Annotated in this window: 920 protein-coding genes, 17 tRNA genes, 3 other RNA genes, 3 pseudogenes and 2 riboswitches (2 of these 945 running past the window's edge); of the genes and pseudogenes, 488 read left to right on the forward strand and 455 right to left on the reverse strand. The window is 65.0% G+C overall.

Translation table 11 applies throughout. The features are described from left to right. Positions 1-325, forward strand: the final stretch of a protein-coding gene (locus NUW51_RS01755; RefSeq protein WP_265562183.1) for a chemotaxis protein CheB. The gene continues 638 nt to the left of window position 1, outside the view; the window shows 325 of its 963 coding nt (coding positions 639-963); its start codon lies off the left edge, out of view; its stop codon occupies positions 323-325. Positions 326-327: 2 nt separating this feature from the next. On the opposite strand, the gene NUW51_RS01760 is transcribed toward NUW51_RS01755, so the two are convergent. Together NUW51_RS01760 and NUW51_RS01765 are read right to left on the reverse strand one after the other, a co-directional pair. After that, a complete protein-coding gene (locus tag NUW51_RS01760) occupies positions 328-900 on the reverse strand; it encodes a DUF421 domain-containing protein (RefSeq protein ID WP_265562185.1) in 573 nt (190 codons plus the stop codon). Between the two features lie 37 nt (positions 901-937). Continuing rightward, entirely contained in the window at positions 938-1087 is a 150-nt protein-coding gene (locus NUW51_RS01765) for a hypothetical protein (protein ID WP_265562188.1), read from the reverse strand. 267 nt (positions 1088-1354) lie between these two features. On the opposite strand from NUW51_RS01765, the gene NUW51_RS01770 reads away from it, so the two are divergent. From NUW51_RS01770 to NUW51_RS01780, 3 genes are read left to right on the forward strand one after another with little or no spacing between them, the layout of a single operon-like run. Continuing rightward, complete coding sequence (locus tag NUW51_RS01770) at positions 1355-2095, forward strand: N-formylglutamate amidohydrolase (RefSeq protein ID WP_265562190.1); 741 nt, start codon at positions 1355-1357, stop codon at positions 2093-2095. Continuing rightward, positions 2095-3282: a tyrosine/phenylalanine carboxypeptidase domain-containing protein gene (locus NUW51_RS01775; RefSeq protein ID WP_265562192.1), complete on the forward strand. Its 1188-nt coding sequence runs from the start codon at positions 2095-2097 to the stop codon at positions 3280-3282. Before NUW51_RS01770 ends, NUW51_RS01775 begins: the two co-directional genes overlap by 1 nt. Then, positions 3279-4319, forward strand: a complete 1041-nt coding sequence (locus tag NUW51_RS01780; RefSeq protein WP_265562194.1) for an ATP-grasp domain-containing protein — start codon at positions 3279-3281, stop codon at positions 4317-4319. Before NUW51_RS01775 ends, NUW51_RS01780 begins: the two co-directional genes overlap by 4 nt. Positions 4320-4908: 589 nt before the next feature. On the opposite strand, the gene NUW51_RS01785 is transcribed toward NUW51_RS01780, so the two are convergent. After that, entirely contained in the window at positions 4909-7308 is a 2400-nt protein-coding gene (locus NUW51_RS01785) for an autotransporter outer membrane beta-barrel domain-containing protein (RefSeq protein ID WP_265562195.1), read from the reverse strand. On the opposite strand from NUW51_RS01785, the pseudogene NUW51_RS12855 reads away from it, so the two are divergent. Then, a pseudogene (locus NUW51_RS12855) lies at positions 7253-7567 on the forward strand (hypothetical protein); the annotation flags it as partial. The gene NUW51_RS01785 and the pseudogene NUW51_RS12855 overlap by 56 nt on opposite strands. A 121-nt stretch (positions 7568-7688) precedes the next feature. Beyond that, complete coding sequence (locus NUW51_RS01790; RefSeq protein WP_265562197.1) at positions 7689-8396, forward strand: YadA-like family protein; 708 nt, start codon at positions 7689-7691, stop codon at positions 8394-8396. A gap of 97 nt (positions 8397-8493) precedes the next feature. On the opposite strand, the gene NUW51_RS01795 is transcribed toward NUW51_RS01790, so the two are convergent. The 5 genes from NUW51_RS01795 to NUW51_RS01810 form a co-directional block, all read right to left on the reverse strand. Next, the gene (locus tag NUW51_RS01795) at positions 8494-9147 is read right to left on the reverse strand and encodes a S41 family peptidase (protein ID WP_265562199.1); all 654 of its coding nucleotides are present in this window, start codon (positions 9145-9147) and stop codon (positions 8494-8496) included. A 114-nt stretch (positions 9148-9261) separates the two neighbouring features. Beyond that, entirely contained in the window at positions 9262-9363 is a 102-nt protein-coding gene (locus tag NUW51_RS12860; protein WP_407696307.1) for a hypothetical protein, read from the reverse strand. A 36-nt stretch (positions 9364-9399) separates the two neighbouring features. After that, on the reverse strand, positions 9400-9744 hold the full coding sequence (locus tag NUW51_RS01800) for a hypothetical protein (protein ID WP_265562201.1): 345 nt from the start codon (positions 9742-9744) through the stop codon (positions 9400-9402). Between the two features lie 8 nt (positions 9745-9752). Continuing rightward, positions 9753-10883 (reverse strand): S41 family peptidase, encoded by a 1131-nt coding sequence (locus NUW51_RS01805; RefSeq protein WP_265562203.1) that lies wholly within the window; start codon positions 10881-10883, stop codon positions 9753-9755. A 47-nt stretch (positions 10884-10930) separates the two neighbouring features. Next, complete coding sequence (locus NUW51_RS01810; RefSeq protein ID WP_265562205.1) at positions 10931-11425, reverse strand: winged helix-turn-helix transcriptional regulator; 495 nt, start codon at positions 11423-11425, stop codon at positions 10931-10933. Positions 11426-11642: 217 nt separating this feature from the next. Here NUW51_RS01810 and NUW51_RS01815 point away from each other — a divergent pair, with 217 nt between their 5' ends. From NUW51_RS01815 to NUW51_RS01830, 4 genes are read left to right on the forward strand one after another with little or no spacing between them, the layout of a single operon-like run. Continuing rightward, the gene (locus NUW51_RS01815) at positions 11643-13121 is read left to right on the forward strand and encodes a TolC family protein (RefSeq protein WP_265587904.1); all 1479 of its coding nucleotides are present in this window, start codon (positions 11643-11645) and stop codon (positions 13119-13121) included. Then, positions 13118-14131 carry an HlyD family secretion protein gene (locus NUW51_RS01820; protein ID WP_265562207.1) on the forward strand — a complete coding sequence of 338 codons (1014 nt, stop codon included), beginning with the start codon at positions 13118-13120 and terminating at the stop codon, positions 14129-14131. Before NUW51_RS01815 ends, NUW51_RS01820 begins: the two co-directional genes overlap by 4 nt. Then, positions 14128-15231: an ABC transporter permease gene (locus tag NUW51_RS01825; RefSeq protein ID WP_265562208.1), complete on the forward strand. Its 1104-nt coding sequence runs from the start codon at positions 14128-14130 to the stop codon at positions 15229-15231. The genes NUW51_RS01820 and NUW51_RS01825 overlap by 4 nt, the downstream gene beginning before the upstream one ends. Further along, positions 15228-16328, forward strand: coding sequence for an ABC transporter permease (locus tag NUW51_RS01830; RefSeq protein ID WP_265562211.1), 1101 nt, complete (start codon positions 15228-15230; stop codon positions 16326-16328). Before NUW51_RS01825 ends, NUW51_RS01830 begins: the two co-directional genes overlap by 4 nt. Here NUW51_RS01830 and NUW51_RS01835 read toward each other — a convergent pair. The 14 genes from NUW51_RS01835 to acs form a co-directional block, all read right to left on the reverse strand. Then, positions 16318-16440: a DUF2474 domain-containing protein gene (locus NUW51_RS01835; RefSeq protein ID WP_265562213.1), complete on the reverse strand. Its 123-nt coding sequence runs from the start codon at positions 16438-16440 to the stop codon at positions 16318-16320. The genes NUW51_RS01830 and NUW51_RS01835 overlap by 11 nt on opposite strands. Next, positions 16440-17447: a cytochrome d ubiquinol oxidase subunit II gene (gene cydB / locus NUW51_RS01840; RefSeq protein WP_265562215.1), complete on the reverse strand. Its 1008-nt coding sequence runs from the start codon at positions 17445-17447 to the stop codon at positions 16440-16442. Before cydB ends, NUW51_RS01835 begins: the two co-directional genes overlap by 1 nt. Beyond that, complete coding sequence (locus NUW51_RS01845; RefSeq protein ID WP_265562217.1) at positions 17447-18907, reverse strand: cytochrome ubiquinol oxidase subunit I; 1461 nt, start codon at positions 18905-18907, stop codon at positions 17447-17449. The genes cydB and NUW51_RS01845 overlap by 1 nt, the downstream gene beginning before the upstream one ends. A gap of 31 nt (positions 18908-18938) precedes the next feature. Continuing rightward, a complete protein-coding gene (locus tag NUW51_RS01850; RefSeq protein WP_265562220.1) occupies positions 18939-19130 on the reverse strand; it encodes a hypothetical protein in 192 nt (63 codons plus the stop codon). 126 nt (positions 19131-19256) lie between these two features. Next, positions 19257-20435: an acyltransferase family protein gene (locus NUW51_RS01855; protein ID WP_265562222.1), complete on the reverse strand. Its 1179-nt coding sequence runs from the start codon at positions 20433-20435 to the stop codon at positions 19257-19259. Further along, a complete protein-coding gene (locus tag NUW51_RS01860; RefSeq protein WP_265562224.1) occupies positions 20432-21070 on the reverse strand; it encodes a hypothetical protein in 639 nt (212 codons plus the stop codon). The genes NUW51_RS01855 and NUW51_RS01860 overlap by 4 nt, the downstream gene beginning before the upstream one ends. 1 nt (position 21071) lies before the next feature. Next, complete coding sequence (locus NUW51_RS01865; protein WP_265562227.1) at positions 21072-21836, reverse strand: hypothetical protein; 765 nt, start codon at positions 21834-21836, stop codon at positions 21072-21074. Continuing rightward, a complete protein-coding gene (locus tag NUW51_RS01870) occupies positions 21823-23100 on the reverse strand; it encodes a glycosyltransferase (RefSeq protein WP_265562229.1) in 1278 nt (425 codons plus the stop codon). Before NUW51_RS01870 ends, NUW51_RS01865 begins: the two co-directional genes overlap by 14 nt. A gap of 25 nt (positions 23101-23125) precedes the next feature. Next, on the reverse strand, positions 23126-23977 hold the full coding sequence (locus NUW51_RS01875; protein WP_265562231.1) for a hypothetical protein: 852 nt from the start codon (positions 23975-23977) through the stop codon (positions 23126-23128). A 38-nt stretch (positions 23978-24015) separates the two neighbouring features. After that, a complete protein-coding gene (gene wecB, locus NUW51_RS01880) occupies positions 24016-25236 on the reverse strand; it encodes a non-hydrolyzing UDP-N-acetylglucosamine 2-epimerase (RefSeq protein WP_265562232.1) in 1221 nt (406 codons plus the stop codon). Positions 25237-25490: 254 nt separating this feature from the next. Further along, positions 25491-26900, reverse strand: coding sequence for a DUF4132 domain-containing protein (locus NUW51_RS01885; RefSeq protein WP_265562234.1), 1410 nt, complete (start codon positions 26898-26900; stop codon positions 25491-25493). Continuing rightward, positions 26887-28764, reverse strand: a complete 1878-nt coding sequence (locus NUW51_RS01890) for a hypothetical protein (protein ID WP_265562236.1) — start codon at positions 28762-28764, stop codon at positions 26887-26889. Before NUW51_RS01890 ends, NUW51_RS01885 begins: the two co-directional genes overlap by 14 nt. 5 nt (positions 28765-28769) lie before the next feature. After that, a complete protein-coding gene (locus NUW51_RS01895) occupies positions 28770-29123 on the reverse strand; it encodes a hypothetical protein (protein ID WP_265562239.1) in 354 nt (117 codons plus the stop codon). Between the two features lie 68 nt (positions 29124-29191). Then, positions 29192-31117 carry an acetate--CoA ligase gene (acs, locus tag NUW51_RS01900; RefSeq protein WP_407696349.1) on the reverse strand — a complete coding sequence of 642 codons (1926 nt, stop codon included), beginning with the start codon at positions 31115-31117 and terminating at the stop codon, positions 29192-29194. Between the two features lie 175 nt (positions 31118-31292). Here acs and NUW51_RS01905 point away from each other — a divergent pair, with 175 nt between their 5' ends. Genes NUW51_RS01905 through NUW51_RS01915 form a run of 3 tightly spaced genes read left to right on the forward strand, consistent with a single transcriptional unit; the run spans position 31293 to position 34272 of the window. Continuing rightward, the gene (locus NUW51_RS01905; RefSeq protein ID WP_265562243.1) at positions 31293-33302 is read left to right on the forward strand and encodes a toll/interleukin-1 receptor domain-containing protein; all 2010 of its coding nucleotides are present in this window, start codon (positions 31293-31295) and stop codon (positions 33300-33302) included. Positions 33303-33314: 12 nt separating this feature from the next. Beyond that, positions 33315-33785, forward strand: coding sequence for a hypothetical protein (locus NUW51_RS01910; RefSeq protein WP_265562245.1), 471 nt, complete (start codon positions 33315-33317; stop codon positions 33783-33785). A 43-nt stretch (positions 33786-33828) separates the two neighbouring features. After that, entirely contained in the window at positions 33829-34272 is a 444-nt protein-coding gene (locus NUW51_RS01915) for a potassium channel family protein (RefSeq protein ID WP_265562247.1), read from the forward strand. 1 nt (position 34273) lies between these two features. Here the strand turns inward: NUW51_RS01915 and NUW51_RS01920 are convergent, their stop codons facing one another. Together NUW51_RS01920 and NUW51_RS01925 are read right to left on the reverse strand one after the other, a co-directional pair. Beyond that, positions 34274-36085: a hypothetical protein gene (locus NUW51_RS01920; RefSeq protein WP_265562249.1), complete on the reverse strand. Its 1812-nt coding sequence runs from the start codon at positions 36083-36085 to the stop codon at positions 34274-34276. A gap of 63 nt (positions 36086-36148) precedes the next feature. Next, positions 36149-37150 (reverse strand): helix-turn-helix domain-containing protein, encoded by a 1002-nt coding sequence (locus NUW51_RS01925; RefSeq protein ID WP_265562251.1) that lies wholly within the window; start codon positions 37148-37150, stop codon positions 36149-36151. 67 nt (positions 37151-37217) lie between these two features. Here NUW51_RS01925 and NUW51_RS01930 point away from each other — a divergent pair, with 67 nt between their 5' ends. Genes NUW51_RS01930 through NUW51_RS01945 form a run of 4 tightly spaced genes read left to right on the forward strand, consistent with a single transcriptional unit; the run spans position 37218 to position 39527 of the window. Then, positions 37218-37631, forward strand: coding sequence for a rhodanese-like domain-containing protein (locus NUW51_RS01930; RefSeq protein ID WP_265562253.1), 414 nt, complete (start codon positions 37218-37220; stop codon positions 37629-37631). Further along, the gene (locus NUW51_RS01935; RefSeq protein ID WP_265562254.1) at positions 37628-38275 is read left to right on the forward strand and encodes a hypothetical protein; all 648 of its coding nucleotides are present in this window, start codon (positions 37628-37630) and stop codon (positions 38273-38275) included. Before NUW51_RS01930 ends, NUW51_RS01935 begins: the two co-directional genes overlap by 4 nt. Further along, entirely contained in the window at positions 38272-38724 is a 453-nt protein-coding gene (locus NUW51_RS01940) for a GNAT family N-acetyltransferase (protein ID WP_265562256.1), read from the forward strand. The genes NUW51_RS01935 and NUW51_RS01940 overlap by 4 nt, the downstream gene beginning before the upstream one ends. Positions 38725-38771: 47 nt before the next feature. Next, a complete protein-coding gene (locus NUW51_RS01945) occupies positions 38772-39527 on the forward strand; it encodes an SIMPL domain-containing protein (RefSeq protein ID WP_265562258.1) in 756 nt (251 codons plus the stop codon). 15 nt (positions 39528-39542) lie between these two features. On the opposite strand, the gene NUW51_RS01950 is transcribed toward NUW51_RS01945, so the two are convergent. Together NUW51_RS01950 and NUW51_RS01955 are read right to left on the reverse strand one after the other, a co-directional pair. Then, positions 39543-39830, reverse strand: a complete 288-nt coding sequence (locus NUW51_RS01950; protein WP_265562260.1) for a GNAT family N-acetyltransferase — start codon at positions 39828-39830, stop codon at positions 39543-39545. 36 nt (positions 39831-39866) lie between these two features. Continuing rightward, on the reverse strand, positions 39867-40553 hold the full coding sequence (locus tag NUW51_RS01955; protein WP_265562262.1) for a queuosine precursor transporter: 687 nt from the start codon (positions 40551-40553) through the stop codon (positions 39867-39869). Between the two features lie 142 nt (positions 40554-40695). Here NUW51_RS01955 and NUW51_RS01960 point away from each other — a divergent pair, with 142 nt between their 5' ends. The 8 genes from NUW51_RS01960 (at position 40696) to NUW51_RS01995 (ending at position 48880) form a co-directional block, all read left to right on the forward strand. Continuing rightward, the gene (locus NUW51_RS01960) at positions 40696-41688 is read left to right on the forward strand and encodes an adenosine kinase (RefSeq protein ID WP_265562264.1); all 993 of its coding nucleotides are present in this window, start codon (positions 40696-40698) and stop codon (positions 41686-41688) included. Beyond that, entirely contained in the window at positions 41685-42269 is a 585-nt protein-coding gene (locus tag NUW51_RS01965) for an LOG family protein (RefSeq protein WP_265562266.1), read from the forward strand. Before NUW51_RS01960 ends, NUW51_RS01965 begins: the two co-directional genes overlap by 4 nt. Before the next feature lie 28 nt (positions 42270-42297). Beyond that, positions 42298-43593 (forward strand): NupC/NupG family nucleoside CNT transporter, encoded by a 1296-nt coding sequence (locus NUW51_RS01970; protein WP_265562270.1) that lies wholly within the window; start codon positions 42298-42300, stop codon positions 43591-43593. A gap of 46 nt (positions 43594-43639) precedes the next feature. Further along, a complete protein-coding gene (locus NUW51_RS01975) occupies positions 43640-44581 on the forward strand; it encodes an isopenicillin N synthase family dioxygenase (protein WP_265562272.1) in 942 nt (313 codons plus the stop codon). Next, complete coding sequence (locus tag NUW51_RS01980; protein ID WP_265562274.1) at positions 44578-44907, forward strand: alkylphosphonate utilization protein; 330 nt, start codon at positions 44578-44580, stop codon at positions 44905-44907. The genes NUW51_RS01975 and NUW51_RS01980 overlap by 4 nt, the downstream gene beginning before the upstream one ends. Positions 44908-44965: 58 nt before the next feature. Next, the gene (locus NUW51_RS01985; RefSeq protein WP_265562276.1) at positions 44966-45781 is read left to right on the forward strand and encodes an alpha/beta hydrolase; all 816 of its coding nucleotides are present in this window, start codon (positions 44966-44968) and stop codon (positions 45779-45781) included. After that, entirely contained in the window at positions 45778-46563 is a 786-nt protein-coding gene (locus tag NUW51_RS01990) for an acyl-CoA thioesterase (RefSeq protein WP_265562277.1), read from the forward strand. Before NUW51_RS01985 ends, NUW51_RS01990 begins: the two co-directional genes overlap by 4 nt. 115 nt (positions 46564-46678) lie before the next feature. Continuing rightward, complete coding sequence (locus NUW51_RS01995) at positions 46679-48880, forward strand: S41 family peptidase (protein WP_265562280.1); 2202 nt, start codon at positions 46679-46681, stop codon at positions 48878-48880. Here the strand turns inward: NUW51_RS01995 and NUW51_RS02000 are convergent. The 3 genes from NUW51_RS02000 to NUW51_RS02010 all read right to left on the reverse strand — a co-directional run bounded on the left by NUW51_RS02000 (position 48877) and on the right by NUW51_RS02010 (position 51469). Then, positions 48877-49659 carry an SDR family NAD(P)-dependent oxidoreductase gene (locus NUW51_RS02000; RefSeq protein WP_265562282.1) on the reverse strand — a complete coding sequence of 261 codons (783 nt, stop codon included), beginning with the start codon at positions 49657-49659 and terminating at the stop codon, positions 48877-48879. The two genes, NUW51_RS01995 and NUW51_RS02000, sit on opposite strands and share 4 nt — an antisense overlap. A 17-nt stretch (positions 49660-49676) precedes the next feature. Beyond that, complete coding sequence (locus NUW51_RS02005) at positions 49677-50843, reverse strand: GGDEF domain-containing protein (RefSeq protein WP_265562284.1); 1167 nt, start codon at positions 50841-50843, stop codon at positions 49677-49679. A 182-nt stretch (positions 50844-51025) separates the two neighbouring features. Then, complete coding sequence (locus NUW51_RS02010; protein WP_265562286.1) at positions 51026-51469, reverse strand: cytidine deaminase; 444 nt, start codon at positions 51467-51469, stop codon at positions 51026-51028. A gap of 50 nt (positions 51470-51519) precedes the next feature. On the opposite strand from NUW51_RS02010, the gene NUW51_RS02015 reads away from it, so the two are divergent. Continuing rightward, positions 51520-53250, forward strand: a complete 1731-nt coding sequence (locus NUW51_RS02015) for a bifunctional metallophosphatase/5'-nucleotidase (RefSeq protein ID WP_265562287.1) — start codon at positions 51520-51522, stop codon at positions 53248-53250. A gap of 43 nt (positions 53251-53293) precedes the next feature. Beyond that, positions 53294-53752 (forward strand): hypothetical protein, encoded by a 459-nt coding sequence (locus NUW51_RS02020; protein WP_265562288.1) that lies wholly within the window; start codon positions 53294-53296, stop codon positions 53750-53752. 6 nt (positions 53753-53758) lie between these two features. Here NUW51_RS02020 and NUW51_RS02025 read toward each other — a convergent pair whose 3' ends face one another. Further along, entirely contained in the window at positions 53759-55210 is a 1452-nt protein-coding gene (locus NUW51_RS02025; RefSeq protein WP_265562289.1) for an AMP nucleosidase, read from the reverse strand. Positions 55211-55257: 47 nt separating this feature from the next. Between NUW51_RS02025 and NUW51_RS02030 the strand changes: the two genes are divergently transcribed. Further along, positions 55258-55533 (forward strand): DUF167 domain-containing protein, encoded by a 276-nt coding sequence (locus NUW51_RS02030; RefSeq protein WP_265562290.1) that lies wholly within the window; start codon positions 55258-55260, stop codon positions 55531-55533. Here the strand turns inward: NUW51_RS02030 and NUW51_RS02035 are convergent. From NUW51_RS02035 to NUW51_RS02055, 5 genes are all read right to left on the reverse strand, one after another. Next, positions 55530-56771, reverse strand: coding sequence for an amidohydrolase family protein (locus NUW51_RS02035; RefSeq protein ID WP_265562291.1), 1242 nt, complete (start codon positions 56769-56771; stop codon positions 55530-55532). The two genes, NUW51_RS02030 and NUW51_RS02035, sit on opposite strands and share 4 nt — an antisense overlap. Before the next feature lie 105 nt (positions 56772-56876). Beyond that, complete coding sequence (gene rpsI / locus NUW51_RS02040; protein WP_265562292.1) at positions 56877-57440, reverse strand: 30S ribosomal protein S9; 564 nt, start codon at positions 57438-57440, stop codon at positions 56877-56879. Next, on the reverse strand, positions 57440-57919 hold the full coding sequence (gene rplM / locus NUW51_RS02045) for a 50S ribosomal protein L13 (protein ID WP_265562293.1): 480 nt from the start codon (positions 57917-57919) through the stop codon (positions 57440-57442). Before rplM ends, rpsI begins: the two co-directional genes overlap by 1 nt. A gap of 146 nt (positions 57920-58065) precedes the next feature. After that, on the reverse strand, positions 58066-58404 hold the full coding sequence (gene cutA / locus NUW51_RS02050; protein WP_265562294.1) for a divalent-cation tolerance protein CutA: 339 nt from the start codon (positions 58402-58404) through the stop codon (positions 58066-58068). Next, positions 58401-59441: a COX15/CtaA family protein gene (locus NUW51_RS02055; protein WP_265587905.1), complete on the reverse strand. Its 1041-nt coding sequence runs from the start codon at positions 59439-59441 to the stop codon at positions 58401-58403. The genes cutA and NUW51_RS02055 overlap by 4 nt, the downstream gene beginning before the upstream one ends. A gap of 137 nt (positions 59442-59578) precedes the next feature. Between NUW51_RS02055 and NUW51_RS02060 the strand changes: the two genes are divergently transcribed. The 17 genes from NUW51_RS02060 (at position 59579) to NUW51_RS02140 (ending at position 72589) form a co-directional block, all read left to right on the forward strand. Beyond that, complete coding sequence (locus NUW51_RS02060; protein ID WP_265562295.1) at positions 59579-59947, forward strand: MerC domain-containing protein; 369 nt, start codon at positions 59579-59581, stop codon at positions 59945-59947. 44 nt (positions 59948-59991) lie between these two features. After that, entirely contained in the window at positions 59992-60462 is a 471-nt protein-coding gene (locus NUW51_RS02065; protein WP_265562296.1) for a Fur family transcriptional regulator, read from the forward strand. Positions 60463-60523: 61 nt separating this feature from the next. Beyond that, positions 60524-62446, forward strand: coding sequence for a 1-deoxy-D-xylulose-5-phosphate synthase (gene dxs, locus NUW51_RS02070; protein WP_265562297.1), 1923 nt, complete (start codon positions 60524-60526; stop codon positions 62444-62446). Positions 62447-62496: 50 nt separating this feature from the next. Next, complete coding sequence (locus NUW51_RS02075; RefSeq protein WP_265562298.1) at positions 62497-62826, forward strand: diacylglycerol kinase; 330 nt, start codon at positions 62497-62499, stop codon at positions 62824-62826. Then, a complete protein-coding gene (locus tag NUW51_RS02080; RefSeq protein WP_265562299.1) occupies positions 62819-63952 on the forward strand; it encodes an endonuclease/exonuclease/phosphatase family protein in 1134 nt (377 codons plus the stop codon). The genes NUW51_RS02075 and NUW51_RS02080 overlap by 8 nt, the downstream gene beginning before the upstream one ends. A gap of 70 nt (positions 63953-64022) precedes the next feature. Next, complete coding sequence (locus NUW51_RS02085; protein ID WP_265562300.1) at positions 64023-64622, forward strand: hypothetical protein; 600 nt, start codon at positions 64023-64025, stop codon at positions 64620-64622. Positions 64623-64646: 24 nt separating this feature from the next. Then, positions 64647-65390: a TlyA family RNA methyltransferase gene (locus NUW51_RS02090; protein WP_265562301.1), complete on the forward strand. Its 744-nt coding sequence runs from the start codon at positions 64647-64649 to the stop codon at positions 65388-65390. Next, entirely contained in the window at positions 65387-65734 is a 348-nt protein-coding gene (locus NUW51_RS02095; RefSeq protein WP_265562302.1) for a hypothetical protein, read from the forward strand. The genes NUW51_RS02090 and NUW51_RS02095 overlap by 4 nt, the downstream gene beginning before the upstream one ends. Beyond that, positions 65731-66237 carry a TspO/MBR family protein gene (locus NUW51_RS02100; RefSeq protein WP_265562303.1) on the forward strand — a complete coding sequence of 169 codons (507 nt, stop codon included), beginning with the start codon at positions 65731-65733 and terminating at the stop codon, positions 66235-66237. The genes NUW51_RS02095 and NUW51_RS02100 overlap by 4 nt, the downstream gene beginning before the upstream one ends. An 11-nt stretch (positions 66238-66248) precedes the next feature. Then, positions 66249-66530 (forward strand): accessory factor UbiK family protein, encoded by a 282-nt coding sequence (locus NUW51_RS02105; RefSeq protein ID WP_265562304.1) that lies wholly within the window; start codon positions 66249-66251, stop codon positions 66528-66530. Between the two features lie 2 nt (positions 66531-66532). Beyond that, positions 66533-67039 carry a type III secretion system chaperone family protein gene (locus NUW51_RS02110; RefSeq protein ID WP_265562305.1) on the forward strand — a complete coding sequence of 169 codons (507 nt, stop codon included), beginning with the start codon at positions 66533-66535 and terminating at the stop codon, positions 67037-67039. Then, a complete protein-coding gene (locus NUW51_RS02115; protein ID WP_265562306.1) occupies positions 67036-67851 on the forward strand; it encodes a pyrroline-5-carboxylate reductase family protein in 816 nt (271 codons plus the stop codon). Before NUW51_RS02110 ends, NUW51_RS02115 begins: the two co-directional genes overlap by 4 nt. 66 nt (positions 67852-67917) lie before the next feature. Next, the gene (locus tag NUW51_RS02120; protein WP_265562309.1) at positions 67918-68793 is read left to right on the forward strand and encodes a branched-chain amino acid aminotransferase; all 876 of its coding nucleotides are present in this window, start codon (positions 67918-67920) and stop codon (positions 68791-68793) included. A 137-nt stretch (positions 68794-68930) separates the two neighbouring features. Then, entirely contained in the window at positions 68931-71276 is a 2346-nt protein-coding gene (locus tag NUW51_RS02125) for a putative bifunctional diguanylate cyclase/phosphodiesterase (protein ID WP_265562312.1), read from the forward strand. 67 nt (positions 71277-71343) lie between these two features. After that, positions 71344-71418 (forward strand) — tRNA-Gln (locus NUW51_RS02130). 66 nt (positions 71419-71484) lie between these two features. Then, positions 71485-72384, forward strand: coding sequence for a citrulline utilization hydrolase CtlX (gene ctlX / locus NUW51_RS02135; RefSeq protein WP_265562313.1), 900 nt, complete (start codon positions 71485-71487; stop codon positions 72382-72384). A gap of 73 nt (positions 72385-72457) precedes the next feature. Further along, positions 72458-72589, forward strand: a complete 132-nt coding sequence (locus NUW51_RS02140) for a hypothetical protein (RefSeq protein ID WP_265562316.1) — start codon at positions 72458-72460, stop codon at positions 72587-72589. 171 nt (positions 72590-72760) lie between these two features. Here NUW51_RS02140 and NUW51_RS02145 read toward each other — a convergent pair whose 3' ends face one another. Next, positions 72761-73456 carry a response regulator transcription factor gene (locus tag NUW51_RS02145; RefSeq protein WP_265562318.1) on the reverse strand — a complete coding sequence of 232 codons (696 nt, stop codon included), beginning with the start codon at positions 73454-73456 and terminating at the stop codon, positions 72761-72763. Positions 73457-73575: 119 nt separating this feature from the next. Between NUW51_RS02145 and NUW51_RS02150 the strand changes: the two genes are divergently transcribed. Then, complete coding sequence (locus NUW51_RS02150; RefSeq protein ID WP_265562320.1) at positions 73576-74682, forward strand: CaiB/BaiF CoA transferase family protein; 1107 nt, start codon at positions 73576-73578, stop codon at positions 74680-74682. A gap of 12 nt (positions 74683-74694) precedes the next feature. Here NUW51_RS02150 and NUW51_RS02155 read toward each other — a convergent pair whose 3' ends face one another. Together NUW51_RS02155 and NUW51_RS02160 are read right to left on the reverse strand one after the other, a co-directional pair. Continuing rightward, on the reverse strand, positions 74695-75501 hold the full coding sequence (locus NUW51_RS02155; protein WP_265562322.1) for an EAL domain-containing protein: 807 nt from the start codon (positions 75499-75501) through the stop codon (positions 74695-74697). Next, a complete protein-coding gene (locus NUW51_RS02160) occupies positions 75498-75890 on the reverse strand; it encodes a response regulator (protein WP_265562325.1) in 393 nt (130 codons plus the stop codon). Before NUW51_RS02160 ends, NUW51_RS02155 begins: the two co-directional genes overlap by 4 nt. A 144-nt stretch (positions 75891-76034) precedes the next feature. Between NUW51_RS02160 and NUW51_RS02165 the strand changes: the two genes are divergently transcribed. Both NUW51_RS02165 and msrA (NUW51_RS02170) read left to right on the forward strand, forming a co-directional pair. Continuing rightward, positions 76035-76736 carry a PilZ domain-containing protein gene (locus NUW51_RS02165; RefSeq protein WP_265562327.1) on the forward strand — a complete coding sequence of 234 codons (702 nt, stop codon included), beginning with the start codon at positions 76035-76037 and terminating at the stop codon, positions 76734-76736. A gap of 72 nt (positions 76737-76808) precedes the next feature. Beyond that, complete coding sequence (msrA, locus tag NUW51_RS02170) at positions 76809-77354, forward strand: peptide-methionine (S)-S-oxide reductase MsrA (protein WP_265562329.1); 546 nt, start codon at positions 76809-76811, stop codon at positions 77352-77354. Between the two features lie 64 nt (positions 77355-77418). On the opposite strand, the gene NUW51_RS02175 is transcribed toward msrA (NUW51_RS02170), so the two are convergent. Beyond that, positions 77419-78345, reverse strand: coding sequence for an L-threonylcarbamoyladenylate synthase (locus tag NUW51_RS02175; RefSeq protein ID WP_265587906.1), 927 nt, complete (start codon positions 78343-78345; stop codon positions 77419-77421). Positions 78346-78389: 44 nt separating this feature from the next. Here NUW51_RS02175 and NUW51_RS02180 point away from each other — a divergent pair, with 44 nt between their 5' ends. Then, on the forward strand, positions 78390-80063 hold the full coding sequence (locus NUW51_RS02180) for an acyl-CoA dehydrogenase (protein WP_265562331.1): 1674 nt from the start codon (positions 78390-78392) through the stop codon (positions 80061-80063). 98 nt (positions 80064-80161) lie between these two features. On the opposite strand, the gene NUW51_RS02185 is transcribed toward NUW51_RS02180, so the two are convergent. Next, positions 80162-80512 (reverse strand): GntR family transcriptional regulator, encoded by a 351-nt coding sequence (locus NUW51_RS02185; RefSeq protein WP_265562333.1) that lies wholly within the window; start codon positions 80510-80512, stop codon positions 80162-80164. 56 nt (positions 80513-80568) lie between these two features. Further along, complete coding sequence (locus NUW51_RS02190) at positions 80569-81132, reverse strand: nitroreductase family protein (protein ID WP_407696350.1); 564 nt, start codon at positions 81130-81132, stop codon at positions 80569-80571. Positions 81133-81293: 161 nt separating this feature from the next. Here NUW51_RS02190 and NUW51_RS02195 point away from each other — a divergent pair, with 161 nt between their 5' ends. The 4 genes from NUW51_RS02195 to NUW51_RS02210 all read left to right on the forward strand — a co-directional run bounded on the left by NUW51_RS02195 (position 81294) and on the right by NUW51_RS02210 (position 86410). Beyond that, a complete protein-coding gene (locus tag NUW51_RS02195) occupies positions 81294-82919 on the forward strand; it encodes a peptide MFS transporter (RefSeq protein ID WP_265562335.1) in 1626 nt (541 codons plus the stop codon). A gap of 113 nt (positions 82920-83032) precedes the next feature. Then, positions 83033-84424 (forward strand): amidohydrolase, encoded by a 1392-nt coding sequence (locus NUW51_RS02200; RefSeq protein ID WP_265562337.1) that lies wholly within the window; start codon positions 83033-83035, stop codon positions 84422-84424. After that, positions 84421-85725: an amidohydrolase family protein gene (locus NUW51_RS02205; protein WP_265562339.1), complete on the forward strand. Its 1305-nt coding sequence runs from the start codon at positions 84421-84423 to the stop codon at positions 85723-85725. The genes NUW51_RS02200 and NUW51_RS02205 overlap by 4 nt, the downstream gene beginning before the upstream one ends. A 13-nt stretch (positions 85726-85738) precedes the next feature. Beyond that, positions 85739-86410 carry an NnrU family protein gene (locus NUW51_RS02210; RefSeq protein ID WP_265562340.1) on the forward strand — a complete coding sequence of 224 codons (672 nt, stop codon included), beginning with the start codon at positions 85739-85741 and terminating at the stop codon, positions 86408-86410. Here NUW51_RS02210 and NUW51_RS02215 read toward each other — a convergent pair. Then, a complete protein-coding gene (locus NUW51_RS02215) occupies positions 86352-87788 on the reverse strand; it encodes an alanine/glycine:cation symporter family protein (RefSeq protein WP_265562342.1) in 1437 nt (478 codons plus the stop codon). The two genes, NUW51_RS02210 and NUW51_RS02215, sit on opposite strands and share 59 nt — an antisense overlap. A gap of 123 nt (positions 87789-87911) precedes the next feature. On the opposite strand from NUW51_RS02215, the gene glmM reads away from it, so the two are divergent. The 6 genes from glmM (at position 87912) to folP (ending at position 93801) form a co-directional block, all read left to right on the forward strand. Then, positions 87912-89249 carry a phosphoglucosamine mutase gene (gene glmM / locus NUW51_RS02220; protein WP_265562344.1) on the forward strand — a complete coding sequence of 446 codons (1338 nt, stop codon included), beginning with the start codon at positions 87912-87914 and terminating at the stop codon, positions 89247-89249. Further along, positions 89246-90460, forward strand: coding sequence for a bifunctional hydroxymethylpyrimidine kinase/phosphomethylpyrimidine kinase (gene thiD, locus NUW51_RS02225; protein ID WP_265562346.1), 1215 nt, complete (start codon positions 89246-89248; stop codon positions 90458-90460). Before glmM ends, thiD begins: the two co-directional genes overlap by 4 nt. After that, the gene (locus tag NUW51_RS02230) at positions 90457-90777 is read left to right on the forward strand and encodes a hypothetical protein (RefSeq protein ID WP_265562348.1); all 321 of its coding nucleotides are present in this window, start codon (positions 90457-90459) and stop codon (positions 90775-90777) included. The genes thiD and NUW51_RS02230 overlap by 4 nt, the downstream gene beginning before the upstream one ends. A gap of 3 nt (positions 90778-90780) precedes the next feature. Then, positions 90781-91365 carry a ribonuclease HII gene (locus NUW51_RS02235; protein WP_265562349.1) on the forward strand — a complete coding sequence of 195 codons (585 nt, stop codon included), beginning with the start codon at positions 90781-90783 and terminating at the stop codon, positions 91363-91365. Positions 91366-91561: 196 nt separating this feature from the next. Next, a complete protein-coding gene (locus NUW51_RS02240) occupies positions 91562-92719 on the forward strand; it encodes a site-specific DNA-methyltransferase (RefSeq protein WP_322597072.1) in 1158 nt (385 codons plus the stop codon). Beyond that, on the forward strand, positions 92719-93801 hold the full coding sequence (gene folP, locus NUW51_RS02245; RefSeq protein WP_265562352.1) for a dihydropteroate synthase: 1083 nt from the start codon (positions 92719-92721) through the stop codon (positions 93799-93801). The genes NUW51_RS02240 and folP overlap by 1 nt, the downstream gene beginning before the upstream one ends. A 4-nt stretch (positions 93802-93805) precedes the next feature. Here the strand turns inward: folP and NUW51_RS02250 are convergent, their stop codons facing one another. The 3 genes from NUW51_RS02250 to NUW51_RS02260 all read right to left on the reverse strand — a co-directional run bounded on the left by NUW51_RS02250 (position 93806) and on the right by NUW51_RS02260 (position 97809). Continuing rightward, positions 93806-95596 (reverse strand): DUF885 domain-containing protein, encoded by a 1791-nt coding sequence (locus tag NUW51_RS02250; RefSeq protein ID WP_265562354.1) that lies wholly within the window; start codon positions 95594-95596, stop codon positions 93806-93808. Positions 95597-95657: 61 nt separating this feature from the next. Then, positions 95658-96353 (reverse strand): SDR family NAD(P)-dependent oxidoreductase, encoded by a 696-nt coding sequence (locus tag NUW51_RS02255; protein WP_265587909.1) that lies wholly within the window; start codon positions 96351-96353, stop codon positions 95658-95660. Positions 96354-96372: 19 nt separating this feature from the next. Continuing rightward, the gene (locus tag NUW51_RS02260; protein ID WP_265562356.1) at positions 96373-97809 is read right to left on the reverse strand and encodes a sigma-54-dependent transcriptional regulator; all 1437 of its coding nucleotides are present in this window, start codon (positions 97807-97809) and stop codon (positions 96373-96375) included. Between the two features lie 141 nt (positions 97810-97950). On the opposite strand from NUW51_RS02260, the gene NUW51_RS02265 reads away from it, so the two are divergent. Both NUW51_RS02265 and NUW51_RS02270 read left to right on the forward strand, forming a co-directional pair. Continuing rightward, positions 97951-98097 carry an aa3-type cytochrome c oxidase subunit IV gene (locus NUW51_RS02265; RefSeq protein ID WP_265562357.1) on the forward strand — a complete coding sequence of 49 codons (147 nt, stop codon included), beginning with the start codon at positions 97951-97953 and terminating at the stop codon, positions 98095-98097. Beyond that, positions 98097-99260: an NAD(P) transhydrogenase subunit alpha gene (locus NUW51_RS02270; RefSeq protein ID WP_265562358.1), complete on the forward strand. Its 1164-nt coding sequence runs from the start codon at positions 98097-98099 to the stop codon at positions 99258-99260. The genes NUW51_RS02265 and NUW51_RS02270 overlap by 1 nt, the downstream gene beginning before the upstream one ends. Before the next feature lie 526 nt (positions 99261-99786). On the opposite strand, the gene NUW51_RS02275 is transcribed toward NUW51_RS02270, so the two are convergent. Continuing rightward, positions 99787-102084, reverse strand: a complete 2298-nt coding sequence (locus NUW51_RS02275) for an EAL domain-containing protein (protein WP_265562360.1) — start codon at positions 102082-102084, stop codon at positions 99787-99789. 204 nt (positions 102085-102288) lie between these two features. Between NUW51_RS02275 and NUW51_RS02280 the strand changes: the two genes are divergently transcribed. From NUW51_RS02280 to NUW51_RS02295, 4 genes are all read left to right on the forward strand, one after another. Then, positions 102289-102573, forward strand: a complete 285-nt coding sequence (locus NUW51_RS02280; protein ID WP_265562362.1) for a proton-translocating transhydrogenase family protein — start codon at positions 102289-102291, stop codon at positions 102571-102573. Next, entirely contained in the window at positions 102573-104033 is a 1461-nt protein-coding gene (locus tag NUW51_RS02285; protein WP_265562364.1) for an NAD(P)(+) transhydrogenase (Re/Si-specific) subunit beta, read from the forward strand. The genes NUW51_RS02280 and NUW51_RS02285 overlap by 1 nt, the downstream gene beginning before the upstream one ends. 207 nt (positions 104034-104240) lie before the next feature. Next, positions 104241-104957: an aspartate/glutamate racemase family protein gene (locus NUW51_RS02290; protein ID WP_265562366.1), complete on the forward strand. Its 717-nt coding sequence runs from the start codon at positions 104241-104243 to the stop codon at positions 104955-104957. Between the two features lie 60 nt (positions 104958-105017). Further along, entirely contained in the window at positions 105018-105908 is an 891-nt protein-coding gene (locus NUW51_RS02295; protein ID WP_265562368.1) for a glycoside hydrolase family 16 protein, read from the forward strand. Here the strand turns inward: NUW51_RS02295 and NUW51_RS02300 are convergent. Next, positions 105890-106975, reverse strand: coding sequence for an acyltransferase family protein (locus NUW51_RS02300; protein ID WP_265562371.1), 1086 nt, complete (start codon positions 106973-106975; stop codon positions 105890-105892). The two genes, NUW51_RS02295 and NUW51_RS02300, sit on opposite strands and share 19 nt — an antisense overlap. A gap of 260 nt (positions 106976-107235) precedes the next feature. Here NUW51_RS02300 and uvrC point away from each other — a divergent pair, with 260 nt between their 5' ends. From uvrC to apaG, 3 genes are read left to right on the forward strand one after another with little or no spacing between them, the layout of a single operon-like run. After that, entirely contained in the window at positions 107236-109173 is a 1938-nt protein-coding gene (gene uvrC, locus NUW51_RS02305; RefSeq protein WP_265562373.1) for an excinuclease ABC subunit UvrC, read from the forward strand. Positions 109174-109182: 9 nt separating this feature from the next. Then, positions 109183-109920, forward strand: coding sequence for a DNA repair protein RecO (recO, locus tag NUW51_RS02310; RefSeq protein WP_265562375.1), 738 nt, complete (start codon positions 109183-109185; stop codon positions 109918-109920). Between the two features lie 9 nt (positions 109921-109929). After that, positions 109930-110349: a Co2+/Mg2+ efflux protein ApaG gene (gene apaG, locus NUW51_RS02315; RefSeq protein WP_265562377.1), complete on the forward strand. Its 420-nt coding sequence runs from the start codon at positions 109930-109932 to the stop codon at positions 110347-110349. Positions 110350-110355: 6 nt separating this feature from the next. Here apaG and NUW51_RS02320 read toward each other — a convergent pair whose 3' ends face one another. Further along, positions 110356-111660 (reverse strand): UDP-glucose dehydrogenase family protein, encoded by a 1305-nt coding sequence (locus tag NUW51_RS02320; protein ID WP_265562379.1) that lies wholly within the window; start codon positions 111658-111660, stop codon positions 110356-110358. 135 nt (positions 111661-111795) lie between these two features. Here NUW51_RS02320 and NUW51_RS02325 point away from each other — a divergent pair, with 135 nt between their 5' ends. Next, positions 111796-112530 carry a metallophosphoesterase family protein gene (locus NUW51_RS02325; protein WP_265562381.1) on the forward strand — a complete coding sequence of 245 codons (735 nt, stop codon included), beginning with the start codon at positions 111796-111798 and terminating at the stop codon, positions 112528-112530. Here the strand turns inward: NUW51_RS02325 and surE are convergent. After that, on the reverse strand, positions 112527-113291 hold the full coding sequence (surE, locus tag NUW51_RS02330; protein WP_265562383.1) for a 5'/3'-nucleotidase SurE: 765 nt from the start codon (positions 113289-113291) through the stop codon (positions 112527-112529). The genes NUW51_RS02325 and surE overlap by 4 nt on opposite strands. A 281-nt stretch (positions 113292-113572) precedes the next feature. Between surE and dksA the strand changes: the two genes are divergently transcribed. Further along, entirely contained in the window at positions 113573-114040 is a 468-nt protein-coding gene (gene dksA / locus NUW51_RS02335; RefSeq protein WP_407696311.1) for an RNA polymerase-binding protein DksA, read from the forward strand. A 78-nt stretch (positions 114041-114118) separates the two neighbouring features. Here the strand turns inward: dksA and NUW51_RS02340 are convergent, their stop codons facing one another. Next, the gene (locus NUW51_RS02340) at positions 114119-114274 is read right to left on the reverse strand and encodes a YdcH family protein (RefSeq protein WP_265562385.1); all 156 of its coding nucleotides are present in this window, start codon (positions 114272-114274) and stop codon (positions 114119-114121) included. A 164-nt stretch (positions 114275-114438) separates the two neighbouring features. On the opposite strand from NUW51_RS02340, the gene NUW51_RS02345 reads away from it, so the two are divergent. Both NUW51_RS02345 and NUW51_RS02350 read left to right on the forward strand, forming a co-directional pair. Then, a complete protein-coding gene (locus NUW51_RS02345; RefSeq protein ID WP_265562387.1) occupies positions 114439-114636 on the forward strand; it encodes a YdcH family protein in 198 nt (65 codons plus the stop codon). Between the two features lie 83 nt (positions 114637-114719). Beyond that, positions 114720-115223, forward strand: a complete 504-nt coding sequence (locus NUW51_RS02350; RefSeq protein ID WP_265562389.1) for a DUF1465 family protein — start codon at positions 114720-114722, stop codon at positions 115221-115223. 18 nt (positions 115224-115241) lie between these two features. Here the strand turns inward: NUW51_RS02350 and NUW51_RS02355 are convergent, their stop codons facing one another. Continuing rightward, positions 115242-116186 (reverse strand): NAD(P)H-dependent flavin oxidoreductase, encoded by a 945-nt coding sequence (locus NUW51_RS02355; protein WP_265562391.1) that lies wholly within the window; start codon positions 116184-116186, stop codon positions 115242-115244. Between the two features lie 9 nt (positions 116187-116195). After that, positions 116196-117191, reverse strand: coding sequence for an NAD-dependent epimerase/dehydratase family protein (locus NUW51_RS02360; RefSeq protein WP_265562392.1), 996 nt, complete (start codon positions 117189-117191; stop codon positions 116196-116198). Positions 117192-117281: 90 nt separating this feature from the next. On the opposite strand from NUW51_RS02360, the gene NUW51_RS02365 reads away from it, so the two are divergent. Continuing rightward, positions 117282-118298 carry a mechanosensitive ion channel family protein gene (locus NUW51_RS02365; RefSeq protein ID WP_265562395.1) on the forward strand — a complete coding sequence of 339 codons (1017 nt, stop codon included), beginning with the start codon at positions 117282-117284 and terminating at the stop codon, positions 118296-118298. 63 nt (positions 118299-118361) lie between these two features. On the opposite strand, the gene NUW51_RS02370 is transcribed toward NUW51_RS02365, so the two are convergent. From NUW51_RS02370 to NUW51_RS02385, 4 genes are all read right to left on the reverse strand, one after another. After that, entirely contained in the window at positions 118362-120737 is a 2376-nt protein-coding gene (locus NUW51_RS02370; protein ID WP_265562397.1) for a DUF305 domain-containing protein, read from the reverse strand. A gap of 119 nt (positions 120738-120856) precedes the next feature. After that, positions 120857-121885: an SDR family oxidoreductase gene (locus NUW51_RS02375; RefSeq protein ID WP_265562399.1), complete on the reverse strand. Its 1029-nt coding sequence runs from the start codon at positions 121883-121885 to the stop codon at positions 120857-120859. Continuing rightward, a complete protein-coding gene (locus tag NUW51_RS02380; RefSeq protein ID WP_265562401.1) occupies positions 121882-123081 on the reverse strand; it encodes a nucleotidyltransferase family protein in 1200 nt (399 codons plus the stop codon). The genes NUW51_RS02375 and NUW51_RS02380 overlap by 4 nt, the downstream gene beginning before the upstream one ends. Next, a complete protein-coding gene (locus NUW51_RS02385; protein ID WP_265562403.1) occupies positions 123078-123971 on the reverse strand; it encodes a CgeB family protein in 894 nt (297 codons plus the stop codon). The genes NUW51_RS02380 and NUW51_RS02385 overlap by 4 nt, the downstream gene beginning before the upstream one ends. A 185-nt stretch (positions 123972-124156) precedes the next feature. On the opposite strand from NUW51_RS02385, the gene NUW51_RS02390 reads away from it, so the two are divergent. Genes NUW51_RS02390 through NUW51_RS02425 form a run of 8 tightly spaced genes read left to right on the forward strand, consistent with a single transcriptional unit; the run spans position 124157 to position 132739 of the window. Further along, a complete protein-coding gene (locus tag NUW51_RS02390; RefSeq protein ID WP_265562405.1) occupies positions 124157-125407 on the forward strand; it encodes a lipopolysaccharide biosynthesis protein in 1251 nt (416 codons plus the stop codon). Beyond that, the gene (locus NUW51_RS02395; protein WP_265562407.1) at positions 125404-126858 is read left to right on the forward strand and encodes an O-antigen polymerase; all 1455 of its coding nucleotides are present in this window, start codon (positions 125404-125406) and stop codon (positions 126856-126858) included. The genes NUW51_RS02390 and NUW51_RS02395 overlap by 4 nt, the downstream gene beginning before the upstream one ends. After that, positions 126855-127964 carry a glycosyltransferase family 4 protein gene (locus NUW51_RS02400; RefSeq protein ID WP_265562409.1) on the forward strand — a complete coding sequence of 370 codons (1110 nt, stop codon included), beginning with the start codon at positions 126855-126857 and terminating at the stop codon, positions 127962-127964. The genes NUW51_RS02395 and NUW51_RS02400 overlap by 4 nt, the downstream gene beginning before the upstream one ends. Next, positions 127961-129157, forward strand: coding sequence for a glycosyltransferase (locus tag NUW51_RS02405; protein WP_265562411.1), 1197 nt, complete (start codon positions 127961-127963; stop codon positions 129155-129157). The genes NUW51_RS02400 and NUW51_RS02405 overlap by 4 nt, the downstream gene beginning before the upstream one ends. Continuing rightward, positions 129157-130308, forward strand: a complete 1152-nt coding sequence (locus tag NUW51_RS02410) for a glycosyltransferase family 4 protein (protein ID WP_265562413.1) — start codon at positions 129157-129159, stop codon at positions 130306-130308. The genes NUW51_RS02405 and NUW51_RS02410 overlap by 1 nt, the downstream gene beginning before the upstream one ends. Beyond that, positions 130305-130898 carry a sugar transferase gene (locus tag NUW51_RS02415; RefSeq protein WP_265562415.1) on the forward strand — a complete coding sequence of 198 codons (594 nt, stop codon included), beginning with the start codon at positions 130305-130307 and terminating at the stop codon, positions 130896-130898. The genes NUW51_RS02410 and NUW51_RS02415 overlap by 4 nt, the downstream gene beginning before the upstream one ends. Continuing rightward, on the forward strand, positions 130895-131536 hold the full coding sequence (locus NUW51_RS02420; protein ID WP_265562417.1) for an acetyltransferase: 642 nt from the start codon (positions 130895-130897) through the stop codon (positions 131534-131536). Before NUW51_RS02415 ends, NUW51_RS02420 begins: the two co-directional genes overlap by 4 nt. Further along, positions 131537-132739 carry a DegT/DnrJ/EryC1/StrS family aminotransferase gene (locus NUW51_RS02425; protein WP_265562419.1) on the forward strand — a complete coding sequence of 401 codons (1203 nt, stop codon included), beginning with the start codon at positions 131537-131539 and terminating at the stop codon, positions 132737-132739. A gap of 82 nt (positions 132740-132821) precedes the next feature. Here NUW51_RS02425 and NUW51_RS02430 read toward each other — a convergent pair whose 3' ends face one another. The 4 genes from NUW51_RS02430 to NUW51_RS02445 form a co-directional block, all read right to left on the reverse strand. Beyond that, positions 132822-134783, reverse strand: a complete 1962-nt coding sequence (locus tag NUW51_RS02430) for a polysaccharide biosynthesis protein (protein ID WP_265562421.1) — start codon at positions 134781-134783, stop codon at positions 132822-132824. Positions 134784-134788: 5 nt separating this feature from the next. Beyond that, a complete protein-coding gene (locus tag NUW51_RS02435; RefSeq protein WP_265562423.1) occupies positions 134789-136987 on the reverse strand; it encodes a GumC family protein in 2199 nt (732 codons plus the stop codon). A gap of 19 nt (positions 136988-137006) precedes the next feature. After that, positions 137007-137702 carry a polysaccharide biosynthesis/export family protein gene (locus NUW51_RS02440; RefSeq protein WP_265562425.1) on the reverse strand — a complete coding sequence of 232 codons (696 nt, stop codon included), beginning with the start codon at positions 137700-137702 and terminating at the stop codon, positions 137007-137009. Between the two features lie 101 nt (positions 137703-137803). After that, the gene (locus NUW51_RS02445; protein WP_265562427.1) at positions 137804-140227 is read right to left on the reverse strand and encodes an O-antigen ligase family protein; all 2424 of its coding nucleotides are present in this window, start codon (positions 140225-140227) and stop codon (positions 137804-137806) included. 431 nt (positions 140228-140658) lie between these two features. Here NUW51_RS02445 and NUW51_RS02450 point away from each other — a divergent pair, with 431 nt between their 5' ends. Then, on the forward strand, positions 140659-141291 hold the full coding sequence (locus NUW51_RS02450; protein WP_265562428.1) for a tyrosine-type recombinase/integrase: 633 nt from the start codon (positions 140659-140661) through the stop codon (positions 141289-141291). A 244-nt stretch (positions 141292-141535) separates the two neighbouring features. Here NUW51_RS02450 and NUW51_RS02455 read toward each other — a convergent pair whose 3' ends face one another. Continuing rightward, positions 141536-141787, reverse strand: coding sequence for a hypothetical protein (locus tag NUW51_RS02455; RefSeq protein ID WP_265562430.1), 252 nt, complete (start codon positions 141785-141787; stop codon positions 141536-141538). A gap of 389 nt (positions 141788-142176) precedes the next feature. Beyond that, complete coding sequence (locus tag NUW51_RS02460; protein ID WP_265562432.1) at positions 142177-142392, reverse strand: CsbD family protein; 216 nt, start codon at positions 142390-142392, stop codon at positions 142177-142179. A gap of 294 nt (positions 142393-142686) precedes the next feature. On the opposite strand from NUW51_RS02460, the gene NUW51_RS02465 reads away from it, so the two are divergent. From NUW51_RS02465 to NUW51_RS02480, 4 genes and pseudogenes are all read left to right on the forward strand, one after another. Further along, positions 142687-143556 (forward strand): SDR family oxidoreductase, encoded by an 870-nt coding sequence (locus tag NUW51_RS02465; protein ID WP_265562433.1) that lies wholly within the window; start codon positions 142687-142689, stop codon positions 143554-143556. A 34-nt stretch (positions 143557-143590) separates the two neighbouring features. Continuing rightward, positions 143591-143780, forward strand: a pseudogene (locus tag NUW51_RS02470) (DUF3008 family protein). Between the two features lie 720 nt (positions 143781-144500). Continuing rightward, positions 144501-145073: a DUF421 domain-containing protein gene (locus NUW51_RS02475; RefSeq protein ID WP_265562435.1), complete on the forward strand. Its 573-nt coding sequence runs from the start codon at positions 144501-144503 to the stop codon at positions 145071-145073. Between the two features lie 198 nt (positions 145074-145271). After that, a complete protein-coding gene (locus NUW51_RS02480) occupies positions 145272-145868 on the forward strand; it encodes a DUF805 domain-containing protein (protein WP_265562437.1) in 597 nt (198 codons plus the stop codon). Between the two features lie 633 nt (positions 145869-146501). Here NUW51_RS02480 and NUW51_RS02485 read toward each other — a convergent pair. Genes NUW51_RS02485 through NUW51_RS02505 form a run of 5 tightly spaced genes read right to left on the reverse strand, consistent with a single transcriptional unit; the run spans position 146502 to position 148880 of the window. After that, positions 146502-146975, reverse strand: coding sequence for a hypothetical protein (locus NUW51_RS02485; protein WP_265562438.1), 474 nt, complete (start codon positions 146973-146975; stop codon positions 146502-146504). Beyond that, entirely contained in the window at positions 146968-147468 is a 501-nt protein-coding gene (locus NUW51_RS02490) for a group III truncated hemoglobin (protein WP_265562440.1), read from the reverse strand. Before NUW51_RS02490 ends, NUW51_RS02485 begins: the two co-directional genes overlap by 8 nt. Then, positions 147465-147800, reverse strand: a complete 336-nt coding sequence (locus tag NUW51_RS02495) for a DUF1971 domain-containing protein (RefSeq protein ID WP_265562442.1) — start codon at positions 147798-147800, stop codon at positions 147465-147467. The genes NUW51_RS02490 and NUW51_RS02495 overlap by 4 nt, the downstream gene beginning before the upstream one ends. Position 147801: 1 nt before the next feature. Then, a complete protein-coding gene (locus NUW51_RS02500) occupies positions 147802-148161 on the reverse strand; it encodes a DNA-binding transcriptional response regulator (RefSeq protein WP_265562444.1) in 360 nt (119 codons plus the stop codon). Positions 148162-148190: 29 nt separating this feature from the next. Then, a complete protein-coding gene (locus NUW51_RS02505) occupies positions 148191-148880 on the reverse strand; it encodes an alternative oxidase (protein ID WP_265562446.1) in 690 nt (229 codons plus the stop codon). 126 nt (positions 148881-149006) lie between these two features. On the opposite strand from NUW51_RS02505, the gene NUW51_RS02510 reads away from it, so the two are divergent. Together NUW51_RS02510 and fixJ are read left to right on the forward strand one after the other, a co-directional pair. Continuing rightward, positions 149007-150509 (forward strand): two-component system sensor histidine kinase NtrB, encoded by a 1503-nt coding sequence (locus NUW51_RS02510; RefSeq protein ID WP_265562448.1) that lies wholly within the window; start codon positions 149007-149009, stop codon positions 150507-150509. Further along, positions 150499-151122, forward strand: coding sequence for a response regulator FixJ (gene fixJ, locus NUW51_RS02515; RefSeq protein ID WP_265562450.1), 624 nt, complete (start codon positions 150499-150501; stop codon positions 151120-151122). Before NUW51_RS02510 ends, fixJ begins: the two co-directional genes overlap by 11 nt. Before the next feature lie 126 nt (positions 151123-151248). Here fixJ and NUW51_RS02520 read toward each other — a convergent pair whose 3' ends face one another. Continuing rightward, positions 151249-151872: a cation diffusion facilitator family transporter gene (locus NUW51_RS02520; RefSeq protein ID WP_265562452.1), complete on the reverse strand. Its 624-nt coding sequence runs from the start codon at positions 151870-151872 to the stop codon at positions 151249-151251. Positions 151873-152145: 273 nt separating this feature from the next. Between NUW51_RS02520 and NUW51_RS02525 the strand changes: the two genes are divergently transcribed. Both NUW51_RS02525 and NUW51_RS02530 read left to right on the forward strand, forming a co-directional pair. Continuing rightward, positions 152146-152778 carry a tyrosine-type recombinase/integrase gene (locus NUW51_RS02525; RefSeq protein WP_265562454.1) on the forward strand — a complete coding sequence of 211 codons (633 nt, stop codon included), beginning with the start codon at positions 152146-152148 and terminating at the stop codon, positions 152776-152778. A gap of 1409 nt (positions 152779-154187) precedes the next feature. Continuing rightward, the gene (locus tag NUW51_RS02530) at positions 154188-154718 is read left to right on the forward strand and encodes a hypothetical protein (protein WP_265562455.1); all 531 of its coding nucleotides are present in this window, start codon (positions 154188-154190) and stop codon (positions 154716-154718) included. 75 nt (positions 154719-154793) lie between these two features. Here NUW51_RS02530 and NUW51_RS02535 read toward each other — a convergent pair whose 3' ends face one another. Further along, positions 154794-155249, reverse strand: a complete 456-nt coding sequence (locus tag NUW51_RS02535; protein WP_265562457.1) for a T6SS immunity protein Tdi1 domain-containing protein — start codon at positions 155247-155249, stop codon at positions 154794-154796. Between the two features lie 172 nt (positions 155250-155421). Further along, positions 155422-155889, reverse strand: a complete 468-nt coding sequence (locus tag NUW51_RS02540; protein WP_265562459.1) for an Hsp20 family protein — start codon at positions 155887-155889, stop codon at positions 155422-155424. A gap of 281 nt (positions 155890-156170) precedes the next feature. On the opposite strand from NUW51_RS02540, the gene NUW51_RS02545 reads away from it, so the two are divergent. Next, positions 156171-157058 (forward strand): alpha/beta hydrolase, encoded by an 888-nt coding sequence (locus NUW51_RS02545; protein WP_265562460.1) that lies wholly within the window; start codon positions 156171-156173, stop codon positions 157056-157058. 226 nt (positions 157059-157284) lie between these two features. Continuing rightward, positions 157285-158001, forward strand: coding sequence for an IS6 family transposase (locus tag NUW51_RS02550; RefSeq protein WP_265562462.1), 717 nt, complete (start codon positions 157285-157287; stop codon positions 157999-158001). Positions 158002-158080: 79 nt separating this feature from the next. Here the strand turns inward: NUW51_RS02550 and NUW51_RS02555 are convergent, their stop codons facing one another. Together NUW51_RS02555 and NUW51_RS02560 are read right to left on the reverse strand one after the other, a co-directional pair. After that, the gene (locus NUW51_RS02555; RefSeq protein WP_265562464.1) at positions 158081-158725 is read right to left on the reverse strand and encodes a response regulator; all 645 of its coding nucleotides are present in this window, start codon (positions 158723-158725) and stop codon (positions 158081-158083) included. Next, the gene (locus NUW51_RS02560; protein WP_265562465.1) at positions 158722-159984 is read right to left on the reverse strand and encodes a sensor histidine kinase; all 1263 of its coding nucleotides are present in this window, start codon (positions 159982-159984) and stop codon (positions 158722-158724) included. Before NUW51_RS02560 ends, NUW51_RS02555 begins: the two co-directional genes overlap by 4 nt. A gap of 28 nt (positions 159985-160012) precedes the next feature. On the opposite strand from NUW51_RS02560, the gene NUW51_RS02565 reads away from it, so the two are divergent. From NUW51_RS02565 to NUW51_RS02575, 3 genes are all read left to right on the forward strand, one after another. After that, complete coding sequence (locus NUW51_RS02565; protein ID WP_265562468.1) at positions 160013-161956, forward strand: TonB-dependent receptor domain-containing protein; 1944 nt, start codon at positions 160013-160015, stop codon at positions 161954-161956. A 209-nt stretch (positions 161957-162165) separates the two neighbouring features. Continuing rightward, positions 162166-163584, forward strand: coding sequence for a serine hydrolase domain-containing protein (locus NUW51_RS02570; protein ID WP_265562470.1), 1419 nt, complete (start codon positions 162166-162168; stop codon positions 163582-163584). Further along, positions 163581-165506 carry a serine hydrolase domain-containing protein gene (locus NUW51_RS02575; RefSeq protein ID WP_265562472.1) on the forward strand — a complete coding sequence of 642 codons (1926 nt, stop codon included), beginning with the start codon at positions 163581-163583 and terminating at the stop codon, positions 165504-165506. Before NUW51_RS02570 ends, NUW51_RS02575 begins: the two co-directional genes overlap by 4 nt. 30 nt (positions 165507-165536) lie before the next feature. Here NUW51_RS02575 and NUW51_RS02580 read toward each other — a convergent pair whose 3' ends face one another. The 3 genes from NUW51_RS02580 to NUW51_RS02590 form a co-directional block, all read right to left on the reverse strand. Beyond that, positions 165537-166895, reverse strand: a complete 1359-nt coding sequence (locus NUW51_RS02580) for a sensor histidine kinase (protein WP_265562474.1) — start codon at positions 166893-166895, stop codon at positions 165537-165539. Then, positions 166892-167578 carry a response regulator transcription factor gene (locus NUW51_RS02585; RefSeq protein WP_265562476.1) on the reverse strand — a complete coding sequence of 229 codons (687 nt, stop codon included), beginning with the start codon at positions 167576-167578 and terminating at the stop codon, positions 166892-166894. Before NUW51_RS02585 ends, NUW51_RS02580 begins: the two co-directional genes overlap by 4 nt. Positions 167579-168778: 1200 nt before the next feature. Continuing rightward, on the reverse strand, positions 168779-174907 hold the full coding sequence (locus tag NUW51_RS02590; RefSeq protein ID WP_265562478.1) for a DUF3320 domain-containing protein: 6129 nt from the start codon (positions 174905-174907) through the stop codon (positions 168779-168781). Positions 174908-175511: 604 nt separating this feature from the next. Here NUW51_RS02590 and NUW51_RS02595 point away from each other — a divergent pair. The 7 genes from NUW51_RS02595 to NUW51_RS02625 all read left to right on the forward strand — a co-directional run bounded on the left by NUW51_RS02595 (position 175512) and on the right by NUW51_RS02625 (position 182306). Continuing rightward, entirely contained in the window at positions 175512-176048 is a 537-nt protein-coding gene (locus NUW51_RS02595; RefSeq protein ID WP_265562480.1) for a hypothetical protein, read from the forward strand. A gap of 2 nt (positions 176049-176050) precedes the next feature. Then, positions 176051-176638, forward strand: coding sequence for a hypothetical protein (locus tag NUW51_RS02600; protein ID WP_265562482.1), 588 nt, complete (start codon positions 176051-176053; stop codon positions 176636-176638). 119 nt (positions 176639-176757) lie between these two features. Continuing rightward, positions 176758-178140 carry a hypothetical protein gene (locus NUW51_RS02605; protein WP_265562484.1) on the forward strand — a complete coding sequence of 461 codons (1383 nt, stop codon included), beginning with the start codon at positions 176758-176760 and terminating at the stop codon, positions 178138-178140. Positions 178141-178491: 351 nt separating this feature from the next. Further along, on the forward strand, positions 178492-180246 hold the full coding sequence (locus NUW51_RS02610) for a hypothetical protein (RefSeq protein WP_265562486.1): 1755 nt from the start codon (positions 178492-178494) through the stop codon (positions 180244-180246). A 67-nt stretch (positions 180247-180313) separates the two neighbouring features. Next, positions 180314-180709, forward strand: a complete 396-nt coding sequence (locus NUW51_RS02615) for a MerR family transcriptional regulator (protein WP_265562488.1) — start codon at positions 180314-180316, stop codon at positions 180707-180709. Next, entirely contained in the window at positions 180702-181952 is a 1251-nt protein-coding gene (locus NUW51_RS02620; RefSeq protein ID WP_265562490.1) for a tyrosine-type recombinase/integrase, read from the forward strand. The genes NUW51_RS02615 and NUW51_RS02620 overlap by 8 nt, the downstream gene beginning before the upstream one ends. Positions 181953-182030: 78 nt before the next feature. Further along, positions 182031-182306: a hypothetical protein gene (locus tag NUW51_RS02625; protein WP_265562492.1), complete on the forward strand. Its 276-nt coding sequence runs from the start codon at positions 182031-182033 to the stop codon at positions 182304-182306. Between the two features lie 456 nt (positions 182307-182762). On the opposite strand, the gene NUW51_RS02630 is transcribed toward NUW51_RS02625, so the two are convergent. Further along, the gene (locus tag NUW51_RS02630; RefSeq protein ID WP_265562494.1) at positions 182763-183110 is read right to left on the reverse strand and encodes a hypothetical protein; all 348 of its coding nucleotides are present in this window, start codon (positions 183108-183110) and stop codon (positions 182763-182765) included. Between the two features lie 77 nt (positions 183111-183187). Here NUW51_RS02630 and NUW51_RS02635 point away from each other — a divergent pair, with 77 nt between their 5' ends. Next, positions 183188-183571 (forward strand): thermonuclease family protein, encoded by a 384-nt coding sequence (locus tag NUW51_RS02635; RefSeq protein ID WP_265562495.1) that lies wholly within the window; start codon positions 183188-183190, stop codon positions 183569-183571. 15 nt (positions 183572-183586) lie between these two features. Beyond that, a complete protein-coding gene (locus tag NUW51_RS02640) occupies positions 183587-184168 on the forward strand; it encodes a hypothetical protein (protein WP_265562497.1) in 582 nt (193 codons plus the stop codon). 229 nt (positions 184169-184397) lie between these two features. On the opposite strand, the gene NUW51_RS02645 is transcribed toward NUW51_RS02640, so the two are convergent. The 6 genes from NUW51_RS02645 to NUW51_RS02670 all read right to left on the reverse strand — a co-directional run bounded on the left by NUW51_RS02645 (position 184398) and on the right by NUW51_RS02670 (position 190201). Continuing rightward, a tRNA-Lys gene (locus tag NUW51_RS02645) sits at positions 184398-184473 on the reverse strand. Positions 184474-184618: 145 nt separating this feature from the next. Beyond that, positions 184619-185746 (reverse strand): rod shape-determining protein RodA, encoded by a 1128-nt coding sequence (gene rodA / locus NUW51_RS02650; RefSeq protein ID WP_265562500.1) that lies wholly within the window; start codon positions 185744-185746, stop codon positions 184619-184621. After that, positions 185743-187677 (reverse strand): penicillin-binding protein 2, encoded by a 1935-nt coding sequence (mrdA, locus tag NUW51_RS02655; protein WP_265562502.1) that lies wholly within the window; start codon positions 187675-187677, stop codon positions 185743-185745. The genes rodA and mrdA overlap by 4 nt, the downstream gene beginning before the upstream one ends. 11 nt (positions 187678-187688) lie before the next feature. Then, on the reverse strand, positions 187689-188228 hold the full coding sequence (gene mreD, locus NUW51_RS02660; RefSeq protein WP_265562504.1) for a rod shape-determining protein MreD: 540 nt from the start codon (positions 188226-188228) through the stop codon (positions 187689-187691). After that, positions 188228-189139 carry a rod shape-determining protein MreC gene (gene mreC, locus NUW51_RS02665; RefSeq protein WP_265562506.1) on the reverse strand — a complete coding sequence of 304 codons (912 nt, stop codon included), beginning with the start codon at positions 189137-189139 and terminating at the stop codon, positions 188228-188230. Before mreC ends, mreD begins: the two co-directional genes overlap by 1 nt. 18 nt (positions 189140-189157) lie before the next feature. Then, positions 189158-190201 carry a rod shape-determining protein gene (locus NUW51_RS02670; RefSeq protein WP_265562508.1) on the reverse strand — a complete coding sequence of 348 codons (1044 nt, stop codon included), beginning with the start codon at positions 190199-190201 and terminating at the stop codon, positions 189158-189160. A gap of 153 nt (positions 190202-190354) precedes the next feature. Here NUW51_RS02670 and mutL point away from each other — a divergent pair, with 153 nt between their 5' ends. Next, positions 190355-192193, forward strand: a complete 1839-nt coding sequence (mutL, locus tag NUW51_RS02675; RefSeq protein ID WP_265562510.1) for a DNA mismatch repair endonuclease MutL — start codon at positions 190355-190357, stop codon at positions 192191-192193. Here mutL and NUW51_RS02680 read toward each other — a convergent pair. Beyond that, positions 192190-193428, reverse strand: a complete 1239-nt coding sequence (locus NUW51_RS02680; protein WP_265562512.1) for a serine hydrolase domain-containing protein — start codon at positions 193426-193428, stop codon at positions 192190-192192. The genes mutL and NUW51_RS02680 overlap by 4 nt on opposite strands. Before the next feature lie 212 nt (positions 193429-193640). Here NUW51_RS02680 and NUW51_RS02685 point away from each other — a divergent pair, with 212 nt between their 5' ends. Continuing rightward, positions 193641-194243, forward strand: coding sequence for an outer membrane protein (locus NUW51_RS02685; protein ID WP_265562514.1), 603 nt, complete (start codon positions 193641-193643; stop codon positions 194241-194243). Positions 194244-194351: 108 nt separating this feature from the next. Continuing rightward, on the forward strand, positions 194352-194552 hold the full coding sequence (locus NUW51_RS02690; protein ID WP_265562516.1) for a hypothetical protein: 201 nt from the start codon (positions 194352-194354) through the stop codon (positions 194550-194552). Here the strand turns inward: NUW51_RS02690 and ilvC are convergent. Together ilvC and miaA are read right to left on the reverse strand one after the other, a co-directional pair. Then, a complete protein-coding gene (gene ilvC / locus NUW51_RS02695; RefSeq protein ID WP_265562518.1) occupies positions 194501-195499 on the reverse strand; it encodes a ketol-acid reductoisomerase in 999 nt (332 codons plus the stop codon). The two genes, NUW51_RS02690 and ilvC, sit on opposite strands and share 52 nt — an antisense overlap. Positions 195500-195508: 9 nt before the next feature. Further along, positions 195509-196432, reverse strand: a complete 924-nt coding sequence (miaA, locus tag NUW51_RS02700) for a tRNA (adenosine(37)-N6)-dimethylallyltransferase MiaA (protein WP_265562520.1) — start codon at positions 196430-196432, stop codon at positions 195509-195511. On the opposite strand from miaA, the gene serB reads away from it, so the two are divergent. Next, a complete protein-coding gene (serB, locus tag NUW51_RS02705; RefSeq protein ID WP_265562522.1) occupies positions 196431-197264 on the forward strand; it encodes a phosphoserine phosphatase SerB in 834 nt (277 codons plus the stop codon). The genes miaA and serB overlap by 2 nt on opposite strands. Here the strand turns inward: serB and NUW51_RS02710 are convergent. Beyond that, positions 197261-198202 carry an SPOR domain-containing protein gene (locus NUW51_RS02710; protein WP_265562524.1) on the reverse strand — a complete coding sequence of 314 codons (942 nt, stop codon included), beginning with the start codon at positions 198200-198202 and terminating at the stop codon, positions 197261-197263. The genes serB and NUW51_RS02710 overlap by 4 nt on opposite strands. Positions 198203-198388: 186 nt before the next feature. On the opposite strand from NUW51_RS02710, the gene NUW51_RS02715 reads away from it, so the two are divergent. The 3 genes from NUW51_RS02715 to NUW51_RS02725 are packed head-to-tail and all read left to right on the forward strand — an operon-like array spanning position 198389 to position 201863. After that, positions 198389-199123, forward strand: coding sequence for a ParA family protein (locus NUW51_RS02715; RefSeq protein ID WP_265562526.1), 735 nt, complete (start codon positions 198389-198391; stop codon positions 199121-199123). 24 nt (positions 199124-199147) lie between these two features. Next, positions 199148-200398 (forward strand): hypothetical protein, encoded by a 1251-nt coding sequence (locus tag NUW51_RS02720; RefSeq protein ID WP_265587991.1) that lies wholly within the window; start codon positions 199148-199150, stop codon positions 200396-200398. Between the two features lie 28 nt (positions 200399-200426). Then, positions 200427-201863 (forward strand): SPOR domain-containing protein, encoded by a 1437-nt coding sequence (locus NUW51_RS02725; protein ID WP_265562528.1) that lies wholly within the window; start codon positions 200427-200429, stop codon positions 201861-201863. 76 nt (positions 201864-201939) lie between these two features. On the opposite strand, the gene NUW51_RS02730 is transcribed toward NUW51_RS02725, so the two are convergent. From NUW51_RS02730 to NUW51_RS02740, 3 genes are read right to left on the reverse strand one after another with little or no spacing between them, the layout of a single operon-like run. Beyond that, positions 201940-202845, reverse strand: a complete 906-nt coding sequence (locus NUW51_RS02730; RefSeq protein WP_265562530.1) for an aspartate carbamoyltransferase catalytic subunit — start codon at positions 202843-202845, stop codon at positions 201940-201942. 11 nt (positions 202846-202856) lie between these two features. Continuing rightward, positions 202857-203327 carry a Holliday junction resolvase RuvX gene (gene ruvX / locus NUW51_RS02735; protein WP_265562532.1) on the reverse strand — a complete coding sequence of 157 codons (471 nt, stop codon included), beginning with the start codon at positions 203325-203327 and terminating at the stop codon, positions 202857-202859. Further along, positions 203324-204526, reverse strand: coding sequence for a DUF3089 domain-containing protein (locus NUW51_RS02740; RefSeq protein WP_265562534.1), 1203 nt, complete (start codon positions 204524-204526; stop codon positions 203324-203326). The genes ruvX and NUW51_RS02740 overlap by 4 nt, the downstream gene beginning before the upstream one ends. Positions 204527-204624: 98 nt before the next feature. On the opposite strand from NUW51_RS02740, the gene NUW51_RS02745 reads away from it, so the two are divergent. The 6 genes from NUW51_RS02745 to NUW51_RS02770 are packed head-to-tail and all read left to right on the forward strand — an operon-like array spanning position 204625 to position 211751. After that, on the forward strand, positions 204625-206319 hold the full coding sequence (locus tag NUW51_RS02745; RefSeq protein WP_265562536.1) for a DUF4153 domain-containing protein: 1695 nt from the start codon (positions 204625-204627) through the stop codon (positions 206317-206319). Positions 206320-206356: 37 nt separating this feature from the next. Then, positions 206357-206644 carry an Asp-tRNA(Asn)/Glu-tRNA(Gln) amidotransferase subunit GatC gene (gene gatC, locus NUW51_RS02750; protein ID WP_265562538.1) on the forward strand — a complete coding sequence of 96 codons (288 nt, stop codon included), beginning with the start codon at positions 206357-206359 and terminating at the stop codon, positions 206642-206644. Beyond that, positions 206644-208122: an Asp-tRNA(Asn)/Glu-tRNA(Gln) amidotransferase subunit GatA gene (gatA, locus tag NUW51_RS02755; protein ID WP_265562540.1), complete on the forward strand. Its 1479-nt coding sequence runs from the start codon at positions 206644-206646 to the stop codon at positions 208120-208122. Before gatC ends, gatA begins: the two co-directional genes overlap by 1 nt. Further along, positions 208119-208613 carry a hypothetical protein gene (locus NUW51_RS02760; protein WP_265562542.1) on the forward strand — a complete coding sequence of 165 codons (495 nt, stop codon included), beginning with the start codon at positions 208119-208121 and terminating at the stop codon, positions 208611-208613. The genes gatA and NUW51_RS02760 overlap by 4 nt, the downstream gene beginning before the upstream one ends. Further along, positions 208610-210076: an Asp-tRNA(Asn)/Glu-tRNA(Gln) amidotransferase subunit GatB gene (gene gatB, locus NUW51_RS02765; protein ID WP_265562543.1), complete on the forward strand. Its 1467-nt coding sequence runs from the start codon at positions 208610-208612 to the stop codon at positions 210074-210076. The genes NUW51_RS02760 and gatB overlap by 4 nt, the downstream gene beginning before the upstream one ends. A 10-nt stretch (positions 210077-210086) precedes the next feature. Beyond that, entirely contained in the window at positions 210087-211751 is a 1665-nt protein-coding gene (locus NUW51_RS02770) for an alkaline phosphatase family protein (RefSeq protein ID WP_265562545.1), read from the forward strand. Positions 211752-211770: 19 nt separating this feature from the next. Here the strand turns inward: NUW51_RS02770 and NUW51_RS02775 are convergent, their stop codons facing one another. Then, the gene (locus NUW51_RS02775) at positions 211771-211914 is read right to left on the reverse strand and encodes a hypothetical protein (protein WP_265562547.1); all 144 of its coding nucleotides are present in this window, start codon (positions 211912-211914) and stop codon (positions 211771-211773) included. Between the two features lie 122 nt (positions 211915-212036). Between NUW51_RS02775 and NUW51_RS02780 the strand changes: the two genes are divergently transcribed. The 10 genes from NUW51_RS02780 to NUW51_RS02825 all read left to right on the forward strand — a co-directional run bounded on the left by NUW51_RS02780 (position 212037) and on the right by NUW51_RS02825 (position 221060). Then, positions 212037-212121 (forward strand) — tRNA-Leu (locus NUW51_RS02780). A gap of 62 nt (positions 212122-212183) precedes the next feature. After that, positions 212184-213761 carry a trigger factor gene (gene tig, locus NUW51_RS02785; protein WP_265562549.1) on the forward strand — a complete coding sequence of 526 codons (1578 nt, stop codon included), beginning with the start codon at positions 212184-212186 and terminating at the stop codon, positions 213759-213761. Positions 213762-213764: 3 nt separating this feature from the next. Beyond that, a complete protein-coding gene (locus NUW51_RS02790; RefSeq protein WP_265562551.1) occupies positions 213765-214736 on the forward strand; it encodes a glycosyltransferase in 972 nt (323 codons plus the stop codon). 53 nt (positions 214737-214789) lie between these two features. Next, entirely contained in the window at positions 214790-215449 is a 660-nt protein-coding gene (gene clpP, locus NUW51_RS02795) for an ATP-dependent Clp endopeptidase proteolytic subunit ClpP (protein WP_265562553.1), read from the forward strand. Between the two features lie 121 nt (positions 215450-215570). After that, positions 215571-215963: a J domain-containing protein gene (locus NUW51_RS02800; RefSeq protein WP_265562554.1), complete on the forward strand. Its 393-nt coding sequence runs from the start codon at positions 215571-215573 to the stop codon at positions 215961-215963. Positions 215964-216181: 218 nt separating this feature from the next. Continuing rightward, positions 216182-217468, forward strand: coding sequence for an ATP-dependent Clp protease ATP-binding subunit ClpX (clpX, locus tag NUW51_RS02805; protein WP_265562555.1), 1287 nt, complete (start codon positions 216182-216184; stop codon positions 217466-217468). A gap of 13 nt (positions 217469-217481) precedes the next feature. Continuing rightward, positions 217482-218024 carry a CPBP family intramembrane glutamic endopeptidase gene (locus NUW51_RS02810; protein ID WP_265562556.1) on the forward strand — a complete coding sequence of 181 codons (543 nt, stop codon included), beginning with the start codon at positions 217482-217484 and terminating at the stop codon, positions 218022-218024. A gap of 60 nt (positions 218025-218084) precedes the next feature. Further along, positions 218085-220487: an endopeptidase La gene (gene lon, locus NUW51_RS02815; RefSeq protein ID WP_265562557.1), complete on the forward strand. Its 2403-nt coding sequence runs from the start codon at positions 218085-218087 to the stop codon at positions 220485-220487. 148 nt (positions 220488-220635) lie between these two features. After that, complete coding sequence (locus NUW51_RS02820; protein ID WP_245109222.1) at positions 220636-220911, forward strand: HU family DNA-binding protein; 276 nt, start codon at positions 220636-220638, stop codon at positions 220909-220911. A 74-nt stretch (positions 220912-220985) separates the two neighbouring features. Next, positions 220986-221060, forward strand: a tRNA-Val gene (locus NUW51_RS02825). A gap of 211 nt (positions 221061-221271) precedes the next feature. On the opposite strand, the gene NUW51_RS02830 is transcribed toward NUW51_RS02825, so the two are convergent. Next, on the reverse strand, positions 221272-221973 hold the full coding sequence (locus tag NUW51_RS02830) for a Crp/Fnr family transcriptional regulator (RefSeq protein ID WP_265562558.1): 702 nt from the start codon (positions 221971-221973) through the stop codon (positions 221272-221274). 247 nt (positions 221974-222220) lie between these two features. Between NUW51_RS02830 and NUW51_RS02835 the strand changes: the two genes are divergently transcribed. The 9 genes from NUW51_RS02835 to NUW51_RS02875 all read left to right on the forward strand — a co-directional run bounded on the left by NUW51_RS02835 (position 222221) and on the right by NUW51_RS02875 (position 228214). Next, positions 222221-222297: transfer RNA gene (locus tag NUW51_RS02835), tRNA-His, on the forward strand. A gap of 38 nt (positions 222298-222335) precedes the next feature. Next, on the forward strand, positions 222336-223385 hold the full coding sequence (locus NUW51_RS02840; protein ID WP_265562559.1) for a Glu/Leu/Phe/Val family dehydrogenase: 1050 nt from the start codon (positions 222336-222338) through the stop codon (positions 223383-223385). 53 nt (positions 223386-223438) lie between these two features. Further along, complete coding sequence (gene ccmC / locus NUW51_RS02845; protein WP_265562561.1) at positions 223439-224170, forward strand: heme ABC transporter permease CcmC; 732 nt, start codon at positions 223439-223441, stop codon at positions 224168-224170. Next, on the forward strand, positions 224170-224298 hold the full coding sequence (gene ccmD, locus NUW51_RS02850) for a heme exporter protein CcmD (protein WP_265562563.1): 129 nt from the start codon (positions 224170-224172) through the stop codon (positions 224296-224298). Before ccmC ends, ccmD begins: the two co-directional genes overlap by 1 nt. Next, the gene (gene ccmE, locus NUW51_RS02855; RefSeq protein ID WP_265562565.1) at positions 224295-224750 is read left to right on the forward strand and encodes a cytochrome c maturation protein CcmE; all 456 of its coding nucleotides are present in this window, start codon (positions 224295-224297) and stop codon (positions 224748-224750) included. Before ccmD ends, ccmE begins: the two co-directional genes overlap by 4 nt. Then, complete coding sequence (locus NUW51_RS02860; RefSeq protein ID WP_265562567.1) at positions 224747-226684, forward strand: heme lyase CcmF/NrfE family subunit; 1938 nt, start codon at positions 224747-224749, stop codon at positions 226682-226684. The genes ccmE and NUW51_RS02860 overlap by 4 nt, the downstream gene beginning before the upstream one ends. Then, positions 226678-227199 (forward strand): redoxin family protein, encoded by a 522-nt coding sequence (locus NUW51_RS02865; RefSeq protein WP_265562569.1) that lies wholly within the window; start codon positions 226678-226680, stop codon positions 227197-227199. Before NUW51_RS02860 ends, NUW51_RS02865 begins: the two co-directional genes overlap by 7 nt. Continuing rightward, complete coding sequence (locus NUW51_RS02870; RefSeq protein ID WP_265562571.1) at positions 227196-227582, forward strand: cytochrome c-type biogenesis protein; 387 nt, start codon at positions 227196-227198, stop codon at positions 227580-227582. The genes NUW51_RS02865 and NUW51_RS02870 overlap by 4 nt, the downstream gene beginning before the upstream one ends. Next, positions 227579-228214, forward strand: coding sequence for a tetratricopeptide repeat protein (locus tag NUW51_RS02875; protein WP_265562573.1), 636 nt, complete (start codon positions 227579-227581; stop codon positions 228212-228214). The genes NUW51_RS02870 and NUW51_RS02875 overlap by 4 nt, the downstream gene beginning before the upstream one ends. Here the strand turns inward: NUW51_RS02875 and ald are convergent. Then, positions 228193-229302, reverse strand: a complete 1110-nt coding sequence (gene ald / locus NUW51_RS02880) for an alanine dehydrogenase (protein WP_265587910.1) — start codon at positions 229300-229302, stop codon at positions 228193-228195. The two genes, NUW51_RS02875 and ald, sit on opposite strands and share 22 nt — an antisense overlap. A gap of 125 nt (positions 229303-229427) precedes the next feature. Between ald and NUW51_RS02885 the strand changes: the two genes are divergently transcribed. From NUW51_RS02885 to NUW51_RS02895, 3 genes are read left to right on the forward strand one after another with little or no spacing between them, the layout of a single operon-like run. Next, the gene (locus tag NUW51_RS02885) at positions 229428-231341 is read left to right on the forward strand and encodes a potassium transporter Kup (RefSeq protein WP_265562575.1); all 1914 of its coding nucleotides are present in this window, start codon (positions 229428-229430) and stop codon (positions 231339-231341) included. A 32-nt stretch (positions 231342-231373) separates the two neighbouring features. After that, positions 231374-231940: a PRC-barrel domain-containing protein gene (locus NUW51_RS02890; protein ID WP_265562577.1), complete on the forward strand. Its 567-nt coding sequence runs from the start codon at positions 231374-231376 to the stop codon at positions 231938-231940. After that, a complete protein-coding gene (locus tag NUW51_RS02895) occupies positions 231937-232455 on the forward strand; it encodes a 2'-5' RNA ligase family protein (RefSeq protein ID WP_265562579.1) in 519 nt (172 codons plus the stop codon). Before NUW51_RS02890 ends, NUW51_RS02895 begins: the two co-directional genes overlap by 4 nt. On the opposite strand, the gene NUW51_RS02900 is transcribed toward NUW51_RS02895, so the two are convergent. Further along, positions 232452-232865 carry a DUF3775 domain-containing protein gene (locus NUW51_RS02900; RefSeq protein WP_265562581.1) on the reverse strand — a complete coding sequence of 138 codons (414 nt, stop codon included), beginning with the start codon at positions 232863-232865 and terminating at the stop codon, positions 232452-232454. The genes NUW51_RS02895 and NUW51_RS02900 overlap by 4 nt on opposite strands. A 137-nt stretch (positions 232866-233002) precedes the next feature. On the opposite strand from NUW51_RS02900, the gene NUW51_RS02905 reads away from it, so the two are divergent. Further along, positions 233003-233079 (forward strand) — tRNA-Met (locus NUW51_RS02905). Between the two features lie 60 nt (positions 233080-233139). Here NUW51_RS02905 and NUW51_RS02910 read toward each other — a convergent pair. Together NUW51_RS02910 and proB are read right to left on the reverse strand one after the other, a co-directional pair. After that, positions 233140-234717 carry a PQQ-dependent sugar dehydrogenase gene (locus NUW51_RS02910; protein WP_265562584.1) on the reverse strand — a complete coding sequence of 526 codons (1578 nt, stop codon included), beginning with the start codon at positions 234715-234717 and terminating at the stop codon, positions 233140-233142. A gap of 121 nt (positions 234718-234838) precedes the next feature. Further along, complete coding sequence (proB, locus tag NUW51_RS02915; protein ID WP_265562586.1) at positions 234839-235996, reverse strand: glutamate 5-kinase; 1158 nt, start codon at positions 235994-235996, stop codon at positions 234839-234841. Positions 235997-236280: 284 nt separating this feature from the next. On the opposite strand from proB, the gene NUW51_RS02920 reads away from it, so the two are divergent. Together NUW51_RS02920 and NUW51_RS02925 are read left to right on the forward strand one after the other, a co-directional pair. Beyond that, entirely contained in the window at positions 236281-237060 is a 780-nt protein-coding gene (locus NUW51_RS02920; protein WP_265562587.1) for a pyrroline-5-carboxylate reductase family protein, read from the forward strand. 56 nt (positions 237061-237116) lie between these two features. Further along, on the forward strand, positions 237117-238388 hold the full coding sequence (locus NUW51_RS02925) for a glutamate-5-semialdehyde dehydrogenase (protein WP_265562589.1): 1272 nt from the start codon (positions 237117-237119) through the stop codon (positions 238386-238388). A gap of 63 nt (positions 238389-238451) precedes the next feature. Here NUW51_RS02925 and NUW51_RS02930 read toward each other — a convergent pair whose 3' ends face one another. Further along, entirely contained in the window at positions 238452-239048 is a 597-nt protein-coding gene (locus NUW51_RS02930) for an SDR family oxidoreductase (protein WP_265562591.1), read from the reverse strand. Between the two features lie 176 nt (positions 239049-239224). Then, entirely contained in the window at positions 239225-239854 is a 630-nt protein-coding gene (locus tag NUW51_RS02935) for a GNAT family N-acetyltransferase (protein WP_265562593.1), read from the reverse strand. A gap of 371 nt (positions 239855-240225) precedes the next feature. Here NUW51_RS02935 and NUW51_RS02940 point away from each other — a divergent pair, with 371 nt between their 5' ends. Then, entirely contained in the window at positions 240226-241857 is a 1632-nt protein-coding gene (locus NUW51_RS02940; RefSeq protein ID WP_265562595.1) for a winged helix-turn-helix domain-containing protein, read from the forward strand. Here the strand turns inward: NUW51_RS02940 and NUW51_RS02945 are convergent. The 4 genes from NUW51_RS02945 to NUW51_RS02960 all read right to left on the reverse strand — a co-directional run bounded on the left by NUW51_RS02945 (position 241841) and on the right by NUW51_RS02960 (position 244383). After that, the gene (locus NUW51_RS02945) at positions 241841-242548 is read right to left on the reverse strand and encodes a TfuA domain-containing protein (protein ID WP_265562597.1); all 708 of its coding nucleotides are present in this window, start codon (positions 242546-242548) and stop codon (positions 241841-241843) included. The two genes, NUW51_RS02940 and NUW51_RS02945, sit on opposite strands and share 17 nt — an antisense overlap. Further along, entirely contained in the window at positions 242545-243729 is a 1185-nt protein-coding gene (locus NUW51_RS02950) for a YcaO-like family protein (RefSeq protein ID WP_265562598.1), read from the reverse strand. The genes NUW51_RS02945 and NUW51_RS02950 overlap by 4 nt, the downstream gene beginning before the upstream one ends. Next, a complete protein-coding gene (locus NUW51_RS02955; protein WP_265562599.1) occupies positions 243683-243934 on the reverse strand; it encodes a hypothetical protein in 252 nt (83 codons plus the stop codon). The genes NUW51_RS02950 and NUW51_RS02955 overlap by 47 nt, the downstream gene beginning before the upstream one ends. Before the next feature lie 83 nt (positions 243935-244017). Continuing rightward, entirely contained in the window at positions 244018-244383 is a 366-nt protein-coding gene (locus NUW51_RS02960; RefSeq protein ID WP_265562601.1) for a DUF1622 domain-containing protein, read from the reverse strand. Between the two features lie 118 nt (positions 244384-244501). Between NUW51_RS02960 and NUW51_RS02965 the strand changes: the two genes are divergently transcribed. The 7 genes from NUW51_RS02965 (at position 244502) to NUW51_RS02995 (ending at position 254390) form a co-directional block, all read left to right on the forward strand. After that, the gene (locus tag NUW51_RS02965) at positions 244502-246118 is read left to right on the forward strand and encodes a serine hydrolase domain-containing protein (RefSeq protein WP_265562603.1); all 1617 of its coding nucleotides are present in this window, start codon (positions 244502-244504) and stop codon (positions 246116-246118) included. 266 nt (positions 246119-246384) lie between these two features. Then, positions 246385-247701, forward strand: a complete 1317-nt coding sequence (proS, locus tag NUW51_RS02970; protein WP_265562604.1) for a proline--tRNA ligase — start codon at positions 246385-246387, stop codon at positions 247699-247701. After that, on the forward strand, positions 247698-248948 hold the full coding sequence (locus tag NUW51_RS02975) for a lipoprotein-releasing ABC transporter permease subunit (RefSeq protein ID WP_265562606.1): 1251 nt from the start codon (positions 247698-247700) through the stop codon (positions 248946-248948). The genes proS and NUW51_RS02975 overlap by 4 nt, the downstream gene beginning before the upstream one ends. Then, entirely contained in the window at positions 248941-249630 is a 690-nt protein-coding gene (locus NUW51_RS02980; RefSeq protein ID WP_265562607.1) for an ABC transporter ATP-binding protein, read from the forward strand. The genes NUW51_RS02975 and NUW51_RS02980 overlap by 8 nt, the downstream gene beginning before the upstream one ends. Before the next feature lie 16 nt (positions 249631-249646). Next, the gene (locus NUW51_RS02985; protein WP_265562609.1) at positions 249647-250165 is read left to right on the forward strand and encodes a hypothetical protein; all 519 of its coding nucleotides are present in this window, start codon (positions 249647-249649) and stop codon (positions 250163-250165) included. Between the two features lie 60 nt (positions 250166-250225). Then, a complete protein-coding gene (dnaE, locus tag NUW51_RS02990) occupies positions 250226-253693 on the forward strand; it encodes a DNA polymerase III subunit alpha (protein ID WP_265562611.1) in 3468 nt (1155 codons plus the stop codon). Then, the gene (locus NUW51_RS02995; protein ID WP_265562613.1) at positions 253671-254390 is read left to right on the forward strand and encodes a class I SAM-dependent methyltransferase; all 720 of its coding nucleotides are present in this window, start codon (positions 253671-253673) and stop codon (positions 254388-254390) included. The genes dnaE and NUW51_RS02995 overlap by 23 nt, the downstream gene beginning before the upstream one ends. Positions 254391-254608: 218 nt before the next feature. Here NUW51_RS02995 and mtgA read toward each other — a convergent pair. After that, positions 254609-255295, reverse strand: a pseudogene (gene mtgA / locus NUW51_RS03000) (monofunctional biosynthetic peptidoglycan transglycosylase); the annotation flags it as partial. Positions 255296-255450: 155 nt separating this feature from the next. Beyond that, positions 255451-256191, reverse strand: coding sequence for a hypothetical protein (locus NUW51_RS03005; RefSeq protein WP_265562615.1), 741 nt, complete (start codon positions 256189-256191; stop codon positions 255451-255453). Here NUW51_RS03005 and NUW51_RS03010 point away from each other — a divergent pair. Then, positions 256168-257172, forward strand: a complete 1005-nt coding sequence (locus tag NUW51_RS03010; protein WP_265562617.1) for a hypothetical protein — start codon at positions 256168-256170, stop codon at positions 257170-257172. The genes NUW51_RS03005 and NUW51_RS03010 overlap by 24 nt on opposite strands. Before the next feature lie 85 nt (positions 257173-257257). Beyond that, positions 257258-259912: an alanine--tRNA ligase gene (gene alaS, locus NUW51_RS03015; protein ID WP_265562619.1), complete on the forward strand. Its 2655-nt coding sequence runs from the start codon at positions 257258-257260 to the stop codon at positions 259910-259912. A 48-nt stretch (positions 259913-259960) separates the two neighbouring features. Here the strand turns inward: alaS and NUW51_RS03020 are convergent, their stop codons facing one another. From NUW51_RS03020 to NUW51_RS03035, 4 genes are all read right to left on the reverse strand, one after another. Further along, on the reverse strand, positions 259961-261709 hold the full coding sequence (locus NUW51_RS03020) for a cation:proton antiporter domain-containing protein (protein WP_265587911.1): 1749 nt from the start codon (positions 261707-261709) through the stop codon (positions 259961-259963). Between the two features lie 138 nt (positions 261710-261847). Then, positions 261848-262603 (reverse strand): hypothetical protein, encoded by a 756-nt coding sequence (locus tag NUW51_RS03025; protein ID WP_265562621.1) that lies wholly within the window; start codon positions 262601-262603, stop codon positions 261848-261850. Between the two features lie 171 nt (positions 262604-262774). Next, positions 262775-264385 carry a bifunctional GNAT family N-acetyltransferase/carbon-nitrogen hydrolase family protein gene (locus NUW51_RS03030; protein ID WP_265562623.1) on the reverse strand — a complete coding sequence of 537 codons (1611 nt, stop codon included), beginning with the start codon at positions 264383-264385 and terminating at the stop codon, positions 262775-262777. A 26-nt stretch (positions 264386-264411) separates the two neighbouring features. Beyond that, complete coding sequence (locus tag NUW51_RS03035) at positions 264412-265632, reverse strand: NADP-dependent isocitrate dehydrogenase (RefSeq protein WP_265562625.1); 1221 nt, start codon at positions 265630-265632, stop codon at positions 264412-264414. Between the two features lie 137 nt (positions 265633-265769). Here NUW51_RS03035 and NUW51_RS03040 point away from each other — a divergent pair, with 137 nt between their 5' ends. Both NUW51_RS03040 and NUW51_RS03045 read left to right on the forward strand, forming a co-directional pair. Then, positions 265770-266513: a phosphatidylserine decarboxylase gene (locus NUW51_RS03040; RefSeq protein WP_265562627.1), complete on the forward strand. Its 744-nt coding sequence runs from the start codon at positions 265770-265772 to the stop codon at positions 266511-266513. After that, the gene (locus tag NUW51_RS03045) at positions 266510-267328 is read left to right on the forward strand and encodes a CDP-alcohol phosphatidyltransferase family protein (RefSeq protein ID WP_265562628.1); all 819 of its coding nucleotides are present in this window, start codon (positions 266510-266512) and stop codon (positions 267326-267328) included. Before NUW51_RS03040 ends, NUW51_RS03045 begins: the two co-directional genes overlap by 4 nt. Here NUW51_RS03045 and NUW51_RS03050 read toward each other — a convergent pair. Continuing rightward, positions 267273-267476 carry a hypothetical protein gene (locus NUW51_RS03050; RefSeq protein WP_265562630.1) on the reverse strand — a complete coding sequence of 68 codons (204 nt, stop codon included), beginning with the start codon at positions 267474-267476 and terminating at the stop codon, positions 267273-267275. The genes NUW51_RS03045 and NUW51_RS03050 overlap by 56 nt on opposite strands. A gap of 246 nt (positions 267477-267722) precedes the next feature. Between NUW51_RS03050 and rpsB the strand changes: the two genes are divergently transcribed. The 11 genes from rpsB to fabZ all read left to right on the forward strand — a co-directional run bounded on the left by rpsB (position 267723) and on the right by fabZ (position 278394). Continuing rightward, entirely contained in the window at positions 267723-268475 is a 753-nt protein-coding gene (gene rpsB / locus NUW51_RS03055) for a 30S ribosomal protein S2 (RefSeq protein ID WP_265562632.1), read from the forward strand. Positions 268476-268589: 114 nt separating this feature from the next. Then, positions 268590-269510, forward strand: a complete 921-nt coding sequence (tsf, locus tag NUW51_RS03060) for a translation elongation factor Ts (RefSeq protein WP_265562634.1) — start codon at positions 268590-268592, stop codon at positions 269508-269510. A gap of 134 nt (positions 269511-269644) precedes the next feature. Then, entirely contained in the window at positions 269645-270367 is a 723-nt protein-coding gene (gene pyrH / locus NUW51_RS03065; RefSeq protein ID WP_265562635.1) for a UMP kinase, read from the forward strand. A 3-nt stretch (positions 270368-270370) separates the two neighbouring features. Continuing rightward, positions 270371-270928, forward strand: a complete 558-nt coding sequence (gene frr, locus NUW51_RS03070) for a ribosome recycling factor (RefSeq protein WP_265562637.1) — start codon at positions 270371-270373, stop codon at positions 270926-270928. Beyond that, positions 270925-271677, forward strand: a complete 753-nt coding sequence (gene uppS, locus NUW51_RS03075; RefSeq protein WP_265562639.1) for a polyprenyl diphosphate synthase — start codon at positions 270925-270927, stop codon at positions 271675-271677. The genes frr and uppS overlap by 4 nt, the downstream gene beginning before the upstream one ends. Then, complete coding sequence (locus tag NUW51_RS03080) at positions 271674-272306, forward strand: phosphatidate cytidylyltransferase (protein WP_265562641.1); 633 nt, start codon at positions 271674-271676, stop codon at positions 272304-272306. The genes uppS and NUW51_RS03080 overlap by 4 nt, the downstream gene beginning before the upstream one ends. Continuing rightward, a complete protein-coding gene (locus tag NUW51_RS03085; protein ID WP_265562643.1) occupies positions 272303-273460 on the forward strand; it encodes a 1-deoxy-D-xylulose-5-phosphate reductoisomerase in 1158 nt (385 codons plus the stop codon). Before NUW51_RS03080 ends, NUW51_RS03085 begins: the two co-directional genes overlap by 4 nt. A gap of 2 nt (positions 273461-273462) precedes the next feature. Next, positions 273463-274578 carry an RIP metalloprotease RseP gene (gene rseP, locus NUW51_RS03090; protein WP_322597074.1) on the forward strand — a complete coding sequence of 372 codons (1116 nt, stop codon included), beginning with the start codon at positions 273463-273465 and terminating at the stop codon, positions 274576-274578. 98 nt (positions 274579-274676) lie between these two features. After that, entirely contained in the window at positions 274677-277304 is a 2628-nt protein-coding gene (gene bamA / locus NUW51_RS03095) for an outer membrane protein assembly factor BamA (RefSeq protein ID WP_456115143.1), read from the forward strand. After that, positions 277304-277903 (forward strand): OmpH family outer membrane protein, encoded by a 600-nt coding sequence (locus NUW51_RS03100; protein WP_265562649.1) that lies wholly within the window; start codon positions 277304-277306, stop codon positions 277901-277903. Before bamA ends, NUW51_RS03100 begins: the two co-directional genes overlap by 1 nt. Positions 277904-277914: 11 nt before the next feature. Continuing rightward, entirely contained in the window at positions 277915-278394 is a 480-nt protein-coding gene (gene fabZ / locus NUW51_RS03105; RefSeq protein ID WP_265562651.1) for a 3-hydroxyacyl-ACP dehydratase FabZ, read from the forward strand. Positions 278395-278397: 3 nt separating this feature from the next. On the opposite strand, the gene NUW51_RS03110 is transcribed toward fabZ, so the two are convergent. The 4 genes from NUW51_RS03110 to NUW51_RS03125 are packed head-to-tail and all read right to left on the reverse strand — an operon-like array spanning position 278398 to position 282659. Then, a complete protein-coding gene (locus tag NUW51_RS03110) occupies positions 278398-279099 on the reverse strand; it encodes an ABC transporter ATP-binding protein (protein ID WP_265562653.1) in 702 nt (233 codons plus the stop codon). Next, positions 279096-280052 carry a FecCD family ABC transporter permease gene (locus tag NUW51_RS03115; RefSeq protein WP_265562655.1) on the reverse strand — a complete coding sequence of 319 codons (957 nt, stop codon included), beginning with the start codon at positions 280050-280052 and terminating at the stop codon, positions 279096-279098. The genes NUW51_RS03110 and NUW51_RS03115 overlap by 4 nt, the downstream gene beginning before the upstream one ends. Then, on the reverse strand, positions 280049-280798 hold the full coding sequence (locus tag NUW51_RS03120) for an ABC transporter substrate-binding protein (RefSeq protein ID WP_265562656.1): 750 nt from the start codon (positions 280796-280798) through the stop codon (positions 280049-280051). The genes NUW51_RS03115 and NUW51_RS03120 overlap by 4 nt, the downstream gene beginning before the upstream one ends. Next, entirely contained in the window at positions 280773-282659 is a 1887-nt protein-coding gene (locus NUW51_RS03125) for a TonB-dependent receptor plug domain-containing protein (RefSeq protein WP_265562658.1), read from the reverse strand. The genes NUW51_RS03120 and NUW51_RS03125 overlap by 26 nt, the downstream gene beginning before the upstream one ends. 113 nt (positions 282660-282772) lie before the next feature. Continuing rightward, positions 282773-282916: riboswitch (cobalamin riboswitch) on the reverse strand. A gap of 101 nt (positions 282917-283017) precedes the next feature. Here NUW51_RS03125 and rpmE point away from each other — a divergent pair. Continuing rightward, positions 283018-283248, forward strand: a complete 231-nt coding sequence (rpmE, locus tag NUW51_RS03130; protein ID WP_265562659.1) for a 50S ribosomal protein L31 — start codon at positions 283018-283020, stop codon at positions 283246-283248. Positions 283249-283260: 12 nt separating this feature from the next. Next, positions 283261-283821, forward strand: coding sequence for a GNAT family N-acetyltransferase (locus NUW51_RS03135; RefSeq protein ID WP_265562660.1), 561 nt, complete (start codon positions 283261-283263; stop codon positions 283819-283821). A 3-nt stretch (positions 283822-283824) separates the two neighbouring features. Here NUW51_RS03135 and NUW51_RS03140 read toward each other — a convergent pair whose 3' ends face one another. The 3 genes from NUW51_RS03140 to NUW51_RS03150 are packed head-to-tail and all read right to left on the reverse strand — an operon-like array spanning position 283825 to position 287582. Further along, on the reverse strand, positions 283825-285759 hold the full coding sequence (locus NUW51_RS03140) for a DUF2207 domain-containing protein (protein WP_265562662.1): 1935 nt from the start codon (positions 285757-285759) through the stop codon (positions 283825-283827). Between the two features lie 5 nt (positions 285760-285764). Further along, on the reverse strand, positions 285765-286325 hold the full coding sequence (locus NUW51_RS03145; protein WP_265562664.1) for a LemA family protein: 561 nt from the start codon (positions 286323-286325) through the stop codon (positions 285765-285767). Between the two features lie 54 nt (positions 286326-286379). Then, positions 286380-287582, reverse strand: a complete 1203-nt coding sequence (locus NUW51_RS03150; protein WP_265562667.1) for an acyl-CoA dehydrogenase — start codon at positions 287580-287582, stop codon at positions 286380-286382. A 134-nt stretch (positions 287583-287716) separates the two neighbouring features. On the opposite strand from NUW51_RS03150, the gene otsB reads away from it, so the two are divergent. From otsB to msrA (NUW51_RS03185), 7 genes are all read left to right on the forward strand, one after another. After that, positions 287717-288403, forward strand: coding sequence for a trehalose-phosphatase (otsB, locus tag NUW51_RS03155; RefSeq protein WP_265562670.1), 687 nt, complete (start codon positions 287717-287719; stop codon positions 288401-288403). Next, complete coding sequence (locus NUW51_RS03160) at positions 288400-290196, forward strand: glycoside hydrolase family 15 protein (RefSeq protein ID WP_265562671.1); 1797 nt, start codon at positions 288400-288402, stop codon at positions 290194-290196. The genes otsB and NUW51_RS03160 overlap by 4 nt, the downstream gene beginning before the upstream one ends. Beyond that, positions 290193-291572 (forward strand): alpha,alpha-trehalose-phosphate synthase (UDP-forming), encoded by a 1380-nt coding sequence (locus tag NUW51_RS03165; protein WP_265562673.1) that lies wholly within the window; start codon positions 290193-290195, stop codon positions 291570-291572. The genes NUW51_RS03160 and NUW51_RS03165 overlap by 4 nt, the downstream gene beginning before the upstream one ends. Before the next feature lie 3 nt (positions 291573-291575). Continuing rightward, positions 291576-293063: an FMN-binding glutamate synthase family protein gene (locus tag NUW51_RS03170; RefSeq protein WP_265562675.1), complete on the forward strand. Its 1488-nt coding sequence runs from the start codon at positions 291576-291578 to the stop codon at positions 293061-293063. Between the two features lie 68 nt (positions 293064-293131). Next, on the forward strand, positions 293132-293881 hold the full coding sequence (locus tag NUW51_RS03175) for a fatty acid desaturase (protein WP_265562677.1): 750 nt from the start codon (positions 293132-293134) through the stop codon (positions 293879-293881). Then, positions 293878-294420 (forward strand): sterol desaturase family protein, encoded by a 543-nt coding sequence (locus NUW51_RS03180; protein ID WP_265562679.1) that lies wholly within the window; start codon positions 293878-293880, stop codon positions 294418-294420. Before NUW51_RS03175 ends, NUW51_RS03180 begins: the two co-directional genes overlap by 4 nt. Then, positions 294417-295070: a peptide-methionine (S)-S-oxide reductase MsrA gene (gene msrA, locus NUW51_RS03185; RefSeq protein ID WP_265562682.1), complete on the forward strand. Its 654-nt coding sequence runs from the start codon at positions 294417-294419 to the stop codon at positions 295068-295070. Before NUW51_RS03180 ends, msrA (NUW51_RS03185) begins: the two co-directional genes overlap by 4 nt. Positions 295071-295076: 6 nt before the next feature. Here the strand turns inward: msrA (NUW51_RS03185) and NUW51_RS03190 are convergent. Continuing rightward, a tRNA-Ser gene (locus NUW51_RS03190) sits at positions 295077-295166 on the reverse strand. 132 nt (positions 295167-295298) lie between these two features. Between NUW51_RS03190 and NUW51_RS03195 the strand changes: the two genes are divergently transcribed. The 9 genes from NUW51_RS03195 (at position 295299) to mazG (ending at position 303801) form a co-directional block, all read left to right on the forward strand. Then, on the forward strand, positions 295299-296411 hold the full coding sequence (locus NUW51_RS03195) for a lytic murein transglycosylase (RefSeq protein WP_265562684.1): 1113 nt from the start codon (positions 295299-295301) through the stop codon (positions 296409-296411). 71 nt (positions 296412-296482) lie between these two features. After that, a complete protein-coding gene (locus NUW51_RS03200) occupies positions 296483-297640 on the forward strand; it encodes a D-alanyl-D-alanine carboxypeptidase family protein (RefSeq protein WP_265562686.1) in 1158 nt (385 codons plus the stop codon). A gap of 4 nt (positions 297641-297644) precedes the next feature. After that, positions 297645-298274, forward strand: coding sequence for a dTMP kinase (gene tmk / locus NUW51_RS03205; protein ID WP_265562687.1), 630 nt, complete (start codon positions 297645-297647; stop codon positions 298272-298274). After that, a complete protein-coding gene (locus NUW51_RS03210; protein ID WP_265562689.1) occupies positions 298271-299239 on the forward strand; it encodes a DNA polymerase III subunit delta' in 969 nt (322 codons plus the stop codon). Before tmk ends, NUW51_RS03210 begins: the two co-directional genes overlap by 4 nt. A gap of 9 nt (positions 299240-299248) precedes the next feature. Next, entirely contained in the window at positions 299249-300757 is a 1509-nt protein-coding gene (metG, locus tag NUW51_RS03215) for a methionine--tRNA ligase (protein ID WP_265562691.1), read from the forward strand. Beyond that, on the forward strand, positions 300754-301533 hold the full coding sequence (locus tag NUW51_RS03220) for a TatD family hydrolase (protein ID WP_265562694.1): 780 nt from the start codon (positions 300754-300756) through the stop codon (positions 301531-301533). The genes metG and NUW51_RS03220 overlap by 4 nt, the downstream gene beginning before the upstream one ends. Further along, positions 301530-302294: an MBL fold metallo-hydrolase gene (locus NUW51_RS03225; RefSeq protein WP_265562696.1), complete on the forward strand. Its 765-nt coding sequence runs from the start codon at positions 301530-301532 to the stop codon at positions 302292-302294. The genes NUW51_RS03220 and NUW51_RS03225 overlap by 4 nt, the downstream gene beginning before the upstream one ends. Beyond that, a complete protein-coding gene (locus NUW51_RS03230; protein WP_265562698.1) occupies positions 302291-302878 on the forward strand; it encodes a retropepsin-like aspartic protease family protein in 588 nt (195 codons plus the stop codon). Before NUW51_RS03225 ends, NUW51_RS03230 begins: the two co-directional genes overlap by 4 nt. A gap of 158 nt (positions 302879-303036) precedes the next feature. After that, positions 303037-303801, forward strand: a complete 765-nt coding sequence (gene mazG / locus NUW51_RS03235) for a nucleoside triphosphate pyrophosphohydrolase (RefSeq protein ID WP_265562700.1) — start codon at positions 303037-303039, stop codon at positions 303799-303801. Between the two features lie 12 nt (positions 303802-303813). Here mazG and hflX read toward each other — a convergent pair whose 3' ends face one another. From hflX to dusB, 5 genes are all read right to left on the reverse strand, one after another. Continuing rightward, the gene (gene hflX, locus NUW51_RS03240) at positions 303814-305103 is read right to left on the reverse strand and encodes a GTPase HflX (RefSeq protein ID WP_265562702.1); all 1290 of its coding nucleotides are present in this window, start codon (positions 305101-305103) and stop codon (positions 303814-303816) included. Beyond that, a complete protein-coding gene (hfq, locus tag NUW51_RS03245; protein ID WP_265562704.1) occupies positions 305100-305531 on the reverse strand; it encodes an RNA chaperone Hfq in 432 nt (143 codons plus the stop codon). The genes hflX and hfq overlap by 4 nt, the downstream gene beginning before the upstream one ends. Positions 305532-305535: 4 nt before the next feature. Then, entirely contained in the window at positions 305536-306915 is a 1380-nt protein-coding gene (gene ntrX, locus NUW51_RS03250; protein WP_265562706.1) for a nitrogen assimilation response regulator NtrX, read from the reverse strand. Then, positions 306915-309161: a sensor histidine kinase NtrY-like gene (locus NUW51_RS03255; RefSeq protein ID WP_407696313.1), complete on the reverse strand. Its 2247-nt coding sequence runs from the start codon at positions 309159-309161 to the stop codon at positions 306915-306917. Before NUW51_RS03255 ends, ntrX begins: the two co-directional genes overlap by 1 nt. A 66-nt stretch (positions 309162-309227) precedes the next feature. Beyond that, positions 309228-310232 (reverse strand): tRNA dihydrouridine synthase DusB, encoded by a 1005-nt coding sequence (dusB, locus tag NUW51_RS03260; RefSeq protein ID WP_265562710.1) that lies wholly within the window; start codon positions 310230-310232, stop codon positions 309228-309230. An 85-nt stretch (positions 310233-310317) separates the two neighbouring features. Here dusB and NUW51_RS03265 point away from each other — a divergent pair, with 85 nt between their 5' ends. Next, a complete protein-coding gene (locus tag NUW51_RS03265; RefSeq protein WP_265562712.1) occupies positions 310318-311475 on the forward strand; it encodes a bifunctional 2-C-methyl-D-erythritol 4-phosphate cytidylyltransferase/2-C-methyl-D-erythritol 2,4-cyclodiphosphate synthase in 1158 nt (385 codons plus the stop codon). After that, positions 311472-311963 carry a CinA family protein gene (locus tag NUW51_RS03270; RefSeq protein ID WP_265562714.1) on the forward strand — a complete coding sequence of 164 codons (492 nt, stop codon included), beginning with the start codon at positions 311472-311474 and terminating at the stop codon, positions 311961-311963. Before NUW51_RS03265 ends, NUW51_RS03270 begins: the two co-directional genes overlap by 4 nt. Here NUW51_RS03270 and NUW51_RS03275 read toward each other — a convergent pair. Beyond that, complete coding sequence (locus tag NUW51_RS03275) at positions 311924-312385, reverse strand: type II toxin-antitoxin system RatA family toxin (RefSeq protein WP_265562716.1); 462 nt, start codon at positions 312383-312385, stop codon at positions 311924-311926. The genes NUW51_RS03270 and NUW51_RS03275 overlap by 40 nt on opposite strands. Beyond that, a complete protein-coding gene (gene lipA / locus NUW51_RS03280) occupies positions 312385-313317 on the reverse strand; it encodes a lipoyl synthase (protein WP_265587913.1) in 933 nt (310 codons plus the stop codon). The genes NUW51_RS03275 and lipA overlap by 1 nt, the downstream gene beginning before the upstream one ends. Positions 313318-313393: 76 nt before the next feature. Here lipA and NUW51_RS03285 point away from each other — a divergent pair, with 76 nt between their 5' ends. The 3 genes from NUW51_RS03285 to NUW51_RS03295 are packed head-to-tail and all read left to right on the forward strand — an operon-like array spanning position 313394 to position 315266. Then, positions 313394-314338, forward strand: coding sequence for a sodium-dependent bicarbonate transport family permease (locus tag NUW51_RS03285; RefSeq protein WP_265562718.1), 945 nt, complete (start codon positions 313394-313396; stop codon positions 314336-314338). Further along, entirely contained in the window at positions 314338-314643 is a 306-nt protein-coding gene (locus NUW51_RS03290) for a P-II family nitrogen regulator (RefSeq protein ID WP_265562720.1), read from the forward strand. The genes NUW51_RS03285 and NUW51_RS03290 overlap by 1 nt, the downstream gene beginning before the upstream one ends. After that, positions 314643-315266: a carbonic anhydrase gene (locus tag NUW51_RS03295; RefSeq protein ID WP_265562722.1), complete on the forward strand. Its 624-nt coding sequence runs from the start codon at positions 314643-314645 to the stop codon at positions 315264-315266. Before NUW51_RS03290 ends, NUW51_RS03295 begins: the two co-directional genes overlap by 1 nt. Here the strand turns inward: NUW51_RS03295 and NUW51_RS03300 are convergent. After that, positions 315263-315607, reverse strand: a complete 345-nt coding sequence (locus NUW51_RS03300) for a YMGG-like glycine zipper-containing protein (RefSeq protein WP_265562724.1) — start codon at positions 315605-315607, stop codon at positions 315263-315265. The genes NUW51_RS03295 and NUW51_RS03300 overlap by 4 nt on opposite strands. A gap of 105 nt (positions 315608-315712) precedes the next feature. Between NUW51_RS03300 and NUW51_RS03305 the strand changes: the two genes are divergently transcribed. Genes NUW51_RS03305 through NUW51_RS03315 form a run of 3 tightly spaced genes read left to right on the forward strand, consistent with a single transcriptional unit; the run spans position 315713 to position 317304 of the window. Further along, the gene (locus NUW51_RS03305) at positions 315713-316444 is read left to right on the forward strand and encodes an NYN domain-containing protein (RefSeq protein ID WP_265562727.1); all 732 of its coding nucleotides are present in this window, start codon (positions 315713-315715) and stop codon (positions 316442-316444) included. Positions 316445-316504: 60 nt separating this feature from the next. Further along, positions 316505-317035: a pyridoxamine 5'-phosphate oxidase family protein gene (locus NUW51_RS03310; protein ID WP_265562729.1), complete on the forward strand. Its 531-nt coding sequence runs from the start codon at positions 316505-316507 to the stop codon at positions 317033-317035. Between the two features lie 11 nt (positions 317036-317046). After that, complete coding sequence (locus tag NUW51_RS03315; RefSeq protein WP_265562731.1) at positions 317047-317304, forward strand: hypothetical protein; 258 nt, start codon at positions 317047-317049, stop codon at positions 317302-317304. A gap of 69 nt (positions 317305-317373) precedes the next feature. Here the strand turns inward: NUW51_RS03315 and NUW51_RS03320 are convergent, their stop codons facing one another. After that, positions 317374-317679: a hypothetical protein gene (locus NUW51_RS03320; RefSeq protein ID WP_265562733.1), complete on the reverse strand. Its 306-nt coding sequence runs from the start codon at positions 317677-317679 to the stop codon at positions 317374-317376. Between the two features lie 82 nt (positions 317680-317761). Between NUW51_RS03320 and NUW51_RS03325 the strand changes: the two genes are divergently transcribed. The 5 genes from NUW51_RS03325 (at position 317762) to NUW51_RS03345 (ending at position 321022) form a co-directional block, all read left to right on the forward strand. After that, on the forward strand, positions 317762-318346 hold the full coding sequence (locus NUW51_RS03325; RefSeq protein ID WP_265562735.1) for a pyridoxamine 5'-phosphate oxidase family protein: 585 nt from the start codon (positions 317762-317764) through the stop codon (positions 318344-318346). A 159-nt stretch (positions 318347-318505) separates the two neighbouring features. Continuing rightward, the gene (locus tag NUW51_RS03330; RefSeq protein WP_265562737.1) at positions 318506-319123 is read left to right on the forward strand and encodes a hypothetical protein; all 618 of its coding nucleotides are present in this window, start codon (positions 318506-318508) and stop codon (positions 319121-319123) included. 116 nt (positions 319124-319239) lie between these two features. Beyond that, positions 319240-320004 carry a transporter family protein gene (locus NUW51_RS03335; protein ID WP_265562739.1) on the forward strand — a complete coding sequence of 255 codons (765 nt, stop codon included), beginning with the start codon at positions 319240-319242 and terminating at the stop codon, positions 320002-320004. A 58-nt stretch (positions 320005-320062) separates the two neighbouring features. Further along, positions 320063-320452, forward strand: a complete 390-nt coding sequence (locus NUW51_RS03340) for a hypothetical protein (protein WP_265562742.1) — start codon at positions 320063-320065, stop codon at positions 320450-320452. Between the two features lie 69 nt (positions 320453-320521). Then, entirely contained in the window at positions 320522-321022 is a 501-nt protein-coding gene (locus NUW51_RS03345) for a hypothetical protein (protein WP_265562745.1), read from the forward strand. 6 nt (positions 321023-321028) lie between these two features. Here NUW51_RS03345 and NUW51_RS03350 read toward each other — a convergent pair whose 3' ends face one another. Then, positions 321029-322414 carry a GGDEF domain-containing protein gene (locus tag NUW51_RS03350; RefSeq protein ID WP_265562747.1) on the reverse strand — a complete coding sequence of 462 codons (1386 nt, stop codon included), beginning with the start codon at positions 322412-322414 and terminating at the stop codon, positions 321029-321031. A 247-nt stretch (positions 322415-322661) separates the two neighbouring features. On the opposite strand from NUW51_RS03350, the gene NUW51_RS03355 reads away from it, so the two are divergent. Then, on the forward strand, positions 322662-323966 hold the full coding sequence (locus tag NUW51_RS03355) for a carboxylesterase family protein (protein ID WP_265562749.1): 1305 nt from the start codon (positions 322662-322664) through the stop codon (positions 323964-323966). A gap of 47 nt (positions 323967-324013) precedes the next feature. Here the strand turns inward: NUW51_RS03355 and ettA are convergent, their stop codons facing one another. The 4 genes from ettA to NUW51_RS03375 form a co-directional block, all read right to left on the reverse strand. Continuing rightward, a complete protein-coding gene (ettA, locus tag NUW51_RS03360) occupies positions 324014-325693 on the reverse strand; it encodes an energy-dependent translational throttle protein EttA (RefSeq protein WP_265562751.1) in 1680 nt (559 codons plus the stop codon). A gap of 169 nt (positions 325694-325862) precedes the next feature. Then, the gene (locus NUW51_RS03365) at positions 325863-327497 is read right to left on the reverse strand and encodes a long-chain fatty acid--CoA ligase (RefSeq protein ID WP_265562753.1); all 1635 of its coding nucleotides are present in this window, start codon (positions 327495-327497) and stop codon (positions 325863-325865) included. 67 nt (positions 327498-327564) lie between these two features. Then, positions 327565-327888, reverse strand: a complete 324-nt coding sequence (locus tag NUW51_RS03370; RefSeq protein ID WP_265587914.1) for a YbaB/EbfC family nucleoid-associated protein — start codon at positions 327886-327888, stop codon at positions 327565-327567. 8 nt (positions 327889-327896) lie between these two features. Continuing rightward, positions 327897-329663 (reverse strand): DNA polymerase III subunit gamma/tau, encoded by a 1767-nt coding sequence (locus NUW51_RS03375; RefSeq protein ID WP_407696351.1) that lies wholly within the window; start codon positions 329661-329663, stop codon positions 327897-327899. 161 nt (positions 329664-329824) lie between these two features. Here NUW51_RS03375 and NUW51_RS03380 point away from each other — a divergent pair, with 161 nt between their 5' ends. Then, positions 329825-331021, forward strand: coding sequence for a hypothetical protein (locus NUW51_RS03380; RefSeq protein ID WP_265562757.1), 1197 nt, complete (start codon positions 329825-329827; stop codon positions 331019-331021). A gap of 9 nt (positions 331022-331030) precedes the next feature. Here NUW51_RS03380 and ffs read toward each other — a convergent pair. The 5 genes from ffs to NUW51_RS03405 all read right to left on the reverse strand — a co-directional run bounded on the left by ffs (position 331031) and on the right by NUW51_RS03405 (position 334531). Next, positions 331031-331124: signal recognition particle sRNA small type (gene ffs / locus NUW51_RS03385), an RNA gene on the reverse strand. 38 nt (positions 331125-331162) lie between these two features. Beyond that, complete coding sequence (locus tag NUW51_RS03390; RefSeq protein WP_265562759.1) at positions 331163-332050, reverse strand: serine hydrolase; 888 nt, start codon at positions 332048-332050, stop codon at positions 331163-331165. Next, on the reverse strand, positions 332047-332376 hold the full coding sequence (locus NUW51_RS03395) for a 2Fe-2S iron-sulfur cluster-binding protein (protein ID WP_265562761.1): 330 nt from the start codon (positions 332374-332376) through the stop codon (positions 332047-332049). Before NUW51_RS03395 ends, NUW51_RS03390 begins: the two co-directional genes overlap by 4 nt. Next, positions 332373-333464, reverse strand: coding sequence for a cysteine desulfurase family protein (locus NUW51_RS03400; RefSeq protein ID WP_265562763.1), 1092 nt, complete (start codon positions 333462-333464; stop codon positions 332373-332375). Before NUW51_RS03400 ends, NUW51_RS03395 begins: the two co-directional genes overlap by 4 nt. Then, on the reverse strand, positions 333461-334531 hold the full coding sequence (locus tag NUW51_RS03405; RefSeq protein WP_265562764.1) for a cysteine desulfurase family protein: 1071 nt from the start codon (positions 334529-334531) through the stop codon (positions 333461-333463). Before NUW51_RS03405 ends, NUW51_RS03400 begins: the two co-directional genes overlap by 4 nt. A 121-nt stretch (positions 334532-334652) precedes the next feature. Here NUW51_RS03405 and NUW51_RS03410 point away from each other — a divergent pair, with 121 nt between their 5' ends. Further along, positions 334653-335309 carry an alpha/beta hydrolase gene (locus NUW51_RS03410; RefSeq protein WP_265562766.1) on the forward strand — a complete coding sequence of 219 codons (657 nt, stop codon included), beginning with the start codon at positions 334653-334655 and terminating at the stop codon, positions 335307-335309. A 30-nt stretch (positions 335310-335339) separates the two neighbouring features. Here NUW51_RS03410 and NUW51_RS03415 read toward each other — a convergent pair whose 3' ends face one another. Further along, positions 335340-335513 carry a hypothetical protein gene (locus NUW51_RS03415; protein ID WP_265562768.1) on the reverse strand — a complete coding sequence of 58 codons (174 nt, stop codon included), beginning with the start codon at positions 335511-335513 and terminating at the stop codon, positions 335340-335342. 53 nt (positions 335514-335566) lie between these two features. On the opposite strand from NUW51_RS03415, the gene NUW51_RS03420 reads away from it, so the two are divergent. Further along, entirely contained in the window at positions 335567-335821 is a 255-nt protein-coding gene (locus NUW51_RS03420; RefSeq protein WP_265562770.1) for a hypothetical protein, read from the forward strand. Here NUW51_RS03420 and NUW51_RS03425 read toward each other — a convergent pair. Further along, positions 335818-336756: a threonine ammonia-lyase gene (locus NUW51_RS03425; RefSeq protein ID WP_265562772.1), complete on the reverse strand. Its 939-nt coding sequence runs from the start codon at positions 336754-336756 to the stop codon at positions 335818-335820. The two genes, NUW51_RS03420 and NUW51_RS03425, sit on opposite strands and share 4 nt — an antisense overlap. Positions 336757-336946: 190 nt before the next feature. On the opposite strand from NUW51_RS03425, the gene NUW51_RS03430 reads away from it, so the two are divergent. The 3 genes from NUW51_RS03430 (at position 336947) to NUW51_RS03440 (ending at position 339748) form a co-directional block, all read left to right on the forward strand. Next, entirely contained in the window at positions 336947-338134 is a 1188-nt protein-coding gene (locus NUW51_RS03430; RefSeq protein ID WP_265562774.1) for a type III PLP-dependent enzyme, read from the forward strand. Positions 338135-338177: 43 nt separating this feature from the next. After that, positions 338178-339254, forward strand: coding sequence for a 1,9-bis(guanidino)-5-aza-nonane synthase (locus tag NUW51_RS03435; protein WP_265562776.1), 1077 nt, complete (start codon positions 338178-338180; stop codon positions 339252-339254). Between the two features lie 74 nt (positions 339255-339328). After that, a complete protein-coding gene (locus NUW51_RS03440; protein ID WP_265562777.1) occupies positions 339329-339748 on the forward strand; it encodes an MAPEG family protein in 420 nt (139 codons plus the stop codon). On the opposite strand, the gene NUW51_RS03445 is transcribed toward NUW51_RS03440, so the two are convergent. The 5 genes from NUW51_RS03445 to NUW51_RS03465 are packed head-to-tail and all read right to left on the reverse strand — an operon-like array spanning position 339745 to position 346415. Further along, positions 339745-340932 carry a class I SAM-dependent RNA methyltransferase gene (locus NUW51_RS03445; protein ID WP_265562779.1) on the reverse strand — a complete coding sequence of 396 codons (1188 nt, stop codon included), beginning with the start codon at positions 340930-340932 and terminating at the stop codon, positions 339745-339747. The genes NUW51_RS03440 and NUW51_RS03445 overlap by 4 nt on opposite strands. Beyond that, complete coding sequence (locus NUW51_RS03450) at positions 340929-342278, reverse strand: NAD(P)H-hydrate dehydratase (protein WP_265562781.1); 1350 nt, start codon at positions 342276-342278, stop codon at positions 340929-340931. Before NUW51_RS03450 ends, NUW51_RS03445 begins: the two co-directional genes overlap by 4 nt. 10 nt (positions 342279-342288) lie before the next feature. After that, positions 342289-343140 (reverse strand): 4-(cytidine 5'-diphospho)-2-C-methyl-D-erythritol kinase, encoded by an 852-nt coding sequence (locus tag NUW51_RS03455; protein ID WP_265562783.1) that lies wholly within the window; start codon positions 343138-343140, stop codon positions 342289-342291. Beyond that, positions 343109-344794, reverse strand: a complete 1686-nt coding sequence (locus NUW51_RS03460) for a tetratricopeptide repeat protein (RefSeq protein WP_265562784.1) — start codon at positions 344792-344794, stop codon at positions 343109-343111. The genes NUW51_RS03455 and NUW51_RS03460 overlap by 32 nt, the downstream gene beginning before the upstream one ends. Beyond that, positions 344763-346415, reverse strand: a complete 1653-nt coding sequence (locus NUW51_RS03465; RefSeq protein WP_265562786.1) for an electron transfer flavoprotein-ubiquinone oxidoreductase — start codon at positions 346413-346415, stop codon at positions 344763-344765. The genes NUW51_RS03460 and NUW51_RS03465 overlap by 32 nt, the downstream gene beginning before the upstream one ends. A gap of 95 nt (positions 346416-346510) precedes the next feature. Between NUW51_RS03465 and NUW51_RS03470 the strand changes: the two genes are divergently transcribed. From NUW51_RS03470 to NUW51_RS03495, 6 genes are all read left to right on the forward strand, one after another. Next, positions 346511-347236, forward strand: coding sequence for a uracil-DNA glycosylase family protein (locus NUW51_RS03470; protein WP_265562788.1), 726 nt, complete (start codon positions 346511-346513; stop codon positions 347234-347236). Then, positions 347233-348939 (forward strand): lytic transglycosylase domain-containing protein, encoded by a 1707-nt coding sequence (locus tag NUW51_RS03475; protein ID WP_265562790.1) that lies wholly within the window; start codon positions 347233-347235, stop codon positions 348937-348939. The genes NUW51_RS03470 and NUW51_RS03475 overlap by 4 nt, the downstream gene beginning before the upstream one ends. Before the next feature lie 41 nt (positions 348940-348980). Next, positions 348981-350051: a PA0069 family radical SAM protein gene (locus NUW51_RS03480; protein ID WP_265562792.1), complete on the forward strand. Its 1071-nt coding sequence runs from the start codon at positions 348981-348983 to the stop codon at positions 350049-350051. 42 nt (positions 350052-350093) lie between these two features. Then, on the forward strand, positions 350094-351524 hold the full coding sequence (locus NUW51_RS03485; protein WP_265562794.1) for a M28 family peptidase: 1431 nt from the start codon (positions 350094-350096) through the stop codon (positions 351522-351524). A 50-nt stretch (positions 351525-351574) separates the two neighbouring features. Next, complete coding sequence (locus NUW51_RS03490; RefSeq protein ID WP_265562796.1) at positions 351575-351841, forward strand: hypothetical protein; 267 nt, start codon at positions 351575-351577, stop codon at positions 351839-351841. Between the two features lie 45 nt (positions 351842-351886). Continuing rightward, positions 351887-351963: transfer RNA gene (locus tag NUW51_RS03495), tRNA-Pro, on the forward strand. A gap of 353 nt (positions 351964-352316) precedes the next feature. On the opposite strand, the gene NUW51_RS03500 is transcribed toward NUW51_RS03495, so the two are convergent. The 7 genes from NUW51_RS03500 to NUW51_RS03530 all read right to left on the reverse strand — a co-directional run bounded on the left by NUW51_RS03500 (position 352317) and on the right by NUW51_RS03530 (position 358829). Then, positions 352317-353114 carry a DUF3800 domain-containing protein gene (locus NUW51_RS03500; RefSeq protein WP_265562798.1) on the reverse strand — a complete coding sequence of 266 codons (798 nt, stop codon included), beginning with the start codon at positions 353112-353114 and terminating at the stop codon, positions 352317-352319. A gap of 274 nt (positions 353115-353388) precedes the next feature. Continuing rightward, positions 353389-353823: a hypothetical protein gene (locus tag NUW51_RS03505; protein ID WP_265562800.1), complete on the reverse strand. Its 435-nt coding sequence runs from the start codon at positions 353821-353823 to the stop codon at positions 353389-353391. Next, positions 353820-354047: a helix-turn-helix transcriptional regulator gene (locus NUW51_RS03510; protein WP_265562802.1), complete on the reverse strand. Its 228-nt coding sequence runs from the start codon at positions 354045-354047 to the stop codon at positions 353820-353822. The genes NUW51_RS03505 and NUW51_RS03510 overlap by 4 nt, the downstream gene beginning before the upstream one ends. Before the next feature lie 129 nt (positions 354048-354176). Then, positions 354177-355364 (reverse strand): tyrosine-type recombinase/integrase, encoded by a 1188-nt coding sequence (locus NUW51_RS03515; protein ID WP_265562804.1) that lies wholly within the window; start codon positions 355362-355364, stop codon positions 354177-354179. Between the two features lie 333 nt (positions 355365-355697). Further along, a tRNA-Ile gene (locus tag NUW51_RS03520) sits at positions 355698-355771 on the reverse strand. A gap of 55 nt (positions 355772-355826) precedes the next feature. Beyond that, entirely contained in the window at positions 355827-357419 is a 1593-nt protein-coding gene (locus NUW51_RS03525) for a histidine kinase dimerization/phospho-acceptor domain-containing protein (RefSeq protein WP_265562806.1), read from the reverse strand. 174 nt (positions 357420-357593) lie between these two features. Then, positions 357594-358829, reverse strand: coding sequence for a tetratricopeptide repeat protein (locus tag NUW51_RS03530; RefSeq protein WP_265562808.1), 1236 nt, complete (start codon positions 358827-358829; stop codon positions 357594-357596). A 170-nt stretch (positions 358830-358999) separates the two neighbouring features. On the opposite strand from NUW51_RS03530, the gene NUW51_RS03535 reads away from it, so the two are divergent. The 7 genes from NUW51_RS03535 (at position 359000) to trmFO (ending at position 366272) form a co-directional block, all read left to right on the forward strand. Next, a complete protein-coding gene (locus NUW51_RS03535; RefSeq protein ID WP_265562810.1) occupies positions 359000-359764 on the forward strand; it encodes a YaaA family protein in 765 nt (254 codons plus the stop codon). Positions 359765-359896: 132 nt separating this feature from the next. Beyond that, positions 359897-362683 carry a DNA gyrase subunit A gene (gyrA, locus tag NUW51_RS03540; RefSeq protein WP_265562812.1) on the forward strand — a complete coding sequence of 929 codons (2787 nt, stop codon included), beginning with the start codon at positions 359897-359899 and terminating at the stop codon, positions 362681-362683. Between the two features lie 58 nt (positions 362684-362741). Beyond that, the gene (locus tag NUW51_RS03545; RefSeq protein WP_265562814.1) at positions 362742-363215 is read left to right on the forward strand and encodes a host attachment family protein; all 474 of its coding nucleotides are present in this window, start codon (positions 362742-362744) and stop codon (positions 363213-363215) included. 191 nt (positions 363216-363406) lie between these two features. Beyond that, positions 363407-363949 (forward strand): GbsR/MarR family transcriptional regulator, encoded by a 543-nt coding sequence (locus NUW51_RS03550; RefSeq protein WP_265562818.1) that lies wholly within the window; start codon positions 363407-363409, stop codon positions 363947-363949. A 79-nt stretch (positions 363950-364028) separates the two neighbouring features. Continuing rightward, on the forward strand, positions 364029-364409 hold the full coding sequence (locus NUW51_RS03555) for a hypothetical protein (protein ID WP_265562820.1): 381 nt from the start codon (positions 364029-364031) through the stop codon (positions 364407-364409). 65 nt (positions 364410-364474) lie between these two features. Continuing rightward, on the forward strand, positions 364475-364897 hold the full coding sequence (locus NUW51_RS03560; protein WP_265562822.1) for a hypothetical protein: 423 nt from the start codon (positions 364475-364477) through the stop codon (positions 364895-364897). Between the two features lie 10 nt (positions 364898-364907). Then, positions 364908-366272, forward strand: a complete 1365-nt coding sequence (gene trmFO, locus NUW51_RS03565; protein ID WP_265562825.1) for a methylenetetrahydrofolate--tRNA-(uracil(54)-C(5))-methyltransferase (FADH(2)-oxidizing) TrmFO — start codon at positions 364908-364910, stop codon at positions 366270-366272. A gap of 5 nt (positions 366273-366277) precedes the next feature. Here trmFO and NUW51_RS03570 read toward each other — a convergent pair whose 3' ends face one another. The 6 genes from NUW51_RS03570 to eno all read right to left on the reverse strand — a co-directional run bounded on the left by NUW51_RS03570 (position 366278) and on the right by eno (position 371690). Beyond that, positions 366278-366736 carry a CREC-EF hand family protein gene (locus tag NUW51_RS03570; protein WP_265562827.1) on the reverse strand — a complete coding sequence of 153 codons (459 nt, stop codon included), beginning with the start codon at positions 366734-366736 and terminating at the stop codon, positions 366278-366280. 59 nt (positions 366737-366795) lie between these two features. Further along, positions 366796-367431 (reverse strand): squalene/phytoene synthase family protein, encoded by a 636-nt coding sequence (locus NUW51_RS03575; protein ID WP_265562829.1) that lies wholly within the window; start codon positions 367429-367431, stop codon positions 366796-366798. Between the two features lie 7 nt (positions 367432-367438). Then, complete coding sequence (locus NUW51_RS03580) at positions 367439-368830, reverse strand: pyruvate dehydrogenase complex E1 component subunit beta (protein ID WP_265562831.1); 1392 nt, start codon at positions 368828-368830, stop codon at positions 367439-367441. Continuing rightward, complete coding sequence (gene pdhA, locus NUW51_RS03585; protein ID WP_265562833.1) at positions 368830-369888, reverse strand: pyruvate dehydrogenase (acetyl-transferring) E1 component subunit alpha; 1059 nt, start codon at positions 369886-369888, stop codon at positions 368830-368832. The genes NUW51_RS03580 and pdhA overlap by 1 nt, the downstream gene beginning before the upstream one ends. A gap of 127 nt (positions 369889-370015) precedes the next feature. After that, positions 370016-370297: an FtsB family cell division protein gene (locus NUW51_RS03590; RefSeq protein WP_265562835.1), complete on the reverse strand. Its 282-nt coding sequence runs from the start codon at positions 370295-370297 to the stop codon at positions 370016-370018. Positions 370298-370403: 106 nt separating this feature from the next. After that, positions 370404-371690, reverse strand: a complete 1287-nt coding sequence (gene eno, locus NUW51_RS03595; RefSeq protein ID WP_265562837.1) for a phosphopyruvate hydratase — start codon at positions 371688-371690, stop codon at positions 370404-370406. Positions 371691-371851: 161 nt separating this feature from the next. On the opposite strand from eno, the gene NUW51_RS03600 reads away from it, so the two are divergent. The 5 genes from NUW51_RS03600 to NUW51_RS03620 are packed head-to-tail and all read left to right on the forward strand — an operon-like array spanning position 371852 to position 374098. Next, a complete protein-coding gene (locus NUW51_RS03600; RefSeq protein WP_265562839.1) occupies positions 371852-372421 on the forward strand; it encodes a hypothetical protein in 570 nt (189 codons plus the stop codon). 12 nt (positions 372422-372433) lie between these two features. Beyond that, complete coding sequence (locus NUW51_RS03605) at positions 372434-372784, forward strand: phage holin family protein (RefSeq protein ID WP_265562842.1); 351 nt, start codon at positions 372434-372436, stop codon at positions 372782-372784. Continuing rightward, positions 372781-373302 carry a hypothetical protein gene (locus tag NUW51_RS03610; RefSeq protein WP_265562844.1) on the forward strand — a complete coding sequence of 174 codons (522 nt, stop codon included), beginning with the start codon at positions 372781-372783 and terminating at the stop codon, positions 373300-373302. Before NUW51_RS03605 ends, NUW51_RS03610 begins: the two co-directional genes overlap by 4 nt. Further along, positions 373302-373811 carry a hypothetical protein gene (locus NUW51_RS03615; protein WP_265562847.1) on the forward strand — a complete coding sequence of 170 codons (510 nt, stop codon included), beginning with the start codon at positions 373302-373304 and terminating at the stop codon, positions 373809-373811. The genes NUW51_RS03610 and NUW51_RS03615 overlap by 1 nt, the downstream gene beginning before the upstream one ends. Positions 373812-373864: 53 nt before the next feature. Then, positions 373865-374098, forward strand: coding sequence for a DUF4170 domain-containing protein (locus tag NUW51_RS03620; RefSeq protein ID WP_265562849.1), 234 nt, complete (start codon positions 373865-373867; stop codon positions 374096-374098). A gap of 11 nt (positions 374099-374109) precedes the next feature. On the opposite strand, the gene NUW51_RS03625 is transcribed toward NUW51_RS03620, so the two are convergent. From NUW51_RS03625 to carA, 5 genes are all read right to left on the reverse strand, one after another. Next, entirely contained in the window at positions 374110-374946 is an 837-nt protein-coding gene (locus tag NUW51_RS03625; RefSeq protein ID WP_265562851.1) for an alpha/beta fold hydrolase, read from the reverse strand. A 9-nt stretch (positions 374947-374955) separates the two neighbouring features. Next, positions 374956-375600, reverse strand: coding sequence for a rhomboid family intramembrane serine protease (locus NUW51_RS03630; RefSeq protein WP_265562853.1), 645 nt, complete (start codon positions 375598-375600; stop codon positions 374956-374958). After that, complete coding sequence (gene greA / locus NUW51_RS03635; protein ID WP_265562855.1) at positions 375600-376076, reverse strand: transcription elongation factor GreA; 477 nt, start codon at positions 376074-376076, stop codon at positions 375600-375602. Before greA ends, NUW51_RS03630 begins: the two co-directional genes overlap by 1 nt. Before the next feature lie 75 nt (positions 376077-376151). Continuing rightward, entirely contained in the window at positions 376152-379505 is a 3354-nt protein-coding gene (gene carB, locus NUW51_RS03640; RefSeq protein ID WP_265562857.1) for a carbamoyl-phosphate synthase large subunit, read from the reverse strand. A 448-nt stretch (positions 379506-379953) separates the two neighbouring features. Then, on the reverse strand, positions 379954-381111 hold the full coding sequence (gene carA / locus NUW51_RS03645) for a glutamine-hydrolyzing carbamoyl-phosphate synthase small subunit (protein ID WP_265562859.1): 1158 nt from the start codon (positions 381109-381111) through the stop codon (positions 379954-379956). Between the two features lie 147 nt (positions 381112-381258). Between carA and NUW51_RS03650 the strand changes: the two genes are divergently transcribed. From NUW51_RS03650 to NUW51_RS03675, 6 genes are all read left to right on the forward strand, one after another. Continuing rightward, on the forward strand, positions 381259-381714 hold the full coding sequence (locus tag NUW51_RS03650) for a GatB/YqeY domain-containing protein (protein ID WP_265562861.1): 456 nt from the start codon (positions 381259-381261) through the stop codon (positions 381712-381714). 46 nt (positions 381715-381760) lie between these two features. Further along, positions 381761-383563, forward strand: coding sequence for a DNA primase (dnaG, locus tag NUW51_RS03655; RefSeq protein WP_265562863.1), 1803 nt, complete (start codon positions 381761-381763; stop codon positions 383561-383563). A gap of 279 nt (positions 383564-383842) precedes the next feature. Then, a complete protein-coding gene (gene rpoD, locus NUW51_RS03660; RefSeq protein ID WP_265562865.1) occupies positions 383843-385861 on the forward strand; it encodes an RNA polymerase sigma factor RpoD in 2019 nt (672 codons plus the stop codon). Positions 385862-386242: 381 nt separating this feature from the next. Continuing rightward, positions 386243-386536: a PspC domain-containing protein gene (locus NUW51_RS03665; protein WP_265562867.1), complete on the forward strand. Its 294-nt coding sequence runs from the start codon at positions 386243-386245 to the stop codon at positions 386534-386536. 248 nt (positions 386537-386784) lie between these two features. Further along, a complete protein-coding gene (locus NUW51_RS03670; protein WP_265562869.1) occupies positions 386785-387468 on the forward strand; it encodes a DUF6975 family protein in 684 nt (227 codons plus the stop codon). Positions 387469-387798: 330 nt separating this feature from the next. Further along, positions 387799-388644 carry an AAA family ATPase gene (locus NUW51_RS03675; protein ID WP_265562871.1) on the forward strand — a complete coding sequence of 282 codons (846 nt, stop codon included), beginning with the start codon at positions 387799-387801 and terminating at the stop codon, positions 388642-388644. Here the strand turns inward: NUW51_RS03675 and NUW51_RS03680 are convergent. Continuing rightward, positions 388641-388862 carry a helix-turn-helix domain-containing protein gene (locus tag NUW51_RS03680; RefSeq protein WP_265562873.1) on the reverse strand — a complete coding sequence of 74 codons (222 nt, stop codon included), beginning with the start codon at positions 388860-388862 and terminating at the stop codon, positions 388641-388643. The genes NUW51_RS03675 and NUW51_RS03680 overlap by 4 nt on opposite strands. Next, positions 388862-389287: a DUF2975 domain-containing protein gene (locus tag NUW51_RS03685; protein WP_265562875.1), complete on the reverse strand. Its 426-nt coding sequence runs from the start codon at positions 389285-389287 to the stop codon at positions 388862-388864. Before NUW51_RS03685 ends, NUW51_RS03680 begins: the two co-directional genes overlap by 1 nt. Positions 389288-389426: 139 nt before the next feature. Between NUW51_RS03685 and NUW51_RS03690 the strand changes: the two genes are divergently transcribed. Both NUW51_RS03690 and NUW51_RS03695 read left to right on the forward strand, forming a co-directional pair. Beyond that, the gene (locus NUW51_RS03690) at positions 389427-390311 is read left to right on the forward strand and encodes an ABC transporter ATP-binding protein (protein ID WP_265562878.1); all 885 of its coding nucleotides are present in this window, start codon (positions 389427-389429) and stop codon (positions 390309-390311) included. Further along, positions 390286-391041, forward strand: coding sequence for an ABC transporter permease (locus tag NUW51_RS03695; protein WP_265562880.1), 756 nt, complete (start codon positions 390286-390288; stop codon positions 391039-391041). Before NUW51_RS03690 ends, NUW51_RS03695 begins: the two co-directional genes overlap by 26 nt. 4 nt (positions 391042-391045) lie before the next feature. Here the strand turns inward: NUW51_RS03695 and NUW51_RS03700 are convergent, their stop codons facing one another. Next, on the reverse strand, positions 391046-392452 hold the full coding sequence (locus NUW51_RS03700) for a methyl-accepting chemotaxis protein (RefSeq protein WP_265562882.1): 1407 nt from the start codon (positions 392450-392452) through the stop codon (positions 391046-391048). 114 nt (positions 392453-392566) lie between these two features. On the opposite strand from NUW51_RS03700, the gene NUW51_RS03705 reads away from it, so the two are divergent. After that, positions 392567-393748, forward strand: a complete 1182-nt coding sequence (locus NUW51_RS03705; RefSeq protein ID WP_265562884.1) for a vWA domain-containing protein — start codon at positions 392567-392569, stop codon at positions 393746-393748. Between the two features lie 3 nt (positions 393749-393751). Here the strand turns inward: NUW51_RS03705 and NUW51_RS03710 are convergent, their stop codons facing one another. Together NUW51_RS03710 and NUW51_RS03715 are read right to left on the reverse strand one after the other, a co-directional pair. After that, complete coding sequence (locus NUW51_RS03710) at positions 393752-394957, reverse strand: exo-beta-N-acetylmuramidase NamZ family protein (RefSeq protein WP_265562886.1); 1206 nt, start codon at positions 394955-394957, stop codon at positions 393752-393754. Next, positions 394954-395466: a DOMON domain-containing protein gene (locus NUW51_RS03715; protein WP_265562888.1), complete on the reverse strand. Its 513-nt coding sequence runs from the start codon at positions 395464-395466 to the stop codon at positions 394954-394956. The genes NUW51_RS03710 and NUW51_RS03715 overlap by 4 nt, the downstream gene beginning before the upstream one ends. Before the next feature lie 73 nt (positions 395467-395539). Between NUW51_RS03715 and tyrS the strand changes: the two genes are divergently transcribed. Further along, positions 395540-396763: a tyrosine--tRNA ligase gene (gene tyrS, locus NUW51_RS03720; RefSeq protein ID WP_265587915.1), complete on the forward strand. Its 1224-nt coding sequence runs from the start codon at positions 395540-395542 to the stop codon at positions 396761-396763. Here tyrS and recG read toward each other — a convergent pair. After that, positions 396760-398802 carry an ATP-dependent DNA helicase RecG gene (recG, locus tag NUW51_RS03725; RefSeq protein WP_265562890.1) on the reverse strand — a complete coding sequence of 681 codons (2043 nt, stop codon included), beginning with the start codon at positions 398800-398802 and terminating at the stop codon, positions 396760-396762. The two genes, tyrS and recG, sit on opposite strands and share 4 nt — an antisense overlap. Further along, on the reverse strand, positions 398802-399677 hold the full coding sequence (locus NUW51_RS03730; RefSeq protein ID WP_265562892.1) for a LysR family transcriptional regulator: 876 nt from the start codon (positions 399675-399677) through the stop codon (positions 398802-398804). The genes recG and NUW51_RS03730 overlap by 1 nt, the downstream gene beginning before the upstream one ends. Positions 399678-399791: 114 nt before the next feature. Here NUW51_RS03730 and NUW51_RS03735 point away from each other — a divergent pair, with 114 nt between their 5' ends. The 3 genes from NUW51_RS03735 (at position 399792) to mfd (ending at position 404299) form a co-directional block, all read left to right on the forward strand. Further along, positions 399792-400400 (forward strand): hypothetical protein, encoded by a 609-nt coding sequence (locus tag NUW51_RS03735; protein ID WP_265562895.1) that lies wholly within the window; start codon positions 399792-399794, stop codon positions 400398-400400. A gap of 132 nt (positions 400401-400532) precedes the next feature. Next, positions 400533-400805, forward strand: coding sequence for an FAD assembly factor SdhE (locus NUW51_RS03740; RefSeq protein ID WP_265562897.1), 273 nt, complete (start codon positions 400533-400535; stop codon positions 400803-400805). Further along, positions 400802-404299, forward strand: a complete 3498-nt coding sequence (mfd, locus tag NUW51_RS03745) for a transcription-repair coupling factor (protein ID WP_265562899.1) — start codon at positions 400802-400804, stop codon at positions 404297-404299. The genes NUW51_RS03740 and mfd overlap by 4 nt, the downstream gene beginning before the upstream one ends. Here the strand turns inward: mfd and NUW51_RS03750 are convergent. Next, the gene (locus NUW51_RS03750) at positions 404296-405102 is read right to left on the reverse strand and encodes an EAL domain-containing protein (RefSeq protein WP_265562901.1); all 807 of its coding nucleotides are present in this window, start codon (positions 405100-405102) and stop codon (positions 404296-404298) included. The genes mfd and NUW51_RS03750 overlap by 4 nt on opposite strands. A 133-nt stretch (positions 405103-405235) precedes the next feature. Here NUW51_RS03750 and NUW51_RS03755 point away from each other — a divergent pair, with 133 nt between their 5' ends. Then, positions 405236-406042 carry an NAD kinase gene (locus NUW51_RS03755; protein ID WP_265562904.1) on the forward strand — a complete coding sequence of 269 codons (807 nt, stop codon included), beginning with the start codon at positions 405236-405238 and terminating at the stop codon, positions 406040-406042. 58 nt (positions 406043-406100) lie between these two features. Further along, positions 406101-406175: transfer RNA gene (locus NUW51_RS03760), tRNA-Asn, on the forward strand. Between the two features lie 58 nt (positions 406176-406233). Here NUW51_RS03760 and NUW51_RS03765 read toward each other — a convergent pair. The 5 genes from NUW51_RS03765 to addA form a co-directional block, all read right to left on the reverse strand. Next, entirely contained in the window at positions 406234-406770 is a 537-nt protein-coding gene (locus NUW51_RS03765; RefSeq protein ID WP_265562906.1) for a GNAT family N-acetyltransferase, read from the reverse strand. Between the two features lie 50 nt (positions 406771-406820). After that, complete coding sequence (gene putA, locus NUW51_RS03770; protein WP_265562909.1) at positions 406821-409964, reverse strand: bifunctional proline dehydrogenase/L-glutamate gamma-semialdehyde dehydrogenase PutA; 3144 nt, start codon at positions 409962-409964, stop codon at positions 406821-406823. 8 nt (positions 409965-409972) lie between these two features. Next, positions 409973-412729, reverse strand: a complete 2757-nt coding sequence (secA, locus tag NUW51_RS03775; protein ID WP_265562911.1) for a preprotein translocase subunit SecA — start codon at positions 412727-412729, stop codon at positions 409973-409975. 123 nt (positions 412730-412852) lie between these two features. Further along, positions 412853-413173 carry a thioredoxin TrxA gene (gene trxA / locus NUW51_RS03780; RefSeq protein WP_265562914.1) on the reverse strand — a complete coding sequence of 107 codons (321 nt, stop codon included), beginning with the start codon at positions 413171-413173 and terminating at the stop codon, positions 412853-412855. Positions 413174-413245: 72 nt separating this feature from the next. Then, positions 413246-416653: a double-strand break repair helicase AddA gene (gene addA, locus NUW51_RS03785; protein ID WP_265562916.1), complete on the reverse strand. Its 3408-nt coding sequence runs from the start codon at positions 416651-416653 to the stop codon at positions 413246-413248. A 59-nt stretch (positions 416654-416712) separates the two neighbouring features. Between addA and NUW51_RS03790 the strand changes: the two genes are divergently transcribed. Further along, on the forward strand, positions 416713-416889 hold the full coding sequence (locus NUW51_RS03790; RefSeq protein ID WP_265562918.1) for a hypothetical protein: 177 nt from the start codon (positions 416713-416715) through the stop codon (positions 416887-416889). A gap of 7 nt (positions 416890-416896) precedes the next feature. On the opposite strand, the gene addB is transcribed toward NUW51_RS03790, so the two are convergent. The 5 genes from addB to NUW51_RS03815 are packed head-to-tail and all read right to left on the reverse strand — an operon-like array spanning position 416897 to position 424319. Further along, on the reverse strand, positions 416897-419827 hold the full coding sequence (gene addB / locus NUW51_RS03795; RefSeq protein ID WP_265562920.1) for a double-strand break repair protein AddB: 2931 nt from the start codon (positions 419825-419827) through the stop codon (positions 416897-416899). Continuing rightward, positions 419820-420572 carry a nucleotidyltransferase family protein gene (locus NUW51_RS03800; protein ID WP_265562922.1) on the reverse strand — a complete coding sequence of 251 codons (753 nt, stop codon included), beginning with the start codon at positions 420570-420572 and terminating at the stop codon, positions 419820-419822. Before NUW51_RS03800 ends, addB begins: the two co-directional genes overlap by 8 nt. Further along, positions 420569-421561, reverse strand: coding sequence for an aminoglycoside phosphotransferase family protein (locus tag NUW51_RS03805; RefSeq protein ID WP_265587916.1), 993 nt, complete (start codon positions 421559-421561; stop codon positions 420569-420571). The genes NUW51_RS03800 and NUW51_RS03805 overlap by 4 nt, the downstream gene beginning before the upstream one ends. Beyond that, a complete protein-coding gene (tsaE, locus tag NUW51_RS03810; protein WP_265562926.1) occupies positions 421558-421989 on the reverse strand; it encodes a tRNA (adenosine(37)-N6)-threonylcarbamoyltransferase complex ATPase subunit type 1 TsaE in 432 nt (143 codons plus the stop codon). Before tsaE ends, NUW51_RS03805 begins: the two co-directional genes overlap by 4 nt. Beyond that, complete coding sequence (locus NUW51_RS03815; RefSeq protein ID WP_265562928.1) at positions 421986-424319, reverse strand: PAS-domain containing protein; 2334 nt, start codon at positions 424317-424319, stop codon at positions 421986-421988. Before NUW51_RS03815 ends, tsaE begins: the two co-directional genes overlap by 4 nt. Positions 424320-424774: 455 nt before the next feature. Between NUW51_RS03815 and NUW51_RS03820 the strand changes: the two genes are divergently transcribed. Both NUW51_RS03820 and NUW51_RS03825 read left to right on the forward strand, forming a co-directional pair. After that, the gene (locus NUW51_RS03820) at positions 424775-427948 is read left to right on the forward strand and encodes a TonB-dependent receptor domain-containing protein (RefSeq protein WP_265562930.1); all 3174 of its coding nucleotides are present in this window, start codon (positions 424775-424777) and stop codon (positions 427946-427948) included. A 71-nt stretch (positions 427949-428019) separates the two neighbouring features. Beyond that, the gene (locus tag NUW51_RS03825) at positions 428020-428964 is read left to right on the forward strand and encodes a 2OG-Fe(II) oxygenase (protein ID WP_265562931.1); all 945 of its coding nucleotides are present in this window, start codon (positions 428020-428022) and stop codon (positions 428962-428964) included. 42 nt (positions 428965-429006) lie between these two features. On the opposite strand, the gene ahcY is transcribed toward NUW51_RS03825, so the two are convergent. Together ahcY and NUW51_RS03835 are read right to left on the reverse strand one after the other, a co-directional pair. Then, positions 429007-430392 (reverse strand): adenosylhomocysteinase, encoded by a 1386-nt coding sequence (gene ahcY, locus NUW51_RS03830; protein WP_407696314.1) that lies wholly within the window; start codon positions 430390-430392, stop codon positions 429007-429009. Positions 430393-430482: 90 nt separating this feature from the next. Continuing rightward, a complete protein-coding gene (locus NUW51_RS03835; RefSeq protein ID WP_265587918.1) occupies positions 430483-431049 on the reverse strand; it encodes a YqgE/AlgH family protein in 567 nt (188 codons plus the stop codon). Positions 431050-431167: 118 nt separating this feature from the next. Between NUW51_RS03835 and NUW51_RS03840 the strand changes: the two genes are divergently transcribed. Both NUW51_RS03840 and NUW51_RS03845 read left to right on the forward strand, forming a co-directional pair. Beyond that, a complete protein-coding gene (locus NUW51_RS03840; RefSeq protein WP_265562933.1) occupies positions 431168-431647 on the forward strand; it encodes a peroxiredoxin in 480 nt (159 codons plus the stop codon). Positions 431648-431745: 98 nt separating this feature from the next. Beyond that, positions 431746-432099 carry a hypothetical protein gene (locus tag NUW51_RS03845; RefSeq protein ID WP_265562936.1) on the forward strand — a complete coding sequence of 118 codons (354 nt, stop codon included), beginning with the start codon at positions 431746-431748 and terminating at the stop codon, positions 432097-432099. 52 nt (positions 432100-432151) lie between these two features. Here the strand turns inward: NUW51_RS03845 and NUW51_RS03850 are convergent, their stop codons facing one another. Then, the gene (locus NUW51_RS03850; RefSeq protein WP_265562938.1) at positions 432152-433729 is read right to left on the reverse strand and encodes a tetratricopeptide repeat-containing sulfotransferase family protein; all 1578 of its coding nucleotides are present in this window, start codon (positions 433727-433729) and stop codon (positions 432152-432154) included. Between the two features lie 79 nt (positions 433730-433808). Here NUW51_RS03850 and NUW51_RS03855 point away from each other — a divergent pair, with 79 nt between their 5' ends. After that, on the forward strand, positions 433809-436235 hold the full coding sequence (locus NUW51_RS03855; RefSeq protein ID WP_265562940.1) for a TonB-dependent receptor: 2427 nt from the start codon (positions 433809-433811) through the stop codon (positions 436233-436235). Positions 436236-436315: 80 nt separating this feature from the next. Here the strand turns inward: NUW51_RS03855 and NUW51_RS03860 are convergent, their stop codons facing one another. From NUW51_RS03860 to NUW51_RS03945, 18 genes are all read right to left on the reverse strand, one after another. After that, positions 436316-438163 carry a M2 family metallopeptidase gene (locus NUW51_RS03860; protein WP_265587919.1) on the reverse strand — a complete coding sequence of 616 codons (1848 nt, stop codon included), beginning with the start codon at positions 438161-438163 and terminating at the stop codon, positions 436316-436318. 98 nt (positions 438164-438261) lie between these two features. Next, positions 438262-439023 carry an alpha/beta fold hydrolase gene (locus tag NUW51_RS03865; protein ID WP_265562942.1) on the reverse strand — a complete coding sequence of 254 codons (762 nt, stop codon included), beginning with the start codon at positions 439021-439023 and terminating at the stop codon, positions 438262-438264. Further along, entirely contained in the window at positions 439020-439343 is a 324-nt protein-coding gene (locus NUW51_RS03870; protein WP_265562944.1) for a hypothetical protein, read from the reverse strand. The genes NUW51_RS03865 and NUW51_RS03870 overlap by 4 nt, the downstream gene beginning before the upstream one ends. A gap of 5 nt (positions 439344-439348) precedes the next feature. Then, a complete protein-coding gene (locus NUW51_RS03875) occupies positions 439349-440374 on the reverse strand; it encodes an aspartate-semialdehyde dehydrogenase (protein WP_265562946.1) in 1026 nt (341 codons plus the stop codon). 58 nt (positions 440375-440432) lie between these two features. Then, positions 440433-441152 carry a polysaccharide deacetylase family protein gene (locus NUW51_RS03880; RefSeq protein ID WP_265562948.1) on the reverse strand — a complete coding sequence of 240 codons (720 nt, stop codon included), beginning with the start codon at positions 441150-441152 and terminating at the stop codon, positions 440433-440435. After that, positions 441139-443370, reverse strand: a complete 2232-nt coding sequence (locus NUW51_RS03885) for a S9 family peptidase (RefSeq protein ID WP_265587920.1) — start codon at positions 443368-443370, stop codon at positions 441139-441141. The genes NUW51_RS03880 and NUW51_RS03885 overlap by 14 nt, the downstream gene beginning before the upstream one ends. 85 nt (positions 443371-443455) lie before the next feature. Continuing rightward, complete coding sequence (gene rplS, locus NUW51_RS03890; protein ID WP_265562951.1) at positions 443456-443848, reverse strand: 50S ribosomal protein L19; 393 nt, start codon at positions 443846-443848, stop codon at positions 443456-443458. A gap of 10 nt (positions 443849-443858) precedes the next feature. Further along, complete coding sequence (trmD, locus tag NUW51_RS03895) at positions 443859-444581, reverse strand: tRNA (guanosine(37)-N1)-methyltransferase TrmD (protein WP_265562952.1); 723 nt, start codon at positions 444579-444581, stop codon at positions 443859-443861. Further along, positions 444578-444865: a hypothetical protein gene (locus tag NUW51_RS03900; protein WP_265562954.1), complete on the reverse strand. Its 288-nt coding sequence runs from the start codon at positions 444863-444865 to the stop codon at positions 444578-444580. Before NUW51_RS03900 ends, trmD begins: the two co-directional genes overlap by 4 nt. A gap of 55 nt (positions 444866-444920) precedes the next feature. Further along, complete coding sequence (locus NUW51_RS03905; RefSeq protein ID WP_265562956.1) at positions 444921-445265, reverse strand: DUF5818 domain-containing protein; 345 nt, start codon at positions 445263-445265, stop codon at positions 444921-444923. Positions 445266-445292: 27 nt separating this feature from the next. Beyond that, a complete protein-coding gene (locus tag NUW51_RS03910; RefSeq protein WP_265562958.1) occupies positions 445293-446102 on the reverse strand; it encodes a TIGR04222 domain-containing membrane protein in 810 nt (269 codons plus the stop codon). Further along, complete coding sequence (locus NUW51_RS03915) at positions 446102-446653, reverse strand: glycine-rich domain-containing protein (RefSeq protein ID WP_265562960.1); 552 nt, start codon at positions 446651-446653, stop codon at positions 446102-446104. Before NUW51_RS03915 ends, NUW51_RS03910 begins: the two co-directional genes overlap by 1 nt. Before the next feature lie 4 nt (positions 446654-446657). After that, the gene (locus NUW51_RS03920) at positions 446658-447035 is read right to left on the reverse strand and encodes a VOC family protein (RefSeq protein ID WP_265562963.1); all 378 of its coding nucleotides are present in this window, start codon (positions 447033-447035) and stop codon (positions 446658-446660) included. Further along, the gene (gene rimM / locus NUW51_RS03925) at positions 447035-447538 is read right to left on the reverse strand and encodes a ribosome maturation factor RimM (protein WP_265562965.1); all 504 of its coding nucleotides are present in this window, start codon (positions 447536-447538) and stop codon (positions 447035-447037) included. The genes NUW51_RS03920 and rimM overlap by 1 nt, the downstream gene beginning before the upstream one ends. Before the next feature lie 6 nt (positions 447539-447544). After that, the gene (gene rpsP / locus NUW51_RS03930) at positions 447545-447997 is read right to left on the reverse strand and encodes a 30S ribosomal protein S16 (RefSeq protein ID WP_265562966.1); all 453 of its coding nucleotides are present in this window, start codon (positions 447995-447997) and stop codon (positions 447545-447547) included. Between the two features lie 27 nt (positions 447998-448024). Further along, a complete protein-coding gene (ffh, locus tag NUW51_RS03935) occupies positions 448025-449485 on the reverse strand; it encodes a signal recognition particle protein (RefSeq protein WP_265562968.1) in 1461 nt (486 codons plus the stop codon). Between the two features lie 154 nt (positions 449486-449639). After that, positions 449640-450245, reverse strand: coding sequence for a DUF924 family protein (locus NUW51_RS03940; RefSeq protein ID WP_265562970.1), 606 nt, complete (start codon positions 450243-450245; stop codon positions 449640-449642). Between the two features lie 6 nt (positions 450246-450251). Beyond that, positions 450252-450815 carry a hypothetical protein gene (locus NUW51_RS03945; protein WP_265562972.1) on the reverse strand — a complete coding sequence of 188 codons (564 nt, stop codon included), beginning with the start codon at positions 450813-450815 and terminating at the stop codon, positions 450252-450254. Between the two features lie 64 nt (positions 450816-450879). On the opposite strand from NUW51_RS03945, the gene dapF reads away from it, so the two are divergent. The 6 genes from dapF to NUW51_RS03975 are packed head-to-tail and all read left to right on the forward strand — an operon-like array spanning position 450880 to position 456127. Beyond that, entirely contained in the window at positions 450880-451680 is an 801-nt protein-coding gene (gene dapF / locus NUW51_RS03950; RefSeq protein WP_265562975.1) for a diaminopimelate epimerase, read from the forward strand. Further along, positions 451677-452900 carry a tRNA (N(6)-L-threonylcarbamoyladenosine(37)-C(2))-methylthiotransferase MtaB gene (gene mtaB / locus NUW51_RS03955; RefSeq protein ID WP_265562977.1) on the forward strand — a complete coding sequence of 408 codons (1224 nt, stop codon included), beginning with the start codon at positions 451677-451679 and terminating at the stop codon, positions 452898-452900. Before dapF ends, mtaB begins: the two co-directional genes overlap by 4 nt. Next, positions 452897-453814 (forward strand): signal recognition particle-docking protein FtsY, encoded by a 918-nt coding sequence (gene ftsY / locus NUW51_RS03960; protein ID WP_265562979.1) that lies wholly within the window; start codon positions 452897-452899, stop codon positions 453812-453814. The genes mtaB and ftsY overlap by 4 nt, the downstream gene beginning before the upstream one ends. Further along, positions 453811-454443, forward strand: a complete 633-nt coding sequence (locus tag NUW51_RS03965) for an inner membrane-spanning protein YciB (RefSeq protein WP_265562981.1) — start codon at positions 453811-453813, stop codon at positions 454441-454443. The genes ftsY and NUW51_RS03965 overlap by 4 nt, the downstream gene beginning before the upstream one ends. Then, the gene (locus tag NUW51_RS03970; protein ID WP_265562983.1) at positions 454440-455369 is read left to right on the forward strand and encodes an ABC transporter ATP-binding protein; all 930 of its coding nucleotides are present in this window, start codon (positions 454440-454442) and stop codon (positions 455367-455369) included. The genes NUW51_RS03965 and NUW51_RS03970 overlap by 4 nt, the downstream gene beginning before the upstream one ends. Next, entirely contained in the window at positions 455366-456127 is a 762-nt protein-coding gene (locus NUW51_RS03975; RefSeq protein WP_265562985.1) for an ABC transporter permease, read from the forward strand. The genes NUW51_RS03970 and NUW51_RS03975 overlap by 4 nt, the downstream gene beginning before the upstream one ends. Before the next feature lie 60 nt (positions 456128-456187). Here the strand turns inward: NUW51_RS03975 and NUW51_RS03980 are convergent, their stop codons facing one another. The 3 genes from NUW51_RS03980 to pspF form a co-directional block, all read right to left on the reverse strand. Then, positions 456188-456811 (reverse strand): superoxide dismutase, encoded by a 624-nt coding sequence (locus NUW51_RS03980; protein ID WP_265562987.1) that lies wholly within the window; start codon positions 456809-456811, stop codon positions 456188-456190. A gap of 137 nt (positions 456812-456948) precedes the next feature. After that, complete coding sequence (locus tag NUW51_RS03985; protein WP_265562989.1) at positions 456949-457500, reverse strand: tetratricopeptide repeat protein; 552 nt, start codon at positions 457498-457500, stop codon at positions 456949-456951. Positions 457501-457585: 85 nt separating this feature from the next. Further along, positions 457586-458638: a phage shock protein operon transcriptional activator gene (gene pspF, locus NUW51_RS03990; protein WP_265562991.1), complete on the reverse strand. Its 1053-nt coding sequence runs from the start codon at positions 458636-458638 to the stop codon at positions 457586-457588. Positions 458639-458791: 153 nt separating this feature from the next. Between pspF and pspA the strand changes: the two genes are divergently transcribed. From pspA to NUW51_RS04035, 9 genes are read left to right on the forward strand one after another with little or no spacing between them, the layout of a single operon-like run. After that, positions 458792-459460 carry a phage shock protein PspA gene (pspA, locus tag NUW51_RS03995; protein WP_265562993.1) on the forward strand — a complete coding sequence of 223 codons (669 nt, stop codon included), beginning with the start codon at positions 458792-458794 and terminating at the stop codon, positions 459458-459460. 54 nt (positions 459461-459514) lie between these two features. After that, complete coding sequence (gene pspB / locus NUW51_RS04000; protein ID WP_265562995.1) at positions 459515-459841, forward strand: envelope stress response membrane protein PspB; 327 nt, start codon at positions 459515-459517, stop codon at positions 459839-459841. A 2-nt stretch (positions 459842-459843) separates the two neighbouring features. Continuing rightward, positions 459844-460230, forward strand: coding sequence for an envelope stress response membrane protein PspC (gene pspC / locus NUW51_RS04005; RefSeq protein WP_265562996.1), 387 nt, complete (start codon positions 459844-459846; stop codon positions 460228-460230). A gap of 11 nt (positions 460231-460241) precedes the next feature. Then, positions 460242-460538: a hypothetical protein gene (locus tag NUW51_RS04010; protein WP_265562998.1), complete on the forward strand. Its 297-nt coding sequence runs from the start codon at positions 460242-460244 to the stop codon at positions 460536-460538. After that, positions 460538-460849 carry a hypothetical protein gene (locus tag NUW51_RS04015; RefSeq protein WP_265563000.1) on the forward strand — a complete coding sequence of 104 codons (312 nt, stop codon included), beginning with the start codon at positions 460538-460540 and terminating at the stop codon, positions 460847-460849. The genes NUW51_RS04010 and NUW51_RS04015 overlap by 1 nt, the downstream gene beginning before the upstream one ends. Beyond that, positions 460846-461187: a hypothetical protein gene (locus NUW51_RS04020; RefSeq protein ID WP_265563002.1), complete on the forward strand. Its 342-nt coding sequence runs from the start codon at positions 460846-460848 to the stop codon at positions 461185-461187. The genes NUW51_RS04015 and NUW51_RS04020 overlap by 4 nt, the downstream gene beginning before the upstream one ends. Continuing rightward, positions 461187-461420 carry a hypothetical protein gene (locus NUW51_RS04025; RefSeq protein WP_265563004.1) on the forward strand — a complete coding sequence of 78 codons (234 nt, stop codon included), beginning with the start codon at positions 461187-461189 and terminating at the stop codon, positions 461418-461420. The genes NUW51_RS04020 and NUW51_RS04025 overlap by 1 nt, the downstream gene beginning before the upstream one ends. A 23-nt stretch (positions 461421-461443) precedes the next feature. After that, the gene (locus NUW51_RS04030; protein WP_265563006.1) at positions 461444-461857 is read left to right on the forward strand and encodes a SufE family protein; all 414 of its coding nucleotides are present in this window, start codon (positions 461444-461446) and stop codon (positions 461855-461857) included. Continuing rightward, the gene (locus NUW51_RS04035) at positions 461857-462321 is read left to right on the forward strand and encodes a PaaI family thioesterase (protein WP_265563007.1); all 465 of its coding nucleotides are present in this window, start codon (positions 461857-461859) and stop codon (positions 462319-462321) included. Before NUW51_RS04030 ends, NUW51_RS04035 begins: the two co-directional genes overlap by 1 nt. Before the next feature lie 18 nt (positions 462322-462339). Here the strand turns inward: NUW51_RS04035 and NUW51_RS04040 are convergent, their stop codons facing one another. From NUW51_RS04040 to NUW51_RS04080, 9 genes are all read right to left on the reverse strand, one after another. Continuing rightward, a complete protein-coding gene (locus NUW51_RS04040; RefSeq protein WP_265563009.1) occupies positions 462340-462876 on the reverse strand; it encodes a J domain-containing protein in 537 nt (178 codons plus the stop codon). A 64-nt stretch (positions 462877-462940) separates the two neighbouring features. After that, positions 462941-463311: RNase P RNA component class A (rnpB, locus tag NUW51_RS04045), an RNA gene on the reverse strand. A 135-nt stretch (positions 463312-463446) separates the two neighbouring features. Further along, positions 463447-464127, reverse strand: a complete 681-nt coding sequence (locus tag NUW51_RS04050; protein ID WP_265563011.1) for an N-acetylmuramoyl-L-alanine amidase — start codon at positions 464125-464127, stop codon at positions 463447-463449. 34 nt (positions 464128-464161) lie between these two features. Beyond that, positions 464162-465013 (reverse strand): CheR family methyltransferase, encoded by an 852-nt coding sequence (locus NUW51_RS04055; RefSeq protein WP_265563013.1) that lies wholly within the window; start codon positions 465011-465013, stop codon positions 464162-464164. After that, entirely contained in the window at positions 465013-466053 is a 1041-nt protein-coding gene (gene cheB, locus NUW51_RS04060; protein WP_265587921.1) for a chemotaxis-specific protein-glutamate methyltransferase CheB, read from the reverse strand. Before cheB ends, NUW51_RS04055 begins: the two co-directional genes overlap by 1 nt. Before the next feature lie 83 nt (positions 466054-466136). Next, complete coding sequence (locus NUW51_RS04065; protein ID WP_265563015.1) at positions 466137-466505, reverse strand: response regulator; 369 nt, start codon at positions 466503-466505, stop codon at positions 466137-466139. A 62-nt stretch (positions 466506-466567) separates the two neighbouring features. Then, a complete protein-coding gene (locus NUW51_RS04070) occupies positions 466568-467014 on the reverse strand; it encodes a chemotaxis protein CheW (protein ID WP_265563018.1) in 447 nt (148 codons plus the stop codon). 2 nt (positions 467015-467016) lie between these two features. Further along, on the reverse strand, positions 467017-469395 hold the full coding sequence (locus NUW51_RS04075; RefSeq protein ID WP_265563020.1) for a chemotaxis protein CheA: 2379 nt from the start codon (positions 469393-469395) through the stop codon (positions 467017-467019). Between the two features lie 111 nt (positions 469396-469506). After that, complete coding sequence (locus NUW51_RS04080; protein ID WP_265563022.1) at positions 469507-470139, reverse strand: histidine phosphotransferase family protein; 633 nt, start codon at positions 470137-470139, stop codon at positions 469507-469509. A gap of 99 nt (positions 470140-470238) precedes the next feature. Here NUW51_RS04080 and NUW51_RS04085 point away from each other — a divergent pair, with 99 nt between their 5' ends. After that, positions 470239-471171, forward strand: coding sequence for an RluA family pseudouridine synthase (locus NUW51_RS04085; RefSeq protein WP_265563024.1), 933 nt, complete (start codon positions 470239-470241; stop codon positions 471169-471171). Between the two features lie 87 nt (positions 471172-471258). Further along, on the forward strand, positions 471259-472173 hold the full coding sequence (gene rpoH / locus NUW51_RS04090; protein WP_265563026.1) for an RNA polymerase sigma factor RpoH: 915 nt from the start codon (positions 471259-471261) through the stop codon (positions 472171-472173). Between the two features lie 7 nt (positions 472174-472180). On the opposite strand, the gene NUW51_RS04095 is transcribed toward rpoH, so the two are convergent. The 3 genes from NUW51_RS04095 to NUW51_RS04105 are packed head-to-tail and all read right to left on the reverse strand — an operon-like array spanning position 472181 to position 474958. Then, positions 472181-472972: a TIGR01459 family HAD-type hydrolase gene (locus NUW51_RS04095; protein ID WP_265563028.1), complete on the reverse strand. Its 792-nt coding sequence runs from the start codon at positions 472970-472972 to the stop codon at positions 472181-472183. Next, positions 472969-474285, reverse strand: coding sequence for a dicarboxylate/amino acid:cation symporter (locus NUW51_RS04100; RefSeq protein WP_265563030.1), 1317 nt, complete (start codon positions 474283-474285; stop codon positions 472969-472971). The genes NUW51_RS04095 and NUW51_RS04100 overlap by 4 nt, the downstream gene beginning before the upstream one ends. A gap of 49 nt (positions 474286-474334) precedes the next feature. Next, positions 474335-474958, reverse strand: coding sequence for a glutathione S-transferase family protein (locus NUW51_RS04105; protein WP_265563032.1), 624 nt, complete (start codon positions 474956-474958; stop codon positions 474335-474337). 53 nt (positions 474959-475011) lie between these two features. Between NUW51_RS04105 and NUW51_RS04110 the strand changes: the two genes are divergently transcribed. Continuing rightward, positions 475012-476301, forward strand: coding sequence for a multidrug effflux MFS transporter (locus NUW51_RS04110; RefSeq protein WP_265563034.1), 1290 nt, complete (start codon positions 475012-475014; stop codon positions 476299-476301). A 258-nt stretch (positions 476302-476559) separates the two neighbouring features. Here NUW51_RS04110 and recA read toward each other — a convergent pair whose 3' ends face one another. From recA to dapA, 8 genes are all read right to left on the reverse strand, one after another. Next, positions 476560-477633: a recombinase RecA gene (gene recA, locus NUW51_RS04115; RefSeq protein ID WP_322597098.1), complete on the reverse strand. Its 1074-nt coding sequence runs from the start codon at positions 477631-477633 to the stop codon at positions 476560-476562. A gap of 101 nt (positions 477634-477734) precedes the next feature. Further along, on the reverse strand, positions 477735-478475 hold the full coding sequence (locus NUW51_RS04120) for an alpha/beta hydrolase (RefSeq protein WP_265563036.1): 741 nt from the start codon (positions 478473-478475) through the stop codon (positions 477735-477737). A gap of 67 nt (positions 478476-478542) precedes the next feature. Continuing rightward, positions 478543-478899: a response regulator gene (locus tag NUW51_RS04125; RefSeq protein ID WP_265563038.1), complete on the reverse strand. Its 357-nt coding sequence runs from the start codon at positions 478897-478899 to the stop codon at positions 478543-478545. A 47-nt stretch (positions 478900-478946) separates the two neighbouring features. Next, positions 478947-481337, reverse strand: coding sequence for a hybrid sensor histidine kinase/response regulator (locus tag NUW51_RS04130; protein WP_265563039.1), 2391 nt, complete (start codon positions 481335-481337; stop codon positions 478947-478949). Position 481338: 1 nt separating this feature from the next. After that, a complete protein-coding gene (locus NUW51_RS04135) occupies positions 481339-483411 on the reverse strand; it encodes a M13 family metallopeptidase (protein ID WP_265563040.1) in 2073 nt (690 codons plus the stop codon). Next, entirely contained in the window at positions 483411-483992 is a 582-nt protein-coding gene (locus NUW51_RS04140) for a DUF2062 domain-containing protein (RefSeq protein ID WP_265563042.1), read from the reverse strand. The genes NUW51_RS04135 and NUW51_RS04140 overlap by 1 nt, the downstream gene beginning before the upstream one ends. Then, positions 483985-484455 (reverse strand): SsrA-binding protein SmpB, encoded by a 471-nt coding sequence (gene smpB / locus NUW51_RS04145; RefSeq protein ID WP_265563044.1) that lies wholly within the window; start codon positions 484453-484455, stop codon positions 483985-483987. The genes NUW51_RS04140 and smpB overlap by 8 nt, the downstream gene beginning before the upstream one ends. Next, entirely contained in the window at positions 484452-485333 is an 882-nt protein-coding gene (dapA, locus tag NUW51_RS04150) for a 4-hydroxy-tetrahydrodipicolinate synthase (protein ID WP_265563046.1), read from the reverse strand. Before dapA ends, smpB begins: the two co-directional genes overlap by 4 nt. Positions 485334-485430: 97 nt before the next feature. On the opposite strand from dapA, the gene NUW51_RS04155 reads away from it, so the two are divergent. After that, complete coding sequence (locus tag NUW51_RS04155) at positions 485431-487413, forward strand: lytic transglycosylase domain-containing protein (protein ID WP_265563048.1); 1983 nt, start codon at positions 485431-485433, stop codon at positions 487411-487413. Continuing rightward, a complete protein-coding gene (gene greB, locus NUW51_RS04160; protein WP_265563050.1) occupies positions 487413-487910 on the forward strand; it encodes a transcription elongation factor GreB in 498 nt (165 codons plus the stop codon). Before NUW51_RS04155 ends, greB begins: the two co-directional genes overlap by 1 nt. On the opposite strand, the gene NUW51_RS04165 is transcribed toward greB, so the two are convergent. The 3 genes from NUW51_RS04165 to aspS form a co-directional block, all read right to left on the reverse strand. Further along, the gene (locus NUW51_RS04165) at positions 487895-488023 is read right to left on the reverse strand and encodes a DUF2256 domain-containing protein (protein WP_407696316.1); all 129 of its coding nucleotides are present in this window, start codon (positions 488021-488023) and stop codon (positions 487895-487897) included. The two genes, greB and NUW51_RS04165, sit on opposite strands and share 16 nt — an antisense overlap. A 26-nt stretch (positions 488024-488049) precedes the next feature. After that, complete coding sequence (locus NUW51_RS04170; RefSeq protein ID WP_265563052.1) at positions 488050-488790, reverse strand: polyphosphate kinase 2 family protein; 741 nt, start codon at positions 488788-488790, stop codon at positions 488050-488052. Positions 488791-488917: 127 nt separating this feature from the next. Continuing rightward, positions 488918-490738 (reverse strand): aspartate--tRNA ligase, encoded by a 1821-nt coding sequence (aspS, locus tag NUW51_RS04175; protein ID WP_265563054.1) that lies wholly within the window; start codon positions 490736-490738, stop codon positions 488918-488920. Positions 490739-490854: 116 nt separating this feature from the next. Here aspS and rnd point away from each other — a divergent pair, with 116 nt between their 5' ends. Together rnd and NUW51_RS04185 are read left to right on the forward strand one after the other, a co-directional pair. Continuing rightward, positions 490855-492021, forward strand: a complete 1167-nt coding sequence (rnd, locus tag NUW51_RS04180) for a ribonuclease D (protein ID WP_265563056.1) — start codon at positions 490855-490857, stop codon at positions 492019-492021. Positions 492022-492073: 52 nt separating this feature from the next. Then, positions 492074-492379 (forward strand): hypothetical protein, encoded by a 306-nt coding sequence (locus NUW51_RS04185; RefSeq protein ID WP_265563058.1) that lies wholly within the window; start codon positions 492074-492076, stop codon positions 492377-492379. A gap of 7 nt (positions 492380-492386) precedes the next feature. Here NUW51_RS04185 and NUW51_RS04190 read toward each other — a convergent pair whose 3' ends face one another. The 4 genes from NUW51_RS04190 to NUW51_RS04205 are packed head-to-tail and all read right to left on the reverse strand — an operon-like array spanning position 492387 to position 497882. Beyond that, positions 492387-493853, reverse strand: coding sequence for a Ppx/GppA phosphatase family protein (locus NUW51_RS04190; RefSeq protein WP_265563060.1), 1467 nt, complete (start codon positions 493851-493853; stop codon positions 492387-492389). Beyond that, positions 493850-496039, reverse strand: a complete 2190-nt coding sequence (locus tag NUW51_RS04195) for an RNA degradosome polyphosphate kinase (protein ID WP_407696318.1) — start codon at positions 496037-496039, stop codon at positions 493850-493852. The genes NUW51_RS04190 and NUW51_RS04195 overlap by 4 nt, the downstream gene beginning before the upstream one ends. Next, positions 496036-496647: an HdaA/DnaA family protein gene (locus NUW51_RS04200; RefSeq protein WP_265563062.1), complete on the reverse strand. Its 612-nt coding sequence runs from the start codon at positions 496645-496647 to the stop codon at positions 496036-496038. Before NUW51_RS04200 ends, NUW51_RS04195 begins: the two co-directional genes overlap by 4 nt. Then, on the reverse strand, positions 496644-497882 hold the full coding sequence (locus NUW51_RS04205) for a heavy-metal-associated domain-containing protein (RefSeq protein ID WP_265563064.1): 1239 nt from the start codon (positions 497880-497882) through the stop codon (positions 496644-496646). Before NUW51_RS04205 ends, NUW51_RS04200 begins: the two co-directional genes overlap by 4 nt. A 62-nt stretch (positions 497883-497944) precedes the next feature. Here NUW51_RS04205 and purM point away from each other — a divergent pair, with 62 nt between their 5' ends. Further along, positions 497945-499012 carry a phosphoribosylformylglycinamidine cyclo-ligase gene (gene purM, locus NUW51_RS04210; RefSeq protein ID WP_265563066.1) on the forward strand — a complete coding sequence of 356 codons (1068 nt, stop codon included), beginning with the start codon at positions 497945-497947 and terminating at the stop codon, positions 499010-499012. Beyond that, positions 499002-499565 (forward strand): phosphoribosylglycinamide formyltransferase, encoded by a 564-nt coding sequence (gene purN / locus NUW51_RS04215; RefSeq protein WP_265563068.1) that lies wholly within the window; start codon positions 499002-499004, stop codon positions 499563-499565. Before purM ends, purN begins: the two co-directional genes overlap by 11 nt. On the opposite strand, the gene NUW51_RS04220 is transcribed toward purN, so the two are convergent. Beyond that, positions 499562-500104, reverse strand: a complete 543-nt coding sequence (locus tag NUW51_RS04220) for an NADPH-dependent FMN reductase (RefSeq protein WP_265563070.1) — start codon at positions 500102-500104, stop codon at positions 499562-499564. The two genes, purN and NUW51_RS04220, sit on opposite strands and share 4 nt — an antisense overlap. Before the next feature lie 53 nt (positions 500105-500157). Then, the gene (locus NUW51_RS04225) at positions 500158-500544 is read right to left on the reverse strand and encodes a VOC family protein (protein ID WP_265563072.1); all 387 of its coding nucleotides are present in this window, start codon (positions 500542-500544) and stop codon (positions 500158-500160) included. Between the two features lie 113 nt (positions 500545-500657). Between NUW51_RS04225 and NUW51_RS04230 the strand changes: the two genes are divergently transcribed. Together NUW51_RS04230 and NUW51_RS04235 are read left to right on the forward strand one after the other, a co-directional pair. Beyond that, positions 500658-501041, forward strand: a complete 384-nt coding sequence (locus NUW51_RS04230) for a barstar family protein (RefSeq protein WP_265563074.1) — start codon at positions 500658-500660, stop codon at positions 501039-501041. Between the two features lie 171 nt (positions 501042-501212). Further along, positions 501213-501788, forward strand: a complete 576-nt coding sequence (locus tag NUW51_RS04235) for a hypothetical protein (RefSeq protein WP_265563076.1) — start codon at positions 501213-501215, stop codon at positions 501786-501788. A 102-nt stretch (positions 501789-501890) separates the two neighbouring features. Here the strand turns inward: NUW51_RS04235 and ndk are convergent, their stop codons facing one another. The 5 genes from ndk to NUW51_RS04260 all read right to left on the reverse strand — a co-directional run bounded on the left by ndk (position 501891) and on the right by NUW51_RS04260 (position 505286). Next, on the reverse strand, positions 501891-502313 hold the full coding sequence (ndk, locus tag NUW51_RS04240; protein ID WP_265563078.1) for a nucleoside-diphosphate kinase: 423 nt from the start codon (positions 502311-502313) through the stop codon (positions 501891-501893). A 94-nt stretch (positions 502314-502407) separates the two neighbouring features. Continuing rightward, positions 502408-502896 carry a hypothetical protein gene (locus NUW51_RS04245; protein WP_265563081.1) on the reverse strand — a complete coding sequence of 163 codons (489 nt, stop codon included), beginning with the start codon at positions 502894-502896 and terminating at the stop codon, positions 502408-502410. After that, positions 502896-503375: a hypothetical protein gene (locus NUW51_RS04250; protein WP_265563083.1), complete on the reverse strand. Its 480-nt coding sequence runs from the start codon at positions 503373-503375 to the stop codon at positions 502896-502898. Before NUW51_RS04250 ends, NUW51_RS04245 begins: the two co-directional genes overlap by 1 nt. 25 nt (positions 503376-503400) lie before the next feature. Further along, positions 503401-503940 carry a DNA polymerase III subunit chi gene (locus NUW51_RS04255; protein ID WP_265563086.1) on the reverse strand — a complete coding sequence of 180 codons (540 nt, stop codon included), beginning with the start codon at positions 503938-503940 and terminating at the stop codon, positions 503401-503403. Then, complete coding sequence (locus NUW51_RS04260; protein ID WP_265563088.1) at positions 503844-505286, reverse strand: leucyl aminopeptidase; 1443 nt, start codon at positions 505284-505286, stop codon at positions 503844-503846. Before NUW51_RS04260 ends, NUW51_RS04255 begins: the two co-directional genes overlap by 97 nt. A 128-nt stretch (positions 505287-505414) precedes the next feature. Between NUW51_RS04260 and NUW51_RS04265 the strand changes: the two genes are divergently transcribed. The 4 genes from NUW51_RS04265 (at position 505415) to rsmA (ending at position 510918) form a co-directional block, all read left to right on the forward strand. Next, on the forward strand, positions 505415-507664 hold the full coding sequence (locus NUW51_RS04265; protein WP_265563090.1) for an LPS-assembly protein LptD: 2250 nt from the start codon (positions 505415-505417) through the stop codon (positions 507662-507664). Between the two features lie 61 nt (positions 507665-507725). Continuing rightward, the gene (locus NUW51_RS04270; RefSeq protein WP_265563092.1) at positions 507726-509063 is read left to right on the forward strand and encodes a peptidylprolyl isomerase; all 1338 of its coding nucleotides are present in this window, start codon (positions 507726-507728) and stop codon (positions 509061-509063) included. Positions 509064-509074: 11 nt separating this feature from the next. After that, positions 509075-510103: a 4-hydroxythreonine-4-phosphate dehydrogenase PdxA gene (gene pdxA, locus NUW51_RS04275; protein WP_265563094.1), complete on the forward strand. Its 1029-nt coding sequence runs from the start codon at positions 509075-509077 to the stop codon at positions 510101-510103. Further along, positions 510100-510918, forward strand: a complete 819-nt coding sequence (rsmA, locus tag NUW51_RS04280) for a 16S rRNA (adenine(1518)-N(6)/adenine(1519)-N(6))-dimethyltransferase RsmA (RefSeq protein WP_265563095.1) — start codon at positions 510100-510102, stop codon at positions 510916-510918. The genes pdxA and rsmA overlap by 4 nt, the downstream gene beginning before the upstream one ends. Here rsmA and NUW51_RS04285 read toward each other — a convergent pair. Genes NUW51_RS04285 through NUW51_RS04300 form a run of 4 tightly spaced genes read right to left on the reverse strand, consistent with a single transcriptional unit; the run spans position 510915 to position 514905 of the window. Further along, positions 510915-511424 (reverse strand): hypothetical protein, encoded by a 510-nt coding sequence (locus NUW51_RS04285; RefSeq protein WP_265563098.1) that lies wholly within the window; start codon positions 511422-511424, stop codon positions 510915-510917. The genes rsmA and NUW51_RS04285 overlap by 4 nt on opposite strands. Before the next feature lie 29 nt (positions 511425-511453). Further along, on the reverse strand, positions 511454-512623 hold the full coding sequence (locus NUW51_RS04290; protein ID WP_265563100.1) for an RsmB/NOP family class I SAM-dependent RNA methyltransferase: 1170 nt from the start codon (positions 512621-512623) through the stop codon (positions 511454-511456). Positions 512624-512632: 9 nt separating this feature from the next. Then, on the reverse strand, positions 512633-514096 hold the full coding sequence (gene guaB / locus NUW51_RS04295; protein ID WP_265563101.1) for an IMP dehydrogenase: 1464 nt from the start codon (positions 514094-514096) through the stop codon (positions 512633-512635). Between the two features lie 17 nt (positions 514097-514113). Then, entirely contained in the window at positions 514114-514905 is a 792-nt protein-coding gene (locus NUW51_RS04300; RefSeq protein WP_265563102.1) for an HpcH/HpaI aldolase/citrate lyase family protein, read from the reverse strand. Positions 514906-515007: 102 nt separating this feature from the next. Between NUW51_RS04300 and NUW51_RS04305 the strand changes: the two genes are divergently transcribed. From NUW51_RS04305 to NUW51_RS04320, 4 genes are all read left to right on the forward strand, one after another. After that, the gene (locus NUW51_RS04305; protein ID WP_265563104.1) at positions 515008-515982 is read left to right on the forward strand and encodes an SPFH domain-containing protein; all 975 of its coding nucleotides are present in this window, start codon (positions 515008-515010) and stop codon (positions 515980-515982) included. Then, positions 515982-516443 carry an NfeD family protein gene (locus tag NUW51_RS04310; RefSeq protein WP_265563106.1) on the forward strand — a complete coding sequence of 154 codons (462 nt, stop codon included), beginning with the start codon at positions 515982-515984 and terminating at the stop codon, positions 516441-516443. The genes NUW51_RS04305 and NUW51_RS04310 overlap by 1 nt, the downstream gene beginning before the upstream one ends. A 16-nt stretch (positions 516444-516459) precedes the next feature. Next, positions 516460-518310: a DUF885 domain-containing protein gene (locus tag NUW51_RS04315; RefSeq protein ID WP_265563107.1), complete on the forward strand. Its 1851-nt coding sequence runs from the start codon at positions 516460-516462 to the stop codon at positions 518308-518310. Positions 518311-518448: 138 nt separating this feature from the next. Further along, positions 518449-519375, forward strand: coding sequence for a hypothetical protein (locus NUW51_RS04320; RefSeq protein WP_265563108.1), 927 nt, complete (start codon positions 518449-518451; stop codon positions 519373-519375). Positions 519376-519469: 94 nt separating this feature from the next. Here NUW51_RS04320 and NUW51_RS04325 read toward each other — a convergent pair whose 3' ends face one another. Beyond that, positions 519470-519910, reverse strand: a complete 441-nt coding sequence (locus NUW51_RS04325; RefSeq protein WP_265563109.1) for a pyridoxamine 5'-phosphate oxidase family protein — start codon at positions 519908-519910, stop codon at positions 519470-519472. Between the two features lie 238 nt (positions 519911-520148). Here NUW51_RS04325 and NUW51_RS04330 point away from each other — a divergent pair, with 238 nt between their 5' ends. From NUW51_RS04330 to NUW51_RS04340, 3 genes are all read left to right on the forward strand, one after another. After that, positions 520149-520589: an FKBP-type peptidyl-prolyl cis-trans isomerase gene (locus tag NUW51_RS04330; RefSeq protein WP_265563110.1), complete on the forward strand. Its 441-nt coding sequence runs from the start codon at positions 520149-520151 to the stop codon at positions 520587-520589. A gap of 126 nt (positions 520590-520715) precedes the next feature. Next, a complete protein-coding gene (locus NUW51_RS04335) occupies positions 520716-521924 on the forward strand; it encodes an alpha/beta hydrolase-fold protein (RefSeq protein WP_265563111.1) in 1209 nt (402 codons plus the stop codon). A 46-nt stretch (positions 521925-521970) separates the two neighbouring features. After that, the gene (locus NUW51_RS04340; RefSeq protein WP_265563112.1) at positions 521971-522195 is read left to right on the forward strand and encodes a hypothetical protein; all 225 of its coding nucleotides are present in this window, start codon (positions 521971-521973) and stop codon (positions 522193-522195) included. Positions 522196-522282: 87 nt separating this feature from the next. Here NUW51_RS04340 and NUW51_RS04345 read toward each other — a convergent pair whose 3' ends face one another. Then, entirely contained in the window at positions 522283-522489 is a 207-nt protein-coding gene (locus NUW51_RS04345; RefSeq protein ID WP_265563113.1) for a cold-shock protein, read from the reverse strand. 223 nt (positions 522490-522712) lie between these two features. Continuing rightward, on the reverse strand, positions 522713-524317 hold the full coding sequence (locus tag NUW51_RS04350; RefSeq protein WP_265563114.1) for a phosphoenolpyruvate carboxykinase: 1605 nt from the start codon (positions 524315-524317) through the stop codon (positions 522713-522715). A 161-nt stretch (positions 524318-524478) separates the two neighbouring features. Here NUW51_RS04350 and NUW51_RS04355 point away from each other — a divergent pair, with 161 nt between their 5' ends. The 9 genes from NUW51_RS04355 to NUW51_RS04395 are packed head-to-tail and all read left to right on the forward strand — an operon-like array spanning position 524479 to position 530958. After that, a complete protein-coding gene (locus NUW51_RS04355) occupies positions 524479-525201 on the forward strand; it encodes a response regulator transcription factor (protein ID WP_265563115.1) in 723 nt (240 codons plus the stop codon). Continuing rightward, on the forward strand, positions 525198-526775 hold the full coding sequence (locus NUW51_RS04360) for a sensor histidine kinase (RefSeq protein WP_265563116.1): 1578 nt from the start codon (positions 525198-525200) through the stop codon (positions 526773-526775). Before NUW51_RS04355 ends, NUW51_RS04360 begins: the two co-directional genes overlap by 4 nt. A gap of 10 nt (positions 526776-526785) precedes the next feature. Further along, positions 526786-527217, forward strand: a complete 432-nt coding sequence (locus NUW51_RS04365; RefSeq protein WP_265563117.1) for an HPr kinase/phosphorylase — start codon at positions 526786-526788, stop codon at positions 527215-527217. Then, complete coding sequence (gene rapZ / locus NUW51_RS04370) at positions 527214-528113, forward strand: RNase adapter RapZ (RefSeq protein WP_265563118.1); 900 nt, start codon at positions 527214-527216, stop codon at positions 528111-528113. The genes NUW51_RS04365 and rapZ overlap by 4 nt, the downstream gene beginning before the upstream one ends. A 9-nt stretch (positions 528114-528122) precedes the next feature. Then, complete coding sequence (locus NUW51_RS04375) at positions 528123-528533, forward strand: PTS sugar transporter subunit IIA (RefSeq protein ID WP_265563119.1); 411 nt, start codon at positions 528123-528125, stop codon at positions 528531-528533. A gap of 8 nt (positions 528534-528541) precedes the next feature. Next, positions 528542-528817, forward strand: a complete 276-nt coding sequence (locus NUW51_RS04380) for an HPr family phosphocarrier protein (protein WP_265563120.1) — start codon at positions 528542-528544, stop codon at positions 528815-528817. A 31-nt stretch (positions 528818-528848) separates the two neighbouring features. After that, a complete protein-coding gene (locus tag NUW51_RS04385; protein WP_265563121.1) occupies positions 528849-529652 on the forward strand; it encodes a TrmH family RNA methyltransferase in 804 nt (267 codons plus the stop codon). Positions 529653-529675: 23 nt separating this feature from the next. Then, positions 529676-530524 carry an META domain-containing protein gene (locus NUW51_RS04390; protein WP_265563122.1) on the forward strand — a complete coding sequence of 283 codons (849 nt, stop codon included), beginning with the start codon at positions 529676-529678 and terminating at the stop codon, positions 530522-530524. An 11-nt stretch (positions 530525-530535) separates the two neighbouring features. After that, on the forward strand, positions 530536-530958 hold the full coding sequence (locus NUW51_RS04395; RefSeq protein ID WP_265563123.1) for a hypothetical protein: 423 nt from the start codon (positions 530536-530538) through the stop codon (positions 530956-530958). 7 nt (positions 530959-530965) lie between these two features. On the opposite strand, the gene rmuC is transcribed toward NUW51_RS04395, so the two are convergent. Further along, positions 530966-532357 (reverse strand): DNA recombination protein RmuC, encoded by a 1392-nt coding sequence (rmuC, locus tag NUW51_RS04400; protein WP_265563124.1) that lies wholly within the window; start codon positions 532355-532357, stop codon positions 530966-530968. A 195-nt stretch (positions 532358-532552) separates the two neighbouring features. Here rmuC and NUW51_RS04405 point away from each other — a divergent pair, with 195 nt between their 5' ends. Further along, entirely contained in the window at positions 532553-532945 is a 393-nt protein-coding gene (locus NUW51_RS04405; protein WP_265563125.1) for a four-helix bundle copper-binding protein, read from the forward strand. A gap of 101 nt (positions 532946-533046) precedes the next feature. Here the strand turns inward: NUW51_RS04405 and def are convergent, their stop codons facing one another. Together def and recR are read right to left on the reverse strand one after the other, a co-directional pair. After that, positions 533047-533583 (reverse strand): peptide deformylase, encoded by a 537-nt coding sequence (def, locus tag NUW51_RS04410; RefSeq protein WP_265563126.1) that lies wholly within the window; start codon positions 533581-533583, stop codon positions 533047-533049. Between the two features lie 31 nt (positions 533584-533614). Beyond that, the gene (gene recR, locus NUW51_RS04415; RefSeq protein WP_265587925.1) at positions 533615-534211 is read right to left on the reverse strand and encodes a recombination mediator RecR; all 597 of its coding nucleotides are present in this window, start codon (positions 534209-534211) and stop codon (positions 533615-533617) included. Between the two features lie 49 nt (positions 534212-534260). On the opposite strand from recR, the gene fmt reads away from it, so the two are divergent. Further along, entirely contained in the window at positions 534261-535166 is a 906-nt protein-coding gene (fmt, locus tag NUW51_RS04420) for a methionyl-tRNA formyltransferase (RefSeq protein WP_265563127.1), read from the forward strand. Then, positions 535163-535909: a tRNA pseudouridine(38-40) synthase TruA gene (gene truA, locus NUW51_RS04425; protein ID WP_265563128.1), complete on the forward strand. Its 747-nt coding sequence runs from the start codon at positions 535163-535165 to the stop codon at positions 535907-535909. The genes fmt and truA overlap by 4 nt, the downstream gene beginning before the upstream one ends. Here the strand turns inward: truA and NUW51_RS04430 are convergent. Beyond that, positions 535894-537129, reverse strand: coding sequence for a pyridoxal-dependent decarboxylase, exosortase A system-associated (locus NUW51_RS04430; protein ID WP_265563129.1), 1236 nt, complete (start codon positions 537127-537129; stop codon positions 535894-535896). The two genes, truA and NUW51_RS04430, sit on opposite strands and share 16 nt — an antisense overlap. Next, a complete protein-coding gene (locus NUW51_RS04435; protein ID WP_265563130.1) occupies positions 537126-538586 on the reverse strand; it encodes an AMP-binding protein in 1461 nt (486 codons plus the stop codon). Before NUW51_RS04435 ends, NUW51_RS04430 begins: the two co-directional genes overlap by 4 nt. Before the next feature lie 61 nt (positions 538587-538647). On the opposite strand from NUW51_RS04435, the gene NUW51_RS04440 reads away from it, so the two are divergent. After that, complete coding sequence (locus NUW51_RS04440; RefSeq protein WP_265563131.1) at positions 538648-538944, forward strand: acyl carrier protein; 297 nt, start codon at positions 538648-538650, stop codon at positions 538942-538944. Here NUW51_RS04440 and NUW51_RS04445 read toward each other — a convergent pair. The 6 genes from NUW51_RS04445 to tpiA form a co-directional block, all read right to left on the reverse strand. Continuing rightward, the gene (locus tag NUW51_RS04445) at positions 538941-539921 is read right to left on the reverse strand and encodes a hypothetical protein (RefSeq protein ID WP_265563132.1); all 981 of its coding nucleotides are present in this window, start codon (positions 539919-539921) and stop codon (positions 538941-538943) included. The genes NUW51_RS04440 and NUW51_RS04445 overlap by 4 nt on opposite strands. A gap of 325 nt (positions 539922-540246) precedes the next feature. Next, complete coding sequence (trxB, locus tag NUW51_RS04450) at positions 540247-541215, reverse strand: thioredoxin-disulfide reductase (RefSeq protein ID WP_265563133.1); 969 nt, start codon at positions 541213-541215, stop codon at positions 540247-540249. Positions 541216-541251: 36 nt separating this feature from the next. Next, positions 541252-542886 (reverse strand): CTP synthase, encoded by a 1635-nt coding sequence (locus tag NUW51_RS04455; RefSeq protein WP_265563134.1) that lies wholly within the window; start codon positions 542884-542886, stop codon positions 541252-541254. Positions 542887-542992: 106 nt separating this feature from the next. Further along, the gene (gene secG, locus NUW51_RS04460) at positions 542993-543343 is read right to left on the reverse strand and encodes a preprotein translocase subunit SecG (RefSeq protein WP_265563135.1); all 351 of its coding nucleotides are present in this window, start codon (positions 543341-543343) and stop codon (positions 542993-542995) included. 208 nt (positions 543344-543551) lie between these two features. Next, on the reverse strand, positions 543552-544130 hold the full coding sequence (locus tag NUW51_RS04465; RefSeq protein ID WP_265563136.1) for a preprotein translocase subunit YajC: 579 nt from the start codon (positions 544128-544130) through the stop codon (positions 543552-543554). An 81-nt stretch (positions 544131-544211) separates the two neighbouring features. Next, complete coding sequence (gene tpiA, locus NUW51_RS04470) at positions 544212-544970, reverse strand: triose-phosphate isomerase (RefSeq protein ID WP_265563137.1); 759 nt, start codon at positions 544968-544970, stop codon at positions 544212-544214. Between the two features lie 173 nt (positions 544971-545143). Between tpiA and NUW51_RS04475 the strand changes: the two genes are divergently transcribed. The 4 genes from NUW51_RS04475 (at position 545144) to NUW51_RS04490 (ending at position 548865) form a co-directional block, all read left to right on the forward strand. Beyond that, positions 545144-547090, forward strand: a complete 1947-nt coding sequence (locus tag NUW51_RS04475) for a peptidylprolyl isomerase (RefSeq protein ID WP_265563138.1) — start codon at positions 545144-545146, stop codon at positions 547088-547090. After that, a complete protein-coding gene (locus NUW51_RS04480) occupies positions 547090-547674 on the forward strand; it encodes an anthranilate synthase component II (RefSeq protein WP_322597099.1) in 585 nt (194 codons plus the stop codon). The genes NUW51_RS04475 and NUW51_RS04480 overlap by 1 nt, the downstream gene beginning before the upstream one ends. Before the next feature lie 73 nt (positions 547675-547747). Further along, positions 547748-548422, forward strand: coding sequence for a transcriptional repressor LexA (gene lexA, locus NUW51_RS04485; protein ID WP_265587927.1), 675 nt, complete (start codon positions 547748-547750; stop codon positions 548420-548422). Between the two features lie 92 nt (positions 548423-548514). After that, on the forward strand, positions 548515-548865 hold the full coding sequence (locus NUW51_RS04490) for a VOC family protein (RefSeq protein WP_265563139.1): 351 nt from the start codon (positions 548515-548517) through the stop codon (positions 548863-548865). On the opposite strand, the gene NUW51_RS04495 is transcribed toward NUW51_RS04490, so the two are convergent. Continuing rightward, positions 548841-550952, reverse strand: coding sequence for a ComEC/Rec2 family competence protein (locus tag NUW51_RS04495; protein ID WP_265563140.1), 2112 nt, complete (start codon positions 550950-550952; stop codon positions 548841-548843). The two genes, NUW51_RS04490 and NUW51_RS04495, sit on opposite strands and share 25 nt — an antisense overlap. A 62-nt stretch (positions 550953-551014) precedes the next feature. Between NUW51_RS04495 and gltX the strand changes: the two genes are divergently transcribed. Continuing rightward, positions 551015-552433 carry a glutamate--tRNA ligase gene (gene gltX / locus NUW51_RS04500; protein WP_265563141.1) on the forward strand — a complete coding sequence of 473 codons (1419 nt, stop codon included), beginning with the start codon at positions 551015-551017 and terminating at the stop codon, positions 552431-552433. An 18-nt stretch (positions 552434-552451) separates the two neighbouring features. After that, positions 552452-553738 (forward strand): citrate synthase, encoded by a 1287-nt coding sequence (locus NUW51_RS04505; protein WP_265563142.1) that lies wholly within the window; start codon positions 552452-552454, stop codon positions 553736-553738. A 12-nt stretch (positions 553739-553750) separates the two neighbouring features. Here the strand turns inward: NUW51_RS04505 and NUW51_RS04510 are convergent, their stop codons facing one another. Together NUW51_RS04510 and NUW51_RS04515 are read right to left on the reverse strand one after the other, a co-directional pair. Next, positions 553751-555043 carry a sensor histidine kinase gene (locus NUW51_RS04510; RefSeq protein WP_265563143.1) on the reverse strand — a complete coding sequence of 431 codons (1293 nt, stop codon included), beginning with the start codon at positions 555041-555043 and terminating at the stop codon, positions 553751-553753. Positions 555044-555078: 35 nt separating this feature from the next. Continuing rightward, on the reverse strand, positions 555079-556248 hold the full coding sequence (locus NUW51_RS04515) for a hypothetical protein (protein ID WP_265563144.1): 1170 nt from the start codon (positions 556246-556248) through the stop codon (positions 555079-555081). Positions 556249-556368: 120 nt separating this feature from the next. Here NUW51_RS04515 and NUW51_RS04520 point away from each other — a divergent pair, with 120 nt between their 5' ends. Next, complete coding sequence (locus tag NUW51_RS04520; protein ID WP_265563145.1) at positions 556369-559287, forward strand: hypothetical protein; 2919 nt, start codon at positions 556369-556371, stop codon at positions 559285-559287. 31 nt (positions 559288-559318) lie between these two features. Here NUW51_RS04520 and NUW51_RS04525 read toward each other — a convergent pair whose 3' ends face one another. From NUW51_RS04525 to NUW51_RS04660, 28 genes are all read right to left on the reverse strand, one after another. Further along, on the reverse strand, positions 559319-559579 hold the full coding sequence (locus tag NUW51_RS04525) for a DUF1467 family protein (protein ID WP_265563146.1): 261 nt from the start codon (positions 559577-559579) through the stop codon (positions 559319-559321). Between the two features lie 4 nt (positions 559580-559583). Beyond that, positions 559584-561218, reverse strand: a complete 1635-nt coding sequence (locus tag NUW51_RS04530; protein ID WP_265563147.1) for a ribonuclease J — start codon at positions 561216-561218, stop codon at positions 559584-559586. Further along, positions 561215-561994 (reverse strand): type III pantothenate kinase, encoded by a 780-nt coding sequence (locus NUW51_RS04535; protein WP_265563148.1) that lies wholly within the window; start codon positions 561992-561994, stop codon positions 561215-561217. The genes NUW51_RS04530 and NUW51_RS04535 overlap by 4 nt, the downstream gene beginning before the upstream one ends. Continuing rightward, the gene (locus tag NUW51_RS04540) at positions 561994-562743 is read right to left on the reverse strand and encodes a biotin--[acetyl-CoA-carboxylase] ligase (protein WP_322597100.1); all 750 of its coding nucleotides are present in this window, start codon (positions 562741-562743) and stop codon (positions 561994-561996) included. The genes NUW51_RS04535 and NUW51_RS04540 overlap by 1 nt, the downstream gene beginning before the upstream one ends. After that, positions 562710-564155 carry an NADH-quinone oxidoreductase subunit NuoN gene (gene nuoN, locus NUW51_RS04545; protein ID WP_265563149.1) on the reverse strand — a complete coding sequence of 482 codons (1446 nt, stop codon included), beginning with the start codon at positions 564153-564155 and terminating at the stop codon, positions 562710-562712. Before nuoN ends, NUW51_RS04540 begins: the two co-directional genes overlap by 34 nt. Beyond that, the gene (locus NUW51_RS04550; RefSeq protein ID WP_265563150.1) at positions 564155-565708 is read right to left on the reverse strand and encodes an NADH-quinone oxidoreductase subunit M; all 1554 of its coding nucleotides are present in this window, start codon (positions 565706-565708) and stop codon (positions 564155-564157) included. The genes nuoN and NUW51_RS04550 overlap by 1 nt, the downstream gene beginning before the upstream one ends. Beyond that, positions 565708-567786: an NADH-quinone oxidoreductase subunit L gene (nuoL, locus tag NUW51_RS04555; RefSeq protein ID WP_265563151.1), complete on the reverse strand. Its 2079-nt coding sequence runs from the start codon at positions 567784-567786 to the stop codon at positions 565708-565710. The genes NUW51_RS04550 and nuoL overlap by 1 nt, the downstream gene beginning before the upstream one ends. Before the next feature lie 8 nt (positions 567787-567794). Further along, positions 567795-568100 (reverse strand): NADH-quinone oxidoreductase subunit NuoK, encoded by a 306-nt coding sequence (gene nuoK / locus NUW51_RS04560; RefSeq protein WP_265563153.1) that lies wholly within the window; start codon positions 568098-568100, stop codon positions 567795-567797. 130 nt (positions 568101-568230) lie between these two features. Beyond that, complete coding sequence (locus NUW51_RS04565; protein WP_265563155.1) at positions 568231-568836, reverse strand: NADH-quinone oxidoreductase subunit J; 606 nt, start codon at positions 568834-568836, stop codon at positions 568231-568233. A 21-nt stretch (positions 568837-568857) separates the two neighbouring features. Then, the gene (gene nuoI / locus NUW51_RS04570) at positions 568858-569340 is read right to left on the reverse strand and encodes an NADH-quinone oxidoreductase subunit NuoI (RefSeq protein WP_245109992.1); all 483 of its coding nucleotides are present in this window, start codon (positions 569338-569340) and stop codon (positions 568858-568860) included. Then, positions 569337-570392, reverse strand: coding sequence for an NADH-quinone oxidoreductase subunit NuoH (gene nuoH / locus NUW51_RS04575; protein WP_265563157.1), 1056 nt, complete (start codon positions 570390-570392; stop codon positions 569337-569339). The genes nuoI and nuoH overlap by 4 nt, the downstream gene beginning before the upstream one ends. Further along, on the reverse strand, positions 570389-572404 hold the full coding sequence (gene nuoG / locus NUW51_RS04580) for an NADH-quinone oxidoreductase subunit NuoG (protein ID WP_265563159.1): 2016 nt from the start codon (positions 572402-572404) through the stop codon (positions 570389-570391). The genes nuoH and nuoG overlap by 4 nt, the downstream gene beginning before the upstream one ends. Before the next feature lie 121 nt (positions 572405-572525). Then, a complete protein-coding gene (gene nuoF / locus NUW51_RS04585; RefSeq protein ID WP_265563161.1) occupies positions 572526-573830 on the reverse strand; it encodes an NADH-quinone oxidoreductase subunit NuoF in 1305 nt (434 codons plus the stop codon). Further along, positions 573830-573979 carry a hypothetical protein gene (locus tag NUW51_RS04590; protein ID WP_265563163.1) on the reverse strand — a complete coding sequence of 50 codons (150 nt, stop codon included), beginning with the start codon at positions 573977-573979 and terminating at the stop codon, positions 573830-573832. Before NUW51_RS04590 ends, nuoF begins: the two co-directional genes overlap by 1 nt. Continuing rightward, positions 573976-574122, reverse strand: coding sequence for a hypothetical protein (locus tag NUW51_RS04595; protein WP_265563165.1), 147 nt, complete (start codon positions 574120-574122; stop codon positions 573976-573978). The genes NUW51_RS04590 and NUW51_RS04595 overlap by 4 nt, the downstream gene beginning before the upstream one ends. Then, positions 574123-574788 (reverse strand): complex I 24 kDa subunit family protein, encoded by a 666-nt coding sequence (locus NUW51_RS04600; protein WP_265563167.1) that lies wholly within the window; start codon positions 574786-574788, stop codon positions 574123-574125. Next, positions 574788-575687: a hypothetical protein gene (locus tag NUW51_RS04605; RefSeq protein ID WP_265563169.1), complete on the reverse strand. Its 900-nt coding sequence runs from the start codon at positions 575685-575687 to the stop codon at positions 574788-574790. The genes NUW51_RS04600 and NUW51_RS04605 overlap by 1 nt, the downstream gene beginning before the upstream one ends. Continuing rightward, complete coding sequence (locus tag NUW51_RS04610) at positions 575687-576949, reverse strand: NADH-quinone oxidoreductase subunit D (RefSeq protein WP_265563171.1); 1263 nt, start codon at positions 576947-576949, stop codon at positions 575687-575689. The genes NUW51_RS04605 and NUW51_RS04610 overlap by 1 nt, the downstream gene beginning before the upstream one ends. Further along, positions 576949-577821, reverse strand: coding sequence for an NADH-quinone oxidoreductase subunit C (locus tag NUW51_RS04615; protein ID WP_265563173.1), 873 nt, complete (start codon positions 577819-577821; stop codon positions 576949-576951). Before NUW51_RS04615 ends, NUW51_RS04610 begins: the two co-directional genes overlap by 1 nt. Beyond that, positions 577818-578309: a NuoB/complex I 20 kDa subunit family protein gene (locus NUW51_RS04620; RefSeq protein WP_245113636.1), complete on the reverse strand. Its 492-nt coding sequence runs from the start codon at positions 578307-578309 to the stop codon at positions 577818-577820. The genes NUW51_RS04615 and NUW51_RS04620 overlap by 4 nt, the downstream gene beginning before the upstream one ends. A 68-nt stretch (positions 578310-578377) precedes the next feature. Further along, the gene (gene ndhC, locus NUW51_RS04625; RefSeq protein WP_265563175.1) at positions 578378-578755 is read right to left on the reverse strand and encodes an NADH-quinone oxidoreductase subunit A; all 378 of its coding nucleotides are present in this window, start codon (positions 578753-578755) and stop codon (positions 578378-578380) included. A 108-nt stretch (positions 578756-578863) separates the two neighbouring features. Next, a complete protein-coding gene (locus NUW51_RS04630) occupies positions 578864-579676 on the reverse strand; it encodes an inositol monophosphatase family protein (RefSeq protein ID WP_265563177.1) in 813 nt (270 codons plus the stop codon). Further along, positions 579676-580248 (reverse strand): DUF302 domain-containing protein, encoded by a 573-nt coding sequence (locus NUW51_RS04635; RefSeq protein WP_265563179.1) that lies wholly within the window; start codon positions 580246-580248, stop codon positions 579676-579678. Before NUW51_RS04635 ends, NUW51_RS04630 begins: the two co-directional genes overlap by 1 nt. Continuing rightward, a complete protein-coding gene (gene efp, locus NUW51_RS04640; RefSeq protein ID WP_265563181.1) occupies positions 580248-580811 on the reverse strand; it encodes an elongation factor P in 564 nt (187 codons plus the stop codon). Before efp ends, NUW51_RS04635 begins: the two co-directional genes overlap by 1 nt. A 140-nt stretch (positions 580812-580951) precedes the next feature. Next, positions 580952-581659 (reverse strand): M23 family metallopeptidase, encoded by a 708-nt coding sequence (locus NUW51_RS04645; RefSeq protein ID WP_265563183.1) that lies wholly within the window; start codon positions 581657-581659, stop codon positions 580952-580954. A gap of 1 nt (position 581660) precedes the next feature. Then, positions 581661-582839, reverse strand: a complete 1179-nt coding sequence (locus NUW51_RS04650) for a L,D-transpeptidase family protein (RefSeq protein WP_265563185.1) — start codon at positions 582837-582839, stop codon at positions 581661-581663. Between the two features lie 52 nt (positions 582840-582891). Then, complete coding sequence (thiE, locus tag NUW51_RS04655) at positions 582892-583554, reverse strand: thiamine phosphate synthase (RefSeq protein ID WP_265563187.1); 663 nt, start codon at positions 583552-583554, stop codon at positions 582892-582894. Positions 583555-583574: 20 nt separating this feature from the next. Beyond that, positions 583575-584471, reverse strand: a complete 897-nt coding sequence (locus tag NUW51_RS04660; protein WP_265563189.1) for a fructose bisphosphate aldolase — start codon at positions 584469-584471, stop codon at positions 583575-583577. 167 nt (positions 584472-584638) lie between these two features. On the opposite strand from NUW51_RS04660, the gene NUW51_RS04665 reads away from it, so the two are divergent. After that, positions 584639-585412, forward strand: a complete 774-nt coding sequence (locus NUW51_RS04665; RefSeq protein WP_265563191.1) for a flavodoxin family protein — start codon at positions 584639-584641, stop codon at positions 585410-585412. 45 nt (positions 585413-585457) lie between these two features. Further along, positions 585458-586192, forward strand: coding sequence for a phosphatase PAP2 family protein (locus NUW51_RS04670; RefSeq protein ID WP_265563193.1), 735 nt, complete (start codon positions 585458-585460; stop codon positions 586190-586192). 4 nt (positions 586193-586196) lie between these two features. Here the strand turns inward: NUW51_RS04670 and NUW51_RS04675 are convergent, their stop codons facing one another. The 4 genes from NUW51_RS04675 to tkt form a co-directional block, all read right to left on the reverse strand. Further along, a complete protein-coding gene (locus NUW51_RS04675; protein ID WP_265563195.1) occupies positions 586197-586625 on the reverse strand; it encodes a DUF4440 domain-containing protein in 429 nt (142 codons plus the stop codon). After that, entirely contained in the window at positions 586625-587827 is a 1203-nt protein-coding gene (locus NUW51_RS04680) for a phosphoglycerate kinase (protein ID WP_265563197.1), read from the reverse strand. Before NUW51_RS04680 ends, NUW51_RS04675 begins: the two co-directional genes overlap by 1 nt. A 107-nt stretch (positions 587828-587934) precedes the next feature. After that, complete coding sequence (gene gap, locus NUW51_RS04685; RefSeq protein ID WP_265563199.1) at positions 587935-588942, reverse strand: type I glyceraldehyde-3-phosphate dehydrogenase; 1008 nt, start codon at positions 588940-588942, stop codon at positions 587935-587937. Continuing rightward, complete coding sequence (tkt, locus tag NUW51_RS04690; RefSeq protein WP_265563201.1) at positions 588935-590911, reverse strand: transketolase; 1977 nt, start codon at positions 590909-590911, stop codon at positions 588935-588937. Before tkt ends, gap begins: the two co-directional genes overlap by 8 nt. 165 nt (positions 590912-591076) lie before the next feature. On the opposite strand from tkt, the gene NUW51_RS04695 reads away from it, so the two are divergent. From NUW51_RS04695 to NUW51_RS04710, 4 genes are all read left to right on the forward strand, one after another. Further along, positions 591077-591262: a hypothetical protein gene (locus NUW51_RS04695; RefSeq protein WP_265563203.1), complete on the forward strand. Its 186-nt coding sequence runs from the start codon at positions 591077-591079 to the stop codon at positions 591260-591262. Beyond that, the gene (locus NUW51_RS04700; RefSeq protein WP_265563205.1) at positions 591259-591564 is read left to right on the forward strand and encodes a cell division protein ZapA; all 306 of its coding nucleotides are present in this window, start codon (positions 591259-591261) and stop codon (positions 591562-591564) included. The genes NUW51_RS04695 and NUW51_RS04700 overlap by 4 nt, the downstream gene beginning before the upstream one ends. 155 nt (positions 591565-591719) lie before the next feature. After that, positions 591720-592322, forward strand: a complete 603-nt coding sequence (locus tag NUW51_RS04705) for a 5-formyltetrahydrofolate cyclo-ligase (protein WP_265563208.1) — start codon at positions 591720-591722, stop codon at positions 592320-592322. Continuing rightward, the gene (locus tag NUW51_RS04710) at positions 592312-592533 is read left to right on the forward strand and encodes a DUF2842 domain-containing protein (protein ID WP_265563210.1); all 222 of its coding nucleotides are present in this window, start codon (positions 592312-592314) and stop codon (positions 592531-592533) included. Before NUW51_RS04705 ends, NUW51_RS04710 begins: the two co-directional genes overlap by 11 nt. Positions 592534-592644: 111 nt before the next feature. Here NUW51_RS04710 and NUW51_RS04715 read toward each other — a convergent pair. The 4 genes from NUW51_RS04715 to NUW51_RS04730 form a co-directional block, all read right to left on the reverse strand. Next, positions 592645-592721: transfer RNA gene (locus tag NUW51_RS04715), tRNA-Asp, on the reverse strand. Between the two features lie 55 nt (positions 592722-592776). Then, positions 592777-593934, reverse strand: a complete 1158-nt coding sequence (locus NUW51_RS04720; RefSeq protein WP_265563212.1) for an AI-2E family transporter — start codon at positions 593932-593934, stop codon at positions 592777-592779. A 111-nt stretch (positions 593935-594045) separates the two neighbouring features. Next, positions 594046-594690: an outer membrane protein gene (locus tag NUW51_RS04725; protein WP_265563213.1), complete on the reverse strand. Its 645-nt coding sequence runs from the start codon at positions 594688-594690 to the stop codon at positions 594046-594048. Positions 594691-595053: 363 nt separating this feature from the next. Next, positions 595054-595138, reverse strand: a tRNA-Leu gene (locus NUW51_RS04730). A gap of 88 nt (positions 595139-595226) precedes the next feature. Here NUW51_RS04730 and NUW51_RS04735 point away from each other — a divergent pair. Further along, on the forward strand, positions 595227-595787 hold the full coding sequence (locus NUW51_RS04735) for a hypothetical protein (protein ID WP_265563215.1): 561 nt from the start codon (positions 595227-595229) through the stop codon (positions 595785-595787). Positions 595788-595796: 9 nt separating this feature from the next. Here NUW51_RS04735 and NUW51_RS04740 read toward each other — a convergent pair whose 3' ends face one another. Further along, positions 595797-597305, reverse strand: a complete 1509-nt coding sequence (locus tag NUW51_RS04740; protein WP_265563218.1) for a YifB family Mg chelatase-like AAA ATPase — start codon at positions 597303-597305, stop codon at positions 595797-595799. Positions 597306-597460: 155 nt separating this feature from the next. Between NUW51_RS04740 and NUW51_RS04745 the strand changes: the two genes are divergently transcribed. The 6 genes from NUW51_RS04745 to yihA all read left to right on the forward strand — a co-directional run bounded on the left by NUW51_RS04745 (position 597461) and on the right by yihA (position 601009). Further along, positions 597461-597796, forward strand: coding sequence for a hypothetical protein (locus tag NUW51_RS04745; protein WP_265563219.1), 336 nt, complete (start codon positions 597461-597463; stop codon positions 597794-597796). Positions 597797-597928: 132 nt separating this feature from the next. Beyond that, positions 597929-598063 carry a 50S ribosomal protein L34 gene (gene rpmH, locus NUW51_RS04750; RefSeq protein WP_244383234.1) on the forward strand — a complete coding sequence of 45 codons (135 nt, stop codon included), beginning with the start codon at positions 597929-597931 and terminating at the stop codon, positions 598061-598063. 8 nt (positions 598064-598071) lie between these two features. Continuing rightward, a complete protein-coding gene (gene rnpA / locus NUW51_RS04755) occupies positions 598072-598392 on the forward strand; it encodes a ribonuclease P protein component (protein ID WP_265587929.1) in 321 nt (106 codons plus the stop codon). Next, positions 598389-598601, forward strand: coding sequence for a membrane protein insertion efficiency factor YidD (gene yidD / locus NUW51_RS04760; protein ID WP_265563221.1), 213 nt, complete (start codon positions 598389-598391; stop codon positions 598599-598601). The genes rnpA and yidD overlap by 4 nt, the downstream gene beginning before the upstream one ends. A gap of 18 nt (positions 598602-598619) precedes the next feature. Further along, entirely contained in the window at positions 598620-600386 is a 1767-nt protein-coding gene (gene yidC, locus NUW51_RS04765; protein WP_265563223.1) for a membrane protein insertase YidC, read from the forward strand. Continuing rightward, a complete protein-coding gene (gene yihA / locus NUW51_RS04770) occupies positions 600383-601009 on the forward strand; it encodes a ribosome biogenesis GTP-binding protein YihA/YsxC (RefSeq protein WP_265563225.1) in 627 nt (208 codons plus the stop codon). Before yidC ends, yihA begins: the two co-directional genes overlap by 4 nt. A gap of 6 nt (positions 601010-601015) precedes the next feature. Here yihA and NUW51_RS04775 read toward each other — a convergent pair whose 3' ends face one another. Further along, positions 601016-602605, reverse strand: a complete 1590-nt coding sequence (locus NUW51_RS04775; RefSeq protein ID WP_265563227.1) for a glycosyltransferase family 39 protein — start codon at positions 602603-602605, stop codon at positions 601016-601018. 93 nt (positions 602606-602698) lie between these two features. On the opposite strand from NUW51_RS04775, the gene NUW51_RS04780 reads away from it, so the two are divergent. Further along, positions 602699-603358 carry a glutathione S-transferase family protein gene (locus tag NUW51_RS04780; RefSeq protein WP_265563229.1) on the forward strand — a complete coding sequence of 220 codons (660 nt, stop codon included), beginning with the start codon at positions 602699-602701 and terminating at the stop codon, positions 603356-603358. Then, entirely contained in the window at positions 603355-604482 is a 1128-nt protein-coding gene (gene dapE, locus NUW51_RS04785; protein WP_265563231.1) for a succinyl-diaminopimelate desuccinylase, read from the forward strand. The genes NUW51_RS04780 and dapE overlap by 4 nt, the downstream gene beginning before the upstream one ends. A 4-nt stretch (positions 604483-604486) precedes the next feature. On the opposite strand, the gene NUW51_RS04790 is transcribed toward dapE, so the two are convergent. The 4 genes from NUW51_RS04790 to NUW51_RS04805 form a co-directional block, all read right to left on the reverse strand. Then, a complete protein-coding gene (locus tag NUW51_RS04790) occupies positions 604487-606196 on the reverse strand; it encodes a putative bifunctional diguanylate cyclase/phosphodiesterase (RefSeq protein WP_265563233.1) in 1710 nt (569 codons plus the stop codon). 99 nt (positions 606197-606295) lie between these two features. Further along, complete coding sequence (locus NUW51_RS04795) at positions 606296-606883, reverse strand: Smr/MutS family protein (protein ID WP_322597076.1); 588 nt, start codon at positions 606881-606883, stop codon at positions 606296-606298. Continuing rightward, the gene (gene mltA, locus NUW51_RS04800) at positions 606864-608042 is read right to left on the reverse strand and encodes a murein transglycosylase A (RefSeq protein WP_265563237.1); all 1179 of its coding nucleotides are present in this window, start codon (positions 608040-608042) and stop codon (positions 606864-606866) included. Before mltA ends, NUW51_RS04795 begins: the two co-directional genes overlap by 20 nt. Continuing rightward, positions 608039-608689: a Tim44/TimA family putative adaptor protein gene (locus tag NUW51_RS04805; protein WP_265563239.1), complete on the reverse strand. Its 651-nt coding sequence runs from the start codon at positions 608687-608689 to the stop codon at positions 608039-608041. The genes mltA and NUW51_RS04805 overlap by 4 nt, the downstream gene beginning before the upstream one ends. 334 nt (positions 608690-609023) lie before the next feature. Between NUW51_RS04805 and secB the strand changes: the two genes are divergently transcribed. The 4 genes from secB to NUW51_RS04825 all read left to right on the forward strand — a co-directional run bounded on the left by secB (position 609024) and on the right by NUW51_RS04825 (position 612920). Further along, entirely contained in the window at positions 609024-609527 is a 504-nt protein-coding gene (gene secB / locus NUW51_RS04810; protein ID WP_265587930.1) for a protein-export chaperone SecB, read from the forward strand. An 18-nt stretch (positions 609528-609545) separates the two neighbouring features. Then, on the forward strand, positions 609546-611117 hold the full coding sequence (gene murJ / locus NUW51_RS04815) for a murein biosynthesis integral membrane protein MurJ (RefSeq protein WP_265563241.1): 1572 nt from the start codon (positions 609546-609548) through the stop codon (positions 611115-611117). Between the two features lie 2 nt (positions 611118-611119). Further along, positions 611120-612121: a tryptophan--tRNA ligase gene (gene trpS, locus NUW51_RS04820; RefSeq protein ID WP_265563242.1), complete on the forward strand. Its 1002-nt coding sequence runs from the start codon at positions 611120-611122 to the stop codon at positions 612119-612121. A 112-nt stretch (positions 612122-612233) separates the two neighbouring features. After that, positions 612234-612920, forward strand: a complete 687-nt coding sequence (locus NUW51_RS04825) for a DUF4136 domain-containing protein (protein ID WP_265563244.1) — start codon at positions 612234-612236, stop codon at positions 612918-612920. A gap of 88 nt (positions 612921-613008) precedes the next feature. Here the strand turns inward: NUW51_RS04825 and dnaA are convergent, their stop codons facing one another. The 3 genes from dnaA to mutM all read right to left on the reverse strand — a co-directional run bounded on the left by dnaA (position 613009) and on the right by mutM (position 616027). After that, positions 613009-614382 carry a chromosomal replication initiator protein DnaA gene (dnaA, locus tag NUW51_RS04830; RefSeq protein WP_265563247.1) on the reverse strand — a complete coding sequence of 458 codons (1374 nt, stop codon included), beginning with the start codon at positions 614380-614382 and terminating at the stop codon, positions 613009-613011. A 460-nt stretch (positions 614383-614842) separates the two neighbouring features. Then, positions 614843-615106 carry a 30S ribosomal protein S20 gene (gene rpsT, locus NUW51_RS04835; protein WP_265563249.1) on the reverse strand — a complete coding sequence of 88 codons (264 nt, stop codon included), beginning with the start codon at positions 615104-615106 and terminating at the stop codon, positions 614843-614845. 108 nt (positions 615107-615214) lie between these two features. Beyond that, on the reverse strand, positions 615215-616027 hold the full coding sequence (mutM, locus tag NUW51_RS04840; protein WP_265563251.1) for a bifunctional DNA-formamidopyrimidine glycosylase/DNA-(apurinic or apyrimidinic site) lyase: 813 nt from the start codon (positions 616025-616027) through the stop codon (positions 615215-615217). Between the two features lie 73 nt (positions 616028-616100). Between mutM and NUW51_RS04845 the strand changes: the two genes are divergently transcribed. The 7 genes from NUW51_RS04845 (at position 616101) to NUW51_RS04875 (ending at position 621841) form a co-directional block, all read left to right on the forward strand. Continuing rightward, positions 616101-616832 carry a class I SAM-dependent methyltransferase gene (locus NUW51_RS04845; protein ID WP_265563252.1) on the forward strand — a complete coding sequence of 244 codons (732 nt, stop codon included), beginning with the start codon at positions 616101-616103 and terminating at the stop codon, positions 616830-616832. Then, on the forward strand, positions 616832-618364 hold the full coding sequence (gene ubiB / locus NUW51_RS04850) for a 2-polyprenylphenol 6-hydroxylase (RefSeq protein ID WP_265563255.1): 1533 nt from the start codon (positions 616832-616834) through the stop codon (positions 618362-618364). Before NUW51_RS04845 ends, ubiB begins: the two co-directional genes overlap by 1 nt. Before the next feature lie 3 nt (positions 618365-618367). Then, a complete protein-coding gene (locus tag NUW51_RS04855; protein ID WP_265563257.1) occupies positions 618368-618850 on the forward strand; it encodes a hypothetical protein in 483 nt (160 codons plus the stop codon). Between the two features lie 3 nt (positions 618851-618853). Then, positions 618854-619279: a hypothetical protein gene (locus tag NUW51_RS04860; RefSeq protein WP_265563259.1), complete on the forward strand. Its 426-nt coding sequence runs from the start codon at positions 618854-618856 to the stop codon at positions 619277-619279. A 164-nt stretch (positions 619280-619443) separates the two neighbouring features. Further along, complete coding sequence (gene coaBC, locus NUW51_RS04865; protein WP_265563261.1) at positions 619444-620637, forward strand: bifunctional phosphopantothenoylcysteine decarboxylase/phosphopantothenate--cysteine ligase CoaBC; 1194 nt, start codon at positions 619444-619446, stop codon at positions 620635-620637. Next, complete coding sequence (dut, locus tag NUW51_RS04870) at positions 620634-621077, forward strand: dUTP diphosphatase (RefSeq protein ID WP_265563264.1); 444 nt, start codon at positions 620634-620636, stop codon at positions 621075-621077. The genes coaBC and dut overlap by 4 nt, the downstream gene beginning before the upstream one ends. Continuing rightward, positions 621074-621841: a HesA/MoeB/ThiF family protein gene (locus NUW51_RS04875; RefSeq protein WP_265563266.1), complete on the forward strand. Its 768-nt coding sequence runs from the start codon at positions 621074-621076 to the stop codon at positions 621839-621841. The genes dut and NUW51_RS04875 overlap by 4 nt, the downstream gene beginning before the upstream one ends. Positions 621842-621908: 67 nt before the next feature. Here NUW51_RS04875 and topA read toward each other — a convergent pair whose 3' ends face one another. The 3 genes from topA to plsY form a co-directional block, all read right to left on the reverse strand. Continuing rightward, a complete protein-coding gene (gene topA, locus NUW51_RS04880; RefSeq protein WP_265587931.1) occupies positions 621909-624431 on the reverse strand; it encodes a type I DNA topoisomerase in 2523 nt (840 codons plus the stop codon). 68 nt (positions 624432-624499) lie between these two features. Further along, positions 624500-625600 (reverse strand): DNA-processing protein DprA, encoded by a 1101-nt coding sequence (dprA, locus tag NUW51_RS04885; protein ID WP_265563268.1) that lies wholly within the window; start codon positions 625598-625600, stop codon positions 624500-624502. Continuing rightward, positions 625560-626192, reverse strand: coding sequence for a glycerol-3-phosphate 1-O-acyltransferase PlsY (plsY, locus tag NUW51_RS04890; RefSeq protein ID WP_265563270.1), 633 nt, complete (start codon positions 626190-626192; stop codon positions 625560-625562). The genes dprA and plsY overlap by 41 nt, the downstream gene beginning before the upstream one ends. A gap of 100 nt (positions 626193-626292) precedes the next feature. Here plsY and NUW51_RS04895 point away from each other — a divergent pair, with 100 nt between their 5' ends. From NUW51_RS04895 to NUW51_RS04910, 4 genes are read left to right on the forward strand one after another with little or no spacing between them, the layout of a single operon-like run. Continuing rightward, a complete protein-coding gene (locus tag NUW51_RS04895) occupies positions 626293-626940 on the forward strand; it encodes a LuxR C-terminal-related transcriptional regulator (RefSeq protein ID WP_265563272.1) in 648 nt (215 codons plus the stop codon). Between the two features lie 56 nt (positions 626941-626996). After that, complete coding sequence (gene murI / locus NUW51_RS04900) at positions 626997-627788, forward strand: glutamate racemase (RefSeq protein WP_265563274.1); 792 nt, start codon at positions 626997-626999, stop codon at positions 627786-627788. A gap of 48 nt (positions 627789-627836) precedes the next feature. Further along, entirely contained in the window at positions 627837-629051 is a 1215-nt protein-coding gene (gene hemA, locus NUW51_RS04905; protein ID WP_265563276.1) for a 5-aminolevulinate synthase, read from the forward strand. After that, positions 629048-629338, forward strand: a complete 291-nt coding sequence (locus NUW51_RS04910; protein WP_265563278.1) for a YdeI/OmpD-associated family protein — start codon at positions 629048-629050, stop codon at positions 629336-629338. The genes hemA and NUW51_RS04910 overlap by 4 nt, the downstream gene beginning before the upstream one ends. Position 629339: 1 nt before the next feature. Here the strand turns inward: NUW51_RS04910 and NUW51_RS04915 are convergent, their stop codons facing one another. After that, positions 629340-629945, reverse strand: coding sequence for a DUF1579 domain-containing protein (locus NUW51_RS04915; protein ID WP_265563280.1), 606 nt, complete (start codon positions 629943-629945; stop codon positions 629340-629342). A 40-nt stretch (positions 629946-629985) separates the two neighbouring features. Here NUW51_RS04915 and NUW51_RS04920 point away from each other — a divergent pair, with 40 nt between their 5' ends. Next, positions 629986-630774 carry a hypothetical protein gene (locus tag NUW51_RS04920; protein WP_265563282.1) on the forward strand — a complete coding sequence of 263 codons (789 nt, stop codon included), beginning with the start codon at positions 629986-629988 and terminating at the stop codon, positions 630772-630774. Here NUW51_RS04920 and NUW51_RS04925 read toward each other — a convergent pair. Beyond that, positions 630771-631220: a DUF3429 domain-containing protein gene (locus NUW51_RS04925; protein WP_265563283.1), complete on the reverse strand. Its 450-nt coding sequence runs from the start codon at positions 631218-631220 to the stop codon at positions 630771-630773. The genes NUW51_RS04920 and NUW51_RS04925 overlap by 4 nt on opposite strands. An 86-nt stretch (positions 631221-631306) precedes the next feature. Between NUW51_RS04925 and rpiB the strand changes: the two genes are divergently transcribed. From rpiB to NUW51_RS04960, 7 genes are all read left to right on the forward strand, one after another. Further along, positions 631307-631735, forward strand: coding sequence for a ribose 5-phosphate isomerase B (gene rpiB / locus NUW51_RS04930; RefSeq protein WP_265563285.1), 429 nt, complete (start codon positions 631307-631309; stop codon positions 631733-631735). Positions 631736-631748: 13 nt separating this feature from the next. Further along, the gene (gene glyA / locus NUW51_RS04935; RefSeq protein ID WP_265563288.1) at positions 631749-633050 is read left to right on the forward strand and encodes a serine hydroxymethyltransferase; all 1302 of its coding nucleotides are present in this window, start codon (positions 631749-631751) and stop codon (positions 633048-633050) included. Positions 633051-633054: 4 nt separating this feature from the next. Next, entirely contained in the window at positions 633055-633510 is a 456-nt protein-coding gene (nrdR, locus tag NUW51_RS04940; RefSeq protein WP_265563290.1) for a transcriptional regulator NrdR, read from the forward strand. Further along, the gene (locus NUW51_RS04945) at positions 633503-634243 is read left to right on the forward strand and encodes an RNA methyltransferase (protein WP_265563292.1); all 741 of its coding nucleotides are present in this window, start codon (positions 633503-633505) and stop codon (positions 634241-634243) included. The genes nrdR and NUW51_RS04945 overlap by 8 nt, the downstream gene beginning before the upstream one ends. Positions 634244-634300: 57 nt before the next feature. Beyond that, positions 634301-634615 (forward strand): hypothetical protein, encoded by a 315-nt coding sequence (locus NUW51_RS04950; RefSeq protein WP_265563294.1) that lies wholly within the window; start codon positions 634301-634303, stop codon positions 634613-634615. Between the two features lie 28 nt (positions 634616-634643). Continuing rightward, the gene (locus tag NUW51_RS04955; protein ID WP_265563296.1) at positions 634644-634913 is read left to right on the forward strand and encodes a hypothetical protein; all 270 of its coding nucleotides are present in this window, start codon (positions 634644-634646) and stop codon (positions 634911-634913) included. A 107-nt stretch (positions 634914-635020) separates the two neighbouring features. Continuing rightward, the gene (locus tag NUW51_RS04960) at positions 635021-635251 is read left to right on the forward strand and encodes a hypothetical protein (RefSeq protein WP_265563298.1); all 231 of its coding nucleotides are present in this window, start codon (positions 635021-635023) and stop codon (positions 635249-635251) included. Here NUW51_RS04960 and NUW51_RS04965 read toward each other — a convergent pair. Next, on the reverse strand, positions 635248-635562 hold the full coding sequence (locus NUW51_RS04965; protein ID WP_265563299.1) for a chorismate mutase: 315 nt from the start codon (positions 635560-635562) through the stop codon (positions 635248-635250). The genes NUW51_RS04960 and NUW51_RS04965 overlap by 4 nt on opposite strands. Positions 635563-635845: 283 nt before the next feature. Here NUW51_RS04965 and NUW51_RS04970 point away from each other — a divergent pair, with 283 nt between their 5' ends. Then, on the forward strand, positions 635846-636082 hold the full coding sequence (locus tag NUW51_RS04970; protein WP_265563301.1) for a hypothetical protein: 237 nt from the start codon (positions 635846-635848) through the stop codon (positions 636080-636082). 196 nt (positions 636083-636278) lie between these two features. Continuing rightward, positions 636279-636893 carry a 30S ribosomal protein S4 gene (gene rpsD / locus NUW51_RS04975; protein ID WP_265563303.1) on the forward strand — a complete coding sequence of 205 codons (615 nt, stop codon included), beginning with the start codon at positions 636279-636281 and terminating at the stop codon, positions 636891-636893. A gap of 118 nt (positions 636894-637011) precedes the next feature. On the opposite strand, the gene NUW51_RS04980 is transcribed toward rpsD, so the two are convergent. After that, complete coding sequence (locus NUW51_RS04980; RefSeq protein WP_265563305.1) at positions 637012-638952, reverse strand: alpha/beta hydrolase family protein; 1941 nt, start codon at positions 638950-638952, stop codon at positions 637012-637014. A gap of 202 nt (positions 638953-639154) precedes the next feature. On the opposite strand from NUW51_RS04980, the gene NUW51_RS04985 reads away from it, so the two are divergent. Together NUW51_RS04985 and aguB are read left to right on the forward strand one after the other, a co-directional pair. Then, entirely contained in the window at positions 639155-640150 is a 996-nt protein-coding gene (locus NUW51_RS04985) for an agmatine deiminase family protein (RefSeq protein ID WP_265563307.1), read from the forward strand. Continuing rightward, positions 640147-641001 carry an N-carbamoylputrescine amidase gene (gene aguB, locus NUW51_RS04990; RefSeq protein ID WP_265563308.1) on the forward strand — a complete coding sequence of 285 codons (855 nt, stop codon included), beginning with the start codon at positions 640147-640149 and terminating at the stop codon, positions 640999-641001. The genes NUW51_RS04985 and aguB overlap by 4 nt, the downstream gene beginning before the upstream one ends. A gap of 551 nt (positions 641002-641552) precedes the next feature. Here aguB and NUW51_RS12865 read toward each other — a convergent pair. After that, positions 641553-642722, reverse strand: a complete 1170-nt coding sequence (locus tag NUW51_RS12865) for a GNAT family N-acetyltransferase (protein WP_407696320.1) — start codon at positions 642720-642722, stop codon at positions 641553-641555. A 34-nt stretch (positions 642723-642756) separates the two neighbouring features. Between NUW51_RS12865 and folK the strand changes: the two genes are divergently transcribed. Beyond that, positions 642757-643242: a 2-amino-4-hydroxy-6-hydroxymethyldihydropteridine diphosphokinase gene (gene folK, locus NUW51_RS05005; RefSeq protein WP_265563310.1), complete on the forward strand. Its 486-nt coding sequence runs from the start codon at positions 642757-642759 to the stop codon at positions 643240-643242. 54 nt (positions 643243-643296) lie between these two features. Further along, positions 643297-643372 (forward strand) — tRNA-Lys (locus NUW51_RS05010). 22 nt (positions 643373-643394) lie between these two features. On the opposite strand, the gene NUW51_RS05015 is transcribed toward NUW51_RS05010, so the two are convergent. Continuing rightward, positions 643395-645026: a glycosyltransferase family 39 protein gene (locus tag NUW51_RS05015; RefSeq protein ID WP_265563312.1), complete on the reverse strand. Its 1632-nt coding sequence runs from the start codon at positions 645024-645026 to the stop codon at positions 643395-643397. 277 nt (positions 645027-645303) lie between these two features. On the opposite strand from NUW51_RS05015, the gene NUW51_RS05020 reads away from it, so the two are divergent. Beyond that, positions 645304-645951 carry a PilZ domain-containing protein gene (locus NUW51_RS05020; RefSeq protein WP_265563314.1) on the forward strand — a complete coding sequence of 216 codons (648 nt, stop codon included), beginning with the start codon at positions 645304-645306 and terminating at the stop codon, positions 645949-645951. A 52-nt stretch (positions 645952-646003) separates the two neighbouring features. On the opposite strand, the gene NUW51_RS05025 is transcribed toward NUW51_RS05020, so the two are convergent. The 8 genes from NUW51_RS05025 to NUW51_RS05060 all read right to left on the reverse strand — a co-directional run bounded on the left by NUW51_RS05025 (position 646004) and on the right by NUW51_RS05060 (position 653144). After that, entirely contained in the window at positions 646004-646414 is a 411-nt protein-coding gene (locus NUW51_RS05025; RefSeq protein ID WP_265563316.1) for a PilZ domain-containing protein, read from the reverse strand. 62 nt (positions 646415-646476) lie between these two features. Beyond that, entirely contained in the window at positions 646477-647121 is a 645-nt protein-coding gene (locus tag NUW51_RS05030) for a DUF938 domain-containing protein (protein ID WP_265563318.1), read from the reverse strand. Further along, a complete protein-coding gene (locus tag NUW51_RS05035) occupies positions 647118-647567 on the reverse strand; it encodes an ABA4-like family protein (protein WP_265563321.1) in 450 nt (149 codons plus the stop codon). The genes NUW51_RS05030 and NUW51_RS05035 overlap by 4 nt, the downstream gene beginning before the upstream one ends. Beyond that, positions 647567-649249, reverse strand: a complete 1683-nt coding sequence (gene gcvPB / locus NUW51_RS05040) for an aminomethyl-transferring glycine dehydrogenase subunit GcvPB (protein ID WP_265563322.1) — start codon at positions 649247-649249, stop codon at positions 647567-647569. Before gcvPB ends, NUW51_RS05035 begins: the two co-directional genes overlap by 1 nt. Continuing rightward, positions 649246-650613, reverse strand: coding sequence for an aminomethyl-transferring glycine dehydrogenase subunit GcvPA (gene gcvPA, locus NUW51_RS05045; RefSeq protein ID WP_265563324.1), 1368 nt, complete (start codon positions 650611-650613; stop codon positions 649246-649248). Before gcvPA ends, gcvPB begins: the two co-directional genes overlap by 4 nt. A 31-nt stretch (positions 650614-650644) precedes the next feature. Next, on the reverse strand, positions 650645-651016 hold the full coding sequence (gene gcvH / locus NUW51_RS05050) for a glycine cleavage system protein GcvH (protein WP_265563327.1): 372 nt from the start codon (positions 651014-651016) through the stop codon (positions 650645-650647). Then, positions 651016-652134, reverse strand: coding sequence for a glycine cleavage system aminomethyltransferase GcvT (gene gcvT, locus NUW51_RS05055; protein WP_265563330.1), 1119 nt, complete (start codon positions 652132-652134; stop codon positions 651016-651018). Before gcvT ends, gcvH begins: the two co-directional genes overlap by 1 nt. Positions 652135-652327: 193 nt before the next feature. Next, a riboswitch (glycine riboswitch) is annotated at positions 652328-652418 on the reverse strand. Between the two features lie 93 nt (positions 652419-652511). Next, on the reverse strand, positions 652512-653144 hold the full coding sequence (locus NUW51_RS05060) for a hypothetical protein (protein WP_265563332.1): 633 nt from the start codon (positions 653142-653144) through the stop codon (positions 652512-652514). An 86-nt stretch (positions 653145-653230) separates the two neighbouring features. Here NUW51_RS05060 and ispH point away from each other — a divergent pair, with 86 nt between their 5' ends. Further along, on the forward strand, positions 653231-654175 hold the full coding sequence (gene ispH / locus NUW51_RS05065) for a 4-hydroxy-3-methylbut-2-enyl diphosphate reductase (RefSeq protein ID WP_265563334.1): 945 nt from the start codon (positions 653231-653233) through the stop codon (positions 654173-654175). Between the two features lie 14 nt (positions 654176-654189). Beyond that, positions 654190-654624, forward strand: a complete 435-nt coding sequence (gene rnhA, locus NUW51_RS05070; protein WP_265563336.1) for a ribonuclease HI — start codon at positions 654190-654192, stop codon at positions 654622-654624. An 89-nt stretch (positions 654625-654713) separates the two neighbouring features. On the opposite strand, the gene NUW51_RS05075 is transcribed toward rnhA, so the two are convergent. Further along, positions 654714-655829: an NAD(P)/FAD-dependent oxidoreductase gene (locus tag NUW51_RS05075; RefSeq protein WP_265563338.1), complete on the reverse strand. Its 1116-nt coding sequence runs from the start codon at positions 655827-655829 to the stop codon at positions 654714-654716. Between the two features lie 48 nt (positions 655830-655877). On the opposite strand from NUW51_RS05075, the gene NUW51_RS05080 reads away from it, so the two are divergent. From NUW51_RS05080 to NUW51_RS05115, 8 genes are all read left to right on the forward strand, one after another. Continuing rightward, positions 655878-656354, forward strand: coding sequence for an A24 family peptidase (locus NUW51_RS05080; RefSeq protein WP_265563340.1), 477 nt, complete (start codon positions 655878-655880; stop codon positions 656352-656354). 44 nt (positions 656355-656398) lie between these two features. Next, the gene (cpaB, locus tag NUW51_RS05085; RefSeq protein ID WP_265563343.1) at positions 656399-657418 is read left to right on the forward strand and encodes a Flp pilus assembly protein CpaB; all 1020 of its coding nucleotides are present in this window, start codon (positions 656399-656401) and stop codon (positions 657416-657418) included. A 1-nt stretch (position 657419) separates the two neighbouring features. Then, on the forward strand, positions 657420-658844 hold the full coding sequence (locus tag NUW51_RS05090) for a type II and III secretion system protein family protein (RefSeq protein ID WP_265563345.1): 1425 nt from the start codon (positions 657420-657422) through the stop codon (positions 658842-658844). Between the two features lie 24 nt (positions 658845-658868). Continuing rightward, positions 658869-659507: a CpaD family pilus assembly protein gene (locus NUW51_RS05095; protein WP_265563347.1), complete on the forward strand. Its 639-nt coding sequence runs from the start codon at positions 658869-658871 to the stop codon at positions 659505-659507. Position 659508: 1 nt separating this feature from the next. Then, positions 659509-660777, forward strand: coding sequence for a pilus assembly protein CpaE (locus NUW51_RS05100; protein ID WP_265563349.1), 1269 nt, complete (start codon positions 659509-659511; stop codon positions 660775-660777). A gap of 78 nt (positions 660778-660855) precedes the next feature. Then, positions 660856-661827, forward strand: a complete 972-nt coding sequence (locus NUW51_RS05105; RefSeq protein WP_265563351.1) for a type II secretion system F family protein — start codon at positions 660856-660858, stop codon at positions 661825-661827. A 24-nt stretch (positions 661828-661851) separates the two neighbouring features. Then, complete coding sequence (locus NUW51_RS05110) at positions 661852-662841, forward strand: type II secretion system F family protein (RefSeq protein ID WP_265563352.1); 990 nt, start codon at positions 661852-661854, stop codon at positions 662839-662841. A 176-nt stretch (positions 662842-663017) separates the two neighbouring features. Continuing rightward, positions 663018-663323 (forward strand): hypothetical protein, encoded by a 306-nt coding sequence (locus NUW51_RS05115; protein WP_265563354.1) that lies wholly within the window; start codon positions 663018-663020, stop codon positions 663321-663323. 302 nt (positions 663324-663625) lie between these two features. Here the strand turns inward: NUW51_RS05115 and glyS are convergent, their stop codons facing one another. Continuing rightward, the gene (glyS, locus tag NUW51_RS05120) at positions 663626-665779 is read right to left on the reverse strand and encodes a glycine--tRNA ligase subunit beta (RefSeq protein ID WP_265563356.1); all 2154 of its coding nucleotides are present in this window, start codon (positions 665777-665779) and stop codon (positions 663626-663628) included. Next, complete coding sequence (locus NUW51_RS05125) at positions 665776-666639, reverse strand: glycine--tRNA ligase subunit alpha (protein WP_265563358.1); 864 nt, start codon at positions 666637-666639, stop codon at positions 665776-665778. Before NUW51_RS05125 ends, glyS begins: the two co-directional genes overlap by 4 nt. Before the next feature lie 157 nt (positions 666640-666796). Here NUW51_RS05125 and NUW51_RS05130 point away from each other — a divergent pair, with 157 nt between their 5' ends. The 12 genes from NUW51_RS05130 (at position 666797) to pth (ending at position 675997) form a co-directional block, all read left to right on the forward strand. Further along, the gene (locus NUW51_RS05130; RefSeq protein ID WP_265563360.1) at positions 666797-666940 is read left to right on the forward strand and encodes a hypothetical protein; all 144 of its coding nucleotides are present in this window, start codon (positions 666797-666799) and stop codon (positions 666938-666940) included. A gap of 229 nt (positions 666941-667169) precedes the next feature. Then, positions 667170-667562 (forward strand): hypothetical protein, encoded by a 393-nt coding sequence (locus NUW51_RS05135; protein ID WP_265563362.1) that lies wholly within the window; start codon positions 667170-667172, stop codon positions 667560-667562. After that, positions 667559-667753, forward strand: a complete 195-nt coding sequence (locus tag NUW51_RS05140) for a helix-turn-helix transcriptional regulator (protein WP_265563364.1) — start codon at positions 667559-667561, stop codon at positions 667751-667753. The genes NUW51_RS05135 and NUW51_RS05140 overlap by 4 nt, the downstream gene beginning before the upstream one ends. After that, positions 667740-668183, forward strand: coding sequence for a hypothetical protein (locus tag NUW51_RS05145; RefSeq protein ID WP_265563366.1), 444 nt, complete (start codon positions 667740-667742; stop codon positions 668181-668183). Before NUW51_RS05140 ends, NUW51_RS05145 begins: the two co-directional genes overlap by 14 nt. Positions 668184-668194: 11 nt before the next feature. Beyond that, a complete protein-coding gene (locus NUW51_RS05150) occupies positions 668195-668623 on the forward strand; it encodes a hypothetical protein (RefSeq protein WP_265563368.1) in 429 nt (142 codons plus the stop codon). A gap of 34 nt (positions 668624-668657) precedes the next feature. Then, positions 668658-669542, forward strand: a complete 885-nt coding sequence (locus NUW51_RS05155; protein WP_265563370.1) for a TraB/GumN family protein — start codon at positions 668658-668660, stop codon at positions 669540-669542. Positions 669543-669569: 27 nt separating this feature from the next. Next, a complete protein-coding gene (locus NUW51_RS05160; protein ID WP_265563372.1) occupies positions 669570-670466 on the forward strand; it encodes a TraB/GumN family protein in 897 nt (298 codons plus the stop codon). A gap of 86 nt (positions 670467-670552) precedes the next feature. Then, positions 670553-672412 (forward strand): S8 family serine peptidase, encoded by a 1860-nt coding sequence (locus NUW51_RS05165; protein WP_265563374.1) that lies wholly within the window; start codon positions 670553-670555, stop codon positions 672410-672412. A 127-nt stretch (positions 672413-672539) separates the two neighbouring features. Continuing rightward, a complete protein-coding gene (locus NUW51_RS05170; RefSeq protein ID WP_265563375.1) occupies positions 672540-673490 on the forward strand; it encodes a TraB/GumN family protein in 951 nt (316 codons plus the stop codon). Positions 673491-673513: 23 nt separating this feature from the next. Beyond that, complete coding sequence (locus NUW51_RS05175; protein WP_265563377.1) at positions 673514-674524, forward strand: TraB/GumN family protein; 1011 nt, start codon at positions 673514-673516, stop codon at positions 674522-674524. Between the two features lie 135 nt (positions 674525-674659). Then, complete coding sequence (locus NUW51_RS05180; RefSeq protein ID WP_265563379.1) at positions 674660-675343, forward strand: 50S ribosomal protein L25/general stress protein Ctc; 684 nt, start codon at positions 674660-674662, stop codon at positions 675341-675343. A gap of 84 nt (positions 675344-675427) precedes the next feature. Beyond that, a complete protein-coding gene (gene pth / locus NUW51_RS05185) occupies positions 675428-675997 on the forward strand; it encodes an aminoacyl-tRNA hydrolase (RefSeq protein ID WP_265563381.1) in 570 nt (189 codons plus the stop codon). Here the strand turns inward: pth and NUW51_RS05190 are convergent. After that, a complete protein-coding gene (locus NUW51_RS05190; RefSeq protein ID WP_265563383.1) occupies positions 675981-676745 on the reverse strand; it encodes a TIGR02466 family protein in 765 nt (254 codons plus the stop codon). The genes pth and NUW51_RS05190 overlap by 17 nt on opposite strands. An 82-nt stretch (positions 676746-676827) precedes the next feature. Between NUW51_RS05190 and NUW51_RS05195 the strand changes: the two genes are divergently transcribed. The 5 genes from NUW51_RS05195 to NUW51_RS05215 all read left to right on the forward strand — a co-directional run bounded on the left by NUW51_RS05195 (position 676828) and on the right by NUW51_RS05215 (position 680656). Then, complete coding sequence (locus NUW51_RS05195; RefSeq protein ID WP_265563386.1) at positions 676828-677412, forward strand: TIGR02466 family protein; 585 nt, start codon at positions 676828-676830, stop codon at positions 677410-677412. Beyond that, positions 677409-677912 carry a hypothetical protein gene (locus NUW51_RS05200; protein WP_265563388.1) on the forward strand — a complete coding sequence of 168 codons (504 nt, stop codon included), beginning with the start codon at positions 677409-677411 and terminating at the stop codon, positions 677910-677912. Before NUW51_RS05195 ends, NUW51_RS05200 begins: the two co-directional genes overlap by 4 nt. 100 nt (positions 677913-678012) lie before the next feature. Next, complete coding sequence (locus NUW51_RS05205; protein ID WP_265563390.1) at positions 678013-679041, forward strand: serine hydrolase domain-containing protein; 1029 nt, start codon at positions 678013-678015, stop codon at positions 679039-679041. A 62-nt stretch (positions 679042-679103) separates the two neighbouring features. Then, the gene (ychF, locus tag NUW51_RS05210) at positions 679104-680204 is read left to right on the forward strand and encodes a redox-regulated ATPase YchF (RefSeq protein WP_265563392.1); all 1101 of its coding nucleotides are present in this window, start codon (positions 679104-679106) and stop codon (positions 680202-680204) included. Beyond that, complete coding sequence (locus NUW51_RS05215; RefSeq protein ID WP_265563394.1) at positions 680204-680656, forward strand: MaoC family dehydratase; 453 nt, start codon at positions 680204-680206, stop codon at positions 680654-680656. Before ychF ends, NUW51_RS05215 begins: the two co-directional genes overlap by 1 nt. Positions 680657-680854: 198 nt before the next feature. Here NUW51_RS05215 and NUW51_RS05220 read toward each other — a convergent pair whose 3' ends face one another. The 3 genes from NUW51_RS05220 to petA are packed head-to-tail and all read right to left on the reverse strand — an operon-like array spanning position 680855 to position 683736. Then, a complete protein-coding gene (locus NUW51_RS05220; RefSeq protein ID WP_265563396.1) occupies positions 680855-681841 on the reverse strand; it encodes a cytochrome c1 in 987 nt (328 codons plus the stop codon). A gap of 21 nt (positions 681842-681862) precedes the next feature. Then, the gene (locus tag NUW51_RS05225; protein WP_265563398.1) at positions 681863-683149 is read right to left on the reverse strand and encodes a cytochrome b; all 1287 of its coding nucleotides are present in this window, start codon (positions 683147-683149) and stop codon (positions 681863-681865) included. Positions 683150-683160: 11 nt separating this feature from the next. Continuing rightward, positions 683161-683736 (reverse strand): ubiquinol-cytochrome c reductase iron-sulfur subunit, encoded by a 576-nt coding sequence (gene petA, locus NUW51_RS05230; RefSeq protein ID WP_265563400.1) that lies wholly within the window; start codon positions 683734-683736, stop codon positions 683161-683163. Positions 683737-683908: 172 nt separating this feature from the next. On the opposite strand from petA, the gene hemF reads away from it, so the two are divergent. Then, positions 683909-684766 carry an oxygen-dependent coproporphyrinogen oxidase gene (gene hemF / locus NUW51_RS05235; protein WP_265563402.1) on the forward strand — a complete coding sequence of 286 codons (858 nt, stop codon included), beginning with the start codon at positions 683909-683911 and terminating at the stop codon, positions 684764-684766. A gap of 4 nt (positions 684767-684770) precedes the next feature. On the opposite strand, the gene NUW51_RS05240 is transcribed toward hemF, so the two are convergent. Continuing rightward, positions 684771-685646, reverse strand: a complete 876-nt coding sequence (locus NUW51_RS05240) for a glycerophosphoryl diester phosphodiesterase membrane domain-containing protein (protein WP_265563404.1) — start codon at positions 685644-685646, stop codon at positions 684771-684773. Positions 685647-685736: 90 nt separating this feature from the next. On the opposite strand from NUW51_RS05240, the gene lipB reads away from it, so the two are divergent. Both lipB and NUW51_RS05250 read left to right on the forward strand, forming a co-directional pair. Further along, the gene (gene lipB, locus NUW51_RS05245; protein WP_265587933.1) at positions 685737-686399 is read left to right on the forward strand and encodes a lipoyl(octanoyl) transferase LipB; all 663 of its coding nucleotides are present in this window, start codon (positions 685737-685739) and stop codon (positions 686397-686399) included. Next, the gene (locus tag NUW51_RS05250) at positions 686396-686632 is read left to right on the forward strand and encodes a hypothetical protein (protein ID WP_265563406.1); all 237 of its coding nucleotides are present in this window, start codon (positions 686396-686398) and stop codon (positions 686630-686632) included. The genes lipB and NUW51_RS05250 overlap by 4 nt, the downstream gene beginning before the upstream one ends. Here NUW51_RS05250 and queE read toward each other — a convergent pair. From queE to NUW51_RS05285, 7 genes are all read right to left on the reverse strand, one after another. Next, a complete protein-coding gene (gene queE, locus NUW51_RS05255; protein WP_265563408.1) occupies positions 686629-687258 on the reverse strand; it encodes a 7-carboxy-7-deazaguanine synthase in 630 nt (209 codons plus the stop codon). The two genes, NUW51_RS05250 and queE, sit on opposite strands and share 4 nt — an antisense overlap. After that, entirely contained in the window at positions 687258-687947 is a 690-nt protein-coding gene (gene queC, locus NUW51_RS05260; RefSeq protein WP_265563410.1) for a 7-cyano-7-deazaguanine synthase QueC, read from the reverse strand. The genes queE and queC overlap by 1 nt, the downstream gene beginning before the upstream one ends. Positions 687948-688103: 156 nt before the next feature. Further along, positions 688104-688514, reverse strand: a complete 411-nt coding sequence (locus NUW51_RS05265) for a DUF3617 domain-containing protein (RefSeq protein WP_265563412.1) — start codon at positions 688512-688514, stop codon at positions 688104-688106. A gap of 34 nt (positions 688515-688548) precedes the next feature. Continuing rightward, positions 688549-689493, reverse strand: coding sequence for an Hsp33 family molecular chaperone HslO (hslO, locus tag NUW51_RS05270; RefSeq protein ID WP_265563414.1), 945 nt, complete (start codon positions 689491-689493; stop codon positions 688549-688551). Next, positions 689493-690683, reverse strand: a complete 1191-nt coding sequence (locus tag NUW51_RS05275) for an aspartate aminotransferase family protein (protein ID WP_265563416.1) — start codon at positions 690681-690683, stop codon at positions 689493-689495. Before NUW51_RS05275 ends, hslO begins: the two co-directional genes overlap by 1 nt. A 176-nt stretch (positions 690684-690859) precedes the next feature. Further along, positions 690860-691504 carry a hypothetical protein gene (locus NUW51_RS05280; protein WP_265563418.1) on the reverse strand — a complete coding sequence of 215 codons (645 nt, stop codon included), beginning with the start codon at positions 691502-691504 and terminating at the stop codon, positions 690860-690862. Between the two features lie 131 nt (positions 691505-691635). Next, on the reverse strand, positions 691636-692466 hold the full coding sequence (locus NUW51_RS05285; protein ID WP_265563420.1) for an ABC transporter permease: 831 nt from the start codon (positions 692464-692466) through the stop codon (positions 691636-691638). Positions 692467-692532: 66 nt separating this feature from the next. Here NUW51_RS05285 and NUW51_RS05290 point away from each other — a divergent pair, with 66 nt between their 5' ends. From NUW51_RS05290 to rimO, 11 genes are all read left to right on the forward strand, one after another. After that, the gene (locus NUW51_RS05290) at positions 692533-693267 is read left to right on the forward strand and encodes a GcrA family cell cycle regulator (protein ID WP_265587934.1); all 735 of its coding nucleotides are present in this window, start codon (positions 692533-692535) and stop codon (positions 693265-693267) included. A gap of 185 nt (positions 693268-693452) precedes the next feature. Continuing rightward, positions 693453-694823, forward strand: a complete 1371-nt coding sequence (locus NUW51_RS05295) for a serine hydrolase domain-containing protein (protein WP_265563422.1) — start codon at positions 693453-693455, stop codon at positions 694821-694823. 33 nt (positions 694824-694856) lie between these two features. After that, on the forward strand, positions 694857-696212 hold the full coding sequence (locus NUW51_RS05300; RefSeq protein WP_265563424.1) for an aminopeptidase P N-terminal domain-containing protein: 1356 nt from the start codon (positions 694857-694859) through the stop codon (positions 696210-696212). A gap of 13 nt (positions 696213-696225) precedes the next feature. Next, entirely contained in the window at positions 696226-697593 is a 1368-nt protein-coding gene (locus NUW51_RS05305; protein WP_265563426.1) for an amidohydrolase family protein, read from the forward strand. Between the two features lie 46 nt (positions 697594-697639). Beyond that, on the forward strand, positions 697640-698401 hold the full coding sequence (locus NUW51_RS05310; RefSeq protein WP_265563429.1) for a hypothetical protein: 762 nt from the start codon (positions 697640-697642) through the stop codon (positions 698399-698401). A 49-nt stretch (positions 698402-698450) separates the two neighbouring features. After that, positions 698451-700442, forward strand: a complete 1992-nt coding sequence (gene parE / locus NUW51_RS05315; protein WP_265563430.1) for a DNA topoisomerase IV subunit B — start codon at positions 698451-698453, stop codon at positions 700440-700442. 48 nt (positions 700443-700490) lie between these two features. Then, positions 700491-701645, forward strand: coding sequence for a hypothetical protein (locus NUW51_RS05320; protein ID WP_265563432.1), 1155 nt, complete (start codon positions 700491-700493; stop codon positions 701643-701645). An 18-nt stretch (positions 701646-701663) separates the two neighbouring features. After that, complete coding sequence (locus NUW51_RS05325; protein WP_265563434.1) at positions 701664-702800, forward strand: hypothetical protein; 1137 nt, start codon at positions 701664-701666, stop codon at positions 702798-702800. A gap of 69 nt (positions 702801-702869) precedes the next feature. After that, positions 702870-703937, forward strand: a complete 1068-nt coding sequence (locus NUW51_RS05330; protein WP_265563436.1) for a potassium channel family protein — start codon at positions 702870-702872, stop codon at positions 703935-703937. Between the two features lie 78 nt (positions 703938-704015). Beyond that, on the forward strand, positions 704016-705515 hold the full coding sequence (locus NUW51_RS05335; protein ID WP_265563439.1) for a DUF1963 domain-containing protein: 1500 nt from the start codon (positions 704016-704018) through the stop codon (positions 705513-705515). A gap of 53 nt (positions 705516-705568) precedes the next feature. Then, entirely contained in the window at positions 705569-706924 is a 1356-nt protein-coding gene (rimO, locus tag NUW51_RS05340; protein WP_265563441.1) for a 30S ribosomal protein S12 methylthiotransferase RimO, read from the forward strand. On the opposite strand, the gene NUW51_RS05345 is transcribed toward rimO, so the two are convergent. Continuing rightward, complete coding sequence (locus tag NUW51_RS05345) at positions 706921-708150, reverse strand: serine hydrolase domain-containing protein (protein ID WP_265563442.1); 1230 nt, start codon at positions 708148-708150, stop codon at positions 706921-706923. The two genes, rimO and NUW51_RS05345, sit on opposite strands and share 4 nt — an antisense overlap. 153 nt (positions 708151-708303) lie before the next feature. Here NUW51_RS05345 and NUW51_RS05350 point away from each other — a divergent pair, with 153 nt between their 5' ends. Further along, entirely contained in the window at positions 708304-709632 is a 1329-nt protein-coding gene (locus NUW51_RS05350) for a M24 family metallopeptidase (RefSeq protein WP_265563444.1), read from the forward strand. 70 nt (positions 709633-709702) lie between these two features. On the opposite strand, the gene NUW51_RS05355 is transcribed toward NUW51_RS05350, so the two are convergent. Beyond that, positions 709703-710569, reverse strand: a complete 867-nt coding sequence (locus NUW51_RS05355) for an OmpA family protein (protein WP_407696322.1) — start codon at positions 710567-710569, stop codon at positions 709703-709705. Between NUW51_RS05355 and NUW51_RS05360 the strand changes: the two genes are divergently transcribed. Then, positions 710559-710855, forward strand: a complete 297-nt coding sequence (locus tag NUW51_RS05360) for a hypothetical protein (RefSeq protein WP_265563447.1) — start codon at positions 710559-710561, stop codon at positions 710853-710855. The two genes, NUW51_RS05355 and NUW51_RS05360, sit on opposite strands and share 11 nt — an antisense overlap. A gap of 23 nt (positions 710856-710878) precedes the next feature. Here NUW51_RS05360 and NUW51_RS05365 read toward each other — a convergent pair whose 3' ends face one another. After that, positions 710879-711577 carry an SIMPL domain-containing protein gene (locus tag NUW51_RS05365; RefSeq protein ID WP_265563449.1) on the reverse strand — a complete coding sequence of 233 codons (699 nt, stop codon included), beginning with the start codon at positions 711575-711577 and terminating at the stop codon, positions 710879-710881. A gap of 107 nt (positions 711578-711684) precedes the next feature. On the opposite strand from NUW51_RS05365, the gene NUW51_RS05370 reads away from it, so the two are divergent. The 4 genes from NUW51_RS05370 (at position 711685) to NUW51_RS05385 (ending at position 714425) form a co-directional block, all read left to right on the forward strand. After that, on the forward strand, positions 711685-712215 hold the full coding sequence (locus NUW51_RS05370) for a hypothetical protein (RefSeq protein ID WP_265563452.1): 531 nt from the start codon (positions 711685-711687) through the stop codon (positions 712213-712215). Positions 712216-712222: 7 nt separating this feature from the next. Beyond that, positions 712223-713611 carry a leucyl aminopeptidase family protein gene (locus tag NUW51_RS05375; RefSeq protein WP_265563454.1) on the forward strand — a complete coding sequence of 463 codons (1389 nt, stop codon included), beginning with the start codon at positions 712223-712225 and terminating at the stop codon, positions 713609-713611. Between the two features lie 153 nt (positions 713612-713764). Then, complete coding sequence (locus NUW51_RS05380; protein WP_407696323.1) at positions 713765-714121, forward strand: MarR family transcriptional regulator; 357 nt, start codon at positions 713765-713767, stop codon at positions 714119-714121. Beyond that, a complete protein-coding gene (locus NUW51_RS05385) occupies positions 714060-714425 on the forward strand; it encodes an SH3 domain-containing protein (RefSeq protein WP_265563459.1) in 366 nt (121 codons plus the stop codon). Before NUW51_RS05380 ends, NUW51_RS05385 begins: the two co-directional genes overlap by 62 nt. Before the next feature lie 78 nt (positions 714426-714503). Here the strand turns inward: NUW51_RS05385 and mltG are convergent, their stop codons facing one another. The 3 genes from mltG to NUW51_RS05400 form a co-directional block, all read right to left on the reverse strand. Further along, positions 714504-715469: an endolytic transglycosylase MltG gene (mltG, locus tag NUW51_RS05390; protein ID WP_407696324.1), complete on the reverse strand. Its 966-nt coding sequence runs from the start codon at positions 715467-715469 to the stop codon at positions 714504-714506. 4 nt (positions 715470-715473) lie between these two features. Continuing rightward, complete coding sequence (gene fabF, locus NUW51_RS05395) at positions 715474-716739, reverse strand: beta-ketoacyl-ACP synthase II (RefSeq protein WP_265563461.1); 1266 nt, start codon at positions 716737-716739, stop codon at positions 715474-715476. A gap of 116 nt (positions 716740-716855) precedes the next feature. Beyond that, positions 716856-717092 (reverse strand): acyl carrier protein, encoded by a 237-nt coding sequence (locus tag NUW51_RS05400; protein WP_244382770.1) that lies wholly within the window; start codon positions 717090-717092, stop codon positions 716856-716858. Positions 717093-717193: 101 nt separating this feature from the next. Between NUW51_RS05400 and NUW51_RS05405 the strand changes: the two genes are divergently transcribed. From NUW51_RS05405 to NUW51_RS05420, 4 genes are read left to right on the forward strand one after another with little or no spacing between them, the layout of a single operon-like run. Next, complete coding sequence (locus NUW51_RS05405) at positions 717194-717955, forward strand: hypothetical protein (protein ID WP_265563463.1); 762 nt, start codon at positions 717194-717196, stop codon at positions 717953-717955. After that, on the forward strand, positions 717952-718788 hold the full coding sequence (locus NUW51_RS05410) for a hypothetical protein (protein ID WP_265563465.1): 837 nt from the start codon (positions 717952-717954) through the stop codon (positions 718786-718788). Before NUW51_RS05405 ends, NUW51_RS05410 begins: the two co-directional genes overlap by 4 nt. Beyond that, complete coding sequence (locus NUW51_RS05415; protein ID WP_265563467.1) at positions 718785-719384, forward strand: hypothetical protein; 600 nt, start codon at positions 718785-718787, stop codon at positions 719382-719384. Before NUW51_RS05410 ends, NUW51_RS05415 begins: the two co-directional genes overlap by 4 nt. Further along, positions 719381-719851, forward strand: coding sequence for a vgr related protein (locus NUW51_RS05420; protein ID WP_265563469.1), 471 nt, complete (start codon positions 719381-719383; stop codon positions 719849-719851). Before NUW51_RS05415 ends, NUW51_RS05420 begins: the two co-directional genes overlap by 4 nt. Here NUW51_RS05420 and NUW51_RS05425 read toward each other — a convergent pair. The 5 genes from NUW51_RS05425 to NUW51_RS05445 are packed head-to-tail and all read right to left on the reverse strand — an operon-like array spanning position 719810 to position 722867. Beyond that, on the reverse strand, positions 719810-720274 hold the full coding sequence (locus NUW51_RS05425; protein ID WP_265563471.1) for a hypothetical protein: 465 nt from the start codon (positions 720272-720274) through the stop codon (positions 719810-719812). The two genes, NUW51_RS05420 and NUW51_RS05425, sit on opposite strands and share 42 nt — an antisense overlap. Next, positions 720271-720798, reverse strand: coding sequence for a hypothetical protein (locus NUW51_RS05430; RefSeq protein WP_265563473.1), 528 nt, complete (start codon positions 720796-720798; stop codon positions 720271-720273). The genes NUW51_RS05425 and NUW51_RS05430 overlap by 4 nt, the downstream gene beginning before the upstream one ends. After that, entirely contained in the window at positions 720798-721337 is a 540-nt protein-coding gene (gene grpE, locus NUW51_RS05435; protein WP_265563475.1) for a nucleotide exchange factor GrpE, read from the reverse strand. Before grpE ends, NUW51_RS05430 begins: the two co-directional genes overlap by 1 nt. Continuing rightward, positions 721334-722365 carry a heat-inducible transcriptional repressor HrcA gene (hrcA, locus tag NUW51_RS05440; protein ID WP_265563477.1) on the reverse strand — a complete coding sequence of 344 codons (1032 nt, stop codon included), beginning with the start codon at positions 722363-722365 and terminating at the stop codon, positions 721334-721336. Before hrcA ends, grpE begins: the two co-directional genes overlap by 4 nt. A gap of 31 nt (positions 722366-722396) precedes the next feature. Beyond that, complete coding sequence (locus tag NUW51_RS05445) at positions 722397-722867, reverse strand: DUF6438 domain-containing protein (RefSeq protein WP_265563479.1); 471 nt, start codon at positions 722865-722867, stop codon at positions 722397-722399. A gap of 68 nt (positions 722868-722935) precedes the next feature. Between NUW51_RS05445 and rph the strand changes: the two genes are divergently transcribed. The 3 genes from rph to NUW51_RS05460 are packed head-to-tail and all read left to right on the forward strand — an operon-like array spanning position 722936 to position 724439. Next, the gene (gene rph / locus NUW51_RS05450) at positions 722936-723652 is read left to right on the forward strand and encodes a ribonuclease PH (protein WP_265563481.1); all 717 of its coding nucleotides are present in this window, start codon (positions 722936-722938) and stop codon (positions 723650-723652) included. Then, positions 723649-724263, forward strand: a complete 615-nt coding sequence (rdgB, locus tag NUW51_RS05455) for an RdgB/HAM1 family non-canonical purine NTP pyrophosphatase (RefSeq protein WP_265563483.1) — start codon at positions 723649-723651, stop codon at positions 724261-724263. The genes rph and rdgB overlap by 4 nt, the downstream gene beginning before the upstream one ends. Continuing rightward, a complete protein-coding gene (locus tag NUW51_RS05460; RefSeq protein ID WP_265563485.1) occupies positions 724260-724439 on the forward strand; it encodes a hypothetical protein in 180 nt (59 codons plus the stop codon). The genes rdgB and NUW51_RS05460 overlap by 4 nt, the downstream gene beginning before the upstream one ends. Positions 724440-724442: 3 nt before the next feature. On the opposite strand, the gene NUW51_RS05465 is transcribed toward NUW51_RS05460, so the two are convergent. Both NUW51_RS05465 and NUW51_RS05470 read right to left on the reverse strand, forming a co-directional pair. Then, positions 724443-724970, reverse strand: a complete 528-nt coding sequence (locus NUW51_RS05465; RefSeq protein ID WP_265563487.1) for a CAP domain-containing protein — start codon at positions 724968-724970, stop codon at positions 724443-724445. 141 nt (positions 724971-725111) lie between these two features. Continuing rightward, positions 725112-725702 (reverse strand): CAP domain-containing protein, encoded by a 591-nt coding sequence (locus NUW51_RS05470; RefSeq protein ID WP_265563489.1) that lies wholly within the window; start codon positions 725700-725702, stop codon positions 725112-725114. A gap of 34 nt (positions 725703-725736) precedes the next feature. On the opposite strand from NUW51_RS05470, the gene hemW reads away from it, so the two are divergent. Then, positions 725737-726864 (forward strand): radical SAM family heme chaperone HemW, encoded by a 1128-nt coding sequence (hemW, locus tag NUW51_RS05475; protein ID WP_265563491.1) that lies wholly within the window; start codon positions 725737-725739, stop codon positions 726862-726864. Here hemW and NUW51_RS05480 read toward each other — a convergent pair. Continuing rightward, complete coding sequence (locus NUW51_RS05480) at positions 726861-728030, reverse strand: penicillin-binding protein activator (protein WP_265563493.1); 1170 nt, start codon at positions 728028-728030, stop codon at positions 726861-726863. The genes hemW and NUW51_RS05480 overlap by 4 nt on opposite strands. Positions 728031-728035: 5 nt before the next feature. On the opposite strand from NUW51_RS05480, the gene rsmI reads away from it, so the two are divergent. Genes rsmI through NUW51_RS05500 form a run of 4 tightly spaced genes read left to right on the forward strand, consistent with a single transcriptional unit; the run spans position 728036 to position 730823 of the window. Then, positions 728036-728884 carry a 16S rRNA (cytidine(1402)-2'-O)-methyltransferase gene (gene rsmI, locus NUW51_RS05485; protein ID WP_265563495.1) on the forward strand — a complete coding sequence of 283 codons (849 nt, stop codon included), beginning with the start codon at positions 728036-728038 and terminating at the stop codon, positions 728882-728884. After that, entirely contained in the window at positions 728881-729240 is a 360-nt protein-coding gene (locus NUW51_RS05490; RefSeq protein WP_265587937.1) for a YraN family protein, read from the forward strand. The genes rsmI and NUW51_RS05490 overlap by 4 nt, the downstream gene beginning before the upstream one ends. Before the next feature lie 33 nt (positions 729241-729273). After that, complete coding sequence (gshB, locus tag NUW51_RS05495; protein WP_265563497.1) at positions 729274-730218, forward strand: glutathione synthase; 945 nt, start codon at positions 729274-729276, stop codon at positions 730216-730218. After that, a complete protein-coding gene (locus NUW51_RS05500) occupies positions 730215-730823 on the forward strand; it encodes a DedA family protein (RefSeq protein ID WP_265563499.1) in 609 nt (202 codons plus the stop codon). Before gshB ends, NUW51_RS05500 begins: the two co-directional genes overlap by 4 nt. Positions 730824-730835: 12 nt before the next feature. Here the strand turns inward: NUW51_RS05500 and NUW51_RS05505 are convergent, their stop codons facing one another. The 3 genes from NUW51_RS05505 to fsa all read right to left on the reverse strand — a co-directional run bounded on the left by NUW51_RS05505 (position 730836) and on the right by fsa (position 733027). Further along, positions 730836-731759, reverse strand: a complete 924-nt coding sequence (locus NUW51_RS05505; RefSeq protein WP_265563501.1) for a tyrosine recombinase XerC — start codon at positions 731757-731759, stop codon at positions 730836-730838. Then, positions 731744-732301, reverse strand: coding sequence for a DUF484 family protein (locus tag NUW51_RS05510; RefSeq protein ID WP_265563504.1), 558 nt, complete (start codon positions 732299-732301; stop codon positions 731744-731746). The genes NUW51_RS05505 and NUW51_RS05510 overlap by 16 nt, the downstream gene beginning before the upstream one ends. A gap of 72 nt (positions 732302-732373) precedes the next feature. Continuing rightward, complete coding sequence (gene fsa, locus NUW51_RS05515) at positions 732374-733027, reverse strand: fructose-6-phosphate aldolase (RefSeq protein WP_265563506.1); 654 nt, start codon at positions 733025-733027, stop codon at positions 732374-732376. An 89-nt stretch (positions 733028-733116) separates the two neighbouring features. Here fsa and NUW51_RS05520 point away from each other — a divergent pair, with 89 nt between their 5' ends. Then, positions 733117-733890: an enoyl-CoA hydratase-related protein gene (locus NUW51_RS05520; protein WP_265563508.1), complete on the forward strand. Its 774-nt coding sequence runs from the start codon at positions 733117-733119 to the stop codon at positions 733888-733890. A 3-nt stretch (positions 733891-733893) separates the two neighbouring features. Here NUW51_RS05520 and NUW51_RS05525 read toward each other — a convergent pair whose 3' ends face one another. Genes NUW51_RS05525 through NUW51_RS05535 form a run of 3 tightly spaced genes read right to left on the reverse strand, consistent with a single transcriptional unit; the run spans position 733894 to position 736174 of the window. After that, positions 733894-734292 carry a TadE/TadG family type IV pilus assembly protein gene (locus NUW51_RS05525; protein WP_265563512.1) on the reverse strand — a complete coding sequence of 133 codons (399 nt, stop codon included), beginning with the start codon at positions 734290-734292 and terminating at the stop codon, positions 733894-733896. Next, complete coding sequence (locus NUW51_RS05530; protein ID WP_265563514.1) at positions 734289-734810, reverse strand: TadE/TadG family type IV pilus assembly protein; 522 nt, start codon at positions 734808-734810, stop codon at positions 734289-734291. Before NUW51_RS05530 ends, NUW51_RS05525 begins: the two co-directional genes overlap by 4 nt. A gap of 8 nt (positions 734811-734818) precedes the next feature. Further along, entirely contained in the window at positions 734819-736174 is a 1356-nt protein-coding gene (locus NUW51_RS05535; protein ID WP_265563516.1) for a Tad domain-containing protein, read from the reverse strand. A gap of 243 nt (positions 736175-736417) precedes the next feature. On the opposite strand from NUW51_RS05535, the gene NUW51_RS05540 reads away from it, so the two are divergent. Continuing rightward, entirely contained in the window at positions 736418-737632 is a 1215-nt protein-coding gene (locus NUW51_RS05540; protein ID WP_265563518.1) for a toxic anion resistance protein, read from the forward strand. Positions 737633-737645: 13 nt separating this feature from the next. After that, positions 737646-738425, forward strand: a complete 780-nt coding sequence (locus NUW51_RS05545; RefSeq protein ID WP_265563519.1) for a hypothetical protein — start codon at positions 737646-737648, stop codon at positions 738423-738425. Positions 738426-738468: 43 nt separating this feature from the next. Here the strand turns inward: NUW51_RS05545 and NUW51_RS05550 are convergent, their stop codons facing one another. From NUW51_RS05550 to pgi, 4 genes are read right to left on the reverse strand one after another with little or no spacing between them, the layout of a single operon-like run. Then, positions 738469-739683, reverse strand: a complete 1215-nt coding sequence (locus NUW51_RS05550; protein WP_265563522.1) for a CaiB/BaiF CoA transferase family protein — start codon at positions 739681-739683, stop codon at positions 738469-738471. Beyond that, entirely contained in the window at positions 739680-741266 is a 1587-nt protein-coding gene (locus NUW51_RS05555) for a phytoene desaturase family protein (protein ID WP_265563524.1), read from the reverse strand. Before NUW51_RS05555 ends, NUW51_RS05550 begins: the two co-directional genes overlap by 4 nt. Further along, entirely contained in the window at positions 741266-742618 is a 1353-nt protein-coding gene (gene gorA, locus NUW51_RS05560; protein WP_265563526.1) for a glutathione-disulfide reductase, read from the reverse strand. The genes NUW51_RS05555 and gorA overlap by 1 nt, the downstream gene beginning before the upstream one ends. Next, positions 742615-744135 (reverse strand): glucose-6-phosphate isomerase, encoded by a 1521-nt coding sequence (pgi, locus tag NUW51_RS05565; RefSeq protein ID WP_265563529.1) that lies wholly within the window; start codon positions 744133-744135, stop codon positions 742615-742617. The genes gorA and pgi overlap by 4 nt, the downstream gene beginning before the upstream one ends. A gap of 80 nt (positions 744136-744215) precedes the next feature. Here pgi and lepB point away from each other — a divergent pair, with 80 nt between their 5' ends. The 4 genes from lepB to NUW51_RS05585 all read left to right on the forward strand — a co-directional run bounded on the left by lepB (position 744216) and on the right by NUW51_RS05585 (position 747023). Further along, a complete protein-coding gene (gene lepB / locus NUW51_RS05570) occupies positions 744216-745040 on the forward strand; it encodes a signal peptidase I (protein WP_265563531.1) in 825 nt (274 codons plus the stop codon). Continuing rightward, positions 745030-745725, forward strand: a complete 696-nt coding sequence (gene rnc, locus NUW51_RS05575; RefSeq protein WP_265563533.1) for a ribonuclease III — start codon at positions 745030-745032, stop codon at positions 745723-745725. Before lepB ends, rnc begins: the two co-directional genes overlap by 11 nt. Continuing rightward, the gene (gene era, locus NUW51_RS05580) at positions 745722-746612 is read left to right on the forward strand and encodes a GTPase Era (RefSeq protein ID WP_265563535.1); all 891 of its coding nucleotides are present in this window, start codon (positions 745722-745724) and stop codon (positions 746610-746612) included. The genes rnc and era overlap by 4 nt, the downstream gene beginning before the upstream one ends. A 174-nt stretch (positions 746613-746786) precedes the next feature. Next, entirely contained in the window at positions 746787-747023 is a 237-nt protein-coding gene (locus tag NUW51_RS05585) for a hypothetical protein (RefSeq protein ID WP_265563537.1), read from the forward strand. Here the strand turns inward: NUW51_RS05585 and NUW51_RS05590 are convergent. Together NUW51_RS05590 and NUW51_RS05595 are read right to left on the reverse strand one after the other, a co-directional pair. Continuing rightward, positions 747020-747718 carry an NAD-dependent deacylase gene (locus tag NUW51_RS05590; protein ID WP_265563539.1) on the reverse strand — a complete coding sequence of 233 codons (699 nt, stop codon included), beginning with the start codon at positions 747716-747718 and terminating at the stop codon, positions 747020-747022. The two genes, NUW51_RS05585 and NUW51_RS05590, sit on opposite strands and share 4 nt — an antisense overlap. Before the next feature lie 40 nt (positions 747719-747758). Next, positions 747759-748850 (reverse strand): serine hydrolase domain-containing protein, encoded by a 1092-nt coding sequence (locus NUW51_RS05595; protein WP_265563541.1) that lies wholly within the window; start codon positions 748848-748850, stop codon positions 747759-747761. A gap of 116 nt (positions 748851-748966) precedes the next feature. Between NUW51_RS05595 and NUW51_RS05600 the strand changes: the two genes are divergently transcribed. The 6 genes from NUW51_RS05600 to NUW51_RS05625 all read left to right on the forward strand — a co-directional run bounded on the left by NUW51_RS05600 (position 748967) and on the right by NUW51_RS05625 (position 752857). Next, positions 748967-749695 carry a winged helix-turn-helix domain-containing protein gene (locus NUW51_RS05600; RefSeq protein ID WP_265563543.1) on the forward strand — a complete coding sequence of 243 codons (729 nt, stop codon included), beginning with the start codon at positions 748967-748969 and terminating at the stop codon, positions 749693-749695. A 105-nt stretch (positions 749696-749800) separates the two neighbouring features. After that, positions 749801-750196, forward strand: coding sequence for an acyl-CoA thioesterase (locus tag NUW51_RS05605; protein WP_265563545.1), 396 nt, complete (start codon positions 749801-749803; stop codon positions 750194-750196). A 195-nt stretch (positions 750197-750391) separates the two neighbouring features. After that, on the forward strand, positions 750392-750829 hold the full coding sequence (locus NUW51_RS05610) for a hypothetical protein (protein ID WP_265563547.1): 438 nt from the start codon (positions 750392-750394) through the stop codon (positions 750827-750829). 65 nt (positions 750830-750894) lie between these two features. Then, a complete protein-coding gene (dapB, locus tag NUW51_RS05615; RefSeq protein WP_265563549.1) occupies positions 750895-751584 on the forward strand; it encodes a 4-hydroxy-tetrahydrodipicolinate reductase in 690 nt (229 codons plus the stop codon). Continuing rightward, positions 751581-752234: an endonuclease III gene (gene nth / locus NUW51_RS05620; protein ID WP_265563551.1), complete on the forward strand. Its 654-nt coding sequence runs from the start codon at positions 751581-751583 to the stop codon at positions 752232-752234. Before dapB ends, nth begins: the two co-directional genes overlap by 4 nt. A gap of 257 nt (positions 752235-752491) precedes the next feature. Beyond that, positions 752492-752857, forward strand: a complete 366-nt coding sequence (locus NUW51_RS05625) for a hypothetical protein (RefSeq protein WP_265563553.1) — start codon at positions 752492-752494, stop codon at positions 752855-752857. Between the two features lie 3 nt (positions 752858-752860). On the opposite strand, the gene alr is transcribed toward NUW51_RS05625, so the two are convergent. From alr to NUW51_RS05645, 4 genes are all read right to left on the reverse strand, one after another. Then, a complete protein-coding gene (gene alr, locus NUW51_RS05630; RefSeq protein WP_265563554.1) occupies positions 752861-753898 on the reverse strand; it encodes an alanine racemase in 1038 nt (345 codons plus the stop codon). Positions 753899-753909: 11 nt separating this feature from the next. Next, positions 753910-754293 carry a GFA family protein gene (locus NUW51_RS05635; RefSeq protein ID WP_265563556.1) on the reverse strand — a complete coding sequence of 128 codons (384 nt, stop codon included), beginning with the start codon at positions 754291-754293 and terminating at the stop codon, positions 753910-753912. Then, the gene (locus NUW51_RS05640) at positions 754290-755507 is read right to left on the reverse strand and encodes a bifunctional alpha/beta hydrolase/OsmC family protein (RefSeq protein ID WP_265563558.1); all 1218 of its coding nucleotides are present in this window, start codon (positions 755505-755507) and stop codon (positions 754290-754292) included. The genes NUW51_RS05635 and NUW51_RS05640 overlap by 4 nt, the downstream gene beginning before the upstream one ends. Before the next feature lie 82 nt (positions 755508-755589). After that, a complete protein-coding gene (locus tag NUW51_RS05645; RefSeq protein WP_265563561.1) occupies positions 755590-755877 on the reverse strand; it encodes a UrcA family protein in 288 nt (95 codons plus the stop codon). A gap of 132 nt (positions 755878-756009) precedes the next feature. Between NUW51_RS05645 and NUW51_RS05650 the strand changes: the two genes are divergently transcribed. Beyond that, complete coding sequence (locus NUW51_RS05650; RefSeq protein WP_265563562.1) at positions 756010-756906, forward strand: LysR family transcriptional regulator; 897 nt, start codon at positions 756010-756012, stop codon at positions 756904-756906. 4 nt (positions 756907-756910) lie between these two features. On the opposite strand, the gene glmS is transcribed toward NUW51_RS05650, so the two are convergent. From glmS to phaR, 4 genes are read right to left on the reverse strand one after another with little or no spacing between them, the layout of a single operon-like run. Next, positions 756911-758734, reverse strand: coding sequence for a glutamine--fructose-6-phosphate transaminase (isomerizing) (gene glmS / locus NUW51_RS05655; RefSeq protein WP_265563564.1), 1824 nt, complete (start codon positions 758732-758734; stop codon positions 756911-756913). After that, positions 758734-760137, reverse strand: coding sequence for a bifunctional UDP-N-acetylglucosamine diphosphorylase/glucosamine-1-phosphate N-acetyltransferase GlmU (gene glmU, locus NUW51_RS05660; protein WP_265563566.1), 1404 nt, complete (start codon positions 760135-760137; stop codon positions 758734-758736). Before glmU ends, glmS begins: the two co-directional genes overlap by 1 nt. A gap of 57 nt (positions 760138-760194) precedes the next feature. Continuing rightward, positions 760195-760725 (reverse strand): hypothetical protein, encoded by a 531-nt coding sequence (locus NUW51_RS05665; protein ID WP_265563568.1) that lies wholly within the window; start codon positions 760723-760725, stop codon positions 760195-760197. A 54-nt stretch (positions 760726-760779) separates the two neighbouring features. After that, on the reverse strand, positions 760780-761283 hold the full coding sequence (phaR, locus tag NUW51_RS05670) for a polyhydroxyalkanoate synthesis repressor PhaR (RefSeq protein ID WP_265563570.1): 504 nt from the start codon (positions 761281-761283) through the stop codon (positions 760780-760782). Between the two features lie 185 nt (positions 761284-761468). On the opposite strand from phaR, the gene NUW51_RS05675 reads away from it, so the two are divergent. From NUW51_RS05675 to NUW51_RS05710, 8 genes are all read left to right on the forward strand, one after another. Next, positions 761469-761807, forward strand: a complete 339-nt coding sequence (locus tag NUW51_RS05675; RefSeq protein ID WP_265563572.1) for a BufA1 family periplasmic bufferin-type metallophore — start codon at positions 761469-761471, stop codon at positions 761805-761807. A gap of 97 nt (positions 761808-761904) precedes the next feature. Further along, positions 761905-762765 carry an MNIO family bufferin maturase gene (gene bufB / locus NUW51_RS05680; RefSeq protein ID WP_265563575.1) on the forward strand — a complete coding sequence of 287 codons (861 nt, stop codon included), beginning with the start codon at positions 761905-761907 and terminating at the stop codon, positions 762763-762765. Further along, positions 762755-763441 carry an HvfC/BufC family peptide modification chaperone gene (locus NUW51_RS05685; protein ID WP_265563577.1) on the forward strand — a complete coding sequence of 229 codons (687 nt, stop codon included), beginning with the start codon at positions 762755-762757 and terminating at the stop codon, positions 763439-763441. Before bufB ends, NUW51_RS05685 begins: the two co-directional genes overlap by 11 nt. Further along, complete coding sequence (locus NUW51_RS05690; protein WP_265563579.1) at positions 763441-763884, forward strand: DoxX family protein; 444 nt, start codon at positions 763441-763443, stop codon at positions 763882-763884. Before NUW51_RS05685 ends, NUW51_RS05690 begins: the two co-directional genes overlap by 1 nt. Then, positions 763881-764414, forward strand: coding sequence for a sigma-70 family RNA polymerase sigma factor (locus NUW51_RS05695; protein ID WP_265563581.1), 534 nt, complete (start codon positions 763881-763883; stop codon positions 764412-764414). The genes NUW51_RS05690 and NUW51_RS05695 overlap by 4 nt, the downstream gene beginning before the upstream one ends. Next, a complete protein-coding gene (locus NUW51_RS05700; protein ID WP_265563583.1) occupies positions 764411-765040 on the forward strand; it encodes an NrsF family protein in 630 nt (209 codons plus the stop codon). Before NUW51_RS05695 ends, NUW51_RS05700 begins: the two co-directional genes overlap by 4 nt. An 88-nt stretch (positions 765041-765128) precedes the next feature. After that, a tRNA-Arg gene (locus NUW51_RS05705) sits at positions 765129-765205 on the forward strand. 440 nt (positions 765206-765645) lie between these two features. Further along, on the forward strand, positions 765646-768225 hold the full coding sequence (locus tag NUW51_RS05710; RefSeq protein ID WP_322597078.1) for a TonB-dependent receptor: 2580 nt from the start codon (positions 765646-765648) through the stop codon (positions 768223-768225). A gap of 243 nt (positions 768226-768468) precedes the next feature. On the opposite strand, the gene NUW51_RS05715 is transcribed toward NUW51_RS05710, so the two are convergent. From NUW51_RS05715 to paaA, 7 genes are all read right to left on the reverse strand, one after another. Further along, positions 768469-769671 carry a dihydrolipoamide acetyltransferase family protein gene (locus NUW51_RS05715; RefSeq protein ID WP_265563587.1) on the reverse strand — a complete coding sequence of 401 codons (1203 nt, stop codon included), beginning with the start codon at positions 769669-769671 and terminating at the stop codon, positions 768469-768471. A gap of 116 nt (positions 769672-769787) precedes the next feature. Beyond that, on the reverse strand, positions 769788-771833 hold the full coding sequence (locus NUW51_RS05720) for an alpha-ketoacid dehydrogenase subunit alpha/beta (RefSeq protein ID WP_265563589.1): 2046 nt from the start codon (positions 771831-771833) through the stop codon (positions 769788-769790). Continuing rightward, positions 771826-773004, reverse strand: a complete 1179-nt coding sequence (locus NUW51_RS05725; RefSeq protein WP_265563591.1) for an amino acid aminotransferase — start codon at positions 773002-773004, stop codon at positions 771826-771828. The genes NUW51_RS05720 and NUW51_RS05725 overlap by 8 nt, the downstream gene beginning before the upstream one ends. Before the next feature lie 41 nt (positions 773005-773045). Then, complete coding sequence (locus NUW51_RS05730) at positions 773046-774125, reverse strand: ferredoxin--NADP reductase (protein ID WP_265563594.1); 1080 nt, start codon at positions 774123-774125, stop codon at positions 773046-773048. Between the two features lie 4 nt (positions 774126-774129). After that, positions 774130-774981 (reverse strand): 1,2-phenylacetyl-CoA epoxidase subunit PaaC, encoded by an 852-nt coding sequence (gene paaC, locus NUW51_RS05735; RefSeq protein ID WP_265563596.1) that lies wholly within the window; start codon positions 774979-774981, stop codon positions 774130-774132. Then, complete coding sequence (paaB, locus tag NUW51_RS05740; protein ID WP_265563598.1) at positions 774981-775262, reverse strand: 1,2-phenylacetyl-CoA epoxidase subunit PaaB; 282 nt, start codon at positions 775260-775262, stop codon at positions 774981-774983. The genes paaC and paaB overlap by 1 nt, the downstream gene beginning before the upstream one ends. A gap of 102 nt (positions 775263-775364) precedes the next feature. Then, positions 775365-776357 carry a 1,2-phenylacetyl-CoA epoxidase subunit PaaA gene (gene paaA, locus NUW51_RS05745; protein ID WP_265563599.1) on the reverse strand — a complete coding sequence of 331 codons (993 nt, stop codon included), beginning with the start codon at positions 776355-776357 and terminating at the stop codon, positions 775365-775367. Between the two features lie 77 nt (positions 776358-776434). On the opposite strand from paaA, the gene NUW51_RS05750 reads away from it, so the two are divergent. The 5 genes from NUW51_RS05750 (at position 776435) to NUW51_RS05770 (ending at position 779887) form a co-directional block, all read left to right on the forward strand. Beyond that, the gene (locus NUW51_RS05750; RefSeq protein WP_265563601.1) at positions 776435-777568 is read left to right on the forward strand and encodes a hypothetical protein; all 1134 of its coding nucleotides are present in this window, start codon (positions 776435-776437) and stop codon (positions 777566-777568) included. Further along, the gene (locus NUW51_RS05755; RefSeq protein ID WP_265563603.1) at positions 777565-777774 is read left to right on the forward strand and encodes a hypothetical protein; all 210 of its coding nucleotides are present in this window, start codon (positions 777565-777567) and stop codon (positions 777772-777774) included. Before NUW51_RS05750 ends, NUW51_RS05755 begins: the two co-directional genes overlap by 4 nt. Next, positions 777771-778208, forward strand: a complete 438-nt coding sequence (locus NUW51_RS05760) for a hypothetical protein (protein ID WP_265563605.1) — start codon at positions 777771-777773, stop codon at positions 778206-778208. The genes NUW51_RS05755 and NUW51_RS05760 overlap by 4 nt, the downstream gene beginning before the upstream one ends. Before the next feature lie 47 nt (positions 778209-778255). Further along, entirely contained in the window at positions 778256-779035 is a 780-nt protein-coding gene (gene paaG, locus NUW51_RS05765; RefSeq protein ID WP_265563607.1) for a 2-(1,2-epoxy-1,2-dihydrophenyl)acetyl-CoA isomerase PaaG, read from the forward strand. Between the two features lie 204 nt (positions 779036-779239). Beyond that, positions 779240-779887, forward strand: coding sequence for a hypothetical protein (locus tag NUW51_RS05770; RefSeq protein WP_265563608.1), 648 nt, complete (start codon positions 779240-779242; stop codon positions 779885-779887). Positions 779888-780124: 237 nt separating this feature from the next. Here NUW51_RS05770 and NUW51_RS05775 read toward each other — a convergent pair whose 3' ends face one another. Beyond that, the gene (locus NUW51_RS05775; RefSeq protein WP_265563610.1) at positions 780125-780481 is read right to left on the reverse strand and encodes a hypothetical protein; all 357 of its coding nucleotides are present in this window, start codon (positions 780479-780481) and stop codon (positions 780125-780127) included. A gap of 167 nt (positions 780482-780648) precedes the next feature. On the opposite strand from NUW51_RS05775, the gene paaZ reads away from it, so the two are divergent. Then, positions 780649-782670 (forward strand): phenylacetic acid degradation bifunctional protein PaaZ, encoded by a 2022-nt coding sequence (gene paaZ / locus NUW51_RS05780; protein ID WP_265563612.1) that lies wholly within the window; start codon positions 780649-780651, stop codon positions 782668-782670. Between the two features lie 68 nt (positions 782671-782738). Then, the gene (locus NUW51_RS05785; protein WP_265563614.1) at positions 782739-783170 is read left to right on the forward strand and encodes a CBS domain-containing protein; all 432 of its coding nucleotides are present in this window, start codon (positions 782739-782741) and stop codon (positions 783168-783170) included. A gap of 303 nt (positions 783171-783473) precedes the next feature. Here the strand turns inward: NUW51_RS05785 and NUW51_RS05790 are convergent, their stop codons facing one another. From NUW51_RS05790 to NUW51_RS05810, 5 genes are read right to left on the reverse strand one after another with little or no spacing between them, the layout of a single operon-like run. Further along, the gene (locus tag NUW51_RS05790) at positions 783474-784022 is read right to left on the reverse strand and encodes a F0F1 ATP synthase subunit B family protein (protein WP_265563616.1); all 549 of its coding nucleotides are present in this window, start codon (positions 784020-784022) and stop codon (positions 783474-783476) included. Further along, on the reverse strand, positions 784015-784509 hold the full coding sequence (locus NUW51_RS05795; RefSeq protein ID WP_265563618.1) for a F0F1 ATP synthase subunit B family protein: 495 nt from the start codon (positions 784507-784509) through the stop codon (positions 784015-784017). Before NUW51_RS05795 ends, NUW51_RS05790 begins: the two co-directional genes overlap by 8 nt. A gap of 29 nt (positions 784510-784538) precedes the next feature. Beyond that, complete coding sequence (locus NUW51_RS05800; RefSeq protein WP_085217225.1) at positions 784539-784766, reverse strand: F0F1 ATP synthase subunit C; 228 nt, start codon at positions 784764-784766, stop codon at positions 784539-784541. Between the two features lie 31 nt (positions 784767-784797). Further along, the gene (locus NUW51_RS05805; RefSeq protein ID WP_265587938.1) at positions 784798-785553 is read right to left on the reverse strand and encodes a F0F1 ATP synthase subunit A; all 756 of its coding nucleotides are present in this window, start codon (positions 785551-785553) and stop codon (positions 784798-784800) included. A gap of 32 nt (positions 785554-785585) precedes the next feature. Further along, positions 785586-785924 carry an AtpZ/AtpI family protein gene (locus NUW51_RS05810; protein ID WP_265563620.1) on the reverse strand — a complete coding sequence of 113 codons (339 nt, stop codon included), beginning with the start codon at positions 785922-785924 and terminating at the stop codon, positions 785586-785588. Positions 785925-786116: 192 nt separating this feature from the next. Here NUW51_RS05810 and NUW51_RS05815 point away from each other — a divergent pair, with 192 nt between their 5' ends. The 5 genes from NUW51_RS05815 to NUW51_RS05835 all read left to right on the forward strand — a co-directional run bounded on the left by NUW51_RS05815 (position 786117) and on the right by NUW51_RS05835 (position 792209). After that, positions 786117-786911 carry a PdaC/SigV domain-containing protein gene (locus NUW51_RS05815; RefSeq protein ID WP_265563623.1) on the forward strand — a complete coding sequence of 265 codons (795 nt, stop codon included), beginning with the start codon at positions 786117-786119 and terminating at the stop codon, positions 786909-786911. 92 nt (positions 786912-787003) lie between these two features. Continuing rightward, entirely contained in the window at positions 787004-787690 is a 687-nt protein-coding gene (gene radC, locus NUW51_RS05820; RefSeq protein ID WP_265563625.1) for a RadC family protein, read from the forward strand. Positions 787691-787756: 66 nt separating this feature from the next. Then, positions 787757-789076, forward strand: a complete 1320-nt coding sequence (gene purB, locus NUW51_RS05825) for an adenylosuccinate lyase (protein WP_265563627.1) — start codon at positions 787757-787759, stop codon at positions 789074-789076. Continuing rightward, positions 789073-789609, forward strand: a complete 537-nt coding sequence (locus tag NUW51_RS05830) for a biliverdin-producing heme oxygenase (protein ID WP_265563629.1) — start codon at positions 789073-789075, stop codon at positions 789607-789609. Before purB ends, NUW51_RS05830 begins: the two co-directional genes overlap by 4 nt. Next, positions 789606-792209, forward strand: coding sequence for an HWE histidine kinase domain-containing protein (locus NUW51_RS05835; RefSeq protein WP_265563631.1), 2604 nt, complete (start codon positions 789606-789608; stop codon positions 792207-792209). The genes NUW51_RS05830 and NUW51_RS05835 overlap by 4 nt, the downstream gene beginning before the upstream one ends. Positions 792210-792221: 12 nt before the next feature. Here the strand turns inward: NUW51_RS05835 and NUW51_RS05840 are convergent, their stop codons facing one another. The 3 genes from NUW51_RS05840 to dnaK all read right to left on the reverse strand — a co-directional run bounded on the left by NUW51_RS05840 (position 792222) and on the right by dnaK (position 796338). Next, positions 792222-793124, reverse strand: a complete 903-nt coding sequence (locus tag NUW51_RS05840) for an MBL fold metallo-hydrolase (protein WP_265563632.1) — start codon at positions 793122-793124, stop codon at positions 792222-792224. 73 nt (positions 793125-793197) lie between these two features. Next, positions 793198-794334, reverse strand: coding sequence for a molecular chaperone DnaJ (dnaJ, locus tag NUW51_RS05845; protein WP_265563634.1), 1137 nt, complete (start codon positions 794332-794334; stop codon positions 793198-793200). A gap of 63 nt (positions 794335-794397) precedes the next feature. Further along, positions 794398-796338, reverse strand: coding sequence for a molecular chaperone DnaK (dnaK, locus tag NUW51_RS05850; protein WP_265563638.1), 1941 nt, complete (start codon positions 796336-796338; stop codon positions 794398-794400). On the opposite strand from dnaK, the gene NUW51_RS05855 reads away from it, so the two are divergent. Next, positions 796325-796879 carry a hypothetical protein gene (locus NUW51_RS05855; RefSeq protein WP_265563640.1) on the forward strand — a complete coding sequence of 185 codons (555 nt, stop codon included), beginning with the start codon at positions 796325-796327 and terminating at the stop codon, positions 796877-796879. The two genes, dnaK and NUW51_RS05855, sit on opposite strands and share 14 nt — an antisense overlap. A gap of 87 nt (positions 796880-796966) precedes the next feature. On the opposite strand, the gene fabG is transcribed toward NUW51_RS05855, so the two are convergent. Together fabG and fabD are read right to left on the reverse strand one after the other, a co-directional pair. Further along, positions 796967-797704 (reverse strand): 3-oxoacyl-[acyl-carrier-protein] reductase, encoded by a 738-nt coding sequence (gene fabG, locus NUW51_RS05860; protein ID WP_265563643.1) that lies wholly within the window; start codon positions 797702-797704, stop codon positions 796967-796969. Then, the gene (gene fabD, locus NUW51_RS05865) at positions 797704-798627 is read right to left on the reverse strand and encodes an ACP S-malonyltransferase (protein WP_265563645.1); all 924 of its coding nucleotides are present in this window, start codon (positions 798625-798627) and stop codon (positions 797704-797706) included. The genes fabG and fabD overlap by 1 nt, the downstream gene beginning before the upstream one ends. Positions 798628-798812: 185 nt before the next feature. Between fabD and NUW51_RS05870 the strand changes: the two genes are divergently transcribed. Beyond that, the gene (locus tag NUW51_RS05870) at positions 798813-799409 is read left to right on the forward strand and encodes an outer membrane beta-barrel protein (RefSeq protein WP_265563647.1); all 597 of its coding nucleotides are present in this window, start codon (positions 798813-798815) and stop codon (positions 799407-799409) included. An 89-nt stretch (positions 799410-799498) separates the two neighbouring features. Here the strand turns inward: NUW51_RS05870 and NUW51_RS05875 are convergent, their stop codons facing one another. Next, complete coding sequence (locus tag NUW51_RS05875; RefSeq protein WP_265563650.1) at positions 799499-800263, reverse strand: SDR family oxidoreductase; 765 nt, start codon at positions 800261-800263, stop codon at positions 799499-799501. Positions 800264-800509: 246 nt separating this feature from the next. Here NUW51_RS05875 and rpsF point away from each other — a divergent pair, with 246 nt between their 5' ends. The 4 genes from rpsF to NUW51_RS05895 all read left to right on the forward strand — a co-directional run bounded on the left by rpsF (position 800510) and on the right by NUW51_RS05895 (position 802095). Further along, positions 800510-800869 (forward strand): 30S ribosomal protein S6, encoded by a 360-nt coding sequence (rpsF, locus tag NUW51_RS05880; protein WP_265563653.1) that lies wholly within the window; start codon positions 800510-800512, stop codon positions 800867-800869. Then, positions 800869-801093 carry a 30S ribosomal protein S18 gene (gene rpsR, locus NUW51_RS05885; protein ID WP_265563654.1) on the forward strand — a complete coding sequence of 75 codons (225 nt, stop codon included), beginning with the start codon at positions 800869-800871 and terminating at the stop codon, positions 801091-801093. The genes rpsF and rpsR overlap by 1 nt, the downstream gene beginning before the upstream one ends. An 11-nt stretch (positions 801094-801104) precedes the next feature. Further along, positions 801105-801785 (forward strand): 50S ribosomal protein L9, encoded by a 681-nt coding sequence (rplI, locus tag NUW51_RS05890; RefSeq protein WP_265563656.1) that lies wholly within the window; start codon positions 801105-801107, stop codon positions 801783-801785. Between the two features lie 142 nt (positions 801786-801927). After that, positions 801928-802095, forward strand: a complete 168-nt coding sequence (locus NUW51_RS05895; RefSeq protein WP_265563658.1) for a hypothetical protein — start codon at positions 801928-801930, stop codon at positions 802093-802095. A gap of 91 nt (positions 802096-802186) precedes the next feature. Here NUW51_RS05895 and NUW51_RS05900 read toward each other — a convergent pair whose 3' ends face one another. From NUW51_RS05900 to NUW51_RS05920, 5 genes are all read right to left on the reverse strand, one after another. Then, positions 802187-802981 (reverse strand): AfsR/SARP family transcriptional regulator, encoded by a 795-nt coding sequence (locus tag NUW51_RS05900; RefSeq protein ID WP_265563661.1) that lies wholly within the window; start codon positions 802979-802981, stop codon positions 802187-802189. Positions 802982-803175: 194 nt separating this feature from the next. After that, complete coding sequence (locus NUW51_RS05905) at positions 803176-803526, reverse strand: UrcA family protein (protein ID WP_265563664.1); 351 nt, start codon at positions 803524-803526, stop codon at positions 803176-803178. Positions 803527-803566: 40 nt separating this feature from the next. Further along, on the reverse strand, positions 803567-803914 hold the full coding sequence (locus NUW51_RS05910; protein WP_265563667.1) for a UrcA family protein: 348 nt from the start codon (positions 803912-803914) through the stop codon (positions 803567-803569). 217 nt (positions 803915-804131) lie between these two features. Further along, the gene (locus NUW51_RS05915; protein ID WP_265563669.1) at positions 804132-804476 is read right to left on the reverse strand and encodes a UrcA family protein; all 345 of its coding nucleotides are present in this window, start codon (positions 804474-804476) and stop codon (positions 804132-804134) included. 169 nt (positions 804477-804645) lie between these two features. Further along, positions 804646-805212 (reverse strand): DUF6456 domain-containing protein, encoded by a 567-nt coding sequence (locus tag NUW51_RS05920; protein WP_265563671.1) that lies wholly within the window; start codon positions 805210-805212, stop codon positions 804646-804648. A gap of 106 nt (positions 805213-805318) precedes the next feature. On the opposite strand from NUW51_RS05920, the gene NUW51_RS05925 reads away from it, so the two are divergent. Beyond that, positions 805319-805894 (forward strand): helix-turn-helix domain-containing protein, encoded by a 576-nt coding sequence (locus NUW51_RS05925; RefSeq protein ID WP_265563673.1) that lies wholly within the window; start codon positions 805319-805321, stop codon positions 805892-805894. A gap of 18 nt (positions 805895-805912) precedes the next feature. Here NUW51_RS05925 and NUW51_RS05930 read toward each other — a convergent pair whose 3' ends face one another. The 6 genes from NUW51_RS05930 to NUW51_RS05955 form a co-directional block, all read right to left on the reverse strand. Then, positions 805913-806320 (reverse strand): DUF302 domain-containing protein, encoded by a 408-nt coding sequence (locus NUW51_RS05930; protein WP_265563675.1) that lies wholly within the window; start codon positions 806318-806320, stop codon positions 805913-805915. A gap of 1 nt (position 806321) precedes the next feature. Beyond that, a complete protein-coding gene (locus NUW51_RS05935; protein ID WP_265563676.1) occupies positions 806322-806846 on the reverse strand; it encodes a DUF421 domain-containing protein in 525 nt (174 codons plus the stop codon). Between the two features lie 42 nt (positions 806847-806888). Next, positions 806889-807311, reverse strand: coding sequence for a hypothetical protein (locus tag NUW51_RS05940; RefSeq protein ID WP_265563679.1), 423 nt, complete (start codon positions 807309-807311; stop codon positions 806889-806891). A gap of 85 nt (positions 807312-807396) precedes the next feature. Next, positions 807397-807472 (reverse strand) — tRNA-Val (locus NUW51_RS05945). Next, positions 807472-808032 (reverse strand): DUF2165 domain-containing protein, encoded by a 561-nt coding sequence (locus NUW51_RS05950; protein WP_265563680.1) that lies wholly within the window; start codon positions 808030-808032, stop codon positions 807472-807474. The genes NUW51_RS05945 and NUW51_RS05950 overlap by 1 nt, the downstream gene beginning before the upstream one ends. An 87-nt stretch (positions 808033-808119) precedes the next feature. Beyond that, on the reverse strand, positions 808120-809037 hold the full coding sequence (locus tag NUW51_RS05955) for a MarR family winged helix-turn-helix transcriptional regulator (RefSeq protein ID WP_265563683.1): 918 nt from the start codon (positions 809035-809037) through the stop codon (positions 808120-808122). A gap of 176 nt (positions 809038-809213) precedes the next feature. Here NUW51_RS05955 and NUW51_RS05960 point away from each other — a divergent pair, with 176 nt between their 5' ends. Beyond that, on the forward strand, positions 809214-809558 hold the full coding sequence (locus NUW51_RS05960) for a hypothetical protein (RefSeq protein ID WP_265563685.1): 345 nt from the start codon (positions 809214-809216) through the stop codon (positions 809556-809558). Positions 809559-809561: 3 nt separating this feature from the next. Here the strand turns inward: NUW51_RS05960 and cysQ are convergent, their stop codons facing one another. Genes cysQ through NUW51_RS05995 form a run of 7 tightly spaced genes read right to left on the reverse strand, consistent with a single transcriptional unit; the run spans position 809562 to position 816411 of the window. Then, positions 809562-810374, reverse strand: a complete 813-nt coding sequence (gene cysQ, locus NUW51_RS05965; protein WP_265563688.1) for a 3'(2'),5'-bisphosphate nucleotidase CysQ — start codon at positions 810372-810374, stop codon at positions 809562-809564. A 4-nt stretch (positions 810375-810378) separates the two neighbouring features. Then, complete coding sequence (locus tag NUW51_RS05970) at positions 810379-811158, reverse strand: SDR family oxidoreductase (RefSeq protein WP_265563690.1); 780 nt, start codon at positions 811156-811158, stop codon at positions 810379-810381. Continuing rightward, positions 811155-813038, reverse strand: a complete 1884-nt coding sequence (locus NUW51_RS05975) for an acetyl/propionyl/methylcrotonyl-CoA carboxylase subunit alpha (RefSeq protein WP_265563692.1) — start codon at positions 813036-813038, stop codon at positions 811155-811157. Before NUW51_RS05975 ends, NUW51_RS05970 begins: the two co-directional genes overlap by 4 nt. 45 nt (positions 813039-813083) lie before the next feature. Further along, on the reverse strand, positions 813084-813290 hold the full coding sequence (locus tag NUW51_RS05980; protein WP_265563695.1) for a hypothetical protein: 207 nt from the start codon (positions 813288-813290) through the stop codon (positions 813084-813086). Between the two features lie 46 nt (positions 813291-813336). After that, entirely contained in the window at positions 813337-814332 is a 996-nt protein-coding gene (gene bioB, locus NUW51_RS05985; protein WP_265563696.1) for a biotin synthase BioB, read from the reverse strand. A 7-nt stretch (positions 814333-814339) separates the two neighbouring features. Next, on the reverse strand, positions 814340-814804 hold the full coding sequence (locus tag NUW51_RS05990) for a Cif family virulence factor (protein WP_265563698.1): 465 nt from the start codon (positions 814802-814804) through the stop codon (positions 814340-814342). Between the two features lie 2 nt (positions 814805-814806). Further along, on the reverse strand, positions 814807-816411 hold the full coding sequence (locus NUW51_RS05995; protein ID WP_265563700.1) for a carboxyl transferase domain-containing protein: 1605 nt from the start codon (positions 816409-816411) through the stop codon (positions 814807-814809). 112 nt (positions 816412-816523) lie between these two features. Here NUW51_RS05995 and NUW51_RS06000 point away from each other — a divergent pair, with 112 nt between their 5' ends. Together NUW51_RS06000 and NUW51_RS06005 are read left to right on the forward strand one after the other, a co-directional pair. Then, positions 816524-817159 carry a DUF1326 domain-containing protein gene (locus NUW51_RS06000; RefSeq protein ID WP_265563702.1) on the forward strand — a complete coding sequence of 212 codons (636 nt, stop codon included), beginning with the start codon at positions 816524-816526 and terminating at the stop codon, positions 817157-817159. Further along, positions 817156-817929 (forward strand): DUF2182 domain-containing protein, encoded by a 774-nt coding sequence (locus NUW51_RS06005; RefSeq protein ID WP_265563704.1) that lies wholly within the window; start codon positions 817156-817158, stop codon positions 817927-817929. The genes NUW51_RS06000 and NUW51_RS06005 overlap by 4 nt, the downstream gene beginning before the upstream one ends. Here NUW51_RS06005 and NUW51_RS06010 read toward each other — a convergent pair. The 5 genes from NUW51_RS06010 to NUW51_RS06030 form a co-directional block, all read right to left on the reverse strand. Further along, complete coding sequence (locus tag NUW51_RS06010) at positions 817918-818781, reverse strand: c-type cytochrome (protein WP_265563706.1); 864 nt, start codon at positions 818779-818781, stop codon at positions 817918-817920. The genes NUW51_RS06005 and NUW51_RS06010 overlap by 12 nt on opposite strands. A gap of 8 nt (positions 818782-818789) precedes the next feature. Beyond that, positions 818790-819665: a c-type cytochrome gene (locus tag NUW51_RS06015; protein WP_265563708.1), complete on the reverse strand. Its 876-nt coding sequence runs from the start codon at positions 819663-819665 to the stop codon at positions 818790-818792. Positions 819666-819731: 66 nt separating this feature from the next. Beyond that, complete coding sequence (locus tag NUW51_RS06020; protein WP_265563710.1) at positions 819732-820550, reverse strand: cytochrome c; 819 nt, start codon at positions 820548-820550, stop codon at positions 819732-819734. A 76-nt stretch (positions 820551-820626) separates the two neighbouring features. Continuing rightward, positions 820627-821787 (reverse strand): isovaleryl-CoA dehydrogenase, encoded by a 1161-nt coding sequence (locus tag NUW51_RS06025; RefSeq protein ID WP_265563712.1) that lies wholly within the window; start codon positions 821785-821787, stop codon positions 820627-820629. Between the two features lie 61 nt (positions 821788-821848). After that, a complete protein-coding gene (locus tag NUW51_RS06030; protein WP_265563716.1) occupies positions 821849-822706 on the reverse strand; it encodes a pepsin/retropepsin-like aspartic protease family protein in 858 nt (285 codons plus the stop codon). 101 nt (positions 822707-822807) lie between these two features. Between NUW51_RS06030 and NUW51_RS06035 the strand changes: the two genes are divergently transcribed. After that, complete coding sequence (locus tag NUW51_RS06035) at positions 822808-823341, forward strand: PadR family transcriptional regulator (protein WP_265563718.1); 534 nt, start codon at positions 822808-822810, stop codon at positions 823339-823341. Here NUW51_RS06035 and NUW51_RS06040 read toward each other — a convergent pair. After that, positions 823338-823586: a hypothetical protein gene (locus NUW51_RS06040; RefSeq protein WP_265563720.1), complete on the reverse strand. Its 249-nt coding sequence runs from the start codon at positions 823584-823586 to the stop codon at positions 823338-823340. The two genes, NUW51_RS06035 and NUW51_RS06040, sit on opposite strands and share 4 nt — an antisense overlap. Positions 823587-823737: 151 nt before the next feature. Between NUW51_RS06040 and NUW51_RS06045 the strand changes: the two genes are divergently transcribed. After that, positions 823738-824916: a thiolase family protein gene (locus tag NUW51_RS06045; RefSeq protein ID WP_265563722.1), complete on the forward strand. Its 1179-nt coding sequence runs from the start codon at positions 823738-823740 to the stop codon at positions 824914-824916. Between the two features lie 80 nt (positions 824917-824996). Here NUW51_RS06045 and NUW51_RS06050 read toward each other — a convergent pair whose 3' ends face one another. Together NUW51_RS06050 and NUW51_RS06055 are read right to left on the reverse strand one after the other, a co-directional pair. Further along, positions 824997-825650, reverse strand: coding sequence for a hypothetical protein (locus NUW51_RS06050; protein WP_265563724.1), 654 nt, complete (start codon positions 825648-825650; stop codon positions 824997-824999). After that, the gene (locus NUW51_RS06055; RefSeq protein WP_265563727.1) at positions 825647-825853 is read right to left on the reverse strand and encodes a helix-turn-helix transcriptional regulator; all 207 of its coding nucleotides are present in this window, start codon (positions 825851-825853) and stop codon (positions 825647-825649) included. Before NUW51_RS06055 ends, NUW51_RS06050 begins: the two co-directional genes overlap by 4 nt. 69 nt (positions 825854-825922) lie before the next feature. Between NUW51_RS06055 and NUW51_RS06060 the strand changes: the two genes are divergently transcribed. The 4 genes from NUW51_RS06060 to NUW51_RS06075 all read left to right on the forward strand — a co-directional run bounded on the left by NUW51_RS06060 (position 825923) and on the right by NUW51_RS06075 (position 828248). Continuing rightward, positions 825923-826705 (forward strand): MauE/DoxX family redox-associated membrane protein, encoded by a 783-nt coding sequence (locus tag NUW51_RS06060; RefSeq protein WP_265563728.1) that lies wholly within the window; start codon positions 825923-825925, stop codon positions 826703-826705. A gap of 26 nt (positions 826706-826731) precedes the next feature. After that, entirely contained in the window at positions 826732-827112 is a 381-nt protein-coding gene (locus tag NUW51_RS06065) for a hypothetical protein (protein ID WP_265563730.1), read from the forward strand. Positions 827113-827174: 62 nt separating this feature from the next. Next, on the forward strand, positions 827175-827651 hold the full coding sequence (locus tag NUW51_RS06070) for a hypothetical protein (RefSeq protein WP_265563731.1): 477 nt from the start codon (positions 827175-827177) through the stop codon (positions 827649-827651). A gap of 165 nt (positions 827652-827816) precedes the next feature. After that, the gene (locus NUW51_RS06075) at positions 827817-828248 is read left to right on the forward strand and encodes a hypothetical protein (RefSeq protein WP_265563734.1); all 432 of its coding nucleotides are present in this window, start codon (positions 827817-827819) and stop codon (positions 828246-828248) included. Positions 828249-828311: 63 nt separating this feature from the next. Here NUW51_RS06075 and NUW51_RS06080 read toward each other — a convergent pair whose 3' ends face one another. The 4 genes from NUW51_RS06080 to NUW51_RS06095 all read right to left on the reverse strand — a co-directional run bounded on the left by NUW51_RS06080 (position 828312) and on the right by NUW51_RS06095 (position 832074). Further along, positions 828312-828797 carry an SH3 domain-containing protein gene (locus tag NUW51_RS06080; protein ID WP_265563735.1) on the reverse strand — a complete coding sequence of 162 codons (486 nt, stop codon included), beginning with the start codon at positions 828795-828797 and terminating at the stop codon, positions 828312-828314. Continuing rightward, positions 828797-830161 (reverse strand): NAD(P)H-dependent flavin oxidoreductase, encoded by a 1365-nt coding sequence (locus NUW51_RS06085; protein WP_265587939.1) that lies wholly within the window; start codon positions 830159-830161, stop codon positions 828797-828799. Before NUW51_RS06085 ends, NUW51_RS06080 begins: the two co-directional genes overlap by 1 nt. A gap of 142 nt (positions 830162-830303) precedes the next feature. After that, positions 830304-831158, reverse strand: coding sequence for a carboxylating nicotinate-nucleotide diphosphorylase (gene nadC / locus NUW51_RS06090; RefSeq protein ID WP_265563737.1), 855 nt, complete (start codon positions 831156-831158; stop codon positions 830304-830306). A gap of 31 nt (positions 831159-831189) precedes the next feature. Continuing rightward, positions 831190-832074, reverse strand: coding sequence for a metallophosphoesterase family protein (locus NUW51_RS06095; RefSeq protein WP_265563739.1), 885 nt, complete (start codon positions 832072-832074; stop codon positions 831190-831192). 49 nt (positions 832075-832123) lie between these two features. Here NUW51_RS06095 and NUW51_RS06100 point away from each other — a divergent pair, with 49 nt between their 5' ends. Beyond that, entirely contained in the window at positions 832124-833197 is a 1074-nt protein-coding gene (locus NUW51_RS06100) for a phosphotransferase family protein (RefSeq protein ID WP_265563741.1), read from the forward strand. Positions 833198-833301: 104 nt separating this feature from the next. Here NUW51_RS06100 and NUW51_RS06105 read toward each other — a convergent pair whose 3' ends face one another. The 5 genes from NUW51_RS06105 to NUW51_RS06125 form a co-directional block, all read right to left on the reverse strand. Further along, positions 833302-835476, reverse strand: coding sequence for a M3 family metallopeptidase (locus NUW51_RS06105; protein ID WP_265563744.1), 2175 nt, complete (start codon positions 835474-835476; stop codon positions 833302-833304). A gap of 109 nt (positions 835477-835585) precedes the next feature. Continuing rightward, positions 835586-836110: an NUDIX hydrolase gene (locus NUW51_RS06110; protein WP_265563746.1), complete on the reverse strand. Its 525-nt coding sequence runs from the start codon at positions 836108-836110 to the stop codon at positions 835586-835588. Beyond that, a complete protein-coding gene (locus NUW51_RS06115; protein ID WP_265563748.1) occupies positions 836107-836778 on the reverse strand; it encodes a TPM domain-containing protein in 672 nt (223 codons plus the stop codon). Before NUW51_RS06115 ends, NUW51_RS06110 begins: the two co-directional genes overlap by 4 nt. After that, positions 836778-837695, reverse strand: coding sequence for a TPM domain-containing protein (locus tag NUW51_RS06120; RefSeq protein ID WP_265563750.1), 918 nt, complete (start codon positions 837693-837695; stop codon positions 836778-836780). The genes NUW51_RS06115 and NUW51_RS06120 overlap by 1 nt, the downstream gene beginning before the upstream one ends. A 49-nt stretch (positions 837696-837744) precedes the next feature. Then, complete coding sequence (locus NUW51_RS06125; protein ID WP_265563751.1) at positions 837745-838338, reverse strand: LemA family protein; 594 nt, start codon at positions 838336-838338, stop codon at positions 837745-837747. A 117-nt stretch (positions 838339-838455) separates the two neighbouring features. Here NUW51_RS06125 and mscL point away from each other — a divergent pair, with 117 nt between their 5' ends. Further along, a complete protein-coding gene (gene mscL, locus NUW51_RS06130; RefSeq protein WP_265563754.1) occupies positions 838456-838893 on the forward strand; it encodes a large conductance mechanosensitive channel protein MscL in 438 nt (145 codons plus the stop codon). Here mscL and NUW51_RS06135 read toward each other — a convergent pair. The 3 genes from NUW51_RS06135 to ssrA form a co-directional block, all read right to left on the reverse strand. Then, positions 838890-840419, reverse strand: a complete 1530-nt coding sequence (locus NUW51_RS06135; RefSeq protein ID WP_265563756.1) for a ComEC/Rec2 family competence protein — start codon at positions 840417-840419, stop codon at positions 838890-838892. The two genes, mscL and NUW51_RS06135, sit on opposite strands and share 4 nt — an antisense overlap. A 183-nt stretch (positions 840420-840602) precedes the next feature. After that, positions 840603-842642 carry an amidohydrolase family protein gene (locus NUW51_RS06140; RefSeq protein WP_265563758.1) on the reverse strand — a complete coding sequence of 680 codons (2040 nt, stop codon included), beginning with the start codon at positions 842640-842642 and terminating at the stop codon, positions 840603-840605. A gap of 131 nt (positions 842643-842773) precedes the next feature. After that, positions 842774-843121, reverse strand: a transfer-messenger RNA (tmRNA) gene (ssrA, locus tag NUW51_RS06145). A gap of 143 nt (positions 843122-843264) precedes the next feature. Between ssrA and NUW51_RS06150 the strand changes: the two genes are divergently transcribed. From NUW51_RS06150 to NUW51_RS06170, 5 genes are all read left to right on the forward strand, one after another. Then, on the forward strand, positions 843265-843534 hold the full coding sequence (locus NUW51_RS06150; RefSeq protein WP_265563760.1) for a hypothetical protein: 270 nt from the start codon (positions 843265-843267) through the stop codon (positions 843532-843534). 250 nt (positions 843535-843784) lie between these two features. Continuing rightward, positions 843785-844036, forward strand: a complete 252-nt coding sequence (locus NUW51_RS06155) for a hypothetical protein (RefSeq protein WP_265563762.1) — start codon at positions 843785-843787, stop codon at positions 844034-844036. Between the two features lie 35 nt (positions 844037-844071). After that, a complete protein-coding gene (locus NUW51_RS06160; protein WP_265563764.1) occupies positions 844072-844338 on the forward strand; it encodes a hypothetical protein in 267 nt (88 codons plus the stop codon). Between the two features lie 109 nt (positions 844339-844447). Next, on the forward strand, positions 844448-845200 hold the full coding sequence (locus tag NUW51_RS06165; RefSeq protein ID WP_265563766.1) for an NUDIX hydrolase: 753 nt from the start codon (positions 844448-844450) through the stop codon (positions 845198-845200). Then, positions 845187-845915, forward strand: a complete 729-nt coding sequence (locus NUW51_RS06170; protein WP_265563769.1) for an extensin-like domain-containing protein — start codon at positions 845187-845189, stop codon at positions 845913-845915. Before NUW51_RS06165 ends, NUW51_RS06170 begins: the two co-directional genes overlap by 14 nt. A gap of 99 nt (positions 845916-846014) precedes the next feature. Here the strand turns inward: NUW51_RS06170 and NUW51_RS06175 are convergent, their stop codons facing one another. Both NUW51_RS06175 and NUW51_RS06180 read right to left on the reverse strand, forming a co-directional pair. Continuing rightward, the gene (locus tag NUW51_RS06175; protein ID WP_265563771.1) at positions 846015-846290 is read right to left on the reverse strand and encodes an SWIB/MDM2 domain-containing protein; all 276 of its coding nucleotides are present in this window, start codon (positions 846288-846290) and stop codon (positions 846015-846017) included. A gap of 86 nt (positions 846291-846376) precedes the next feature. Next, a complete protein-coding gene (locus tag NUW51_RS06180; protein ID WP_265563773.1) occupies positions 846377-847186 on the reverse strand; it encodes an LD-carboxypeptidase in 810 nt (269 codons plus the stop codon). Positions 847187-847232: 46 nt separating this feature from the next. Here NUW51_RS06180 and NUW51_RS06185 point away from each other — a divergent pair, with 46 nt between their 5' ends. Genes NUW51_RS06185 through NUW51_RS06195 form a run of 3 tightly spaced genes read left to right on the forward strand, consistent with a single transcriptional unit; the run spans position 847233 to position 849465 of the window. Next, entirely contained in the window at positions 847233-848621 is a 1389-nt protein-coding gene (locus NUW51_RS06185; protein WP_265563776.1) for a glutamate ligase domain-containing protein, read from the forward strand. After that, entirely contained in the window at positions 848621-848992 is a 372-nt protein-coding gene (locus NUW51_RS06190; protein ID WP_265563778.1) for a hypothetical protein, read from the forward strand. Before NUW51_RS06185 ends, NUW51_RS06190 begins: the two co-directional genes overlap by 1 nt. Continuing rightward, the gene (locus tag NUW51_RS06195) at positions 848989-849465 is read left to right on the forward strand and encodes a 5' nucleotidase, NT5C type (protein ID WP_265563780.1); all 477 of its coding nucleotides are present in this window, start codon (positions 848989-848991) and stop codon (positions 849463-849465) included. Before NUW51_RS06190 ends, NUW51_RS06195 begins: the two co-directional genes overlap by 4 nt. Here the strand turns inward: NUW51_RS06195 and NUW51_RS06200 are convergent. Next, complete coding sequence (locus tag NUW51_RS06200; RefSeq protein ID WP_265563782.1) at positions 849462-850013, reverse strand: hypothetical protein; 552 nt, start codon at positions 850011-850013, stop codon at positions 849462-849464. The two genes, NUW51_RS06195 and NUW51_RS06200, sit on opposite strands and share 4 nt — an antisense overlap. A gap of 237 nt (positions 850014-850250) precedes the next feature. Further along, entirely contained in the window at positions 850251-850439 is a 189-nt protein-coding gene (locus tag NUW51_RS06205; RefSeq protein ID WP_265563784.1) for a hypothetical protein, read from the reverse strand. A gap of 153 nt (positions 850440-850592) precedes the next feature. Between NUW51_RS06205 and NUW51_RS06210 the strand changes: the two genes are divergently transcribed. From NUW51_RS06210 to NUW51_RS06220, 3 genes are all read left to right on the forward strand, one after another. Then, positions 850593-851810: a histidine kinase gene (locus tag NUW51_RS06210; RefSeq protein WP_265563787.1), complete on the forward strand. Its 1218-nt coding sequence runs from the start codon at positions 850593-850595 to the stop codon at positions 851808-851810. Continuing rightward, positions 851807-852544, forward strand: coding sequence for a LytR/AlgR family response regulator transcription factor (locus NUW51_RS06215; protein WP_265563789.1), 738 nt, complete (start codon positions 851807-851809; stop codon positions 852542-852544). The genes NUW51_RS06210 and NUW51_RS06215 overlap by 4 nt, the downstream gene beginning before the upstream one ends. Before the next feature lie 154 nt (positions 852545-852698). Next, positions 852699-853172 (forward strand): hypothetical protein, encoded by a 474-nt coding sequence (locus NUW51_RS06220; protein ID WP_265563791.1) that lies wholly within the window; start codon positions 852699-852701, stop codon positions 853170-853172. A 27-nt stretch (positions 853173-853199) separates the two neighbouring features. Here the strand turns inward: NUW51_RS06220 and NUW51_RS06225 are convergent, their stop codons facing one another. Further along, positions 853200-854120: an energy transducer TonB gene (locus NUW51_RS06225; RefSeq protein ID WP_265587940.1), complete on the reverse strand. Its 921-nt coding sequence runs from the start codon at positions 854118-854120 to the stop codon at positions 853200-853202. Positions 854121-854334: 214 nt separating this feature from the next. On the opposite strand from NUW51_RS06225, the gene NUW51_RS06230 reads away from it, so the two are divergent. The 6 genes from NUW51_RS06230 (at position 854335) to NUW51_RS06255 (ending at position 861168) form a co-directional block, all read left to right on the forward strand. Further along, positions 854335-855186 carry an energy transducer TonB gene (locus tag NUW51_RS06230; RefSeq protein WP_265563793.1) on the forward strand — a complete coding sequence of 284 codons (852 nt, stop codon included), beginning with the start codon at positions 854335-854337 and terminating at the stop codon, positions 855184-855186. 1152 nt (positions 855187-856338) lie between these two features. Continuing rightward, positions 856339-858732: an ATP-dependent helicase gene (locus NUW51_RS06235; RefSeq protein WP_265563795.1), complete on the forward strand. Its 2394-nt coding sequence runs from the start codon at positions 856339-856341 to the stop codon at positions 858730-858732. Continuing rightward, positions 858732-859655 carry a DUF2726 domain-containing protein gene (locus NUW51_RS06240; protein WP_265563797.1) on the forward strand — a complete coding sequence of 308 codons (924 nt, stop codon included), beginning with the start codon at positions 858732-858734 and terminating at the stop codon, positions 859653-859655. The genes NUW51_RS06235 and NUW51_RS06240 overlap by 1 nt, the downstream gene beginning before the upstream one ends. A 39-nt stretch (positions 859656-859694) precedes the next feature. Further along, positions 859695-860366: a Shedu anti-phage system protein SduA domain-containing protein gene (locus tag NUW51_RS06245; protein ID WP_265563799.1), complete on the forward strand. Its 672-nt coding sequence runs from the start codon at positions 859695-859697 to the stop codon at positions 860364-860366. Continuing rightward, positions 860356-860859 (forward strand): DUF1697 domain-containing protein, encoded by a 504-nt coding sequence (locus tag NUW51_RS06250; RefSeq protein ID WP_265587941.1) that lies wholly within the window; start codon positions 860356-860358, stop codon positions 860857-860859. The genes NUW51_RS06245 and NUW51_RS06250 overlap by 11 nt, the downstream gene beginning before the upstream one ends. A gap of 132 nt (positions 860860-860991) precedes the next feature. Then, positions 860992-861168 (forward strand): hypothetical protein, encoded by a 177-nt coding sequence (locus tag NUW51_RS06255; protein WP_265563801.1) that lies wholly within the window; start codon positions 860992-860994, stop codon positions 861166-861168. On the opposite strand, the gene NUW51_RS06260 is transcribed toward NUW51_RS06255, so the two are convergent. Continuing rightward, on the reverse strand, positions 861165-861425 hold the full coding sequence (locus tag NUW51_RS06260) for a hypothetical protein (protein ID WP_265563802.1): 261 nt from the start codon (positions 861423-861425) through the stop codon (positions 861165-861167). The genes NUW51_RS06255 and NUW51_RS06260 overlap by 4 nt on opposite strands. Before the next feature lie 119 nt (positions 861426-861544). Beyond that, the gene (locus NUW51_RS06265; protein ID WP_265563805.1) at positions 861545-861751 is read right to left on the reverse strand and encodes a cold-shock protein; all 207 of its coding nucleotides are present in this window, start codon (positions 861749-861751) and stop codon (positions 861545-861547) included. Positions 861752-862209: 458 nt separating this feature from the next. Here NUW51_RS06265 and NUW51_RS06270 point away from each other — a divergent pair, with 458 nt between their 5' ends. Next, positions 862210-864438 carry a CHASE domain-containing protein gene (locus tag NUW51_RS06270; protein WP_265587942.1) on the forward strand — a complete coding sequence of 743 codons (2229 nt, stop codon included), beginning with the start codon at positions 862210-862212 and terminating at the stop codon, positions 864436-864438. Positions 864439-864453: 15 nt separating this feature from the next. On the opposite strand, the gene NUW51_RS06275 is transcribed toward NUW51_RS06270, so the two are convergent. The 4 genes from NUW51_RS06275 to NUW51_RS06290 form a co-directional block, all read right to left on the reverse strand. After that, positions 864454-864660, reverse strand: coding sequence for a hypothetical protein (locus tag NUW51_RS06275; protein WP_265563807.1), 207 nt, complete (start codon positions 864658-864660; stop codon positions 864454-864456). 98 nt (positions 864661-864758) lie between these two features. Continuing rightward, the gene (locus NUW51_RS06280) at positions 864759-865160 is read right to left on the reverse strand and encodes a hypothetical protein (RefSeq protein WP_265563809.1); all 402 of its coding nucleotides are present in this window, start codon (positions 865158-865160) and stop codon (positions 864759-864761) included. Positions 865161-865303: 143 nt separating this feature from the next. Next, the gene (locus NUW51_RS06285) at positions 865304-865534 is read right to left on the reverse strand and encodes a hypothetical protein (protein ID WP_265563812.1); all 231 of its coding nucleotides are present in this window, start codon (positions 865532-865534) and stop codon (positions 865304-865306) included. A gap of 292 nt (positions 865535-865826) precedes the next feature. Then, complete coding sequence (locus tag NUW51_RS06290) at positions 865827-867047, reverse strand: serine hydrolase domain-containing protein (protein ID WP_265563813.1); 1221 nt, start codon at positions 867045-867047, stop codon at positions 865827-865829. Positions 867048-867198: 151 nt separating this feature from the next. On the opposite strand from NUW51_RS06290, the gene NUW51_RS06295 reads away from it, so the two are divergent. The 4 genes from NUW51_RS06295 to NUW51_RS06310 all read left to right on the forward strand — a co-directional run bounded on the left by NUW51_RS06295 (position 867199) and on the right by NUW51_RS06310 (position 870455). Further along, on the forward strand, positions 867199-867522 hold the full coding sequence (locus tag NUW51_RS06295; protein WP_265563815.1) for a LapA family protein: 324 nt from the start codon (positions 867199-867201) through the stop codon (positions 867520-867522). Positions 867523-867537: 15 nt separating this feature from the next. Then, positions 867538-868215, forward strand: coding sequence for an orotidine-5'-phosphate decarboxylase (gene pyrF / locus NUW51_RS06300; RefSeq protein ID WP_265563817.1), 678 nt, complete (start codon positions 867538-867540; stop codon positions 868213-868215). A gap of 62 nt (positions 868216-868277) precedes the next feature. Next, positions 868278-869132 (forward strand): acetyl-CoA carboxylase, carboxyltransferase subunit beta, encoded by an 855-nt coding sequence (accD, locus tag NUW51_RS06305; RefSeq protein ID WP_265563819.1) that lies wholly within the window; start codon positions 868278-868280, stop codon positions 869130-869132. Continuing rightward, positions 869133-870455 carry a bifunctional folylpolyglutamate synthase/dihydrofolate synthase gene (locus tag NUW51_RS06310; RefSeq protein ID WP_265563821.1) on the forward strand — a complete coding sequence of 441 codons (1323 nt, stop codon included), beginning with the start codon at positions 869133-869135 and terminating at the stop codon, positions 870453-870455. On the opposite strand, the gene NUW51_RS06315 is transcribed toward NUW51_RS06310, so the two are convergent. Beyond that, positions 870452-872161: an AmpG family muropeptide MFS transporter gene (locus tag NUW51_RS06315; protein ID WP_265563823.1), complete on the reverse strand. Its 1710-nt coding sequence runs from the start codon at positions 872159-872161 to the stop codon at positions 870452-870454. The two genes, NUW51_RS06310 and NUW51_RS06315, sit on opposite strands and share 4 nt — an antisense overlap. A gap of 80 nt (positions 872162-872241) precedes the next feature. Here NUW51_RS06315 and NUW51_RS06320 point away from each other — a divergent pair, with 80 nt between their 5' ends. Then, the gene (locus NUW51_RS06320) at positions 872242-873432 is read left to right on the forward strand and encodes an aromatic ring-hydroxylating oxygenase subunit alpha (RefSeq protein WP_265563825.1); all 1191 of its coding nucleotides are present in this window, start codon (positions 872242-872244) and stop codon (positions 873430-873432) included. Here the strand turns inward: NUW51_RS06320 and NUW51_RS06325 are convergent. Beyond that, positions 873429-873878: a response regulator gene (locus NUW51_RS06325; protein WP_265563827.1), complete on the reverse strand. Its 450-nt coding sequence runs from the start codon at positions 873876-873878 to the stop codon at positions 873429-873431. The genes NUW51_RS06320 and NUW51_RS06325 overlap by 4 nt on opposite strands. Here NUW51_RS06325 and NUW51_RS06330 point away from each other — a divergent pair. Further along, positions 873877-874686: a pseudouridine synthase gene (locus NUW51_RS06330; protein ID WP_265563829.1), complete on the forward strand. Its 810-nt coding sequence runs from the start codon at positions 873877-873879 to the stop codon at positions 874684-874686. The genes NUW51_RS06325 and NUW51_RS06330 overlap by 2 nt on opposite strands. Next, positions 874683-875231 carry a 16S rRNA (guanine(966)-N(2))-methyltransferase RsmD gene (gene rsmD, locus NUW51_RS06335; RefSeq protein ID WP_265563831.1) on the forward strand — a complete coding sequence of 183 codons (549 nt, stop codon included), beginning with the start codon at positions 874683-874685 and terminating at the stop codon, positions 875229-875231. The genes NUW51_RS06330 and rsmD overlap by 4 nt, the downstream gene beginning before the upstream one ends. Here the strand turns inward: rsmD and NUW51_RS06340 are convergent. Both NUW51_RS06340 and NUW51_RS06345 read right to left on the reverse strand, forming a co-directional pair. Beyond that, positions 875211-875663, reverse strand: coding sequence for a hypothetical protein (locus NUW51_RS06340; protein ID WP_265563833.1), 453 nt, complete (start codon positions 875661-875663; stop codon positions 875211-875213). The two genes, rsmD and NUW51_RS06340, sit on opposite strands and share 21 nt — an antisense overlap. Before the next feature lie 14 nt (positions 875664-875677). Beyond that, a complete protein-coding gene (locus tag NUW51_RS06345) occupies positions 875678-876280 on the reverse strand; it encodes an SOS response-associated peptidase (protein ID WP_265563835.1) in 603 nt (200 codons plus the stop codon). Between the two features lie 143 nt (positions 876281-876423). Between NUW51_RS06345 and NUW51_RS06350 the strand changes: the two genes are divergently transcribed. Next, a complete protein-coding gene (locus NUW51_RS06350; protein ID WP_265563837.1) occupies positions 876424-876768 on the forward strand; it encodes a glycine zipper 2TM domain-containing protein in 345 nt (114 codons plus the stop codon). A gap of 158 nt (positions 876769-876926) precedes the next feature. Then, the gene (locus NUW51_RS06355; RefSeq protein ID WP_265563839.1) at positions 876927-878069 is read left to right on the forward strand and encodes a hypothetical protein; all 1143 of its coding nucleotides are present in this window, start codon (positions 876927-876929) and stop codon (positions 878067-878069) included. Here NUW51_RS06355 and NUW51_RS06360 read toward each other — a convergent pair. The 4 genes from NUW51_RS06360 to NUW51_RS06375 form a co-directional block, all read right to left on the reverse strand. Further along, positions 878047-878388: a DUF2794 domain-containing protein gene (locus NUW51_RS06360; RefSeq protein WP_265563841.1), complete on the reverse strand. Its 342-nt coding sequence runs from the start codon at positions 878386-878388 to the stop codon at positions 878047-878049. The genes NUW51_RS06355 and NUW51_RS06360 overlap by 23 nt on opposite strands. Further along, positions 878385-879071: a serine O-acetyltransferase EpsC gene (gene epsC / locus NUW51_RS06365; RefSeq protein ID WP_265563843.1), complete on the reverse strand. Its 687-nt coding sequence runs from the start codon at positions 879069-879071 to the stop codon at positions 878385-878387. The genes NUW51_RS06360 and epsC overlap by 4 nt, the downstream gene beginning before the upstream one ends. Before the next feature lie 107 nt (positions 879072-879178). Beyond that, a complete protein-coding gene (locus NUW51_RS06370; protein WP_265563845.1) occupies positions 879179-879700 on the reverse strand; it encodes a carboxymuconolactone decarboxylase family protein in 522 nt (173 codons plus the stop codon). 123 nt (positions 879701-879823) lie between these two features. Continuing rightward, positions 879824-880369 carry a peroxiredoxin gene (locus NUW51_RS06375; RefSeq protein ID WP_265563847.1) on the reverse strand — a complete coding sequence of 182 codons (546 nt, stop codon included), beginning with the start codon at positions 880367-880369 and terminating at the stop codon, positions 879824-879826. 143 nt (positions 880370-880512) lie between these two features. On the opposite strand from NUW51_RS06375, the gene NUW51_RS06380 reads away from it, so the two are divergent. Continuing rightward, positions 880513-881430, forward strand: coding sequence for a hydrogen peroxide-inducible genes activator (locus tag NUW51_RS06380; protein WP_265563849.1), 918 nt, complete (start codon positions 880513-880515; stop codon positions 881428-881430). Here the strand turns inward: NUW51_RS06380 and NUW51_RS06385 are convergent. Both NUW51_RS06385 and pgsA read right to left on the reverse strand, forming a co-directional pair. Further along, positions 881401-881700, reverse strand: a complete 300-nt coding sequence (locus NUW51_RS06385) for a hypothetical protein (RefSeq protein ID WP_265563851.1) — start codon at positions 881698-881700, stop codon at positions 881401-881403. The two genes, NUW51_RS06380 and NUW51_RS06385, sit on opposite strands and share 30 nt — an antisense overlap. Positions 881701-881776: 76 nt before the next feature. Next, positions 881777-882349 (reverse strand): CDP-diacylglycerol--glycerol-3-phosphate 3-phosphatidyltransferase, encoded by a 573-nt coding sequence (pgsA, locus tag NUW51_RS06390; RefSeq protein ID WP_265563853.1) that lies wholly within the window; start codon positions 882347-882349, stop codon positions 881777-881779. Between the two features lie 111 nt (positions 882350-882460). Here pgsA and NUW51_RS06395 point away from each other — a divergent pair, with 111 nt between their 5' ends. Next, positions 882461-883756 (forward strand): MFS transporter, encoded by a 1296-nt coding sequence (locus NUW51_RS06395; RefSeq protein ID WP_265563856.1) that lies wholly within the window; start codon positions 882461-882463, stop codon positions 883754-883756. On the opposite strand, the gene NUW51_RS06400 is transcribed toward NUW51_RS06395, so the two are convergent. The 6 genes from NUW51_RS06400 to cmk all read right to left on the reverse strand — a co-directional run bounded on the left by NUW51_RS06400 (position 883746) and on the right by cmk (position 888888). Beyond that, entirely contained in the window at positions 883746-883919 is a 174-nt protein-coding gene (locus NUW51_RS06400; protein ID WP_265563858.1) for a hypothetical protein, read from the reverse strand. The two genes, NUW51_RS06395 and NUW51_RS06400, sit on opposite strands and share 11 nt — an antisense overlap. A 79-nt stretch (positions 883920-883998) precedes the next feature. After that, positions 883999-885660, reverse strand: a complete 1662-nt coding sequence (locus tag NUW51_RS06405) for a putative bifunctional diguanylate cyclase/phosphodiesterase (RefSeq protein WP_265563860.1) — start codon at positions 885658-885660, stop codon at positions 883999-884001. 21 nt (positions 885661-885681) lie between these two features. Continuing rightward, a tRNA-Leu gene (locus NUW51_RS06410) sits at positions 885682-885767 on the reverse strand. A gap of 48 nt (positions 885768-885815) precedes the next feature. Continuing rightward, entirely contained in the window at positions 885816-886118 is a 303-nt protein-coding gene (locus tag NUW51_RS06415) for an integration host factor subunit beta (protein ID WP_265563862.1), read from the reverse strand. Between the two features lie 142 nt (positions 886119-886260). After that, the gene (gene rpsA, locus NUW51_RS06420; RefSeq protein ID WP_265563864.1) at positions 886261-887958 is read right to left on the reverse strand and encodes a 30S ribosomal protein S1; all 1698 of its coding nucleotides are present in this window, start codon (positions 887956-887958) and stop codon (positions 886261-886263) included. Positions 887959-888240: 282 nt separating this feature from the next. After that, positions 888241-888888: a (d)CMP kinase gene (gene cmk / locus NUW51_RS06425; RefSeq protein WP_265563866.1), complete on the reverse strand. Its 648-nt coding sequence runs from the start codon at positions 888886-888888 to the stop codon at positions 888241-888243. Between the two features lie 108 nt (positions 888889-888996). Here cmk and NUW51_RS06430 point away from each other — a divergent pair, with 108 nt between their 5' ends. The 3 genes from NUW51_RS06430 to NUW51_RS06440 all read left to right on the forward strand — a co-directional run bounded on the left by NUW51_RS06430 (position 888997) and on the right by NUW51_RS06440 (position 891086). Next, the gene (locus NUW51_RS06430) at positions 888997-889311 is read left to right on the forward strand and encodes an FYDLN acid domain-containing protein (RefSeq protein WP_265563868.1); all 315 of its coding nucleotides are present in this window, start codon (positions 888997-888999) and stop codon (positions 889309-889311) included. 70 nt (positions 889312-889381) lie between these two features. Continuing rightward, positions 889382-889457 (forward strand) — tRNA-Ala (locus NUW51_RS06435). 90 nt (positions 889458-889547) lie between these two features. Further along, positions 889548-891086 (forward strand): DUF6538 domain-containing protein, encoded by a 1539-nt coding sequence (locus NUW51_RS06440; protein ID WP_265563869.1) that lies wholly within the window; start codon positions 889548-889550, stop codon positions 891084-891086. Here the strand turns inward: NUW51_RS06440 and NUW51_RS06445 are convergent. Next, positions 891083-891292 (reverse strand): helix-turn-helix domain-containing protein, encoded by a 210-nt coding sequence (locus NUW51_RS06445; RefSeq protein WP_265563871.1) that lies wholly within the window; start codon positions 891290-891292, stop codon positions 891083-891085. The two genes, NUW51_RS06440 and NUW51_RS06445, sit on opposite strands and share 4 nt — an antisense overlap. Before the next feature lie 125 nt (positions 891293-891417). Between NUW51_RS06445 and NUW51_RS06450 the strand changes: the two genes are divergently transcribed. Beyond that, positions 891418-891867: a hypothetical protein gene (locus tag NUW51_RS06450; protein WP_265563873.1), complete on the forward strand. Its 450-nt coding sequence runs from the start codon at positions 891418-891420 to the stop codon at positions 891865-891867. Between the two features lie 166 nt (positions 891868-892033). On the opposite strand, the gene NUW51_RS06455 is transcribed toward NUW51_RS06450, so the two are convergent. Then, positions 892034-893377, reverse strand: a complete 1344-nt coding sequence (locus tag NUW51_RS06455; RefSeq protein WP_265563875.1) for a hypothetical protein — start codon at positions 893375-893377, stop codon at positions 892034-892036. Positions 893378-893513: 136 nt separating this feature from the next. Further along, positions 893514-893615, reverse strand: the 3' end of a protein-coding gene (locus NUW51_RS12840; RefSeq protein WP_322597079.1) for a thermonuclease family protein. It continues 564 nt past the right edge of the window; only the last 102 of its 666 coding nucleotides appear in the window; its start codon lies off the right edge, out of view — the gene reads right to left on this strand; it ends in the stop codon at positions 893514-893516.

Raw genomic sequence — 893615 nt, forward strand, 5'->3', positions numbered from 1 at the left:
TATGCGCACCGAAGAGAAGCTTGGAGAATTGAGCCCTTACAATTGCCCCGACTGCAACGGGGTGTTGTGGGAGATCGAAGATGGAGAGCTCACTCGCTATCGATGTCATACGGGTCACGCCTATACGCGGGCATCGTTGGACGAGCGTCAGAATGAAGCGCTCGAACATACGCTTTATGACAGTCTTCGAGCCTTGCGCGAGAAGGTGGAGATGTTCCGGCAGTTGGCCCGCAAGGAACCCGAGCACGAAGAGCGGTGGCTTACGAGGGCAAAGGACTATCAGGAAGATGCCGAGACGATCGAGAGCATGCTGCTCGATCGTTGATGTTACTGTTCCGGCCAAGGCTCCCGATGTTTAAGAGATTTGCGATCATAAACGACGCCTGACATCACGTCGGCGTCTTCGATTTCCATGTCGCTTCTGGTGATTACCGAGAGCTGGCCGTCAGGCTCGATCACCACCCAATTCACGTCATTCACGCTGGTCACGCCTTCGCCGCGCAAGCGCGAAAGCACTTCTTGCCGGCTGATCCTCGAAGCGACCATCGCGTCGTCGAGCCACACCCCCTTGTGCAGCAGGAGACGCGGCTCCGCCTTGAAAGCGTCGTCAGCAACATCGGTCATCGCGAAGAATTTGGTGACGGCGAACTGACAGACGCCAAGCGTTGCCATCGCCACGATAGCGGACGCAAGACTGATGTCGGGAACCAGGATCCCGCTGGCAAGCAGACTTCCGGTCGCGACCGCGATCAACCAATCGAAATTGTTCATCTTGGCTGTGGCGCGCTTGCCGAGAAGCCGGACCAGAATGACCGTGTAGAAATAAAGAATGCAGGCGCCGAGGAAGACGCCGATCAGGCTACCGTCCGATGGCAACCAGAAGCTTAATTCGGTCGGCAATCAATGGCCTCCGGTCAGGACGAGCCGTCGGCACACATCAAAATACCCCGGCCAACGCGGTCTTTCCAGCATATGTTCTCGCCATGGCCTCATGAGCTTCCCGTGCTGCATTGGTCGGCGCCTTGCGAGCGAGTTCGCGTTCCTGGCGAAGCCGTTTCGCGAAATAGAGCCTGTCCTTTTCGGTCATTGTACCATCCCCCAATATTCTCCCAAGTCTACAAAGGGTTAGTGAGCGCTTCAACAACATTTGTTAGTCTGATTGCTAATCGCCACGGCTCTGGAAGGGTTGGGCAGGGCGCCGCTCATTTCGACGCGGATTTTCTAGTTTCCGCCGACTCGAATATCGCAACTCTATGGTCGGGCCGACCATTGGTGCGTGCATATGCGACATTCATTCGAAAATGACCTCGACAATGGGCCGGCCTGGGATTTCGTCCGGGGGCCGGGACCAGTCATGACGACCTCGATCCATGCCGGCCATCACGTTCGGCTCGAACTCCAGCCCTGGCTTTGCATCGAGGAAGTCGATCGGTTGCGCGAAGAAGATCCCATGACGGACTTTTTTCTGTCGGTGGGAAACACGCTTGTTCGGGCCAATCGCTCGCGTTTCGAATGCGACCTCAACCGATCGCGCGACCGATGTATCTCAAAGGATCCGGAGGACACCTGGGGGCTGACTATCTGGCGCGACGACCTTCCCGACGAACAGATGGAGAGATCTCGTCTATTGCACGACGAATTTTATCGACAGGCGAGTGCGCGGGTCGAGGCCCTGATCAAGGAGCACGGACGTGTGCTGGTGCTCGACCTTCACAGTTTCAATCACCTTCGCGACGGAAAGGAAGGCGATCCTGCGCCCAAGCCTGAGAATCCCGATATCGACCTCGGCGTTACGACGCTCGACAAAGCGATCTACGGAGATCTTGTCGAGCGGTTTGCGCGCCGACTGCGGAGTGTGCCGCTCAATGGCGAAACTCCCGACGTTCGTGAGAATAAGCGCTTCCCGGACGGGGGACATTTTCCCGAATGGCTGCATGCGCGCTACGGCGAAGATGCCTGCGTGATGACGCTCGAATATAAAAAGATCTTCATGGATGAGTGGGGACGCAGCGCGGACATTCTCGCGCTTCAATCGTTACGCCGCGGCCTGTCCCTTGCGGTTGGCGATGCGCGGCAGTGGCTGGAGCATCGCTAATGGTTGTGGGGCCTCGATACGAGTTGTCGCCGGCTGCCGTGCGGGTCGATGAATCGCTTGCACGGATCGATCAAAGTCTGAACTGGCTGCATTATTTCATGCCCACAAATATCGCCGCGGCCCGTAAAGCATTTGAGGAAGGCGGCCGCCGCGCGCTCCCGCCACTCGAATATGACGTGGTCGACATCGATCTTGATGATATCCGCAGAGAGCTCTTCTCCTTGCCGGTCCATGACATCGACGATCCCTTTATCGAAGTACTTCTGGTCGAGAAGCAGCGGGAGATCGATGCGCAGATCGAACTCATCCGAATGCGCAACCGCGAGGGCATCGCACTGGCTTCGATCGACCTGTTTGGTGCCGTTGGAGACCGAATGCGGAGCCGCGCCGAACAGATTCTCGAAACCGTCCCTGATGCTAAAGATCCAGACCTCGACTGCGACTGCGACGAGTTTCTCGAGGCGGCAGAAGGCGAGTTCGCTCGCCTGTCGGACCGGGGAACTCACTTTGTCCAGCGCGCCATCATCAACGCGAATGAGGGCACGGGATTATTCACCGAGGACGGCAACCTCAACATCCCTCGCGACTTTCGCGTCGCCCGCAGCCGGATCGCGCCACTGATCCAGCATGAAGTCGGGACGCATAGCGTCACGCGCCACAACGGCTTGCGCCAGCCGCTTACCACTCTGTCGATGGGATTGGCGGATTACGACGTCCTGCAAGAGGGCCTCGCCGTCCTTGGCGAATATCTCACGGGCTATCTTCCGCCAAGGCGCCTTCGCATGCTCGCTGCCCGGGTGATCGCCGCCGACATGCGGGTGCATGAGAAAAGCGACGGTGAAATCTATGCCGCCATGCGCGAGCAGTGTGGCCTAGGCGACGACGATGCTTTCGATACGATGCTGAGAGCGGCCCGCGGAGGGTGTTTCACGAAGGATGCGCTCTACTTGAAGGGGCTCGTCGAACTTGTCGCCTATCTTCATCATGGCGGCGACTACGAGATTCTGTTCCTCGGCAAGTTTTCACTCAAGCAGTTGCCAACGCTTGAAAAACTGGTCGACCGAGGGCTGCTCCACCCTCCCGACCTTCTCCCTACCTATCTCGACGGCGCCGCAGCGCGCGAACGGCTCGAAGCAGTGCGTCGTGCAGAGATAGTCGATCTTTATCAAGAAAGTCCCGCGTTATGAAAATCGCCTTCGTCGTCAATCGTGTCGCCACCGAGCAGGAGAATTACTCGTCGTCACGCATGGGGCGCGTCGCCCTGGCGCGCGGGCATGAGGTGGCGCTGATCGAGCTAGGGCAATTCATTTACGATGCCGATGGCAGCATATGTGCCCATGCCATCATCGCCCCGCAAAAACGCTTCCAGTCCGATGCCACCTATCTCGAGGCGGTGAAGTCGGTGGAGCCAACCCGGATCCGGCTCGATGACTATGACATCTTGCTATTGCGCTCCGATCCTGCGGACGAACTTGGTGAGCGTCCCTGGGCGCCCGCCAGCGCCCTGTTATTCGGCCAACTCGCTGCGAAGAACGGCCCCATCGTCCTCAATGACCCGAGCTTTCTGACCGATGCCGTCAACAAGACCTACTTTCAGCATTTCCCTGAAAAGGTCCGTCCCAGGACGTGCATCACACGATCAGAGGATGAGGTGCGCGCGTTTCTCGAAACGCAGGGTGGCAAAGCGGTCATCAAGCCGTTGCAAGGCTCAGGCGGGCAAGGGGTGTTCGTCCTCGATGAAGACAACCGCCAGAACCTTTCCCAGACCGTGGAAGCCGTGACGCGCGATGGTTATGCGATTGTCCAAGAATATCTGGCTGGCGCCGCCGATGGCGATATTCGACTGATCACGCTGAATGGTCGCCCACTAGTGGTCGATGGGACCTATGCCTGCCTACGCCGGTATAATGAGAGCGAGGACGCCCGGTCGAACATCTCGGCCGGAGGCAAGACCGAGATGATCGAACCGACCGATGACGTGTTGCGGGTCGCTGAACTGGTAGCGCCGAAACTGATCGCCGACGGCATGTATCTAGCGGGGCTCGACATCGTCGGTGACAAGATGATGGAGGCGAATGTCGATACTCCGGGGGCGATAAGCTATATGGATGATGCCTCAGGTAAGGACTTTACGGGTGCGATTATCGACGATCTAGAACGCAAGGTAAGGTTGCGCGAAGGCTATGGCGGACGGCTTTCCAACCGGCAGCTGGCAATGATCTGAGACGTGGGATTGGAAGCGGAACTTCACCGAATAGGGTCTACAAGCCATCTGTAAACTATTGATCTGAAACGATCGAATTTGGCGCAGTTTACAGCAGGAATGTCAGAAAACTGCCATTTCATGGAGCTTGGGAAGCTCCTGCTCTACCATTGAGCTACACCCGCCTCGCGTTGGAGACGCTCATAGATTCCTAAGTTTCCACGTCAAGGTCTCATGTAAACTGCGCCGTTTCAGGCTTAAGGCGATCCCGTGCATTTGCGTGAGAAGACAATGCGTTAATCGCGAGTCTATGTCTGCTGGCGTGTAAATTACGAGGAGAAGTTGGCATGGCATCTGGGTCTTCGAGCTTTGCGCGGCGACAATTCCCCGACTTCGGTCGGCTCCCTGCCTTAAGATCAGTCAGCAGATGCTCGAGCAAAGGTCCGCAGCTGGCCGATGGCAGACGGCTCACTCTTGGAGTTGCCCTCCATCCAAGCATCCTTCCGGCTTGGCGGGTCTAAAAAGCCGTCATCGACCGTTCGTCGCCGACGCCAAGAAGGCGCATGAAACGAACGGTCGGGAACGTGCGGTCGTCGCCGCGCAGGCCGGCTTAGAAATGCCAACCGAACGCGGCGTTGACCGAATGATCTTCGACCAACGAGCCGATCTGACCGCGATAGTCGAGCTGGAACGACAGCCGTTCGGTGCCCTGCCAGCGCAGTCCGGCTTCAAGCAGTAGCGAGGTTGCATCGATCGGTGTGGCGATGGGCGCAAAGGCCGCCGCATCGTCCATGCCCTGCAGGCGGAAATTCCCGCTGATCGCATCACTGTCGACGAAATAGGCACCGCCCGAGGCGAAGAGCGACATCCGATCGGTGACCCGCTTACCGAGTTCAAGCTTGGGTGCGGCACTGACGTACCAGCGAGCCGAATTGTCGCTCTCGACCCCGAGCCCTTCGAGCCCGGCTTCATCGAAACTGCCAAAACCCAACCGCATCGCGCTGACATCCAGTTGCGGCCGGATCGAGACCCCGGCGAGCATGGTTTCGTAACCCACCCCCGCGGTGACCTGGCGATAGTCGGTGCGCATCTGCGCGGTGCCGATCCCGGTCATGAAGATCGACTGGCGTCGTACCATGTCCAGTTGCTGCCACCCCAAGGTGGCGGCAAGCGAGAGACGGAGGTTGCCAAGGTCCTGGGTAAGGCCGCCCCCCGCGTTGGTGCTGAGGAAGGATTGGCCGAAATCGCTTGCATAGCCGAGCGCAATGCCGGCATCGGATGCGATCATCTGATAGTCGAGCGCGATCGTATCGGCGATGACCAATCCATTGTCGGTGCCCGATCCGCCGGTCGAGACGAGGATGACGGGTTCGGCATCCTCCAACCAGTTGAGCGTGACGACTAATTCGCCTGCGACGAATGCGTTGCCGGTCGCATCGATACGATCCGAGGCGTAGGGGCCGAAAGCGACGTCATAATAAACGGTGCCACCGGCTTCCTGGATGAAGTCTCCATCCAGTGCGACCTGGCTGATGACGCCGGTCCCGAAGAAGATATTGTCGCTGTCTTCGATCGCCCCGATCTCGCGGGTTTCACCAGCGAGGAGGTCGACGGGATAGCTTGACGACGCGCGCCCGAGGAAAAGCTCTCCCTGGTTGCGGAACGTCCCGCTACCGTCGCCATCGGCAAGGTCGAGCGTGTCGATCGTCACGAAGCTCGCATCGGCGCTGTTGACGACCTCGTTGTTCCCGCCGCCGAGATAGATGTTCCCGACCGTGATACCATCGTTGATGAGGCGGTCATTCCCATCGGTGCCGGTCATCGCGACGCCCGAGACAGCGCTCAGGGTCGATGCGACGGTGACGACATTGTCGTTGCCACCGATCAGCGCGATCCCCACGCCGTTCCCGGCACCGCCGCGAACACCACCGAGGATGGTAGCGCTAATGTCGCCGCGCGCATCGAGCGCGCTGCTCTCGAGCCTCATGCCGACGGAGTCCATGCCGTTGGCGAAGATCATTCCCGCAACATCGAGCGAGATCGATCCGCTCTCGCCATCGGCGACGCTCGCGAGATCGAGCCCGACCGAATGGTCGCCGTGCATGACGACATTTCCGCCGATATCGACCGCGATGTCGCCGCTGGAAACACTACCGCGGGAGGCAAGAGCGATCGCCGTCGACAAATCGCCGGCCATCTCGGCGCTGCCAGCAAGGCTGACCCCGATGTCGCCTGCCGCGCCATCACTGGCGAGGCTTTCGAAGTGGAAACCGCTCGAGGCTTCGCCGAGCATCAGCAGGTCACCGCCAATGCTTGCCGTGAGCGCGCCGCCGTTGCGACCCGAACTGCTCACCAACATCGCCGTTGCACTAAGACCCTCGGCATAAAGAGAGCCGCCGATGACGATATCCACGTCACCACCGTCACCGAGACCGCCCGCGCTGCCGGCGAAATGCCCATCGACGAAACCGCCGCCGCCGCCGAGCGACTGGGCGACCAGTCCGATCGCGCCGTCCCCCAGCGTGGCGACATCGCCCCCGACGCTAGCGTTGATTGAACCGCCATTACCCTGTTTGTCGTCCGACAGGGTGACCGAGGCCGTCGCGATCTCGCCGAAGACCGCACCCCCGCCACCGCCGATGCTCTGCATGACGATACCATGCGCGCCATTGCCCTGCGTAATGACCGAGCCTTCGACGGCGATATCGAGCATGCCGCCGTTGCCGATGGCGCCATCGGTGCCGCCAAACCGTACATCGGCGCTTTCCACGCCATTGAAACGGGCATCGCCGCCACCGCTGCTGATCGATTGGACGACCAGCCCGATAGCGCCGTTGCCTGCCGTCATCACGTCGCCGCCGAGCGCGAAATCTACCGCGCCGCCGTGGTTGGCGATGCCGCCCTGTGCGCCAAAGGTGAGGTCGGCCGAAGCCCCGCTGTTCCGATCGGTGTCGATGGCGAGGCGTTCGACCTCGGCCGTGGCCTTTTCCGAAGCGAACGATTTCGGCACGGCCGTGGGCTACGATGCCCTGGCTTTCGGCGTCGGCGCGGTCGCCATGGGGTACGGAGCCGATGCGCTTTACGACTATACCGTAGCGATCGGCTTTGGCTCATCGGCCAACGGCAATGATGCGATGGCGATCGGCTATAACACTGATGCCGACGGTAATGCCGCGATCGCCATCGGGGCCCTAGCGGATGCCATCGGCAATTTTACGACCGCTATCGGCGACAATGCGAATGCCGAGGGCACGGCTTCGAGTGCTTTCGGTGCCTCGGCCAATGCGGTCGGTTCGTCTTCGAGCGCTTTCGGTGCGACGGCTTCGGCCACTGGCGCTAGCGCGACTGCCGTCGGCGCGGGTTCGCTTTCGGAAGGGGACCTCACGACGAGTGTCGGGACGACCGCCAAAGGCGCTCGGAAACAGTTCGACCGCCGTCGGCGCGACTGCCAGCGCGTCGGCGATCCAGTCGACCGCGGTCGGCGTCGGTGCCGAAGCCGAAGGCGTCCAGTCGATGGCGCTCGGCGCCTATTCCGAAGCCGGCGCGGATGGCTCGATCGCCATCGGCACCGGCGCCCAGACGGGCGATGAAGCGACCAACAGTGTCGCGCTCTGCTATGGTTCGGAAGCGACTGAGGCGAACACCGTCTCGATCGGTGCGGTCGGGAGCGAGCGTCGTCTCACCAATGTCGCCGCCGGGATCAACGATACCGACGCGGTCAACATGGCGCAGCTGTCGCAATTCTACGACGCCGTCGATGGATTTGCGGATACGACCTCGGCCATGCTCGACGATCATGAAAGCCGGATCGTCGCGCTCGAGAATGTCACGTTCAACCTTGGCGAGACCCTCGGCCGTCTGGACGAGGAAATCGACGGGTCGACCGCGGTCGCCGTTGCCATGACCGGCAATGCCCTCATCCCCGGCAAGCAGTTTGCGATGACCGGCAATGTCGGCACCTACAACGGCGCCTGGGCGGCCTCGCTCCAGCTCGGCGCGATGGTGGCCAAGGACATGGCCGTCAATGCCGGCATTGCGACCGGCTTCAACAAGGGCGGCAAGACCGGCGCGCGCGTCGGCTTCACCCTCGGCTGGTAAGCAGATGAGTGGGCGGCGCGGCGTCGGGAGACGCCCGCCGCCTTATCCCCCCGATCTTTCTTGCCGCGCTATCGACGGCTCGCGCGACGGTCGACCGTCAGACCCCACCGCCGATTGCCAGCGCCGTCGAGCGCGATATTCCGCAGGCCTCACCCGAGCTTATGGCCCGAGTGGGAAGATACTGTTCGCGCGGTTGTCCCGAGGGCGAGAAGAGTTTTTCGGTGGGCAGGGTGATCGTGAAGGTCGCACCGGGAACGTCGAAGGTCTCGACCGCGCCCTTGAGCCGCGCCATCGCGCTGCCCCGGACCTCGGCGCCCATAGCGTGCATGCCGATGGCGAGCCCTTCCCCCATCGACCCGGTCCAGCGCCCGACGAGGATGGTGGGAAGCGTCGCCCGATACTTGCCGGCGCGCGGCAGGACCTGCTCCTGCCACTGCCGCGCGATGCCCGTTTCTCGCCTGTCGACCGGCCGTCGATGCACCTGATAGACCCGGGGGCGATCGACGAACCATCCCATGATCGCACGCGCCACGACCGTATTGCCGCCCGACGGAGTGTCCCTGAGGTCGAGGAAGAGGCTGCGGTCGTCGGGAATGCCCGCCATCGCCCGATCGAAGGCCTCGATCGTTTCCATGTCGCCGAGACTGTTGTTGAAGCGGATCACCGCCATCTCATCGGCAATGCACAGGTCGATGGGCGGGCGGGGCTCGTCTTCGAGCGAATAGAGCGAGGGCAATTCGACGTGCCGCAAACCTCCCGATGGGTCGCGAAGCGTGAGGCGCCGCGACCGGTCACGCCGTCCGGCGACGAGGACCCGTGCGGCATAGGCGGCGCGCTCGCCGACCGGCGCCAGCCCGAGATCGGCCTAGAAGGCATGGACGGCCGGCGCGATGCGAATGCCATCGACCGCCACGAGCCGGGTGCCTTTCTCGACGCCTACCTTGGCGGCGGGGCTTCCCGCTCGCACGGCGTCGATGACGAACTCACCGTCCCGCTTGATGATCTACAGGTCCGTGAAGCTGCGCACCAACGACCAGCTGTCGCGGAACGAGCGACCGGTGATCGCATGATGATCGGCCAGCGTTGCAAGGCGAATCTCCGCATAGGCCAGCAGCGAGCGCTCGTCTTGAACCTCTCGCCGCAGCCTTTCCAGCACGGCGGATTGGGGCAGGGCGCCCCCGGGCAAGTCGTCGAGATAAGCGTATTGGTGGCTGATCAACGCATCCAGCTCTTGCGCCAGTTGGGCCGGGGGGCGGCCAGCCGGGGCCGCGCCGGAAAGCGCCAGTGCGCCTGCCACGACCGTCAATCGCGCGACGATCGCTGTCGCCGAGCCGGAGACAAATGCCATGGCTCGCCTCAGGGCTCGACCTTGGCGGCGAGGGCGTCGCGCTCATCTTCGGGGACCCCCAGTCGCTCGAGCGCGACGCCCAGCGCCGAGCCGCTGCCGACGGCGATGTCGGGCGACACGCCGGTTCCTTCCCAGCCGATGCCATTGGCAGGATCGTAGGTGCGTCCCGCCGGGACGAAGGCTTGGAAGGTCTGGCTGATCGGGATGATCCCGCCGAAATTGCCAGCGCCTCTCGTCGTCTCTCCCACGAGCAGGCCGCGTCCCATTTTCTTGACGGCGAGCGCGAGATGCTCGGCGGCCGAGCCGGTGGTGGGGGACGTCAGCAGGATGAGCGCCGTGTCCGCGAGTTTGGGTTCTGCCGCGGGCATGGCGCGGTGCATGAGGCGGACGCTGGTTTCGGGGCTGTCGATGCGCATTAGGTTCGGCCCTTCTGCGAAGGGGCCGCCGTCCATCTCGAAGACCTGCCGCCGGATTTCCATGACGAGCAGGTCGGTGGTCTCGGTCAGGAGGTGGGAGAAGAGGAAATCGATCTCGCGCAAGCCGCCGCCCCGATTGTGGCGCAGGTCGATGATGAGAGCGCTCGGGACATGGTTCGGTCGCAGCAGGTCGTCCAGCTGTCGCATGGTCGCCTCGTCGCCCCACAAGCTGTCGAAGCGAAGATAGTGGATGCCATGGCCAAGCTGCTCGGACGACAGGAGCGACGACGGCGGCATGTCCATCGACGGCCCGGCATCGCCGGGGCCGCCCGGTCCGCCGCCTTGTTGCCTGACTTCCAAGCGCAGGTGGCGATCTTCGTGGATCGAGCGCAATTCATCGGTGATACGCTGCGCGAAGACGGCGGGATCCGGCGCGACGTCGTCGAGGCGCTCGGCGCGGTCACGCAGGAATGCGGCATACCGCTCGCCCTCGCTCGGGAGCACATACATCTGCTCGAGCAAGTCCGCCAATTGGAGAAGCGCGAGCCGCCGCTCCGCCGCCGGGGTCGTCGCGCCGACCTGCTCGGCAACTGCCGGACGGGCGGTGACGTCGCGCGCGTCAGCGGTAGCGCAGGCCGAGATGGTGGCGGCCAGCGCAACGCTGAGGGCGCCGCGAACCGGACGCGATGCGGCGAACGGGCGAAGAGGTCGTGTCTTGGTCATGAAATTCCTCGATGACGATGGTGCCGTTCCCGGGAACAGGCGGGAAATTACGTGGTCGGCAGTCTTTCAGGGGCGAATTGTTCGGCAAATCTCGACCGATAGTCCTGGTGCTTGAGCGCCTTCGCCATGGCGTCGAGCGCGGCGACAAGGTCGCAGCCGATCTCCTCGAACAGACGGCGATTGACGATGGCAACATCGTCCATGAAGTGGTCGAGAATCTCCCATTGCTCGACCCCCAAGGAGGTGAGCTGATACTCGCTGCGCCGTCCATCGTTCGGGTCGGCCGTCTTGGTCGCCAGCCCCTGTTGCACCAGCCGTTGCAGCCGCTGGGCAATGAGCTGGTGCGACTGGCCGAGCTGGCGCGCGATCTCGGTGAGCGACCGGCGGGTGCCGGGGGCAAGGGCGTGGAGGGTCGAGGTCCCCTCCACGGGCATGACGAGGCCGCGCGCGGCATGCACTTGCGCAATCTGCTGCGTGGCAAGGGCGAGGACGTCCTGAAGACGTTTTCCCAGATACCCTTCGTCGTCGAACGATCTACTCATGTTGGTCGTATCTCCGCAATCAATTGCGCAACTACTTGCATAAATGGTGGGGGCGCGCAAGAACTGCAGGATCTCGCTGCGAAACAGAGATTGTCGTGGCGCGAGGCGTCTCCTGTTCGGAACGCTTGCCCGAGACGCGGGTTGGGGTCTCGGGGAGCCCGGTAACGGTGTCGCAAGGCTGACGGTTCCTGCCGCAATGATGGGGTCGGGACAGGTGATGGCCATTCACTGTAGACGGATGATGATCGCGGCGATCGCTTCTGTGCAGGCGCTCGCGGGACCGGCTCTTGCGCAGCAGTCGCTCAGCTGGACGCAGGCCGAACGCCTTCACGAGGCGGCAGCGCCGCTCGCGCGTGCCGCCGAGCATGAGGCGAAGGCTGCCGAATTGACCGAGCGTTCGCTCGACAGCTTGCGACGGCCGAGCGTGACCCTGTCGGCGCAGGCCATCGCCTATGAGAAGACACTCTCGGTCGATCTCGACGGACTGCGCGAGCGCACCGCTGCCGGATTCGGCCCCTATCTCGACGGCCTGCCCGGGCAATTTCCGACCGACTTTCAGGGGATCGCAGCGGATGTCGCGAGCCGCATAGACGCCGCGCTTCCGGGGCTACTCGAGACCATCCCGGACACGGTCGACTACACGGCCGACGGTGTGCTCATACGCCCGTCGGTGAGTGCTTTCCTGCCGCTCTATACGGGGGGTGCGATCCCGGCCGTGCAGGAGGGGGCGGGGGCGGCAGCGCGGGCGGCACGGGCCCGCGTCGATGCGGCGCGCAACCTCGGACGCGTCAATCTCGCCCGTGCCTATTTCGGGCAAGTGCTGGCCGAGGGGCTCGAAGCCGCGGCGCGCGACCAGCTCGAGGCGATGGATGCGCATCTGTCCAACACCGAGGCGCTCTTTCGCGCCGGCGTCTTGCCGCGCCGCCGCGTCCTCGAGGTTCAGGTGGTACGCGATGCCGCCGCGCGCAATGTCGAGCGCGCCAGCCTCGATCGCGCCCGCGCACAGGCCGCGCTGGCGCGCCAGATCGACCAGGAGGGGGCGGTCGATGTCGCCACGCCGCTGTTCGTGCATTCGGCGCCGCTCGCGCCTGCCGACAGCTATACCGCCGCCGCCACCGCCGAGCATCCTCGCGTGCGCGAGGCGCAGGCGTTGCAGGGCGTGGCCGATGCCGCGGTAGACCTGGCCCGCGCCCGTAATCGACCGCAGGCCTATGCGTTCGGCAATTACGGCATCAATGGTACCGATAACGGCGTGAGCGAGCCAGATTGGGTTGCCGGCGTGGGCGTGCGCTGGGCGCTGCTCACGCCCGTCTCGCGCGCCAAGACCGAGGCCGCTGCGCGCGAACGCGCCGCCGCCGCGCGCGCCGGCGAGGACGCCGCCCGTCGTAGCGTCGAGGCCGAGATCGAGGACGCCTGGGCCCTCGCCGAAGCCGCCCGCCGCAGCTTCCTCTCGCTCGAGAGTTCGCTCGCGGCCGCGCAGGAGAATGTTCGCGTCGCCGACCTCGCCTTCCGCGCCGGAGAGGGCACGGCGAGCGACCTGCTCGACGCGCGCGCGGCGCTGTCCAGCGCGCGCACCCAGCGGCTCGCCGCGGCCTATGAATATGATGTCGCGCTCGCGGTGCTGATGGCCGCGAGCGGGACGATGGACCAATATGCCGACGCCATCGCGCGCGCGGACAAGAGGATCGCCCCGTGAGCTCATCCGAAAATGCATCGCTGTCGCTGTCGCCCGGCAAACGTCGTCTCGCCATTGCCATTTTCGGCGCCATCGCGCTCCTGCTGGCGCTCGGCCTGTGGCTCGCGGGGCGCCCGTCCGAGCCACCGCTCCAGGGCGAAGTGGAAGTCCGCGAGGTCAATGTCGCTGCCAAGATCGCCGGGACCGCCGGAGCGCCGCGCGTCGAGGAGGGGGACGAGGTGGCCAAGGGCGAGCTGTTGCTGACGATCGAGGCGCCGCTGGTCGGGGCGGCGCAGCAGCAGAGCGAGGCGTTGCTCGAGACCGCGCAAGCGCTGCAATCGATCGCCGAGGAAGGCGTGCGCCCCGAGGATATCGCCTCACTGCGCGCGGTTGCCGAGGCGGCCGATGCGCAGGCCCAACTCGCCCGCGTGTCTGCGCGCCGTGCCGAAACGCTTTATGCCGACGGCGTCATCGCGGCGCAGCGGCGCGACGAGGCGCGTGCCTTCGCGACCAGCACCGCAGCCAATGCTCGCGCTGCGAATCTGCAATATCGCAAGGCCGTCGAGGGCGCGCGCACGCAGACGAGACGCGCCGCCGATGCGCAGGTCGCGCTGGCCAGCGGGGGGCGACAGGCGACCGACGTCCTCGGGCGCGACCAGCAGATTGCGGCGCCGATCGCCGGGCAGGTCGCGCGCCGCCTCGTCGAGGAAGGGGAAGTCATCGCCCCCGCCATCCCCTTGTTCCAGATCGTCGATCTCGATCATCCATGGGTCCGCCTCTCGGTGCGCGAAAGTCGGCTTCCGGGGCTGCGTCGCGGCAGCGTGCTCGAAGGCGATATCCCGGCACTCGGGCTCGAAGGCGTGGGGTTTCGCGTCACCAAGGTCTCGGCGCTCGGCGAGTTCGCGACCAGCCGCGCTACGCGCCAATCGTCGGGCTATGACGAGCGGAGTTTCGAACTGCATCTCGAGCCGGTCGAGAAGGTCGACGGGCTGCGCCCCGGCATGAGCGTGCTGTTCGACCCCGACGGATGAACGCCTTTGCCGACGCCTTCTTCCGCGAGGCCGCGCATATCGCGCGCGACCGTTGGGACCGGGCACTGCTGTTCGTCATGCCCGCGCTGTTGCTTGGGATGATGGCCGCGATGCTGCTGGCCGGGTCGCCGCGCGACCTGCCCGTCGGCATGATCGCTCCCGACACGCCCGCGGCCCGTGAAGTCGCCCGAGCGATCGACGGCACCGACGCCGTCGAGGTCGTCGCACGCCCCGCCAACGAGGCAGAGGCGCTGTCGCTCGTGCGGTCCGGCACCATCGTCGCCTTCCTCGAATGGCCGGCGAGCGAGGGGCAGCCGCCGCGCGTCAGCTACAATGCGTCCTACCTGTCGGCGGGAAGCATTGCCGAGCGGGGGATTGCCTCGGCGTTGTCGGTGGTCGCGGTCGAACGGGCGCTCGATGCCGGGGGCGCGTCCGGGCTGGCGCTGGTGCGGGCCAATCCGCCTCGCCTGTCGGTCTCCCTGCTCGGCAATCCCGGGGCGAGCTTCGAATGGTATCTGCAAGCGCTGGTCGATCCCGCCATCCTGCACCTGCTCGTGGCCTGCGCGACCGCGATGGCGATGGGGCGCGAGCTGGCGGCGGGACGGCTAGGGCCCTGGGCGCGCGCCGCTGGCCGCCCCGCCGCGACCCTTATCGGCAAGCTCGCCCCTTACGTCCTCGTCGCCAGCGGGTGGGGCGCGGTGTGGATGATCTGGATCGCCGGCGTGCGGGGCTGGGCGCCCGAGGGAAGCCTGCTGCTCGTTATGATCGGCCAATCGCTGCTGTATGCCGCGACGGCGGCGATCTCCGCCCTGCTGGTCGCCGCCACGCGCGAAACCAGCACCGCGCTCGCGGCCAGCGCGGTCTATGCCGGGTCGGCGCTGGCCTATTCGGGAGGGAGCCTGCCGGTGGGCGGCGCCTCGCTGCTGGCGCGCGGGTGGAGCGAAGCCTTGCCCTTCACCCACTATCTCGACCTGCAGATGGATCAGTGGCTGGGGGCGCCCGCCTCGCTGGCGCTTGCGGACATCGGGCTGCTGGCCCTCTACGTCGTTGTCCCGGGCGCGGCGGCGGTGGCCCTGCTCAAGCGGGAACGGGCGGCATGAGGCGCGTCATCGCCGCGATGGCGGACACGCTGCGCGAGATCGCAGGAAGCCGCGCGCTCTGGTCCACGATGGTCGTCGCGGTGCTGTTCTACGCCTTTTATTATCCGGCGCCCTATCGCCACCAGACGGTCAGCGACCTGCCCATCGCTGTCGTCGATGAAGAAGGCAGCGAGGCGACCCGACGCATCGTCACGCGGCTCGACGACACGCGCGAACTGGCGGTCGTCGCGCGCGTCGCCAACGAGGCCGAGGGCTTGCGCCTCGTGCGGGACCGTGAGGTCGATGGCGTGCTGCGGCTGTCGAGTGGGCTGACCGGCCGCATCATCACCGGGCGCGGGCAGGGGGGCATTTCGTTGCAGGTCAACGGCGCCTATCTGGTGCGCGCGCAGGCCGTCGCGGGCGCGCTCGAGGCCGTCGTGCGCGAGGAGGTGCGCGACCTGTCAACGCGCACCGGCATCGAGGTCGACGTCGAGCTCGTCGTGCGGCCGCTATTCAACAAAACGCGCGGCTATGGCGATTATATCTTTCCCGCCGTGTCGATCGTCATCCTCCAGCAGACGCTGCTGTTCGGCGCGGCGATGCTCGCGGCCCGCCGCCGCGCCCTAGGGCGCGAGGATCGAGACGGCGCATCCTTCATGGGCACGCTGGCCGCGCTGACACTGATCGGGATCGTCGGGGCGCTCTTTTATTTCGGCCCGGTCTTCTGGCTGCTCGACATGCCGCGCGGCGGCAATAACGGCGCCCTGCTGGTTGCCGTCCCGCTCTTCTCGCTCTGCGTGGCGGCGCTCGGGCTCGCCATCGGCCGCTTGCTCGACGAGGGCGACCGCGCGATGGAACTGCTCGTCCCGACGTCGCTCGTCATCTTCTTCCTGAGCGGCGCGGCATGGCCGAGCGAGATGATGCCGTCATGGGTCCGGCTCGTCGCCTTCTTCTCGCCCGCGACGCACGGCGTGCCGCTCTTCCTGGGGCTGAACCAAGCGGGCGCGTCGCTGGCAGAGGTGTCGGGGCCGGCGTGGCGGTTGGGTGGCTTGTCGCTGTTGGCGCTGATGGCGGCCTGGCCACGACGGCAAGGTGGCCAAGCGCTGCTCAGGCCTTGAGCCAGAGGCGCAGCCCGTAGGCGAGGATACCGAGCGCGGCGACCGAGGCGGCCCAGATCAGCAGCATCCAGCCGAGCCGCTTCCACAGCGGGACGGGCGCATCCTCGTCCATCAATGATAGCCCTCGCCGACCTTGCCGCGGAACACCCAATAGGCCCAGGCGGTGTAGGCGAGGATGATCGGCATGATGATGACGACGCCGACGAGCATGAAGAGCTGGCTCTTCTCGGGCGCGGCGGCATCCCAGATGGTGACGCTGTCGGGCACGACATAGGGGAACATCGAGATGCCGAGCCCGATCATGCCCATGAGGAAGATGCCGAGCGCGATGACGAAGGGGCGGTAGGTGCGGCGTTTGCGCAAGGAGCGCTGGAGCGCGAAGAAGAGAATCCCGGTGACGAGCGGCACCTGCGCGGTGAAGATGATATTGGGCATGGAGAACCAGCGGTCCTGATAGGCGCCCGCGAGGGTGGGCGTGGCCGCGCTGACCCCGATCATCATGACGAGGGTGGCGAAGGCGGCGGGTTTGGCGAGGCGGAAGGCATGGTCCTCGACGCGGCCCTCGCCCTTGATAGCAAGAAAGGTCGAGCCGAGGAGGGCATAGCCCGCCACCACTCCGACGCCGGTCAGCATCGAATAGGGGGTGAGCCAGTCGAGCCAGCCGCCGGCATAGTTGCGGCCCTCGACGGTGATGCCCTGGAGCAGCGCGCCGAGGATCATGCCCTGCGCGAGCGCCGCAATGATCGAGCCGCCGAAGAAGGCGAAGTCCCAGAATTTCTCGTGGCGGGGATCGCGCCAGCGGAACTCGAAGGCGACGCCGCGGAAAACCAGCCCGAGCAGCATCGCGATGACGAGGGGATAGGTGGCGGGCAGGATGATCGCATAAGCGAGCGGGAAGGCGGCAAAGAGGCCGCCGCCGCCCAGCACCAGCCAGGTCTCGTTACCGTCCCACACGGGCGCGATGGCGTTCATTGCCTGGCTGCGCTCTTCGCCCTCGCCGAACAGCGGGAAGAGGATGCCGATGCCGAGGTCGAAGCCGTCCATCACGACATACATGAAGACCGCGAAGGCGATGATGATCGCCCAGGTGGTGGTAAGGTCCGCGTTATAGTCGACCATCAGGCGGGCTCCTTCTCGTCGCCGATCTCGGGGAGCGGCTCTCCCGTATCCTCATGCGTCGGGTTCTGCGTCGGTCCGGGGGTGATGCCCGCCGAGCGGATCGGGGGTTCGCCCGATCCGGCAGGGCCGCGCTCGCCGGCATGCGGGGGCGAGGCCATCAGCTTGAAAATGTACCAGATGCCGATGCCGAAGACGGCGAAATAGACGAGGACGAAGGCGATGAGCGAGGCGGCGACCGCGGGCGCGTCCAAGGGGCTCGCGCTGTCGGCGGTGCGCAACAGGCCGTAGACGGTATAGGGCTGGCGGCCGACTTCGGTGGTGATCCAGCCGGCGAGCACGGCGATAAGGCCCGAGGGACCCATGACGACGGCGGCGCGGTGAAGCAGGCGGCTGTCGTAGAGCTTGCCCCGCACGCGCTGGACAAGGCTCCAGAGCCCGAGACCCGCCATCAATAGGCCGAGCCCCACCATCACGCGAAACGCCCAGAAGACGATCGGAACGGGCGGCTGGTCCTCGTCGGGAATCGTATCGAGGCCGGCCATCGGCGCATCGGGATCGTGACGAATGATGAGGCTCGAGAGCTTGGGGATGCCGATGGCATAATCGAGGCTCTGCGTTTCCTCGTTAGGGATGCCGAACAGGTAGAGCGGGGCGCCGTCCGGGTGGCTGTCGTAATGGCCTTCCATCGCCATTACCTTTACCGGCTGGTGTTCGTAGGTGTTGAGGCCGTGGAGATCGCCCAGCACGATCTGGATCGGCGCGACGATCGCGGCCATCCACATCGCCATCGAGAACATGGTGCGCGCCTGCACGTTGGCCTTGTCCTTGAGGAGGTGCCAAGCGCCGACCGCACCGACGATGAAGGCGGTGGTGAGGTAGGCGGCGGTCACCGTATGGGCGAGGCGATAGGGGAAGCTGGGATTAAAGATGATCGGCAGCCAGCTGTCGCCGGGCACGAACAGGCCGAGTTCGTTGACGAGATGGCCCTGCGGGGTCTGCATCCAGCTGTTGACCGAGAGGATCCAGAAGGCCGAGACGAAGGTGCCTAAAGCGACCATCAGCGTGGCGAAGAAATGGAGGCCCTTGCCGACCTTTTTCTGGCCGAACAGCATGACGCCGAGGAAGCCCGCCTCGAGGAAGAAAGCGGTCAGCACTTCATAGGCCATGAGCGGCCCGATGACCCCGCCCGCCTTGTCGGAGAAGACCGACCAGTTGGTACCGAACTGGTAGGACATGACGATGCCTGAGACGACGCCCATCGCGAAGGTGATGGCGAAGATCTTCAGCCAATATTTGAACAGGTCCATGTAGCGCTGCTGGCCGGTCTTGAGCCACAGGCCCTCGAGCACGGCGAGAAAGCTGGCGAGCCCGATCGTCACGGCGGGGAAGAAGAAATGGAAGCTGACGGTGAAGGCGAACTGGATGCGGGCCAGCAGCAGCGCGTCGGCATTTTCGAACATGAAGTGAGGCTTCCTTTTCTCGCGTCGCGGATCAGACGATACCGAGCGCGCTGCCGCTCTGCCAGAGCATATAGAGCGCGACGATGACGATAATGACGGCAAAGGCCTTTGTAAGCGCGCCCTTGGCGGACATGGCCTTGGCCATGCGCGTGCCGCCGACGCTGCCCGCGAAACCGCCGAGGCTCGACGGGCTACGGCGCTTTTCGACGCGGAACTCGGTCAATGCAAGCTCTCGCACCTTCGACGGCGCGACGATCGGGCGAGCGACGGTAGATCATGCGGGCCTGGCCTATCGCTCGCTACATTGGCCTCATCGCCTGCGCCGCCTGCGTGTCGGGTGCGAGAAGCCTCAAGCCGTCGAGGGGGTGGGGCTCGCGGCGGTTTGCGTCTTGGCCAGCGCGGCGCTGGGAGCGGCGGGCGGCTTGATGGACGCGCTGCTCCGCGCGCGGCGGCGCATCTGGCGTAGCGGTACCTCGACGGCGCGGAAATAAAGGAAGGCGACGAGGAGGCTGAGCGGTGGGCCGACGAGGCTGAGCAGCCACCAGTCGATCGCTAGCCCCGTGGCAGCGGTGTAGCCCAGCGTCAGCAACACGTTCACCAGCGGGTGGAGAAGAAAGATCGAGAGCGACATCTGGCCCAGGAGGATGAGCCAGGGCCAAGCGCGCATGAACGCCTCGATCCGGTGGCTGCGCATCTCGTCGGTCATGAGCGTGATGAAGAGGCAGCCGACCAGCGCGGCGATGAGCGGGACGAGGGTGAAGTAGAAGGCCCAAGTGTTGGGCAGGAGCGCCCAGGCGGCGGCCAGGAGGAGGATGGCGGCGGTGAGCGAGCGGCGCATCGCGGTGCGGCTGGTGCCATCGACGATGGCCATGCGCACCAGCATCCCTAGCGCGAGCGCATCGGCGACCGCGAGCGGGGTCTCGGTCGCCAGCGCGGGCCTGTCGGGCATCCAGAGGAAACCGCCGACGAGCCGGGCGAGGATGCCGACAATCACAGCGCCGACGAGGAAACTCTTGAGGTTGCGGTAGCCGAGCAGCGCGCAGGCGAGGAGGGTGGCGAGGACGAACTGTTCCTGCGCGCTGATCAGCCAGAAATGGGCGGGGAAGGCCTCGGTCTCGTGGATCATCTTCACGACATTGCCCATATAGGCGAGATAGAGCGGCCAGGTGTCGTGGATCTGGGTCGTGGTGCGATCACCGATCCAATGGCCGAGCAGGACGTACATGGCGATGACCCCCGCGATGGCGGGCCAGATGCGGATGTGGCGCTGGGCGAAGAGCGAGATTGCGCGGCGCAGGCGAGTGAGCGGGGGCTCCTGCGCCTCGATGCCCTGCCGCTCGAGGATGAGCGCGAGGAAATAGCCGGTCACCACCATCATGGTCGCCGCGACGGGGCGCGCGATATTGCCCGAGAAGAAGCTGGTCGGGACATAATGGGTGAGGACGATGAGCAGCAGGGTGATGCCGCGCAGCCCGTTGACCGAGGCATCCATCGCGGTGGTGGTGGTGCGGCGGGCGGGGGCGCTCACGTGACTGCCTCCTGCGGTGGGACGGCGGTGCGCGCGATGAAGTCGCTAATTGTCATGAGGTGCAGACTGAAGGCGCCGAAAGCGTAGAAGATATAGAGGAGGAAGAGCTCGGTCGCGCCATGCACCGCGCCCATGACGGACAGGAACATCGCCACCGAGGCGACCTTGATGGCATAGGAAGCGACGACCGCGCGAACCAATGCGCCCAGGGGCCATCCGTGACGGCGCAGGATGACGAGCAGAAGCGCGAAGCTGGCGGCGATGACCGCGCCGAGGATATTGATCGTGTCGTTGACGATCTTGACCGAGTTGATGATCGGCTGGCGGGCGAGTGCGTCATAGCCGATGGTGAAGAGGCACAGGGTGCCGAAGATCATGGCAAAGGGATAGACGACGCGCGTCCGCGCGAAGAGCCGCAGGCCGATCATCGTGCCAAGGACGAGGAGGCCGAGCAGCGCATGGCGGTTCGGCGGCTGTACCCTGTCGGGCGCGAGGTCGCAGCGGGTGCCGAGAAATTCGACGGCGCAGGACTGGCCGTGAACCAGTGGGAAGAGAACCGCGGTCGCGTGGTTGGACAGGACCCAGCCGGCGAAGACGATGAGGAGGCCAAGGAGCAGGCGCTGCTGGTGGGACATGTCAGGCGGCCTTCGACGTGGGGGAGCCGTGGGGCGTAGGCGACGGGCGCAAAGGGGTGGCCGCATTCGAAGACAGCGGACGGACCGGCGCGGATGGCGGTGTACTGGGCAGGTTGCGGATCACGCGGCCGTTGAGAAGGAGGGGATGGTCGAGCCGAAGGCCGCGCAGCACTGCCCAACCGGCATGGTCGCGGGTGCCGATGATCATCTGGCCCTGCGCCAGCGTATCGCCCTTGACGAGGAGGCCTCGCGCGAAATGGGCGCGACCGTCGATCCGCAGGGCACCGTTGACGATGACCATGCCCTCGAAAAGCGCCTCGCCGCGAATGAGAAGGTCGCCCCCCACCTTGAGTGCCGAAGCGAAGCGTGCGCGCCCGTTGATCGAGACATCCTCGAGCGCGATGACGGGTGCGTCGATCCGCGCTTCGCCGATGGCGACCGACGCGCGGTAGCGGCGCGGCGCGGCGGTCTTGCTTGCGCAGGGCAGTTGGGTGGTCGTGGGCGAGGGAGAGGCATATGCATGCGCGCGGCCGGAACGTTGGTCGACCATCGATGCGTCGGTGGTGCCCGGGCCGGTGTGATCTTCGAGCCGAACGACCTGCTGGCCATCGCGGCGCATGGCGCGGCGATAGTAGAGGTAATGGAGCAGGGCGATGCCCATGAGGAGCGCGGGCGCGAGGAGGTCGGCGCGCTCGATGGTGCCGGGCAGCGCGGCGGCGAGGCGGTCGAGCGTGGCTTGCAGGGCGGTGGGGTCAGGCAGGCGCATGGTAGGCCTTTCTGAAGCGAGCGGTCTTGTCCCAGCGCAGGCGGCGGCGGGTCAGCGTGCTGCGGATGGCGAGGAGCAGGCCTTGGGTCGAGGCGAGCATCGAGATGGCCGAGGAAAGGAAGATCAGCGGCAACATTGCCACCGCTTCGGGCTGGCGGTCGCGCACCACGGCGCTGGCGATCTGGAAATAGGGGGCGAAATTGCCGAAAGCGACGACGAAGCTGAAGGCCGAGATGACCGCGAAATTGAACGGCGGAAAGGCGAAGAGGGTGGGGTAGATCATCGCCGCGACGAGCCCGAGGATCGAGATGGCGGGAAAGAGGAAGAAAAGAAGGACGAGCGCGGCATCGATACGACGCAGGAGCGGCTGGTGTGGGGTGGTGAGCGTGCTTTTCAGATAGGCGAAGAGGCACTGGTTGTGCCCCGCCGCCCAGCGCCGGATCTGGCGATAGCGCACGCGCCAGTCGGCGGGCGATTCCTCGTAGCACATGGCATCATCGACATATTCGACGCCGTACCCTGCGGCGAACAGGCGGTAGGTGAGATCGGTATCCTCGGCGAGCGTGTCGGCGTTCCAGCCGCCGATCTCGGCGAGAGCGCTCATGCGCACTCCGCCGACCGTGCCGCCGAATTGCGGAAGCAGGTTCCACGCCGAGCGCACCGCCTGGTCGATGGTGTAGCCACCGCGTCGTTCGAGATCGAGCAGCCGGGTGAGCAGGTTGGTCTGGGTGTTGTAGGGCACCACGCGGCCCATGGTCGCGCCGACCTCGGGGTCGATGAAGGGGGCGACCAGTTTCTTGAGGAGCGGCGGGTCGGGGAGATAATCGGCGTCGAAGAAGACGGCGAGATCGCTGTCCACCTGCTCGAAGGCGTCGAGCAAGGCGGCAGGCTTTCCTGGGGCGGCGTCGGCGGGGCGATGAAGCGCGCGGATGCGCCCGCCGCTGCGCGCGGCATGGTCATCGAGGATGGCGCCGGTGCGATCGCTCGACCGGTCGTTGACGACGATGATGTCGAGGCGGTCGGCCGGATATTCGAGCGCGACGAGCTTCTCTAGGCAGCCGCCGAGCACCAGTTCCTCGTTATGCGCGGCGACAAGGATGGTCACGCTGGGCCAGTCGTCGAGCTGGACGCGGCTGAAGGGGCTGGTGATGGGCTGCGACAAGGCGGCGAGCGAGAAGCTGATCTGGCGGACGAGGAAGATGAGCGCGATCGAGGCGCTCAGCGCGAAGATGAGGAGGAAGAGGAGCTGGACGAGGATGGCCATGAAGGGGCAGCCTTGAAGGGGAGTGTCAGAGGCGGAACTTGAGGCCGAGCATCGCGCCTCTCACCGTATAGAATTCGGTGTCGGCGAGATCGCCGCGTATGTAGATTTCGGTGCCCCCGCCCATGCGGTAGCCCAGGCTGAGCGAGCCCCCGTAAATGTCCGAGCGCACTTCCTGTTCGAGGATGGTGTCATAGGCCATGCGCCCGGCGCGCAGCGAGGCGCCGATGGTCAGGCCGCTGTTGCGCACGGTGGTGAGGCCGGCGCCCAGCGTCCAGCCGGTCTCGTCGGCACGGTTGAAGGAGAGGCCGCCATTGGCCTGCGCCACCCAATAGCCGCCGTCATCGCCCGCCATGTTGAAATATTTGGCGACCTGGAGCTCGGGGCTCGTCGAACTGCCCCCGGCGCGATAATCGCGATAGGTGAGCGCGGGGGTGAGGATGAGGCCGCCGCCGGGCTTGAACTGGACCGAGCCGCGCAGGAGGAGTTCGGGCAGGATCGAGTCATTGTCGGTCGAACTGCCGATGGTCCCGCGAACCCGCACCGCGTCGGACAGCGCATAGCTCAGCCCCAGGGCGCCATAGGTGCCGGCTTCCTCGCGCTCGATATGGGCGACATCGCTGTGAAGGCCGATCCGGTCGATGTAGAGATTGGCGAAATTGCCGATGACCAGGCGGTCGTTAAAGCCATGGCTGACGCCGTAATAGCCGACATAGGTGGTGCTGCTCGATTGCTCGCCCGTCATCTGCGCGGCGGCAGAGGTGGGAAGAAATATGGCGGCGGCCAGTGCGACCGCGAGCGCGCGGAAGCCACGAGGGGTGGGGTGAAGCGGCGTGCCCCCGATGTCGCGATGGGGCCTGGAAAAGTTGCACTTGGTCATGGTCGGTCCTTGGCGAGAGAAAGGCACAGGCGGCGGCGTCAGGCGGCCTTGGCAGGGGCGGGCTGCGCGGCGGGCGTGTCGGGCGTCGGCGCCGCGGTGGCGGCGGGGCGACTGGGGGCGAGCGCGTGGGCGTCGGTGACCGGGGTCGCCAGCGCGGCGGCGATCCGCTCGCTCGCGCGGCCATCGCCGAATGGATTGGCCGCAGCGCTCATCCGGGCATGAAGCTCGCCTCCCGACAGAAGCTCGGCGACGCGTGCCTCGAGCAGCGCGGCATCATGGCCGATCAGCTCGGCATTGCCGGTCTCGATGGACTCGGGGCGTTCGGTCGATTTGCGCAAGATCAGCGCGGGGGTGGAAAAGGTCGGCGCCTCTTCGGCCAGTCCCCCTGAATCGGTGACGAGCATGTGGGCGCATTTCAAGGCGACGATCATCTCGTCATAGCCGAGCGGGTCGACCAGCCGGACATTGTCCAACCCGCCGAGCATCTCGAAGGCGGGGCCGCGAACCTGCGGATTGGGATGTACGGGGTAGAGGATGTCGACGTCATGACGCGCCGCGATACGGCGCAGGGCCGCGAAGATGCGCGTGGCCGGAGCGCCGAAACATTCGCGCCGATGCATGGTGAACAGGATGCTCGCCCGCTCGGGCGCCGCCAGGCCGAGCCGCGCCGCAATGGCGGCCTCGCCCGCCGGACCAAGGAGGTCGAGCGCGAGACGGGCGGCATCGACCACGCTGTTGCCGGTCTCCACGACCTGCCCGGGGCAGCGTTCGGCGACGAGATGCTCGCGCGCCGCGCGGGTAGGAGCGAAGTGCCATCGGGCGAGGCGCGAGATGAGGGCGCGATTGCCCTCTTCGGGGAAGGGAGAGGCGAGATCCTTGGTGCGCAGCCCCGCCTCGACATGCGCGATGGGGATGCGGTGATAGAAGGCCGAGAGCGCGGCGCTGAACGCGGTGGTGGTGTCGCCCTGGACCATGACGACATCGGGCCGCTCGGCGGCGAAGACCGCCGGGAGCTTGTCGAGGATCGCAGCCGTGACATGATCGAGGCTCTGGCCGGGGCGCATGACGCCGAGATCATGATCGATCGCGATGCCGAACAGGTCGCAGACCGGCTGGATCATGTCGCGATGCTGGCCCGACGAGCAGGTCGCGACCTCGAAGCGCGGGTCGGCGCCGAGCGCGAGGATCACGGGTGCGAGCTTGATCGCCTCGGGCCGGGTGCCGAACACGACCAGGATCTTGCGCGCCGCTGTCGTCATTCGCTGTCTCCCTTGTCGTCATCGTGGCAGCGGGGGGCTCGCTGCCTGCATGAGAACAAAGGGTGTAAGGACAGCAGAACAAATGCGAACCCTTATCCCCGCCGTTTTGGACCTGTCGGGCGCCGCCAAGGCAGTCATTCACGCGGATGGAGGGGCGCGACATAGGCCGGCGCGGTGAGGGGGCGGCGCAGGCAAGAGGGTGCGGCTGGATAGATCAAGTTCGGACCGGGTTGCCGCGGGTCGCGGCGCGGCGACTAGCTGCCGCGGCGCCCGGGTTCGAGCTGGGCGATGATGGTGGGGTCCCCGATGGTCTCTTCATCGACCAGCAGATGCGCCTTTGACAGGATGACGGCGAGCAATTCATCGCCTGCGAAGGGAAGGACCAGCCCTGCGACAGCGCCCGAGGTGCCGCCCGGTACGATGCAGACATGACGCTTGCTGTCGGCGATGCGGATCGCCCCGTTGCCGCAGTTGATCTCGTAATCGTGCCATCGGCCTTCGACGCGCAGCATATGGCCCTTCAGGGACAAGCCCTCCGCAATGGTGAGGCGGGGGATTAGCCATTCGAGCAGTTCGACACGTAGTCGCGCGAGCGCGGTCGGCGAGTGGGTCGTGAGGTCGTCGCTAAAGCCGTCGTAGCCGAGGTCTCGATTGCGCAGGATGGGCCGGGCGTCGGGGCCGGGGTCGCGCCAGCGTGTGTCGAGGCCGATGGCGGACAGGCCGGTGGCCACTTCGACGTCGAACATCGCTTCGCAAAAGGCGCGGATGGGGACGGTGTCGAGGGGGACGGGGCGGGCGCCCTCCATGCTGTCCTCGCCGGTGCGATAGAACAGCAGCTGCGAGGTGGCGAAATGTTCGTAATTGGGGGCGCTGTAATCATGGTCGCTGGCCTGCGACTGGCCCGCGCCCGCGCCGCGAAATTCGGCGACGAGGCCGGCACCGGGCAGGTCGAGCCGGGCGGGGCGGGTGCGCTTGTCGCGATGATCGCCGAACATCCGACTCTTGAGCACCCAGCTGCGGTTGCGCAAAACGCGTACGAAGACGGGCTGGGTGAGGAGAAGACCGGCGAAGCGGTTCGAATAGGTGGCGGTTTGGCGCTCGGGATCGGTCAGCGCGTAGACGGGGCGCCACGCCTGCCACAACGGCTGGCGGATGCCGCACTCGAGCAGCGCCTCGCGCCATGCCCGCGCGACCTCGGGCGGTGTGTCGGCGGGGTGCCAGAGCGCCACACGGGTGGTGGCCTCGTCCACCGAGAGGGGCGTGCCGTCGAGGCTTGTCAGCTCGGGCGCGGTGCCGAGCGCGAGACGCGCTGGCTCACCGGGCGCGGCAAAGGACCAGATGAGGCGACTGGACATGACGCGGGTGAGGGGGTGATCGCGGTAGCGCTTGGCCCAGTCGGCGAAACTCCAGTCGCGATCGTTGCGCCACGTCGCCTCGAGGCGGCGCCTGGCCTCCTTCTGGGCAAGGCTGATGTCCTTCAGGCGCTGTTGGAGCGCATCGTGCTGAGCCCGCGTCGCAGCCTTGCGCGCGGCGACGGGCAAGCGCTTATGCTCCTTGCCCGCAGGATCGAGATAGAGCGCGAACGGCTTGCCGTCCTCGTCGAGCCTGACGCGCGCCTGCCAATCGCCTAGCGGGAGCGTGTTCGCAGGCTTAGTCGAAGCCATAGTCGGGCAGGCTCTGTTCGGCGATGTCGTCGGGCTGGACGCCATGTTTGGCGGCGAGCTTGTCCATGGCTTTCTGGACGGCGTTGCCGATGGCCTTGTTGGCGATGGTGCGCCTGAGGCGGCCTAGCGCCTGCAGTGCCTCGGGGGTGCCGATGGTGCCGAGGCTGGCGATGGCGGCATTGGCGACCATCTTGGAGCGCAGGCGATCCGAGTTCTTGAGCGCGGTGGCAGCGATGGCGACGTCCTCGAGCAGCGGGACGTTGGCGGCGTCTTCGGCGAGCAGCCAGGTCACTGCGCGCAAGGCGTTTTCGGTCGGGGTCGAGGGGAAGGCGAAGGGGCGGCGATAGCGGTTGCCGATGTCGTAGCGTTCCGCGTCGGTCTTTGGATAGGTCGCGCCCTGCTGGATGATCTCGATCCGCGCCGGGTCGGGCACCAGGCGGTTGTAGCTGTTGAGGAAGCCGTAGATCGAGCAGGGCCCGTCCGAATGGTTGCCGATCGAGGTCAGCGCGACCCAGTCGGCGAGCGCGTCGAGATCTTCGTCGGGCAGGGCCTTCCAGTCGGGAAACAAGCGGTCGAACAGCGCGATGTGCAGGGCGCGCTGGTGGCAGTCGTGCAACTGCCCGATGCTCGTCTCGTCGAGGGCCGGGCGGGCGAAGAGGGCGAGCCAGCGCTCGAACCGGTCCATCATCTTGGGCCGGCCGATCTGGTGGATGAGCTTCAGCGCGTCCTTGCGCCATTTGGCCGGCGCTTTCGGCTGGGCCTTGGATTCGACAAGCATGAGGAAAAGGTCTTCCTCCGCCTCGCTGCGTTTCCCGAGGAGGATGTCGGCGCCGGGGATGTAGGCGCGATGCCATTCTAGATCGGCGAGGGTGGCGAGGCGGGTACGCTCGGCGACGAGCTCGTCATGGGGAAGGTGGGCGAGGAGGCGCTCGCGCGGATTGTCCTCCTCGGGCTTCTTCATCGCCTTGAAATTACGTCCGTCGCCGCGCCAGTCCTTGAGCGCATCGCGGGTCCAGAAGCCGAAGTCGAGGGGGACGCCGCCGACAGAGCGGAAGCGGTCGTTGAAGGCGGCTTCGTCCTTGAGCCAAACCGGCTTCTTGGCAATCTCGCTTTTCAGCGCCTCGGCCTTGTCCGAGACAAGGGCGAGGAAATCGCTCCAGAAGCGGGCATGGTAGGGGAGCGGGCGGAAGCGAAGGGGCGAGGGCTGGTGGTCGCACCACTGGTCGATCCGCGCGGCATTGATCTCGCGGTCATCGCTCGAGATGTCGGCGAGGGCGTAGAACAGCTTGACGAGACTGGCGCTGCGATCCTGCTGGCCCTTGGAATAGGCGTCGAACTGCTTGCCCTCGAGACGGCGTGCATAGCTGGCGATCCGCTCCCTCTCATCGCTGTTGAACGGATGCCCCTGGTCCTTGGCCGTCTTGAGAAAGCGGTGGACGCGCTCCAGCGTGAATGTCTCATGGATCCAGTCGACGTCGGGGGCGACGAGGGCGCGGGTCAGGAAGTCGACCGTGCCATGGGTCACCGGCGGGTCGTCGCTGTAGGTCAGGCAGTCGAACAGCTCCTTCATCTCGATCCTGTCCCTGATGCTGATGTCTTCCCGGGGACCCAGCAGCGGTTCGAGCGAGCAGAGCAGGGCGGAGCGGTCGGACAGCGAGAGTGAAGCGACGGCGCGCTTCACGGGGCTGTCGGCGTGCCAGACGACGCTATTGATGGGGCGATTGACCTGCGTTCCCAGGCTGTCGAGGAAGCGGTTCCAATAGGGGCGGTCGTCCGACGGGTCGAGCGCGCTTGCGGGGGTGGGTTCCGGTGCGGCGGCTGGCGTGGGCGTGGCGCCCTTGCGGCCGAAAACGCGGCGAAGCATGACGATCAGCCTCCTTGGAGCGGGACGAGTTTGAAGAAGACCGCTTCGTTGGCGGTGTGTAGCGGGATTTCCTCGTCGAGGTCGGTGACCTGGGCGTCATTGACGATGAGGAGGAGCTTGCCCGCGGTGAAAGCGGCAAAGGCGCGCTCGGCAAGCTGGTCGGTGAAGCCATCCAGCCCGCCCGACAGTTCGAGAAGGAACCGGCTGGCGGGAATGTCGCGCGCGGCGCGTTCGGTCTCGGTGCGCAGCCGCTCCTCGATGAGCAGACGTGCGGTGCAGCGGTCCACGCCCTTCCAATCCCAACTGAAGCCGGGCAGCTCGGTGGTGCCGACCCTGTCGATGACGCTGATACTGACCATGCGGCCTCCCCGACAACTCCGTCGCGCCTTTGCGTAACGATCATTCGATAAACGGCAGTTAACGGGGCCTAACGGTTCTGGCGACCCTCGATCAGCGCGGCGACGACCGACGGATCGGCGAGCGTCGAGGTGTCGCCGAGCGAGGCGGTGTCATTCTCGGCGATCTTGCGCAGGATGCGGCGCATGATCTTGCCCGAGCGCGTCTTGGGCAGCGCGGGGGTGAAGTGGAGATGATCGGGGGTGGCGATGGGGCCGATCTCCTTGCGCACCAGCGCGCGCAGCTCGGCGGCGAGCTCGTCCGACGGCTCGACCCCGGCGTTGAGGGTGACGTAGCAATAGATGCCTTGGCCCTTGATGTCGTGGGGCGTGCCGACGACCGCAGCCTCGGCGACATCATGGTGGAGGACGAGCGCGCTCTCCACTTCGGCGGTGCCCATGCGGTGGCCCGAGACGTTGATGACGTCGTCGACCCTCCCGGTGATCCAATGATAGCCGTCCGCGTCGCGGCGGCAGCCGTCGCCGGTGAAATATCTGCCGGGATAGGTGGAAAAATAGGTCTGGATAAAGCGGTCGTGGTCGCCATAGACGGTGCGCGCCTGTCCGGGCCAGCTGGCGGTGATGCACAGATTGCCCTCGGCGGCGCCCTCGAGCGGGTTGCCGTCATTGTCGACCAGTTGGGGCTGGATGCCGAAGAAGGGGAGCCCCGCGCTGCCCGGCTTCATCGCATGGGCATGGGGCAAGGTGGTGATCATGATGCCGCCCGTTTCGGTCTGCCACCAGGTGTCGACGATGGCGCAGCGCTTGTCGCCCACGACCTCGTGATACCAACGCCACGCCTCGGGGTTGATCGGCTCGCCCACGGTGCCGAGGAGGCGGAGCGAGAAGCGGTCGTGGGCTTTGACGGGGCCATCGCCCTCGCGCATCAGCGCACGGATGGCGGTGGGGGCGGTATAGAAGCTGTTGACGCGGTGGCGCTCGACCACCTGCCAGAAACGGCCCGGGTCGGGGTAGTTGGGCACGCCTTCGAACAGGACGCTGGTGGCGCGGTTGAGGAGCGGGCCGTAGACGATATAGCTGTGCCCCGTGACCCAGCCGATGTCGGCGGTACACCAGTAGATGTCGCCGGGCTGGTAATCGAAGACATAGTTGAAGGTCGTCGCGGCCCAGACGCCATAGCCACCGGTGGTGTGGAGCACGCCCTTGGGTTTGCCGGTCGATCCGGAGGTATAGAGAATGAAGAGCGGGTCCTCGGCGGCCATGGGCTCGCACGGGCAGGGGGCGTCGTGCGCGCTGTCGTGGAGCCAATGGTCGCGGCCTTCGACCCATTGGACCGAGCCGCCGGTGTTGCGGATGACGAGGACGGCGTCGACGGCGACGCCGTCGCGGGTCAGTGCCTCGTCGACATTGGCTTTCAGCGGCACGGTCTTGCCGCCGCGGCGCCCCTCGTCGGCGGTAATGACGAAGCGGCTGTCGCAATCGACGAGGCGGCCTGCGAGCGCTTCGGGCGAGAAGCCGCCGAAGACGACCGAGTGGATCGCGCCGAGCCGTGCGCAGGCGAGCATGGCGACGACGCCCTCGGGGATCATCGGCATGTAGAGGGTGACGCGGTCGCCCTTTGCGACGCCGAGCGCCTTCAATGCATTGGCCATGGCGACGACCTGTGCGAGGAGTTCGGCATAAGTGATGCGCCGAGCCTCGGCGGCGGGGTCGTCGGGTTCGAAGAGGAAGGCGAGCTGGTCGCCTTGCCCGGCCTCCACATGACGGTCGAGCGCATTGTCGCACAGGTTGAGTTCGCCGTCCTCGTACCAGCGGATGTCGACGGGATCGAAGGACGAGCCGTCGGCCATGGTGGGGAAGCGCGACCAGTTGAGTCGTTCGGCCTGCTCGAGCCAGAAAGCGTCGCCATCTTCGATCGAGCGGCGGTAGAGCGCGGCGGCGGTGGCGGCATCGGCATGGGTGCCGGCGACCGGTTCGGGTGGCGAGATACTGTCCATCATGTCCCCTCTCCATAGGCACGAGTTCGCCAAGGCGTAGCATGGTCGGGCGCGTTCGTCGCGGGGGCTGCAAGCCGCGCCATTTTTGGCGCGCTACCGCCGGTCGCATCGCGATTGACAGGGGTAAAATTGTCCCGTCTTATTGATGTGGGTTGTTGAAAAACGGGGGGTGAGCATGGCCGCACAGCGCTATTTCGCGTTTCTCAGCTACAGTCACGCCGACCAGAAAGAGGCGAGCTGGCTTCACCGCGCGCTCGAACATTATCGCCTACCCAAGGGGCTGGTCGGGCGCGCCTCGCCGATCGGACCGATCCCGCCGCGCCCACGCCCGGTGTTTCGCGATCGCGACGAACTGGCGGCGGCGACCAGTCTTGGCGATCGATTGGTCGAGGCGCTGGCAGCGTCGAGCAGCCTGATCGTGCTGTGCTCGCCGAGCGCGGCGGCATCCAAATGGACCAACGAGGAAATTGCCACCTTCAAGCGCAATCACCCCGAACGTCCGATCCTCGCCGCGATCGTGGCGGGCGAACCCTTTGCCAGCCAGATGCCGGGGCGCGAGGCGGAGGAATGTTTCCCGCCTGCGCTGCGCTACGAGTTGGAACCCGACGGCAGCCTGTCGGACCGCCCCGCCGAGCCGATCGCCGCCGACCTCAGACCCGGCGCCGACGGCAAGCGGTTGGCCAAGCTCAAGCTCATCGCCGGCATCCTCGATGTGCGCCTCGACGAACTGGTGCAGCGCGATGCGGCGCGGCGCAATCGGCGGTTGGGCGCGCTGGCGGCGGCCTCGCTTGTCGGCATGGTGGGGACGAGTTCGCTCGCGCTCTATGCGCTCGACCAGCGCGACGCGGCGCGCGAGCAGCGCTCGGAAGCCGACGGGCTGATCGAATATATGCTGGTCGACTTGCGCAAGCAGCTCGAGCCGGTGGGGCGGCTCGAACTGCTCGACGGGGTCGGCAATCGGGCGATGGCCTATTATGCGCGGCAGGATATCGCCGACCTCACTGACAATGAACTGGGACGGCGGGCGCGGGCGACCCAGCTGGTGGCCGAAGTGCAGAATTTGCGCGGCAACAACCAGGCCGCGCTGCCCGCCTTCAAGCAGAGCGCGCGCACCACCGCGGCCATATTGGCGCGCAATCCGAGCGATACTGAAGCCCTCTTCAACCATTCGCAGAGCCAGTTCTGGGTTGGATATCTGGCTTGGCAGAGCGATGATCTGGACGAGGCGCAGAGGCGCTTTACCGATTACCGCCAATTGGCAGGTCAGTTGCTGCGCGTGGAACCCGACAATGCGACTTGGCGCGCCGAATGGGGCCATGCCAACACCAACCTCGGGGTCGTGGCGATCGACCGCGAGGCGCTGGAGGAAGCGCGCGCCTATTTCAAGGAAGCCGAGGCGACCTGGCGCACGCTGGGCGGCGAGAGCAATGCGGCAGGGGCGCGTGAGATGAGCTTCTATCTGGCCCAGTCGCTCGCTTGGCAGTCGCAGATCGATGCCGATCTGGGGCGGATCGCCGAGGCGCTCGACCTGCGCCAGCGCGAAAGCGCCATCTATGCCCGTCTGGGAAAAGCCGACGAGGATTTTCAGGCGCTGCAGGGGCTGGTCGTGAGCCGGGCCAATATCGCGCGCTTCCACCTCGACCTGGGCGATGTGGCGGCGGCGCGCGCCGTGGCCGAGGACACGATGCGCGCTGCCGAGCGGCTAGGCGCGCAGGACGAGGGAAATGCCTTCTGGAAGGAAATTCGCGCCAAGGCCGCGATCCGCGCGGGCGAAACGCATTTGTTGGGAGGCGCGCTGGCCGAGGCGCGGCGGTACAGCACGCGGGCGCTGGGGCTGTGCGAGGCGCTGGTGGCGGGAGATGACAGCGTGGGACAGTGGAAGAGTGACTGTCTGGCGCCCGCGCTGGCGCAGCTGGCGCTGGTCGCCCATCGCGAGGGGCGCGGCGAGGAGGCAGCCACGCTGGCCGCGCGGTTTGCCGCATTGCGCGGGAATGCCGAGCTGCCCGACAGTGATTCGCTGGCCATTGCCAGCGCCACGCTGGCCGCGATCGGCCTCGCGCCGCTTTCGCGCCTCGACGGCGAGGACCATCGCAACGATGCCCGATTGTCGGCCCTATATGCTCGTCTGGGCCATAAAACCCGCGAGATCGGCGACTATCCCGTCGACCGACTGCTGGGCAGCTGAGGGAGAAAGACCATGAGCAAGAAGGATATGGAAGTCGATGTCACAGTGACGTTCAGCGGGTCGGCCTCGCTCGACCCCGACAATCCGCCCACGCTGTCGCCGACCTATTCGAGCTCGACCGGCGTGGTCGATAGCGACGGCAATATCGACCTCACCCAATTGCTGCAGTCCTCCGACCAGAAGAACGAGACCAAGATCAGCTTCACGCTGGCCGGCGAGATCGCGAACACGTTCAACGACGACGGCAAGAGCTACAAGCCTAAATGGCCGAGCTCGGGGAGCGATGCGATCAGCGTGTCGCAACGGGAACAGGCCGGCGGGCTCGACGTGCCCGACGGATGGGACAAGAACCGCAACAGCGACACCAAGCTGACGCTAACCGACCCCGACGACGACGGCTCCACCTACGATTATACACTCTACGTGAAGTTCGATGGGGTGCGGTGTCCGGTCGATCCTTCGATCATCAACCGCAGCATGTGATGCGAGCGCCTTTAACAAGGCGGGACGGGCGCGAGGTGGCGGGGTGATCCTCGTCACACTCGCCTTGTCGCTTGTCCTGCTCGCCGCCTCGATCGCGGTGCATTACGAAGTCCTCAGGCAGGCGTCGCGCCGACTGGTGCGCGTGCGCGCCGGCGGGTTCGTCCGCCTGACCCTCGTGCTGTTCGCGATCCTGTTGTCGCATCTCGTCCATGTCCTCATCTGGGCGCTTGCCTTCGAGGGGGTGGTGATGATGGGCTGGGGATCGATCGAGGGGCAGGAGGTGATGACCTTTCACGACGCCTATTATTTCTCGATCACCAGCTATACGACATTGGGGATCGGGGACCTCGCCCCCTATGGCATGCTGCGCATCCTGTCGGGAGTGGAATCGCTCACCGGGCTGGTGATGGTCGGCTGGAGCGCTTCCTTCACCTATCTCTACATGGAAAAATTCTGGCACATCCGGGGGCGGCCCGGACGGCATTGAGCTAGCCCGGCAGCGTCAGCGGGCGGCTCTCGTAATGAAGCCGCCACTGGCCGACGTCGGCGAGCATGATCTCGCCGAGGCGGCGGGCGCGTTCGGACAGTCGCTCGAAGCGCGGCTGGTCGGCGCCGAGCGAATGTTCGAGATGCTCGAGCTGGCGCGCGATGGCGGCCGAGCGCTCGGCATTGCCCGCGAAATCGCCCTGCATGCGGATGCCGTAGAGCGCGGCGGCGAGCGCGGGGAAGAGCGCGGTGACGAAGGTGACGAGGCCGGTCGAGCTGAACGCCCCCGCATCGGGCACCTTGCCGATGGCAAAGGAGAGGATGAGGTAGAGGGCGCAGGCGAGGATCGTGCCCGCGAACAGCGCATCGCCGGCGCGGTGCAGGACGTGGTTGCTGTGCTGCATCGCATGGGCGTTGGCGTGGTGGTAGGCGCGCTGTTCGGCGATGGTGGCGAGCAGCACGCCGCGCACCTTTTCGAGATAGGCATGATCGATCTCGGCGCGCACGAGACCCAGTTCGCGGGCGCTGGCGCGCACATACCAGCCGACCCAGTCGGGATGGCGGGTGCCGTCGTCGGCGTCGCGCAGGGCTAGACGGCCCAGGGGCGCCGACATGGACAGGAGGCGCAGCCGCTCGGCGAGGTGGCGATGGTCGAGCCAGCATTTGTGAAGGTTCTGGCGGTTGGCGCCGCGGGTGTTGGCGATGATCAGCAGGATGACGAGTAGCTCGATACTGATGAGCAGCTTCTTGCCCTCGGGAAAGAGCAGGCCGGCGAGCGCGAGGAAGACGGCAAGCCCGGCCATGGCGAAATTGGTCACGAAGGAGGAGCGGAAGCGCTGGGCATAGTCGCTGGCGAGTGAATCCGCCCGCCCGAAGCGGGTGCGGATGCCCCCGTCGAGACGCACCCCGAAGGCGCCGTCCTCGGCGAAGGGACGAGTGTGGGCCGCGAAGGCGCCGGCGCACTCCGCGCTCGACGGCGCGCGGGCGGCGAAGCCGGTCCACGATTTGGCGCCGGTCAGCCGCATCAGGAGCGGCCAGCCCGTGGCGCGGCGCGGACGCCGGTCGCCGCCGAGGATGAAGCGATCGAGCTCGGCGCGTTCCTCGGGCGCCGACGGCGGGGCGCAGAGCGCATGAACGAGCGGGCCGATACCACGGCGCATGTCGGTGCGGCGCACGCCGTCGAGCGAGGGGCGGTCGGGAATGGCTTCGTGCAGGCCGCTCCACAACAATTCGGCCGGGCGCTCGCCGCGCGCATCGATATGGATGACGGGCTGGTGCATGGCGACCGCCTCGGCGACAATCTGGGTGGTGCCGCCGCGCCCCGCCGCCGCCTCGCCGTCCCAGATGGCGATGAGGATGTCGCATTGCGCGAGCACGATGCGCCCCGCGGCCTCGTAGGACGCCTCGGCACCATGGCCATTGGGGTCGAGCGTGAGGACCGCGCCCGATTGCTCGATCAGCGCCTCGGTGCGGGCCCATGCCTCGGCACTGAAGTCGCGGGCATAGGTGTCGCGTGGCAAGGGCAGGCAGGCGACCAGTTGCGCGCCGCTGGCGAGCGCGGCCTCGGCGGCAATGACATCGGCGCCCTCGGCGAGGCTGGAGACGAGCTTGATGGCGGGATCGCGCGCCGCGAACAGCCGTGTCTCGCTGGCGGCCAGCGCATCCATCGCGCCGCGCGCGAGGGCGAAGATCTCGGCGCACTGGGCATGGATACGGTCGTGCTGGTCGTTGGCGAGGCGCGGCGGTCGGTGGCCGGTGATGCCGAACCGCAGCGTCAGGCCGGGCCTATAGTCTTCCAGTGCATCGCGATCCATGCGCCCCCCGATCTTCGGCCCTCGAAGTGTTGGCAGGCGGCGCGGACGGTGGCAAGCGGCGCCTCAGGCAGCGCTGTCGGACCGGGCGCCGAAGCGGCGGCGATAGGCGCTGGGCGAGAGGCCGAGGACTTTCTTGAATTGCGCCTGCATGGCGGACAGGCTGCCATAGCCCGCCTCGGTCGCGACCCGCTCGATCGAGGCGTCGGTAGCCTCCAAAGCATGGCGGGCGGCGGACAGACGCAGATGAGCGAGCCAGGCACCGGGGGTCTCGCCGGTCGCCTCCGTGAAGCGGCGGATGAAGGTGCGGCGGCTCATCGCGCAGGCGCGCGCCATGGTCTCCACATTCCAGTCGCTGGCCGGGGCGGCACGCATGGCGTCGAGCAGCGGGGCGATGCGGGCATGGGGCGCGGGCGGCAGGGGGGTGGGGATGAACTGGCGCTGCCCGCCGTCGCGATGCGGGGCGACGACGAGGCGCTGGGCGACCTTGTTGGCGACATCGTGGCCGAAATCGCGCGCGACGAGGTGGAGCAGGCAGTCGATGCCCGCCGCCGAGCCCGCCGAGGTAAGGATCGCGCCTTCGTCGGCGAAGAGGATGTCGGGGTCCAGCGCGACGCGCGGGTAGCGGGCGCGAAAGGCGTCGGCATAGACCCAGTGGGTGGTCGCGCGCTTGCCGTCGAGCAGGCCGAGTTCTGCCAGCAGGAAGGCGCCCGAGCAGATGGAGACGAAACGCGCGCCCTCGGCGGCGGCGCGGGAGAGCGCGGCGGCGAGCGCTGGGCTGGGGGCGGGCGCGCCGGTCGACCAGCCGGGGATGACGATGGTGCCGGCATCGTCGAGGGCATCGAGCCCGGCTTCGGGGACCAGCGCGGCACCCGCGATGGTGGACAGCGGTTCGGCGGTCTCGGCGACGGTGACATGATCGTACCATCGGGTGATGCCGGGACGTTCGCGACAGAAGATCTCGGCGGCCATCGCATATTCGAAGATGGCGAGCCCGTCGCCGACGAGGGTCGCGACCTTGAGGGGGTCGCGATGGTGAGTTGGCACGATCCGCAGGGTCTTTGACATTCGTGCCAATTGCCGCAGCGCGGCGGTGCGGTCAAGACGATGGTGACACCGTAAAGGAGCAATCATCATGACCAATGCCGTGACCGCCGTTCCCCCCGCGCCCAGTGCCGAAGCGCTGGCGCATTTCGAGAAGAGCTTTGCCTTCGAAACCGATTGCTGGGACGTGCATCAGGCGATGCAGTCGGACGATCCGGGCTTCGTGCTGCTCGACGTGCGCGGGCCGGATGCCTTTGCCGAGGGTCATGTGCCGGGCGCGCGCCACCTGATGCACGGCAAGATCGTCGGGTCCAAGCTGCGCGATGATCCCGAGGGCACGCTCTACGTCGTCTATTGCGCGGGGCCGCATTGCAACGGCGCAGCGCGAGCGGCGGTGCGGCTGGCGGGGCTGGGGCGCCCGGTCAAGGTGATGCCGGGCGGGATCACCGGCTGGATCGACGAGGGATTCGCGCTCGAGACCGGCGCGGCGGAGGCGGCGGCATGAGCGGCGCGATCAACGAGAACTGCCCCTGGTCAGGCAATCCCGTCGATGCGGGCAGCCTGACCGATTATCGCGGGCAGGTGGTGGGCTTTTGCAACCCGGGCTGCCGCGACAAGTTCGCCGCCGCCACCAGCATGTTCGATGCTGCGATCGAGGCGAAGCGGCCGGTGGCCGAGCTGATCGCGCATCGCGACGGCGGGCATGAGGTTTATGCGCCGCGCACCTATCGCGACTTCGGCGTGCTGGCGCTGGGCGCCTCGCGCTTCAAGGCTTATGGCATCGAAGCTCCGGGTAGCGCGCTCGACGCCGATGCGGCGCTGGCGGCGGTGACGCGCTATGCCCGCGCTTGCCCGCATGTCTGGACCGTGCCCGAGAGCGCGCTCGGCCATGTCATTGTCCATCGCGGCGAGGAAGCGGACTGGCTACTCGCGGGCTGGTGGATCGGCGGCGGGATCCTGCGCGGGCTGGTGGCGAGAAGCGAGGTGGGCGCGCTCGATTTTGCGCCCGCCGACAGCAGCCTCGTCGGCTGTGTCTGGGAATTGCGGCTGGTCGAGCATGAGCGGCAGGCGTGGGTGCGCCACATGATGCGCGAGACACCCGACGTGGACGGCTTTCTTGCCGATCGCCATGCGGAGGGGCTGTTTTGAGCCTTCATGTCTCGCCCATGCGGCGCGGGGAGGAGGGGGCGGTGCTGGCGCTGATGCGTGGGCTCGCCGCGTTCGAGCATTATCTCGACGACTTCGCGGTGACCGCGGCCGACCTAGAACGCTTCGGCCATGGCAAGGCGCGGCGCTTCACCGCCCATGTCGCCCGGCTGGACAGCGTGCCGGTGGGGGTGGCGGTGACGCATCGGATCGACTGGACCTTCGATCTCAGGCCCGTGCGCGTGCTGAAGGAGATGTTCGTCGCGCCCGAGGCACGCGGCTCGGGTGCGGGGGCGGCGCTGTTTGCCGCGGTGCGCGCCGAAGCTGTAGGCGAGGGCGCGGGGCGCGTGCGCTGGCTGGTGCTCGCCGACAACGACCCTGCCAAGGCCTTTTACGCTTCGCAGGGCGGGCGACATCTGGCGCAATGGGAGACGTGGGAACTCGCGCTCTGAGACAGGCGTATCGTTTCGGTAGCGTCTTGTTTCAAAGGAGCCTTTCGATGCGTCACTTTCTTGCCGCGCTGGCGATTGCCACCGCGCTTTCCACGCCTGCTGCTGCGCAGGTGATCGAAGCCGACCTTCAACAGGCGATGCAGACGCCGCTCCTGTCGCTCAGCGTCCAGGAAACGGTCGAGGCGCCCGCCGATATCGTGCGGCTGCAATTCGGGGTGATGACCCGCAACGAGAGCGCGGCGGTCGCGATGAGCGAGGCGACCGAGACGATCAAGCGCATTCGCGAGGCGCTGGTCGCGAGCGGGGCCGAGGCCAAGGATATCGACACGCGCTCGATCAACCTCGGGCGCTGGACCGAATATGACCGCGTCAATCAGAAGCAGCTCGACCTGGGGTTTCAGGCGTCTTCGTCGGTCGAAGTCGAGGCGCCGCTGACGATCGACGTGCTCCGCATGATCGACCGCGCGACGGCGGCAGGCGCGAACAACGTGTCGGGGCCCTATTTCGATTATGACGACCGGCTGGGCCTGCGTGCCGAGGCGCGGCGACGCGCGGTCGCGCGGGCCAAGGCGGAAGCGGCGGAATATGCGCGGCTGTGGGGCTTTTCACGCGCGACGCTGGTCGACATCCAGACCGGCCCGTCGACCAATCGCGATGCCATCATGATAACGGGAAGCCGGGTCGGGCCGCCGCCGCCGCCGCCGCCGCCGCCCGAACCCGAGCGCGACGGCTATGCGCCCGCCGTCGCGGGCGATATCGGCGAGAGCGTCTATCTCGGATTAACCTTCGCGCTGGTGCGCTAGGCCCAGTCAGGCCAGCTAGGCCTTGATGACGTCGTCCCAGTCCGAATGCTTCTCGGCCTCGGCCTTCATGTAGGGGCAGACGGGGATGATCTTCCATCCTTCGGCCCGGCTCTTCGTCACGGCAGCCTGTGCAAGCTTGCCCGCGATGCCCTGCCCGCGCGCCGACGGGGGCACGAAGGTGTGGTCGATCATGATGAGCTCGGCATTGGTGCGGCTGAAGGTCATTTCGGCCTCTTCGCTCACACCTTCGGGGGTCGCGTGCCAGCGGCCGCGGCCCCCGTCTTCTTCGAATTTGATGTTCATGATGGGGCGAACCTTCGACCCTAGGCGGAAGTTGCCTCAGGCGGCGACTTCGGGCCTCGGCGCATCGAGGCGGCGGCCGATGGCGACCATCGCGTAGATGAGCGGCGGGAAGAGGACGGCCGAGAGGACGACCTTGGCGAGCATCTGGCCGATCATCAGATTGGCGATCGGGAAGACACCGTAGAAGGCGACCGAGACGAAGATGAGCGTGTCCAAGGCCTGGCTGATCATCCCCGCGACCGAAGAGCGCAGCCACAGGAGGCGACCGCCGGGGCGGCGCAGCTTGTCGAACAGCCACACGTTGAGCAGCGTCGAGATGCCGTAGGCGAGAATGCCGCCGAGCCAGATGCGCGGGGTCGAGGAGAGGAGGAGGTTGAAGGCGCTGAGGCGCTCGCCGTCCATTTCGGGCGCTGCGGGGAGCGCCAGGATGATGACCGTGAGAAGCGAGGAGATGATGAGCGGTACGAAGCCGAACAGCACCATGCGGCGGCCAGCAGTGGCGCCGAACATCTCGGTCACCGCCGAAGAGGTGACCACCAGCATGAGGAAAGCGAAGATGCCCGCCTCGACCGCCAGGGTGCCGACGCCGGGGAGCGGGAACAGCTCGACCTGCTTGTTGGCGAAGACGCCGGCGATACAGACCATGCCGCCATAGAAGACGGCGAAGGCGAAGAGCGACAGGGGAATGGCGGTGGGCGCGGGGCGCGAAGTCGTTTCGGTCATGGCCCGTGTTGCTGCCCATTTTTGGCGACAAAGAAAAGGCTTTTCATTGACGCTTAACGCCTGCGCCATTAGGCGAGCGCCAATCCAAGAGGCGCGCCTCATGGCGGCGCCCGGCCCCGTTATCAGCAGCTTAGAAGACCAGATGCCCGAGACCCGTTTCGATATTGTCGCCATGGGCGATGCGATCGTCGATGTGATCGCCCCCGCGACGCCCGAGTTTCTCCAGCAGCATTGCCTGCCGGTGGGCTCGATGCAGCTGCTGACCCCGCTCAAGGCCGACCATCTCTATGCCTCGATGGGCGTGGCCGAGGAGCATTCGGGTGGCTCGGCAGCCAATTCGATGGCGGGCGTTGCAGGTCTTGGCGGCAAGGTCGCCTTCATCGGGCAGGTCGCCGACGACCAGTTCGGCAAGGTCTTCCGCCACGACCTGACCGCCATGGGCGTGCATTTCGACACGCCTGCGCTGGAGGCCAATGCCGATTGCCCGACCGGGCGCTGCCTCATTCTCGTGACGCCCGATGGGCAGCGCACGATGAACACCGCGCCGGGCGCGAGCCACGAACTGGTGGCCTCTGCGGTGAGCGAAGAACTCGTGAAGGCCAGTCGCATCCTCTATCTCGAAGGCTATCTTTTCGGCCCCGACAAGCCGCGCGCGGCGATGATGGAAGCGCGAAAGATGGCGCATGGGGCGGGCAATGAGACTGCTTTCACCCTGTCGGAAAGCGTCATCATCTCCGAGCGGCGCGACCGTTTCACCCGTTTGATCGAGGAAGGCGGCATCGACCTCCTGTTCTGCAACGATCATGAGGCCAGGCTGCTGACCGGGCATGACGATGTGCTCGCGGCGGAAATGGCACTGGCGACCAAGGTGAAGACGGCGGTCGTCACGCACGGCGCGGCGGGCGCGAGCGCCAATCACGACGGCAAGCGGGTGATTGTGCCCGCGGTGCCGGTCGCCGAGGTGGTCGATACCACCGGCGCGGGCGACCTGTTCGCGGCGGGCTTCCTCGCCGCCTATACGAAGGATAAGCCGCTCGAGAAATGCCTCGAGACGGGCGCCATTTGCGCCGCCGAGGTGATCAGCCATTATGGCGCGCGGCCCGAGGCCGACCTGAAGGAGCTGACGAGCCTGTGAGCAAGAGCGACATCGGACGCATCGCCATCTACTGCGGGCACCAGGCGGGGGCGAACCCTGCCTATGCCGAGATGGCCGTAAAGCTCGCCAGCGCGATGGCCGAACGGGGCATCGATCTCGTCTATGGCGGCGGCAAGCTGGGGCTGATGGGCATCGTCGCCGACACCGTCCTCGAGGCGGGGGGCAAGGTCTATGGGGTCATCCCGCAGAGCCTCATCGACGTCGAGGTCGCGCATCCGGGCCTCACCGAACTGCATCCCGTGCCGGGCATGCACGAGCGCAAGGCCAAGATGACCGAATTGACCGATGCCTTCGTCTGCCTGCCGGGCGGCATCGGGACGATGGACGAACTGATGGAAGCCTGGACGTGGAACGCGCTGGGCTATCACGCCAAGCCCTTCTGCCTCTTGAACGTCAATGGTTTCTGGGACGGCTTCGCCAGCTTCTGCGACCGCGTCGCGGACGAGGGCTTCATGTCGGCGGATCGCCGCCAGCAGCTGTTGATGGCGCACGACCCGGTCGAGGCCATCGAAAAGCTGGACGAAGCGTCCAAGGCCCGCCAACAAGGCATGGTCTGGTAAGAAGATAACGCCGGGGGAGGGCGATACAGTGCAGGTACTCATGAGCTTCGCGGGGATCGCGCTGATCCTCCTTCTCGCCTTTCTCCTGTCGAACGACAAGAAAGCCATTCGCCTGCGCGTCGTGGGCGCGGCTTTCGCCTTGCAGGCAGGGATCGCCGCCCTCGTGCTGGCGACCGATTGGGGCGCACGGATCCTCGAATGGATGGCGGGCGGGGTGTCCTCGCTGCTCGGCTATTCGGCGGCGGGCACCCAGTTCATCTTCGGCCCCATCGCCAGCCCCGAGATCGGCGGCAACAGCTTCGCCATCGCGGCGCTGCCCGTGATCATCTTCTTCGCCGCGCTCATCTCGATCCTCTATTATCTCGGCGTGATGCAGCTGATTATCAAATGGGTCGGCGGCGCGCTCCAGAAGATCACCGGCATCTCCAAGGTCGAAAGCCTTGCCGCGGCGGCCAACATCTTCGTCGGCCAGTCGGAAAGCCCGCTGGTGGTGAAGCCCTATCTCGCCGCGCTGCCGCCGCAGAAGATCTTCACCATCATGTCGGTCGGCATGGCAGGCGTCGCGGGCACGATCCTCGCCGCCTATGCGGCGATGGGCATCGACATCGAATTCCTGCTGGCGGCCGCCTTCATGAGCGCGCCCGGCGGTATCCTCATGGCCAAGATCATCATGCCCGACCCCAAGGTGGTTGCACCGGTTGGCGACGACGCCGAACTGGCCGAACAGGGCCGCAGCCCCAAGGGCGGCGCGGCGGCGGCACTGAACGACCATGTCGAAGAGGTCGATGCGCATGACGGGGAGGAAAAGCCCGCCAACATCATCATGGCCGCCGCCATGGGTGCGCAGACGGGCGTGAAGCTCGCCGTCGCGGTCGCCGCGATGGTGCTGAGCTTCGTCGCTCTGGTCGCGCTGGCCAACGGCATCCTGGGCGGTGTCGGCGGCTGGTTTGGGTTGGAAGACCTCACCTTCCAGAAGATCGTCGGCTTCATCTTCCAGCCGATCATGTATCTGATCGGCGTGCCGTGGGAGGAAGCCAATGTTGCAGGCGGCCTGTTCGGCACCAAGGTCGTCTTGAACGAATTCGTCGCCTTCATCGATCTGGGCGCGCTCGAAGGGCTGTCGCAGCGCACCGTGGCGATCGTCACCTTCGCGCTGTGCGGTTTCGCGAACTTCTCGTCGATCGCGATCCAGATGGCGGTGACGGGCGGGCTCGCGCCCAACCAGCGTCCGGTGATCGCCAAGCTGGGCCTGCGCGCGCTGGCCGCCGGTTCGCTCGCCAACCTGATGAGCGCGGCGCTTGCGGGGCTGTTGCTCTCGCTTTGACGCGCGTCAATTGAACCGTAAGGCATTGAGGGCTAAAGGGCCTCGCATGACCAAGACCATTACCAGTGAAAGCGTCGCGACCGTCAGCTTGAAGGACGATCCCGATACGCTCGCCCGCGACCTCGGCAACAGCTTTGTCGACTATGGTTTCGCCATCGTGCGCGACCATGGCATCCCGCAGGACCTCATCGACGAGGCGCATGAAAAGGCGGCGGCCTTCTTCGCGCTGCCCGAGGATGTGAAGAAGAAATATCACATCGCCGGCGGCGGCGGGGCGCGCGGCTATACGCCGTTCGGCATCGAGACCGCCAAGGGTGCCAAGGCCTACGACCTCAAGGAATTCTATCACGTCGGGCGCGACCTGCCCGAGGGGCATCGTTTCCGCGACCATATGGCCGACAATGTCTGGCCCGAGGAAATCGCCAGCTTCGAGACGACCTTCAAGAAGCTCTATGCCGAGTTCGACAAGGCGGGCGAGCGCCTGCTGCGCGCCGTCGCGCGTTTCCTCGATATCGAGGAAGACTATCTGGTCGACGCTATTCGTGACGGCAACAGCGTGATGCGCATGCTGCATTACCCGCCGATCCCCGCCCAGCCGGGCGAGCATATCCGCGCCGGTGCACATGGCGACATCAACGCCATCACGCTGCTCTTGGGGGCCGAGGAAGCGGGTCTCCAGCTCCTTACCAAGGAGGGCGAATGGCTCGACGTGAAGCCCAAGGAGGGCGAGCTGGCGATCAATATCGGCGACATGCTCGACCGGCTGACCAACGGCTATCTGCCTTCGACCCAGCACCGCGTGATCAATCCGGCGCCGGAGCGCGCGAGCAATGCGCGCTATTCCATGCCCTTCTTCCTGCATTTCCGTTCGGACTTCATGATCGAAGCGCTTCCCAGCTGCGTGCCCGAGGGCGAGGAGCCGAAGAACCCGCCGATCACCGCAGACGACTACCTCCAGCAGCGCCTGGCGGAGATCAAGCTCAAGTGAGCGATGACGAATGGGTCTATGACGAGGTGACGGGCGACTGGATGCCCGCCTCGGAACTGGCCGAAAAGGAAGCGACACGCGCCGCCGCCACGGCTGCGTCCGACGAGGATGCGGTGGTGGTGCGCGACGCGGTCGGCAATGTGCTGGCGGACGGCGATGCCGTGACGCTGGCCAAGGATCTCGAGGTTAAGGGGGCGGGCCATACACTCAAGCGCGGCACGCTCATCCCCTCGATCCGCCTGACCGGCGACGCGCAGGAAATCGACTGCAAATATCCGGGCATCAAGGGCCTCGTCCTTCGCGCCGAGTTCGTGAAGAAGCGCTGAGGCTGGCCAGCGCGCATCGCATCGCCTTATGAAAGTGGCGAACCTCGCGGAGATGCCCATGCCTGCCATGCTTGCACTATCCCTTGCCCTTGCGATGCCCGCCGCGGCGCAAGAAGCGCCGCCGCCCAACCATCTGGCGGCGCTCCAGGGCGGCTATCATCATGTGGAGAGTGAGGCGACGGGGCGCTCTTATCATGTCTATGTGCGGCTGCCGGAGGGATATGCGGGGGGCGAGGAGACCTATCCCACCGTCTACCTGCTCGATGGCGATGCCACCTTCCCGATGCTCGCGCCCGCGCATCTGCTGCTCCATTACGAGGACAAGCTGCCCGAGGCGATCATCGTCGGCATCGCTTATGGCACTTTCGGCGAAGGCAATCATCGTGGCCTCGATTTCACCACCACCGCCATCCCGGACAATCCCGAGGGCGGGCAGGCGCCGCTGTTCCAGCGTTTCCTTCACGAGGAGGTCGCGCCGCTGATCGAGTCGCGATATCGAAGCGACCCCGAGCGCCGTATCCTGCTCGGCAATTCGCGCGGGGCCAACTACGTCCTCTTCGATGCGTTCACGACGCCCGATTTCTTCTGGGCTCGGATCGCCAGCAACCCCTCGACCGCGCCCGATGGCGACAAATGGTTGGACGAGCCGGCTACGGCGACGCGCGCGGACCTCCACCTCGCCATGACCAGCGCCGATGGCGACCATCCGCCCTTTCGCGCTTATGCCCGGCGCTGGATGGGGCATTGGAGCGAGGCCGAGAACACGCCATGGACGGTCCACGCCATCGATGTGCCTGACGCCACCCATGCCGCCGATATTCCCCGTGCCTACCGCGCCGCAATGCGACGCTTCTTCACCGACGTGGCCGAATGAGGCTCGGCGAGGTGTTCGATGCGCTCGTCCGCGACGGCGACCGTTTTACCATCACCGCGCCTGAGGCCTGGGCGCAGGGGCGTACGCTCTATGGCGGAATGACGCTGGCGCTCGCGCACGAGGCGGCGCGGCGCTATTTCGACGACCTGCCGCCATTGAGGAGCGCGCAATGCGTGTTCGTCGGGCCGGCGGCGGGGCGGGTGCATTTCCTCCCCGGCATCCTGCGACAGGGGCGGTCGACGACCATGGTGGCGGTGGAAGCGGTGAGCGATGACGGGCCGGTGCTGCGCGCGAGCTTCGTCTTTGGCGCACGGCGTGACAGCGTCGTGCAGGTCGATCCGCCAGCTTTGCCCGACGTGCGATCGCCCGCGACGTCGGGTCCGTTGTTCGGCCAGGGCAACGACCGCGCGCCGGGATTCACCGCCAATTTCGACATGCGCCTCGGCGGCGGGTCGCAGGGATTGTCGGGAGGCGCGCCGATGATGGCGACCTGGGCGAAATTTCGCGAGGCACCGGGGGGCGACCCGGTCTCGGCGTTGCTCGCGCTCGCCGATGCACCGCCGCCTGCTGCGATCACGCGCTTTCCCGCGCTGGCGCCCCTGTCGAGCGTGACCTGGCATCTCGATCTCGTCGCAAAGCCCGTGGACGTCGATGGCTGGCACCTGCTCCTCGCCGAGGCAGAGCATAGCGGCGAGGGCATGACCACGCAGGACATGAAACTGTGGAGCGAGGATGGGCGGCTGCTTGCGACCGGACGGCAGAATATCGCGATTTTTGCCTAAAGGACACATCCCCGGCGGCGCTTGATCGGCGCATGCGGTCGCTTGTCGAAAGTGACTTCGCCTTCACTGCCCGGTCCGCCCAATCCTTCGCGCCTGTCCATGACGTGGAGGATCTATGTTCGTCTCGCTCGCTGCGCTTGCTTTCGCGCTCCAGCCCGTTCCCCCTGCTCCCAGCGAAGCGCAATATAAGCGCACCGAGCGGTTCATCCGCTTCGCCAATGACGTCCGGCTGTTCCATGTTGAGGGCGAGCGTGCGACGGGGCGGCAAGCGGAGGCAGCGTTTGCCGCGCTGGCACCGCGCATCCTCGCCTCGACCAGCGAAGAAGAAGCCGAGGCGATGGCGCTGCGCTATGCCGAGCTGTCGGGCGGGGGCGTGGCGCTGGGCGACAGTTTTGCGGCTCGGCTCGTCGACGCGCCGGTCGCGCTGCGCGATGATCTCCTCATCGTCGACTGCGCGCAGCTCGGCCCCGACGCCTTCGATCCTGACCATACGCTCGCCGACCTCTATGCGCGGGCCTTCTCCGAGGATGTGGTGTTCGATTGTCGAGGTATGGCCGATCCCCGCGCGGCGCGGCAGGCCGAACTGGTGCTGGCCTATGTGGTGAGCGACCGGCTCGCGCCGACCAGCGCGACGGGACTGCCCGCGGTGCACCAGCGCCAGCGTTTCTATGAGGGCTGGGTCCCCGACGTGGGAATGAGCAGCGGCGGCTATGTCGTCGGCTATGTCGAACCCGAAGTCGCACCGGCGAGCGCCCCCGATGGCAGCGTTGAAAGCTTCCATGCGACGGTGCTGGTCAATGCCGCGTCGGCGGACGTGTCGACCGTCTTCGCGGGCGCGCAGGCGGCGGGCATCGCGACCATCGTCCAGGTCGGTCCCTATGACGGCGCGGGACTGTCGCGCACGGAAGATTATGACATTGCCGTGCCGACTGCGTCTGCGCGGGTCGCAGGCGAGAAAGTGAGACCGAAGGCCTGCTTACCCGCCGATATCGACGAGGCACAGCTGATCGCGGCACTGAAGGCGCATCGGGCGGGTGGGACGCTGCCCGCATGCGGCGCATCCGACATCGCCCCCGTGCCGCTCGTGCCCGCCGAAGAGGTGGATTGGGAGGATCACGAGACGCTGCCGGGGCTCGGCGCGCGGCTCACCGCGCTGCTGCGGCTGTGGGGAACGATCGAATATTTCAATCCCTATGACGCGCTCAACGACGAGGACTGGACCGAGGCGCTAGGACGGCATCTGCCCGCCTTTGTCGAGGCGGCGACGCGCGAGGACTATGACTGGGCGGTACAGCGCCTGATCGCCGAGATCGACGACAGCCATGTCCGCTTCGAGGGCATGACCAACGTCTATGCGCGCGCGCTGACGCACCAGCCCGGTTTCGCGCTGGTGGCGTCGGACTGCGACTATTTCGTGTCGCGCGTGGTCGATCCGGCGCTTGAGGGGCAGGTCGCGGTCGGCGATCGCCTCCTGTCGATCGACGGCGAGCCGATTGCCGAGGCCTCCGCACGGATGGCGCGGCTGGCCTCTTCCTCGACCCGCGATGCCGCGTGCCTGCGCAATTCCGTGACGCTTCTTGGCGGGAGCGAGGGCAGCGAGACGCAGGTCGAATTCGAGCGTGACGGTCGGACGATCAGCCTCAGCCTCGTGCGCGATACGGCCCGCGAGGCGCTCCAGATGGCGCCCGACGACACGCCCACCCACCGCGCGATCGACGAGAAGGTTTATTATGCCGACCTCGATCGGCTGACGCGCGGCGAGGTGGCGGCGATGTTCGAGGCGGCGGCAGCGAGCGAGGCGCTGATCCTCGACATGCGCGGCTATCCCGCCGGCACGGCGTGGGTCGTGGCGCCGCGCCTGGCGAGCGAGGCGACCGACGAGGCGGTCGCGGCGCTGTTCCGGCGACCGATGTACAAGGGGCCGGGGGCGCCGCTGTCGCACTGGTCGGCGTTCGAACAGCGCGTGCCGCCGCGCGGGGATGCGCCGCGATACGACGGCAAGGTGGTGGTCATCACCAACGCTCGCGCGATCAGCCAGGCCGAACATACGATCATGTTCATCAAGGCGGCGCGGCCCGAGGCCGTGGTCGTCGGAAGCCCCACCAACGGGGCCAATGGCGATGTCAGCAAGATCCGCCTGCCGGGCGGGCTGGTGGTGCGTTTCACCGCGCATGACGTCCGCCACCCCGACGGCCGCCAGCTGCAGCGTGTCGGCATCCAGCCCGACGTGCTCGTCTATCCCACCGCCGAGGGGATCGCGGCGGGGCGCGATGAATTGCTCGAGCGGGCGCTCGTAGAAGCGCGCCGCGCCGACTAGCTGCGTTTCTTCTGACCCGCCGCGACCATCTTGAGGAGGGTGCGGCGGGGCACGAAGGGCGTGATGCGCTTCAAAAGGATCGAAAGCTTCTTCTCGTTGATGGTAATGAGCTCGCCCTTCATCATCGCGTCATAGCCATGCTGAGCCACCGAGAGCGGCGAGGCGCCGCCCTGTTTGACCATCTGCGTGTCGCGAAGGTCGGCGCGGTCGGCGAATTCGATCTCGACATAGCCCGGCGCGAGCGCGGTGACGGTGACGCCGGTGCCGTGGAGTTCGTGGGCGAGCGCCTGGCTGTAGCTGTTCACGAAGGCCTTGGTCGCGAAATAGACGGCCTGGCCGGGGCCCGGCACGAAGCCTGCGGTCGAGCCGACGTTGAGGATCTTGCCCGAGCCGCGCGTCACCATGTCCTTGGCGACCAGCCAGGTTAGCGTGACGAGCGCTTTGATGTTGAGATCGATCATATCCATCTCGGTCGACAGGTCGCGGGCGAGATGGTTGCCGCCCCCGCCAAAGCCCGCATTGTTGATGAGGATGTCGGGGGTGAGGCCGGCGCTCGTGATTTTTTCGTACAGCGCCTTGGCCTGCGCGTGACCCGACAGGTCGTGCGCGAAGACATGGACGCTGATTCCGTGACCGCTTTCCAGCTCCTGCTTGAGCGCGGTCAGTTCGTCCTCGCGCCGCGCGGTGATGGCGAGATCGCCGCCCTTGGCCGCGTGGAGCCGGGCGAATTCCTTGCCGATGCCCGAGGAGGCACCGGTGATGAGGGCGAGGTTGGGCATGGCGGCGGCTCCTTGGTTCAGGCGATGGCGATGCGCGGGACGTCGCGCGGGGCAGTGTCCTGGTCGCTACCCGCGACGACCGTGCAATTGCGACCCCTCGACTTGGCGGCATAGAGCGCGCCGTCGGCACGCTGCAGCGTATCGGCGAGGAGGTCGCCGCGACGGTGGGGCGCAAGGCCGAAACTGGCGGTCAGTGATGCAAGCTTGTCCATGCCCTCGATCCGCACCGCGGCGAAGCGACGACGTGCCTGGTCGATCCGGCTCTGCGCCTTATCGAGGTCGAGCCCGGGCAGATAGAGCGCGAATTCATCGCCGCCCATGCGCCCGGCGACGGGGGCGGCGTCGCGCAGGATGGCGGCGAAGGCGGCGATCGCCTTGTCGCCGCTGGCATGGCCGAAGCGGTCGTTGACCTGCTTGAAATGATCGATGTCGCAAAAGGCGACGACCCCGCCACGCCCCCTCGCGAGCGCGACCTGTTCGCGAAATGCCTCGCGATTGTAGAGGCCGGTGTCGGGATCGCGCGCCATGCGGAAGCGAAGTTCGCCAATGAGCTGGCTCAACCCGCGCGTGATGAGCAGGAGCACGATCGCACTGGCGAGGAGCCCGGTCGCCAGCAGCGCGCGCGTTTCCATGTTGCTGGAGATGAAGACGCCGATGTCGGTGCTCGCATCGAAGTTGGAAAGCCACCAGGGGATGCGCGCAAAGAAGACCAGCGCGATGCCGCCCAGAAGGCCGACCAGCGGATAATCGAGGACGTTGCGTTCCCGATTGGTGGCGAGGCGATAGGCGGGCTCGAGCGTCGCAACTCCCAACAGGCCTTTCAGGAACACGGCGACGTAGAGGTAGGGCGCACCGAGGAACAGGAGGAGGGTGGCGAGCATGCTGAGGCCCGCGATGGCGGCCCAGAATTTCGGGTGGCGATCCTGGCTGCCGGTCACCAAGCGCACCGCCTGGCTGATGCAGAAGATGGCGCAGGGCATGGCGATGATCGCCGCCGAGACTTCCCAACGGCTGGTCGGCATAGCTTCGAGCGCGAGCGCGAGCGCCGCGCAAAAGAGCAGGGCGCCGGTCAGCCAGCCGAGCGAGCTCTCGCGTCGCATGGCCGCGTAGAGCGCACAACATTTGAGCGCGAGGAAGATGAAGATGCCGAGCTGAACGCTCAGCACGCTGATGGTCTGGGTCATGGTGCCTTCCGCTCGACTTCGAAGCGATTCAATCGTTGCCCTTGGCAACGCGCGGGAAGGCCCTTTGGTCCTCCTGCACCAGTGGCAGTCAGATCCATTATGCGCACCGTCCATAACGGCTGATGTTCAAAAAGGGTGGAGGGCGCGTTAGCCATCCGACCCGAAGCCGATGCGGTTGGGCTTCAGGCGCCGTCTTCGAGGTTCTTGGGCCCGAATCCGTGGGGGAGGATCGCCTCGATGGTGAGGCGTTCCATGGCCTCGCCATCGCCCGAGGCGGCGAGGATCTCGATATCGCGGCCCGAGAGATGTGCGGCCTCGAGGATCGCCTGGCGGCAGCCGCCGCACGGCGTAACGGGGGCCGCGCCCTGCAAGGCGTCGCCCGAGCCGTCACCGCCCGCGACCGCGATGCGCTTCACCTTGTCGAGCCCGAAGGCATGCTGCGCAGTGGTCAGCGCGGATTGCTCGGCGCACAAGCCGAGGCGATAGCAGGCGTTTTCCATGTTGGCGCCGGTGACGATATGGCCATCCACGCTCTCGATCGCACAGCCGACCGAGAAACCCGAGTAGGGTGCATAGGCCTTCAAGGCGGCAGAACGGGCGAGGGCGATCAATTCTTTTTCGGTCATGACATTGTCCCTAGTCGCGGCTAGCCAGCGAACGCAAAGGAGTTTTCACGATGCGCCTCGTTTCCGTTTCGCTGCTGGCCCTCGCGGTGGCCGCCTGTTCTTCCACCCCGCCGATAGAAACGGGGCCGGTCGTGACCGAGGTGCAATTGCTGGCCTTGAACGATCTGCACGGACGACTGGAGGCGCCCGAGGAAGCGGTGTCCGTGACGATGGCGGACGGCAGCGTGGCGACCGTGCCCGCGGGCGGCGCGGCAATGCTGGCAGGTGCCTTGAAGCAGTATCGCACCGGGGCGAGCATGACGGTGGCGGCGGGCGACCTCATTGGCGCCACCCCGCTGGCAAGCGCGTTGTTTCTCGACGAGCCGACAATCGAAGCGCTGGACCTGATGGGGCTCGAATATTCGGCACTTGGCAATCACGAGTTCGACAAGGGCGTGCCCGAACTGCTGCGCATCCAGAACGGCGGCTGCGACCAATTCACCGACCGCGCGCCCTGCGCTCTGGACGGCAGCTTCGACGGCGCCGATTTCACCTACATGGCGGCCAATGTATTCCTGCCCGACGGGACCAATCTCTTGCCCGACGCCTTCGTGAAGGATTTCGGCGCGGTGCAGGTCGGCGTGATCGGCCTTCCGCTGGTCGATGTGCCCGGGCTGGTCGCGCCCAACCTCGTCGACGGGCTCGTCTTTACCGACGAGGCGGAGGCCGCCAATGCGCTGGTGCCGCGGCTGATCGCGGAAGGGGCCGACACGATCGTCCTTCTGATCCACCAGGGCGCGCGCGGGGTCGAGCGCTGGGACGACAAGGGATGTGCGGGCCTGTCGGGCGACGTGCTGCCGATCGTCGAGAAGCTCGATCCGGCGATCAGCGTGGTCGTCTCGGGGCATACGCATTTTTCCTACACCTGCACCTTGCCGATGGCGGGCGGAGAGGGCGAGCGGCTGCTGACCAGCGCGGGGCGCTATGGTGCTTTCTTCACCGACATCCGGCTGGAATTCGTCGGCGAGGAACTGGTCGCCAAGCGCGCCGACAATGTGGTGGTGCAGGGCGAGGCCTTTGTGGGGCGGGACGGCGAGACGATCGCGCCCGACCCGCGTTTGCCGCTCTTCAACCCCGATCCCGCGGTCGAGGCGCTGGTCGCTCGCACGGTCGGCGCGGCGCGCGAGCAGATGGATCTCGTCGTCGGGCGGCTCTCGGGCCCCGCGCCCGACCATCCCGACGATTATGAGAGCCCGGTCGCCAATCTCATCGCCGATGCGCAGCTTGCCTCGACGCGAGCGCAGGGGCGGGGCGGGGCGGACATCGCCTTCATCAACGGCGGCGGGGTGCGCGCGGCGCTGGTGCCTGGGGTGAATGGCCATCTGACCTTCGAACAGATTTTCACCGTCCAGCCGTTCGGCAACACGCTGATGACGATGACGCTCTCGGGCGCGCAGCTGAAGGCGCTTCTCGAACAGCAGTTCATGACCGCAGAGGGGGAGACACGCGAATATCACCTCATCCCGAGCGGCAATTTCGCCTTTGCCTATGACATGACGCGCCCGGCCGGCGACCGGGTCGTGTGGATGCGGCTCGATGGCGAGGACGTGGATCCCTCGCGCGACTATCGCGTGACCGCCAACAATTTCATCGCGGCGGGCGGCGATGGCTATACGGTCTTCAAGCAGGGCCGCGACGTGACCGGCGGAGGCAATGACCTCGACGCGCTGGTCGCCTGGCTCGCCGACGGGCGCGCGGTGCCCGCGGTGGGGCGCATCACCGACTTGACGCCGCGTCGCTGAGCCCGCAGCCTCGCAGGGCTCGGACCATGGAGGGAGCGCGTCGATGCGAGTGACGATGATGATGATGGCGGCAGGGCTGGCGCTTGCCGGCTGTCAGCAGCAGGCAGGGGTCGAGAGCGCGCGAACCGGTCCGAAGGTCATCCCGCCAGCGACCGCGGTGCTGGCGGCCGCCGACATGGCGCCGCGCGGCTATCCGGGGCGCTTCGGCTTTACCGTGCAGGCGGGCGCGCAGGTCGGCGGCTGGGAATATCTCAACAGCCACGATGATTATCGCGACCAGCGCAACCTGTCGGTTCGCATCGCCCGTCCGGCCCGCCTCGCGCTCGAGGCCGATCATGGCGCGCCGTTGCACGAGACGCTGAAGGGCAAGGCGATCGAGGTCGACGGGGTGGCGATGCGCACGCGCATTACCTTCTCCGCCGACGGCAAGCCGACCGACAAATATTATTACCAGACGCAGGTCGAGGTTCGACGCCCCGACCAGCTCGTCGTCCTCGAATAGGAAAATCTAGCGAAGCGGCGGTTCGTCGAAGCTGCGCAGTTTGCGGCTGTGCAACCCGTCGCCTTCGTCGCGCAGATGATCGAGCGCCTCGATGCCGATGCGCAGATGCTGGCTGATCGCCTTTTCATAAAAGCTGTTGGCCTGACCGGGCAGCTTGAGTTCGCCGTGCAGGGGCTTGTCGGAGACGCACAGCAGCGTGCCGTAGGGGACGCGGAAACGATACCCTTGCGCGGCGACGGTGGCCGATTCCATGTCGATCCCGACCGCGCGGCTCTGGTTGAAGCGCATCGCCGACAAGGTGTAGCGCAGCTCCCAGTTGCGATCGTCGGTGGTGACGACGGTGCCGGTGCGAAGACGCTTCTTCAAATCTTCCTCGCCCTCCCCGGTGACGTCGAGGGCGGCGCGGTACATGGCGGTCTGTACCTCGGCGATGGCGGGGATGGGGATCTCGATCGGCAGCATCTCGTCGAGCACATGATCGTCGCGCAGATAGGCGTGCGCGAGGACGTAGTCGCCGATGGTCTGCGACGGGCGCAAACCGCCGCAATGGCCGATCATCAGCCACGCCTCGGGCCGCAGCACCGCGATATGGTCGCAGATCGTCTTGGCGTTCGACGGGCCGACGCCGATGTTGACCAGCGTCACCCCTTCGCCATTTTCGGCGATGAGGTGATAGGCGGGCATCTGGTGGCGACGCCACGTGCCAGCCGCGATCTGCGCCTCCGCATCGGCGAGCTGGCCGCGCTCGTAATAGCCGCCGGGCACCGAGAAAGCGGTGTAGCGGCTGCCCTCCTTACGCAATTCGTCGATCGCGAAGCGGACGAATTCGTCGACGTAGCGGACATAGTTGGTGAACAGGACATAGCGCTGGAAATGCCAGGGCGAGGTGCCGCTGTAATGCTTCAAGCGCGCGAGGCTGAAGTCGGTGCGCGGGCCGTCGAACAGGGCGAGCGGACGCGCCGGGTGTAGAGAAAAGTCCCACACGCCGTCGGCCACTTCATCGCCGATCTGTTCGAGCTCGGTCGAGGGGAACCAGCGCGACAATTCGTTCGAGGAAATGCCCGACAGGTCGAGGTCGGCCTGGTCGAGGACGAACGGGTAGGGGATCTCGCTATGGCTGCGCCCGACCGAGACGGTCACGTCATAGTCGCGCACGAGATGGACGAGCTGTTCCTTCAAATAGGCGCGGAACAGCGCGGGGCGGGCGACCGACGTCGTATAGGTGCCGGGGATGTTAAGCCTCGCGAAGGCGCGACCCGGCACGGGCGTCTCGCCCTTGGGATCGTGGTCGATCCTGAGTTCGGGATAAGCGAAGCGACCTTCCGCGCGCGCGCCCTCGTCGGGCTTGGTGCGGTCCTTGGCATAGGCGCCGAGGTCGGTGTGGAGGTTGGCAACGCTGGTTTCGTAAATGGCCTCGAGTTCTTCGAGGAGGCCGTCAATCATATCTTCTTTCGTCATGGCGCATCGCTTGGCGAAAAGCGGCGCGGCTGGCAAGAGCGAGGGTCATGGAAGCGACATGCCAGATCGCGGTGCGGGTCACGCCCAAGGCGAAAAAGCCGGGGGTGGTCGGCTGGCGCGAGGATGCGGCGGGCGAACGCCGCCTCGAAGTTCGCGTCGCCGCGCCGCCCGAGGACGGCAAGGCGAACCGGGAGCTGTGCGTCACGCTGGCCAAGGCCCTTGGCCTGCCCAAGAGCGCGGTGCGGGTGGTGGCGGGCGAGACGAGCCGCATGAAACGGATCGAATTGCCCGCGGAGGCGCAAGGCGCGGCGCGCTCGCTTTAGTCCTGACGGACGATCTCGCCGCCTTTCATGACGAGCCGGACATCGCGGATGGCCTCGATGCGCGCGGAGGGATCGCCCGCGACAATGATGAGATCGGCGAGCAGGCCGGGGGCGATGCGGCCCCGATCATCGAGGTCGAAGATGGCGGCATTGCCGCTGGTGGCGGCGCGCAGCACGTCTTCGGCTTCCATCCCGTAGGCGACCATCAGTTCGAGCTCGAGATGGTTCTGGCCGAAGGGATAGGCGCCGACGTCCGAGCCCACGCACATGGTGACGCCCGCCTCGAGGGCGGCGGCAAAGGCGGCGCGGCTGTTGGCGACGACGGGCGGGGCCGGTTCGCTCCCGTCCCAGCCGCCGAATCGCGTGATCTGGTCGATCACCGAGACGGTCGGGCAATAGGCGGTGCCTTCCTCGGCCATGACGCGAAAGGCTTCGAGATTGCCCATGTCGCCATGTTCGATCGTGTCCGCCCCCGCGCGCGCGGCGCGGATCATCGAGGCGGGGATGCGGGCGTGGACGGCGACGTTGCGGCCGCCCTCCTTCGCCGTGGCGATCCCGGCGGTGAGCTCGTCGAGCGAGAAACTCGGCACCTTGCCCTCGCCGGGGCGCCAATTGGTGTCGGCATAGAATTTGATGACATCGGCACCGCCGCCCATCTGGCGGCGCACGGCGCGGACGAGCTCTTCGCCGTCAGCCTCTTCGGCACCCACATGGACATGGCCGTCGCGATCGACGGGGATGGGGGGATAGGCGCCGGTGGCGACCAGCGCGCGCGTGGCGATGAGGAGGCGGGGGCCGGGGACGAGGCCTTCGTCGATGGCGCGCTTCAGGCCGACATCGGCATAGCCGGCGCCCTCGGTGCCGAGATCGCGCAAGGTGGTGAACCCCGCCATCAGCGCATCCTCGGCATAGCCGACCGCGCGTGCGGTGCGATAGGCATCGCTTTCCTGCGCGACCTGCACGTCCCAGTCGGTCAGCGCATAACTAGTGAGGAAGAGGTGGCTGTGCCCGTCGATGAGGCCCGGCAGGAGCGTGCCCGGCACCGCGATGGTGCGCGCATCGGCAGGCGCATCGAGGTCAGGGCCGACGGCGCGGATCGTCTCGCCATCGACGAGGACCTGCCAGCCCTCGTGCATCGCCTCGCCATCGAACACGCGCTCGGGGACGAGGAGGGTGGGCTGGGCGATGGCGGCGCAAGGCGCGACGATCGTGGCGAGTAGGGTAGCAAGGATCCGCATGGGTGCGAGGCTATGCGGACATTCCGGGGAAGGAAAGACCAAAGAAAAAGGGCGGCGCCTTGCGGCACCGCCCCAATTTTTCTGCTCGTGCAGTTCGGTGAACGCTTAGCGCTTCGAGAACTGGAACGAACGACGTGCCTTCGCACGGCCGTACTTCTTACGCTCGACCACACGGCTGTCGCGGGTCAGGAAGCCCGCGCGCTTGATGGTGGTGCGCAGCGCCGGCTCATACTTGGTCAGCGCCTGGGCGATGCCGTGGAGCACCGCGCCGGCCTGGCCCGACAGGCCGCCGCCCTTGACGGTGGCGATCACGTCATACTGGCCGGCACGATCGGTGATGCCGAACGGCTGGTTGATGACGAGACGCTGCGTCGGACGCGCGAAATAGACCGACTGGTCGCGGCCGTTGATGGTGATCTTGCCCGAACCCGGCTTGACCCAGACGCGCGCAACGGCGTCCTTACGACGGCCGGTCGCATAGGCGCGGCCATACTGGTCGAGTTCCTGCTCGCGCAGCGGGGCTTCCGGCTGGGCCGGCGCTTCGGGAGCGGCAGCGGTGTCGCCGTCGGTCGCTTCGGGAGCGGTGACGGTGTCTTCCTTGGTGGTGCCGGCAGTCTGCGCGCCGGTCAGTTCCTTGAGGTCCTCGAGACCCTTCTTTTCGTCAGCCATTACGCACCCACCTTGTTCTTGCGGCTCATCGACGCGACGTCGAGCGTTTCGGGGTTCTGGCCACCGTGCGGATGCTCGGTGCCGTTGTAGAGATGCAGGTTCTTCATGACCGCACGGCCAAGCGGACCGCGGGGAACCATGTTCTTCACGGCCTTCTCAAGCACGCGCTCGGGGAACTTGCCCTCGAGGATCTTGGCAGGCGTGGTCGACTTGATGCCGCCGGCATAGCCGGTGTGCTTGTAGTAGACCTTGGTGTTCGCCTTGTCCGAGGTGAAGCGGACCTTGTCGGCATTGATGACGACGACATGGTCGCCGCAATCGACGTGCGGCGTGAAGCTCGGCTTATGCTTGCCACGGATGTGGTTGGCGATGATCGCGGCGAGACGGCCGACGACCAGATTTTCAGCATCGATGATGTGCCATTTCTTTTCGACCTCGGCCGGCTTGGCCGGCTTGGTGGTCTTCATCAGCGCCTTCATGGCCTGATCTCCCGTTGAAAAAGACGAAAGGCACGGGACGAACCCATGCCGTTGGGCGCGCTAATGACGTCGAGACGCGAGAAAGTCAAGCAATCCGGGCGGTTGCTGGCGGGTAATATGATACCGCCATTCGACAGGTCCCGTTCTCAGCCGCGCTTTTTCGGGCCGACGTTGGCGAGGATCCAGTCGTGATAGTCGCCGGGCAGGCCGGTGATCGGCCAGACGGTGATCGCCGGATTGTCGTAGCTGTGCAGCTTGCGGACGCGATCGACGAGCGCGCCGACCTGGCCCTGCACGCTCTTGGCGATCATCGGCACTTCGGTGGCGCGCTCGACCTTGCCTTGCCAGCGATAGATGGAGGTGGCGGGGCCAAGGATGTTGCAGCAGGCGGCGAGCCGTTCCTCGACCAGCGCGGTGGCGATGGTTTCGGCCTCTTCGGCCGAGCCGCAGACGATGTAGACGCTGGCAGCCTGATCGTCCGTCATTTGGCTCTCCCGATGATATGGGTGCCCCAGGCGGTCGCGGCGACGAGGAGCGCGCCGACGGCCTGGTGCAGGACGGCCAGCGTGATGTTCATGCCGCTCATCACGGTGGCGATGCCGAGCAGGATCTGCACGCCCAGAGCCGAATGGATGGCGATCGAAGCGCGGCGGTCGACGGGCTTTACGCGGCGCGCCAGCACGACCAGCGCGGCGACCGCGACCCATGCCCACCAGCGGTGGAGGAAATGCAGCAGGAAGGGGTCGTGCGTGAGCGTGTAGAGGGGCCCCATCGCCCAGTCGATCCCGGCGGGCACGAACGCATCGTTCATCAGCGGCCATTCGGTGGTGATGTACCCCGCATCGAGCCCCGCCACCCACGCGCCGAGCAGCAGCTGGACGAAGAGGATCGTGATGACGCCGATCGACAGGCCGACGAGCCGGGCGGGGCGGGCGTTGCCCTTGGCGAGCTGCCTGAGATCGAGCGCGGTCCAGACGAGCCCGGCAAGGATGAACAGCGCGGTGAGGAGGTGCGCCGAGAGGCGGAAATGCGACACGTCGGTGCGGTCGGCGAGCCCCGACTGCACCATGAACCATCCGAGCGCGCCCTGGCTTGCGCCCAACGCGAGCAGCGCGAGGAGGCGCGGCCTATAGCCTTGCGGGATGGCGCGGCGGATCCAGAACCAGGCGAGCGGCACGGCGAAGGCGAGGCCGACGAGGCGCCCGAGCAGGCGGTGGAACCACTCCCAGAAATAGATGAACTTGTAGCTTTCGAGCGTCATGCCCGCAGGGCCGTTGATCTCGATATATTCGGGCGTCGCCTGATAGAGCGCGAATTGCGTCTCCCACGCGGCTTGCGACAGGGGCGGGAGCGTGCCGGTGACGAGGTCCCAGCGGGTGATCGACAGCCCGCTTTCGGTCAGCCTTGTGATGCCGCCGACGACGACCATGAGGAAGACGAGGCCCGCCACGGCCAACAGCCAATGGGCAATGGCGATGGGGCGAGCAGTGGCGCCCAGCGGCGCGGCAACGGGACGATCCATGTTCATGGCGCGGCGCTATGCCGCGAAACGGCGAAAGAGGGAAGGGGAACCAAGGGCTTAGGAAAAATCGTCGAAAAGAACATTTTCGATGGAATGTGATATTGTCACTTTAACCTTTGAGGCCTATATGCAGGCGCATGAACGCGATGCTTCGCCAACCCACGAGCCTCGATCGGCTGGCCATCGGCCTGTCGGGTCTTTGTCTCGTGCACTGTCTCGCGACCGCCGTATTCGTCGCGACGCTGGCGAGCGCGGGCGGGCTCTTGGGCAGCGAACTCGTCCACGAGATCGGCCTCGGCGTGGCGATGATCCTCGGCGCTTTTTCGCTGGGGCGCGGCATCACCGAACATGGCTATATGATGCCGAGCGCGGTGGGCGGTCTCGGCCTTGGCGCGATGGGCGGGGCGCTCACGCTGCCGCATGACGGCAGCGAACTGGTCGCGACCATGGTCGGCGTCGGCATTCTCGCGCTTGGCCACCGCCTCAACCAGATGGCGCGCGACTAGGCGGATCGCTTGTCTGGGGCGCGCGGCGCTCCTATAACAAGGTCATGGCCGAGCAGCACGAACATCATCACCATCATCATCAGGGCGCCGACCTCAAGGTCGCGGCGCGCGACCAGATGATTGGGCAGGGCGAGCAATGGACCGACATGCGCGCCGCGGTGTTCGATGCGCTCGCGACCTTCGACCAGCCGGCATCCGCCTATGACATCGCCGAAAAGGTAGGGCAGGCGCGGGGCAAGCGGGTTGCTGCCAACAGCGTCTATCGCATCCTCGATCTGTTCGTGAACGCCAATCTCGCCGCGCGGGTCGAGAGTGCCAACGCCTATGTCGCCAATGAGCATCCGGGCTGCCTGCACGACTGCATCTTCCTCATCTGCGACGATTGCGGCAAGGCGACCCACCTCGATGATGACGTCATCTCGGGCGGGGTGCGCGAGGCGGCCGCGGGCGCGGGTTTCAAGGCCAAGCGTCCGGTCATCGAGGTGCGCGGCACCTGCGAGGATTGCGGCGACTAGGTCTTTCGTCCGATACCGATAGTGTGATGACACGTGCTTTCGGGCTCGTTAGGGTCGCGTCATGACCAAACGCCCCGACACGCCGCTGCTCGATACGGTCGAGTATCCTTCCGACATCCGCAAGCTGGACAAGAGCCAGCTGCGGCAGCTCAGCGATGAACTTCGCGCCGAGATGATCGATGCCGTCTCGACCTCGGGCGGGCATCTGGGATCGGGGCTCGGCGTGGTCGAGCTCACCGTGGCGATCCATTATGTGTTCGACACCCCCGATGACCGGCTGATCTGGGACGTCGGGCATCAATGCTATCCGCACAAGATCGTGACCGGCAGGCGCGATCGGATCCGCACCATCCGCCAGGGTGGCGGGCTGTCGGGTTTCACCAAGCGCGCCGAGAGCGAATATGACCCGTTCGGCGCGGCGCATAGCTCGACCTCGATTTCCGCCGGTGTCGGTTTCGCCGTGGCCAACAAGCTGGCCGGTCGCGAAGGCCGCGCCATCGCGGTGATCGGCGATGGGTCGATGAGCGCGGGGCTCGCCTATGAGGCGATGAACAATGCCGAGCAGGCGGGCAATCGGCTGGTCGTCATCCTCAACGACAATGACATGTCGATCGCGCCGCCCGTCGGCGGGCTGTCGCATTATCTGGCGCGGCTGGTATCGAGCGAGGCCTATCTTGGCGTGCGCGACTTTGCCTCGCGCCTGATCCGCCGCATCTCCAAGCGCGTCCACAAGAGCGCCTCCAAGGCCGAGGAATATGCGCGCGGCATGGTGACCGGCGGCACGTTGTTCGAGGAACTGGGCTTCTATTATGTCGGCCCGGTCGACGGCCATGACGTCGAGACGCTGGTCGATATTCTCGAAAATGTCCGCGACGCCGAGGAAGGGCCGATCCTCGTTCATGCCCGCACCGTGAAGGGCAAGGGCTACGAGCCGGCCGAAAATGCCGCCGACAAATATCATGGCGTCGCCAAGTTCGACGTGGTCTCGGGCGAACAGAAGAAGAGTTCGGGCGGGCCGCCCTCCTATACCAAGGTATTCGCCAATGCGCTGATCGCCGAGGCGGAGCGCGACGACAAGATCGTCGGCATCACCGCCGCCATGCCCTCGGGCACGGGCATGGACGCCTTCGAACAGGCCTTCCCCGAGCGCATGTTCGACGTCGGCATCGCCGAGCAGCATGGCGTATGCTTTGCCGCCGGTCTGGCCGCGCAGGGGCACAAGCCCTTCGTCGCCATCTACTCGACCTTCCTTCAGCGCGCCTACGACCAGGTCGTGCACGACGTGGCGATCCAGAATTTGCCCGTGCGCTTCGCGATGGACCGCGCCGGCCTCGTCGGCGCCGATGGCTGCACCCATGCGGGCAGCTTCGACCTTGCCTATTTGTGCACGCTCCCCAATTTCGTCGTCATGGCCGCCTCCGACGAGGCCGAATTGACGCACATGGTGCATACCATGGCGATGTATGACGATGGCCCTATTGCGGTGCGTTATCCGCGCGGCGCGGGCACGGGGGTCGACATCCCCGCACAGCCCGAAAAGCTCGAGATCGGCAAGGGCCGCATCGTCAAGGAAGGCAAGACCGTCGCGCTGATGTGCCTCGGCACGCGCATGGAGGAATGCAAGAAGGCGGCTGCCATGCTCGAGGCCAAGGGCCTCAGCGTGACCATCGCCGACATGCGCTTTGCCAAGCCCTTGGACGAGGCGCTGATCCGCGACCTCCTGTCGCGCCATGAAGTCGCGGTGACGATCGAGGAGGCCGCGGTCGGCGGGTTCGGCGCGCATGTGCTGACGATGGCTTCGGACGAAGGCATTACCGACAGCGGCGTCAAGATCCGCACCATGCGCCTGCCCGACACCTTTCAGGACCAGGATGCGCCCGATAAGCAGTATGAAGAGGCCGGACTGACGGCACCCGACATCGTCGAGACGGTGCTGACCGCGCTGAAGCGCAACGACGTGCGCGACGAAGGGGTGGTCGCCTGAGCGACAATCGCTTCACCGTCGCGGGGCGGGCGAAGGCCTTCACCTTTGCGTTGAAGGGCCTGAAGGCGCTGTGGCGCGAGGAGCCGACCACGCGCTTTCATGCCGTCACCAGCATCGCCACCCTGCTCGCGGCGCTGGCCCTCGGCCTGGCGCGGTGGGAATGGGCGCTGATCGTGATCATGATCGGGCTTGTCTGGTTCGCGGAAGCCGTCAATACGGCGATCGAGCGGCTCGCCGATGCCGTGACGCTCGAGCATCATCCGCTCATCGGCAAGGCCAAGGACGTGGCCTCGACCTCCGTCTTCCTCGCCAGCCTGACGGCGACGGCCGTGGGTGCGCTGATATTCGTCCCGCACATCTTGGCGCTGATCGATGGATAGCGCCGAGGGCCGCATCACGCCGCATTATGTCGGCTGGCGGCGCTGGGCCATTCACGGGCTTGGACTGCTGGCCCTGTTGCTCGCGCTGGTCGCGTTCCTGCCCGCCTGGCAGACCGACCTGTGGTTCATCCGCATCTTCGACTATCCGCGCATGCAATTGGGCTTTGCCGGTCTCGCGGTCGCCTTCCTCTACGCCATTCTCGTGCCCGACGTGCGGCGCGGGCGCTCGCTGTTCATCGTCTCGGTATTGCTGGTCGCGACCGCCTGGCAGTTCCTCCATGCCTCACGCTTCCTGTTTTTCTATCCCAACGAAGTCGCGGGCGTTGAAAAGTGCGCGCCGGAAAAGCAGCTCTCCATGCTGGGCGCCAATGTCCTGATCGAGAATGAGGATTATGCAGCGATGCTGCGCGTGGCCGAGGCCGAGCAGGCCGATATCATCCTCCTCACAGAAAGCGATGCGGCGTGGCAGGAAGCGATGCGCCCGCTGCACGAGGCCTACCCTTATCGCATCGCGGTGCCGCTCGAGAATAGCTACGGCATGCACCTCTATTCGCGCCTCCCCATGACGGGGGAGGTGAAATATCGCGTGCAGGACGACATTCCCTCGATCGATGCCCGTGTCACGATGCGCGATGGCAGCGAGGTCCTCGTCTATGCCATCCATCCCGAACCGCCCCGTCCGGGCGATGATACGGGCGAGCGCGATGCCGAACTGGTGCTGGTAGGACGCGAGGCGCGCGACGAGGGCGGTGCCTCGATCATCCTCGGCGACTTGAACGACGTCGCCTGGTCGAAGACGACGAAACTGTTCCTCGAAGTGTCGGGGACCCGCGATCCGCGCGTCGGTCGTCGCCTGATGCCGACCTTCAACGCCAACTGGCCGATGATGCGCTGGCCGCTCGATCACCTGTTCCTGTCGCCGCACTGGGGGTTCGTCGAGATGGACCGGCTCGATCATATCGGTTCGGACCATTTTCCCGTGAAGTTCACGGTCTGCCTGACCCACGATGCCGAAAAGCGACTGGTGGCGCGCGATGCGGATCGCGACGCCGAGGCCGAAGCGAGCGAGCAGTTGCAGGAGGGGCGCGAGGAAGAAGCGACCGAGGTCGACGGCAAGAAATATTGAAATGCGCTTTTGGCCGCACGTCGCCTCGGTTATCGCCTCTTAGGGTTTTTGCAGCAGGACAGCAGTCATCATGGGTGAGACGCTGCCAACCGAACCGATCACGCTGGAAGCGAGGACGTTGAGCGATCATCCGCGCTGGCAGTTGCCGCTCGCGCTTGCCAGCCTGCCCTTGCTGGCATGGCTCTCGGGACTGATGGGCGCGCCGCCGGTGCAGGACCTTATCCTGTGGGCGCTGCTCCTCCTGCCGGTCGCGGTGATGACCGCCATCGCGCTCCTCCTGCGCCCGAGCGGGCGAAAGCTGGGATTGCGGATCGACGGCGATGGCCTGTTCTACCCCGCTTTTCACCGCGATCCGATCGAGTGGCGGAACGTCGAGGACGTACGCGCCTTCGGGGCGGGCGAGGGGGAGGCGGTGCTCTTCGCGCTCCACGATCCGCCGCAAGGTGGCGGCTCCAAGCCCGTCGGCCTATCGCGCATCTTCGGCTTCGGCAGCTTCGGCATCCGCACCGACGATCTGGACTGCTCCATCGAGGCGGTCGAGGCGGCCGCGCTGCGCAATTTCAAGCTCGCGAGCCGCGCCGGGCGCTTCAAGCCGCGCGAGAAGAAGGTGGAGGGCACCGTACGCGGGCGCACGGCGGGCTTTGGCAAGGGGCGCGGCTTGCGGCTCTGAGCGCTTTGCGCCAGTGGTGAGGCGATGACCAAGCCCAAGAAAGTGCGCGCCGACCAGCTGCTCGTCGCTCGCGGCCTCGCCGAGACGCGGTCGAAGGCGCAGGCCTATATCCTATCGGGCAATGTCTTTTCCGCCGAGCGCAAGATCGACAAGGCGGGCGAGCAGCTGAAGGACGACGCGCCGCTAGAGGTGCGAGGGCGCGAGCATCCGTGGGTCAGCCGCGGCGGCATCAAGCTCGACCATGGGCTCGACCATTTCGAGGTCGACGTCACGGGGATGACCGCATTGGACGTCGGCTCCTCCACCGGGGGCTTCACCGACGTGTTGCTGACGCGCGGCGCGGCCAAGGTGTTCGCGGTCGATGTCGGGACCAACCAGCTGGCGTGGAAGCTGCGCAGCGACGAGCGCGTCAGCGTGCACGAGCAGACCAATGCGCGCAGCCTGACCGGCGAGATCATCCCGCAAGCGCCCGACATCGTGGTGTGCGACGCGAGCTTTATCGCCTTGCACAAGGTGCTCGACGCCGCGCTCGACCTCGCCCGGCCCGGCGCTTGGGCGGTGGTGCTGGTGAAGCCGCAGTTCGAGGCGGGGCGCGCCGAAGTCGGCAAGGGCGGTGTGGTGCGCGATCCCGCCGTCCACCAGCGCGTCTGCGACGAGGCGGCGGCATGGGTCGAAAGCAAGGGCTGGCGCGTATTGGGTGTCGAGAAAAGTCCGATCACGGGCCCCGAAGGCAATGTGGAATTCCTGCTCGGCGCGGTGAAGAATTGATCATCGCGGGAATCCCGGAAGACGAGCCGGAGGTCCTCGTCGTGCGTCATCGTCGAAGCGGACGGCTGGTGATGCGCCTCGACAGCCAGACAATCCAGTGCCCCGGGTGGCTCGTCGCGCCGCTGCGGCTAGATGAGATTGGCGATATCCGGTCCCATCATGAGGGGCCGAACCCCCATCTTCAACTGATGCTCGAGCGACCCGTGCGGCGGCGCTGGTGGCCATGGCCCGTCCGTCGCTTGCGGCTTCCGCTGGAGGAACTCGACCAAAGCCCGGTTGATTTGTCGACGCGTATCCTGATGGACTGGGCGCAGGCCCGCAATGAATTGGAGACCAAGCGATGATCGAACCGAAGACCAAGCCGTGGTGGAAATATGCGATTTTCCTCGTTCCGGGGATCATCATTCTTGGCAGCGCTTCGGGCATCGGCTTTGGACCCGACGCCTGGTATGAGGCGCTCGAGAAACCCACCTTCCAGCCGCCCGCCTATCTTTTCGGCATCGTCTGGCCGATCCTCTACGGCTTGTTGGGGCTCAGCCTGTCGCTCATCCTCGCCAGCCAGCGCACGCCTGCGCGCAATGCGGCGATCGCGCTCTTCCTGCTCCAGCTCGTGCTCAATTTTTCGTGGAGTTATGTGTTCTTCGGCGCCCATGCGATCGCCTTTGCCAAATGGCATCTCGCCGCGATCCTCGTCATTGCCGCGCTGGCGGCGGGGCGCTTCTTCAAGATTCGCCCCCTAGCCGGATGGGCGATGGTGCCCTATTTGCTGTGGCTGATCTTCGCCTTCACGCTCAACAGCGCGATCGTGGAGCTGAACCCCGGGGTGTCCGAACCCCTGTTCGGATAGAAAGACGACGCATGCAGACCCAGAACAAGTTCTTCGACGATCTCGCCAAGGTGGTGAACGGCATGGCCGGCACCGTGGCGGGCATGGGCCGCGAGGCCGAAGCGGGCGTGAAGGAGCGCCTGCGCGACCTCGTCGGCTCGGACGACATGGTCAGCCGCGACGAGTTCGAGGCGGTGAAAGCGATGGCGATCCTCGCACGCGAGGAGAATGAGCAGTTGAAGGCCCGCATCGACGCGATCGAAGCGGCATCCAAGGCGGCCGCGCCCAAGAAGAAGCCTGCCGCGAAGAAGTGACCATGACGAGCGAGGACCGCCAGGTTGCGCCGCGCGAGGAAGATGCGCCGGTCGAGATTTTCGAGGCCTATTTCCGCGCCCGCGGCTGGGCTTCGGAGCGCATCAACGAGGGCGAAGTGATCGCCTCGGCCTCGGGCAGCTGGTCGCAGTACGAACTGCGCGCGGTCTGGCGCGAGGACGACAGCGTCCTTCAGTTCCTCGCCTTTCCCGACATCAAGGTCGTGACCGACAAGACGGCGGCGATCTACGAGACGATCGGGCTGATCAACGAACAGCTCTGGATGGGCCATTTCGAATATTGGCAGGGGCCGGGCGTCATCGCCTTTCGCCATGCCATCCTCGTCGACAATAGCGGACAATTGAGTCTCGAGGCCGCCGAAGGCACGAGCGAGGCGGCGCTGGAAGAATGCGAGCGCTTCTTCCCCGTCTTCCAGTTCGTCCTGTGGGGCGGCAAGTCGCCGTCGGAGGCGATCGAGGCGGCGCTGATCGACACGGCGGGCGAGGCGTGAGCCTCGGCGGTTCGGGCAAGGCGATGCCGGCAGGCTGGTTCGTCGGCTGCGGCAATATGGGCGGCGCGATGGTCGCCGGCTGGGTCCGCGCGGGCCGCGACCTGTCGAAGCTGACCGCCATTTCGCCGTCGGGCCGCGAAGTGCCGGGGGTGCGCGTGGCAACCGATTACCCCGACGAAAGCCCCGACTGGGTGTGGCTCGGGCACAAGCCCTATCAGATCGAAGAGGTGGCGGAAAAGTTGGCGCCGCGAGCGAAAGGCGCAGTCGTGCTGTCGATCCTCGCCGGAGTGGAATGCGCAACGCTTCGACGCCTTTTCCCGCATGCCCGCGCCATCGTGCGGCTGATGCCTAATTTGCCGGTCAGCCATGGCGAAGGCGTCACCGGCGCCTATTCCGACGATGCCGATGCGGCTTTGCGGGCCGATATCTCGGCGGTCCTCGCCGATCTCGGCACGGTGCCGTGGGGCAAGTCCGAGGCCGATCTCACCGCGATCAGCACGGTTGCAGGCTCGGGCCCTGCCTATGTCGCGCGCTTCATCGCCGCGCTGGCGCGGCAGGCCGAGGCGTTGGGGCTTGAGCCCGATGTCGCGCTCGCCATCGCGCTCCAGACCGTGGCAGGGACCGGACTGATGGCACGCACCAGCGGCGAAGGCATGCGCGAACTCGCGGTCCGCGTCGCCAGTCCCGGCGGATCGACGCAGGCCGGGCTCGACGTGCTCGACGGGGAAGGCGGCATGGACGACCTCGTCGCGCGCACCGTGGCCGCGGCGCGGCGGCGTACCGAGGAAATGGCCGCCGAGGCGCGCGGCTGACGTTCACGGCAGTTGACCCAAATGCGCTTCCTATCCTAGGCCCCCGCCCAAGGAGAGAGTGTTCAAATGGTACAGCCTTATAACGATCGTGACGGTTTCATCTGGATGGATGGGGCCCTGCGCCCCTGGCGCGAAGCCGAAGTGCATATCCTGACCCATGCGCTGCACTACGGTTCGAGCGTGTTCGAGGGCCAGCGCGCCTATAATGGCAAGATCTTCAAACTGACCGAACATTCGGAGCGCCTTCACAAGTCGGCCGAGATCCTCGGCTTCAAGCTGCCGTGGAGCGTCGCCGAGATCGATGCCGCCTGCGAGGAAGTGCTCGAGGCCAACGGGCTGACCGACGCTTACGTGCGTCCGGTGGCGTGGCGCGGGTCCGAACAGATGGGCGTGAGTGCGCAGGCGACCAAGCCGCACCTCGCGATCGCCGCATGGGAATGGGGCAAATATTTCGACGAGAAGAAGGCCAATGAGGGCATCCGCCTCGACATCGCGCCTTATCGTCGCCCCGCGCCGCATACCGCGCCCGTGCATGCCAAGGCGGCGGGTCTCTACATGATCTGTACCATCTCCAAGCATGAGGCCGAGGCCAAGGGCTATGACGATGCGATGATGTTCGACTGGGAAGGCCGCGTCGCCGAGGCCACCGGCGCCAACATCTTCTTCATCAAGGACGGTGTCATCCACACGCCCATCGCCGACGTCTTCCTGAACGGCATCACGCGGCGCACCGTCATCGAGCTCGCGAAAAAACGCGGCATCGAGGTGATCGAACGGCGCATCTGGCCCGAGGAGCTAGCGCAGTTCGAGCAATGCTTCCTGACCGGCAGCGCGGCCGAGGTGACCTTCGTCAAGGAAATCGGCCCGTGGCAATTCGCCCCCGGCGACATCAGCCGCCAGCTGCGCGCCGACTATGACGATCTCGTCAATGGACGAGGGTAAATAATAAGTAAATACAGTAACTTGCGATTGTAACCAAATGTTGATACTGGGCGTTGGATAAGCGTTATCGTAGCGTTTCTAACGACGGGTGATCGACCGCAGTGGGTGGCAGCAGCAAGACAGGGGACGAAGGTCGGGTGCGCGCCACGACGGCGCGCGCGCCGCATCTGCCGCCCTCCTCCTTCTCGATCGGCGACCTCCTCAAGCTGCACAGCCAGCGGCAGGCGATGGTCGGCGCGGTGCGCTGGCGCCAAGTCAACCAGTTCACCCGGATCGGCCCCAAGGTCATCATGGGCAATCTGTTCATCGCGGCGGTGAATGCCGGTGTGATGATGCCCTATATCCCGACCGTCGAACTGGCGATCTGGTTGGTGACCTGCCTAGTCCTCGGCGGCATGTTCGCGTGGCGTCACTACCGGCTGACCCATGATCCGGCTTATCGCGCCGCCAGACCCGCGAGCTTCGCTTCCGCGACGCTCGGCACGGTGGCGACGACCTTTCTCTGGTGGGCGGTGCCACTCCTCTGGTTCGTTCATCTCCCGCCCTCGATCCAGCTGATCGTCGCCGGGCTCGGCGTCGTGCTGATGAGCACCGGGGCGTTCATGTTGGTCTACGTGCCGCCTGCGTCCGTCGGCTATACGCTGCTCATGTCGGTCGGGGGTCTCATCATGGCCGCGCAGCTTGGCAGCCTGCCGCTCGCGATCCTCATGATCCTCTACTGCATCGCGCTGGTCATGGCCTCGCTCGTCATCGCGCGCGAATTGTTCATCCAGACCCGCAGCCAGATGGAACTGGCCGAAATGGGCGAGCTCGTCGAACTGCTGCGCGAATTGGATGCCCCGGGTTCGGGCGGTTTGTGGGAATTGGACAGCGACTTCAATTTCACCAAGATGAGCCAGGCGCTCACCGGTGCGGTCGGATTGTCGGCCGACAAGGTGCGCGGGCGCTCTGTCTTCCGGATGATCGATCCCGACGGGCGCTATCGCAACATGAGCTCGGGCGTGCGCCAGCTCTTCACTGCCTTTCGCGAGCAGACGGCCTTTCGCGACGTCGTCGTGCCGCAAGTCTATACCGATCGCTGGTGGTCGCTATCCGGACGGCCCCATTATGACGAGGATGGCAAGCTCATCGGCTGGAAGGGCGTTGCTTCCGATGTCACCGAATCGCGCACGGCGAATGTCGACGCGCTGGGTGCGGCGCGCTCGGACCCGCTGACCGGCATCGCCAATCGACTCCTGATCCGCGAACTGCTCGAACAGGCACTGCTCGGGCAGATGAACAGCCATGGCGGCTGCGCGCTGCTGCTGGTCGACCTCGACCGCTTCAAGCTCGTCAACGACACGCTCGGCCATGCGATTGGCGACAAGCTATTGTGCGCCATCGCCGAGCGGCTCGAGAAGGTCGTCGGTGGCGAGGGCCATGTCGGGCGCCAAGGAGGCGATGAATTCGCCATCATCTGGCATGGCGACATCGACCGCTATTCGCTTTCCGGCCTCGCCGAGCGCATCATTTCCGAAGTCAGCCGCGGCGTGACGATCGGCGCGGCCAATATCAATGTCGGCGCCACCATCGGCATCGCCATCGGGCCCGAGGACGGCAATCGCGAGGACCGCATGATGCGCTCGGCCGATCTCGCGCTCTACAGTGCCAAGCGCTCGGGTCGCGGCGGCTATGCCTTTTACGATCACGCCATGCTCGAGGCGGCGGAGGATCACCGCCTGCTCGAAAATGACGTGCGCGAGGCGCTCAAGAACGACGATATGCGGCTCGCCTACCAGCCGATCGTCGATGCAGCGACGGGCAAGATGGTGGGGCGCGAGGCGCTCTTGCGCTGGCGCCACCCGACGCGCGGCGAAATCGCGCCCGACCGTTTCATCCCGATCATCGAGGATGCCGGTCTCATCCACCAGATCGGCGACTGGGTCATCCGCGAGGCCTGCAACGAGGCGGCGCGCTGGGACGACCAGGTGCGCGTGGCGGTGAATATCTCGGCGGCGCAGCTGACCGGTGCCGGCCTTGCCAAGACGGTGGTGAATGCGCTCGCCTTGTCGGGCCTGCATCCGCACCGGCTCGAACTCGAGGTGACCGAGACCGTGTTCCTTGGCGATGATCCCGACACGCTGGCCTCGATCGAGCGGCTGCGCGGGCTTGGCGTGCGCATGGTGCTCGACGATTTCGGCAAGGGCTATTCCAGTTTCGGCTATCTCAGCCGGGCGCATTTCTCCAAGATCAAGATCGACGCCAGCTTCGTGCGCGCTGCCGCGGCGGGCGACCAGCAGTGCGTCGCCATCGTCAACGCCATCCTCGCGCTTGCCTCGGGTCTCGGTATCGAAACCACCGCCGAGGGCGTTGAGACCGCTGCGCAGGCCGACATCATGCGCGAACTGGGGGTGGGGTCGCTGCAGGGCTATCTGTTCGGGCGGCCCGAGATCCTCGGGGTCAATGTCGTCGACATGGCCAAGCACCGCCGCGACATCGCCTGATCGGCACGGAGCGGCAACTGGGGCCTTTTCAAGCGCGCTCCACGCGTTATAAGCGCGCCCGGCTCAATGGGGTGTAGCCAAGCGGTAAGGCACCGGTTTTTGGTACCGGCATGCGCAGGTTCGAATCCTGCCACCCCAGCCAGCCTTTCCTGGACCTCGCATATTTGTTGGATGACGCCGCCCGTGTGGCCGCGCTAGGAGCGAGGACATGACCTTGCCGCCGTCCAGCGTCCTCATGGTGCGCCCGCATCATTTCGCGCTCAATCCCGAGACGCTCGCCGACAATGGCTATCAGTCGGGCAGCGGCACGGCCGATGCGGCGGCGGCGCATGTCGAGGTCACGGCCGTCGCGGCGGCGTTGCGCGCGGCGGGGGTCGAGGTGCTTTTGTTCGAGGACGAGGACCTCGAGACTCCCGACAGCGTCTTTCCGAACAATTGGGTCTCTGTTCATCCCGACGGCACGCTCGTGACCTATCCGATGCGCGCGCCCAACCGGCGGCGAGAGCGGCGCGGAGATATAGTCGCGGCGATCGAGCAGGGCTTTCATATCGAACGCCGCCTCGATCTTTCGCCTCACGAAGCGCAGGGGCGCTTTCTCGAAGGAACGGGGGCCATCGTCTTCGACCATGACCGGCACCTCGCCTTTGCCACGCGCTCGGGGCGCTGCGACGAGGGGCTGCTACGAGAATTATGCGCGCACATCGATTACCGCCCCATCGCCTTTACCGCTACCCGCGCCGACGGAACGCCGGTCTATCACACCAATGTCATGATGGCACTGGGCAGCGGCTATGCGCTGGTGGGATTGGACATGCTTCGCGATCCGACGGAGCGGGAGGCGCTGGTCGAGGCGATGGGGACCCGCGACCTCGTCATGCTTGAGGAATGGCAGGTCGACGAATTTGCCGGCAATGCCTTTGAATTGGCAGGGCGCGACGGACCCTTGCTCACCATGTCGGAACGTGCGGCGGCGGCGCTGCGCGGCGATCAGCGCGCCATCATCGAACGCCATGCACGCCTGTTGAGCGTGGCCATTCCGACCATCGAGCAGGCGGGCGGATCGCTGCGCTGCATGCTTGCGGCAATCGAGGCGCCCCCGCGCGCCTGAGTGGCGTTACGCAACTTCGCGGGGGTCTCATGCGCTCTTCAAGCAACATGTACCGTCGTGAGAGGGGTAAGAAATGACCATCGCCAAACGCGCCGCCGCCGCAAAATTCGACGCACCGGCAGAGAAAAAGCCGGCCAAGACCAAGGGGCCCAAGGCACCAGCCGCCCAGGTCGTCCGCGAGAAGATGCCGCGCATGACCGACTGAACGGACGCGTTTTTCTGAAGATCGTGATGCCGACCCCGTAGGCCTTGCCAAGAGGGAAGCGGTGAGACCGATCGAACCGGGGCCGGCACCATTTCCTAAATAGGGATGGGCACCGATCTTCCCAGATGGACCTTAAGGGGTAGGCGGCGGGCGAGCCGCTCCGTGGGCCAGTTAGATGCCGGCTTCGACCGCGATGCGGACCATCTCGGCACTCGAGCGCAGCCCGAGTTTTTCCATCACCAGCCCGCGATGCATCTTGATGGTCTTTTCCGACAGGCCGAGCTCATAGGCGATCTGCTTGTTCCGGAGGCCCGAGGCGACCATCTTCATCACTTCGGCCTGGCGCGGGCTCAGCGTCTTGACGAGTTCGCTCGCGCGCGCGGCGCGGGTCGGCGACGGGCCGAGTTCCTGTCCGTTCAGTTCGACCTGGCTTCCGAGGAAATAGTGAAGTTCGTCGCCTTCGCCAAAAATGGGGGCGATGAGAACCGCATTGCGGAACGGCTCGCCGCCCTTCTTGTAGTTGAGGATCTCGACCAGCACCGGGCGACGCTGGTCGATCCCTTCACGGATCTTGTCCGACAGGAAGGGTTCGGTCTTGGGACCCGAGAGAAAGCGACAATTGCGCCCGAGGATTTCCTCGCGCTCATAGCCGGTCATCTCGAGAAACTTGTCGTTGATCGCGACCAGCGGATTGTCGGGCAGGCGCGGGTCGGAAACGACCGCGGGAATGGGGCTGTAATCGACGAGGCAACGCACTTCCTCGGGCACGCTGATGCTGTCGAGCGGTACCGTCGGCTCGGGCGGCGGTACGGGCGCGCGCTCGCCGGCGCCGCCATTCAGGTCACTTCCCTCGTTCACAACCGACATATTGGCGCTTCTTGCGCAAAAATAAAGGGGCGTGGTGACGGCCGGTCGATCCTGTATCGACAGGGGGCGGGCAGTCGGGCAGGCTCGGTCACGGCCGAAGCTGGATGAAGGGGGCGCCCATGGGGCCGCTTGCAGGCATGCGGATCATCGAATTGGCGGGCGTCGGGCCGGGGCCTTTCGCCGCGATGATGCTCGCCGACCATGGCGCCGAGGTAGTGCGGATCGAACGCGACGGACGGCTCGCCATCCCCGACGATCCCGTCGAGCGCGGCCGGATTTCGCTCCACCTCGACCTGCGCGACGAGGCACAGCGCGACCTCCTCTTGCGGATCGTCGAGAAGAGCGACGCGCTGATCGACCCTTTTCGGCCCGGGCGCATCGAGGCGCTGGGCATCGGCCCCGACGTGCTGCAGGCGCGCAATCCGAAGCTCGTCGTCGGGCGTATCACCGGCTGGGGCCAGCGCGGGCCGCTGAGCCAGCGCGCGGGCCACGACATCAACTATCTCGCGCTCTCCGGCCTCCTGTCGGCGATCGGCAGCGAGGAACAGCCGGTGCCGCCGCTCAACCTCGTCGCCGATTATGGCGGCGGGGCGATGATGCTCGCTTTCGGGATGCTCGCCGCCCTCCTCGAGGTACGGGGCGGGGCGGACAGGGGCCGCGTCGTCGATGCGGCGATGAGCGAGGGCGCGGCTTTGCTCGGCACCATCGCGTTCGCGATGCGCAATGTCGGCATGTGGACCGGCGGGCGCGAGGGCAATCTGCTCGACGGCGGGATGGCGCTTTACGGGACCTATCGGTGTTCGGACGGGACCTGGTTGTCGGTCGGCGCGCTCGAGCCGCAATTCGCCGCGCAATTCCTCGCGGTGCTGGGGCTGGCGCGCGACCCCCTGTTCGATAATCTCCTCGATGCCGCGCGCTGGGACGAGCAGCGCGAGGTGATCGCCGATGTCATCGGTGCGCAGCCGCGTAGCCACTGGCTCGCCGCCTTCGAGGGCAAGGATGCCTGCGTGGCGCCCGTCCTCAAGCTCGAGGACGCGCCGCGCGAGCCGCATCATGTGGCGCGCGCTGCCTTCGCCGCGACCCCGCAAGGCTCGGTGCCAGCGCCCGTGCCGCGCTACGGCGATGAGCCGCTGGCGCATGCGCGCACCAGCCGCGATGCGCCGCGGCGCCTGCTGGAGGAATTGGGATGCGATGCGGCGATGATCGCGCGGATCGTGCGCGACTAGGCGATGCGTCGGTCAGTCGCCGAGGCCGAGCGATTTCCAGTCATTGGCCCACCAGTCGATCCACTCGGGCAATTCCTCGGGCGGCAGCGGGCGCGCGATGCGATAGCCCTGGACCACGTCGCAATTCATCGCCGCCACCAGCTTCAGCTGCGCATCGGTCTCGACCCCTTCGGCGGTGGCCGAGAGGCCGATCTCATGTGCCAGCCCGATGATCGCGCGCACCATCGCCGCGCTGTCGCGGTGATCGGGGGCGTCGGTGACGAAGAAGCGGTCGATCTTCACTTCGGTGAAGGGCAATTGCCGCAGCTGCATCAGGGTCGAATAGCCGGTGCCGAAATCGTCGATGGCGAGCCCGATGCCCTTGATGCGAAAGCGCGTCAGCGTGTCCATGAGGTTGGTCAGCGGCTGGGTCTGTCCTTCGGTCAGTTCGAGGACGAGGTGATCGCTCGGCACGCCATGCTGTTCGCATTTGGCCGAGACAAGATCGGGGAAGTCGAGCGCTTCGAGGCTCATCGCCGAGATATTGAAGGCAAGGCCCGTGTCGATGCCCGCATCGCACCAGCGGCGCCATTGCGCGAAAGCGGTGTCGAGCCCCCAGCGGGTGAGGGGATCGATGAGCCCGTGGCGCTCGGCCAGTGGCACGAAGCGCGAGGGTGGTACCGCGCCGAATTTCTCGTCGTCCCAGCGCACCAGTGCCTCGACGCGAACCAGCTTACCGGTCTTGAGGCTGACCTTGGGTTGGTATACGAGCCGGAGCCTGTCGCCCGCCAGCGCTCGCTCGAACCCGTCGAGCAGCCCCAGTTCGAGAATTTCCGTCACGCGACGAGGCGCTCTCGCACCTTGACGAACAAATCCTCCAGCGTGGCCAGCCGCGCCGGCTTTCCGATCGGACCGACCATGTTGAGCCCCAGTTCGCGCCCGAGGCGGAACGCGGTCTCGATGATGCGATCCTCGAAGCCCGAGACGATCAGGATCGGTTGCTGCGCGCGATTGTCGGCGAGGAAGCGCAAGAGTTCGACCCCGTCCATGCCCGGCATGCCGAGGTCGATCGCCACCATGTCGGGGGGGTGGGTGCGGAAGATATCGCGGAAATCCCGGTGGTCGGTGGCGATGACCGGCTCGAACGCACTGAGCCGCGCGGCATCCGCGAGGAAGGCCGCGAGCGCAGGCTCGTCATCGATCAGGAGCAGCCTTGGTCGGCGTGCCATAAAGTCTCCGTCCACCGGCGGGAAGATTGGGTGAATCCGCCAGTAACCAAAGTGTAGCGCGTGGTCACGCCACAGGAAACGTCTTTTTAACCCAATCCTCCGTAAAACCATCGGGTTAGGACTTCAGCCCCTAGGGAGACACATATGCTGGGCTCGTTCATCCGTCGTCGCCAGAAGCGTCCTTTCGGGCAGGATCACCTTGCCTTCGAATCGACCATCTTCTCGCTCTCCACCGAGGTACCGCGCCCGGTCGAGCGCCGCGTCGACGAACGTGTCATGCCCATGCTGCGCGTCGCCAAGCTGATCGGCGCCGAGGGGCAGGAACAGCTCATCCGGGTGCGCAACCTGTCGGCGGGCGGGCTGATGGCCGAGACGACGCATGCCCATGAAATCGGCGATGTCGTCATGCTCGAACTCAATTCGCAGCAGATCCCCGCCAAGGTGGTGTGGATCCGCGAAGGGACGGCGGGCTTCAAGTTCGACGCCAATATCGACCTTGGCGAGATGCTTGCGGGCCGCAAGCCGCGCCATGGCTTCCGCCCGCGTCCGCCGCGTCTCCAGGTCAATTGCAAGGCCAATGTGCGCGTCGGCAAGCTCTATTACACGGTCGACGTCCACGACATCTCGCTCGGCGGGATGAAGGTCGAGCCGATCGAGGAATATTGCCTCGGCCAGAAGGTCGTCGTGGTGGTGGAGAGCCTGCGTCCCATCAAGGGCGAGATTCGCTGGTATTCGGATCGCCGCGCGGGGATCGTGTTCGACCGTCCTTTGGAATTCGAGGAATTGGCCGAATGGATGGCCAAGCGCCTCGAACTCGCCAGCCTCAAGGCCAGCTTCGACAAATAGGGTCGAAAGCCCCCCTTTTGTAATCTTGTCGGCATCCTATCTCGGACCCTCGAGATCGGAAGGAATATCGGCATGGGCGAACAACAGGCAATTTTGGCGGGTGGCTGCTTCTGGTGCACCGAGGCGGTCTATCTCGACGTGATCGGTGTCAGCGCGGTCGAGAGCGGCTATATCGGCGGCGAGGTCGTCAATCCGACCTACAAGGAAGTGTGCGGCGGCAATACCGGCCATGCCGAAGCGGTGCGCGTGACCTTCGATCCCGAGGTCATTTCCTACGACGACCTCCTCGACATCTTCTTCGCGACGCACGATCCGACCCAGCTGAACCGGCAGGGCAACGATATCGGCACGCAATATCGCAGCGCGATCTTCCCCTTGGACGATGCGCAGGCCGAAGCGGCAAAGGCGGGTATCGCGCGCGCCAACGAGAAAGAGGGCGGCAAGGTGGTCACGACCATCGAAGGCCCCGCCACCTGGTACCCGGCCGAGGACTACCACCAGGATTATTTTGCGCGCGAAGGCGGTAACAATCCCTATTGCATGGCGGTGATCGACCCCAAGCTGCGCAAGTTCCGCAAGAGCTTCCAGACCAAGCTCAAGGACGGGGTGGGGGCTTAACTTTTCTCGTCGCCCCAGCGCAGGCTGAGGCCCATGCCTCCGAGAATGTTCGCTGGGATGACGCTCAGGGACGCGGCGCCGCGGCCCGCCTCAGCCGGTCGCGGATTGCGGTGGGGAGACCTTCGCCCGGGATCGGTGCAACGGCAATCTTCTCGGCATCCGAGGCATCGGCTTCGTGCAGGAGCGAGAACAATCGCGCGGCGGCGGTGACGGGATCATCGCCGAGGTAGAGGTCGCCTTCGACCTCGCCGTAACCGATCAGCAATTCGTCCGCGCTCGCCTCGGTCGCGTCGAGGCGGAGCGGTTTTTGCGGCGCATAATGGCTCAGCAGCTGGCCGGGTGCCTCGATCTTGTCGCCCTTCGCTTCGACGGCCTCGGGAACATGGATCGGGCCGCGGCGCAGGAGGCGGAGACCATCGCCTGTGGCCGCGATGATCGTGCTCTCGATTCCCTGCTCGCAAGGACCGCCGTCGAGGATGAGGCGGATGCGCCCGGCAAGACTTGCGGCGACATGCGCGGCCTGCGTCGGGCTGATGCGGCCCGAGGCGTTGGCGCTGGGCGCGGCGAGCGGCTTGCCATAGCGATGGAGCAAGGCGCGCATCACCGGATGGGCGGGCACGCGGATGGCGATGGTCGGCAGGCCTGCGGTCACCACATCGGCAATCCCCGTGCCCTCGCGGCGCGGCAGGACCAGCGTGAGCGGGCCGGGCCAATGTGCCTCCGCCAGTTCGCGCGCTTCCTCGTTGAAGACGGCCAGTTTTTCCGCTGCCTCAAGATCGAAGACGTGGGTGATGAGCGGATTGAAGTCGGGGCGGCCCTTGGCCTTGTAGATGCGCGCCACGGCAAAGGCGTCGGTCGCATCGGCGGCCAGCCCATAGACCGTCTCGGTCGGCACCGCGACCGGTGCGCCTTGCGCCAGGATGGTGCAGGCACGGTCGATCCCGGCGGCATTGGCGGGAATGATTTCGGTCGGTAGTGACGGCGCGGCCATTGCCGGGCTATGCAGCCCCCAGCCATCAGTAGCAAGGAACAACCATGCCCTTTTCTGTCCCCGTTTCGGACCAGGCGCGCGTCCTGCGCGACGTCGTCGACCTGCCCGGCCTCGCCAAGCATGAGCGCTTCGAGGCAGCCGACAGCGAGCTGGTCGAGGCGGTGCTCGAAGGCGCGGCGCAATTCGCGATGGGCGAGTTCCTGCCGCTCCACCGCACGGGTGACGAGGAAGGCGCCAGGTTGGTCGATGGCAAGGTCGTGCTGCCCGATGGTTTCAAGGCAGCCTATGACGCCTTTGTAGAGGGCGGCTGGATGACGTTGTCGGCGCCTGAGGAGTGGGGCGGGCAGGCGCTGCCGCTGTCGCTCTCGGCGGCGCTGATGGAGAATTTGAACGCCACCAACATCGCCTTCGCGCTCTGCCCGATGCTCTCGATGGGCGCGATCGAAGCGCTCGAGGCCTATGGCTCCGATGAGCTCAAGGAGCGCTATCTCGAAAAGATCGTGTCGGGCGAATGGTCGGCGACGATGAACCTCACCGAGCCGCAGGCGGGCTCGGACGTCGGCGCGCTGACCTCCAAGGCGGTACCGGTGGGCGACGGCAGCTACAAGATTTCGGGCCAGAAGATCTACATCACCTATGGCGATCACGAACTGGCCGACAACATCATCCATCTCGTGCTGGCGCGCACGCCCGATGCGCCGGCCGGCACGCGCGGCATCTCGCTCTTCCTCGTGCCCAAGATCCTGCCCGACGGCAGCATGAACGATGTGAAATGCACCAAGCTCGAGGAAAAGCTCGGCATCCACGCCTCGCCCACCTGTGTCATGCAATATGGCGATGAAGGCGGCGCGACCGGCTGGCTGATCGGCGAAGAGTTCGGCGGCATGCGCGCCATGTTCGTCATGATGAACAATGCGCGCATCAATGTCGGCCTGCAGGGCGTCGGCATCGCCGAGGCGGCGACGCAGAAGGCGGTCGACTATGCGATGGAGCGCAAGCAGGGCGCCCGCGCCGGCGCCAACAGCCCGATCGCCGAGCATCCCGACGTGCGTCGGATGCTGATGCGGATGCGCAGCCTGACCATGGCGAGCCGTGCGCTCACTTATTACGCCTTCGGCTGCCTCGACTGGGGCGCGGCGGGCGAGGAGGCCATGCGGTTTCGCGGCGACGTCCTCACCCCCATGGCCAAGGCGTGGGCGACCGATGTCGGCTGCGAGGTGGCGAGCCTCGGCGTGCAGGTGCATGGCGGCATGGGCTATGTCGAGGAAACCGGCGCGGCGCAGTATCTTCGCGATGCCCGGATCGCGCCCATCTACGAAGGCACCAACGGCATCCAGGCCGCCGACCTTGTCGGCCGCAAGCTCGGGCTCGATGGCGGGCTCGCCTTCGACGGGCTGATCGCCGACATCCGTGCCGAGGCGATGGACGAGCGCTTGCAGGCGCTGGCCGATGCGGTCGACCAGGCGGCGGTGATGTTGCGCAGCGCCGAGGCCGATAACAAGATGGCCGGCAGCTATCCCTTCCTCACCATGTGTTCGGTGCTAGTCGGCGGCTGGCTCCTCGAAAAAATGGCCGAGCAGGTCGATAGGGACGCGCGCACCAAGGCGGCGAGCGCCTTCTTCAACGCGACCATCGTGCCCGAGGCGTTCGGGCTGGGTGCATCGGCGGGGGTGGGGGCGGACCTGCTATACGCAGTCGACGCCGAAGCGCTGGGTTAAGACTGAGTCGTCATTGCGAGGAGCGTAGCGACGCGGCAATCCATGGGCGGTGCCGCTGGATTGCTTCGCTATGCTCGCAATGACGAAGGTTTTGGCAGTCAGGCTTTGGCCAGCAACTCGTCGGCCTCGAGCCCGAGCCGATCGATGCGGGCGCGGATTTCGGGCCATTCGTCCTTGAGGAAGCGCGCGCGTTCATCGCTCATCAGCTGTTCGCGTGCGCCCTTGGCGACGAACATGCCCACACCGCGCTTGACCGTCACGAGGCCGTCGTCCTGGAACCCCTGATAGGCCTTGGCGACCGTCAACGGATTGGCGCTCATCTCGGCGGCCAGCGCACGCACCGAGGGAAGCGCGTCGCCGTCGCGATATTGCCCGGCGAGGATGGCGTTGCCGATCTCCTCGCGGATGCGGACGTACACGGGTTTCGCGGGGGTCTTGGCTAGCGTCATGCTGGTTTAATACAGCGGGTCGCGAAAAGTTGCAACCACCCCTGAGGTGCGGGGGCTCAGAAGCTGTGCACGATCTCGCCGAGGTCGGGGCGTTCGCGTTCCTCGAGCGGTTGGGCGGGCGAGCCGAGATAGAAGAAACCGGCGATGTCCTCGCCCGCGCCGCACAGGCTGGCGACGACCTCGGGCATGGTGGCTTGCGCGCCGGTGATCCAGCCGCCGACATAGCCGTGGGCATGAGCGGCGTGGAGGAGGTTCATGCCGACTGCGCCGACGGTGAGGCGCTGTTCCCATTCGGGGATCTTGTGCGGGCGCACCGGACTGGCGATCAGCGCGACCAGCGTCGGCGCCCAGAACGCCTTGTCGCGGAATTTGGCGATCTTGGCGTCGTGGCACTCCGCCTCGGCGCGGCATCCCGCCTCGAGCAGATCGGCGAACCGCTGCCGGTCCTCGATCAGCACGAAGCGCCATGGCACCAGCTTGCCATGATCGGGCGTGCGGCTCGCCAGCGTCAGGATGCGCGCCAGCTGGGCGCTGTCGGGACCGGGCGCGACAATGTCGCGCGGGCGGCCCGATCGACGAGTGGCGAGGTGGGAAAGCGGGGTGGACTGGTCGTTAGGGATCATGGCCACCCGTGTCCTTTGTGCCACAGCTTTCGTCAAGCGCCCTCTTCACAGCGCTCATTTCGTCGTTACGGTGCGCGGTCTTACAGTTTGATGATGGCCGGGAAGCGCGTTGCCATGCGGGGGCTCGTTCCGGCCGACACGATAAGAAGGTTTCACCCATGAAAGACATGTCGCTCTGGAATGCTGCGGACTGGACGGCGGCGATCGCCGTCGTGGTCCTCGGCTTCTTCCTTGCCGTCGGCGCCTCGATCGCGATGAGCAAGAAGGAAGAGGCTTTCGGTCACCCGAAAGGCCTCTACATGCTGTTCTTCGCCGAAATGTGGGAGCGCTTCTCCTACTACGGCATGCGCGCGCTGCTCATCTTCTACCTGACGCAGCACTGGCTGTTCACCGACGGCGCCTCGACGGCGATCTACGGCAGCTACACGGCGCTGGTCTACATCACCCCGGTGCTCGGCGGCTATCTCGCCGACCGTTACCTGGGGCAGCGCAAGGCGGTCCTGTTCGGCGGCGTGCTGTTGGCCTTCGGCCACCTCTTCATGGCGTTCGAGGGCGTTGGCGGTCAGGAAGATCCGACCATCAATGTCTTCTGGCTGGCGCTGGCGCTGATCATCGTCGGCTCGGGCTTCCTCAAGGCGAACATCTCGGTGATGGTCGGTCAGCTCTATCGCCTCACCGACCTGCGCCGCGATGCCGCCTACACCATCTTCTACATGGGCATTAACGTCGGCGCCGCCATCGGCACGATCCTCGTCGGCTACCTCGGCCAGACGCTGGGCTGGGCCTATGGCTTCGGTCTTGCCGGCATCGGCATGCTCGCGGGCCTCGTAGTCTTCGTGCTCGGCAAGAAGGTGCTGCTGGGCGCGGGCGAAGCGCCGGCGCCGCTCGCCAAGTCGAAGGAATTCATGATCTACGCCGTCGGCCTTGCCGCCGTCGCGATCATGTGGCTCCTCGTCCAAGACGACGAGACGGTGCAGAACATCCTGCTCGTTTCGGGCTTCGCGCTGCTTGGCTACGTGCTCTACATCGCCTTCACCAAGCTGGAGAAGGAACCGCGCGAGCGCGTCTTCGCGATCCTCTTCCTCGTCTCGCTGAACCCGCTCTTCTGGGGCCTGTTCGAGCAGGCGGGCGGCAGCCTCAACCTCTACACCGATCGCTTCGTCGATACGGGCGGGGTGCCGGCATCGATCTTCCAGTCGATCAACCCCATCTACATCATCCTGCTCGCCCCCGTGTTTGCGGCGGTGTGGCAGTTCCTCGGACGCAAGGGGCTCGAACCCTCGGCGCCGGCCAAGTTCGGCATCGCGCTGATCCTGCTCGGCATCGGCTTCCTGGTCTTCGTTCTCGGCGGCAACGGCGATGCGATGACCCCGGTGCTGTTCGTCTTCCTCATCTACTTCTTCCACACCGCGGGTGAGCTCTGCCTCTCGCCGGTGGGGTTGAGCGCGATGAACCGCCTTGCCCCTGCCTTCATGGCCAGCCTCATCATGGGCGCCTGGTTCTACATGTCGGCGGTCGGCAACTTCGTCGCGGGCAAGATCGGTGAAGCCACCGGCGGCGAAGACGGCGAAATGACCAAGGAGGCCACGCTCGCCATCTACGACAAGATCGGGTGGATCTCGATCGGCGTCGGCGTCGCGGTGATCCTCGTGTCGCCGCTGGTGAAGCGCTGGATGCACCTCGACACCCTCAAGGATGCCGATCCGCATCTCGAGGGCGAGGGTGCCGCCGGGATGGAGGCGCAGGAGGCCGGGGTGCACCCGACCACCAAGCCGACCGCGTAAATCCGCGGCCAAGCATGGCAATGACAGGAAGGGCGGGCCTTTTGGTCCGCCCTTTCTTTTTCGTGCCGGGGGCGTATCAAGAGCGGCGAACCAGAGCTGACGAAGGGACCCCCATGCGATCCATCTTCCTTGCCGGCGCAGCCTTGGGCCTTTGCGCCTGCGCCACCGCCAATGCGGGCGACAGCGACAAGTCGCCGCCCACGCTGTTCGACAAGAACCCCTTTGCCTCGACCTACGAAGCCTATCCGGGCGTGCCGACGCTCATCACCGGCGCGACAGTGTTCGACGGCAATGGCGGGCGTATCGACAATGGCGCGGTGCTGCTCGAGGATGGCATCGTCACCGGCATCGGCGCCGCGAGCGAGCTTGGCGCGCGCGCGGGCGTGCAGGTCATCGACGGCACCGGCATGTATGTCACGCCGGGCATCATCGACGTGCACAGCCACCTCGGCAATTATCCCAGCCCGGGGATCGAGAGCCTGTCCGACGGGAATGAGCTGACCGGCCCCAACACGGCTTACGTCTGGACCGAACATAGCGTCTGGCCGCAGGACCCCGGCTTTTCGCGCGCGCTCGCCAATGGCGGGGTGACCAGCCTCCAGGTGCTGCCCGGCTCGGGCAATCTGTTCGGCGGGCGTTCGGTGACGTTGAAAAACGTGCCCGGCGCCTCGGTCATGGACATGAAGTTCCCGGGCGCGCCTTATGGCCTCAAGATGGCCTGCGGCGAAAACCCCAAGCGCGTTTATGGCGACAAGGGCGGACCCGGCAGCCGGATGGGCAATGTCGGGCAGGTCCGCGCCGCCTGGATCGAGGCGCAGGATTATGACCGCCAGTGGGACAAATATGAGGCCGAGGGCGGCGAGATGCCGACCCGCGACCTTGCGCTGGACACGCTGCGCGGCGTGCTCGACGGCGAGATTCTCGTCCACAACCACTGCTACCGCGCCGATGAAATGGCGATCATGCTGACCATGGCCGAGGAGTTCGGCTACAAGGTCACCAGCTTCCAGCATGCCGTCGAGAGCTACAAGATCGCCGACCGGCTGCGCGAGGCGGGGACCTGTTCGGCGATGTGGGCCGACTGGTACGGCTTCAAGATGGAAGCCTATGACGGCCTCCCGCAAAATGTCGCCTATGTCCATGCGGCGGGTGCCTGCGCGATCGTCCATTCGGACGATGCCGACGGAATCCAGCGCCTGAACCAGGAAGCCGCCAAGGCGATGGCGTCGGGCGCGCGCATGGGCATCGATATATCCGAAGCCGAAGCGTGGCAGTGGCTCAGCGCCAATCCCGCCAAGAGCCTCGGCATCTACGACCAGACCGGCAGCCTCGAAGTCGGCAAGATGGCCGACGTCGTGCTGTGGAACGGTAATCCCTTCAGCGTCTACACCCGGCCCGCCAAGGTCTGGATCGACGGGGCGCTGCTTTATGATGCCGACAATCCGGCGCTGCGCCCGGTGAGCGATTTCGAACTCGGCCAGCCCGGCATGGGAGACGTCAAATGAACCGCCGCATCCTGAGCGCCATCGCCGCCAGTCTGCTCACCAGCACGGCCGCCACCGCACAGCCGGTCGTCATCTCGGGCGGCACCGTAGCACTGGGCGACGGCTCGGCCCCCATCGAGAATGGCGTCGTCATCGTCGAAAATGGCCGCATCGTCGCGGCGGGCGCGGCGGGCAGCGTGCGCGTGCCCCAAGGCGCGACCATGCTCCATGCCACCGGCAAATGGGTCTCACCCGGCCTCGTCGCTCCGTTCAGCCGCATCGGCCTGTCGGAAATCGACCTGTCCGCCTCGGGCTCGGACGACAGCGGCAATGGCGGCAGCCCGCATAGCGCCGCGATCGATGTCACCTGGAGCGTCAATCCCGCCGCCGGCCCGATCGGGGTGGCGCGCGCTGATGGCGTGACGCGTGCTCTCGTGGCTCCGTCGCCGGGCGACCGCATCTTCGCGGGCCAAGGCGCGGTGATCGACACCGCCACCGACTATGACCCGATCACGCGCGGCAAGGCCTTCCAGCTCGTCTATCTCGGCGAAGCGGGCGCGGGCATCGCCGGCGGCTCGCGCTCGGGCAGCGTGGCCGAGCTGCGCGAAGGGCTGCGCCGCGCGAATGGCGAGGGTGCTTATCGCGACCTGCCCGATGAAAGCCTGCTGACCAGTGCCGACATCGAGGCGCTGGGTCCCGTCGTGGCGGGCGAGGTGCCGATGATGGTCGTCGCCAATCGCGCGGTCGATATCGTCAACCTCATCCGGCTGAAGCGCGAATTTCGCAATCTCGACCTCATCCTTTTGGGCGCGTCAGAGGGACATCTCGTCGCCGACCAGATCGCGGCGGCGGGCATCCCGGTGATCGTCGAACCGACGCAGAACCGTCCCGGCAGCTTCGAGAGCCTCGCGTCCACCCAGAGCAATGCGGGGCGCATGGTCGCCGCCGGGGTCGAGGTCTCGGCTGCGCAGATCAACGATTTCGTCACGCGCGGGGCGCAGAACGGGCGCCAGATGGCGGGCAATCTCGTCGCCATTGGCCGCGTGCCCGGCCACACCGGCCTCAGCTGGGGGCAAGCCTTTGCCACCATCACCTCGACACCCGCGTCGATGATCGGGATGGACGGCGAGATCGGCGTCCTCGCACCCGGTGCGCGCGCCGATGTCGTGCTCTGGTCGGGCGATCCGCTCGAACTCACCAGCCATGCCGAGCGCGTATGGATCGACGGGGTCGAGCAAAGCCTCGAGAACCGGCAGACCGCGCTCGCGCGGCGCTATCGCAGCCTCGTGCGCGAACAATTGCCCAAGGCTTATCGGCGGTGAAAGGGACGGGCCGGTGAACGGGGAGGCCGCTCTCGCGCTATGGGCGGCGGCCTTTCCCGCCACCCACCTGCTCTTGAGCCACCCTTTCCGAGCGCCGCTGGTGCGTCGGTTGGGCGCGGGCGGCTTCATGGCGCTCTATTCGCTGGTCGCGCTCCTTTGCCTGTGGGGGATGAGCGAGGCCTATAAGGCGCTCTCGGGTGCGCCGCACCTGTTCGACCCGCTCCCCTTCTGGTGGCCGGTCAGCCTCGTCACCTGGTTCGCGATGGTGCTTTTCGCCGGCTCGCTGCGCGGTAATCCCGCGCTGCCGCAGCCCGATGCCGACAAGATTGCCGCGCGGCCCGTCGGCGGCGTCTATGCCATCACGCGCCACCCGATGATGTGGGGCTTCGCGCTTTGGGCGCTCAGTCACATGGTCATCAACCCGACCTTACCGAGCTGGATGGTGTCGACCTCGATCCTCTTCACCGCGCTCCTCGGCGCGGCGGGTCAGGACGTGAAGAAGCGCAAGCTCATGGGCGAGGCGTGGAAGGATTGGCAGGCGCGCACCAGCTTTTGGCCTTTCGCCAAGGGTTTCGCGCACCCCGGCGCCTTCGCGCTGATCCTTGGGACACTGCTCTTCCTCGCCGTCACCTGGGCGCATGGCTGGCTGGGGGCGTATCCGACGGGGCTGTGGCGCCTCCTTTGACGACGCGGCTCCAGTAATCGTCGACCATTGCCTTCAACTCGGGCCAGAACCAGTAGAGCGCGATGATGTTGGGGATGGCCATGAGGAAGAAGGCGCTGTCGACGAAATCCACGACCGCGCCGACCGACAGGATCGCCGCTACCGGCATCGAGCCGAGGTAGAAGAGGCGGAAGATCCACACCTTGTGCGGCCCTTCGCCGAACAGATAGGTCCATGCCTGGAGACCGTAGAAGCCCCACGCACACAGCGTCGAATAGGCAAACAGGAAGACCGCGAGCGTCAGCAGCCACGGCATGATCGGTCCGATCTGCGCGAAGGCGGCGGCGGTGATGGCGATGCCTTCCGCGCCGGGTTCGTTCCATGTCCCCGCCACGACGATGGCGAGCGCCCCCAGCGAACAGATGACGACGGTGTCGATGAACGGCTCCAGGAGCGCGACCATCCCCTCGGCGACCGGCTCGTCGGTGCGGCTCTGGCTGTGCGCGATGACCGCCGAGCCGATGCCCGCTTCGGTCGAGAAGACCGCACGGCGCATGCCGATGATGAAGGCGCCGAGCGCGCCGCCTGCCGCCGCCTCGCCGGTGAAGGCGTCTGAGACGATGAAGGACAAGGCGCCCGGGATGTCGCGCCAGCCGACAACCAGGATCGCCAGCACGCCGATCAGGTAGACCACGCCCATGGCGGGCACGATCGCGGCGGTCACGCGCCCCAGCCGCCGCGCCCCACCGAAAATTACCGCGCCCACCAAAACCGCCATGCCGAGGCCGTAAAGCGTGGCATTGGTCGGCGTATCCGCCACGCCGAAGGCGCTGGTCGTCAGCTCGTAGCTCTGGTTCACCTGCAACATCGGTAGCCCGCCGAAGATGGCGAAAAATGCCCAGATGCCGCCGAGGACGAGGCCGAGACGCGGCAGCCCGCGCTGCGCCAGCCCGTTCTTGAGCGTGTACATCGGCCCGCCGCGCACCTCGCCGTCACGCCCGATCTCGCGATATTTGAGGCCCAGCGTCACCTCGGCGAACTTAAGGCTCATCGCGAACCAGCCGATGATGAACATCCAGAAGGCCGCGCCCGGCCCGCCGGTGGCGATGGCGATCGCCACGCCCGCGATATTGCCGAGGCCAACCGTGCCCGACAAAGCGGTGGCGAGCGCCTGGAAGGGAGTGAGCGCGCCGTCGGCCTTCTCATCGACGAACTTGCCGCGTAGCACCGAGATGGCGTGGGCAAAGCCGCGCAAGTTGATGAAGCCGAGGCCAAGCGTCGTCACGACCATCGGGATGGCCAGCCACATGACGATGACCCCGACCGGCTGGCCGACGATGGTGACCTCGGCAAAGACCACCGAAGATATGAAGGCGATCGTCTCGGCAAGCCATTCCATGAAAAATTCCCCGCTCTTGTGCGGCTGCGAACGTAGGCGATCGGTAGCAAAAGGCAATCTGGCGGCGTCTCCTGCCGCTCACCCCCTCGCATCTTGGGGACGGGCGGGCTATGCCGCTGCCCCATGAGCAGACAATTTTTCGGCACCGACGGGATTCGCGGTCGAACCAATGCGGAACCCATGACCGCGCGCATGGCCCTGAAGGTCGGGCAGGCCGCGGGTGCCCATTTCCAGCGCGGCGACCATCGCCACCGCGTCGTCATCGGCAAGGACACGCGATTGTCAGGCTATATGATGGAAAGCGCGCTGGTCGCGGGCTTCACCAGCGTGGGCATGGACGTCGTCCTGCTCGGCCCCATGCCGACCCCCGCCGTCGCCATGCTGACCCATTCGATGCGCGCCGACATGGGCGTCATGATCTCGGCCAGCCACAATCCGTTCGAGGACAATGGCATCAAGCTGTTCGGCCCCGACGGCTACAAGCTGTCGGACGAGGACGAGCACGCGATCGAGGCGCTGATCACCGATGAACCCGGGCTCGTCGAGAGCGCCCGGATCGGGCGCGCCAAGCGCATCGACGATGCGATCGGGCGCTATGTTCATTTCGCCAAGTCGACCTTTCCCAATCGCCTGCGCCTCGATGGGCTCAAGATCGTCCTCGATTGCGCCAATGGTGCCGCCTACAAGGCCGCGCCGCTGGCGCTGTGGGAATTGGGCGCCGACCTCATCACCTTGGGCGTCGAGCCCGACGGCACCAACATCAACGACGGCTGCGGTTCGACCGCGCCCTCGCTGATGCAGGAAACGGTGGTCGCTTCGGGCGCCGATATCGGGCTCGCGCTCGACGGCGATGCCGACCGGCTGATCGTCTGCGACGAGAAGGGCCGTATCATCGACGGCGACCAGCTGATGGCGCTCATCGCGCTGCACAAGAAGAAGCACGACCAGCTCAAGGGCGACGCGCTCGTCGCCACCGTCATGTCGAATCTCGGGCTCGAACGGCACATGAAGGCCAATGGCCTCGACCTCGTTCGTGCCAAGGTGGGCGATCGCTACGTGCTCGAGGAAATGCGCAAGCGTGGCTGCAACGTCGGCGGCGAGCAATCGGGGCATATCATCCTGACCGATCATGCCACCACCGGCGACGGGCTGGTGGCGGGCTTGCAGATCCTCGCGGCGATGGTCGATGCGGACAAACCGGCGTCGCAGATGCTTAACCAGTTCGATACCATTCCCCAGTACCTGAAAAATGTGCGCTACTCGGGCGGGGATCCGCTCGCGGACGCGCGCGTCAAGCAGGCGATCCAGGAAGCCGAGGCCGCGCTTGCCAAGGATGGGCGCATGGTGATCCGCAAGTCGGGCACCGAGCCGCTCGTCCGGGTGATGGCCGAGGGGGAAGATGCCGCGATGGTCGAACAATGGGTCGATCATGTCGTCGCGGCGGTGAAAGAGGTTTCATGAACACAAGGGCGACACCGGTAATCCTCTCGATTGCAGGATCGGACAGCGGCGGCGGGGCAGGGATCCAGGCCGACGTGCGCACCATCACCATGCTCGGCGCGCATCCGTGCACCGCGATCACCGCGGTCACCGCGCAAAATACCACCGGCGTCGGCGCGATCCATCCCGTGCCCGCCGAGATCGTGCTCGAACAGATCGACGCCGTGCTCGCCGATTTCGAGGTCAGCGCGATCAAGGTGGGGATGACCGGCAGCGCCTTCACCACCCGCGCCATCGCGCAGCGGCTGCGCGAATTGGATGGCAAGGTGCCGATCATCGTCGATCCGGTCATCGTCGCCACCTCGGGCGATCATCTGGCCGACGAGGCGACGGTGCAAGCCTTGGGCGAATTGTTCGAGATCGCGACCCTGTCGACCCCCAACATGCCCGAGGTCGTCCAGCTGACCGGCGAGGACGACCCCATCGCGGGCGCGCTCCAGCTCGTCGGGCGCCACGGCTCGCCCGTGCTGCTGACCGGTGGCCATGAAGAGGGCGAGGCGCTCGCCGACGCGCTGATCGAGGATGACAACATCACCAGCTGGCAGGGCACCCGCATCGACACGGTGCACGACCATGGCACCGGCTGCACGCTGTCGGCTGCCATCGCCGCCTTCATCGGCGGCGGCATCGGCCTCAACGAGGCGATCGATCGCGCGCGCATGTTCGTGCGCATGGGGCTCCACGAAGCCCCCGGTCTCGGCCAAGGGCACGGCCCGCTCGGCCTGTCGCGCATTCGCATGGATGTGGGCGCCACCGGCCGCGACGTCGCGCCGCGTCTCAACCAGCTGACCGTCACCGGCACCGACTATGACAAGATGGTCGATTTCTACAAACGCATCGGCCTTCGCCAGATCGTCGACAGCCCCGACAACCAATATGCCCGCTTCGAAACGGGCGGGGGTACGACCTTCTCGGTCCAGTGCGATCCCGATGCGCCCGTCGCGGAGAATTTCGCCGTCTATTTCGAATGCGACGATCTCGACAGCCGCGTCGAGCGGCTCGCGCGCGAGGGGCTGCCGTTCGAACATGGGCCGCGCGCCCAGCCGTGGATGTGGCGCGAGGCGCGGCTGCGCGATCCTGCCGGTAACGCCGTCTTCCTCTACAAGGCGGGCGAGAACCGCCGCTATCCGCCGTGGCGGATTGGAGAGGGCGGAGAGGAGATGCCGTCGTGATCGCCACTTTCTTCGAGTGGGTGATCAAGGAAGGGATGGAGGCGCAATTCCGCGAGGGCTGGGAAGAGGTCACCGCGATGCTCTATCCCGATGGCAGCTTCGGCTCCTCGCTCTTCACCAACGAGGCGGGCAATCTGTGCGCCATCGCGCTGTGGCCCGACAAGGCGACCCGCGATGCAGCGTTTGCGCCCTATCTCGAGGCACCCACCGAGGCGCATTTGAAGATGCGCGCGGCGGTCGAACGGTCGGTTCATCGCATCGACCTTGATTGCATCAGCGAGATGTGGCGCCTTCCGGAGCATGTCGGACGAGGCTGAAGCATGATCGTTGGCGTCGATGAAGCGGGCAGGGGGCCGCTCGCCGGGCCCGTCGTGGCGGCCGCCGTGCACTTGTGTGGTACCCCCATCCGCGGGCTCGATGATTCCAAGAAGCTGAAGGCCGAGAAGCGCGCCGTGCTGGCGGGACGTATCCGCGAGCGCTGCAAGGTCGGCGTTGGGATCGCTAGCGTCGAGGAAATCGACGCCTACAACATCCTCAACGCCACCATGCTGGCGATGGCGCGGGCGGTGGAGCAGTGCTGCGTCGCCTTGGGCTGCGATCCCGCCGAAATCCTCATCGACGGTAACCTCACCCCCGAGGGCCGCCGCCCCGAATGGCGCTGGGCCGGCGCGCGGGCGATCATCGGCGGCGATGCGTCGCAAAAATGCATTGCGGCGGCCTCGATCATCGCCAAGGAAACACGCGACGCGATGATGGCCGATTATGAAATCGTCCACCCCGGCTACGGCTTTGGCCAGCACAAGGGCTATGGCACCGCCAGGCATCTCCAGGCGCTGCGCGAACAAGGGCCGAGCCCCATCCACCGCCGCAGTTTCGCCCCCGTGGCGCAGCTCGCGCTCATTTAATTTCGCAACCGAGTCTTTGGAGTCACACCACAAGGGGTTGAGTCCCATCGATTCCGCCGGACTCAAGATGTTGTGGTTAAGGGGTGCGTGAGTCCTTTTGACAGACTTGCGCGTTAAAAGCCTGATTCCCCGCCGAATCTTGACCGCGAATCATGGTTGATTCAGGGGTCATGGTCCGACACGAAAAGGACCGGGCATGAACGAACTGACCCCCATCGAGGCCTATTGCGACCCCGAACTCGCGCGCGGCACCGCCAAGCGTAAGCGGACCTCGAAGAAGGTGCTCCCCCTCGACCAGATCATCGAGGGCGATTGCATCGCCGCCATGGCGCGCATGCCCGACAAGTCGGTCGATCTCATCTTCGCCGACCCGCCTTACAATCTCCAATTGGGCGGCAACCTCTTGCGCCCCGAAGGCGGCAAGGTCGATGCCTGCGACGATGAATGGGACCGGTTCGAAAGCTTCCAGGCCTATGACGATTTCACCCGCGATTGGCTCGCCGAGGCGCGCCGCATCCTTAAGGACGACGGCTCGATCTGGGTGATCGGGAGCTATCACAATATCTTCCGCTGCGGCGCGATCCTCCAGGACATGGGCTATTGGATCTTGAACGACATCATCTGGCGCAAGACCAACCCCATGCCCAATTTCCGCGGCACGCGCTTCACCAATGCGCATGAGACACTGCTGTGGTGCGCCAAGTCGGAAACGTCGAAATACAAGTTCAATTATCGCGCCATGAAGGCCCTCAACGAGGATGTGCAGATGCGCTCCGACTGGACGCTGCCCATCTGTTCGGGCGGCGAGCGGTTGAAGGACGATGCGGGCGACAAGGTGCATCCGACGCAAAAGCCCGAGGCGCTGCTCTACCGCGTGCTGCTCGCCTGCACCAAGCCGGGCGATGTCGTGCTCGATCCCTTCTTCGGCACCGGCACGACCGGCGCGGTGGCCAAGCGCCTCAACCGCCGCTGGATCGGGCTCGAGCGCGAGCGCGACTATATCGAGGCGGCGCAGGCGCGCATCGACGGCGAAATGCCCTTGGATGAAAGCCAGATGGTGACCATTGCCGAGAAGCGCTCGGCGCCGCGCGTCGCCTTCGGCGCACTGGTCGAGAACGGCATGATCGCGCCCGGTACGGTGCTGCAGGACGCCAAGGGTCGCTGGCAGGCCACCGTCGGCCTCGACGGCAGCCTCAAGAGTGGCAGCCATTCGGGTTCGATTCACCAGGTCGGCAAGAATTTGCAGGGTGCGCCGAGCTGCAACGGCTGGACCTTCTGGAAGATCGAGCTCGATGGCGAATGGCGCGACATCGACGTCCTGCGCCAGCGCCATATCGCCACGCTCGGACAGTAATGACCCGGACTATCCTTCGTCCCACCGCTTTCGTCGATGCGCCCTTCGGCCATGACGGCAAGGTCGCGCGGCTGGCGGGCGGGATGCTGTGGTTCGCGGCGGTCGAACTCCTCCGCCTCGATGACAGCAATCGGTTGAGCCGCAGCGAACTGGTGCCGGTCGAAGGGGTGGAAGCCAGCTTTGACGACGACATGGCGGCGCAGTGGCAGGCGATCACCCAGCCGCGCGTGCCGCTCCAGCTGGGCGAACGTACAATCCCGCTCGACCAGCCGCGCGTGATGGGTATCCTCAACGTCACTCCCGACAGCTTCTCCGACGGCGGCAGCCACGACAGCGTCGATGCCGCCTGCTTCGCTGGCGCCGACATGACGACTGCGGGCGCGGCAATCCTCGATGTGGGCGGGGAGAGCACACGGCCCGGCGCGCGCACCGTCTGGGAAGGCGACGAGATCGAGCGTGTCGCACCCGTCATCGAGCGGCTTGCCAAGGGCGGCAATGCCGTGTCGGTCGACACGCGCAAGGCCGGCGTGATGGAGCGCGCGCTCCAACTTGGCGCGCATATGATCAACGACGTCTCGGCGCTGGGCTGGGACGAACGTTCGGTACAGGTTGCTGCCGCCTCGGACGTGCCAATCGTGCTGATGCACGCGCAGGGCGACCCGCAGGTGATGCAGGACAACCCCCGCTACGATCACCCGCTCATCGACATCTGGCTCTGGCTCGAGGACCGCGTCGCCTGGGCCGCCGAGCGCGGCATCGACAAGGCGCGTCTCATCCTCGATCCGGGCATCGGCTTCGGCAAGAGCGTGCAGCACAATCTGGCGCTGATGAACGGGCTCGCCGCCTTTCACGGCCTCGGCTGCCCGATCCTCCTGGGCGCCAGCCGCAAGCGGATGATCGGCGCGCTGGCGGGCGAGGCGGAGGCCGACCAGCGCCTGCCCGGCAGCCTCACTCTCGCGCTGAAAGCCGCCGAGCAGGGCGCGCAGATATTGCGCGTCCACGACGTGCCCGAGACCGTTCAGGCGCTGAAAGTGTGGCGGGGCCTCAAGGACGAGGCCCTCACCCCCAAATTACCGCTCTAGGCGCTTACTCGATCGGCAAATCGAACATCAGCGCGCGGGCATAGCGCACCGGCGGCGAGCCGTGGCTCAACACCGCGTCATGATAGGCCTTGAGGTCGAAGTCGTCGCCGAGCCGCGCCTCGGCTTCCTCGCGTAGCGCCATATGCTCGAGATAGCCGACAATATAGGTCGGCAGCTGGGTCGAGCCGAGGTTGGCGCGCACCCACTTGCCCGCCGCTTCGCGCTCCTGCTGGAAGGTGCGGACCGTCATCAGCTCCATCGCCTCGGCTTCGGTCATGCCCTCGGTGTGGATGCCGATATCGAGCAGCGCATTGGCCGCCGCGCGCAGCCGCATCTTGTGCACGGTCATCTGGTAGAGCGGGTCATAGTCGAGATAGCCGAGCTCGCGCATGACTTCTTCGGAATAGACCGCCCAGCCTTCGACGAAGCTACCCGACCAGAGGACGGCGCGCAGGTCGCTGTCGTTCTGCACGCTATGCGCGAGCTGGAGGATATGCCCCGGGATCGCCTCGTGGATGTTGAGTTCGTGGATCATGTAGTGATTATATTCGCTGAGGAAGCTCACTGCCTGTTCGTCGGTCCAGTCGGCCGGGATGGGCGATACCGCGTAGAAAGCGGGAAGATGCTGTTCCTGCGGCCCCGGCGGATCGGCATAGGCGACTGCATAGCCCTGCTGGAATTCGGGCATGGTGATGATTTCGAAATTCAAGGGCGGAATGGTGATGAAATCCTTTTCGCGCGTGAAATCGGTCGACTGGTCGACGAGGTTGCGGGCATATTGCTCGAGCTCCTCGCGCTCGGGGCGGACGGCGTATGACAGCGCCAGCCCCGCCTCGATCAGCGCCTGCTGGTCGGTGGGGACGGCCATGCCCTTGGCGGTGAGCGCCTGCGTGGCGAGCTGCGCCATCGCGTCCCGGCTGTCGACGATCGTCGCCTCGGCCATCGCCTTGATCTCCTCGAGGCTCAATGGCGACTGGAGCGCGAACTGGAGCTTGGTGCGATAGCGATCCATGCCGAGGGCGTGGGTGCCGCTGGCATTCGGCACGAGCGTGTCGTTGAGCCACGCCTGATGCTCGGCGATCGCGGGCTTCAAGGCGGCATAAGCGGCATCGAAGGCCGCGGCATCGGCCGCCGACAGCGCGTCCTTATGCGGTGCCAGCATGCCGTCGATGATGCTGGTCAGGCCGGCGTGCTGCGATGCGACGGTCTGCGCCATGATCGGTGGGACCAGCGCGGGATCGAGATTGGCGCGCGCGGCCGCGAAGATTCGCGGCAAGGCCTGCATTCGCGCGGTCGCCGCCTTCAAGCGCACGTCCCACGGGGCGAAATCGCGCGCGGCGAGGCCGTAGAGCGCACCGCCGGCATAGCCTTGGTAGATTTGCGGATCGCGCGCCCAGACCCGCTCGTGGATCATCTGCCAGCGGGTGTAGCGCAGCGCGTTCTCGAGCAGGGCGGCATCGACTTGACGGTCGCGGCTCAGCGCGTCGCGGTCGATTTGCGCCAGCCAGTCGAGGTGGCGGTCGACCTGCGCCATCATGAGCGCGCGCCCGCTCGCCGACAGGTCGGTCACGCGATCATCGAACCGGTGGTCGCCGCGCGTCGTCGCACTGACGGGATCGAGCTGCGCATCCATATCGAGGTAGGAGGCGGCAAGCGCATCGAAGGCGGCATTGGCCACCTCGCTCGCGGCAGCGGCTTCGATCGGCGCGGCGATGGTCTCGACCGTCTGGTTCACCGGCGCGCAGGCCGCCGCCAGCGCGCCCAGCGCCAGCCCGCCAAGAAAATGCGTTTTCATATGTCGTCCCCAGTGTCTCGTTGCTGTTGCGAAACAGCTTAAGCGCGCCGGGGAGGCTTGACTAGAGGACCGTGCCGCCGTCGCTCGTCAGCACGCTGCCGGTGATGGTGGCAGCATCGTCCGACAGGAGGAAGGCGACCTGCGCGGCGATTTCGTCGGGCCGGGCATAGCGGCCGAGCGGCACGGTCGCCCCCATCGCGGCGATCTGCTCGTCGCGGTCCTTCTCCTCGTCGAGCATCGGGTTCCAGATCGGCGTATCGACCCCGCCTGGCGCGATGGCGTTGACGCGAATGCGGCGCCGCGCGGCCTCGGCGGCGGCGATCTTGGTAAGCTGGATCAGCGCGGCCTTGCTGGTGCCATAGGCAGCGGTGTGGGGGAAGGCTTTGAGCGCGCTGGCCGAGGAGATGGTGACGATGCTCCCGCCCTCGTTCATCGCCCCCAGCGCAGCCTTCAGCGTCAGGAAGGCGCCATCGAGGTTGATCGCCATGGTGCGCCGCCATTCCTCGAACGAGAGGTCGCGGATCGGCGCGGCGGTGCCGATGCCCGCATTGACGATGGCGCCGTCGAGCACGCCAAGCTCCGCGCCTTCCCAGAAAGCGGGGTCGGACACGTCGCCGACCATCACCTCATGATCGCCCGCAGGCGGGGTGAGGGGGGCGATGTCGTTGAGGAGGAGGCGCGCGCCCCGCTCGGCGAGATGCACGGCGCAGGCCTTGCCGATCCCGGAGGCGGCGCCAGTGATGAGGATGCGGGTCATGCCCGCCACGCTATGCGCCTCAGGCCGCGGTGTCGATGCCGAGATCGCCGAGCTTGCGATAGAGCGTGGAACGCCCGATGCCGAGGCGGCGCGCCACTTCGGTCATGCGACCGCGATAATGGCCGATGGCGAGGCGGATGAGGTCGGCCTCAATGTCGGACAGGGTTCGGATGTGGCCGTCCTCGTCGAAAATGGTGACGGGGCCCGCGCCCGCCAGCGCCTGATCGCTGCTCGCCTTCGACAATTCGGTGCGCGCGTCGGACTTGCGCCCGGTGAAGCGCGACTGAATGGCGATGTGCGGAAAGTCATCGGCGGTCAGGCTGTTGCCCTCGCAAGCCACCGCGGCACGGAACAGGACGCTGCCCAGCTGGCGCAGATTGCCCGGCCAACCGTAGCGCATCAGCACGGCGAGCGCGTCATTGCCGATCGACAGCGGGCGCATCCCCGGCTGTTCGGCGATGCGCGCGAGGAAGTGGCGCGCCAGCGCGGGAATGTCGGACGAGCGCTCGCGCAGCGACGGCAGGATGACGACGGTATTCTCCACCCGCTCCTTCAGCCGCGCGTCGAATTCGGCGGGCAGGGGTCGGTTGGACGTGGCGATGAGGCGTACGTCGACGCTCGACGAGCCGTTGCAGCCGACCGGCCGGACTTCACCCGTCGCCAGCGTCCGATCGAGCGCATTTTGCGTTTCGAGCGGCAGGCGGGCGATGTTCTTGATCAGGAGGGTGCCTTCATTGGCCTCGACGAGGCGCCCGGTCTTTTCGGAAAAAGCGCCCGGAAAGGCGCCCGCGACATGGCCGAATAATTCGCTCTCGATCGACTTTTCGCTGACGAGCTTGGCATCGAGCGTCACCAGCGGGCCGCGCGCGCGAAGGCTGGCCTGGTGGATGGCGCGGGCGAAACTTTCCTTGCCGGTGCCGGGCTCGCCGACGACCAGCACGGGCAGGCGGTTGCGTGCCGCCTTGGCCGCGACCGCGAGCGCCGAGCGGAATTGCGGCGCGGCGCCGACCAGCTGCTCGAGGCTCAGTTCGACGTCGAGCTTTTCCGACAAGGGCGCGAGCTCGCCGCCGGGGCGGCGGCGGTCGGCATGGGTATTCAAGGCTTCCAGGAGGCGTTCGGGCGCAACGGGCTTGGACAGATAATCGGACGCCCCGGCGCGCATCGCATCGACCGCCAGTTCGACCGAGCCCGCATCGGCAAGCACGATCACGGGCAGGTCGGGGCGCTCCTCGCGCAGCGCTTCGAGGAAGGCCGGACCGGTCGCACCGTCCCAGCTCGACAGGATCGCGGCGCGCACCTCGCGACCATGCGGCCCCTGAAGGAGGCCGGTCGCGGTCTCGATATCGGCGGCGCCCACCACCATCCAGTCGGCGCGCTGGGCAACCGTCGAAACGATGCGACGTTCATCGGCATCCGAATCGAGCAACAGCAGCGATCGCACCGTGGGTTCGCGCATGGACATTCCTCCCGTTTCACCCTCCGTCATAGCGGCAGACGATGAAATAGGGGTTAAGGGCTTGGCAAGGGGCTTGTCGGGAATGGCGGTGCGGGCTTAAGTGGCGGTCGAGAAATTCACGCATTTGCGACAGAGGACATCATGGCCGACAAGAAATATCCGACCGCGACCGAAATGGACTATCCCGCGCACCGCGCGACCTGGAGCCATTTCCTCAGCCTGCTCAAATGGGGCATCTACCTGACCGTCCCGATCGTCATCCTCGTGATGATCATCATCGCCAATTGATGAAGCTCGCGGTCCTCAAGGAAGGCGCGGGCGAGCCCCGCGTCGCCGCCATCCCCGAAACGGTCAAGAAACTGGCCGCCAAGGGATATGACATCCTCATCGAGGCGGGCGCCGGGACGCGCGCCGGGATCGGGGATGACGCCTATGAAGCGGCGGGCGCGAGGATCGTGACACGGCAGGATGCTGTCACCAAGGGGGACGTGCTCCTCACCGTGATGGGGCCCGACCCGTCCGAATTGAAGGGCGCCAAGAAGGGCGCCGTGCTGCTGGGCGCATTGTCGCCCGCCACGCGCGGGGCCGAGATCGGCGGCTATGCCGGGCTCGGGCTGGAAGCGCTGGCGATGGAGTGGATGCCGCGCATCACCCGCGCGCAGTCGATGGACATTCTCTCCTCGCAGTCGAACCTCGCGGGCTACAAGGCAGTGGTCGACGCCGCCTCGCTCTTCGAGCGCGCCTTCCCGATGATGATGACTGCGGCGGGCACGGTGAGCCCGGCGAAGGTCTTTGTGATGGGGGTGGGCGTCGCCGGCCTCCAGGCGATCGCCACCGCCAAGCGCATGGGCGCGCAGGTCAGCGCCACCGACGTGCGCTCGGCCACCAAGGAACAGATCCAGTCGCTGGGCGCCAAGCCGATCTTCGTCGAGGCGGTCGAGGGCATCGAGGGCGAGGGCGCGGGCGGCTATGCCGGCGAGACCTCCGAGGAATATAAGAAAGCGCAGGCCGAACTGGTCTCGGACCATATCGGCAAGCAGGACATCGTCATCACCACAGCGCTCATTCCCGGGCGTCCCGCGCCGCGGCTGATCAGCGATACACAGCTCAAGACCATGAAGCCGGGCAGCGTGATCGTCGACCTTGCCGCCGAAGCGGGCGGCAATGTCGAAGGCTGCGTGGCGGGCGAGACGGTCGAGCGCCACGGGGTGAAGATCGTCGGCGCGGTGCAATTGGCGCGCACTTTGGCGGGCGATGCCGCTGCGCTCTTCTCGCGCAACCTCGCCAATTTCCTGCTCGCCTACACGGTGGGATCGGACGACGAATCGGCGGGTGATTCGCCCGCGCAAGACGGCCGGTTGCTCCTCCCGGACGAGGACGAATTGGTGGCCGGGATCCGGCTCACGAAGGGCGGCGAGATCGTCCACGAGCGCCTCCGCGCCATGGGTTGATCATCGGCCGGGCCACGGCCCGTTCGTTTCGCCGCGCAAATGACTGCGCGCGCCAGTAACCATCTTTGAAACAAAGAAAAACCCGGCCGAAGCCGGGTTAGTCTTTTTGGGTTGTCAGCGCTGGATTTAGCCAGCCTGGCTGCCGCTTCCGCTGCCGCCACCGACGAGTTCTTTCCAGAAATCCCAGATGACCCAACCGCGGGTCGGTTTCTTGTTCTTGGCCATGTTTCATCCCCTTCAGAATCAGGCACGCCGAGCCGCGCACAGACCCGCCTATTAACCTTAATGGAAAAGGTTAGCAAGTTATTTACCATAACCGAGGGGATGTTCGCGAACGCGCAAATAAAAGGAGGTGCCATCGCTCCAGTTACTTGCCGAAGGTGTCGGACGGTCGATGAGGGCAGGAAGGTCGTCGGGATCGTGCGACGCCGCCAAGCAGTCGACGGGCGTTCATCGCGTCATTGCGCCTCGAGGCGAGACGGCTGTCAGGCGTCGAAAGGAAGGGGCGGGGACCCGCGCCAGCCGATCAGGCGACGCGGCGCTTCTTCTCGCGCTCGAGGCGGCGGCGCATTTCCTCGAGCGTCATCGGGCGGCCGATGGCAAAACCCTGCGCCAGGTCGCAGTCGAGCATGGCGAGCTGTTCGAGCACCTGTCGGTCCTCGACCCCTTCGGCGACCACCTTGCGGTCGAGCGAATGGGCCAGCGCGATGGTCGATTGCACCATGATGAGGTCGGAGCGATTGTCGCGCATCGACTTGACGAAGCTCTGGTCGATCTTGAGCTCGCTGGCCGGCACCTTCTTGAGATAGTCGAGCGTCGACAGACCCGTGCCATAATCGTCGATCGAGATATGCACGCCGATGGCGCGCAGCTGGCCGAGCAGTTCGATATCGGCGCCCGACCCCGCCAGCGCGGCGGTTTCGGTCAGCTCCAGCGTCAGCGCCTCGGCGGGCAAGTCGTGGCGGTCGAGCATCGACAGCACCGCGCCGACGAGGCGGTGATTGGTCAGCATTCGCGCCGACAGGTTGACCGCGATCGAGAAATCGGGGTCGGTCTTGCGCAATTGCACCAGCGCCTTGCCCGCCTCGTCGAGGACGAAGTGGGTGAGGTTGGTGATGCGATCGTTATTCTCTGCCGCGGCGATGAACTCGACCGGGCTGATCGGCCCCTTCTCGGGGTGGGTCCAGCGCGCCAGCGCCTCGGCCGCGACGATGCGCTTGCTCTTCAGGTCCTGCTTGGGCTGGAGCGCGATCCACACCTCGCCCTTCTCGATCGCCTCGTCGAGTTGGCTGAGGAGCGAGAGCTTCCACGGCGTATCCTGGAGGCGCGCGGGATCATGGTATTTCCACTTGATCGCTTCGTTCTCCGCCTCGTCGGCGGCCACCAGTGCCGAGCCGAGGCGGCTGGCGATGCTGCGGCCCGAACCCATTTCGACGCCGAAGCTGATGGCGATGTCATAGGGCTGTTGGGCGATGCGCACCGGGGTACGGAACAGCGCATGAAGCGCCTCGAGATGGTGCGAGATGGCGATGTCGCCATCGACGAACCAGGCGAAGATGCCTTCATCGCCCTGGTAGAGCTTGAACCCCTGGTGCCGCCCCAGCGCGAGGCGCGCGACAATCTGTTCGACGAGGCGCTTTTCGCCCTCGGCGTTCAGCGTCGAGGCGATCTCGGCATAATTGTGGACCTTGGCGGCGATCAGGGGCCGTGTCTTGCCGTTGCGCTCGGCGCGCAGCGCGGCGAGGTTGGGCAGGTCGGTGAGGTTGTTCACGAACCCGCGCGCCTTGTAGAAGCGATAGATCAGCACCCACCCCGCGACGAGCAGCGCCATCATGCCCGGCACGATGTCGAACATCATGCCATGCGTTTCAAAGGCGAAGGCGAGCGCGGGCAGGGCGATGACGCCGGTCGCCAAGGCAGCGAAGCGATAGCGGGCGCGCGCGCTGAAACAGGCGATCCCCAGCAGGATCGCGGCGAGCAGCAACCCGGGGATCCAGCCGAGATCGACCGTCACGCCGCGCAGCAACGTCTCGCCGCCCATGGCATGGACGAACACGCCACCGCGGCGTCCTTCGCCCGGAATGAAGACCTGATCGCCCAGTTCGAGCGGCGTGACGCCGACGATCAGCTTCTTGCCGCGCACGGCCTCGTCCTCGACGCGGCCCTCGATCAGGTCGATCGCGCTGATGATCGGAATGGTGCCGAGGCGGATCGAATAATCGATCGGGAAGGTCGTCTCGGGGCTACCCTCTACCCCCGCGAGACTGGCCGAGAAGGTCGGGAAGGTCTGTCCCTCGATGCGGGTCGCGAAATTCATGTCCCAGACGGCGGTCTGGAAATTGAAGTGCGAATTAACCGAGGCGAGCCGGGCGGCGCGCTGGAATTGCGAATGGGGCAAGCGCAGATTGTCGTTGACCGTGTCGCGTTCGGAGGCGGCATTGGCGGCGATGACGACATTGTCGTGCCGCGCCAGCGCATCGCGCAGCGCCTTGTCTTCGGCAGCATTGCTGCGGCCTGCGAAGATGAGATCGAAATAGATTTCATCGGCGCCGCGCGCATTGGCCTCCTCGATCAGCTTGGCATGCGCCGAGCGCGGCCAGGGCATGGCGCCGAGATCCTCGATCCCCTTGCGGTCGATGGCGACGACGACGATGTCGCCGCTCGCCGCGGTGGGGTGGAGGTTGTTGCGCAGCGTGCGCGCGAGGTCCTCGAGCGGCTGGCCGAGACTGATCAACCCGAAGACGAGGCCGAGCAGGAGGGTCCAGCCGAACAGCTTGGGGGCTGCGGCTCGTCCCTGTCTTGCGCTCCTGATCGCGCCCTTCATCCTGCGGCTCCCCTGACGGTTACCGCCTCATAACGCACGAAAGGTTATCAAATCGGAAACCTTGCTCCGGTTAACAGTCCGGAACGGAGGAAATGACGGGATCGGGACGGGCGCGATACGGTCGCTCAGGCCTGCGCGCGACACGCCCCTCGACAGCGCGGGCTGCGCTTGCCATGGTCGCTGCCAACCACAAGGGGGAGGGCCATGGACTTCATTTCCATCCTGTCGATTTTCGTGCTCGCCTGTTTCGTCGGCTATTATGTCGTCTGGTCGGTGACGCCCGCCCTCCACACGCCGTTGATGGCAGTGACCAACGCGATTTCGAGCGTCATTATCGTCGGCGCGCTGATCGCCGCCGCAGCTTCGGGCAATGCCGTGGCCAAGTGGCTCGGCCTCATCGGCGTCGTGCTCGCCTCGATCAACATCTTCGGCGGCTTCGCCGTGACCCAGCGCATGCTGGCGATGTATAAGAAGAAGGAGCGCAAGTGATGGAGCTCCTGCTCGCTGCCGCCACCGGCACCACCCCCGACTGGGCGCGCATCGCCTATCTCGTCGCGGGCGTCTGTTTCATCCTCGCCCTGCGCGGCCTGTCCTCCCCGGAAAGCAGCCGCAAGGGCAACATGTACGGCATGGCCGGCATGGGCATTGCGGTCGTCACCACGCTGGTCACGCACGAGATCGCCAGCCTGCCCGAGATCCTCGGCGCCATCCTCATCGGCGCGGTCATCGGGCTCGTGACGGCGCGGCGTATCGCTATGACCGCCATGCCGCAGCTCGTTGCCGCCTTCCACAGCCTCGTCGGCCTCGCCGCCGTGCTGGTCGCGGCCGCGGCCTATTCGAACCCCGGCGCCTTCGGCCTGCTCGTCGAGATTGCCAGCGGGCCCGAACCGCGCTTCATGCTCGACCCCGTCGCGCGGGTCGAGATGGCGCTGGGTGCGGCGATCGGCGCGATCACCTTCTCGGGCTCGGTCATCGCCTTTGCCAAGTTGAACGGCGACATGAGCGGCACGCCCATCATCCTGCCCGCTCGCCACGTCATCAACTTCGGCATCCTCGGCGGCATCATCGCGCTGACCGCCTGGTTCGCGATGCAGGGCGCGGCAATGCCGGGCTGGATCTTCCCGACCATCGTCATCCTCGCCTTCATCGTCGGCTTCCTCCTGATCATCCCGATCGGCGGCGCGGACATGCCGGTCGTCGTCTCCATGCTCAACAGCTATTCGGGATGGGCGGCCGCCGCGATGGGCTTCACGCTCGGCAACAGCGCGATGATCATCACCGGCGCGCTGGTCGGCTCCTCGGGCGCGATCCTCAGCTACATCATGTGCCGCGCCATGAACCGCAGCTTCATTTCCGTCATCGCGGGCGGTTTCGGGCAGGACTCGTCGGGCGGCGGCGACAAGGGCCCCGCGATCGACCGCCCCTACAAATCGGGCAGCGCGGAGGACGCCGCCTTCCTCCTGTCCCAGGCCGACAAGGTCATCATCGTGCCGGGCTATGGCATGGCGGTGGCGCAGGCCCAGCACGTCCTTCGCGAGATGAGCGACATGCTGAAAGAGAAGGGCGTCGAGGTGAAATATGCCATCCACCCCGTCGCGGGGCGCATGCCGGGGCATATGAACGTGCTGCTGGCCGAGGCCAACGTGCCCTATGACGAGGTGTTCGAGCTCGACGACATCAATTCGGAATTCGCGCAGGCCGACGTCGCTTTCGTGATCGGCGCCAACGATGTCACCAACCCGGCTGCCAAGACCGACAAGACGTCGCCCATCTACGGGATGCCGGTGCTCGACGTCGAAAAGGCGCGCACCACGCTCTTCATCAAGCGCTCGATGGGCGGTGCGGGCTATGCCGGCGTGGAGAATGAACTGTTCTTCAAGGACAATACCATGATGCTCCTCTCGGACGCCAAGAAGATGGTCGAGGAAATCGTGAAAAACCTCGACTAGTCCGGGGGGCTGATCCTTTCACGATTGGGAAGAACATCGATTGAGCAGCAACGGCTCGTCGCTCCATGGGCTCGCCCTGCCGACATGGTAAAAAATGTCTTGCCGGAATCGGGTGGCCTCGTGAATAAAGGTTTTTCGATCAAGAGCTTACTGGGTTAAAGCCCCCAGCCGGTGCCCCGGCTGTCGGGGCCGTGGGAGGGCGCCATCTTGCGCAAATTGGGGATCATCGGCGGCACGAGCTGGAACTCGACCGCGCTCTACTATCGCTACATCAACGAAGGGGTGGCCCGCGCACTGGGCGGCATGCATAGTGCGCGCCTGCTCATCGAGAGTGTCGACCTCGCACCCTATGCCGCGCTCCAGCGTGCCGGGCGGCTCGAGGAAGCGCAGGCGATGATCGTGGCGGCGGGCCAAAATCTCGCCGCGGGCGGGGCCGAGGCCATCCTCATCGCCTCGAACACTACCAACCGCTACGCCCCCGCGGTCGAGGCCGCCACCGGCCTCCCGCTCCTCCACATCGCCGACCCGACCATCGCGCGGCTGAAAGCCGAGGGCCGCAAACGCATTGCCCTGTTCGGTACGCGCTATGTGATGACCGAGGATTTCGCCCGGACCCGCTACGAGGCCGCCGGGCTCGAGGTGATGCAGCTGCGGCCCGACTGGATCGACGAGATCGACCGCATCATCTTCGATGAACTCGTGCTCGGCCGCGCCAGCCGCACCAGCGAGCGCACCTTCCGCACGATGATCACCGAGCTCGACAAGCAGAAGGCCGATGCCATCGTCCTGGGCTGCACCGAATTGTGCCTCGCCATCCGCGCGCGCGCCAACGTGCTGCCGGTCTACGACACCACGGCGATCCACGCCGAGGCGGCGGTGGACTGGTTGCTCGAGGACCGACGCACCGACAGCGCGGCGGCCTAGCCAGCGTCGCGAAAATTGGGCATGAGGGCTCCTGTGAACGTTCACAGGAGTAGGAGCCCCATGACCCAGACCCTTGCCCGCTTCAGCATCGCCGCCGCCAGCCTCGCGCTCGCCGCCTGCGACACGACCGCCACCGACATGGCGCCTGCCACCGGCAGCGACGCCTCCGCCGCGCTATTGTTCGAGGACGGCTTCGATGCCGGCACGCTCGACCGCGCGAAGTGGAACGTCGAGGGCCCCGACTTCTGGGTCAATGACGAGCTCCAGGTCTATGTCGACGAACCCGGCGTCATTTCCTTCCGCGACGGCGTCGAGGGCGCCGACGGCGGCGTCCTTGTCCTGAAACCCGAATATCGCGACGGCGCCGAAGACAGTGATCGCCGCAAGGCCGACTTCGTCTCGGGCCGGATCAACTCCAAGGGCCATTTCGACTTCGCTTACGGCCGTGCCGAAGCGCGCATCCGCATGACCGACCATGTCGGCGTCTGGCCCGCCTGGTGGCTGCTCGGCAATGGCCGCTGGCCCGACACGGGCGAAATCGACATCCTCGAATATGTCGGCGACAAGAGCTGGATCGGCGTTGCCGTTCACGGCCCGGGCTATTCGGGCGAGGATGCTCCGGTAAAACGCTATTATTTCGAGGATGGCGAGGATGTCACCGACTGGCAGGTCTATGCCGTCGAATGGGAGCCTACCGAGATCCGCTTCTATGTCGACGATGCGCTCTATTGGACCGTGACCAAGACCGAGATCGAGAAAATGGGCCGCTGGTCCTACGACAATCCCAAATATCTCATCCTCAACTTCGCGGTGGGCGGCGTCTATCCGTGGAAGGTCAACGAGATCACCGAGCCCTATTACGGCCTGCCGCAATCGACCGTCGATGCGATCAAGCGCGGCGAACCCGAGATGCTGGTCGACTGGGTCCGGGTCTACGCGCCCGCCGGATAGGCGGGTACCGCGCGTCCGCCGGCACGGTCGAGCGGCTGCGCGATCCAGCGGGCCGCGAGCGCTTTCCACAGCGCTTGCGGCCGCTGCTCGACGAGGCGGTTGACCGCATAGGCCAGCGCGATCATCGCGGCGATGACCAGCGGGGTCATCCAGAAGCGATTGTCGGGCGTCTGCCACGTCTTGAAGATCATGTAGCCGATCTGCGCATGGAGCAGGTAGAGCGGGTAGGTGAGGGCGCCGAGCCGCTGCGTCGTCGCGCTGCCGCGAATATCCGCCGAACGCATCGCGACGAACAGCGCCAGCCCCGCCGCCACCACCGCGACCGCCCCCCATTGGTCGTGGAGCATGTCGTCGCGCTGCTGGATCCCGGCACGGTGATAGAGGTCGAAGAGCGCGGCGGCGCTGGCCAGCGCGAAGCCGCCCGCGGCGAGCCGGTCGTTGGGGTTCCTGTACAACAGCGAGAGCGCCATGCCGGCGACGAAATAGGCCCCATGGGTGCCGAAGATGGGAAGCGAGATGCGCGCCACCGCTGCCATGCCGGTGATAACGAGCCCGGCCAGCACCAGCCGGTGCGGCCGCTCGATCCAGCCCAGCATGATGGTCGCGAAGATGAGGATGTAGAAGAAGATCTCGATCTCCAGCGTCCAATAGACGAGGTCCATCGGCGCTTCGCCAAACGCCTCGGGAAAGAAGCTGATGTTGGCAAGCCAGCGCGCGGGCGTCACCGGGGCGTGGCTCAGCATCATTGCGGTCAGCGCGGTCAGCGACATGCAGGCGATGAAGGCGGGCCACAGCCGGACGATGCGCGAGGCGGCGAACCCGCCCGGCGTGCGGTGCATCGCGCTCGCGAAGATGACGAAGCCCGAGATGACGAAGAAGAAATCGACCCCGAGGTAGCCATAGTCGCTGATCCGCGACAGCACGGGGATATGCTCCACGCCGACGCCCGCCGTGTTGCGATCGATCGCATGGGTGAAATAATGGTACATCACCACCGCCATCGCGCAGGCGAAACGCGCGAGGTCGAGCCAGGCATGGCGGGGGGCGGCGGGCCGCGTGACAGTCATGCGCGCGTGTGATCCTTCCTCGAAGAGCAGGATGACCCTAGCGCGAACAGGGTTAACAAAGCGTCAGGTTGGGGTGGCTGGCCGCTCATATCGGGCTGGCACAATAGGATTTGGCCTGATCTACTGCGACGATGATCGCTCCCGCGCATCGCTGTCTCGTGACGACCGAAGTTCCACGAAGTGGACAAAGTGGACACTGTTCGGAATTCATCCAACAGCGCGGCTCGCAATCTACCCCTCACGAGCCTATCTGTTGAGCCGTGAGCAAGGCCGACCGACCCGATAGTCCCGACGCGAAGACCCGTTTCGACGAGAAGGCGGCGACCAAGACGGTCAAGGGTGCGGGCCAGCCCGACATCGAGGCGGGTGTCGCGGCGATCCGCAATGTCGTGAAGACGCTGCCGGTCCGTCCCGGCGTCTATCGCATGCTCGATGCACGCGGCGACGTCCTTTATGTCGGCAAGGCGAGGGCGCTCAAGAACCGCGTGACCAACTACACGCAGGTCGCGCGGCTGACCAAGCGGCTCCAGCGGATGGTGGCGCAGACGCGCTCGATGACCATCGTCACGACCCGGACAGAGGCAGAGGCGCTGCTATTGGAAGCGCAGCTCATCAAACGCTTCCGCCCGCCCTACAACGTGCTGCTGCGCGACGACAAAAGCTTCCCCTTCATCCTGCTGCGCGAGGATCACGATTTCCCGCAGGTGCGGCTGCATCGCGGCGCGCGACGGACCAAGGGGCAATATTATGGCCCCTTCGCCAGCGCGGGATCGGTGCGCAATACGCTCAATGCGTTGCAGAAGCTGTTCCTGCTGCGAAGCTGTTCGGACGGCTTCATGCGCGGGCGCGACCGGCCCTGCCTGCTCTATCAGATCAAGCGCTGCTCGGCGCCCTGCGTGGGGCGGATCAGCGAGGCCGACTATGCCGAGCTGGTCGAGGATGCGAAGCTGTTCCTCGCTGGCAAGTCGACGGGGGTGCAGAAGAAACTCGGCGTCGCCATGGCCGAGGCGGCGGAGAAGCAGGATTACGAGCTTGCCGCCATCTATCGCGATCGCTTGCGCGCGCTGACCTATATCCAGGGATCGCAGACGGTTCATGCCGAGGGGCTGGGCGATGCCGACGTCTTCGCGCTGGCCGAGAAGGCGGGGAGCATCTGCGTCCAGGCCTTCTTCATTCGCGGCGGGCAGAATTGGGGGCATCGCAGCTTCTTCCCGACCCATGTGGAGGGGTTGAGCGAGGAAGAGGTGCTCTCCGACTTCCTGATGCAATTTTACGAGGAAGTGCCGCCGCCCAAGACTATCCTCATCGACCGCGATCTGGAGGAAGCCGCGCTGATGGCCGAGGCGCTGGGCGAGCGGGCCGAGCGCAAGGTTGCGCTGTCCAAGCCGCAGCGCGGCCCGCGCCGCAAGCTGATGGAGCAGGCGCAGCGCAATGCGGTAGAGGCGCTCGAGCGGCGTATGGCCGAGACGACGACGCAGGCAAAGCTGCTGCGCGAACTGGCCGAGACCTTCGAATTGCCCGAGCCGCCGCAGCGGATCGAGGTCTATGACAACAGCCACATCATGGGGACCAATGCGGTCGGCGCGATGATTGTCGCGGGCCCCGAGGGCTTCAGGAAGAACAATTATCGCAAGTTCAACATCAAGTCGGACATCACCCCCGGGGACGATTTCGGCATGATGAAGGAGGTGCTCACCCGCCGCTTCGCGCGGCTGGCGAAAGAGGACCCCGACCGCGAGAAGGGCGATTGGCCCGACCTCTTGCTGATCGACGGCGGCAAGGGGCAATTGTCGGCGGTCATGGAAATCATGGAGGAAGCGGGCGTCGAGGACGTGCCGGTGGTCGGCGTCGCCAAGGGGCCCGATCGCAATGCCGGGCGCGAGGTTTTCCACCTGCCGGGCGGGCGCGAGATCACCTTTGCCCCCAATGCCCCCTTGCTCTTCTATCTCCAGCGGCTGCGCGACGAGGCGCATCGCTTCGCCATCGGCTCGCACCGCCAAAAGCGCGCCAAGTCTTTTACCGGCTCGACGCTCGACGAGGTGCCGGGCATCGGCCCGACCCGCAAGCGCGCGCTGCTGATGCATTTCGGCACGGCCAAGGCGGTGAAGTCGGCGGCACTCGACGATCTCGAGCGGGCGCCGGGCATCAGCTCGGCGATGGCGCGGCAGATCTACGATTATTTTCATCCGCGTGGCTGAGCCCCGCCCATGAGGATGCGGCTCGACGCCATCCTGCTGGCGGTGCGCAACCATGGCGAGCGCGGCGCGGTGGTGCGGCTCCTGTCGGCCGAAGATGGGCTGGTCGCGGCCTATGCGCGCGGCGCGCATGGGCGGCGGATGGGGCCGGTATTGCTGCCCGGCAATCTCGTCGCCGCCGAACTCAGCGCACGCACCGACAGTGAACTGCCGCAGGCGAGCGTGGAACTGCGCGTCTCGCGCGGCGGGCTTTATGGCGAGCCGCTGCCTGCCGCCGCAATCGAATGGCTTTGCGCGCTTACCGCCACCGCGCTGCCCGAGCGGCAACCCTATCCCGCGCTTCATGGTGCGCTCGATGCCGTGCTCGAGGCCATTGCCAGCGCGGGGAGCGCACGCGACTGGGCGGGGGCGCTGGTGCGCTATGAACTGCTGCTGCTCGCCGAGCTCGGTTACGGCCTCGACCTCACGGCCTGCGCGGTGACGGGGAGCAACGACCATCTCGTCGCGGTCAGCCCGCGGACGGGGCGCGCGGTCAGTGCGGCGATCGCGCAGGAACATGCGGGCAAGCTGCTACCCCTCCCCGCTTTCCTGATCGACGGCGGGCGCGGCGACTGGGAGGCATTGTTCGACGGGCTGGCGCTGTCCGAGCATTTCCTCACGCGCGACTTGCTCAACGATCGCGCCGCCGACGTGCTGGAGGCGAGGGCGCGCCTCGTTTCGCGCTTGCGCCGGGCGGCGGGCCTCGCCTAGCGTGAGCGCATGACCGATTTGCCGACCAGCGGGATGCTCGAAGCCCTCTTCCCCTATGCGGCCAGCACGGGGACGATGACCGTGCGCGTCTCGGTCAATTATATGCCCGAACAATCCTCGCCCGCCGACAAGCGCTGGTTCTGGGCCTATCATGTGCGGATCGAGAATCACGGCGACACGCCGGTCCAGCTCATCAGCCGCCACTGGATCATCGAGGATGGCGACCAGGTCGTCGCCGAGGTGAAAGGCGATGGCGTGGTCGGCGACATGCCTGTCATCGCGCCGGGGGCGAGCCATGATTATGTCTCGGGCTGCCCGCTCGATACGCCGACCGGCACCATGCAGGGCAGCTACCAGATGATCGATGCCGACGGGCAGGGCTTCGAGGTGGCGATACCGCTGTTCGACCTCGAAGCCCCGCGCGCCTGAGCGCGCCTAGCGCCCGATGGGCGTGTAGGAGAATCCGGCGCGCTCGGCCTCGGCGCGGCCGTAGATGTTGCGAAGATCGACGAGCACGTTGCCGTTCATCGCCTTCAGCGCCGCCTCGAGGTCGAGGCCGCGGAACTCGTCCCATTCGGTGACGATGACGAGCGCATCGGCCCCCTGAATCGCGTCATTCTCGTTTTGCGCCCAGTGCAGACCGTCGGGCATGTGCGGCTTGGCCATTTCCATGCCGACCGGATCGAAGACGCGGACCTTGGCGCCCTTGTCGGCAAGCATGTTGACGAGCGGGATCGACGGCGCGTCGCGCATGTCGTCGGTGTTGGGCTTGAAGGTGAGGCCGAGGATCGCGACGGTCTTGCCGTCGACCGAGCCGCCGAGCGCCTTTTCGACGCGGCCGGCCATGCCGTTCTTGCGGTCGTCGTTTACCTTCACCACCGCGCTGACGATCTGGTTTTCCACTTTCGCATCTTCGGCGATCTTGAGCAGCGCCAGCGTGTCCTTGGGGAAGCAGCTGCCGCCATAGCCGGGGCCGGCGTGGAGGAATTTGGGACCGATGCGATTGTCGAGCCCGATGCCGCGGGCCACGTCCTGGACGTCGGCGCCGACCGCTTCGCACAGGTCGGCCATCTCGTTGATGAAGCTGATCTTGGTCGCGAGGAAGGCGTTGGCGGCATATTTGGTCAGCTCGGCCGTGCGGCGCGAGGTGAAGAGCATGGGTGCCTTGTTGAGGAACAGCGGGCGGTAGACCTCGCGCAGCACTTCGCGAGCGCTGTCGTCATTGGCGCCGATGAGGATGCGGTCGGGATGCTTGAAGTCGGCGATGGCCGCGCCTTCGCGCAGGAATTCGGGGTTGGAGGCCACGGTGCAGCCCTCGGGCGCGCCATTGTCCTTGAGGATCTTCTCGATCTCATCGCCCGTGCCGACGGGAACGGTGGACTTGGTGACGACGACGACCGGATGGTCGAGCGCCTCGGCCAGTTCCTTCACGGCAGCATAGACATAAGTTAGGTCGGCATGGCCGTCGCCGCGGCGCGACGGGGTGCCGACCGCGATGAACACGGCGTCGGCATCGGGCAGCGCGGGAGCGAGCTCGGTCGTGAAGGTGAGGCGACCCTTCTTCACGTTGGATTCGACGAGGCTGTCGAGGCCCGGTTCCCAGATCGGCATCTCGTTACGCTCGAGCATCTCGATCTTCCTGGGGTCCTTGTCGACACAGGTCACGTGATGACCAAAATCGGCGAAACAGGCTCCGGAAACGAGACCGACATAGCCGGTACCGATGACGACGATTTTCACGAAAATTCTCCTTGAGTGGGGGCTCGACCCGTGGGCGCCCGCATAGGCGTTCGGTCGCGAAACGGCAAGTCGCCGCAAAGGGTTTCGAAGACGTTAACCGTTGCGTCGGCGTAAGGGGACCGGCATCATCGCCCCATGGGCCGCCTGTCGCGTTTTTCGAACAAAGCCACGTCGCCGCCGCCGCTGAAGGCGGGGAGACGGGTCTATGCCATCGGCGATGTGCATGGCTGCCGCGACGCGCTCGACCGGCTGCTCGACATGATCGCGGACGACCTCGACGGGCATGCGGGCAAGTCGAGCCTCGTCTTCCTCGGCGACTATATCGACCGGGGCCCCGACAGCGCGGGCGTTGTCGAGCGGCTGGTCGGCGGCGACTTGCCGGGCACCAATCAGCATTTCCTGCTCGGCAATCACGAGGCGGCGATGCTCGATGCCGCCGAGGGCAAGGCGCTCGGCTGGCTTGCTTATGGCGGCATCCAGACGATGGAAAGCTATGAGGTGACCAAGAAGGAGCTGTTCAAGGTCCCCTCGGTCAAGAAGCTGATCGCCGAGCATGTTCCCGACGCGCATCTCGACTTCTTCCGCTCGCTGAAGACCCATAAGAAGATCGGCGATTATCTGTTCGTCCATGCGGGCATTCGCCCCGGCGTGCCGATCGAGAAGCAGAAGAAGCGCGACCTCGTGTGGATCCGCGAGGACTTCCTCGGCTCGAAGGTCGATCATGGAGTGATGGTCGTCCATGGCCATACGGTCAGCGCCAAGCCGCAGAAGAAGAAAAACCGGATCGGCGTGGATACCGGCTGTTATGCCAGCGGACGGCTGACTGCAGTGCGGCTCGAGGGCAGCGCGGTGGACTTCCTGTCGACCTAGTCGAAGCGCCGCGCGAGATTGTCGAGCTGGTCGTGGCGGGTGAGATCGAGATCGAGCGGGGTCACGGCGACAAAGCCGTCCGCCACGACCTCGAGATCGGTACGGTGGCCGGGCGTCTCCACCGTCTCGCCGGTACCGAACCAATAATAGCGAAAGCCGCGCGGATCGGTCCGCTCGACGATGTTGAGCCGCGAATAGTCGCGAAAGCCCTGCGCGCATACCTTGACGCCGCGCACGTCGGACGCCTCCACCGGCGGGAAATTGACGTTGACGAGGCTGCGCGGCGGCATGGGCGCGTCGAGGAGGCGGGCGATGACATCGGGGCCATGCGCCTCGGCGGCGTCGAAACGGACCCCGTCGCTGGTGCCCGGCGCCATGCTGCACTGGCTGAGCGCGATGGCCGGGACCCCGGCAAGCGCGCCCTCCATCGCCGCCGAGACGGTGCCCGAATAGGTCACGTCCTCACCGAGGTTGGCGCCGCGGTTGATGCCCGACAGGATGAGGTCGGGGCGCGCCTCTTTCATCAGCTGCCCGAGCGCGAGCATGACCGCGTCGGTCGGCGTGCCGGTGACCGAAAAGCGCCGCTCGCCATGCTTGCGGATGCGCAAGGGACGGGTGAGGGTAAGGCTGTGCCCGGCGCCCGACTGCTCCTCGGCCGGGGCGACGACCCAAAGTTCGTCGGCCAAGGGCGCGGCGAGTCGTTCGAGCAGCTCGAGCCCGGGGGCGTGGATGCCGTCATCGTTGGTGAGAAGTATTCGCATGCCACCTTGTCGGAAGTGTCAGGGGGGCTGGCAAGCGCAAATCCTTCTATTCGCCTGTCTTTTTGCTGTGTCGGATGTGCAACAGATCGGCAACAAGCCGCGCCTATGAGGCTGCCGAGCGATGTCAGCGCTTGTTAATTAAGGCTGGTTTATGTACATGGCCCTCGGGGCTGAGGCATTCCATCTAACTATGTGGAATGTCGACAGATTTTGCCCTCGCCGGCCGTGATGGGTGGCTCGTCGCGGCGGCGACGGGCTGTGCATATTCGGGGAGGGATATTTTGGCTACAGCGCTTCACGACCTTAACGGCGAACCCAAGTTCGACACGATCGTTCTCGATGACGATTACCGTCCGAGCAATGACGAAGAGTTCATGTGCGCCAAGCACAAGGCCTATTTCCTCGGCAAGCTGAAAGCCTGGAAGGAATCGATCGTCGAGGAAAGCCGCGCGACCATGGCGCAGCTCCAGATCGACAGCCTGCGCGAACCCGACCTTGCCGACCGCGCGTCGAGCGAGACCGACTGGAGCCTCGAGCTTCGTACCCGTGACCGCCAGCGCAAGCTGATCGCCAAGATCGACGCGGCGATCCGTCGCCTTCATGCCGACGACTATGGCTATTGCGAAGTGACGGGCGAGCCCATTTCGCTCCCGCGCCTCGAAGCGCGCCCGATCGCGACGATGACGCTGGAAGCGCAGGAAAAGCACGAGCGCACCGAGCGCGTCAGCCGCGACGAGCGTACCGACTGACGGGCGCACCCTACCCACAAGAAAAGGGCCGGGCTCCTGATGGAGCGCCGGCCCTTTTTCTATCTGCGGGCGAGGGGGCTAGTGGCCCTTGATCTCGTCCTTCAGTCGTAGCTTTTCTCTCTTGAGACGTTGGATGAGGGCGGCGTCGGGGTGCGGTCGATGCTCTTCCACCTCGATCTGGGCAGCGAGCTTGTGATGTTTGTTGGTGAGCGCCTCGACATGGGCCTGTTCCATCGAACGTCCTTTCCTTGAGTCGTTGAGGAAGAGACATGAAACCACATTGTCAGGCCTTTGTCGCCTCCTTGTCTTGTCGGTTCGTCGGCGCGGGGGTGTCGGACTGGCGCTAACGCGATTAGGCGGGTGACAGCGGTGCGCGCCTCGGCCTAGGGTGGACGGCGATGAACGATGACGATCCCGAGGCCTTGCTGGCCGCCTTGAAAACCGAGCATCGCCGTCTCGACGGAGAGGTCGAACGGCTCGAGGCCGAGGGCGAGGCGGACAGTCTCGAACTCGCCCGGCTCAAGAAGGCGAAGCTGCGATTGAAGGACGAGATCGCGCTGATTTCCGACGAGAATACCCCCGACATCATCGCCTGATCAGCGGCAGCCTCTGTGCCAAAACGGGGCGCGATGGGAGCGCGACGCCCCGCGAACCGTTTGTGAACAGATGATTTGATGTCATGATGGGGACGATGAGCGACACGACGACACCCAAGCCGGCCGAAATTGCCGATGCGCGGATCACCCCGCGTCTGGTGGACTCGCTCTATGCCGAAGCAATGCTACTCGCCGACGAGGCGCGCGCCTATTTCGATGCCGAGGGCCGCAAGGATCGGGCCGAGTTGGAGCCGACCGCGAGGGTGAGCTTTGCCTGCGAGTCGCTCAAAGTGACGACGCGAGTGATGCACATCGTCGCTTGGTTGCTGACGCAGAAGGCGGTCGAGAGCGGCGAGATCGCCCGGGGCACCAGCGCGGTGCAGGAACGGCGGCTCGGCCATGCCAATCCGCCCGACGCCGAGCTGTTGCCCGCGCTCCCTGAAAAGGCACGGCAGCTGATCGGCGACAGCGCCGACCTCTACGAACGCGTGAAGCGGCTCGACGAGAATGAATATGACGATGGCCCCGTCGAGAGCCCCGCGCGGGTACTTATGGGACGGCTCGAACGCGATCTGCGGGGCGGCTGAGGCGCCCACCCCCGAGGCTTACGCGCAGAGGCGCGCCTTGGCCTCGCTATATTCCTCCGCCAGCCGTGCGACGAGATCGCCTGCGCCCATGATTTCCTTGACCGCGCCGATGCCTTGCCCTGACCCCCAGATATCCTTCCACGCCTTGGCGCCGCCGAAGTTCATCGAGGAGGGATCGGCCTCGGGCAGCGTGTCGGGGTCCATGCCGGCCTTGCGGATCGAGCCCTTGAGATAATTGCCGTAAACGCCCGTGAAGAGCGAGGAGCCGACGATATCGTCGGCACCGCTGTCGACGATTTCCTGCTTGTAATCGTCCATCGCGCGCGCTTCGTGCGTGGCGATGAAGGGCGAGCCGATATAGGCGCCGTCGGCCCCCATCGCCTGCGCCGCCATGACCGCGCCGCCATGCGCGATGGCGCCCGACAGGAAGAGCGGGCCGTCGAAGAACTCGCGGATTTCCTGGATCAGCGCAAAGGGCGAGAGCTTGCCGGCATGGCCGCCCGCGCCCGCCGCCACGGCGATGAGGCCGTCGGCGCCCTTGTCGAGGGCCTTGTGGGCGAAGCGATTGTTGATGATGTCGTGCAGCGTGATGCCGCCCCAGCCGTGGACGGCGGTGTTGAGCTCCTCGCGCGCGCCCAGCGAGGTGATGACGATCGGCACCTTATATTTTTCGCAGGTGACGAGATCCTCTTCCCAACGCGTGTTGGTGGTGTGGACGATCTGATTGACCGCGAAGGGGGCCGAGGGATTGTCGGGATTCTCGGCGTCATGTTTGGCCAGCGCTTCGGTGATTTCGGCGAGCCATTCGTCGAGCTGGCTCTGGGGCCGCGCGTTCAAGGCGGGGAAGCTGCCGACGATGCCCGCCTTGCACTGGGCAATGACGAGCGCGGGGTGCGAGATGATGAAAAGCGGGGCGCCGATGACGGGGACGCGCAGCGTGTCGAACAGGGGCGGCAGGCTCATCTAGGGCTCCTAGGCGATGTCGTGATAATCGGCGTACCAGCGCACGAAATTGCGCGCGCCGGTGTCGAGGCTGGTGGTGGGCGAGAAACCGATCGCGGCTTTCAACGGGTCGATGTCGGCATAGGTGGCGGGCACGTCGCCGGGCTGCATGTCGGCCATCTCGATCTGCGCCTTGCGACCGGTGGCGTCCTCGAGGATGTCGACCAGCGTGCCGATTTCCTCGGGGTTGTTGTTACCGATATTGTAGATGGCATGGGGCGCTCTGGAGCCGCCCTGCTTCGCGCTGCCATCATCGGCGGGCGGATGGTCGAGACAACCGATGATGCCGCTGACGATATCGTCGACATAGGTGAAGTCGCGGCGCATCTTGCCATGGTTGAACAGCTTGATGGGCTGGCCACGGAACAGCGCCTCGGTGAACAGCCACATGGCCATGTCGGGGCGGCCCCACGGACCGTAGACGGTGAAGAAGCGCAAGCCCGTCATCGGCACGCGATAGAGATGCGCATAGCTTTCGCTCATCAATTCGTTGGCGCGCTTCGATGCGGCATAGAGCGAGACCGGGTGGTCGACGCGATCATCGACGCTGAAGGGCATCTTCTCGTTGCCGCCATAGACGGAGGAGGAGCTGGCATAGACGAAATGCGCCGGCTCGTGGGCGCGGGCCAGTTCGAGCATGTTGAGATGACCAACGAGGTTGGCGTCGGCATAATCATGCGGCTTGAGGATGGAATTGCGCACGCCGGCCTGCGCGCCGAGATGGACGATCGAAGAAAAGCGATAGCGCTGCTTCAGATCCTCGACCGCCGCGCGATCCGAAAAATCCAGTTTTTCGAAAGTGAAATCGGGGTGGTCGCCGATCCAGTCGAGGCGAGCATGCTTGAGCGCGGGATCGTAATAGGCGTTGAGATTGTCGATCCCGACGACGGTTTCGCCGCGACCCAGCAGATGTTTCGCGGTTGCCGAGCCGATGAAACCGGCTGCCCCTGTCACGAGAATGGTCATGGCAACGGCCTTAGCGAGGCGGCGGGTCTTTAGAAAGCCCTCGCTGGCGCCTCGACGGAACTCGCGAGGGTCACGGCGCTTTGAGGGCGCATGACCCCACTTCCTATCGCCGCCGCAACGATCGACCAGGTCGACGCCGACATCAGCGAGAGCATGGACACGATCAACGGGCTGGTCGACGGCTTCTTTGCCGCGCTTCCGAAGATGGCCATCGCGCTCATCGTCTTCCTGATCTTCTGGGTCATCGCCGGGATCGTGCGAAAGGTCGTCAAGAACAGCCGCTTTGGCGACAGCGGTTCTGCGCTGTCCACGGTTTTCGGACGCATCGCTTATTGGATCCTGATGATCGTCGGGCTGTTCGTGGCGCTCACGGTGGTCTTGCCCTCGCTTACGCCCGGGCAACTCGTCTCGGGTCTCGGGATCGGTGGGCTGGCGATCGGCTTTGCCTTTCAGGATATCTTCCAGAACCTGCTCGCGGGCATCCTCATCCTCATTCGCCAGCCGTTTCGCGTCGGCGACGAGATCGAGAGCGGTGATTATAAGGGGCGGGTCGAGGCGATCGAGACGCGCGCGACCTTCATCCGCACCTTCGACGGGCGGCGGGTGATCATCCCCAACAAGCAGATTTATTCGGATCCGCTGAAGGTGGTCAGCGCTTACGAGCATCGCCGATCGAGCTACGACATCGGCATCGGCTACGGCGATGATATCCGCGAGGCGAAGGAGATCATCCTGCGGACGCTGAAGAAGACCGAGGGCGTACTCGCCGATCCCGGGCCGGATGTGCTGACCGAGGACCTCGCTGCAAGCTGGATCACGCTAAAGGCGCGCTGGTGGACCAACAGCGTGCGCTCGGACGAAGTAAAAACACGCAGCCGGGTGATCGAGGCGGTCGCCTATGCGCTGACCGAGGCAGGGATCGACCTGCCGTTCGAGACCAACGTGTTGCTGTTCCACGACCAGACCGAAGAAGGCGACGGCGATCGCGGCGCGCAGCGCGAAGGCTGGCCGTCGGGCAATGACAATCCGAGGCCCCGCTACCGTCTCGACCGTCCGAATGACGGCGATGCCAACAAGGGCCGTCCCGGCACCATCGAGGAAATTTAACCGAAAAAGGGGGCAGGGCGGTTTCCCGCGCCTGCCCCCACTGTTCTAGAGACGATTGAGCCGTCAGGCGGTGAGGTCGGCCAGCACCTCGGCCAGGGCGGCCTTGCGGCCCGCATCGGCGCCGCCCGACAGGATGGGAATGAGGCTCTTCACCAGCGCCATGTCGCCCGCTTCGAGCGCGCCGCGCAGCTGGGCGATGCGGGCGGCATCCATGCTACCGTTGCGCTCGAGCTGATCGAGATAGGCCAAGGCGACGACAGGGCTTTTGGCCCAGCGCAATTCGGTCTGGCGCTGCGGGTTGAACGGCCCGTCGTTCACGGCAAGACCGGCGGCAGCAATCTCGTTGGCCGAGAGGAAGGCGCTGGGTTCGAGCTTGAAGACGTCGAGGCCGCGGGTGATCTCGGTGCCGTAGAGATAGCCGTCGTAGAAATAGGTCGACCAGTAGCCGCCGAAGCTCATCTGCATGTCATAGACCGGGCCGCGATCGAAATAGGCGATCTCGACCGGATTGTCGCTGTCGGTGAAGTCCATGATCGAGAGCCCGCCCTGATACCAGGCCTGCGCGAACAGGTCGCGGCCGGGGACGGGAATGGCGGAGCCATTGTGCGCAACGCAATTTTCCTCGTCCGACTGGGCGGCGGGGAGCTTGTAATAGCTCTTGAAGACGAGCTTACCGTCGACGACGTCATAGATGGCGTTCGCCCCCCAGGTGGTCGGGTCCGAGGCACGGCAGCGCGGCATGCCGCCGCCGCCCCATTCGTCGGTGAAAACGACCTTGGAGCCGTCGTTGTTGAAGGTCGCGGAGTGCCAATAGGCAAATCCTTCGGACGTCACCGCGTCGATGCGCTTGGGCTTCATCGGATCGGAGATGTCGAGGAGGATGCCGTTGCCCGAACAGGCGCCCGCCGCGATGCCGCGTTCGGGGAAGGCGGTGATATCATGGCACATATTGGTCACATAGGTCGTCTGGGTGCCCTCGCCATGGTCGCCGCCGCGCCACAGGCCGGCGATATTGCCTTCATCGTCGGCGAAGATGCGCGGGCTGTCGACGATCCGCGAGGCGGCGGGGTTGGCGACCGGGATCTCGACGACATCGATCGAGAAGAGCGCGGTGCGCGTGTCGCCCGGAATGTCGCCGATGCAGCCCGCCAGCTCGGCCTCGTCGCGCACGCCGCTCGTGCCCGACACATAGACGATGACCCGCTCGTCGTTGCTGTCGACGACCGAATGCGTGTGGCTGCCGCGGCAGGTCTGGACGATGCCGACCTGGCGGGGCGTGGTGATGTCGGAAATGTCGAAGATGCGGATGCCGCGGAAGCGTTCGGCGCTGACATCCTCGTCGACGCCCTGCAGGCCGCAGTCGATGCGGCCGCGGGTCTGTTCGACGCTCATGATGAGGAGATCGCCGACGACCGAGACGTCGCCCTGTCCGCCGGGGCAAACGACGGAGGACATCAGCGCCGGAACGCCGTCATCGCCGAGCTGGTAGATGTTGAAGCCATGATAGTTGCCGACGAACAGCTTGTCGTCGTCGAACGCCATGTCGGTCTGGGCGAAGGAAAGGAGCGGCGAGCGCGCATTCCAATAATATTGGCCCGCATCGCCCTCGTCCTCGCTCTCTTCCGGATTGGGATTGAGCGGCGGGAGGCCGGCAGGGTTGGCGGGGTCGAAGAAGCCGGTGGGCTTCTTGAGCGTGGCGACTTTCTCGAGGTTCCAGATCGCTTCGCCCGCATCGTAGAGGCCGGGCGCCAGGCCGACGCGCGGATCTTTCGACAGGCCGGCGAGCAGGAGGTTCATTTTCTCGATCTCGGCCCACTGGTCGTTGCGCACATCGGTGACGAATTCGGCCATCAAGGGGTCGCGCGCGGTGCCGGGCAGGTCGTAGAGGTCGCGCACCATGTCGAGCGCGCCTTCGTGGTGCGCGATCATCAAGGTGAGGAACTGGCGGTCGAAGTCGGCACCCGTGGCGGCGGCGAGCGCGGCCATCTCCGCGGGCGTCGCCATGCCGGCCATGGTCTGCATGGCATGATCGCTCATCCCGTGGTTGGAATGGTCCATCGCGCCTGCGGCCATGGCCGAATGCGCCGACGGATCGGGCGCATGTTCGCTGCGCTGCCCGAGCCAATTGCGCATGAAGTCGATCTCGCCTTCCTGGCTGGCATCGATGCGACCGGCGGCCTCGAGGATCGATTCGTTGCCGGTACGACCCTCCGCCAGCGCGGCCATCAGCACGGCCTGGTGATGGTGGTGGATCATGCCCTGCATGAAGGCGACGTCGGCCTGCGTGTAGCCGGTGTCGGCGATCCGCGCCGCTTCTTCGGCGGTAATGATACGCGAGGCTTCGCCCGGCGCGCCCGGCAGGACGATCTGCTGCGCGGCAGCGGGGCTGGCAAGCGCGATAAGACTGACGCAGCCGGCCAGGCGTTGGAGATGGGTCATCGACGATCGCTCCTAAAGATTTGAGAGTTTTGCCGCATCTTGAAGCGAATGACGATAAAAGCAACGGGCCTTTTGACCAGCGGTCGATACCAGCGACGAGGGGGAGGCTGGCGCGAGGCTCAGTCGGCGCGGCGGGCGCGCTCGACATACCAATCGAGCGATGCGTCGATCCCTTTGGCGAGTGTGATGGTCGGCTGATAGCCGAGCGCGTCGTGCGCCTTGGCGATCGACGCGTGGCTGTGCCGGATGTCGCCTTCGCGGAAAGCGCGATGTTCGGCGTCCTGGTCGTAACGAATGCCCCTCGCGCCGAGACTGTCGCGAAGGACCGCCACCAGATCGTTCAATGTCGTCGGCTGGCCTGCCGCGACATTGTAGATGTCATGGGTGAGGTCCATCGGCGTGACGGCGGCGCGGATATTGGCCTGCACCACATCGGAGACGTGACAAAAGTCGCGGCTCGTTTCGCCATCGCCGTAGATGTGGATCGCTTCCCCGGCCAACATCGCGGCGACCCATTTGGGAATGACGGCGGCATAAGCGCCCTCGGGGTCCTGACGCGGTCCGAAAATATTGAAGTAGCGAAGGCCGACCGACTGCTGGCCATAGGCGTTGGCGAACGACTGCGCGGTGAGCTCGTTCATGGCCTTGGTCGCCGCATAGGGGCTGAGCGGCGAGCCGGTACATTCCTCCAGCTTGGGTAGGGTAGGCTCGTCGCCATAGACGGCCGACGAGGAGGCGTAGACGACGCGCTCCACACCTGCCTGACGCGCGGCTTGGAGTATATTGAGGAAACCGGTGGCATTGACATCGTGCGTCGTCAGCGGGTCGTGGATCGAGCGCGGGACCGAACCGAGCGCGGCCTGGTGGAGCACGTAGGTCGCACCCTTGGCGGCCTTGGCGCAGGTGGCAGCATCGCGGACATCGCCCCGGATGAAGGTGAAGCGCGCGCGCTCTTCATCGGCGAGGGGAGCGAGCGCCGCGTCGAGATTGTGCTCGGCGCCGGTCGAAAGATTGTCGAGACCGACGACCTCCTGACCCGCGCCGAGCAGCGCCTCGACGATATTCGAACCGATGAATCCTGCCGCGCCGGTGACGAGCCAGCGGTGCTTACGGCCATTGAGCAGTGCGCGGGCGTTCTCGTCCATCATCGACCGCCGGGCGATGGACGGGAAAGGTCGATGTTTTTCGCACAGGCCGTGTCGATCACGGTGCGTGCTTCCTGAAGGGCAGGATCGACGGGGGCGCCGATTTCCTGGCGTCGACGCGTGACGAGGCGATGGAAATGGCGAGCGTAGGCGCCGAGGATGCCCAGCGGCGTCCGGCGCACCGCGCCACGCGCGCTGAGTTGCCGAACGGAGGGAAAGATTTTGGCGAGGATCGCGGCCGGGCCGGCGCGGCGAAGCGTGTCCCGCTGGCGCAGGCGGGCGACCTCGTTCCCGGGCGCGAGCATGAGGCGCCATGCAGCGGCGGCGGCTGGGGAGAGGGCTTCGGACGGGGGCGGAGAGACGAGTTCATCCGCGAGTTCGGCCTCGGCTTGCAGGCCGTGGCGAGCAACCAGCGCATCATAAGTGACGCGCCCGAAATCGGGATGGTCGAACAGCAGCGCGAGATCGGCGACGAGAAGCGGGCCGTTGTCGAAGCCATGGTCCCACATGGCATGGGCAAGGAGATGGACGGCTAGCGGTTCCGATGCCGGAAACGTGACACGGCTGCCCAGTAGGTCGCGCGTGACGCACCGGTTCCAGAAGTCGTCGTCATCGGCAAGGTCGGCGCGCCCGTCATGGAACATGCGCTGGTGGACTTCGACCAGCACCTGCTCGGTCGGATCGACCAGCGGGGGGAGCTGGTGGCGCTCTTCGAGGATGGCGGACAGGTCGCCAGCGACCGGTTCCAGCGGCGTGAAGCCGGCCTTTACGAGCAACGCATGAGCCTCGAGCGCCGCCTCTCGATCGCGCATCAAGATGTCGAGATCGCGCAGCGGCCGCAGCCCCGGTTCGGGATAAGCGAACAAGGACAACCAGGCGCCCTTGAGCGCGCAGGCCTCCAAGTCATGGGCAACTAGTAGCGCAAAGATGTCGGCCAGCACCTTTTGCTGGTGGAGATGGTCGATCGTCGCGGCGCGCCGTGCGTGGTCCCATGCCGCGAGGATCGCGGGCGGCACGTGGTGGCGCAGCGATGGCGGGAGGCGGGACGCGGCAAGGGGAGCGCAGCGATGGGCGTCGAGCCGTTCGTCGAGCCGGCTCCATCCCTCGGCCTCGACGCCGGCCAAGAGCGGCGCGGCGACGTCGAGCGACGGGGTGAGGAGAGCGGCCCCGAGGCGCTCCCATGGTTCCAGCGCGATCATGCGGCCACGGCCTCGATGAAACGGTCGAACCCGGTGGCGGCGAGGAGGTCCGGCCAGGCGCGGGCGCGAAGATCTACCTGCGGCGGCTCGAGGCTGTCGAGATCTGCTGGGCGGTGCAATTGATCGAGCCATTGCACCGCCAAGCCGCGCGTCGACGCGAAATCCTCGACCCAGCGATAGCGGTTGCTGACGAGTGGCAGCCCCGCAGCGACATATTCGAGCGTCTTGGTGCTTTCCTGCAAGCTGAAGGGCGGGGTGTCGGGCGTGATATTCAGCCCCGCGCGGGCGGTGGCGAGCAGCCCCGGCAACTCGTCGCGCGGGCGCGGGCCGGTGAAATGCACGCCGAGGCGTTCGAGCATCGGGCGCGGCCAGGATGGTGGCACGTGGCCGATGGCGAGGATCGAAAAGCCCGCCTTGCCGAGACGTTCGAAGGTGGCCGCGACACCGGGGCGGTTGAGCGACCCGCAATAAACAAGGTCGTGGTCTCGCGCTGCGCTGCCACGCGCACGGTCGAACAGGTCGCGGTCGATCCCCATCGGGCGGCTGTAAGTCGGCAGGGCGGCGGGGATAAGGCGCGCATAACATTGATGGGGCGGCCCTTCGAGAAAGGCATGGCCGTGGGCCGGCGCGGCGAGATGCCACTTGGCCCAATCCTTCGCGAGCCGGGCTCGGCCGCCGCTCAGCGAATGATATTCGTGGATGCGCCGATGGCAGGTAAGATCGCGGCGCAGGAAGTCGCGGGCGGTGAACAGGATCGCAACGTCTTCCGGCTTGATTTCATTCGCGGATTCGACCAATCGGGCGCTCATTCCCCGGTCCGACAGAAACTGCCGGTAGGCATGTGCTTCCGGCAGGTAGCTGACGGGCGACAGGGTGATGGCGACCTGCATTGGCTTCCTATGGACGGCGAGGACCTGAGCCTGCAAGAGGGGGAAGGCTCGGCATATGGTTAACGGATTTTTCACCCTGATCTTCTAGCCGGGCGACTGGGGCGTGGGATGCGGCAAGTCACTGTCATCCATGATCAATTACTTCAGGCGCGGGACCGATCGAACGGATGGACATGAGGGCCGAAATGTCGAAGGCATCGCGACAGCGAGGTAGCGACCTGCGCGCGCTGGTGTCGACCGGGGTGGTGCGCCTCGGGGGGCTCGGTGCGAATGCACTCCAAGCCTTCATCCTGCCGATGCTTCTGGGCCCCACCGCCTTCGGGCTGTTCTCGAGCCTATTCACCGTGCTCCTCGTCGCCTCCGGCATCATCCGCGTGCCGCTCGAAGTGCTCGTCCAGCGCGGACGCGACGGGCGGGGCGAGGGGGCGCTGCGGCTGGTCTATGGGCCGCGCGAGTTCGGGTTGGCAGTGCTCTTCGCCCTCCTGCTCGGGACGCTCACCTATGTCGGTCTCTATCTGGCGCAGGGTAGGAGCGGGTCAGCCAGTTTCGCGATCGGGCTCGGCGCGGCGACGGTGATTGCGGGCCTTTCCGGGCTGCGGCGCGGCGAGCACCTCGTGCTCGAACGCACCGCGCGGGTCGAGCAACTCGATGCGATCGTGCGGCCTGCGCTGTTCCTCGGCCTCGTTGGCGCTGCATGGCTTTTCGGACGGGCCGAGCAGTGGTGGCCGACGCTCCTCATTGCCAGCTTCCTCCTCGTCCTTGCCTGGCCAAACCTCGTGGCCGCGCAGCGCGTGCGACGGGCAGCGACGGGGAGCGAGGCAGCGGTCGCGCCGTGGCGCAACCTCACCTTGTCCAACGGACTCAGCATCGGCGTGAAACATGCCGACGTGCTGATCATCGGCGCCTACCTCTCGCTGGAGACCGTCGGGCGCTACTTCATCATTGCGCGGCTCGCCGATCTCATCGCTTTCGGGTACAGTTTCGCAGCGGCCCGCTTCGTTCACCGCTTCGCGACCGCTTGGCGTGAAGGGCGACATGGAGAGGCGCGCGCGATCATTGGGCGAGCGATGGCGTATGGCGCGGCGATTTCGTGCCTGATGGCGGCCGGGGCCGCATTTCTCTCACCCTTTGTGCTGCCGCTGATCGACCCGTTGCTCGCGGACTATTGGCTGGCGTTGGTGCTGCTGCTGGCGGCCGCCATCATCAATAGCACGCTCGGCCTTTGCGGCGCCTTCATGACGGCGCTCGATCCCCGGCACATGCTCAAGATCAAGATCGCGTGCAATCCGTTGGCGGTGGTGGCGATGCTGGTCGCCGTGCCTCGCTTCGGGGTCATGGGCGCGGCAACGGTGACCTTGGGCTTCGCGCTGTCGCTACAATTGCTCAGCGCCTTCATGTTCCGTCGCCTGACGCGCGAGGAAGGTTGCGGGTCATGATAGGACGGGGGATTTCGGGTCGGCGCGAGCGCGCGGCGAGCCGCGCCGGCCACGGCGGGCTGGCGATCGTCGGGCATTGGCGGCTGGACCGCATGCTTCTCCTCGCGGTGTTCAATTTGTTGCTGTTCTTTTACGTGTCGACCTTGCTGGTCGAGAATCAACGCCTTGCGCTGGGGCTGCTCTGCGTCGCGAACTTCGGCATCTTGCTCCGCGAGCGTGCGCGCCCGGAGATGCTGCTGTTGATCGGCTTCGCGCTCATCTATTTCATCTTCCATATCCCCCTGGCGTTGATCGAGGTGCTCAGTCCCGACTTCATCCCGCGCTCGCGCTATTTCAGTTACTGGTATCCGCGCGCCCTGACGACCGATGCGATCTGGATCGCCGCGATCTTCAATTCGGTCATGACGTCGGTGTTCATGGCAGCGCCATCGGTTCATTATGGCAACGAGATGCGGGCCCTTCGCCGCGAGCAGGATAGCTTGCGCGGCGATGTCCTCCTCCTGCCGATGCTGGCTTGCATCCTGTGGTTCTATGCCGCGTTGTTCGCGCTCGGCATCTCGAACTACAACGATTACAACGAGGTCGTGCGGACGAGCGATGCCGGTTTCGTCGCGCGCTCCTTCTCGTTCCTGATGATTGTCTTGCCGACGATTATCGTGCTTGGCGCGGCGCGAATCCGCTGGGTCGGCCTTTATTTCACGCTGCTCGCCATCTGGTGCGTTCCCGCCTTCTTCCTCGGTCTTCGCGGCGAGGTGCTCTTCCCGCTGGCCATGACGATGCCGGTGCTGCTGTGGCGCTTCGGCTGGAAGGTACGGATCATTCCGTCGATTGTCGGCGCAGTCGTCCTGTTGTGGATGATCAACCTCGCGATGATGGTTCGGGGGACGGGCGATCTCAGTTCGGCCGATGAATCGGCCAGTGCGCTTGAGGCGGTGGCCGAGATGGCCGGATCGCTGCGACCCGTCTACGAGACGCTGCGCTGGGTCGAATATGGTATCATGGAGCCGCAGGGCGGGGCGACCTATTGGGCGCCGCTCGAGCGCACGCTGGCGCTTGTCCTTCCCTTCATCGATCGCCTTCCCGGCCATCTCGACATGCGGCTGATGAATGTGGCGATCCAGGAATATGCCGGCAATTACGGTTTCTCGATCGCCGCCGAGGCCTTTATCAACTTCGGCCATGTCGGGGTGGTCGCGATGGCGCTTGTCTTCGGGGTCGTCCTGATTTTCGCCGCACGCCATCTTGGCTCGGGGTTCATCCTATCGCGCCCGCTGGCGGTGATCCTGAGCCTCGCTGCGGCCAACGCGCTTTTCTATCATATCCGCCAATCATTTGTCGGGGCCTACGGCACCTTCATCCTAACGCTCATCCTCACCGCGGGGTTTTTGTGGCTGGACGAATTGGTGAAGCCGGTCAGGGCGCGCCGGGTCGGGGCACAGGAGCGCTCATGACGGCCACGAAACATGTCCTGCTCACCTTGGGGCGCCTCAATTATGGTGGCGCCGAAAAGCGCCTGCTCGCCCTGCTAGAGGCGCTCAAGGCCGCCGCTGCCCCGTTGCGCTTCACCATCTATGTGATTTCGGGAAAGCCGGGGGTGCTCGACGACCGCTTCGCGGCGACGGGCGCGCGCATCGTCATGGGGCGCCCGGGCGTTCGCGGACTGGGCCATTTCCACCGGACGTTGAAGGAGGATCCGGTCGACATCGTGCATGCCAATACGATGATGGCAAGCGGTCTTTATCTTGCGGTTGCTAAGGCGGCGGGGGTGCCGGAGCGTTATGCGCATATGCGCAATACGCAGGCGCAAGGCGGACTATCGCGCGCCGTGAAGGATGGCGTCTTCGGGGCTGCGCTGCGCCGTTCGGCCACGGGTGTCGTCGGGGTCGCGGAGGCGACGCGCGCCGTCACCGGGCTAGGGCCCGAGCGCTTCGCCACCATCTATAACGGGCTCGACATTGCAGATACCGGGCCATCGCGCCCGAGCGGCCCGATCAAGCTGCTCATGCTGGGCCGGATCGCGCCCGCCAAGGCACCGCTTCGAGCAATCCCGATCGTGCGTGCGATGGTCGAGGCGAAGGTCGACATGACGCTCGACGTGGTCGGGGCGACCGATACGCCGCTTGCAGCCGAGTTGGAGCGACGGATTGCCGAGGAAGGGCTGGGCGATCATGTCTACCTGAGGGGTGAAAGCGATACGCCGACGATGTGGTTCGAAGGCGCGCACGTCTCGATCCTCTTGTCGCGGCACGAGGGGCTTCCCGGCACGGTTCTCGAGGCGCTGTCGGTCGGCACGCCGGTGGTCGCGACCGACCTGCCGGGGGTCCGCGAGATCGCCGTGCGCACCATGGGCGTGACCATCATGCCCGATGACGCCAGCCCCGAACGATGGTCGCACGCGATCGTCGCCGCAGCCGGCATTGGCGATGCCGGACGGGCCGAGATCGCCGCGTCCTTTGCCAAGAGCCCGTTCGTCATCGAACGACATATGGAGCTGATGCGATTGCTCTGGGACCAGGGGTTCGCGGCGGTCAAGCAAAGGATCGAACAAGAGCGATGAGCAAGGCCGTTGCCGGGACCATCCTCGACCTCGTCAGCGACCAGGTCGTCCGCGTCGATCCGGACGGGAAGTATGACTTCCCGATCCATATCATCTCGCACCAATTGCCCGATATGTTGTCGGTCGCCGATGGCGTTCGGATGGTCGGGCGGGTGCGCAAGGTGCGGGAGCGGATCGCGGAGCCGGTCGACCGCGATGGCCTGTCTTTCGAACCGCTGCCTTTCTATCAGGGATTGCGCGCCTTCCTGACGACCTTCCCCGGCCTGCTCGTCGCGATCTGGAAGGCTTCGGGGTCGGGCCATGCCGCGCTTGTGCGACTGCCCTCGACCATCGGACTGCTCTACGCGCTGTGCATGATCGTGCGGCGGCGGCCCTATGGGGTCCAGCTGATCGGCGATGCGGCCGAACTGTCGCGCGTGAAAACGCTGCCGACCAGCAGTCGCCTCGCGCTGCGGCTCCTGTCGGCGATGACCCGGTTGGTCGTCGCGCGCGCCAGCACGGCGGCCTATGTGACCGACGCCTCGTTGCAATGCGAATATCCGGCGCGTGAGGTGCCGACGTTTGCATTTTCCAACATCAACCTTCCGGGGGATCGTTGCGCTGCGCAGGTCCGTACCTTCGACGGTGGGCGATTGCGGCTGTCGTTCGTCGGCACCTTGGAATTCGATTACAAGGGGCTGGGCGACCTGCTGGATGCGATGGCGATCCTCAAGGAGTGCGGGGTCGACGTGCATCTCGACATCATGGGCGAGGGCGTGCTGCGCGAGCGCTTCGAACAGCAGGCCACTGCGCTCGGACTGACGTCGGTCCACTTTCATGGGCGCGTCCCGCAGGCAGAGGTGCTCGAAAGGCACCGGGCCAATCATGTGTTCGTGCTGCCATCCTATACGGAGGGCCTGCCGCGCGCGCTGATCGAGGCGATGGCGCAGGGAATGCCGGCGGTAGCGACCGATGTGGCGGGCAATGGCGAATTGCTCGACCCGCACTTCATCGTGCCGGTGCGCGAACCCGAGGCCATCGCGCAGCGGCTGCGACAGCTGGCCGAAACGCCCACCCTGTTCGCAGAGCAGGCCGCGCGCAATCTCGCGAGAGCGGGCGATTTCGTGGAAAGCCGGATTGCACCGCTGCGCCGCGATTTCTATGCGACGATCATACAGCAGCATGACGCGTCGAGACGAGGAGACCGGGGCTGATGAAAGTCCTCCAGCTCATCAAGACCACGCGAGGAGCGACCTGGGCGCTACGCCAGGTGCGCGAGCTCGTGAAGCTTGGCCATGACATCCACGTCGCCTTGCCCGACGAGGACGGCCATGCGCAGGCCTATCGCGATGTCGGCGCGAGCGTGCATGTCCTGCCGGTCGACGTCGCGCATGATCGCAACCCGTTGAACATGGTGCGCCGTGCGCTGGGACTGCGCCGCCTCGTGAAGCGGCTGCGGCCCGACATCGTGCACAGCCATTTCCTCGGCATCACGCTGACGATGCGCCTCGGCCTGCGCGGTATCGACGTGCCGCGCCTGTTCCAGGTGCCGGGGATCCTTCATCTCGAACGCGGGCTGACGCGGATCGGAGAGAAGGTCATCGCCACCAAGCGCGACTATTGGGCGGCGAGCTGCGCGCTGACCCGCCGTATCTACGAAGGGCAGGGGATCGCGCCCGAGCGCGTAGGGCTGGCCTATTATCCGACCGATTTCGCGGGCGTGGAGCCGCGAAAGGGCACGGGGGCGTTGCACGAGGAGCTGGGGCTGGATTCCGACACACGGCTCATCGGAATGGTCGCTTATGCCTATGCGCCCAAGAAATGGCTCGGCTACGAGCGCGGGATCAAGGGGCATGAGGACCTCATCGACGCGATCGCGATCCTGCGCGAGCGTGGGCACAAGGTGCATGGGGTGTTCGTCGGCGGCGCGTGGGTCGGCGCCGAGCAGTATTTCGAGGACATCAAAGCCTATGGCGCGGCGAAACTCGGTGCGCACGGGAGCTTCCTCGGCACGCGCCACGACGTCGCCGACCTTTATCCCGACATCGCCGTGGCGGTGCATCCCTCGCATAGCGAAAACCTGGGCGGCGCGGTCGAATCGCTCGCGCTCGGGCGCCCGACGGTAGCGACCGATATCGGCGGCTTTGCCGATGTGGTGGTACCGGGCGTGACAGGTTGGCTGGCGCGCGCCAAGGACCCGGCAGACCTTGCCGACAAGATCGAGCAGGCGCTGGGTGATCCGCGCGCCGAGGAAATGGCATTGGCCGGGCGCAACCTGGTAATCGAGAAGCTCGACAGCCCTCGCGCCGCTCGGCAATTGTCCGATATCTACGAGGCGATCGGCAGGGGAGCGCCGCTGCCATGAAGCGCCTGATGGACATCGTCGGGGCGGGGTTGGGCCTGGTGTTGCTGGCGCCGCTGCTTCTGGTCATCGCGCTGCTCATCCTCGTCAGGATGGGGCGGCCGGTGTTTTTCACGCAGGTGCGTCCCGGGCAGGACGCTCGTCCCTTTCGGATGGTGAAATTTCGCACCATGACCGATGCGCGCGGGAGCGACGGGGCGCCGCTTGCCGATGCCGATCGCCTCACCGGGCTGGGGCGTTTCATGCGCTCGACCAGCATCGACGAGCTTCCCGAGCTGTGGAACGTCCTCAAGGGCGAGATGAGCCTTGTCGGGCCGCGCCCCCTCCTGATGGACTATGTGTCGCTATACAGCCCCGAACAGGCCCGACGCATGGAGGTGCGTCCGGGCGTGACCGGCTGGGCGCAAGTCAATGGGCGCAATGCCCTGTCGTGGGATGAGAAGTTCGCGCTCGACATATGGTATGTCGACAACCGTTCGCTGCTTTTAGACGTGAAAATCCTGTTCATGACGGTGCGAAAGGTCGTCGGGCGCAGCGGAATCTCTGCCGAGGGCGAAGCCACCATGTCACGATTCGAAGGGAGTGAACGATGACCCGACTGATCGGAATCTATGGCGCCAGTGGCTTCGGGAAGGAAGTCTTGCCCCTCGTTCGCACCGCAGAGCAGGACGCATGCATCGTCTTTATCGACGACGGGGCCGCGGGAACGCGCATGGGCGGGCTGGACGTCCTGTCGTTCGATACGTTTGTCGGGGCCCCTGAAGCGGACAAGGCGGTCATCATCGCCATCGGGAACAGCAAGGTTCGCGAGAGCCTTTCGCAGCGCATGGTCGAGGCAGGAATTTCGCAGCTGGAAGCGCGCGCTCGCAATGCCGTGGTCATGGACGATGTCGAGCTGGGCGCCGGTGCCGTTCTCTGTCCCTTCGTGACGCTGACATCCAATATCACGGTGGGTAGGTCGTTCCATGCCAACATCTACAGCTACGTCGCCCATGATTGCGTGATCGGCGACTTCGTCACCTTTGCCCCGCGCGTGTCGTGCAACGGCAATGTGCACATCGGCGATCATGCCTATATCGGCACCGGCGCGATCCTCCGGCAAGGGACCCCTGACAATCCGTTGACGATCGGCGAGGGCGCCGTCGTCGGCATGGGCGCCATCGTCACCAAGCCCGTGCCGCCCGGCGTCACCGTGATCGGCAATCCCGCTCGTCCCCTGGAGAAAAAGTAAGTGCTCAACAGTCCCTTCGCCCCCTGGCCCAGTTTCACACAGGAGGAGGCCGATGCGGCCCATGCCGTACTCCTGTCGAACAAGGTCAACTACTGGACCGGCACCGAGGGGCGTGAATTCGAGAAGGAATTTGCGGCCTTCGCCGACAGCGCGCACGCGATCGCGCTCGGCAATGGCACGCTGGCGCTGGACCTCGCGCTGCACGGGCTCGGCATCGGGGCGCGCAACGGCGGCAAGGACACGGACGAGGTCATCGTCACCCCGCGCAGCTTCATCGCCTCGGTATCGAGCGTGGTGAATGCGGGCGCTCGGCCGGTATTCGCCGACGTCTATCGCGACAGCGGCAACATCGAGGCCGACACGATCGCGCCGATGGTCACCGCGCAGACCCGTGCGGTCGTGCCGGTTCATCTGGCCGGTTTCCCGGTAGAGATGGACGCGCTCATGGCGCTCGCCGAAGAGCGCGGTTTCGCGGTGATCGAGGATTGCGCGCAGGCGCATGGCGGTCGCTACATGGGGCGTAGCCTCGGGTCGATCGGCCATGTCGGGGCCTGGTCCTTCTGCCAGGACAAGATCATGTCGACGGGCGGCGAGGGTGGCATGGTCACCTGCAACGACGAGACGCTGTGGCGCGCGATGTGGGCGCATAAGGATCATGGTAAGAGCTATGAGGCCGTCTACGAGCGCGAGCACGCGCCGGGCTTTCGCTGGCTGCACGAGAGCTTCGGCACCAATTGGCGGCTGACCGAGATGCAGTCGGCGATCGGGCGGATCCAGCTTGGCCGAATGGCGGACTGGTCGGCGCGGCGGCGCGCTCTGGCCGAGACGATGATCGAGGCGCTGCGCCCGGCGGTCGAGGCGGGGGTCCTGCGCGTGCCCCGCCCGGCGGAGCATAGCGAGCATGCCAATTACAAATTCTATGCCTATATCGAGCCGGATGCGCTGGCCGAGGGTTGGGACCGCGATCGCATCATTGGCGAGATCGTCGCTGGCGGCGTGCCCTGCTTTCAGGGCAGTTGCTCGGAAATCTACCTCGAAAAAGCCTTCGAGGGGTCGGGCTATGCTCCGGCGGAACGACTGCCGGTCGCGCGCGAACTGGGCGAAACGAGCATCATGTGGCTGGTCCACCCGACCATCACCGACGAGCAGATCGCCAAGGCTGCTGCTGTGAGCGCCGACGTGCTCGCCCGCGCTGTCCGCTAGCATATCTCGATCAGCTGAAACAAAAGAGCCCCCGGAGCCTCATGGCGCCGGGGGCTCTTTCGTACTGATTTCGTCGAGCTGCTCAGGCGACCTTCTGTTCGGGCGCCAGGTCTTGCGCGGCCTTGATCGCGGCACGGTCACCGAAGCCCGCGACACTGCGTTCGAGCACCGCGAGGATGGTCGCTTCGTCATGGTCGGCGATCGCGCGGCGCAGCCGCTCGACCTCGAGTTCGAGCTGTTCCCAAGCGACCATGTCCTCGGTCGCCTTGACGATGCGCTCGTGGCGGGTCGGCTGCGAGGTGGCGTCGATCAACAGCTCCTCGTAAAGCTTCTCGCCGGGGCGCAGCCCTGTTTCAATAATCTCGATGTCGCCCTGCGGATTGGTATGGTTGCGCACGGTGCAGCCGGCCAGTTCGACCATCGTATGGGCTAGATCGCCGATGCGCACCGGATCGCCCATGTCGAGCAGGAACACTTCGCCGCCCTCGGCCATGGCGCCCGACTGGATCACCAGCGATGCGGCTTCGGGAATTGTCATGAAATAGCGGGTCACCTCGCGGTGGGTGATAGTAATCGGCCCCCCTTCCGCGATCTGGCGCTTGAACTTGGGGACGACCGAGCCCGAGGAGCCGAGCACGTTGCCGAAGCGCACCGCCGACATGCGCGGCACGTCGTGATGCGCGGCGAGCCCCTGGACGATGAGTTCGCAAAAGCGCTTGGAGGCCCCCATGACGTTGGTCGGGCGCACCGCCTTGTCGGTCGACACCAGCGTGAACTGCGCGCAGCCATTGCGATGTGCTTCGATCACTACGTTGAGGGTCGAGAAGACGTTGTTGCGCACGCCTGCGACGATATTGGCTTCCATCAACGGCACATGCTTGTAGGCGGCGGCGTGGAAAACGCGGTCGGGGCGAAAACGTGCGAACAGGTCGGCGCAGGCCCGCGCATCGCTGACGTCGACGAGGCAGGGTTCGATGACGAGCTCGATGCCGGCCTTGGCAGCGGTCTCGCGCAGTTCCTGGTCGATGGCATAGAGCGCATATTCGGTCATCTCGACGATGATCAGGCGCGCGGGCTTCTGGGCGATGACCTGGCGGCACAATTCGCTGCCGATCGAGCCGCCGCCGCCAGTGATGAGCACCGTTTCGCCGCCGAGCGTGGCCATGAGGTCGGGGCAGGGGGCGACCTGTTCGCGGCCAAGGAGATCGTCGATCTCGATGGGCTTGAGGTCGCTCACCCGCACCGTGTCGTTGGCGATGTCGGCGATGCTGGGCAGCAGCTTGACGTTGCAGTTGGGCAGCACGCGATGCACCCGGGCGACGAGGTCGAGCCGGTCGGCGCGCGAGGCCGAACGCGAGGCGATGAACAGGCTGTCGATCGGCTGTTCGACGAGTACGTCCTCGAGATCCACGGCATTCCAGACATGGCCGCCGTCGACCTCGCGGCCGCCGACCTTGTCGTGATGGTCGATGAAGCCGACGAGCCGCATGTCGGGATCGTGGCGCACCGAGCTGGCGACCTGACGCCCGGTCGGGCCGACGCCGTAAATGAGCACCCGGCTGCGCGACCGCGCGCCCGGCGCGGGGCCGTCGGCATGAAGGAGCAGGTGCGCGATGGTGATCCGCCCGATGACCAGCAACACGAAGAGGACGAGCGGCTGGATGACGCCGAGCGTGCGCGGAATATCCTCGGGCGCGGTCACGACGAGGACGCAGCTCAACACCACGGCCATGGTCAGGGTGACGCGCGCGAGGCGTTCGAGGCTGGCCCAGCCGAAATAGCGCATCATCACGCGATAGACGCGCTGGTGATAGGCGAGGGCGGACCAGACGAAGATGGAGAGCGCGCTCATCAGGATGAAGGCGCCCGCATTGGTTACAGGTTCGCCGATGCGCAGCAGATAGGCGAGCGCGGTGGCGAGGACGCAGGCGATGAGGTCGGCGACGACCACCATCGAGAGCCGCACTGCGCCGGGCAGGGCGACAAGGTTTAGGAGATAAGCGCGGAAGCGATCGACGGCGTGGTTGGACAGACGCTTTACCATGGTTCTCAGGCCGCCTTTCCGGCCGGGCCGTAGCCGTAGGAGCCATAGCCGTAGCGCTCGCCATAGCCGTAGCCATAGCCGTCGCGCTGTTCGTCGAACTTGGTCAGCAGCGCCCCGATGATGCAGGCGTTGACGGCATGAAGACGGTCAAGCGCTGCCCGGGCGGTGGCCGCCGGGGTGCGGTTGGATTCGACGATGAACAGCGTGCCTTCAGTGCAGCGCGCGATCAGCGGGGCGTCGGCGAGACCGAGGACCGGGGGACCGTCGATCACGACATGGTCGAAATATTCCAGCGCTTCCTCGATCACCGCAGCCACGCCGCCGCCCGAGAGCAGCTGCGCCGGACGGGCGGGCGGGGTGCCGGCGAACATGACCGAGAGATTCTCGATCTCGCTGGCATGGACGAGTTCGGCGAATTGAGCGCGGCCTGCGAGATAGTCGCTCAGGCCGCGGTCGAGCGGCGCATTGATGAGGCTGTGCACCGAGGGCGAGCGCAGGTCGCCATCGACCAGCAGCACTTTTGCCCCGGTCGAGGCGAGGTCGCGCGCCAGCGACAGGGTCGAAGTCGACTTGCCCTCATATTGACGGCTCGACGTGACGAACAGCGAGCGCGGCACCCCGGCTTCGGACGAGAATTTGATCGTCGTCAGCGCCGAATAATAGGACTCCGCAAGCGCGAGGCGCTTGTCGTCGGAAACCTTGCGACCCGGCACCGCGACCAGCTTGGGCGTCTGGCCAACCAAGGGCACGCCCAGTTTTTGCGACAGATCGTCGGGCGTAAGGCGGGCGCGGCGCAGCTGGTCGTACCAGAAAATGACCCCGACACAGATGACCGTGCCGACGAACAGCGACAGGATCATGTTCATGAGCGCATTGGGGCTCGACGGGAATTGCGGCGCCTTGGCCTCGTCGACGATGGTGATGCGATTGGCGCTGGCGGCGCCGGCAACGCCGATTTCCTTGTAGCGCTGCAGGAGGCCATCGTAGAGTTCGCGGTTGGTGTCGATGTCACGCTGGATGATCTTGAGGCCGATTCCGCTCTGCTGCTCGTCGAGCACGGCGGATTTTGCGTTGGCGACCTGCGCACGCAGCGCCTGTTCCGCCGCCAGCGCCTGGCGATAATCATCCTGCAGATCAGCACCGATGGAGGTGCCGACGCGCGCCTGTTCGGTATCGATCTGGCGATCGAATTCGGCGATCTGCTCCCGAAGCGCCTTCACCGCGGGATATTCGGGACCGAAGTCGCTTTCGAGCTTGCTCAGCTCAGCGCGGGTTTCGGCGCGCTGCGAGCGCAGCCTGTTGATGGTTTCGTTGCCAAGCGCCTCGGCAGCGGCACGGCCACCGCGATTGGCGCGGAAGATGGTCTCGGCCTGAACCCGTTCGGCAGTGGCCTGCGTCAGCGCCATATTGAGGCGCGCCAGCGTGGCGGCGTCGATGGTCGTCTCGCTGGCGTCGCCCGAGAGGCCATGCCCCGCGACGAGGCCGTTGCGACGGGCATAATCGGCGGCCTGCTGCTCGCTTTCTTCGAGCTTGGCGCGCACTTCCTCAAGCCGTCCGGCAAGAAATTCGCGCGCCTTGGCGGTCGCCTCGAAGCGCTGCTCGAGGTCCATCTCGATATATTGTTCGGCGATCGCATTGGCGACCCGCGCGGCATCCTCGGGGTGACGCGCGGTGTAGCCGACGGTCACCATCGAGCTGTTGTTGACGGGGCGAACATCGAGGCCACCCATCACGCCCATGATCGCGGCATCACGGCGATCGTCGACGCTGAGTTCGTCGAGCGAGGCGGGATCGGCATCGGGGCCACCGAGGAAACGGGCGTCCTCTTCCAAGGCGAGCTCGTCGACCACCATCTCAGCGAGACGGCGGCTCTTGAGCAGCTCATATTGGGTTTCGAAAAATTCCCAGTCGGTCGTGCGGTCGGCGCCGAGGCCCTCGACCTGCACCGCCTGCGCGGGTGCGCGTTCGATCTGGACGCTGACGCTCGAGCTGTACATGCGGGTCGCGGTCGCCGTCACGAGGAGGCCGATCGCCACGCTCGCGCCCATCACCGCGAGGATGAGATAGCGGTGGCGCCAGGCCAGCATGAAGAGGTCGATGAAGGGCGAGCCGACCTCGCTGCGCTCGTCGAAGCTGATCGGAATGCTCGGCTGGGCCGGGACGGTCCCGCGGCTCGGCTCGATCGTGGTGGGAAGCTGCGTCATGTCGAGAGTACCGCTCTGGTCAGAAGATGGGGATGAAGCGCGAGAGGATCGGCGCCCCGCTCGCTTCGGTCAGGAACCGGCGCACGCCGCTTTCGCCGACGATCACGATGTCGTTGCCGAACACCTGTGGATCCTCGACCCGGCCCGAGCGAATTTCGTTGAGGTCGAACATGGCCGCCATCTTCTGCCCCTCGATGGTGCGGAAAATGATAACCTTGTCGGGATCGGCGATCTTGTTGAGGCCGGCGGCCGTGGCGATGGCGCGCTGCAGCGTCATCGGGCCCGAGATCGGGTAGATGCCGGGCTTGGTGACGGCGCCATCGACGGTCACCGTATGCGCGCGCGCCTCGATCACGTTGACCGAGACCTGGGGGTCGCGAATGTAGCGACCGCGCAGTTCATCGGCGATCAGCGCGGCCAGTTCGACCGGCGTCTTGCCGCCCGCCTGGACCGAACCGATCAGCGGCAGGAGGAAGTTGCCGGCGGCGTCGATCTGGCCCTTGCGCGCCATTTCGGGGGCGTTGAAGACGGCGATCTCGATCTCGTCGGTCGGGCCGAGGCGATATTCGACGATCCCGGCATTCTGCTCGGTGGCATCGGGGAGCGGCAAGGTATCGGCGACGCGCACGACCTGCGAACTGCTGTCGAGACCGGGCGTGGAACTGCAAGCCGCCACCATCGCGGCCAGCGCCGCGACCATCACCTGCTTCAACATCGAAAACCCTCCCAAAAATCCCATTTCCCCGCGCCGGGCCGAGTGGAATCGACCCGAGGTAAGAATGCCTTCTGGCGCGTTAACCTTAAAAAACCTCTAATCTAGAGGCGTTTGTGACGCAGCGACGGATCGATCAACCGCAGGTCGAACCTGCCCCCCGGATTTCGCAAGTCCCAAGCCAGAAGCGGCGCATCGCACCCTTCGGGGACGAAGGTGACAATTTCGAGGCGATTTCCATCAACCGCTACCGTGTCGACATCGAGGCGACGCCCGTCCGGACAGGTGATTCGCGGCGTCACCGAAGCCTCGCCATGCCGATTGTCCAATCGGTAGGACAATGTCAATTGGCCACTGTTTACAGCTAGATAGCGCGATGCGACCGGGCGCCGAATGGCCCCGCGCCCGGACAGGCGAAGGCCATCTTGATCGTCCGCACGCGCCACCCGTACGCCATTTCTGTCGAGCAGCAGCGGGTCGAACGGCGTGCGCTCGACCCGCGAGCTGCTCTCGGCATAAGGGGCGAGCGATAGCGGGCTGCGGTCCGGGTAGAGGGCGCGAAAGAGGGTCAAGGCGGCGGCGCCGTCACCGGCTTGAAGCATTGCGGCCAACGTGGGCGCGGCCAGACGCGGGGCGACCGGACTGCGTCCGGCAAGTGCCGACAGGAGGGCGGCCTGTCCCTCTCGCTCCCAACCCTCGGCCAGGGGCGCGGCAAGCACGGGCTGAAAATTCACGTCATTGTCGAGCGCGCCGATGGCATCGAGTTCATCGAGGAAGGCCGGGCGTCTCGACGCGTCACGGATCGCCGGGGCAAGGATGGGGTCGAGACCGCCGCGGCGGGCGATGGCGCCGATGCGCCGCGCCGCCTCCTCATCGTCGCCGCGTTCGAAGGCCGCAACGAACAGCACGGTCTGTAGTCCGCTATGACGCCAGCCAAGCCGGCTAAGACTGGCCATGTCTGCCCGCATCGCTCGCTCGGGGTCGAGCATGAGAAAAGCCGCCGCTCCCGCGTTCATCGGTGCGGCGTCGAGGGAACGACGCGCCAATTCGACTGCCCGAACCTCATCGCCCGCTTGGGCCACGAGGCGGGCGCGGGCGATGAGCGCTTGCGGATGATCATCGTCGTAGCGAAGGGCAGTGACGGGGCGCTCGGCTTCGGCAGCGGCTTGTGCAGCGAGGGGGGGCAGCGCGGTCCCGCCGATCACCAGCGCGGCAAGCGCGGCGAGGACAAGGCCAGCGACCAAGGCAGGTGCGGCGGCAACGCGCGGGGTCAAGCGCGTCGGCTTGAACGCGAAGACAAAGAACAGGAGCGCCACGACGGCCAGTGAATTGTTGCGCAAGGGATAGTCCACCAAGCCATGCGCCAGCGTCATGCCCAGACCGATGACGAAGAGCGAGGCGCCGACCCACCAGCGCGGGCGGCCGCGCCACAAGGACCAGGTGAAGGTCGCGAGCACGAGCAGGAGCAGGATGATCCCGGGCAAGCCGCCCTCAAGCGCGATATGGAGATATTCGTTGTGCGCATGATTGGCGTAGAGCGGGCCGATGTTCTCGATCTGCTCGACGCTTGCGTAGACGGGGATGAAGGTGCCCAGCCCGCTTCCCCACGGCCAATGAAGTGCGAGGGCCTCGAGCGTGCCCCGCCAGAAGGTCAAGCGCGCGGTTTCATCCTGCGCGTTGCCGCCGAGCGTTTCGCGAACGCCCGGCACCAGCAACAGGACAAGGACGGCCGCGCCGATGAGCGCCGCGGCAACCCCCGACAGCCACGGCCAGCGGCGAACATGCTCGCGCAGGACGAGGAAGGCGGCGATGGCGGTGAAGATCAGGCCAGCGAGCGATCCCCCTGCGAGCGTGCCGATGAAAGCGCTGGCGACAAGCCCGAGCACGATTGCACGGCGGGCGGACTTGCCGAGACCGTGGTCGCCGCGAAAGAAGGCTCCTGCGGCGAGCAGGCCGAGGGCCTGAAAGAGACCGTGATGATTGACATTGGCGAAGAGGCCGCCAGCGCCCAGCGGACGCGCGTCGGTGAAATAAGGCAATTGCCCCGCCCCGGTGGCAAGCTGGTAGCACGCAAGGAGGCTGCTGAGCAGCGCGAGCCCCATCATGGCGATGAGCGTGCGTCGACGCTCGCGTTCTCCAGCCCCTAGAAAGGCTAGCGCGGCGGCGATCGGAAAGAGCGCGGTGAGTAGCGCGCGCCAAGTTGCGGCCGGGTCGAGGGTTAGGGTGGGCTGGGCTCCCACATTCGCCCATGAGCGAAGATCCTCGACCAGCGGCCTGTCGGCGAGGCTTCCGGGTGCCATCAGCTGGAACAGGACCAGCGCCGCGATCGCTCCCGCGAGGGCGACCACCGGCAAGAGGCCCTCGCCGAAGCGACGGCGACCGGTGACATGCAGGGCGATGAGGAGCGGCAGCAGGATCGCCCCGACGCCGGCGAGAAGCGCGTCGCCCAAGGCACCCGACATACTGCCGCCACCGAGCAGGATCGCGATCGTCAGGACCAGCGGCGAGAGATGACGGAACCAATGCATCGCGCTGCTCTAATCGCTTCCTCGGGTTGAGAAAAGCCGCGAAGCGACGGGCAGGGGATTGGCTGGAGGACGATGCTCGCACGGTACTGGCATCGCCGCATTCGGACGATGGCAAGTCATCGATGAAAGGAGAAAAATGGTGGACGCACTAGGGCTCGAACCTAGGACCCGCTGATTAAGAGTCCTTAGCGCATCCAATGATTTCAAGGCCCATTCCGACAAATAGGCTGAAAAGGCAGCAGAAAATCCTCTCAGGAAGAATAGATTGTCGGAATAAATTGGAGAAGCAAACAGTGTCCGCTTTGCGCCCCATATCGGTCATTCGCGCTGATCGACCGGGCGCGCCTATGCAGACGTTCCCGCATCAGCCCGAAGGGCGCCCCAAGCTCAAGTGTTTCTCTCAAGGCCATTCCGGCCAAAGGAGAAGTCAGATGGGCATGTCAGAATTCGACCCGGGTGCGCGTGCGATGCGGCCGTGGAATGCCGGCACCCAAGTCGGTCCTAAGCGTCCGCTCACGCAGAAGCAGATTTGGGCAATTCGGTTTCATCTGGATCGCGAGCTACGGATCAGGGACCGGGCGCTGTTCGATCTTGCCATCGACAGCAAACTACGAGGCTGCGACCTCGTCGAGCTCAAGATTGGCGATCTGGTTGCAGGGTCGGAAATTCGACACCGAGCTACGATCACCCAGCGAAAGACGAATAGACCGGTCCAGTTCGAGATAACGGCTGACGCGCGAATGAGCCTGTCGGCTTGGCTCGAGCGACGTGGCGGCACGATCGAGGATTTCGCATTCCCTAGCCGGGTAGATCATGACCAGCACTTGAGCACCCGGCAGTACGCGAGATTGGTGGACGAATGGGTCACAGCGGTCGGCCTCAGAAAGAAGGATTACGGCACTCATTCGCTGCGACGAACTAAGGCGTCGATCATCTACAAGGCCACGGGAAACCTGAGGGCCATTCAAATCCTCCTCGGGCACTCCAAGATAGAGAACACCGTGCGATATCTGGGGGTCGACATCGAAGACGCCCTCACCCTGTCAGAAAAAACCGAGATCTGAGATTGCGCCAGCCTCTCATGGAGGCTGGCGTCTCACCTGAATGACCGCTTCTATCGCGCACGACCCGGGCTCGTGATGCCCGGGATGGGGTGGAAAGCAGAAGTTGCACCGCCGTGCGTCTCGCCCAGAAGCAAAGAAGCCCCCGGGGATCTGGCCGGAGGCTTCTAAGCACTCAATCTTGGCTAGGTGGGCACCGGGGGAGGGGCGACACCTTTTGCAACCACGTTGAGCAAATACGCGACGATTAAGTAACTAGCCGAAGCACAGGCTGTTCCTGCGGCTTGCCCTGCTCATCATCGAGAGGAAACTCTTCGTCGAAAACGGAGCCGTTAACCCGAGGTTCGGCGAGCGATTCCAAAGGGGCGGATCGGGCTTTAAATTCATACTCGTCGGCCAGCGCTAACAGCTCCACGCGCGTTCGAACGTCCATCGCTGTTGCCGCCAGATTTTGGCACGTTTTCGCCAGTCCGAGCAATTCTTCTCGTGCAAGTACCATCGGCTCCCTCCACGGATTAAATGCAGAATACGGAATAGGGTTTCAAGGAAGTCACCAGCTAGCGCTGTCAGCGACACCCTTGACGATAACCTCTAAAGCATCAATCGTTACGGGGTCGACACAGTCGACGGGGCGCGACACTGGATTGCGAGAGCAAGAAAGGGGGGCGTCGCGCCCCATTCTAATTGGCGGCGTGCTTGTTCGATCCGAATGTCTGCCTAGGGGGCGTGAGCGGACGTTTCAGATACCCTGGCGATTTATGAACGGTTTGTCATATGGCGGTCAGCCGACGGTCAGCTACCAGCTCAGTGGCGGGGTGAGCACACCAGAGTGTGTGCGCCGTCGGTTCGCCAACGACGCTCCTCAGCCAAGCTCCGCTTGGAAATCAATCAGGTGTGGGTATCCACATTCTGGCGCTCATACCAAGCGTCGACTTGGCGGCGAGCTTCATCACGCTCAATGCCATAGCGTTCTTGGATCCGTCCTTCCAATTGCTCACGACGGCCTTCCATTGCGTCAATTTCGTCGTTTGTAAGCTCGTTCCATTCTTCTTTTACGTTTCCTTTGAATTGCTTCCAGTTTCCTTCGACCCTATCCCAGTTCACGCTACTTCTCCTACGTTTATACCCCCCCCCGCAAAATATTAACGATCGAGGCAGTCGGCCGTTTCAACCCGTTTCCGAGATTAGTTATCTTACGATCCTCGCGATCGCGAGGCGCGAGCGTAGCGGCTCAAAGGCTCAGTAGGTCTCGCTTCAGTTCAATGCACTCCGGAAAAAGGCGTCCATGACTTTCTATGCGCGGCCCGGATGGTTGCAGAAGTCCTACGCCGTCGAAACCTTGGCAGTGGTGTGCCGTTGGAGGGATGGAGAGGGGCGTGATTACACTGAAAGAAGCTCATGACCACGGACCAGATTTTCCACTCGAAGATCGATGAAGAACCCGATCTGCCGGGCGCCGAAGCGGAACTCGACGAACAGCCTAGTTGGCAACCTCGATATCCCGGATCGAAACGTCTTGAGGGCAAGGTTGCCATCGTAACTGGTGGCGATAGCGGGATCGGCCGTGCAGTGGCCGCCCTCTTTGCACGCGAGGGTGCGGACATCGCGATTGTCTATCTGGCTGACGAAGAGACCGAAGATGCGCGCACCACCCAAGAGGCCGTGAAGTCCGAAGGGCAGAAGGCTATCCTGCTGCAAGGTGATCTGGGATGCGAGAAATTTGCGCATGAAGTAATCGAGCGCACTCTCGAACGATTCGGGCGGCTCGACGTACTGGTGAACAATGCGGGAGAGCAGCATCCTGACAACGAAATCGAGGAAATTACCGACGAACAACTTCGCCGTACATTTCAGACCAATATTTTCTCGATGTTCTATTTGGTTCAGGCTGCACGTCCCCATCTCAAACGCGGTAGCGCGATCATCAACTGCACGAGCGTGACGATGTACAAGGGATCGGACAATCTTCTCGACTATTCAGCGACGAAAGGCGCCATTACAGCCTTTACTCGCTCACTGTCCGAAAATCTTGTCGGCGAGGGCATTCGCGTTAATGCCGTAGCACCCGGACCGATCTGGACTCCACTCAATCCTTGTGGCGGCCAGCCGCCGGAGGACATGGATGATTTCGGAAAGGATACGCCGATGGGTCGACCGGGGCAGCCGAACGAGGTGGCCCCCGCCTTCTTGTTTCTCGCGTGCGATGATTCCAGCTACATGTCGGGTCAGGTCCTTCACCCAAATGGCGGTATCGTCGTAGGAAGTTAGAGGCTGCCGCCAGCTCACACGTAGGAGAAGCCCGATACCCGCCAAGTCCAAGGCTCAGCAGAAAGCAGCCGGGGCCGCTCTGTCCGCGAAGCGCGGAGATACGAAGGTCAGTGAACTCGAAGGGGGCGTCGTGCGAGATGTATGATTCCATGTCGGAACGCGAACTGGAGGAAATGGCCGGCACCTCCCGAAAAGGTAAACCAGAACACAAATCGTCAAGCTGAGAAATCCGGACGGCTCAGAGTGCCGACATTGCCCCGCGCTCGCTACGCTCCAGAGCCCGTTGTCGGCCCTGATCTCTCGACGTTCTTAATGCTCCCTCGACGGATAGAATGCAAAAAAGATACGGCCTAGTGTTTCATTCAAGCCGCGAGAACGAGTGCACACACGTCGTCCTCGAGGAAAACCTCTTAAAGCTCTGATCGCTACGTGGCGAACACGGTCGACGGAGCGCGGCACCGGTTTGAGAGAGCAAGAACGAGCGGCGTTGCTCCCCACTCTCTTTGTACCTCGCTAGCGCTGTTGCTCATCTAAGCCCAATGCATGCCATGGTGTCCCACGGACGATGACGGCTAGCGCAGCGTAAGTGGCTGCATTCCCGGGTCGTGGCGATATGCGGGTGCCCTATTGGGGGGCGGGATCTGACTATCCCAGCAATTACCTAGCCCCCTTTGGCCCTAATGAGGAACGGATAGAAATGGTGTTGCCACACAACCCATCTTGTTGATAGCATTTACAAAACAACCGGGGAGATGATTGTGAGAGAACGGGACTTTGCCTATTTTTCGAAGCGGTTGAAGCAGGAACGCGAACTGGCATCGAAAGCGCCGAACAAAACAGCGCGTGAAGCCCATGAGACGATGGCGCGGCATTATGCCGGCCGGGCCGCCAATGTGGGTGCCTTCTGAGTCGGAAACTGCCATTTCCGATAGGGATGCGCTGACATGATCGATGATCCCGCATTCTGGCTACCGCAGGACGGCAGCCTGATCGGTGTCCTGGTCGGGGCAATAATCCTTTATTTCTACACGGTTGTTCTTGTTCGGCTGCTGGGTAAGCGCGCCACTGCGAAGATGAACAATTTCGATTGGTTGATAGCGGTCGCGACAGGAAGCCTCCTCGCTAGCGGCATTCTCGTTCCCGATATCAGTATAGGGGCTGCAGTGCTCGGCATGGCCACGCTCGGGGTGTGCCAATATGCGGTGACCAAATTCTTCGCCAAGACCGATGTTGCGGACGACGCCTTCAAGGCCGAGCCGAGGTTGCTCCTTCACAAGGGGGTCTGGCTGGACGAGGCGATGGTAGCCTCACGGATCACCCGGCAGGAAGTCCTTTCCAGGCTTCGTAGCGAAGGTCTGACTAGCGTCAACGATGTGAATTGGGTCGTCATCGAACCTGATGGACAATTGTCGGTCATCGAACGCAGCGAGCTGGAGTTGGGGCAGGCCGATACGATGGATGGAGTGGTATACGATCCCGAGACGCTGGTGCAGAAAGAACGCTGGCCGAAGCGGTAACCAAGCGTTGGACTTCATCGCTCGGCGATTGAGAAGCATGCTTGCGAAAAATGTAGGTCCAGACCCGCCGAATGTCTGAGATGGGGTCGATGACCGCCGGGTCGGTTTCGGGGTGGAAAAGCGGACGTGCGCTCTGCATTGACCCCATTTGCCCAATACGTCAGAGCTTCGTTGCTCGGCGTTTTGGGGGAGTGAGTAATGCAGGGAAATAAAGTCTCTTTTGGCGAACACTTTCGACTGCTGTTCGAGTTTTCGGGCCGCGAGGACCGTTCGAGTTTTTGGGCCTATGCTGCAGCTGTATTCGGGCTGTCGATGGTTCTGACGATGCTAGCGATGCTGGCTCCGATGTTCGCTAGCATGCGGTCGATGCAGAATTACGCGGAAGCGCATCCGGAAAGCGTGACCATTTCTCACGGACCGGGGCACTATTCGATGTCGGTTCAGGGAGGGGAGTTCTCGCCCGACTTCACACTGATGTTTTTGGCAATGGGAATGGTTGTCCTCGTAGCCATTGTTCTCTTAGCTGCCGCAGTGGTTCGCCGGCTGCACGATACCGGAAGAAGTGGATGGTGGGGCCTTATGCCGGTTCCTTTCATCGCATTTTCAATGATTGCGATGCCGCAAGTCTTCTCGCCGGGGCGCACTCCAAGCGCGCCAGATCCGGGCCTCTTTATGGCGATTTTCCTCAGCAACATGTTCTACATGTTGGCCCTTCTCGCTCTTGTCGTCCTTCTGGCGCTCAAATCGACTGATGGACCAAACCGCTTTGGCGCGGCCGGCGCAGCTGCAACTTAAGGCCTGCGATTACCGGTGTCTGCGGCCGATAAGCACGAGGTTTTCTATGGGCTGCCGTTGAGATCGGGCGTCGTCGAGCGGCTTCACATTCGTGCGCCGGATAGTCGGCTTTGGGGTCGTTAGCGGACATTGACGGCACTAGCGCGCGGAACGTCAGTTTTCCCAGTTCCAGACTCTGGCTGCGGACGGTCTGCTACCGGCCCAACCTCGGTCCATCGCCAAAGCGCCCCATATCGGCCGTTCGACACGCCTTCGTCGAGACCCAAAAGCTGTCGTTCGTTTAGAATGCAGCGGTTGACAGCTAAGCGCCCTTATCGCGGTCATTTCATTGACCATTCCTCGGCTCCTAAATCTGCCCTTCGTTTCTGGCTTGATCCGATGACTGCAATGCGCGTGGCACGTTCCGATGAAATCACGTGAAGGCTTCTCAGCTACGTGCGCCAGCTATCGCGACTTTATCTGCAAAGTCGAAAGCCATTGCGAAAAGCGAGAGAGCAGACCCAACCTTGGGTTGCTCCATGTGCCCAGGCGCGGCGCACAACTACGCACATCCAGTGGGCCTGGAGGGCCGAGTTCGCTGCAATAAGGACAGATCATTTTCTTTCCTCCGGACAACTGACGTTACTGCTGGACTTACATCAATATCGCACTGATCAAGCAGATTCCGATGCCGAATACGGCAATAGTCGCTGGAACGATCAACACCTGACCATATACCTCGCCGCGAGCCAAGCAGCCGGAAGCGGTCTGCAAAATGGCGCCTCGATGTTTCAGCGGACTTCCCGGTTGCGGCGGGGCGTGCCGCAACATCACGCGAGCGGTTCCGAAGAACATGGCGACGTAGATCGTCGATATGGCGATCGCGAACGCTGCATGTGCCCCGCCGGTCGCGCCAAGCAAGGCAATAAGAAAGGTGGCATAGCAGGCAATCATCGCTCTCCAGACGCTTGCCGGCAGCTCGAACATTCGTGTTTCAGGCTGCTGCGGCGGCGTAAGCGTACTGTTGTCGTTGGCCTCGAGCCCGGCGATGGGCACCATAACGTCGGACAGCGCATCGCGGTATTCTCGTAGCGGCGCGACCTGGGTGCGGAGAACGGCATCAGACACAGGGTAGGTCCTTTCCTGCGCGCCCCCCGGCCAGTCCGTTTCGGCGCATTTCAATGGCAGTCAGCAAACTGTCGGCGATCATTCTCGCGCGCGCGCCGACGAGATCGGTCGCGGCGGGGTACCCCTCGGCTTCCCGTAGCGTTTCGTAGAAGAGGTCGAGCCAGCGCGAGAAATGCCTGAGCTCGAGGCCGGGAATGGCGAGATGTTTGAGCATCGGATTGCCCGAAAACTCGCCGCTGTTGTGGAGCACCGAACGCCAGAACGTCTTCATTCTGGCAAGATGCGGCGGCCAGTCGGCGATGCGTTCGGCAAAGATCGGGCCGAGAAGGTCATCCTCGCGTATCTTGGCGTAGAATGCTTCGACCAGGTGGTCGATGAACGCCGCGTCGATCCCGATTTCCTCTGCCGCTGCGCGCTTCTCAGCTCGCTTTTGCTGCGCGAAGGAGCGGGTGTCGGGATCGGCCGCATGCGAACGGATAGGGGCGCTGGTCATGAGCCACTCCCATCGGGTGTGGAAGCCGGAGGCTTTGCGCTTGCGAAGCGCAGAAACTGGACGTGAAACCGCACCGTTCCGACCGACTCAACACGGTGAAGGATTGTCGGTTCGATTATGCCGAATTCATCTTCGGGCGTGAGCAGCGATTCGGCCGGCGCGCGGCGTGGATCGGTCACGACAAAACGTAAGGCGCCTTCCTCCACCCGGATGAGACCCCAGACGCCGTCCTTGGTGGAATGCTCGGCCAGCAGACCTGCCGGCAAGGTGTCTTCGGTGAACGTTGCGGTGCGCTTGTATGGCTCGAGGCCGTCGGGAAGGTTGGTGGTCACCTCAGGCTGCCTTTCGCGTTTTTAGGATGGCGCGGATCGCACTGCTCAGCTCGTCGCCCAGAAGCGGCTTCTCGATCAGCTCGGCATTTGCGGCGGCGACACGGGCTCGTAGTTGGGCAGTAGGATTGGTCGCGAGGACTATCGCCGGCGCGCAGCAGCCCTTTCTTTTCAACCCGGCGAGCGCGGCAAGAGCGTCGCCACCGTAGCGTTCGTCGATGACCAGAGCGGCCGCCACGGAGGGACTGTCGCCCATTCCAATCCACTCGGCGATCTCGAACCCTTCGATTGATAGGGAGAAACGGAGCGCGGAAAGAACGGAGACATCTTCGACCAGCAACAGGATCTTGGCTTGATCGATCATGTTCCGTCCTCCTCGCCGGGCAGCCTGGATCAGGCGACCTTCTTCCAGTTGGGTTCAAGAGCCACGTGCGGAGGGCACTCGGCAACCTCGCCTACCGGCAGACCCGCAAGCTCATTGGCGAAGCCGTGGTTGACGTCGCGGTGGTGTGCCTCGTCGGCGCGCACCACCAACACCACGTCGCGCAGCTTGGCATCCTCGGGAAGCCCCCAGTAGCGTTTGGCGATCTCCGGTGCGGGCACGTTCGGGCTGCGACCTTCGTCGATCTCGGCGAGGTAATGCGTGTAGCTGAGGACGGCCTCTTCCTCGAAGTAGCCCACGACACGGTGTGCGGTCTTCGAGCTCACCAGGTAGAGCGCGAAGAAGAAGAGGTAGAAAACCCATTGCACCCCGATGATCACCGCTCGCTCGAACCATGTGGGCTGCGAGACCTCGATGAACGTCATGAGGTGCATGCGCTCGTTTTCGGCTTCGTCCATGAGCGTCTTGATCCAGCCCCTGTCGTCGCACATGCGGCGCAGGCAAGCGAGATGGTTGATCGTTGCCCCGACCATGCCCGGCACGGCGGCAACCGTTTCCAACACGACGGCGCGGTGGCCGTAACGCTCGGCGAAGAAAGTGTCAGCACACCAACGCAGCGCCTTGGTGAAGGCGAACGCGATCCGGTCCGACATTCCGCGGGGGTTGTGGTGAACACCGAGATCGATGAAGGGTGAAGTCATTGAAGTTTCTCCGCTTGCGGCAGATGTTGTTGGGGCGCCGCTGATGACCTCCTCCTATCCCGATGCACGGAACCACGAAATTTGGATGATCACCCTAAGCCAAGAACCCTAAGGGCCTTACCGGAGGTGGGGCGCACCAGTTTTGTCAGTCGCTTCTTGCCGCGCCTGTCGTTTTCCACCGCGCTGTTGCTGGCGCTGTTAGCTATAGCGGCTGGTGTCGCGGTCCGCCTGCTCGCCGCCGGCGAACTCGGTCAGCGCGCCACCTTCATTTTCTTCGTTCCCGGCGTGGTTGTCGCCAGCGCGCTTTCCGGGTTTCGCGCAGGTAGTCTTGCGGCCGTGGTCGGCGCTGCCGCCGGTCTCTGGTGCGACGCGCTGAGTGGACCGATCGAGAGCGGAAGCCTGATTGCCGCCGCGGCTTTCGTGCTCATCGGCCTCGCCGTGGCCATCGGCGGCGAGTGGTTCCAGCGCGCGCGGATCGAAACCGAAACCGCGGCCGTCGCGCTCGCGAGGCGTGAAGCCCACCTGCAATCGATTCTCGACACCGTGCCAGATGCGATGATCGTCATAGACGAAGCCGGCTTGATCCGTGATTTCAGTCCCGCAGCCGAACGGATGTTCGGATGGAATGCGGCAGAGGTGTCCGGACAGAACGTCAATGTGCTGATGCCCGATCCTTATCGCAGCGCACATGACGGCTATCTGGAGCGCTACTACCGCACCGGCGAGAGGAGGATCATCGGCAAGGGCCGCGTTGTCGTCGGCGAGCGCAAGGACGGTTCGACCTTCCCGCTCGAGCTTGCCGTGGGCGAGATGCAGGCGGAAGGGCAGCGCTTTTTCACCGGGTTCATCCGCGACCTGACCGAGCGCCAGCAGGCCGAGGTAAGATTGCAGGAACTGCAAAGCGAGCTAGTGCACGTCTCGCGGCTTACCGCCTTGGGCGAAATGGCGTCTGCGCTGGCGCACGAGATCAACCAGCCGCTCTCGGCAATCGCCAACTACCTCAAGGGCAGTCGGATGCTGCTCATGCGAGAAGAGGTGCAGCACGAGCGCGTGGCGGAAGCCGTCGACCGGGCTGCTGCGGAAGCGCTCAGGGCAGGCGACATCATTCGTCGGCTGCGGGACTTCGTAGCCCGCGGCGAAACCGAACGCACAATCGAGAGTCTGCCTAAACTCGTCGAGGAAGCCAGCGCCCTCGCGCTCGTCGGTGCCAAGGAGCATGGCATCCGAGTGCAATATAACTTCAGTCCCGCAATCGATCTGGTGCTGGTCGACAAGGTGCAGATCCAACAGGTCGTGCTAAACCTTGTGCGAAACGCGATTGATGCGATGGCCGAATCAGATTGTTCGCAGCGCGATCTGACGATCGTGATCGAACAGGCAGTCGACGATCTGGCGCAGGTATCGGTGACCGACACCGGTCCCGGTATCGATCCCGAAGTCGCGGACCGGCTATTTCAGCCCTTCATCTCCACCAAGCGCACGGGTATGGGCGTCGGGCTGTCGATCTCGCGCACGATCGTCGAGGCGCATGGAGGGCGTATCTGGGCCCTGCCAATTCCCGGCGGCGGGGCGGAGTTCGGCTTTACGGTGCAGCGTGTCGCGAGTGAGGAACTATACGATGGCGAGTAGTGGTGCCAGTGATCCGATCGTCTACATCATTGATGACGACGAGAGCGCGCGGCACTCGCTAGAGTTTCTTCTCGACGTTGCCGAAATCCGTGTCCGCTCGTTCGTGTCGGCCGATGCTTTTCTGAAATCTTCGCCTCCACTTTCCGGCGCCTGCGTGGTGACCGACGTGCGTATGCCCGGCACGAACGGTGTCGAACTGGCCGACAAACTGAAGGAGCGCGACGATAGGGTGCCGGTGATCATCATCACCGGTCACGCCGACGTGCCGTTAGCGATCCAGGCAATGAAGGCGGGCGCTGCGGATTTTATCGAGAAGCCATTCGACGACGAGGCGATACTTGCGGCCATCCGCAAGGCGCTGACCGACAGCACTGGCGACGAGCAGATACAGAACGAACGCCGCGAAGTGCTCGACCGTCTCGGTCTGCTCTCCGCAAGGGAGCGCGAGGTGGTCGATGGCCTCGTGGACGGGAAAGCTAACAAGGTGATCGCCTTCGATCTCGACATCAGCCCGCGGACAGTCGAAGTCTACCGCGCCAATGCGATGATGAAGATGCAAGCAAAGACCCTCTCCGATCTCGTGCGCATGCTGACGATTGCCCGACTGGGCTAGTTGGCTCGTCTTTTTTCACTGCATTCCAGACGCAAGCGGACAGCCAGTAACCGGCCCACGAACCGTCGAGCCTCTCGGTGCAAACGTGGTGCTGTATCGAACGACCTGAACGGGGTAGAAAGCGACTCAAGTCGCGCGCATTTGCGGCGCTGCCTCCCGAATAACGCGGAAAGCCGAGCGCAGAAAGATCACCGCCATGAGACTGCCGATGATGATGTCGGGCCAGGGCGAGACCAGCCACCAGACGAGCCCAGCCGCGAGTAGCACCCCGCAATTGTTGATCACGTCGTTGCGAGAGCATTCGAAGGTGCTCGCCATATTCACGTCCTGATGACGAAAACGTGTCAGCAGACGAAGGCAAACGAGGTTGGCGACGAGCGCGAGCCCACCGAATATCAGCATTAGGGTGGAAGACGGAGCGACCCCGCTGCTGATTTTGATCAGCACGTTGAATGCGATTCCAACTCCGAGCCCCAAAATGACGACCCCTTTGAGCATCGCTGCTCCGGCTTTCCACCGGTCAGACCGGGCAAGGGCGTAGAGGCTGACTGCATAAACGACCGCGTCGCCGAGCATATCGGAGGCATCGGCCATGAGTGCCGTTGATCCTGCGATTACGCCCGCACCGAACTCGAGGACGAACATGACCACGTTGATGGCCAGCACGGCCACCAGCACTCGACGCTGCTCGGCTTGGCGGGCCAGCTTCTCCAGTTCGGTCGACTTGGCGGAACAACAATCTGCAGACATGGGGTCAATTAGGGGATCGAAACGCGAGTCTGCAACGGGGTCGCAAGCGGACGCTTTCTCCGCATCTCGTCGAATGGCCGCTTTTGGGGGTGAATGAGCCGGAAGCGGACCGTCAGCTATCGGCCCAACCTCGGTCCATCGGCAAAGCGCCCCATATCGGTTATTCGCGCTGATCGACCGGACACCCCTATGCAGACGTTCCTGCATCGGCCCGAAGAGGGCGCCTAGCTCAAGCGTTTCTCTCATGGTCATTCCGGCCAAAGGAGAAGTCAGATGGGCATGTCAGAATTCGACCCTGGGGCGCGTGCGATGCGACCTTGGAACGCCGGCACCCAAGTCGGTCCGAAGCGTCCGCTCACGCAGAAGCAGATTTGGGCAATTCGGTTTCATCTGGATCGCGAGCAACGGATCAGGGACCGGGCCCTGTTCGATCTTGCGATCGACAGTAAGCTAAGAGGCTGCGACCTCGTCGAGCTCAAGATTGGCGATCTGGTTGCAGGATCGGTAATTCGACACCGAGCTACGATCACCCAGCGAAAGACGAATAGACCGGTCCAGTTCGAGATAACGGCTGACGCGCGAATGAGCCTGTTGGCCTGGCTTGAACGACGCGGGGGCACGATTGAGGATTTCGCATTCCCGAGCAGGGTCGATCATGACCAGCACTTGAGCACCCGGCAGTACGCGAGGTTGGTGGACGAATGGGTCACGGCGGTCGGCCTCAGAAAGAAGGATTACGGCACTCATTCGCTGCGACGAACGAAGGCATCGATCATTTACAAGGCCACGGGAAATCTGAGGGCCATTCAGATCCTCCTCGGACACTCCAAGATAGAGAACACTGTGCGATATCTGGGCGTCGACATCGAAGACGCCCTCACGCTGTCAGAGAAAACCGAGATCTGAGATTACGCCAGTTTCTCCTGGAGGCTGGCGTCTCACCTGAATGACTGCTTCTATCGCGCACGACCCGCGCTGATAATGCCCGGGATGGGGTGGAAAGCGGTCCCTCAGCTCCGGGATCGGAAATTGGCGTCATTGACGGCTTCCCCGAACGGCCGCATCGAAGGTGAATGATAGACACTCGTCTTGGCCGTGCTCCGATCTTGGAATTTCTATCCGGCTACTCGTTACCAACCGATAGCTTGCTCGCGCTAACCGGCGACAGGGATAAGGTTGAGCTTCATTCCAAAGCATCGCGTCGGTCAGGATTGGAAATAAAAATCTCCCACGCCTGGCAAACTCCGCTTGACGAGATGTCCTGTGGGCAATGCCGTGTTCTAATAGGCCAAAAGCTCGCCATTCCCTGGCTCGCGGAAGCGGTCACGAGGTTCGTTGTTCTATATCACCAAGCCGAATGCGACCTGTATCCCGGTGACCTATCAGTAGGGTCACTAATAGCTTGGCAAGAACTTGCGAACCATGCGCCGGAGCAAACGCGAGAGATGCTGAGGGCGGACTTCGACTGGCTCCGGGAGGCGGCCAAAAAAGAGCGACCCAGATCGATCGTTAATCAGGCGCTTCAGGCGCTTGAACGTGGTCTCGCCGCTTTATGACCGCAAAGGGGTCGTTCCAAGCTTGGTCGGTTTCGGGGTGGAAAGCGGACGTCTGGTCAGGTGTATCAAGCGCTGTTGTTTGGTGAGACCCTATGCGATGCTGCAAGCCTGTATATTAGGCTGGTCAGCAGTAATGAGTGCGCGACGACGGCCAATCCCGTGAAGAAGATCTCACTACTTGGGCACTCGTAAATTTTCAGCACCTGAAACCCGTCGTGGGGATAGGGGCGTTGATCACAATAGGTATCGGCCCAGTAAACGTAGTGGTTCAATGTCCCCGTCGCGATACAGAGTGCGCCAATAGCCAGGAGCGAATTTGAAGGGGCGGATTTCAGCACCAACTCACGTGCACCGAGCCCCGCCACTAGCCAATAGATCGCTAACAAGGACAGCGGATATATCAGAGTATCGGACGCGACCCATCGCTTAAATTCGATTTCGATATAGTCGTCGGCCCCCGAGGGAGCGGCGAGATATAACGCCAAGCAGAAGAGTACAATGCACCCCGCGCAAACGGCGAATCCGACTAATGCTCTTTGCGCGTTTTGCACCAAGACCCCCAATAACCAAAGCAAGGCGTAGCGTTAATTGCAGATCGTCCGCAATGGGGTCGATGACCGCCAGGTCGCTTTCGGGGTTGAAAGCGGACTATCGTTTCATGGTTAGAGACTGGCCTGATCTGCCGAAAACAGAGAGAATATCTGATGCTCCTCGGCTATCGATCGGTCTGCAGTAGTTTCGGAGATGTCGTGGGCGGATATGAGGCTTGAGCGCTATTGGCCGGTAGCGGCGATCGTCATCGTGGGAGCACTAACGCTTCTGGGCTGGTATGCGTTGTCGCCTCGCTTGGCGATCGCTCAACTAGGCGATGGGAATATCGCGCCGGGAAAATTGACGGAGCTCTACGATCGGGAGAGGGTGAGGTCGGCCTTCGAAAGGCAGATGCTGCCGCAGGTCGAGACGTATCCGCCGCCGCTGACAAAAGGCGTTATATTGGATGCGATGTCTGATCCACGCGCTGTCAGAGCATTCGTCGTCGAGCCATACGGAGACTGGCAATTCGCAGCAGCCAAGGGACTGCCCGACGAGTTCATCACCAAGGAGCGGGCGGATGTGATGCCGCGCATATTGCAGACCAGTGAGAACTGGGAGTTAAGGCGGACAGGGTTCGATGAATTCGTGGCTACTCCATCCGGACGCCAAGGCCAAAAAGGCAACTCGTATCGGTTCGAGCGCGACGGAATAGGCTGGCGCTTGGTCGCCATCGAATTGACGACGACAATCAGGTGACGACAAGGTGTCGGTCGCATCGCGACTGCGGTCGATCGCCGCCTTCCCGGTTTCGTGGTGTAATGCGGATAAAGGCTAGTCCACCACCTTGAAAGAAACAGCAGCGCCGTCCGGCAAGTCCTTCACCGATTTGAACAGATCTGCTGTCAGCGAGAACCACTCGCTCCAGGGCGCCACCCAGACGTTTGCCACCGTATATGTGCCTCCGAGGATTGGTGGCACGGTGAAGGCGTAACACTGCCTGTCCTCTAATATCAGACCTGCCGCGCGACATTCATCTGCCAAATCAGCAAGCAACCAGTTCTGGTCGTCGTTCTGAATCCGCCGCCAGAATGCCTCTTCGCTATTGCTGCCCTTCTCGGAAAAGCATTCGCCTCTCTCGAGTAAATGAACGCCGCCGTCCGAGCCCAAGATGAAGGCATCGCCAAAAAGGCTCGTGCGCAGGATACGTGGGCCCGCTGGTAAGATCGAGGACCACGCTTCGAGGTCCGTGTGGTTGGCAGCACTAGGCAGAATATATGCGGACACCATCCGGAAGGAATGGCGGAACCGTTGGACGTCCGCAACGGGGTCGGTGACGGCAGGGTCGGTTTCGGGGTGGGAAGCGGAAAGGCAGACTTGAGCAGTGGACCTATCGCAAAAGCCCCGACCGGCTACTGCCGATCGGGGCTCTTCTTCAGTCAGCGGTCATCAGCCAGCCGGTTCAGGCCGTTTCGCGGGCCTTGTTATCGATCTTCTTCTGGCCGGCATCAGTGGCCCCGCCGATCTCGATCGTCCGCGGCTTCATGGCTTCCGGAATTTCGCGGACGAGGCTGATCGACAGCAGCCCGTCGTGGAGGTCCGCGCCGGTCACATGAATATGATCGGCAAGGCCGAACCGCCGTTCGAATTCCCGGGTCGCAATCCCGCGATGGACATAGTCGGTGCCGTCTTCGTCGGACCTCTTGCCCCTCACGATCAGCTGGTTCTGCTGCGCCGTGATGTCGATATCGTCGCGGCGAAAGCCGGCAACGGCGAGGTCGATGCGATATTCGTCATCGCCGACCATCACCAGATCGAAGGGCGGATAATTGTCGCCATTGCCGACATGGCTCTCTTCTAGCATGTCGAACAGTCGGTCGAACCCGATCGTCGACCGGCGGAAGGGCGAAAAGTCGAATGCACTACGCATGGTTCAGTCCTCCTTCTTGAGCAACGATGGATAAGGAGGGCTCGCCGATCACCGGCGAACCGATCCTCGACTGCCGGACCCGATGGCATCCGGCATCGAAGAAATATTTCGCCTCGATCGGATTTCAAGAGGGATGGAGGGGTACGAGTGCGAGCGATTGACGCACGGCCGGTTTGGGGTGGAAAGCTGATACTAGTACGCGCTCAATACCTGTGTGGCCTTAAGACCTTGTCCCGACGTCTCTAATTCGACATCCTCGAACCCAAACAAGGGGAGATCGAATGAAATGTGTCGCTCTCATACTGTCGGCATTCCTTACGGGCTGCACGACCACGAGCACTGACAGGGTCGTGGAGCAAGATAGCGCTGCTTCTAGCATTGCGAGGTCGGTCGCTGCCCAAAATGCACCCGAGCGACTGATCTATCGTCAGTTCGGAGACGAAACTCTTTCGGCCTTTGTGTTCGAACCGGATGCAACGCGCACCAGCGACGAAGCTGTCCTTCTGTTTCATGGCGGAGGATATTTTACGGGTGGTCCGCAGTCCACTTTCATGGCGGCGAAAGCGTTTGCATCGGTAGGCATTACAGCAGTGTCAATTCAGTATCGATTAGCAGACGATATAAATACACCTATCGAAGCGCTTTCCGACGCCTGCCACGCACTACGTTGGGTGCGAACAGATGAGCAGTTCAGTCATATCGACGACGCCAAAGTCGCTCTTTTCGGCGTATCGGCGGGGGCGCACTTGGCGGCTAACTTGGTTACGCATGGGTGCGAAAGCCCCGTAGCCCCTCCTTCTGCCTTGTTGCTCAGCTCTGCGAGTATTGAAGTAATGAGTTTCGCTGATCGCTTCCGGTCTCTTCTTCACAATCGGGCAGAGCCAGAAGCCCACTCTCCTTTGCATAATATGGAGACTGCCCTCCCTCCCGTCGCGATGGCACACGGGGAGATGGATGGATTGGCTCCAATCTCCACAGTCGAAGAATTTTGTGCTCGCCAGATCGAGCTGGGTGGAAAATGCGAGCTGAGACGTTTTCCGGAGAGAGGGCATTTGATGTCCCGGAATCTAGACCAACAGATACCAGGTCCAAGTTTCGATCCCGATCCTTCTGACCTCGCAGAAAGCTTCGCGTTCTTCATCGACTTCCTTGAGCAAAACACCGATTGAGAACACTCGCCTCCAACGTCCGCAATTGGGGTCGTTAGCGGACGTTGAGACCTCGCTCTCGCTCAACGGCTGCTTTAATCTGGGGCGAAACCAAGAGCGGACCGTCCGCTACCGGCCCGGAGGTCTTATCAGACCAAATGCACCGACCGTTAAGGAGGGAAGGGTAGGGCGGGTCTTGTCAGACCAAATGCACCGACCGTTAGGGAGGGAAGGGTAGGGCGGCACAATGCCTCGTCGCAAAGTCGCACCTTCACCCTTCCGCTACTTCAACTCTTCGCCGGAAATCATCCGCCTGGCGGTGATGATGTATGTGAACTACCCGCTGTTGCTGCGTAACGTCGAGGACCTGCTGTTCGAGCGCGGCATCGACATCACGCACGAGACCGTGCGCTACTGGTGGAACCGGTTCGGCCCGCTGTTCGCCGGCGACATCCGCCGACAGCGTGTGTCGAGGATGCGCGGCTTTCGACATTGGAAATGGCACCTCGACGAAATGGTGGTGAAGGTGAACGGCAAACACCGTTATCTCTGGCGCGCCGTCGATCACGAAGGCGAGATCCTTGAGAGCTATGTCACGAGGGAGCGCGACAAGCAGGCTGCGCTCCGCTTCATGAAGAAGGCGCTGAAGCGTTACGGCAGGGCCGAGACGATCATCACCGACGGCCTTCGCTCCTACGCAGCAGCCATGAGTGACCTCGGTAATGCCGGCCGCCAGGAGGTCGGTCGTCATCTCAACAACCGGGTCGAAAACTCACACTTACCGTTCCGACGAAGAGAGCGGGCGATGCAGCGGTTCCGACAGGTGAAGAGCTTCCAGAAGTTCGCTTCCGTCCACGCCAACGTCCACAATCACTTCAATACCGAACGTCACCTTGTCGATCGCAACACCTTCAAACAGTGCCCCTCAGCAGCCCTGGCCGAGTGGCGGCAGCTGATGGGCTGAACCCGCGCCTCAAAGACATAGCTGTGCACAAACGTAGGAAAGTGCGACTTAGTCTGACAGCACCTCTGTTCGGCTATCTCTATCCCAACAGCCCCGCTCGTATGGCTTTGAGCGCGGCGCGGGTGCGGTCGCGGGCATCGAGCTTGAGCAGGAGGTTCGACACGTGATTTTTCACCGTGCCCTCGGCGATCTCCAGCGCGTCGGCAATTTCGCGGTTGCTGCAGCCGGCGCAAATGAGATGGAGGACGTCCTGTTCGCGCGACGTCAGGGGCTCGATCGCCTCGTCCCGCCTCCCCGGGGCCGGGCCGCGCCGGATTGCGGCGACAAGGCTCGCGGAGATGCCCGGGTGCAGCGCGGTACGCTCATCCGCCAGCGCGCGGATCGCGCTCGCAAGATCGTCGAGCGATACATCCTTGAGCATCACGCCTTTGGCCCCGGCTCGAATGGCCGCGATGACCGCTTCGCTGTCATCGAAGGTGGTGAGGACGAGCGTCGGCGGCTGTCGCCCTTCGCGCAACAGTCGTTCGAGGACTGCGATCCCGTCGACGCGCGGCATGCGAATGTCGAGCAGCATGACGTCGGGCCGCAGGACGTCCAACTGATCGATCGCGTCGAGGCCGTCGCTAGCCTCGCCGATGACCTCGATATCGGGCAACAGGTCCAGCAATCCCCGGATGCCCTGACGCACGAGCATCTGGTCATCGACGAGAAAGACGCGGATCATGCCGCTGTCGCACCTCCCATCGGGAGCCATGCGTCGATCGAATAGCCCGGGTCGTTCAGGCGCGTGCCAGCAACGAGGCGGCCGCCGAGCCCTTCGATCCGCTCGCGCATCCCCCGTAACCCCGCACCAACGCCGCCATCGACGACCGCGGCGCGCCCGTCGTCGACGGCGCGAAGCCGGACGCCGTCGCAGGTGGAGGATATGTCGAGCCAAAGATTGTCGGCCTCGGCGTGCCGGATGCAATTGGTGACTGCCTCCTGGGCGCATCGCATCAGGGTGTGGGCCTGGCTCGGGGTCAACTGCAGGTTCGGTTCGAGCGCCAGGTGGATGCTGGGGTGGGGCACGCTGCGCGCAAGCTGCGCCAAGTCGCTTTCGAGGCGGTCGAATTCGGTCGTGCGCATCGTCGCGACGACATCGCGCACTTTTTCAAGCAGCGATTTCGACAGGTCCTTGGCGCGCGCGACGTGCGCGCGGACGGCAGCAGGATCGCTGGAATGGCTGGCGATCTCGAGCTGAAGGCCAAGCGCGGTCAGTTCATGTCCCCAGGCATCGTGGAGTTCGCGCGATATCCGCAGCCTCTCGTTGTCGCGAACGCTGGCCGACAGGAGCGATTGCGCCCGTTCGAGTTCGGCGTTGCTTCGGGCGAGCGCGGCGGAGGCGGCGATTTCGCGGCGCAACGCCTGCGCCGTGAACACGAGGAGGAGTTGGAGCGCGAAGGCCTTGCCGATGACCCAGCACAGGTCCGGATCGAGAGCCTGGGCGAGCGTCGCGACCACCGCCAAGGTCTGGGCGATCGTCCAGAGCACGGCTTTCCTGGGGCTGGTCACAAGTCCGACTTGCCAGGCGATGATCATGAGGAAGGCTGTCATCATCGCCCAGTTCACGAACATCGCCATCGCCATCACGCTGGCGACCTGCGCGAGGAACAGTAGCCAGCGCATGACGGCCGGAAGCCGCAGGAGCATGGCGAGAGAGACCGCCATGACGAAAGCGCAGAATGCGGCGATCCATTGCCAGGTCACCACCTGTCCACGAATCGGTGTTCCATCCGCGAAATGCTCGAGGACCGGCCAGGCGAGCGTGACCGCGGTCGCCAGCGCAAGGAGGCAGAAAAGCAGGTCAGACCGACGGGATTGGTTGGTGATCATCGCGCGCGCAGACTGACACAGGTTGCAGCATCTCGCCATATGCCAAAAGTCATGAGCCGACCGCTGCCCTTCCGGCACTGGCGGCCGACCGCTCTGCTCGTCACGATTCACGCGCAAATTCCCAGGAGGAAAGTCGTCGATGCACCGGAGCGCAATCCTTACCGCTATCGCGGTCAACATGATCGTCACGGACGCCGCCAAGGCGCAACGGGCGGACGAGAATGCGGTCGAGGAAGCCGATGACGCCTTCGGCACGAGCGTGGGCGACGAGAAAATCGGCCTGTACAGCGCGGGGGAAGTGCGGGGCTTCAGCCCGACTAGCGCCGGCAACATTCGCATCGAGGGGTTGTCGATCACCCAACACGGCGGCCTGACGAGCCGGTTCGTCAGCGGATCGGCGATCCGCGTCGGCCTCACTGCGCAAGGATATCCCTTTCTCGCGCCGACCGGGATCGCCGATTATACGCTGCGCGACGTCGGATCACGCACCGTGGCCAGCGCGGTCGGCCAGATCGGTCCCCTCGCGACGCGAGGCGTGTCGCTCGATGTGAAGCTGCCTCTCTTCGGCGCGAGCGGCGGGCTTGCGGGAGGCGTGAGCTACAAGGACGAAGAGAATTTTCCGGGCATCGATGGGACCATATTGCAGGCGGGCGCGGTCCTCGATCTCAAGCCGTCCGCGACAAGTTCGCTCAAGGCCTTTTACGGTCGCCTGCAGATCAGCGACGATCGCGATGTCGGCGCAATCTTCGTCGATGGGCCCTATCTGCCGCCGCAGATCGAGCGGCGCGACTTCGGGCTCGACTGGGTCAAATCAGACATTTCGGCGCAGGTTATGGGCGCCATCGGGGGGCTCGACCTGAACCCCCGATGGCGCCTCAGGGGCGGCCTGTTCTTTGCCGAAGGCTATCTCGATCGCGACATGAGCGAACTGTACCGCGAGGTCCAGCCCGACGGGTCGGCGCGCCGACTGGTCGTCACGAGCGACGACACGAGCGCGAGGTCGCCATCTGGCGAATTGCGGTCATCCCATACCTTCACCGAGGGCAGTCGGCGGCATTTAATCCATCTCGGGGCTCGTGGCCGACAGACAGCGCGCCGCTTCGGAGGGGCGGACGTTCGCGATCTCGGCGCGTTCGTGATCGGCGAGAGACAGCCGCTGCCTGCGCCCCGGTTCCAGTTCGGGGCGCAAACCCGCGACGAGGTGCGGCAGGTCACGGGATCGCTCGGCTACGCCTTGCGCTGGCTTGGCATTGGCGAGTTGAGCCTTGGTGTGCAGAAAACGGATTATCGCAAGACGACGGTCTTTACGGACCCATCGCGTGAGACACTGACCACTACTGCCGCCCCGTGGCTTTACAACGCGGCGCTCGCGGCTCAATTGTCCGATCGGCTCGTCATTTATGGCGGCGTGACCCGCGGGCTTGAAGATAGTAGCGCGGCCCCGGTGAACGCGGTCAATAGGAACGAACCGCCGCCCGCCCTCCTCACCCGTCAGCGGGACGCCGGCATCCGCTACGCGCTGACGCCCGACCTCACGCTGGTCGCCGGGCTGTTCGATGTGCAGAAGCCCTATTTCAATCTCGACGCGGACCGCGTCTATCGCGAGCTCGGCATCGTTCGTCACCGGGGGATCGAGGTCTCGCTCGCGGGGAGCCCGCTGGAAGGACTCAATTTCGTCGGCGGTGCGGTGCTGCTAGATGCCGAAGTGACGGGCGAGGCCGCCGACCTTGGCATCATCGGCCCCAAACCGGTCGGAATTTCACCGCGCGTGGTGCGGGTGAATATCGACTACCGACTGCCGTTTCTGGAGCAATTATCGCTCGACACCGGCATCAATTCGTCCGCTGGGCAAATCGCCAGCCTGCTCCCCTATGAAGACCTTGGTGATCGCCAGCTTCGCACCGATCAGCGGACCACGGTCGATATCGGCGCGCGATATCGGTTCGCAGGGGCGGTCCCGATGACCCTTCGGGGACAGGTGACCAACCTCTTCAACGATTATTCGTGGGACGTGTCGTCGAGCTCGGCGTTCAGATTTACCGCCGCGCGGCGCATCCAACTGGTTCTCTCGGCCGATTTCTGAGGCGTGGAAGGAAGCGGCGTTGGCCAGCCAGTCGCCGAGGAACCGTTGCCATCCTGTCCTGTCCGTGGCCGTCATTCAGGGTGACGATTGATCTTGCCGGCGGTCGCAAGATCAAAGCTTGCGACAGCCTTGCGCGATCGGTCCAGCGCCATCAGCCTGTCGACAGCTAAGGGTGCCAGAAGCAGCATGATCTCAGCAGGAGTTATTGCATGCGACTTCGTCTTTTCGCCCTCGTCACGGTCGTCGGTCTCCTCTCGTCCGCAGGACCAATCCTGGCACAGCCTGACTTCACTGCCCGTCTGACGGGGCCGGTGTCATTTTCCGATGATCCGCCTCCGGGCCGTTCGCTTCAGCAACGGATGGTCGACCTTCAAATTCCAATGCTTTCCGTCGCGATCATCGAGGACGGATCGCTCGTCCTCGCCCAGACCTTCCACAGCAGCGCCAAGGAGGCTCCGGCATGCCCGATCCGCTTTCAAGTGGGGTCGCTCAGCAAGCCGGTGACGGCCGCGCTGACGGTGCAGCTTGCACAAGAGGGACGGGCCGACCTGCATGGCCCGCTCGCGCCGGAGATCCGGGACGTCATCGCGCAGGATCCCGACCTGCAGCCGCCGACTTTGGCGCAACTGTTGTCGCATAGCGGTGGGATCACGGTCCATGGGTTTCGCGGTTATGCCGTGGATGAAGCGCAGCCCACGCTGGCGCAGGTGATCGCCGGAGAAGCGCCGGCCAACTCCGCTCCCATCCGGCAGGATATGCCTGCGGGCGCCGCCGTACGATATTCGGGAGGCGGCTACGTGCTGCTGCAACAGGCACTGGAAAATAATGCGGGCACGTCTCTCGAACAGCTTGCGCGCTCGACCCTGTTTCACAGCGCCGGCATGACGGCGAGCAGCTTCAACGCGCCCGACCGTCTCGTCGCCGACGACTGTCTGGCGAGCGGAACCGATGCGCAGGGCAACCCGATCCCCGGTGGTCATCACGACTTTCCCGAAGCAGCGGCGGCCGGCTTGTGGTCGACCGCCGCCGACATGGGCCGGTTCGTCGCCTGGCTGATGAATGAAGAAAATTCGACCATCGCCCAGCAGATGCTGACGCCTCAATCGGACACAGATGGAAAGCCTTTCGAGACACCAGGGGGCAATGCGTCGGGCCTTGGCCTCGTCCTCGAAGGGGAGGGTGATACCTTCCGCTTCATGCATTCCGGCAGCAATCCCGGTTTCAAGGCGCTGATGATAGGCTTTCCCCAGGCGCGCAAGGGCGCTGTCATCTTGACCAATTCGGACGCCGCGCCGCCGGTCATGCAGGAGATCCTCCGAGCGATCGCCGAAGAATATCATTGGCCCGATCGCTTTCACGAGGTCGTCGAGCCGCTAGCTGCCGGATGGGACCGGACCGCGCTCATGGGCGACTATGATTTCACGTCCCGCAGCGGCCAATCACTGTCAATCCGTGTCGTCGAGGACGGCGAGATGCTAGCCATCGAGACACCCGACGGGCGCCGGTCGATCGTACGCCCCGCGGCCGATGGGCGCTTCATCGATCCGACAAGCGGAGCGACCTTCCGCTTTCCCGAAGAAAATATACTGCTGGTCCCGGCCATCGGGGCGCGGGCGGTGCGGCGATGAGGGACGTTTTCGCGATGCTGAGAGGCTGCTGGACGATCCTCCTTTGCTGTCTCGCCACGAGTCCCAGCGCCGCGGCCTCGCAGCAGCAAACGACCCGATTGCTTCACGCCACCGATCAAGAGGTCGTCGCCTTCTTTGATCGCTCGATGCGCGAGGCGATGCAGCGCTATTCCTTTCCGGGCGGCGCGATCGTCGTCGTGCGCGACGGCGAGATCCTCCTCAAGGAAGGTTATGGGGTAGCCGACCTTGCGACAGGTCGACCCGTCGATCCCGACGGCGACCTCTTCAGGGCCGCTTCCATTTCGAAGCTCCTCGTCTGGACGCTCGTGATGCAGGACGTCGAACGCGGGAAGATCGAGTTAGACCGCGATATCAACGACTATCTCGATTTCGACATCGAACCGACGTTCGGGCGACCCATCACGATGCGTCACCTGATGACCCATAGTGCGGGGTTCGCCGACCGGTTTCACGGCGTTCTGTCGAGCGATCTTTCCCGGCCATACCCGGCAGTACTGCGCGACAATGTGCCGGACCGCGTCTATTCCCCCGGCACGACCACAGCCTATTCCAATTACGGCACCGCACTGGCCGGATATATCGTCCAGCGGATCGATGGCCGATCGTGGGATGCGCTGGTGGCCGATCGTCTTTTCCGTCCCTTGGGAATGACTCGCTCGAGTGTCGCGCAGCCCCCGGAACCCAGACTGCGGGACGCATTGGTATCGACTTATCGACCCGGGTCGAACCGGCCGGTCGAGTTCAGAGTGACCCCGCTCCCTCCTATGGGGTCGTTGAGTGCAACCCCCTCCGACATGGGCCAATTATTGGCGATGCTCAGCAGTGATGGTCGAGGGCCGGGCGGACGGGTGATCGACCCCAAGTCTCTTGGCAAGATGACGAGGATCGAGAAGCCCCTCGCTCGAGGTCTCGACGGAGGCTTCGGGCTCGGGCTTCTGGTCGGCGATTATCGCGGGGTGCGTTTTGCCGGGCATGCGGGCAACATGTCCAGCCTTGTCACCGATCTCCAGTTTCTCCCCGAGTATGGGCTTGGCTATTATTTCGTTTTCAACGCGCCCGGTCCCAACGATGCCGGGCGTGCGATCCGCAACGACCTTCTCATCGACGTGATCGACACGCTGGTCGCGCCCGCGACGCCGGCGCAGCCCGCAGCGGCCGCGGGAGCAAAGGATCATTCGTTCGAGGGACGTTTCGTGTCCACGCGTCGGCAGCAGCGCGGGCCAATGATGTTCAATGCCCTCATGGACACGCTCGATGTCTACCGGGATCGGGGTGGCGGCCTGGCAACGCTCTATAGCGGAAAGGCACTTTACTGGCTGCCTGCCGGAAAGGACCGATGGCGCGAGGAGAAGACGGGGATCGAACTGCGGGTCGAACGCGATGCAGATGGAGCGGTGCGCCGCGTCGCCAGCTGGCTGATCTACCCGGCCGCCGTCTATGAGCCCGCGCCCGCCTACATCCACTGGGTCGAGCCACTGTTAAAGGGTGCGATCGCTTTGCTGCTGCTGGCGATGTTCGCTGCCATGGCGCGGCGCTTGCGACACCGAGCAACAGCGAGAGGCCAATCGCCCTCGACGGTTACGAGGTCCGACAAGATCGGGCGCCACGCGTTTATCGTCTTCTTCGGTTGCCTGGCGGGCTGGGGGGTGTTCGCGATTTCGATCGCGCACAATCCTGCCAACCTGCTCGATGCCCCGGCGGCCCTCAGGGCATTGATGGCAGGGCTTGCGATCGCGACCGCGCCAGCCGCCGGCACGGCGCTGCTCTCGACCGTCTTCGCGCTCCGGCATCGGGGCAAGCTGTCGGTGCTCGTGACAAAACTGCCAGCCGTCGTGGGAGCCTGCGCCATCGCCTACCTCCTCTATCGGTTGGACTTCATCAATCCAGCGGCCAACTGGTGACGGCGCGCGGGCGCTTCTTTGCAGCCTTGGCTAGGGGGCGTCGTCTTCGGTCGGGGCCGGTCGGAGAAATTCGAGCCGGAAGGTGGCACCGCGCGGCATGGGGACGAAGGTCGCATCGCCGCCGAAAGATCGCATAATCTCGCGCGTGAGGTGGAGGCCGAGCCCGCAACCGTCCCGGTCCCAGCGCTCGCGGCGAAATGGCTCGAACAGACTGTCATGAAAGTCACGGGGTACACCGGGACCCTCGTCGATGACGTCGATCTGTCCACATCCGCTGACGACGACGCTGATCTCGCCGACATTGCCGCCGTGGGCGATGGAATTGCCGATGAGGTTGAGAAGCGCGCGTTTCAATATCAGCGGGTCGCCACAAACCGCGACATCGGCTTCAGGCGCGACGAACGCGATGTCATAACCCGAGGCACTGGCCAGCGGAGCCATTTCGGACACGGCGTCCCGCGCCAGTTGAACCAGCGAGGTCGACAGTCGCGCGCTTTGCGCTTCTTGGGAGAGGCGTTCGATGTCGAGCATCTGGGCGACGAGATTTGTCATGCGGGCCACCCCGCGTTCGATCTCGGCCTTTTGAGAATTGTCGGGCAACGCGTCGATCTGGAGCGATAGGATGGCAAGGGGCGTGCGCAATTCGTGCGCGACGTCGGACATGAACCGTTTGCGGCGCATGATATCGTTGGCAAGCCGATCAAGAGCGTCATTGAAGCCGCGAACCAGCGGGAGAAGTTCGCTTGGCGTCCTTGCCTCGCCAATGCGATGTTCCGGTGTGGAAGGCCCCACACGCATCGCATCCTCCACGGCGGGACGCACCGCCGCGGTGATGACGGGAAGCGCGGCAAGCGTGGCCAGCAGCCCCAGGCCGGCCAGGATCGCGAGGCCCGCGAACAGACCTTCGCCCAGAAAGAAGTAGAGCGCATCGGGGGCGGTCACATCGTCGGGGTCGACGCCTCCCACCACGAACAAATAATCGCCGCGTCGATCCAATATGGCATCGGACAGCGGCCGTGGCTCTCCCGGGACGTGGAAACGGCCCCCGGAAAAATCGCCTGCAATTCCATTGATTACCGGACCGAGCGAGGTCGGCGGCGTGCCAAACGTGAAGGTGGTTTCTCCATCATTGGCGACGACCCAAAGTGCCGGATTACGGCTGGCGAATGCGGCAAAGTCCGATTTGCGAGGAAGACGCAGCTGACCGTCGATAAAGCGAACATCGGGCAGAAGCCGCGCGAGCGCGATCGCGGGGCCGGCATGATGGTCCTGGCCCTCGACGGAGAGACTGGTTGTGGTCGCAATCGAGAAGCCGCCGACGATGATGACGGCGTAAATACCGACAAGGACGGCTGCCGCACGCCGCTTTAACGAGGGATGACGGGTCATAGCGGGCGCAGCATGTAACCGACCCCGCGAACCGTGACGATGGTCGCGCCTGCTTCGAGATCCACCAATCGGCGACGCAATCTCGAGACATGGGTTTCCAGGGCGTTGGACGAGACGTTCGTTTCAAATCCGTAGATTTCGGCATCGAGACGATCACGCTGCACGACCCGGCCAGCGCGTGCCGCGAGCAATTCGAGGAGCAGCAATTCGCGCCGTGGCAATCTGATCGGCCGTCCCGCGATTTCGACTTCCCTCGTCGTTGGCACGAAGGCGAGCCGTCCCACCGTAATTCGATGATCGGCCATGCCCTGCGGTTGACGACGACACGCTGCTCGCACGCGCGCGAGCAATTCATTGAGGGCGAACGGCTTGACCAGATAATCCTCGGCACCGGCATCCAGGCCTTCGACCCGATCTTCGATCTGGTCCCTGGCGGTGAGGAATATGATTGCTGGCGGCGAGGGCCGCGACTTTGCGACCTTCACCAGCGCCAGGCCGTCCCCATCGGGCAGTCTACGATCAAGGAGGATGAGGCGAAAGGACGCCGTCAGAAGGGCTTCGATGGCATCGGACAGGCAGCCCACATGATCGACCACCCACGCCTCGCGGCGCAGGCCGGCTGCAATCTGCGTTGCGAGGGTAGGCTCGTCTTCTACGAGCAAGATGCGCGCGCTTTCGGTCATTGCTTCGCCATAAGGCCCCTTCCTTGCCACCGTCTGGCATTGCCGGGGAAAAGCGACAAGGTAGGAGGGCGCCTTCCACAGGGGGGCGGTCATCGGGCGTTGACGAGCAACGGGCCTCGCTCCGACCGCGCCGAGATGCACGAGATCCGCCTTGCCGTTGGCCGCCGAGATCGGCGGCTGCGGGTGAACGGATCCGCGCATATCCGTTGGACACTCACGGAAAGATTGAGAGCATTGTAGGGGTCTTGGCGGATAAAGTCGGCGAACGTCGCCTCTTTGCTCATTTGATCTACGACCAATGCTGCTCCGGTGCATTGGCCGAGTGGCAGCTGGTCATGGACTGGACGCGTGCATCGAAGACCGAGCTGCGCGCAAAGTGAGGAAAGTGCGACTGCGTCTGACAGCACCGCCATTTACTTCACGCACGAATCTCTCTCGGCGACGCCCTAGCGGAAGTCCGCGGACTTGGGCGCTTTTTCGAACAGATCTGGGAGTAACCGCAGCGTCTTTGCGATACCTGTGGGGATAATGCGGCCGAATTGCGCCGGCGCGTCTCCTTCAGTGATGCATTCGGTACCGTTTCCTGCGGAACAGGGAAAAACGCGCATAAGAACAGGAAAAACAGGCCGCTCCGCCGGCGTCCGCTGGAGCGGACTGGAGATTTTTCAGAGTTTTCCGCCGATCGCCATGTCAGGAAGCCCTCCGCCTGTTATTTGGAAGAACAGGGGTCGGATTTGGCATTATCAGGGCATTTGTTCGGCATGATCAGGTGTTTTTGGCTCAAAACAGGAAGAAGCTAGAGTTCCGCCACCATCCTGCGCTGAGCACCCCATTCTAGGGAAGGTGGGGTGCGGATTAGCGCCTCAAGCGTGAGTTTCGGTGACTGCCTGCCATCGAGAATTTCCTGCTGGATGTCGGGTGCCAAGAAGGCGAGGCGCAAAATCCGTCGGTCATAGCGTCCGGCTGGAAGAGCCTTTAGCACAGGCGCACAAGCAAAATGACACCGAAAGAGAAACAGGTAAAATTCTAGAAATACCCACGTGGCTCCTTAGGAACAGCTATGGCATCAGATCACCACATGAGCCTGATGTCCGCAATGGGGTCGTTAGCGGACATTAGGAATGATGCGGGCTCGAGCGGCTGATTTCTCGGGAACCGCCTCCAAGAACGGACAGTCGGCTATCGGCCCAAAACGCGACATCAAATCCTCAAAGCGCCCTCGATCCGTCGCCTTGATGGAGCCCGCAAACGAGAAAAGCCGTATGCCTCTGCAATAGCCTTTGCGGGATCGTCTTCATCCCCATAATAGCGCCCTGCCACTCGTAGTTCCGCGTCCGGGATTTCCTCAATCGGCCGCTTTTCATCGTCGTCGGTTGGAATGCGCCAGGTTGAGAGCTGCCCCTCATCACTTTCTCGTGCCCAAATAACCTCCGCACCACTGGCTTCTGTCGTGAGATGAGCGACTGATTTTGCGATCTTCCGGATGCGAGCCATGATTTGACCGCCCGTGCGCATAAATCCGTGCGCGCGCGCGATACGGGTCGACAGCGACGAAAGCTGAATTGGGGCCTCTACCTCAACAATGGCAGAGATCATCCCTTTCAAGACCGGTGTATAGAGAACATCATGAAAACGATCGGGCTCCAGCTGGTCGGTAAATGATACGAGGTCTGCCCGGCGATACTCCGTTCGAACGGCTTCTGAGGGGCTCGATTGAAACTCTGATTCACGGCGAGCGAATAGCGCGTCGTCGTTTAAGGTTGTTTCGACATTTTCTCCTGCGCTTTCCTCACGGCTTGCTGTCGTGACTGGCTCATCCGAACGCTCTTCGGGATCATCTGCATTCTCGGTTTCAACCAAGGCGCTATCTGTTGCATCTGAGTATTGACGCCCATTTAGTTCACTCGCGGCGATCTCACCTTCTCGACCCAGCTCAAGAAGGTCCATGAGTCTTTCGTGAACGCGCTCTATTGCCTTGTCTGCATCAATCCAGAAATCGGTCGACCAGATCCTCAAGATCCTCCATCCCAATCCCTCAAGTACAGCCTGTCGAACCTTGTCTCGGTCGCGGGCCGTCAACGCGCTGTGATACATAGCCCCATCGCATTCGATTCCAGCCAAGAAGTCCCCGGGTCGATCGGGGTGCACAACCCCCAGGTCGATGCGGTAGCTCGAAACACCAATCTGAGGACGGGTGATCCAGCCGCGTTTCTCCAGCATCGCTTTCACAGCATCTTCAAACGGCGATTCTGTCGCTCCGACCGAGCCCTGATGTGCTTCAGCGAGCGCACGCGGACCTTTATCGGCATATTCGATGAAGTGCTTCAGATCACGAATAGCGGTGGCACTTGTACGGCTCAGATCGATCATACTGGCGTCGAAGCTAGTGAAGAGGATCATTTCCTGCCGAGCTCGTGTGATTGCAACGTTCAGGCGTCGTTCGCCGCCATCACGGTTGAGCGGTCCGAAGTTCATCGACATTGACTGCGCCTCGGGCTCGATCGGACCAAAGGTCACGCCAAGAATGATAATGTCGCGCTCGTCACCTTGGACAGTCTCCAGATTTTTTACGAAAATCGGCTCTTCGAGGTCATCCGAAAAGTGGGCGTCCAACGCCGCGTTGCGAGACCGCTCGGTTTCGAGCAGATCCAGAATGAGTTCCTGCTGCTGGCTGTTAAGCGTTACGACACCGAGTGTCTTCGCCCCCGGCTTCACGCCAGAAAGCTGAGATTTTACTTCCTCGACGATGGCCTTGGCCTCGATCGCGTTGGTCTGACCGCGGCCCTTGGCGTAAATGCCGTCAACCCGACGCCACGATACCGCACTTGCGCGAGTCTCGGGTGCGGGGAAAGTGACGAGATTATTGCCGTAGTAGCGCGAGTTACTGAAGGCTATCAGGCTGTCGTGGCGGCTCCGATAGTGCCAGTTCAAGCTCCTCGGCGGTATTCCGGCTCCTTGGCATTCTTCCAGAATACTATCGAGATCCCCGAGATCGTCATCGATCGCAACGGCTGTGCCCTTTGTGAAGAAGTTGGTAGGCGGCATTTGCTTGTCGTCACCGGCCAATACTAGTTGTCGGCCGCGCGCGATAGAGCCGACGGCGTCCCAGGGCGTAATCTGCGAGGCTTCATCGAAAATGACGATATCGAAAAGCGCCTGATCGGCCGGTAGGTACTGCGCGATGCTCAGGGGGCTCATCAGCATGCATGGTGCCAGCTTGGTAAAATCCTCTCCCATCTCTTCCGCCAGCTGGCGTACCGCCTTATGCCTCCGTTTCTTCGCAATCTCATGCTTGAGAATGCCGAAACCGGATTTCCGAGCGACGTCGCCTGGTTCAGGCAAATTCGAGCAAAGCCGTGCCCGAACGATCTTCGACGTCAGGTCCTGAACGGCGTCTGTCTGCGCTCTAAATCTGTCGATGGCATCTTCATGGATCCGGGCATTGAATTGGCGTAGCAGTGGCTCACCATCGATCGCCCACGTTGCGAACCATTTCGCGTAAGCTGTTTCGAACAGCGGCACTGCCACGCCTTCAGGCAAGCCACCTTCAATCAGCTCGACCAACTGCCCCAGACCACTGCTTTCAGCTTCGCGCTTTGCCTTATTCCAATGGCAAATGCTCTGCAGCGCCCGAGAATTCGAACCGATCGCCTCGAGAATGCTGTCAACATCCGAAAAGGACCGATCGGCTAACGACGTTCCGCCGATTTCTAGGAATCGCTGTTCCGACGCCGACCAGTTTTGGATCGCTTCGCGAAAGTCGCCAATGATATGTGAGAGATGGCTGCCCTCATGCAGCAAGTCATTGGCATCAACGATCAGTTTTCGAAGCTGCGTATTCCATCTGGAAAGGTCGTCTGCATTTGATGCGCTGCGCTGAATGGTTTTTTTGGCAATGCGCGCTAGATCCGCCATCCGGAACAGTTCGCTCGGGTCGCTATTGAGACCGACCGAAATTGAGGCCTTCGCAAGCTTTGCGCCAAATACCTCCAGCCCCGCGCGCTTCGTTCTCAGTCGTTCAAGGATCGGGAGATCTTTTCCCGGGTCCGGCCTTGCAGAGGTTTTCCCTGCGGCGCCGAGCTCGCGGATGATTTTCCTTTTGGCCAGGTCCTCAAAAAACCAAAACCTCTCGCCAGCCTCACCCCACGATCTGGAGAAAGCCGCCGTATCGATGTCGCCTTCGGCTTCAAGGCCATACTCTGTGCTCAGCTCAGCTCGAAGGTCCCGATAGTCTTGCAGGCCCGTTGCATAAGCGTTGATCGCCTCGATGATCTCCCGGCTGTTGGGTTCGAACGCAAACTTCAAGTCGGCGCCCGCCATCGAACCGATATCGGAGATCACCTCCTTTGCATCGGCCGCCTCTGCGAAGCATTCAATGGCGAACGGTAGACCACTCGCCTTGCAGAATTGGGGCACGATTTTCGATAGCTCTCTGTTGGCTTTCGTTAATTCTTTCGCGACCGCAACCAAGCTGGCTTGAGCGACATTACTCCATTCGGTCAGCTCGACATTCTCGATCACCAACGGATCGACTGCTCTCAGGTCCTGAAAAGTAAGCTCAAGCATCCTAACGGATTGCTTGAAAGCCTCGACCTCGTGTTGAGAATGCTCTGTCGATGCTGGCCATTCCAGAGCAGGGACCAGCTCATCGTCGTCGCGGATTGAACGCCAGACCGCGTCATGCACGGTCATTCCGTTGGAATATTGCTTATGAAGGGCGCCCGCGACCACGTTAAGCTGATCGCGAAGTTGCTCAAGTCGTTGGGTTTCGTTCGACCATTCCTCAGGCGACAAAGCGCCTCGCGCGTTCCAAGCTTCGTCCAACTGGCGAATGACTTCGCTCTTCGCGCTTTTATGCGAGTGAAGTTCGAGGCAAAACTCCCCTAGTCCAATCGCCTCGAGGCGCCGATAGACAACGTCGAGCGCGGCGCGCTTTTCCGAGACGAAAAGGACTCGTTTGCCCAGCGCGAGATTATGCGCAATCATGTTCGCAATCGTCTGGGACTTGCCCGTACCCGGGGGGCCGTCGAGAACAAAGTCGTAGCCTTGCCCCGATGCGACGACGGCCGCGAGCTGCGACGAGTCTGCGGGTAGAGGCGCGAAGAGGTTTTCAGGGCGAACGGCTTTGTCCAAAACCTTGGCTTCGACCATTGGCTCGCGATCCGGACTTAGCGTGGAAGCGAAGCTTTGCGACCCACCTTCAATCAGATGCCGGACGACGCGGTTTTGTTTCAATTGCTCCGCTCGGTCTCGCAAGTCCTTCCACATAAGATATTTGGAGAAGGAGAAGATACCGAGAACGATATCGTTTCTGACTTCGAAGCCCGAAGAGTCTTTGATCTTTTGCCGAACGTGGTTCCAAACGCCATGAACATCGATCCCGCTGTCATCGGAGGGCAGCTCTCTGTCCAGACCGGGAAGCTCTAGAGCGAAATCCTCCTTCAAAAGCTCGACCAGCGTCATGTTGAAGCGCGCGTCATCGCTATGGGCGCAAAGTTTCATATCTGCCCGTGCGCTGCGACGCTTTAGGCTGACGGGAAGAAGGATGAGGGGCGCGCGATAGGTTTTCTGCTCGCTCGGGTCTTTCTTCCATTCAAGAAAACCCATGGCGAGGTACAGCGTATTTGCCCCACCCTCTTCAAGGTCAGACTTCGCAGCGCGATAGAGTTTGATCAGAGCAGCATCGAGTTTCTTCTTGTCGAGCTCACTGTAGATTTCACCTCTTTCGAGCCCCTGTCGCGCATGCTCGATAAGAAGGTCTTCCTTACTGCGTTGACGATGTAGTTCGACATCGCGCCCGCCGATTTCCAGATCTGGCACTGGCCGGATTTTGATGTCCTTCCCATCAGCCAACAGGTCTTCAAGGCGCCCGGGATCGGGGCAGACGAGCTCGAGTACCGAGCCTTGCTTCGGAAGATTCAGAAGGCGATTGCGAGCAGTCAGGTCGAGGAGTTTTCGCTGCCATTCTATGATTTTGTCGGTGGCTGCGTCCGCTTCCTCAGCCCCGCCGTCAGCGAGGTCAAATGATTTGGGGAGCGAGCGGGGGGCCAGATCCAGAGCATGCGACCGCTTGCTAACGCTCTCCGAATCATCAGGCTTTTCGGAGAACACGGAAAGCGGTCGTAGCTTCTGCATACGGCCGCGATGAATATCGATAAGCGTGAAAAAGTCTGGGGACGTGATTGCCTCGATTTGGCGGCGGGCCTCGGCAACCGCGTCGCTGAAGCACGCGGGAGGATTGTCGGCGACCAAGGTCGTTTCGAAAACAATCACCTCGTCTAGCTCAATTCGGTTGCGCACGCTTCCCGCGCTATCGGTGACGAGATCGGCGAATTCAGTGGGCTGGAGCCACAGCCCTGCAAAGGCATGACCCTTCGTAAGCACGATCAGCGGATGGAGACCCGCCTGTTCTAGCGCAGACGTGAAAAGGAGCGCAGTGTCGAGACAGGTCGCGAGCCGTCCGCGCATCACCGAGCCAGGCGTGCGTACCTTCTGGCCCTGCTCCTCGAAACTCGCGGGGGGAACCGCATAGCTCAGCTCGAGATCGCATACGGCAGTCCAGATAGCTGATGCGAGTTCGTAGATGCGCCGGCGATCACCGGACTTATACCCGTCGATCGATCCATCTTTGCCAGCTCGGCGCAGGATTTCCGAGGCGGACTTGAGAAGGCGATCAATCGACGGATCATTCGGCATCGAGAACGCCGCCAGGAGTTCGGGCATTGCAGTTGCCCCGCCCCACTCATCATAGGCCAGAAGCTCAACCGGGAACTTCTCCTGGGCGACCTGCTCACCATCTTCATCGGTGAGTTCCAATATGAGCTGTCCTCGCTCACTTTCGCTTAGACCGCGGGTATAGGAACCGTTTATCTCGACGCGGCGATCGTTGATGTGAAGCGTATCGTTCGGCCCGATGCGATCGATTTTCCATTCGCGCTTTTCTAGGAAGTCCGGTTCCGATCGAAGGGAAAGCCTAAGATTCTCGAGTGTGACGTCTTGATCGTTCGTCAGAGCGATGGACCTTAGGGGAGGCACAGAATTCTGGTGCGAAACAAACCCAATCTTTTCTGCCACGTCGGCGGCTATTGAAACCGAGCATTGCACGCTGTCGCTCTTGATTTCAGGAGTTGTTTGAACTTCGTCGGGCGTCGAACCAATTTTCAATGCCGCTAGACGCGCCTCGACCTCGCCTCTGAGAGCTCTCGCAGACTTGGAATCACGCCTCTTAAGCTCAAAGGAAATCAGGTCGAGTTCCGCAGCATTATCGGACAGCTCATTCGCCATCCGCGATAAATCTGCATTGGACTTGTTCATAAGCGGACGCGACATTTTCACCTCGTGAGACGAATACAAGTATAACCGCGCCGCGAATCGAAAATTCGCGGTCGGTCGATCGCATGTAACTTCAGAGACTCCCCCCGATCGCCGATAACGATGCGCAAAGAGTCAGCCGTAGTAGATGTCATACTTCCCCCGGTTCGGCACCAGTATCAAAGTCGGAATGCAAACCTACGTCAAGGCAAGCGATCGGAGAGCGACGCTCCTTCTAGAGGCCTCCCACTCCCCCGGCGAAGGTCCGTCAGCGCAGATGCAGCACACCCGAGCGTAAGAAATATAAGTCGTCGGAGAATTGGTGAAGAAGCCGAAATGGCCTCCTTTGCCCTAAAATTTCTGCCAGGTTGAGGATTCGGTTGTTAGCCGACAGTGGCGGCCGAACGTATTCGGAGGCTAGTTTCCAATCCCCCCGCCGAAAGAGGATGATCCGCTGTCGGCGCAAAGTCGGCCGATCCATGAGATTGTCAATTCAACGGGAAGCGGTCGGCCTTGCGGCCTCAAATCGAGGGAAGGACTCACGTAGCTGAGCCAATTGAATGAAAATATGCACTCGCGGCCAATGGCTTGGCTGTCGCGAGCAAGAAGAAGGAACTTGCAAATGCAAGCCCAAGCCGATTTCGTCGCCCGTCTCGCCCTCGACCCGATCCCCGAACCGCGCGCCAAGGTGAAGTGGCTGATGTATGCCACGACAATGCTCGTCGACGGTCACGTCGACCTCGAACCACAGCACTGGTTTCCTTATCTCGAGAATAGCTTCTTCCTCGGAGAAGCGAACCTCGTGATCATCGGAACGGGCTGTCAGCGCCCTCTAGTGCTGCGCGAAGCGATGGCGGTCGCTGCAGCGGTCACTGGCGACCTCCTCATCGTCAGATCACATGAAGGGCCCCGACAGGCGTCGTTTGACGTCAAGGTCATCGGAGATGATCGCCTGTTCTGCGCGTACCAGCTGTGGATCCCGCGGCCGACCGGCACGGCGTGGCTCATCCCGACGGTCGGGGAGGGGCCCTGCATCCGTCTCGAACAGTCTGGGCTCAGGGTCGAGCAGGAACCGCCCTATCTCGACTGGGCCGATCGCTGGCGAGGGATCGAGCACGGCGCTGAGTTTCTCAGCGTGGCCGTTCAGGGGTGGTTCTAAGCATGGGCACGAAGACCAAGCCCGCCGCTTCGTTCGACGAGCCGATCGAACTCGCAGTATTCTGGAAAGGAAAACCGGAAGACGCCTTCACCTACGCCCGCTTCTACTGGCCTCCCGGGTCAGGAGAGCGGGAGAGCCTCGCTCCACGCTTTATCGCCAAGCGCCGCCCTGGCGCGAAGGAGGGCGATGTCGACACCGCTGCGCGTGTGGAGGTGTTACTGCCCGAGGACGCGCCGGAGGAATATCTCGACCCCGACTTCCTCGTCCGCAACTACGACGCGCAGGCGGCTGCCGATGAGGGAACGGTGCTCGTTCAGGTCACGATGCGGTTCCCCGAAGCCTTCAATCTACACGGCCCCTACGAGCGTTGTAGGCGCTGGTTGTGGAAGCACTACGTCGAGAAGCGGCGGCTTCCGATCATGGTCGTGCTCCATGCCCCGCACCTCAAGGGAAGTTCAAACCCGCCTCATGTCCACGCGCTGGTGCTGGCGCGATCGCTTGGTCGATTTGGCTGGGGTGAGAAGGATCTGAAGCTCGGCACTGATCGCGATCGAAAGGCCTCTGTCTCATCGTGGGATAATTTTCTGTGAATTGCATTGCCTGACTTAAGCCGATCGAGGGTTCGGCCTCCGTAATCATACGGAATTGCCGAATTCTCGATTGCGCATCATGAATCTCCTCAGACTTTCAGAGTATAGAGGAGTATTTAATGCCAACCAAAGGAACACGTGGGCGAACGCAATGGAATTATAGGGGGTTCACTCTGTCAAAGGGCTTTCGCCCAGAAGCGGTAGAGCAGGCTTTCAGCGAAACCTTCCGAAATTATCGATATGGCTCGTCAGGAAAGAGAGCTGCTCATGAGCAACTCTTCGACGTCCGCATCGATGACTTGGCGAAGGTGCCGTTGGGTGCCTTCGAAAAACGCCCTTCTGTAGCGCCGACTTACGTGATCCCGGCTCAGGAGGAGCATCTCGGCGATTACTGCCGGCACTTGCTCGATGCCGGGGGCGATCGGGACTATATCGAACTGCTCACGCCAAGTTTCTCGTTGTCAGAGCACGTGGAAGAACTCTGGGAGATTCGGAGCCTCAGCCTGGAAATCTATCGTGAGATCGTACGCGGCCGCTTCTGGAAGGCGGTCGAACTCTGGTTCGCGCTGCCGGATAATGCGCGACCGGGGCAGTCGCAGTTTGAGAAGGTGGTTAGCCGCCAACTCCTTCTTTTCTGCGCTTTTGAACTCCAGCTGGCTGCCTGCGCCATTCGTGCGAGTTTCGAAGCGCCCCTAGGTGAGCTATTCTCCTCCACGCAGAAGGAGGTCAAGGAAGGGACCATCCGCCGCGAAAGTTCATCAGCGGAGGACATCCTTAAAGTTGTCTCATCTGCCTTTGATCCGACTGCCGGTCATAGTGATAAGATTGAGATCAAAGGAATACCTAGGGCGCTCCGCCAGAAAGCGAAGAAAATCGCGGAATCGATGAGCGATGAAGAACTGAAATCTGCGAATTTCCAGCTCGGCAAATACGTGCCCCGTCTTTCTGACTGCTGGAGCCACGCGCCCGGCGAGGAGTACCAATCCTCTGGTAAGCTTAACGCCCACTTTTTCGCTGGTTGGACTGGCGGCATCAACCATGTCGAAGGCTTGGCGATCACGGTAATCCGCTTTGTGCAGGCCGAGCAACACGTCGCCGATATGGTCGCTACTGCATTCGAAGCCGTTTTGAACGACGAGCCTGCAGAGCGCCTAGGGCCGCTGCCGTCCCTTGGTGCTGATGGTCTCAGTGACGAGCAGAAAAACCGCGCGTTTGAGATTCTGCATCACGTTCGGCGCGTGCACCTCCGTGATACCCGCTGGCGCTCTCGCACCACCTCCGCTGACCTTCGTCGCTTCGGAAAGGACGCGGATTATGAGGCTCGGCATTTCGACCTTCAGGATCGCGCGGGGCTGGCTCCAATGAGAAAAGCAACAAAGCGCCTCATGGCATGGGGTCAACGTTATCGCCCCGGCTCCTCTGATTGGAAGGCCGAACATGGCGTCTATTGGACCTTAGATGTGCTTCCCGAAGAACGATTGTCCCGGCCAACCCGCACATAGTTGCGGGGTAAGTGGCGGGCTTCCTGCCCACCTTTGATCCAACCCGAAAGCGATCGCGATCAGACGCCCGATGACGGGCCGTCCTCGCGATCGCTTTCGGAGGTTGATCATGAAACACCCTGTCAATTCGCATCGGCTAGAGCCTCATCCACAAGCTCGTTTTCAGGCGCCTCATCGAGGCGCCCGCCGGCCCGCAGGAGCGGGCCGGGAGTGCCCCCGCATGGGGGCAATTGGCTGCGCCAATAAAACTGTAGTGACCGACTACAGGATCATTGGTCCCGGCGTTGCCACCCATGATCCCGTCGGTTGGGGCGATCCCCAAGCCCCCTTGTCCGAACAGGGCCGCTCGTCATGAGCGGACCACAGTTCGTGCACATGGAAACCTACGCAATGTCGGTTTCCAGCCTTCGCCAAAAGCGCGAGATCGCGATGGCTAAGGAAGGCAAAGTCAAATTCGATCGCAGGCTCAATGTGGAGGAAATCTGCCACGAGGCCGCCCGTACGCCGGGCTCTCATCCGCATGTCGATGAACCCTTGGAACCGCGCCTGTTATTCGGGGTCGATCCGGTCGAGGTCCCTGATATCATCCAGTCCCGTCTCGACGAGCATAAGGTGCGTCAGCGCGAACGTCGACGCGCGCTGCCAAGAGGCCAACGGCGAGGGGTCGCATCAGCGCTCCGAAAGGATGCGCAGGTGCTCGTGGCCATGGTCGCATCATACCCTGTGCCTTGGGTAGAGGAAAAGAACGGAGAACTCGTCGCGAACTTCCAGTCCGAGGAAGAAAAGGCGCTCCTCCAAAAATGGAACGAGCTGACTATCGCGTGGGGCCATCAGCAGTGCCGTGAGCTCGGTTTAGAGCTCGTTAGCGTGGTCGAGCATTTCGACGAGGGGCATCCGCATCTCCATCTTCTTGCCGTCGCTGCCGGCGAAAACCCTGATGTGAGGTCGTGTCATCCGGGACGGCTCGCCAAGGACGCCGTCGAGCGAAACGAGGGCGAAACAGACAGGGAGCATCGGGCGCGAGGAGATCGCGCATACAAGGATGCGATGCAGGCTTTCCAGCAGCGCTATTACGATGATGTGTCGCAAGAAGTCGGTCTTCTTCGACATGGCCCGAAGCGCTTTCGGTTGGGACATAACGAGTACAAGGAATATAGGCAGGCACAGAAGGCCGCCGCGGCTGCGAAACTGAAAAGAGACCAGGCAGAGGCTGGGCTGGCTCAGGCGCAGGTGGAGCGGAAGAGGCTCGAGAGGCGATTGGCGGACGTGAAGATCGACTTGGAGATTGTCTCTGAGGGGCTAGCTGCAAAAAGAGAAGAGAAGGGTCAGCAGGAAAGACTCAGGCAGCAACTGCTTTCATCGGTGAGCCGGCTTCAGGGAATTCTTGAGGAAGACGGGCGAATGCGGGATCGGATGATCCAAGAACTCGATGAGCTTAAGGAAGCGCGAGAAATCGAGGAACGCTCCCGGGACGAGGCAGAGGCTGAGAAGGAGCGGGCGCTTGCGGAAATCCAGAGTGAGCGGGCTCGGCTCCACTGTGAGCGGGAAAGCGTGGAACTCGAAAAGAAGAAACTCGATCGAGAGAAGCGTAGAGTCGCCAGCATCTTCGAAGGATTGAGGGCCTATGCGGCCAAAACTCTCAAATATGTCGAGAAGGAGGGCGGGGAAGCGGCCCTCGTTTACGAGGGTAAGGACGCGGGTGCTCAGAAGCGGCTTGATGCGGTGGCGTCTGATCTGCGTCCGATCATTGGTGAAATCCACAATGGGCTGATGGCGCAAGTCACGAAAGCCATTCGCCGCGTAAGAAGGGCCATGGGGGTCGCACTTAAAGCATGGGGCCAGGGCATGCTTTCCGTCGATAAAAGCCAAGCCGATGGGCCGAGACTGGTTGTCGGGAATAGTGCCGAGGCCAAGGCACTAACCGATCAGATCAAGCCCTATACTACCGAGGCTGCCACCGTGGTCGCAGCACTCCCCGATCCCGGGAAGCTTGTCGAAATATATGACCGAATGGCGGCTGTGAAGAACATCCTGACAGAAGCGGAATACCGTCAATACGTGCAACTCAACGATGCCATTCAACAGAGTAGTCACAAAGGTCGGTAGCAGCTCGAAGTCTTAGTAGCGGGGTAAGTGGCGAGACAATTGGCCCCGGGGCGGTAGCCAGGAGGCCATGACGCAACTGCCGCTCTTCGATGTCCAACCCGAACTCACCGCCCGAGGCGCATGCCCGGGCGGTGGGCAAGGGGAGGGGATGAAGTCCGAGGACGATGTACAATCGTCTGAGGAAAAAGAGATGAGCGAAGGGCTCAGCGCCACCATCACGACGGCGCATGACGTTCCGCACTATGTCACTGCGTGGCCCATGGGGCTCACCTACGACCAGGCGCTCGCTTACACATCCGCATCGCCATCGCAGATGCGGCGCTGGCAGCAAGATGGTCGGGTGGTCTTTCACCGTGTCGGTCGTAACGGCCGACGGGTCGCCTATCGACCTCATCTCGATGCGCTTTTGGAAGAACGCTTCAAAGGCGCCACCAGGATCGAAGAGGATTTCGATTTTGGCTAAGCTGAACGCGCCTCGCTATTTCCGCGTCAAGCAGACCAAGAATGGGCCTGCCTATTATTGGGAGCCGCCTTACTGGGCTCGTAAGGGTGCCGTGCGGCATGGTGTCGCATGCCCAGTCGTCGCCACCGCGCTGGGTCGCGACCTAGCGGCTGCATTCGAGAAGGCCGAGCGGCTGAACCAAGCGCTCGACGAATGGCGAAACGGTGAGGCCAAGACCGACCTCTTTCCTGGCACCGTAGCATGGCTATTCCGATGGTATCAGCAATCCGAATGGTTTCTCAAACTCGCCCCTAAGACGAAGTCTGATTACCGAAAGCTGATGAAGGCCATCGCCGACACGCCCATGAAGCGCGGCGTGTTCGGGGAGCGCAACGCCGGCAGCGTCACGGCAACGGCTGCGGACAACCTCTATAAGATCTTCAAGGAGAGGGGGCGGCGGCAGGCTACCTACGCCATGACGGTATGCCGTGCGATCTGGAACCGGGCGAACCGCTACCCCGAGACCACTGGCATTGCTGATGGTTCAAACCCCTTCAAGGGCATGGCGCTCGATCATCGAGTCAAAAAGGGCAACCTCGCGGCGACGCGAGAGCAATACGATCGATATCGAGCTGCGGCGAAGGAGCTCGGCTTCCAGTCGATGGCCGCCGCCGCTGCGCTTGCCTTCGAGCTCGTGCAGCGCGCCTCCGACTGCTTCGGTTTCGAGGATCCAGAAGACCCAGATGGAAATGAAGTTGAGCCTGAAGAGCGCGGGATCCGCTGGGTGGATTACCAGGCCGAGGAATGGATCCTGGTTCGTCAACACAAAACGGGCAAGCTGATCGACATTCCGCTCACAGACTTCAGCGGCTCGGATCGAATGCGCCTATATCCGGAGCTTGAGAGCGAACTGAAGATCGTTGCCGACGCTGCTCCAACCAAAGACGGCCTGATCATTCTCGAGGAGCGAAACGGGCAGCCGTACAAGCCCCGGAGGATGAGCACCGTTCACCGTCGCATCTGTGAGCATGCCGGCCTTCCCAAGAGCCTGACATTCACGAGCTTCCGGCACGGTGGCGCTACCGAGCTAGGGAACGCCGGCGAGGTCGATATCCGGTCGATCAGTGGCCACAGCCAGGTCAGCACGACGCTTCTCTACAACAAAACGAACCCGGAGAAAGCGCGGCGACTGGCTCGCAGCCGGCGCGCTCACATCGAGCGCATTGCCGGCGCGAGCGAATCCTCGGGAGGCAGCGATGGGTGACTGGTGGACCTGTGGATTGGCGCGGGGGCCTCCGCCGCGCCCTCCCGCCAACATTGTCCAATCTTGAAAGGAAATCCTATGTACGACCCGAAAATGGTGAAGCCGCAGCTTGCTGCTCGAATGATGTCTCTCGCCCGTGAGGCGGCTGCGGCCGGCATGTCGATCGGCTCAACAACGGAACAGATCGTTGGGGCGCTGCTCAACGATCGCGCCGATTGGCTGCCCCCTGATTATCCGTTGCCGCTGGAGGCAATCATGCGACTGCATAGTGGCGGATCAGACTGGTGGCATACAATGCTCTACGTCTACGAGCGCGGCTGGAAGTCAGTCGAGATGCACGAGGAGCGGCTGTAGTAGTCTAGGGGCGCGCTCCCGAGAAGGAGTGCGCCCCAGCTAGTTGCCGGGACACGACTTCAATGGGATAGGTCGATGCAACGGACGAGAGTTGAGCAGACAGCCCAGGCTTGACCGTTGAGGGCGGTCGACAACACACTCCACCTAATGTCCGCGTGGCTTGCCGATCGGCGGCAGGATGGTCGTAGCAGCATCGCGAGCGCCGCAACGCTGACAGCGCATCCGTCGCTCAAGCGCACACAGGCTACCTGTGCCCCCGTAACGGGCCATCTCGAAGCCGTCTACCGTCCGCGCAGCACCGCAGCTCCGGCACTCGATCTTTAAACCCGCGCCGAATCGGACAAGGTCTGCGACTGTCCTGACATGCTTGGTCGACATGGGAAGGAACTTGCGCTGCCACCACGGAACATTGCAAGAACACGGGATGGCTTTTTCTGTGGATAATTATCCGCCTCATTAGCAGGCGAGGATCTCAGCCTGCGTGTTGGCCTCGCGCATGCACTCGTAAAAAGCATCGTCTATCGAAGACGAGTAGCTTGTCGTGGAATTAAAGGCCTCGCCCTGATTAAGCAGCCATGCCGCGAAGCCGAGTGCGCCGACGATCGACAAGCCGCCGGCCCATTGCATATTGGCGAGCCCTGGAATTGACTCCACTTCGATCTCAGTCTGGCCGCCGTCCTCGTAAACGATCTCCTTAACTGCGCCACGAAGCGGATCCTCTTTCCACCGCGCTGCAAGACCCAGCAATTCGATACCCTTAATGAATAGATAGAGGCACCCCAGCCAACCGATAATCTGCAACATGATTTTTCCCCCTTGAACGCGAACCAGATATTGCCGCAGGTTAAGCAGAGGCTGGCTGTTGCTGGCAAGGAGTGATGATGAGTATTGCTTTGTTTGCCGCCGCCATGGTCTGTCACGACCCGCGCGTCGTGGATGGCGACACGATCCGCTGCCGCGATCAAGGTCTCGTCCGCATGCTTGCCATCGATGCGCCCGATCGCACCAGCTCCCGCCCGTGCAGGCAGGGTCGCTCCCACTATGTATGCGACGATGCGGCCGCGCGCGCATCGACCCAGAGCCTCGACCGAATGCTTGTCGGCCGGGTCACTATTCATCCCGTCACGCGAGATCGCTACGGACGAATGGTCGCGAGGGTCGAGGCCAATGGTCGCGACCTCAGCTGTGCGCAAATTGTCGCGGGCCATGCCCGCTACGTTGAACGGTTCGACAATAGCGGCCTGATCGCCGCGCGATGCTTTTAAGTAGTAGGGGGCCTTATGCTAGTTGGGATCGGTATAGTCATCGTCGGCATCATCATTGCCGTCATCATCAGTTCGAACATGGACGCCAACGAGAAGATTGAGTCGGACACGAATGCGCTTGCGACATTGCCGGATTTCAGTGCCAGCTTGGTTCATCACGCTGTCACGGGCTCGAAAAACTCGTTAGCGCTGTCGGTGGATCAGCAGAAGTTCGCCATACTCCCTTGCGAAGGCGAGCCGCGAGTGTTCGATTTTGATCAGCTTGTTGCTGTCGAAGTCGAGCAAAACGGTTCGACATTGACCAAGACTAATCGGGGTAGCCAAGCAGCAGGGGCAGCGATAGGCGGCGCCCTTCTCGGACCCGCAGGCCTCATTGTGGGCGGTCTTAGTGGCTCGTCTCGCCAAGTCGAAAAGGTAAGCAGCTTGGCCTTGAAGATCTACACGAACGACCTCATGAAGCCGGTCTACACCGTGAGCTTCATTGATCTCGGTACCGCGAGCCTCGACGCAAACAACGCTCTGCTGAAAGAGCACTATCAGAACCTCGATGAATGGTATGGCCGGTTCCGCACAATTCTGGCGATGCGGCCCGCATAGCCGAACATTCGAGCCAAGCCGTCCCCGCGCCGCCTCCCGTACTGCTTCGCGCTGGCGAGCTTAGCAAGCATCGAGGACAGCCAACACCGCCCGACAGATTCATTCTACATCGTGCCCGTCAGGCAACCACAATTAGTGCCCTGACGGACTATGAGGGATTTTGTCGGAATGACCGCGGCTGAAATGTCGGAACGGAGCTTCCGCGTCGGCGCTAAGTCATTGAGAAAAATGGTGGACGCACTAGGGCTCGAACCTAGGACCCGCTGATTAAGAGTCAGCTGCTCTACCAACTGAGCTATGCGTCCACACTTTTCGAAATGCATCGCGGAGCCAAAAGCTCCGTCCGGTGCGGTGAGGGGCGTCTAGTCGGCATCGGCACGGAATGCAACAGGAAAAATCTCGCTTCGCATTCTTGCTTGCGAACGACTGGTAGCGCTGATTCGAGCGGCCTTAGCTGTTGAGTCCGCCGCGCCGCGCGCGGGCGGCGCTCTTGGCCTGCCGGTCGAAGGCGATGAGGAGGCCGATCATGAGCATGATGGTCATCACCGCCGAGCCGCCGAAACTGACAAGCGGGAGCGGAATGCCGACCACGGGCGCGAGCCCCATCACCATCATCAGGTTGATGCAAACATAGAAGAAAATCGTCATGGTCAGGCCGGCGGCGGCAAGCTGGGCGAACCGCCCCTTGGCGCGGCGTGCGACACGCATGCCCCACAGGATGACCCCTGCGAAGGCGAGGATCAGTACGACCCCCCCGACAAGACCCCATTCTTCGACGATGGCCGAGAAAGCGAAGTCGGTGTGGCCTTCGGGGAGATATTGGAGGTGGCTTTGCGAGCCGTTCATATAGCCCTTGCCCCACAATCCGCCCGACCCGATCGCGATTTTCGATTGGGTGAGGTTGTAGCCGGCACCCAGCGGATCGGCCTCGGGCTCGAGGAAGATGAGGATGCGGCGCTGCTGATAGGGTTCGAGGAACTGGATGGCGATGGGGATGACCGCGGCCATGGCGGCGAGGCCCCCGGCGAAATACCACCATGGAAGGCCAGCGAGAAACATGACCATCACGCCGCCAAAGGCGAGCGCGAGCGCGGTGCCGAGGTCGGGCTGGATGAGGGTGAGGCCCACGGGAAGCCCGATGAGGATCGCGGCGGGCCAGATGGCGCGCCACTTGCGGATGTCACCCGTCGGCAGGAGTTCGTAGAAGCGGGCGAGCATGAGGACGATGACGGGCTTCATGAATTCCGATGGCTGGAGTTTCATGAACCCGAGGTCGATCCAGCGCTGCGCGCCCATGCCGACATGGCCCGCCACCTCGACGAGGACCAGCAGACCAAGGACGGTAACGTAACCGATCGGGGTCAGCAGCTTGACCCAGCTTTCGGGGACGTAGCTGATCCCGAGCGCGACCAAGAGCAGCGCAAAGAAGATGACGCCTTGGCGCAGCGCCCAGGGCTGCACCGAACCGCCGGCGGCCGAATAGAGGTGGGCTATGCCGAAACACCCGATCAGGAGGACGAGCGTGATGAGCGTCCATGGCAGCCTCGCCAGCGGCTGGGGGATCATGGAGAGCATCATGCGGTCGACCCCGCGGCGCGCGCGGCGGCGTTGGATTCGGCGATTTCGCGGACGCGGCGCTGGAAGGCGGCTTCGCGCTCGGCGAGCGAGCCGCCGAACTGCTCCTGTTCGTAGGCGGCGAGGCGCTCCATCGCTTTTTGCTGGTCGAACAGGAAGGTCATGACGTCGCGCGCGACCGGGGTCGCGGCGCCCGAGGTGCCGCCATGTTCGATCGAGACGCACATCGCATAGCGCGGATTGTCATAGGGCGCATAACAGACGAAATGGCCGTGATCCTTATATTTCCACGGTACGTTCTTGCCGTCGCCATATTGGAGCCCGCGCACCTGGCTGGTGCCGGTCTTCCCCGCGACCTCCACGCCCTCGACGGGAATGCGCGCGGTGCCCGCCGTGCCGGCGTCGTTGACGACCTTCCACATCGCCTCGCGGCTGACGGCGAGATGCTCGGCAGGAATATCGAGCAGGGCGGCCGGCTCGTCATGTTTGCCCAACAGGCGTGGCAGGACGGCGCGGCCCGACGCCATGCGCGCGGTATGCACCGCCAGCTGCAGCGGGTTGAGAATGACATAGCCCTGCCCGATCGAGGCGTTGAGGCTGTCGGCGGCGGTCCAGCGCTGGTCGTATTTGCTGAGCTTCCATTCGCTGTCGGGAATGGTGCCATAGCTCTGGCTGACGAGTGGCAGGTCATATTTCATGCCGAGCGTGAGCTTGCGCGCCATGTCGGCGACGACGTCATAGCCGACCCGATGCGCCATGGCGTAGAAGTAGGCGTTGCAGCTCTTCATCACCGCATCGCGCATGTTCATTGAACCATGACGCTTGAGGCAGCGGAAGAAGCGGCTGCCGAGCTGATAACCGCCGTTGCAATAGACGCGCTCGCCGGGGTCGACGCCCGCCGCTTGGAAGGCGAGCGTATTCATCGGTTTGAGGGTCGAGCCCGGCGGGTAGAGCGAGTTGACGGTCTTGTTGACGAGCGGGCGGCGCTCATTCTCGCTGAGCAGCTTCCATTCGGTCTGGCCGATGCCGTCGGAGAAACTGTTGGGGTCGTAGGCGGGCATGCTCGCCATGCACAGGATGTCGCCCGTGAGAACGTCGACGACGACGACCGCACCGCTTTCGAGGCCGAGGCGGCGGGCGGCATATTCCTGCAGGTCGACGTCGATCGACAGCTGGACCGTGTTGCCCGAACTGTCGGGCTTGGGTTCGAGTTCGCGCACCAGCTTGCCGCGCGCGGTCAGTTCGACGCGCTGGCCGCCGGGCTGTCCGCGCAACTGCTGCTCGAGGACCTCTTCCAAGCCTTCCTTGCCGATCTTGAAGCCGGGGGTGACGAGCAGCGGGTTCTTGTCCTCGGCGACATATTCCTCGCGGTTGGCGATGCCGACATAGCCGATGAGGTGGCCGACCGCGCTGCCGGCCGGATAATAGCGCGAGAAGCCGCGCTGGGGCAGCACGCCTTCGAGATCGGGAAGGCGCACCGTCACGGCGGCATAATTCTCGTAAGGCACGTTCTCGGCGAGTTGGACCGGCTGGTACCCCGACTTGGTGGTCAGCTCGCTGCTGATGCGATCGACTTGCTCGGAGTCGAGATCGAGCAGGCTGGCAGCCTGCTTCAGCGTGACCTCCAAGCGGCCCTCGGGAACCTGGTCGGCGACCATGTCGACACGAAAGTCTGACCGGTTGATGGCGATCGGCTTGCCGTTGCGGTCGATGATCCAGCCGCGCCGTGGGGGCACGATAATCATCTGGACGCGATTGTCCTCGGCCATCGTCTGATAATATTGGTTCTGGCTGATCGAGAGATAGCCCAAGCGTGCAATCAGTGCCCCGCCGAAGAGGGTCTGGATGCCGCCGATGAGCAACGAGCGGCGGCCAAATGCGTCGTCGCGCTGGGCCTCGGTGAACCGGGCAGGTTTCTTGGGCGGCTTTGCCATCGTCTCGTCGCTTATACCCCAGTCTTGCGCAATCGGTAACGATCGAGCAGCGCCACCAGTTCGGCGATGAGCGGAAAGGCGAGGATGGTGATGACGATCGGCGGCCATAGTGCCGCAAGCGGCATTGCCGCGCCCTGAATGGCCGCCACCCACCATTGGATGAATTCGGCGGCGAGGACGAGCAGCGCTGCGAGCAGCCATTCGGTCAGCCAGTTACGCCCCATCTTGCGCGCGTCGACCACGTCGATGGCGAGCAGCGCAAGGCAGAAAGTGACGACCGACAGGCCGATGGGGTGCATCGACAGGAGATCGTTGATGAGGCCCAGCGGGATCGCCCACCAGTTGGGAAAGGGGTCGGAGCGGTGCATCCGCCAGGCAAGCAGGACGAGGAAGCCCGCATCGGGCCACCAGCCTTTGAGACTGACGATCGGCAGCATGGCGACGAGCAGGCTGGCGATGGCGATGCTCGCGGCGGGAACCCATTCGGCGAAGGGACGCGGGCCCTGGTCGAAGCCCGCGGGCCGGGGGCGGGGCTTGGCGCGGCGCGCCATTATTGCGCGACGTCCGGCGCGACCGCACCCTCGGCCTCGTCGAGCGGTGCCTCATAGGGGGCCAAGGCGGCGGGTTCGAACGGCGACATGACGATGGCGATGCTCGACTGGGCGGGGGTGGCCATCGGGACGGCAACCGCGCCGTCATCGTCGAGCCGCACGACGCGGGCCACGGGGACGCGCGGGGGGTAGAGGCCGCCAGTCCCCGAGGTGACGATGATGTCGCCCGGCTCGAACGGATTTCGCCCCACCTCGAGCGGCCTCAAGTCGACATTGCCGTCACCAAGGCCGCGCGAGATGATCGGCTCGCCCGAGCGCAGGATCCGCGCCGGCACGATGGCGGATCGGTCCGAGATGAGAAGGATGCGGCTCGAATAGCTGCCGGAAGCGACGACGCGGCCGATCAGACCGTCGGGACTGCGCACCGGCATGCCATTGCGCACGCCATTCGAACGGCCCGCCGACAGAACGGCGAAGCGGCGCACGCTGTCGTGCGAGGAGCCGATGATGCGGCCGGTGGCGACGGTGTCGACGGTGCGCTCGCGCAATTCGAGCGCGGCCTTCAGCTGTTCGTTCTCGCGTTCGAGCGCCATTGCGGCGAGCGCCTGGCGGCGTAGCCGGTCGCGCTGTTCCTTCAAGGTGGCATTCTGGTTGGCGGCGTCCCAATAATTGCCCGCGCCGGTGAAGATGCCGCCCACCGTGGCGCCGATCGAGGCCAGTCCTTCGGCAGCGGGGCGGGTCGCATCGGTGGCAGCGCCGCGCAACCCGTCGAAGGTGCGCGGCGCGACCACCGAAATGGCGAGCAGCACGAAGCCTAGCGCCAGCCCCGCGGCAAGCGCCACGAAGCTGAAAAACAGGCTATATTGTGCGCGCCGCGACCATCCGGGGCGACGGAACTTGCTCGCCGCCATATCAGAAACGCCCCCCGATCAGACCGTCAGCAACACGCCGCGGAACTGGTCTTCCTCGAGCGCGCGGCCGGTACCCATGGCCACGCATGTCAGCGGATCGTCGGCGACGATGACCGGCAGGCCGGTTTCATCGCGCAGGACTTCATCGAGACCTTCGAGCAGCGCGCCGCCGCCGGTGAGGACGATGCCCTGGTCGCAGATGTCGGCGGCCAGTTCGGGCGCGGTATTTTCGAGCGCGATGCGTACGCCCTCGACAATCGTGCCGACGGGTTCGGACAGCGCTTCGGCGATCTGGCCTTGGTTGATGGCGATTTCCTTGGGAACGCCGTTCACGAGGTCGCGGCCCTTGATGTAGACCGTCTCGCCGATGCCGTCGGCGGGCGGCTTGGCGATGCCGACTTCCTTCTTGATCCGCTCGGCCGTGGCTTCGCCGATCAGGAGGTTGTGGTTGCGGCGAACATAGGAGGAGATGGCTTCGTCCATCTTGTCCCCGCCGACGCGCACGCTGGTGGTGTAGGCAAGGCCGCGCAGCGACAGGACGGCGACTTCAGTGGTGCCGCCGCCGATGTCGACGACCATCGAGCCGACCGGTTCGGTGACCGGCATGTCGGCACCGATCGCAGCCGCCATCGGCTCCTCGATCAGGTAGACGGCGGATGCGCCCGCGTTGGACGCGGCGTCACGAATGGCGCGGCGTTCGACATTGGTCGCGCCCGAGGGAATGCAGATGACGATCTCGGGGAAGCGCCAGGCCTTCATCTTGCCGCCATGCACCTTCTGGATGAAGTGGCTGATCATTTCCTCCGCCACGTCGATGTCGGCGATGACGCCGTCGCGCAGCGGGCGGATCGCGTCGATCGCCTCAGGGGTCTTGCCCATCATGAGCTTGGCGTCGTCGCCGACGGCCTTGACCTTCTTGATGCCGTTGACGGTTTCGATCGCGACCACGGACGGTTCGTTCAGCACGATCCCGCGCCCACGAACGTAGACGAGCGTGTTGGCGGTGCCGAGGTCGATGGCCATGTCATGGCTCATCCATTTGAACCATTTCGTCCAGAACATATGGGCGTCTTCCATTTTGTTGTTATGGTGGCCGCAACGCACAAGGAGGCGCAGGGTCTCCAATGGTTAAACAAATATCGTTGAAAGCTTATTGAATTTCGGCGGAAATCCGGGCTCCCAGGCGCGGGGAACAAGTGGGCGAATATAGTTGATATGTCAATAAGAAGGCTGCCGAATTCCCTCATCGACCGGATCGCGGCAGGCGAGGTCGTCGAACGGCCCGCGAGCGCGTTGAAGGAACTGGTCGAGAATGGACTGGACGCGGGCGCGAAGCGCATCCGGGTCCAGCTCGAAGGCGGCGGCACCACCCGCATTCTCGTCGAGGACGACGGCCATGGCATGACAAGCGCGGACATGGCGCTGGCCCTCGAGCGCCATGCAACGAGCAAGCTGCCCGACGAGGCGATCGAGGAAGTGGCGAGCTTCGGCTTTCGCGGCGAGGCCTTGCCCTCGATCGCCAGCGTGTCGCGCTTCACGCTCGAAAGCCGCTCGGCAGAAGGCGGCGATGGGTGGCGCATCGTCACCGACCATGGCCAGCGCATCGAGACCGGTCCTGCGAGCCTTCCGCAAGGGACGCGGGTCACGGTCGAGGATCTCTTCGCCAAGGTGCCGGCGCGGCGCAAGTTCATGCGGAGCCCGCGCGCCGAATATCAGGCGGCATTGGACACCATGCGCCGGCTGGCCATGGCGCGGCCCGATGTCGCCTTTCGCTTCGAGCATGACGGGCGCACGATCATCGCCGTCCAGCCGCAGACTGCGCCCGAGCGCGTCGCGGCGCTGCTGACCCCCGATCTCGCGCGCAACGCCGTGGGCGTCGAGCATCAGCGCGGCGACCTCAGGCTGGAAGGCGTGGTCAGCCTGCCGACCTTCAATCGCGGCATGGGCGACCAGCAATATCTGTTCGTCAACGGGCGTCCGGTGAAAGACAAGCTGCTCGTCGGTGCGCTGCGCGGCGCCTATCGCGACCTCATCGCGCGTGACCGCCATCCGATCGCGGCGCTGTTCGTCAGCTGTCCGACGAGCGAAGTGGACATCAACGTCCATCCCGCCAAGACCGAGGTGCGCTTTCGCGATCCGCAAGGCGTTCGCGGACTGATCGTCGGCGGGGTGCGGCGCGCGCTGGAAGAGGCGGGGCATTTGTCGGCAGCGCGCGAACAGCATGCCCAGCCTGCCAACTGGCAGGTGGAGGGGCAGGGGCCGGCGGCGGGGCAGGGCGACCTTGCCATGCCGCCGTCCGCGCCCATGGCGCAGCCCTTGCCGCAAGGGACGGGGCTCCCCTCGGGCGTGCGCGAGATGCCGGCGCCTTATGTCGCGCCAGCGGGGCGGAGCGACGGTTTCGCCGCGGTGATGGCCGCCGCGCCGCTCGCCCGCGCCGAGGCGGCTGTTGCGCCCGTGCCCGAGGCGAGCCGTCACCCGCTGGGTGCTGCTCGCGGTCAGATCGCCGCCACCTATGTCGTCGCCGAGGCCGAAGACGGACTGGTCATCGTCGACCAGCATGCCGCGCACGAGCGGCTCGTGCTCGAGGCGATGCGTAGCGCGCGCGAGGGACAAGGGGTGGCCAGCCAACCCTTGCTGATCGCCGAGCCGGTCGAATTGGACGAGGCCGATTGCGAGCGACTGGAGGAGGCCGCTACCGAGCTCTTGAAGTTCGGGTTGGAAATCGAGCGCTTCGGGCCTTCGACGATGCTGGTGCGCGCCACCCCCGCGCCGCTCGGCGACAAGGTGCGCGCACCGCAGCTTCTCGCCGACATTGCCGCCGAACTGGCCGAATTGGGCAGCGCGCCGACATTGCAGGACCGGCTAGACCTGGTGGCGGGCACCATGGCCTGCCACGGATCGGTCCGCGCCGGTCGTATCCTGTCGGTGGCGGAAATGAACGCGCTTTTGCGCCAGATCGAGACCACGCCGCATTCGGGGCAGTGCAACCACGGCCGACCGACCTGGGTGAAGCTCGCGCTAGGCGATGTCGAGAAGCTGTTCGGGCGCCATTAGTCGTCGAGGGGCTTGCTGTTCGACAGGAATTCCTCGTCGATCAGCAGGTCGTAGACCTGCCAGTAGAGCTCGTCGCCAGCTTGACCGTTGGTGAGCACGACGACGCCGCGCCCGGTATCGGGGTGGCCGAACATGAAGCTCTTGAAGGCATTGCCGTTATTGCCGCTGTGATAGAAATAGCGGGTGTCTCCCTTGCGCTCGATGCCGAGGCCGAAGCCGCCTGGCAGGTTGTCGTGCCAGCGCTCGCCATGGGCGCTGAGCATCCAGTGACGCGACTGGGGCGAAATCTTCCATTCTGCGGCGGGCGTCGTGTCCATCAGGAGCGTCATGAAGCGGGCGTAATCCTCGGCGCTGGCGCGGATCGAGCCGGGGACCCCGGCATCGATATCGGTCGGCTGGCTCATCTGGGTGAAGGACAAATCAGCCACCCTCGGCGACACCGGATGTGCGACCCGTAAGGCGTTGAACCAGTCCCACATCGTCCAGCTGTCGATGTCGCGATCCCAGCGCTCCGCGACGGCCTGTATCGCCGGCCCCCAAGCATCGCCAAATTCGCGATGGGCTTTTACCTCTCCGGTATCACGATCGATGTAGTGACCGGTGGCCGTTCGAGCGCCGATTTCGGGGCGCCACCCCAGGCTGGCGTCGATCTGGCCCGGCTCGAAGATATATTCGTCCAAGAGCTCGGTGGTCGATTTCTGCGTGACGGTTTCGAGCACTTGCTGGAGCCACATGAAGGCTTCGCCCGAATAACTTTCGCAGGTGCCGGGTTTGCATTTGGGGACCATCGCGGCGGCCGCATCGGGGGCGGCTGGACGCCAATTCTGGAGCCCGGTGCGATGCGTCATGACATGGCGCACGGTGATCTCGCGGTTCCATTCATGTTCGGGCATGTCGAAGGGCACGACATAATCGACGAGCTTGTCGTCGAGCCCGATCCGGCCCTCCTCGAGCATGCGCAGCACGAGATAGGCGAAGATCGGTTTGGAGAGCGAGGCGACCTGGAAGAGCGTTTCATCGGTGACGGGCTGACGGGTCTCGACGTTCATGACGCCGTAATTGGCGTGCCAGCGGACCTCACCATCATCGATCACCGCGATCTGCATGCCGGGGACGCCCGACGCGGCGTGCAGCGCTTCCAGTGCCGTCTGTTCTGCGGCGTCGGGAACCCAACTGGTCGGAGCGGACTGGGAGAGCGTGGCAGCCGCGACGAGCGTGAACGAGATCGACATCATCTTGGTCCCCTTAGGATCGTGACCGAGAGCCTAGGGGGGACGGGCGGTCGGGACCAATCGTTTCGTCGATAGAACGACCGCTCTGGTCGAAACCCTCACTCGCCCTCGAGCGCGCCTTTCATGTCGATGAACCGGCGTCTCACCACTCGTTCAGGACGGGCTCGCAATGAACCCCGTCAGGGAGAATTTCATCGGCATCCAGAGGAGTATCCATGCTGAAAACAAGTCTAGCCGCCGCCACCGCATTGGGGGCATTGGCCACGGCCACGCCTGCGGCCGCGCAATTTGCCCCTTCGGGGCCGCGCGTCGAACTGCAACTCGGCAGCGAGACCGACCTCGTCGATTTGGGTACCGAAGACTATGATCTGTCGGGCACGTATCTGGGCTTTGGCGCAGGCTACGACTTCTCGCTCGGTGTGGTCGCGCTCGGCATCGATGTCGAGGCTGGCCAGAGCAATATCGAGGAAGATGTCGCCTTCGAGGATGTCGATGGTTTCGTGACTGGCGTCATCGAGAATGACACCGACCTCTATATCGGCGGTCGTCTTACCGTGCCGGTCGGTCGGCTGTTCGATCTCTATGCAAAGGCGGGCTACACCAACCTCAAGACCGTTTACGATCTAGCGATCGACGATGGCGAGACGGTGACCTACGAGCTGATCGAGGACAATGAAGGCGGCTATCGCCTCGGTGCCGGCGGTCGTTACTATATCGGTCGCGGCACCTATCTCGGCGGCGAATATCGCTATTCGCGCTATGAAGACAGCGAGATCAACAAGCACCAGGCCGTGGCCACGCTCGGGATCCGCTTCTAACAATTGTCAGACCGAAAAAGGACGCCTCCTTCGCGCTTTGACGCGGGGGAGGCGACTTTTTGTCGGGAGGCTGCTATGAGCCGTGCCATCACGTCCCGGGAGGCGAGCATGGCAGAACAGGATCGTATCTATTTCGCGCAGCGCGCCGCCGAGGAAATGGAGCGCGCGCAAGGCGCTCACGATCCCGCGGTCAGTGACGTGCATCGCCGCATGACCCGACGGTACCTGGAGCGCGCGCTGGTCGGCGATCGCCCCGGTCAGTCGCTCGACGAGGACGGACTGGTCGGCGAGATGTCGTCGAGCCGCTGACGCGCCGCCTCGGCGGGATGCGCACGCGCCCGGTCGCGGGCCTTCGACAAAAGCGGGTAGCCCTCGGCCGCTTCTTCGGCGAGCTGGGCGGCGAATTCGCCTTCACGCACGCTCTTCATGATGTCGCGCATGCGGGTGCGGACATGATGATCGACGATGGCCGGTCCGCCGAGCACCGCGCCAAGCTCGGCGGTGTTGGAAATGACCTCGCGCATGGCGGCAATCCCGCGCTCGTCGACGAGATCGGCGAGGAGTTTCAGTTCCTTGACGCATTCGAAATAGGCGACCTCTTCGGAATAGCCCGCCTCGACGAGGGTTTCATAACCGGCCAGCAGGAGCGCGGGGACGCCGCCCCAGACGACCGCTTGCTCGTTGAACAGGTCGGCGACGCATTCTTCCTCGAAGCTCGAGGCGATGAGCCCGGCGCGCGCGCAGCCGATGGCGCGGCCATAGGCGAAGGCGATGTTGCGGGCATGGCCGCTGCGATCCTGCGCGACGGCCCAGAGCGCGGGCATGCCCTTGCCCTCGGTGTGGAGCTGGCGAAGCGCCGTGCCGGGACCCTTGGGCGCGATGAGCAGGAGGTCCAAGTCCTCACGCGGGCGAATGTGGTTGAAGTGCACGGCGAGGCCGTGGCTGAAACCCAGCGCGCTGCCCGGTTCGAGCGCGGGTTCGATCACGCCGTAAATGCCGGTCATGAGTTCGTCGGGCACGAGCATCATGGTGAGGGCCGCACCCTTTGGCGCCTTATCGAGGGCGAGGGGGGTGAGGCCGTCGGCGCGCACCCTGTCGAACGTGTCGCTGCCCTCGCGAAGACCGACGACAACGTCGATCCCGCTGTCGGCGAGGTTGAGCGCCTGGGCGCGACCCTGGTTGCCATAGCCGATGATGGCGACGCGCTTACCCGCCAGCGGAGCGGGGTCGATGGCCTGTTCGGTGACGATCTGCATGAGACGACCTTAGGCGGGGGGATCGAGCAGGGCTAGGGCGGCGATGATGGCGGCCTCGCTGTCGAGCGGATCGGTGTAGCGCGGCCAATCGTCGGGGGTCTGGCCGCGAAACCAGGTATATTGGCGCTTCATATATTGGCGCGTGGCGAGCTGACCCGCGGCGATGGCGTCGGCGAGGCTGGTCTCGCCCGACAGATGCGCGATGAGTTCGGGCACGCCGATGGCGCGCATCACGGGAAGAATGGGGTCGAGGTCACGGGCCAGCAGCGCGCGCGCTTCGTCGAGGGCGCCATGCTCGACCATGGTCTCGAAGCGTCGGTTGCAGCGCTTCGCGAGCCAGTCGCGCGGTGGCAGAAGGAGCAGCGGGCGAAGCTGGACATCATCGCCGATGCCGCCTTCCTTGCGCGCTTGCCAATAGCTGAGCGGCTGGCCGGTCGAGCGAATGACCTCGAGCGCGCGGGCGACGCGCAGCGTGTCGCCGGCATTGAGCCGTGCGGCTGCCTCGGGATCCTCCTGCTGGAGCGCTGCATAATTGTCGGCGGTCGGGGCCTTGCGGATCGCGGTTCGAATAGCCGGGTCGATGTCAGGGACCGGGGCGATGCCCTGGAGCAGACTGCGAAGATAAAGGCCGGTGCCGCCGACGAGGATGGGGAGCTTGCCCGCCGCATGGGCAGAAGCGATCTCGTCCCTCGCGAGCCGCACCCAATCGCCCGCCGAACAGGGGTGCGCGCCATCGCGCACGCCATAGAGGCGGTGGGGCGCGCGCGCTTGTTCGGCGGCGGCGGGGCTGGCGGCGAGGATCGACAGGTCGGCATAAATTTGCGCGCTGTCGGCATTGATGACGATCCCTCCATCGGCCTCGGCGAGGCGCAGCGCGAGTTCGGACTTGCCGCTGGCGGTCGGACCCGCGATGAGGGCGAGAGGAGGCTTCATGACCATTGCCACGCTGATAGCAGCCGATCCGCTCAATGCCAGCCATGTCGAGGCGCTCGCCCGGCGGCACGGTGCCGAACTCCACTGGCATGACGAGCGCGCGGCGCGGTTGCGCGGGGTCGGCGATCGGCTGCGCGCTGATATGGATGGGATGGCGGCAGACGTCATCTTTCATGCCGGCGGGCGACCCGCTCTATTTCTTGCCGACATGGACAGCACCATGATCGGGCAGGAGTGTATCGACGAGCTCGCCGCCGAGGCGGGGGTAGGGGAGCGCGTCGCCGACATCACCGAGCGGGCGATGCGCGGCGAGCTCGACTTCGAGGGCGCGCTCAAGGAGCGACTGGCACTGCTAGAAGGCCTCGAAGACGCGGTGATCGACAGGCTGCTCGCGACCCGTATCAAGCCCAATGACGGCGCGCGGCGATTGGTTCGCACGCTCCAGCACCATGGCGTGCGCACCGTGCTGGTCTCGGGCGGCTTCACCGCTTTTGCCGACCGTATCGGGGCGCAGCTCGGATTCGACCGGGTCGTCGCCAACCGGCTCGGCACTGTTAACGGCAAGCTGACGGGGGCAGTCGACGGGGCGATCGTCGATGGCGCGGTCAAGCAGGCGACGCTCGAAGCGGAGCGGGCGAAAGTGGGCGGGCCGGTGATCGCGATCGGCGACGGGGCGAATGACCTGCCGATGCTCGGCGCGGCCGATCTGGGCATCGCCTACCGTGCCAAGCCCAAGGTCGCGGCGGCGGCCGATGCGCGGCTCGATCACGCCCCGCTCGACGCGCTCCTGTGGATTTTCGACATTGCACGCGAGGATTGGCTCACCGACTAGGGCCGGATCGTGAAGCAGGAGCGCCCGCTGGCCTCGAGTGCAGCGCAGGCGCGTTCGGCGCTTGCCGCATCAGCAAACCCGGTGATTCGCAGCCGGGTGATGCCGCCGCCATCGACATAGAGCGGCGACTTGCCGGCAAGCGCGGGCATGTCCTGCAGTTCCGCGTAGAGCCCTTCCGCCGCACCTTCTTGCGTAAAGGCGCCGAGCTGGATCGAATAGGTCCCGCTGCTCATCGCCGACATGCGCTGGGCTGCGGACCTGGCATCCACCCCGGCCTCCACTGACGGTTCCAGACGGGGCGGAGGCCTGGTTACGGGCGGTGTCGGTCGCGGCGCTGCCGCGGCCTCGCGCCGATCCTCGAGAATGGTCGCCAGCTGTTCCTGCCCGGTGGCGAGCGACTGGGCGAGGGCAACGCCCCGGCGGCGGGTCTCGACCGGAAGGAGTCGGTCCATTTCGGCCAGCGTGGTCTTGGCAGGCGCAAGGTCCCTGGCGGCGGCGCGGCTGACGAGCGCATAGCCGGTGACCATGTCGCGGGTGAGCGTCTCCCCGTTGAACAAGGCCGTGCCGTAGACGAGCATGGCACGCGGTTCGCCGGCATCGGCGGCGTCGCGCAGCCAGCGCAGTCCCTCCGCCCGCTCGCCCTGACCGAACAGCATGAGCCCGAGATTGGTGCGCGCGCCCATGTGGCCCTGCCGCGCGGCGCGTTCGAACAGGCCGCGGGCGCGATTCTTGTCGACCGCCACTCCGCGCCCCAGTCGATAGGCCTGGCCGAGGTTGAACAGCGCATCGCGGTCCCCCGCCTCGGCGAGCGGCGCCCAGATGGCGACGGCGCGTTCATGCTCGCCGCCGCGCCACGCCGCGATGCCCTGTGCGACCTCGCTGGAGGGCGGGGCCGGGGCGAGGGCGAGGAGGAGGGCGGAAAAAATCGGCGTCGACATGCTTACCATTTCGCTACCATATCCGTTTGAAATGCCGTCACTAAGTTGCGTGTCCTACAGTGCCACATTCGCCCCGCGATGCAAGCAGGGGCACATCCCCCAAAAAGCGTTAACCAGATTTTAGTGCCCTTCAGGCCAATTGGCAGGGATACGAAATATTCGTCCAATTCCGGCGAGGGGAAAATAATGCGCGTTCTGGCTATGGCATCGCAGAAGGGTGGCTCGGGCAAGACCACCGTTTCGGGCCACCTGGCGGTTCAGGCTCAACGGGCCGGCCACGGTCCGGTCTGTCTTATCGACATCGATCCGCAGGGCTCGCTCGCCGACTGGTGGAACGAGCGCGAGGATGAAATGCCCGCGTTCGCCCAGACCACGGTTGCGCGTCTCGCGTCCGACCTCGAAGTGCTGCGCCAGCAGGGCTTCAAGCTGGCCGTGATCGATACGCCGCCGGCCATCACCATGGCCATTCAGTCGGTCATCGCGGTGGCCGAGCTCGTCATCATCCCGACCCGTCCGAGCCCGCACGATCTGCGCGCCGTCGGCGCCACGGTCGACCTGTGCGACCGCGCCGGCAAACCCGCCATCTTCGTCGTCAACGCCGCGACCCCCAAGGCCAAGATCACCTATGAAGCGGCGGTCGCGCTGTCGCAGCATGGCACGGTCGCGCCGGTCACGGTCCATCACCGCACCGACTTCGCCGCCTCGATGATCGATGGCCGCACCGTCATGGAAATCGATCCCGAGGGTCGTAGCGCGCAGGAGATCACCGAGCTGTGGTCCTATGTCGCCGATCGCCTCGAGAAGAATTTCCGTCGCACCGTCTTTGCCGCTCCCAACGTGGGGGGCAGCGCGCCGGCGCAGGGCGGGCAGCCCGCCGCGCCGCGTCCGGTCGGTGGCTTCGGTCGCCGGGTCGTCGGTTAAGCAGCGCTGGGAGGAGCGAGACAGATGAATGCACCAAAGGCATTCGCGTCGCTCTCCGGAGGCCTCCTTGCTCGCAAGGGATCGGCCCGTCCGGCGATGCGCCGCCAGAATTTCGGCCAGGTCGGCCCGGGGGGTCTCGACGACCTCGGCTGGAACGACATGGGTTTCGACACCGCCAACCAGCCCGGCGAGGGCGAGGGCGCGTCGATCGAACATATCAACCGCAACCCGCTGTCGGGCCTGAGCCCGTCGCAGCCGGTGGTCCACGATCACCAGGCCAAGCTCGCCGCCGAATATGGCGAGGGCGACGAGGATCTGGGCGATTATGCCGACGACGGCGCCGATCTCGAGGATAACACGGCCGAGCTGTGGGATCCCGAGGCCGAGGGCGACGACGTCAACATCTTTGCCGGTCATCGCGACGCGAAGAAGGCCGACGCCTTCACCGCGAAAGTGCCGCAGGCCGAGGATGCCGACGAGGACGCTGCCGCCGCGCTCGAGGTCCCGACCTCGCGCCCGACCGTCTTCGATGCGCCGCCGGTGTCGCAGAGCACCTTCTCGGCCAGCCGCGGCGTGCCGGCCGACGAGCCGACCGCTTTCGATCCGCAGCCGGAGACGGCCGAGGACGAGGCCGAAGCGCCCAAGCTGATGCGCACCGTGGCCGATCTTGCGCCGCTCACGCAGCAGCAGAAGAGCGAGGGCGGTGCCTGGGGCGAAGACGAGGACGCCGAGGCCTATGCGCCCGCGCCGACCCCGGACATCGCGCAGGGCCTGTCGGGTGCCGACGCTTATGCCGATGACGAAGAGGGCGAGGACGAAGAGGACATCTTCGGTCTCGAGGAAGAAGCGACTGCCGAGGAAGAGGCAGGCGAAGACTTCGACCCCACCGTCAACAACCGTTTCGCCGCCTTCCTCTCGCGTCCGGCTCCGCAGCCGGTCTTTGAAGAAGAAGTCGCCGAAGAAGAAGAACTTGTCCTCGGCGCCGACATGCAGGTCGACGCCGACACCGAAACCGCGGCCTATGACGAGGTCGAGGACGATAGCGATTGCAACGCGCTGTCCAACCTCGACGTCGCCGAAGCCAAGGCCGGTGCCAAGGACAAGGCCGCCTTCACGCTGCGCCTCGATCGGGAGCGCCATCTCAAACTGCGTCTCGCCTGTGCCCTTACCGGCCAGTCGGCGCAGAAGATGGTGACCGAGGCGCTCGATCGCCTGCTGGGAGAGATGACCGAGCTCGACGAGCTGGTCGCGCAGGCGAGCGTGGACACCGAATAGGACCGACGAAACCAGGGAAGGGTAGGTCATGAGCAAGACGATGATGGGACGCACGATCGCGCTCGCCGCCATGGCGGCAGCGCTCGGTGCCTGCAGCATGTCCGATGGCGGCATGGGCGGCTTTGCCGGCAATGTCGACAAGGAGAATATCGGACTGGCGAGCCGCGCGCAGGCCGCGCTGATCGAAGGCAATCACGGCGAGGCGATCCAGCTTGCCGAGCGTGCCGTCGAGGCGAGCCCGACCGATGCGGGTTTCCGCACGCTGCTCGGCAATGTCTATTTCGCCGATGGGCGTTTCGCTTCGGCAGAGGCTGCTTATCGCGATTCGCTGACGCTCATGCCCGCCCAGCCCAAGGTCATCATGAAGAAGGCCCTCGTGCAGATCGCGCAGGGCAAGCAGCGTGAAGCGCTGTCGGGGCTCGAGCAGGCGCGCGGCTATGTCGATGCCGCCGACCTCGGTCTCGCCGTTGCCATGGCCGGTCGCCCGCAGGTCGCGCTCGAAATCCTCGAGACCGCTGCGCGCAGTCCCGCCGCCGATGCCCGCACCCGCCAGAACCTCGCGCTCGTCAATGCGATGAACGGCAATTGGGAAGCCGCCCGCATCATCGCCGCGCAGGACGTGCCCGCCGACCAGCTCGACGCGCGCCTCCAAGGCTGGATGCAGATGGCCAACCCCGAACATCCCTCGCATCAGGTCGCCGCGCTGATCGGCGTGACCCCGGCCGCCAGCGATCCGGGCCAGCCCGTTCGTCTCGCGCTCAACGGGAATGCCGACCAGCCGCGTTATGCAAGCCTCGCGCCGCAGCAGCAGGCCGCGCCTGCGCCGGTTGCCGCTGCTCCCGTCGTGGCCGCACCTGTTGTTGCCGCCCCGGTCGCGGTCGCCGAAGCCGCCCCTGCGCCGCAGCCGAGCATCGCGCCCGAGCCGGCGCCGACCGTTCTGGCCGCGAACGTGGATATTCCCGTGCGTGACATCGAACTGGTCGACGTGACCGCCGAAGCGGCCGCCGCCGACGAGGCCGAGGCCCGTCCGTCGCTCGATGTCGACCCGATCGCGCCGGTCGCGATGGTGGCCGCAGCTGCTCGCGCGGCGCGTGACGTCGCTCCGGCGCCGGCGTTGAGCCGCGAGACCACGCGCCTGACCGAATCGGTTCGCTCGATCCGCGCCGAAGCGGTGGCGTCCGAAAAGGCGAGCCGCTCGGTCGTCCAGCTCGGCAGCTATTCGCAGCGCTCCAGCCTGCAGCGCGGCTGGACCGTGGCGACCGCCAAGTTCGACCCGATCAATGCCTATCAGCCGATGGCCGCCCGCTTCGAGCATCAGGGCAAGACCTATTATCGTCTCGCCGCGCATGGCTTTGCCAGCGATGCGGCAGCGCGCGATTTCTGCGTCGATGTCCGTTCGGCCGGCGGCGAGTGCTTCGTCCGCAAGATGGCAGGCGACGCGCCGACCCGTTTCGCCTCGCGCTAAGCGAGCGCGTCAACCGACACCTAGGTGTCCGCATGACCAGCCCTCGATCCTCATCGGATCGGGGGCTGTTCTTGTGTCAGCTGGTAACGGCGGCCGGTTCGTTGATAGCGAGGTCGAGGACGGCCATGCGCATGGCGACCCCCATCTCGACCTGCGCGGTGATGAGCGAATGTTCGCTGTCGGCCAGCTCGCCGAGGATTTCCACGCCGCGGTTCATCGGTCCAGGGTGCATGATCACCGCGCCTGGCGCTGCCGTCGCGAAGCGTTTCTCGGTAAGGCCGTAACGTGCCAGATATTCGCCGGGTGCGTCGCCGAGATCGGCGGCGAGGCGTTCGCGCTGGATCCGCAGCATCATGACGACGTCGGCACCCGCGACGGCATCGTCGATCCCGTCGGCGCCGTCATGCCCCTCCGGCATCAGCGCGGCAGGGCCCGCGAGGGTCACGTCCGCGCCGAGCCGTTCGAGCAGGGCGTGGGTCGAGGACGCCACGCGGCTGTGACGGATGTCGCCGCAAATGGCGACCTTGAGCCCGTCGACCCGCCCGAAATGATGGTGGATGGTGGCGACATCGAGCAAGCCTTGCGTGGGATGCTCGCCGGTGCCGTCGCCCGCATTGACGACCGCCGCGCGGATCGTCTCGGCGACCGTGTCGGGCGCGCCGGGTTCGGGATGGCGCATAACCAGCGCATCGACCTGCATCGCATCGATCGTCAGCGCGGTATCGATGAGCGTCTCGCCCTTGGCGAGGCTCGATTGCCCGGCGGGAAGGGTGGTGACCATCGCGCCGAGGCGCTGCGCGGCCATGTCGAAGCTCAGGAGGGTGCGGGTCGAATTCTCGAAAAAGGCGAGGACGATGCTGCGCCCCGCCAGCCGGTCGACGCGCTTGTCCGCGCCGCGGTTATGCTCGAGCCAATGCTCGGCCTCTCGCAGGAGGTGGTCGAGCTGGTCGTCGGACAGGTCGCTGGGGCGAATGATGTGCATGGCCCCGCTCCCTAGTCGCGATGCGCGATGTTGACCAGCGCGTCGATCGCGCCCTGGAGGATGTGCGCGGCGGCCATGGCATCGACCTTGTCGGCGCGCTTGGCGCGGCTCACGTCGGCGTCGATCATGGCGCGCTCGACCGCCTGCGTCGACCAGCGTTCGTCCCACAGGAGAACGGGCAGGCCGAGCGGGGCGATGTTGCGCGCGAAGGCACGGGTCGACTGGGTGCGCGGACTGTCGGTCCCGTCCATGTTGAGCGGCAGGCCTAGGACGAGGCCGGATATGCCCTGTGCTTCGACGAACGCAGTCAGCTGGGCAAGGTCCTTCTGAAACTTGGTGCGGCGGATCGTCTCGGCGGGCCCTGCAAAGCTCCATGCCGCATCGCAGGTCGCCAGCCCGATTGTCTTCGTGCCGACGTCGAGGCCGGCGAGCTTGCCGCCCGGGCAGGCCTCGTAAAAGTCGATAGCATTGTCATGGATCATGCAGCGTCGTCCCGCGCCTCGGCCGACGTGCCCCACGTCGCATGGCGGCGGTAAAGGTCCTCGCGGATCGCGCCCCAGAAGAGCGCATAGTCGAAGACGTGGTAATTGTTGCCGGGCAGGACATAGGGGCCGAGCGCGGGCAACTCGCCGTTGAGGATGAGGAGGCCGCGCTCGCAGCGGGCCCCCACCGATCCGGGCAGGAGTTGCGCGGTCGTCAGCCTCTCGTCGGGCACGAGCAGTCCGGGGTTCTCGGCGGGCGCGGCCTCGCGCGGCTCGCCGCCGGTCAGCGGATTGGTGCAGACCAGCCGCTCGCGCTCGCGATCGAGACCGGCATAGCCGTCGGCCTTGAGCCAGTCGCGCAGCACCAGATTGGCATTGGGCGGATCGCCAAAAGTGAGCCAGCTCATGAGGCAGGCGCTCTGGTCGGGATCAGAGCAGGCGGGCAGGCCGGTGGCGGGGAGGTCGGCCTCGGCATCGACGGGCCATCCGACGATGTAGGCGGCGACGAGCCGGTCGCCGAGCGTTTCGCGCTGGTCGGCGAGCAGCCGCAGGGCATGGAGCGCGCCCTGGCTGTGCCCAGCGATCACCAGCGGGCCATCGGGATTGTTCTCGACGAAGACGGAAAAGGCGTCGACGAGATCGCCATAGGCGACATCGAGCGCGGCTTGCGCATTGGCCGATTGCGACAGGAAGGTGCCGAAGGTGGCCTGCCGATAGCGGGGCGCCCACACTTCACCGATATTGTTGAACGCGCTCGCCTGGCTGCGCACGAACAATTCGGCGCGGGTCTTGGCCATGCCGGTGAGCGCCATGTCGGCGTTCCAGCGGTCGGTCAGGAGATAGGTTGTCGGGTGGATGAAGAAGACGGCGACAGGGCGCTCGCCATTGCCCTCGACAGTTTCGGCATCGGTCGCGGTCGCTTCCACGTCACCGCCTTCCGCGGAGATTTCGACCTGTGCGGCGCCCTGATAGGGATCGGGCTGCCAGTCGGCGAGGCTGCCTTCCATGTCGGGGCGCGCCCACCAGGCGTCGAGGCTCGCATAGATCGACTCCTCCTGTTCGGGCGGCGCGACGAACTCGACCTTCGGCATCGCCTGGTCGGCAAGGATGCGGTCGCCATATTGGAAGAAGATGAAGGCGCCGGCCACCACGAGCAGGGTGCAAAGCGCGACGATCCAGAGAAAGATGCGAGCTAACATGATTGCTGAGGTAGCGATGGCCTTGCCGCGCTGCAACATCGCTTGAAGACTGGGTTCTGCTGGGGCAGGGTCGGCGCAACTTGTGGGGGACGGAAAAGATGACGACAGATCAGGAGGCCGCGTGGCCGGAACGTCCGTGGATTCTCGCGGCGATCGGTGCGTTGGGAGCGCTGATCTTCTCCATCCTGATCGACCATGATTACGAGACGCCGCTGAGCATCGCCGAGCGCGCCGGGGCGACTTTCACGGCGGTGACGACGGCCGCCTTGCTCTTCACGCTCGAACGGCGCCGGTGGAGCTGGAGCCTCGGTTTCGCGCTCGTCGCGGGCGTGGTCATGGCGCTCGTCGGGTGGAGCACGGCGTCCTATAACGACGGACGCTCGATCTTCGATTATCCTTATTTCTCGGGACTGTTTGCGGTGCTGGTCGCGGCGCCCTTCTTCCAGGCCGCGCGTGACGAAGGGCGATTGGTCCGCGATTTCGCACCGCTGCATCATTATGGCTGGACCGATGCCGTCATCGGCTTTTCGGCGCTGCTTTTCACGGGCCTGACCTTCGCGCTGCTGTGGATGCTCGCGGCCTTGTTCGATTCGATCGGCATCGACGTGCTGCGAGACCTGCTCGAAAACGAACAGGCGGCCTGGGCCATCGCGGGTTTTGCGTTTGGCGGGGCGGTCGGGATGCTTCGCGAGCGCGATCGCCTGTTTGGGGGCTTGCTCAAACTGGTGATGGTCGTGCTCGCGGTGCTGGCGCCCTTGATGGCGATCACGCTCGCCCTGTTTCTCGTTGCGTTGCCGATCACCGGCTTTGCCAGGCTGTGGGAATCGGGCCTGCCCGAAACGCCTCTCCTGCTCGCCTCGGCGGCATGGGGTCTTCTTCTCGCCAATGCGGTCTTCGGGACGGGGGAGGGCGATGAGCCCGCGCGCCCCTCGCTCAAGTGGAGCGCCTTTACACTGACGCTGGTCATCCTGCCGCTCGCGCTGCTGGCAGCGGTCAGCATGGGGCTGCGCATCGAGCAATATGGCTGGACGCCCGACCGCCTGTGGGGCGCGATCGTGATCGCGCTGGCGCTGGCATATGGGTTTGCGGCGGCGTGGGCGGCGTGGAAGGGTCGGGGCGATTTCGCGCCGTTCCGCCGCGCGCAGGTGTCGCTCGGCTTCGTCGTCGTCGGGCTTGCACTGTTCCTTGCGCTGCCGATCCTCGACTTCGGCGCGATCAGCACGCGCAGCCAGCTGGCGCGGCTGGAGTCGGGCGAGGTGACGCCGGCGCGCTTCGACTATCGCGCCATGGCGTTCGACTTCGGTCCGGAGGGGCGCGCCGCGCTCGAACGGCTCAAGAGCGACGATCGGGCGCTGGTCGCGGAGCTCGCGACCAAGGCGCTCCAATCGGACAATCGCTGGGAGCTCGAGCAGGAGATCGAGGTGGCTGCGGGCGATGCACAGCTCGACGAGACGCTCATTCTCGTCCCGGAAAATCTGGAGCTCAGTCGCGACGAGCGCCGGGCGGTGGCGCGTGAACGTTTTTGCAGCGAACGGCCCTGCATCGTCACGCGGCTCGAAGATGGCGGCCTCTTGATCGTCGGGCGGCGTTGGTCACGCGGGGGACTGGTGCGGGAGGTCGTCACCCCCGAACAGCTCGCCGAGACCGACGGTCCTGTTCGTCCGTCGAGCGTTCCCGTCCCGGAGCCGAAGCTGAGCGATGAGGAGATGCGCAGCGCGACGGTCGAAGTGCGCGAGGAAGTGGTGCGCCGCGTCTATGTGAACGGCGAACCAGTGGGCGCGACCTTCGAATAGCTTGAAGCGCGGGCGCGTGCTGGCTAGGGAAGCGTCCATGTCTGTCACCATCGAACAGGTGCGTCACATCGCCAATCTGGCGCGCATCGACCTTTCCGACGAGCAGGCGGAAACGCTGCTCCCCGAACTCAACAACATCCTCGGCTGGGTCGAACAGCTGGGCGAGGTCGACACCAGCGGCGTCGAACCGCTCGCCACGGTGGTCGACCAGCAGATGCGGCTGCGCGAGGACGGCGTCACCGATGGCGACATCCGTGACAAGGTGCTGTCCAACGCGCCCGAGGCCCAGCACGGCTTCTTCGCCGTCCCGAAGGTGATCGAATAGTGAGCGACATTCTCGACCTGACCATCGCCCAGCTGCGCGATGGTTTCCGCAAGGGCGATTTTTCGGCGACCGACATTGCCGAGACCTACAATGCCGCAGTGGACGGCGCCGATGCGCTCAACGCCTATCTGGTGAAGACACCCGAATTGGCGCTCGAAGCCGCCAAGGCCGCCGACGAGGCAAAGGCTTCCGACAGTCTCAAGCCGCTGTCGGGCATTCCGCTCGGCATGAAGGACCTGTTCGCGACCGAAGGCGTGCTGACCAGCGCGGGCTCGAAGATGCTCGGCAACTTCAAGCCGCCTTATGAGAGCACGGTCTCGGCCAATTTGAAGGCTGCCGGCGCTGGCATGCTCGGCAAATTGAACATGGACGAATTCGCCATGGGCTCGTCCAACGAGACCTGCGCGCACGGCAATGTGATTTCGCCGTGGCGCCGCGAAGGCTCGAATGCCGCGATTACGCCGGGCGGCTCGTCGGGCGGTTCGGCCTCGGCGGTCGCCGCGCGCATCGCGCCGGGCGCCACCGGTACCGATACCGGCGGTTCGATCCGCCAGCCCGCCGCCTTCACCGGTATCGCGGGGATCAAGCCGACCTATGGCCGCTGCTCGCGCTGGGGCATCGTCAGCTTCGCCTCCTCGCTCGACCAGGCGGGGCCGATGGCGCGCGACGTGCGCGACTGCGCGATCATGCTCGAGGCGATGGCGGGCTTCGACCCGAAGGACTCGACCTCGATCGACGCGCCTGTGCCGCAGTGGGAAGCTGGCTTGTCGAGCGATTTGAAGGGCAAGCGCGTGGGTATTCCCAAGGAATATCGCATCGACGGCACGCCGGAAGAGATCAACAAGCTCTGGGATCAGGGCGTCGAATGGCTGTGCGAGGCGGGTGCCGAGCCGGTCGAGATCTCGCTGCCGCACAGCAAGTATGCGTTGCCGACCTATTACATCATCGCCCCGGCGGAAGCCTCGTCCAACCTCGCCCGCTATGACGGCGTGCGTTACGGGCTGCGTGAGACGGTCGAGGGTGGCGGCCTTCACGACATGTACAAGGCGACCCGCTCGGCAGGCTTCGGTGATGAAGTGAAGCGCCGCATCATGATCGGCACCTATGTGCTGAGCGCGGGCTTCTACGACGCTTACTTCACACAGGCGCAGCGCGTCCGCGCGCTGATCAAGGAAGATTTCCGCAAGGCCTTCGAGAAGTGCGACATGATCCTTACCCCGACGGCGCCGAGCGCGGCCTTCGGGCTGGGCGAGAAGTCGGACGATCCGATCGCCATGTATCTCAATGACGTCTTCGCGGTGCCCGCCTCGCTGGCCGGCCTGCCCGCGATGAGCGTGCCCGGCGGCGTGGACAAGGACGGGCTCCCGCTCGGCCTGCACCTCATCGGCAATGAAATGGACGAACAGGCGGTGCTCAACGCCGGCCTCGCGATCGAGGAACGCGCTCCGAGCATCGAGCTTCCGGGGAAGTGGTGGTGAGTAGCGCCAGAGGAAACCTCGGCGAACACGTCATTATGGCGGAATTGATGCACCGAGATTTTCACGCGTTCATGGCGGACCGTAATAATCCTGCTTTTGATGCCATGTCTCTTTGGCCTGAGACCGGACGACGGTGCGCGCTTCGGGTGAAGACCACTTCGAACCATAGCGCTGTTTGGACGGTCAAAAGGAAGACTGGGTCTATTTTCCTCGATCTCCAGGGCGGGGACGATTTTGTCTTGATCGTTGATATCGGCAGCGGACTTCGAGATCGGGACATCTACGTGGTTCCGACTGGTCATTTACTCGATGTCCTCGAAGCGGATCACACCTTTTACGTGAGTCACCCAAAGAAGAATGGTGAGCCCCGAAAGGCGGAACAAGGCATGCGCTGTATCCGGTTTCATGGCGAGAATAAGCCGACTGACCATGGTTGGGGCTATCAAGATAAATTCGCTGAGTATCGCGAAGCATGGGATTTGTTGAAATGAGCGATTATCGGATCAAGGGCCAGAAGGGCAGCTATGAGGTCGTGATCGGCCTCGAGGTGCATGCCCAGGTCACTTCGCACGCCAAGCTGTTCAGCGGCGCGGCCACCGCCTTCGGCGCCGAGCCCAACACGCAGGTCAGCCTCGTCGATGCGGCGATGCCCGGCATGCTGCCCGTGCCCAACCGGGAATGCATCCGCCAAGCGGTGCGTACCGGCATGGCGATCGATGCCGTGATCAACAAATGGTCGCGCTTTGACCGCAAGAACTATTTCTACGCCGATCTTCCGCAGGGCTATCAGATTTCGCAGCTCTACCACCCGCTGGTGGGCGAGGGCGAGATCGAGGTCGCGCCCGACGAGAAGAACCCCGATGCGACCAAGACCATCGGCGTCGAGCGCATCCATGTCGAACAGGATGCGGGCAAGCTGATGCACGACCAGCATCCGACCATGAGCTATGTCGACCTCAACCGCTGCGGCGTGGCGCTGATGGAAATCGTGTCGAAGCCCGACATGCGTTCGCCCGCCGAGGCTGGCGCGTATCTGCGCAAGCTGCGCTCGATCCTGCGCTATGTCGGCTCGTGCGACGGTAATATGGAAGAAGGCTCGATGCGCGCCGACGTCAACGTCTCGGTGCGCCTGCCGGGCGAGGAATTGGGCACGCGGACCGAGACCAAGAACGTCAACAGCGTTCGCTTCGTCATGCAGGTCATCGAGCATGAGGCCAAGCGGCAGGTGAAGGCGCTCGAGAGCGGGGAGGGGGTCCAGCAGGAGACCCGCCTGTTCGACGTCGCCAAGGGCATCACCCGTCCGCTCCGCTCGAAGGAAGATGCGCATGACTATCGCTACTTCCCCGATCCCGACTTGCTTCCGCTCGAACTCGACGATGAATTCCTCGCCGAGTGCCGCGCGAGCCTGCCCGAGCTGCCCGATGCCAAGCTGAAGCGCTACGAAGCGCTCGGCATCACGCCCTACAACGCTGCAGTGTTGACCGCCGAGGTCGAGACCGCGCGCTGGTTCGATGCGCTGCTCGATGCGGGCGCGGAGCCGGTCGCCGCCTCCAACTGGGCCAATAGTGTGCTTCCGGGTATCCTCAACGCCAAGGATGTGGGGTTCTCGGACGAGCGCAACACGCCCGAAGCCTCCGCCGCCATCCTGAAGATGGTCGACGATGGCGACATCTCGAAGGGGCAGGCCAAGGAAGTCATGGAGCTCTATCTCGACGAAGGCGGCACGCCTGCTGACGTGGTCGAGAAGCATGGCATGAAGCAGACCAGCGACACCGGCGCGATCGAGGCCGAGGTCGACAAGGTGCTCGCCGCCAATGCCGACAAGGTCGAACAATATAAGGGCGGCAAGGAAGCGCTGTTCGGCTTCTTCGTCGGCCAGACGATGAAGGCGATGCGCGGCCAGGCCAACCCGCAGGTGGTGAACCAGATCCTGCGCGCCAAGCTTGACGGTTAAGGAGACACAGATGCGTTCGAGGGCCCCGCTACTGGCTGCAACCATGATGGCGGGGCTGTCGGCCTGTGCCTCCACCCCCGAGCCGGTAACGAGCGCGCCTGTTGCGACCGTCTTGGCCCAACCTGCCGGCGCCCCCGATCTCCTCGTCGTGATTTCGGTCGACCAGCTGTCGAGTCAGCTCATGGCCGAATATCTACCGCTGATGAGCGGCGGCCTGAAGCGCATCGCCTCGCAGGGCACCTATTTCGCCAATGGCTATCAGGCGCAGGCCGCCACCGAGACTTGTCCTGGACATTCGACCATTCTCACCGGCAGCCTGCCTGCCCGCACGGGTATCGTCGCTAACGATTGGCTCGAGATGGCGCGCGGCGAGGGGGCCAAGGTCTATTGCGCCGAGGATCCCGACCGGCGCGGCGAATGGGGCGATCGCGACGTTATCAGCGACCGCCACCTGCTCGTGCCCACGCTCGGCACCTTTCTGAAACGCGCCGACGCGCGCAGCCGCAATATCGCGGTGGCGGGCAAGGACCGTGCCGCCGTGATGCTGTCGGGTCATGACGCCGACCAGCGCTGGTGGTGGGGCCCCGACGGTTGGATGACCGACCTGGCGCCGCCCGCGCCAGCGGTGGTGTCGAGCGCGACCGTCTCGACCCGCAACCTCCTCGATGCCGGATCGGCCGGTCTCCAGATTCCACCCTATTGCGCGGGCAAGCCCGTGGTCGAGGTCGAGAACCGCGGCCGCGTCGGCAATGACCCGCTCGGCTGGGAGCCCGGTAACTATCGCCAGTTCCGCGCCAGCCCCGCCTATGACGGCGCTATCCTCGCCTTGGGCGCGCAGTTCATCGACAGCATGGAGCTGGGGCAGGGCGAGGCACCCGACCTCCTCTCGCTCGGTCTCAGCGCAACCGACTATGTCGGACACAAGTTCGGTCCGCAGGGCGGCGAGATGTGTCTCCAGATGTTCGCGCTCGACCGCAACCTCGAAGGCTTTCTCTCCTATCTCGACGGTCGCGGGCTCGATTATGCCGTGGTGTTGACCAGCGATCACGGCGGCCAGCCCATCCCCGAACGACTGCGTCTGCAGGGCGTCGAAGCGAGCCGCATTGCCGAAGGTTTTGTTCGCTCGGTCCATGCCCCGGTCGTCGAGGCGCTCGGCCTCGAGGCCAATCAGATCAAGACCGTGGAGCCGGGCATCCCGGGCGATATCTATGTCGACCCGACGCTCGATGCGGCTGTCCGCAACGAGGCCATCGCGCGTCTCCAGGCAGGCTATGCCGCCGACCCGCAGGTGGAGGCCGTCTTTCGCCGCGACCAGATCATGGCCGTGCCGATCCCGCAGGGTGACCCCTCGGGCTGGAGCCTGATCCAGCGAGTCCGAGCTTCATACCATCCGGCGCGCTCGGGCGACGTCTATGTCGTGCTGAAGCAATTCGTGACGCCCATCGAAGAGCCGATGGAGAGCTATATGGCGACCCACGGCACGGTGTGGGACTATGACCGCCGCGTGCCAATGGCTTTCTATCGCCCCGGCGCGGCTGCGTTGGCGCGGCATGACGCAGTGCGCACGGTCGATATCCTACCGACGGTGGCGCGCCATCTCGGTATATCGCTCGGCGGGGCGCAGATCGACGGCGTTTGCCTCGACGGCGTCCACGGGGTTCGTTGCGTCGACTGATCAGGCGCGGGTCTGCGACCTAGACCGGGTCGGGCGGCGGCGGCGGCTTGGGCTCGCCCGGCTGCGGCGGCGGTCGGTCGGGGCGGGGCAGCGGGACGGTCCCGCTATCGGGTTCCGGATCGGGGTCGACGGGCGGGTGCGGACGTGGGGGACGGCTGGCCATGATGCGACGAGAACGCCACAGTCGATAGCGCGGTTGCGCCCCTTGGGCGATTTTATCGCCGCTATGGCTTGCCCCTCGCTCTTATCTTGCTATAGCGCGGCGCACCTTCGGGCATGTGCCTCGCGGGCGTGGCGGAATTGGTAGACGCGCTGGTTTTAGGTACCAGTATCGCAAGATGTGGGGGTTCGAGTCCCTTCGCCCGCACCACCGCCAACGACCGATTGGCGGCATGTGCCCTTCATTCGAATGATGTGGGACCAGTTGTTGAAATGAAGACCGTTGAAACGGAAAATGACGGCCTGAAGCGGGCCTATGAGCTGACCATCGACGCCAAGGACATCGAGGCCAAAGTCGACGCCGAAATCAAGCGCGTCGCGCCGCAGGTGAAGATGCCCGGCTTCCGCCCCGGCAAGGTCCCGCCCAACCTCATTCGCAAGATGCACGGCGATGCGCTCCAGGCGCAGGCGCTGGAAGAAGCCGTCCGCGGCGGCGTCGACAAGCTGATTGCCGACAACAAGCTCAAGCCCGCGATCCAGCCGGCCGTCGAACTCAAGGACGGCTATGAGCATGGCAAGGATGCCGAGGTGTCGGTCAAGCTCGAAGTGCTGCCCGACGTGCCGACCCCCGAGGTCGACGGCATCAAGCTCGAACGCCTGACGGTCGATGCCGGCGACAAGGTCGTCGACGAACGCCTCGCCGAACTGGCCAAGAACCAGAAGAGCTGGAAGGACGCGGCCAAGACCAAGAAGGCGGCCAAGGGCGACCTCGTCGTCATGGACTTCGTCGGTTCGGTCGACGGTGAGGAATTCGAAGGCGGCGCTGCCGAGGACATGGACATCGAACTGGGTTCGGGTCGCCTGATCCCGGGCTTCGAGGACCAGCTCGAAGGCGCCAAGGCGGGTGACAAGCGCACCGTCGAAGTGACCTTCCCCGAGGATTATCCCGCCGAGAACCTCAAGGGCAAGCCGGCCCAGTTCGCCGTCACCGTCAAGAAGGTTCGCGTCGAAGACGAGACCAAGATGGACGACGAGTTCGCCAAGGCGCTCGGCCTCAAAGACCTCGACCAGCTCAAGGGACTGATAAAGGACCAGGCGCAGCAGGAGCTGAACGGCCTGACGCGCACGCACATGAAGCGTCGCTTGCTCGACCAGCTTGCCGCCGGCCACGATTTCCCGGTGCCGCCGACGATGGTCGCCGCCGAATATGACAACATCATGCAGCAGCTTCGCCATGAGGCCAGCCATGAGGAAGATCCCGAAGCCGCGCTGAAGGAAATCGAGGCCGATGCCGACGATTACCAGGCGATCGCCGAGCGCCGCGTGCGCCTCGGCCTGCTCCTGTCCGAAATCGGCCAGCAGTACGGTGTCGAGATCACTCAGCCCGAGATGAACCGTCTCATTGCGCAGGCCGCGCAGCGTTACCCGGCCGAGCAGCAGACCCAGTTCCTCGAATATGTGCAGAAGAACCCGATGGCCGCCGCGCAGCTGCGTGCCCCGCTCTATGAAGAGAAGGTCGTCGACTTCCTGTTCGAGCGTGCCGAGATTTCGGAGCGTGAGGTGACTCGCGAGGAGCTCGAGGAAAATCTCGAGCGCGAGGAAGACATCGAAGCCGAAAAGTCGAAGGCGAAGGCCCCGAAGAAGGCTGCGCCGAAGAAGAAGGCTGCTGCCAAGAAGGCTGACGACAAGAAGCCTGCCGCCAAGAAGGCTCCGGCCAAGAAGGCAGCGGCGAAAAAGGACGAGGCCAAGCCGGCCGCCAAGAAGGCGCCCGCCAAGAAGGCGCCCGCGAAGAAGGCTCCGGCCAAGAAGCCTGCGGCCAAGAAGCCTGCGGCCAAGAAGAAGGCCGACTAGACCATGGTGGGGGCAGCAGCGCCGCGGGTAGCCGTGCTGCTGCCCTGCTATAATGAGGAAGCCGCGATCGGCGAGACGATCGCGGGTTTCCGCAAGGTCCTTCCCGACGCCACCGTCTATGTCTTCGACAATAATTCGAAGGATCGAACGGTCGAGATCGCGCGTGAAGCCGGCGCCGTCGTCCGTTCGGTCAACCAGCAGGGCAAGGGCAATGTCGTGCGGCGCATGTTCGCCGACATCGAGGCCGACGTCTATCTGATGGCCGACGGCGACCTGACCTATGATCCCGATGCCGCGCCCGAGATGGTGCGGATGCTCTGGGACGAACAGCTCGATATGGTGGTCGGTACCCGTCACCACGAGGACGCCGAAGCCTATCGCGGCGGCCATGTGCTGGGCAACAAGGCCTTCACCGCCTTGCTCGCCAGCCTGTTCGGCAAGAGCTTCACCGATATTTTCAGCGGCTATCGCGCCTTTTCGCGGCGCTATGCCAAGAGCTTCCCGGCGTCCTCGGAAGGGTTCGAGACCGAGACCGAGATGAGCGTCCATGCGCTCGAGCTCCGGATGCCGACAGGCGAGGTGGCCACCAAATATCTGGCGCGTCCCGAAGGTTCGGAGAGCAAGCTCAACACCTATTCGGACGGCTATCGCATCCTCAAGATGATCGGTACGCTGTTTCGGGTCGAAAAGCCGCGCGCTTTCTATGGCGGGATCGCGGCGGCGATTCAGCTGCTGGCTGTCGTGCTTGCCATCCCGCTCTTCGTCACTTTTTTCCAGACGGGGCAGGTACCGCGCCTGCCGACCGCCGTTTTGGTCACCGGCATGACCATCCTTGCCGCCATGATCTTCTTTGCCGGATTGAACATCTCGGCGATCACGCGCGGGCGGCGCGAGATGCGGCGGCTCGCCTATCTGGCGCAGCCCGCGCCCAATACCATCGACCGCCGCGTCACTTTTCGCGACAAACAGGGTTGAACCTTCGCCGTCGATGACGATGTTGGGGCAAGCTTGATTACAAAGGACCCCGCATGAGCATCGACCACGAAGATATCGCCTCCGCCCTCGTTCCCGTCGTCGTGGAACAGTCCAATCGGGGCGAGCGCAGCTTCGACATCTATTCGCGCCTCTTGCGCGAGAATATCATCTTCGTGACCGGCCCGATCGAGGACAATATGGCCTCGCTCATCACCGCGCAGCTGCTGTTCCTCGAATCGGAAAATCCGAAGAAGGACATCTACATGTACATCAACTCGCCGGGCGGGGTGGTGACGGCGGGTCTCGCGATCCACGACACCATGCAATATATCCGCCCGCGCGTGTCGACCGTGTGCATCGGCCAGGCCGCCTCGATGGGCAGCTTCCTGCTCGCTGCGGGCGAACCGGGCATGCGCGTAGCGTTGTCGAACAGCCGCATCATGGTGCACCAGCCCTCGGGCGGCGCGCGTGGCATGGCCGCCGACATCGAGATCCAGGCGCGCGAAATCCTGCGCATGCGCACGCGCCTCAACTCGCTTTACGCCAAATATACCGGGCAGGACCTCGAGAAGATCGAGAAGGCGATGGACCGCGACAGCTTCCTCGAAGCCGACGAGGCCAAGGAATTCGGCATCATCGACCAGGTCTTCGACAAGCGTCCCGAGCCGGGCAAGGACAAGGACACCGGCGCGGGTGACGTGACCCCGAGCTGAGTGGTCGCTCCGGCCTCGCAACCGGATTAAATCTGAGTTAAATAAATCCCCCGGCACCTATGGGCGTCGGGGGATTTTCGTGATAGGGGCGTATCGGTTTCGAGGGGAGCAGATCGGTGCGATGAAACAAAGCCATTATGCCTTGCTCGGCGTGGCCGAGGATGCCGATTACGAAACCATCCGCGGAGCCTATCACGCCAAGATGCGGTCAAGCCATCCCGACGTGGCATCGAGCAGCACCGATCATGCCTACCAACTCAACGCCGCTTATTCGATCCTGTCCAACCGGGAAAAGCGCAAGCATTACGACCGCGAACTGGCGAGCGAGCGGACCCGCACGCGCGTCGTCATCCCCAATACGCAGGGGCGGCGCACCCAGCGGCACGACGGCCCGGTAAACACGGCCGAGCGGATCTACGAACGACCGCCGACGATCGTCTGGCTGGTGCTATTGGCGATTTTCCTCAATCTTGTCCTGCTCGTCGGCATCTATCTCAACGGCGGGTTCGAATAGGCGCGGCCGTTATGGCGTCGAAGCCTATGAAAAACGGTCGCTTTTCGCTGCATGGTCCGAGGTCGGCCTTGCAGGGCGGGGGGGATAGCTCCATATCGGGACAGAAGGAGCCTGCACGAAGGTGCAGCGTTAATGATTTTCTGCGCTTGTCTGTGGCATGATATGCCCTAGCATGGGACCTTCCCACCGACGCGCGTTACGAAGGATGTGACAAGAACATGACCAAGCTTTCCGGCGGCAGCACTGACGGCAAGTCGACGCTCTACTGCAGCTTTTGCGGTAAGTCGCAGCATGAGGTGCGCAAGCTTATCGCCGGGCCGACCGTGTTCATCTGCGACGAATGCGTCGAGTTGTGCAACGACATCATCCGCGAGGAAACCAAGTCGAGCCTCGTCAAGACCCGCGATGGCGTGCCGACGCCGACCGAGATCAACGAAGTGCTCGACGATTATGTCATCGGCCAGAAGCAGGCCAAGCGCGTGCTCTCGGTGGCGGTGCATAATCATTACAAGCGCCTCAACCATGGCGCCAAGGCGAGCGGCGACGTCGAACTCGCCAAGTCGAACATCCTGCTCGTCGGGCCGACCGGTTGCGGCAAGACCCTGCTCGCCCAGACGCTGGCGCGTATCCTCGACGTGCCCTTTACCATGGCTGATGCGACCACGCTGACCGAGGCGGGTTACGTGGGCGAGGATGTCGAGAACATCATTCTGAAGCTGCTTCAGGCTTCCGACTACAATGTCGAAAAGGCGCAGCGCGGCATCGTCTATATCGACGAGATCGACAAGATCAGCCGCAAGGCGGACAATCCCTCGATTACCCGCGACGTGTCGGGCGAGGGCGTCCAGCAGGCGCTGCTGAAGCTGATGGAAGGCACCACCGCTTCGGTCCCGCCGCAGGGCGGGCGCAAGCATCCGCAGCAGGAATTCCTGCAGGTCGACACGACCAACATCCTGTTCATCTGCGGCGGCGCCTTCGCGGGCCTCGAGAAGGTCATCGGCGATCGCCTCCAAAAGAAGTCGATCGGCTTTGGCGCGCATGTCGCCGCGCCCGAGGAAAAGCGTGTCGGCGAGACGCTGAAGCATACCGAGCCCGAAGATCTCATGAAATTCGGCCTCATCCCCGAATTCATCGGCCGTATGCCGGTCATCGCGACGCTCGAGGACCTGGACGAGGATGCGCTCGTCAAGATCCTGAAGGAGCCGAAGAACGCGCTGGTCAAGCAATATGCCAAGCTGTTCGAGATGGAGAATGTCGAGCTCGTCTTCACCGACGATGCGCTGCTCGCGGTCGCCAAGAAGGCGATCGAGCGCAAGACCGGTGCGCGTGGCCTGCGCTCGATCCTCGAGGGCATGCTGCTCGACACCATGTTCGACCTGCCTTCCATGGAGGGCGTCGACGAGGTGCATATCGACGCCGATGTCGTCGAAGGCCGCAAGGAGCCGGTGCGCGTCTATGCCAAGAAGGGCAAGGACAAGGCCGCGGCGAGCGATAGCGCGGCCTAAGGAGGCACAGGAAATGAGCGAGGCAGGAACGGCCGGCGCGCCGACGGTTCGGGGCGCGGTCGAACTGCCCGCCATCGTGCCTTCCTTCCTCGCGCGTCCGACCCGGCCCGCACTCACCATCCTGCTCGCCTATCTGACAACGATCCTCGGCTCGCTGATGCTTGCGGCGATCATCCAATCGGTAGCGCCGCAATCTGAAAGCCCCGATTTCTCGCAATTGTCGGGCGGGGCGGCGCTGTTCGCGCTGATCATCTTCGCGCCCGTCGTCGAGACGCTGATCATGGCGGCCGTTCTCTCACTGCTGTTGCGCTTCGTCGGCGCGGTTCCGGCGATCCTCCTGTCATCGGTGGGATGGGGCGTCGCGCACAGTGTCCAGGCCGCCACTTGGGGGCTCGTCATCTGGTGGCCGTTCCTCATCTTCTCGACGCTGTTCGTCGTGTGGCGCCAGCGCTCGCTCGCCTGGGGGCTGTTCATGCCCTTCATCGTGCATGCCTTGCAAAACACTCTGCCAGCGCTGGCGGTAGCCTATCCCGATCGCTTCGGCGGGCTGGTGTAGGCAGGACTTAAGTCCCTCGCCCTGCTTGTGGTTGCGGGTCCCCGAGCCCATATAAGCAGGATGACTACTCGTACCCTTCCCATGCTCCCGCTGCGCGACATCGTCGTGTTCCCGCAGCGCATCGTTCCCCTCTTTGTCGGCCGCGAAAAATCGGTCGCTGCGCTCGACGCGGCGATGGCCGACGACAAGCAGCTTTTCCTGGTCGCCCAGCTCGATCCCGCCGAGGACGATCCGCAGCGCGACCAGATGTACGATCTCGGCGTCATCGCCACCGCGATGCAGCTTTTGAAGCTGCCCGACGGTACGGTGCGCGTGCTCGTCGAGGGGGCGCAGCGTGCGCGCCTCGTCGCCATTCACGAGGACGAGGGCGGGCTGACCCGCGCCGAGGTGGAGATCGTCGAGGAAGACATCGCAGATGGGCCCGAAGCGGGCGCGTTGATGCGCTCGGTGCTCGATCAGTTCGAGAATTACGCCAAGTTCAATAAGAAGCTGCCCGCCGAGATGGGCGTGCAGCTGGCCGAGATCGACGATGCGAACGTCCTCGCCGATGCCGTCGCTTCGGCGCTTTCAGTCAAGGTTTCGGACAAGCAGGCCCTGCTCAGCGAGCTCGATCCGGTAAAGCGTCTCGAGATGGTATTCGCCTTCATGGAAGGTGAATTGGGCGTGCTCCAGGTGGAGAAGAAAATTCGCAGCCGCGTGAAGCGGCAGATGGAGAAGACCCAGCGCGAATATTATCTCAACGAGCAGATGAAGGCGATCCAGAAGGAACTGGGCGACGACGAGGATGGCGGCGATGAACTGCAGGAATTGCAGGCCAAGATCCGCAAGACCCGGCTGTCGAAGGAAGCCAAGACCCGCGCCGAAGCCGAATTGAAGAAGCTGAAGGCGATGGCGCCGATGAGCGCCGAGGCCACGGTGGCGCGCAACTATCTCGACGTGCTGCTGGCGCTTCCCTGGGGCAAGAAAAGCCGCCTCAAGCGCGATATCGAGGAGGCGCAGGCGGTTCTCGACGAGGACCATTACGGCCTCGAGAAGGTCAAGGACCGCATCGTCGAATATCTCGCCGTGCAGGCGCGCACCAACAAGCTCAAAGGCCCGATCCTGTGCCTTGTCGGCCCGCCGGGTGTCGGCAAGACCTCGCTCGGCCGTTCGATCGCCAAGGCGACGGGGCGCGAGTTCGTGCGCCAGTCCTTGGGCGGCGTGCGCGACGAGGCCGAGATCCGCGGCCATCGGCGCACCTATATCGGCTCGCTCCCGGGCAAGATCGTCTCCAACCTGAAGAAGGCCGGGACCAACAACCCGCTGTTCCTTCTCGACGAGATCGACAAGCTCGGGCAGGACTTCCGCGGCGATCCGGCTAGCGCGCTGCTCGAGGTGCTCGACCCCGAACAGAATGCGAAGTTCAACGATCACTATCTCGAGATCGATTACGACTTGTCGGACGTGATGTTCGTGACCACCGCGAACAGCCTCGACATGCCGCAGCCGCTCCTCGATCGCATGGAGATCATCCGCCTCGAGGGTTATACCGAGGACGAGAAGGTCGAGATCGCCAAGCGCCACCTCATCCCCAAGCAGCTCGAACAGCATGGCATGAAGGAAGGCGAGCTGACCTTCACCGACGAGGGGCTGCGCGCGATGATCCGTCATTATACGCGTGAAGCCGGCGTGCGCACGCTGGAGCGCGAGCTGGCCAAGGTAGCGCGCAAGGCGCTGCGGCGCATTCTCGAGAAGAAGGACGAAGCGGTCACGCTCACGCCCGACAATGTCGCCGACTATCTCGGCGTCCGGAAATATCGCTATGGCGTTGGCGAAGAAGAGGACCAGATCGGTGCGGTAACGGGGTTGGCCTGGACCGAGGTGGGGGGCGAATTGCTGACCATCGAGGCGGTCACCGTTCCCGGCAAGGGCCAGATCAAGACGACCGGCAAGCTCGGCGAAGTGATGCAGGAGTCGATCCAGGCAGCGATGAGCTTCGTCAAGGCGCGTTCTCCCAGCTATGGGGTGAAGCCCTCCATCTTCGCGAGGAAGGATATCCACGTCCATTTGCCCGAAGGCGCGGTCCCCAAGGACGGTCCGTCGGCGGGCATCGGCATGGTCACCGCGATGATCTCGACGCTCACCGGCATTCCCGTGCGCCGCGACATCGCTATGACCGGCGAGGTCACGCTGCGCGGCCGGGTGCTGCCGATCGGCGGGTTGAAAGAAAAGCTGCTCGCGGCGCTGCGCGGCGGGATCAAGACCGTGCTCATCCCGGCGGAGAATGAAAAAGACCTGGTCGATATTCCCGCGACTATTCGAGAGGCGCTGGAAATCATTCCGGTAGGCCATGTCGATGAAGTGCTCGGCCATGCCCTGACACAGGAAATGACCGCGATCGAATGGTCCGATGCCGACGAACTGTCGACCGAACCGTTGGTGCCGCCAACCGCTGGCGGGGAAGAAACAACCATCCGGCATTGATCTATTTTGGGGTGAATCGTCTTTTTCTGTCGAAAAACGGCGGTTCACCCTTTGACACTTCTTGTCAGAGACGGTCTAACAGGGGCTTGTGATCATCAGCGCTCGGCGAGTCCCTTCGTCCGCGGCGCTCCGTTGGGAGGCGAAACGCATGAACAAGCAGGAGCTGATTGGGGAAGTGGCCGAGCGCGCAGGACTCAACCGAAGCGATGCCAGCCGCGCCGTCGAAACCATGCTCGAGGTCATCACCTCGACCCTCAAGCGCGGCGATGAAGTGCGTCTCGTCGGGTTCGGCAATTTCTCGGTGACCGAGCGCAAGGCCTCGACGGGTCGCAATCCGCGCACCGGCGAACCGATGCAGATCAAGGCCAGCCAGCAGCCCAAATTCCGTCCGGGCAAGGTGCTCAAGGACGCGGTCCAGAAATAAATCCTCGCCGCCTTCACGAAGGGGCTGGACAGGTCGGGCGGGCTTTCCTAAACGCCCGCCACCGACCAGGCGATGGGCGCGTAGCTCAGTGGTAGAGCACACCCTTCACACGGGTGGGGTCGCAAGTTCAATCCTTGCCGCGCCCACCATCCTCGCCTCGGATCGACCATGAGCGGGCGCCCTTCCGATGCGGAAGTGGCGCCCGATCTTTTTGGAAGGTGGCGCAGGGGCGGTCGGGTGAAGCCCGATGAGTGCGCATGACGCATTTGGCGGGCGACCATAATGCTGGTCGCACCCACGAAAAAGCCCGGCGATCCCTCTCAAGATGCCGGGCTTAAAAAGCGCCATGGGCGCGGACGTTTATTGCAGATAGTCGCTGTGGAAGCTCGCGACACGGCGCAGTTCGCCGGGCTCTTCGAAGAAGATACGGCGACCTTCGCGGCGGATCAGCCCCTGGCGCTCGAGGTCGGCGAAGACGCGGTTGACGTTGACCGACGTCTGACCAGTGATGTCGGCGATCTGCTGCTGGGTGAAGGGGTTGGGCATGCCGTCCGTCTCCGGATTGGCATTGGCCCGCGCGGCGGTCTCGAGCAGCAGGTGGGCGACACGCGCGGTGCTGTCGCGGCGACCGCAATTGACCAGCCACTCGTAATTGATCGCGGTTTCGCGCTGGACGAGATGGAACAGGAATTCAGCGACTTCGGGATGCGCCTTGATGACCGTCTGGAGATCGGCCTGGCTGCCGACCATCACCTTGGAGCGGACGATGGCCTGGATGCCGTAATCGAGACTGCCGGGGCCCGGGAGAATGCCTTCGCCGGGGAACCGGAGGCCGACGATCTGGCGGCGGCCGGCACCGTCCGACTTGAACTTGCACAAAAGGCCCTGCGTCACGAACATCACTTCATCGCGCGGGCTGCCCGACTCGCGGAACGGGCGACGCGGTTCGACGTCCATGATTCGGTGGGGAATATTCGCGAGAGCCTTCGCCGCCTTTTGCGACAATCCCGCTTTACCGAGCGTTTCTAGCAGGTCGATCCCATCGCCATTGCGCATCGTCATCGACGACATCCTTCCAAATTAGTTCGTTACGCGGGTGCCTATAATATAGGTGTATAACCATCCGCAACAACTTGCAGAGTAGATACATACGTATTCTGGGCAGCGCTCGCACTACGGGCGTAGGGCCTTATGACGATCCCAAGACAGATTTCAACAGGAATGTTAAAAGCGACACGAAACGGGCGCTTGCATCCCGGTCCATCCCTGCCTAAAGGGTCGGCGCGTCCGGGAGGGCGCATCCCTTGTGGCGATCGTAGCTCAGTTGGTTAGAGCACCGGTTTGTGGTACCGGATGTCGCGGGTTCAAGTCCCGTCGATCGCCCCATTTTTCTCCATGGCACTGATGAGAGGCGGAGCCGGGCGATGACGACCCCCTGGGGCAACCCCCATTTCGACGAGCATGAAGCGGTGCATTTCGTCACCGACCGCGCGAGTGGCCTGAAGGCGATCATCGCGCTGCATTCGACGGCGCTCGGCCCGGCGGCCGGCGGCACGCGTTTCTGGCATTATGCCGACGAGGGCATGGCCCTGTCCGACGTGCTGCGCCTGTCGCGCGGGATGAGCTACAAGAATGCGATGGCCGGCCTGCCGCTGGGTGGCGGCAAGGCGGTCATTCTCGCCGACAAGGATCGCAGCAAGTCCGACGCGATGATCGCGGCCTTCGGACGCGCGGTGAACCGTCTTGGCGGACATTATGTCACCGCCGAGGATGTCGGCATCACCGTCGAAGACATGATCCTCGTGAACCGCGAAACCGACCATGTCGCGGGCCTGCCCGTCGAGGATGGCGCCGAAGTCGGTGGCGATCCCGGTCCGCATACGGCGCGCGGCGTCTATCTCGGGCTCAAGTCCGCGGTGAAACGCGCGCTCGGCCGTGAGGATCTGTCAGGTGTCCATGTCGCGATCCAAGGGGCAGGCAGCGTGGCAAGTCATCTCGCCCGCCGCCTCGCCGCCGATGGCGCCAAGCTGTCCATCGCCGACGTCAATGTCGAGCGGGTCGAGGCCGTCGCGGCGGAAACAGGCGCGACCATCGTCGATCCGGCCCACATCCTGTTCATCGACGCCGACGTGGTCAGCCCCTGCGCGTTGGGCGCGATCCTCACCGAGGACAGCATTGCCAACCTCAACACCGGCATCATCGCGGGCGCGGCCAACAACCAGCTCGCCACCCCCGGCGACGGGCAGCGGCTCGCCGCGCGCGGTATCCTCTATGCCCCCGACTATGTCATCAACGCGGGCGGCATCATCAACGTTTCGACCGAATATCTCGCCGATGGCGGCGCCGACCTCGTGCGCCAGCGCATCGATGCCATCCCGGGCCGCCTCGAGCGGATCTGGAACGAAGCCGCGAGCAGCGGTCGTGATCCCGCCAGTGTCGCCGATGCCATGGCGCAGGCGCTCATCGGGCGCTGATAGGGCGCGGTCGAGGCTGGCAAGCAGGCGAGGGGAAGGCTAGACAGGCCGCGATGCATCGTTTCGCCAATCCCGCCCGCTTCCTGAAATTCGCGCGTCCCGCCACCATGTGGACGTTATGGCCGGGCCTTGCCCTGACGTTGGCGGGGTTCATCGGCGGGCTGTTTCTGGTGCCGCCCGACTATCTTCAGGGTGATAATTTCCGCATTCTTTACCTCCACGCCCCGAGCGCCTGGCTTGGCATGGCAGGATGGAGCGGTATCGCCGTGTCGGCCATCGCCACGCTGGTGTGGCGCCACCCGCTCGCCAGCCTCGCGGGCCGCGCGGTTGCCCCCGTGGGCGCGACCTTTGCCGCTCTCTGCCTCGTCACCGGCTCGATCTGGGGGCGGCCGGCATGGGGCACGTGGTGGGAATGGGACGGTCGGCTGACCAGCATGCTGGTGCTCTTCTTCCTCTATCTCGCCTATATCGCGCTGGCCGATGCCGAACGCGTGCGCGGTCCCGACAGCGAAGGGCGGATCGCCGCCATTTTCGGGCTGGTCGGTGCGGTCAACCTGCCGATCATCCATTATAGCGTGAAATGGTGGAACAGCCTGCACCAGGCCAGTTCGATCAGCCTTATCGAAGGCAAGAGTACGATCGACGGATCAATGCTCTGGCCTCTCGCGCTCGCCTTTGTCGGCATGACGCTCCTGTTCATCGCCGTCACCTTGATGCGGATGCGTGCCGAAATCGCACGGGTCAAACTCGCCATGCGCCAACAGCGCCGCGCCACGGAGGCCTGATGTACTTCAGCGCTTATGTCATCGCCGCTTATGGCATTGGCATCGCCGCCATGGCGATCCTCACCGTGCAGTCGTGGCGCGCCATGCGCCGCGCCGAAGATGCCGCCGACAAGGAGCGCCGCCGATGAATGTAGCGCCCAAGAACCAGCGGCTGCTGTTGGTCATCCTCGCGATTGTCGCATTGGGCGGCGCGGCGCTGCTCGCGCTGTGGGGGCTGCAGGACCGCGCGGCCTATTTCGTCACACCGACCGATATCGCCGAGGGCGGGGTCGAAGCGGGGGTGCCATTGCGGCTCGGCGGGATGGTTGTCGAGGGGTCGATCGAGCAGGTCGCGGCCGCCGACACCGTGCGCACTGCCTTTCGCCTCGGGGATGGGGCGCATGAAGTGGCGGTGGCGCATACCGGTATCCTGCCCGATCTGTTCGTCGAGGGCTCGGGCGCGGTGGCCGAAGGTCGCCTGACGCCCGATGGCAGCTTCGAGGCGACGCGCATCCTCGCCAAGCATGACGAAAATTACATGCCGCCAGAACTGACCGAAAGCGCGAAGCGCGCCACTGGCAAGACGGTTTCAGGCGAATGATCGCCGAGCTGGGCCATGCCGCCTTGTGGCTGGCGATGGCGCTCGCAGGGTGCCAGGTGGCGCTTGCGCTGCTGCCCGGGGAGATGGCCGGACGCCTACGCGCAATCCGCCTCGTGGCCGTGGCCCAGGCACTCTTGGCGCTGCTGGCCTTTGGCGCACTGCTACGCGTTTTCTGGGTGACCGATCTGTCGGTCGAGCTGGTCGCAGCCAACAGTCATTCGGACAAGCCGCCCTTCTACAAGCTCGCCGCCGCTTGGGGAAACCATGAAGGCTCGATGCTTTTGTGGGTACTGCTTCTCTCCTTGTTCGGTGCAGCGATGGCCCGTTTCTCGCGCGGACTCGATGGCAAGGTGCTGCGCGGCGCGCTGGGGATGCAGGGCGGATTGGGGCTCGGTTTCTATGCCTTCCTCCTCCTCTCCTCCAATCCGTTTGCGCGGCTCGACCCGCCCGCGATCGAGGGCAGGGGACTCAATCCCTTGCTCCAAGACCCCGGCCTCGTCTTCCACCCGCCGATGCTCTACGTCGGTTATGTCGGCCTGTCGGCGGCATTCAGCCTCGCCATCGGTGCCATGCTCGGCGGCAAGGTCGATGCGGCATTGGCGCGCGCGATGCGGCCGTGGGTGCTCATCGCCTGGACGTTCCTGACCGCGGGGATCCTTGCGGGCTCCTATTGGGCCTATTACGAGCTGGGCTGGGGCGGTTACTGGTTCTGGGACCCGGTCGAAAATGCCTCTCTCCTGCCGTGGCTGGCCGCGACCGCGCTGTTGCACTCGGTCTCGGTGCTAGCCGCGCGCGAGGCGCTGCGCGCCTGGACGATGGTGCTCGCCCTCATCGGCTTCGCCATGTCGATGCTCGGCACCTTCCTCGTTCGGTCGGGGCTCCTGACCTCGGTTCACGCCTTTGCCGTCGATCCCGAGCGCGGCACTTTCATCCTTATCCTCATGGCGATCTATGTCGGTGGCGCCTTGGCGCTGTTCGGGGCGCGCATCGCCCATGTGCGCGAAGGTGCGCCGTTCGAGCCGGTCAGCCGTGAAGGCGCGCTGGTCGCAAACAATCTCCTCCTTTCGGTCATCCTCGCGCTGGTGCTGTTCGGTACCTTTTATCCGTTGGTGGCACAGGCGTTCGGGGCGTCCATCTCGGTCGGGCCGCCTTATTTCAACCTCGTCGCAGGCCCCTTGGCGCTACTACTCGTGACGCTCCTCTTCGTCGGCCCGCTGCTGACATGGAAGCGCCAGTCCAAGCGCCTGTCGAAAGGCGTCCCCGTCGCGCTTTGCGCCAGTGTGGCGATGCTCGTGGCGACTTTCGTCTTTGGCTGGTCGATGAGCCTGCTCGAGCGGCTGGGGCTTGTGCTCGGCGTTGGGCTCGTCATCGCGAGCCTGCTGCCGCTGGTCCGCCGCCGTCCGTGGCGCACGCCGGCGCCGGTCTGGGGGATGGTGCTGGCGCATCTTGGGGTCGGCATCCTCACCATCGGCATCGCCAGCGAAAGCGCCTTTACCAAGGAACGGCTTGCCGTCGCCCGCGTCGGCGAGCGGACAGAGGTTGGGCCCTATCTCGTCGAATTTCGCGGCGTCATGCCGGTGACCGGTCCCAACTGGACCGCGATCGAGGCCGATCTGCTCGCCACGCGCGGGAAGGGCGCGATACGCATGGCGCCCCAGCAGCGCCTCTTCAACGAGCCGCCGACCAATACCAGCGAAAGCGCGCTGCTGACCGACTGGGATGGGCAGCTTTACGCCACCGTGGGGCGCGGCAGCGCGGCCGAGGGATGGCAGCTCAGACTATGGTGGAAGCCGCTCGTGACCTTCATCTGGGGCGGCGGGCTGCTGATCGCGCTGGGCGGGCTGGTCGCCTTGCTTGGCCGCTCTTTGCGAAATGTCCGCTTGCGACGCGATCCGAGCGACGTGGATGGCTATCGGGAGAAGCGCACATGGTGAAACGCTACCTGCCGCTGATCCTCGTTCTTGCCGTCTTCGCCTTCATCGGATGGCGTCTGGCCGCCCCCAGCGACAAGCCCGACATTTCGAGCCGTCTCGTGGGACAGGCCGCGCCCGAGATTTGGCTTGAGCCGATGCTGGACGACAAGCCCGGGATCGCCTCGCTCGCGACCGGAGAGCCGCACCTCGTCAACCTGTTCGGCAGCTGGTGTAATCCGTGCATCGCCGAGGCGCCGCTGCTCGAGGGGCTCGCCATCCAAGGCGTACCGATCACCGGGATCGCGGTGCGCGACGAGGCGGGCGCGGTCCGCCGCTTTCTCGAGGATCATGGCGATCCCTTCACCGCGATCGGCAGCGACCCGCGCAGCGAAGCTGTTTTCGCGCTGGGGGCGACGGGGGTGCCCGAAACCTTCCTCGTCGATGGGGAAGGGATCGTGCGCGACCATGTCCAAGGGCCGCTGACGCGCGCGGACGTGGCTCGGTTGAAACAGCTCGTCGAGGAGTATCGCCGATGAGCCTTGCGCTACTACCCCTGCTGCTGGCGGCAGCCACGCCCGATTATGCGCATGTCCAGATCGAGGACCCCCGCGCCGAGGCGGAAGCCCATGCACTGATGCGCGAGTTGCGCTGCCTGACCTGCGAGGGCCAGTCGATCGCCGAGAGCGATGCCGACATGGCCGCCGACATGCGCCGCCTCGTGCGCGAGCGCATCGCGGCGGGCGAGCAGCCCGAAGAAGTGCGGGGCTGGCTGGTCGACCGCTATGGCGGCGCGGTGAGCTATCGCCCGGTGACGAGCGACCCGGTCGCCTGGCCGCTGTTCATCGTGCCGCTGTTGCTGCTGCTGCTCGCGGGATGGATGGTGCGCGGGCGGTTCAAGCGCGGGAGCGAGGACCGATGACAGGCCTGCTTCTCCTGCTGCTCCTCGCCCTGCTCGTGATGGCCGCGCTTTTCGTCGCGAAAGTGCGGGGCCCCGCGCTCAGCCTCACCGCCGCCGCATTGCTGTTCGGCGGGGCGGGCTATGCGCTCACCGGCAACCCGGGGCTCGAGGGGAGGCCCGTCGCGAGCCGCCCGCCCTTGCCCAGCCCCCTGTCGCTGAAAGGCGCGCGCGAGGCTTTCTACGGTCGGTTTACCTGGCTCGACCAGTGGGCGATCCTGTCGGAGAGCTATGCCGCGCGCGGGGCGACCCAAGACGCGGCGGGCATCTTGCGCTCGGGCCTTCGCGAACATCCGCGTAGCGGCGCGCTCTGGTCGCTCTATGGCAATGCGCTGGCCGATCATGCGGGAACCCTGACGCCCGCCGCCGAGCTCGCCTATGACAAGGGGATCGCGCTGGCACCCGATCATCCGGGTCCGCGTTTTTTCAAGGCGCTCGCGCTGTTGCGGAGCGGCGAGGCGGAGGCCGCCCTGCCGCTGCTCGACGAATTGGCCGAAAACGCACCCGCCGGGGCCGACTGGCGCCCCCTCGTCGAAGGAGCGCGCAGCCTGGCCCAGGCGAGCGTCGACCAGCCTCAGGCCGCGACCGGCTCGTAAGGCAGGTCGGGGAAGGCTTCGGCCACCGCCGCGTGACGAATCTTGCCGTCGGAGACGTTGAGGCCGTTCGCAAGGTGCGGATCGGTCGCCATGGCGAGCTCTGCGCCCTTGTCGGCGATCGCCACCGCGCCCGGCAGCGTCGCATTGTTGAGCGCGAAGGTGCTCGTACGCGCCACCGCGCCCGGCATGTTCGCAACGCAATAATGGATGATGCCGTCGACTTCGTAGACGGGATCGTCATGGGTGGTGGGCTTGGAGGTCTCGAAGCAGCCGCCCTGGTCGATGGCGATATCGACGATGACGCAACCGCGCTTCATCTTCTTGAGCATGTCGCGGCTGACGATCTTGGGCGCCGCCGCCCCCGGCACTAGCACCGCACCGATGACGAGGTGGCTCTCCTCGAGCGCCCGTTCGATCATCGGCTTGGACGCATATTGCGTCTTAATGGTCGAGCCGAAATGCAGGTCGAGTTCGGCAAGGCGATCGGGGTTGATGTCATAGATGGTGACATCGGCGCGCATGCCGGTCGCCATCATCGCCGCGTTGATGCCGGCGACGCCGCCACCGATGATCGCGACCTTGCCCGGGTTCACGCCCGGCACGCCGCCGAGCAGGATGCCACGACCGCCCTGTTCCTTTTCGAGATAATGCGCGCCCGCCTGGATCGCCATCCGGCCCGCAACCTCGCTCATCGGCTTCAACAGCGGCAGCGTGCCCGCCGGGCTCGTCACCGTTTCATAGGCGATGCAGGTCGCACCGCTTTCGATCAGACCTTCGGTCTGCGGTCGGTCGGCGGCGAGATGGAGGTAGGTATACAGGATGTGCCGCGGCTCGAGCATGGCGACTTCCTGCGGCTGCGGTTCCTTGACCTTCACGATCATGTCGGCGGCTTCGAACACCGACTTGGCGTCGGGCATGATCTTGGCCCCGGCGGCGACATAATCGTCGTCGCTGAAGTCGATCCCCATGCCCGCCTTGGTCTCGACGAACATCTCATGGCCGCGCGCGGCGAGATGGGCGACCGACGAGGGCGTAAGGCCGACGCGATATTCGTGGTTCTTGATTTCCTTGGGCACGCCGATGCGCATGCTCATGTCTCCTCTACTGACAATGGCCGCGCCTATAGCCAGCAAATGCCACTTTGTCGCGTCGATTGCGACCAACGACGAGCGCTGCTAATGCGCGGCGACAATTTCGGAGTCTCGACACCCGCATGAGCGATGCTGCCAACGGCCATCATGGCCCATCCGGCTCGACTGCCAAGCTGGCGGCGGGCGCGGTAGGAATCGTTTTCGGCGACATCGGCACCTCGCCGATCTACGCCTTTCGCGAGACCTTTGCTGGCCATCATATGCTGGTGCCCGACGCGCTGCACATCTACGGTGTGCTCAGCCTCATCTTCTGGTCGATGATGGTCATCGTGACGTTGAAATATGTCATGATCATCACCCGCGCCGACAATAAGGGCGAAGGCGGGAGCCTCGCGCTGCTCGCTCTGTTCACCCGCGAGGGTGGGGGCAGCGGCAAGAGCTGGTCGCGTGGCATCATCCTGCTCGGCGTTTTCGCCACCGCGCTCTTCTATGGCGACAGCATGATTACCCCGGCCATCTCGGTCCTGTCGGCAGTCGAGGGGTTGACCACCGTCAATGCCGGCATGGCGCCCTTCGTCATTCCCATCGCGCTGGGAATCCTCATCGCGCTTTTCTCGATCCAGCGGCGCGGCACGGCGGGGATCGCGAAATTCTTCGCCCCCGTCATGATCGTCTATTTCCTGGTTCTTGCCGCCATGGGGCTGTTGCACATCGGTGATCACCCGGCGGTGATTTGGGAAATGCTCAATCCGTGGAATGCGGGGCGCTTCTTCGCGCTCGAGCCGACGCGCGCGCTGTTTGCGCTGGGTTCGGTCGTGCTCGCCGTCACGGGGGCGGAGGCGCTCTATGCCGACATGGGCCATTTCGGGCGTGGCCCGATCAAGATCGCCTGGATCCGCTTCGTCATGCCCGCGCTCCTCCTCAATTATCTCGGGCAGGGCGCGCTGATCCTGTCGGCACCCACGCTCGCGGGGGCCGAGGAACTGGTCGCCAATCCCTTCTTCCTGATGGCGCCCGACATGCTGCGCCTGCCGCTGGTGCTGCTCGTCACCATCGCCACCATCATCGCCAGCCAGGCGGTCATCACCGGCGCCTTCTCGGTCACCCAGCAGGCGATCCAGCTGGGCTTCATCCCGCGCCTTCGCATTCTTCACACCAGCGAGGATGCCGCAGGACAAATCTACATTCCTGCAATCAACTGGCTGCTGCTCGTCGCCGTCACCGTTCTCGTCATCAGCTTCGGGTCGAGCTCGAACCTCGCCGCAGCCTATGGCATCGCGGTAACGGGGGCGATGCTGATCGACACGGTGCTGATCGCGGTGGTGCTCCTTTACTTGTGGAAATGGCGCAAGCGCTACGTGCTGCCGCTGCTCGCGCTCTTCTTCGCGGTCGATATCCTCTATTTCGGCGCCAACCTCCTCAAGGTGCCCGAGGGGGGCTGGTTCCCGCTGCTCATCGGGGCGATCGCCTTTACCTTGCTCACCACCTGGGCGCGGGGCCGGGCGCTGCTGCGGCGGCGCCTCGACGACGATGTGATGCCGGTCGACCTGTTTATCAAATCGGCCTGCCCGAGCGCGACGCGGGTACGTGGGACGGCAATCTTCCTGACGACCGCGACCAAGGGCATTCCGCCCTCGCTCCTGCACAATCTGAAACACAATAAGGTGCTGCACGAGCGCACCGTGCTGCTCACCGTGAAAATCGAGGACCGGCCGCGCGTCAGTGCCAAGAAACGCGCCAGCGTCGAGGCGTTCGGCGAAGGATTTTATCGCGTCATCCTTCACTTCGGTTTCATGGAGGACGTGAACCTGCCCCGGACGCTTCAGCACGTGCGCGGGCTCGGCGGACCATGCAAGCAGATGGAAACGAGCTATTTCCTCGGCCGCCAGACGCTCATTCCGGACAAGGGCTCGGACATGGTCGGCTGGCGCGAGAAATTGTTCGCCTGGATGCTGCGCAATTCCGAAAGCGCGATGACCTTCTTCAAGCTGCCGGCCAACCGCGTCGTCGAATTGGGTAGCCAGGTGAAGATCTGAAACGGCGGGCATCGCTCGCGCATTGAGGCGGGATGGAAGACATCGCCCGTCTCATCGCCCCCGTCGCCATCACGCTGGCCGCGTTGATCACCGCCTCCAATCTCGGGGCGCGGATCACGGGGATCGGCTTCGTTATCTTCACCATCGGTTCGGTCGCCTGGTTCATCGTCGGCCTGACGACAGGGCAGGGCGGCCTGATATGGCAGAATATCATCCTCTTTTTCATCAACCTGTTCGGGGTCTGGCGTTGGCTCGGTCGACGGGCCGCCATGCAAAAAGGAGGCGAAGAGGCGCAAAGGATGAGCGAGGAGCGAGATGGGCAGGGACTCCTTCCGCTATCTACGATCGTCGGCATGGATCTTCATGCCCCCGATCGCTCGAAGGTCGGGACGGTGGTGGATGCCATGCTCGGCGAACGCGACGGGCGCCTTTCCTATGCGATCGCTTCTTCGGGCGGGGTCGCGGGGGCGGGAGAGACACTTCATCGTATCGACTGGCGCGACATGAGGTGCGATGAGGGCGTGCTGTCCTTGCGTAATACGGCGCGCCCGCTCGATGCTCGCCCGAAGGTCGAGCGCGACCATTGGCCGAGCGCATGAGCGGCGCGCTCATCGTCACCGCCGCGCTCGGCAAGGCCGACCATGCCCGGCTGACCGCCGAGCGAACCGCGCATTTTCCGCCTGAACGTAACTATCTCGACGCGCATCTCACCATGTTTCATGCACTGCCACCGGGGAGCGAAGATGAGGTGCGGGGCGTGCTGTCACGGCTCGCGCGCGAGCATCGGCCGCCTGCTGCGACATTGGCGTCGCTCATGTCGCTGGGGCGCGGGGTGGCCTATCGCGTGGAAAGCGACGAACTGAAGCGGCTGCGGGCGTTGATCGCCGATCATTTCCGCGGACTGCTCACCGCGCAGGACGCCGGCGGCTGGCGTCCGCATGTCACGATCCAGAACAAAGTGCCTCCCGCCGAGGCAAAGGCTCTCTTGGCACGCAAACAGGCCGAGTTCGAGCCGCTCCCACTCGCCGTCGCAGGGCTGGCGCTGCATCGTTACATGGGCGGGCCGTGGGACGCGCTGGGGCGCTGGTCCTTTTCGGGTAACGCTCGGGCTTAGGTGACCGAGCCGACGCCGTCGCAGTCGAGGTCGAACACGGCCATGCCCTGTTCGAGCATCGAGGCCAGCATCGGGGTTTCGAGCAACGTGTCGACGATGTCGCTCTCTTCCGCGGCGGTCTCGAGCGCTTCCTTCCACTCGCTTTTCTCATAATCACCGCGCCCGAGCATGACGAAGGCGAGGACTTCGGCCTGCTGGTCGTCGGCGAGATCGTCGATCACGCCGGCCAGCTCTTCCTCGACACTGGTGTTGATGTCGTCGTCGAGCACCGAAAAGGCCTCGTCGTCGTCGTCGCCGTCGACATTGTCGGGGCTCTCGTCGCTATCGTAATTTGTCGGGATCTGCGCTTCATATTCGCGGGCGCGAAGGATGATGCGGCAGAGCGTGTCGATCGGTGTTGCGGGTGTCATCAGGCTACGACTTTCGAATGTTCGAATTGCCTCTCCAACGAGGCGTGAAGAACCCGGTTCCAAAGCGATTGACGAACCTTCGAGGCCTTACTATAGGCCCCTTCGCACCGACCTTCAGCGGTCGGCAGCCTCGATGGGGCGGAGTAGCTCAGCTGGTTAGAGCAGCGGAATCATAATCCGCGTGTCGGGGGTTCAAGTCCCTCCTCCGCTACCATTTTTTCACGACATTCCTCGCTACGTCCCCATGACGCCATTTACACGTCGGGGCGAGACGCTATTTGAGCGCCTCGATCACCGCATCGATCTCCTCGTCGCTGAGACCTGGATCGGGCATGGTCGAACCAGGGGCGAAAGACTGCGGATCGCGCAGGAATTGGCGCAAGCGTTTCTCGTTCCACTTCCCACCTTTCTGCCGAAGAGCGTCCGAATAAGACGCGCCATCGATTTCCGCGACATTGCGCCAATAGGTCGTGATGAGGGGCGGGGCACCACTGGGGGAGACATGGCGCCATTCGTGGCATTGCGCGCAAGCCGCCAGCACCTCCGGCATCGTCTCATTCTCGGCGGCGAGGTCGCGCGTCAGCCGAATGACGCGGGCCTCGCCGTCGGGCTTGATCAACAAGTCGCCATTGGACGCCTCGATCACGTCGCGAACGCGCGTGCCGACAAAGAATGCCTCGGCCATGACGACACTGAGATCGGACTTGAGCCGCAGTCGGAAGATGCGACCGTAAAGGCTGCCGAAGAGGAAATCGCCACGCCACGCTGGGAAACCCCGTCCTTCGAGCCGCAAAAGGCCTGAAGGCGCGGTTCCGGGTGGAAAGGCGAACTGGGGCTGTGCGTAGCGGTCATGGCGGCCCGTCTCCTCGGCGGGAGGCCATTTGAAGGCCGCATAGTTGGTGCCGAACGTTTCGCGCGGCCAGCCATAATCCTCGTTATCGCGGATGACGTTGATCTCGTCGCCGCCACGCGGTCCATGTTCGATCATGACCGGCTCGCCCGATGGCCCGATGGCCATGCCGCTCGGATTGCGATGGCCCTTGCTATAGTGGCGCGCCGCCCCGCTCTTGAGGTCGAGCACGATGGTCTTGCCATAGTCGACCGCATCGCTCTGCGGATCGATGAACGAGCCATCGTAATTGCGCTCGCCGGTTTCCAGATCGATCGCGACGAGGTTCTCGGGGACCTCTCGCCCATCGGTCCCAAGACTGACGATGTCGTAATGGGCTTCGCCGACACCAAGAAGCAGGCGATCGTCGTCGAGAAACGCCATCGATCCGCCGAGTTGCCCCGGGTTGCCGCGCGGTGTCAGACAGGGATTTGTTTCGTACAATTGCTGCCAGGGAGCGGTGACGTCGACCTGCCCGTCGCTACCCGTGAATTCGAGCCGCGAGAGCGCCAGCGTGAAGCAACCAAGATCGACATGCGGGTTGAAATGCGAGACATATACTTCCCACCGCGATGGCGCGATTTCTCGCATGACGAGATCTTCGGTCCCGACGAAATGGTCGAACTGGTCGGTGGTCATGACGTCGCGGGCCGCCATGAAGTCGAGCACCGGCGGCAGGGCCAAGGGTTCGAAGGCCTCTCCGCCCGCTGCGAGCCAGTGGAAGCTGCCGTCGCTGTTCATCAGGATGATGTCGTCATCCCAGGCGGCGAAGCCTCCGCCTCTGCCCTCGTCGAGGGGCGCCTCGATGTCGCTGCGCTCGAGGGCGTGCAACATCGAAAGGATGTCGCGACTTGCCTCGTCCTTCTGCTTGTTGCGCTCGACGTAGAGATAGGCCGCAACGGCCCATATTGCGACGGCAATCACAAGCAGGATTACCCTGCGCGTGGTCTTCGTAAGCTTCACCGACCCCGACCCCCTGTTCAGCGGACATTCCATGCATCGTGACCAAGCGTCGCCGCGAAGGCAAGGTGAACCGTCGCGCCCACCTTTCAATCAAACGGGGCCGGGCGGGGTGGAACGTGCCTCAGGCAGGCGCTGACAGCAGACTTTCCTCGGGCTGGTCCCACGAAAGATTATGCTCGCCGAGGAGGACGAAATCGCGATCGGCGATGATGTCCGAATTGCTGTTGTAACCGAGGACATCGCCCACTTCCTCGCCTTCGCAACGCACCAGCAAGGCGGTCTCGTTCGAGGAGAAGTTGGTGAGGCCGCGACCGATTTCCACCCCTTGCTCGTCATAGACGTGAAGCACGTCGCCCTTCTGATATTCGCCGCTGGTGGCGAGGAGGTCGGTGGTGCCAATGCCCTGCGTCCCGGCGCGGAGCCCCTTGGCCGCCTTGGCTGTCACGGTGACACTGCCCGCCATCTGCAGGCGGTCGGTAAGCCACACACGCCACGCCGACTGGGGGTCGCCATGGGCAAGGCAATGGGTGTGACGGCGTTTCCCCTCCAGCACCGAGGAAATCGGGCGCTCGATGATGCCTCTGGCGATGCGAGCGCTGGCGCCTGCATTCTGCGCCATGTTGGCGGCCTGCATCTTGGTCAGCATCCCGCCCGAGCCGAGCAGCCCCTTGCCGCGCGTGGCGTCGAGGAAGTCGGCGACATCGGTCACCTCGCTGACGAATTGCGCGCCTTCTTCGTGGGGAGGGCGGTCGTAGAGACCGTCGATATCGGTCAGCATGACGAATTCCTCGGCATGGATCATTTGCGCGACCTTGGCGGCGAGCCGGTCATTGTCGCCGACCCGGATTTCCTTGGTCGTGACCGTGTCATTCTCGTTGACGATGGGCAGGATGCCGTTCTTCAGCAACCGCTCGATGGTGTTCTTGGTGTTGAGATAGCGGCGCCGGTTTTCCATTTCCTCGGACGTCAGCAATACCTGGGCGATACCAATCCCGAATTCGAGCGCGACCTGCTTGTAGGCGTTGATGATAAGCGGCTGCCCGCAGGCGGCGGCCGCCTGCTTGTCCTGTAGCCCCGCATCCTCGGGGCGCACCCCGATCATGTCCAGCCCGATCGCCGCCGCCCCTGACGAGGTCAGGACGACCTCATACCCCTTCGCACGCAACGCTGCGATGTCTGCCATCAGTCCGTGCAGGAAGGCGAAGCGCGGTGCGCGTTCCTGTGCGCTGACCACGAGGCCGCTGCCGACCTTGATCACGATCCGCTTGTTCTTGCTCACAAAATTCCTCCAATTCGATTTCGCTATGAAACTAAAGGATTTTTCCAAAATAATCAAACGCGAGAGATAGAGGTTCCAAGTACTACGTAAGTAAAAGAGCGAAACCGTAGTAAAGCTTAAGTGGAGACGTGAAAATTTTACGCCTGTTCTCAGATCGACTTGTATTTACATATATCCGTCGTTCCTGTGGTTGAAATCAGCGCATTTCACCTTTATTGTCTATATAGATTTCGAACGATAAAAACTGCGCGCAAATATTTGTTTGCGGGGGAGAAAAGATAAAGATGAAAATTTTGATGGCCGGATGTGGGAACATGGGGGGCGCGATGCTGTCGCGCTGGACGGGGGGCGAGCTTCCCGCGATCACGGTGGTAGACCCTGCCGATATCGACACGCCCAAGCGAGTTCGCCATGTCCGTTCGATCACGGACCTGAAAGGCGAACGTTACGACGCGCTCATCGTCGCGGTGAAGCCGCAGATGATGGAAGATGTCCTGCCGCCCTATGCAACGCTGCTGCGGCCCGGCGCCTTCGCGCTGTCAATCGCTGCCGGCGTGTCGGCGAGCCGGATTTCGGGCCTCTTGGGCGGGCTGCCTGTCGCTCGGGTGATGCCCAACCTTCCCGCCGCTTGCGGCGAAGGAATGAGCGCCGTTTTCGCGCAGGACGGCATCACCGCGACGCAGAAGATCCTTGTGACGCGCTTGGTCTCGGCCACTGGCGAGCTCGCCTGGCTGGAAGACGAGGGGCGGATCGACATGTTTACTGCGCTTGCCGGATCGGGGCCGGGCTATGTCTTCGAAATCATGCGGACGCTTCAGGAAATCGCCGAGGAGCGCGGTTTCACCCAAGCCGAGGCGCGCAAGATCGCGGTCGAGACCGTTGCCGGTGCAGGCGCGATGGCAAGGCAGGACGAGCGCTCGCTCGAACAGTTACGCAACGACGTGACCAGTCCCGGCGGGACGACCGATGCCGGGCTGACGGTCCTGCGCCGCGAGGGTGGGGTCGGAAAAATCCTCGAGGCGACCGTCGATGCCGCCTTCGACCGTGCGGTCGAGTTGCGCTGACCAAGCGCGCCCGCACGACCATGACCAAAGAGAATATAGATCGGAGAACCGACACTATGGCCGATATTGAGCCGACCAATCCCGTAACCTATGTGGACGAACTCGCCCGCCGCGCCCGGCGCGCAGCCGCAAGGCTCGCGACCGCGACCACGCAAGAAAAGAATGACGCCATCCGCAAGGGCGCCGACGCGCTGATCGAACGCAACGATGCGATCCTTCGTGCCAATGCGCGCGATGTCGAAAATGCGCGCGCCGCCGGAAAGAATGCCGCCTTCATCGATCGTCTTGCACTCGACAAGGATCGCATCGAGGCGATGGCCGATGGCATGCGCACCGTGGCGCAGCTGGACGATCCGGTGGGCCGCAACCTGGCGACCTTCGACCGCCCGAACGGGCTCAGGATCGAGCGCGTTGCCGTGCCGATCGGCGTGATCGGCATGATCTACGAATCGCGTCCCAATGTGGGCGCCGATGCCAGTGCGTTGTGCCTCAAGAGCGGTAATGCGGTGATTCTGCGCGGTGGCTCGGACAGCCAGAATAGCGCACGCGAGATCAATGCCGCGATCGCAGAGGGGCTAAGCGGCGCCGGGCTGCCCAAGGAAGCCGTGCAGGTCATCGGGACCACCGACCGTGCCGCGGTCGGCGCGATGCTCGAGGCGGTCGGCAAGATCGACCTCATCATTCCGCGCGGGGGCAAGTCGCTCGTCGAACGAGTGCGCGACCAGGCCAAGGTACCCACGCTTCTCCACCTCGACGGCAATTGTCACAGCTATGTCCATGCCGACGCCGACCTCGAAAAGGCAGCCGACGTTGTCCAGAATGCCAAGCAGCGCCGTTTGGGTGTCTGTGGTGCGACCGAGAGCCTCGTGGTGGACCGCTCGGTTGCCGCTGAGTTCCTGCCGATGCTCCAAGGGAAACTCGGCGACTGCGAATTGCGCGGCGACGAGGATGCCATGCGCATCCTGCCGGGGATCACGGCAGCGACCGAGGCCGACTGGGATACCGAATATCTCGACAATATCCTGTCGGTGAAGGTCGTCGGCGGTCTCGATGAAGCCATCGACTTCGTGAGCGAACATCATTCGGGTCACACCGATGCGATCCTGACCGAAAACATGGCAGCCGCACACCAGTTCATGACCCGCGTCGACAGCGCGGTGGTAATGCACAATGCCTCGACCCAATTTTCGGATGGCGGCGAGTTCGGCATGGGCGCCGAGATCGGCATCGCGACCGGCAAGATGCACGCCCGCGGTCCCGTCGGCCTCGAGCAATTGTGCAGCTTCCACTATCGCGTCCATGGCGAAGGGCAAACGCGCCCGGCCTAGGATCCGTAGAATACAATCAAAACGGGCCCCGACAGCGATGCCGGGGCCCGTTTCATGTCGCCATCAGTTGCTCTGGAGCTCGACCACCTTGTTGCGGAGCATGTCATTGTCGACGGCGCGCGCCAGTACGGCGGCTACGTCGCCGCGATGGGCCTTGCCTTCGGGGTCGACGTCGTCGCCAAGCGTCAGGTTGCGGTTGCCGTCCTCCTCGGTCAACGCCACCGGGCGCAATATGACATAATCGAGGCCAGAGGCCTTGAGATGTTCGTCGGCGGCATGCTTGGCCTTGAGATAATGAGCAAGGTCGCTGTCGGGGTCGGGGTCGCCCGCGCCGATCGAACTCAACATCACGAACCGCTGCACGCCCTGCGCCTTGGCGCGGTCGATCAGGGCCTTGGCGCCGTCCCGGTCGACCTTGTCGGTCATTTCCTCGCTCGTGTCGCCGCCCGAACCGGCTGCGAAGATCACGACGTCGGCCCCCTCGCACACATTGTCGGCGAGATCGGTAAGGTCGGCGGTGCGTGTTTCGACGCCTTGCGGCAGGACCGACGTATCCGATCCGTCGCGGATCATGGCGATGGGATGATGCCCGGCCTCGTCGAGTTGCCGGGTGAGGCGGGCGCCGGTGTTGCCGGTCGCGCCGGCGATCAGAATATTCATGAAAAGGTCCTGCTGTTGGAAGTGGGTTCTCTTCCTCCAACGGGCCGTCTTGATAGGTGATCCGTCTTGCCGCGCCTGTTGCGGCAGATACCAATGGAAATGGGGCAGCCCTCACCCAGAACTGCCCCACCCCCGTGCTTCACGCGCGATATAGGAAGATGCGAGCGGGTTTCCCCCTAATATTCGCGCGCGAAGAGGATGGCCCGAAAACCGCGGTAGATGCGCTCGTCATAAGCGCGGAACCCCAGCTTGCGGGCGATGTGGATCGAGGACAAATTCTCATGATGCACCATCGCGACGGTGCGCGTGGCGATGAGACGGTCCTCGGTGAATTCGAGTGCGGCTTGCGCGGCTTCCTGCGCATAGCCGCGGCCCTGGAAAGGCTTGCGGATGGTCCAGCAGGCTTCGGGGCAGCCGTCGAAGCCGGCACCGATCTCGCGGTTGAAGTTGCCGAAACCGACCTCGCCGACGAAATGGCCGCTATGCTTTTCGAACACGGCGAAGAGACCGTAATCGAGCAGCGTCCAATGACCGACCTGACGGCACAGCCGCGTGAACGCTTCGTCCGAGCCCATCGGGCCACGGTCCGAATAGGTAAAGGCGTCGGGATCGGCGAGCATCGCCGAATAAGCGGGAAGGTCCTCGATCGTGACGGGGCGCATCTGCAGCCGCTCGGTCTCGACGAAGCATTCGGCAAAGATGAGATCCTTGGCGACATCCTTGGTGATGTCGCGCATCGCAGCATGGGCGAGCATCTGGCTCAGCTTGCCGTCGACGGCCTCGTTCATCTGGTCGGTGTCGAACATCTTTTTTCCGCTCCTACACTCTACGCTCGTTGGAGGCGGACGAACCTTCTAGGGGTGCGGTTCGTCCGCTCATCCCTGCTTCAGGCAACGAGGACATCCTGCGCTGCGGGGGCGTCGGCGCCCATGATGCTGATGGTGCCGCCGAAGGTGCTGGCGGTAAGGACGATGGCCAGAAGGCCGATGAAAGCTTGATTGAACATTTCGCGTCTCCCTTTTGGTGTCTCGAACCCTGCTCGGTCTCGACATCCTCCTTCTACGGTGTCGGGGACCCGACATCTTGAGCGTCAAGCCAAAAGAATCTGACTCAGAATCTTTTCAGAATTGGCAGAATGCTCTAGGAAACGGTCTTTGCTCGGGTGTTAGGGACGACAATGGTGACGGGGCGGCGGGCAACCATTGCGATCGGAGAGTATCGCATCGACAGGGGAGACGAGCGTGTCTCCGGCCCGACGGGCCCGCTCAAACTCGGCAACAAGGCGTATCAGGTTCTGCTCGCGCTGGCCGAACGCGAGGGGCGCCTCCTCACCAAGGATGCGCTGTTCGAAACCGTCTGGGACGGGATGGCGGTCAGCGAGTCGGCGTTGACGACGACGATCCGCGAGCTCCGTCGCGCGCTGGGCGATGATCCGCGCCATCCACGCTATATCGAGAGTGTCTATGGGCGCGGGTACCGTCTCGTGGCGCCCGTGCATCGCGAAGAAGTTTCCGACGCACCGCCGCCGCCCGGCGCGGTTGCCGACCCCGCTGCTGGCGACACCGCGCCGAGCCTCGCGGTCACCAGCGTGCCGTCCAGCACCACCACCCTCGACACCAATGTAAAGGGGCTCGCTGCAGGGCGCCCCCCGCGTATCGTGGTCGGCGAATTTCGCGATGCGGCGGTGGCCGAAAAGCACCCCTATCTCGGTACCTCCATGCGCGAGGAAGTGCTGCTCGGCCTGTCGCGCTTTCGCGAAATCCAGGTGGTCGATTCGCCGCTTTCGAAAGATGATTTGCGCGCGCGCGACTATCGGCTCGATGTAAGCTTCCTGCCCGCGCCGCAGGGGGCCAAGGCCAATGTCCGGCTGCACCGCGCCGAGGATGGCGGCATCGTCTGGGCCGAGATGATGCTGATCGAAGACGAGGGCGTGGGCGCCGGGGTCGAGGCGATCGTGCGCCAGATCGTCGGCGCCGTCCTGCCCGCGCTCGACCAGGACATTTCCATCGGCATTGGCGACAGCACCGGCACGCTGTTCGACCGTTACCTCGTCGCCAAGCGCAACAGTTTCGAGGCACAGGACCGCGCCTCGGCCGAGGATGCGGCGCGCCAGCTCGAGGCGATCATCGCCGAAAAGCCCGATTTCGCGCTCGCCTATCCGCCGCTCTGCCGGCTCTACAATATCGACTACGGCTATACTGCGCTCGGATCCACCGGACCAGTGGAGCGCAAGCGCGCGCTCGAACTCGCCAAGGCGGGTCTGGCGGCCGATCGCAGCCACGCTCATGCCTATGTGCTGCTGGGCTTCTGCCATCTCTATCACGCCGAGTTCGATCAGGCGCAGACCTGTTTCGAGCATGCCTTGAAGCGCAATCCGTTCAATCCCGACCGATTGAACGAGGTCGCCACTGGCATGACCTACCTGGGCGATTTCGACCGTGCACGCGCATTGTTCGAACAGTCGACCGAGATGCAGCCCTTTGCCGACGATAACAGCCAGGAAGACCTCGGCCGCCTTGCCATGCTGGAAGGTGATCTCGATAAGGCGCGCGGTCATTTTGCGCAGGTCACCGTCGCCTCGATCTGGTCGCAGTTGTGCACGGCCATTACGCTTCGCGAAAAGGACAAGGCACGCAGCCGCAAGGCGGTCGCGCGCTGGAAAGCCCGAGTCCACGAGGGTTGGCATCGCCCGATCCCGCCGACCGACGACGAGATCATTGCCTGGTTCCGATTCCACCACCCGTTCCGCGACGATGCCGGCAAGACCTACGTCGATCTCGTCACCGAGGCGCTCACCGACAGCGATTGAGACCGTCGCGGAGGGTGCGCAGGAAATGCGTTTCGGGCGGCGGTGATGGGGGCAATGAGCACGCAGGTCGTGCATCGGCCAGTGCCAGCGCGATGCTGCGTTCGGCGTCCAGCGCCTTGAGCGGCACATGCGCCGCTTCGATCCGGTCGAGCAGTGCGGGGGGCAGGTCGTCCGCCGCCGCGCGCATCACCGGCCATTCGCGATCAACATAATGGATATCGTGCCAGCGGGCCCGCAGGTCTCGTGCTGCGGCCGGAGAGAGGATCTCGTCGCGCACGAGTCGGCATAGCGTGGCGCGCACCTCGACCATGGGCACGCTGACCGGCTGCCAGCCGATCCGCGCATCGCCATGGACCAGCGCCACTTCGTCATCGCCGATGAGCAAGCCGCTTCGATAGGCCTGCGCAATATGGCCGAGCGGGACCATGCCGAAAGGAGCCAGTTCGGCGGCGCGCAACGCCCCCATGCTCGATGCGCCATAAAGTCGCGTGCCCGCTGCCATCAGTGCAAGCGCTTCCTTATGCATCACTGCGGCGCGCTCTTCAAACAGGCCGTCGAGCAACAGGACCTTGGCGGGCGCTTTTTCGATCAGCGAGAGCAGGTCGCCACTCACGGCCGGAGCGCGCCAGTCGAGATGAGGGAAGGCGGCGCGCAGTGCGCGCGGTGCCGATGGGCCGGCGAAGACGATCATCGCGGGTCTTTCACCATGGAGCCCATGCCGGGGACGAAGGCGCGGACGACGTGGAAGCCTTCGGGCCGAGCGATGGGGAGGAATGCAGGCACTTCGCGATGCGCCGCTTCGACGGCGCCAGCAATGGTGCTGAAACGCGCCGCGCAAGGCGCAATGGCGTCGAACGACGTGCGTCCCATGCCGGGCGGGCGCGGCGGGGCGAAGGCGGACAGGATGCCGCGCGAGGGATCGGTGTAGAGCCATGGCCAGCAATCGTCGCGCGCCCCTGCGATGAAGGTGAGGCGGCTTTGCAATGCCTCGGCGAGCGCCTGGAACAGCGCGATGGCAGGGTCGGGATGCGCGGCATGGCCGACGGTCGCCGCATAGGGCGCGGCGCGCTTGGCGCCGTCGGACAGGCTGGCGGCGATGACGGGCACCCCGCTGGGCGCTGGAAAATGGAAAAGGCGGAGTCGGATCGCGCGTTCGCTTAGTCGGTCTTGAAGCGCCGTAAACCAGTCGAAGTCGATACCCGACGGCATGATCTCGCATCCGAGCCGCTCTTCGTCGTCCAAGAGACGGAAGCGGGCGAGGGCGTCGCGTTCGACCAGCTCGAGCAGCGCGGCGCGGCGGGCGTCTTCTTCGCTGACACCGGTGGCAAGCCCCGCGCTGGCGCGTTCGAAGCGCGTGCCGAGGTCACGGGTAAAATCGAGCGAGACGCTGACGAGAGGGAGGTAGAGGCGGCGCCCATCGAGACGCTCAGCGTCGATCCACCTGATGGGCAGCGCGGGATCGGGAGGCGAGGCGCGATCACACGCGACGTCGCCAAGATCCGCGAGCCGTTCCTTTTGAGGCAGATCGCGCCAGCAGCATTCGGGGCCCGGGGCATCAAATTGTTCGGCGGCCTGGCTCTCGATGGCCTCGAGCATCGCACCGAGGCGGGCGTCGTCGTGACTGGCACCTTTGCCCTGATGCACCGACAGGGCGCGCGACATCGGGCGCACCGCCTGCCAGACGGGCAAGCCGATGCGATCGAGGCGGGTGACATCGGCGAGCCGGGTGATGCCCGCTGCCTCGCCTGCCGCCCAAGCACGAGCGAGCAGCGCCGCCGACGCGGGGCGCTGCTCGTCCCTTGGTGCGATTGAAAGGTCGACGGGCTCAGCCGCCGGGGCGTTCGCCCGTGTTGACGCCATCGAATTCGACATCGGTGAAGTTCACCGCCTTGTACCAGGTGTGCGGCTTTTCTTCTTCTTCCTTGAACTTGGACGCCATCAGTTCGACGCCCTCTTCCTCTTCCTTGTCCTTGGCTTCGGCAGGGTCGTAGACCCACAACTTGCCCTTGGTCAGGTAATAGGTATCGCCCACCTTGATGACGAAGCGGTTCATCTTCTTCTTGTCGTGGTCACTCATCTCTTGTCCCCTTGTTCACACGCTCGCGGGGCAGACTGTAACAGCTTTGCAGTCGGGTGTGCAGCGTCAAGAATCGCGTGTTTTCAGCGGACTTGGGAATCCTGTTCGTTCATCATCCGGCGCCGCCACGGCAAGACACCCTCGATCTCGGTCTCGAGACTGAAGGACAGGAAAGTGCGAATGAGGACGATTAGTCCTAGGAGCCCGACCGACTCCCATGTCAGCGGGGAGGTCACAGTGAAGATGATGTCGGCAGCGACCAGCAATTCGAGCCCGAGGAGGATGCCGCGGCCGAGATTGGCGCGGAAGCTTTCGTAGGCCTCGCGGTTCGCGCTTTCCGCAATACAGCGGCGTGCATACAGGAAGATGGCGATGAGGATGCCGAGGCAGATGATCGCCACCCCGGCCAGTTCGATGATTTCGGCGATAGCGGGCAATAATTCGTGCAAACCATGTCCTTTCAGCGTCGCAACGATGCAGGTCGTGCGGAAGTTTCACTTGCTTCTACCGTCTTGCCGTATTAGTCCAGCAATACAGTGTAAGATCGCAAACAGGGATGAAAGAGAAATGATCGACTTGATGACGGGCGCTGCGGCGCTGGCGATAGCGGCAAGCTCTCCGGTGGATGGCGACCAGCTTCTCGCCGACAACTATGACGCGGGCGGTCCCGGCATGGCCGCGCTGGTGGTGAGCGATGGCGAGACGCTCTATTCCGGAGCACGGGGCATGGCCGATATCGAGGCTGGTCGCCCGCTCGAGCCGGGCACTGCCTTTCGCTACGCCTCCATCTCCAAGCAGTTCGCGGCGGCGATGATCGTCCACCTCGTCGAGGGAGGACGCCTGTCCTACGACGACCAGCTGGTCGACCTCCTGCCGAACATGCCCGAGGCTTGGCGCGGGGTGAGCCTGCACCATCTCCTCAACCATAGCTCGGGGATAAAATCCTATACGAGCATCCCCGAGATCATGATGAAGACCGGCGACATCGGGCCGGTGACCACCGCCGAACTGATCGACATGTTCGACGACTATCCGCTCGACTTCCAGCCGGGCACCCAGTGGGAATATAACAATAGCGGTTATATCCTGCTCGGGGCCATCATCGAGGACGTGACGGGCAAGCCATGGCACGTGGCGATCGACGAGACGCTGCTCGCGCCCAACGGCATCGAGGGTATCTATTATCTCGAAGACGAGTCGACCCTGCCGATCCTCGCGAAGGGCTATACGGGTGGTACCGACACGCTCGCGCAGCCGATTCACATGAGCCTGCCGCATGCCGCGGGGGGACTTGCCGGTACGCTCGAAGGGCTGCGTGCCTGGACCATGGCATTGCACGGCGGGAAGATCGTCTCGCCGCGCTCGCTCGCCCGCATGACCTCGCCGACCCGGCTGCATTCGGGCGAGACCGAACCTTATGGCTATGGCCTCCAGATCGAGGAGGTGCGCGGCCATGAGATGATCGGCCATGGTGGCGGCATTTTCGGCTTCTCGACCTTCGCTTATTATCTTCCGAGCGAGCAGATGTTCGTGGCTGCGATGGCGAACAGCGACGGCTTGCCGACGGGGTCGATGGTAATTGCGCGCAAGCTGGGCGCGCAGGCGCTCGGCACGCCTTATCCCGAGATCGTCGCGGTCGATACCGACGCCGCGATCCAGCCGGGCTGGGAAGGGCGCTATGAGTTTGCCGATGGCGTGATCCGCAATTTCTATCGTGACGGCGACACGCTCTACATGCGCCGCGAGGGCAGCCGCGCGATGGAGGTCGTCGGCGACGGCAGCGGGCGCTTCGTCTATCCAGGCAGCCTGAGCTATTTCGATCTCGGGCCGGATGGCGAGACCATTCGCTTTCACGGCGATGGCGAGATGGAGGGCGTCGGCGGCACGCGGATCGGCGATGTCGAGCGCGCCGAGGCAATCAGGCTCGACGAGGCGCAGGCCACGCGGCTGGCCGGGACCTATGTCCTCGACGTCGGCAACCTCGTCTTCGCCATCGAGGAAGACGGCAGCCTCAGCGCTCGCCTCGGTGACCAGCCGGCGATCCCGGTGACCGCGACCAGCCCGATGCAACTCGTCAACGAAATGCTGGGCGTGACCTTCGATTTCGAGATGGGCGTCGCCTTGGCGCGGTCGGTCAGCCTGCGACAGGGCGGGGCCGAGCTCAGCGGCGAGCGCGTCGACTAGGAACGAGAAACGCCCGGGCAGTGGAGTGCCCGGGCGTCCTTGCGTGACGATTGCTCGTCAGCCCCCGATTGCCGATACGAAGAGCGAGTTCGTGCGGACGGCCCATTGGCTAGATCGTCAAAGGCGATTCTGTCACCCCTTCATGTCGCTTTTGCACCACTTTGCCCGATGTTGTTGTAACTGCGCCACGCATGGGAGCGCGATTGAAATGCGTGCACAAGCCCCCTAGAGCGAGGGCGAACACCTTACAGCGAAAGTCACCATCCGTGCGCCTGTCCCGCTCCTTTCTCCCCGTCCTCAAGGAAAGCCCCTCGGGGGCCGAAGTCGCCAGCCACAAGCTGATGTTGCAGGCGGGCCTCATCCGCCAGACCAGCGCCGGTATCTACGCCTGGCTCCCACTCGGCATCCGCGTGCTCCGCAAGATCGAGCAGATCGTGCGCGAGGAACAGGACAAGGTCGGCCAGGAAATGCTCATGCCGACCATCCAGCCCGCCGACCTGTGGAAGGAAAGCGGCCGCTATGATGCCTATGGTCCCGAGATGCTGCGCATCGAGGATCGCCACGGTCGCGAGATGCTCTACGGCCCGACCAACGAGGACATGATCACCGCGCTGTTTCGCGACGATGTGAAATCCTACCGCGAGCTGCCGCGGATGCTCTATCACATCCAGTGGAAGTTCCGCGACGAGGTCCGTCCCCGTTTCGGCGTGATGCGCGGGCGCGAATTCCTCATGAAGGACGCCTATAGCTTCGACCTCGACGAGGCGGGCGCCAAGGTGAGTTATTATCGCCAGCTGCTGGCCTATCTGCGCACCTTCAAGCGCATGGGCATCAAGGCGGTGCCGATGCAGGCCGACAGCGGTCCCATCGGCGGCAAGCTGTCCCACGAATTCGTCGTCCTCGCGCCTTCGGGCGAGAGCGAGGTGTTCTACGACGGCAAGATCGAGGAGGTGGATCTCGAGCGCGAGGGCCTGTCCTATGACGATGCCGAGGCGCTGGAGACGCTCTTCAAGGAAGCCACCGGCGTCTACGCGCGCACCGACGAGACCCACGAGGAGCAATATTGGGCCGAGGTGCCGGCGGATCGCCAGCGCACCGGGCGCGGCATCGAAGTCGGGCACATTTTCTATTTCGGCGAGAAATATTCGCAGGCGATGGGCCTCAAGGTCTCGGGTCCCAACGGCGAGATCGTGCCGATGATGGGCAGCTACGGCATCGGCGTCAGCCGTCTCGTCGGCGCGATCATCGAGGCGAGCCATGACGACAATGGCATCGTCTGGCCCGAAGCCGTCGCACCCTTCACCGTCGGCGTCGTCACGATGCGCGCCGATGACGAGGCGACCGTCGCTGCGGCGGACGACATCTACAAGGCGCTCACCGACGCCGGTGTCGAGACGCTCTACGACGACCGCGACGAACGCGGCGGCGTGAAGCTCGGTGGGATGGATCTGATGGGCCTGCCCTGGCAGATCGTCATCGGCCCGCGCGGCCTCAAGGACGGCGTCGTCGAGGTGAAGAGCCGCAAGACCGGGGAGCGTCATGAATTGACGGTTCAGGACGCCATCGCCAAGTTCGCTTCATGATCCTTTCCGCCCATGAGCGCATGATCGCTCGCCGTTATCTGCTGCCGCACAAGGGCGAGGGGTTCATCTTCCTCGTCGCGGGCTTCTCGGTCGTGGCCGTCGCGCTCGGCGTCTTCGCGCTGATCAGCGTGATGAGCGTTATGAACGGCTTTCGCGCCGACCTCTTCGATCGCATCGTCGGCCTTAACGGTCATGCCATCGTGCAGGGCTATGACGGACGTCTCGACGATTGGGAGGGCATCGCGCAGGAGGCCATGACGCTTCCCGGCGTGACCGGCGCCACCCCGCTGATCGAGCAACCGCTGATGGCCTCGTCCAACGGTCGCGTCGAGGGCATTCTCCTGCGCGGCGTTCGGGTCGAGGACATTCGCTCGAACGAGCTCATCACCGAGAATGTCACCGCCGGCAGCATCGCCGAACTCGTGCCCGGCTCGAACAATGTCGCCATCGGCGGGCGGCTCGCCAATGCGCTCGGCGCCTATCCGGGCGCGGAAATCTCGCTCATCAGCCCCGAGGGGCGCTCGACCCCCGTCGGCACCGTGCCGCGCATCGTCACCTATCGCGTCGCCGCCATCTTCGAGGTCGGCGTCTACGATTATGACAAGGCCTTCGTGGTTATGCCGATCGAGGATGCGCAGACCATGCTCATGCTCGGCGATGCTGTCGCGATGGTCGAGATCGAGGTCGACCAGCCCGACAAGGTCGACCAGATCATCGCGCCGCTGATGCCGAGCCTTACCGGCAAGGGCGTCGTGGTCGACTGGCGCCAGATGAATTCGGCGCTGTTCGAGGCGCTGGAGGTCGAGCGCGTCGTCATGTTCGTCGTGCTGTGCATCATCATCCTCGTCGCTGCCTTCAACATCGCTTCATCGCTGATCATGCTGGTGCGCGCCAAGCGCCGCGACATCGCCATCCTGCGTACGATGGGGGCGAGCCGGGCGGGCATGACCCGCATCTTCATGTCGGTCGGCCTCATCATCGGCGCCGTTGGCATCATGTTGGGGGCGATCCTCGCTGCGATCTTCCTGTTCTTCCGCCAGTCGGTGGTGAATTTCATCCAGCTCGTCTCGGGCGCCGAACTGTGGGATCCGAGCGTGCGCTTTCTGTCCGAACTGCCGTCGAAGACCGATCCTTTCGAGGTCGCCGCGATCATCCTCGTGACGATCCTGCTCGTCTTCCTGGCTACCCTGTTCCCGGCGCGAAAAGCCGCCGCGACCGATCCCGTCGAGGTGCTGCGTTATGAGTGAGCCCGTCCTTCAGACCGCGGGGCTCAAGCGCAGCTTCACGCAAGGGCATGTCACAATCGACGTGCTGCGCGGCGTCGACCTCACCATCCAGCCGGGCGAAATCGTCGGGCTGCTCGGGCCCTCGGGCTCGGGCAAATCGACGCTCCTCCAAGCGGTCGGTCTGCTAGAAGGCGGATTCGAGGGCTCGATCAAGATCGGCGGCGTCGAGGCCGCGAACCTGTCGCAGCACGAGCGTACCGAGATGCGCCGCGACATGCTCGGCTTCGTCTATCAGTTCCACCACCTGCTGCCCGATTTCGACGCCAGCGAGAATGTGATCCTGCCCCAGCTCATCCACGGCGCGCCCCGCGGCGAGGCGGAAGCGCGCGCGAGCGAATTGCTCGAACGGCTCGGCCTCGGCGAGCGCATGGATCATCGCCCTTCCAAGCTGTCCGGCGGCGAACAGCAGCGCGTGGCGGTCGCCCGCGCGCTGGCCAATCGCCCCCCGCTCATCCTCGCCGACGAGCCCACCGGCAATCTCGACGAGGCGACGAGCGAACGTGTCTTCGCTGCCTTCCTCGAACTCACCCGTGCCGAAGGGTCGGCCGCGCTGGTGGCGACACATAACGAGGCGCTGGCGGCGCGGATGGACCGCGTGGTCCGCCTGCACGACGGCAAGCTGGGGCCGGGCCTGACCTTCTAGACCGAGGAGACGAGCGATGGTGACGATGTTGGCGCTGATCCTGATGGCACAGGAGGCGGCTCCCGCCACGCCGCCACCGTCGCCGCCGCCGCCTTGCGCCAGCGAGGCCCATGCCGCGCTCGATTATTGGGTCGGCGAATGGAATGTCTATCCGACCAGTCGGCCCGAGCAGAAGGTCGCCGAAAGCCGGATCGAGAAACTCTACAACGGTTGCGCCGTGCGCGAAAACTGGATGCCAACGGGGCGCACCGGTGGCGGAAGCCTCAATTCACTGCGCAACGATGGGCGCTGGCACCAGCGCTGGGTCGGCTCCAATGGCGAGACGGTCGACTTCATCGGCGGCCCGAATGCGAATGGCGATATGGTCATGACGGGCTGGTGGTCCAACTATAACGGGCCGGGCCAGCATCGCTTCGTTCGGATGACCTATTTCAAGCTCGACGACGGGTCGGTGCGCCAATTGGGCGAGGTGAGCGAGGATCATGGCGCGACCTTCACGCCCGGCTACGACCTCACCTATCGGCGCAAAAATTAGCTGTGGATAAGTCGCGCGCACGCGCTTGGCCTGCGCGCGCCCATTCGTCATAGTCTGCCAATGACTTACGTCCCGCTGCGCAACTTTTCGAGCTTCACCATGCTCGAGGGGGCGATCGAGCCCAAGGATCTGGCTGCCAAGACCAAGGCGCTGGGCTTTCCGGCGGCGGGGCTGTGCGATCGCAACGGCCTTTACGCCGCCATGGGTTTTTCCAAGGCCGCCATGGACGAGGGCGTTCAGCCCGTCATCGGCACGCTGCTTGCAGTTCTACGCCCCGATGGAATGGGCCCTTCCGGCACCATCGACTGGCTCCCGCTTTTCGCGCAGGATGATGCGGGATACGACAATCTGTGCCGCTTGGTCTCGGCCGCGCATCTCGATCGCCCGGTCGAGCAGGACGCGCATGTCACATTCGATCAACTCGCCGAGCGGACCGCGGGGCTGATCGCGCTGTCGGGCGGTGGGGAAGGGGGCGTGGCCCGCCTGTTCGCCGAGGGGCAGGACGACAAGGCCAAGGCGCTCGCGCAGAAGCTGGCAGGGCTCTTCCCCGGCCGGTTCTACATCGAGTTGTCGCGCCGCGGCGATGCGACCGAACAGGCGGCCGAGGAAAGGCTTCTCGACCTTGCCTATGCGGCCGACCTCCCGCTCGTGGCAACCAATCCCGCGCAATATGACACGCCTGATTTCCATGCGGCGCATGACGCCATGCTGTGCATCGCCAATTCCAGCCAGGTCGACAATCCCGACCGCCCGACTTCCTCGCCCGAGGCGTGGCTCAAGCCCGCCGCGACGATGGAGGAACTGTTCGCCGACCTGCCCGAGGCGCTGTCCAATTCGGGCGTGATCGCGCGGCGCTGCGCCGTCGCCGCCCCCAGCCGTCGTCCGATCCTGCCGAAAATGAGTGATGACGAGGACGAAGCGCTCAAGAAAGCCGCGCATGACGGCCTCACCGCGCGGCTCAATGCCATCGAAAAGGTGCGCGGGCCCCAGCCGGATGGGTGGCGCCAGCCCTATGTCGAGCGCCTCGACTATGAGCTCGACATCATCAATCGGATGGGTTTCCCCGGCTACTTCCTGATCGTTGCCGACTTCATCCAATGGGCCAAGGATCATGACATTCCGGTGGGGCCGGGACGCGGTTCGGGCGCGGGCTCGGCTGTGGCTTGGGCGCTTCTCATCACCGACCTCGACCCGCTCGAATTGAAGCTGCTGTTCGAACGCTTCCTCAATCCCGAACGCGTGTCGATGCCCGACTTCGACATCGATTTCTGCGAAACGCACCGCGACAAGGTCATCAGCTACGTCCAAGGCAAATATGGCCGCGACAAGGTCGCGCAGATCATCACCTTCGGGCGCCTGAAAGCGCGCGCGGTGCTCAAGGACACGGGCCGCGTCCTTCAGATGAGCTATGGGCAGGTAGATCGGCTCGCAAAGCTCGTCCCCAACCTGCCCGCCGATCCGTGGGACCTGAAGCGCGCCCTGAACGGCGTCAGCGAACTTGCCGCCGAGGTGAAGTCCGACAGCGACGTCAAACGCCTTTTCGACCTCGCAACCAAGCTCGAGGGCCTGCCGCGCCACTCGTCGACCCACGCCGCGGGCGTCGTCATCGGCGACCGGCCCTTGGATCGCCTGGTCCCGCTCTACCGCGACCCGCGCTCTGACATGCCGGTGACCCAGTTCGACATGAAGCATGTCGAGCAGGCCGGTCTCGTCAAATTCGACTTTCTCGGATTGAAGACCCTGTCGGTCTTGAAGGAAGGCGCGCGGCTGTGCGCGAAGAAGGGCGTCACGGTCGATTATTCCACGCTCCCGTGGGACGATGAGGAAGTCTACAAGCTCCTCCAGCGCGGCGACACAGTCGGCGTCTTCCAGCTGGAATCGGAGGGCATGCGTCGTACGCTCGCCGCCGTCCGCCCGACCAATTTCGGCGACATTATCGCGCTGGTCTCGCTCTATCGCCCCGGCCCGATGGACAATATCCCGCTGTTCGGCGACCGCAAGAACGGGCGCAAGGACATCGAATATCCGCACCCGCTCCTAAAGGACGTGCTCGCCGAGACCTACGGCATCTTCGTCTATCAGGAACAGGTCATGCAGGCCGCGCAGGTGCTCGCCGGCTACAGCCTCGGCGACGCCGATTTGCTCCGCCGCGCGATGGGTAAGAAGATCCAGGCCGAGATGGACAAGCAGCGCCAGCGCTTCGTCGAGGGTGCGGCCAAGAACGACATCTCCGCCACCAAGGCCAACGAGTTGTTCGACATCATCGACAAGTTCGCGGGCTATGGCTTCAACAAGTCCCACGCCGCCGCCTACGCGCTCGTCGCCTATCACACGGCATGGCTGAAGGTGCATCACCCGGCCGAATTCTACGCCGCCTCGATGACCTACGACATGAATCTCACGGACAAGCTCGCCTTGTTCGTCGACGATTGCCGCCGCTCAGGCATCGACGTCACCCCGCCTGCGATCAACGAGGCGATGGCCGAGTTCGACGTGCAGGACGGCAAGGTGCGCTATGCATTGGGCGCGCTGAAGGGTGTCGGCGAGAAGGCGATGGAACAGCTCACCGCGGAGCGCGATGCCAAGGGCAAGTTTGACAGCCTCGAGGACTTCGCCGACCGCATCGACCCGCGCCTCCTCAACCGCCGCCAGCTGGAAGCGCTCGCCAGCGCTGGGGCGTTCGACGCACTCAATGATGATCGCGCCAGCGTCCATGCGGGCGCCGAGACCATCCTCAAGCATGCGCAGCAGGCCGCGGGCGACCGGACAAGCGGGCAGGGCGGCCTGTTCGGCGGCGCGGATGCCGAACCCGAAGTCGCCGCCATTCGCCTCCCGCAAGCCGAGTGGAATCTCGCCGAGCGGATGAATGCCGAGCGCGATGCCTTCGGCTTCTATTTCTCCTCCCATCCCGTCGAGGCGCATGCCCATCTGCTCGCCGCGCACAAGGTCAAGCGGCACAGCGAATTGCAGGAACTGAAGGTCGAGCCCGGCAGCCGCGCCAATGTGCGCATGGCCGGCCTCGTCGAAGAAGCGCGCTGGCGCACCTCGCAGCGCGGGCGACGCTATCTCATGATGACGCTGTCCGACCCCTCGGGCCAGTTCACGAGCATGTGCTTTGACGACGAGGCCTCCGAGGCTATCGAGGAAGCCGCGAAGACCGGCGAACCGGGCCTCATCACCGCCGAACTCGACCGCCGCGAGGGCGAGGACGAAGTGCGCGTCACGGTGAAGGCGTTCAAGCCCTTCTCCAAGTTGGAGACCAACAATCGCCTCCGCCTCGACGTCACGCTAACCGATGCGTCGCAGGCCGCCCTGCTCTCCGATGCGCTGCCGACCGGGGATCGCGGCACGGTCTATGTCACCGTGAATATCGCCGACGGGCGCAAGGCGGTGCTGCTGCTCGGACGCGACTACAGGCTCGATCCAGACCTCGCCGACCGGCTTCAGCGCCAGCTCGGCGAGGACAAGGTGACGCTGTCGGCGGAAATCAACGAAGGTCCGCGGCTTGCCTATTCGGCAGCCGGCTAGCCTGCTGCGGCGCATCATCGCGCTGGTGCCCGGGTTGCAGCCGCTGCTGCGCTCGCTCCGCCACCGCCTAGACCCGCGAGCGCGCGAGCTCCATCGGTTGCGCACCGAAGGGCACCCGGACCTGCTCCAACCTTCGCCCGACAGCTGGGACGAGCGCTACCCCGAACTCTTCGACGCGCTGGCCCAGATGCTCGCCGAGCATCCCGCGCCCCGCATCCTGTCCTTCGGCTGCTCGACCGGAGAGGAGGTGCGCGCGATGCGTCGCCGACTACCGCATGCGCGGATCATTGGCGTGGACATCAACGCCGGCAATATCGACCGAGCGCGAAAGTCCGATCCCGAGGGCGATTACCGCGTCGCCAGCCGACCGCCCGAGGGTGAGCGCTTTGACGCGATTCTCGCGCTCGCGATCTTCCGCCATGCACGGCTCAAGGCCGAGGAACCCCTTGAGAGTGGCGACATCCTGCCCCCCGAACGGGTGCGGCGCCTTTTCGCCCTGCTCGATTCGGCCCTCGTGCCGGGCGGCCATCTGGCGCTATGGAACCACCATTTTCCGTTGCAGGCGCTCGCGAGAGAGCCCGGACGCTGGCGCGCGCATCCGCTACGCCTCGATCCGCCGATGAGCCTCCTTTACGGCGCCGACGGCATCCGCATCGACGAGCGCGAGGATCGCGCCCTCTTTCAGAAGCGCGATTAGATCTCCGGGGTCTCGCTCGGCGGCGGCGCTTCGACGGGGTCGATGCCCGGTGCCTCGTCAGGGCTTGGCTCGACGGGGTCGGGTACGGGTTCGTCGGGTACCGGTGGGACGTCGAGCGGCGCAGGTTCGGGGTCGGGGCTTGCGGGTTGCGGCACCGGCGCGGGGTCGGGTTGCGGCTGTTCGGGGGTATCCTGGTTCACGGGCGCTGCTCCTCCTTCATAGACGCAGGCATCGAGTCCATCGCGCTCGATCGTCCCGATGCGTGCGGCGATCGTAGAGCCATAACGCGCGGTGAACCCCGTCGGGTTGCGTCCGGGCCGCTCTTTCGGCAGCGGCAGCACCGCCGCGATCGCGGCCGCCTCGCGCCGCGAAAGGTTCGAGGCGTCCTTGCCAAAATAGCGCCGCGCGCCCTCGGTCACACCGTAGGTGCCGATGCCGGTTTCGGCGACATTGAGATAGACCTCCATGATCCGCCGCTTCCCCCACATCTTCTCGATGAGGAAGGTATAATAGGCCTCTACCCCTTTGCGGAAATAGCCCCCGCCCTGCCACAGGAACACGTTCTTCGCGGTCTGCTGCGAGATGGTCGAGCCCCCCCGGATGCGGCCCCCCTTGGCGTTTTGCTGCCGCGCCTTCTCGATGGCTTCCCAGTCGAAACCGTCATGGGCGCAGAACTTGCTGTCCTCGGCGGCGATGACGGCGCGCACCATGTCCCGGTCGATCCGCTCGAGGGGCTCCCAATCGCGGGTGATGCCCTTTTCGTCCGAGAGCATGGTCACCGTCCAATAGGGCGGCACCCACCGATAGAAGAGGACCAGCGCGATGCTGGCGATGAACAGGCCGAAGATGAGCCAGAACAACCAGCCGACAATCCTTCGAGGAATTGATTTGCGCGTCACAGCCATGGAAAACAGCGCTAGCGGGCCAGTTTCGAGCCGTCGAGCAGATTGACGCGATCGCCCCGCATTGGCTGCGCCGAACCGATGGATGAGCGGGACGAGAAGCGCCCGAACTGGGTCCCATTCAAGCCCGGGTCATGGCCCATCGGGTATAAAGGAGATCAAGAAGTCGTTATTTTCGAGGAGGTCTCCTTATGACCAAGAACCTGTTGATCGCATCGGCCGCCACCTTGGCCATGATCGTTCCTGTCAGCGCTGCCCAGGCGTCCATCGACATTGCCGTCGAGAAGGCTGCGGCGGAACAGGGGCCGCAGGATCGCGCGGATCGGAAGAAAGCACGCGAAGAGCGCCGTGATGCCCGCCAGCAGCAGCGCAGCGAGCGTCGTAGCGAGGCGCGTCAGGACAGTCGTCAGCAGGTACGGCAGGACCGCCGCCAAGAGGCTCGCCAGGATCGCCGTCAGGAGGCCCGCCAGGACCGCCGCCAGCAGGTGCAGGAGCGCCGTCAGGAAGCCCGTCAGGATCGCCGCCAGCAAGTTCGGCAGGAAGCGCGACAGGAGCGCCGTCAGGCCGCCCGTGTCCAGGAGCAGCGTGACGAACGTCGTCAGCAAGTCCGTCAGGAACGCCGTGAGCAGGCTCGTAGCCAGCAGCGCGCGGCCGAGCGTCGTCAGGAAATTCGTCAGGACCGGCGCCAGGCTGAACGCGCACAGCAGCGCCAGCTCGAACGCCAGCGGACGCGTGTCGCCGATCAACATCGCGAGATGCGCGAGGAACGCCGCGACCTGCGCAAGGCTGAACGTCAGCGCGTCCGCCAGCTCGACGACCAGCGCCGCGAGGTCCGCAAGGAGCGCCGCGAGGCGCGCCGCGACCTTCAGCGCAGCTTGCAACGCATCGAACGTCAGCAAGATCGTCGCAATGCCTATCGCGACTGGATCGAACGCAATGACGATGCACGTGCGGTGCGAGTGATCGACGGCCAGCGTACCCAGTTCGTACGTCTCGGCAGCCAGGTCGAACCCGACTGGTATCGCCGCGACCTGCCGACGCGCTATCGCACCAGCTATCGCGACGACGAGCGTTATTATTATCGCTACGACGATGCGCTCGACCAGCTCTATCGGATCGATCGCCAGCGCGATGTCGTGCGCTCGATCATCCCGCTTTATTATAGCCCGGCCTATATCGGGCGACGTGCGCCGTCCTATATCGACATGCGCTATATCCCGGCGAGCTATGGCGGTGCCTATTATCCGACCTCGGACTATTATTATCGTTCGATGGGCCCGGCGATCTACCGCGTCGATCCGAAGACGCAGCTCATCATGGGCGCGGTCGCGCTTCTCACTGGCCGCAATTTCTCGGTCGGCTCGATGATGCCGACGGGATATGACGTCTACAATGTGCCCTATCAGTATCGCGACACGTATTACGATCGTCCCGATGCCTGGTATCGTTATGACGATGGCGCGATCTACCAGATCGATCCGCGCACCCGTTATGTCACCGACAGCTATCCGCTCTACGGCGCGGACTATGGCGTGGGCCAGCGTTGGCCGACGACCTATCCGAGCTACAATGTGCCTTATGGCTATCAGGGGCTCTATTACGACACCGCCGATACCCATTATCGCTATGGCAACGATGCCATCTACCGGATCGACCCAACGACGCAGGTGATCACCGCCCTCGTGTCGCTGGTGACCGGAACGCCGCTACAGGTGGGACAGGCCATGCCGTCGTCCTACGGCGTGTACAACGTGCCCTACGGCTATCGTGATCGCTTCGTCGAGGCGCAGGATCGCAACTATCGGTATGCCGACGGCTACGTCTATGCGGTCGATCCCTACAGCGGGTTGATCACCGACAGCTACGACATCTACAGCTGATTGAACGATGCAAGGAGGGCGGTGCCGAGAGGCGCCGCCCTCCTTGCATCTTGCCGCGATGCACCATAACGCATAGATCGGCCCCATGACCTCGACCAACGATATTCGCCGCAGCTTCCTCGACTATTTCGAGGCCAATGGCCATGAGAAGGTGCAAAGCGCGCCGCTCGTTCCGCACAACGATCCCACGCTGATGTTCGTCAACGCGGGCATGGTGCCGTTCAAGAACGTCTTCACCGGCCTCGAGAGCCGCGATTATTCGACCGCGACGTCCAGCCAGAAGTGCGTGCGCGCCGGCGGGAAACACAACGACCTCGATAATGTCGGCTATACCGCGCGCCACCATACCTTCTTTGAAATGCTCGGGAATTTCAGCTTCGGCGACTATTTCAAGGAGCAGGCCATCACCCATGCCTGGACGCTTCTGACGAAGGAGTGGGGGCTTCCCGCCGACAGGCTGACCGCCACCGTCTATCACACCGACGACGAGGCCTTCGACCTGTGGCGCAAGATCTCGGGCCTACCTGAGAAGCGCATTATCCGGATCGCCACCAAGGATAATTTTTGGGCGATGGGGTCGGACGGTCCGTGCGGGCCGTGCAGCGAGATCTTCTACGATCATGGCGAGCATATCTTCGGTGGCCCTCCGGGCAGCCCCGACGAGGATGGCGATCGCTTCGTCGAGATCTGGAACCTCGTTTTCATGCAATTCACGCAGGCCAATGACGAAATCGTCGCCGACCTGCCCAAGCCCTCGATCGACACCGGCATGGGATTGGAGCGCATCGCGGCGGTGATGCAGGGCGTGCATGACAATTACGACATCGACCTGTTCAAGGCGCTGATCGCGTCGTCGGAAGAGATGACCAAGACGAACAGCGAGGGCGAACGCCAGGCCTCGCACCGCGTGATCGCCGATCACCTGCGCTCGTCCAGCTTCCTCATTGCCGACGGCGTGCTGCCGGCCAACGAGGGCCGCGGCTATGTCCTTCGCCGCATCATGCGCCGCGCCATGCGCCACGCGCACATTCTCGGCGCGAAGGACCCGCTCATGCACCGCCTCGTGCCCGAACTCGTCAGCGAGATGGGCGGCGCCTTCCCCGAACTCGTCCGCGCCCAGCCGCTGATCGAGCAGACGCTCGAGGCCGAAGAAGTCCGCTTCCGCCGGACGCTGGCCAACGGATTGAAGCTGCTCGACGAAGCAAAGTCCGACATGGGCGAGGGCGAAAAGCTCTCGGGCGAAACCGCCTTCAAGCTCTACGACACCTACGGCTTCCCCTATGACTTGACCGAGGACGCGCTGCGCCGCGAAGGGCTCGAGGTCGACCGTGAGGGCTTCGACGCCGCCATGGCCAAGCAAAAGGAAGCCGCGCGCGCCGCCTGGAAGGGCTCGGGCGCACAGGCGTCCGAAGAAGTCTGGTTCGACCTTGCCGACAAGAATGGCGCGACCGAATTCACCGGCTATACCGCCACCAGCGGCGAGGGCGTGGTGCAGGCGATCGTCAAGGATGGCACCGTGGTGGACAGCGCTTCAGAGGGCGAGGAGGTGCAGCTGCTCCTCAACCAGACGCCATTCTACGGCGAAAGCGGTGGGCAGGTCGGCGACGCCGGCCAGCTCAGCACGACTGACGGTTTCCTCGCGGTGGTGAGCGATACCGCCAAGCCGCTCGGCAAGCTTCATGCGCTCCACGCCAAGATCGCCAAGGGTGGCGTCGAGGTCGGCGACACGCTCCATCAGGAAGTCGACGTCGACCGCCGCGACCGCGTGCGCGCCAATCACTCGGCGACCCATCTCGTTCACGCCGCGTTGCGCGGGATCCTCGGCGAGCATGTGACGCAGAAGGGCAGCCTCGTGGCGCCCGACAAGCTGCGCTTCGACTTCGCGCATCCAAATGCGCTCACCGCCGAGGAGATCGCGGCGGTCGAGGCCGAGGTGAACGAGGAAATCCGCGCCAACGAGAGCGTCGGCACCCAGCTGATGGCGCCCGACGATGCGGTCGAGGCGGGCGCGCTGGCGCTGTTCGGCGAGAAATATGGCGACGAGGTCCGGGTTCTCTCGATGGGGCGCAAGAAGGATCGCCACTATTCGGTCGAGCTGTGCGGCGGCACCCATGTGCGCGCCACCGGCGATATCCAGCTGTTCAAGATCACTAGCGAAAGCGCGGTCTCCTCGGGGGTGCGCCGCATCGAGGCGTTGACCGGCGAGGCGGCCCGCCAGTGGCTCTTGGATCGCGACGCCAAGCTGCGCAGCGCGGCTGCGAGCCTCAAGGCAGCACCCGACGAGGTGCCGGCGCGCATCGCCGCGCTGGTCGAGAATGCCAAGAAGCTCGAGAAGGAACTGGCCGACGCCAAGAAGGCGCTCGCCATGGGTGGCGGCGCCGCAGGCGGCGATGCCGGTCCCGAAGAGGTCGGCGGGGTGAAGTTCCTTGGCAAGTCGGTCGAGGGGCTGGAACCCAAGGAATTGCGTCCGACGATCGACGAGATGAAGAGCCAATTGGGTTCGGGCGTCGCGGCGCTGGTCGCGGTCAATGACGGCCGTGCCTCGGTCGCGGTCGGTGTGACGGACGACTTGAAAAGCGACATCAGCGCGGTCGACATGGTCCGCGCCGCGGTCGAGAAGCTCGGCGGCAAGGGCGGCGGCGGCCGCCCCGACATGGCGCAGGGCGGCGGTCCCGACGGCGACAAGGCCGACGAGGCGCTCGCCGCGGTTAGAGAGACCCTCGCCAGCGTCTCGGCCTGAGCGAACAGCTAGGAAAATGAGTGGGGCTCCGGCAGCGATGCCGGGGCCCTATTCGCGTCGTTTTCCCAGGCTCGGCGCTTGGTCTAGCCCACCGTCCTGCATGATCCGTTCGCGCAGCACGGCGCGCTTTTCGTGGATCGAGGCGATGACGGGTCCCATGGCGAGGCCAATGTCGACGAGGACGGCTTCGGAGAGCTGGAGCGAGGCCTCGAGCGCTTCGGGGACCGCGTCGGTGACACCCGCCTTGTAGAGCTTGGCGGCATGTTCGCTGTCGCGGGCGCGGGCGATGATCGGCAGGTCGGGATGATCCTTGCGGATCGTGCGGGTGAGGCGCGCGGTGAGGACGGGGTCGTCCATCGTCAGCACCAACGCGGCGGCATGGCCGAGCTTCAATTTCTCGATGATGTCGGGGCGGGCGACATCGCCATAGAGCACCTGATAACCCTGCTTGCGGTGGAGTGCGACGCCGTCGATGTCGCTCTCGACGGCAAGATACGGACGCTCATGCTCGCTCAGCATATCGGCGATCATCTGGCCGACGCGGCCGAAGCCGAAGATGACGGTGCGCCCCTTGGCCGGGTCCTCGCCGAGTTCGAGTGCCGAAGCGTCCTTCTCGACGCGGCGCCCGGCGAAGCGGCCGAGGTCGGCAAGGAAGGGGGTGATGGTGAGACCCAGCGCGGTGACGGCGGACCAGAAGCTCACCGTGTCCATCGCCAGCACGCCCGCCGTGCCCGCCGCGCCGAGGAGGATGAGGGTGGTCTCGGACGGGCTGGCCATGAGGATGCCGGTTTCCGCCGCCACTCCGCGCCGCGCCCCGGCGATGCGCAGGAGAAATCCGGTGACCAGCGCCTTGACGCCGATGACGCTGGCAAGTCCCATGAGAAGGAGCGGCCATTGCCCGACGAGGGCGGGCAGGTCGATCAGCATGCCGATCGAGATGAGGAAGACGCCGAGGCCTAACCCTCGCAGCGGGGCCATGACCACTTCGACTTCCGAATGATAGTCGGTCTCGGCGATCAGCATGCCGGCGAGCAGCGCGCCCATGATAGGCGACAGGCCGGCGACCGAGGTGGCGACGGCGGCGAGGATGACCGTGAGGAGCGAGATCGCGAAGAAGCCCTCGGGGCTCTTGGCGCGGGCGGCCTGCGCGAAGAGCGTGGGCAAAATGAGGCGACCGACGATGAGGATGGCGAAGACGGCGATGGCGCCGCTGATGAGGACGGCGCGCAGGCCATCGACATCGGCGCCGCCGACGGTGCCGAAGACGAAGAGCATGGGGACGAGCGCCACGTCTTCGAACAATAGCATGGCGAGCGCGGCGCGGCCGACCGGGCTCTGCGTGCCCGAAATCGGCAGCACCAGCGCGGTCGAGGACATGGCGAGGGCGAGGCCCAGGGCGGCGGCGCTCTTCAGCTCCCAGCCGATGAAGAAGATCAGCACCGCGCCGAAGATGGAGGCGGTGACCAGCAATTCGGCGGCGCCGATGCCGAACACCATGCGGCGCAACGTCCACAATCGCTTGAAACTCAACTCGAGCCCGATGGCGAAGAGGAGGAGGATGACGCCGAAATCGGCGAAGGGCTGAATCGCCTCAGGATCATCGATGGTGAAATGGCGGAGCCAAAGGATTTCGCTCGACAGAGCGCCGAGAGCGAAGGGGCCGGCCGCGATGCCGACGAGGATGAACCCGATGACGGGGTTGATCTTGAAGCGGGCAAAAGTGGGGATGACGATCCCCGCCGCACCAAGGATCACCAGGGCATTGCCAAGCCCGTCGAGTTGCAGTTCGCCCGCCATGGCGCCGTATTGGCGCAATGGCGGGCGTCTGTCACCTCATCTGATGGACGAAAATCGAACAGTGTCCACTTTGTCCACTTCGTGGAACTTCTCGAATGTCAAAGAGCCGGATCGAGGCCCAGTCTCTCATGCGAAATCCTATTGTTCCAGCGCTGATCGCGCCGCGTCCGTGGAGGCGTCTGCAAGAGTAATCGTGATGATTTCGTCATCATCGACGCGGCGCAGGTGCACCGGCATGCGATAGGCCAAGCGGTCCTCAGCGATGTCGAGCGGTTCGTCATGACCGCTGAGCAGCGCGCTTTCGATCGGGCGGTCGGTCGAGCGCATGAAATTGACGCGGCTCGATTTGCAGCCACCGACGGCGCCGAGCAGGAGCTTGGTGCCGATCCCCATGTCATTGTCGGCAAATGAGAGCATGACCCGGCACCACAGGCGCGCATCGCCGAGACGATGGCGCTCCTCGGTGCCGCCAGGCGAGAAGAGCATTGGACGGATACGTAGCGATTTGGACAGGCGATTGGCCGACAGGTCGTGCTTGGTCTCGAGCAACCGGTCGTGCGGCAGGACGAAGGTACCGTCGGCCGCGATGGCGATGGGCAGACGCTCGCCCGAGCGGCGCTCGACGAGGGTCAGTTCGACATCGTCGGTCGGATCGTAATCGTCGATGCGCCAGTCGAGCGTGGCCTCGGGCGCATAGCGATCACGGTGCTTCTCGAATGTTTTCACCGCATCGCGCAGCCGGTCGCTGTCGAGCTTGAAGGGTTTGCCGCCCATGCCAAGGATGACGATGTCGGCCTCCTCGACGCTGGCCGCCTCCTGCAAGGTAGCGGAATGCGCCGGAACGGTCGCCATGGAGGTCGCCAGCAAGGCTGCGGCGATGGCATGCTTGATCATGAAAATACTCTTTCCCTCTTTGCCCTGAACCCGTCGGCGGTGCTGGCCGCCATGCGATGTACGGCGATTGAACGACCAGCGATATTTCGCGGTCGTGGGCGCTTTTTCGACCCACGGCGGAAAAGCCGACGTCGCAGACGAGTCGGGGCAACGCTTGGGGGAGACCGGGACCTAGCCGCCGCCCGGCTTGCCGGTGCCGATGGGTTCGGCGCGCGGTTTGTCTGGCGGGTGGCTGTGCTGCGTGTCCCACTTGATGTCGTAGAGGTCGAAGCGGCGGTCGGCGAGGTTGCGGACCGTGCCTTCGGCGCGCGCCCATGACAGGTCGGCGAGGTTGACGTCGCTGATCGTCAGCGTCTCGACATTTTCGGTCGCCTCGGCGGCGATGCCGTCGCGGGCGAAGGGGAAGTCGCACGGTGTCAGGATACAGCTTTGCGCATATTGGATGTCCATGTTGTGGACATTGGGCAGGTTGCCGACATTGCCCGACAGGACGACGAAACATTGGTTCTCGATGGCGCGGGCCTGCGCGCAATAGCGCACGCGAAGATAGCCCTGGCGGCTGTCGGTGCAGAAGGGCACGAAGATGATGCGCGCGCCTTCATCGACCAAGCGGCGGGCGAGTTCGGGAAATTCGCTGTCGTAGCAGATAAGCACGCCGATCGGGCCGCAGTCGGTCGGGATGGTATCGATGCTGTCGCCACCCTTGATGTTCCACCAGTAACGCTCGTTGGGGGTGGGGTGAATCTTCTCCTGCTCGTGCACCGCGCCGTCGCGCAGGCAGACGAAAGCGACATTCTGGATATCGCCGTCGGCGGTGCGGGTGGGGTGCGAGCCGCCGATGATGTTGATGTTGTAGCGCATCGCCATGTCGGTCAGCGCCTCACGAATGCGCGGCGTATATTCGCTGAGCTTCTCGATGGCTTCCTTGGCGCTCAGCTCCTTTTCCTCAGGGCTGAGCAGCATGAGCGTGAAGAGTTCGGGGAAGAGAACGAAGTCGGCCTCATAGTCGGAAGCGACTTCGGTGAAGTAGCGGATATTGTCGATGAACTCGTCGAAATCCTTCACCGCGCGCGCCTGCAGCTGGCAGGTGGCGATACGGACGCTCTCGACGCCGCGAGGGAGGCGGAATTTCTTGGGCTCGTCGCGGTTCACATAGGGGTTGCGCCAGACCATGTGGACGGCGTGGCCCATCGAGGCGCTGTCCTCGCGCAGGTACGCCTTGAGGATGCCGATCGGTTCGAAGCCATTGGCGAGCTGGAAGCGGATGACGGGGTCGTGGATCTCGCCCGAGACGACCTTGTCGAGATAGTCCTGCGGGCCGCTGACCTTCTTGCGGTTGCGGCGATAGCGTGGGATGCGGCCACCGAAGGCGATTCCGGAGAGCTCGAGTTCCTCGGCAAGCTTGCGGCGTTCTTCGTAAAGGCGGCGACCGATGCGGGTTCCGCGCGCCTTCGAATCGACGACCATCTCGTAGCCGTAGAGCCAATCGCCGGTGGGATCGTGACGGGCGCCATAGCCGCCGCCCGTGATCTCGCGCCACGTGTGATGGCCGAGCGCGATCCGTTCGGACAGGCGCATCGAGGCGCAATAGCCGACGATCTTGTCGTCGAGGACGGCGACGAAGCAACCGCGCGGGAAATTGTTGATCTGACCGCGGATCTCGCCCGTCGAATAAGGCACGAAGTCCTTGTAGGCGCGGGCGGCGAGATCGACGATGCCGGGAATGTCCGCGAGGCGGGCCTCGCGGACATTCAACCGGGCTTTGGCTTTCTGGTTAGGCATGAGGTCGGTTACGCCTCAAACCGCCATTAGCTCCAGCTTTTCATGCGTTCTTCGAAATTCTGCACGATCGCTTCGAAGAACTGCTCGGTGGTCATCCACGCCTGGTCGGGGCCGATGAGGATCGCGAGATCCTTGGTCATCTGGCCGCCCTCGACGGTCCTGATGATGACATCCTCGAGCGTTTCGGCAAAGCGCACGACATCGGGCGTGTCGTCGAACTTGCCGCGATACATGAGGCCACGCGTCCAGGCGAAGATCGAGGCAATGGGGTTGGTCGAGGTGGCGCGACCTTCCTGGTGTTGGCGATAGTGACGGGTGACGGTGCCGTGCGCGGCCTCGGCTTCGACGGTCTTGCCATCGGGGCTCATGAGAACCGAGGTCATCAGGCCGAGCGAGCCGAAGCCCTGTGCGACCGTGTCCGACTGGACGTCGCCGTCATAGTTCTTGCAGGCCCAGATGAACTTGCCGCTCCACTTCAGCGCGGATGCGACCATGTCGTCGATCAGGCGGTGCTGATATTCGATGCCCGCTTCGGCGAACTTGGCGGCGAATTCAGCGTCGAACACTTCCTGGAACAGATCCTTGAAGCGACCGTCATAGGCCTTGAGGATCGTGTTCTTGGTCGACAGATAGACCGGCCAGCCACGGTCGAGACCGTAGTTGAAGCAGGCGCGGGCGAAGTCGCGGATGCTGTCGTCATGATTGTACATGCCCATGGCGACGCCGGCTTCGGGGAACTGGTGCACTTCCTTTTCGATCACTTCGCCGTCATCGCCGACGAACTTCATGGTCAGCGTGCCGGGGCCCGGGACGAGGAAGTCGGTGGCGCGATACTGGTCGCCGAAGGCGTGGCGGCCGACCACGATGGGGTCGGTCCAGCCCGGGACGAGGCGCGGGACGTTGTCGATGACGATCGGCTCGCGGAAGACGACGCCGCCGAGGATGTTGCGGATCGTGCCGTTAGGCGAGCGCCACATCTTCTTGAGATCGAATTCCTCGACGCGCTGTTCGTCGGGGGTGATGGTCGCGCATTTCACGCCGACGCCATATTCCTTGATGGCGTTGGCGGCATCAATGGTGATCTGGTCGTCGGTCTCGTCGCGCTTGGTCACCGACAGGTCGTAATATTTGAGGTCGATGTCGAGGTAGGGAAGGATCAGCCGTTCGCGGATCCACTTCCAGATGATTTGGGTCATTTCATCGCCGTCGAGCTCGACGATGGGGTTCTTGACCTTGATCTTCTGCATGGGAGCTCCTGTTGGATATGCGGATAGGGATTTGGCGCTGGCTCTAAGGCGCTATCCGCCAATAGGCAACCGGGCCCATTGCTCAGGCATTGATGCCGGGATTGTTTCGGTAAGGAATCGGCCCTAGGGGAGCGCGCATGGCAGAAATCGAAAATCCCGACAGCCAGCTGACCGCGGTCAAATGGCGCTTTCCCGAAGTGCACCCCGAAGGGCGCAAATTCGTCTTCATTTCCGGCGCGATCACGCTGCTCTTCTTCCTGCTGGACGGGTGGTTCTGGGACGTGCTGGCGTGGCTGTTCGTCGGCTTGACGGTCTGGGTCGCGGCCTTCTTCCGCGATCCCATCCGCACCGCGCCGACCGATCCGGCGCTGGTCATCTCGCCCGCCGACGGGCTGGTGACGATGATCAAGAAAGGGCCGCCGCCGCCCGAACTGACGGGCGAGGGGCTGCTGGCTGCAGGCGATTATACCCGCATCTCGATCTTCATGAGCGTGTTCGACGTTCACATCAATCGCAGCCCCATTGCCGGGCGGGTCGCCAAGATCGCCTATGTGCCGGGCAAGTTCCTCAATGCCGACCTCGACAAGGCGAGCGAGGACAATGAGCGCAACCACATCCTCGTCGCGCGCGACGATGGCGTGAAGATCGGCTTCACCCAGATCGCCGGCCTCGTGGCGCGGCGCATTCTCACCCATGTCGAGGAAGGCGATATCGTCGACAAGGGCGAGCGCGTCGGGCTGATCCGTTTCGGTAGCCGCGTCGACGTCTATCTGCCCGAGGGCACCGGATCGAACGTGATACTCGGCCAGCGTACCATCGCGGGCGAGACCGTGCTGGCGCGGCTCGGCAGTGACGTGGCGCTCGAGGGCCGCGCGCAATGAGCGCCGACGGGCCCGAGATCGTGCGCCGGGGCGGACTGCCGTTTCGGGCGCTGGCGCCCAACGCGATTACCGCAATGGCGCTGTGCTTCGGGCTGACCGGGGTTCGCTATGCCATCAGCGCGGCGGGCGCAGGGCCGATCGCGCATTGGGAAATCGCGATGGCCTGCATCATCATCGCGGGCATCCTCGACGGGATGGACGGGCGCATCGCCCGCCTGCTGCGCGCCCAGTCGAAATTCGGCGCCGAACTCGACAGCCTGTCGGACAATATCGCCTTCGGGGTGGCGCCCGCGCTCATCCTGTTCCTGTGGAGCCTGCAATTTGCGCCGCGCTTCGGCTGGATCGCCGCGCTGGCGCTGGCGGTGTGCTGCGCGCTCAGGCTCGCACGGTTCAACGCGCGCATCGATGCCGACGAGCAGCCGCACAAGTCGGCGGGATTCCTTACCGGCGTACCCGCGCCGGCGGGCGCGGGGCTGGCCTTTGTGCCGATCTATTTGTGGATGGTGACCGGAATGGAAATATTCCGCGACTGGATCGTGGTGATGCCCTGGGTCCTGTTCATCGCGCTGCTGATGATTTCGAACGTGGCGACCTACAGCTGGTCCTCGCTGCGCTTAAAGCCGAGCTATCGCATCTTCGCGCTGGCGGGGGTGGGGCTGCTCGCGGCGGCGCTGATCACCAACCCCTGGTTCACGCTGCTCATCATCTGCGCAGGCTATCTGCTGCTCGTGCCGTTCAGCATGGCCGCTTATGGGCGGGTCAAGCGGCGGCGGCGCGAGGCATCGGCGCCCGCGGCGCCTGGTGCTCCCAGCTGATCGTCACCACCCGGGCCGGCGTCGCCGGTTCGGGCCGACTGCGCCCGGCGAGCGCGTCCAGGATCTTCCCGCCTTCGGCCTCGGCGACATGACGCGCGACCATGCCGAGTGCGGCGATGAGAAGGACGAAGAACAATCCGGTGATCATGGCGTTTCCCCTGTTCGCTGGAGCGTCGTTCTTGCTCCGTTCTCATCCATAGATCACCCTTTGTTCCGTTGAAGTCAATCCCATTCGGTCACTTTTTGTTCTCATTGGCGCCCGTGGGGTCATTAGGGGCTTGATCGGGCAGGACTTTTCGACTAGTTCGCGCCCCATCTCGCAGGTGGGACCACCATACCGGTGCTCGTAAGAGTGACAGGACCCACCGAGGCATAACCGGATAGGAGAAGAGATATGGCGGCACCTGTCGTCACGATGCAGCAACTGCTTGAAGCCGGATCGCACTTCGGCCACCAGACCCACCGTTGGAACCCGCGCATGAAGCCGTACATCTTCGGCGCGCGCAACGGCGTTCACATCATCGACCTGTCGCAGAGCGTTCCGCTCTTCGCCCGCGCGCTCGAGTTCGTCCACGCGACGACGCAGCGCGGCGGCAAGGTCCTGTTCGTCGGCACCAAGCGCCAGGCGTCGGACCCGATCGCCGAAGCGGCGGCCTCGTGCGGCCAGCACTATGTCAACCATCGCTGGCTCGGCGGCATGCTGACCAACTGGAAGACCATCTCCAACTCGATCAAGCGCTTCAAGAGCCTTGAAGAGAAGCTGTCGGGCGACACCGCCGGCCTCACCAAGAAGGAAGTCCTCCAGCTCACCCGCGAACGCGACAAGCTCGAAAAGAGCCTCGGCGGCATCCGCGACATGGGCGGCCTTCCCGACGTGATGTTCGTCGTCGACACCAATAAGGAAGACCTCGCCATCAAGGAAGCCAACGTCCTCGGCATTCCCGTGATCGCGATCCTCGATTCCAACTCGGATCCGAACGGCATCGCCTTCCCGGTTCCGGGCAACGATGACGCGAGCCGCGCCATCCGCCTCTACTGCGACGCCATCGCCGCCGCCGCCAATGCGGGCCGTGGTGAAGAAGTCGCGAACAGCGGTGTCGATGTCGGTGCGATGGAGAATCCGCCGGCCGAAGCCGCGACCGCGTAACATTATCGTCTTCCCCGCCCGCTAACGGGCGGGCGATGACCTTGCACATGATCGGGGGAGGGGCCGGCATCGCCGATCCTTCCCCCTTGCACAAAATCTGAAAGGACCACTCCCATGGCCGTAACCGCCGCCCAGGTGAAAGAACTCCGCGACCGCACCAACGCAGGTATGATGGACTGCAAGAAGGCTCTCGCCGAAACCAATGGCGACATGGAAGCCGCCGTCGACTGGCTGCGCACCAAGGGTCTCGCCGCCGCTGCCAAGAAGTCGGGCCGCACCGCCGCCGAAGGCCTCGTCGGCGTTGCCGTCGACGGGACCAAGGGCGCGGTCATCGAAGTCAATTCGGAAACCGACTTCGTCGCCAAGAACGAGACCTTCCAGGCCTTCGTCAAGGACGTCGCCGAGCTGGCGCTCAATGCCGATGGCGACATCGAAGCGGTCAAAGGCATGAGCTATCCGGGCGGCGGCACCGTCGAGGAAAAGCTGACCAGCAACATCGCCACCATCGGCGAGAACCAGTCGCTGCGCCGCACCGCCACCGTGAGCGTGCCGCAGGGCGCGGTCGTGAGCTACGTCCACAATGCCGCGGCCCCGGGTCTCGGCAAGATCGGCGTGCTGGTCGCGCTCGAGAGCGCTGCCGACGAAGCGACGCTGACGGCGCTCGGCAAGCAGATCGCCATGCACATCGCGGCGGCCAACCCGCTGGCGCTGACCGATGCCGACCTCGACCCCGAGATGATCGCGCGCGAGCGTGAAATCGCCAAGGTCAAGGCGATGGAATCGGGCAAGCCCGAAAATATCGCCGAGAAGATGGTCGAAGGCTCGATCAAGAAGTTCGCCAAGGAAAATGCGCTTCTCAGCCAGGTCTTCGTGATGGACAACAAGACCCCGATCGCCGACGTCGTCGCCGCGGCGGGCAAGGAAGCCGGCAACGAGATCAAGCTCACGGCCTTCGAGCGCTTCCAGCTCGGCGAAGGCATCGAGAAGGAAGAATCGGACTTCGCGGCGGAAGTCGCGGCGGCTGCCGGCGCCTGAGCGCCTCGCACCTGACCGATCGAAAAGGGGCGGGGGGCTCAGGCTTCCCGCCCTTTTTCATGCCCGCAAAAGACTTGGCTTGGGAGCACGCGCCCCTTAAGAGCCTTTGCCAACACGCCCTACGAGGAGATCCCATGGCCCGCCCCACATTCAATCGCATCCTCCTCAAACTTTCGGGCGAGGTGCTGATGGGCAAGGGGCAGTTCGGGATCGACCCCGAGACCACCAGCCGCGTGGCGGGCGAGATCAAGCGCGCCAAGGAAAAGGGCTATGAGCTGTGCATCGTGGTCGGCGGGGGTAATATCTTCCGCGGCATCGCGGGCGCCGCGCAGGGGATCGACCGGGCGAGCGCCGATTACATGGGCATGCTGGCGACCGTGATGAACGCGCTGGCGATGCAGAATGCATTGGAGCAGATCGGTGTCGACACCCGCGTCCAGTCGGCCATCCCGATGGCGAGCGTGTGCGAACCCTATATCCGCCGCCGTGCGGTGCGGCACATGGAGAAGGGCCGGGTCGTCATCTTCGCGGCAGGCACGGGCAGCCCCTTCTTCACCACCGACACGACGGCGGCGCTGCGCGCGGCCGAGATGAATTGCGACGCATTGTTCAAGGGGACCAGCGTCGATGGCGTCTATGATGCCGATCCCAAGAAGGTGGCGAGCGCGAGCCGCTATGACAGCCTGTCCTTCAACCGCGTCCTCGCCGACAATCTGCGGGTGATGGACGCTTCCGCCGTGGCGCTGTGCCGCGACAACAATATTCCGATCGTCGTCTTCAACATCCGCGACGAGGGCAACCTCACCGAGGTGCTCGACGGCCGCGGCACCGCGACGATCGTCCAGAACGAGGAGTAGAACATGGCCCAATATGACAAGAGCGATATCCAGCGCCGCATGGACGGGGCGGTCGAAAACCTTCGCGGCGACCTTTCGGGGCTGCGCACGGGGCGCGCGTCGACCGCGTTGCTCGATCCGGTCCAGGTCGAGGTCTATGGCGCCAACATGCCGTTGAACCAGGTGGCGACCGTCTCGGTGCCCGAGCCGCGCCTCATCAGCGTGCAGGTGTGGGACAAGTCGAACATCGGCAATGTCGAAAAGGCGATCCGCGCTGCGGGCCTCGGCATCAACCCGGTGGTCGATGGCCAGCTCATCCGCCTGCCGCTGCCCGACCTTACGGAGGAGCGACGCAAGGAACTCGCCAAGCTGGTCGGCCAATATGCCGAAAAGGCCAAGATCGCGGTGCGCAACGTGCGCCGCGACGGCAATGACGCGATCAAGGCCGACGAGAAGAAGGGCGAGTTCGGCGAGGACGAGCGCAAGCGTCACGAGACCGAGGTGCAGAAGCTGACCGACGACAAGATCGCCGAGATCGACAAGGTCGCGGCCGACAAGGAAGCGGAAATCCTCAAGCAGTGAGCGAGGCCGTCGCTCCCGAGACGACCGAGACGGTCGCCGGTGGCGGCGATCCCGCGGTGCCGCGCCACGTCGCCATCATCATGGATGGCAACGGACGCTGGGCCAAAAAGAAGGGGCTGCCCCGCGTCGCCGGACACCGCGAAGGTGCCGAGGCGGTGCGGCGCACACTGAAAGCGGCGGTCGAGGCGGGGGTGGAGTGCCTGACGCTCTACGCCTTTTCGAGCGAGAATTGGCGGCGCAGCGAAGAGGAGGTCACCGACCTCAAGGGGTTGATGCGCTTCTATCTCGAGCGCGAGCTCGAGGAGCTGGCGCGCGAAGGCGTGCGGCTGCGCTTCATCGGCGAGCCCAGCGCCTTCGGACCCGATTTGTGGGAGCGTCTCCAGCTGGCGGCGGCGCGGACCGCCGGTAATGACACGCTGACGCTCAATGTCGCGCTCAACTACGGCAGCCAGCAAGAGTTAGCGCGCGCGGCGCAAATCCTTGCGCAGGAAGTCGCCGAGGGGCTGATCACGCCCGATGAGATCACCGTCGAGCGGTTGGGGGGCGTGTTGCAGACCGCCGAATTGCCACCGCTCGACCTTCTCATCCGCACCTCGGGCGAGGTGCGATTGTCCAATTTTCTCCTGTGGCAGGCGGCCTATGCCGAGCTGGTCTTCCTCGACCTGCTGTGGCCCGATTTCGACGCCCAAGCCTTCAAGGGGGCGCTCGGCACCTTCGCCAAGCGGCAGCGCAGGTTCGGGGGCCGATGAACGAGCTGACCATTCGCACCATCGCCGGGATCGCGATGATCGGAATAACGCTGGCCGTGGCCTGGGTCGGGGGCATGCCCTTCGCGCTGCTCGTCGCGGCGGCGGCGACGGCGGTCTATTGGGAATGGTCGCGAATTGTCACGGGCTGGAACATCGGTTGGAAGATCGGCGGCTTTTTCTACTGCCTCATTCCCGCCATCGCGCTCTTGTGGATCCGCGATCGTTATGCGCAAGGGTTCGACCTGCTGCTCTGGGTGTTCATCGTCACTTGGGCCACCGATATCGGCGGCTATGCCTTTGGCAAGACCATGGGACGCACCAAATTGGCGCCCGCGATCAGCCCCAACAAAACGTGGGAAGGGCTGATCGGCGGGATGGTCGCCGCGGGTCTGCTCGGTGGGCTGTGGGCATGGACGCAGGGGCTCGATCCGCTGCTCTACTGGCTCGGCGCGCCGATGGCAGTGGCGGCGCAGGCGGGCGACCTGTTCGAAAGCGGCATGAAGCGGCGCGCGGGGGTGAAGGATTCGGGCACGTTGCTACCCGGACACGGCGGGGTGTTCGATCGGCTCGACGGACTATTGGTCGTCGCGACAGCGATCGGACTGGCCGTGTATATGGGGTGGCTGTGAGCAAGCGTATCGCGATCCTCGGGGCGACCGGTTCGGTCGGCTCTTCCACGCTCGACCTCGTCGAGGCGGCGCCCGGTGACTTCGACGTAGTCGCGGTGACGGCGGCGTCGAACGTCGAGAAACTTGCCGATATTGCAAGGCGCACCGGGGCCCGGCGTGCGGTGATCGCGGACGAGGCGCTGCTCGGTGAATTGGGCCATGCGCTGGACGGAAGCAATTGTTTGGCCGAAGCGGGCGAAGAGGCGCTGTGCGACGTCGCGCGCGAGGCCGATCTGGTCATGGCGGCGATCGTCGGCACGGCGGGGCTGAAGCCAGTCATGGCCGCGCTGGAAGCCGGCGTGACGGTGGGCCTCGCGAACAAGGAAAGCCTCGTTTCTGCTGGCGCATTGATGATGGACGCAGCCAAGCGGGCGGGGGCGACGATCCTACCCGTGGACAGCGAGCATAATGCGATCTTCCAATGCCTTGGCGATGGTAGCTGCGATCATGTCGAACGGCTGATCCTGACCGCGAGCGGCGGACCTTTCCGAACGTTGAGCGCGGCCGAAATGGCAGCGAAGACCCCGGCGCAGGCGGTGGCGCATCCCAATTGGTCGATGGGCGCGAAGATCAGCGTCGACAGCGCGACGATGATGAACAAGGGGCTGGAGCTGATCGAGGCGCATCACCTTTTCGGCCTGCCGAGCGAGCGGATCGACATCGTCGTGCATCCGCAATCGGTGGTGCATAGCTGCGTCGAATATAGGGACGGCTCGATCCTCGCGCAGATGGGGCCGAGCGACATGCGGGTGCCGATCGCGCATTGCCTCGCCTGGCCCCAGCGGATGGAGACGGCGATCGAACGGCTCGACCTGCCGACCATCGCGCGGCTCGATTTCGAAGCGCCCGATCCGAAGCGGTTCCCGGCATTGAGGTTGGCGCGTGCGGCGCTCGAGGCGGGCGGCAGCGCGGCGGCGCGCATGAATGCGGCCAATGAGGTGGCGGTCGCCGCCTTTCTCGACGGTCAGATCGGTTTCGCCGACATCGCCGCGACGGTCGAGGCGGTGTTGGACGCCGGCGAGAATATGGCGCCGGGCTCGATCGAAGACCTCCTCCGGATCGATGCGGAGGCCCGGTCGATGACGCGTGAAAAAGTGGCGAAGGTGGCGGCATAATCATGGAACAGCCCTCGCTGCTCTTCATCCTCGTCGCCTTCATCGCGGTGCTCGGGCCGCTCGTCTTCTTCCACGAGCTGGGCCACTACGGCATGGCGCGATTGTTCGGGATCAAGGCGGAGACCTTCTCGATCGGCTTCGGACGCGAGATCTTCGGCTGGAACGACAAGCGCGGCACGCGCTGGAAGGTCGGCTGGATGCCGCTGGGCGGCTATGTGAAATTCGCGGGCGATGCCGATGTGGCGAGCCGCCCCGAAAAAGGCGACCTCGACCCCGATCATTTCCAGAACCGGCCGGTGGGGCAGCGTTTCCTCGTGGTGCTGGCAGGGCCGATGGCCAACTTCCTGCTCGCGATCCTGATCTTCGCGGGCTTCTTCCTCGCCATCGGCACGTTGAAAGCGCCCGACGCGGTCATCGGCGGGGTCGAGCCCGACACACCGGCGGCGATGGCCGGGCTGAAGGTGGGCGATCGCATCCTGTCGATCGATGGGCGCGACACCGAGGATTTCGACGCCATCACCCGCACCGTCATCCTGCGTCCGGGCGCGAAGGTGCCGATCAAGATCGAACGCGACGGCGTGGTCAGCGTGAAGCAGGTCACACTCGCGGCGCATGTCGAGCAGGACGCCTATGGCCAGGAACATGAGATCGGTCGACTGGGGATCACCCAGCGGTTCGGCGAGCGCGAGACGATGGGGCCGATCGAGGCGTTTGCGGCGGGCACCAAGCGGGTCTGGGTGCTGCTCGGCTGGATGATCGACGGACTCGGCCAGATCATCTTCGGGACATTGTCGGTCGATCAGCTCGGCGGGCCGATCAAGATGGCGCAGGTGTCGGGGCAGCAGGCGGCCTTGGGCTGGGAAGCGGCGATCGGGCTGGCAGCGCTCCTGTCGATTAACCTTGGCTTCATCAACCTGTTGCCAATCCCGATGCTAGATGGCGGACATCTGATGTTCTATGCCATCGAGGCGATCCGGCGGCGGCCCGTCGGGGACGCCGCGCAGGAATGGGCGTTTCGCGGCGGTTTGGCGCTGCTGGCGGCCTTTTTCCTGTTCGTCACCTTGAACGATCTGCAATCGATCGGGCTGGTCGAACGGATAGGACGCTTGATCGGATAGCCCGCATAGGGCAGTCAGGCGCGAATATGTTCAGGAGAGCGACAGCCAAGGTCGCTACATCGTTGAAAAAAGGGCGGGGACGCGTGAAAGTGAACAACATGATGGCGAAACGCCACGGGGCCGCATTGCTGGTCGGCACCTGTTTGAGCTCGATGGCCGTGCCGATGGGCGCGATGGCGCAGGAAACCACTCCTGCGATGACCACCCAGGCCGCCCCTGCGGAAAGCGTGCGCGAGGGCATGATCCGCTCGCTCCAGGTGACCGGCGCCGAGCGTATCGAACGCGAGACGGTCATCGCCTATTCCACCCTGTCGCCCGGCCAGACCTATACCGCCGAGACGCTCGACCAGGCGCTGCGCGCGCTTTACGATACCGAGCTGTTCTCGGACGTGGTGATCACCGGTGCCGATACCGGCAATCTCGTCATCGCGGTCAAGGAAAACCCGATCATCAATCGCATCGTTCTGGAAGGCAATCGCCGTCTCAAGAACGACAAGATCGCGCCCGAAATCCGGCTCGCGCCGCGCCGCATCTATACGCGTTCGAAGGTGCGCGCCGATGTCGATCGCATCATCGAGCTCTACACGCGCGAAGGGCGCTTCGCCGCGGTGGTCGAGCCCAAGATCGTCGAGCTTGATCAGAATCGCGTCGACCTCATTTTCGAGATCAACGAGGGCCCCAAGTCCAAGATCCGGTCGATCAACATCATCGGCAACGAACAGTTTTCCGACGGCAAGCTGATCAAGCAGATGTACAGCCGCGAGGCGGGCGGGGTGCTCGGCTTCCTGAAGTCGAACACCAGTTACGATCCCGATCGTCTCGGCGCCGACCAGCAGGCGCTGCGGATCTTCTATCTCACCGAAGGCTATGCCGATTTCCGCGTCGTCAGCGCGCTCGCCGAGCTGACGCCCGACCGGCAGGATTTCGTCATTACCTATGTCGTCGAGGAAGGCCCGCGCTACAAGTTCGGCGAGGTCGAGACCGACAGCGCACTGCGTGATTTCGATGAAGAGGCGATGGACCTGTTCGTCGATATCGAGCCGGGCGACTGGTTCAATGCGCGCAAGGTCGAGGACACGGTCACGGCGCTGAACGAGGCGGCGGGCCTCGTGGGCTATGCTTTTGCCGACATCAGTCCGGCGATCACGCGTAATCCCGAAGAACTGACGATGGACCTTACCTTCCGCACGAACGAGGCGGCGCGGGTCTATATCGATCGGGTCGACATCAACGGTAATACGGTAACGCGCGATAATGTGATCCGCCGTGAGTTCCGCCTGTTCGAAGGCGATGCCTTCAACGCGACGCTGCTGCGCCGTTCCGAAGACCGCATCCGCAGCCTCGGCTATTTCAACCAGGAGTTGGAGATCAAGCAGACGCCGATCGGTGACGACCGCGTCGCGCTGACCCTCGATGTCGAGGAAAAGCCGACCGGCCAGCTGACCTTCTCGGCAGGCTTCTCGAGCCTCGAGCGCTTCCTCGTTTCGGCGCAGATCAGCCAGAACAATTTCATGGGCAAGGGTCAGACGCTCCTGGCCGGGGTCAACTGGTCGCGCTATTCGCGCAGCGTCCAATTCGGCTTCACCGAGCCCTTCTTCCTCGGTCGTCCGATCCTGCTCGGCGCCGACGTCTATCGCCGCGATTTCAACAGCTTCAACTTCGTCGGTTCGGATCGCCGTTCGACCTACAGCCAGCTGTCGACGGGCGGCGGACTACGGCTCGGCTTCCCGGTGACGGAATATCTGTCGGCGGGGCTGCGCTATCAGTTGGTGCTCGACGACATCACGCTCGATCGCGAGACTTTCTACACCGATCTCGACGGCAGCGGCACGCTCGACGACGACGAGTGCGATCCGCTGAAGGCCGGCACCTATCTGTGTAACGAGCTCGGTGAACGACTGACCAGTTCGATCGGCTACAGCCTGGCGTTCAACAACACCAACGGGCTGCGCGCCACGCGCGGTATTCGCGCGAGCTTGCGGCAGGACTTTGCCGGGCTCGGCGGCGATGTGAAATATCTGCGCTCCATCGCCGATGCGACGCGCTACTTCCGCATGCCCGCCGATTTCGTCCTCTCGATCAATGCGCAGGGCGGTTACATCGCCCCGCTCGGTCATGAGGAACAGGATTTCCGCGATCCCATCCGTATCTCGGACCGCTTCTTCGGGCCGTCCTTCCGCGGCTTCGACATCCGCGGCATCGGCCCGCGCGTGCTGCGTCGCAATTACGATGCGGACGGCAACCTGTCGGACGAGGCGACGCGCACGTCGAACGCGCTCGGCGGCAAAGCCTATTATTTCGGTCGCCTCGAGCTCGAATTCCCGACCTCGGCCGCGCTCGAGAATTTCGGCATCCGCCCGTCGGCCTTCGTCGATGTGGGCTCGGTGTGGGATCTTACCGCGCCGGACGTCGACGATTACCTCTTCTTCTGTTCGCCCGCGACGACCGACGGCCCTGAATTCCGCCGCGTGTCGCCCGGCGATACGCTCGATGACGGGGTGACGCCGATCACCTCCTGTGCCGACATTGCGACGGGGTATACCCAGTCGCCCGGTTATCGCGAGGAATTCGTCGGCAACAGCCCCAACCCGCGCCTGACGGTCGGGATCGGGGCCAACTGGGTGTCGCCCTTCGGTCCGCTTCGCCTCGATCTGGCGCATGCGCTGATCAAGCAGGAAGGCGACGATACCCGTCTCTTTTCGTTCAACGTAGGAACCCAATTCTAATGAAAAATCTTCTCATCGCCGCTGGTCTTGCCGCCGCGACCCTCTCGCCCGCGACCGCCTCGGCGCAGTCCTTCCCCGACACCAAGATCGGTGTCGTCGACGTCAATCGCGTGGCCACCACGTGCACTGCTTGCGTCACCGCGCTGCAGTCGCTCGAGCAGCAGGCGCAGGCGATCCGCACCCGCGAAGCCGAGCTGGGCCAGCCGCTGCAGGCGACCGCGCAGGCGCTGCAGAAGGAGATCAATGCGCTTGGCGGCGCCGAGGCCTCGGCCGATCTCCAGCAGCGCGCCGCAGCGTTCCAACAGCAGCAGCAGGCTGCTGCCGCCGAGATCCAGCAGCGCAACCAGGTGGTGCAGCGCAACCGCAACTTCATTCTCCAGCAGATCGGCCAGGCGATCGATCCGGCCTATCAGCAGGTGATCGCGCGTCGCGGCGTGCACATCATCGTTCCGGCGGACACGACCCTTGCCCATCAGCCGGCGGTCGACCTCACCAATGACGTGCTGGCCGAAGTGAACCGCACGCTCACCAGCATCAACGTCAATGCACCGGCGCCGGCCCAGCCCGCTGCGCAGACCACCCCCCAGCAGGGCCGCTAAGGCTTCCCGCGATGGGTGACACCAACGATAGCGCCGTCATCGGCCCGCTGGATATTCGGCGGGTGATGGCGGCGCTGCCGCATCGCTATCCGCTGCTTCTGGTCGACCGTGTCGAGCGGATCGAGAAGGACAAGTCGATCACCGCGATCAAGGCGGTGAGCATGAACGAGCAGTTTTTCCAGGGGCATTTCCCCGGACGCCCGATTATGCCCGGCGTCCTCCAGATCGAAGCGCTGGCGCAGGCCGCGGGCGTGCTGGCTGTGGAGAGCATGGACCTGGCGGGCTCGAACAAGCTCGTCTATTTCATGGCGATCGGCGATACGAAGTTTCGCAAGCCGGTAGAGCCCGGGTGCCTCCTCACGCTGGACGTCGAGATCGTCCAGATGCGGCGCAATATCTGCAAGTTCGAGGGCAAGGCCTCGGTCGATGGCGAGGTGACCTGCCAGACCAGCTTTACCGCGATGATCGCCGATCCGCCGTCCGACGACTAGGCATCAGCCGAGCACCATCGAGCCATCGGGCTCGCGCCTGAGGGCGAACAGATCGGCGATGACATCGCTATGCTCGAGTTCCATGCGGGGCGCGTCGGCTACGACGCGCCCTTCGCGCATCAGGACGAGACGATCGAAGGTGCCGAGGAGCTGGAGGTCGTGCAGCGCGGCGATGACCCCGCGCCCGGCCTCGGATTCTTCGACCAGCATGTCGCGCATCGTCAGCACCCAGAAGGGGTCGAGATTGGCGAAGGGCTCGTCGAGAAAGAGGAAGCGCGGCGCGGTGGCGAGCGTGCGGGCGAACAGGATGCGCGCCCGCTCGCCGGTCGAGAGCTGGTTGGCAGGGCGGTCGAGAAATTCCTCCAGCGCGAGCCGTTCGATCAGCATGTCGAGCCGGTCGGGCGATGGTGCGATGGGGCTGAGGCGGAGCAGGTCGCGAACAGGGATCGCCCAATGGACGAGCCGCGATGCCGGGAGGTAACCGATCAGCCGAGCGCGGCGCGCGGGGCTTGCGGTCTCGAGCGTTTCTTCGGCAATGGTGAGGCTGCTGGTCTGGCAGCCACCGATGCCGGCGAGACAGCGTAGCAAGCTGGTCTTGCCGCTGCCGTTGGGGCCGATCAACGCGACCCGTTCGCCCGGTTCGACGAGGAGATCGGTGGTCTCGAGGCGTCCCGACAGGGTGAGGTTGCGGGCATCGAGGCTCATGCCGGGCTCGCTTTCATGCGCATCAACAGGAGGATGAAGAGCGGGGTGCCGATCAGCGCGGTGACGACCCCGATCGGGATCGGGCGCCCGTCGGGAGCGGCGCGGACGACGAGGTCGGCGGCGAGCAGGAGCGCGGCGCCGAGCACCGCGGCGGGGAGAAGGGCCTTGCCCGGGTGGCCACGGGTGAGCGCGCGCGCGGCGATCGGGGCGATGAGGCCGACGAAGCCGATCGCGCCGCAGGCCGCGACGCAGGCACCGATTGCAATGGCGGAGAGAAAAATCGTTCGGCGGGCCAGCGCCTGCGGCCCGATGCCGTAGGAGGCTGCGACATCTTCACCCAATGCGACGAGGTCGTAGCTGCGCCGCTCGCGCCATAGGAGGAGCGCGGCGACGCTGGCCGGAACGAGCGCGGCGAGCGTGTCGGGCCAGCCCGAATCGACGAGGCTGCCCATCAGCCAGCGCCACTGGTCGTAGAAAGCGAAGGGAGAGGGGGCCAGCGCGAGAAGGAGCGAGGTGGCCGCGCCCGCGGCGAGTGCGATCGAGAGGCCCGCGAGGAGCAGGCGCGCAGGATCGGCGCCGCGTCCGGCGATGAGGAAGAGGCCGATCAGCGCGAGACCCGATCCCATGGCACCGCCCACGGCCAGCGCGATGGGGCTGGTGAGCGCGAGGAAGTGGCCGGTCGCGACGGCGCCCAATGCGCCGCCCGAGGCGGCGCCGGTGATGTCGGGGGAGGCGAGAGGGTTGGCGAACACGGCCTGGAGCGCGGCGCCGGTAATGCCGAGCGCGGCGCCGTAGCCGATGGCGAGCAGGGTGCGCGGGGCGCGCAGCTCGAGCATGATGGCGCGAGCGATGTCGTCGTCGAGGTTGAACAGGTCGAGCGGAAGGACGAAATGCAGCGCCGCCATCAGGAGGAGCAGGAGCGCTGGCGCGAGGCGGATGGCGAGCCGGATCATGTGCGTGGCTGCCGTTCGAGGCGCTCGATCACGTCGAGCATGGCGGGGCCGCCGCATATGAAGGGGCGACCGTCGACATGGATGCGGGGAATGTCGAGGCGCGTCACGAGCGGATGGCGCCGCCAACGCCCGCCGCGATGCCATTCGCTCTCGCGGTAGCGGCTCTCGAGGATGAGATCGGGCCTGGCGGTCACAATGGCCTCGACCGTGCCGCGCCCGGTTTCCAGTTCGAGCGGGACCAGCCCGGCGAGCGAGAGCCACCCCGAGGCGAGCGTGCCGGGATCGGTACCCCCGGGCCCCACGAACAGGGCGCGGCGCTCGGCCGCCTTTCGCCGCACGGCGAGGCGGTCGAAGCGGTTTTGCCACTGGCGCGCGCGTGGGACGGTGCCGAAAAGGTCGCCGACGCGGCCGACGGTCGCGCGCACCTCGGCGGGGCTGGCGGCATAGGGGAGGGTAACGATACGGATGCCGAGACGCTCGGCGAGCCGCGCCGCGCCAGTGCCGATGGGGCGACTGGTAAGGACGATGTCGGGTTTGAGGGCGGCGACATCGATGATCCGCCCGCCATTGCCGGGAAGCGCGGCGGCGCGGGCGGCGAGAACATTCTCCTGAGGGTCGCGGCCGAGATGGCTGACGCTGACGAGCTGCCCCGCGCGCGCGAACCGAAGCGCATAGGCATCGGCGCACAGATCGAGGCTGGCGACCCGCAGCGCGGCGGCGCTAGCGAGCAAGAGCGAGGCCGACATGCAGGCTCCTTCCCGGGGTGGCGTAGCCGATGACGTCTTCATAATCGGCGTCGAGCAGGTTGGCGCCGCGCAGGCTCACTTCGATCCCGTCGGTCAGGCGATAGGCCAGGCGAGCATCGAGCAGCGCGTAGGCACCGAGCGAAACACGCTCGGCGGGCCAGGCGTCGAAGTCGAGGTCGTCGCGTTCGCCGGTCAGCGCGAGCGAGGCGAAATAGGTCCAGCGCCCGGCGGCGCCGTCCAGCGCAATGGCGCCCTGATGGGCGGGGCGGCGGGTCTCGCGTAGCAGGAGGTCGCCGCCGGGATCGGGCTGGGAAGCATCGAGATGGCTATAGCTGGCAGAGAGTCGCAGCGTCTCGGAGAGACGCGCGCTGGCCTCGATCTCCACGCCGCGACGGCGGCTCGTGCCGCTACTGTTGGCGGCGCTGGTCTCGAAGGTCTCGGGGTCGAACAGGTCGACAATCTCGCCCGTCAGGCGCTGGTCGAAGACGGTCAGCGCGGCGGTGATGCCGCCATGGTCATAGGCGAGGCCGAGATCGCCGCCGCGGCTACGCTCGGGCGCGAGGTTGGGATTGCCGATGAAATTTTCCGGGAAGAAGCCGAACAGCTCGTAGAAATTGGGTTGCGCAATGCCTTCGCCATAATTGGCGCGCAGCGACCAGCTTGCGTTCAACGAAAGCCGCGTGCCGGCGGACAGGCTGGTGGCATCGGCAAAGCGGTCGAACAGGTCATGGCGCAGCGCTGCGTCGAGGGAGAGAAAGCCGAATTCGCCGCGCCATTCGGCGACGAGGCCAGTGCGAGCGCGTGACGTCGATTGGCGGGTCGCGCCGCCATATTCCACGTCGTCGGCTTTGAAAGCCTCGCGCTCATGATCGAGTGCGACGGTCAGGCGTTGCTCGGTCTCGGCGAGGCGGAAGGGGTGGCTGAGCTGGCCTGAGAAGGTGGCGCGCTCGGCGGCAGTGCGGTTGCGCGGCGCATCGTCGAGGAGGTTGCGATTGGACGAGGCGAGGAGGCTCGCATCGGCGCGCCATTCCCAGTCGCCGCGATGTTGCTCCACGCCGATCCGCGCCGCGCCAAGGCGGTTGCGCGTCACATCGGACGTGTCGGCGCGGGTAAAAGTGAGCGGATCGAGCCCATCAAAGTCGCTGTGCCCGGCGATCAGGAAGCCATTGGCGTGGAGGCGCGTGGCGGGGTCGAGATCGTGACTGGTCGCGAGGCGCGCGGTGGTCAGGGCGTAGCCATCGTCATCGCCATCGCCGCCGAGCGCGTCATAGCCCCTCGCAGCCTGGGTCGAGACATGGAGAGCCAGCTGCTGCTGGCGTAGGTCGGCGGCAAGCAGACGGTGGCCGAAGCTGCCGGTCTCGGCGCGCAGGTTGGAGACGGGGCGGAGCGGGAAAAGTTCGCTGCGTAGTGCGACGACGCCGCCGATCGCCTCGGGGCCCCACAGGGCGCTTTGGGATCCGCGCAGCAGCTCGATGCGGTCGGCGAGCGCGGTGCCAAGCAATTCGAACCGGGCCTCGTTGGCGGCGGCGGGGTCGTTGGCCTTGATGCCGTCGATGAACAGCAGGCTGTGGTTCGCTTCGTTGCCGCGCAGGCGCAACTGTGCCTGGCTGCCTGCGGGGCCGGCCTCGGACAAAGCGGCAGAGGGGACAAGCCGCAGGAGCGGGGCGAGGCGCGGGGGTGCGGCGTGATCGATGGTCGTCGGCTGAACGAGGGTGACGGCATCGCTGGCGCGTGCGCGAGGCACGGGGGTGCGCGAGGCGGTCACGAAGATCATGCGCTCCGCAAGGGGTTCGCCGATGGTGATTTCCTCGGCGGGCGGTGCGGCTAGCTCGGGTGGCGGTGGTGGCAGGTCCTGAAACAACGGTCGTCTCCTCAAAGCGTCGATTCGTCACGACGCCAAGGAGCGTGCGGACCGCCGGCAAGCGGTCGCCCGACCTTGTTCGCGCCCTTCCGCTGACCCCGGCGGATGGGACGGACGATGGATCGATTGAGGCCGGTATCTGGCTTCGCGACCGCGGTTGCGGTCGCTCACAGTTGCGGGCACAGCGCCGGATGTTCGCCGGCTTCCCTCTTCGCCGCGGCCATTACGGTCGCGGAACCTCGGTGATCCGCCTGTAGCGCTAGGCCGGTTTTGCTTGATCGGCAAGGCATGATTGGCTAGGGAGCCGCGACCCTTTCCCAAGGCCGGTCGGAAACCGGCCCAACAATCGGAAAAGACGATGAAAAAAGAAACGCATCCCGACTATCACATGATCACCGTCGAAATGACCGACGGCACGAAGTTCGAGACCCGCTCGACCTGGGGCAAGGAAGGCGACACGCTCGCCCTTGACATCGATCCCAAGAGCCATCCGGCGTGGACCGGTGGCAGCCGCAAGGCGGCGCAGGGCGGCCAGGTCGAACGCTTCAACAAGCGTTTCGGCGGTCTTTCGCTCTCGAAGAAGAAGTAAGGCGCGGCGCCCGTGGATGCGGGCGCGCCCCTTAAGCCCTTGCGCTCGGCTCCCACGCTGGAGACCGAGCGTTTGGTGCTGCGTCATTACCAGCCGGATGACTGGGACGCTTACTATGCCATCGTCGCCGATCATTCGACAATGCGGTTCGTCGGTGGCCGGGGATCGAGCCGAGAGGACGCCTGGCGTCGCTGGCTCGCCTCGATCGGCAGTTGGCAGATCATCGGCTATGGCGGTTGGGCGGTGACCCGCCTCGAGGATGGTGCGCTCATTGGTACGTGCGGCATCTTCAACGCTTGGCGTGGGATCGACGGGGGGTTCGAGCCCGATCCCGAACTCGGTTATATCTTCGCACCCGAGGGGCGCGGCAAGGGCCTGGCCTTCGAGGCCACCAGTGCGGCGCTCGCCTGGCTCGACGCCGAGCACGGCGTGTCGATCTGGGCCATCATCGACGATGACAATGCGCCGTCGCGCAAGCTGGCGGGCAAGCTCGGCTTCGATTATCGCGGCGAGAAGATGTACGGCGACGAGCCGGTCGGCGTGTGGCGGCGCCCCGCGCCGCGCGGCGGCTAGACGTTACCAGCCGCCGACCCCGCCGCCCCCACCGCCACCGCCCGAAAAACCGCCGCCACCAGACCCGCTCGAGGAGCCCGGGGCACTGGAGGCCGACGCGATAGTCGAGGTCATGGACGCGCCGATCGCGGTCGCGAAGCCCGTGGGGTTGGACCAGATGTCGCGGCTGCCGTGATACCAAACGAAGCCTTGGTCGCGGTTGCGGTCGCTCGGAGCGGCGGCAGCAGCGGCGAGCACGTCCTCGAACCGGCTCGCCCAACGGTTCTCGACGCCTAAGGCGATGGCATGGGGCAGATAGCGTTCGAACAGCTTGAGCTGTTCGCGGGGCGACTGCATCCGATCGAACCGCTCCTGTTCGGTGGTCTCGAGATATTGCTTGAAGCCCGCGATGCGGTCGAGCATCGCGCGGCCCCTGGGGGTCGGCGCATCCATCCAGAAAAAACCCGAGAGGGCAATGAGGCCGCCCCCGATCATGGGGACGAGAACGGGCGCGAAATTGCCGCTGGCGGCGGCAAGAGGCACGAAGGGGAGGCCGAGCAGCAGGCCTGCCGAACCGATGACGAGCGCGAGGATGATGATCGGCCAGCGAAAGGCGTCGCCCCGATCCGGGCGACCGAGGAAGAAAAGGGCCCCGACGGTGACGCCTGCGACCGACAGGAGGATCTGCGAGGAGTGCGCCATTTCCTCGGCCCATACCACCCCCGCCGCGGCGAGCCAGATGCCGGCGATGAGGAACAGCATGCCCGCGAAGGCCCAGCCGAGATTGCGGTGGAAGGCCTTGCCGAGATAGTGATCCTCATAGGGCTTTTCGAGCGCCTTGCGGGCGGCGCTGAATGCCTCGTGATGGTCATTGTCCATCTCGATCGACTGGCCCGGCCGTGCCAGCTCGGCGAGCATGCGTTGTTCGCCCTTGCCGATCGCCCGTAGCTCGGCAGTGGGGTCGAGGCGATGGATCGTCATCTTGCGTGTCTTGAACAGCCCGGCATCTTTCTCGCTCAATTCGACATGACCCTTGATGGCGCAATCGACGAGCGCGGCGGTCATGCCGCGATGGTCCATCGTCTGGCGCGTCAGGTAGCGGATCGCGGCGGGGCTGAGGTCGTCGGGCGGGGCGAATAGCGGAACGACAGGGCCAGCGCGTGGATCGCGCCCTACCGTGCGCCAGGCGTGGACATAATAGCCGACGACGAGCAGCAAGCCGAGGAGCGCCGCGATCGGCGGTGCATGGTCGGCGAGGCGGCGTTCGAGCTGCTCGGCATTCGAGAGCGGGGTGACAACACCCTTGGGAAAGGCGGCGGCGACGGTCAGGCCTTCGCGGGGGGCGAGGCCGCGCGTGGTTTCGAAGCGTATCTGTCGGTCATCCTGCCGGGTGATGCGGGCGTTATTTTCGGCGCTGCCGACGCGCCCCGTATAGGAGCTGCTCTGGATGAAGCCGCCGGGGGCGGTGGTGGGCAAGCGGATCGTCGCGCTGGCGCGTTCGATCGGAAAGGTCGTGTCGTTGCCGGTGACGTTCCAATAAAGCTCGTCGAACGCGTCGAACCGCCCGACCGCGCGTTCGATGGTGTAGCGCAGCTTGTAACTGTGCTCGCCAGGCGTGAGAAACGTATCGGCGCTACCGAGGCGGATGTTCATGCCATTCGACTGGCGCGTGACCTTTGCCTCTTCACGGCGGCCGTTGCGCTCGGCGCCGAGAAAGCGGAAGCGGACATTCTCGACCGATCCGTCGCGATCGCGGTAGCGGGTCGGAATGGTGCGGAAGATGCCGCGCTTGATCTCGCGCCCCTCCGCCCGGACCCGGATCGTCTCGACCACCTGCATCGAGCCATCGGGCTGGATCGCATAATCGGCGTGGAAATGCCGGATCGTCTCGCGCGCCTGGGCCGGGCTCGCGGCGAGAAGCAGCGCAAGGAAGGCGGCGAGAAACGCGCGCAGAGGCACCGCCCTCAGCCCGCGAAGTCGATCTTGGGCGCCGACTGGATCGCCGGGTCGACGTCCTCATAATAGGGTTCGGTGGAAAAGCCGAAGGGGCCCGCGACGAAATTGTCGGGGACCGACTGGACGCGGGTGTTGAGGTCGCGCGCGGTGGCGTTGTAGTAGCGGCGCGCGGCCTCGAGTTCGTTCTCGGTTGCGGTCAGCTCGTCCTGCAGCTTCTGGAAGTTCACGTCGGCCTTGAGGTCGGGATAGGCCTCGGCCACGGCCATGAGCCTGCCCAAGAGGCCGGTCATCATCGCATCGGCCTGCGCGGTCGCCTCGACGCCCTTGGCGGCGACGGCATTGCCGCGCTGGGCGATCACCGCTTCGAGCGTCTCGCGCTCATGGGAGGCATAGCCCTTCACCGTCTCGACGAGATTGGGGATGAGGTCGGCGCGGCGCCGGAGCTGGACGTTGATGCCCGAAAAGGCTTCGCGCACCAGCGCGCGCAGGCGCACCAGCTTGTTGTAGATGCCAACGCCCCAAAGGAGCAGGACGACCAGAATGGCGATGGCGATGATGGCGACGGTCATGCGTAAAACTCCCCCCGGATGGATCCGAGGGGAGCCTAGCTCGTGCCCAAGGCTTTAGAAAGCCGAAATGCCGGTGATGGCCCGCCCGAGGATGAGGGCGTGGACGTCGTGCGTGCCCTCATAGGTGTTGACCGTCTCGAGGTTGAGCATGTGGCGCATGACCGGATATTCCGAGCTGATGCCGTTGCCGCCATGCATGTCGCGCGCGGTGCGGGCGATCTCGAGCGCCTTGCCGCAATTGTTGCGCTTGATGATCGAGATCATCTCGGGGGTGAGCTTGCCCTCTTCGAGCAGGCGGCCGACGCGCAGGCTGGCCTGGAGGCCAAGGCCGATCTCGGTTGCCATGTTGGCAAGCTTCAATTGCGGAATCTGGTTGGCGGCGAGCGGGCGGCCGAACTGCTTGCGTTCGAGCTGGTAGTTGCGCGCGCTGGCATAGCAGGCCTCCGCCGCTCCCATCGCGCCCCAGCTGATGCCGTAGCGGGCGACGTTCAAACAGCCGAAGGGGCCCTTGAGCCCCTCGACATTGGGGAGGAGGTTTTCTTCTGGAATCTCGACATCGTCCATGACGATCTCGCCGGTGATCGAGGCGCGCAGGCTGAGTTTTTCCTTCACCTGCGGGGCGGTGAGGCCCTTCATGCCCTTTTCGAGGACGAAGCCGCGGATCTTGCCGTCATGCGCTTCCGACTTGGCCCAGACGACGAAGACGTCGGCGATGGGGCTGTTGGTGATCCACATCTTGGCCCCGTTGAGGAGGTAGCCGCCGTCGATTTTCTTCGCGGTCGTGCGCATCCCGCCCGGGTCCGAGCCCGCATCGGGTTCGGTCAGGCCGAAACAGCCGACCATCTCGCCGGTCGCGAGCTTGGGAAGGTATTTCTTCTTCTGCTCTTCCGACCCGTAGGCGTTGATCGGGTGCATGACGAGGCTGGACTGCACCGAACAGGCGCTGCGATAGCCGCTGTCGACGCGCTCGATCTCGCGGGCGATGAGGCCGTAGCTGACATAGCCGAGGCCGGCGCCGCCATATTCCTCGCCGACCGTCGCGCCGAGCAGGCCGAGTTCGCCCATCTTGGGCATGATCTCGGGATCGAACACTTCCTCGTTGAAGTGATCTTTCACATTGGGAAGCAATTGCTCCTGCGCGAAGGCATGGGCGCTGTCGCGCACCATCCGCTCTTCGTCGGTCAGCTGGTCATCGAGGTTGAAGGGATCTTCCCAGTCGAAGGGAACAAGCGTCTTGGGGGTCGATTTCTGAAGCATGGGCCGCGCTTTACCGTGGGCGGCGAGCCGGTTCCAGCGAAAAGCGGCGGGAACTGGCCCATTCGTGCTGCGTAGAGCCATGGGAACGATCACAACGGGGGCGAGGCATCGTCGAGACCGCATCAACAAGTTTATTGAAGGGCGCCAGCCTGTTCCTCGACTTCGACGGGACCTTGGCGGGCTTCACCAGCGATCCCGAGGCGACGCGGCTGGGCGAGGGGAGGCTGGAACGCCTGATCGCCGTGCACGAGCGGTTGGACGGTCGGCTGGCGGTGGTGAGCGGGCGGGCGCTGAACAGCCTCTCCGCGCGGATTGGCGATGAACGGATCGCGCTCATTGGTTCGCATGGGATGGAGGCGCGGATCGAGGGCGTGCGCGAGACATGGGGTGAGGCGCCTGAGCGGCTCGGGGCAGCGCTGGCAGAGCTCGAGGCGTTCGCGGCGGATCAGGGGCTGCTCTATGAGGAGAAGCCCTTCGGGGCGGCGCTGCACTGGCGCCAATATCCGGCGCGGGGCGACCGGGCCGCATTGATGGTGCGGCGGATCGCGGAGCTCAACGAGCTCGGCTGCCAGTTCGGAGATCATGTCGCCGAACTGCGCGTGCCTGGCGGGGACAAGGGCGATGCGCTGACGCGGCTGATGCGGCGGGCGCCGTTCAGCACCGGCGTGCCGGTGATGGTGGGAGACGATCTCACCGACGAACATGGCTTTGCCGCCGCGCAGGCGCTCGGCGGCCATGGCGTGCTGGTGGGATCGCGCGAGGGCAGCCGGGCACGGCATCGCCTCGCCGACGTGGATGCGGTATGGGAGTGGCTCGGATGAACAATCTCAATCTCTGGCCGATCGGCAATTGCCAGGTCAGCGCGTTGGTCGATGACCAGGCGGGCTTCGTCTGGGGCTGCCAGCCGCAGGTCGATGGCGATCCGCTGTTCTGTTCGCTGCTCGAACCCAAGGGCGAAGGGCGCGTGGGCCTGCCGCGCGGCGAATGGCGCTTCGCACTCGAGAAGCAGGTTTCGGCAGAGCCGCGCTATGACGGCAATTCGCCGATCCTTATCACCCGTCTGACCGACGAGGATGGGGGCGCGGTCGATGTCTACGATTTCTGTCCGCGCTACATGGCCAAGGGACGGCTTTATCGCCCCGTCGCCTTCGCGCGGATCGTTCGCCCGGTGGCGGGCGGGCCGCGATTGAAGATCATGCTCAACCCCGCGACCGGCTGGGGGGAGGAGGATGCCGATCGCACGCGCGGGTCCAATCATGTGCGCTATCTGACCGAGCCTGCGCCGCTTCGCCTCTCGACCGATGCGCCCGTGGGGCGCGTGCTCGACGGCCGGGCGTTCCGGATCGAACGCGACATGGCGTTTTTCCTCGGCGCGGACGAGAGCTTTCAGGGCGCGATAGGGCCCAATGTCGCGCGGATGATGGACAAGACCAAGCGCCACTGGATGCATTGGGTGCGCGGTCTGGCGGTGCCCTTGGATTGGCAGGATATGGTGATCCGCTGCGCCATCACGCTCAAGCTGTGCCAGCATGAGGAAACGGGCGCCATCGTCGCCGCGCTGACGACCTCCATCCCGGAAGCGCCGGGGTCGGAGCGCAACTGGGATTATCGTTATTGCTGGATCCGCGATGCCTATTACACCGTGCAGGCGCTCAATCGCCTCGGCGCGCTCGACGTGCTCGAGGGCTATCTCCATTATCTGCGCGATCTCGTCGACGGGGCCGAGGGCGAGGAGTTGCAGCCACTCTATGGCGTGGGGGGCAATGCGCAGCTGACCGAGGGGTTTGCAGAAGCGCTGTCTGGCTATCGCGGCATGGGGCCGGTGCGCATCGGCAATGCCGCCTTCACCCAGTCGCAACATGATGCCTATGGCCAGATCGTCCTGTCGAACGCGCAGGCCTTCTTCGACAAACGCCTGTTTCGCGCCGGGGACGAGAGCGATTTCCGGCAGCTGGAAGCGATCGGCGAGATGGCGGCGGCTAAATTCGACGAACCCGATGCGGGGCTGTGGGAATTTCGAACGCGCGCCTCGGTGCATACCTATTCCTCGGTCATGTGCTGGGCAGCGGTCGACCGGCTCGCCAATATCGCGGGGCGGCTGGGGCTGGAGGATCGCGAACGCTATTGGACCGACAAGGCACGGCACATTCGCAGCGTGATCGAGGAGCGCGCCTGGTGCGAGGAGAAGGGGCGCTATTCGGCGATCTTCGATGGCGACGAACTGGACGCGAGCCTGTTGCAGCTTGTCGACATGCGCTTCGTGCCGGTCGACGATCCCAAGTTCCGCGCGACGCTCGAGGCGGTGGAGAAAGGGTTGCGACATGGCGACCAGATGCTGCGCTATGCCAGCGAGGATGATTTCGGGCTGCCGGAGACGGCGTTCAACTTCTGCACTTTCTGGCTCATCGAGGCGCTACACCGGGTCGGGCGCGACGAAGAGGCGCGCGACCTGTTCGAGGCGACGCTGAAACGGCTGACCCCCGCCTGCCTGTTGAGCGAGGATACCGATTTCAAGACGGGCGAATTGTGGGGCAATTACCCGCAGACCTATTCGCTGGTCGGGCTGATTAATTGCGCGATGCTGTTGTCGCGGCCGTGGAGCGCGGTCCGTTGAGCCGGCTGATCGTCGTCTCGAACCGGGTCAACGTGCCTCGCGGCCGCGAGAATGACGGCGCGCAAGGCGGGCTCGCGGTAGCGCTGACCTCGGCGCTACGGAAATCGGGCGGGCTGTGGTTCGGCTGGTCGGGCAATACCGCGCCGAGCTTTACCGGCGAGGTCGACGCTTTCGAGCATGATGGCGTGTCGGCGGCGGTGGTCGACCTCGATGAACAAGACGTCGAGGAATATTACAATGGCTATGCCAATCGGACGCTGTGGCCGGTGTTCCACTATCGCATCGATCTTGCCGATTTCGATCGCGCCTTCGGCAAGCGCTATGAGGAAGTGAACCAGAAGATGGCCTCGACCCTTGCCCCGATGGTGGGGGAGGGCGACGCGATCTGGGTCCATGATTATCACTTCATTCCGATGGCATCCTATCTGCGCGACCGGGGGGTAAAGAACCGGATCGGCTTTTTCCTGCACACGCCCTGGCCGCCGCATCGGTTGATGCTGACGCTGCCTTTTCATCGGCGGCTGGTGGAGACGATGCTCGCCTATGACGTGATCGGCTTTCAGGCCGACGAGTGGCGCGAGAGCTTCCTTCACTATTGCGAACGCGAGCTGGACGCCGAGGTCGATGGCGAGTGGCTGACGATCGGGGATCGCACCATCCGTTGCGCAACCTTTCCCATCGGCATCGATGCGAAAGACTTCGCCGAGCTCGCGGTCGGGCCCGAAGCCGAGGCGAGCTACACCCGTGCACGCGACAATGTGACGGGGCAGATGATCGTCGGGGTCGACCGGCTCGATTATTCCAAGGGGCTGATCGAGCGGTTCAACGGGTATCGCAAGCTGCTCGAGCGCGAGGAATGGCATCGGCAGGTGACCTTGCTTCAAATTGCGCCGCCAAGCCGGGGCGAGGTGCAGGCCTATGCCGAAATCCGCGACGAGCTCGACAAATTGTCGGGGCGCATCAACGGCGAGCATGCACGGGTGGACTGGGTGCCCATCCGCTACGTCAACAAGGGATATGCGCGGCCCGAGCTGGCTGGCATCTATCGAGCCGCACATGTCGGGTTGGTGACCAGCCTTCGCGACGGCATGAACCTCGTCGCCAAGGAATATGTCGCCGCGCAGGACCCCGAAGACCCCGGTGTGTTGCTCCTGTCGCGCTTCACCGGGGCGGCGAGCCAGATGGAGGATGGTGCGCTCATCATCAATCCGCACAGCCAGATCGACATCGCCCAGAAGCTCGACCAGGCGCTGCGGATGGGGTGGGAGGAGCGCAAGGAGCGTTGGCAAAGTCTCTATGACGGGCTTAACGCTTATGACGTCCACCATTGGGCGGCCGAATTCCTCGCCGCGCTGGAGGGCAAGGGGGAGGCGTAGGCCGTGAGCGTGACCGAACAGATTTTCAACTGGCTGGCCATCGCCTTCATCTGGGTGCTGGGCCTGGCGGTGCTCGCGGTGGCGATGATGTTCATCGTCGATGTCAGCCAGCGCAGCGACACGGTGCGTCGCAACTATCCGGTGATCGGACGCTTCCGCCACTTGTTCACCAAGCTCGGCGAGTTCTTCCGGCAATATTTCTTCGCGATGGACCGCGAGGAGATGCCGTTCAACCGGGCCCAGCGCGACTGGGTCGATCGCGCGGCATCCGGCAAGGGCGACACGCGGCCCTTCGGGTCGACCAAGAACCTGCAACCGGTGGGTACGCCTATCTTCGTCAACGCGGCCTGGCCGACGCTCGATGAAGATGCGGTCGAAGCGCCGCCCATCGTGATCGGCCCGGGGGCGAAGCGACCTTATGAGGCGCCGAGCTTCTTCAACATGAGTTCGATGAGCTATGGCTCCTTGTCCAGGCCCGCGATCCGCGCGCTGTCGCTCGGCACCGCCAAGGCGGGCTGCTGGATGTCGACCGGCGAGGGCGGGCTGGCGCCCGCGCATCTGGAAGGCGGCGGCGACATCGTCTTCCAGCTGGGGACCGCCAAATATGGTGGGCGCAAAGAGGATGGGAGTCTCGATCCTGACAAGCTCAGGAAGATCGCGAGCCATGAACAGGTTCGCATGATTGAGCTGAAACTGGCGCAGGGCGCCAAGCCGGGCAAGGGCGGCATCCTGCCGGGCAAGAAGGTGACCGCCGAAATCGCCGAGATTCGCGGTATTCCCGAGGGCCAGGACAGCATCTCGCCCAACCGCCACCCCGAGATTTCGAACGACGAGGAGTTGCTCGACTATATCGCCATGCTGCGCGAGGTGTCGGGACTGCCGGTGGGGATCAAGACGGTGTTGGGTGATGACGGTTGGATCGATGGTTTCTTCGGCGCGATCACGAGGCGCGGCAAGGATAGCGCGCCCGACTTCATCACCATCGACGGGGGCGACGGCGGGACGGGCGCCGCGCCGATGCCGTTGATGGACAATGTCGGGATGGTGATCCACGAAGCGTTGCCGCTTGCCGTGGATCTGCGCGCCAAGCACGGCCTCACCGAGCGCATCCGCATCATCGTGTCGGGCAAGCTCATCACCCCCTCGGACATCGCCTGGGCGCTGGCGGCGGGGGCCGATTTCATCAATGCCGCGCGCGGCTTCATGTTTGCCATCGGGTGCATCCAGGCGATGAAGTGCCACACCAACAACTGCCCCACGGGGGTGACGACACACAGGAAGCGCTTGCAGCGCGGGCTGGTGCCCGAGGACAAGGCCGACAAGGTCGCGAATTTTGTCGACCAGATGCGCAAGGAGGTCGGGGTCATCGCGCATAGCTGCGGCGTCGCGAGCCCGCGCGAATTGAAGCGGCATCATGTCCGCATCGTCTGCCCCGACGGGCGCACGCGGCGAATGGACGAGATGCATCCTGACCCGGTCCGGCAAAGCTGAGCCAAGCGTCAGGGCTAGGTCGTTCAGCCTTGTTTCACCGCTCGGCGCTATAAGCTAGGGCGGTAACCATGGAACGCGACGCCGCCCTTCGCCAGACTTCGACCGGCCTGCTGCTGGCAGCGCTGATTGTCGGCGCGTGGGTGGGCGGGCATGTCGCGGCGGTATGGTTCCTCGTGGCGTGGGAGCAACCGCTCCTCGCGCTCGCGCTCTTTGTTGTACAGACGTGGCTTTCGGTGGGCCTGTTCATCGTCGCGCATGACGCGATGCATGGGTCGCTTGCGCCCGGGGCACCTGGGGTGAACCGGCTCGTCGGTCGCGTGGCGCTTCGGCTCTACATGGGGTTCAGCTACGACCGACTGCTGCCCAAGCATCATGCGCATCACGATCATGTCGGGACGGCCGGCGATCCCGACTTCGACGCCGACCATCCCTCGAGCCTGCCGCGCTGGTACTGGACCTTCATGACGCGCTACCTCGACTGGTATGTTTTCTGGATCACGGGGACGATCGTAATCAGCTATGGCGCGATCCTTTATCTGGCTGGCGGCTGGGAGCGGCTGGTGCATCTCCTCTTCTGGACCGGGCCCTCGCTCGCCGCCTCGATGCAGCTTTTCTATTTCGGCACCTATCGCCCGCATGCCCATGTCGAGGGCGAGGCATTCGCCGATCATCACAACAGCCGGTCGAACGACTTCCCGGTTCTGGGCAGCCTGTTGAGCTGTTTCCATTTCGGCTACCATCACGAACATCATCTGCACCCCGGCACGCCCTGGTGGCGCCTGCCCGCGGTGCGGCAAGAAACGAAGAAGGCCTCATGAGTTTTGCTTTCCTGACGACCTTTCCCCTCTGGCAGGGGCTTCTGATCGCATTTTCCGTGGTGCTGGCGATGGAGCTGACCGCTTATGCGGTGCATCGCTGGGTGATGCATGGTGCCTTGGGCTGGGGTTGGCACAAGTCGCATCACGAAAAGCGCGTCGGGATGTTCGAGAAGAACGACCTTTATGCGGTGGTATTCGCGGGGCTCGCGATCATCATGTTCACGGTCGGTGCCATGGGGCCGGTGTGGCTGTGGTATGTGGGGCTCGGCACGACGATCTACGGCATCCTTTATTTCATCGCGCATGACGGGCTGGTGCACCAGCGCTGGCCATTCCGTATCGTCCCCAAGAAGGGCTATGCCCAGCGGCTCTACCAGGCGCATCGGCTGCATCATGCGGTCGACGGACGCGAGGGGTGCGTGAGCTTCGGTTTCCTCTGGGCACCGTCGGTGCGCGCGCTCAAGGAGCAGCTCAAGCGTAACCATCCGCGCGGCGTGCGCGAACCCGAGGATGTCCCCGAACTGCAATTGGACCGATGATGAAACGTAGCGCGCTCGCCTTTCTCGCTCTCACCCTTGCCGCCTGCGGAGGCGCGTCGGCCAAGGGCGGCTATGACAAGGTCCCGGCGGCGCGACTGGTGATCGACAATCCCGCCGCATCCGAAATTGCGATTTTCGCGGGCGGCTGTTTCTGGGGCGTCGAGGCGGTGTTTGAACAGGTCGAAGGCGTGCGCTCGGCGGTGTCGGGCTTTGCCGGGGGTGCCTCGGGCGATGTCACCTACAAGCAGGTCATTTCTGGCGGGACCGGTCATGCCGAGGCGGTGAAGGTCGTGTTCGACCCGCGTGTCGTGTCCTATGCCGATCTGATGCGCGTCTATTTCTCGGTCATCGCCGATCCCACGCTCAAGAACCGGCAGGGCCCCGATGTCGGCGAGCATTATCGCACTGCCTTTTTCCCGATGAATGATCGTCAGTCGCGGCAGGCGCGCGCCTATATCGCGCAACTGGGGCGGGCAGGGATCTATGAGCGGCCCATCGTCACCACGCTGGAGCGCGCCGCGCCTTTCGTGCCTGCCGAGACCTATCACCAGGATTTCGCGAAGAAAAACCCGCGCCACCCCTATATCGTGCGCCACGACGCGCCCAAGGTGGCGGCGTTTCGGCGGCTCTTTACGGAGCTTCGCCGCTAGAGGAAATGGCGGAGAGGGTGGGATTCGAACCCACGGTGAGCTTGCGCCCACGCCGGTTTTCAAGACCGGAGCATTCGACCACTCTGCCACCTCTCCGCGCAATCACAGGGAACCGGTCGTCGTCCACCCGCGATTCAGATTGGCCTCGCTATGGCGAAAGGCCGGTCCGTGCAAGGCCCGGGACGAAATCGGCTGCTTTTCGGTCGAGCGATGGATAAGGATGGCTGGATGATCGTAAGCCTATTGATGCGTACCACCTTCCTTGCTGCGAGCGCCGTCGCGCTCGCACTTCCCGCCTGTGGGCAGGAGCGCGATCCGCTCGCCCCCCTGCCCGAGGGAGCGATCGAGGCGGCGGAAAGTCTCTCGGTCGTACCGGCGACCCCGACCGGCGCGATGAGCTGGGAAGCCTATAAGCGCCATCTTGCCGCGCGTAGCCGCGCCGAGGGGGTCAGCCAGCGCACGATCGACGCGGTGATCCCAAGATTGGAAATCGAACAACGTTCGATCGACCTCGATCGAGCCCAGCCGGGCGGTTCGCCGGGATCGACCCGCATTCCGCCCTACGCGCCCTATCGTCGCAAGCATGTCACTGCCGACATCATCAACCGCGGCAAGGCAGAGGCGCGGCAGCATTGGACGACGCTGCACCGCATCCAGGATCAATATGGCGTCGACAAGGACGTCATCCTCGCCATCTACGGCAAGGAAACGAGCTATGGGCGGATCACCGGCAATTTCGACCTGTTCGAAGCGCTCGGAACGCTGGCGTGGGAAGGGCGCCGCCGCGATCTGTTCGAGGGCGAGTTCGTCGCCGCGATGAAGCTCATGGACAAGGGCTATACGCGGCGTCACCTCACCGGCAGCTGGGCGGGCGCGGCGGGCAAGACGCAGTTCATGCCGACCAACATCCTTGCGCTCGCCAAGGATGGCGATGGCGATGGCTGGGCCGATATTTGGGGCTCAGAGCCCGATGCGTTTGCCTCCATCGCCAATTATCTCGCCACCAAGGGCTGGGAGCGCGGCATCGATTGGGGCATTGCCGTCAACGTGCCGCGCGGCTTCGATCGCGACGCGGTGCGCCGGACGAGCCCGCCCGAGCGATGTCCGGCGGTCTTCAATCGCCATAGCCGCTGGATGACGATGGCTGAGTGGCGGGCGCTGGGTGTGACACCGGTGACGACGAGCTTTTCCGACAATGTCATGCTCAAGCTGTTCGAGCCCGACGGGCCGGGGAACACGGCCTATTTGCTGACCCGCAACTATGACATGATCCTCGACTATAATTGCTCCAACTTCTACGCGCTCACCATCGGCCTCGTCGCCGACGCGATCGAGCGTTAGGCCTTGAGGGCGGGGCGCGCTCCGTCCTAAGGTCCGTTTCCATCGACATCCTATTTGAAAGCCGCCCCTTCATGCGCCTTGCTCTTCTGCCGCTCCTCGCCCTTCCTGCTGCCGCGGCCTTCGCCGCCCCGAGCTTCGATGGCGAGGCGCCGATCGCCTATCTCATCGACCTGTCCTCGGGGCAGGTGCTGCTCGAAAAGGATGCCGACCGGCAGATCCCGCCGGCCTCGATGGCCAAGATGATGACCTCGCACGTGGCCTTCAAGCTGATCGACGCGGGCAAGCTCGCCGAAGACAAGATGTGCACGGTCCGGCCCGAAACATGGCGCGAATGGTCGGGCCCGGCTGCGGGGTCGACGATGTTCCTGTCGCCGAACGAGCAGGTGAGCCTCGAAAACCTGCTGTACGGCATCGTGACCGTCTCTGGGAACGATGCGACGATGGTGCTGGCCGAATGCATCTCGGGCACCGTGGAGGCCTTCGTCGACCGGATGAATGCGGAAGCCAAGGAAATCGGCCTGACGAAGAGCCGCTTCGGCAACCCGGTGGGCTGGCCCGATGAAGGCGCGACGTTGGTGACGGCGCGCGATCTGGGCACGCTGGCACGCTCGACGATCGAGGATCACCCCAAGCTGTACAAGAAATATTACGGCAAGAAGGAATTCACCTGGGGCGAGACGCAGGGTGGCAGTCCGATCACCCAGCCCAACCGCAATCCGCTGTTTGGAAAGGTATCGGGGGCCGATGGCCTCAAGACCGGCCACACCGAGGAAGCGGGATACGGCTTCACCGGCTCGGCCGAGCGAGACGGGCGCCGCCTGATCATGGTGGTTGCCGGATTGGACAGCTATGGCGGGCGCGTGTCTGAGAGCGTGAAGCTCATGGAATGGGGCTTTAACGCGTGGGATACGATGCCGCTGTTCGGCGCGGGTGCAGAAGTGGCGCAGGCACGGGTCCAGCTCGGCAGCGCCGATAGTGTTTCGCTCCTCGCGCCGCGTGATCTCGCCGCGACCTTCGCCGCCGGGCTTGCCGCCGACCCGACGGCCAAGATCCGCTATCAGGGACCGCTCAAGGCGCCGATCGCCAAGGGCGATAATGTCGCCGAATTGATCGTCACGGTGGATGGCGAAGAAGCGGTGCTCCCGCTCGTCGCTGGGGCCGATGTCGAAGAGGCCGGCTTCTTCCGCCGCGCCTGGATCGGGCTCAAGCAACTGCTCGGCATGGCCTGAGGCCATGGCGCGGGGGCGGTTCATCAGTCTCGAGGGCGGCGAGGGGGTCGGCAAGTCGACCCAGCTTGCCGCGCTCGCGCAGGCGCTGGAGGGCCGCGGGCTGGAGGTCGTGGTGACCCGCGAACCGGGCGGCAGCCCGGGCGCCGAGGCGATCCGCAAGCTTCTGCTCGAAGGCGAGGACGGGCGGTGGACGCTGCGTGCCGAGGCGCTGCTGTTCGCCGCCGCGCGCGCCGACCATATCGCCAAGACGATCCGGCCTGCGCTTGCCGAGGGCAAGTGGGTGCTGTCCGACCGCTTCCTCGATTCATCGCTCGCCTATCAGGGCGAGGCGGGTGGCCTGGGGTTCGAGGCGATCCGAGACCTGCATCGCTTCGGCTCGGAGGATTTCCTGCCGGACCGCACTCTGGTGCTGCGATTGGAAGGCGGGGAGGGGGCGCGGCGCGCCGCCAGCCGCGATGCCGACGGCGCCGATCGGATCGGCGGGCGGCCGCCTTCCTATCACGCGCTGGTCGATGCCGGTTTTGCCAAGAGTGCCGAGGCCGACCCCGACCGGGTTCGGCTGATCGATGCGGCAGGCAATGAGGCGACGGTGACCGCGCGGCTGCTCTATGCGCTGGGCGACCTGTTGCCATGATCATCGGGCAGGACGAGGCGGTCGGGCGGTTTGTAGCTGCATGGTCGTCGCGCACGCCTCACCATGCCTGGCTGCTCGCCGGGCCGAAGGGCGTGGGCAAGGCTCGCTTTGCCGAAGCGGCCGCGCTGCGCGTTCTCGCCGAAGCGGCGGGGCCGGTGCCTGAGGGCGCGGGGCTCGAAGTTTCGCCCGAACACCGCATTGCCCACCTGTTCGAGGCCGGCTCGCATCCTGACTATCGCCGCCTCGAGCGCGGGATGAACAAGGCGGGGACGGGGCTGGCGCGCAACATCTCGGTGGCGCAGGTGCGCGAGCTCTCGCATCTGTTCGCGGTCACGCCCTCGCTTTCCGATTGGCGCGTGATCGTCATCGACAGCGCCGACGATCTCGAGGTGAGCGCGGCCAACGCGCTGTTGAAGATGCTCGAGGAGCCGCCCGTCAAGACGCTCTTTTTCCTCGTGACCCATGCCCCGGGCCGATTGCTGCCGACGATAAGATCGCGCTGCCGTCGGCTCGATTTCGCGCCTTTGTCGGAGGGTGATGTGGCGCGAGTGCTCGAGACCGCGCTGCCCAAGGCCGATGGACAGGAACGCGCGCGGCTCGCCAGCCTGTCGGGCGGCTCGGCGGGGCGCGCGGTGGCGATTGCCGAGCATGACCTCACCCCTCTCGCCGAGACGGCGCGCCTGCTGATGCGCGACGGCGATCCAACCAATGGCAAACGGGCCGCGCTGGCCAAGAGCCTGAGCCTCAAGGCGGCGGCGGATCGCTATGCGATCTTTCTGTCGATGTTGCCGGGACTGGTGGCGCAGGAGGCGAGGGGAGCCGAGGGGGCACGGCGGGCGGCGCTGCTCGCCGCCTATGCCGAGGCGCGGCGCACCGCGCAGCTTGCGCCGCGGCTGTCGAGTGACCCCGCATCGACCATCTATGTGCTGACGGGCCATCTTGCAGCGGCGGCGCGGCACGGCTAGTCGCGAGCCATGTCAAAGCCTTATTATCTCTCCACCGCCATTTCCTATCCCAACGGGGCGCCGCACGTCGGCCATGCCTATGAGGCGATTGCCGCCGACGTCATGGCGCGCTTTCAGCGGGGGCAGGGGCGCGACGTCTATTTCCAGACGGGGACCGACGAGCATGGCCTGAAGATGGCGCAGACGGCGCGCGAGCAAGGCATCACGCCGGGCGAGCTCGGCGCGAAAATGTCGTCCATGTTCAAGGCGATGTGCGATGATCTTGGCATCACTTATGACCGGTTCATTCGCACGAACGACGAGGATCATCATCGCGCCGCGCAGGCACTGTGGAAAGCGCTCGAGGCCAATGGCGACCTGTATCTGGGGCGTTACGAAGGCTGGTATTCGGTCCGCGACGAGGCCTTTTATGACGAGAAGGAACTGACCACCGGCGAGGGAGGCGAGAAGTTGAGCCCCGAAGGCACGCCGGTCGAATGGCAGGTCGAGGAAACCTGGTTCTTCCGCCTCTCGGCCTATCAGCAAAAGCTGCTCGACCATATCGCCGCCAACCCCGATTTCATCGCGCCCAAGAGCCGCCGCAACGAAGTGGTGAGCTTCATCGAGGGCGGGCTGAAGGATCTGTCGGTCAGCCGCACCAGCTTCGACTGGGGCGTGCCGGTGCCGGGGTCTGAGGGCCATGTCATGTACGTCTGGCTCGACGCGCTGACCAATTACATCACCGGCGTCGGCTATCCCGATGGTGGCAAGCGCTGGGACAAATTTTGGCCTGCCGATTGCCATCTCATCGGCAAGGACATCATCCGTTTTCACGCGGTCTATTGGCCCGCCTTCCTGATGAGTGCGGGCATCGAATTGCCCGGGCAGGTCTTCGCGCACGGCTTCCTCCTCGGCGAAGGCGGGGTGAAGATGTCGAAGAGCCTCGGCAATGTCGTCGACCCGATGGAAATGGCGCGGCGTCATGGCGTCGATGCGCTGCGTTACTATTTGCTGCGCGAGGTCAGTTTCGGGCAGGATGGGAGCGTCGGCGAGGAGAGCCTTGTCACGCGGGTCAATGCCGAGCTTGCCAATAGCTTCGGCAATCTGGCGCAGCGCACCCTGTCGATGATCCACAAGAACCTCGATGGCCTCATTCCCGCGGCGGGCGTGGATGGGGCCGATGTCGCGCTGCTCGAAAAGGTTCGCGAGGCGTGTGAGGAGCAGCTGCCAAGTCACTTTGAACACTGGGCTTTTGAAAAGGGCGTCGAGGCGTGGTTGCAGGCGGTCTATGCCTGCAATGCCTATGTCGACGAGATGGCACCTTGGGCGCTGCGCAAGACCGATCCCGAACGGATGGCGGCGGTGCTGGGGACGCTGGCGGCGGCCATCAAGCCGCTGGCCGAGGCGATCCAGCCGGTCGTGCCGGCGGGCGCGCAGGCGGTGCTCGACCAGCTTGCAGCGGGCGAGGGCGGGGCGCCCATCGCCAAGCCGACCCCTGCCTTCCCGCGGCTCGAACTGGTGACGGAGGAGGGCGCATGAGCCTGATCGACAGCCATTGCCACCTTAATTACGAGGGGCTGATCGAACGTCAGGACGAGGTGCTCCACGCGGCGCGCACGCGCGGCGTGACGGGCATGCTCAACATCTCGACCCGCCAACGCGAATGGGACGCCATCGTCGCTACGGCGGAGCGCAATGACGATGTCTGGGCGACGATCGGCGTGCACCCGCATGAGGCTGACAATCATCCCGATCTCGGCGTCGAGGCGCTCGTCAAGGCGGCCGATCATCCCAAGGTCGTCGCGATCGGCGAGTGCGGCCTCGATTATTATTACGACAAGTCCGACCGCGAGGCGCAGAAGGCGCGTTTCCAGGCCCATATCGAGGCGGCGCGGATCACCGGCCTGCCGCTGGTCGTGCATACGCGCGAGGCGGAAGAGGACACCGCCGAGATGCTGAGCCGCGAGGTCGCCAAGGGCGGGGTGAAGGGGGTGCTCCACTGCTTCACCTCCTCGCAATGGCTCGCCGACCGCGCGCTGGAATTCGGCTTTTACATCTCGCTGTCGGGCATCGTGACCTTCAAGAACGCCAGGGAATTACAGGAGACCGCGAAGACCTTGCCGGGCGACCGCTTCCTCGTCGAGACCGACAGCCCGTTCCTCGCCCCGGTGCCGCATCGGGGCAAGACCTGCGAGCCGGCCTTCGTGGCCGACACGGCCGCCTTCGTCGCCGATCTGCGCGGTGAGGATCTGGACGAATTGAAGGCCCGGACCAGCGAAAATTTCTTCCGATTGTTCGACAAAGCGGCGGCGTGAAGATCCGGATCCTCGGCTGCGGGACCTCGGGCGGGGTGCCGCATGTCGATGGCAATTGGGGCGCCTGCGACCCGACGAACTCGAAAAACCGGAGGCGCCGCTCTTCGATCCTGATCGAGGCGGGCGAGGGGCAACTACTGGTCGATTGCGGTCCCGATTGTCGCGAACAATTGCTCGATGCCGGAGTGACGTCACTCGACGCCTGCATCGTCACGCACGACCATGCCGATCATTGCCATGGGATCGACGATTTGCGGGGGCTCTTGAGGCGCTCGGGCAAGCGCTTGCCGCTGTGGGCTCGCGCCCATACCCTCGATCAGCTCGAGCATCGGTTCGCTTATGCCTTTGCCGGATACAAATATTATCAGCCGCTGTTCGAGGCGACGCCGCTGGACGACACGCGTGACTGGCAGGGCGGACGCTTTTCCTTCGTCGATCAGCCTCATGGCGGGATCACCAGCCTCGGTATGCGCTTCAACCGCGCTGGCAAGAGTGTCGCCTATGCCATTGACTTTCATGATTTGACGGCAGAAATGGCTAGCCTTTATTCTGGCGCGGACGTGTGGATTTGCGATTGCCTGGGGCGAAAGCCGCATCCCACCCATGCGCATCTCGATGCGGTGCTGGGCTGGGCGCGCGAGCTTCGCGTCGGACAATTGTGGCTGACGCATCTCGACATCGTGATGGATCATGCCCAGTTAAGGGAGGAGCTGCCTGACTGGGCGGGGCCTTGCCATGATGGACTGGAAGTGAATCTGTGACCAACGACTGGATGCTCGGCGGCGTATATATCCTGCTTGCGCTGGCGATCGTGGTGTCCGCGCTGCTGACGCGGCGCGAACCCATTGCCAAGCTCGCCAAGATGGCGCTGGCGTGGGTCGCGATCTTTGGTGCGGGCTTCGTCATCTTCACCTTTCGCGACGATCTCGGGATGGTCGGCGATCGGTTGAAATCCGAAGTGACGGGCGATCCGATCACGGCGGCGGGCGAAGTGCGCGTACCGATGGCGATCGACGGTCATTTCTGGGTCGAGGTCGAGGTAAATGGCACGCCGGTCAATTTCCTCGTCGACAGCGGCGCGACGATGACGACGATCGGACGGCCGACCGCCGAAGCGGCGGGCATCTCCATCAATCCACGCCGCGACCAGATGGTCCGCACGGGCAATGGTGTCGTGCGCGTGTCGCGCGGCCGTGCCGACAGCCTGCGGCTCGGACCGATCGAGCGCGAGGAAATGGCGGTCCATGTGACCGACCAGGCCGATCTCAACGTGATCGGCATGAATTTCTTGTCGTCGCTCGATCGCTGGGGTGTCGAAGGTCGTTGGCTGGTGCTTGAACCGTAGGGCCAGCTTCACTGCACTACTTCGGCGTTCGTTTTACATAATATATATTATCAGACTTATTCGGTGGTCTCGTCCGAGGCGTCCGGATCACCCCCCTGCGCTGTTCGAGCGTTTGAAATCTCTTTCGAATTATCCGCGCGCGGGCCATGGTCCTGTTCATGAGCGAACAAAAGAATGCCGAGGGGCTCGCGCGGCTCGTGTCGATCATGCGACGGCTGCGCGATCCCGAGACGGGCTGCGAATGGGACAGCGTCCAGGATTTCGGCACCATCGCGCCCTATACGATCGAGGAAGCCTATGAGGTCGCCGACGCCATCGCGCGCGGCGACATGGCCGATCTCGCCGAGGAACTGGGCGATCTCCAATTGCAGGTCATCTTCCACAGCGTCATGGCCGAGGAGGACGGCGCCTTTACGCTCGCCGACGTCTTTGCGACCATCTCTGACAAGATGGAGCGACGGCATCCGCACATTTTCGGCGACGCCGACAATGGCGGGCATCATCTGTGGGAAGAGATTAAGGCGGCCGAGCGCAAGGACAAGGCGGCCGACGAGAGCGCGCTCGCCGGCGTGGCGCTCGCCCTGCCCGCCCTCGAGCGCGCGCAGAAATTGCAGAAGCGCGCAGCGCGGACCGGTTTCGACTGGCCCGATGCGAGCGGCGCCCGGGCGAAGATTCATGAGGAGTTGGCCGAGCTCGACGAGGCCGAGGATGCGGCGCATCGCGAGGAAGAAATGGGAGACCTCCTCTTCGCGGTGGTGAACCTTGCGCGCTTTCTCAAGATCGATGCCGAAGAGGCGCTGCGCAAGGCCAATCGCAAATTCGAACAGCGCTTCCGCGCCATCGAGGCACATCCCGAATTTGAGGACCGGGATCTCGACGGCAAGGAAGCGCTTTGGCGTGCGGCAAAGGACGGGTCGCTCTAGCAACGGCGCTTTCTAGAGCGCGTTGAACCGCTCCCAGTCCTTTTCGGACAGTTCGACGACGAGGTGGATGCGATCCCCCTCCATTCGCTGATCGAGCACCTTGCCGTTGGCATGAAGCCAACTGAGGCGCTGGCCATCGCTGGCGGGCAGCGCGATGTCGTGGCGATTGCGGTCGGGATCAAGCGCGGCGCCGACGACCTCGCGCAGATGCTCGACACCTTGGCCCGTCTCGGCGCTGATAAGGATCGCGCCGCGCGGCCCCGCGCGCCCCTGAAGCGTGGCATAATCGTCGGGCGAGAGGAGGTCGGCCTTGTTCCACACTTCCAGACGCGGGGGCCCCTTCCCCTCCTCCAGCCCCAGTTCGGCTAGGACATGATCGACGTCTTCGGCCTGCGCCTCGCTATCGGGGTGCGCGATGTCGCGCACGTGGAGGATGAGATCGGCCGAAGCGACTTCCTCAAGCGTGGCGCGGAAAGCAGCGACGAGCTGGGTTGGCAGGTCAGAGACGAAACCCACCGTGTCGGACAGGATGACCTTTTCATGGCCGGGCAGCTTCACGCTGCGCATCGTGGGGTCGAGCGTGGCGAACAACAGGTCCTTCGCCATGACAGAAGCCTCCGTCAGGCGATTGAAAAGCGTGGACTTTCCGGCGTTCGTATAGCCGACCAGTGCAACTACCGGCCAAGGCGCGCGCTGGCGCCGATCGCGGTGCAACCCGCGCGTTTTCTTGACCTGTTCGAGCTCCTTGCGGATGCGCGCCATGCGGTCGCGGATCATGCGGCGGTCGGCCTCGATCTGGGTTTCCCCCGGGCCGCCGAGGAAGCCGAAGCCGCCGCGTTGGCGTTCGAGGTGGGTCCAACTGCGGACGAGGCGGCCGGCCTGGTAATCGAGATGGGCGAGTTCGACCTGCAAGCGCCCTTCGGCGGTGGCGGCGCGTTCTCCGAAGATTTCGAGGATGAGCCCGGTGCGGTCGATGACCTTGGTCTTGAGGCGATCCTCGAGATTTTTCTGCTGCACGGGCGTAAGGGTGTGATCGACGATGGTCAGCGTGACGTCGTCGGCAGCGGCCGCGGCGGCGATCTCGTCGACCTGGCCCGACCCGAACAGCGTGCCGGGCTTCAGCTGGCGCACGGTGAAGGCGAGCGCATCGGTGACCGTGATGCCGATCGCCTCGGCGAGCCCCTTCGCTTCCTCGGTCCGGGCCTCGGCGCCGCGGCTATGGTCATGGCGTGCCAGCGTGGGCACGACGAGCAGCGCGGTCTGGCCCCCCGCCCCTTCCTCGTCGCGGTTGAACACGCTCATCGTGCATTCTCCATGTCGGAAACGGTGGCGATGGCATGCTTGAAGACCAACTGGAGGTCGCCGCCCTGTTCGAGCAGCAGCGCGTAGATGTCGTGGCCCGCGAGGTGCCCTTCGAGCGCGATGCCATTGACGAGGAAGAGCTTCACCCCCTGCCCGTGACGGCGGGTGAGAAAGGCATCCTGTCGGTCGCCGCGGGTCGGGGCGGCGGTGCCGAAGGCGTTCGCCTCGCGTAGCATCAGCGTCGAGATGCCCTGCTTGTAGACGAGTTGCTCGACGCCATCGCGCTGGAGCGTGAGACTATAGGCGTCAAAACCGGTGATATGACCCTGCAGGCGGATCCCCTTCAACAGGAAGATCGTGACGGGCAACCCCGCCGTGCGGGCGAGGTTCAAATATTGGTCCTGCAGCGAGGACTTAGGGTCGGTCATGCGGTCAGTTCTTGTCGCGCTTGTCGGTGATGCCGAGCGCCTTCAACTTGCGGTGCAAGGCCGAGCGCTCCATGCCGATGAAGGCGGCGGTGCGGCTGATATTGCCCGAAAAACGACGGATCTGGACACGCAGATATTCGCGCTCGAAATTCTCGCGGGCTTCGCGCAGCGGCGACCCCATCATGGCCACCGTCGAGGTCGCGCTCTTGGCGTCGCCGCCACCATCGGTGACCTCGGATGGCAGGAGGTCGATTTCGATGCAGTCGACGCGGTCGCCGGGCGTGAGGATCATGGTGCGCTCGATGATATTGCGAAGCTGGCGCACGTTGCCGGGCCATTCATGCGCCTGGAGCGCGGCCATCGCCTCGTCGGAAACGCGCGGCGGGCGCACGCGGCGGTCGGCGGCGAAGCGGGCAAGGAAATGGTCGACCAGCATGACGATATCTTCGCGCCGTTCGTTCAATGGCGGGATCATGACCGGTACGACGTTGAGGCGATAGAAGAGATCCTCGCGGAAGCGGCCTTCCTCGATCTCTTTCTGGAGGTCGCGCGAGGTGGCCGAGAGGACGCGCACGTCGACCTTGACCGGGCGGTCGCCATGGACGCGATGAAAGCTCTGGTCGGTGAGGACGCGCAGGATCTTGGCCTGCGTGTTGACCGGCATGTCGGCGATCTCGTCGAGGAACAGCGTGCCGCCATGCGCTTGTTCAAGGAGACCGGGGCGCGCGACGCCATTTTCCTCGATACCGAACAATTCCTCTTCGACGCGCTCGGGCGCCATCATGGCGGCCGAGACGGTGACAAAGGGCCCCTGCGCGCGCGGGCTCCAGCCGTGGATCATGCGTGCGGCGATTTCCTTGCCGACGCCGGCGGGGCCGTTGATCATGACGCGGCTGCCGGTCGGAGCGACGCGTTTCAGCGTGGCGCGTACCGCGTTGATGGTGGAAGACGAGCCTTCGAGCTGCTCGTCGCGCATGGCCTGGCGCTTGAGCTGGGCATTTTCGCGGCGCAGGCGATCGGTCTCGGTGGCGCGCGCGACGAGGTGGAGGAGCTTGCCCGCCTCGAAGGGTTTCTCGATGAAATCCACTGCACCCGCGCGCACCGCAGCGACGGCGGTATCCAGATTGCCATGGCCCGAGATCATGATGCAGGGCAGCGAGGGGTCGCGTTTCTTTATCTGTTCGAGGAGCTGGAGGCCGTCCAAGTCCGAGCCCTGAAGCCAGACGTCGAGCAGGGCGAGATGGGGGCGGCGCTGGTCGATCGCCTCCAGCGCCTCGCGGCTGCTGCCTGCCGAGCGCACGTCATAGCCCTCGTCCTCGAGCACGCCCGCGACCAGTTCGCGAATGTCTTCCTCGTCATCGACTACCAGGATCTCAAGCGCCATCAGATGTCCTCGTCATACTCTTGGTCCTCTCCGGCCCGCGTGAGCGGGGTGCCGGGCTCTCCCTCGGCGCGGTCTTCCAACCGGGCGGCATCAAAGCTGATGCGAACGCGGGTGCCCCCGCCCTCCCTATCGAAAAAGGCCAGCTGGCCTGCATGTTCCTCAACGATCTTCTTGACGATGGCCAGCCCGAGCCCGGTGCCTCGCACGCGGGTCGTCATATAGGGCTCGGTCATGCGCTCGCGCTCGGCGGGAAGGCCGATGCCGCTGTCGTCGATCTCGATGGTCAGTTCGCCGCCCTCGCGGCTGATGGACAAGGCGATGAAATCGCCGTCCTCGCGCGCATCGCCTTTCTTGCGCCGTGCCTCGATCGCCTCGACGGCGTTCTTGACGATGTTGGTGAGCGCCTGCGCCAATTGACGGCGGTCGCACACCATGCGGATCGGCCCCTGGCGCGGATCGATGGTAAAGTGGATGCCGGGATGCGCGACCTCATGGAGGAAGAGCGCTGCGCGGGCGATGTCATGCACGTCCTCGTCGCGGAAAGAGGGCTTGGGCATGCGCGCGAAATTGGAGAATTCATCGACCATGCGACGCAGGTCGCCGACCTGCCGCACGATCGTCTGGGTCAGCCGCTCGAAGGTGTCGTCATCCTGCGGGATGCTGTCGCCATAGCGGCGTTGGAGGCGTTCGGCGGCCAGCTGGATGGGGGTGAGCGGGTTCTTGATCTCGTGGGCGATGCGGCGCGCGATGTCGGACCAGGCGGCGCGGCGCTGGTCGGACAGTTGGTCGGTGACATCGTCGAAGGTCAGCACCGCGCCATCCTCGTAGCGCACGCGCTTGACCGCCAGCGTGCGCGGCCCGGCCTTGGTGGCGAGTTCGAGCGTCGTTTCCTGGCTTGCGCCGGAGAGGAACTCGCCGAGCTCGGGCGAGCGTTCGATCAGTCGTTCGCCCTCCAGCTGGGCGTCCTCGTCGGCCAGCAAAATGGTGGCCGAGCGGTTGATGAGAAGGATGCGGTCCTCTTCGTCGGTGGCGATGACCCCCGCGGTGACCGACGAGAGCACGGCTTCGATGAAGGCGCGCCTGAGATCGAGTTCCTCATTGGCGGTGAGCAGCGCGCCCGTCTGTTCCTCGATGCGGCTCGTCATGCGATTGAAGGCGGTGGCAAGGGTCGCGATCTCATCGGCGCTGGCCTGTGGCGGCACGCGCGCGGTGAAGTCGCCTTCCTCGACCCGGTTGGCGGCCGATACAAGCTGGCCCACGGGGCGTGCGATGCGATCGGCAAGCTTCAGTGCGGCCATGATGGCGATGGCGACAATGAGGATGGCCCCGATGAGCAGCGCGGCGTTGAAACGCAGCTGGTTCACGCGGCTGCGCTCGATGATGTCGTCGTAGGAGGCGCGGATGCTGTCGGCGCGGTCGATTTTCTCGAACAAATCCTCGTTCACGCTGCGCGCGACGAGGAGATAGCCATTCTCGACCTCGGGGATCTTCGTCAGGAAGGCGATGCGGTTGATCATCTCGATGCCGACCGCGTCATTGCCTTCGAGCGCGGCGACCCCGGCGCGCAAGCGGCGCTCGTCGAGCAGGCCGTCGAAGGGGTTTATGGTGACCAGCGCCTCGAAACCGCCATCGTCGTCGATGGCGAGGACGGCGGCCTCGTTCAATTCGCGATAATAAGTCTGGAGCCCGACCACTTCCTCGAACTCGGCGCTGCGCGGGTCCATGCCGGGCAGTTCGCCGACGAGGTCGTAGGCCATGTAGATGGCTTCTTCGGAGACGTCGGACTGTTCCTCGAGCAACACGCTGTCGACCAGCTCGACCGTGTCGACGAGCATGGTGCGCGCGCGTTCGGAAAACCAGAATTCGAGGCCGGACTGGATGAGCAGCGAGGCGAAGATGGCGACGGTGACGGTCGGCACTGCGGCGATGAGCGAGAAGAGCGCGACGAGGCGGGTATGGATCTGGCCCGTCCCCACGCCCTGCTTGCGCCCACGATATTTGGCGATGCGGCGCGACAGCAGCACCATCAGGATGATGGCGGGGATGAGGTTGCCGACCATCAGCGCGGCGATGAGCGGTGGGCTCAACAGCGTGGGCTGGCCATGGTCGTGCAGCAGGAGATCGGCCGAATAAGCGAGCGTGCCGAGCATGATGAGCGCGGCCACCACCGTCGCCAGCCGCAAACGGGTCGACGAGGACGTCAGGCCAGCCGATACGGCTCGCGGAGAATCACTCACGGCGTTCATGTGCGTGACGGCCTAGCACACAAGCGTTGCATGAAAAACACAGTTTGGGCGCGGTCGCCCGAGGCGTCAGGCGGCGTCGCGCTGTGCCTCGATGAAGCGACCGTAATAGTCGCGCAGGAGCTGCTTCACCTCCTCGGCGCTCTCGACCGTATTGACGAAGTTACGGAACTCCGCCGAGCCATGAAGGCCCTTGGTGTACCAGCCAAGATGCTTACGCGCGCAATTGACCCCGACGCGCTCGCCATAGAGCGCCATCATGTCCTCATATTGCTCGAGGATCACATCAAGCTGTTCGGCGAGCGGCGGGGCATCCTTGGTCTCGCCATGGCACAGATCGGCGATCATCTGGCCGAGCAGCCACGGTTTGCCATAGGCCCCCCTGCCCACCATCACGCCATCGGCGCCCGACTGATCGAGCGCGGCATGCGCGTCCTCGAGCGCGTTGATGTCGCCGTTGACGATGACGGGAAGGTTGGTGGCTTCCTTGACGTTGCGGACGAAGGCCCAGTCGGCGCTGCCGCGATACATCTGGTTGCGGGTGCGGCCGTGGACGGTGATCATCTGCGCGCCGAGGTCCTCGGCGATGCGCGCGAGTTCGGGCGCATTCAGGCTGTCGTGGCACCAGCCCATCCGCATCTTGACCGTCACCGGCACCTTGACCGCCTTGACCGTGGCCTCGATGAGCGAGGCGGCGAGCGGCAGGTCGCGCATGAGGCTCGAGCCTGCATAGCCGTTGACGACCTTCTTCACGGGGCAGCCCATGTTGATGTCGATGATCGCGGCGCCCTTGTCCTCGTTCAACTTGGCCGCCTCGGCCATGCGCGTGGGTTCGCAGCCGGCAAGCTGGAGCGACACGGGCTCTTCGGACGGATCCCAGGTCGCCTTTTGAAGGCTCTGCTTGGTCTCGCGGATCATCGCCTCGGACGCGATCATCTCGGACACGGTCAGGCCGCAGCCGTAGCGCTTGACGATCTTGCGAAAGGGCGTGTCGGTCACCCCCGTCATCGGCGCGAGGATGACGGGTTCGGCGATGGTGATATTGCCGATCTTGATGGGCTTGAGGCGGGTCATGGTGGCGCGCCTTTACGGAAATTTCGCTGATCGTGCAATGAACGGGCCTTCACAGGCGTTGATTGGCGCGGCATGGCTTTTTCCCATGCAAGTCACCGCTCTCATCGTCGCTGCCGGCTCGGGAAGCCGCATGGGCGGCGAGACGCCCAAGCAATATCGCACCATCGCCGGCAAGGCGGTACTCGCTCACGCCGTGGATGCACTGCTCGATCACCCTGCGATCCATGCGGTTCGGGTCGTCATCGGCGAAGGACAGGAGGAGATGGCGCACGAGGCGCTGGGAGACCGCGACGTCGGTGCGCTGGTCATCGGCGGCGCCAGCCGAAGCGAGAGCGTCGGCAACGGGTTGGCGGCGGTCGAGACGAGCCATGTGCTGGTCCACGATGCCGCCCGGCCTTTCTGCCCGGGCGAGGTCGTCGATCGGCTCGTCGAGGCGCTGCATCGCCATGCGGCGGTCGTCCCGACCCTCGCCGTCCCCGACACGGTGGCGCGTAGCGATGGCGTGTTCCTTACATCCTCGGAGAGCCGCAACGAACTGGTGAGGGTCCAGACACCGCAGGGGTTCCTGACGCGACATCTCATCGACACATTAGGGCAACAGCCGAGTGGTGAGAGCGCTCCTGCGCCCACCGACGAGGCTAGCGTGATCCGAGCGGCAGGACTGCCGGTCGCCACGGTCGAGGGCGATGGAATGTTGGACAAGCTGACGGTGCCTGCCGACTGGGCGCGCGCCGAAGCCATGCTGGAGGCACGAATGACACCGCGTACCGGAATGGGTTTCGACGTTCACGGATTCAAGGGGCCCGGCCCGGTGATGCTCGGCGGCATTGCCATTCCGCACGACAAGGGGCTGGCGGGCCATAGCGATGCCGATGTGCTCCTGCACGCGATTACGGACGCGCTGCTCGGCGCGGCGGGCATGGGCGATATCGGCGAACATTTTCCGCCGAGCGACGAGCAGTGGCGTGGCGCCTCGTCCGATCTTTTCCTGGTCCATGCCGCCAAGCTGGTGCGCGGCGCAGGCGGGACGATCGATCATGTCGATGCAACCGTCATCTGCGAGGCGCCCAAGGTTGGCCCGCACCGCGATGCCATACGCGCGCGGATCGCGAGCATCCTTGGGCTTCGCGAGGGTCAGGTCAGCGTGAAGGCGACGACGACGGAAAAACTCGGCTTTACCGGGCGGCGCGAGGGCATCGCCTGTCAGGCGGTCGCCAATATCCGGATGGCGCACGGAGCGTGAGCATCCTCTCCCCTACCCTCGTGGCGGCTGCCGAGCGGGTTCTCGATGCGCATCGGGAAGCAGGAACCCGCGTGGCGGTGGCGGAAAGCTGCACCGGCGGGCTTGTATCGGCGGCGCTCACCGAGATTGCCGGTTCCTCGGACGTATTCGTGGCGGGCTATGTCACCTATGCCAACGAAGCCAAGGTGCGGATGCTGGGCGTCGATCCGGTGCTGATCGAGTTGCATGGCGCGGTGTCGCAGGAGGTGGCGCGGGCAATGGCCGAGGGCGCGCTCATGCGTTCGAGCGCCGATGTGGCGGTGGCGATTACCGGTGTGGCGGGCCCCGGCGGGGGCTCGGCGGACAAGCCGGTCGGCACTGTCTGGTTCGCGCGGGCGAGCAGCCGCGCCGACACGCAGGCCGAGTTGAAGCATTTCGACCCTGCCGCCAGCCGCGCGGCCATCCGCGTTCAGGCGGCGCTGGAAGCGCTTTCGCTCTTGTTTCCGTAAAGTTCGTCGGCGCGCTCGATGAAGGCGTCGGTCATGCGGCGCAAGGCACGGTCGAACATCTGGCCCGCAACCGTCTCGAAGATGCGGTTCTTGAACGCGAAGTCGACGCAGAAACCGAGCTTGGTCCCGCCCTGCCCGTCGGGCGTGAAGGTCCATTCGTTGTGCAGGAACTTCAGCGGCCCCTCGACATAATCGACCGTGATCTTGCCGGGCGCCTCTTTGTTGACCTTGCTGGTGAAGCGCTCCTTGAACGCCTTGAAGCCGACGATGAGGTCGGCGACCATTTCGGTTTCGCTGTCCGAGCGCACGCGCACCGCGCTGACCCAAGGCAAAAATTGGTCATAGCGCGCGACATCGGCCACGAGGTCGAACAATTGTTCGGCGCTATAGGGGAGCTGGCGGGTCTCGGAATGGCGCGGCATTACCGGCGCGCGGCCTTGGCAAGCTGCGCCTCGCGGTTGGCGCGCATCTTCTCGAAGTCGTCGCCGGCATGATAGGAGGACCGCGTCAGCGGGCTGGCGGCGACGAGCAGGAAGCCCTTGGCCCGGCCGATGGCGGCATAGGCCTCGAAGGTCTTGGGGGGCACGAACTCCTTGACCTCGGCATGCTTGGGCGTGGGCTGGAGATATTGGCCCATGGTCAGGAAGTCGATGTCGGCTGAGCGCATGTCGTCCATCACCTGGTGCACTTCCAGACGCTCTTCGCCGAGGCCGACCATGATGCCCGACTTGGTGAAGATCGACGGGTCGAGCCGCTTCACTCGTTCGAGCAGGCGCAGCGAGGCATAATAGCGCGCGCCGGGACGGATCGTCGGATAGAGCCTCGGCACGGTCTCGAGGTTGTGGTTGAAGACGTCGGGACGCGCTTCGACGATCTTCTCGATCGCCTGTTCGTGCTTGCCGCGAAAATCGGGCGTGAGGATTTCGATGGTGGTGTCTGGCGTGTGGGTGCGCAACGCCTTGATCACCTTGACGAACTGGTCGGCGCCGCCATCGGGAAGATCGTCGCGATCCACGCTCGTGATGACGATATGCTTGAGACCCATCTTGGCGGCCGCGATCGCGGTGTTCTCGGGCTCCATCGGATTGACCGGGCGCGGCATGCCGGTCTTCACGTTGCAGAAGGCGCAGGCGCGCGTGCAGGTGTCGCCGAGGATCATCACCGTGGCATGCTTCTTGTCCCAGCATTCGCCGATATTGGGACAGGCCGCTTCCTCGCACACGGTGGCGAGGCCGAGTTCGCGCATCAGGCCCTTGGTCTCGTTATAGCCTTTCGAGACGGGCGCCTTGACGCGGATCCAGTCGGGCTTGCGCTTGCGGCCTTCGGGGTGCGGGGGGATGACGGGTGCATTCATGAGGGCGAGATAGCGATCAGGCTTGCCATTGCCAAGGCCGAGCGCGTAGCGGTGCCGAAACTGCAAAGGGGCTCCCATGATCCTCGAGACATTGACGTCGCCGATCATCCTGTTTTTCGTCCTCGGCATGTTCGCGGGTTTCGCCCGGTCGGACCTGTCCATCCCCGAAGCGATGGCAAAGGCGATGGCCATCTACCTGATGGTCGCAATCGGTCTGAAGGGCGGGGTTGCGATCGCCGAAGCGGGCATCACCACCGAGCTTCTGTTGGCAGGCGCGGCCGGGATCACGCTCAGCTTCATTATCCCCTACCCTGCCTATTTCCTTCTCTCGAGTTTCGGGCGACTTGGGCGGGTCGATGCGGCGGCGACCGCCGCGCACTATGGCTCGGTCAGTCTCGTCACCTATATCACCGCGATCGAAATGTTCGAGACCGCGGGCATGCCGGCGGCGGGCTTCATGGTCGCGGTACTCGCCTTGATGGAAGGGCCTGCGATCATCTCGGGGCTGTCGCTTGCCGCCAAGGACAGCGACAGCTCGAGGAGCGAAATGTTGCACGAGGTGCTGCTCAACAGCTCGGTCGTGCTGCTCATTGGCTCGATGCTGATCGGCTATGTCGCCGGCCCCGAAGGGTTCGCACCGATCGCGCCGACCTTTGCCATCGGCTACAAGGGGATCCTCGCGCTCTTCCTGCTCGACATGGGCCTGATCGCATCGCGGCGCCTTCGCGAGACGCGCGCGATTACCTGGCGGCTTGCGGTCATCGGCATCGGCATGCCGATCATCAACGGGATCATCGGCGTGACGCTCGGCACCCTCCTCGGGCTCGATGTCGGGACCGCTGCCGTGCTGGGGGTGCTTGGCGCCAGCGCTTCCTATATCGCGGTGCCCGCCGCGATGCGGCTTGCCTTGCCGCAGGCCGATCCGGGCATCTATCTTTCCATGTCGCTGGGGATCACCTTCCCCTTCAACGTGGTCGTCAACATCGCCTTTCTCAGCTGGCTCGCAGGAGTGCTCGCCTGATGCAATTGTCCAAGATGAAACGGATCGAGATCCTGCTCGAGGAGCAGTTGGTTCCGCGGCTCGGCAAGCTGGTGCGCGACGCGGGCTTTTCGGGCCATACGATCATGCAGGTGCTGCAAGGGCGCGGATCGGGCGGCGCGTGGCAGGACGAGCGGCTAACGGGGTCGAGCAAGGTGATGCTGCTCGCCATCGGTACGGCGAGCGATGCCGACAATCTGCTGGAAGCGATCGCACCGATGCTCGACAGTCATCGGCTGCTGCTGACCATCGGCGACGTCGACGTGGTGCGGCAGGACAAATTCTGATGCCCGAGTTTCGCGAACTGCTCGACGGCTATCACCGCTTTCGTCGCAACGACTTCCACCGCCATCGCGGACGCTGGGAAGACCTTGCCGAGGGGCAACATCCGCCGATCATGATTGTCGCCTGTTGCGACAGCCGGGTCGACCCCGCAACGGTTTTCGATCTCGTCCCGGGACAGGCCTTTGTGTTGCGCAACGTGGCCAATCTGGTGCCGCCCTATGCGCCCGGCGGGGGGCTTCATGGCGTATCCTCGGCGATCGAATTCGGGGTTACCGGGCTCAAGGTGCGCCATATTGTTGTGATGGGGCATGGATCGTGCGGCGGGGTGGCCGCAGCATTGAAAGGCGGCGATCAGGGGGTCGCGGGACATAGCTTCCTCGACGACTGGATCAGCCTGCTCGACGCGCCGCGCGCCGAGGTGCTGGCGAACGATGGCTGTGAGGATCCGCAGCTGGCGCTCGAACAGGCGGCGGTGCGCCAGAGCCTCGCCAACCTTCGCAGCTTCCCCTTCGTCGCCGAACGCGAGGCAGCCGCGAAGCTCAAGCTCCACGGCTGCCATTTTACCATCGGTGAGGGCCGCCTGCTCGTCCTCGACGAGAAAAGCGGCAATTTCATCGTCGACTAGCAGTCGGCGTCATAGTCGTAGACCGGGTTGCCGTTGCTATCGACATAATAGCAATAGCCCTGCGTATCGCGGTAATATTGCTTGCCCTTGATGACCGCACCGGCGATCGCGCCGACCGCCGCGCCGGCAGCCGCGCCTTCGACGACGCCCACGCCATCGACTACCGCGCCGACCGCAGCACCGGCGAGTCCGCCGATCGCCGCGCCCTTGGCGGCGCGTTCGAGCTGTTCGTTGTTACGGTTGTCGTAATAGGGATCGTTATAGCCATAAGGGTCGGTGGTCGCACAGCCTGTCACCAGAAGGCCTGCCACCAGCATCGTTCCGCCCGTCTTCATACCCATCGCAACTTCTCCCATTTCTAACAATTCACAAGGTGGGGACGCAAAGACAGCCTCTTTCGTTCCGCCACCGAACCGCTATGTGAGACGGATGGAAGTGAACCAGTGATGAGCGACCGCCGCAGCCGCAATGCCGAAGAGGAGCTCAATATCGCGCTCCTCATCGATGCCGACAATGCCAGCCCCGACCATCTCGACGAGGTGCTGACGGTGCTCGCCGAACTGGGCGAGATCAATATACGCCGCGCCTATGGCAACTGGCGCAAGCATGCCTTGAAGACCTGGGGCGACCTGACGGGGCGCCATTCGATCGTGCCGGTGCAGCAGTTCGACGTGGTCAAGGGAAAGAGCGCGACCGACATGCGCATGGTGATCGACGCGATGGACCTGCTCTATCGAGGCACGGTCGACGGCTTCGGCATCATGAGCAGCGACAGCGACTTCCTCCCCCTCGCCCAGCGACTGCGCGAGGACGGCTTACCCGTTTACGGCTTCGGCACCGCCAAGACGCCGGTCAGCTTCAAGCAGGCCTGCACGCGATTTTTCGATGTCGCCGCGCTGGCGCGCAAAAGCGGCGAGAATGGCAGCGAGGCTTCGGCCGCCGACCGCACGGTGGACGATGAACTGCTCGCCATCCTGGGGAACGCCTACAAGGCATCCAAACGCGACGAGGAAGGCTATACGCCACTGTCCGAGATGGGACAGCGCGCCAAGGCGGTGTCGAGCTTTGCTGTGCGCAACTACGGATTCACGCGCCTCTCCGACCTCGTGCGCAGCCTCGACCATTATGACGTCAAGAAGGGCAGCGACGGACGACTGGTGGTGAAGCGGCTGCGATAGGCTGCGGAACGGCGCTCCTTTCCTGCCCGTTGGTACGGAGAATGGAAAAAGGAGCGTAGAATGTTCTTCAAGAATGACGACAAGAGCGATGCCGAAGTGCGCCGCGATCTCGAGGCCAAGCTGTGGAAGGCGCTCGGCGGGTCGAGCCCCTTCGTAATGCTCGGCCTTCAAGGCGTGGAAGACAGCCGCACCCGCCCGATGACCGTCCAAATCGACGGCGAGGGCCCGGGGCGCAAGATCTATTTCTTCGCCGACAAGCGCGAAAGTCTCGTCGAGGGGCTGGGCGAGAGCCACCGGGCCATCGCCAGCTTCCAAGACAAGGGCCACGACATCTTCGCGCACATCCACGGCAATCTCGTCGTCGACCAGGATCGCGCGGCGATCGACCGTTTGTGGAATTCGATGATCGCCCCTTGGTACGAGGGCGGCAAGGACGATCCCAACCTCGTGCTCCTGCGCTTCGACACCGAAACCGCCAACGTGTGGGAAAATGCGGGCGCCGAGCATCTTGTGCAGGCGGCGATCGACTTCATTGGCGGCGACCCCGAGAAGCCGGATTATGAGAACCATCGCGCCGACGTGAACTTGTAAGGAGAGCCAGCATGAGCGACAGCGACCTCAACCGCCGTGCCGAGACGGCGAAGCAGAATGATGACAGCGAGCTTCTCGAGCGCAGCCTCGAGACCCCGAATTTTCAAGGGCGCTTTCAGGGCGACCTCAACACCGATATCGGGACGCAAGCCGCGCTCGAGCGCATCGGCGACCCCGATGCGACCGAGGGCGTAACGAAGCAGGACGACATCAATCACGGCCTGCGCAGTCCGGTGCAGGACGTGCCGGGCGGTCGCGGTAGCGGTTGATCCCCCCTGCCCTAATGCGAAACAAAGGACGGGCGCCGTTCGACCCTTATCGGTCGTACGGCGCCTTTTCTATTTGAGGATCTGACTGACCGAACAGGTTGGATAGCGATCACGGGCGTGCTCGAGTGCGCTTTCTTCCAACAGGCGGTGGTCGAGAATGTAGACGTGCCGCGGCATCGCGCCCGAGCAGGCGATGCGGATATGGGCATAATCGCGCGCCGTCACCCGATGGACAAGAAAGCGCGGGCGAAATTCGTCGGCCAGTCCACGCCATTCGTAGGCAGGGATGGAAAAACGTGCGCCGAGCATCTTGGCGCCAGGCACCAGCACCATCATTGCCGCGGCCACCATCATGGCCCCGCGGATCGTCTTCACACCGTTGTCCATCGCGCGCCGCCCTAGCGGAAAAGCGCCTGCAAAGGCTAGCCCCGCACCGGGCGCGATGGTAGGCGATCGCATGGCCCTTCCCGATACGCTCGACGCCGTATTCAGTGACGCCCTCGATCGACTGGAGGAGGGTGCTCGCAACAGGCGCAGCGCGATGCACTTGCCGGTCGTCGCCACCGCCGATGCCGATGCGCGAGTGATGGTGCTACGCCATGTCGATCGCGAGCATGTCGAAATGCGCTTCCACACCGATGCGCGCGCACCGAAGACGGCTGCCATTGCCTCCGACCCACGGATCGGCTTGCTATGCTATGACGCCGACGCCCGGGTGCAATTGCGGCTCCGCGGCACGGGACGCATCGAAACCGAGGGGGCCGAGGTCGAGGCTGCCTGGGAGGAGAGCAGCAACTTTGCGCGGCGTTGCTATCTCGCTCCCCATCCGCCGTCGAGTGCGCATGCGGCCCCGCTTCCCAACCTTCCGGACGATGTCCGCGAGAGCGAGCCGGACGAGGCGCGTCTTAACCATGAAGCGCGCGCGCATTTTGCGATTCTCAAAGTCCGGCTGGAGGAAATAGACTGGTTCAGCCTTGCCCATGACGGGCATCGCCGGGCGCTCTGGCGCCGGGATGGCAAATCGACTTGGTTAGCGCCCTGATAAGGCTGATCGGTTCGTCGTGACATCCGGCTCGGTTCGCCGATAACCGTTCACCCTCCCTATACCCCCAGATTGACCCGATCGTCCGCACGGGGCTCAACCGCACGTCCTAGGGGATTTTGTTTTTGGGGAGTTAGGACGATTATGACCAGGAAACCGATGCTGGTGGCAGCCGCCGCCGCGATGTTTGCGATCACGCCTGTGCTGGCACAGGACGCCGGGGGCGAGGACACCGATACGGAGACGGAAACCGATACGGATACGGAGACGGACACCGATACCGAGACGGAAACCGACACCGATACGGACACTGAAACCGATACCGACGGCGAAACCGACGGCGAGACCGATGGTGGCACGGACGGCGAAACCGACGGCGAAACCGATGGTGAAACGGACGGCGAGACCGACGGCGAAGATGGCGATGCCGAAGACGGTGATGTCGAAGACGGTGACGTCGAAGACGGTGACGTTGAGGATGTCGACGGCGAGGAAGGCGAAGGCACTGCTTCCAACGGCCTCGGTAGCACCGTGCGCGAAATGGCGCAGGGCGAACGCACCGGCGACAAGAACGGCATCGGCGCGCAGGTCCGCGAGCTGGCCCGTCCGGCGCATGTAAGCGAAGCCCGTGCCGCCGCTGCCGAAGCGCGCGAAACCGCCAAGGCGGCGCGTGACGAAGCCAAGGCCGCCCGTCAGGACGCCAAGGCCGCCCGCGACGAGGCGCGCGAAGCTCGCAAAAACGCCAAGGATTCGCGCGGCAACGGCCGCGGTCGCTAAGGCTCGACGACAGACCGCTCCCGACATCCTCGTATTGGGAGCGGTCGCGAAGGGGCGCCGCCTAGAGGGAGATGGCGGCGCCCCTTCGTACTTTTGAAAGAAGAGAGTTTTTCATCATGGTTCGAACCCTGACGCTCGCGCTGGTCGCGGGCATCGCTTTCGCCAGCCCCGCCGCCGCGCAGCGCGTCACCGTGTCGAGCGGCGTCGACTATTCGACCGGCACCTATGGCACCGATACCGAGACGAGTGTCCTCGTCGTGCCCTTCGGCGTGCGCGCTTCCGAAGGTCGCTGGTCCTTCGGTGCCTCGGTCCCTTACATCATGATCGACGGCTCCAACAGCGTCGTCGGCGGCGCGGGCGGTCCGATCGTTGGCGAGGACGACATGACCACGTCGCGGCGCTCGGGCCTCGGCGACCTGTCGCTGCGCGCGAGCTATGACCTGCTCGATATCAACGGCGTCGAACTTTCGCTCGGCGGGCGCGTCAAGCTGCCGACGGGCGATGCGGAGCAGAATTTGTCGACCGGCAAGACCGATTTTTCCTTTGGGGGCGAGGTCGCCTATACCGTGGGCAATGTCACACCCTTCGTCGAATTCGGGCATCGCTGGCTCGGCGATCCCGACGATCGCGAGTTGGAAAATGGCTATTACGGGACCATCGGTGCGACGGTGATGCTGCCCGCCGACCTGATCGGGATCGTCAGCTATGATTATAGCCAGGCCAGCGTGAACACGATCGAGGACAGCCATACGCTGTTCGGCGGACTCGTGGCGCGTGTCCATCCGCGTCTCAGCATGACGGGATACGGTACGGTGGGCCTTTCCGAGGGCGCGCCCGATTATGGCGTCGGCCTGCTCTTGAGCCTGCGCGCCAAGAACTGAGCTTCAACGGGGGTGGCGACGGCGGTATGATGGGCCATTCATCGAAGGAGTGCTCATCATGCCCGGCCTGACCATCGCGCTATGTTTTGCTGCGCTGCAGACCGCCGCGCCGCCCCCGGCCCAGCCCGTCCAGCCACGGCTCACCATCCCTCTTCGAGAGCGTCCGCTTGTCGCCATCTCACCACGCGCGCGATTGTCCTCGGCGCAGGCCGACATCGACGCGGCGCTCGCCGCCGGCACGCTCGACTATCGCGAATGGGCCATCGCCAATCGCGCCTTGGCCGAGGCGCATGCGCGGCTCGCCGGCCTCGATGATGCCGATGATCTGCGCCAACTCGACCTCCAAGGTGCCATGCAGCAGCGCCAGCAAGCGCTGCAATTGTCGAGCAATATCGCCAAGCAGGCGCACGACACGGCGCAATCGGTGATCCGCAACATCAAACCTTGAACAAGACGCCGAACTTCCCATCTTGACTGTATTGGTGTAACGATACAGCGAAACGGATGAGGAGGTCGAATGATGGAGCATCATGACGAGGCGCGCGAGCGGGCGCGCGAACATATGGCCCGCTTCAAACATCTGGCGATGGAGGCGCGGGACGAATTTCTCGCCGCGATCGGGGAAATGCGCGGGATGGACATAACGGACTGGCAATGCCGCGCCGAGGAAATGCGCGAGCGAGCGCAGGCGAAGGGCGAGCGGATGCGCGAAAAGATCGCGCGGCAAGCCGAACGCGCGGCGCAGCAGGCGCGAAAGGCTGCCGAACGCGCCGAGCGACAGGCGGCCAAGGCTGCGCACCGCGCGCAGCACGCCGATGACATGGCCGAGGATCATGCGACCCGTGCCGAGGCGATGGCGCAGCGGGCAGCCGAAAAGGCCGAGCGACGGGTCGAACGGCTCGAGGCCAAGCTCGAGGAGGCACGAAAGGCGGCCGAGGCGGCTGCTGCGCGCGCGGCTGACGCGGCGGATCGGTCAAGCCAGGATGATGGCCATGGAGACGAGAGCGCTAAGGACTAGGCGCCCTTACGCACTGGCGACGCGCACGCTCGACCCCGGGCCGACTTCGCAGCGATTTCGCCCGCCGTCCTTGGCGCGATAGAGCGCATTGTCGGCGTCGCGCAGCATCTCGCCGGGAAACTTATGCTCGGGACTGAAGTCGGCGAGCCCGATGCTGAGGGTGACCTGTTCGGGGCCATCGCTGGGCCAAGCATGGTCGGCGGCGGCTTGGCGAAGGAGGTCGCAAACGTCGAGCCGTTCGGCGGCATTGATGCCTTCGAAGATGACGATGAATTCCTCGCCGCCGAGCCTCCCGAGCGTGCCATGCGCGCCGAGCTGGTCGCGCATCATGTCGGTCACGGTGCGCAGGATTTCATCGCCCTTTTCATGGCCGAAGCGATCGTTGATGCGCTTGAAGTGATCGAGGTCGATCATCGCGATCGACAGGGGTTGGCGATGCGCCATCGCGCGGGTCATCGCCTGGTCGAGCAAGGTCAGGATCTTGCGGCGGGTGGCGAGCCCCGTGAGCGCATCGGTCTCGGCGAGTTCGAGATTGCGTTCGGCCTCGTCCTCAAGCCGGGTTAGCAGCACGGCGAGCGGCAAGGTCGAGGCGATGAGGCACAACAGATAGGCCTGGAAATAGAGCACCTGCCGCGTGATGGTGTCGAAGGACAGGCTGACCGGCCCCTCCCCCATGGCGGTCAGCAGCGACCCGACGGCGGTAACGACGACGATTCCGAGCGCGGTCCCGCTGAGGCCGATCGAGAAGGTCGCGAAGGCAAGTCCCGCCATCGGCAGGAACAACAACGGATATTCGGTCTGGCCGAAGGCGGCGACCGACAGGCCGGCGACCATGGCGAGGACGGCCACGGCAGGCAGGCTGGCCAACTTGTCGCGCCCGCGCTTGTCCTGTGCGAGGAACATGATGGTCGGGGTGACGGTGGCCATGCCGAGCATCACGGTGGTCGCCCAGCTCGACAGGAAGGTTAGCGACAGGTTGAGTGACAAGGCGGCGGCCATCGCCGTGCTGGCGGCAGTGGCGACGGCGACGGCCCAAAGGAAGCGCAGGAGCGTGCGCGGCGTGACGAAGCTCGTGCCGCGCCGCGGTCCCATCGCCAATAATGCGATCAACCCCTCGATGATATTGGCGATGGTATAGCCTGCCGCGACCAGCCAGCTGATCCCGCCCCACAAGTTGGCGGCGAGGCTGGCGGCGGCGACCCCGGCGATGAGCGGGCCGCGATGCTCGCGATGCACCAGCAGCAGACCGGCGATGAAGACTCCGCTCGCCGGCCAGATGGCGGCGATGCCGTCCTCGCCACCCGTCACGTAGAGAGCGACGAGCGCGCAGGCAAAATACAGAAGGCTGAAGAGCGCGACCTTGGCAAAGTCGCGGCGGCTGGTCGTCATCATGTCCCCCATGAGGCGGGGAGAGAGCCCGCCTTTCCCTTTACCTAACCCGGCAACGCAGGTTTGTCATGTGGGCTTTCAGCCGCCTTGGGTCGAGACTAGGGCAGCAAAAATGCCGTTTCGGTGGCGTTCCGTGCCATCTCGGCCTTCTGGTCGAACTCAGGAGGAGGTTCGTCGAAAAACGAGATGCTCGAAGATTTCGAGGCGCTCTCCTGTCCGTGCCTGAGGGAGGCAAGGAAGGTATTCTCGCATGTTTAAAGCGCATTTTTCCAGATCTACGGTGAGTTTTTTGGCCCTCGCTCTTGCGGCTTGCGGTGGAGAAGCGAGTGGGCCAACCGCGCCGCCGACAACGTCGAACCAGGCACCGACTTTTACCGGCCAGTCTTCGATCACGACGCCCGAGAATGTAGTGGATCTCGGCGTCGTCGGCTTTTCCGACCCCGATGGCGATACGTTGAGCTACTCGATCCTCTCGACGGGTGACGATTTCGGTCCGTTCCTGATCGGCGGGGACAGCGGGCGTTTGGCATTCAATTTTCCGGCCAACTTCGAACTTCCGCAGGATGGCAACGAGGATAATGTTTATACAATCGAGGTGGAGGCGCGCGACAGCGCAGGAAACCGCACCACCCAGCAATTGACGATTACCGTCACCGACGAGACCGGTCGGGATGACGAGCGGTACGTGCATGAGGCATTTGCGAATGTCCAAGTTGAGAGCGATATCGCTTTTGGTCGCTACGAGACGTCGCCCGGCAATTTCAATGTCCTCTTCATGGACGTCTTCTCGCCACCGGCCAGCGCCGACACCGAGAGGCGACGCCCAGTGATGATACTCGCGTTCGGCGGTGGTTTCTTCACCGGCGATCGCTCGAGTGTCGAGCGCGAAGCAGAACGCTTCGCACGGCGTGGTTGGGTCGCCGCGACGGTGGACTATTCGGTGCTCGGACGTCAGGCGAACAATGGCGATGAACTGATCATACAAGCGGTCGACAGTATTCACGACGTTGCGGCCGCAGTGCGATTCTTCCGTGAAGACGGCCTGAATGCGAATGAATATGGTGTCGATCCCGACGCAATCTTCGTTGGCGGCGAGTCTGCGGGTGGCACGATCGCGGCGTCGCTTGCCACCGTCGAAATCGACGAAGTCGACGACCCGGCGCTCAAGCAATATATCATCGACAACGGCGGCATCGCGGGACGGAGCAGTGATAATTTCGACACCGTGAGCTCCGAAATTCAAGGCGCGTTCCTTATTGCCGGCAGCTTGCTCGATATCGATGTCATCGATGCCACCTCAAAGCCGATCTTTGCGGCGCATTTCGAACTCGACCCGATTACGCCTTGTGAGAGCGGTCCAGAGGGGCTGCAGAACACAGGCGTGATACTTTATGGGGGATGTGCGATCGCTGATCGCTATGCCAGCCTGGGTCTTCCTTATGGAGCCTATCTTGTGCCGGGTATCGAAGAGCACGTGGATTTCAACATCATCCAGCTCGACGAAATCATTACTGAGGCCGGACGTCTTTTTGTCGACGAGGTAATCGCTCCCTGAAAAGTGAAAGGGGTGCCGCTGCGGGCACCCCTTCCTTTCCCCCTCGCCTAGCGCGAAAGCTTTTTATAGCTCACTCGGCTTGGGCGATCGGCGGCATCGCCGAGGCGGCGGCGCTTGTCTTCCTCATAGGCTTCGAAGTTCCCCTCGAACCATTCGACATGGCTGTCGCCCTCGAAGGCAAGGATGTGGGTGGCGAGACGGTCGAGGAAGAAGCGGTCGTGCGAAATCACCACGGCGCAGCCGGCGAAATTCTCGATCGCTTCCTCGAGCGCACCCAGCGTTTCGACGTCGAGATCGTTGGTCGGTTCGTCCAACAGCAGCACGTTGCCGCCTTGCTTGAGCATCTTGGCCATGTGGACGCGGTTGCGTTCACCGCCCGACAGCTTGCCGACATTCTTCTGCTGGTCGCTGCCCTTGAAGTTGAAGGCGCCGACATAGGCACGAGTCGAGGTATCGTGGCCGTTGACCTGCATGTAATCGAGCCCGTCTGAGATTTCCTCCCAGACATTGTTCGAGGGCGTGAGATCGTCGCGCGACTGGTCGACATAGCCGAGATGGACCGTCTCGCCGATCTCGATCTTGCCGCTGTCGGGCGTTTCCTGGCCGGTGATGATCTTGAACAGCGTGGACTTACCCGCGCCGTTGGGACCGATCACGCCGACAATGCCGCCGGGGGGCAGCGTGAAGCTGAGGTTTTCGAACAACAGCTTGTCGCCATAGGCCTTGGTGAGGTTCTCGGCCTCGATGACCTTGCCGCCGAGGCGCTCGGGCACCTGGATGACGATCTGCGCCTTGCCGGGCTTGCGATCCTTCTGGCTGTCCTGCAGTTCCTCGAACTTGCGGATACGCGCCTTGGACTTGGTCTGCCGCGCTTTCGGCGACTGGCGGATCCATTCGAGTTCGCGGCTGAGGCTCTTCTGGCGCCCGCTTTCCTCGCGCGCTTCCTGTTCGAGACGCTTCGCCTTCTTCTCGAGGTAGGTCGAATAGTTGCCCTCGTAGGGGAAGTAGCTGCCGCGATCCAATTCGAGGATCCAGCCGACGACATTGTCGAGGAAGTAGCGATCGTGGGTGATCATCAGCACCGCGCCCGCATATTCCTTGAGGTGGTTTTCGAGCCATTCGACGCTTTCGGCATCGAGGTGGTTGGTCGGTTCGTCCAAGAGCAGGATGTCGGGCTTCTGGATGAGCAAGCGGGTCAGCGCGACGCGGCGCTTTTCACCGCCCGACAGGTTCTCCACCGAGGCGTCTGAAGGCGGGCAGCGCAGCGCTTCCATGGCGATCTCGAGTTGGTTGTCGAGGGTCCAGCCGTCGACCGCGTCGATCTGCTCCTGCAACTCGCCCATCTCGGCCATCAGCGCGTCGAAATCGACGTCCTCGGGCGGGTCGCCCATGATGGTGGTGATCTCGTTGAAACGATCGACCTTGTCGGCGATGTCGCGCGCGCCGTCCTTGACGTTCTCGAGCACGGTCTTGCTCTCGTCGAGCTGGGGTTCCTGCGCGAGATAACCGACCGAGATATTCTCGCCCGGCCATGCCTCGCCCGAGAAATCCTTGTCGATGCCAGCCATGATCTTCATGAGCGTCGACTTACCCGCGCCGTTGGGGCCGACGATGCCGATCTTCGCACCCTGGTAGAATTGCAGGTTGATGTTCGAGAGCACCGGCTTCTGGGCACCGGGGAAGGACTTGGTCATGTCCTTCATGACGAAGGCGTACTGGGCGGCCATGGGTCGCGATTCCTATTGCTGGATATGGAGTTAGGGGCGCAGGTAGCGAATGTGGAAGCGACTTTCCAGCACTACGTCGCCCCAGCGAAGTCTGGGGCCCATGCCGCCGAGAAATGACGATGAGGCATGGATTCCAGCCTTCGCCGGGATGACGGAAGATGGATGATCGTCAGTCGCGCCCCGTCATCGCTTCGACACCATCGAAGCTATAGTCGCTAAACTGTTCGCGCAGCGTCTTTTTCGACAGTTTTCCGGTGGCGGTGTGCGGCAGTTCGTCGACGAATTCGACGGCATCGGGGAGCCACCATTTGGCAACCTGGTCGCGGATGCCTTCGATCACATCCTCGCCGCAGACGTTGTGGCCTTCCTCGCGCACGCAGACGAGCAGCGGGCGCTCGTCCCACTTGGGGTGGAAGATGCCGATGCAGGCGGCCTCGGCCACGCCATCGACGCCGATGGCGGCATTTTCCAATTCGATCGAGCTGATCCATTCACCGCCCGACTTGATGACATCCTTCGAGCGGTCGGTGATCTGCATCGTGCCGTCGGGGTGGAGCGCGGCGACATCGCCGGTGGAGAACCAGCCGTCGGCGTCGATGGCAGGCTCTTCTTCCTTGAAATAGCGTTCGATGACCCAGGCGCCGCGCACCTGTAGGTCGCCCGAGGCCTTGCCGTCGCGGGGCAGGACATTGCCCTCGTCATCGACGATCCGCATCTCCACGCCGAAGGGCACCCTGCCCTGCCGCGCGGTCCATTCGATTTGCTCTTCGTCGGACATGTCGTCCCAGCCGTCAGGCTTGCCCGCGAGGCTGCCGATGGGCGAGAGTTCGGTCATGCCCCAGGCGTGGCCGACCTCGATGTCATGAGCGCGGAACCACTTAATCATGGCGCGCGGCGCAGCCGAGCCGCCGATGGTCACGGTCTTCAGATTGTCGAGCGCGTCGCCCGTTTTCTCGATATGCGCGATCATGTCGACCCAGATGGTCGGCACGCCCGCCGAATGGGTGACCTTTTCGTCGCGGAACAGGTCGACCATGCGCTTGGCGGTATAGTCTGCAGACAGTACCATCTTGCAGCCGACTAGCGGCGCGGCCCAGGGCAGGCCCCAGGCATTGGCATGGAACATCGGCACGATAGGAAGCGCGCAATCGCGCTTGCCGAGGTCGAAACAGTCGGGCTGCACTTCGGCGAGGGCATGGAGGACCATGCCGCGATGCTCGTAGATGACGCCCTTGGGATTGCCGGTGGTGCCGCTGGTGTAGCACAGGCCGATGGGATCGCGCTCGTCGGCATCGACCCACTGGTAATCGTCATCCTCGGCGCCGATCCACTCCTCGAACGAGGGATCGCCTTCCCATCCTTCGGGCGGATCGTAGACGACATAATGGTCGATGGTCTTCCACGCGGGCTTCATCGCATCGACGAGCGGCTTCATCATCGCATCGTAGAGGAGGACGCGGTCCTCAGCATGATTGCCGATATAGGCCAGCTGTTCGGGGAAGAGGCGCGGGTTGATGGTGTGGAGCACGCCGCCCATGCCGATGGTGCCATACCAGCTGATGAGGTGGCGCTCGTGGTTCATGGCGAGGGTGGCGACGCGCTCGCCCTTCCTGACGCCCAGTCTCTCGAGCGCCTTGGCCATCTGGCGCGACTTCTTCGCAATCTCACCCCAGTTGGTGCGCGTCATCGACCCATCGGCCCAGGCCGAGACGACCTCTCGGTCGCCATGTTCGCGCTCGGCATGATCGACGAGCCGCATGACGTTCAAGGGCCAGTCCTGCTGGGTCCCGAGGCGAATGGTCATCGTGCGTCTTACTCCTGCTCCTGACAGGAATGTACGCTAACCGCAATTTAATGGCGGGGGAAAGCCCCTAAAAGGGCATTTTCATGCCGGGCGGGAGCTGGAAGCCGGCAGTCGCCTTCTTCATTTCCTCCGAAGCCGCCACATCGGCCTTCGCCTTGGCGTCGTTAAAGGCGGCGGCGACCAGATCCTCGACCATGCCCTTGTCATCGGGGGTCATCAGGCTGTCGTCGATCTCGACGCGAATGATGCGGCCCTTGGCCGAGGCGCGGACCTTGACGAGCCCGCCGCCGGCTTGTCCCTCGACCTCGATCTTATCGAGCTCGTTCTGGGCATTGGCGAGGTCTTCCTGCGCCTTCTGTGCCATGGCGAGGATGTCGTTCATGTTGGGCATGTCGGGCATTAGCTTGCGTCCTTGATCTCTTCGAGTTTGGCGTCGGGGAACGCCGTGGTGACGGCCTTGACCATCGGATCGGCCATCACCCGTTCCCGGTCGGCCTGTTGCCGCATCACTTCGGCTTCGGCAAGGCTGGGCTGGCCACCATGATCCTGTAGCACGATTTCCCAATCGCTGCCCGTCACCTGCTTGGCGGCGGCGGCGAGTTCGCGGGTGAAGTCGCTGTCGAGCGGTGCCTTGGGCTGGAGCACGAGCCGTGGCGGGGCGTAGGCGACGAGGCCAACCTTGTCGTGCAGATCGACCCCGAGGCGCGGGCGCGCATCGTCGACGAGGTGATAAAGCTCCATGAAGTCGCCGGGGAGCGATGGGGCGAGCGGCGCGGGGTCGGCAGAAACAGAGGCTTGCGGCGCAGCCGGGGATGCTGGCGCTTCTTCCCACGGGGCAGGTTCGGAAGGCGCACGTTCGGGCGGCTGAGATGCAGGCGCTTCTTCCGGCGGCACCGCTTCAGCGACGGGCGCGTCGGCGGGCGCTGCCGCTTCGGGCGTACTCCCCTGCTGGGGCTTGGGTGGCGCCTTGCCGCCCGCCAGCGCGTCGATCACCGCGCCGGGATCGGGCATCCCCGCAGCATGGATCACGCGCAGCAGCGCCATGTCGGCGGCCTCGCGTGGATCGGGCGCGACCTCGACGTCCTTCAGCCCCTTGAGGAGGAGCTGCCACAGCATATGAAGCTGCGGCCAACCCAATGTCTTGGCGTCCTTGGCGATGGCCTCCTGCTCCTCCGCCGAGCGCAGGACATCGTCACTGCCGCTCGCCTTGCGGCGGCTGATGGCATGGAGGCTGTCGAGCAGGCCACGCAGCAGCGCGCTGGGCTCGACGCCCAATTCGTGCGCGCGGTCAAGGCCATCGAGGAGGGCGCCTGCATCGCCATCGAGGAGCAAGTCGAGCAAGCGGCGGATGCTGCCGCGATCGGCGAGCCCGAGCATGTCGCGGACCTCGGCGGCGGTGACCTGCTGCCCGCCATGGGCGATCGCTTGGTCGAGCAAGCTGAGGCCGTCGCGCACCGAGCCCTCGGCGGCGCGCGCGACGATGGCGAGCGCGTCGGGCTCGACGCTGATGCCTTCCTTCTCGGCGATGCCCGCGAAATGCGCTGCGAGCTGGTCGGCGGAAATGCGCCTGAGGTCGAAGCGCTGGCAGCGCGACAGGACCGTCACCGGCACCTTGTCGACCTCGGTCGTGGCGAAGAGGAATTTGACGTGAGGCGGCGGTTCCTCGAGCGTCTTCAGGATCGCGTTGAAGGCGCTCTTGGAGAGCATGTGCACTTCGTCGATGATGTAGATCTTGTAGCGCGCCGACACCGAGGCATAGCGCACCGCCTCGATGATCTCGCGCATGTCGTCGACGCCGGTGTGGCTCGCGGCGTCCATCTCGACGACGTCGATATGCCGCCCCTCTGCGATCGCCTGGCAGGGTTCGCAGATGCCGCAGGGGCTGATCGTCGGGCCGCCATTGCCGTCGGGGCCGATGCAATTGAGCGCCTTGGCCATGAGGCGCGCGGTCGAGGTCTTGCCGACCCCCCTCACCCCGGTCATCAGGAAGGCGTGCGCGATGCGGTCGGTCTCGATCGCATTGGCGAGCGTGCGGACCATCGCATCCTGCCCGATCAGCTCCTCGAAGGTCTGCGGGCGATATTTGCGCGCCAGTACGCGATAGGCCTCTGCCTTCGGGGGCTCCTGCGGCTGCTCGGGCTCGTCGAGGCCGAGACCCGGACCCATGTCCATGGGCGGGGTATCGTCGGCGGGCGATTCGGGATCGTTCATGGCGAAAGCCTAGGCAAAGCGAACGGCAAAGGCGAGCCTGTCGGGAAGGTCTGGCGCGGTTCGATGATCACGCTAAACACATTGGCAAGACCTTGCCGCCTAGGACCGCTTTCATCATGCATCAGTCGCTTCTCATCGCTCCGCTCGTGAGCCTCGCTCTTTTTGCCAATCCTGCCATGGCGCAGGACCGAAGCTCGATCGTTTTCGGCAACGACACGGGGCGTTACGCCGAGGACGGCGAATGCGACGATCCGCGCTTCGAGGGGGCGGGCATGGCGAAGACGGGCGGATCGAACGACCTTCAGTATAAGGACGCCAGCGACTGCCGCGCCGCCTTCGAGGCGGGACGGATCAGCGTGCGGAGCGAATTGCCCGCACCGCCGACGCCGCCGGTGCCGCCAAATGACGGACGGGTGCTGCCCTCGATTGCCCCGGCCCCTTTGTCGTCCGCAATCGACTTCGGTGATGACAGCGGTCGCTTTTCCGAGGACGGCAAATGCGACGACCCGCGCTTCGAGGGCCCTGGAATGGCCAGCCTCACGCCGACCGGAGATCTTGCGGGCAAGGATGCGAGTGACTGCCGTACACTTCATGCCGAGGGACGGGTCACGCTGATCGATACGAGCGGCGAGCGTAACTCTATCCGAGAGACGGGGAGTCGACCGCTCGATGAGGCTCCCCAAGTCAATGGAGCCTTTACCGCTGGCAATGCGCACCGATCATTGGCCGAGGGCGACTTCGGCAACGATGATTCGCTCTACGCCAATGACGGCGAGTGTGACGATCCGCGCTTTGCCGGACCAGGCGTGGCATTGAGTGCCAGTGACGAGCATCTCGGCGAGGACGCCAGCGATTGCCGGGCGATGGTTGAAGCGGGACGGGCGCGCTGGCGCGACCGCGAAGAAGAGGCGCGTCTGCGCACCCTGCCCGGCCCCGGCGGTTTCGTCTTCGGTGCGGACAGCAGCGCCCTGGCGCTTAACGGAATCTGCGACGACATGCGCTTCATCGGCGAGAATGTGCACGAGGTGCAACTCGGCAGCGACATCCTTGCCGATGGGAGCGATTGCCGCACCGCCTTCGAGGCTGGGCGCGCCCGCCACCGGGTGCTGGGCATGGGACCCTTTGTCGCGAGGCCCGATGCCGACGTGATCGACTTTGGCGATGACAGCGGCGATTTTGCCGACAACCAGCTTTGCGACGATGCGCGCTTCACTGGCGAGGGCATGAACCCGCCCTATCTGCAGGCCGATATCGGACGCGACGCAGGCGATTGCCGCGCGCTCTACGAAGCAGGCAGCATCCAATTGCACTGATCTGTTGGAAAAGGTGGAAGCCGACGACCCGACCGAAACCGCTGTGGCTGCTCCCTTCCGGGCCTGACCAGGTTCACGGGCAAGTCGTCCGCCGACTTCCGATGGCGCATATGGCGAGAAAGGCTCGCCGATGCAAGCCCCTTACTCGCCGATCGCCAGCGCGAAATAGGCGCCGATCTCGGCCATAATCGCCTTGGTTTCTGCGAGCGACACCGTGGGGCGCTGCGCCATGACGGCGAAATAATAGCGGTCGCGGCCATTGGGATGGTCGATGAAGCCGACATCGTTCACCTGCTGGTCGGGATCGCCGTCGGGGCGGCAGGTCCCTGTCTTGTCGCCCGCGCGCCAGCCTTCGGGGAGCCCGGCGCGCACACGGTCGAGGCCGGTGGTCGAGCGCCGAGCGAGCTCGAATAGTCGCGCACGCTGGGCGTCGTCGAGCGCAGGAGCTTGCTCGAGCCGTCGCCAGAAATCGGCCATCGCCAACGGGGTCGCGCTGTCGCGGGGATCACCCTTGGCATTCTCGTTTAGCGCGGTTTCGCGGCGATCGAGGCGGGCACCAAGTTGCCAGCGTTCGAACCACGCATTGACGGCCGCGGGCCCGCCGAGCGCGTCGATAATCATATTGGAGGCACCATTGTCGCTCACCAGCATGGCGGCATCGAGCGCGGCATCGAGGATGGTCGTACCGTCGCCCGCTGCGAGCATGGGGGAATGGCCTGGGAGCGCGTCAGGGTCGTAGGCAATGGGCGCTTCGAGATTGATCTCGCCCGCGTTCGACGCGGCCAGAGCCGCCGCGGCGAGCATCGGCTTGAAGGACGAGCAGAAGGCCATCGGCGTGTCGGGGCGGTGCGACAGGATCCTCTCGCCGCGTGCGTCCATCAGGACCAGCCCGAGCGGTCCCCCGAGGCGGTCTTCGAACGCGGGAATGGCGGCGGCGAAGGCCGAGGGTTCCTCCGCCGGGGCGCCGCCAGGCGACGTTGCGGCAGGGCTGCAGGCGGTGAGGCAGGCGGCGAACAGGAAAATTCTCATCGGCTCCAATCCTTGGCGGCGCCCGGCATGCGCACGGTCAGCGTTCCGTCGGCCGGAATCTCGACCTGGCAAGCGAGCCGCGAGGTCGCACTGACATGGGGAGCGAAGTCGAGGAGGTCGTCTTCCTCCTCGCTCGCGGGGGGTAAGCGGTCGAAATCCTCGCGCGCGAGAATGACGTGACAGGTCGAGCAGGCCATGGCGCCCTCGCACGTGCCTTCGAGCGGTTGGCCGTTCTTCTGCGCGACATCGAGGAGGCGCGCGCCGGGTTCGGCCTCGACCTCGCGCTCGGTGCTGCCGTCGGGGCGAAGGAAGCGGATAAGTGTCACTGTGCGTCAGCTGCGGCGTTGATGCGGTCGAGGGCTTCGGCGAGCTCGTCGGCAGTGGTATAGCGTCCGAAACCGATGCGGATCGAGGAACGCGCCTCGCGGTCGGAAAGGTCGAGCGCGCGAAGGACATGGCTGGGGCGGCCCGATCCGCTCGCGCAGGCCGAACCGAGCGAGAAGGCGACCCCCCTCACCTCGCTGATGAGCCGGGCGGCATCGAGCCCTTCGCGGCGAACGTTGAGATTACCGTGATAGCGCTGGTCGATGCTGCCGTTCATGGTCCAGTCGGCCAGGGGGAGACGCGCCTGCTCCCAGAGCGTTTCGACGTGCTCGCGATCCTCTGTCGCCTGTTTGAGCAGAAGCTTCGCGGCAGCGCCGAATCCTGCGCACAGGGCCGGGCTAAGGGTCCCCGAGCGCAGCCCCAGTTCCTGTCCGCCGCCGTGGATCAGTGGTTCGGGCGCGATGCCCTCGGCCATCCATAATGCGCCGATGGCCTTGGGGCCGTGGACCTTGTGTGCGCTGATGGCGATCATGTCGGCGTGGCGGGGCAGGTCGATGCGCCCGAACCCCTGGACCGCATCGCACAGCACCAGGGCACCGGCGTCATGGGCGATGGCAGCGATCTCATCGACGGGCTGGACGACGCCGATTTCATTGTTGACGAGCATCGCAGCGACCAGCGCCGTTTTCGGGCCGACCGCATGGCGCAAGGCGTCGAGATCGACGATGCCATCGCGCCCGACGGGGAGAATGTGCACGTTGAGGGTGCGGCCGAGATACTGGACCGTGTCGAGCACGGCGGCATGTTCGGTGGCGATGGTGACGATCTCGTCGCGACCATCCTCCCCGACGCTACCCTTGATCGCCCAATTGAGCGCCTCGGTGGCCGACCCGGTAAAGGCGAGCTGTCCTGAAGACTTGCCCAGCGCGCGCATAACTTGATCGCGAGCGACCTCGATCGCCGCGGCGGCCTCGCGTCCGGCGGTATAGGGGGCGTGGGGATTGGCAAATTTTTCACCCAGCCACGGACGCATCGCCGCCTCGACCTCGGGCGCGAGCGGGGTCGTCGCCTGATAGTCGAGATAGATCATGCGGCCATGGCGCGTTGCAGGATGGGGTCGAGCCGTCTCAGCAGCGCGTCGACATCGGCCTCGCTGGTGTCGGGGCCAAAGCTGATCCGCAAAAAGCTTTTGCGGATGGGCTCGGCAAGACCCATTTCGCCGATCACGCGGCTGCCCTTCATCGCGCCCGAGGAGCAGGCCGAGCCCGCCGAGACGGCGGCACCGGCCAAATCGAGCTGGACGAGGAGGCTGGGCGCTTCGGCGCCGGGGAAGCCATAGCCGCCGATGGTCGCGGTGCGGCGCGCGTCCTTTGCGATGACCACCCCCCCGCGCTGCTCGATCGCGGCATCGAGCTTGGCGCGCAATTCAATGAGGCGCGGATAGGCATCGCGATAGCGCCCCGCCTCCAGCGCGGCGGCGAAACCGGCAGCGGCGGGGACATTCTGGGTGCCGCGGCGATAGCCTTTTTCCTGCCCGCCCACCGCCTCAAGCGTGGTGAGCTCCTTGACCAGCAACGCGCCGATTCCGACGGGGCCGCCCAATTTGTGCGCGGACAAAGCGATATAGTCGGCGTCGGGGAGATCCATCTTGCCGCCACCCTGTGCGGCATCGACGAGGAGCAGCGAGCCGGCCTCGTGGACCTGGTCGCGAATGGCTTCCACGTCTTGGATGACGCCGGTCTCGTTGTTGACGAGCTGGATGGCGACCAGCGCCGGACCCTTTGCGAGCGCCGCTGCCAGCGCGTCGCGGTCGATCGCGCCCTCACTGTCGACCCCGACCTTGATGCTGTGCGCCCCCATCGACGAGGGCACGATGTCATGCTCGGTCGCGCCGTGGATGCGGCCTGGCAGTTTGCAGCGCGCAGCGGCGAGGCAGACGGCCTCGGAAGCGCCCCCGGTGAAGATGAGGTCGTGGCTCCAGCCGAGAGTCGACTTAATTTTACGTCGCGCCTCTTCAAACAGGGCGTTGCAGGCACGCGCCTCGGCATAGGGGCTGTTGGGGTTGGCCCAGCAGTCAAAGGCGGCGATCATCGCCGCGCGCGCTTCGGGATGAAGCGGCGTGGCGGCGGCATGGTCGAAATACAAGCGCTCGGTCATTCTTCCCTCTAACGGCCCCGGATCAGTGTCGATTGCACCTGTCCCGTCTTTGCCTATATAGGAGCCACGCATCCACGGAAGCCCTTCCGTGCAACTTTATATCATAGAAGATCGAGCCACTATGCCCGAAGTCATTTTTCCTGGCCCCGAAGGACGTCTCGAAGGACGTTTCACCCCTGCCCCGCGTCCGCGCGCGCCGGCGGCGGTGATCCTCCACGCCCATCCGCAGGCGGGCGGCACGATGAACAATCGCATGGTGCAGCTCCTGCACAAGGACTTCGTGCGTCGCGGCTTTGCCACCTTGCGCTTCAACTTCCGCGGGGTGGGGCGCAGCCAGGGCACCTTCGACAATGGCATCGGCGAATTGTCCGATGCGGCCGCCGCGCTCGACTGGATGCAGCAGATCCATCCCGAGGCGGAGGTGACCTGGGTCGCGGGCGTGAGCTTCGGCGCGTGGATCGGAATGCAGCTCCTCATGCGCCGTCCCGAAGTGCGCGGCTTCATCTCGATCTCGCCGCCCGCCAACATGTATGATTTCAGCTTCCTCGCGCCCTGCCCGGCGTCTGGCATCATCATCCAGGGGCTGGCCGATGAAGTGGTGACGCCGAGCGCGGTGCAGAAGCTGGTCGACAAGCTGCGCACCCAGAAGCACATCACGATCGAGCATAAGGAAATCGCGGGCGCCAACCATTTCTTCGAAGAAGACATGGACGGCCTGTTCAAGGTGGTGGACGAGTATCTCGACTATCGCCTCGACCCGGATTGCCCGATCCGCTGAGGATCCGTTGAGGACGCCCGATCCGCTGATCTAGAGCGTCCAGATCGCCACGTTGGCGACGAGGATCACGGCCATCGAGACCATCAGCCAGCCGCGCTGTTTCACGGTGCGGTCGGCGTTGCGTGTCTGCGCGATGCCGACCCCCGCCAGGAGGAAGGCGGCGATCATGGCGATCCCGAGGGCGGCGCTGGCAACTGGCGGCATTCTGCGAAATATCCTTCACTTAATCTTTACCCCTTCACCGATATGGAGGGGGCATGGCGACGACTAAACCCGAACAGAGGCTCGAGGAAGCCTTCGAACGGATCGAGGAGACGATCCTGCCCTGCATCTCGATGATGCTGGACACGTTGCTCGACGCCTCGGCGGGGATCGAGGAAGCCGATCCCAAGGTTCTGGTCGCCGAACTGCAAATCCTCGCGGCCGAATTGGAAGAGCTCATTCAGGCGGTCGAACGCTCGAGCCCCGCCAAGCTCGACGCAGGCCCCTATCGCGCCTCCAGCGTCGCCTAGGCGACCAGCCTGGCGTGCAGCGCCGGATCCACATTGCCACCGCTGACGATCGCGATATCGCCTTCTTGCGGCAAGACCACGCCTGACAATAGCGCTGCCAGCGCCACCGATCCGCCCGGTTCGACGACCTCTCCGCATTCGTCCCACGCCCATTTGACCGCCGCGCGCACGGCCTCTTCGCTGACCTGCACGCTGCGCGCGCCGGCATTGCGCAGGATGGCGACGGTCGCGTCGGCAGGCCGGAACGTCTGGATCGCATCACAGATCGTCGGCGGCGGATTGTCACGAACGGTTTGCGGCGTGCCAACCTCGAGGCTGCGCGCCATGTCGTCCCAGCCCTCGGGCTCTACCACGATGATCTCAGCGTCGGGACAGGCGAGCGCAATGCCACCCGACAGGCCGCCGCCACCGCAACAGACGAGGACGCGTCGCACTGTCGTCTTCGCTTGTTCGAGCACTTCTAGCCCGACCGTGCCCTGTCCCGCGATGACATGGGGATCATCGAAGCTGGGCACGAGCGTGGCACCGCGCTCGCGCGCGAGCCGCGCGCCGATCTCCTCGCGGCTCTCACGCATCCGGTCGTAGAGAATGATTTCGGCCCCTTCGGCGCGGGTCGCCTCGATCTTCACTGACGGCGCGTCGGCGGGCATCACGATCGCCGCCTCCATGCCAAGGCGCCGTGCGGCAATGGCGACGCCGCGCGCATGATTGCCGCTCGAGAAAGCGACGACACCCCTCGCCCGCTCCTCGTCGGTCATGGCGAGGAGACGGTTTGAGGCGCCGCGCAGCTTGAAGGCACCGCCGTCCTGTCGGTTTTCCCATTTGATGCCGATGCGCTGGCCGTTGATCGTCGCATCCGTGAGCGGGGTGCGGCGAATCGCCCCCGCGATGCGCTCGGCCGCCGCTTCGACGGCCTTAAGGTCGGGAACGTTCATCGCCAGCTAAGTCTTTCTTGTGTAAAGGAAGTTCCGAGGCGCGGCAGCAATGTGAACACAGATGTTTCCTCGCCTCTTTACAAAACTATTCCGACGGTCATATAGCGCCGTCCGTTGCCCCATGGGACTTCCGCAAGGCGACAAGTGTTGAACAGGCTGAAGAAGCCGGACATTTCGGAGGTCCCGTGAATTGCACGACCATCATTCTGCGTTGGGGCTAGTCAAGGCCCGCAAGCCCATCCTTCCGGTCACGTTGGTGCGTCCGCACGCTGCTTATCGAGCGGCGCGTTTCTTCGTGGAGAAGTTCCCGGGCAAGAGCCTTTACGCCGTGAAGGCCAATCCCGATCCCGAGCTCCTCAAGGTGCTCTGGGATGCCGGCATCACCCATTATGACGTCGCTTCGATGGGCGAGGTCCGGCTCGTCTCGGAAACGCTGCCGGACGCCACCTTGTGCTTCATGCACCCGGTCAAGGCGCCCGAGGCGATCGAGGAAGCCTATTTCTGTCATGGTGTGAAGACCTTCAGCCTCGACAGCCTGCATGAGCTGGAGAAGATCCGCAAAGCGACCCGCGGCGCGACCGATCTCAACCTGCTCGTGCGCCTGCGCGTGTCGTCGGATCATTCCAAGCTCAGCCTCGCCACCAAGTTCGGTGCCGAGCCCGAGGAATTGCCGCAGCTCCTCATGGAGGCGCGCCAGACCGCCGATGCGCTCGGCATCTGCTTCCATGTCGGTAGCCAGGCGATGAGCACGGCGGCCTATAGCGAGGCGATGGAGCGCGTGCGGCAGGCGATTATTGACAGTTCGGTCACGCTCGACATCGTCGATGTCGGCGGCGGGTTCCCGTCGGCCTATCCCGACATGGAGCCGCCCGCGCTCGACGCCTTCTTCCAGATGATCCACGAGAAGTTCGAGGATCTGCCGATCAGCTATTCGGCCGAACTATGGGCCGAGCCGGGCCGCGCGCTCTGTGCCGAATATAGCTCGGTGCTGGCCCGCGTCGAGCAACGCCGCGGCAACACGCTCTACATCAACGAGGGTGCCTATGGCGCGCTGTTCGATGCAGCGCATATCGGTTGGCGCTATCCGACCCGCCTCGTGCGCGAGGAAGAGAGCACGGCCGAACTCGCGCCGTTCCGCTTCTTCGGCCCGACCTGTGACGACATGGACAAGATGGAAGGCCCCTTCTATCTGCCCGACGATGTCGGTCCCGGCGACTATATCGAGATCGGCATGCTCGGCGCCTATGGCTGCGCGATGCGGACCGGCTTCAACGGCTTCGGAATCGAGGACAAGGTGCGCGTGTCGGACGAGCCGATGCTCACCCTTTACGGCCAGCGTTCGGAACAGGACGAGGCCTCGAACGTGGTACGCCTGTAGGGCGCGTATCACCCGCCACTTTTTGAATTTCTAGGAGACGTTAATGAGCGAGGATCTCGCCACCCATCCTGACGAGGATCAGATCGACCGCCAGCGCAAGGCGGAGCTGCTTCAGCATCAGGTCGAGCATATCGACATCACCAGCTTCGATGCGCGCCCGATCGTCGATGCGATGGGCAAGATGAGCTTCACCAGCCGCGACCTCGCGCGCGCCACGCGCATCTACAACCAGATGCTCGAGGACAAGGACTGCTCGGTCATCCTCGTCGTCGCCGGTTCGACCTCGGCGGGCGGCTGCATGGATCTTTATGCCGAGCTGGTGCGCAACAATATGGTCGACGCCATCGTCGCCACCGGCGCCACCATCGTCGACATGGATTTCTTCGAGGGCCTTGGTCACAAGCATTATCAGGCGCTCGAGATCCCCGACGACAAGGTGCTGCGCTCGCTCTACATCGACCGTATCTACGACACCTACATCGACGAAGAATCGCTGCAGGAAACCGATCACACGATCGGCGACATCGCCAATTCGCTCGAGCCCAAGGCCTATTCGAGCCGCGCCTTTATCCGCGAGATGGGCAAGTACCTCGTCGAGCATGGCAAGAAGGACAACAGCCTCGTCAAGCTCGCCTACGAGCATGACGTGCCGATCTTCTGCCCGGCCTTCGTCGACAGCTCGGCGGGCTTCGGCCTCGTCAAGCATCAGGTCGACCGCATGAAGGCGGGCGAGGACTATATGGTGCTCGACGCCATCGCCGATTTCCGCGAATTGACCGACATCAAGATCAAGGCGGGGACCACCGGCCTCCTGATGATCGGCGGCGGCGTGCCCAAGAACTTCGCGCAGGACACCGTCGTCTGCGCCGAGATCCTCGGCCATGAGGATGTCGAGATGCACAAATATGCAGTCCAGATCACCGTCGCCGACGTGCGCGACGGGGCCTGCTCCTCCTCCACGCTCCAGGAAGCGTGCAGCTGGGGCAAGGTCGACACCGCGCTCGAACAGATGGTCTATGCCGAGGCGACCTCGGTGCTGCCGCTCCTCGCCAGCGATGCCTATCATCGCGGCCATTGGAAGACCCGCGCCAAGCGCGCCTTCGGTAAGATGTTCGACTAGCTTTCCCGATCATCGCGAAACGCTTAAAAGGCCCTCCATCGACATTCTCGATGGGGGGCTTTTTGATGGAACCGATGTACAGCCTGATCGCGCCGGTGGTGGCGCTGGTGACGTGGACGATCGTGATGATGTTCGTCGCGGTCTTTCATATCGTTCGTGGGGCAAAGGGTGCCGATTTATCGAAGGTGCGCAAGCGTCCGCGCGGGCGCGATCTCGAAGGCCATCTGGCCGACGAGCACCTGTACGCGCGGCAGAATTACGAGCATCTCGTCGAGCAGCCTACGCTCTTCTATGCCATCGTCCTCGCGCTGGCGCTGATGGGCGCGGCGCATCCGTTCAATGTCGGCCTCGCCTGGGCCTATGTCGCGCTCAGGATCGGGCATAGCATCGTGCAGACGACCGGACGCTCGCGCAGCTTTTTCTTCGTGACCTCGACGCTGTGCCTCGTGGCGCTGACCCTGCACGCGATCTTCGAGGTCGCGCATCACCTCTAGCGCGAGAAGCGGCTCACCAGTTCGACGTGGGTCGACCAACGGAATTGTCCGACCGGTCGAACCCAGTCGAGCCTGTAACCGCCCTCGACGAGGATCGCCGCATCGCGCGCGAAGGTGCCGGGGTTGCAGCTGACGTAGGCGATCACGGGGACGGCGCTAGCGGCAAGCTGGCGGCATTGCGCTTCTGCGCCCGATCGCGGCGGATCGAGCACGACCGCGCCGACGTCGGTCAGTTCCTTCGCGTCATAAGGGCGACGGTAGAGGTCGCGGTGAACCGCCTCGACCGGTCGCCCGGCCCGGCGCGCCGCCTGCATCAACGCCAGGATCGCCTCGCGGCCCGCCTCGGCAGCGATGGTCGGGCGATCCAGTGCCAGCGCGAAGGTGCCGAGACCCGCGAACAGGTCGAGTGCCCTGCCCTCGCTGCCTTCAAGCGCCTCGAGAACGCCCGCGACAAGCGCCTGCTCGCCGTCCTTGGTGGCCTGAAGGAAGGAGCCCTGCGGAAAGGGCACGGCGACATCGCCGAGCGTGATCGTGACGGGCTGGGGCTCGTAGCGCGCTTCCGCGCCATAGCCGTCGTCGATCGACAATCGCGCGAGGCGGTGGGTCTCGGCGAAAACGGGTAGCGCCTCTGCGGCGTCCAGCCCGTCCGTCTCCACGCCGCCCAGCAGCATGTCCACGCCCTGATCGGTCAGCGTCATCTGAACGCGGCCGGTGCGGCGCTGCGGCAGCAACGTGTCGAGGAGGTCGCGCAGCGGACCCAGGAGCGAGAACAATTCGGGTGCCATGACATGGCATTCGGCCATGTCGACGATCTGGTGCGATTTCTCGCGGGTGAAGCCGATCAGGCGCTTCTTGCCGATACGCAGCGCCTTGAGGTCGACGCGGCGACGCGCGCGTGGGGGCGAGAGATGCGCATCGCGCATGTCGGTCTCGAACCCCTTTTGCGCGAGCGCGCCGGCAATGCGGTCGCGGCAATAGTCGCGATAGGCGTCGTCGGTGAGATGCTGGAGCTGGCAGCCGCCGCATTGGGGGAAGTGACGACAGGGTGGCTCCTGATAGCCCGGACCACGCGCGACGATTTCGCCGTGCTCGACGCGGTCGCCTGGGGCGGCGAAGGGGACGTAGGTGCCCGCATCGGTGACGCCATCGCCGCGCCCGGCGATCTCCACGATGGTTTCGGTCACATCACGCTCGGGATGGCGGCGAGAAGGTCGTCGGCGATGAACGGCACGCGGCAAGCTTCGGCGGCGCGGCCGTGGATCCAGACACCGGCGCAGGCAGCTTCGAAGCGGTCCATCCCGCGCGCACGAATGGCGGCGATGATGCCGGCGAGCACGTCCCCTGCCCCCGCGGTCGCGAGCGCGGGGGGCGCGGGCGGGGCGAAACCGAGACGACCATCGGGCGATGCCACCAGCGTATCGGCGCCCTTGTAGACGATCACGCATTGGCTCGTGGCAGCGGCTTGCAGCGCGCGGTCGGCCTTGGAGCCTTCGAGTTCGCCGAACAACTCGACGAACTCGCCCTCGTGCGGGGTGACGATCGCGTCGTGGCCATTGAGGCGTTCGGGTTCGCCGACGTGGCGCAGTGCATCGGCGTCGAGCACCAGCGGATGGGTCTTGGTCAGCGCGACGGTGAGGAGCGGAGGGATATCCCCCATGCCCGGACCGACGAGGAGGCAGCCGATGCGCTCGTCGTCGAGTGCGGTGGCATCTTCGGTCTGCACCACAGACGAGGGCAAGCCGTCTATCATGCGGCTCGTCGACACGCGCACGTAACCCGCGCCGGCGCGAGCGGCGGCATGGGCGCTGAGCGCGATGGCGCCGGGCATGGCACCCGAGAGGCAGTGCACCATGCCGCGATCGAACTTGTGACCATCGGGGTCGAGCGCGGGCAGGTCCGGCGCTGCGATCTCGTGCCAGTCGCTGGCCGCCTCGAGACCGATGCCCGCGCTGGCGACGCGGCCGCAGCGGTGGATTGCCGGGGCGAGCCGGTGCGCGGGCTTCAAGGCGCCAAGCGCAAGGGTCAGGTCGAAGGCCCCGAGGTCGGTCAACAATGCGCCGCTATCGGCCTCGATCCCGCTCGGTAGGTCGCAGGCGAGCGTGCGGCGCGCAGCGCCGAAGAGGCGGCGGGCAGGCCCAGCGATCGCCTCGTCGATCGGACGCGACAGGCCGGTGCCGAACAGGCAGTCGATGACGAGATCGGCCTGCGCCGTCTCCTCGCCGAGCGTCTCGACCTCGCCCGACCAGTCGGCGCGTGCGGCCTTGGCGGCGTCGGTGCCGGGCTCGCCGATGGCAGCAATGCGGACCTTCGCGCCCATTTCGGCGAGATGGCGCGCGGCGACATAGCCGTCGCCACCATTGTTGCCGGTGCCGACGAGCAGGAGCGTGTCGCGCGGGCCGAACATGCGGTGACTGGCGGTCGCCAGCGCCCTGCCGGCGCGCTCCATGAGCTCGCGGGTCGAGGTGCCGGTGTCGATCGCCTCTCGTTCGAGGCGCTGCAACTCGGCGGCGGGAAGGATGGGACGGGTCATGGCCGCGCCCTTAGCGCAAATGGGTCGCCAGATGCCACCATTTGTCGGGACAGGCGGCCCCGGCCGCATCGCGCGCGGCGTCGTTGTCGAACAGGGCGAAGCAGCTGGCACCGCTGCCCGACATCCGGGCGAGGGCGCAGCCGGGCTGCGCGGCCAGCCAATCGAGCACATCCGCGATGGCGGATACCAGCTTGCGAGCCGGCGGCTCGAGGTCGTTGCGCGCCGCGCGCCAGTCCTCGCCGAGCGGACCAAGATCAACCCCATCCCAACGCTCGAATACCGCGGCCGTGGACAGCGGGACGAGCGGATTGACGAGCAGGACGGGCGCGCCGCTAATCTCCGGCATGGAGAGGGGCTTGAGCTTCTCCCCTACCCCTTCCCCGCGCGCGCTCATGGACAGCAGGCAGGCGGGGACGTCGGCGCCGAGCCGCGGTGCCACATCTGCCGCATGGGCCGGGTCGAGCTTCCACAAACTCGTCAGCAGGCGCAGCATGGCGGCGGCATCGGCGGAGCCGCCGCCGAGCCCGCTGGCGACGGGCAGGCGCTTTTCGAGTTTCGCCTTGATATGCGCGGGCGCCACGACAGGACAGAGCGCCTGCCACGCGCGTTCGACGAGATTGCCCTCAGTCTCAAGTCCCTCGGCGAAAGGACCGGTGATGGTGAGGTCGAAGCGATGCTCGGTGGCGGGTTCGCTTGTCGCGGAAAGCCAGTCGCCATCGGTGCAGAAGGCGAACAGCGTCTCGAGTTCGTGATAGCCGTTATCAAGACGGCGGCGGACGTGGAGCGCGAGGTTGAGCTTTGCGACTGCGGGTTCGCGCAGCGCTACCGGCTCAGGGCGCGGCGTTTGCAGGCTCGAGGCCATAAGCGATCTTGTCCTCGATGCGTGTTTCGACGGCAGTTTCCGGGGCATAATAGCGCGCAACTTCCCACGCGAAACGCGCCTCGATACGGCGCCCCGCGGCATAAAGGGCATCGCCATAATGCTCGTGGATCTCGGGATCGGCGGGCGCCAGTTCGGCGGCCCGCGCGAGCGCCTCCACCGCGCCTGCGTGATCGCCGAGCTTGTAGAGCGCCCAGCCGAGGCTGTCGGTGATCGCCGCGCTGTCGGGGCTGAGGCGCGAGGCCTTGCGGATATAGGCGCTGGCCAGTTCGACGTCGCCGCCCTCCTCGAGCATCGAATAGCCGAGATAGTTGAGCAGGATGGCCTGGTCGGGCGACAGCGCGAGCGCCTGGTTCAAGAGCCGTTCCGACATGGCCCAGTCGCCGGCTTCGTGGCGAGACACGGCTTCAAGGAAGAGCAGGGGCCAGTCGTCATTGCCGAGCCGCGCGCGCTCCTGCGCATAGGCATCGGCGGCGGCTTCGTGGCGGTCCATCGCGGCGAGCGCGTCGCCGATCCGTGCCCAGCTGCCGGCGCGACTTGGATTGGCGTCATGCGCGGCCTGGGCGAGACGAAGGGCGTCAGGCGCTCGGTCATGTTCGATGAGATGCTGGATGATGCTGTCCTCGGCCTGCAGCGCGAGCGGCGAGCTTTCATCGACGCTGCGATAGAGATCGAGCGCGCGCTCATCGCGGCCGTCGCGTTCGAGCATGGCACCGGCGATGATCGCCGCGCCCTCGTTGGACGGGTCGGCGAAGCGGGCGACCTGCGCGAGGCCCGCGGGCAAGGCGCTGTTACGGCCTTCGGCAAGGTCGATGGCGACGGCGAGCAGCAATTCGGAGAGGCCCTCGGCGGGCGTGCGCACCGCCATGCCGAGCGGTTTGCCATCGGCTAGGCGTTGGCGTGCTTCGACGAGGATCACATCCTCTCCCGCCAAAAGCGCTTGGGCAAGATCGGGGCGACCGAGGCCCGCGAGGCTTTCGGCAAAGGCGAGGCGTAATCGGGCCTCGCGCGGGCCGGCGCGCGACAGGGCGGCGTCGATATGCTGGACCGCACCGTCGACCCCGCCGGTCGCGAGATAAAGGAAGGCCGCCTGCTCGTCCTTCTGGCGCGCGAGCGGGCGCTGGTCGGCCATGCCGGCCACCATCGCGGGGCCGCGCGGCTCGGTGCCCTGGCGATAGCTCATGGCCTCGATCCAGCCGCGCACGAAGGGCGAGAGGAAGTCGAGTTGGACCCGCGCCTCGTCGTCCGACAGCACCGCGAGCGCGTCGCGATAGCGCCGTTCCCTCAAGGCGTCGGCAAGGAGGAGCAGTCGCAGGTCGAGGTTGAAATTGTCGGGCTGCGAGGAGTTTTGCGCGATCGACAAGGCAAGGTCGAACCGGCCCGCGGCAATCGCCTCGGAGGCGGCGCGCGCCTCGGTCTGCGCATCGACCGGGCCGGCGGCGATCAGGCGGGCGTAGAGCGTCGCGGCGGCATCGCTGTCGCCGAGTAGGTCGGCAGTGCGCGCGGCGACGAACAGCTCGCGCTGTTCCTCGGGATTGTCGACGAGCGGGGTCGCCAGCGCGGGGCTGCCGAGAGCGAGGCTGGCGATCAGGCCGAGGCCGAGACTACATGTTCGGATAATTGGGTCCTCCCCCACCTTCGGGCACGACCCAATTGATATTCTGGGTCATGTCCTTGATGTCGCAGGTCTTGCAGTGAACGCAGTTCTGCGCGTTGATCTGGAGCTTGGGCTCGCCGACATCCTCGCCCACGATCTCATAGACGCCCGCCGGGCAATAGCGCGTTTCCGGGCTGGCGTAGAGATTGTAATTCACCGCGATCGGGACGTCGTCGTCCTTCAGCGTGAGATGGATCGGCTGATCCTCTGCATGATTGGTGTTCGACAGATAGACAGAGCTCAGGCGGTCGAAGGTGAGTTTGCCGTCGGGCTTGGGATAATCGATCTTTCGCGCGGCGGTCGCGGGCTGCATCTGCTTGTGGTCGGCATGATGCTTCAATGTCCAGGGCGAGCCGATCTTGAGCTGGTTCAGCCACATATCGAACCCCGCGAAGAGCGTGCCGAGCTTGCCGCCGAACTTGGCGACCATGGGCTGGGCATTGCGAACCTTCTTGAGTTCCTTGCCGATCCAGCTCGAGCGGACCTCGGGCTCATAGCCCTCGAGGAAGTCGTGGGTGCGGCCCGCCGCCAGCGCCTCGGCGAGGTGCGCGGCGGCGATCATGGCCGATTTCATCGCCGTGTGGGTGCCCTTGATGCGCGGCACGTTGACGAAGCCCGCCGAGCAGCCGATCAGCGCGCCGCCCGGAAAGGCGAGCTGCGGGATGGCCTGCCAGCCGCCCTCGTTGATCGCGCGCGCGCCATAGGAGACGCGGGTCCCGCCCTCGATCTCGGCGCGGATGTCGGGATGCGTCTTCCAGCGCTGCATCTCCTCGAAAGGCGAAAGATAGGGGTTCTCGTAATCGAGCGCGACGACAAACCCGAGGGCGACCTGGCCATTGTCCTGATGATAGAGGAAGCCCCCGCCCCACGCCTCGTCCAAGGGCCAGCCCTGCGTGTGAACGACCTTGCCCGGCACATGCTTGTCGGCGGGAATGTCCCACAATTCCTTGATACCGATGCCATAGACCTGCGGCCCGCTTTCCTTGCGCAGGTCGAACAGGTTGGTGAGTTCCTTGGTGAGGTGCCCGCGCGCGCCCTCCGCGAAGAGGGTATATTTGGCGTGCAGTTCCATGCCGGGCTGATAGTCGGGGCCATGCTCGCCGCCGCGGGTCACGCCCATGTCGCCGGTCGCCACGCCGCGCACCGAGCCGTCGTCGTTGAACAGCACTTCGGCTGCCGCGAAGCCGGGGAAAATCTCGACTTCCAATTCTTCCGCCACGCCGGCGAGCCAGCGGGTCAGGTTGCCGAGGCTGCCGGTGTAGGTGCCCTTATTGTGCATGAAGGACGGTGTGAAGAGATGCGGGATTTCCAGCTTGCCGGTGTCGGTAAGGATCCAGTGATGGTTCTCGCTGACCTCGACCTTCAAGGGGCAATCGTCGCGGTCGCGCCAGTCGGGGATGAGCTCGTCCAGGGCCTTGGGGTCGATGACCGCGCCCGACAGAATATGGGCGCCGACTTCCGAACCCTTTTCGAGCACCACGACGCTGATGTCCTGCTCCCTTTCGGCAGCCAGCTGCTTCAGCCGGATCGCCGCCGAAAGGCCCGCCGGACCGGCCCCGACGATGACGACATCATATTCCATCGACTCACGTTCGCTCATCAAACATCCCTTGATCGCATTTTGCCGTCCTTTCGGCTCAACACTGCCCTGCCAATTTATTGACCGCGCCGTCAACATGGCCGAACGATGGCGTGATGAATATCGGGGAGGGAATCGATCCCGGGCGCGCTTCGGCCCTGCTCGGATGGTGGCGAGACGCTGGCGTCGATGTCGCGGTGCGGGCCGATGCCCCAAGCTGGCGCAGCCTTGCCCCGGCAGCGAAGGCACCGCCCGCGAGCACCGCAGAGACGCCGCGCGAAGCGGCCACAAAAACCGCGCCAATATCTCCGCCGCCCCCCGCCGCGCCGAAAATAGAATTGCCGACGACGCTCGAGGGCATCGAAACCTGGCTGGGCGAGCGCTCGGCGACGCTGGAGGCGCATCATCATGCGGTCACCATTCCCGAAGAGGCGCCGCTGCTGGTCGTCGGCGCGCGTGCCGAGGGCGAGGCCGCAATGAGCGAACCGGCCCAAGCGCTGTTCGAGCGGATGATGGCGGCGATCGGGGCTGAAGCGCCCGTACTGGCGATGATCGACCCGGCCACCCAGCCCGGCCAATCCGACCGCGCGCCGCTCGAACCGCTGCTCGTGGAGGCGATCCGACGTCGTATCGCGCTGGCGCGGCCCCAGCGGCTCCTCCTGTTCGGCGACCAAGCGGCGCGCGCGCTGCTCGATACGCCCCTGGTGCGAGCGCGCGGACGCTTGCACCAGGTCGAAGGCACGCCTTGCGTCGCCACCTTCCATCCGCGCTGGCTGCTCGACCGCACCGGTGACAAGCGCCTCGCCTGGACGGACTTGCAGATCCTCATGGGGGACGAATGACGAACTTGTGGCTCGCGGGCGCGCTCGCCGCCTTGGCCTTGCCCCAAGCTGCCATGGCGCAGAGCGATCCGCTCGCGCCCTTGCCCGCGCAAACGGCCGAGACGCAGCCCGCGCCTGCTAGCGAAGCCGCGCGGCTCGACAGTTGGCCCGCGATCCTTGCGGCGGTGGATGCCGGGCAATGGGCGCTGGCGGAGCGCTCGATTGCGGCAATGGGCGACAATGTGCTGGCGCCTTATGCGCTGGCCGAATTGTATCTCGCGCCTAATTCACCGCGGGTCGGCGGTGCGCAGGCCGCCGCCCTGGTCCGCCGCGCGCCCGAATTGCCGCAGGCAGAGCGGCTTGCAGGACTAGCCGCCGAGCGCGGGGGCGACCGGGTTGCGGCGACACCGACGCAGGCGATGGTCAGCCTCGGCGGAGCGCCGCGTCGCACGCGGGCGCGATCGACCGGGACCAGTATCGTCGAGGCATTGCGCCGCGAACTTCGCCCGGCCATCGAGGCCGATGACGGCGTCCAGGCCGAGACGATCTATCGCACCGCGATCGGGGAGCAGCGACTGAGCGGCGAGGAGCAGGCCGAAATCGCCCAGCTCGTCGCATGGATCCATTATGTCGCGGGCGACATGGCCGCCGCACGCCGCGTAGCGAGCGAGGGTGTCGCGGCGGGCTCGTCGGAATGGCGCGCGCAGGCGGCGTGGACGCAAGGGCTGGCCAATTGGCGGCTTCACGATTGCAACGCGGCTTCGACCGCTTTTCGTATCACCGCGGCGGGCACGCGTGATCGCGAATTGCGCAGCGCGGCGCATTATTGGACGGCGCGGGCCGAGCAGCGCTGCCGCCGCCCGCAGGCGGTTGCCCCCTATCTCGGCGCGGCAGCGCGCGAGAGCGAGACCTTTTATGGCCAGCTCGCGCGGGCGCGGCTCGGCGTCGACCGGCGACTGGGGCAACGTGTGGGTCCCAGCGATCGCGCCACCCGCTCGCGGGTCGAGGCTTTGCCCAACGTGGTGCGCGCGCGGGCGCTGGTCGCCATGGGGCAGCGCGAACGCGCAACGGAGTTGATTCGCCACCAGGCCCGCATCGGCGACCCGCGCGATCACAAGGCGCTCGTCGAGGTGGCGGGTGCGCTCCGCCTCGGGCTGCAATATTGGCTCGCGACCAATGGGCCGCGGGGCAGCCAGGTGGATCCCGCCGATCGTTATCCGGCGCCGGGTTGGCAGCCCGACAACGGCTGGCGTATCGACCCCTTCCTCGTCTTCAGTCACATCATCCAGGAAAGCGATTTTCGCGAGAGCGTCGTATCGGCTGCCGATGCGGTGGGCTTGATGCAGGTGCGCCCTGGCACGGCGCGCGACCAGGCACGGCGGCGCGGGCAGAGCGTCAGCGCAAGCGATCTCAAGAGGCCCGAGGTCAACATCGACCATGGTCAGCAATTCCTCGAGGACATGCGCCGCAATGGCGCGACCAATGACGAGCTGATGCGGGTCATCGCGGCCTATAATGCCGGCCCCGTACCGGTGTCGCGCTGGACGTCGATCCCTGGCGAGGATCCCCTCCTATGGATGGAGAGCCTGCCTTATTGGGAGACGCGCTTCTATATCCCGGCGATCCTGCGTAATTACTTCGTTTATCATGCCGAGGCGGGCACCACTCCGCAGGCGCTCACCGATATTCTCCAAGGCCGTGCGCCGCGCTATCCTGCGCCCTAGTCGTTCTTGATATGTTCTCGTGGTTCCGCTAGCATGTCGGCATGCCGATCGAGTCCACCAAGGGGCGCGGAGCCACGCGTAACGACAGCCCGTTGCGCTTCAATTTGCGCGCCCATGTCGCCGATGGCGACTGGCTCGACGAGGTGGAACGGATCGATGGCGTGGCGCCGCGCCGCACGACCGTCTCGATCGAGCGACCCAAGACCATCCTGACGAGAAACAGTTCGCCCGACATCGGTTTCGATCGCTCGGTCAATCCCTATCGCGGTTGCGAGCATGGCTGCATCTACTGTTTCGCGCGGCCGACGCACGCCTATCACGATCTGTCGCCGGGTGTGGATTTCGAAAGCCGCCTGTTCGTGAAGCCCGATGCGCCGCGGCTCCTGCACGAGACCTTGGGGCGCAAGGGCTATACCCCTGCCCCCATCGCGCTCGGAACCAACACCGACCCGTATCAGCCGATCGAAGGGCGGTGGAAGGTAACACGGGGGATCCTCGAGATCCTCGCCGAATGCGATCACCCGTTCACCATCACGACAAAGTCCGATCGGGTGCTGCGGGATCTCGATCTCATCGCGGCGGCAGCGCGCAAGAAGCTGGCGGCGGTAGCGCTCTCGGTGACGAGCCTCGAGGCGCGAACCCACGCCACGCTCGAATCGCGCGCGCCCGCGCCGCGCAAAAGGCTCGAGGCGATCCGCATCCTGTCGGAGGCCGGGGTCCCGGTCTATTTGTCGGTTTCGCCCGTCGTGCCGCATATCACCGATCACGAGATGGAAGCGATCGTCGCGGCGGGGGCTGAGGCCGGGGCGCGCAGCGCCTTTTTCCTCCCGGTGCGCTTGCCGCATGAGGTCGCACCGCTGTTCAAGGATTGGCTCAAGACCCATTATCCCGACCGAGCGCGCAAGGTGATGGCGACGATCCGCGAGCTGCGCGGCGGGCGTGACAATGATCCCAATTTCTTCAGCCGCTTGCGCGGTACGGGGATATGGGCGGAGCTTTTCGCGCGCCGTTTTGAAAAAGCGTGCTCCGACCATGGCCTGTCGCGTGCCAAGTTCGCGCTAAATTGTGCCCTTTTCCGGCCCCCTGCAGGCGACCAGCTGCGATTGCTGTAATCGCGGGTGACAGGGCGTGGCCGCCTCGCTAGCGTCGCGGCCATGATTCAGACCGTCTCGCGCCTTGCGCTCGCCGCCGCCCTTTTCTGCCCCGCCGCCACGCTCCATGCGCAGCAGTCGACCGCCGACGCCAAGCCCGATGCAGTAGCCGCCGTCCTCGGCGAACTGGAAGCACAGCCCCTGCCCTATGACCCGCGTGCGGTGGCGATGGGACGCGAGGCATTGGGCGATACGCTGGCCTATGAGATCCTCGCCGACCTGACGACCGAGGTCGGCCCGCGGCTCGGCGGTACGCCCGCCGAAGCACGTGCCCGCGCCTGGTCGGTCGAGCGACTGACCTCACTCGGTTTCTCCAATGTGCGGGTCGAGGAATTCACCATGCCGACCTGGGTGCGCGGCGAGGAAGAAGCGCGATTGATCGCGCCGTTCCCGCAGGAACTGGTGCTGACCGCGCTCGGCAATTCGGGCGCCACTCCCGCAGAGGGGCTGACCGCCGAAGTCGTCGGCTATGCCGATTATGCCGACTTCCTCGCCGCCGACCCGGCGACTCAGCGGGGCAAGATCGTCTTCATTTCCAACGCCATGCCGCGCAACCAGGACGGCTCGGGCTATTCGGTGCCGTTCGGCGCACCGCGCTGGATGGGGCCGGCGGAGGCCTCGAAGCGCGGCGCGGCGGCGATCGTGGTCAAGTCCATCGGAACCGACAATGACCGCACCCCGCATACCGGCAACACCAGTTTCGGCGACGCGGCGCCCATCCCGGCGGCGGCCTTGTCCAACCCCGATGCCTGGCAATTGATGCGCGTGCTCGAGCGCGCCGAGGAGCCGGTGACGATGCATCTCACGCTCACGCCGCGCAACATCGGCATGCAGACTTCCGGCAATGTTATCGCCGAGGTGCCGGGGCGCGATCCTGCGGCGAAAAAGGTCCTCGTCGCCTGTCACATCGACAGCTGGGACAATGCGCCCGGGGTGTTCGACGATGGCGCAGGCTGCGCGATCGTGGCGGCGGCGGCGAAGCGTGTCATGGATGCGGGGCGCCCGCTGCGCACGATCCAGATCGTCTGGTACGGCGCCGAGGAAGTCGGCATCTGGGGCGGGCGCGACTTTGCCGAGCGTCACGACGGCACCGATTATCATGTCGTGGCGGAGAGCGATTTCGGCGCCGATCGCGTCTGGAAGGTGGTCACCGACCTCGGCGATGAACGCAAGGCCGAGGCCGATGCGCTGCGCGCCGCGCTGGCGCCGCTGGGGATCGTCTCGGGTGCCTATGACGAAGCGGGCGGCGCCGATGTCGGTCCGCTGCGCGCCGAGAGCGCGCCCGGCCTGTCGCTGCGACAGGACGGGACCCGCTATTTCGACCTGCATCACACCGCGAACGATACGCTCGACAAGGTCGATCGCGACCAGCTGGCGCAGAATGTTGCGGCATGGACGACGATGTTGATGGTGATGGCGGGCGGCATCGAATAGCCGCGCGAGGCGTTGGATTCCCAATCATCCATTCAAGGAGTGCCCGTCAAATGCGCGCGATCTTTCTTTTGCCCTTCATGACCCTAGTGGCCGCCTGCAACGTCAGTACCGACAGCGAGGATTCGAGCCTGACTGTCGACGTCAACGAGGATCGGCTCGACCAGCTCGGCGAGGATGTCGAGACCATCGCCACCGATATCGGGCAGGACATCGAGCAGGGCGCGGCCGAGCTGACCGACGAGGCGCAGTCGCAAATCGCGCAGGAAGCCGAAGAGGCGGAAGCCGAAATGGACCGCGAGGCAGGCACGGGCCAATAAGAGGCTGGCGAGGCCCTCGCCTTGCTGTTAAGCGCGGTGCCGGTTCGGGGAGTGGCGCAGCCTGGTAGCGCATCTGCTTTGGGAGCAGAGGGTCGCAGGTTCGAATCCTGTCTCCCCGACCAATAACTTCAGGGGCTTAGCGTTAAATCCCTTTGGCGCCCCTTCCGCCTGACAAGCACATGACAAGCACGCGCTACGCATTGGATCATGTCCATGAACATGATTGGCGCCTTAGCAGCGGCTTATAGGATCAGGTTGAATGGGGCGGGACTCCGTATGCCGCCCCCTCGTGATTCGCCTGCAAGTGCTGAACAGGCGGTGTGCGACGTCCGATCGAGGGATGCCTTCGCAGCTTGAGTTTGAGTTCAGAGCAGCGTAAGCCGCTAGTTATCCCTTGGGCGTGAGCCTTCCACCCATGGTGAAAGGAGCCGCCACCCGGTGGTGTCCAGTCTGACTGGGCTAGCCCCAAGGGACGCTATTTCCTTAAGGTTCGATGCCATATCGTGAACTTCCCGCGCATCAATGTGTCGGCGGAGCAGTCAGTCACGCCTGCCCTTCGCAGGACATAGCTGGAAAGTTTTGTTTTGGCTGCTGAGGCTTCCGGGCGTTTGCCATGGCCATTCACGCACCAAGCGACAGAGCCGGTGAGCAAGTCGACAAGCTGGAGAAGAGGAGTCCGTTTGGAGTTTCGGAAATGACATTGGCGAAACGGCCATTGTCGTTTGTCGCCACTTTTTGCTCGGCCGCGATTGAGAATGAGGCGCAGATCTTCCGGTCGCTGATTAGTATCTCTGTAGTCGGGATAGAGATGAAAGAGCGTCCGAGGATAAAGTCGGGCAAATTTGGAGGCGAGATTATAGACTTCCTTATTGAAGCCTATCTCCCTTGATCCCTCGTTGTGCTTTCGGTGATCAACCTTATGGGTATCGACAATGAGGCAATGAAAATCCGCATTTGAGAATGGTGCGTCGTCGAAGAACGCCTTCACAGTTCTGCCGTATGCTGAAAGCTTCGCTTGGCTAACCTTTCCCCACTTCATCTCACCTTGAGGGAGTTGTGGCAGCCGTGTTGTCGATAGGCATGCGTTCGCCTCCTCAACAAGCGATTTCTCAATGCAAATGCCGCCAATGACTAAGTAGCGGTTCTTCGTCTGACTGCTCTCATCGATGTAGATATCGGTAATGAGGTTGCAGTCATCACGCTCAGGAAAAACTGGTTGGGTTGCTGACATGGTTTTAGGCAACAGACCTCGGGGCGTGAAGTCAACGCCCACCGGAAATTACATATGTAATCGCAATGCAGTTGACGCCTTTGAAGCTTGAACCTTGGCGGTCCAAAGTGACTGCACGAGTGCCTAGCAATGGAACCTGTTGGGACTGCGGCCCAAGTCCTGCACCACGTGGGGGGGAGTGGCTAAAGCCCCTCCCCCTCCTGGTATACTATATGTGGTGATTAATCCTGTCCCCTTGGATCGGGCAAATCGACCAAAGCAGGATGGAAAACCTATCCCGGATAGTAATGCCGATGAGCAATCGGGTGAGTGTTTGTTACCTGTTAGATGATGAATGATGGCCCGAGGTTTTTTGGTCAGAGGGTCGCCACTTGCGGAAGTCCTGCGTAGCCTGAGCGTCATTGAAGCCGTGTTGGGTCAAGATGAAGGTCGTGGCATGACCGTTTTTCCAGTCGAAGCCCCCCTTCTGGTTTTCTTTAACGAACCCTCGGTCAATCAGCTGATCGAACGCAGCCTTCACAGAGGCTCGGCTGCTGTAGTTCAACGCCTTTGCGGCATGTCGCTGGGAACAGAATAGGCTTCCATTGTTAGACCCGTTGTAGAGACGGTTCAGTTCAACGAGCAACGCTCGTGCAGGGGGTTTGAGAGAGCGATATGCTGCCGTTGACAACATTGCTTCGTAGAGGCGGACGTGCTTGGCGCCTTCGTTGCGCCCCTTAGCGTTGACTTTGCGCTTCTTCGGACTGCTCACTGAACCGACCCTTCGCTCGTGCTGGCACGGATGCAACTGATCAGCCATTCCTGAAGGTCTTCGGAGCGGTAAGCCACGCGCCGCCCGATCTTCACGTATCGCGGCCCGCCTCCGGTGACGCGAAGTTTCGAGAGATAGCTTTTTGAAACGCCCATCATCTCGGACGCAACGGCGGTATCGAGAAGGCGACTATCGACGCCAAATGTATTGATGTTTTCCGTCATGTTTTGCCTTTCACAGCGTTAGAGACGGATTCCTTGAATAAGCCCGAAGCCCCCTTTCGCAACAAGAATTGTGGCCCACTTTTCCCCTTTTTTGGCCCAAAAAGTTCGTTGCGCTACGCGTTCTAACCGCTATGCGCGCGAACCCACAATTGACCTGATGTGGTCATCCCAGAGTGCAGCTGCCTGCGCTTTCTCTTCCGCGTAGTCGTGGCGCTGATACACCTCGGCAACACCCGTCCGAGTGGCGCGGTTCTGGAAGGCCTCAATGACATCGGTCGCGACCCCAATGCGCTGCATTCCGGTAGCGACCGTGCGCCGAATGTCGTGAACTTTCCAAGGCGCCAGCAAGCGTCCAGCCTCAGTATCGACCAACTTCGAAAGCCTAGGCTTCCAATACGACCAGTTTTGAATTGGTCGTTCCCCGTTCACGCTAAAAAGGTAGCCACCTTCGTTTCGCATCGCGAAGACTTCCTCGCGCGCCAAATTGGAAAGGGGAACAGTATGGGGCTTCTTGTTCTTCGTTCGGGTGGCGGGAAGATTCCATTCCATGGTGTCTTCGTCGATCTCACACATCCTGATGTGCGACGCCTCGTCCCTGCGCTGGCCCGTGAGAAGCAAAAAGCGTGTGAGGGACATGATGGGGTGGTCGATGGCTCGAGTTGCTCTCCAGAGGGCTGCAATCTCGCTGTCGTCGAGAAAGCGGCTGCGGCTAGGCGGTTTCGCCGGCAGCGCGATCCGGTCCATTGGCGAACTTTCCAGATCGCCGCGTTCAATCGCCCAATTGAACATACGGCGCATGGCGGCGGCTGTATTCGTGGCGATGCCCGGACGGGCTTCCAGCTTGTCTAGAAGCGCTGTCACGTCACGCTTGTGGATATCGCTGATCTTTGTCGCCTGAAAATGTGGCTTGGCTTCGCGGCGCAGAAGTCTTGCGGCCTCCGCACCGCGCCGCTCCCACTTCCTAGCAAGATAGCGATCCGCGAAAAACTCGACATAGTTGTCAAAGGCAAGGTCGCTACCACCAGCCGTCTTTGCTTTACGCTCTTGCTGCTCATCGATGCCGTTCGCTCGCTTCCACGCAATCTCGGAAGCCAACTGGCGTGCTTGATCGGCTGTTAGCCCTTCGCCGTGATAGCCAAGCGTGATCGTCCTCGTGGGCGTGTCGCGTCCACCCATGCGATATTGGTAGAGGTAGGCCTTTCTGCCATTCGGGTTTGGTTTCACACCAAAGCCAGCCAGCCTGTCGTCCCAAAGCACCCTGCCGGGGACAGGATGCTCCAAAGCATCGACGCTTCTCTTTGTGATCCGACCTTTCATACCTCTGCGTAACAAGCACGCGACAAGCACGCAAATGAAACCTCAGGCTATCGGAGTCTCTCTCAAAAGATGCAAAACCCCGGAAATTAGCCGATCATATCCATTTCTGGATTTCGACGTCTAACTCCAGATGCGACGAGACATCTGCTTTGGGAGCAGAGGGTCGCAGGTTCGAATCCTGTCTCCCCGACCATCATTTCCACAAGTTAGCTTGAACCAAATCGTCCGGGGGACGATCTGTGCTGACTTGAGGAAATGATCCGACGGATGTCGTGCCGGGCTGCATGATGCCTGTCGGCACGAGCTATGACTATCTCGTTCGAACGGGTCCGGTAGGCGCGGCAGGACTCGAACCCGCAACCAAGCCGTTATGAGCGGCCGGCTCTAACCAATTGAGCTACGCGCCCCCCGGACACCGCCATCCCCTAGCGAGACCGCGGCGAGGATGGCAAGCGGCTTTGCTCAGGTCAGGCGCGGCAGGACGAGACGGGCCGTCCCGTCGATGAAGAGGAGGTCGCCGCTTCCAACGCGAGCGAGCCCGCGTACCAGTCGAAGCGAAAAGCCCGTTCCGAGCAGCGCCTTGCCGCGCGCGTCGATCATCAGTGCCGGATCGACGAGGTCCTCGGGTGCGCGATCGGCGAGACTTTTCGGCAGGGTGATGTCGAGATGGCAGCCGACGGCCCCCTCCCCGGCCCGCACCACAATCTCTTCTCCCTCACCGCCAGCATCGATCATCGCGTGAATGAAGCGCGTCGCGAGGCGCTGGGCGAGCGCGCCGTCGGTGACGCAGCCCTCGCCATCGACGTCGTGAAGGTCGAGCGTGACGCCCACTCGCTGGGCCCGGCCCTCGAGATCGGGGCCGAGCGCCTCGAGGAGCGCGTTCAGGGCAAGCGCCTCGGGTTGGCGATCGCGCGACTGGAGGCGGGCAGCAAAATCGAGGTCTTTGATCGCCTCGAGCAAGATCCGCGCCTGCGCCACGATCTCGGCCGCTCGCTCACGATAGCGGCGATGGGCGGGGCCGAGATATTGCCCGTCGATGATCTCGGCGAACCCGATGATGGCGTTGAGCGGGGTCTTGATCTCATGCACCAGCTCGCGAAGCATGGTGGGGTCCTGGGGCAGGCCCGTCGTCGGCCGCGAAGCGCTCGCCGATGGCGCGTCCTCGACGGCGAGGTCCGCGCGCTGAGCGCGTCCGCGATAGCCGAGGAACATGCCGCTTTCCTCGTCATGCTGCGGTGTGCCCGTCAGCGCCCAGCGTCCCGGCATGCTGCCGATGTGCGCCTCGACATTGTCGAAGGGCTGACGCGCACCGACCACCATCGCAAGCTCGGGGTCGGCGAAGAGCGAATGACCGATGAGCGCGGCGCGAGGGGCACCATCGACCCAAGTCACGGCCCCATCACTCGCCGCCTCGAAGGCGAAGCTGCCTACCGCGGGCCGCTCGTCGACGAGGTGCTGGGCGGGTGCCTTCTCCTGCGACGGGTTTCGGCGCAACGGAGCCGGGTCGTGGCGCGGACGCGGTGAGCCAACATCCTCGGCCTCCTTGTCGACGGGCGATTCAGGAGGCGGCTCGGCGAGACGGTCGCGCGCGGCCTTGAGCTGCTCGACAACATCGCCCAATCGGCGACCCGCTTGTCGACTCTCCCCCTCGTCGGCAGCGCGCGTGTCGGGCCAGAGCGTGCGCAGGAACTGGCGCGTATCGCCACCGGCGGCGGCGACGAGCATTGCCTTGGTCTCGGCATCGGGATCGGCGGCGGCCAGGACAGGAGCGGCAACAGCGAGTGTGTCCTCGGCGAACAGGGCGAGCAGTTCGGGACCAAGCCGACGCCCCGCGACGGCACGGGCAGCGGCGCTTCGTACCCCAAGCGGGATGGCATCGCGTTCCGCGCGGACGACCGCGAGCGCTGCGACCATCGGAGCACTGTCGCTGTCGGCGCCCCTCGCCTCGCTCATGCGCGCAGCCAGTTCGACGAGCTGGCGCCAACGCACGCTGCGCGAATGCGGTCCCGCCACGGGCAGGGTAAGCAAGGTCGCAAGGCGGTCGTCGAAGCGCACGCTGTCTTCCAGTCTCCGTGTCGAGGGATTCCGACTGGATGAATTTGCCGTTCGTGCGTGGGGGCTTCCAGTAAGATTCCGTTAACCATCCCATTTTGAAACGCTTCTGCGCGTCAACGAAAAAGGGCGCCGAACCGCGGTTCGACGCCCTTCGTGTTGCTTCGGACCGAAGAATTAGCCCTGGACGTCGATCCACGCCATCCAGAATGCGGCCAGTTCGGCGAACTTGCCCTCGACTTGGCCCAGTGCGGCCTTTGCGGCGTCATACTGGCCATCGCGCGCAAGCGCGGCCCCGAGGCGCAGATTGAGCATGCTCGCATCGGCGCCACTGCGGCTCATGGCGAGCTGATAGAATTCGGCGGCATCGCCGAAGCGATCCATGCCGTAATAGGCATCGCCGAACTTGACGGTCTGCAGCAGCGACCCGCCGCTACGCACGCCGGCAGCATCCTGATCGAGTTCGACCTCGTAATTCTGCGAGCCGCGCTCGACCAGTGCGAGGATTTCGGTGAAGGTCTGCGTATTGCCTTCGATGCGGCCCGTCGCGACGCCTTCCTCGACCAGCGCGCCCGCTTCCACCGGAAGCCCCTTGTCGAGCAGGTGGAGCGCGTAATCGAAATGGTCGCGGTCACCGCGCAGCGCCTGGGCGGTACGCATCAGGCGCCACAGATTGACCAGTTCCTCGTCGCTCCAGCTGACGCGGTCCTGATAGATCTTCAGCGCGTCGCGCCAATTTTCGCTGGTCGGATAGGCCTTCACCCAATCGATCAGCAGCGAGTTGAAACCTTGAAGGTTATTGTCGAGCGCGACCTGGATCGTCCGGCGATACCAATTTTCGTCGATCGCACCGCCATTGGCGGCCTGCAGTGCGATCCCACGCTGCATCGTGGCGACGGCCTGCGCGCCCTGACCCTGGTGGTTGAGCGCTTCGCCAGTCAGGAGAAGCAACTCGGCATCGTTGGGCGCGAGCGCAAGCGCTTTTTCGAAAAGCGACTGGGCAGTCGCATAATCACTCGCCGCATAGGCATTGCGACCGAGCGCCTCATATTTCGCCGCGCTGTTCGCGGGGGCGTCCCAGCCCGACTGCGCCATCAGGTCGACGCCGCGCACCTGCATCGAAAAATCGCTGCGATCGAGGCCGGCATTAAGGAGGAGATTACCGATATAATAAGTGTCATCGGCCTTTTCGGCCTTACCGATTGCGGGTTCGACGCCAGCATCGAACGTTGCCCAGTCCTTCGCATCGAAAGCCGTCTTCATCGCGGCGATCGAATCCCGCGCGCCCTTGGAAATGTCGAGCTGCTTCTGTTCGGCGGCGGCCGCCTCCTGCGCGACGGTGGTGGCGGCGGCGGGAGCCGCGAGGCCGAGCGTTCCGAGCGCGAGCGCAATGGCGGTCATGGTCGATTTCATTACAATCTCCTGAGAGGAAGTTTCGCGCGGCGAATAAACCAGCCACGCGGTCAAGGGAAGTTCTAACAAAGGACCCCTGAACTGCTGTTGAATTGTCGGGTCAGAAACGCGCAAGCCCCGGCCAAAGTGCCCTTTTGACGGTGGCGCGCGGATCGTCTAGCGCAAGAACCATGCTGATCATCCTTTCGCCTGCGAAATCGCTCGACGAAACGAGCAACTATTCCGAAGAACCGACCATTCCCCGTTTCGAACGGCAGGCCGCGCAGATCGCCCGTGCCGCCGCCAAGCTGAGCGCCGATGATCTCAAGCGGATCATGGGGATCTCGGACAAGCTCGCGACGCTCAATGCCGAGCGTTACCACGGCTTCTTCGATGCCGAGACCCGCCCCGCTATCCGGATGTTCGCCGGTGATGTCTATCGCGGCTTCGACATCAAGAGCGCCGACGAAGAAACGGTTGCCTTTGCGCAGGACCATGTCCGCATCCTTTCGGGGCTCTACGGCATGCTCCGTCCGCTCGACCGCATGCGGCCCTACCGCCTCGAGATGGGCACGGGCTGGAACCCCTCCGAGGGCGAGGATGGCAGGCTCACCGATCATTGGGATGACAAGGTCGCGAAGGAATTGCGCAAGCAGCTTCGCGAGGAAGGCTCGATGACGCTGCTCAATCTCGCCTCCAACGAATATTATGAGGTGGTGAAGGGGCAACTGCCCAAGACGGTGACCATCGTCGAACCCGATTTTCGCGTCCGCACCGCCAAGGGCCTTCAATTCCAGAGCTTCGCCGCCAAGGTGGCGCGCGGGAGCATGGCGCGCTGGGTCTGCGACGAGCGGATCGACAGCGTCGAGGCCTTGAAGGGCTTCGACCGCGATGGCTGGGCCTATGAAGAGGATGGATCGTCTGAAAACGCGCCGCTGTTCGTCCGCGAGGGCTGATCCGCTTTCCGTTAACGTCAACCCTGACGATTGTTCTTGGCCCTCCTGAGGGCTCCTGCTAGCTTTTCGGATGAATCGACGGCGGTCCTCGCCGTTCGACTGTTCGTACAGATTAGCTGACAGGAACTGCCCGTGGCCGATACGCCCGTCGACACCCTCGAACCCCGCCGCGACATCGAACCCATCTCGATCGTCGACGAGATGAAGTCGAGTTACCTCGACTATGCGATGAGCGTCATTGTCAGCCGCGCGCTACCCGACGTGCGCGACGGCCTGAAGCCCGTGCATCGCCGCATCCTCTATGCCTGTCAGGAGGCTGGCTATGTGGCGGGTCGTCCCTACCGCAAGTCGAGCCGTATCGTCGGTGACGTGATGGGTAAATATCACCCCCACGGCGACAGCGCGATCTATGACGCGCTGGCGCGCATGACGCAGGACTGGAGCCTGCGCGTGCCGCTGATCGACGGCCAGGGCAACTTTGGCTCGATGGACCCCGATCCGCCCGCCGCCATGCGTTACACCGAAGCGCGCCTTGCCAAGGTGGCGAACTTCCTCCTCGGCGATATCGAGAAGGACACGGTCGCTTTCCAGGACAATTATGACGGGTCGGAAAGCGAACCGACGGTCCTGCCCGCCCGCTTTCCCAATCTGCTCGTCAATGGCGCCGGCGGCATCGCGGTCGGCATGGCGACCAACATTCCGCCGCACAACCTCGGCGAGGTCATCCAGGCCTGCAAGGCGTATATCGAGGACCCCGCCATCAGCGTCGAAGGGCTGATGGACTATGTGAAGGGACCCGATTTCCCGACCGGCGCGCAGCTGCTCGGCGCGAGCGGCATCCGCTCGGCGTACACCACCGGGCGCGGCTCGATGGTGCTGCGTTCCAAATATGACATCGAGGAGGGGCGCGGCGACAAGCGCCAGATCGTCCTCACCGAAATCCCCTTCCAGGTCGGCAAGGCGGGCCTCGTCGAGAAGATCGCCGAGGCGGCCAAGGACAAGCGCATCGAGGGTGTCGCCGACATCCGCGACGAATCCAACCGCGAGGGTGTGCGCATCGTCATCGAGTGCAAGCGCGATGCGACGCCGGACGTGGTCCTGAACCAGCTGTGGCGCCATACGCCTGCGCAAAGTTCGTTCGCCGCCAACATGCTGGCGATCCGTGGTGGCAAGCCCGAAACGCTCGATCTCAGGGACATGATCGAGGCCTTCGTCAAGTTCCGCGAAGAGGTCATCACCAACCGCTCCAAGTTCGAGCTGAACAAGGCACGCGAGCGGGCGCATATCTTGCTCGGCCTCGTCGTGGCGGTCACAAACCTCGATGAAGTCGTCGCCATGATCCGCGGGTCGGGCACGCCCGCCGAAGCGCGCGAGAAGCTGCTCTCTAAGGAATGGCCGATCGGCGAGATCCTGCCCTACATCGAGCTGGTCGAGGGGCAGAAGTCCGACCATGTCGGCGATGTCTATCGCCTCTCCGAAGCGCAGGTGAAGGCCATCCTCGAACTGCGCCTGCACCGCCTCACCCAGCTTGGCCGCGACGAGATCGGCGGCGAATTGGAAGAGCTGCGCGCGACCATCGAGGAACTGCTCGAGATCCTGTCGAACCGTGCTCGCCTCTACGAGGTGATGCGCGAGGAGTTCGACGAGGTGGAGGCCGAATATGCCACCCCGCGCAAGACCGAGCTCATGCCAGCTGCCGACGGCATCGAGGACGAGGACCTGATCGAGGTCGAGGACATGGTCGTGACGGTGACCCACACCGGCTACATCAAGCGCACCGCGCTCGCCTTGTTCCGCGAACAGAAGCGCGGCGGCAAGGGCCGTAGCGGCATGAGCACCAAGGACGAGGATATCGTCACCAACCTGTTCGTGACGACGACCCACAATCCGGTGCTGTTCTTCTCCAACCTCGGCAAGGTCTACCGCATGAAGGTGTGGAAGCTGCCCGAGGGCGGGCCGACCGCCAAGGGTCGCCCGATGATCAACCTGTTGCCCCTCGCCAATGACGAGAAGATCACCACCGTCTTGCCGCTGCCGCGCGACGAGGAGGAATGGAACGACCTCCACATCATGTTCGCCACCGAGGGCGGCACCGTGCGCCGCAACTCGATGGACGCTTTCACTAATGTGCCGAGTAACGGCAAGATCGCGATGAAGTTCGAGGAGGGCGAGGACGGCCAGCCGGTCGATCGCCTGATCGGGGTCGACCTGCTCACCGAGGACGACGACGTGCTGCTCGCCACCGCGAACGGCAAGGCGATCCGCTTCGAGGCGACCAAGGTGCGCGAATTCGCCAGCCGCGCCTCGACCGGTGTGCGCGGTATCAAGTTGATGGACGACGACAAGGTCATCTCCATGTCGATCCTCGGCTCCAGCGGCTCGACCCGCGACGAGCGCGAGGCCTATCTGAAATCGCCCGTCTGGCGCGACAATGACGGCGCCGAGGGACTTTCCGCCGAGCGCTTCGCCCGCCTCGTCGAGAAAGAGCAATTCCTGCTTACCGTCACCGAGAACGGTTATGGCAAGCGCACCTCGACCTACGAATATCGGGTCACCGGTCGCGGTGGCCAGGGCGTGGCGAACATCGTCACGTCCGACCGCAACGGCGGCGTGGTCGCGAGCTTCCCGGTCGAGCCGGGCGAGCAGCTCATGCTGGTCACCGACCAGGGCAAGATGATCCGCACCACCGTCGCCGACATCCGCATCGCCGGGCGCAACACGCAGGGCGTCACCATCTTCAAGGTCGCCAAGAACGAGAAAGTCGTCTCGGTCGCGCGCATCGATGAAGAGGAAGAGCCCGAGAACGAGGCGGAGGAGGCCGCCGCCGGCGATCTGCAGGGCGATGACAAGACGGTCGCGCCGACCTCCGGTGCCACGACCGACGAAGACGGCGCGGCGGGGCCCGAAGACGGCGAATGACAGGAACGTGCCATGGGGCCCCTTCGTTGATCCGGTAACGGAATAACAAGGAGGCCCCATGGGTATTGCCAACGACACGCTCGTCCTCGTCACCGACGGACGCAAGATGCTGTTCCTTCGTAATGAAGGCGACAGCGAACATATGAACCTCGAGGTCGAGAAGAAGGCTAAGCGCGACGATGCGCCCGACCGCGACCTCAAGACCGACGAGCCGGGCAGCGTCTTCATGTCGGGTTCGCCCGGTCGCTCGTCTTACGAAGAAACGGACTTCCACCAGCTTGAAGAAGACCGCTGGGCGCATGAGGCCGCCGACCGGATCAACAGCCGGGCGCTGTCGAACGATTTCGACAAGCTGGTCATTATCGCTCCGCCCAAGACGCTCGGCGAACTGCGCAAGAAGCTCCACAAGGAGACCGAGAAGCGCACCATCCTCGAAATCGACAAGGAAATGACCAACCAGCCCCTCGCTGAGATCGAGAAGCTCATTGCCGACCATACCAAGGCCGAGGCGCCGCCGGAGGTGTTGAGCTGAACCTGACAGCAATCGCTTAGGGAAAGGGCGGTCCGATTGGATCGCCCTTTTTCGTCGCGCTTGCGGCACATGCGGCACCTCTCGCCGTCTAGGCTGTAACCTGCAAATGCTCGAAATGGCGTTCTGCCGCAGCAAGGCCCCCGAGATCGCTCTTGCTTTCCCCAATTTCTGTCTTTACAGAAATAGCAATCATGAGCGTGATGGATCATCCGGCCGCCAAGGCCTTCATTCTCCATTGGGGCGAGATGGGCACGCAATGGGGCGTGAACCGTTCGCAGAGCCAGATCCATGCATTGCTCTACCTGTCCGACCGCCCGCTTCATGCGGAGGAAATCGTCGACGCGCTCGGGCTTGCGCGGTCGAATGTGTCGACCGCCGTGCGCGAATTGCAGGCCTATGGCATCGTGCGCCGCGTCCATGTCGAGGGCGACCGCCGCGATCATTTCGTCGGCGAGACCGACCTGTGGGACATCTTTCTCAAGGTTACCGACGAACGGCGCAAGCGCGAAGTAGAGCCGACGATCAGGATGCTCGAGCAGCTGTCCGCCGATCTGAAGAAAGACAAGAGCGCCCCCAAGCAGGTGCGCGAGCGGATTATCCGCATGCACGACTTCATGGGCAACCTTGCCACTTGGCATGAACAGGTCCGCCGCCTGCCCAAATCGACCCTCGTCGCGCTGATGAAGCTCGGCGCCGGGGTTGCCCGCTTCATCCCCGGATCGAGGAAGGAATAGTCGGCCCCTCGCCGCCCCAGCCAGGCATATATTTACCCACCAATTTCTGTTTTCACCGAAATAACCGAAGGATCGAAAAATGTACGCGGAAATCGCCTATCTGCTCTATCTCGCCATCTCGATCGCGATCACCATCTGGGTGGCGCGTACCCTTTCGGTGAACGGCGTGGTTTTTCTCAAGCGCTGCTTTGCCCAGAATGACGAGCTTGCCCACTCGACCAATCACCTGCTGGTGGTGGGCTTCTACCTCGTCAACCTGGGCTTCATCCTGTTGACCCTGTCGATCGGATCGGAGCCCGAGAGCGTGTCCGAGATGATCCGTTTCCTGTCGTCCAAGGTCGGGCTCGCCGTGGTCGTGCTGGGCGCCATGCACTTTTTCAATATGAGCGCGATCTCGCACTTCGGGCGAAAAGTGAATGGTTGGCTTGCCGGTGAAGAATGCGCCCAGGCGCGCGCCTGACGCGGCGGCCGGGGCCGCGCTCGCTTCGCGGTCCCGGTGCCCGTTCGTCAAAAAGGAGAAAACTCATGCCGATCGCTCCTGCTCGCCGTCACGTGACCGCGGCCGCCGTGGATGCCGCACTCGTGGCCGGGCCGATCTATTTCACCATCATGATGATCTTCATGCTGACCTCGGATAATCAGGCGGTGTCGCTGTCCTCAAAGGACATCTTCGGCTTCTTCGTCTTCATGATTCCTGTCTGTCTCGTCGGTTTGATCATCGCGATCCTGCCCTGCTGGCTCGTCGGACACGCCTTGCTGGGCATCGCGCGCAAGGGGGACGGCATCCCCGATCCGCTCATGACATTCGTCGCCGGCCTTTCAATCAGCGCGGGGCCTGCGCTGCTGTTCGATCTCGAGGAGTTTGCGATCTGGATCGGCGTGACCGGAGTACTGGTCGCCTTGTTCGGTCGCAAGCGAGCGCTCGACCGCGCCGCCCGGGAACGCTAAAGCGCCGAGCATGACGCATGAAGTGACGATTATCGGCGGCGGGCTCGCGGGGTCGGAAGCGGCCTGGCAGCTCGCCGAGGCTGGTGTGAAGGTGAGGCTTTTCGAGATGCGCGGCGGCGGCGACACGACGCCCGCGCATGACAGCGACCAGCTCGCCGAAATGGTCTGCTCGAACAGCTTTCGCTCGGACGATGCAAATTCGAACGCGGTCGGGCTGCTGCACCAGGAAATGCGGCGCCTCGGTTCGCTCATCATGGCCAAGGCCGACGCGCACAAGGTGCCCGCAGGCTCGGCGCTGGCGGTTGATCGCGACGGTTTCGCGAACGGCGTCACAGAGGCGATTCAAGGTCATGCCAACATCAAGGTGGTGCGCGAACGGGTCGACGCCCTCCCTGTCAATGGCACCACCATCGTCGCCACCGGCCCCCTCACCGGCTCGGCGCTTGCCGACAGCATCGCGGCCGCGACCGGCAAGGACGCCCTCGCCTTTTTCGATGCGATCGCGCCCATCGTCCATAAGGATAGCGTCGATATGGACGTGGCCTGGTTCCAGAGCCGCTGGGACAAGGGCGATGGCAAGGACTATCTCAACTGTCCGATGGACAAGTCGCAGTATGAGGCCTTCGTCCAGGCGCTGATCGACGGCGAGAAGACCGAGTTCAAGGAATGGGAGAAGGACACGCCCTATTTCGAGGGCTGCATGCCGATCGAGGTGATGGCCGAGCGCGGGGTGGAAACGCTGCGCCACGGGCCGATGAAGCCGGTCGGGCTCGATGATCCGCGCACCGGCCGCTGGCCCTATGCGGTCGTCCAGCTGCGGCAGGACAATTCGCTCGGCACGCTTTGGAATATCGTCGGTTTCCAGACCAAGCTCAAATATGGCGCGCAGACCGAGATTTTCCGGATGATCCCGGGGCTGGAGAAAGCCGAATTCGCGCGGTTGGGCGGCATTCACCGCAACAGCTTCATCCGTTCGCCCGAACTGCTCGATGAGCAGCTTCGCCTGAAGTCGATGCCGCATATTCGCTTCGCCGGGCAGATCACGGGCTGCGAGGGTTATCTTGAAAGTGCGGCGGTGGGGATGATGGCGGCGCGTTTCACCGCTGCTGAAGTCAAGGGCGAGGCGTTCGAGGCACCGCCCGTCGAGACCGCTTTCGGCGCCCTCCTCTCGCACATTACGGGCGGCGCCGAGGCCGAGACCTATCAGCCGATGAACATCAATTTCGGGCTCATGCCGCCAATTGCGGGCAAGATGAAGAAGGCCAACCGTCGGCTCAAATATACCGAGCGGGCGCGCGGCGCCTTTGCTGCCTGGCTTATCGAGCAGGGTCTCGAGGACCAGGCGCCCCCCGTCATCGAGTCCGAGGCCGCTTAAATAGGTCAGCAGTCGCAGGTCGGCTTGGGCTTGCGCGGCTTGGGCGCGGTGGTCGCATATTCGCCGCGCGTCAGGCGCGCATCGCCATTGGCGTCGGCCCCCTCGAACTTCTCGATGGTGGTGATCGCCCACTCCTCGAAGCGCAGCGTTCCGTCGCCATCCAAGTCGAGGTTGGCAAAGCGGCCACGACGTGGATGCACCATTTCGGACAGCGTGATGATCTCGTCGCCGTCCTTGTCCACGCGGTTGAACCGCTTCTCTTCCTTGGACAACGGGTCGGCCGCCGGTGGTTCGGCGATTTCCGGGATCGTCGGGAGGTCGCGGGCCTCTTCGGTCACGGCGGCCGCCTCCGCAGCGGGCGCATCGGACAACAGGGATTCGTCGCTTGGCTGCCCGCGCGCAATCAGCACGGCGCCGACGGATGCAACGAGCAGGGCGGACAGGCCGGAAATCCAGCGAAGCATAAGCGCTTCCTTCTCTGGCGATCCGGCAGGCCCCTTCTAACGCGCTTGGGTCGGCGCGGTCAATTCGCTCCCGATACGATCCCCGACAGGCGATGGCTGAGCATCGCGAAGGCGCGCCCGGGTGTCGCTTCGGGTTCGGGCTCGCGGCGCAGGAAATCGCGCGCGGCGAGGCGGGCGAGCAGTGTCAGGGGGCGCAGTTTGACCGGAAAGCGATGCCCCTTCAGATCGCGCATCAGCGCATGGGCGGTCGGCGCTACATCGTCAGGCACCATCCCCCTCACCCGCGCCAGCATCGCGATCGCACCAGCCTTGCCGAGATAACCATCGTCACCACCAAGCAGCGTGGAGATGACCCAGAAGAGCGCGGCCCCGCCCTGCCCCACGCGATGCACGTCGACCTGCGGCTCGAGCAAGGTGGCATAGCCGTCCTCGATTAGTGCGAGCATTTCCCCCGTCACGCCGCGCGGGAGGACATGCTCCGCAAGCGCCGCCAGTCGCGGCTCGGCAGGCGCAGGTTCGCGGTCGAGTTTCTCCAGCGCCTCGCGCCACCAGGCGAGCCGGATCGTCCCGATCATCGGCTCGGTGGTGGCGGCGACGACTTCGGCCAGCGTGGCGTCGAGACGGAGAACCGCCTCGACCGCATCCCGCAGCGGTGCCGGAAAATGGGTGAGCGCCAACGCCCGGTCGGGCGTCAACGCGCCCTCAGCGATAGGTAACCTTCCTCACCGCCTCGACGACCTGCTCGGGCTTGATCAGCGCGAGCTTTTCGAGGTTGGCGGCATAAGGCAGCGGCACGTCGGCATTGGCGACGCGAAGGACGGGGGCATCGAGATCGTCGAAGCCTTCCTCCATCGCAATGGCAGCGATTTCCGAAGAGATCGAGCAGCCGGGCCAGCCTTCCTCGACGCAGACCAGGCGGTTGGTCTTGGCGAGGCTCGCGAGCACCGTGCCCTTGTCGAGGGGCCGCAGCGTGCGAAGGTCGATCACCTCGGCGTCGATGCCTTCCTCGGCCAGCTTGTTGGCCGCATCGAGGGCGACACCCACACCGATCGAGTAGCTCACGATGGTAACGTCGCTGCCTTCGCGGGCGATGCGGGCCTTGCCGATGGGAAGGACATAATCATCGACCTGCGGCACGTCGAAATTCTGGCCGTAAAGCAATTCGTTCTCAAGGAAGACAACGGGGTCTTCGGAACGGATCGCGGCCTTGAGAAGGCCCTTTGCGTCGGCCGCGCTATAGGGCGCGATGACGATGAGGCCAGGTACGCTCGCATACCACGGGCCGTAATTCTGGCTGTGCTGCGCGGCGACGCGCGAGGCCGCGCCATTGGGACCGCGGAAGACGATCGGGCAGCGCATCTGGCCGCCTGACATGTAATTGGTCTTGGCCGCCGAGTTGATGATGTGGTCGATCGCCTGCATGGCGAAGTTGAAGGTCATGAACTCGATGACCGGGCGGAGGCCGCCCATCGCCGCGCCCGACCCGATGCCGGCAAAGCCATATTCGGTGATCGGCGTGTCGATGACGCGGCGCGCACCGAACTCGTCGAGAAGCCCCTGCGTGACCTTATAGGCGCCCTGATATTCGGCGACTTCCTCGCCCATCACGAAGACGCGATCATCGGCGCGCATTTCCTCGGCCATCGCATCGCGCAAGGCTTCGCGCACGGTCGTGGCCTGCATCTCGGTGCCCTCGGGAAGGTCGGCATCGACGTGGCTGACCTTTTCGGTGGCCGGCAGGTCCTGCGTAATCGGCGCTTCGCTTTCCTCGCGGCCGATCGCCTTGCCCTCGCCTTGGCTCGGCGCGTGGGCCGGGGTTTCTGGCGCGGCGGCGGAGAAGTCAGCTTCCTCGCCTTCCTCGCCGATCATCGCGATGGCGGTGCCGACCGCAACGTTGTCGGTGCCTTCGGGCACGAGGATCTTGAGGAGGACGCCTTCGTCCACGGCCTCGAACTCCATCGTCGCCTTGTCGGTCTCGATCTCGGCGATGATGTCGCCGGCGGCCACGCTGTCACCCTCGGCCTTGAGCCACTTGGCGAGCGTGCCCTCTTCCATCGTCGGCGAGAGCGCGGGCATTTTCAGTTCGGTGGCCATTAGTAATTCTCCACCAGAACGTCAGTGTACAATTCGGATGCCTCGGGTTCGGGGGCGTGTTCGGCAAAGTCCGCCGCCTCCTTCACGCGCTCCTTGATCTCTTTGTCGATCGCCTTGAGATCATCCTCGCTGGCGCCCATCGAGAGCAATTCCTGCTTGGCCTGCTCCAACGGATCGCGCTCGCCGCGGAAGCCTTCGACCTCGTCGCGGGTGCGATATTTGGCAGGGTCCGACATGGAGTGGCCGCGATAGCGGTAGGTCATGAGCTCCAAGAGGATCGGCCCCTTGCCCGAGCGCGTCCATTCGAGAGCCACTTCGGCAGCGCCGCGCACCGCGAGCACGTCCATGCCATCGACCTGGATACCAGGGATCTGGAAGCTCTCGCCGCGCTTGTAGAGCTCGGGTTCTGAGCTGTGACGCTTCACGCTCGTGCCCATTGCATAATGGTTGTTCTCGATCGCGTAGATGACCGGCAGATTCCACAGCTCGGCCATGTTGAAGCTCTCGTAGACCTGGCCCTGGTTGGCTGCGCCGTCACCGAAATAGCTGAGGTTGACCCCGCCATCCCCGCTATACTGATGCTTGAAGGCGAGACCGGTACCGAGCGAGACCTGCGCGCCGACGATGCCGTGGCCGCCATAGAAGCCATGTTCGACGCTGAACATGTGCATCGAACCGCCCTTGCCCTTCGAGATGCCGGCGGCGCGCCCGGTCAGTTCGGCCATGATGAGATTAGGATCGATGCCATAGGCCAGCATATGGCCATGGTCGCGATAGCCGGTGATGACGCTGTCCTTGCCGACGGTCATCGCCGATTGCAGGCCAACCGCCACCGCTTCCTGACCGATATAGAGGTGGCAGAAGCCACCGATCAGGCCGAGGCCGTAGAGCTGGCCCGCGCGCTCCTCGAATCGGCGAATGAGCAGCATCTGCTTGTAAAAATCGAGCAGCTCTTCCTGGCTCGCCTCATAGCGCGTCGGCTGCGGCGGGCGTTCGAAATTGTCCTTGGGCGCGGCGGATTTGGTCGCGGGCGCCTTCTTGGCGGGCTTCTTCGCCATGATCTCTCCTGTTGGTCGCGCGCTCTAGTAAAAGGCGCGGGGCCGCTTGGCAATCGCGGATTGACGTAAGGGAAGGTGAACCGTGTGAACGTTCACGCAAGCCGTGTCGAAAACGCCGGGCGACCGCTTAATCGAGCGAGATGATGATCTCGTCCTCGCGGATCAAACCCAGATCGCGGCGCACCAGTTCCTCGGCCATGTCGGGATCGGCGGCCTTGGGGTCGAGGAGCTCGGAGCGGTGGCGCAGCGCATCACGCTCGGCGGTCAGCGCGGCCAATTCAGCCTCGCGTTCCTCGAGCGCGCGATAATAGCCGCCCCAGGCCATGAGGCCATTGTCGCCCGCGATCGCATAGCCTGCGAAATTGCCTATGATGACGAACGCGAAGAGCGGCCAGATCACCCGGCGCATTGCCCCCCTCGTTTTCGTGCCCACGCTCATGGCGTAACCTTAAACATATAACGCGGCGTTCACCAAGTCCTTTTATGGCCGGAACGACCTGATTTGGAACGGTGAATCAGCCCAGCTTGACCTTGAAGGCGTCGCGGCCGGGATAGCAGCCATTGTCGCCCAGCTCTTCCTCGATGCGCAGCAACTGGTTGTACTTGGCCGTGCGGTCCGAGCGGGCGAGGCTACCGGTCTTGATCTGGCCGCAGGAGAGCGCGACCGCGAGGTCGGCGATGGTCGCATCCTCGGTCTCGCCCGAACGATGGCTCATGACCGAGGTGTAGCGCGCGTTCTGCGCCATGCGCACGGCCTCGACCGTCTCGGTCAAGGTGCCGATCTGGTTGACCTTGACGAGCAGCGAGTTGGCCATGCCCCCCTCGATCCCGCGCGCGAGGCGTTCGGTGTTGGTGACGAAAAGGTCATCGCCGACGAGCTGCACCTTGTCGCCGAGCCGTTCGGTCAGGAGCTTCCAGCCTTCCCAATCATCCTCGCCCATGCCGTCCTCGATCGAGGCGATGGGATAGTCGGCGGCCAGCTTGGCCAGCTCATCGACCATCTCGGCCGAGCTCAGCGAACGCCCCTCGCCCTTCAATTCATACTTGCCATCGACATGGAACTCGGTGGCGGCGCAATCGAGCGCGACGAGGATTTCCTTGCCCAGCGTGAAGCCCGCGAGGTCGCAGGCTTCGCCGACAAGGTCCAATGCCTCGCGGCTCGACCCGATGGCGGGCGCGAAGCCTCCCTCGTCGCCAACCGCCGTCGACAGGCCGCGCTCGGCCAGCGCGCCTTTCAGCGCATGAAAGATCTCGGTGCCGTGGCGCAGCGCTTCGGAGAAGCTGTCGGCGCCGACCGGCATGATCATGAATTCCTGGAAGTCGATCGGATTGTCGGCGTGGGCGCCGCCGTTGAGGATATTCATCATCGGCACCGGCAGGATGGTGGCCCCCACCCCGCCGACATAGCGGTAAAGCGGCAGTGCGCAGGCTTCGGCAGCGGCCTTGGCCGTGGCGAGGCTGACGCCGAGGATCGCATTGGCACCCAGCTTGGCCTTGTTGTCGGTGCCGTCGAGGTCGACCATCACCGCGTCGATCTCGGCCTGCTCCTCGGCTTCCATGCCCATCAGCGCATCGCTGATCGGGCCGTTGACCGCCGCGATCGCCTTGGTGACGCCCTTGCCGCCATAATAGGCCTTGTCGCCATCGCGCAGCTCGACCGCCTCGTAGGCGCCGGTCGAGGCACCCGAAGGCACCGCAGCGCGCCCCATCGAGCCATCTTCGAGCGTCACGTCGACTTCGACCGTGGGGTTGCCCCGGCTGTCGAGGATCTGGCGGGCGAAGATGTCGATGATGGCGGGCATGGTCGTTCCTCTAGCGAAATGAGTTCGTCCGGCATAAGATGTCGGTTCGTCGCGGGCCTTAGTCGAAGCACCCTGTGCAGCGCAACATGAAGGTCGTTTCGGGGGAACAGCGACGGGGTCTGACGGGTTGGCCTCATTGAACGACAAGTAAGGAGTTTCTAATGGCCATCGAGACCGAAAAGCTGCCCGAGGGCACCGACCGGATCATTCCCGGCGCCACCCGCACGGCTAGCGACATGGAAGCGGAGTTGATCGTGGAAGAAGCGAATACCAGCCAGACCAAGCGCGACAAGGTCGTCGCCAAAGTGAACGAAGCGCGCCAGAGCGTGGCCAAGGAAGCGGCGGGCAAGACCCGCGGCATGATCGGCGACGGGCTCTCCAAGGGCTCGGAAGCGATTGGCTCGATGTCGCGCCTCGTCGGCGATACGGCGGGCAGCATCGATGAGCAGCTCGGCGCCGAATATGGCGACTATGCCCGCTCGACCGCGCGCTATCTCGACGAGACGGCGCAAAAAATTGCGGCGAAGGATCCCGACGAGCTTGTCGATGATCTGCGCGGCTTCGTGAAGAAGAGCCCGGGCATCGCGCTCGGCGCGGCGGCGATCGTCGGTTTCGCTCTGGCGCGCGTGATCCAGTCGGGCTTCGATGCCGAACGCGGCGATTATGATGATGATGGCTATGAGCCGGTGATCGACAACGATCCTGTCATCGATCCGAGCCCGCAGGCTTAAGGGAGAGACGGGTTGAGCGTCGCCGAGCGGTCCGATCCGCAAAATTACGACCCCGACGCCTCCATCGGTGACCTGATGGGGCGCGTGGTGGAGGATGCGCGCGAACTTGCCGAGGCGGAGATCAACTACGCCAAGGCCAAGGTGAAGAGCGAGGTCCGCCCCTATAAGCAGGCGGTCGTCTGGTTCGCCCTTGCGGCCGTCTTCGCCACGGCCGCGCTCATCGCCTTCGCAGTCGGCGTGACGATGGCGCTCGCAACGCTGGTTGGCCCTCTTGCCGGCGGCATCGCGGCGACCGTGTTGCTGCTTGCCGTGGCGGGAGCGCTCGCGATGATCGGCAAGAACAAGCTGGAAGGTGGATCATGAGTATCGATCCCGAATTGATCGACGCCAAGAATGCGGTCGAGGCCAAGCGGGCCCAGTTGATGCATTCGACCAAATATGCGCTCGGCGAAGCGAAACGCCGCCTCGCCCCCGACCTCCTCGCCGAACAGGCGTGGGAAAAGGTCAAGCGCAAGTCCGGCGATGCCGTGCATGACGCCTATCTCGAAGCCAAGGCCAAACCCTGGCTCGTCGGCGGGATTGCCGCGGCGATCGGCCTTTTTCTTGCCCGCAAGCCGGTCGGTGAGATGGCGGTGAAGGCCTATCAGGCGGCGCGCGGCGAAGAAGAGGACGGGGGCGACGCCCCTGCCCCATCGCCGCCCGAGGCTCCGGCGGCCAAGCCGCCGCCACGGCGAACGCGTCGCACGGCGACCAAGGCACCGAGCGTCGCTGAGTTCCAGGAAGCCAGCAGACCGATTGAAGAAAAGAAGAAACCGGCGCCCAAGGCGGCCAAGACGAAGGCCGACAAGCCGCGTCGAACCAAGAAAACGGAGGATGTGTGATGAGTGTGAAGGACAAGGCACAACAGGCGGGCGACAAGGCCCGTGAAACCGCCGGCAAGGCGAAGGCCAAGGCCAGCAAGGCTGCGGGCGATCTGCGTGACGGCGCCAGCCGCGCTTATGAAACGAGCCGCGCCAGCGCCGTGCGTGCCTATGATCGGACCCGCCAGGGTGCCCGTACCGGCGCGCGCAAGACCGGCGAAGGGATCGAGAACAATCCGCTCGTCGCCTTGGGTGGCGGGCTCGCGCTCGGGCTCATCATTGGCGCCCTTATCCCGCGCAGCCGCCGCGAACAGCAATTGCTCCGCGATGTCGGGAGCAACATCAACACCCGCGCGCACAGCGCCTTCGACGCGGCACGAGAGGCCGGACAGCGCCAGCTCGAGCAGCGCGGCCTGACCGCTGACGCCGCTGAAAATGCCGTGCGCGACATTGCCCGCGGCGTCGGTGAAGCCGCGCGCAGTTCGGCCGAAGCCGGTGCACGTGCGGCGCGTGGCACCAGCGAGGCTTAAATGTTCGAACGGGCGGCTTTGCTTGGCAGTGAACTTCTGCTAGCGGGCCGCCCATGAGCAAGCTTCACCTCGTCTTCGGCGGTCGGGTCAAGGATCCGCGCGGCCTTGAATTCACCGATCTCAAGAACCTCGACCTCGTCGGCCTGTACGACAGCTATGCCGCTGCCGAGGACGCTTGGCGCGGCGCGGCGCAGCGCACCGTCGACGATGCCGAGATGAAATATGTGGTGGTGCACCTTCACCGCCTGCTCGAGCCCGACACCGCCGCGCTCGACGAACAGGCCTGAGGCCGCGGGGCTTATTCGCCCCGCGCCTTGCCGCCCCTGATCCATTCCACCAGCTGCATGGCCGACGCCTCGACCCAATCGGGGCGCTCGGCCACGACCTTGTGACCCGCGCTTTCGTCGATCCGAACGAAGCGATAGGGAGAGGCTGTCGCGAAGGCGCGGTGCGAGGCGCGCCAATCACGCTGTTCGGTTTCCGTCGCCAATGCGCCGTCGGTGACGAGCGAATAGATCGGCAGGCGCGGGTCGAGCTCGACGTTCGCGAAGATCGCCGCGCTCTGCGGCCAGGCCTCCATCAACGGAATGATGTGATCGGCCAGCGCCGGCGCCGCCTCGCGCACGGCGGCATATTGCGGACGATATTCCTCGAGGATCGCCTCGACCCGATCGGGGGTCGGGTCATCGGGAATGATCGCATCGAGGAGCAGCACGGCTGCGATCCGCTCGTCGCGCTCGGCCAGCATTAGCCCCGTCATGCCCCCATAGCTGTGCGCCACAAGGAGGACGGGCGCGCTGACAAGGCAGTGATCGAGCAATTCTCCGATCACACTGACTTCGCGGACGACATCATAGTGCTCGCCCGGACGCGGGCCGCTTTGCCCCAGCCCGGCGCGATCATATTGGATGGTGCGCAGGCCCCTGTCGCGCAGACGTTTGGCCATATCGTCCCAGACGTTGCCGTCATTGCCATTGCCGCTTTCGAACAGGACGGTGACATCACCCGGCCGTCCCCAGTCCTTGACATGAAGTTCATGCTCACCGGCGCGCAGGAAGCTGTCGCCGCAACGGTGCAGTGAGGGCTCGCTGGTCGCGGCGGCGAGGGTGAAAGCGACTACGGTCGAAAGGGGCATGTGTCCGACCTAGGCGGTGGGCGGGCTCGGGGGAAGTAGGCTTCTGCGAACGGGGGAAAGCCAGCGGTGCAACAAGAGCCCGGCGAGAAAGCCGCCGACATGAGCAGGTGTGGCGATCAACGTGCCTTCGACCCGGCCATAGAGGTCGAGCGCATATTGGAAGGCGATCCAGAAGAGGAACAGCCATGTGGCGTTGAGAAAGCGGTTCAGCCCAGACGACGCGACAAGCTGTCGGCGGCTGCCGAAGCTCAAGGCGAACGCGCCGAGGATGGCACTGACCGCTCCGCTCGCCCCGATCATCGGAAGCGCGGCCGCAGGGTCGACCCACCATTGCGCCACCGCCGCGAGATAAGCCCCGGCGACAAACAGCATCGTCATCCGCACGGAGCCCAGCCGGCTCTCAAGAAGATTGCCGCAATATAGCAGCACGAGGAGGTTGAAGCCGATGTGCGTGACATCGACGTGCAGGAAGGCAGCGGTCAGCGGGGTGAGCACAGCGGGAATGACACTATCGAGCGCGATCCCGCTCCATCGCGCGGGGATGAAGCCTGCCGCCATGTAGGTCTCGGAGATCCCCCAGACATATTCGGTCAGGAGAAAGCCGAGCACGGCGACGGCAGCCAGGAAATTGGTCGCCGTCGCCCGCAGGGTCATTATTTGAACTCGACCTTGTCGATCTCGTAATATTTCTCGCCCGCCGGCGTCGTTACTTCGACCTCGTCGCCGGCCGAGCGGCCAATGAGGGCGCGCGCCAACGGCGAGTTGAAGTTGATGCGGCCCTTCGACGCGTCGGCCTCATTCTCGCCGACCAGTTGATAGGTCTTCTTGTTGTCGTCCTCGTCGAGGAGGTGGACGGTCGCGCCGAACACCACCTTGTCGCCCGACAGCGTTGCGGGATCTATGACCATCGCGCGCGCCAGCTGGTCCTCGAGATGGCTGATGGTCGCCTCGATCTGGCCCTGGCGTTCCTTGGCGGCGTGATATTCGGCATTTTCCGACAGGTCGCCATGAGCGCGCGCTTCCTCGATCGCGTCGATGACGGCGGGGCGTTCGACCATCTTGAGATGCTTGACCTCGGCGCTCATCTTGGCGTGGCCCTCGGCCAGCATCGGCACTTTTTCGCTTGCCATCGCAACAACATCCTTCGTCAAAACCGCGCCCTCATCGCCCGTGGCAATGCAAGTTCGCGGTTTTTGGTGAAAAGTTCAGGTCCCGGGATAATAGGACTGGAGCGAGCGAACATCAAGGGTTTCGGGATCGGCCCGGCCAATGATGCGCGCGATCGCGAGGCTCGCCCCGACAGTCGTGTAGTAAGGAATGCGCGCCTTCAGCGCCGCCTCGCGGATATCCTGGCTGTCCTTGAGGCTCTGCCACCCTTCCGTCGTGTTGAAGACGAGATTGACGGCGCCGTCCTTGATCTTGTCGACGATGTGCGGGCGGCCCTGCGCCACCTTGTTGACGCGGGTGACGCGCACGCCTTCGTCGGACAGGTAATTGGCCGTGCCATCGGTCGCGATGATCGTGAAGCCCGCCATGTCGAGATCGCGCGCAGCGGTCAGGATATGCGGCTTGTCGCTTTCCTTGACCGAGATGAAGACGCAGCCTTCGCGCGGGTGACGCGTCCCTGCCCCAAGCTGGGCCTTTGCGTAGGCAGCGTCGAAACTGCGTGCAATTCCCATGACTTCGCCTGTGCTCTTCATTTCCGGTCCCAACACGGGATCGGTGCCGGGGAAGCGGGCGAAGGGGAAGACCGGCTCCTTGATCGCATAATGATCGACCTTGCGATCGATGGTCGCGAAGTCGGCGAGCTTGGCCCCCGCCATCACCTTCGCCGCGATCTTGGCGAGCGGGCGGCCGATCGCCTTGGCGACGAAGGGCACGGTGCGCGAGGCACGCGGGTTGACCTCGATGAGGTAGACTGTGCCGTCCTTCACTGCATATTGGACGTTCATCAGGCCGCGCACCTTGAGCGCCATGCCGAGCGCCTCGGTCTGGCGCTCGATCTCGGCGATGATACGCGGTGGCAAGCTGAAAGGCGGCAAGCTGCAGGCACTGTCGCCCGAATGCACGCCCGCTTCCTCGATATGCTGGAGGATGCCGGTCACTGCGACCGCATCGCCATCGCAGATCGCATCGACGTCGACCTCGATCGCATCGCGCAGATAACGGTCGATGAGGACGGGCGAATTGCCTGACACCGAGACGGCGGTGTTGATATAATGGTCGAGCTGTTCGGGGCCGTCGACTACCTCCATCGCGCGTCCGCCGAGCACGTAGCTGGGGCGCAGGAGGACGGGGTAGCCGATGCGGCTCGCCACCGAGAGCGCCTCGTCGCGGCTGCGCGCGATGCCATTGTCGGGCTGGGTCAGGCCGAGCTTGTTGACGAGCGCGGCAAAGCGTTCGCGGTCTTCGGCGAGGTCGATGCTGTCGGGCGTGGTGCCGAGGATCGGGATGCCCGCAGCTTCGAGATCGGCGGCGAGCTTGAGCGGCGTCTGGCCGCCCAGCTGGACGATGACGCCCTTCAAGGCGCCCGCCTGCTTCTCGGTCTCGAGGATCTCGAGCACGTCTTCGGCGGTGAGTGGTTCGAAATAGAGCCGGTCCGAGGTGTCGGGGTCGGTCGAGACGGTCTCGGGGTTGCAGTTGACCATCACGACCTCATGGCCCTCGGCCTTGTTGTCGGGGTCGGTCTCCCCCCGGTCGCGGCCCAGCGCAAAGGCGGCGTGGACGCAGCAATAATCGAATTCGATGCCCTGCCCGATGCGGTTGGGCCCGCCGCCGAGGATGACGACCTTGGTGCGATCCGACACGCCCGCCTCGTCGACGGGTTCGTCGAACAGCGGCGCTTCGTAGGTCGAATAGAGATAGGGCGTGACCGCGTCGAATTCGGCAGCGCAGCTGTCGATGCGCTTGAAGACGGGGCGCACGCCAAGCTTGTGGCGCAATGCGCGCACTTCCGCCTCCGTGGTGCCGCCGTGCATGGCTTTCAGGACGTCATGGACGATCCCCCTGCCCTCGACGGCTTCGGCGACGGCATGGGTCGATTGCGCGGAGAGCTGCGCGAGGCGCGCGTCGGAGAAGCCGAGGCTCTTCAAATAACGCATGCCGTGCGCGGTGCCGGGCAGGCCATCGGCGGCGACGGCGCGTTCGGACGCAATGATGTCCTCCAGCTGGCGCAGGAACCACGGGTCGAAATGCGCGATCTTGTGAATGCGCTCGACGGTGAAGCCCTCACGCAGCGCCTGCGCGGCGGCGAGGATGCGGAAGGGCGTGGCGCGGCCCAGCGCATTCTCGATCTCGGCCTCGGTGGCGCCTTCGAGATCGGGCAGCGGGTCGAGGCCGTTCAACCCCGTCTCGGTGCCGCGCAGCGCTTTCTGGAAGCTTTCGGCGAAATTGCGGCCGATCGCCATCACCTCGCCGACCGACTTCATCGCGGTCGACAGCAAGGGCTGCGACCCAGCGAATTTCTCGAAGGCGAAGCGCGGGATCTTGGTGACGACATAGTCGATGGTCGGCTCGAACGAGGCCGGGGTCGCGCCGCCGGTGATGTCGTTGCGAAGTTCATCGAGCGTGTAGCCGATGGCGAGTTTCGCCGCGATGCGCGCGATGGGAAAGCCGGTGGCCTTGGACGCCAGCGCCGAGGAACGCGACACGCGCGGGTTCATCTCGATGACGACCATGCGGCCGTCCTTGGGGTTGATCGCAAACTGGACGTTGGAGCCGCCCGTCTCCACCCCGATCTCGCGCAGCACGGCGATGGAGGCCGAGCGCATGCGCTGATATTCCTTGTCGGTCAGCGTCAGCGCGGGCGCGACGGTGATGCTGTCGCCGGTATGCACGCCCATCGGATCGACATTCTCGATGGAGCAGATGATGATGGCATTGTCGGCGCGGTCGCGCACGACTTCCATCTCATATTCCTTCCAGCCGACGATGCTCTCCTCGATCAGCACCTCGGTGGTGGGCGAGGCTTCGAGCCCGCCCTTTACGATATTCTCGAACTCTTCCTTGTTATAGGCGACGCCGCCGCCCGTGCCGCCCAAGGTGAAGCTCGGTCGAATGATCGCGGGAAGGCCGATGGTCTCGAGGATGCGGGTGGCATCCTCCATGCTGTGCGCGATGTCGCTGATCGGGCTTTCGAGGCCGATCTTGGTCATCGCCGCCTTGAACTTCTCGCGGTCCTCGGCCTTGTCGATCGCCTCGGCGGTGGCGCCGATGAGCTTGACGCCATGCTTTTCGAGGATGCCGAGCTTGTTGAGCGAGAGCGCGCAGTTGAGCGCCGTCTGCCCGCCCATGGTCGGCAGGATGGCGTCGGGCTTTTCCTTCTCGATGATCTTCTCGACCACGCGCGGGTTGATCGGCTCGACATAGGTCGCGTCGGCCAGCCCGGGGTCGGTCATGATCGTGGCGGGGTTGGAGTTGACCACAATGACGCGATAGCCCTCCTCCTTTAGTGCCTTGATGGCCTGGCTGCCCGAATAGTCGAACTCGGCGGCCTGCCCGATGACAATGGGCCCCGCGCCGATGACGAGGATGGATTGAATATCAGTACGTGCGGGCATTAGCGCATCATCCCAACGAATTTTCTAAAGAGGTTGAAACTGTCCTGTGGACCGGGGCTGACCCTCGCCCACTGCAAGGCAGGCTGCAATCACGAGCGGACCAGAAAAAGAAGGCCCAAAACCCAAGAGAATGCCGTCTAGTCATTGGCAGGGGGAGGGCCGAGTACCCATGTATGGGCATTCGTCCCGGCAAGTATGTCGTCTTCGATCTCGCTCAGGCAAGCCGACCAGCGGGCTTTGTCAGCAGCCGGGCCCAAAATGATAGCAAACTGCCATTCTCCGAGGGGCGACTGCTCCCACGAAACGCGTTGTGCACCGGGGCCGCAAGCTTCCGCCCGCTCAAGTGCCTGTCGCCGTTCTGCTTCAGTCGGAGGGGGCAATTGATCCTTCTCCATTGCATCTCCCATCGTACAAGCCGCAATCAGAAAGGAAAAAAGAACGCTTAGCTTCACCGCATCATTCCCACGAACTTTTCGAAGAGGTAGAAACTGTCCTGCGGTCCCGGGCTGGCCTCGGGGTGATATTGCACGCTGAACGCCGGGCGGTCGGTGAGTTCGATGCCGCAATTGCTGTCGTCGAACAGGCTGACATGGGTCTCGCGCACGAAGTCGGGCAGCCCCTCGCGCTTGACCGCGAAGCCGTGGTTCATGCTGGTGATCTCTACCACCCCGTCCGCGCAGCGCTTGACCGGATGGTTGGCGCCGCGGTGGCCCTGGAACATCTTTTCCGTTTGCCCGCCGACGGCGAGCGCAAGGAGCTGATGGCCGAGGCAGATGCCGAATAGCGGCTTTTTGGTCTCGAGGAGCTGCTGGATGACCGGGATGGCATAGTCGCCCGTCGCCGCCGGATCGCCCGGGCCGTTCGACAGGAAGATGCCGTCGGGATCATGCGCGATGATCTCTTCGTAGGAAGCGGTCGCCGGCACCACCGTCACCCGCGCGCCCGCCTCGACGAGGTTGCGGAAAATGTTGTGCTTGGCGCCATAGTCGATGGCGACGACATGGGGCGCGTTCGCGTCGGCGTGGCCGAGCTTATAACCCTGCCCCAGCTCCCAACCACCGTCGCTCCACTGGTCGAGCTGGCGGCGCGAGACTTCTTGCGCGAGGTCCATGCCTTCGAGGCCGGGCCAGTCCTTGGCCATCTGCTGCAATTTGGCGAGGTCGAAATTGCCGTCGGGGTCGTGAGCGATGACGACCGTCGGCGGCCCTTCCTCGCGCACGAGCTGCGTCAGCGCGCGCGTGTCGACGCCCGAAATGCCGATGCGGCCATGTTCGGCCATCCAGGCGGCGAAGTTGCGCTGGCTGCGGAAGTTGGACGGCGGGGTGACGAGCTCGCGGGTGATGCAGCCCAGCGCATGGGCGACGGGTGCCTCGACGTCTTCGTCGTTGGCGCCGACATTGCCGATATGCGGGAAAGTGAAGGCGATGACCTGCCGCGCATAACTGGGGTCGGTCATGACCTCCTGATAGCCGGTCATGGCGGTGTTGAAGCACAGTTCGCCGACCGCCTCGCCGGCGGCGCCGAAGCCATGCCCCCTGATGGTGCGGCCGTCGGCGAAGACGATGATGCCGGTGGCGGTGTCGAGGGGGTGCGCGCGTTGAGGCATCGGCAGCTTGGGCTCCGTTGGCAGGGGTATATCGGCGATGTTGCTAAGCCACAGCCGCTACGCCTGTTCGTTGCCCTCGTCAACGGGTGGAGCGGGCGCTTTTCACCCGCTAGATGACTTTCTTTTACCATTTGCGGGAAGACGAAAATGATTCGCGATGATCTGAAGGCGGCGATGGTCGCGGGCATGAAGGCGGGCGAGAAGGACAAGGTGGCGACGATCCGCCTCATCCAGTCCGAGGTGAAGAACAAGGATATCGAAGCGCGTACCGGCGGCGAGATCGCCGACGATGACGCCCATGTCACCGCCGTCCTCCAGAAAATGGTCAAGCAGCGCCGCGAATCGGCGGAGATGTTCCGCAAGGGCGGCGCCGAGGACCGCGCCGCCGCCGAGGAAGCCGAGATCACGGTGATCGAACAGTTCCTGCCCGCCCAGATGGGCGATGACGAGATCGAGGCCGCCGTCGCCGCGATCATCGCCGATACCGGCGCGACCGGCATGAAGGATATGGGCCGCGTCATGGGCGAGGTTCGCGCCCGCCACGGTGCCGCGATCGAACCCGCCAAGGCCTCGGCAGCGGCCAAGAAGCAGCTCGCGGGCTGAGCGGGTCTCGCTTGCTCAAAACCGCATTTGGGTCCAGCATCGCGCCATGAGCCTTCCTGCCTCCTTCCTCGATGAACTGCGCGCGCGCATTCGCGTGTCTGAGGTCGTCGGCAATGACGTGCGGCTGCAGAAGGCGGGCAAGGAATATAAGGCCTGCTGCCCCTTCCACGACGAGAAGACGCCGAGCTTCTACATCAACGACCAGAAGGGCTTCTATCACTGCTTCGGCTGCTCGGCGCATGGCGATGCGATCAGCTATCTCGTCGACGGGCGCGGCATGGGCTTCATGGATGCGGTCAAGGAACTGGCATCCAAGGCCGGGATGGAGGTCCCCGCTCCCGATCCGCAAGCCCAGAAGCGTGCCGAACAGCGCGCCGAACTGGTCGACGTCACCGAAGCGGCGGCGAGCTGGTACGAAGAGCAGCTGGGCGGCATCGAAGGCGCGGGCGCGCGCGCCTATCTGGAGAAGCGCGGCCTGACGCCCGATCTGATCAAGCGGTTCCGCCTCGGCTTCGCTCCTGATGATCGTGGGCGGCTGAAACGCGCGCTCGACCGCTTCGGCCTGCCCAAGCTGGTGGATAGCGGAATGGTGATCGCGCCCGATGAGCCCGGGCGCGAACCCTATGACCGCTTCCGCGGGCGGTTGATGATCCCCATTCGCGATGCGCGCGGGCGCGTCATCGCCTTCGGCGGGCGCATCCTCGGCGATGGACAGCCCAAATATCTCAATAGCCCCGAGACCCCGCTGTTCGACAAGGGGCGGCAGCTCTACAATCTCGACCGCGCCCAGACCGCGGCGCGCAAGGCCGAGCGGCTGATCGTCGTCGAGGGCTATATGGATGCCATCGCGCTGTCCAAGGCGGGGATCGACGAGGTTGTCGCGCCCCTGGGCACCGCGCTCACCGAAGATCAGCTGCGGCTGATGTGGCGGGTGAGCGAGGAGCCCATCCTCTGCTTCGACGGCGACGAGGCCGGGCGGCGGGCCGCCGAGCGTGCCTTGCGCCGCGCCCTGCCGATGCTGGCACCGAGCCAGTCGCTGCGCTTCGTCCTCCTGCCCGCCGGCATGGACCCCGACGACATGATCGCCTCGGGCGGGCCGGCGCTGTTCGAAAAGGCGCTGGCCTCCTCGCTGCGCTACGATGAATTCCTGTGGAAGACGGCGAGCGAGAATATCGACGGCGCGTCGCCTGTCGAACGCGAGAAGCTGAAGCAGTTGCTCCAGAAAAGCGCCTTCGAGATCGAGGATGCGGGGCTCGCGGCGGAAACGTGGAAGAGCCTCAAGGATCGCTTCTTCGCGCAATATGGCTTTCGCAAGGGCCAGGTGCAGGAAATGGCGAGCATCATCCGTTCGCTGCCTCAGGGCGGCGAGATGCCCCTCCCCCTCGCCTATCGGACCGCCGTGCTGTTCGGGCTGACTCGTTATCCCGACGTGGCGGTCGAGCATACGGAATTGGTCGCCGCGCTCGACATTGAGGATAAGAACTTAAACCGCTGGCGTCACATCATCCTCGATGCTGCCGTAGAGACGCCCGATATCGACGAGAGCGGCCTTGAAGCGCTGCTGCGCGAAGATGCATTTTTTGAATGGCGTGATCGAAATCTGAAACGCGACCTCGGCTACAGCTTCTATTATCGCGCCAACGACTGGTCGAAGGCCAAGGATGATCTGTTGAACGTCATTCGCGTGCTGGTTGCGGAAAAGCATTTCGACGACGTCGCGCAGGCCCGCGAGGATGCGCTCAAGGCGCAAATGTCCGAAAAGGCGTGGGAAGACGTGCAGCGCTATCGCGAGGACGAGGCCGCGCGGCAGGCGGAATTGAACCGTTTCGTCGAGAATGTCGCGGCCTGAGCCCCGCTTTTGTGCCGAGTCGCTTGATCCCGGGGGGCATCTTCCCATATTGGCGAACGACGATGCTGGACATCCCGTCCCGCGCGCTCATGGGATCGTGGCAGGCGAGACCGATCGAAAGGGCTGGGCCGCTTGGCACTTCGCGCCCGATCGAAGCGTTTGGAACGGGAGGCTGGCGATGAAGTGCCCGCGCACGTCGAGCGCGGTGGACTTTGCGAGGATGCAACCGACAGGCCGGTGGACGCCGACCTGCATGGAAAGATTGAAGTTTTGAAATCTATGGCCAAGACCGACAACGACACCAAGGAAGACGGCGACCAGCCGCTGATCGACCTCAACAATGCCGCGATCAAGAAGCTCCTCGCGCGCGGCAAGAAGCGTGGCATCCTCACCTATGACGAGGTGAACGAGGCGCTGCCCAGCGACCAGATGAGCCCCGACCAGATCGAGGATGCGATGACGGCCATCTCCGAGATGGGCATCAACATCGTCGAAAATGACGAGGATGACGAGGACGGCGACGGCGATAACGACGTCGAGGAAATCTCGGCCGACGATTCCAAGCCCGAAAAGGTCAAGGCCACCACCAATACCAAGGAACGCGCCGACCGTACCGATGACCCGGTACGCATGTACCTGCGCGAGATGGGCGCGGTCGAACTGCTCTCCCGCGAGGGCGAGATCGCCATCGCCAAGCGCATCGAGGCCGGCCGCGACTTCATGATCTGGGGCCTGTGCGAAAGCCCGATCACCTTCAACGCCATCATCGAATGGTCGAACAATCTCAACGAGGAGACCATGCAGCTGCGCGAGATCCTCGATCTCGAGGCGATGATTTCCAAGGGACCGACGCAGGAACAGCTCGAGAAGAGCGAGGGCGACGACGACGACGGCGAGATCTCCGAGGAGAATGCCGGCCCGACGATCGCCGAGGACGAAGACGAGGACGAGGACGAATCAGAAGACGGCGAGGAAGGCGAGGACGCCGGCGCCGCCGCGCGCAAGCGTCGCGAGGAAGAAGAGGAAGACAACACCCTCAGCCTTGCGCAGATGGAAGAAGCGCTGAAGCCCACCGCCATCGAGAAATTTGCCGAGATCACCTCGGTCTTCAAGAAATTCTCCAAGTTGCAGACCGAGCGCCTCACCGCACTTGAGGCGGGCGAGGAACTGACCGCGGCGAAGGAAAAGAAATATCAGCAGCTGTCGGGTGAGCTGACCGCGCTGGTGGAATCGATGCAATTCCACAATGCCAAGATCGAGATGCTCGTCGACCAGCTCTATGGCTACAACCGGCGCCTGATGACGCTCGGCGGCCAGATGCTGCGCCTAGCCGAACGCCACCGCGTGTCGCGCAGGAGCTTCCTCGAGGAATATGAGGGCAATGAGCTCGACGACGCCTGGCTCGATCGTGTCGCCAAGATCGACAAGAAATGGGCCAGCTTCGCGTCGAACGAATCCGAGACGGTCGCGCGCATTCGCGGCGAGATCGCGGAAATCGCGCAACTGACCGGCATGAGCCTGCCCGAATTCCGCCGCATCGTGAACCAGGTCCAGAAGGGCGAACGCGAGGCGCGCATCGCCAAGAAGGAAATGGTCGAGGCCAACCTGCGCCTCGTCATCTCGATCGCCAAGAAGTACACCAACCGCGGCCTGCAGTTCCTCGACCTCATCCAGGAAGGCAATATCGGTCTGATGAAGGCGGTCGATAAGTTCGAATACCGCCGCGGCTACAAATTCTCGACCTATGCGACCTGGTGGATCCGCCAGGCGATCACCCGCTCGATCGCCGACCAGGCGCGCACCATCCGCATCCCGGTCCACATGATCGAGACGATCAACAAGCTGGTGCGCACCAGCCGCCAGTTCCTCCACGAAACCGGCCGCGAGCCGACGCCGGAAGAATTGGCCGAACGCCTGTCGATGCCGCTCGAGAAGGTGCGCAAGGTGATGAAGATCGCCAAGGAACCGATCAGCCTCGAAACGCCGATCGGCGACGAGGAGGATTCGCACCTCGGCGACTTCATTGAGGACAAGAATGCCGTCATCCCGGTCGATGCGGCGATCCAGTCGAACCTCAAGGAAACCGTCACCCGAGTGCTCGCTAGCCTTACCCCGCGCGAAGAACGCGTGCTGCGCATGCGCTTCGGCATCGGCATGAACACCGATCACACGCTCGAGGAAGTCGGCCAGCAATTCAGCGTGACCCGCGAACGCATCCGCCAGATCGAGGCCAAGGCGCTGCGCAAGCTCAAGCATCCGAGCCGCAGTCGCAAGATGCGCAGCTTCCTTGACCAGTAAGCGGAAAAACAGCGTCTCCAAGACGGGCGACGGCTTTTTTAGAGTCATTACTCTCGATGGACATTTCGCAATCGGATACGTCTTGTTGGAAGCGCTGAAAAAAGCTGAGACTGTACAACGGACCTAAGTCCGTAGCGTTTGACCACTGATCGCAAGGTGCCGCCCGTTCATCGAAGCGGGCGGCACTTTTTCATGCCGCATTCATTGATTTGTTGCGATGCACAACTATGTGGCATCTGCGCCAAGCCATGGTGGGAAATCCCACCATCCATAGCAGTCGGTTCGAGAGAAAAGCCCGGAAGTCGTGGCTTCGGTCGATTTGGCACGATGAATGCAAAGAGTTCGGCAAGGCGGAATTCACCGCCCGTCGATGAGGGAAACATGATGAACGGCAATATCTTCCTGCGCAACGATACGATTTTCGGCATCTGCCAGGCGCTGGGCGAGGATTTCGGCTTCAACCCGAACATTCTGCGCGTCGCGCTGATCCTGCCGCTCTTCTGGTTCCCGGTTGAGGTCGCCATCACTTATGTTGGTCTCGGCCTCGTCGTGCTCGCCTCGCGCTTGCTCTTCAAGGATCGCTCGCCAGCAACCGTGGCGGCAGACGGCAAGAGCGCCCTGCCCCGCGCCGGCCAGCCCGCGAATAGCGACCTTGCCATCAGCGACGCCGCCTGATCGGCCTGCCGCCAGCGCGCCTAGCGCTGTGGCATCCGCCAAGATTGCCCCCCGTGGACGGGACAGACGCCCCCTCGCGTCTGTCCCGTCTTTTTGTCTGCAGGTCATTCCTGTCCCGTTTCGGGTCGGAAATTAACGCCTCTGACCAAAAGGTTTCCGACCTGGTAACCGGCTCTTAATTGGCAGATGCTAGCGCTTTTCATCCCACCACCAGATGATTGCGATATTTAGGTTACGAGGGAGACGAAATGATGGTGGCGCCTGCGAATATCGGACGGGATCCCTCCGCACCGGCCCTCACGTCCTTCGATGTGCTGCAGGCCAGTGGCACGGTGCTTCATGCGCACCATCAGCGCCTCCTGACCGGCGACACGCTGTCGACCACGCGCGACCTCGCCGACTTCGTTCATTGCCTGTGCAATCTCTATGCCTGCCATCCCACGATGATCGAGACCGCGCTCGGCCGCGTCGGCGCCGGCGGGCAGCGCGATTGGATGATGCAAAGCGTTACCGCGTTCGAGCACGAACGCCACTTCCTCGTGTCACTGACGGCTGCGGTGGGCCCCCTGCCCTCCACCAGCGGCGCGGCCCAGACCGAAAATGCCTTGAAGTCTCAGCGCCATGCCATCGAGACGCTGGGGCGTTCGGAGCGCAATGGCTGCGCGCTGGGCTCCGCGGCCGCGCTCGTCGCCGATTGGAGCGCGATGCGCCTGCTGCTCAATCGGGTTGCCGAGCGCCAGGGTCTCGACGAGCCTGAATGCAGCCTGCCTGATGACGGCGCCGGCAAGGCGCTCGCCCAGACGGTGGACGGGATGGCCCAGAGCCGGGCCTTTGCCTTCGGAGCCGAGCAACTCCTGCTCCAGCATCGCGGTCTGTTCGACCTGCTCGAAGCCCGCGCGGCGGCCCGTGACAAGGTCGACGGCCTCGCCTGAGGTCTGCCGAGCGTCAGTCATCGCCCGCAACGACTTGCGGTACCGACGTCTTCGCCTTCCGCTGACGATTTAGCAGTGCGTACCCGGGCCCCCATTGGGTTCGACCGGGATAGGCTGACTCGCGCTTGCAAAGCACCCCATGTTGCTTCCCATGCATCCGCTCAAGGACAGTAGTCCGGCGATCAGCAACAATTTTTTCATGGCACTGCATCCTCCGAGAATGAGCACCTACTCTACCGCATCCACCGGTCCGTCGCCTATCGCTATTCGACCGGCGACTGGTCGCAGGCTCGCCTTGCCTTCCTCGATCGCGCGCCATAGTCAGGCGGAATGAAATTCAAGGGCACCGAAGATTATGTCGCCACCGACGACCTCAAGGTCGCGGTCAATGCCGCCGTGGCGCTGCGCCGACCGCTGCTGGTCAAGGGAGAGCCCGGCACGGGCAAGACCGTGCTCGCGCATGAGATCGCCAAAGCGATCGACGCGCCGCTGATCGAATGGCACGTCAAGTCGACCACCCGTGCGGTGCAGGGTCTCTACGAATATGACGCCGTCGCCCGCCTTCGCGACGGCCAGCTCGGCGAAGAGCGCGTGCACGACATTTCCAACTATATCCGCAAGGGCAAATTGTGGGAGGCGTTCACTTCGCAGGAGCTTCCCGTCCTGTTGATCGACGAGATCGACAAGGCCGACATCGAATTTCCGAACGACCTCCTGCAGGAGCTCGATCGCATGGAATTCCATGTCTACGAAACCGGCGAGACGGTGAAGGCTGCCGAGCGCCCGGTGGTCGTCATCACTTCGAACAACGAGAAGGACCTGCCCGACGCTTTCCTGCGCCGCTGTTTCTTCCATTATATCGCCTTTCCCGACAAGGAGACGATGGAAGAGATCATCGACGTGCATTTCCCCGGCATCCAGAAGATGCTGGTGCGCCGCGCGCTCGACCTGTTCTACCAGGTGCGCGAGACGCCGGGATTGAAGAAGAAGCCGTCGACCAGCGAGCTGATCGACTGGCTCAAGCTCATCCTGCACGAAGACATGCCGCTAGAGGTGCTGGCCGATGCCGATCCGACGAAAGCGATCCCGCCACTCCATGGCGCGCTGCTCAAGAACGAGCAGGACGTCATGCTGTTCGAAAAGCTGGCCTTCCTCGCCCGACGAGAGGGGCGCTAGTCGAGCGCCTCGCGTTCGGCGTCATAATCGATCAGGTCGCCCGGCTTGCAGCCCAGCACCTCGCACATCGCCGCCAGCGTGGAAAAGCGAATGCCCTTGACCTTGTTCGAACGGAACAGGCTCATTTGCGTTTGCGAAAGCCCGATGGCCTCGGCGAGATCCTTGCCGGTCATGCCGGTGCGCTCGAGCTGCGCATCGAGGGTAATGCGGATCGCCATCAGATGAAGCTGTCCAATTCTTCGCGCATCTCACCGGCGCGATTGATAAGGTCGGCAACCGCGTACAGGCCGACGCCGACGACGCCGATCACGATCGCGGTGATGTCCAGTTCGTAGATCGAGCGGCCGACGGTGAGATAGGTGTAGAGGTTGAGCCCGAAGACCTCGACGATCCCGCCCGCGAACAGGGCCAGCCCGACGCGGCGGAGCAAACGCGCCACCGACGGCGCAAAACCCGATCCGTGCGCGATGCGCCGCAGCGACCACCAGATGGCGCCGACCGCGTAAAGATAGAAGGGCATGGGCAGCAATATCGCCCAGCTTGCCGGGTCGCCGCGCTGGCTGACCGCGTAAAATTGCGCAGCGCTCAACACCATCAACACCGCGAAGACGAACAACGCCGCCATCGCAAGCCAGGTGGTCAAGGATTTCCAGCCGTCCATCGCCCTCCCTCTCCCGTCCGTCGAATTTAAGTTAGACTTAAATGTACCCCTTATCCTATGACTGTGTCGATGGACAAACGGCAAGATCAACAGGTCGTTACGCTAGCATAAGGGAATAGCAATGGATATGGCGGTAACGAGCGCGGGGCTCACCAAGCGGTTCGGTCGCCATGTCGCGGTCGACGGCATCGACCTTTCGGTGCCGCGGGGCAGTATTTATGGCTTCCTCGGCTCCAATGGGGCGGGCAAGTCGACGACGGTGCGCATGATCCTCGGGCTCAGGCGCCCCTCCAACGGAACGATCGATCTCTTCGGCCGCCCCCTCCACCATCGGCGCCGTCCCTTGGTTGGAGCGATGGCCGACAGCCCCGGCGGCGCCTTCTACGACCATCTGACCGCGCGCGATCATCTGCTTCTGGTCAGCCAGGCGCTGGGACTCGAGGCGCCGGTCGACGCGCTGCTCGACAGCGTCGGGCTTGGCGAAGCGCGATCGCGCCGCGTCGGCGGCTTTTCGACAGGCATGCGTCAGCGCCTCGGGCTGGCGCGCGCGCTGGTCGGCGATCCTCCATTGCTGATCCTCGACGAACCCCTGAACGGCCTCGACCCGGAAGGAATCAGGGACATGCGCCAACTCCTGCGCGAGCTTGCCGAAGGTCGCACGCTGATCATCTGCTCGCATTTATTGTCCGAGCTGCAACGGGTGGCGACCCATATCGGCCTGATGTCGAAGGGCCGACTGATCCACCAAGGGCCGCTCGCTCCCCTCCTCTACGGCGCTCGCGAGGTCGACCTCGAAAGCCGCGATGATCTTCCGGGCGCACTCGATGCCATGGGCCTGACCTATCGAAAGATCGGTTCCTGCCTGCGCACCGGCCTGCCCGATGGCCTCGATGCCGGCGACCTCAATCGCGCACTGCTGTCGCGCGGGGTAAGTCTGTCGCGGCTTGTCCCGCATCAATTCGATCTCGAGGAGTTCTATCATGAACGCATCGCCGCCGCGGCCTGAACCCGTCACCGTCCGTAGCGCGGGGCTCGTCGCGGCCGAATTGCGTAAGCTCAAGCGCTCGCTGGTCGTGCCGCTGTCGCTGGCGGTGCCGGGGCTCGTTCTCTTGTTTGCCTTCCTCGCCAAGTTCGCCGATGCGACCGCCTCGGCCAATTTCCTCATCGCGTTGGCCGGTATCTGGTCCTATGCGATGCTGCCGCTGGGAATTGTCGCGCTAACCGTCGTCCTCGCCCAGCTCGAGCATGGCCCGCGCGGATGGGATCCGCTTCTCGCCCTGCCCGGCGTGCGCCAGCGCATCTTCCTCATCAAGCTGGGCGCCGCCTTCGTCACGATGGCGATCTGGCATGCGATCTTGTGGGTGGGCGGCGTTGCGCTCGCCTTTCTCTTTGCCGCGACCGATCCGGCCTTCGCGACCGCGCCCGAGCAGGCCGGCGTGTTCGCCCACATCCTCGCCCGCATGACCTTGGCGAGCCTGCTGATGCTCGTGGTGCAATATGGGGTCGCGCTCTACTTCCGCAGCTTCGTGCCGCCGCTGCTGATCGGGGTCGGGGGCATCTTCCTGTCGGTGGCGGCGACCGCATCCCGGCAGGGCGCCTATCTTCCCTGGCTTCTCGCCACCAACCAGCTGGCCTCGAGCAGCGCACGCGCCGATGCGACGCTGGCGTTCGGGCTTGGCGGCGGAATCGTCGCCGCGCTCATCCTGCAATGGCTGATGGCGCGGCGCGAGTGGTAAGCGTCTAGCCGATCACCGTGTCGCGATAGGCCAGTTCGAAATTGCCCCAGCGGCGGCCCTTGACGAAGAGCGGAACGAAGACGTTCTTCACGGGGAAGCTGTCGGTACCGAGCTGCATCTGATAGGTATAGAGCGTCGCCGCCTTGTCGCTTTCGACCGCACGGCGCGTCGCTTCGTCCATCAGGATGCGGCGGTTGCGACAATGCTTGTCGTTCCATACCGGATCGCTGCCCTGCGGTTGGCTTCGTTCCGACAGGTGCGTGGGCAGATAGCCGTTCACATCGGTCATGGCGCAGGCGATGATGCGATTGTCGCTTGCCTTGAAGGCATCGAGCACCGCTTGGAGATGACGGTCTGCGAAATCGCAGAAGCCGTTGCGATATTGTTTGGGGTTCGACCCCGCGATCTCGACATAATTGCGGTCGAGTACGGCATCGAGATCGATCTCGCCACGTTCGATGGCCGTCTCGATGATCTGCTGAATGTCGCGCATGGCATCCTGTGCCCGGGCGATGAACGGCGTATCATCAATCTCGGCGCCCGAATTGGCGAGCGTGTCGAGCATCTCGTTGGCCATCTCCTCGAGATGATCGAGGCGTTTCTTTGCTTGCACGAGTTCGCTGTTGCTGGCGCGTGCGCCGCCCGAGAATTCGGTCAGGCCCGCCTTCACCCGGTCGACGCTCGTCTGGATGAGGCTGGTCGACTGGGCGATGCCTTCAGACTGCGAATCCACCATGGTGACGATTTCGGAGACTTCGCGAACGGTCTCGCCGATCGTGCTGATGCCGGCCTGCGCGGCGCGGCTGCGATTGACGCCGCTGGTGATTTCCTCGTTGACCGCATTGGCCTCGCGCGTGAGTTCGCCCAGCGTTTCGGCGATCTGGCCGGTGGCGCTGCGCGTGTCATGCGCCAGCTTCTTCACCTCGGCGGCGACGACGGCGAAACTGCGCCCGGCATCGCCGGCGCGCGCGGCCTCGATGGTCGCGTTGAGGGCGAGCATATTGGTCTTGCGCGCAATGGTCTCGATGGTCGCCGAGACCGACTGCACCTGGTTCATCGCGCTCGCAAAGCCCGCCATGCGTTCGCCCAGCTGGACGACCAGATCGGTCAGCCCGCGAAAGCCCTCGATGGTGCTTTCGATCGCGGCGCGACCATTGTCGAGCTTGTCCTTGGCCTGCTGCGAGAGCATGCGCGCCTCGTCGGTCGAATCGGACACGCGGGCCTGGTCGCGCATCAACTGCTCGGTCACCTGCTCGAGAGTGTCCAACGTCTCCAGGCTCGTCGAGACGCGCTCGGTCACGGCCTCGACATATTGCGCGACGTCGCTGCATTCGAGGCTGAGCGATCCGCAATCACGCGCGACCAGCCGAATGGCGTTCTCAGTGGCTTCTTCGATCCCGTGGGTGGCCATGCTCGCATATCCCTTTTTCACCCGTAATGATCATGTCCTTAAACGGTCACAGGCTACCAATTCGTTAACCAGCCCCGTTTGATTGCGGTTGAAGGAAAAGCTAAGCCCTCCGCCATGTTCATCGGCTTTCTCGACGCGCTCCGCTCGGCCGGCTTCAGGGCCAGCCTGAAAGAGCATCTGATGCTTTTGGAAGCGCTCGATCGCGAGGTGATCGAGGCAGACCCCACGTCCTTTTACTATCTCGCCCGCGCGACCTATGTGTCGGACGAGAAGATGCTCGACCGCTTCGACAAGGTGTTTGCGCAAACCTTCAAGGGACTGACGCGCGAGGGCGGCGAGGTCGGCCCCGTCGATCTGCCCGAAGAATGGCTGAAGGCCGTCGCCGAACGCTTCTTTTCCGAAGAGGAAATGGAAGCGATGAAGGCGCTCGGCGATTGGGACGAGATCATGGAGACGCTGAGGAAGCGACTTGAGGAACAGGAAGGGCGCCATCAGGGCGGGTCGAAGTGGATCGGCACGGGAGGCACCTCCCCCTTCGGTCATGGCGGATACAATCCCGCGGGCGTGCGCATCGGCGGTCCGGGCAAACATGGTCGCGCGGTCAAGATCTGGGAGAAGCGGCTGTTCAAGGACTTGGACGGCGATGTCGCGCTAGGAACGCGCAACATCCAGGTCGCGCTGAAACGACTGCGCCGCTTCGCTCGCGAAGGCGCCGCAGAGGAACTGGACCTCGATTCCACCATCGAAGGCACCGCCAGGCAAGGCTGGCTCGACGTGAAGATGCGGCCTGAACGGCACAATGCCGTCAAGCTCCTCCTCTTCCTTGATATCGGCGGATCGATGGACCCGCACATCAAACAGGTCGAGGAGCTGTTTTCTGCGGCGCGCTCGGAATTCAAGCATCTCGAGCATTACTACTTCCACAACTGCATCTACGAGGGCGTGTGGAAGGAGAACAGGCGGCGCTGGGACGATCAGACGAAAACGCTCGACGTCATCCACAAGTTCGGCCCCGACCATAAGCTGGTCATCGTCGGCGATGCCTCGATGAGCCCGTACGAGATCACCCATCCCGGCGGGGCGATCGAACATTATAACGAGGAGGCAGGCGCCACCTGGATGCAGCGCCTGACCGACCAGTACAGAAGCGCGGTGTGGCTCAACCCCATGAACGAGGGCTATTGGAACCACAGCTATTCGACGCGGATCCTCAAGCAATTGATGGATGATCGCATGTATCCGCTGACCCTCGACGGCCTCGACGCGGCCATGCGCGAATTGAGCCGCAAGCAGTAGCGATCAGTAGAGGAGATGCGCTCGGCGCTCCTCCTCCCAAGCTTTTTCGTCGGGCATGGTCAGCGCGTCGAGATCGCCCGGCTCGGCGCCCTCGTCATCGACCCATTCGCGCAAGGCGGGTCCGCCATTGATGATGTCGATGGCGAGATGGCCTTCGGTATATTCATATTTGAACTCCTCCCCGCGCCAGAGGGCATATTCGGGGAAGATGTTGCGGATCGCCTTGAAGCCCAGCGCTTGGATGCGCCATGGCTTGAAGGCGTGGTGGTCGTAGAATTTGCCCTCGGCGTGGATGTGGACGCCGTGGCACAGTTGGCCGACATGCTTGTGGAAGGTCGGTTCGAACCAAGTTTCGCGTAGGGCGCAGCCTTCGAGCCATTGCGGGGCGAGGCGCTGCATCTCGGCGATCACGGTGCGCGCGTTGATGTCGGGCGCGCCGAACAATTCGAGCGGGCGAGTCGTGCCCCTGCCCTCGCTCAGCGTCGCGCCTTCGAGCATCACCGTGCCGGCATAAGCGCGCGCCATGTTGAGGTTGGGGGCATTGGGCGAGGGATTGATCCACAGCCGCTCGGTCGGCCAGCCGAAGCCGGGGCTGGCCTCGGGATCATAGCCGTGCATCTCGATCACCCGATAGGCGACGTCCAGATCGTAATGCTTGATGAACCAGTGGCCGAGCTCGCCCAGCGTGAGGCCGTGGCGCATCGGGATGGGACCTGCGCCGACGAAGCTCTCGTAGCCCGGTAGCAGCGTCAGCCCCTCGATCGGGCGACCGGCCGGATTGGGGCGGTCGAGCACCCACACTTCCTTGCCGTGGCTCGCCGCTTCCTCGAGGATGTAGAGAAGCGTGGTGATGAAGGTGTAGATGCGGCAACCGAGATCCTGCAGGTCGATAAGGATGACGTCGAAGGTCCCCATCGACTGGCCGGTCGGGCGGCGCACCTCGCCATAGAGGCTGAACACGGGGACGCCGTGAACGGGATCCACTTCGTCCTGCGTCTCGACCATATTGTCCTGCTTGTCGCCCTTGATGCCATGTTGCGGGCCGAAGGCGGCGGTGAGGTCCACGTCGTCGAGCATCGCCAGCGCATCCATCGAGTGAACCAGATTGTCGGTCACCGAGGCCGGATGCGCGCACAGCGCCACGCGGCGGCCTTTCAGTTCGCGTCGCAGGTCAGGGTCGGCCAGCAGGCGGTCGATACCGAATTTCACAAATCGTCTCCTTTGAGCGCGAAACAGGCGTCGTGATGAAAGTCCGCATCGCCGTCGGGGTGAGCGAGCGCCCAGAAGCTCGTGCGCCCATCGCGTTCCTTGATAATGGTCGACAGGCCGATATCGTGCCCTGCCACGCCTTGTCCGAGGATATGGGCGGAGAGCACATAGGCGTCATCGTCGTAAAGCGCCTCGATATGACATTTCTGCGAGAGGTTCGAGCGCGCACGGCGATAGCTGGCAAAGCGATAGGCCGACCAGCGCCCGTCGGGGGCGAAATTATACTCGCGATATCCGACCGGGCCGTAGCGAAGGAAAATCTCGAAGCACGTCGACGTCCACAGCCGATCCTCGCGCCGCAATCGCCCCAGCCCCGGCAGTAACAGCCGGCCGAGATCGCCCGTCACGCGATAGGTCAGCCCTACATGTTCACCATCGGCGGCGATACCGACGGTAATCGCCTCGACCGCATCGCTGGGGTGGTCCGGGTGGGGTGTGAGCTGGTACATGATCTACACCATCAACTGCCCCTCTCACCTTCCTGTTGCAAGGGGCGAAAAGCGCTGCTATCGCCACTGCATCATGACGTACAAGAGCCAACTCCTCGATCTGCTGTCGAGCCGCGACTATATCCACCAGACCACCGATGCCGAGGGTCTCGACACCCTTGCGGCCAAAGAGATCGTGACCGGCTATGTCGGCTTCGATGCGACCGCGCCGTCGCTCCATGTCGGCGGCCTCGTCCAGATCATGCTGCTGCGTCGTCTCCAGCAGGCGGGCCATCGCCCCATCGTCGTCATGGGCGGCGGCACCACCAAGGTCGGCGACCCCTCGGGCAAGGACGAGAGCCGCAAGCTCCTCGACGAGGCCGGCATCGACGCGAATATCGCGAGCATCCGCAAGGTGTTCGAACGCTTCCTGCGCTTCGACGACAGCGATACGGGCGCAGTCATGGTCAATAATGACGATTGGCTGGGCTCGCTCAACTATCTCGACCTGCTGCGCGACGTCGGCCCGCATTTTACCATCAATCGGATGATGACCTTCGACAGCGTCAAACTGCGGCTCGAGCGCGAGCAGCCACTGACCTTCCTCGAATTCAACTACATGATCCTCCAGGCTTACGACTTCCGCGAGCTGAACCAGCGCTACGGCTGCCGCCTGCAGATGGGCGGCTCGGACCAGTGGGGCAATATCGTCAACGGGATCGAGCTCACACGCCGCATGGGCGGGGCCGAGGAGCTGTTCGGAGTGACGACGCCGCTCATCACGACGGCCGATGGCAAGAAGATGGGCAAGACAGAAGCGGGCGCGGTGTGGCTCAACGCCGACCAGCTCAGCCCCTATGACTATTGGCAGTTCTGGCGGAATACCGCCGATGCCGACGTCATCAAATTCCTCAAGCTTTTCACCGACGTCGAGCTTGTCGAGATCGACCGCCTGTCGAACCTGACCGGCGCCGACATCAACGAAGCCAAGATCGCGCTCGCCAATGCGACCACCGCGATGCTGCACGGCGAGGATGCAGCGAAGGAGGCGGCCGAAACGGCGCGCAAGACCTTCGAGGAAGGCGCGTCGGACGCGAACCTCCCGAGCCTGTCGACCGGCGGCGAGATCGGCATCATGGCGGCGCTTGTCGGCCTTGGCTTTTGCGCATCTAACGGCGAGGCCAAGCGCAAGATCAAGGAAGGCGCGGTGAAGCTCGACGACCAGACGGTCAATGACCCGCAGCTTCTGGTGACGGTCGCGGCCGAGCCCGTGAAACTCAGCCTCGGAAAGAAGAAGCACGGATTGCTCAAGGCCTAGCCGCCTTTCAGCAGCCCCACCGCGGCGTCGCGTTCGAACAAATAGAGACAGGTGCGCGCGGCTTGACCGCGCGGGCCTTCAAGGCCGCCGTCACGGTCGAGGAGTAATTGCGCATCGGCCTGTGCGGCGGGCGCGAGCGCGGCGATGTCCTCGGCTTCGGCCAGCTTGAAAACATGGTCGCCCGACTGGCGCGTGCCGAGGATCTCGCCGGGCCCGCGTAGCCGCAGATCCTCCTCGGCAATGCGGAAACCGTCATTGGTCTCGCGCATCAGCGCGAGCCGCGCCCTGCCCGTTTCCGACAGATTGTTGCCGCGCAGCAGGAGGCAACGGCTCTTGCCCGTGCCGCGCCCGACGCGCCCGCGAAGCTGGTGGAGCTGGGAGAGGCCGAAGCGCTCCGCCCCCTCGATGATCATCAGCGTGGCATTGGGAACGTCGACCCCGACCTCGATGACGGTGGTCGCGACGAGCACGGCGAGGTCGCCGCGTGCGAACCGCTCCATCACCGCATCCTTCTCCTCGCCCTTCATGCGGCCGTGAACGAGCCCGACCTTGCCCGGGAAGCGCACCTTGAGGACTTCTGCGCGCTCCTCGGCGGCGGCGGCATCGGACTTGTCGCTTTCCTCGACCAGTGGGCAGACCCAATAGGCCTGTCCCCCGCCGTCGATATGGCGACCGAGGCCGGCGACCACATCGGCGAGCTTTTCTTCCGACACGACCAGCGTGTCGATCGGTTGGCGCCCGGGCGGCAGCTCGTCGATCCGGCTGACGTCCATCTCGCCATATTGGGTCAATGTCAGCGTGCGCGGGATGGGCGTCGCGGTCATGGCGAGGAGGTGCGGTGGGCGCTTGCCCTTTTCCGACAGCATGAGGCGCTGCGACACGCCGAAGCGATGCTGCTCGTCGACCACGACGAGGCCGAGATCGTGATAGGTGACCGCCTGCTGAAAGATCGCATGGGTGCCGACGAGGATTTGGATCGACCCGTCGGCCAGCCCCATCAACGTCGATTCCCGCACGCGTCCCTTGTCGCGCCCGGTGAGGATCGCGACGTGCACACCGATGGGTTCGGCAAGCTTGCGCAGACCCTCATAATGCTGCCGCGCGAGGATTTCGGTCGGAGCGAGCATCGCCGCCTGCGCCCCGGCCTCGACCGCCTCGAGCATCGCGAGCAGCGCGACCAGCGTCTTTCCCGAGCCGACATCGCCCTGGAGGAGGCGCAGCATGGGCCGCTCCTGCGCCATGTCGCCGCGGATTTCGCCGACGCACCGCGCCTGCGCATTGGTGAGCTCGAAGGGTAGCTTGAGCTTCCCCGACAGCCTGCCATCGCCTTCTAGCGGACGCGTCGAGCGTCGCCGTGCCGACTGGCGCACGAGCAACAGCGTCAGTTGGTTGGCGAAAATCTCGTCATAGGCGAGCCGCGCCCTGGCTACTTCTTCATTCGGGCCGCGATGCGCGGCGGCAAGGGCGCCACGCCAATCGGAAAACCCTCGCTCGCTCTTCACGGACGACTCGATCCATTCGGGGAGATCGGGCGCGCGCTCGAGAACCTGTCGGACGAGGTCGCGCAAGCGCCGGTTGGTGAGCCCATCCGAAAGCGGATAGACGGGCTCGGATAGCGGCGGGTCCTCGTCGACCTTGTCCGGATGGACGATCTGCAGCTCATCGCCATAGGCGTCGAGCTTGCCGGTGATCCGTACCTTCTCGCCGAGCGGGAACTGCTTCCTCGCCCAGCCCGGATTGTTGAAGAAGGTCAGCCCGACCATATTGTCGTGCGCGTCAGCAGCGAAAATGCGAATGGGCGCCCGCCCCCTGCCCTCGCGCAGGTCGATCGGCGTCAGCGTGATGACGATCCGCCGCCCAACAAGGTCAAGGCCGAGCCGATCGGTCGCGACCCGTTCGATCGTCCCCGTGGGCAGGTGAAAGGCAAGATCGACGCATCGTTCGAGCTTGAGCTTGCCCAGTGCCTTGGCGATCTTGGGCCCGACGCCATCGAGCGCGAGCGTCTCGGCGAAAAGCGGATTGAGGATCTCGGGGCGCATCAATCGGGTCGCCCCGTCAGGTTCGCACGCTGTGCGTGGAAGCTTTCGGCGATGGTGTCGAACAGGTCGCGGACAGGGCGCCGTCTCAGGGCGCTGCGGCGACCGACGAGGAAGATCGGCGGCAATCCTTCTTCGTCGAACAGGAAAGCACGCTCGAGTTCGGGCTCGGGGTCGCCCATTGCGATGGGAAGGGCGGATATCGCCGCGCCGGACGCGATGGCCGACACCAGCGCGCTGTAACTGGGATATTCGATCAACGACCCCCCGGCTTGTTGGCGAAGTAGCTCGAAGGGATGCAGTCGGCCGGTCGGACCTGACAGCCCCGCCGCACGCAAGGGTTCGACCGCGCCAAGCGCTGGCGGCTTCGCCTGCCCCCGCGCGACGTAGAGGCCCCACCCCGGCGTCGGCAGCTCGCGCACGATGAAAGCCTCTCCCTCTGGCGCAATCCGTCCGCGCAACGCGATTTCGGCATCGCCACGCAGCAGGTCGACCATTTCATAGGAGGGGATGAGATCGACCCGCACCTCGGGCCAGCGTTCGGCGAAGCTGCGCAGCGCGGGCAGCAGCTGACGCCTGAAGTCGTCGAGGAAGGTCACCCCGATCGCAACCTCTCGGCTTTCCACGAGGCTGGTCGCGAGGTCGTCGAATGACTGACGCGCGCGGGCGACCTCGACCGCGCTCGCTTCCAGCGCCCGCGCTTCCGCGGTGGGGACATAGCCCTGCGGCGAACGCTCGAACAGGGTGATGCCGATCTCCTCCTCGAGCGCGGCGATGCGCCGCACCACGGTCGGCTGCGAACAGCGCACGCGCTCTGCCGCGCGTCCGGTCGTCCCCTCGCTCATCAGCGCCAGAAAGATCGAAAGATCGTCCGCCATGCCCCTATTCACTTCTGAATAGCCTGCTTCGACCATTTGCATTGGCGGGGTCAAGCGCAAGCGGCATTTTCCCTCTCGCGAGCGACGGAAGAAAACAGGGGAAGACGAATGAAAATGACCATGATCGCAATGGCACTCGGGACCGCCGGCATGATCGGCGCGGCGCCAGCACAGCCGCCGCGTACCCAGCCCGACGCCTCGGTGCACCAGATCCGCCTCCAGACCGCCCGCTTTCAGGACGTCGAGGTCGCGCTGGCTGAAAACTACATTCCGGCCCCCTTCTGCGAGACTGCCGAAATGATGGGCCGCGATCCTGCCGAAGGCGGGATGGGCGTGCATTATTTCCGACCCGACCTGCTCGGCCTCACCAGCCAGCCAGGCGAGCGCGTCGACGGGGTCGGCACCCATACCGATTTCAGCCAGCCCGCCGTGCTCGTCTACGAGCCGCAGGCCGATGGTTCGCTCGAACTCGTCGCGGTCGAAAACCTTGTCTTCAAGTCGGCATGGGACGCGCAGCATGGCGGGCGCCGCCCGAGCTTTCGCGGACGGATCTACAATGAAATGGCGGACGATCCCTCGACCCCGGTCGACGAGGCGCATGGCTTCGCGCCGCACTACGACCTGCATATCTGGGTGCATCGCGCCAATCCCAACGGCCTATATGCGCAGTTCAACCCCGACGTGACCTGCGATCATGCCCCGTCGATGGATGCGCATCACTAGACCTTTCGGCTGGGAGCCGCTCGCGCAGGCGCGGTCGGCTCCCTAGCTTTTCACCTCTCCAGCCCCTACATGGGCGGCAATCGACCCGCTGGCGCTTCGCCTGCGGGTGTTTTGCCGTGTGAAGGATGAGCCATGGACGAGCGCAGGAAAGACAGGCTTGGCGCCCTCAAATATCGCAGTCACCACCGCGGCACGCGCGAGGCCGACATGATGATTGGCGGCTTTTTCGATGCCCATCATGACAGCATGAGCGAGGCCGACATGGACTGGTTCGATGCGCTGTTGATGGAGCAGGACGTGGACATCATGGCCTGGGCCATCGGCACCCTGCCCGTCCCTGCGCGTTATCACGGTCCGATGCTGACCAAACTCCAGAAACTCGACTTCATCCGGATCGCGCGTTGAGCGAGGCCGTCCCGACGATCCTCAAGGCGACGTCGCCGCTCACATTGGCGAGCGCGCCGACTGGTTACCTGCCCTGGCTGGCGGGCGATCTCGCGCGCGGCGCTGCTGACAAGGGCGGGCGAGCATGGGCCATCGTCGCCGACGAAGCGGCGCTCCGCGCCATCGCGGACACCGCCCCCCTCTTCGCGCCCGATGTGCAGGTCATCCAGCTGCCGGCATGGGACTGCCTACCCTACGACCGCGCCAGCCCTGCGTTGAAGGTGATGGCCGATCGGATGGGCGCGCTGGCCCGCTTGGCCCGCTCCCCCAAGCGGCCCCAGCTCGTCGTCACCACCGCCACCGCCGTAGCTCAACGCATGCTCTGCCCGGCGCGGATCAAGGGCTTGGTCCGCCGCCTCACCGAGGGCAGCGAGATCGAGCGCGAGAAGCTCGTGCGCTTGCTCCAGGCCAACGGCTATGCGCGGGTCGATGCCGTCCATGACGCGGGCGAATTCGCCGTGCGCGGCGCGATCGTCGATGTGTTCCCGGCAGGTTTCTCCTCGGGCGTTCGTCTCGACTTCTTCGGCGACGAAATCGAAACCATGCGCGCCTTCGATCCGACCGACCAGCGCTCGACCGGGCGGGTCGAGGGCTTCACCCTCATGCCCGCTTCCGAAGCTCTGCTCGACGAGGCGAGCATCAAGCGTTTCCGCTCGCGTTACCGCGAGAAATTTGGCGCAACCGCGACCGGCGACCCGCTTTACGAGGCCGTCAGCGAAGGCCGTCGCCTTGCCGGTATGGAGCATTGGCTACCGCTGTTCGAAGAGACGCTGGCGACGCTCGAGGATTATGTCGGCGAGGATGACGTCATCCTGCGCGATGTCAATGCCGACGCCGCCTTGGGGTCGAGGCTCGAGGCGGTAGAGGACTATTATCAGAACCGCCGCCGCGTCGAGGCGCAGGAGGCGGGTAGCTATCGCCCTCTCGACCCTTCGGCCCTCTATCTTACCGACGAGGAATGGGCGGCGGAAAAGCAATCGCTCCCCATTCACCTCGCCACCCCCTTCCCCGCGCCGGCGAGCCACGAAGTCGTCGAGATCGGCGTGTCCGGCCCCCGCGACTTCGCCCCCGAGCGCGCGCAAAACAGCAATGTTTATGAGGCTGTAGCAGACCACATTGCCAAGCTGTCGAAGGATGGCCGGACCGTCGTTCTCGCCAGCTATTCCAAGGGCGCGCGCGAACGCCTCGATGGCCTGCTGAAGGATCATGGTGTTTCCGCGCGGCGCATGGTGGACAGCTGGCAGGAGGCCCTTGGCGGCAAGGCACCCGCGCTCATGGTGCTGCCGCTCGACCATGGCTTCACCTCGGACAAGGTCGCGGTCCTGTCCGAACAGGACATGCTCGGCGACCGCCTCGTGCGCCGCAACAAGCGCAAGAAGAGCGCCGATGCCTTCATGGCCGAATTGTCGGCGATGACGCCGGGCGACCTCGTCGTCCATGACGAGCATGGCATCGGCAAGTATAAAGGCCTCGTCACCATCGAGGTCGGCGGCTCCCCCCACGACTGCGTTGCGCTCGAATATGCGGGCGAGGACAAGCTCTACGTGCCCGTCGAGAATATCGATGTCCTCTCGCGCTACGGCTCAGGCGAGGAAGGCGTGACCTTGGACCGCCTCGGCGGCGAGGCATGGCAACGGCGCAAGGCAAAGATGAAAGAGCGGATCCGCGAGATCGCGGGCAAGCTCATCAAGGTCGCCGCCGAGCGCGCGCTTCGCGAGGGCCAGCCCGCTGCGGTCGACAGCGCCTATCCGCAGTTCGTCGATCGCTTTCCCTACGAGGAAACCGACGATCAGGAGAGCGCCATCGCCGACGTCCTCGCCGACCTTGAGAGCGGCCGCCCCATGGACCGTCTCGTCTGCGGCGATGTCGGTTTCGGCAAGACCGAGGTGGCGCTGCGCGCCGCCTTCGTTGCCGCGATGGCCGGCTTCCAGGTGGCGGTCATCGCCCCGACCACCATCCTCGCGCGCCAGCATTACCAGAATTTCTGCGAGCGCTTCCAAGGCTTCCCGGTCGAAATCGGGCGCCTGTCGCGGCTCGTCACCCCCGCCGAGGCGAAGAAGACCAAGGCAGGCCTCGAGGCGGGCAATGTCGATATCGTCATCGGCACCCACGCTCTCCTCGGCAAGTCGGTCAAGTTCAAGAAGCTCGGCCTCGTCATCGTTGACGAGGAGCAGCATTTCGGTGTCGCCCACAAGGAGAGGCTGAAGGCGCTGAAGTCTGACGTCCACGTCCTGACGCTGACCGCCACGCCGATCCCGCGCACGCTGCAGATGGCGATGACGGGCCTGCGCGATCTCAGTGTCATCCAGACCCCACCGGTCGACCGGCTCGCTGTGCGCACTTACGTCATGCCGACCGACCCCGTGGTCATCCGCGAGGCATTGCTGCGCGAACATTATCGCGGCGGCCAGAGCTTCTATGTCGCTCCCCGCATCGCCGACCTCCCCGCCATCGAGGAATATCTGCGCGACGAGGTACCGGAGGTGAAATATCTTGTCGCGCACGGCCAGATGAGCCCGACCGAGGTCGAAGAGCGCATGAGCGCTTTCTACGACCGCAAATATGACGTGCTCCTGTCGACCACCATCGTCGAAAGCGGGCTCGATATCCCCAGCGCCAATACGCTCATCGTCCACCGCGCCGATCGCTTCGGTCTAGCCCAGCTCTACCAGCTGCGCGGGCGCGTCGGACGCTCCAAGACACGGGCCTATGCCTATCTGACGACGCCCGAGCCGCACCTTGTCTCCGACAGCGCGGCAAAGCGCCTCCAGGTGCTCGCCAATCTCGACAATCTCGGCGCGGGCTTCCAGCTCGCCAGCCACGATCTCGACCTGCGCGGCGCGGGCAATCTGCTCGGCGACGAGCAGTCTGGGCACATCAAGGAAGTTGGCTTCGAACTCTATCAGTCGATGCTCGAGGAGGCGATCGTCCAGATCAAGGCGGACGGTGGCGGCGAGGTGTCGGGCGACAGCCTCAACCCGCAGATCAATGTCGCGGCCCCGATCCTCATCCCCGAGGATTATGTCGCCGACCTCGACCTGCGCATGGGGCTCTACCGTCGCCTGGGCGACCTCGAGAGCCGCGCCGACATCGACGCCTTCGCCGCCGAGCTCATCGACCGCTTTGGCAAGCTGCCGGAGGAAACACAGAATTTGCTCGAGGTCATCGAGATCAAGGTCAACTGCCGCAAGGCGCGCATTGCCAAGCTCGACGCCGGCGCCAAGGGCGCGGTGGTGCAGTTTGCCAAGGATGGCTTCGCCGACGTGCCGGGGCTCATTGCCTATGTCGAACGATTGAAGGGGCGCGCGCGCCTACGCCCCGACGGCAAGCTCGTCGTTTCGGGCAACTGGCCGGGCGAGCATGACCGCATCAATGGCGCGCTGCAATTGAGCCGCGGCCTATCCAAGGTCGCGCGCGCGGCGTCGAAAAAGGCGAAGAAGCCCGAACCGGCCTAATTGCGCGCGCGATTGGCGAAGGCGACGAAGCGCCCCAGCGCATCCTCGTCGAGCGGTCCTGAACCAAGGAACCCTTGATAGAGGTCGGCGCCCCATTCGCCGAGCAGGTCGAGCTGCGCGGCATTTTCCACGCCCTCGACGACCGTGCGCATGCCCAGCTCCTGCGCCATCTTGAGGAGCGCGCGCACGACGATGCGATCCTTGTCGCCCCCGACGATGTCGGCGATTAGCCCGCGGTCGATCTTGAGCGTGTCGATCGGCAGGCTGGTGAGATAGGCAAGGCTCGAATAGCCGGTGCCGAAATCATCGACCGCAATGCGAATGCCGAGGCTACGCAATTGCATCAGGCGTCGCGCGGCTTCGGGATGTTCGGCGACATGGCCATTCTCGACCAGTTCGAGCGTCAGGCGCTCGGGCGGAAAGCCGCTGTCGCGCAACATGTCGATAAAGCTTTCGGGAAAGTCGCGGTCGAGCAATTCATCGGGCAGCAGGTTCAGCGACAGGCCGATGCCTGCCAGGGGCCCTTCCCACCGTGCAGCCTTCTCCAGAGCGTCATATTGCACCGAGCGCGACAAGGGCCCCTCGAGCTGGGCAGCGCGAGCACGCTGGAACAATGCGTCGGCACCCGCGCCCGTTGGCTCCCACCGTGCCAGCGCCTCGGCGGCGATGACGCGCCCCGACGCGAGGTCGATCATGGGCTGATAGTGAATCGAGATGGCGCGCTCGGTCAGCGCTTCGAACAGGTCCGGGTCGTGCTCGCCGGTCGGCATCTCGCTCATCGCTGGTTCGGGACGTTGCAACATGCCCCCCTCTTCCACCCTGACTGCGGCGAGGCGCAAGCGGGCGTCATCCTCCTGCCCCTCAATGAGACAGTAGCCTAAAGCGACCCATTCTCCTATGCCTTGGCCCAAGACTTACGTATTTGAGGCATTTTCGATGAGCAAATCGCCCCGGATCGGCCCGCGGATCGGCCCAAGGATCGGCCTTGTCGTGTCGCAGCGCCCGCAAGCGGCGAGCGTCGGTGAAGCGTTACGGCAGCGATTCGATTTCGCCGACATCGCCGATGCCGATACGGTGCTCGCCGTCGGCGGCGATGGGTTCATGCTGCGCACGCTGCACCAAATGTTCGAGGGCGACATCCCCCAGCGTCCCGTCTTCGGCATGAACCGCGGCACCTATGGTTTCCTCATGAACGAGTGGCGCGAGAACGATCTCGAAGCGCGCATCGCGGCCGCCAAGCCGATCGACATCCTGCCCTTGAAGATGACGGCAACCCGGCTCGACGGCAGCGTGGTGACGCGCCCTGCGATCAACGAGGTGAGCCTGCTGCGCGAAACCGGCCGCACCGCCAAGATCGCCATCGAGGTCGCGGGCCGCCCGGCCATCGAGCGGCTCGTGTGCGATGGCGTGATGGTGGCGACACCCGCAGGCTCGACGGCGTACAACCTATCCGCCGGCGGGCCGATCCTGCCCTTGTCGGCGAACATGCTCGCATTGACCCCGATCAGCCCGTTCCGCCCTCGCCGCTGGCCCGGCGCGATCCTGCCCGAAGACACCAGCGTGACCTTCACCGTGCACGACCCCGAGGATCGCAAGGTGTCGGCGGTGGCCGACCAATATGAGGTCCGCGACGTCACCAGCGTGACTGTCGAACTCGACCGCTCGCGCCCGATGACGCTGCTGTTCGACCCCGATCACGCGCTCGATGAACGCATCGCGCTGGAGCAGTTCGAAACCGGATAAAAAGCGGTTGCATCATGAAAATGACGCGCTATACGCGTTGCCACTGCCTTCGGGCTGCTCCCCGATAGCTCAGCGGTAGAGTAGGTGACTGTTAATCACTTGGTCGTTGGTTCGAATCCAACTCGGGGAGCCATTTTTCCTTCACCGGCAGTGACTTGAGGCGCGGATCTTCGGACCGCGCCTTTGGTTTTTCAGGACCGTTCGCCAGCGTAAATTCGATAGACGTGGACGCTGCGCCCGCTTCCCGGGTCGATCGTCTCGCGCTCGCTTCGCATCCCGATTTTCGAGGCGATCCGGGCCGAAGCGTGATTGCCGTGCTGGAAAATACTGACGAGGTCGGCAAGGCCTTTCCGCTCGAAAGCGAAATCTCGAGCGGCGGCGGCGGCCTCGCTCGCCAGCCCCTGCCCCCAGTTTTCACGCGACAGCCGCCATCCGATTTCGACGCTCGGCATCACCTCGGGCAGGAAGGTCGGGATCGACAAGCCGGTGTAGCCGATGAAACGCCCATCATCACGACGCTCGAGCGCGAATAGGCCGAAGCCATGCGCATCCCATGCCGCCTCGATCCGCGCGACGGAAGCACGCGTTTCCGCGGCGCTGCGTATCGACCCGTCCCCGATATGGCGCATGACCTCGGCATCGGCGCACATCGCGGCATAGGGCGTGACGTCGCTCTCCCTCCATCGGCGGAGGATCAGTCGATCGGTCGCGAGGATCTCGTCAGTCATCGACCGGGGATAGCCGCTAGCCCGGCTGCAGCATAGCGCAGCTTTGCGGCCTAGCCTTCGAGTGACGCCATCAGGCTCGCATTGCCACCCGCCGCCGTCGTATCGACGCACGTCACGCGCTCCGTCGCGAAGCGTTCGACATAGTGCGGGCCGCCCGCCTTGGGGCCGGTGCCTGACAGGCCCTCGCCGCCAAAGGGCTGACTTTCGACCACCGCGCCGATCTGGTTGCGGTTGACGTAGAGGTTGCCGACGCGCGCATGGCGCTCGACGTAGCGGCGGTTGAGGTCGATCCGGCTCTGCAGGCCAAGCGTCAGCCCATAGCCGGTGGAATTGATCTCCTCGACGACCTTCGGCAATTCGCCCGCTTTCCAGCGGATGACGTGCAGAATCGGGCCGAAATTTTCGCCCTGTAGCTGCGACAGCGCCTCGATCTCGTAGATGCTGGGCGACACGAAATAGCCGTGGGCGTCGACCGCGTCGGGCACGTCGCGGCGCACGATGCATTTGGCGTGATGGTCGAGCCAGTCGAGGTGGCGACGAAGCGCCTGTCGCGCCTGCGCATCGATCACCGGCCCGATGTCGGTGGTGAGCTCGCGCGGATCGCCGATCGTCTGCGCTTCCAGCGCGCCCTTGATCATCTCGATCATGCCGTCAGCGACATCCTCCTGGATGTAGAGGACGCGCAGCGCCGAGCAGCGCTGGCCCGCCGACTGGAAGGAAGAGGCCACCACGTCGCGCGTGACCTGTTCGGGCAAGGCCGAACTATCGATGATCATCGCATTCTGCCCGCCGGTCTCGGCGATCAGCGGGACGATCGGCCCGTCCTGTCGGTCGGCGATAGTGCGGTTGATGATGCGCGCGGTCTCGGTCGAGCCGGTGAAGGCCACCCCTGCCGTCAGCGGATGCGCCACCAGCGCCGCGCCAACCTTGCCGTCGCCAGGCATGAATTGCGCGATGTCGCGCGGAATGCCGGCCTGGTGCAACAGGTCGATGGCGAAATCGGCGATGAGCGGGGTCTGCTCGGCCGGCTTGGCCATGACGGCATTGCCCGACGCCAGCGCGGCGGCGACCGGGCCGGTGAAGATCGCCAGCGGGAAATTCCACGGGCTGATGCAGGTCCACACCCCGCGTCCGTGGAGCCGAAGTTCGTTCAATTCGCCCGTCGGCCCGGGCAGCGGGATGGGATGCGAGAATTTCTGGCGCGCCTCGGCGGCATAATAGCGCAGGAAATCGACTGCCTCGCGCACCTCGAGGATCGCGTCGGGCAGCGTCTTTCCCGCCTCGCGCATGCACAGGCTGAAGAAGGTCTCGGCATGCTCCTCGAACAGGTCGGCGGCCTTGTCGAGCAGCTGCGCGCGCTTCTCGCCGCCGAGATGATCCCAAGCGGGCTGGGCGGCGGCGGCGGCCTGCATGGCGCGGTCGATCGCGCCCTCGGTCGCCTCGTGGACGAGGCCGATCTCGATGCGATCGTCATGAGGGCTGGTAATGCGGCGCACCGGATGCTCGTCCTTCGAGCGCTCGGTCGGGATGGCCTCGTAGCTCTCCTCCTTGAGCGCCTCGAGACGCTTCATCAGCGGCTCGCGCACCAGCGGATCGGACAGGTCGACGCCTGCGCTGTTCCGGCGGCCAAGCCCGAAGATCTGGTCGGGCAGCGGGATCGCCGGATTGCGCTTGGGTTCGATCGCTTCCATCAGCGCGACGGGATCACGCACGAGATCGTCGACGCTGACGCGCTCGTCCGCGATGCGATTGACGAAGGACGAGTTGGCGCCATTTTCGAGCAGGCGGCGCACCAGGTAGGCGAGCAGTTCCTTATGGCTGCCGACCGGCGCATAGATGCGCACCGGGCTATGCTGTTCGCCCAGCCCGTCCTCGAGCGCGTGGAGTTCGGTGTAAAGTTCATCGCCCATGCCATGGAGGCGCTGGAATTCGAAACCCGGGGCGCCGGGGCGCGGCCCGGCCATCGCCTTGATCGCCGCAATCGTATTGGCGTTATGCGTGGCAAAGGCCGGGAAGATCGAGCCGGTCGCCGACAGGAGCTTGCGCGCGCAGGCGAGATAGGAGACGTCGGTGCCGAGCTTGCGGGTGAAGACGGGATAGTCCTCGAGCCCGGCGACCTGCGCCGCCTTGATCTCGGTATCCCAATAGGCGCCCTTCACTAGCCGTACGAACAGCTTGCGGCGATAGGTCTGTGCGAGCCGGATGGCCCAGTCGCAGCTATGCACCCCGCGCTTCTGATAGGCCTGGATCGCCATGCCGAAGCCTTCCCACCCGTCGGCGAACAGGCTGTCGTCGGCAGCGATCGCCTCGATGATGTCGAGGCTGAGTTCGAGACGGTCGGCCTCTTCGGCATCGACGGTCAGGTGGACGTTGGCGGCGGCCGCCTTACGGGCAAGATCGGTAAGAACGGGAACGATGGCGGCCTTCGCCTCCTCGGCATGCCTCCATTCGTAGCGTGGATAAAGCGCCGAGAGTTTGACCGAAATCCCGGGCGCGCCGTGGAACGTGTCCTGCCGCCCCTCCTCGCCCAAGCGATCGATCGCGGCCTCATAGGCCTTGGCATAGCGCGCCGCATCGGCATGCGTCATCGCCGCCTCGCCGAGCATGTCGAAGCTGTGGCTGAGCCCGCGCTTGATCTCGGGACGCGCCCGCTGCAGCGCCTCGTCGATGGTGCGGCCGAAGACGAACTGACGCCCCAGAATCTTCATCGCCTGCCCGACGGCGGTGCGGATGACAGGTTCGCCAAGGCGACCGACGGCACGGCCCAGCGCAGCGCGCCACCCCTCGGCGCTGTCATTGGCCTCCTCGAGCACCTTGCCCGTCATGAGGAGCGAGAAGGTCGCGGCATTGACGAAGGTCGAGCGGGACTGGCCGAGCTTCTCCGCCCAGTCGGGTCCCGCCAGCTTGTCGTGGATGAGGTCGTCGATGGTCTCGGCGTCAGGGATGCGCAGCAAGGCCTCCGCGAGGCACATCAGCGCAATCCCCTCGTCCGAGCCGAGGTCATAGGCCTGCATGAAAGCATCGATGCCCACCGCCTTATGCTCGCGCATCGCACGGATGAGCGTGGCAGCGGTTGCCTCTGCCTCCTCGGCCTGGTCAGGCGTCAGGCGGGCCTGGTCGATCCGCTCCGACACAATGGCATTTTCCTCGGCGCGATAGGCGGCACGCAGAGCGGAACGATCGATGGCTGGCATAAAAGTCCTTAGGATAGAGCCCCGTGGCAATGCTTGTACTTGCGGCCCGAACCGCATGGACAGGGGGAATTGCGGCTCGCCGGCGGCGTGAACTCACCCGTCGGCGCGGCGTCCATGACCTCCTGCGGGGCGGCAGGCTTGGGGCTTTGTCGCGGCGGCAGGCTCGACATGATGGCCCCCGTCCCGGCATCGACATCGGCGCTGTTGTCGTCGCCCGACAAGGGGTCGAAGTGCGAGGTGATGAAGTCGGGAATGTGCGGCACCGGCGGCGGCGCGGCGACCGGCGGCTCGACCTGGATTTGCGCGCGCATGATGGTTTTGGTGACCTCCTCGCGCAGCGTCACCATGAGGCGTTCGAACAGGAGGAAAGCCTCCTTCTTATATTCGTCGATCGGCTTTTTCTGCGCATAGCTGCGCAGGCCGACGACCTGGCGGAGGCTGTCGAGCGTGGCCAGATGGTCCTTCCAATGCGTGTCGAGTGCGCCGATGAGGATCTGCTTTTCGGCCTGCGCCCAGCGCTCGGGTTCGAGCTCCTTGAGCTTGTCGGCCATGACCGCATCGGCCTGGTCCGCGATCCGGTCGATCCACAATTCCTGGTCGACGGTGTCTTCCTGAACCCATTCCTCGAGCGGCGGCTGGAGGCCCATGACTTCGTCGAAGCTCGCCTTCATCCCCTCGATGTCCCACTGCTCGGGGAAGGATCCGAGCGGCGCATGGTGGGTGACGAGCCCGGCGATGGTGTCGTGACGCATGTCCTCGACCACGTCGCCAACGGTCTCGGCATCCATGACGTCGGCGCGCATTTCGTAGATGACCTTGCGCTGGTCATTCATCACATCGTCGAACTCGACGACCTGTTTGCGCACGTCATAGTTGCGCGCCTCGACCTTCTTCTGCGCGGTCTCGATGGCCTTGGAGATCCACGGATGGGTGATCGCCTCGCCATCCTGCAGGTTCTTGTTCATCAGCTTGGCGAAGGCGGCTTGCGGTCCGAAGATCCGCAGGAGATCGTCATCGAGGCTGAGGTAGAAACGGCTCATCCCCGGATCGCCCTGGCGACCGGCGCGGCCACGCAGCTGGTTGTCGATACGGCGGCTCTCGTGGCGCTCGGTGGCGAGGATGAACAGACCGCCGAGATCCTTCACCTTCTGGCGCTCTTCGGCCACCTCGGCCTTGATCTTCTCGATCGCGGCATCCTTGGCGGGGCCGTCCTCCATGTCGGCGAGTTCGTCCTCGACCCGGAAATCGACATTGCCGCCCAATTGGATGTCGGTGCCGCGCCCGGCCATGTTGGTCGCCACCGTGACCGCACCGATGCGGCCTGCCTGCGCGACGATATGGGCTTCCTTCTCGTGGAAGCGCGCATTGAGCACGTTATGCTGGATGGCTTCCTTGGTCAGGAACTCGGACAGCATCTCGGACTTCTCGATCGAGACGGTACCGACGAGGACCGGCTGGCCCTTTTCCTGCCGCGCCTTGATCTCCTTGGCGATGGCGGCGAGCTTGTCGCCGAAATTCTTGTAGAATTCGTCTTCCTCGTCGATCCGCTGGACCGGCAGGTTGGTCGGGATCGAGACGACATCCATGCCGTAGATGTCATGAAACTCGGGTGCTTCGGTCAGCGCCGTGCCCGTCATGCCCGACAGCTTGGGGTACATGCGGAAATAGTTCTGGAAGGTGATCGAGGCGAGCGTCTGGTTCTCGGGCTTGATCGGCACGCCTTCCTTGGCCTCGACCGCCTGGTGGAGACCATCGGACCAGCGGCGCCCGTCCATCATGCGCCCGGTGAACTCGTCGATGATGACGACCTCGTCGTCCTTCACGACATAGTCGGTGTCCTTCTTGAACAGGACATTGGCCTTCAACGCTTGGTTGACGTGGTGAACCACCTGCGTGTTGGCGACATCGTAAAGGTTGGTGCCCTCGATCAGCTCGGCCTGTTCGAGCAGACGCTCGAGCTTTTCGGTGCCGTCCTCGGTAAGGACGACGCTGCGCATCTTCTCGTCCTTCTCATAATCGTCCTCGACGAGGGTGCGGACGATGGCATCGACCTTGATATAGAGCTCGCTCTTGTCGTCGGTCGGGCCCGAGATGATCAGCGGCGTGCGTGCCTCGTCGATCAGGATCGAGTCGACTTCATCGACGATGGCGAAATTGAAGGGCCGATGGACCATCTGGGTCCGGCTCATCTTCATATTGTCGCGCAGGTAATCGAAGCCCAGCTCGTTATTGGTCGCATAGGTGATGTCGGCCTTGTAGGCGTTGCGCCGATCGGGCTCCATCATGTTGGGGACGATGACCCCGACGCTCAGGCCGAGGAAGCGGTGAACCTGTCCCATCCACTCGGCGTCGCGCTTGGCGAGATAGTCGTTCACGGTGACGACATGGACGCCCTTGCCGGGAATGGCGTTGAGATAGGCCGCCAGCGTCGACACCAGCGTCTTGCCCTCGCCCGTGCGCATCTCGGCGATTTCGCCGCGATGCAGCGCGATGCCGCCGATCATCTGCACGTCATAGTGCCGCTGGCCCAAGGCGCGCTTGGCCGCCTCGCGGACCACCGCGAAGGCCTCGGGAAGGAGGTCGTCCAGGCTCTCGCCCGCCTCGTGGCGGTCGCGGAACTGCTGGGTCATACCCTGCAATTCCTCGTCGCTCATCGCCTCGAAGGTGGGCTCGTGGCCGTTGATGACATCGACGATCTTGCGGAGCTTGGCGACATAGCGGTCGTTCGATGAACCGAAGATCGATTTGGCGAGGCCGGCGAACATGCAATTTCCCTAACGAATCTGGGGGCTGGGACAGGTGGGCACAGATGCCCCGCCCATAAGAAAAACGGTCGGGCTGCGATGTAGGAGCGACCCGACCGTTCGTCAATCAAAGCAGGCGTGCGATCAGAGCGCGCCTTCGACCCATTGCTGGATCTGCGTCTTGGGGGCAGCGCCGACCTTCTGCGCGACCGGCTCGCCATTCTTGAACAGCAGCATCGTCGGAATACCGCGCACGCCATATTTGCCGGGCGTTTCGGGATTTTCGTCGATGTTCACCTTGGCGATGGTCAGCTTGTCCGCCAGCTCGTCCGAGATTTCCTCCAGCGCCGGGCCGATCATCTTGCACGGCCCGCACCATTCGGCCCAGAAATCGACGAGGACCGGCTTGTCGGCGTCGAGGACGTCGGACTGGAAACTCTGGTCGGTGACAGCTTTGGTGGCCATGCGAGCCTTCTCCTTGATGCAAGTTTGACGGGCCATATGGGGGAGCCGGGCGCCATGCTCAAGGGTGGAGCCTCAATCCATTGCGATGAGTCGTGGCCCTGCCGTGTAGAGCAGTGCGCTCTCGACCCGCTTGCGCGGGAAGATGAGCTCGAGCGCGGCCTTGTAGGCGGCAATTTGGCGGCGATAGGCGTCGGGGACCGCCTCGGCGCTGTCAGGGACGAAGCGCCCGGTCTTGAAATCGACGACCAGCACGCGGTCCTCCTCGACCAGCAGGCGGTCGACCGTGCCCGCAATGACGCGCCCGTCGGACAGCGTGGCGGCGAGCGGGGCCTCGGCAAGCGCCTCCGGACCGAACAGGGCGCGATGTTCCGGCGCCTCGATCACCCCGAGCGCCGCATCGACCAGTTCGGCGGCGTCGGCCTCGGGCACCTCGTGGCTCGCCCCCAGCCAATGGATAGCGGTCTGGCGCCGTTGCTCACGCGGCACCGCGGGCAGCCGTTCGAGCAGCGCATGGATCAGCGTACCGCGCCGCGCCGCGCCGCGCTGCTCCTCGCTGACGGGCGGGAACGCCAGTTCCTCCATCCCTTCGAACGCCGAAGGCGCGAGCGGGCGCGGTGGTCTCGCCTCGACCGGCGCGGGGCGCTGCGCCCATTCGGGCAGCTCGATCCGCCGTTCCTCTGCGATGAGAGCGCGCGGCCTGCCTTTTGCCCGTCCGCTGACATGGAGCAGCCCGTCAGTCTTCGCCCAGTCGCGTTCGAGCGTTTCGCTGTCCATTCTCGCCAAGGCGCGGGCCACCGCGGTGTGCCAACTGTCCTCGGCCAAAGGCGCGAGCCCTTCCCCGCCGCCGCGCTTGCGGGGGCGTGGCCCAGCGATGATGAGCCGCTCCTCGGCGCGGGTCAGCGCGACATAGAGCAACCGCCAATGTTCCTCGCGCTCGCGCGCCTCCAGGGCCTCGAGCGAGGCGGCAAAGGGTGGCCCGCGTTCGGCCTTGCGCGGGCGCAGCAACGGCATCTCGCCCAGATCGCCGAGCGGCAGCACGATGGTCGGGCGCGCCCCGCCCGCATCGGGGTCCCACGTTGCATCGGCAAGGATGACCGTGGGCGATTCCAGCCCCTTGGCGCCGTGTACGGTCATGACGCGCACTTCCTCGCCGCGTCCCCCCGCCTCGCGCTTGACCTCGCTGTCATCGGCCTCGATCTGGCTGAGGAAATGGTCGAGGCTGGCCACCTCGCCCCGTTCGAAGTCGAGCGCGGCATTGAGCAATTCCTCGATCGGGTCGCGCGCATCGTGGCCGAGCCGCGCCATCAGCTTGCGCCGCCCGTCCATCGGACCCGACAAGATGGCTTCGAGAAAAGCGCCGGGGCCGGTGAAATCGGCCATGCCGAGCAGCGGATCCAGCACGCGTCGCGCTTCCATCGCGCGCCGGCCTTCGTCCTCCTGCAAGGCGCGCCACAGGCCCTTGCCCTCGCGCCCCATCGCCAGGGCGGCCAATTCCTCCTGGCTCCATCCGATGAGCGGTCCGACCAACAGGCAGGCGAGCGCGAGATCGTCGCCCGGCTGCGTGGCGAAGCGCATCGCGGCGAGAAGGTCCTGGACCGCCAGCGGTCGCGACAGGAACAGTCGGTCGACCCCCGCCACCGGCACCCCCGCAGCGAACAGGCGCGCGACGATGAGCGAGGCCAGTTCGCTGCGCCGCCTGAGCAGGATGAGGATGTCGCCGGGCGCCGTGCCGCCGTCGATCATCTCCTTGACCTCGCCCGCCAGTGTCGCCGCATAATGGCGATCGCGGAGGTCGATCCAGTCTTCCTCGCCCGCTCCCTCATCGCCTGCGCTCTCGGCGTCGAAATCGAAGGCGGGCCAGAGTTCGACCGCCCCGAAGCGCTCGGCATGATGGTCGGCGACCCGGTGCGGCGGCGGCGCGGCGGGCAGGCCCATCGCCTCGGGCCCCACCGTCTCGATCACCCGGTCGACCAGCCCCAGCACCGCGCCGCTCGAGCGGAAACTCGTGGAAACCGACAATTCCTCGAACGCGCGCGGCTGCTCGTCGATGGCGGCCGCCCGCGCTTCGGCGGCAAGCCTTGCAAAGCGTTCGCGCGCGGCGACGAACTGTTCGGGCTGCGATCCCTGGAAGCCGTAGATGGCCTGCTTGAAGTCGCCGACCATGAAGAGCGTACGAAACCGGTCCTCGGTCTCCGCATTGCCGTGGAAATATTCGTCGGCCATCGCCTCGATGATGCGCCATTGCGCCGCATTGGTGTCCTGCGCCTCATCGACTAGCACATGGTCGATCCGGGCATCGAGCTTGAAGCGGATCCAGTCGCCGATGCCGGGCTGGGCGAGCAGGTCCAATGTCCATTCGATGAGATCGGTAAAATCGGCGAGCCCGCGCGCCTGCTTGACCCGCGCATAACGTGCCGTGAAACGCTGCCCGGCGCGCAAGGCGGCGGCGAGGTCGCGGACATAATCGAGGCGGGCTGGAAGATTGGCGAGCTCGTTCCACCAATCTGCAAATTGCTGCGCGAGCGCCGCATAATCGGGCTCGGCCGTCAGTTGCTTTGCCACCGGCTTGCAGATGTCCCCGTCCTGCTTGACGATATTGGCAGCGACCGACGGCAGCAGCGCCGCACGCTCCTCGGGCGATGCCGCACGGAAGGCCGTCAGATTGGCGACGATCGCCACGGCCTTCTTGCCGCTACCCCAGGCCCTGTTGGCCGCGATCAGCCCCTCGAACAGCGCATCATCGATGTGGCGCAATTTCGCGGCGAGAATGTCCTCGGCCGTCCCCTCGCGAGGCAATTCGGACAAGTCGCGAAGCCACGGCTCGATCGCGCCCTGCTCCGACAATCTCGCGAAGGCGCGCGGGAAAGCGGCGCAGCCCTTGAGGTAGCTGGTGGCGCCTTCCTGTCCGAGCCGGAGGCTCAGCGCCTCGAGATCGGCGAGGAACTCTCGTTCGGGCGGCAGGGGCGAGGCAGCGGCCTCGCTGGCGAGATCGGCAAGCACTTCGCCGACAAGCCGGTCCGCGCCGCGATCGTCGATCGCCTCGAACCCCGGGGCGATCCCTGCCTCGGCGGGAAAGCTGGCAAGGAGCGACTGCGAGAAAGCGTGGATCGTCTGGATCCGCAGGCCGCCGGGCGTGTCGAGGAGCCGCGCGAACAATTGCCGCGCGCGCTTCAGCGTCTCTTCGTCGCTCTTTTCCCCGAGATTGGCGAGATCGAGCTTCAAATGTTGCGTGTCCATCCGCACCCAACTGGCGAGCCGCGCCGAAATGCGGTTCGACATTTCCGCGGCCGCCGCCTTGGTGAAGGTCAGGCACAGGATCGCGCCGGGCGACACGCCGCGCAGCAGGAGCCGCAGCACACGGCTCGTCAGCACCATCGTCTTGCCCGTGCCCGCCGAGGCGGATAGCGCGGCATGGACGGCGGGATCGGACGCGCTCGCCTGCGCGCCGCCAAGGCGCGGCAAGGGACTGGGCCGCTTCATGCCACGCCTCGGCGCACGAAGCGCTTGGAATGCGGCGCGCGCCTGCCTAAGGAGCGCGCATGAGCAAGAAGAACAAGAAGCAGAATGCCGCCGTCGAGACGGCCGAGAGTGCCAAGTCCAACCGCAAGGCGATCAAGGCTGCGGGCGTCGCGGTCGGCGTCGGTTCGGCAGCGATCGTCGCCGCGCTGCTCTACGCCAATCGCCGCAAGAAGGCGGGCAAGGCCCGGGACGAATAAACGGCGGTTACGCATCGCGCCCATACCATTCCTCGAGGCGCATCAACTGATCATAGTCTCCATAAGGGGCGAAGGCGGGATTGAGCTTGGCGACGAAGGGCTCCTCGCCGGTCAGATAGTCGCGGACCAATTGCGCCAATCGCGCATCGACTGTTGCAAGATAGTCGTCCACCTCCCCGCGGGTTGCCGCCATGCGCTCGCCATAGCCGGTGCGTGACTTGGCCATCTTCCAATATTCGAGTGCGACCGGATCGAGCGGCCGGTCCTCGAAACCGCCAGCCCTCGCGATGAGGCCGAGAAGCCCGAGCTGGAGCGCGAATTCGGCCTCGACCGCCTTGCGCTGCGGCGAGGATCCCGTCTTGTAATCGACGATGGCGATCCCGCCTTGGGCGCAGCGATCGATACGGTCGGCGATGCCATAGAGTTCGACCCCGTGCAGCCGCACCCTGCCTTCCAGCTCGGCGGCGTGCGGGATACGTCCTGCGGCGCGGTCCTTCTCGACCTCTGCAAGGATGAAGCCGATCCCCTCGCGCAGTCGCGGCCCCCACAGGGCGCGCAGCATCGGGTGAATATCGTCGCCATCAAGCATCGATTCTAGCCTTGGCATGAGCGCCCCTGGATCGCCCGCATCCTCCTTCAGCCATGCCTCGAGCAACGCATGGACGCGATTGCCCTGCCATGCCGCGAGCGCTCGGCTTTCCAACGGGTCGAGGCTCTTCAGCCCGAGCATCCGCTGCGCGTAAAAGGCATAGGGGTCGGCGCGCAGCTTCTCCACAGCCGTAACCGGAAGCTTGCGCGGACGCGTCCCGGCGGGCGGCGCAGGCCGGGGCTGAGCCGCGGGATGCACTCCGTCGGGGCGATCGAGCAGGAGGCTCAGCCGTTCCAACTCGTCATCACGTGGCACGCCGCCGCTGATCGCCTCGAGCCTTAGCCAAAAACGCGACGGACGCGTCGGCGAGCGCGCATCGCGCTGCGCTCTTGTCAGCAACACCTCGGGGGCCCCCAGCGCGCTCATGAAATCATGCGCGGCCAGCCCGATGCGGCTGTCCAGCCCGGGCAAGCCAAGGAGCCGACGTAGGCGCGGGGCGAGCCATGGGTCGCTCCCGCTGTCGGCAGGCCAGACGCCCTCGTTTAGCCCGCCGAGGATCATGAGATCGCTTTGAAGCAAGCGCGCTTCGAGCAGGCCGAGCAACTGGATACGCGGATGCCCCCCATACGGTTGGCGCACGCTGCGCCCCGCCATGAGGCTGCGCATCAGCGCCTGCCGCTCTTCGGGTGGCACCATAAACTCGCTCGCCGCGGGCGAGGTCTCGATCGCCTCGATCAGCGCCGACAATTCGCGGCCCGCAGCGCCCGTCCAGGCGCGATCCCCAGCCAGCCTTTCCAGCGCCTCATGCAGGCCCCGAGCAAGCGCCGCCAGCGTCTCGGCCCCGTCGAGGCACGCTGCGGCCTCCTCGAGCAACGGACGTACGGCGGCGAAGGCCTCGCGCTCCTTGTCCCTGCCCAGCCGTTGGGCCAGCCCGTCGAGCCCCGGTGCAGGCCGAGGCCCGCGAAGCGCAAGGTCGAGGCGGCGGACATGGCGCAGCCAGTCGCCGCGCTCGGCGCCTGTCCCACCGACCAACGGGTGCTTGGCCAGCGCCAAGGTGGCGATCGGCCCCCATTCCTCTTCGAGTGCGCCGAGCAAGTGAAGCAGCAGGCTGGCCGGCGCGCTCTGGTCGAGCGGTTGGCCCGCGCTGTCATCGACCGCCACGCCCCAACGGGTGAGAATGGCGCCGACGCGGCGCGACAAGTCGCGGTCGGGGGTGATGAGCGCCGCCGTCTTGCCCGGTTCTTCGAGCGCGCGCCGGAGCGCCAGCGCGATGCCGGTCGCCTCGGCGGCGGGATCGGCAAAGGTCGCCGCCCGGACCTTCGACCCCAGGCGCCGGTCGATCGGGGCGAGGTCCTGCCATTTGTCGGTGAAGCGCGCGGCGGCCATCGCATTGGTGATGACGCGGCTGCGCTCGGGAGGGGCGGCGGGATCGCCCCGCCGATGCCAGTCGCGCACCTCGCCGCGCGCCACGCTCATGCGGTCGAGCAGCAGGCGCAGATGATATTGCGGATGGCTGAGCATCGTCCCCGACGGTTCGGCCAGCGCCTCGCCCTCGCCGCGCACCTCGGCCAGCGCGTCCCACTCCGCCTCTGGCATCTCGCGTTCGCGGGCCAAGGCAGGCAGGACGACCATGCCGTCGCGCAAGCGCGCGATCACCTTCAGCAGATGAGCCACGGCGGGCGCCGTCGTTGTGATGCCGGCCGCGATGGTGAAGCCATCGGGCGGCGTCTCCTGCCAGCGCTTAGCAAGCCGATGCAGCAGGCGATTGCGCCGCTCGGCGAGGTCGATCGCGCCCTTGTCCGCGAGGATGTCGGGCCAGGCGGTAAAGACAAGGTCGAGCTTGGCGAACAGATGCTGCCAATGCGTCGGCAATTCGCCCGTCTCGGGCGCCAGCGCCTTGAGGTCCTGCGGCGTCTTTTCCTCGATCGTCAGCTGGTCTAGCGCTCGGGCGAGATCGCGTGCCTCGCGCAGCGCGGAGACCGCGCTGCCGCGCTCCTGTCCGCCGCGAAGCAACCGAGCGAGGATGAGGAGCCGTTCGTCGGGGTCGATTGCTGGCGGTAGCGGCGCTTCGTCGATCGGATCGAGCGCGAGGCCGAGCCGCTCGCCGAGCTCTGTGTCACCGATGGGGACGAGGCGCGGCAACAGGCACCCCTCGCCCGCTGCCCGCACGAAGGCATCGCGCAAGGATCGCGCGGCGCGATTGGTCGGCACGAGGACGCGCCCGCGTGCGAGAAGCATTGGGTCGCCGCCATATTTGTCGAGCAGGCCCGCGACGAGCGCATCGACGAAGCTGCGGTGCGGGGGGATCGAAAAGACCGTCGGGCGCCCCGCGCCGCTCGCCTCACTCATCGCGCAGGATCGACTCGGTCGCGGGGATGGCGGGCGGCGTGCCGACATCGAACCACAGCCCCTGGTGAACGGCCCCGTAGAGCCGCCCCTCCTCGATTGCGCGATCCCACAGGATGTTGGTAGAGAATTTGCCATCGGGCGCATCGCGCAGAAGGCGCTTGGACACCAGCTGGATGCCGGTGAAGACATAGGGCGCGACCTTGTTGGGAAGGCGCCGCGCCAGCTTGCCATGGCGGTCGAGATGGAAGTCGCCCTTGCCGCGGTGATGAAAGGCGCGCGCATGCGGCACGAGCAGCAGAAGCGCGTCCATCCGTTCCGCGTCCCATTGACGGCTCAGCAGCTTCAACGTGTCGCTCGGCCCGTCGACCCAGAAATTGTCGCTATTGCAGGATATAAATGGGTCGCTGTCGATGAGCGGCAGCGCCTTTACCAACCCGCCTCCCGTTTCGAGGAGCGCCTCGCGCTCGTCCGAAATGGCGATGTCGAGCCCTCGCCGCGTCGCCAGATGTCCTTCGATCGCATCGGGGAGGTAATGGACATTGACCACCACCTTCTCGACCCCCGCCTCCTCGAGCTTGTCGAGGACGTGATCGATCATCGGCTTGCCCGCCAGCTCGATCATCGGCTTGGGGCGCGTCGCCGTCAGCGGGCGCATGCGCTTCCCGAGCCCCGCAGCCATGACCATTGCCGTTTTCGGCACCTCGGCGTCCACCTCGGGCCGAAGCGACATGGTCGTGCGCTTCATTCGGCATGCTCCTGCCAGGCGGCGGCGCGCAAGGCCGGGGGCACATTGCGGTCGAACCAGTCGGCCACCGGGGCCAGCGCCGGATGCGCAAGGTTGCGTTCGACCAAGCCCCACATGCGTGGCTGGAACTTGAGATAGCTCGACTTGCCGTCGCGCTTCCACAGGCGGGTGAAAATGCCGAGGATCTTGACGTTTCGCTGCGCCCCCATCAGCTCGTAATCGGCGAGGAAGGTCGCGCGATCCTCGATCCCGCTGCGCTGGATGAACCGGTCGCGCATCTCGGATTCCAGTGCCGGATCGACGTCGCGCCGTGCATCCTGCAGCAGCGACACGAGATCGTAGGCGGCATGGCCTGCCAGCGCGTCCTGGAAGTCGAGCAGGCCCAGCCCGCCCTCGTCGAGGAGCATCAGATTGTCGGCATGATAGTCGCGCAGCACCAGAACGGGATGCGCTGCGGTCCGTGCGAGCAGCCCCGGCCACGCCGCCTTCCATGCCGCATCAAAGCCGTCGCGGTCGATGTCTTCGACGCCCAGCGCGGGAAGGTACCAGTCGACGAACAGGTCGACTTCGCGCTTCAGCACAGTCTCGTCATAAGGCTCGATCCCGCGCGGCAGCGGCGCTTCGTGGAGCTTGACCAAGGTGTCGACCGCGTCGGCATAGATGGCGCGTTCATCGCCTTGCGAGGACGCAAGCACCGGGGCGACCCGACGATCGCCGAAATCCTCGAGCAGCAGCAGCCCCGCCTCAAGATCGCGATGCAGGATACGCGGCGCGCGAAGACCCTGCGCATCGAGATGTTCGGCAATGGCGATGAAGGGACGCGAATCCTCATGCTCGGGCGGCGCGTCCATCAGGACGCCGCGGCCCTGCTCGGGATGCACGACCCTGAAATAGCGGCGGAAACTGGCATCACCGGCCAGCGGCAGGATTTCGGCCCCTCCCCATCCGGCGGCATCGAGAAAGGCGGGCGCCAGCGTGGGCGGGGTCATTGAAACGGGCATCGCTCTTTCCAAGACGGCGGGGCCGAGACTGTCAAGCGACGCCTTCCCGTCTCGGCATCGGGATCGATGACGATGGCCAGCGCATGATCCCAACGGCCCGCCTGTTCGGGCCATTCGACAAGCAGGACCGCATCCGCCAGGTCGTCGAGGCCGAGCTCGTCGAGTTCGCCCTCTTCCTCGATGCGATAGAGGTCGGCGTGCCAGACGGGCGGGTTCAGATGTTCATAGGGCTGGACGATGGAAAAGCTCGGGCTGGGCACTTCGCCGTCATGCCCCAAGGCGGCGAGGAAGCCGCGCGCGAAACTCGTCTTCCCTGCGCCCAGCGGTCCCGAAAGCGTGATGACGTCACCGGGGCGAACCTGCGCCGCCAGCAAGGCACCGGCGGCCATGGTGGCGGCTTCATCGGCAAGGATCATCCTGCCTCTCCTCGCGGGATGACGAGCGTGACGGCCGTTCCTTCGCCGGGTTTGGAGAAGAGTTCGACGCGGCCGCCATGCGCCTCGATGAACTGGCGCGTGAGCGGCAGCCCGAGCCCCAGCGCCGCCTCGCCGCGCTCGCCCGGCTCGCTACGGTGGAAGCGGTCGAATACGCGCGGCTGTTCGTCAGGGTCGATGCCCTCGCCATTATCGGTCACGGTGACGCGCGCCGCCTCGTCGTCGCCCGAACATTCCAGCGTGATTTCAGCGCCTTGCCCCGCGTAGTTCACGGCATTTTGCAAGATGTTTTCGATCGCCTCGCGCAAGCGTCGCGCATCGCCCGAGACGATGCCCGTGTCCTCGCCGATGACGATGTCGAGCTTCTGGCCCTGCTCCTTGGCGCGCGGCAACGCATTCTCGCCCACGGTCGACGCGAGACCCGCCAAATCGACGCGCTCGCGCTCGATCTGCAACGCCCCGCCCTCTGTCCGGGTGAGATCGAGAACGCGGTCGACCATCCGGCTCAACCGCTCGACCGACAGCAGGATGGCGTCGAGATATTCCTTGGCACTCTCCGACAGATCGCCGGCATATCCCGCCGCGAGCATCTGCGCGAAACCGCCGATCGAGGTCAGCGGGGTGCGGAGTTCATAGCTCATATTGGCCACGAAGTCGGTCTTGACGCTGTCGGCCTCCTCCAGCGCGCGAGCGCGCTCGCGCAGCGCGCTCTCGATGCGCAGGCTGTCGGTGATGTCGACCATGGTGACGAGCACATTGCCATCGGGCAGCGGCACGGCGGCATATTCGAAGCCCCGGCCGTCGGTCATGGTCATCCGGCCCGAACCCGCCTGTCGTCCCGCGGTCGTCGAACGGACGAGTTCGCGGATCTGCGCCGCCTCGGTCGGATTGACGAGCTTCTGCGCCATCGCGGGCACGAGCTCGTCCACACGCGGATGCTCGGACAGCCAGCCTTCCTCGAGCCCCCAGAGCCGCGAGAAACGGCGATTCCACAAGTAGAGGCGGCCATCGGAGGCAAACACGCTGATCACCTCGAACAGATTGTCGAAGGTCGCCGCCCGAACCCGCAGCAGCGTGTCGCGCGCGCTGGCGAGCCGGACCTGTTCGGTCCGATCCTCGAGGATGAGCCGCAGTCCCCCATTGGGCAGTGGTTGGCCGACGACGCGCAGATGGTCGCCATTGGCGAGGATCCAATCCTCCTCGATCAATTCCTCGGTCGCGGTAAACCATTCGCGACGCTCGGCCTTCCAGCTCGGATAGTCGCGCACCTCGGGCACGCGCCCCTTCTCGCGCATCGCATCGAGCAGCCGGTCGAACGGGATGCCCTCGTCGAGGTCCTCGGTGTCGAGCTGGCTCATCAGCTGGAAGGGCTGGTTGTAGAAACTGAGCCGGCCGTCAGCGTCGAACTGCGCCGCGCCCGCCGCCATGCGATCGGCCAGTTCGCGCTGCGACTGGATGTTCTGCGCCAGTTCGTAGCGCGCGTCCTCGAGATCCTGGATGTCGAGCGCGAAGCCCGCCACCGCGCCCGTCGGCAGCGGCACGTCGACGATCCTGAGCATCCGCCGCTCGCCACCGATGGTGGCGGGCTGGTGGCGCGAGAAAGGAGCGCCCTGCTCGAGCGCCAGCTGGGCGCCGGCGCGGGCGCTGCGATCGCCGCCCCCGTCGATGAGCTCGGCACCGCGCGCGATGACGTCGGCGGCATCCTCGCCCTCCACGGCCGCCACGAAGGCGGAATTCACGAGCCCCAAGCTCATGTCTGGGCCGCGATACCACATCGGGAAAGGCGCGCTCTCGATGAGGTGCGTGAGGCTGTCGAGCGCGCTTTCGGTCTGCTCGAGCCGCTGCGCGAGACGGCGCTTGCCTTCTTCGGCCTCGCTGATGTCGATCATCCAGCCAAGGATCGCGCCCGGCGCGCCGCCTGCGCCCGTCAGCTCGCCGCGGACCGCGAAGATACGCCCCTCTGCCGTCTCGATCGTCGTATCGAGCGGCTCGCCGGAACGGCGGGTGGCCTCTACCGATGCCTCGAGCGCACCCGCTTCCTCGTCGGGAAGCACCCCGCCGGCGGCCAGATCCATCATGCTGCGCGGGTCGTGATCGAGACGCAAAAGAGCCCGCAACTGGCTATCGAGCTCGACGCTGTTGTCGGGGGCGATGACCATCGCCCGCGCCGGGGAGCGCTCGATGAGATCGTGAAGCGAGCGCGCCGACCTGAGCACCGCCGAGGCGGCGCGCCAGCGCCGGGCTGCGAACAGGCTGATGCCCATCGCGAGGGCCAGCCAGATGCCCAGGACGGCGAGTACCGAGGGGGTCAAACGCGCCTCCCCATCTCGCCGCCGCGAGATGCGTGAAGGCCGTTGACGCCATGGTCGCCGTCCACCCCGATTCTCTCGCGCGAAAATGGCTGCTTCATGGCCTTTCCTTAGCATTCGCGTGGCAGGAGGGAAGCGTTGCCGACCCTGAGGCCATTTCGGCGAGATGAACGCACCCTCCATTCGTCGAAGCAGCGCTGCCGCCGGTCGAACTGTGACAATAACGACACAAGCCGCCGTCGATTACATCTGTGTCGACCTTGAAGGCCCCTTTTTCGCGCCGCCGGGATTGCAATGCGATGACAATTCTGTCTCCTATCCCGGCCTACGTCTCTCGATCATATTCGTGAAGGTTTGGGTTGTCGGCGCGCTTTGCCGGGTCGTGACCCAAAGAGCACACCGATCGAGGACTAACTTGGGTTAACTACTACGAGGGGACTATGTCTAGAAAAGTCTTTATGCACAGCGCTGCCCCGGTCGCACTGATCGGCGCATTCGCTTTTGCCCAGCCTGCGTTCGCGCAGCAGACCGAATCCGAAGAGGATCCGGTTGTCGAGCTCGACAGCGAAGTCGAAGTTGAATCGGGTGACGCGGTCGATCCGGGCGATGCCATCGTCATCACCGGCTCGCGTATCCGTCGTCCCAACCTCGAGAGCGCGCTGCCCGTCACCGCTGTCGGCGGCGAAGAATTCTTCGAAACCGGTTCGGTCTCGGTCGGCGACACGCTGAACGACCTTCCGGCGCTTCGCTCCACCTTCAGCCAGGCCAACTCGACCCGCTTCCTGGGTACGGCCGGCCTCAACCTGCTCGATCTTCGTGGCCTCGGCACCGAACGCACGCTCGTCCTTCAGGACGGTCGTCGTCACGTCGGCGGCGACGTGCTCAGCACCGGCGTCAGCGTCGACGTCAACTCGATCCCGACCGATCTCATCGAGCGCGTCGAAGTCGTGACCGGCGGTTCGTCGGCGGTCTACGGTTCGGACGCCATCGCGGGTGTCGTCAACTTCATCATGAAGAAGGACTTCGAAGGTCTTTCGGTTCGTGGTCAGGGCGGCATCTCGAAGTACGGCGATGCCGGCAACTACTTCATCTCGGGTGTCTGGGGTAAGAACTTCGCCGACGGCCGCGGCAACATCGCGATCTCGGGCGAATATGCTCGTGCCGACCAGTATTGGGGCGACGATCGTGCATGGATCCGTGACAACCCCGGCTTCATCACCATCGACACTGACGGTGCGACCGATGACGGTGCGCCGGACAACATCTTCGTTCAGAGCGGCGTCTTCGGCGCGCGCTACGGCGAAAACGGGACGCTCCGCTTCCCGGGTACCGGCAATGTTGGCAGCGGTCTGCTCGATTGCGGCAGCAGCTTCACCGGTCGTGCCTTCGACTGTCCGTACGTCTTCGACTTCGACGGCAACCTGTCGCTAATCGACGGCCAGCTGGTCGGCACCGGTCCGACGGCGGTCATCCTCGGTGGCACCAACGGCGTGAACTTCAACAACCACCGCCAGGTGCAGATGATGCCGAACCTTGACCGTTACGCGGTCAACCTGCTGGCCCACTTCGAGGTCACGCCGGCGGTTCAGCCGTTCGTCGAAGCCAAGTACGTCCGTACCGAAATCAGCGGTTCGGGCAGCTCGGGTCCGGCGTTCATCTACGGTGACTTCGGTGGTGCGCTCGGCGATATCTACCAGTATATCGGTGGCTACAACCGCGAACAGATCAGCATCAACAACCCGTACCTGACCGATCAGGCGCGTCAGCTGATCATCGACATCAACGAAGAAGCCGGCAACACGGTCGATGACGATTACCGTTTCTCGGTCCGTCAGAGCCTGCTCGGCCTCGGTTCGCGTACCGAAGTGATCGAACGTGACCTCTACCGCATCGTCGGTGGTGTTCGCGGCGACCTCGGCGGTCCGTGGAACTACGAAGTCGCGGTCAACTACGGCGAGCTTCAGGAAGCCAACAGCGTTCAGGGCAACCTCGACGCCCAGCGTTTCCTTCTCGCCCTGGATGCGGTCGTCGATCCCGACACCGGTGACATCGTCTGTAACTCGCAGATCGATCCGGATGCGGCCGTCGGCTACTATCCGTGGTTCTTCGGTGACGATCCCAACGGCGATGCCCGCCTTGCGGCCGACGTCGCGAACTGCGTGCCGATCAACATCCTCGGCGGTGGCAACATCACCCAGGCGGCGCGTGACTACGTCCTGCTCGACGGTTTTGCCAACGGCTTCATCACCCAGTTCGACGCGACGGCGTTCATCGCGGGCGACACCTCGGGCTTCTTCGAGCTCCCCGGTGGTCCGATCGGCATCGTTCTCGGCGCCGAATATCGCGAAGACGACATCGAATATCGCCAGGATGAAGACATCCAGCTGGGCTACACCTTCTACAATGCGATCCCGACCTTCTCGGCCGAATCGCAGACCGTGAAGGAAGCCTTCGGCGAAATTCGCCTGCCGATCGTCAACGACGTTCCCTTCTTCGAAGAACTCGAAGTCAGCGCCGCTGCGCGTGTTTCGGACTACGAACTGGGCACGACCGGCACCGTCTGGGCGTATAACGTCAACGGCTTCTGGTCGCCGGTGGATGCGCTTCGCTTCCGCGGCAGCTGGGCCCGCGCCGTTCGCGCGCCGAACCAGGGCGAACTGCTGTTCCCGTTCTCGCAGAACTTTGCCCCGGGCTTCGGTGACCCCTGCTCGGAAATCAACATCAACAACGGTACGTCGAACCGCGCTGCGAACTGCGCCGCGGCCGGCCGTCCCGCCGATTACGATTTCCGCTACAGCGCGTCGCTCGAAATCCGTTCGGGTGGTAACCCGCTGCTTCAGCGTGAAACCTCGGACAGCTTGACGCTCGGTGCGATCTTCCAGCCGGACTTCCTGCCCGGCCTGTCGATCTCGGCCGACTATTACGATATCGTCGTCAACGACGTTATCTCGTCGGTGTCGGCTCAGACCATCGTCAACCAGTGCTACGATCTCGCCGCGGGTAACCCGTATTGCGATCTGTTCGAACGCGCTGGCCCCGGTGGCGGCCCGAACGGTGAGGAAGAGTTCCGCATCCTCGAAGGCAGCCTCATCCAGTCGTCGGTCAACTTCGCGAAGCTCACCGCTCGCGGCGTCGACATGGAAGTCGCCTATCGTGGGGAAATCTGGGACGGTGCGCGTTTCGACACTCGCCTGACCTACACCCACGTGTTCGACAACTCGGGCTACCTGAACCCGACGGATCCGGACTTCGAGAACGTCTATGTGAGCGAACTCGGCGATCCGCGTGACGCGTTCAACTGGAACAACCGTCTCGAGCTGGGCGCGTTCACGCTGGGTTACCAGCTGCGCTACCTCTCGCCGATGTACATCGGTTCGTATGAATCGATGAACTCGGTGAACGGTGACGATCCGCAGAACCCGGACCAGTACGCTGATCCGACCTACCCGCCGATGTTCTACCACGACGTCCGCGTCGGCATCGACGCCGGTGACGATTACAACTTCTACGTTGGCATCGACAACCTCACGAGCGCCGAGCCGCCCTACGGTCTGTCGGGCATCGGTGGCGGGAGCGCCATCTACAACTCGACCGGTCGTATGTTCTACGCCGGCTTCAGCGCCAACTTCTAAGCGCTGGGTTGTTAGACAAGAGAGGGGTCGGAGCGTTGCTCCGGCCCCTTTTTTGTGGTCAGTTCGGCAGCATGGTTTTCACGTTCAATCCCTATGGTGCTCCCTCGCCCCTCACGCGGCTCGAAGCGGCCGCGAGGGCCGGCGACGGTGACGCCGCGCTCGACGTCGCGCGCCATTATCTCGCAGGGCGCGGCGTTAGCCGGGATCTCTCGAAATGCCGCGCATGGCTCGGCGTCGGGGCAAAGGCAGGCAATGAAACCGCCATTCTCGGTCTCGCCGCTTTCGAGGCACGGGGAACGGGAGGCGCGGCCGATTGGACTGGCGCGCTCGACACGCTGGCGCTGCTCGATCGTCGCCCGCGAGCCCGGAGCCGACGCGAGCGAGACCTCATCGACGCGATGGCGCTCGATAGCGAGGGCAATCCGACCCGCGATTTCTCTGTCGAAACGGTAACCGACGATCCACTCATTCGCCGTGTCCCGGCATTTGCCAGCGATGAGGAGATCGCTTTCCTCCTCGAACTCGGCAAACCGGCGCTCCAACCCTCGCTGGTGGTCGATCCGCAAACCGGCCAGCAGCGCCCCGATCCGGTGCGAACCTCCCGCAACACCGCTTTCCCCTGGATCAACGAGCGACCGTTCATCAATGCGCTCAATCGGCGGATCGCGCACGTCTCGGGGTTCGACCAGCAGTTCGGTGAGCCGCTACAGCTGCTTCATTACAGCGGCGACCAGCAATACAAGCGTCATCACGACGCCATTCCCGGCGCCGACAATCAACGGGTCGCCACTGCGCTGCTCTATCTCAACGAGGACTATGACGGCGGTGAGACGGCCTTCCCCGACCTCGACATGAAGATAAAGGGCCGCAAAGGCGAGCTGCTGATTTTCTCGAATGTCGATGAAAAAGCCGCGCCCCACCCGCTCGCCTGGCATACGGGCGAACCGGTGACACGCGGCCAGAAGTTCGTGGCGACGCGCTGGATCAGGGAAAAACCCTTCGGCCCGCGCGCCTGATCGGAGCGAGTTGGGGGCGCCAGACGCGCCCCCACCCCTTAATTAATAGCGATAATGTTCGGGCTTGTAGGGCCCTTCGACGTCGACGCCGATATAGTCGGCCTGTTCCTTGCTCAGCTTCGACAGTTCGACGTTGAGCTTGGCGAGGTGCAGCTGCGCGACCTTCTCGTCGAGATGCTTGGGCAGCACATGGACCGTATTGTCATACTGGTCGGCGCGCTTGAACAGTTCGATCTGCGCCAGCACCTGGTTGGTGAAGCTGGCGCTCATCACGAAGCTCGGGTGGCCGGTGGCGTTCCCGAGGTTGAGGAGGCGGCCCTTCGAGAGGAGGATGATGCGCTTGCCGTCGGGCTTCTCGATGAGGTCGACCTGCGGCTTCACCTCGGTCCATTTGAAGTTCTCGAGCGCCTCGACCTGGATCTCATTGTCGAAGTGGCCGATGTTGCCGACGATCGCCATGTCCTTCATCGCGCGGACGTGATCGACGGTGATGACATCCTTGTTGCCGGTGGTGGTAACGAAGATGTCGGCGCGCGGCGCGGCCTCTTCCATGGTCACGACCTCATAGCCGTCCATCGCCGCCTGCAGCGCGCAGATGGGGTCGATCTCGGTCACGATGACGCGCGCTCCCGCGCCCGACAGCGAGGCGGCCGAGCCCTTGCCGACGTCGCCATAGCCAGCGACGCAGGCGACCTTGCCCGCCATCATCACGTCGGTGCCGCGGCGGATGCCGTCGACGAGGCTTTCCTTGCAGCCGTATTTATTGTCGAACTTCGACTTGGTGACGCTGTCGTTGACGTTTATCGCGGGGAAGGGAAGCAGCCCCTTCTTGGCGAGCTGGTAAAGGCGGTTGACGCCCGTCGTGGTCTCTTCCGACACGCCCTGGATGTTCTTCACCGTCTGCGTGAGATAGCCGGGCTTGCGCTCAAGGAACGCCTTAAGCGCCTTGTTGAACTCGCGCTCTTCCTCGTTGGTCGGCTCGGGCAAGGTCTCGCCCGCTTCGACGCGTGCGCCCCACAGCGCGAACATGGTGGCATCGCCGCCATCGTCGAGGATGAGGTTGCAGGTCTCGTCGCCCCAGTCGAAGGTGCGGCCGACATAATCCCAATATTCCTCGAGCGTCTCGCCCTTGATGGCGAAGACGGGGATGTCCTGCGCGGCGATGGCGGCGGCGGCATGGTCCTGCGTCGAATAGATGTTGCAGGTCGTCCAGCGAACCTCGGCACCCAATGCGACCAGCGTCTCGATCAGCACCGCGGTCTGGATCGTCATGTGCAGCGAGCCGGTGATGCGCGCGCCCTTCAGCGGCTGTTCCTTGGCATATTCCTCGCGGATCGCCATCAGGCCGGGCATTTCGGTTTCGGCGATGGTGATTTCGGTGCGCCCGTAATCGGCGAGCGCGATGTCCTTGACGATATAGTCGGTCACGATGGTCTCCAGCTGGTGCTAGCGTGGGGCGATCGCCCCGCTTTCGCGACAGCCCCTAGCGGGTTCGCGAGAGGCTTGCAAACCGCCGCCTCAGGCGGCGCCGCTGTCGGGGCTGAGAAGCGCTGGATCGATGCCCAGCGCCTCATATCCACGGCTCCAGCGCGCCGGGGCTTCATCCTCGAACAGGATGGCATCCGAGCCCGGTGCGTCCATCCAGCCATGGCGCGTCATTTCTTCCTCGAGCTGGCCGCCCGACCAGCCCGCATAGCCAAGGCACACAAGGAACTTGGACGGCCCCTTCCCTTCGCCGATGGCCTTCAACACGTCCTGCGTCGCGGTCATTCGGCACAGCGTGCCGACATCGACCGTGTCATGTCCGCCCCAATCCGCCGAATGAAGGACGAAGCCGCGCCCCGGCTCGACCGGGCCGCCATGCATCACGGGCGCATCGGGGGCATTGGCATGAGCAAGGTCGAGCTGTTTGAGCAGATCCTTGACCCGCAGGCCCTTGCGCTCCTGCCCGACCCCGATGCCGAGCGCGCCATCCTCGTCATGCGCCACCATCAGGATGATCGCCTGTTCAAAGCGCGGGTCCCCCATCCCCGGCATGGCAAGGAGGAAGCGACCGGTCAGGTAAGGTGCGGCGGTTTCGATCATGCCCGTTGAACGCAACACTCGTGCCTTCGGTCCCCCAAGCACGCCGGCCTCTTGTTGCAACCGTCGCGCGGCTCATGCTTTAGGGTGAGGACATCCAACGCGACAAAGGAAGATCTCCATGACCATCTCGATCGGCGATAAACTGCCCGAAACCTCGCTCAGCCTCGCCACCCCCGAAGGACCGGTGCCGGTAAGCTCGAAGGATTATTTCGCGGGCAAGACGGTCGCACTGTTCGCGGTGCCCGGCGCCTTCACCCCGACCTGTTCGGCGCGCCACCTGCCGAGCTTCGTCGAAAAGGCCGACGATCTGAAGGCCAAGGGCGTCGACAAGATCGCCGCGACGAGCGTCAACGACGCCTTCGTCATGGGTGCCTGGGGCAATCAGGCGGGCAGCGAGGACATCGACATGCTCGCCGATGGCAATGGCGAGTTCGCCAAGGCACTGGGTCTTACCATGGACGCCTCGGGCTTCGGCATGGGGACGCGTTCGCAGCGCTATTCGATGCTGGTCGAGGACGGCGTCGTGAAGCAGCTCAACGTCGAAGCCCCCGGCGCCTATGAAGTTTCGGGCGCAGAAACGCTCTTGTCGCAGCTGTAAACGCCGGATCGTGGGTCGGCTGCGACGAATGAAGGACCGCAGCCGCAAGGTAAAGCGTTGGTTCCCCGAAACAATCTTTAGACAAAGGGAGCCAGTATATGAACAAGCAGCCGACCCATTCGCTCGACCAGAATGCGACCCAGGAGAGCCGCATCGAAGCCACGCGCCGTAATCTCGAGAGTCGCGAGGACTTCATCGGTACGTCGTACAGGACCATCCGCGATAACCCGCGCACCAGCGCTGCCATTGCTGGTGGTGTCGTCGCGGCGGCCGGCGCCGGCGCGTTCCTCCTCAATCGCAAGAACAAGATCGGGACGGCGACGGGCCATGCCTCGTCGAGCGAGTCGATCAACGATGCCGTGTCGGAAATGAACGATGATGCCGTTTCGAGCCTCGAAGGCCGTAGCGATAGCATCGCCGAACAGAGCAAGGCCGGTTCGGTCGCTTACTAAGCGGTCGACCCAAGCCTGAAGAAAGGCCCGCAGTTCACGCTGCGGGCCTTTTTCATGCCTTGAGAAGAGCAGCGGCAGCCGCGCGCTCTTCCTTCATGCGTTGCGCCAACCTGTCGCTGGTGTCGCCATAGCGTTTCCAACGCTCGACCGAGCGGCGATGCACGGGCTCGCGAACCTGTACCGAACTCGCAGTGGTGACCGATGCCCCGCGCGCATGGAAGTCGCGAATCTCTTCGCGCCAATCGAGCCCCAACCATTCGATCACCGGGCGCATCGCCCCTTCGAGGTTGGCGGCGACATCCTCGTAAGCGACGGATCGAACGCGTGGCCCCTCGAGTTTCTCGACATACAGGTCGAGCATGCGCTGGGCCCGGGCCACGAAGTGCGCGGTCCAGTCGAGGTCGGCGTGATATTCGTAATAGCCGAAGGACGCCGAGAACAACTGGCGATAGTTGGCAATAGCGACGTCTTCATCGGCGCGCCGGACGATCACCACGCGCGCCTCGGGCAAGGCCTGTAAAAGCAGCGGGAGATAGAAGAAGTTGAAGGGCATCTTGTCGATGAGATAGGCGGCATCCCCTTGAAGCGGCGCCGTCTGTTGGCGATAGGCCTCCCCCACCCTTTCAAGGTCGATCCGGCTTTCGAACAATTCGGGACTGAGCACGAGATCGCCGCTCGCGTCCGACATCTGCCGCGTGAGCATGGAGAAATCGCCGATCTCGCCAGCGCTGCGGATGTCGGGATGACTGCCCAGGATGCGTTCGACCAATGTCGTGCCTGATCGCGGCATGCCCAGCACAAACAATGGCCCGCTCTCGTCCGAAGGCGTCGCGGCTGCCTCGATCGCCGCCGCGTCGAGCCGCGACAGGGCGGCGGCATAGAGCCGGTCGACCCAATCACGGTCATAGGTGAGCCGTGCGCGATAGGCCGCCTTGGCCCGCTCCAGCCATGCCAGCGCACCGAGGTCGTTACCTTCGCGTTCGGCAATCTTTGCCGCCGCATGCCCGATCTGGAGCCGCTGTACCGGATCCTGCGCCTGACCCATCATCGCTTCCAGTCGCTCAAGGTCGCTCGCGCTTCCCCCGCCGACCTGCACCCAGCCCAGCAGCACCTTTCCATGCTCGGGATGCGCGGCGAGAATGCGCTCGAACACCTGCCGCGATTCCTCGATCCTGCCCGCAAATTGCAGGCTGGTCGCCAGATTGTAGTTGAAGCTGAGACGATCGGGTTCGAGCGCGACCGCGCGCTCGAGCAAGGGAATGGCGGCCTCGACCGCGTCGACATGGACGAGCAGGACCCCGATCGTGTCCGCCTCAATCGCCGCGCCCGGGCGCTCGTCCGCCAATGCCAATGCCCGCTCGCGCGCGTCGGCACGGCGGCCCATCATAAGGCAAGCGCGTGCGTCGAGGCAGCGCAACTTGAGGCTGTCGCCTCCCCGTGCCGTCGCTTTCGCCAGGATGTCCGCGACATTCGAGGGCTGGCCGCCATGCATGGCGACCTCGGCCAGCATCACCCACGCGTCGCGATCCGTCGGATCCGACGCAATTCGCGCCATCGCCGCCTCGTAATGCTGTCGCAGCGCCTGTTGCTGCACTGCAACATCGGGCGAGGATCGGGGTGAATTCTTCATTTGTGACTAGTCACCTGCAGGGGATTTGAGCGAAGCGATCTGTTCCTTTCCACAACTGGATACCGAAATGAAGAACTGGATGACCTTGACCAACCGTGCCGCGTTCCTGATCGCGGCGAGCAGCCTGCCCTACGTGGCGCATGCGCAGGACGCGCAGCCCGCCACCACCGATGAACAGCAGGACCAGCTCGTCAGCGACGATGCCATCATCGTGACGGCGACGCGACGAGACGGGACGGTCCAAGATGTCCCGATCAACATTTCGGCGGTCGGTGCCGAGGAATTGGCCGAGCGCCGCCTCGATGATCTGCGCGAACTCGCCCGCGCCGTTCCCGGTGTCTATGTCGTCGACCAGGGCAACCGGTCGGGCACGCCGATCGTCTTTCGCGGTCTCAATGCCACCGGGCTCGGCTCGTTCGATGGCAACAATGACGGCGGCGGCACCGTCGCCACCTATGTCGGCGAAGTCCCGCTCTATGTCGACCTGCGTCTCAAGGACATGGAACGCGTCGAATTCCTGATCGGCCCGCAGGGCACGCTCTATGGTGCCGGCACGCTCGGCGGTGCGATCCGCTACATCCCGGCAAAGCCGCAGTTCGACGAATTGTCGGGCGCGGTGCGCGGCGATGCGTATCTCTACGCGCATGGCGATGGCGTCAGCACCGATGTGGGCGGTACCGTCAACATCCCGCTGACCACCGACGTCGCTTTCCGCGCCAGCGTCGACATCCTCAATGACGAGGGCTTCATCGACTATCCGTTCGCGGTCGCAACTCGCGGCGCGTCGAACCCCGACGTGATCCCGGGCGACCTTCGCCCGCTGTCGGACGTCAACTATGCCGACATCATCACCGCGCGTGCAGCGCTGCGCTGGGCTGCGGGCGACCTGCTCGATTTCACCGCGAGCTATCACTTCCAGGAAGACAAGACGGGCGGACGCCAGTTCTCGCAGCATCGCCTGTCGACCTTCCCGGTCGAGATCGGCAAATATGAAAGCGCGCTGCGCGTGGCGGAACCCAACCGCCGCACCACGCAGCTCGCCAGCCTCGAGGCCGAACTCGACCTCGGCTTCGGCAAGCTCGTCTCGGCGACAGGCTATTCCATGTCCGAGGACGAGGGCCAGCGCGACCAGACCGACCTTCTGATCGGCCTTCAATACAGCTATGAGGCTTTCCCCGAATTCACCGCCTTCACGCTCGAAGAGGGTGAGGAAAAGACCTTCACGCAGGAAGTTCGCTTCGTATCCGACTGGGACAGCCCGCTGAGCCTGATCGCCGGTGCCTTCTATCTCAACCAGAAGATCGACTCACTTTCGATCGAGTTCGCCCCCGGCTACGACCAATTCGCGGTCGACGAGTTCGGCGGCGTCCAGCTGCGCCCCGACAGCATCGAATATTACGAACCCTTCCGTTCGGATCTCAAGGAATCGGCGATCTATGGCGAGTTGAGCTACCAGATCAGCGATGCCTGGCAGGTCACCGTCGGCGGTCGCTACTACGACTATGAACTTGCGACCGAGCAGACCTTCGACCTCCCGCTCTATCGCACGGTGTTCGAAGGCGACGATCCCACCGGGTTCGTGCTCGATTTCGAACAGGGCGGCCAGTCGGACGACGGGTTCCTGTTCAAGTTAAACACCAGCTACGAGGTGACGAGCGACGTTCTCGTCTACGGCACGGTCAGCCAGGGCTTCCGCATCGGCAACTCGAATGCGGTCGGCCCCTGCCCCGACCCGCTGCCCGACAACCAGATCATCTGCGCGCTGCCCAACGAGCTCGAATATACGGCCGACAAGACGACCAACTACGAACTCGGGTTCAAAACGCAGTGGCTCGACAATGCGCTGACCCTCAACGGCGCCATCTACCACATCGACTGGTCGAACCCGCAGATTGCCTCGGCCACCACCAATGGGCAGGCGCCGATCACGATCAACGGTGCGGGTGCCAGGAGCCGGGGCTTCGAACTCTCGGCCGCATGGCAGGCTACCGAGCAGCTCAGCCTGTCGGGCAATTACAGCTTTACCGATGCCGCGCTGACCGAATTGTCGCCCAACATCATCCCGGTGATCTTCCCCCCCGGCTTCGACAATGCGTTCGTCGATGGCCAGGAGGGCGACCGTCTCCCGGGCAGCCCGAAGCATCAGGGCGGTTTCGCGATCGACTATGACGTCCCCGTCAGCATGGATTGGGACATGGCACTGTCGTACAACGTCTATGCCCAGTCGAACGTGCTGACGCGCACCGGCGCACGTGGCGACTCGCTGACGCTTCCGGGCTTCGACATCCATGGCGCGTCGATCGGGTTCGAGAACCGGTCCGGCACCCGCGTCATCGTCTATGCCGACAATCTGTGGGATGCCTTTGCCGAGACGGGCGTGCGTTCGACGCCGGCATGGGACCAGGTGGTCGAGGACATCAACGGCGACCCCGTCTATGCGCGCAGCTTCGGCACCTTCGTGGCGCCCCCGCGCCGCATCGGCATCCGGGTGAGCCAGGAATTCTAGGCACCTAGTCACCGCAACAAGAAAGCCCCCCGGGAGACGATCCCGGGGGGCTTTTTTCGTTCAGCTCGAAGAGCGAGCGGTCAGGCGGTCGGCCACCCGCAATCGCTGCCCGCATTCTGCTGCTTGAGCCAGGCCTGCAGCGGCGCGAAATATTCCTTCATCGGCTCGGCCGACATCTCGCGCGTGCCGGTGAACACCTCGAGCGCATCGGGCCACGGGCGCGAGGCCCCCATCGCCAACATCGCATTGAGACGCTCACCCACTTCCTCGTTGCCGTAGAAGCTGCACCGGTGCAGCGGGCCTTCCCAACCCGACATGTCGCAGGCGGCCTTGTAGAACTGGAATTGCAGGATGTGCGCGAGGAAGTAGCGCGCATAGGGCGTATTGCCCGGGATGTGGTATTTCGCGCCCGGATCGAAATCGATCGCATCGTTGCGCGGCACCGGCGGCGTCACGCCCTGATATTGCTGCTTCAGGCCCACCCATGCCGAATTGTAGGTCGCCGGCGTGATCGAGCCGTCGAACACGCCCCAGCGCCACTTGTCGACCAGGAGGCCGAAGGGCAGGAAGGCGACCTTGTCCATCGCGCGGTCGAGCAGCAGCCCGATGTCCTTGTCCTCGCTCGGCACCTTGTCGGCGTCGAGCAGACCGATCTGGACGAGATATTCGGGCGTCACCGACAGCGCGACGAAATCGCCGATCGCCTCGTGAAAACCGTCATTGGCGCCGTTGAGATAGAGGTAGGGCTGCTCGTTATAGGCGCGCTGATAGTAATTGTGCCCGAGTTCATGGTGCATGGTAACGAAGTCGTCGGCATTGACCTTGGTGCACATCTTGATGCGCAGGTCGTCGACATTGTCGAGGTTCCACGCCGAGGCGTGGCAGACGACGTCGCGGCCCTCGGGACGCACGACCTGCGACTTTTCCCAGAAGCTGTCGGGCAAGGGATCGAGCCCGAGCGAGGTGTAGAAACGCTCCGAAATCTTGGCAATGCCGACCGCGTCGACGTCATTGTCGACGAGCAGGTCGGTGAGGTTGTAGCCCAGATCGCCCGCGCCCTCGGGAGCGACGATCTCGTAGACATTGCCCCAGCTTTGCGCCCACATGTTGCCGAGCAGGTCGGCGCGGATATAGCCCTCGTCGGGCTGGACGTCCTCGCCATAATGGTCGGACAATTCGCCGCGGACATAGCAGTGCAGGTCGTTGTAGAGCGGCTCGACCTCGGCCCAGAGCCGGTCGTACATGGCCGAGAACTCCTCGGGGCTCATGTCATAGCCCGAACGCCACATCGCGCCGGTATCGTCGAAGCCCAGCTCCTGCGCGCCTGCATTGGCGATCGCGACCATGCGCGCATAATCGTCCTTCATCGGGCGCCCGACATTTTCATGCCAGCTCTTCCACAGCTGGGCGAGTTCCTCGGGGTTGCGATTGGTGCCCATCATCTCCTCGGCATCATTGCCGGGGATCTGTTCGCCGTTCAGCGTCGCCTCGCCCTTGCCATAAGCGGAATTGAGGGCGGTGGAGATGTCATTGAGTTCCTTGGCCGCGCCATCGGTGGTCGGCGCCGCCAATGTCAGCCCGCCACGCAGGATGTCGAGTTTGCGCGCGGTATCGTAGTCGAGACCGTCGACCTGCGCGTAGCGCGCTGCCTTCGCAGCATATTCGACACCCTTTTCGGTCGCGATGGTCCCGAAATAGGCGGCCAGAAGATCGGTGTCCTCGGTGATATAGGTGCTGTTCACCCAATAAGCGCGCCCGGCGATATCGGACAATTCGAGCGATTCCGCCTCGACGCTCTCGACGAAGGCGCGCGCGCCCGCGGGCGTCAGCGGATAGGCGAGGTCGTCGGCGCTCGGGGCGGCTGCGATGGCAGGTCCGGTGGGGACGATCACGGCGTCATTGTCGGTGGTGGCACAGCCGGCAAGCATCAGCGCGCCGAGCGAGACGGTGGTGGTGAGGGTGAATTTCACGGGACGGAGACTCCTTGTTTTCGCGGGCCGGAACCTGCGCCGTTACAGGAGTGAAATCAAGCGGCCCCGAGGAAGGTTGCGAGGGCCGCGCCCAATTCGCGCTTGGTCACGCTCGACATGTGCGTACCGGGCACCTCGATCAGCCGTGCATCGGGTAGCGCCTCGACCAGCGCGCCGGGGTCGCCATTGTCGCGATCCTCGGTGCCGCAGATCACCGCGGTCGGCATGGTAAAGCCTGCGAGCCAGTCGTCTTTCGCATCGGTGAAGGTAGGAAGAAGCAGGCGCATGGCCTCGGGCACCACCTGCATCGTCTTCATGAAGGCGATGGCCATGAAATCGGGATCGCCCCGCTGGGCGAGGTCGAAACGGTCGAGCGCGGCGGCAAAGAACGCCTGGCGCTTCTCCCATCCTGTCAGCCCTGCGAGCCCCATGCCGCACAGCATCGCGCGAGCGGGCCGGAGCCCCTCGCCCACACCATGCACCGTCGTGCGCGCACCGAGGCTAAACCCACCAAGGTCGTAATCGCCGGGAGCGAGGCCGAGATGGCCGACAAATTCCTCGAGGTCGCGCGCCAGCACGCCATCGGGATAGAGTGCGGGATCGGTCGGTGCATCGCTGGCGCCGTGACAGCGAAGGTCGGGCATGATCACCCGCCGCCCCGTCGCCGCCACCTGCTGCGCATGACCATATTTGATCCAATTGACGGTCGCGTTGGACGCAAGGCCATGGAGCAGCACGACGGGCGCCCCCTCCCCCATCTCGTGCCAGGCGAGCCGCACGCCATCGGAGGCGGTCCAATGATGGAGCGCCGCGCTCATTCGCCGCGATCCTTGGGCGTGACGTCGATGAAGCCGTCGACCGGATCGACCTCGCGCGCCTGCGTCTCGATGATGGTCGGGCGCCCCTGCGACAGCTTGTTGGCGATGAACCGCCGCGTCGCCAGCACGCCGACGAGCATCAGACCGGCAAAGGCCAGCGCGATATAGAAAATCGGCATCAGCTGCGACTCGAACAGGCCGAGCACCAGTGTCACCCCGAGGATCACGCCCCAGCGCCGGAGCCACCGTCCGAGCAGGACGATCGTCACCGCATCCACGCCTTCGCGGGCGCGGCGTTCGGCTCCCGGATCGTCGATCACCCCGATCAGCCTTTCTGGAGGTGGCGCCGACCGAGCAGTTCGGCGATCTGGACCGCGTTCAGGGCCGCACCCTTGCGAAGGTTGTCGGAGACACACCACAGCGCGATGCCGTTATCGACCGTGCTGTCCTCGCGCACTCGGGACACGAAGGTCGCATAGTCGCCGACGCATTCGACCGGCGTGACGTATCCCTCGTCCTCGCGCTTGTCGACCAGCATGATGCCCGGTGCCTCGCGCAGGATCTTCTGCGCTTCCTCGGCCGAGATTTCCTTCTCGAACTCGATATGGATCGCTTCGGAATGGCCGACGAAGACCGGCACGCGCACGCAGGTCGCGCTGACCTTGATCTTGGGATCGAGGATCTTCTTGGTCTCGGCCTTCATCTTATATTCTTCCTTGGTCGACCCATCGTCGAGGAAGACGTCGATATGCGGAATGACGTTGAAGGCGATCTGCTTGGTGAAGACCTGCGGTTCGGCGGGATCGCCGACGAAAATGTCGCGGCTCTGCGCGAACAGTTCGTCCATCGCCGCCTTGCCCGCGCCCGAGACCGACTGATAGGTCGCCACCACCACGCGCTTGATCGTCGCCGCATCATGGAGCGGCTTCAAGGCCACCACCATCTGCATCGTCGAGCAATTGGGATTGGCGATGATGTTGCGCGCCTTGTAGCCGTCGATCGCCTCGGGGTTCACCTCGGGCACGATGAGCGGCACGTCGGGGTCCATGCGGAAGAGCGATGAATTGTCGATCACCGTGCAGCCCGCCTTGGCGGCCTTTTCGGCATATTTCTTCGACACGTCCGAGCCCGCGGCGAAGAGCGCCATGTCCCAACCGGCGAAATCGAAATGCTCGATATTCCGGACCTTGAGCTCCTGGCCCGTGTCACCGAAATCCACCCGCTCGCCCGCCGAGCGCGAGCTGGCCACCGCCGCGATCTCGTCGATCGGAAAGGTCCGCTCGGCGAGAATGGCGAGAATCTCGCGACCGACATTGCCGGTCGCGCCGACGACGACGACTTTATAACCCATCAACAGCTCCGAAAATTTTGCCCTGCCGACATAGGGGGCGTGGGGCCAGACGCAAGCCCTAGCGCTCGCCGAGCAGGTCGCCCACGGTCACGATGTCATAGCCCGCGGCCTGCAAGCCCTCGATCACCAATGGCAGCGCGGCGCGTTCCAGATCGCGGCTGCGCGCCATCGGGTGGATGAGGATGATCGAGCCGGGGCGCACGTCGGCCAGCAGCCTGTCGGCGAAGTCGCGCGGGCTCGTCGCACCGCCGGGTTCGATCACGTCCCACATGACCATGACCTGCTCGTTGGCCGCCACGGCGCGGCCAAGCCCCGTGAACTTCACGCCATAAGGCGGGCGCATCCAGCGCGGCTTGGCCACCCCGGCCTCAGCGAGCGCGCGATCGGTGCGCTCCAGTTCGCGTTGCGCGCGGCCACGGGTCAGGTCGGCAAGATGCGAATGCGACCAGCTGTGATTACCGATCTCGTGACCCGCCGCATCGATCCGCCGCACCAGCTCGGGCTTGGCCGCCACTTCCTTGCCTTCGAGGAAGAAAGTGGCCTTCACCCCCTTCTCCTCGAGGATGGGCAGCACATGATCGACCCCGCGCGCGCTCGGCCCGTCATCGAAGGTGAGCGCGACCTGGCGGAGCTCGCCGCTCCCCCGGCAGACGAGCGGCCCCGTCACCGCGAAACAGCGCGCCTTGACGAGATGGAGCAACCCCATCGCGCTGCCCCACAGACAAAGGATGAGGAGCAAGACGCCGAGAAGACGGCGCTGCCCCTTAGTCGCGGGCACCGCCCTCGACCCCGCTGTCGGCGAGGAAGCGCATGATCGTCTCCCACAGGTGGACTGAGATATTCTCGCCGCGCACGCCATGCGCCTGGCCCGGGTAGAACATCATGTCGAACTGGACGCGCGCCTCCTGCATGGCAAGCGCCATCTGGGCGCTATTGTCGAGCACGACATTGTCATCGCTCATGCCATGGATGAGAAGCAGCGGATCGGCGATCTTCGCCGCCGTGGGGAAGGTTGAGCTCGCTTCATAAGCCTCGGGCACCGTGCGCGGATCGCCCATGTAGCGCTCGGTATAATGGGTGTCGTAAAGCTCCCACTTAGACACCGGCGCACCCGAGATGCCGGCGGCATAGAGGCCGGGATCCTGCCCGAGCATATGCAGCGTCATATAGCCGCCATAGGACCAACCGAAGGTGCCGATGCGCTCGGGGTCGACGAAGTCGAGACTCTTGAGCCAGAGCGCTCCCGCTTTCTGGTCGGCGACTTCGGCGCGGCCCATCGCTCGGTAGATGGGTTTTTCGAACGCGACCCCCCGATTATCCATGCCGCGATTGTCGAGCTGGACCCAGACATAGCCCTGGTCGACGATCCATTGCTTGAGCGCACCGCCCCAGCTGTTGGTGACCGTCTGGACGTGAGGCCCACCATAATGCTGGAAGAAGACGGGATAGCGCTTGCCCGCTTCCATCCCGGCCGGACGCAACATCTCGTAATAGAGGGTCTGGCCGTCCTCGGCCGCCAAGGTGCCGAACGTCGAGACGGCATGGCTGTCGAGATAAGGCGTATAGGGATGGTCCGCATCGAGCGCATTTTCCTCGATCCAGGCGAGCCGCTCGGCGCGATTGTCGGCGAGGTAGATTTGGGGCGGCTGCGCGGTATTCGAGCGCGTGACGATACCGCGCGTCGCATTCTTGTCCATCGACCAGCTGTAGCTATACCCTTCTTCGCTCAGCCGCATCGGCTGCGCGCCGGGGGTGCGATAGTCGAGGCTGTAGAGATGGCTCTCGAGCGGACCTTCCGCATTGGCCGTGAAATAGAGCTTGCCCGCCTCCTGGTCGATCCCGTCGAGATCGCCGACGACCCACTCGCCGTTCGTCAGCTGTCGCCAATCGCCGCTCTGGCCGTCGCGCAGGTAGAGATGGCCATAACCGTCGCGCTCGGACCACCAGATGAGGTCGCCATTGTCGAGGAAGCGATAATTGTCCGACAGGTTGGTCCAATGCCCCTCGGCCGCGGTTTCGGTGAAGAGGATATCGCTCTTTCCGGTCACGGGATCGACCTTGAGCATATCGAGCACGGTCTGTTTGCGGTTCTGGCGTTGGACGTAGAGCGCGCTGCCGTCGGGAGCCCAGTCGACGCGGGCGAGGTAGATGTCGGTCTCCGCGCCGAGATCGACCTTTTCCCGCCCGCTGCCATCGGGGCTGACGATCCACAATTCGGTCAGGACATTGTCGGTCCCCGCCGCCGGATAGCGCTGGTCGTAGCTCCGCGTCCCGCCCCCGCCGATCGAGGTGCGCGTGACCACGCCCACCGGCGCTTCGTCGAACCGCTGGACGGCGATATGGCGTTCGTCCGGGCTCCACCAATAGCCGGTACGGCGACCCATTTCCTCTTGGGCGACGAATTCGGCCTCGCCCCAATGCACGAGCTCGCTCTCTTCTGCGGGAGTGATGGCGATCGGCTCGTCGCCGATGCCGCTGACCCAGAGGCGACGATCGCGCACATAGGCGGCATAAAGGCCGCGCGGACTGAGGGTCGGGTTGAGCTCGCCTGCCTCGGTCTCGGTAAGACGATGCACCTCGCCATCCATGCCGGCAATGTAGAGATCCCCGTCGATGGGCACTAGGATGGCTTCGCCGTCGGGGCTCCACTGATAGCTGACGATGCCCTTCAAGCCGCCGATCCGCGCGCGCTCGCGCTGCATCTTCTCGGCCTCCGACAGCTCGGCGCCCGAGCCGACCTTCTCGCTGTCGACCAGCATGCGCCACTCGCCGCCATCGGTATCGCGCGCCCACAGGTCGAACCGCTCGCGGTCGTCGGCCCGTGGTCGCAGCATGGTGAGGAGACGCCCGTCGGGCGACAGCTTCACCCCGCGCGGGGTGGCGCCGTTCAGGCTCGGCGAGGCGAAGACGCGCTCCAGCTCGAGGTCCTTGGCCTGGCCCGGTTCAGCCATCGCCATGGCCGACAGGGCGGCACCCACCATCATCGCGCGTCGCATCATCCATCTTTCTCCATCCCAAACAAAAAGGCGCCCGGCAGCGATGCCGGACGCCTCTTCGAATGGCAAGTGGCCTGAAAGACGCTTAGGCGTCGGCCTTTTCGCCCTTGGCCGGACGATTGTCCTTGCGCTCGGCAATACGCGCCGACTTACCGGTGCGGCCACGCAGATAGTAGAGCTTGGCACGACGCACGGCGCCGCGGCGGACCACGGTGATGCTGTCGATGTTGGGCGAGTAAAGCGGGAAGACGCGCTCGACACCCTCGCCGAACGAGATCTTGCGAACGGTGAAGTTCGAGTTCACGCCGCGGTTCGAACGGGCGATGCAGACGCCTTCGTAGTTCTGAACGCGGGTGCGCTGGCCTTCGACGACGCGCACGCCGACGCGCAGCGTGTCACCGGGGCGGAATTCGGGGACCTTCTTGTCCTTGGTAAGCTCGGCAATCTGTTCCTGCTCGAGCGTCTGGATGATGTTCATCAATCAAACCCTATTTTCGTCGCCGCGCACCAGAGGGAGACGGGCCCGAACGCTCCCCATGAGCGTCCCAAAGGTCCGGCCTCCTTAGCCGTGTATCCTCGCAAGAACGCTCATGGCGCCACCTTGCGATGCGCGCATGATCCCCCGATCGCAGCACTTCGGGGATCGTGCGGCCCTCCCATTCTACCGGTCGGGTATAATGCGGATATTCGAGGAGCCCCGTTTCGAAGCTCTCGTCTTCTCCGCTAGAAGCCGCGCCCATTACACCGGGAAGCAGGCGAACGCAAGCGTCGAGAAAGAGCATCGCGGGGATCTCGCCGCCCGACAGGATATAGTCGCCCACGCTCACCGGCCGCACCGGCCGCGCCTCGAAGATGCGCTCGTCGAACCCCTCGAAACGGCCGCACAGGATCACCGCCCCCTCGCCCGACGACACCTCGCGCACCAGTCCCTGTGTGAGCGGTTCGCCACGCGGCGTCATCGCGAAGATCGGGCGCTCGTCCGCCACGGCGTCGATCGCCCGGCCGAGCACATCGCATTTGAGCACCATTCCCGCACCGCCGCCCGCCGGCGTGTCATCGACCGTGCGATGCTTGTCCTGCGCATGGTCACGGATATTGCGCGCCTCGAGGCTCCACTTGCCTTCCTCGAGCGCACGGCCCGCAAGGCTGGTGCCGAGCGGCCCCGGGAACATGTCGGGATAGAGCGTAAGGACGGTGGCGCGAAAGGTCATGCCGCCCTCTTCGACTGGAGCCAGATTGCGATCGTCGCCCCCATGCCGAGGAGCGGCAGCAGCAGGAAAGTCACAACGCCATCAGGGCTCGACCCGCATTCCCCGCTATTGGGCATCAAAGCCGCAAGTAAAAGCATGCAAAGCAGCAGGGCACCAATGAGCGACGCGGCCACCCTCAATGCGCTGTGCCCGGCCACGGCGCGGCCGAGCGCCAGGCCCAGCACCACCAAGGCGACTGCACCAAGCGCAATATCGAGGCCTTCGAGGCTGCACAGACCGGTCACTGTCGGGGACGCTCCTTCCTGCGCCCTGCCCTAGCGACCTGTCCGGTCAGGTCAATCAGTCGATGATCTCGATCGAATGGGGAATGATCGTCGCCTCGCCTTCCATGCAATAACTCGCATCGGCGACTTCGGCGGTGATCCGCAGCTTCTTGCCATAATAGCGATCCTCGCCGTTGGCGGTGGACAAGGACCAGCGACGCCCGTTGTCGGCGGTCAGGATCGCGCATTCGGTGCCTGGGGATAGCACGCCTTCATAAGTGTAGAGCGTCACTTGCCCGGCGGGGCGCGTGCCGGCCGCCCCTCCGCCATCGCCCATCGGCGGCAAGGGGGCGGGCTCCTCGACGGTGCAGGCAGCGGCAAGAAGGGTGGAGCTGATCAGGATGATGTTACGCATGCGCATCGAATGCGCGAGCCGCCGTGCGGTTCCCTAACCGCAGCCGCCGCAACCGCCGCAGCCGCCATCGCCGCCGCCGCTGTTTCCGCAGCCCGAAGAGCCATCTCCCGACTGGGCCTGGCGCAGGCTGTGCAGGGATTCCCACGGCGAGGCGACCAGCGCGGTCGTGCCGAACAGCGCGACCGCCAGCATCACCTCATCTTGCTGCGGGGCACGGCGCAAGCGGTCGTTGGCATTGCGCGCCGAACCCAGCGCCTCCATCGCGGAGCGGGTCCGACGGTCGATCCCGATCGTACGAAACAGCCCGATGACGAATGCCGTGCCCATCAGCACGGCAAGCAGCCCGATCGGCTCGCCAAGGCGCTGCCCGGCCTCGAGCCGCACCGCGCCGAAGGCGATGAGCAGGACGAAGGGCAGGAAGGTGAAGAGCCGTAGCTGGAGCAGTTCGCCCCCATGAACGAGCAGCCCGCGCCGCTCGAGCCGACCCCGCATCTCGTCGGCGTGGGTCGCGAGGCTCTTGAACAGGTCGGGATAGGTAAGCAGCCCGGTCTGGCGCAGCACGGCCTGCTGGGCGGGATCCATCCCGGCGCCCCGGTTCGCCACCATGAAATGCATGTCGCCGAGCGTCAGCTTCTGGCTGGCGAAAAGGTCGGCAAGCTGCGCCTCCACATAGCGTTCGCGTCCCTTGGCGAGATAGGCGAGCATGGGCGCATCCAGTTCGCCCGCCATCTCGCCATCGCCGCGAAGCCATGCCGGGATGAGATAGGACAATGCGAAGACGAGCAGCAACAGCCCGAAATAGAGCCACAGGAACTGGGTTGCCGAATATGCAGACATGTCCATCACGTCCAACTCCAAGCCAGGCCCACGACGCTCGCCAAAGCGACGAGCAGCACTGCGACCATCATGGCCCGCCTTTTTGACATGACAAGAACATCCGTCGGGTTAACGCGATATGCCTTAGGGTCATGGACGAAACGCCGCCTCGCGTCGGGCCACAGGTCGCCGGGCGGGGTCGCGCCGAACGCGGCCTCATAGCTCTTCAGCGTGTCGGCATATTGATCGTAGAAGCGCGCACGCTCGCCCGCCCCGCCCTTGGTCGGCCCATGATGCAGCGGCCCGCCCAGCACGTCGGGGCAAAAGCGCTGCCAATAATCGCGTGTAAAGGTGAGATGCAGGTGCCAGACCTGGTCGACCGCATCGGAGGGCGTCACAGGATGCCCCGCCGTCATGGCGAGATAGCAGAAACGCTTATATTCGCCGATCGCGCGCTCGGCCTTGGCGAGGCTCCACCGGTTCTCGCGCGCCAACCGCGCGGCAAAGGTGAAATCGGCATCGGCAGGTCCGATCGCATAGGCCTCGAGCCGGGCCAGCAGATCGGGATCGGCCAGCATCGGCTCAACCGCCCGCCACCTGCGCCTCGAAGGTCGCATCGTCCTTGAAGGCGCACAGATTGCCTGCTGGGTCGACGAACTTGGCCACCGTCCCCCAGTCATGCTCCTGATAGTCGACATCGACTCCTGCGGCGATCAGGCGATCGGCCATCGCGCGTACGTCGGGCAGGTTCATGCGCAGGCAAGTGGCATAGCGCCCCTGCCCCGCCCCGCCATGATCCTCATCCTCGCGCTCGACCATGAGGTAGCTGCCGCCGAAAACGAAGGTCGTGAGGTCGGGCGTCTCGAACATTTGCCGGAGACCCACGATGTCGCGATAGAAAGCGACGCATTCCTCATAGGGCATGACGTAGAGGATGAAGCCGGTGCGGGTGAATTGCATCAGTCGATGAAATCGCGCGCCACGACGAGCCGCTCTTCATTCCATTCTGGCACCGCATTCTCGGTCAGCGGCACCATGAAGCGCTTCCCGTTCGGTTTCTCGATCTCGACCACGTCGCTCGCGCCGTAATTCTCGACCGCCACCACCGTGCCGATCGCCTCGCCATCGTCATCGGCGACAACGGGAAGGTCCATAAGATCGGAAAAGTAATATTCGCCCTCGTCGAGTTCGGGAAGCGCCTCGCGCGCGACCTCGATCAAGGTGCCGCGCAGCCCTTCGGCCGCGGTGCGGTCACTGACGCCCTCGAAGCGGGCCACCGCACCATTCTTGCCGCCCTCGCGGACGGACAAGAGGCGCCGTTCGTCGCCACCGACGAACAGCGCCTCCTTGGTCTTCAGGCTGGCGATCCCATCGGCGAAGAGCTTGAGGCGAACCTCGCCCTTGATGCCATGGGCGCCCGCAATGGCCGCGAGCGCGATGCGCTCATCACGCTCGCCGACCATCTAGGCTTACTCGCCCTTGTCTTCGGTCGCTTCTTCAGCGGCCGCTTCTTCGGCGGGCGCTTCGGTCGCAGCTTCTTCTTCGGCCGGGGCTTCGGCAGCAGCCTTGGCGGCTTCAGCGGCTTCGGCTTCCTTGGCGGCACGCTCTTCGGCGCGTTCCTTGGCCTTGTCGCCCGGCTCCGCCTTCTGCGGGTTGTTGCGCGCTTCGCGCTTCATCAGACCTTCGGCGTCGAGGAAACGGAGGACGCGGTCGGTCGGCTGCGCGCCGACGCTCAGCCAATGCTGGATGCGCTCCTTGTCGAGCTTGACGCGCTCGGGGTTATCCTTGGCGAGGAGCGGGTTGTACGAGCCCACGCGCTCGATGAAACGACCGTCGCGCGAATTGCGGCTGTCGGCGACGACGATGCGGTAATAAGGACGCTTCTTGGCGCCACCGCGGGCGAGACGAATTGCAACTGCCATTATAATATTCCTTCTGAGGTATCTGGTTTATTTCTTTGAAAACTTGTCGAAACCGGGGGGCAGGTTCATCGGTGCGCCGGGGCCACCCAAGCCCGGCAATCCCCCCGGGGGGAGCTGCGGCATTTGGCCGCCCGGCAGGCCGTCGGCCCCGCCCGGCATCCCGCCGCCGAAGAGGCTGGCGAGCTTTCCAAAGCCCCCCATCTTCTTCAATTTCTTCATCGCCCCTTCCATCTGCTGGTGCATCTTGAGGAGCTTGTTGACCTCCTGGACGGTCGTTCCCGACCCCTTGGCGATCCGGATCTTGCGCTTGGCGTTGATGAGCTTGGGACGCTGCCGTTCATCGGCGGTCATCGAGCTCAGCATCGCCTGAAGCCGCACCAGCGCCTTGTCGTCGACGTCGGTCGCCTGCTTCATGCCCTTCATCCCGGGCATCATCTTGGCGAGCGCGCCGAGCCCGCCCATGCGCTGCATCTGCTGGAGCTGGAGGGCGAGATCGTCGAGATCGAACTTGCCCTTCTCCATCTTCCTGGCGAGGCGCTCGGCGTCCTCCATCTTGACCGTCTCGGCGGCCTTCTCGACGAGGCTGACGACATCGCCCATACCGAGGATGCGGCCGGCAACGCGGTCGGGATGGAAGGGCTCGATGGCATCCAGGCCTTCGCCCGTGCCCGCAAACTTGATCGGCTTGCCCGTGACCTCGCGCATCGACAGCGCCGCGCCGCCGCGCGCATCGCCATCCATGCGGGTGAGGATCACGCCGGTGAGGTCGATTTCCTCGCCGAAGCCCTTGGCGACATTGACCGCGTCCTGGCCGGTCAGGCTGTCGACGACGAGCAGCGTCTCGGTCGGGCTGGCCGCCGAGGCGACCGCCTTCATCTCGTCCATCAACGCATCGTCGACGTGCAAGCGACCCGCCGTATCGAGCATGACGACGTCATAGCCCTGGAGCTTGGCCGAGGAGAGCGCGCGCTTGGCGATGTCGGTCGGCTGCTGGCCCGCGACGATCGGCAGCGTGTCGACCGATGCCTGGGTGCCCAGCACCGCCAGCTGCTCCTGCGCCGCCGGACGGGCGACGTCGAGCGAGGCCATCAGGACCTTCTTGCGATCCTTTTCCTTGAGGCGCTTGGCGAGCTTGGCGGTCGTGGTGGTCTTGCCCGAACCCTGGAGGCCGACGACCATGATGACGGCGGGCGGCGATACGTTGAGCTTGAGCTCGGCATTCTCGCTGCCAAGCAACTCCACCAGCGCATCGTTGACGATCTTGACGACCATCTGCCCCGGCGTGACCGAGCGAATGACTTCCTCGCCGACCGCGCGCTCGGTGACCTTCTCGACGAAGGCACGCGCGACAGGCAACGCGACATCGGCCTCGAGCAGCGCAACACGCACCTCGCGCATCGCATCGCGCACATCGGCTTCCGACAAGGCACCGCGACCGCGGATCTTGTCGAACACACCGGAAAGGCGATCACTCAGGCTGTCGAACAAACGTCATTCTCCTCATGCACCGCATCGACAGCCGCATAACGCGAAAAACGCCAGCGGACGAAACCTCGTCGGCTAGCGGGCGCCGCAGCGCTGTCGATACTGTCATCCTTATGGACGAGGCGCGTCTATGCGACCCACGCCACCAAGTCAAGTTCTAGAAGGCCGCGCCGCCTTCCAACGCGATCCGCTCCTCGGGCGTGCTTTCCCGCCCCAGCGCCTTGTTGCGTCCCGGAAAGCGCCCGAAGTCCTCGATCTGCCGGTGGTGCAGATGCGCGAACTTGTCGCGGCCTTCATCGCTCAGCGCGTCGAACAGGCGGATGCTTTCCTCCTGATCGCTCATCTCCTCCGAATGCATCAGCGGCATGTAGAGGAAATAGCGCTGCTCACGGGTCATCCGCAGGTCCCAGCCCTTGGCGATCGCGCGCCGCGTCAACCGCCGTGCCAGCGCATCGCCTTCGAACGCCTTGGCCTTGCCGCGATGGATGTTGCGGCTGAACTGGTCGAGCATGATGATCGCCGCGAGGATCCGGCGTGGCCCACCGCGCCACACCTCGGCATCGCTGTCGATCACCTCGCGACGCAATTTTGCCCATTTCGCCTTGATCTCGGCATCGAGCGCGGCGTCCTTCTTCCACCAGCGCGCTTCGCCGACATCGTCATACCAATAATCGATGACGTCCTGCGCCTTTTGCCGCGTCTCGCTGTCGATCGGCGCGAAGGCCATGGAGGAGGAATTGCTGTTGCGCTCGCTCGTCGGCATCCCGTCCTACCCCTCGCCCAGCGCGGCGATACAGTCCTCGCGCGCCCGCCACAGCGCCTCGAAAGGCGTCGCGATCCCGCGATCGAGCCGCCATTGGCGCAGCGCACGGCGATGGATCATGGCCTTCTCGTCAAGCGCCCGAGGGTCGACCCGCTCCTCGGTCATGAAGAAAATCGGTTTGCCCTTGACCGACAGACCCGTGAAATCGACACGCTCGCCCGCCACATCGGCCACGCAATGCGCTTCCAGCACCGCCTCCAGCCCATGCGCCTCGAGGACAGGCGCCACCGCCTTGAAATGCGCGCCCGACATTTCGAACAGCCCGACGACGAGGTCGGCATCGACACCCTCTTCGCGCAACAGCTCGACGAGCAGCGCATGCTTGCTTGAACAGGTGCCGCGCTTTTCGGTGATCACCGCGCGATGGTCGCGCGCGCCGATCTGCCCATAGGGCAGCGCCTCGATCCAGCCTGCGGCCTCGCCCAGCGTCGCCAGCCCCTCGGCCCCGAAGGCCTGCGCCAGTTCGCCGCCCCCCAGCGGCTGCTCGCGCCAATTTGCCCCGCTCGTCATCCTGCCCCTTTCGCAAGCTCCAGCCTGTTGCCTCGGGCGCACGCGCACCCTAGATCGCCTGTTAATGACCACTGCTTTCCACAAGATGCACGGACTGGGCAACGATTTCGTTATCCTCGATGCGCGCCAGCGTGCCGTCGAGCCGAGCGAAGCGCAGGTGCGCGCGCTGTGCGACCGCCGCCGCGGCATCGGCTGCGACCAGCTCATTCGCCTGTCGCCCTCGCAAACGGCCGACGTGCGGATGGACATCTGGAATGCCGACGGTTCGTCCGCCGAGGCCTGCGGCAATGCCGCGCGCTGCGTCGCCGCGCTGACCCATGCGCAGTCCATTGAAACGGTCGGCGGCTATCTCGAAGCGGTCGCGATCGATAATGAGATCAGCGTCCAGCTCCCCCCGCCGCGCTTCGACTGGGAAGCGATCCCCATCGCCGATGCGATGGACACGCATCCGCTCCCCCTCGGCTGGGGCCCTTTGGAACGCCCCGACGCGGTCAATGTCGGCAATCCACACCTCGTCTTCTTCGTCGACGACCTCGACGCCATCCCCCTCGCCGAGCTCGGCCCCGGCATCGAGAGCGACCCCGCCTTCCCGCGCAAGATCAACGTCAATGTGGCACAGGTCCATGACGGCCATCTCGACCTTCGGACCTTCGAGCGCGGCGCGGGCCTCACCCAGGCCTGCGGTACCGGCGCCTGCGCCAGCGCGGTCGCCGCGATCCGGGGCCGCCACCTCATCAGCCCGGTCGAGGTGCGCATGCCAGGCGGCACGCTCCACATCAGCTGGGCGCCCGGCGAACCCATCCTGATGCGCGGCGCGGCCACCTATGTCTTCGGCGGCGAGGTCGATCTCGAGGCGCTGGCATGAGCCGGATCGAGACGATCACGCTCGGCTGCCGTCTCAACATGGCCGAGAGCGCGACCATCAAACGCCGTCTCGAGGCCGTGGGAACGACCCGGGACACCGTCATCGTCAACAGCTGCGCGGTCACCAGCGAGGCGGTGCGCCATACCCGTCAGGCCGTGCGCCGCGCCCGCCGCGACCACCCCGACGCCCGCCTCCTCGTCACCGGCTGCGCGGCGCAGATCGAGCCGGAAACCTTCCGCGCGATGCCCGAGGTCGACGCCCTCATCGGCAATGCGCAAAAGCTCGACGTGGCCAAGATCGCCAGCGCCGAAAAGGACTTGCCCGAGGACGTCATGACGGCACCTGCGCCGCCCGTCGCCGCCGGCTTTGGCAACAAGGTGCGCAGTTTCGTCGCCGTCCAGACCGGCTGCGACCATCGCTGTACCTTCTGCACCATCCCCTACGGCCGCGGCAATTCGCAGTCGCTGTCCTATGACGAGGTCCGCCGCGCCGTCGCCGCCGAACTCGATCGCGGCGCGCGCGAGATCGTCATCACCGGCGTCGACATCACCAGCTACGATCGTGATGGTCTGCGGCTCGGCGAGATGCTCCAGCGCCTGCTGGCCGATGAACCCCGCCTACAGCGCCTCCGCCTCTCGAGCCTCGACAGTATCGAGATGGACGGCGCGCTGTTCGAACTGCTGAGCGGCGATGTACGGCTCCTTCCGCACTTCCACCTCTCGCTGCAGGCGGGCGACGACATGATCCTCAAGCGCATGAAGCGCCGCCATTCGCGCCGCCAGGCGGTCGAGATCGTCGAACGCCTCAAGGTCGCCCGCCCCGACGTGACCATCGGCGCCGATATCATCGCCGGCTTCCCGACCGAGACCGAGGCCATGTTCGACAACAGCCTCGCGCTGATCGAGGATTGCGACATCATCGCCGCCCATGTCTTCCCCTACAGTCCGCGCGAGAAAACACCGGCGGCGCGCATGCCGCAACTCGACCGCGGTCTCATCAAGGAGCGCGCCGCCCGCCTGCGCGAGCGCGCCGCCGCGCATCGCCGCGCCTGGCTGAAGCGCCAGATCGGCACCCTTCAGCCCTGCCTCATCGAGAATGGAGAGAAGGGCCATACCGACGGTTTTGCGCCGATCGCGGTTGATGGCGCGCCGCGCGGGGCCTACGGACAGGCGCGCATCACGCAAGCAAGTGACACGGGATTGACGGGAATATTCGAATGAGTTGGCTTGATCGCCTCACTGGCGGCTTTCGCAAGACCGCCGATCGTCTTGGCGAGAATCTCCAGGGGCTGACGAGCCAGCAGGCGCTCGACAGCGCTACGCTCGACGATATCGAGGAAGCGCTGATCGCCTCCGACCTCGGCCCGGAAGCCTCGAAGCGCATCCGCGACGCGATCGCGGCGAAAAAGTACGATGCGCTCGACGAACGAGGCCTGCGCGAGATCCTCGCCGAGGAAATCGAAAAGATCTTAACTCCCGTCGCCAAGCCGTTGGATGTGTTCGGCTTTCCTCGCCCGCACGTCATCCTCGTGATCGGCGTCAACGGGTCGGGAAAGACGACGACGATCGGCAAGATCGGCAATCTCCTGATGGAGCAGGACTATGGCGTCCTGCTCGCGGCGGGCGACACCTTCCGCGCCGCCGCCATCGAACAGCTGAAAATCTGGGGCGGCCGTATCAACGCCCCCGTCATCGCCGGCCCCGAAGGCGGCGATCCCGCGTCCATCGTCTTCGACGGCGTGAAGAAGGCGACCGCGACCGGCGAGGACGTGCTCATCGTCGACACCGCCGGCCGCCTCCAGAACAAGGCGCATCTGATGGACGAGCTGGCCAAGATCCGCCGCGTGCTGGGCAAATTGAACACCGAGGCGCCGCACGACGTGATCCTCGTCCTCGATGCCACCACCGGCCAGAACGCCCTCAACCAGATCGAGGTCTTCAAGGAGGTCGCGCAGGTCACCGGCCTCGTCATGACCAAGCTGGACGGCACCGCGCGCGGCGGCGTGATGGTCGCGGCGGCCGAGAAATTCGGCCTGCCCATCCACGCCATCGGCGTCGGCGAAGGCGTCGATGATCTGCGCCCCTTCGATCCTCGCGCCGTCGCGCGCGCTATTGCAGGACTGCCGCCCGCATGACCGACCAGCACCCCGGCCCCGACATCGAGGCCGCCGCGCCCAAGCTTTCGCCCGGCAAGCAGCTGCTGCTCGATCTCGGCCCGCTCATCCTCTATTTCGTCGCCTTCAAATTCGCTCCCGGCGACGAGGTCGACCGACTCCTCGCCGCGACCGGCGCCTTCCTCGCTGCGATGATGGCAGCAATGGTCGTGGGCTATCGCGCCACCGGCAAGGTGACGACGCTCCAGATCATCTCGATCATTCTCGTCGGCGTGTCGGCGGCCATTACCTGGTTCACCCGCGACGGCGACTTCATCAAGATGAAGCCGACCTTCTTCTACTTGCTTGCCGCGGGTATCCTGTTCTTCGGATTGGCGACGAAACGAAATCTCCTTAAAGCGCTCCTTGGCGCCGCCTATCCCGGCGTCACTCCCGAAGGCTGGAGCAAGCTTTCGCGCAATTGGGCCATTTTCTTCGCTTTTCTGGCGTGCCTTAATGAAGTCGTCTGGCGCAACAGTTCGACGTCGTTCTGGCTTGGCTTCAAGATCTGGGGCTTTCTGCCCCTCACCTTTCTGTTTGCCGCAAGCCAGATGCCGATGCTGCTGAAAAACGGTCTCGACCTCGGCCAGAAGGACGACAAACCCGCATGAGCGTCATTGCCATTCGCGCCCTCGAGAAGGCCTATAAGGGCGGCACGAAGGCGCTGAAGGGCGTCGACCTCGAGATCGACAAAGGCGAGATCTTCGCGCTCCTCGGCCCCAATGGTGCAGGCAAGACGACGCTCATCTCGATCGTCTGCGGCATCGTCACCAAGACCGGCGGCAGCGTCCTTGTCGACGGCCATGATATCGAAACCGACTATCGTGCCGCGCGCCGCCGCATCGGCCTCGTCCCGCAGGAACTGACCACCGATGCCTTCGAGACCGTCTGGGACACGGTCAGCTTCACCCGCGGCCTGTTCGGCTGCCCGCGCGACGACGCCTATCTCGAAAGCCTGCTCAAGCGCCTGACCCTCTGGGAAAAGCGCAAGAGCCGGATGCTCGAACTGTCGGGCGGCATGAAGCGCCGCGTCATGATCGCCAAGGCACTGGCGCACCAGCCCGACATCCTCTTTCTCGACGAACCCACCGCGGGCGTCGATGTCGAGCTCAGGCGCGACATGTGGGACCTCGTGCGCACGCTGAAGGCCGATGGCACCACCATCATCCTTACCACCCATTATATCGAGGAGGCCGAGGAGATGGCCGACCGCGTCGGCGTGATCCGCGCCGGCGAGCTGGTCGCCTTGGGCAAAAAGGCCGAACTGATGGCGCAACTCGGCCGCCGCACGCTGAAGATTTTCCTCGACGCACCGCTTGCCGCCCTGCCGCCTGCGCTCGCGGCCTGGGACCTCGATCTCGTCGACGAGGGGCGCGAACTCGACTATCATTTCGACAGCAAGGCCGAGGAAACGGGCATCCCTCGCCTCATGCGCGCCTTGGACGACGCCGGCATCTCGTGGCGCGACCTCACCACCCGCCAGTCCAGCCTCGAGGATATCTTCGTGAGCCTCGTCCACACCGGAGACGCCTCATGAACCCGCGCGGCATGCTCTCCATCTACAAATTCGAAATGGCGCGCTGGAAACGCACGCTGTGGCAGAGCGTCGTCGCCCCCGTGCTGACGACCGCGCTCTACTTCCTCGTCTTCGGTTCGGCGATCGGCAGCCGCATGAGCGACATGAGCGGCATCGACTATGGCAGCTTCATCGTGCCCGGCCTTATCCTGCTCTCGGTGCTCACCCAGTCGGTCGCCAATGCCAGCTTCGGCATCTACTTTCCCAAATTCACCGGCACCATCTACGAGATCCTTTCGGCGCCCTTGTCGCCGCTCGAGACCGTCGCCTCCTATGTCGGTGCGGCAGTGACCAAGAGCTTCCTTCTCGCGCTCATCACGCTGGCGACCGCCGCCTTCTTCGTCGACGTGCGGGTCGAGCATCCGCTCCTGATGCTCCTCTTCCTCGCTGCTATCGCGACGGGTTTCTGCTTGCTGGGTTTCCTCATCGGCCTCTTGGCCGACAATTTCGAGCAACTCCAGTTCGTGCCGCTGCTCGTCGTCACGCCGCTCGCCTTCCTCGGCGGCATCTTCTACTCGGTCGCGTCGCTGGCCGAGCCGTGGCGCAGCGTCACGCTCGCCAACCCCATCGTCTATCTCGTCTCGGGCTACCGCTGGACCTTCTACGATGTCGCCGACGTGCCGCTCGGCGCCAGCGTTGCGGCGATGGCGCTGGCCATCCTCCTGCCGCTCCTCGCCATCGCCTGGATCTTCCGCACCGGGCATCGCCTGAAGCAGTAGCGCTTACGAAAAAGGGCGGCAGCCGAAGCCACCGCCCTTTCATTTTCGAAGGCCTATCGCCTAGCCGAGCTGGTCGGCGCGGCTGGTGCCCTGTCCGTCGAGGTTCTGCGAGATGAAGTCCCAGTTGACGATATTGTGGAGCACGCTCTTCAGATAATCGGGGCGCGCGTTGCGATAGTCGATATAGTAGGCATGTTCCCACACATCGACGGTGAACAGCGGGGTCATGCCATGCGCCACCGGGCTGTCGGCATCGTGCAGGCTGGTGACCTCGAGCTTGCCATTGTTGAGGATGAGCCAACCCCAACCGCTCGCGAAGTGACCTGCGCTCTCTTCCTGCAGCTTTTCCAGCAGCTTGTCGGTCGAGCCGAAATCGCTGTCGATCATCGCCTGAAGCTTGTCCGACGGCTTGGTCGACCCTTCGGGCGCCAGGCCCATCCAGAAGAAGCTGTGGTTCCAGATCTGCGCGCTATTGTTGAACAGGCCGTTGTTGCCCGCTTCCTTGGCGCGCTTGATCACGGTGGTGAGGTTCGCGCCCTCCAGATCATTGTCGCCGAGCATGCCGTTGGTCTTGTCGACATAGGCCTTGTGATGCTTGCCGTGATGATATTCGAGCGTTTCCGCCGACATATGATCGCCAAGCGCATCCTTGGCAAAGGGCAGGTCGGGAAGGGTGAAGGCCATGTGATGAGCTCCTGTGGCTGGTCTTCGTCAGATAGTGTGTCGGGCCAACGCGCCGGACGGCGCGCCGTATCCATAAAAAATCCCGCGCCGTCCGACGAGCGGGCGACGCGGGAAATAGCGAAAAAGCAGGATCGTTACTAGCGCCCAACGACCTGATAGCGGGTCAATTCGCGCGCCGCCTCGTCCCAGCCCGGCTCGGCGAGCGCCGCCGCCGCCTTGAGGTCGCGATAGGCGCTCGACACCTCGCCGATATCCTCATTGGCGATCCCGCGCACATAATAGGCAAGATGCGGTTTCATCGGCTCGAGCTCGATCGAGCGCGTCGACAGTTGCACGGCACGCGCCGCATCCTCCTCGTGCATCGCCAGGATGGCGGCATTGAGATAAGCGTCGGCTTGGTCGGGCTCGATCTCCAGCGCCCGCGCGAAATCGCGACCCGCCGCCGCATAATCGGCGCGGTTCATTAGGATGATGCCGCGATTGACATGGGTCGAGGCCTTGTCCTCGCGTGACAGCGCATCCTCGACCAGCGCCCGATCGCAGGTCTGCAGATCCTGCGCCCCGCTACTGCCTGCCTCGGCCGCGAGATAACAGCTCTCCGCCTGGCTACCACCAAGCGTGATTTTCCCCGCACTGGCGGCGCCGGCGACGCACAGTAGCGGGATCAAGGCAACATGGATGAGTTTCATGGCTCCGTCCTCCTTATGGGAACGGTCCGTGATACTATCACATGTTAGTCGATTACACCAGTGATCGCCTTGCTCGGGCCGTGGATCAACCGCCCTCGCCCGACAGGTCGAGCCGCTTGATGGCGTGGCGCAGCTGATCGTAGCTCAGGCCCACCGCCTCGGCGGTCGCGCGCTGGTTGTAGCGGTTCTTCTCCAGTGCGGCCGCCAGCAAGGCGCGCTCATATTCGGCCACGCTCGCCTTGAAATCGTCGGTCTCGAGGCTTGCGGCGTTGGGGGACGCATCGGCGGCGGTTGCAGCCGATGCGGCGGCGGCGGGCGCCTCGCCTGCCTCCTCCTGCGCCATTGCCGGCGCCGAGAGCGGCGACCATGGCGATTTGAACGGGTCGAAATTGATCGTCGCCACGGGCCGCTCGGGATCCTCGGCGCGATAGACCGCGCGTTCGACCACGTTGCGAAGCTCGCGCACATTGCCCGGCCAGCCATGCTTTTCGAGCCGTTCGAGCGCGGCCTCGTCGAAGCCTGGCCAATTGGGCCAGTCGAGTTCGACCGCCATGCGCCGCCCGAAATGATCGGCGAGCAGGGCAATATCGCCTTCTCGCGCCCGCAAAGGCGGCAAGGTCACCACCTCGAACGACAGGCGATCGAGCAGGTCGGCGCGGAATTTTCCGCGCGCGACGAGATGCGGCAGATGTTCATTAGTCGCGGCGACGATACGCACGTCGACCCGGATCGGCTTCGAGGCGCCGATGCGCGTCACCTCGCCATATTCGACCGTACGTAGCAGCCGCTCCTGCGCCGCTGCCGACAAGGTCGCCAATTCATCGAGGAAGAGCGTGCCGCCATCGGCTTCCTCGAACCGCCCCTGCCTCGTCTTGGTCGCACCCGTGAAGCTGCCCGCCTCATGCCCGAACAGCTCGGCCTCGATCAGCGTTTCGGGCAGCGCGGCGCAGTTCATCGTCACCAGAGGCCCCGACCAGCGCTGCGACAGGCGGTGGAGACGTTCGGCGATCAGTTCCTTGCCGGTGCCGCGCTCGCCGATGACGAGCACGGGACGATCGAGCGGCGCGGCGCGGCTCGCCCGCTCCACGGCATCGAGAAAGGCCAGTGACTGGCCGACAAATTGGTTCGCCCGCTCCATGACCGATATGTGGTGGAAAATCCCACCATCTGGCAAGATATTTCATGCTGCAATGCGGCGGAAAACAGCCTTTTTCACCGATTTGCAAAGACTGTGGCTTTTTGGCACGTTTCTCGCATAGGATTGGGCAACCAAGCGTTACAGGAGTGCCTCATGGCCATCTTCTCCCGAGTTAGGGACATTTTCGCAGCCAATATGACCGAGCTGCTCGACCGTGCGGAGGATCCCGCGCGGATGATCCGCATGATCATCCTCGAAATGGAAGAAACCCTCGTCGAGGTGCGCGCCTCCGCCGCGCGTTCGATCGCCGACGGCAAGGAAATGCGCCGCGCCCTGGGCCGTCTCGAGGAACTGCAGGACAGCTGGACCGAGAAGGCCGAGCTTGCCCTGTCCAAGGATCGCGAGGATCTTGCCAAGCAGGCGCTGATCGAACGCCAGAAGGCGGCCGACATGGCCGAGGGGCTGCGCAGCGAGATCGACGCGATCGACGAGACGCTGAAAGTCTACGAGGCCGACATCGCCAAGCTGCAGGGCAAGCTGCGCGAGGCCCGCTCGCGCCAGAATGCCATCGCCACGCGCCTTGAAAGCGCGATGAGCCGCGCCAAGGCGCGCGAAGTCCTCAACGGCAACCGCACGCAGGACGCCTTCTCGCGCTTCGAGAGCCTCGAACGCCGCGCCGATCTCGCCGAGGGGCAGGCGGATGCGCTCGGCATGACGGGGCCAAAGAGCCTCGAAGAGGAAATCGCCGAATTGAAGTCGTCCGAAAAGGTCGACCAGGAACTTGAGGCCATGAAGGCCGCGCTCCGCGCCAAGCGCGATTAAGAGAGTCGGGCAAAGCGCGACTGAGCGACACGATAACAAGGGGAATAAGGGACAATGTTCGAAGACGTCTTTCTGCCGATCATGATCGTGGGCATGCTGTTTATCGGCCTGCCGTGGATCATCTTCCATTACATCACCAAGTGGAAGACGCAGGCCACGCTCACCGTACCCGATGAGCGATTGCTCGAGGAACTGCACGAGGCCGCGCGCCGTCTCGATGACCGCATCTGCACGATCGAGCGGATCATGAGCGCGGAAGATCCCGCATGGCGCGACAAGTGCATCTCGTCCGACCGGCTGCGCGACCAGAATTTGCTTGGCCGCGCCGACGAACTGCTCGCCGAACATGAGGCCCTGCTCGACCGCAAGAAGGAGCGCTGACAATGACCGGTCCTGCCCGCCATACCAAATTCTACAAGGACAAGAAGAACGGCAAGGTCATGGGCGTGTGCGCCGGCCTCGCCGACTATACCGGCGTCGATGTCAGCCTCATGCGCATCATGGTGCTGTTCGCCATCATCATGAGCTCGGGTTCGGCCTTCATGCTCTACCTGATCGCGGGCGTCATCGCCGAGGACAAGCCCGCCGAACTGGCCTATGAAAATGAATCCGACCGCCAGTTCTGGCGCCAGGTGCGGGCCAGCCCGACCAAGTCGGCCAAGGCGATCCACGCCGAATTTCGCGCCATCGACCGCCGCCTCGCCGACATCGAAAGCTATGTCACCAGCGAGAACCGGGTCCTTGCGCGCCAAATCGACGAACTGAAGTAAAGGGGCGTCACATGCATTTCGCAGACCTTTTGGCCACGATCCTCGTCATCCTCCTGCCGATGGCCCTGGTCACCTACTTCCTCAATCGCTGGTTCAACCAGCGCGAGCGCAAGATCGAGATCGAGGCGCACATGGCCGCCGAGAAGGCCGCGCAATATGCCACGGCCAATCAGGCCATCGAACAGCGCGTGCGCGTGCTCGAACAGATCGTGGTCGACAGCGGGGCGCAGACCGCCTCGCAGATCGAGGCACTGCGAGACATCCAGCAACTCGGTCACCTGGAGCCGAAGAAGGAGGCTGTGCGCTGATGGGCACTTTCGAATTCATCCTGGGGATCATCGCGCTGACCACACTCGGCACCTTTCTCTCCAATTGGCAGCGCGCCAAGCATGGCTATCCCATCACCGACGACATGGGCAATGTGATCAGTCGCGAAACGGGGACGCAGGCGCAGGCGCATGAGGCGCGCATCGAAGCGCTCGAGAAGCGCCTCGCCGTGCTCGAGCGCATCGCGACCGATCGCGGTGTCCAGACCGCCGACCAGATCGACGCGCTGCGTCAACTCGATCAGCTCGATCGGCTAGACAAGGCGCGCCGGGCGCGGGAGACGAACCGGTGAACAGCCTCGTCGTCATCGGCGCCCTCATCATCGGGATCCTCGGAGTGATCGGCTGGATCATCACCGAGACCATGAAGGTCAAGCACGGCTATCCGATCGAGGACAGCATGGGCCGCAAGGTCTCGCCCGGAAACCCGCAGAAATTGCTGGAACTCAAGGAAGAGAATGCCGCCCTGCGCGACCAGCTCGACAAGGTGTACGACCGCCTCGAGACGCTCGAACGGATCGTCACCGACAAGCCCTCGCGTCTTGCCGCCGAAATCGATAATCTCAAGACCCTGCCGCCGCGGCCCGAAAAGTCGGAGCCGCTTTCCGGCAACGAGAAGGAAGAAGGCTGATGGATCCGTTCTCGATGGTCGTGGCGATCGTCGCCATCGTCATGGGTGCCAAGGTACTCGACAGCTTCGCCAAGGCGCGTGGCAAGGCGGCGGGCAGCCAGATGGAGGGCCCCGAGGTCAAGGCGCTGCGCGAAGAGGTCGCGGCGCTGAAGGACCGCCTCCACGTTCTTGAACGCATCGCGGTCGAGAAGAACGACAGCCTGACCCGCGAAATCGAGAATTTGCGCGACTGAGCCAGCCTCGCTAACAGGCGGCCATGAGCCTCCCTCCCCTTTCCGATATCGCCGAGGAATATGAATTCCTCGAGAGCGAGGATCGCTATCGCCTGCTGATCGACCTCGGGCGCAAGCTCGATCCCATGCCCGAGGCGCTCAAGACCGACGCCACCAAGGTGCGCGGCTGCTCGGCCAGCGTTTGGGTCTATCCGACCCAGGATGGCGACAGGCTCCACTTCCTCGCCGACAGCAATGCGGCGATCACCAAGGGCGTCGTCGCGCTGGTACTCGCCGCGGTGCAGGACAAGACGGCGGCGGACGTGGCCGCGACCGACATCGCCGGCGCGCTGGAGCCCTTCGACCTCAGCCGCGAATTGTCGTCCAACCGGACGCAGGGCGTTCCCAACATGATCGCGCTGGTTCGCGAGACCGCCGAGCGGCTGGCTGCGGGCTGATGGACGACAGCGAAAAGCGCCGGCTGATGCAGGAGCGTGCCGACCTCCTCGCCAATTTCGACATCGCCCAATTCCTGCGGCTCATCGGGTCCGTCGGTCATGGCAAGGCACTCGGCTACGACTATGTCGACCATGGCGACAATTGGGTCGAACTCGGCCTCTCGCCCAAGCCCGAACTGGTCGGGGTGCCCGAAGACGGCATCCTCGCCTCGGGCGCCATCGTCGGGCTGCTCGACACCTGTGGCGGCGCCTCGGTATGGCAGGCGCTGGGCAAGTTCGAGCCGATCGTCACGATCGATCTTCGCCTCGACTATCTTCGCCCCGCGACGATCGAGGATCGCATTATCGCGCGCTGCGAAACCTACAAGTTGACCCGCTCGGTCGCCTTCGTGCGCGGCATCGCCCGGCTCGAAGACGGGCGCGAATTGGCCCATGTCGCGGGCACTTTCATGGTGAAGGCCTGAGGCCCTAGCTCCTCTCGCTCAACCGAGGTCGATACGGCGCTGTTCGGCGCTTTTGAGCACGTCATAGGCCGCCTGCACCTTCTGGAATTCTGCAGCGGCCTCTTCGTCCCCCGGATTGACGTCGGGGTGGAGTTCCTTGGCACGGGCGCGATAGGCCTTGCGGATATCCTCGAACTCGGCGTGGGCGTCGAGGCCGAAGAGGTCGAGCGCGCGCATCTCGTCTCGGCTGCGGCTGCCATCGCCCGAGCCCGCCCATTCGTAATGCGCCGATTGGCGAAAACCGCTGGCATCGCGGCTTTCATCGGCAGCGCGCTTGGCCGCCTCTTCCTTCGACAGGCCGGCGAAGTAATTCCAGTTCTTGTTATATTCGGCGGCGTGTTTTTCGCAGAAATACCAGCGTTCGGGGCTGTTGGGCGCCTTGGGCGCCGGGCGGTCGCCGACTTCGGTGCAATTGACGCGGTCGCACAGGCGCACCTTGGCCGCCTCGCGGCTCTTGTCGCCATAGCTGCGCCAGCGGGGAAAGCCCCAATCGTCGGATCGTCCGGGTCTCGGCATCGAGCCTAGTTAGGGTGGCAAGACCCAAAGCGCTACCCCCACCCTTGGGGTGGGGCCGCGAAAAATTGCCAGGGGGCCTGTAAGCCGGGTTCTGTCCATCCCTTGCGGGACTGTGCGACCATTCATCTCGGCACGCCGTTGCCGACGCGCTCCAGCAGCCAACCCGGGCGACGGACCGGAACCGGTCCATGTGCCGCCCCTATTCGGCCTTGCTCCCGGTGGGGTTTACCGTGCCGGCGATGTTGCCATCACCGCGGTGCGCTCTTGCCGCACCCGTTCGCCCTGGCCGCCCCGAGGAGCGGTGGTATGCTTTCTGTGGCACTATCCCTGAGCGCATCCGAGGACACGCCCGCCGGGCGTTACCCGGCACCGTTGTTCCGTGGAGCCCGGACTTTCCTCGACATGCAAGCATGACGCGGCCGCCCGGCCCCCTGGCACGGGCCGATGTAGGATCAAATTCGAACAGTGTCCACTTTGTCCACTTCGTGGAACTTTGCGTGTGGCAAGCCTGAGAAAGACCGCGAGCGAGTAGGTCAGAAATGATCCTACAATACCAGCACTTTATCGCGACTATTGGGGACGCGGCAGCAAGAGGGCCAGGAGCTTGGCGCGGCATTCGCCGTCGATGATGCCGTCGATCACCTCGGGGCGGAAGCGGCGCTGGAAGGCCACCACCGCCGCGGTGGGATCGGTGACGTCATAGCCGAAGCGCTCCAATGCCAGCATGAAGCCGCTGTCGGTCCAGAAGGGGTCCATCAGATCCTTGGTCGGGCTGGGCAGCGCGAGCCGCCGCTTGGCCAGCGCGGGCCAGGGAAATTTCTCGCCCGGGTCCTGCTTGCGCGTGGGGGCTATGTCCGAATGGGCGACCACATTGCCGCGGCTGATGCCATGGCGGTTTTTGATGTCGGCGAGCAGCGGAATGAGCGCGGCGATCTGTTCGTCGGGAAAATCGGGATAGCCGAAGTCGTGACCCGGGTTGACGATCTCGATCCCGACGCTGGCCGAATTCACATCGGTGATACCGCGCCAATAGCTCTTGCCCGCGTGCCAGGCACGCTTCTCCTCGTCCACCAGCTGGAAGACGCGGCCATCCTCCTCGATGCAATAATGCGCCGACACGCCGCCATCGGCGCTACACATTTTGTCGAGCGCGGCCTCCCCCGTCGGCATGCCGGTATAATGGAGCACGATCATCGAGACCGGCAGGAGGCGGTCGCCGAAATTGGGCGATGGGCGTTGGATCAGCTCCATGACGCCCACTTAGGCGTCATTTGCCGGGGCGGCGTCAAGTCCCGGTGGCGCGTCGATCCGCGTTTTCGCCGCCGGTCAGGCGGTAGATCCCGCGCATGTCGCGGTCGGCTGCGAACCGCTCGGTCTGGCCGATCACCGTCTCGCCCGCGCCCAGCAGCAGCCCGCCATCGGGCTTGACCGCCTCGGCCATCCGATCGAAGGCCATGCGGCGCTTGTTATTATCGAAATAGAGCAGGACGTTGCGGCACAGAACGAGGTCGAACTTGCCGGGGCGCGGCGGCGCGTCGAACAGACTGCGCGCCTCGAAGCGGACCTTCGAGCGGATCTGGTCGACGACCCGCCACTGGTCGCCCTTTTCCTCGAACCAGCGGATGGTCTGCTGGATACCGAGCCCGCGCTGCACCTCGAAATGGGTGAAGGTCCCCTCGCGCGCGCGGTCGATGACAGCGCGGCTGACGTCGGTGCCGACGATCTCGATGTCCCAGCCCGCCCAGGCGAGCGGGTCCTCGGCGATCATCATCGCGATCGAATAGGCTTCCTGCCCGGTCGAACAGCCCGCCGACCAGATCGACAGCTTGCGTTCCGATGCGCGCGCGGTCCGGATCGAGGGCAGCAGCTCCTTGTGAAGCATGTCGAAGGGCGCGCGGTCGCGGAAGAAATAGGTTTCGTTGTTGAGCAGCGCCTCGACCACTTCCTCGGACAGGCGCGCATCCTTGTTCATCACCAGCTCGGCGATGAGTTCGTCGATGCTCTCGATCTTGCGGGCCCGCAGCACCGAGGACAGCGCCGTCTCGATGCGCCAGCGGCGGCTCATGGTGAGCTGCTGACCGGTCCGCGCTTCGAGGAGGCCGGCGAGAATACGGCTCGAACTGTCACTAATCGCCATCAGCCATGGCCTCCCACGCGTTTGGCGACGTGACGCGCCAGCTCGCCCGGCGTGCCGAGACGGCAGGCGAGGCCATGTTCGAAGATCGAGCGGGGCATGCCCCATACGGCGCTGGAGGCTTCGTCCTGCGCAAAGATCGCCGAGCCGCAAGCGACGAGCTTCTGCCCGCCGATGGTGCCGTCCCGTCCCATGCCCGTGAGGACGACCCCGCAGGCGCGCTCGCCGCAGGCCTCGGCGGCGGAGGCGAACATCGGGTCGACCGAAGGCATGCAGCCGGTCGGCTGCTTGTCCTTGTTGATCGAGGCCATCAGCCCCTGCTTGGTGGCGCGCACTTCGAGATGCCCGTCGCCGGGCGCGATATAAATGCGGTCGGCGAGCAGCGGATGCCCCTGTTCGGCGACATGGCAGGGCCGGTTGGCAAAGCGGGTTAGCTGGCGCGCGAAAACGGGCATGAAGGCGCCGGGCAAATGTTGGGTGACGCAGATGGGCACGCCGATCTTGGGCGGCAACGCTTCGAAGAAGGCGGCCAGCGCGTGAATGCCGCCGGTGGAGGCGCCGATCAGCAGGACGTCGATCTCGCCGCCTCGGTCGCTGCGCAACCCCGCCTCGACCACCGGGGGCGGCGGGGCGAAGGTGCGTGCCAGATGCTTGGGAACCGCGCCCGACTTGGCGAGCGCGCGCAATTTGCCGAGCAGCACCTCGGTGAACGTACCGCCGAAGCGGCCGGTCCCTGGTTTGGGGAGCGTGTCGGAAGCGCCCATGGCGAGCGCGCGGACCGTCGCCTCGGCGCCTTCCTCGGCGAGAGAGGAACAGACCAGGACCTGCGCGCCGCGCGAAGTCTCGAGGATCTCGGGCAGCTTTTCCAGACCGCCTGCCCCCGGCATTTCGAGATCGAGGAGGACGATGTCGCAATCCACGGTCTTCAATTGTTCGATCGCATCCTCGGCGGTCGCGGCATCGGCGACCACCTTGAACTGCGGATCGGTCTCGATCATCCGCGACAGGACGGCGCGCGCGACGGTGCTGTCATCGACGACCATCAGGCGCACGGTCCTCGGCGCCCCGGGCGCCGGCCGCTGAATGTTCGAGGCGAGCGACCCGGCCATATGCTGGCGGGGCGCTCTTAGGCGACGCCGACGAGTTGCAGTTTGACGTGCAGGGTCTCGCGGTCGAAGGGCTTCATCACATATTCGTCGGCACCGGCCTCCAATGCGGCGCGGATGTGCGCCATGTCGTTCTCGGTGGTGCAGAAGACGACCTTGGGCTGATTGGCATGGCCGCCCTGGCGCAGGAGCTTGAGGAATTCCATGCCGCTCATCACGGGCATGTTCCAGTCGAGCAGCACGACGTCGGGCATCGCGTTGTTCTGGCAGAAGTCCAGCGCTTCCTTGCCGTCGCCGGCTTCCTCGACCTTGAATTCAAGCGTTTCGAGGATGTGACGCGCAACCTTGCGGATCACCTTGGAGTCATCGACGATCAAACAGGTCTTCATGTCGGTGGGCCTTCATTGTCTCGGTTCGGTACAAACCATAAGGGGTAAAAGGTAACAGCGGGTTAAGCAGCCGCACGTTCGTTCGATTGCGGTCCGGCGATCAGCTTGGCGATATCGACGAGCAGGATCGGCCCCTCGTCGGTCTCGACCATGCCGGCGGCGACCCGCTCCCAGCCATCGCCCATGGCGGCGCGGACCGCATTGGGTTCGCCGCGCGCCTCGATGACGTCCTCGACGGTATCGACGCTCAGTGCATAATGGTGGCCGTCCACTTCGACCACGGCGGCCTCGTGGATCTCGCCGGGGGTGAAGTCGGTCTTGCCCAGATCGAGCGCGAGCTTGCAGTCGACCACGGTGAGCACGCGGCTGCGCAGCGCCGACAGGCCGGCGAGATGCTTGGGCGCGCGCGGCACGGGCGACAGCGTATCCAGCTCGATCACCGATTCGACCATCGCGGCGTCGAACGCCACCCGGCTGCCGCCGATGCTGACGATGAGGAGAAGGTCCATGGCTATTGTCCTCCGGCCACCGCGCGCAGGGCCATGAGCAGGCCCGCACGGTCGTAACGATAGATGCTGTCGTCATCGCCCTCGGGCGACTTGCGCAGCTTGAGCAATTTGGCGGTTTCGCTGTCGGCGAAGGCCTCGAGATCGTCGACCGAGCGGATGACGAGCGCGGCATCGCGCGCCGCATCGCTGTCGGCATCGACGACGCGATAGCCCGACGCCTCGACGATCGGGCGCAGCATATTGCGCATCCACGGGTCGCTCGCCGGGAGCGCGCAGATGAGCCCGTCGGCCCGGTCGGCATTTTCGTTCGCATGGCGCGCGAAGAGCCAGTGCGCGTCGACCAGTTCGGCGGGTTCCTCGCCCACCAGGCTGATGCCGGTGACCGCGCCCTGCCCTTCGGCCGGGATGACGTCGTGGTCGAGCGCCTTGATGTCGATGACCTGGTCGAAGGCATAGCCGATCTCGGTCTCGCCGTCCGACAGGCGGAACAGGCGAACAGTCTCGCGGCCCTGAAGGTCGGCGAGATCATCGAAGCCGGTGGCCGGCAGGATGTCTTCGCCCAGCTGGACACGGAGAAGGCCGCCGGCCTGCGTGAACTTGGCCACGGGCACGTCCTCGATACGATCGACGGTGCCGAGGCGGACGACGCGGCGCTGGCCGCCGAGGCCGCGGAACAGGAGCAGCTCGACGAGATCGTCGTTGGCGGCGGTCTTTTCCTCGGCCACGCGAGCAGCGCGTTCCTGCTTCTCGAGCTTGACCCCGCCGACGGCAGCGAGACCCGCCGTGTCGAACAGGAGGATGGGGCTGCCATCGTCGGCCAGCGTGGTGCCGGCATAAAGGCCGGTCGCCATCACCGCGGGCGCGGCGGGCTTGACCACCAGCTCTTCATGATCGTGGATCTTGTCGACCGCGAGCGCATAGACGTCGCCGCCGGCCGGGCGCAGCACGACCAGCGTGCGATCCTCGTCCGCGACATCGCTGTCGAGACCGAGGATGTCGGCCAGCGCGACCTCGGGGACACGGCGGCCGCGAATGGTGGCGACCCCTGCCCCGCCGATCTTCTCGAGCGTGACGCTAGAGCCGTTGGCGCGCACGATTTCCTCGATCGCCGAGCGCGGGATGGCGAAGCTCTGAGCGCCGATCGAGACGGTGAGCGCGGGAATGATGGTGAGGGTGAGCGGCACGCGCAGGGTCATGCGGGTGCCTTCGCCGGCAGTGCTGTCGACCTCGACGATGCCGCCGATACGCTCGACGTTCGAGCGCACCACGTCCATGCCGACGCCGCGGCCCGAGACCGAGGTGACGGCCTTGGCGGTCGACAGGCCGGCCTCGAAGATAAGCGCGAGCTTTTCGGCATGGCTCATCTCGGCGGCCGTCGCCTTGTCGACGAGGCCGTTGGCGATGGCCTTGGCGACGATTTTCTCGGCGTCGACGCCCTTGCCGTCATCGGCGATGTCGATGAGGATCTGGTTGCCCGACTGGCGCGCCGAGACCGACAGCATGCCGATCTCGCGCTTGCCCGACTGGAGGCGTTCGGCGGGGGCTTCGATGCCATGGTCGATGGCGTTGCGGATGATGTGCGTCAGCGGATCGCGGATCATCTCGATCATCTCGCGATCCAATTCGACGTCGCCGCCGTCGATGTCGACCATCACCTGCTTGCCCAATTCGTTGGACAAATCGCGCACCATGCGTGGCAGCGCGACGAAGAGGTTCTCGATGCGCTGCATGCGAGTGCGGGTGATGCTGTCGCGCATTTCCGCGATGATGCCCGACAGGCGCTCGAAGGCCCCCTGGACAGCGACATCCTCGGGCGCCTCGCGCAGGCGGCGGGCGAGTTCGTTGCGCGCCAGCACCATGTCGGACACGCCGCTCATCACGCGATCGAGCAGTTCGACCGACAGGCGAATGGTGCGCGGCGCGGCGTTGGGACTTGCGCCAATGGTGGTGGTGGTCTTCGCGGCATCGTCGGCCTCGGCAACGGGTTCGCTCGCCACCTCGACGACCGCGCCGGCTTCGGCCGACAGTGCGGCGATGAGCGCGCTGTCGTCACCCTCGGGCAGCGGTTCGCCGCGGTCGATGATCTCGATCATTTCGCCGATGCGGTCGATGATGCGCAGCACCGCCGACACGAGGTCGGCGTCCGCCTGGCGACGCCCGGCCCGCACGTCGGCGAGCGCATCCTCGGCCGCATGGCTCAGGCTCTCGAGGCGCGGGAAATCGAAGAAGCCGCAATTGCCCTTCACCGTGTGGACGAAGCGGAAGATGCTATCGAGCCGCGCGCGGTCGTGCGGCTCGGCTTCCCAAGCCACGATCTCGCCACCCAGCGATTCGAGCATTTCGCGGCTTTCCGCGACAAAATCGGCAATCAGATCATCCATCGGCGCATCAGCCTCACAAGATTTGCTTCTCTCTTGTGAAAGCTCATGGCTCATGAAGGGTTAAAGCGTCGTTAGCGACACATGCTCATTGCCACGTTTACCGTTAAACGGTCAGCCGTGCAGCGTCGCACCGATCATCGCGACGGTCTCCGCCGGCGAGGAAAATTGCACCGCCCCGCCCTGCGATGCCGCCAGCTGGCGCGCGAGCAAGGCGCCCGCCGCGCGCGGTTCGGCGTCATGCGCCCCCGCGCCCTCGAGCGTGGCGCGAATGTTGGGGTCGATGATGAGCCGCGGGCCTTCGGCGCGGATGACCAATTCGATCTCGTCGCCGCGCCGCTCGGCGCCGACGTCGAGTTTGCCGCCACGGACCAGCGCGTCACCGGCGATCATCGCGAGGTTGAGCAGCAGCTTCACCGCATCCTTGGGTAGCCGCGGTTCCTCGACCATCCACCCCAGTTCGATGCGCTTTTCGGCGCCGAACAGCCCGGCGAGCGCGGCCTTGGCCTCGCCGGTGTCGATCTCGCTGCCGAACCCGCCGGCAGCGCCGAAAGCAAGGCGAAAGAATTTCAGCTTGTTGGCGGTCGCCGCCGCGCTTTCGCCGATCAATTCGATCACGCGTTCGCGCATTTCGGCGTCATGTTCGTCGGCGAGCAGCTCGACACCATTGTTGAGCGCCCCCACCGGGCTCATCAGGTCGTGGCACAGGCGGCTGCACAGCAGCGCGGCGAATTCGGTCTCGTTCATGGGCCAAGGCATGACGGGCCAAGCGCCGCCATGCAACCCCCGTCGCATCGCTATTGAACCCGTCGCGGCGGCTCCCATATCGGGCTCATGGGTGGGGGAATGCCTATCGCGCTCGAGGCGCAACATGCCGGCTGGCGGCTCGACCGGGCGGTCACCGCGCTTGCCGGCGGCCTGTCGCGCGAACGCGTAAAGAAGCTCATCAGCCAGGGCGCGCTCGAAGGCGATGGCGGCGCGGTGCGCGATCCCGCCATCAAGGTGAAGGGCACCGAGCGCTTCACCCTCACCGTGCCCGAACCGACGCCCCATCATGCGGTGCCGCAGGACATTCCGCTGGTGGTCGTCCACGAGGACGATCATCTGCTCGTCGTCGACAAGCCCGCCGGCCTCGTCGTCCACCCGGCGGCGGGCAATCTCGACGGCACGCTGGTCAATGCGCTGCTGCATCATTGCAAGGGCCGCCTGTCGGGCATCAACGGCGTAGCGCGACCCGGCATCGTCCACCGTATCGACAAGGACACCTCGGGCCTGCTCGTGATCGCCAAGACCGACGTCGCGCATGAAGGGCTCGCCAAGCAATTCGCCGCGCACAGCATCGACCGGCGCTATATCGCCATTGCCTCGGGCCTCATCATGGCCGGCGAAGGCAGCGTCGATGCCCCCCTCGCCCGTTCCAACGCCAATCGCAAGAAGATGGCGGTGGTGGCCGAGGGGCGCGGCAAGCGCGCTGTAACCCATTGGACCAAGCTTTCGAACCTTAAGGGTGCGACGCAGGTCGAATGCCGATTGGAGACGGGACGCACCCACCAGGTGCGCGTCCACATGGCGCATCTGGGTCATCCGCTCGTGGGCGATCCCTTTTACGGTCGCACGCGAAAGGAGCATCGCGAGCTGTTGAAAAGACTGGAGTTTTCGAGACAGGCGCTCCACGCCGCCGAATTGGGGTTCATCCATCCGGCATCGGGCGAGCATCTGTCGTTTCAAAGTGACCTTCCACCCGACATGAGGGAACTGGTGGCGGCACTTCACGTATAGGATAGGGACGGCTATACAGGTCGGCCCCCTGAAATGGGGCGTCGCGCAAACCCCGACGGTGACGGCGCGACGGCAAAAGGAGCAAGAATGGCCAAGAGTGCGGCACTATCGATCCCCTCGACTGGCGGTGAGGACGGCCTCAACCGCTATCTGTCGGAGATCAAGAAATTCCCCATCCTCACGCCCGAGGACGAGTTCATGCTCGCGGTGCGTTGGAAGGAACAGGGCGATACCGAGGCGGCCGCGCAGCTGGTCAACTCGCACCTCAGGCTCGTCGCCAAGATCGCGATGGGCTATCGCGGCTACGGTCTGCCTGTCTCCGAGCTCATCTCCGAGGGCAATATCGGCCTCATGCAGGGAGTGAAGAAGTTCGATCCCGACCGGGGTTTCCGCGTCGCCACCTATGCGATGTGGTGGATCCGCGCCTCGATCCAGGAATTCATCCTGCGCTCGTGGAGCCTCGTGAAGATGGGGACCACCGCGGCACAGAAGAAGCTGTTCTTCAACCTGCGCCGGATGAAGAATCAGATCGAGGCTTTCGACGAGGGTGATCTTCATCCCGACGATGTCGCCAAGATCGCGACCGAACTCGGCGTGTCCGAAGACGACGTCATCTCGATGAACCGCCGCATGGCACGCGGGGGCGACAGCTCGCTCAATGCGCCGATGCGCGCCGGGGACGAAGATGGCGAATCGCAGTGGATGGACCTGCTCCATTCCGAAGAGCCGCTCCAGGACGAGATCGTCGCCGACGAGGAAGAGCGTCAGGTGCGCCACGAATTGCTGATGGCCGCGATGGACGCCCTCAATGACCGCGAGAAGCACATCCTCACCGAGCGCCGCCTGTCGGAAAATCCGAAGACGCTCGAGGATCTCAGCCAGGTCTATGGCGTCAGCCGCGAGCGCATCCGCCAGATCGAGGTCCGCGCCTTCGAGAAATTGCAGGCCGCGCTCGTCAAGATGGCCGAGGAACAGCGCTATCTGATCGACGACGCCGCCTGAGGCTAGTCTAGAGACCCGATACCGTCATGAAGGGGCGCCAGTTCTCGAACTCGGCGCCCCATTCATAGGCCGCATGGCCGACACCGGCGGTGACCAGCACTCCCGCCATTCCCATGCGACAGGCACCCCACATGTCGGTCGCCGGATTATCGCCCACCATCACGCAATCCGCCGGATCGGGATCGCCCGCGAGGCGCAGCGCATGCTCGTAGATCGGCCGGTGGGGCTTGCCGTAGAATTGCACGCGGCCACCCCGCGCCGCGACCTCGTCGGCGAGCGCGCCCGCGCAGACGACCTCTTCGCCGCGGTGGATAACGATGCGGTCAGGGTTGAGGCAATGGACGAGCAGGTCCTGCTCGACCCAGGCGCCGATCTCTTCCTCATATTCTGCAACGGACGCGCGAACTTCGTCCAGCCCGGTGAGCGCGATTTCCTCCACGGCCTCGCCGCGAATGGCGATGTCGACACCATGGGCGGTGAGATCGTCATAATCATAGCGGCTGCCCGCGAACCCGACCTTGCGCGGCGGATGGGTCAGTGCCTCGATCCCCGCCTGCCCGGAGGAGGTGAGATGGTCCCAACTCGCACGCGGCAGGCCCATGGCGACAAGGTCGGCCTCGACGCGATCTGCCGGGCGCGGCGCGTTGGTGACGATGACGATGGTCCGCCCCTCGCCTTTCCAGCGCTCGAAGCGCCGGGCGACGCCCGGAAACAGCCGCGCGCCGTCGTGGATCACCCCCCAGACATCGCACAGGATAGTGCGATAGCGCGCCGGAAGCGCGCCCAGATCATCGCTCATGCGCTGGTCTGGAGGTCGGACAATTCATTGTCCTCGTCATGCCCCTTGGACACCACGGTCGCGGCGGCAAGATCGCCGGTCACGTTCAAGGTCGTGCGGCACATGTCGAGCAGGCGGTCGACGCCGAGCACGATGCCGATGCCCTCGGGCGGCACGCCGACCATCGCGAGGATGAGCGCGACCACGGGCAGCGAGCCTGCGGGGACGCCCGCCGTGCCGATGCCGCCGAGGATACACATGAGCAGCACGACGACCTGCTGGCCGAGCGTCAGGTCGACGCCGAAGAATTGCGCGAGGAAGAGCACGGTGATGCCCTCGAAGATCGCGGTGCCGTTCTGGTTGGCGGTCGCACCGATGGTCAGGACGAAGCGCGCGGGCGCGCGCGGGAGCTTCAAATTCTCATCGGCGACCTTGAGGGCATAGGGCAGCGTGGCATTGGAGCTGGCAGTCGAGAAGGCGATCAGCATCGCTTCCTTGACGTTGCGGAAGAACCAGATCGGGCTGACCCCGCCCCACACCTTGAGCACGATGGGATAGACGATGAACATGTGGATCGAGAGCGCGAGCAGCACGACCAGCACATAGGCGCCGAGGCGGATCAGGATGTCCCACCCGAAGGCGCTGGCGAGGTTGAACATGAAGCAGGCGATGGCGATGGGCGCGAGGCGGATCACCCACATGATGAGCTTCATGGTGACGTGGAACACGCCCTCGATGCCGGCCTGAAGGATGTTGGCCTGCTTACTGTCGGTGAACAGGAGGCCGATGCCGAAGAAGAGCGCGAAGAACATCACCGCGAGAATGTCGTTTGCGCTCATCGCGGCGAAGACGTTGGAGGGGATGATCGCGAGCAGCGCGTCGAGCCCGCTCGGCGTCTCGGCATTGCGGCTGATGATCGCGCCCGCATTGTCGCGCGCATCGTTCAAGAGCGCCTCGGCGATCTCGCGGTCGACGCCTGCGCCCGGCTGGAAGATGTTGGCGATGGCGAGCGCGAGCAACACCGCGACGCCCGAGACGATGACGGTGAAGGCGAGCGTGCGCAGGCCGGTGCGCTTCAAGCTGCGCGCATCGCCCATTTCGGCGATGCCGACGACGAGCGCCGAAAAGAGCAGCGGGATGACCAGCATGAACAGGAGTCTGAGGAATATCTGGCCGACGAAACCGGTGACGTCGCTCACGGTCTCGACCCAACCCGCGTCCTGCGCGGTCAGATAGACGGTCAGCCCGGCGCCGAGGCCGAGCAGGAAGCCGATGAGCATCTGCCAGTGAAGGGCGAGCCGCCCGGTCTTCAAGGTCGCGTCCATCGCGTGCATCCCCCGTTATTCTGTTCGCGCCTAGCTAGAGCGGCTGGTCCGGCGCGGGTCAACCGGCATAGGCATATTCGCCGCCGCGGGCGAGCGCGCGTTCATAGGCCGGGCGGGCGTGGCAGGCCTCGAGCCAGCGCTGGATGTTGGGATAGCGCCCCCCCAGCCCCGCTCGTGCCTGCGCGGCTTCGAGCGGGAAGCTCATCATCATGTCGGCGGCAGTGAGGTCGGGCCCTGCGAACCAGTCGCGCTGTTCGAGCTCCTTGTCGAGGAAGGCGAAATGCTCGGCGAGCATGCCCATGACCGGCTTCTTGGCGGGTTTGCCGAGCAGGCCGAGGCGGTTGACGATGAGCATGCCGAACAAGGGCGGCATGAGCGAGCCTTCGGCATAATGCATGTAGAAGTGATAATGGCGGGCCAGCACCGGATCGGCGGGCGCGCCGAAGCGACCGTGACGCCCAACCAGATGCTCTATGATCGCGCCCGTTTCGGCGAGCACGACGCCCCCGTCCTCGATCAGCGGTGACTTGCCGAGGGGATGCACGGCCTTGAGGCTGTCGGGCGCACGCATGGTCTTCGGATGGCGCTCGTAGCGCTTCACTTCATAGTCGAGACCCAGTTCCTCGAGAAGCCAAAGGAGGCGCTGCGAACGGCTGTTTTCGAGATGGTGGACGATGATCATGGGTCGCGCTCCGGTTCGTTTCATTTGCGAACCGTGTTGCATGTTCGCGGGCGATGCGCCAGCACCGCTTGATGGACGCCCCCGCCTCTCCTTCCCCGATCGACACCGGAAAGGCGCTGCGCCGGCGCACGACCGAAATCGTCGCGCTGCTGGCGGGGATGATGGCGATGAATGCGCTGGCGCTCGACACCATGCTGCCCGCGTTGCCCGCGATCGGCGCCGACCATGGCATTTCGGACGCCAATCGCACCCAGCTCGTGATCGTGGCCTATATGTTTGGCTTCGGGGCGAGCCAGATGCTGTGGGGACCGCTGGCCGACCGTTACGGACGGCGCCCGATCCTGTTGGCGGGCGTGTCGCTCTACATCTTGTTCGGGATCCTCGCGGCGGCTGCGGGCGACTTCACGCTGCTCATCGCCGCGCGTTTCCTGATGGGGGCGTGCGGGGCGGTGAGCCGCGTCCTCGTCCTCGCCATCGTCCGCGACCTCTACGAGGGCGAGGAGATGGCGCGCATCATGAGCCTAACGCAGATGACCTTCATGGTCGTCCCCGTCATCGCGCCCAGCCTCGGGCAGGCGATGCTCGGCATCGGGCCGTGGCGGCTGATCTTCTACGGACTGGCGGGCTATGGCGTCATCCTGTTCGCATGGAGCGCGTGGCGACTGCCCGAGACGCTCCATTCCGAATATCGGCGCGAGATCCGCCTCGATACCATGATCGAGGGCGCGCGGCTCGCCGCCACCGACCGCCTGTCGATCGGCTATACAGCCGCGCTTACCGCCGTGTTCACCACGCTGGTCGCCTATCTCGCCACCGTGCAGCAAATCGTCGGCGGCATATTCAACGCGACCGACCGCCTCGGCATGGTCTTCGCCATGATCGCCGCGCCAATGGCGCTGGCGAGCTTCACCAACAGCCGGATCGTGCGGCGTTTCGGGCTGAGACGGGTAGGCCATGCGGGGCTCCTCGTCTTTGTCGGCGCAGGCCTGTTTCACCTCGCCTGGCACGTCATCGTCGGCTCGAGCCTTGCCAGTTTCACCGTTCTGATGGCGGTGGTGCTGGTCGCCTTTGCTTTCACGACGAGCAATTTCGGCACGCTCGCCATGACCAACATGGCGCCGATCGCGGGGATGGCGAGTTCGGTCCAGGGCACATCGAGCACCATCGGTGCCGCGCTCCTGGGCTTCGGCATCGGCCAGGCGTTCGACGGCACGCTCACGCCCTTCCTTCTTGGCATCGCGCTGTCGGGCGCGGCCGCGATGGCCATCACGCTCCTCACCGAGCGCGGGCGGCTGTTCCAGCGGCGCTATTGCGACGCCCCCCCGGTGCCTGCCGACCGCTAGGGCTGTCCTTCCACTTCTCGAGAGGCGCGCCTTTGGCGCCAGCCCGTTCGACCGCGAAGGTTGCCGGGCCGACCAGGACGGCGGTGGCGGTCGCCCAAAGTTGCATCGAAGCCACCCCTTCCGTCCGTGCGGAAAAGCTGACCCGAACAGGCCCATAGGAACTTGACGATATCGGGCGGCGCTCATCGCCACGAAAAAGGGCCCGGCGCCTGGCGCCGAGCCCTCCCGGGATGGTCCGTGGGACCGAGGTGCGATGGATCAATCGGCGTCGGGCTCGGGCCCGGTCATCATCGCTTCCTCGACCGCGTCCTTCTTCTGGCCGCGAATGGCGGCCTCGATCTGATCGGCGATCTCGGGGTTTTCCTTGAGGAAGGTCTTGGCGTTCTCGCGGCCCTGCCCGATGCGCGTCGAGTCATAGCTGAACCAGCTGCCCGACTTGTCGACGAGCCCGGCCTTCACGCCGAGGTCGAGGATCTCGCCCATCTTGGACACGCCTTCGCCGTACATAATGTCGAATTCGACCTGCTTGAAGGGCGGTGCGACCTTGTTCTTGACCACCTTCACGCGGGTCGCGTTGCCGACGATATCGTCGCGATCCTTGATCTGGCCGGTGCGGCGAATGTCGAGACGGACCGAGGCGTAGAATTTGAGCGCATTGCCGCCGGTCGTGGTCTCGGGATTGCCGTACATCACCCCGATCTTCATACGCACCTGGTTGATGAAGATGACGGTGGTCTTCGACCGGTTGATCGAGCCGGTGAGCTTGCGCAGCGCCTGGCTCATCAGGCGGGCCTGGAGGCCGACGTGGCTGTCGCCCATCTCGCCCTCGATCTCGGCCCTCGGCACCAGCGCAGCGACCGAATCGACCACCAGCACGTCGATGGCGTTGGAGCGCACCAGCGTATCGGTGATCTCGAGCGCCTGCTCGCCCGTATCGGGCTGCGAGACGATCAGCTCGTCGATGTCGACGCCCAGCTTCTTGGCATAGACGGGGTCGAGCGCATGTTCGGCGTCGACGAAGGCAGCCGTGCCGCCCATCTTCTGCGCCTCGGCGATGGCGTGGAGCGCGAGCGTGGTCTTGCCCGAGCTTTCCGGGCCGTAGATCTCGATGATGCGGCCGCGCGGCAGGCCGCCGACGCCCAGCGCGATGTCGAGCCCGAGGCTGCCGGTCGAGATGGTCTCGATCTCGATCTTCTCGCGGCTGCCCAGCTTCATGGCCGAACCCTTGCCGAATGCGCGGTCGATTTGTGCGAGCGCAGCGTCGAGCGCCTTCTGGCGATCTCCGTCCATCTTGTCGTCCTTCGATTTCACCACTTTCAACTGCGCTGCCATCATCCATCCCCTTTCGTCAACATCGGGTCCGTTTCGACCCTGTGATGATCCGTGCGTACGGCATTTGTTCTCAAAGAACAAGGGGAGAACAGAAAAAGAATTCAGCGCGAAAGAATGGCAGCCCTCGCCTGCGCCATGGACAAGGCGAAGTCGGCATGGCCGTAGAGATCGTTATGCCCCGCGCCCACGATCTTGTGATCGTAGACAAGCTGCTGCGCGGCCTGCCGCAGCCCTTCGGTACGCGCAGCCGAGATGATCTCGTCGCGCTCGGCCTCGATGATGGCGGCCGGCACCTTCTGGCTCGCGAGCGTCTCGGCGGCCGCGATCTCGTTGCGAAACAACGCCTCGACGGGGAGCATGGCGATCGCCTCGCCCGCGACCTTCCTGAGCGAATCGAACGGCGTGACCAAAATCAGCCCCTCGACGTCGCGCTCGGCGGCGAGATGGACCGCGATGCCCGTGCCGATACTCATGCCGACGACGAGTACCCGCGATGCGCCGCTGGCCTCCACCGCCGCATCATGGACGATCGGGGCATCGGCGATGAGGGCTGCCGCCGACGGGCTCCCCTCCGATTGCCGGTAACCGCGATAGTGAAAGCTCGCGACATGCGCGTCGGGATAGAGGGCATGGAGCATGGCCGCGGCATCCATGCTGTTCCAGCCATTGCCGGGAAGGCCGAGGACGAGGAGGTCGCTCGCCCCCCTCGCAGGCGGAATATGCACCCCGAAAAGCCGGTCGCCACTGGCCGCGCGCGTCTCGATGGAGCGCGCAGCGGGCGGCATCGGGCCTTCCGCGCCGACCGCATGGGCGGGAAAGAGCAATTGCTCCTCGAGCAGCATCAGGAGGGCGACCAGCGCGGCGAGGAAGATGACAAAGGCTGCGGCAAGGCCACGCAGCGTCTCGTGCCTAGCCCGCGAGCGTGGCGGCGATCACCGGCTCGACGCGATCGATGGTGAAGGGCTTGGCGAGCGTCGGGGTGGCCTCGAAATCGGCGGGCGGCGCGGTGACATGCCCCCCGGTCGCCAGCGCGAAGGGAATGCCACGCGCACGCAGCGCCTCGGCCACCGGCCACACCGGTTCGCCGCCGAGATTCACATCGAGGATGGCCATGTCGAAGCCCCCCTTCTCGACCGCTTCCAGCGCCTCGGCCACGCTCTCGCACGAGCCCGCGCAACCATGGCCGAGCGATTCGAGAAAATCCTCGAGCATCATGGCGATAAGGGGCTCATCCTCGACGATGAGGATAGTACGCGGATCCGTCATAAGGAAATCGTTATCGCGGCTGGACCCGAACGCCAAGTCAAAAGCGATCAGTCCTTCTTGGCAAGGACGCCGCGTACTGCTTCGGCGAGTTCCTGCACGCTGAAGGGCTTGGGGAGGAAATCGACATTGTCGATGTCGATCGAATTTCTCAATTGCTCCTCGGCATAGCCCGACATGAAGAGGATCGGCAGGCCGGGCCGCTCCTTGCGCGCCTCGCGACCCATGGTCGGCCCGTCCATCATCGGCATGACGACGTCCGACACGAGCAGCGCGATCTCTTCCTCGGTCGTCTCGAGGATCTCAAGCGCTTCCTCGCCATTGGTGGCGGTCAGGACGCTGTAGCCGTGCCGGGTGAGCGCACGCTCGGCCACCGTGCGCACCATCGGTTCGTCCTCGACCAGCAGAATGGTACCCTGCCCCCAAAGCTCCTCTTCCTTCTCTTCCTTGGTCTTGGCGTTGGCGCGCACGCGGTCTTCCTCGGCGACCTCGTGGACGGGCAGGTAGATGACGAAGCTGGTGCCCTCGCCAACCTTGGAATCGGCGAAGATATAGCCGCCCGACTGCTTGACGATGCCGTAGACGGTCGACAGGCCAAGGCCGGTGCCCTTGCCGACTTCCTTGGTGGTAAAGAAGGGCTCGAAGATCTTGCCGAGCACGGCGGGCGGAATGCCCGAGCCCGTGTCCGAGATACTGAAGGCCGAATAATCCGCCACGGGGAGGATCTCGCTGCCGAGGTCCGCGACCTGGTCGGCGCGCACCTTGTAGGTCTGGATGGTGAGGACGCCGCCGCCCTTCTCCATCATCGCGTCGCGCGCATTGACCGCGAGATTGACGATGACCTGTTCGAGCTGTCCCGGGTCGGCGCGCACGAGGCCGACGTCGCGGCCGTGCTTGACCTTCAATTCGACCGTCTCGCCGAGCAGGCGCTTCAGGAGGTGGCTGACCTCGGCGACCACGTCGGCAACCTGCAGGACCTGCGGACGCAGCGTCTGCTGGCGCGAAAAGGCGAGCAATTGGCGCGTGAGGCCCGCGGCACGGTTCGAATTCGACTTGATCTGCTGGATGTCGCCATAATCGCTGTCGCCCGGCGTGTGGCGCATCAGCATGAGGTCGCAGTGCCCGATGATGGCGGTGAGGATGTTGTTGAAGTCGTGCGCCACGCCGCCCGCGAGCTGGCCCACTGCCTGCATCTTGGTTGCCTGCGCGATTTGGCGCTTCAACTTGGCCTCTTCGCTATTGTCCTTGAGGAGGAGCAGCACGGCGGCATCGCCGATGCCGCGCAGCCCGGCGACGGTGAGCGCGACAGGCTCCTTGGGATTCTTGGTCAGGCGCACCGCGATGTCGCCCGACATGGCGGGGCCGCGCGCATGGCGGCGCACCGTGTCGGCGACGATGCCCTTGTCTTCCTTGACGACGAGGTCGCCCGGATAGGAGACGCGCTCCTCGCCGATGCCGCCGGCCTGGCGGAAGGCGGCGTTCATGGTGAGAAAGCGCCCGTCGCGATCGACCAGCGCCAGCCCCAGCGGCAGCAGTTCGATCAGCGCCTGGATATTGTCGCTCGCCGCCGCCCCGCCACTCTCGCTCGCCTCGAACAGGAGGAGCGTGCCCGCGCCGCCTTCGATGCTGGGATCGAGCGGGACATGGACACCGCGTAGCGCACGGCCCCCCTCGCCTTCATGGACGAGGTGGAGACAGCCGTCGTCGCGCTGCTCGAGCAATTCGCCGAGGCTCGGGCTGCGCGGCGGCTTTTCGGGCAGCGCGCGCTGGGCAAAGGGGCGATTGGCGGCAACGAGGCGACCGCGATCGTCGATCAGCGCGGCCAGCACGCCGGCGGCGGCAAGCCGGTCGCCGGTCTCGCCCGCCACGCGCTGGGCGCTGATCGCGAGCCGGTCGGGATGGTCGGCAGGCGGAAAGCGCCAGAGCAGCAGCGGTTCACGGCCCGAGCCGACACGCATGATCTCGCTGTCGACCTGCTGGTTCGCGACGGCGAGCTTGTCGCGGGCGCGGCCGTCGCGCAACGCGGCGGCCCGCAGCCCCTCATGCGCTGGCGCGATGCTGGCGCCGAGCGGTTGGTTCTTGTCGGAAAATCGCTTGTCGAAGGCTGGATTGGCGAGCAGCAGCCGGCCCTCGACGTCGGTCACCGCGGCGGCGTCGGTCGAGAGTTTGAGCGCCGCGGCAGCGAGCGCGAATTCCTCGGTCGGCGCGCGCGACTCCACCTGTTCGGCGCGGACATTGTCCTGATTGCGCGAGACGAGCAGCGACAGGGCGCCGAACAGGAAGGCACCGAAGAGGAAGGCCCCCGCGACCCATCCCATGTCGCCGCCCTCGCCCACGAGCAAGGCCGCCGACACCAACGCTGCACCGGCCAGCAGCGGCCCGAGCCATTTCTGGCCCGGTTCGCGCGGCTCTACGGCCAATGCAGCGTGGCGATCGAGCATCCTACCAGACGGTCACCCGGTCAGTCGGCGCGAGGTACATCGCATCATCGGCCTCGACCCCGAAGGCATCGTACCAGCTGTCGAAGTTGCGCACGACCCAGACGCGCTGTTCCGACGGCGAATGCGAGTCCGTCTTGAGACGGCGCTTCAGCTCCTCGTCGCGGTAACTGCGGCGCCACACCTGTGCCCAACCGAGGAAGAAGCGCTGATCGCCGGTCGTGCCGTCGATCACGGGCGCCTCCTCACCGCCCAGCGAGGCCTTGTAGGCGTCATAGGCGATGGCGAGACCGGCAAGGTCGCCGATATTCTCGCCGAGCGTGAACTCGCCATCGACATGCTCGCCCGGGAAGATTTCATAGGCGTCATATTGGTCGATGAGCGCCTTTCCGCGCATCTCGAAATTGGCATAGTCGGCCTCGGTCCACCAACCCTGGAGGTTGCCCGAACTGTCGAACTTGGCGCCCTGGTCGTCGAAATGGTGGCTGATCTCGTGACCGATCACCGCGCCGATACCACCATAGTTGATAGCCGGATCGGCGTTGGGGTCGAAGAAGGGCGGCTGCAGGATCGAGGCGGGGAAGACGATCTCCATCATGCCGAAATTGGCATAGGCGTTGACCGTCATCGGGGCCATGCCCCACTCCCAGCGGCGGATCGGTTCTCCGAGACGCGAGATCGCGTCCTGATGGTCATATTCGCGCGAGCGCTGCAAATTGCCGAACAGGTCGCCCGCATCCATCGTCAGGCCCTCATAGGTCTCCCAGCGATCAGGATAGCCGATCTTGACCGTGAACTTGTCGAGCTTGGCCATCGCCTCGACCTTGGTGTTCTCGTCCATCCAATCGGCATCGAGCACGCGGGCGCGCATGGCGTCGAGCACATTGTCGACGAGCGCCTGCATCTGCGCCTTGTAGGCCGGCGGGAAATGGCGCTCGGCATAGACCTGCCCGACATCGTCGCGCAGCGCGTTCGACACGAAGCTCACGCCACGCTTCCAGCGCTCTTCCTGCTCGGGCACGCCCGACAGGGTGCGCGAATAGAAATCGAACACGCGGCCATCGACCGCGGGGGGCAGCACTGAGGCGTAGCTGCGCAGCGCGGCGACGGTGATCTTGTCCTTGAGGACCTCGAGGTCCGCGGCGGCGGCGAGGCCGAGGCCGGCCTCGATCGAGCTCGGGGTCATCACGTTGACCTCGGCGAATTCGTAACCCCCCTCGGCCCACATCGCGGCCCAGTCGTAGCCGGGGGCCAGCGCCTCGAGATCGGCCTTGGAGCCGAGATTGTAGGTCTTCTCGCTGTCGCCGAGTTGGTTGCGGTCCCAATGGACCTCGGCGAGCCGGGTCTCGAAGGCGAGGATCGCCTCGGCCCGGGCGCGGGCATTGCCCTCGCCAGCCAGCATCAGCATGTCGGCGAGATAGTCGACATAGGCAGCGCGCACCGCGACCTGCCGCTCGCCGTCCTCGAGATAATAATCGCGATCGGGAAGCCCGAGGCCCGACTGGCGGACGTTCATGATGTAGCGGCTGCTGTCGCCGGCATCCTGACCGATATACCAGGTGAGCATCCCGCCGCCGAAGCCGAGCCGATCGGCCTTGCCGACCATCGCGGCATAGTCATCGAAGCTGTCGACGGCGTCGATCTCGGCGAGGAGCGGCTGGACCGGCGCCATGCCGAGCGCTTCGATCCGGTCGGTATCGAGAAAGCTGTTATAGGCGGCGCCGACCCGGTTGGTCGGATCCTGCGCGGCCTCGAGAATGATCGCCTTGGTGCGTTCGTTCGAAAGATCGTCGAGCGCACCGAACATGCCGTAGTTCGACTTGTCGGCCGGAATTTCGGTCTGCTCGGCCCAGGTGCCATTGGCATAGTCGTAGAAGTCGTCGCCCGGATCGACCGAACGGTCCATGCCGCTGCTGTCGAAGCCGTAGGTGCCCAGTTCGGGCTGGCCCATCGGCTCATCGCCCAGTTCGGCGGCTGCGTCGGGCAGCGCCGAAGCGGTGCCGAGATCATTGGGGGCATTATGCGCACAGGCCGCCAGCGCGCTCGAAGCGGCCAGGGCAATCATCAATTTCTTCATTATCTCTCCGAAGTGTAAGTCGAGTTCCCCTCGACACTACGCTGCTTCCAGCGGCGTGCAATCCACAATCGCCATCCCACGAGCGACACCCAATAAGCGACGAACGCAAGAACGACGGCGATGACGAATAGACCGATGATGACGGCTGGCGCCGCGTCCGACAAGGCCCATTGCGTCCATTCGCCAAGGCTCGCGCCGCGATCGATCAGGTCGAGGAAAGCGTCGACATTGGTCTGGAAGCCGAGCAGCGAGCCGACCTCCAATCCGGCGAACAGGAACACGGGCGTGGTCGCGGGATTGCTGACCCAGGTGATGGCGGCGGCGATGGGAATGTTGGCGCGCAGCGGGATCGACAGCGCGGCGGCGGCAAACATCTGCAGCCCCGGCACCATCAGGAAGATGCCGATGAACATCCCTACCAGCACCGCGCGCGGCACGGATCGGCGGGTGAAGCGCCAATATTCATGCGCGTCGATATAATGGCGCACCGGCTTGAGCCAGCGCGAGCGGACCAGTTCCTCGCGCGTCGGCGCGTGGCGCTTCAAAAAGCGCCGAAAGGGGCCGGGCGGGGTCTTACCCACGATCCCTCAGGATCCGGGCCTGGTCGCGCTTCCAGTCGCGATCCTTGATCGCCTGGCGCTTGTCATGGACCTTCTTGCCCTTGGCGAGCGCGAGCTCGAGCTTGGCCTTGCCCTCGCCGTTGAAATAGATCGACATGGGCACCAGCGTCATGCCCTGCCGCTGCACCGCACCCATCATCTTGTTGATCTCGCGCTGGTGGAGGAGCAGTTTGCGCGGACGCCGCGTCTCGTGATTGAGGCGGTTGCCGTGGCTATATTCGGGGATGTGGCTGTTGATCAGCCACGCCTCGCCATCCTCGACGGTGGCGTAGCTCTCCTTGATGGAGCCTTCCGATTTGCGCAGCGCCTTCACCTCGGTGCCCTGCAGCACGATGCCCGCCTCGAACCGTTCCTCGATCGAATAATCGTAGGTCGCGCGCCGATTGTCGGCGACGACCTTGACCTTGTTGAAGGCCTTGCTCATCCGACCAGCCCCGCATGGTCGAGCGCGGCATCGACGGCGGCCTTCGAGGCGTCGGACGGCTCGGTCAGCGGCAGGCGCAATCCGGTGCTGCTGCCGGGACGCACCTTCGACAGGGCATATTTGGCCGGGCCGGGCGAGGCGTCGGTGAACAGTGCCGCATGGAGCGGATAGAGCTTGTCCTGCAAGGCGCGCGCCTCGTCCCAGCGCCCATCGAGCGTGGCCTCTTGGAATTGCGCGCACAATTTGGGTGCGACATTGGCGGTGACGCTGATCGCCCCCACCCCGCCCATGGCATTGAAGCCCAATGCCATGTCGTCATTGCCCGAAAGCTGATTGAAATCCTCCCCGCAGGCGAGCCGCTGGGCGGTCACGCGCGCGAGATTGCCGGTGGCGTCCTTGATGGCGACGATCTTCTCGTGCCGCGCAACCTCGGCCAGCGCCTCGACCCCGATGTCGGCGACGGTGCGGCTGGGCACGTTGTAGACCACGATCGGGATGGGCGAGCGTTCGGCGCAGGCGGTAAAATGGGCGACGAGGCCGGCCTGGCTCGGCTTGTTGTAATAAGGCACGACGCAGAGCGCGGCATCGGCGCCTGCCTCGGCGACATTCTGGATCGCGGCGACGACCGCGGCGGTGTCATAGCCGCCGCAGCCCGCGATGACGGGCACGCGCCCCTTGGCCTGTTCGACGCAGGCGGTGACGACGTCGAGATGCTCCTCGCCCGACAGCGTGGCAACCTCGCCCGTTGTCCCGCACGGCACGAGCCCGTGGCTGCCTTCCGCGATCTGCCAGTCGACGAGCGCGCGAAACGCCTCCAGATCGACCGCCCCATCCGCGTCGAACGGGGTCACCAGCGCGGGAATCGAGCCACGAAACATATATTCATCCTTTCTTCGGAACGACTTGCCGCTCCAACCCTTGGTGAGGGTGTAATGTTCAGCGTCTGATAAGAAGCCTTTGCCTAGCATGTCCAGTATGAGGAAGCCCGCCCTTTTCGCCGCCGTCGCCGCCCTGTCGGGCATGGCGGCCTCTTCGGTCGTCGAACAATCCGTTCGGCCCGAGACCCAAGCCGCGAGCGTGGCCGTCGCCGCGCAGTCACGCCCCAGCGTTGCCGTCATCGACGCCGCGATCGGCGAATGGCGTCAGTTGCGGCGCGATAATCGGCCCTCGTTCGAGCGCGCCGCGCGCTTTGCCATCGCCTATCCCGACTGGCCCGAGGCCAATGTCATCCGCGCCCGCGCCGAGGCCGCGATCCACGCCGGCGCGCCCGATGCGACCGTGATCGAATTCTTCCGCAGTGCACCGCCGCGTACCGCCAAGGGCTGGACGCGGCTTGCCTATGCCTATGACCGGCAGGGTCGCGGCATCGAGGCGATGGCCGCGGCCCGTTCGGCCTGGGTCAGCGCCGATCTGTCCTCCGAGGACGAAGCGCTCATTCGCGCCCAATATTGGTCGCGCCTCACCGCGAGCGATCACGCCCGCCGCGTCGATGCCTTGTTGTTCGACAAGCAGGCGAGCCGCGCTTCTGCCTATCTCTCGCTCCTGCCCGCCGACGAGCGCGCCATCGCCGAGGCGCGCGTTGCGCTCCAGCAGGGGGCGGGCGATGCCAATCAGAAATTCGCGCGCGTCGAGGATCGGCTCGACGATCATGCCGGCCTGCTGATGGACCGGGCGCGCTATTATCGTCTCTACAACAACGAGACTGCGGCGCAGGCGCTGCTGGCCCAGCCCCATAATTTCACCACCCGTCCGACCGACATCGACAAATGGTTCGAAATGCTGCTCCTCGCCGCCCAAGGCGCGGAGGAACGCGGGGACTATTCCACCGCCTTCAACATCGCGCGCCAGCTCGAAGACGCGTTCGTGCCGGGCGACGACAAGACGCTGCAGCCCTTCGGCGTGCGCGACAAATACACCGACCTGGCTTGGCTGGCCGGCACCGTGGCGCGCGATCGCCTGCGCCGCCCCGCTGCCGCCAGCACCATGTTCGAACTCTATTCGGGCGGGGGCCGCTCGCTCCAGGTCGAATCCAAGGGTCTCTACTGGGCCGGACGGACTGCCGCCGAGACCGGCGACATGGGCCGCGCGAATGGCCTGTTCGAACGTGCCGCGCAGAGCCCCGAGCTCTTCTACGGCCAGCTCGCGCTCGAACGACTGGGCCGCGAAATCCCGGCGCCCCCGCCCCTGCCCACGCAGGTCGATCCGGCGGTCAGCGCCGAATTTTACGCGCGCCCCATCGTCTCGGCCATCGGCCGCCTCGCCAACAGCCGCGACGAGCAGACGCTGATGGTCCGCGCGCTGGCCGAGAGCCTCGAGACCGAGTCCGAACGCATTCTCGCCTCGCGTTATGCCGAGACCGTCGATCGTCCCGACCTCGGCGTCTGGGTCGCGCGTATCGCGCGCAACAACGGTTCGCTCTTTTACTATCGCTCGGCCTGGCCGACGCATCCGCAAGGGGCGCCCGGCGGTCAGCTATGGAGCTATGCCCATGGCATCACCCGGCAGGAAAGCTCGTTCGACCGCTCGGCGGTCAGCCACGCCAATGCGCATGGCATGATGCAGCTGCTTCCCGCCACGGCGCGCGACCAGGCGCGTCGTTCTGGGCTGCCCTACAGCTACGCCCGCCTGACGCAGGATCCCGCCTATAACGTGCGCCTCGGCAGCGACTATCTGGCGCTCCGCCTCAGGAATTGGGACGGCGCGATCATGCTCGCCGCCGCCAGCTACAACGCGGGTCATGGCAATGCCATGAAATGGGTCCGCCGCTATGGCGACCCGCGCAATCCGGGGGTCGATCAGCTGGCGTGGATCGAACGCATTCCCTTTGGCGAAACCCGCAGCTATGTGCAGCGCGTGATCGAAAATGCCGCCGTCTACGACCGCCTGAACCCCTATGTGCCTGCCTATGGCACGGTCCATGTCTCGCGCCACCTCGGCAAGCCGGGCCAGCCCGGCTGATGAGCGGCGGGGGGAAGGGCCGCCCGCGCTATATCACCCCGCAGGGGTTTGCGCGTATCCGCGAGGAATATGAGCAGCTGTTCGGCACCGAGCGCCCCAAGCTGGTCGAGACGATCAGCTGGGCGGCGGGCAATGGCGATCGCTCGGAAAATGGCGATTACATCTACGGCCGCAAGAAATTGCGCGAGATCGACCGGCGGCTGGGTTACCTCTCGAAGGTCATGAAGAACGCCAAGGTCGTCGATCCGTCACGCGCCGAGCGACGCGACGAGGTCCGTTTCGGCGCGACCGTGACGCTGGTCGACGAAGACGAGCGCAGCCGCATCCTCACCATCGTCGGCGATGACGAGGCCGAGGCGGGCGATGGGCGCGTCGGCTGGTCCTCCCCCATCGCCCGCGCCATCATCGGCGCCCGCGTCGGCGACGAACGCGGGGTGCGGCTTCCTGCCGGCGAGATGTTCTACGAGATCGAGAAGATCGCCTACCCCGAGGCTTGAGACTTGTTGCCCCGGCAGCGGTCGGAGCAATATTTCACCTCGTCCCAGACCTTCGCCCACTTCTTGCGCCACGCGAACGGGCGTCCGCAGCTGGCGCAGGTCTTTTCGGGCAACTCGCCCTTCTTGCGATGCTTGCCGCTCAGCGCAGCGCCTTGCCGGGAAAGTCGATCACCTCATGCTCGCCCTCGGTCGCGGGCGGATCGGCGGGCAGCGCGCGGTCGAGCTCGGCCACGAGGTGCGCCAGCGCCGAATGCACCCCTCGACCGACATCCTCGGCATCGACGAGGCGCCACGGCGCCCAGCGCATGTCGGTTTCCTCGAAGGCGACATTCCAAGCCGCTACATAGTCGTCGCGCCGGTCGCGCGCCAATTCCTCGGCCTCGCGGATCAGCTGGCGTTCCCATGGATCGGCGCGACGCTGGGCAAGGCGCTGGTCGAGCGCGCTAGCGGAGCAATGGAAGAACAGCTTGACGATGGTCGTGTCATGGTCGCGTTGCTGCGCTTCGAATTCGTTGATCTCGTCGCATCCGCGCGACCAATGCTTGTCATCCATGCCGCGGAGCACGCGTTCGTCGACGAGGCTGCGATACCAGCTGCGATAGAAGAGGCTGGATTGTCCCGCCCCCGGCAGGCCGTTCCAATATTTGGCGAGCCAGTGCCGATCCTCGCTGCCGATCGGTTGCGGCTCGAGGCAATGACAATCAGCCGCGCATGGGTCGAGCCCGCCCATCACTTGTCGCAGGAAGGAGCGCTTGCCGCTGGCTTCCCACCCCTCGACGAGCAGGATGAGCCGCTGGCGATGTACCAGCTGGCGCAGTTGCAAGCCCTTGAGCCGCGCACGAAGGTCTTCGAGGCTTTCGCCTGCCAGACCCTCGTTCACCGCCCCCGGTTCGCCTTCTGTTAATTCGATCGGCACGTCACAGGAGTTAACGCGCATTAACGGAAACGGCAAATCGATGGTCCGACGAGCCGTTCCCAATATGGGACGATACGGTCTTTAAGCCGTATCAGCGCTCTTCGACAAGGGTCTCGGGCGCAGGCTCGACGGCCTCATCCTCGGGCTCGGCGGTCACCGCGATCGACAGCTCCTCGAGCTGGCGGTCGGTGACGAGGCTCGGCGCGCCCATCATCAGGTCCTGCGCGCGCTGGTTCATCGGGAAGGTGATGACCTCGCGGATATTGGGCTCGTCGGCGAGCAGCATGACGATGCGGTCGATGCCCGGCGCCGAACCGCCATGCGGCGGCGCGCCCAGTTTGAACGCCTCGATCATCCCCGAGAAATTCTCGTCGACATCGGCCTTGGTGTAGCCGGCGATCTCGAACGCCTTGTACATGATGTCGGGGCGGTGGTTCCGGATCGCGCCCGAGCTCAGCTCGTAACCGTTGCAGACGATGTCATACTGCCAGGCAAGGATGTCGAGCGGATCCTTGTTTTCCAGCGCATCCATTTCGCCCTGCGGCATCGAGAAGGGGTTGTGCGAAAAGTCGACCTTCTGCTGCGCCTCGTCATATTCGTACATCGGGAAATCGACGATCCAGCAGAATTTGAAACAGCCTTCCTCGATGAGGCCGAGGCTCTCGCCGACGCGGGTGCGCGCCGCGCCCGCCAGCTTGGCGGCGTCCTTTTCCTCGCCCGCGGCGAAGAAGATGCCGTCATCGGGGCCGAGGCCGAGTTCGTCGGCCAGCTTGTCCATCTTGTCGGGCCCGTGGTTCTTGGCAATGGGACCGCCCCATTCGCCGCCCTTGCGGGTGGCATAGCCGAGGCCCGGGAAGCCTTCGCTGCGCGCCCAGTCATTCATCTCGTCGAAGAACTTGCGGCTCTTTTCGGCGGTGCCCGGTGCGGGGATCGCGCGGACCTTCTTGCCCTGCGAAACGAGGTTGGCGAACAGCCCGAAGCCCGAGCCTTCGAAATGCGCACCGACGTCGCTGATGACGATGGGATTGCGAAGGTCAGGCTTGTCCGACCCATATTTCAGCATCGCCTCGCGATAGGGAATGCGCGGAAATTCACCGGCGGGCGTGACGCTCTTGCCGTCCGCAAATTCCTCGAACACCCCCGCGAGCACGGGCTCCAGCGCCTGGAAGACGTCTTCCTGCGTGACGAAGCTCATTTCGAAGTCGAGCTGGTAGAATTCGGGGGAACGGTCGGCGCGCAGATCCTCGTCGCGGAAACAGGGCGCGATCTGGAAATAGCGGTCGAAGCCCGAGACCATGAGCAGCTGCTTGAACATCTGCGGCGCCTGCGGGAGCGCATAGAAGCGGCCCGGATGGAGGCGCGAGGGCACCAGATAATCGCGCGCGCCCTCGGGGCTCGAGGCGCCGAGGATCGGCGTCTGGAATTCGGTGAAGCCCTGGTCCTGCATGCGGCGGCGCAGGCTCGAGATCACCTTCGAGCGCAGCATGATATTGTTGTGAACGCGCTCGCGGCGCAGGTCGAGATAGCGATATTTGAGGCGGATTTCCTCGGGATATTCCTGTTCGCCCGCGACCGGCATGGGAAGCTCGGCGGCTTCCGATTGCACCGTCACGCCGCGCGCGAACACCTCGATGGCGCCGGTCGGCAGGCGATCGTTGACCGTGCCCTCGCTGCGCGCCTTCACTTCGCCGTCGATGGTGACGACGCTTTCGAGCTTGAGCTTGTCTAGGATCGGAAGCGCCGGGCTGTCCTCGTCGGCGACGATCTGGGTCAAGCCGTAATGGTCGCGAAGATCGACGAACAGCACGCCCCCATGGTCGCGCTTGCGGTGGACCCAGCCCGACAGGCGGACGGTCTCGCCGACATGGTCCTTGTTGAGGGCGGCGCAATTGTGGGAGCGGTAAGCGTGCATGATCGATCCGGGAAATTTGAGTGGTGCGGGAAGGCCCCCGCTTTCGGGTGCAGCACCTCGCCTTGCAGCTTGTCTTTGTCAAGGCGCGACACTTCGGCTAGGGCGCTTTTCCAACTATGAAAATCCATGATCTCATCCGCGACAGCGCGGAACTCGCACAACTCGTCTCCCGCATGGAAAGCGCCGACTTCGTCGTCGTCGATACCGAATTCATGCGCGAGAACACCTATTGGCCGATCCTCTGCCTGATCCAGATTTCGGACGGCAAGGAAGCAGCCGCCATCGATCCGCTGGCCGACGGCATCGACATGGGGCCGCTCCTCGACCTCCTCGTCGATAATGAGGAGGTGTTGAAGGTCTTTCATGCCGGTGGGCAGGACCTCGAGATTTTCCACAATATCACCGGCAAGGTGCCGACCCCGCTGTTCGACACGCAGATCGCGGCCATGGCGCTCGGTTATGGCGAACAGGTCGGCTACGCCAACCTCGTTGCCGCCACCTTGGGCCATCAGCTCGACAAGGGCGCACGCTTCACCGACTGGTCGCGCCGCCCCCTCGACAAGCGCCAGATCGACTACGCCATCGCCGATGTGACGCATCTCGCCGAAATCTTCCCGACGCTGCTCGAAAAGCTGGTCGAGACCGGCCGCGGCGGCTGGCTCGACGAGGAGATGGCGCGGCTCGCCGATCCTTCCTCCTTCGCCTTCGATCCCGAAGATGCGTGGAAGCGCATCAAACTCCCGAGCCGCAAGCCCGACGTCCTCGGCCGCCTGAAGGCGCTCGCTGCCTGGCGTGAACGCGAGGCCCGGGGCAAGGACTTGCCGCGCGGGCGAATCGTCAAGGACGACACGCTGGGTGAACTGGCCAATCATCCGCCCAGGCGTCAGGAAGACCTCGTCAAGGTGCGCGGCCTCTCCAAGGGCTGGCGCGACAATGAGATCGGCGCGCGGCTGATGGACGCGATCGAGAGCGCCGAACCGCTTCCCAACGAGGAAATGCCGGCCAAACCGCAGCGCCGCCCCGGGCTTACCAAGGATGCGAGCCTCGTCAGCGACCTGTTGAAATTGCTCCTGAAAATCCGCTCGAAGGAGGCCGGCGTCGCGCCGCGCCTCATCGCGCGGGCGCAGGAATTGGAACTGCTCGCGGCGGGCGAACGCGAGGGTCTGGACATCCTGTCGGGCTGGCGGTTCGAGGAATTCGGGCGCGACGCGCTCGACCTCGTGGAAGGCCGCTTGGCTTTCGCCACGGAAAATGGCAAGCTCAAGATGACTAAAACAGGTTAAGCCAAGCGGGTCCATCTCCTCCCACCCGGGCCCGCCAACAGGGGGAAGCGTGATGAAATGGATCCTGCCCGCAACCGCCGCCGTCAGCCTCGCTGCCTGCGTCCAATATCCCTATGATGACGATTATGCCCGGATCGATCGACCGGGCCCCATGTCGAACATCTGCACCAATGTCGCTTATGACGCCTTCATCGGCCAGCCCGCGAGCCAGCAGGTCGCCGACGACATCATCGACGCGACCGGCGCGGGGCTGTTCCAGTGGCGCCGCAATGACGGCATGACCTACGATCCGGTCCCCGAGCGCGTCATGGCCATGCTCGACGACCAGAATATGATCATCGACATTCGTTGCGGCTAGGCCGCGCTCAGGCGAACCGCACCGAAGATTGCAGCGAAAGCGCCGCGGCCAGCTGGTCGTGGCGTTTTTGCACGGCCTGACCATAGAGCCGATATTGTGCCTCGGGCAGGCGCAGGACGAGCATCTCGCCCTCGCGGCGCAGCGAGGATTGGCGCAGCACCTTCTCGGTACCGCCCGACAGCCGCATGGCGAGGCGGATCGCGCGCCCCCAGCCCTCTGCCCGGACAAGGTTCTTCTCGCTCAGCAGCGCCGCGACCTTGGGGTCGAAATCGCCATTGCCGCCGAAAGCCGTGAACAAGGCGCGCCCGATCAGCGCGCGGCCCTTGGCATCCACCCCCACCCAATTGCCATGAAGCGCAAGGTCCACCGCGCGTTCGGCGCGATAATCGGGATGCGCGTTCCACGCGATATCGCCGAGCAAACAGGTCGCCAGCCTGAGGCGCGCCTTATGCGGCCCGTCCTCGGTAAATAGCGGTGCGATCCATTGGTCGAGCAAGGCGCCCAGATCGCCAAAGCGTCCCAGCTGCCGCCCGACCTCGAGTGCGGCGGCGAGCAGCGGATCGTGCGCCCGCTCGGCCTCCGGCAAGTCCTGGTAGAGCAGCCCTTCGCGCAGTCCATCGGCGCTGATGGTGATCGTCTTGGGCTCCAGCAGACGCACCAATTCGCCAAGGATCGCGATGGCGGCCGGCAGATGCGGCACGCGCTGGCTGGAGATGAGCGCGTCCGAGCGCAGCCTTTCCGGACCCCATGCCTCGACCAGCGCCGCCAGTTCGGGCAGCCGCGCCGGATCGAGCCGATGCTGGTGCGCGATGGGAAGCGGATGATGAGCGGAGCGCATATCGAGCTGGGCGATGGCGCGAAAACTGCCGCCGACGAGATAAAGTCCCTCGCCCTTTGCCGCGCGTGCGAGCTGGCCGCCGTCGAGCGCATGGGCGAGCTTTTCGGCGATGAGCGCGACATCGGGCGGATCGCCCACGCGCAGCACGCCAATGGGTTCGGAGGACACCGCGCCGACATGGCCGCGAGCGACCCCGGCGAGTTCGAGACTGCCGCCGCCAAGATCGGCGACGACGCCCTTGGCCCAGGGAATGGCGCTGATGACGCCCAAAGCCGAGGCGGTCGCCTCCTCTTCGCCCGACAATAAAGCAGGCTTCAGCCCCATCTTGGCGCAGGCGTAGAGGAAGTCGTCGCCATTCGAGGCATCGCGCACCGCCGCCGTCGCCACCGTGCGCAGCCGCTTTACCTTCATCAGCCTGGCGATGGCGCGAAAGCGGGCGAGCGCGTCCAAGGCCTCGGCCATTGCTTCCTCGTCCATCGCCCCGTCGGCGCCGAGGCTGCGCCCAAGGCCCGCCATCACCTTTTCGTTGAACAGAATCGAGGGGCTGCGCGCATTGCCGCCATAGACGACGAGCCGGACCGAGTTGGAGCCGATGTCGATGATGCCGACCGGGCCGAAGGCGAGACTGCCGATCATCCGCCGCGCTGGGTCAGTTTCAGCTTGGGGATCTTCTTGCCCGCGAGCGCCGCGCCGCGACCCGACAAGGACGGGTTGGTCATGAAATAATGGTGGCAGTTGAAATGGCGCTTGCCGGGCTTCAGCCGTTCATAGGCACCATCGGGGCCGAGCACCCAGCTCTGCTCGTTATCGATGAGGTTCGCGATCATCACCTGTTCCAGAACCTGCGCATGCACCGTCGGGTTCTCGAGCGGCATCAAATATTCGACGCGGCGGTCGAAATTGCGCGGCATCCAGTCGGCCGAGGAGATGAAGACCTTCGCCTTGTCATGCGGCAGGCGCTCGCCATTGGCGCAGACGAAGATACGGCTATGCTCGAGGAAGCGCCCGACGATCGATTTCACGCGGATATTCTCGCTCAATCCCTCGACCCCGGGCCTGAGACAGCAGATACCGCGCACGACGAGCTCGATCGACACCCCCGCCATGCTGGCAAGATAAAGGCGGTCGATCACCTCGCGATCGACCAGCTGGTTCATCTTGGCCCAGATCGCCGCGGGCCTTCCGGCCTTGGCATGCTCGATCTCGCGGTCGATCAGCTTGAGGATGCGCGCCCGCAGGTTCGCCGGGCTGAAGGTCGCCAGTTCGAGCCCGCGCGGGCGCACGAAACCGGTGACGAGGTTGAACATCTTGGCCGCATCGCGCGCCGCGCGGGTCGAGGCGGTGAAGAAGGACAGGTCGGTATAGATGCGGCTCGTGACGGGGTGATAATTGCCCGTGCCCCAATGGGTATAGGTGCGCATCTTGTCGCCTTCGCGGCGCACCACCATCGCGACCTTGGCGTGGGTCTTCCACTCGAAGAAGCCATAGACGACCTGTACGCCCGCGCGCTCCAATCGCGCCGCCCACAGGATGTTCTGCTCCTCGTCGAAACGCGCCTTCAATTCCACCACGGCGGTGACCGACTTGCCCGCCTCGGCCGCGGTCGCCAGCGCCTCGATGATCTCGGATTGCTTGCCGGCGCGATAGAGCGCCATCTTGATCGCCACCACATCGGGATCCTGCGCCGCCTGGCGCAGGAAGCTCACCACCACGTCGAAGGTCTCATAGGGGTGGTGGACGACAATGTCCTTGGCGCGGATCGCGGCGAAACAGTCGCCGCCATATTCCTTGATGCGCTCGGGGAAACGGGGATTGTAGGGCTCGAACTTGAGGTCGGGCCGTTCGACGTCGACGATCTGGGCAAGGTCGGCCATGCCGATCATGCCCGAGGTTTCGACGATTAGCGCATTGTCGGCCTCAAGGCCCTCGCGCACCACGTCCTCGAGGTCATCGGGCGTGTCGGCGGCCAGTTCGAGACGGATGATCCGCCCACGCCGCCGCCGCTTGATCGCCGAGCGATAGGTAAGGACGAGATCCTCCGCCTCTTCCTCGACCTCGATGTCGCTGTCGCGCAGCACGCGGAACGCACCCGCGCTGCGCTTCTCGAACCCGGGGAACAGCTTGTCGAAGAACTCGCGGATCACGCTCTCGATGGCGATTACCCGCGTGCCTTCCATCTCTTCCGCACGCGGCAGTTCGATAAAGCGCGGTAGTGAGGGCGGGATCATCAGCAGCTCGACCAGTTCCTCGTCGGTCTGCGGATCGTAAAGGTCGAAGATCAGGCCGAACCCCGCATTGGGCACGAAGGGAAAGGGATTGACCCCGTCGACCACTTGCGGGGTGACGACGGGCAGGATTTCCTCGTCGAAGCGATGGGCGAGATAGTCGCTTTCCGCCTCGGTCAATTCCTCGCGGTGGATGACATCGAGCCCCGCCTCCTCGAGCCGGGCGCGCAGGTCGATCCACAGCGCCTGCGCCTCGGCGGTGAGGTCATCGGCGGCCTTGGCGATCTCGTCCAATTGCTGCCCCGGCGTGCGCCCGTCGATCGAATATTCCTCGATGCCCTGCAATTGCTGCCCCTTGAGGCCAGCGACGCGCACCATGAAGAATTCATCGAGGTTCGAGCCCGCGATCGAAAGGAAGCGCAGGCGCTCGAGGAGCGGATGCGCCGGGTTGGCGGCTTCTTCGAGCACGCGGCGATTGAAGGCGAGCCACGACAGTTCGCGATTGAAGAAACGGTCTGTGCCGATGGCCTCGAGCATGGCCTTGGGCGTCAAGGTCCCGCTTTGCGACGTGTCGCCAATCGGATCGGCCTCGCTCATGCCGCCTGTCCCCTTGCTTCCAAGGCGCGCCGGATGGTCGGCACGCTGATCCGCGCGCGCTCGGCGATGGCGAAGCGGTCGATCGCCTCGACGAGGCATTCGGCATCCCAATAGCTGCGCGGCGCGCGTGCGACCAGATAGGCCTGCGCCTCCGGCGGCAGATGCAACCCGCGCGCCTCGAAATGCAACGCGAAGAGGTCGGCCAGCAGCTGGTCGTCGGGGTCGCCTATTCGCAAGATCGGCGAGGCGCCGAGACGAGTGACGAGGTCGGGCAGCTCGGGCGTCCAATGCGGCGGCACTTCGTCGGCCACCAGCAGCAACGGCCGATCTTCCTCCTGCGCCCGGTTCCAGGCGTGGAAAAGCGCTTCCTCGTCATGATCCTGCGCATCGTCGAACACCCGCGCCCCGACCTGCCGCGCAAAAGTGCGCGCGAGCAGGCTGCGCCCCGAGCGGCGCGGCCCGGTCAGGATGGCGGCGCGCACCGGCCAGTCGCGCCAGCCTGCCAGCCCGGCGACCGCGTCGCGATTGGCCTCGCCAGTGAGAAAGGCGACCGCTCCGTTATCCTGCGGCCAGTCGAGCGGAAGGGCGAATTGCGCGGGCGGGCTCACCCGTCGTCACCCTCCGTCACCGGCGCGGGCGGCGGCGGCGCGGGCTGCGGGCTCGGCGCGGGTCGATTGATGGCCTGCCGCTGGATTTGCAGCACGCCTGCGACATAGGTCGAATACCAGCCCCGCGCGAGCAGCGAGGCGCGCAGGCTGTTCACATCGCCGCGATAGGTGACGAGCACGTTGGAAATCGCGCCGGCGGCGAGGCTCTGCTCGGTCACGCCCTCGACCCCCGCGGTCCCGCGCAGCGCGCCGAGCGCGCCCTGCAGGTCGCCGCCATTGGCCGCATAAATCCGCATCTGGTAGGTCGAGACGGCCTGGACGACCTCCTCGAGCTCCTCGACCGGCGGCGGCGCCTGCTTGACGACCAGCGCGCGGTCGGGGCCGAGGTCTCCGGCGCGGAAGGCGCGCGCGAACAATTCGTCCATGCGCTCGGCCCCTTGGCTCATCATCGCCGGAATCGCTTCCGAATTGGCGGCACGCAGTGTGAAGCTGCCGACCGGGGTGCGGCCGCGCCCGACACGCGCGACGAACCGCCCTTCGGCAGGACCGCCGGGATAGAGGCGATGCAGCGTGACTTCGGCGATGAGGATATTACTCGCGCCATAGAGGTCGGCGACATTGGTCCACCATTCGGCGCCCGGACGGCGCGTCACGGCGGCATTGACGAGCAGCGGATCGACCCCAAGACCCGAGACGCGGACATAGTCGATCGGCGTGTCGCCAGTGCGGAAGAAGGCCCAGGCGCGCTGCCAGTCGTTGCGCGTCTCCACGCTCGTCGCCGTGCCGCCGCTCACCGTCACCGGGATCAGCAGCATCGGGGCCGAGCGTTGCTGCCCTCCCGACAGGCCGAGCCGTTCGCCGGTGCGGGCGCGGTCGAACTGGATGCCCAACGTGGCGATATAGCGCGCCGGACCGATCTGCTCGCGCTCCACCACTACTGCGCTGACGAGCTGGTCGAGCGTGCCATCGGACAGTCGCGGTGCCTGTGCGGCGGGCCGGTTAGTAGTCTGCGCCCACAAACGCCGCCAGCCCTCGCGCTGGGCGATGCGCCAGCCATTGAAGCGCGCGTCCTGCGGCGTCTCGCCCGCCACATCGACTTCGATCCCGGTCACTTCGAGCACCTGCGCGGTGTCGCGCGGCAGGATGCCGCGGTCGCCATCCTCCATCTGCGCGGCGGCATAGCCGGCGCCGAGAACGAGGGGCACGAGGAGGAGGAGAAGACGGCGAAGGCTCATAGGATGGCCCTTGTGGCGATTTGGGCGTGGATTTCCAAGCCTCATCTGGTTAGCAAGCGCACATGAACGACAAGACCGGCCTCTCCTACGAAGAAGCGGGCGTCTCGATCGAGGCGGGCAACGCCCTCGTCAAGACCATCGCCCCCCTCGCCCGCATGACCGCCCGCCCCGGCGCCGACGCCGCATTGGGCGGGTTCGGCGGGGTGTTCGATCTGAAGGCCGCGGGGTTCGAGGACCCCTTGCTGGTCGCGGCGAACGACGGCGTCGGCACCAAGCTCAAACTCGCCATCGACACCGGCATCCACCGCTACGTCGGCATCGACCTCGTCGCCATGTGCGTCAACGACCTCATTGTGCAGGGCGCCGAACCGCTCTTCTTCCTCGACTATTATGCCACCGGCAAACTCGACAATGAGGTCGCCACGCAGGTCGTCGCCTCGATCGCCGAGGGCTGCCAGCTATCGGGCTGCGCGCTGATCGGCGGCGAAACCGCGGAGATGCCGGGCATGTACGAAGGCGGCGATTACGACCTCGCGGGCTTCTGTGTCGGCGCGGTCGAGCGCGGGCAATTGCTCGACGCCTCCAAGGTCGCACCGGGCGACGTGCTCCTCGGCCTCGCCTCCAATGGTGTGCATTCGAACGGCTTTTCGCTCGTGCGCCGCATCATCGAGCGCGAGGGCTGGAGCCTCGACATGGCCGTGCCGGGCGATGGCCGGACCTTGAGCGAAGCGCTGCTCGCCCCGACGCAAATCTACGTCCGCCCGCTGCTTGGGCCCCTGCGCGACAACCGCATCCATGCGCTCGCGCACATCACCGGCGGCGGCCTGCTCGAAAACATCCCGCGCTCGCTGCCCGAGGGCTGCCATGCGCATGTCGACATGACCGCGTGGGAGCGCCCCGCGCTCTTCACCATGCTGCAACAGGGCGGCGCGGTCGCGGAGGCCGAGATGGCGCGCACTTTCAACTGCGGCATCGGCATGGTCGCCATCGTCCCCGCCGAAGAGGCCGAGGCGCTCGCGCTCCACCTCGGGCGCGAGGGGATCGAGACCTTCCGGATCGGCGAGGTGCGCAAGGGCGCGCGCGGCTGCACCGTCACCGGCGAAGGCTGGTCGGCGACCCATGACGCCTGACCCCAGAAAGGTCGCGATCCTCATTTCGGGGCGCGGCTCGAACATGCGCGAACTGGTGCGGCAGGCGGACGGCTATGAAGTCGTCCTCGTCGCTTCCAACCGCCCCGCCGCCGCGGGCCTCATATGGGCCGAGCAACGCGGCATCACGACGTGGAGCGAGGACAGCCGCGGGCAGGACCGCGCCGCCTATGACCAGCGGCTCGGCGATCGGCTCAAGGAGAGCGGCGCGGGCACCATCGCGCTGGCGGGCTTCATGCGCATCCTCGGCCCCGAGTTCATCCGCCGCTTTGCAGGCCGCATGCTCAACATCCACCCCTCGCTCCTGCCCAAATATAAGGGCCTCGACACGCACCAGCGCTGCCTCGATGCGGGCGACAAGGAGCACGGCTGCTCGGTGCATGTCGTCACCGAGGAACTGGACGCGGGCGAGGTTGTCGCGCAGGCGAGAGTGGACGTGTCGCCCCTCGATACCGTCTCAAGTCTCGAGGCCAAGGTATTGGAACGCGAACACGAACTCTATCCACAAGCCCTCGCCCGCTTCGTCGCGCGCTAGCCCAAGCGTTCGATCCAATCGGCAAAGGCGCCGAGCGACTTCTGGAGGAACTTGCGGCTGTCCTCGTCGGTCAGCTTGCCGTCCTCGATCTTGTCCTTGCAGTTTCCGACCAGCACCTCGGGCCCCGGCCACAGCCGCATGCCGATGGTCCAGGCGATGACGCGCAGATGCACGTGGGCGCGCGCGGTGCCGACCGGACCGGGCGAGGCGCCGACGCTCATCGCCGCCTTGTCCTTCAGCGGCTGCCCCGCACTCGGACGGCTGAGCCAGTCGAGCGCATTCTTCAAGACGCCCGAGAGCGAGTGATTATATTCGGGATTGCCGATCAGGATCGCGTCGGCGCCCTTGGCCTTCTCGATCATCTCGGCGGCGCCAAAGGGCGGGTCCTTTTCCAGTTCCTCGTTGAACAGTTCGACCTTGCCCGGGACGAAGATCTCGATCTCCATCCCCTCGGGCGCCAGTTCGGCCGCCGCCTCCAGCACCGCCTTGTTGAAACTCTTTTCCCGAAGCGATCCACAGATCGCCAGCACCTTCACCATGCGCGTCTCCTTTCCCCGCTGAACGGCAGGAGACGGCGCCGCGTTCCTTGGCGTCAGCCGACCGGGTCCATCCCATCGGGATAAAAGGTGAATTCGGCGCGCAGTCCATCGGGATCGGGCAGGAACAGCGCGGTCGCCCCGCCGAGCTCCTGCAGCGGCTGCGCGTCGATCCCCGCCGCGATCAACGCTTCGCGAAGCGCCTGCACCGCCTCGCGGCTCTCCATCGCCAGCCCCCAGTGATTGAGTCCCGCGCCATAGCGCTCATAGGGCCCCGTCCCGGCCTTGGCGGTGATGAGCTGGATCCAGAATCCCGCCCCGTCGGTCCAGATCCCCGCCTTGCGCTGCTCGAACCCAACGAGTGGCAACAGGATCCCGTAATGCCGATCCGCCGCCGCGCGATCGCGATTGGCGATGGTCAAATGATCGATTTTGACAGCCATGAGACCCTCCCTTTCCTCGCAGATAGGATCATCGACGCTATTGGGAAGCCTTCACCGCAAATGACGGCTAACGACCCCGTTGCGGACATTCGCGCACGCTCTATTCTGGGCGCATGACAGAAGAATACGTTCTCGACGGGGCTTCGATCACGTCGCTTGAAGCCTTCTATGATCAAATTAGCAGGTCGATGGCTCTTGGCGACTGGGGCCGGAATCTTGATGCCTTGGATGACGTCTTGTGTGGTGAACATGGCGGCGTCCCGGAAAACGGATTCACGCTCAGGTGGGTTCGCTCGGACGTTTCTCGTGCCAATCTTGGCTATCCTGAAACGGTGCGGCAATTAGAGAAGCGCCTGTCGCTCTGTCATCCGTCAAACCGAGAAATGGTCCAAGCAGAGTTGAAAACTGCTCGGCAGGGCAGAGGCGACACGGTCTTCGATTGGCTCATCGACGTTTTTCACGCACATAAAGACAGCGTGCGGCTTCTGCTGGCTTGATGTCCGCTAACCACCCCTCTGACGTCGCTTTCACGGAACTGGCGCTGTGCCAGGAGCGGACGGGTGGCTAACGACCCGATTGCGGACGTTCAATGGACTTCGTCACCGTTTCTAAATTGACGTATGTTATAGATATCCATCTTTGTGGATATTCAATTTAGGGGAAGGGGCATGAAAGTTTTAGAAGCTACTGGGCTGATTTTCGTGGCAATGGCATTTGCACTGCCCTCTCAATCGTTCGCACAGGACCAAGTGCCTCCTGGAGTGTCGGTGTCAGGGTCGCATGACCTGGATCCCGAAGCCCTTCAGGTGATCATGAGCTACGCTATGGCCGCTCAGCAGCACTTTGACACAGTAGAAGAGCGTGATGCTCGCCGAGCGGAATATGTCGCGCCTGGCTATTTCTATCATGGAATTGACGGTCACCCCATCGGCTTTCAGGGGCTTACGACCCGTCAGACAGACAACGGCCTCGAAGCGCCAGTGAAGCGCGAAATCTTCGACGTGACGATACATCAATATGAGAACACCGCGCTCATGACGTACAAAACATGGTCTGTGGTTAAGGATCGGGGTGCAATGCAGGAGCGGCTTGGCTCAAATTTAATGGTGCTTACTAAGACTTCCGAAGGCTGGCGTGTGGTCAGTGACTTCTTAGGAGTGCAACCAAGCGAAAAGCATATACCCGAAGCGATCCGGACGATGCGATCAGAGTACCTTGCCACTGAAGTCGTTTCAGAGGAGTAGGATGGGGGCTGCACATGTCCGCTTCCCACCCCATTCCCGCCGCAAAGAAAAAGGCCGCCGGGTCTCCCCGACGGCCCTTTGCAATTCGCTAGAGCAGTTCGCTTAGCCGACGATCTCGTCGTCGTTGAAGAAGTAAGCGATCTCGATCGCGGCATTTTCGTCGCTGTCCGAACCGTGGACGCTGTTTTCGCCGATCGACAGCGCATATTCCTTGCGGATGGTGCCTTCATCGGCGTCGGCCGGGTTGGTGGCGCCCATGATGTCGCGGTTGCGCTTGACGGCGTCTTCGCCCTCGAGGACCTGCACGACGACCGGCTCCGACATCATGAACTCGACCAGTTCACCAAAGAAGGGGCGCTCGGCGTGGACGGCGTAGAAGCCCTCGGCCTGTTCCTTTGTCATGTGGATGCGCTTGGACGCGACGACGCGAAGGCCGGCTTCTTCCAGCTTCTTGGTGACCGCGCCGGTCAGGTTGCGGCGGGTGGCGTCGGGCTTGATGATCGAGAAGGTACGGGTCACGGCCATGAAAAGTCTCCACTAATGGCTTGGGGTGTTGCGCGCGCCCCTAGCCGCAGTGGACCGTAACCGCAAGTGGCTTGGCCGACGCTTTGCCTCCCGACTAGCGCCCTTGGCCGAGCATCAGCGTGATGCCGCTCTTGCCATCGTCATTGGCGAACACCTGGACCGCATAGCCGTCGAGCGAGCCCTCGCCGGTCTTCACCGACAGGCTTCCCATGCCGACGTCCCCCGTCAGCCGCGTGCGCTCGACCTCGTAACCGGCGGCCTTCGCCCGCTCTTCGTAGAAATCGAGGATATCGTCGATGCTGTCGTCGCTCAGCATCTGCACATTGCGCGCGCCCTTGTCGCCGCTGGAAATCGTCATGTCGCCTTCGACCCGGGCGCCGGGATAGGCGGGGACATGATCGGGCAGGTCCGATTGCAACGCGCCGCTCCCCATGCCGCCGCTGACATCGGCCTTGGCGACATTCTCGATCGCGCGCCCGGCGTCATCGCTGATGATGGTGTCGCTCGCCCCATCGCCGTCATTGCCACAGGCTGCCAGGACCAGCGCCATCGCGCCTACGGTCATCGTTCGGATATCGCGCATCACGCTGCCTCCTCGCTTTCGAGATTGGAAAAACCGAATTGCAGTTGCGAGCCGCCGTTCTTGGGCTCGACCGTGAGCAAGAGTGCCTGCTCCCCATCGGCGCGGTGGATCGTCAACCAATGATCCTCACCCAGCATGGTATTGTTGTGCACGGTCATGCCGAGCGCCTCTGCGGCGGCGACATAATGGTCGATCACCTGTTGCGGCGCGTCGGCGGACACCATGTCGATGGTCGCCCCGACATGGCCGTCTCGGCTGTGATCCCAGCGGCTGTAATCGCTCGCACCGGGATAGGAGGTGAAGCCGTAGGGCATCTCGTGACTGCCACTCGCGGCATCGGCGGACGCGCTGGCCTCTGCCCCATCGCCCGAAGCGCTCGCCGCGGGGGCTGCGCCCTGCTCATCGGCGTCGCTCGCAACCTCGCCGCCACAACCCGCCAGCATCAGCGCCAGCACGCCGGTCGTCAGTTTGATGCGCATGTCGAACTCCCCCTCAAAATCGAGGTCAGGCCTTCTGCACCCAGCGCCCTTCCTCCTGCGCCCAATAATGTCGATCAATATCTTGCTTGTCACCCAAGGATTTCCACGCCGAGCGCGCGCCCGCGATCGTCGCCTCGTCGAACAGGAAGAAGGCGCGGTCGTAATCGAGCGCGGCCGGGCGCCATTCGCCATCGGCGATGAGGATGTTGCGCGCGCCATTGGGCGCCACCGTACGCCCGGTCAGCAGGATCGGCTGGTCCTTGTCGCGGCCTTCATCGACCACGCCATGCGCAAGGAAGCTGTCGGCGGGCGCCTCGGTCCACAGGCGGCGGTCGAGGCTGGCGAGTTCGGCCGGATCGTCATGGACGACGATCAGCCGCTCGCTCTGCCCCATCAGCTTGGTGGCGAGCGCGACGAGGACGTTCGCAACGCCCCCGCCATGCTGGTAGAAATCGACCCGCAGGAGACCTAGTCCTCGAGTTCGCGCGCGACATACATGTCGAGCACGCGCACGCCATACCCGGTCGCGCCCTTGTCGCGCGTCGCCCCGGCCTTGTCGCTCCATGCCATGCCCGCGATGTCGAGATGGGCCCAATCGACGCCGTCCTCGATAAACCGCTGGAGGAATTGCGCGGCAGTGATCGATCCGGCTTCGCGCGGGCCGACATTCTTCATGTCGGCGATGGGCGAATCGATCAGGCGGTCATAGGCCTCGCCGAGCGGCTGGCGCCACAGCTTGTCGCCCGACTTCTTCGACGCCTTCATGAGGTCCTCGGCAAGGTCGTCCGAATTGGTGAAGAAGCCTGCCTGTTCATGCCCCAGGCTGATGACCATCGCGCCGGTCAGCGTGGCAAGGTCGAGCACGGTCTTGGGCGAAAATTCCTTCTGCCCCCAGGTCAGCGCGTCGCACAGGACGAGGCGGCCTTCGGCGTCGGTGTTGATGACCTCGATGGTCTGGCCCGACATGGACGTGACGACGTCGCCCGGACGCTGCGCATTGCCGTCGGGCATATTCTCGACGAGCCCGCATATGCCGACGACATTGGCCTTGGCCTTGCGTGCCGCAAGCGCGACCATCGCGCCCGACACCGCGCCCGCGCCGCCCATGTCCCATTTCATCTGCTCCATGCCCGCGGGCTGCTTCATCGAGATGCCGCCGGTGTCGAAGGTGACGCCCTTGCCGACGAGCAGCAGCGGCACGTCGTCGCCCTCGCCGCCCATCCACTTCATGACGAGCAGGCGGGGCTTTCGCACCGAACCCTGCGCCACGCCGAGAAGCGCGCCCATGCCGAGTTCGCCCATCTGCTTTTCATCGAGCGTCTCGATGACGAGGCCCGTGCCCTCGGCATGCGCCTTCACGCGCTCGACGAAGCTTTCGGGGTAGATGATGTTGGCGGGTTCGGTGACCAGTTCACGGGTCAGCGCGATGCCCTTGGACAGCGGTTCGTAACGGTCCTGCCACAGCGCTTGCGCCCCCTTGGGCGCGCCGAGGATGGTCAGCGTCTCGAGCGTGACCTTTTCCTCGTCCTTCTTCTTGGTGCGATGATCGAAATTCCACGCCCGGACCGCAGCGCCCAGCGCGGCACGCGCGGCGGCATCGGCCTTGATGTCCTTCGCCGACAGGTCGAGCACCGCATGCGTTTCGCCCGAGGTCGCAAGCTGCGCGACCAGAGTCGCGCCGAGCGTTTCGAGGTCAAGGCCGTCGCCCTCGCCGATGCCGAGGACGAGCAGGCGCTGGCCATCTTCGCCGACCCAGGCAGTCGCCGCCTTGCCGCGCTTGCCCGAGAAGCGCTGCTTGTCCAGCGCGCCCTTCACCCCCTGGTCGGCGAGCGCGCTGTCGTCGCTGCCCGTCGCGGGCAGCACGAGCGCATGATCGGCCTCGGGGAGGGTGGTGGCGAACTGGATCTGCATCTGGATATCCTCTTTTCGGGAGTAAGACTGTCTCGGCCGCCCTTTAGAACGGGCGACGGGAAAAAGGCAAAGGCGGATTGCCGAGCCCATTGCCCAGCCTCGTGCAACCATGCATAGGCTCCAGCGCGATGAGCGGAAGGTTTACACGGTTCGGCCTGATGACGGGCACGGCGCTGGGCATGCTGTTGCCCGCGACCCCGCTTGCCGCGCAAGTCACGCCCGAGCAGGTCGCCGAAGCGACGCCGTCCAACATGCTCCCCGAGGGGATCGACGATCTCGCCTTTGCCGCCGACGAGATCATTTACGATCCCGAGGCGCAGACCATCACCGCCACCGGGTCGGTGCGCCTCGACAGCGATGGCTATTATCTCGCCGCCGACCGGGTCCGCTGGAACCGCGCCACCGGCGAGGTCACCGCGAGCGGCAATGTCGTGCTCCTCGCCCCCACCGGCGACCGATTGATCGGCGATCAGGTCACGCTCGACGAGCAATTGCGCACCGGCGCGATCGACAATTTCCTCCTCGCGCTCGATACCGGCGGCCGCATCGCGGGCGACCGCGGGACGAGCGAGGATGGCGACATCATCGTCTCCAACGCGGTCTATTCGCCCTGCCCCGCCACCGGCCCCGATGGCTGCGACAGCGACGTGCCGTGGCGCATCACCGCGGCGCGCGTGACCCGCGACGCCGACAGCGGACGACTGCGCTTCGAAGGCGCGCGGTTGCAGATCTTCGGGCTCGACCTGCCGCTCCTGCCCGTCTTCGGCGTCGGCGATCCAGGGCCATTGGGCGGCGTCACCGGCGCGCTCGTCCCCGACATCAGCATTTCGGGCATCAACGGGCTCGAACTCTCGCTGCCTTATTATTTCCGTTTCGAGCGCAATCGGGACCTCACGGTCACGCCGCATCTCTATTCGGGCAATCTGCCGGGCCTCTCGACACGTTGGCGCCACCTCACCGACAAGGGCGCCTATCAGGTCGGCGGCTTTGCCACCTATGGCGACATCGACAACCCCGACCGCGACGCCGAGAACGAGACGCTGGGCGAGAATTTCCGCGGCTATTTCGAGGCCAATGGCCGCTATCAGTTCGATCCCTACTGGCGCGCCACCGGCTCGCTGCGCTGGGCCACCGACAAGACCGTCACGCGCCGCTTCGACCTCACGCGCGATGATCGCCTGCGCAACGTCATCGAGGTCGAGCGGCTCGATACCGACAGCTATATCTCGATCGCCGGCTGGGCCTTCCAGGGCCTGCGCGTCGACGATGTCCAGAACCAGCTCCCCATCGCCCTGCCCGCCATCGACGCGCGCTGGCGGCTCGAGGATGCGGTCCTGGGCGGGCGCGTCGAACTGAGGGGCAACAGCCTCGCCATCCTGCGCCGCGACGGGCAGGACACGCAGCGCGCCTTCGCGCTCGCGCGCTGGGATCGGCGTCTCCTCACCGCGCTCGGGCAGGAACTCACCCTTACCGGCTATGCGCGCGGCGATGTCTATCACACCAATGACAGCGCCTCGACGCTGGTCCCCGTCTATCGCGGCGAGGACGGCTGGCATTTCCGCGGCATCGGCGCGCTTGCCGCCGACATGCGCTGGCCGCTCATCGGCGAGGCCTTTGGCGGCACCCAGCGGCTGGTGCCCCGTGTCCAGCTCGTCCTCACCCCGCCGACGACCAACCTCGACATTCCTAACGAGGATGCGCGCGCCATTGACCTCGAAGACAGCAACCTCTTCGCGCTCAACCGCTTTCCCGGCTACGACCGCTGGGAAGATGGCAGCCGCATCACCTATGGCATGGAATATCTGCTCGACCGGCCCAATTTCTCGGTCCGCTCGAACATCGGCCAGAGCTATCGCCTCACCGACGAGCCCGATATCTTCCCCGACGGCACCGGCCTCACCGACCAGTGGAGCGACTTCGTCGGGCGCACCCGGCTGCGCTTCGGTCGCCTCGTCGATCTCACCGCGCGCTATCGCCTCGACAAGGACGACCTGACCCCGCGCCGTCTCGAGACCGACCTTACCGTCGGCTCGATCGAGACCTATGCCACCATCGGTTACCTGCGCCTCGACCGCGACATCGACGCTTCGATCGAGGATCTGCGCGACAAGGAAGAGCTGCGGCTCGCCGGGCGCTTCCACTTCGCCGACCATTATTCGATCTTCGGCTCGACCGTGCTCGACCTCACCGATGCTGGCGAGGACCCCTTGTCGCTGTCCGACGGTTTCGAGCCCGCGCGCCATCGCCTCGGCATCACCTATGACGATGATTATATTGAGCTTGGACTGTCGTGGAAGCGCGACTATGAGCGCATCGGGGCATTTCGCAAGGGATCGACGATCTCGGTGATTTTCAATCTCAAGGGGTTGGGTCGCTAAGCCTGGGTTCAGGCGAAACTATTAAAGCGAAAGCAAGACGTTAGATTTGGGGTGAATAGGTATGAATAGCTTCTCGAAACTGCTTTGCGGCGTTGCCGGCGGCCTTGCGCTTGCCGCCCTTCCCGCCACGCTGAGCGCCCAGAATGTGCCCGAGGGCCAGAGTGCGCGCGTGCTGCAACTGCCCGAGAACATCACGCTGTTCGGCGACACGCTGCCCCCCGTCGTCAAGGCGACCGCGATCGTCAACGGCGAGATCATTACCCAGACCGACATCGACCAGCGCGTCGCGCTGACGTTGATCGGTTCGCAGGCGCCCTCGGCCGAGGAATATCGCCTTCTCCAGCAGCAGGTGCTGCGCAATCTCATCGACGAAACGCTGCAGATCCAGGCTGCGGCCGGTGAGGAAATCACCATCGAGAATGCCGACATCGCGCGTGCGTTAACCCGCGTTGCGGCCAATGCCGACATGGAAGTCGACCAGCTCGAGGCTTTTCTCGGCGAGAATGGCAGCTCGATCCGCTCGATTACCCGCCAGATCCAGGCCGAAATCTCCTGGCAGCGCCTCCAGCAGATGAAGATTGCCGATTACGTCAACGTCGGCGAGGAAGAGATCCAGGCGATCCTCGACAAGATGGAAGCCGCGCGCGGCCAGACCGAATATCGCGTCGGCGAAATCTTCTTCTCCTCGACCCCGGCCAATGACGCGCAGGTTCGCGAAACAGCCGTCCAGATCCTCGATGCGATCCGCCAGGGCGGCTCCTTCGTCGGCTATGCCCGCCAGTTCTCCGAGGCCTCGACTGCCGCGGTCGGCGGCGATCTCGGCTGGGTCCGTCCCGAACAGCTGCCCGAGCAGCTTGGCGTCGCCGTGACCCAGCTCCAGCCTGGCGCGGTCAGCGTGCCGATCAAGATTCCCGGCGGCTATTCGATCATCGCGCTTCAGGACAAGCGTCAGATCCTGACCGCCGATCCGCGCAACGCGGTCCTCAGCCTCAAGCAAGTGACCGTACCGATTCCGGCGGGCCTGACGACGGGCGAGGCCAATGCGTTGGTCGACCGCTTCGCGGCGGCAGCCGCCGAGGTTCAGGGCTGCGGCGGCGCCGAACAGCTTGCCGCCGATTTCGGGGGCGCGGTGCTCACTGCCGACGGCACCGTCGTGCGCGACCTGCCGCCCGCGCTGCAGCCGATGCTCGCCGAGATGCAGATCGGCCAGGCGACCCGTCCCTTCGGCGATCTTACCGAGGCGGTGCGTGCGCTCGTCCTGTGCGGGCGCGATGAACCGCAAGTCAGCATGCCGAGCCGTGACCAGATCGAGCAGCAAAAGCGCGACGAACGCATTTCGATGCGCGCGCGTCGTTACCTGCGCGACCTGCGCCGCGACGCCATCATCGACTATCGCTGATCGTCCCTGACGTGACCGGGTCCGTGATCGGTATCTCGCTCGGCGATCCCGCCGGCGTGGGGCCCGAAATCACGGCGCGCGCATGGGAACAGCGCCGCGAGGCGGGGCTCGCCCCCTTCGTCGCGATCGGCGACCCGGCGGCGATCGAGGCAGTGTGGGACGGCCCAGTGAAGCTCGTCGATGGCCTTGCCGAGGTCGAGGCCGCTTTCGATGAAGCGCTGCCGATGCTCGCCATTCGCGCCGAGCGCCCCGACACCCCCGGCACCCCGAGCCCCGCCGGCGCACGCTGCGCCTTGCAATCGCTCGAGGTCGCCGTTGGGCTGGCGCGTACCGGCTCCACCGCCGCCGTCGTCACGGGCCCCGTTTCCAAGGCGCAACTCTACGGCATCGGCTTCACCCATCCGGGACAGACCGAATTCGTCGCCGAGCGCTGCGGCGTATCCAAGGCCAATGTCGCGATGATGCTGGCCGGGCCCAGTCTTCGCTGCGTACCGGTCACCACGCACATCCCGCTCGACGACGCTCCTGCGGCGCTCTCGACCGATCTGGTCGCGGCGCGCGCGCGGGCCACACTGCGTGGGCTCATCCGCAATTTCGGCATCGCCCGTCCGCGCCTCGCCGTCTCGGGCCTCAATCCGCATGCCGGCGAGGATGGCGCGCTCGGCTGCGAAGAAATCGACATCATCGCCCCCGCCATCGAGCGGCTGTGCGAGGAAGGCTGGGACGTCGTCGGCCCGCTACCCGCCGACACCATGTTCCATCCCCGCGCCCGCGCCCGATATGACGCCGCCTTGTGCATGTATCACGACCAGGCGCTCATTCCCCTTAAGGCGCTGCATTTCGACGAGGGCGTCAACATCACGCTCGGCCTTCCCATCGTGCGCACCTCGCCCGATCATGGCACCGCCTTCGACATCGCCGGCAAGGGGGTTGCCGAACCGAGCGCGATGATCGAGGCGATCCGCCTCGCCGCCTCCGCCGCCGCCAACCGCGCCGCGCAGGGCAATCCCCCCATCCACCGCATCGCCGCCCCGGCATGAGCGAGGTCGAACCGCTTCGCGAGGTGATCGCGCGCCACGGCCTTCGCGCCGACAAGGCCTTGGGGCAGAATTTCATTCTCGACCGCCAGCTCCTCGCGCGCATCGCCGCGCTGCTGCCTGGCAAGATGGACGGTGCCACCGTCTTCGAAGTGGGACCCGGCCCCGGCGGCCTCACTCGCGCCCTGCTCGACACCGGCGCCTCGGTCGTCGCGGTCGAGCGCGACCGGCGCTGCTATCCCTTGCTCGGCGAATTGGCGGCGGAATATGACGACCGCCTGCGACTGATCGAGGGCGATGCGCTCAAGGTCGATCCGTCGCAAGAGGTGGACGGCCCCTATCATATCGCCGCCAACCTCCCCTACAATATCGGCACCCAGCTCCTCACCAATTGGCTCGAGAGCGATTGCTGGCCACCGCGCTGGCAGAGCCTCACGCTCATGTTCCAGCTCGAGGTCGCCCAGCGCATCGTCGCGGCGCCGGGCAGCAGCGCTTATGGCCGCCTGTCGGTGCTGGGCCAGTGGCGCTCCACGCCGCAAATCGCGATGAAACTGTCGCGCTCGGCCTTCGTGCCGCCGCCAAAGGTCGCCTCGGCGGTGATCCACATCACGCCCGCCGACCAGCCCGAGGGTGTCGATCCAAAGCAATTGAGCCGCCTCACGGCCGCTGCTTTCGGCCAACGCCGCAAGATGCTGCGCCAGTCGCTGAAAGCCATGCCAGGCGCCTTGGAGGCGTTGGAGACGGTGGGCATCGACCCGACGCGCCGCGCAGAGACAGTCAGCGTCGCCGAATTCGTCGAGCTCGCGCGCGCGCTCTAATTGTCGGTCGTCGCCTCGGCGTCATTGTCATTGGCCGCCATCACGGTGACGGGCCCGCGCTCGATCGCCGCCTCGATCACGCCCTGTTCGGCGCAGTCGGCCGCGCAAATCCGCTCGAGCCGCGCGAGATTGGCCTCGGCCTTCGCATTGGCGCCTAGCGCCGCATAGGCCTCTCCCTGCACTGCCAGCGCGGCGCGGTCGGTCGGCTCGATCGTCAGCGCCTTGCGCGTCAAGCGGATTGCCTGCCCGTACAATTGCTGTTCGATCGCCACCTTCGCCATCGCGACATAAGCAGCGCGGTTGCGCGGATCGAGCACCAGCGCGGTCTCGAACGCATTGTCGGCGGCGACCAGATCGCCGGCCGCCAGGGCTTCGCTCCCTTGCGCGACCAGCGCGACCGAACGCGCATCGATCGCATCATCGCCCTTCGCCTGGCTCGCAAGGCTCGGTCCGGCCAGCGTCGAGGCGGTCAGTCCAAGGGCGATCAGCAGGGGCGAAAGGCGCATCAAAATCTCCACAACGAAACAACGTAATATCAGCCTTTATGAAGGCTTGCGATGAAAAATCCATCGCTACCGTCATGGCCGGGGGTGAACAGGCGTCCCGAGCCCGAACGCCTCCCATCCTCGAGCGGATCTTGCGCGGTCCATCCTGAATGGCGGCTGAGGAAGGCGGCGACCTGGTCCGCCCCTTCCGCCTCGATGAGTGAACAGGTGGCATAGACGAGCCGCCCGCCCGATTTGACCAGCGGCGCGGCAAGGTCGAGCAGGCGCGCCTGCACCTCGACGAACGCATCGAGCCGCTCGGGCGTCAGCCGCCAGCGCAGTTCGGGACTGCGCCGCCACGTCCCCGAACCGCTGCACGGCGCATCGACCAGTAGGCAATCGACCTGCGCCGTAAAGGGCGCCAGCGCCTCGGCCTCGCGCGGGGGATCGAGCAAAAGCGTCTCCACTTCCGCCCCGGCACGCGCGGCGCGGACCGGCAGATTGCCGAGCCGCCTCTTGTCGACATCGGCGCCGATGATCCGCGCGCCCGGCGCCATGGCGGCGAGCGCGAGGCTCTTGCCGCCCGCCCCCGCGCACAGGTCTAGCACGAGGTCGCCGTCATGCGGGCGACAGGCCAGCGCGACCAATTGGCTCGCCTCGTCCTGCACCTCGATGAGACCATCGCGAAAGGCCGCGCTGTCATCGAGCCGCGTGTCGGGCGCGAACCGCAACCCCCACGGCGACATCGGCGTCGGATCGCCGCCAAGGTCGGCCTGCACCGCCGCCCGCTCGGCGCGCGCCGCATTGACGCGAATGTCGACCGGCGCGCGCTCGAGCAGCGCGGCTTCGTCGCCTGCATCGACCAGCGGCGAGAGTTTCGGCTTGATCCAGTCGGGCACCTGCCCTGCCGGCATCGCCCGCTCGGTCGCCTCGATGGGCGACGGGCCATGCTCGCTGCCATCGAACAGCGCGGCCATGTCGGCCTCATCCTCGACCAGCCCCAGCGCGGCGACGCGTCCCGAGGGCGGCGGCGCGGCATGGCGGCGGATCATCGCATAGACGAGTTCGCGCACCGCGCGGCGATCCTTCGACCCGGCGTAGCGCCGGGTGCGAAAATAGTCGCGGACGAGCACATCAGCGGGCGCGCCGCCATGATTGGCGGCCTCGATCACCATATCGGCGATCTCGATCGCCGCCTGGAGCCGTGCGGCAGGCGTCATTTCTATCCCCTAGCGGGTCGGGTAGTTAGGCGCTTCGCGCGTGATCGAGACGTCATGGACGTGGCTTTCGGACAGGCCCGCGTTGGTGATGCGCACGAATTGCGCGCGCTCGCGGAAATCGGCCATCGTCGCAGAGCCGGTATAGCCCATCGCCGCCTTCACCCCGCCGACGAGCTGATGGATGATGTCGCGCGCGGGCCCTTTGAAAGGCACGCGCCCCTCGATGCCCTCGGGCACCAGCTTCATCTGGTCCTTGACGTCCTGCTGGAAATAGCGGTCCGCGCTGCCGCGGCTCATCGCCCCGACGCTGCCCATGCCGCGATAGCTCTTGTAGGCGCGGCCCTGATAGAGGAACGTCTCGCCCGGGGCTTCCTCGGTGCCTGCAAGGAGCGAGCCGACCATCGCCGCGCTCGCGCCGCCCGCCAACGCCTTGGCCATGTCGCCAGACGTGCGGATGCCGCCATCGGCGATGATCGGCACATCGGATTTCATCGCTTCCTCGGCGCATTGCATGACGGCGGTGAGCTGGGGCACGCCGATCCCTGCGACGATGCGCGTGGTGCAGATGGAGCCCGGTCCGATGCCGACCTTGACCGCATCGGCGCCCGCATCGATCAGCGCGCGCGTCGCTTCGGCGGTGGCGACATTGCCCGCCACGACCTGCACGTCGTTCGACATTTTCTTGACCGCCGTGACCGCTTCGGAAACCGCGTCATTGTGGCCGTGCGCGGTATCGATGACGATACAATCGACGCCCGCGTCGATCAGCGCCTCGGCGCGCTTCAACCCCTTCTCGCCCACCGTCGAGGCCGCCGCGACGCGCAGCCGCCCGCCCTCGTCCTTGGTGGCATCGGGGCTGGCGACGGCCTTCTCGATATCCTTGGTGGTGATGAGCCCGACGAGCTTGCCGTCCTTGTCGGTGACGAGCAGCTTCTCGATGCGGCGCTGATGGAGCATCTTGCGCGCGTCTTCCTGGCTCACGCCCACCGGGACGGTCGCCAGATTGTCGCTCGTCATGAGTTCGCGCACCAGCACGTTGGGATTTTCGGCAAAGCGCACGTCGCGGTTGGTGAGGATGCCGACGAGCTTGGCATCGCCCTCGACGATCGGGATACCGCTGATCTTGTTGGCCGCCATCAGCTCCAGCGCCTCGGCGAGGCTCTGGTCGGGTCGCATGGTGATGGGTTCGACCACCATCCCGCTCTCGAAGCGCTTGACCGCGCGTACAGCGCTCGACTGCTGGCCGATCGATAGGTTGCGGTGGAGAACGCCCATGCCGCCAAGCTGTGCGACCGCGATCGCCATGTCGGCTTCGGTCACCGTATCCATCGCGGCGGACAGCACCGGAATGGCAAGCTCGATGCCGCGAGTGAAGCGGGTGCGGGTCGACACCTGGCTAGGCAGCACGGCGCTCTTGCGCGGCTGCAGAAGGACGTCGTCGAAGGTGAGTGCAAGGGGGATGTCTTGGGCCATGTTCCCCCCTTGCAAAATCAGCCCGATTCGCCAACCCCCGCGCGTTCCAGCAGTCGCTTGGCCGAGGCGATATGCATGGCCTCGACCATCTCACCCTCGAAATTGATCGCCCCGCCGGGCTGGTCGGCGAGCGCCACGACCCGGCGTGCCCGCTCCACATCGGCCTCGGACGGTGCGAAGGCGTCGCGAACCGGCGCGATATGATTGGGGTGGATCAGGGTCTTGCCGTCGAAGCCGAGGCGATGCGCCTCGCTCGCCTCATGCGCAATCTGTTCGGGTGCGTCGATGACGTTGCACACGCCATCATAGGCCGCGATCCCCCTCGCCCGCGCCGCGAGCACCACCCGCTGCAGCGCATAATCCATCGAACCGCGCCCGCGACCGGCGGGCAGGCGCAGGTCGGCGGCCAGGTCGTTGGTGCCGACGATGAGCATCGCCGCCACTTCGGCGATCGCGCCGACATTCACCACGCCGCGGGCCGTTTCGACCATCGCCGCCACCGGAATGTCGCTCTTGGCCGCGATGCTGGCGAGGCTGTCGGCCTCGTTGACCAGCGGCAGGACGAGGAAATCGGCCATGCTTGCGGTGATCGCGGCAACATCGACGGCATGGCAGCCATGACCGATGCCATTGGCGCGGATGCCGACCGGCATGGGCCAGTCCTGTGCCACCGCCTCGACTGCCGCATCGCGGGCGCTAGCCTTGTCGTCTTCAGCCACCGCATCCTCGAGATCGAGGATCACCATGTCGGCGCCGCTTTCCCGTGCCTTGGCGACCGCACGCTCGCGGCTCGCGGGACAAAATAACACTGCCGGTCGGTCGAACAAGGCCGCCCGGTTTCCGAATCTGCGTTGCGTCACGCCCACCCCTCCTGCATCATGCTCGCGACCAACTCATCCGGGGGACTATCCATGGAAATCATCGTCGGCGTGCTCGCCTTCTTCGTATTTCTCTACTTCGCCGCGGCGATCAAGATCGTGCGCCAGGGCTATCGCTATACGATCGAGCATTTCGGTCGGTTCACCCGCACCGCCACTCCCGGCTTCAATTTCGTCCCGCCCGTCTTCTATCGCGTCGGCCACAAGATCAACATGATGGAGCAGGTCGTCGATATTCCCGGCCAGGAAATCATCACCCGCGACAATGCGATGGTGAGCGTCGACGGCGTCGTCTTCTTCCAGGTGCTCGATGCCTCCAAGGCGGCCTATGAGGTCAGCGACCTCTATTCCTCGCTGATGGCGCTTTCGACCACTAACCTTCGCACCGTGATGGGCTCGATGGACTTGGACGAGACGCTGTCCAAGCGTGACGAGATCAACGCGCGCCTCCTCAGCGTCGTCGACCAGGCGACCGAGGCATGGGGCGTCAAGATCACCCGCGTCGAGATCAAGGACATCCGCCCGCCCGCCGACATCGTCAACGCGATGACGCGCCAGATGAAGGCCGAACGTGAGAAGCGCGCCGCCATCCTCGAGGCCGAGGGCGAGCGCCAGTCCGAGATCCTGCGCGCCGAGGGCGAGAAGCAGTCGCAGATCCTCGAGGCCGAGGGTCAGCGCGAAGCGGCCTATGCCGAGGCCGAGGCCCGCGTGCGTCTCGCCGAGGCCGAGGCGAAAGCCACGCAGGTCGTCTCGGACGCCATCTCCTCGGGCGACAAGCAGGCGATCAACTACTTCATCGCGCAGAAGTATGTCGACGCGATCGGCAAGTTCGCGACCTCGCCCAATGCCAAGACCATCCTCTTCCCGGTCGAGGCGACCAACCTCATCGGCTCCTTGGGCGGCATCGCCGAACTGTCGAAGGAAGTGCTCGGCAAGGACGGCGACGTCGCCGCGCGCATCTCGGGCAGCGCGGGTGGCACCGGCCTGCCCAAGGCGGACCGCGACTGATGTTTGGCGAGCTTCCTCCCGGCGGCTGGTGGATCGTCGGCGGCATCCTCCTGCTCGCCGCCGAGCTGATGCTGCCGGGCGTCTTTCTCGTCTTCGTCGGCCTCGCCGCCATCGCCGCCGGACTGTTCACCTGGGCCTTCGACCTCGGCCTCACCGAGCAGCTCGTGCTGTTCGCCGTCTATACCGCCGTCGCCGTGCTGATCGGGCGCCGCGTCTATGCGCGTCCCGTGATCGATGAGAGCGACGGGCTCCTCAACGACCGCTCGCTCCAGGTCATCGGCCGCGCGGTCACCGCCGCCACCGACTTTCCCCATGGCGAAGGCCGGGTGAAATTGGGCGACAGCGAGTGGAGCGCGCGCGGCCCCGCCGGCACCAAGGCCGGCGACCGGCTCGAAATCCGCGCCGTCGAAGGCACCTGCCTCGTCGTCGCCGCGCCCGAAGCCTTGCCGCCCCCCGAATAAATCTCCGGAGCCCCCCATGCCCCTCGACCTCACGCGCCGCCAAGCACTCGCCGCCGGCGTTTCCACCCTCGGCTTGGCGGCTTGCACCGCCCCGCGGCTCGGCACCGTCGCCCCGCTCCCGCCGCAGTCCCTCCAGGGCGCAGAGATCACCACGGCGCTCGATGCCTTTGCCGAGCATCTCCTCTGGCTCCAGCCCGAGGAGGCGACCACGTTGGGCATCGACGAGGGCGCGCGCGCCGTACTGAAATCGCGGCTCGAGGACCGCAGTCCCGCAGGCCAGGAAGCGATCAAGACGACCATCGCGGCCGATCTCGCAACGCTCGCGGGGGTCGACTTGGAGGCGCTCGACGCCGACACGCGCACCAGTGTCGAGGTCGTGCGCTCGGCCTATGGCACCGCGCTCGAAGGCTTCGCCTTGCCCTATGGCGACATCACCGTCGGCAGCTGGCGCAACACGCCCTATGTCGTCATCCAGAATGTTGGCGCCTATCTCGACGTGCCGCGCTTCCTCGACAGCGATCATACGGTCGAGGATGCAGGCGATGCCGAAGCCTATCTCGCCCGCCTCGACAGCTTTGCCCAACAACTGGACGGCGAGACGATGCGGATGAAGATGGCGGCCGAGGACGAAAAGCTCGTCCCGCCCTCCTTCCTCATCGACAAGGCGCTCCAGCAGATGCGCGGGGCGCGCGAGAACGCCTATGATCCCGAGGGCACGCTTGTCATGTCGCTCGTGCGCCGCGCCACCGAGAAGAGCATCCCCGGCGATTGGAAGTCCCACGCCGCGCGCATCGCGCAAGACCGCGTCGCCCCCGCGCTCGATCGCCAGATCGCCGAGATGGAGCGCCAGCGCCCGCTCGCCACCAGCGCCCCCGGCATGAACGCGCGCCCGCATGGCGATGCCTTCTACGCTTGGGCGCTCAAAGCCTCGACGACGACCAGCATGTCGCCCGACGAGATCCACCAGCTGGGCCTCCAGCGCCTCGACGAGATTTACGCCGAGATGGACGGCATCCTGCGCGGCGTCGGCTACACCTCGGGCACGGTCGGCGATCGGATGAAGGCGCTGGGCGAGGACCCCGACTATCTCTTCCCCAACAGCGACGAGGGCCGCCAGCAACTCCTCGCCTTCCTCGACGAGCGCTTGGAGATCATCCGCGCCAAAATGCCGAACGCCTTCGACACGCTGGCACCGGGCAATGTCGAGATCCGCCGCCTGCCGCCCGAGGAAGAGCCGGGCGCGCCGGGCGCCTATGGCGGCGCGGGCTCGATCGACGGCAGCGTGCCCGGCAAATTCTGGATCAACCTCCTCGATACTGCGATCCACCCCAAATTCTCGCTGCCGAGCTTGCTCCACCACGAAGCCATCCCCGGCCATGTCTGGCAGGGCGAATATGCCAACCGGCTCCCGCTCATCCGCACGCTGTTGAAATTCGGCGCCTATTCCGAAGGCTGGGCGCTCTATGCCGAACAGCTCGCCGACGAACTCGGCGTCTATCGCGGCAACGAAGTGTTCAAGCTCGGCTATCTCCAGTCGATCGCCTTCCGCGCCTGCCGGCTGGTTGTCGACACCGGCCTCCACGCCAAGGGCTGGGGCCGCGAACAGGCGGTGCAGTGGTTCCACGAGACCAACGGCAACCCCATCGCCGAAGTCGCCCCCGAGATCGACCGCTATTGCAGCTGGCCCGGCCAGGCCTGCAGCTACGAAGTCGGCCACCTCGCCATCAACCGCGAACGCGATCGCGCACATGTGGAAATGGGCGCGTCCTATCGCTTCAAGGGCTTCAACGATGCGGTGGTCAAGGGCGGCAACGTGCCCATGGACGTGCTCGCGAAGAATGTGAGCCGCTATATCGCGGGGGTGTAGACGTTCGCTAATGACGCCATTGCGGGCATAGAAGGTGGAGGATCGTGTCGCGTGGATCGGTGCCTGCTGCCGTCAGATTTGCATCGCTTGATTGCCTATGCTCTCTTGTCGCCCGTTCTCGTCCCTAAGGGGAACCTGATGAAGCCTATCGCCATCCTCACCGCGCTCGCGCTGTCGCTGACTGCTTGTGCGACCGAGCCACCCCAAGCGGATCAGTCCGCGAACCTCCTCGAATTGGAGGTACAGGGTCTCTCCTTTGTGGGCCCTGATACGATTAAATCCGGGTGGACTACCATACGCGTAAAAAACACCGGCGGGATGACCCATCATGCGCTCGTCTATCGGCTTCCTGATGGAGTCACGGCCGAAATGGTTGACGAGCAGGTCGTGGAGCCGATCCAAAAGAGCCTGACGGCAGCAATCGCCGGCGATAATGACAAAGCAGGCGAGATCGCGGCAACGATGCCGGCGTGGGTTGGAGACCTCATCTGGATGGGCGGACCTGGCATGATGTCAGATGGGGTGACCGGCGAGGCAACGATGTATCTTGAGCCGGGTAATTACATCGTCGAATGCTATGTTAAGACCAACGGTATTCAGCACAATTACAATCCCGAGCCGGGAGAGTTCGGGATGATGCTTCCCCTGACGGTGGTTGCCGAAGATGGCGGGATGGCCGAACCCACAGCCAATGTGACCTTGACCCTCACAAATAGCGGCTACGAAATTACGGATGGTGCTTTCCAAGCTGGCGGCAATGACGTTCGGGTCCGGTTCAAGGAACAGCGCCTCTATAATAACTTCGTCGGTCACGACGCCCACGTCTTCCGGATCGACGACGATACCGACGTGGATGCCGCGGCGAGCTGGCCCAACTTCTTTCCGATCGACGGTCAGCAGACACCAGCGCCTGCCCGGTTCATTGGAGGCATTCACGACATGCCGGAGGGAGCGACTGGTTATTTCAATCTGGACCTCGAACCTGGCGACTATGGTATTACGGCCGAAATCCCCGACGCTGCGAAGAGCGGCTTCTTTAAAAGGTTTAGCGTGGACAGCGATTGAGTTAGTTTCGTCTGCTTCCCACCCCAAAAACCGACCGGGCGGTCAACGACCCCATTGCGGACAGAGACCGCGTGGCTGCCGAGTTGGTTCTATCTTAGCGCACCTTCACTTCCCTGCGGCAGTTTGCTCCGTCTTTAAGAACGGGAACAAACCACCGTATGGGCTGGATAATGAAGGGCGCATAGGGCGGCATTGGCAGTTTCCAGGCCTCAATTTGGGCATCCACCAATTTCGGAAAAGGCTCGATAAGTTTTCTCGCCTCGGCAGCAATTTGCAGCCCTGCGATAGGCATTTCCGGAGAGGGTTCATACTCCGGCTGAACCCCATCGAAGATTGCTACAGCCACTTGGCATCGTTCTGCTAACTGCTCGCAATGGTCTGCATCCTCTGGGGAAAAGAAATAAAGATTCAGGTCTTCATCCGAAATGTATTCTAGCGGCGCAATCCAAGGCCTTTCGCCGTCGCAAGTCGCAAGCGAAAGGTATCGATTACGCTTAATCAAGGCACGAATGAATTGTGCATCGGTATCAGACATATGCGCTTCTCCCCTGCACGAGGATGCCATGTCGACTGGTCTGACGCAAATACACCGAACCGAGGGAAAGCGTTGACCATAAGAGATCAGAGGCTGGCGTCCGCTTTCCACCCCATCTCTGCCATTTGACACCCACCCCCTCCCCTTGCGACAATGCGCGCGAAGGCTCCTGAGGTGGAAAGATCGTTTTCGCCTCCGACCCGGGCCAACGAACTTTCCCAGACACCAAAGGAACATCATGACCACTGCCAAGCAGGGCGACACCGTCGTCATCGACTTCACCGTGAAAAAGCAGGACGGCACCGTCGTCGGCAATACCAGCGAGGGCGGCGGGCCGCAGACGCTCACGCTCGGCGACAAGGAAATCTTTCCCGCCATCGAGGAAGCGCTGACCGGCATGGAGGAAGGCGCCTCCAAGACCGTCGACCTGCCGTGCGAAAAAGGCTTTGGCCCGCGCCGTCCCGAACTCATCATCGACATCCCGCGCGGCAACCTGCCCGCCGAACCCGCCCCGCAGGTCGGCATGGGTCTCCAGGCCACCAACCAGCAAGGCCAGCCCATCAACATGGTCATCGTCCATGTCGGCGACGACAGTGTGAAGGCCGACGGCAACCACCCGCTTGCGGGCGAAGACCTCACCTTCGACATCACCTTGAAAGAGGTGAAGGCCGCAGCCTGAGGCGCCTGTCCGGCACCCTATAGAGGGCCCGGCATCCGAAAGGTTGCCGGGCCTTTTCCTAACGCCCCCTTGCCAACCCCTGAAACATTGATCCATGATAAGGATCGATTTGAGGGGGATTGACGGATGACCTATCGAGCCATGCTCGCTGCAGCGACGATGTCTCTCGCCGCGCCCGCACTTGCCGAACCCATGGCCAATGACGGTCAAGTGGGCGAAATCCACGAAATCACCATCCCCGCCCCCTCGCTCGCCGGCAATCTGCTCGGCACACCGACGACACAGAAAGCGCAAATCTACCTGCCGCCGAGCTATGAGAGCGACCCCGAGCGACGCTACCCCGTCATCTACCTACTCCACGGCTTTCATGGCACCGACCGCACTTGGATGAAGGATCTGGACGCGCCCGAACGCGTCCGCTTCCCCGACAGCCCCTATCAGGATTACGGCCTCATCACCGCCGAGTGGCTCGCCGCTAAATTCGAGCATGACGCCATTCCCGAGATGATCATCGTCGCCCCCAACGGCCGCAACATCTTCAAGCATGGCTTCTGGATGAATGGCGAGGTGATCGGCAACTGGTCCGATTATGTCGCCCGCGACGTGGTCGGCCATATCGATGCCCACTACCGCACCCTGCCCCAGCGCGAGAGCCGCGGGATCGCGGGTCATTCGGGCGGCGGCCACGGCAGCATCCGCATTGCCATGCTCCATCCCGACATCTTCAACAGCGTCTATGCCATGGCGCCCTGCTGCCTCGGCGGCGGCGCGGACAGCCTCACCGCCGACCTGCCGACTCATGCTGCTGGTGAGGTGACAGGGCTTGCCCGCGATGTTTATGCCACCGTCGACGCGCTCGAAACCGCCGACGACCTACCGGGATCGCGCGGCGACCGGCCGCATGATTTCAACGTTAACGCTGAGGTCGCCACGGCGGCGGTCTATTCCCCCAACCCCGACAATCCGCCCTTCTACTCGGACTTCGCCTTCGATCGCGTGGGCGATGCATTCGTCATCGACGAAGCGGTGCTCGAACGACGCGCGCAGCGTTTCGCCATCAACCAGTCGGACGCGCATTTCGAAGCGCTGCGCTCGCTCGACGGGCTCTTCATCGACACGGGCGAGTTGGAATATGAGACGCTGCGCGAAGGCGCCGGTGCCTTTGTCGCCAAACTGGCAGAGCATCAGGTGCCCGTCCGCTTCGACATCTACGCCGACGGCAACCATGGCAATCTGTTCGTACCGCGCTTCATGACGCTCGGCCTCGACTATTTCACCGCCCATCTCGCGACCGAGATGGCCTCGCCCGACGCTTCGCTATCTTCTGCGGACTGAAGCTGGTACAACCCCTTCATCACACGGCATATTGCCCAAGCATCCTGTGACGGCCGGACACGACGTACCGGCGCTTGATCGCAGGACACACCTTCTAATCGACAAGAAAACCTATCAGGCGCGGGTCGAACATTTTCGCGCCCGGGCCGAGACCGCCGTCAACGGCGACGTCAAATGGCTCTACGAGGACATGGCGCGCCATTACGAACGGCTGATCGATCGCGGCGCCTATGATGCCGAGGCCCGCAGCAAGCCGTTCATCGAGAAGTAGCACGAAAAAAAGGGCCCGCCGGTTGCCCGGCGAGCCCTTCCCCCCACTCGTCAGCGAGCTCCTTGGAGCGCGACGAGCGAGTTCCCTTTACAGGGCCGCGAGGTTGCAGGCGCTCTGCTTGCCGCGGCGGTCGTCCTGCAGGTCGTAGCTGACACGCTGGCCTTCGTTGAGGCTCTGCATGCCGGCAGCCTGGACGGCCGAGATGTGGACGAACGCGTCACTACCGCCATTGTCGGGGGTAATGAAGCCGAAGCCCTTGTCATTGTTGAAAAACTTTACGGTACCTTCGGTCATGGGATATCTTCCTCATGGACCGGACCAAGAGCGGTCCGGCTTCTAGCTGGTCGCATCGATTTGAGGAAGTAGAGACCCCAAGAGGGTCTGGCAGTCCGTTAGTCGGTAACTGTTAGCAAGGACCGCCCTAGGCGCATGGGCAGCACAAAGATACCCCTATAATGAAAAAGGCCCGGCAGATCGCTCCACCGGGCCTTCTCTCTCCTGACGGGGCAGTCGGTGACTACACCGTCGCTTTCACCGGGCCTGCCTCGCGGACACCCGCGTCGACATGCTCGGCAAACTCGGAAAAATTCTCGTTGAAGAGGTCGACCAGCTTGGCCGCCGTGGCGTCATAGGCCGCCTTGTCGTCCCACGTCGAACGCGGGTCGAGGATAGCGCTGTCGACGCCCGGCACCGCGACCGGCACCGCGAAACCGAAATTGGGATCCTTGCGGAATTCGGCATCCTTGAGCGAGCCGTCGAGCGCCGCATCGAGCAATGCGCGCGTCGCCTTGATCGGCATCCGGTTGCCGACGCCATATTTGCCGCCGGTCCAGCCGGTGTTGACCAGCCAGCAGTCGACCTGCCCTTCGGCGATCCGCTTCTTCAAGAGGTTGCCGTAGACGGTCGGGTGACGCGGCATGAAGGGCGCGCCGAAGCAGGTGCTGAACGTCGCTTCAGGCTCGGTCACGCCGATCTCGGTCCCCGCGACCTTGGCGGTATAGCCCGACAGGAAGTGGTACATCGCCTGGTCGGGCGTCAATTTGGCGATCGGGGGCAGCACGCCGAAGGCATCGGCGGTCAGCATGATGATATTCTGCGGCACGGGGCCGAGATTGTCGGCGCTCGTGTTCGGGATATAGTCGATCGGATAGGCACCGCGGCTGTTCTCGGCGAGGCTGTTATCGTCGAGGTCGAGCTCGCGGGTGACGGGATCCATCACGACATTCTCGAGCACCGTGCCGAACTTCTTCGTCGTGGCGTAAATCTCGGGCTCGGCCTCTTCCGAGAGGCGGATCATCTTGGCGTAGCAGCCGCCTTCGAAGTTGAAGACTGCGCTGTCCGACCAGCCATGCTCGTCATCGCCGATGAGCGTGCGCTTGGGGTCGGCCGACAGCGTCGTCTTGCCGGTGCCCGACAGGCCGAAAAAGATCGCGGTGTCGCCATCGGGACCGATGTTGGCCGAGCAGTGCATCGGCATGATGCCGTCCTGCGGCAGGAGGAAATTGAGGAGGCCGAAGACCGACTTCTTCATCTCGCCGCCATATTCGGTACCGCCGATAAGGATCAGCTTTTCCTTCAAGCTGACCGCGATGACGGTCTCGCTGCGCGTCCCGTGGCGCGCGGGATCGGCGCGGAAGCTCGGCAGGTCGATGATCGTATAGTCGGGCGCGAAATCGGCGAGCTCCTCGCTCTCGGGGCGCACCAGCATCGTGCGGATGAACAGATTGTGCCAGGCATATTCGTTGACGACCCGGACCTTCACGCGATGTTCGGGCTGCGAACCGCCGTAAAGGTCGGCGACGAACAGGTCGCCCTTGTCCTTGAGCGCTGCCTTGAAGTCCTCGAGCAGCGCGGCGAAATGCTCCTCGCTCATCGGCACGTTGGTCTTGCCGAACCAGACCTGCCCGTCGGACACGCTGTCCTTCACGATGAACTTGTCCTTGGCCGACCGGCCCGTGTGCTTGCCCGTCTCGACGACGATCGGGCCGTGCTTGGCGAGCTTGCCTTCGCCACGTTCAAGTGCCTGTTCGACCAAGGGTGCGGTGGTCAGGTTCCAATGGATCGACGCACTGGTGGCGAACCCCTGATCGTCGAGCTGGTGCTTCGGCGTCCGGTCAGTCACTTGATTTCCTTTCGAGTTTTGCCGTCGACGGCGCCCGCCCCGGCCGCCGCATACGTATGCACGAGCCTAGTGGCAGCCGCATGGCCCGGGGTCAAAGCTGTGAACGTTCACGGCATGAAGATTCTTGTCATCGCAGCGTCAAAGCGCCAAAGCCGGTTGCAATGACGCAGACAATCGCGCTCGTGGACGACGACCGGAATATCCTCACCTCCGTGTCGATCGCGCTCCAGGCCGAGGGCTTCGGGACCCGGGTCTATACCGACGGGGCCGCCGCCCTGCGTGCCTTCGCGGACAATCCGCCCGACCTTGGCGTCTTCGACATCAAGATGCCGCAGATGGACGGGCTCGAGCTGCTCGGCCATGTCCGCGACATGGACCCGCCGGTCGGCACCATGCCGGTCATCTTCCTTACCTCGAAGGACGATGAGCTGGACGAGGCCGAGGGCCTTTCGGCGGGCGCGGACGACTATATCACCAAGCCCTTCTCGCAGCGCCTCCTCATCGCCCGCATCAAGGCGATTCTCAGGCGGCAGGAGCTCGAACGGTCGAATGGCGACAATGGCGGCGGCGAGGAGGAGGGCAAGCTCGTCACCCGTGGTCGGCTCGAGATGGACCCGGCGCGCCACAAGGTCGCATGGGACGGCAAGCCCGTCACGCTGACGGTCACCGAATTCCTCATTCTCGACAGCCTCGCCCAGCGCCCCGGCGTGGTGAAGAGCCGCAACCAGCTGCTCGATGCGGCCTATCACGACGATGTCTTCGTCGATGACCGGACCATCGACAGCCACATCAAGCGCATCCGCCGCAAGTTCCGCGCGGTCGCCGACGACTTCGACGCCATCGAGACGCTCTACGGGGTGGGATATCGGTTCGGCGAGGAATGATCCCGCCGCACCTCAAATATATGAGCGCGCGCATGCGCGGCGACGTGCCCGCCTTCTGGCGCTACTGGACGCTCGTTCACCGCATCCTGGCGGTCAACATCCTGCCGATCCTGTTCGTCGCCCTGGGCATCCTCTGGCTCGACGCCTATCGCAACCAGCTGCGCGACGAACGCGTCGACCGGCTCGCCAGCGATGCCGCCGCGGCCGCCATGGCCAGCGCCGAAGTGCCCATGGACCAGCGCATCGATCTGCTCGCCGCCTTGGGCTCGGCCGAGCAGGCGCGCCTCAGGATCTATGGCCCCGACGGCAATCTCGTCGCCGACAGCTGGGACGGCGCCGCGCCCACCTATGAACTCCAGGATCCCGCGACCCAGCGCTGGACGAAGAAGGCCGCACGCATCATCGATGCCGGCTTCAACGCGCTCGTCGCCGCCCCGCCGATCGAGCCCTTCGCCGAACCCACGAGAGACCGCGCCGCCGCCTGGCCCGAAATCGCCGCCGCGCGGCGTGCCGGCGATGTCGTCACCCGCGTGCGCGAGGCCCCCGACCGCACCCCCGTCTTTTCCGCCGCCGTCCCGACGCCCCGCGGGGGCACGCTGCTCGCCACCGCCAACGACCGCGACTATACCGACCAGGTGCGCCGCCAGCGCTCGACGCTGGCCATGCTGCTCGGCGCTGCGCTCGCCATCGGCATCGCTCTCTCGCTCTTCCTCGCGCGCACCATCGCGCGTCCGCTACGCCGGATCGCGCTGGCCGCGCACCGCGTGCGCACGGGCCGCTCGCGCCAGGTCAACGTGCCGCGCCTGCCGCGCCGCCACGACGAGGTCGGGGCGCTCGCCCGCGCGGTGAGCGACATGTCGACCGCGCTGCAGGAGCGGATCGACAAGATCGAGGCCTTCGCCGCCGACGTCAGCCACGAACTGAAGAACCCCCTCGCCTCGCTCCGCAGCGCCGTCGACAGCCTCGAACGCGTTGACGATCCCAGGGTTCGCGCCCGCCTCCTCGACGTGGTGCGGCAGGACGTCATCCGCCTCGATCGGCTCATCAGCGATATTGCCGAGGCCGCGCGCACCGACGGCGAGCTCACGCGCGCACAGCTCGAACCCGTCCCGCTCGACGACCTCGCGCGTCACCTCATCCGCGCGTGGGAGGAACGGCGCGAGACCGGCAATGCCCGCTTCTCCCTGACCACGCAGGGCAACGGACCCTTCATCGTCTTCGGCGAACCCATGCGGCTGGCGCGCGCGATCGACAATCTGATCGACAATGCGGTCAGCTTTTCGCCCGCGCGCGGCCGCATCGCGCTCAACCTGTCGCGCGCCGGGGCCATGATCCGACTGACGATTACCGACGATGGCCCGGGAGTTCCGGAGGACGAACGCGACGCCATCTTCCATCGTTTTCATTCGCACCGCCCCGACAAGCGCGAATTCGGGCGCCACTCGGGCCTCGGCCTCGCCATTGCGCGCGCCATCGTCGAGGGGCATGACGGCGACATCATGGTATGCGACCGCGACGACGAGGCCGAGGGCGCCTGTTTCACCATCCTCCTGCCCGGCTGGGAGGGCGCATGAGGACCATCGCATGAGAGACGGATCGAGCGATATCGTCCACGCCTCCTCGGTCGCCATCGGCGGGCGGGTGGTGCTGCTGCTCGGCGCCTCGGGGGCGGGCAAATCGGACCTCGCGCTGCGCCTCATCGATCGTGGCCATGCCCTCGTCGCCGACGATCGCACCATCGTCCAGCGCAAGGGCGACCAGCTCATCGCCTCCCCGCCGCCCACGATCGCGGGCAAGCTCGAAGCGCGCGGGATCGGTATTCTCGACCTGCCGCATCTCGAACGGGCCCCCGTCGCGCTCGCCATCGGGCTCGACGGGCCGGTCGAACGCTATCCGCTCGATGAAAAGGAGCTGACCTTGCTCGGTATCTCGCTTCCCCTCCTGTCGCTCGATGCGCGCGCGCCATCGGCGCCGATCCTCGTCGAACATGCGTTCGCCCGCGAGGTGGCGCGATGAACGCTGCCGACGCTCGCCGCCGACGGCTCCTGATCGTCACCGGCATGTCGGGGGCGGGCAAGTCGACCGCGCTCGACACGCTCGAGGATTGGGGCTGGGATATCGTCGACAATCTCCCCGTCGCACTGCTCGGCGACTATGTCGCGCAGGACATGGGCGAGGATCCGCCTCCCATGGCGGTCGGGATCGACATGCGCAGCCGCGGCTTTTCCGCCGATGCGCTGCTCGCGGCCATGGATGCGCTCGGCGGGGTTCGCGCCGAACTCGTCTTCCTCGATTGCGCCTCTGCCGAACTCACCCGCCGTTTCGACGAGACCCGGCGCCGCCACCCGCTCGCCGCCGATCGCCCGGCCGAGGACGGCATCTGGCTCGAACGCCGCCTGCTCGACCCATTGCGCGAGCGCGCCGATGCGGTCATTGACACCACCGCCTTGAAGCCGGTCGAGCTGCGCGAGGATCTACGCAGCCGCTATCGCGAGGGCGGCGAGAAGCCCGTCATCACCCTCGCCAGCTTCGGTTTCGCGCGCGGAGTCGCGCGCACCGCCGACCTCACCTTCGACATGAGATTTCTCGACAATCCGCATTGGGTCGAGGAATTGCGACCGCTCACGGGACGCGACGAAGCCGTGAAAACTCACGTTTCTTCCGATCCAGCCTATGGCCAGACCATGGACCGGATTGAAACATTGGTCACTGACCTTATTCCGCGCTATTGGGAGGCGGGCAAACATTATCTGACCATCGCTTTCGGCTGCACGGGGGGCCGACATCGTTCGGTGGCAGCGACGGAAGACATGGCCGCGCGCCTTGCGGCACAAGGCCATGAAGTGTCGATCAGGCATCGCGATTTGAAGACGCAGCCCGACGACCGGTACGAGAAGCGGAAACAGAGGTAGAGCGGTTTTATGATCGGTTTGGTTTTGGTCACCCACGGCCGGCTGGCGACCGAGTTCATCACGGCGATGGAACATGTGGTCGGCAAGCAGGATGCGGTCGAGGGCATTTGTATCGGTCCCGAGGATGACATGGAGGCGCGCCGCGCCGACATCGCCGCCGCGATCGAACGCAACGACCAGGGCGATGGCGTCATCATCTTGACCGACCTGTTCGGCGGCACCCCGTCCAACCTGTCGATCAGCCTGATGGGCGACAGCAATTGCGTCGAGGTCATCGCCGGCATCAACCTGCCCATGCTGATCCGCCTCGAAAGCGCGCGAAAGACCATGGACGTCGCCAAGGCGGTGGCCGCCGCGCGCGATGCGGGGCGCAAATATATCTCGGTCGCCTCTGAAATCCTCGGCGAAGCGGCCGCCTGAGAAGACAAATGAGCGTTTCCAAGAAGATCAAGATTTCCAACCGCCGCGGCCTCCATGCCCGCGCCTCGGCGAAATTCGTCAACCTCGTCCACGAAATCGGCGACGGCGTGTCCGTCGAGGTGGAAAAGGACGGCAACCGCGTCACAGGCAAGTCGATCATGGGCCTGATGATGCTCGGCGCCGCGATGGGCGACTGCATCACCATCCATGTCGACGGCGACGAGGCGCAACCCGCGCTCGACAAGCTCGCCGGGCTTGTAAAAGACCGCTTCTACGAAGATTGAGCTTTTTCGCCGGACGCCCTAGGGCGACACCATGCCGCGCGAAATCACCTCTTTCTCCAACAGCACCGTCAAGTTCATCCGCAGCCTGCGCGACAAGAAGGCGCGGCGCAGCGAGGGCCTGTTCCTCGCCGAGGGCCTGCGCATCATCACCGAGGCGCGCGATGAAGGGCATCTGCCAAAGCTGATCGCTTTCGGACCGCAGGGCGCGCAGCATCCGCTGGCGCAAGAGATCATCGCCGCGACCGAAGCGGCAGGCGGCGATGCCATCCTCACCAGTCCCGACATTTTGTCCAAGATGAGCGGCAAGGATAATCCGCAGGCGCTCATCGCCGCCTACGACCAGCCCGACACCTCGCTGGCTTCGCTCAAGCGCGCCGCCGCCGACATCTGGCTGGTCGGCGAGAAATTGCGCGATCCCGGCAATATCGGGACCATCCTGCGCACTGGCGATGCGGTCGGCGCGGGCGGGCTCATCCTCATCGACGATTGCGCCGACCCCTTTGCGGTAGAAACCGTGCGGGCCTCGATGGGCGCCATCTTCACGCAAAAAATCGCGCAGGCGCCATGGGACGAGTTCCTCCCTTGGCTGCGCTCGGGTCCGGGCCAACTGGTCGGCACCAGCCTCCAGACCGAGCACGACTATCGCGACGCCCCCTATGAGGCCCCCGTCTTCCTCCTCATTGGCAACGAGAGCCAGGGGCTCCCCGACGCCTATGAGGCCGAATGCGACCTCTTGGTGAAGATCCCGATGCATGGGCGCGCCGACAGCCTCAATGCCGCCGTGGCCGCCGCCATCACGGCCTTCGAAGTGCGGAGCGCCTGGCGGAACCGCTAAGCCCTGCGGCTCGTTTCGGGGCCATGAAGTATCTCGTCCGCACTGCCGCCACCGCCGGCCTCGCCGCCCTCGTCGCTGCCTGCACGCAGCCCTATGGCGAACGCTACGACCCCTATGACCCCTACGGCTATCCGCCGCAGCAAGGCCAATATCCGGGCGGACAATATGACCCCTATGGCGGCCAGCAGCAGCAGGTCCTGGATCCCTACCGCGCCACGGGCACCGAGCCCTTCTGGAGCCTCACCATCACCCCGCAGGAGATGCGGTTCGACAGCGCCAATGGCCTGCGCGTCGCCGAGGCGACGCCGCGTGCCATCAACGGCTATGCCGGCCCCGTCTATCGCGGCCGCCGCCTCGAAGTGAACATCGTGCGCGGCCAGGGCTGTTCGGACGGCATGAGCGACCGCCGCTATCCCGACCAGGTGCAGGTCTATGTCGACGGGCGCGAATATCGCGGCTGCGGCGCACCCGAGCGCGACTATCAACAGGGGAGCTATGACAACCCCTATGGCACGCCCTCCTACGGTTCGGGCTACGACCAGCCCGCCGTACCGCTCGACCGCACCAGCTGGCGCGTGACCCGCGTCAACGGCCTGTCGGTCCCCTCGGGCGGCTATTATATGAACTTCCAGCCCAACAACCGGCTGAGCGCCAAGTTCGGCTGCAACGAGATGACGGGCGGTTACCGGCTCTACGGCGACCGCCTCGATCTGGGAGGCGGCCTGTCGATGACCCGCATGGCCTGCCCCGACATGAGCTTCGAGACACGCGCCACCAACATCCTGTCGAGCCCGCTACGGGTCGAGATGGACCGCGACGGCGTCACTTTCTCGAATGATCGCGGCCGTATCGACGCCGTGCGCGCCAACTAGGAGTATCGCCGATGAAAGCCCTTGCCCTGCCCGCCCTTGCCGCGATCATGCTGACGGCCTGTGCCACGACGCCGCGCGACCCTTATACCGGCCAGGCGCCCTATGGCGGCCCCATTAATGCGGGCCCCAATTACGACGTCAGCTATTCGGCGGCGGGGGCCAACTGGCGCCTCACCATCGATGGCCAGGCGATGGAGCTCGTCACCGACGCGGGCTTTCGCGCCACCGACACGCTGGTCAGCTTCACCCCGCGTCACAATGAGTCCGACATCTATCAGGGCCAGCGCATGACGATCGAGGCGATCCACGGCCAGTGCACCATCGGCGATGGCGGCCAGACCTATCCGCACCGCGTCACGGTGACGCTGGGCGACCAGAGCTTCCGCGGCTGCGGCCAGAAAAGCATCGTGCCCCCGAGCGGGCGTAGCTACTAGCGCGCCCTCAGGCCGACTTCTTCTGCGCCTCGTTCAGGCCGCCGACCAGCTTGGCGAGCCCGCGCGGGGCAACCTCGACCTGACCGGGCTCGGCCAGTTCCTTGGCGGACGAGGCACCGAAATCCTCGAAGCGCTTGGCCTGGGTGAGCACCTGGCTCTCGAATGAACCGACCATCTTGTTGAACGCATTGTTGGTGCGCGTCAGGTTGGTCTGCATCGACACGATATGCTCGGCCAGCGTCGCGATGCGGCCATGCAGTTCCTTGCCCAAGGCGGCGATCTGCCCGGCTTCCTTGGCGAGCTTCTCCTGCCGCCATACGCTTGCCACCGTGCGCGCGATGGCGACGAGGTTGGTCGGGGTCGCGAGCAGCACCTTGCGCTCGAACGCCCAGTCCCACAGGCTATTGTCCTGCTCCAGCGCTGCGGTCAGGAAATGTTCGCCCGGGACGAACATGATGACATAGTCGGCGCTGTCCTCGAACTGCGACCAATAGGCTTTCGAACCAAGCTGTTGCGCATGGTTCTTGAGGCTCGACAGATGCTGGTTGAGGTGCGCCTGCTTCTTGTCGTCGTCGACTTCCTCGGCCGCGTCGAGATAGGCGTTCAACGAGCATTTGGCATCGATGATCAGCTGGCGACCGCCCGGCAGGTTGACCACCGCATCGGGGCGCAGCTTGCCGTCTTCCCCTTCGACCGACACCTCGGTCTTATAGTCGATATGTTCGGATAGCCCGGCCTGTTCGAGGACATTCTCGAGCGTTTTCTCGCCCCAGCGTCCGCGCGCCTTGGGTTGCGCCCGCAGGGCATTGACGAGATTGCGCGCCTCGTCGCGCACCATGCCCTGCCCCTGCTTGACCTCCTCGACGACCGCTTTCAGCCCCTCATATTGGCCGACGCGCTGCTTTTCGACATTCTCGATCTTCTCGGCCTGCGCCTTCAACAGCTCCTTCAGCGGTCCGACGAGCTGGTTGAGCTTCGCCTCCGACTGCTGGTCGGCCTCCTTGAAGCGGCTGCCGGCCTTTTCGAGGAATTCCTTCTGCGCCTTGTCGAGCATCATGTCGCCGATCTCGCGGAACTGGGTGACCAGTTTGTCCTTGGTTGATTCAAGATCGCGGATGCGTTCATCGACGTTGCGCTTGTCCGCCTCGTATGCGGCATTTTTCTGCATCGCCTCGTCGCGTTCGTGCGTCACCGCCTCGAGCAGCGACTTCACCTCCCCCATGCGCTTATTCTCTTCCTGCATCACCGCCACGTCGCGATCGGCAACCGACAATTTCTCGCGCAGGAACTCGGCTTCCTTCTCGAGCGGCTCCAGCCCGCGCGAGGCGGCCTTCCAGCCGGCGAACAGGCCGAGCGCCGTGCAAAGAATGGCGACGAGCGCGATGATCAGCGCGTCCATGGTGAATTCCCTCAAATCTCAAACTGTCGAAGATCTAAGGACTAACCCTTACCGGGCGATTTCCAAAATCCAATTTGAGTTAACTGCCCGCCTGATAACCACTTTTTCGTCTCCGCCGCAAAAAGCCGCACTTCTCCGGGAACCGCGCCCCCTCCTCCATCGTCGATGACAGGCACTCAGGAGGGAGAATTTTCCATGTCGATCCGCAAGATGATCTCGTACCACCCGGACGTTCAGGGTCATAATAACGAGCCCCTGGGAGATGCCGTCCATCACGCCATGTATTGCGCGATGATGTGCATGAGCTGCGCCGATGCCTGCTCGGCCGAGGAAATGGACATGACGCAGTGCGTGCGCACCTGCTCGGATTGTTCGGACGTCTGCACCGCCACCGCCCGCCTCGGCGCGCGCCGCTCGGGCTCGAACGAAGCCGTCCTCAAGGACATGCTCGAACTGTGCGCGCGCGTCTGCGATGCCTGCGCGCGCGAGTGCGAAGGCCATGACAATCCGCACTGCAAGCTGTGTGCGCAGATCTGCCGCGAATGCGCCGAGGATTGCCGCAAGGCCGCGCAGACGATTTCGGCCTAAATCAAGACCATGCCGTCATCCCAGCGAAGGCTGGGATCCATGTCTACGCGAATATTCCCGATAGCATGGGCCCCAGCCTGCGCTGGGGCGACGCATCAAGGTCAGGCGGCCACCCGGCCGGTCTTCCGCATCTTGGCGAGCTTCTTCAGCACCATGTCGCGCTTCAGCTTCGACAGATGGTCGATGAAGAGCACGCCTTCGAGATGATCCATCTCGTGCTGGAGGCAGACCGCGAGGAGGCCGTCGATCTCCTCCTCAAATTGCTTGCCATTCTCGTCGAGCCAGCGCGCCTTGATGCGGTCGGGGCGCATGACGTCGGCGAACTGCTCGGGGACCGACAGGCAGCCCTCGGTATAGGGAATGTCATTCTCCGAGGTCTCGAGGATCTCGGGGTTGATGAAGACACGCGGATCCTTGACCGGCTCGCCGCCCTCTTCCTCGGGCTCCTGTAGGTCGATCACGAGGATGCGGATGGGATGCCCGACCTGCACCGCCGCCAGCCCGATGCCGGGGGCGTCGTACATGGTCTCGAACATGTCCTCGATGAGCTTGCGATGCTCGTCGGTGACTTCGTCAACGGGCTTGGAAATCTGCCGGAGCATGGGGTCCGGGGTCTCGTAGATCGGTAATATGGCCATGGCGGCTATCTAGGAGCGAAACGCCCCGATTTCAAGCGACTGGACGCCGTAGCCGCAGCGCTTGCGCCAGCGTGCCTTCGTCGAGATAATCGAGCTCGCCGCCGACCGGCATGCCGCTCGCCAGCTGGGTGATGCGCAGCGGAAAGCGCTCCAGCCGCTCGGCGAGATAATGGGCGGTGGTCTGCCCCTCGAGGGTGGCGTTCATCGCGAGCACGACTTCCTCGACCCCGCCCGCCTCGATGCGCGCCACGAGCTTGTCGATGGCAAGGTCCTCGGGACGCACACCGTCCAAGGCAGACAGCCGCCCGCCGAGCACATGAAACTTGCCGGGGAAGAGCTTGGAGCGGTCGAGTGCCCACAGGTCGGCAACCTCCTCGACGACGCAGAGCGATTTCTCGTCGCGGCGCGGGTCGGTGCAGATGCCGCACGGATTGTGCGTGTCGACATTGCCGCAGATATCGCAGGTCTCGAGCGTCTCTGATACGGTTTCGAGCGCCTTCAACAGCGGCACGAGGCTGGTCTCGCGCTTCTTGATGAGGTGCAGCACCGCGCGCCGCGCCGAGCGCGGTCCTAGACCCGGGAGCCGGGCGAGCGCCTGCGTGAGCGCGTCGAGTTCGGGCGATGCCATGGCAAAAGGACATAGGAATATCCGCGGCAATGCGCCATAGGCTGCGGCCATGCGTGTGATCATGATGGGAAGCCCCGATTTCGCCGTGCCCACCCTCGACGCCATCGTCGAGGCCGGGCATGAGCTCGTCGCCGTCTACAGCCAGCCGCCTCGTCCCGCAGGTCGCGGCAAGAAGGAACAGCCGACCGCGGTCCACGCGCGCGCCGAAGCACTCGGCATCCCCGTTTTCACCCCAAAGTCGCTGAAGAAGCCCGAACCGCAGGCACAGTTCGCCGCGCTTGAGGCCGATGTGGCGATCGTCGCCGCCTATGGCCTGATCCTGCCGCAGGCGGTGCTCGACATGCCGCGGCTCGGCTGCGTCAATGTGCATGGTTCGATCCTGCCGCGCTGGCGGGGGGCGGCGCCGGTGCAGCGCGCGATCATGGCGGGCGACGAAACGACCGGCGTCACGCTGATGCAGATGGAAGCCGGGCTCGACACGGGGCCGATGCTGATGAAGCGCGAAACGCCCATCGCCGCCAAGGACGCCGCCGCGCTGACCGAGGAACTGGCGCACATGGGCGCCGACATGGTGGCCCAATGGCTCGCCGACCCGCAGGCCTTCACCGCCGAGGCGCAACCCGAGGGCGGCGTCACTTACGCCGCCAAGATCGACAAGGCCGAGGCGCGGGTCGACTGGTCGCAGCCCGCCACCCACGTCCAGCGCCACATCCAGGGCCTCTCCCCCTTCCCGGGCACCTGGACCGAGCATGACGGCACGCGCCTCAAGTTGCTCGCCGCCGACCCCGCGACAGGCAGCGGCGCTCCCGGCACCGTCCTCGACGACGCGCTGACCATCGCCTGCGGTGACGGCGCGATCCGCATCACCCGCGCCCAGCGCGCGGGCAAGGGCGCGCAGGATGTCGGCGAACTGCTTCGCGGCTATGCCATCGGCAAGGGCGATCGCCTGTCGTGACCCGCTGGCGTCTCACGGTAGAATTCGACGGTCAGCCCTTCATGGGCTGGCAGCGACAGGATCACGGCCCCTCGGTGCAGCAGAGCATCGAGGAAGCGGTTCAACGCATGACCGGCGAGGAAGCGCGGATCCACTGCGCGGGCCGCACCGATGCGGGCGTCCATGGCCTTGCCATGACCGCCCATGTCGACCTCGACAAGGACCTCACGCCTTTTCGCCTTTGCGAGGGCCTCAACGCGCTGCTGCGCCCCGACCCCGTCGCCATCCTCGCTGCCGAGCCGGTCGCCGACGACTGGCACGCCCGTTTCAGCTGCATCGGGCGTCGCTATCTCTATCGCATCCTCAACCGCCGTGCCTCCGCGACGCTGACGCGCGGAAAGGTCTGGCACGTGCCGCAGGAGCTCGATGTCGACGCCATGGCAAAGGCCGCGCGCCATCTCGAAGGGCATCACGACTTCACCACCTTCCGTTCGGTCAATTGCCAGTCGCAAAGCCCGGTCAAGACGCTCGACCGCCTCTCCGTCGAGCGCGCGGGCGATGAAGTGCATTTCCACGTCGCCGCGCGCAGCTTCCTCCACCACCAGGTTCGCTCGATGGTCGGTACGCTCGCGCTCGTCGGCAAGGGACAATGGACTCCCGACGACGTGCGCGCCGCATTGGAAGCCAAGGACCGCCAGGCATTGGGCCTCAATGCGCCGCCCGACGGTCTCTATTTCGTCGAAGCGCTCTACCCCGAGGACTGAGCCAGCATCTCCAGCGCCTTGGGCTGCGAGAGGAAGTCGTGCGGGCTCGCGGTCAGCCCATAGGCGCCCGCACAGAAGATCGCGATATCGTCCCCGACCTGCGTGTCCGCCGGCATCATCACCTGGTCGCCCAGCAGGTCGAGCGGGGTGCATAGCCGCCCCACCACGTTCATCGACACGCTGGCCTCCTCGGCGAAGCGCGTCGCATTGACGATGGGGTAATTGCGCCGGAGAAACTGCCCGAAATTGCCGGTCGCCGCGAGCATGTGCTGGAGGCCCCCGTCGGTCACCGCGAAGGTCTGCCCCCCGCTCTTCTTGATGTCGAGGATGCGGGTCAGATAGACCCCCGCCTCGCCCACGAGCCAGCGCCCCAGTTCGACAATCAGCTTGGTGTCGGCGAACTCCTCGGGCAGCCCTTTCAATACCTGCCCCAGCCCTTCGCCGATCACCCGCAGCGACAGCGGCGTCTCGCCCGCATAATAAGGAATGCCGAACCCGCCGCCCAGATTGACCTCGGCGGGCATTTCGCCGGTCTTCTGCGTGATGTCGACGACCAGATCGAGCGTCGCCTTCTGCGCCGCCACAATGGCGTCTTCCGACAGGCTCTGCGATCCGGCGTAGACATGATAGCCGCGAAAATCGACCTGCTGGTCGATCAGCCAGGCGACGAGGTTGGGGACCCGCTCGCTATCCACGCCAAAGGCCGAGGCGAGCCCGCCCATCTTCATTCCCGCACCTTTCAGCAGGAATGGCGGATTGACCCGCACCGCCACCTTGGGGCGGATACCGACATGGGTGGCGATATCGCACAATCGCTGCGCCTCGCCCTCGCTTTCGACATGGACGACCACGCCTGCGCGCAGCGCCGCCTCATGATCGGGCAGGCTCTTGCCCGGTCCCGCGAGCGACTTGGGCAGATCGTGATGCGCCACCCGCGCGATCTCGCCGCGCGAGGCGAGATCGAAGCCGTCGACCAACCCCGCCATCCGGTCGAGCAGCGGGCCGAAGGGATTGGCCTTGACCGCATAATGCAGCGCGAGTCGCTCGGGCATGGCAGCGCGAAAGGCCGCGACCTGGCGCTCGATCCGCTCCACGTCGTAGAGGAACAGCGGCGTCCCCCCCGCCTTCTCGACCCAATAGCCGACGGGATGCCGTTCGATTTCGAGCGCGCCATTGGGCGCTGCCACAAAGCCCGCCGGAACTGCCCCCATTGCCTTCACTGCATCGCCTCCAACGCCTTGCGGTCGACCTTGCCGGTCGCCCCCTTGGGAAAGACGTCATGCCACAGGATATGCCGGGGCAAGAAGTGCGAAGGTGCGGCACGCCGAAAATGGGACATTAAAGCCGCGTCATCGCCATCACCGACCACGTGCAACACGATCGCCCCCCCCAGCGCCGCGTCGGGCATGGCCGTCACTACCGCCTCGCGCACCCCCGCCGCGCCGAGCGCCACTTCCTCGACTTCGGTCGGGCTCAATCGGTTGCCCGACACCTTGATCATCGCATCGGCGCGCGAGCGGAAATAGAGAAGCCCCTCTTCATCGCGCACGAAGCGATCCCCCGACCACACCGCCGTGCCGCCATAGCGGCTATGCGCGGGCGCGGGACGGAAGCGCTCGGCGGTTTTCTCGGGGGCTTGCCAATAGCCCTGTGCCACCAGCGGCCCCGCTTGCACCAACTCGCCTTCCTCGCCCGGATTGCAGGGACTTCCGTCCTCGCGCACCACCATCAGCTCGGCATGCGGAATGGCCCTGCCGACGCTGCCCCGATGCGTGTCGGCCAAGTCGGGATCGAGACTGGCGGCGCGGAAGGCTTCGGTGAGGCCGTACATGAGATGCACGCGCGCTTGCGGAAAACTCTCTTTCAGCTGGCGATAGAGCGGCTCGCTCATATGCCCGCCGGTATTGGTCAGCGTCCGAAGCTCTCTGCCCGCCTCGCCCCAGTCGAGTGCGACCAGCTGGTGCCACAAGGGCGGGATCCCGCCGAGATAATTGGCCCGGTGGCGCAGCACCGCCTTCTTCACGTCATTCGGCAGCAGATAGTCGAAGCCGATCGCGCAGCCCCCGCCGCGCCAGGTCGCGAGCAACTGGTTCTGCCCATAATCGAACGCCAGCGGCAGCACGGCCAGCGTCCGCGTCTCGGGCGTGATCGCGCTATAATCCGCCACCGCCTCGGCCCCGAGCCACAGATTGGCATGGCTCAGCATCACTCCCTTGGGGGCACCCGTGGAACCCGAGGTGTAGAGCAAGGCGACGAGGCCGTCCGGATCATGATCCGACGCGCCCATCCCTGCGCCCTCCAAGGCCAGCGGATCGATCCAGCTCACCGGCACATCGCTGTCGACCGAGCGCGCGCGCAATTCGTTGGCAAGCAGCAGCCGCGCCCCGCTGTCGGCGAGGATATACGCGACCTGGCGCGCTTTCAGCACCGGGTTGATCGGCACATGGACCAGCCCCGCCCGCGCCGCCGCCATGGGCATCAGGCAGGTCACCATGTCCTTGCCGCCATAGCTTGCCACTCGGTCGCCGGGCGCCAGCCCCTCATCGATCAGCCAGCGCGCCAGCCGCCCCACCGCCTGCTCCATCGCGCCATAGGTCAGCACCTCCTCGCCCAATTCGAGCGCGGGGGCTTCGGGCGCCCCGAAGCGGGTGAGATGATCGAGCGGCTGTGCCTTCATGTCCTTCGCCCTAGCGTCAGTCTTGCGAAAAGCCCACGCCTTGACTATCGCCGCGCCCATCATGAGCGCAGTCGAGCAACCCCAGGACGCCCAGAGCGATGCCGCCACGGTCGACGCCACCGTCGCCGACCTCCTCGTCGAGATCGTCGGTCTCGATGCCGATCAGGTGTCGCGCATGGACGAGGCGTCCGAACTGTTCGGCGCGCTGCCCGAATTCGATTCGATGGCGGTGGCGCAGTTCCTGACCGCGCTGGAAGAGCGCCTCGGCGTCCTCATCGAGGACGATGACGTCGACGCCGAGGACTTCCTCACCTACGGCCGCCTCATCGCCTTCGCGCGGCGACTGGCGCTGGGCTAGCGCCGCGCCGTCACCGACCCGACGGCTACCCAGCTTTCACCTTCGGCACCAAAGCTGTCGATCGCAAAGGAATAGCCTGCCTCGCGGCCCTGCGGACCGAAGAACCAGCCGCTGAAATTGGCGGCGCCCACCGCGCGATCCGATCCGAAGATCCCGCCGGAGAAGCTGGCGACGCTGCCGTCGATCGACGCTTCCCCGTAATAGGATCCGAGGTCGGTCCGCGTTTCCGACAGGCTGCCTCCCATGAATTGGCGTCCGACGAGATCGATGGTGGTGAGGATCTCGCCCGTCGACGGATTGGCGCTGAGCGTCACCACGCTCTCGCTCAGCTCATATTGGCCCGCCAAGGCCCCGCCTGTCACGAGCAACGTCCCCAACACCGAGAAGGCGCTGTATCGCAAGGTCGAGGTCGGGAGCGTGTCGTCGAGCCTGGTCGGCACGCCGAACACGCAGAAATAGTCCGACAAGGCGGCGTCGGGACGGGCGATCATGCGCGCGGTGCGAACATATTCCGGCGCCTGGCTCCCCAGAGCGCGCGCACCGATGGCGAAGCGCGTGTCGAAACCCTTGCCGTCGGCCTTGCGGTACACAGGCTCGCTGCTGGAAGACGTCGGACTCCGGTCGCTCGGCGAGAAGGTGTAGGAGAAGGGCGCATCGCTCGCCCCCTCGACCGTCCAGCTATCGCTATCGGCCAGATAGTCGATGTTGAGCGAACTGCCGACATCGGGAAAGGCACCGAAACCGCTGGAAAGCCAGGGCTGCGAACCGTTGAAAAAGATGGTGCACGCGCTGTCGAACGAACGGTTGCCAGTCAGTTGCGCGAAGGTCGAATAGGTCGCTGGCGCGGGCGTCGGCGTCGGCGACGGCGACGGTTGAGAGACCGGCGGCGGGCTCGGCGCCTTCTCGCTTCCACCACCGCCACAAGCGGTGAGTGCGAGGACCATGAGGGAAGCGGAAAGGATCTGGATCGACTTCATGTCGCGACTTTCAAACGAAGGTGAAAACACGTCGCATCGATACGCCGCGCCCCGTGCAGCACGGAATTAAATTTGATCGAGCGCGCGGCCAGCCGCTGTGGCTGGAAAGTTTCACTTTAGCGTTGGATTTTGGCCATCGTGGAGCTTTGTTCCAAATCGGGTGACGTGTGGGTCACAACATTCGGGGGCGACTCGGGAAAAATGTGTCCGCCCTGCATCACCGAAGCGGACAAGCGTGATCCATCGGAAGGTCAACGCCCCCTTCATCGTCATTTTTCTTGGGATCGAGCGTCCGATGCAGCCGATGGACTGCACCATGCACCGTCTATTCGGCCGCGGCCTTCTCGGCGAACTCGAGCTCGGCGAGATAGCGCTCGGCGTCGAGCGCGGCCATGCAGCCGGTGCCGGCCGCGGTGACCGCCTGGCGGTAATGCTTGTCCATCACGTCGCCGCAGGCATAGACGCCCGGCACGTTGGTGCGCGGGGTGCCGGGTTCGGTAACCAGATAGCCGTCGCTGTCGACCTCGAGCTTGCCCTTGAACAATTCGGTCGCGGGCGCGTGGCCGATGGCCACGAAGGCGCCCTCGCACTCGACGCGGCTAACCTCGCCCGTCTTGGTCGACTTGACGTCCAACCCGATCAGCGCCTGCGGGTCGCCGCCAAGCAAGAATTCCTCGACCTGATGATCCCACAGCACGGTGATCTTCTCATTGGCGAAGAGGCGGTCCTGCAGGATCTTCTCCGCCCGCAGGCTGTCGCGGCGGTGGATCAGCGTGACGTCGTCGCTGTGATTGGTGAGGTACAGCGCTTCCTCCACGGCCGTGTTACCGCCGCCGATGACCGCGACCTTCTTGCCGCGATAGAAGAAGCCGTCACAGGTCGCGCAGGCGCTCGCGCCCTTGCCCTTGGCATGTTCTTCCGACGGAAGGCCGAGCCACTTGGCCTGCGCACCCGTCGCGATGACGAGCGTGTCGCAGGTATAGACCGTGCCGCTGTCGCCGGTCAGGCGGAAGGGCCGCGTCGACACGTCGACGTCAATGATGTGGTCCCAAACAGGCTCGGCGCCCACATTGACCGCCTGCGCCTTCATTTCCTCCATCAGCCAGGGCCCCTGGATGACGTCGCGAAAGCCGGGGTAATTTTCTACCTCGGTGGTGGTGGTGAGCTGGCCGCCGGGCTGGATGCCCTCGACGACGATCGGCTTCATGCCGGCGCGCGCGGCATAGATGGCGGCGGTCCAGCCCGCCGGGCCCGACCCGAGGACGAGCATCTTGGAATGTTTGGTGTCAGTCATGATCGCAAACCTATGCAGCGCGGGACGCGCTTTCAACTAGACGAGGCGGCTCTGCTCGAGCGCGGCCTCGATGAAGGAGGAGAAAAGCGGGTGCGGGTCGAACGGTCGGCTCTTCAGTTCGGGATGATATTGCACTCCGACGAACCAGTTCAGATCGGGCCGCTCGACGATTTCGGGCAGCCGCCCGTCGGGGCTCATCCCGGAGAAGACGAGCCCGCCCTTGGCGAGCTTGTCCATGTAATTGGCATTGACTTCGTAGCGATGGCGGTGGCGTTCCGAGATGTCGGTCGTGCCATAAATCTCGGCGACCTTCGAATTGGGCGAGAGCTTGGCGTCATAGGCGCCAAGCCGCATTGTGCCGCCAAGATCGCCCTCGGCGCTGCGCTGCTGAAGGCCCTCTTCGCTCATCCATTCGGTGATGAGCCCGATGATCGGTTCGCCCTGCTCGCCGAATTCGCTGGTCGTCGCCTTCTCGATGCCCGCCTCGGTGCGCGCGGCTTCGATACAGGCCATCTGCATGCCGAGGCAGATGCCGAAGAAGGGAATGTTGCGCTTCTTGGCAAAGCTGATCGCGGCGATCTTGCCTTCCGACCCGCGCTCGCCGAAACCGCCGGGCACGAGGATGCCGTGCAGGGGTTCGAGCTGTGCGACGAGCGTCTCCTCGTCGCCCTCGAACAATTCGGCGTCGATCCACTTGATGTTGACCTTGCAGCGATTGGCAAAGCCGCCATGGACCAGCGCTTCGCGCAGGCTCTTATAGGCATCGGGCAGCGCGACATATTTGCCGACCACCCCGATCGTCACCTCGCCCTCGGGGTTGGAGATGCGGTCCTCGATGTCGCGCCAGGTGGCAAGATCGGGTTCGGGCGCATCGGTGATCCCGAAAGCGCCGAGCACCGCATCGTCGAGCCCCTCGTGATGATAGGCCATCGGCACGTCGTAGATCGAGCGCGCGTCCAGCGCCTGGATGACCGCGCTTTCGGCCACATTGCAGAAAAGCGCGATCTTGCGGCGCTCGTTGTCGGGCAACGGATGCTCCGAGCGGCACAGCAGCACGTCGGGCTGGATGCCATAGCCGGTCATCTCGCGCACGCTGTGCTGGGTCGGCTTGGTCTTCAACTCGCCCGCCGCCGCGATATAGGGGACGAGCGTGGTGTGAACGAAACAGACATTCTCGCGCCCGAGGTCGAAGCTCAGCTGCCTCAATGCCTCGATGAAGGGCAGGCTCTCGATATCGCCGATCGTGCCGCCGATCTCGCAAATGACGAAATCGAGCCCGTCGATGTCGTTGACCGCAAATTCCTTGATCGCGTCGGTGACGTGCGGGACGACCTGCACGGTCGCGCCGAGATAGTCGCCGCGCCGCTCCTTGGCGATGATCGTCTGGTAGATGCGCCCCGAGGTGACATTGTCGCTCTGATGCGCATCGACGCCGGTGAAGCGCTCGTAATGCCCGAGGTCGAGGTCGGTCTCGGCCCCGTCGTCGGTCACGAACACCTCGCCGTGCTGATACGGCGACATCGTCCCCGGATCCACGTTGAGATAGGGATCGAACTTACGATTGCGGACCTTGTAGCCACGCGCTTGCAGGAGGGCACCCAAGGAGGCTGCCAACAGACCTTTGCCGAGCGAGGAGACCACGCCGCCAGTTACGAAAATAAACCGCGCCATGGGGGTGTTGCCTTAGGCATGAGTGGGGCGATGTGGCAAGCGCTCGAATCGCTGCCACCGCTAAAAAAATGTCGAAAAGCGGGACGGGCCCGCTTTTGCGAACCTCTTACTGGGCGAGCGGGACGCCGTCTTCGGCGGGCGCTTCCGGCTCGGCAGGTGCCTCGCCCGGTGCAGCCTCGCCGGCCACCGGCGCGGTCTCGCCCGCAAGGCTGGTGTCGAGCCCGCGATCATCGTCGCGCGTCGCGGCGACAGCGGCGAGGATGATCGACATGGCGATGAACAGCGTCGCGAGGATCGCGGTCGAGCGCGACAGGAAATCGGCCTTGCCGCGCGCGGTCATGACGCCCGCGCTCGACCCGCCGACGCCAAGCCCGCCGCCTTCCGAGCGCTGCATCAGGATCGCGCCCACGAGCGCGGCGGCGATCAGGGCCTGAACGACGAGAAGGAATTGGAACATGGGGTCAGCGTCTTTCTGTCTGGCAGGCGCAGGCGACGAGGATCGCCATCGATCCCTCGCTGCACCGAAATCTTCGCGCAGCGACCTAGCGAGGACGCAGCGCTTTTTCAATATGCTAGGCCGCCATCGCGGCCCCGCCACGAAGAAGGGCCGGCAACCCTCCCCGGGTACCGGCCCTCCCCTTATGCCCTACGCTCTCGCGCGTGCCTTAGTTGGTGCCTTCGGCGCCCATGTCGTGACCGGCATGCGGGTCAGCCTCGGCTTCGGCCTGCACCTCTTCGGGGCGATCGACCGCACCGGCCATCAGGTCGGCGGCATTATAAAGCGCGATGGCGCCATTGGCATCCTTCTGGAGCCCGTCGACCGGGATACGGATGACCTTGTCGCCTTCGAGGGCGAGCTGGATGTAATCGGCACCCATTTCATCGATGGTGGCGAATTCGACGCCATTGACGTCCTTGACGGCCTTGCCAACGGCGACCGAAGCTTCGGCGGCGGCCATGTTGGCATCGACGGCGGCGTTCAATTCAGCGGCGGTCATGCCGAACAGGAGCTTGCCTTCATGCGGCGTGAAGCTGTTGGCCGGAACCGGCACTTCGTGACGGTCGGTGCGCACGGTCACCAGCTGGTCGTCGGCCGCGATCACGGTGCCGACCATCCCGCCATTGGTGTCGACGACTTCCATCCCGGCGGTCACGCCCGCGGGCTGCGCGGCGGCAACGGCCGGCGCAAGAGGAGCCATGGCAACAAGAGCAGTGGCGGCAAAAGCAGTCTTCAGAAAATTCATGTGAACCTTTCCCTTTGAAATCATGTTGGTTTCTTATCAAAACCTGCCTGAAGTCAGGCTGAATGGATGGCAAGACGGGCGTTAAGCTTTCACCCCCGCCGCCGCGGCATGCACGATCGGCATGAAATCGTCGGCCTCGAGGCTCGCGCCCCCGACCAGCGCACCATCGACCCCGTCGATGGCGAAAATCTCTTTCGCGTTCGAACCCTTCACCGACCCCCCATAGAGGATGCGGATCGAGGCGGCGCCATCGCCATAGCGCTGCTCGAGCACCTGGCGGATGCGACCATGCATCGCGCCGATATCGCCCGTCGAGGGCACCTTGCCGGTCCCGATGGCCCAGATGGGCTCATAGGCGATCGACAGATGGATCGGCGCGGTGACGCGGTCGGGCAGCGAGGCTTCGAGCTGCTGGGCGACGACATTCAGCGCCTGGCCGGTCTCGCGCACCTTGTCGCTTTCGCCCACGCACAGGATCGTCTTCAGCCCCTCGTCGATCGCCAGTTCGGCCTTGGCGCGCACCTGCGCATCCGTCTCGCCGAGCATCTCGCGCCGCTCCGAATGGCCGACGATGGTGAGCTTGGCGCCCGCATCCTTGACCATCTTCACCGACACCGAACCGGTGAAGGCGCCCTTGGCCTCATGGTGCACGTCCTGCGCGCCGATGAGAAAGCCGGGGCTGGCCGAGACCGCACGGGTGATGAGCGTGGCCGGCACGCACAGCGCCACCAGCACCTCGGGGATCGTCTCGGTCTCGATCGAGACATGCGTGACCTGCCCGAGCTCCGCCCGGGTGCCGTGCATCTTCCAATTTCCGGCGACGAACGGTCGCTTTGCCATGTCGGGGCCTCCCCACCCTTAACGTGAACGGAAAGGCCCTCTAGCAGCCCGCTCGCCTCGCTGACAAGTTCGCCACCCCTCGTTCGCGCGCTACAGTTGTTGAAACCTCCCGTGAGTGGCCCTAAAGCCGCAGGCGAACCCTTTCATCCGCCCCTCATCCAAGAGACCCATCCATGTCGAAAATCCGCAACCTGTCGAAATCGACAGTCGGCACGATCGCCCTGTTCGGCTTCCTGATCGTGATCGTCGCGAGCTTCGCGCTCGCCGACCTGTCGAACTTCCAGTTGGGCGGCGGCGGCAGCGGGAGCGGCACCGAGCTTGCCGAGGTGGGCGACGAGGCGGTCACCGACGAGATGATGAGCGAGGCGCTGCAGCGCCAGCTGGGCATCGCGCGCCAGCAAAACCCCGAGGCGCTCTATGCCGACTTGGCGGGCGACTTCGACCCCATTCTCGAGGCGCTGATCGACGAACGCGCCATGCTGGCCTTCGGCAACGCCTATGATTTTTACATCTCCAAGCGGTTGATCGACGCCGATATCTCGCGCCTTCCCGGCGTTACCGGCCTCGACGGGCAAGTGACCGACCAGAGCTATGGCGCCTTCCTCGCCAACAACAACCTGACCGACGCGCAGGTGCGCATGCTGGTCGCCGCCGATATCCGCCAGCGGCTGATGGTCGGCCCCATCGGCGCCAATCCGCGCGTGCCCACCGGCATGGCGCAGGTCTATGCCTCGATGCTGCTCGAGACGCGCCGCGGCAATATCGCGCTCGTCCCCACCGCGCCGATCGCCGCGACCATCGATCCGAGCGCCGAGGACCTCGCCGCATATTACCAGCAGAACGAGACGCGCTACATCGTACCCGAACAGCGCATCCTGCGCCTTGCGCGCTATGATGCTTCGCGCCTGTCCGACATCGCCGCGACCGACGAGGAAGTGAACCGTGCCATCGAGGCACGTGCCGGCGAAATCGGCACCCGCGAGACCCGCGTCATCAGCCAGGTCGTCGTGCCCGACCGCGAGACCGCCGACGCCATCGTCGCGCGCACCGCCAACATGAGCTTTGCCGAGGCGGTGGCGCCCGAGGGCTATTCGCCCGCCGATATCTCGGTCGGCCCCCAGACGCTCCCCGAATTCCGCCAGCTGGCGGGCGACACGGTCGCCGAAGCCGCCTTCGAGGCCGATGCCGACAGCCTCGTCGGCCCGGTGCGCTCGCCCTTTGGCTGGCACGTCGTCTCGGTTGGTTCGGTCACCGTCGAACAGGGCGAGGATGAAGGCCAGGCCCGCGCCACCGCGCGCGAGGAAATCACCGCCGCCAAGCGCCGCAACGCGCTGCTCGACGAGGTCGCCGATATTGAGGATGCAGTACGCGACGGCCTGAGCTTCGCCGAAGTCGCCGAGCGCTTCTCGCTCGACGTCGTCGAGACCCCCGAGATCACCGCCACGGGTCGCGCCCGGGGCGACAGCAGCTTCTCGCTGCCCTCGAACCTCGAGCCCTCGCTGCGCGCCGGCTTCGCCATGATGCAGGACGATGACCCCGAAATCGCGCTGCTCGCCGATAATGCGAGCTTCGCGCTGGTCGACGTCACCGATGTCATCGACCCCGCCCCCGCGCCGCTCGCCACCATTCGCGACCGGGTGCGCGCCGACTATATCCGCACCACCGCGGAACAGCGCGCCAATGCCATCGCGACCGAGATCGTCGCGGCGGTCAAGGGTGGCACCTCGCTCACCGATGCGGTCAGCGCGGCGGCCGCCAAGAGCGGCTTCGACCTCCCCGCGCCCGAGGCGCCCGAACTCACGCGTCTCGACCTCCTGCAATATGGCGCCGAACAGCCCGCCCCGCTCGCCATGCTCTTCCGTCTCGGCGAAGGCGGCGTGCGCCAGGTCGGCGATGCGCAGGCGCGCGGCGTCTTCGTCGTCGAGTTGACCGATATCGAGCGCGGCAATGCCTTGTCGAACCCCAGCCTTATCAGCCAGACCAGCCAAGCCTTCACCCAGACGCTCGAGGGCGAATTGCAGCAGCAGTTCCTCAGCGCCATCAAGGCCGAGGTCGGCGTGACCCGCAACGGCGGGGCGATCGAGGCGACGCGGGCGCGCATTATCGGCGGGGGCAACTGATCCCCCCGCGCCTCCTCGCGCTCGACAATCGCGACAGCTTTACCTTCACGCTCGTCGATTATCTGCGACAGGCGGGCGCCGAGGTTGTCGTCGCGCGCAGCGATGCGATCACGCTTGTTGAAGCGCTCGAGGTTGGCCGCGATGGCGTGATGGTGTCCCCCGGACCCGGCACGCCGCAAGACGCCGGCATCTCGGTTGCGCTCGCCGCCGCCTGTATCGAACGACGCCGCCCCTATCTCGGCGTCTGCCTCGGGCACCAGGCGCTGGCGCTCGCCTGCGGCAGCGCGGTCGCGGTCGTGCCCCCTGTGCACGGCAAGGTCGCGCAGGTCCGTCACGACGGCACCGGTCTGTTCGACGACCTGCGCTCGCCGCTCGCCATGACCCGCTATCATTCGCTCGCCGTGCCCGACCCTCGCCCCCCGCTCCTCGCCAATGCCTGGAACGAGGAGGGCTTGTGCATGGGACTACGCCATGCCGACGCGCCCGCGCACGGCGTCCAATTCCACCCCGAGAGCATCGCCAGCGACGCCGGGCTCGACTTGCTCGCCGCCTTCGTGACGCGTTGCGCGCGCGAAACGGCTTGACAGCAGCCCGCCGGGTTGCCTATCTGTTCCGCGTTCGTTCTCTATTGGAACGTTGATGGTCAAGGGGGACCCGATGCTGACGCCCAAGCAACATGAATTGCTCGCCTTCATCCACCAGCGCCTGTCGGAGACGGGGATCAGCCCCAGTTTCGACGAGATGCGCGAGGCCCTCGATCTCAAGTCCAAGTCGGGCGTCCACCGCCTCATCGGCGCGCTCGAGGAGCGCGAGTTCATCCGCCGCCTGCCTAATCGCGCGCGTGCGCTCGAAGTGCTCAAGCTGCCCGAGGGCATGGCCGAGGCGGCACCGCCCGCCCCCGCCAACGAGGATCGCCCGCGCCGGGTCGAGGTCGTGCCCGCGCCTGCCAATGACGTGATCGAGATTCCGCTCCATGGTCGCATCGCGGCGGGCACGCCCATCGAGGCGCTGCAGGGCAATGAAGGCTTCGCCGTCCCCGCCGCGTTGCTCGGCCCGGGCGAACATTATGCGCTCGAAGTGGCGGGCGATTCGATGGTCGAGGAAGGCATTCTCGACGGCGACTTCGCGCTCATCCGCAAGGTCGACCAGGCGCGCGACGGCGAGATCATCGTCGCGCTCGTCGATGGCGAGGAAGCGACCTTGAAGACCTATCGCCGCGAGGGCCAGATGGTCCGCCTCGACCCCGCCAACGCGGCCTACAGCCCGCAGCGCTACGAGGAAGGCCGCGTCGCCGTGCAGGGTCGCCTTGCCGGCATCATCCGTCGCTACTGATGCGACGGTTTCTATTGCTTGGCCCGGCGCTGGCGCTCTCCGCCTGCGCCGGGCCAGCGCCATCCTCGTCCATCCTGCCTGAAAGCGTGATCATGCCCAGCGCCCGCCTCGACTATGTCGAATTGCCCGTCACCGACACCGCCGCCACCAAGGCCTTTTACGAGCAGGCCTTCGGCTGGGACCTTGCCGAGTTCGGCCCCGATTATGCTGCCACGCTGACCGGTGATACCGACATCGGCCTGTCGGGCGATGCTGCGGAGAAGCCCGCCGCACCGCTCCCGGCGATCCGCACCGACGATCTCGAGGCATTGCTCGAACAGGTCATCGCCGCCGGCGGACGACTGGAGAAGCCTATTTTCGCCTTCCCTGGCGGGCGCCGTTTCGAGGCGGTCGATCCCTCGGGCAACCGCTTTGCAGTCTACGAGCCCGACGAGGCCGAATAAGGCGACCACGGTAGGTAATGCGTGCGCGCCGCCACCGTTTCGACCCGCGGCACTGCGCCGAGATGCACGGCCACGCCGCCGGTGCGCGCCAGCGTCTCCCGGTCGAGCTTGAGCCAGCGCGGCGAACAGGCCTCGGGCAAGCGTCGCTCGCTCACGACGATATCGGCCTCGGCGCACGCCTCGACCAATTCGCGCCAGGCGATGAAGTCGCGCGACCGTGTCGCCAGCACCCGCCACGCGCGCCCGCCTTCCTCGACCACCGCAAGACAAGCGTCCCGATTGCAGCGGGCGAGCGGCGAATCCTCCAGCGCGGGCAAGTCGCCATCATGCCCCGCCCCCTCGGCCAGCATGTCGCGCACAAAATCTCCGGCCCGCGCGCGCAACAGGTAAGGCACCCCTGTCGCGTCCATCAGCGCGAGATGCCGCCCGTCCCCCGTCACCAACAGCGCCGGGCGCGGCGCGGTGAAGGCGAGCCCCATGCCTACCAGCCATAACGGCAGCCCCCACCATCGCCAGCGCCGCTGCCACAGGCACATCCACAGGAACCCCGCAATGCAGAGCGCGAAGCCGGCATCCGACATGCTCGGCACCATCGCCACGGCGCCGGGACTGTTCGCCACCCCATGCGCCAGTCCCGTCAGCGCATCGAGCGTCAGCCCCGCCACCCACCAGAAGGGCGCACCGAGCCCGATCAAGTCGAACAACAGCGCAAGGCCGAGGGCGGGCATGATGACGAAGGTCGTGAGCGGGATGGCGATGAGGTTCGCCGCCACCCCGTAAAGCCCCGACTTGTGAAAATGGAACAGCGCGAAGGGCATCAGCGCCAGCTCGACCGCAAGCCCCGTCAGCAGGAGCGCAAGGAAGCCGCGCGCCATCCGCCCGCTCACTCCATCGTCGCGCGGCGCGATCCAGCCCCGCACGCGCTGATGCGCATGCAGCGCGATGATCGCCGTCACCGCCGCGAAACTGAGCTGGAAGCTCGCCCCCGCGATCGCCTCGGGCCGAATAAGGAGGATGATGACCGCCCCCGCCGCGACGAGCCGCAGCGACAACGCCTCGCGCCCCAGCGCCATGCCGAGCAGTACCAGCAGCGCCGCGATACAGGCGCGAACGGTCGGCACCTGCATGCCCGTCAGCAGCGTATATCCGACCCCCGCCAATGCACCGATTGCCGCCGAGACGATAATGAGGTTGGTGCGCGCTGCCAGCGCGGGCCACAGCGCGAGCAGCTTGAGCGACACGATCATCGCGCCCCCCACCACCGCCGCGATATGCAGCCCCGACACGGCGAGCAGATGGGCCAATCCCGACCGCCGCATCGCCTCGGCATCCTCGAGCGTCACCGCATTCTTGTCCCCCGTCGCCAGCGCGGTGGCGATCCCATCGCCCCGCCCCGGCAGGCGCTCGCGCACCTCTTGGCCGAGATCGATGCGCCACGCCGCTAGCCCCGAGGGCGCGCGCTGGCCCAGCACCTCCACCTCGCCCAGCGCCGTCCCCACCGCGCCGATCTGCCTGAACCATGCCGTGCGCGCAAAGTCATAACCGCCGGGTACCGACATGCTCGGCGGCGGCGTCAGTCGCGCGCGCAGCCGGACCCGCGCGCCCGCGCCCATCACCGCCTCATATTGCGCGTCGCGCAGGCTGATCCGTACCCGCTCGGGCAGCACTTCCTCGCCATCGAGGCGCAGGGTCAGTCGCCACTTGTCCTTGGCGATCAGCGGTTCGACCGTCTCGACCGTGCCCGTCACCGTGGCGATCCGCACGCCGCCCAGCTTTTCATGCGCCACGCTCTCGGCGCGCAGCCAGATCCATCCACAGCCGATACTCGCCGCGATCAGCACCGCCATCGCCACCCGCCGCGTCCGGCTCGATCCGCGCGCCGCCAGCCCCGCCAGTCCCAGACCCAGCAGCATGAAGCCGGCGCGCGCCTCGTCGCCCGGCGCGACGAACCACAGCGCCACGCCCGCCCCGAAGGCGACCACGATCCATAATGGCAACTGGGCCCGTTCGACCTCGAGCAGCCGTTCGAGCCCCTTGCATGCAAGGGCCCACGCCGATACGAGGCCGCCGAGCCGACCCGGTTGCATGGACCCCCGCTGTTCGGGGGCCTGCAAACCTTCCATGGCCGTAACAACAAAGGATTTTTCGCGTGAGCGCAAGCGAAACTGCACAAAAGGTCGTGACCCGCTTTGCCCCCAGCCCGACCGGCTACCTGCACATCGGCGGGGCGCGCACCGCATTGTTCAACTTTCTGTTCGCGCGCCATCACGGCGGCCAATATCTCGTCCGTATCGAGGATACCGACAAGAAGCGCTCGACGCCCGAAGCGATCGAGGCGATCCACGACGGTCTCGACTGGCTCGGCCTCTTGGGCGACGAGGAACCCGTCTTCCAGTCGCAGCGCGCTGGCCGCCACGCCGAGGTCGCGCAGCAACTGCTCGACAAGGGCGCGGCCTATAAATGCTACCTGACCAGCGAGGAACTGACCGCCCGCCGCGAAGCCGCGCAGGCGGCCAAGAAGCCCTTCCGCCTCAACAGCGAATGGCGCGACTGCCAGCCCGGCCCCGAGCAGGAGGGCCAGCCCTTCGTCGTGCGCCTCAAGACCCCCAATGAGGGCGAGAGCGTCATCGAGGACATGGTCCAGGGCCGCATCTCGGTGAAGAACGACGAAATCGACGACTTCATCCTGCTGCGCTCGGACGGCACGCCGACCTATATGCTCGCGGTGGTGGTCGACGATCATGACATGGGCGTCACCCACATCCTGCGCGGCGATGACCATTTGAACAACGCCTTCCGCCAGCTGCCGCTCATCAAGGCGATGGGCTGGCCCGAGCCGACCTACGGCCACGTTCCGCTCATTCACGGCGCCGACGGCGCCAAGCTGTCGAAGCGCCATGGCGCGCTCGGCGTCGATGCCTATCGCGACGAGATGGGCCTTCTGCCCGAAGCCGTGTTCAACTATCTCCTCCGTCTCGGTTGGGGCCATGGCGACGAGGAAATCATCTCGCGAACACGCGCCATCGAGCTGTTCGATGCGGGCGGCATCGGCAAGAGCCCCTCGCGCTTCGACACCAAGAAGCTCCTCAATTTGAACGGCCATTATATCCGCGAGGCCGACAATGCCCGCCTCGCCGAGCTTGTCGCCGCCGAAGCCGGCGCTTCGAGCGACGAGGACAAGGCGCTGCTGACGCGTGCCATGCCCGAACTGAAGGCCCGTGCCCGCGACCTCCACGAACTGGCCGCCGGCGCGACCTTCCTCTTTAAGAGCCGACCGCTCCAGATGGAGGAAAAGGCAGCGGGACTCCTCGATGACGAGGCGCGCAAGAATCTCGCCCTCGCTCATGCAGCCTTGTCCGATGTGCCGCGTTGGGAAATCGAGGATGTGGAAAGCGCCATTCGCGAGGTTGCGGACCAGGCCGAATTGAAGCTAGGGAAGCTCGCCCAGCCGCTTCGTGCGGCATTGACGGGCAGCAACACATCACCGGGCATCTTCGACGTCCTTGCCCTTTTGGGCCGCGAAGAAAGCCTCGCACGCATCGCCGACCAGATGCGCAACGCCGAATAAAGATTACGGAGCCGAAGAATGAGTGACAAGACCGCCACCCTGAACGTCGACGACAGCAGCCTCGAGCTGCCCGTCCTCCCGGGTTCCGTCGGCCCCGAAGTCGTCGACATCCGCAAGATGTACGGCCAGACGGGCAAGTTCACCTACGACCCCGGCTTCACCTCGACCGCATCGTGCCAGAGCGCGATCACCTATATCGATGGCGGCGAGGGCATCCTCCTCCACCGCGGCTATCCGATCGACCAGCTCGCCGAAAAGGCCAACTTCCTCGAAGTGGCCTACCTCCTCCTTCATGGCGACCTGCCCAAGAAGGACGAGCTCGACGAGTTCACCAACACCATCACCTATCACACGATGGTGCACGAACAGCTCTCGCAGTTCTTCCGCGGGTTCCGTCGCGACGCGCACCCGATGAGCGTCATGACCGGCGTCGTCGGCGCCCTGTCGGCCTTCTACCACGACAGCACCGACATCACCGATCCGCAGCAGCGCCTCATCGCCTCGCACCGTCTCATCGCCAAGATGCCGACGATCGCCGCGATGGCCTACAAATATTCGGTCGGCCAGCCCTTCGTCTATCCGCAGAACGACCTGACCTACACGGGCAACTTCCTGCGCATGACCTTCTCGGTCCCGGCCGAGCCCTATGAGGTCAATCCCGTGATCGAACGCGCGATGGACCGGATCTTCATCCTCCACGCCGATCACGAACAGAATGCCTCGACCTCGACCGTGCGCCTCGCCGGTTCCTCGGGCGCCAATCCCTTCGCCTGCATCGCGGCGGGTATCGCCTGCCTGTGGGGTCCCGCGCATGGCGGCGCCAACGAGGCCGCGCTGAACATGCTGCGCGAAATCGGCGATGAAAAGAACGTCAAGCAGTATGTCGACCGCGCCAAGGACAAGAACGACCCGTTCCGCCTGATGGGCTTCGGCCACCGCGTGTACAAGAATTACGACCCGCGCGCGAAGGTCATGCAGCAGACCGCCGAGGAAGTGCTCAAGGAACTGAACATTTCCGACCCGGTCCTCGATGTCGCCCGCGAGCTCGAGCATATCGCATTGAATGACGACTATTTCATCGAGAAGAAGCTCTACCCCAACGTCGACTTCTACTCGGGCATCATCCTCAATGCGATCGGTTTCCCGACCGAGATGTTCACCGCCCTCTTCGCGCTCGCCCGCACCACCGGCTGGGTCGCGCAGTGGAACGAGATGATCTCGGATCCCGAACAGAAGATCGGTCGTCCGCGCCAACTCTATGTCGGCGCGACGCAGCGCGACTACGTCCCCGTCGACGAGCGCTAATTCAAACAGGGGCTAAGGGCGCGGCAGCTTCAACGTGAAGCGCGCGCCCTCGCCCAAGGCACTTTCGAGCTCGAGGTCGCCGCGCATCGAGCGCGCAAGGCGGCGCGAGATGGCCAGCCCCAGCCCGGCATGGTCCTCGCCCTCGGGCCCGAGCCGCTCATAGGCCTCGAAAATGCGCCGCTGGTCGGCACGCGCGATCCCCGGCCCCTGGTCGGCGATGGTCACCGACAGGTGGCGATTGTCCTCGTCGAACACTACTGCGACCGCGCCGCCCTCGGGGCTGTGCTCGACCGCATTGCCGATAATGTTGACGAGGATCTGCAGTACTGCGCGCGGCTCGCCCGAGGCGCGCAGCGGCCCATGATCCTCGACATCGATTTCGACATCCTTCTCTCGCGCATCGGCGCTCGCCATCGAAGCCGCCTCATTGGCGAGCGCGACGAGGTCGATTTCCTCGCGCGTATCCCCCGCCGCCTTGCCGATCGAGCGAATGACCGACAGCAGATGCCGCCCCGCCGTCGCGATATCGCCGGCATAATTGGCATAATCCGAGCGCAGCGGCCCGTCCGAGCGATCGACGATCTGGTCGGCCGCCGCGATGATCCGCGTCAGCGGCGTGCGCAGCGTATCATCGAAATGCTCGTCTTCCGCCACTTCCGGCTTGCTTGCATTGAGGATCGTCATCGCAAAGCCCGTCACCTCGCCATGCTCGATCGTCGGGCGCCCTGAAAAGGCGAAAGGAAAATCGCGCGACCGCACGCTGGCGCGCTGCTTGTCGAACGCCTCGCCCCGCGCCAGCGCATCGAGAAAGGGCAGGCTCCCCTGCTTTTCAGGCGTCAACGTGACGAAATTGGTAAAGGGCTGTGGCAGGCTGTCGAGGTCGACGCCGAAGCGCCGCGCGATCTCGGGCCTGAGCGCGGTCATGCGCATGCGAACATCGACGGTGAAGTCGGGCTGGTCGTCATTGTCGGGTTCGGCGATGAAGCGTGCTTCCCCGCGCGGCCGGCTGCGCATGTCCTCGATGCTGATCGCCGCCCCGCCCTCGCGCGGCACGACCCGCACGCGCAATTCGAAATCCTCATGCTCGTCGGCGGCGATGATGGCGCGGCGCAGGTCGCGCCCACGCCGCATCGCCTCGTTCACCACGGCGCGCAATTGCGGGATCGCTATCCCCTCGCCGAGCCGCGCCCCCGCCGCCGCCTGCAGCGCATAGAGCGGCGCATCGGCCGCGACGAGCCGACCCTCGGCATCGACGCGCCCCAGATAGGGCAGTTCGGCCGGATCGTGGCGAATGGATTCGCTCATGATCCTTCCATTAGCGCAACGAAGTTAACGAGGGATCAACCCTCGCGGCGATGGAGATAGGCGAAGCTGGCCGCCGCGAGCGCCGCGAGTAGCACGAGTGTGCGCCCTGCCTCACCGATCGCCACCCCGATCATCATGACCAGCAGCATCGGCCGCCAATGCCACAGCCACAGGCTGCGCCGCGGCCCCGCCGGGCGTCGATGCCGTTCAAGATCGCTCGAGGCCGCGAACAGGATCGCTACCCCTGCCGCGCTGAACGCAGCCAGCCCCATCTCGGGCAGCGCCCGCCACGCGAGTGCGCCGAGCAGCCCGTAGCTCGCCCAGCGCCGCCAGCGCGGCCAGCGCGGCTGTTCGGCCTGCAGCCGCCGCCGCGCCACCTGCCGCGCGACGAGATCGGGGAAAAGCGCGACCAGCCCGACGCCGAGGACCGACCACCACGGCCCGCTCGCCAGTGCCAGCATGATGAGCAGCAGCGCGACGAGCCCCGTCGCCTGCCATAGCGGCGGGCGGATACTCAGCCCCGCCGCCTGGTCGCTCAGCCATTGCTCGACCGGAAACAGGACATAACGCGACAACCAGTCGCGCCGGTCGCCGCGCGCCGCCTCGCGCAGCCGATCCTCATAAGGCTGGGCATCCACCGCCGTGGCAACCCGAAGCGGCGCCTCGCCACCCAGTTCCTCGATCGGCATCAGCGCGACCCGCGCCTGCACCATGCGACGGAGCAGCGTCGAGACGAGGTCCCAGTCGCCGACCATCTTGGCGGTCGAGCGCAACCCCTCGCCGCTGGTCAGCGCAAGCCCGGCCCAGCGCCATTCGAGGTCGATGCGCTCGAAATTCTCGCTGTCCTTGGCATCGGGCAGCGCCACCACCGCCGCGCGGTTGAGGCCCGCCAACCCCGCCAGATGCTCGGGGGCCGGCACGATCCCGTCGCCCAGCACGATCAGCCGATCCTCGCGCGAAAAGCGCGCTGCCGCCTCGAGCGCGTCGCCGACCAGCACGACGGGCAGCCCCTCGCCCTTGAGCCGCATCACCGCCGCTTCCAGCTCGACATCGACCATTTCGGGATAGACGACGATCGGCGCCACGCCCTGCGCGGCGAGCGCGCGCACCTGCAGGTCGATCAGCGGACGCCCGCCCAGCGCGACCAGCGCGTGGCGACCTTCCTCGCTCTCGCCATTGGCTCCGATCAGCGCGCCGAGCGCCATGCCCTATCCTCCCCGAATCCCGTCTCGATGCCCATGCCCCCGCGGCGCCAGCACTGCCACCTGCCACGCGATCATGCAATGAAGCCTTTCCCCCGGGCCGATCCATGGTAGACAGGGCGCATGAGTGGACATCCCCTGCGTGGCAAGGTGGGCGGCGGTCGCCCGCCCGAGCCCCCCGAAGACGGCGACGAGAACGAGCGCCAGGACGAACAGCCGTACGTTGGCGAGGAGCGCGAGGCGCCGTCGAACACGATCGACGTGTCGCCCGAAAAGCTCATTCCGCGCGGCCCCGCCCCGGCGCCCGATCCGCTGGGCCCGAGCTTTCGCGTCTTCAAGAAGCCCACGGTAACGCTCCCGCCCCCCGCCGATGGCGAGGAGGAGAACCCGCTCGACCTCACCGCCGATGCCGAGATCGAGCATGGCGCCGACCCGGTCGATGCCGGCCTGGCCGACTGGCAGGGCGAGGAAGCCCCCGCCTATCCGCCCGCCGAACCGCCGGTCGACCCCATTGCCGCGCATCCCGACCCGCTCGAGCCCGAGGTGCACTATGAGCCCGCGCCGCTCGGCGACGAAGAGGCCGAAGGCGCGGTGAACGCCCATGCTGCCCCGCAATGGGAGCAGCCGGTCGGGACGGAGACCGCCTATTCGGAGGAGGATACTGCATATCCCGCCGAAAGCGAAGGCGCCGAGGCGCAATGGTCCGACGCGCCACCCGTCGAGGAACAGGCGAGCGACGAGGAGTGGAGCGAGGAGGCCTGGCCCGCCGAACCCGACCCCGCGCCCGAGACCGCCCCCCTCGCCGACAGTCAGTCGATCGACTGGCAGGTCGACCCCTCGCATTATGAGGAAACCGTCGAGGACGTCCCCGCCACCCCGGCCGGGCGCAAGCTCCTCGCCGCATTGCTGCTCCTTGCCGGTGTCGGCTGGCTAGGCTTCGTCGGCTGGTCCGCCGGCCGCGCGCTTGCCGCCTCGGGGCTCGATGCGCCTGAAATGGCGCTGTGGATTTCGGCGGCGACCGTGCCGCTCATCCTGCTCGCGCTCCTCTGGATGATGTTCGGGCGCACCCGCCGCCGCGAAGCGCAGCAATTTACCCACCAGGTCGCGCTGATGCGCGCCGAGGCCGATGCGCTCGACCGGCGCCTGACCTCGATGAGCCACAGCCTCGGCGCCAACCGCCATCGCCTCGGCGAATTGGCAGGCGAAGTCGAGAACCGCGCCGACCAGGCCGCGGTGCGTCTCTCCTCGATCGGCGCCGATCTCGAACGCGAGGTCGGCCGTCTCGCCCAGCACGGCTCTTCGCTCGACCGCTCGGCCAGCGCCGCGCGCGCCGACATGACCGCGCTGATCAACGCGCTGCCCGAGGCCGAGGAAAAGGTCGGGCGCATGACCGACCGCCTCCAAGGCGCCACACGCTCGGCGGTCGAGGACTCGGAACGGCTCGAGGCCGCCATCGCCCGCCTGTCCGAAGGCGCGGGCGAGGCCGAAAACCGGCTACGCGATGCGGGCTCGGGACTCGCCGAGCAATTTTCCGCGCTCCAGCAGTTCGGGGGCGACAGTTTCGATGCCATCGAACGCAGCCGCCGCGAAACCGCGACGATGGTCGATGAACTCCTCAATCGCTCGCGCAGCACGATCGAGGAAATTCGCGACGGTTTGGAAGCGCAGGGCCAGGCCGTCGACGTGCTCGTCACCCGCGCGCAGACCGGCATGGAAGACCTCGGCACCGGCGCCGTCGGCGCGCTCTACGAGCAGATCGAGCAGACCGAAGGCGCCCTCTCGCGCATCGGCGAGCAGGTCCGCGAGCGTGACGAACAGGCGCGCGCCATGATCGCCGGGCTCGACGAGGGCCTCGGCGCGCTCGGCCAGCGGTTCGAAGCGCTGGGCTCGGACGGTGACGCCCGCGCCGAACGCATCGCCGCCACGCTCTCGACCGTGCGCGAACAGCTCGCCGCAACCTCGGAGGAAGCGCGCGAACAGGACGGCATGCTCGACACGCTGGCGACCCGTTCGGAGGGCATTCGCGACACGCTCGCGCAGCTTTCCAATTTCCTCAACCAGCAGCTTGCCGGCGATATCGGCGGTGCGCAGGACGCCATCGACCGCCTCTCGGGCGCGGGCGACAGCCTCGTCCCCCAACTCGCCGAGATGCGCAGCAATGCCGACGAAACCGGCGAAGCGATCGAACGCGCCGGCGCGCGCATCACCGAGAATCGCGAAGCGCTCGCCGCGCTGGTCGAGGGGCTCGACAGCGGCACCCGCGACGCCCAGGCCCGCCTCGCCGATCTCCAGCAGTCGATCACCATCCTGCAGGACGATGCCAAGTCGCTCACCGCCGAGACCGGTCCCGCGCTCCTCGACGCACTGGTCCAGGTGCAGGAAGCCTCCGCCCGTGCCCGCGAGGCGGCGCGCGAGGCCATCGCCAAGGCGATCCCCGAGGCCGCCGGAAACCTGTCGGCCGAAGCCCGCAAGGCGCTCGAAAATGCCGTCGAGGATGTCGTCCTCTCGCAGATGAAGGAGCTCGACACGCTGTCGGCGCGCGCGGTCGATGCCGCCAAGGGCGCTTCGGACCGCCTCTCGGCGCAGATGCTGTCGATCGGCCAGACCGCCGCGGCGCTCGAGGATCATCTCGCTCATGTCGAGGAGGAAGGCCGCGAGGCACAGTCCGAGCGCTTCACCCATCAAGTGTCGCTCCTGATGGAAAGCCTCAACAGCGCCGCGATCGACGTCGAGAAGATCCTCTCCGACGATGTCGATGACAAGAGCTGGGCCGCCTATCTCAAGGGCGAGCGCGGTGTCTTCACCCGCAAGGCTGTCCGCCTGCTTAGCCAAGGCGAAGCGCGCGAGATCGGCGACATCTACGACAGCGACCCCGAATTCCGCGGCGCGGTCAATCGCTTCATCCACGATTTCGAGGCCATGCTACGCCGCGTTCTCGCCGAGCGCGACGGCGGCATGATCGGCGTCACGCTGATGAGCAGCGACATGGGCAAGCTCTACGCCGCCCTCGGACAGGCGATCGAACGTAAGGTCGGGCGCTAGGCGCCCGGCCTCGACGCCAGGCTGGCGACGCTCAATTGTAAAAGTCGAACAGCTCGACGCCGACCCAACCGTAGACGTAATTGGCGACGTAGAGCCCGGTCACCGGCACCGCGATGGCGCCCGCGCGAAGGAGGTGGCGCGTCAGATCGAACCGGTGCGGCGCGCTTTCGGCCTGCCCCGGGATCATCTCGGCCCCCATTTCCTCGTCCGTTCGCACGCCGAAAGGAAGTGACAGAAAGGCGATGGCGACGAAGAAGAGGAAGTAGATCGCAAGGACCGAGCCCCATTCCATGGGCCTAGTCCCCCACCGCCATGACTTCGACGATCGGCTTCTTGCCGGTCCAGGCAAAGGCGCAGCGCCGCACCGCGATGCGCACCTTCTCGAGGATACGGTCGCGATCCTTGCCCGGCTCATAGGCCTTTGCCGCGCTATCGGCGAGATCGGCGAGAAGGTCCTCGGCATCGGCCTCGACCGGCACGCCCAGCGCGCGCACCTCGGGCTCGCCCCTCAGATTGCCCTTGGCATCCACGCCCAGCGCCACCGCGATCACGCCGTTGAATCCGATCTTGCGCCGCTTGTTCATCGTCTCGCCATCGGCGGGCAGGATGACATCGCCATCGAGCACGAGCCGCCCAGTGCGGACATGATCGACCTTTTCGGGCTTGCCCGGCGCCAGCTTGATGACCTCGCCATTGACCTGGAACACCGCGTGCGGAATGCCGCTTTCCCGGCCCAGCTTGGCCTGTTCGCGCATATGCCGGTTCTCGCCATGAACGGGCACCAGCACGTGCGGGCGGATCCATTCGTACATCTGGCGAAGCTCGGGCCGCCCCGGATGCCCCGACACGTGCACATGGTTCTGCTTTTCGGTGACGATGTTGATGTCGAGATCGGACAACGCGTTCATGATGCGGCCGATGGCGATCTCGTTGCCCGGGATCTGCTTGGATGAGAAGATCACCGTATCGCCCTTGGCGAGCTTCAAATCGTGATTGCCGCTCGCGATCCGTGCCAGCGCCGCGCGCGGCTCGCCCTGCCCGCCGGTGGCGATGATCAGCACCTTGTCCTTGGGCAGCCGCATCGCCTCGTCGAAGCGCACGGGCTTGGGGAAATCCATGAGATAGCCGGTCGACTGCGCCACGCGGATGATGCGATCGAGACTGCGCCCCGCGACACAGACCTCGCGCCCCGTTTCGCGTGCGATCTTGCCCAGTGTCTCGAGGCGCGCTGCATTGGACGCGAAGGTCGTCACCAGCACGCGGCCACTCGCCGCTTTGACCGCCTCGAGGAGCCCGTCATGGACGCCCTGCTCGGACCCCGAGCGCTTTTCGTCGAACACGTTCGTACTGTCGCACACCAAGGCGAGCACGCCCTCGTCGCCGATCGCGTGCATCGCTTCATCGCCCGTCGGCGTACCGAGCACCGGCGTCTCGTCGATCTTCCAGTCGCCCGTATGGAACACCTTCCCATAGGGACTGTCGATCAGCACGCCATTGCCCTCGGGGATCGAGTGCGACAGCGCCACGAAGCGCACACTGAAGGGATCGAGATCGACCGACCCGTCGCGTTCGATCACGCGCAGGTCGAGCTGCCCCGTCAGCCCCTCGGCCTCGAGCTTCTCAGCGATGAGCCCCGCGGTAAACGGCGTCGCATAGAGCGGCACCTTCAATTCATCGGCGAGATAAGGGATGGCGCCGATATGGTCCTCATGGCCATGGGTCAGCACGATCCCGACCAGCTCCTCCTGCCGCTCCTCGATGAATTCGAGGTCGGGGAGGATAAGGTCGACCCCCGGATAATAGGGATCGGCGAACGTGAGGCCGAGATCGACCATCAGCCACTTGCCACGGCAACCGTAGAGATTGACGTTCATGCCGATCTCGCCCGACCCGCCGAGCGCGAGGAAAAGCAGTTCGTCCTGCGGGCTCATGCGCGCGATCCTTTTTCATGCATCAGGACGAGCCCGCGCAAGGTGAGTTCGAAATCCACCTCGTCGAACAGTCCGTCGATTTCGTCGAACAGCGCGGCGAGGCCGCCCGTCGCGATGACCTTGGCCGGGCGCCCGATCTCCGCCTTCATTCGCTTCACCAGCCCCTCGATCATGCTGACATAGCCCCAATAGACGCCGATCAGCATCTGGCTCGCGGTCGTCCGACCGATGACGCTGTCGTCCTCGGGTTCCTCGATCGCGATGCGCGGCAATTGCGCCGTCTTGCCGGTCAGCGCATCGAGGCTGAGGTTCACCCCCGGCGCGATGATGCCGCCCTTGTAGGCACCGGTATAATCGACCACGTCGAACGTGGTCGCCGTGCCGAAATCGACGATGATGAGATCGCCCTCGTGCGCGGCATGCGCCGCTACCGCGTTCAGCGCCCGGTCCGCCCCGACATTTTGCGGTTCGTCGACATCGAGCGCCAGCGGCCAGCTCGCATCGCCTTGCCCCGCCACGACCAGTTCGGTCTTGCAGTAACGGCTCGCCAGCTGCGACAAATTGTGGATCGCGCGCGGCACCACGGTGCCAACGATCATACCGTCGACCGCACTGAAATCGAGCCCGTTCAACTCGAGCAACTGCTTGAGCCAGACCGCATATTCATCCGCCGTCCGGCGCGCTTCGGTGGCGATGCGCCAGCGATGCCGCACCTCGCCATCCTCGACGAGCGCGAAGACCATGTTGGTGTTACCGACATCGACGGCGAGCAGCATCAGCGTTTCCCTTGGATCGGCGAATCGACGACGGACACATCGCCTGCGTGGATGGTCTCGACCGTATCCCCGACCTTGAGACGCAGCGCCCCATCGTCCTCGATCCCGGCGAAATAGCCCTCGCGAACCTGCCGGTCGCCATCATGGACGCGCAGCACGGTGCCGATAGGGTGCGATCGCTGAAGCCACGCCATTGCCGTCGCTGCGGCCCCGCTCGACCGCCATGCCGCCAACAGGCGTGCGAAGGCGCCAGCGAGCAACGGCGCAAAGGCCTGCGGTGCCATTTGCACCACGTCGGCGAAGCTGGCGGTGTCGCGTCCCTCGATATCGGGAGCGACGGCGAGATTGACCCCGAAGCCCACTACCACCCGGTCCCCGGCACGCTCGAGCAGGATGCCCGCAGCCTTGGCACCGCCAAGCAGGAGGTCGTTGGGCCATTTGAGCAGCGTATCGGCGTGCGGCGCCGCGACTTCGATCGCGTCGCGAAGCGCGAGGCCTGCGATCAGCGACAGGCTCGAACTCGGCGGATCGCTGTCTTTGAGTTGGACGAGCGTCGAGCCAAAAAAATTGCCATCGAGGCTCTGCCACTCCCGGCCCTGGCGACCCCGCCCGGCATCCTGCCGACGCGCTACAAGCCAATCGCCTTCGACCGCATTGGGGTCGCCCAGCATGTCACTATTGGTCGAACCCGTGACATCAATGACGCGAATTTTACTCAGAAGAGCGTCCCCGCTGCATTGGACGACCAGTCGCCGAGCGGTCCGATGAGGAGATAGCCGAGCGGGCTGACGATCAGCGCGAAGAGCGTGATGAACAGCGCTTCGAGCGCGCCGGTCTTGCCGCCCACCTTCTGCTCGAGATCATCGAAATACATGACCTTGATGATCTTGAGGTAATAAAAGGCGCCGACCACCGTGCCGATGATGCCCGCGACCGCGACCCAGATGAGCCCCGCATCGACGGCGGCATTGAACACCAGCAGCTTGGGCCAGAAGCCGAACAGCGGCGGGATGCCCGCCAGGCTGAACATGAAGATCGCCAGCGCCGCCGCCATGCCGGGACGTGATTGCGACATGCCCTTGAGGTCGTCGATGGCTTCCAGAGGCTCGCCCTTCTCATTCTTCAGCGACAGGACGACGAGGAAGGCGCCGAGTGTCATGACCGTATAGATCGCCATGTAGAAGAGCATCGCGCTCGCGCCCTCGGGCGTTCCGGCGGCAAGCCCGATGAGCACGAAGCCGATATTGTTGATCGAGCTATAGGCAAGCAGGCGCTTGACGTTGGTCTGCCCATAGGCCGCGATCGCGCCGAGGAAGACCGAGGCCAATGCGGCGAAGATGACGATCTGGCGCCACGCATCGACCGCCGGACCCATCGCCTCGAAGCAGACGCGCGCGGCAAGCAGCACCGCGGCGACCTTGGGCGCCGAGGCGAAGAAGGTCGTCACCGGCGTCGGCGCGCCCTCATAGACGTCGGGCGTCCACATGTGGAACGGCACCGCCGAAATCTTGAAGGCGAGACCCGCCATGGTGAAGACGAGCCCGAACAGCAGCCCGATGCCAAGCGCTTCCTCGCGCCCGAAGGCAGCGGCGATGCCGCTGAACTGCGTGGTTCCGGTGAAGCCGTAGACGAGGCTCATGCCGTAAAGCAGGATGCCCGAGGCGAGCGCGCCGAGAACGAAATATTTGAGCCCCGCCTCGGCCGAGCGCGCATCGGTGCGGCGATAGGAGGCGAGCACATAGGCCGCCAGACTGTTGAGCTCGAGACCGACATAAAGCGTGATGAGGTTGGTCGCCGAGACCATGACGCTCATGCCCACCGTGGCGAGCAGCATCAGCACCGGATATTCGGGTCCGTGCAGTTCGTCGTCCCCGAACCAGCGGTCGGCGGCGATGATCGCCACCACGCCCGACAGGTAGATCAGCACCTTGCCGTAGACGGCGAAGGGATCGGCCGACAGGAGGCCGCCGAACAGCGGGCCCGCCGCCGAGGGTTCGGTCGTGAAGACCGCCGCGATCGAGGCGGCGATGAGCAGTGCGACCGTGCCCCAGGTGGTGATCTTGGTCGCGCGCGCCCCCATGGTGCTCGCGGTCAGCATCAGCACCGGCTCTCCGAAGATGAGGATCAGTTCCGGCAGGATGGCAGCGAAATTATAGGTCATCAGTGGGCCCCACCCTCATGATCACTGTCGGCGGCGCCATGGTCGGCCACCACCTCGCCCGTGCCCTCGGTCGGGCGGGCGTCAAAATGCGGTTCGGAAGGCTCGATGCGCTCGAGCAGATAGCCGACATCGTCGCGCATCGGTGCCATGAAGCTCTCGGGATAGATGCCCATCCACATGACCACCGCCGCGATCGGCACCAGCAGCAGCCATTCGCGCGTGACGAGGTCGGGCATCGCGGCCGCATCGGCGTTGCGCTGCGTGCCGTAGCACATGCGCCAGTAGAGCCAGAGCATATAGCCCGCCCCCAGGATGATGCCGGTCGTCGCGACGATCGCCGCCCAGCTCGACATCTCGTAGGTGCCGACGAGGCTCAGGAATTCGCCGACGAAGCCCGAGGTGCCGGGCAGGCCGACGCTCGCCATGGTGAACAGCAGGAACAGCACCGCATAGCCCGGCATATTGTCCGCCAGCCCACCGTAACGCGCGATCTCGCGAGTGTGGAGGCGGTCATAGACCACGCCGACGCACAGGAAGAGCGCGCCCGAGACGAGGCCGTGGCTGAGCATGACGATGAGGCCGCCCTCGATGCCCTGCCGATTGAAGGCGAACAGGCCGAAGGTGACGAACGCCATATGCGCGACCGAGCTGTAGGCGATGAGCTTCTTCATGTCCTTTTGCACCAGCGCGACAAGGCTGGTGTAGACCACCGCGATCCCGCTCAGGATGAAGACCAGCGGCACGAAGGTCGCGCTTGCATCGGGGAACATCGGCAGGCTGAAACGGATGAAGCCGTAACCGCCCATCTTCAAGAGCACGCCCGCAAGGATCACCGACCCGGCAGTCGGCGCTTGGACGTGCGCGTCGGGCAACCAGGTGTGTACCGGCCACATCGGCATCTTCACCGCAAAGCTGGCGAAGAAAGCGAGCCACAGCCACCATTGCACGCTGGCGGGAAAGTCGGTTTCCATCAGCACCGGGATGCTCGTCGTCCCCGTTTCGAGGATCATGTAGAGCATCGCGATCAGCATCAGCACCGAGCCGAACAGCGTGTAGAGGAAGAACTTGTACGCCGCCTTGATCTTCTCCGCACCGCCCCAGATGCCGATGACGAGGTACATCGGAATGAGGCCGCCCTCGAAGAAGATGTAGAAGAGGAGCAGGTCCTGCGCGGTGAACACGCCGATGATGAGCGCCTCGATCCACAGGAAGGCGCTCATATATTCGGGGACGCGGCGCGTGATCGCCTGCCAGCTCGCCCCGATGCAGATCGGCATGAGGAAGACGCTCAGCATGATGAGCATCAGCGCGATGCCGTCGATGCCAAGCGCCCAGGCCGGGGTCATCCCCCCGCCGCCCAGCGACACGAACTCGGTGAACTGCCAGCGATCCCCGCCGACCTCGAAGGCGCTCCACAGCCAGATGCCGAGCACGAGGTTCACCAGCGTCGCCAGCAATGCCGTCCAGCGCGCGGCATTCGCGCCCATGAACAGCACCGCGATCCCCGCAAGCGCGGGAACGGCGATCAACGTCGAGAGAATGGGAAAGTCCATCAGTTCGCCCACCAGAAGGCCCAGGTCGCCGCGGCAATGAGGCCGAGCAGCATGACCAGCGCATAACTATAGAGATACCCCGACTGCAGGCGGGCCGAGAGCCCGTTGCCCCAGTCGACGAGCTTGGCCGCGCCGTGCGGGCCGAAACGGTCGATCGTCTTCTCGTCGCCGCGCTTCCAGAAGAAGCGGCCGATGGCCAGCGACGGCTTCACGAACAGGAAGTGGTAGAGTTCGTCGAAATACCACTTGTTCTTGAGGAAGCTGTACAGCCCGCCCGTCGCCGCGACGATCTTCGCCGGCGCGCCCGGATTGCGGATGTAGTTGTTCCACGCAAGCATCAGCCCGATCAGCATGACGATGAAAGGCGAGAATTTGACCAGCATCGGCACTTCGTGCGCGGCATGGACGAGATGTTCGTCGTGGACGAGGCTGCTCGCCCAGAAGGCCGCGCCTTCCTCGACCCCGAAGAACGGATAATAGAAGACATAGCCCGCCAGCACCGCGCCGAGCGACAAGACGCCGAGCGGGATCAGCATCGACACCGGGCTTTCATGCGGATGATAGCCTGCCGTGCCGGTGGGCACGGGCTTGGGCGTGACATCCTCGCTGTCGACATTCTCCTCGTGCGCCGGCGCATCGTGGTGCGCGTCATGCCCGTCGTGCACGGCGTGCTGGATATGCTCGGAGGCCGCCCAGCGCGGCTTGCCGTAGAAGGTGAGGAAGATGAGGCGCCACGAGTAGAAGCTCGTCAGCAGCGCGGCGAGCACGCCGATGAAATAGGCGAAGCCCGCGGGCGTCGAGCCCATCGCGGCGGCCGCAAAGGCGCTCTCGATGATCGCGTCCTTCGAGAAGAAGCCCGCGAAGCCGAAATAGGTGCCGGGGATGCCGACGCCGGTGATCGCCAGCGTGCCGAGCATCATCGCCCAGAAGGTGACCGGGATCTTCTTCCGCAGACCGCCATAGTATCGCATGTCCTGCTCGTGGTGCATGGCATGGATGACCGAGCCCGCCCCGAGGAACAAGAGTGCCTTGAAGAAGGCGTGCGTGAACAGGTGGAACATGGCCGCGCCATAGGCGCCGACGCCCGCGGCAAAGAACATGTAACCGAGCTGCGAGCATGTCGAATAAGCGATCACGCGCTTGATGTCGGTCTGGACGAGGCCAACGGTGGCCGCGAAGATCGCGGTCGCAGCGCCGACATAAGTGACGATGTCCATCGCATAGGGCGCGACCTCGAACAGGGGCGACAGGCGGCACACCATGAAGACGCCCGCCGTGACCATCGTCGCGGCGTGAATGAGCGCCGACACCGGCGTCGGGCCTTCCATCGCGTCGGGGAGCCAGGTGTGCAGGCCCAGCTGCGCCGACTTGCCCATCGCGCCGATGAACAACAGGATGCAGATCAGCGTCAGCGTATCGACGCCCATGCCGGCAAAGCCGATAGTCGAGCCGACCATCGACGGCGCAGCCTCGAGGATCGCAGGGATCGACACCGTGCCGAAGACGAGGAAAGCGGCAAAGATGCCGAGCGAAAAGCCGAAGTCGCCGACGCGGTTGACGACGAAGGCCTTGATCGCGGCGGCATTGGCCGAGGGCTTGTGATACCAGAAACCGATGAGGAGGTAGGAGGCAAGGCCCACCCCTTCCCAACCGAAGAACATCTGCACCAGGCTGTCGGCGGTCACGAGCATGAGCATCGCGAAGGTGAAGAGCGACAGATAGGCGAAGAAGCGCGGCTGCGAGGGATCCTCGTCCATATAGCCCCAGCTGTAGAGGTGGACGAGGCTCGATACCGTCGTCACCACCACCAGCATCACCGCCGTCAGCGTGTCGACGCGCAGCGCCCAGTCGACGCTGAGGTCGCCCGAATTGATGAAGTCGAGCACCGGCACGACCGTCGCCGTATTGGCGCCCGTCAGGAACCCGATGAAGATCGGCCACGACAACGCGCAGGCGATGAACAGCGCGCCGGTGGTGACGACCTTGGCCGGCACCTTGCCGATCGCGCGGCCACCGAGGCCGGCAATGATCGCTGCCAAGAGCGGCAGGAAGACAATCAGGATGATCGAGGTCTGCATGAGGAAGCTTAGCCCTTCATCCGGTTGACGTCGTCGACCGCGATCGAACCGCGGCGACGGAAGAAGATGACGAGGATCGCGAGCCCGATCGCGGCCTCGGCGGCGGCGACGGTCAGCACGAACATGGCGAACACCTGGCCGGTGAGATCACCGAGATAGGCGCTGAAGGCCACGAGGTTGATGTTCACCGAAAGAAGGATGAGCTCGATCGCCATCAGCATCAGGATGATGTTGCGGCGATTGAGGAAGATGCCGAGCACGCCGATGGTGAACAGCACCGCCCCGACGGCGAGATAATGACCAAGTCCGATCACAGCTGCCCCCCTTCGACCGTCATCCCAGCGAAGGCTGGGATCCATGTCGGCTCGATCGCACCACGTGCGGCGTCAGCTGCACTGGCATGGGCCCCAGCCTGCGATGGGGCGACAATGTTCTGAATGAAGCTCACAGCTCCACCCCCTTGCCGCTTTCCGGCTGCTTGAGCACCACCGCTTCCTCGGGACGACGGCGGTTCTGCTTGTCGATATTCTGCGGACGCGCATCGCCGCGCGAACGGTGCGTCAGCACGATCGCGCCGATCATGGCGACCAGCAGGATCAGCCCCGACAGTTCGAACGGCACGAGGTATCGCCCGTAGAGCAATTCGCCCATGGCGACGATGTTGGACTGCTCGATCGGCGGCGGCGCATCGGCAATGACCGGCCCCGCCTGCCCCGCGATGACCGCGATGCCCATTTCGGCGAGCAGCACCAGCGCGATCAGGATGCCGAACGGCAAATTCTGCGTGAAGCCCGAACGCAGCTGCGCGAAGTCCACGTCGAGCATCATGACGATGAACAGGAACAGCACCGCGACCGCGCCGACATAGACGAGGATCACGAGGATCGCGATGAATTCGGCGCCGAGCAGGATCATCAGACCCGCCGCGTTGAAGAAGGTGACGATCAGCCACAGGACGCTGTGCACGGGATTGCGCGCGAACACGACCAGCAACGCCGAGATGATGGCGAGGCTGGCGAACAGCGTGAAGACGAGGGATGCTAGGGTCATGATGTCCTTGTTTCCGCGCCGTTAGCGATAGGCCGCATCGGCGGCAAGGTTGGCAGCGATCGCCGCTTCCCACTTGTCGCCATTCTCGAGCAGCTTGGCCTTGTCGTAATAGAGTTCCTCGCGCGTCTCGGTCGCGAACTCGAGATTGGGGCCTTCCACGATCGCATCGACCGGGCAGGCTTCCTGGCACAGGCCGCAATAGATGCACTTCACCATGTCGATGTCGTAGCGCGTCGTGCGGCGGCTGTTGTCCTCGCGCGGCTCGGCCTCGATGGTGATCGCCTGCGCGGGGCAGATCGCCTCACACAGCTTGCAGGCGATGCAGCGCTCTTCCCCGTTGGGATAGCGACGCAATGCATGCTCGCCGCGAAAGCGCGGGCTCTGCGGCGTTTTCTCATAGGGATAGTTGATGGTCGCCTTGGGCTTGAAGAAATACTTCAGCGTCAGGACGTGCGCCTTCAGAAATTCCCACAGGGTGAAGGACTTGATGGCGTGGGCGATCACAGCGCACCTCCGGAATAACGCGTCAGCATGAGATAGCCCGAAACGAGCATGACGAAGAGGATCGACAGCGGCAGGAAGATCTTCCACCCGAGCCGCATCAGCTGGTCGTAGCGATACCTCGGCACGGTCGCCTTCACCCACCCGAAGACGAAGAAGAAGAACAGGATCTTGGCGAACAGCCAGACGATCCCCGGCACCCAGTAGAGGAACTCTACCTCGACCGGCGGCAGGAACCCGCCCCAGAAGAGGATGGCGTTCAGCGCGCACATCAAGAGCACGTTGGCATATTCGCCGAGCCAGAAGAGCGCGAAGCTCATCGATGAATATTCGGTCTGGTGCCCCGCGACCAATTCGCTCTCCGCCTCGACGAGGTCGAACGGGGTGCGGAAGGTCTCGGCCATCGAGGAGATGAGGAACACCACCGCCATCGGGAAGAGCAGCGGCGAGAAGCCGAAGCCGTTGAGGAAGCCCAGCGCGAAGCCCTTCTGCGCGAGGACGATCTCTGTCATGTTGAAGCTGTTCGCCCAGAGCACGACGCAGATGATGACGAAGCCCAGGGAAACTTCGTAGCTGACCATCTGCGCGGCGGCGCGCAGCGCCGAGAAGAACGGGTACTTCGAGTTGGACGCCCAGCCCGCGATAATCACGCCATAAACGCCGATCGAGCCGATCGCGAGGATGTAGAGCAGCCCGATATTAAGGTCGGCCAGCACCACGCCGACATCGAACGGCACCACCGCCCAGACGAGCAACGCGACCGTGAAGGTGATGATCGGGGCGATGAGAAACAGCGCCTTGTTGGCGCTCGCGGGGATGATGGTTTCCTTGAGGAAAACCTTCAAACCGTCGGCAAAGCTCTGGAGGAGCCCGAACGGCCCGACAACGTTGGGCCCGCGCCGCAGCGCGATGGCGGCCCAGATCTTGCGCTCGGCATAGATGATCATCGCCACCGCCAGCATCAGCGGCAGCGCGATGGCAAGGATGCCGATCATGTTGGCGATGAACCAGGCCCAGCCATGGCTCATGCCCAGACTTTCGAACCAGGCGGTCATTCCGCGGCCTCCGCGATGGTTTCGCCATGCACCAGCTCGGCCGAGCAGGCGTTCATCGTCGGACTGTGACGACAAATGGCATTGGTGAGATAATAGTCGCTGATCGGATAGAGGATCGCGCCCTCGCCCTTCGCCGGGATCGACGGCGGGCTGAACGGCAGATCGACGACCACGCCCTCATCCACCCCCAGCGCGGGCACGTCCTTCACCATCGCGGCGCGCAGCTGCGAAAGGTTGTCGAACGGCAACGTCTTGCCGGTGAGGTCCGAGACGGCGCGAAAGATCGACCAGTCCTCGCGGGCATCGCCCGGCGCGAAACAGGCCTTTTCCGAACGCTGCACGCGCCCTTCCACATTGACATAGGTGCCATGCTTTTCCGCCGGCGCCGCTCCCGGCAGCACGAGGTCGGCAAGCCGCGCCCCCTTGTCGCCATGATGACCGACATAAACCTTGAAGGCCTTGGGGAAGGCATCGGCACTGACTTCGTCGGCGCCCAGGAGGATCACCATCTTGGGCTTGGCCTCGATGATCCCCGCCATACCCTTCTCGTTGGCAAAGCCGAGCATCAGGCCGGCCATCCGCGAAGCGGCGGTGTGGAGCGTGTTATAGCCGTTCCACCCGTCCTTGATGACATTGAGCGAATGCGCCGCGGCATGGGCATCACCCTGTCCGCCCGCCGCCAGCACCGCCGGCCCCGTGATGAAGACAGGCTTCGCAGCCGCCTTGAACGCATCCTTGACCGCTTTGGGCAGCTTGCCGAGCGCCTTCAGATCCTCGCCGATCCACTCGACCGGATAGCCGAGATCGACCTCAGGCCCGACGCCAAACACCTTGGCCCCGCGGCGCACGGCCTTGCGCACGCGCGTGTTGATCAGCGGCGCTTCCCAGCGAAGGTTCGTGCCCGCAAGGAAGATCGCATCGGCATTTTCCACCTCGCCGATCGGCGTGTTGAACCGCACGCTGCCAAGATCGGAGACGTCATAGTCCATCCCCGTCTGGCGGCCTTCCAGCAGCGTCGACTTCTGCGACTTCAAAAGCGCCTTGGCGGCATACATGGTCTCGGCATCGAGCAGGTCGCCCGCAATCGCCGCGACCTTGGTCTTCGCCTCGCCAAGCTTGTCGGCGAACAGCTGGAGCGCCTCGCCCCAATCGGCGGCGCGGAGCTTCCCATTCTCGCGGATCCACGGGCGATCGAGACGCCCGCGCACCAGCGCGTCGACATGGTGACGGCCCTTGTCCGACAGCCACTCCTCGTTGACGTCGTCGTTGATGCGCGGCAGCACCCGCATCACCTGCCGCCCGCGCACTTCGTAACGGATGTTCGAGCCGACCGCGTCCATCACGTCCACGCCCGGGACCTTCTTCAGCTCCCACGGCCGCGCCTCATAGCTGTACGGCTTGCTCATCAGCGCGCCGACCGGGCACAGGTCATGCAGGTTGCCGGAAAGCTCGCTGGTCAGCGCCTTTTCGAGATAGGTCGTGATCTGGCTGTCCTCGCCGCGGAAATACATGCCCATCTCGGGCGTACCCGCGACCTCCTCGGCAAAGCGCACGCAGCGGGTGCACTGGATGCATCGGGTCATCGCCGTCTTGACGATCGGACCCATATATTTGTCCTCGACCGCGCGCTTGTTCTCGTCATAGCGCGAGGTGCCGCGACCATAGCTCATCGCCTGGTCCTGAAGGTCGCATTCGCCGCCCTGGTCGCAGATCGGGCAGTCGAGCGGATGGTTGATGAGGAGGAACTCCATCACCCCTTCGCGCGCCTTCTTGACCATCGGCGTATCGGTGCGGATTTCCTGCCCCTCGGCGGCGGGCAGCGCACAGCTTGCCTGCGGCTTGGGCGGCCCCGGCTTCACCTCGACGAGGCACATGCGGCAGTTGCCCGCGATGGTGAGGCGTTCGTGATAGCAGAAGCGCGGGATTTCCTTGCCCGCAAGCTCGCACGCCTGCAGCACGGTCGCGCCCTGCGGGACCTCGAGTTCGACGCCGTCGACGGTTACCTTAGGCATTAGTCGCTTCCCGGCCCTTCATTGATATTGCGAGTGGGGTCCGGCTTCGGCGGATCCCGGAAGATTAAAAACATGAGCGCGCCCATCCCGAGGACAACGGCGGCTAGGATAAGAATACCCGTCATTCCGCTGCCTCCTGGACGCCGCCATGCTCGTGGATGCGGCGTTCGAGTTCGGGACGGAAGTGTTTGATCAGGCCCTGGATCGGCCAGGCGGCAGCATCGCCCAGCGCGCAGATGGTGTGGCCCTCGACCTGCTTGGTGACGTCGTAGAGACGGTCGATGGTGCCGACCTCGGCATCGCCTTCGACCAGCTTCTCCATCGTGCGCCACATCCAGCCCGTGCCTTCGCGGCACGGCGTGCACTGGCCGCAGCTCTCATGCTTGTAGAAGTAGGAAATCCGGCTGATCGCCTTCACGATATCCGTGCTCTTGTCCATGACGATGACGGCGGCCGTACCAAGGCCCGAGCCCTGCTCCTTCAACCCGTCGAAATCCATCGGACAATCCATGATGTCCTTGGCCGGCACCAGCGGGACCGACGAGCCGCCGGGGATGACGGCGAGGAGGTTGTCCCACCCGCCGCGGATGCCGCCGCAATGCTTCTCGATCAGCTCGCGGAAGGGGATGCTCATCGCTTCCTCGACCACGCAGGGCTTTTCCACGTGCCCGCTGATCTGGAACAGCTTCGTGCCGTGGTTGTTCTCGCGCCCGAAGCTCTTGAACCACGCCGCGCCGCGGCGAAGGATCGTCGGCACGACCGCGATCGATTCCACATTGTTGACCGTCGTCGGACAGCCATAGAGGCCCGCCCCTGCCGGGAACGGCGGCTTCAGCCGCGGCTGACCCTTCTTGCCCTCGAGGCTCTCGAGCATCGCGGTTTCTTCGCCGCAGATATAGGCGCCCGCGCCGCGGTGCAGGAACAGGTCGAAGTCATAGCCCGAGCCGCAGGCATTCTTGCCGATGAGGCCCGCCGCATAGGCCTCGTCGATCGCCTTCTGCATGGCGATGGCCTCGGCGATATATTCGCCGCGGATGTAGATATAGGCGGCGCGCGCGCGCATCGCGAAGCTCGACAGCAGCGCGCCCTCGATCAGCTTGTGCGGATCGTGGCGGATGATCTCGCGGTCCTTGCAGCTGCCCGGCTCGCTCTCATCGGCATTGATAACGAGGAAATTGGGACGGCCCGGCTGCGGCTCCTTGGGCATGAAGCTCCACTTCATCCCCGTCGGGAAGCCCGCGCCGCCGCGCCCGCGAAGACCGCTCGCCTTCACTTCCTCGATGATCGCATCGGGATCGCGCTTCAGGAGCGTCTTGGTGTCGTCCCAATCACCGCGCGCCTGCGCTTCCTTGAGCCCCGGGCTCTGGAAGCCATAGACGTTCGTGAAAATCCGATCCTTGTCGCTGAGCGAGGTAATACCGCTCATCACTTCTTCTCCAGCATCTTGGTCGCGCCGACATAGAGCAGGCCGGCGAGGACGATCCCGACGATCAGTCCGAACACATTCTTGAGGATCCACAGCGCGAGCATCAGGCCGAGGATGGCCGCCACGATCTTGATGATCTGGTTCATCATAGCGGCACCACTCCCGTCATGAACAACACCCCCACCACGAGGATGAGCGCCACCACGGCGAACTTCACCAGCCCGACGAGGAACCGCCAGGCGATGAACGCCAGCACCAGCGCGATGAGGATGAAGGTGAAGTTGAGCTCCACTTACCACTGCCCCCGATAGTCGTAATTGCGCTCGGTCATCTTCTTCAGCGTGGTCGGCCCGCCCTCCGGCTCCGACGAGGTGCGCCCGACCTGGCTGCCCACCTTGGGCGTGTCGCCGCGTTCCAGCGCCTCGAGGATCGCGGTCATGCTCTCCTCGGTCAGGTCCTCGAAATTGTCGTCGTTGATCTGGACCATCGGCGCATTGGCGCAGGTCCCCATGCACTCGACCTCGGTCAGCGTGAACAGGCCATCCTCTGTCGTATGGCCCTTCTTCATGCCCTTGGCCTTGCAGGCCTTCATGACATCGTCCGACCCGCGCAGCATGCACGGCGTCGTGCCGCAGACCTGGACGTGATATTTCCCGACCGGCACGAGGTTGTACATCGTGTAGAAGCTCGCGACTTCCATCACCTTCACGACCGGCATCGACAGCGCGGTCGCGACGAACTCGATCACCGGAATGGGCAGCCAGCCTTGGGTATTGGTCATCCGCCCCACCTGCCGCTGGGCAAGGTCGAGGAACGGCAGACAGGCCGACGCCTGACGCCCTTCGGGATATTTGGCGAGAATGAACTCGGCCTTGGGTGCGGAGACCTCGTCCCACGCAAACCCACCCCATGTCGCCCGCAATTCGGGCGTGTCGGCGGCAAAATGACGACCGGCCATCAGTTCAATTCCCTCTTGGCGGCGTCGAGAAGCCGCTCCTTGGTCGTGTAGCGAAAGTTCATCATGGCGATGCGCCACTCCTCGTTGCGGTCCTCGCCCGTCAGCAGGAAGTAGGCATCGAGCCTGGTGCCCGGCTCGCGGAAGCGCCAGCTGCACTGCTGCACCCATTCGTTCAGTTCGCAGGCATGGCCGACCGGCGTACCGACGGTGGCCTGGATGTGCGCCAATTGCTGCGCCATCGCCTCCGGGCCTTCGCCGACCTGTTCGAAGAACGGCTGGTTGAGAAACGGGTCCATGAAGGCAGTGGTTACGCGGCCATCGGCGCGCACGCGGTTGACAAAACCCTGCGCATTGCTCTCGGTCAGCGCGCCGGCCACCGCCATCGCGCGGTTGAAGTTCAGCTGCGTTTGTTCCTTCCGATGGCGCTCCACCTCGGCGCGCTGCGCGCCGGTCAGATTGGCGACATGCACGGGCGGCGGCACCGCCGCCGGCCGATCCTCGCGCACCCGGTGCGCTTCGTAATCGGCCATCGTCGACACGTCGTAGAAGGACAGCGAACGCCCATTGTCGTCGACCGTCATGCCGACGAAATAGCGCTCCGCATCACAGGCGAATTCATAGGTGTAGAAGATGTCGCGCCCGGCCAAGCGCCGATCGCGCTCGGTCGCATCGCAGCCCGACAGGAGCGCGATCGCTTCCCCCGGCGTGCGCGCGGCGAGCCGGCCGAACATCGTCACCGCCTCGACACTGCTGAAGACGTGACGCAGCTCGTCGGTCTCGCCCGCCTCGAGCGCAGCGACCGCCGCCTCGACCCGCGGATGCAACGGCAGTTGCGTCGGCGGATAGGCCGCCTGCGCCTGCGCGGCGGCCGCAAGGAAGGAGAGCGCGGCGAGGCTCATTACCGGTCGCACTCCCCGAACACGACGTCGATCGCCGACAGCACCGCAGTGGTGTCGGCCAGCATGTGGCCCTTCATCATGAAATCCATCGCCTGCAAATGGCTGAACGCGGTCGGCCGGATCTTGCAGCGATAAGGCTTGTTGGTGCCGTCCGAGACGAGATAGACGCCGAATTCACCCTTGGGGCTTTCGGTCGCGACATACACTTCGCCCTCGGGGACGTGATAGCCCTCGGTGTAGAGCTTGAAGTGGTGGATGAGCGCTTCCATCGACTGCTTCATCTCCGCGCGCTTGGGCGGGAAGACCTTGCGATCCATGGTGCCGATCGGCCCGTCGGGCATCTCGGCAAGGCACTGGCGCATGATGCGCGCCGACTGGCGGACTTCCTCGACACGGACCATGAAGCGATCGTAGCAATCGCCCTTGGTCCCCACCGGCACATCGAAGTCCATGCGGTCATAGACCTCATAGGGCTGCGACTTGCGCAAATCCCACGCGATGCCGCTGGCGCGGATCATCGGGCCGCTGAAGCCCCAAGCCAGCGCGTCTTCCTTGCTGACCGTGCCGATATCGACATTGCGCTGCTTGAAGATGCGGTTGTCGGCGACGAGGCTGATCGCGTCCTCGAACAGGTGGAGGCGATTGTCGAGCCAGTCGCTCATTTCCACCAGTACGCTCTCGGGAATGTCCTGGTGCACCCCGCCGACGCGGAAATAATTGGCATGCATCCGCGCGCCCGAAACCTTCTCGTAGAATTGCATCGTGTCTTCGCGCACTTCGAACAGCCACAGGTTGGGCGTCATCGCGCCCACGTCCATGACGTGGCTGCCAAGGTTGAGCATGTGGTTGGAGATGCGGGTCAGCTCCGCCATCAGCACGCGGATATATTGCGCGCGCAGCGGCACCTCGAGCCCGAGCAGCTTTTCCACTGCGAGCACATAGCTGTGCTCCATGCACATGGGGCTGCAGTAATCGAGCCGGTCGAAATAGGGCAGCGCCTGCGCATAGGTGCGATATTCGATCAGCTTCTCGGTGCCGCGATGGAGCAGGCCGACGTGCGGATCGACGCGCTCGACGATCTCGCCATCGAGCTCCATGATCAGGCGCAGCACGCCGTGCGCCGCCGGGTGCTGCGGACCGAAGTTGATCGTATAGTTGCTGACCGTGTCGTCACCCGCCGTATGGGTGATCGCGCCCGTCCGCGCGGCCTCGAAATCGGCGGCGCGTTCGTCGGGGAACGTCTGGATTTCGACCTTCGCCATTACTTCTTGCCCTTCCGCGGCTTCACCGGCGCATCTTCACGCGTTTCGGGTGCCTCGACGTCCGTTTCCTTGCCGCCCGCATGGTCGGCCTTGTCAGCGACGCTGTCGCGCGCCTCCTCCTTGGCCTCCGCATTGGTCGGCGCGCCCGCGCCCGTGTCCTCGGGCCCCTCGGTCACCTTGGGGTCGCCCGGACCCGCCTTGGCCTTGACCTTGGGCGCCTCGCCGGTCGCCTTGGCGGGGCTCGCCCCACCCGGCTCCTGCGGCTCGGCCTTCTCGTCGCCCGGCAAGCGATATTCGGGGCCTTCCCAAGGGCTGAGAAAGTCGAAATTGCGGAAGTCCTGGGGCAGCTTCACCGGCTCGTAGACGACACGCTTCTCGGCTTCCGAATAGCGCAGTTCGACATAACCCGTCTGCGGGAAGTCCTTGCGCAGCGGATGCCCCTCGAAGCCGTAATCGGTGAGAATGCGGCGTAGGTCGGGATTGCCCGCGAAATCGACACCGTACAGGTCGAACACCTCGCGCTCGAGCCAGCCTGCGGCGGGCCACAGCCCGGTCACGCTCGGTACCGCCGTGTCGGCGTCCGTCAGCACCTTCACCCGCAGGCGATGGTTTTGCGTGACGCTGAGCAGGCAGTAATTCACCTCAAACCGCTCCGCGCGGTCGGGAAAATCGACACCAGCGATCTCCATCAGTTGCTGGTAGCCGTGGGTGTCGCGCAGCGCGGTCAGGATCGCGACCAGCGCCGAGCGCTTCACGACGATGGTCAGCTCACCGACCGCCGTGCGCTCCTCGACGATGCCGTCGCCGAAATCGCGGCGCAGGGCGTCGAGAAAATCGGTGCGCTGCGCATATTTGGGATAGGCCAGGCTCATCGCTCGATCGTCCCCTCGCGGCGGATCTTCCGCTGCAGCTGCATGATGCCATAGAGCAGCGCTTCCGCGGTCGGCGGGCAGCCCGGCACATAGACATCGACCGGCACGATCCGGTCACAGCCGCGAACGACGCTGTAGCTATAATGATAATAGCCGCCGCCATTGGCGCAGCTGCCCATCGAGATGACGTAACGCGGCTCGCTCATCTGGTCGTAGACCTTGCGCAGCGCCGGCGCCATCTTGTTGCACAGCGTGCCGGCAACGATCATCACGTCCGATTGGCGCGGGCTAGCGCGCGGGGCGGCGCCGAAGCGCTCGAGGTCGTAGCGCGGCATGTTGACGTGGATCATCTCGACCGCGCAGCAGGCAAGGCCGAAGGTCATCCACCACAGGCTGCCGGTACGCGCCCATTTGAACAGGTCTTCGGTCGAGGTGACGAGGAAGCCCTTTTCATCGAGCTCGCGGCGCATCTCCTCGAACTTCTCCATGTCCGGCGAGCCCACTTCGAGGCCAGCGGCGCGCGCGATGTCCTGCTCGGTCGGCTTGGGGCTGTAGGTTACTCCCATTCGAGGGCTCCCTTTTGCCAGGCATAGACGAGGCCCAGCGTCAGTTCGGTGAGGAAGATCATCATCGCGATCCAGCTCGCCCAGCCGGTGCCCCACAGGCTCACGGCCCAGGGGAAGAGGAAGGCGGCTTCGAGATCGAAGACGATGAAGAGGATGGCGACGAGGTAGAAGCGCACGTCGAACTGGTCGCGGCTGTCCTCGAAGGCGGGGAAACCGCACTCATATTCGCTGAGCTTGGCCGCATCGGGCTTGTGCGCACCGGTCAAGCGGCTGACGCCCATGGGCAGGAACACGAACAGCGCCGACAGCCCCCCTGCGATGAACAGGAAGAGGAGGATCGGCAGATAATCGACGGCAACTGCGGCCAAGGAAGGTCTCCGGCTACGTGGTTTGGCGCGGCTTTAGGACAGGAAGGCGCTGCTTCGCAACCGCCTAAAGATGCGCATCAGCCTATTGCGACTGGTTCGCAATTCCTTCTAGCGGATCGCGCCCGCGACCAGCTTGTGCAGCTTGCTGTGCAGGTCGCCATTGGCCGCCAGATATTCGCGCTTGGCGAGCATCCGGTCCTGCCCGCGATAGTCGGTGACGAAGCCGCCGGCTTCCTTGACCAGCAACAACCCCGCCGCCACGTCCCACAGGTCGAGATCGTCTTCCCAGAAGCCATCGAGGCGTCCGGCCGCGACCCAGGCGAAGTCGAGGCTCGCTGCGCCGAAACGCCGCACTGCCGAAACCTGTGCGCCGATCGCGCCATAGATGCGCGTCCAGCGGCCGATGTCGCCGCGACCGAAATGGGGCATGCCGGTGCCGATCAGCGCTTCGTCGAGATGGCGCCGCGCCGACACGCGCAGACGCTGGTCCTGCAGCCACGCCCCGCGGCCCTTTTCGGCCCAGAAGCTTTCGTCGGTGATCGGCTGGTAGGTCAGCGCATGGGTAATTTCGGGATCGCCGTTGGGCTTCTTGTCCTCGACCGCGATGGTGATCGCGAAATGCGGGATGCCGTGAAGGAAGTTCGACGTGCCATCGAGCGGATCGACGATCCAGCGCGGCTTGTCGGGATTGCCCTCGATCACGCCGCCTTCCTCGAGCACCAGCCCCCAGTCGGGGCGCGCATGGCGGAGTTCATCGACGATCGTCGCCTCGCAGCGTTTGTCCGCCATCGACACGAAGTCCGCCGGCCCCTTCTTGGACACCTGCAGATTCTCGACTTCGTTGAAATCGCGCCTGAGACGCGGCGCGGCCTTGCGCGCGGCGCGTTCCATGACGGTGATGAGGCCCGAGTGGCTAACCATTATTCGCTATCTTCCTTCTGCGTGACCGCCGCGTCCCTGCCCGCCGCGGTCATCGCCAATGTCTCAAGTGCCCCCGAAATCGTCTCGATCCGATCGTCCTGCTGCTCGATGCCATGGCGCGAGGCGAGCCAGACCGGGCTGTTGTAGCTGACCTGCGTCACGCCCTCCGCGTCCTGGTAGATCGCCATGCGCTGCGGCAGATCCAAGGCTGCGCTCGGCGCCGCGCGCATCAAATGCGTGCCCACTTTGGGCTTGCCGAAGAAGATCGACACGGCGGGCAGCATGTCGAGTTCGACGCTCGCCGCATTGCTCGCATGATCGAGCTTGGCGACGACCGTGAAACCGCCCTCCTCGAGCGCGGCTTCGAGCCGCTTTACCGTCTCCTCGACGCCAGCATCGCTCGCCACCGTCTTCACGCCATTGCCGAAGGTCGCGACCTCGCTGCCGCTGGCCTCGACATCGCCGCCCGTCTCGCTGGTCGCCGCCTCTTCCTCTGGCGGGGTGGACCATTGCTGGTCGCATCCCCCGAGCGCGAGCGCGGCGATGCCGGCAAGAACGGCGGCGCGGCGCATCAGTCGGCCCGCTTCGAATAAGTGAAGTCGGTCGTGTCGACGATCACCCGGGTGCCCGAAGTGATGTGCGGCGGGACCATGATCTTGACGCCATTGTCGAGCACGGCGGGCTTGTAGCTGGCGCTCGCCGTCTGGCCCTTCACCACCGCGTCGGCCTCGACCACCTCGGCCTCGACGAACTGCGGCAGCTGGACGCTCAGCGGGCGGCCTTCATGCGTTTCGAGGATGACGTCCATGCCATCGGTCAGGAACGCCGCCTGGTCGCCGATCAGATCCTTCTGGACGATGACCTGTTCATAGGTTTCCTTGTCCATGAAAGTCAGTTCATCGCCATCGGCGAACAAATACTGATAATCCTGCGTCTCGAGCCGCACCTTCTCGACCGATTCCGCCGAGCGGAAACGCACGTTGGTCTTGCGGTTGTCCTCGATGTTCTTGAGCTCGACCTGCATATAGGCGCCGCCCTTGCCGGGCTGCGTATGCTGGATCTTGACCGCCTTCCACAGGCCGCCTTCATATTCGATGATGTTGCCGGGACGGATATCGACCGCATTCATCTTCATGATCGCAATTCCTCTACTTATATTCGCCCGACCGGCAGGACGCCGTCCTCGACGCCCCTCGTTTCACCGACAGTCTGAAAGAACCGGGCCGACCGTTGCAGGCCGACCGTCCGGACGCATGATCCTTGATGGCAACGCCCCTAGCCGTCCTCATCCTCTCCTGCAAGCAGCGGATAGGGATTGACCGGGCGGCCCTCCCACCAGCCTTCCTCGGGCTCCATGCGGTGCACCGCGAAATGCAGGTGCGGCCCATCGGGATTGGCATTGCCGCTAAAGCCCACCGTCCCCAGCCGCTGGCCGAGCGCGATCCGGTCACCTTCCTCCAGCCCGTCCGCATAGTCATCGAGATGGGCGTAATAATAGACCCACTTCTTGTCATCGGAGCGCACGTAGAGCGTCTTACCCCCGCCACCGTCTGAGAAATAGATCTTCTCCAGCACGCCTGGCGCCGCCGCCACGACAGGCGTCCCGGTATCGGCCATGATGTCGATCGCATCGTGCCGCCGCGCCCCGCCGGCGCGGGCCTGCGTGAAGGTATCGACCAGCGCCTCGGGGGTCACGCCCGCGACCGGCACGGCCATGCCGCGCGGCCCGATCTCGACCGACCGCGCGCGCCGAAGCTCGGGATCGAGCCGCAGCGTATCGCCGCGGTCGAGCCCTTCCTCGCCCACCGTCTCGAACTCGGCGTCCTGCATCGGTCGCGGCGACGCGTCGCCCGGCGATGTCGGAGCCTCCGCTTCCACCGCCGCCTCCTCGGCAGCCGGTGTCACCATGCCTGAGTTGAACGCCACCAGCCATCCCATCGAGGTGATGATGGCGGTGACGATCGCGACCAGCAGCGACTTCACGTTACGCGACGAACTTCGCGCGGAAGCCCTCGTCCATGATCCTGGACAAGGTCAGCACGTCCCAATTGGTCATGCGCAGGCAGCCATGGCTCTCGGTATAGCCGATGGTCTGCGGCTCGGGCGTGCCGTGAATGCCGTAATGCTCCTTCGACAGGTCGAGCCAGGCGACCCCGACCGGGCCGTTCGGCCCCGGCGGCAGCATCACGCTTTCCTCGCTGTCATCGACATCCCAGAACAAATCGGGCTGGTAATGGAAGGGCGGCAGGAAGCTATAGGCGTTGACCGTCCACTCCCCGATCGGGAGCGGATCGTTCTCCGACCCCGTCGTGACGGGGAACTGCGCCACCAGCTTGTCGTCGGCATCGAACACGCGCAGCTGGCCGTCCGATTCATCGACGGTGATATATTTGCCCTTCACGCCCGGCTCGGGCTGTACGTTGAGGGCATTGAACAGGTCGCGCTCGGCGCCTTCCATCTCGCCATAATCGCGGCTCGCGGGCAGCACGTTGGGCAATTGCAGGACGGTGCCGATCTCGACATTTTTCGCCTTGTCGCCATTCAATGCGATCAGCGTCTCCTTGGTAGTGTGGAACCGCTCGGCCACTTCCTCGATCAGCGTCTTGTAAGGCATGCGCTCCATCTCGGCCTGTTTGGTCGGATCATCGGGAATGCTCTTGTGCGGCGAGCCGAACTCGGTCTCGTCGATGCGCAGGAAACGCGTCGGCTTGCGCCCATTCTCCAACAGCTTCTGCCGCGTCGGCGTATCCAATTCGCCCGTCACCTCGAGCCCATGCGCTTCCTGGTAACCCTTGAGCGCCCAGGTGAAATTCTGCCCTTCCCTGCCGTCGATCACGCCCGGCGAGAAATTGGCGCGGTCGAGCAGGACCATCGCGTGAAAGACGTCATTGTCGATATCGGCCATCAGCCGCTGCTCGCTCTCGCCCTCCTCGAGCGCGGTCGAGCCATAGGTCGCCCCCGGCTTCGTCTTCTTCTGCGCCGTCGCCTCGGCCGCCTTGGCTTGGCTCGACTTTTTCATCTGCGTCGAACTGCTGGCCTCGCTGGTCTGCGCCTCGGCACCATCGGAGGTCAAAAGGGCGCCGCCTGCGGCCAGCGCGATCGCGCCGGCGAAAGCGGTAACGACTTTGTTGCGGGGAAATTTACGTTGCGAAAGACGGGTCATGCATCACCTCTTGGACTGGACTATTCTCCAGCCAACGCAGCAGACCCTCGCTTTATCCCTCGCCCAGCACTTCCTCGAACGCCGCCACTGCCGCTGCCACGTCCTTCGCACCCCAGATCGCGCTCGAAACGGCAAGGAAATCGGCGCCCGCGCGCACCAGCGGCGCGGCCTTGTCCGCCGTGATCCCGCCGATCGCCACACAGGGCAATTCGAACAGGCTCGACCACCAACTGAGGATCCCCGGTTCGGGGCGATGCTCGCTCGGCTTGGTCGGGCTGTCGTAAAAGGCACCGAAGGCGACATAATCGGCCCCCGCCTCGCCCGCTTCCATCGCGAGGTGGCGGCTGGCATGACAGGTCACCCCGATCTGCACCGACGGCCCGAGGATGGCGCGCGCGTCCTTCACGTCGCCATCGCCCTGCCCCAGATGTACGCCATCGGCCTTCAGCCGCTTGGCCATCGCCACATCGTCATTGACGATGAACGCCACGTCCGCATCGGCGCAGATTTGCTGTAGCGGTTCGGCCAGCCGCGCCAGCGCATGGCTCTCCATCCCCTTCACCCGAAGCTGGAAGGCCGCGACGCGCTCATGCGCCACCGCCGCGCGCAGCCGCTCGGGAAAATCACCGCCCACGTCCTGCGGGCTGATCAAGTAGAGATCGCAAGGATGCTCGCGTTCGGGCGCCGGAAAGACGCTATAATCGAAATCGTCCATGCGCCGCCCCTAGCGCAAAATCAGCCGTTGCACACGCTCGCGGCATAGATTTCGTCGATCGCGCCACCCAATGCCTCGTCAAACTGCGCATCGTCCATGTCGGCACGCAAATCCTGCAAGAGCGCGCGGGAAAAACTCGCGATCATGCCGCGGTTCTTCGCCAGTTTCGCATTGGCCTCCTCGCGCTCGTAACCGCCCGACAGCGCGACCACGCGCGCGACATGCGGATGCGCGACCAGCGGCGCATAGAGATCATCCTCTTCCGGCAAAGTGAGCTTGAGCATCACGCGCTTGCCGGGGTCCATCCCGTCCAATGCAGCGGTGAGGTGCTTCAGCAGCATCCGCTCGGCCTCGCCCCGGCTCGGCGACTTGATGTTCACCTCGGGCTCGACGATCGGCATCAGCCCGCCCTCGAGGATCTGGTTCGCCGCCATCATCTGCTGCGTCACGATGGCATGAATGCCCTCGTCATTGGCGTGATTGATAACGCTGCGCATCTTGGTGCCGAACACGCCGCGCGCCCGCGCCTTGGCGATGAGCTCGTCGAGCCGGGTCAGCGGCTTCATCTTCTGGACGCCTTCGGCTTCGTCCTCGAGCCCCTGGTCGACCTTGAGGAACGGCACCACCCCGCGCTCCCACAACAGCTGCGGCACGGGCTTGCCGTCCGCTTCGCCGTCCATCGTCTTCTCGAACAGGATCGCGCCAAGGACCTTGCGTCCGGAAAAGCTCGGCGCCGTGACGATGCGCGTGCGCATGTCGTGGATGAGGCCGAACATTTCCTCCTCATTGGACCACGCATCCTCGCCGATCCCATAGGCCGCGAGCGCCTTGGGGGTCGACCCCCCCGACTGGTCCAGGGCGGCGATAAAGCCCGAACCGCCCACCATCTGCGCCATCATCTTGGGATCGAACGTCATCGTGTCTGGCCTCCCCGCCGGTCGAGTGCATACGTATGCGTGGCCCGCTAGACGGCCTGTCCGACCGGCGCAACGCTGTGAACGCTCACGCCTGCGAAAAAGCCATGCCGCGTAACTTTCCACCCCCGCCGCACGTATGATCGAAACGACAGGCGGGAGAAATTTCAATGACCATCATGTCCGATCAGCAGGCCGCGATCTGCAAGGAAGCCGCGCTCGACGGCAGCGGGCTTACTGCCATGCTCGTCAACGCCAGCCTCAAACCGCCGTCCCAGAAGAGCCACACCGACACGCTGCTCGACGTGGTCGGCGAAATCTTCACCCGCTCGAACGTTGCCGTCGACCGCCTCCGCCTGTCCGACCACCTCCTCGCCCCCGGCGTCTATCCCGACATGACCGACCATGGCTGGGAGCGCGACGACTGGCCGCAGCTCAGCGAGCGCGTCATCGGCGCCGACATCCTCGTCCTCGGCACCCCCATCTGGCTCGGCGAGAAGTCATCGCTGGCGCAGGCCTTCATCGAAAAGCTCTACGCCCATTCGGGCCAGACCAACCCTGCCGGCCAATATCTCTTCTACGGCAAGGTCGGCGGCTGCGTCGTCACCGGCAACGAGGACGGCATCAAGGCGGTCGCCGCTTCCTGTCTCTACGCGATGAGCCACGTCGGCTACACCATCCCGCCCCAGGCCGATTGCGGCTGGATCGGCGAGGCCGGCCCCGGCCCCAGCTACGGCGATGAAAAGGAGGACGGCTCGGGCCGCGTCGGCTTCGACAATCTCTTCACCCAGCGCAACACCACCTTCATGGCCTTCAACCTGATGCACTTGGCCCTGATGCTCAAAGCTAGTGACGGCATCCCCGCCGTCGGCAATGTGCGCAGCGACTGGGACGACGGGTCCAAACCCGGCTGGCCCAACCCCGAATATCGCCTCGAGGACTGAGTTTTCACGAGGGAACCAAGGCTCCCATCTGTTTCTTGACCGCCAATGGACTCCAAGGACGCACGCCGGGCCCTCAAGGAAGATCACGGCCCCGACAGTTGGCTGCTGGTCGGCTTCCTCGTCGGTGCCGCCGTGCTCGCCGCCATCATCTTTCTCGCCAACGAGATCATGGAAGGCGATCATTTCGGCTTCGACGAGAAGATCCTTCTCTCGCTGCGCAAGGCCGGCGCGCTCGGCGACCCCACCGCCCCGCAATGGATGACCGAGGCGATGATCGACATCACCGCGTTGGGCGGCGTCACCGTCCTCACGCTCGTTACCCTCTTCGCGGTCGGCTACCTGCTCGCCATCGGGCGCCACAAGGCCGCGCTCTTCGTCTCGGTATCGATCGGTCTCGGTGCGCTGGCGACCAAGCTCGCCAAGGGCATCGTGCTGCGCGAGCGGCCCGACGTCGTGCCCCACCTCGTCCCCGTCGACACACTGAGTTTTCCCTCGGGCCACTCGCTCAATTCGGCGCTCGTCTATCTGACGCTGGCCGCGCTGGTAGCGCGCACACGCACGCACATGGGCGTGCGCCTCTACCTGATGGGCGCCGCGCTCGGCCTTACCTTCCTCATCGGCTTCTCGCGCCTTTATCTCGGGGTGCACTGGCCGACCGACGTCCTCGCCGGCTGGGGCCTCGGCGCGCTCTGGGCCGCCGCTTCCTCTCTCGTCGCCAAGCTGTTTCAGCGCGAGGGCAAGGTCGAACCGCCATCGGAGGGCGAGGAAGTCGAGGAATGAGCGCCTAGCGCCAGAGCTGCAACGACCGGATCGCGCCCGCCACGCGCTCGTCGTCCTCGGTGCGGCTCAAGGCGCGTTCGGTGAGCTGCCACTTGCGGCTCATCGCGCTCTTCTTCCACATATCCTGCAGCCAGAAGGTACCCGACCATGCGCGCCCCTCGAGCGTCATTTCAAGCTCGGCCTGAGTCGCGAACAAGGCGACACCGCCATGGCGGCGACAATAGATGTTCCCGAAGCGATAGCCCGAACAGCCGAACTGGTCGGGCGCGGCATCGATCAGGCTCGAGCGATCGAGCAGCACGGGCTTTGACGCGGCCACCACGAAGCGGAAACTGCGCGCCGTCGCCTGCTTCAGCAGCTTGCGATCACGCTCGATCCAGCCCCGCATCCAGCGGTGCTCGGCAGTCTCGATGCTGGCACTGATCTCGGCCATCAGTCGCGCAGCGCCGCCACACCGGGCAGCGCCTTGCCTTCCATCCATTCGAGGAACGCCCCGCCCGCAGTGGAGACGAAGCTGAAATCGCCCGCCACGCCGGCCTGGTTCAAGGCGGCGACCGTATCGCCCCCGCCCGCCACGCTCGTGAGACTGCCTTCCTTGGTCAGCGCCGCCGCGGTCTGCGCGAGGCTCACCGTGGCGCGGTCGAACGGCTCGGTCTCGAACGCCCCGAGCGGCCCATTCCACACCAGCGTCCTGCACGTCTTGAGGACATCGGCGAGCGCCTCGACCGCACTCGGCCCGATGTCGAGGATCATCTCGTCAGCCTCCACCTCATGCACGTTGACCGTGCGAAGGCTGTCGGGATGGGCCGCGAACTCCTTCGCCACCACCACGTCATAGGGCAGGTGAATGGTGCAATCGGCCTTGTCGGCGGCGGCGAAGATGTCGTTCGCCTGCGGCACCAGATCGGCTTCCATCAGGCTCTTTCCCACCGTCACGCCGCGCGCGGCGAGGAAGGTGTTCGCCATCCCTCCGCCGATGATCAGATGATCGACCTTCTCGACGAGATTCTCGAGCACCGCCAACTTGGTCGAGACCTTCGCCCCGCCGACGACCGCCGCGACCGGATGCTCGGGGCTCCCCAACGCCGCCTCCAGCGCCTTCAGCTCCGCCTCCATCGCGCGGCCCGCATAGCTCGGCAGATACTGCGTGATGCCGACGGTCGAGGCGTGCGCCCGGTGCGCCGCCGAAAACGCATCGTTCACATAATAATCGCCGAGCCCCGCCATCGCCTCGGCGAGCGCCGCGTCATTGGCCGTCTCGCCAGCATGAAAGCGGGTATTCTCCAAAAGCCCGATCGCGCCCGGCAGCATGATCGACACTGCCCGCGCCGCCTCGGGCCCCTGGCAATCCTCGATGTAGCGCACCGACAGCCCCGTGCGCTCGCGCATCGGCTCGACCAGCAGCGCGGTCGACATGCTCGGTTGCGCCCGCCCCTCGGGCCGCCGGAAGTGCGACAGGACCAGCACCTTGGCGCCCTTGCCCGCCAATTCCTTCAGTGTCGGCAAATGCGCCCGGATCCGCGTATCGTCGGTGACGTCGCCATCGGCCATCGGCACGTTGAGATCGCAGCGCACCAGCACCGTTTTCCCACCGAGGTCGTCGGGCAGGTCGTCGAGGGTCTTGAAGCTCGTCATAAAACTCTCCGTCGCCCCAGCGCAGGCTGGGGCCCATGTCAGCTCAATTCATCCACGACGACGATTGCCAAGCCGGCATGGATCCCAGACTTCGCCGGGATGACGCGTCAGAGCTTGCTCGCCATCACGCCCGCGGTATCGATCATGCGGTTCGAGAAACCCCACTCGTTATCGTACCAGCTCACCACGCGCGCCAGCTTGCCTTCCATCACGCCGGTCTCGAGGCTGTCGACCGTCGAGCTTGCCGGATGATGGTTGAAATCGCTCGACACCAGCGGCTGCTCGGTAAAGTCGAGCACGCCCTTCATCGCCCCTTCGGCTGCCGCTTTCAGCGCCGCGTTCAATTCGTCCTTCGACGTGTCGCGACCCGGCTGGAAGACGAGATCGACGAGGCTGACATTGGGCGTCGGCACGCGGATCGAGGAACCGTCCAGCTTGCCGTTCAATTCGGGCAGCACCAGCCCGACCGCGCGCGCCGCGCCCGTCGTCGTCGGGATCATGTTCTGCGCCCCGCCGCGCGCCCGGCGCATGTCCGAGTGCATCTGGTCGAGCATGCGCTGGTCGTTGGTATAGCTGTGCACCGTGGTCATGAAACCGCGCTCGATGCCGACCGTGTCGTTCAAGACCTTGGCGACCGGCGCGAGGCAGTTGGTGGTGCAGCTGGCGTTCGACACGATGATGTCGTCGCCCGTCAGCGTGTCATGGTTCACGCCATAGACGATGGTCTTCAGATCGCCCTTCGCCGGGGCCGAGATCAGCACCCGCTTGGCGCCCGCGTCGATGTGCGGCTGGCTCGCCTCGACCGACTGGAAGAAGCCGGTGCATTCGAGCACGATGTCCACGCCCATCTCGCCATGCGGCAGCTTGCCGGGATCGCGTTCCTTGGTCACCGCGATACGCTTGCCACCGACGATGATCGCATCCTCGCCATCCACTTCGACCGAACCGGGGAAGCGACCATGGGTGCTGTCATATTGGAACAGGAGCGCGTTCGACTTGGCATCGGCAAGATCGTTGATCGCGACCAGTTCGAGATCGTGATCGTCGCGCTCCAAGAGCGCGCGGGCCACGAGGCGACCGATGCGGCCGAAACCGTTGATGGCGACTTTAGTCATTGTTCAAACGCTCCATGATCTTGGATTGGATGGCCTCGGGCGTGAAGCCGAATTTCTCGAACAGGTCGGGGGCGGGCGCGCTCGCACCGAAGCTGTCGATGCCGATGTTGAGCCCGTTCTTCATCGTCATGTCGGACCAGCCGAAGGTCGTCCCCGCCTCGATCGACACGCGCAGGATCTCGCTCGGATCGACCTCGGGCAGGATGTCCGCCTGATAGGCCGCGTCCTGCGCCCGGAACTTCTCCCAGCTCGGCATCGACACGACATCGGCGCCCACGCCGTCATTCTCCAGCCGCTCGGCCACCTCGGCGGCCAGATGCACTTCCGAGCCCGTCGCGATCAGAATGACGCGGCGATCCTTCTTGGCGCTCTTGATCCGATAGGCGCCCTTGGCGGTGAGGTTATGTTCGCTCTTCTCCAATCGCATCTGCGGCAGCCCCTGCCGCGACAGCGCGAGCAGCGCGGGCCCATCGCCCGCCAGCGCATCGCCCCACGCCTCGGCCGTCTCGACCGCATCGCAGGGCCGATAGACGGTCAGCCCCGGCATCGCCCGCAGGCTTTGGAGATGCTCGACCGGCTGGTGCGTCGGTCCATCCTCGCCCAGCCCGATAGAATCATGCGTCATGACATGGACCACCTTGGCCCCCATCAGCGCACCCAAACGGATCGCCGGGCGCGAATAATCGGCGAAGACGAGGAAGGTGCCGCCATAAGGCAGCACCCCGCCATGCAGCGCCATGCCGTTCATCGCCGCGGCCATGCCGAATTCGCGGATACCGTAATAGATGTAGCGCCCGCCGTAATTCTTGGCATCGAGCGGCCCGATCCCGCCCGCCTTGGTGTTGTTCGAACCGGTAAGGTCGGCCGACCCGCCGATGGTCGCGGGAATCGCCTCGTTGATCGCGGCCAGCACGATCTCGCTCGCCTTGCGCGTCGCCATCTTCTCAGGGTTCGCGATCAGCTTCTCGATCAGCTGCCCCTGCCAGCGCCGGTCCCACTTGCCGTCGAGCTGGTCCTTGAACGCCTGGGCCTTGTCCGACGCCGCCAGCCGCTCTTCCCACGCTTGTTTCTCAGCCTGCGCGCGCTGGCCGATCGCGGTCCACGCCTCGCGCACGTCGTCGGGGATGACGAAGGGCTCGGCGTCCCAGCCCAGCTCCTCGCGCGCCTTGGCGATCTCGTCCTCGCCCAAGGGCGCGCCATGCGTCGCCGCCGTGCCCTGCTTGGTCGGCGCGCCATAGCCGATGGTCGTCTTGCAGCGGATGATTGAAGGCTTGTTGACCTTCTTCGCCTCGGCGATCGCGCGGCTGACCGCATCGGCGCTCATGCCGTCGCATTCATGCGTCGACCAGCCCATCGCCTCGTGCCGCCCGAGCACATCCTCGGTGCGCGACAGGTCGGTCGACCCGTCGATGGTGATTTCATTGTCGTCCCACAGCACGATCAGCCGCCCGAGCTGCAAGTGCCCGGCCAGTCCCGCCGCCTCATGGTTGATGCCTTCCATCAGGCAGCCGTCACCCGCGATCACATAGGTGTGGTGATCGACCAGCTCGTCGCCATAAATGGCATTCAAATGCCGCTCGGCAATCGCCATGCCCACCGCGGTGGCGAGCCCCTGCCCCAGCGGCCCCGTCGTCGTCTCGACGCCTGCCAGCAGGAAATTCTCGGGATGCCCCGCGCACGGGCTCTTCAGCTGCCGGAAATCCTTGATCTCCTGCATCGTCGGATGCGCATAGCCCGACAGGTGCAGCAGCGAATAGGCGAGCATCGAGCCATGCCCCGCCGACAGCACGAAGCGGTCGCGGTCGGGCCAGTGCGGATCGGACGGATCATGCTTGAGATGATCGGCATAGAGCGCCACGGCGGCGTCGGCCATGCCCATCGGCATACCGGGATGACCCGAATTGGCGGCTTGCACCGCGTCCATCGAGAGGGCGCGAATGGCATTGGCTAGGCGGCGCTTGGTCGGCATGCCGGCTCCTTGTGGCATAGATCCCCGGGCGGGCCGCGGGCGCCCACCCCTCTACGCGCCGCTATTGCTCCCTCGCGGCCAGTCGTCAACCATGTGGGAGCGCTCCCTTCACCCTTTTTGGGACTTCGCTTGGCAATCCACGGCCCGAGCGCTAGGCGTTTAACCATGTCGTCCGACCGCCTCTCCGCCGCGCTTGCCCGCGCCGAAACCGCCTGCGAGCGGATCGACGGGGCGATGGCGCGGATCGAGAAACAGTCCGAACGCGACGATGCCCTGCGCGAGGACGTGCGCGCCGCGCTCGCCGAGCTCGACCAGCTCATCGCCGCCCGTGAAAACGAGGATGCCGCATGAGCGAGGTTACCCTCCACATCAACGGCCGCGACTATAAGGTCCGCGCCCGCGACGGCGAGGAGGAACAGCTGGTGCGCGCCGGCCATCTCGTCGAACAGCGCTGCAACGACGCGCGCTCGGCCATGGGCACCCTGTCCGACGCCAGCCTCTATTTCTACGCCGCCCTCATGCTCGCCGACGACCTCGCGGGCGGCAAGAGTGCCGCGCCCGTACAAGAGGACGAAGCGACCGCCGCCCGCGCCGAAGCCCTCGCCGACCGGCTGGAGGCCATCGCAATTCGCCTTGAGAAGGCGGCCCGCTAGGCCTACATGGGGTCTGACGGGTACTGCCGGGCACGAGCCACGACTATCCCTGAGGCTTTCTACATCCTAGGGAGCTGTCCCTACCTGGACCCTGGTCCGGGATATATGGCGCCCACCTGACGTTCTGGCGTCAGAGGATTAAGAGGCAAACGACCATGGCGGTCCCGTCACCCGAACATCTGGCCCCCGATGCCACCAAGCAGGACATCCGGCGATCCTTGCGCGAGGAACGTCGCCAGTTCGTCTGCAATCTCGAGCCCTCGACCCGCCATGCGCTCGAGGAGCAGCTCGCCGAGCTCATCGCTCCCATGCTCGCCAGCGCGCGCGTCATCGGTGCCTATTCGCCCATCGGCGGCGAGATCAGCCCGCTGCCCGCGCTCGCCCGCGCCAAGCGGCTGGGGCGGACCATCGCTTATCCCACCTTCGAGGGCGACAACGACCATTTCATCTATCGCGCGGGCGAACCCGATATCCCTGGGCCGCATCGCATCAACCAGCCGCGCCCGACCTGCCCCGAGGCTTCCCCCGACCTCGTCCTCATCCCGCTGCTCGCGGTGGGCAATCGCGGCTATCGCATCGGCCAGGGCGCCGGCCATTTCGACCGCGTCCTGCCGCATCTCCACGGTGCGCGCTTCGTCGGGCTGGGCTGGCAGATGCAACGCCTCGACCAGGACCTGCCGCACGACGAATGGGACGTGCCGCTCCACTATTTCGTCACCCCCCGCGGCATCGAGGATTTCACCACCGATGGACAATGAAGTGCACGAGCCCAAGTCGCGCGTCGCCATCGGCATCGCGCTCATCCTCGCCTGGCTCACCGCCTATGTCGTGGTCGCGCTTCTTTTCTTCGACCTCATCGCCGGCTGGCCCGCGCTCGCGCAAATGCCCTTCTTCCTCGTCATCGGCATCGCCTGGATCGCGCCGTTGAAGCCCCTCCTCGCCTGGATGGAAACCGGCCACCAGCGCTAGTCGCCGCAGCCTTCGCCACAAACGAAAAAAGCCCCGAGCAATCGGAGCCTTTTATCATTCGATCTGTTCGAAGACCAAGCCGTGCGAATGGGCCACTTCCCTCAGGGCAAGTGGCGCGAGTGACGGGACTCGAACCCGCGACCTCCGGCGTGACAGGCCGGCGCTCTAACCAACTGAGCTACACCCGCATCGGCTTGGTGGCGGCGAACTATGACAGGCTCGCCCACCTGTCAAACACTAATTTCAATCTTTTTCCTCTTCCTCGCCGACATGGGTCAACGTGCCATGCTCGAACAGGAAACCGGCGATGTCGGGCGTGCCTGCCGCGGCGAAAACGGTTTTAATGATGATGAGCAAGGGCACCGCCAGAAGCGCACCGAGGAAGCCCCAGATCCACAGCCAGAAACTCAATGAAATCAGGATCAGCAGCGGCGACAGGCTGACCCTTTTGCCGACCACCATCGGGGTGATCACATTGGCCTCGAGGTTGTGCAGCACGATGAACACCAGCGGCGGCAGCATCGCGGCCCATACGTCGACGAAGCTCATCAATCCTCCGATCGCCAGCAGGATCGCGGCGAAGATCGGCCCGAGATAAGGGATGAAATTGGTCACCGCGACGATCCCGCCCCACATGATCGGGCTGTCCATGCCGAGCGCCCACAGGATGAGCGCGGTCAGCGTGCCCAGCGTCACGTTGATGAAGGTGATAGTGCCGATGTAGGTCGAGGTCGCATCGACGACCTGCTGGATCACCCGCGCCGTCGTCAGCGCGCCCTCGAAGCTGCCGCGGCTGGTGATGGTACGCTCGCGCATCCGCGTCCAGCGCGACAGGAAGAAGAAGATCACCAGCATCGCGAAGAACATCTGCACGATCGCCACCGGCGCCGAGGTCGCGAACAGGTCGAGCAGCGAATCGGGTGTCGTCAGCGTGACGCTGGCCTGTTCGCCGCCCGACACGGCGATATCGTCGAAGATGCCCTCGATGAACGCTTCGAGCTGCGCATAATATTGCATGATCGGCAGCACCGTTTCGCGGATGCGGTCGATCCGCTCGGGGATCAGCGCGAAATAGTCGATCGCGGGCAGCACGATCGAGGCGATGACGAAGGCGGCGAAGGCGATGAACAGCAGCAGCGACACGATTGCCGCCAGCCCGCTGGGAACGCCGCGCCGCTCGAACCATTCGAGCACCGGCACCAGCGCGATGGCGATCACCATCGCCGCCGTCACCGGCAGGAAGAATTCCGCCCCCGCCTGCAATGCGAAGGGCAAGGCGAACAGGAAGCCCGCCCCCAGCACCAGCGCGATCGCGGCCAGGAGCCGCACCCGCTTCACCTCGAGCGTATGGCTGTCCTGATATTCGATCGGGGCATCGGGATATTGGTGCGGCTCGGCCATTTCGGCAGCGTAGCGAGCGCGCTCCAAGCCGCAAGTGACAAAGTGGATGACGAAGCGGGGAAAGGTCGCCCCTCCCCCGCTCCTGTCATCGCATCATCGTGTCGAGGCCGGTCAGAAGCGAAGACCGATCCCCGCGAGCAGCTGGAGGCGGTGGCCGAAGGCCCGCCCCACCAGGCCGTTGCCGAGGTCGTAATCCTCGTCCGAATAGCGCGTGTAGAGCGCCTCGGCCTTGAAATAGGTGCCGGTCTCCATCGCCACCTCGCCGCCGAGGCCGGCATGCCAGCCGCCGCGGTTGACGCTCCCGGTCGTGGTCGTCGTCTCGCCCATCACCGTCTCGGTCGCCTCGCCCTCGAGCCGACCATTGCTATAGCCGCCCTTGGCATAGAGCCCCGTGCCGGGATTGAGCGCGACGCCCAAGCGCAGGCCGACCCCGATGTTGCGCCCGGCTTCGAGCGAATAGACGTCCCCGTCGTCGACTTCCTCATAGCCGGCGGTGGAGAAATCCAGATTGGCATAAGGGCCGACGAACAGATTGCCGCCGAGGCCGACATCGTAACCGACCTCGCCGCCATAGGAGAGGCCGCTTTCGCTTTCCTCGATCAGCAGGGCGTCGATCCCATCAGACACCTCGACCCCCAGTTCGAACTGGTCGAGACCGGCACGGACCTCGACGCGCGCCCCGTTGATGTCCTGCGCCTGCGCGGCGGCAGGCACGAAAGATGCCGCGACAGCGGCGGCAATGATCGATTTTTTCATGGAGAGATCCAAAAAGGCAGGCGGCCCGATTGCCGCTGCCTCCCGAATATAAAATGCGGCGAAACGAAGCGTGACGGAATAACGCCGCCGTTGGTCGAAGGGCCCAACGACTGGGCGCAGATGAAACGACCGTTTCGCGCCATTATCGAGAAGGCGCCCCCGCTCCACCGATGTGGCAGCACGGACACAGCATCTCGAGCGCGCCCCCTCAGGCCCCAGCTGATTCGCCGCGATCGAGCGCAAACGGCTCACCCATCCGTCGCCCCAGCGAAGGCTGGGGCCCATGCCATGACGAGAAAGCGCAAGCCTCCGCTGCGCTCTGGACCAGCCGGAAGACAGTCCCCCGGACTGTCTTCTTTCGGCTGGTACCTCCGGCCGGACTCGAACCGGCACTTCGTAAGAAAATCGATTTTGAGTCGATCGCGTCTACCAATTCCGCCACGGAGGCAGATACCAGCGGACCCGCCGCCTAGCCCAGCTGGGCAAGTCGTGCAACAGCCTTGCCTCGACAGCCTGCGCGGGCGCAGGATCGCGCCATGACGGGCTACCTTCTTCTCTTCCTCGTCGTCTTCGGCAACAACCTCCTGCCCGCCTTCGGCCCGCCGACCTGGTCGCTGCTCGTCTATGTCACGCTCAGCAGCGGGCTCGATCCCCTCGTCATGGTGCCGATCGGCGCCGCGGCCGCCGCCGCCGGACGCTTCTGCCTCGCGCTCAGCTTTCGCCATTTCGCCACCCGCCTGTCGGACAAGAGCCGCGCCAATCTCGCGCAGGCCCGCGCCGCGCTTGAAGCGCGCCGCCATCGCAGCCTCCTCGCGCTCGGCCTGTTCGCGCTATCGCCCCTTCCCTCGGCCCAGCTGTTCGCCGCCGCGGGCATGGCGGGCGTGCGCCTCCTGCCCTTCACGATCGCCTTCTTCGCTGGCCGGCTCGTCTCCTACAGCCTCTATGTCTGGGGTGCATCGACGCTGCGCGCCTCCAGCCTCGGCGACACGTTGCTCGCCCATCTCACCGATCCGCTCGCCATCGCGCTCCAGCTCCTCCTTCTCGGCTTCCTCGTCGCCATGACCCGGGTCGACTGGAGCCGCTTCATCCCGCGTTAGGGCGGCCCCTCAATTGCGCGGCGGCTGGTGGCGATAGCTCAGTGCCTCGGCGACATGGATGCGCCCGACCGTTTCCGCGCCTGCCAGGTCGGCGATCGTCCGCGCCACCTTCAGCACGCGGTGATAGGCCCTCGCCGACAAGCGCATCGCCCCCGCTGCCTCGGTCAGCAGCCGCTGCCCCGCCTCATCGGGTTTGCCATGCGCCTCGATCGCGTCGGCGCTCGCCTCGGCATTGGTGCGAAAGCCTGTCTCGACATAGCGCGCCACCTGCACCGCCCGCGCCCGCGCCACGCGCGCCGCGACGTCCTCGCTCCCTTCAGATGGCGGCGGCAGCGTCAGGTCCATCGCGCTCACCGCGGCCACCTCGACATGCAGGTCGATCCGGTCGAGCAGCGGTCCCGAGATTTTCGCCTGATAATCCGCCGCACAGCGCGGCGCCCTCGAACAGGCCAGCGCCGGATCACCGAGATGCCCGCAGCGGCACGGGTTCATCGCCGCCACCAGCTGCACCCGCGCGGGAAAGGTCAGGTGCGCATTGGCCCGCGCCACGCTGACCGTCCCCGTCTCCAGCGGCTGGCGCAGCGAATCGAGCGTCGCGCGCTGGAATTCGGGCAGTTCGTCGAGGAAAAGCACGCCGAGATGCGCCAGGCTGATCTCCCCCGGCTTCACCTTCAAGCCGCCGCCGACCAGCGCCGGCATGCTCGCACTATGATGCGGGTCGCGAAACGGTCGCCGCCGTTTCAGCCTGCCGCCCTCCAGCGTCCCCGCCACGCTCGCGATCATCGACACCTCGAGCGCCTCCGAGGGCTCCAGCGGCGGCAGGATCGAGGGCAGGCAGCTCGCCAGCAGCGATTTGCCCGACCCCGGCGGTCCGCTCATCAGCAGATTATGTCCCCCGGCCGCCGCGATCTCGAGCGCGCGCTTGGGCGTCTCCTGCCCCTTCACGCTCCGGAGGTCGGGCCCGCCCGCCACGTCCTCGGCCTCGCCCGCCAGCGGCATCTCGAGCGGCTCGGTGCCCTTGAAATGGCTAAGCAGCCCCATGAGGTCGCGCGGCGCGATCACCTCGACCTCGCCCGCCCAGCGCGCTTCCGATCCCTGGTCGTAGGGACAGATCAGTCCCATGTCGCGCCCGCTCGCATGCATCGCCGCTAGCAGGACGCCGGGGCTCGCCGCGATGCGCCCGTCCAGCCCCAGTTCGCCGACCGCGACATAATGCGCCAGCATCTCGGCATCGACGACCCCCATCGCCGCCAGCAGCCCTAGCGCGATCGGCAGGTCGAAATGCGAACCTTCCTTGGGCAGGTCGGCGGGCGACAGGTTGACCGTCACCCGCTTGGGCGGCAGCGCCAGCCCGATCGCCGACAAGGCCGAGCGCACCCGCTCGCGGCTCTCGGCCACCGCCTTGTCGGGCAGCCCGACGATGATGAAATTGGGAATACCGGCGGACAGCTGGACCTGGCACTCGACGCTCCGCGCCTCGAGCCCCAGATAGGCGACCGTATCGACGATCGCGACCATCAGTTCACGCCCTCGCGGGCCACGACAAATTCGGGCAACATTCCCCCTGGCTTCGGCCTCGTTACCCTAGCGTATCGACCGGCGCTGGCAAGTATTGCGCATGTTCGTCGAAAAAGCCGCGCGGGTGCCTTGAGAGAATCACCCGCAGTCGCCACATGAGCCTCATGGGTGGGAAGCCGAAAAAATGGATCGATCAGGATCCCTGGCGCACGGTCGTCTTCGTGGCGGGCGTCCTGACCATTGTCGTCTCGCCCGTGGTCGGCGTGCTGCCGGGACCGGGCGGGCTTTTCGTCTTCGCCTTCGGCCTTGCCCTGTGCCTGCGCACCAGCCGATGGGCGCGCCGCCAATATGTCCGCTTCAAGCGCTGGCAACCCGAAGCCGGGCGCTGGGCCGACCTCGGCCTCAGGCGCAAGTCCGCGATGCGCCGCCGCAAGCTGCGCAAGGATGGCGAGAGGGTGAAGGACGCCGCGCGCATCGAAGGCGGCGAGTGATCGGATGTTTGACTTTGCCGCCCGCGCTCGCTAATGGCGCCCCCAACGGGAGGCCGCGTCCACTCATCTGTTGGGGCGGCCCTTTTTTGTTCAATCGAATTCGAATGAATTCTCAACATCGGGATATGAGCGATGAAGCGCACTTTCCAGCCCTCCAATCTCGTCCGCAAGCGTCGTCACGGGTTCCGCACCCGCATGGCCGACGCCAGCGGTCGCAAGATCCTGGCGCGTCGCCGCGCCAAGGGCCGCAAGAAGCTCAGCGCCTGATTCAGACGATCCGGGCCCGCCGCGACTTCCTTGCCGCCAATGCGGGCAAGCGGGTCGCGTTGCCCGGCTTCGTGCTGCTGGTCCATGACCGGCGCGACGGCAGTGACGCGATCCGCGTCGGCTACACCGTCTCGAAGAAGGTCGGCAATGCGGTCACCCGCAACCGGATGAAACGCCGCCTGCGCGAACTCGCTCGGGCGGCGTTGCCGCATCTGGGAAAGCCCGGCGCCGACCATGTCATCATCGCTCGCGCCCGCGGCGTCGAACGCGACTGGGACAAGCTCGGGGCCGAGCTCGAATCGGCGCTGAAACAGGCCGCCGCGCGATGATCTCGAAAGCGCTCATCCTGATCGCCCGTGGCTGGCAAAAGGGCCCCTCGCGGATCCTCCCGCCGACCTGCCGTTTCCAGCCCAGCTGTTCGGCCTATGCGATCACCGCCTGGAAGCGCTATGGAGCCATCAAGGGCAGTTGGCTCGCCGCCAAGCGAATCTCGCGCTGCCACCCCTGGGGGGGACAGGGTCATGATCCGGTCCCGTAGAAACAACGGAAGAACCTCGTGAACGACAATCGCAACATGCTGCTCGCCATCGTGCTGAGCGCCCTCGTCCTCATCGGCTGGTCCTTCCTCGGCGACCGCTACTTCCCGACCTCGACCGAGGATGACGTCTCGATTGTCGAGGCGAGCCCCAACGACATCCCCGATGCCGGCCCGCTCGCCACCCCGGTCCCCGGCGAGGACGCCCTGCCCACGCAGGCCCCCGCCGCCGCCGAGCCCGCCGCGCCGCGCCCCGCCGACGACATCATCGCCGACGGCGGCCGCATCGCCATCGACACCCCTTCGGTCGACGGCTCGATCAACCTCACCGGCGCGCGCTTCGATGACCTCATGCTCAAGCGCCACCGCACCGAACTCGACGGCGAGGAAGAGGTCCGCCTCCTCTCGCCCGCCGGCTCGGACAGCGCCTATTTCGCGCAATATGGCTGGACCGGCGACGGCGTCGAGGTGCCCGGCACCGACACCGTCTGGACCGCCGACGGCGATACGCTGACCCCCGATCAGCCGGTCACCCTGACCTGGTCCAACGAGACTGGCCAGACCTTCATCCAGACCATCTCGGTCGATGACAATTACCTCTTCACCATCGACCAGCGCGTCGAGAACCGTTCGGGCAATGCCGTCGCCATCCGCCCCTATGCGCTGGCCAGCCGCGCCGAGCGCTCGACCGACAAAAGCTTCTGGACCGTCCACGTCGGCCCGATGGGCGTGTTCGACGATGCCGCCGACTATGACGTCGGCTATGACGAACTCGAAGAGGCCGGCCCCGCTGGCGAACGTCGCACCACCACCGGCGGCTGGCTCGGCTTCACCGACAAATATTGGCTCACCGCGCTCGTCCCCGACCAGGGCAGCCAGGTCACCGCCACCATGCGCCAGTCGGCCTCGGGCGCCTTCCAGACCGATTATATCGGCGCCCCCGTCATCCTCCAGCCCAACCAGGCCTCGACCTTCAGCGCGCGCCTCTATGCGGGCGCCAAGGAAAAGGGCCTGCTAGACAGCTACGAGGCCGCGGGCATTCCCAAGCTCTCCAAGTCCATCGACTGGGGCTGGTTCGAATGGTTCATGCGCCCGATCTTCGACCTGCTGCGCTTCCTGTTCCAGCAGACCGGCAACTTCGGCGTCGCCATCATCCTGATGACCGTGCTGGTGCGCTTCGTCCTCTATCCGCTCGCCAACAAGCAGTTCCGCTCGATGGCCGGCATGCGCCGTATCCAGCCAAAGATGAAGGCGCTGCAGGAACGCTACAAGGACGACAAGCAGCGACTCCAGCAGGAGATGCTCAAGCTCTACCAGGAGGAAAAGCTCAACCCCGCCGCGGGCTGCCTGCCGATCTTCCTGCAGATCCCCATCTTCTACGCGCTCTACAAGGTGCTGCTGGTCAGCGTCGAAATGCGCCACCAACCCTTCGCCTTGTGGCTCACCGACCTGTCGGCGCCCGATCCGCTGACGCCCGTCAACCTGTTCGGCCTGCTGCCCTTCACCCCGCCCTCGATGATCGCCATCGGCGTCCTGCCGATCCTTCTCGGGATCACCATGTGGCTCCAGTTCAAGCTCAACCCCGCGCCCATGGACCCCGTCCAGAAGCAGGTGTTCGGCATCATGCCGTGGATCCTGATGTTCGTGATGGCGCCCTTCGCGGCGGGCCTCCAGCTCTACTGGGTGGTCTCCAACATCCTCACCATCGCGCAGCAGAAATATCTCTACCACAAGTACGACCTTGAAAAGGACGGCGCCAAGGCGGGCGTGACGAGGACCGGCGGATGAGCCTCGAGGAACGCGCCCGCAAGCTCCTGACCGGCAAGGTCGAGTTCCTGCTCTCGGCGCCCGCGCTGCATTTCCTGCCCGACGCGGGCGCGCCCGAGATCGCCTTCGCGGGCCGCTCCAACGTCGGCAAGTCGAGCCTCTTGAACGCCCTCACCGGGCGCAAGAAGCTCGCGCGCGCCTCGGTCACCCCGGGGCGTACGCAGGAATTGAACTATTTCGAGGCGGGCGATCCCGTCGAGATCCGGCTCGTCGACATGCCCGGCTACGGTTTCGCCAAGGCCCCGGTGAAGGTGGTCCAGCAATGGCGCCACCTCATCAACGATTACCTGCGCGGCCGCACCACCCTGAAGCGCGCGCTGGTCCTCATCGATTCGCGGCGCGGCATCAAGGATGTCGACCGCGAGGTGATGAAGATGCTCGACGGCGCGGCGGTCAATTACAATCTCGTCCTGACCAAGGCCGACAAGATCAAGAAGTCCGAACTGGACGCGACCTTGGAGGCGGTCACCGCCGAAGCGCGCAAGCACCCCGCCGCCCACCCCGACATCCACGTCACCAGCTCGGAAAAAGGCATGGGCATCGCCAAGCTGCGCACCGCCATCCTCGCGGCGGCAGAGGCTTAGTCTGCGCTATCGACGAAACCGGCTGACCGTCATCGGGGCGTAATCGGGGCCCGCCGGTATGTAGTCGAGCCGTTCACGGCTGGCTTCGGGAAACCATTGGTCGAATGCCGCGCGCTCCGCGCCTTCGCAGTGGAAATCGATCAGCACCGCGTCCTTGATGCCTGCCGGGTCGAATAGAGGCAATTGCGCCGGGCGCTCGATCCCAGGCACGCGCAGTGCGTACACGTTGCGCCAGAAACCCTCGTGCGCCCGCTCGAACGGCAGTTCGCCATCGATCGCCTGTAACGGATAGCGACCCAGCACCGCACCTACCGCCAAGGGCGGCGGATCGCCGCGCAATCGCTCATAGATGAACGATCCTGCCGTCCAGTGCGAACAGATGACCACCCCGTCGCTTGGTTGCTCGGCCTCGACCAGCGCGACCGCACGTTCCCATTCGGGCTTGGGCCGCCCCACGCCGAAGAGCAGCATCTCGCTCGCCACGAAGGCTAGCGCGGCGAGCCCGAACTTCCAGCTCCCCGTTTGCCGAACGAATAGCGAAACCCCCAGCGACAGTCCGACGAGCATCGGCAGCAGCGTTCGTGGCAAGATCAGCGGCGTGACGAGACCGAACAGGTAAAGGCCGAGCGGATAGACGATGAGCCAGCAGATCAACAGCGGCACGGCGAGCGAACTCATCGCATGCGGCCCCGTCTTGGGCAGCTTTACGCGAATCCAGATAAGGCCCAGCAGCAAGAGCACATGACTTGCCCAGACAATCTTCAGATAGGTCGGCCAATCGGGCACCAGCGTCCCGAGCCGATTGGGGGCGACGTTGGCAGGCCCCGGACCGATCATGCGACTGACGAGGTCGGCGAACCCGAGCGCCGTCGGCTGAGCAAGCCAGTTGAACCCGCCCGATTGCGCATAATGAAAGGCGCGCCAAAGCTCGGGCGCGACGAGCCCCGCCCCTACGAGCAGCGCCCCGCCGATCTGCCACACCGGAACCGCGCGGGACTGCCACAGTCTGACGAGCACTACCGCTCCAAGCGGCGCCAGCGCGAACCAAGCCGTGACATGCGTATAGACCGCCAGCACGGCGAACCCACCGGCCCACAATAACCGCCCTGCCCGCACCTTCCCTTGAGCTGGAAATGCCAACAGCGCCGCCGCTGCCGCCAGCGTGAACAACAGGATCAGCAACGCATAGGCCCGCGCTTCCACGCTATAGTCGATGAGATCGGGAAACAGCGCGACGAACAAGGCGCACCACAATCCCGCACGCGCATCGCAGGCCGCGCGTCCGAGCCAAAAGGCCGCTCCGATCGTCGCGATCCCGGCGACAAGGCTCGGCAAGCGAACGATCCACGGCTCATATCCTGCTCCCAGCAGCGCCTTCTGGATCACGTAGTAGAGCCCGGGCGTTGGATCGACCGGCGCGAACATCAACTGGACATAAGAAAAATTGGCGATGACCAGGCTGAGCGCTTCATCGCCCCACAGGGGCTCTCGGGCCACGACCGCGATCCGCAACCCCGTCCCCAACAGAAGGATCGCGCCCAGCCACCAATGTGCCGGGACGCCCCACCATCCGTCCTGTTGTTTTGTCGCCGCCACGAAACCCTTGCCCCCTGCCCCTTGTTTTGTACCCGATCATGCGCGATGCGCCGGATCGAGCCCTTTTTCCCTCGCGAGCCCAAGGCCTATTTCATGAAGCTGATCATTGGCAACCGCGCTTATTCCTCCTGGTCGATGCGCGCCTGGCTCGCCTTGAAGGCCTCCGGCCTCGACTTCGAGGAACTGGTCGTGCCCATGTTCAACGAGGAATGGGAAAAGGCGCGGGCCGGCAATGAATTCCAGGCCTCGGGCGGCAAGGTCCCGATCCTGTGGGACGGCGACACCATCATCTGGGACAGCCTCGCCATCATCGAGACCTGCGCCGAGCGCTCCGACTATCGCTTCTGGCCCGAGGACCCCGAGCGTCGCGGCATGGCCCGTTCGATGGCCGCCGAGATGCACGCGGGCTTTCCTGCCATCCGCCGCGAGATGCCGATGAACGTGCGCAAGCGCGTCAAGGACCATATCCTCTCGCCCGACGAGATCGAGGAAGTGAACCGCCTCCTTAACCTGTGGGCGCAGGCACGCGCCCGGCGCACCGGCGATGGCGACTATCTCTTCGGCGACTGGAGCGCGGTCGACATGATGTTCGCGCCCGTCATCACCCGCTTCATCACCTACAAGGTCCCTTTGCCTCCCTTCGCGGCCCAATATGCCAGCGCCGTCCTCCACCACGCCCATGTCGTCGAGTGGATCGAGCTGGCGCAGGAAGAGCCGTGGGAAATCACCGCCTACGAACCGGAGAAACCGTGATCGACCCCGTACAGCTTGCCGCCGACCTCATCGCCGTCAAATCGGTCACCCCCGCCAAGGGCGAGGTGTTCGACGTGCTTGAAAAGGCGCTCGCGCCGCTGGGCTTCACCTGCCACCGCTTCGTGCTGGGCGAAGCGCCCGACGGGCCGACCGAGAATATGGTCGCCATCCGCGATACCGGCGTGCCCGGCACCCACTTCGCCTTCGCCGGCCATCTCGACGTCGTCCCCGCGGGCGAGGGTTGGGCGCACGATCCCTACACCCCCGTCATCGAAAACGGCATCCTCTATGGCCGCGGCGCCTGCGACATGAAGAGCGCCATCGCCGCCTTCGTCGCCGCCTTCGCCGCCAGGCTCCCCGACAAGGGCACCCAGTCGCTCCTCATCACGGGCGACGAAGAAGGCTATGCCACCTATGGCACGCCGCGCATCGTCGACTGGCTGAAAGAGCATGACGTGCGCCCCGACATGTGCCTCATCGGCGAACCCACCTCGGTCGACACCTTGGGCGACACGGTCAAGATCGGCCGCCGCGGTTCCTTGAACGTGTGGATCGAGATGCCCGGCCACCAGGGCCATGTCGCCTACCCCCATCTCGCCGACAATCCGATCCCCGCGCTCGCCCGCATCATCGCCGATCTGGACAGCTGGGTGATCGACAATGGCAACGAGGCCTTCCAGCCCTCCAATCTCGAATTCGTTGCGCTGAAGACACCGACCGATGCGTCCAACGTCATCCCCGGCGCCGCCACGGCGCAACTGAACATCCGCTTCACCAGCCTGCACAAGGGCGCCGAGCTCGCCGATGCATTGAGCGACCGCGTCCACGCCATCGAGCCCGACGCCAAGGTCACCACTCGCGTCTCGGGCGAAAGCTTCCTCACCCCGCCGGGCGAGCTTTACGACGTCGTCGTCGCCGCCATCAAGGACGAGACCGGGATCGACACCGACCTGTCGACCAAGGGCGGCACGTCCGATGGCCGCTTCCTCATCGAGATTTGCCCGGTGATCGACTTCGGCCTGCCCAATGCGACCATGCACAAGGTCGGCGAGGCCGCCGCCGTCGACGACATCCGCGCGCTCGCCCGCATCTACGAAAAGGTCATCGAAAAAGTCTTCGCCTAGTTGCTCAGGCGACGCTGTCCCCGCCCGAGGCGACGAGCCGCGGTCCCTTGCGGGTCTCGGCATTGTCGAGCCAGGTGAAGAATTCCTCCTCGCTCATCGGCGGGGCAAAGACGAAGCCCTGCACGACCTGCGCCCCCATGGTGCGAAGGATATCGGCCTGCGCCGCATTCTCGATCGCCTCGGCGACGATGTCGGCGCCCACGGCATGGATCAGCGTGATCACCGACTGGACGATGTTGCGCGCCTTTTCCGACCGGTCGATATCGACCACGATGCTGGGATCGAGCTTGACCCGATCGAGCGGCATCGAGCGCAACCGCGCGATATTCGAATAGCCCGTGCCGAAATCGTCGATCGCGATCGTCGCGCCATCGGTCCTGAGCGCCGCCATCGCCGCGATCTGTTCCTCGCTGCACCGCATCGCCGCCGTCTCGGTGAACTCCAGTTCGACGAGGCTCAGCGGCACGCCGCGCGTCTCGAACGCCTCGCGCACCCGGGCAAAGAAGTCGCCGCGCTCCAACTGGCGCGGGGACACGTTCATCGCCACCCGCCGCGCGCGCCCGCGCTCCTGCCAATGGGCGAGGATTTCGGCGGTCTCGCTCACCACCCAGTCGCCGATGTCGGTAATCACCCCGCAGCTTTCGGCGATGGCGATGAAATCGGACGGCCGCGCCACATTGCCGCGCGGGTGGTTCCAGCGCAGCAGCGCCTCGGCCCCCGTCACTTCGCCCGTGCGCAGGCTCATCTGCGGCTGCAGCGCCAACGTGAATTCGCCCCGCTCGAGCGCTTCGGTCAGCGCGCGTTCGGTCTCGATCTTGTGCGCATGGCGCTTGGCCAGCGCGTTGGAGAAGGTCACGACCTGCCCGCCGCCCATCCCCTTGGCCTGGTACATGGCGATATCGGCCGCGCGCATCAGTGCCTCGACGCTGGTCCCATGCTCGGGCGCCATCGCCACCCCGACCGAGGCGCCGATGTCGATCGAATGGCCGTGCAGTTCGAAAGGCTCGGCGATCGCCGTGCCGACGCGCCGCGCCACCCGCGAGACCTGCTCGCGCTCGACGCCCGACAGGAAGATGGTGAATTCATCGCCCGCCAGCCGTGCCACCAACGGGCGCGGCCCGCTGCCCGGATCGACATCGGCGGTGACGACGATGCGCAGCCGATTGGCCACCATCGTCAGCAATTGGTCGCCGCGCGCATGGCCGAGGCTGTCGTTGACCGCCTTGAAACGGTCGAGGTCGACGAACAGCATCGCGCACGATCCCTCGCAGGTCGCGAGCAGCTTGTCCGCTTCGCCGCGGAAATGCAGCCGGTTGGGCAACGAGGTCACCGGATCGAACATCCCCAGCGCATGGGCATTGTCGATCGAGGCGCGCACTTCGGCGAACAATTTGTCGACCGCCTGCGCCACGGCGGGCATCGTCTTCTGGACGAGCGCGGGCGCGGGGCTGGTGAGGTCGCCCTCTTCCACCGCCAGCAAGCGGTCGCCCAGCGCCGACAGCGCGCGCGCGCTTTGCGAATTGGGTCGCTCGGACGCGATATAGCAAATGAGCAGGCAGAAGGTGCCCGCCACCAGGCTGGCGACGATCTTTTCGTCGAGTTCGGTGAGGTAGAGGAGGGCCGCGAGGCTGAAGATGAACGAGGCGAGACCGGCCGCTCCGGAGAGCAGCGCATTGGCATATTTCTGTGCCCTTGCCTTGTCCATCATTGCCATCCTGCCCCCTCTTCGTCGCGGCGCCGGGCATGGCGCCACGTCTTCCGAGCGGACATTGATTTAAATCAGGAAGGTTAAGAAAGAGTCACGTTTCGACCCTTATCTGTCGTCTCCCCGACTCCGCCGCAGCACGAGATAGAGCGCGCCTCGCCCGCCATGGCGCGGCGCGGCCGGCCGCACGGCGGCGATCGCATCAGCATGACGCGAGGCCGACAGCCAGCCCTCGACCGCCGCCCTGATCTTGCCGCGCGCGATGGGCGGTTCTCCCTTGGGGGCATGGCCGGTAATCAGCAGGACCAGCCGGTCGCCAGCCGCGACCGCCGCCTCGATCCCGCGGTCGATCCGGTGCCAGGCGCCATCGAGGCTATGGCCATGCAGGTCGATCACTCGGTCGGGGGTCGACTTGCCCTGCCGCAGCCTCTTGTCCCATACCCCGTCGAGCGTCGCCTGTTGGTGCGTTCGTGTCGGCGGCGGTACGATTAACGGCGGGTCGCGGCGCACGGCGGCGGCGGCACGCGCGCGCTGGCCCGGGCTTGGCTGGGGGACCTTGGGCGGCGGCATCTTGGGCGGCGGCGCCTTTGCAGGACGGGCCGCCTCCTCAGGGGCGCGGGGTTCGCGCGACAGCGGCTCGACACTCGCCACCACCTTGGCCCACAGCGCCTTTTCCTCAGGGCGTAGCGAGCGCACGGTCAACCGCCACGCGCGGCAACAACAGCCGGGCGCGCCCATTGGACGACATCACGCCCGCCACCCGCTTGGCCGCCGCACCGGCGCCCCAGAAGGTGTCGAAGCGATTGGCGCCCTTGATCGCCCCGCCCGTATCCTGCGCGACCCACAGCCCGTCGGCGGCGTCATTGTCCATGTCGAGCCAGACCGGCGCGCCCAGCGGCACGAACTTGGGGTCCGCCGCCACGCTGCCCACCGCGACGACCGGCACGTCCAACGCCCCGCGCGGCCCCGCATCGTCCAAGGTGCGGAAAAAGACATAGCTCGGATTTTCGTTCATCAGCGCCTGCCCCCGCACCGGATCGGCGCGCAGGTAATGTTGCAGGCTGTCGAGCGTGATCGTCCCGCTCTCCATGATCCCGCGCTCGCGCAGCAGCCGTCCGATGGCGACATATTCATGCCCGTTCTGCCCGGCATAGCCGATGCGCAGCACCTCGCCGCCCGGCATGACGAGCCGCCCCGAGCCTTGGATCTGGAGGAAGAAGAGATCGACCGGATCGGCCCAGGCCAGTTCCAGCCCGCGCCCTTCCAGCGCCCCCGCCTCGATCGCGGCGCGATCGAAATAGCGCACGAAGTCGCCCTGTTCATCGACCCGTCCGCGCCCCTCGCCCGACCCATCGCTGAACGCGGCGCGGGTCAGGTCGTCGGGCAGCGCGAGCACGGGCGAGGAAAATTCGGCCGTGCGCACCGGGCTCCCCGCGATTTCGGGTTCGAAATAACCGGTCGCGAAGGCGCTGCCATCACCCACCTCGACCCAGGCGAAGCGGCTCGCGAAAAAGGCCGCTGCGCTCGACGGGGCGAGCGTCCGCGCCTCGGCGCACAGCGGCGCCCAGTCGCTCGCAACGGTCAACAGGCTCGCATCCTCGCGCGCCAGCAATTTGGGACAGGAAGTGATGAAGGCCCCCAGCGCGCGCTGCGCTTCCTCGCCGCGCGGTGTCAGGGCCGCAACGAGGCGCACTCCCGCTTCCAAGGCGGTCGCGGGCGGGGCGACATCGGCGATCGGCGCGGCCGGGGCCGTCACCGGCGGCGGCGCATCGGCCACCGGCGGGCTCGCGCTGCACGCGCCGAGCAGAAGGGCGAGCGAGGCTCCGGCGAAGCGCGCCACGCTCTTGCGGCTCATGCCTCTTCGTCGGTCTCGACGAGGATCCAATTGGGGTCGGCCGACGCCACGTCGCGGCGGAAGGTCCAGCGGTCGCGCGTCTGTACCGCATCGTCCATCGACCCGGCGACCACATTGCCTTCCGCATCGCGCGTCACCGCCGCGATATCGGCTTCGAAGCGCACCGTCAGCCCGGCGATCGAGCGATCGAGATTGGCGGCCACGATGGTGGCATGGTCGATGTGGATCAGCCGGTTGTCCAGCGTAAGGCCCTGCGCATTGCGCGCCTCGACCGCGCCGCCGAAGGCGCCGAGCACATTGTCGTCGACGAATTCTTCCACGCTCTCAAGGTCGCCCTGCCAGAATTTCTCGAGGATCATCCGATAGGCGCCCTTCGCCCCGTCGAGGAAGCGCGCCACGTCGAAGCCGGGATCGGCGGCGAGCAGCGCGCGCACGCCCGGCCCCGCCAGCGGGACATAGTTCATCGCGTCATCATCGCTAGCAGAAGCACCGGCAAGGTCGGGCTCGGGCATCAGCCCGCTGGCCTTGGGTTCGGTCTCGGGCGCCTTCACCAGCGGCTGTTCATGGCCGGTGCGTTCGCCCAGCACGCTGAACAGGCGCAGCCCGATAAACAGGGCGACGAGGGCGAGGATGACAAGTGCGGTCAAGATGAGTTTCCCAATTTCTGTTCGGCGCTCGGCCAGATGGCGGCGCTCCAGTCCACCCTAACATAGGGGTGTTAACCGGGGCTTTCAAAGGCAAAGCGTCATGGTCAACGCATGAAAGGCGCGTTGCGTCGCATCCCCCGGACTGCTAGGCGCGCAAACCAGATGTGACAAGGGGCGACCGCGAGGGTTCGCCCCCACCCAGCCCGTTAGGAAGACCGCTAATATCATGGCCGACGACAAGCCCAGCACCGACACCCCTGAAACCCCGGCGACCGATCCGCTCGCCGAGGCCAATGCCGCCGCCGCCGCGGCTGCTGCTGCCGGCCAGCAGGGCATGGATCCCGACAAGGCGCCCCAGTTCGCCAATCTCGCGCAATATGTGAAGGATTTGTCGGTCGAAAATCCCAATGCGCCCAAGAGCTTCCAATATCCCTCCAAGCCCAAGATCGACCTCGGCTTCAACATCGACGTCGTCGCGGTCGGCGAGGACGTGCACGAAGTTATCCTCAAGATCGAAGCGTCGGCCAAGGCCGACGAGGGCACCCAGTTCGTCGTCGACCTCACCTATGCCGGCGTCTTCGGCGCGCGCAACATCCCGGTCGAACAGCTGCAGCCGCTGCTGCTCGTCGAGGCCCCGCGCCTCATCTTCCCCTTCGCGCGCCAGGTGATCGCCGAGGCGACCGCCAATGCCGGCTTCCAGCCGCTGCTGCTCGAGCCGATCGACTTCGGCGCGATCTTCATGCAGCGCATGGCCGCCGCGCGCGCCCAGCAGGGTGGCGGCATGGCAACGGGCGGCGTGTCGGGCGAAGGCGCCCCCGCGCCGACCGCCGACGCCTAAGCGCGAGACGATACGCCCATGAACCTCGTCAAGGCCGGGGGCACGATCGGCGGGCTGACGCTGGTCAGCCGCATTCTCGGCTTCGTGCGCGAAATGGTCTTTTCGCGGGTCATGGGCGCGTCCGCGGCAGCGGATCTTTTCGTCTTCGCGTTCACTATCCCCAACCAGCTCCGTCGCCTTCTCGGCGAGGGCGCCTTCAGCCAGGGTTTCGTGCCCTTGTTCGCGCGCCTTGTCGGGAAGGACGGCAATCTCGACGATGCCAAGCGCTTCGCCGAGGAGGTGCAGGCGGTCTTCCTCCCCGCGCTCATCCTCATCACCGCGATTTTCGTCGTCGCCATGCCGGCGGTCGTCGCCTTCATCGCCGATGAAAGCTGGCGCGAGGATCCCGTACTCTTTGGGCAGGCCGTCGATCTCACCCGGATCACCTTCCCCTATCTCATCTTCATCGCGCTGGTCTCGCTGTTCAGCGGCATCTTGAACTCGCTGTCGCGCTTCGCCGTCGCCGCCTTCGCGCCCGCGCTCCTCAACGTGGCGCTCGTCGGCGCGCTGCTGCTGTTCGACGACGGCGGCCTCGTCACCGCGCGCGCCATGGCGTGGGGCGTCATCGCGGGCGGCGTCATCCAGCTCGCCACCCTCGTCATCGCCACGCGCCACGCGGGCCTCAAGCTCAAGCTCCTGCCCCCCAGGATGACCCCGCGGGTCAAGGAACTGCTCAAGCTCATGGTCCCCGCCACCATCGCGGCGGGCGGCTATTACATCAGCCAGCTCTTCTACCTGAAATTCGCCACCCGCCTGCCCGACGGCAGCCTCGTCTACCTCAGCCAAGCCGACAGGTTGAACCAGCTCCCGCTGGCGCTCATCGGCTCGGCCATCGGCGTCGCCATCCTCCCCGCGATCAGCCGCCATATCGGCGCCGCCGAGGCCAAGCAGGCATCGAACGTGCAAAGCCGCGCGACCGAGCTCGCCATGCTCCTCACCCTGCCCGCGACCATCGCGCTCATCGTCATCGCGGGCCCCATCATGACCACCCTGTTCGAAGGCGGCCGCTTCTCCGAGGCCGATGCCGCCACCTCGGGCCGGGTGCTGTCCTACATGGTGCTCGGCCTGCCCGCCTACGTCATGATCAAGATACTCGCCCCCGGATTCTTCGCCCGCAAGGACATGAAGACCCCCGCGATCATCACCATGGCGACCCTCGCGCTCGCCGCCGCCATCTGGTTCGGCTTCATCGACCGCGTCGGCATCGTCATCCTGCCCATCGGCACCGCCATCGCCGCCTGGGTCAATGCGCTCACGCTCTACATCCTCCTCCACCGCCGCGGCCATTTCAGCCTCGAGCCCTGGCTCGTCACGCGCCTCTTGAAGCAATTGCTGTGCGCCGCGGTCATGGCCGCCATCCTCTATCTCCTCTCGACCATGGTCTTCGCCGACTGGTTCGCCGCCGGCGCGGGCCGCCGCACCCTGGCGCTGCTCGTCACCTGCGGCGCGGGTGGCGGCGCCTATCTCGTCCTCGCCTGGATCATCGGCGCAATGGACAAGGCCGACATCCTCCTCCTCCTCGGCAAATCCAAGTTCAAGGAAGCCCAATAGTCATGCGTATCGTCTCGGGCATCCAGCCCACCGGCAGCCTCCATCTCGGCAATCTCCTCGGCGCCATCCTGCGTTGGGTCGAGATGCAGGAAGAGGCCGAGGCGAGCCGTTTCTTCTTCCTCGCCGACCTACACGCCATCACCGTCGACACCGACCCCGCCGCCTTGCGCGACAATGTCTATGACATGACCGCCGCGCTACTCGCCTCGGGCGTCGATCCCGACAGGTCGGTCCTGTTCGCCCACAGCGACGTGCCCGCCCATGCCGAACTGCAATGGATGCTCGGCTGCATCGCGCGCATGGGCTGGCTGTCGCGCATGACGCAGTTCAAGGCAAAGTCGGGCAAGAACCGCGAAAAGGCCAGCGTCGGCCTCTACAGCTACCCCGTCCTCCAGGCCGCCGACGTCATGCTCTACCAGGCCACCCACGTCCCCGTGGGCGAGGATCAGAAGCAGCATATCGAACTGGCGCGCGACATCGCCGATGCGTTCAACCACCGCGTCGGCGAAGAGCTGTTCACCGCGCCCGCCCCCTATATCGGCACCGGCCGCGCCGCGCGCGTGATGAGCCTGCGCGACGCCTCGAACAAGATGTCGAAGTCCGATCCCTCGGACATGAGCCGCATCAACCTCATCGACGACGACGACACCATCCGCACCAAGATCAAGAAGGCGCGCACCGACCCCGAGCCACTGCCCGACACGCTCGACGCCCTCGACGAGCGCCCCGAGGCGCGCAATCTCGTCGGCATCATGGCCGCCGTCACTGGGCGCAGCGAGGATGCCGTCCTCGCCGACCATGCCGGTCAGGGCTTCGGCGCCTTCAAGCCCGCGCTCGCCGATGCCCTCGTCGCGCGCCTCGCCCCCATTCGCGACCGGCTCGAGGCGCTGCGCGGCGACCGCGCCCACCTCGACTCGGTGCTCGACGCCGGCGCTGCAAAGGCGCGCGAGGCGGCCCAGCCCACGCTTGAGAAAGCCTATCGCGCATTGGGCCTACGCCGCTGATAAGACACGTTAATTTTGCGTCGGCCAGCCGACTCTAATGCTTCATGACCGGTTCACGCCCCGATGTGCTATAAGCATGCCAGTTATCTTCGAACCCAAGGAAGCATGTGCCATGCGTAAATTTCTCAAAGCGACCGCTGCCAGCGTCGCGCTCCTTGGTCTGGCGGGCTGTGCGACGGGGCTTCCGACGCAGGTGAGCCGCTTCCAGGCCATGCCCGCCCCGACCGGCGAGACCTTCGCCGTCATCCCGATGAACGAAGCCGACGCGGGCGGCCTCGAATTCTCGCGTTATGCGGCGATGATCGCCGAGGAGATGCGCGAGGAAGGCTATGTCCAGGCCGCCGACCCCGCCTCGGCGACCATGCTCGTCGAGGTCGGCTATGGCGTCGACAACGGCCGCGAGCGCGTCCGCTCCTCGGGTTACAGCCCCTATGGCGCCTACGGCTCGCCGTTCCGCGTCGGGTTCGGCGTCGGCTACGTCCCGCTGAGCTACCGCTACCGCTATGCGCGCCACCGCTACTGGGGTCCGCGCATGGGTTACTCCTGGGGCTGGGACGATCCCTTCTGGTATGGCCGCGACGTGCGCAGCTACACCGAATATCGCTCGACCCTCGAAGTCGACATTCGCCGCGCCGCCGACAATCAGGCGATCTTCGAAGGCACCGCCAAGGCGCGCAGCCGCACCGATGATCTCGGCACCCTCGTGCCCAATCTCATCGAAGCGATGTTCACCGACTTCCCGGGCCGCAATGGCGAGACGGTCAAGATCACCGTTCGCCCCGAGGACGAGCGCCGCTAAGGCTCGCGCTCTTCCCCAAATCGTTGAAAAGCCCGCGCGGAGACCAATCCACGCGGGCTTTTCTTTGACCGAAACAAGGGGGACGACCCTAGTTTTCGAGCTGCCTTGTCAAAAGCCTGATGTCGGCATCGAGTTCCGCATCGGCGGCACGAAGCGATTCGATGCGCTTGACGGCGTGGATCACGGTCGTGTGGTCGCGCCCGCCGAAGCGCCGTCCGATATCGGGCAGCGACTTGGGCGTCAGCTGCTTGGACAGGTACATGGCGACCTGCCTCGGTCGGGCGACTTCGCGGGCGCGTCTCGCGGAGGTCATTTCGGCCTTGCGGATCGAGAAATGCGCGGCGACCTTGGTTTGGATCTCGTCGATCGAGATGCGGCGCTGGTTGGCGCGCAGCACATTGGCCAGCACCTCTTCCACGAACGGCACGTCGATGGCGCGGCCGGTCATCATCGCATAAGCCGCGATGCGGTTGAGCGCGCCTTCCAGTTCGCGGATCGAGTTGGTGATGCGCCGCGCGAGGAACTCGACCACCGCTTCGGGCATGTCGACGCCCGGCAGTCCATCGAGCTTGGAGCGCAGGATATTGTACCGCAGCTCGTAATCGGCCGCGTTGATGTCGGCGACGAGGCCCCACGACAGGCGCGACAGGATGCGCGGCTCGATGCCGTCCAGGTCCTGTGGTGCGCGATCGCTCGTGATCACCAGGCGGCGACCCGCGGTGATGATCTCGTTCATCGTGTGGAAGAATTCTTCCTGCGTCGATTCCTTGCCCGCGATGAACTGCACGTCGTCGACCAGCAGCAGGTCGGCCGAGCGCAGCTGCTGCTTGAAGGCGATGGTGTCATTCTCGCGCAGCGCGCGGACGAATTCGACCATGAACTTTTCCGCCGACATGCTGACGACCAGCGCATCGGGGTTCTTCTCGAGGAAGGCCTGCCCGATGGCGTGGAGCAGGTGCGTCTTGCCGCGCCCCGTGCCGCCATGGATGAACAGCGGGTTGAATACGACCGTGTCGCTGCTCGCCAGCGTCTTTGCAGCAGTCGCGGCGACCTCATTGGCCTTACCGATGACGAAATGGTCGAAATCGTAGCGATTGTCGAAATTGGGACGCGGATGCGCTGGCGCGGCGGGGGTCGGCGCGGGCGCCGTTGAGGCGGACGCTTCCTCGAGGATCAGCATGGGGCTCGGGCGCGGCGCGCCTTCGGCCGGGATCAGGCTGACTTCGCGCACCAGCGGCAGCGTATGGCGCCAGGCGAGTCGAATCCGGTCGCCGAAATGCGACTTCACCCAGTCGGCCATGAACTGCGAGGGGAGGAGGATATCGAGCGCGCCCGATTCGGGATCGAACTGCCCCAGTTCGGCGGGCTTGATCCACCCATCGAAGGTGCGCGCGCCAAGGTCCTTGCGAAGATTGTCGCGAATGCTTTTCCACGCGGCCTCGAGCGGGGCTTCCGTGCCCATCCCGTCGCCTTGCGGACGCATAGCTTCACCTTCGCCTTGCACTAGCTTGCGCCTCCCCGAACTGGTCTTGCATTTGGCAAAGAGGCTCTGTTGCCCGGAATCGCGCTACCGCGCCCCGTGCCCGTGGCTACCGTCTCTACCTTGCCCCCCGGGGGCGGAATCGCCGCCGGAGAGACTGTTGTAAAACCCGATCCGGGCCGCGTTCAAGACCCGTTTTTTCATTTCGATGAAATAAAGTCTATTGACAGCGCAAAGCCGCGAAAAATCAAAAATTTGGCACTTTTCCGCCGATAGTCGATCCGGACCCGAAAGGGTCGGGATGCGAATCATTGGAAAGCCTAGGCTTTTTATGTCGCCAAAATGAAACGGACCGCCGGGGGTCTCCCGACGGTCCGTTGCGAATTTGTGGTAAAGCCGTTCTTAACGGGACCGGACTGTCCCGAAACGGTTCGACCAGTCTTTAGCCGAGCGCGGCGACGCGCTTCGACAGGCGGCTCATCTTACGGGCCGCGGTGTTCTTGTGCATCACGCCCTTGGCGACGCCGCGCGCGATTTCGGGCTGTGCGTTGCGAAGCGCGGTCTGCGCCTCCTCCTGCTTGCCGCCTTCGATCGCGGCTTCGACAGCCTTGATGAAGGTGCGGATGCGGCTGACGCGCGCACCGTTGATTTCGGCGCGACGGTTGTTGCGACGGATGCGCTTACGTGCCTGCGGCGAATTCGCCATGGATGGACCTCAACTCGTTCGTTTGAAAAGAAAATCGGTGCGAGCCACAAACGGCCTGCACCGGCATGGGCGTCCCCTTACCCAACACGCCCCCGTCCGTCAAGCGTGTCAGCGCTGGCAGGTGGGGCAATAAAAGGTCGAGCGACCGCCCTGCACGCGGCGCCGCACCGTCCCGCACCCGCGCCGGCACGGCTCGCCCTCGCGCCCGTAGACATCGAAGCTCTTGGAGAAATAACCCAGTTCGCCATTGGGCTGCGCATAGTCGCGCAAGCTCGAGCCCCCCGCCGCGATCGCCTCCTCGAGCACCGCCGGGATGGCCTGCGCCAACATCTCCAGTCGCCCCGCGCCGATTCCCCCCGCCTTGCGCCCCGGCGCGATCCGACTGCGCCACAGCGCCTCGCACACATAGATATTGCCCAGCCCCGCGATCACCCGCTGGTCGAGCAGCGCCAGCTTGATCGCCGTCGCCTTGCCCGCCAGCCGCGCTTTCAGCGCCGCCGCATCCACGCTCGGCAAGGGTTCGGGCCCCATGCCGACGAACCCCTCATAATCCTCGAGGCCCTCGGTCGGCTCGAGGTCGACGAATCCGAACCGTCGCGGATCATTGAGCGCCAGCCGCCGCCCCGCCCCCGTCTCGATCACCAAATGGTCGTGCTTGCCGATGTCCTCGGGATCGACCCGCCAGCTCCCCGACATGCCGAGATGGAAGATCATCGTGTCGCCGCGATCCGTATCGATCAGCCCATATTTTGCCCGCCGCCACAGCCGCGTCACCCGCGCCCCCGTCAGCCGCTGCCCCAACCCTTCCGGAAAAGGCTTGCGCATGTCCGCGCGCCGCACCTCGACCCGCGCGATCCGCTCACCCTCCAGCACGGGCGCCAGCCCCCGCACGGTCGTCTCCACCTCGGGCAATTCAGGCATGGTCGCATCCTCGCATGAAGACGGCGCTTAAGACCCGTTCCCCCTGCCCTCAACCCCTGCTAGGGCCGGGGCTATGCAGGATCCCGTCTATTTCGGCGACGAACAGGTCGCCCCCGAAGAGAAAACCCAGCGCGTCCACGGCGTCTTCGCTTCTGTCGCCGCGCGCTACGACATCATGAACGACCTCATGAGCGGCGGCATGCACCGCCTGTGGAAGGACCGCTTCGTCGCCAAGGTCGCCCCACGCAAGGGCGAGGCGATCCTCGACATGGCGGGCGGCACCGGCGACATCGCCTTCCGCATGGCCAAGCGCGGCGCCGAGGTGACCGTCGCCGACATCAACGAACATATGCTCGACGTCGGGCGCGAGCGCGCCAAGAAGCGCGGCCTCGACGGGCTTCGCTGGCGGGTCGAAAATGCCGAAACCCTCGGCCTAGAAGACTCCACCTTCGACGCCTACACCATCGCCTTCGGCATCCGGAACGTCACCGACATTCCCGCCGCCCTCAAGGAAGCGCACCGCGTCCTGAAGCGCGGCGGCCGCTTCTACTGCCTCGAATTCTCGACCAGCGAATGGCCCGGCTTCGGCAATGCCTATGAAGCCTATGCCGAACATCTCATCCCGCGCATCGGCGAGATCGTCGCGCAGGACCGCGACAGCTACCAATATCTCGTCGAATCGATCCGCCGCTTCCCGCGCATGGCCGCCTTCGAATCGATGATCGCCGATGCAGGCTTCGCCCAGACCGGCCACACCCCCATTCTCGGCGGGCTCGTCGCGATCCACTGGGGGTGGAAGCTCTAGTGGCAGGCACCATCACGCATATTTCCCGGCTCCTGCGCTGGGGCCGAACGCTCGCCCGTCACGGCGCCTTGCGGGGGATCGAGAACGATCCGCTGACCCCGCCCAACATGAAGCGGCTGCTCAGGCTCGCCCGTTTCGGCCTCAAGCAGCCCGAGCAACCCGACTATGCCGCCGCGCTCCAGGAGATCGGCCCCGCCGCGATCAAGCTCGGTCAGGCGCTCGCCACCCGTCCCGACCTCGTCGGCGAGGAAGCGGCCGACAACCTCCTCTCGCTCCAGGACAATCTCCCGCCCGCCCCGATCAGCGTCATCGTCCCCGCCGTCGAAAAGGCGTTGGGCGCCCCGCTCGACCGCCTCTTCTCGGATTTTGCCGAAACGCCCGTCGGCGCCGCCTCGATCGCGCAGGTCCACAAGGCCGTCACCACCGATGGCCAGACCGTCGCGGTCAAGGTCCTTCGCCCCGGCATCGAGGACGCCTTTGCCGAAGCGCTCGAGACCTACGAATGGGCCGCCGCCCAGCTCGAAGGCTATGGCGGCGATGAAACGCAGCGCCTCAGGCCGCGCCAGGTCATCGCCCATTTCCGCCAGTGGACCAACCGCGAACTCGACCTCCAGCGCGAGGCCGCCTCGGCGTCCGAACTGCGCGAGAATATGGTCGCCGAACCGGGCTTCTACATCCCGGAGATCGACTGGCGCCGCACCGCGCGCCGCGTCCTCACCATGGAATGGCTCGACGGCACCAAGCTCACCAAGAAATCGGAACTGGTCGCCAAGGGCCACGACCTCCACGCATTGAGCCAAATCCTCGTTCGCGCCTTCCTGCGCCAAGCCGTGGTCGACGGCTTCTTCCACGCCGACCTCCACCAGGGCAATCTCATCGCCCTAGACAATGGCCAGCTCGCCGCCGTCGATTTCGGCATCATGGGCCGCATCGACCGCCAGGCCCGCCTGTGGCTCGCCGAGATCCTCTACGGCCTCATCACCGGCAATTACAAACGCGTCGCCGAAATCCATTTCGAGGCGCAATATGTCCCCGCCCACCACAGCGTCGACGAATTCGCCACCGCACTTCGCGCCGTCGGCGAACCCATTCGCGGCCTGCCGGTCAAGGACATCTCCATCGGCCGGATGCTCGAGGGCCTTTTCTCGATCACCCGCGATTTCGACATGGCGACCCAGCCCCACCTCCTCCTCCTCCAAAAGACGATGGTGATGGAAGAAGGCGTGGTCGTCAGCCTCGATCCCGACATCAACATGTGGGAGGCCGCCGAACCCTTCCTGCGCGAATGGATCCGCAGCGAACTCGGCCCCGAGGCGCTCATCGCCGACCGGCTCACCATGATCCGCCGCGCCTTCCAGAAGCTCCCGCATCTCATCGACAAGATCGACGCCACCTATCCCGAACCGGGCGGCGCCCCGCCGATGCCGCCCTTGCCCGAAGTCCGGCTGATCGAGCGCCCCCGCTGGGGCGGCTATCTCCTCACCGCGCTGATCGCGGGCAGCGCGGGCGCGGCGCTGGTGGCGCTGCTCTAACCGATGAAGTCGCGTCGCTTCGCCCTAGCCGGGCTGGCCAGTGCCTTCGTCGGTGCGGCGACCTTCCGGTCGCTTCAGCTCCTCGCGGCGCCCACGTCCGGCGTCCTCGACCCGCTCGACATCGCTTCCGACCTTTTGGGCGCGATGATGAGCGGTCTCGGGCCCACCCTTATCGGCGGGATCGCGATGATGGTCGCCAGCGTCATCGCGCCGCGCTGGCAGGACCCGTATCGCTGGGCCGCCGTCGGAACGGCGTTAGGCTGCTTTCTCGCCGCCATCAGCCCAGGCGTCAGCTTCGCGGACTTCATCTCGCGCGACGGCTGGATCGGCGCGATGGCAGGCTGCCTCGCTGGCTTCACCTTCCGCTTCGCCGCGCCCATGCCCGGCGCGCGCGATTCCGGCGCCCCTATGAGGCCCTCCTCCCTCGCCCGCGACATGATCGCCCGCGCCGAAGAGAAACGACAGCTGCAAAAGGAGCGTGGCTGAACCATGCGCATCCTCCGCTTCTTCCTCGCCGCCTTCCTCGCCTCGATCGGCGGCACCATCGCCTTCCTGCTCGCCCTCGCCGTCGCCGAGAGCGAGAGCAGCGCCGCCGAGCTCGCCTTCTCGCCGCTCGCCTGGTTCTTCGGCCTCTATATCGCTTTGGCCCCCAGCATCGTCGCGGGCATCATCATGCTCATCCTCTCCGAGGTCCGCCCCGCCGTCGCGCGACCATGGGTCTGGGGCGTGGTCGGCGCGGTCGCGGGCGGCGCGCTCACCGGGCTGATGATGTTCGACAATCCCGAACCCACGACCGGCGAACTCCTCGCGATCATCGTCTCGGGGATGGCAGGCGGCGCCGCGGCCGCGCTCGTCTTCCGCTTGGTCTGCCCGCCGCACCCGCCCCGCGCGATTCCGCAGACAGACCTTTCCTAATAGGATTTCACCCGTCACCCTGCCCGCCATGCCCGCGACTCAGCACAACACGCCCCATCTCCCCGCCATGACCACCCGTTGCGAGGTCCCGCACGAGGGGGCGACCCACCGTCAACTTTCTCAACTTGCAGAGGGGATTTTGTCCTACAGGGACATTCACTGACATGGCCCGTTTGCTGCTCATCATCGGCGGGGGAATCGCCGCCTACAAGGCCGCCGAACTGATCCGCCATGCCCGCAAGATGGGCCACGACGTCACCCCCGTGCTGACCGAGGGCGGCGCGCATTTCGTCACGCCGATGAGCCTTGCCGCATTGGCCGAAAGCCCCGTCTACACCAGCCTGTGGGATTTGAAGGACGAGGCCGAGATGGGCCATATCCAACTCTCCCGCGCCGCCGACCATGTCCTCGTCTGCCCCGCCACCGCCGACATGATCGCCAAGATGGCCGCAGGGATCGCCGACAATCTCGCCACCACGCTGCTGCTCGCCACCGACAAGCCCGTCACCATCGCCCCCGCGATGAACGTAAAAATGTGGCAGCACCCCGCCACCCAGCGCAATGTCGCCCAGCTGCGCGCCGACGGCATCACCGTTCTCGACCCCGACGAAGGCGCCATGGCCTGCGGCGAATATGGCCCCGGCCGCCTCCCCGACCCCGAGGCCATCCTCGCTGCCCTGCCTCTGCAAGCACCGAGCGCCTCGCCCTTCGGCAAGGCTGGTCCGCTGGCGGGCAAGCACATCCTTGTCACCGCCGGCCCGACCCACGAGCCGATCGACCCCGTCCGCGTCATCGCCAACCGCTCCTCGGGCAAGCAGGGCTTCGCCATCGCCCGCGCCGCCGCCGCCGCCGGTGCGCGCGTCACCCTCGTCGCGGGCCCCGTCTGCCTGCCCACGCCGCCGGGCGTTGCCCGCATCGACGTCGAGACCGCTGTCCAGATGCGCGATGCGGTCATGACCGCGCTGCCCGCCGACGCCGCGATCATGGTCGCCGCCGTCGCCGACTGGCGCGTCGAGGGCGCCGCCACGCAGAAGCTGAAAAAGGGCAAGGGTGCACCAGAGCTGAAATTCGCCCCCAACCCCGACATCCTCGCCGACCTCGGCGAGCATCCCAACCGACCCGCCCTCCTCGTCGGCTTTGCCGCCGAGACGAACGACGTGATCGACAACGCCACCGCCAAGCGGGAACGCAAGAAGGCCGACTGGATCCTCGCCAACGACGTCTCCGGAGACGTCATGGGCGGCGAGAACAACCGCCTCCACCTCGTCACCGCCACCGGCGTCGAGCACTGGGACGAAGGCTCCAAGGATGCCGCCGCCCGTCATCTCATCGACCGCATATCACAGGAACTGTCATGACCATCTCGATCCAGCTTGCCCGCCTTCCCCATGGCGAAGGCCTGCCGCTGCCCTGCTACGCCACGCCGGGCGCCGCGGGCATGGACGTGCAGTCCGCCGAAGACGTCACCATCCCCCCCGGCGGCCGCCACGCCGTCGCCACCGGTTTCCGCGTCGCGATTCCCGAGGGCTACGAGATCCAGGTCCGCCCCCGGTCGGGCCTCGCCTTCAAGCATGGCGTGACCGTCCCCAATACCCCCGGCACGATTGACAGCGACTATCGCGGCGAATTGAAAATCCTCCTCATCAACCACGGCGCAGAGGATTTCGTCATCGAACGCGGCATGCGCGTCGCCCAGATCGTCCCCGCCGCCGTCACGCAGGCGAGCTTCGTCGAGGTCGAAGAGCTCGACGACACGGAACGCGGCCATGGCGGCTTCGGGAGCACCGGCACCAAGTGAGCCTGTTCGACGACCCCGATCGCCTGAGCGACGACGAACTCGACCGCTACGCCCGCCACATCGTGCTCCCCACGGTCGGCGGCGTCGGGCAAAAGCGCCTCAAGAAAGCCCGCATCGCCGTCATCGGCGCTGGCGGCATCGGCTCGGGCGTCCTCCCCGCGCTGGTCGGCGCGGGCATCGGCCGCATCACGCTCGTCGATGACGACGCCGTCAGCCTGTCCAACCTCCAGCGCCAGTGGCTTTTCACCACCGCCGATGTCGGCGCGGGCAAGGCGCCCCTCGCCCGCCGCTTCGCCGAGGCGCGAAACCCGCATGTCCACATCGACGCCCACGGCGTCAAGGTCACCGTGGACAACGTCCGCGATCTCCTCGGCGATCACGACCTCGTCATCGACGGCACCGACAATTTCGCCACCCGCCTCCTCGTCAGCGACACCTGCGTGGCGCTCGGCATGCCCCTCATCAGCGCCGCCGCGCAGCAGCTCCAGGGCCAGCTCGGCCTGTGGCGCGGCCAGCCCTGCTACCGCTGCTTCGTCGGCGACGCCTTCGACACGCAAGATTGCGACACCTGCGCCGAAACCGGCGTGGTCGGCGCTTTGACCGGCATGATCGGCAACATGGCCGCCCTCATGGCCATCCGCCTCATCTGCCAGATCGGCGATGAAGGCGCGGGCCACCTCCACCTCTACGAAGGCACGACCAACGCCTGGCGCCAGATCAACATCCCCGCCGACCCAAGCTGCAAGGCCTGCGCCCTCAAATAGCCCTCTCCCCTTCAGGGGAGAGGGTTGGGAGAGGGGCAACCCCCACCCTCCCAAGCTCTTTCTCAGATCAGCTTTTCTTCGCCGCCGGCTTCTTCGCCGCAGCCTTCTTCTTGGGCGCGGCCTTCTTCTTGGCCGGCGCCTTGCGCTTCTTCTTCGCCGGCCCCTTCGCTGCCCGCTCGTCGATCAGCTGCACCGCCTGCTCGAGGCTCACGTCCTTGGGCTCGGTGCCCTTGGGCAGCGTCGCATTGGTCGTGCCGTCGGTGACATAGGGGCCATAACGTCCGTCCATCACCTTCACCTCGGCCTCATTGGTGGGATGCTTGCCGAGCACCGCAATCGGCTCGCGGCTCTGGCGTCCACCGCGCTGGCCCTTCTGCGCCGCCGCCTCGGCAAGCTTTGCCACTGCCGCATTCATGCCCGTCTCGAACACCTCCTCGGTGCTCTTCAACCGCGCATAATTGCCGTCGTGGAGCAGATAAGGTCCGTAGCGCCCGATCGAGGCCGAGATCGGCTTGCCCGTCTCGGGATGGTCTCCGATCTCGCGAGGAAGCGAGAGCAGCTTCTTCGCCATCACCAGGTCGAGCGTCGACCGGTCGACATCCTTTGGGATGGACGCCCGCTTCTTCTCGCCGTCGACTTCCTGTTCGAGATAGGGCCCGAAGCGCCCGGTCTTCAGCTCGATCCCCTCGCCCAGCTCCTGCGGCCCGTCATTGGCGGCCTCGCCGCGCAGCCCGAAGGGACGGGTGTAATTGCATTCGGGATAGTTGGCACAGGCGATGAACGCCCCGAACTTGCCGCCACGCAATGAGAGCTGGCCGCCGTCCTTGGGACAAGCTCGCGGGTCGGTCCCATCATCCTTGGCCGGGAACAGATAAGGTTCGAGAAATTCATCGAGCGCCGCCGTGATGTCCGACGGCTTCTGCTCCATCACCTCGCCCGCCTTGGGCTTGAAGTCGCGCCAGAAGGCCTCGAGCATCGACTGCCACGCCATGCGCCCGCCCGACACGTCGTCGAGCTCTTCCTCGAGGCTGGCGGTATAGTCGTAGCTCACATAGCGATCGAAAAAGCGCTCGAGGAACGCGGTGACGAGCCGCCCCGAATCCTCGGGCACGAACCGCTTCTGCTCGAGCCGGACATAGTCGCGGTCCTTCAGCGTCTGGAGCGTCGCGGCATAGGTCGACGGACGCCCGATGCCGAGCTCCTCCAGTCGCTTGACGAGGCTGGCTTCGGAGAAGCGCGGCGGCGGCTGGGTGAAATGCTGGGTCGAGGTGACCTCGCGCTTCATCGGCGCATCGCCCTCGCGCAGCAGCGGCATCTTGCCTGCTTCCTCGTCGGCCGCATCGTCGCGGCCTTCCTCGTAAAGCGCGAGATAGCCTGGGAATTTCACGACCTGCCCGGTGGCGCGCAGCGTCGCGCGCCCCGCACCATCCGACAGTTCGACCGTCGTGCGCTCCAATCGCGCCGCCGCCATCTGGCTCGCCAGCGCGCGGTTGTAGATCAGCGTGTAGAGCTTGGCCGCATCGCCAGAGCCCGCACGATCCTTGCGGAAATTGGTCGGCCGGATCGCCTCGTGCGCTTCCTGCGCATTTTTCTGCTTGGACTTGTACTGTCGCGGCTTGTCGGGGAGGTATCCCGCATCATAGCGGTCGGCGATGGCATGGCGCGCGCCGGCGAGCGCCTCGCCCGCCATGGTGACGCCGTCGGTACGCATGTAGGTGATCGCGCCCGCCTCGTAGAGCCCTTGCGCGAGGCTCATCGTGTGGCTGGCCGAATAGCCCAGCTTGCGCGCGGCTTCCTGCTGCAGTGTCGAGGTCGTGAAGGGCGGCGGCGGGTTGCGCGTCAGCGGCTTCTGTTCGACGCTCTCCACGGTGAAATTGCCCGCCTCGATGACCGCCTTGGCGGCATCGGCATCGCCCTTGTTGCCGATCGTCAGCCGGTCGATCTTCTTGCCGTCGAGGTTGACGAGGCGCGATTCAAATGGCGTGCCTTCCTGTTCGAAGACCGCGCCGAGCTGCCAATATTCGCGCGGTTCGAACACCTCGATCTCGCGTTCGCGGTCGACGATGAGGCGGAGCGCCACCGACTGTACGCGCCCCGCCGAACGCGCGCCCGGCAGCTTGCGCCAAAGGATCGGCGACAAGGTGAAGCCGACGAGATAGTCGAGCGCGCGGCGCGCCAGATAGGCGTCGATGAGGTCGGTATCGAGATCGCGCGGGCTCGCCATCGCCTCGGTCACCGCGCTCTTGGTGATCTGGTTGAAGGTCACGCGCTTGGTGTCGGCGGGCAGCGCTTTCCTCTTGGTCAGCACTTCCTGCACGTGCCAGCTGATCGCCTCGCCCTCGCGATCAGGGTCGGTCGCGAGGATGAGCGTCTCCGCCTCCTTGGCTGCGTCGGTAATCGCCTTCAGTTGCTTGGTCTTGTCCGCGCTCGCCGCCCATTTCATGGCAAAGCCGTCATCGGGCTCGACCGATCCGTCCTTGGCGGGCAGGTCGCGCACATGGCCGTAGGATGCGAGCACCTTGTGCCCCGGCCCCAGATATTTCTCGATGGTTTTCGCCTTGGCGGGCGATTCGACGATGACGAGCTTCACTGGCCTCACTTCCCCGATGCTTCACGTACGCGCGATGGTGTCGCAGGCCATGTGGGCGTCAAGCCAATTCAGCGCAAGCTCACTTTTCCCCCGGCGTGGCGGTCGAGCCGTCCGGCAAGGTCGAGCTCGAGCAGCGCCAGCTGCACCTCGGGCGGGGTGAGGCCTGACTGGCGGATAACCTCGTCGACCCCCACCGCCACCGGCCCCAGCAGTTGCTCGACCCGCTCGCTCGCCCCTTCGCCAAGATCTTCGGCGATGGGCGCGGGCGCACGCTCCTCGGCCACCCGCTCCATCCGCGCATCGATCGGGCCGAGCGTGGCCAGCACGTCGTCGGCATCCTGCACCAGCACCGCGCCGTCGCGAATGAGCCCGTTGCATCCCCGCGCCCTTGGATCGAGCGGGCTGCCCGGCACCGCCATCACTTCGCGCCCCTGTTCGCCTGCCAGCCGGGCGGTGATGAGGCTGCCCGACCGCGGCGCCGCCTCGACGACGATCGTCCCCGCGCACAGCCCCGAGATGATGCGGTTGCGATTGGGGAAGTGGCGCGCCGTCGGCTGCGTCCCCGGCGGCATCTCGGCGACCACCAGCCCCTGCTCGGCGATGTCCGTCTGTCGCTCGGCATTTTCGGGAGGGTAAGCGACGTCGATGCCGCCCGCGATCACCGCAATGGTGCCGGTCGGCAGCGCCCCGTCATGCGCGGCGCTGTCGATGCCGCGCGCCAGCCCCGACACGACGACCTGCCCGGCATGGCCCAGCGTATTCGCCAGCTGCCGCGCCAGCCGACAGGCGGCCGCGCTCGCATTGCGCGCGCCGACCATCGCGACGCAGGGCCGATGCGTCAGCGCGACATCGCCCTTCACGGTCAGCAGCGGCGGCGCGCCATCGATCTCGGCGAGCAGGCGCGGATACTCCACCGTACCGACGAGCAGGTAGCGCGCGCCATGTCGCTCGACCGCGCCCATCTCCGCTGCGATATCGCGCGGGTCGGCGAGTGTCGGCGGACGCCCCCGCCCGCGCCGTGCCAGTTCGGGCAGCATCGCGATGGCCTCGGCGGCGCTGCCGAAGCGTTGCATCAATTGCCGGTAACTGACCGGCCCGACCCCGCGCGAGCGGATCAGGCGGAGATGATCAGGAAGATCGGGCGGCAGGCTCGTCAATGCTCGGCGCATCCTTCTTCGCCCCGAACCGCGGTTCGGACCCGTCGAGGATCCGCGCGATATTGGCGCGATGCTTCCACCAGATGAGAAGCGTGATACCGAGCAGCAGATTGAACAACAGATCCTGACCGAGGACGAGTGCAGAGACGGGCGCAGAGGCCGCCGCGAGCAGCCCGCCGGCCGACGACATCTTCGTCACGAGGAAAGCGAGCACCCAGACCCCAAAGGCGATGGCGCCGATCCGCCAGTCGAGCGCGAACAGGATCCCGAACAGGGTGGCGACCCCCTTGCCCCCCTTGAACCCCAGCCAGACGGGATAGAGATGCCCGATCAGCGCGCCGGCGGCAGCGAACAATTCGGCCTGTTCGCCCAGATAATGGCGCGCGATGAGCACCGCCGCCACGCCCTTCAGCGCATCGAGGAGGAGAACGAACGCCCCCACCTTTTTGCCCGCCGCGCGCACCGCATTGGTGGCCCCGATATTGCCCGAGCCCTGAGCACGGATGTCGCCCTTGCCCATCGCCTTCACGACGAGCAGCCCGAACGGGATCGAGCCGAGGAGATAGCCCATCACGAAGGGCCAGATTTGGAAGTCGCCAAGCATTGCCGTTCCTCGATAGCAGTCAGGCCGGGACTGGCAAGGCCGTAACGGTTACGGTCCGACCGTACTTTGTCCCGCGCCGTGCGCCCGCTAGGGAGAAGCAATGAAGGACGACCCGATCGAATTGACGCGGCGCGAGCGCGAGGCACTGCACGGTATTCTCGAGCGCAAGACCGCCAAAGAGATGGCGCTCGAACTCGGCATCTCGCATCACGCGGTGGAAAAGCGGTTGAAGCGCGCCCGCCACAAGCTCGGCGTAACGACTAGCCTTGAGGCTGCGCGGCGCTACGAGGCGCAGTACGGGGAGACCGTATCCGGCCCGTCGGACCTCGGCGAGGCGCCCGCATCCGAGGAAAAAGGAGGGACAGCGGGACGTCCACGCTCCCGCATCCTTTTTGCAGGAGTCTTGATCATGATCATCGCCACACTTGCCGCTCTCTTCCTTATCCATCCTACCGAGGGCACGCCCGTTACTGACAAGTCCGACGTCTTCAAGCTGCTCGACCGCGACGGATCGGGCACGATCGAGCGCGCCGAATTCCTTGTCCGCGAGGCCAATGTCACGCGGATCGTCGTCACCGACGGCGACGAAACCAGTAGCACCACCGTCGACGGCGATGCGGCCGCCGAGATGATGGGAAGCGCCTTCGATTCGATGGATGAAGACGGCGACGGGCGCCTGACGCCTGCCGAATTCAGCGTCGACGCGGTCCACCGCCGCGTCACGCTGTACGAACGCTCGGGCGACTGAGCTGCCGGTCGGCGCGGGATTGCCACCGGGCGCAGGGTGCGGCTAGCACCGCCTGCGTGAGCGATCCCGCAGCCCCCCTCCTCTTTTTCGATTCGGGTATCGGCGGCCTGTCGATCCTGGCGCCGACGCGAGCGCTCATGCCATCGGCACCTATCGTCTATGCCGCCGACAATGCGGCCTTTCCCTATGGCACCCGCTCCGAGGCCGAGATCGCCGCACGCGTTCCCGCGCTCCTCGGCCGCCTCGTCGAGCGCGTGAAACCGCGCCTAGTCACCATCGCCTGCAACACCGCCAGCACCATCGCGCTCGACCATGTCCGCGCCGCCTTGGACGTGCCGGTGGTCGGCACCGTGCCCGCGATCAAGCCTGCTGCCGAAGCCTCGACAACCCGCGTCATCGGCGTGCTCGGCACCCGCGCCACCGTGCGGCAGCCCTATGTCGACGACCTCGCCCGCGATTTCGCCGCCGATTGCACCGTGCTGCGCCATGGCTCCGCCGCGCTGGTCGAACTGGCAGAGGCCAGGCTGCGCGGTGAGCCGGTCGACCCGGCCGCCGTCATCGCCGCCGCCCAGCCGCTGTTCGACCAGCCGCACGGCGACAGGCTCGACACGGTGGTGCTCGCCTGCACCCACTTCCCGCTGCTCGCCGACTGGCTGTCGCAGGCGCATCCACACGTCCGCTTCATTGACGGGGGTCAAGGCATCGCGCGCCGAATCGCCTATTTGACGAAGGGACAGAGCTGGCCCGACGATGCCCCGCCGGGACGCGCGCTCTTCACCGCCGCGGTTCCGCCCGGCATGGATGTAGCGCTCGCCCCCTTCGGGATCACCGACCTAGGCTCGCTTTGATCTTTGCGTTAAAAGGCCTTAAGGGGTCGCCGGACAAGAGCGAGGACCATGGATTACAACGGCATTTTCCAGGCGGCGATCGACCGGCTGCATGACGAGGGACGCTATCGCGTCTTCATCGACATCCTGCGCAACAAGGGGAATTATCCCAACGCGCGCTGCTTTCATGGTCACAACGGTCCCCGCCCGATCACCGTATGGTGCTCGAACGACTATCTCGGCATGGGCCAGCATGACGTCGTCATCAAGGCGATGGAAGAAGCGTTGCACGATGTCGGCGCCGGCTCGGGCGGCACCCGCAACATCGGCGGGAACACCCACCTCCATGTCGACCTCGAGGCTGAGCTCGCCGATCTTCACGCCAAGGAAGGCGCGCTGCTCTTCACCTCGGGCTATGTCTCGAACGAGGCCGCGCTGTCGACGCTCGGCAAGCTCCTGCCCGGCTGCGTCATCTTCTCGGACGAACTCAATCACGCCTCGATGATCGCGGGCATCCGCAATTCGGGCTGCGAAAAGCGCATCTTCAAGCACAACGATCTCGAGCATCTCGAGCAGCTGTTGATGGAAGTCGAACCCGACGCGCCCAAGCTCATCGCATTCGAATCTGTCTATTCGATGGACGGCGACGTCGCCCCCATCGAGGCGATCTGCGACCTTGCCGACAAATATGGCGCGCTGACCTATCTCGACGAAGTTCATGCCGTCGGCATGTACGGCGCGCGGGGCGGCGGCATTTCGGAGCGCGACGGCATCGCCCACCGCGTCACCCTCATCGAGGGCACGCTCGGAAAGGCGTTCGGGGTGATGGGCGGCTATATCACCGCCGACAAGAATATCATCGACTGTATCCGCAGCTATGCCCCGGGCTTCATCTTCACCACGAGCCTGTCGCCCGTCCTCGCCGCCGGCGCGCTGGCGAGCGTGAAACACCTCAAGGGCTCGAGCGTGGAGCGCGATGCGCAGCAGGCCGCCGCGGCCGCGCTCAAGTCAAAGATGACTGCTGCGGGCCTACCGGTCATGGAAAGCGAGACGCATATCGTCCCGCTCATGGTCGGCGATCCCGTCAAGGCCAAGGAAATCAGCGACATTTTGCTCGCCGAATATGGTGTCTATGTCCAGCCGATCAATTTCCCGACCGTCCCGCGCGGCACCGAGCGCCTGCGCTTCACCCCCGGCCCCTTCCACACCGAAGCGATGATGGACGCGCTGGTCGACAGCCTGGTCGAAATCTGGAACCGGCTCGAACTCAAGCTCGCGGCGTGACGACGTTGGGGGAGGACCTGCCGCCCCCCGATCCCGACTTTCGCCATCCGACGCCGCCCGAACTGGTCGCCGCGCTGCGCGACGACGCGCCGCTGCGTGCGCAGTGGGACGGCCTCACCGACATTGGCCGCAACGACTATATCTGCTGGATGACCTCGCCCAAGACCGATGCGACCCGGGCGAAGCGGTTCGAGCGACTGAAGGAGGAGGTGACGGACGGCAAGCGTCGTCCCTGCTGCTTCCCCGGCTGCCCCCACCGCCTCGCCTCGGCGCGCGGCTACGGCTGAATTACGGTGCCACGCCGACGGCGCCCGCCATCGGCCAATCGGTGTCGCCCAATCGATCGAGCCGCATGTCGATCAGCCGCGCCTCTTCGCGCCCCGGCAGGGCGATATAGCCCGTTTCGATCCACTGCCCCTCGATCAGCCGGGCCTCGTAGCGGATCGGCGGCCCCTGTTCGATGAACCAGTCGAATCCGTTCTCGACCGGTTCGACACGGAACTCCCCGCCGCGGCCCATGGCATTGGTGCGGATACGATATTGCTGCGCCGCGACGTCATAGTGGATCACGCCGAACGCATTGAAAGACAGCGCGCCAGTCTCCCCTTCATAGCCTCTTCCTTCGATCACCAGAATGGCGCCATCGAGCATCGGGCCGACCCGCTCGGTCTGCACCATCTGCACCGGCCCACCGCGCTCGAAGCGCGTCGCAGTGCCTCGCCACTCGCCATGCATCCAGTCGAACACGGCCATCTTTTCCTGTTGTAAGGCAATAAGCGCCTCGGCGGTCGGCGGTCCGATCCGCGCTTCCTGCGCCGCGCCAGGCTGCGCCAGAGTCATCGCCGATGCCACTGCGGCTGCGCATGCCAGCCAATCCATTTTCATCACCCCCATCTTGAAACTTTGCCTCTCTTGTTGTGAACCGTGTCGCGTCATGGTGACCGACCCCCACCGAGCCGACTTGCGCGACACCGACAAGCATCATTTCGCGAACCGCGTCCGTCGCTTCGCGAACCGATTGCTGCCACGCCGCTCGGAGCGCATCCTGCTCGGAGCGAGCCTTGCCGCCATCCTTTTTTGCGGCCTTTCCGGCCCCTTCGGCACCTTTCGCATGCCGCTGCCGACGCGGCTCATTTTCTGGACACTGCTGATCGGCTTCAACGGCCTGTTATGGGCGGTGTGGTTTCGCTGGCACATGCGACCCGGGCGGGGCTGGCAGCGCATCGCCATCACGGGCGCCTTGCTTTTCACCCTGCCCCTTCCCGCCGAGATCCTGCTTGTCGGACGCCTCGTCGGCTATCCCCTCGCCGTGCACTGGACCGGAATCTGGTTGAGCGGCGCGGCGATCTGCGTCCTTCTGCTCCTGATTCTATGGCCGCTCGTCAAGGTCGATCCGCTGCCGGTCTTGCGCAAGGGGATCCTCTTTCGCGAGGGCTTCGGCGGGCCGCGTTCGCTCGTGATGGCACGGGCCGAGGACCATTATGTCCGACTGTTCGACCGCGACGGGCGCGACCGCCTCGTCTATGCTCGTTTCACCGATCTCGAGCGCGAACTCGCTCGGCTTGATGGTGCCATCGTGCGGCGCGGCTGCTGGCTGGCTGCCGACGCGCTCGTCGAAGCACGCCGCTCGGACCGGCGCTGGCAATTGCGGACCATTACCGGCGAGGAGATCGCCGTGCCGCCCGAACGGGTACGCGGCCTGCGCGAACTGGGCTGTTTCTAGGCCGCCAGCCACCCGCAGGTGATCGTCAGCAGCGCCAAGCCGATCGACAACGGCCAGCGCAGTGCCATCCACCAGTCGGGCGTCGCGCCGCGCTTGGCCAGCCAGCGATCGACAAACGGCGAGAGCAGCAACATCGCGCCGATCACCACGCCTGCCTTCAATGGCGACAGCGCCGAAAAGCTGAACATCATCACCAGCAGAACGAACAGGATCAGGCTCGGCAGGACCGACAGGATCATGATCCCCTCGGGCAGCCGCGCCAGCCGGGACGCGAACGCCCACCACATGCCGCCGAGGAAGGTCGCGATCAGCCCGCCATAGACCACGCCCCAGAAGGCGATGTCATGCGTCGCCGGATTGGGTGTCAGGTGGAGCCAGATGAGCAGGAGCGGCGGCACGAGCCCGCCGAAGCCGAGCAGTTTCGCGATCATCGGAATGCGTGTCATGGGCGCGACCATGGGGTGCGAATTTCACATGCGCAACCGCCTTTGACGGCTAGCCGCACCGCGTCATCGACGCTATCACGGTGCCCATGAAAATCGCGCTGGCTTCCGATCATGCGGGCTTCGAGCTGAAGGCCCTGCTCGTCTCCACCCTTGCCGATGCGGGGCATGAGGTCACCGACCTCGGCCCCGACAGCAAGCACAGCGTCGACTATCCCGATTACGGCAAGAAGCTCGCCGACCATGTCGCCGCCGGTGCATCCGAACGCGGCATCGCCATCTGCGGCTCGGGCATCGGCATTTCCATTGCGGTCAATCGCAACCCGGCCTGTCGCTGCGCCCGTGTCGATGAACCGCTGTCGGCCGCGCTGGCCCGCCAGCACAATGACGCCAACGTCATCGCCATCGGCGAGCGCCTCGTCGGCTCGGACATGGCCAAGGCTATTGTCGACGCCTTCCTCACCACCCCCTTCGAAGGCGGGCGCCACCAGCGCCGCGTCGACAAACTCTCAGGTTAAAGAAAGACCTTCCATGGCCTCCGCAGCTGATATCCGCTCCGACGGTTTCTTCACCCAGGGCGTCGCCGCCACCGATCCCAAGGTCGCCGAAGCGCTCAAGAGCGAACTGACCCGCGAGCAGAAGCAGATCGAGCTGATCGCGTCCGAGAACATCGTTTCCAAGGCGGTGCTAGAAGCGCAAGGGTCAGTGCTCACCAACAAATATGCCGAGGGCTATCCGGGCAAGCGCTATTATCAGGGCTGCGCGCCCTCCGACGCGGTCGAGCAGCTCGCCATCGATCGGGCAAAGGAGCTGTTCGATTGCGCCTATGCCAATGTCCAGCCGCATTCGGGCGCGCAGGCCAATGGCGCGGTCAACCTCGCGCTCCTGCAACCCGGCGACACCATCCTCGGCATGAGCCTCGATGCGGGCGGCCATCTCACCCACGGCGCCAAGCCCGCCCAGTCGGGTAAGTGGTTCAATGCGGTCCAGTACGGCGTGACCGAGGACACGCACCTCATCGACTATGACGCGGTCGAGCGCCTTGCGGTCGAGCATCAACCCAAGCTGATTATCGCGGGCGGCTCGGCCTATCCGCGGGTGATCGATTTCGAACGCTTCCGCGCCATCGCCGACAAGGTCGGTGCGATCCTCCACGTCGACATGGCGCATTTCGCCGGCCTCGTCGCGGCGGGTGAGCATCCCTCGCCGCTGCCCCACGCCCATGTCGTCACCACCACCACGCACAAGACGCTGCGCGGCCCGCGCGGCGGCATGATCCTGTCGAACGACGAAGCGCTCGGCAAGAAGCTCAACAGCGCGGTCTTCCCCGGCCTCCAGGGCGGCCCGCTGATGCATGTCATCGCCGCCAAGGCGGTCGCCTTCGGCGAAGCGCTCCAGCCTGAATTCAAGACCTATTCCAAGGCCGTGATCGCCAACGCCAAGGTGCTGTGCGAGACGCTGAAGGGCCGCGGCGCCGACCTCGTCTCGGGCGGCACCGACACGCATGTCGGCCTCATCGACCTTCGCCCGCTCGGGATCTCGGGCCGTGATGCCGACGAAGCGCTCGAGCGCGCGGGCATCACCTGCAACAAGAATGGCGTCCCCAACGACCCACTGCCGCCGATGAAGACTAGCGGTATCCGCGTCGGCAGTCCCGCCGGCACCACCCGCGGGTTCGGCGAGCAGGAATTCAAGGCGATCGGCGACATGGTTGCGGACGTCCTCCACGGCGTCGCGAAAACGGGTGGCGAAGGCGACCCCTCGGTCGAGGCCGAGGTGAAGGACCGCGTCGAGGCCTTGTGCGACCGTTTCCCCATCTACGAGGGGTTCTGATCCGTTGCGCTGCCCTTTTTGCACCCATGAACAGAGCCAGGTGAAGGACAGCCGCCCGTCCGAAGACGGCGCGGCCATTCGTCGGCGTCGCCAGTGCGAAGGCTGCGGCGCGCGTTTCACCACCTTCGAGCGCGTCCAACTGCGCGACCTCACGGTGGTCAAGAAGGACGGCAAGCGCGAACCCTTCGAACAGCCAAAGCTGCAGGCCTCGATCCGCCATGCCTGTCGCAAGCGCAATATCTCCGAAGGCCAGATCGAACGGCTCGCCCATTCGATCCAGCGCCAGCTGGAGACCAAAGGTGACGAGGTCCAGGCCGACATGATCGGCGAGGCGGTGATGGACGGTCTGAAAGCGCTCGACAGCGTCGCCTACATCCGCTTCGCCAGCGTCTATCGCGACTTCAAGGAAGCGGGCGATTTCGCCGATTTTGCCGAAAGCGTGGATGATCCCGATGAGTGACAACAAGCCGGTCATCGTCCTCGTCAATCCGCAGCTGGGGCAGAATATCGGCAAGGCGGCACGCGCCATGCTCAACTTCGGCCTCACCGAAATGCGCCTCGTCGCCCCCCGCGACGGTTGGCCCAATCCCGAAGCCGGCCCCGCCGCCTCGGGCGCCGACATGGTGCTCGACCAGGCCAAGGTCTATGACAGCACCGCCGAGGCGCTCGCCGATTGCAGCCTCGTCTACGCCTCCACCGTGCGCCGCCGCGACCTTGTCATGCCCGTCGTCGCGCCCGAGGAAATGGCGCGCGAAATCCACGCCAACGAGGGGCGCACCGCCATCCTCTTCGGCCCCGAGCGCTCAGGGCTCGAGGGCAGCGACGTGCAGCTCGCCACCAAGATCGTCACCGTGCCGATCAATCCCGAATTCGGTAGCCTCAACCTGGCGCAGGCGGTCATCCTCCTGGCCTATGAATGGTCGCGCGGGGCGGGCGAGGATCTTGTCCAGCCGACCATGAAGGACGCCGAGCCGCGTGCGCCGATGGGCGAACTCAACGCGCTCATCGACCATCTCGACGGCGCGCTCGACAAGGCCGGCTACTTCTTCCCGCCCGAACGCGCCGAGGCGACCCGCACGACCATCCGCACCCTGCTCACCAAGCCCGGTTGGTCGAGCCGCGAGATCAGCGCGATGTTCGGCATCGTCAAGACGCTCGCCGCACCCTACGACCGTTCGTCGAAAGAACGCTGACTCGCCCGCCCTAGCCCTCCATCGTCGGTCGTTGATCGTAAAGAAGGGCTTGGTTCCATGGACATTCTTACCCTTTCCCTCGCCGCCGCGCTATTCGCCAGCATGGGTGAAGCACAGGCAAATCCCCAGCCTCAGGCCAGTGCCCAGGACGAGCAGGATACGGTGTCGCTGCGCGATCCCGAAAGTGATCGCGTCGTCGTCGTCGCGCGTTGCCGCTGGGAAAACGCGCCCAGCGGCCGCCGCGTGGGCGCGCGCAAAAAGTGCATGTCGGATAGCCAATGGGCCGAACTCAAGAGCGGAAGCGCGACGAGCATCTCGAGGCAGACCTGGCGGCGCGCCCTTGCTTACGAACAATCGAAATTGCCGCGCTGACCGACCCGATGAGCAAGGAGATACGCCGATGTTGATCCTGACGAGCGCCATTGCGATGGTCGCTGCCCATACGCAAGACGATGAAGCCGCGACGCCGGTCGAGGACGAACCTATCGTCGTGACGCGTCATTGCGAATGGCGCTACGCCCCGACTGGACGACGTGTCGGCGCCCATAAGAAATGCATGACGCAAGACGAGTATCGCATCTCGCGCACGACAAGCGGGACGCGGCTCAGTGCGGCGACCCTTCGCTATATCCGTGCGCAGGAGCAGGCAATGATGCCGAGGGGCAACTGAGAGCGAAAAGTTTAGTAATGACAGTGATTAAGGGTTGAGCCTGATCGATTGTCACCGCACACAGCACACACGTTGGAACACTGCCAGTATCTGCTTAGGAGATTCTTATGTTTACCGTTGCAAGCCTCGTTCTTTCCATGCTCGCCGTGAACCCGGCACAGCCCGATTCCGCGCCGGAGCAGGCGGAAGAACAGGTCGACGATGACAAGAAGATCTGTCGTCGCATCTCGGCGGCCACCGGCTCGCGCATGTCGCGCCAGCAGCGTGTCTGCAAGACCCAACGCGAATGGCGCGCCTCGGACGAAGCCGCGCGCAAGGATGCCGACCGCCTGCGCTAGGCGTCGCCGCGAAGCCCGTCCCAGCGCACCATTTCGTGCGCGATCGAGGTTTCGACGAGATCTTCGTAGAGACGGTCGACCAGCTCAGGGTCGACGCCGAGCCTGCGGGCCTCGGCGTCGGCCTTTTGCTTGACGTCGGCCTTGCGCGCCTCGTCGCGCACCGCATCGCGCGTCGGCTTGATGCGCGCGGCCGCGTCCATATAGCCGAAGCGCCTTGCAAGCAGCGCCACGAGCGCACGATCCACGGCGTCGACGCCGGCGCGCACCTCGGTCATCGTCTGGCAATCCTGGGGGTCGAGAATGTCGGTCATGGCGATCCTATGGCGGCAAAGCGGTCGCCCTGTCGACCCCCACCGCCATTCGGCATCAACCAGTTCGCTTTCATCGCGGCATATACCACGCCCGCTCGCCGTCTTGTCGATATAATACACCTGTTCGTCCATTCGTCGATTACATGTGTTTTCATGTCGAAGCGCGCTGGCGCCTCTTCCATGATGCTTCCAATCTGGCGTGCAGAGGCTCCGGGTTCCCCGACCCGCCGACCTCGATAGCGCCGCCGGCATCATGCCGGGCGCAGCAAAAGAGGAGCGAGACATGCACAAGATGATGATCGCGGCGATGGCCGCTACCATGGCGACGACGGGCGCGATCGCGGCCCCCGTCGCCGAGATCGAGACCGTCGAGGAAAATACGACGGTGAAGGCCAAGGCCGATGACGAACGCAAGGTGTGCCACAAGCAGGCGACCTCGGGTTCGCGCTTCGAGCGCAAGGTCTGCAAGACCGTTGCCGAATGGCGCGAGATTGCAGAGCGCGAAGGGCTGGACGACTAGTCCCCGCCAGCTCGACCACAAGGCGTCTTCGCGCAGGCCCTAGACAGCTTGCACGGGGACGCCTTGACCTATGTGGCGCGTCTCGCTAGATGCGCACTCGCAATTGATCCCACAGGTCCGGTGAAGTGGTGATCGCGGTCGGTTTTCATCCGGCCGGAGCGGTCCGGACATGGATAAAGCTAGTTGGAGAAATCTCATGTCGAAGCGCACCAGCGCCAAGTATAAACTCGACCGCCGCATGGGCGAAAACGTCTTCGGTCGTCCGAAGAGCCCGGTCAACCGCCGCGAATATGGCCCCGGCCAGCACGGCCAGCGCCGTAAGGGCAAGATGTCGGACTACGGTCTGCAGCTTCGCGCTAAGCAGAAGCTCAAGGGCTATTACGGCGACGTCACCGAAAAGCAGTTCAAGCGCACCTTCCAGGACGCCAGCCGCATGAAGGGCGACGCCTCGCAGAACCTCATCGGCCTGCTCGAGCGCCGTCTCGACATGATCGTCTATCGCGCCAAGTTCGCGCCGACCATCTGGGCCGCGCGCCAGCTCGTGAGCCACGGTCACATCCGCGTCAATGGCGTGAAGTGCAACATCGCCTCGCGTCGCTGCGACGTCGGCGACGAGATCTCGCTCGGTTCGAAGGCCAAGGAAATGGCCCTCGTCCTCGAAGCGCAGGGTCTCGCCGAGCGCGACATCCCCGACTATGTGTCGGTCGACAGCGATCACCAGGTGACCTTCACCCGCGTGCCGCAGCTGGACGAGGTGCCCTACCCCGTCCGCATGGAACCGAACCTGGTCGTCGAATTCTACTCGCGCTAAGCCGCGACGGTCTTCGGGCCAACGAAAAAGGGCGGTGCCGAAAGGCGCCGCCTTTTATGTTTGTGCCTTATCGGCAAGGGTAGGAAGACGGGCGGACCCGCCTCCCTACCCTCTCGAACTAATTGCCGATGGTGCGGTCGAGCAACTCGCCCATCGCGGTCAGCATCTCGACACGCGCCTGGCTGTCGTCGAGCTGGTGATCGAGCTCGCCATAGCGCAGGAACTGGACCTGCTTGCCCGCGCCCTCGAGGGCGCGTTCCATTCGCGTGCTATGGGCAATATCGACGTTGGTATCCTGGTCGCCATGCACCAGCAGGACCGGGACGTTGATCTCGTCGACCCGGCGACGCGGCGAACCGTCATTGAGATGCGGCCCCGAACCGACCATCCGTTCGACCATCTCGTGATTGGAATAGTCCTGCGATTCCTCAACCAGCTGGCGAAGATCGGTGACCGGCGCAATCGCCACCGCAGCCTTGTAGAGGTCGGGTGCCTCGGCAGCGCCAAGCAGCGCGGCATAGCCACCATAGGACCAGCCGACGATCGCCATGCGATCGGCATCGGCGATCCCTTCATCGATCAGATAGCGCCCGGCATCCTCGATGTCGTTGATCGCGGTTTGCCAACCCTGGAAACCATTGCCGTTGAGGAAGCTCTCGCCATAGCCCGCCGACCCGCGGTAATTGGGCTGGATGACGGCATAGCCACGCGCCGCGATGAACTGGGCGAGCCAGTCGAAGCCCCAATAATCGCGCGCGCTCGGCCCGCCATGCGGCAGCACCACCGCGCCGACCGGCCCCGCGGCCGCGTTGGGCATGGTGACGTAAGCGGGAATGCGGGCACCGTCGCGCGCGGTGAAGGTGACCGGCTCGACGCTCGCCAGCGTGCGGCCTTCGAATTGCGGACGCATGTGGACGAGCGGCTCCATCTGACGGGTCGCCTGGTCGAGCACGAAGAGCTGTTCGACAATCGAATCCGAGCCGGCCGACAGGAGCAGCTTCTGCCCGTCGGCACTGGCTCCGCGATAGGTGATCTGCGTCCCTTCGGGCAGCGCGCGCGCCAGATTGGCCGCCAGTTGCTCATAGGTCGGATCGAAATAGGTCGTGTGACCATATTCGTCGGCATAATGATAGCCGATCACCGGGAGACCGCGGCCGAGGCGAACGGGGCCCGTGATATCCACGCTGGGATGGGTGGCGACGAGTTCGACCTTGCCGCTGCCGTCTAGGGCCATGCGATAGAGCGCCTCGCGGCCGTCGCGCACCTGCAATCCGAGGACACTGTTGCTCTGTGCCTCGACCGTGAGGGGCAGGAAGCCCTCATGCCCACCATTGGGACTGAAGCGCATTTCGGTGAGCTTTTCCCATTTGTTCGATCCGAGCGGGCGATATTCGAACAGGTTCCGGCCGAGATAATTGCCGCCGTCGCTCAGGCGGATCTGGCGCACGCGCACCTCGCCCCGTCCGTCCGAATAATAGCGCGAGACCCGGTCGTCGGGCTGGAAAATCATGTCGGCGTCCATGTCGCCCAGCGAAATCTCTTCCACCGCAAGGCCGTCTTGCTTGCGTCCCATGCGGGTCCCCGTGCCGCGGTTCTCCGCGACATAATCGCGCGCCATCAGCACCGCGTCCTTGCCCGGGAGATAATCGACGATCGAACCGTCGTCCTGCCGCAGCCGGGTGTCGTAGAAGCTGGCGTCCTGCCCGAGCAGCTTGGTCTCGCGCGATCCATCGACGCTGACCGCCATGAGTCGGCTCCAGTCGAAGCGCACACCGGAATCGGTCTTGCTGACCCCATTCACCCTGCAGATCAGCGTCTGTTCGCTGGCGAAGGTACAGCTGCGCAGGCTGTTTTCCTTGCCGTCGGCGGCGATGACATTCGCCATCTCGCCCGTGCGCATGTCGAATACCTGCGCCACGGTCGAGCTGCCTGCGCCCGAGGCGAGAAACACCACCTGATTGCCCGAGGGCGAGATGTCAGGCGCGAAGTAGGTCTGGCGCGACCCGAAGTTGCGCGCATCCTGTTCGAGCGTTTGTGCGGTGGCGGGCACAGCCGCCATGGTCACGGCCAACGCGGCCGCGAGGCTAAGTTTCGAAATCATCGGAAAAAACGTCCCCCAAATTCTATGCATTACTGAACGCACCCATCCTTGCGGGGACAGCCGAGCAAGACAAGCCCTTTTCACCCCCTTTACCATCCTCGATCAGTAAGCCTGCACTCCCCGATTGGCGCGCGCGGGTCGGGCTGCTACAGCGCCCGCCATGACCACGCCACCCCTGCCCGAATGGGCACCGCACGATGCCATGTGGATCGGTTTTCCGAGCCATGCCGACCTCTGGGAAGACGATCTCGCGCCCGCGCAGGCAGAGGTCGCCGCGCTCGCCGCCGCGCTCCATGCCGGGGGCGAGGGCGAGGAAATCCGGCTCGTCGCCGCCAATGAGGAGGCCGCCGCCGAGGCGCGCCGCCTCTGCCCGTTCGCCACCGTGATCGTCGAACCCTTCGGCGACATCTGGCTGCGCGACACCGGCCCCATCGTCACCGGCTCCGGGCAGGCGCGCGCCGCGCAGGGCTTCGGCTTCAACGGCTGGGGCGGCAAATATGAGCTCGAGGGCGACGACACGATCGGCGAGCGCCTCGCCGGCACCGCCGCCCTGCCCTATGCCAAGGCGGACTGGATCCTCGAGGGGGGCGCGATCGACGGCGATGGCACCGGCACCTTCCTCACCACCGAGGAATGCCTCCTCAACGGCAATCGCAATCCCGACCTCAGCCGCGAGGACATCGAGGCGCGGCTCGCGCGCGATCTCGGCGCCACCCGCATCGTCTGGCTCGGCAAGGGGCTGAAGAACGACCATACCGACGGCCATGTCGACAATCTCGCGCGCTTCGTCGGCGCGGGCCGCGTCGCCATTCCCGAACCCGCGGGCGAGGACGATCCCAACGAGGAGGCCTATGCCGAGGCGGCCGCCGCGCTGCTCGAGGCCGATCTCGAGGTCACCGCCATCCCCTCCCCCGGCGCGGTCATCCGCCCCGACCCCGAGACCGGCGAGGAGCGCCTCGTCCCGGCGAGCTACATGAACTTCCTCATCGGCAATGCTGCCGTCGTCGTCCCGCTTTACGGCAGCGAGAATGACCTTGCCGCAATCGAGGCGATCGCCGGGCTCTTCCCCGACCACCGCGTCACCGGCATCCGCGCCGACCACATCCTCACGGGTGGCGGCTCCTTCCACTGCATTTCGCAACAGGTGCCGCGATGAGCGACAAGATCACCATTTCCGCCCTCCAGCTCGCCCTCGGTGGCGGCGTGGACGAGAATATCGCCAATGTCTCCGAACTGGTGCGCGAGGCTGCGGGCAAGGGCGCGCAGGTCGTCCTGCCGCCCGAACTGTTCGAAGGCCCCTATTTCTGCCGCGAGGAGGACGAGACCCTCTTCGCCACCGCCAAGCCGACCGCCAAGCACCCTAGCGTGCTCGCGATGCAGAAGCTCGCCGACGAGCTCGGCATCTGGATCCCGACCAGCTTCTTCGAAGCCGACGGGCATCACCATTATAATTCGCTCGCCTGGATCGCGCCGGGCGGGAAAGTCGCGGGTGTCTATCGCAAGAGCCACATCCCCGATGGGCCGGGCTATGAGGAGAAGTTCTACTTCCGCCCCGGCAACACCGGTTTCAAGGTGTGGGACGGCCCCGAAGAGCGCGTCATGGGCGTCGGCATCTGCTGGGACCAATGGTATCCCGAGACCGCGCGCGCGATGATGCTGATGGGCGCCGAGATGCTCTTCTACCCCACCGCGATCGGCAGCGAACCGCACGACCCCGACCTCGACACCAGCCGGATGTGGCGCCGCGCCATGATCGGCCATGCCGTGTCGAACGTCGTCCCCGTCGTCGCCGCCAACCGCATCGGCTCGGAATGCGGCCAGAATTTCTACGGCCACAGCTTCATCTGCGACGAGCGCGGCGACCTCGTCGCCGAATTCGGCGCGCATGAAACCGGCGTCCTCACCGCCAGCTTCGACATCGCCCAGATCCGCCAGCACCGCGCCGCCTTCGGCTTCTTCCGCGACCGCCGCCCCGAGCTTTACGGGCGCTTGGCGCAGGACGTTTAGCCCCGCAGCTTTTTGCCGACTCTGACTAGTGCTTAGCAGAAGTTTGGCAACGAAAAGGAATTGCTCTTGTGTTCGGTCTCAATCGATTGGCTGCCGAATACATTACATCCCCTGTACATCATCATCTTCATCGGGGGGATGAAACTGAAAGACCACAACCGCATCGAAGCCGTGTTCTTTAGCGACCCTGTTGACACAAAGGAACATGGTCTCGGGGAGTTCGACGTTTATATGTATAATATCTCTTGCCACATGAGAAGATGTCGCGGGAATGGATTGAAGCGTGAAGAGCGAGAGTCGATCTTGAACTAGGCCACACTCCTTCTCAGCGAGTCTTAGTGCGGTTTCGGCACGGTTCTCAGAACTCGCGCAACTCGCCAGACACAATGAAGCAAGACTGGCAGCGATCGCGCTGGAAATTGCTCGAAAGCGAATACGGCTTACGCTTGATAAGGTCCCTCCGACGCTCCCGACCAAGCTGCTCTGACGTACGTAGATGAGACTTTGTTCGCGCTCCATCACATCACGTCTCCGTAGCATCCTCATCTCTTTTAGAGGTCGATCCGCAGATACACGCTGTCGACCCAGCGGTCGCCGTGCTTCATCGCCTTTTCCTTAAAGCCCGAACGGGTGAAGCCGACCTTTTCGAGCGCGCGTAGCGACCCGATATTCTCGGGATCGACGTCGGCGAACATATAGGGCAGCCCTCGCCCCCGGATGTAATCGCGATAAGCGGCCAGCGCCTCGGTTGCATAGCCCTGCCCCCAATGGTCGCGGCGGATCATCATGCCGATTTCGGGGACGTCCCACAGCCCGCATTTGCCAATCAGTTCGCCGTCCTTTTCGACGATGAAATCGTCCGAATGGGGCCCTGCCGCCTCGATCATGGCGCGCAGCCACTCCTCGGTCTCGAACATCGTGTCATGCACCGTGGTCGACCAGCTCTCCATGGTCTCCTCGTCGGTGAACAGCTCGTGGAGTGCCTCGGCATCCTCCTTGCGCGCCCGCCGGAGGACGAGCCGCTCGGTGCGCAGTTCGTGCGCCGCGTCGCCCTTCAGCCCCGGCGACACCGCCTTGCGCATCGCCATGAGGAACATCTCGTCCGACAAACGCCCCGTATTCTGATTGTAACGGCTGCAGTGATAGCTATCGACCAGCCGCAGCCCACCCGGCGCATGATGGACGTTGCCATGGCCGAACTTATGCTGGTTGAGGGTCATCCCCAGCGCCCGGCAGCTCGCATCGTGCGCAATCTTGCCCAGCGCGAACAGCGTATGCACCTTCGGCAATCTCGTCAGCATTTCCTCGAGAAACGGCCGGCAATGCTGTATTTCCGCTCCCGTCGGCTTGTTCTCGGGCGGCAGGCATTTGACCGCATTGAGGATGATCGCGCCCTTCAATTCGACCCCGTCGTCGATGCGGCTGTCATAGTCGCCGACCGACAGGCCGGTGCGCATCAGCACGTCGAACAACAGGTCGCCCGCATAATCGCCGGTGAAGGGGCGGCCCGTGCGATTGGCGCCATGCTTGCCCGGCGCCAGGCCGATGATCGCCACCCCGGCCTCGCGGTCGCCAAAGGCGGGCACGGGCGCATTGTACCAGTCGGGATGTTCGCCGCGCAGCTCCATCCTCAGGTCGACGAGGCGCGGGCACAAAGGGCAATCTCGCGGCGCTTCGGCCTCGGGCAAGGGCGACAGGTCGGCGGGGCTGGTCTTGTGCATCGCCAACGCCTATCGGAGCGGCAGAAAGAGGACAATGGACAAGAATCTTTACGGCATCGGCATCGGCTCCAACCGCCCGCACACGACGCATGGGCGCCCGCAGGCGGTGGTCGAGGCGGCGATCGCTCGCCTCGCGCGCGACTTCGACCTGTTCGACGCCTCCCCCATTCTCCTCAATCCGGCCTTCGGCGGCGCGGGCCGCGACTTCGCCAATGCCGCCGCGCTTGTCGAGAGCGAGCTCGAACCCGAGGCGATGCTCGCGGCACTGAAGTTCATCGAGCATGAATATGGCCGCCGCCCCGGCAAGGCCTGGGGGCCGCGCGTCCTCGACCTCGACATCCTCGCCTGGGACGGCGGCGACTATGACAGCCGTACGCTCACCATTCCCCACGCGGCGCTGGCGAACCGAGAGAGCGCGCTCTTCCCGCTCGCCCAGATCGCGCCCGACTGGCGCGTCGCGGACGGGCTCGCGCTCCGCCACCTCGCCGCCCGCCTGCGCGCGCGCCGCCCGAAAAACTGAAATTCATGCCTTGATGTGCGCCCGGGGGATCGCTAGGTCGGCTCCCGGCTGGATGGGCCGTTAGCTCAGTTGGTAGAGCAACTGACTTTTAATCAGTAGGTCGCTGGTTCGAACCCAGCACGGCTCACCAGCCTTCCCTCCTTCGCCGCCGATCAAGACGCCTCGTGTCGCGCTCGTGGTGCCGCCGCGCTGTTCAGCGCCACGGTCGAGACGGCCCGCGAGCGCAGCCAGAAGACCGCGCCGCCCACGCCGCTCTCGACCCGCCGATAGCCCGCCTCGCGCGCAAAGGCCTCGATCGGCGCCTCCAGACCGATCCGGTCGATCGTATGCCGCGCTTCATAGCCGGTGACGATCGCCGCGGGCCGGGTGCGAGCGAGATGCGCCTTGACCGTCGAGGGCGACAAGAGGCCGAGCGCCTCGCGTTCCTCCACGGCAATCATGTCGGCAGTACGATAGGCAAAGGGTCCGGTCGCGAAGACGGGATCGAGCGCCAGCCCGCTGCCGACGACGATCTCGGGGCTCAGCGTGGCGATCTCGCCCTCGATGCCCTCGGCGGCGACGAGGTCGGCAAGAAGCTGCCCTTCGGCACGCACCAGCGTCGGCGTGGGCTTCTCGAAGAGCGGCGCCGACAGATTGTAGAGGGGCTGGATCAACCCAACGGCCAGCCCTGCCACCAGCAGGCGGCGCGGCCAGCGAGCGCTCGGCCACAGGTCGCGCTGGCGCCGCCACACCAGCCCGAGGCCGAGGAACAGCGGCGGCAACAACGGGATCGCATATTGGCGATGGATGGGCGTCGGCGCCAGCGTCGCGACTAACCCAGCGAGGATGGCGAGATCGACCAGCAGCAGCGCCGGCGCCTGCTTCTCGCGCAGCCGCAGCGAACGGATCCGAATCACGGCGTAGAGGATAAGCGCCGCCAGCGCGGGCCCTCGCGCCAGGGTCACAAACCCATCGAGCAGCTTCATGCCCAATGTCAGCTTGAGCTCGCGCCCATTGGCGCCGTACCACAGGAAGGGCGCCTCGGCATGATAGCCGAAATTGCCATAATCGAACGCCGCCGCCGCGCCTTCGCGGATCCATAACAGCGGCACGAGCGCCAACGTCACGCCCGCTCCCGTCACCAACATCGTCGCCAGCGCGCGCCGCGCGCCCATCGCGCCCAAGAGGACAGCGATGACGGGGAAGCCGACGAAGGCGCCCGCCATGGCAAGATAGCTGATCTTGGTCCCCGTCGCCGCGCCCAGCGCCAGCCCCGCGCCGAGCCAGCGATAGCGGCGATGCACGCGGTCGGGTCGCAAGGCCCCCATGGCAAGGAAGAAGGCCAGCGCCAGCAACAGCGCAGGCAGCGCATCGTTGCGCACCACCGTCACCCCGAACAGGAAGGCGTGGCAGAACCAGATCGCGCCTGCCGCCATCATCGCCTCGCGCCGCGCCACCCCGCTCTCGCGCAGCGCGGCGAAGACCAGGGCGATCACGCCCGCACCCATCAATCCCGAGACGAAGCGCGCGGCCATCAACCCATGGTCGGAAAAGTGGAAGAGCGGGCCGAAGAGATAGATCTGATAGGGCGTCTGGAGATAGAGGAAGTCGCGAAACGGGGTCAAACCGGCAGCGAACAGTTCGGCGGCGGCCAGATATTGCGTCTCGTCATGGTCGATCGGACTCACCAGCGCGATGAGCGGCAGGCTGGCGAGCAGCAACGCGAACATCAGGGTGAACAGGCGCGATTCCGCGCCGCGTCCCGACACGCCTTGCTCGATGCGCGGCAGGGCCGCAGCAGCCATCCTCAACATTCCCCCGCGCCCTACTCGTAACCCGTTGATCTCTTGCCCTAAATCGCTCATCGCTCTTTTCGCGTCCAAGTCAAGCGCGCTGCGATGAACAGCCCATATGCAAGATGGACCGAAGGCGGGTTTGGGTTCGAAATGGACCAAAGCCGCCCTTCCCATCGCCATAGCGGTGAATGCCCTAACCAGTTGGTAAGGCTGTTCCAATTATCTCGCATGACAACGGACGGGCCCTCGACAGGCGGGAGCCCGCTGCCAACGAGGAGGCCGCGTCTTGAGCGACCAGATGATGGAAACGACCCTCTACTCCCTCGGTGACGAAACCCCTTCGCCCGATCGCGCCGACCAGCGCCAGGGCGAACGGCACCTGACCCTCTATCGGGTCGGATCGTTGATGCTGGGCGACCGGCGCGAATTGTGCCTGATCAAGAATATCTCGGCGGGCGGCATGATGATCCGCGCTTATTGCCGCATTGCCGAAGGCGACACGCTCACCGTCGAACTCAAGAATGGCGAGCCCATCGCGGGCCGCGCCATCTGGACCAAGGGGCAGAATGTCGGGGTCGAATTCGACGAGAAGATCGACATCATCGACATCCTGTCGACGACGATGGACGGCCCCCGCCCGCGCATGCCGCGGATCGAGGTCGCCTGCCCCGTCACCCTCTATGTCGACAGCCAGCCCATTCCGGCGCGCATCGAGGATATCAGCCAGGGCGGGGTCAAGATCGCGATCCACCATCCGCTCCCGCGCGGCGGCAAGGACCTCGGTGTCGCGCTCCCCGGCCTCGCGCCGATTCGCGCCTCGGTGCGCTGGCAGAATGACGAGAGCGCGGGCATCACCTTCAATACGCTGATGCCCTTGGGCGACCTCGTCGGCTGGCTCGAAACCCAGCGCGCCCCGGTGTCCAAGGCGAGCTGACGCCGCCGTCTACAAGCAATGCCTTGGCGTTCGCTCGACGCGCCCGCGCGTCTCAGTCGTCGCTGGCGCCGGGCCCGCCGAAGATCCAATCCTGCGCATAGCGCCGCTCGCCTTCGCTGAGCTGGCTCGAGCGCACCGGCGGACGATTGGACTTCACGGTCGCGCGCGCCTTGGGGCTGGGGACATGGCGCAGCACCACCTCGGGCTCGAGCGCCTGCGCAAAGGCGATGCCCGCACGGCCGTTGGCGCACCAGGCCACCCGGCCCGGCACCGACAGCCCGTCGCGGCGGAACAGCAACTCGCTGCCCTCGACCGGCAGGTCCTCGGCTTCCACCAGCGCGCCTTCGGCCGACAGGTTGCGCAGCCGCACCTCGCTCTGGCGTCCTGCACATTCGATCATGGCCTTCATGAAGAGATGCGAGCGCGGGCTCTTGCGATTTTGCGGCGAATTCGACTGGTCCATGGACGCGAAATTAGCCGCTTGCCGGTAAAAGCCCAGTTAAAAATCGCGGCGCCGCACGAGCCTCAGGCGCGCCGTTCCAACCGCAGCATGAAATTGTTGGCGGGCATGTCGACCCGCTCGGCAAGATCGAGGCCGCGCTTGCCCGCCGCCACCGCCAGCGTCTCGACCTTGCGCAGCCCCCAGTGCCGATCGCGCGACCGCAGGCTCTCATCGAAGGCGAGGTTGCTCGGCGCCGCCTCCACCTCCTCCGCCAGCCATGGTCCGTAGAAAATGAGCGGCGCTCCCGGCGGCAGTAATCGCGCCGCGCCGTCGAGCAGCCCCAGCGTCGCGGTCCACGGCGCAATATGGGCCATGTTGATCGACAGGATCGCCGCCGCCTTGCGCACCGGCCATTCGGGCTCGCCAGCGTCGATCTCGACCGGTGCCAGCAGATTGTCCGGCCCGCCCTCGCGCCATGCCGCAATCGAGGCCAGCGCCGCCGGGTCGATGTCCGAGGGCTGCCAGTCGAGATGCGCGAAATGCTCGGCAAAGGCGCGCGCATGCTGCCCCGTCCCGCTCGACGTCTCGAGCACCAGCCCGCTTGTCGGCAGCCAGCGCTCGAGCACCGCGATAATAGGCGCGACATTGCGCGTCGCGGCGGGTGCCTCGCGCCGTGCCTCTGTGCCAAGGTCGGCCATCACATAGGGCGGCAGCGACGGCTCGCTCATGCCCGCGAGCGTAGCCCCGCCATCGCCCGTGCGCGGCGCTCGCGGATCACCATCCATAGGAACAGGCCGAGCGGCCCGGCGAACAGCACGAGGAACAGGATCGGCCCCTGCACCCAGCGACTGACCAGCTTGTGATCGGCATCCTTGGCGATCCACTGGCCGACGAACAGGTCGAAGGTGAGATAATGCACCCAGCCGAGCGTCACGCCCGCATCGCTCGCGAACAGCCCGCGCACGCCCTCGATCGTGCCGAGCGATTCCCAGTCGATCCCGGTCGCGCCGAATTGCATCGTCACGATGACGACCGAGTAGATGAGCGCGAGTAGTCCGATGCCGAGATAGAAAATGAGCGCATGGGTCTTGGGCCCGCGCGGGCCGACAATCAGCACGAGCCAGGGAATGAAGACCCCGGCGACGACCACGCCGAACAGCGTTTCCCAATCCATTACCGGCCTCCCACCTCGCTACGCGCAGCGATCATGCCGGGCACCTCGCCAGCCTCGCCCTTCCACGCAAGCACGGGCTTGCGCGCGGCTTGCGTCTCGTCGAGGCGGCGGCGCGGTGCATAATAAGGCGCGGCCTTCATGCTTTCATCTCCCGCCTTGGCCCGCTCCGCGACGCTGCGCAGCGCAGCGATGAACTGGTCGAGCGTCGCCTTGCTCTCGGTTTCGGTCGGCTCCACCAGCATCGCGCCATGCACCACCAGCGGAAAATACATGGTCATCGGGTGATAGCCCTCGTCGATCAGTGCCTTGGCAAGGTCGAGCGTCGACAACCCTTCCTCGAACCCTTTGTCGCTGAACAGCGCCTCGTGCATGCACGGTCCGGAATGGGCGAAAGGCGCGTCGAGGACGTCCTCGAGGCTGCGCAGCAGGTAATTGGCGTTGAGGACCGCATCCTCGGCGACCTGCTTCAATCCATCGGCGCCATGGCTGAGGATATAGGCGAGGGCGCGGGTGAACATGCCCATCTGGCCGTGGAAAGCCGTCATGCGCCCGAAGCTGTGGAGCCGCTTGCCGAAATGCTCCTCGGCGAAGCTGTCGGCTGTTTCCTCTTCGACGAGGTGAACCACCCCGTCCTCGGTCCGCGCGGTATAGGGCAGCGGCGCAAAGGGGCTCAGCGCCTCCGACAGCACCACCGGCCCCGAACCCGGCCCACCGCCGCCATGCGGGGTGGAGAAGGTCTTGTGTAAATTGATGTGCATCGCGTCGACGCCAAGGTCGCCGGGGCGAACCTTGCCGACGATGGCGTTGAAATTGGCGCCGTCGCAATAGACGTAGCCGCCCGCGTCGTGGACGGCGTCGCTGATCGCCTTCAGGTCGCGTTCGAACAGGCCGAGCGTCGAGGGGTTGGTAATCATCACGCCCGCGACATCAGGGCCGAGCCGTGCCTTCAGCGCGTCGAGATCGATACGCCCGTCGCTGTTGGCGGGGATATTCTCGATGGCATAGCCCGCGAAGGCCGCGGTGGCGGGGTTGGTCCCATGCGCGCTTTCGGGCACGAGGATGACCTCGCGCGCATCGCCCTTGGCTTCGAGGGCCGCACGGATGCACAGGATACCGCACAGTTCGCCATGCGCCCCCGCCTTGGGGCTCATCGCGACGCCGTGCATCCCGGTCAGCTTGATCAGCCAATGCGCCAGTTCGTTGACGACCTCCAAGGCGCCGCGCACGGTGTCGACCGGCTGGAGCGGGTGGACGTCGGCAAAGCCCGGCATTCGCGCGATCTTCTCATTCAATCGCGGATTATGCTTCATCGTGCAGCTGCCGAGGGGGAATAGGCCGAGGTCGATGGCGTAATTCTGGCGCGACAGGCGCGTATAATGGCGAATGGTCGACGGCTCGCTCAGCCCCGGCAGGCCGATCGCCCCTTTGCGCTCGAAGCCGCCGAGGCGACTGGTCGTTTCGGAGGCCGGCGTCGGCGCGGAAGGCTGTTCCACGCCCGCCAGATCGAGCTTGCCGGCGAAATCGAAATCGACACCGGTGGTCACGCTGTCGCCGATCTCGAAGATGAGCGGTTCTTCGAGCATCAGCGCGCGATTGCCCGTCGTCGTGTCGGGCCCGCTCATGGCATTATGCCCGTCGACGGGCGTGCCGGGCTTCCAGCCCGATGCATTGACCTCGCTCATGACAGCACCTCCTTCAACGCATCGCACAGGGCGTCGATATCTTCCTCGGTGGTGGTTTCGGTGACCGCGATGAGCAGGGCATCGTCGAGCCCTTCGCTGTCGGGGTAGAGCCGCCCGAGCGACACGCCCGCCAGCACGCCCTTGTCGGCCAGATCGCGCACCAGTGCGCGCGCATCGCGCCCGACCTTCAACGTGAATTCGTTGAAGAAATGCTCGTTGAGGAGCGTGACGCCCGGCACTGCGGCCAGCCTGTCGGCGGCGATGCAGGCGAGTCGATGATTTTCCGCCGCAAGGCTGCGCAGGCCCTTCTCGCCAAGCAGCGTCATGTGGACGCTGAAGGCCAGCGCGCACAGCCCCGAATTGGTGCAGATGTTGCTGGTCGCCTTTTCGCGGCGAATATGCTGTTCGCGCGTCGACAAGGTGAGCACGAAGCCGCGCTTGCCTTCCGCATCAACCGTCTCGCCGCACAGGCGCCCCGGCATCATGCGGACATGTTTTTCATCGCGCACCGCGAACAGCCCCAAATAGGGCCCGCCGAACTGGAGGCCGACACCGATCGCCTGCCCCTCGCCCACGACGATGTCGGCGCCAAGGTTGCCCGGCGCCTCGATCGCGCCGAGCGCGACCGGCTCGGTGTTGACGACGATCAGCAGCGCGCCCTTTTCATGCGCCGCCTCCGCGATCCGCGCCACATCCGGAATGCGCCCGAGAATGTCGGGATATTGCACGACGACGCAGCTCGTATCCTCATCGATCCGCGCGATCAGGCCATCGTCGTCGGGACGCGCGGTGAGGCTCGGCGGCGCCCCGGCAATCTCGTCGTCGGTAAACTTGGCCATGGTGCGCACGACTTCGGCATAATGCGGGTGGAGCGCGCCCGAGAGGACGACTTTCCTCTTCTTGCCGCGCGCGATGCGGCTGGCCATCGCCACCGCTTCCCAACAGGCGGTCGAGCCGTCGTACATCGAGGCATTGGCGACCGCGCAGCCATAGAGCCGCGCGACCTGGCTCTGGAATTCGAACAGCATCTGCAGCGTGCCCTGCGCGATTTCGGGCTGGTAGGGCGTATAGGCCGTCAGGAATTCGCCGCGTTGGATGATGTGATCGACGCTCGCCGGTACATGGTGGCGATAAGCGCCCGCGCCGAGGAAGAAGGGCGCATCGGCCGCCGCGAGATTCTTCTTCGACAGGCGGCGCATATGCTTTTCGACCGCCATCTCGCTGGCATGCATCGGCAGCCCGTGGATCGGCCCGTCCAATCGCGCCTCCTCGGGCACGTCGATGAACAGATCATCGATGGTCGTGGCCCCGACCTTTTCAAGCATGGCGGCCCGATCGGCCTCGTTCAGCGGCAGATATCGCATCAACTCATCCTTTGTCGCGCCTCGTCAGCGCCTAGAGGGTGCCGAGAAATTCCTTATAGGCGGCCTCGTCCATCAACCCTTCGAGTTCGCTCGGGTCCGACAGCTTGATTTTGAAGAACCAACCCTCGCCCTCGGGGTCGGAGTTGACGAGCGCGGGGTCGCCGTCGAGCGCCGCATTGCCCTCGACCACCTCGCCCGACACGGGGGCGTAGACATCGCTCGCCGCCTTCACGCTCTCGACCACGGCGGCATCATCGCCCTTGGCAACCTCGCGACCGGCCTCGGGTACTTCGGCAAAGACGATATCGCCGAGCGCTTCCTGCGCGTGGTTCGAAATGCCGACGGTAGCGACGTCGCCCTCGACGCGCAGCCACTCATGTTCCTTGGTGTAATAGAGGGTCATCACTTCTTCCCCTGCTTGCGGTGATAATTGTGCGCGACGAACGGCATCGGCGCGACGGTCACGTTGAACAGCTTGCCGCGCTGCTCGGCCTTCACATAGGCGTCCGGATCATCGACCAGATGCGTCGCGAGATAGCCCATGGCGATGGGTCTTTCGAGGCTGGGCGAGAAACCACCCGATGTGATCTTGCCGACGACATTGCCCTCGCCATCGAGCAGCGGCGCGCCCTCGCGCACCGGTTGGCGGCCCTCGACGAAGAAACCGACGCGCTTCACCAGCGCACCTTCCTCGCGTTCTTTCAGGATCCGCTCGGCGCCCGCAAAGCCGCCTTTCTCGCGGCGGCGCTTGGAGATGGCGAAACCAAGATCGGCCATGATCGGCGTGATCTCGGGGTCGAGGTCGTGGCCGTAGAGCGGCAGCCCCGCCTCGAGCCGGAGCGAATCGCGCGCGCCCAGCCCGATCGGCTTCACGCGCTCGTCGGCGATGAGCGCATCGGCGAAGGCGGTGACTTGGCTTGGCGAAATGGAAATCTCGAACCCGTCCTCGCCGGTATAGCCCGAGCGGCTGATCCACAGGAAATCGCCCTCCCACATGAAACCCGCGCCCGCCATGAAGGCGAGCTCGCCCACCCCTGGCACGATCTCTTCGAGGACGGCAGCGGCCTCGGGTCCCTGCAGCGCGAGCAATGCGCGGTCGTCATAATGTTCGAGGGTCACGCCATCGGGCAAATGCTTTTCGATATAAGCGATATCGTCATGCTTGACCGCGCCGTTGACGACGACGGCGAACTGCACGCCCTCGGGCGTCTCGACCTTGGTGACGATGAGGTCGTCGAGGATGCCGCCATCCTCGGCCAGCAGCATCGAATAGCGCGCGCGCCCCGGCTTGAGGATCTGGAAATCGCCCGGCATGAGCGCTTCAAGCGCCTTGGCCGCACCCTCGCCCTTCACGACGAGCTGGCCCATGTGGCTGACGTCGAACAGTCCGGCATGGGTCCGCGTCCAGCGATGTTCGGCGATGATGCCTTCATATTGGATCGGCATGGCATAGCCGGCAAATTCGACCATGCGCGCCCCTTGCGCGACGTGCCAGGCATCGAGGGGAAGCGTCTTGGTCATGCACCAGGCCTTTCAAGGTCCGTGACGCACGACGACGAGGCCGCGCGCCCAAAAGTTCGGACCCCCGCCTGTCTTTTGCACCTGAGAGTTTCGACGAACGCGCCTGCCGCCTCTCCTGCCGGCAACGCCCCGCCTACCCCTTCGGCGGCGTCGCGACCCGTTGCCGGGCGCGCCGCGCTTTCCAGACTGTCACCGGGGCCAGACGGTCCTTTTGCCTGAGAGATTCCGGGGGCGGTTGCTCCTTCGGCGCCCCGGTTGCCCGGGGTCTCTCCCGCATGGCCCCCCGACACCTGCGTGGGGCAGGCACCGGAGACGAAATCGGCTTTGCTGGCCCCGCGCCGTCCTGTCAATCGCCCTTGGGGCAGGCTGTGAAAACTTTACTTCGTGGCGTTGTAGCGAAGCTGCGCGTCATTGAGCTGGAAACCGACCAGCTGCTCGAAGCTCGCCCGCGCCACGGCATCGCGAATCTCGGGACGCGACAGGGGATCGATCGCCGCATCGACATCGCCCGCCTTGCGCTTGCGGGTCAGTTCGCTGCGCACCTCGGGGGGCAGGGTGACCGCCGAGCGCGCGACGCGAATGCTCGCCTGGCCCCGACCCTGCGTACGCGTCGCGCCCGCCGCGAAGTCGAGGCGGACCTGCCCGACGCGCTTGGCGATGACACTGTCGCCGCCCTGCACCGCGGCGTTGAAGATCGGCAGCACGACGGTGCGCGCCGCGCCCGCATCGCGGCGCGAGGCATAGACATCGAACGTGACCGCCGAGGTCACATATTGCGTGTCCTCGTAGCACTGGTCGTCCATGTTGGTGATCGAGGCGGTGACGTCGATGGCACCCTGCTCGGTCGAGTTTGCCGGATCGAACAGCGTCACCGAGCCGGTGCCCGCGGGGATCGCGACCTGCGGGCACAGGCTGCGCGCCACGACGATGCCCCCGTCTTCGATCCGCCCTTCGCGCGCACAAGCGGCGAGGAGGAGCATGGAGGAGGCGAGAAGCAGCTTGCGAACCATATCGGACACCTTGAATGCGAGAAAAGTCTGGCCCCTCCATAGGAAGGCCCTTCACGCTTGCCAAGCGATCGCTTACATCGCGGGGTATGAGCCAGTCCCCCGCCCTCGACATCCTCATCGCCGCGCCGCGCGGTTTCTGCGCCGGCGTCGATCGCGCCATCAAGATCGTCGAGCTCGCGCTCGAACGCCACGGCCCGCCGGTCTACGTCCGGCACGAGATCGTCCACAACAAGTTCGTCGTCGATCGCCTGCGCGGCCTCGGCGCCGTGTTCGTCGAGACGCTGGACGATGTTCCCGACAATCGCCCCGTCGTCTTTTCCGCGCACGGCGTGCCCAAGTCGGTGCCGAGCGCTGCCGAGGCGCGCGGGCTCGACTATCTCGACGCCACCTGCCCGCTCGTCTCCAAGGTTCATCGCCAGGCCGAGCGGATGATCGAGAACGGGCGCCACATCCTCTTCATCGGCCATGAAGGCCATCCCGAGGTCATCGGCACCTTCGGCCAGGTCCCCGAGGGACATATGACCCTCGTCGAGACCGAAGAGGATGCGCGCAGCGTCGCCGTCGCCGATCCCGACTGCCTCGGTTTCCTGACCCAGACCACGCTGTCGGTCGACGACACCGACGCGATCATCGCCGTCCTGAAAGAGCGCTTCCCCGCCATCCAGGGACCCAAGGGCGAGGACATTTGTTATGCGACGTCGAACCGCCAGGCCGCGGTCAAGGAAATCGCGCCGCTCGTCGACAAGATGCTCGTCATCGGCGCGCCCAACAGCTCGAACAGCCGCCGCCTCGCCGAACTGTCCGAACGCCTCGGCACGCCTGCCGTCCTCATCGGCCGCGCTGCCGACATCGATTGGGACTGGTTCGGCACTCCCGCCTCGGTCGGCATCACTGCCGGGGCCTCGGCGCCAGAGATCCTCGTGCGCGAAGTCGTCGAATCATTGGGCGATCGTTTCGCCGTGACCGAACGCGAGGTCGCGCATGTCGAGGAAAACATGACCTTCAAGCTGCCCCGCACGCTCGTCGCCTGAGCGAGCCTGACGCGATGCAACAGGTCGAGATTTTCACCGATGGCGCCTGCAAGGGCAATCCGGGGCCCGGTGGCTGGGGCGCAGTGCTGCGCGCCGGCGACCATGAAAAGGAACTCTCGGGCTCGGAAGCCGACAGCACCAACAACCGCATGGAATTGATGGCGGCGATCGCTGCGCTCGAAGCGCTCAAGCGCCCTTGCAAGGTCGATATCACTACCGACAGCGTCTATGTTCGCGACGGCATCACCAAGTGGATTCACGGCTGGAAGAAAAACGGCTGGAAGACCGCTGCGAAAAAGCCGGTGAAGAATGCCGAACTATGGCAACGCCTCGCCGCCGCCGCCTCGCCGCACATGGTCGAATGGCATTGGGTGAAGGGCCATGCCGGCCACCCCGAAAACGAGCGCGCCGACCAGCTCGCCTGCGCCGCCGCCGAAGCCATCCGCTAGCGCGTCGCCCCAGCGTAGGCTGGGGCCCATGCCATCGTGACTATTCTCCTCGAAATGGATCCCAGCCTTCGCTGGGATGACGTGGGATCTTAGCGCAACCTCTCCGGCAAGAACGCCCGCGCGCTCAATCCCCGCGCCGTCCCCGTCGGCGCCTTGTCCAGAAACAGGGCGCGAGCCAGCGCGGCGGCGGCGGGTTGCGTCTGGATACCCGTGCCCCCCTGCCCGGCATACCAGAAGAAGGAGGGACAATCGGGATCGCGCCCCATCACCGGCAACCGGTCGGGCGCGAACGTCCGCAGCCCCGCCCATTTGCGCGTCACCGCCGCGATCGTCCAGTCGACCGCCTCCTCGAGCCGCGCGATCGCTGTCGCCACCGCCAGCTCCTCGGGCGCGGCATCGCACGGGGCGCTCGGCTCCTCGTCATGCGGGCTCAGCCAGACGCTGTTTGCCCCCTCGCCGCGGACATAGAAGCTGCCGCGCGCATCGCTCACGAGCGGCAATTCGGCCATGCCCTCGCGCTCGACCCGTAATTGTACCATCGTGCGCCGCAACGCCGTGAAACCGAGCGGCTCCACCCCGCAAGCTCGCGCCACCTCGTCGGCCCATGCGCCGCCCGCATTGACCACATCCCCCGCCTCAAAGGAGCGCCCGTCCTCGGTACGAAGCATCCAGCGCCCGCCCTCGATCCGTCCTTCTGCCAGACGCGCCGAACAGGTCACCTTGCCCCCCGCCCGCGCCAGCGACGCGCCATAAGCCTGGTGCAGCCCCGCCACGTCGATCTCGCGGCAGGACGGCTCGGCCATGCCGAGGCTCCATTCCTTCCGCAGCCCCGGGATCATGCTGCGCAGGCGCTCGGCACTGAGCGCCTCGGTCACCGTCCCGCGCGGCAAGGCCTCGAACGCCGCCGCATCGCCGGTGCGCGCGAGGTGAATCGCCCCGCGCGGCTTCAGGAACCCCCGCGCCGAGAAATTGGCCGGCGGCTGGTCGAGAAAGCCCCGGCTTGCGGCACTCAGCGGCATCACCGCTGCCCCGCCATAGCTCTCCAGCCAGAAAGCCGCCGAGCGCCCCGTCGCGTGATAGCCCGGTCGTTCCTCCGCCTCGAGCACGCGCACCGACAGCCCCGCGCGCGCCAGATGCGCGCCCAGCGCCAGCCCGGCGATGCCTGCGCCGACGACGACGACGTCCGAAAAATTCTCCTGTGTCACGGCCCGCTGGTTACGGTTTGGAAAGGCGCGGCGTCTAGACCCGTCGTCATGATGAACATGGATTTTACCTTCATCCTGCATGCCGCCCTCGCGCTACTCATGGTCTACATGGCGTGGCGCGACACGCAGACCTATCGCATCGCCAACTGGATCGTCGGGGTCACCATCCTCGGCGCGCTGGCCTATTGGTGGTCGATCGGCCTGCCGCTGTGGCCCGATGCGGCGATCCGCGTCGGCATGGCGGCGCTCGTCTTCGCGCTGTTCACGGGCATGTTCCTGCTCGGCGTGATGGGCGGCGGCGACGTGAAACTCGCCGCGGCGCTGGCCCTGTGGTTCCCCTGGGCGGGCACGGTAAAGTTCTTCATCATCATGTCATTGGCCGGCGGGCTCGTCTCGCTGTCGGTGATGATCAACCATAAGTTTCGCCAAAAATCCGGGAAAGCCGAGGTTCCTTACGGGGTCGCCATCGCGGTGGCCGCATTGTGGTTACTCACCCAACGCTTTCTTAACCATTTTGCCGGATGACTAGGCACAGTTGAATTGAACCCAGTGGGGGAGGCGAAAGCGCCATGAACGCGAAGAAACTCTTGCTGCTCGTTGGAGCATTGGTCATTGCGGTGGTTACCGCATTCATGGCCCGCAGCCTGTTCAGCGGCGAAGCCGCCGCCGAAGCGCAGGCCGCTGCCGTGCCGCAGGGCCCGAAGGTGATGGTGGCCAACCGGCCGCTGCCCGTCGGGACCATCATCGACGCCGAGGCGCTGACCTTCCAGCCCTGGCCCGAAGAGCTCGTCCAGAACGTCTATTATACCGAAGCCGACGAGGACGCCGATCCCGCCGCGCTCATCGGTACCGTCGTTCGCAACGAGATCACGGCCGGCCAGCCGATCACGCGCGGTGCGCTCGTCGGCCCCAACGATCGTGGCTTCCTCGCCGCTGCGCTGAGCCCCGGCATGCGCGCCATCTCGGTGCCCATCTCGGCCACCACCGGCGTCGCCGGCTTCATCTTCCCGGGTGACCGTGTCGATGTCGTCGTGACCCACTCGGTCTCGAACGAAGAAGGCCAGATCGACGCGTCGGAAACGATCATCCGCAACGTTCGCGTGCTGGCGATCAACCAGCAGCTCAATCCCAAGAACGAGGAAGGCGTCCAGACGCCGATCGCCAACGCCGCCTCGGCCACCCTCGAGGTGACCCCGAAGCTGGCCGAGAAGATCAGTGTCGCGCAGCGCCTCGGTGCCCTGAGCCTGGTCCTGCGCTCGATCGCCGACAATAATTCGGAACTCGAGCGTGCGGTTGCCGCCGGCGAAGTCGACCTGCCCGAGGGCACGACGCCCGACGAAGAGCGTCGCATCCTGCTCCAAGTCGCCAACCGCCCGGTCGACACCAACACCACCTTCACCACCGGGGGCCAGGTCTCGCGCCTCGTCCGCGAAGGCGACCCGTCGGCACCGCGCCGCCGTGCCGCCGCGCCGACGGTCGCCGCCGCCCCGACCCCGGGTGCCGCCGCCGCGCCGGGCGTGCCCGCCGGCCCTGCCGTGCGCATCGCTCGCGGCAACAGCGTCACCGTCGTGCCTGTCGGGAGCAACTAAGATGACCATCGTCAAATCCACCAAACTGGGCCTGCGTGCCGCCGCCGCGGTTGCCGCGCTCGCCCTCGCCCCGGTCGCCATCGCGACCCCCGCCCAGGCCATGCAGCAGGTCCAGCCGACCGAAACGCTGACGCTGGCCACCGGCGAGGGCACGCTGGTCCGCCTGCCGGCCGCGATCAACGACATCTTCATCGCCGATGAAGCTATCGCCGACGTGACCGTGCGCTCCAACCGCCAGATCTACATCTTCGGCGAGAGCGCGGGCAAGACGACCATCTATGCCACCGGTGCGGCCGGGCAGGTCGTCTGGGCCTCCGAGGTCCAGGTCGGCTCGAACATCACCTCGGTCGACGCCATGCTCGACCTGGCGATGCCCGAGGCGGATATCACGGCCACGCCGATGAACAACCTCATGCTGCTGACCGGCACGGTCGCCAGCCCCGAGGATGCGCAGGAAGCCGAGATGCTGGTGCGCGCCTATGTCGGCGCCGGTACCGAAGTCGTCAGCCGTCTTCGCCAGGCGACCCCCTTGCAGGTCAACCTCAAGGTGCGCATCGCCGAAGTGAACCGCTCGCTTCTCAAGAATGTCGGCGTCAACCTGCTGAGCTCGGATTCCACGGGTGGGACCCGCTTCGCGATCGGCCAGGGCAGCGCCGGTGCCGGCGGCAATCCGTTCGAGGCCTTCCCGCTTCAGACCGGCACCACGCTGGGCATCGCGGGCTCGCTCCTCGGGCTCGACATGATCGCTTCGCTCGACCTGGCCGAAACCGACGGTCTCGTCACCACGCTGGCCGAGCCCAACCTCACCGCGCTCTCGGGCGAAACCGCGAGCTTCCTCGCGGGCGGTGAATTCCCGATCCCCATCTCGCAGTCGCTGGGTGCGCTGACGGTCGAATATCGCTCCTATGGCGTCGGCCTATCCTTCACGCCCTTCGTGCTCGCCGACGGCCGCATCTCGATGCGCGTCCGCCCGGAAGTGTCCGAACTGTCGAGCGAAGGCGCGATCCGCCTCAACGGCTATGAAATCCCCGCGCTGGTCACCCGGCGGGCGGAAACCACGGTCGAACTGGGCTCGGGCCAGAGCTTCATGATCGCGGGCCTGCTGCGCCAGAACGGGCAGAACAACATCTCCAAGGCGCCGTTCCTCGGCGACCTGCCGATCCTCGGCGCGCTGTTCCGCTCCTCGAGCTTCCGCAAGAACGAGACCGAGCTGGTGATCATCGTCACCCCCTATCTCGTCAAGCCGGTCTCGGGCCAGCTGCCGCTGCCGACCGATGGCTATCGTCATCCCAACGATGCCGAGCGGATCCTCGAGGGCCAGACCTATGTCGGCGTCTCGGGCCCGCAGGGCGTCGTTCCCACCGCGCGGCTCGGCGGGGCGCAACCCGCCGCCGCCGCTCCCGCCCAGCCCGGCTTCAGCCTCTAAGCGGCCAGCAGGAAGGATAGAAACATGATGAAGAAACTTCTTCTCGCCGCGGTCGCCATGTCGGGCCTGTCGGCCTGCCAGACGGCGGTCTACGAAGGTCGCCAGGACGCGGCCAGCCTCAATGCCGTCAACGTTCCGGTGGTCGCCCAGACCAACTATGCGTTCGACGTCTCGGCGCCGGGCGGCACCCTGCCCGCCTCCGAACAGCAGCGTCTCGCCGCCTGGTTCACCAGCCTTGGCCTGCAATATGGCGATGTCGTCTACGTCGATGGTGCCAATGCCGCCAGCGCGCGTGCCGATGTCGCCCAGCTCGCCGGCCGCTACGGCCTGCTGCTCGCCGACGGCGCGCCGGTAACGCAGGGCGCGGTTCCCGCTGGCGCGGTGCGTGTCGTCGTCGGCCGCGCCACCGCTTCGGTGCCCGGCTGCCCCAACTGGTCGCGTCGTGACCAGCCGAACTTCCAGAACGTCTCGGCCCCCAATTTCGGGTGCGGCGTGAACGGAGCGCTGGCTGCCATGGTCGCCAACCCCAACGACCTTGTCTACGGCCGCGAAGGCTCGGGTGTCGCCGACAGCCGCACCGCCGCGCGCGCCATCCAAACCTATCGTGACGCCGAGCCCACGGGCCGCGGCGGTCTCGAAGAAGTCACCACTCAGGGGAACTAAGATGAACGCGCCTTTCCAAGCCCGCGCCGGTCTGCGCGAACCCTTCACCGCCTTCGTCTGCGACGAGGAAACGGCCGACATGCTGCGCCCCGTCGCGGTCGAGCACGGCTGGAGCCCCGAAAAGGTCAACAAGGGTGGCCTTCGCAACGCGGTCCAGTCGCTCTCGGTCTCGGCCAGCCCTAACGTGCTGTTCGTCGACCTGTCGGAAAGCGCCGACCCGCTGACCGACATCAACGGCCTCGCCGAGGTCTGCGAGCCCGGCACGATCGTGATCGCCGCCGGCCAGGTCAATGACGTGCGCCTCTATCGCGACCTCGTCGCGAGCGGCATCCACGACTATCTCTTGAAGCCCTTCACCGTCGACCAGCTGCGCGAGACCTTCGCGCAGGCGCAGGCCATCCTGTCGGGTCCGCGCGGCGAAGCGCAGGTCGAAAAGCCCCATGTGATGACCTCCGTCATCGGCGTGCGCGGCGGCGTCGGCGCCTCGACCATTGCCACCAGCCTTGCCTGGATGCTCGGCGAGAAGGCCAACCGTTCGACGGCGCTGCTCGATCTCGACATCCACTTCGGCACCGGTGCGCTGGCACTGGATCTCGAGCCGGGCCGCGGCCTGACCGACGCGATCGAGAACCCTAGCCGTATCGACGGTCTGTTCATCGAACGCGCCATGGTCCGCGCCAACGATCGCCTCTCGGTCCTCTCGGCCGAAGCGCCGATCAGCCAGCCGCTGATCAGCGACGGCACCGCCTTCTTCCAGCTCCAGGAAGAGATGAAGAATGCGTTCGAATCGACCGTGATCGACACGCCGCGTCACATGCTGATCCAATATCCGCACATGGTGCATGACGCCCATGTCGCGGTGGTGGTCAGCGAACTGACGCTGGCGGCGACCCGCGACACCATCCGCCTGCTCGCCTGGCTCAAGTCCAACGCGCCGCAGACCAAGGTGATCGTCGCCGCCAACGCCGTGCCCACGGGCGGGGCGCTGGAAATCAGCCGCAAGGATTTCGAACAGTCGATCGAACGCGAAGTCGACATCGTCTTCCCCGCCGATGCCAAGGCCGCCGCGCAGGCCGCCAAGCTCGGAAAGCCGCTCGCCGAAATCGCCACGGGCAAGCTGGCCCAGCCCTTCGCCAAGCTCTCGAACATGGTGCTCAGCACCTCGAGCGAGGATGGCGCCGAGACCATCTCGGCGGCTGCGGCCACCAAGTCCTCGCTGATGGACGGGCTCAAGGGCATGCTCAACAAGCCCAAGAGCGAAGCGGCGTAACGCGAATAGGGGATCGGGTGGGCGCCCCCCATGGCGCCCACCCCTTCCCGACCAGATAAGTTTTAGGGGGTCACGCCCATGCTGTATGTCATGATTGCCGGACTGTTCGGGACCATCGTCCTGGCGCTGTTCGCCTTCCAGGGGCCGAGCCCCCAGAAGACCGCCAAGCGGCGCATGGAAATGCTGCGCGAACGGCATGCGGCGGGCGGTGCGCTCAAGGCCAATGCCCAGATGCAGATCCGCAAGCTCATGGAGGATCGCAAGCGTGGCGGCGTCAATGGCGCCTTCTCCTCGCTCGTGCCCCGTCCCGAGCTGATGCGCGCCCGCCTCAAGCGCACCGGCAAGCAGATCGACCTCGGCAAATATGCCATGATCAACGCGGCGATCCTCATCGTCGTCACCGGGGTGCTCGCGCTCCAGGGCGCGCCCTTCCTGCTCGCCCTGATGCTCGGGATCCTGTTCGGCATCGGCCTGCCGCACTTCGTCATCGGCTTCCTCATCAAGAAGCGCATCGCCCAGTTCAACGTGAACTTCCCCGATGCCATCGAACTGATGGTCCGCGGCCTGCGTTCGGGCCTGCCGATCACCGAGACGCTCGGCGTCGTCGCCAGCGAAATCCGTGGTCCCATCGCCGATGAATTCAAGCTGGTCAGCGACCGCATGAAGGTCGGCACCACCATGGAAGCCGCGTTGCAGGAGGTCGCCGACCGCCTCGAGACGCCCGAATTCCAATTCTTCGTCATCACCCTGTCGATCCAGCGCGAAACGGGCGGCAACCTCGCCGAGACGCTCTCGAACCTTGCCGACGTGCTGCGCAAGCGCTCGCAGATGAAGCTGAAGATCAAGGCGATGAGCTCCGAATCCAAGGCCTCGGCCTATATCGTCGGCTCGCTGCCCTTCATCGTCTTCGCGCTCATCATGATGGTCAACCAGCCCTACATGATGAACTTCTTCGAGGACGAGCGACTGATGATCGCCGGCATGGGCGGCCTCATGTGGATGTCGATCGGCGTCCTCGTCATGGCCAAGATGGTCAACTTCGAGATCTAGGCACCCGAGGAAAAGAGAAGACACATGGAAACCACCGGTCCCACCCTCCTCGGAGTCGACGTCGTCTGGGTCGCCACCCTGCTCTCGGCAGTCGCGGTCTTCGCGGTGCTCGTCGCGGTCTATGCCGCCACCACCGTCAAGGATCCGATGGCCAAGCGCGTCAAGGCGCTCAACGAACGCCGCGAACAGCTGAAAGCGGGCATCGTCGCCTCGACCAACAAGCGCAAGAGCCTCACCAACAAGAACCAGGCCGCCGACAAGGTGCGCGGGCTGCTCGCCTCGGCGCAGATGCTCCAGGGCGAACAGGTCGAAAAGGCGCAAAAGCGTCTCGGCCAGGCCGGCATCCGCTCCAAGGAACTGGCCTACTTCATCATCTTCGCGCGCTTCGTGCTGCCGGTGGTCATTGGCATCACCGCCGTCGTCCTCATCTATGTGGTCGACATCAAGCCCGACTGGTCGGCGATGAAGAAATATCTGGCCGTCGCGGGCTCGGTCGGCCTCGCCTACAAGGCGCCCGACATGTGGCTCGACAACAAGGTCGACAAGCGCTCGAAGGCGATCCAGAAGGGCCTGCCCGACGCGCTCGATCTCCTCGTCATCTGTGCCGAGGCCGGTCTCACCGTCGACGCCGCCTTCAGCCGCGTCGCCAAGGAATTGGGCAAGGCCTATCCTGAACTGGGCGATGAATTCGGCCTCACCGCGATCGAGCTGGGCTTCCTCAACGAACGCCGCCAGGCCTTCGAGAACCTCGCCAATCGCGTCGACCTCGAAGCCGTGCGCGGCGTCGTGACGACCATGATCCAGACCGAGAAATACGGCACCCCGCTGGCCTCGGCCCTGCGCGTCCTGTCGGCCGAATTCCGCAACGAGCGCATGATGCGCGCCGAGGAAAAGGCCGCGCGCCTGCCGGCGATCATGACCGTGCCGCTCATTCTTTTCATTCTGCCGTGCCTGTTCGTGGTCATTCTCGGACCCGCGGCCTGCTCGATCTCGGACAGCTTCATCAACAGCTAGCCCGGGGCCACCGAGCCAACCGTCTTCCCTGGTGGGGGGAAGGGACTGCCGTCTCGCACTTCACGTGCGGGGCGGCAGTTTCCATTCTACCGCCCCATACTGCCTACTCCTCATTCCATCCCCGTTACGGAACCCGACGAGCGGTTCCGAAGTTGGCCGGAAAAGGGGATTTGAACATGATGAATTTCACCGCCGACCAATGGATCATCATCGGCCTCGTCTTCCTGATGGGCCTTATCATCGGTGCCTTCCTGCTCGCCGGTGGCGGGCGCAAGTGGAAGGAACGCTATCGCGCCGAAAAGGAGCATCGCGAGCGCGTCGAAGCCGACTATGCTGCCGCCGAGAAGGAATGGCGCGAGAAGGACAGTCTGCGCGCCGCCGCACTGCGCGACGGCGACCGCCGCCCTGCCGCCCGCGACACGGATGGCGACGGCGTGCCCAACCGCGCCGACGACCGCCCCCTCGACCCGGGCAAGGCGTAAGGCCGTCGCTCCGGCGGAGGCTGGAGAATAGTTGAACAAGGCCGTCGCCCCAGCGGAGGCTGGGGCCCATGCCATCGCCGCGCCGCAAAGGTGGGGGATCGGACACGCCGTCCCCCTTTCGTCATTGCGAGCATCGCGAAGCAATCCGGCCGCATCGCCCATGGATTGCCGCGTCGCTTGCGCTCCTCGCAATGACGAGGAAGGTCTCCGCCTAGACGCTCTGGCCCCCGGCTGTCCTCTGATCCACGGCTGTCTGCGCAGCCGCTTCGCAGTCGCACCGTCCCCCGGACGGTGCTTTGTGCTCAGCCCTCGATCTTCGAGAAATCCGCGATGCTGTCCGCCAGGCTGCGGAAGCGCGCCAGCATTCCCAGTCGCCGCGAGCGTTCCTCGGCCACGTCCGAATTGACCACCACGCCCTCGAAGAAGGCATCGATCGGCCCGCGCAAGCTCGCCAATGCCTCCATCGCCCTCGTGAAATCTTCGTCCTCGAGCGACTGTTGCACCATCGGCCCGGCGGTCACCAAGGCATCGGCCAGCGCCTTCTCCTCGCCCTGCAGGCTGTCATGGTCCCACTGCGCGACCGCCGCATCGAACGCCTGGCTCTCGCCGACCAGCGCCAGCGGGTCTTCCTCGCCCGTCTGTTCGAGCGTGCCGGGAATCGCGCCCGAGCCTTCGATGCCTTCTTTCTTGAGGATGTTCGACGCGCGCTTGGTGGCCGCCAGCAGGTTCGTTCCCGCCTCGGTCTCGACAAAGCCCTGCAACGCCTTCACGCGCGCCAGCAGGCGGACGAGATCATCCTCGCCGCCCAATGCGAACACCGCGTCGATGAGGTCATGCCGCACGCCGGCCTCGCGCTGCTGCACCTTCAGGCGATCGGCGAAGAAGGACGCCATGTCGTCGTTGAAACTGTTCAGGTCATGCCCAGCATGACGCAGCCACATGGTGGACTTTTCCATCAGATCGCGAAGGTCGAAGCGAAGCCCGTTCGTCGTCATCAGAAGCAGCGCGCCAAGTGCCGAGCGCCGCAACGCAAACGGATCCTTCGACCCCGAGGGCGGCATTCCCGCGCCAAAGAAAGCTCCAAGGCTATCTAATTTATCCGCCAGGCTCACCGCCACCGTCACCGACGCGGTCGGCACCTCGTCGCCCTGCCCTACCGGCTTGTAATGATCGCGCACCGCATCTGCGACCGCGTCATCCTCGCCCTGCGCGCGCGCTAGATAGCCGCCGATCACGCCCTGCAATTCGGGAAATTCGCCGACCATGCCGGTGACGAGATCGTTTTTCGCCAGCCGCGCCGCGCGCTCGGCCTGATCGGGATCGGCAGCGACGATTTTCTCCTCGGCCAGCCAGCGCGCCAGCTTGGCGACCCGGTCGACCTTGTCCGCCACCGTGCCGAGCTTTTCGTGAAACACGATCTCGCCCAGCTTTCCGCCAAGGCTCTCGAGCGACACCTTGAGATCATTCTCCCAGAAGAAGCGCGCGTCCGACAGGCGAGCGGCGAGCACGCGCTGATTGCCGTTGACCACGGCCTCCGGGTCCGAGCTCTCGATATTGGCCGTGCAGATGAATGCCGGCGCCAGCTTGCCCGCATCGTCGCGCATCACGAAGTATTTTTGGTCGGTGCGCGCGGTCAGCTGGATCACTTCTTCGGGTACATCGAGAAAGTCGGGATCGAACTGCCCGAGCAGCGGCACCGGCCATTCGGTCAGCCCCGCATTCTCGATCACCAGCCCCTCGTCCTCGATCAGCGCATAGCCCGCATCCTCGGCGGCCGTCGTGGCGCCGTCGCGAACGATGGTCTCGCGCTCTTCATGATCGACCAGCACATGCGCCATGCGCAGCTTTTCGACATAGTCGTGCGCGCCGCCGAAGGTGATTTCGCCCGGATGGTGAAAGCGGTGGCCGAGCGAGGCGGCGCCGCAGGAGACACCCTCGACCTCGACCGGCACGATCTCCTCGCCGAGCATCGCGACGATACGGTGCAGCGGACGGACCCAGCGCAGCGAACCGCTGTCCGCCGAAGCCGCCCCCCAGCGCATCGACTTGGGCCAGGGAAAATCGCGCACGATATTGGCGATCGCCGGCCCGAGGATCTCGGCGGTCGGGCGACCGGGCTTGTCGATGACCGCAAAATAGGTGTCGCGCCCTTTAAGGTCGCGCACTTCGAGCTGATCCTTGGTGAGCCCCACCTTGCGCAGGAACCCCTCGACCGCCTGGTCGGGCGCTGCCGTCGGCGGCCCCTTGGTCTCCTCGCGCACCGCCTCGGTCTGGCTCGGCAGCCCGCTCGCGATCAGCGCGAGGCGACGCGGCGTCGAATAGGTGCGGATACTGTCCGCCTTGAGACCGGCCTCGGCGAGCTGCGCCACGAACAGCGCCTCTAAATCCTTGCGGGCCTTCGCCTGCATCCGCGCCGGAATCTCTTCCGAAAAGAGTTCGAGAAGGAAGTCGCTCATTCGCCCGCCTCCTTCAGCTCATGCTCGAGCCAGGCGGCACAGGCCCCCTTCGCCAGATCGCGCACCCGCCCGATATAGGCCTGCCGCTCGGCGACCGAGATGATGCCGCGCGCCTGCAGCGTGTTGAAGATGTGGCTCGCCTTGATCGCCTGCTCGTAAGCCGCCAGCGGCACATCGTTCGCCAGGCAGTTCTCCGCCTCGCCCGCCGCCTTTTTGAAGGCATCGAACAGCATCTCGGTGTCGGCCACCTCGAAATGATATTTGCTCATCTGCTTCTCATTTTCGAGAAACACGTCGCGATAGGTCACGCCGTCATTGTTGAAGGCGAGGTCGAAGACATTGTCGACGCCCTGAATATACATCGCGAGCCGCTCGAGCCCGTAGGTGAGCTCGCCTGCCACCGGCTTGCAGTCGAAGCCGCCGACCTGCTGGAAATAGGTGAACTGGGTCACTTCCATCCCGTCGCACCACACTTCCCAGCCAAGGCCCCAGGCACCTAGCGTCGGGCTTTCCCAGTCATCCTCGACGAAGCGGATGTCATGCTTCAAGGGATCAACCCCGATCTCGGCGAGACTGCCCAGATACAGCTCCTGCAAATTCTCCGGGCTCGGCTTCAGCATCACCTGATACTGATAATAATGGCCCAGCCGGTTGGGGTTCTCGCCATAGCGCCCGTCGGTCGGGCGGCGGCACGGCTGCACATAAGCGGCCTTCCACGGCTTGGGCCCAAGCGCGCGCAGCGTGGTCGCCGGATGGAAGGTCCCGGCCCCCATTTCCATGTCATAGGGCTGGAGGATGGCACAGCCCTGCGCGCTCCAATAAGCGTGCAGGCGCAGGATCAAATCTTGGAAGCTCAGCATGATGGCAGAGGCTTTGGCGGGTGGCGCGTCCCTCGTCAAGAAGCCCGCGCTTTCTCTCACAAAAGTAGGGTTAACGCGACACTTTGTCAGGATATGTTGACATTGTCAGCGAATCGCGACATGATGTCACCATAACCTGACAAAAGGGAATGAAGACATGACTGAGGACGCCAAAAAGAATGGGATCGAGATCGACCTGTCCGATCGCCCCGTGCGCAAGCTCGCCGTCACGCTGCTTGCCTTCGCCACCCTGTTCGGCGCGGGCTATGCGCTGGGCGCGCTGCTCGCCCGCATCTTCTGATCAAGGGGCGCGGACGATGAAACTGACCCTCACCATGAACCGCGACGAGATGATCGCCCTGCTGATCGCGATCGGCACCATCGTCGCCATACTGACCCGCTAGGATGCTTGCAGCCATGAACGACGACATGGGGTTTGCCGCCGAAATACTATTCTACGCCGCCATCGGCCTGTCGGTCGGCTTCATGCTTCTCACCAGCCTGGTGGCGCTGGTCTGGGTGACCGGCTGATGTCCTCGGCTGGCCAGCGCGCGCAGAAGACCTTGTGGGTCGCGCATATCGGGGGCGCGGGAATGCTCGCCCTCATCGCCGCCCAACTGTTCGGGGCGCCCGAATTCGTTCGCGGCTTCTTCACCGGCCTGATGCTCGTCATCGTCCTCGTGCTGCTGATCCGCCGCCGCGACGACGAATATCTCGCCCGGCTGTGGAATGCGGGTGCCGCGACCGCCTTTACCGTGACCGTGGTGCTGACCTTCTATGTCGGACCGATCCGCGGCTTCATCGACGGTCTCAGGGGCGTATACGACCCGACGCCCCCCCTGTCGGCCGATGCGGTAGGGCTGACGGCGCTCTTCGCCTTCTTCCTCGCCTTCCATCTCGAATTGCTGAGGGATCGCCCATGAAGAACGAGCTTCGTGTCCTTCGCGCCATTCATGGCTGGAGCCAGGCCGAGCTGGCGGGGCGGCTCGACGTCTCGCGCCAGGCGGTGAACGCCATCGAAACCGGCAAGCACGACCCCTCGCTGCCGCTCGCTTTCAAGATTGCCCGGCTGTTCGACAAGCCGATCGAGGAGATTTTCGATGACCAGGCCTAAGCGTGAACTGGGTGAAGGCGAGCGCCGCGAACGCGCCAAGCGCCGTGCCTTCTGGGGCTATAATGTCGCCGCCGGCATCGTCATGTTCATCGGCGCTGCCGCCTTCACCTTCGCCTTTCGCGACGAGGCGCTCGACCCCACCGTGCGCACCGCACTGCTGGTGGGGTCCAACATTTTCATCTGCGTTGCTCTCCTCGCCATCGGAATCGCCTTCTGGCGAGGCGTCGACGAGTTGGAGCGAGCCGATAATCTGTGGGCCGCCGGCGCCGCCTTCTTCGGGCTGATGTTCGCCTCGCTCATCTTCATGTCGCTCGCAGGCGCCGACCTGATCGAGGCCACCTTGCCGAATTTCTACGATGCCCAGGCCATCGGCGCGGCCATCGGCGCCACCCTTGCCTATTTCGGGCGCAAGATCGCCCGCCGTTTCTGAGGAGCCAAGAGATGACCGACCCCCTCCCCACCCCCGGCGAACAGCGCGAAGCACGGCGTTCACGGCTGCAAATGATCATCATCATCGCCGCCGTCCTTCTCGGCGGGGCGATCGGCGGGAGCCTCGCGGTCTCGACCCCGGGCGACGGCTCCTTCCTCGAGGCCGCCAGCTGGCCGCCGCTCCTCTCGATCGCGCTCGCCGTCGTCGCGCTGATCGTCGTGCCGCTGCTCATGCTGTCGGCCACGCGGACCGCCGATGAACTGGAATATGCCCATCAGGCGTGGGGCATGCAGGCGGGCGGCTTTGCCCTCCTGTGCGGCTACCCCGCCTGGTTCGCGCTGTGGAAAGGCGGCTTCGTGCCCGAACCGGCGCATGGCGCCATCTACGCGGGCTACTTCGTGCTGACCATCATCGCCTACCTTTACCACCGTTTTCGCTGATCACGACCAACCGACCAACAAGGGACATTCGACCATGAAAAAGACCATGAAGACCATCGCCGCCCTCCCCCTCCTCGCGATCGGCCTTGCCGCCGCCGCGCCGGCCGCCGCCGAAACCGAGGCCACGCCCGCCATGTGGCTGGTCGAGGACGAGGACACGCAGGTCTATATCCTCGGCACCGTCCACGTCATGGCCGCCGACGTGAACTGGCAGGGCGGCAAGGTCGCCGAAGTCATCGAAAGCGCCGACGAACTCGTTCTCGAAGCCGACCTCGACCAGGCCAAGTTGATGGCCGCAATGCAGCAGGGCCAGGCACTCGGCATGAGCCAGGGCCTCGCCCCGCTCGCCGAGCGCGTCGATGCCGAGGATCATGCCGAGATCGTCCGCCTCGCCGGCACCCTCGGCGTCCCCGCCCCGGCGCTCGATGCGATGGAAGACTGGTTCATCGTCACCATGTTCGGACCGCTGCGCATGATGGAAGCGGGCTTCTCGCCGACCGACGGCGTGGACATCAAGCTCTACGAAGCCTTCACCAGCGCGGGTAAGCCCGTCGCCGAGCTAGAGGGTCTTGAACAGCAGATGGTCTGGTTCGACGGCCTCAGCGCCGGTGCCCAGAGCGCGCTGCTCGAACAGACCTTCGATGCCAGCGCGCTCGAGCAGCTGCCGCTCGCCGTCGCCGAATGGGCCGAGGGCGATACCGACGGGCTCTACAACGTCATGGGCTTGGCCGACATGGGCCCTGATCTCACCGACATGCTGCTTGCCAACCGCAACCCGCACTGGGCCGACTATGTCCAGACCCGTCTCGACACGCCGGGCACCGTCCTTCTTGCCGGCGGCGCCGGCCATTTCGCGGGCGAGCATAGCGTCCTCAAGATGCTGGAAGCGCGCGGCCTCACCGTCACCCGCGTTCAGTAATTGCGTTCAAGACAAGGGAATAAACGCATGACCTTCGCCAACCGTCTCAAGACCGTCCTCGCCACCTGCGCCGCCGCGACCGCGCTCGCCGCCGCGCCCGCACAGGCCGAAAAGCTCGACGCCGATCCCGCGCTGTGGGTCGTCGCCGACGAGGACACCACCATCTATCTGTTCGGCACCTTCCACTTCCTCGACAATGACACCGACTGGTTCAACGGCCCGGTTCGCACCGCTTATGAGGCGTCGGACGAGCTCGTCATCGAATCGCTCCCGCCGAGCAATCCGGCCGCGCTCCAGCCGGTGCTGATGGAGCATCTCACGCTCCCCGCCGGCACGACGCTCGACACCGTGGTCGAAGCCGACGCCTATGCCACCTTCCTCGAGAAGATCGCGCCCATCGGCATCCCCGCGCAGGCGCTCGGGCAGTTCGAGCCGACCTTCGCGGTCTTCACCGCGATGCAGGCGATCATGCCGACCTGGGGCCTCGCCAGCGAAAATGGCGCCGACAATGTCCTCAAGGCCTCGGCCGAGACCGACGGCAAGCCCGTCAGCGGGCTCGAGACGACCGAGGAAGTGCTGGCCCAGCTCGGCAAGCCCAGCCTCGCCGAACAGTCGCTCGGCTTCAACGAGGCGATGGCCGAGTTCGATAACATTCCCAATCTTCTGACCGAGATGAAGGGCGCCTGGGCCAGCGGTGACACCGCGACCTTCGACACGCTCTTCCTCGAGATGAACGACAACAGCCCCGAAAGCTACGAGGCGATCATCGTCGAGCGCAACGCGGCCTGGACCGAAAAGCTCGCTGCCCGCCTCGACCAGCCGGGCACCGTGTTCGTCGCGGTCGGCGCGGGTCACCTCATCGGCGACGATGGCGTCCAGGCCATGCTCGCCAAGAAGGGCATCACCGCCGAGCGCCTGCAATAGCGCTCGCTTGCCAAGGAACCGGCGCGCCCGCCCCCTCGCGGGCGCGCCGACCCACCGTTCACCAATCTTCCATGGAGACTTCCACGATGATCCGCTTCGCTCTTGCCATCGCCTTGTCGACCAGCGCCCTCACCCCGACCCTTGCCGCCGCGCAGGATCGCCCCGTCATCACCCAGGCCAGCGAATTGCCGCAGGAAGTCGTCACCCTTGGCGACAAGCCCAGCGTCCTTCTCGAACATGGCGGCCCCGCCTACGAGGCGCTGTTCGCCCCCATCGATGATTATGCCCGCACCACGCTCGATGGCTATCGCATCGACGATGCCGCCACCCGCCGCCAGCTCGTTGGCCTGCGCATCGCGGTCGCCATGGCCGAAGGTCGCTGGGACGATGCGGTGGCCTTCGCCGAGGAAAGCCGCGCCAGCGAAGACAAGCCCGCCGCGCGCGAGACCGCCTATCTTCTCACCCTTGCCTATGCCGATGCCGCGCGCGCCGTGGATCCCGCCGCCCCCGGTTTCGCCGACACCTTCGAGACCGCCTTCGCCGCGCGCGTCGCCGACCTCGACTGGACGCTCGCGCAGGATTGGGCGCAGAGCCTCAACAGCAATTATCAGATCCTCTCTCCCGACCTCATCATCGGCCAGGTTGGCGGCTCGCTCGACCCGCTGGCCGAAGCCCAGGGTGGCACCGTCCCGCTCGGCGTCGCCAGCACGATCGTCTCGGCACGTGGCACGCTCGAGCGCAACATGCCGATCAAGGACCGCGTCGTCGCCGTCCTGTCGGCGCGCCTTGCCGCCGAGGCCGTCGAAAAGGTCGACAATTGGACGCCCCGGCTCGTCGAATTGAGCCGCGACGATGCACTCTCGCCGGTCCGCGTCGGCATTTGGGACAGCGGTGTCGATCCTGCCGTTCTCGGGCCCAACATGTGGACCAATCCGGCCGAGACCCGCAACGGCGTGGACGATGACGGCAATGGCTTCATCGACGACATTCACGGCATCGCCTTCGACCCCGAATGGCTGCCCACCACCGCGATCCTGCGCCCCATGCCCGAGGAAGACCTCGCCGACATGGAGACCAATCTCGCGCTGGTGAAGGGCTCGCTCGACAGCGGCGCGGGCGTCGACAGCGAGGAAGCGCGCCTCTACCGCGAAACCCTCGCCGGCCTTGGCCGCGACGACGCCATTCCCTTCGCGCTCAAGAGCGCCCGCCTCGGCCTTTATCTCCACGGCACCGCGACCGGCTACACCTCGCTCGTCGGCAATCCGACTGCGCAGGCGATCGGTTCGCGCTTCGACTTCAAGATCGACATCATGCCCGATCCGATGGACGCCGAGTTCGCCGAGGCCATGGCGCAGCATATCGAGCGCACCATCGACTATTACCGCGCGCATGACGTGCGCGTCGTCAACATGAGCTGGCGCATCACCGAACCGCAGGTGACGGGGTCGCTCACCCTCGCCGTTCCCGACGCCGACGAACGCACCGCGCAGGCCAAGGCCAATTTCGATCTCCTGTCCGCGCGCATGGAGGCTGCGATGGCGGCTGCCCCCGAGATCCTCTTCGTCGCGGGTGCGGGCAATGAGGATGAGGACGTGGATTTCGTCCGCTCCTTCCCGGCCGGCATCAACCTGCCCAACCTCATCACCGTCGGCGCGGTCGATGTCGCGCTCCAGCCCGCCAGCTTCACCAGCTACGGCAGCTCGATCGACCTTTATGCCAATGGCTTTGAAGTGCCGTCCAAGGCGCCGGGCGGGCTCGACATCAACATCTCGGGCACCTCGCTCGCCGCGCCGCAGGTCACCAACCTCGCCGCCAAGCTGCTCGCGATCGATCCTTCGCTCTCGACTGCCGAGCTGCGCGCGCTGATCGAGGATCATGCGACGATGGAGGGCGAGCTTGCCGTCATCCATCCCGCCGCCAGCATCGCCGCGCTGCGCGCCCGCTAAGCACGCCGCTCGCGCACCCGATCAGGGCCGGCTCGCGCCTCTTGCGAGCCGGCCCTTTTCTTTCGCCGTTGCCATTCGCGCCACCGCTCCCGATAAGGGAGGCCGACAATCATCAGGGAGGGCAGGCATGGCGAAGACGATCTGGATGGGGCTCGGACTGGCCTTCCTCGCAGGCTGCGCCCCGGTCGACCGCGGGCTCGACGATTACGACCGCGCCGCCGCCATCTCGATCGACGAACCGCGCAGCGCCGCCGAGCGCGCAGGCGTGGTCGATCCCGCCATCTGGCTGGTGCGCGATGAGGACACCAGCATTTACATCCTCGGCACCTTCCATCTGCTGCCCGAAGAATATGAGTGGCGTACCGACACCATCAACGCCGCCATTGTCGACAGCGACACGCTCGTCCTCGAGACGATCATCGACCAGGACAACCCGACCGAGCTCGGCCTCCTCATGGCGCGCATGGGCATGGCGCAGGGCCTGCCGCCCATCGAGCAGCGCGTCGCGCCCGCCAAACGCGCGCTGCTGATGCAGAAGATCGCCAAGTCGGGGCAGCCGGTCGCCGCCTTCAACCTGATGGAGAATTGGGTCGCGGGCCTCACCCTCTTCGCCCAGACCGCCGCCGAACTGGGCCTCACCGCCGAGGCCGGGGTGGAAAGCGACCTGCGCGCCGCCTTCACCGCTGCAGGCAAGCCGCTCGACCAGCTCGAGACCAACGAGGAACAGCTTTCCTATTTCGACAATCTCTCACCCGAGACGCAGCGCGAATTTCTCGAGAGCACCATCGTTTCCGCCGAAGACACCAAGGCAGCCTTCGGCGCGATGCTCGAATCCTGGACGCAGGGCAATGTCGAAGGCATCGCCATGACCTTCAACGAAGGCATGCCGATCGGCAGCGAGATCCGCTCCGCCATCCTCACCCGGCGCAACCGCAACTGGGCCAATTGGATCGACGCGCGCATGGACCAGCCCGGCACCTTGATGGTCGCCGTCGGCGCGGGCCATCTCGCCGGCGACGACAGCCTCATCCTGATGCTCGAGGCCGCCGGGCATCGCGTCACCCGCCTCGACGACTGACCCCGTTTCGAAAGCATCTTACAGTGCCGCGTCTTCCCATCCTCCTTGCCGCCCTGCTCGGCTTCGCCTCCGCCCCCGCGGCGGCCGAACCCACCGCCGAGCTCATCAAGCGCAAGACCGATCCCAACGGCTATTGCTTCGCCGACGACGTCGTGCCCCCCAGCCCCGCCCTCTGGGCGATCGAGGACACGGACACGACGCTCTATCTGTTCGGCACCGTCCACATCCTGCCCGAGGAGTTGTGCTGGCAGGACGAGCGCGTCACTCGCGCCATCTGGGCGTCCGATGAGCTGGTCACCGAGACCGATGTGGACACCGGGGTCTTTAACATCTTCGGCATGATCGCCGAAGCGTCCTTCGACCGCTCCAACCGCCCGCTGCGCGAGCGGCTCGATGCGCGCCACCATGCCACCCTCGACCGGCTCCTCGCCGAGGCGCCCATGCCCCTGCCCGAAAGCTTCTACGACAAGATCGACAGCTGGGCGCTGACCGAATACGTCTTCCAGGGCATGCTCGTGCCCGCCGAGGAGGAGAATGAGACCGGCGGCGTCGAGGGCGAACTCGAATATCAGTTCGAGGCGGCACGCAAGCCGCAGGAGTTCCTCGAGAGCCTCGCCTTCCAGATCCAGCTCGGCGATTCCTATTCGCGCGAATTGCAGGACGAGACGCTCGACAGCTGGTTCGCCTATCACGGCGGCGAATATGACGATGATCTCATCGACAAGGCCAAGGGTCAATGGGAGGCGATCCTCGAACAGTGGCGGACCGGCGAGCAGATCGACCTCGCCGCCTACATGGCCGCCCTTACGCCCGACTTCGAGAGCGACGATCCCGAGCGTGACGCCCAGCTCAGCGAGGAATATCTCGACCATCTCCTTTATGCGCGCAACCGCCACTGGGTCGACTGGATCGAGGATCGGCTCGAACGCCCCGGCACCGTCTTCATCGCGGTCGGTGCCGCGCATCTGGGCGGCGAGCGCTCGGTGCTTGACTATGCCCGCCAGCGCGGCTTGCCGGTGCGCCGCCTCGACTAGCCGCGCCGATACCGCGCTCCCCGCTCTTTTCCTTGCATCAAAGGGCCTTGCCCCCTATGGAGCGCCGGTTCGTCCCATGGTCATCCCTGGAGGCGTGGGCGAACGCGAACCATATTCTATATAAGGAAGAACAAGATGAGCGATCAGCTGACGCTGCCCGCCGAGCTGCGTGAAGGGGTTGGCAAGGGAGCCTCCCGTGCACTGCGCCGTGATGGCCGGGTGCCTGCCGTGATCTACGGCGGCAACAAGGAACCCCTCGGTATCCATATCGAGGCCAAGGAAGTCACGAAGATGCTCCAGACCGGGCACTTCATGAACTCCGTCGTCGAACTCACCGTCGGCAAGGACAAGCATCGCACCCTTCCCAAGGACGTGCAGTTCCACCCGGTGACCAGCCGTCCGATCCACATCGACTTCTTCCGTCTCGAAAAGGGCGCGACCGTCCACGTCCAGATCCCCGTCCGCTTCGTCGACGAGGAAAAGTCCAAGGGCATGACCCGTGGCGGCGTGCTCAACGTCGTGCGTCACGACCTCGACCTCGTCTGCGACGCGGCCTCGATCCCCGATGAAATCGTCATCAGCCTTGCTGGTCTCGACATCGGCGATTCGATCCACGTCAGCGCCGTCGACCTGCCCAAGGGCGCGTCGAACGAAGTCGATCGCGACTACACCATCGCCACCCTCGTCGCGCCCTCGGCCATGAAGAGCCAGGACGACGCCGCCGAGGAAGAAGAAGTCGCTGCCGACGAAGTCCCCGCGACCGAACAGGCCGACGACGCCGATGGCGACGAAGCCGAAGGCGAAGACAAGGGCGAATAAGCCTCTTCATCGTCTTGCTAAAGATCAGCGCCGCGCCAGCCTACAGGCTGGGCGGCGCTTTTCTTTTGCGCTAGGGGCGAGCCCATGCAGATCTGGGCGGGGCTCGGCAATCCGGGCGAGAAATATCGAATGCACCGGCACAATGTCGGCTTCATGGTCGTCGACACCATCGCCGAAATGTACGGCTTCTCGCCGCCCAAGAAACAGTTTCGCGGCGAAGTGCGCGAAGGCCGCATCGGCCCCCACAAGATCATCCTCCTGAAGCCCGCCACCTACATGAACGAGAGCGGTGCCTCGGTGCGCGCCGCGCTCGATTTCTACAAATTGGGTGTCGCGGATCTCACCGTCTTCCATGACGAACTCGACCTCGCCCCCATGAAGGTCAAGGCGCGCGAGGGCGGCGGGCTCGCGGGCCACAACGGCCTGCGCTCGATCAATGCGCACCTGGGACCCGATTTCACCCGCGTGCGGATCGGCATCGGCCATCCCGGCTCCAAGGACCGGGTCACTGGCCATGTCCTCGGCAATTACGCCAAGGCCGAGATGGACGACCTCGTCCACATGCTCGGCGCCATTGCCGCCGAGGCCGAGTGGCTTGCCGAGGGCGCCCTGCCCCGCTTCATGAGCGACATCGCGCTCAGGCAGGCTTCTTAGCCACTGCTTTCTTCTTCGCGGCAGGTTTCTTGGCCGCCGACCCCTTCGATCCCGCCGCTGCCGCCGGGCCCTTGGTGACCTGCTTCTGCCGCTCGGTCGCCGCCGCGCGCAGCTTGGCCGGGTTCATGGTCACCCGCGCGTTGAACGCCACCGTCACCCGCTCCTCCTCGGACAGGTTGGGATGCACCCAATGCTTGGCGTTCGACGGGAAGACGAGCAGCGTCCCCTCCTGAGGGTGCAGCGTCTCGATCCCGCGCAGCACCGGCGCCTTGACCAACCCCTGCCCCGCCGGCGCCGAGCGATGGTCGATGAACTCGATGGCGCCCGAATTGGGGTTCTTGTCCGCGCTTTTCTGCGGATTGTGCAGATAATAGGCGCCCGACCAGAAGCTGCCCGGATGATCGTGGGGAATATTGTATCCGCCCGCCGGATTGACGTTGACCCAGCCGTCGCATTCGAGCCGCAGCGCCTCGAAGCTGACCCCCGGCCCGCTCATCTTCCGCGTCACCTGCGCCACCGCCTGCATGATCGCCTGCGCCAGTTCGCGGTGCCCCGGCTCCTTGCGTTGGAAGAAATCGAGCGCCGAATGCCAGCCGTCGCGATTGGACCGCGTGATGCCCTTCTCGCCCGCACGCCGCGCCTTGAGTTCCTCGAGCACTAGCGCGTTGATGCGCTCATGATCCTCGATCCGCACCACCGCCACCGGCGTCGGAAACAGCATCCGCATGTTGACGATCTTGTGCCCCATGAAACTCTGGCTCCCCTTTTGTCGCCGCCAGTGTGTCAACGGCCCCTTGACCTTGCAAGCCAAAAGCGGGCAGCGGTCGGCGATGACCCGCCTTCTCTTCGCCTCCCCGCTCCACGAAGCCCGGCTCGACGTCGATCTCGAAGAGCTCGCTCGCACCATCCGCTATCTCGCCGAGGCCGATACGGCGGGCCAGCGTTGGGCCGAGGAAAAGGATTATTGGGGCTATACCAGCTACGCCAGCCTCGATGACCTCACCACCCGCGACCCTGCCATCGGCGAGCTGAAGCCCGTCCTCGAAAAGGAAGCGCGCGCCTTCGCCAAGGCGCTCGGCTGGGATCACAAGCCAAAGCTCGACCATATCTGGGTCAACCTCATGGAGCCCGGCGCCCATCACAGTGCTCATATCCACCCGCACAGCGTCCTGTCGGGCACGCTCTACGTCGAGGTACCGGAAAGCGCGGGCGCGATCCGCTTCGAGGATCCACGCCTGCCGATGATGATGGTCGCGCCCCTGCGCCGCGAGGATGCCCCCGAGCATCTCCAGCCCCATGTCACCATCGCGCCCTCCCCCGGCACCCTTCTCCTGTGGGAAAGTTTCCTGCGTCACGAGGTCATGCCCCATCACGGCGAGCAAGAGCGCCTCTCGATCAGCTTCAACTTCTCGTGACGCGCCCCCGCGCCCGCATCGTCCGCCCGCGCTGGTGGGCGAGCGTCCTGCGCGCGGTGACGGCGGCGGCGCTCCTGATCGTCATCGCCGTCATCCTCATCGCGTCATGGTCCGACGGCGGCGTTTCGCTTTGGGGCAGGATGTACGCCACGACCCTCGCCGCCGCGCTGCTGGTCGCGGCGATCGTCATCGTCAACGCGCTCCCACCCTCTCGCGTCGAGATCGACGAGGAGTGTATCGCGATCATCGGCCTTCTCTATGACCGGCACATCCACTGGTCCGAGGTAGAACGGATCGAGCAGCGGCCCAACTACCGCCTGCCAGGCGATCACGTCCTGATCCTGGTCGACGGATCGCGCTTGCCGCGACGCCGGTGGGACCGTTTCTGGATCGCGGGCTACCAGATCCCTCCCGGCAACGACCTTGCCGCCGACAAGCTCGCCGCGACCCTGCGCCGTCACTGGAACGCCTGGCGTCGACGCGCCGCTCACGACGCCTGACCTGCCGCCTTTTCGACAAACGGCGGTGACCGTTCATTGCGCTGACAGCCGCCCCGCCCCACCCCATGGGTGCAAAGCCGCCACGGGAGCCGTCCGCCAAATGTTGTCCATCCTCGCCGCCGCCACGCTCGTCGCCGACCGCTGCGCCTACGAAGGCCCGCCCCCGCTCGCGCTCGACCCCGCCGCCTTCGCCGCGCCCGAACAGGTCGCGGCGCCGCTGCCCGACTTCGACCCCACCTTCGACACGGCGCTTCAAAAGGCCAAGAGCGACGCGCTCGGCGTCGCTGTCTATCGCCGCGGCCAGCCCGTTTGGAGCCGCACCCACGGCATCGCCGCAGCTCAGCATTTTCACTGGGCCAGCATCGGCAAATCCGCGCTCGCCGTCGCCATCCTCCAGCTGGTCGACGAAGGCCGCCTCTCGCTCGACACCACGATCGAGCGCTGGGCGCCCGACACGCCTTATGCCGACGCCATCACCATCGCCGACCTGCTCAGCCACAAGAGTGGCCTCTACAGCGCCACCGAGGACCCCGACCAGGCCGCCACGCGCCCCATGGGCTATGCCGACAAGGGCTATTTCTTCTGCCCCGGCCAGCATTTCAAATATTCGAATGATGGCTACCGCCAGCTCGGCGCCATCCTCGCCGCCGTGGAGGGCAAGCCATGGCAGCAATCGGTGCGCGAGCGCGTACTCGCCCCGCTCGGCCTGACGCATGCCATCGTCATCGACGAGGCCAATGCCGCCAGCGTGCTCGTCCCCGATGGCGTCGGCCAGTCGGCGCTCGAACCCGGCCCCGCAGGCGGTCTTGCCGGCAGCCCCTCCGACCTTGCCGTCTATTGGGGTGCGCTGATGGAAAGCCGCCTCCTGCCCCAGCCCCTGCGCGACACGATGGTCTCGTGCCTTTACCCGATGGGCGATGGCGTCAGCTATTACGGTCATGGCGCGATGGTCTGGAACATGGCGGCCGACAATCTCTATCTCATCGGCCATGCCGGGGGGATGAAGGGCCAGAACAGCGTTGTCCTCTATTCGCCCGCCGACGAGCTCACCGTCGCGGTCGCCAATGTCGGCCCCGCGCAGGCCGCCGCCATCGCCAAGCTCTTCATCGACCGCGCCCGCGCCGACTAGGCGTTGCCCACCGCCCCGCGATCCCCTAACAGCCTCGCGAGATTAGATTTCACGAGGTTCCCATGGGTTTCAAATGCGGCATCGTCGGGCTGCCCAACGTCGGCAAGTCCACCCTGTTCAACGCGCTCACCGAGACGCAGTCGGCACAGGCCGCCAACTATCCCTTCTGCACCATCGAGCCCAACGTGGGTCAGGTCGCCGTGCCCGACCCGCGCCTCGACAAGATCGCGGGCATCGCGGGCTCGGCAAAGATCATCCCGACCCAGCTCGCCTTCGTCGACATCGCCGGCCTCGTGAAGGGCGCGTCGAAGGGCGAGGGCCTCGGCAACCAGTTCCTCGCCAACATCCGCGAGGTGGACGCCATCGTCCACGTCCTGCGCTGCTTCGAGGATGACGACATCCAGCACGTCTCCAACCATGTCGATCCCATCGCGGACGCCGAAGTGGTCGAGACCGAACTGCTCCTCGCCGACCTCGAAAGCCTCGAGAAGCGCGTGCCCAATGCGCAAAAGCGCGCGACCGGCGGCGACAAGGACGCCAAGATCATGGCGAGCGTGCTCGGCAAGGCGCTCGATCTGCTGCGCGACGGCAAGCCTGCGCGCCTCACCGACATCAATGACGAGGAAGAGGCCAGGCATTTCCGCCAGGCCCAGCTACTGACCGCCAAGCCCGTCCTCTATGTCTGCAACGTCAACGAGGACGATGCGGCCAATGGCAATGACTATTCGGCCAAGGTGTTCGAAAAGGCCAAGGCCGAGGGCGCCGAAGCCGTCATCGTCTCCGCCGCGATCGAGGCCGACATGGTCGGCATGGACCCCGCCGAGCGGCTCGAGTTCCTCGGCGAGATGGGGCTCGAGGAAACCGGCCTCAACCGCATCATCCGCGCCGGCTACGACCTCCTCAACCTCCATACCTTCTTCACCTGCGGCCCCAAGGAAGCGCGGGCCTGGACCGTCGCCAAGGGTGCCAAGGCCCCCCAAGCCGCGGGCGAGATCCACACCGACTTCGAACGCGGCTTCATCCGCGCCGAGACCATCGCCTTCGACGACTATGTCGAACTCGGCGGCGAATCCGGCGCGCGCGATGCAGGCAAGCTGCGGCAGGAAGGCAAGGAATATGTCGTCCACGACGGCGACATCATGATGTTCAAGTTCAACGTCTGATGCTCTTCTGGGAAGATCTGGAGGTCGGCGAGCGCTATGAACTCGGCACCACCGAGGTGACGCGCGAGGAAGTGATTTCCTTCGCCGAGCGCTACGACCCCCAGCCTTTCCATCTCTCCGACGAAGCCGCCGCCATGACCCATTTCGGGCGCATCAGCGCGTCCGGCTGGCATACGTGCGCGATGGTCATGCGCGTCATCGTCGACAGTTTCACGCAGCGCCAACTCGCCAGCGTCGGCTCGCCCGGCGTCGACAATTTGCGTTGGCTCAAGCCTGTTTTCCCGGGCGACACGCTGACCGTAACCTCCGAAACGCTCGAGGCCACGCCTTCGCGCTCCAAACCCGGCCTTGGCAGCGCGCGCAGCCGCATCGAGGCGGTGAACCAGGACGGGGTGAAGGTCCTCACGATGGACACCATCCTCCTCGTCCTGCGCCGTCCCAGCGCCGACTAGCCCCACAACAGCCCCCGCCCTTCACCGTCATCCCAGCGCAGGCTGGGATCCATGCCAACCCGCCTGCAATCCGTTCCAGGCATGAGCCCCAGCCTGCGCTGGGGCGACGCCGGATGATGGCGCTCCGAACACAAAGAAAAAGGCCCGGCGGATCGCTCCACCGGGCCTTTTTTTTCATCGACCGTATGGCTGGAGGGCTCAGCCCTTCACACCGCGACCATGTTCGGCGGCTTCGGCCTTGGCCTCTTCGCGCTCTGCCATGTTCTCGGGATCCAGCGGACCCTTGGCCACGACCTTGCGCTTGGCTTCCGCCCAGATCTGGCGATAGCTCATATAGGCAAACACCGTCGCAAAGGCGAGGAAGATGAGCACCGCGAGACCGGCATTCTTGCGCGTATCGGCCTTGGGCTCGGCCGCCCACATCAGGAAGGCCGCGACGTCGGCCGACATCTGCTCGACGGTCGCCTCGGGGGCGCCTTCGGGATAGTCGACCTGGCCGTCCGCCGTGATCGGCGCGGGCATGGCGATGTTGAGGTTGGGGAAATAAGGGTTGTGATACAGCCCCTCGCCCGGCTGCGCCTCGGGGAATTCCTCGGCCAGCTCCTCCGCGCTCTGCTCATAGCCCTGGTAGGGGTCCTGATAGCCGGTCAGCAGCGAGTAGATATAGGCCGGACCGTCGGCGCGCGCCTTGGCAATCAGCGACAGGTCGGGCGGATAGGCATTGTTGTTCGCCGCACGCGCCGCAACTTCGTTCGCATAGGGGTTCGGGAAACGATCCGCCGGCAGCGCCGGACGCGTCGAGGCTTCACCCGTGTCGGGGTTCACCGTCGGCACTTCGATCGCCCAGTTGGCGGCAAAGGCCTTCACCTGCTCGGGCGTATAGCCGAGGTCCTCGAGGTTGCGGAACGCCACATACTGCATGCCGTGGCACGAGGCGCAGACGTTCTGGAACACCGCGAAGCCACGCTGCAGCTGGGCCTGGTCGTAACGACCGAAGGCACCGTCGAAGGTGAAGTCGACATCCTTGTTGGCCTTGTGCAGCACATGCTCGGCGCTCTCCGCCGGCGGCTCCTTGAAGTAGTTCGCCGCGTCGGTGACGAAGGCGATGAGCAGCACCCCGAGGAAGCCGAGGCCGATCAGGAACGCAAAGCCGCGGATGCCGATGAATTTCAAAAGCTGACCCATGGTCGTGTCGGTCCTTCGTTCTTAAGCCTTGGCGAGCCCGTAGGGCGCGCTTTCCTCCGCTTCGCCGTGCAGCACCGAACTCGAGATCGAGTTGGGCATGGGCAGCGGCTTCTCGAACTTCGAGATCAGCGGCAGGATGATGAGGAAGTGGGCGAAATAATAGGCCGTGGCGATCTGCATGATCGCGACCACCGGGGCAGTCGGTTCGGCGCCACCGGCCCAGCCGAGCAGGAGCACGTCGACGATCAGGATCATGAAGAAAACCTTGAACATCGGGCGATAATGCCCCGAGCGCACCGGCGAGCGGTCGAGCCACGGCAAGAGGAAGAGCAGCAGGATCGAGCCGAACATCGCGATCACGCCCCACAGCTTGGCGGGCAGGATGAAGTCCACCGTGAAGGCCTTCAGGATGCCGTAGAAGGGCAGGAAGTACCATTCGGGCACGATGTGCGCGGGCGTCGCCAGCGGGTTGGCCTCGATATAATTGTCGGGGTGACCCAGCGCGTTGGGCGCGAAGAAGACGACCGCGGCATAAAGCATCAGGAAGGCGAGCACGAACCAGCCGTCCTTGGCGGTGAAGAACGGGTGGAAGGGCAGCGTGTCCTTCTCGGTCTTCACGTCGACGCCGGTCGGGTTGGACGAACCCGGGATGTGCAGCGCCCAGGTCTTCAGGATCACCACCGCCGCGATCACGAAGGGCAGCAGATAGTGCAGCGAGAAGAAGCGCGTCAGCGCGGCCTGGTCGGGGGCATAGCCACCCAGCAGGAAGACGCGCAGCGGTTCGCCGACGACCGGGAAGGCCGAGAAGAAGCCGGTGATGACCTGCGCGCCCCAGTAGCTCATCTGGCCCCAGGGAAGCACATAGCCCATGAAGGCGGTCGCCATCATCAGGAGGTAGACGACGAGGCCGAGCATCCAGACGAGCTCGCGCGGCGCCTTGTAGGAGCCGTAGAACAGCCCGCGGAAGATGTGGATGTAGACGACGATGAAGAAGAAGCTTGCCCCGTTGGCGTGGGCATAGCGCAGGAACCAGCCCGAATTGACGTCGCGCATGATGTGCTCGGTCGATCCGAAGGCGGTGCCGATGCCGCTATTGTACCACATCGCCAGCGTGATGCCGGTGACGATCTGGATCATCAGGAAGACCCCGGCGAGCACGCCGAAGTTCCACGCATAGTTGAGGTTGCGCGGCACGGGATAGCCGCCACCGACGGCGCCATAGACCATGCGGGGGAGCGGCAGGCGCTGGTCGATCCAGTGGCCCAGCTGCGTCTTGGGTTCGTAAGGCTTTGCCCAGGCGAAACTCATAGTTCTTCTTCCTAGCCGATCCGGATGAGGGTGTCGGAGACGAATTCAAATTCAGGCACGACGAGGTTGGTCGGCGCCGGCCCTTTGCGGATGCGACCCGCGGTGTCGTAGTGCGAGCCGTGGCAGGGGCAGAAATAGCCGTCGTAATCGCCCTTATTCTCGCCCTCGGCGGCCCCCAGCGGCACGCAGCCGAGGTGGGTGCAAACGCCCATGGTGACGAGCCAGTTGGCCTTGCCCTCGGCGGTGCGCTCGGCGAGCGTCTGCGGATCGCGCAGGCTCGAGGCGTCGACCGCATTGGCCTCCTCGATCTCGGCGTCGGTCAGGTTGCGCACGAACACCGGCTGCTTGCGCCAGCTGGTCTTGATCGCCTGGCCCTTCTCGACCTTCGAGATGTCGACCTCGATCGAGGCAAGCGCCAGCACGTCGGCGGGCGGGCTCATCTGGTTGACGAGCGGAAAGGCGACCGCGCCCACGCCCACCGCGCCGAACGAGACGGCGGCGATGTCGAGAAAGTCGCGGCGACGCACGCCGGTCTCGGCAGTGCTGTCTTCTTTGAGGAGGGGGTCAGGCTGTTCGACCGTGGCCATGGATGATCCCTAAGTCTAGGCTTGCTTCGCGAAAAGGGGCCCTCAAGCGAATGGGGACCCACAGGTTGGGCGCCTGATAGACGCGATGGTCCCCATTTGCCAAGGCCGGATTTCGCCTTTGCCTGGCCGACAACGGGTTGCGCCTTCGCGACGACACGATAAAGCGGCGCTCATGCAACCACTTGACGATCAGCAACAGGCCGCCCGCGACTGGTTCGAGAAGCTCCGCGACCGGATTTGTGCCGCTTTCGAGGCGATCGAGCGCGAGGCCGGCTCCGACGCCAGCTTCGATTACACCAGTTGGAAGCGCGAGGACGCCTCGGCGCCCGACGGAAACGGCGGCGGCGGCACGCGCGGCACCATGAAGGGCAAGGTCTTCGAGAAGGTCGGCGTTAACGTCTCGACCGTGGGCGGCGAGTTCAGCCCCGAATTCGCCCCCTCGATCCCCGGCGCCGAGGAAGACCCGCGCTTTTTCGCAACCGGCATCAGCCTCGTCGCGCACATGGCCAACCCCCATGTGCCCGCCGTCCACATGAATACGCGATTCCTCACGACGACCAAGCGCTGGTTCGGCGGCGGCGCCGACCTCAACCCCGCCATCCCTTACGAGGACGACACCGAAGCCTTCCACGCCCGGCTGCGCGCCGCCTGCGCCGCGCACGATGCGACCTACTACGACAAGTTCAAGAAGTGGGCGGACGACTATTTCTATCTGCCCCATCGCCAGGTGCATCGCGGCGTCGGCGGCATCTTTTACGACCGTCTCGATGCGGCGGGCGAATTGTTCGAGCCGCAATTCGCCTTCACCCGCGATGTCGGCGAGGCGTTCCTCGACATCTTCCCGCAGATCGTCCGCAAACGGATGGACAACGATTGGAGCGAAGAGGACATGGGCGCCCTCCTCGACTTTCGCGGGCGCTATGTCGAATTCAACCTGCTCTACGACCGCGGCACGCTGTTCGGCCTCAAGACCGGCGGCAATGTCGATGCCATCCTCATGAGCCTGCCCCCGCTCGCGCGCTGGCAATAGGCCCTTAGCTGAGCGGTCCGCTGTCGACGGCGGGCACGCTCACCACCGGGTCGGCCGCATTGCCCGCCAGCTGGTGATAGATGCGCGCGAGGATGGTTGAATAGACGATCGTCACCGCCGCCTGCGCCAGCGTCGAGACCAGGCCATGGGCGACTGCCGCCAGGTTCATCGGCTCGGGTTCGCCAAGCACCAGCTGGATCGCCAATCCGCCGATCAGTTCGACCGCGCCCATGAAGATGAAGACGCCGATCGACAGCAGCAGGACAAAGCCGAGGATGCGCCAGAAATGGCCCTTGGTCAGCGCCCAGCTGCGCTTCAGCACGGCGACCGGCCCGCCTTCCTCGGCCGCGATCACCGGCGTCGTGACCGCCAGCCGCATGCCGACCCAGAGGATGACGAGGACGAAGGCGATGATCGCCAACGCCGCGGCGGGCGAGATGGTGTCGGGCGTCATCGCCTGGTCGAAATTGGCCAGCGCTGTCGTGCCCAAGGCCATCACGACCAGCAGCGCAAAAAGAAGAAGCATCGGAATGATCAGCAGCAGCACCATGCCGATCGTCACCAGCGCCCGCTTGAGACCGCGACGCAGCGCATCGCCCACGCTCGCGCCGCGGAACAGCGCGAGATAGCTGATCGCGATCGACCCGATGATGCTGACCAGCATGAACAGGAAGCTGAGGAAGGTGACGAGCGCATCGCCTTCGCTGGCATCGACATCGACCCCGCTGCCGACGACCTGGCTCTCGCCCGGCGAGAGCGTCATCAGGACCGTGCCCGGCAACACCACCGTCGCCAGCGCCACGATGAACATCAGCCGCCCGTCGCGCGCGATGATCGGCCGCGCATCGTCCCACGCCTTGCTGATCGACAGTCGTGCCATGTCCGTTTGCTCCCCTATGGTGTCTTGCCTGCGACCATAGCAAAGCCGCGGCCCTTGCCAACCGCCGATGGGCAGCGCACATCGCGCGCCATGGGAATCGAATGGCAGACCAGCGACGCGCCCGTCCCGTACGAAGATGCGCTCGCCGACATGACCGCGCGCGCCGAAGCGATCCGCGAGGGGCTCGCAACCGAGCGCATCTGGCTGCTCGAACATCCCCCGCTCTTCACCGCGGGCACCAGCGCCGATCCGGCCGAACTCTTCAACCCCGAGGGCTTCCCGGTCTACGATGCCGGTCGCGGCGGGCGCTACACCTATCACGGGCCCGGCCAGCGGGTCGGCTATCTCAATCTCGACCTCGGCGCGCGCGGGCGCGATATCCGCCGTTTCGTCCACTGCCTCGAAGGCTGGATGATCGACGCGCTCGGCGACCTCGGCGTCGAGGCACGGCGCGAGCCCGGGCGTATCGGCATCTGGACCGGCCACGGCGCGCAGGAGGCCAAGATCGGCGCCATCGGCGTGCGCGTCAAACGCTGGGTCACGCTCCACGGCTTTTCGATCAACGTCGCCCCCGACCTCTCGCACTTCGGTGGCATCGTGCCGTGCGGCATCGCCGATTATGGCGTCACCAGCCTCGAGAAGCTCGGCGCGCCAAGCGACATGGCCAGCGTCGATGCCGCGCTCGCCGCTTATGCCGACAACTTCCTTGCGCAGCTGTCGGGCAAGTGCCAGCAAGACGCCTGCACCTCATGACCATCGGAGACATCATGCGCCGCCTCATCCTCGCCAGCCTCGCCCTCCCGCTCCTCGCCTGTGGCGGTTCGGAGGAAGCCACCCCGGTCGAGGACCAGGGCGAGACCCCGGAAGTCGAGGCGATCGAGGGCCGCGACATCACCGCCATCGACGCGGCCACCGACAATGACGCCGGCCTCGCCGACGACGACGTGCCTGGCCGCAATGCGGAACGCGAAAGCGAAGAGGACTAGGCCAGCCCCAACAGCTTGTGCGTCTGGAGCGTCAGCCGCCACTGCGGCCGCTCCATCACCAGCGCGATCGCCGCGTCGGTATTGGCCTCCACCTCCTCGCCGTCCATCGGCTGGAGGAGGAAATGATCGAAATCCAATGCCTCGAGCGCATCCATGTCGAAGGGCTGCGGCCACACCAGCTTCAATTCATCGCCCGAGCGCTGGACGAGCTCCGACCCGAATTTGGGGCTGATGCACAGCCAGTCGATCCCCGCGGGTGCGGCAATCGTCCCGTTGCTCTCGACCGAGATCCTGAACCCTTGCGCGTGAAGCGCATCGATCAGCGCCGCATCGAGCTGCAACAAGGGCTCGCCGCCGGTGATCACCACCATCCGGTCGCGCGTGCCCTCGCCCCACAGGCCGGCCACGGCTTCGGCGAGCGCTTCGGCGCTGGCGAACTTGCCGCCATTCACCCCGTCCGTGCCGACGAAATCGGTATCGCAGAATTGGCACACCGCCTTGGCGCGATCGCGCTCCAGCCCCGACCACAAATTGCACCCGGCAAAGCGCAGGAAAACCGCGCGCGCGCCCGCCTGCATGCCCTCACCTTGAAGGGTCAGGAAAATCTCTTTGACCGCATAGGCCATCAGGCGGGCACCACCCCAGCTGCATAGCGCGTCGGATCCTCGAGCCCCGCCTCGACAAACCCCTTGTGCCGGAGCCGGCAGCTGTCACAGCGCCCACAGGCACCGCCATCCGCGCCCGGATCATAGCAGCTGTGCGACAGCCCCGCGTCCATCCCCAGCCGCGCCGCCTCGCGCGCGATGTCGGCCTTGGTCATGTCCTGCAAGGGCGTGCGAATGCGCATCACCTGCCCCTCGTCGCCTGCCTTGGTGGCGAGCTGCGCCAATCGCTCGAACTGGGCGATGAAATCGGGACGACAATCGGGATAGCCCGAATAGTCGAGGCTGTTCACCCCGATGAAGATGTCGTTGGCTCCGCGCGTCTCGGCATAAGCGAGGCATAGCGACAGGAACACCGTGTTGCGCGCGGGCACATAGGTCACCGGAATGCCCTCGCGCACGCCCTCCTTGGGCACGTCGATGTCCGCCGTCAGCGCCGAGCCGCCAAAGGCGGTGAGGTCGAGCGGGAGCACCACATGCTCGGCCGCGCCCACATCCGCCGCGATCCGCCCCGCCGCGTCCAATTCGACCCGATGCCGCTGATGGTAATCGATGGTCAGCGCATGAATGGCATAGCCCGCCTCGCGCGCCAGCCCCGCACAGACCATCGAATCGAGCCCGCCCGACAACAAAATAACCGCTTTTTTCTTCATGGGACGGCCCCTTAGGGAAAAAGCCCCGCGCCGACAAATGCCCCGCACACACCGAGCAGGTCAGTGACGTTTGCTGGCTAGGCGCGAGGAGCGTGGCGATGCAGCGCATCGCGAGCGACCGAGCAACGACGTCCAGCGGGCGTCAGTGGCCTGCGCTCAACAGGCGCCAATGCGCCGGGCATGCAGCGTATCATGGAAGGGCAACCCCTCCTTGATCCCCTGCGTCACGATGCGCAGCGAGCGCGGCGTCACCACTTGCACCTCGCTCGACCCGAAGCCGCCGCGCGCACAGGTGTATCGCATCAGCGCATTATTGCCCTCTTCGGACACGGTCATGCGGGTGCACTGGTTGCCGAGATGCTCGAACTGGGCGAGCATCGACACGTCGGCGAGGCAGATGCGGCGCGGCGCCATCCGGCTGCCCGGCTTGGACACTTCCCACAAGCCCGCCTCGACCTTCGACAGGAGGTGCGGCGCGCCCTTATGCTCGAGCGCAAGCGCCGCCGTCCCGCTGAGGGCAAGCCCCAGCGCGGCAACACCGATCGTCGCTCGAATCACTCGTTTCATCGTGTCTCTTTTAGCAGATTTGGATGAACGACAGTTAAACGTCGTCCGCTTTCCCGTCTGATTCCGGGACATCCGCGGTCATCGGCGCAATCGGGAAGCTGGTCGCGCAGAAGGCGCAGTCGACCCGGATGAAGCCATCCTCGGCGACCATATGCGCCTGTTCCTCGGGCGGGAAACGCGCGATCACGCTCTTGATATATTCCGGCGAGCAACGACAGCCCTTGGACAGGCCGGTGCCCTCGAGCAGCCGCACCTCGTCCTCCTCGTGGAAGAGTCGCCACAGCAAGTCGTCGAGCGACAGGCCGGTGTCGACCAGCTCGCCCGGTTTCACCGAGCCCGCGAGGATGGCGACATGCGGCCAATCGGGATGATCGAGCTTGGTATGGAGCCGGTCCCGTCCTTCCTCGCCCTCGGGAAGGTGCTGGAACATCAGCCCGCCCGCGACCCAATGGCCGTCCGTCTTTTCGGCATGAACGCGCACCAGGCTCGGGATCTGCTCGGACTGGGCGAAATAGCTTTGCGCCACCTCGCCGATATCCTCGCCCTCGATCGGCGCAATCCCCTGATAGCGCTCCTTGCGGCTTGGCTGGTCGAAGGTGATCGCGAGATAGCCCTTGCCGAACAGCTGGAACAGCGTCGGCTCGGGCCCCGCCTCGGCGAGCCGGTCGCCGTCATATTTGACATGGCCGCGCAGCTGCCCTTGCAAATAATCGCACACCAGCAGTTCGACGATCCCATTCTCGGTCTGCGCCTGCATGGTGATCTGCCCCTTCTCGTCCTTGAGAAGAGAGCCCAGCAGCGCCGCCAGCGTCAGCGCCTCGGCGAGCAATTTCTCGATCACCGGCGGATACGCATGCGGCGCGAGGATGGCGTCCAAGGCGTGCGACAGGCGCACCAGCCGCCCGCGCGCGCCGCGCGTCGGCAACATCGCCCCGACGACGACATCCTCGGTCAGGCTGGCACGCTGCTGATCGCTCATTACTTACCCGGGACCTCATATTTGCCGGCCGCCGCCGACAGCTTCTCGACGAACTCGCTGATATGCGCATCGGTGATGTTCAAGGGCGGCAGCACGCGCATCACATTGTCCCCCGCCGCGACTGCGAGCAGCCCCTGCCCGCGCAGCCAGCCGACGAAATCGCGCACCACCACATCCTCGTGCATCTTGATGCCGAGCATCAGCCCCATGCCGCGCATGCTGACGAACTTGTCGGGATGGTTGCCCATCATCTGCTCGAGCGCGCCGCGCAGCCGCTCGCCGGTCGCCTTCACGCCGTCGAGGAATTCGTCGTTTGCCACGACATCGAGCACCGCCTCGACCGCCGCCATGGCGAGCGGGTTACCGCCATAGGTCGAACCATGCGTGCCGAAGGTCATGCCCTTGGCGGCATGTTCGGTGGCAAGACAGGCGCCGACGGGAAAACCGCCGCCAAGCCCCTTGGCACTCGCCAGCACGTCGGGCGTGATGCCATATTGCTCATAGGCGTAAAGCGTGCCGGTGCGCGCCACGCCGCACTGCACTTCATCCAGACCCAGCAGCAGGCCGTGCTTGTCGGCCAGCTTGCGAAGGCCCTGCATAAACTCCCGGCTCGCCGGACGGATACCGCCCTCGCCCTGCACCGGCTCGACGATGAAGCCCGCCGTCGTGTCGGTAATCGCCGCCTCTGCCGCCTCGAGATTGTCGAACTCGACATAGGTGAAGCCGGGCAACAGCGGCTCGAACCCGTCGTGCAGCTTTTCCTGGTTGGCGGCGCTGATAGTCGCCATCGTGCGCCCGTGGAAGGCGTTCTTGAAGGTGATGATGTCCTTCTTGTGCGGATTGCCGTCGACAACATGGAAGCGGCGAATCGTCTTGATCATGCACTCGACCGATTCGGCGCCCGAATTGGTGAAGAAGACGGTGTCGGCAAAGCTGTTGTCGACCAGCCGCTGCGCACAGGCCTCGCCCTGCGGGCTGCCATAGAGGTTCGACACGTGCATGAGCGTCGCGGCCTGCTTCTGGATCGCGCCGACGAGGTGCGGATGATCGTGCCCGAGGAGGTTCACCGCGATGCCGCTCGCGAAATCGAGCCACTTTTCGCCATTCTCGCCATAGAGATAGGGCCCCTCGCCCTTGACCGGACGGACGTCGCAACGGGGATAGACCGGCATCAGCGCGGGAATGGACATGTATGCTCCTTGGGTATTGAGGGGCACGCGCTTGGCTGCACCGCGCCCCCTTGGTTCTCTCCTATGTGGGCTCGATAGCGCCAAAGAAAAGGCGCCGCCACCCGTGTTCGGGGGACGGCGCCTTTCTTGCGGCGGAGACCGGGGGACGTGCCCCCGCCGGACAATGGGTTCAGGCCCTAGCGGCGACGCTCGTAACGGCGCTCGTCATAATCCCGACGCTCCCAGCGATCGTCGCGATCGTAGCGATCGTCGTCGTTCCAGTAGCGGTCGCGATCGCCCTGATAGCCATAGCCGTACTGGTTCCAGCGACGCCCGTCGCGCAGGTCGCGCTGGATGTCGCGGCGCAAGTTGCGAATGCCCTGGATCGAGGCGCGATATTCGCCGCGATTGAGGCCGTTGCGGCTCATCCGGTCGATGCGGCGCTGGAGCCGCTCGGCCTTGCGATCGAGCTTGCGGAACTCGCCCCGCTCGAACGCGCCCTGCCGAGCGAAATAGCGGATATCCTGCCGCATCTGGCCGACGCGGTTCTGCAATTCGCGGACCTTGCCATAAGCGAAGTGGCGCTGGACATTGTAGCGACCGCTGCGATCATAGCCCCAATTGTCATAGCCATAGCGGTCATAGCGGTCATAGCGGTCATAGCGGTCATAGCGGTCATAGCGGTCATAGCGATCGCCGCGCTGCTGATACGGCTGGTAGGCATTGCCCACGCCGATGGCGACCGAGACATTGGGCGCAGCGCTGGCCGCGCTGGCGGCGGTCGGCACCGCGATCACGCCCGCCCCGAGGGCGGCGCTCAGTCCGATAAGAAACTTGTTCATGGGGCACTCCTTCACTTGGGAAACTCTCGATGTCCCCAAGCTGGCCCATGCCGCGTGTGGCTTCACTGAATACGTATGTAAGCCAGCGTTCAGGCCGGTAAAAACGCTAGCGTTTCAATCGCTTGAGCACCCTAATTCTTGATTTTCCAGCCCGTCGACAGCAGCCGGTAGCACAAAGCGAACAGGCCTGCGTTCAGGATCGCGAGCCCGATCGCGCCGACCATCACGGGCGAGTCGGCCACCCCGATGAAGCCGTAACGAAAACCCGAGATGACGTAGAAGAATGGATTGGCGTGGCTCGCCGCCTGAAAGCTCTCGCTCAAGGCCTCGACCGAATAGAAGGTGCCCGACAGGAGCGCGAGCGGCGCCACCACGAAATTGGTCACCATCGCGGCATGGTCGAACTTCTCCGCCCAGAAGCTCGTCAGCAGCCCGAGGAAGGACAGCAGCAGCGTCCCCATCAACCCGAACCACAGCGCCGCCAGCGGATGCACCGGCACCACGCTCACGCCCGGCCACAGCGCCATCACCAGCCACACCGCGCCGCCGACGAGGAAGCCGCGCGTGACCGAAGCGCCGACCAGCCCCGCCATCAGCTCGCCCGTCGACAGGGGCGGCATGAGATAATCGACGATCGTCCCTTGGATCTTGCCGACCAGCAGCGAGAAGCTGGCATTGGCGAAGGCCGCCTGGATCATCCCCATGACGATCAGCCCGGGGGCGAGGAAATCGGCGAAGGGCACCCCCATCATCTCGCGCCCGCCGCGCCCGAGCGCGATGGTGAAGATGGCGAGATACAGCAGCGTCGTCACCGCCGGTCCCCAGACGGTTTGCAGCTGGACCTTGAAAAAGCGCCGCACCTCCTTGACATAGAGGGTCTTGAGACCGCCCCAATTCACGGCGCCGAGGATCGGCTGGCCATATGGGGCGTTCGACCATGACGGATGCTGCTTGTCGTCCATGACCGCCTCGCCTATCGGGGCGGCACGACGATGACAATGATGAACCCTCAACGGGTGGAGAGAATATTGAGCTGGACCGACGAGCGGATCGATCGCCTGAAAGCCATGTGGGCGGAAGGCAAGACCGCCAGCCAAATCGCCGAGGACCTTGGCGGGGTGAGCCGCAATGCCGTCATCGGCAAGGCGCATCGCCTTGGCCTCGAATCGCGTCCCTCGCCGGTCAAGGCGGGCGAGAAGAAGAAAACGGCGGCCAAGAAGGCGCCCGCCGCCAAGAAGGCCGCCGCGCCCAAGAAGGCGGCTGCGGCGCCCAAGAAAGCCGCTGCGCCCAAGAAGGAAGCGCCCGCCGTGCCGCCCGCCGCCAAGAAGGCAGCGCCGGCCAAGCCCAACCCGGCCCGCGCTGCCAAGCCGACTCCTGAAACGGCGGCTGCGGCGCCGGCGGCCAAGGCTGATGAGGGCAAGAAGGGCCCACAATATCGTTCGGTCGGCCCCGGCGGTTTCGTGCGCCAGGGTCCGTCCGACCAGCAGGCCCCGATCCCGCCTGCGCCGCCGCGCCGCCTGATCCCTGAAAAGCCCAGCGCCGAGGTCGCCGACAAGACCTCGCTGCTCGACTTGAACGATCGCGTTTGCCGCTGGCCGATGGGCCATCCGGGCGAACCCGATTTCCATTTCTGCGGACAGAAGGCCAATCCGGGCTTTCCTTATTGCGTCGACCATTGCGGGGTCGCCTATCAGGCGCAGCTTCCGCGCCGCGACCGCAAGCCCCCGCCCCCGCTGCCCTTCGGCGGCCCGCGGGTCCGCTAGACTAGAGAACGAGAAGAAAGGCCTCGGCGCATCGCCGGGGCCTTTTTCGTAGGCGTCAGGCAATCCTACGACAAATGTAATCGCCAGTTCGACGAACGACCATCACGGCGGTTGTGAACACCGCGTCGCCCCTGCATGACTGGCGCGAAACATTCCTCACGTTGCTGATCAGGAATCGCCATCTCATGAGCCTCACCGTCGCCGCCGCGCTGGCAATCGCCCTCGCGCCCGATCCCATTTACAGCGATGAAAAGGTCGTTCGCATCACCCGCGGCGATCGACCCGCCATCGACTGGACGCTGACCCCCGAGGTAGACATTGACCGCCTCCCTGTCGCCTGCCCGCGCCAAGGCCATGTCACCGTCCTGATCGAGACCGACCACGAAACCCGGCGCTTCGAGATGAGCGGGCGCGACAGGATCGATGTCGATATCATCCATGACGGCAAGGCCGCCACCACGCGGCTCGATTGCACGCCGGAGCGGTTGCGCTTTGCCGGCGACTATCGCAACGACACCCTCGCCGACCCGCTGCTCGCTGCGCTGCATGGGCCGACCCTCGCTGGTCATGTCACCCGCATGCTCGACGAGCGCATGGTGCCGGGCGCCGCGATTGCTGTCGTGCGCGGCGGCGAGGCGATCTATGCGCGCGGGTTCGGCAACAATGGTCCGCTGGATTCGCGCCGGACCGCGCCCGACCAGCCTTTCCGCCTCGCCTCGGCGACCAAGGCGCTCACCAGCCTCGTCATCGCCAGCCTCGTCGAGGATGGCCTCATCGCGCTCGATGCCCCAGTCGCCACCTATTTGCCCGAAGCCCCCGCTAGCTGGGGAAGCATCAAGGTTCGCCATCTGATGAGCCACAGCGCCGGGATCGCGCGCATCATCGATCGCGCCTTCGTCGAAATGCCGCCCGAAGACACGGACGCCCTGACCCGCGAGGACATCTTCGCGACCCTGCGCGCCCGCCCGGTCGATTTCGGGCCCGGCGAAGCGCACAGCTATCGTCAGTCCAACTATGCCGTCCTCGGCCTCATCGCCGAGCGCGTGAGCGGAAAGGCATGGCGCGATCTCCTCGCCGAGCGCGTGCTTGCGCCTGCCGGCATGACCGATACGCGGTTCGCGACGCGCCACCTCGACGGCCCGAACGATTACGAATTGGACGCCGACTGGACCTACCACCGCGCCACCTACCATTATCCCAGCGCGCTCGATCCAGCTGGCGGCCTCGTCACCACCGCAAGCGATATGGCGCGCCTGTTCGCGGCCCTGTCGCGCGGCGACATCGTCGACTTGGGGCTCTACACGCAAGCGCTTTTCGATCCCGCGCATGAAGCCGCCGACAGCGAATACAGCCTTGGCAGCGTCCTCGAGCAATTCGAGACGGGCCGCAGCTTCGGCCATTCGGGAGGCGATATGGCCGATATCCGCTATTTCCCCGATTTGGACGTCGGCATCATCGTCCTTACCAACCGCACCGGCGCGATGATGGCCCAGGACCTCGCCCGCGAGATTTCCGAATTGATCGCGGGGCCGATGGGCGCTTGCCAAGACTGCTAGGGCCGCGCACATTCCCTGAAAAGGGGGAAGCGCATGTTCGATCGTCGCCAATTTCTCGCCGCCGGCCTGTCCGGCACCACGCTCGCCGCCGCGCTGCCCGGCACGGCCACCGCGCAAGTCTGGACCGCCGACGGCGCCTACGGCAAACCCGCCCCCACCTATCCCTTCTCCCCGCAAGTCTACGCCGCCCGCCGCGCCGCGCTGGCGCGGGAACTGGATGGCGGCGTCGCGGTCCTTTATGGCGCGACGCGCATCGATCCCACCGAAACCGTCCTCATGACCGAGGGCGCGCGCCCCATTCAGGACATGGACTTCGCCTATCTCACCGGCCTCCATGACGAGCCCGGCGCCGCCATCGTCCTCGCCCCCGCCGAACGCGTGCGCAAGGAAGAGCTCTACCTCCCCGACCGCTCGGAGCGCTACGAACGATGGGAGGGCGAGCGCGTCTCGGTCAGTCGCGCGCTGCGCGAGCGTACTGGTTTCAACCGCATCCTTCGCGGCAGCGCGCCCGACGTCCTCCTCACCGAGTTGGCGCAGGCCCACAAGAAGCTCGTCTTCCTCGGCCCGCTCGCGAGCCCCAATGCCCCCGTGCCCCCCGCGCTCGCGCTTTACCAGCGCATCGCCCAGCGCGTCCCCGGCACCACCATCGTCAGCCGCCCCGACCTCATCGAGCGGATGCGCACCATCAAGGAGCCGCGCGAGCTCGAACTGATGCAAAAGGCGATCGACGCCACCGCCGCGGGCCATCTCGCCGCCATGCGTTCGGCTCGACCAGGCATGAGCGAACGCGAACTGGTCCACATCATTGAAAACGCTTTCCGCGCCGCCGGCGCCGACCATCTCGCCTTCCCTTCGATCACTGCCGCAGGCCGCGCCGGCGCGACGCTTCACTACACCGGCCGCGACGGCACCATCGGCGACGGCGATCTCGTCCTCAACGACATCGGCGCATCCTACCGCACCTATGCCGCTGACATCACCCGCACCTTCCCGGTCAGCGGCACCTTCTCGCCAGCGCAGCGCGCCGCCTACGAAGCCGTGCTCGACGCGCAGGTCGCCGCCGCCCGCGCCATGCGCCCCGGTGCCTATTTCCATGAGGTGCAGGTCGTCGCCGAGAACAGCCTCGAGGCCGCCGGCTACCGCGACGATTTCTGGCACGGCCTGGGGCATTTCGTCGGCCTCGATGTCCATGACGTAGGCGACTATCGCGCGCCCTTGCCCGAAAATGCCGTCCTCACCATCGAGCCCGGCGTCTACCGCCCACAGGAAAATTTCGGCATCCGCATCGAGGATGAATTCCTCGTCACCGGATCGGGCAGCCGCCGCATGAGCGAGGCCATCCCTTACCGGCCCGACGACGTCGAAGCCGCCGTCCGCTCGGGCCGCTAGAGGGGCGCGCGCCATGCTCCTCGCCGCCCTTCCCCTCGCCCTCCAGCCGATCCAGCCGCCCAGCGCCTTCGTCGGCGTCGACGTGGTCGATGTCGAGAACGGCACGATTATCGAGGATCGCACCGTCCTCGTCGAAAATAACCACATCACCGCGATCACCGCCGCCGACGCGCCCATCCCCGAGGGCACGCAGCTGATTCAAGGTGGTGGCCGCTACCTCATGCCCGGCCTTGCCGACATGCACGTCCATTCGACCAACACCGACTGGTTCCCGCTCTTCATCGCCGAAGGGGTCACCACCGTGCGCGTCATGTGGGGGCGCCCCTTCCTCCTCGACTTGCGCGATGAAATCCGCGCCGGCGACTTAATCGGCCCCGACATGATGATCGCCGGCGCGGTCATCGGTGGCCCGCCGACCATGTATGCCAGCGCCGTCGCCTACACCGACCCCGCCGAGGCCCGCGCCGAAGTCGCGCGCCAGGCTGCCGCCGGCTACGACTTCATCAAGATCGTCGCCAACCTCTCCCCCGACGTCTATGCCGCCATCGTCGATGAATCCGCCCGCCAGGGCCTGCGCTTCGCGGGCCATGTCTCCGACGATATCGGCATCGAGCGGATGATCGCCGACCGGATACAGAGCATCGAACATTGGAACGGCTTCGACGCGGTCGAGCTTGCCGACGAATATAAGGAGCGACGCGGCAAGGCGCGCCTCCTTCGCTCGGGCGAGGTCGCGCTCGACACCATGTACCCGCCCGAACGCCGTGCCCGCCTCGTCGCTGCCCTCAAGAATGCCGAGGTCGCCATCGTCCCGACCATGTCGGTCTGGGAAGGCGAGAGACTGAGTTGCGCCGAGCACGAAGCGCGCATGGCGCGCCCCGAATTGCGCTATGTGCGCCGCTTCCATCATGACTGGTGGGCGACCAAGAGCCCCTGCCCCACAGGCTCGCCCGAAGACCTCGCGCGCCTCGACTCCAAGGCGTTCGAAGCCGTCGAAGCTGCCGACCTGCGCGCGCTCATCGATGCTGACGCGCTCCTGCTCTCGGGCAGCGACAGTGCTAATCCGCACATCCTGCCCGCCATCGGTCTCCATGAGGAAATCGCGCTGATGGTGAAACGCGGCCTCACCCCCGCCGAAGCGCTGCGCACCTCCACCATCAATGTCGCCCGCTTCCTCGGCGAGGACGATTCCCAGCGCCGCATCGCCGTCGGGGCGCAGGCCGATCTCCTCCTCCTCACCGCCAATCCCTTGGACGACATCGCCAATACCCGCGCCATCCACGGCGTCATGATCGATGGCCGCTGGCTCAACCCCGCCTCGCTGCACGCGTTTAAGGACTGGACCGCACAGGCCGTCGCCCAAAGCAGCGCGGCCGAATAATCCTCCCTTAAGCCCCACCCTCTAGAAGGCGCAGCGGGAGGCGCCGATGAGCCGCGACGAATTTTCTATCTTCGCCCTGGTGGCGGTGTTTCTCGGCCTGCTGCTGGTCGGCGGCATCAATCATTGGATCATCCAGCGCTCGCCCCCCGGCAAGCCGCGCCATCGTCGGCTCGTCAGCCTCCTCGTCGTCGCCGCGCTGGGGATCGGCCCTACCCTCTGGGCGGTCGACAATGCCAACGGCTGGCGCAGCGTGGATGAGGGCGTCGACCGCTTCTTCGCCCTACCCGGCATCGATATGCCCGAGCCGCGCTGGGACCATCGCTATTCCAACCGCTGCGCCAGCGACCGCGAACAAAATCTCGCGCTGTTCCTCGACATCGAGGGCGGCGAGCTGCCGCCTGCGACCCGCGCCGCGCTCCCCGGCCGCCTCCTCGCCTATCTCGCCGATTATCACGACGTCTCAGCCTCGGGCATCACCATTCACCCGGGCGCGCTCGACTGGCATCGCCTCGGCCCGTGGGACTATGACCGCGACCGCCCCATGTACCCCCGGCGCTACACGCGCATCACCAGCGACCATGTCTGCGCCAGCGTCAATCGCTCGGGCGACGACGTCGAGCTCATTCGCTGCAACCCCGTCGACGACCCAAACCCCCGCGGCAGCGCTGGCTATGTCCTCGCGGTTCATGACGATGTGCGCGACCGGCTCGATATCGAACTCATTCATGCAAAGCGCGCACCCTATTGGTGCGAAAACCCGATCCGCGAGCGTGTCAACGCGCTCCTCGGCCTCCCCCATCCGGGCTGAAGGCTTTCGCTTGGCAGCGATGCCCGCCTGACCCTATAGCTTCTCGACAATGTCCGACGAACTTTTCGATTCCGCTCCGTCTCAACCGACGCCCTCCGATTATGACGCTTCCTCGATCGAGGTGCTCGAGGGCTTGGAACCCGTCCGCCGTCGCCCCGGCATGTATATCGGCGGCACCGATGCGCGCGCGCTCCATCATCTCGCCGCCGAGGTCATCGACAATTCGATGGACGAAGCCGTCGCGGGCCACGCCACCCGGATCGAGATCGAGCTTGACGAGGGCAACCGCCTGACCGTCGCCGACAATGGCCGCGGCATTCCCATCGACCCGCACCCAAAGTTCAAGGACAAGTCGGCGCTCGAGGTCATCCTCACCACGCTCCACTCGGGCGGCAAGTTCGAGGGCAAGGCCTATGCGACGTCGGGCGGCCTCCACGGCGTCGGCGTCAGCGTCGTCAACGCCCTCTCGACCGAGACCGTGGTCGAAGTCGCCCGCGACAAGACCGTCTATCGCCAGACCTTCGCCAAGGGTCACGCCACCTCGAAGCTTCAGGAAGTCGGCGCCGCCCCCAACCGGCGCGGCACCAAGGTGACCTTCACCCCCGACCCCGAGATCTTCGGCGCCGATGCGAAGTTCAACCCCAAGCGTCTCCATGACCTCGCCCGCTCGAAAGCCTATCTCTACGGCGGCGTCGAGATCCGCTGGAAATGCGCGCCCAGCCTCGCCAAGGACGACGTCCCCGAGAGCGCGACCTTCAAGTTCGACAACGGCCTTGCCGACCACCTTACCGAGATGCTCGGCGACCGGGGCACGATCACCAGCCCCGCTTTCTCAGGGTCGCAGGACTTCCCCGACGACCAGGGCCGCTGCGAATGGGCCATCGCCTGGCCGCTGTGGACCGACGGCTACCAGCGCTACTATTGCAACACGATCCCCACCCCCGATGGCGGCACCCACGAGGCGGGCTTGCGCGCCGCGCTGACCAAGGGCCTGCGCGCCTTCGGCGAATTGGTGGGCGAGAAGAAAGCCGCCAAAATCACCGCCGACGACGTGTTCGGCGGGATCGAATGCCTGCTGTCGGTCTTCATCCGCGATCCGCATTTCCAGTCGCAGACCAAGGACCGCCTGACGAGCCTCGAAGCCGCGCGCTTCGTCGAAAATGCCGTGCGCGACCATTTCGACCATTATCTCGCCGACAATATGGATCGCGGCCGCGCGCTCCTCGGCTCTGTCCTCGAGCGCATGGACGAACGCCTCAAGCGCCGCGCCGAACGCGAGGTGAAGCGCAAGACCGCGACCAGCGCCAAGAAACTTCGCCTCCCCGGCAAGCTCACCGACTGCGCCAATTCCGGCTCGGACGAGGGCGAAACCGAACTGTTCATCGTCGAGGGCGACAGCGCGGGCGGCAGCGCCAAGCAGGCGCGCAACCGCAAGACGCAGGCCATCCTCCCCATCCGTGGCAAGATCCTCAACGTCGCGTCGGCCACCCGCGAGAAAATCCGCGCCAACAGCGAGATCGCCGATCTGAGCCTCGCGCTCGGCTGCGGCATCCGCGACGATTATGACGATGACAGCTTACGCTACGACAAGATCATCATCATGACCGACGCCGACGTCGACGGGGCGCATATCGCGACCCTGCTGATGACCTTCTTCTTCCAGGAAATGCCCGAACTGGTGAAGCGCGGCCGCCTCTATCTCGCACAGCCCCCGCTCTACCGCCTCACCGCAGGCTCCAAGTCGCTCTACGCCCGCGACGATGCGCATCGCGCCGAGCTCGAGGACAAGCATTTCAAGGGCAAGAAGGTCGAGGTCAGCCGCTTCAAGGGCCTTGGCGAGATGAATCCCAATCAGCTCAAGGAAACCACCATGGACCCCGCGAGCCGCAGCCTCATCCGCATCACCCTGCCGACCGACTATCAGGACCAGCAGCCCGCGCGCGACGTCGTCGAACGCCTCATGGGCAAGAAACCCGAGCATCGTTTCGCCTTCATCCAGGCCGAGGCACCGGGGCTTGAAGAAGGCGCCATCGACGTATAGCGTCCCAGCCGGGGTTTAGGGACGTTTCGCGTTAGGAGACGTCTCCAGATGTTGCTGTCCGTCCTGCTGGCGACTGCCAGCCCGATCACGCAGACCGCTCCGCAGCCCAGCGATCCCGACACCATCGTCGTCACCGGCTATGCGCTCGACGAGAGCAAGGCCGCGCTCGACGCCTGCCTCGCCCGCGACTGCCCGCCCGACGAGGATGTGGACGCCTCCATTGTCCATGCCCGCAACCAATTCGCCGCCGGTGACCTGCGCGGGGCGCGCGCGACGCTCGAATCCACCGTGCGCCGCAACCGGCGCGAGAGCGACCGCTTCCCCGTCCATCTCTACAATGCGCACAATGGCCTCGGCATGCTCAACACGCATCTGGGCGCCACCGACAAGGCGCAGAGCAGCCGCTACGCCGCCCTGCGCGCGCTGAAGGATGGTCTGCCCGAAAACGACCCCTTCATTTTCAAGGCCCGGATCGAGGCCGCACTCGACGAAGTGGCGCGCGACCAGATCACGCGCGCCGAGACCATGTTCGACGATATCGCCGAGGACGCCCGCGACCTCGGCTATGCCGAGATCGCCGCGCTCGCGGACATCCACCGCTCGCGCATCCTTCTCGTCAACAGCCGCCAGCGCGATGCCGGCCGCCTGCTCGCCGCGATCGTCCGCGACGAGGCCAACATCTCGCCCGACCTCAGGCTCAAGGCCAACCTCCTCCTCGCCTTGGCGCCCGAGCGCTACCGCGACGACATCGAGACCGACGCGATCACGGCGCGACTGGGCGGCGAAGTCGACCAGCTTGTCCTTGTCGATTCCCCACCGCTCGTGCCCGGAGGAAGGGGCGTTAACGCTGAACAGCTTTTCAAGGACGGCATGGGGCCGGCACAAAACGCCAGCGCCAACCGCCGCCCCATGGGCTCAATGGAAAATCAATGGGCCGACTTCGCCTATACGGTCCAGCCCGACGGCAGCGTCACCGATGTCGAACTGATCGACGCCCCCGCCGACAATCACTGGACCGACCAGGTCCTCGCCCATCTCGAGGGCCGCCGCTATGCCCCCCACGGCAAGCCCGAGGCCATCGAGCGCCGCGAACGCTTCCTCCTCACCGGCAAGCTCGAAGTGCGCACCGGCTCGCGCCTCCAGCAATTCGGCCCCGACCTCGAATATCATTCGGTCCTCCTGCCGACGCACGCCGCCAATTAATCCTGAAAGGATTTCTCCATGTCGATTGTCGCCATCGCGCTCGCTGCGGCCCTCCCACAGGCCAGCAACACGGACGATGATCCCATCATCGTCACTGGCTATGCGCTTGAGGAAAGCCGCGCCGCGCTCGACGCCTGCCTCGATCGCGATTGCCCGCCCGATGAGGACATGGACGCTTCCATCGTCCACGCTCGCAACCAATTCGCCGCCGGCGAATATCGCGGCGCCCAGCGCACGCTCGAAGCCTCGCTGCGCCGCAACTGGCGCGAGGGCGACGAATTTCCGATCCATCTCTCGAACCTCTACGTCTCGCATTCGACCGTGACCCGCCACCTCGGCCAGTTCGACCGGGCCCGATCGAGCGCCTATGCCAGCACGCGGGCGCTGAAGGCGGGGCTGCCCGACGACGACCCGCTGGTGCTCGAAGGCCGCATCGATGCCGCCGTCGCCTCGATGGACCACGGCCATGCAAGAGGCGTGATGCGCGAACTTCACGACATCGCCGAGGATGCCGACCGCCTCGGCTACATCGACCTCGCCGCCCAGGCCCGCGTCCAGCACGCCCGCGTGGAATATCTCGTCGGCGAAGAGCGTGCCGGCCGCCGCATCGCCGAGGCGATCTTCAGCAACGACAGCGTCGCCGGCTACATCCGCTATCGCGCCGGCATCCTTCTCTATCGCCATGCCGAGGACGCCGCCGAGCGCGCCGCGATCGAGGCGCTCCTGCCCGCGCTCGCTGCCGACCGCGCGGATGGCGACGCGACACCCATGCTGCTCGATGCGCCCGATTATGGCATCGATTTCGGTTACGACTTCTGGAAGGAAACGAGAGACTTCACGAAAGGCAATAGCGTCACGAAACGCCGTGCCGCCGCGCACATGCGCGATCAATGGATGGATGTCGCCTTCACCATCACAGAGGGTGGTGAGATCGAGGCCATCGACGTCATTGCCCGATCGGGCGACGGGCCGTGGGTCGACCGCATCCTGCGCCAGATCGAAGGCCGCCGCTATGTGGCCCGCCCCGGAAAGGGCGATTTCGACAAGATCGAGCGCTTCACCTTCGTCTCCAACCTCAGGCACATCAGCGGCTCGCGCATCCCGCAATATGACGAGAAGATCGAAGTCCATTCGGTCGACATGACCGACTATTGATCGCCTTGGGGACCGGGGCGCGGCGGAAAATAGCTTTAAACCGCGCCCCACCCGCCCTATTGAAGCTCGATGGACCGCAAGCAGCGCCCCGATCCCCGCGTCCGGCCGGGGCAGCAGATCCCCCTCCTGCGCCAGAAGAGCCCGCTATCGGGCTGGGCGCAATTCGGCATCCGAATGGGGCTCCTCTTCGCGCTCCTCTCCTTCATCATCGCGGTCCATTGGATCGAACGCGACGCTTTCGTCGACAATGTCGATGGCGAACTTTCCTTTGCCGACGTCATCTATTTTACCATGATCTCGGCGACGACGACGGGCTATGGCGACATCGTGCCCGTCACCGAACGCGCGCGTCTGTTCGACGCGCTCATGGTTACGCCCGCGCGCATCTTCTTCATCTTGATTCTCGCGGGCACCGCCTACACCTTCGTCATCAAGCGAACCTGGGACACCTTCCTCATGCGCAGATTGCAACGCACCCTCACCGGCCATATCGTCGTCGCCGGTTTCGGCACCTCGGGCGGCGAGGCGGTCGACGAGCTGATCGCCCGCGGCGAGGATCCCAAGAAGATCGTCGTCATCGACCAGAATCCCGACAGCATCGCCAAGGCCGAACGCATGGGCTGCATCGTCCTCCAGGCCGACGCCACGCGCGATGAAACCATGGAGGCCGTGCGCCTGCGCCAGGCCTCGACCATGATCATCTCGGCGGGCCGCGACGATACCTCGATCCTCATCTGCCTGACCGCGCGCCATCTGTGCCCCAAGCTGCACATCAGCCTCGCCGTGCGCGCCGAGGATAACGAATTTCCCGCCCGTGCCGCGGGCGCGACGACCGTCATCAACCCCACCAGCTTCGCCGGCCTCCTGCTCGCGGGCAGCGCGCATGGCGCGGGCATCGCCGACTATATGGCCGACCTCGCCAGCGCCACCGGCCGCGTCCGCCTCCACGAGCGCGAGATCGAACCTTTCGAGGTCGGCAAGTCCCTCAAAGACGCCGCCATCGGGCTTGGCGTGCGCATCCTGCGCGACGGCAAGGCGATCGGTTTCTGGGAAGAAGGCGCCCGCGAATTGCGCGCCGGCGATCACATCATCGAAATCATCCCCGGCCACGCCTTCCCCGCCTGCAAGACGGGTTGATCCGCCCGCTATCATTTCGGTGAAGTAAACATTTCCGAAACCTCTATTCGTCACCATCCCATCAGATAAGGGGTGGAAATGATTAGGAAAACATTCGGCCGTCGGCAGTTAACGCCAGATCACCGCGATGCGCCCGAACAGGCCGCCGCGCGCCTCGCCCGCCTAGCCGGACAGGCGCAGGAAATGGCCGCCGAAGAGAAATTCGCCAAGCCCCCCAAGCTGCTCCCCGCCGCCCCGCGCCCGGCGCCGCGGCCGGTCGACGAGGAAACGCCCGCCCCGAGCGAACCCAATGAAGTCCACGACCTTCAGGACCGCCTCGAAAGCGGGCTCGCCCCCGCCGCCAGCGACGATGCACCGCTCGAGTTGACCGACGTGGCGCGCGAACCCGAGCCCGCGCTCTCCGCCCCGCCGCGCCCTCGCCGCGCCCACCCCGCCTTGCGCAAGGTGCGCGAACAGGCGGTGATGTTCCGCCAGCATATCCCGCCGCAACGCGACCACGCCAGCCACTGGGGCGGCGTTCCCAGGGTGCCCGAGGGCTTCCAATGGCCCAGCTTCACCACATCGGACGGCGACACCCGCGCCCTCTCCTTCATCGCCTCGCTCGACTGCGCCGCGCTTCCTGCCGCCGCCAGCTTCCAGCTCCTCCCAGAGACCGGCCGCCTGCTCTTCTTCCAGGACCTGCACTGGGGCGCCTATTGGCAATGGAAGGTCGTCCACGTCGCCGCCGACCAGCCGCTTTCCCCCGCCGAGCCGCCCGAGACGCTGCCCCACCTTTACGAAAGCCCCGCCGCCTGGGGCTGGCCGTCCAATGCAGAGGAATGGCCCCGCTTGCTGCCGCACTGGAGCTTCGACCCGGTCGTCCTCCACGCCAATCCGGAGCGCGACGGCACGCAGGACCAGCACTACTGGCCCGGCGCGATCGACCGCGACACCGCCGCCGCCGAAGTCGCGCGACTGGAATCCGAACTCGGCCATTGCGCGCCCTACAGCGTGTCGCTCGATGCGCAGGGCAAGCCCGACCGCCCCTATGAAGCCTTTCCCGCCTCGTGGCGTTCGATCCGCATCGCCTGCGGCCATCTCCTTCGCTTGCTGGACCGACCCGAACGTCCCGGCAACCAGAAGGACGCCAAGGCCTTGGAAGCCGACCTGCGCACCTGGCGCGGCAAGATCGACCGTGCCGCCAGCGCGAACCGCGACCTTAGCCGCACCGCCGCCAACGATTTCTGGAAGCTCCTGCGCCGCCATCACAAATTCTCCGTGCCCTGCCTCAAGGCGATTACCGTGGACGCCATCGAAGCCGCGCTCGGCGCGGGCGAGAGCGTCGGCGCGGATGCGCTTGCCATGGTCCGCAACCGCCATCGCTTCTCGGCCGGCGATGCGCGCGCCTTTTCCGCCCCCACCTTCGTCCAAATGGAGGCCGAGGAGCGCGTCGGCGAATGGCTGCTGCTCCTCGAACTGGGGGCCAACATCCCCATCGGCCACCATTTCAATGAAGGCGTCTACCAATATTGGATCCGGCCCGAGGACCTTGCAGCGGGCAATTTCGACGCCGTCGAATTGACCGCCGAGGCTTACTAATCGCCTGATCCATCTGGATTTCGCCGCAATTTGTCCGTAAGGGCGCGCGCATCATGGCAACGAAAATCCCCGACGCCCCCAAGGTGGGCATGGTCTCGCTCGGCTGTCCCAAGGCCCTTGTCGATTCCGAACGCATTCTCACCAAGCTGCGCGCCGACGGCTATGCCATGAGCCCCGATTACGAGGGCGCCGACGTCGTCCTCGTCAACACCTGCGGCTTCCTCGACAGCGCGAAAGAGGAATCCTTGGAAGCCATCGGCGAAGCGATCGCCGAAAACGGCCGCGTCATCGTCACCGGCTGCCTCGGCAACGAGGCCGAGCTGATCATGAAGACGCACCCCAAGGTGCTCGCCGTGACCGGCCCCCAGCAGTACGAGCAGGTCGTCGGCGCGGTCCACGAGGCCGTGCCCCCGCACCTCTCGCCCTATGTGGACCTCGTCCCCCAGCTGCCCGACACCAAGCTCACCCCGCGCCACTACAGCTATGTGAAGATTTCCGAAGGCTGCAACCACCGCTGCAGCTTCTGCATCATCCCGAGCATCCGCGGCGACCTCGCGTCGCGCCGCCCCGATGCCGTCCTGCGCGAGGCCGAAAAGCTCGTCGCCGCTGGCACGAAAGAGCTGCTGATCATCAGCCAGGACACGTCGGCCTACGGCATCGACCTCAAGAACCAGACGTGGAACTGGAAGGGCGAGGAGATCAATGCCCGCATGCTCGATCTCGCGACGCATCTCGGCAATTTGCGCACCCCCGAGGGCGAGACCCCGTGGATCCGCCTCCATTATGTCTACCCCTACCCCCATGTCGATGCGGTCATCCCGCTGATGGCAGAGGGCAAGCTCACCCCCTATCTCGACATCCCCTTCCAGCACGCCAGCCCCGCCGTCCTGAAGCGTATGCGCCGCCCCGCCAATGAGGCCAAGGTGCTCGAACGGCTGAAGGCATGGCGCCAGGTCTGCCCCGACATCGCGATCCGCAGCAGCTTCGTCCTCGGCTTCCCCGGCGAGACCGAAGAGGATTTCCGGTACCTCATGGACTGGCTCGAAGAGGCGCAGTTGGACCGCGTCGGCGCGTTCCGCTTCGAACCCGTCGAAGGCGCTGCCGCCAACGACCTCGACGGCGCCGTCCCCGAGGAAGTCAAGGAAGAACGCTTCGCCCGCCTCATGGAGCACACCGCGAAAATCTCTGCCGCGAAACTCAAGGCCAAGGTCGGCACCACCCAGGACGTCATCATCGACCTCGTCGATGAGGAAACTGGCGGCGCGACGGGCCGCAGCAAGGCCGACGCCCCCGAGATCGACGGCGAAGTCCACCTGCGCGACGCCGCCCACCTCAAGCCCGGCGACTTCGCCCGCGTGACCATCGAGGATGCCGACGAACACGACCTGTTCGGGGTGCCGGTCGCCTAGTCGACGAGATAGGGCAGCATCGCCTCCAGCACCGCATCGGCGACATGATCCATGAACCAGCGGTTGAAGGCGAACACTATCCCGTCACCCGTCCCCGGACGGAAGCCGGCAAAGCTCCCCACCCCGGGATCGGCACCATTGTGACAGACGAGCGCCCCGCCCGGCAGCGACCGCTCGCTATCGCCATAAAAGCGCTCGCGCCGCTCCCAACCGACCAGCGGCTCGCCGAGGATGAAGCCCATGCTCTCTGGCCCGAGCAATCGCGCCCCTGTCTCCGCTGACCAGCCGCCATTGGCCCATGCCCCGATGAAGCGCGCAAATTCACGCGCATTGCTGCGCAGCCCGCCATCGGGGAAGGTCGGCAGGCTATACTGACAGAAAGGTCGCGCCGCCCCCACCTCGATCGGTCGCTGCTCGAGATCATAACGGCTGAGCTTGGCAAAGCGCCCCGCGAAATGCCGTTCCCCGAACCATTCGGGCGTCACCGTATAGGGCACCGCCATCGCATCCGCCGCCGCCCCGTCGAGAGAAAAGCGGCTACGCTCCATGCCTAGCGGCTCGAAGATATTGGCTCGGCAATATTCCTCGAACTCGAGCCCCGACGCACGCTCGACCATGTGCCCGACCAGCGCGGTGCCGACATTGCTATATTCGCGCTTGTCCGCGCTTCCCGGCGCCCAATCCGCATAGGCCCCGCCCGCCTCGAAATAGCCCGCGAGCCAATCGCCAAGTCCCACCGCCACCTGACCGCAGGCATAGCTGTCCTCGTACCGCTCATCGTCGCGAACGGACGATCGATGCGAAAGCAACTGCCGCAGCGTGATCGGCGTGTCGGGGAAGGCAGGGTTCGCGACGCTGAAAGGCAGTAGCTCGTCCACATCGGCATCGAGCGACAATCGCCCCCGCTCTACCAACTGCATCGCCGCGGTCAGCGTCACCATCTTGGTCGTGGAGCCGAAATTCTGGATCGTGTCGCGCTTGATCTCACGTCGCGTCTCGACATCGGCATATCCGATCGCAGCGGCAAATACCGTTCGTCCATCCCGCACGATCGCCGCATTCAGCGACGGGATCGGCACCTCGCGCACAAGCCGCTCGAGTTCGGCGAACAGCGGCCCGTAATCGCGCACAGCGCCGTCCCGAACCCCTACCGCCGAAGTCGCGCAACCTCCCAGCCCGATAAGCGAACCGCCACCGATCAACTTCAATGCGTCCCGTCGTTTCATCGCCGCCCCCTCGCCAATCGTTTCAGCTCCGAAATCTCGCGCCCTCTCCTAGCATCCGCTCGGTCCGACACAAGCGCACGCCCCGCCCCCCGTCGATCCGCTCGCCGCTCGATCGAACTTGATCCTCGTCCCCACATCCTGTCTCGTGGCGAAATGATCAGCACCCTTGCGCTCGCCCTCGCCGCCGCCCAGCCCGTCCTCCCCCTCACCGACGTCGAGGATCCCGCCCCTGCGCTCCCCGCCATCCTCCCGATGAAGGAGCGCGCCGAGGTCGTCGATCGCGTCTTGCGCGAACGTTTCGAGACCGTCCTGCCACAGGTCATGCGCGCCGAGGGGATCGACCTGTGGGTGCTCATGGCGCGCGAATATTTCGAGGATCCCGTCACCGCCTCGATGCTGAGCGGCGAGGACTTTTCCGCCCGCCGCCGCACCATTCTCGTCTTCCACGACCCCGGCGAGGGCCAGCCGATCGAGCGCCTCAGCGTCTCGCGCTACGGCATCGCCGACCTGTTCGAGGTCGTCTGGGACCCCGCGCGCCAGCCCGACCAATGGGCCGCGCTCGCCGACCTGATCGCCGATCGCGACCCGCAAAAGATCGCCATCAACACCTCCGACCTCTCGGCCTTCGGTGACGGCATGACCCACAGCCAGTACGAACTGATGATGGCCGCCCTCCCCGATCATCTGGAGGACCGCATCGTCTCGGGCGAGGACCTCTCGATCCGCTGGCTCGAGACCCGCACCCCGACCGAGCTCGCCCTCTACCCTGGCATTGTCCGCATCGCCCACGCGATCATCGCCGAGGCATTCAGCCGCAAGGTCATCACCCCCGGCGTCACCACCACCGGCCAGGTCCGCTGGTGGATGCGCGAGCGCCTCGCCCGCCTAGGCCTCCAGCCCTGGTTCCACCCCAGCCTCGGCATCCAGCGCGCTGGGCTAGACGGCGTCCAATATAACGACATGGTCATCATGCCCGGCGACCTCCTGTGGACCGACTTCGGCCTCACCTATCTGCGCCTCAACACCGACACCCAGCATCTCGCCTATGTCCTGAAACCCGGCGAGACCGAGGTGCCCGCAGGCCTCCGCCAAGGCCACGAGAACACCAAGGCCGTCGCCGATATCCTCCGCCAGAGCTTCCGCGCCGACGAGCCCGGCAACACCATTCTCGCCCGCGCCCGCGCCGAGGCCATCGCGCAGGGCTACGACCCGTCGATCTATTCGCACCCCATCGGCCTCCACGGCCATGGCGCCGGCCCCGCCATCGGCTTCTGGGACAATCAGGACGCCGACCCGCGCGGCGCCGGCGCGGTCCACGCCAACACCGCCTGGTCGATCGAACTTACCACTTATTCCGCGGTGCCCGAATGGGGCGGCCAGCGCGTTGATTTCCGCTCAGAGGAAGACGCCTGGTTCGACGGCAAGACCGTCCGCTACCTCGATGGCCGCCAGGACGAGATCACCCTCATCCCCAGCGACTAGACGCAAAGAGGGCCCCGGCAACACCCGATCACAGCCGAGTGCCGCCGGGGCCCCTCTTTCCTCAGTCCGCTTAGAAGCCCGACTGGCCGATGCCGTCGACCGCCTTGCTGACGAGGATGTTGACCGACACGCGGCGGTTGAGCGCCTTGCCTTCCTCGGTGTCGTTATCCGCCGCCGGATCGGCCTCGGCCATGCCCGTCGGGGTCAGCATGCGATAAGGCGCCCAGCCGCACTTCTGCTGCAGCGTGTTGACGACCTTGCCTGCGCGGCGCTCGCTCAGCACCTGGTTATAGTCCTCGTCACCGACCGAATCGGTATAGCCGACGACCAGCAGCAGCGCATTGTCCATCGCCTCGGCGTCCGCCGCCGTCTCGCACAACAGGTCGACATCGTCCGACGAGATCGCCCACTTGCCAGTGTCGAAATAGACGTTGGTCACGTCCTTCACATTATACTGGTCGATATCGCCAAAGCGCCCGCGCAGCGCCTCGGTCGCCGCCGCATTCTCGGCGATGGCGACGTCATGCTCGCCAAAGCGCTGGTCGGTGCCATTGTGGATCATCGAGGCGGTCTTGAGGTCCTTGGCCTTGAGGCTGACCTTGGTCGCGACGAGCCCGCCGCCCCACTGCGCCGTCTTCACCGTGACCGGCAGCCCATTGTAGAGCGATCCCGCATCGAGCGTGTCGCGACCCATGCCGAGCATGCCGCCGCGCGCGCGGATCTTGGTCGCCGGCACGACGAGGAACGAGCTCTTGCCGCCGTCCTCGAGCGCGATCTGCACCTGACCGCCGCGACGCGCCGCGATGAAGCCTTCGAGCTTGGGACCATCGGGCAGCCCGTCGAGGCTCGTGGGCATCTGCCCGGTGATGGTGATCTGGTCCATGGTGCCATCCTGCTGCGCGGCAGTGGCGCTCGCAGGAATGGCAATGGCAGCCATCAGGATGGATACGGCAAGACGATTGAAATTCTTCACAAATTCGCTCCCTAGAAAAGACCTTCCCGCCGCGAGCGCGACAGGTTTACGCCCCGTTTGGAGCCCCGACTGTTCGCCGAAACCTTGCTGCCAGATGAACGAAAATGGGGTCTGTTTAGGACTTGTTAATTATACGGGTGCGGCGGTTCAGGCGCGCGGTGAGCCGTTTGTCACCACCGACGAGCCGATCCGTGCGAGCGAGAAGAGAATCGAACAAGCCATTGCCCAGGCGGCAGATTTCGCTGCCTAGACGATCTTCCCGATCGGGGGACCCTACTCGATCGAGAACGTCACCCTCACCTTCGCCTTGGTCTCGACCTCGCTCGGCACCATCGGCACCTCGAACATCTCGACGTCTGCCCGCAGCCGCGACCCGGTCACGACGATGATGTCGCCCGGCGTGTCACTGTCGACCCTGAGCACCGGGCCCAGCTCGAACCGCCCCGCCTTGGCAATCGCCATCGCTTCGCGTCGCGCGTCGAGGAAGGCCGCCTCCAGCGCCTGTTGCTGGGCAGGACCGGGGTCGGCCAGTCCGAAGTCGTCGATCGAGGCGCTGTTCGCCCCAGCGAGACTTGCCTGCGCCACCAACGTTCCCGCATCGCGAACCGCCAAGGTGCGCACGTGAAAATCCTGCTGCGCCACATAGCCTTCGATTTGGCACGCCCCGCCGAGCGGCAGGCGTCGCTGGCCATAGCCGTCTTTATAACAGTCCTCGCTGTGGATTGTCGTCACTTCCAAATCATCGCTCCGCGGAGCTGCCGTCGGATCGACTTTGCGAACGGAAGTCTCGACAGCCTGGACCATCGTCACCAAGGCGGCCAGCGCTTCTTCGCGGGTCTTGCCCTCGCCAACCACGCTATAATCCACGTCGGCATAGGTCGGTGGGCTCGATACGCGCCCTTCGCCCGTAACCACCAAGCCCGATTGCTGCGCGACCGCCATCGCCGCACTCAACGCAAAAACACCGATCATATCTTCCCCCCTCACGTCCTTCGTGGAACCGAGCCTAGGCAAGCCGCGCGCCGATGCAAGCGCCTTGGGCCTGTCCTACACGCCCCTTCTCTGATCCAATGCGCGCCATGACCGAGCCGCACCCCGACCTCACCCCGCTACCCGCCGAAATCAGACACGATGGCTGGACCACCGTGACGCAGATCGTCTTTCTCGAAACTCTTGCTTCGACAGGCATCGTCACCCACGCCTGCGGCATCGCGCAAATGAGTTCGAGCAGCGCCTATCTGTTTCGTCGCAAGAATTCCGCCTTCGCCGCCGCCTGGGAAGAGGCGCTGTGTCTCGCCCGCGAAAAACTCGCCGACGCGCTGCTCGAGCGCAGCCTCGAAGGACAAACCGAATATTATTATCGTGACGGCGAACTGGTGGGGGAGAAAAAGGTCATCGACAGCCGCCTCGGGCTCGCGCTCTTGCGCCGTCTCGACAAGCAGGTCGAAGCCCGCGCTGCCGGTCTCGCACCGCATCCCGGTGCTGACTTCGACCGGGCCCTCGACGCCGTCATCCGCCAAGGCGAAGTTCCACAAGTGGACAAAGTGGACAAACCCCCGATTTCATCCAACAACAGCGCTTCGGACCGAACCCCCACCCCCAAGCATTGAGCCTTGCATGACCGACCTATTGAAAGCCGACCAGGGCCAGGACGCCCACACCATCCACCTCGTCGACGAGGACAGTTTCGAAGATTGGAAGAAGGCGCAACCACAGCGCATCCGCACCCTCCTCGAAGCCAATCGCTTCGAGGGCAAGCAGGGCTATCAATGGCTCACCTTGCCGGGAGCGGGCGATGACGACTGGTCGGTCGTGACCACCGTCGCCGATGTCGACGAGCTCTCCCCTTGGTGCCTTGCCAAGCTGGGCGAAGACCTGCCCGAGGGCATATATCGCCTCGCCGACGACAAGGACCCCGGCCCCGCCAAACTCGGCTGGATCCTCGCCCAGAACCAGTTCTGCCGCTACAAGTCCGACCATCAGGAGCGCGGAGACCGCACCCTCCTTACCCCCAGCCCCGCCGATGTGGACCGCACCGCGCTCGCCGCCGAGGCGACCTTGCTGGTGCGCGACATGATCGACACCCCCACCGCCGACATGGGACCGGGCGAGATCGAGGCCAAGGTGCGCGAAATTGCCGGCCGCTTCGGCGCCGAGGTCGACACCATCAAGGGCGATGCCCTGGAACAGGGCTATCCGATGATCCACGCGGTCGGAAAAGCCGCGTCGCGCGCCAACGCCCCGCGCCTCATCGAACTCGCCTGGGGCAAGGCGGACGCTCCCCGCCTCGCCATTATCGGCAAGGGCGTCGCTTTCGATTCCGGCGGGCTCGACATCAAGGCGGCCAGCGGCATGCGCCTCATGAAGAAGGATATGGGTGGCGCCGCCCATGCGCTCGCGCTCGCCTTCCTCGTCATGGCGCGCAACCTGCCCGTGCGCCTCCACCTCCTCATTCCCGCCGTCGAAAATGCGATCAGCGAGGACAGCTTCCGCCCCGGCGACATCATCAAGAGCCGCAAGGGGCTGACCGTCGAGATCGACAATACCGATGCCGAAGGTCGCCTCATCCTCGGCGATGCCCTCCACAAGGCGGGCGAGGATGGTGCCCCCGACCTCCTCGTCGACTTCGCCACCCTGACCGGCGCCGCGCGCGTCGCGCTCGGCCCCGACCTGCCGCCCATGTTCGCGACCGACGACTCGCTTGCCGACGGCATCGCGGCGGCGGGCGAGAAGGTAGGCGACGATGTCTGGCGGATGCCGTTATGGGACGGCTACGACGAGATGCTCAGCTCTTCGATTGCCGACATGTCGAACAGCGCCCAGGGCAGCTTCGCCGGCTGTATCACCGCCGCGCTCTTCCTTCGCCGCTTCATCCCCGATTGCGACTGGGTCCATTTCGATACCTTCGGCTGGCGCCCGTCGGCCAAACCGGGGCGCCCCAAGGGCGGCGAGGCCTATGGCCTGCGCGCCACTTTCGCCTATCTCGAGGAGCGCTACGGACAATAGGCGGTAGCCGTTCCAGCCCAAGTGGTTGCAATCTGCGATAAAATTGATGAGGTGACGAAACAAAGCGCATGGCCGGGCCGTTTTTCTCTCAGTACGCGACGTCAACAAAACGCAACCGAGGGATCTATGGGCGACCTTTCACTGGCGACCTGGATGCGGACCCTCATTGGATACGTCCGCTCCGGCTCGCCCGACCTGACCAACCGACAGATGGCGCTCATGCTCGTCGTCTATCTCACACCCGGACCGCACACCGTGCGCGGCCTTGCACAAACATTGGGTGTTTCGAAACCCGTCATCACTCGCGCCTTGAATACCTTGGGTGGCCTCGGCTATCTGCGGCGCGAACGAGACCAGGACGACCGACGCAATATCTTCGTCGTTCGCACCGATGACGGGGCCGATTTCCTTGACGAATTCCGACAACTCTTCCGCGCCCAAGGGGGCAATGGCAGCGCCGAACGGCAACGCGGCTCGGTCCGCACGCCCGTCCTCGAAGCCACCCATTAGGGAGTTCGATCTCACGGGCACGTCGGCCGACCTGCCCGACCCGACCCGCCACGCCTATCGCAAGGATCTTGCCGATGTGGCGCTGGCGGGCCGCGTGATCGCTTCCCATTATGCCGCGCCCGTCGCCCGCGAACTGCGCCGCGACGCCCCGCTCCGCAGTGAACCCGATTGCGATGCCGAATTGGTCATCCAACTAGCCGCCGGCGACGCCTTCGATCTCCTCGACAATCGCGGCGGCTGGGTGTGGGGCTATGCCGGACCCGACCGCCGCGTCGGCTATGTCAAGGAAGAAGCGCTGGTCTGACCCCCCGCTCCTCCCCGATCGAAAAAGGGCGCCTCCCCGCCGGGAAGCGCCCTTTGTTCTTTCTCAAGGCCGCAAGTCCTACATCTCGCCCCGCTGGCGGCGCAGCGCATACCATTTGGCGACGTTGCGATTATGCTCCTCCAGCGTATCGGCGAAAATATGCCCGCCCGTCCCGTCGGCGACGAAATAGAGCGCATCGGTCTCTTGCGGATCGAGCACCGCCGCGATGCTTTCGCGGCCCGGATTGGCGATCGGCCCGGCGGGCAGCCCCGCCATCGCATAGGTGTTGTAATCGTTGACGTCGTTCAATTCTGACCGACGAATCCGCCGCCCCAGCGGCTTGCCCTTGGTCACCGGATAGATGACCGTCGGGTCGGCATCGAGTTTCATCCCGATCCGCAGCCGGTTGGAATAGACCCCCGCCACCATGCGCCGCTCCGACGCCTTGGCGGTTTCCTTTTCGACGATCGAGGCGAGGATCACCGCCTCGGCGGGCGTCTCGACCACGCTGCGGCTGGTCCGCGTCGGCCACAGCTCCTCCAGCGTGTCGCTCATCGCTTCCTGCATCCGGGCGATGACTGCGGCGCGGCTGTCGCCCCGCTGGAAACTGTAGGTTTGCGGCAACACCGTCCCCTCGGGCGGCAGCGGCGCATCGCCGGTGAGCAGGTCGGTCGCCTGCACCCGCTCCTGCACCAGGATCGAGGGCATGCCCTCGGGGATGGTGACGAAGCGTTGGACCGGGCGGCCGTGCTGGATGATGTCGAGAATGTCCGCCGCGCTGGTGCCCGGCGGAATGGTGAACTCGCCCGCCTGGATGGGGTCGCCCCCGCCGAACAAGCGCGCATTGAGGCGCCACAGGCTCGGCGACAGGCCGATCTGACCCTGCTCCGCCAACTCCTGCCCCAGCGCCCCGATGCCGGTGCCCTCGGCAACGATGATCCCCGTTTCCTCCTTGGTGGGGCCTGCGCTCCACCAGCTGAAGGCCAGGAAGGCCGCCGCCGCCCCGATGAGGACGAGGGCGAGAAAGACGAGCTTCCTGATCAAGCGCCTAGTCCTCGACCTTCTTCATCACCAGGCTGGCATTGGTCCCGCCAAAGCCGAAACTGTTGTTCAGGGCCGCGCGCACTTCGCGCTTCTTGGCCTCGTTGGGAACGAGGTCGACCCCCGCCACGCCTTCCGACGGATTGTCGAGGTTGAGCGTGGGCGGCACGATCTGGTCGCGGATCGACAGAATGCAGAAAATGCTCTCCACCGCGCCGGCACCACCGAGGAGATGTCCGATCGCCGACTTGGTCGAGCTCATCGACACATGGTCGAGCTCGTCACCGAACAACTTGCGCACCGCGCCGAGCTCGAGCTCGTCGCCGAGCGGCGTCGAGGTGCCGTGGGCGTTGATATAATCGACGTCGGCAGGCGTCATGCCGGCCTTCTTCAGCGCCATCTCCATCGAGCGGAACGCGCCGTCGCCATCGGGATGCGGGGCGGTGACGTGATAGGCATCGCCCGACAAGCCATAGCCCACCACCTCGGCATAAATCTTCGCACCGCGCTTCTTGGCATGCTCATATTCCTCGAGCACGACCACGCCGGCACCTTCGCCCATGACGAAGCCGTCGCGGTCCTTGTCATAAGGGCGCGACGCCTTTTCGGGGCAGTCGTTGAAATTGGTCGAGAGCGCACGAGCCTGTGCGAAGCCGGCAATGCCGATCGGGCAGATGGTCGCCTCGGCGCCGCCCGCGAGCATGATGTCGGCATCGTCGTCGCGGATCATCCGCGCCGCATCACCGATCGAATGCGCACCCGTCGAGCAGGCGGTGACGACCGCATGATTCGGCCCCTTCAGGCCATATTTGATCGAGACCTGGCCCGAGATGAGGTTGATAAGACGGCCGTGAACGAAGTGCGGCGAAACGCGGCCCGGCCCCTTTTCGGCAAGCACGAGGCTCTCTTTCTCGATCCCTGGCAGTCCGCCGATCCCCGACCCGATCGAACAGCCAGCGCGGACCTTCATTTCCTCGGGCATTTCGGTGAGCCCGGCATCCTCGATCGCCTGGCCCGCGGCATCGATGCCGTAGACGATGAACGGATCGACCTGGCGCTGGACCTTGCTGTCGACGCGCTTGTCGGCATCGAAGCCATATTCGTGGTCCGCAGGCTTCACTTCGCAGGCGATGTGGCACTTGTGGCCTTCGGTGTCGAAGCGGGTGATCTTGCCCGCCCCCGACTTGCCCGCGAGGATGTTCTTCCAGCTGGTCTCGACATCACCGCCAAGAGGGGTGACGAGGCCGAGACCGGTAACGACGACGCGCCGCATAATCTTCTCCTAAAACGGCAACAGGCCCAGACCCGCTGGACGGGGCTGAGCCTGCGAAGTGCCGGTCATGACCGCGGCGAACCCGCCGATGCGAGGGCCGCGGCCATCAGCAGGGCTTAGCCCTTGTTCTTCTCGATGTAGGTGATCGCATCCTTTACGGTGGCGATGTCTTCGGCCGCATCGTCGGGGATTTCGACGCCAAACTCTTCCTCGAAGGCCATCACCAGTTCGACGATGTCGAGGCTGTCCGCACCCAGATCGTCGATGAAGCGGGCATCTTCGGTCACCTTTTCGGCGTCAACGCCGAGATGCTCGACGACGATCTTCTTCACCCGATCGGCAGTATCGCTCATGAAATGTTCCCTTTCATTAGAATTCGCGGCAAGCCCTAGCGCGCACCGGGGCGTTGGGCAAGAGTGTCGACAGCATGATCGCCTTTCCCTAGCGTCGCGCCATGTTCCTCGCCGCCCGCTCGCTGCTTGCTCGCCTGTCCGCCCGTCTTGCCAGCGGCGAGCGCGTCCTCGGCACCAAGGGAATTGCCGCGCTGTTCGCCTTCGAGTTCGTCGTCGTGCTGGCCGGTGTCCTCGCCGCGCAGGGCTTGCAGAACTGGGTGCGCGAGCGCGAGATGCAGCAGGACCTCGAAGCCACCACCGCTTATTATGAGGGCGAATTGGCCGATGTTCATGCCGGGGCGCTGATGTGGCAGGCGGCGCTTCCGTGCCTCACCGATCGTGTCGAACTGGTGATGAACCAGGCGGCGCAGGGGATCGCGGTGGACGCCGAGTTGCTCCGACCGCTGCGTCTGTCGCGCGCCTGGGTCGAACCCCTGTCGCAGGACATGGCCGGGCGGCTCGAGCGCGAACAGGGCGCCGTGCTCACCTCCGCCCAGGCCGTCATCGCCGAATATGGCAATCGCACCGCCGACAATGCCAAGGCGGCGCAGCGACTGTGGAGTCAGCTCCGGCGCGGCAGCACCGCTTACGGCCCGCCCGGCCCAGCCGATTTCGTCGCCGTGCGTGAAACAGGCAGCGAATTGCTCGCTTTGCTCGATGAAATCGCGATCGGTAGTGGCAGCCTGATCGAGGTGGCCGCAGAGATCGGGGTCGAACCGTCCGACTATGCCCTCGGCGAACGCGCCCACCGCCCGGTCCGCGATTGCGCAGAACTCTGGGCCAGGGGGAGCATGATCATTCCGAGCGAAGGGGGGGTCTCGTGACCAAGCGAAACAAGGGCCCCGATCCCGGCGCGGCGCAAATCCTCGCCGCCGGGGCCGCCATCGTCGCCGGGCTGTTCGTCAAGCACGCCGGCGAACAGGTTTTTGGCGATACTGCCGGCAAGCGCGGCAGCAAGGGCAAGGAGCGCGCTAGGGCGGGCAAGGGCAGCAACGAGCGCCCACAGTCCACCGACCATATCGCGCAGCGCGCCGAGGCCGTCATCGTAGGGCGCAAAGCACAGGACCGCCTGCGCGAAGCGGCGGCGCGGATGCGGATGGAGGAAGAGGCGTTCGAACAGCGCTACGCCACCGAGGAACGGCTTATCGGCGAGGCGCCGCTATGGCTCCATGGCGCACTGCACGATGTCGCCTTCACCGACCGCGAGGCGATCGACCCCGCCAGGCTCGACAGGCGGACCGGCGGCGGGCGGGCGGCGGCTTGGGCGATCTTCACCGATCCCGCCCGCAACGAGGGCTTCCGCATTTCGCAGGCGCAGGATGTGTCCAATTGCGGCGGCACCAGCATGATCGATTTTGCCGGGCGGCACTTCTGGTACCATTATCACGACGACCCCCTGCTCGGTCGGACCCTGTCGATCGGCCCGCGCGCGCCCGATCTGGAGGAGGCGCATTACCGCGCGCTCGCCGACCTGCTCTTCGCCGCCCAGCGCCATGAGGCGGGGATCGAGGAACGGCGTCGGCATTTGCGAGCCTTCGACATGGTCGCGCTGCATTCGGCGGGAGACAAGAGCCAATATGACGGCCTTGTCGCCCAGCCCCCGCGCTTCGCCGCCACCGCGCTCGCGCTCGAGGCGCATCGGGAGCGCGGTGCATGAAATATTACGAAAAGCCACTCGGCAGCGGTCGCCACGCCAGGCTCGACGAGATGTTGGGATTCGACTGGACGCCGCGCCAGCATTTCCCCTCGGTCGACCGGCTGAAGGAAATGACGCGCAACTTCGAGCAGCAGACGCTCTTCGCCGACTATGACGCACGGCTCTACGCCAAGCTCAAGGCGGCGCATGAGCGGCTGCGCGAGGACGATGCGTTCGCGGCCGGCTTCTTTGCACGGATCTCGGTACACGCCGGACAGGTCTCGCCGATCGAAACCGGCAAGGTTGCCAGCGCGGATGGTTCGCTCGCGCTGACGGTGGGGCCCAAGGAGAAACGCCTCGGCGGCCACCCCTTTACGCTTCTGTCGCGCGATGACGGGACGGTTCGCACCGGGGTTCTGGCCGAGCGCAGCAACTGCTTAATCGTCGTCACACCGCTGGCATCGGAACGGGCTCGCGCGCTTGCCCCCTTGCTCGTCCGCGAGGATACGCCAACGATGCCGCTTTACGTGCTCGGTCCCGCCATCATTGCGCCCGGCCAGGAGCATCTCTTCAACCAGCAACTCAAATATTACGCTTACGGGGAGGAGGAGATTTGAGCCGTCGCCCTCTCACGTCCGGCGAGATCGAAATGGCGCGCGAGATGTTCGGTGCCCAGATCGACTATGCCCGGGTCGAGATCGTGCGCAGGAAGTGGATCTTCTTCCAGCCCGTCGGGGTCGTGATGGCGCCCACCGGCAACATCCATTTCCACCCCGACAGCACGCGCTATTCGGACGATTTCTCGAAGGAGCGGCTCTATTTGCAGGGTCTCTTCATCCATGAAATGACCCATGTCTGGCAGACGCAGCGTAGCGGCCGCTGGTACCTGCCGCTCATCCGCCATCCCTTTTGTCGCTATGGCTATGAACTGAAGGAAGGGCGGCCGTTCCTTCGCTATGGCGTCGAGCAGCAGGCCGAGATCGTGCGCCACCGCTTCCTCGCCGACAAGGGCGGCAAGGTGGCGATCACCCCGCCGCGCGACTTATTGCCCTTCGGCGGCGGCGATCCGGGCGAGCCGGTCTAGGTCCTTCTTCCGCCCGAAGCGGCGGAGCAGCGCGGCCTGTTCGGCGAGCGAGGGGGTGTAGAGGCAGGCGCCCGCGACATCGTGCGCGATGCGCGTCTGCGGCTCGATCGCGACCCACTTCCCCTCTTCGCGAAGACGGAAACTCGCCATCAGCTCGATCGGCACTGGCGGCGCGGTCCAGCGGGCATAGGTCGCCGACCGGAATTGCGGATGGTCGTCGGCGCGGTGGTCGAGCTGCCAATGATCGAGGAGCCGTGCGCCATCCTCGGCGCTGACGATGAGGTCGATGTCGGCGATGCCGCCGGGATCGACGCCCGACAGCCACAGGCCTGCCGAACCGATGATCCACCACGGGTCGCGCGCCTCGGCCTCCAGCACGCCGGCCAGCATCGCCAGCGAGCGGCGCAGCGCGGCGTCGGTCACGTGGTCGGCGGCGGCGGCGGCGGCGGCGGCGGGGTACGCGGCGCAGACGATTGTGGCGGCGCAGGATAGAGCCTGCTCATCTCGACGAGCGGCATCCCCGCACAGGTCTGCGGCACGGTCGACTGCAGCATGTCGGCGCGCGGAAAAGCCTCGCCGAGGAAGCCGCCGCCGCTCATCACCGCATCGCCGTGCCGCAAGCGGTGTGGGCCGACGTCGAGATAAAGGCCGTCACCGTCCTGTCCGAGCACGCCCTCGGTGGTGACGATGGCGTTCAAGCCTTCCTCACCGCCCGTCGCCACCGCGACGCAGGGCGAATTGAGGTCGAGCGTGCCGCCGATCAACGCCTCCATGAACACCTCGGGACCACCGTCATCGGCGCTCTTGTAGAGGATAAGGTGCGGCAGCGGCTCGGCGGGCGTGGGCAGCCGCGCGGCACGGCGCTCGGTCTCCTGCGGGCTCGCCGCCTCCTCCGCCGCGCAGGCAGGCAGGAGAAGCGCGAGGCCCGCGAGAAGGCCGATCCGCATCACGGCTTTCTGGCGACCCCGACCATGGCGGGCCGCAACAGGCGGCCTTTCAGCGTATAGCCGGGCTGCATTTCCTCGATGACGGTGCCGGGTTCGGCGTCGTCGGAGGGAATTTCGATCATCGCCTGATGCACATTGGGGTCGAGTTCCAATCCCTTGGCGGCGACGCGCTCGATGCCCTGGCGGGTGAAGATCGATTCCATTTCGCGCAAGGTCGCCTCGATGCCCTCGATGAATTTGGCGGCGCGGCCATCGCGCGCTTCGTCGGGCACATGGTCCAAGGCGCGTTCGAGATGGTCCTTCACCGCGAGAATGTCGCGCGCGAAATTGGACACGGCGAACTTGGTCGCATCCTGCTTTTCCTGCTCAAGGCGGCGGCGCACATTCTGCACCTCGGCGGCGGCATAAAGCGCGCGCTGCTTGGCCTCTTCCAGCTCCTCCTGGAGCTGGGCGAGCTGGTCATGTTCCTGCAGTTCGGGGGACCCTTCGGCGGTTTCCTCGCGCAGGTCTTCGGTATCGTCGTGATTCTGTTCGGTCATGGCATCCGTCTCGTAAGCGCTTCGGCGGTGAAGTCCACCATCGGGACGACCCGCGCATAGTTCAACCGCGTCGGGCCGATCACGCCGATCACCCCGACGACCTTGTCGTCGGCGTCGCGATAAGGAGCGGCGATGACGCTCGACCCTGACAACGCGAACATCCGGTTTTCCGATCCGATGAAGATGCGAACACCCTCGCCCTCCCGGACCTCGTGGAGCAATTTGGCGATCTCGCTCCGATTTTCCAGTTCCTCGAACAATTGCTTCACGCGTTCGAGGTCCTCGGCGGTCTTGTCGTCGAGAAGGTTGGCGCGCCCCCGCACGATCAGCACGTCGCGCGCAGACTGGTCCCGGCCCCATTCAGCGAGGCCCGCCGCGACGAGGTCGGCGGCGCGGTCGTCCAGGGCCTCGCGCCGGTCGGCGATATCGCGGCGCAATTGCTGCTCGGCCTCGGCAAGCGTGCGTCCGGCGAGCCTGGCCGAGACATAATTGGCGATCTCATTGAGCGCGATGGGGCTGGTGCCGGGGGGCAAGGGCACGATGCGGTTCTCGACCGAGCCGTCATCGCCCACCATCACCGCGAGCGCGCGCCCTTCGTCCAAGGCCATGAAGGCCAGTTGCTTCAGCCGCGCCTCGCGCTTGGGCGCGGTGACGATTCCCGCGCAGGCGCTGAGGCCCGACAATCGCTGCGTGGCGGCGGCGAGTGCCTGTTCCATCGGCTTGCCTTCGAGCTCTTCCTCGATCGCGCGGCGGGTGCCCGCGGGCGCCTTTCGCGCCTGCATCATGCCATCGACGAAGAGACGGAGGCCGGTCTCGGTCGGGATGCGCCCCGCGCTGGTATGCGGACTGGCGAGGAGGCCGCGCGCTTCCAGCTCGGCCATCACGCCGCGGATCGAGGCGGGCGACAGCGCGACCCGCTCGGTCAGCGTCTTCGAACCCACCGGCGCGCCCTGTTCGAGATAGGTGGACACCACCTGCCCGAAAATCTCGCGCATCCGCTCGGTAAGATCGCCCAGTCGCTCGCTCATGCGGGCGATGTAGGAACTGCGCCCCCGATCCTCAACGGGCCACGTAGATATCGAGCGGCAGCACGTCGGGCGCGTCGGCCAGCGCCTGGAACATCGCGCGGTTCATCTCGAGGTCGCAGCCATAGTTGACGCGCAGCTGGTCGGTCTCGCCATCCTCGACCCAGGTGACGACCACGCCGGGCGCGTCGGTGCGCCAATTGTTGCCGCATTCCTCGGGGCTGGCGAGGCTGCGCGTGCCGTCGGGCCGATAGGGCGCGAGCATGGCCCGGAAGCGTTCGAATTCGGGCAGGCTGACGACGAACATGCGCTGGCCGCTGATCTTGACGTGCTGGCGTCCTTCCCAGACCGCAATGCCGTCGCCGTTCACGCCCAGCTTGTAGACCGCGCAGGTGCCGAAGCAGGGCGTCGTCTCATAGGTGATGGCGAGCGGTTCGGGGCGCTTGGTCATGGTGGCGCAGCTCGCCAGCACGAGGCCCATTCCAACGATCAACATCCTGCGCATCACGCCCTCCCCTTTGCACTGCCAGCAGCTTGGGCTAGGGCGTGGCCAACATCAAGGAGAGACTGTCCATGCGCCCATCCGGCCGTGCCCCCGACGAATTGCGTCCCGTCAGCTTCGAGGCTGGCTTCACCCGCCATGCCGAGGGCAGCGTCCTCGCCAGCTTCGGCGATACCAAGGTGCTGGTCACCGCCAGCGTGGAAACCAACCTGCCGCCGTGGCTGCGCGGCAAGGGCAAGGGCTGGGTCACGGGCGAATATGGCATGCTGCCGCGCTCCACCCACACGCGTGGAAATCGCGAAGCAGCGCGCGGAAAACAGTCGGGCCGGACGCAGGAAATCCAGCGGCTGATCGGACGCAGCCTGCGCGCCGTGGTCGATCTCGAAAAGCTCGGCGAGCGCCAGATCACGCTGGACTGCGACGTCATCCAGGCCGATGGCGGCACCCGCACGACCAGCATCTCGGGCGCATGGGTCGCCATGCGCATCGCGGTCGACAAGCTGCTCGCCGAAGGCAAGCTCGAGGAAGATCCCATCACCGCACAGGTGGCGGCGGTCAGCTGCGGCGTCTACAAGGGCACCCCGGTGCTCGATCTCGATTATCCGGAAGATTCCTCCGCGGGGTCGGACGGCAATTTCGTCCTCACCAGCGACGGCAATATCGTCGAGGCGCAGATCTCGGCCGAGGGCGAGACCTTCGACCAGGAAGGCCTCCTGCGACTGATGCGGCTCGCCGAAATCGGCTGCAAGGAAATCTATGCAGCGCAGCTCGCGGCGGTCGGCAAATGAAGACCATCGGCCCCAAGCTCGTCCTCGCCACCCACAACCGTGGCAAGCTGAAGGAAATCGCCGATCTCGTCGCGCGCTTCGGTATCGAGGTCGTCGGGGCCGAGGAAGCGGGACTTCCCGAGCCCGAGGAAACCGGCGTCACCTTCATCGACAATGCCGAACTGAAGGCGCGGCAGGCCGCCGACCTGTCGGGTCTTCCTGCGCTGGCCGACGACAGCGGGCTGTGCGTCGAGGCGCTGAACGGCGATCCCGGCGTGCGGTCGGCGCGATGGGCCGAGGATGCGGACGGCAACCGCGACTTCCTGCGCGCGATGGAAAAGGTCGAGGCCGCGCTCCAATTGCTCGGCCCCGATGTCAGCCGCGATGCGCATTTCACCTGCGCCCTCAGCCTCGCATGGCCCGACGGCCGTATCGAAACTTTCGAAGGCAAGGTGCATGGACAGCTCGTCTGGCCGCCGCGCGGGGATAATGGCTTCGGCTATGACCCCGTCTTCGTGGCGAACGGACAGGACATCACCTTCGGCGAGATGGCGCCGGCGACAAAGCATGACATGAGCCACCGTGCCGATGCTTTCCGCCAGCTCCTCGCCTGGCTCGAGGCGCAACAGTGACGCTCTGCAAGACTTTCTATTGCCGGTTCGGGTTGCTGCTGCTGGTGCTGGCGGCGATCGGCACCGGGCTCAACGTGACGGCCAATCCCGCCGCCCCCGATGCGGTGCACATCCTGTTCGTCACGCTGATCGGGCTGGTCGTCCTCACCTACGACCGCTTCCGCTTCATCGACTAGGCGTCAACCGACGCGGACCCCGTCCTTGTTACCGGGCGGCGAATAGCGACAGACGAAATAGTCCATCGTCGCCGACGAGGCGAGCGCGCAGCCGACATGTGTCGTGGTCGGCCAGACGATCTGCGTATAATGGCCGACATCGTACCAGCTGCCCGAGCGGCTGACGTGGGGGAAGGTGCCGGCGCGAAAATGGCGGACCTCGTCGGTCATGGTGCCGACGATGACGTCATAGCCGAACTGGCCGCGCTGGCCGCGCCACATGTTCTCGCCCTGATATTTGCGCCGACCGGGCGTGCGGTCGTGATGATATTGGCCGGTCCGCGCCATGTAGCGGGCGTGCTCCATCGCGCTCGCCGCCAGGGCCGGGTCCCAGCGCAGCGGTGCGACCCCATGAGAGGCGCGCGCGCGATTGTGATTGTCGAGCACGGCGGAGCGCATATGCTCCTCGCCGCGCGCCGCAGCGGTCGTCGCCGCCCCGGCGGGCAAGGTGACGGCGAGCGCGGCCGCCAGCATGATCAGATGCTTCGTCATGCCGCCATGCTGGCGAAAATGCGTAAACAAATCCCTGTCCCCCGAACGCGATACCGACGATCGGTCGAGCGGCTGCGGGGGATTAAATCCAGCCGTTCAAGACGGGTTTACGATGAGCGGACGAGGGGCAGCGGCGAGGCGTCAACGCGGCGCGATGGCGACCCCGCTGATATTGCCCTGCGGCGTATAACGGCAGACCAGATAATCGGCCCGCGCATCGCTCGCCACGCCGCAGCCGAAAGCGGTCGTCGCGGGCCAGACGATCGCGGTATAATGGCCGACATCGCCCCAATTGCCGGTGGTCGAGACATTGGGGAAGACGCCGGGCCTGAACCACGCCTTCTCTTCAATCCAGTCGCCCGCCATCGTGCGATAATTGAAGGCGCCGCGGCTTCCCATCCACAGATTTTCGCCCTGGGTCCCGCCGCGCCGCTGCGCGTCGGTGCTGTGCGCGAAGCGCCCGGTTCGCGCCAGTTCGCGCGCATAGGTCGTGGCATCGGCGGCGAGCCCCGCATCCCAGCGCAGCGGCGCGACGCCGAACTCGGCGCGGGCGCGATTATGCGCCTCGACCATCACGGTGCGCAGGTCGCCGCGCGGTCCGGCATCGGCCTCGCGCGGTGCGAGGATCGGTCCCGGACGCGGCCCCGCGGTGGTGGTGCCCGCCTCGGGCAGGCAGGCGGCAAGGAAGAGTGGCGCGGCCAGCAAGGCGGCCGTAAGGGGGACAGACTGCATTCGAACCTCATCGCATGGAAAAGCTTCCTCGATCATGAACGCGCCCCTCGCCCTCTATATCCACTGGCCCTTTTGCGCGAAGAAATGCCCCTATTGCGACTTCAACAGCCATGTTCGCGAGACGGTCGACCAAGCGGCATGGCGCGACGCGCTGCTCGCGGACCTCGCGCATGAAGCCGCGCTGACGCCTAACCACGAGTTGACCAGCATCTTCTTCGGTGGCGGCACACCAAGTCTCATGCCGCCCGCCACCGTCGCCGCGCTCATCGAAGCGGCAGGACGCCATTGGCAGGTCGCCGAGGATCTGGAAGTCACGCTCGAGGCCAACCCGCAAAGCGCGGAGGCGGAGAAGTTCAAGGCCCTCGCCAGCGCCGGGGTCAACCGCCTCAGCCTCGGGCTACAGCGCTTCGATGATGCCAGCCTCGCTTTCCTTGGCCGCCTGCACAGCGCCGCCGAGGGGTTGCGCGCGCTCGAGGCGGCGCAGGCGGCGGTGAAGCGGGTCAGCTTCGACCTCATCACCGCGCTGCCGGGCGACACGCTGGAGAGTTTCGACGAGGTGCTCACCCGCGCCATCGGCCTCGGTACCAGCCACATCTCGCTCTACCAGCTGACCGTCGAGCCGGGCACGCGCTTCGAGACGATGGTGCGCAAGGGCGACTTCACCCCCATCGACGAGGAGCTGGGCGCCGACCTGTTCGACCTGACCACCGAGCGCATGACCGCCGCCGGCCTGCCACCCTACGAGATTTCCAACCACGCCCGCCCCGGCATGGAGAGCCGCCACAACCTCAGCTACTGGCGCTATCACGATTATGTCGGGGTCGGCCCGGGGGCGCACGGGCGGCGTGGAGGGATGCGCACCTTCCGCCACAAGAAACCCGAGAATTTCCTGTCGGGGGTGGCACGCAACGGCCATGGGCTGCGCGAGGAGGAGGCGCTCGCCCCCCGCGAGGCGGCGCGCGAGGCGCTCGTCATGGGGCTGCGACTGACCGAGGGGATCGACCCCGCAGCCATGGCAGCGCGCTTCGGGGTGCCCGTCATCGACCCCGCCGCCACGCGCCGCCTCGTCGATCAGGGCCTATTGGCGTGGAACGAGCGACTTCGGCTGACGAGTGCCGGAAGACTGCTCAACGACGCCATCCTCGCCGAGATCGCGCTCTAATCCTCGAAGCGCGTCGAGGCCGGGCTGACGATCTCGCTGCCGGTGGCGGTGACGCGGCGCACTTCCAGGGCGCGCTCGGCGATGCCGTCGCGGCCGAAGCGAAAGATGCCGTCGACCCCGCCGAACCCGCCATCGTCGACGAGCAGCGCTTCGGGGAAGGCCTCGCCCGCGTCCCAGTCGCGTGCGAGCCGAACGACCAGCAGCGTGGCGTCATAGCCGAGGCTGGCGAGACGGAAGGGCGCATTGCCATAGGTCGAGCGGTAGCGCGTGACGAGCCGGTTGAATTGCGCATCGGGCACGGCCGCATAGATGCTCCCCCGCATCGGCGCGACCGTCCCGAGGTCGCTGTCGGCGGCCCACAATTCGGTGCCCATCAGCGTGCCGGAAAGCTGGAGCGAGGGGGCGGCGATCTGGGCGATGCGCCCCGAATCGGCGATGAGGATCATGTCGACGCCCTCGGTCCCGCCGATGGCGCGCGCGGCGGCCTCGACGCTCGAGCGGCTGCGCTCATAGGTTTCGAGCCGCGCCACGCGTCCGCCGACGCGGTCGACAGCATTGAGGAAAGCCTGCGTCGCGCGCTGGCCGTAAACGCCCGTCGAGCTCATCCCCGCAAAGATATCGGCGCCCTGCCCCGCGGCATAATCGACGATGCGATCGATCGACTGGGTCGGCGTGAAGCCCATGATATAGACGCCCTCGCCCGCCACGCCCTCGTCGTTGGAAAAGGCAAGGACGGGGACGTCGGCGGCATCGGCGATGGGCGCGACCAGCCCGACATTCTCTCCGCGAAGCGGGCCGAGGAACAGGCGATTGCCGTCGGCGAGCGCGGTGCGCGCCGCCGCCGCCGCGCCGCCTGCACCGGCGGTGTCGTAGATCTTGAGCTCGATCGATTCTTCCTTGGTGTCGGTCAGCGCCATGCTCGCGGCCTGCGCGATCGACAGGCCGATAGCGGCATTGTCGCCGGTCAGCGGTACAAGCACCGCGACCCGGTTCTTCTGTTCCTCGATGACCGGTTCGGGGGTCACGGGCTCGGGCGCCTCGCTGGTCGTCGGCGCCGCCACGGTTTCGACGGGCGGGGTCGACTGGCACCCTGCCAGCAACAGCGCGGCCAAGGCCAGTCCGCCCAATTTGGAAGTGGCTCGTGCTTGCGCGCACCGGTCAATCATGGCTCATGTCCCTCATGAAGAATCTCGAACGTCTGCCGGGCCTCTATATCGTTGCGACCCCGATCGGCAATCTTTCCGATCTAGCGCCCCGCGCGGCATCAATGATCGAACAGGCCGACCTGCTCCTTGTCGAGGACAGCCGGGTGACGGGCAAGCTTCTCCAGCACCTCGGCCTCAAGAAAAGCATGCGCCCCTATCATGACCATTCGAGCGAAGCCGATCGCGAGGCGATCCTCTCGATGCTCGGTGACAAGATGGTGGTGCTGGTCTCGGACGCGGGCACGCCGCTCATCTCGGACCCCGGCTACAAGCTGGTTCACGAAGCCCGCGCGCGCGGGCTCCATGTCGGCGCGGTGCCGGGGCCGAGCGCGCCGACCATGGCGCTGACCCTGTCGGGGCTGCCGACCGACCGTTATCTGTTCGCGGGCTTCATCCCCAACAAGGACAAGGCGCGCGTCGACCTGTTCGAGGAATTCGTGGGCCTGCGCGCGACCCTCGTCTTCTTCGAGACGGGCCCGCGCCTCGCCAAGAGTCTCGCCGCTGCGGGACAAGTGCTGGGCGACCGCCCCGCCGCCGTCGCGCGCGAACTCACCAAGATGTTCGAGGAGGTGGCCACCGGCACGCTAAACGAGCTTACCCAACGCTATGCCGACGCGCCGCCCAAGGGCGAGATCGTCCTCGTCATCGGCCCGCCCGGCGAGGCGTCCGCCCCCGACGAGGCCGACGTGGATGCCGCTATCGACGAGGCACTGGAGACGATGACCCCGAGCCGCGCCGCCAAGGAAGTGGCCGCCCGCCTGGGGCTCAAGAAGAACGACGTCTACGCCCGCGTCCAGCAACGAGCGAAGCACTGAACCGCCAGCGACAGGCTGCCGAGGCGCGGGGACGCCAGGGCGAACGCATTGCCGCCTGGTGGCTGCGGCTCAAGGGCTGGCGCATTCTCGACAAGCGCGTGCGCACCGGCGTCGGCGAAATCGACCTCGTCGCGCGGAAGGGCAATCTCGTCGCCTTCGTCGAGGTAAAGACCCGGCCCACCCTCGAGGAAGCGCATGCCTTCCTCGAACCGCGCAGCCTGCAACGCGTCGTCGCTGCCGCCGAAGTACTCGCGCCGACCTATACCGCCATGGGCCATGACGTGCGCATCGACGCCGTGCTGTGCGCCCCCGGCCACCGCCCTCGCCACCTCGAAAATATCTGGCAGGGTTGGTGACAATTTAAGCCATTGACCCTAGGGGCCTCGATCATGACCCGCACCATTGCTTTCCAGATGGACCCGCTCGAGAGCGTCAATATCGCTGGCGACAGCACCTTCGCGCTGATGCTGGAGGCGCAGGCGCGCGGTTATGATTTCTACGAGTACCAGCCGGGCGCGCTCTCCTATCTCGATGGCCGGGTGCGCGCCTATGCGCGCCCCGTCACCGTGCAGCGCGTAGAAGGTAATCATTTTAGCGCGGGCGACTATCGCCACCTCGACCTCGGCACCGGCGTCGACGTCGTCTGGGTGCGGCAGGACCCGCCCTTCGACATCGCCTATGTCACCGCCGCGCATCTGCTCGAGCGGTTGAAGGGCGAGACCCTCGTCCTCAACGACCCCGAGGCGATCCGCGGTGCGCCTGAAAAGCTCTTCGTGCTCGATTTCGCGCGCTTCATGCCGCCGACGCTCATCACGCGCTCGGAAGCCGACATCCGCGCCTTCCTCGCGCAGCACGGCGAGATCGTCGTCAAGCCGCTTCACGGCAAGGGCGGCGAAGGCGTGTTCCGCATCGGTAGCGACGCGCGCAACCTCTCCAGCCTCGTCGAATTCTTCCGCCAGGAGATGAAGGAGCCCTTCATCGCGCAGGCTTTCCTCCCCGCCGTGACGGAAGGCGACAAGCGCATCATCCTCGTCGATGGCGAGCCGATCGGCGCGATCAACCGCATCCCGGCGGCGGGCGAATTTCGCTCTAACCTCGTGGCGGGCGGCAAGGCGGCGAAGGTCGAACTGACGGAGCGCGAACGCGAGATTTGCGCGGCATTGGGCCCCGAGTTGAAGCGCCGCGGCCTCCTCTTCACCGGCATCGACGTCATCGGCGGCATGCTCACCGAAATCAACGTCACCAGCCCCACCGGCCTCGTCGCCCTCGACCGGTTCGACGGCATCAACTCGGCGGGCCTGATCTGGGACGCGGTCGAGGCGCGCCTCGCATGACCGACTGGGTGGTCGACCTCATCGACAAGGGCGGGCTTATCGCGGTCGCCTTCCTGATGTTTCTCGAAACCGTTTTCCCGCCGATCCCGTCCGAGCTCATCATGAGCCTCGCGGGCATTCGCGCGGGCCAAGGCGAACTCTCACTCACCGGCATCATCATCGCGGGCACCTTCGGGGCGATGGCCGGCAATGTCGTCTGGTACGTCATTGCGCGCTGGCTCGGTATCGAGCGGTTCAAGCCGCTGATCGACCGCTGGGGGCGCTGGATCACCATGACCTGGGCCGAGGTCGAGCGCGGCCAGCTATGGTTCGAGCGTTATGGCACCTTCTTCGTCTTCATGGGACGGATGCTGCCCACGGTGCGCAGCCTCGTCTCGGTGCCGGCCGGGCTCCTCAAGATGCGCTGGCGCAGCTTCCTCATCGCCTCGACCATCGGTACCGCGGGCTGGACCGCGCTGCTGGCGCTGGCAGGGTACAAGCTTGGTTCGAGCTTCGAGGAAATCGACAATTTCCTCGGCCCCATCTCGACCGCGATCGTCGTCACGATCCTGCTCGCTTATGTCTGGCGGCTGTGGACCCACCGCAAGGTGCGACCCGTCGACTGATCGCCGCCGCGCCTACCCGCGCGGATGCGCGTTGCGATAGACGTCCAGCAGCCGCGCCGCATCGACCTTCGTATAGATTTGCGTCGAGGACAGGCTGGCGTGGCCGAGCAGTTCCTGGAGCGAACGCAGGTCGCTGCCGGCGGCGAGCAGGTGGCTGGCAAAACTGTGTCTCAGCGCGTGCGGCGTCAGGCTGTCGGGCAGTCCCAACTCGCGGCGGGCGTTGCGCACCGAGCGGCGCACCATGTCGGCGGACAGGCGCCCGCCGCGCACCCCGCGAAACAGCGGGTCGCCCTTGTCCATCGGCCAGGGGCATTCGCGCGCATAATCGCCGATCGCTTGCGCCACGGCGGGCAGGATCGGCACGTCGCGCTGCTTGCCACCCTTGCCGGTGACGCGGATCGCAGCGCCCAAGGGCAACAGGTCGGCATCGAGCGCCATGGCCTCGGAAATGCGAAGCCCCGCGCCGTAAAGGAGCAGCAGGATCGCAAGATCGCGCTTGCCGACCCATGGCTCGTCCTGCGCCGCTTGCGCCGATTGGCCGAGCGCCGCGACATCGGCGGGACTCGAGGGGCGCGGCAGCGTCTTGGGCCGCTTGGGTGCACGCGTCGCGGGCAGGCGCGGCGTCTCGCCTGCCGCCTCGGCGACCCACTTGAGGAAACTGCGAACGCCCGACAATTCACGCGCCGCCGAGGCCGCGCCGAGACCTTCTCCCCGCCGCGCGGCGAGGAAGGCGCGCAGGTCGACCGCCTTTAGCCCGAGCAGCATCGACGCATCCACCGCTTCGCCGCGATGGCGCCCGAGAAAGTCGATGAAGCGAAAACCGGTGGCGCGATAGGCGCGCACGCTATGCGCGCTCATCCGCCGGTCGTGGAGGAGATGGTCAGCCCAGCGCGTGACGTCCCCGCGCGCCGGATGGTCGTTCAGCCCCGGCCGCACCGCACCAGCATCGCGCCCAGCGTCTCGCCGAGAAAGGCAAGCAGCTTGGCCCCATGCGCTCCGTCCAGCGGCAAACTGTCTTCCTGGCCCAAGAGGATCAGCCCCGCGAGCCGCCCCTTTTCCGCCTCGAAGGGAATGAGCGCCTCGGTGCGGACCCGCGCGGCGATCTTGCCGAACAAGGGATCGCCATGGTTTGTGGCGCGCATCTGCACCTTGCCCAGCCCCATGGCGCGGGTGATCCACGCCGGTTCGAGCATATGATTGCCATCCTCGTCGATGCGATAGGCGCGCCCGCCCGCCTTCAGCGCCACAGCGGCATGATCGACCTCTAGGAGGCGCGCCCAGTCATGGACGATGGTGTCGAACAGGCAGGGCACGCTTTCGCAGCGCATCAGCGACAGCGCGGCGTGATGGATAGAGGCGGTCGCCCCGGCATGGCCACGCGCGAAGGCGATCGCATCGTCGCGCGCCTCCTCGGCGGCCCCGAGACGGTCGCGCAGGCTCTTCAGGGCCCGATCTTCAAAGCGAATCACTTCTGCCATTCGCCACTCTTACCGCAGGAGGGTTAATTTCCCGACAGCCTCGATGCTTTTTCGATGCTGCACCGCAACGAATTAACCGATCTTCTGGCCGGTCGCTTCCCAGTCCTTGAGGAAGGCGGCGAGGCCCTTGTCGGTGAGCGGGTGGTTGAACATCTTCCAGATCACCTCGGGCGGGGCGGTCATCACGTCGGCGCCCATCTTAGCCGAATCATGGATGTGGATGGGGTTGCGCACGCTGGCCACGAGGATCTCGGTGGCAAAATCGTAATTGTCGTAGATGAGGCGGATGTCGGCGATGAGCTCGATGCCGGGATAGCCGACATCGTCGTGGCGCCCGACAAAGGGCGAGACGAAGCTCGCCCCCGCCTTGGCCGCGAGCAACGCCTGGTTGGCCGAGAAGCAGAGGGTGACATTGACCATCGTGCCATCGCCGGTCAGCGCCTTGCAGGTCTTCAAGCCCGCGGGCGTGAGCGGCACCTTGATGGCGATATTATCGGCGATTTTCCTGAGGACCTCGGCCTCGCGCATCATCTCGTCATGCTCGGTGGCGACGACTTCGGCGGAGACGGGGCCGTCGGTGATGGTGCAGATTTCTTTCGTCACCTCGATGATGTCGCGGCCCGACTTCTTGATCAGCGAGGGGTTGGTGGTGACCCCGTCGAGGAGTCCGGCGTCGGCCAGTTCCTTGATGTCGTCGATGTCGGCGGTGTCGGCGAAGAATTTCATGGTGGAGGCTCCCCTCGGGCTGGCGCTGCGTTCGGCTATCCGATAGCCAAGACAGGAAGCCCCGTCACCCGGTCAGGACAGGAAATTTCATGAGCGAACACGTCAAGGTCAGCAACGCAGGCGGCAGGCTCGACATCGTGCTGGCCCGCCCCGATCGCCGCAACGCCATCACCATCGCCATGTATGCCGCCATGGCCGAGGCGATCGAGGGGGCCAATGCCGACGGCTCGGACACGCGGCTCATCACCCTGTCGGGCGAGGGCGTGGACTTCACCGCGGGCAACGACCTCATGGACTTCATGCAGGAAATGCCCAAGCCCGGCGAAGAGGTCGATATTCCCGTCTGGCGCTTCCTGCGAGCAATGGCGACCAACCGGGTGCCGGTGCTGGCCAAGGCGCACGGCAATGCCATCGGCATCGGCACGACCATGCTGTTCCACTGCGACCTCGTCATCGCCGCCGAGGACACGCGCTTCAAGATGCCCTTTACCGAATTGGGGCTGGTGCCCGAGGCGGCAAGCTCGCTCATCCTGCCCGAATTGGCGGGAAGGCGCGCGGCAGCGCGCTACCTGTTGTTGGGCGACAGTTTCGGGGCGGCCGAGGCCAAGGCCATCGGGCTGTTGAGCCACGTCGCGCCGCATGACGCGCTCGACGAGAAATTCGACGCCATCGCCGCGACGATCCTGTCGCGCCCGCCCGAGGCGATGCGCCAGACGCAGGCGCTGCTCAGGAAGGTCGATACGGGCCGCATCCTCGAGCGCATGACGCTGGAAAACGGCAAGTTCGCCGAACGCTTGGCGTCCGACGAACTCAAAGGCGCCATTGCCGCCTTTTTCGCCGCGCGCGGCGGCGGCGCGGGCTAGCGCCTAATTGGCGACGTAGACGCGCTTGTTGCGCGAAATGGCGATGTCCGGACCCGGCAGGAACAGAAGATCGGTCTTCTGGTTATAGGTCACCCTCAAATCCACATAGCCACCCGTATTGTTGTACACCGGCGCGTCGATGGCGAAATTGCCCGGCCCGATGCCGTAGACGCGATTGTTGATCTCGTTGGTGATGTCGTTGGTGGTCGGGGTGGGATAGATGGTCGCGAGGCGCGCGCCCTCACCCAGCGCATGCTGCATCCCTGCGACCGCGCGCATGACGAGCCCCATCTGCACGACCATCCACAGCATGACGATAAAGATCGGCAGCGCGAAGGCCATCTCGATGGCGGCGGCCCCTTCCTCGCTGCGATTGAGCCGTTTGACGAAGCGCTTGATCATTGCGTGCGAATCCCTGTTTCGACGGTGATCGGAAACTTGCCGTCCTTGGAACCGAGACCGGCGAGGCGTGGATCGAGGACGGGATCGAAATTGTCGGTGATGGTGACGGTCAGGTAGCGCCGCTCGAGCGTGGTGGTCGACGGGCAATCCATGGCCGACGTATCGATATTCTCCCACGCGGTACCGGCATCGATCAGCGCCTGCACCGCAGCGACCGCCGTCGTGATGTTGGTTTCCGTTCCGTCGCATTCGCGGACATATTTCACCGACACTTGGCTTTCAGGCACTCCGGCGGCGGCGGCGGCTTCCTTGGCCAGCGTGCCGTGCACGGTCTCGGTGGTGGTCGTCTGCATCACCTTTTCGATCGCGCGCTGCGCGCCCTGCTCGATGGCGAGCTTGCGGCTATAGGCCATGGACATGTCGACGACGCCGACGATCATCACCGCCATCACGGGCGCGACCAGCGCCAGTTCGATGGTGGCCGAGCCACGATCTTCGGCAGCCAGGCGTTTGAACATCCCCATCATCACGCCACCAGTCGGACGAGACGCCCGCCTTCGAACGAAGGAATGCCCTTGGACGCGCAATCCTTTTTGATCTTGGTGGTGTTGCCCGTGGTGTTGTTACCCGAGAAGGTCACGCGCCGCGACACGATGCGCGTGCAGACAAAATCGCTCGTGCCATCACCGTTATAGGCCAGCCCCTGGTTGGGGAAATAGAGCACGCCTTCGATGATGCCCGTGGAGCCGCCGTTGATCTTGTTGGGGTTCTGCTTGGGCTGGTTGACCGCGCGACGGTCCTGATAAATCGCCATGCCGGCCCAGGTCCCGGTCGTCGGCGCCGACAAGGTCATCTTCGCTTGGGCGTTCATGTCGAAGGTACCGATGGTCGCGGTCGACGAGGTATTCCTGTTGGTCAGGACGATCGTCACGTCGGTCCCGGTCAGCGTCCCTTGGATGTTCACATTGCCGCCATCGATATAATAGACACCCGCGGGCAGGTTCACGGTCGTGTTGGAGGCGACGTCGATGCCGGAAAAGCAATTGATGGACTTGTTGCCGTTGGCGGCATAGCTCGCGTCGAAATCGTAATCGGCAGTGATCGTCGGCGCGGTGCTGATGGTCTCGTTCGGTCCGCCGCGAACCACAACCTTGGTGGAGGTGCAGTCCATCACCGAGGGATCGGGCGACAGGCTGGCATAGGGGTCGGTCATCTTCGACACATAGGGATCGTATTTCTCGACGACCCAGTTATCCGATTTCTCGATGCCGCCGACCGAGGCGATGACGCTCGCCTTCATCGTGACATTGCCCTTGGCGATCGCCGAGTTGGCGGCCGAGGAATTGGTGATCATGCCGCAGTCCATCTCGACCCCGGCATTACCCGAACCGGTGATGCCGGTGTTCGAGGTGTCCTCGAGGCTGATGACGCAATAATCGTCGGTGCCGGGCACCGAGGCGGCGGTCGATTCGGCGTAGATGGCGGGCGCGGCCGACATGAACATGCCGCTGAAGGAGAGCGGGCGCGCCACTTGGAGCGCCACCTTCACCCGCAGCGTCTGCGTGCCGTCGGTGCTGTCGGCAACGAGGCTCGTTTGCGGGAAGCCTGAGGAAAGCGCGATACCGGTATGGTGGTTGAGCGCGAGATCCTTGGTGACCGCGGCCTTCACCTTGTCGAGGTCGTTCTTATACTGGACGCGCTCGTAGACGCCCGCGATGGCGGCCGAGTCTGCCGCGCGCTGCAACTGGCGCTTCCACAAGGTCCACTGGATCGTGTCGGTGGCAAGACCCGCCGCGCCCACGAACAGCGGCAGTGTCGCCCCCATCACGACCAGCACATTGCCTCGCTCGTCATTCCACATCTTGTTCAGCAGCTTGCGCATGCGTTTGGCCTCCCGGCTTTCTCCCAATTGGACCATGCCATAGCGCGCGGATGGTGAGCGAAGCCTTGAACTTCATGGTTAACGAAGCGTAACGAACCGCCGCCACCTGTCCCTCCCCGCTCCCCCTTGTCGCCGCGCACGCGCCGTCTTACATTGGTGATACAGTGATTATGGCTTGCCATGGCGCGCCCGCTTGGGTCACCCTCGCGAAAACGTCAGGCTCCAGCCGAAAAGAGGGACTTCATGGCCGAACCGACCACGACCGCGACCGCGACCGAGACCACCACCACGATCAAGCTCGACCCGCCCGAGGTGTTGCAGCCGATCGCCAGCCATCAGGCCGCCGGGCTCGTCCCCTTGAAGGAAGAAGAGCGCAGCCAGCTCGACAACAAGGTCGACAGCTTCGTCGAGGAATTGGCCGCGCTCGACGCCAACAGCCCCGAATTCGGCAAGAAGGTTGACCAGCTGACCGCCATGGGCCGCAAGGAAATCCAGGAGGCCGCCGGCGCCTCCTCGCGCTTTCTCGACCGCCCGGTAAAGGCGATCGACAGCGACACCGGCATCGGCGCCGATCTCACCAAGCTTCGCCAGACCGTCGAGGAACTCGATCCCAGTGAGAATTCCAAGATGTTCACCGGGCGCAAGCTCTTGGGCATCATCCCCTTCGGCAATCGCGTGAACCGCTATTTCGACAAATATCGCTCGGCGCAGAGCCATATCAGCGCGATCCTCGACCGTCTCGGCAACGGCAAGGACGAGCTCCTCATGGACAATGCCGCGATCGATACCGAGCGCGCAGGGCTCTGGAAGACGATGCACAAGCTCGAGCAGATGATCCACATCTCCAAGCAGCTCGATGCCGCGCTCGAGTCCAAGGCGAACGAATTGGACGCGACCGATCCCGCCAAGGCCAAGGCGATCCGCGAGAGTGCGCTCTTCTACACCCGCCAGCGCACGCAGGACCTGCTGACGCAAATGGCGGTAACGGTGCAGGGCTATCTCGCATTGGACCTCGTCAAGAAGAACAATGTCGAGCTGGTGAAGGGCGTCGATCGCGCCTCGACCACCACCGTCGCGGCGCTGCGCACCGCGGTTACCGTCGCGCAGGCGATGAGTAACCAGAAGCTTGTGCTCCAGCAGATCACCGCGCTCAACACCACGACGGCGGGCATGATCGACAGCACCGGCGAATTGCTCAAATCTAACACCGCGCAAATCCACGAACAGGCCGCGAGCTCGACGATCCCGCTGGAGACGCTCCAGCGTGCCTTCCAGAACATTTACGACACGATGGATTCGATCGACCAGTTCAAGCTGCAGGCCTTGGGCAACATGAAGCAGACCGTCGACGTGCTCGAGGACGAGGTGAAGAAGTCGAAGGGCTATATCGCCCGCGCCGAAGGGGTCGAACAGGCCAAGCTCGAAAAGCAGCCCTCGCCCTTCGAGGCGCTCGAATAGGAGCAGCCAGGCCATGAGCATCGAGGAAGGCATCGCCGCGGTCGAGCGGCAGGCGCGCGAGATGGAGCGGCTTCCCGCCGTACAGGCGCGCACCGACGCGTCGATCAGCCGCGCGACACGAGTGATGACCAACCTCGACCGCGAGACGCGCCGCGCCGATCTCGAACAGATGGGCCGCGACATTACCGACGGGCTCATTCGCGCCGGGCTGGCCATCGGGCTCGTCAGCATCGTCACCATCGGCATCGGCATGGTCGTGCCGATCGGCCTGTTCGGCTTCCTCGCCGCGGTCGGCATCGCCATCGGGCTGGCCGCCATCGCCGCCTTCTTCCCGCGCCAGGCCGCCGCGACGATGGGCGAGGTCGCAAGCAGCATCGGCAATGCCGACCTTGCCAAGCGCTTCGACAATTTCCTGCACCGGGCCCGCCGCGACCTGCCCAACGTCGCGCGCGCCGAACTCGACGAGCTGCGGCGCAAGGTCAAGGAAATGGCACCGCTGCTCGATAATGCCGATGCCGGCGATCCGCAGGTCGCCGATGCGCGCCGCTTGATGAGCCAGCACCTGCCGCTCCTCATCGAGCGCTATGAGCAGGTCCCCGAAAGCTATCGCCTGACGCGCGACAACGAAGGGCTGACGGCCAACCAGCGGCTCGCCGACGGGCTTCGCTCGGGCCGTCAGGCATTGGACGAGCTGGGCGAAAGCCTCGCCAGGAAAGACATGCACGCGCTCGAAAGCCACGGCCGCTTCATGCGCGACCGCTATGGCGAGAAGAAGAGCGAGTTCGACCGCTAATCGACACGTCAACCGTCGCCCCAGCGCTTCGCTGGGATGACGATCAGCTGGTGACGCCGGAAGCCTTGAGAGCGGCAAGCGTGTCGGCATCGCAATAGCGCGCCAGCACCTCGTCCGTATGCTCGCCCAGCGCGGGCGGGGCGAGGCGCGCATCGGCACGCGCACCGTCGAGGCGGATGGGCGAGCCGACCATGGGCACTTCGCCCAAGGCCCCCTCCCCGCGCTGCTGCAGTGCGCCGCGATGCCGCGCCTGCGGATCGCCGAGCGCTTGGCTCACGCTGTTGATCGGCCCTGCCGGAATGCCCGCCTCGAGCAGCTTTTCCATCCAGTGCGCGGCGGGTGCATCGGCGATGACCGCGCCGACCTTGGCGACGATCGCCTCGCGATTGGCGACCCGCGCGGCATTGGTGGCGAAGCGTTCGTCGCTGACCCATTCGGGATGGCCGCAGAGCTTGGCGAGGCGCGCGAACTGGCCGTCATTGCCGACCGCGATGATGAGCGGCTGATCCGCCGCCATGAAGGGCTGGTAGGGCACGATATTGGGGTGGCTGTTGCCCTGCCGCCCCGGATCGTGTCCCGAGACCAGCGCGTTCGATGCCTGGTTGGCGAGCACGGCAAGCTGGGTATCGAACAGCGCCATGTCGATATGCGCGCCCTCTCCTGTCTTCTCGCGCTCGTGGAGCGAGGCGAGGATGGCGGAGGTCGTATACATGCCCGTGAAGATGTCGGCGATGGCGACGCCGACGCGCAAGGGCCCACCATTTTCCATCTCGTCGGGCAGACCGGTGAGGCTCATCATCCCGCCCATCGCCTGGACGATATAGTCATAGCCCGCGCGGGCGGCATAGGGCCCGTCCTGCCCGAAACCGGTGACCGAGGCGTAGATGAGCTTCGGATTGGCTTCCCGCAGGCTGGCGGCATCGAGACCATATTTGGCCAGCCCACCGACCTTGTAATTCTCGACCAGCACGTCGGCCTCGGCGGCCATCTTTCGCACCACCGCCGCGCCGTTTTTAGACGAGAAATCGAGGGCGACGCTCTTCTTGCCGCGATTGGCGGCGAGAAAATAGGCGGCGACGCGTGTCCCCTCATGCTCGTGCCACGGCGGCCCCCAATGGCGCGTGTCGTCACCCGCGCCGGGGCGCTCGATCTTGATCACATCGGCGCCGAGATCGGCGAGCAATTGCGTGCACCACGGCCCCGCCAGCACGCGGCTGAGGTCGAGAACCTTGAGGCCTTTCAGCGGCGCAGCACTCATGCCGCATTCCTCCATTTTTTCTTGTCGGACAGGATGGTTTTGGCGGCATTATGCCCCGGCGCGCCGGTCACTCCGCCGCCGGGATGCGCGCCCGAACCGCACAGATAGAGCCCGTCCAATGGCATCCGGTAGCTCTGGTCGCCGAGCCTTGGTCGGGCGGAGAAGATCTGGTCCAAGGTCATTTTGCCATGGAAGATATCGCCGCCGATCAGGCCGAAGCGACTTTCGAGGTCGGCGGGCGAGTGGATCTGGCGCGCGATGACGCTGTCGGCAAAGCCCGGCGCATAGCTGTCGACCGCCGCGATGACCGCATCGGCCGCCGCCTCGCGCTCCTCAGCCCACTTCCGCTTGCCCGGCAGCTTGTAACGGAAGTGCTGGCAGAAGAGGCTGGCGACATGCTGGTGCTTGGGCGCGAGCGTGTCGTCCAAGGTCGAGGGGACCAGCATCTCGACGATCGGGTCCGCGCTCCACCCATCGAGCACGGCGCTGGCGTGCGCGCGCGCCATGTGATCGAGGCTGGGTGCCATGATGATGCCTGCGGTCAGATGATCGCCGCGCCCGGGGATGCTGATGAAGCTCGGCAGGCGCTTCAGCGCCACGTTCATGCGGAAGGTCGCGCTTTCGCAGGCCCAGCCCGCATAGTGCGCCGCCACCTCCTCGGGCAGCGCGCCCTCGGGCATGAGCTGTGTCGCAAGGAGGCGCGGATTGGCGTTCGACACGACGACTTTCGCGCGGATCGCCTTGCCCCCGACCACCACGCCGCAGGCGCGCCCGCCTTCGACGATGACTTCCTCGACCGGCGCGCCGAGGCGGATGTCGCCGCCCGCCTCGCGCACGCTGCGCGCCATCGCCTGCGTGATCGCGCCCATCCCGCCAATGGCATGGCCCCACGCCCCCTGCACCCCGTTCGCCTCGCCGAGGAGGTGGTGAAGGAGGACATAGGCCGTGCCGGGCTCGTAGGGCGACGCTAAATGGCCGACGATGCCATCGAAACCGAACAGCGCCTTCGTCAGCTCGCCCTCGAAACGCGTGTCTAGGACGTCGCCCGCGCTCTTGAGGAAGAAGCGGCTCAGCGTCTCCACCTCGGCGCGATCCATGCCGACGACATCGCGCGCCAGCCGAAGCCAGTCGCCAAGCCCCGAGACGCTTTTCGCAGCCACGGGCGGCGCTTTCAGCATCCAGCGTCGCACCAGCGCGACGAGGCCCTGCAACTCGGCCTCATAGCCGTCATAAGCGGGTCCGTCGGCCTTGTGATGGCGCACGATCTCGCTGCGCGTCAGCCCGCCGCGCCCGCTGAGCAGGTATTCGGCCCCGCGCGTGGGCAGGAAATTATCGACCTTGCGCAGCACCACTTCGAGCCCGTGGCGGTACAATTCCATGTCGCGGATGATCTTGGGCTGGAGGAGGCTCACCGTGTAGCTGGCAGCCGAGTTGCGAAAGCCCGCGTGGAATTCATCGGTCACCGCCGCGCCGCCGACCGTATCGGCCGCCTCGACGACGAGCACGTCCAGCCCCTTCTTCGCGAGGTAGAAGGCGCAGGTCAGCCCATTATGGCCGCCACCGATGATGACGGCGTCATGCATCAGCGCATCAGCACCAGTTCTTCGGCCATCGTCGGATGCAGCGCGATCGTGTCGTCGAACGCCTGCTTGGTCAGCCCTGCCTTCACCGCCACGGCGGCGGCCTGCATGACCTCGGGCACTTCGGGGCCGATCATGTGGATCCCGACGATGACGTCGGTGTTGGCGTCGGTGACAATCTTGTAGAGCGAGCGCTCGTTGCGCCCCGCGAGCACATTCTTCATGGCGCGAAAATCGCTGGTGTAGGTCTTGTAGGCCCCGCCCAATTTCTCGCGCGCCTCGCTCTCGGTGAGGCCGACGGCGGCGATGGGCGGGTGGCTGAAGACCGCGCTCGGGATATTGTCGTAATCGACCGTGCGATCTTGTCCGTCGAACAAATTGTCGGCCACCGCATGACCCTCGCGGATCGCGACGGGGGTCAGTTGCACCCGGTCGGTGACATCGCCCACGGCATAGATGTGATCGACGCTGGTCTTAGAATATTCATCGACGCAGATGGCGCCCCTATCGCCCGTCTTCACGCCCGCTTCCTCGAGCCCCAGCCCTTCGACATTGGGCTCGCGCCCGGTGGCGAAGAGCAGCGCGTCCACCTCCATGTCCTCGCAGCCGTTCATGGTGAGGTGGAGCGAGCCGTCCTCCTTCTTCTCCACCTTGTCGAAGGTCGAGTTGAAGATGAAGCGGATGCCCTTGGTCATCGAGATCTGGAGCAAGCGGTCGCGCACCTGATGGTCGTAGCCGCGCAGGATGCGATCGCCGCGATTGACGATGGTGACGGTCGAGCCGAACTCGTTGAAGATACCTGCGAACTCATTGGCGATATAGCCGCCGCCGGAGATGGCGATGCGTTTCGGCAGCTTGTCGAGCTTGAACACGTCGTTGGAGACGATGGCATGTTGCTGGCACCCCTCGATCTCGGGAACGTGCGGGCGCGCGCCCACCGCGATGAGGATGTTCTTGGCAGTGACGCTGCTGCCGTCCGACAGCTTCACCTCGTGCCCGCCGCCGAGCGATGCGCGGCAGTCGTGGATGGTGACCTCATTGCCCTTGAGCGTGTTGCGATAGAGGCCCTCCAGCCGGTCGACCTCGTCGGCGACATTGTCGCGCAATTTCTTCCAGTCGAAGCTCTTGCCCTCGACTTCCCAGCCGAAGCGCGCGCAATCCTCGAGATCCTCGGCGAAATGCGCGCCATAGACGAGCAGCTTCTTGGGCACGCAACCGCGAATGACGCAGGTCCCGCCGACGCGATATTCCTCGGCGATTCCGACCTTGGCGCCATGGCTTGCGGCGATGCGCGCGGCGCGCACCCCGCCAGAACCGGCGCCGATCACGAACAGGTCATAGTCGAAATCACTCACAGGCCGGCCTTTCCGATCAATGCCTTGGTGGAGGGGTCGAAGTCCTCGCGGGTCTCGGGATCCTCGATCGCGCGCGCCATATCCTTGCCGAGCTCGACGCCGAACTGGTCGAAGGGATTGATGCCCAGCATCACCGCTTCTGCAAAGGTGCGATGCTCGTAAAAGGCGATGAGCGCACCGAGCGTGTGCGCATCGAGCTTGTCGAGGAGCAGCGTTGCCGACGGGCGGTCGCCCGGATAGGCGCGCGCCGCATCCTCCTCATTGGCCCGCCCCGCCATCAGCGCGGCGCCCTGCGCGAAGGCATTGAGGAGGAGCTGGCGATGCTGACGCGGATCCTGGCTGTCCTCATTCTCGATGACGGCGACGAATTCCACCGGCACGAGATGGCTGCCTTGGTGCAGCAGCTGAAACACCGCATGCTGCCCATCGGTCCCCACCCCGCCCCACAGGATCGCGCTGGTCGGACGGGTCAGCGGCGTGCCATCAGCGGTCACGCCCTTGCCGTTCGATTCCATCACCAGCTGCTGAAGATAAGGGGCGAGGAGCCGCAGCCGCTCGTCATAGGCGAAGATCGCGCGCGTCTCGGCCCCGCGGTTCTGTGTGTAATATAGATCGCTGAACGCCGCGAGGATCGGCGCATTCTTCTCGACCGGCGATAGTTTGAAATGGCGGTCCATCGCGGCGGCGCCTTCGAGCAATTCTTCGAACCGCTCGTAGCCCAGCGCCAGCGCGATCGAGACGCCGACCGCGCTCCACAGCGAATAGCGCCCGCCGACGCTCTCGGCGAAGGGCAGGATGCGGGTCTCGTCGATCCCGCTCTCGATCGCCTTGTCGGGGCTCGCGGTCACGGCAATGACGCGGCCATAGGGATCCTCCAGCCCCGCGCCCTCGAGCCAGTCGATGGCGGCATCCAAATTGGTCAGCGTCTCCATGGTCGACCAGCTTTTCGACACGGCGACGACCAGCGTCGTCTCGGGGTCGAGGCCGATCAGCGCCTCGTCCATCGCCTCGCCGTCGATATTGGCGACGAAGCGCAGGTCGACATTCTGCCCCTCGCGGCCCAGCGCATCGACGATTAGCGCGGGGCCGAGCACCGAGCCGCCGATGCCGATGTGGAGCACCGCCTCCACCTCGCCGAAGGCCTCGGCCTCGATGGCATCGATCAGCTGGCGCATCCGGCGGCGCATCGCGGCGGCGAGCTCATTGTCCTCATTGCCGCCCTCGCCGCGCTCGGCGACATGGGTGGCGGCGCGCCCCTCGCTGGGGTTCACCACCGCGCCCGAGAAGAGCGCCTTGCGCGCCTCGTGAAGCTCGCTGGCGTCCGCCAGTTCGCCGAACATCTTGACGAGGTCGGCATCGAGATGGGTTTTGGAGAAGTCGAAGCGAATGCCGCAATCCTCGACCACCAGCCGCTCCAGCCGATCGGGTTCGGCGTCGAACAACGCGCCGATCGGCGGGCCTTCGTAATTGGCGATGGTGTCGAGGGCGGCGGCGCGGGGATCGTTGCTGTCGGTCATCGCGCGCACCCATAGCGAAGCCTCGCGCGTTTGCCATCCCTGCTTGACCTTGCCCGCGCGGGCGTCGAAGGGAAGCCGTGATGGCAAAGACCAAAGAAAAGAAGCCCGAAACGCTGGGCTCGATGACCCGCTTCCTCCTCGGCCTCGCGCTGTTTGCCTGGATTTTCAGGAGCTTCATCGTCGCGCCCTTCTCGATCCCCTCGGGCTCGATGCTGCCGACCATGTGGATCGGCGATTATCTGTTCGTCGGCAAATGGCCCTATGGCTATTCCAAATACAGCTTCCCGCTCGGCATCCCCTCGTTCGAAGGTCGCATCATGGAAAGTCTGCCGACACGCGGCGATGTCGTCGTTTTCCGCCCGCCGGGGCAGGAAGACAGCGATTTCGTCAAGCGCGTGATCGGGCTTCCCGGCGATCGCGTGGAATTGCGGGGCGGGGTGGTGATCCTCAACGGCGAGCCGATCAAGCGCGAGCGGCTGCCACGCGACTTCGCCATGCCGGTCACGCCCAACAGCGAATGCAAGCCCGCGCCCCGTGCCCGGCCCTTCGTCCAGCCGGGCAATGACGGCGTGATGCGCTGTCTCTACCCCGCCTTCCGCGAGACGCTGCCCTCGGGCCGGAGCTATACCGTGCTCGACCAGACCACCGTCGGCGACGGCGACGACCGGGCGCCGGTCACGGTGCCCGAAGGGCATGTCTTCCTGATGGGCGACAATCGCGACGACAGTCTTGACTCGCGCTTCACGCCGGCGGTGGGCGGTGTCGGGCTCGTCCCAATGGAGAATCTCGTCGGACGCGCGCTCGGTAACTTCTGGTCCACCGATGGTTCGGCCGAATGGTATTTGCCGTGGACCTGGTTCACCGCGCTCCGCCCGGGACGCATCGGGGTCGGCTATGGCGACTGATCCCGCGATCGAGGCGGCGGCGCTGGCGCGCACGCTGTTCGACCACGAACCTGCCGATCCGACCCTCTTCGTCGCCGCCCTTACCCATGGCAGCCACACCAGCACCCATCGCGGCTCGGCCAGCTACGAACGATTGGAATTTCTCGGCGACCGCGTCCTCGGGCTCGTCGTCGCCGACTGGCTCTACTCCCGCTTCCCAAACGAGGAAGAGGGCAAGATCGCGCGGCGCTACAATGCGCTGGTCGCGCGCGAGACCTGCGCCGAGGTCGGCCGCTCGCTCGGCCTGCCCGACCATATCCGTCTCGGCCGCCAAGCGCGCGACGACAAGGCGCAGCAAAGCGACAATGTCATCGGCGATGTCGTCGAGGCGCTGATGGGCGCGCTCTATCTCGAAGCCGGCATGAAGAAGTGCGAGCGCTTCGTCCACACGCATTGGGCCCCGTGGCTCGATGGGCAGCGCAAGGCCCCCGTGCATCCCAAATCGGCGCTGCAGGAACTGGCCGCGGCGAAAAAACTCGGCGCGCCGACCTATGAAAAAACGGGCATCAAGGGCCCGCCGCACAATCCGATTTTCACCGTGCGCGTGACCCTGCGCCACTATACCGCCGAGGCCGAAGGCTCCTCCAAGCAGGAAGCCGAAACCGAAGCCGCCAAGGCGCTCCTGAAGGAATTGAAAGCATCATGACCAGCTGTGGTCTCGTCGCCGTCCTCGGTGCCCCCAATGCAGGCAAGTCGACGCTCGTCAACGCGCTCGTCGGCCAGAAGGTCGCGATCACCAGCCCCAAGGCGCAGACGACCCGCGCGCGCCTCATGGGCATCGCCATCCATGACCAGGCGCAGATCCTGCTCCTCGACACCCCCGGCATCTTCGCACCGGGCCGCCGCCTCGACCGCGCGATGGTCAAGGCCGCCTGGGACGGCGCCGAGGATGCCGACCGGCTCGTCGTCATCGTCGATGCCGCCGCCGGGATCGGCAAGCGCGTCGAGATGCTCGTCGAGGGCGTTCTGGAGCGCAAGGAGCCGCGCATCCTCGTCCTCAACAAGGTCGATCTCGTCAAGAAGGCCAAGCTGCTCGAACTGGCGCAAGCGCTGTCCGAACGGCTCGAACCCGAGGCGGTCTTCTTCGTCTCCGCGACCAGCGGCGACGGCGTGGCGGACCTCAAGCAGCATCTCGCCGATGCCATGCCCGAGGGGCCCTGGCACTTCCCCGAGGACCAATTGTCGGACGCCACCGACCGCATGATCGCGGCCGAATTCACCCGCGAACAGCTCTACAACCAGCTCCATCAGGAACTGCCCTACGCTTCCACCGTCGTCACCGAGAAGTGGGAAGAGCGAAAGGACGGCTCGACCGCCATCCACCAGCAGATCCGCATCGCCCGCGACAGCCAGAAGGGCATCGTGCTCGGCAAGGGCGGCTCCAAGCTGAAGGCGATCGGCGAACGCGCGCGTGCGGAAATCGCCGAGCACCTCGGCCGCCCCGTCCACCTGTTTCTCCACGTCAAGGTCGATCCCAAATGGGACGAGGACCGAGAGGTCTATGACGAGGTCGGCCTCGACTGGAAGGTCTGACGTACGGCGGATTTTGCCACTTCCGAGGTGCGAAATGCCAAGACGGCATCGCACCGAATGCGTATTGCCGTATTAAGTCACTGCAATAGCTGGCAAAGGCGTTTCTGGCACGGTTCTTGAACCTTTTCCCCCGAGCGGTCCGACCGTCGGATCGCGCTGAAAGAGGGAAGATTCATGATCACCATGCTGACCGCCGCCGCGCTCGCCGCCAATCCCGCGCCGACCTACCATCAGGTCGACGTCGACGGCGACACGATCACCTACGAGATGCGAAAGGATGCCAAGGGGCGCGACGAATTTGTCGGCCGCACCCGCGACGGGCGCCTGTTCCGCTTCCTGCTGCGCGACAACGGCGTGGTTACCGGCCGCGTCGGCAAACAATCGGTGCGCTTTCGCGTCGACCTCGACTAGCCGTCCAGCACTTCATCGACGAACGCCGGCACGATCTCGCTCGCGGGACCGTGCCGGTGCTCGTGGAACAGCTCGCTCCCCGCGCTCGGCTCGAGGTTCAATTCGACGCAATGCGCGCCGCGATAGCGCGCCGACTGGACGAAGCCCGCCGCCGGATAGACCGCACCCGAGGTGCCGATCGACACGAACAGGTCGGCGCGCATCAGCGCCTCCTCGATGCGGTCGAGACCATGCGGCATCTCGCCGAACCAGACGATGTCGGGACGAAGCTCTGGCGCGCGGCACCACGGACAGGGCGGCGCGGGCAGCAGATCGCCCTCGATCGGCGACCGCTCGGCACAGTTGAGGCAGAGCGCGCTTTTGAGTTCGCCATGCATGTGGAGCAGCCGCTTGGCCCCTGCCCGCTCGTGCAAATCGTCGACATTCTGGGTGACGATGAGCAGGTCGCCATCCCATTCGGCATCGAGATAGGCGAGCGCCTCATGCGCGAGGTTGGGCTGTGCCTCGGCAAGCTGCGCGCGCCGCGCGTCATAGAAGCGCTGCACCAGCTCGGGATCGCGCGCGAAGGCCTCGGGCGTGGCGACATCCTCGACGCGATGCCCTTCCCACAGGCCATCGGCCCCGCGAAAGGTGGCAAGGCCGCTTTCCGCGCTGATCCCCGCGCCGGTCAGGATGACGATATTCTCATAGTGCATGCCCCCGACCATGGCGGGCCGGGGGCAGCGAGGAAAGGGTCTAGCCCCAATCCTCCATTAGATATTCCTGCCAGCGCTTGTCATCGTCGAGCGCGACCGCGAGGCGGCGGATGACTTCCCAGCCGTCGGCGCCATTGGTGAGGATCACCACGCCATTGCGATTGACGAGGTCGTAATAGGCCAGCGCCGCCTCGCCGAAATCGCCGCCGGTATGCTCCATGATCTTGCGGTCGCCATAATCGAAGATGAACCAGCCAAGCCCCCAACCCGATGCCGGGGCGCAGAAATCGGCGCGATCCTCGCCCTTGCAGGCGCTTTTCGCGCGGAAGTCATGCTGGATCGTGCGCTGCTCTTCGCGCAGTTCGGGCGAGACATCGTCGCCTTCCATCGCATCGATCATGAAGCGCGCATATTCGCGCGGGGTAGAGCGCATGTCGTCGGAGGCGACCATCTCGTCTTCGTGCACCGCGTTGCGCACGCTCATCCCCTTCTTATAGGGAACCGCGAGGCGACCGCGAAAGTCGCGGGTCTTGGTGAAACTGGTGAGCGGCATATCGTTTTCGGCAAAAACCAGCCTCTTGGCGGTGCGTTCGAAATCGCGCCCCGTCGCCTGTTCGACCGCCTTGTACATCCATTCATAGCCCTCGCCCGAATAGCCAATGTCGGTATCCGGATCGCGAATGAACTTGAGGACACCGTCGGTTTCGAAGCGCCAATTGGGAAAGCCGGTGCGATGACGCATGACCAGCCGCGGCGTGATCAGCTGCGCGCGCGGATCATCCTTGATGTCATCCTCGAGGATATGGTCGGCCAGCGTCATGCTGAGGTCGACCTCGCCGCGAGTGGCGAGGCGCAGCACCGTCTCGGCGGTCACCGGCTTGGACAGCGAGGCGACATTGTAGAGCGTCTCCTCGTGGGCATCGACGCCCCATTCCTGTTCGCCATGATGGGTGACGAACTGGATCTCGCCATCCTCGATATAGGCGATGCCGACGCTGGGCACGTCATATTGCGCGAGCAGGCGCGGCGCCATTTCATCGACAATGGCCAGCTTGGGATGGGCGGCGGGTGCCGCAGAGGGAGCTTCGGGGGCAGGAGCGGCAAGCAGCGCCGCGGCAAAAGTGAGAAACATATCGGGTTTCCATAAGCAGTTGAACGTTGCGCCCTCGGGCTGCCGCACCGCCTCCCGCCCTGTCACCTCAATCTTCCTGAAAATGGCTACCTCAAGATTTCTGAAAGCCGTTGACCTTGCAGGATGAATTGCGCACCTCCGCGGCCATGGAGCCCTTTCGCCTCGACGACCTCGTGATCGACCCTGTCGCCGGCACCGCGACCCGCGATGTCGAACCCGTCGCGCTGTCCGACCTGTCCGTGCGCGTGCTGGTCGCGCTCGCCGAGGCTTTTCCCGAGCCGCTCGATCGCGACGCGCTGGCCGAGAAAGCCTGGGGGCAGGCGCATGTCAGCGAACAGACGCTGATGCAGCGCATTACCATGATCCGACGCGAACTCGGCGATGACCGGGCGCGCCCACGCTATGTCCGCACGGTGCGCGGCAAGGGCTATGCGCTCGCCGTCTCGCCCGACCAGCTGCCCGCCCACACCGGCGATGCTCCGCCGCCACCTCGTCGGCGCTGGCGTCGTCTCGTCGTCGGCTTCCTCCTGTTCCTCGCGCTGCTCGCTGCCGCGCTCTACGCCACGCGCCAGGCGACCATCGAACCCGTGCTCTACGACGCCCGGCGCCAGTCGCTGCGCATCGATGGCCATGGCGCGACCTTCCTGCCCCCGATCCGCGCCGAGGCGGCAGGGCACGACCTGCTCATCGTCGGCCTGCCCGAACAAGAGGAGGTGCTCGTCCACCCAGAGGCGCGCAACATCCTGTGCGCACTGGCGCGTGGCGAGGGTATCTATACTACCAGCCCACCCGAGGAATTGCGCGACTGGCTCGCCGAGCTAACCTCCTCCTGCCCCTCGAACTGAGCCGTTCGCGCCACACCGCCGCTTTTTGTCCCGGATGGGGAAACTATCTCGAATGTGACGCTTTTTCGCGTTGACACTCATGTCAACAGGGGCAACATTGTGACCATGTCAGAGCGTGCTTTCCATCATCCGATCGGGATCGAACCGACCGACATCGACCATATGGGTCATGTCAACAATTCGGTCTATCTCAAATGGGTGCAGGACGCCGTCGTCGACTATTGGTCCAAGGTCGCGCCGCCCGACGCGGTCGCGCGCCACCTGTGGGTCGCCTTGAAGCATGAGATCAGCTACCGCCGCCCCACCTTCCTCGATGATGTCGTCGTCGCCGACGTGATCGCCGAAAAGGTCTCGGGCGCGCGCGCTTTCTTCACTACCGTGATCAAGCGCGGCGAGGAAACCATCGCCGAGGTGAAGAGTGTCTGGTGCTGCCTCGATGCCGTCAGCCAGCGCCCCGCGCGGCTCGCCAAGGACGTCGTCGCCCGCTTCGTCGAGCGCTAGGCGCGCCCCCCACCCACGCGCTGTGCAACCGGCGAAACGACTCGCCTTTCTGTTTAATTTCGATTAACCCTGTTTTCGGGGACGACGCCGGCCTGGCCGTAGCGTTCGTAATTTTCCGCCCGCTTGTCCGGGCGACGTTGTTCTCTTGCTGAAACGCCGGTCCGTGGGGGCTCGGCCATCACATAGGGGACGATCATGAAAAAGCTGATGCTCGCGGCCACCATTGCCGCTGCCACCATCTGGGCCGCGCCCGCCGCTGCGCAGGACTGGCCGATGACGCCGGGCCATTATTGGGAAGTCACCGGGGTGAGCGTGGATGACGGCCACGCGCTCGACTATGCCAACTGGCTTGCCTCGCGCTGGGTCTCGAACCAGGAATTCGCCAAGTCGCAGGGCTGGATCGCGGGCTATCACATCCTCAACAACGTCCACGCCCGCGATGACGAGCCCGATCTCTACCTCATCACCATCTTCGACGAGATGGTCGATGCCGAGGAAGGCGAGCGCCGCCGCCTCGCCTATCAGCAGCACATGCAACGCAGCGCCGCGCAGCTTCAGCAGGAAAGCGGCCAGCGCGCCACCTATCGCCATGTCGGCAGCACCATCCTGCTGCGCGACATGGTGATGGACTAGACGATCGACTGCCCCCGCCGCGGCCTCGCTTGCGCGGGGCCGCGCGGACGGGCAAGAAGATGCGCATGAAAATCGCGCTCATCGCTCCCGACGGCCGCATGGGGCAGGCCATCAAGGCCGCCGCAGCGGATACCGACATCGCCATTGTCGACACGGGCGCCGACGTGCTCATCGACTTTTCCGCGCCCGATGCGCTGCGCGGCTCGATCGACCGCGCCTTGAGCGAGAATGTCCCGCTTCTCGTCGGCACCACCGGGCTCGACGAAGGCCATGACCAGCTGCTCGAGGAAGCCGCGCGCGACATCGCTGTCTTGAAGGCGCCCAATACCTCGCTTGGCGTCGCGCTGCTCGCCGACCTCGTGACCCGGGCCGCGCGTATCCTCGGCGAGGACAGTTGGGACATCGAGATCGTCGAGGCGCACCACCGCCGCAAGGCCGATGCCCCCTCGGGCACCGCACTCCACCTCGGCCTCGCCGCCGAAAAGGGCCGCGGCGAGGATGCGCATGACGAACTCGGCCGTTGCGGCACGGGCCTCAAGCGCGAAGCCGGCGAGATCGGCTATGCCGCCGTGCGCGGCGGCACGGTTGCGGGCGATCACGACGTCCTCTTCCTCGGCCCCGATGAGCGCCTGATCCTGTCGCACCGTGCCGAAAGCCGCGCCATCTTCGCGCGCGGCGCACTCACCGCCGCGCGCTTCCTGAACGGCCGCGAGCCTGGCCTCTATTCGATGGCGGACGTGATCGACGCCGAATGAAGAAGGCCGACGTTTTCGAATTTTATTCGCGGCTTGCCGAGGACAACCCCTCGCCCGAGACCGAGCTCGAATATGGCAATGCCTACCAGCTCGTCGTCGCGGTCGCGCTGTCGGCGCAGGCCACCGATGTCGGGGTCAACAAGGCCACGCGCGCCTTGTTCGAGAAGGTGAAGACGCCGCAGCAAATGCTCGACCTCGGGCTCGAGGGACTGAAAGAGCACATCAAGACCATCGGCCTGTTCAACCAGAAGGCCAAGAATGTCATCGCCGCCGCGCGCATCCTCGTCGAGGAACATGGCGGCGAGGTGCCCGAGACGCGCGAGGCACTGGAAGCGCTGCCGGGCGTCGGGCGCAAGACCGCCAATGTCGTGCTCAATACCGCTTTCGGCCAGCCTGCCATCGCGGTCGACACGCATATCTTCCGCGTCTCCAACCGCACCGGGCTCGCCCCGGGCAAGACCGTGTTGGCGGTCGAGAAGAAACTGGAAAAGGTCACGCCCGAGCCCTTCCTCCTCGGCGCGCATCACTGGCTCATCCTCCACGGGCGCTATACCTGCAAGGCACGCACGCCCGAATGCTGGCGCTGCATCGTGTCCGACCTGTGCCGCTTCAAGAAGAAGACCCCAGCGCCAAAGGGTAAGGCCCGCTAGGCTGCAACGCCATCGCGGCGGCGCACTACACCGCGTCCGCCACCTTCACCACCGGGCTTCGTATGCGCTCGAAGCCGCCGACACTTCTGCGCCCACGGCACCCACAGGGGCTACCTGTCACAAAAGTGACGCCAATAAACCTCGTAATACCGCCGAAGCTCCTGCGCGAATATGACAGTTTGATGAAATATTTGCAGCAGTGGCGTTGCAAATCTGCCCGCCTTCTGTCATGAGAATGCAAGAGAAGGAGATCGCCCATGCGCCGTTTGACCCTTGCCGCTGCCGCCTTGACGGCCATGACCGCCACCCCCGCCCTCGCCCAGCAAGGCGGCTATGGCAGCGATACCGCCTTCGAGGAGATGATGGCAGGCGACTATGACCGCGCCGAGCGCAAGCTGCTCGAAAGCGCCCGCACCGATGTCGGCGCGCGAATCAACCTTGCCCAGATTTTCGCGTCGTCGGGCCGCGAACGACAGGCTGCGATCCTATTGCGATCGGTCATGACCAATGACGATATCGCGCTCGAAGGCGTCGATGGCCGCATCCTGTCGAGCCATGATGTCGCCCAGACCCTGCTCGGCCGCATGGGCCAGGCCGAAATGCTCGCCAGCGCCGAGCGCTAGGCCTCAGTCCTCCCAGACCCGCTCGAAACGCTGGCCGAGCCCGGTCAGCACTTCATAAGCGGAAATGCCGACCGCCTTGGCGATGAGCGAAGGCACCATGTCGAGCGCTAGCCAATCGCCTTCGCGCAAGTCTCGCCCGCGCGCTACGTCGACCGCGACCAAGTCCATCGACACCCGCCCCAGCAAGGGCAGCATCGTGCCCCCTTGGCGCGCATGGCCCTGCCCGCTCATGTTGCGCGGATAGCCGTCGGCATAGCCGATGTTGAGGATCGCGACCGGCGTGTCGCGCTCGGCCACGAAGGTCGCGCCATAGCCGATCGCCTCGCCCGCATGGAGCGTCTTCAATTGCAGGATCTGCGCTTCGGCACGCACCACCTGCTCGAACATCCACGCGCCGTCGGCCACTGGGCTGGCGCCATAAAGCGCGAGGCCCGGACGCGTCAGGTCGAAGGCATAGTCGCGCCCCAGCAGCACGCCCGCCGAATTGGCAAGACTGTAGCGCTTTGCCGCGACCTTGCCCTTGGCCTCGACAAAACGGGCCAGCTGCGCCGCATTCATCGGATGATCGGCTTCGTCGGCGCAGGCGAGATGGCTGTGCAACGTGTCGATCCGAAGCCCGTCCAGCTGCCCCAACTCCTCCATCGCCACACCCAGCCGGTTCATGCCGGTATCGACCATGAGATCGCAGGACCGGTCCGCGAAGGCCGCGCGCCAGCGTCGAACCTGGCCCATACTGTTGAGCACGGGGCGCGCCGCGATGTCCTTCGCCGCCGCCGCATCGTCCGGCCCGAAACCATGGAGCACCGCCAGCCGCGCGCCTTCGGGCAGGTCGCCCAGCGCCTCGGCCTCGCTCCACGTCGACACGAAGAAGTCGCGTGCCCCCGCCGCATGGAGCGTGTCGAGCACCTCGCGCGCGCCGAGCCCATAGCCATCGGCCTTGATCGCGGCGCCCGTCTCGACCCCGCATAGCTCGCGGAGCTGGCGCCAGTTGTCGGCAAGAGCGGCGCGCGAAAGGCGCAGGCGAAGCGGGCGGTGAACCATGATCAACCGCGCTAGCCGCCCTCGGGCGTCCCGTCGAGAGCCGCCTTCGCCGCTTCCCAATTCGCCCCATCGAACGCACGCACGTCGAGCGGCACGTCCTCGTCGAAACAGCGGGCGTTGAGGCTCCAATCCTCGGGATGGCTGCGCGGCTGGTAGAAGCTCTTCACGCCGCAGAAGCGGCAGAAGAGATGCACTGCCGCCCCGGTGTTGAATCGATAGCGCGTCAGCGCGTCATCGCCCCTCAGCAACAGGAAGTCGCCATGCGGCACGAACACGTGCAGATGTCCCGTCTTGCGGCACATCGAGCAATTGCAGTCGAGCACCTCGAGCGGCGGCTCGGGCAATTGCGCCTGCCAGCGCACCGCGCCGCAATGGCAACCGCCCTCGACCTTCATTTCCCGCTCGTCGTGTGAATATGCAATTCGCCCTCCAGCGTGCGATGGACCGGGCAGCGGTCGGCAATCTCGATCATGCGCTCGCGCTGCGCCTCGGTAAAGTCGCCTTCGAGCCGGATATGCCGGTCGATCGCCTCGATCCGCTTTGCCGCGCTGCCATCGACATCCGAGCGCGTGTCCTCGAGATGGTCGCGACTATGCTCGAGCTCGATCGACACATGTTTGAGGTCGATGCCCTTGTGGCGCGCATACATGGCGATGGTCATCGAGGTGCAACTGCCGAGCGCGCCCAAGAGCAGGTCGTAGGGCGTCGGCCCGTCGTCCTCGCCGCCATAGGAGACGGGTTCGTCGGCGAGGAAGCGATGCGACGGCGTCGACACCCATTGCGCGAACTTGCCCCCCGCCGTCTCGACCCGAACGGTACCCGTCAGCGTTTCGGGCGGTGCCTCCTCGCGTCCCGGTGCATAGCGCGCCGCCCAGGCCGCGATCACGCCTGCGGCATAGCGCGCGTCACTGTCGCGGGTCAGCAGGTGATCGGCATCATCGAGGCTGACGAAACTCTTGGGATGCTTGGCGGCCTCGAAAATGGCACGGGCATGCTCGATCCCGACCAGTTCATCGGTCGGCGAGTGCATGACGAGCAAGGGGTGGTCGAGGTGCGCCAGCCGCTCGGCCTGAAGCGCGCCGCGCGTTTCCTCGATGAAATCCTTCTTCACGCAGAAATCGCGCCCGCCGATATGGACCGTCGCCTCGCCCTCGACCTCGATCTCCTCGATCTTGTCGCCGAGATGGTGGAGGACATGGTCGGTGTCCGACGGCGCACCGATGGTGGCGACGGCGCGCACGCCCTCGATCCGCCCCGCCGCCGCGATCACCGCCGCGCCGCCGAGGCTGTGGCCGATGAGCAGGCTCGGCGGCAGACCGGCATCGCGCAGCGCACCGGCCGCCGCCTCGAGGTCCGCGACCTGCGTCGCGAAGCTCGCGAAATCGCCCTCCGACCCGCCCAACCCTGCGAAATCGAAACGCAGCACCGCAATCCCCTCCGCCGCCAGTGCGCGCGTGATCAGCGTCGCCCCACGGCTGTCCTTCCCGCAGGTGAAGCAATGGGCAAAAATGGCGACGGCGCGCGGGCTGACATAACGCGGGCGCTCCAGCCGCCCGTCGAGCCGGTGCCCGCCATGGCCGGTAAAGGCGAAGGGTTCGGTATCCTGCATGCCTCTTCCAACGAGGGGATGCGAAAAAGGGTGCCGCGACCCTCGTCACGGCACCCTCCCGGGGGAAACCCCGTGCGTTCTCCTAGCGCTTCGCGGCGAGCGCGGCTTCGACCTGCGCCAGCGCATCGGCGCGGCATTCGCGCACGCCGCGTCGACCCTGCAGGTCGATCTGATGCGCCTTGCCGCAGCTCTCCACGACGAGGCGGTGGGCGCGCTCGCGCAGCGCAGCGCGGCCGGCCGGCGAGCGCAGGTCGAGGTCGCCTGTCTCGACGGTGACGCTGATCGTGGCGGGCTTGGCCTCCACGGTGGGCGCGATCAGCAGGCTGGAGGTGGCGATGGCAGTGGCGGCGATCATCAGGCGGTGGAACATGGTCTTTCTCCCTCTTGGCAGGACCCGGCGGGATCCGATGGGGAGTTTATTTACAGGAGCAATTCCTCGGTCGGCAGCAACCAGTTCGCCTCCCTATTCTGCATTTTTGCAGAATGAGCTACAGTGCTGCCGATGTACGACTGGGATGACCTTCGTTACTTCCTCGCCGTCGCCGAGGAAGGCAGCACCTTGAAAGCCGCCGCGCGGCTCGGTGCCAACCAGACCACGGTGGCGCGGCGCATCGCCGCGCTCGAAAGCGCCCTCGGCCACCAATTGTTCGAGCGGCGCAAGGCGGGCTATCGGTTGACGCAGACGGGGGCGCGCTTCCTCGACCTCGCCCGACCCGTGCGCGAGGCGGCAAACGCGCTTGCCGCCGAGGCCGATGCCAGCAGCCGCTCGCTGTCGGGCACCGTGCGACTGTCGACCAACGAGCTGTATTCCGAAGCCATGCTCACCCCGCTGCTTATCGCCTACAAGAAGGCGCACCCCGAGGTCCGCATCGATCTCGACCACAGCCACGAGGCGCGCGATCTCGGCGCCGGCGAGGCCGATATCGCGCTGCGTGTGGCCGAGGGGATGAAGGGCGATGCCCTGGTCGCCCGCCGGATCGGCGAGGATCGCTGGACCTTTTATTGCAGCACCGCCTACGCCGCCGCCAACGGCAAGCCGAAACGCTTCCGCGACATCGCCGACCATCCCGTCGTGGGCGGCGGCGGCCCGGGGATCTGGGACGTCTACGGCCGCTGGCTGGAGCTGCACGCGCCAGGGCTGGAGCCCGTCATGACCTATGACAGTTCGACCGGCCTTCTCGCCGCCGTGCGCTCGGGCGCGGGGCTTGCCGCCCTTCCCTGCATGGCCGTCGATGACGACCCGCAGCTGGTGCGCTGTTTCTCCTCGAGCGGCAGCGTGTCGCGCAGCGTCTGGCTGGTCACGCACGAGCGCGTGCGCCACGCCCCGCATGTGCGCAGCGTGATGGACTTCCTCGGCGAGCGGCTGACCGAGCGCGCAAAGGCACTCGGCCTCGCCTGAGGCGCTATTCGACCGTCACCGACTTGGCGAGGTTGCGCGGCTGGTCGACGTCGGTGCCCTTGGCGACCGCGACATGATAGGCGAGCAGCTGCACCGGGATCGCATAGACGATCGGCTGGATCAGCGGATGGACCTCGGGCATCTCGATGGTGGCGATGCAGCCCTCGCCCGCTTCCTCCAGCCCCCTGGCGTCGGAAATGAAGATGATCTGGCCGCCGCGCGCACGCACCTCCTGCATGTTGGAGATCGTTTTCTCGAACAGGGGGCCCGAGGGCGCGAGCACGATCACCGGCACCTTTTCGTCGATCAGCGCGATGGGGCCGTGCTTCATCTCGCCGGCGGCATAGCCCTCGGCATGGATGTAGCTGATTTCCTTCAGCTTCAATGCCCCCTCGAGCGCGAGCGGATAATCGGGACCGCGCCCGAGATAGAGCACGTCGCGCGCCGGGCTGACGAGATGCGCCATCGAGGCGATATCCTCGTCATGTTCCAAAGCCAGTCGCATCGCCTCGGGCGCCTCCGACAGATGCTCGACGATCTCGGCTTCTTCCTTGGCATCGATCTGGCCATTCACCCGGGCAAGCCGCGCGGCGAAGGCGGCGAGGACGGCGAGCTGGCAGGTGAAGGCCTTGGTCGAGGCAACCCCGATCTCGGGGCCCGCATGGGTCGGCAGGATGAGGTCGGCCTCGCGCGCCATGGTCGAGGTCGGGACGTTGATCACTGCGGCGATGATCTGCCCCTCGTCCTTGGCGTGCCGGAGCGCGGCCAGCGTATCGGCGGTCTCGCCAGACTGGCTGACGAACAGCGACAATTCGCCCTTCTTCAGGATCGGGTCGCGATAGCGAAACTCGCTGGCGACATCGATGTCGACCGGGATGCGGGCGAAATGCTCGATCCAATATTTTGCGACCATGCCGGCATAGAAGCTGGTGCCGCAGGCGACGATGGTGATGCGGTTGATCGTCGATAGTTCGAGACTGTTGTCGGGCAGCGCCACCTCGCCGTCATAGGGGCGGACATAGCTCTGCAGCGTCTGCGCCACCACGATCGGCTGCTCGAAGATTTCCTTCTGCATGAAGTGGCGATAATTGCCCTTCTCGACGCTGGATGCGGTCGCACCCGAAATGACGACCTCGCGCTCCACGGGCTCGTTGTCGGCGTCGTAGATTTGGACATGGTCACGCGTCAGCACGGCCCAGTCGCCATCGTCGAGATAGGCGATCTTCTGGGTCCAGGGCGCCAGCGCGATGGCGTCGGAGCCGAGATAATTCTCGCCTTCGCCATAGCCCAGCGTCAACGGGCTCCCGCGCCGCGCGCCGATCACGATGTCGGGATGGTCGCGGAACAGGAAGCCCATGGCGAAGGCGCCATGCAGGCGGGTGAGGATCGCGCCAACCGCTTCCTGCGGGCTCTTGCCGCGCTTCAATTCGCGCGCGACCAGATGGGCGACGACCTCGCTGTCGGTGTCGCTTTCCATCACATAGCCATCGGCGACGAGCTCCTCGCGCAGCGGCTTGAAATTCTCGATGATGCCATTGTGGATGATCGCCACGTCGCCCGCGATATGCGGATGCGCGTTCTTCTCGATGGGCGCGCCATGGGTGGCCCAGCGGGTATGCGCGATGCCGATCGTCCCCTCGAGCGGCTTGTCGGCGAGCACCTCGGCGAGATTGCCGAGCTTGCCCTCTGCGCGGCGGCGCTGGAAATCGCCATCCTTGAGCGTGCAGATGCCGGCGGAATCATAGCCGCGATATTCGAGCCGCTTCAATCCGTCATACAGGCGGTCGGCCACCTCTTCCTTGCCGATGATGGCGACGATCCCGCACATTAATATTTGTCCTTTTCATTGCCGAGCGCGGCCGCGACCTGTCGCTTGCCCACGCCCTCTTTCTTCTTCGCCGCCGCCTTGTCGCGGAAGCTCTTGGCGGCGCCGTCGAGCTGCTTTTGCGCCCCGCGCGCGATGGCGATGGCGTCGGCCTCGATGTCCTTGGTCACGACGCTGCCCGCGCCGACGATCGCGCGTTCGCCGATGACGACGGGCGCGACCAGCGCGCTGTTCGAACCGATGAAGGCATCGGCGCCGACGATGGTCGGCCATTTGTTGAAGCCGTCGTAATTGCAGGTGATCGTGCCAGCCCCCAGATTGGCGCGCGCCCCGATATTGGCATCGCCGACATAGGTCAGGTGATTGGCCTTGGCGCCCGCGCCCAGCACGGCATTCTTCACCTCGACGAAATTGCCTACCTTGGCGCCGGCTTCGAGACGCGCGCCGGGACGCAGGCGGGCATAGGGGCCGACCTCGCAGCCTTCGCCCACGTCGCAGCCCTCGAGATGCGAATGGGCGCGAATGGTGGCGCCTTCGGCAACGCTCACGCCGGGGCCGAAGGTGACGAAGGGCTCGACCGTGACGTCGGGCCCGAGCTCGGTATCCCAGCTGAAAAAGACGGTGTCGGGGGCGCGCAGCGTGACGCCGGCGTCCATCGCCTCCTCGCGCTTATACGCCTGCCATTGCGCCTCGGCCTGGGCCATTTCGCTGCGGCTGTTGATCCCCGTGACCTCGCGTTCTTCGGCGGTGACGACCACCGGGCGACGACCTTCGCGCTTGGCGATATTGACGATGTCGGGGAGATAGTATTCGCCCGCCGCATTGTCGTTGGTGACCTTGCCCAGCCAATCGAACAGATGCGCGCCCTCGACCGCCATCATGCCCGAATTGCACATCCGGCACTGCCGCTCCTCGGGGCTCGCATCCTTATGCTCGACCATCTTGTCGATGCTGTCGTTGCCCAAGGTGATGATGCGCCCATAGGCCTTGGGGTCGGCGGGCTCGAAGCCCAGCACGACCACGCCCGGCCGGTCATCTGCCCCCAGCCGTTCGACCATCATGCGCATCGTCTCAGGCCGCACCATCGGCACGTCGCCGAACAGGAGGATGACGGGCCCCTCATGCCCCTCCAGCGCGCCCTGCGCCTGCTGCACCGCATGACCGGTGCCGAGCTGCTCGCGCTGTTCGGCAAAGGCGATGTCGCGATCCGCCAGCGCTGTTTCGAGCTGTTCCTTCCACTGGCCGACCACGACCACCGTCCGGCTCGCCGCCAGTTCGGCACAGCTCGACAGCAGATGCTCGATCATCGGGCGTCCGGCGATCGGGTGCAGCACCTTGTGCAGGCGCGACTTCATCCGGGTGCCCTTGCCCGCGGCAAGGACGATGATGGCGGGGGTCTGTTGCATATCGGGGTCCACTGGCACGAGACGGTCGGAAATTCCAGACGATGCGATGCGCCGCCGCTACTTTTTCGTGCTGCCCTTGGGGGTCGTTTTCGTCCCCGCCTTGGTCGCGGCCTTCTTCCTGGGAGCAGCCTTTTTCGGCGCTGCCTTCTTGGCGGCCGCAGCCTTTGTCGACGACGCGCGCTTGGTCGCCGGTTTTTTCGCCGCTGCCTTCTTCTTCGGAGCCGATTTGGCGGTCGCGCCCTTCTTCACCGGAGCGGCAGGCTTGGCCTTGGGCGCCTCGGTCGGCTGGTGCGGATCGACATGATGATCCTCCCATTCGCCCGACAGCATGCGCTGCGCGGCATCGGCAAGTCCCTCGACGATCATCGCGCCCATGCGGGTCGCGGTGGTCATCGTCTCGGTCGCCGCCTTGTTGGCGCGGTCGGCCGCCTCGAGCGTGGCTTCCTGGATTTTCTTTCGTGCCTTGGGACTGGCCGCGATCGCCGCCGCCGCCGCCGCGAGCCCTGCCGCGATCACCTCGGGGCTCATCGCCACCTTGGCGAACTTGTCGGCCCGTTCCTTGCCGCTCTTGCGCTTGTTTTCAGCCATTTCGTCCCTCCATGCTCTTCCTTCAGAAGAGACGGTTGGGGACGCGGAACGTTCCTACAGCTTGTCGACCTTGGCCTTCAATGCCGCCAGTTCGGCGCGAAGCTTCTCGACCTCGCCGGCCTCCGCATCGCCCTTGGCGGGTGCCGCGCCCGGGGTAAAGGCAGAGGCTGCCGACTGGAACATCTCCATGTTGCGCTGGGCCATCTGCGTCAGCATCGTCGGATCGAACGCCCCGCCCATGGCCTTTTGCTGTTCGCGAAAAGCCTGCATCGCGGCATCGAGATAATTGGGCACCGCGCCCTGCATCGCGCCGCCATACATGCTGATCAATTCGCGCAGGAAGGACACCGGCAGCATCCCGCCGCCGTCGGCCTCTTCCTCGACGATGATCTGGGTCAGCACCTGATGAGTGATATCCTCGCCCGACTTGGCGTCGACCACCTCGACCTCGCGCCCTTCGCGGATCATCTGCGACAGGTCATCGAGCGTGATATAGCTCGATCGGTCGGTGTCGTAGAGACGGCGGTTGGCATATTTCTTGATGACGACCTTGGACATGATCGCTCCTGACGCTGATTGCTGTTCGAGGCGCTCATAGCACCCTGCGATGCGGCGCTGCAACAAAAGTGCGGCGGGTGCAGCAAAGCGCACAAATACTCCGCCCCATGTAACCGATCGCCCTGCTGCCGCGAACTGGAGGTCAGCGGGGCATGAGCTTCCGCGCAACATCGGAGCATCATCACATGACCAACCTGAAAACCACCGCCGCCGCCACCGCACTGCTCGCCCTCGCCGCCTGTTCGAGCGAGGGTCAGGCCCCCGCCTCCCCCGACAGCGGTGCCAGCACATTGGAAGGCGCCGAGCTCACCGACGCCAGCGCCGAGAAGGTCAAATGCTATGGCGTCGCGCTGGCCGGCAAGAACGACTGCGCCGCCGGCCCCGGCACCAGCTGCGCGGGGACCTCGACCGTCGATTACCAGGGCAATGCCTGGAAATATGTCGATGGCGGCGAGGAGGCCTGCACCGATCTCGGCGGTACGCTGACCGAGCAGGACAACGACGAGCCGGGCCTGCCCGCCTAGAGGCACGGCTCATGGTGCCCCGCCCGCCCGCATGCCCGATCCCTCCGGGTGCCGAGCGGGAGGGGCACCGCCCTTTCCTTCCTCAGGGACACGCATCATGACCCAGCCCTCTCTCCCGACCAGCGGCGGCATCGGACTGAAGCCCGAGCATTTCGAGGCCTTCCTCGACGCCCGCGCCAAGGGCACCGGCCCGACATGGGTCGAGGTGCACCCGCAAAATTACATGATGGCGGGCGGGCCGATGCATCGCTGGCTTGAGGCCGTGCGCGACGCGGCCCCCGTCAGCTTTCATTCGGTCGGCCTGTCGATTGGCGATCCCGACGGCTGCGACCGCGACGAATTGGGCCGCCTCGCCCGCCTCGCCGAGCGCTACGAACCGGCCATGATCTCCGACCACCTCAGCTGGTCGAGCCTCGGCGGCGAAGCGCTACCCGATCTCCTGCCGCTCCCCATGACCGACGAGAGCCTCGCCCATTTCGTCCGCGAAGTGGACCGCATCCAGACCCGTCTCAAACGCCCGATCCTGATCGAGAACCCCAGCCGCATGATCGCCTTCGCGCAGGACAGCTATGACGAAGCCGACTTCCTCGCCGAACTGTCGCGCCGCTCGGGATGCGGGCTGCTCGTCGACGTCAACAACATCCTCGTCGCGCGCACCAATGTCGGGCTCGATCCCATCGCCTATCTCGATGCGCTCCCGCTCCACGCCATCGCCGAGGTCCATGTCGCGGGACATATGGTCGAAGAGCATGAGGGCGGCGCGTTCCTCGCGATCGACGATCACGGCAGCCCCGTCAGCGAGGAATGCTGGGCGCTCCTCGACGCGCTGCTCGCCCGCACCGGCCCGCGCCCGGTGTTGGTTGAGCGCGACAATGACGTGCCGCCCTTCGCCGAATTGGCCGCCGAAGCCGCGCGCGCCACCCGCGCCATCCAAGGGGCGCTGCGCCATGCAGCCTGATGCGCACATCGCCCTTGCCGACACGCTCGCCCACGGGCCCGCGCGTCTGCCCGCCGATCTCCTCGCCGGACCGCGCGCCGCCCAACTGCGGGGTCTCAAGGCCTATGCCAATACGATCAGCCATGCGCGCCACGTCGCGCTCGAGGATAGCTACCCCCGCCTTCGCGACGCCATGGGGCACGGCGCCTTCCACGACGCCGCGCGCGCGTTCTTCCTTGCCCGCGAACCGCGCCGCCGCCCCCTGCGCCTGATCGGCGCGGGGTTCGCCGAAACGCTTACCGCACCAGCACAGCGCGACCTCGCCCGCGCCGAATGGCTCTGGCTCGAGGCGCATGGTGCGCCCGATGCCCCCGCCGTCGGACTCGCGACCATCGCCGGTCTCACGCCCGAGGCGCTTCTCGCCGCGCGCGTCGCCGCGCATCCGGCGCTGCGCTCCCTCGCGCTCGAGGACCCCGCGTCCTTCGCCTGGGACGGGGTGGAACCGGGCGCCACCCACCTCCTCGTCACCCGCCCTGAGGCGCGCCGCGCGATGAACGCCATCACGCCTGAAACCTTCGCCCTTGCCTGCGATCTGAACCGCCCTGCCACCATGACGGCGCTGCTCGAGCGCGACCCCGCCGCCACCACCGCGCTCGTCGCCGCCGGCGCGCTCACCCCTGTCCCGGAGCTCCTCTAATGCCCCTGTTCGACCGCTTCCGCCGCCTCGCCGAGCGCCCCCTCGTCTCCGACCTTGTCCTGCTCGCCGCCCGCCTCGGCCTCGCTGCCATCTTCTGGCAGTCGGGCCGCACCAAGGTCGAGGAGGGCAGCCTGTTCACGATCAGCGACACCACCTATTTCCTCTTCGCCAACGACTATGCCGGCGTGCCTTTTCTCCCGCCCGCCATCGCCGCATTACTGGCGACCGCCGCCGAGCATCTCTTCCCCATCCTCCTCGCGCTGGGTCTGACCACCCGTCTCGCCGCCGCCGGGCTGCTCGGCATGACGCTGGTCATCCAGCTGTTCGTCTATCCGCAGGCCTTCTTCGTCCCGCACCTTGGCTGGATCGCGCTGAGTCTTGTTCTCCTCACGCAGGGACCGGGACGCCTCAGCACTGATTTCCTGCTAGGTAGACGGGCATGAGCCGTCTTGGCGATCACGACCTGCGCACCCTGATGCGCGCCGCACAGGCCGGCGACCGCGCCGCCTATCGCAGTGCGCTCGCGGCGCTCGCCGACTGGTTGCGCGGCTATTTCGCCCACCGCATCGCGCCCGGACAGGTCGACGATCTCGTCCAGGAAGTGCTCATCGCGGTCCATGCCAAGCGTGCCACCTACGACCCCGACCTGCCCATCTATCCCTGGGTCGCGGCCATCGCCCGCTACCGCTGGATCGACGCCTTGAGAAAGATGGCACGCACGCCCGAGACCGCGCTCGATATCGAGCCGCCCGTCGACAGCGAGGAAGAACCCGTGCTCGCCCGCCTCAGTCTCGATCAGTTGCTGGGCCAATTGCCAACGGCCCAAGGCCAGGCGATCACCCTGACCAAGGTCGAAGGACGCTCGGTCGCCGAAACCGCCACCATCACCGGGCAGAGCGAAAGCGCGGTGAAAGTGAATGTCCATCGCGGCCTCAAGAAACTGGCCGCGCTCGTCGAAAGCCAACCCCTATGAACACCGATTATCTCATCGACCAGCTCAGCGCCGACGCCGCGCCCGTGCGCCCGCTGTCACTGCCCCTCGTCCGCCTCGCGCTTGTCGCCACCGCCTTGGGGACCATCCTCCTCACGCTCGCGTTCTGGGGACCGCGCCCGCAACTCCTCACCGGCACTGCCGATGCCGTCACCCTTCTCCTTGCCGCGCTCCTCGGCCTGCTCGCCATCGCCGCGGGTCTCGCCGCGACGCGGCTCGCCCGCCCTGCCGTGGGCGGCGTCCCCGGAGGCGGGCTGTGGCTGTTCGGCGCGATCCTGCTCTTTCCTGCCATCGCTCTCGTGCAGCAGCTGCTCGGTCATGACGAGGGCGCCCAGTCGTTCCTCGGCATCTATTGCCTCGCCTCCGGCCTCGGCATGAGCCTGTTCACCGCCGCCTTCCTGACCCTCCACCTGCGCCGCGGTGCCCCCGTGCTGCCCGAGCGCGCTGGCCTCCTCGCAGGCATCGCCTCGGGCGCGGTCGGCGCGCTCGCCATTACCTTGGAATGCGGCGGCTCGACCTTCGCGCATCTCGCCCTTTGGCATGTCGCGATCGTTGCGGCCTGGGCGCTGGTCGGGCGGACGCTGCTGGCGCGGCTGATCCGCTGGTAGCAGCCCGACCTGCAACTACTTCCGCGCCGCTTAAGACTTGCCAGTCACGCGGCGCAAAGCTAAGCGCTGGACCTTACCGGGACCCAAGGCACCCATAGCTCAGCTGGATAGAGCGCTGCCCTCCGAAGGCAGAGGCCAGAGGTTCGAATCCTCTTGGGTGCGCCACCGGTCCCGAGCGTTCAGCCACCCTGTGCGCGCCGCGTCGGATGCCTCAACGCCCCAGACGCAATTGTGACAGAATCGGGTCAGCGTGAGCCCGAGGACTGTACAAAATTCGCCTTAAAACGGTTTGATGACGCATTTGTTCCGGGAAAATGCGTGACAATATTGCCGCTCTCCAACTTTTTTTGCGCTGCGACACACGCGGTGAACAGCGCGTTAAATATCCGAAAAGCCTTGGTTTTCCCTCAGTTTTTTAGGCGTCCGAAACCGTCGCCGAGCAAGCCTCCCGACCGCTTCGGGCAATCTCGCCTCATTCTTGTAACAATTGGCGGGTTAAGGGCGCGCAGCACTTCACTTCGTCGAGTGTTTTTTCGCAATTCAACTGCTCATCCTTCAGGGAAACCAACGCAATGAAAAAGATGCTTCTTTGCAGCAGCGCCCTCGTGGCCGTTGCTCTCCCGGGTGTCGCCAGCGCGCAGTCGACCGGCTCGGTCGACTTCGACGATGACGCGATCGTCATCACCGGCACCGCCGAAACCGACGTCGGTGGCGTCGAGATCCCCGACACTCCCAAGGCCAAGCAGGTCCTCGACGAGGAAATCATCCGTCGTCAGCGCCCCGGTCAGTCGGTCAACGACATCGTCAATCTCGTCCCGGGCGTCAGCTTCCAGAACAACGACCCCTGGGGTTCGTCGGGCGGCGGCTTCACCATCCGCGGCTTCACCTCGGATCGCATCTCGCAGACGCTCGACGGCATCCCGCTGAACGATTCGGGTAACTACGCGCTCTACACCAACCAGCAGGTCGACAGCGAAGTCCTCGAAGAGGTCAACGTCAACCTCGGCGTCACCGACGTCGACAGCCCGACCGCCTCGGCCGTCGGTGGCACCATCAACATCCGCACCCGTCGTCCGGCCAAGGACATGGGCTTCACCGGCACCGTCAGCTACGGCAACGTCATCGCCGACGGTTCGAACATGGAGCGTCACTACAACCGCGTGTTCGGCATGGTCGACACCGGCGACATCACCGGCAATGGCCTCACCGCCTTCGTGTCGGGTAGCTACACCTATTATCGTGTTCCGTGGAACGACTATGGCAAGGTGCGCAAGCAGCAGTACAACGCCCGCCTGTTCCAGGAACTGGGCAATGGCGACTTCATCTCGCTGACCGGTCACTACAACCAGAACCGCAACAACTTCGGTGGTTCGGTGCGCTTCAGCGCGCTCCAGAATGCGCTCGAGGCCGGCAACAAGGAATTCCGCTTCACCGCCGACGACGTCGATGGTGACTGCACGATCGCGCCGCCGACCCCCGGCGTCGCCGACTTCTACAGCGACAGCTCGTCCTCGGGCGATTGCGGCTCGGAATTCTCGCGTCGTTACAACCCGTCGAACACCGGCAACATCCGCGGTTCGGCGCTGTTCAACCTGACCGACAAGCTGGTTCTGACGCTCGACCCGAGCTTCCAGTACGTCAAGGCCAACGGTGGCGGCCCCGAAGGTCTCATCGAAGCGCCCTGCTACGTGCGTGACGACGGTCGCTTCCCGTTCTGCTCGACCAGCGACAACGGCAACCAGGCCATCACTGGCGTCATCGGCGGTCGCTACTATCTCGGTCGCGACCTCAATGGCGACGGCGATATCCTCGACACCGTTGCGGGCAACGATCCCAGCCAGACGCGCACCTATCGCTACGCGCTGATCTCGGGCCTCGCCTATGATATCAACGACGATCACCGCATCCGTTTCGCCTACACGTTCGATTTCTCGGACCACCGTCAGACCGGCCAGGTTGCGCTGATGGACCAGTTCGGCGAACCGCTCGACGTGTTCCCGGTGAACATTGCGCTCGAAACCGTCGATGGGTTCGAACTCAACAAGCGTAACCGTCAGTCCTATGCGATCCTCAACCAGTTCTCGACCGAATATCGCGGTCGTTACCTGAATGATGATCTCACGCTGGTCGCCGGTCTTCGCCTGCCGTTCTTCACGCGTGAACTCGACAACCGCTGCTACTCGACCACGGGTGACGCGGGCGACGCCTTCGTCGACTGCGTCGGCTATGACGCTGGTCAGGACGTGAGCGACTTCATCGACGCGCGTCCGTACGAAATCGACCCAGTGACGGGCGAAGTGTCGGGCATCGCCCCGCCGCAGGAGCGCACGCTCGAGTATAACGAGCTGCTTCCCAACGTCGGCTTCACCTATGCCTTTGGCGACGCGTCGGTCTTCGGCAACTATGCCCGCGGCCTCTCGGTCCCGAGCACCGACACGCTCTATGCGGCGCTGTACTATCCGGAAGGCGACGTTCGCGCCGAACCGGCTCCGGAAACCACCGACAGCTTCGACGGCGGTCTTCGTTTCCAGAACCGCAACGTGCAGGCTCAGATCGCTGGCTACTACACCAAGTACAACAACCGCCTCGCGGTCAGCTACGATCCGGAACTCGACGAGTCGATCACGCGCAACCTCGGCCCGGTCAACAAGTATGGCTTCGATGCGTCGGTGGCCTACAGCGTGACCCCCGACACCCTGCTTTACGTCTTTGGCGGCGTGAACGAGTCGGAAATCACCGAGAACGTGCTCGAGGGTCGCACCTGCGATGCCGACGATGTCACCGATCCGATCTACTTCTGTGACGGTGGTGACGGCGGCGTTCGTTACTTCGCGACCGAAGGCAAGCGTGAAGCCGGTGCCCCGCTGTGGATGATCGGCGGTCGTGTTCAGCAGCGCTTCGGTGCGGTGGAACTCGGTGCGCAGGCCAAGTACACTGGCAAGCGCTTCGCCAATGACGTGAACACCATCGAAGTCGACCCCTATGCGGTCGTCGATCTCGACGCGCGTATCGACCTTGGCTACCTCGGCGACACGCTGGGTGACGCTGCGCTGCAGCTGAACGTCACCAACCTGTTCGACGAAGGCTATCTCGGTTACGTGAGCCCGTCGTTCGACAGCGATCCGTTCTTCATCCAGATCGGTGCGCCGCGTGCGTTCTCGGCCTCGCTGCTCTTCGGCTTCTAAGCCCTAGACAGCATCCGAAAAGAGGAAGGGCGGTGCCGCAAGGCGCCGCCCTTTTTCTATGCTCCCCACCTCAATTGCGCTCCGTCATCCCAGCGAAGGCTGGGATCCATGTCCTTTGGAATTTGGCGAGGCGGCGTTGAACGGGCTCCAGCCTACGCTGGGGGCACTGTTGATACAGGCGACAGAAAGGGCGCCCTGCCGATTGGCGGGGCGCCCTTCTCATTTCAATCTGCCAGAGCTGGCTCAGGCCGTCGGCCAACCCTCGAGGATCTCGACGAAGCGCGACAGCCACGCATTGGTCTGATGCCCATCGACGACGCGATGGTCGATCGTCAGCGTCACATAGGCCATCGGGCGGATGACCATGACGTCCTGCCCGTCGAGTTCGCGCACCACGACGCGCTTTTCCAGCTTGCCGATGCCGAGGATCGCCGCCTGCCCCTGGTGCAGGATGATCGGGCTGGCGAGCAGGCTGCCCGACACGCCATGATTGGAGATGGTGAAGCTGCCGCCCGACACATCTTTCCGATCGAGCTTGCCGTCGCGCGCGCGGCTCGTGAGGTCGCCGAGCTGACGCCCGATCTCCTCGAGGCTCGCGGGCCCGCAATCACGCACCACCGGCACGACGAGTCCTTTGTCGCCAAGCGCCGTGCCGACGCCGATATCAATGCTGTCCGAGATCGCGATGCGATCCTCTTCCCAACGACCGTTGATCGCGGGGGCGACCGCCATCGCTTCGGCGGCGGCCTTCACGATGTAAGCGGTGTAGCTGAGCTTGACGCCCCTCGCCTTCATTGCCGCCTTGTGCGCGGCAATGGCCGAAAAATCGGCTTCGAACAGCGCGGTGACATGGGGCGCGTCGGTGACGGCCCGAACCATATTTTCCGCGATGGTGCGGCGCATCCGGTCGTGCGGGATGTCGGCGCTGTCGAAATGCTCCACGACGCGCGGCTGCGCCGTCTTGGGCGCGCCGACATGGGAGACGGTCGCCGAGGCCACTGCCTTGTCGACATCCTCCAGCGTCACGCGCCCGTCGCGGCCCGTGCCGGTGATGTGCGCGGGGTCGATATCATGCTGCAGCACCGCACGCTTGACCGCAGGCGACAGCCGCGTTTCGCGCAGCACCTCGGCCTTGGCCGTCGCCTTGGGCGCGGGGGCTTCGGCCTTGGGCGTCACTTCGACCTTCGGCTGGACGGCCGTCTCGCTTGCCTCGCCCGCCGGATCGATCCGCGCCAGCAGCGCGCCGGGCTCGGCCTCGGCATCGCTGTCGAGGAGTATTTCGACCAGCACGCCGCTGGTGGGCGCGGGCACTTCCTGCGTCACCTTGTCGGTCTCGAGCTCGACCAGCGGATCATTTTCCTCGACCCGCTCGCCGATCGCCTTCAGCCAGCCGCGCACGACCGCCTTGGTGCCTTCCTGCTCCTCGGGAACCAGCACGTCGATCATGACGACATCCCCCCGTCGTCATTCCAGCGAAGGCTGGGATCCATGTCTTGGAAGGCTAGGCGTAGCGGCATGGCATGGGCCCCAGCCTGCGCTGGGGCGACGGCGGTGTTCATCGTCTAGAACTCCAGCATCTCGGTGATCTTGGCGCGAATGTCCTCGACGGAGGGCACGGCGGCCTCGAGCAATTTGGGGTGATGGGGCGAGGGAATGTCGGGCATGGTCACCCGCTCCACCGGCGCGTCGAGGTCGAGGAAGGCCTCGTCGGCGACCACTGCGGCGATCTCCGCCCCGAAACCGCCCGTGCGCAAATCCTCGTGGACGATCAGGCAGCGGTGGGTCTTGGCGATGCTCTCCAGCACCATCTCCTTATCCCACGGCTGCAGTGTGCGCAGGTCGATGACGTCGGCGCTCACATCCTTTGCCGCTTCCTCGCAGCGCGGCACCATGGCGCCCCAGCTGACGATAGTGATTTGATCGCCCTCGCGCGTTTTCTTCGCCTTGCCAAAAGGCAGCACATAGCCGTCGCCGGGATAGGGCCGCCGCGCCCAGCTTTCATCGAGCATCGCGCGATGTTCGAAGAAGATGGTGGGGTCGTTGGACCTGAGCGCCATACGCAACAGGCCCACCGCATCCTCGGCGTTCGACGGCACCGCGACCTTCCAGCCCGGATTGTGCACGAACTGCACCTCGTTGGTCTGGCTGTGCCACGGGTCACCGCATTTGAAGAAACCGCCCGGGATGCGCAGCACCATGGGCGCGGCAAAGCGGTTGTGGGTGCGCCAGCGAATGGTGCCGCAATCGTTGATCTGCTCGGTCGCGGGCTCGGCATATTTGCGGAACTGGATCTCGGGCACGGGCAGCAGCCCCGCCATCGCCATCCCGATCGCGCGTCCGACGATGCCTTCCTCGTTCAGCGACGTATCGAAGACGCGCTCCTTGCCGAACTTGTCCTGCAGCCCGAGCGTCACCGCATGGACACCGCCCTTGGGGCCGACATCCTCGCCGAAGACGCTCATCTTCGGGTTCTGTTCGAGTTCGAGGTCGAGCACCCGCCGAATAGCGGTCACCATGTTGATGCGCTGCCCCTCGGGGCGCGGATCCTCATGCGTGTCATCGAGGCTCAGCCCCGCCTGCCCGCCGACCTTGGCATGTTCGCCTTCATAGAAGACGCCCTTGGTCACGAGCGAAGGATCGGACACAGCGCGCGCTTCGGCTTCCTGCCGTGCGGCATCCACTTCTTGCGCGACCGAAGCCTCGATCATGTCCCAGTCGAGATTGTTGGCGAGCTTCTTCAGCTTGGGCAGCGGGTCGCGCGCCCATTCGGCGGCCTTTTCCTCTTCCGACTTGTAGGCCTGCGTGTCCTGTGCGCTATGCCCCTCGAGCCGCGGTACGGTGAGGCGGCACAGCACCGGTCCCTTGCGGTTCCGAACATGCGACACTGCCTCGCCGATCTGCTTGGCCGCGGCTTCCGGATCGGTCCCGTCACCGTCGAAGATGGTGAGGTTCTTGAAGCTGGCGAGGTTGGCCGCGATGTTGCGCCCCGGCGTCTGGTAATCGCTCGTCACCGAGATGCCGTAGCCATTGTCCTCGATGAAGAAGAGAAGCGGCAAATTCTGCGTCGTCGCAATCGTCAGCGCCGACCAGAAGCCGCCGGTCGCGCAGCTCGCATCACCGCCGAGCACGACCGCGATCGCGCCATCGTCCTTCTCGCCCAGCACGCGGGCCTTGTAGGTGATCGCCTGCGCCCAGCCGGCCGCGGGCGTATATTGCGCCCCCACCCCGCCGCACATCGGCAGCGCGTGGGCCCCGCCCGGATTGGGATAGTTGAACACGACGCCGATATCGCGCCCGTCCGAATAGCCGCCCTCGCGACCCATGTTGGAGCCCAGCGCATCGGCCAATGCGACCCCCAGCGCCAGCAGCATCGGCCGCGAGCGATAATAGCCGCAGGCCGCATCGCCATCGCGCAAATGCAGGCCGAGCATGACCTGCGCCATGTCATGACCACGTGCGGAGAATTGGTAGAGCACCTTCCTCGCCGGAACGAGCTCTTCTTCCTCCAGCCGATCCATCTCGCGGCTCGTCAGGACGAGGCGCGCGACATCCTCCCACGCAAAGGCGGGTTCGTCGGTCTTCGTCTCGGGGTCGGCGAGGCTAGCCATCGATCACCGCCTTCACGCTGTTACAGAAATAGGCGACCTGGTCATCGCCCATGCCGCAGATGTTGAAGCGGCCCGAGCCGGCGACATAGATGGCGAATTCCTCGCGCAGCCGGACGACCTGTGCGGGGCTGACGGGCAGCATCGAGAACATGCCCTTCTGGCGCCCGATATATTCGAGCCGCGGGTCGCAGGCGGCGATCTTTTCGCGAAGGCTGTTGATGCGATCGCGCATGCTGTCGAGCTCGGCGCGCCATTCCTCGCGCAGGGCCTCGTCCTCGAGCACCATGCGCACCACGGCGGCACCATGATCGGGCGGCATCGACCAGAGTTCGCGCGCCAGCTGCATGATCCAGTCGAGCGCCAGCTTGGTGGCGTCGGCATCGCGGCCCTTCACGAACAGCGTGCCGACACGGTCGCGATACATGCCGAAATTCTTGTCGCAGCTTTGCGCGACGATCGCCTCGTCGACCGCTTCCACCACACTGCGCGCGCCCGCTGCATCCTCCTCGAGCCCGTCGCCCAGCCCTTGATAGGCAATATCGACGAAGGGGATGAGCCCGCGCGCCGCGACGATGCTGCGCACCTTGGCCCACTGCCCCGCATCCAAGTCCGCGCCCGTCGGATTGTGGCAGCAGCCATGGAGCAGCACGACATCGCCCTCTTCGGCGCGTTCCAGCGCGGCAACCATCTCGTCGAACTGGATGCTGGTCGATGCCTTGTCGTAATAGGGATAGGTCTCGATGGTTAGCCCAGCGCCCTTGATGAGCGGCTCGTGATTGGGCCAGGTCGGGGTCCCCACCCACACCTTGGCCCCAGGCCGCGCCGCCTTCACCAGCGCGAAACCGAGCGCCAGCGCGCCGCATCCGCCCGGCGTCTGCAGGCCGACCAGCCGGTCGTCGCCCCAGGCCTTGCCGAAAAGGAGCTTGCCGATCTCCTCGGCATAGCCCGCATCGCCGCGCATCCCGAGATAGGATTTGCTGTCCTGGGCATCGTGCAAGCGCTGCTCGGCCTTGCGGACCGCGCTCATCACGGGGGTCTTGCCGTCCGAGGTCTTGTAGACCCCGACACCCGCATCGATCTTTTGCGGGCGATCATCGGCGCGCGCCATCACCATCAGCTGGAGAAGCGCATCGGGCTGGATGGGCGAAAGCCCAGAAAACAATCCTGACATGGCGCCGGTCCTAGCGCCCAATCGGCCTTTCCGTAAAGGCGTCAGGCGTCATAATCGACGCGCACATCGTCGCCCACCGGCACCGACTGGCAGGTCAGCACGTAACCTGCCTCGATTTCCTCGTCGGTGAGGCCATAGCGAGCGCCCTGCTCGACCTTGCCCTTGGTGACCTTCGCCCGGCAGGTCGCGCACACGCCCGCCTTGCAGGCATAAGGCGCGGGCAGCCCCGCCTCGCGCGCGGAATCGAGGATATTCTCGCCGTTGAACTCGACCTTGCGATTGCGCCCGTCGAGATTGACCCAGAAGGTGTGGCCCGCCGCCTCGGCCTTGGCGGCCATGACCTTCTCGGCGTCCGCCGCCGAAGGAGTTGAGGCGGTGAAGCGCTCTATATGCACCCGCTCCTTATCGACGCCATGATCGAGGAGCGAGGCTTCGGCGGCATCCATCATCGGCCCCGGGCCGCAGATGAAGAAGGCATCGACGGCCTTGGGATCGTCGAGCAGATCCTCGATCACCGCATCGCAGGTCGCGCGATCGAGCATGCCGTTGAACAGGTCGACATCGCCTTCCTCGTCGGAGAGGAAATGGAAGGGCTGGAAGCGCGACAGGTAACGGTCCTTGAGGTCCGAAATCCCGTCGAGAAAGATGACGCTGGCGCTGTCGCGATTGCCATAGAACAGCGTGAAGCGCGCCTTCGGTTCGACCGACAAGGCGGTACGAATGAGGCTCATCACCGGGGTGATGCCCGACCCGCCCGCGAAACCGACATAATGGCGCGGCGGCGCGTCGGCGTCGAAGGGATAGGTGAACGACCCGTGCGGCGGCATCACCTCCATCGTATCGCCGGCCTTCAGATGATCGCCGACCCAGTTGGAAAAACGCCCACCCGCGATCCGCTTCACCGTCACCTTGAGCTGATTCTCGTGCGGCGCGACGCAGAGCGAATAATTGCGCCGCACTTCCTCGCCGTCGATCTGCGCTTTCAGCGTCAGATGCTGTCCCGCCTTGAAGGCGAACAGCGGCTTGTGTTCGTCGGGCACGTCAAAACGAACGCTGTTCGCATCCTCGGTCTCGCGCACGATTTCCGCGACGCGAAGCGCGATGAAATGATCTGAACTCATGCTGTTACCACTTGGCGTCGGGATAGGTGCGCGGGAGATATTGCATCACCGCAAGCAAATGCCCGAGATGCTCCGAATGATGACCGCGCCGGCCGCCAAGGATGGGGCGCTGCTCGTCCGGCGCCGCCAGCGTCGCTTCCTCTAGCGTCACTGCAATCGCCGCGCGATACTCCTCCTCGAAGCTGCGCGGGTCGACCGCGATGCCGCGCTCCACGAGGCCTTCCAGCTCCTCGGTCACCTCGAACAGTTCGGGGATGAAGCGCCAGCACCAGTCGAGCCCCTCGGCCATCCGGCGTTTGCTCTCCTCGGTCCCATCGCCCAGCCGCACGATCCAGTCGGCCGACAATTCGCGGTGATAGGCGACTTCCTTGACGCTCTTGGCGGCGATGCCCGCGATCGCTTCATCGCTCGACCCGGCCAGCCGCTCGAGCAGCATATGCTGCCAGGTGGAGAAGAGAAACTGCCGCGCCATCGTCTGCGCGAAATCGCCATTGGGCTGCTCGACCAGCAAGCAGTTGCGAAAATCGAGCACGTCGCGGTGGAATGCCAGCGCATCGGCATCCTTCGCTTCGCCATGCTCCGCCGCCAGCCCGAGCCAGTTGGTCGCCTGCCCGATCAGGTCGAGCCCCACGTTGGCAAGGCTCAAGTCCACCTCGAGCGCAGGCGCATGGCCGCACCATTCGCTGAGGCGCTGGCCGAGGATCAGCGCATCGTCGCCAAGCGCCGTCACATAAGCGGTAGTGGCCTCGTCATGCGCGCCGGCGGTCGGCGCGTCGAACTGGCCCTCGGGCGCGCCCGCATCCTTGGCGGCGGCCTTGGCTTCATCCTTTTCGGAGATGGTCGGCAGGCTCGGCATTAGATGTGCTTCACCTCTTCGGGAATTTCATAGAAGGTCGGGTGCCGATAGATCTTGTCCTCGGCGGGCGCGAAGGTCGGCCCCGACTGGTCGGGATCGCTGGCGACGATGTCCGAGGATTTCACCACCCACAGCGACACGCCCTCCATCCGCCGCGTATAGGTATCGCGCGCATGGTTCAGCGCCATCTCCTTGTCGGGCGCATGGACGCTGCCGACATGACGGTGGCTGAGCCCCCCCTTGGCACGGACGAACACTTCCCAAAGCGGCCAATCGGACATGATCTCTCCCTGTATCGTCATTGCGAGCGTAGCGAAGCAATCCAGTCACGCCGCTGTGGATTGCCGCGTCGCTACGCTCCTCGCAATGACGATGTCAAACGATCAGGCGACCTTCTTCGCCGCCTTCTTCGCCTCATGCGCATCGGCGGCCTCGCGCACCCAGGCGCCATTCTCCCACGCCTCACGGCGCGCCTTCATGCGCTCCTTGGCGACCGGCCCCTCGCCGCGCACGACGGCATAGAATTCTTCCCAGTCGATGTCGCCGAAATCGTAGCCGCCCTTGTCTTCGTTCCACGCGAGATCGGGATCGGGAACGGTCAGACCCGCATATTCAGCCTGCGGCACGGTGATATCGACGAACTTCTGCCGGAGCTCGTCATTGGTCTCGCGCTTGATGCGCCAGCGCATCGAGCGCTCGGTGTTGGGCGACTGATCGTCAGGCGGGCCGAACATCATCAGGCTCGGCCACCACCAGCGGTTGATCGCATCCTGCGCCATCCGCTTCTGCTCCTCGGTGCCGTTCGACAGCGCCAGCATCGCTTCATAACCCTGCCGCTGATGGAAACTTTCCTCCTTGCACACACGCACCATGGCGCGGGCATAGGGACCATAGCTCGCCCGCTGGAGCGGCACCTGGTTCATGATCGCCGCGCCATCGACCAGCCAGCCGATCGCCGCGATGTCCGCCCAGGTGAGCGTGGGATAATTGAAGATGGTGCTATATTTCGCCTTGCCCGAATGCAGCGCCTCGACCATTTCCTCGCGGCTCGTGCCCAGCGTCTCGGCAGCGCAATAGAGGTAGAGGCCGTGCCCGCCCTCGTCCTGCACCTTGGCGAGCAGGATGGCCTTGCGGCGAAGGCTCGGCGCGCGGGTGATCCAATTGCCCTCGGGCAGCATCCCGACGATTTCCGAATGCGCATGCTGCGAAATCTGGCGGACCAAGGTCTTCCTGTACGCCTCGGGCATCCAATCCTTGGGCTCGATGAACTCGTCGGCCGCCACGCGCGCCTCGAAGGCGTCGATCAGCTCCTGCGGCTCGGCCTCGCCGATCGCGGTGACATTCTTCTTCTGCTTGTCGAGTTCGGTCGTATACATACCCCTGAGTTAGGCCGTTTGCCGGGCTTTTTCAATCTGGGCATATGGCCGTGCGTGGCGTGAGGGGGATGAGCTGCATGAACGAGGCATTTGACGGGCCGCTGCTGCAATGGGGCAATGGCGCGATCCTGTGCGAGGGCCATGTCCGCGTCTCGGGCGACGGCCCCGAACTGGCTGCGCTCGGCACGCTGCCTACCGGACCCGTCTGGATCAGCGACTATTCGCACGATGCCACGCGGATGCACCTCGCCATCGCCAGCCACGAAGGGCCCGACGCCTACGGCTTCGTCCACCAGCTGAAGCGCCTCTTTTCCTTGAGCCTCCCACGCCAGCTCGGCGGCCTGCGTGACCTGCCATTGCTCATTGGCAGCCCTTCCAAGCGCCTTGAATATGATGTCGCCAAGGGCCGCGAGGACGAGCTTCATCTGATGACCAGCGTCGACATGCCCGCGCATCTCGGCGCTTGGGGCGACCGCTTCCGCTGCAAGCTCGCCGGCGCGCCCGGCGGGACGAGACTCCTACTCGATGCAACCCTCCACCCGCGCAAGGGCGGCCCCCAGCCGCTCCCCGAGGAAATCCGCGTCGAGGTCGATATCCTCATCCCCCCGCCCTACGGCCAGCACCAGACCCGCTACGACAGCGAGGCGCGCTTCGACGACCCGCAGGCCCTGGACTGGCGCGCCCGCCGCTTCGCCAGCGCAGGGCCCGGCCATGTCGACTGGGGCCAGGGCGAGGGCCGCGGCCCCTTCGTCGCCTTTCACGAAAACAACGACCCACCATCGAGCGAGCCGCGCCTTCTGCTGCGCCCCGCCAGCGAGATGGTGCGCAGTTCGAGCGGCCATTATCGCGCCGTGACCGCCACCGACGGCCCCGAACTACTCCTTCCCATCAATTGGCGCCGCATCGCCGAACTACTTTACGAAAAACCTTCCGCCCGCGTTGCCATGGCGGGCGACGGCATCGGCCATCTCGACGGCCAGTCGGGGCGGAGCGTCTATGAGTGCGGCGGCTACATGCGCCAGCCGATCGAGGAAGTGCTGATCGACCTCGACTGGGACGGCACCTGGCTGCGCATCGCCGCCGAGGGCACGCTTCAACAGGTCGAACGCAAGCTCGGCCCCCGCTTCACCGCCGCGCTCGACGTGCACGCCAACTGGCTGTCCGCCCACGCCCGCCTTCCCGCCGCCAAACCGACAGGAGCCGCCCGATGATGCGTGAATGCCCCAAATGCCAGTCGATGCAGATCGAGGAAGGCTGGGTCCCCGACAACGGCTATGGCGCAATCCACGCCCCCGCCTTTCACCCCGGGACGCCCGACAAGCGTTGGTGGGGTTTGAAGCACGCCAAGAAGGCGCTGATCCCCATCATCACCTACCGCTGCACCCGTTGCGGCTATCTCGAAAGCTATGCGAAGTGAAAGACTTTCTCGGTTTTTGCTGGTTGGGTGCGCTCCTCTTTCTGGCGGGGTGCGACAGGGGTGACGAAGGCTGTTTCAGAGTCCCCGTCGAGGAGGGAGGGCCTTCCCTGCCAACCGAAGCCCGATGCTTCGACGACCAACCGAGCGAGCGGATCGACGGCTATTTGAACTACCAGTTCGAAGCCGTGAGCTTCCATTCGGAGATGCCGCTACATGACGACATCTATTCCGACCTTGATGAAATGACTTGGGTTTACATCCCGGACGACGCTTCGGACCAGCTAGGCGGCGAGGCCATCTACAAGGTCAGCTTCGTCGGCAAGCGCGCCCGGGAGGCCGGCTTATACGGCCACATGGGCATGTTCGGCAGCGCCGTCAGTGTCGAACGCTTCGAAACGGTCGAGCGCATCCGCGACGTCTACCCGTGGTATTGACAGCCTTTGCGGTTGATTTGGGCGCTGCCTACGGAAAGAAGGATCACATGACCGACCAGACCATCCTCATCACCCGCGACGATCACGTCGCCACCCTCACCCTCAACCGCCCGGACCGGTTGAACAGCTTCACCGCCGACATGCACGCCGAGCTGCGCCGCGCCATCCGCGAAGTCCATGATGCGCGCGTCCTCATCCTCACCGGCGCGGGGCGCGGTTTCTGTGCGGGCCAGGACCTCAACGACCGAAAGGTCGGCCCCAAGGATGCGGTCGATCTGGGCGAGACGGTCGAGGAGAGCTGGAACCCGCTCATCCGCACCATCGCCACCCTGCCCCAGCCGGTGCTGTGCGCGGTCAACGGCGTGGCCGCCGGTGCGGGCGCCAATATCGCGCTCGCCTGTGACATGACCTTCGCCGCCCGCTCGGCGCGCTTCATCCAGAGCTTTTCCGCATTGGGCCTCATCCCCGATTCGGGTGGCAGCTGGCACCTCCCCCGCCTCGTTGGCCAGCAGCGCGCGCTCGGTCTCGCGCTCACGGGCGAGCCGCTCGGCGCCGAGCAGGCCGCCGACTGGGGCCTTATCTGGAAGGTTGTCGAGGACGACCTCCTCATGGAAGAGGTCCGCGCCACCGCGCACAAGCTCGCTTCCCTGCCGCCTTTGGGCCTCGCCGCCATCAAGAAGCTCATCCGCACGACGGGCAGCCGCGACCTCGATCACGAGCTCGCACTCCAGCGCGACGAGATGCGCCGCCTCGGCTACACCGAGGACTATAAGGAAGGCGTCGCCGCCTTCCTCGAAAAGCGCAAGGCCACCTTCAAGGGCAAATAGCCTTCGCTCCACGAAAAAGGTCCGCCGATAGTCGATTCGACTGGCGTATCCGACCGTTCCTCCGGAAAATCGTTGCTCGGTTCGCGCCTGATCGCGGCCCGCGATCGCACCGACATGCCGCTCTGCCGCGTCATTTGTCGAACCGTTTAGACCGGTCGTCGTTCGCTTCTGTCGCCGGGTCATGGCACGACCTAGTCGAAAGGGATGAAAGTTCACGGCGACTATCATCGCGACGGCTATGCGCATCTCGAGCATGTGCTCGCGCCCGAGATCACGCGCGCCTTCCTCGGCAAGCTGCACCGCGACTTGGGCGGCGGCCCTATCGACATGCGGCGCATGAAGCAGGTCAATCTCGTCGAACGCCCGACCGCCGACATCTACGGCATGCATTATGCGCCGATGCTGGCGCTGTTGTGGGGACTGACGCCGACGATGGAGCAACTTGTGGGCAAGCGCCTCCTGCCGACCTACGACTATTTCCGCCTCTATCGCGAGGGCGATATCTGCCGGGTCCATCACGACCGCCCGAGCTGCGAGCACAGTCTCTCGCTCACTCTCGATTATGCTGATGACCGGATCTGGCCCATCGAGGTCGGGGCCGACGCGCGCGAGCCCAATGCCGGTGTCGACGAGGATTTCGGCAAGGAGGCGTTCAGTCGGATCGAGATGCGCGCGGGCGATGCGCTGCTCTACAATGGTGTCGCGCATCGGCACGGCCGCATCACCCGCAACCCCAATCGCTGGTCGGCGCACCTGTTCATGCATTGGGTCGATGCCGACGGCCCTTATGCGGACCATGCCTTCGACCAGCAGCCCGTGCCCGAGAAAATCGACTTCCAGTTCATTGCCTGAGCCGTCCGACGCCAGCGTCGCCCCTCGCCCCTCGCCCCTCGCCCGGCGCCACGCGCCGCTCGCCGCGCGCCGCGCGCCGCCAACTCCTTTTCGAGATCGGATCGCGGAAAAAACGCCCGACACTTCGGCGAGCATCGGGTGATGCCATAGCACCCCCTGCCCGTTCGAAGACCGATCGCACAGCCCTTCCCAGAGCCCTGTCGCCAAGACCAATGCCGCAGCACGCGACGCGGTGGTCTACCCCAAGACCCTTGTTAAGGCGGCCGCACCGCTGACCAGCCCCTGTGCCAGCGCCGCGCCGCACAGCACGCCGACCACACCGACGATCACCGAATGCAGCAGGGACGGCTCCTCAGCCCGCGCCTCATCACGCCTCCACTCATGCGCGTGCCGGGGCACCAGTCGCCGTAACTGCGCCTGTCGTCCGTCGGGCACCTCCGCACCCCCATGCGGCACGAGCAACGAACGACTGTCCTCGACCCGGCGTGGGTAGCTGTTCGGCACGTCGATCGCTGCCCGCTCCCATGCCGAGCGTGGCAGCTCGTCGGGGGTCGGGCGGCGCGGGGCCGGGTCGAAGCGGTGACGCATGTCCATGACCCGCTTCTACGCCTGCTCGGCCGCGAAGGCTCGAAAGAGAGGGTCCGAAACGGACCTCGACCCCCGCAGGTGACACCATCGAGGACGTGGAGAACATCGGTTGCCCCTTGCCCCCGCCCCCCGCTACGAGGGGCGCCGGACCCGCGTCAGGAGAGAGTGACCCCATGAAGACCGCCGAACTGATGAATTACGCCCGTGACGAATGGACGCGGGGCCAGGGCGATCTTCGCGCCATCCCCAGCGCCATCGACGGCAGCCCCATCGCCGCGACCGGTTCGGACGGCCTCGATTTCGCCGCCATGCTCGCCCACGCCCGCACCGTCGGCGGCCCCGCGCTGCGCGCCATGACCTTTCACGAACGCGCCTGGATGCTGAAGACGCTGGGTCTCGCCATCATGGAGCGAAAGGAAGAGCTGTACGCGCTCAATCCGCATTCGGGCGCCACGCGCAAGGATGGCTGGATCGACATCGACGGCGGCGCGCTCACGTTGCTGAGCTACTCCTCCACCGGGCGCAAGAAGCTGCCCGACGCCCATGTCCTCCTCGACGGCGAACAAGAGCCGCTCGCCAAGGAACCGGGCTTCGTCGGCCAGCATATCATGACGCCCAAACAGGGTGCGGCGGTCCACATCAACGCCTTCAATTTCCCCGTCTGGGGGATGCTCGAGAAGGTCGCGCCGACGCTGCTCGCGGGCATGCCCTGCATCGTGAAGCCCGCCACCGCGACCGCCTATCTCGCCGAAGCCGCCTTTCGCATCCTGATCGAGACGGGCGTACTGCCCGAAGGCGCGGTCCAGCTGATCGTCGGCGGGGTCGGCGACCTGTTCGACCATCTCACCGGCCAGGACGTCGTCAGCTTCACCGGCTCGGCGCAGACGGCGAACAAGCTCAAGAACCATCCGACTGTGCTGCGCGAGAGCGTCACCTTCGTCGCCGAACAAGACAGCCTCAACGCCTCCGTCCTCGGCCCCGACGCCACGGAGGGCAGCCCCGAATTCGCGATGTTTATCGACGAGGTCGTGCGCGAAATGACGGTCAAGGCGGGGCAGAAGTGCACCGCGATTCGCCGCGCGATCGTCCCCGCCGCGCAGCTCGACGCGGTCGAGAAGGCGATGACCGAGAAACTTTCCGCGCTCACCATCGGCGACCCGCGCGAGAAAGAGACCCAGCTGGGCGCCCTCGTCTCGTGCAGCCAGCGCGACGACGTCCGCGCCAAGATCGCCGAACTGGTGGAGGGCGGCGCGCGCGTCGTGTGCGGCGACCCCGATGCCAATGTCGGCACCGAGGGCGGCGCCTTCATCACCCCCTGCCTCCTGCGCGCCGACGATCCGTGGAGCGCCGATGCAGTGCATGACGTCGAGGCCTTCGGCCCCGTCGCCACCATCATGCCCTACAAGGACGTGGACGACGCCATCGCGCTCGCCAATCGCGGCATGGGCAGCCTCGCCTTGTCGATGTTCAGCCATGATCCCACCGCCGCCGCCACCTTCATCCGCGGTGCCGCCGCCTTTCACGGCCGCATGCTCGTCCTCAACCGCGACAATGCCAAGCTTTCGACCGGTCACGGCAGTCCCCTCCCCGTCCTCGTCCATGGCGGCCCTGGCCGCGCCGGCGGTTCGGAGGAAATGGGCGGCGTGCGCGGCCTGCATCATTATATGCAGCGCACCGCCATCCAATCGACCCCTTCGATGATCGCGGCGATCAGCGGCCAATATGTCGCGGGCGCGCCCAAGCACGAGAGCCCCGTCCACCCCTTCCGCCTCAAGATGAGCGAGATGGAATTGGGCCAGACCTTCTTTTCCAAGAGCCGTCAGGTGAACATCGAGGACATCGAACGCTTCGCCCGCTTCACCGGCGACACCTTCTACGCCCATATGGACGAGGAAGCCGCCAAGGCCTCGCCGATCTTCGAGGGCCGCGTCGCCCACGGCTATCTGATCCTCAGCTTCGCCGCCGGCCTGTTCGTCGACCCCGAGCCCGGCCCCGTCCTCGCCAACACCGGCATAGAGGATCTGAAGTTCCTCACCCCGCTCTATCCGGGCGACAGCATGCGCGTCGAACTCACGGTGAAGTCCAAGTCGATCAAGTCGGAAGAGACCGGGGTCGTGAAGTGGGCGGTCGAGATCTTCAACCAGGACGAAGAGCTCGTCGCGACCTACACACTCCTCACCGAAAACACGCCCTAGGCCCGGAACGATCGGCGATTTTCTCCCGTTAGTCTGTTGAATTTAGACAGAAAAGTGGGAGTACGACCATGCAGATCGATCAAGTCATGACCAAGGACATCAAGACGGTGTCGCCCTCGGAATCGGTGAAGAAGGCCGCGAGCTTCATGCTCAATGAAGATACCGGCTCGATTCCCGTCTGCGATGGCGACAAGCTCGTCGGGATGATCACCGACCGCGACGTTGCCGTGCGCGGCATCGCCGAAGGCAAGGACCCCGATTGTTCGGTCTCCGAACTCATGAGCAAGGACCCCGTGTGGATTCGCTCGAGCGACGACGTCGACACTGCCGCCCTCAAGATGAGCGAATGTCAGGTCCGTCGCCTGCCGGTGATCGACGAGAACGACAAGCTCGTCGGCATGGTGAGCCTCGGCGACATCGCCCGTCAGACCGATGGCGATGCCGAAGATATCGCGCTGGAAGGCGTCAGCGAACGCGGCGAACTGCACCAGCAGTCGTAGTACGACATAACGAGAGAGAGTTTCTTCCGCCGCCGTGCGGAAGGATGACAGGGGCGCGGATGGCCATGGCCATCCGCGCCTCTTTCGTCATGGTGGCGGCGCGAGTTTTTCCTTATCCGTCGCCCCAGCGAAGGCTGGGGCCCATGACATCGCGCCTTCATCCGAGCGCCCGAGCGACGCGCCGACATGGATTTCAGCCTTCGCTGGGATGACGGATGATAGGGACACGTCTCCCAACGCGACAAAGGGGCCCGAAAGCCTTTCGCTCCCGAGCCCCTCATTGTCTTGTCCGCCAACCCGCGCTTAGCCGAGCTTTGTGATCGCCTCGTCGATCAGCTTGGCGTCGGTCGCCTCGTCCGCCTTGGCGGCGATGATCTTGGCCGATGCATCGCGCGCGGCGTTGGCGGCGAGCGCTTTCAGCTCGGCAACCGCGGCACGCTGCTCGGCAGCGATCTTCGCTTCAGCCATCGCCTGCTTGCGCTTGACCATGTCCTTGGCGTCGGCCTCGGCCTTGGCGACCAGCGCGCTAGCGTCTTCCTCGGCGCGGGCGCGGATCGCGTCGGCGTCCTTCTTGGCCGCTTTCGCCTTGGCCTCATATTCGGACCGGAGCGCTCCGGCTTCGGCGCGCAACTGCTTGGCCTCGTCGAGCTGCGCCTTGATCGCCTCGATCTTGGCGTCGAGTGACTTGCCGATTGCGGCAGGCACCTTCTTCCACAGCATCAGCGCGATGACCGCGAGCATGGCGAAGGCCACCCAAACGGCGCCATCTTCGAAATAGCCGTATTGGGCAGGCGCGTCCTCGTGGGTCGCGACCGGCACGTCGATCACGGCGTCGCCAGGCAGGTTAGCCATTGGCCAATTCCTTCTTCACCGCGCTGGTGGCGGTGCGCTTGTCGACCTTGAGACCGGCAACTTTCAGCACCATCGCCTGCGTCGCTTCGGCGGCCAGCGCCTCCAGCTCGGCCCGCGCGGCGGTGCGCTGCGCATCGAGTTCGGCGGCCGCCTCGGCCAGCGTCGCGTCGATGCCCTTGTCGGCCTTCGCCAGCGCCTTTTCGGTCCGCTCGGCGGCGGCTTCCTTGGCGTTGGCGTTGAATTTGGCCGCGTCGGCGCGGGCGGCATCGAGGTCAGCGCGATAGCCTTCCTCGAGACCGTCCGCCGCCTTTTGCGCGGCTTCGGCTTCCTTGAGGTCGGCTGCGATCTTGTCGTCGCGCAGGTCGACCGTCTTCTGGATCTTGGGCACCATGCCATAGCCGATGAAGACCAGGATGGCGCCGAAGAAGACCGTCAGCCAGAACAGCTGCGAGGCATAGATTTCAGCAATCTGTGCAAGTTGCGGCATGTGCCGACCCCTTGGAAGCTAAAGTGTTGTTACGCGACGAAGAGCAGGATCATCGCGACGACGAACGCCAGCAGGCCGAGAAGTTCGGCAGCGGCGAAGCCGATGAACAGGCGACCCTGCTGGCCGTCAGCGGCGGCCGGGTTGCGCAGCGCGCTCTCGAGGAACGAGCCGAAGACGTTACCAACGCCAAGGGCGGCCATACCAACGCCAATCGCGGCGAGACCGGCACCGAGCAGCTTTGCGGCTTCTGCGTCCATTTTAAAAACTCCTGTGTTGAAAATTCTGGGATTAGTGAAGGTTGATCGCGTCGTTGAGATACAGCGACGTGAGCAGGGCGAAAACATAGGCCTGGATACCGGCGACGAGGATCTCGAGCATCGAGATGCCGATCATCAGGATGAAGCTGGGCACCGAGACGATCGCGAGCGTCATGATGCCGCCGGCAGTCCCGTTGATGACGAAGCCCGCCAGCACCTTGAGCAGGATATGCCCCGCGGTCATGGCGACGAAGAGACGAAGGCCGAGGCTGATCGGGCGGAACATGAAGCTGAACAGCTCGATCAGGAAGATGAGCGGGACCATCACGGTCGGCGTGCCGTGCGGCACGAACAGGCTGAAGAAATGGAGCTTGTGACGCCAGAAACCGACCACCAGCACGAGAAGGAAGCTCACGATGGCGAGCACCCCGGTGATGGTGATGTGGCTGGTCACGGTAAAGGCATGGAGTCCCGCCGCTGCCGTCGGCAGCAGGCCGAGGAGGTTGGCGAACAGGATGAACATGAACAGGCTAAAGACATAGGGCACGAACTTGCGCCCCTCCTTGCCGATGTTCGTGTCGATCATCGAGGTGATGAAGCCAGTAAAGCCCTCGACCGCCATCTGCCAGCGGCCGGGCACGAGCTCGCGGCGCATGCCGCCGAGCATGAACAGGCCGAGCACGACCAGCGTCAGCGCCATCCACGCCGCCGAGTTGGTGAAGGGGATTTGATATCCCGCGATTTCCCAACCCTGCCCGAAGAGGGGCTGCACCTCGAACTGGTGCATCGGATCGATCTTGCCGCCTTCTGCCACTGTGCTCACTCGCTCTTGTCGCCGGGCACGCGCCCGGTGGAAATTCTCACGATGCTCCAGAACCCGCCGATGATCCCGAGGATCAGGCCGATCACCAGAGCCGCGCCCCCCGTGCCGGCCAGACGGTCCACCGTCCAGCCCATGAGGGCACCGCCGAACAGGCCACCGAGGAGGTAGGACAGGACGCGTCCCCCTTGCGCTTCTGACGTGTCGCGCGCGGGGCGATTGGCGCCGGTCCGCTCCGCCTCCCGTTCCTGTGCGGCTCGTAGTCGCTCTTCAAGCGAATCGATCCGCACGTCCTCGGGGGTTTCGGGCACCTGCCTGTCGGATCCGTTCTCGGCCATGCTTTCTCCCGTAAACCAAGTGCCAGCTTCGGAAGCGAAACTGGCACGACGGCCCGGGGCTTCGAACGAGCCCGCCAGAGGCGCCGCCCCTTTATGAAGCGAGGCCCGGAGTGTCAACCGCCAGCGGGAACGGTTCGCCGCCTTTTTGCGCTTGTCCGTTCGATCCCCGCACTCTTAACTCGGACGATGTCGATGCGCTTTGCCCCTCTCGCCGCCCTACCCGTCGCCCTCGGCCTTGCCGCCTGCCAGCAGCAACAGACCTCGAGCCCCCCGCCAGCAGCGACCACGGCCGACCCGCCCGCGCCGCCTGCCATCGCCGACACGCCCAAGGCGGTAAAGATCGCCGAGAAGGACAATATGGTCGACTTCGAGATGTCGTGGCCCGCCGAGGCCGCCGCCATCCCGGCGCTCGATGCCCGCTTCCGCAAGGAAGCGCCCGAGCGGCTCGCCACGCTACGCGAAATGGCGGCCGAGGAAGCCGCCATGTTCGCCGAGATGAAGCGCCCCTTCAACGGCTTTCAGTCAGCGATGACCTGGACCGCCGCGGGCCAGAGCGAGCGCCTCCTCAGCCTCGACGGCGTCTACAGCGCCTATATGGGCGGCGCGCATCCAAACTGGAACGCGACCGAACTGTTGTGGGACCGCGATGCCGATGCGCCGATCCCGGTCGCCCACCTGTTCGGCGGCAACGAGGCGCTCACCGCCGCCCTGTCGCAGCGTTTCTGCACCGACCTCGATGCCCAGCGTCTCGAACGGCGCGGCGAGGTGATCGACGGCTTCAACGATTGCCCGCCCCTCGACGGCGTCTCCGTGGTCCCCACCGACCGCGACGGCAATGGTCGCTTCGAACGCTTCGTCATCACCGCCGCCCCATATGCCGCCGGCCCCTATGCCGAGGGCGGCTACGACATCGACCTGCCCGTCGACGACGCGATCCTCGACCAGCTTGATGCGGCCTTCCTCGCCGATTTCGAGACGGCGTCGTAACGAGCCTTGGCGGAAGCGCCCCGCCCCGCTAGCCTACCCCTTGCCGAATCCTCGTGGAGCCAACCGCCCATGCACCGTTCGGCCTGCCTTTCATGAACGACCTCGCCCCGCTCGATGCCGCCGGCCACCGCGCGCGGCTGCGCCAGCGCTTCCTCGAGGAGGGTGAAACCGCGCTGCTCGATCACGAGCTGGTCGAATATCTTCTCACCCTCGCCAATCGCCGCGGCGACACCAAGGCGCTCGCCAAGCGCCTCCTCAAGCAAGCCGGCGGCTATGCCGAATTGCTTGAGGCCGATGTCGGCACGTTGCGCGCCGAAGGGCTGACCGACCCGCAGATCGGCGCGCTCAAGATCGCGCAAGCCACCGCGCGCCGCCTCCTCGAAAAACGCGCCGAAGGCCGCGACCTCCTGTCGAGTTGGCAGGCGGTGACCGACTATCTCCATGCCAAGATGGCCTGGCGCGGCACCGAGGAGGTGCGTTGCCTCTTCCTCGACACCAAGAATCGCCTCATCGCCAACGAATGCCTGTTCGAGGGCACGGTCGATGAAAGCGCGGTTCATGTGCGCGAAGTGCTCGCCCGTGCGCTCGCACTTCACGCCAGCGCGCTCATCCTCGTCCACAACCACCCCTCGGGCGACCCCACCCCCAGCCGCGCCGACATTCGCCTGACGCGCGAGATCGCCGAGGCCGCGCGCCCGCTCAAGATCCTCCTCCACGACCATGTCATCGTCGGTGCGATGCACGAACCACTAAGCCTGCGCAGCCAAGGGCACCTTTAGTCCGGTTGTAACCCCCTCCTCGCCCTGCTAGTCGCCGCCGAAACGAACCGCTTTCGGAGCTTCCCCATGGTCCCCCGCTACGCCCGCCCCGAGATGACCGCCATCTGGGACACCGAGAACCGCTATCGCATCTGGTGGGCGATCGAGGTATTCGCCGCCGAGGCGATGGGGCAGATCGGCATGATCGATGTTGACGATGCCAGGACCATCCGCCGCGCCTATGACGACAATGTGCTGGGCGAGATCGACGTCCCCGCCATCGACGCCATCGAGGCGGTCACCAAGCATGACGTCATCGCCTTCCTGACCTGGGCGGGCGAGAAGCTCGGCCCCGAACGCCGCTGGCTCCACCAGGGCATGACCAGCTCGGACGTGCTCGACACCAGCCTCGCGGTCCAGCTCACCCAGTCGGCCGACCTGCTCATCAAGGGCATGGAAACGCTGCTGGAAACGCTCAAGCGCCGCGCATACGAGCATAAGACGACCCCGACCATGGGCCGCAGCCACGGCATCCACGCCGAACCCACCAGCTTCGGCTTGAAGCTCGCGCAGGCCTACGCCGAATTCGACCGCGGCCTCGCCCGCCTGAAGAGCGCCCGCGAGGAGATCGCCACCTGCGCCATCTCGGGCGCGGTCGGCACCTTCGCCAATATCGACCCGCGCATCGAGGAGCATGTCGCCAAGGAACTCGGCCTCAAGCCCGAACCCGTCTCGACGCAGGTCATCCCGCGCGATCGCCACGCCGAATATTTCGCCACGCTGGCGGTCATCGCCTCGTCGGTCGAGCGTCTCGCGGTCGAGATCCGCCACCTCCAGCGCACCGAAGTGCTCGAGGCCGAGGAATATTTCTCGCCCGGCCAGAAGGGCTCGTCGGCCATGCCGCACAAGCGCAACCCCGTGCTGACCGAAAACCTCACCGGCCTTGCCCGCATGGTCCGCGCCTATGCGCTGCCCGCGCTCGAGAATGTCGCCCTCTGGCACGAGCGCGACATCAGCCACAGCTCGGTCGAGCGCTTCATCGGCCCCGACGCCTGCATCACCCTCGACTTCGCGCTCGCCCGCCTCAACGGCGTCATGGACAAGCTCATCGTCTACCCCGAGCGGATGCAGAAGAATCTCGACCGCATGGGCGGGCTCATCCATTCACAGCGCGTCCTCCTCGCCCTCACCCAGAAGGGCCTATCGCGCGAGGACAGCTATGCCATCGTCCAGAAGAACGCGATGCGCGTGTGGGAATCCGATGGCCAACTAAAGCTGCTCGATCTCCTCAAGCAGGACGATCAGGTCACCGCCAAGATGACCGACGAGGAACTCGAAGGCCTGTTCGACCTCGACCATCATCTCGCCCGCGTCGACACCATTTTCGGCCGCGTGTTCGGCACTTGAACGTCCGTGCCTCATTGAAGGCCGCGACCGATGCGCGGCACGAGGCGCTCGACGACCTCTTCTCCACGCTCGACCTGACGAGGCCGGAGGATTACGCCCGCTTCCTCCTCGCGCAGGCCGCCGCGCTCCTCCCCTATGAGTCCGCGCTCGACCATGCCGGCGCCGCGACCATCCTTCCCGACTGGCCCGCGCATCGCCGCGGCCCCGCGCTGCTCGCCGACCTCGATGCACTGGGCCACGACCTGCCCCCGCCGGTCGCGATCGCTCCGGTCATCACCATCCCCGACATCCTCGGCACCCTATACGTCCTCGAGGGCTCGCGGCTCGGCGGCGAGGTCATCCGCCGCGGTCTGCCACCCGGCACGCCGACCGCCTTTCTCGCGCACGCCTCGCCTACCCGCTGGCCGGAATTCGTTGCGCTTCTTGAACAAAATCTGGCATCACCCGTTGACCGTGCCGTGGCAGAGCGGGCCGCCATCCTGGCGTTCGAGGCCTTCGCGCGCGCTGCCGATGCGTATGTGGGGAATGAATGACCAAGGCTGAAGACTTCGAAGGTCCCGTCGACCTGACCAATTGCGACCGCGAGCCCATTCATCTCCTGGGCGGCATCCAGCCGATCGGATTCCTCGTCGCTTTCTCGCTCGACTGGCAGATCATGCGCTATTCGGCGAACCTGTCCGACTTCCTCCCGGTGCGAGACGAACCCCTCGGCCAGCGCGCGCAGGAATTCCTCTCGGGCGAGGCGATCCATGCGCTGCGCAATCGCCTCGCGCTGCTGCGCGGCGAGGATGCGCTCGAACGCCTCTTCCGTCTCCAATTGAACGAGGGAGACGAGAAAACCTACGACGTCGCGCTGCACATGTCGCAGGGCATGATCGTGCTGGAAGCCGAGCTAACGCGCGAAAAGGAATATGGCGATGCCAGCGGCATGGTCCGCTCGATGGTCGGCCGCCTCGACAGCGCCCCCGACATGAAGGGTTTCCTGCGCGAAGGCGCCCGCCAGGTCCGCGCGTTCACCGGCTATGACCGCGTCATGATCTACAAATTCGATCGCGACGGGTCGGGCGAGGTCGTCGCCGAGGCCGCCAAGTCGGGCATCGGCACCTTCCTCGGATTGAACTACCCCGCCAGCGACATCCCCAAGCAGGCGCGCGAACTCTATCTGCGCTCGCTGATGCGCGTCATCACCGATGTCGACGCCGAGCCCGTGCGCATCCTGCCGGCGCAGGATCTCGATGGCAATCCGATCGACCTCTCCCTTTCGGTGCTGCGCGCGGTCAGTCCGATACACATCGAATATCTCAAGAATATGGGGGTGCAGGCCACTCTCACCCTGTCGATCATCACCGAGGGCAAGCTGTGGGGCATGATCGTGGCCCATCATTACAGCCCCCGCGCGCCCGGCTTCGAACGCCGCTCGGTCGCCGAGCTGTTCGGTCAGCTTTTCGCCATGCGCGTGGAATCGCGCGAACGACAGGAACTGATGGCGCTCGAGCGTCAGGCCCGCGACATGTCGGACCAACTCCTGGGCGCAATCGCCACCGATGAATCGCTGCTGCGCGATCCGCAATGGTTCTCCGACATCATCACCGGGGTCGTCCCCGCCGATGGCGTCGGCGTGTGGATCAACGGCAATTACGCCTTTGCCGGCTCCACCCCCGACACCGCACAGTTCGCCCGCATCGTCCGCTCCTTGAACGGCACTGCGGCGGGCCGGGTCTTCGCCACCGACCGTATCGCCAGCGTCGTCGACGGTGCCGATGCCTTTGCCGACAAGGCCGCCGGCATGCTCGCCATCCCGATCAGCCGCACCCCGCGCGACTATGTCGTCCTGTTCCGCGAGGAACGCATCCGCTCGGTCCGCTGGGCGGGCAACCCGCAAAAGCCCGCCAGCTATGGTCCCAACGGCACCCGCCTCCACCCGCGCGAAAGCTTTGAAGAGTGGAAGGAACTGGTCGAGGGCAAGTCCCGACCCTTTACCGAGACCGAAAAACGCATCGCCGAACAGCTTCGCGCCACCCTCATCGAGGTCGTGCTGCGCCTGTCCGACGAGGCGAGCCAGGAACGTCAGGCGGCCAACGACCGGCAGGAATTGCTGATCGCCGAACTTAACCACCGCGTGCGCAACATTCTGTCGCTGATCCGCGGCCTCATCCGCCAGTCCAAGCCCAGCGACGGCACCCCGATCGAGGATTTCGTGGCGATGGTCGACGGGCGCATCCATGCCCTCGCCCGCGCCCACAACCAGATCACCGAGGATCATTGGGGCCCGGCGCAGTTCCAGCAGCTGATCGACGCCGAGGTCGCCGCCTTCCTCGTCGAACAGAAGGACCGCGTCTCGACCGACGGTCCCGGCATCCTCCTCAATCCGCAGGCCTATTCGACCATGGCGCTCGTCATCCACGAACTGGTCACCAACAGCGCCAAATATGGCTCCTTGTCGGATTCGGGCAGCGTCCACGTCGACTGGCACGTGGACGCGACCGAGCATCTCCACATCCACTGGACCGAGCGCGATGGCCCGCCGGTCTCCGAGCCGACTCGCAAGGGTTTCGGCACCACCATCATCGAACGCTCGGTGCCCTACGATCTCGGCGGCAAGGCGCGGATGGACTATCGTCCCGAGGGGTTGAAAGCCTCCTTCATCATCCCGCCGCGCCATCTCACGCTGCGCAGCGGCAGCGAGGGTCGCTTCGCCACCAGCGATACGCCCCAGCCCGCGCCCCAGCGCCATCAGGTCAATACCAAGGAAGGCGCCAACGAACGGCTGCTCGAAGCCAAGAATATCCTGCTCGTCGAGGACAGCCTCATCATTGCCTTGGACGCCGAGGACATCCTCACCCGTCTAGGCGCGGCGCGGGTCACGACCGAGGCCAGCGTCGAGGGCGCCATCGCCGCGATCGACCATCTCAAGCCCGACTTCGCGGTGCTCGACATCAACCTTGGCGACACCAACAGCTTCCGCATTGCCGACGTGCTCGACGATCACGACGTGCCCTTCGTTTTCGCCACCGGCTATGGCGAACAGGCCTCGCTGCCCGAGCAGCATCGCCAGCGCGTCGTCCTGCAAAAGCCCTATACGATCGGCACGGTCAGCCGCCGCCTAGACGAATATTTCCGCGGCGAGGGCTGATCCGCCCCCGCCTCAGCGCGGGCTATAGTCGGTCTCGCCCTTGAGGCTCTTGTACACCGCCTCGATGAACTTCGATGCGCTGATGAAGCCTTCTTCGACCGCATAGGGGGCGGTCAGCCCGCGCGCCTGGACCGTGTCGAGCGTCTCGCCCGCCGCAATCCCTTCCGCCACCCCATCGCGGATCGCCACCAGCATGTCATGATATTCATGCAGGTCCGCATGGGTCGCGATCGGCCCATGGCCGGGGATCACCGTCCAGTCGCCGTCGATGGCATCGAGCGCGCCGCGCACCGCCGCGATCACGCCGTCGATCGATCCGCCCGCGCCAAGGTCGATGAACGGCCAGGTCGCATCCTTGAAATAGGTGTCCCCCATGTGGACCACCTTCTGATCTTCGAACCAGACGATGCTGTCGCCGTCGGTGTGCGCATGATGGACGTGCTGCACCCGGATGCGCTCGCCGTTCAGATGCATGTCCATCTCGCTGTCGAAGGTGACGACGGGGATGCGCATCCATTCCTCCGCGCTCGCCTCGCCCGCGTCGGCGGCCTCGGCCACTTCCTGCGCGATGCGGGTGCGCGCGTTGCGATGCGCGACCACATGGCCGCCCGCCATCCGCATCCGCTCGTTCGCGCCACTATGGTCGCCATGATAATGGGTGTTGACGACAAAGCTCAGCGGCGCATCGCTCAGCCCCTCGATCGCCGCCACCAAGGCGTCGCCGGTGCGGTCATATTTGTCGTCGATCAGGACGAGCCCTTCCTCGCCCCGGTGCAGCGCCACATTGCCGCCCGGCCCGAACAGCACGCACAGCGCCTCGCTGAGGCACTGGCTGGTGATGTCATTGTTCTGCGCGGCAGCGGGCGCGGCGAGCATGGTGGCGGCCATCAGACCGGCGAGAAGCGGAAAACGCATGGATGGTCCCCTGTTGTTACCTCACCCCAACAACAGCCGATCGCACGCGGTTCCGCCAGCCTCTCCCTTGGGCCTAGCCCTCGAACATTTCCTTGATACGACCGAAGAAGCCCTTGGTCGCCGGACATTCGTCGCCCGTCTCGGTGGCGCGGAACTCCTCGAGCAATTCCTTCTGTTTCTTCGACAGCTTGACCGGTGTCTCGACATGGACCCGCGCGATCATGTCGCCGCGACCCGTCTGGTTCACAACCGTCATGCCAGCCCCGCGCTTTTGCAGCACTTCGCCCGACTGGATGCCGGGCTTGATCTTGAAGGCAACCGCATTGCCATCGACGCCGGGCACCTCGACCTCGCCGCCCAGGGCCGCCGTGGTGAAGCTGACCGGCACCTCGGCGACCAGCGCCGAACCGTCGCGTGCGAAAATGGGATGCCGCGCCATATGCACGAACAGGTAGAGATCGCCGCCCGGCGCGCCCCGCACGCCCGCCTCGCCCTCGCCGGCCACGCGGATGCGATTGCCCTCGTCCACGCCCGCCGGGATATCGACCGACAGCTTGCGCTTCTTGAGCATGCGCCCTTCGCCGTTGCAGTGGGTGCACGGATCGGCGACCATCTGCCCCGTCCCGTTGCACGCCGCGCAGCCGCGCTCGACGAGGAAGAAGCCCTGCTGGGCGCGCACCTTGCCCGCACCGCCGCAGGTCTCGCACGTCACCGGCTTCGAGGTCCCGGCCGAGCCATTGCCCTCGCACGGCACGCACGGCGCCATCGCCTCGATGGTGATCGTCTTCTCGGTGCCCGCGAAGGCTTCCTCGAGTGTCAGGTCGAGATCGTAGCGCAAATCCGCGCCGCGTCCCGGCGAAGGCCGCGCGCGACCGCGCCCGGCCGCGCCCGCCATCTCGCCGAAGATCGAGGAGAAGATATCGGAGAAATCGGCGCCCGCGCCGCCGCCGCCAAACGGATTGCCTCCGCCCGGCCCACCGCCCTCGAAGGCGGCCTTGCCGAAGCGGTCGTAGGCGGCGCGCTTCTGCGGATCCTTGAGGACGTCATAGGCCTCGTTGATCTGTTTGAAGCGCTGCTCCTTGTCGCTGCAGCCATTGTGGCGGTCGGGATGGCAGTCCATCGCCGCCTTGCGATAGGCGCGCTTGATCTCGCCGGCATCGGCGCCGCGCTCGACCCCCAGAAGGTCGTAATAGTCGGTATCGGCCATCAATCGGTCCCACCCCGGACTTGCAAAGGCGCCGTCCTCGGATAAGAGAACGGCGCCCGCATGGCCTTAATTGGCCTTTTCGTCTTCGTCGACTTCGCTGAATTCGGCGTCGACGACATCCTCGTCGTCGCCCGAACCCGCATCGGCGCTGCCGGTATCGCCAGCCTGCGCTTCGGCGCCCTGCGCCTGTTCGGCCTGGTAGATCGCCTGGCCGAGCTTCATGGCTTCCTGCGCCAGCGCTTCCGACTTCGACTTGATCGCCTCGGCGTCATCGCCGCCAAGCGCGTCCTTGAGTTCGGTCAGCTTGGCCTGGATTTCCGCCTTGGTCGCTTCGTCGACCTTGTCGCCATGCTCCTCGAGCTGCTTCTCGGTCGTGTGGACGAGGCTGTCGGCCTGGTTGCGGACCTCGGCCACTTCCTTGCGCTTCTTGTCGTCCTCGGCGAACTGCTCGGCTTCCTGCACCATCTTCTCGATGTCGCTGTCGGACAGACCGCCCGATGCCTGGATGCGGATCTGCTGTTCCTTGCCGGTGCCCTTGTCCTTGGCCGACACGTTGACGATGCCGTTGGCGTCGATGTCGAAAGTTACCTCGATCTGGGGCACGCCGCGCGGCGCGGCGGGAATGCCGACGAGGTCGAACTGGCCGAGCATCTTGTTGTCGGCCGCCATTTCGCGCTCACCCTGGAAGACGCGGATCGTCACCGCATTCTGGTTATCGTCGGCGGTCGAGAAGGTCTGGCTCTTCTTCGTCGGGATCGTCGTGTTGCGATCGATCATCCGGGTGAAGACACCGCCCAGCGTCTCGATCCCGAGCGACAGCGGGGTGACGTCCAGAAGCAGCACGTCCTTGACGTCGCCCTGGAGGACGCCCGCCTGGATCGCCGCGCCCATGGCGACGACTTCATCGGGATTGACGCCGGTGTGCGGCTTCTTGCCGAAGAACTGTTCGACCGTCTCGCGCACCTTGGGCATGCGGGTCATGCCGCCGACCATCACGACCTCGTCGATCGCGCTGGCGTCGACGCCCGCATCCTTCAGCGCCTTCTTGCACGGCTCGAGGGTGCGCTTGATGAGGTCGCCGACGAGCTTCTCGAGATCGGCGCGGGTGATCGTCTCGACAAGGTGCAGCGGGGTCGAGGCGCCGCCTTCCATGCGCGCGGTGATGAAGGGCTGGTTGACCTCGGTCGTCTGCGCCGAGGACAATTCGATCTTCGCCTTCTCGGCCGCTTCCTTGAGGCGCTGCAGCGCGAGGCGGTCCTTGCGAAGGTCGATATTTTCCTTCTTGTTGAACTGGTCAGCAAGATATTCGACGATCGCGGCGTCGAAGTCCTCACCACCGAGGAAGGTGTCGCCGTTCGTGGACTTCACCTCGAAGACGCCGTCGCCAAGCTCGAGGATCGAGATGTCGAAGGTGCCGCCGCCAAGGTCGTAGACCGCGATGGTCTTGTTACCTTCCTGCTTGTCGATGCCATAGCCCAATGCCGCAGCAGTCGGCTCGTTGATGATGCGCAGCACCTCGAGGCCCGCGATCTGGCCGGCGTCCTTGGTCGCCTGGCGCTGGGCGTCGTTGAAATAGGCCGGCACGGTGATGACCGCCTGCGTGACCGTCTCGCCAAGATAGGCTTCGGCGGTTTCCTTCATCTTTTGGAGGATGAAGGCCGAGATCTGCGAGGGCGAGAAGTCCTTGCCGCCCGCCTTGACCCAGGCGTCACCGTTCGATCCCTTGACGATGTCATAGGGGACGAGCTCGGTGTCCTTCTTGGTGATGGGATCGTCGTAGCGACGCCCGATGAGGCGCTTGACCGCGAACACGGTATTGTCGGGGTTGGTGACCGCCTGGCGCTTGGCCGGCTGACCGACGAGGCGTTCGCCATCCTTGGTGAAGGCGACGATCGACGGGGTCGTACGCGCGCCTTCCGAATTTTCGATAACCTTGGGCTTGCCGCCTTCCATGACGGCGACGCAGCTGTTGGTGGTACCAAGGTCGATGCCGATGACTTTGGACATTCAGTTTCCCTCTCTGATGCGCCCCGTTTCCCCGTGGGGCGTTGTCGAAAAATGGTTCGATCGCGATATAGGGAGGGCTTTCACGCTGACAAGGGATGACGCTTTTTTGACGGCGCAGGTCGTTGAAACGACAGCATTTTTCGACCAACCGGAATGCACCGCTACGGGCTTTGTGCTATATCGGCGGCTCGACTGGACGTTCGTTTCATCACCCCGCCAGCCGATCGTTCTTCAACGCTTGAAAGAGGAGACGGTCACCATGGCCCAACAAGGAACAGTCACCGCGTATAACGACACCCACCGCTGCGGGGTCATCACCTGCGCGGATGGCAGCGAGATGCGCGTCGAACCGCGCGACCTCGATGCCTCGGGGCTCGATCACCTGACCCGCAATTGCAAGGTGACGTTCGATCCCGCGATCGATGCCGAAGGCCGTATCCACGCGCAGCGCATCACGCAATTGCAGGATCCCACCATCGTCGCGGGCCGCACCGCATCGATGGCGCAGCTTCACGCCGCCGGGTTCAATTCGATCTTCTGACGCCAGATGGGGTCGGGGCGCCCCGACCCCGTCGATCCTGTCGCGCCAAGGCGCGCAGGCCGTCCGCGTCGCCTCGGCTCTCGAGGCTCAGACCATCGCCATCCCGCCGTTCACGTGCAGCGTCTGGCCGGTCATATAGCCGGCCTCGTCGCTGGCGAGATAGGCGACCGCTGCGCCGATATCGTCGCCCGAGCCCATCTTGCCCATCGGGATCTTCGACAGGATCGTTTCCTTCTGCTTGTCGTCCAATGCATCGGTCATGGCCGAGGTCATGAAGCCCGGCGCCACGCAATTCACCGTGATATTCCGGCTCGCCACTTCCTGCGCGAGGCTCTTCGACATGCCGACAAGACCCGCCTTGGCGGCGACATAATTCATTTGCCCGGGATTGCCCGTCTGGCCGACCACCGAGCTGATGTTGACGATCCGCCCGCCGCGCGCGCGCATCATCGGCTTCACCGCCGCGCGCATCAGTCGGAAGGCCGCCTCGAGGTTGACCTTGATGACGTCGTTCCACTCGTCATCCTTCATCCGCATCGCCAGATTGTCGCGCGTGATGCCGGCATTGTTGACGAGGATGTCGAGCTTGCCGAGCTTCTCCACGGCGGCAGGCACCAGCCCGTCGACCGCATCCGCATCGGACAGGTTGCACAGCAGCGCGACATGATCGCCGCCCAGTTCATCGGCGAATGCCTGCAGCTTGGCCTCGTTCGACCCCGACAGCGCGATCCGCGCGCCCTGCGCGCGCAGCGCCTTGGCGATCGCCGAGCCCAGACCACCGGAAGCGCCCGTCAGCAGCGCGGTTTTTCCTTCGAGTGAGAACATTAGATTTCCTTCGCAAACGCTTCGAGGTCGGCCATCGTCACCAGGCTCGTCGCCTGTGCATCGGGCACGATCTTCTTGACCATGGGGGCGACGACCTTGCCGCCCACCTCGACGAAATGGGTCACGCCCTGTTCGGCCATATAGGCCACGCTCTCGCGCCAGCGCACCCGGCCCGTCACCTGCTCGACCAGCTGGCTGAGGATTGCCGGCGCTTCCGAGGAGGCTTCAGCGGTCACGTTCGCCACCAACGGCACCGACGGCGCGACCGGCTTATGCTCGGACAGCGCCACCGCCATGCGGTCGCCTGCGGGGCGCATCAGCGAACAATGGAAGGGCGCCGAAACGGGCAGCAGGATCGCCCGCTTGGCACCCATTTCCTTGGCGCGCTCGACCACTCGTGCGATCGCATCGGCATGGCCCGACAGCACCACCTGGCCCGGATCGTTATCATTGGCGACCTCGCACACCTGCCCCTCGGCGCAGGCCTCGGCGATCTCCTGTGCCTTGGCGATATCGACCCCGAGCAGCGCCGCCATCGCGCCGACGCCGACCGGCACCGCTTCCTGCATGGCATTGCCGCGAATACGCAAGAGCTTGGCCGTCTCGGCCAGCCCGAAGCTGCCCGCGCCGCACAGCGCCGAATATTCGCCGAGGCTGTGGCCGGCCACGAACGCCGCCTTGTCGGCAAGGTCGATCCCGCTGGCCCGCAGCACGGCGATCGAATGCGCCATGATCGCGGGCTGGGCATTGGCGGTCATGGTGAGATCGTCGGCCGGCCCTTCGGCCATCAACGCGAACAATCGCTGCGACAGCGCCTCGTCGACCTCGGCGAAGGTGTCGCGCGCGGCGGTGCTGGCCTGCGCCAGTTCCACGCCCATGCCGACCTTCTGGCTACCCTGTCCGGGAAAGATGAAAGCGTACATCGAATGTCCTCCCTGTTGCCGCCTCGCCTAGAAGGCGCCGCGACACGGCGCAAGACCGCCGCGCGCCGAAAATTCCGCTTGGAACTTCGCTCGCTTTGGACCATTGGACCGGCTCAACAGGGGGAATTGATGCGGTCCGGCACCCAACGCCGGGCCGTTTTTGCGTAGTTAAAGGACTGAATTAAATGAAGAAGATCATGTTTGCCACCGCCGCTGCGGCCGCCGCGCTTGCCGCCACCCCGGCCGCCGCCCAGAGCAGCGACACCGAAGTCTATGTCGGCGCCAGCCTCGGCTACCACCAGATCGACGAGATCGACTTCAACGAGATCGGTCTCGACGCCACCACCGACATCGACGGCATCACCTACGGCGCCTTTGCCGGCGTGACCCTGCCGACCGAAGGCAATATGGTCCTCGGCCTCGAAGGCAACTTCAACCTCGGCAACAACAGCATCGACAGCGAATATGGCTTCAGCGGCCTGATCGGCACCCGCGTCGGCGGCGGCAAGGTCTACCTGCGCGGTGGCTATCAGTGGGTCGACCTCGACACCAACGACATCTTCAACGATGTCGCCGACGACCTCGCGCTCACCCCCGCCGAGCGTGAAGAGCTGATCGACCTCGGCGACGACGCCCTCGACGGCAGCGACGTCGGCCATGGCTATCTCGTCGGCATCGGCGGCGACTTCGGTCTCGGCGGCGGCGCCTTCGTGCGCGCGAACCTCGACACCATCGAGTTCGACACCATCCGCCTGACCACCGGCGTCGGCTTCGCCTTCTAAGGCACCGACTTTCGGGACAAGAAGAAGGGGCCGGGTGGCATCGCGCCGCCCGGCCCCTTTTTTGTCGCCGCGCCCTGGGCGCCGCGCGATCAATGCGTGGTCATGCCGCCGTCGACGAAATATTCGCTGGCCGTCACATAGGCCGCATCGTCCGACAGCAGGAAGGCCGCGACCGCCGCCACTTCATCGCTATTGCCGAAGCGTCCGAGGATCGTCGATTTCTTGATGCGCTCGGCCATCTCCTGCTTTTCCTCGTCGCTCATCCCCCCCGACTTGTCCGAATAGACATCGAGGAAGCCGGTATCGATCGGCCCCGGCGCGATCGAATTGACGCGGATACCGCGCGGCCCGAGTTCGCGCGCCCAGCTCTTGGAAAAGGCGTTCATCGCCGCCTTGGTCGCGGCATAGACCGCCCCGCCCGGCATCCCCGTATAAGGCGCCACCGACGAGGTCAGCAGCACGCCCGCCCCGTCGTTCAGCTTGCCCGAAAGCTGTGTCATCTGCAGCACCGGCCCGAGGTTGTTCACGTGCACCATCTTTTCGAACATTTCCTTGTCGGTACCGTCGATCGGGGTCTGCGCGCCAAAGCCCGCGTTGAGGAACAAACCATCCAATCCGCCCATCTTGTCGACCTTTTCGGCCAGCTCTTTCGCCGCTTCCGGATCGGACGCGTCGTTTCGAAGAACGAGGCTCGCATCGGGAAGCTCGCGCCCGGCTTGGTCGAGATGTTCCTGGCTCGTGCCGGTGACCGCCACCTCGCCGCCTTCCGCGACGATCCGCTTGGCGGTCGCCAGCCCGATGCCATTGGTGCCGCCGGTGATGAGGATGCGCTTGCCGTCGAAGCGATTGGCCATGGAAATTCTCCGTTGATGTGAAAGGGTTCGCAAACGCAACCCGTCCTGTCTTGTCCCCGTTCCGCCCTTCCCTCAGCCATGCGACCAAGCGCTTGCATTTTCGGACCATTCCCGTCATAGGCGCCCCCGCAAGCCCTGCAGGCGGAAGCGATTCCCCCTGCCCGGCTGGCATGAATGCAGAAGACAGCCGGAGGGGTGGTACGCATGGTGCGGCCATCAGCGATCGGCCAACATGAGAGAATTGATATGGCTCTTTACGAGCATATCTTCCTCGCGCGTCAGGACCTTGCGCAAGCACAGGTCGACACCCTGACGGAAGACGCCGGGAAGATCATCGCCGACAATGGCGGCAAGGTCGTCGAGACCGAAAACTGGGGCCTCAAGAGCCTCGCCTACAAGATCCAGAAGAACCGCAAGGCGCATTTCGTGATGCTGCGGCTCGACACGCCCCCCGCGGCGGTCGAAGAGCTGGAACGCCAGACCCGCATCAACGAAGACGTGGTTCGCTACATGACCATCCGCGTCGACGCGCATGAAGACGGCCCGTCCGTCCAGCTGCGCAAGAACGAGCGCGACACCCGTCGCGGCAAGAAGGAGCGCAACTAATGGCCCGTCCGTTCTTCCGCCGTCGCAAGTCCTGCCCCTTCTCGGGCAATGACGCGCCCGTCATCGATTACAAGGACACGCGCCTGCTCTCGGGTTTCATCTCCGAGCGTGGCAAGATCGTCCCCTCCCGCATCACCGCAGTGTCGGCCAAGAAGCAGCGCGAACTCGCCAAGGCGATCAAGCGTGCGCGTCACATCGGCCTGCTGCCCTACGTCGTTAAGTAAGGAGAACCATCATGGACGTGATCCTGCTTGAACGCGTCGAGAAGCTCGGCGGCATCGGCGACGTCGTGACCGTCAAGAACGGTTATGCGCGCAACTTCCTGCTTCCCAACAAGAAGGCCCTTCGCGCCAATGCCGCGAACAAGGCCGTCTTCGAAGCCAACCGCGAGAAGATCGAAAAGGAAAACGCCGAGAAGCGCGACGTCGCCTCGGCCGAAGCCAAGAAGATCGACGGCACCACCGTCGTGCTCATCCGCCAGGCCTCGAACACCGGCCAGCTCTACGGTTCGGTCTCGACCCGTGACATGGTCGCCGGCCTCGAGGAAGAAGGCCACAAGGTCGAGAAGAGCCAGGTCCAGCTCCTGCGCCCGATCAAGACCATCGGCATGCACGACGTCACCGTGACGCTCCACCCGGAAGTCAGCGTGACCGTCAAGGCCAATGTCGCCCGTTCGCCCGAAGAGGCCGAACTGCAGGCGCAGGGCGTCGACATCATCCAGCAGATGTATGAAGACGAACAGGCCGAACTGGCCGGCAACGCGCTCGAACCCGACAGCGAGGACGAAGGCGCCCTCGAACCGGGTCAGGTCGTCGCCGAAGACGGTTCAATCGAAGCAGCCGAAGGCGACACCGCCGAAGCCGCTGCCCCGGAAGCCGAGGAGGCTGCCGACGAAGACAAGAGCGAAGAAGAGTAAGCGCTTCACGCTTTTCGTCCTTCGGGCACGAGAAACAAGGGCCGTCCGGGCAACCGGGCGGCCCTTTTCTTTTGCCGCCCCGCCCCTGCGTCGGAACGCCCCTGCGCCGCTCCTCGTTGACAAGGGGAAAGGAGCCCAGAGCATGAGCAATGAAAAAGACAAGGAACGCCTGTCCAACGAGCGCGCTGCCGCGCTGTCGGATGCCGATCGCATCGACGCGATGACCACCGAGAATTTCGACGCGCCGACCTATCAGAAGTCGGGACAGGGCGGCCCCCGCGCCGGCCTCGCCGCTGACGAAGAAGAATAGAGTCGATCATCGACCCGCGGACAAGGGGCCGGGGTGCAGCGATGCGCCCCGGCCCCTTTTCTTTGCGCCGCCCCCGGCACGCGCGTCGTGGTCAGTTGGGCATCCCGCCGGGTGGTCCTGGCATGATCATCCTCGCCGCGCCATCGCCGCCCGGCTGGTCGTGCGTCAGCCGGTCGATCAGCTGTTCCTCGAGCGCGGTCATGCCCTTTGTCGGCTCGACGCCCAGTTCGTTTTTAACCCGTTCGGCAAATTCGAGATAGCGCTGGCGAACCCCGCCGACATGGCCGGCCTGATATTCGGCGAGCATCGCATATTCGACGAAATCCTCGTTCAAGGGATCGATCCGCTGCAAGCGCCGGATGAGCGGGACCAGCTTGGCCCCCATCCCGTGCGCGAGGCTGCGCTTCACCCAGGTCGCGGTCTCGGCCACCACCATTTCGGTGATGCGCCCGCGCTCCATCGCCAGCCAGTCGTCATAGTCGGGGCTGAGCCCGTCGAGATCCTCGAACGGACGCCAATCGCCGTCCTCTTCGCGGACATGATGCAATCCGCCGCCGCGAACACGATCGGCGACCAGCCAGAGATGGTTGCGATCGCTCGCGACCGGCGGCACCTCCCGGCTCGTTGCCGCGCGTACATCGCACAGCGCCTGGCGCAAGCTCGCGCGGGCCTGTTCATCGGCCGAGCGGCCCCACAGCAATCCGGCAAGCCGCTCGCGCGGCACTGCGCGCCCGCCGCGCCCGACCAGATAGGCGAGCAGCCCGCAGGCCTTGCGGCTCGACGGCGTGCAGTCGCGATCGTTCGACAGGTCGATCACACGGAATGATCCGATCAGATTGACCTGCCAGCGGGTACGATCGGCACCTGGGGTCGCCGAAGGCGTCACAGCCGAGCTCCTGTTCCGTCAGCGCGCCTCTCGCGCGCACACGACACACTGGGACGGTCATTGTGGTTAACATAAATTAAACAATGTTGCACGGCAAAAAGAACCCGCCGCCATGCCGGGCGGCGGGTTCTTGAAAAACGGTCGGCAGGCGGGAAGAGGAGCGGTCTCTTCCCGCCCGCCGGACGTCGTCGGGACTATCGAGCGGTAATGGTAATCGCCCCGACGACAACTTCGCCGCGCAGGCCCGCATCGCGGAGCGCCGATGCCTGTGCGAACCCGTCCTTGGTCGCGCTTTTGTAGCAGCCCGTCTGACGCACCCAGATCCGTACCGGATCGGGATTGTACGGCAAACAGATCTGCCGTGCCGCTTCCTTGATCCGGCCCTTGAATGAGGCATAACCGGCGCTGCTCATCAGGTTGAGGTCGCCATGATAGACGATCGCCTGCGGTTCGGGCGCGTCGGCGACGACCTCGATGGGTTCGCCTGCAAGCGCTGGCATGGCGACGAGGCTCGTGGCCGCGATGGCTGTCATCAGATATTTCATCTCAATCCTCCTTGTCCTCGCTCGCCCTCGGTAGGCGCCGCTAGCGGCCGCTGATCACCATCGTCTGGACGATGACCGACCCGCGCGGCGCATTGTAGAAGGCGTCCGCCTGCGCAAAGCCGTCGGCCTTGGCGGTCGAATAGCAGCTCCGTTCATCCTGCCAGATGTTGAGCGGCTGCACGCCCGGGGTGAGGCACAGCTTGCGTGCCGCGTTGGTCACCCGCGCCTTCAAGGCGCCATTGCCGGCCTTGCTCTGAAGGTCGAGGTCACCGTGATAGACACGCGCCTCAACGGCATCGTCCGAGGCGATCACCTCGATCGGGTCGCCCGCCACGGCCGGTGCCGCGACCAGCGCGAGCCCGCCACATGCGATCAGCAGATGTTTCATCCTTATTCCCCTTTTCCTGTCCGGTACGACGCGGCGGTCCCGCGTCGATCTGCAAAGCGATAGGAGCCATGCGTCCGCGCGCCGTCGCCCGATCGTCGCGGGGCGATGAAACTTACGTCAAAAATTCGTCTCCCCTGCGAGCCCACAGCGGGCGACGACAATGGGGCGGCGAGCCGTGGCCCACCGCCCCTTGTATCGAGGCCCTCCTGCGCGCGGTTCAGCGCGCGCTGATGAGGATGCTCTGGACGATCACCGAGCCGCGCGGTGCGTTGCGCAGCGCATCGGCCTGTGCGAAGCCGTGCGCGCGGGTCTGTTCGAGACAGGCCTTTTCCGCGCGCCAGGTTTCCACGGCCACGGGACCGCTCGACCGGCAGAGCGAACGGGCCGCCCGCGACACGCGGAGTTTCAATATGCGATGCCCCTGGTCGGTCTCGACGTCGAGGTCACCGAAATAGATGCGCTTCTCATAGGCGTCGGGCTCCCCCGCCGCCGCGGGTGCGGCGGCCAGCGTGGCGCCGCCAAGGCCGATGGCGCCGATGCAGCAAATGATCGTCCGGGTCATGATCGTCTCCCTTTGTTTCGCGCCGTTTCCCCCATGAGAAGCAGCACTTCCGCCTAGGGTGCCACCGTCGGGCCCGCATCGACCCACCATCAATCCGGCGTCAAAAATCATCGCAGATGCACAATTGACGCTGCGATGCAGCACGCCTCCCCCGCCGCCCCTTGCTCGATCAGCGAATGCGATAGAAATCCGCCACCCGGTCCAATGCCATGACCAGGACCAGCTTGCCCGCGCGGGTCGGCCAGCCGAGGGCGCTCTCGGCGTCGCGCATGCCCTCGCCCGCGCACACCACGCGCCACAGGATGTCGCCCAGCCCCTTGCCTGCCGCGGCCACCGCCTCGTCGAAACGACGCTTGGCATCGAGTTGGCTGGCCGAGCGGTCGGGTGCGCCCGCACTGCCGCCCCGACTGCGCGCGACGGGCGAGGCGTCCCAAGCCATCGTCACCCGCCCCGACAGTTGCGCGCGCTCATAATCGTCCCGCAGCCGCTCGCCCGCCTCATATTGCCGCTCCGAGACGTGCCCGCGCGAGCGCAGCCAGCCAAGCGGGCTCTCGAGCCGGTTGACCGTCACGCTGCGCCGTCGCGGCTGCCCGCCGACGACATCGCCCTCGATGCCGACCTCCTCGAGCTGGCGTCCCGCACCACCGAGCGAGCGGACATCGCCTGACGCCGCCGCCTCACTGGGGCGCGCCGGGCCCGCCTTGCTCGTCTTCCTGCTGCCTCGTCGTGCCACCATCTGTTCGCCTCCTGTCCGAATCGCGTCAGAAAGGACTTGCCATGTCGGCACATCTGTAGGACAGAGAGAAAACCGATTTGGTTTGTTTTAGAGGATAGGGAAGCCCATGCAGTCGCGCATCCGGGAAGTTCGCAAGGCCAAGGGCATGACGCTCGCCGACGTCGCGGCAGCCTGCAGCCCGCCGACCACGGCACAAACCATCGGTCGGCTCGAAACCGGCACCCGCACCTTGTCGCTCGGCTGGGTCAATCGCATCGCCGCGGCGCTTGGCGTCGACAGCGCCGACCTCGTCGCCCATGGCGATGGCGAGGATCGCCCCAGTCTCGAGGTCGCCGCGATCCTCGATGGCAATGGCCAGGCGCAGGCACCGCGCCAGAAGGCGATCGCACTACCGCCCGCGCCCGAGGCCGACCTGAGCGGCGTGCGCGTCGCCGCCGGCATCGGCGACTATCGCACCGGCGACATGATCTGGTGCCGTCACCTCGAGCCTGCCGACTTCGACCGCGCGCTCAACCGCGACGCGCTCGTACCGCGCCCGGCAGGCCGGTACATCTACGGTCGCCTCATTCACCGCGAGGGTGGCCAATTGTTGATCCTGCCCCCCGGCCCCGGCGCGCGCCAGCAGGTGGTCAAGGACCCCGCCTGGATCGCCGTCGCGGAAACGCTGGTGCGTAGCCTCTAGGCGTCTACGCCCCGCCGGTCAGCCGCAACGTGCGGCGACGCGTTCGATGACGGCCTGCAGCTTGTTCGCCACCGTCCCCGCGATGTCGCCCAGCGCCTCGTTGCCGACCGCCTGCATCGAGGCGATCGGATCGACCGCCGCCACCTCGACCCCGTCTTTTTGCTGCTGGAGAATGACATTGCACGGCAGCATCACGCCGATCTTGTCCTCGCTCGACAGCGCCTCGTGCGCCAGCTGCGGATTGCATGCGCCGAGGATGCGATAGGGCCTGAAATCCACGTCGAGCTTCTTCTTCAAGGTCGCCGCCACGTCGATCTCGGTCAGCACCCCGAACCCCTCTTGCGCCAATTCCTGCCGCACCACTTCCTCGACCGCGTCCATCGTGCCGCCCGCAATCTGCGCGGCGAAATAATAGGTCATCGGCATCCTATCTCCCCTTCATCCCGGCAACGTCGTCGAGCGCCGACAGTGACTCGTGATCGCAGGCGTCCACCGACAGGATATTGAACGTCCCGTCGGCCTCGATCACCACGGCGCCGACATCCTCCACCCGCGCAAAGCCGCCATCGCGAATAACCTGCATGAGGTCGCCCCGCGTCACCCGTTCCTCGACCAGCGCCCGCTCGTCGATTTCGCCGTCGCGCACGAGAAAGCGCGGACAGGCCCGGATAAGAGACTGGAAACGATTTGACTTCACGCTGAGCCAGCTGATCAGCGTCTGCATCGCCACGAGGAAGGCGAGCGCCACCACGCCTTGCGCCAGCGTTAGCGAAGTGCCGGTGATGATGTTCGCGAGGATCGAGCCGATCGCCACCGTCACCACGAAATCGAAGGCATTCAGCTTGGCCAGCGTCCGCTTCCCGCCGAAGCGCAGGAACAGGATCAGGATGGCGTAAGCGGCGAAACCCAGCGCGATCGCGCGCCACAGGCTGTGAGGATCGTCATACCACATGCAGCCTCAATGCACCGGCGCGCCAGTGGATGCCTCGGCCCGTCAAAAATCGCGCCGGTGTCCGCCGGCCCGTCCCAGCGGCTCGAGCCGGTCGGTCGCTGCATCGCCATGACTCCATTCGCGATAGGCCGCATCGCGCAGTTGATCGAAGCGCCGCTGCAGCACGGCGAACAGGCCGATCACGAATCCCCCTACGAACAGCCAACCGACCAGCGGGCCCGCAAGCACGAGCCGCAACAATTGCGCGGCAAAGAAGAAGGGAAAGGCCCCTAGCAGCGAATAAAGGATCAGGGTGCGCATGACCGACTTGAAACTGTCCTCGACATAGGCCCTGCGATCCATGTCGGTCACCGCGATCGGCGGCCCCATGCGTCGATTGCGAAAGAGGATGCGATCATCGCGCTCCTCGAACTGGCGCTCGAGCCTGTTCTCCACATAATAGAGCGCTGCCCCCGCGTTGCTCATGGCACCCTCCCTTTAGTCATGCCCAATCGCCGTGGCACGCCATGACGAAGGCTTGCCCAGGAAGGCATCGCGCGCAAGAAGGAAATGGTGGGCGCTGACGGGTTCGAACCGCCGACCTACTCGGTGTAAACGAGCCGCTCTACCAGCTGAGCTAAGCGCCCTATCCCTGAGGTGCTTCGGGCTCCTGCCACCCGCGGTCGCGATGATCAACCTTTTCCACGCGGTCGGCCCAACAGGGCTCGTCCTGCGCCACCAGCGCCATCACCAGCCCGCTCGTCACGGCATAGAAGAACGCCCCCTCGAGCGAGCCTGCCCCGACGTCGGTCTGCCACATCTGGAAGCCCGCCCCGCCGATCGCCATGAACAGCCCCAGCCAGGTGAAGACGAGCAAGCCCAATCCGGACAAAGCGAGCCATTTGGAGGCGTTGAAGGCACGCTTGGTACCGCCGATCGACTGACCCATCCGCACCGCGCCCGCCAGGACCATCGCTCCGCCCACCGTCTCGAAGGCGATGATCGTCAGATAGGCCAGCGTCACCAGCGTATCGGACGTCACCATCGGCACGATGCTGTCGGGATAGACCGCATGGTCGGCGCGCGACAGGACATAACCCACCGCGCCGCGGCCTGCCTCGTAATTGACCATGTTCTGCAGCGCATAGAGCAGCGCCTGCAAACCCGCGCCGATCACCAGCATCAATTTCACATATCGGATCGTCATCGCATCTCCCCCCTTCGACGCGCGTTAACTTCCCGTAACAAAATCGCAATTTAATGCCGCGTCAAGGCACCACGGCGCCCGCCACCGTCAAATCGCGAATTTGGGCCCCAGCTTGGCGAAGTAGCCGCGCATCGCCCGACTCGCATCGCCCGACAATTCGACGAACACGCGCCGCCCGTCATGCGGATCGGCGCGGCGCACGAACAACTGCTTGTCAGTCATCGTCTTGATCCACCGCAGCGCCGTCGTCGCGGGCACCGCCGCCGCCATGCACAGCGAGGAGACGGGCACCCTGATCTGCTGGATCTCGGCGGCGAGCAGGTCGAGCATCATGTCCCAGGCGGGATCATGGAACAGCTCGCCATCGAAATAGTCCTCGCGCAACCGCCGCGCGCGGATGACCGAGCGGACCGTCTCGACGCTGAGTTCGCCATGCTCCACCCCCGGCTCGCCCGCGCCGCGTGCCACTGCGGGACGATCGTCGGCCAGCCCGCCGCCGCTCATCTTCGACAGGGTCGAGGCGATGCGCTGCACTTCCTCCGACAATCGCCGCAGGGCCTCGGGATCGGATCCGCGCGCATCGGCGACGCCACCGCCCCCCGCCTCGCGCGCCGTCAGCAATGCCAGCGCCGACGCCCGCGTCGCCATGTCGGGTTGGACGATCAGTTCGATATGCGGCCCGATGATCGCGCTGACGGGATCGAGCAGCATGGGATCGATCGACACCAGCGCGGGCAGCCGCGCATGGTCGCTATGCGCATCGAAGGCCATCAGCCAATGATCGAGCACCTGTCCTTGATCGCGGTCGAGTTCGATCCACACCGGATGTTCGCCGAACCGGTCGACCCCGGCCTCGCCGACGTCATGGACCGAGCCGACGGCAAAGCCGCAAGCCTCGATGGCGTGGCGCGCGCGCGCCGCCGCTTGGTCGCCCGAGGCGACAAGATCGATGGTCGCGGGCGCAGGCGTCGCCTCGTCGCGGTGGATGGGATAAAGCTCGGTCACAAGGGCCCCCGTTCAAACGCGCCGCGACCGCCAGCAGGCGATCGGACACGGGAAAATCGTACCGAGCAGGTCGAGTGTAGCGAGGCCGTGCGCGCGACACCATCCCCAAAAATCCGCGCCGCTTCGGAGGGATCGTCAAGCCGCTGGAAAGCCTGCGCGCGCCATTCACACCGCCCATGAACAGCGTGCCCAACAGCCACCGCGCCGCCGAGGCGAGCATCCGCCGCATCCGCCGCCTGTCGCATCTCGAGGCGATCCTCGCCGATTGCCGCCTGATGCTCCGCCGCCTGCCGCGCGACTGCCCCGAGGCGCTGGCGCTCCAGCGCCGCGTCATGCAGGCGCAATCCGAGATCGACCGGCTACGCGGCGCCACGACCGCCGCGCCCGAGCCTGTCGACAATGCACTGCAGGAAGCGATCGAAACCGAGCTCGCCGACTGGCGCGGTAACCGCGACGAGCCGCCGCAACGCGGCCTGCTCCCGGACCTGTTCGCTCGCCTACCCTTCGGCCCGAAACGCTAGCGCCTAGCCGACGTCGCTCTTCATATAGGGTCCGATCGCAGGCGCCTTCCATCCCGCCGTCGCCACGAAGCCAGGGTTGAAGAAGGCCTTCTTGGCATAAGCGAATGGCTCACCGTCCGGTCCGTCGACCATGCCGCCCGCGCCCAAGAGCACCGCATGGCCCGCCGCCACGTCCCATTCCATCGTCGGCGACAGCCGTGGATAGATGTCGGCATGGCCTTCCGCCACGATGCAGAATTTGAGGCTCGATCCGACCGACACCCGCTCGGGCGCATGGCCGCCAAAGGCATGCTCCAGATAATCGACCGTTTCCTGGCTCAGATGCGACTTGGAGGCGACCGCCACCTTGTCCTCGCCCAGCGCGCGGCAATGGATCGCGCGCCGCGGACCGCCCGCCTCGAGCCACGCCCCGCGCCCCGACAGCCCGAGGTGAAGCCGCCCCGTCGCAGGCGAAAACACCACGCCCAGCACCGGGCACCCGTCCTCGATCAGCCCGATGTTGACCGTATAGTCATCGCCGCCCCGGATGAACTCCTTGGTCCCGTCCAGCGGATCGACGAGGAAGAAGGTGTTGCCGTGGCTCGGGATCCGCCCCGCCGCCACTTCCTCTTCCGCGATCACCGGCACATCGCCCGCATGCACCCGCAGCGCCTCTAGGATCACCGCTTCCGCCGCCCGGTCGGCGACGGTCACGGGCGAGGCGTCGGTCTTCCTTTCGACATCGAAGCCTTGGCGGACGATCTCGAGGATCGCCGCCCCGGCCTCGCGCGCGGTCTCGCCGAGCGCGTCGAGCAGCTTGGGCGTGGCCAGCGTCATGAAATCAACGCGGCGCCATGCGGATGCCGCCGTCGAGGCGGATGCTCTCGGCATTGAGATACGGCGTTTCGGCGATGAACGCCGCGAGCTCCGCATATTCCTCGGCCTTGCCCAAACGCTTGGGGAAGGGCACCTGCGCGCCCAGCGCGTCCTGCACCTTTTCGGGCATCATCGCGACCATCGGCGTCTTGAACACGCCCGGCAGGATCGTATTGACCCGCACCCCGTCATTCATGAGGTCGCGCGCGATCGGCAGCGCCATCGCCAGCACGCCGCCCTTGGACGCCGAATAGGCCGCCTGCCCGATCTGCCCGTCCTCGGCCGCGACCGAAGCAGTATTGATGATGCACCCTCGCTCGCCATCTTCCAGCGGGTCGAGGCCGACCATGCCCTGCGCCGAATGCGCGATGCAGCGGAAGCTGCCGATGAGGTTGATGTTGATGGCCAGTTCGAACTGGATCATCGGGTAGAGCAGCCGCTCGCCCGTCTCCTTGTTCATGCCGACGGTCTTGGCTGCATTGGCGACGCCCGCGCAATTGACGAGGATGCGTTCCTGCCCATGCGCCTCGCGCGCCTTGGCAAAGCCTGCCTTGACCGCATCGTCGCTGGTCACGTCGACATCGCAGAATATGCCGCCGATGTCGCTGGCGACCTTTTCGCCCGCATCGCCGTTGCGGTCGAAGATGGCGACCTTCGCGCCCATGCTCGCCAGCTTGCGCGCGGTGGCTTCACCAAGACCCGACGCACCGCCCGTGACGACTGTTGCTACTCCATCGACCTTCATTGTTCTTTCTCCACTTTCGCAAGCAACGCCTCGACGGCGACCTGTTGGCCCGCCGAGACGTTCAATTCCGCGACCACCCCGTCAAAGGGCGCGGTCATCGCATGTTCCATCTTCATCGCTTCCAGCGTGAGCAAGCGATCGCCCTTCGCGACCTTGTCCCCCGCCGCGACCTCCACGCTCGTCACCTTGCCCGGCATCGGGCTGAGGATCGCGCCGTCGCCCGCCGCCGCGCCGCCCGCACCGGGGCGCGTCGACAGCGCGAATTCGAATGCCTCGCCCGACGAGAAAAGCACCACCCGCTCATCGTCGCGAAAGCCCGTCGCGGCAATCGTATCGCCCTCGTCGCCAAGGTCGATCACCCGCGTCTCGCCCTTTCGCGCCAATGCCACGGCCAGGCGCGGATCGGCATTCAACCGAAAGCCGGCCAGCGGATCGGCTTCTTCCTGCGCCAGCGCGACCGTCGCCGCCGTGCGCCATTCCACCTCGACCGGGTCGCCCGACGGAATAAGCTCGTCTTCGTAGCGCGCGATGAAGCCCGTATCGAGATCGGCGGCGACGAACGCGTCATGCGTCAGCGCGCGCAATAGGAAGGCGGCATTGGTCTTCACCGGCCAAACTTCCAGCCGCGACAATTGCCGTGCCAGCGTCTCGATCGCCCCATCGCGATCCTCGCCATGGGCAACCAGCTTGGCGATCATCGGGTCGTAATGCGGGCTGATCATGTCGCCCTCTTCGACGCCCGTCTCGATCCGCCGTCGACGCTTGCCCCGCCATTGTTCGCGCCCGAGGTCGAAATGATCGAGCCGCCCGGTGGACGGCAGGAACCCGGTCGTGGGATCCTCGGCATAAAGCCGCGCCTCGATGGCGTGCCCCTTGATGCTCAGCTCATCCTGCGCGACCGGCACTGGCTCGCCCGCTGCCGCCAACAACTGCCATTCGACGAGGTCGACGCCAGTGATCTCCTCGGTCACCGGATGCTCGACCTGCAGGCGCGTGTTCATTTCCATGAACCAGATGCGATCGGCGCGAAGTCCCTCGGAGGCATCGGCGATGAACTCGACCGTCCCCGCGCCCTCATAGGCCACCGCCTGCCCGGCCCGCACCGCCGCCGCACAGACCGCCGCGCGTGTCTCCTCGTCCATGCCGGGCGCGGGCGCTTCCTCGATCACCTTCTGGTGGCGGCGCTGCAAGGAACAGTCGCGCTCGAACAGGTGCAGCACCGTGCCGTGACTGTCCCCGAACAGCTGCACCTCGATATGCCGCGGGCTCTCGATCCACTTCTCGATGATGACGACATCATTGCCGAAACTCGCCGTCGCCTCGCGCTTCACGGATGCCAGCGCATCGGTGAAGTCCTTCGCATCATCGACCTTGCGCATGCCCTTGCCGCCGCCGCCCGCGACCGCCTTGATGAGCACCGGATAGCCGATCTTGCCCGCCTCGGCCGCCAGCACGTCCGCCGACTGGTCCTCGCCCATATAGCCGGGCGTCACCGGTACGCCCGCCTCGGCCATCAATTTCTTGGCCGCATCCTTCAGCCCCATCGCGCGGATCGACTCCGGCTTGGGGCCGACCCAGATCAGCCCCGCATCGATCACCGCCTGCGCAAAGTCCGCATTTTCGCTGAGAAAGCCGTACCCCGGATGGATCGCCTCCGCGCCCGTCTCCTGGGCCGCCGCGATAATATTGTCACCGACGAGATAGCTTTCGGCGCTCGCCGCCGGGCCGATGCACACCGCCTCGTCGGCTATGCGCACATGCAGCGACGTTGCGTCCGCCTCGGAATAGACCGCGACCGTGTCGATCCCCATGGCCTTGGCGGTGCGCATGACCCGGCAGGCGATTTCGCCGCGATTGGCGATCAGAAGCTTCTCGAACATGGCCCTTGCCCTAGGTCGCGATGCGCAAATCGTCCAGCCCCGAGGCTAGCGCCGCCACAGCATCCACCAGCTCGTCACCGCGCTCACGCCGAGGAAGACGAGGAACAGCCCGACATAGATGGCATGATGCGACGGCCCCGGCAGGCACGTCACCGGATCGCGTGCCCCGCAATAATCGCCATTACGCGAATGCCAGCTCAGCCAGCCGAGGAACAGCGTCGGCAACCAGAAAAAGCCGATGATGAACGGCACGATGCATCCGCGATTATAACGATATCGCGGCGCCCTCGACATCGCCTTATTCCGCCGCCACCCGCGCAGGCTCGTCGCCCTGCAGCGGCTTCAGTCCCAGTTTCGCGAACAGCGCCGCATCCTTGCCATCGCCCGCATTGGGCGTGGTGAGCAGCTTGTCGCCGGTGAAGATGCTGTTCGCGCCGCTCAGGAAGCAGAGCGCCTGTGTCGCTTCGCTCATGCTCTCGCGCCCCGCCGACAAGCGCACCATCGAAGCTGGCATCGCGATCCGCGCCACCGCGACGGTGCGCACGAATTCAATATCGTCGATCGGCCGCTCCTCACCCCACATGTCGCCCAGCACCGTGCCCTTGACCGGCACCAGCGCATTCACCGGCACGCTCTCGGGATGGCGCGGCAGCGTCGCCAGCGCATGGAGGAAGCCGACGCGATCCTCGCGGCTCTCGCCCATGCCGACGATCCCGCCGCAGCATACCGCCATCCCCGCCTTGCGCACCTGTTCGAGCGTATCCAATCGCTCGGCAAAGGTCCGCGTCGTGATCACCTTGTCGTAATGCTCGGGGCTGGTGTCGATATTGTGGTTGTAATAATCGAGCCCCGCGTCGCTAAGCGCGCGCGCCTGCTCGTCGGTCAGCATGCCGAGCGTCATGCAGGTCTCGAGCCCCATCGCCGACACCCGCGACACCATGTCGCAGACCTTGGGCAGGTCGCGATCCCTCAATTCACGCCACGCTGCGCCCATGCAGAACCGCTGCGATCCCGCCGCCTTGGCCTCGGCCGCCGCCGCGACCACCGCATCGGCGTCCATCAGCTTCTCGGCCTGTACCCCGCTGTCGGCATGCGCGCTTTGGGAACAATAGCCGCAATCCTCGGGACAGCCGCCGGTCTTGATCGAGAGGAGCGTGCACAATTGCACCTCCCCCGCCGCATGGTGCGCGCGATGCACCTCGGCCGCGCGAAAGACGAGCTCCATGAAGGGCAGGTCGAAGAGGTCCGCAATCTCTTCGCGGGTCCAGTCGGTACGCACGTTCAGTCTCTCCAATGGTCGCTCATCGCCCCTCGGGGCATCCGTCGGGCTCGGCGGTATATTGCACGCCGGTAATCTTCCATGCGCCTTCGACGCGCATCAGGTTGAAGGCGTTGACGCCGCAATGCGTGCGCTGTCCGTCGCGGTCGAAGGCGTAAGGTGCCCATACCATCGCCATGTCGCCATGGTGCAGGATTGTCGGGTCCCAATAGGTCTCGCGAAACGGTTTCGCCTCGGCATGCTCGTCGAGCCAGTCATAATCCTCGGCAAAGGGCCGCACCCAGATCGGCGGGCGACCTTCGCGGTCGGAGCGCGCGACCTTGTAACCCTCCTCGGCCATCACACTCCGCTTGAGGTCGGAGTCGGCTTCGTTGATCGCCCTCATGAACGTGTCGATGACAGCGATGATCTGCGCTTCCTCATCATCCTCGGCGGTCGCGAGAACCGGGTGCGTCAATGACAAAGCAAGGCTTGCAATCAGGATCATCATCACATCCTGAAGATGCCGAATTTCGGCTGGTCCTCGATCGGCGCATTGAGACACGCCGCAAAGGCCAGCCCCAGCACGTCGCGCGTCTGCGCCGGATCGATGATGCCATCGTCCCATAGCCGCGCGGTCGCGTGCCACGGATTGCCCTCGTCCTCATATTTCTGGCGAATGGGGGCCTTGAACTCCTCGGCCTCTTCCTCGCTCCACTTGTCGGCATCGCGGTGGACGGTCGCGAGCACCGACGCCGCCTGCTCGCCGCCCATCACGCTGATCCGGCTGTTGGGCCACGTGAAGAGGAAGTTGGGCGAATAGGCGCGCCCTGCCATGCCGTAATTGCCCGCGCCGAAGCTGCCGCCGATCAGCACCGTGATCTTGGGCACCTGCGCGGTCGCCACCGCCGTCACCAGCTTGGCGCCATGCTTGGCGATTCCTTCCGCTTCATACTTCCCCCCGACCATAAAGCCCGAGACATTCTGGAGGAACAGGAGCGGGATTTTCCGTGTCGCGGCCAGCTCGATGAAATGCGCGCCCTTCACGGCGCTCTCGCTGAAGATCACGCCATTGTTGGCGAGGATCGCGACCGGCATCCCATGGATATGCGCAAAGCCGCAGACGAGGCTCGCGCCATAAAGCGGCTTGAACTCGTGAAACTCGGATGCATCGACGATCCGCGCGATGACCTCATGCACGTCATAGGGCGCGCGCACGTCTTCGGGGATGATCGAATAGAGCTCTTCGGCATCATATTTGGGCGGCATCGGCTCGCGATAGTTGAGGTCCGCATTGTCCGCGCCCTGCGGCACCGTGGAGAGGATATCGCGCACGATGGTCAGCGCATGCTCGTCATTCTCGGCGAGATGGTCGACCACGCCGCTCTTGCGCGCATGGAGGTCCCCGCCGCCCAGATCCTCGGCGCTGATCTCCTCGCCCGTCGCCGCCTTCACCAGCGGCGGTCCGGCGAGGAAGATGGTGCCCTGCTCCTTCACGATGACACTCTCGTCGCTCATCGCCGGCACATAGGCCCCGCCCGCGGTACAGCTGCCCATCACGCAGGCCACCTGCGCGATGCCCTTCGAGGACATCTGCGCCTGATTGTAGAAAATCCGCCCGAAATGGTCGCGGTCGGGAAACACCTCGGCCTGGTGCGGCAGGTTCGCCCCACCCGAATCGACCAGATAGATGCACGGCAGCCGGTTGGCCTCCGCGATCTCCTGCGCGCGCAAATGCTTCTTCACCGTCATCGGATAATAGGTGCCGCCCTTCACGGTGGCGTCGTTGCACACGATCATCGCCTGCCGCCCGGACACGCGCCCGATGCCAGCGATCATCCCCGCGCCGGGTACCTCGCCACCATACATGTCGCACGCCGCCAACTGCCCGATCTCGAGAAACGGCGAGCCCGGATCGAGGAGCCGCTCGACGCGGTCGCGCGGCAACAGCTTGCCCCGCGCCACATGACGCTCGCGGTGGCGTTCGGCGCCCCCCTTGGCGGCGCTCGCCACATCCTCGCGCAGGCGCTCCACCAGCGCCCGGTTATGCGCGTCCCGGGCCTTGGCTTCGGGACTTTCCAGATCGATCTTGCTGTCCAGCGTGGGTGCACTCATGGCCGAACGCCTAGCGCCCTCGCCTGCCCACGGCAACGGCTGACGCGCCTCCCCTCCTCTTCGATCGCAACTTATGTTAAGGACGGACCGGACATGAAGAGAGGGACGCGCCATGACCTATTGGAAAATCAAGGGCCGCGAGATGGCCAATTGTAACTGCGACGTCGGCTGCAACTGCCAGTTCGGCGGGCTCCCCGACAAGGGCAATTGCCAGGCCGCCGTGGGCATCATCATCGATGAAGGTCATCACGGCGATGTCGACCTCTCCGGACTCAAGATCGGCGGCATCTACAAATGGCCGGGCGCCATCCACGAGGGCGGCGGCGAGGCCATCGCCTTCATCGACGAGAGCGCCACGCCCGAACAGCGCGAGGCGCTTCTCAAGATCATGACCGGTCAGGACACCGATCCCATGGCGACCCATTTCGCGGTCTTCGCCTCGACCATCGAGAAGATGCACGAGCCCCAGTTCATTCCCCTCGATTTCGAGATCGACGTCGAGGCGCGCAAGAGCAAGCTCGCCGCCCCCGGCCATTATGAGGTCACGGGCAAGCCGATCCTCAGCCCGGCCACCGGCGAGCCGGTGCACAGCCGCATCCACATCCCCGACGGCTTCGAATATGAATATGCCGACATCGGCCATGGCACCACGCGCGGCTCGGGACCGGTCCCGATCGAGCTGACCGACAGCTATGGGCAGTTCTGCCACCTCCATCTCGACAGCCACGGCGTCGTTCACGCCGAATGAGCGGCGCTGCGGAGGCGCTGCTGGCGCGCCACAGGGCCCTGACCATCGCCGCGCTGGCGCTGCTCGCGCTTCTGGCCTGGGGCTGGCTGCTCGCCGGTGCGGGCATGGACATGGGGCTGGTCGCCAGCCTGAACGCCTTTCCCCATCGCGACGCACCGATGATGGCGATGGCGGTCTCCTTCCCGCTGTTGTTCGCCATGTGGTGGGTAATGATGGTGGCGATGATGCTGCCCTCGGCGGCCCCCACCATCCTGCTTTACGCCCGCGCCGCGCGCCACGGCGGCATCGCCCGCCCGCATGTCACGCTCTTTCTCTCGGGCTATCTCATCATCTGGGGCATCTTCTCCGCCATCGCCGCCGCCGCCCAGCTCTGGCTCCAGTCGAAGGCGCTGGTCACCGGCATGGCCATGGGATCGGCCAGCGCCACGCTCTCGGGCGTCCTCCTCCTCGCTGCCGGCCTCTACCAGTTCAGCCCGTGGAAGGACCGCTGCCTCTCGCTGTGCCGCAGCCCCGCCAGCTTCATCGCCCGCCACCAGCGCCCCGGCGCCGCGGGCGCGCTGCGCCTCGGCCTCCTCCACGGCGCCTTTTGCGCGGGCTGCTGCTGGGCGCTCATGGCGCTGCTCTTCGTGCTCGGCGTCATGAACATCGCGTGGATCGCGATCCTCACGCTCGTCGTCGCTGCCGAAAAGCTGCTGCCTCGCGGCCGCCTCATCGCCAACGCTGGCGGCGTCTTGCTGATCGCCTGGGGGGCGGCGACCCTAGTCGCTTGACCCCGCGTCGGCCTCCGCCGCCACCATCGCTTCGAGATAAGCCGCTACCGCCTTGCGCTCAATGTCGGTCATCGCCGAGGTAAGGTTTGCGCCGATAAAGCTCATCAGCCCCAACTCGCGCCCTTCCACGCCCTGCCCGGTCGCCAGCAGCCGTTCGATCGCCGCCGCATCATAGGCTACCGCCAGATCGACGAAGTCGGGCCCGAACTGCTCCTCGCCGCGCAAGGTCGCGCCATGACAGTCGGCACATACGGTCATCGCAATATAGCGCCCCTGCGCATGTCGTTCGCCAAGATCGAGCGGCGTCTTTTCGGCATGAACCGCCACTTCTGCCTTTGCCTCGAGGAAATGCCCCTCGCCCGCTGCACCCACCAACCCGTCGTTGAGCTTCGTCAGCGGCAGCTCCTGCCCCTTGGGCTCGAGCGTGCGCAGATAGGCCATCAGCGCCGCCATGTCGGGCGCCGACAGATGCTGGTAGATCTTGGACGGCATCATCCAGAATTCATCGCGCGTCGGATGCACCCCCTCGCGCAGCAAGCGCTCGAGCTGCTCATCGTCCAGCTTGGGTACCGTGCGCGTGAGGTTCGAGGCGACCACCCCGGCTAGCTCGGGTTCCAATTCGCCCATGTCGGTCCCGGTCAGCTCGGGCGCATGGCAGCCCCGGCACAAGAGCACGCTCGCGAGCCGGTCGCCATGCGCGATCTTGGCCGCCTCGTCGTCGCCATAATCGGCGCCGTCATAAGCGAGGCTAGCGGCCTGCGCTTCGGCGCCTTGCGGCGCGCCCGCCTCGGCCTCGGGCTCGCCCGTACCACAAGCGGCCAGCGCCGCCGTCGTCATCAGCATCGCTATCATCCGCATCATCATTCTCCCTGTCCCCCGTTCCACTTGGCCCAGGCGCGCGCATAATCGCCTGCCGCAAGCTTCTCTTCTTCGTTCAGCGCGTCGGTCACATGGGCCGGCGCCCCGGTCCACGGCGACATGATCGCGCTGCCGTCCAGCATCTGCGAGTCGAGCAGCAGCGCGCGCATCTGCGCGTCGTCATAGCGCGCGGCCGCCGCCAGGCTGCCCGCAGGCTCGCCCATCCCGTCCAGCGCGGCACCATGGCACCCCGAACAGACCGTCACCGCGACATAGCGCCCCAGCGCATGCTCGGCGCCGAGCTCGGGCGGCTGGTTCTCGCGGAAATAGTCCGCTTCCTCCGCGCTATTATGATAGTGAAAGCGCGGATCCTCGAGTCGCTTGGCCCAATAATCGTCGGGTAGTTGCGCGGTCACCCGCGCCTCGAAATCCTCGGGCGGCAGCGGCGTCTCTTCGCCGGTCGGCTCGAAAGTCCGTAGATAAGCAATCAGCGCCGCCATGTCGGCATCCGACAGGAATTGCGACTGTTTCGAGGGCATGAGGTAGATTTCGCGCCCCGGATCGGGATGCACGCCCTCGCGCAGCAGCCGTTCCAGCTCGGCATCGCTCATGTCGGGCAGCGTGCGCGAGATGTTGGTCGCCCACAATCCCTCGAGCAGCGGGATCATCGCGCCGAAATCATTGCCCTGGAGCGCATCGCCATGACAGCCGGTGCAGCCCATGAGGTCCGACACGCGCTTGCCATGAGCCAGCCTAGCGGACTCAGTCTTGTAATCGGCACCGACGAACCCCGCCGGCTTCGCCTCGGCCTCGGGCGCGACTTTCCCGCCGCAACTGCCGAGCGCGATCGCGCCCATGACGATCAGACCGATCCGCAACCCCTGTCTCCCCCTGTATCGGCGGGGAGACTAACTCAGATCAATTCTTCTGGAAAGAGCGTTGCTCTATTCCGCTGCCGCCAGCGCCCGCACATAAGCCACGACCGCAGCGCGTTCGTCGTCGGTCAGCGCCGACATTTCGCGCCGCGCCACCAGCGCCATCATGCCATGCGCATCGCCGCCGCGCGTCACTCCATCCTCGAGCAGCCGCGACAGTTCTTCGGCCGAATAGGCGTCCATATGCTGAAACCCCGGCGCTCCCGGCGACTGCCCGCGAAGGTCTGGTCCATGGCATTCGGCGCAGGTCACCGAGGCGACATAGCGGCCCAATGCCAGTTCCTCGCCCATGCCCGGTGCCGGATTGAGCCGATACGCCTCGACCGCACCGCGGCTGGTATCGAGCACGCCCATCCTTACCAGCGCCTGCATCCCCGCCCCCTCGCGCGGCGCGGGCCAGTCGCGTCCCGTGGGTTCGAGGGCGCGCAGATATGCGATCAACGCGCCCATATCGGCCGCCGACAATCGCTGCAGCGACTTGGACGGCATATAATAAAGCTGGTCGCGCCGAGGATGGACGCCGGTGCGCAGCAGCGCCTCGACCTCGCCATCCGACCAGCCTTCGATGCTGCGCGTGAGATTGCTCGCGAAGATGAGCTCGCCGTCGGGATCGTCGGCATAATTGCCCCCGGTCAGCCCGACCCCGTGACAGGACGTACACCCCAGCACATCGCTCAGCCGCGCTCCATGCGCGATCCGAGCCGCCCCGCTCGCATAGGCACCGTCGAACGCCACGGGCACGGCATCCGCGCCCCGCGGCCCTTCGGCCGTGCAGGCGACGAGAATGGCCGCCGCCCCTGCAAGAACAGTCAGTCGAGAAACGATCATGGCGCACCTCCTCCGACCCTCCGGATCGGCCAAAAGATGCGCCCTGTCCTTGATCCGCGTCAAGTGCGGGCGGCGTTTACGCCCCCGCGCCGACCAATTCGCGCCCGATCAGCATGCGCCGGATCTCGTTCGTTCCCGCGCCGATGTCGAGCAGCTTGGCATCGCGCAGGAAGCGCTCGACCGGCCAGTCCTTGGTATAGCCCGCCCCGCCCAGCGCCTGCACCGCCTCGCCCGCGACCTTGAAGGCGCTTTCGCTCGCCAGCAGGATCGCGCCCGCCGCATCGAAGCGCGTCGTCTTGCCGGCATCGCAATTGCGCGCGACCGTATAGACATAGGCCCGCGCCGACTGGAGCGCGACATACATGTCGGCGATCTTGGCCTGCATCAGCTGGAAACTGCCGATCGGCTGGCCGAACTGCTTGCGCTCGCGCACATAGGGCAGCACCACGTCGAGACAGGCCTGCATGATGCCGAGCTGGATGCCCGAGAGCACCGTGCGTTCGTAATCCAATCCGCTCATCAGCACCGCGACGCCGCCATTTTCGGGGCCCATCACGCGCTCGTCCGGCACGAAGCAGTCGTTGAACACCAGCTCTGCGGTGGGCGAGCCGCGCATCCCCATCTTGTCGAGCTTCTGGCCGATCGAGAAACCCTCGTCATCCTTTTCGATAAGGAAGGTGGTGATGCCGCGCGATCCCTCGCCCGTCTTGGCATAGACGACCAGCGTGTCGGCATAGGCGCCATTGGTGATCCAGAATTTGGTGCCGTTGAGCCGGTATCCGCCGTCGACCTTCTCGGCCTTCAGTTTCATGCCAACGACGTCCGAGCCCGCTCCCGCCTCGCTCATCGCCAGCGCGCCGACATGCTCGCCCGAAATCAGGGGGCTGAGATACTTTTCCTTCTGCGCCGGGTTCGCCCATTTGGCGATCTGGTTGATGCACAAATTGGTATGCGCGCCATAGCTCAGCCCCACGCTCGCCGAGGCGCGCGCGATTTCTTCCTGCGCGATGACATGCTCGAGATAGCCGAGCCCCAGCCCGCCATCCTCCTCGGGCACGGTGATACCGTGCAAGCCGAGCTCGCCGATCTGCGGCCACAGCTCGACGGGAAAGCGATCTTCCTCGTCGATGCTCGCGGCGATCGGCTCGATCTTGTCCATAGCGAAGCGCCGCGTCGTATCGCGGATCGTCTCCGCCATTTCCGAAAGGCCGAAATCGAGGCCGGGTTCGTTGCTCATGGGTCGTGTCTCTCCTGTTCAGCCGCCGCCTAGCAGGAGGGACATGAGCCCATCAAGCGCCTCATTCGGGCGCGGGCCAGGACAAGCGCGCCTCGGGGTCCATGATGAAGCGCATCTGGCGCATCACGGGAAAGCCGATCAGCGGAACATCGATGTCGGCGAAGGTGACGTCGGGGTCGACCAATAGGGCACCGCCGACACGCATCGTCCCCTTCAGTTTGGCATCATAGGCTGCAAGTCGATGATCGGCGGCAAAGCGTATCCAGCCGGCGCGTTCGGGAGGGGTGACATAGTCGAACCGCGAGACTTCGCGCAGCGGCAGGATCACCGCCGTGTCCGACCCGGTGTCGAGCGTCGACTTCAACCGCACATCGCCGATCTCCAACATGGTGGCGGGATGCGCATCGCCCTCCTCGCCTTCCCATTCCGCCGCATCGGACGGCGGCGGCGTCCCGTCATCGGGCAGGATCGTCAGCCTCGATGCGGGGCCATCGAACAGCAACCTGGCGCCCGCGAAGCTCATGGGGCTGAGGATCGCTTCATTTTCGCGGTCATAGTCGAGCACCGTTGCGCGCTTGAAAGGGATCGCCACGCCATCCACAGTGAAATCGGGAAGGCAGGTATCGAACCCCGGCACCGGATTGCCCCCGCCATCGACCGATTTGGACGCCCCATAATCGATCAGCCCCTCGCGCCTCGCAAGCCGCATCGACACAAGATTGCCGGACGATGCCGTGTCGAACAGGGTCGGAAAGCGCACGCCATCGCCAAGCCGCCCACTGACGAGGATGCGCCTGTCGGAGAAGAAAAGCGGAATGTGCAGGACCTCCGCTGGCGGCTCGAATAAGGGAAGATGCGAGGCGGCACAGGGGCGGTCGGCTACCAGGGTCAGGAAGGCACCGGCGATCAACAATGACATATGAGTCTCTCCAATAGTGTGAATCGCACTATTGGAGAGCCGACACCGTCTGTCTGTCGAATTTCGACAAACCGACGAACCGCCTCTGCTATGCCGCTGCGATGATTACCGACCGCCCCCTCACCGAGATCGAAGGCGCCATCCTGTCCGAGATCGAGCATCGCGGGCAGCAGACCGCGTTCCAGGTCCGCCGCGCCTTCGAAGCCTCGCCCTCGCGCGAATGGAGCGGCAGCACCGGCACCGTCTATCCCGCCATCCGCCGCCTCGAAGCGCGCGGTCTCCTCCACGCCGAGGAAACCGGGGACAAGCGCGGCGCCCGCCACTTGTCGCTGACGGGTAAGGGACGCCGCGAACTGGCCGATTGGGCGATGGATGCCGACCGTGCGGTCAGCGTGGGGATGGACCCGTTTCGCCTGCGCTCGGGCATCTGGCGCCACACGTTAGCGGCGGACAAGCGCGACGCAATCTATGCACGGCTACGCACCGCGCTGGAACATGCCATCGCGCGTGAGGAAGCCGACATTACGGGCGAAGACCCGGTCGAGGCGACCCGCATCGAACTCAATATCTTGCTGTTGCGCCAACGGCTCGAATGGCTCGCGGCGGAAGAAGCTCTGTCGCGAAAAACCGACTAGAAAGAAGCGAAGGGGCTCGCACCGAGGCTGCAGGCCTGCGTCATCGGATCGCGGCGGCACCCCGTGCTCGACCGATCGCGATTGCTGTCCTGGCGGGTGCGGCGCGCGTCGCGCTTGCTCGACCGTTCGGGCTTGTCGTCGCTGTCGGCCTGCTGCTGCGAACAGCCGGTCATGCACTGCATGTCGCCAGCCGCTGCCGGCGAAGCAAGCATCGCTCCTGCTGCAATGACGATCAACAAACGCATGATCTGTCCCCTCTTGTAAACCCGCCCCTTCCCAAGACCATTTGGTCCCGGATGTAAAGAGCTTTACCGCGTCAAGCTGAACGTCACATTGATGTGTTGCAACCACGTCCCTATGTCGATCCGCGAACCAAATGCTTCACGGAGACTTCGCATGAGCCAGACCGTCATCCTTTCCTATGCCCGCACGCCGATGGGCGCGATGCAGGGTGCCCTGTCCGACGCCACCGCCACCGACCTCGGCGCCACCGCGGTCAAGGCGGCGGTCGATCGGGCCGGCGTCGATGGCGCCAGCATCGACCGCATCTACATGGGCTGCGTGCTGCCCGCCGGCCTCGGCCAGGCCCCGGCGCGCCAGGCCGCGCTGAAAGCCGGTCTTCCCAAGAGCGTCCAGGCGACCACCGTCAACAAGGTCTGCGGCTCGGGCATGCAGACCGTCATCCAGGCCGACGAGGCGATCCGCGCGGGCAATGCCACCACCATCGTCGCGGGCGGCATGGAGAGCATGACCAACGCCCCCTATCTCCTCAAGAAGCATCGCTCGGGCGCGCGTCTCGGCCATGACACCGCCTACGACCATATGTTCCTCGACGGCCTCGAGGATGCCTATGAAGAAGGCAAGGCGATGGGCGCCTTCGCGCAGGAAACCGCCGACGATTACCAGCTCACCCGCGAGGCGATGGACGACTATTCGATCGAGAGCCTCGCCCGCGCCCAGCGCGCCATCGCCGATGGCGACTTCGAAGGCGAGATCGTGCCGTTGACTATCGTCACCCGCAAGGGCGAGACCGTGGTCGACACCGACGAGGCCCCGGGCCGCGGCCGTCCCGACAAGATCCCGACGCTGCGCCCCGCCTTCCGCAAGGACGGCACTATCACCGCGGCGACCAGCTCGTCCATCTCGGACGGCGCCGCCGCCGTCGTCGTCACCTCGAAGGACGCCGCCGAAGCCGCGGGCCAGCAGCCCGTCGCGACCATCATTGCCACCGCCGCCCATGCGCAGGAGCCCTCGGAATTCACCATCGCCCCCATCGGCGCGATCGAGAAGTGCCTGAAAAAGGCCGGCTGGAGCGTCGACGACGTCGACCTGTGGGAAGTCAACGAGGCCTTCGCCTGCGTCGCCATGTTCGCAATGAAGGACCTCGGCATTTCGCATGACAAGATCAACGTGAACGGCGGCGGCACCGCGCTCGGTCACCCGATCGGCGCCAGCGGCACCCGTATCCTCGTCACGCTCCTGAATGCGATGAAGAAGCGCGGCCTTAAAAAGGGCGTCGCCTCGCTCTGCATCGGCGGCGGCGAAGCCACCGCCATCGCGGTCGAGATGGCCTGACGCCGCTTCGTCAGCGGCAAGAAAAAAGCCCCCGGCGGTCACCTGACCTCCGGGGGCTCTTTATGTCGGCTGGGCGTGGTCTAGCCGATCCCGCGGCGAAACGCCGCGATGAAGATCATCACGATCCAGATCCACAGGCACGCCCCCACGAACAACACCATCGGAATGTCCGCGGCGAAGCCGAGATGCGCCGCTGCCGACCATCCGCCGAAGATGAGCAGGATCGCATAGAAGCTGTTGGTTCCCGCCTCCTTGGCGATCGCCTCGTTGAGCTCGTCGCGCTTCATTCGCACGGCGATCGATCCCACCACCGCGACGATGGTCAGCGCGATGACGCCCCACAAGGCTGCCGTGCTGTCGATGATCCCATCGGGCCCGCCCAGCGCGACGAGGATGGGGATCGCCCCCATCAAGACCATGATCGGCCCGGCGCGAAGCAATTGGCCGCGCTGGTAGCGCAGGTCCGCCTCGTCCTCGACCTCGAGCACATGCTGTCCCGCCTTGGGGAAGGCCGCGCCCAGGAGCACGATCAGCGCGATCAGGATGAACACCACCCCCGCACCGACCGAGATCATCTCTGGAGCCCCGAGTTCCTCGATCGCGCTGCCCTCGATGAGGTGCAGCGTCGCGGCCATGCCCACGGCGCCCACCACTGCGCCCCCCGCCAATTGCGCAAGGCGTTTCGTCATGCTCTTGCCTTCGGGCGGCAAAGTCTCGGTCGTCATGTCGGTCACGCGTCGGGCTCCCAATCGTCGATGAACAGGTCTGGCACCGCCACGCCGAACAGTTTCGCCATGCGCAGCGCCAAAGGGAGGCTCGGATCATATTTGTCGGTCTCGACCGCATTGATCGTCTGGCGCGACACGCCGAGCCGCCGGGCCAATTCGCCCTGGCTCCACCCCGCCTCTTCGCGCCAATGCCGGATCCGATTCTCCATGCCCCATCGATATGTAAAGAGCTCTTGTCAGTCAAGAGCTCTTTACAGCCCCCTCCAGCCATTGCCTTCATGGCCGCCCCACCCCACATCATTGCCATGCTCGATCGACCCGCCCCCAAGACCGCCCGCCTTTATCGCATGGTGAAGCCCAAGCATGTCTGCCCTTATGGCCTGCAGGCGCTCCATCTCCTCAAGTCGCGCGGCTATCGGATCGAGGATCACCCGCTCGAGACGCCCGAGGCGACCGAAGCCTTCAAGGCCGAGCATGGCGTGAAGACCACCCCGCAAATCTTCATCGGCGACGAACGCATCGGCGGCTACACTGATTTGCGCACCCATTTCGGGTTGAAGAACCCCGACCCCTCCAAAAAGACCTATCGCCCCGTCGCGGCCCTTTTCGCGCTCGCCGCGCTCATGGCCGCCGCGCTCACCAACTTCACCGCCGGCGCCCCGCTCCTCGAACGCTGGGCCATGCTTTTCGTCCCGATCGCCATGTGCCTGCTCGCGCTCCTGAAGCTGCAGGACGTGCGCAGCTTCGCCACCATGTTCCTCGGCTACGACCTGCTCGCCCGGCGCTGGGTACCCTACGCCACCCTCTACCCCTTCCTCGAGGCAACGGCAGGCGTGCTCATGCTCGGCCAGCTCCTGCCGTGGCTGTCGGTCCCCATCGCGCTGTTCATCGGCACCATCGGCGCGGCGTCGGTCTTCAAGGCGGTCTATATCGACAAGCGCGATCTCAAGTGCGCCTGCGTCGGTGGCAACAACAATGTGCCGCTGGGCTTCATCAGCCTCACGGAAAATCTCATGATGATCGCGATGAGCCTCTGGATGGGCAGCCGCTTTCTCTGGTAGGATCGCGCCCGAAAGGAACTCAGCCCATGCGCCTTGCCCTCCTCGCCTGCCTCGCCCTCGCCGCCTGCGCTCAGGAGGTCGACACCCCCGTCGTCGAGAGCGACGCCGCCGACGCCGAGGTGTTCAGCCCCGCCGGCATGACCTTCGAGGTCGAGGGCGAGGAAGGCGTCACGCGCACCTATTTCGGGCCCGACGGCACCTATATCGATTTCGATGGCGACATTGAATCGGGCCGTGGCAGCTATGAAGTGCGACCCGACGGCCAACTCTGCTTCACCCCCGACGACCCCGATGCGGGCACCGCCTGCTGGACCAACGAGGGCGAACCCGATGCCGACGGCTGGATGACCTCGCGCCGCGTCTCCGACGGCCTCACCATCCGCGCCCGGCCGATCATCGGCGACTAGGCAGGCTGGCACTTCTTCCCATCCCGCGCGTTGGCCGCCGACACATTGATCGGAGGGAATCCATGACCATCATTCGCACCAGCCTCGTCGGCGCCGCCATGCTCGCGCTCGCTGCCTGTGGCGGCAGTGACAATGCAGCCCAGGACGACAGCAACCCGACCGCCGCCGAGAATGACAGCATCGAGGATGCCGAAATCGCCCTCGGCGATGCCCCTTCGGCGGTCGAGGGCACGCCTTATGCCGACACCGCATGGGAGTGGACCAGCAACGGTGGCAATATCACCACCACCGTGCTGCGCGCCGACGGCAGCTTCTCGGTCGGCGATGCCGGCGGCGTCAGCGACCAGGGCGCGTGGAACTGGACCGACGGCAAGGTCTGCTTCAACAGCAGCCGCGCCGATGCCGAAGACAGCTGCTGGACCGTGCCGCCGCAGGCCCCCGGTGTCGGCGATGCCTTCGTCGTGACCAACAGCCAGGGCGAGAATATCGAACTGACGCGCGTCGACTATGAAGGCGACGTGGTCGAGGAACGCGGCTGATCGCTTCGCGCGTTATCCAGCCATTACGGGGGGCGGCCGAACCATCGGTCGCCCCCCTTTTTCATGCCACCGCGACCCCATCGCACAATCCGACCGACACTCCACTCTTGACCTAGGTTGTAAAATAGGGTCGAACGGTCGCTTCATTCCACAGGGGGAACGAGCATGAAGACACTGATCCTGATGACCGCCAGCCTCGCGCTGGTCGCCTGCGCCGCCGAAAATGACGACGCGGAAATGGCCGACGCCGGCGCCGACACCGACATGGTGGTCGAGGAAACCGCCGCGGCCGACGGCCCCGGCATGGCCGGTGAATATAAGATCTACAATGCCGAGGGCGAACTCGAAGGCACTGCGACCAACATGGCCGACGGCACCTACACCTGGACCAATCCCGACGGCTCGATGGCCGAAGGGTCGGGCACGTGGGAAAATCGCGACGGCATGATGTGTGTCACGTGGGTTGAACCCGGCGAGACCGAGGACGACAATCCGCGCTGCTGGAGCAAGGGCGAAGCGGGCGAAGATGGCCGTGTCGTCTGGACCAGCGATGCCGAAGAGCCCGAGACGGCCTATGTCGAGATGACCGAAGCCTAAGCGACCTTCGGTTCAACAGGGGAAAAGGGGCGGTGCCACCGGCGCCGCCCCTTTTTTCATCGCTTATTGCTCGAAGGCCTCGCCCGCATCGACGCCCCACAGGCGGTCCTGCGGCACCCAGCCCTCGGCCTCGCCCACGCGCATCAGGCACGCCGTGCCGTCACAGGTGTCGAGCCGCCCGACCACGCCCGCCTCGAGCCGGAAGCGCACCGGGCTCTCGATCGACAGGCCGACGCGCATTTCCACCGGCTCGCCCTGCGTCACCATGCCGGTGCGCCGCTCGCTCAGCAGCGCGACCGCCATCCAGCCCTGCGTCCCGTCGGGATCCTCGATCTTGCGCCAATTGTCATAGCGCTGGACGATTTTGACCGGCAGGTCGCGGCGCTGATAAAGCCATTGCCCCGGATAGGTCCGGCCCGGGCCCGAGCGCATCATCGCCTCGCCCGACGAGATCGACGCCCAATAGGGCACCTCGCGTTCGTCCTGCGCCGAGGCGCCGGTCGCCGCGACCAGCGCGGCAGCCATCAGGGAAAGACCGAGCTTGCGCATCACGCCCCCGTCAGGATCCGGTCGACGAGCTGCTTCACGCTCGGCACGAACCCGTTCGAATAGAAGGGGTCGGTCTTGAAGCGATAGGCGGCATGGCCCGCGAACATCAGGTTTTCATCGACCGGCCCGCCATGAGCGATGTCCTGCAGCGTCTTCTGAATACAGAAGCTGCGCGGATCGGCCAGCCGCCCGGTCGTGTTCTTCTCATTGTCGGCCCAGCTCGAGAAGCTGCACTGCGACAGGCAGCCCATGCAATCGGCCTGGTCCTTGCGGATCTCGGCAAACTCCTCAGGCGTCACGAACACCAGCGTGTCGGCGGGCGTCTTCATCGCCTCGGTAAAGCCCGCGCCGTGCCATTCGCGCGCGCGGTTGAGGTCGGCCTTGGTGACCCAATAGCTCTTGCGTCCCTTGATCCCGACATCGAGTTCGAACTCGTGATCGCCCTCCTTGTCCTTGGCAAAGGCGATCTGTCGTTCGCTGCGCGCTTCGAGATTGCGCAGGAAGGGATTGCGCACCGCGCTAGAATAAAAACCCGTCGGCGAGAATTTGTGGAGGAGGACGTCGCCCTCTTCCAATTCCATCAGCCGCGACTTCCACTCGGCGGGGATCGGGCTTTCCTGCGTCAATAGGGGCCGCGTGCCGAACTGGAAGGCGATCGGCCCCAGTTCGTCATTGTCGATCCAATTGTCCCACTCATCGAGACGCCACACGCCGCCCGCCATCACGATCGGCACCTCGGGCGTGCCCGCATCGCGCATCATTGCACGAAGCTCGGCAACGCGCGGATAGGGATCCTGCGGCTTCTTTGGATCTTCCGCATTCGACAGGCCATTATGCCCGCCCGCCAGCCAGGGATCTTCATAGACGACCGCGCCCAGCCCTTCGGGATGCTTCGAATAAGCGCGCTTCCACAGCGCACGGAACGCCCGGCCAGACGACACGATGGGAAGATATTTCACCCCATAATGCCGCGCGATCTCGGACAGGCGATAGGGCATGCCCGCACCGCAGGTCACGCCGTCGACCATGTCCGCGCAATTGTCGAGAAGGCCCTCGAGCACGCGCTCGGCGCCGCCCATTTCCCACAGCACGTTGACGTTGATCGCGCCTTGGCCGTTCGCCATCTCATGCGCCTTGGTGACCTGCGCGGTGGCGCCGTCGACCGCATATTGGATCAGCTCTTCATGGCGCCCGCGGCGGGTCATTTCCTCATAGACCTGCGGGATGATGCGGCCTTCGGGGTCGTAGCTGTCGGCATTGACCGCGCTGACCGTCCCGATGCCGCCCGCCGCCGCCCAGGCGCCCGAGCTCGCATGGTTGGTCGCGCTGACGCCCTTGCCGCCCTCGATGACCGGCCAGACCATCTTGCCGTTATATTCGATCTGCTTGAGACCCTTGAAACTCACAAACACTCTCCTGTGGGATTTGAGCGCTGCTATAGGGGCGCTGGCGGCTCGCCACAATCCCGCCCTTATTCGGTTCGCCGCAGCGTCGCCGTAACGTTACCTAGCCGCAGATGGCGTAATCCAGCCCGATATCGACCGCCGGCGCGCCCATGGTGATCTTGCTCGTCGAGATATAATCCACGCCCGTTTCGGCCACCGCCCTGATGGTCTCGAGGCTAATCCCACCCGAGGCTTCCAAGGGCACCCGCCCCGCCACCAGCGCGACGGCCTCGCGCAGCACGTCAGGCGGCATGTTATCGAGCAGCAGCCTGTCGGCGCCCGCCCCCAGAGCGGGTTCGATCTGGTCGATCCGATCGACCTCGACCTGCACTTGCAATCCGTGACTGCCCGCCTTTGCCCGGGCCACGGTGAGCGCAATATCGCCGCCGTTCACCGCGATATGATTGTCCTTGATGAGGAGGCCATCATCCATCCGCATCCGATGGTTGGCTGCGCCGCCCATCCGGCTGGCATATTTGCTCAAGGCGCGCAGCCCCGGAATGGTCTTGCGCGTGTCGAGTACGGTTGCCCCCGTTCCCTCGACGACCTGCGCAAAGGCGCGGGCTTGCGTCGCGATCCCGCACAGCACCTGCAGCGTGTTCAAAGCCGAGCGCTCCGCGCTGAGCATCGCCCGCGCCTTGCCCGTGAGGCGCATCAGGTCGGTGCCAGCGGGCACAACGTCGCCATCCTCGACCAGCGCCTCGATCTCCACCCCATGGTCGAGCCGCCGGAAAAAGGCCTCGGCCACCGTCATCCCGGCCACGGCGATCTCCTCGCGCGCGTCCATTACGGCGGAAAAACGCGCGCCCTCGGCGATCGTATTTGCGCTGGTGACGTCCCCGCCCGTGCCGAGATCCTCGGCAAGCACGGCCGTCACATAGGCATCGAGGTCGAAATCACTGGGAAGCTGGCTCATGTCATTGCCCTGCACGGCTTTGCCACCCGCCTCAAGTCCTGCCTTCGGCGGCGCGCGCCACTTCTGCCACCAGCCCCATCGCATTGGCGCTGGTCGGCTGCCAATGCGCCTCGTCATGCGGCCTCGTGTAATGATGCTGGCGCCGCTCGACATAATTGTCGCCGTCCCAGCCGATCACCTTGATGACGCAATTGTGCCGGTCGGCATGGATATAGTTGAAGCTCGCGGGCTCGATCTTGATCCGCGTCGAAAAGGCCGTCCCCGCCTGGATCACCAGCGCCGAGCCATCGCCCTTGGGCAGGTCCACCGTGCGATGCACGCTACTCGTGTGATTATGCCCCGACAGGATGAGGTCGATGCCGCAATCGTCGGTCGCGCTCACCGCCGCGACCTGGTTCTGGATGGGATCGGACAAATTCTCCCCGCGCGGCAGCTTCCACATCGGGTGATGCAGCGTCAGGATACGCAAATCATCGTCCTGCGCCTCGGCGAACTTGTCGCGCATCAGCTGAATCTGCTCGTCCGAGATCTTGCCATTCTTGACCACCAGCCCGCGCATCGAATTCAATCCGAGGATCGCGAAGCCCTCCTCGTTGAGCCACGGATTCAATTCCTCGCCCCACTCGCCCATATGCTTCACATAGGCCGCATTGGGGCTCATGAACCGCTTCACCAGATTGAAGCTCGGCGTGTCGTGATTGCCGGGCACCACCATGATGCGATGCCCGCGCTCCTCGATCTTGTTGAGCCACACGCGCGCCAGCTCGAACTCCTCCTCCTTGGCCCATTGGGTAAGGTCGCCCGCGATGACGACGAGGTCGCTTTCATTCTCCTCGAGGAACAGCTCGGTCGCGGCGACCAGATGCTCTTCGTGGATGCCGAAATGGACGTCGGAAAAATGGATGATTTTATGCATGCCGTCCGAACGCTTGGGGTCGCGGCGAAGTTCAGCTAGCGTCCCCGCCATGGACCGCACCGACGCCAACACGGGCACCCGCCCCGTCTCCGACCGCCTCGCCTTCGACGAAAAAGCGCTCGCCGACTGGATGGAGGCCCATGTCGAGGGCTTCACCGGCCCCCTCAGCGTCGAACTATTCAAGGGTGGCCAGTCCAACCCCACTTACAAACTCTCCACCCCTCACGCCGCCTATGTGCTGCGCCGCAAGCCCCCCGGCCGCCTCCTCCCCGGCGCCCATGCGGTCGAACGCGAATATCGCGTCATGACGGCCCTGGGGCAGGCCGGTTTCCCGGCACCCCGCACGCACGGCCTCGAGGAGGATGAAAGCGTCATCGGCACCCCCTTCTTCGTCATGGACATGGTGCCCGGCCGCATCGTCTGGGAAGCGCACTTCCCCGACACCCCTGCGGCCGACCGCGCTGCCCACTTCGACGCCATGAACGCTTGCCTCGCCCAGCTCCACAGCTTCGACCCCGCCGCCATCGGGCTCGGCGACTATGGCAAGGGCGAGAATTTCGTCGCCCGCCAGGTCGCGCGCTGGTCCGACCAATATCGGAACGACATCGAGGCGGGGCGGCTCGACGCGATGGACCGGCTCGTCGACTGGCTCGCCGCCAACGCTCCCGACCGCTCGGCCGAACCCATCCGCGTCATTCACGGCGACTTTCGCTGCGACAATATGATCTTCGACGCGGACCAGCCCAAGGTCCGCGCCGTCCTCGACTGGGAGCTGTCGACATTGGGCGATCCCGGCGCCGACTTCGCCTACCATCTCCTCATGTACCGCATGCCCTCGGCGGGCAGCTTCACCGGCCTCCTGGGCCGCGACCTCGCCGACCTCGGCATCCCAACCGAAGAGGATTATGTCGCCACTTATTGCGAACGCACCGGGCGCGACGGCGTCGCCGATCTCGACTATCTCATCGTCTACAACATGTTCCGCCTCGCCGCGATCGTCCACGGCATCAAGGGCCGCGTCGCGCGCGGCAATGCCTCCAGCGCCCATGCGGTTGAAACCGCCAAGGCCCTCGAACCGCTCGCCGAGCTAGCCTGGGCCAATGCGAAAGCCGCCCGCCTCTGACCGTCATCCCAGCGAAGGCTGAGACGACGTTGAAGCTATACGACCCCCGACGAAAAAGGCCCGGACGTTTCCGCCCGGGCCTCCTTCATTCAGCAACCTGTCGCTTACTCCCCGTCAACCGGGAAGCCGCGCCGCCGCAGCAGCGCATCGACATCGGGATCGCGCCCGCGGAACGCCCGATAGGCCTCGATACGGTCGGTCGCATTGCCGGTCGCGAGGATGATCTTCTCGAACCGCTCGGCCACCGCCGGATCATAGGGATTGCCCGTCTCGGCAAAGGCCTCCCACGTATCGGCGTCCATCGTTTCCGACCACAGATAGCTGTAATAGCCCGCCGAATAGGCGTCCGAGCTGAACAGGTGGTTGAACTGCGGCAGGCGGTGACGCATCACCGTTTCTTCCGGCATGTTCAGCGCGGCCAGCGTCTGCTTCTCGAAGCTGTCGACATCGACGATCCCGTCCGGATCCATGTGCAGCTTCATGTCCACGAGCGCGCTCGAAAGATACTGCACCGTCGCATAGCCCTCGTTGAAGGTCGACGAGGCCGCGATCTTGTCGCGCAAGCTCTGCGGCATGACTTCATTGGTCTCGTAATGACGCGCGAAGCGTTCGAGCACCGGCTCGCTCAGCAGCCAATTCTCGTTCACCTGGCTCGGATATTCGACGAAGTCGCGCTGGTTGCCGGCAAGGCTCGGATAATCGACATCAACCAGCATGTAATGGATGGCGTGGCCGAACTCGTGCCACAGCGTCTGCGCGTCATCGAGGCTGATCAGCACCGGCTCGCCCGGCTGCGGCTTGTTGAAGTTGTTATTGTTGGTGAACAGGCCGAGCTCGTCGCCGCTCAGCTTGGTGCCGAGCCTGAGCGTGTTCATCCACGCCCCCGAACGCTTGCCGTCGCGGGCATAGGTGTCGAAATAGAACAGCCCGATATCCTCGCCCGTGCGCGTGTTCGTCACCTCGAAGGTGCGGATGTCGGGATGATAGACGGGCACCGCGCCCGTATTCTCGACCATCTTGATGCCGTAGAGCTGCTCGGCCGACCAAATCATGCCGTCGACCATGTTGTTCAATTCGAAATAGGGCTTCAGCTCCTCGGCGCTGAGGTCGTACTTCGCCTTGCGGACCTTCTCCTGGTAATAGAGATAATCCCACGGCTCGATCTCGCTCACGCCATCGGCGCTCGCGAATTCCATCATGTCGGCGACTTCCTCGTCGACCCGCGCGATCGCGGCGGGCCAGACCTTCATCATCAGGTCCATCGCGCGCTGCGGCGTGCCCGCCATCGTGTCCTGCATGCGCCAATGCGCATGGCTCTCGTAGCCGAGCAAATCGGCGCGCTCGGCGCGGGTCTTCACGATCTGCGCGATGATCGCATTGGTGTCATTGTCATCGCCATTGTCGCCGCGATTGACGAAGCGATCCCAGATCTTCTCGCGAAGATCGCGGTCCTCGGCGAAGCTCAGCACCGGATCGACCATCGAGCGGGTGTTCTTGACGGCATAGCCCTGCATGCCCTGCGCCTCGGCCGCGGCCTTGGCGGCGCTGACGATATCGCCCGGCACGCCCGCCATCTCGGCCTCGCTGACCTGCGTATAGACATTCTCGTCGGCCAGCACATTGGCGCTGAACGCACTGAACAGTTCGGCAAGCTTGGCATTATAGGCCGACAGCTGCGCCTTGCCCGCCGCATCGAGCAGCGCGCCGTTGCGCACATAGCTGTCGTAGCGACGCTCGAGCGCGCGCATCTGCTGGCTGGTAAGCCCCAGCGTTTCGCGCGCGTCGTAGAGCGTCTTTACGCGCTGGAACAGCGCCTCGTTCAGCGTGATCTTGTCATAGGCTTCCGAGATCAGCGGGCTCCACTTGGCGTCGAGGTCGCGCACTTCGGGCGTCGACAGGTTCGAGGTGTAGACCCCGAACACCGAATAGACCCGGTCGAACTGCTCGCCCGACAATTCCAGCGCGTCGATCGTGTTGGCAAAGGTCGGCGCGGCGGGATTGTCGGCGATGGCATCGACCTCGGCGAGATAGGCGTCGAGCGACACGGCGAGCGCCTCGTCGAACTGGCCGACCTCATAGTCCTGCCACTGCGGCACGCCGTCATAGGGACCTTCCCATTCGGCGAGCAGCGGGTTGAAAGCGACCGCCTCGGCGGCGGCGGTATCGGCGGCGGCAGTGGCCATCGCGACCGCAGTGGCGATCGCATCGTCCTGCCCGAGCGTCCCGCAGGCGCTCAGGCTCAGGCTCGCGACACCCGCGAGCAACAAAGTCTTGGTCATGGTTTTTCCTTGGGTGAGGATGGTCGTTCGAAATTGCATCGGCGCCTACATGGCAAAGCCCGGCTGAACAGACAAGGAACGTGGCCCAAAGGCCGCGTCGCCTGTGCTCTCAACGCATCAGATAGGCCATCACGCGCACGTCGATGGCACAGCCCTCGGCGCGCTTGTCGGCCACGAAAGCCGCGATCTCCGACCGACGCACCGCATGGACGATGATGTCCTCGCTGTCGGTCCCGCCCCCCTCGCCGACCTTGACGCAGTCGTGCGCGCGCACGGCGGTGAAGCTTTCCGACACCATGCCGGGCGAGGAGAAGAATTCGCCCACCACCTCGATGCGCCCGGGCCGCCAGCCCGTCTCCTCTTCGAGCTCGCGCATGGCGGCATCCTCGACCGTATCCTGCTCGCCGCCATCATCGTCGCCGATGAGGCCCGCGGGCAGTTCGAGGCAGTTCGAGCCGATGGGAATGCGATATTGCTCGACCAGCAGCAGCCGATCCTCCTCGACCACCGCCTCGATTACTACCGCGCGAATGCCCCGGGCGCGCTTCACATATTCCCAGCGCCCATCCTTCACCGCGACGATGAAATCGCCCTGATATTTGACCTCGGGCCCGCTCATCTCGTCGTTGCTCACAGCTCGATCAGCTTGTCGGGAATTTCGTTGGGATTGTCGACCGACTTGGGGAAATGCTTGGCCAGCACCTCGCCGATCTCGCCAATCGCGGCACAGATGCCGTCGGCCACCCTGCCCTCCTTCACCGGCCCCAGCAGCGCGATCATCGCCTCGCCCCAGGCGTCGGGCGCGACCGCCTTTGTAATCGCCTCGTCGTGGATGATCTCGGCGCGATGTTCGCCCATCGACAGGTAGATGAGGATGCCCGTGCGCCTCACCGTGCGCTTGTCCGCCCCCGCCTTGTAGATGTCGATCGCGCGCCGCCGTACCCGCCGCGTCTTGGTCGCGGGCGGCACGAGCAACAGCCGCAGCGGCATCCAGTTGAGGATCAGCCAGACCCCAAGAAACTTGGCCAGCGCCAGCATCAGCACGGTCAGCAAGAGCTTGTCCTGCTCGACCTCGCCCCACCCGCCGAAGAGGAAGTGATACACATCCTCCAGCAGCCCCGGCACGAAGGCCCACAGACCCATCTGGACGAACATCGCAAGCGCGGCCCATTGCCACGCCGCGTCATGATATTTGTCGGACAGGTCGGTCGCCACCGCGACGATCTCGCCGTCGGTCGCCTTCTCCGCCTGCGCAATCGCCGCCGAGACGCGCGCATGATCTTCTGCCGTCAGCTTGTGCATCACCATCCCCCCGAGGCGCCGCCGCCCCCGAAACCGCCGCCGCCCAGACCGCCGCCAAAGCCGCCGCCGCCGCCGCCAAACCCGCCGCCGCCGCCGAAGCCACCGCCGCCGAATCCGCCGCCACCGCGCCCGGCGCTGAGCAGCGCATCGATGCCCCACAGGATTACCGCGGCATCGCCCGCATCCATGCCGCCGCGCCTGCGCCGCCGACCCTTGCCACCCTTGCCGCGATAGCGCCGACCCCCGCGCTGCCGTCCGGCGCTCAGGAAAATGAAGATGAAAATCATGAACATGACGAGCACGCCGAAGCCCTCGCCACCGCCCTCGCGCCGCGCCTGCTCGGCCGCCGCGACTTCCTCGGCCCGCGCCGCCGCTTCCTCGGGCGTCAATTCGAAGCTGGCGATGATCTCGCTCGTCCCGGCATCGATCCCGGCGGCGAAATTGCCCGCCTTGAACTCGGGTTCGATCACGTTGCGGATGATCCGCCCCGCCAGCACGTCGGGCAGGTAGACCCGCGCGCCATAGCCCGTCTCGATCCGGATGCGCCGCTCGGCCCGCGCGATGATCAGCAGCGTGCCGTCATCCTCCTCGGCATCGCCCACGCCCCAGTCGCGGCCCAGCCGATAACCGAAATCCTGGATTTCATAGCCCTGCAGGTCCTGGAACGTCGCGACATAGAGCGGCCGCCCCGTCTCGGCAAAGCGCGCCTGCAACTTCTGGTTGAGCGCCAATTCCTCCTGCGGCGACAGGAACTCGCCCTCATCGAGGATCCAGCTATTCTCCGGCGGCGCCGGAAAATCCTGCGCCATCGCCGGCGCGGAAAGCAGCATCGCCGCAAGAAAGAGAAGCATACCCATCACGTCGCCCCAGCGAAGGCTGGGGCCCATGTCGTCGGCGTACTGCAAGCGGGCCGACATGGATCCCAGCCTTCGCTGGGATGACGACAGGACTAGGGCAGAACCCATCTTAAGCGCCGAAATCCACTTCGACCGCTTCATCGGCACCCTCGGCCGCCTCGAACGGCACCTTGGGCTCGGCCCCGTGGATCACCTTCGCGCCGATCGCGTCGGGGAAGGTCCGGATCGTCGTGTTATAGTTGCGCACCGCATCGTTATAATCGCGCCGCGCGACGAGGATCGAATTCTCGGTCCCCTCGAGCTGCACCATCAAATCGGCGAAGCGCTGCTGGCTCGCCAGCTCGGGATAGCGCTCGTTGATCACAGTGCCCAGCAGGCTGCGGGCGTTGGACAGCTGCCCCTGCGCCTCGGCATAGGCGCGCACCGCCTCGGGATCGTCGAGCTGGTCGGTCGACAAGTTGGCCGAGGTCGCCGATGCACGCGCCTCGGTAATCTGCGTCAGGATATCCTCCTCGCTCGCCGCCGCGCCCTTCACCGTCTCGACGAGATTGCCGATAAGGTCGTTGCGGCGCTGATATTCGGCTTCCACATTGCCCCAGGCGGCATTCACTTCTTCTTCGGCCGTCGGCACGCTGTTGATGCCGCAGCCCGCGAGGCTGCCTGCGATAAGGGCGGTGGAAAGCAAGGTCAGGCGCTTGGTCATGGCGATAAATCCCCTCGAATACTCGTGTCTTATCTAGGTAGGACGGCAAAAAGCCTCTTTCAATGCCGCTGCGATGGCATAAGCTTGATCGCCTAACAACCGGGGGAACGATCAACCATGCTCAAGGACTTCAAGGCCTTCATCGCCAAGGGCAACGTCATCGACCTTGCCGTCGCCGTCATCATCGGCGGTGCCTTCGCGCTCATCACCAAGGCGCTCACCGACGACATCATCATGCCGGTGGTCGGCGTCCTCTTCGGCGGCCTCGATTTTTCCAACTATTTCACCCTTCTGGGCCCCGTTCCCGAAGGCTACACCGGCTCGATGACCAACTATGCCGAATTGAAGGAGGCCGGCGCGGCCGTGCTCGGCTGGGGCAATTTCATCACCGTCATCCTCAATTTCCTCATCCTCGGCTTCATCATCTTCCTGATGGTCCGCTGGGTGAAAAAGGTGATCGAGACGCACAAGGAAGAGGCCCCCGCCGCGCCCGCAGGCCCGAGCGAGACCGACCTTTTGAAGGACATTCTCGAAGAGCTGAAAAAGCGCCCCTAGCGCGGCACGACCATCAGCGTCTCGCCATAGAGGATGAACTCGAACCAGAACCACTTCTTGGTCTTGGACGACGTTTCCTTCTTGAAGGCGGCGATCAGCCGCTGGCCGTCGGTCTTGAGATAGATCGCCCCGTCGACCTCGACGTTGGAGCGACCCAGCGTCTTGAGATCGGCGGCCAGCTTGTCCGCCGCCTCGGGCGAGCGCGCGGTGCCGTCCTGCCCCAGTGCCGTCATCAGCCGCTTGATCAGCCGCTGGTCCTCCTCGGCCCGGGTCGAGCGCTGCAACTCGGTCGACAGGATGACGGGTGATCGCCCCCGCCCGATCTTGCCGAGACGCCCCAACAGGTCGGGGCGCGGATGGACATGGCCCTCCTCGTCGCCCGACGAAATCACGAAGGCCGCCGGATCGACCGCGGCGAGGAATTCGTCGGTGACGTCGGACGAGCCATGGTGGCACACCTTCATCACGTCCGAGCGAAAGCGCGGCTGCGCCAGCGCCAGCATCCGGTCCTTGTCGAACGCCTCGACCGGCCAGTCGCGCATCCCGGCATAAGCGGTCAGCAGATATTGCTCGGCCTCCTTATTGAGGTCGCCGCCGAAGAAAATGCTGAATCGGTCGTAGCACAGCCGCAACAGCACCGAATGGCCGTTCTTCATCTTGCCTTTGCTGGAGAAGCGCCGCACCCACATCTCGCCTCCCGGCCCGCTCTCGATCACCGGCCCGAGGATCTCGATCCGATAGCCGTTGCGATCATTGGGATCGAACCCCGGCACATAATCGACGAGCCCCGCCTCGACGCTCTCGATACTGGTGCCGAGCATCTCGAACCGGCCCGCCGTGCCGCCCGCGATACCGGCGTTGATCGTCCGCGCGAACTTGCGGCTCGATCCGCCGATATCGCCGAATAGCGCGCGCATTCCCGCATCGTCGGGCACCAATCCCTCGATATAGGCCTTGCCGCCGCGCTTCCTCGTCGTGCCATATTGGTCCCAGCCGCTCTTGTGCGGATGCTCGACCAGGCCCGAATGATAGACCGTCTCGAACCGTGCCCCGCCATGCGCCAAGATCGCCTCGAATCCCCAATAATGGTCGAGATCGGGATGGGTGATCACCGCGGCATGAAAGGGAAAGGGCGTCCCCGCGTCGCGCAGCCGGTCGAGCTTGAAGCGTTCGCGCAGGAAATCGAGCATTTCCTCGCCCTCGCCCGCATCGACCACCATGATCCGCTCGTCGGAATCGCGCTCGGGCGTGATCAGCACCGATCCATCGCCCTGCCCGACATCGACGAAAATGATCTCGAGCGGGCGCTGGGGCGTCACATGACGCCGCTCGATCTCGAGGATCGTGCCACCGCCGCCCCACTGGACCTTCACCTTCTCGCTGGTCCCATTGGCGCTTTCCCCCGGCGCCAGCCGCAGGAAATCCCCCCACAACACCTGCCGCTCGTTTTTCCCCGTCGCGGGGTCGGTGAGGAACACGTCGGTATACGGATCCTCGGGCAAGGCGACGAACAACTGGCCGGTCATGGCACCCTCCACTGGCAATGTCCCGAGCAGCGCCACCCTTAACATGGATCAATCGAGAGCGCGCGTCTCAATTTGGCGGCCGCGTCAGTTTTCGACCAACGACCCACGCCCAATGCAAAAAGGCGCCCGGACCGCCATGCCGCCCGAGCGCCTCGTCAATTCAGCTCCGATGGAGGCTGCCCCCTATTTCGGATCGCCGCCGATGCCGACGTCGCGGCGCATCGCGCGGGCATCGATCACCGTGCCGTCGAGCACCACCGTCTCGACCCGGCGCAGCGCGCCACCGTCGGCCTCGACATCGCCGTCGACGAGGATGAGGTCGGCTTCCTTGCCGACCGCGATGGAGCCCGACTGCGCGCCCACGCCCGCCACCTCGGCGGCGATGATCGTCGCGCTCGCCAGCGCATCGGCGCGGCTCATGCCCGCCTCCTCATAGATGGCGATCTCGCGGAACAGCTCATATCCCTGCCCGTCGGTCCCGGCGACCATCGTCACCCCGCCTTCATGCAGCTTGCCGATGAGCCCCTTCATCACGTCGAAGCTCGCCTGATAATCGTCATAGCTCATGCCATCCAAGAGCTTGTAGCCCCCGGTGCGCATCCCGCGCTCCATCGTCGCGGGCCACAGCCCTTCCCACGGCTGCGCCGACAAGGTCAGCGAGCCGTCGCGCGGCGGCACGACGAAATCCTCGAAGATGGTGATGGTCGGATCCACGATCGCCCCGCGCTCGGCCAGCTCGGCGATGAACGCCGCCACTTCCGGGCCGTCGAGATCGACGTCCTTGCCATAACGCAACGGCCCTTCGAGCCGGGCATTGGTGTTCGACGTATCGACCACGTCCTGCGGCATGAACTGCATCAGCGCGAAATTGAGGTGGGTGAGCTCGTCATAACCGCTACGCACCGCCTCGATCGGGCGCATCGTCGCGGGCACGTGGCCCGACACGTGGAGCCCCAATTCCTGCGCCACCGCCGCGGCCGGCGCGATCCACTCGGGGTTCATCGAGGTGTAGAATTTCACCCCATAGAGCCCGTTGGCGGCGATCTCGCGCACCGCCGCGATCGTCTCTTCTTCGCTCGTCACCGTCATCGCGCCCTGCGCCGCCAACGGATGCTGCTGGTCGACGATGGCGCTGGCGTAGATGTCGGGCGCGAGCAGCGTCCCCGCCTCCGCCCGCGCGCGCTTGTCGACGATATAGTCCATCTCCGCGCCCGGGCTGCGGTAGCTGGTGATGCCACTGGCGATATTCTGGAGCAGCTTCCAATCGTCCTGTCCGAAATGCGCATGGCTGTCCCATAGCCCCGGCAGCAGCGTCTTGCCGCGCCCGTCGACCACCCGCATCCCGGCCTCGGCCGCGATCGATCCCGCCGGCGCCACCGCCGTAATGACCCCGTCCTCGACCAGCACCGCCTGGCCAGTGCGAAAGACACGCTGCTCGGCATCGAACAGCTTCACATTGTCGAACAGCGTCGGCGCGCGCGCCTCGTCCGTCAGATATTTGGCCGACAGCGCCGCCGTCTGCGCCAGCCCTGCCTCGGCCTGCACTTCCTTCAGCTGCGGGATGATCGCCTCATAGCCTTCGGGCAGCAGTCCCAGTGTCGAGAAGAAGCCGAAAAAGCGTCCTTCCTCATCGAGCCACACCGGATAAGGCTGGCTCGCCACCCCCGACAGATAATGAAGCGTGATCGTCTCGCGCTCGCCGCTCGCGCTTTCGACATTGATGCTGCGTCCGCTCGTTTCCAGCCGCGCCACGCCCGAGGGCAGCAGCGACAGGTCGCCACCGCTTGCCTGCACCGCGCGAATGGCATCGTCGAAGGCCAGCGTCAGCCCGTTGGCCGCCCAATAGAAGTCGCAGTCATAATCGGCCTCGCCGCGGTCCTTCTCGGTTTCCCAGCGCGCCACGCCGCCCTCGACCACATAGCTCTCCTCGGCCACGCCGAAGGGCGACTTGCCGCGAATGGTGATGGTCTCGGGCAGCCCATCCTCGCCATAACAGACGGTCTGGTCGATCTCCCCCGTCCAGCCGCGAAGATTGGTGCTGTCGCGATAGGCCATGCAGCCATTGTCGAGCTGCCAGCGATATTGCGTCCCATGCGTGCCTGCCTCCGACAGGAACACCCACTTCTCGGCATTCTCGGGGGGCACCATCAGCTCTTCGACCGGGGTCGGTGCAACCGCGATGGCGGTGGAGGAAAGCGCGAGCGCGATCAGCGAAACGGTCATGAGGGGGTCCCCTGCTGGATAAGTGGAGCGAAGGATGCGCTTGCCGTCGGCGAAAATCAATTCGTCGCCGTCACATTCCAGAGAAGAGGATAGGTGGAGGGTTTCTGTTGCCCGGTACCCTCCGGACCGCTGGAATCCCCTTCTGTTGCCCGGTGGGGTCCAACCGCGCTTATTTCATTGTAACCTTAGGCGTTAGCCGTGTGGTTACGCAGCAATAGCGAGTGCTTCGTTATCGTTAGCACTTGTGTGAATGAGCCTTCACGGTGGTCTCCTACCGATCGGCAACCGGATCTTTATTGCGCTCGTCGATCCTGTTTCGCCCCCATCATCAACCGCCTGCTCCTTGAGGAGCGGCTGGTGGTGGAGGCGCCGGGGTACTGCCCCCCGGGTCCGAAACGCCTATTCCATCCGATACTCTACCGACATAGCCGGTTGCCCGGCATCCCCAGATAGGCTCATGCGCTCGGCGAAACAAGCGCCTGCGGCCGCAATCATCGGCTGGAACCACGCCCGGAACCTCGGACCGGCCGTCCGGTTGGTGACAAGCATCGGACATGCGTCACGGACGAGCGCGCAAGAAAGCGCCGCTACCGCTGCCCCACCTCTTGATAAGGACAGACAGATGAAAAGCTTCCAATTCGGTTCGATCGCCGCCGCCGCCATCGCCCTGGTCGCCTGCGATCCTGCTGCCGACCCGGCAGGCGACGCCGTCGCCGCCGCGGGAGAAAAGCGCACGCGCGCGCTCGAGGAGGCAGCACGGGCCGAAGCGCAAGCCGAGGCGGAGGCGCTGAAAAAGAAACGCGAGGCGGCGGCGCAAAATAATGCAGCTGCTGCCAGCGACATCGGCGACGCCCCTCCAACTGCCGATACATCCGCAACGGAGCCGCAATAATTTCGGTAGCGTTATTAACGCGTTAAACCGATTTTTCCCCTTATTCGCCCGTTTTTTCGCCGCATCCATGCTTCCCCGCACGTATGGCTCGCCCCGCCGTTACCGCCGCCGCTTACACCACGGGAAGATTGACAATGCGGTGACATGACGGAACCAATGGCGCCGGATCGCCGTTAAGGCTTTCCGTTGTTGCACTGCCGCAAAGGCAGGCGACTGCTAACGGACGATTTAAATTTTTGGGGATTTGACCATGAAGAAGATTGCTTTTGCTCTGACCGGCGCCGTTGCGCTCTCGCTCGCCGCTTGCGGCCAGGACCAGGAAGACGTTGTCGAAGAAATCAACGACGGCCAGGTCGAACAGCTCGAAGCGCAGGCCGACACCGCCGATGACCTCGGCATGGAAGCTGAATCGGAAGCGCTCGAAGACCAGGCCGATGCCGTCGAAGAGCAGGGCGAAATCGCCGAAGAAGCTGCCGAAGACGCTGACGGCGACGTCCTCTAGGGATCGTCTTCAAAGCTGATTTGAAAGATTTTTCGATGAAGAAAATCGCCTTTGCCCTCGTCGGGGCCACCGCCCTCACTCTCGCCGCTTGTGCTGGCGAGGCGGAAGAGGAAATGGTGGATGACACCACCCTCACCGACGAGAGCTATGACGAAAATGCCGCGAGCCTCGAAGACGTGATCGAAGAACCCGTCGTCGAGGAACCGGCTGCCGTGGAACCGGCCGCACCGCCCGTCGATCAGATCGACGAAAGCGACGTTGCCGGCACCACTGCGGAAACCGAGGACGTGGTCGGCCTCTAACGAGCCGAGGACGTTCCAGCCCGTTTCAAACGGGAAAGGCCGGATACCCCATGGGTGTCCGGCCTTTTTTCATTCCCATGCCCGCGCGCCTGCGCCATCAGGAGAGGCGATGAGTACCGCCGACCCCCTTCCCCCCGCCATTCCCGCCGCCACGCTCATCCTGCTGCGCGAGGGCCCGGACGGGCTCCCTGAGACGCTCATGGTCCGCCGCACCGCGCACATGGCATTCGCTGCCGGTGCATGGGTCTGGCCCGGCGGGCGCATCGACGCTGCCGATCACGACCATCCCGACACCCCCGCCGACGTCATCGCCGCCTTGCGCGAACTGATCGAGGAAGTGGGCGTGGCGGTCGGTCTCGACCCTGCCCCCGATGCTGCCACCAGCGCCGCGCTCCAGGCCGCGCTGCTCGAGGGCCAGCCGCTCCTCCCGCTGCTCGACGCGCACGGGCTTGCCATCGACCCGCAGGCCTTCACCCGCTTCGCCCGCTGGGCCCCCAACCTCAACCTGAAGCGCCGCTTCGATACCTGGTTCATCCTCGCCCGCGCGCCTGCCGATCTGCCGACCCGCCAGCACCAGGAGGCCGAAGTCGCCGCCTCGCAATGGATCAGCCCCGCCGCCATGCTCGATCAGATCGCCGCCGGCGCCGCCCACGCCATCTTCCCCACGCTGCGCAACCTCGAACGCCTCGCCGAGGCGCGCACCGTCGACCAGGTCTTCGCCGATGCCGCCGCGCATCCGGTCGACACCATCGTCCCCTGGGTCGAGGAGCGCGATGGCGTAAAAACCCTCTGCATCCCCGAGGATCGCGGTTACCCCGTCACCGCCTCGCCGCTCGCCGACGCCTTTCGTGGCCAGCACTAGCCGCCGCGCCCCACGCTGGCCGCGCCGCCTCCTTCTCCTCGCCCTGCTCGCCGCGCTCGGCTGGGGTGCCTGGCGCTATGCCGCCGCCTATATCGACGCCTATCCCGAACAGTTCCCCTTCACCCCGCTCGACCTCGCCGATCCCGTCGGCCCCTACACCGACGCCAAGCTCGCCGCCCTCGCCAGCGACCCGCAGGCCTGCCTCGCGCTCGTGCGTGCCGCGGGGATCGCCGAGACCTTCGCCGCCCCCCGCCAGCCCGCCGAGGCCCAATGCGGCTACACCGACGGCATCACGCTCGACCTCGCGCCCAGCCCGCTCGCCACTGCCTGTCCCGTCGCCGCCGCGCTCTACCTGTGGCAGCGCGACACGCTCGCCCCCGCCGCCGAGCGCCACCTCGGCACCACCGTCACCCCGGTCCATAACGGCAGCTACAATTGCCGCCGCCTCTACGGCCGCGCCGACGGCCCCTGGTCGCGCCACGCCACCGCCGACGCGATCGACATTGCGGGCTTTCGCACCGCCGACGGTCGCGCCCTCAGCCTGCTCGCCGACTGGGACGGCGCCCCCGCCGAGGCCGCCTTCCTGCGCGAGGCACGCGACGGTGCCTGCGCCTTGTTTTCAGCGGTCCTGTCACCCGATTACAACGCCGCCCACGCCGATCACCTCCACCTCGCCATGCGCGAGGGCAGCATGGGCTGGTCCGCCTGCCGCTAAGGAAGCGCTGATTCGGGACATGAAAAAAGGCCGCGGGAGCTGATGCTCCGCGCGGCCCTCTATCGCGAGACGCCCTTCAAAGGCGTCCGGCACCCTCCCTTACGAGAGGTGCTTCGACAGGTGCTTGTTCATTTCGAACATGGTCACCTTGTCCGCGCCGAAAATGGGACGCAGCGTGTCGTCGGCCATGATTTCCCGCTTATTCTGCGGATTCTGAAGGTTGTTGGCCTTGATGTAAGCCCACATCTTCGAAACGACTTCGCTACGCGGAAGCGGGGTCGGACCGGTCACTTTCGCCAGTTCGGCCGACGGCGTCACCGGGCGAGCAAGACCGCCCCCTGCTTTACGCCCCGACCCGCTCTTATTGTCTGCCATGATATTTGGCCCTCCTGTTAAGTAAGGAGGCGAGTAGAGCGAGCTTCCCTAAGGGGCGCAAGAGGGAGAATCGCACTTTTTCGTGACTAATGGTTAATGGCGCCGAAGGGGACGACGCGATTTTGCGCGTCATGGCCGATGTCGGCGCGCCCGCGCCACGCGATCCCCGCCGCATCGCACCAGCGCCGCACCATCGCTTCGGCCTCCTCGCCAAAGGGCCGGTCGTTGTCGGGCACCGCCGAAAAGCGCCCCATGCGAAGGCTCGCCGGCCTGACCGCCTGGTTCGTCAGCGCGAACAGCGCCCGGTCGCTCGCATATTGATATTCGGCCACCTCCTCGATCAGCAGCTCGGCTCCCTCGAGATCGGGCATCAACGGTGTGCCCAGCATCGACACCAGCACTTCCAGGTTGAACGCAAGGCTCGGCCGGTCGGGCGACAGCTCCGGCTCCAGCGCCGCCTCGTCGCCCCGCACCATCCACGCCAACGCCCGGTCGATCGCCGCCTCGCCGCCCTCGCGCGTCACATCGGCGGGCATCGGCCCATGCGCCACCTCCAGCCCCGCCTTGTGCAGCGCGGACAGCAGGAACCCCGCATCCGAATAGCCCATGACCCTCTTGCCCAGCGCCCGCGCGGGCAGCTCGCGCACCAGCGCCGCGGCAATCCGGTTCGACCCATAGCCGCCACGCGCGCACCAGACCCAGTCGACGCTTTCGTCGGCCAGCACCTCCTTCAGCGCCGCCAGCCGCACCGCGTCCGAGCCTGCAAAATGCCCCTCGCAGGCATGGACCTGCGGGTGCACCATCAGCTCGGCGCCCGCCAGCGCGGCGCGCTCGTGCACGCGCGCGACAACCGCCTCGCTCACCGGGCAACTCGGCGCAACCATCGCAATCCGCATGGGTCCTCCATTGCTCACGCTCCCGGCATCGCATAGGGCAGTCGCCATGGACAATGGCTATTTCTTCTGCGGCATCGGCGGGTCGGGCATGTTGCCGCTTGCCGCCATCATCAAGGCGCGCGGCGCCGCCGTCTCGGGCTCGGACCGCAGCCTCGATGCCGGTCGCATGGCCGCCAAGTTCGACTATCTGCGCAGCCTCGGCATCGACCTCCACGATCAGGACGGCACCGGCCTGAAAGAGGGCCAGACCCTCGTCGCCTCCGCCGCGGTCGAGGACAGCGTCCCCGACGTCGTGCGCGCGCGCGAGCTCGGGCTGCCCCGCAAGGCGCGGCCCGAACTGCTCGCCGAACTCCTCAATACCGCCGCCACCTCGATCGCCATCGGCGGCACCTCGGGCAAGTCGACGGTCACCGGCATGGCGGGCTGGATCCTCCACGAGGCCGCGCGCGCGCCTACTGTCATGAACGGCGCGGTGATGAAGAATTTCGCCGGGCCGCATGCCCCCTTTGCCAGCGCGCTTGTCGGCGATCCCGATCTGTTCGTCGCCGAGGTCGACGAGAGCGACGGCTCGATCGCGCTCTACGAACCCACGGTGGCGCTGGTGAACAATATCAGCCTCGATCACAAGTCGATGGACGAACTGCGCCAGCTGTTCGGCGACTTCATGGGCGCTGGCACCCACGCCATCTTCAATGCCGACGATGTCGAAGCGCGCGCCATCGCGCCCGCCCATGCGCGCGGCTTCGGCTTCGATCCCGCGCACGACCCCGCCTATCGCGGCCATGACCTCGAACTGCATGACGAGGAGGTCCGCTTCACGCTGCTCCACGACGGCCAGGCCCATGCTGTCCACCTCCCCATGCCCGGGCGCCACAATGCGATGAATGCGCTGGCTGCGCTGGCCGCCACCCATGCCGCCGGGGTCGAGCTGGCCGACGGTGCCGCCGCGCTCGCCCGCTTCGCCGGCCTGAAGCGCCGCCTCGAGCGCGTCGGCGAACATCATGGCATCACCGTTTATGACGATTTCGGGCATAATCCCGACAAGGCCGCCGCCACGCTCGACACGATGCGCGCGCGTGGCCGCCGTCTCCTCGCCATCTTCCAGCCGCACGGCTACGGCCCCCTGAAACAGATGGGCGAGGAACTGGCGCAGGTCTTCGCCGCTCGGCTCGGCGAGGATGATCGCCTCTTCCTCCCCGATCCCGTCTACCAGGGCGGCACGGTCGACAAGTCGCGCGGCTCGGACTGGCTCGCCCATGCGGTGCGCGAGGCGGGTGGCCATGCCATCCACATCCCCGATCGCGACGACATTGCCGCCGAGATCGCCGCCGACGCCCGTCCCGGCGACATCGTCCTCGTCATGGGCGCGCGCGACGACAGCCTCATCGCCTACGCCCGCGACCTGCTTGATGCCATCGGCAAGGCGCAGGGCTGATGGGCGGCGCCGTCGGCTGGATCCTCGATGACGCCGACCGCGCCAGCCTGCTCGCCCATTTCCCGCCGCGCTATGCCGAGGTGATCGCGCATCACGTCACCGCCGCCTCGCACCGCGACAAGGCACCCGTCCCCGCACCCGCCAGCTTCGCCGTGATCGGCCACAGCGATGCGGGCCACGGCGTCGAGGCGCTCGTCGTCCTCGTCGATGGCCAGCCGCACCGCCCCGACGGCAATCACTATCACGTCACCTGGAGCCTCGACCCCGACAGCGGCAGGGTGCCCAAGGACAGCAACGCCCTCATCGCCGACCATGGCTTCACCGAGGTCGACCCCATCCCCTTCCACGCCCGCCCCGGTTACGTGTCATGAGCCATCCGGCCCTCTTCCTCGACTGCGACGGCGTCCTCGCCGACTTCGACGGCGGCGTGAAGAAGCTCACCGGCATGGATGCCCACGCTTTCCAGAAAAAAGTCGGGGTCGGCGGTTTCTGGAAGACGTTGGCGCGCGCCGAGGATTTCTACGCCAATCTCGACCCGCTGCCCGGCGCGCTGGAGATGGTCGAAGCGGTCGCGCACCTCGCCCCCACCATTCTCACCGGCCTCCCGATGGGCAAATGGGCCGAGCCGCAAAAGCGCGCTTGGGGTGAAAAATGGCTGCCCGGCGTGCCGATGATCACCTGCATGGCGCGCGACAAGCATCTCTATGCCGCCCCCGGCGACGTCCTCGTCGACGACCGCGAAAAGCAGCGGGCGCCCTGGGAGAATGACGGCCAAGGCCGCTTCATCCTCCACAGGACGCCCGCGATATCGCTTGGCGAACTGGCTGAGATCTACCCGCTCTAGGCGGTTTCGACGTCCACCTTCTCGACCCATTCGGGCCAGAACACCGGCTCGCGCGTCGACCAGCCCGCCGCCGTCGCGGCGCCCTCGCTGATCGACTGCAAGAGGATCCGGCGACGATCGGGGTGCAGGTGCGGCAGCGCCGCCGCGGCGCAGAAGGCCGCCGGCAGCCACGGACGCACATGCGCGCCGAGGAGCCGCTCATAGAGGAAGCGATAGGCCGTGAAGCTGTCCAAACGCCCCTGCGCGAGATCGAACGCCGACAGCGTCGTCAGCAGCCCGAGGAACGGCTCGAGCATGTCGAGACCGCTATCGTCGGGAATGTCCGCGCGCAGGTGGGGGAGCTGGGCATAGAAGCGCTTCTGGGCATTGATCGCGGCCGCCTCTCCCTCGTCGCGTGCCCAGGTGTCGAGTGGATCCTTGCGGCCGAACGCCACGTCCAGCGAACGGCGAATGTAGCGCTGCGTCGCTTTGTCGAAGGAAGCGAACTCCTTCATCTCGCTGAACAGCTTCTCCCCCGTCACCGGGCCCCCGCCCTTCTTCGCATCCATCTCGAATATCTCCTTCTGCCACTGCCCACGATCTTAGAAAGGCTAGTCTTAAAAGGGACTTAACCAAAAACCGCGAGCCGCTCCCCGTGACGCAAAAGAGGCAAAAATCAGCCGCTGCGGCAAGGGCTCGTTGCCCTTGCCACACGGCTTTTCAACGCATTGCGACATATCGGCAACGCCCCCAGCCACGCCGCCAATCTGGTTGCGCCGCCGTCCCGACGTTGCGGAAACTGGGCCCTAGCGCCCGCCGTTCGGCGCATCCGAGTTGGGATGCGGTTCGTCGTCGTCGCTGCGGGTCACCGAAATCGGATCGGACGCATCCATCGATTCATCCGAACCGACGTCCACCTTGGTGTCGGCATCATGCGGATGCTTGGCGAGCTTTTCCTCGAGTTCCTTGCTCGGTTCGTCCTTGGGCTGGCTCATGACACATGTCCTTTTTCACTGTCTTTCCCCATCAACGGGCCAGTGCCGGGCCCCGTTCCTCGCCTGCTTCTTCTATGAGCCCGCATTCCCCTTCGATGAACCGGCGTTTCGGGGCTTGGCCTCGGGCCAGCGCTCTGGCACGACAATCAGCCCATGCGCCACGTCCCGATCCGCAACCATTCGACCTCGCTGTTCGCCGACTGGCGGCTGGCGCTGGCCTCGATCGTCCTGTTCTGGGCGACCTATCTGGCCACGGTGATCGGCCGCGCACTCCTCATCGGCGATCTCGACGGCGTTCTTGCCAACCGCATGCCGCATATCGGGATCGGCATCATCCTGACCTTGTGCATCTACATGTCGCTGCGCGCGGTACGCCCCGAGGCCTCGCTGCGCTGGCGCGCCACGGTCGCCTTCGCCGCCTCCTCGCTCGCCGCGGTCGCGCAGGCGCTCTTCATCATCTCGACCGCGCCCGACGTCTCCGCCAGCAGCGAGGAATATCGCACCGAGGCGCGCGAGGGCGCGGTCATCATCCAGAAGGGCAACGAGATCCGCATCCAGCGCCATTCGGGCGAGGCGCCGATGGTCTTCACCCTGCCCCCGCTCGAGGAACTCGACCGCCTCGGCAAGATCCGTATCGCCGCCGATGCCGCCGTCGTCTGGCTCTTCTTCTTCCTCGCCTGGTCGGGGGTCTATCTCGCCATGGACAGCGCCGGGCGCGTCGAACAGGTCAAGCGCCGCCTCGCCGAGGCCGAGGCCGCGACCCAGGCCGCCCACGTCCGCGCGCTGCGCTATCAGGTCAACCCGCACTTCCTCTTCAACACGTTGAACAGCCTGTCCTCGCTGGTCATGACCAAGCGCAACGAACAGGCCGAGGAAATGCTGATCGCTCTGTCCGAATTCTTCCGCACCTCGCTCTCGCTCGATCCCTCCGAGAGCATCACGCTCGAACGCGAGATCAGCCTCCAGCGCCTCTATCTCGACATCGAACAGCGCCGCTTCCCCAAGCGGCTCGACGTCACCATCGACGTGCCCGAGGAACTCAGCCAGATGCGCGTGCCCGCGCTCATCCTCCAGCCGCTGGTCGAAAATGCCATCAAATATGGCGTCAGCCGCACCCGCGCGCCCGTCCATCTCGCGATCAAGGCGACCCCGATCGAGGATGGCCGCGCGCGCCTTGTCGTTTACAATTCATCGCCCATCGGTCCGCAGGCCGACCGCGACCCGCCGAGCGGGACCGGCACCGGCCTCACCAATGTCCGCGAGCGCCTGCTCGCCCATTTCGGCGCCTCGGCGACCTGCCATGCCGCGCCGATCGAGGACGGCTTTCGGGTCGTGCTCGACATTCCCATCGTGAAGGAGCCTGAAGGATGACCGCGCTGAAGGTGCTGATCGCCGACGACGAACCGCTTGCCGCCGACCGCCTTGTCGCCTTGCTCGACCCGCTCGAGAATCTCGACATCGTCGGCATCGCCGAGGACGGCGACCAGGCCGTCGCGCTCGCCGCCGAGCACCAGCCCGACCTCGTCCTCCTCGACATCTCCATGCCCGGCATGGACGGCATCGAGGTCGCGCGCCATCTCGCCCGCGCCGAGCCGCGTCCCGCCGTGATCTTCGTGACCGCCTACGACCAGTTCGCGGTCGCCGCCTTCGAGGTCGCCGCCGTCGACTATCTCATGAAGCCGGTCGACCGGAACCGGCTGATCGCCGCGATCGAGCGCGCCCGCGAGGCGCTGGATCATCGCGAACCGGGCGAGGGCAAGGCGGCGGATTCGCTCTTCCTCACCGAATTCTGGGCCTCCGACATGTCGGGCCTCGTGCGCATCGCCGCCGCCGACATCGACCGCATCTCGGCCGAGCGCGACTATATGCGCCTCCATGTCGGCGATCGCAGCTGGCTCATCCACCATTCGATGGCCTCGCTCGAACAGGGGCTCGACCCCGCCATGTTCGTGCGGCTGCACCGCTCGGCGATCCTGCGCCGCGATTTTATCGACGGTTTCTCGCGCAACGCCTCGGGCCGCTGGATCGCGCAGCTTGGCGACGGCAGCGAACAGCCCGTCGGCCGGCTCTATGCCGAACATGTCCGCGAGATGACGGGCCGCTGATCGCCAGCGCTCCGACGGGCTGGCGGCCTTTTAACAATCTTTGTCATATTTTTGGAAACATTCGATGTGGCGGCTCGTTAAGAGCGTCTGACACGGGGGCCATTCCGCATGGGCTGGACGCACGTGCATCCCAACGTGAACGGGAGAGGGGTCCATGCTCGGACGACCCGATGATGCCAAGTTGCTACGCATGCTCCACGGTGCCGCCGAGGACACGGGCCAGCGCATCCGCCTCGTCTGTGATCGCATCGCCAATCAGCAGATCGTCAAGATCCTCCAGGATTGCCGCCAGAACCGCGATGAGATGATGCCCAGGATCGCGGCCGCGCTAGAGGAGATCGGTGCCCCGCTGGAAGATGGCGAACGCCGGATCTGCTGTCCCGAAAGCTGGTTCGACCTGTCAGACGATGCGACCGCAAGCGGCAATTACGGCCCCCTGCTCCTCAAGCTGGCCGAATGCGACGAGGTCGTCATGACCCGGTTGAGCGAGGCGGCCGAGACCGCCGATCTTTCAGCCGTGACCCGCCTCGCCATCGACGAGGCCATCATCCTGCTCGACGAGACGATCAAGAAATTCCGTCGCATCGTCGAACAGTCGGACGGCAAGGACGCGACCCAGGCCGCCTGACGACCGCCTGTGGCGGCGCGCCTTTCCCTAATCCTGCGCGGGCGGCGCAAGATCGAGCGTCCGCGCCCGCGTCATTCCCTCGACATCCACCGTGGGGTCACGCCAAACTAGGAGCCGCCACTGCACCAGCCCGTGACAGGCGACCGGATCGCTCGCATCATCCACGCACCAGCCCGCCGTCGCTCCCGTCTCGCGGCAGTCGGCCCCGGCCAGGTCGAGATCGTCCTCGGCACGCTCGCTGCAACGAATGACCAGCCCCTCGCGCAGCACATAATCATGCGTGCGATCCACGATGATCGCCTCGGGGTCGATCTCGAGCCGCGCCAGCCGCGCCTCGGTCGAAAGCGGATGCCCCCAGACGGCCTGCACCGAATAGGTGCCCGTCGGCTGCGCGTCGTCACGGTGCATCGCCAGCGCGAGCGCCCGCGCCTTGGCCCTCTCGCGCCCGCATGAATGATCGGGCCCCTCCTGGCCCGCGGCCGGCAACGTCCAGCAACCCGCGACCTGCCCCAGTGGCGACACGAGGAACTGCATGAGCCGTGCCGCCTCGCTCCGGGGGCGGGGCCGGTCCATCATCCGCCAGCGCACCGCGGGCGGCGACACGCGCTGCGCGACCGGCTCGCCATCTGCATCGAGCGCCGGGTGATAGCGCGCCCGGCCCACGAAGATGTCGCAGGTGCCCTCGTCCAACTCCGCATGCCCGCTGCTCGTGCGCACCGTGCACCCCTGCACGCGCCCCTGCGCGTCCACATCGAGCCACACCCGCACATCGCCCTCGAGGTCGAGCGCCAGCGCCGCCGCCGGATAATCCTCATAGCTGAACAGCGTGCCGAGATTGACTTTCGACTGCGGCGGCCGCGCCAATGTCGGCTTGGGCGGCAAGGGCGGCACGACCGGCTGCCCCACGCCCAGCAGGCTGGCGGTGAACATGGCAAGACCGGAAAACATCACGCACACTCCCTCGACAAGAACGGTCGCCCGTCCTGCTGCCCCCTCCATAGCCGCGCTTTCCTAAGCGAAGGTCACCGATGTGCAAGAGCGATGCCGCTGCGCTACGGCGACGGTACCCCGCAGCGCCGGTCGCTACCTTTTCAGAACCAGTCGTCTTGCGCGCCGCCGACCCTTCATCCTAATCATCCGTCGACTTGAGGGGGAGCAAGCCATGTCATTGTCCATCCTGCCGATCGGCCTTGCGCTGGTGGCGAGCGATCCGGCGCAGCCAGGGGAAAGCGCAGCGCGGGGAGACGTGCGGTCGCTGTTTCGGGCCGAGGATTATCCCGCCGACGCGCTGCGTCTCGACCAGGAAGGCGCCGTGCGCGCCCGGCTCGCCATCACGCCGCAGGGCACGGTAAGCGAGTGCGTCATCGTGGAAACCTCGGGGTCGCCTGCGCTCGACCGCGCGACCTGCGACATCCTCATGGAGCGCGCGACCTTCGATCCGGCGGTGAACAATCAAGGCCGCTTGGTCGAGGCCTCCTATACGACCCCGTTGATCCACTGGAGGATCCACCGCCAGAGCGTGCGCGCACAGAGCTACGCGGCCGCAGCCGACGGCGTCGACCCGCCGCTGATCTTCGGTTTCTCGTCAGAGGGAAAACCGCGACGGTGCGAGCAATTGATCTTCGGCGCCGACGGCATCTCGGCGCAGCCATGCACCTCCATCCAGAAGACCGGTGCGCTCGTCATCGGCATGCTGATTGTGACGGACCCGCTCTATGCCGACCGCGATTGGCTCGTCGGCACCGCGGCGGGTAGCCGGCAAGACGTGGGGCGCTGGAAGCAATGGCTTCTGGCCACTGCCAGCGAGGCCCGCATTGCCCGCCACCTCGCCCCGCGCTTCGAAAGCGCCGCCCCTTGTCCCGATCGCGCCGAGGAACTGGCCTTCTGCGGCGAACCCCTGCCCGCGGACCCAGAGAAGGGCTCAGCGCCCGACAAGCAGGAGCGCATCGAATTCTTCCTTGCCCTGCCGACGGGCACCAGCATCGCTTTCGAAGAGGAAACCACGGGCGACTGATGGCCCCAACGCTGCGTCCGTGACGCCAAGCGCTTCGGATCCGCGCCAGCAGCGTACCGGTAATCCTCTCGCCATCGTTGGACAGCAAGGATGCTGTCGATTGGCAGGCTCCGGGGGGAGCTTTCATCGGCAAGCGACCGGCGTGCCCCCAATCGGCGAGAAATCAGGCTGCCCTCCCCCTTACAACCGCCAAAGAAAAAGGGGCCAGCGAACAAGTCGCTGGCCCCCTTCTTGGCACCGAGCTGGTTTGCCGGTCTTGGCCCGGGTTCGCCCTTTCGTCCGCCCGAAGGCTTGTCGAAAGAATGTCTCCGCCGCCAGTGCCTCCACGAACCGCCGCCCGAAGGCATTGATCCGTCTCGGCTCCAGGGCATCGGCCCGTCTCCGCCCGAAGGCTTTGACGTCGCCTCACCCCGAGGGGTTCGGCAGGCCCCCACCCGAAGGTGGTGACAGTCGCTGCTGCAAGAGCAGTGACCTTGGCGCCCATCGCCATCCTTGCGCGCCCGCTCAGGCGTCGCTCGTTACCGCCCGGCCTGCCCCCATGCAGGGGCCTCGCCTCGGGTCCGGAAACCTTGCCTGTTGAGAGCTCTCACTCACGACAGGCGCCGCCTCCTTCCGTCCGCTACCGATCCGTCTAGCGGATCGCGTCCCGGCGGTTCGTTCGCGGCCCTTCCTGGACCGGGACCTTCGCGCCCTTCGCTCCCCCGACCCAAGGGTCGGTGCAGCGCGGCTGCGTTAGGCACCCCGGTTCTTCCGGTGCCGTCCGACCGGCTGGTCCGGTCACCAAGGCTCCGGGTCTCACCGCGCTGTCCGGATCCGAAGATCCTTGAGCGCTCCTCCCGGTCTTGCGACCATCGCCTGCCGGCGGAGATCGGAACTTGCGTTCCCTTGCCCCGAGGGGCCCGGGCGCTTCGTCCCGATCACCATTTTGTTATGAGCCACTTTGCAGGTGTTTCCAAGGCGTTAAGAGGTATTTCGGCCTGTGGATAACGGGGATATCGTGCAAAAGTCGCCTTTTTTGCGGGCACGACCCCATTTCAGCCGCGCCTTTAGCCAGCGAAAAGCCGATTCGCAAGCATCAATTCGCGCCGCGACTCGAAAACGACTCGCCCGCCCCCTCCCGAGTCGCCCCCGCCTCACGTCCGGGTTGCCCAAATGTTCTCTCATCCCTACCTGTCAGGCGTGACCGAATCCCAGCCCCCCGCCCCGCCGATCGACACTGGCGATGCCCCCGCCTATCTCGCGCACCTCAACCCCGCGCAGTACGAGGCCGCGACCACCCTCGACGGCCCCGTCCTCATCCTCGCGGGCGCCGGCACGGGCAAGACCGCCACCCTCACCGCCCGCCTCGCCCATCTCATCGCCACCCGCCGCGCCTGGCCGAGCCAGATCCTCGCCGTCACCTTCACCAACAAGGCGGCGCGCGAGATGAAGGAACGCGTCGCCCGCATCACCGGCGGCGCGGTCGACAACATGCCCTGGCTCGGCACCTTCCACAGCGTCTGCGCGCGCATGCTCCGTCGCCATGCCGAGCTCGTCGGCCTCCAGCCCAACTTCACCATCATCGACACCGACGACCAGCTCCGCCTCCTCAAACAGCTCATCGAGGCCGCGCAGATCGATCCCAAGCGCTGGCCGCCCCGCGCGCTGGCCGCCCTCATCGACCAGTGGAAGAACAAGGGCCTCACCCCCGCCCACATCGACGCCGCCGACGCGCAGGCCTATGCCGACGGCAAGGGCGCCGACCTCTACGCCCAATATCAGGAGCGCCTCAAGGCCGTGAACGCCTGCGACTTCGGCGACCTCCTCCTCCACATGCTCACCATCTTCAAGGCGCACGCGGACGTCCTCGACACGTGGCGGACACGCTTTAAATATATTATGGTCGACGAATATCAGGACACCAACGCCAGCCAGTATGAATGGCTGAGGCTCCTCGCCGCCCCCGACAACAACATCGCCTGCGTCGGTGACGATGATCAGTCGATCTACTCGTGGCGCGGCGCCGATGTGTCCAACATCCTGCGTTTCGAGCGCGACTTCCCCGGCGCCAAGATCGTCCGCCTCGAACAGAATTACCGCTCGACCGGCCACATCCTCGCCGCCGCCAGCGGCGTCATCGCCCACAACTCGGGCCGCCTCGGGAAAGATCTCTGGACCGACGCCGGCATGGGCGAGAAGGTCAAGGTCCTCGGCGTCTGGGACGGCCCCGAGGAAGCCCGCCGCATCGCCGAGGAGATCGAGAACCACGTCTCCAAGGGCGGCTCCCTCGACGACACCGCGATCCTCGTGCGCGCCCAGCACCAGACGCGCGAGTTCGAGGAACGCTTCATCGCCATCGGCATGGACTATCAGATTATCGGGGGTTTTCGCTTCTACGAGCGCGCCGAGATCCGCGACGCCATCGCTTACCTCCGCCTCTTGGCCTCGCCGCAGGACGACCTCGCCTTCGACCGCATCGTCAACACCCCCAAGCGCGGCCTCGGCGACAAGGCCGTCGCCACCATCCACCAATATGCAAGGGTGCAGGGCCTCCCTCTCCTCATGGCCGCCGCCCAGATCCTCGACACCGACGAGCTCACCGCAAGAGCCCGCAATTCGCTCGGCCGCTTCGTCGGCGACTTCGCCCGCTGGCGGACACTCATGTCGGGCACCTCCGCCGCCCCCGTCACCGGCGACGACAAGCGCCAACTCATGGAAACCGGCGTCAAAGCCCTCACCCCATCCGAACTCATGCAGCAGGTGATCGAGGAATCGGGCTATGTCGCCATGCTCCAGGCCGACAAGTCCGCCGAGGCCCAGGGCCGCCTCGACAACCTCGCCGAACTCGCCCGCGCGATGGAGGAATATGAAACCCTCTCGGACTTCCTCGAACATGTCAGCCTCGTCATGGACAATGACGCCAACAAGGCGGGCGAGCGCGTCACCCTCATGACCATCCACGCCGCCAAGGGCCTCGAATTCCCCTTGGTCTTCCTTGCCGGCTGGGAGGAGGGGCTGTTCCCCTCGCAGCGCGCGCTGGACGAAGGCGGCAATGCCTCCCTCGAGGAGGAACGCCGCTTGGCCTATGTCGCCATCACCCGCGCCCGCCGACAGGCGATGATCGTCCACGCCGCCAACCGCCGCATCTACGGCCAGTGGACGAGCAGCATCCCCAGCCGCTTCGTCGACGAACTGCCCGCCGAACATGTGGAAAGCGACCAGACCATGTCGGGCGGCGCCTCGCTCTGGCAGGCCCAGTTCCAGCCCCACGAAGACCCTTTTGCACATCTCGCCGCCGCCGGCTCCAACCGCGCCAGCACCCGAGGCCCCGGCTGGAAACGCGCCAGCTCCCGCTTCGAAAAAGGCGAACAACGCATCATCGAGTCACGCGGCAGCGCGGTGAGCCTCGGCAACAAGGGCCGCGATGACCTCACCGTCGGGATGCGCGTCTTCCACGGCAAGTTCGGCTACGGCAAGATCGAAGCGATCGAGGGCAACAAGCTCGAGATCGAGTTCGAGAAAGCGGGGCGGAAGCGGGTGCTGGATAGCTTTGTGAGTTTGGACTGATGCTGAAGAATCTCTCCAATCTGGGCGAAAAGAAAGTCTACGGTGAAATCATAGGAGCCACCCAGTCGTATGCGGGAAAGATATATGAGAAGGTTCGTATTGCAGATGCTGTAGATATTTCTTGCTTACCAATGGAACTTCGACAGTTCGCACTTATGTCTCATCTTGATTTCTGCATTGCGGACGAGACGGGATATCCGGTTCTCGTTATCGAGTATGATGGTGGAGGGCACGATCAAAAAAACGATTACAAGAAAAATCGCATCATAAAATTGGCGGACTTGACCTTCTTCAGGGTCAACGAGGAAGCTGTGGACATTCGTACGGCAAGGATGACACTGCTTGAGTACTTGGTTCACACTTATTTTATGGGCGTTTGTTTCATTGAGGCTCAGAAAAAGGGTGAAATATCCTACGACGAGCCATTTATAATGGGAGCGTTCCTCAAACCAACTGCGAAACATCTATTTGATTCTGATTTTGAATTTACAATTGGACCGAAGTCACGTTGCATTTCCAATCTGAGACGACATGGATATAATGAAGTAAATTCGTACGACTTCAACATGTTGGTGGTCGGCTTGTATGGTGACGAAGACGAATGGGTCACCTATACGAGCGTGGAAGTCGGCGATCGTTATGTTTATGGGAAAGGGCGCTTACGTCTTTGCACTCCGAACCTCGGCCGCATTTCGGAAATCCCGTTCGGATACTCGGCGTTGGGCGACTTTTGCGAAGGGCTAGCTCTAGAGAACCTCAACGAGGAACTAGAAGCTTTTTTCAGCGGTGGCGGTCACACGATTCAAGAGCCATCAGACGTTCGGACCGAAATAGAAGTTCTGCACGCGCGTGGTTTCAAGATGTTGCGTGGAGGGGCTGGTGCGGACACCATGTTGAGTAGTTTCTGGGGCAAACTGAACTAACTTGGAAATCAGTCCTATCCGCCGCTGGAGAATGTATCAGTGATAAAAATAGTCAGCGCAGAAAAGCACGCTCGCAAGTATCGTGACGAATGTAAAAAACTGATCCCCATCGCGAATTTCGGCGACGCTGGTGATATTTCGTCACAGATGCTGGACAGCTTCGAGACTGCAGTGGAAAGCGACCGAGAACAACTTATTCACGAGGCCTTCGAGGCGCACCCTTACGCACTTCAATACGCTATTGATCAATCCGGACATCATGGCACTTGGCTTATTTCGAAGCAGATGATCAGAACTTCTATCAAGGGTCAATCTTCAGGGTTGATCCCTGACTTTTTAGCTTTCACGCGTAGCTCACTCGGATTGTTCGCATGGGTCGTCGAGTTGAAACGACCGAGCATGAATTTCTGTAAGATCAACGGGACACCGAGCGCTAATGGATCTAATGCACTCACACAGCTCAATAATTATTCAGATCATATTGCTAATTTTATCGAGACCGTTCGATCAAACTCAGGCCTCGAAAATCTTAGGGCACCTATTGGGAAGCTTTTGCTAATGGGCCGGAGCTCTTCAGAAACGGTGGCTCAAACGCATGGCCGGCGTTTATTCAACAAGCCCTTTGAGCAACAGATAGTGTCATATGATCGTATTATTCACGGAATTTCCTTCGATCTCCAATCTCGACTAAATTGGACCGATCGGACTTAGAGTCACCCTCCTCCGCGCCATCAACGCCGGCACGCCGCTCAAGATGGACGCCCTGCGCGCGCTCGCGGCAGCGGCGGGCTATGCGGATCCGCGGACCTATATCGCCAGCGGCAACCTCCTCCTCGATACCGACGATAGCGAGGCGCAAATCCGCGCCCGCCTCGGCCCCGCGCTCGAGGCCCATGTCGGCGCCCCCGTCCCGCTCTTCGTCCGCACCGCCGACGAACTCGACGCCCTCCTCGCCGCCAACCCATGGCCCGATGCCCCCGGCAACAAGGTCATGGCGCTCTTCCTCGACGATGCCCCGACACAGGCCGACATCACCGCCGCCACCCACATCACCGACGAGCAAATCGCGCTCGGCACCCGCCACCTCTACCTGCACTACCCCTCGGGCCAGGGCCGCAGCCGCCTCAGGCTCCCCGCAATGGACCGCGGCACCGCGCGCAACATGAACACGGTCAGGAAACTCAGCCACCTCGCCCGCGCCTGACCGGATACGCCAGACACCGCGCGACAGGCGTGGCGATCCATGCTATACCACTGGCATCACAAGAATTTTATCAGAAGCATCCTGTGACTGTCGGAACGAGTAACTCGCCGACGCTTTCCGCAGGAACGCTCCATGCCCATCACCGATCTCAACGAGCTGCTCCACCGCGAACAGGTCGCGTACGACCGCGCCCACCGTGCCGCGACCGAGGAAATGCGCCGTGTCTATACGCGCATGGCGGCGGATTATCGCGCCCGCATCAACGCCCGTCCCTTCGTGGGCAGCGACCGCGTCGGCGCCTTTCGCTAGGGCCGGGGCGGTCGTCCACCGCGCGGCGGACGCTCGATGCCCGCCGCCTCGTCGGCCGCCGCCTGCGCGTCGCGCTCGGCCTTGCGCGCGGCCTCCTCGCTTTTCAGGATATCGGTGCGCAGCGAACGCTGCGCCAGCGCTTCCCACGCCGCCGCCGATCGCAAATGGTTGGCGCGCACATTGTCGAGCGTGGCCTGACGCGCCAACGCCCGCGCTTCGCGCACGCGTGCTACGAGATAATCGCTCTGGTCGGACATGCTGCTTCCTTTCTCCCCCCCCCAAGGTCAAAGAGAAAAAAAGGGCCCGCCGCATCGCGACGGACCCTTCCCCCCTGCCCGCAGCCCCCTGCGGCGGGCATGACGATGGCGGTCTGTCGCTAGAGCAACGTGATCTTGCACGCGGCCATCTTGCCGCGCTGATCTTGCTCGAGCTCGTAACCGACCCGCTGCTCCTTCTCGAGCGTCTGCAGCCCGGCTGCTTCCAGCGCGCTGATATGCACGAAGGCATCCGAGCCCTCGCCATCGGGCGCGATGAAGCCGAAGCCCTTGTCGTTGTTGAAGAATTTCACGGTGCCTTCGATCATGGAAATCGTCCTTCGGTGCCGCTGCGATAGCCGCAGCAGCTTCATGCTAGAAATCGGCGATGACGAAAGACTCGGGCGCGTTGTCCGCCCGCATGTTCCAGAAGTCGGCAACTGGTAGCCTGCGTGACGCTAGGCCCTTTATATTGAGAAAGCAATGACATCGGCGCCCGCGACCTTGCTGGCCCTCGCGGGCCAATCCCCGCGCCCACGCCCACGCCCACGCTGTCCTACACCCCCGCCCATCGCTATGATGCGCGCATGCTCATTTGCCCCCCTCCCCTGCCCGTTCGTCGCGGGCGGATTGCGGGGGCCGGCGGGGACCCCCGACCCACCGTCAACTTTCTCAACTTGCAGAGGGGAAAACGTCCTACAGCGGGGCGCGCGAACGCCGCCCCGGGAACCGCGATCCCGCCCACCGGTTGACCCCGCAACATCGCGGCCGGGGCCATTTGATCATCGTGCTTTCACTACTACGCCAATATCGCATCCCGCTGCTCGTCCTCCTCGGCGGGCTCGCGCTGACGTTGCTGGCCGCGACCGTCTCGCATGGCGACGCCGAGAAGCGCTACGAACAGCAATTGTCCCGCCTCGCCGACCGCGCGGCGCTGTCGGTGGAAAACAAGTTCGCGCTCCAGGCTGCGGTTCTGCGCGGCGGCGCTGCCCTCTTCCGCGCCTCCGACAATGTCTCGCCCGACGATTTTCGCCGCTATGTCGAGCGCCAGAACCTCGCCCGATTCAATCCCGGCATCCTCGGCGTCGGCTTCGCCGTCTATGCCACCACCGACCCCGAGGCCAATGTGACCACCGCCGAGCTTTACGGCGGCCGCCCCTATCGCCGCCTCTGGCCCGACGGCGATCGGCCCAACTATTCGATCATCGCCTTCCTCGAGCCGCGCAACGAGCGCAACGAGGCCGCGCTCGGCTTCGACATGATGAGCGAACCGACCCGCCGCGCCGCCATGGAACGCGCCCGCCGCTCGGGCGAGGTTTCGCTCAGCCACAAGATCGAACTCGTCCAGGAAATCGACGACGACAAGCAGGCCGGCCTTCTCCTCTACATGCCCGTCACGCGGCCCGTGGATGCGGAGGAAAAGTTCATGGGCTGGGTCTACAGCCCGCTGCGTGCCGGCGACCTGTTCAGCACCATCACCGACGAACCGCTCTACGAGGATGTCGAGGTCGGCGTCTATGACGGCACCCCCTCGCTCGACACGCTATTGTTCGAAAACCTCGATGCCGACACGGTCGGCAATTCGGTCACCCGCACGCTCACCGTGGGCGGCAACCGCCTCGTCATCCGTGTCACCCCGACCGCCTCCTTCTACGCCCCCCATCCGCGCATCAATTTCATCGTCGCGCTCATCGTCGGCCTCGCCCTGACCCTCCTCGTCGCCGCCTTGACCTGGCAGCAACAGCTCGCCCGCCTGCGCACCGAACGCACCGTCGATGCCCGCACCGGCGAACTGCGCGAGGCCAATGACAAGCTCATCGCCGAGGCCGCCGCCCGCGCCGAGGCCGAGACTCAGATGCGCCAGCTCCAGAAGATGGAAGCCGTCGGCCAGCTCTCGGGCGGCATCGCCCACGACTTCAACAACATGCTCGCCATCATCACCGGCAATCTCGACATGGCGCGCCGCACCGACGACACCGCCAAGCGCGACACGGCGCTCGACCGGGCGATGCTGGGGGCCAAGAAGGCGGCGGAACTGACCCACCGCCTCCTCGCCTTCTCGCGCCGCCAGACGCTCCTGCCGCAAACGGTCGACTGCAACCGCCTCGTCGCCGAAATGTCCGAGCTGCTGCGCCGCACGCTCGGCGGCACGATCGAATTGGAAACCGTCCTGTCAGGCGGCATCTGGCCCGTCACCGTCGACCCCAGCCAGCTCGAGAACGCCATCGTTAATCTCGCGGTCAATGCCCGCGACGCCATGCCCGAGGGTGGGCGGCTCACCATCGAGACCAGCAACTGCCACCTCGACAGCGCCTATGGCGACGAGCACCCCGACGCGCCTCGCGGCCAATTCGTCCTTATCGCCATTTCCGACACCGGCACAGGCATGTCGCCCGAGGTGCAGGCCAAGGCGGTCGATCCCTTCTTCACCACGAAGGAAGTGGGCAAGGGTACCGGTCTCGGGCTGAGCCAGGTGTTTGGCTTCCTCAAGCAATCGGACGGCCATTTCGTCATCTATTCTGAAGTAGGCGAAGGCACGACGATCAAGCTCTACCTCCCCCGCGCCCTCGGCGCGCGCAAGGGCAGCGCCGCGATCGCTCGTTCGGAAAGCGATGCCCAGATGCCGATGGCCCGCGAGGGCGAAACCGTGCTGGTGGTGGAGGACGAACCGGCCGTGCGCGAGATGAGCGTGAGCGCACTGCGCTCGCTCGGCTACGAGGTCGTCGAAGCGCCCGATGGCGAGCAGGCCCTGTCAATGCTCGAGGATCAGGACCTCAAGGTCGATCTCGTCTTCACCGATGTCGTGATGCCGCGCATGGACGGTCGCCGCCTTGCCGATGGCATCGCCCTTGTCCGGCCCGGACTGCCGATCCTGTTCACCACCGGCTTCACGCCCAATGCGATCGTCCATAACGAGCGGCTCGATGACGGCGTGACACTCCTCACCAAGCCGTTCAGCATGGCGCGCCTTGCCAATGCCGTGCGCGAACTCATCGACCGTGATCGGACCGACTGAGGCATGGCTGGCGGTTCAGCGCTGCGCCGCTGCCGCCACCTTGTCGGCGCGGCATTCGTAATCGTCCGCCGCGATCTGGTCGAAGGTCAGTTGGCAAAAGCCCGACGTCGTACCCTGGGGCATCGCCATCCGGCTCGTCTCGCTCCCACCAAAGCCATCGAGCAGCCACGGCAGCGAAATGGCGGCGGCTGCCAGCGCGAAGATATTGACCATATGTCTCATGTTGCGCGTCTCCCTCGTTGCGCTTTTTCTCCTACGCCACATGGGTCCCCGCGATCCTGACGCGGGGATGGAAAGATTGTGGGGAGATTGTCAGCCGCTCATTCGGCGGCCGCATCGGTACGCGTCGTATCGCGTTCCTCGACGATCGCCTCGCCGAGCCGGACCTTGTGCTTTCCCCAGAACAACCCTTCTCGGTGCCGCCCATAAGGCACCATCACGTCGAGACCACGATTGCCCCAGGCGATGAGGATGCGGATCGTACCGCGCTCGGCGTCCCGGGGCAGCATTTCGGTGAAGGCAGTGGCCCGCACCACGCCATTGGCCATCAGCTCGTCCATCTCGCGGCGCAACGCGTCGAGCGATGCGCCGCCCTCGATTCCGTGCGGGCTGCCCCCGGCATCGAGCATCGCTCCGAAGGGCGCGGGCTCGGGCTGGTGGCCAAGCCGCCGCGCGGCTTCCTCGGCACAAAAATCGATTAGACGAGACGATCCGGTCATCATGGTCTCCCGGATCGACCTATTAACATAGGTCAACTCTTCTGTCAGCGCCCGCTACCGTCAAAAATGCCATGTCGCGGCGGCAACGAAAAGGGCGCGGAAGCCAAGCTCCCACGCCCCTTGCGTTAAATCGATGCTGGTTACCCTCAGGCAGGCATCGGCATCTGCGCCTGCTGTTCCTGCTCGGCGCGCATCTCGGCCTTGCGGGCTTCTTCGGCGACCCGCAGCTTGTCCGCCGCGATCGCCCGATTGGCGAGTTTTTCCCAGCTGCGCGCGGCGCGTTCATGCCGCTCTTTCACTTTCGCCAGCGTGGCGGCATCCGCCTTGGCGCGTTCTTCTTCCATCCGCTCGATCAGAAATTCGGTCTGGTGGGCCAATATGGGTCTCCTTGGGGACAAGGGACCACCCGCGGGAACGGGGGTCCCGGGGTTGGCGTCAGTCGCTCCCGCCGGGCCGGACGGCCGTCGGAAATTCAGGGCGGGGCGGTTGGCGGAGGTTCGGAATCGTCTCTGGGCTGCAAGGCAGCGAGATGGCGCAGGGCCGATCGGAAGGAGACGGTCGAACGATAGTGGGACTGTTGTAGGATATATGACAGAAAAACGCAAAAATCCGCCATTTGCGGGATTCATTTTGGCTTCAACGTCATTCTGGCCGCGAATCGGTCTCCGCTCAGCTCTCCTCGCCGAGCTCCAGCCAGTCGCGTTTCTCGAGCCCATAGAGCATGTCGAGTAGTTCGAACTGCAGCCCGTTCGGCTGCGAACTGTTCGAATTCCACAGCGCCACCACACCCGTGTCCCTGGCCTCGTCGAACAGGATAAAGCTGCGATAGCCATTGACCCCGCCGCGGTGCCCGATCACCTCATGCCCCGCATAATCGTAGATGCGCCAGCCCAGCCCGTAGCGCGCATCGGACAGGCGCTCGCGATAATCGCGCAGCCGCCGCATCTCGCCCGGCGTCTCGATCAGCGGGCGATGCGCCTCGTCGAGCACGGCGCGCGACAGAATGTCGGGATAATGGCCCATCTGTGCCCGGAGCCAAATCGCCATGTCGAGGATGTCGCTGTTCACGCCGCCCGCTGCGGGGACCTCATAATAGGCATCGGTCACGGGCACTTCGCGACGCCCCCGACTGTGCGGATGCGCCCAGCTGTCGGCCCCTTCGAGCCCTTGGCGGCTGGCATTGGCATCACGCATCCCGAGCGGGCCGAACAATTCCTCGACCAGCGCCGTCTCGAACTCCTTGCCTGCGCCGCGCTCGATCGCTTCGGAACTGCTGTCGAAGGCGACATTCTGGTAGCTCCAGCAGGCGCCGACCGGGCAGATTTGCACCAGCTCGCCCAGCATGGCCCGGATATCGTCGGGATCCTCGCCCGCCTCGAGCTTGTCGTCATAGGCATTGCGCCAAATGCCGAGCCGGTGGCTCAGCACGTCGCGCAGCGTGGCCGAAAACTGGTTGCCCTCGGGCAGCTGGAGCGTGGAGCTGTAATTGCTGATCGGCAGGTCGAGGCTGAGCCGGCCTTCTTCCTCCAGCTTGGCGGCCATGATCCCCGCCACCCCCTTGGACACCGAGGCCCAGCGAAAGCGCGTGTCGATCCCGACGGCCTCGCCCGAGCCTTCGAGCGTCTCGCCATAGCCCTTGATGAAGTGGATTTCGCCATCCTCGACGATGCCCACCGCGAGCCCGACCATGCCGGGCTCCTCGGCCAGCCGTTCGAGCCGCGCATCGAGCCGCGCATAATCGATCGCGCCTTGCTCGCCCAGGTCGACCAGCGGATCGAGCGCGACGCGCACATGGTCGCGCGGCGGCGCGGCCGCATCGGCGTCATTTTCGACCCATTGCGAGCCGGCGAGCACCGAGACGAACAGGAGAGCAGGAAGCGAAATATTCATGAGGGCGGGGGCAATCATCCTGCGGCTTGTGTTGACTGTCCTGCCAACGAAGGCAAGAGGGTGGTGTGTTCCGTTCGTGCCGCAAATGCAACGAGCGGTCGTGGGCGCGCCGGGTCAGCCATGGCCGGGGATCAGAGAGCGAGGCGAGACGATGCAATTCCTGCGCACTATCCTGTGGGTCCTGCTCGCGGTCGGCATCGCCATTTTCGCGACCGCCAACTGGCACGACGTCATGATCGACATCGGCGCCGACCTCCGCATGGCAATCAAGCTGCCCCTGCTGCTCGCCCTCACCTTCTTCCTCGGCGCGGTGCCGACCATGCTCTATTATCGCGCCCGCCTGTGGAAGATGAGGCGCCGCATCGACCAGGCGCAGCGCGCACTCGATGCGCATCCGTACACGCCCGCGCCGCCGCCCACACCGGCCCAGCCGACCCGCGCCGCCCCGCCGCCCGAACCCGACAGCCCCTTCTAAAGGATCATCCCCTTCATGCCCGGTCCCATCTTCGTCGCTATCGACACGCCCCAACTCGACACCGCCCAGAATCTCGCCGTCGCCGTGCGCAGCCATGCCGGCGGCCTCAAGCTCGGGCTGGAATTCTTCAACGCGCAAGGCGCCGAGGGCGTGAAGCGCCTGAAGGAACGCGGGCTGCCGATCTTTCTCGACCTGAAGCTGCACGACATCCCCAACACCGTGGGCAAGGCGGTCGAAGCGATCGCGCCCCTGCGCCCGCGCATCCTGACCGTCCATGCCGCCGGCGGCCTCGAGATGCTGCGCGCCGCAAAGGCTGCCGCGCCCGACGTGACCAAGGTGGTCGCCGTTACCATGCTCACCAGTCTCGACCAGCCCGACCTCGACCGTGCGGGTATCAAGGGCACCCCGGCCGATTATGTCGATCGCATGGCCGAACTGGCGCGCGAGGCGGGCCTCGACGGCATCGTCTGCTCGGGGCTCGAGGTGAAGGCGATGCGCGAGAAATGGCCCGACGGGCATCTCGTCGTCCCCGGCGTGCGCCCCGTCGGCACGCAGGAAAGCGCCGACCAGAAACGCGTCGTCACGCCGCATCAGGCCATGGAGGACGGCGCCTCGGTCCTCGTCGTCGGCCGCCCGATCACGCAGGCCGACGACCCCCAGGCCGCCATCGCCGCCATCTCGGACAGCATCTGAGCAATCTGGACAGGCGGGGCTGCCTCTTGTAGCCCCGCCAGCCAGATTGGAGAGACGAGTTTATGAGCTGGATCGACCGCGTCCGTAACGGCATCCCCTTCCTGCCCAAGCGGCAGAGCGAGGATCAGCTGTGGCACAAGTGCAAGAAGTGCGAGAGCATGATCTTCACCAAGGAGTGGGCCGAGAATCTCTACGTCTGTCCGCGCTGCGAGCATCATGACCGCATCGGCGTGAAGGAGCGTTTCGAACAACTCTTCGACGCCGCCCCCGAGATTCTCCCCAGCCCCGAGGTGCGCGAGGATCCGCTCAAGTTCCGCGATACCAAAAAGTATCCCGACCGCATGAAGCAGGCGCGCGCCAAGACGGGCGAACGCGATGCGCTCATCAATGCTTATGGCAAGATCGACGGCGCATCGGTCGTCGTCGGGGTGCAGGATTTCGCCTTCATGGGCGGCTCGATGGGCATCGCCGTGGGCGCTGCGATCGTCGCCGGCATTCGCGCCGCAATTGAGCGCCGCGTGCCCTACATCCTCTTCACCGCCGCGGGCGGTGCGCGGATGCAGGAGGGCATCTTGAGCCTCATGCAGATGCCCAAGACCACCGTCGCGCTGGCGCAGCTGCGCGAGGCCGGACTGCCATATATTGTCGTGCTGACCGATCCCACCACCGGCGGCGTCACCGCGAGCTATGCGATGCTCGGCGACGTGCAGCTCGCCGAACCCGGCGCGCTCATCGGCTTTGCCGGCCAGCGCGTCATCGAACAGACCATTCGCGAAAAGCTTCCAGAGGGCTTCCAGCGCGCCGAATATCTGCTCGATCACGGCATGCTCGACATGGTGGTGCATCGTCACGCGCTGAAGGAACGACTGGCAACGCTGGTCGGCTACCTCGCGCCGCAGGCCGAGGACGCTGCCTAGATGAAGGACGGGGCGCGGTCGGACGATCCGGCCGTTCAGCGTCAACTCGACCGGCTCGAAGCGTTAGGACATGGTGGCGATCGCGGCGTCCAGCAGCTCGAACCCATTCTCGATCTGTGCGCGGCGCTCGGCGATCCGCATCTCTCGCTCCCACCCGTCTTTCACCTTGCGGGCACCAACGGCAAGGGCTCCACGCTCGCCTTCCTGCGCTCCGCGCTCGAGGCGGGCGGTAGCTGTGTCCACGTCTTCACCTCGCCGCACCTCGTCCGCTTCAACGAGCGCATCCGCCTCGGCGGTGCGCTGATCGATGACAGCGCCCTCGCCCCGCTCCTCGCCGAAGTGCTCGACGCGGTCGAAGCCAATAAGCTTCAGCCGAGCTTTTTCGAGGCGACGACGGCTGCCGCCTTTCTCGCTTTCTCGCGCAAGCCCGCCGATGCCCTGCTGCTCGAGACCGGCATGGGCGGGCGCTTCGATGCCACCAATATCGTGCCCCGGCCCGCCGTCTGCGGCATCTCGACCATCGGCCTCGATCACCAGCGCTGGCTCGGCGACACGATCGAAAAGATCGCAGCCGAGAAGACCGGCATCGCCAAGCCCGGTGTGCCGCTCGTGCTGGGCTATGGCACCCGCCCCGTCTTCGACCGGATCGAGCAGCAAGCTGTCGAAGCCGGGGCGACCGTCATCCGCCCCCTTCGCGACTATGCGCTCGAACAGGATCGCGGCCCGCTGACCTATATCGACCATCGCGGGCGCATCGAGGTGCCCGAATTGTCGCTCGGGGGTTTCCAAGCGAATAATTGGGCCCTCGCCACCGCGATGCTCCACGCGCAGGACCGCGTCACGGCTTACGACGTCGTGAAGGGCGGGAGCAGCGCGAGCTGGCCAGGCCGGATGCAGCGGCTGACCGGACGCCTCGCATCGGATTTTTCCCAACCGATCTTCGTCGATGGTGCGCATAATGAAGATGCCGCCCTATGGCTCGCCCGCGCCTCGCTCGGCGTGCCGCCGGGACCGCACAGCCTGCTGGTCGTGGGCATTCTTGCCAACCGCGACCCGCGCGCCATCCTTGCGCCGTTCAAGGACAAGGCCGCGCGCCTGATTGCCGTTCCGATCGTGGGTCATGACAGCCACGACCCTGCCGCGCTTGCGTCGATCGCCGACGAGGTGCTGGGCCGCGACGACAGCCTCGCCGCCGGGTCGATCGAGGAAGCCTTTTCGCTCGCGCGCACCCTTTCGCACGAAACCTACCGGCAAGTCGTCGTCTTGGGCTCGCTCTATCTCGTCGGCCAGATCCTCGCCGCCGACGGCTCGATCCCGGGCTAGGCGAACTCGACCTCGGGCGGTGGCGCATTCTGGTCGGCGGTGCCGAGCCGCTTCTGCCGCGCCCATTCGATCAGGCACAGCACCACCGCGACCCCGCCGATGGCGGTCGTGATGAGGAAGACGTTGTAATAGCCGATTTCCTCGATCAGCTGCCCCAAGGGCGCGCGACCTAGCGTGCCCACGAGCAGCGCGAGGCTGGAAAGCAGCGCATATTGGACCGCGCTATAGCCCTTGGCGACGATGCTCGAGAGATAGGCGACGAACGCCGCGCCCGCGATGCCAACGGCCAAATTCTCGCCCGCGATGGTGACCATCAGCTTGGCTAGGCGGTCATCGCCGCCCAGATGCGTGACCAGCCAGGTAAAGCCCGTCGCGTCGGACACCGCCTGCATGGTCGCGCCGCCGACGGCGAGATCGGCATATAGCAAATTGGTCAGCGCCGCGATCAAGGCACCGAAGGTCAGCGCCGCCATCCGCCCGATCAGCGTCAGGAGCGCCCCGCCGATGGCGAGCCCGAGGAGGAGCGCGCCGACACCGAAGAACTTCGACGCGATCGCGACCTCGTCGTTCGTGTACTGCAATTCGCCCAGATAGAAGGGATAGGCGAAGCTGCCCCAGATGGCATCGCAGATACGGTAGGTGAGGATCAGCGCGATGACGAGGATCGCCGCCGAGCCCAAGCGCCCGATGATCTCGGTCAGCGGCAGCACCAGCGCGCGATAGCCGAAATCGATCAGCCGCTCGCCGCCGCTCGTCGCCGGCGCAGGCTCGGTCAGCACATGCTTTCCATTCTTTTGCTGGCGCACCAGCCAGGCGGCGATCAATCCGGGGATCACGATGGTGGACAGGATAATGATCGGCCCCTGGCTCATGATCCACTCATAGGACTGGTTGCGCTCATCGGGGCTGGCAGTGAGGCTGCGCACCATGAAGACGAGCACGAGGGTCAGCGCGATGCCCCACAATACGCCGATCATGGCAAAGGCGGTCTTGCGAACGCGCGGCGTCAGCTGACCCGGTTGGCGCAGGGCGTCGAGTTCGGCGCCGGCCGCCTCGATCTGGTCGGTCGTGCGCCGGCTATCGGGCGCGCGGATACCGAGCAGGCCGATGACGAAGATGGTGCCGCCGAAGATCGCATAGGTCTGCGGCCACCCGATCCGCTGGGCGATGATGAGCGCCAGCGCACCGCCCGCCAGCGCGGCGAGGCGATAGCCCATCTGGTAGATGGTCGAGAGGATGTCGATCGTCGCGACCTCGTCGGCGACGTCGACGCGCCAGGCATCGATGACCACATCCTGCGTCGCGGAAGCAAAGGCAATCAGACCGGCGAGCAGGCTGAACAACCCGAGCTGGGAGCCCGGATCGAGGATCGACAGGATGAGCAGGCAGACGCCGATCAGGATCTGGGCCGTCACGATCCACTGCTTGCGGTGCCCGAGCCGCTTGAGCAGCGGCAGATCGACGCGATCGAGTGCGGGCGACCAGAGGAACTTGAACGCATAAGCAAGCCCGATCAGCGAGAAGACGCCCATCGTCTCGAGGTCGACCTCGGCCTCCGACAGCCACGCATAGAGCGCCCCCATGACCAGCGCATAAGGCAGGCCCGCGGCAAAGCCGAACAGCAGCATGTAGACGGTCTTCGTGTGGCGCAGCGAGCGCAACAAATCGCGCCATCCGGGCTTCTGCGCTGTCGAGTCGTCGGCCATGCTACTTCCTTCACTAATCCTGTTGGTCGCCACGCTAGAGAGCCGGGACGCTGCGGAAAAGGGGGTTAACCCGCGCTGACTTGCGAAGCCGCCGCGACGGGCGCACGCTGCGCCGCATGGACACCCCTCGTCGCCCCACCATGACCCCCGGCCAATGCGCGCTCGCACAGGCGATGCTGGCGGGCGACCATAGCGTCGGCGAGGGCGTAAAACGCATCGACACGAAGCGCTATGTCGACCCCGAGCGCCATGCGCGCGAGATCGACAGCTTCTTTCACCGCGCCCCCTTCGCGCTCGCGCCTACCGCGCTCCTGGAGCCCAACCAGTGCGTGCGCCACGACCTCTCGGGGCTCGACCTTATCGTCAGCCGCGATGGCGATGGCGAGGTGCACGTCCTTGCCAACAGCTGCCTCCACCGCGCGACCCGCCTCGTCGAGGATGACGAAGTACGTCCGGCGAAGAAGATCATCTGTCCCTATCACGCCTGGACCTACACCGCCGACGGCACCTTGCGCGCCCTGCCCCGCCCCGACAGCTTCCCCGGCTTCTGCAAGGAAGGACAGGCGCTCAGCCGCTATCCGGCGGTCGAGGTGGGCGGCATCATCTGGTGCATCGGCACGCCCGGCGCCGCGTCCGACTTCGCCGAGATCGAACCTCTCGCCCCCGATCTCGACGCCATCGGACTGCCCGCCATGGCCCTGTTCGAGCGCGCCACGCACGAGGTCGCGGCCGACTGGAAGATGGTCGTCGATGCCTTTTGCGAGGGCTATCACGTCAAGCGCCTGCACGCCCGCTCGATCGGCGACTTCTTCGCCGACGGGGTCAGCGTCGCCGATCATATCGGCCCGCACCAGCGCTTCATCGTCGGGCGCGCCGACCATGCGCAAGCGGTCGATCTCGACGATTGGGCGGCGGTGCGCGAGACGATGACCTTCACCTACCAGCTCTTCCCCAATGCCATCATCGTGGTCAGCCCCGACTATGTAAACATCCTCTTCATCCACCCCGACGGGGTCGGACGCTGCAAGGTGGAAAATGTCATGTTGGTGCCGGGCGACGCCGATGCCGCCGCGATGCGCCCGCGCTGGCAGAAGAGCTGGGACCTGCTCGACAAGCACACCTTCGGGGGCGAGGATTTTCGCGCTGCCGCGCTGTGCCAGCGCGGGGTAGAGGCGGGGCATCGCGAGGACATGCTGCTCGGCACCCTGGAAGCCGGCGTCGCCGACTTTCATGCCACCTGCGATGCGCGGCTCGAAGACCAAAGCCCCTAGGGCGTGACGTAGAGTCTGAGCCCCTTCACCGCCTTGAAATTCTTGCCCGCGACAATGCTGTCAATCGCCGCGATCGCATCCTTGAGCTGGCGATCGGTATAGGGCTTTTCGAGGCTTCCCAGTGCATAGACCCTGCATTCGGTCGGCGGGTTGCCGGTGGCGAACAGCACGGGGATGCCCTTGTCGGCCGCGATCTCGGCAACGTCGATGCCGCTCTTGTCGCCCGCCAACTGGATGTCGGCGAGGACGAGGTCGATCTTTTCGAACTCGATATCGCGCCGCGCATCCTCGTAATTGTCGCGCGTACCGACCACGACATAGCCCAGCCGTTCGAGCCGCTGTTCGTTGTCGAACGCGGTCAAGGGTTCGTCCTCCACGACGAGGATGCGAGAAATCGCGCGCTTTGTCTTTCCGAACAGAGTGTTGGTCCCTAGAGAGAGCGGCATGAAGCCATCAGACAACAAGCGCCGCAACCCCCGTTCCGGTTCCGTAAAGTCCGCGCCGAAAAGGCAGAAAAGTGCGGCGCCCGAGCGCGAGGAGCAGCGCATCGCCAAATTGCTCGCGCGGGCCGGGGTCGCCTCGCGCCGCGAGGTCGAGCGGATGATCGCCGACGGGCGCATCGCCATCGACGGCAAGACGCTCGACACGCCTGCGACGCTGCTCAAGAATTTGAAGGGCGTGACCGTCGACGGCCAGCCGGTGCAGCGCACCGAACAGACCCGCCTGTTCGCCTTCTACAAGCCGCGCGGCTGCCTCACCGCGACGCGCGATCCTAAGGGGCGGCGCACGATTTACGACACGCTTCCGACTGGGCCCAAAATTCCGCGTCTGATGCCGGTCGGACGCCTCGATTATAATACCGAGGGTCTGTTGCTTATGACCAATGACGGCGAGTTCAAGCGCGAGCTCGAACTGCCCGCGACCGGCGTGCCGCGCACCTATCGCGCCCGCGCCTTCGGCAACGTCCACCAGGACCAGCTCGAATCGCTCGCCGAAGGGGTGGAGATCGAGGGTATTCGCTATGGCTCGATCGACGCCAATCTCGAGCGTTCTAAGGGCGACAATCAGTGGATCGAGATGACGCTGACCGAGGGCAAGAACCGCGAAGTGCGCCGCGTGCTGGAATGGCTCGGCATGGAAGTCTCGCGGCTCATTCGCGTTGCTTATGGCCCCTTCACCGTCGAAGGATTGGACAAGGGCCAGCTGTACGAAGTGGACCGCGACACCATCCGCGATTTCCGGAAGACATTGTGAGGGTCATCGCCGGCCAGTATCGCGGGCGACCTCTTGCGGCGCCAGAAGGCCAGGCCACGCGCCCGACCAGCGACCGCGCGCGCGAGACGCTCTTCTCCATGCTGACCAGCCGCATCGGTGGCTTTGGCGAATTGCAGGTCGCCGACCTTTTCGCAGGCTCGGGCGCGCTCGGCATCGAAGCGCTCTCGCGCGGGGCGCACCGCGCCACCTTCGTCGATCATGACGCCGCCGCCCGCCGCGCCATCGAGACCAATCTCGACGCGCTCGGGCTGGCGGGGCAGGCCAATATCCTGTCCTCGTCCGCGCTCGCGCTGCCCGCGCCGACGCGTCCCTATGATGTCATCCTCGCCGATCCGCCCTATCAACCGGGCAGCGGCGATGCGGTCGTCGCAGCCGTCGCCAAGGCGGGCTGGCTCGCCCCCGGGGGCTGGCTGGCGATCGAGACCGACGCCAAGGAAGCGATCGCCGCGCCCGGTCCCTATACGCTGGCCAAGGATCGCAAGGTCGGGCGCGCGCGCCTGTCCTTACTCTTCTTCGCTCCCTGAGCCTTCGTCCTTGCGCTTGGCCGCGGCCTTGGCCTTGGCGGCGTCCATCTCGGCCATGAAGCGCTTGCCCATTGCGGCGGCCGCCGCCTTGCCGGCAAATTTCAGCGTGTCCTTCGACCCGCCCGCCGAGCCACGCGCGCGCGTGACCTGACGTTCGGCAAGGCTCGCCACCGCCGCCACCGCGCCCGCTGCGACGATGTCGGCAACCAGCGGATGATCGACCAGCTTGCCGATCGCCTCCAGCCCCTCGTCGACCTTGCCCTTCTTGTTAGGCTTGTCCTCGCCGTCATCCTCCCCGTCGACGCGCTCGGCGACGCGCACCTTTTCGGCTTTCTCGGCCTTCTTTGCTTTCTTCTTCGCCTTCTTGGCCGCGCGCTTCTGCGCCTCCGCCTCGTCGAGGATCTCGTTCTTCTTCTTGTCCTTCTTGGCCATTCAAGGCTCCTTTCTCAGGCGAACTGGGTCATCTTGTGATCGGGATAGGGTCGCACCAACGCGCAGGCTTCCTCCACGCTGCCCGACAGCCATTGCGCATGATCGTCCGCGTCGAGCATGACCGGCATCGCTTTGGGATGGACCGCGCCAACCATGTCGTTGGGCGCACAGGTCAGAAAGGCGTAATAGGGCCGCTCCTCGCCCGGCCGCCACAGGCCAGCGAAGGCAAACAGTCGGTCGCGCCCTTCCTCGGGCGGCAGGCCGAACCAATGCTTCACCTTGCGCCCCGTCGCCGGGTCGGGCTTGGCGCTCCATTCGGAAAAACGCCTGACGGGGACGAGGCAGCGCCGCTCGGGAGTGGCCAGCGCCGAGCGCCAGAAGGGCGATGACAGGTTGCGCACATTGGTGACGGGCCGTCCGCCCGCCGCCTTGGGCCCGGGAAAGCCCCATTCCATCTCCTCGAGCACCAGCCCCGCCTCGCCCTGCCGCAAGACGGGGGCCGCATATTTGGGATAGATCTCGTCCAATGCCGCGACATTGGCGCGATCGCCCTCGAAACTGCCGAACAGGCGCTTCATCTCGTCGACCCCGGCGGTCATGCGATAGAGATTGCACATACACCCTCCTGCGATCCGACGGGTTGGCGAACTCGGCTCGTCGTAAAGCCACCAGGGTAACGGTTAACCCGGCCATTTCGTTGTTGGCGATTCATTTTCGCCCGCGCAACGCAGGGCTCCATCGCGTCCAAAAGGAGGATTTCATGTCGCGTCTCACCATCGCCACGCTCGCCGCCAGCCTCATCGTCCCCAGCCTCGTCGCCACCCCCGCCATGGCGCATCCCAAGCGGCACCAGCACGGCCATCAGCGTATCGCTGGCTATGACGGCAACGTCTGGCTCGACGACCAGGGACGTTATCGTTGCCGCAAATCGGACGGCACCACCGGGCTCATCGTCGGCGCGGCGGGCGGCGTGCTCCTTGGACGCGCGATCGACACGGGCGGAGATCGCACCGCCGGTACCGTGATCGGCGCCGCGGCCGGCGCGCTGATTGGCAAGGCGGTCGACCAGAAGGTCGTCAACCGCGACACCTACCGTTGTCGCTGACCCCCTAGGAGCGACGACGGCAGGCGCGCCCGGGCTTTCCCCCCACCGTCCGGGCGCGCCGTTCGCTCTTGGCGACCATCCCAAAGGGTATCGCTGTATTGACATTCTAATACAGTAGGAGCAGGACTGGGCGAGTTCAACCTCAAAGGGGGGAGTTTATGTACAGCCAACAGGAATTGGACGATGCGGTCGCCGCCGGCGCCATCACGTCCCAAAGCGCCAATGCGCTGCGCGCCTTCGTCGCCAGCCAGCGCTCCTCGAGCCTGGTCGATGAAGAGCATTTCCGCCTCATCACGGGCTTCAACGATATTTTCGTCGCCGTCGCGGGCGGCATCCTCTTCTTCGCGCTCGGCTGGATCGGCCAGTGGCTCGGCGACCAGAGCGGGCTGGTGCTCGAGGGCAACGGCCCCTCGCCGCTCGCGGGCGGCATGATCGCCGCCTCCGCCTGGGGCCTCGCGCTCTACTTCACCGCCAAGCGCCGCATGGCGCTGCCCTCGATCCTCTTCCTCCTCGCCTTCGTGATCGGCACCTTCTGGGCCGCGGGCTCGGCCTATGCGCTGATCGCCGATGCCATGCTGGGTGATCGGCTGACCGGCAATACGGGCGAGCGCATCCTCGCGCTCGTCGGCGCGCTGGGGGCGGCCACCGCTGCCGTTGCGGCCTTCATCCACTGGAAGCGCTTCCGTGTCCCCATCACCGTCGCGGTCGGCGCGGTTGCAGTCGCGGGCATCATTGGCATGATCGTTGCCGCAGCGCTCGCCGGGAACGTCAGCGATGCGGCCATGATGAACATCATGCTCGTCACCGCGCTCGTCCTCGGCATCGCCATTTTCGCCTTCGCGATGAAATGGGATGCAAGCGATCCCGCGCGCGTTACGCGCCGCAGCGACGTCGCCTTCTGGCTCCACCTCGCCGCCGCGCCGATGATCGTCCATTCGGTGTTCACGCTGCTCGGCCTCAACGACGGCAATGCGACCGTGGGCGAAGGGCTCCTCGTCATCGCGCTCTATGTCGCGCTCGGCCTCGCGGCGCTGGCGATCGACCGCCGCGCGCTGCTCGTTTCGGCGCTGGCATATGTGCTGATCGCCTTGTCGGAGATGTTCAAGGAGTTCGGCGCGGTCGAACTCAACATCGCGCTCACCGCGCTGGTGATCGGCTCGGCGCTGCTCCTGCTCTCGGCCTTTTGGCACCAGGCGCGCACCAAGCTCGTTACGGCGCTGCCCGCTGGCATGCAGGCTCGCCTACCCGACCTTCACGGGGTCACAGCTGCGCCCGCGATCAGTCCCGAACCAGCCGCATGAGGCGACGCTCGATCGGGGCCAGGACATTCTTCAACTCCTGGCCCCGCTTGAGCACCTGACCCTGCTCGCCGAAGAGTGCGTAAACGCCCTGCCGCTGACGAAGCGCGGGGCGTTTTTCGATGCGGATCTCGGGCCGTTCTGCCGCCCGGCGAAAGGCCGCGAAGACCGCGACATCCTTGTCCATCCGGATGGCATAGTCACGCCAATGCCCCGCCGCGACCATGCGCCCATAAAGGTCGATGATAGTAAGGAATTCGAGCCGCTCCCAGCCGACCTGGCCGCCGCCCCGTCCTTGCGGAAAAGGCGTCACCACACTCATGCGCGGCGGCTATCCTCTTCATCCTCGCCGCTCTCCTTGCGGCGGCTGACGACCTCGGCGCGAAGCTGCTTCAATTCGCGCTCCATCTGGCACAGTCGCTGTTGCATCGGATCGGTCAGCTCCTCGCACGGCGTACCATAGGGCATGAAGCCGCCGACCTGCTCGGCCTTGACCGGGATGGGCCGCGCCACCGGCCCGACCATCGTCGCGCCCACCGGCACATCCTTGGTCACCACCGCGTTGGCCCCGATGCGCGCGGCCTTGCCGACCGTGATGGGGCCCAGCACCTGCGCGCCCGACCCGATCACCACCCCGTCCTCGAGCGTCGGATGGCGCTTGCCCGCTACCCCGTCGAAGGGATTGGTGCCGCCCAGCGTCACGCACTGGTAGATCGTGACGCCATCGCCGATTTCGGCGGTCTCCCCGATCACCGTGAAGCCATGGTCGATGAACAGGTGTCGGCCGACGATCGCACCCGGATGGATGTCGATCCCCGTCGCGAAGCGCGCGAAATGGTTCACCATCCGGCCGAGGAAATAGAGCTTGCCGCCCCAAAGCCAATGGGCCAGCCGGTGCAGCCCGAGCGCCAGCACGCCGGGATAGAAGAGCACTTCCCAACGGCTGCGCGCCGCGGGATCGCGCTTCTTGATGCTGTCGAGATAGTCGATGAGCGAGCTGAACAAGCCGATAATCTCCGAGTGTCGTTCGCGCCAATGTAGGAGCGCGGGCAACAATAGAAAAGCCGGGGGCGCCCGAAAGGAGCCCCCGGGCCTTGGTCGACAGCGGGTTGCTAGAGCGTCGCGTGAACCGTCGCGAGACCCTTCATCACCGCCGCGATCCGCACCGCGGTCTGGATGTCGACCTCTTTGACGTCGTGCTTCATCAGCACCTTTTCATGGCTGTCGATGCACAGGCCGCAGCCGTTGATCGCACTGACCGCTAGGCTGAAGAGCTCGAACTCTTCCTTGGCCACGCCGTGCGTGCCGATCATGTTCATCCTGAGCTTGGCGGGCATGGCGGCGTAATTCTCGTTCCCGGCAAGGTGCGTGAAGCGATAATAGACATTGTTCATCGCCATCACCGCCGCCGCGCCGCGCGCCGCATCGGCCATCTTGCCGTCGAGCTTGGCCGCGCAATCGGCCTCGGCGGCCTCGACCAGCGGCTTGTAGCCGGTGCCGTGGGCGCAGGCGAGCAGCAGGCCGAACTTGCGTTCATCGCGCAGACCCTGCTCGGTCAGAAGCGAGGACAGGTTGAGCTTGAGATCCTTGGCATAGGCCGGCATCGCACCGGCAAATTCCTTGAGAGCGGACATGCTTGTCTCCTCGGATTTTAGACAAAAAGGGGGCGGAAGCGCTGGACTTGGGGGTGATGCGCTCCCGCCCCGCAGGTTGGCGGCCGCCGGGGGTGGACAGCCGCCAGAACTATCATCGAAGGCTTAGGCCGCCTGCGGCTTCAGCACCTCGTCGCCTTCGGTCCAGTTGCACGGGCACAGCTCGTCGGTCTGCAGCGCGTCGAGCACGCGCAGCGCCTCGGCGGGGTTGCGACCGACGTTGAGGCCGTTGATCGTCACGTGCTGGATGATGTTGTCGGGATCGACGATGAAGGTGGCGCGATAGGCGACGCCCTCTTCCTCGTTGAGGATGCCGAGCTCGCGGGCCAGCTTCTGGTTGGCATCGGCGATCCACGGGAAATCGGCATTGGCCAGCTGCTCGTCCGAACGACGCCACGCGAAGTGGACGTGGGTGGTGTCGGTCGACGCGCCGATCAGCACCGCGTCACGGTCGGCGAAGTCTTCGGCGAGTTCGCCATATCCGACGATTTCGGTCGGGCAGACGAAGGTAAAATCCTTCGGCCAGAAGAAGAGGACCTTCCACTTGCCATTGGTTTCGCCGAGATCGAGCGTCTCGTCGGCGGGAAGCTGGTCAGTGCCCTGTTGGACGGGAACGGTGAGCGAGGGAAAGCGATCGCCAATGGTAAGCATGAGCGGAAAACTCCGATTTTTTAAGTTTCGATGAGAGATGCTGCATCGCAGCACCGTGCGTTCGAGCCCCGATATAGGGGGGATTGTGCGAGCTTCAATCGCTTAATATCAATGAGATTGATCGAATCAGTCGATGAGGAAAAATGGCCGTCCACCTGCCCACCATCAAGCAACTTCAATATTTGATCGCGCTCCATGAACATGGCCATTTCGGGCGCGCCGCCGAACATTGTTTCGTGACCCAATCGACGCTGTCGGCGGGCATCCGCGAGTTGGAAACGCTGCTCGGCACGGTGCTGGTCGAGCGTACGCGCCGCGTCGTCCGCTTCACCCCGCTGGGCGAAAAGATCGCGGCCCAAGCGCGCGACGTGCTGCGAGAGACACAGGCGCTGGCGGGCCTTGCCGCCGCCGAGGGCAAGCCGCTGTCGGGCGACCTTCGGCTCGGCGTCATCCCGACCATCGCGCCCTTCCTGCTGCCACGCGTGCTCCCGCACCTACGCCAACGCTACCCCGACCTCCGGCTCTTCCTGCGCGAGGAAACCAGCCAGGCGAGCTGCGAGGCGCTCCACCGCGGCCAGCTCGATTGCGTGCTGCTCGCTTTGCCCTTTCCCTGCGGCGACGTCGATCATGTCGAGCTGTTCGCCGACCGGCTCTTCATCGCCTATCCCAAGGGCGAGGCGCCCGACCTCAAGTCGATCCCGCCGCGCCTCATCGAGGAAGGGCGCCTGCTCATGCTCGAGGACGGCCACTGCCTGAAGGATCATGCGCTGGCCGCCTGCAACCGGCCCGAGATCCGCGCCTCGGCAACCATGATGGCAACAAGTCTGCATACGCTCGTCGAATTGGTCGACAACGGCCTCGGCCTCACCTTCATTCCCGAAATGGCGCTGTCGGCGGGGATCATCGAGCATACCGACATCGAGGCGCGTCCGCTAGAAAGCGACCATGGCACCCGCGCCATCGCGCTTGCGTGGCGTCGCGGCAGCCCACGGCACGAGGAATTCACGATGCTGGGCGGGGCGCTGGCCGAACTAGCCGGGGAGCTGGTCGAGGCCCAATAGCCACATGTCGAGCCGCACCGCACGGATCGGCGCGTCGGGCATCGACGCGTTGAGTTCGCTGCGGTGACGCATGATCCATGACAAGCATTCGGCGCGGCTGTCGAAGGTCGGAAAACGCTCCCTGCTGGGGCGCATGGTGCGCCGGTCGACGAGGTAGCGCGCTTCCTTGTGGCACCCGGGCATCGCCTCCCAGTCGCGTCGCGGCGCGCGAACGCAGGGGACCCAATGCGCCTGTCCGGCGTGGAGACTGTCGATTTCGCTTCTGTGCATCCTCAATCCTCTCCCGATCGCGATGACCGAGGCATGAGGCCGCATTTTCACTGAAAAGTCAAAGCCCGGCGAAGGCTCAGTCCATGTGCCTGAGGCCGACGCGGAGGTAATCGTAACCGGTGATCATGGTCAGGATCGCCGCGCCCCAGAGGCTGATGACGCCGACCTGATGGATCCACAGTTCGCTCGGGAAGCCACCGCCGAGGATGAGCGCGCCCAGCGCCACCATCTGCAGGGTCGTCTTCCACTTGGCGAGCCGGCTGACCGGCACCGACACGTTCAAGGGCCCGAGAAATTCGCGCAGCCCCGACACGATGATCTCGCGCAGGAGGATGACCAGCGCGGGAATGATCGTCAGCCCCGCGATGACCGGCTCGGGCTCGTCCGCCACGCGGCGCGTCGCGACCAGCATGATGATCACGGCCGCGACCATGATCTTGTCGGCGATAGGGTCGAGGAACTGGCCCAGACGGCTGATCTGGCCCTGCGCGCGCGCCAGATAGCCGTCGATATAGTCGGTCACCCCGACAAGGCTGTAGAGCACGAAGGTGATGAGATAATCGAGCGGGCTCGGGCTCCACAACAGCCACACGAGGATGGGCACCGCAAAGATGCGCGAGAGCGTGAGAAGGTTGGGGAGCGTCAGCATCGTTTCGGGGCCGACCTTAGGCACAGTCCGCGCGGCGCGGCAATTTCTTTTTGCCCTTTGCCCGAGCTTGGGCTTTGAAGGCGGGCAGTCGCCACGGGGGAACGACCGCATATGAAACCCAGCCTCGCCCTCCTCGGGCACCGCCGCTTCGCCCCGCTCTTCGCGGTCCAGTTCGCCGGCGCCTTCAACGACAATCTCTTTCGCACCGCGATGGTGCTGCTGGTGATCTTCGGCATCTATGACGATGCCAGCGCCGAGGCGAGCCTGTCGGCGGTGGCTGGCGGCCTGTTCATCCTCCCCTTCATGCTCTTTTCGGCCTTCGCGGGCAGCCTTGCCGACAGCCGCGACAAGGCGCTGATGATCCGCCGCATCAAGAGCGCGGAAATCCTCATCATGGCCTGCGGGGCCGCCGGGCTACTCTTCCAGAGCGTGCCGCTCCTCCTCGGCACGCTGGCCGCGACCGGGCTCCAGTCCGCCTTCTTCGGCCCGATCAAATATGCGCTTTTGCCCCAGCACCTGGCCGCCGACGAGGTGCTGGGGGGCACCGGGCTCGTCCAGGCGGGCACCTATGTCGCCATCCTCGGCGGGACATTGGCAGGCGGCGCATTGGTGGCGGGCGCCTCCTCGGGCGCGGTCGACGGCAGCCGTGCGGCCATCGCCATCCTCGCGGTCGCGCTCCTGGGCCGCCTCGCCGCTGCTTTCGTGCCCCCCGCACCGCCGCAGGGCGACGCCGCCGGGGCGCGGCCCGATTGGAACGTGCTGCGCGCCTCCGTCGCCATCACGCGCGAGGTCATGGCGCATGGCGAGGCGCGCCGCGCCATCTGGGCGATCAGCATCTTCTGGGCGCTGGGCGCAGTGCTGCTCGCCCAATTCCCGCCACTGGTGAAGAATGCACTGGGCGGCGATGAAAGCGTCGCCACCGCCTTTCTCGCCATTTTCTCGATCGGCGTCGCGCTCGGCAGCGTCGGAGTCAACCGACTGCTCGGCGGTGAGGTCTCAGCCCGCTTCGCCGCGCCCGCCGCGATCGGCATGGCGCTGTTCGCCGCCGACCTCTACCGCCGCCTTCACGACTGGGTCCCGGGGCCCGAGCTCCTCGGGCTTCGCGACTTTCTCTCGGCGACCGGCGGGCTCGGGGTCGGAATCGACCTGTTCGGCCTCGCAATCATGGGGGGCGCCTTCGTCGTCCCGCTCTACGCCTATCTCACCACCCGCATCCCCCCCGCCCTCACCGCGCGCGCGGTGGCGGTCAACAATATCGTCAACTCGGGGCTGATGGTGGTGGGCAGCGTGGCGCTCACTCTCGCGATTCAGGCGGGCGTGTCGATCACCGACAGCCTCGTGGGCATCGTCGCCGTCGCCCTGCTCGCCGCCTGGCTAGGCCGCCGCGTCGCCCGGTTCAGGCAATGAAAAGCGTGGTGAACATGAAACCCGCCGCGAAGGTCATGCCGAACAGGCGAATGTCCTCGGCGCGCGCCAATTCCTTTTCGCACAGCACCGCAAAGGTCGCGCGATAAGCGCTCCGCAGGCTGCGGAGGAATTCATCGAAGGCAAGGCGGCTCGTCGACTCCATGTCGAGAGTCCTAACGCGCGGTTTACCTTTTGGGCAAACTTATCGGTAACGCTTGTCCCGGCGCGGGACGGTTCCGGCCTCAGGCGCGCTGCTGCGCACCCGCCTGCGAGGCGTCGGCATCGCCGTGGCGCAGCAATTGTTCGGCTTGGTCGGCGGTCATGGGCTTGCCGAAATACCAGCCCTGCCCCTTCTGGCAGCCGATTTCCATGACCATGGCATGGGCGCGCGCCGTCTCGACGCCCTCCACCGTCACCGGAATGTCGAGCGCCTGCGCCAGCGTCGTCACCGCGCGCACGATCGCCCGGCTCTCGCGATCCTCGTGGAGCGAGGAGACGAAGCTGCGGTCGATCTTGATCATGTCGAAGGGCAGTGCGCGCAGGTGCGACAGGCTGGAAAAGCCGGTGCCGAAATCATCGAGCGCGATGCGGATGCCCTGGTTCTTGAGGCTGACGATCACGTTACGCGCCATCTCGAGGTCCGAGAAGAGCGAGCTTTCGGTAATCTCGACGATCAGTCGCTCGGCCGGAAAACCGGTCTCGACCAGCAATCGCACCAGCTTTTGCGCCAGCCAGCCATCGCCCAGCTGCGACGGCGCGATGTTGATCGACAGGTCGATGGCCTCGGGCCATTCGAGCGCGCGCTTCATCGCGATGCGGAAGACATGTTCGGTCAACGCGCCGACAAGGCCATGTTCCTCGGCCACCGGGATGAATCGGTCGGGGCCGATCATGCCGGCCAGCGGATGGTCCCAGCGCGACAGCACCTCGAACCCCGTCACGCGTCCGGTCGCAAGGTCCACCTGGGGCTCGAAATGCGGCAGGAATTGGCCGGCGTCGATCCCGGCGCGGATGCCCTGTTCAAGCTCCGAATGCGCGATCAGCTCGCGCTCCATGCCATCGTCGAACCAGACCGGGCGGGCGAGCCGTCCGGCCTTGCCCTCGGCGAGCGCGATGTCGGCGCGGCGCAGCAGGGCGCGCGCCCGCATCTCGCCGCGGCCCGCGACCGCGATGCCGACATGAGCGCCGACCTGGATCATCTTGCCGTCGATCTCGAAGGGGCGGCTGGCGCTGTCGAGCATAGCCTGTGCGACGCTTTCAATCCGCTCGAGGTCGAGATTGGTTTCGCGCGTGACGACGATCAGCGCGAATTCATCGCCCGCGACGCGCGCCGCGCTGCGATCCTCGCCTGCCAACTTGCCAATCTCGGCGGCGATCTGGCGCAGCAGTTCATCACCAAGGTCGAAGCCATGGCGCTCGTTGATCGACTTGAAGCGATTGAGCTGGAGCGAGACGACCGCGACATGGCTCACCGCAGCGTCCGTGTTCACCCGCGCGCCGATCTCGGAAAAACCCTTGCGGTTGGCCAGCCCTGTCATGCCATCGATCGAGGCGCGCTGCCGGGCATGGCGCTCACTATCTTCGCGCCGCTGGATCTCTTGCTGGACGTCGACATAATAGCGCCAGCCGAACAGGATCAGGGCGACATTGAGGACCAGCGTGACCGTCGTCACCTTGAGGTCGGCGGTCACGCCGTCGAGCCCTTCGCTCAGTCGCACGAAGAAGCTGGCACCATTGACGATGAATAGGATGACCGCGCCGACGAGGATCGCCAGCGTCAGCCAGTCGCGGTGGCCGCGAAGCGCGCGTCGCAAGCGCTGCAGCGCACCGATGTCGTCATGCCCACTCATGCTGACCGTCATGGCCGCGAAGTGGTTAAGATTTCGCACAACATGATAGGTCATCGCGATACCTCTCGCGATGGGTGGTGCGGACGGCGGGACTTGAACCCGCACTCCCTCACGGGAAGCCGATTTTAAGTCGGCAGCGTCTACCATTCCGCCACGTCCGCAACCTCAAGATGCGGACCCGGTGTGGCGCTCAGGCCCGCTCGTTCGACTTAATCGTTGTCTGCGCGCTGTGCGTTTAAGTTGAGCCGCTCGCGCATTTCCTTGCCCGGCTTGAAATAGGGCACGCGCTTGGCGGCGACATCGACGGGATCGCCGGTGCGCGGGTTGCGCCCGGTGCGCGCATCGCGCTGGCGCGTCGAAAAGGCACCGAAACCGCGAAGTTCGACGCGGCCGCCATCGGCCAGTTGCTCGATGATGCTGTCGAAGAGCCCGGCGACGACGGCTTCCACTTCGCGCTGCGTCAGGTCAGGAAAATCCTGGCAGATCTTTTGCACCAGTTCCGAACGGATCATGCGGTTCTCATCCCCCGTAATTACACATCGCTCCGCCCCCCGGCGGATCATCTGGGCACAGGATTGGGAAAAAAAACGGGGCGGTGCAAGCCCTTGCTCGCACCGCCCCGAATTTTTTCATCCCGAAACGGGAAGGGGCGACTTACTTGTCGTCCTTCTGCTTCAGCGCTTCGCCGAGGATGTCGCCGAGGCTGGCACCCGAATCCGACGAACCGTACTGGGCCACGGCCTGCTTCTCTTCCGAGATCTGCAGCGCCTTGATCGAGTAGTTGGGCTTCTTGGAACGATCGAAGCCGGTGACCAGCGCGTCGAACTTCTGGCCGACCTGGAAACGCTCCGGACGCTGTTCGTCGCGGTCGCGGCCAAGGTCCGAGCGGCGGATGAAGCCGATGGCGCCATCGTCGCCGGCCTGCACTTCGAGGCCGCCGTCGCGCACGTCGAGGACGGTGACAGTGACCGTCTCGCCCTTCTTGACGCCGTCGGCATCGGCCGACACGCCGCCACGTTCGAGCTGCTTCATGCCCAGGCTGATGCGCTCCTTCTCGACGTCGACGTCGAGAACGACGGCCTTGACCGTCTCACCCTTGTGGTGGAGCTGCAGCGCTTCCTCGCCCGACACGCCCCAGGCGATGTCCGACATGTGGACCATGCCGTCGACGTCGCCCGGAAGGCCGATGAAGAGACCGAATTCGGTGGCGTTCTTGACTTCGCCTTCCACTTCGGTGCCGACCGGGAACTTGTCGGCAAAGTCGTGCCACGGGTTCGACTGGGCCTGCTTGAGGCCGAGCGAGATGCGACGCTTTTCCTCGTCGACTTCGAGGATTTTGACCTCGACTTCCTGGCTGGTCGAGACGATCTTGCCCGGGTGGACGTTCTTCTTGGTCCAACTCATTTCCGAAACGTGGACGAGGCCTTCGATGCCCGGCTCGAGTTCGACGAAGGCACCATATTCGGTGATGTTCGTCACGCGGCCCGTGAAGTTGGCGTCGATCGGATACTTGGCCGAGGCGCCTTCCCACGGATCGGCTTCGAGCTGCTTCATGCCGAGGCTGATGCGCTGGGTCTCGCGGTTGATGCGGATGATCTGCACCTTAACCTTGGCACCGATCTCGAGAACTTCGCTCGGGTGACCGACGCGCTTGTAGCTGATGTCGGTGACGTGGAGCAGGCCGTCGATGCCGCCGAGATCGACAAAGGCGCCGTAATCGGTGATGTTCTTGACGACGCCCTCGATGACCTGGCCTTCGGTGAGGCTCTGGATGAGGTCGCTACGCTGCTCAGCGCGAGTTTCCTCGAGGATGGCGCGGCGCGACACGACGATGTTGCCGCGGCGACGGTCCATCTTGAGGATCTGGAACGGCTGCGGGATGTCCATCAGCGGGGTGACGTCGCGCACGGGGCGGATGTCGACCTGGCTGCCCGGAAGGAAGGCCACCGCACCGCCGAGGTCGACGGTGAAGCCGCCCTTCACGCGGCCGAAGATGTTGCCCTCGACGCGCTCGTCGGCCTCGAACTGCTTTTCCAGCTTGTCCCAGGCAGCTTCGCGGCGCGCACGGTCACGCGACAGCATCGCTTCGCCATTGGCGTTCTCGACGCGGTCGACATAGACTTCGACTTCGTCGCCGACGCTGATTTCGGCCTTCTGGCCGGGGGCGGCGAATTCGCGCAGCGGGACGCGGCCTTCGCTCTTCAGACCCACGTCGATGACCGCGAGGTCGTTCTCGATGCCGGTCACCTTGCCGGTGACGACCTTGCCTTCGAAGCCTTCGTCTTCGCCACCGAGTTTTTCATTGAGAAGCGCGGCGAAATCGTCGCGCGTCGGGAAAGCCGTATCGGCCATAAAGTTCACTTCTTTCGTCTCTGGGTTTGCCGCCGGTCTCCCACCACGGGAGCGCCTTCTCCTTGCGGACTTGGACAAACCTGATCCAATCCCGCTCCGGGACCATCCCGAGAGCGGCATCCGTTGACCCGATGGACACGGAAGGCTGCGACAGCGTGTATCGGCGAACGAAACGATCGGCAAAAATGCCTTTATCGTCCGTCACTTGACGCTGGAGACGGGCCTTCCGCGAACCGACCGGCTCGCTGGACGGGCGCGCTGTAGCGGCAAATGGCTATTTTCTCAAGTGTTTCCTCGGGCCGTCTCGACCGCCCGCACCGCCGCCGCGATGGCGTCCTCGACGCCCATGGCGCTGGTGTCGAGGAGCACCGCGTCCTCGGCCTGCACCAAGGGCGCATTGTCGCGCCCCGCATCGCGTTCGTCTCGCGCACGAATGTCGGCGAGGACATCCTCGAGGCTGACCTTGATGCCCCGCCCCTCGATCTCCCTGAAGCGCCGCTCGGCGCGCACCTCGGGGCTGGCCGTCACGAACAGCTTGGCATCGGCATCGGGGCAGATGACGGTGCCGATGTCGCGCCCGTCGAGGACCGCGCCGCCCTCCTGGTCTGCGAAATGTTTCTGCCGCTCGAGGAGTGCCTCGCGCACGCCGGGATAGGCCGACACGCGGCTCGCGATCTCGCCGATCACCTCGCTGCGCAATTCCTCGTCGCCGAGGTCGATCTGCTCGAGCCCCTCGACCGCGCGGCGCGCCTCGAAGGCATTGCCCGGATCGCCGCCGAAGCGGAATAGCGCGAGCGCTACTCCGCGATAGAGCATCCCCGTGTCGAGATGCGGCAGGTCGTAGTGGCGCGCGAGCGCCCTGGCGATGGTCCCCTTGCCGCTCGCGGCAGGACCGTCGACCGCGATGAGGAGGCGCTGTGACTGTTCCATGGTGACAGGGCTTTGACAGCGCTTGTCCGCTATGGCAAGGCGCCGCCCGATGAACATTCGCGGCCGGCGGTATCGTGCCCGGAAGCGCACCACATAAGAGGAAGACAGATGGTCAAACCCGAATGGGGCACCAAGCGGACCTGCCCGAAGTGCAGCACCCGCTTCTACGACCTTGGCAATGACGAACCCGTGACCTGCATCGAATGCGGCGCCGAATGGATCCCCGAGCCCGTGCTCAAGTCCAAGCAGCCGCTGCCCTTCGACGACGACGACAAGAAGAAGAAGGACGACGATCTCGCGGGCGACGATCTCGACGATGTCGAGGACGATGACGGCGGCAGCGCCGATGACGATGTCGATCTCGACACCGGCGATGCGGGCGTGACCGTCACCAAGGATGACGACGACGCCGACGAAAATTAAGGCGAAGGCGTCGGGATGAAATTTTGGGCTTGCATCGCGGCTCAAACCTTTTAAACGACGCCCACGCTCTGGGGCCGTAGCTCAGCTGGGAGAGCGCTACAATGGCATTGTAGAGGTCAGGGGTTCGATCCCCCTCGGCTCCACCATCCTCCCCCAACCAACTGAAAAGGTTGGGGGACATCTGAAAACAAGGCATTTTTCCCATGCGGGTGTTACATTTGTAAGGATGTAAGCCCATGTGCCTGTACCTAGATCAACGCGGCTCGACCTACTACTTCCGCCGCGTCATCCCCAAAGAACTTCAAAGCGTCATCGGCAAGCGAGAGTTCACTTTCTCGCTACGCACCAAGGATCGCGAAAAGGCCAAACGCCTTCGCACCTTCCATGCCATGGAAACCGACCGAAAATTGGACGAGGCGCGCAAGTCCCTCGAATGGTCCACCTGTAGTGTGCGGGCTGCCGAAAGTTCGGCGAGCCCCAGCGACGGCGACGCCGACTTCATTACCCAGCTTGCACAGGAACGGCTGCGGCGTGAGGAGGCCGCTCGCGAAGAAAGCTTCAAGCGCCGGGCTGCGCGAGAGAGCCATCGCGACGAACTCCGCTTGAAGCTCGAATGCCCGTCCGCTTTTCTGCCGCAACGTGAAGCGGCGATGAAAGACCTACTGCGTGAACAGGAAGAGCGGGCGAATGCGGCTGAAGCCAAACTGGCGGCATTACTCGCGCAGGCGGCAGCTGATCCGCGCCGCGTCACCTTGTCACCTGCCGAACCGTATCTAAAGACCGCGACCCTCGACGGCGAAATCCTCGACGGCTGGAAGGCCGAGCGAAAGCCCGCGCAAAAGACCATCGACGCCCACAAGGCAGTTGTTCGCTGGTTTCACGAGCGCGTGGGCGCGAAGCCTGCGGCCAGCCTGACAATTGAAGACTTCCGCACGTTCAAGAACAAGCTGGTTGAAGAAGGCCAGTCCACCGAGAACATCAGGACGAAGCTGTCTCGATTGCAAACGCTCATGCAGTGGGCGTTCGACAATGGCATGGTCGCCGAGAACCATGCGGCGAAGGTGAAGCTCAAGGAGACTAAGGGTAAAACAAAAGCTCGCCTCCCCTTTGACCTGCCAGCCCTGAAGGCGATCTTCTCAAGTCCCGTTTTCAGTAGGGGTGAGCGCCCGAGCGTGCTGCGTGGGGAGGCGGCATACTGGCTACCCCTACTCGCGCTATACACCGGGGCACGGCTGGAAGAGTTGGGCCAGCTTCGATTGATCGATGTGACAGAGCGCGAATACCCCGACGCACAAGGCCAGGAACGTTCGGCATGGTTCATACGGGTCACAAGCGATGAAGCCGACGACCTCAAGTTGAAAAACGCCAACAGCGAGCGGTACATTCCGGTACACCCGGAGCTTGAGCGGTTGGGCTTCATTGCGCACGTGAAGGAGGCGAAACACGGAAACGCCGACCGTCTATTCCCGCAGCTAAAGCCGGACAAATATGGGCGGCTGACAGCAAAGTGGGGCGAACATTGGAGCAGGTATCGTCGCGAGATATGCGGTGTCACCGACCGAAGGATGGTCTTCCATTCCTTCCGCCACACCTTCAAGACCTACGCCAGACTGGCATCCATCGACGATAGTGTGCAGCGCCAGTTGATGGGGCACAGCGCGCGTGACGTAGCCGACGATTATGGCGAGGGCTGGGATCACCAGCTTGTGGAAGCGATGAAGACCTACGCGGTTCCGGGCCTGACTGGCTCGCTTCCAGACCCCGCTGACAGCTAGAGTTCTGCGGCCTTAAAAAGCTCGGAAGGCGTGCACTCCAGAGCGTCGGCGATGCGCACCACGTTCAATACGCTGACGTTGCGCTCGCCGCGTTCGATCTTGCCCATATGGCTACGATCTAGGCCCGCCGCATCGGCCAATGCCTCCTGCGAGAAACCAGCCTCCTTGCGCGCGGATCGCACAGCCGTTCCCAGCCGCTCCAGCACGCAATCGGCGTCTAGTTTCTTCGATACCCTTGGCACGCATTACAGCTTGCCCGGTGGTGGATTTTCGGCCACGGCATTTACGACCCATTTGAGGTTCGGTGATGGAAGTTTTCGGGGGGGGCTGCATGTTTGGTTTCGGTAAGGAGAAACGCCAACGCCGTGAGGCTATACGTCTCATCGCAATCGCGCTCGATACGGAAGAAGACAAAGAAGCGACTTCCCGTCGCTATCTAGGACTTCCCCCCGTTCAGATGTCCTCCATCCCTACAGCCGCTCTCGCCTCGCAGTTGATGGCTGGCGTCGCGCCTTGGGAGAAGAAATATATTGGCGGGCGCTTGCTGCCCAATCCTTCCGCGACTGGCATGGCTATCGAAGCATTGTCCTACGGCATGGACGACTTGCGTGGCCGCCCTCAGGAACAGGAGCTCGTCCGGCGCGCCCTCGGCTTCACATTGGCTGTGGTTGCGAAAAAGCAGAGCCTCATGAACGACGCGGATTATGAGCTCTTCCAAATCCTCGGTCGGCGTTTCATGCAACACCCGCTCAATCAGAATGCGAGAGCCGTCGCCTCGTAACGAAATATGAGACAGATGGCGCACGTGTTTGGAGCACGCACGGTTCGGGTCGGATCGGTTCGGATGCGTCTGTTCTCATGACGGTATCAAATCAAACCTGCCGACCGGACACGTTGAAATCGGCTTACGGGTCTTAGTTATGGTACATGGGAGCGCCCCCCATCACTTATTTTGGTGGCGTCCTTTTTATCTCCGGCGCTCCTCCGAACATGTCCTTAAAGGATGCCTGCATAGCGTTAAAAAGGGCCTGTTCGTGAGAGGTCCCCACAATGAAACTATCGTGTACGGGCAAGGCCACAATCCCCTGCGCATCCAGTCTCTTTAAAACATCTAGGGCAAGTTCGCTGTCGGCACGTTGCAAGACAAGCCCCAGCCCCTTCCCAAAGTGCTTAACCAGCGGTGACAGGTAAGCGATGTAATCCGCCAAGAAGGTTGCGAAAGCGACCCCCTCAGGAGGGTGGTTCTTTTGGGCACGCTTGATCTCTGACCCACCTTGTTTAACTGATCGGTTCAATAGGCGTTGCAGCGTCTCTTTGCATAGCTCGCGGCTGTATGGAGGCAAAAAGTAGGGGTCGCCCTCGAACGGCTGTTCAATCACGTTGAATAGGATGGACGGGTGGAGGGCACTGAAATCCAGTTCGACGACTGGTTCGCCATCGATGGTGAGGTTTGGACGCTCCTCTTTATCAAGGCACATCCACCAGCCGCCATAAAGGCGACCCCCTCGGTTCCACTCTCCATTAAACACGCGGTAAAGTGATTTGGCGCTGTCATCGCCGAGGACAGCCCCCTTCCATTCCACTTCGCTTGGTTTGCGCGCTATCCGCGCAAGGCGCTTTGCCCTCAACCGATCCCAGCTATCTTCGGGCAGAGAAATCTTGCAGGCGTCGAGCTTTGCGTTGAGCCGATGCAAAACCTCGCGGCTTTCCTTGACTTCTTTCGGCTCTGGCCCAGCGTCGGCTTTCGATGCCTTAAGGCGAATGGTCCTATCGGCAAGGCGATAGATATGGCGGTGCTTCACCCCGAGCTCGGTCAGCTTCTCCCTGAATGTGGGCATCGCTCGCATGCGGGATGTGCGGCTGAAACCGAACATTTCGAAATCAATAGGGTGGTCGCGGAAAAACCCCTCTTGGTAGTCAATCAGTGCCACCGCCAAGAGCTTGTCTCGCGCCAACACCATAGCTGGATAGCTCAGTGGCGACTGGCTGTAGGCGTTACGGTTGAATGGTACCGCCGCATATCGGCTGTCATCAACTCGGTTGAGTGCCGCTGCTGCGAGATTCGCGAGAAGCGCAGAGACGGTATCTGAGCGGCTAGCTGCCGCCCGCCTATTGAGCTTGCGTTGTCGTTGCTCGCCTTCTTCGACCAGTCCCAAGGCCCACTCAAGCAACGCCTCTCCTGCCCCCCCTCTCAAGCGGCGAGCGGGATCTAGCGGGAAAGAGTTTTCGAGCTCGAGACGGCGTGTATCGTTTCTAAGGTTGCCGTCATCGTCGGAGGTTGTTTCAACCATGGGGCGCGCGTCGCATTTTCATTCTGAGGTCGTCGAGTGGGGGCGCTTCATCTCGATTGCGATGCAATGATGCAATCGATAAATCTCTAGTACGGCGTGTCGAAGCTGACGGCGGGCGGCTCATTGGGTCGCCCGCTTAGTACCATGGGCGCTTACCCCCGGCATACCAGCGCGCCAGACCTTCTCGTACGAGAGTGGCACCGACATCCTCGCCATCGACAAGCACGATGCGCAGGCT

The sequence above is a fragment of the Sphingomicrobium arenosum genome (genome assembly GCF_026157085.1).
Taxonomy (GTDB): Bacteria; Pseudomonadota; Alphaproteobacteria; order Sphingomonadales; family Sphingomonadaceae; genus Sphingomicrobium; species Sphingomicrobium arenosum.

What these genes read in the sequence shown, in the direction of transcription:
- NUW51_RS01765 (WP_265562188.1), bottom strand. Translation starts at nt 1,087, where the DNA reads ATGACCGAAAAGGACAGGCTCTATTTCGCGAAACGGCTTCGCCAGGAA.
- NUW51_RS01770 (WP_265562190.1), top strand. Translation starts at nt 1,355, where the DNA reads ATGACGACCTCGATCCATGCCGGCCATCACGTTCGGCTCGAACTCCAG.
- NUW51_RS01775 (WP_265562192.1), top strand. Translation starts at nt 2,095, where the DNA reads ATGGTTGTGGGGCCTCGATACGAGTTGTCGCCGGCTGCCGTGCGGGTC.
- NUW51_RS01780 (WP_265562194.1), top strand. Translation starts at nt 3,279, where the DNA reads ATGAAAATCGCCTTCGTCGTCAATCGTGTCGCCACCGAGCAGGAGAAT.
- NUW51_RS01800 (WP_265562201.1), bottom strand. Translation starts at nt 9,744, where the DNA reads ATGGCATTTGTCTCCGGCTCGGCGACAGCGATCGTCGCGCGATTGACG.
- NUW51_RS01805 (WP_265562203.1), bottom strand. Translation starts at nt 10,883, where the DNA reads ATGACCAAGACACGACCTCTTCGCCCGTTCGCCGCATCGCGTCCGGTT.
- NUW51_RS01810 (WP_265562205.1), bottom strand. Translation starts at nt 11,425, where the DNA reads ATGAGTAGATCGTTCGACGACGAAGGGTATCTGGGAAAACGTCTTCAG.
- NUW51_RS01815 (WP_265587904.1), top strand. Translation starts at nt 11,643, where the DNA reads ATGGCCATTCACTGTAGACGGATGATGATCGCGGCGATCGCTTCTGTG.
- NUW51_RS01825 (WP_265562208.1), top strand. Translation starts at nt 14,128, where the DNA reads ATGAACGCCTTTGCCGACGCCTTCTTCCGCGAGGCCGCGCATATCGCG.
- NUW51_RS01830 (WP_265562211.1), top strand. Translation starts at nt 15,228, where the DNA reads ATGAGGCGCGTCATCGCCGCGATGGCGGACACGCTGCGCGAGATCGCA.
- NUW51_RS01835 (WP_265562213.1), bottom strand. Translation starts at nt 16,440, where the DNA reads ATGGACGAGGATGCGCCCGTCCCGCTGTGGAAGCGGCTCGGCTGGATG.
- cydB (WP_265562215.1), bottom strand. Translation starts at nt 17,447, where the DNA reads ATGGTCGACTATAACGCGGACCTTACCACCACCTGGGCGATCATCATC.
- NUW51_RS01845 (WP_265562217.1), bottom strand. Translation starts at nt 18,907, where the DNA reads ATGTTCGAAAATGCCGACGCGCTGCTGCTGGCCCGCATCCAGTTCGCC.
- NUW51_RS01860 (WP_265562224.1), bottom strand. Translation starts at nt 21,070, where the DNA reads ATGTCCCACCAGCAGCGCCTGCTCCTTGGCCTCCTCATCGTCTTCGCC.
- NUW51_RS01865 (WP_265562227.1), bottom strand. Translation starts at nt 21,836, where the DNA reads ATGCGCCTGCCTGACCCCACCGCCCTGCAAGCCACGCTCGACCGCCTC.
- NUW51_RS01870 (WP_265562229.1), bottom strand. Translation starts at nt 23,100, where the DNA reads ATGGCCATCCTCGTCCAGCTCCTCTTCCTCCTCATCTTCGCGCTGAGC.
- NUW51_RS01875 (WP_265562231.1), bottom strand. Translation starts at nt 23,977, where the DNA reads ATGACCAAGTGCAACTTTTCCAGGCCCCATCGCGACATCGGGGGCACG.
- wecB (WP_265562232.1), bottom strand. Translation starts at nt 25,236, where the DNA reads ATGACGACAGCGGCGCGCAAGATCCTGGTCGTGTTCGGCACCCGGCCC.
- NUW51_RS01885 (WP_265562234.1), bottom strand. Translation starts at nt 26,900, where the DNA reads ATGGCTTCGACTAAGCCTGCGAACACGCTCCCGCTAGGCGATTGGCAG.
- NUW51_RS01890 (WP_265562236.1), bottom strand. Translation starts at nt 28,764, where the DNA reads ATGCTTCGCCGCGTTTTCGGCCGCAAGGGCGCCACGCCCACGCCAGCC.
- NUW51_RS01895 (WP_265562239.1), bottom strand. Translation starts at nt 29,123, where the DNA reads ATGGTCAGTATCAGCGTCATCGACAGGGTCGGCACCACCGAGCTGCCC.
- acs (WP_407696349.1), bottom strand. Translation starts at nt 31,117, where the DNA reads ATGGACAGTATCTCGCCACCCGAACCGGTCGCCGGCACCCATGCCGAT.
- NUW51_RS01905 (WP_265562243.1), top strand. Translation starts at nt 31,293, where the DNA reads ATGGCCGCACAGCGCTATTTCGCGTTTCTCAGCTACAGTCACGCCGAC.
- NUW51_RS01910 (WP_265562245.1), top strand. Translation starts at nt 33,315, where the DNA reads ATGAGCAAGAAGGATATGGAAGTCGATGTCACAGTGACGTTCAGCGGG.
- NUW51_RS01920 (WP_265562249.1), bottom strand. Translation starts at nt 36,085, where the DNA reads ATGGATCGCGATGCACTGGAAGACTATAGGCCCGGCCTGACGCTGCGG.
- NUW51_RS01925 (WP_265562251.1), bottom strand. Translation starts at nt 37,150, where the DNA reads ATGTCAAAGACCCTGCGGATCGTGCCAACTCACCATCGCGACCCCCTC.
- NUW51_RS01930 (WP_265562253.1), top strand. Translation starts at nt 37,218, where the DNA reads ATGACCAATGCCGTGACCGCCGTTCCCCCCGCGCCCAGTGCCGAAGCG.
- NUW51_RS01935 (WP_265562254.1), top strand. Translation starts at nt 37,628, where the DNA reads ATGAGCGGCGCGATCAACGAGAACTGCCCCTGGTCAGGCAATCCCGTC.
- NUW51_RS01945 (WP_265562258.1), top strand. Translation starts at nt 38,772, where the DNA reads ATGCGTCACTTTCTTGCCGCGCTGGCGATTGCCACCGCGCTTTCCACG.
- NUW51_RS01950 (WP_265562260.1), bottom strand. Translation starts at nt 39,830, where the DNA reads ATGAACATCAAATTCGAAGAAGACGGGGGCCGCGGCCGCTGGCACGCG.
- NUW51_RS01955 (WP_265562262.1), bottom strand. Translation starts at nt 40,553, where the DNA reads ATGACCGAAACGACTTCGCGCCCCGCGCCCACCGCCATTCCCCTGTCG.
- NUW51_RS01960 (WP_265562264.1), top strand. Translation starts at nt 40,696, where the DNA reads ATGCCCGAGACCCGTTTCGATATTGTCGCCATGGGCGATGCGATCGTC.
- NUW51_RS01975 (WP_265562272.1), top strand. Translation starts at nt 43,640, where the DNA reads ATGACCAAGACCATTACCAGTGAAAGCGTCGCGACCGTCAGCTTGAAG.
- NUW51_RS01985 (WP_265562276.1), top strand. Translation starts at nt 44,966, where the DNA reads ATGCCTGCCATGCTTGCACTATCCCTTGCCCTTGCGATGCCCGCCGCG.
- NUW51_RS01990 (WP_265562277.1), top strand. Translation starts at nt 45,778, where the DNA reads ATGAGGCTCGGCGAGGTGTTCGATGCGCTCGTCCGCGACGGCGACCGT.
- NUW51_RS01995 (WP_265562280.1), top strand. Translation starts at nt 46,679, where the DNA reads ATGTTCGTCTCGCTCGCTGCGCTTGCTTTCGCGCTCCAGCCCGTTCCC.
- NUW51_RS02000 (WP_265562282.1), bottom strand. Translation starts at nt 49,659, where the DNA reads ATGCCCAACCTCGCCCTCATCACCGGTGCCTCCTCGGGCATCGGCAAG.
- NUW51_RS02005 (WP_265562284.1), bottom strand. Translation starts at nt 50,843, where the DNA reads ATGACCCAGACCATCAGCGTGCTGAGCGTTCAGCTCGGCATCTTCATC.
- NUW51_RS02010 (WP_265562286.1), bottom strand. Translation starts at nt 51,469, where the DNA reads ATGACCGAAAAAGAATTGATCGCCCTCGCCCGTTCTGCCGCCTTGAAG.
- NUW51_RS02015 (WP_265562287.1), top strand. Translation starts at nt 51,520, where the DNA reads ATGCGCCTCGTTTCCGTTTCGCTGCTGGCCCTCGCGGTGGCCGCCTGT.
- NUW51_RS02020 (WP_265562288.1), top strand. Translation starts at nt 53,294, where the DNA reads ATGCGAGTGACGATGATGATGATGGCGGCAGGGCTGGCGCTTGCCGGC.
- NUW51_RS02025 (WP_265562289.1), bottom strand. Translation starts at nt 55,210, where the DNA reads ATGACGAAAGAAGATATGATTGACGGCCTCCTCGAAGAACTCGAGGCC.
- NUW51_RS02030 (WP_265562290.1), top strand. Translation starts at nt 55,258, where the DNA reads ATGGAAGCGACATGCCAGATCGCGGTGCGGGTCACGCCCAAGGCGAAA.
- NUW51_RS02035 (WP_265562291.1), bottom strand. Translation starts at nt 56,771, where the DNA reads ATGCGGATCCTTGCTACCCTACTCGCCACGATCGTCGCGCCTTGCGCC.
- rpsI (WP_265562292.1), bottom strand. Translation starts at nt 57,440, where the DNA reads ATGGCTGACGAAAAGAAGGGTCTCGAGGACCTCAAGGAACTGACCGGC.
- rplM (WP_265562293.1), bottom strand. Translation starts at nt 57,919, where the DNA reads ATGAAGGCGCTGATGAAGACCACCAAGCCGGCCAAGCCGGCCGAGGTC.
- cutA (WP_265562294.1), bottom strand. Translation starts at nt 58,404, where the DNA reads ATGACGGACGATCAGGCTGCCAGCGTCTACATCGTCTGCGGCTCGGCC.
- NUW51_RS02055 (WP_265587905.1), bottom strand. Translation starts at nt 59,441, where the DNA reads ATGGATCGTCCCGTTGCCGCGCCGCTGGGCGCCACTGCTCGCCCCATC.
- NUW51_RS02060 (WP_265562295.1), top strand. Translation starts at nt 59,579, where the DNA reads ATGAACGCGATGCTTCGCCAACCCACGAGCCTCGATCGGCTGGCCATC.
- NUW51_RS02065 (WP_265562296.1), top strand. Translation starts at nt 59,992, where the DNA reads ATGGCCGAGCAGCACGAACATCATCACCATCATCATCAGGGCGCCGAC.
- dxs (WP_265562297.1), top strand. Translation starts at nt 60,524, where the DNA reads ATGACCAAACGCCCCGACACGCCGCTGCTCGATACGGTCGAGTATCCT.
- NUW51_RS02080 (WP_265562299.1), top strand. Translation starts at nt 62,819, where the DNA reads ATGGATAGCGCCGAGGGCCGCATCACGCCGCATTATGTCGGCTGGCGG.
- NUW51_RS02085 (WP_265562300.1), top strand. Translation starts at nt 64,023, where the DNA reads ATGGGTGAGACGCTGCCAACCGAACCGATCACGCTGGAAGCGAGGACG.
- NUW51_RS02090 (WP_265562301.1), top strand. Translation starts at nt 64,647, where the DNA reads ATGACCAAGCCCAAGAAAGTGCGCGCCGACCAGCTGCTCGTCGCTCGC.
- NUW51_RS02100 (WP_265562303.1), top strand. Translation starts at nt 65,731, where the DNA reads ATGATCGAACCGAAGACCAAGCCGTGGTGGAAATATGCGATTTTCCTC.
- NUW51_RS02105 (WP_265562304.1), top strand. Translation starts at nt 66,249, where the DNA reads ATGCAGACCCAGAACAAGTTCTTCGACGATCTCGCCAAGGTGGTGAAC.
- NUW51_RS02110 (WP_265562305.1), top strand. Translation starts at nt 66,533, where the DNA reads ATGACGAGCGAGGACCGCCAGGTTGCGCCGCGCGAGGAAGATGCGCCG.
- NUW51_RS02120 (WP_265562309.1), top strand. Translation starts at nt 67,918, where the DNA reads ATGGTACAGCCTTATAACGATCGTGACGGTTTCATCTGGATGGATGGG.
- ctlX (WP_265562313.1), top strand. Translation starts at nt 71,485, where the DNA reads ATGACCTTGCCGCCGTCCAGCGTCCTCATGGTGCGCCCGCATCATTTC.
- NUW51_RS02140 (WP_265562316.1), top strand. Translation starts at nt 72,458, where the DNA reads ATGACCATCGCCAAACGCGCCGCCGCCGCAAAATTCGACGCACCGGCA.
- NUW51_RS02145 (WP_265562318.1), bottom strand. Translation starts at nt 73,456, where the DNA reads ATGTCGGTTGTGAACGAGGGAAGTGACCTGAATGGCGGCGCCGGCGAG.
- NUW51_RS02150 (WP_265562320.1), top strand. Translation starts at nt 73,576, where the DNA reads ATGGGGCCGCTTGCAGGCATGCGGATCATCGAATTGGCGGGCGTCGGG.
- NUW51_RS02160 (WP_265562325.1), bottom strand. Translation starts at nt 75,890, where the DNA reads ATGGCACGCCGACCAAGGCTGCTCCTGATCGATGACGAGCCTGCGCTC.
- NUW51_RS02165 (WP_265562327.1), top strand. Translation starts at nt 76,035, where the DNA reads ATGCTGGGCTCGTTCATCCGTCGTCGCCAGAAGCGTCCTTTCGGGCAG.
- msrA (WP_265562329.1), top strand. Translation starts at nt 76,809, where the DNA reads ATGGGCGAACAACAGGCAATTTTGGCGGGTGGCTGCTTCTGGTGCACC.
- NUW51_RS02175 (WP_265587906.1), bottom strand. Translation starts at nt 78,345, where the DNA reads ATGGCCGCGCCGTCACTACCGACCGAAATCATTCCCGCCAATGCCGCC.
- NUW51_RS02180 (WP_265562331.1), top strand. Translation starts at nt 78,390, where the DNA reads ATGCCCTTTTCTGTCCCCGTTTCGGACCAGGCGCGCGTCCTGCGCGAC.
- NUW51_RS02185 (WP_265562333.1), bottom strand. Translation starts at nt 80,512, where the DNA reads ATGACGCTAGCCAAGACCCCCGCGAAACCCGTGTACGTCCGCATCCGC.
- NUW51_RS02195 (WP_265562335.1), top strand. Translation starts at nt 81,294, where the DNA reads ATGAAAGACATGTCGCTCTGGAATGCTGCGGACTGGACGGCGGCGATC.
- NUW51_RS02200 (WP_265562337.1), top strand. Translation starts at nt 83,033, where the DNA reads ATGCGATCCATCTTCCTTGCCGGCGCAGCCTTGGGCCTTTGCGCCTGC.
- NUW51_RS02205 (WP_265562339.1), top strand. Translation starts at nt 84,421, where the DNA reads ATGAACCGCCGCATCCTGAGCGCCATCGCCGCCAGTCTGCTCACCAGC.
- NUW51_RS02215 (WP_265562342.1), bottom strand. Translation starts at nt 87,788, where the DNA reads ATGGAATGGCTTGCCGAGACGATCGCCTTCATATCTTCGGTGGTCTTT.
- glmM (WP_265562344.1), top strand. Translation starts at nt 87,912, where the DNA reads ATGAGCAGACAATTTTTCGGCACCGACGGGATTCGCGGTCGAACCAAT.
- thiD (WP_265562346.1), top strand. Translation starts at nt 89,246, where the DNA reads ATGAACACAAGGGCGACACCGGTAATCCTCTCGATTGCAGGATCGGAC.
- NUW51_RS02235 (WP_265562349.1), top strand. Translation starts at nt 90,781, where the DNA reads ATGATCGTTGGCGTCGATGAAGCGGGCAGGGGGCCGCTCGCCGGGCCC.
- NUW51_RS02240 (WP_322597072.1), top strand. Translation starts at nt 91,562, where the DNA reads ATGAACGAACTGACCCCCATCGAGGCCTATTGCGACCCCGAACTCGCG.
- folP (WP_265562352.1), top strand. Translation starts at nt 92,719, where the DNA reads ATGACCCGGACTATCCTTCGTCCCACCGCTTTCGTCGATGCGCCCTTC.
- NUW51_RS02250 (WP_265562354.1), bottom strand. Translation starts at nt 95,596, where the DNA reads ATGAAAACGCATTTTCTTGGCGGGCTGGCGCTGGGCGCGCTGGCGGCG.
- NUW51_RS02255 (WP_265587909.1), bottom strand. Translation starts at nt 96,353, where the DNA reads ATGACCCGCATCCTCATCACTGGCGCCGCCTCCGGGATCGGCAAGGCC.
- NUW51_RS02260 (WP_265562356.1), bottom strand. Translation starts at nt 97,809, where the DNA reads ATGCGCGAACCCACGGTGCGATCGCTGCTGTTGCTCGATTCGGATGCC.
- NUW51_RS02265 (WP_265562357.1), top strand. Translation starts at nt 97,951, where the DNA reads ATGGCCGACAAGAAATATCCGACCGCGACCGAAATGGACTATCCCGCG.
- NUW51_RS02270 (WP_265562358.1), top strand. Translation starts at nt 98,097, where the DNA reads ATGAAGCTCGCGGTCCTCAAGGAAGGCGCGGGCGAGCCCCGCGTCGCC.
- NUW51_RS02275 (WP_265562360.1), bottom strand. Translation starts at nt 102,084, where the DNA reads ATGAAGGGCGCGATCAGGAGCGCAAGACAGGGACGAGCCGCAGCCCCC.
- NUW51_RS02280 (WP_265562362.1), top strand. Translation starts at nt 102,289, where the DNA reads ATGGACTTCATTTCCATCCTGTCGATTTTCGTGCTCGCCTGTTTCGTC.
- NUW51_RS02285 (WP_265562364.1), top strand. Translation starts at nt 102,573, where the DNA reads ATGGAGCTCCTGCTCGCTGCCGCCACCGGCACCACCCCCGACTGGGCG.
- NUW51_RS02295 (WP_265562368.1), top strand. Translation starts at nt 105,018, where the DNA reads ATGACCCAGACCCTTGCCCGCTTCAGCATCGCCGCCGCCAGCCTCGCG.
- NUW51_RS02300 (WP_265562371.1), bottom strand. Translation starts at nt 106,975, where the DNA reads ATGACTGTCACGCGGCCCGCCGCCCCCCGCCATGCCTGGCTCGACCTC.
- recO (WP_265562375.1), top strand. Translation starts at nt 109,183, where the DNA reads ATGAGGATGCGGCTCGACGCCATCCTGCTGGCGGTGCGCAACCATGGC.
- apaG (WP_265562377.1), top strand. Translation starts at nt 109,930, where the DNA reads ATGACCGATTTGCCGACCAGCGGGATGCTCGAAGCCCTCTTCCCCTAT.
- NUW51_RS02325 (WP_265562381.1), top strand. Translation starts at nt 111,796, where the DNA reads ATGGGCCGCCTGTCGCGTTTTTCGAACAAAGCCACGTCGCCGCCGCCG.
- surE (WP_265562383.1), bottom strand. Translation starts at nt 113,291, where the DNA reads ATGCGAATACTTCTCACCAACGATGACGGCATCCACGCCCCCGGGCTC.
- NUW51_RS02340 (WP_265562385.1), bottom strand. Translation starts at nt 114,274, where the DNA reads ATGGAACAGGCCCATGTCGAGGCGCTCACCAACAAACATCACAAGCTC.
- NUW51_RS02345 (WP_265562387.1), top strand. Translation starts at nt 114,439, where the DNA reads ATGAACGATGACGATCCCGAGGCCTTGCTGGCCGCCTTGAAAACCGAG.
- NUW51_RS02350 (WP_265562389.1), top strand. Translation starts at nt 114,720, where the DNA reads ATGATGGGGACGATGAGCGACACGACGACACCCAAGCCGGCCGAAATT.
- NUW51_RS02355 (WP_265562391.1), bottom strand. Translation starts at nt 116,186, where the DNA reads ATGAGCCTGCCGCCCCTGTTCGACACGCTGCGCGTCCCCGTCATCGGC.
- NUW51_RS02360 (WP_265562392.1), bottom strand. Translation starts at nt 117,191, where the DNA reads ATGACCATTCTCGTGACAGGGGCAGCCGGTTTCATCGGCTCGGCAACC.
- NUW51_RS02365 (WP_265562395.1), top strand. Translation starts at nt 117,282, where the DNA reads ATGACCCCACTTCCTATCGCCGCCGCAACGATCGACCAGGTCGACGCC.
- NUW51_RS02370 (WP_265562397.1), bottom strand. Translation starts at nt 120,737, where the DNA reads ATGACCCATCTCCAACGCCTGGCCGGCTGCGTCAGTCTTATCGCGCTT.
- NUW51_RS02375 (WP_265562399.1), bottom strand. Translation starts at nt 121,885, where the DNA reads ATGATGGACGAGAACGCCCGCGCACTGCTCAATGGCCGTAAGCACCGC.
- NUW51_RS02380 (WP_265562401.1), bottom strand. Translation starts at nt 123,081, where the DNA reads ATGATCGCGCTGGAACCATGGGAGCGCCTCGGGGCCGCTCTCCTCACC.
- NUW51_RS02385 (WP_265562403.1), bottom strand. Translation starts at nt 123,971, where the DNA reads ATGCAGGTCGCCATCACCCTGTCGCCCGTCAGCTACCTGCCGGAAGCA.
- NUW51_RS02390 (WP_265562405.1), top strand. Translation starts at nt 124,157, where the DNA reads ATGTCGAAGGCATCGCGACAGCGAGGTAGCGACCTGCGCGCGCTGGTG.
- NUW51_RS02395 (WP_265562407.1), top strand. Translation starts at nt 125,404, where the DNA reads ATGATAGGACGGGGGATTTCGGGTCGGCGCGAGCGCGCGGCGAGCCGC.
- NUW51_RS02400 (WP_265562409.1), top strand. Translation starts at nt 126,855, where the DNA reads ATGACGGCCACGAAACATGTCCTGCTCACCTTGGGGCGCCTCAATTAT.
- NUW51_RS02405 (WP_265562411.1), top strand. Translation starts at nt 127,961, where the DNA reads ATGAGCAAGGCCGTTGCCGGGACCATCCTCGACCTCGTCAGCGACCAG.
- NUW51_RS02410 (WP_265562413.1), top strand. Translation starts at nt 129,157, where the DNA reads ATGAAAGTCCTCCAGCTCATCAAGACCACGCGAGGAGCGACCTGGGCG.
- NUW51_RS02415 (WP_265562415.1), top strand. Translation starts at nt 130,305, where the DNA reads ATGAAGCGCCTGATGGACATCGTCGGGGCGGGGTTGGGCCTGGTGTTG.
- NUW51_RS02420 (WP_265562417.1), top strand. Translation starts at nt 130,895, where the DNA reads ATGACCCGACTGATCGGAATCTATGGCGCCAGTGGCTTCGGGAAGGAA.
- NUW51_RS02430 (WP_265562421.1), bottom strand. Translation starts at nt 134,783, where the DNA reads ATGGTAAAGCGTCTGTCCAACCACGCCGTCGATCGCTTCCGCGCTTAT.
- NUW51_RS02435 (WP_265562423.1), bottom strand. Translation starts at nt 136,987, where the DNA reads ATGACGCAGCTTCCCACCACGATCGAGCCGAGCCGCGGGACCGTCCCG.
- NUW51_RS02440 (WP_265562425.1), bottom strand. Translation starts at nt 137,702, where the DNA reads ATGTTGAAGCAGGTGATGGTCGCGGCGCTGGCCGCGATGGTGGCGGCT.
- NUW51_RS02445 (WP_265562427.1), bottom strand. Translation starts at nt 140,227, where the DNA reads ATGCATTGGTTCCGTCATCTCTCGCCGCTGGTCCTGACGATCGCGATC.
- NUW51_RS02450 (WP_265562428.1), top strand. Translation starts at nt 140,659, where the DNA reads ATGGGCATGTCAGAATTCGACCCGGGTGCGCGTGCGATGCGGCCGTGG.
- NUW51_RS02455 (WP_265562430.1), bottom strand. Translation starts at nt 141,787, where the DNA reads ATGGTACTTGCACGAGAAGAATTGCTCGGACTGGCGAAAACGTGCCAA.
- NUW51_RS02465 (WP_265562433.1), top strand. Translation starts at nt 142,687, where the DNA reads ATGACCACGGACCAGATTTTCCACTCGAAGATCGATGAAGAACCCGAT.
- NUW51_RS02475 (WP_265562435.1), top strand. Translation starts at nt 144,501, where the DNA reads ATGATCGATGATCCCGCATTCTGGCTACCGCAGGACGGCAGCCTGATC.
- NUW51_RS02480 (WP_265562437.1), top strand. Translation starts at nt 145,272, where the DNA reads ATGCAGGGAAATAAAGTCTCTTTTGGCGAACACTTTCGACTGCTGTTC.
- NUW51_RS02490 (WP_265562440.1), bottom strand. Translation starts at nt 147,468, where the DNA reads ATGACCAGCGCCCCTATCCGTTCGCATGCGGCCGATCCCGACACCCGC.
- NUW51_RS02500 (WP_265562444.1), bottom strand. Translation starts at nt 148,161, where the DNA reads ATGATCGATCAAGCCAAGATCCTGTTGCTGGTCGAAGATGTCTCCGTT.
- NUW51_RS02505 (WP_265562446.1), bottom strand. Translation starts at nt 148,880, where the DNA reads ATGACTTCACCCTTCATCGATCTCGGTGTTCACCACAACCCCCGCGGA.
- fixJ (WP_265562450.1), top strand. Translation starts at nt 150,499, where the DNA reads ATGGCGAGTAGTGGTGCCAGTGATCCGATCGTCTACATCATTGATGAC.
- NUW51_RS02520 (WP_265562452.1), bottom strand. Translation starts at nt 151,872, where the DNA reads ATGTCTGCAGATTGTTGTTCCGCCAAGTCGACCGAACTGGAGAAGCTG.
- NUW51_RS02525 (WP_265562454.1), top strand. Translation starts at nt 152,146, where the DNA reads ATGGGCATGTCAGAATTCGACCCTGGGGCGCGTGCGATGCGACCTTGG.
- NUW51_RS02530 (WP_265562455.1), top strand. Translation starts at nt 154,188, where the DNA reads ATGAGGCTTGAGCGCTATTGGCCGGTAGCGGCGATCGTCATCGTGGGA.
- NUW51_RS02535 (WP_265562457.1), bottom strand. Translation starts at nt 155,249, where the DNA reads ATGGTGTCCGCATATATTCTGCCTAGTGCTGCCAACCACACGGACCTC.
- NUW51_RS02540 (WP_265562459.1), bottom strand. Translation starts at nt 155,889, where the DNA reads ATGCGTAGTGCATTCGACTTTTCGCCCTTCCGCCGGTCGACGATCGGG.
- NUW51_RS02545 (WP_265562460.1), top strand. Translation starts at nt 156,171, where the DNA reads ATGAAATGTGTCGCTCTCATACTGTCGGCATTCCTTACGGGCTGCACG.
- NUW51_RS02550 (WP_265562462.1), top strand. Translation starts at nt 157,285, where the DNA reads ATGCCTCGTCGCAAAGTCGCACCTTCACCCTTCCGCTACTTCAACTCT.
- NUW51_RS02555 (WP_265562464.1), bottom strand. Translation starts at nt 158,725, where the DNA reads ATGATCCGCGTCTTTCTCGTCGATGACCAGATGCTCGTGCGTCAGGGC.
- NUW51_RS02565 (WP_265562468.1), top strand. Translation starts at nt 160,013, where the DNA reads ATGCACCGGAGCGCAATCCTTACCGCTATCGCGGTCAACATGATCGTC.
- NUW51_RS02570 (WP_265562470.1), top strand. Translation starts at nt 162,166, where the DNA reads ATGCGACTTCGTCTTTTCGCCCTCGTCACGGTCGTCGGTCTCCTCTCG.
- NUW51_RS02575 (WP_265562472.1), top strand. Translation starts at nt 163,581, where the DNA reads ATGAGGGACGTTTTCGCGATGCTGAGAGGCTGCTGGACGATCCTCCTT.
- NUW51_RS02580 (WP_265562474.1), bottom strand. Translation starts at nt 166,895, where the DNA reads ATGACCCGTCATCCCTCGTTAAAGCGGCGTGCGGCAGCCGTCCTTGTC.
- NUW51_RS02585 (WP_265562476.1), bottom strand. Translation starts at nt 167,578, where the DNA reads ATGACCGAAAGCGCGCGCATCTTGCTCGTAGAAGACGAGCCTACCCTC.
- NUW51_RS02590 (WP_265562478.1), bottom strand. Translation starts at nt 174,907, where the DNA reads ATGTCGCGTCCGCTTATGAACAAGTCCAATGCAGATTTATCGCGGATG.
- NUW51_RS02595 (WP_265562480.1), top strand. Translation starts at nt 175,512, where the DNA reads ATGCAAGCCCAAGCCGATTTCGTCGCCCGTCTCGCCCTCGACCCGATC.
- NUW51_RS02600 (WP_265562482.1), top strand. Translation starts at nt 176,051, where the DNA reads ATGGGCACGAAGACCAAGCCCGCCGCTTCGTTCGACGAGCCGATCGAA.
- NUW51_RS02605 (WP_265562484.1), top strand. Translation starts at nt 176,758, where the DNA reads ATGCCAACCAAAGGAACACGTGGGCGAACGCAATGGAATTATAGGGGG.
- NUW51_RS02610 (WP_265562486.1), top strand. Translation starts at nt 178,492, where the DNA reads ATGAGCGGACCACAGTTCGTGCACATGGAAACCTACGCAATGTCGGTT.
- NUW51_RS02615 (WP_265562488.1), top strand. Translation starts at nt 180,314, where the DNA reads ATGACGCAACTGCCGCTCTTCGATGTCCAACCCGAACTCACCGCCCGA.
- NUW51_RS02625 (WP_265562492.1), top strand. Translation starts at nt 182,031, where the DNA reads ATGTACGACCCGAAAATGGTGAAGCCGCAGCTTGCTGCTCGAATGATG.
- NUW51_RS02630 (WP_265562494.1), bottom strand. Translation starts at nt 183,110, where the DNA reads ATGTTGCAGATTATCGGTTGGCTGGGGTGCCTCTATCTATTCATTAAG.
- NUW51_RS02635 (WP_265562495.1), top strand. Translation starts at nt 183,188, where the DNA reads ATGAGTATTGCTTTGTTTGCCGCCGCCATGGTCTGTCACGACCCGCGC.
- NUW51_RS02640 (WP_265562497.1), top strand. Translation starts at nt 183,587, where the DNA reads ATGCTAGTTGGGATCGGTATAGTCATCGTCGGCATCATCATTGCCGTC.
- rodA (WP_265562500.1), bottom strand. Translation starts at nt 185,746, where the DNA reads ATGATGCTCTCCATGATCCCCCAGCCGCTGGCGAGGCTGCCATGGACG.
- mrdA (WP_265562502.1), bottom strand. Translation starts at nt 187,677, where the DNA reads ATGGCAAAGCCGCCCAAGAAACCTGCCCGGTTCACCGAGGCCCAGCGC.
- mreD (WP_265562504.1), bottom strand. Translation starts at nt 188,228, where the DNA reads ATGGCGCGCCGCGCCAAGCCCCGCCCCCGGCCCGCGGGCTTCGACCAG.
- mreC (WP_265562506.1), bottom strand. Translation starts at nt 189,139, where the DNA reads ATGGCGGCGAGCAAGTTCCGTCGCCCCGGATGGTCGCGGCGCGCACAA.
- NUW51_RS02670 (WP_265562508.1), bottom strand. Translation starts at nt 190,201, where the DNA reads ATGTTCTGGACGAAATGGTTCAAATGGATGAGCCATGACATGGCCATC.
- mutL (WP_265562510.1), top strand. Translation starts at nt 190,355, where the DNA reads ATGTCAATAAGAAGGCTGCCGAATTCCCTCATCGACCGGATCGCGGCA.
- NUW51_RS02680 (WP_265562512.1), bottom strand. Translation starts at nt 193,428, where the DNA reads ATGATGTCGATCTCGTTCACGCTCGTCGCGGCTGCCACGCTCTCCCAG.
- NUW51_RS02685 (WP_265562514.1), top strand. Translation starts at nt 193,641, where the DNA reads ATGCTGAAAACAAGTCTAGCCGCCGCCACCGCATTGGGGGCATTGGCC.
- NUW51_RS02690 (WP_265562516.1), top strand. Translation starts at nt 194,352, where the DNA reads ATGGCAGAACAGGATCGTATCTATTTCGCGCAGCGCGCCGCCGAGGAA.
- ilvC (WP_265562518.1), bottom strand. Translation starts at nt 195,499, where the DNA reads ATGCAGATCGTCACCGAACAGGCCATCGACCCCGCTCCGCTGGCGGGT.
- serB (WP_265562522.1), top strand. Translation starts at nt 196,431, where the DNA reads ATGACCATTGCCACGCTGATAGCAGCCGATCCGCTCAATGCCAGCCAT.
- miaA (WP_265562520.1), bottom strand. Translation starts at nt 196,432, where the DNA reads ATGAAGCCTCCTCTCGCCCTCATCGCGGGTCCGACCGCCAGCGGCAAG.
- NUW51_RS02710 (WP_265562524.1), bottom strand. Translation starts at nt 198,202, where the DNA reads ATGTCGACGCCGATTTTTTCCGCCCTCCTCCTCGCCCTCGCCCCGGCC.
- NUW51_RS02715 (WP_265562526.1), top strand. Translation starts at nt 198,389, where the DNA reads ATGCGCGTTCTGGCTATGGCATCGCAGAAGGGTGGCTCGGGCAAGACC.
- NUW51_RS02720 (WP_265587991.1), top strand. Translation starts at nt 199,148, where the DNA reads ATGAATGCACCAAAGGCATTCGCGTCGCTCTCCGGAGGCCTCCTTGCT.
- NUW51_RS02725 (WP_265562528.1), top strand. Translation starts at nt 200,427, where the DNA reads ATGAGCAAGACGATGATGGGACGCACGATCGCGCTCGCCGCCATGGCG.
- NUW51_RS02730 (WP_265562530.1), bottom strand. Translation starts at nt 202,845, where the DNA reads ATGCACATCATTCGCCCCAGCGACCTGTCCGACGACCAGCTCGACCAC.
- ruvX (WP_265562532.1), bottom strand. Translation starts at nt 203,327, where the DNA reads ATGATCCATGACAATGCTATCGACTTTTACGAGGCCTGCCCGGGCGGC.
- NUW51_RS02740 (WP_265562534.1), bottom strand. Translation starts at nt 204,526, where the DNA reads ATGTTAGCTCGCATCTTTCTCTGGATCGTCGCGCTTTGCACCCTGCTC.
- NUW51_RS02745 (WP_265562536.1), top strand. Translation starts at nt 204,625, where the DNA reads ATGACGACAGATCAGGAGGCCGCGTGGCCGGAACGTCCGTGGATTCTC.
- gatC (WP_265562538.1), top strand. Translation starts at nt 206,357, where the DNA reads ATGTCTGTCACCATCGAACAGGTGCGTCACATCGCCAATCTGGCGCGC.
- gatB (WP_265562543.1), top strand. Translation starts at nt 208,610, where the DNA reads ATGAGCGATTATCGGATCAAGGGCCAGAAGGGCAGCTATGAGGTCGTG.
- NUW51_RS02770 (WP_265562545.1), top strand. Translation starts at nt 210,087, where the DNA reads ATGCGTTCGAGGGCCCCGCTACTGGCTGCAACCATGATGGCGGGGCTG.
- NUW51_RS02775 (WP_265562547.1), bottom strand. Translation starts at nt 211,914, where the DNA reads ATGGCCAGCCGTCCCCCACGTCCGCACCCGCCCGTCGACCCCGATCCG.
- tig (WP_265562549.1), top strand. Translation starts at nt 212,184, where the DNA reads ATGAAGACCGTTGAAACGGAAAATGACGGCCTGAAGCGGGCCTATGAG.
- NUW51_RS02790 (WP_265562551.1), top strand. Translation starts at nt 213,765, where the DNA reads ATGGTGGGGGCAGCAGCGCCGCGGGTAGCCGTGCTGCTGCCCTGCTAT.
- clpP (WP_265562553.1), top strand. Translation starts at nt 214,790, where the DNA reads ATGAGCATCGACCACGAAGATATCGCCTCCGCCCTCGTTCCCGTCGTC.
- NUW51_RS02800 (WP_265562554.1), top strand. Translation starts at nt 215,571, where the DNA reads ATGAAACAAAGCCATTATGCCTTGCTCGGCGTGGCCGAGGATGCCGAT.
- clpX (WP_265562555.1), top strand. Translation starts at nt 216,182, where the DNA reads ATGACCAAGCTTTCCGGCGGCAGCACTGACGGCAAGTCGACGCTCTAC.
- NUW51_RS02810 (WP_265562556.1), top strand. Translation starts at nt 217,482, where the DNA reads ATGAGCGAGGCAGGAACGGCCGGCGCGCCGACGGTTCGGGGCGCGGTC.
- lon (WP_265562557.1), top strand. Translation starts at nt 218,085, where the DNA reads ATGACTACTCGTACCCTTCCCATGCTCCCGCTGCGCGACATCGTCGTG.
- NUW51_RS02820 (WP_245109222.1), top strand. Translation starts at nt 220,636, where the DNA reads ATGAACAAGCAGGAGCTGATTGGGGAAGTGGCCGAGCGCGCAGGACTC.
- NUW51_RS02830 (WP_265562558.1), bottom strand. Translation starts at nt 221,973, where the DNA reads ATGACGATGCGCAATGGCGATGGGATCGACCTGCTAGAAACGCTCGGT.
- NUW51_RS02840 (WP_265562559.1), top strand. Translation starts at nt 222,336, where the DNA reads ATGACGACCCCCTGGGGCAACCCCCATTTCGACGAGCATGAAGCGGTG.
- ccmC (WP_265562561.1), top strand. Translation starts at nt 223,439, where the DNA reads ATGCATCGTTTCGCCAATCCCGCCCGCTTCCTGAAATTCGCGCGTCCC.
- ccmD (WP_265562563.1), top strand. Translation starts at nt 224,170, where the DNA reads ATGTACTTCAGCGCTTATGTCATCGCCGCTTATGGCATTGGCATCGCC.
- ccmE (WP_265562565.1), top strand. Translation starts at nt 224,295, where the DNA reads ATGAATGTAGCGCCCAAGAACCAGCGGCTGCTGTTGGTCATCCTCGCG.
- NUW51_RS02860 (WP_265562567.1), top strand. Translation starts at nt 224,747, where the DNA reads ATGATCGCCGAGCTGGGCCATGCCGCCTTGTGGCTGGCGATGGCGCTC.
- NUW51_RS02865 (WP_265562569.1), top strand. Translation starts at nt 226,678, where the DNA reads ATGGTGAAACGCTACCTGCCGCTGATCCTCGTTCTTGCCGTCTTCGCC.
- NUW51_RS02870 (WP_265562571.1), top strand. Translation starts at nt 227,196, where the DNA reads ATGAGCCTTGCGCTACTACCCCTGCTGCTGGCGGCAGCCACGCCCGAT.
- NUW51_RS02875 (WP_265562573.1), top strand. Translation starts at nt 227,579, where the DNA reads ATGACAGGCCTGCTTCTCCTGCTGCTCCTCGCCCTGCTCGTGATGGCC.
- ald (WP_265587910.1), bottom strand. Translation starts at nt 229,302, where the DNA reads ATGCGCATCGGCGTGCCCAAGGAAATCAAGAACCACGAATATCGCGTC.
- NUW51_RS02885 (WP_265562575.1), top strand. Translation starts at nt 229,428, where the DNA reads ATGAGCGATGCTGCCAACGGCCATCATGGCCCATCCGGCTCGACTGCC.
- NUW51_RS02890 (WP_265562577.1), top strand. Translation starts at nt 231,374, where the DNA reads ATGGAAGACATCGCCCGTCTCATCGCCCCCGTCGCCATCACGCTGGCC.
- NUW51_RS02895 (WP_265562579.1), top strand. Translation starts at nt 231,937, where the DNA reads ATGAGCGGCGCGCTCATCGTCACCGCCGCGCTCGGCAAGGCCGACCAT.
- NUW51_RS02900 (WP_265562581.1), bottom strand. Translation starts at nt 232,865, where the DNA reads ATGACACCCGCAACACCGATCGACACGCTCTGCCGCATCATCCTTCGC.
- NUW51_RS02920 (WP_265562587.1), top strand. Translation starts at nt 236,281, where the DNA reads ATGAAAATTTTGATGGCCGGATGTGGGAACATGGGGGGCGCGATGCTG.
- NUW51_RS02925 (WP_265562589.1), top strand. Translation starts at nt 237,117, where the DNA reads ATGGCCGATATTGAGCCGACCAATCCCGTAACCTATGTGGACGAACTC.
- NUW51_RS02930 (WP_265562591.1), bottom strand. Translation starts at nt 239,048, where the DNA reads ATGAATATTCTGATCGCCGGCGCGACCGGCAACACCGGCGCCCGCCTC.
- NUW51_RS02935 (WP_265562593.1), bottom strand. Translation starts at nt 239,854, where the DNA reads ATGTTCGACACCGACCAGATGAACGAGGCCGTCGACGGCAAGCTGAGC.
- NUW51_RS02940 (WP_265562595.1), top strand. Translation starts at nt 240,226, where the DNA reads ATGGTGACGGGGCGGCGGGCAACCATTGCGATCGGAGAGTATCGCATC.
- NUW51_RS02945 (WP_265562597.1), bottom strand. Translation starts at nt 242,548, where the DNA reads ATGATCGTCTTCGCCGGCCCATCGGCACCGCGCGCACTGCGCGCCGCC.
- NUW51_RS02950 (WP_265562598.1), bottom strand. Translation starts at nt 243,729, where the DNA reads ATGTCGAATTCGATGGCGTCAACACGGGCGAACGCCCCGGCGGCTGAG.
- NUW51_RS02955 (WP_265562599.1), bottom strand. Translation starts at nt 243,934, where the DNA reads ATGAGTGACCACGACAAGAAGAAGATGAACCGCTTCGTCATCAAGGTG.
- NUW51_RS02965 (WP_265562603.1), top strand. Translation starts at nt 244,502, where the DNA reads ATGATCGACTTGATGACGGGCGCTGCGGCGCTGGCGATAGCGGCAAGC.
- NUW51_RS02975 (WP_265562606.1), top strand. Translation starts at nt 247,698, where the DNA reads ATGATCCTTTCCGCCCATGAGCGCATGATCGCTCGCCGTTATCTGCTG.
- NUW51_RS02980 (WP_265562607.1), top strand. Translation starts at nt 248,941, where the DNA reads ATGAGTGAGCCCGTCCTTCAGACCGCGGGGCTCAAGCGCAGCTTCACG.
- NUW51_RS02985 (WP_265562609.1), top strand. Translation starts at nt 249,647, where the DNA reads ATGGTGACGATGTTGGCGCTGATCCTGATGGCACAGGAGGCGGCTCCC.
- dnaE (WP_265562611.1), top strand. Translation starts at nt 250,226, where the DNA reads ATGACTTACGTCCCGCTGCGCAACTTTTCGAGCTTCACCATGCTCGAG.
- alaS (WP_265562619.1), top strand. Translation starts at nt 257,258, where the DNA reads ATGACCTCGACCAACGATATTCGCCGCAGCTTCCTCGACTATTTCGAG.
- NUW51_RS03020 (WP_265587911.1), bottom strand. Translation starts at nt 261,709, where the DNA reads ATGGCGGGCGAACTGCAACTCGACGGGCTTGGCAATGCCCTGGTGATC.
- NUW51_RS03025 (WP_265562621.1), bottom strand. Translation starts at nt 262,603, where the DNA reads ATGATCAAGCATGCCATCGCCGCAGCCTTGCTGGCGACCTCCATGGCG.
- NUW51_RS03030 (WP_265562623.1), bottom strand. Translation starts at nt 264,385, where the DNA reads ATGCCTAACCAGAAAGCCAAAGCCCGGTTGAATGTCCGCGAGGCCCGC.
- NUW51_RS03035 (WP_265562625.1), bottom strand. Translation starts at nt 265,632, where the DNA reads ATGCAGAAGATCAAGGTCAAGAACCCCATCGTCGAGCTCGACGGCGAT.
- NUW51_RS03040 (WP_265562627.1), top strand. Translation starts at nt 265,770, where the DNA reads ATGGCAGAAATCGAAAATCCCGACAGCCAGCTGACCGCGGTCAAATGG.
- NUW51_RS03045 (WP_265562628.1), top strand. Translation starts at nt 266,510, where the DNA reads ATGAGCGCCGACGGGCCCGAGATCGTGCGCCGGGGCGGACTGCCGTTT.
- NUW51_RS03050 (WP_265562630.1), bottom strand. Translation starts at nt 267,476, where the DNA reads ATGATCACCGGATTGTTCTTCGTCCTTCTCATCGCCGCACTCGGCATG.
- rpsB (WP_265562632.1), top strand. Translation starts at nt 267,723, where the DNA reads ATGGCGGCACCTGTCGTCACGATGCAGCAACTGCTTGAAGCCGGATCG.
- tsf (WP_265562634.1), top strand. Translation starts at nt 268,590, where the DNA reads ATGGCCGTAACCGCCGCCCAGGTGAAAGAACTCCGCGACCGCACCAAC.
- pyrH (WP_265562635.1), top strand. Translation starts at nt 269,645, where the DNA reads ATGGCCCGCCCCACATTCAATCGCATCCTCCTCAAACTTTCGGGCGAG.
- frr (WP_265562637.1), top strand. Translation starts at nt 270,371, where the DNA reads ATGGCCCAATATGACAAGAGCGATATCCAGCGCCGCATGGACGGGGCG.
- NUW51_RS03080 (WP_265562641.1), top strand. Translation starts at nt 271,674, where the DNA reads ATGAACGAGCTGACCATTCGCACCATCGCCGGGATCGCGATGATCGGA.
- rseP (WP_322597074.1), top strand. Translation starts at nt 273,463, where the DNA reads ATGGAACAGCCCTCGCTGCTCTTCATCCTCGTCGCCTTCATCGCGGTG.
- bamA (WP_456115143.1), top strand. Translation starts at nt 274,677, where the DNA reads ATGATGGCGAAACGCCACGGGGCCGCATTGCTGGTCGGCACCTGTTTG.
- NUW51_RS03100 (WP_265562649.1), top strand. Translation starts at nt 277,304, where the DNA reads ATGAAAAATCTTCTCATCGCCGCTGGTCTTGCCGCCGCGACCCTCTCG.
- fabZ (WP_265562651.1), top strand. Translation starts at nt 277,915, where the DNA reads ATGGGTGACACCAACGATAGCGCCGTCATCGGCCCGCTGGATATTCGG.
- NUW51_RS03110 (WP_265562653.1), bottom strand. Translation starts at nt 279,099, where the DNA reads ATGAGCCTCGATGCCCGCAACCTCACCCTGTCGGGACGCCTCGAGACC.
- NUW51_RS03115 (WP_265562655.1), bottom strand. Translation starts at nt 280,052, where the DNA reads ATGATCCGGCTCGCCATCCGCCTCGCGCCAGCGCTCCTGCTCCTCCTG.
- NUW51_RS03120 (WP_265562656.1), bottom strand. Translation starts at nt 280,798, where the DNA reads ATGTCGGCCTCGCTCTTGCTCGCTAGCGCCGCCGCGCTGCGGGTCGCC.
- rpmE (WP_265562659.1), top strand. Translation starts at nt 283,018, where the DNA reads ATGAAAAAAGAAACGCATCCCGACTATCACATGATCACCGTCGAAATG.
- NUW51_RS03145 (WP_265562664.1), bottom strand. Translation starts at nt 286,325, where the DNA reads ATGACCGTCGCCATCATCGCCATCGCCATTCTGGTCGTCCTGCTCCTT.
- NUW51_RS03150 (WP_265562667.1), bottom strand. Translation starts at nt 287,582, where the DNA reads ATGCTTCAGAAATCGACCCCCAAGACGCTTGTTCCCTTCGACTGGGAA.
- NUW51_RS03160 (WP_265562671.1), top strand. Translation starts at nt 288,400, where the DNA reads ATGAACAATCTCAATCTCTGGCCGATCGGCAATTGCCAGGTCAGCGCG.
- NUW51_RS03175 (WP_265562677.1), top strand. Translation starts at nt 293,132, where the DNA reads ATGGAACGCGACGCCGCCCTTCGCCAGACTTCGACCGGCCTGCTGCTG.
- NUW51_RS03180 (WP_265562679.1), top strand. Translation starts at nt 293,878, where the DNA reads ATGAGTTTTGCTTTCCTGACGACCTTTCCCCTCTGGCAGGGGCTTCTG.
- msrA (WP_265562682.1), top strand. Translation starts at nt 294,417, where the DNA reads ATGATGAAACGTAGCGCGCTCGCCTTTCTCGCTCTCACCCTTGCCGCC.
- NUW51_RS03195 (WP_265562684.1), top strand. Translation starts at nt 295,299, where the DNA reads ATGATCGTAAGCCTATTGATGCGTACCACCTTCCTTGCTGCGAGCGCC.
- NUW51_RS03200 (WP_265562686.1), top strand. Translation starts at nt 296,483, where the DNA reads ATGCGCCTTGCTCTTCTGCCGCTCCTCGCCCTTCCTGCTGCCGCGGCC.
- tmk (WP_265562687.1), top strand. Translation starts at nt 297,645, where the DNA reads ATGGCGCGGGGGCGGTTCATCAGTCTCGAGGGCGGCGAGGGGGTCGGC.
- NUW51_RS03210 (WP_265562689.1), top strand. Translation starts at nt 298,271, where the DNA reads ATGATCATCGGGCAGGACGAGGCGGTCGGGCGGTTTGTAGCTGCATGG.
- metG (WP_265562691.1), top strand. Translation starts at nt 299,249, where the DNA reads ATGTCAAAGCCTTATTATCTCTCCACCGCCATTTCCTATCCCAACGGG.
- NUW51_RS03220 (WP_265562694.1), top strand. Translation starts at nt 300,754, where the DNA reads ATGAGCCTGATCGACAGCCATTGCCACCTTAATTACGAGGGGCTGATC.
- mazG (WP_265562700.1), top strand. Translation starts at nt 303,037, where the DNA reads ATGAGCGAACAAAAGAATGCCGAGGGGCTCGCGCGGCTCGTGTCGATC.
- hflX (WP_265562702.1), bottom strand. Translation starts at nt 305,103, where the DNA reads ATGAGCGTGTTCAACCGCGACGAGGAAGGGGCGGGGGGCCAGACCGCG.
- hfq (WP_265562704.1), bottom strand. Translation starts at nt 305,531, where the DNA reads ATGACCGACCCTAAGTCCTCGCTGCAGGACCAATATTTGAACCTCGCC.
- ntrX (WP_265562706.1), bottom strand. Translation starts at nt 306,915, where the DNA reads ATGGCGCTTGAGATCCTGGTAGTCGATGACGAGGAAGACATTCGCGAA.
- NUW51_RS03255 (WP_407696313.1), bottom strand. Translation starts at nt 309,161, where the DNA reads ATGAACGCCGTGAGTGATTCTCCGCGAGCCGTATCGGCTGGCCTGACG.
- dusB (WP_265562710.1), bottom strand. Translation starts at nt 310,232, where the DNA reads ATGACCCGCCTCAAGCCCATCAAGATCGGCAATATCACCATCGCCGAA.
- NUW51_RS03265 (WP_265562712.1), top strand. Translation starts at nt 310,318, where the DNA reads ATGCAAGTCACCGCTCTCATCGTCGCTGCCGGCTCGGGAAGCCGCATG.
- NUW51_RS03275 (WP_265562716.1), bottom strand. Translation starts at nt 312,385, where the DNA reads ATGCCGCGCCATTCCGAGACCCGCCAGCTCCCCTATAGCGCCGAACAA.
- lipA (WP_265587913.1), bottom strand. Translation starts at nt 313,317, where the DNA reads ATGAATGCACCCGTCATCCCCCCGCACCCCGAAGGCCGCAAGCGCAAG.
- NUW51_RS03285 (WP_265562718.1), top strand. Translation starts at nt 313,394, where the DNA reads ATGATCCTCGAGACATTGACGTCGCCGATCATCCTGTTTTTCGTCCTC.
- NUW51_RS03290 (WP_265562720.1), top strand. Translation starts at nt 314,338, where the DNA reads ATGCAATTGTCCAAGATGAAACGGATCGAGATCCTGCTCGAGGAGCAG.
- NUW51_RS03295 (WP_265562722.1), top strand. Translation starts at nt 314,643, where the DNA reads ATGCCCGAGTTTCGCGAACTGCTCGACGGCTATCACCGCTTTCGTCGC.
- NUW51_RS03300 (WP_265562724.1), bottom strand. Translation starts at nt 315,607, where the DNA reads ATGGGTATGAAGACGGGCGGAACGATGCTGGTGGCAGGCCTTCTGGTG.
- NUW51_RS03305 (WP_265562727.1), top strand. Translation starts at nt 315,713, where the DNA reads ATGAGCGACCGCCGCAGCCGCAATGCCGAAGAGGAGCTCAATATCGCG.
- NUW51_RS03310 (WP_265562729.1), top strand. Translation starts at nt 316,505, where the DNA reads ATGTTCTTCAAGAATGACGACAAGAGCGATGCCGAAGTGCGCCGCGAT.
- NUW51_RS03315 (WP_265562731.1), top strand. Translation starts at nt 317,047, where the DNA reads ATGAGCGACAGCGACCTCAACCGCCGTGCCGAGACGGCGAAGCAGAAT.
- NUW51_RS03325 (WP_265562735.1), top strand. Translation starts at nt 317,762, where the DNA reads ATGGCCCTTCCCGATACGCTCGACGCCGTATTCAGTGACGCCCTCGAT.
- NUW51_RS03330 (WP_265562737.1), top strand. Translation starts at nt 318,506, where the DNA reads ATGCTGGTGGCAGCCGCCGCCGCGATGTTTGCGATCACGCCTGTGCTG.
- NUW51_RS03335 (WP_265562739.1), top strand. Translation starts at nt 319,240, where the DNA reads ATGGTTCGAACCCTGACGCTCGCGCTGGTCGCGGGCATCGCTTTCGCC.
- NUW51_RS03340 (WP_265562742.1), top strand. Translation starts at nt 320,063, where the DNA reads ATGCCCGGCCTGACCATCGCGCTATGTTTTGCTGCGCTGCAGACCGCC.
- NUW51_RS03345 (WP_265562745.1), top strand. Translation starts at nt 320,522, where the DNA reads ATGATGGAGCATCATGACGAGGCGCGCGAGCGGGCGCGCGAACATATG.
- NUW51_RS03350 (WP_265562747.1), bottom strand. Translation starts at nt 322,414, where the DNA reads ATGATGACGACCAGCCGCCGCGACTTTGCCAAGGTCGCGCTCTTCAGC.
- NUW51_RS03355 (WP_265562749.1), top strand. Translation starts at nt 322,662, where the DNA reads ATGTTTAAAGCGCATTTTTCCAGATCTACGGTGAGTTTTTTGGCCCTC.
- ettA (WP_265562751.1), bottom strand. Translation starts at nt 325,693, where the DNA reads ATGGCCGCCCAGTACGCCTTCGTCATGAAGGACATGACCAAGTCCTTC.
- NUW51_RS03365 (WP_265562753.1), bottom strand. Translation starts at nt 327,497, where the DNA reads ATGACCATTCGCCTCGGGACCCAGCAGGACTGGCCCTTGAACGTCATG.
- NUW51_RS03370 (WP_265587914.1), bottom strand. Translation starts at nt 327,888, where the DNA reads ATGCCCAACATGAACGACATCCTCGCCATGGCACAGAAGGCGCAGGAA.
- NUW51_RS03375 (WP_407696351.1), bottom strand. Translation starts at nt 329,663, where the DNA reads ATGGGTCCGGGTCTCGGCCTCGACGAGCCCGAGCAGCCGCAGGAGCCC.
- NUW51_RS03380 (WP_265562757.1), top strand. Translation starts at nt 329,825, where the DNA reads ATGCATCAGTCGCTTCTCATCGCTCCGCTCGTGAGCCTCGCTCTTTTT.
- NUW51_RS03390 (WP_265562759.1), bottom strand. Translation starts at nt 332,050, where the DNA reads ATGAGAATTTTCCTGTTCGCCGCCTGCCTCACCGCCTGCAGCCCTGCC.
- NUW51_RS03400 (WP_265562763.1), bottom strand. Translation starts at nt 333,464, where the DNA reads ATGATCTATCTCGACTATCAGGCGACGACCCCGCTCGCGCCCGAGGTC.
- NUW51_RS03405 (WP_265562764.1), bottom strand. Translation starts at nt 334,531, where the DNA reads ATGACCGAGCGCTTGTATTTCGACCATGCCGCCGCCACGCCGCTTCAT.
- NUW51_RS03410 (WP_265562766.1), top strand. Translation starts at nt 334,653, where the DNA reads ATGCCCGAAGTCATTTTTCCTGGCCCCGAAGGACGTCTCGAAGGACGT.
- NUW51_RS03415 (WP_265562768.1), bottom strand. Translation starts at nt 335,513, where the DNA reads ATGCCGCCAGTTGCCAGCGCCGCCCTCGGGATCGCCATGATCGCCGCC.
- NUW51_RS03420 (WP_265562770.1), top strand. Translation starts at nt 335,567, where the DNA reads ATGGCGACGACTAAACCCGAACAGAGGCTCGAGGAAGCCTTCGAACGG.
- NUW51_RS03425 (WP_265562772.1), bottom strand. Translation starts at nt 336,756, where the DNA reads ATGAACGTTCCCGACCTTAAGGCCGTCGAAGCGGCGGCCGAGCGCATC.
- NUW51_RS03435 (WP_265562776.1), top strand. Translation starts at nt 338,178, where the DNA reads ATGAGCGAGGATCTCGCCACCCATCCTGACGAGGATCAGATCGACCGC.
- NUW51_RS03440 (WP_265562777.1), top strand. Translation starts at nt 339,329, where the DNA reads ATGTACAGCCTGATCGCGCCGGTGGTGGCGCTGGTGACGTGGACGATC.
- NUW51_RS03450 (WP_265562781.1), bottom strand. Translation starts at nt 342,278, where the DNA reads ATGACCCGTCCCATCCTTCCCGCCGCCGAGTTGCAGCGCCTCGAACGA.
- NUW51_RS03455 (WP_265562783.1), bottom strand. Translation starts at nt 343,140, where the DNA reads ATGGCCTCGAGCCTGCAAACGCCGCGCCCTGAGCCGGTAGCGCTGCGC.
- NUW51_RS03465 (WP_265562786.1), bottom strand. Translation starts at nt 346,415, where the DNA reads ATGAGCGAACGTGAGTCGATGGAATATGATGTCGTCATCGTCGGGGCC.
- NUW51_RS03470 (WP_265562788.1), top strand. Translation starts at nt 346,511, where the DNA reads ATGAATATCGGGGAGGGAATCGATCCCGGGCGCGCTTCGGCCCTGCTC.
- NUW51_RS03475 (WP_265562790.1), top strand. Translation starts at nt 347,233, where the DNA reads ATGACGAACTTGTGGCTCGCGGGCGCGCTCGCCGCCTTGGCCTTGCCC.
- NUW51_RS03480 (WP_265562792.1), top strand. Translation starts at nt 348,981, where the DNA reads ATGCCGATCGAGTCCACCAAGGGGCGCGGAGCCACGCGTAACGACAGC.
- NUW51_RS03485 (WP_265562794.1), top strand. Translation starts at nt 350,094, where the DNA reads ATGATTCAGACCGTCTCGCGCCTTGCGCTCGCCGCCGCCCTTTTCTGC.
- NUW51_RS03490 (WP_265562796.1), top strand. Translation starts at nt 351,575, where the DNA reads ATGCGCGCGATCTTTCTTTTGCCCTTCATGACCCTAGTGGCCGCCTGC.
- NUW51_RS03510 (WP_265562802.1), bottom strand. Translation starts at nt 354,047, where the DNA reads ATGACGGAAAACATCAATACATTTGGCGTCGATAGTCGCCTTCTCGAT.
- NUW51_RS03515 (WP_265562804.1), bottom strand. Translation starts at nt 355,364, where the DNA reads ATGAAAGGTCGGATCACAAAGAGAAGCGTCGATGCTTTGGAGCATCCT.
- NUW51_RS03530 (WP_265562808.1), bottom strand. Translation starts at nt 358,829, where the DNA reads ATGAAATCGACCATGACCGCCATTGCGCTCGCGCTCGGAACGCTCGGC.
- NUW51_RS03535 (WP_265562810.1), top strand. Translation starts at nt 359,000, where the DNA reads ATGCTGATCATCCTTTCGCCTGCGAAATCGCTCGACGAAACGAGCAAC.
- NUW51_RS03545 (WP_265562814.1), top strand. Translation starts at nt 362,742, where the DNA reads ATGGGTATTGCCAACGACACGCTCGTCCTCGTCACCGACGGACGCAAG.
- NUW51_RS03550 (WP_265562818.1), top strand. Translation starts at nt 363,407, where the DNA reads ATGAGCGTGATGGATCATCCGGCCGCCAAGGCCTTCATTCTCCATTGG.
- NUW51_RS03555 (WP_265562820.1), top strand. Translation starts at nt 364,029, where the DNA reads ATGTACGCGGAAATCGCCTATCTGCTCTATCTCGCCATCTCGATCGCG.
- NUW51_RS03560 (WP_265562822.1), top strand. Translation starts at nt 364,475, where the DNA reads ATGCCGATCGCTCCTGCTCGCCGTCACGTGACCGCGGCCGCCGTGGAT.
- trmFO (WP_265562825.1), top strand. Translation starts at nt 364,908, where the DNA reads ATGACGCATGAAGTGACGATTATCGGCGGCGGGCTCGCGGGGTCGGAA.
- NUW51_RS03570 (WP_265562827.1), bottom strand. Translation starts at nt 366,736, where the DNA reads ATGCTTCGCTGGATTTCCGGCCTGTCCGCCCTGCTCGTTGCATCCGTC.
- NUW51_RS03580 (WP_265562831.1), bottom strand. Translation starts at nt 368,830, where the DNA reads ATGGCCACCGAACTGAAAATGCCCGCGCTCTCGCCGACGATGGAAGAG.
- pdhA (WP_265562833.1), bottom strand. Translation starts at nt 369,888, where the DNA reads ATGGCGAAGAAGCCCGCCAAGAAGGCGCCCGCGACCAAATCCGCCGCG.
- NUW51_RS03590 (WP_265562835.1), bottom strand. Translation starts at nt 370,297, where the DNA reads ATGCGCCGGGTGATCTGGCCGCTCTTCGCGTTCGTCATCATAGGCAAT.
- eno (WP_265562837.1), bottom strand. Translation starts at nt 371,690, where the DNA reads ATGCCCGCCATCATCGACATCTTCGCCCGCCAGATCCTCGACAGCCGG.
- NUW51_RS03600 (WP_265562839.1), top strand. Translation starts at nt 371,852, where the DNA reads ATGGCCATCGAGACCGAAAAGCTGCCCGAGGGCACCGACCGGATCATT.
- NUW51_RS03610 (WP_265562844.1), top strand. Translation starts at nt 372,781, where the DNA reads ATGAGTATCGATCCCGAATTGATCGACGCCAAGAATGCGGTCGAGGCC.
- NUW51_RS03615 (WP_265562847.1), top strand. Translation starts at nt 373,302, where the DNA reads ATGAGTGTGAAGGACAAGGCACAACAGGCGGGCGACAAGGCCCGTGAA.
- NUW51_RS03620 (WP_265562849.1), top strand. Translation starts at nt 373,865, where the DNA reads ATGAGCAAGCTTCACCTCGTCTTCGGCGGTCGGGTCAAGGATCCGCGC.
- NUW51_RS03625 (WP_265562851.1), bottom strand. Translation starts at nt 374,946, where the DNA reads ATGCCCCTTTCGACCGTAGTCGCTTTCACCCTCGCCGCCGCGACCAGC.
- NUW51_RS03630 (WP_265562853.1), bottom strand. Translation starts at nt 375,600, where the DNA reads ATGACCCTGCGGGCGACGGCGACCAATTTCCTGGCTGCCGTCGCCGTG.
- greA (WP_265562855.1), bottom strand. Translation starts at nt 376,076, where the DNA reads ATGGCAAGCGAAAAAGTGCCGATGCTGGCCGAGGGCCACGCCAAGATG.
- carB (WP_265562857.1), bottom strand. Translation starts at nt 379,505, where the DNA reads ATGCCCGCACGTACTGATATTCAATCCATCCTCGTCATCGGCGCGGGG.
- carA (WP_265562859.1), bottom strand. Translation starts at nt 381,111, where the DNA reads ATGCCTCAACGCGCGCACCCCCTCGACACCGCCACCGGCATCATCGTC.
- NUW51_RS03650 (WP_265562861.1), top strand. Translation starts at nt 381,259, where the DNA reads ATGATTCGCGATGATCTGAAGGCGGCGATGGTCGCGGGCATGAAGGCG.
- dnaG (WP_265562863.1), top strand. Translation starts at nt 381,761, where the DNA reads ATGAGCCTTCCTGCCTCCTTCCTCGATGAACTGCGCGCGCGCATTCGC.
- rpoD (WP_265562865.1), top strand. Translation starts at nt 383,843, where the DNA reads ATGGCCAAGACCGACAACGACACCAAGGAAGACGGCGACCAGCCGCTG.
- NUW51_RS03665 (WP_265562867.1), top strand. Translation starts at nt 386,243, where the DNA reads ATGATGAACGGCAATATCTTCCTGCGCAACGATACGATTTTCGGCATC.
- NUW51_RS03670 (WP_265562869.1), top strand. Translation starts at nt 386,785, where the DNA reads ATGATGGTGGCGCCTGCGAATATCGGACGGGATCCCTCCGCACCGGCC.
- NUW51_RS03675 (WP_265562871.1), top strand. Translation starts at nt 387,799, where the DNA reads ATGAAATTCAAGGGCACCGAAGATTATGTCGCCACCGACGACCTCAAG.
- NUW51_RS03680 (WP_265562873.1), bottom strand. Translation starts at nt 388,862, where the DNA reads ATGGCGATCCGCATTACCCTCGATGCGCAGCTCGAGCGCACCGGCATG.
- NUW51_RS03690 (WP_265562878.1), top strand. Translation starts at nt 389,427, where the DNA reads ATGGATATGGCGGTAACGAGCGCGGGGCTCACCAAGCGGTTCGGTCGC.
- NUW51_RS03695 (WP_265562880.1), top strand. Translation starts at nt 390,286, where the DNA reads ATGAACGCATCGCCGCCGCGGCCTGAACCCGTCACCGTCCGTAGCGCG.
- NUW51_RS03700 (WP_265562882.1), bottom strand. Translation starts at nt 392,452, where the DNA reads ATGGCCACCCACGGGATCGAAGAAGCCACTGAGAACGCCATTCGGCTG.
- NUW51_RS03705 (WP_265562884.1), top strand. Translation starts at nt 392,567, where the DNA reads ATGTTCATCGGCTTTCTCGACGCGCTCCGCTCGGCCGGCTTCAGGGCC.
- NUW51_RS03715 (WP_265562888.1), bottom strand. Translation starts at nt 395,466, where the DNA reads ATGTACCAGCTCACACCCCACCCGGACCACCCCAGCGATGCGGTCGAG.
- tyrS (WP_265587915.1), top strand. Translation starts at nt 395,540, where the DNA reads ATGACGTACAAGAGCCAACTCCTCGATCTGCTGTCGAGCCGCGACTAT.
- recG (WP_265562890.1), bottom strand. Translation starts at nt 398,802, where the DNA reads ATGCGCCCCGAGATCCTCAATCCGCTTTTCGCCGAGACGCTCGCGCTC.
- NUW51_RS03730 (WP_265562892.1), bottom strand. Translation starts at nt 399,677, where the DNA reads ATGGCGGACGATCTTTCGATCTTTCTGGCGCTGATGAGCGAGGGGACG.
- NUW51_RS03735 (WP_265562895.1), top strand. Translation starts at nt 399,792, where the DNA reads ATGACCATGATCGCAATGGCACTCGGGACCGCCGGCATGATCGGCGCG.
- NUW51_RS03740 (WP_265562897.1), top strand. Translation starts at nt 400,533, where the DNA reads ATGGACGAGCGCAGGAAAGACAGGCTTGGCGCCCTCAAATATCGCAGT.
- NUW51_RS03750 (WP_265562901.1), bottom strand. Translation starts at nt 405,102, where the DNA reads ATGTTGCAACGTCCCGAACCAGCGATGAGCGAGATGCCGACCGGCGAG.
- NUW51_RS03755 (WP_265562904.1), top strand. Translation starts at nt 405,236, where the DNA reads ATGAGCAAATCGCCCCGGATCGGCCCGCGGATCGGCCCAAGGATCGGC.
- NUW51_RS03765 (WP_265562906.1), bottom strand. Translation starts at nt 406,770, where the DNA reads ATGACTGACGAGATCCTCGCGACCGATCGACTGATCCTCCGCCGATGG.
- putA (WP_265562909.1), bottom strand. Translation starts at nt 409,964, where the DNA reads ATGCCAGCCATCGATCGTTCCGCTCTGCGTGCCGCCTATCGCGCCGAG.
- secA (WP_265562911.1), bottom strand. Translation starts at nt 412,729, where the DNA reads ATGTTCGCCGGCCTCGCCAAATCGATCTTCGGTTCATCGAACGACCGC.
- trxA (WP_265562914.1), bottom strand. Translation starts at nt 413,173, where the DNA reads ATGGCCACCAAAGCTGTCACCGACCAGAGTTTCCAGTCCGACGTCCTC.
- addA (WP_265562916.1), bottom strand. Translation starts at nt 416,653, where the DNA reads ATGAAGCGGCCCAGTCCCTTGCCGCGCCTTGGCGGCGCGCAGGCGAGC.
- NUW51_RS03790 (WP_265562918.1), top strand. Translation starts at nt 416,713, where the DNA reads ATGAGCAAGAAGAACAAGAAGCAGAATGCCGCCGTCGAGACGGCCGAG.
- addB (WP_265562920.1), bottom strand. Translation starts at nt 419,827, where the DNA reads ATGAGTGAGGCGAGCGGCGCGGGGCGCCCGACGGTCTTTTCGATCCCC.
- NUW51_RS03800 (WP_265562922.1), bottom strand. Translation starts at nt 420,572, where the DNA reads ATGAAGCGCACGACCATGTCGCTTCGGCCCGAGGTGGACGCCGAGGTG.
- NUW51_RS03805 (WP_265587916.1), bottom strand. Translation starts at nt 421,561, where the DNA reads ATGACCCCGCCCACGCTGGCGCCCGCCTTTCTCGATGCCGCCGGATGG.
- tsaE (WP_265562926.1), bottom strand. Translation starts at nt 421,989, where the DNA reads ATGATCCTTGCCGATGAAGCCGCCACCATGGCCGCCGGTGCCTTGCTG.
- NUW51_RS03820 (WP_265562930.1), top strand. Translation starts at nt 424,775, where the DNA reads ATGCACAGCGCTGCCCCGGTCGCACTGATCGGCGCATTCGCTTTTGCC.
- NUW51_RS03825 (WP_265562931.1), top strand. Translation starts at nt 428,020, where the DNA reads ATGGTTTTCACGTTCAATCCCTATGGTGCTCCCTCGCCCCTCACGCGG.
- NUW51_RS03835 (WP_265587918.1), bottom strand. Translation starts at nt 431,049, where the DNA reads ATGATCGAAACCGCCGCACCTTACCTGACCGGTCGCTTCCTCCTTGCC.
- NUW51_RS03840 (WP_265562933.1), top strand. Translation starts at nt 431,168, where the DNA reads ATGACCATCTCGATCGGCGATAAACTGCCCGAAACCTCGCTCAGCCTC.
- NUW51_RS03845 (WP_265562936.1), top strand. Translation starts at nt 431,746, where the DNA reads ATGAACAAGCAGCCGACCCATTCGCTCGACCAGAATGCGACCCAGGAG.
- NUW51_RS03850 (WP_265562938.1), bottom strand. Translation starts at nt 433,729, where the DNA reads ATGAAGAATTCACCCCGATCCTCGCCCGATGTTGCAGTGCAGCAACAG.
- NUW51_RS03855 (WP_265562940.1), top strand. Translation starts at nt 433,809, where the DNA reads ATGACCTTGACCAACCGTGCCGCGTTCCTGATCGCGGCGAGCAGCCTG.
- NUW51_RS03860 (WP_265587919.1), bottom strand. Translation starts at nt 438,163, where the DNA reads ATGCTTGCCGGCTGTGCCACCACCGACAATGACGCCGTGATCGTCCCC.
- NUW51_RS03865 (WP_265562942.1), bottom strand. Translation starts at nt 439,023, where the DNA reads ATGAGCGCGGCGCTCCATCATTGGACCGCCTCCGATGGCGTGCGGCTC.
- NUW51_RS03875 (WP_265562946.1), bottom strand. Translation starts at nt 440,374, where the DNA reads ATGGGTTATAAAGTCGTCGTCGTCGGCGCGACCGGCAATGTCGGTCGC.
- NUW51_RS03885 (WP_265587920.1), bottom strand. Translation starts at nt 443,370, where the DNA reads ATGCGACGCGCGATGATGGTGGGTGCCGCCCTGTCGGCCATGGCGATG.
- rplS (WP_265562951.1), bottom strand. Translation starts at nt 443,848, where the DNA reads ATGAACATCATCCAGACGCTCGAGCAGGAACAGATTGCCGAGCTTACC.
- trmD (WP_265562952.1), bottom strand. Translation starts at nt 444,581, where the DNA reads ATGACCTTTCGCGCCACCGTCCTTACGCTCTATCCCGACATGTTCCCG.
- NUW51_RS03905 (WP_265562956.1), bottom strand. Translation starts at nt 445,265, where the DNA reads ATGCGCATGCGTAACATCATCCTGATCAGCTCCACCCTTCTTGCCGCT.
- NUW51_RS03910 (WP_265562958.1), bottom strand. Translation starts at nt 446,102, where the DNA reads ATGGACATGTCTGCATATTCGGCAACCCAGTTCCTGTGGCTCTATTTC.
- NUW51_RS03915 (WP_265562960.1), bottom strand. Translation starts at nt 446,653, where the DNA reads ATGCTGGCCGATCCCGATCTGCTGGCCCGGCTCGAGGCCTATGCGATC.
- NUW51_RS03920 (WP_265562963.1), bottom strand. Translation starts at nt 447,035, where the DNA reads ATGCAATTCACCCGCACCGGCTTCATCCTCTACGTCATGCCCTATGAG.
- rimM (WP_265562965.1), bottom strand. Translation starts at nt 447,538, where the DNA reads ATGGTCGGCGAGCGTGATGAGCGCATCGCGCTCGCGGCCATTGCGGGC.
- rpsP (WP_265562966.1), bottom strand. Translation starts at nt 447,997, where the DNA reads ATGGCAGTTGCAATTCGTCTCGCCCGCGGTGGCGCCAAGAAGCGTCCT.
- NUW51_RS03940 (WP_265562970.1), bottom strand. Translation starts at nt 450,245, where the DNA reads ATGCCGACGAGCGAGCGCAACAGCAATTCCTCCTCCATGGCCTTCGCG.
- NUW51_RS03945 (WP_265562972.1), bottom strand. Translation starts at nt 450,815, where the DNA reads ATGACGAGCGGGGCAAATTGGCGCGAGCAGCCGCTGGGGGGCGGCGAA.
- dapF (WP_265562975.1), top strand. Translation starts at nt 450,880, where the DNA reads ATGACCACTGCTTTCCACAAGATGCACGGACTGGGCAACGATTTCGTT.
- mtaB (WP_265562977.1), top strand. Translation starts at nt 451,677, where the DNA reads ATGAGCCGGATCGAGACGATCACGCTCGGCTGCCGTCTCAACATGGCC.
- ftsY (WP_265562979.1), top strand. Translation starts at nt 452,897, where the DNA reads ATGAGTTGGCTTGATCGCCTCACTGGCGGCTTTCGCAAGACCGCCGAT.
- NUW51_RS03965 (WP_265562981.1), top strand. Translation starts at nt 453,811, where the DNA reads ATGACCGACCAGCACCCCGGCCCCGACATCGAGGCCGCCGCGCCCAAG.
- NUW51_RS03970 (WP_265562983.1), top strand. Translation starts at nt 454,440, where the DNA reads ATGAGCGTCATTGCCATTCGCGCCCTCGAGAAGGCCTATAAGGGCGGC.
- NUW51_RS03975 (WP_265562985.1), top strand. Translation starts at nt 455,366, where the DNA reads ATGAACCCGCGCGGCATGCTCTCCATCTACAAATTCGAAATGGCGCGC.
- NUW51_RS03980 (WP_265562987.1), bottom strand. Translation starts at nt 456,811, where the DNA reads ATGGCCTTCACCCTTCCCGACCTGCCCTTTGCCAAGGATGCGCTTGGC.
- NUW51_RS03985 (WP_265562989.1), bottom strand. Translation starts at nt 457,500, where the DNA reads ATGAAACTCATCCATGTTGCCTTGATCCCGCTACTGTGCGTCGCCGGC.
- pspF (WP_265562991.1), bottom strand. Translation starts at nt 458,638, where the DNA reads ATGGAGCGGGCGAACCAATTTGTCGGCCAGTCACTGGCCTTTCTCGAT.
- pspA (WP_265562993.1), top strand. Translation starts at nt 458,792, where the DNA reads ATGGCCATCTTCTCCCGAGTTAGGGACATTTTCGCAGCCAATATGACC.
- pspB (WP_265562995.1), top strand. Translation starts at nt 459,515, where the DNA reads ATGTTCGAAGACGTCTTTCTGCCGATCATGATCGTGGGCATGCTGTTT.
- pspC (WP_265562996.1), top strand. Translation starts at nt 459,844, where the DNA reads ATGACCGGTCCTGCCCGCCATACCAAATTCTACAAGGACAAGAAGAAC.
- NUW51_RS04010 (WP_265562998.1), top strand. Translation starts at nt 460,242, where the DNA reads ATGCATTTCGCAGACCTTTTGGCCACGATCCTCGTCATCCTCCTGCCG.
- NUW51_RS04015 (WP_265563000.1), top strand. Translation starts at nt 460,538, where the DNA reads ATGGGCACTTTCGAATTCATCCTGGGGATCATCGCGCTGACCACACTC.
- NUW51_RS04025 (WP_265563004.1), top strand. Translation starts at nt 461,187, where the DNA reads ATGGATCCGTTCTCGATGGTCGTGGCGATCGTCGCCATCGTCATGGGT.
- NUW51_RS04030 (WP_265563006.1), top strand. Translation starts at nt 461,444, where the DNA reads ATGAGCCTCCCTCCCCTTTCCGATATCGCCGAGGAATATGAATTCCTC.
- NUW51_RS04035 (WP_265563007.1), top strand. Translation starts at nt 461,857, where the DNA reads ATGGACGACAGCGAAAAGCGCCGGCTGATGCAGGAGCGTGCCGACCTC.
- NUW51_RS04040 (WP_265563009.1), bottom strand. Translation starts at nt 462,876, where the DNA reads ATGCCGAGACCCGGACGATCCGACGATTGGGGCTTTCCCCGCTGGCGC.
- NUW51_RS04050 (WP_265563011.1), bottom strand. Translation starts at nt 464,127, where the DNA reads ATGGAGCTGATCCAACGCCCATCGCCCAATTTCGGCGACCGCCTCCTG.
- NUW51_RS04055 (WP_265563013.1), bottom strand. Translation starts at nt 465,013, where the DNA reads ATGGCGATTAGTGACAGTTCGAGCCGTATTCTCGCCGGCCTCCTCGAA.
- cheB (WP_265587921.1), bottom strand. Translation starts at nt 466,053, where the DNA reads ATGGTCGTCGATGACAGCACCGTCGCGCGCGCCGTCCTGTCGCGGATG.
- NUW51_RS04065 (WP_265563015.1), bottom strand. Translation starts at nt 466,505, where the DNA reads ATGAAGACCTGTTTGATCGTCGATGACTCCAAGGTGATCCGCAAGGTT.
- NUW51_RS04070 (WP_265563018.1), bottom strand. Translation starts at nt 467,014, where the DNA reads ATGGACCTTCTCCTCATCGTCAGCATCGGCGGCAGCCGGGTGGCGTTC.
- NUW51_RS04075 (WP_265563020.1), bottom strand. Translation starts at nt 469,395, where the DNA reads ATGGATGATCTGATTGCCGATTTTGTCGCGGAAAGCCGCGAAATGCTC.
- NUW51_RS04080 (WP_265563022.1), bottom strand. Translation starts at nt 470,139, where the DNA reads ATGAACGAGACCGAATTCGCCGCGCTGCTGTGCAGCCGCCTGTGCCAC.
- NUW51_RS04085 (WP_265563024.1), top strand. Translation starts at nt 470,239, where the DNA reads ATGCCTATCGCGCTCGAGGCGCAACATGCCGGCTGGCGGCTCGACCGG.
- rpoH (WP_265563026.1), top strand. Translation starts at nt 471,259, where the DNA reads ATGGCCAAGAGTGCGGCACTATCGATCCCCTCGACTGGCGGTGAGGAC.
- NUW51_RS04095 (WP_265563028.1), bottom strand. Translation starts at nt 472,972, where the DNA reads ATGAGCGATGATCTGGGCGCGCTTCCGGCGCGCTATCGCACTATCCTG.
- NUW51_RS04100 (WP_265563030.1), bottom strand. Translation starts at nt 474,285, where the DNA reads ATGCACGCGATGGACGCGACCTTGAAGACCGGGCGGCTCGCCCTTCAC.
- NUW51_RS04105 (WP_265563032.1), bottom strand. Translation starts at nt 474,958, where the DNA reads ATGATCATCGTCCACCATCTCGAAAACAGCCGTTCGCAGCGCCTCCTT.
- NUW51_RS04110 (WP_265563034.1), top strand. Translation starts at nt 475,012, where the DNA reads ATGCGCCAGCACCGCTTGATGGACGCCCCCGCCTCTCCTTCCCCGATC.
- recA (WP_322597098.1), bottom strand. Translation starts at nt 477,633, where the DNA reads ATGGCAGCGCAGTTGAAAGTGGTGAAATCGAAGGACGACAAGATGGAC.
- NUW51_RS04120 (WP_265563036.1), bottom strand. Translation starts at nt 478,475, where the DNA reads ATGCTGCTCGAGGAGCAATTGCTCTTTCCCGCCCATGCGGTCGGCGCG.
- NUW51_RS04125 (WP_265563038.1), bottom strand. Translation starts at nt 478,899, where the DNA reads ATGACGGATCCGCGTACTATCCTCATCGTCGAGGATGAGCCCCTTATC.
- NUW51_RS04130 (WP_265563039.1), bottom strand. Translation starts at nt 481,337, where the DNA reads ATGCTCGATCGCCACGCTGCATTGGCCGTAGAGCCGCGCGAACCGGGC.
- NUW51_RS04135 (WP_265563040.1), bottom strand. Translation starts at nt 483,411, where the DNA reads ATGAAGAAATTGATGATTGCCCTGGCCGCTTCGAGCGCGCTGGCGGCC.
- smpB (WP_265563044.1), bottom strand. Translation starts at nt 484,455, where the DNA reads ATGAGCAAGGCCTTCAACAAGGTCAAGGTCGTCGCCGACAATCGGCGC.
- dapA (WP_265563046.1), bottom strand. Translation starts at nt 485,333, where the DNA reads ATGTTTCGTGGCTCGATTCCCGCGCTGGTGACCCCGTTCGACGCGGAT.
- NUW51_RS04155 (WP_265563048.1), top strand. Translation starts at nt 485,431, where the DNA reads ATGAGGAAGCCCGCCCTTTTCGCCGCCGTCGCCGCCCTGTCGGGCATG.
- greB (WP_265563050.1), top strand. Translation starts at nt 487,413, where the DNA reads ATGAGCGGCGGGGGGAAGGGCCGCCCGCGCTATATCACCCCGCAGGGG.
- aspS (WP_265563054.1), bottom strand. Translation starts at nt 490,738, where the DNA reads ATGCACGCTTACCGCTCCCACAATTGCGCCGCCCTCAACAAGGACCAT.
- rnd (WP_265563056.1), top strand. Translation starts at nt 490,855, where the DNA reads ATGAAAATCCATGATCTCATCCGCGACAGCGCGGAACTCGCACAACTC.
- NUW51_RS04185 (WP_265563058.1), top strand. Translation starts at nt 492,074, where the DNA reads ATGAAATGGATCCTGCCCGCAACCGCCGCCGTCAGCCTCGCTGCCTGC.
- NUW51_RS04190 (WP_265563060.1), bottom strand. Translation starts at nt 493,853, where the DNA reads ATGATCGGCAGTCTCGCCTTCGGCCCGGTCGGCATCATCGACATCGGC.
- NUW51_RS04195 (WP_407696318.1), bottom strand. Translation starts at nt 496,039, where the DNA reads ATGAGCGAGGCCGATCCGATTGGCGACACGTCGCAAAGCGGGACCTTG.
- NUW51_RS04205 (WP_265563064.1), bottom strand. Translation starts at nt 497,882, where the DNA reads ATGAGCCTTCGCCGTCTTCTCCTCCTCCTCGTGCCCCTCGTTCTCGGC.
- purM (WP_265563066.1), top strand. Translation starts at nt 497,945, where the DNA reads ATGAACGACAAGACCGGCCTCTCCTACGAAGAAGCGGGCGTCTCGATC.
- purN (WP_265563068.1), top strand. Translation starts at nt 499,002, where the DNA reads ATGACGCCTGACCCCAGAAAGGTCGCGATCCTCATTTCGGGGCGCGGC.
- NUW51_RS04220 (WP_265563070.1), bottom strand. Translation starts at nt 500,104, where the DNA reads ATGGTGAAGGTGCTGGCGATCTGTGGATCGCTTCGGGAAAAGAGTTTC.
- NUW51_RS04225 (WP_265563072.1), bottom strand. Translation starts at nt 500,544, where the DNA reads ATGGCTGTCAAAATCGATCATTTGACCATCGCCAATCGCGATCGCGCG.
- NUW51_RS04230 (WP_265563074.1), top strand. Translation starts at nt 500,658, where the DNA reads ATGACAGAAGAATACGTTCTCGACGGGGCTTCGATCACGTCGCTTGAA.
- NUW51_RS04235 (WP_265563076.1), top strand. Translation starts at nt 501,213, where the DNA reads ATGAAAGTTTTAGAAGCTACTGGGCTGATTTTCGTGGCAATGGCATTT.
- ndk (WP_265563078.1), bottom strand. Translation starts at nt 502,313, where the DNA reads ATGGCCGTGACCCGTACCTTCTCGATCATCAAGCCCGACGCCACCCGC.
- NUW51_RS04245 (WP_265563081.1), bottom strand. Translation starts at nt 502,896, where the DNA reads ATGCGCGATATCCGAACGATGACCGTAGGCGCGATGGCGCTGGTCCTG.
- NUW51_RS04250 (WP_265563083.1), bottom strand. Translation starts at nt 503,375, where the DNA reads ATGCGCATCAAACTGACGACCGGCGTGCTGGCGCTGATGCTGGCGGGT.
- NUW51_RS04255 (WP_265563086.1), bottom strand. Translation starts at nt 503,940, where the DNA reads ATGGAGCGACAAGGCCGGGGCGACGCGCGACAAGGGCGCGACCGGGTA.
- NUW51_RS04260 (WP_265563088.1), bottom strand. Translation starts at nt 505,286, where the DNA reads ATGCAGATCCAGTTCGCCACCACCCTCCCCGAGGCCGATCATGCGCTC.
- NUW51_RS04265 (WP_265563090.1), top strand. Translation starts at nt 505,415, where the DNA reads ATGAGCGGAAGGTTTACACGGTTCGGCCTGATGACGGGCACGGCGCTG.
- NUW51_RS04270 (WP_265563092.1), top strand. Translation starts at nt 507,726, where the DNA reads ATGAATAGCTTCTCGAAACTGCTTTGCGGCGTTGCCGGCGGCCTTGCG.
- rsmA (WP_265563095.1), top strand. Translation starts at nt 510,100, where the DNA reads ATGAGCGAGGTCGAACCGCTTCGCGAGGTGATCGCGCGCCACGGCCTT.
- NUW51_RS04285 (WP_265563098.1), bottom strand. Translation starts at nt 511,424, where the DNA reads ATGCGCCTTTCGCCCCTGCTGATCGCCCTTGGACTGACCGCCTCGACG.
- NUW51_RS04290 (WP_265563100.1), bottom strand. Translation starts at nt 512,623, where the DNA reads ATGACGCCTGCCGCACGGCTCCAGGCGGCGATCGAGATCGCCGATATG.
- guaB (WP_265563101.1), bottom strand. Translation starts at nt 514,096, where the DNA reads ATGGCCCAAGACATCCCCCTTGCACTCACCTTCGACGACGTCCTTCTG.
- NUW51_RS04305 (WP_265563104.1), top strand. Translation starts at nt 515,008, where the DNA reads ATGGAAATCATCGTCGGCGTGCTCGCCTTCTTCGTATTTCTCTACTTC.
- NUW51_RS04310 (WP_265563106.1), top strand. Translation starts at nt 515,982, where the DNA reads ATGTTTGGCGAGCTTCCTCCCGGCGGCTGGTGGATCGTCGGCGGCATC.
- NUW51_RS04315 (WP_265563107.1), top strand. Translation starts at nt 516,460, where the DNA reads ATGCCCCTCGACCTCACGCGCCGCCAAGCACTCGCCGCCGGCGTTTCC.
- NUW51_RS04320 (WP_265563108.1), top strand. Translation starts at nt 518,449, where the DNA reads ATGAAGCCTATCGCCATCCTCACCGCGCTCGCGCTGTCGCTGACTGCT.
- NUW51_RS04325 (WP_265563109.1), bottom strand. Translation starts at nt 519,910, where the DNA reads ATGTCTGATACCGATGCACAATTCATTCGTGCCTTGATTAAGCGTAAT.
- NUW51_RS04330 (WP_265563110.1), top strand. Translation starts at nt 520,149, where the DNA reads ATGACCACTGCCAAGCAGGGCGACACCGTCGTCATCGACTTCACCGTG.
- NUW51_RS04335 (WP_265563111.1), top strand. Translation starts at nt 520,716, where the DNA reads ATGACCTATCGAGCCATGCTCGCTGCAGCGACGATGTCTCTCGCCGCG.
- NUW51_RS04345 (WP_265563113.1), bottom strand. Translation starts at nt 522,489, where the DNA reads ATGACCGAAGGTACCGTAAAGTTTTTCAACAATGACAAGGGCTTCGGC.
- NUW51_RS04355 (WP_265563115.1), top strand. Translation starts at nt 524,479, where the DNA reads ATGACGCAGACAATCGCGCTCGTGGACGACGACCGGAATATCCTCACC.
- NUW51_RS04360 (WP_265563116.1), top strand. Translation starts at nt 525,198, where the DNA reads ATGATCCCGCCGCACCTCAAATATATGAGCGCGCGCATGCGCGGCGAC.
- NUW51_RS04365 (WP_265563117.1), top strand. Translation starts at nt 526,786, where the DNA reads ATGAGAGACGGATCGAGCGATATCGTCCACGCCTCCTCGGTCGCCATC.
- rapZ (WP_265563118.1), top strand. Translation starts at nt 527,214, where the DNA reads ATGAACGCTGCCGACGCTCGCCGCCGACGGCTCCTGATCGTCACCGGC.
- NUW51_RS04375 (WP_265563119.1), top strand. Translation starts at nt 528,123, where the DNA reads ATGATCGGTTTGGTTTTGGTCACCCACGGCCGGCTGGCGACCGAGTTC.
- NUW51_RS04380 (WP_265563120.1), top strand. Translation starts at nt 528,542, where the DNA reads ATGAGCGTTTCCAAGAAGATCAAGATTTCCAACCGCCGCGGCCTCCAT.
- NUW51_RS04385 (WP_265563121.1), top strand. Translation starts at nt 528,849, where the DNA reads ATGCCGCGCGAAATCACCTCTTTCTCCAACAGCACCGTCAAGTTCATC.
- NUW51_RS04390 (WP_265563122.1), top strand. Translation starts at nt 529,676, where the DNA reads ATGAAGTATCTCGTCCGCACTGCCGCCACCGCCGGCCTCGCCGCCCTC.
- NUW51_RS04395 (WP_265563123.1), top strand. Translation starts at nt 530,536, where the DNA reads ATGAAAGCCCTTGCCCTGCCCGCCCTTGCCGCGATCATGCTGACGGCC.
- rmuC (WP_265563124.1), bottom strand. Translation starts at nt 532,357, where the DNA reads ATGGACGCGCTGATCATCGCGCTCGTCGCCATTCTTTGCACGGCGCTC.
- NUW51_RS04405 (WP_265563125.1), top strand. Translation starts at nt 532,553, where the DNA reads ATGTCGATCCGCAAGATGATCTCGTACCACCCGGACGTTCAGGGTCAT.
- def (WP_265563126.1), bottom strand. Translation starts at nt 533,583, where the DNA reads ATGGCCATATTACCGATCTACGAGACCCCGGACCCCATGCTCCGGCAG.
- recR (WP_265587925.1), bottom strand. Translation starts at nt 534,211, where the DNA reads ATGGCATCGCCCGAACTCGACGCGCTCACGCAGGCGCTCGCCCGGCTC.
- fmt (WP_265563127.1), top strand. Translation starts at nt 534,261, where the DNA reads ATGCGTGTGATCATGATGGGAAGCCCCGATTTCGCCGTGCCCACCCTC.
- NUW51_RS04435 (WP_265563130.1), bottom strand. Translation starts at nt 538,586, where the DNA reads ATGAAGGCACAGCCGCTCGATCATCTCACCCGCTTCGGGGCGCCCGAA.
- NUW51_RS04440 (WP_265563131.1), top strand. Translation starts at nt 538,648, where the DNA reads ATGAGCGCAGTCGAGCAACCCCAGGACGCCCAGAGCGATGCCGCCACG.
- NUW51_RS04445 (WP_265563132.1), bottom strand. Translation starts at nt 539,921, where the DNA reads ATGAAGTCGATCCAGATCCTTTCCGCTTCCCTCATGGTCCTCGCACTC.
- trxB (WP_265563133.1), bottom strand. Translation starts at nt 541,215, where the DNA reads ATGACTGACACCAAACATTCCAAGATGCTCGTCCTCGGGTCGGGCCCG.
- NUW51_RS04455 (WP_265563134.1), bottom strand. Translation starts at nt 542,886, where the DNA reads ATGGCGCGGTTTATTTTCGTAACTGGCGGCGTGGTCTCCTCGCTCGGC.
- secG (WP_265563135.1), bottom strand. Translation starts at nt 543,343, where the DNA reads ATGTTCCAATTCCTTCTCGTCGTTCAGGCCCTGATCGCCGCCGCGCTC.
- NUW51_RS04465 (WP_265563136.1), bottom strand. Translation starts at nt 544,130, where the DNA reads ATGAATTTTCTGAAGACTGCTTTTGCCGCCACTGCTCTTGTTGCCATG.
- tpiA (WP_265563137.1), bottom strand. Translation starts at nt 544,970, where the DNA reads ATGGCAAAGCGACCGTTCGTCGCCGGAAATTGGAAGATGCACGGCACC.
- NUW51_RS04475 (WP_265563138.1), top strand. Translation starts at nt 545,144, where the DNA reads ATGTCGAAAATCCGCAACCTGTCGAAATCGACAGTCGGCACGATCGCC.
- lexA (WP_265587927.1), top strand. Translation starts at nt 547,748, where the DNA reads ATGCTGACGCCCAAGCAACATGAATTGCTCGCCTTCATCCACCAGCGC.
- NUW51_RS04490 (WP_265563139.1), top strand. Translation starts at nt 548,515, where the DNA reads ATGCCCAGCGCCCGCCTCGACTATGTCGAATTGCCCGTCACCGACACC.
- NUW51_RS04495 (WP_265563140.1), bottom strand. Translation starts at nt 550,952, where the DNA reads ATGCAACCGGGTCGGCTCGGCGGCCTCGTATCGGCGTGGGCCCTTGCA.
- NUW51_RS04505 (WP_265563142.1), top strand. Translation starts at nt 552,452, where the DNA reads ATGAGTGACAAGACCGCCACCCTGAACGTCGACGACAGCAGCCTCGAG.
- NUW51_RS04510 (WP_265563143.1), bottom strand. Translation starts at nt 555,043, where the DNA reads ATGAGCGAATCCATTCGCCACGATCCGGCCGAACTGCCCTATCTGGGG.
- NUW51_RS04515 (WP_265563144.1), bottom strand. Translation starts at nt 556,248, where the DNA reads ATGGCGCTCGGCGCGCTGATCGGAGCCAATGGCGAGAGCGAGGAAGGT.
- NUW51_RS04520 (WP_265563145.1), top strand. Translation starts at nt 556,369, where the DNA reads ATGAGTGGACATCCCCTGCGTGGCAAGGTGGGCGGCGGTCGCCCGCCC.
- NUW51_RS04525 (WP_265563146.1), bottom strand. Translation starts at nt 559,579, where the DNA reads ATGGAATGGGGCTCGGTCCTTGCGATCTACTTCCTCTTCTTCGTCGCC.
- NUW51_RS04530 (WP_265563147.1), bottom strand. Translation starts at nt 561,218, where the DNA reads ATGAGCCCGCAGGACGAACTGCTTTTCCTCGCGCTCGGCGGGTCGGGC.
- NUW51_RS04535 (WP_265563148.1), bottom strand. Translation starts at nt 561,994, where the DNA reads ATGCTGCTCGCCGTCGATGTCGGTAACACCAACATGGTCTTCGCGCTC.
- nuoN (WP_265563149.1), bottom strand. Translation starts at nt 564,155, where the DNA reads ATGACCTATAATTTCGCTGCCATCCTGCCGGAACTGATCCTCATCTTC.
- NUW51_RS04550 (WP_265563150.1), bottom strand. Translation starts at nt 565,708, where the DNA reads ATGGACTTTCCCATTCTCTCGACGTTGATCGCCGTTCCCGCGCTTGCG.
- nuoL (WP_265563151.1), bottom strand. Translation starts at nt 567,786, where the DNA reads ATGCAGACCTCGATCATCCTGATTGTCTTCCTGCCGCTCTTGGCAGCG.
- NUW51_RS04565 (WP_265563155.1), bottom strand. Translation starts at nt 568,836, where the DNA reads ATGACCCTAGCATCCCTCGTCTTCACGCTGTTCGCCAGCCTCGCCATC.
- nuoH (WP_265563157.1), bottom strand. Translation starts at nt 570,392, where the DNA reads ATGACCGCCTGGTTCGAAAGTCTGGGCATGAGCCATGGCTGGGCCTGG.
- nuoG (WP_265563159.1), bottom strand. Translation starts at nt 572,404, where the DNA reads ATGCCTAAGGTAACCGTCGACGGCGTCGAACTCGAGGTCCCGCAGGGC.
- nuoF (WP_265563161.1), bottom strand. Translation starts at nt 573,830, where the DNA reads ATGAGCGGTATTACCTCGCTCAGCGACAAGGATCGGATTTTCACGAAC.
- NUW51_RS04590 (WP_265563163.1), bottom strand. Translation starts at nt 573,979, where the DNA reads ATGATGAACCAGATCATCAAGATCGTGGCGGCCATCCTCGGCCTGATG.
- NUW51_RS04600 (WP_265563167.1), bottom strand. Translation starts at nt 574,788, where the DNA reads ATGGCCGGTCGTCATTTTGCCGCCGACACGCCCGAATTGCGGGCGACA.
- NUW51_RS04605 (WP_265563169.1), bottom strand. Translation starts at nt 575,687, where the DNA reads ATGAGCCTCGCCGCGCTCTCCTTCCTTGCGGCCGCCGCGCAGGCGCAG.
- NUW51_RS04610 (WP_265563171.1), bottom strand. Translation starts at nt 576,949, where the DNA reads ATGGCGAAGGTCGAAATCCAGACGTTCCCCGACGAACGCGCCGCCGAT.
- NUW51_RS04615 (WP_265563173.1), bottom strand. Translation starts at nt 577,821, where the DNA reads ATGAGCCTGGCCTATCCCAAATATGCGCAGCGCACCGATTTTCTCGAC.
- NUW51_RS04620 (WP_245113636.1), bottom strand. Translation starts at nt 578,309, where the DNA reads ATGGAGAAGTTCGAGGAGATGCGCCGCGAGCTCGATGAAAAGGGCTTC.
- NUW51_RS04630 (WP_265563177.1), bottom strand. Translation starts at nt 579,676, where the DNA reads ATGGTTAGCCACTCGGGCCTCATCACCGTCATGGAACGCGCCGCGCGC.
- NUW51_RS04635 (WP_265563179.1), bottom strand. Translation starts at nt 580,248, where the DNA reads ATGCGCCGCGCCGCCGTTCTTGCCGGCATCGCCGCGCTCGCGCTCGGG.
- efp (WP_265563181.1), bottom strand. Translation starts at nt 580,811, where the DNA reads ATGAAGATGAATGCGGTCGATATCCGTCCCGGCAACATCATCGAATAT.
- NUW51_RS04650 (WP_265563185.1), bottom strand. Translation starts at nt 582,839, where the DNA reads ATGACCCGTCTTTCGCAACGTAAATTTCCCCGCAACAAAGTCGTTACC.
- thiE (WP_265563187.1), bottom strand. Translation starts at nt 583,554, where the DNA reads ATGGACGATTTCGATTATAGCGTCTTTCCGGCGCCCGAACGCGAGCAT.
- NUW51_RS04660 (WP_265563189.1), bottom strand. Translation starts at nt 584,471, where the DNA reads ATGACGTTCGATCCCAAGATGATGGCGCAGATGGTGGGCGGTTCGGGC.
- NUW51_RS04665 (WP_265563191.1), top strand. Translation starts at nt 584,639, where the DNA reads ATGACCATCATGTCCGATCAGCAGGCCGCGATCTGCAAGGAAGCCGCG.
- NUW51_RS04670 (WP_265563193.1), top strand. Translation starts at nt 585,458, where the DNA reads ATGGACTCCAAGGACGCACGCCGGGCCCTCAAGGAAGATCACGGCCCC.
- NUW51_RS04675 (WP_265563195.1), bottom strand. Translation starts at nt 586,625, where the DNA reads ATGGCCGAGATCAGTGCCAGCATCGAGACTGCCGAGCACCGCTGGATG.
- NUW51_RS04680 (WP_265563197.1), bottom strand. Translation starts at nt 587,827, where the DNA reads ATGACGAGCTTCAAGACCCTCGACGACCTGCCCGACGACCTCGGTGGG.
- gap (WP_265563199.1), bottom strand. Translation starts at nt 588,942, where the DNA reads ATGACTAAAGTCGCCATCAACGGTTTCGGCCGCATCGGTCGCCTCGTG.
- tkt (WP_265563201.1), bottom strand. Translation starts at nt 590,911, where the DNA reads ATGCCGACCAAGCGCCGCCTAGCCAATGCCATTCGCGCCCTCTCGATG.
- NUW51_RS04695 (WP_265563203.1), top strand. Translation starts at nt 591,077, where the DNA reads ATGTCGTCCGACCGCCTCTCCGCCGCGCTTGCCCGCGCCGAAACCGCC.
- NUW51_RS04700 (WP_265563205.1), top strand. Translation starts at nt 591,259, where the DNA reads ATGAGCGAGGTTACCCTCCACATCAACGGCCGCGACTATAAGGTCCGC.
- NUW51_RS04705 (WP_265563208.1), top strand. Translation starts at nt 591,720, where the DNA reads ATGGCGGTCCCGTCACCCGAACATCTGGCCCCCGATGCCACCAAGCAG.
- NUW51_RS04710 (WP_265563210.1), top strand. Translation starts at nt 592,312, where the DNA reads ATGGACAATGAAGTGCACGAGCCCAAGTCGCGCGTCGCCATCGGCATC.
- NUW51_RS04720 (WP_265563212.1), bottom strand. Translation starts at nt 593,934, where the DNA reads ATGGCCGAGCCGCACCAATATCCCGATGCCCCGATCGAATATCAGGAC.
- NUW51_RS04725 (WP_265563213.1), bottom strand. Translation starts at nt 594,690, where the DNA reads ATGAAAAAATCGATCATTGCCGCCGCTGTCGCGGCATCTTTCGTGCCT.
- NUW51_RS04735 (WP_265563215.1), top strand. Translation starts at nt 595,227, where the DNA reads ATGACGGGCTACCTTCTTCTCTTCCTCGTCGTCTTCGGCAACAACCTC.
- NUW51_RS04740 (WP_265563218.1), bottom strand. Translation starts at nt 597,305, where the DNA reads ATGGTCGCGATCGTCGATACGGTCGCCTATCTGGGGCTCGAGGCGCGG.
- NUW51_RS04745 (WP_265563219.1), top strand. Translation starts at nt 597,461, where the DNA reads ATGAGCCTCATGGGTGGGAAGCCGAAAAAATGGATCGATCAGGATCCC.
- rpmH (WP_244383234.1), top strand. Translation starts at nt 597,929, where the DNA reads ATGAAGCGCACTTTCCAGCCCTCCAATCTCGTCCGCAAGCGTCGTCAC.
- yidD (WP_265563221.1), top strand. Translation starts at nt 598,389, where the DNA reads ATGATCTCGAAAGCGCTCATCCTGATCGCCCGTGGCTGGCAAAAGGGC.
- yihA (WP_265563225.1), top strand. Translation starts at nt 600,383, where the DNA reads ATGAGCCTCGAGGAACGCGCCCGCAAGCTCCTGACCGGCAAGGTCGAG.
- NUW51_RS04780 (WP_265563229.1), top strand. Translation starts at nt 602,699, where the DNA reads ATGAAGCTGATCATTGGCAACCGCGCTTATTCCTCCTGGTCGATGCGC.
- NUW51_RS04790 (WP_265563233.1), bottom strand. Translation starts at nt 606,196, where the DNA reads ATGGCAATGATGGACAAGGCAAGGGCACAGAAATATGCCAATGCGCTG.
- mltA (WP_265563237.1), bottom strand. Translation starts at nt 608,042, where the DNA reads ATGAGCCGCAAGAGCGTGGCGCGCTTCGCCGGAGCCTCGCTCGCCCTT.
- secB (WP_265587930.1), top strand. Translation starts at nt 609,024, where the DNA reads ATGGATCCCGACAAGGCGCCCCAGTTCGCCAATCTCGCGCAATATGTG.
- murJ (WP_265563241.1), top strand. Translation starts at nt 609,546, where the DNA reads ATGAACCTCGTCAAGGCCGGGGGCACGATCGGCGGGCTGACGCTGGTC.
- trpS (WP_265563242.1), top strand. Translation starts at nt 611,120, where the DNA reads ATGCGTATCGTCTCGGGCATCCAGCCCACCGGCAGCCTCCATCTCGGC.
- NUW51_RS04825 (WP_265563244.1), top strand. Translation starts at nt 612,234, where the DNA reads ATGCGTAAATTTCTCAAAGCGACCGCTGCCAGCGTCGCGCTCCTTGGT.
- dnaA (WP_265563247.1), bottom strand. Translation starts at nt 614,382, where the DNA reads ATGGGCACGGAAGCCCCGCTCGAGGCCGCGTGGAAAAGCATTCGCGAC.
- rpsT (WP_265563249.1), bottom strand. Translation starts at nt 615,106, where the DNA reads ATGGCGAATTCGCCGCAGGCACGTAAGCGCATCCGTCGCAACAACCGT.
- mutM (WP_265563251.1), bottom strand. Translation starts at nt 616,027, where the DNA reads ATGCCTGAATTGCCCGAGGTGGAGACGACCGTGCGGGGGCTGGCGCCC.
- NUW51_RS04845 (WP_265563252.1), top strand. Translation starts at nt 616,101, where the DNA reads ATGCAGGATCCCGTCTATTTCGGCGACGAACAGGTCGCCCCCGAAGAG.
- NUW51_RS04855 (WP_265563257.1), top strand. Translation starts at nt 618,368, where the DNA reads ATGAAGTCGCGTCGCTTCGCCCTAGCCGGGCTGGCCAGTGCCTTCGTC.
- NUW51_RS04860 (WP_265563259.1), top strand. Translation starts at nt 618,854, where the DNA reads ATGCGCATCCTCCGCTTCTTCCTCGCCGCCTTCCTCGCCTCGATCGGC.
- coaBC (WP_265563261.1), top strand. Translation starts at nt 619,444, where the DNA reads ATGGCCCGTTTGCTGCTCATCATCGGCGGGGGAATCGCCGCCTACAAG.
- dut (WP_265563264.1), top strand. Translation starts at nt 620,634, where the DNA reads ATGACCATCTCGATCCAGCTTGCCCGCCTTCCCCATGGCGAAGGCCTG.
- dprA (WP_265563268.1), bottom strand. Translation starts at nt 625,600, where the DNA reads ATGCGCCGAGCATTGACGAGCCTGCCGCCCGATCTTCCTGATCATCTC.
- plsY (WP_265563270.1), bottom strand. Translation starts at nt 626,192, where the DNA reads ATGCTTGGCGACTTCCAAATCTGGCCCTTCGTGATGGGCTATCTCCTC.
- NUW51_RS04895 (WP_265563272.1), top strand. Translation starts at nt 626,293, where the DNA reads ATGAAGGACGACCCGATCGAATTGACGCGGCGCGAGCGCGAGGCACTG.
- hemA (WP_265563276.1), top strand. Translation starts at nt 627,837, where the DNA reads ATGGATTACAACGGCATTTTCCAGGCGGCGATCGACCGGCTGCATGAC.
- NUW51_RS04915 (WP_265563280.1), bottom strand. Translation starts at nt 629,945, where the DNA reads ATGGGGGTGATGAAAATGGATTGGCTGGCATGCGCAGCCGCAGTGGCA.
- NUW51_RS04920 (WP_265563282.1), top strand. Translation starts at nt 629,986, where the DNA reads ATGGTGACCGACCCCCACCGAGCCGACTTGCGCGACACCGACAAGCAT.
- NUW51_RS04925 (WP_265563283.1), bottom strand. Translation starts at nt 631,220, where the DNA reads ATGACACGCATTCCGATGATCGCGAAACTGCTCGGCTTCGGCGGGCTC.
- rpiB (WP_265563285.1), top strand. Translation starts at nt 631,307, where the DNA reads ATGAAAATCGCGCTGGCTTCCGATCATGCGGGCTTCGAGCTGAAGGCC.
- glyA (WP_265563288.1), top strand. Translation starts at nt 631,749, where the DNA reads ATGGCCTCCGCAGCTGATATCCGCTCCGACGGTTTCTTCACCCAGGGC.
- NUW51_RS04945 (WP_265563292.1), top strand. Translation starts at nt 633,503, where the DNA reads ATGAGTGACAACAAGCCGGTCATCGTCCTCGTCAATCCGCAGCTGGGG.
- NUW51_RS04950 (WP_265563294.1), top strand. Translation starts at nt 634,301, where the DNA reads ATGGACATTCTTACCCTTTCCCTCGCCGCCGCGCTATTCGCCAGCATG.
- NUW51_RS04955 (WP_265563296.1), top strand. Translation starts at nt 634,644, where the DNA reads ATGTTGATCCTGACGAGCGCCATTGCGATGGTCGCTGCCCATACGCAA.
- NUW51_RS04960 (WP_265563298.1), top strand. Translation starts at nt 635,021, where the DNA reads ATGTTTACCGTTGCAAGCCTCGTTCTTTCCATGCTCGCCGTGAACCCG.
- NUW51_RS04965 (WP_265563299.1), bottom strand. Translation starts at nt 635,562, where the DNA reads ATGACCGACATTCTCGACCCCCAGGATTGCCAGACGATGACCGAGGTG.
- NUW51_RS04970 (WP_265563301.1), top strand. Translation starts at nt 635,846, where the DNA reads ATGCACAAGATGATGATCGCGGCGATGGCCGCTACCATGGCGACGACG.
- rpsD (WP_265563303.1), top strand. Translation starts at nt 636,279, where the DNA reads ATGTCGAAGCGCACCAGCGCCAAGTATAAACTCGACCGCCGCATGGGC.
- NUW51_RS04980 (WP_265563305.1), bottom strand. Translation starts at nt 638,952, where the DNA reads ATGGCGGCTGTGCCCGCCACCGCACAAACGCTCGAACAGGATGCGCGC.
- NUW51_RS04985 (WP_265563307.1), top strand. Translation starts at nt 639,155, where the DNA reads ATGACCACGCCACCCCTGCCCGAATGGGCACCGCACGATGCCATGTGG.
- aguB (WP_265563308.1), top strand. Translation starts at nt 640,147, where the DNA reads ATGAGCGACAAGATCACCATTTCCGCCCTCCAGCTCGCCCTCGGTGGC.
- NUW51_RS12865 (WP_407696320.1), bottom strand. Translation starts at nt 642,722, where the DNA reads ATGCACAAGACCAGCCCCGCCGACCTGTCGCCCTTGCCCGAGGCCGAA.
- folK (WP_265563310.1), top strand. Translation starts at nt 642,757, where the DNA reads ATGGACAAGAATCTTTACGGCATCGGCATCGGCTCCAACCGCCCGCAC.
- NUW51_RS05015 (WP_265563312.1), bottom strand. Translation starts at nt 645,026, where the DNA reads ATGGCTGCTGCGGCCCTGCCGCGCATCGAGCAAGGCGTGTCGGGACGC.
- NUW51_RS05025 (WP_265563316.1), bottom strand. Translation starts at nt 646,414, where the DNA reads ATGGACCAGTCGAATTCGCCGCAAAATCGCAAGAGCCCGCGCTCGCAT.
- NUW51_RS05030 (WP_265563318.1), bottom strand. Translation starts at nt 647,121, where the DNA reads ATGAGCGAGCCGTCGCTGCCGCCCTATGTGATGGCCGACCTTGGCACA.
- NUW51_RS05035 (WP_265563321.1), bottom strand. Translation starts at nt 647,567, where the DNA reads ATGGATTGGGAAACGCTGTTCGGCGTGGTCGTCGCCGGGGTCTTCATT.
- gcvPB (WP_265563322.1), bottom strand. Translation starts at nt 649,249, where the DNA reads ATGAGCGAGGTCAATGCATCGGGCTGGAAGCCCGGCACGCCCGTCGAC.
- gcvPA (WP_265563324.1), bottom strand. Translation starts at nt 650,613, where the DNA reads ATGCGATATCTGCCGCTGAACGAGGCCGATCGGGCCGCCATGCTTGAA.
- gcvH (WP_265563327.1), bottom strand. Translation starts at nt 651,016, where the DNA reads ATGACCCTCTATTACACCAAGGAACATGAGTGGCTGCGCGTCGAGGGC.
- gcvT (WP_265563330.1), bottom strand. Translation starts at nt 652,134, where the DNA reads ATGACCAAGACGCTTCCCCTCGATGCCTGGCACGTCGCGCAAGGGGCG.
- NUW51_RS05060 (WP_265563332.1), bottom strand. Translation starts at nt 653,144, where the DNA reads ATGGTTCGCAAGCTGCTTCTCGCCTCCTCCATGCTCCTCCTCGCCGCT.
- ispH (WP_265563334.1), top strand. Translation starts at nt 653,231, where the DNA reads ATGAGCCAGTCCCCCGCCCTCGACATCCTCATCGCCGCGCCGCGCGGT.
- rnhA (WP_265563336.1), top strand. Translation starts at nt 654,190, where the DNA reads ATGCAACAGGTCGAGATTTTCACCGATGGCGCCTGCAAGGGCAATCCG.
- NUW51_RS05080 (WP_265563340.1), top strand. Translation starts at nt 655,878, where the DNA reads ATGATGAACATGGATTTTACCTTCATCCTGCATGCCGCCCTCGCGCTA.
- cpaB (WP_265563343.1), top strand. Translation starts at nt 656,399, where the DNA reads ATGAACGCGAAGAAACTCTTGCTGCTCGTTGGAGCATTGGTCATTGCG.
- NUW51_RS05090 (WP_265563345.1), top strand. Translation starts at nt 657,420, where the DNA reads ATGACCATCGTCAAATCCACCAAACTGGGCCTGCGTGCCGCCGCCGCG.
- NUW51_RS05095 (WP_265563347.1), top strand. Translation starts at nt 658,869, where the DNA reads ATGATGAAGAAACTTCTTCTCGCCGCGGTCGCCATGTCGGGCCTGTCG.
- NUW51_RS05100 (WP_265563349.1), top strand. Translation starts at nt 659,509, where the DNA reads ATGAACGCGCCTTTCCAAGCCCGCGCCGGTCTGCGCGAACCCTTCACC.
- NUW51_RS05105 (WP_265563351.1), top strand. Translation starts at nt 660,856, where the DNA reads ATGCTGTATGTCATGATTGCCGGACTGTTCGGGACCATCGTCCTGGCG.
- NUW51_RS05110 (WP_265563352.1), top strand. Translation starts at nt 661,852, where the DNA reads ATGGAAACCACCGGTCCCACCCTCCTCGGAGTCGACGTCGTCTGGGTC.
- NUW51_RS05115 (WP_265563354.1), top strand. Translation starts at nt 663,018, where the DNA reads ATGATGAATTTCACCGCCGACCAATGGATCATCATCGGCCTCGTCTTC.
- glyS (WP_265563356.1), bottom strand. Translation starts at nt 665,779, where the DNA reads ATGAGCGACTTCCTTCTCGAACTCTTTTCGGAAGAGATTCCGGCGCGG.
- NUW51_RS05125 (WP_265563358.1), bottom strand. Translation starts at nt 666,639, where the DNA reads ATGCTGAGCTTCCAAGATTTGATCCTGCGCCTGCACGCTTATTGGAGC.
- NUW51_RS05130 (WP_265563360.1), top strand. Translation starts at nt 666,797, where the DNA reads ATGACTGAGGACGCCAAAAAGAATGGGATCGAGATCGACCTGTCCGAT.
- NUW51_RS05135 (WP_265563362.1), top strand. Translation starts at nt 667,170, where the DNA reads ATGTCCTCGGCTGGCCAGCGCGCGCAGAAGACCTTGTGGGTCGCGCAT.
- NUW51_RS05140 (WP_265563364.1), top strand. Translation starts at nt 667,559, where the DNA reads ATGAAGAACGAGCTTCGTGTCCTTCGCGCCATTCATGGCTGGAGCCAG.
- NUW51_RS05145 (WP_265563366.1), top strand. Translation starts at nt 667,740, where the DNA reads ATGACCAGGCCTAAGCGTGAACTGGGTGAAGGCGAGCGCCGCGAACGC.
- NUW51_RS05150 (WP_265563368.1), top strand. Translation starts at nt 668,195, where the DNA reads ATGACCGACCCCCTCCCCACCCCCGGCGAACAGCGCGAAGCACGGCGT.
- NUW51_RS05155 (WP_265563370.1), top strand. Translation starts at nt 668,658, where the DNA reads ATGAAAAAGACCATGAAGACCATCGCCGCCCTCCCCCTCCTCGCGATC.
- NUW51_RS05160 (WP_265563372.1), top strand. Translation starts at nt 669,570, where the DNA reads ATGACCTTCGCCAACCGTCTCAAGACCGTCCTCGCCACCTGCGCCGCC.
- NUW51_RS05165 (WP_265563374.1), top strand. Translation starts at nt 670,553, where the DNA reads ATGATCCGCTTCGCTCTTGCCATCGCCTTGTCGACCAGCGCCCTCACC.
- NUW51_RS05170 (WP_265563375.1), top strand. Translation starts at nt 672,540, where the DNA reads ATGGCGAAGACGATCTGGATGGGGCTCGGACTGGCCTTCCTCGCAGGC.
- NUW51_RS05180 (WP_265563379.1), top strand. Translation starts at nt 674,660, where the DNA reads ATGAGCGATCAGCTGACGCTGCCCGCCGAGCTGCGTGAAGGGGTTGGC.
- pth (WP_265563381.1), top strand. Translation starts at nt 675,428, where the DNA reads ATGCAGATCTGGGCGGGGCTCGGCAATCCGGGCGAGAAATATCGAATG.
- NUW51_RS05190 (WP_265563383.1), bottom strand. Translation starts at nt 676,745, where the DNA reads ATGGGGCACAAGATCGTCAACATGCGGATGCTGTTTCCGACGCCGGTG.
- NUW51_RS05195 (WP_265563386.1), top strand. Translation starts at nt 676,828, where the DNA reads ATGACCCGCCTTCTCTTCGCCTCCCCGCTCCACGAAGCCCGGCTCGAC.
- NUW51_RS05205 (WP_265563390.1), top strand. Translation starts at nt 678,013, where the DNA reads ATGTTGTCCATCCTCGCCGCCGCCACGCTCGTCGCCGACCGCTGCGCC.
- ychF (WP_265563392.1), top strand. Translation starts at nt 679,104, where the DNA reads ATGGGTTTCAAATGCGGCATCGTCGGGCTGCCCAACGTCGGCAAGTCC.
- NUW51_RS05215 (WP_265563394.1), top strand. Translation starts at nt 680,204, where the DNA reads ATGCTCTTCTGGGAAGATCTGGAGGTCGGCGAGCGCTATGAACTCGGC.
- NUW51_RS05220 (WP_265563396.1), bottom strand. Translation starts at nt 681,841, where the DNA reads ATGGGTCAGCTTTTGAAATTCATCGGCATCCGCGGCTTTGCGTTCCTG.
- NUW51_RS05225 (WP_265563398.1), bottom strand. Translation starts at nt 683,149, where the DNA reads ATGAGTTTCGCCTGGGCAAAGCCTTACGAACCCAAGACGCAGCTGGGC.
- petA (WP_265563400.1), bottom strand. Translation starts at nt 683,736, where the DNA reads ATGGCCACGGTCGAACAGCCTGACCCCCTCCTCAAAGAAGACAGCACT.
- hemF (WP_265563402.1), top strand. Translation starts at nt 683,909, where the DNA reads ATGCAACCACTTGACGATCAGCAACAGGCCGCCCGCGACTGGTTCGAG.
- NUW51_RS05240 (WP_265563404.1), bottom strand. Translation starts at nt 685,646, where the DNA reads ATGGCACGACTGTCGATCAGCAAGGCGTGGGACGATGCGCGGCCGATC.
- lipB (WP_265587933.1), top strand. Translation starts at nt 685,737, where the DNA reads ATGGGAATCGAATGGCAGACCAGCGACGCGCCCGTCCCGTACGAAGAT.
- NUW51_RS05250 (WP_265563406.1), top strand. Translation starts at nt 686,396, where the DNA reads ATGACCATCGGAGACATCATGCGCCGCCTCATCCTCGCCAGCCTCGCC.
- queE (WP_265563408.1), bottom strand. Translation starts at nt 687,258, where the DNA reads ATGGCCTATGCGGTCAAAGAGATTTTCCTGACCCTTCAAGGTGAGGGC.
- queC (WP_265563410.1), bottom strand. Translation starts at nt 687,947, where the DNA reads ATGAAGAAAAAAGCGGTTATTTTGTTGTCGGGCGGGCTCGATTCGATG.
- NUW51_RS05265 (WP_265563412.1), bottom strand. Translation starts at nt 688,514, where the DNA reads ATGAAACGAGTGATTCGAGCGACGATCGGTGTTGCCGCGCTGGGGCTT.
- hslO (WP_265563414.1), bottom strand. Translation starts at nt 689,493, where the DNA reads ATGAGCGATCAGCAGCGTGCCAGCCTGACCGAGGATGTCGTCGTCGGG.
- NUW51_RS05275 (WP_265563416.1), bottom strand. Translation starts at nt 690,683, where the DNA reads ATGTCCATTCCCGCGCTGATGCCGGTCTATCCCCGTTGCGACGTCCGT.
- NUW51_RS05280 (WP_265563418.1), bottom strand. Translation starts at nt 691,504, where the DNA reads ATGAACAAGTTTCTTATCGGACTGAGCGCCGCCCTCGGGGCGGGCGTG.
- NUW51_RS05285 (WP_265563420.1), bottom strand. Translation starts at nt 692,466, where the DNA reads ATGGACGACAAGCAGCATCCGTCATGGTCGAACGCCCCATATGGCCAG.
- NUW51_RS05295 (WP_265563422.1), top strand. Translation starts at nt 693,453, where the DNA reads ATGAGCCTCACCGTCGCCGCCGCGCTGGCAATCGCCCTCGCGCCCGAT.
- NUW51_RS05300 (WP_265563424.1), top strand. Translation starts at nt 694,857, where the DNA reads ATGTTCGATCGTCGCCAATTTCTCGCCGCCGGCCTGTCCGGCACCACG.
- NUW51_RS05305 (WP_265563426.1), top strand. Translation starts at nt 696,226, where the DNA reads ATGCTCCTCGCCGCCCTTCCCCTCGCCCTCCAGCCGATCCAGCCGCCC.
- NUW51_RS05310 (WP_265563429.1), top strand. Translation starts at nt 697,640, where the DNA reads ATGAGCCGCGACGAATTTTCTATCTTCGCCCTGGTGGCGGTGTTTCTC.
- parE (WP_265563430.1), top strand. Translation starts at nt 698,451, where the DNA reads ATGTCCGACGAACTTTTCGATTCCGCTCCGTCTCAACCGACGCCCTCC.
- NUW51_RS05320 (WP_265563432.1), top strand. Translation starts at nt 700,491, where the DNA reads ATGTTGCTGTCCGTCCTGCTGGCGACTGCCAGCCCGATCACGCAGACC.
- NUW51_RS05325 (WP_265563434.1), top strand. Translation starts at nt 701,664, where the DNA reads ATGTCGATTGTCGCCATCGCGCTCGCTGCGGCCCTCCCACAGGCCAGC.
- NUW51_RS05330 (WP_265563436.1), top strand. Translation starts at nt 702,870, where the DNA reads ATGGACCGCAAGCAGCGCCCCGATCCCCGCGTCCGGCCGGGGCAGCAG.
- NUW51_RS05335 (WP_265563439.1), top strand. Translation starts at nt 704,016, where the DNA reads ATGATTAGGAAAACATTCGGCCGTCGGCAGTTAACGCCAGATCACCGC.
- rimO (WP_265563441.1), top strand. Translation starts at nt 705,569, where the DNA reads ATGGCAACGAAAATCCCCGACGCCCCCAAGGTGGGCATGGTCTCGCTC.
- NUW51_RS05345 (WP_265563442.1), bottom strand. Translation starts at nt 708,150, where the DNA reads ATGAAACGACGGGACGCATTGAAGTTGATCGGTGGCGGTTCGCTTATC.
- NUW51_RS05350 (WP_265563444.1), top strand. Translation starts at nt 708,304, where the DNA reads ATGATCAGCACCCTTGCGCTCGCCCTCGCCGCCGCCCAGCCCGTCCTC.
- NUW51_RS05360 (WP_265563447.1), top strand. Translation starts at nt 710,559, where the DNA reads ATGGCAGCCATCAGGATGGATACGGCAAGACGATTGAAATTCTTCACA.
- NUW51_RS05355 (WP_407696322.1), bottom strand. Translation starts at nt 710,569, where the DNA reads ATGGCTGCCATTGCCATTCCTGCGAGCGCCACTGCCGCGCAGCAGGAT.
- NUW51_RS05365 (WP_265563449.1), bottom strand. Translation starts at nt 711,577, where the DNA reads ATGATCGGTGTTTTTGCGTTGAGTGCGGCGATGGCGGTCGCGCAGCAA.
- NUW51_RS05370 (WP_265563452.1), top strand. Translation starts at nt 711,685, where the DNA reads ATGACCGAGCCGCACCCCGACCTCACCCCGCTACCCGCCGAAATCAGA.
- NUW51_RS05375 (WP_265563454.1), top strand. Translation starts at nt 712,223, where the DNA reads ATGACCGACCTATTGAAAGCCGACCAGGGCCAGGACGCCCACACCATC.
- NUW51_RS05380 (WP_407696323.1), top strand. Translation starts at nt 713,765, where the DNA reads ATGCGGACCCTCATTGGATACGTCCGCTCCGGCTCGCCCGACCTGACC.
- NUW51_RS05385 (WP_265563459.1), top strand. Translation starts at nt 714,060, where the DNA reads ATGGCAGCGCCGAACGGCAACGCGGCTCGGTCCGCACGCCCGTCCTCG.
- fabF (WP_265563461.1), bottom strand. Translation starts at nt 716,739, where the DNA reads ATGCGGCGCGTCGTCGTTACCGGTCTCGGCCTCGTCACCCCTCTTGGC.
- NUW51_RS05400 (WP_244382770.1), bottom strand. Translation starts at nt 717,092, where the DNA reads ATGAGCGATACTGCCGATCGGGTGAAGAAGATCGTCGTCGAGCATCTC.
- NUW51_RS05405 (WP_265563463.1), top strand. Translation starts at nt 717,194, where the DNA reads ATGTTCCTCGCCGCCCGCTCGCTGCTTGCTCGCCTGTCCGCCCGTCTT.
- NUW51_RS05415 (WP_265563467.1), top strand. Translation starts at nt 718,785, where the DNA reads ATGAAATATTACGAAAAGCCACTCGGCAGCGGTCGCCACGCCAGGCTC.
- NUW51_RS05430 (WP_265563473.1), bottom strand. Translation starts at nt 720,798, where the DNA reads ATGCGGATCGGCCTTCTCGCGGGCCTCGCGCTTCTCCTGCCTGCCTGC.
- grpE (WP_265563475.1), bottom strand. Translation starts at nt 721,337, where the DNA reads ATGACCGAACAGAATCACGACGATACCGAAGACCTGCGCGAGGAAACC.
- hrcA (WP_265563477.1), bottom strand. Translation starts at nt 722,365, where the DNA reads ATGAGCGAGCGACTGGGCGATCTTACCGAGCGGATGCGCGAGATTTTC.
- NUW51_RS05445 (WP_265563479.1), bottom strand. Translation starts at nt 722,867, where the DNA reads ATGCGCAGGATGTTGATCGTTGGAATGGGCCTCGTGCTGGCGAGCTGC.
- rph (WP_265563481.1), top strand. Translation starts at nt 722,936, where the DNA reads ATGCGCCCATCCGGCCGTGCCCCCGACGAATTGCGTCCCGTCAGCTTC.
- rdgB (WP_265563483.1), top strand. Translation starts at nt 723,649, where the DNA reads ATGAAGACCATCGGCCCCAAGCTCGTCCTCGCCACCCACAACCGTGGC.
- NUW51_RS05465 (WP_265563487.1), bottom strand. Translation starts at nt 724,970, where the DNA reads ATGACGAAGCATCTGATCATGCTGGCGGCCGCGCTCGCCGTCACCTTG.
- NUW51_RS05470 (WP_265563489.1), bottom strand. Translation starts at nt 725,702, where the DNA reads ATGCAGTCTGTCCCCCTTACGGCCGCCTTGCTGGCCGCGCCACTCTTC.
- hemW (WP_265563491.1), top strand. Translation starts at nt 725,737, where the DNA reads ATGAACGCGCCCCTCGCCCTCTATATCCACTGGCCCTTTTGCGCGAAG.
- NUW51_RS05480 (WP_265563493.1), bottom strand. Translation starts at nt 728,030, where the DNA reads ATGATTGACCGGTGCGCGCAAGCACGAGCCACTTCCAAATTGGGCGGA.
- rsmI (WP_265563495.1), top strand. Translation starts at nt 728,036, where the DNA reads ATGTCCCTCATGAAGAATCTCGAACGTCTGCCGGGCCTCTATATCGTT.
- gshB (WP_265563497.1), top strand. Translation starts at nt 729,274, where the DNA reads ATGACCCGCACCATTGCTTTCCAGATGGACCCGCTCGAGAGCGTCAAT.
- NUW51_RS05500 (WP_265563499.1), top strand. Translation starts at nt 730,215, where the DNA reads ATGACCGACTGGGTGGTCGACCTCATCGACAAGGGCGGGCTTATCGCG.
- NUW51_RS05510 (WP_265563504.1), bottom strand. Translation starts at nt 732,301, where the DNA reads ATGGCAGAAGTGATTCGCTTTGAAGATCGGGCCCTGAAGAGCCTGCGC.
- fsa (WP_265563506.1), bottom strand. Translation starts at nt 733,027, where the DNA reads ATGAAATTCTTCGCCGACACCGCCGACATCGACGACATCAAGGAACTG.
- NUW51_RS05520 (WP_265563508.1), top strand. Translation starts at nt 733,117, where the DNA reads ATGAGCGAACACGTCAAGGTCAGCAACGCAGGCGGCAGGCTCGACATC.
- NUW51_RS05525 (WP_265563512.1), bottom strand. Translation starts at nt 734,292, where the DNA reads ATGATCAAGCGCTTCGTCAAACGGCTCAATCGCAGCGAGGAAGGGGCC.
- NUW51_RS05530 (WP_265563514.1), bottom strand. Translation starts at nt 734,810, where the DNA reads ATGTTCAAACGCCTGGCTGCCGAAGATCGTGGCTCGGCCACCATCGAA.
- NUW51_RS05535 (WP_265563516.1), bottom strand. Translation starts at nt 736,174, where the DNA reads ATGCGCAAGCTGCTGAACAAGATGTGGAATGACGAGCGAGGCAATGTG.
- NUW51_RS05540 (WP_265563518.1), top strand. Translation starts at nt 736,418, where the DNA reads ATGGCCGAACCGACCACGACCGCGACCGCGACCGAGACCACCACCACG.
- NUW51_RS05545 (WP_265563519.1), top strand. Translation starts at nt 737,646, where the DNA reads ATGAGCATCGAGGAAGGCATCGCCGCGGTCGAGCGGCAGGCGCGCGAG.
- NUW51_RS05550 (WP_265563522.1), bottom strand. Translation starts at nt 739,683, where the DNA reads ATGAGTGCTGCGCCGCTGAAAGGCCTCAAGGTTCTCGACCTCAGCCGC.
- NUW51_RS05555 (WP_265563524.1), bottom strand. Translation starts at nt 741,266, where the DNA reads ATGCATGACGCCGTCATCATCGGTGGCGGCCATAATGGGCTGACCTGC.
- pgi (WP_265563529.1), bottom strand. Translation starts at nt 744,135, where the DNA reads ATGACCGACAGCAACGATCCCCGCGCCGCCGCCCTCGACACCATCGCC.
- lepB (WP_265563531.1), top strand. Translation starts at nt 744,216, where the DNA reads ATGGCAAAGACCAAAGAAAAGAAGCCCGAAACGCTGGGCTCGATGACC.
- rnc (WP_265563533.1), top strand. Translation starts at nt 745,030, where the DNA reads ATGGCGACTGATCCCGCGATCGAGGCGGCGGCGCTGGCGCGCACGCTG.
- era (WP_265563535.1), top strand. Translation starts at nt 745,722, where the DNA reads ATGACCAGCTGTGGTCTCGTCGCCGTCCTCGGTGCCCCCAATGCAGGC.
- NUW51_RS05585 (WP_265563537.1), top strand. Translation starts at nt 746,787, where the DNA reads ATGATCACCATGCTGACCGCCGCCGCGCTCGCCGCCAATCCCGCGCCG.
- NUW51_RS05590 (WP_265563539.1), bottom strand. Translation starts at nt 747,718, where the DNA reads ATGCACTATGAGAATATCGTCATCCTGACCGGCGCGGGGATCAGCGCG.
- NUW51_RS05595 (WP_265563541.1), bottom strand. Translation starts at nt 748,850, where the DNA reads ATGTTTCTCACTTTTGCCGCGGCGCTGCTTGCCGCTCCTGCCCCCGAA.
- NUW51_RS05605 (WP_265563545.1), top strand. Translation starts at nt 749,801, where the DNA reads ATGTCAGAGCGTGCTTTCCATCATCCGATCGGGATCGAACCGACCGAC.
- NUW51_RS05610 (WP_265563547.1), top strand. Translation starts at nt 750,392, where the DNA reads ATGAAAAAGCTGATGCTCGCGGCCACCATTGCCGCTGCCACCATCTGG.
- dapB (WP_265563549.1), top strand. Translation starts at nt 750,895, where the DNA reads ATGAAAATCGCGCTCATCGCTCCCGACGGCCGCATGGGGCAGGCCATC.
- nth (WP_265563551.1), top strand. Translation starts at nt 751,581, where the DNA reads ATGAAGAAGGCCGACGTTTTCGAATTTTATTCGCGGCTTGCCGAGGAC.
- NUW51_RS05625 (WP_265563553.1), top strand. Translation starts at nt 752,492, where the DNA reads ATGCGCCGTTTGACCCTTGCCGCTGCCGCCTTGACGGCCATGACCGCC.
- alr (WP_265563554.1), bottom strand. Translation starts at nt 753,898, where the DNA reads ATGGTTCACCGCCCGCTTCGCCTGCGCCTTTCGCGCGCCGCTCTTGCC.
- NUW51_RS05635 (WP_265563556.1), bottom strand. Translation starts at nt 754,293, where the DNA reads ATGAAGGTCGAGGGCGGTTGCCATTGCGGCGCGGTGCGCTGGCAGGCG.
- NUW51_RS05640 (WP_265563558.1), bottom strand. Translation starts at nt 755,507, where the DNA reads ATGCAGGATACCGAACCCTTCGCCTTTACCGGCCATGGCGGGCACCGG.
- NUW51_RS05645 (WP_265563561.1), bottom strand. Translation starts at nt 755,877, where the DNA reads ATGTTCCACCGCCTGATGATCGCCGCCACTGCCATCGCCACCTCCAGC.
- NUW51_RS05650 (WP_265563562.1), top strand. Translation starts at nt 756,010, where the DNA reads ATGTACGACTGGGATGACCTTCGTTACTTCCTCGCCGTCGCCGAGGAA.
- glmS (WP_265563564.1), bottom strand. Translation starts at nt 758,734, where the DNA reads ATGTGCGGGATCGTCGCCATCATCGGCAAGGAAGAGGTGGCCGACCGC.
- glmU (WP_265563566.1), bottom strand. Translation starts at nt 760,137, where the DNA reads ATGCAACAGACCCCCGCCATCATCGTCCTTGCCGCGGGCAAGGGCACC.
- NUW51_RS05665 (WP_265563568.1), bottom strand. Translation starts at nt 760,725, where the DNA reads ATGGCTGAAAACAAGCGCAAGAGCGGCAAGGAACGGGCCGACAAGTTC.
- phaR (WP_265563570.1), bottom strand. Translation starts at nt 761,283, where the DNA reads ATGTCCAAGGTCGTCATCAAGAAATATGCCAACCGCCGTCTCTACGAC.
- NUW51_RS05675 (WP_265563572.1), top strand. Translation starts at nt 761,469, where the DNA reads ATGACCAACCTGAAAACCACCGCCGCCGCCACCGCACTGCTCGCCCTC.
- bufB (WP_265563575.1), top strand. Translation starts at nt 761,905, where the DNA reads ATGACCCAGCCCTCTCTCCCGACCAGCGGCGGCATCGGACTGAAGCCC.
- NUW51_RS05685 (WP_265563577.1), top strand. Translation starts at nt 762,755, where the DNA reads ATGCAGCCTGATGCGCACATCGCCCTTGCCGACACGCTCGCCCACGGG.
- NUW51_RS05690 (WP_265563579.1), top strand. Translation starts at nt 763,441, where the DNA reads ATGCCCCTGTTCGACCGCTTCCGCCGCCTCGCCGAGCGCCCCCTCGTC.
- NUW51_RS05695 (WP_265563581.1), top strand. Translation starts at nt 763,881, where the DNA reads ATGAGCCGTCTTGGCGATCACGACCTGCGCACCCTGATGCGCGCCGCA.
- NUW51_RS05700 (WP_265563583.1), top strand. Translation starts at nt 764,411, where the DNA reads ATGAACACCGATTATCTCATCGACCAGCTCAGCGCCGACGCCGCGCCC.
- NUW51_RS05715 (WP_265563587.1), bottom strand. Translation starts at nt 769,671, where the DNA reads ATGATCGACGTGCTGGTTCCCGAGGAGCAGGAAGGCACCAAGGCGGTC.
- NUW51_RS05720 (WP_265563589.1), bottom strand. Translation starts at nt 771,833, where the DNA reads ATGGCTAGCCTCGCCGACCCCGAGACGAAGACCGACGAACCCGCCTTT.
- NUW51_RS05725 (WP_265563591.1), bottom strand. Translation starts at nt 773,004, where the DNA reads ATGTCAGGATTGTTTTCTGGGCTTTCGCCCATCCAGCCCGATGCGCTT.
- NUW51_RS05730 (WP_265563594.1), bottom strand. Translation starts at nt 774,125, where the DNA reads ATGAGTTCAGATCATTTCATCGCGCTTCGCGTCGCGGAAATCGTGCGC.
- paaC (WP_265563596.1), bottom strand. Translation starts at nt 774,981, where the DNA reads ATGCCGAGCCTGCCGACCATCTCCGAAAAGGATGAAGCCAAGGCCGCC.
- paaB (WP_265563598.1), bottom strand. Translation starts at nt 775,262, where the DNA reads ATGTCCGATTGGCCGCTTTGGGAAGTGTTCGTCCGTGCCAAGGGGGGG.
- paaA (WP_265563599.1), bottom strand. Translation starts at nt 776,357, where the DNA reads ATGTATACGACCGAACTCGACAAGCAGAAGAAGAATGTCACCGCGATC.
- NUW51_RS05750 (WP_265563601.1), top strand. Translation starts at nt 776,435, where the DNA reads ATGAACGAGGCATTTGACGGGCCGCTGCTGCAATGGGGCAATGGCGCG.
- NUW51_RS05755 (WP_265563603.1), top strand. Translation starts at nt 777,565, where the DNA reads ATGATGCGTGAATGCCCCAAATGCCAGTCGATGCAGATCGAGGAAGGC.
- paaG (WP_265563607.1), top strand. Translation starts at nt 778,256, where the DNA reads ATGACCGACCAGACCATCCTCATCACCCGCGACGATCACGTCGCCACC.
- NUW51_RS05770 (WP_265563608.1), top strand. Translation starts at nt 779,240, where the DNA reads ATGAAAGTTCACGGCGACTATCATCGCGACGGCTATGCGCATCTCGAG.
- NUW51_RS05775 (WP_265563610.1), bottom strand. Translation starts at nt 780,481, where the DNA reads ATGGACATGCGTCACCGCTTCGACCCGGCCCCGCGCCGCCCGACCCCC.
- paaZ (WP_265563612.1), top strand. Translation starts at nt 780,649, where the DNA reads ATGAAGACCGCCGAACTGATGAATTACGCCCGTGACGAATGGACGCGG.
- NUW51_RS05785 (WP_265563614.1), top strand. Translation starts at nt 782,739, where the DNA reads ATGCAGATCGATCAAGTCATGACCAAGGACATCAAGACGGTGTCGCCC.
- NUW51_RS05790 (WP_265563616.1), bottom strand. Translation starts at nt 784,022, where the DNA reads ATGGCTAACCTGCCTGGCGACGCCGTGATCGACGTGCCGGTCGCGACC.
- NUW51_RS05795 (WP_265563618.1), bottom strand. Translation starts at nt 784,509, where the DNA reads ATGCCGCAACTTGCACAGATTGCTGAAATCTATGCCTCGCAGCTGTTC.
- NUW51_RS05800 (WP_085217225.1), bottom strand. Translation starts at nt 784,766, where the DNA reads ATGGACGCAGAAGCCGCAAAGCTGCTCGGTGCCGGTCTCGCCGCGATT.
- NUW51_RS05805 (WP_265587938.1), bottom strand. Translation starts at nt 785,553, where the DNA reads ATGCACCAGTTCGAGGTGCAGCCCCTCTTCGGGCAGGGTTGGGAAATC.
- NUW51_RS05810 (WP_265563620.1), bottom strand. Translation starts at nt 785,924, where the DNA reads ATGGCCGAGAACGGATCCGACAGGCAGGTGCCCGAAACCCCCGAGGAC.
- NUW51_RS05815 (WP_265563623.1), top strand. Translation starts at nt 786,117, where the DNA reads ATGCGCTTTGCCCCTCTCGCCGCCCTACCCGTCGCCCTCGGCCTTGCC.
- radC (WP_265563625.1), top strand. Translation starts at nt 787,004, where the DNA reads ATGAACGACCTCGCCCCGCTCGATGCCGCCGGCCACCGCGCGCGGCTG.
- purB (WP_265563627.1), top strand. Translation starts at nt 787,757, where the DNA reads ATGGTCCCCCGCTACGCCCGCCCCGAGATGACCGCCATCTGGGACACC.
- NUW51_RS05835 (WP_265563631.1), top strand. Translation starts at nt 789,606, where the DNA reads ATGACCAAGGCTGAAGACTTCGAAGGTCCCGTCGACCTGACCAATTGC.
- NUW51_RS05840 (WP_265563632.1), bottom strand. Translation starts at nt 793,124, where the DNA reads ATGCGTTTTCCGCTTCTCGCCGGTCTGATGGCCGCCACCATGCTCGCC.
- NUW51_RS05855 (WP_265563640.1), top strand. Translation starts at nt 796,325, where the DNA reads ATGACTTTGGACATTCAGTTTCCCTCTCTGATGCGCCCCGTTTCCCCG.
- dnaK (WP_265563638.1), bottom strand. Translation starts at nt 796,338, where the DNA reads ATGTCCAAAGTCATCGGCATCGACCTTGGTACCACCAACAGCTGCGTC.
- fabG (WP_265563643.1), bottom strand. Translation starts at nt 797,704, where the DNA reads ATGTTCTCACTCGAAGGAAAAACCGCGCTGCTGACGGGCGCTTCCGGT.
- fabD (WP_265563645.1), bottom strand. Translation starts at nt 798,627, where the DNA reads ATGTACGCTTTCATCTTTCCCGGACAGGGTAGCCAGAAGGTCGGCATG.
- NUW51_RS05870 (WP_265563647.1), top strand. Translation starts at nt 798,813, where the DNA reads ATGAAGAAGATCATGTTTGCCACCGCCGCTGCGGCCGCCGCGCTTGCC.
- NUW51_RS05875 (WP_265563650.1), bottom strand. Translation starts at nt 800,263, where the DNA reads ATGGCCAATCGCTTCGACGGCAAGCGCATCCTCATCACCGGCGGCACC.
- rpsF (WP_265563653.1), top strand. Translation starts at nt 800,510, where the DNA reads ATGGCTCTTTACGAGCATATCTTCCTCGCGCGTCAGGACCTTGCGCAA.
- rpsR (WP_265563654.1), top strand. Translation starts at nt 800,869, where the DNA reads ATGGCCCGTCCGTTCTTCCGCCGTCGCAAGTCCTGCCCCTTCTCGGGC.
- rplI (WP_265563656.1), top strand. Translation starts at nt 801,105, where the DNA reads ATGGACGTGATCCTGCTTGAACGCGTCGAGAAGCTCGGCGGCATCGGC.
- NUW51_RS05895 (WP_265563658.1), top strand. Translation starts at nt 801,928, where the DNA reads ATGAGCAATGAAAAAGACAAGGAACGCCTGTCCAACGAGCGCGCTGCC.
- NUW51_RS05905 (WP_265563664.1), bottom strand. Translation starts at nt 803,526, where the DNA reads ATGAAATATCTGATGACAGCCATCGCGGCCACGAGCCTCGTCGCCATG.
- NUW51_RS05910 (WP_265563667.1), bottom strand. Translation starts at nt 803,914, where the DNA reads ATGAAACATCTGCTGATCGCATGTGGCGGGCTCGCGCTGGTCGCGGCA.
- NUW51_RS05915 (WP_265563669.1), bottom strand. Translation starts at nt 804,476, where the DNA reads ATGACCCGGACGATCATTTGCTGCATCGGCGCCATCGGCCTTGGCGGC.
- NUW51_RS05920 (WP_265563671.1), bottom strand. Translation starts at nt 805,212, where the DNA reads ATGGTGGCACGACGAGGCAGCAGGAAGACGAGCAAGGCGGGCCCGGCG.
- NUW51_RS05925 (WP_265563673.1), top strand. Translation starts at nt 805,319, where the DNA reads ATGCAGTCGCGCATCCGGGAAGTTCGCAAGGCCAAGGGCATGACGCTC.
- NUW51_RS05930 (WP_265563675.1), bottom strand. Translation starts at nt 806,320, where the DNA reads ATGCCGATGACCTATTATTTCGCCGCGCAGATTGCGGGCGGCACGATG.
- NUW51_RS05935 (WP_265563676.1), bottom strand. Translation starts at nt 806,846, where the DNA reads ATGTGGTATGACGATCCTCACAGCCTGTGGCGCGCGATCGCGCTGGGT.
- NUW51_RS05940 (WP_265563679.1), bottom strand. Translation starts at nt 807,311, where the DNA reads ATGAGCAACGCGGGGGCAGCGCTCTATTATGTGGAGAACAGGCTCGAG.
- NUW51_RS05950 (WP_265563680.1), bottom strand. Translation starts at nt 808,032, where the DNA reads ATGACGATCCGATATGTGAAATTGATGCTGGTGATCGGCGCGGGTTTG.
- NUW51_RS05960 (WP_265563685.1), top strand. Translation starts at nt 809,214, where the DNA reads ATGAACAGCGTGCCCAACAGCCACCGCGCCGCCGAGGCGAGCATCCGC.
- cysQ (WP_265563688.1), bottom strand. Translation starts at nt 810,374, where the DNA reads ATGACGCTGGCCACGCCCAAGCTGCTCGACGCGCTCGGCGAGACCGCG.
- NUW51_RS05970 (WP_265563690.1), bottom strand. Translation starts at nt 811,158, where the DNA reads ATGAAGGTCGATGGAGTAGCAACAGTCGTCACGGGCGGTGCGTCGGGT.
- NUW51_RS05975 (WP_265563692.1), bottom strand. Translation starts at nt 813,038, where the DNA reads ATGTTCGAGAAGCTTCTGATCGCCAATCGCGGCGAAATCGCCTGCCGG.
- NUW51_RS05990 (WP_265563698.1), bottom strand. Translation starts at nt 814,804, where the DNA reads ATGATCCTGATTGCAAGCCTTGCTTTGTCATTGACGCACCCGGTTCTC.
- NUW51_RS05995 (WP_265563700.1), bottom strand. Translation starts at nt 816,411, where the DNA reads ATGAGTGCACCCACGCTGGACAGCAAGATCGATCTGGAAAGTCCCGAA.
- NUW51_RS06000 (WP_265563702.1), top strand. Translation starts at nt 816,524, where the DNA reads ATGACCTATTGGAAAATCAAGGGCCGCGAGATGGCCAATTGTAACTGC.
- NUW51_RS06005 (WP_265563704.1), top strand. Translation starts at nt 817,156, where the DNA reads ATGAGCGGCGCTGCGGAGGCGCTGCTGGCGCGCCACAGGGCCCTGACC.
- NUW51_RS06010 (WP_265563706.1), bottom strand. Translation starts at nt 818,781, where the DNA reads ATGATAGCGATGCTGATGACGACGGCGGCGCTGGCCGCTTGTGGTACG.
- NUW51_RS06020 (WP_265563710.1), bottom strand. Translation starts at nt 820,550, where the DNA reads ATGATCGTTTCTCGACTGACTGTTCTTGCAGGGGCGGCGGCCATTCTC.
- NUW51_RS06025 (WP_265563712.1), bottom strand. Translation starts at nt 821,787, where the DNA reads ATGAGCAACGAACCCGGCCTCGATTTCGGCCTTTCGGAAATGGCGGAG.
- NUW51_RS06030 (WP_265563716.1), bottom strand. Translation starts at nt 822,706, where the DNA reads ATGTCATTGTTGATCGCCGGTGCCTTCCTGACCCTGGTAGCCGACCGC.
- NUW51_RS06035 (WP_265563718.1), top strand. Translation starts at nt 822,808, where the DNA reads ATGATTACCGACCGCCCCCTCACCGAGATCGAAGGCGCCATCCTGTCC.
- NUW51_RS06040 (WP_265563720.1), bottom strand. Translation starts at nt 823,586, where the DNA reads ATGCGTTTGTTGATCGTCATTGCAGCAGGAGCGATGCTTGCTTCGCCG.
- NUW51_RS06045 (WP_265563722.1), top strand. Translation starts at nt 823,738, where the DNA reads ATGAGCCAGACCGTCATCCTTTCCTATGCCCGCACGCCGATGGGCGCG.
- NUW51_RS06055 (WP_265563727.1), bottom strand. Translation starts at nt 825,853, where the DNA reads ATGGAGAATCGGATCCGGCATTGGCGCGAAGAGGCGGGGTGGAGCCAG.
- NUW51_RS06060 (WP_265563728.1), top strand. Translation starts at nt 825,923, where the DNA reads ATGGCCGCCCCACCCCACATCATTGCCATGCTCGATCGACCCGCCCCC.
- NUW51_RS06065 (WP_265563730.1), top strand. Translation starts at nt 826,732, where the DNA reads ATGCGCCTTGCCCTCCTCGCCTGCCTCGCCCTCGCCGCCTGCGCTCAG.
- NUW51_RS06070 (WP_265563731.1), top strand. Translation starts at nt 827,175, where the DNA reads ATGACCATCATTCGCACCAGCCTCGTCGGCGCCGCCATGCTCGCGCTC.
- NUW51_RS06075 (WP_265563734.1), top strand. Translation starts at nt 827,817, where the DNA reads ATGAAGACACTGATCCTGATGACCGCCAGCCTCGCGCTGGTCGCCTGC.
- NUW51_RS06080 (WP_265563735.1), bottom strand. Translation starts at nt 828,797, where the DNA reads ATGCGCAAGCTCGGTCTTTCCCTGATGGCTGCCGCGCTGGTCGCGGCG.
- NUW51_RS06085 (WP_265587939.1), bottom strand. Translation starts at nt 830,161, where the DNA reads ATGGTCTGGCCGGTCATCGAGGGCGGCAAGGGCGTCAGCGCGACCAAC.
- nadC (WP_265563737.1), bottom strand. Translation starts at nt 831,158, where the DNA reads ATGAGCCAGCTTCCCAGTGATTTCGACCTCGATGCCTATGTGACGGCC.
- NUW51_RS06095 (WP_265563739.1), bottom strand. Translation starts at nt 832,074, where the DNA reads ATGCATAAAATCATCCATTTTTCCGACGTCCATTTCGGCATCCACGAA.
- NUW51_RS06100 (WP_265563741.1), top strand. Translation starts at nt 832,124, where the DNA reads ATGGACCGCACCGACGCCAACACGGGCACCCGCCCCGTCTCCGACCGC.
- NUW51_RS06105 (WP_265563744.1), bottom strand. Translation starts at nt 835,476, where the DNA reads ATGACCAAGACTTTGTTGCTCGCGGGTGTCGCGAGCCTGAGCCTGAGC.
- NUW51_RS06115 (WP_265563748.1), bottom strand. Translation starts at nt 836,778, where the DNA reads ATGCACAAGCTGACGGCAGAAGATCATGCGCGCGTCTCGGCGGCGATT.
- NUW51_RS06120 (WP_265563750.1), bottom strand. Translation starts at nt 837,695, where the DNA reads ATGTCGGCCCGCTTGCAGTACGCCGACGACATGGGCCCCAGCCTTCGC.
- NUW51_RS06125 (WP_265563751.1), bottom strand. Translation starts at nt 838,338, where the DNA reads ATGACCAAGCGCCTGACCTTGCTTTCCACCGCCCTTATCGCAGGCAGC.
- mscL (WP_265563754.1), top strand. Translation starts at nt 838,456, where the DNA reads ATGCTCAAGGACTTCAAGGCCTTCATCGCCAAGGGCAACGTCATCGAC.
- NUW51_RS06135 (WP_265563756.1), bottom strand. Translation starts at nt 840,419, where the DNA reads ATGACCGGCCAGTTGTTCGTCGCCTTGCCCGAGGATCCGTATACCGAC.
- NUW51_RS06140 (WP_265563758.1), bottom strand. Translation starts at nt 842,642, where the DNA reads ATGACCGTTTCGCTGATCGCGCTCGCGCTTTCCTCCACCGCCATCGCG.
- NUW51_RS06150 (WP_265563760.1), top strand. Translation starts at nt 843,265, where the DNA reads ATGAAAAGCTTCCAATTCGGTTCGATCGCCGCCGCCGCCATCGCCCTG.
- NUW51_RS06155 (WP_265563762.1), top strand. Translation starts at nt 843,785, where the DNA reads ATGAAGAAGATTGCTTTTGCTCTGACCGGCGCCGTTGCGCTCTCGCTC.
- NUW51_RS06160 (WP_265563764.1), top strand. Translation starts at nt 844,072, where the DNA reads ATGAAGAAAATCGCCTTTGCCCTCGTCGGGGCCACCGCCCTCACTCTC.
- NUW51_RS06165 (WP_265563766.1), top strand. Translation starts at nt 844,448, where the DNA reads ATGAGTACCGCCGACCCCCTTCCCCCCGCCATTCCCGCCGCCACGCTC.
- NUW51_RS06175 (WP_265563771.1), bottom strand. Translation starts at nt 846,290, where the DNA reads ATGGCAGACAATAAGAGCGGGTCGGGGCGTAAAGCAGGGGGCGGTCTT.
- NUW51_RS06180 (WP_265563773.1), bottom strand. Translation starts at nt 847,186, where the DNA reads ATGCGGATTGCGATGGTTGCGCCGAGTTGCCCGGTGAGCGAGGCGGTT.
- NUW51_RS06185 (WP_265563776.1), top strand. Translation starts at nt 847,233, where the DNA reads ATGGACAATGGCTATTTCTTCTGCGGCATCGGCGGGTCGGGCATGTTG.
- NUW51_RS06190 (WP_265563778.1), top strand. Translation starts at nt 848,621, where the DNA reads ATGGGCGGCGCCGTCGGCTGGATCCTCGATGACGCCGACCGCGCCAGC.
- NUW51_RS06195 (WP_265563780.1), top strand. Translation starts at nt 848,989, where the DNA reads ATGAGCCATCCGGCCCTCTTCCTCGACTGCGACGGCGTCCTCGCCGAC.
- NUW51_RS06200 (WP_265563782.1), bottom strand. Translation starts at nt 850,013, where the DNA reads ATGGATGCGAAGAAGGGCGGGGGCCCGGTGACGGGGGAGAAGCTGTTC.
- NUW51_RS06205 (WP_265563784.1), bottom strand. Translation starts at nt 850,439, where the DNA reads ATGAGCCAGCCCAAGGACGAACCGAGCAAGGAACTCGAGGAAAAGCTC.
- NUW51_RS06210 (WP_265563787.1), top strand. Translation starts at nt 850,593, where the DNA reads ATGCGCCACGTCCCGATCCGCAACCATTCGACCTCGCTGTTCGCCGAC.
- NUW51_RS06215 (WP_265563789.1), top strand. Translation starts at nt 851,807, where the DNA reads ATGACCGCGCTGAAGGTGCTGATCGCCGACGACGAACCGCTTGCCGCC.
- NUW51_RS06220 (WP_265563791.1), top strand. Translation starts at nt 852,699, where the DNA reads ATGCTCGGACGACCCGATGATGCCAAGTTGCTACGCATGCTCCACGGT.
- NUW51_RS06225 (WP_265587940.1), bottom strand. Translation starts at nt 854,120, where the DNA reads ATGTTTTCCGGTCTTGCCATGTTCACCGCCAGCCTGCTGGGCGTGGGG.
- NUW51_RS06230 (WP_265563793.1), top strand. Translation starts at nt 854,335, where the DNA reads ATGTCATTGTCCATCCTGCCGATCGGCCTTGCGCTGGTGGCGAGCGAT.
- NUW51_RS06235 (WP_265563795.1), top strand. Translation starts at nt 856,339, where the DNA reads ATGTTCTCTCATCCCTACCTGTCAGGCGTGACCGAATCCCAGCCCCCC.
- NUW51_RS06240 (WP_265563797.1), top strand. Translation starts at nt 858,732, where the DNA reads ATGCTGAAGAATCTCTCCAATCTGGGCGAAAAGAAAGTCTACGGTGAA.
- NUW51_RS06255 (WP_265563801.1), top strand. Translation starts at nt 860,992, where the DNA reads ATGCCCATCACCGATCTCAACGAGCTGCTCCACCGCGAACAGGTCGCG.
- NUW51_RS06260 (WP_265563802.1), bottom strand. Translation starts at nt 861,425, where the DNA reads ATGTCCGACCAGAGCGATTATCTCGTAGCACGCGTGCGCGAAGCGCGG.
- NUW51_RS06265 (WP_265563805.1), bottom strand. Translation starts at nt 861,751, where the DNA reads ATGATCGAAGGCACCGTGAAATTCTTCAACAACGACAAGGGCTTCGGC.
- NUW51_RS06275 (WP_265563807.1), bottom strand. Translation starts at nt 864,660, where the DNA reads ATGAGACATATGGTCAATATCTTCGCGCTGGCAGCCGCCGCCATTTCG.
- NUW51_RS06280 (WP_265563809.1), bottom strand. Translation starts at nt 865,160, where the DNA reads ATGATGACCGGATCGTCTCGTCTAATCGATTTTTGTGCCGAGGAAGCC.
- NUW51_RS06290 (WP_265563813.1), bottom strand. Translation starts at nt 867,047, where the DNA reads ATGAATATTTCGCTTCCTGCTCTCCTGTTCGTCTCGGTGCTCGCCGGC.
- NUW51_RS06295 (WP_265563815.1), top strand. Translation starts at nt 867,199, where the DNA reads ATGCAATTCCTGCGCACTATCCTGTGGGTCCTGCTCGCGGTCGGCATC.
- pyrF (WP_265563817.1), top strand. Translation starts at nt 867,538, where the DNA reads ATGCCCGGTCCCATCTTCGTCGCTATCGACACGCCCCAACTCGACACC.
- accD (WP_265563819.1), top strand. Translation starts at nt 868,278, where the DNA reads ATGAGCTGGATCGACCGCGTCCGTAACGGCATCCCCTTCCTGCCCAAG.
- NUW51_RS06310 (WP_265563821.1), top strand. Translation starts at nt 869,133, where the DNA reads ATGAAGGACGGGGCGCGGTCGGACGATCCGGCCGTTCAGCGTCAACTC.
- NUW51_RS06315 (WP_265563823.1), bottom strand. Translation starts at nt 872,161, where the DNA reads ATGGCCGACGACTCGACAGCGCAGAAGCCCGGATGGCGCGATTTGTTG.
- NUW51_RS06330 (WP_265563829.1), top strand. Translation starts at nt 873,877, where the DNA reads ATGAAGCCATCAGACAACAAGCGCCGCAACCCCCGTTCCGGTTCCGTA.
- NUW51_RS06325 (WP_265563827.1), bottom strand. Translation starts at nt 873,878, where the DNA reads ATGCCGCTCTCTCTAGGGACCAACACTCTGTTCGGAAAGACAAAGCGC.
- NUW51_RS06340 (WP_265563833.1), bottom strand. Translation starts at nt 875,663, where the DNA reads ATGGCCAAGAAGGACAAGAAGAAGAACGAGATCCTCGACGAGGCGGAG.
- NUW51_RS06345 (WP_265563835.1), bottom strand. Translation starts at nt 876,280, where the DNA reads ATGTGCAATCTCTATCGCATGACCGCCGGGGTCGACGAGATGAAGCGC.
- NUW51_RS06350 (WP_265563837.1), top strand. Translation starts at nt 876,424, where the DNA reads ATGTCGCGTCTCACCATCGCCACGCTCGCCGCCAGCCTCATCGTCCCC.
- NUW51_RS06355 (WP_265563839.1), top strand. Translation starts at nt 876,927, where the DNA reads ATGTACAGCCAACAGGAATTGGACGATGCGGTCGCCGCCGGCGCCATC.
- NUW51_RS06360 (WP_265563841.1), bottom strand. Translation starts at nt 878,388, where the DNA reads ATGAGTGTGGTGACGCCTTTTCCGCAAGGACGGGGCGGCGGCCAGGTC.
- NUW51_RS06370 (WP_265563845.1), bottom strand. Translation starts at nt 879,700, where the DNA reads ATGTCCGCTCTCAAGGAATTTGCCGGTGCGATGCCGGCCTATGCCAAG.
- NUW51_RS06375 (WP_265563847.1), bottom strand. Translation starts at nt 880,369, where the DNA reads ATGCTTACCATTGGCGATCGCTTTCCCTCGCTCACCGTTCCCGTCCAA.
- NUW51_RS06380 (WP_265563849.1), top strand. Translation starts at nt 880,513, where the DNA reads ATGGCCGTCCACCTGCCCACCATCAAGCAACTTCAATATTTGATCGCG.
- NUW51_RS06385 (WP_265563851.1), bottom strand. Translation starts at nt 881,700, where the DNA reads ATGCACAGAAGCGAAATCGACAGTCTCCACGCCGGACAGGCGCATTGG.
- pgsA (WP_265563853.1), bottom strand. Translation starts at nt 882,349, where the DNA reads ATGCTGACGCTCCCCAACCTTCTCACGCTCTCGCGCATCTTTGCGGTG.
- NUW51_RS06395 (WP_265563856.1), top strand. Translation starts at nt 882,461, where the DNA reads ATGAAACCCAGCCTCGCCCTCCTCGGGCACCGCCGCTTCGCCCCGCTC.
- NUW51_RS06400 (WP_265563858.1), bottom strand. Translation starts at nt 883,919, where the DNA reads ATGGAGTCGACGAGCCGCCTTGCCTTCGATGAATTCCTCCGCAGCCTG.
- NUW51_RS06405 (WP_265563860.1), bottom strand. Translation starts at nt 885,660, where the DNA reads ATGACCTATCATGTTGTGCGAAATCTTAACCACTTCGCGGCCATGACG.
- NUW51_RS06415 (WP_265563862.1), bottom strand. Translation starts at nt 886,118, where the DNA reads ATGATCCGTTCGGAACTGGTGCAAAAGATCTGCCAGGATTTTCCTGAC.
- rpsA (WP_265563864.1), bottom strand. Translation starts at nt 887,958, where the DNA reads ATGGCCGATACGGCTTTCCCGACGCGCGACGATTTCGCCGCGCTTCTC.
- cmk (WP_265563866.1), bottom strand. Translation starts at nt 888,888, where the DNA reads ATGGAACAGTCACAGCGCCTCCTCATCGCGGTCGACGGTCCTGCCGCG.
- NUW51_RS06430 (WP_265563868.1), top strand. Translation starts at nt 888,997, where the DNA reads ATGGTCAAACCCGAATGGGGCACCAAGCGGACCTGCCCGAAGTGCAGC.
- NUW51_RS06440 (WP_265563869.1), top strand. Translation starts at nt 889,548, where the DNA reads ATGTGCCTGTACCTAGATCAACGCGGCTCGACCTACTACTTCCGCCGC.
- NUW51_RS06450 (WP_265563873.1), top strand. Translation starts at nt 891,418, where the DNA reads ATGTTTGGTTTCGGTAAGGAGAAACGCCAACGCCGTGAGGCTATACGT.
- NUW51_RS06455 (WP_265563875.1), bottom strand. Translation starts at nt 893,377, where the DNA reads ATGGTTGAAACAACCTCCGACGATGACGGCAACCTTAGAAACGATACA.